Here is an 869863-nt window from a genome sequence, read left to right as displayed (position 1 = left end):
CGCGAACAGCGCTCGAAGCGCATGCGCCGCAGGCGCGAGTCTCGAGCGCTGTTCGCGCGGCCCTCCAGGGGCCGCGCTCGAGCGCGCCAGCGCTCCAAAAATACAGCCCAACACCTCCGTGGGCGCAATACCCCAAGACCCTGGCGCGACAGCCCGACAGTGCCGGTCAGTTCCGGCGACGATGCCCACCCGACCGACGCGCCCGCCGAGCGAACCACCGCCCGTCAACCCGGTCGAGCGCGATGGCCTGGCTGAACGCCTTGCTCAGATTGTCGGCCGTGAGCACATCCTCGAGCAGCCCCTGCCCGACCACCTCACCCTCCTTGAGCAGCAGCGCATGAGTGAACCCAGGCGGGATCTCCTCCACGTGATGGGTCACCAGAACCATGGCCGGCGCGTCGGGATCCGCAGCCAAATCGCCGAGGCGTTCGACGAGTTCCTCGCGCCCGCCGAGGTCCAGACCCGCGGCCGGTTCGTCGAGCAGGAGCAGTTCCGGGTCGGTCATCAGGGCACGCGCGATGAGCACCCGCTTGCGTTCCCCCTCGGAGAGGGTGCCGTAGGTGCGGTCGGAAAGGTGTTCGGCGCCAAGAGTTTCCAGCATGTCGACGGCGCGTTCGGTGTCGATGTCGTCGTAGCGTTCGCGCCAGCGGCCGAGCACCGCGTACCCGGCCGACACCACCAGGTCGCTGACCTTCTCGTCGACGGGGATGCGGCTGGCCACCGCCGCCGAGGACAGGCCGATGCGTGGGCGTAATTCGGTGACGTCGACGCGACCGAGGGTCTCGCCCAACAGGTTCGCCGTCCCGGAGGTCGGATGGACCTCGGCGGCAGCCATTCTCAGCAGTGAGGTCTTACCGGCACCGTTGGGGCCGAGGACCACCCAGCGTTCGTCGAGTTCGACCTGCCAGGTGACCGGGCCGACGAGCGTTCGGCCCGAGCGGCGGATGGTGACGTCGGAGAAGTCGATGAGCAGATCTGGATCGGGTTGCGACACGCGCTCCATCTTGGCCCACGGGAGCCCTCAGCGGAACGACCGGCCCGGGTGGGATTCGTCGGTTCGGTGCCGCACCGCTTCGCGCGACGCGCCGAGGTCGCTGCGCAGCATCCGGGCGGCGAGGAACGACACCGGCACCGCGAGTGCGACCCATACGATCAGGATCACGGCGATTGTCGTCATCATGGCGGAACCTCCGTGTGTCTCTCGCTGCGGACGGGTATCCGATAGGTCTTACCCACACGATGCCGCCGGTACACCCGAACATCGCGACGACGCGCGCGAACCGCAACGACAGCCGACCGATTCGCTCGCGCGTGTCGGCCGTCTCACGGCACGGCGATCACCGTCATCGAGCCCGGGGCCACCTCGGTGAAGCCTGCGTCCCGTACGGCGACAGCGCGTCCCGCCGATACCTGCGCGACGAGTTCGGACCACTGTCGCGGGTCGGCATCGCGCACCGCGCAACGGAATTCGCGTTCGGCCCAGGCGGCGGCCGCTTCGACCGGCATGGCGCCGGCCAGCAGCATGCTCGCGTGCCCCACCTGCGCGGCCGCCTTGCCCACCGACATCTCCAGTCCGCTGTTCACCCACAGCACCGGTAGGTCGGGGTCGGGCGGGCCCGGTTCGTCGTGTTCGAGGTCGGTTCCGCCGATCTGGAGTTTGCGGATGCGCGGGTCGATTCCGCCGACCGGGCCGGGGACGAAGGCCCGCGCCTGCGCACCGTCGATGTCGACGGTCACCCCCTCGACGTCGTTGGCCGCCAACCACTGCGCACCGCGCGCCCGGCGGGCCACCTTCCTGATCCGTGAGCGCTTCCACGCCAGATACCGCGCTTCCCATTCGCCGCCGGGCCCGGAACGCGGGTCGAGGCACACCGCGACCGCGGCGGCGGCCGCAGCGGCCAGTAGCGCGCTGCGCGCGGGTGGTTCGGCCTTCGGGATGTGCAGCACCATCTGCATCGCCTGCACCATGGCCGGGTCGTCGGGATCGCCGTTGCCGCCGTAGCCGTGCGCCAATTCGGCGTGCCGCACAGCGAATTCGGCCGCTTCGTCGCGGACCTCGACCTCGGTTTCCCCACCGCTCAGTTCCGCGCTACCCACACCACACCCGATTCGATCGACACCACACGTGCGAACCAGCGTAGCGAGCCGTGCGCGCTAGGAGACCTCGACCGTCACCAGGAAGGTGCCCTCGGGTCGGACCGGCGGTTCCTCGAGCTGCCGGTGGGTGAACTCGACTGTCGTCGTCCCCTTGGCGACCGCGCGCAACGGCCACACCGTCGTCTGACCCTCGGCCACGGGTTCCTCCGCGACCAGGATGCCCTCGTCGATATTCACCGGCTCCCATTCCCGGTCCGAGTCGGCCGACTGGGGCAGCCGCACCCGCAGTTCCTGACCCACATCGAGGGTCACCGTGCGACCGGCGGCCGACTGGTCGACGGTGACCGCGGGTTTCGCGACCGCCGGAGCGGTGCTCGGCAGGGTGAGCGTCGTCGATCCGATGCTGTCGGGGATCGGTTCGTCGTCACCGCAGCCTGCGAGCAGACCGGCCACGACGAGCGGAACGAGCAGGAATTTGCGCACGGACTCTCCCAACGCCGAAGGTCTTTCTGCGCTGGGATTACCCGCCGTGCCCGGAACTAACGGCCGAGCAGCGGAACTCGACGGACCCCGCCGTCGCGGGCGTCGGCCGCCTCCACCTCGTCACGCGTCACACCGAGGATGAACAGCACCGCGTCCAGGTAGGGGTGCGACAGGGCCGTATCGGCCACCTCACGCAGCGCGGGCTTGGCGTTGAACGCCACACCGAGCCCGGCCGCGTTGAGCATGTCGATGTCGTTGGCGCCGTCGCCCACGGCGACGGTCTGCTCCATCGGCACGCCTGCGTCGGCGGCGAACTTGCGCAGCGCGGTCGCCTTGAACGCGCGGTCGACGATCTCGCCGGTGACCCGTCCGGTGAGTTTGCCGTCGATGATCTCAAGGGTGTTGGCCTGCACGAAGTCGAGTTCCAGCTCGTGTGCGAGCGGTTCGATGACCTGCCGGAACCCGCCGGAGACCACGCCACAGCGGAACCCGAGCCTGCGCAGCGTGCGGATCGTGGTGCGCGCGCCCGGGGTGAGTTCGATGCGGTCGGCGACCTCCTCGATCACCGATTCGTCGAGTCCCTCGAGCGTGGCCACGCGCTGGCGCAGCGACTCGGCGAAGTCGAGTTCACCGCGCATCGCGGCCTCGGTGACCTCGCGGACCTGCTCCTCGACGCCCGCGTGCGCGGCGAGCATCTCGATGACCTCACCCTGGATGAGGGTGGAGTCCACGTCGAACACGATGAGTCGCTTGGCACGCCGCGCCAGGCCGGCGCGTTCCACCGCGATGTCGACCTGTTCGGCGACGGCCACATCGGCCAGCGCGGTGCGCAGTCGCGCGTCGGTGTCGGCACCGGAGTCGGCCGCCGACACCATGAGCTCCATGCCGGTCACCGGGTAGTCGGCGATGCCGCGGATGGTGTCGATATTGGCGCCGAGCCCGGCGAGCAGCCGCGAGATCGCACTGAAGGCGTGCGCGGTGACCGGCGAGCCGAGCACGACCACGGCGTGGGTCGACATCGGCGGCTTGCCGATCTGCGCGTCGACCGACACGTCGACCTGCATGCCGACGGTGTTCATCGCCTCTTCGAGCTCGTCCTGCAGCGCCTCGGGGTCGTTCGGGCACGAGACCAGCACACCGAGGGTGAGCCTGCCCCGGATGACCACCTGCTCCACGTCCAGCAGGCTCACCTGATGCCGCGACAACGCCGCCAGCAGCACCGAGGTGACGCCGGGTCGGTCGGGGCCGGTGACGGTCACGAGAACTGTGGTGTCGGCCAAGTCGATCTGCTCCGTTCGTTTACCCACAAAAAGAGTGTGCACCCGCTGGTCACCCAGCAGGTGCACACCCTGGTCGTTCGGTGGTTCCTTGCTACTTCGTCAGCACGGGTTCGTCGGCGTGGGCGTTGTGCTTGCCCGAGCCCCAACCCACGTGCGCCTCGCGCTTCATGCGCTCGATCATGTGCGGGTAGTGCAGCTCGAACGCCGGACGCTCCGAGCGGATGCGCGGCAGCTCGTAGAAGTTGTGGCGCGGCGGCGGGCAGGTGGTGGCCCACTCGAGCGAGTTGCCGTAACCCCACGGGTCGTCCACGGTGACGACCTCACCGTAGCGGTAGCTCTTGAAGGTGTTCCACACGAACGGCAGCATCGAGGCGCCGAGGATGAACGCGCCGATGGTGGAGATGGTGTTCAGCGTGGTGAAGCCGTCGCTGGGCAGGTAGTCGGCGTAGCGACGCGGCATGCCCTCGGCGCCCAGCCAGTGCTGCACCAGGAAGGTGGTGTGGAAGCCGATGAAGGTGGCCCAGAAGTGCCACTTGGCCAGACGCTCGTCCATCATGCGGCCGGTCATCTTCGGGAACCAGAAGTAGATACCGGCGAAGGTGGCGAACACGATGGTGCCGAAGAGCACGTAGTGGAAGTGCGCGACGACGAAGTACGAGTCGGTGACGTGGAAGTCCAGCGGCGGCGAGGCCAGGATGACACCCGAGAGACCACCGAAGAGGAAGGTCACCAGGAAGCCGATCGACCACAGCATCGGTGATTCGAACGTCAGCTGACCACGCCACATGGTGCCGATCCAGTTGAAGAACTTCACACCGGTCGGGACCGCGATGAGGAAGGTCATGAACGAGAAGTACGGCAGCAGCACGGCGCCGGTGGCGTACATGTGGTGCGCCCACACGGCGATGGACAGCGCGGCGATACCGAGGGTCGCGTAGACCAGCGTGGTGTAACCGAAGATCGGCTTACGGCTGAACACCGGGAAGATCTCGGAGACGATGCCGAAGAACGGCAGCGCGATGATGTACACCTCGGGGTGGCCGAAGAACCAGAACAGGTGCTGGTAGAGCAGGATGCCGCCGGTGGCCGGGTCGTAGATGTGGCCGCCGAGGTGGCGGTCGTAGGCCAGGCCGAACAGGGCCGCGGTGAGCAGCGGGAACGCGAGCAGCACGAGGACCGAGGTGACCGCGATGTTCCAGGTGAAGATCGGCATGCGGAACATGGTCATACCGGGTGCGCGCAGGCAGACCACGGTGGTGAGCATGTTGACGCCACCGAGGATGGTGCCCAGACCGGACACGGCAAGACCAAGGATCCACAGGTCGGTGCCGACACCGGGCGAGTGCAGGATGTCGGTGAGCGGCACGTACGCCGTCCAGCCGAAGTCCGCGGCGCCACCGGGGGTCACGAAGCCCGCGGTCGCCATCGAGGCGCCGAACAGGTACAGCCAGTAGCTGAACGCGTTCAGACGCGGGAAGGCGACGTCGGGGGCGCCGATCTGCAGCGGCAGGATGATGTTGGCGAAGCCGAACACGATCGCGGTCGCGTAGAACAGCAGCATGATCGTGCCGTGCATGGTGAACAGCTGGTTGAACTGCTCCGGCGACAGGAACTGCAGACCCGGACGGGCGAGCTCGCCACGCATGAGCAGCGCCATGAGGCCGCCGATCATGAAGAAGCTGATCGCCGTCACCAGGTACATGGTGCCGAGCACCTTGGGGTCGGTGGTGGTGACCGCCTTGTAGAGGAACGAGCCCTTCGGCCCGGTCCGAGCCGGATACGGTCGAGTCGCTTCCAACTGAGGGACTGGCCTGGGCTCTACCGCAGTCACTGATCCTCCTGAAGATGCCTGTACGTCACTCGCAGAGCCGACCGCGCCTCGTACAAGGGCAGCAGACATGCGTTGAAGTGAATCGTAAACCGTGCGGCCGCAGCATTCCGCGCGGGTCCTACTCTGTGTCGTATTCGGCGCGCCGTAGACGCCGATCGCCATCTTCCTCCGCAGGTCGCGCGGGTGCAACGGTTGGCGGGGACAACCTTTCGGGTTCCGGCGCGTCTGCTCCGCGGTCGATCCGGTTCACCCACCTTGGGGTGGTATTCGGTCCCCCTCGGAGTGCGTGCCCCACCGCTGGGGTCGCTGTCGGCGAGGCCCCTGGGCGACGAGATTAGAGGTGTACCGAAAACACCGCTGACAAGCCCTCGAGGGGAACACGATGAGCACCCTGGTCACCGCACCCGCCGACAACGTCATCCAGCTGCCGCGCCGCTCGGGCGCACCGATCGCCGACGGCCGGCTCGCCGACGCCGACCTGGACCGCTGGGCGAACCGCCTGGCCCGGCTGCTGCTCGGCCGTGGCGCGGGCGCGGGCGACCTGATCGCCCTCGCGGTCGATCCCCGGGTGGAGGCCGTCGTCGCCGAGGCCGCGGTGCGCAAGATCGGCGCCGTCCCGGTGAGTGCCGAGGAGCAGCCCGGCACCCGTTTCGGGATCACCACGAGGTCTCGGCGCGGCGAACTCTGCGACACCGTCGACTGGCTGGTCCTCGACGATCGGTCGACCCTGCGGCGCTATCTGGTGAGCTCGGACGCCCCGCTGTCCGGCATCGATCTGCGCGCGGTCTCCTGAACCCATTCCGGTCTGCTCCCCACAGGTCCAGAATGGAGCCTGAGCGCAGTACCAAGCGGTCGGGGACACCGGGCTCCAGAAATGAAAACGCAGGTCAGCTCATGATCCAGCCTTCTTCGCGAGCGTCCGACACCGCGCCCGAAGATCCTTTCCCCCTGTCCGCCGCCCAGCGGGGCATCTGGTTCGCCCAGCACATCGCGGGCGATACTCCCCTGTCCATCGCCCAGTACGTCGAACTCAGCGGCGCGATCGACCACGCGCTGCTGACCGCGGCCGTGCGGCGCACCGGTCGCGAGTTCGGCACCGGATTCGTGCGCCTGGTCGATATCGACGGGCAACCGCATCAACTCGTCGACCCGACCCTGGACGCCGACATCGCCGAGCTTGATCTGCGCGGCGAACCCGATCCGGAAGTGGCCGCGCACGCCTGGATGCGCGCCGAGTACTCCGCGCCGCTGGACATGACGCGTGACCGTCTGGTCCGCCTGGCGATGCTGCGGATCGCCGAGGATCGCTGGTTCTGGTATTCGCGGATGCATCACATCGTGCTCGACGGGATGGGCGCGCTGGCGCTGGTCCAGCGCACCGGCGAGCTGTACAACGCCGCCTTCGAGGGCCGCGAGCCCCCACCGGCCAAGGCCGAGCCGTTGCAGCGCATCGTCGAGGCCGACCTGGCCTACCGCAGCTCGGACCGTTTCGCGGCCGACCGTGAGTACTGGCGCACCCATCTGGCCGACCTGCCCGACCCGGTCACCCTCGCCGGTCGTGCCGCCGAGGTCGACAGTCATCCCACCCGGGTGGCAGGCGCGCTGCCCGCCGAGACGAGCGCACTGCTGGATTCGGTTGCCGCCGAGATCAATTCGGGGGTCGCACCGACCGTGGTGGCCGCCTTCGGCGCCTATCTCGCCGCGATGACCGGTGCGCCCGAAGTCGTGCTGAGCCTGCCGGTGTCGGCGCGGACCTCCGCGACGCTGCGCCGCTCGGGCGGCATGCTGGCCAATGTCGTCCCGCTGCGGGTCCGTCTCGAACCGACCACCACGGTGGGTGCGGCGATCCTCGCCGTGCAGAGCGAGCTCACGGGGGCGCTGCGACGGCAGCGGTACCGCCAGGAGGACATCATCCGCGATCTGGGCTGGTCGATGGACGAGGCGGTGTCGTTCGGGCCGGCGGTGAACCTGATGATGGTGGACACCAAGATCGCGCTCGGCCCGGTCGTCGGCCGCCTGCATGTGCTCACCTCCGGCCTGATCGACGATCTGTTCGTCAACCTGTATCCGGGGATGGGTGGCGAGAGCACCCACATCGATCTCCAGGGCAACGGCAACCTCTACAGTCCGGCGGAGCTGGCCGCGCATCACGACCGTTTCCTGCGGTTCCTGCATCGTTTCCTCGCCGCGGGCCCCGAGGCGCCGCTGTCGTCGGTCCACGTGCTCGCCGACGCCGAGCAGGCCGTCTCGGTGCCCGCGCGCGGCGCGGCCGGCGTCGCGCAGCGCACCCTGCCCGAGATCCTCGCCGCGGGCGCCGCGATCGATCCCGACGCGGTGGCCCTGCGCTGGGGCGTGGACGACACGATGACCTACCGCGAGGTCGACGAATACACGAATCGGCTGGCTCGCACGCTCATCGCGGCCGGCGCGGGTCCGGAACACGCTGTGGCGCTCTCGATTCCGCGCTCGGCCGAGTCGGTGCTCGCCACGATCGCGGTCGCCAAGTCGGGTGCGCCCTTCGTCCCGATCGATCCGACCTATCCGGACGACCGGATCGAGCACATGATCGACGACAGCGCGGTGGTCACCGGCCTGACGGTGACCCAGGCACGGAAATCGTTGTCCGACAAAGTCGACTGGCTCTGCCTCGACGACGAAGCCACCGTCGGCCGCGTCGCCGCGCAGCAGGCCACGCCGATCACCGACGCCGACCGGACCGCCTCGATCCACCCCGATCAGGTCGCCTACGTCATCTACACCTCCGGCTCGACCGGATTGCCCAAGGGCGTGCTCGTGTCGCATCGCGGACTGGCGAATCTCGCCGCCGGTTCGGGTGCGGGTTTCGGTGTCGATCCGGGTTCTGTTGTCGCGCACGCTGTTTCCCCGAGCTTCGACATCTCCGTGGAGGAAATCCTGGTGACGCTGGCGGCCGGGGCCACCCTCGCTGTCGTGCCGCCGTCGGCCTACGCGGGCGAGGACATGGCGCAGGTCTTGCGCGCGCACCGCGTGACCCATCTGAACGTGCCCCCGGCAGTCGTCGGCTCCCTCGATCCGGCGACCCTGCCCGACCTGTCAACCATCGTGGTCGGTGGCGACGCCTGCCCACCCGAGCTCGTGTCGAAGTGGGCCGGGCGCAGGCTGCTCAACGGGTACGGCCCCACCGAGACCACGGTCACCGCCACGCTGAGCGAACCGCTGACTCCGGGCGGCCCGGTCACCATCGGTGGTCTCGCCCGTGGGGTGAACGGGCTGGTGCTCGATCCGTGGTTGCGGCCGGTCGCACCCGGCACGGTGGGTGAGCTGTACCTGTCGGGCCCCGGAGTGGCGCGTGGTTACCACCGGCGCGGCGGTCTGACCGCGAGCCGTTTCGTCGCCGACCCGTACGCGCCGGGAGCACGCATGTACCGCACGGGCGACCTGGTGCGCTGGACCGCCGACGACGGCCGGTTCACGCTGGAATACCAGGGCCGCAGCGACTTCCAGGTGAAGGTGCGCGGGTACCGGATCGAACTCGGTGAGATCGATGCCGCGCTGCAACGGCTGCCCGCCGTCGACTTCGCCATCACCCTCGGTGTCGAGACACCGTCCGGCGCGACCGCTCTCGCCGCCTACATCACCGTCGAGCCGGGTGCCGATGCACATCCGGAGGCGGTGAAAGCCGCTGTGGGCGAGACCCTTCCCGCGTATATGGTGCCCGCCTCGGTGATCGTGCTCGACCGGGTTCCGCTGACCCCGCTCGGCAAGGTGGACCGCAAGGCCCTGCCCGCACCGGATTTCGGTGCCCGAACCGTGGCGAGCAGAGCGCCGTCCACACCGCGCGAGGAAGCCCTCGCCGCCCTGTTCGCCGAGGTGCTCGGGGTGGACACGGTGGGGGTGGACGACAGCTTCTTCGCCCTCGGCGGTGACAGCATCGTGTCCATTCAGCTGGTCTCGCGGGCGAAGGCGGCGGGGATCGCGTTCAGCGCCCGCGACGTGTTCGAACGCAAGACCGTGGCCGCGCTGGCCGCGATCGCGGGCGACGCCGAGGCCACCGTGGTGCACGAGTTGCCCGGCGGCGGTGTCGGCGCGGTGGAACTCACGCCCATCGTGCACGCCATGATCGAGCACGGTGAGCCGTGGGGTCGCTACGGTCAGGCCGTCCTGATCGGGCTGCCCGACGGCACCCGCCGCGAGACCCTCGCCGCGGCGCTCGGAGTGCTGCTCGATCATCACGATCTGCTGCGCAGCTCGCTGCGCGACACCGGGGAATGGGTTGTCGCCGAACCCGGTTCGATCGACGCCGACAGTCTCGTCGAGGTGATGCGGTCGGATTCCGACGACGATGTCGACCGCGCGTTGCAGGACGCGGCGGACCTGCTCGATCCCGCCGCAGGCGTCGTGGTGCGATGCGTGCTGATCGAACGCACGGATGCCGCTCCGCTGTGCTGGCTCGTGCTGCACCACCTCGTCACCGACGGTGTGTCCTGGCGAATCCTGCTGCCCGACTTGGCCATTGCCGCCTTCGGTGGTACGCCCGCTCCGGTCGGGACCTCGTTCCGGCGGTGGGCACACGCTCAGGCGGAACAGGCAGCGCTGCGTGCCGGCGAGCTGCCCGTCTGGCAGCGGATCGCGGCCACCCCCGACCCGGCGTTCGGCCGCGACACCTTCGATCCGTCCCGCGATGTGGTCGCCACCATGGCGCAGCTGCGATCGACCGTCCCCACCGAGGTCGCGCATGCGGTGCTCATCGCCGTTCCCGAGCGATTCCATTGCGGCGCGGACGATGTACTGCTCGCCGCGCTCACCATGGCGGTGTGCCGCTGGCGCGCGCGCACGGGCACCCTGCTGACCCTGGAAGGTCACGGCCGCAGCGAATCCCTGCTGCCCGGTGCCGATATCGGCCGCACCGTCGGCTGGTTCACCACCGTCTACCCCGTCGCGATCGACCTGGCGGGCATCGACTTGGACGACGCGTTCGCAGGCGGCGACTCGGCGGGCTCGGTCGTCAAGGCAACCAAGGAGCAGTTGCGCGCCGTCCCCGATCGGGGCGTCGGCTACGGACTGTTGCGGTACCTGAACAGCGAGACGGCACCGGCCCTGGCGGACGCGCCGATGCCTCAGCTCAGCTTCAACTATCTGGGCCGGGCGGTCACCGGCGAGGACCCCTGGCTGCCGCGCCGCTTCGCCGCGACCAACGACAACCGCGCGCCCCTGGCCGCCGTTGTCGACGTCAACGCCGTGCTCACCGAGGCTGGTCTGGAGGTCACCTGGGCGTACGCGGGCAGGCTGCTCGGCGAAGCCGACGTGCGAGAGCTGAGCGAGCTGTGGTCACAGGCACTCGACGCGCTGGCCGACCATGCGCGCACCGACGGGGCAGGTGGGCGCACACCCTCGGACTTCGCTCTCGTCACGGTCGATCAGTCCCAGATCGACAACTGGGAGTCGACCTATCCGAATCTCGCCGATGTGTGGCCGCTCTCGCCGCTGCAGTACGGGCTGCTGTTCCACGCGCTCTACGACTCCGACACCGCCGACGGCTACACCGTCCAGTCCCTGCTCACCCTGGCGGGCACCGTCGACAGCGCCAGCCTGCGCCGCGCCGCCCAGGCCCTGGTCGACCGGCACGAGAACCTGCGGGCGGCGTTCGTCGAAACCGCCGACGGACCACGCCAACTCGTCCTCGCCGAGGCCGAGATCCAGTGGAACGAGATCGATCTCACCGATATCGCCGAGGAACACCGGGAGCGCGAGCTCGACCGCGTTGTCGAACTGGACGCGCTCACCCGCTTCGACCTCACCCGTCCCCCGCTGCTGCGGTTCACCCTGATCACGACGGCGCCCGACACGTACCGCCTCGTGATGACCAACCACCACCTGGTCCTCGACGGCTGGTCGACGCCGCTGCTGGTCCGTGAACTGCTCGCCCTCTACGTCACCGCGGGCGACACCGCACCGCTGCCGCCGCCTCGGTCCTACCGCGAATTCCTGTCCTGGCTCGCGGAGCAGGACGCCCAGGAATCGCTGGACGCGTGGACGCGGTCGCTGGCCGGGATCGACACCCCGACCCGCGCGGTCCCCACCCTGGCCGGGATCGAGTCGACCGAGACCGCGATGATCTCGCGCGATCTGCCACGCACCACCGTCGCCACTCTCGAATCCGCCGCCCGCGCCGCCGGTGCCACAGTGAACACCCTCGTGCAGGCGGGTTGGGCGCTGGTGCTCACCATGCTCACCGGCCGCACCGATGTGGTGTTCGGCAGCACCGTGTCGGGTCGGCCGCCGGAGCTGCCCGGCGTCGAGGAGATGGTCGGGCTGTTCATCAACACGCTGCCCGTGCGGGTGACGCTCGACCCCGGCGAGCGGGTCACCGACCTGCTGGCCCGGGTCCAGGCCGAGCAGGCGCGGCTGATGGACCACCAGCATGTAGGGCTTGCGGCGATCCATCACGCTGTCGGGCTGGCCGAATTGTTCGACACACTCACCGTTTTCGAGTCCTATCCGATCGACCGGGCGGCGCTGTCACAGGCCCTCGACATCGCCGGGATGCGCGTACTGGACGTGGAGGGCACCGACGCCACGCCCTATCCGTTGAACCTCATGGTGATTCCGCTGCGCGGCGAGGACGAGGCGGGCGACACCTTGCGCATCACCGTCAAATTCATGGCCGATCAGCTCGAACACACTGCGGCACAGTCCCTTCTGGACCGGTTCGTCCGGCTCCTCGGTGAGCTCGCCGAGAATCCGGACATCCCGGTGGCCCGTCTGCAACATTGCGCCGACGACGAAAGGGCCGCGCTGGCACCGGTATACGGTGCCCCGGCGCTGCCGATGCGCACCCTGCCCGATGTACTGACGGCGGGCGCCCGCATCGACCCCACCGCGATCGCGGTCAGTTCGGGCGACCTGCGCATGACCTACGGCGAACTCGACGCCTGGTCGAACCGGTTCGCGCGGGTCCTGCTGGGCCGGGGCATCGGGCCCGAGGTGTTCGTCGTGCTCGCCCTGACCAGATCCCTGGAGTCGGTGGTGGCGGTGTGGGCGCTGGCCAAGACGGGCGCGGCGTTCGTCCCGCTGGATCCCAGCTACCCGGTGGAGCGGATCGAGCACATGCTCGCCGATTCCAAGGCGCCCATCGGTGTCACCGTCACCGAGACCGGCGAGACACTGCCCGGATCCATCGACTGGCTGCTGCTGGACGACCTGAACACTCTGCGCCGGGTCATGCTGGTGTCGGACGCGCCGATCACCGATGCCGAACGCGGCGGACCCCTCGACATCGACCACACCGCCTACCTGATCTACACCTCCGGATCGACCGGCAAACCGAAGGCGGTCCTGCTCAGTCATCGCGGTCTCGCCAATCTCGTTGCCGCCCAGCGCGAAACGCTCGCTCTCGATCCGTCGGCGAGTGCGTTGCAGGTGGCTTCTCCCAGCTTCGACGCGTCGGTCTTCGAAATGCTCACCGCACATGCGGCGGGTGGACGGCTCGTGGTGTCCCCACCGGAGGTGTACGGCGGCAGCGAGCTGGAGACGTTGCTGCGCACCGAACGCGTCACCCACGCGGTCATCACGCCGTCGGCTCTGGCCACGATGGAACCCACCGACCTCACCGACCTGCGGGTACTCGCGGTGGCGGGCGAGGCGGCCACCCCCGAGCTCATCGAGAAGTGGGCCGCGGGCAGGCGCATGGTGAACCTGTACGGGCCGACCGAGTTCAGTATCTGGGCGACCGGTCCCGCCGAACTCGTGGCCGGTGCGCCGGTCACCATCGGTGGGCCGATTCGCGGTGCGGCGGTGGTGGTGCTCGACAGCTGGTTGCGACCGGTCCCGGTCGGTATCGCCGGTGAGCTGTACCTGTCGGGTCCCGCGCTGGCCCGCGGCTACTTCAACCGCTTCGAGATGACCGCAGGTCGCTTCGTCGCCGATCCGTTCGGCGCACCCGGCGAGCGCATGTACCGGACCGGCGACATGGTGCGCTGGGTGACCGACGCGGATGGTCAGCTCACCTTGGAGTACCTGGGCCGCAGCGACTTCCAGGTGAAGATCCGCGGCCTGCGCATCGAGCTCGGTGAGATCGATGCGGTGCTCTCGCGCGACGAGGAGATCGACTACGCGGTCACCATCGGGCGCGAAGGACCGGCGGGCGCGACCGTGCTCGTGTCCTATGTGCTGCCGGTCCCGCACGTCGAACTCGACACCGAGCGGTTGCGGGCGCGGGTCGCGGCCGAACTGCCCGGTTACATGGTTCCCGCGTATGTCGTCGTGCTCGACGACATCCCGCTCACACCGGTCGGCAAGCTGGACCGCAAAGCCCTTCCGGTACCGGACTTCTCGGCGGCCCGGCAGGCGTATCTGGCACCGCGCACGCCCGTCGAACAATCCGTTGCCGACGTCTTCGCCGAGGTGCTCGGCAGCGAGCGGGTGAGCGTCGACCAGTCGTTCTTCGAACTGGGCGGCAATTCGCTGAGCGCGACCAAAGTGGTGGCGCGGGTCAATGCGGCGCTCGGCTCGACCATCGCCCTGCGCGACCTGTTCGACGCGCCGACGGTGGCGCAACTGTCGGCACGGGTGGTACCCGCCGCAGAGGGCACTCCCGGACGGCCCGCGCTCGCGCCCCGGGTGCGCCCGGATCGTATCCCGCTGTCCCCCGCGCAGCAGCGCATGTGGGTGCTCAACCAGCTGGATCCCGCCTCGTCGGCCTACAACATCGCGATCGCGCTGCGCCTCACCGGAACCCTGGATATCGAGGCCATGCGCGGGGCGCTCATCGACGTGATCGACCGTCAGGAAAGCCTGCGCACCCGCTACCCCGCCGACGCCGAGGGCCCACGTCAGGTCGTCGTCGGTATCGACACCGCCACGCCGGTGATGCCGCTGATCGAAACCGAAGACGGTGCCGCACTGCGTGCTCGGATCAACGAGCTTGCGGCCACCGGGTTCGACCTCACCCGCGAGGCACCCCTGCGCATCGGACTGTTCGCGGTTCGTCCCGCCGCCGTGAGCCGAGATCGGGACACCGAACCAGTCGACAGGGCGCTGTCGGACTCGTCTCCGACCATGACACAGCGCCCTTCTGCGCACACGCAGCGCGCTGGAGCCGACCGGTCTGCCCGGGCATCGGGCAACGAAACCGCTGATGGTGTGACCGAGCACGTCCTGGTTCTCGTGGTGCACCACATCAGCGCCGACGGTGCGTCGATGGCGCCCTTGGCCGCCGATCTGGTCGCCGCGTATTCGGCGCGGGTCGCGGGCGAGGCACCCTCGCGGCCACCGCTCGCAGTGCAGTACGCGGACTTCGCGCTGTGGCATCGCGAACTGCTCGGCTCCCCCTCGGAGCCGGAATCTCTCGCCGCCCAGCAGGTTGAGTACTGGCGTGAAACGCTCGCCGGCGCGCCGGACGCACTGGAACTTCCCTCGGACCGGCCACGACCCGCCGTGCAGACGATGCGCAGCGACGACGTGGACTTCGGCATCGACGAGCAGACACACCGGGCGCTGATCGACTTCGCCGCCTCCAACCAGGTGAGCGTCTTCATGGTGGTGCACGCGGCGCTGGCGGTCCTGCTGGCCCGGCTCGGCGGCACCGACGACGTCGTCATCGGCACCCCGATCGCCGGCCGGGGCGATGCGGCCCTCGACGACCTGGTCGGAATGTTCGTGAACACCCTCGCCCTGCGCACCGAGGTCGACCCCGGCACCGATGTCCGGCAGCTGCTCGCCGCCGTCCGCGCCACCGACCTCGACGCGTTCGCCCATGCCGACGTGCCGTTCGAACAACTCGTCCAAGCCCTCGACCCCACCCGGTCCACCGCGCATCACCCGCTGTTCCAGGTGTCGTTGTCGCTGCAGAACTTCGTCGAACCGGTCCTCGAGCTAGCCGGGCTGCGTTTCGAGGTCGAGGATTTCGACCGGCGCTCCTCGGCCTTCGACCTCACCCTCGACCTGCGCGAACGCTTCACCGATTCCGGTGCGGCAGGTATCGACGGCGTCCTCACCTACGCGACGGACCTGTTCGACCCGGCCACCGTCGTCTCTTTCGCCGACCGCTGGAAGCAGGTACTCACCACCGTCCTCACCGCCCCCGACACCCGGCTGTCCGACATCGACATCCTCGCGGAAGCCGAACGCGCCGAACTGGTTCCGGTGCGCGGGCCCGCCACCGCCGGAACAACCACCCTTGCCCAGCTGCTCACCACCACAGCGACCACCTACCCCGACCGTCCCGCCTTGGTCGCCGGCACCATCGGCACGACGACCTACCGCGCCCTCGATGCCCGCTCCAACCAGCTGGCCCGGCTGCTCATCGCGGCGGGCGCGCGCACGGAAACCGTTGTCGCCCTGGGCCTTCCTCGTTGCCCCGAGCTGCACCTCGGCCTCTGGGCCGCGGCGAAGGCAGGCGCGGCGTTCCTGCCGGTCGATCCGAAGCATCCAGCCGACCGCATCGAGCACATGCTCACCGATTCCGGTGCGCGCGTAGGGATCACCCTCGCCGAATACCGACCCGCGCTGTCGGACGCCACCCGCTGGCTGATCCTCGACGACCCGGACTTCGCCGCGCGCCTGGACGCCGCCGACGACAGCGCGCTCGAAGACCTCCCGGCACCGATCAGGGTCGAGAACCCGGCCTGGATGATCTACACCTCCGGGTCGACCGGTACCCCGAAGGGCGTCACCGTCACCCACCGTGGCCTGGCCGATCTGGTCGCCGCCCAGCGCGCCGATCTGCGTTCGGACGTGCACGCCCGCGTCTTGCAGGTCGCCTCACCGAGTTTCGACGCCTCGATCTTCGAGGCCCTGATGGCCTTCGGCTGCGGCGCCGCCTCCGTCATCGCTCCGCCGGACGTGTTCGGTGGGGCACCCCTGGCCGAACTCATCGCGGCCGAGGGGGTGACCCACATGGTGATCACCCCTTCGGCACTGTCCACCATCGATCCCGCCGAGGTGTCGAGTGTGCGGGTTCTCGCGGTGGCAGGCGAAGCGGTCGGTCCCGACCTGGTCGCGCGGTGGTGCGGTGGCACCGACGGGCGGACGATGGTCAACCTGTACGGCCCCACCGAATACACCATCTGGGCAACAGGTTCCGGGCCGCTGTCCGCGACGGAGCCGGTCACGATCGGCACTCCGGTGCGTGGTGCCGCGGCACTCGTGCTCGACGACCGGCTGAGCCCGGTACCGGCCGGCGTCGCGGGTGAGCTCTACCTCGCGGGCACCGCCTTGGCGCGTGGCTACCACGCCCGGCCGGGGCTCACGGCGGCCAGGTTCGTGGCCGACCCGTTCGGCGCCCCCGGTGACCTGCTCTATCGCACCGGCGATCTGGTGCGCTGGTCCCGTGGTGTGTCCGGGCTCGCCCTGGAATATCTGGGCCGCACCGATTTCCAGGTGAAGGTGCGTGGTCAGCGCATCGAGCTCGGCGAGATCGACGCGGTCCTCAGCGGCATCGATGGAGTGGAAGTGGCTGTGACACTTGGTGTTCCCGGCCCGACCGGAGCCACCGCGCTCGCCGCCTACCTGGTGCGCGTGCCCGGGGCCGAACTGGATATCGACCGCGTCCGCGCCCTGGCGGCCGACAGCCTGCCCGCGTACATGGTGCCCGCGGCCTTCGTCGTCCTGGACGAGATCCCGGTGAACGCGGTCGGCAAACTGGACCGAAAGGCGCTGCCCGCACCGGTATTCGTCACCGACGAGGCGCCTTATCGAGCACCGCAGACTCCGACCGAGAAGGTGCTGGCCGAGGTGTACGCCGAGCTGCTCGGCCGCGATCAGGTGGGCATCGATGATTCCTTCTTCGCGCTCGGCGGCGACAGCATCCTCGCCATCCAGCTGGTGACCCAGGCCAAGCTGCGCGGTGTGCACTGCACGCCCCTGCAGGTGTTCGAACACCGCACCGTGGCCGCGCTCGGCGCCGCGATCGACGCCGCCGACACCGTCGAAGCGCTCGCCGAACTGCCCGGCGGTGGCACCGGAGACCTCCAGCTGACCCCGATCGTGCGGTACATGGTCGAACGCGGCGGGAACTTCGACCGGTTCGCCCAGACGGCAATCCTCGAACTGCCCGTCGGCATCGACCGGGCCGCGCTCGTCGCCACGCTCACGGCCGTGATCGACCGGCACGACATGCTCCGATCGCGGCTGTGGGCGAGCGCGGACGGCTGGCGGCTGCGGGTCGCCGAGCCGGGGTCGGTGAACGTCGACGCCCTGGTGCACCGCACCGCGTTCGACTCCGCCGCCGACCCGGTCGACCTGCGGGAATTCGCGCAGACCGAACTCGACACCGCGATGAACCGGCTGCGTCCCGCCGATGGTGTCGTGCTGCAATTCGTGTGGCTCGACCCGGTCGGTGACGCCGGTTCGCACACCCGGCCCGGTCGGCTGATCGTGGTGGCCCACCATCTCGCGATCGACAGCGTGTCGTGGCGAATCCTGGTGCAGGACTTGATCGCCGCCTGGGCTCAGGTCGCCGCGGGCACCACACCGGTGCTGCCCGAGATCGGCACCTCGATGCGGCGCTGGTCGCACGCCCTCACCGAACAGGCGAACTCCGAACGGCGCGAATCCGAACTCGGCTACTGGCAGCAGGTGGTGAACGGTCCCGACCCGCTGCTCGGCACACGGCACCTCGATCCGGCGATCGATCAGGCACACACGGTGCGCCGTTTCGGCATCGAGGTCGACGAGGACACCACTGCGGCGCTGCTCACCACCCTGCCCCGGCTGTTCCAGGGGACGGTCACCGACGCGCTGCTGGCCACCCTCGCCCTGGCCCTGGTCCGATGGCGGCTGCGCCGCGGCGTCAGCGAGCATTCGGCGCTGCTGCGGCTGGAAGGCCACGGCAGGCAGGAGGAGATCGTGCCGGGCGCCGACCTGTCACGAACCATCGGCTGGTTCACCACCCTGTACCCGGTCCGGCTCGATCTCGACGGCGTCGATGTCGACGAGGCGTTCACGGGCGGGACCGCGATGGGTGCGGCCATCCGGGCGGTGAAGCACGACCTGCTGTCGGTGCCGGACAAGGGCATCGGCTTCGGAATGTTGCGATACCTGAATCACACGACCGCACAACCGCTTCCGGCTCGGCTACCCGGCCAGATCTGCCTGAACTACCTCGGCAGGCACACCTCCGTGGAGACCCCCGTCGGCCTCGAAGGGCTCGGCTGGCTGCCCACCGACGCGCTCGGTGAACTGGACGCCCTCGAGCACCAGGATGTGCCGATCATGTCGGCCGTCGACATCAACGCGATGGTCACGGGCGAACGTCTGCACGCCGAATTCGGCTACGCCGCAGAACTACTGGCCGAGGAAGACGTCACCGAGCTCGCCGCCCTGTGGACTGACGCGATGCACGCGGCAGCCCGCTTCGCCGAAACACCCGCCGCTCGAACCGCTTCGGCCGACGAAGCCGCCGCAATGACAGCCCGCACCGCCGTCCCGGTCAAGGCCGGACCGACAGGCCTCGGTCTCGACGTGCTGCTGCCGATCCGACCGGGCGGCGAGCGCCCCGCCCTGTTCTGCGTCCACTCCTCCTCCGGAATGTCCTGGAGCTACCTGGGATTGGCCGAGCAACTACGCCCGGGGCGACCGATCTACGGGCTGCAAGCGCCCGATCTCAGCGGCCGGGAACCATCGGCTCGGTCCATCGAGGAATTCGCCCACCGCTACGTGCGCGAGATCCGCGCCGTCCAGCCGACCGGCCCGTATCACCTGCTCGGCTGGTCCTTCGGCGGCCTGATCGCCCACGCCATGGCGGTCGAATTGGCCACGGCGGGTGAGCGAGTCGGGGTGGTCGCGCTCCTGGACACCGACACCGCCGACATCGACGGTGACACCATCGAACGCCTCTCGCCCGGTGCGTTCATCAACACCTTCGGGGCGATCTTCGGCATCGACGACGTGCCCGCCACCTCGACGGCCGAGGAGGCGGCCGACCTCATCACCGCCCGGCTCGGCGGCGTCGAACTCATCGATGCCGCGACCATCGAGCGGATGGCGGGCTCCTACAACGCCTCCGCGGGGACCAGAACCGGCTACCGGCGCCCCGTCTACCAGGGCGATGTCCTCTACTTCAGCGCCACCGTCGACCCCGACGAATGGATGGGACCCGACGGCTGGCGGCCCTACGTGACCGGCGACATCGTCGACCACGACGTCGACGTGTCCCACGACGACCTGACCAACCCCTACGCACTGTCGGTGATCTCGCCGGTGCTCGACGACCACATGGAAGCAGGAGACCGGATATGAGTGTCGAACACACTGCCGTACACAGCCCTGCGCGCACCGGCACCGGTGGCGTCGTCGTCGAGGGGATCGAGAAATCCTTCGGGGAGGTGCGCGCCCTGCGCGGCATCGACTTCGAGGCCGCGCCCGGCGAGGTGCTCGGCATCCTCGGCCCCAACGGCGCGGGCAAGACGACCATGGTGAACGTCCTGTCCACCCTCGTCATGCCCGACCGTGGCCGGGCGACGGTCGCCGGCCACGATGTCGTCGCCGACCCGGCCGCGGTGCGCAAACGGATCATGCTCACCGGCCAGTACGCCGCGCTCGACGACATGCTCAGCGGCTACGAGAACCTGGTGATGTTCGGCAGGCTGATGGGTCTGCGCAAAACGGACGCCCGCGCCCGGGCCAGTGAGCTCATCGCCGAATTCGACCTCGACCAGGCCGCCGATCGACGCGTCGGCACCTACTCCGGCGGTATGCGGCGCCGCATCGATATCGCCTGCGGCCTGGTGGTTCGGCCCGACGTGGCGTTCCTCGACGAGCCGACCACCGGTCTCGACCCGCGCAGCAGGCAGGGCGTGTGGGATCTGGTGCGCAGCTTCAAGAGCGCGGGCATCACCACCCTGCTCACCACCCAGTACCTGGAGGAGGCCGACGCCCTCAGCGACCGGATCATCGTGATCGACCACGGTGTGGTGATCGCCTCGGGCACCGCCGACGAGCTCAAGCACCGCACCGGCGGCAGCTACTGCGAGATCGTACCGCTGGATCTGCAGGAGCTGCCCGCGATCGTGGCGGCGCTCGGCACCTTGCTCCCCGCCGAGCACCTGGCGGCCCTCACCCCGGAATCGGACCGCATCACCATCCCCGCCCCCGACGGTGCGAAAACGCTCGCCGAAGCCCTGCGGCGGCTCGACAACGCCGGGCTCGAACTCGTCGACATCGCCCTGCGACGGCCCTCGCTCGACGACGTGTTCCTCCAGCTCACCGGTCACCTCGCCTCGACCGAATCCGCACCGCAGGCCATCTCATGACCGCCGCCACCTGGCAGACGCACTGGCGCGCCGCCCCGAACACGCTGCAGCAGTGGTGGGTACTGACCACCCGGCTGATCGTGCCGTCGGTCAAATCCGGTGAGGTGCTGGCCTCGCTGCTGGCACCGGCGGCCTTCACCGCCAGCTTCTACATTCCGTTGAAGACGGTGATGTCGTTCTCCGGCAACGGTTTCAGCAGTTACGCCCAGTACATGATGCCGCTGGTCATCTTGCAGGCGGCGGCGTTCACGGCCATCTCGGCCGCGTTCCGATCGGCCACCGATTCCGTCGCCGGGATCGACCGGCGGTTCGCCTCGATGCCACTGCGGCCCCTGGTCCCGGTGGCCGCACGGATGTCGGGCAACCTGTTCCGGCTGCTGCTGGCGCTGGCGGCGGCGATCGCGTCCGGTTACGTGATCGGGTTCCGGTTCCGGCTCGACGCCGCGCACACCCTCGGGTTCCTGGCGCTGTCCCTGCTCATCGGTATCGCGTTCACCCTGGGCGCCGACGTGATCGGCACGCTGTCCAAAAGCCCGGAGACCACCTCGCAGGCGCTGATGCTGCCGCCGTTGATCTTCGGCATGCTCTCGACAGGTCTGGCGCCGGCCGACCAGTTCCCCACCTGGGTCCAGTGGTTCGTGCGCAACCAGCCCGTCTCGCAGTTCGCGACCGGACTACGCGCGCTCGCCGGTGACACCAAGGCCGACACCGGCGCGGTGACCTGGTCGCTGATGGGCCCGTCGCTGCTGTGGCTGGCCGCGATCCTGCTGATCTGCACCCCGGCGGCGATCCGGCTGAGTTCGAGGAGGGCGTGATGACAACGCAGTCGGAAACCTCACCGGTGGCGCTGGTCCGGCAGACGACGATCCAGACCCAGCGCCTGCTGCTGCGCTGGGCCCGCAATCCGATCACGGTGCTCGAGGCGTTGTTCATCCCGTGTCTGCTGCTCGTGATGCTCGACATCGTGGTCGGCGGCCAGATCGAGCGGTTCACCGGGGAGAACGCGCTGTCCAGCTCGGTCCCGATGGTCGCGATCGTCGGCGCCCTTTCCGGTGCCGTGGCGAGCGGAGTACTGCTCGGCCGCGAACGCGACGCCGGACTGCTCGCCCGCTTCTGGGTGCTGCCCGTGCACCGCGCCTCCGGCCTGGCCTCCCGCATCCTCGCCGAGGGATGCCGCATCCTGCTCGGCACCGTCACCGTCGTGATCGTCGGTCTGCTGCTCGGCTTCCGATTCCAGCAGGGACCGCTGGCGGCGCTCGTCTTCCTGCTGGTCCCGGTGGTTTTCGGGCTGGCCTTCGCCACCATCGTCACCGCCGTGGCCGTCTACACGGCGAAGTCCTCGCTGGTGGAGGGGATCACCATCCTCACCTCGCTGATGATGTTCTTCAGCACCGGATTCGTTCCGCTGGTCGCCTTCCCCACCTGGATCCAGCCGCTCGTCCGCAATCAACCGATGTCGGTCGCCGTCGATGCCATGCGCGGTCTCGCCGACCACGGGCCGGTCGCCCGTCCCCTGTTGCTCACCCTCGCCTGGTCGGCCGGTGCGATCCTGCTGTTCGCCGTGCCCGCCGCCATCGGCTTCCGACGGGCCAGCCGCCGCTGAGGTGCCCGGACGCTCCTCCGCATGGCGGGCCGGTCGACGGCGATGACTTTTCACGCTCCGGCGCGTCTTCATTGCAGACGGTGTGCTCGCCTGCGACCGTCTGCGAAGTCCCTTCAGCCGAGGAGTCAGCATGCAGTTCACCCCGCAACCCGGCGATCCCACCTGGATCGACCTCTACACCTCCGATCTCGACCACGCCATCGCCTTCTACGGCGAACTGTTCGGCTGGACCGCCGAACGCGGCGGGCCGGAGTTCGGTGGGTACACCACGTTCAGCAAGAACGGCGTCGCCGTCGCCGGCGCCATGAGCCGGATCGAGGACGAGGGCGATCCCTACCCCGACCGCTGGACCGTCTACCTGCACTCCGACGACGCGGCCGCCACCGAACAGAAGGCCGCCGAAGCGGGTGGCAACGTGTTCGTGAAGGCGATGGAGATCCCCGGTATCGGCACGATGGCCGTGCTGGCCGATGTGGGCGGCGTGGGTGTCGGCGTGTGGCAGCCGGGACCGTTCCCCGGTTTCGGCGAAATCGGCCGGGTCGCCGACGGCGTCTGGCAGGACGCGGCAGGCCTGCCGTCCTGGTTCGAACTCATGACACGCTCCTACCCCCAGTCGCTCGACTTCTACCGCGAGGTGTTCGGCTGGCACGACACCTTCACCGTCGCCGACACCGACGAATTCCGCTACACCACCCTGCACGCCACCTCCCCGATGCTGGGTGGGGTGATGGACGGGCAAGGCCATCTGCCCGAAGGAGTACCCGGCGCGTGGGCGGTGTATTTCGGCAGCGACGACACCGACAAGACGGCCGAGCTCGCCGTGTCCCTCGGCGCGAAGCTGGTCTTCGAGCCGATGACCACGCCCTACGGCAGGACCGTCGGTCTCACCGATCCCACCGGCGCCCACTTCAGCATCGGCAGCACCGCCCGCTGACCGAGGCGGTGACGTTTCCGCGTCGCCACCCCCGGCGCTAGTCTCGACGCGACGCCCGAGCGGGCGGTAGCGAACGAGTTCTTGTGTGGGGGAAGATGTCCGAGGATCAGCCGACCGAACGCGCACGGGCACTGCGGTCGATACCGATACTCGCCGGTCTGGTCGGTGCCGTACTCCTCGCCGGGGGTGTGGCGCTCGCGCTCTACAGCCAGTTCGTCGCGGCGCCGATTCCGGTGCCGTTCAACGGCGACTTCAGCGAGACCGCCGATTTCCCGTTCCGTCTGATCCGGGGAACCCTGGTCGTCGCGGGCGCCGCGGCGCTGACCGGTGCGGTGGTGCTCGTTCTCGGGCGTCGCGGTGACGAGCGTGCCGCGAGTGTCGGCGCGGGCGGTGTACTGGCGATACTGTTCGTCCTCGGTGGGGGCCTGTGGTTCGCGGTTGCGGCGGACATTCCGTCGACCTATCAGCGGCTGACCTCGGACTTCGTCGTGACACCCCGGGCATCGTCCGCGATCGCATCGCTCGCCCTCGCCATCTCGGGCGCATTGCTGATCTTCGTGTTCGTGGTGAAGCCGACCGGCCCGGTGCCGCGTTGGTGGGCGCTGGTGGCGGCGCTCGTCGTCGGCGTGATCCCGGTGCTCGGCGCCGCGGGCGGCGCGGTCCGCTTCGGGGACGACAGCGTCGCCGGCGATCACGTCACCGCCGCAGCGGCACCCGAGGCTGCCGCGCCTGCGGTGCTCGGGTCCGAGAAGTTCCGGCTCCAGATCCCTGCCGATCCTGAGCTGGGTCACCGAATTCTCGTCACCCGAAGCGGATTCGTCGTCGCGACGCCTGCGGGCCTCACGCAGTACGACGGTGCGACGGGAACCGAACGGTGGCACTATCGGCGCAGCGATATCAGCACCGACAGGGTGTGGAACCGGCTCGACGACACGACCTACCTGCGTGCCGAGGACGTGGTGCTGACCAAGTGGCGGAATATCGGCTGGATGGCATTCGACGCGGCCACCGGCGAACTGCTCTGGACCGGAGGAGATTTCGCCAGTGACCCTCGCTCCACGGCCGGCGGGCACCTGCTGGTCACCGCCTCTTCCGAGACCGGAAGCGTCACCCGCTACGACGCCAGGACCGGGCGTGAAATGTGGCGTATCGCAGGCGAATCAGCCAAGTGCACCGCAGCACCATCGCAGGTCGTGACCACCAAGACAGCGATCTACCGTGTGGCGCGTTGTGGTGACGGAGCGGCCGCGACGGTGGTCGTCACGGCGTTCGATCCGATGTCCGGGGAGGTTCGCGATACGCGCAGCTTTTCCACGCCCGGAGCGGTGCGAGCCATGAGTGCCGGCGCCCGCGTGTTCGACAGCGGCTTCGTCTGGGTGAAGTGGGATCGGGAGGGGGCAGTAGACACCGAGATCTTCCTGCCACCGAACCTGCCGCTGTCGTCGGCCATCGTGGATTCGAGCCGCAAGTACAGCGACGTGGAAGAGGCGGACAGCACAGCTGTGCTGGTCAGCTCCGAAAACTCGGCACTATTGGGCGACCGCTGGGAGGTCTTGTCCGCCGTCGGCGAAACCAGGTGGACCGAGCTCGAAATGACCGCGCCCGCGACCGGGACGATGTCTGTCGAGGACCGCACCGAACTGCTCACCGACCAGGCCGTCATGGTCACCTACGATGATGGATACAAGCTGCGGACCTGGGACCGATCGACCGGACGCGAGGGCCGAGCCGTGCCCGTCGCCCTCGGTCCACACGGGGATCCGCGCGTGGCAACCACCTCGGGATCCGTGCTGATGATCGCAACCGATCGCAAGGGTCACAGATCCGAGATCATCGGCTTCGGCTGACCCCGCGATCCGCACCGGGCCGCACAGAGGCGCGGTTCGGGACTGTCAATAGATGGATGCTGATCGCCGCCGTACAACACGGCCTCGGGCTGCTCCACCTGCAGCGGTCGATGGTCTGCGCGATCCGGCTGCCACCGGACCTGCGCGCGTGCCCACCACCTTGTTGCTGATCGCTCAGCGGTGACGATGTCTCCGCATCGGCAAACGACAAGTCCCCACACCGACGACCCTCGGCCCCCGACATTCGCGCCGACTCCAACCCAGTACCCTCGTGCGCATGCCGGTGAGCGCCCGAGAACGCACCCGATTCCGTCGCACCGCCACGCAGGGTCGTCGTGACCGCTCGCGGGGCGCGCTCGTCGTCGCCGCGTTGCTGTGCGTCGCCGTGGCGAGCGCGGGTTGCGCGGACAAGCACGACGACGCGAGCACGATCATCCGCACCACGACCAATATCGCCGGTGCCGGTGTGGTCGGTGCCGACCGCGATACGGCGACCGCGTGTCCGACGCCGAGCGCGCCCGACGCGGGGTCGGGTACCCGCTCGGTCACGCATTCGGCCGGGGTCACGGAGGTGCCTGCCGACCCGCAGCGCATCGTCGTGCTCACCAGTTCCGCTCTCGACGCGGCGTGTGCGCTCGGTCTGTGGGAGCGGGTCGCGGGCGCGGTGACGCTCGACGGTGAACGTCCGCAACCGATGTACCTCGGGTACGGCGTGCTGAAGGTGCCGAGTGTCGGCCCGATCGGCGCGCCCGACCCGGCGCGCATCGCGGAGCTGAAGCCCGACCTCATCCTCGGCGATGTCCCCCCTGCCGCAGGCGGTTACGAGGCGCTGCGTGCGATCGCCCCGACCGTGCTGGTCGGCAGCGGCGGCAGCTGGCAGTCCGATTTCGTCGCCTATGCCGCCGGTATGGGTCGCACCGCCGCCGCCGACAGTGCCCTGCAGTCCTATCTCACCGAGGCCGAGGACGTCGGCACCGCGCTGCACGCGAACCAGTCCCAGGCCTCGGTGCTGCGTTTCACCGCCGACACGATCCAGGTGCAGGGATCGGAAACCTTTGCCGCCCAGGTCCTTTCGGATGTCGGTGTACAGCGTCCGCAGGCGCAGCGCGGCACCTCGTTCGACATCACCCCCGACGACTTCTCGACCAAGGCCGAGGGCGACATCATCTACGTGATGTTCGACGGCCCCGACGGCGAGGAGCATGGCAAGAAGGTGCTGCGCTCGAAGGAATTCGAGAATCTGGGCGCCGCGACGGATCGCCGGGTCTTCGCCGTGGACGACAAGATCTGGCACACCACCGGCCTCACCGCCGCGCGCGCCGTGCTCACAGATTTGCGCAACAGCCTCAACGGCTACGTCACCGACTGATCGGCGCACAGCAAACGTCCACCGAGTTTCCAGGGTGGTGGTCGTCCGCCTCGCCGGAGGTCATTCCGGCGCGTCGGCGCGCACGCTGCGGCGCAGCTTCAATTTGTTGAACACACCGATGGCGACGACGCCTGCCAGCAGCACGTACAGCGTGATCGTGATCGGGGTGCTCACCAGCGTCAGGGGGTCGTTGCCCGAGTTGTTCATCGCGGCCCGCAACGAGGTCTCGGCCAGCGGACCCAGGATCACCGCGATGAGCACCGGGGCGATCGGCACGTCGTAGCGGCGCATCGCGAAACCGATCGCGCCGAGCACCAGCATGAACACCACGTCGACGATCGATGCCGCCGCGGCGTACACACCGAAACACGCGAACACGGCGATCCCCGCGTACAGGTATTCGCGCGGGATCTTCAGCAGATTCGCCCAGAGCCGGGCGAAGGGCATGTTCAGGATCAGCAGCACGATCATGCCGATGAACAGGCTCGCCATCAGCGCCCACACCAGGTCGCCGTTGCGGCTGAAAAGCAGTGGGCCCGGCTGCATTCCGTACTGCTGGAACGCGGCGAGCAGCATCGCCGCCGTCGCCGAGGTCGGCAGGCCGAGCGCGAGCAGCGCGCCCATCGCGGTGCCCGCGGTGGCGTTGCCCGCCGCTTCCGGTGCGGCCACACCGCGGATCGCGCCCGTACCGAACTTCGGCTTGCGGCTGCGGCGGTCCAATCGTTGCTCGGCACCGTAGGCGAGGAAGGTCGGCACCTCCGCGCCGCCTGCGGGAATCACACCGAACGGCACACCGAAGGCCGTGCCACGGGCCATCGCCGGCACCATTTCCCGGAACTCCGAGCGCGTCAGGTAGGGCCGTCCCTGCGGGGCGATGAGCGTGCGGTCGTCGGGTCGCCCGATCCGGGACGCGACGTACAGGACTTCACCGATGGCGAGCATGGACACCGTGATCACCACGACGCTCACCCCGTCGAACAGTTCCACACTGCCGAAGGTGAACCGCTGCGCACCGCTCACCTGATCGGTGCCGATCACAGACAGCGCCAAGCCGATGAGCAGCGCGGCAATGCCTTTGAGCACCGAATCCGACACCACCACCGAGATCGCGACGAACGCGAAGACCGCCAGCGCGAAATACTCTCCCGGCCCGAACCTGGTCGCCAGATTCGCCAGGTGCGGCGCGAAGAACACCACGAGCACGGTCGCGATCAGCCCACCGAAGAACGCTCCGACCGCCGCGGCCGCCAAGGCCTGTGGGGCGCGGCCGTTGAGCGCCATCCGGTGGCCCTCGATGGACGTCGCTATCGCGGTGGAGTTGCCGGGTGTGTTCATCAGGATGCCGGAGATCGAGTCACCGAACAGACCACCGAAGTAGATGGCGGCCATCATCACCAGCGCGGCCAGCGGGTCGAGCGTGAACGTCACCGGCAGCAACAGCGCCACCGCCATCGCCGAACCTAGCCCAGGCAGCACGCCGACAGCGGTGCCGATCACGCAGCCGAGCACCACGTAGAGCAGGTTCACCGGGGTCAGGACGCTGCCGAAACCCTCCAACAGGTTCGCGATCTCGTTCATCTAGAACAGTCCCATCACGCCGGGCGGCAAGCTGATACCGAGCAGACCGCCGAAAACCAACTGGATGGTCGAGGACAAGCCGAGGCCGACAAGGATATTGAGCCCGTACCGCCTGCTGCCGAGGCCGATGGTGACACCCCAGAACGTCACCGCGCCCGCGATGATCCACCCGGCCGGGAGGAGCAGCACCGCGAACATGACCAGCGACGCGAAGGTGATGCCGGTGCCACGCCAATTGCTGGACAGGCCGATGATCGGGCGGCCGTTCTCGTCGAGCGGGACCTCGGGCCTGCGGATCACGCTCACCGCCAACAGCACGGCGAAGACCAGGCACAGCACCGCGGCAAGCAGCGGCACCGTTTTCGGGCCGAACAGTTCGCTTTCGTCCGCCACCTCCATGTCGGCGATGCCGGCGAACAGGAACGCCGCCAGTGCGACGAGCAGCAGCGGCATGATGAGCGCGCTCCAGCCGGGCCGCCACCACGAGCGTGACACCGATGCCGGTTCGGGTTCGGTGGTACTCACGACAGCCCCAGGTCTTCGACGATCTCGGTGATCCGCGTCTGTTCCTCGGCGAGGAACTGGCGGAACGCCTCGCCTGCCAGGAACGTCTCCTGCCACCGGTTGCGGGCGACGGCGTCGCGCCAGCTCTCGGTGCGGGTCATCTCGGTGACGATGTCGATCAGCTCCTTCTGCTCCTGCTCGCTCAACCCCGGTGGGGCCACGAACCCGCGCCAGTTCACGAGGTCCACCTGCGGGTATCCGGCCTCGGCCATGGTCGGGGTCGCTTCGAGTCCGGGCAGCCGGCCGGGCGCGACCACGGCCAGCGGTCGCAACCTGCCGTCTTCGATCAGGTCGCGGAAGTCGTTGAAACCGCTGATCCCGATGCCAGGGGTGCCCGGGGCGGTCGAGAGCAGGTTGATCGTCAGCTCGCCGCCACCGGCGTACGCGGCGTAGCGCACCTGGGCGGCGGGGATGCCCGCGGCCTCGGCCAGCTGGGCGGCGAGCATGTGGTCGATCCCGCCGGCCGATCCGCCGCCGACCGGTGTGGTGGCGGGGTTGGCTCGCCAGTCGCGGATCAGGTCGTCGAGGGTGCGATAGGGCGAGTCGGCGGGGACGACGATCACTTCGAAGTCCTCGGCGAGCCGGGCGATCGGCGTCATATCGGCGAGTTCCACGGGCGAGCCGTTACGTGCGATGCCACCCATCATCACGGTGCCCGTGACCATGATCGTCGTCGCCACCCCGGTCTGCGTGGACAACTGACCGAGCCCGATCGTGCCGCCCGCACCGGGCACGTTCACCACCTGCACGTTGTTGACGATCCCGTCGCCGCGCAGCGCCTGCTGGGCTTCGCGGGCCACCAGGTCCCAGCCACCGCCCGCGGCGGCGGGCGCGATGACCGTCAGCTTGGCCCGCGCATCGGCACCGTGCCCTGACCGGTTGGCATCCATCCCCGCCGCGACCACCAGGACCACGACTCCGAGGACACCGAGGAGCCAGCGAACTGAGCGGGGAACACGGTTCATCGGGGTCCTCTCACCAAACGTCTGCCGAAAGTTTGCCCGAGTCGGGTCGCCGCTGTGCACAGAACGCGCAACAATTCGCCGACGGATCCGGCCGCGCGCCCCCACGGTTACCCTCGTGCTCATGCCCGTGCAGCGCGACAGTTCCGTCATCCATTTCACCGACACCGGCAGCGGCGAGCCGATCGTGCTGTCGCACGGATTCCTCATGGACGCAACGATGTTCGACCGCACCACCGCGCGACTCACCGCCGCGGGACTGCGGGTGATCGCCGTCGACGCGCGCGGTTTCGGCGAGACCGTCAGCGACCCCGACGAACCGTTCACCTACTGGGACCTGGCCGACGACATCGCCTCGGTACTCGACCATTTGGGCATCACGGGCCCCGTCATCCTCGGCGGCATGAGCCAGGGCGGCTACACGGCCCTGCGTTTCGCCCTGCGCTACCCCGACCGCACCAGGGCCCTGGTCCTCGCCTCGACCACAGCCCGCGCCAACACAGTCGAGGAATCCGCCCAGTACCGCGCCATGGCCACCGCCTGGACCGACCCCGCCGTCCCCCTCGAACCCCAGGCCCGCGCCCTCGCACCCCTGCTCATCGGCGGCACCGACGCCGACCAGGAACACTGGATCCGCCGCTGGCTCACCGACCCCGACCGCCCCCGCACCACAGCGGCCTGGACAAACCTCGCCACCCGCGACGAAATCACCCCCCGCCTCCCCGCAATCCCCTGCCCCGCCCTGGTCCTCCGCGGCCACGCCGACCAAGCAGGCGGCACCGCCGACGACGCCTCAACCCTCACCACCACCCTCCCCGGCACCCACGGCCTCTCCACCGTCATAGCCGGCCCCACCGCAGGCCACGCAGTCTGGTGGACCCACCCCCACCCCGTATCCACCGCCATCACAACGTTCGTAGACCAGATCCGCCGCTCCGAACAGGCTTCCTACCGATAGCGCAATCCGGCCTGCCCTGGGAAAACCGCTGGTAGCGGGGCCATTGCTACCATGACAAGCGCTGATCCATGACCCGTGAGTGTCAAGGAGAGATCTATGTCGAAGCGTGAGGTTCCGCCCGAATCCGACAATGCCGCCGATGTCGATATGCCGCGGGCGCCGCGGGATCATGAGTGGACCGGGCACCGGGCCGAGCATGATGCACTGGAGTGGGCGAAGGGTGATCCGAAGAAGCTCGCCAGTATCTATCTGTATCGCGATCCGGAGGGGGATCCGGCGCTCGAGAAGGATTACAAGTTTCCGGTTGCCGACATCATCGACGGCAAGCCGACCAGGGTGTTCCGGGCGGTGGCGAATGCGGCGGCGCGGCTGGATCAGGCCGATATCTCCGGCGCCGACCGCGACAAGGTGAAGCAGCGCATCAGCGAGCTCTACCGGGACGCGGCCGACGCCTTCGACGATCCGGAACTGCGGGCACCGTGGGATCGGTGAACTAGAACTCCCAGTCCTCGTCCTCGGTGTTGACGGCCTTGCCGATCACGTAGCTGGAACCCGAACCGGAGAAGAAGTCGTGGTTCTCGTCGGCGTTGGGCGACAGCGCCGACAGGATCGCCGGGTTCACCTCGCACTCGTCCTTGGGGAACAGGCCCTCGTAGCCGAGGTTCATCAGCGCTTTGTTGGCGTTGTAGCGCAGGAACTTCTTGACGTCCTCGGTGAGGCCGACCTCGTCGTAGAGGTCCTGGGTGTAGTCGACCTCGTTGTCGTAGAGCTCGAAGAGCAGCTCGAAGGTGTAGTTCTTGAGCTCGTCGCGCTCGGCCTGCGAGACCAGCTCGAGGCCCTTCTGGTACTTGTAGCCGATGTAGTACCCGTGCACCGCCTCGTCGCGGATGATCAGGCGGATCATGTCGGCGGTGTTGGTGAGCTTGGCCCGCGAGGACCAGTGCATCGGCAGGTAGAAGCCGGAGTAGAACAGGAAGCTCTCCAGCAGGGTGGAGGCGACCTTGCGCTTGAGCGGGTCGTCACCGTTGTAGTACGACAGGACGATCTCGGCCTTGCGCTGCAGGTTGCGGTTCTCCTCCGACCAGCGGAACGCCTCGTCGATCTCCTTGGTGGAGCACAGGGTGGAGAAGATGGAGCTGTAGCTCTTGGCGTGCACCGACTCCATGAACGCGATGTTGGTGTACACCGCCTCCTCATGTGGGGTGAGCGCGTCGGGGATCAGCGAGACCGCGCCGACGGTGCCCTGGATGGTGTCGAGCAGCGTCAGGCCGGTGAAGACCCGCATGGTGAGCTGCTTCTCCTCGGTGGTCAGCGTGTTCCAGGAGGGGATGTCGTTGGACACCGGCACCTTCTCCGGCAGCCAGAAGTTGCCGGTGAGCCGGTCCCAGACCTCGGCATCCTTCTCATCGGGTACCCGATTCCAGTTGATGGCCGACACCCGATCGATGAGCTTCATTCCGCCTCCACACCTTTCCGCCAGACCTGTGACCCGCACCCGCCGCCGTGTGCGAGGCCGTTCCCCACGAACACTACTCGTAGTGGGTGACAACCTCGCGGAGCACAACAGCTTGTGTTGCGATGCGGGCGATCCGACCTCACCAGCCGACCATCCGCACCACACACGCGGCCCCCATTGTGCGTCACGCACCCGCGCGGACCACCATCGCATCGCCAGCGTTTTCCTCACACGCGCCGACCACCCCGCCCCGTCGGTGAGCACGACCACCCGCCGCCCGATCCGGAACCGCCCCGTCGACCCACGATCACCGTGCGGGAAGATCGTCGGGAGAGAGTGAACCGATCCGAAGGGACATCGACTGTGCGACGGATGTTTCTGTTGACCCTCGCCGCGATGACCTCGGTCGCGTGCGGTCCCGACCCCGCACCGGATGCGATGCCCAGCGACGGATTCTGGTCCAGGGCAGCGGTTTCCGATGAGGAGAAGGTGACCGTCCTGCGCAAGGTGCGCGCGATCGACGTGTGCGCCCTGCTGCCGCGCGCCACGCTCGAGCCGTTCGGAACGGTGAGCACGGTCGAGGACGTCCGCCCTGATCAGTGCCGCGCCGCAATCGCCGTCGACGGCCATCTGACCGGTATCGACGCGACCTGGAGTACGGGGGTGATGTTCTCCGGCGAGCCCGCGATGGACGGCCCGGTGCGCGAGGAGTCGATGGGCGATGTGCGCGTGTTGTTCGACGACGAGCCCGCCACGTCGTCGGATCCGCAGTCGCGGGCGGCGTGTCAGGCATGGGCGCTGTTCGTGTCGGGCGCCGATCTGTCGCTGAGCGTCCGCGCGCCGGGCGATGCCTGCGCAACCGCGGCGGACCTGTTGCGGATCGCGCTGGTCGAGTTCCGCAAGGAACCGCCGCACGGCACCTCACCCGATTCGGACCGCACGGTGGTGACCGGAGCCGACCCGTGCGCGGTCGCGCCTTTGCTCGGGTATCTCGTTCCGGTCGCCGACCAGCGGCTCACCACCTGCAAACTCGCCGTCGACGGCCATGAGGCGATCGTGACCTACGACTACGGCTCCGAACGGTCGGTCACCGACGACACCCCTGTCTTCACGGTCGGGAACCGTCAGGTGTTCCGGTTCGAACCGGAAACCGCGTCCTCGTCCATCACCTCCCTTTCCGCCGTCGTCGGCCCGGCGCTGACTCCGGGCCCGACCGACGCGCTGCTCGGACCGCGTGTGCCGAAGGTGTCGGTCACCGCCGACTCGTCGGTCGCCGAGAAGGTGATGCGCGAGGCGCTGCCGCTGCTGCCGTGACGCGCACCGATCAGCGACCGCCGAACAGCGCCACGGTGTCGGTATCGGCGAACCGCGGCGCTTCCGCTTCGGCGACCATGAGCGCCGCGACACCCGCACGGGGCGCGGCCGGCGGCAGCATACGCGGGCGGTACTCGTCGGCCCGGATGAGCCGCCCGCTGCCGTCGTAGGGTTTGCCGGTGAGCGGACCGGCGTAGACGGTGGTTCCACCCGCATTGCGAATGGCTTGACCCGCAATGTTTTTGGCTTCCCATTCGTGACGGAGCAACCGCTTCAGCAACGCACCGTTGACGGTGCCGAGCGCCCCTTCGGTAGCACCCATGCCGAGCGAGGTGAGCCAGACGACCCGCGGCGCGGCCGCGGCGATCTGCAACGCCCCGTCGACCAGGATCGCGGGGTCCTGCTTCTTGGTGACGCCGAGGCCGCTGAGGATGGCGTCGGCACCCCGCACCGCGGCGGGGACACTCCCCGGTTCGGCGACATCGGCCCGCACCACCCGCAATCCGGGGCGGGCTTCGATCTGGTCGGGCCTGCGCGCAAGGGCGACGACCTCGTGACCGCGCTCCAGTGCGCACGTGACGAGCAACCGACCGGTCTGTCCGGTGGCGCCGAGTACTGCGATCTTCATGATGTGTTCTCCGCTTCGCAGCTCAGTTGAGGACGTCGACGACCTGCGCGTGCAGACCGGGAGCCGAAGCAAGGAAGTCGGCGGAGGCCGGACTCCACGGCCGACCGGCAGTGTCGGTGACCGCACCACCCGCCTCGGCGACCAGCAGCGCCCCCGGCAGCAGACCCGAAAGCACATCGGAGAACTGCCAGAACGCGTCCATCCGACCGGCCGCCACGTGGACGAGTTGCGTGGTCGCGGGCACCGAAACCCGTACGACCAGGGCACTGGTGAGCATGGCTGTCACCGACGCACCCATCCGGCGCAGCGCCTCGGGCGCCTCTCCCGGCTTGGCCTGGCCGGTGCCGACCAGCGCGGCCGTGAGCTCGGTTTTGGCCGACACCCGGATCGGCTCGCCGTTGAGCCGGGCGCCGCCACCGCGCACAGCGGTGTAGACATCACCGCTCAGCGGCACGTAGACCACGGTCAGGACCGGCTCGTTGTCGCTCACGAGCGCGGCCGTCACGGCCCATTCGCTCATGCCGTGGATGTGGTTGACATTGCCCTCGGCGGTATCGACCACCCACCATTCACCGCGCGGAAGGGCACCGCCCGCCAGCTCGTCCTCGGCCAGCCGGGATCCTGGGCGCGCCGCGAGCAGATGTTCCCGGAGGATCGGCAGAATCGCCTCGTCGTTGGCGTAGATGGCGCGCACCAGGGTGTCGAGATCGGCCGGACGGGCGGCCGGGTCGAAGCGTTCACGCAAGGCATCGCCCGCGATCGTGACGGCGCCGACAACAGCGCCGAGAACGGCTTCGAGTTCCGTCGTGGTGACGACAGCATTCATGACGACTCCTGAAAAGGTAATGGGGAGAAGAGAATTCGAGACTCGCAATACGGCGGCTCGGCTTTTACGTTAATCCGGCGCATTATTGACGACAAGTGCAAGCTACTTACGTCTGGATTAACCCACATGCAATTGGACCTGAACCTGCTGATCGCTCTCGACGCCCTGCTCGAGGAAGGCAGCGTGACAGCGGCCGCCGCCCGTCTTCATGTGTCCGCACCGGCGATGAGTCGCACCCTCGGCCGCATCCGCCGGGCCACCGGCGACCAGATCCTCGTACGCACCGGCCGCACCATGACTCCCACACCCCGAGCAATCGCCCTGCGCGCACGGGTGCACGAACTGGTCCACCAAGCCGCCGAACTACTCACCCCCGACACCGGAGTGGACCTGGCAGGCTTGGCACGCACGTTCATCCTGAAATGGCACGATGCCCTCGCCGCCGTCGCCGGACCGCCACTCCTGGGGGCTCTGCGCGCCGAGGCACCCGGTGTCCGCCTGCGTTTCCTCGCCGAAGCCGCGACCGATGCGCGCGATCCACGCCGAGGCGACATCGACCTCGAGGCCGGGGCGGGCGCGCCGTCGTCGCCGGAGTTCCGGCACCGGATCGTCGGCCACGACCGGCTCGTGCTCGCGGTGCGGCCCGACCACCCGCTCGCCGACGGCCCGTTCACCGTGGCGGATTACGCGGCGGCCGAACATCTCACGGTGTCGCGCCGGGGACGGCTGCGCGACCCCATCGACGACGCCCTGGAAACCGACGGACTCACCCGCCGGGTCGTCGCGGCAACCCCCACCGTCGCGACCGCGCTGCGATTCGTGTCCGGCTACGACTACGTGGTCGCCGTGCCCGAACTCACCAGCCGGCCACTGCTGCGCGACCTGGGCCTACGCACCCGGCCGCTACCGGTCGCCATGCCCGAGATCCCCCTGTATCTGTCCTGGCATCGCCGCTACGACAACGATCCCGCCCACGCCTGGCTCCGGGAACACGCGGCTACGGCCTTGCGCGCAGCGACCACCTGACAACGTTCTGGGTACGACTCACGGCAACGTTTGCCCCACGATTGCCACCACGGGCAGACTCGATGACCAGGCACCGGTTTCGGCTCGCGTTCGAGAACAGGGGTGACGATGTTGCGCAGCTTCACACTCGCCGCGCTCGCGCTGTTGGTCCTCACGAGTTGCGGCGACGACGCACCGGACCGCGCCGACACCCCGCCACCGCCGCCCGCCATCCCGGCACCGCCACCGGAGTTCTGGTCGGCACCCGCCGACACCGAGGCCCAGCGCGCCACCGTCGCACAGGCGACCAGGCAGATCGACGTGTGCGCCCTGCTCCCCCGCGACACCCTCGCCGCGTTGGCGCAGGTACAGAGCGTGACCGTCGGCCTCGACTCGTGCCGGGCGATCCTCGGCACCGACACTCCGGGCGAAGGCACCACGCTGACCTGGCATGCGACGCTGCTGCCGCCGCTCACACCGGGACGAGGCGTGAGCAAACAGCTCGGCGATGTGGCGGTTCGCCTGGTCCCCGACCGCGATAACGCCATGCCGCGTTCGTGCGGGGCAACCGCCCGCTTCCCGGCCGGCGCCGCCTTCTATCTCGGCCTCACCACCCCGCCGGGACAGGATCCGTGCGCCGTCGCCGACGGTTTGCTGCCGGATATGGTGCGGCGCTGGCGCGAGGCACCACCGCAGGGCACCTCGCCCGACACCGTGTCGACCGTGCTGCTCGGCGCCGACCCCTGCGCGGTGCGCGCACGGCTGGCCGGAACGGTCCAGATCGGTCAGCAGCGGCTCACCCAGTGCCAGTTCCGCTATCGAGACGAAAACATCACCGTCAGTTACGAATACCGGGTCCCCGCCTATCTCGCCGCACGCAGCACTGAGGAGAAGATCGGCGACCGGACCGTGCACCGATCCGTATCGGTCTACGACAGCAGCATTCCCATGTACACCGCCGCCGTGGGACCCGAATTACCTTCCGAGAGCACGGCTTTCGGCACGCGACTGCCGATCGTCGAGGTCACGGCCGCCTCCGACGACGTGGCCCGCGACGTGATGGGTCACATCCTTGCCCTCTTCCCTCCGCACTGAAACTCAGATGCCGAGAACGAGTTTCGCGGTGGTGAAGTAGATGATCAGCCCGGTGGCGTCGACGAGTGTGGTCACCATCGGCGCCGACACGACGGCCGGGTCGATGCGGAACTTCTTGGCCAGCAAAGGCATTGTGCCGCCGATGGTCGCGGCCCAGCCGCAGATGAGCACCAGGGTGACGGCCACGACGATGGCGATCTTGGGACCGACGAACACGGTGCCGATCAGCAGGCCCGCCGCGGCCAGCATGCTTCCGAGGACCAGGCCGACCCGGCATTCGCGCCAGATCACCTTGAAGAGATCCGACACCCGCACCTCGCCGACGGCCAGGGCACGCACACACGCCGTGGCCGCCTGCGCGCCTGCGTTGCCGCCCGCCCCGATGAGCAGCGGAATGAACAGCGCCAGGCTGGCCGCCTGCTCGAGGGTGGTGGCGAAAATGTCGGTGACGCTCACCGTGAGCGTGGCCGCGAACAGCAGCAGCATCAGCCACAGTGCCCGGTAGCGCGCCAGCTGGAACACCTTGGCGGCCATGTAGTGGCCCTCCCACGGCGCCGAACCGGCCTGCTTGGCCACGTCCTCGCTGTCGGCGGCCTCGAGCACCTCCATCGCGTCGTCGATGGTGAGCAGCCCGACCACCCGGTCCTCGCTGTCGACGACGACCAGGTTGATGTCGTTGGTCGAGCTCATCAACCGCGCCGCCTTCTCGGCTGAATCGGTGGCCCGCACGAACGGTGGCTCGGTGACCACCAGTTCCGACACCATCGCCTCCGGGGCGTGCAGTACCAGCTCGCGCAGTTCGACGATGCCGGTGAGCCTGCGCCCCCGGTCGACCACGGGCAGGGTGTACACGGTTTCGGCGTTGGCACCCTTGGCACGCACCCACGCCAGCGCCTGGGCGACGGTCAGATTGCCCGGGAGCGCAACGACTTCCGGCGTCATGTAGTGCCCGACCGACCCCTCCGGGTAGCCGAGCAGGGCGGCGGTCATCCGGCGCTCGCGCGGGCTCAGCCCTTCGAGCACCTTCTTGGCGACCTTGGCGGGCGCCTCGTGCAGCATGCGGGCGCGGTCGTCGGGGTCCATCGCCTCGACCAGATCGCGAAAGCTCTTCTCGCGCAGTCCCTGCAGGATCTGCTGCTGGTCGACCGGCTCGAGTTCCTCGAAAACGGTGATGGCGCGGTCCTTGTCGAGCAGCCGGAACACCACCCCGGCCTGCACGGCGTCCATGCGGGCCAGCGCGTCGGCGATCACGTGCGGCGGACGGTTGTCGAGCCAGTCCATCGCGCTGTTCACGCGGTGGGTCTCGACGATGTCGCGCACCGACTCGGACAGGATCGCCAAGGCCTCGGTCACCGAATAGTCCTCGGCCACAACAGGATTCGGTTCGTGCGCGACGGCTTCGACGGGTACGTGACGTGCTTCGACGAGATCGATCTGCGACATGGGACAGTCCTCTGGCGCGACAACGCGCATGCCTACGGCAGAGGTAGGTACATGCGCCGAGATGGTTTCGGGAGACGGCGAGGATTACCGCGGGCGTCCGCCACCACGACCATCACGCACCACCGCCGAGAGAGCCGGCCGGTTTCAGTGCGAGAGCGAAGGGGCGACGCCGCGCGGCCTTCGACTAGGGGGTTCGCTGCGCATTGCAACACCACCTCCTCGTCGTCACCGCGGGCCCTGTGCCCACACTTCTCCCCGAAGGATACATGCGAGGACTGGTCGTTTCATCTTTACGCTGTCGTACCACTGGTCACAGTGGCCTCTGTCACACCACGGGCAGGCAATCCCGCGATGACGGTGTCGACCGCCTGTTCGGCGAACTGCCAGACCTTCGCGCCGTCGACGTGGCGCAGCGGTCCACGCAGGGCCAGTTCGGCGAAGCCGTGCACCGTCGACCAGCAGCTCCACGTGGCGGCCTCGCGGGCCGACGGGGCGAGGTCGCCGATGTGGACCATCATGTCGAGTGCCTCGGCGAGTGCCAGATAGGCGGGCGAGTCGGCGATCACGGCGGGCGAGGTGTCTCCCGCACCGAAGAACGCGACGGCGAACCAGCCCGGCTCGGCGAGCGCGAACGCGATGTAGCCGAGCCCGACGGCGCGCAGGCTTTCCCGTGGCCCGGCGGGTACGCGGTCGGTCGCCATGCGCGCCGCCATGTCGGCCTGGATAGCCGACGACACCGCGTCGAGCAGTGCCTTGCGGTCGGGAAAGTGCCGGTAGGCGGCATTGGGCGTGACTCCGACGCGACGGGTGACTTCCCGGATGGTCAAGGCCTCGGGCCCGCCGGACCTGGTGAGTTCCAAGCCGGCCGCGAGCAGCGCGGCCGCGAGATCGCCGTGGTGATACGCCAACCCTTGTACACCCTTTCCGCGAAGTATATGGTGTGAACATATCAAATGTGCACGCCGTACACATCGGAGGCCGAACCCATGACCGCACTCCCGAACGTCGTCGACCACGACACCTGGCAAGCCGAGCTCGACGCCCTTCGCGTCCGCGAGAAGGCCGCCACCCGCGAACTCGACGCCATCGCCGCCCAGCGGCGCAGGCTGCCCGCCGTCCGCCTGCCCGACTACACGCTCAAAGCCGAAGACGGCAGCGATGTTTCGCTGGCCGAAGTGTTCGACGGGCGTACCCAGCTCATCACCTATCACCACATGTGGACGCCGGGAAACACCTGGCAGTGCCCCGGCTGTACCGGGCTCACCTCCCAGTACGCGCGGCTCGATTTCCTCGACGCCTACGACGCGCGGTTCGTCATCGTCACCCAGGGCCCGATCGATGAGGTACTCGCCTACAAGCGCCGCGTCGGCAACACCATGACCTGGTACTCCACCGCCGACAGCCCCTTCGGCGCCGATATGGGCGCGGCCCCGGGGGCGGGCTTCGCGGTGAACACCTTTCTGCGCGACGGCGACACCGTCTACCGCAGCTGGCACACCGACGGTCGCGGCACCGAACAGCTCGCCTACACCTTCGGTCTGATCGACGCCCTCCCCTACGGGCGCCAGGAGGAGTGGCAGGACAGCCCCGAAGGCTGGCCGCAGTCACCCACCTACAGCCGCTGGCCCAGCTCCAAGGACATCGCCGCTTCCTACGGCGACCCGAACGCCTGATGGGGCGATCGCAGGCGAAAACCGCCGGTCGGGGATTCGGCGCGGCGCGCGCACAATAGTTGCCGGAGTGGGCGGCAGTGGGAACAGTGGAGACCGAAAGCCGCGGTGCGTGGCGCGGCGACATCGGTTGTCAACACACTGAGGAGAAACCTGTGCGCTTCGGCATCTTCGTCCCCCAGGGCTGGCGGCTCGACCTGGTCGACATCGAACCGGCCGACCAGTGGGCGGTGATGCGCGAACTGGCCGAGCGGTTCGACAGCGGCGGCGTGTGGGAGTCGATCTGGGTGTACGACCACTTCCACACCACCCCGGTGCCCACCGACGAGGCGACCCACGAGGCGTGGTCGCTGATGTCGGCCTTCGCCGCCTCGACCAGCCGGGTGCGGCTGGGGCAGATGTGTACGGCCATGAGCTACCGCAACCCCGCCTATCTGGCCAAGGTCGCGGCCACGGTCGATCTGATCTCGGGTGGCCGGGTGGAGATGGGTATCGGCGCCGGCTGGTACGAACACGAATGGCGCGCTTACGGTTACGGCTTCCCACCCGCCGGTGAACGCCTGGGCAGGCTCGACGAGGGCGTGCAGATCTTCCGTCAGGCCTGGCGGACCGGGCGCGCCACCCTCGACGGCAGGTACTACCAGGTCGACGGCGCCATCGTGCACCCACGCCCGTTGCAGGAGAACGGGATTCCCATCTGGGTCGCCGGTGGTGGGGAGAAGAAGACGCTGCGCATCGCCGCGAAGTACGCGAACTACACCAACTTCAGCGCCGTCCCCGACGAGTTCATCCGCAAGTCCGAAATCCTGCGCGAACACTGCGCCGAGGTGGGCACCGACTTCGCCGCCATCACCCGCAGCTCCAACTTCAACGCCGTGGTGGGAACCACGGAAACCGAAGTGCAGGAACGACTCTCGCTCATCATCGACCGCTACACGCCCTTCCTCGGCGCCGACGCGGCCAAGACCTACGTCACCGACAACTTCGCGAGCAGCGCCGCCACCGGCACGCCCGAGCAGATCGCCGAACGGTTGGGCGCCGTCAAGGATCTCGGCCTCGGCTACGCCATCCTCAACTTCCCCGAGGCCGCCTACGACACCTCCGGTATCGAACTGTTCGAGCGCGAGGTGATTCCCGCGCTAGGCGGGTAGGGCGGGGACGATCGCCTCTCCCATCCGGGTCAGTGTCGCGCAGGCATCCGGCGCGGGCTGGCCCGGGTTGGTCACCACGATCATGCGCACCACCCCCTGTTCGGCGCCGAAGACGACATCGCACACCGTGGTCAGCGAGGCCGAGTCGACCAGCTTGCGTCCCGCACGTCCGGCGACCGTGATGTCGTAGAAGTTGCCCGGACCGGCCTCGGCCTCGAACTCCTCGAGCGAACGCTCCGCCGAGTACACCCGCAACGAAGCGGTCGCACCGTCCCACGCGCACGTCTGCCACCCCACCTCCGCCGACCCGGCGGGGACTCGCGACGCCGGGTCGACCCCCGCCTGGGTCAGCGCCTGCTCCCCCACCCCCGCGCACGGCTCGAACAGCGCCTTCGCCGCCGGGTCGTCCCCGGAACATCCGGCGACCGTGCCCGCCACCACGATCCCCAGGCCAATCGTCGACAACCGGCGCATCCCAGGTCCCTTCCACTGCCCGACAAAACGCGCCCAAGCTACCAAGCAATTGTCCTGATCCGGCCCCGCGTCGCCCGATACTGTCGCGGTCACCACTGCCGACCGTCCGGGTTGTGGCAGACCCGTACGGTCCACCGTCGTTCGGATCCTCTCGGCACCGCGCGGCTTCTGCTGAATCTTCCTTCCGCGGCGGGCTTTCCGACTCCGGACATCCGCTGGGTGGCGACGTAGGATCGCTGCCGGGCCTGCCCCTCGGCAGGTCGGGAAGGGGAATCCGACGATGAGTGCCACTGTGCCCGTCGAACTACTGGCGGCGAGCTCGACCACTTTGGGCGCCGCCTACGCGGCCGCGCTCCAACTCCTCGACGCGCGACGCTCACGCGTTCGCGTCCAGCAGCTCAGCAAGACGATCACCGAGGACGCCGGCGCGGAACCGAAGGCCGACTGGCTCGAGGCCGCCGCCCGCGAGCGCTCGGCCCTCGACATCGAGCATCATCACAGCGCGCTCCAGCAGCAGCGTCTGGCGACCATCGCCTCGCTGGTGTGCGGCGTGATCGCGATCGGCGTGGTGATGTACGGCCTGATCGGCGACGACCCGGGCGATCCCCAGGGGCTCGCTACTGTGGCAGCGGGTCTGCTGCCCGGCGCGGCCAGTGCCCTGCTGTTCTGGCAGTCCCGCGGAGCGAGCACCCGCGCCGACAAGTTCGCCGAGCGCATCGCCACCACCGCCGCCCGCGCCGAAGCCCTCCGTCACGCGGGCTCCATCCTCGACACCCGCGCCCGAGACCGCTTCGCCACCGCCGTGCTGCTCAGCACCGCGTTCCCGGAGCTCACCGGGCGGGAGATATGGCGGATGGCCGAGAGCAAAGCCCCTGCGCACGACGGTGATTCGCAGCCGACCGCCGAAGTCGAGGCCGACTGAGGGCCCGTCCTGGTCTGGCAACAGTATTGGCACGATCAACGGTTCCCGTTAAGCGCACCCACCTACGTTGCCGATATGAGCGACTCGGTGGACATGCGGAAAGAGACCAAGCTTCTCAGCGCCAGATACGAGCGGGACAGCGACGGTCGGCTGGTGTTCGTCCCGGCGGTGCCCGCCGAACCGGACCGCGACGCGGAATGGCCGCTGCTGGCGAAGGATTCGACCGGCAGCACCACCCGAATGTGGTTCGCGTTCCCCTTGGACATGTCGCTGCACCTCGCGATCGGCGCCGCCACATGGTTCGCCGTCCCCGGCTCGATATCGCTGCTCTACGGTGTACTCGCCTGGCTCACCGCATCGTTCCTGCACCGCACCGTCATCCAACGCCTCACCCGAGCGACGCTCGGCAAGGCCGTCTTCGGCCTCCGCATGCGCTACACCGACGGCACCTACCCCACCCTCGGACGACTGATCAAGGAGTGGTTCCGTGGCCTCGGCGCCGCACTCGAGATGCTCGCCTTACTCGGCTAGAGCCCGGCAAACAACCGCGACCGCCCTGGCATTCACCCTCCTCAGGTTTCAACGCTTCTCCGGGAGGGGGTCGGTGAAAGACCAGCCCTCGGCGAGGAGTTGGTCGACGGCGGCTACGGCGGTGGTGAGGCGTTGACGATGGGAGCCCGTCAGGATGGTGAATCGTCGGGCGGTTCGGGTGAGTTCGGTGTGGAATCGTTCGGTCATCCAAGGGCGTAGGTGTTCGCCGTCGCGGAGGCCGTCGTCTTCGAAGGGGACGTCGGCGTGGTCGGTGAGCAGCCAGAGGTGCTGGCGTGGGGGTGCGTGCAGGGTGGGGTGGGTGTAGCCGAGGTAGCGCTCGTGCCAGATTTCGGTGGCGAAAGCGTCGGTGTCGCAGATGAGTACGGGGCCTGACTCGCGGGCGGCGAGGTCTTCGCGTTCCTGCTGGCGGGCGGCGATCAGGGGGAACTCGTCGGAGGTGAATTCCACCTGGGACCAGTGGGCGGAGGGGCCGAGGGTGGCGAGTTTCCGCTCGCTGTATTCGCGGCCGTATTCGGGAACCCAAGGGGCGCCGTAATGTTCGGCGAGGGCCTTGGCCATGGTTGTCGTGCCTGTGGACTCGGCACCGAGCACGACAACCCGCCTGGTGAGCGCGGCGCGCACCGGTGGCGCGAGGAACTCCCAGTGCGCCATCGGATCCCGCCGAATCGCTGTCGCCGATATCGGGTAACGGCGGCGCTGCGGGTCGACGCTGATCGACTGGGCACCGAAGCGGCGGGCCAGCTCGTCGCCGTAGGTCTCCGAAGTGAACACCGCGTCGACCGGTTCGGGGACGGCGGCGCGGAACACCGCCATGTGCGCATCCCAAACCTGCGGATCGGTGAGGTCCATGGGTATGTCGTCGACGGCACCCACCACGGAAATGCCAGGCTGCGAGTGTATTTCACGCATCCATGCCACTCGGTCGGCGAGCGGGACCGACTCCACCGACGCGGCGCAGACCAGCACCGTCAGCCGGTCACAGCGCGCGGCGGCGGTGCGCACCAGATGATGGTGGCCCGCATGCGGCGGATAGAACTTGCCCAACACCAGACCGTGCGTGAACCTGCGCGCGGATTCTTGTTGGCCGACGGCGGCATTCATGGTGCTCATACCGCGACAACCGCCGGTTCCGCCCGCACATCCCGCCGCCAGGCAATCAGCCCGCGCACACACAGCGCGAGGAACCCGCAGTACAGGATCGCGGTGAGATAGAGGTCTTTGTAGGCGTAGAGGGGGATGTAGACGACATCTGCCGCGATCCACAACCACCACGACTCGAGGCGTTTACGGCACTGCCCGTAAGTGGCCATCAACGACAGCGCGGTGGTGAGCGCGTCCCAGAACGGCACCGTCGATTCGGTTGCGGTATCGAGCAATACGGTGATCGCCGCGGTTCCGAGCACACCGCACACGCCGAGCACGAGCCATTCGGTGCGAGTGGTCCTGAGAACGGGCAGCCGCTCACTCCGAGGCGCCCCGTTGGCCCAGGTCCACCACCCGTAGACGGCCAGCGCGATGAACACCACCTGCAACCCGGCATCGGCGAATAACCCGGCCTGCGTGAACAGCAGGATGAAGAACACATTGTTGGCGATGCCGATCGGCCAGTTCGCGATGTGCTGGCGAGCCACCAGCCAGACACACAGCGCACCGCTACCGAATCCGAGCACCTCGGTCCAGCTCACCGGCGTGCCGAGCAGCGTGAACAGCGGTTCCTGCAAGGCAGCTATCAGATCGAACACGGTCATCCCCCGCATCAGTATTAGTCATCACGACAATAACCTGATCGAGGGTGCGGCACAAGGGATCATCGCCAAGGTCGTCACACGGTTGTTGTTAAGCGGAGTCGAGCAATCTGTGGCGCATGACCAACGCAGCACCGCCCCGGCACGCGACGAGGAACGGCAGCTACGAGCGCGACGGACGATCGACCTACGTCCCGGAGACGACGACCGCGCAGAACGAATTCCCGCTCACCGGACGCACATCCACCGGTTCCGAGACCGGCGTGATCCCCGCGTTCCTCATCGACATGGCCCTGCACGCCGCGATCGGCCTCACCACCTGGCACGTCGTCCAAGGCCCGACCGCCGTTCTGTACGGCCTGCTCGCCTGGCTCGGAGCCTCGTTCACGCACCGCACGATCGTCCAGCACCTGGCGGGCACCACCATCGGCAAATGCTCGTTCGGCCTCAGCCTGCGCCACGCCGACGGCACCCGCCCCTCACTCGGGCAGCTGATAATCCAGTGGGTCCGTGGCGGCTGGGCCTGCTTCGACTTCTTCGACTGAGTGCCGGATCACGACGAACGACCTCGGCGCGGATCACCCGTACCGAGGTCGTTCGGCAAGCTCACAACATGCAGCTGACGCAGTTCTCCACTTCGGTCCCCTCGAGGGCCATCTGCCGCAGGCGGATGTAGTAGAGGGTCTTGATTCCCTTGCGCCAGGCGTAGATCTGGGCCTTGTTCAGGTCGCGGGTGGTTGCGGTGTCCTTGAAGAACAGCGTCAGCGACAGGCCCTGGTCCACGTGTTGGGTGGCCGCGGCGTAGGTGTCGATGATCTTCTCGTAACCGATCTCGTACGCGTCCTGGTAGTACTCCAGGTTGTCGTTGGTGAGATACGGGGCCGGGTAGTAGACGCGGCCAATCTTGCCTTCCTTGCGGATCTCGATCTTCGACGCCACCGGGTGGATCGAGCTGGTGGAGTGGTTGATGTAGGAGATCGAGCCGGTCGGCGGCACCGCCTGCAGGTTCTGGTTGTAGATGCCGAATTCCTGCACCGAGGCCTTCAGCTCACGCCAGTCGTCCTGGGTGGGGATGCGCACGCCCGCGTCGGCGAACAGCTGTGCGACCTTGTCGGTCTTGGGCTCCCACACCTGATCGGTGTACTTGTCGAAGTATTCACCGCTGGCGTACTTCGATTCGGCGAAGCCACCGAACGCGGTACCGCGCTCCTTGGCGATCAGGTTCGAGGCCCGGATCGCGTGGTAGACCACGGTGTAGAAGTACATGTTGGTGAAGTCGATGCCCTCTTCGGACCCGTAGTGCACCCGCTCGCGCGCCAGGTACCCGTGCAGGTTCATCTGGCCGAGGCCGATGGCGTGCGACTCGTTGTTGCCCTGCTCGATCGAGGGCACCGAGTAGATGTGGGTCTGATCCGACACCGCGGTGAGCGCGCGGATCGAGGTTTCGATGGTCTGGCCGAAGTCCGGGGAGTCCATCGCCCTGGCGATGTTGAGCGAACCGAGGTTGCAGGAGATGTCCTTGCCGACCTTGGAGTACGAGAGGTCGTCGTTGAACTCCGAGGGGGTGGAGACCTGCAGGATCTCCGAGCACAGGTTCGAGTGGGTGATCTTGCCCTTGATCGGGTTGGCCCGGTTCACCGTGTCCTCGAACATGATGTACGGGTAGCCCGACTCGAACTGCAGCTCGGCGATGGTCTGGAAGAACTCGCGCGCCTTGATCTTCGACTTGCGGATGCGCTTGTCGTCGACCATCTCGTAGTACTTCTCGGTGACGTCGATATCGGCGAACGGCTTGCCGTAGATGCGCTCGACGTCGTACGGCGAGAACAGGTACATGTCCTCGTTCTTCTTCGCCAGCTCGAAGGTGATGTCGGGGATCACCACGCCGAGCGAGAGGGTCTTGATGCGGATCTTCTCGTCGGCGTTCTCGCGCTTGGTGTCGAGGAAGCGGTAGATGTCGGGGTGGTGCGCGTGCAGGTACACCGCGCCCGCACCCTGTCGCGCGCCCAGCTGGTTGGCGTAGGAGAACGAGTCCTCGAGCAGCTTCATGATCGGGATGACACCCGAGCTCTGGTTCTCGATCTTCTTGATCGGCGCGCCGTGCTCACGAATGTTGCTCAGCAGCAAGGCGACACCGCCACCGCGCTTGGACAGCTGCAGCGCGGAGTTGATGGAGCGCCCGATGGACTCCATGTTGTCCTCGATGCGCAGCAGGAAGCAGGACACGGGCTCGCCGCGCTGCTTCTTGCCGGAGTTGAGGAAGGTGGGGGTGGCCGGCTGGAAACGGCCGTCGATGATCTCGTCGACCAGCTTACTCGCCAGCGTCTCGTCACCGGCGGCCAGGGTCAGCGCGACCATGCAAACACGGTCCTCGAACCGCTCGAGGTAGCGCTTACCGTCGAAGGTCTTGAGGGTGTAGGAGGTGTAGTACTTGAACGCGCCGAGGAAGGTGGGGAACCGGAACTTCTTGGCGTAGGCCTGCTGGAACAGCTGCTTGACGAACCCGCGGCTGTACTGGTCGAGCACCTCGGGCTCGTAGTAGTTCTCCTTGACCAGATAGTCCAGCTTCTCGTCCAGGTTGTGGAAGAAGACGGTGTTCTGGTTGACGTGCTGCAAGAAGTACTGGTGCGCGGCCTCGCGGTCCTTGTCGAACTGGATCTCGCCGTCGGGGCCGTACAGGTTCAGCATGGCGTTGAGGGCGTGGTAGTCCATCACCTCGCCCGCGGCGTCGGGTCGCACCGCCGACCGCTCTAGACGGGCTGACTTGCCTGCCGGTGCTGTGGTTGCTGTTGCCAAAACAATCCCAATCCCTCTCGGACGCGCGCGACGTCCTCAGCGGTTCCCATAAGTTCGAAGCGATACAGGTACGGCACCCCGCATTTACGCGAGATGACATCGCCTGCAGCACAGTAGGTTTCGCCGAAGTTCGTGTTACCGGCCGCGATCACACCGCGCAGCAGGGCACGGTTGTGCGGGTCGTTGAGGAACTTGGCGACCTGCCGCGGTACGAGGTCCTTGTCGGACCGTTGCTCACCCATGACGTGCCGACCACCACCGTAGGTGGGGGTGATCAGCACGTAGGGTTCGTCGACGCGCAGCGATTCAGCGGTGTGCAGTGGTAGCCGAGTGGCCGGGAGACCCAGCTTCTCGACGAAACGGTGGGTGTTCTCCGAAGCGCTGGAGAAGTAGACCAGCCCGCCCGGAGTCGTCCGTTCGGGCATCGCGGCTCCTTCCGAGCGAAGTCCTAGGCGGCCGCGACGGCGAGCGACTTGATGCGGTCGGGACGGAAGCCCGACCAGTGATCCTCACCCGCGACGACGACGGGCGCCTGCAGGTAACCGAGCGCCATGACGTAGTCGCGCGCCTCGGCGTTCTCCGAGATGTCGATGACGTCGTACTCCACCCCGACCTTGTCGAGCGCCTTGTAGGTGGCATTGCACTGAACGCAAGCGGGCTTGGTGTACACGGTGACGGTCATTAGAGTCCCTCTCTCCTATGCCTGATCCACAGCCTGTGATCCGTATGCAGTGCACGAACGGTGATGCTGCGCAAACTCCTGGATCTGGCGAAGAAAGCCCTGCTCGTAACCCCTTCCCTTGGGCCCGATCAGTAGTAGCTTCACACCGTGTTCCAGTACCGAAGACACTACACCTAGTGGCCGACAGATGGGAACAACACAAGGGGTTGCGAGTCGCACAGATGTAATTTCCACCGGGTAAGTCCCAGGACGCACCGGCGGCGAGCAGCCGAAACAGTGGCTCAGATCACGATTTCGTCTACCGGCGAGTCTTCAGCAAACCGGCTCGACAACGAAAGGGCGCCGCATCGACCGTGTCGATGCGGCGCCCGTCGGGAGCGTTGTCAGCTTACGCGTTCACGAGCGTGCCGTTCGCGGCGGCGACCAGTTCGTGCACGGCCGCGCCGAGCTGGGTCAGCGCCTCGGCGTCCTCGCTCGGGTGCACCTGCGCGAACCGCTCACCGATGGTCCCGAACCGCACGGTGGCCGACTCCACGACCACACCGCCTGCGACGCCGACGGACTTCACCGCGTCGCCGTGCGCCCACTCGGCGGCGCGCGCGCTGATCGAGGCACTCACCACGGCGACCGGCTTGCCCTTGATCGAACCGGCACCATAGGGACGCGAGGCCCAGTCGATGGCGTTCTTCAGCACGGCAGGCAGGGTGCCGTTGTACTCGGGCGTCACCAGCAGGACGGCGTCGGCGGCGGCTACGGCGTCGCGCAGCGCCTGCGCGGCGGCGGGCACGGAATCGGGGACGTCGAGGTCCTCGTTGTAGAACGGGATCTCGGCGAGACCCTCGTAGATGGCGATGTCGACGCCCTCGGGCGCGGTCTGCGCGGCGGCCTCGGCGAGGCGGCGGTTGATCGACCCGGCGCGCAGGCTGCCGACCAGAGTAAGGATGCGGGTCTCGCTCATGACGACTCCTGGTGTACTCAGTGGAAAGATCCAAGTTTCATCCGACAATAACCGGACCACGGTCCGAATACTTCCCCGGAGGGGCGTGTGAGCAGCGTGAGCTACAGCACACCGAGGTCGGACGAGCCCGATGTGCTGCGGATCGGGCAACCGTCGTCCCTCAATGCCGAACCGGCCGAGCGCGCCGACGCGGCCCGTAACCGAGCCCTGCTGCTCGACGCGGCCCAGCAGCTGGTGCGCGAGCACGGCGTCGCGGGACTCACCATGGACGCGCTCGCCAAGCGCGCGGGCGTGGGCAAGGGCACGGTGTTCCGCCGCTTCGGCAATCGTTCCGGGCTGATGCTGGCCCTGCTCGACCATTCCGAGCAGAAGTTCCAGACGGCGTTCATGTTCGGACCGGGCCCGCTCGGGCCCGAGGCCGAGCCGATCGACCGGTTGATCGCCTTCGGCCGAACCCGGCTGCTCGATATCGAACTCGAGGGCGATCTGCACCGCGCCGCCGAGGAGAAGGGCCGCTTCGGCGACGGCCCCTACGCGCTGCACCGCGCCCACATCGTGCTGCTACTGCGCGCGGCCGGGGTGCGTGGCGAGCTCGCTCTGATCGCCGACGGCCTGCTCGCCACGCTCTCGGCGGCGCTGGTCCTGCATCAGATGGAGGTGCTCGGCTACACCCGCGCACAGATCGGCGACAACTGGGAATGGCTCGTTCGCCGGGTTGTTTCGCCTGTCGCCCAAGTAGAGTGAGACGGCATGGGGACACTGCGTGAACAGATCATTGCCGAATTGGGTGTACAGCCCGAGATCGAACCGAAGCAGGAGGTCCGCAGGCGCGTCGACTTCCTCAAGGAGTACCTGAGCACCACCCCTGCGAAGGGTTTCGTGCTCGGTATCAGCGGCGGGCAGGACAGCACCCTCGCCGGTCGGCTGTGCCAGCTGGCTGCGGAGGAACTGCGTGCCGAGGACAAGGACGCCACCTTCCTCGCGGTGCGGCTGCCCTACGGCGTGCAGGCCGACGAGCACGACGCGCAGGTCGCCCTGAACTTCATCGACCCCGACCGCTGCGTCGTGGTGAACGTGCGCCCCGGTGTCGACGCGGTGTCGGCCGAGGTGGCCGGGTCCATCGACCACGAGCGGCTACGCGACTTCGTGCGCGGCAATATCAAGGCACGCGAGCGAATGGTCGCCCAGTACGCGCTGGCCGGGCAGGAGAACCTGCTGGTGGTCGGCACCGACCACGCCGCCGAGGCGGTCACCGGTTTCTTCACCAAGTACGGCGACGGCGGTGTCGACCTGACCCCCCTCACCGGCCTCACCAAGCGCCAGGGTGCCGCGCTGCTGCAGGAACTCGGGGCGCCGCCGAGCACCTGGTCGAAAGTGCCGACCGCCGACCTCGAGGACGACCGCCCCGCCCTGCCCGACGAGGACGCGCTCGGTGTGCGCTACAGCGAGATCGACGACTACCTCGAGGGCAAGGAGGTGAGCGAGCAGGTCGCCGAGCGCGTCGAATCGCTGTTCACCGCCACCCGCCACAAGCGCACTGTGCCGGTGAGTCCCCTCGACACCTGGTGGCGCTAGGCCGATATCGAGATCGTCTTCGGCCAGAACGCCGTCTCGTTGGAGGCGGTGGCCGATCGACTGGCGATGAGGGCGCACTGCGACGGGCGCGTTCGGCGGCGGCAGGGGCTGTCCCCCTTGGCGGTTCGCGACGGGCTCGTCGCGAGCTGACCCGCGCGCGGGCTCGAGACGCGCGGCTGTCGCGTTCGGCCCGGATCATGGCGCATCGGGTCCGTGGGTGGGTCGGCGAGCTCATCGAGGTGAGCGGCGGCAGCCCACGACTTCCGGAGAAACTTTCGCGAATCGGGAATCAACTCGAATCTCCTAACCTTTCAACTACTGATTGACGGTTAGAAAGCCGGCTGTCGCTGCAAGCGTATGAGTCTTTTCCCGTGAAAGGGTTTTCCGTGATCGAGATTCCTGTGATCGCACATCGATTCGTCGAGGTCGACGGCGTGCGCGTCTTCTACCGTGAGACCGGTCCGCGCGACGCGCCGACACTGGTACTGCTGCACGGTTTCCCCTCTGCCTCGCACCAGTTCCGCCGGTTGATGGATGCCCTCGGCGGGCGGTACCACCTCATCGCCCCGGACTATCCCGGCTTCGGGCACACCTCGGCTCCCGAGGATTTCGCCTATTCGTTCGACCGCCTGGCGGACATCACCGAAGGCTTCCTCGAAGCTCTCGGCCTGCACCGATTCATCATGTACGTCTTCGATTTCGGCGGACCGGTGGGTTTCCGGATCGCCGAGCGTCATCCGGACTGGATCGCCGGACTGATCGTGCAGAACGCCAACGCCTACACCGAGGGCCTGTCCGACGGCGCCCGCGATTTCATCGCGCTGACCCCGGAAACCCCCGGATCACGCGACGTGATCGGCGACCTGCTGACCTTGGACGGCACCCGCGGTCAGTACGAAACCGGTGTCTCCGACCAGCATGTGCTCGACCCCGACGCCTGGACCCTGGACCAGCACTTCCTCGACGCGCCCGGACGGAAGCAGGCGCAACTGACGCTGGCCTTCGACTACCACAGCAATCTCGAGCGCTATCCCGCCTGGCAGCTCTGGTTGCGGACGCACACACCACCCACCCTGATCCTCTGGGGCCGGCACGACCCGTTCTTCCCCGAGCCCGGCGCCCACGCGTATCTCGCAGACGTACCGCAGGCCGAACTGCACCTGTTCGACACCGGCCATTTCGCCCTGGAGACCCACCTGCCGGAAATCGCCCCACGCATCGCGGATTTCGCCGAGCGAGTCCGGGACACCGGCCGGACCGATCGCTGAGACCGGTCGTGCGTCGCCGCGACCTTGCAGACGGTCGGTGGTACTGCGCTGGACCGGGTTCAGCCGCCGGCGAAAGGTGGGAGAACGTCTACCCGGTCGCGGAGCATGGCCGCGGGGTCGCGGGTGAGTTCGTCGCCGATCAGAAAGGCGCAGACCCGGACCAGGGTGTCCACCTCGGCACCGTAGGTGGTGGCGAGGGTGGTGCGTAGGTCGGCGACGGTGGCGCCGTCGGGGAGGTCGAGTGTTTCGGTGTTCTTGCCGACCGCGTCGGCGATGGCGGCGAAATAGCGGACCTCAACCACCGATGGCTCCCATCGTGCGTTCCGGGGGGACGAAACCTGCGGCGTCGATGCCGTGACCTGCCCACTTCTGCCACATCGCGCCGCGCCACAGCTCGGCGACCTCGGCGTCGTCGGCGCCGGCCCGCAGGGCGGTGCGCACGTCGAACTCCTGGTCGCTGAACAGGCACGAGCGCAGCATGCCGTCGGCGGTGAGCCGGGTGCGGTCGCAGGCGTCGCAGAACTTGCGGGTCACCGTCGCGATGATGCCGACGGTCGCGGGCCCGCCGTCGACCAGCCACTTCTCCGCGGGCGCCGAGGGGTCGGCGCGGCCGGCGGGCGTGAGGGTGAAGCGGGTGCCGAGCACGTCGAGCAGGTCGGCGGCGGTCACCATCTGTTCGCGCGCCCACTCGTGGTCGGCGTCGAGCGGCATTTCCTCGATGAAGCGCAGTTCACATTCCTCGGCGAGGCACCAGGCGAGCAAGTCGGCGGCACCGGCGAGGTTGTCGCGCATGAGCACGGCGTTCACCTTCACCGGTGCCAGGCCGGCGTCGCGGGCGGCGCGGATGCCGTTGAGGACCGATTCGAGGCGGTCGCGGCGGGTCAGGCGGGCGAAGTCGAGCCGGTCGACGGTGTCCAGGGAGACGTTCACCCTGGTCAGGCCGGCATCGGCGAGGGCACGCACCCGATGTTCGAGGCCGACACCATTGGTGGTCATCGCCAGCGGAGTGTCGGGAACGGCGGCGTGGCAGCCCGCGATGATCTGCTCGAGTTCACGACGCATCAGCGGTTCGCCGCCCGTGAAACGCACCTCGCGCACCCCGAGTTCCTTCACGGCGAGGGAGACCAGCCGGACGATCTCGTCGGCGGTGAGCAGTTCCTCGCGCGGGATCGGCGGCAGGCCCTCCTCGGGCATGCAGTACGTGCACCGCAGCGAACACTTCTCGGTGATGGAAACACGCAGGTCACGGGCGACGCGGCCGAATCGGTCGACCAGCAGCGGCGTCTCGGGCCTGCCGTCGAGAGACGGCCGCTCCGAGCGCACAGCGGGGATCCCCATCTCGACCAGCGTCATTCCTCCAGTATGACCCGTCGGGGCCGTCACATCGGGTCCGGTGCGGCGATTCGTTGCTCACCGCGGGCACCGGGAAAGAGTGAGCAACACGATCGAACCGGGTACCGCGACGACGATTAGGCTGGGCACATGACTCACCGGCCCGCCACCGCGTCGGCGCGCAGCGTGGACGAGTACCGCGACACCGTTGCCGCGCTGCTGGCCCGCCTCGCCGACCGCACCCCCGAACAGGTGCCGGTCCCCGACGCACTCGGGCGCGTGCTCGCCGCCGATGTGCACTCCCCGATCGATCTGCCGGTCTTCCGCAATTCCGCGATGGACGGGTACGCGGTGCGGGCCGCCGATGTCGCCGTCACGCCGGTGACACTGCCGGTCGCGGGGGTGGTGGCCGCCGGTAGGCCCGGCACCGAGGCGCTGCCCGAGGGCGCGGCGATGAAGGTGATGACGGGCGCGCCGCTGCCGCCGGGCGCGGACTGCGTCGTCCCGGTGGAAGACGTGCAAGCGGGCGACGACCGCATCGTTGTCGAACGTGGCCGGGCGCGTGGGGAATTCGTGCGCGAGGCCGGTACCGATGTGCGAGTGGGTGAGCTGGTCACCCGGGCGGGCACGGTGCTCGCGCCGCGTCATATCGCCGCGCTGGCCGCCGTCGGGCTGCCGAGTGTGCCAGTGCTGTCGCGATTGCGTGCGGTGTGCCTGACCACCGGGGACGAGTTGCGCCCGGCCGGTTCGGTGCTGGCCCCCGGCCAGATCTACAACTCGAACGGGATCGGGCTGGCCGCCGCCCTGCGCGCCGACGGCGTCGACGTGCTCGAGATCGCCCACAGCACCGACGACGCGACCGTCTTCGCCCAGGTGCTGCGGTCGGCGGTCGCGAAGGCAGACGTGGTGTTCACCTCCGGTGGGGTCTCCAAGGGCGACTTCGAGGTGGTCAAAGAGGTGCTGGCACCGCTGGGCGGGACGTTCGGTTCCGTCGCAGTGCAGCCGGGTGGACCGCAGGGGTTCACGGTGGTCGACGGTGTGCCCGTGCTGAGCTTCCCGGGCAATCCGGTGAGCACGATGGTTTCCTACACGGTCTTCGCGCGGCCGGTGATCCGGGCGCTCGCCGGGCTGCCCGCGCCCGCGAGCCGGGAGCTGCCTCTGCTCACCCCGGTCCGCTCCCCCGCGGGCAAGCGCCAGTTCCTGCGCGGCCTGACCAGCGACGACGGCGTGGAGGTCGTGTCCGGACCCGGCTCGCATCTCATCGCGGGTATGGCCTGGGCCGATGCGCTGGTCGACATTCCCGCCGAGGTCACCACGCTCGCCGCCGGTGCCACTGTGCGAATCTTGATGCTATGAGCGAGTTGTCGCACGTCGACCGTGAAGGTCGCGCCCGCATGGTCGATGTGAGTGCCAAGCCCGACACCACCCGGATCGCCGTCGCCGCAGGCGAATTGCAGACCACGGCCGACGTCGTGCGCCTGGTCCGTGCCGACGGCATGCCCAAGGCCGACGTGCTGTCCACGGCCCGGCTCGCCGGAATCGCCGGTGCCAAAAAGACTTCCGAGCTGATCCCGCTGTGTCATCAGCTGGCGCTGTCGTCGGTGAAGGTGGAGTTCGGGTTCACCGAGACGACCATCACCATCGAGGCGAGCGCCAAGACCACCGGGCCCACCGGGGTGGAGATGGAGGCGCTCACCGCCGTCGCCGTGGCGGGGCTCACCTTGCACGACATGGTGAAGGCGGTCGATCCGGCGGCGGTGCTGAACGGGGTGCGGCTGGTCACCAAAGAGGGTGGCAAGCACGGACATTGGGTGCGGCCTGAGGCGCGGCCGGCGTCGACCGAGGCCGCGGATGCTCCGGCCGTCGCCGGATCAGGCGGCACTGCGGGCATCTCGCAGGCAGCTGGCTCCGTCGCCCCTGCCGCTGATGCTGCGGTCGGCGTCTGGGAATCGCCGCATGCTGCCGAATCACATTCGGCCGTCGCTGATTCTCGGCACGCCATGAACAGCGCCCCCGCCGGGTCTCGTAGTGCCGCTGTCGTGGTCGCGTCTACTGGCGCGGCGTCCGGGTCACGTGTCGACACCACCGGCCCGGTGCTCACCGAATGGCTTGCCGCACAAGGGTTTTCCGTGCGTGGTCCGCTCGTTTACGCGGACGCCGACATCGCGGCAGGCTTGGCCGACGCACTGACCGGGGCGCCGTCGCTGGTCGTCACGACCGGCGGCACCGGCGCCTCGCCCACCGACGCCACCCCCGAAGCGACACGGGCCGTGCTCGATCGGGAGCTACCCGGGGTGGCCGACGCCATCCGGCAGCGTGGGACGGCGAAATTCCCGCTCGCGGCGCTGAGCCGCGGGGTCGCGGGCCTGGTCGGGAGCACCGTTGTGGTGAACCTGCCCGGTTCGCCCGGCGGGGTGAAGGACGGCATCGCCGTGCTGGAGCCGCTGCTGGATCATCTGCTCGCGCAAGTAGCCGGAGGCGGCAATCATGAATGACAAGGGCACGGTCGCGCTGGCCGCGATCAGTGACCGCGATCTCGATCCCGCCGCCGTCGAAAAGGCCGTGGACGGACCGGAATTCGGCGCCGTGGTGGTGTTCACCGGCAAGGTCCGCAATCACGATGGTGGCCAGGCGGTTTCGTCGCTCGAGTACTCCGCGCACCCGCAGGCCGAGCGGTTCCTCCACGCGGTGTGCGCCGAAGTCGCAACGGCCAGTGGACTTCCCGTCGCCGCTGCCCATCGGGTCGGTGCGCTCGACATCGGTGGCCTGGCGATCGTGGTCGCCGTCGCCGCACCGCATCGGGCCGAGGCGTTCACCGTCTGCCATGAGCTCGTCGACCGGATCAAGCACGAAGTGCCCATCTGGAAGCGGCAGCTGTTCGCCGACGGACTCTCGGAATGGGTCAACGCCTGCGGTTAGACCATGCTCGGGGTGTAGCGCCAGATGCCGAGCAACGCTTGGTCGTCCAGTGGTGAGTCTCCCTCGAAGACGGTGGCGCGCAAGCGTTCCAGGGCCGCGTCCGCGTCGAGCCCCGCGCCGATGAGCACCAGGCTCGAGACCCGCTGCTCACCCCGCGCCCAGGTGCCGGGGGTGAACGTCACGTGGCGACCGACCAGATGCATCTCGAACTTGCGCCGCTCCCCCTCGACCGCGAAGGCCACACACCCTTTGGCGCGGAACAGCCCTCGCGGCGGGTTTTCCAGGAAGTCCACCAGGGCACGAGGATTCAGCGGTCGCTCGCTGGTGAACGACACCGAGACGTAGTCGTCGTGGAAGTGGCGGTGGTCGGGATCGTCGTGGTCGTGGTCGTCGAGCAGGGCGTCGAAACTCAACTGCTGGGCCACTTTCGGCTCTTCGCGGGTGCGCTCGTCGAACAGCAGACCCGGGTCGACCCGGCCGTGCGTGGTCGCGTACACGGGGACCTGGCCGACCCACTCGGTGATTTGTTCCCGCAGGGCGGTGAGGGCGTCGGGCGTGACGCGGTCGGCCTTGTTCACCAGCACCAGGTCGGCCAGTTTCAGGTGCGAGATCAACTCCGGGTGACGGGTGCTCGTTGCACCGAATTGTTCGGCATCGACCACCTCGACCAGTCCGCCGTATCCGATGCGCGGATTCGGATTCGCCACGACCATCCGGATCAGATTGCGCGGTTCGGCCAGCCCGCTGGCCTCGACCACGATCACGTCCACCGCGCTGCGCGGCTGCGCCAACTGCGCGAACAGATCGTCGAGCTCGGACACGTCCACCGCGCAGCACACACACCCGTTCCCCAGCGACACCATGGCATCGACCTGCCCCGCGACCAGCATCGCGTCGATGTTCACCGCCCCGAAGTCGTTGACCACGACTCCGATCCGGGTTCCCCGGTTGTTGCGCAACAGATAGTTCAGCAGAGTCGTCTTCCCCGACCCCAGAAACCCAGCAACGATCACCACAGGAATCACGGCACCCATGGTGCCATCCCACCGCTGCCGTCCACTCCCGCCGCCCCTCCACCTTCGCCGAACCCCGCCCTGGTCCTGGACGCGCGATCACCACGCCCCGGTGGCGGCATCGACCGAGAGCCGACCGCCACCAGAGCGTGGTGATCTTGAAACGAAGGGTTCGGTGGACTACTTCGTCGGGCCGAAGACGACGCCGGCGAGGGTGTAGGCCAGGTTGATGAGCTGATTGGTGATGACGCTGTTGTCCATGCCGAGGGACTGGGCCATGGGCATCAGCATGTTCATCACCGTGAGGACCGGGCCGCCGAGGGAACTGCTCAGCGACGTGATGTCGGGAACCGATTCCTCCTGGTACGGCTGCGCCTTCGGGGCGGCACCGCCGCGTTCCCTCGGGGTGGGAGCCGGTGCGGCGGGCGGGCGGCCGTTGGCACCGGGTGCGGTGCGGGCCGGGGCGTACGGCAGCGGCGCCGGGTCGGCGATCGGGGCCCGAGCCGGTGCGCGCGCCGGGGCGGGCGCTGCCGGGGTGGTGGAATCGCTGGACGGCTCCTCGACGGGCGCCGGATCCTGGCCGGATTCGTCACCGGCCGCACCGTTCTCCGGCGACCCCTGCGCGGGTGCGCCTGCCGGGCCCGATTCGGGCGCGGACCCCTGCCCGCCGGCCCCGGATTCCGGGCCGGCACCGTTTCCGGTCGCGTCCGATTCAGGTGCCGACCCCTCGCCGACACCTCCGGACTCGGGCCCCGACGCCACACCGGGCGCGGACCCCTCACCAACTCCACCTGACTCGGGTTCCGACGCCGCACCGGGCGCGGACCCTTCACCGGTTCCACCGGATTCGGGCGCGGACCCCTGGCCGACTCCACCGGACTCGGGCGCCGACCCTTGCCCGGTCCCGTCGGACTCCGGCACCGATCCCTGACCCGACTCACCTGTGGCACCGGGCGCGGACTTGCTGGTAGACGGCGCACCACGACGCGGTGAGGTCGTATCGGACCGACCCGGCTTCTCGCTCGTCGAGTCCGTCGCCGCACCCGGTTCGGGCTCCTGCCCGGGCGTGGGAACCGGGGTCGCCACCGGCGCCCGACCCGGAATCGGCTTGGGTGCCAACGCCAAGGCAGGCGCGGGCCCGATCGGCTTGTTCAGCAGATAACCGACCAATCCGGTCGTGATGGCCACCGCGTGCTGCAGCCGTCCCTCGCGCGATTCGAGCAGCGCCGCGTCCTCGGCATTGGCGCCGTTGCCCATTTCCACGAAAACGAGCGGTACCCGGGTCAACGCGGGCCCGGCCACATCAGCGCGGGTCTGCAGCCCGTTGTTCGCACCGCCGTAGGTCGCCGGCGGGATCCCGGCTGCGACATAGGCGTCGCGCACCGCGCTCGACGCGGCGAGCCCGGCTCGCGATTGGGCCTGCTCGACGGCCGGATCGGGCACGGGGAGCTGCGGCAGGATGAGGTGGAAGCCGCGCTGGTCGGCGGGTGCGCTGTCGGCGTGGATGCTCACCGCCACCTCGGCACCGGATTCGTTCGCGGCGCGGGCGCGTTCGTCCACGCAGCCGCCCCACCCGGCGTCGTCGGCGCGGCTGAGCACCACCTCGGCGCCGAGCGCCTGCAGCGAGGTCTTCACCAGCTGGGCCACTTCCCAGTTGATGGTGTGTTCGGGGACGCCGCCCAGTGATGTCATGCCGGTGGTCTGGCAGTCCTTGGTTCCGCCTCGGCCGTTGTCGACCTGACGGGCGAGATCTTCCGCATGGGCCGGACCCTGATGACCCGGGTCGAGGAAGATCGTCTTCCCGGCGAGCTGATCGCCCTGCGCTGGTTCAGGGTCGGCGTGGGCGGTCACGGGCAGCAGCCCGGACAGCGACACCACGACCGCGGCGGAGACTGTGGAGCAGAGACCGGCCTTGATGATGTCTGGTTTCATGTTCGGTCGGCGCTCCGGAACGGAGCACCCCTCCCTTCCCATTGGTAACACCAAACCCAGTAGTTAACTCTTGCCACGTGTACAACGACAGGGCAAGCACCGTTACCGAACTGCAATAGGCCGATAATCGCTGGTCAGGTGCCCAGATGGGCGATTTTTCAAGTGCGTCAGGCAACCTCCGGCAACTGCCGCAACGAGCGGAGCGCGTAGTGCACGCGGGTCTTCACCGTGCCGACGGGAACCCCGAAATCCTCGGCCACTTCCCGATATCCGCGATCACGCAGAATCACTTCGACCACGGCCGCACGCTGAGGTTCGGGCAACCGGGCGAGCAGCTCGTCGACGAGCAAGCCGTCGACGAGCCCGTCGGCGAAATCCGGCCTGCCGCAGGGCACCAGCTCGGCGAGGTCGTCGAAACCCACATCGATCGGGCGCACGGCCCGAGCCCGCACGATGTCGACGACCACATTGCGTTCGATCGCCAGCAGCCACGTGCGCACGCTGCCCTTGCGCGCGTCGAAGTCGGCGCACGCGCGCCACGCGCGCAACAAGGTCTCCTGGACGGCATGCTCGGCCAGCCCGCGATCACCGAGGCTGCGCATGGCCCGCCAGTGCAGCAGGCCGCGATCGGCGGCCAGCACGTCGGCCAGCCCGTCCCTGGTACACAGTCGCGCGCAGTGCGCGTTACAGAAGTTGTCCGCCATACCGGGTTATCGCGGCCGGACCGCCCGATGACAACGCCTTAAGCGACTCTTCAGGATCCTGCTGGTGCCGTGCTGGAAAGTAGTTCCTGCGAGCCCGGCCGGGCCTGCTCCAGGAGGGGGGAGCAGGGCTGCCGGGCTCGCTCCGTTCCCGGGTGACGAAGGAATTGCATACATAGCGATTCGTGCATATGATTGCGCCGTTCGGTTCACCGGAGAGGGGAAATCGCATGGGCGCAGGACACGGGCACGACCACGGGGTGTCGGCCGACAGTGACAAACGCTGGCTGGCAGGCGCACTGGCCCTGATCGTCACGTTCCTGATCGGCGAGGTCATCGTCGGTATCGTCGCCGATTCGCTGGCACTGCTGTCCGACGCCGCGCATATGACCACCGACGCCGCGTCCATCGCGCTGGCGCTGTGGGCGATCCGGTTGGCCGCGCGCCCGCCGAAAGGACGGATGACCTTCGGCTGGAAGCGGGTGGAGATCCTGTCCGCCCAGGCCAACGGGCTCACCCTGCTCCTGCTCGCACTGTGGCTCGGTTACGAGGCGATCCGCAGGCTGTTCGAGCCGCCGGAAGTGCACGGCGGCCTCGTGCTCGTCACCGCGCTGGTCGGTGTGGCCGTGAATGTGCTCGCCACCTGGATGATCAGTCGCGCCGATCGGACGAGCCTCAATATCGAGGGCGCCTACCAGCACATCCTCAACGACCTGTTCGCGTTCATCGCCACCGCTGTCGCGGGTGTGGTCATCATCCTGACGGGCTGGGCACGCGCCGATATCGTCGCCACCCTGATCGTGGTTGCGTTGATGATCAAGGCGGGCGTCGGACTGATCCGCGCGTCGAGCCGCATCTTCCTCGAGGCCGCCCCCGACTACCTCGACCCCGCGCAGATCGACACCGATATCCGCGCCCGCGACGGCGTGGTCGGCGTGCACGATCTGCACATCTGGGAGATCACCTCCGGCTCCCCCGCCCTGTCGGCGCACATCCTGGTGCAGCCGGGCCGCGATTGCCACGCGGTGCGCGAAGACGTGGCGCACATGCTCGACCACGACCATCACATCAGCCACGTCACCCTGCAGGTCGACCACGCCACCCCGGAGGTGCTCGCGATCGGCAACCGGCAGAGCAGCGCCTGCGGCGACACCCACACTGCCGAAGCGCCGCACACGCACTGACCCCGAACGCGAGAATGCCCCACACCGGAAGGTGCGGGGCATTCTCGTGGGCCGACGTTCCCGTCGACCCGGCCGTCACCGGCCGAAAGCGCTGACGAATCAGCCGCCGAAGGAGCCGGTCCACAGGGTGTCGACCAGACCGTGCAGAGCAGCACCCAGGGTGTCGAAAAGACCGTTCAGGGCGGCGCTACCGGTGTCGATGATAACGGGGATCATAAATACTCCTCTGTTTCTCATGCTCCAGCCGAGGCTGGCTTACGAATGGCATATCGACCCCCGAACGCCGCGAGTTACGCAAATTACGGATTAGTGACAGCCGTTACAGTAACCTAGTTTCACCTATCACCACCTGCGGTTATAGGTGCGACATCGTGTTACTTAAAATTGTATGAGAAGTTTCTGAGAGTTATTTAATCAGCCTTTTATGTTTAGGTCCCGGCGACCGTGGGAATTGTGCCGAGAATTAGCTGATGCGTAATATTTCCCTTTCTTGCGGTACCAGCGGCGAGGACTGCGCAGCCGATGTCGACGGAGCCTCGGCCACACCGATCGACCGGCCGGCAGCCATGGTCAGCACGACCTGCAGGAACTCCAGGTGCTTGCGCATCGCCCGCACGGAACGGGCCACCGAGGTCACCGTCTCCGTCCCGGTCTCGGCCTGCCTGCCCGCGAAACGGTCGGCGAGCCAGTCGAGGACGACCGGGACGACGAGGAACTCCAGCGGCAGATGGGAACCGTTGCGGATGCGCAGGTACCGCACGGCCGCACCGGCCCGCTCGTAGCGCCGGACATGCGCGTCGATGTCGGCGACCGCGATCACCTCGTCGCGCACGCCTTGCACCACCAGCAGCGGGGCGGCCGGGGCCTTGCCGCCGGGCTCGACGTCGGTGAGAACGCGGCGCAGCACCGGTTCGGCGAGCAGTTCGGCGATGCCGCCGCGCAGGTGGCGGGCGACATCGCGGCGGGCGAACCGCAGCAACAGCGCGAAGGTACTGCGTTGTTCGGCCTCGCCGAGCAGGGCGCGGAACCGTGTGTCGAAGTGGTCTTCCAGCACGGGGACCAGCTCCGGGTAGGCGCGGCGCAGACCGGCGACGAAGACGGCGGGGAACCCGGCGAACCAGCCGCCGTTGAGCCGGAGGAACGCCGCCGCCGGGTCACCCACGGGCGACCCGGCGGCGGCGCCGACGATATCCAGCTCGGGGGCGTACTCGGCGGCCAGCTCGGCCGCCCAGGCTGTGGCCAGCCCGCCACCCGAATAACCCCACAGCGCAACCTGATTCGACGGCGACAACCCGAGCGCACCGAAACTCAGCGCCGCACGAATGCCGTCGAGCGCCCGGTAACCGGGTTCCCTCGCGGCGCCGAACCGCCCGTCGATCCCCTCGTGGTCGGGGACCGAGACCGCCCACCCCTGCCGCAGCGCCATCGCGATGATCGGCAGTTCCAGCGGGGCGATCGAACCGATGGTCTGCGCGCCCCGGCGCAAGGCGTAGGACGGAAAGCACTGCGGGGCAACGGCATCGATCGCGCACTGGAACGAGACGAGCGGGCGGGACTCGCGCGGGTCGGCGCCCCAGGGCAAGAGCACTGTCGTCACCGTCACCTCGGCATTGCCGTCGAGATCGCAGGTGCGATAGAGCAATTGCCACGCGGCGATACGTTGCGGCACCAGACCGAACAGTGCCAGCTCCACCGAGCGCGACCGCACCACCGTGCCGGGGGCGAGCGTCTCGAGATCGGGTGGGGCGCTGTAGAAGGGATCGTCGGACGGCAGCGGCGGTGCTCCCCGCAGGGTGGCCGCCCGATCGAGCAGACTGGTCATAGGCTGCCGCCGCCGCCGAAGAACCACGGGTTGAACGTGCAGGCCAGCTCGGGTGCACGTGCCGGATCGAGAGCACGCAGCGCGATGGAGGCCGCGCGCGGGGAGTACATCATCGTCAGGTGGTCGGAGACGTCCTGTTCGCAGCCGGCCTGCAGGGTGATGTTGTCGACGGTCGCGTCCGGCCCGGCGACCAGGAAGCCCAGGTCGAGGGGGTTCATCACTTCGTCGTAGCGGGAGCCGACCACGGTGTAACGCACGCCGGGCACGGTGTCGCCGCCGGCGTTGAGGGTGGTGTAGAACGGCGAACCGATGGCCTGTTCCACATTGGCGGCGCCGATGATCGGCCGGTAGAAGCCGAGGATGTCGATGCCCGCGTTGTTGATCATGCGGCCGAGCGAGGCGATGCCGAGCAGCGAGGTGCCGTGGTGGGTGCCGCCGAAGCTCACGAGGGTGGCGACCTTGCCCTGTCCCCCGTCGAACTTGAGGTAATGGTTGGCGATGGTCGCGCCCTGGGAGTGGCCGACGATATCGACCTGTTCGGCGCCGGTCGCGGCCAGCACCCGCTCGATGAACGCGGCCACCTGGCCCGAGGATTCGACCATCGGGCCCACCCCGTTGCGGCCGGGCAGGATCGCGCCGAGCCCACCGGCCTCCAGCAGGGTCGACTTGCCGAAGTTCAGGGTGAACACGCAGTGCCCGGCATCGGCCAGCCGCGGTGACAGATAGGAGAAGGTGTCGTAGGCGTTGAGCCAGGTGCCGTGCAGCAAAATCACCGGTCGGGGATGGGCCGCGGTGGGTTTGCAGTCCCAGCGGTTGGCCTTGGGCGGCGCGGCGTCCGGGTGCAGCAGCCCGTAGGCGAAGGCGGGCAGGTAGGCCGACATCGAGGGGCCCTCACCGACGGTGTCGGAGGCACGGCTCGACGAGCCCGAACCGCTGCCCGAGGCGCTGCCGGTATCGGCGATGGCAGTGGGGCGGCCCTCGGGGGTGGTCGGCGCGGTGGCGTTCAGATATTCGGCCAGCGAGGCGACGGTCGGTTCGAGCGTGGGAGTCGCGGCGGCCGAGTGGGTGCCGAGCGCGAGGAGCGCGGCGGCGATGCCGAACGCGGACAGGGTTCGGCGAAGAGGATGCGTCGTTGCAATCAAGGTTTCACTTCCGTAGAACAGCGTCGTCGGGCAGGCGGCCCGATGCGCGTTCTGCGAATCTATGACCGGCGCCACAGGGTGTCACTGCACCGTGCGCCCAGAAAACGCCACCGCTCTTGTCTCGTGAACCAAGTTCTCGTCGTAGCCGACTGGAGCGCCCACTTTCGCCCTGTCTTGGGACACAATTCGTGGCATGCTCGCCGAACAAGCCACGTCCGCCGCACCCGATCTGACGACTCGCCTGTTGAGTCGCTGGCCCCAGATCGCCGAGCGCATGCTCGCCGATGGACTCGCCGCCAAAGCCCCCGCCGAACTGCCCGCGGGCCACTTCACCGCCGAGGTGCTGCCGACAATCTATGCCTGCGGACGGGCGGTGCTCGACGCGATCGCCTCGAATCGGGAGTTCACCAAGTCGGAAGTGGCCATGTTCGTCGCCCCGGTCGCCGAGCGGCATGCCGAGGACCGGTTGCCGTTGCCGCTGCTCATCGACGCCATTCACGCATCGGCGCAGTCGTTGCTCGCGGCGGCCTCGGCGGAGGCCGAGCCCAGCGAGATGTTCGAGTTCATCCACGTGTTCAGCCGGCTGCTCGACCTGCTCCGCCACATCAACATGACCGTGGTCGAGACCTACACCGAGGTGGAGCAGTCGATCTACCACGCCGAACGCGAGGCACGGCGCGAGTTGTGCTCGGCGCTGGTGCGCGGGCTACCGGCCGAGGAACTCGCGGCGCGGGCCGACACGACGCTGGCCGAGCAGTACACGGTCCTCGCGATCCACCTCGACGAGCAGCCGCGCACCGGCAGCGCGGCCAACCTGCTGACGCGCCGCCGCATCCGGGTGTTGCAACGCGACCTCGACGCGCTGACCGGAACGACCACCCCCGCCACCTTCGACGGCACCAGCGGCATCGCCCTGCTGAGCCGCTCCGAGGCCGATGTCCTCGACGCCGCGCGTTTCGACCAGCTCGCCACGCGGTTGGCCGAACAATTCGGGGTTCCGGTGTTTCTCGCGGAGTTCTCGGAGGTGGCCCGCGACGACATTCCCACCGCCGCCAAAGACGCGAGCGAACTGACCGAGCTGGCTCGGCTCCGGGGTAAACCCGGCGGGTGTTACCGCCTCGACGATCTGCTGCTCGAGTATCAGCTCACCCGGCCGGGCCCGGCGCGAGAGCGGTTGGCGCAGCGCGTGATTCCACTGTTGTCGAGCCCGCATCTCGTCGAGGCACTCGAAGCGCATCTGCAGTACGGTGCCGACCGGAAGACCGCCTCGCGACGGATTCATGTCCACCCCAATACCTTCACCTACCGGTTGCGCCGCATTGCCGATCTGACCGGCCTCGACCCGGCCGATCCGAAGGATTCACGAATGCTGGCGGCCGCGCTCACGGTATATCGGCTGGATTCGGCATAAACGAAAAAACCCGCTATTCGACGTGTGCTTCGAATAGCGGGTATTCCGTTTCCCGACAAGGAAAGTCTTTATTGCGCGGCGTACCTTACAGGTAGGCGCTGCAGGTCGGCCAGGCGCCGGGGCCCTGGGCCGCGAGCACGTTCTCGGCGACGCGGATCTGCTCCTCACGGCTGGCGTTGTCGGCCGTGCCGGTGCCGCCGTAGGCCTCCCAGGTGCTCTGCGAGAACTGCAGACCGCCGTAGTAGCCGTTACCGGTGTTGATACCCCAGTTACCGCTGCTCTCGCACTGCGCCACGGCGTCCCAGTTGTTCGCCGAAGCGGTGGCAGTGGTCAGACCGGCCGGAACGGCGATCATGGCACCGGCGACAGCGGCGAAACCGAGGGCACGGGTGGTGAACTTGCGATTGAAAGACATAAGCATTTCCTGCCTGCGCCCACCGACTCGGTATTCGAACTACCGCGTCCCTGCCCCACAGGTATGTCGGGGATCCTCGAATCGCGGGGCAGGCTTTGCGGCGTTCTGCGATTCGATTCGGCTCGGGTTGTTGTTCAAGCCGTGATCGAATGTAGCTGTTTCGCAACAGAAGATCACGCACCGATCACGGACGCTTATGTAGCAAAGTTTGTCCAAACGTACGCTGTTCACCGCTGGTCGTTCGTGATAAATCCGTAATCACAGAACTGTGCTTCAGGCGGCTATTTGTGAGCGGCCTCACAGGTATTTAGTGGGCCCGATCACGTTTCTTACAGGCAATTCGGGCAACCCTTTGTATGAGTAGTGGCCGCAAGCCCCTCAGGCGAGGAGCCGCTTCTCCGATGCCACGGCCACCGCGGCGGCCCGGGTATCCACGCCGAGCTTGTCGTAGATGCGCCCGAGATGCGTTTTCACCGTCGCCTCGCTGATGTGCAGCGCGCGGGCGATCTCCCGGTTTCCGAGGCCTTCGGCCAGCTTGCCGAGGATGTCGCGCTCGCGAGCGGTGAGGGTGGGCCCAGGGTTGCGCATCTTGGCCATGACCTTGGCCGCGACCGGCGCCGACAACGCGGTCTGCCCGCTCGCGGCCGCCCGGATGGCGGCGAACAGTTCCTCGGGGCGTTCGGCCTTGAGCAAGTATCCGGTGGCGCCCGCCTCGATCGCGCGGGTGATGTCGGCGTCGGTGTCGTAGGTGGTCAGCACGAGGACGTGCGGTGTCGGCGCCGGCTGGGCGGTGATGAGCCTGGTCGCGGCCACCCCGTCCATCTCGCCGCCGAGCTGCAGATCCATCAGCACCACGTCGGGGTGCAGGCGCCCGGCCAGCGCCACCGCCGCCGGACCGTCGGCGGCCTCCCCGATCACCTCGATCCCGGGTGCGCTCGACAGCAGGGCGTGCAGGCCTGCGCGCACCACCGCGTGATCGTCACAGATCAGCAGGCGCACGGTGGTGGTCATAACGGCCGATGCTAGCGGGCATCGCCCGGTGCGACCTGGGCCAAGGGGATCGACACCGACAGCACCGTCTCCTCCCCCGGCGCCGATTCGATCGCGCAGGTACCGCCCAGCTGACGCACGCGCGCCCGGATCGCAGGTAGACCGTGACCCCGATGCTCGGCCGGGTCGCCGACGTCGCCGGGATCGAAACCGCGTCCGTTGTCGGCCACATCGAGGACGATCTGGTCGTCGAGGCTGGTCAGCGTGAGTGTCGCCGTGCTCGCTCGCGCGTGTTCGCGCACATTGGCCAGCGCGCCCTGGGCGATGCGGAGCAGGGTGGCTTCTACGCGCTGCGGCAGCGGCACCGGCGCACCTTCGATATGGCATCGCACAGTGAGGGTGTCGGTGGATTCGCGGTCGGCGAGCGCGGTCAGGGCGGCGGCCAGTGACCCGCCCGCGGCGAGATCGGCGGGGGCGAGATCGTGGACGAAGCGGCGCGCTTCGGTGAGGTCGCGTTCGGCGATCTCGGCGGCCGAGCGCAGATGCGTGCGTGCCAGCCCCCGGTCGGTATCCCAGACCAGGTCGGCGGCCTGCAACAGCATGCGCTGGCTGGACAGACCCTGGGCGAGGGTGTCGTGGATCTCCATGGCGAGCCGTTCACGTTCGGCGAGGGTGCCTTCGCGTCGTTCGGTGTCGGCCAGTTCCTGGCGGGTTCGCACGAGGTCGTCGATGAGTGCCGCCTGCCGGGTCGCCTGCCTGCGCATACCGACGAACAACGCGGTGGTCACGGCGGCCACCGCGGGCGGTGCGAGCACCAGGTTCGGATCGAGCCAGCCCGCGATGCGCACCTGACTGGCCACCACCAGCGCGGTCAACACCACCACCAGCGTCACCGCGGTGCGTTCGGACAGGATCCGCAGGCCCGTGTACACCAGTGGAACCGCGCACCAGGCGAAGCTCGGCGCGAGCACCACCAGCACCGACCAGGTGAGCACCAACCCCGCGAACCACACGAGCCGGTGCGACGCCCGCAACTCGCTGAGCCCGTAGAGCACCGCGAGCGCCACCGCGAGGACGACGATGAGCGGCGTCGACCGGGTCTCGCTGTGCCGGATCAGCCAGCGCAGCAGCGACGCGGCGAGCAGCACATAGAACGCGCTGTGCACGATGATCGCGAGCAGACGGGTGTCCTCGCGCTGGTCACCGAGGTCCATGCGGCCTCCTCCCTCTCCTCGGCATTCTCCCCCGGCGCCGGGGCGCGGCGGGTCATCCGATCGGTTGACCCGGGTGTCGTCCGATCCGGCCGCGTACTCCAGCCACACCGTCGATTCGCCGGAGCCGCCGGGCGAACAGGATGGATATCACCAGGCCGCGCCGCAGATCCGACGGCCGAGAAATGCTCAGGAGCAGCAATGACCAGCAAGTTCAGCACCCGTAACCGTCTCATCGTCGCCGGTGCCACCGCCGCCGTCGTCGGCGCGGGCGTCGTCGGTGTCGTCACCGTGCAGGCCGCCGATCCCGACCCGGCCACCCGCACCCCCGTGGTCGTCGAGGCGGCCGACAACAATCTGGCCACCAGCACGCATCTGTCGGTCGCCGCCGCGACCAAGGCCGCCCAGACCGCGCTCGACGCGGCCGCCAAGGAGAACCAGCGGGTGAGCGTGGCCGTGGTCGACCGCAACGGCAATGTGATCGTCACCCTGCGTGGTGACGGCGCGGGCCCGCAGTCCTACGACGCCGCCCAGCAGAAGGCGTTCACCTCCGTCTCGTGGAACGCCCCGACCAGCGAGCTCACCAAGCGACTCGAGTCCGCACCCCACCTCGCAGACATCGACGGCACCCTCTTCCTCGGTGGCGGTGCCCCGGTGAAGTCGAAGGGCGCGCCCATCGCGGGCATCGGCGTGGCAGGCGCGCCGAGCGGCGATCTGGACGAGAAGTTCGCGCAGGCCGGCGTGGCCGCGCTCGGTAACTGATCGAAGGCTGCGCCCGGCGGGCGGACGGAGAATGATGGACCTCGAAGGAGGCATCATGTCCGCACGCCGGGTTCTGTTCAGTGTCCTCACCATCGGCCTGGTCACAGTCGTGGCGGTCGGGCTGTATCTGTTCCAGCCGTGGCGGTTGTTTACCACGGTCACCGTCGACGAGGCGCCGGTGGTCGCCGCCGACGGCGCTCCGCCGCCACTGCTCGCTCAGGGCACGTTCCTCTCCCACGAACACGACACCTCGGGCACCGTCGCGTTGCAACGAGCCGCCGACGGCACGCTGGTGGTGCGAATCGCCGACCTGCGCACATCCGACGGTCCCGCCCTGCGGGTCTGGCTCACAGACCAACCGGTGGTCCCTGACGATTGGCACAATTTCGACGACGGCGCCCACATCGATCTCGGCGCGTTGAAGGGCAACGAGGGCAACCAGAACTACGAGGTGCCCGCCGGGACCGATCTGTCCTCGGTGCGGTCGGTCAGCATCTGGTGCGAGCGGTTCCACGTGTCCTTCGGTGCGGCGACGCTCACTCCGGTCTGATTCTCATTCCGCGCGACGGGCGCGGGCGCGTCGTTTGCCCTCGTGCATGGCCTGCACCCGGGCGACCGGGATGGTGTGGCCCTCGGCGATCAAGTCGTCCGGGAGTTGTTGTGGTTCCGGCATTTCCGTCGACCACGGGTCGGCGTCGGCGAGCAGGTCCGGCACGGTGCGCAGCGTGAAATCCGCGGGTGTCACGTCGTCGAGGTCGGACCAGTTCAGCGGGAACGACACGGTGACGCCAGGACGGATGCGCGGGCTGTAGGCCGCCGCGACGGTGGCGCCGCCCGCACGCGTGGCGTCGAGGAACACCTTCCCGTGGCGGTCCTCACGGATGAAAGCCGTTGTCCCGACGGCAGGATCGATGCGCTCGGCCCGCGCGGCCACCGCCCGCGTCGCCGCGGCCGCGTCCTCCACGTCGATGCCGTCGACGACCGGTACGAAGACATGCAACCCCTTGGACCCGCTCGTCTTCACCGCCCCCGCCAGTCTGTCGGCCGCCAGCGCCTCCCGGATCAACCGTGCCCCCGCCACCGCGTCGGCGAACGTCTGCCCCGGTGATGGATCGAGATCGAGCACCAGATGCGTTGGCGCGGGTGCTGATTCGGCCAGGAACAATGTTGCGTGATACTCGACTGCCCGCTGATTCCCGAACCACAGCAGAGTCCGCAGGTCGTCACACAGCGCGTAGGTGATCTCCCGCCGCGAACTCTCCGCCCACACGGTCGTGCGCCCCACCCACTCCGGCGTGTACTTGGGCAAATTCTTCTGCATGAACGGCTCCTGCCCCGGCCGCACCCGCACCACCGACAGGGGACGCCCCCGCAGCACCCGCACCAGCCGCTCCCCCACCGCCTCGAAGTACCCCACCAGGTCCCGCTTGGTCGCCTCGGCACCGTCGAACAGCGGCTGATCGAGATTCGACATCTCGACCCCGCCCCACACCTCTTTACCGGCCATCGCTCCACCCTCCACCCCACCACTGACCAGGTCAACCACCGCGCTCATCGAAAAAGACGTTGCCGCCGACGTATCGGCACCGGCACGCTCACTCCTGTGCGCGCCGAGAATTCCGGATACGACATCTACGCATCAGGCCTCGGCCCACCGCGAGCCTTTCTCGATCTCGATTGGCCGCTGGACCCCGCGGTGTCGCCGGTCGACCGAGAGCGGATGGCAGCCCACCATGCGGTGGCGGCCATCATCGAGCTGTCCCGCGGTTTGTTCATTCCGCTGCGGTTCGAGGCATCCCGATGTGTGACGAACGATGTCGACGGCGTGTGGATGGTCGCCGACCGGTCGGAACCCGACGACCACGTGCGCGTGAACGCCGCGGGCAGCGTCCTGGTGCCCGCATCGTCCGCTCCGGTCGGCGTCGATGGACATGCCATGACGACAATGCTCGACGACCTGCTGACGACGCCCGGTGAAGCGTCCGAGCTGCGATGGCGCGGATGGAGCGAGATCCGCGTCGACGACACACTGGCCGCGCTGCCCACCGCCCTGGTGCCGACCGGTGACGAATTCATCCTCGACGACCTCGACAACAGGGTTCGCGACCTCCGAATCCCTGTGCGACGACGATCCGACGGAGTGTGGGTCGGCAGGTACGACCTCGGATTCTGGACCCCGATCTCGGTCACCGTATTGCGGGAGGCCCACGTCTCCGGCATCTCCGACGCCGACGGGCACCACACCCTCCTGATGCTGTCGATCGACGTCCACTGGTCAGTCTGGTGGCGAGACGGTTCCCCCGGCCGCGCCATGCTCGATGCCGCCCTCCACCGCCTCCATGACCTCGGCTGGCACCACAACTACTGACAGAGCCGTCAGTGCTTCGATTTCGAGTCCCTGTGCTTTATGAATAAGGGGCACGCACAGCTCGATCGGAACGGAACGACCTCGCCATGCCTGACCCAAGCCCCGAAGCCGGCCCAGCGCCGGTGGTCCGCACGACTCTTCTCGACCAGGTGCTGCCATCACCGCAAGCCGTGCACCGCGTCGAGATCAGGCGCATCACGCTCGCCCCTGACTTCTCCGGTGGCCTCCACGTCCACAACGGACCGGTCTTCGGCAGCATCGAATCCGGCTCCGCCGTATATCAAGTCGAAGGAAAAGAACCCACGATCCTGCGCCCCGGCGACGTGTTCTACGAACCTGCGCACACTCGCATCGCCCGCTTCGACGCCCGCCACGACGGTGTCACATTCCTCGGCTATTTCCTGCTCGAGGCCGACCAGGAAGCCGAGCTCGAGTTCCCGGACTGACCGTGGACGCAATAAGAGGCCCCACGGCGATGAGCGGGCCTTCTGCCGCCCGTTTTGGTCGATCGCCCGGTCGTCGGCTAAGGTATGTTCCGCGCGGTTCACGCTGGTGAATTGCTGTTCTGGCCCCGTCGTCTAGCGGCCTAGGACGCCGCCCTCTCAAGGCGGTAGCGCGGGTTCGAATCCCGTCGGGGCTACAGATGAGCTCCCCGGTCTACCGACCGGGGAGCTTTTTCGTGTCCGGAGACAAGGCTTTCCGTTCGCGTTGACATCGGCCCAGGCGCCATTCGTACACTGTAGGAATGAAGCGCACCCTCTACACCGAGGACCATGAGGCCTTCCGTGCCTCGGTAGCCGAATTCGTCAAGCGGTCGATCGAACCGAAGGCCGAGAAGTTCATCGAACAGCGCGCGATCGATCGCGAAACCTGGTTGGCCGCAGGCGAACTGGGCTATCTCGGGCTCGGGGTTCCGGAGGAATTCGGCGGCAGCGATGCCGGTGACTACCGGTTCAACGCGGTGCTCGGCGAGGAACTGGCCAAGGCCGGTGCGGCGATCTCGTCGTCGTTCGGCATCCACTTCGACGTGTGCGCCCCCTACCTGGTCGAACTGACCACCGACGAGCAGAAGCGGCGTTGGCTCCCGAAGTTCTGCACCGGCGAGCTGATCACGGCCATCGGCATGACCGAACCGTCGGGCGGTTCCGACCTGGCCGCGCTGAAGACCACCGCCGTGCGCGACGGCGACGACTGGATCATCAACGGCTCCAAGACCTTCATTACCAACGGGTTCAACGCCGACCTGGTGATCGTGGCCGCCCGGACCAGCCCGGAGAAGAAAGCCAAGGGCATCACCCTGTTCGTCGTGGAGAACGGCATGGACGGCTTCACCCGCGGCCGCAAACTCGACAAGGTCGGCCAGCCCGAATCCGACACGGCCGAGCTGTTCTTCGACAATGTGCGCGTCCCGGACGCCAATCGCCTGGGCGAGCTCGACCGCGGCTTCATCACCATGATGCAGATGCTGCCCCAGGAACGCATCGGCGCCGCCGCCTCCAATATCGCCCACGCGGCGGCGATCCTGGACGAGACGCTGGCATATGCCAAGGAGCGCAAGGCTTTCGGGCAGCAGATCGGCAGCTTCCAGTACAACAAATTCCTGTTCGCCGAGCTGGTCACCAAGGTGGAGGTCACGCAGGCGTTCATCGATCAGTGCCTCGCCGCGCACACCGCCGGTGAGCTGTCGGCCGTCGACGCCGCCAAGGCCAAATGGTGGTCGGCGCAGGTGCAGAACGATGTGCTCGACGCCTGTGTGCAGCTGCACGGCGGCTACGGCTACATGCGTGAATACCGGGTGGCGCGGGCCTGGATGGACGCCAGGGTCACCAAGATCTGGGCGGGTTCGAACGAGATCATGAAGGAACTGATCGGCCGCGATCTGGGTCTGTGAAGCAGAGCGTCGCGCCCGGTGAAACGATCCACCGGGCGCGACGCGACGCCGGTCAGTTCAGGGTGATCGGCAGCGCGGCCAGATCGTTCTGGGTCAGCACCGGCAGGTTGCCGAGCTCGCTGTCGGGCACGGCCAGGCGCAGGTTCGGGAAGCGGGCGAACAGCGCGGGCAGCGCGATCGCGGCCTCGAGCCGCGACAGTGCCGCACCGGGGCAGATGTGCGGGCCGTAGCCGAAGGCCAGGTGGCGGTTGGCGGTCGAGCGGGTCACGTCGAATTCGTCGGCGGTCTCACCGTGCACGGCGAAGTCGCGGCCGACGGCGCGGTAGGACATCACCACACCCTCGCCCTTCTCGATCACGGTGTCGCCCACGGTGATGTCCTCGGTGGCGAAGCGCATCAGCAGGTGCGAGACGGGTCCGTCCCAGCGCAGCGACTCCTCGATAACCTGCTTCCAGTCCACTTCGCCTGCAAGGACTTTCGCCAACTGCTCGGGTTCGTTGAGCAGCGCGCGCACGGTGTTGACGATGAGGCTCACGGTGGTCTCGTGCCCGGCGGCGACGAGGGCCTTGATATTGCCGATCGCCTCCTCCTCGGTGAGCGCCTCGCCGCCCTCGTCGGCGACGACGAACGCCGAGGTGAGATCGTCGCCCGGGTCGGCGATCTTCTTGCGCACCTGGTCGGTGAAGTACACGTCGAGCTCGCCGATCACGCGCAGCCGCTCGTCCTGCGGGGTCATCACGGAGAAGAACTTCTTGTACCAGTCGAGCAGCTGGGCGTGGTCTTCGCGCGCGACACCCATCAGGTCGCCGACCACGCGCATGGGCAGCGGGTAGGCGAACACCTGCTTGAGGTCCACCGGGGTGCCGTCGGCACCGGCCGCGGCAAGGTCGTCGAGGAGTTCGGCGGTGAGTGCTTCGATCCGCGGGCGCAGTTCCTCGAGCCGGCGCGGGGCAAGCGCCTGGGCGGTCTTGAGCCGCAGCCTGCGGTGTTCGGCGCCGTCGACACTGAACATCGAGCGGTCGACGTCGACCATCCCGATCAGCGGCCATTGGTTGCCGACGACGCCGTCGGCGAACAGTTTCCAGGTGTTGATGTCCTTCACCAGGCGGGTGTCGGTGGTCAACTGGCGGGCCAGGGCGTGGTCGGTGACGGTCCACACCGTCACACCCATCAGGTCGATCCGGGTGATCGGCCCCGCGTCACGAAGTCGGGCGGTCTCCCCCGCGAGATCACCGACCATGGGGTCGATGGCGATAGGGCATTGCGAACTCACGAGAAACCTCCGACGGGTCGAACAGGGGTGAAACGAACGGGCAGTGCTTGCATGCCCCGAAGGAAAGCCGAAGGTCGCCGGGTGAGCTGGTCGGCCGGAACCGCCAGGTCGACATCGGGGAGCCGGTCGAGCAGCACCTCGATCCCGGTTCGCGCGATGATCTCGGCGATCTGCTGCGCCGGGTACGGGCAGCGGTATTCGCCGTAGCTGAACGCGAAGTGCGCGTTGTTGCCGGTGGGTACGGTGTCGCCGTCGGAAAACGACTGGCGCACATGTGGATCGAGGTTTGCAGCGGCCAGGCCGAGCAGCAGCATGTCCCCGGCGCGGATGGTGCGGTCGCCCAGGCGCGTGTCGCGGGCGGCCCAGCGACCGGCCAGGATGGAGGTCGGCCCCTCTTCCCAGAGCACCTCGTTCATGGCCTGGCCGACGCTGCGCCTGCCGCCACCGAGTGCGGCGGCGAAGCGTTCGTCGGTGAGCATCAGCCGCATCGAGCTGCCGAGCCAGTCGGCGGTGGTGAGGTGACCCGCGGCGGCGATCGCCATCAGGTCGTTCATGTACTCCTCGTCGGTGAACGGCTCGGGGTCGGCCAGCATCAACGAGGTGAGGTCGCCGCCGGGGCGGGCCTTCTTGGCGGCGACGAGGCGGGCCATGTGCTCAGCGAAACGTATATGCCCGGCCTGGGCGTCGGCGCCGCCGTCGGCGAGGGTCTTCATGGTCAGCGCCAGGTCGGCGGCATCGGCGTCGGGCAGGCCGAGGATGCGTCCGAGCGCGAGCACCGGTAGCGGTTCGGCGAATTCGGCGACCAGGTCGGCGGTGCCGCGCCCACAGAACCGGTCGACCAGCTGATCGGCGAGTTCCTCACAGGCACGGCGCAATTCGAAGTGGTCGACCGCGTCGAGCGCGGGTTCGACCATGGCCAGGTGGCGGCGGTGTTCGGCACCGGCGGTGAAGTAGATCGACGGCATCGGCCGCCCGACCATCGGCAGCAGCGGCCAGTCCTCGGGCACGCGACCCCACTGGTTCCACAGCGACACATCGCGCGGGAACAGCACCGGATCGCTGGTCACCTGGTGCAGTTCGCGGTATCCGATCACCAGCCAGGCGGGAAAGCCGCCGGGCAGTTCGACGGCGACGACCGGGCCGTGTTCGCGGCGCATCCGCCGGTACACCTCGTGCGGTTCGATATGGAACTCGGGGCCGCTCAGCGGGACGGCGCCGGTGACCGGGCAGGCGCCTGTCGGTGTGCTCATGAGACGGTCTCCCCCTGTGGGACAACAGAATACAGGTGCTCGATCAGGGCGATGAGTACCTGTTTGCTCGATTCACGCGAGCGGGCGTCACACATCAGCAGCGGGACCGCCGGGTCCAGGTCCAGCGCGTCGCGCACCGCCTCGGGGGCATGTGATTCACCGAAGTCGTTGCAGGCGACCACGAATGGCGTGCCCTGGTGTTCGAGGCGGTCGATGGCATACCAGGAATCGGCGATGCGCCGCTGATCGACGAGCACGATCGCACCGAGCGCACCGGCGAACAACCGGTCCCAGAGGAACCAGAACCGTTGCTGCCCAGGGGCGCCGAACAGATACAGGACGTGCTCGTCGTCGATGCTGATTCGGCCGAAGTCGAAGGCGACGGTGGTGGTCGACTTGCCCGGTACGCCGCTCGCGTCGTCGACGCCGACACCCACATCGGTCATCGTCGCCTCGGTATCGAGGGGGCGGATCTCGCTCACCGAACGGACCAATGTCGTTTTGCCGACACCGAATCCGCCGATGATGACGATTTTCAACCCGTGCCGCGCCGTGCTGTGCAGCGGCGCCCGTGACCGCTCGGGTACGTCTTCAGAGCCTGCGAAGTCCAACGAGCACCTTCTCGAGGGTGGAAAGATCCAGATTCATCGCCGCCGACAGCGGTGGCCTGATGGTGATCTTGCCCGCGGCGAGCAGATCCGACAGCACAACCGTCGCCACGCCCACCGGCAGCCGCAGTTCGGCCGCGATCTCCACCACGGCGGTCGGCGCCACGCACAGCTCGAGGATCGCGACCTGTTCGGAGGTCATGCCCGCGTTCGGCGCCGACTCGCTGACCACGAGGGTGACCAGGTCGAAGTCGTCGTCGGCGGGCATCCGGCCGCCGGTGAGGGTGTAGAACCGGTCGGGATCGTCGTCGCGGCCGAGCATTACGGCGTTCCTCGGCGCGGCTGGGCGGCGAGGTGTTCGCCGAGCTGCTCGACCAGTTCGTGCATGGTGTGCCCGACCAGGCCCGCGTCGGCGTCCTCGGCGGCGATCACCGCTAAGTGCGCGCCGAGTCCGGCCTCGACCACGAACAGGATGCCGCCGTAGAACTCGGTCATCGACTGGCGGACTCCGCCTCGCCCGTCACCGAATTCGACGGAGGCCCCGTGCGCGAGGCTCTGGAAACCGGCGGCGATCGCGGCGAGTTGGTCGGCGCGGTCGGTGTCGAGTTCCGGGGTGTGGCAGATCTTGAGGCCGTCACCCGAGAGCAGCAGGGCGTGGCGGGTGCGTGGGGTGCGGGCGAGCAGCTTCTCGAGCAACCAGCCGAGATTGGTCGCGGCGGTGGTGGTCATCGGTCCTCCTGAGGGTCTGGGGCAGAGGCGGCGCTGCCTGTGCGCGGCTCGGTGCGGGCAGAACGTTGGAAGGCGCCGAGTGCCGAGGGTTTCGCCGGCGCCACCTGGGTGGGTGCGGGCGGGGTGAGACCTTCGGGATGGACCTGCGCGAGAGTGCTGCCGCGACGACGCTTGGGCAGCGCCGGGGTGGTCGCCGTAGGCAAGTGGGCGGCCTCACCGGCGGGTGGTGACACCTGGCGGGCGATGGCGTCGGCCCAGCCGAGGTCGCCGTTCTCGGTGTGCGGTGTCGGCCGCGGGGTCGGTGCGTCGAACTGGCCGAGGTTGGTGAGCTGGATGCCGCCGGTGTCGGCACGCTGGGTGGCGGGCGCGGCGTGGCGGCCCGTGTCGCGGCCCCGGCGTTCGGCGCGGGCGGTGAGTTCGCGCGGGACGACGACGACCACGGCCGTGCCACCGATGGCCGAGGGCCGGTACGACACGGTGAGATCGTGTTTGCGCGCGAGGTTTCCGACCACGGCGAGCCCGAGCCGAGTGCCCGAGAGGGAGGCCAGGTCGGCGCCCTTGCCCTTGTGGTCGCGGCCGCTCACAGCGGCCTCGGCGCGGCGCAGGGCCGATTCGCTCATCACCAGGCCGCTGTCCTCGATCGTGATGACAACGCCCGCAGGCACTTCCGCCGCGTAGACATGCACCTCGGTGGTGGGCGGGGAGAAGTTGCAGGCGTTGTCGAGCAGTTCGGCCAGCGCGTGCATCACACCTTCGGCGGCGTGCCCGGCGATACCGACCTCGGCCACCGCGCGCAAGCGCACGCGCTGATACCCGGCCACGCGGCCCATCGCGCCACGCAGAATCGACTCCATCGCGATCGGTTTGGCCCAGCGGCGACCGGTGCGGGCACCGCTCAGGACCGCGATGCTGTCGGCGAGGCGGCCGGTCTGGGCGGTGCGGTGGTCGATGTGGAGCAGGTCGGTGAGTACGCGGGGGTCGGCGTGACGGTGTTCCATCTCGCGCAGTTCGGCGAGCATGCTGGTGGTCATGGCCTGGATACGGCTGGCGGCACCGGCGAAGGCCGCGAGCGCGGCGGCACCGCGACGCGAGTTCTCCTGCGCCTCCCAGGCGTAGGCGGAGCTGTGTTCCTCGGCCTTCGCGATGCGCTGCGTCGCCTCGGCGACGGTGGCCGCCAACTGCTGTTCGGCGCGCTGAGCGGCGGCGGCGGAGATGTCGGCCCTGGCGGTCTGGCGCAGTGCTACGAAAACCGCCGGGCAGGCGATCAGCGCCGTGACCAGCGCGCCGACCAACACGGGAACGCCGATGCCAGGGGGTGCGAAAACCACGGTTAGCGCGGCGATCACCACGATGACCACTGCGGCGCTCAGCACCACGTACCCCGCCGGTCCCGCTGTCGTGCGGTCCCCCGTCGCGTGCGTCACCGGCCCGACTTCCGCAGTAACCACAGGCCCCCAACCACCAATCCTCGAGCCAAACATGCAGCAAGGCAGCCCGTTTCGATAACGGGGCGAGCATATCGAGCCCTCGCCCCGACTGCCACTCGAGCAGTCAGGGTTCACCGGTTGTTGACCCGGTGGTCTCTTCCGGCGCTGGTGACAGCCTCGCCGCTGTCGAGCATCACAGCACACCCGCGTCGGCTATGGCCGTCGCCATAGCACCGTAGCCGAGGTCGTTGGGGTGCAGGTGATCTCCGCTGTCGAACTGTTGCGCCAGTCTGCTCCGGTCGTCCGGTGCGGCCAGGGCACGGTCCAGATCCACCACCGCGTCGAAGGCGTTGCCGGTGCGGATCCAGGAATTCACCTGAGCTCGCAGGTCGTCCTTGCCGGGTGAGTAGTACACCGAACCACCGAAAGGCAGCAGGGTCGCGCCGATCACGCGCACACCGGCCGCGCGGGCTTCGCCGATCAGCTCGCGATAACCCGCGATGAGCTGGTCGGCCGAAACATTCGGGGACAAGACGCCATCGGGGCCGGTGGTCCCGGCCAGGCCGATGTCGTTGATGCCGACGAGCACGATCACCGTGTCGACGCCGGGTTGTTCGAGGACGTCGCGACGGAAGCGGAGGCGGGCACTGTCCCCGAGCACGGTCGAGTCGGTGAGCAGCCGGTTGCCGCTGATACCCGCGTTGACGACCGCGTGCGGTCCGGTTCCCGGGTGGCGGGCGAGCTGGTCCGGGTAGCGCTGGTCGGTGTCGACGCTCGAGCGGTAGCCATCGGTGATGGAATCGCCGAAGGCGACGGTGACCTCCCGTTCCGCGCCGATCGCGTCGATGCCCGTCAGGTAGTACCAGGAGCGGGAGGTCTCGGTGAAGGGCGTCGCGGTCGGTTCGGCCGCGTGGTCGCCTGCGGCACGGAAGCTGGTCGTGGCAGCTTGCGCGTGCTGGGTCGCCGGGCCGGTCGCGCGAGCGAAGTAGAGGGTGACGGTGACCGCCTCCCCGGCGGCGACCGGGAGGGGAATCGGGTCGCTCGCCGCCTCGGCGCCGGGGGCGAGATCGAAGGTGGTCGAGCCGGCCACTGTCAGCGGGTGCATCGACTCGGGTACCACCGCGGCGCCGCCCGCACTACGAGCCACCGTGGCACCCGCGACGGCCAGCGGTTCGGTGCCATAGCGATTCGACAGCCGGACCCGGACCTGCGGGCCGCCGCCCGTCAGACGGACGACCTGGCGGACGGTCTCGTCGGCAAAGCCGTCGGCCGACCAGTTCTGGCTCGCTGGATGCTGGGCGGCCGCCGCCCACACGCTCGACCACTCGGGTGCCGGCTCACGCGTGCCGCAGGCGACCAGCACCAGGGCGGTCACCGTCGCGAGGAAGGCGACCGCCCGGCGTGCGGGTTTGTTCATCCGAGCGACCAGGTCATGCCGAATTCGCCCAGTGTGTCGAGGAATTCGACCGGGTCGAAGAGTTCGGCCGGTGACTGCGCGCCCGGTTTCGCGCCCGCGCCGATGCGGGTCGCTACCGTCACCGCGAGCTGGGCACTGTTGCGGTACGTGTCGGGCCCGCTTCCGATGCCGCGCAGTGTTTTTCCGTCGCGGTGGATGTCGACCACCATCGAGTACGGAGCCGGGGCGGAGGGTGTTTCGGGCGCGCGTTCCAGGTCGGCCTCGGTGACGGTGCCGACCATCGCGAAGATCTCCTCGGCCAGCACACCTTCCACCGAAGCGGCCGCGGTATGGCGCGGGATCGTCACCACGGCCGGCTGTGGGAACTTCAGCACCGCGACAGGGTCGGTGGCGCCGGGCAGGAGCAGGGTGTCCCGGCGCGGCTGGGGACCGGTGCGGAATTCGCCGTCGGACCAGGAAAGACCACCACTGGTGAAGACGTCCAGATTGCGCAGCACCGTGCGCATACTGCCACGTGAACCCTCACCACCGGGTGCGACCACATGGCTGAGCACGATCTCGTCGGCACCGCCGAGCCGCCGCGCACCGAGGTGGGCGAGCAGGTCACCGAACACGCCCGCCTCCGTGACGGCCGTGACCAGGGTGACGCCCGCGGCCTCGGCGAGCGGCCCGTATTCGTCGAACACCTTGCGGACGAACAATTGTTCGCCCGCGACGTCCACATAGCTCGCGCCCGCGGCGACGGCGGCGCGCAGCACGCCCTCGCCGGTTCCGGTGTAGTCGGGCAGGGTGCTGATGACCACGTCGACTCCGGTTAAGGCGGCGACCAGCGCGGAGTGATCGTCGGCTGCGGCGACCCGGGCAGGTACGCCGAAGTCCGTCAGCCGCTGGGCGTTACGTCCCACGACGATGGTGTCGATTCCACGGTGAACCAGTTCCGCCACCACGAAACGGCCGACGTGTCCACTGGCCCCGTACACGGCGATCTTCATGTCCTACTCCTTGCTCATTCGGTTGATCAACTCAGCGTATGAGCAGATGTCAGGACGCGGAATCATCCAGGATCCACACAAGATATCCATGCGTCTTCGGAGGTATCGTCATCGGTTATGGATCTGCTCAGTGATGTGTTGGCCACCGCGCGAACCGGCGACCCGGCGTCAGGGATGTTCGTGCGGCACGCGCCGTGGGGCCGCAGGTATCCGCTGATGGAAGGTGCCGGTTTCCATGTCGTCCTGCAAGGTTCGTGCTGGCTCACCAGGCAGGGGGCCGAACCGATCGCGCTCGGTACGGGGGACGCGGTACTGATGCCGCGCGGGGTCGCCCATGGTCTGGTCGATCAGCTCACCAGCTCGTTCACCGAGACCGCGGGACCCGACGACGTCCGAGTGGTCGACGGCCCCGGCGCCCCCGCCACCCTCCTGTGCGGGTCGTATCACCTCGCCGCCGACCGCACCCATCCATTGCTCGCGGAATTGCCCGAGGTGGTGCACATTCCGGCCCGGCTCGGCACGCACGCGTCGTTGCGCGCCGCCGTGGACCTGCTCGCCGCCGAACTCAGTGACGCCCGCCCCGGCGCCGACGCGGCCGTCCCACCGCTACTCGACCTGCTCCTGCTCTATCTGTTGCGCGCCTGGCTTGCCGAGAGCGCCACCCATGACACCGCACGGTGGTCGGTGGCGTTCACCGATCCCGAACTATCGCGCGCGCTGCGGGCCGTGCACGACGACCCGGGCCACAACTGGACCGTCGAATCACTGGGCGCCCGTGCGGGTTTGAGCCGAGCCGCGTTCGCCAAGCGCTTCACCACCCTGCTCGGCGAACCGCCCCTGGCCTATCTCACCCGCTGGCGGATGCTCACCGCCGCCCGGCTTCTGCGCGAGACCGACCACCCGTTGGCCACCATCGCCGGGCGCACCGGTTACAGCTCCGAATACGCCTTCGGCAAAGCCTTCAAACGTGAATACGGTGTGGCCCCCGGCCGGTACCGCGCAGGGTGATCAGTCGAGCACCGCGGTCGCCTCGACCTCGACGAGCAGGTCGGGTTCGCCCAGCGCCGCCACGCCGATCAGGGTGATCGGTTTGACCGGGTCGACACCCATTTTCGCGGCCGCGCGACTCACTCCTTCGCCCAGCAGCGGATATTTGTCGGCGTTCCAGTCGACGACGTAGATCGTCAGCTTCGCGACGTCGTCGAAGGATCCGCCGATCGCGGTCATCGCGGTGCCGACATTCAGGTAGGCCTGTTCCACCTGGGCGGCGAAATCGCCTGCACCGACCGGGTTTCCGTCGGCGTCGCGTGCCACTTGCCCGGCCAGGAAGACCAGGCGTGAGCCGGTCGCGATCGACAGCTGTCGGTACACCTCGGGCTTGGGCAGCCCGTCCGGATTGATCAGTTCCACGGTCATGTTCGCTCCCATCGTCGGCCATAACCATAACGCTGTTATGTAATGTGGCGCCATGGGTAGAACGCGGAATCCGGCGGTGCGGTCGATGTTGATCGAGCGGGCGGCACAGATGGTCGCGGCGCGTGAACCGGTGACGCTGCGCGGGCTCGTCGCCGGGACCGAGGTGTCGACGATGGCCGTGTACACCTATTTCGACGGCATCGACGGGTTGTGGCGGGCGGTGCGGCAGGAGGGGTTCACCCGATTGGCCGCGCGCCTCGCCCATGTGCCCGACACCGGCGATCCCGTGCGCGACCTTGCCGCCCTCGGCAGCGCCTACCTCGCCAACGCGCTGGCCGAACCCGATCTGTACCGGGTGATGTTCGACGCCGGTTTCGAACTCGAGGACGCGCCGGCCGCCGATGCGACATTGGAGCGCCTGGTGGCCGCCGTTGCGCGCGCCCGCGACCTCGGCCGCTTCCGGGCCGAGGTCGACCCCCTCGAACTGGCGACGCAGAGCTGGGTGATCGGGCACGGGCTGGCCGCACTGGTGGCGACCGGACCGTTGCCCGCCGAGGCACTCGATCACGGCGTCCCGATGCTCACCGCGTTGTTCGTCGGAGCAGGAGACGACCCGCAGCTGTGCGCCTCTTCCGTGCGAGCGGGGTGGCGGGTCAATTGAGTTGGGCGACCGCTACTTTCGTCGCCTCGGCGAGGAGTTCGTTGGACGGTTCGGCGTCCTGCTCGGACTTCGTCGACAGGACCGCGAGCACCAGGGGCGGGCGGTTCGGCGGCCAGGCGATGGCCACGTCGAGGGCTGAACCGTAGGCGGGGGTGCCGGTCTTGTCGCCGACAGTCCAGTCGGCGGGTAGACCCGCCTTGATGCGTTTGCCGCCGGTGGTGTTGGCCTTCAGCCAGTCGGCGAGCTGGGTGCGTTCGGGCGCGGCGAGGGCATCGCCGAGGACGAGGGCGCGGTAGTCGGCGGCCAAGGCGGCCGGGGTGGTCGTGTCGCGTTCGTCGCCGGGGATGGCGGTGTTGAGTTCGGTTTCCCAGCGGTCCAGGCGCGTCACGTTGTCACCGAGGGTGCGCAGGAACGCGGTGAAACCCGCTGGGCCGCCGAGCAATCGGAGCACCAGGTTACCCGCCGTGTTGTCGGAGAGCGTGATGGTGGCATGGCAGAGGGCCGCTACGGTCATGCCGGTGTCGACGTGCTTCTCGGTTTCGGGTGAGAACTCCACCAGGTCTGCGGCGGTGTAGTGGATGACCTGGTCGAAGTAGCCGGTCGAGAGTGGGTGCGCCTGCAGGAGGGCACCGCAGGCCAGGCCCTTGAAGGTGGAGGCGATGGGGAAACGTTCGTCGGCCCGGTAGGCGACGGTGGCGCCGGTTCCGGTATCGGTGACCGAGAGACCGAGTCGCGCACCGTATTTCGATTCCAGACCGGCGAACTGGGTGGTGTCGGCGGACGAGGTGTCCGGCGCGGCCGAGGTTTCGCTCGGGGCTGCGGGTTCGGAGGAGCACGCGGTGAAGGTCAGTGTGGCGAGCGCGAGTGCGGCGGCCGCGAGGCGTCTGCGGATCGGGTGCTCGGTAGCGGAGGAAGTCACCGGTGCACCACACCATCGCGGGCGGGTCGTGGCCAATATCGGATGCCGTCCGCGTCGAGTCGTGATCGATATCGCCGCAGTTGAGGTGCGGTATCCGAGGCGATTCGCCGGGCACTTCGTCCGGTTCGGGCGAGTCGTTTCGTGGCCGCTGGTTCAATGGCCCCATGGACCTGCTGCGCCACCTCCGGTTCTTCGTCGCCGTCGCGGACGAGGGCCATTTCGGGCGGGCGGCGGCGGCACTCGACATGACCCAACCACCGCTGTCCCAGGGTCTGCGGCGTCTCGAACAGCACCTCGACATCGAGCTCGTGCACCGGACCACCCAGGGTGCCGTGCTCACCCCGGCGGGCAGGCAGTTGCTCCCGCGCGCCCGGCTGCTCGTCGACGACGCCGATCGACTGCTCGCCGAATCGCGGCGCATCGCCCAGCTCAGCGGCACCGTCCGCTTCGCCGCGACCACCGCCCTGCCGGACCGCGTGGTCACCGCGTGTGTCACCGCGCTGCGTCCCGCCGGCGGGACGGTGTCGACCACGATCGGCACCACCGTAGACCTCGTCGCCGACGTGCGGTCGGGCATCTGTGATGTCGCGGTGATCGAACATCCCGCGCTGGTCGACGGCGTCGAAGCGGGCCCCGTCGTGAAACTCCCCCGCTGGCTGGTCGTTCCCGCCGGTCACCGCACCACCACCACCGAACGCCCCACCTTCCCCATGCTCACCGGCCTGCACTTCGCCCATGCACCGCGCCCAGCCAACCCGCCTGCCCACGACGCGCTCCTCGATCTCCTGCGTGAACGCGGCCTCGACGCTGCACCCCTCCCCGCGCCCGACGACCGCGCTGTGCTGGCAGCGGTAGCCGCCGGAACCAGCTTCGGGCTCACCACCACCCCACCCACTCCCACGCCGGGCGTCGCGTGGTTGACCTTGGCGCCGCAGTCGGTCGCGTTGCGGGTCAGGGTGATTCGGCGGACTGATACGCGCGGGCAGGCGGACGTGCTCGACCGCGTGCTGTACCGGGAGCGGTTGCGGTGACGGTGCGAATCACCCGTCTGTGCGCGATGAGGTGTAGGCGAGCAAGTGCTGTGTGTGCTGATCGATTTGGCACGACCGGCGCACAGGCCGCGTGCACGCCGGTCGAGAGGCGGAACGCGCAGATCGAGTCCCCGTCGCCTCGGTTGCGAGGGGTGCGTGCGGAGCACGGCGCCGGGACGGCCACGGCCGGGCGAGGCCACCGAAGCGCGGACGATTCTCGCGGCGGAAGATGGCTGCACATGGTGCGTCGCGTGACTGTTCGGAGCGTGCGGTGAGCCGGTCGTTCGACATGCTGCGTGCGGGGTCGGGGTTCGTGGCTGCCGATCAGGCTGCTCCGACGGCCGCGGACAGGATTCGGGCGGTGTTCGCGGATGCCGGGTGCAGTGGGTGGCTGCATGCGCGGCGGTGTGACGGTTCGGCGGCGGAGATCTCGGTCGGTGGGCGGGATCGGGTGGTGATGGCGTCGGTGTACAAGTTGCTGTTGTGCGTGGCGTTCTATCGCGAGGTGGACCGCGGGCGCATCGATCCGGCTGGCAGGCTCACGATCGATCCCGCCGACTGCACCCCGGGCCCGACTGGTATTGCCGCACTGCACGATCCGATCACGCTGAGCCGTCGCGACCTGGTGACCTCGATGATGACGGTGTCCGACAACGCGGCCGCCGACGTTCTCCTCGGTGAGCTCGGGCTGGCCGCCGTCACCGACCTGGCCGCCGAACTCGGCCTCACCGAAACCCGGGTCGTCGGCGGCACCGCCGATCAGCACCGAAGCCTGGTGCGCGACACCGACACCCACAGCACCGCCGAGGCGTTCGCGGCGCTGGCCGACAACGACGAGGCTTGGACGGTGTCGGCCTACGATCCCGCCTACGCCAGCGCGACCACTCCCGAGGAGATGACACGCCTGCTGTGGCGGCTCTGGTCAGGCCGCGTGTTGTCCACGGAGAGCGGCGAATTCGTGCGCGCGATCATGCGCAACCAGATCTGGCCGCACCGGGTCGCCGCCGGCTTCCCACATCGCGGTGTCGTGGTGGCGGGCAAGACCGGCACCGTCGGCATCATCCGCAACGAGGTCGCTGTCGTCAAATTCCCCGGCGAAATCCCGGTCGCCGTCGCGGTCTTCACCCGCGCGGCCCGCGCCGACCCCGCCCTCCCCGTCGTCGACGCCGCCATCGGCGAGGCCGCCCGCATCGCGGTCACCGAGCTACGCCGCCCCGCCCCCTGAACCCTCTCTGGACAAACGATCACCACGCTCTGGTGGTGTTCGGCTCTCGGGCGATGCCGCCCATCAGAGCCTGGTGATCTTGAAGTGACTGGGTGTGAGCCGGTTCGACGGCCTAGCATCGTCTTTCGTGGGTGGAGATTCCGGCTTCGGCCGAGCGAAAATTGGTGGGATCGTGGCGGGGGCGCTCGGTTTGTTGCTGGCGGTTCTCGTGCCGCTGCTTCCCGTGCAGCAACAGCGAGCAAGCCTGGATTGGCCGCAGGACAAGTCGTTACAGGTCAGCGCACCGCTCGTCGACTACGTGCCGCTGAGCCTCGATCTACGCATCCCCTGCACCGCCCTGCAAGGTTTCACCGGCGGGACCGTCCTGTCCACCGTCCCACCCCAAGCTCCCCGGGCAGGCTCCAAGGGCCTGGTCGCTCGCATCGAGGACCGCCCCGACCAGGGCCGCACCCTGTCAATGGTGTTGCGCGACCGCCTATTGCTGGCCGTCCCACTCACCAGTCTCCCAAGCGATTCCGCAGCACCTGGAGTAGGTGGCGCACCCTTGTCCTCGGCGCCCGGTGCACCTTCGGGAGCGCCTTCGAGCAGCGCACCATCGGCAGTGCCGCAGAGTGAGGTGGCGCCGGGTAATGGTTGTGCCCTGGTGGTTTTCTCCGATGCGGGGAGCACTACTGCTGAGATCGTCGGAGTGGCGGCGCGCGACGGCGCGGTGACGCGGACGGCTGTGCAGGGGGATGTGCGACCGCAGGTTGTCGGTGTGTTCACCGAACTCGATCGGGGGCGGCTCGGTGACGCGCGGTTGCATGCCGAGATCGATGCGCGGTTCTCGTCGAGTCCGAGTGGGTGGAAGCTGGCGGCGATCATCGGTGCGGTGCTGTGCACGCTGGTGGCGCTGATCTGCCTGCACCGCAGCGACCTTCGGGACGGCAGGCGGACCCGCCGGCTACTTCCGATGCGCTGGTGGCGGTTCCGCGCGGTCGACGCAGCCGTGGCGGGCGTGCTGGTCGTGTGGCATGTGATCGGAGCGAACAGTTCCGACGACGGGTACATCCTCACGATGGCCCGGTCCGCGCGCGAGGCCGGGTACACGGCCAACTACTACCGATGGTTCCAGGTGGCGGAGGCGCCGTTCGGCTGGCCCTACGAGGTGCTCGCCTGGATGAGCAGGGTCAGCGAGGCGGGGGTGTGGATGCGGTTGCCCGCGTTGCTCGCCGGGCTCGTGTGCTGGCTGGTGCTCAGCCGGGAAGTACTGCCCCGCTTGGGTGTTGCCGTGAACCGCTGGGCGGTGTGGACCGGCGCCCTGGTGTTCCTCTCGATCTGGCTGCCGTACAACAATGGTCTGCGCCCGGAACCCTTGGTCGCCGTCGGGGTGCTGGTCACCTGGTGCTCGATGGAGCGCGCGGTGGCGACCCGGCGTCTACTACCAGCAGCCATCGCCGTGCTCGTCGCGGCATTCGCACTGGCCGCCGGACCCACCGGCTTGATCTGCACCGCAGCGCTTCTCGCCGCATCGCGCCCGGCTCTACGCACCATCGTCGCCCGCTCCGGGTCCACACCGAGCGGATACGCGACCCTGCTCGCACCGATCGCCGCCGCAGGAACGCTCGTTCTGGTTGTGGTGTTCGCCGACCAGACCCTGGCGACCGTTCTCGAAGCCACCCGCGTCCGTCAGCTCGTCGGCCCCGACATGTCCTGGTTCGAGGAACGCACCCGCTGGGACACCCTGCTGTCGGTGAACCCCGACGGTTCCCTCGCCCGCCGCTTCGGCATCCTCGCCATGCTGCTGTGCCTGATCATCGGCGTCCTCACCACCCTGCGTCACGGGCGCGTACCCCGCACCGCCCGCGGACCGGTCACCCGTCTGCTCGCAGTGGTTTTCATGGCTCTGCTGCTGATGATGTTCACACCCACCAAGTGGACCCATCACTTCGGCGTGTACGCGGGCCTAGCCGCCGCACTGGCCGCTGTCACCGCAGTCGCTCTGAGCCGCAAGATTATTCACGCCGCCTATGTCCGAACACTCTTCACCGCAGCGGTCCTGTTCCTCCTCGCGGTGAGCCTCACCGGCTCCAACGGCTGGTGGTACGTCTCCGGCTACGGCGTCCCCTGGCCCGACCGCGCCCCCACCCTCGACAACATAAGCCTGTCCACCCTCGCCCTCACCGCCACCGCAGCAACACTCCTCTTCGCGCTCTACCAGTACTATCGCGAACCCCGCCCACGCGAACGCGGCACGCAGACACCCACTGGCGACCACAACAGTCAATCGCGCACCTCGGAGTGCGAGGCCCGGCGAGGCTCCGCCGAGCACGACAGCGTCCCTGCCGATTCCCAGTACGACGACCATTCACCGTCAACCGAGCATGACGGCCGGTCGGCGGCGGACTACCCGAGCACATCCGAGCGCGGCAATCCAGTCGTCGACACGCATGGGGCATCACTTCTCGACACCGAAAACGACGGTGAGCCTCGAGCATCGGAGGCCGACGGGAGGGTGCCGTCTGCTGGGAAGCGTTCTGCAACCGGCCGTTTCAAACTTGCGCCGATTGCTCCGCTGACCCTCGTAGCGGCAGCGCTGGTGCTCTTCGAGGTGGGTTCGCTTGCCTCGGCGGCGATCTCGCAGTACCCCGCCTACTCGGTCGGTCTGTCCAACCTGCGCGCCCTCACCGGCAACCCCTGCGCCATGGCCGACGACGTCCTGGTCGAAACCAACACCGCCGACTCCCTCCTCACCCCGTACACCGGCACCATTGCCGACAGCCTCGCCGCCGAGAACACCGGCTTCACCCCGAACGGCATCGGCAGCCTCACCCCGGACCCCGGCCCCGGCCAGTCGTCCGCACCACCCTCCGGCTCCGGTCCCGGCGGTGGAGGGCCAGGTAGCGGGCCCGGCGGCGCCCCCAGCGGCCCGAATGGTGCGGCGACCGGTCCAGCGCCAGGTGGTTCGGCGCCCGGTGCCGGCGCAGGGCCCAGCAGCGGCGGCCCGAGTGGCAGCGCGCCCGCCGGGCCGAATGGAGCCACGGCCGGTCCTCCGCAAGGAAGCCCCAACGGAGGAGGACCCGGTGGCGGTCCCAGCGGCCCAGCACCTGGAAGTCCAGCACCCAGCAGCGCACCTGGTGGCGGCGCAGGGCCCAGCAGCCCTGGCGCAACCGGCGCCGCACCCGGCGGACAGAATGGCGCCATCCCCGGTGGGCAGCCGAGTGGCAACGAAGCACCGCGCGGGGCGAACGGCAGCCCGGCGGGCCCTCCCGGCGGGCCGAGCACTGCCGCAGGACCTGGCAATGGCGCACCAGCCGGAGTCCCAGGACCAGGCAATGGCGCACCGACTGGAGCCGCAGGACCAAACGGGACAGGAATTGCCGGTGTCAACGGGAGTACCGTGGCGCTTCCGTTCGGGCTCGCTCCGGAGCGGACGCCGGTGCTCGGTAGTTACGCCGTGGGAGAGCCTCGGGCCAGCAAGTTGGTCACCCAGTGGTTCCGGATGGATCTCGCAGCGGTGCAGCGTGATCCGGCTTACCGGGTGTTGATCCTCACGGTGGCCGGACGCATCGAAGGAGTAGGGCCTGATGGGGCGCCGATGCCGGGACAGCGGCTCCGCGTGGAGTTCGGACGGGAGGCCGGGGGAACGTTCTCGCTGTTGGGCGAGGCGACCCCGCCGAGTGTGGGCGGCGCACCCGGGTGGCGGAATCTTCCGGTCGCCCTGGACCGGATTCCGCTGGGCACCAATGCTGTTCGCCTCGTCACCGAGGGCGAACCCGATCCTATGCAGTGGGTGGCACTCACCCCGCCACGCCTCCCGAAACTGACAACGCTCAACACGATGGTCGGCGAAGAGAACCCGGTACTCGCGGATTGGCATGTGGGACTGGCTTTCCCCTGCCAGCGCCCTTTCGATCATCGCGCCGGCGTGGCGGAGATGCCGATCTGGCGCATCCTCCCCGACAAACTCAACGCCCAGGTCTCCGAAACCTGGCAGGGCGACACCGGCGGCGGCCCCCTCGGCTGGACCGGCATGCTCATGCGATCGCAATCCATCCCGTCCTACCTGGCCGACGACTGGACCCGAGACTGGGGCGAACTCCAACGCCTGACCCGCCTGATCACCGCACCCCCCGCCGAGATCACCACCGACACCGAAACAACCTGGGGCTGGTCGACCGACGCGCCGATCAGAACCAGCTGACCACTTGAACGAAAGAGTCACGCCCCCAACCGCAACCGATCGACCATCACCATCCAGTGGCCCGAAGGCAAGGCCGGCTCGGAGGGTACGAACCTAGCCGAAACACGAACCGCCGCTGCCCACGTGGGGCAGCGGCGGTTGGTTTGCGGGACGACCTACTTCGGTGGTGCACCACCGGCCGGCGGCTCCGCACCGGGAGCACCCGGAGGCGCGGCAGCGGCGGGTGGCTTGGCGCCGGCGGGCAGGGGCTTGCCGATGTGGGGTGCCATGTCCGGCATCAACCGGATCGCCACCTGCTCCCAGGTGCCCCAGTTGTGGATGCCGATGTCGGGGAAGTCGTAGCTCACGTTGGTGTAACCCAGTGCGGTGAGGCGCTTTTCGAACGAACGGGTGTTGGCGAGGGCGATCGCTTCCAGCGGCATGCCCTGGGTGATCGCGTCGATGGACGACAGGTCCTGATCGGCGGGCTTGGCGCTACCGGCCGAGATATAGAGGCGGGTGTTGTTCGCGATCAGCTTCTCGGCGAAGCCGTAGGGGTCCATCCGCCGCCACTTCTCGCTGCCCGCGGGCGCCATCGCCTCGATGTTGTATCCGCCGCTGGCGATCATGGCCGCACCGAGCGCCTCCCGCATGCCGGGCATCGACATGTGCAGGTATCCCGACAGCGATCCCGCGTAGCTGAACTGCTCGGGGTGATACGCCGCCATCAGCAGCGCCGCGCTGCCACCGCTGGACAGCCCGACTACACCGTTGCGCGTGGAACTGAACCCCAACCGCGCCTTCAAAGCCTCGGGCAGCGTCTCGGTGATGAAGGTTTCCCACTGGTAGGCAGTGGTCTTGCCCTGGGTGTCCTCCCAGCCACCGATAGCCGAACCGGAGTCGGCACTCGGCAGCATCGACCCGTCGGGGTTCACCCCGTTGAAGCTGCTCGGCTGCTCCCAGTCGGCGTAGAAGCTGGACTGCCCGCCGACCGGCATCACCACATTGATGTTGAACTTCGCCATCTGCGCCGGGATGGAGGTGTGCTTCTCCCAACCGTTGAGGTCGTTTTCGGCGCGTTCACCGTCGAGCAGGTACACCACCCGGTCGGTGTTGCCGTCGGCCGCGCGCACGATGCGCGTGTTGACGGTGCCCATCGACGATTCGACCGCGAAGTCGATCGCGTTCGGATCGGCGTCGGCACCCGCCGGAACTGCCGTCCCGAACGGCAGCAACACCGCCGCTGTGACCCCGATCAGGGTCCGCCGGACCCGCCTGGATCGGCGCGCAGGCGCCCCTCCCCCGTTTACGCCACGCATGATCGACCTTTCGCTGACGCGGCCACGCCGCTCCCCACACGACCCGCCCCCACGGCGATGTCCTGTCGCGCAGCATAGCGCGCCCGGCTGCCACCGGCACATACCGAATTACGGTGCGACGCAGCCACCTTCACCGGCCTGGGCTTTCACCACGGCACCGGCGGCGATCCGGGCGCTACGCTGGTGGGGAAATTCGTGCCGCGACCCCGGCGGCCCCTGCAGAACGGGACCCCGTGAAGCTCGCTGTACGCCTGATGTTCGTGCTGATCCCAGCCTTGCTGCTGGCCCTGCCCTGGTGGACCCTGGTCTGGGCACCCACCGGCGGCACCGGAACGCTGTTCTGGCTCGGGACCGCCGTCGCCGTGGCCCTGCTCGCCTGCCTGCCCGTGGCGATGTTCCTCGGGCACGGCCCGGCCCAATCCGACCCGGCGGTGGTCGTCGGCGACGCCCTGCTCGGGGTGTCCTGGGTGTTCTTCGCCTGGTCGGTCATCGGCGTGTTCGCCCGCGGCGCGCTGACGGTGATCGGTGTCGACGACCCCGCCCGCCCGGTCGCGGCCGGGGTGGCGATCACCGCGCTCGCCCTCACCGGCTGGGGTGTGTACGAGGCGCGCCGGGTGCCGCGTGTGCGCACGGTCGACGTGGCCATCCGCGGCCTGGCCCCCGGCCTCGACGGTCTGCGGATGGTTGTCGTCACCGACACCCACTACGCCGCGTTGAACCGCGTGCGCTGGTCGGAGAAGGTGGTCGACGTGGTGAACGGCCTCGAGCCCGATATCGCCTGCCACGCCGGTGATCTCGCCGACGGCTCGGTCGCGAAACGCCAGACCCAGGTCGACCCGCTCGGCAAGGTGGTCGCGCCGCTCGGCCGCTTCTACATCACCGGCAATCACGAGTACTTCGGCGACGCACAGGGCTGGATCGACTACATGGCCGCCCTGGGCTGGCAGCCACTGCACAACGAACACCGCACCCTCACCCGCGACGGCGACCGCCTGGTCATCGCCGGAATCGACGACCCGACCGGACGCGGACTCCCCGGTCACGGCCCCGATCTGCCCGCCGCCCTGGCCGGTGCCGACCCCGACCTGCCGGTGGTGCTGCTGGCCCACCAGCCCAAGCAGATCGCCGACGCCGTCGCGGCCGGGGTGGCGCTGCAGATCTCCGGCCACACCCACGGCGGTCAGATCTGGCCGTTCCACTACCTGGTCCGACTGGATCAGCCGGTCGTGGCCGGGCTGAGCAGGCACGCGAACAACACCCAGCTCTACACCAGCCGTGGCACCGGGTTCTGGGGCCCGCCGCTGCGGGTGTTCGCACCCAGCGAGATCACCGTTCTGGTGCTCCACCCGGAGCCCGCCTGAGCTGTCAGCGGTGCGGCTGGGTGACCTCGCTCGGCAACGGACCACTCATCGCCACACCGGACCCGGTCCAGCTGTAGGTGATCGCCGCCGGGCCACCCTGCGGCGCCGCGAACGGTTCGTCACCGACCAGCCACTTGTAATTCACGGTCACCGAGTCGCCACTCGACCCGGCGACATAGGTGAAGGCGTACGCCTCGGAAGTCGCTGTGCCCAGGTACTTTCCGTCGTGGAAGAACATGATGTGGATCGGTGCGCCCGCCGAATTCCCACCGACCGCGCGCACCCACAGCAGCCGGCCGCAGCTGCCCGGCCGGTCCTGCGAGGCCTGCGAGGCGGCCCAGCCGTCACCGAGGCCGGCCAGGGCATTGCGCACACCGGTCGAGCCCGGGTCGACACACCGATCCGGCCCGCTGATGTCATCGGCGGGCGGGGTGACCACCGGCGGCTCCGTCTCCGACGGCACCGGTGTGTCGAGCACCGGCGGCACCCCAGCCGACGGACTCCCCGGCGACGGCGAGCCCGGTGACGGCGAAACCGTCTGCTCCACCGGAGATTCGGTCGGAACCGACGACGTGGCGGTGGCCGAGGTCGTCGGGCGGACAGTGACCCCGTCGTCCCCGGTGCAGCCCGCGACCATCCCCGCCGCCACCGCGATCAGCGCACTCATCCGAACTGTGTTCTTCATGATTTCCTCGATTCCGAGTCCCCCGCACGCTGTCGGCGCGGACAACGACTCCATCGAGACTCTCACCGGGCCCGTTAGGCGAAAAACACGAATCCCAGCCCTAGGGTGCGAAATCCACACCCTCCGTCCCACCGGCTGTGACGTGCCGATTCGACATCCGCGCCGTACAGCTCCCGGCGAGTGGTACCGAATGAAAGCATCGGCGCGCGATCGGTGGCACTGTTACCGTGAAACGGGGGCATTCGTACCGAAAAGGGTTGCCCCGCAAGCAGTGTGATGTGCGAGCGATGAGGAGACCTGAATGGACGACGTGGCACTGGTACTTGACCCCGCAGGCGCGGATATCCAGGGAGAATCCGCGCGGATTCGGGCACGGGGGCCGGTGACGCTCGTCGAGCTGCCGGGCGCGGTGCGGGCGTGGTCGGTCACCGACGCCGCCACCCTGAAGAAGCTGCTGGCCGACCCACGGGTGTCCAAGTCCGCCACCAAGCACTGGCCCGCGTTCGCCGCGGGTGAGGTGCCGCCGGACTGGCCGCTGTTCCTCTGGGTGGCCGTGAACAACATGTTCACCGCCTACGGCGCCGACCACACGCGCCTGCGCAAGTTGGTCGCACCCGCGTTCACCCACCGGCGCACGGTGGCGATGCGCCCGATGATCGAGAAGATCACCGCGGGCCTGCTCGACGAACTCGCCGCCGTCCCGGCAGGTGAGGTGATCGACCTGCGCGAGCGCTTCGCCTACCCGCTGCCCATCCAGGTGATCTCCGAGCTGATGGGTGTCCCGGATTCGCTGCACGCGGGCCTGCGCAAGTGCGTCGACGGCATCTTCGACACCTCCCTGAGCCCGGAGGAGTCGCAGGCCAACTACATGAACATGTACGGCATCCTCGGCGAGTTGGTCGCCTACCGCCGCACCAATCCCGGCGACGACATGACCAGCCTGCTCATCACCCACCGCGACGAGGACGACGGCACTCAGCTCACCGAGCAGGAACTCGTCGACACCTTGCTGCTGGTGATCAGCGCGGGCCACGAAACCACCGTCAACCTGCTCGATCAGGCGGTGCACGCCCTGCTCACCCATCCCGAGCAGCTGGCGGCGGTCGGCGAGGGCAACGCCACCTGGGCCGATGTGGTCGAGGAATCGCTGCGCTTCGAGGCGCCGGTCGCGCATCTGCCGCTGCGGTTCGCCGTCGAGGAGATCCAGCTCGACGGGGTGACCATCGCGGCGGGCGACCCGATCCTGGCCTCCTACGCGGGGGCGAGCCGTGACCCGAACCTGCACGGCGACACCGCCGACGACTTCGACGTCACCCGGGTGAACAAGGAACACCTGGCCTTCGGCTACGGCGTGCACCGCTGCCTCGGCGCGCCGCTGGCCCGGCTCGAGGCCGAGATCGCCCTGCCCGCTCTGTTCGCACGCTTTCCCGGAATCCGATTGGCCGGTGCCACGGAGGAATTCGGTTCGGTGGCCAGTTTCATCTCCAACGGCCACGCGACACTGCCGGTGCACCTGAGCTGAGGTTCCCCGTCTCCCATACCTAGATCTGCTAGGGTAATACCTAACGGTTCTAGGTATGGGAGTGCTGTGCGCATCGACAAAGACCTGGTAGCGGCTTCGGCCACGCCGCTCGTGCTCGGGATACTCGCCGACGGCGAGTCCTACGGCTACGCCATCCTCGAGCAGGTGAACACGCTGTCCAACGGCCGCATGCAGTGGACCGACGGCATGCTCTATCCCCTGCTGCACCGATTGGAACGGCTCGGCTACGTGTCCTCGGCCTGGCGCGTGTCCGACAGCGGCCGCCGCCGCAAGCACTACCTCATCACCGACGCGGGCCGCGCCGCCTTGGCCGAACGCCAGGCGCAGTGGACCGTCGTGGCCGAAGCCCTCGACCAGGTCTGGCGCAGCATCAATCAGCCGCCGGCCGCAACGCAGGGGTGGGCGTGATGGATGCCGAACTCGACGCCGCCGTCGACCTGTGGCGCGGTTATGTCCAACGGCACCGGGTGATCTCGGTGGCCGATGTGGACGAGATGGAAGACCATCTGCGCGAACAGGTCTCGACACTGCAGGACGCCGGTCTCAGCAGCGAGGAGGCGTTTCTCGTCGCGGTCAAGCGGATGGGTAATGTGGACTCGATCTCGCGCGAGTTCGCCCGTGAGCATTCCGACCGGTTGTGGAAACAGCTGGTCCTGATGCCCGAAGACGGTGGGCGCCAGAGCAATCGGGAACTGCTGATGGTGATCGCCATCGCGCTCGCCGCGGGCCTGGCGGTGAAGACCGGCATCACGTTCCTGCACGAGGAGACACTCGCCCTCAACGTGAGCCTTCTCGTCCTGCCTTTCCTCACCGGGTATTTCGCCTGGAAGCGGCAGGTAACCGCGCCCGTCGCCCTCGCCTTGATCGTGCCGTTCGTGCTGGTCGCGCTCGTCCTGAATCTGTACCCGTTCGAGGACGGCGGGTCGACCGTGGTGCTGGCGGGCATCCACGCCCCGATCGCGCTGTGGCTGGTGGTCGGACTCGCGTACGCAGGCGGTGACTGGCGCTCGGACCGCCCGCGCATGGATTTCATCCGGTTCACCGGCGAATGGTTCGTCTACCTCACGCTGCTCGCCCTCGGTGGTGGCGTGCTGATGGCCCTCACCGCCGCCGCGTTCGGAACCCTCGATTTCGATATCGAACCGGTCATCACCCGCTGGATCATGCCGTTCGGCGCGGCCGGTGCGGTGATCGTCGCGGCGTGGCTGGTCGAGGCCAAACAGAACGTGATCGAGAACATCGCCCCCGTGCTCACCAGGGTGTTCACACCGCTCACCATTCTGATGCTGCTCGCCCTGCTCGGTGCCTTCGCCACCACCCGCAGCTTCACCGGCATCGATCGGGACCTGCTGATCCAGATGGACCTCATCCTGGTCCTGGTGCTCGGCCTGCTGCTCTACACGATCTCGGCCCGCGACCCGCTGGCACCACCGGCGTTCTTCGACCGTGTGCAACTGGTGCTGGTGCTGAGCGCCCTGATCGTCGATGTGATGATGCTGGCGGTGATGGCCACCCGGATCGCCGAATTCGGTTCCAGCCCCAACAAGATCGTGGCACTCGGCATGAATGTGGTGCTGCTGGTGAACCTGGCCTGGTCGGCCAACCTGAGTCTGCGATTCCTGCGCGGCCGAATCCCTTTCACCGCACTGGAACACTGGCAGACCCGCTACCTCCCGGTCTACGGCGCCTGGGCCGCGGCGGTCGTGGTCGTGATCGGGCCGCTGTTCGCCTTCGCCTGAAGGTTTTCGCAAGAAAATAGCTGGACCGACCGTGACAGGATCGGTCTGTGCTGTTGACGATCTCCACGACCCACTCTCCGGCGACCGATCTCGGGTACCTGCTGGTCAAACACCCCGACCGGGTGCAGTCGTTCGCGACGACCGGCGGCACGGCGCATGTGTTCTACCCCCGCGCCGACGCCGAACGGTGCACGGTGGCGCTGCTGCTCGAGATCGACCCCGTGGAATTGGCCAGGCCCGCGAAGGGGCAGCACAGCTCGGCGCTGGGACGCTACGTCAACGACCGGCCGTATGTGGCGTCGAGCCTGCTGTCGGTGGCGCTGGGGAAGGTGTTCCGGTCGGCGCTCAACGGCACCAGCCGGGACCGGGCCGAGCTGGCGGGCACGGCGATCCCGCTGGAGATCGAGGTGCCCGCCGTGCCGTGCCGGGGTGGGAGCGAGATCGTCGAGCGGCTGTTCGCGCCGCTGGGCTGGCAGGTATCGACCACCACCGAACCGCTCGACCCGCAGTTCCCGGAGTGGGGTGACTCGCCCTACACCCGGCTGCGGCTCACCGGGACCGTGCGCCTGGCCGAGGCGCTGAACCACCTCTATGTGCTGCTGCCGGTGCTCGACGACGCCAAGCACTACTGGGTCGACGCCGACGAGGTCGACAAGCTGCTGCGCGCCGGTTCCGGATGGCTCGGCACCCACCCCGACCGCGAACTCATCGCCCGGCGCTACCTGGCCGGTCGGCACTCGCTCACCCAGTCCGCGCTCGAACGACTGCGCGCCGCCGACGACCAGCTCGAGCCCGAAACCGCCGAGGACCCGGTCGAACTCGTGGAGGCCAGCGAGCGCAGGACACCGCTGGTGAAGCTGCGCCGCGACGCGGTGCTCGCCGCACTCGCCGAAACCGGTGCCACCCGCGTCCTCGACCTCGGTTGCGGGCCGGGCACTCTCCTGCTCGCACTGCACGCCGACCAGCGATTCACCGAGATCGTCGGCGCCGACGTGTCCAGCGGTGCGCTCGCCATCGCGGAGCGGCGCTTGAAGTTCCACCGCATGCCCGACCGGCAGCGGGCCAGGATCACCCTCGTCCAGTCGGCGCTGACCTACCACGACGACCGGCTGCGCGGCTTCGACGCGGCCGTGCTGATGGAGGTGATCGAACACGTCGACGAGAGCCGGTTGCCCGCCCTCGAACGCGCCGTCTTCGGGCACGCCGCGCCCGGCGCGGTCATCGTGACCACACCGAACGTCGAATACAACGTGCACTACGAGACTCTCGACGGGCACCGTCACGACGATCACCGATTCGAATGGACCCGTGCGCAGTTCGCCGACTGGGCCGCGCGCGTGACCGATACCTTCGGCTACACCGTCGACATCCGTCCCGTCGGCGAGCACGACCCGCGCACCGGCTCCCCCACCCAGCTCGCTCTCTTCCGTAAGGCCGCCTGATGAACATCGACCTTCCCGAGCTGTCGCTCGTCGCCCTCGTCGGCATCTCCGGCTCCGGCAAGTCCACCTTCGCCCGCGAACACTTCAAGCCGACCGAGGTGCTGTCCTCGGACTACTTCCGCGGCCTGGTGGCCGACGACGAAAATGACCAGACCGCAACGAAAGACGCCTTCGACGCGCTGGGGCACGTCGCCGGGATCCGCTTGCGCGCCGGTCGACGGGTGGTCGTCGACGCCACCAACGTGCAGAAGCACGCCCGCGCCGAATTGGTCACGCTGGCACGCTCTTTCGATGTGCTTCCGGTCGCGATCGTGCTCGACACACCCGAAGCGGTTGCGTGGGAACGGACTCGAACCCGCACGGATCGCACCTTCGAGCGGCATGTCCTGCGGCGGCAGAGCCAGGAGCTGCGGCGGTCGCTGCGGCAGCTCGGGCGCGAGGGGTTCCGCAAGGTCTATGTGGTGAGCGACCCCGCCGACGTCACGATCTCCTACGAACGAGCCTGGAACGACCGGCGCGAACTCACCGGACCGTTCGACATCATCGGCGACGTGCACGGATGCCGCGCCGAATTGGAGTCCCTGCTCACCGAACTCGGCTGGGTGCTGGTGCGCGACGAGGCCGGACGCCTGGTCGATGCCACGCACCCGGACGGGCGCCAGGCCGTCTTCGTCGGCGATCTCGTGGATCGTGGACCGGATTCGCCGGGGGTGCTGCGGCTGGTGATGGGCATGACCGACAACGGTAACGCGCTGTGCGTGCCGGGTAATCACGAGCAGAAGCTGCTGCGCAAGTTGCGCGGCAAGCAGGTGACGGTGTCGCACGGGCTGGCCGAGACGCTCGAGCAGTTGGAGTCGGAGACACCGGAGTTCGTCGACGATGCGGCGCGGTGGATCGACAAGCTGGTCAGCCACCTGCGGCTCGACGGTGGGCGGCTCGTCGTCGCCCACGCCGGACTCAAGGAGGAATACCACGGACGCGCCTCCGGCCGGGTACGCGACTTCTGCCTCTACGGCGAATCCACCGGCGAGACAGACGAATACGGTCTTCCGGTGCGTTATCCGTGGGCGCGCGACTATCGCGGCTCGGCGATGGTGGTGTACGGGCACGTGCCCACACCGAAGGTGGAGTGGGTCAACAACACCGTCTGCCTCGACACCGGTGCCGTCTTCGGTGGTGAGCTGACCGCGCTGCGCTACCCGGAGAAGACGTTCGTCGCGGTGCCCGCCGAACGGATGTACTACGAACCTGTGAAACCGCTTGTGGCCGAATCGGTTCGTGACAACGAGACGCTGAATCTCGCCGATGTCACCGGGCGCAGGCACGTGCGTACCGACGACGGCACCGTCATCGTCGACGCCGAGAGTTCGGCGGCCGCGCTAGAGGTGATGAGCCGGTTCGCCATCGATCCGCGCCTGCTGCTGTGGTTGCCGCCGACCATGTCGCCGCCGTCCACGTCGTCGGTGGACGGGTATCTCGAATACCCGACCGAGGCGTTCGCCGACTACCGGGCGGCCGGCGTGGACACGGTGGTGTGCGAGGAGAAGCACATGGGTTCGCGTGCCGTCGTGCTCGTCTGCCGCGACCAGGACTTTGCCACAACACGTTTCGGCGTCTCCGACGGCAACTCCGGTGCCGTCTACACCCGCACCGGCCGGTCCTTCTTCAGCGACGCCGCCCTCACCGAAACACTGCTCGCTCGGGTACGGGCCGCCGCCGGGACGCTGTTCGACGAACTCGGCACCGACTGGCTACTGCTCGACTGCGAACTGCTGCCATGGTCGGCCAAGGCGGGCGGGTTGATCCGCACCCAGTACGCCGCGGCCGGTGCGGCCGCACGCTCCGCCCTCCCCTCGGCGCTGGCCGCATTGGAAGCGGGCGTCGACCGCGGTCTCGACCTCACCGCCCTGCGTGATCGCACGGCCGCCCGCGCCGCGAACGCCGACGACTTCACCACCGCCTACCGTCGCTACTGCTGGCCCACCGACGATCTCGACGGCGTGGCGCTCGCACCGTTCGCCCTGCTCGCCGCCGAAGGCACCACCTTCGCCGACCGCGATCACGGCTGGCACCTCGACATCTGCGACCGCCTGGTCGCCGCCGACCCCACCACGTTCCGATCCACCGACCGCCGCGTGGTCGACCTGTCGGACCCGTCCGCCGAAGCCGAGGCCACCACCTGGTGGCTCGACCTCACGGGCGCGGGCGGCGAAGGAATGGTCATCAAGCCCTACGCAGGCCTGTCCACCCGCACCAAGGGCAAACTCGTCCAGCCCGGCATCAAATGCCGAGGCCGCGAATACCTCCGCATCATCTACGGCCCGGACTACACAGCCCCCGAACACCTCTCCCGCCTACGAGACCGCAACCTCAACCGCAAACGCGGCCTGGCCCTCCGCGAACACACCCTCGGCCTGACCGCCCTCAACGCCCTCGCCTCCGGCGAACCGTTGTGGCGGGTCCACGAACTCGTGTTCGCGGTCCTCGCCATGGAATCCACCCCTACCGACCCACGTCTGTGAACCACACAGAGGCCGCCTTTACCCAAGCCGACAGCAGCTAAACGCTGAAATCCTGTTAGCCGCGTAACATCCCGGCCTGCGGTGGAGATCTCCTACCGACTGGCAGTAACCCTGGAGATCTCGCTGGAGAGGAACCCACTTGACCAACCCGCCGTATCCACAGCAGCCTTACCCACAGCAGCCCTACGGCGGGCGCCCCGGGTATCCCCACCCTCCTCGGCCGCCCAAGAGCAATGCGAACACGATCATTCTGGCCGTCGTGGGTGGCTTTCTCGCACTCTGCGGGTTCGGCGGATGCGTGGCCGTGTTGTCCGACGACAGCGACAACAGCAAGACCGCCGCGACGTTCACTACTGCCGTGGGCAAACCCACCGCCCCGGCCAAACCGGCTGCGCCTGCCCCTACCGAGGAAGGGCCGGCGCCGGCCGGTACGCCCGTTCGCGACGGCAAGTTCGAGTTCACGGTGACTGCGGTAGACCCACCGGTGAAGGTCATCGGGGACAATCCCTATCTGCAGAAGACTGCGCAGGGTGAGTACATCGCGGTACACCTCACCGTCACCAATATCGGAGGTAAGCCTCAGTCCTACTTCGCGAGCAACCAGAAGCTCTTCGATGATCAGGGCAGAGAGTTCGAAAACGACACGATGGCCGGAATCAACGTCAACGACGACAGCGCCATGATGTCGGACATCAATCCGGGAAATTCGGTCGACGTGGTCGTCGTCTTCGATGTGCCGGCGGGTACCGTTCCCACCTCGCTCGAACTCCACGACTCCATGTTCTCGGGCGGCGCCCAGGTCGCACTTCGCTGAACACTCGGGCCCATGCGTCGCCTCACGCCGTCGCATGGGCCTCGGATCGGCCAACGGGGATGGGTCGGGAGGCAGTTCTGTGGCAGGGTCGCAGGTGCATCTGCGGAGCCGCCGTGGGTGCGGCAGAACTGTTGAGAGATCAGAGAATTGACTGAGTTGGATCTGTTTCCGTTGCCCTTTCGTGCCGCCCATGTGGCGTGTGTCGCGCCTGTTCGGACGGTGCGGGAGCTCGAGATGATGCGGTTGAGTGCGAGTATCCGGGATAAGGCGGAGTGGTATCGCAAGCGCGAGGATGCCGAGATCGTGGCGCGGTGGTCGCGGGAGGCGGCCGAGCAGGGGATGACGCAGGCGCAGATCCGTTATGTGCTCGATGAATTGGGGTATTACGCCGAGCTTCGTGATGCGGAGCGCGGGATCGAGGTGTCGGCTGTCGACGGGGTGTGGCAGTCGGACTCGGTGGTCGACGAGGATCTGCGCAAACGGTTGGCCGAGGCGGTGCGGGTGCTGGAGGAAGTGCCTGCGGCGGAGCTGGATTGGCATCCGGGATCCGACGGGCAGGTGCTCGATCTGGTGCATCCCTCGATGTACTGCCTGGTGCGCGGTGTGAGCCTGCCCGAGGACGCACCGTGGCCCACTCCGGAGAAGAACGCCGAGTCGGCCTCGCATTCGAAGAATTTCCAGTGGTTGCCCACCGATGTCGAGGTCGGCGACGACGGTTCCGTGGCGTTCCTTTCCTCTGTGAACAATGTCGACCCGGACCGCCATCAGGAGCTCGCCGCCGTCCTCCCCGAGCTCTTCGGCCGGACGCTGCCCCTGCTGGAGAACGTGCTCACCGATCTGCGTGCACCGAAACGAGTGCGCATTGTCGCCGACCCGTTCGGCTGGTACGAGGACACCGAACCACAACCCCCGGAAGACGACGACGAGGCGGCCGAGGAAGCCTACGAGGAAGCCATGGAGAAGTGGTGGGAGGAACGACGCCCCGCCATCCCCGACGCGCCCGAATTCCAGCCGCCCGAGCGGGACGACACCCACACCGTCACACTCAGCGGCCGCCGCCTGCAGGTGATCGTCAAACTCGCCAACATCCACCTCACCCCGGACAAGCCCGAATATCCCGGTGGTTCATGGCATGTCGAGGCCATGCTGAACGAACGCATCGTCGCCACCGCCATCTACTACTGGGACAGCGACAACATCACCGACAGCCTGCTCGGCTTCCGCACCGCCATCGACGAGCCGTACTACGAGCAGAACGACCGCACCGGGGTCCGCGAGGTCTACGGTCTCGACGACGAGGACGCGCTCAACCAGGAACTGGGCTCGGTCCGCACCGAAACCGGCCGCTGCGTGGCCTTTCCGAACATCTACCAGCACCGTGTCGCCCCGTTCCGGCTCGACGACCCGACCCGCAACGGTCACCGAAAGATCGTGGCCTTCTTCCTGGTGGACCCGTCGGTCACCATCACCTCGACCGCCGACGTCCCACCGCAGCAGCCGTGGTCACCCACCTCGACCATGACCAGGGCTCAGGCCGAGGAATTCCGCGAACAACTGATGCACGAACGCAAGTTCTTCGTCGACGAACACAACGAGGAATACTTCGAGCGGGAGTTCTACCTCTGCGAGCACTGACCTACTTCGCGTGGCGGCCGACCTCGTCCAGGTGGGTCAGCGCTTGCCGGTAGGACTCGAAAAGACCTGTCTCGCAGTACGGCACGCCGATCTCGTCGCAGAAGCCCGCGACGATCGGCTGCGCGTGGCGCAGATTGGCACGCGGCATCGACGGGAACAGGTGATGTTCGATCTGGTAGTTCAAGCCGCCCATCGCCAGGTCGACGAGGAAGCTGCCGCGCACATTCCGCGAGGTGAGGACCTGACGACGCAGGAAGTCGGTGTTGTCGCCCTCGGGCAGGACTTCCATGCCCTTATGGTTGGGCGCGAACGTCGAACCCATGTACAGCCCGAACAGGCCCTGCTGCACGGCGATGAACACCAGCGCTTTGCCCGGCGACAGCACCAGGAACGCCGCCGACAGCAGACCGACGAAGTGGGCGGCGAGAAGCGCACCCTCCCAGACGCGGTTCGCGATCGGCCAGCGGAAAACCGCCACGATGCTCTTCCAGTGCAGGCTGCCGCCTTCGAGCAGCAGCAGCGGGAAGAACAACCACCCCTGGAATCGGAAGATGAAACGGCGCCAACCCTTGCCGGTCCGCGCCCGCTCGCCGGAGAACGCCAGCACGCCCATCGCGTCCGGGTCCATGCCCTCGGTATTGGGGTGGGCGTGATGGCGGGCGTGGTTACTGGTCCACCAGCCGATGCTCAACCCGATCGCGAGATTGCCCGCGATCAAGCCGTACAGGTAGTTGGCCTTCCGGCCCGCGAAGATCTGCTTGTGCCCGGCGTCGTGGCCGAGGAAGGCGATCTGCGAGAACACCATCGCTAGGAACGCCGCGACGAGCAGCGTCCACCACGAGTCCCCGATGACGAAAAACGCCGCCCAACCAGCGACGAAAGCCGCCGCGGTGAGCGCACTCTTCCACCCGTAATACCGCAACCGCCGGTCCAAGAGGTTCGCCTCCCGGACACGACGCAACAGGACCGAGAACTCACTGCCACGCACGGGGACGACATCAGACGCTATAACCACCGCACAAGCATGGCGTATGGAGGCCACGGCCGGGTGAACGGGTTGCAGATCGATGGCGACCGAATTCCTCCGCGCGTGCCGATGCGTCAGACGGACTCGTCGACGAGGTGGGCGTTCCACACGGCCGCGGCCTGCTCGTGGGAGTCGACACCGGTGAAGAAGGCGTCGGCGATGGACACTGGCGCGCGCCCAGGCGCGAACGGCACCGCAGACAACGCCGCACGACGGCCGACTATCGCCAGACCACAACCAATAAGATCTCCTCCCCGCTTCCCATGACCGCCAGACGTGGCTCCGGTAGGTTCCGAGTGTCGATGATCAAACCTGGAGAAGGACGAGAAATCTTGATGCAGAAGAAAATTGGCTGGAAGACTGCCGCCGCAGGATTAGTCACGGGGGCGATGGTGATGTCCGGTGCGGGGGCGGCGACTGCGGCCCCCAGCAGCTGGGAGGTGACGATCTGTCGCGGTGTCAGCCCGAATATCGTCGACCAGCCCTACAGCGGTCAGGTCATCGGGGCGCAGCCGTACGGCGCCCCGGGCGTTCCGTACTTCACCATCCACGCGGGCGGCAGCGTGTGGGGTGGCTACACAACGACGGTCACCCTGAACTGGACGAACCTCACCACCGGCGCTTCCGGTTCGGAAACTCAAAGCGGCAACGTGGGATTCATCATCGGCAACGGCAGCACCCTCTACTTCCGTCCCCCCACCGGCACCGGCATCGTCCGCACCGACTTCACCGTGCACAACAGCGGCTTCGTCCCCCAGGTGGTCAACTGCTCGGGAACCTCGGAAATCGTCTAGGACTGGGCGGAACATCCCCGCCTCACCGTTCGGTACCAAGAACTTCCCTGCTCAACGCCCATCCAGAGTGGGCCTTCAGTAGCAACAGCAAACCCCCAGGTCCGGAGACCTGGGGGTTTACCTACGGTTGAGGACTGTGCCTGCGGGTTCGCACTGCACGGCAGCAGGCGAGATCTTCGGGCGCCATCGCGACTACAGGCGTCCGCGGACTCGGTTTCGACGCCGCAGACGTGGTCCGGGCGGCCAGATTGCATCATTGCTCATTTCGGCGGTCGGGTGCTGGGTCGGACTACAACGCACAGCACGGCGTTGTGTCGGATACGACCAAACATTTTGTGCCCCAGTAAAATTCGATGCAATTGCGGTCGGCGACGGCCGTCGCGGCCAATACAAGGGGGAACACAGCGAACGCGAAAGGCTGACCGTGGTTTTCTCGACGATCGCCATTCGTGGTTGACACCGGCGCCGATGGTGTTTCACGGCGCGGCGGAGTCCCCCGGGACAGCGACGACATGGGCGATATGACCGAGCTTTGCGGGGTTGAACACCCAGTAGAGCCGGTCGATCGTCTCGTCGTCGGCCGCACCGACCGCGAGCCAGGCGATGGCGACTCCGTCGCGGCTGATCACCACCGACGCGCGACCGTTGGCGTCGACCCAGTCGATGTCGACCCCCGTCCAGAAGTGTGAGGCGAACGCGGCCACGTACTTCGCCACGCGCGTGCGTCCGAATACCGGGATGCGCGAAGCATTGCGCACCGCGCCGCCGCCGTCGGAGTAGCTGGCGACATCGGTGGCGAAAAGCGCCTCGAGCTCATCGAATTCACCCGCGCGCGCGGCATTCAGGAAGGCAGCGAGCAGACGTCGCTGATGCACGGTGTCGACGGATACCTGCCGGTCGGACTCGATGGCCTGGCGTGCCCGGCTCACCAGTTTCCGGGCGGCCGGTTCTTTGATTTCGAGGACTTCGGCGATCCGGCCGTAGGGGTAGTCGAAAGCTTCCCGCAGGACGAACGCCGCCCGCTCGGTCGGCGTCATCTTCTCCAGGACCACCAGGACCGCGGTCTCCAATACCTCCGCGCGCTCCGCACCGAGCGAGGGATCAGCACTGGTGTCCACTGGCTCGGGCAGCCACGGGCCGATATAGGTTTCCCGGCGGACCCGCGCCGTCTGCGTGGCGTTGATCGCCTGCCGGGTGGTCACGGTGACGAGGAAGGCCTCCACATCACGCACGGAATCGCGGTCGGCGTAGGACTGCCACTTCACCCAGACATCCTGGACGACGTCCTCGGCGTCGGCGACAGTGCCGAGCATTCGGTAGGCGATGCCGAACAGCCGTCCCTTGTGCGCGGAGAAGTCCTCGACGGCTTTGCCCAGGTCGGTGCCCGCAGGTCCGCTCATCGCGCGGTCGTTCCGGCGCCACCGGCAATCGCGTGATTCATATCCCTCGCCTCGATTCGGCCACCGACTCCCACGACCTTACTCGCGCCGGCCGTACGCGAGCAGCCCCGGCGAGTGCGCCCACACGACGCCGTCATTCGACCAATTTGCCTTCCGTCGATACATCTCGCATGAGCCGGGCGATATCGTCGGGGACGGCGGGGATCTCCTCGCGTTCGAGCTTGCCGGGACCCGACCACACCAGGTTCACCCGCAGCGCCGGATCCAGGTCGGGGTAATCGGACCGGTTGTGGCAGCCACGGGTTTCGCGGCGCTCCAGCGCGGCTTCCAGGGTGGCGCGTGCGGCGAGCACCGAGGACTTCAGATCGAAGGCGTGCGCCAGGTCCTGGAACCCGGCGGCGTCGGGGTGCACGCCGATATTCGTCATCCGCTCCTCGACTTCGTCGAGCTCGGCCAGGCCCGCCCGAATTCCGGGCTCGTCGCGCACCACGCCGGCGTGCTCGGTCATGGTGTCGCGCACGGCACGTTGCAGGGCCCGCACGTTCTCCTGCCCGTCGACCGCCAGCAGCTCATCGATCTCGGCGCGGGCCTCGACGAGCGCACCCCGGGAGCGACGCTGCGCTTCTTGCTCGGCCGAGTACCGCGCTGCCGCCTCGCCGACGATCCGGCCGTAGACGAGCAGTTCGATCAGCGAGTTGCCGCCGAGCCGGTTGGCACCGTGCAGACCGCTCGACGCCTCGCCGATCGCGTAGAGGCCGTCGACGCCGGTGCCGTGATCTTCGGAGCGAACCCACACTCCGCCCATGGAATAGTGTGCCGTGGGCGCGATTTCGATCGGATCGCGCGTGATGTCGAGCATTTGCAGCTCCAGCATCGTCTGGTAGACGCGCGGTAGCCGCCGCATGATCGTTTCGCGAGGCAGGTGCGAAACATCCAGCCAGACAGCACCGTTCGGGGTCCCTCGCCCCTCTTTGATCTCGGTGTAGGCGGCCAGTGCAACTCGATCGCGGGTCGAGAGCTCCATGCGTTCCGCGTCGTAGCGCCGCATGAAGCGTTCTCCAGCGGCGTTGCGCAGGATGCCACCTTCTCCCCGTGCGGCCTCCGATACCAGTGTGCCTGCCGCGTTCTCGGGTTCGATGAGCCCGGACGGGTGAAACTGCACGAGCTCGGGGTCACGAATCCGGCCGCCCGCGAGGACGGCGAGCCGGAAAGAATCACCGGTGTTCTCGTCACGTCGCGAAGAGGTGCGGCGCCAGATGCGGGTGTGCCCACCGGCAGCGAGGATCACCGCGTCGGCTCGGAACACATAGCGCTCGCCGCTGTCGAGATCGAAACCGTAGGCGCCGAAAACCACGTTGTCACGCACCAGGATTCGGGTCACATAGCAGGTATCGATGATCTGGATGCCGAGCTGCGCGGCCCGGTTCACCAGGGTTCGCTGGATCTCGAGGCCGGTGTAGTCACCGGCGAACGCGGTGCGTCGGTAGGTGTGCGCGCCGAAGAATCGCAGCGAGATCCGTCCGTCGGATTCGCGAGCGAAGGGCATGCCCCAGCGCTCGAGATCCTCGATTCCGCGCGCGGCATTCTCGGCCACGATCCGAGCGGTATCAGGCCGCGCCAGCAGGTAGCTTTCGGTGATCGTGTCGGCCGCGTGCTGCTGCCAGCTGTCTTCGACGTCCATGGTCGACAGCGCGGCGTTGATACCGCCCGCGGCGAGGGTGGTGTGCGCGTCCGCCTTCGGCCGCTTTCCCACCACCAGGACGTCGATGCCGCGCTCGGCCAGTTCGATCGCCGCACGCAGGCCGGATCCGCCGGTACCGACGACGAGCACCGACGTCGCGATCTGACGTTCCTCGGGTGTGAGCATTCGCTTCGTTCCCTTCCGAAGGGGACAGTTCGCGCGGGCGGGCCGATCCCGCCCGCGCGAACAGGTCAGTTGCTGGTGAGCCACTCCGACAGCCGCGTCTGCGCCAGTTGCGCGTGGCTTCCGGGCAGCAGCTCGCGCTGCGGCACCGCCCCGAAATACCGGGCCTCGGGATCGGTGACCACCGTGCGCGCATCCGAGCGCGCGCTCAGCACGGTGCGGATCCATTCGTCGAGAGCGATGACCTCGGGGCCCCCGACCTCGATGGTGCCGTTCTTCGGCTCGCCCGCCGCGGTACGACCGACAGCCGCAGCCACATCGTCCGCGGCCATCGGCTGCATACTGGAAGCCGGCAGCCGCACCTGACCGTCGCTGGTCGCGGAATCCGCTATCCCACCGGCGAATTCGAAGAACTGCGTGGCGCGCACGATGGAATACGGCAGGCCCGATCCCTCGATCAGCTCCTCCTGCGCCACCTTCGCCCGCAGGTACCCGGAATCCGGCAGCCGTTCCGAACCCACCACCGACAGTGCCACGTAATGCCCGACACCGGCCGCGGCGGCGGCCTCGAGCAGGTTCGTCGTGGAGGTCCGGAAGAACTCCAGCACGTCGTCGTCGGCGAACGACGGCGAATTGGAAACATCGATCACCACGTTCGCGTCCTGCAGTACTTCTTTGACGCCCTCACCGGTGAGCGAGTTCACACCGGTGTTGGGTGCGGCCGGAACCGCCTGGTGGCCGTGCTCACCGAGTCGTGCGACGAGCTTGGAGCCGATCAGGCCGGTACCGCCGATGACGACGATCTTCATGCTCATTCCTTTCGTCCGGACATTGCCGCGGGGCCGGCGAGACTCCGCTACATCAAGGACAGGGCAGGCGGTGATTTTGTGACGGCGCGCGTGCCGAGGCCCTGTGACTACGCTCGGTCCTGCGGCGCGACGTATTCGAAGGTCGGCCCAGCGGTGGTGCGGCCGTCGCCGCTCGGCATCTTCATGAGAGCTTGGGCCTGGGACTTCAACGCGTACATCGTCCCCACCGCGTCCCGCATCTGCGACGGGCTGCCGTTGAAGGTGTCCTCGAGCAGATACAGCAGCAGGCAGTAGGTGTTGTTGAACTCCTCCTGCGCGAGGCGGACCGCGCTGCCCTCCGGATAGTCGGCGGTGCGCGGGGTGGGGCGCATCGGCAGCACTTTGTCGGGGTCGAACACGATCGGCTCACCGGTGGGCCCGGACTGCGGGGTGTCACCGAGTTGGAATCGCCTACCTTCCTTCAATTCCAGGAAGCGATAGAAGTGAGCGACCTCATCTCGATCGGGATGGAAGACGTCCTTCTCGCCGTCCCACACCTCGGTCCGCGCCGCGCCTTCGCCCTGCTCGACGATCTCGGCCAGCGCCGTCAGCGCCGACTTCAGGTCGTGCACCGGAACGACCTGTCCGCCACCGCTGTTGAAGTGCATCTCGTGGAGCTGGCGACCGGGGTCGCCGCAGAACACGACCTCCTCGCCGAGGGTGTCGACCAGCGTGACGAGACCGAGTTCGACGGCCGCGTAGAACTGCCCGATCGTGTGATAACCGTCGGACTCGGGTAGCGCGTCCGCCGAGGCGGGCCGTTCGATGTTCAAGAACAATTCGAGGGCTTCGGAGCCGAACGGCGCGAGCTGTATCTGTACGGATCGATCGCCGTGCGGCAGCGGATGCGGGTACGCGGGCAGCAATTCGGGCGCGTCGAGCTTGGGCTCACCGCCCACCGCATTGAGCAGATTCGCCGCCAGCGCCAGGTGCAGCATCTCCTCTACGAAGACGCTGCTGATGACCTGTGCCGCTTCGGCATTGGCGCCCGGCTCCAGCGAATACAACGCGCACATGTACGGCGGGATGGTCGCGTGCTCGAGCTCGATCGCCCACTGCAGATGGCGACGCAGATCGTCCATTGTCTCGATGGCGTGCCCCGTGCTGATGTCCATGACCGAACCTCGTCTCGACAGGTGTTCCTGTGGTGTCGACAACAAGGACAGTGCGCCCGGGGAAACTGTGACAAGAACGTATGACGCGCCGTCGACGGGCTCGGGTCAAACGGACTCGTCGAGAAGGTGGGCGTTCCACACGGCCGCGGCCTGCTCATGGGAGTCGACGCCGGAGAAGAAAGCCTCCGCGATCGCGTCGTAGTCGGGATCGTCGAAACCACTGGTGCCGAGGAATTTCGGGCGGTACACGGCGAAACCTTCGGCAGTCGTGTGCGGGCGATAAGGAATGGCCATCTTTATCGACCGCCGCTGCGGGGCGTAGTCGGTCGCCTCGATGACGAGTGCATCCTGCCGCCCGGCCGGCAAGCGCAAGAAAGCGTCGACGACGAGCGCGGCATGGACCCAGCCCGGCCGCCCCGTCCGCAGTCGTTCGGCCCCCAGCCGCGCCCCGTCCGCGACATCGTCTACAAGAAACCGCTCCAACCCCTGCGACCCGTCGGCATCGACGTATCCGATCAGCGGTATCAGTAAATCCGAGTCGCTCACACTCCACACTGCGTGCGCCCCAGCAAATCCCGCATTCTTCGCGATGTCGTACACATCGAGGAGCCTAGCGGTGGGCCACAATCTCGGCAGTCGATCGTTGCCACGGCCGCACCCACCCACTCGCGCGGAACGACAAAAGGCCCGGCTGAAAAGCCGGACCTTTTGTTTCGGGTGGAGCTAAGGGGACTCGAACCCCTGACCCCCACACTGCCAGTGTGGTGCGCTACCAGCTGCGCCATAGCCCCGTGTTCTGTTGTTTCAGCTGCTCTCGCTGCTGCCTGAATGAAGTTACACCATGGTTCTCCGGGAGAACAAATCGGCTGGTAGATGGCGAAAACGGGGCGATTCAGGAGAGGGCTCGGGGGTTGGGATCATGAGCGGGCGGCGCGGAGGGGGTCTAGGATGTGCGCAACCTCACGTGGGTCAGGGGGCGAGGGTGGTGACCCAGTTTTCGTCGCGCCAGTCGACGGTGGTTGTGCCGTCGTAGATGGTGGGGGTGGCGGATTTGTTGCCCGTGCGGGCGTCGAGGTCGGCGAGGGCCGATTTCGCGGCGGTCGCGGCGGCGTCGCGCTGGGTGGCGTGGGTGATGCAGGCGGCCACGGATTCGGGGGCACCGGATTCGGTGGCGAGGGTGGCCAGGGCGGGGTTGCTCAGGTCCTCGGCGCCTTCGTCGGGCTGGCGGTCGACGAACAGGGCCTTGTGGAACTTGCCGTAGGTGGGGCCCGAACCTGTTTGGGCGACACAGAGATTAGCCGCGATGGCGCGAGTGGAGTAGTCCTTGCTCTTGGACTGGTCGTCGAGGAACGCGACGAGGTGGTAGTTCACGGCTAGCTTGCCCTCGTCGATCTTCTGGGCGAGTTCCTGGCCGTAGCTGGTCTCCATCACCCCGCACGCGGGGCACAGCGGGTCTTCGAAGATATCGATGGTTTTCGCGGCGTCTGGGCGGCCGAGCCGGATCACCCCTTCCGGCGTGGTGCTGACCTGCACCGCCGCCTCGCGCACAGCGCCGTAGCCGTCGTTGCGGACGGCTGGTGGTTCGGCGCTCCACTTGTAGACGGCGAACACGATCAGCCCGATCACGACGAGAGCCACCGCGCCCAGCGCGTAGGTGGTGTTGCTCGACACGGGACGTGGATTGTGCGAAGAACCGGCTGTGCCCACCCGTCCACTCTGCCTCGAGCCGATATCGGCGTGCCGCCCGGGCACGCCGATATCAGCTCTACCAGCTATTTCTCTATTTCTCCATGTCGACCGGGCGACGGGCTGCGGGAACCATGCCGTCACGCACGACGGGTGACCCGTCGGGACCGTCGCAGGTGCATTGCGGGTCGAGGCCGTCGCCCGCATGGTCGGGGTGCTGTGGGTCCTCGGGGTGCACGATCCGCGACGGCTCAGGAGTGAACACCCACACCGTCGCCGACACCGCGAGCACCGCCCCGGTCACCGCCATGCCGACCCCGAACGACGTGCGGTCGGCGACCTCACCGATGACGATCGGGCCGAGGACCGCGCCCAGGTCGGCCGCCATCTGGAACGCCGCGAGGACCGGGCCGCCGCGTGCCCGGCTGCCGAGCACATCGGCGAGCGCCGCCTGCTGCACCGGGCTGAACATGCCGGAACCGATGCCCGCCACGAACGAGGCGAGCAGGAACCACGGCAGCGACTGCGCGAAACCGAGCGCGCCGGTGCCGACCGCGCAGATCACCGAGCCGAGGATCAGGAACGGTTTGCGACCGAGCCGGTCGGATAATCGACCCGAGGCGAACAGCACCGCACCGTTGCCCGCCGCGAACACGGTGAGCGCGACACCGGCCATGCCGGGTTCCTGCCGCAGGGTCTCCACCACCAGCAACGGGACGAACGCCATCCGCACACCGAACACCGCGACACCGCCGGCGAAACTCGACAGCAGCACCGCGCGATACGCGGGCTCCGACCAGCCCTGCCGGAAGGTCAGTTCCGGTGTGGTCGTCGCACTGTCGTCCTTCAGGACCGGTGATTCGCGCAAACCGGCGAACACGATCACGCACACGACGAGCAGGGCGAGCGCGTAGATGACGAACGGGGCGCGCAAACCGAGCCCGGCCAGCGCACCGCCGACCAGCGGACCGACCAGCGAACCGATCAGGAAGCTGGTCGAATACACACCGGAGACCCGGCCGCGCGCGGCAGGCGGCGACACCCGGATGATCAACGCCATCGACGACACCGTGAACATCGTCGACCCGATCCCGCCGAGCGACCGCAACACCAGCAGTTGCCAATACGTCTGTGCCAGCGCGCACGCACCGGTCGACACCGCGACGATGAGGATGCCCGCCAGATACACCCGCCGCTCGCCGAGCTTCTGCACCAGCCGCCCGCTGGCGGGGGCGAACAGCAAGCGCATCAACGCGAAGGCGCTCACGATCGCCGACGCGGCCGCGATACCGACCCCGAATTCGCGGGCGTACTGCGGCAGCACCGGCGCCACCAGCCCGAAGCCGAGCGCGATCACGAACGCCGCCGCGATCAGCACCCAGATCTCGGCGGGTAGCCGAACCTTTGTCGCGGTACTCACTCGATCAGCGCCTGATTCACCATCTCCTCGGCGGCGGCCTGCACCTGGGTCAGATGCTCGGAACCGAGGAAGGATTCGGCGTAGATCTTGTACTTGTCCTCGGTGCCCGACGGGCGGGCGGCGAACCAGGCGTTCTCGGTGATCACCTTCAGCCCGCCGAGGGGGGCTCCGTTGCCGCGTGCGGTGGTGAGGATGCCGGTGATCTCCTCGCCGGCGATCTCGGTACCGGTGATGGCGTCGGCGCTGAGCCGCGCGAGCTTGGCCTTCTGCTCGCTGGTAGCGACGGCGTCGATGCGCGCGTAAGCGGGGCTACCGTGCTGACGTTCGAGCTCGCCGTAGCGAGCCGAGGGGGTCTGACCGGTGACGGCCGCGATTTCGGCGGCCAGCAGCGCCAGCAGAATGCCGTCCTTGTCGGTGGTCCACACGGTGCCGTCCATCCGCAGGAACGACGCGCCCGCGCTCTCCTCACCACCGAAAGCCAAACTGCCACTGAACAATCCGGGCACGAACCACTTGAACCCGACCGGCACCTCGTACACATCGCGGCCGAGCACACCGACCACCCGGTCCACCATCGAGGACGTGACAACCGTCTTGCCGACCTTGGTGAGCGCGTCCCACCACATCCGGTTGGCGATGAGGTATTCGATCGCGACCGCGAGGAAGTGGTTGGGGTTCATCAGGCCGCCGTCGGGGGTGACGATGCCGTGACGGTCGGCGTCGGCGTCGTTGCCGGTGGAGATGTCGTAGTCGTCCTTGATGCCGACCAGTCCGGCCATGGCGTGGCGCGAGGACGGATCCATCCTGATCTTGCCGTCGCTGTCGAGGGTCATGAAACGCCAGGTGGGGTCGACGAACGGGTTGACCACCTCGAGTTCGAGATCGAAGCGCTGCCCGATCTCCTCCCAGTAGTCCACGCTCGCCCCGCCCATCGGGTCGGCGCCCATGCGGATGCCCGCGCCGCGAATCGCGTCCAGGTTCAGCGCGTTCGGCAGGTCGGCGACGTAGTGGTCGAGGTAGTCGTAGCGCTGCACATGGGTCTTCATCGCCTGTTCCAGCGACACCCGCTTCACCTCGGCCAGGCCGCCGCGCAGCAGTTCGTTGGCGCGCGCGGCGATGGCGTCGGTGGCCTTGGTATCGGCGGGACCGCCGTGCGGCGGGTTGTATTTGAAGCCGCCGTCGCGCGGCGGATTGTGCGAGGGGGTCACCACGATGCCGTCGGCCTGGTGCTTGGTTCCGCCCTGATTGTGGCGCAGCACAGCATGACTCAGCGCGGGCGTGGGGGTGTAGCGGCCGCGGGCGTCGATCACGGCGGTGACGTCGTTGCCCGCGAGGACCTCGAGCGCGGTGGTCCAGGCGGGCTCGGACAGGGCATGGGTGTCGCGCGCCAGGTACACCGGACCGGTGATGTCGCGGGTGGCGCGGTACTCGACGATCGCCTGGGTGATGGCCATGATGTGCGCCTCGTTGAACGCGCTGTCCTCGCTGGACCCGCGATGACCCGAGGTGCCGAAGACCACCTGCTGGCTCGGTTCGGCCGGATCGGGCACGCGGCTGTAGTACGCGGTGACCAGGTGAGCGATATCCACCAGGTCGGTCGGGCGGGCGGGCCGTCCGGCGCGATCGTGGGCCATGGTGGGTGTTCCCTTCCGTGTCGGCTGGGCGCGGCTGGTCATGAGGATCATGCGCACAACCAGTTGGTCAGGGACGCGGCGGCGTACACCGAGGCCAAGCTCGCCGCGACACTGATCGCGACGTTGCCCAGGGCATACACGTAGGCGCCCTCGGTCACCAGACGTATGGTCTCGTAACCGAATGTGCTGAACGTGGTCAGCGCACCACAGAAACCGATTCCCGCGAACGCCAGCAGAGTACTGCCCGCGCTCGCGCCGATCAGGCCCCCGAGCAACGCCGAACCGACAATGTTAACCGTCAACGTCCCCCACGGCAGCCCGGCCGGGAACCGCGCCGAGACCGCCCGATCGACGAGGTAACGCGCGGGGGCACCGAGCATTCCGCCCGCGAACACGAGTGCCGCGGTCATCGCCGGCCTCCCGCCGTGGGAGCCCACATCGCGACCATCGGATGGCCCCCTTCCGTCGTCGGATTCACGTGCTCTGCCCCACGCTGCCTGCCGCCCAGCGGGTCCCGATCATGGCGAGCGCCATCGCGCCGAGGCCCGCGAGGACCGAGAGAGCGAGATAGGCCACGGCCGTGCCCGGCGAACCGGTGTCGATCAGTGTACGAAGCTCGAGGCCGAAGGTGGAGAAAGTAGTGAACCCGCCGAGCACCCCGATCCCGAGGAACGGGCGAACCAGCATCGGCGCCGACCAGAACTCCGTGACCACGACCATCAGCACCCCGAGGGCGAAGCAGCCGACCACATTGACAGTCAGCGTCGACCACGGAAATTGCCCAGGACGCACCGGCCACCACTGGCCCACACCGTATCTGGCCGTGGCCCCGAGACCACCGCCCACCGAGATCGCCGCGAGGACGGCCGGGTCGAGCGCCGGGGCCCGCGATGCCATGCACTGCCCTCCCCTGCTAGTCCGACGGTGGTCGTTGCTCATGGTATCGAGTACCCCCGACAAACTAGCGCGCGGTGCGCGTCCGGCAAACCCCCAGCAGCCACCCCGCGCGAACGCCGATGGCCCGGACCGAGTCTCGGTCCGGGCCATCGGTTTACGACAGGTCGATCAGTGCGCGAGCACCATCTCGCCCTCGGCGGGGGCGGGCACCTTGTTCGGCATGAGCACACCGATCACGATCGCACCGAGCACGAAAGTGGCCGCCGCCCACCAGAAGCTGGTGGTGTAGCTCTCGATCGCGCCCTGGGCCATGGTCAGCGGACCCGGCTCGTGCGCGGACACGTAATCGGTCATCGCCGAGGCCGCGATCGTGCTGAGCAGCGCGGTGCCGATGGAACCACCGACCTGCTGGCTGGTGTTCACCATCGCCGAGGCGACACCGGCGTCGTCGTGCTGCACGCCTGCGGTCGAGCCCTGGAACGCCACCGACATGGCGCCACCGAGGCCCAGGCCGAGCAGGACGAGCGCGGGCAGGATGTGGGTGACATAGCTGCTGTCCAGACCGATGAAGGTGAGCCACACCATGCCCGCCGCGGCGACCAGGAAGCCGCCACTGATGACGACCTTCGGCCCGACCTTGGGCAGCAGGAACGAGGGCGCGGTGGTGGACGAGGCAACCATGCCGAACACCATCGGCATGAACGCCACGCCGGTCATGATCGGCGAGTACTGCAGCGACAGCTGCATGTAGAACGTCAGGAACAGGAAGATCGCGAACATGCCGATGCCCATGATGAACACGGTCAGGTAGGAACCGGCACGGGTGCGGTCGGTGACGATGCGCAACGGCAGCAGCGGGTGCGCGACGCGGGTCTCGATCCAGACGAACACCGCGAGCAGCACGGCGCCGCCGATCAGGAACGCCAACGTGGTCGGGTCGCTCCAGCCGTGGGATTCGGCGTGGGAGAAGCCGTAGACGATGCCGAACAGCGCCGCGGTGACGGTGATGGTGCCGGGCCAGTCGAGCTTGGGCCGCGAGCTGGCGTTGACGTGCTTGGCCAGCAACAGCACCGCACCCACCAGCGCGACGGCGGCGAAGATCAGGTTCACATACATCGCCCAGCGCCACGACGCCCACTCGGTGAGCGCGCCGCCGAGCAGCAGGCCGATGGCGCCACCGGCACCGGCGACGGCACCGAAGATGCCGAAGGCCTTCGCGCGTTCACCGGGTTCGGTGAAGGTGACGGTCAGCAGCGAGAGGGCGGCGGGCGCGAGCAGCGCGCCGAACACGCCCTGGCCGACGCGGGCGGCGACCAGCATCTCGAAGCTGTTGGCCGCGCCGCCGATGGCGGAGGCGACCGCGAAGCCGACCAGGCCGACGATGAAGGTGTTTCGGCGCCCGAACAGGTCGCTGAGGCGGCCGCCGAGCAGCAGCAGGCTGCCGAAGGCGAGCGCGTAGCCGGTGATGACCCATTGGCGGTCGGCGTCACCGAAGCCGAGGTCGGCCTGGGCGGCCGGCAGCGCGATGTTCACGATCGTCGCATCGAGCACGACCATCAGCTGCGCGATACCGAGGACGGCGAGCACCCACCAGCGCAACGCGTGTGAGCCTCGCCGGTTCCCGGTGTCCGCACCGGACGCGGGACTCGTCCCCTTGTCGAGTGTGGTGGTCATGACTCCCCTTGCAGGTCTAGGTCGGTGATTTCGGTGGCATAATCGGAGATATAGCCTCCGCTTCAATCGAAGCTACCAGAGTAACGGAGAAACCACCTCCACTTAATCCGGCAATGAGTAGGATGCACCTGTGAATCACGCCACGACGACTGCCGCAGCGCCCCGCAGGCTGCGCGCCGATGCCGCCCGCAATCAGCAACGCATCGTGGTCGCAGCCAGGGAACTCTTCGCCGAACACGGCCTGGAAATCACCCTCGACGACGTGGCCGAGCGCGCGGGTGTCGGCGTCGGCACGGTCTACCGGCGCTTCGCCAACAAGCGGGCCCTCATTGTCGAGGTGTTCGAGCAGAACATGGTCGACTTCGCCGACGCGGCCGACGCCGCGAACCGCAATCCGGACCCATGGCTGGCACTTGTCGAGTTCTTCGAACACGCCTGCAATCACCTGGCGACCAACCGCGGCTTCGGCGAGGTGGTGCTCGAACTCGAAGAGGACCCGACCCGGTTCGCCGAGATGCGTGAGCGGATCCGGCCGTCGGTGGCGGCCATCGTCGACCGGGCGCGCGACGCGGGCGCGGTGCACTCCGACATCACCACCACCGACTTCTTCGCGCTGATCCACATGGTCAACTCGTTCATGGAGTTCGCCGCACCGGTCAATCCCGACGTGTGGCAGCGGTACATGGCCGTGGCGCTGAACGGCGTGCGCACCGACGCCGTGCCGCGCAGGCCGCTGTTGGTCCCGCCGCTCACCGACGCCGAGGTGGAGCAGGCCAAATCGGCCGCCTGCCTGGGTCGTCGCCGCTGATTTTCGTTCGCTCAGTAGCGCGGGTCACACTTGGTCCTCTACAGTTGGACACATGACCAAGAACACCTGGGTGAACTGGGCTGGCGAGCAGCGCTGCGCACCCGCCGTCGTCGCGACGCCGCGTGACGTCGATGAGCTCGCCGGGATCGTCACCGAATCCGCGGCGCGGGGCCGGACGGTGCGCGTCGCCGGTTCGGGCCACTCGTTCACCGACGCCGTGCTCACCGACGGCACCCTCGTCGACCTCGGCGCCATGAACAAGGTGCTCGACGTCGACACCTCGACCGGCCGCGCGCGCGTGCAGGCGGGGCTGACGCTGAACGCGGCGAGCCCCCTTTTGCACGAGCACGGACTGGCTTTCCCCAATCTGGGCGACATCGATACCCAGACCGTCGCGGGCGCCACCGCCACCGCCACCCACGGAACCGGCGCGCGGCTGCGCAACATCTCGGCGGCGCTGCACTCGGTGCAGGTGCTGTGCGCCGACGGCAACGTGGTGGAGCTGAACGAGGAGACCGATCCCGAGGGCTGGCGCGCGGCACGGGTGAGCATCGGCGCGCTCGGCATCGTCACCGAGGCGACCCTGCAGCTCGAGCCGTCGTTCGTGCTCGAAGGCGTGGAACGGCCGGTGCCGCTGGCCGACGTCCTCGCCGATCTGGACGAATTCGTCGACGGGAACGACCATTTCGAGTTCTTCGCCTTCGCGCACAGCTCCGTCGTGATGACCAAGGCACTCAATCGCACCGCCGAGCCGGAACAGCCACGCGGCGCGATCAGCGAGTGGGTCAACGACATCCTGCTGTCCAACTATCTCTACGACGGCTTGTGCCGGGTGGGTCGCCTTGTTCCCGCGACCGTTCCGCTGATCCATCGCGTGGCCACCGTCGCGGGCAGCAACAACCGTCAGCGCGACCGCTCCTACCGCGTGTTCGCCACCCCGCGCCTGGTGCGTTTCAACGAGATGGAATACGCGGTCCCGCGCGCGCACGCGGCCGAGGCGGTTCGCGAGATGATCACGCTCGCAAAGAAATTCGGTACGCCCATGCCGATCGAGGTGCGCTGGGTCGCACCCGACGACGCCTTCCTCTCCCCCGCGAGCGGACGCGACACCTGCTACATCGCGGTGCACCAGTACCGGGGCATGGAATGGGAACCGTACCTGCGCGCCTGCGAAGCGGTCTTCGACCGGTTCGACGGTCGTCCGCACTGGGGCAAACATCATTTCCAGACCGCCGAGACGCTGCGCGGACGCTATCCCGACTGGGATCGGTTCGCGGCCGTGCGCAAGCGCCTCGACCCCACCGGGGTGTTCGCCAACGACTACGTGAACCGGGTTCTCGGTTCGCTCGACTGAGGCGGACACCCCAGGACAACACCGTAGCCGCGCCCACACACGCGCGGGTTGATGCGATGATGGCGGTGATATCCGAAGCGCCACAAGCACTTCGCCCCTGCACCGAAAGGGCGACCATGGCCCACACACCCTGCGTGTTGTTCGTCTGCGTCCACAATGCGGGCCGATCACAGATGGCGGCGGGCTTCCTGCGCGCCATGGCCGGCGATCGCATCGAGGTCCGCACCGCGGGCAGCGAGCCCGCCGACGAACTGAATCCCGTCGCGGTGGCGGCGATGGCCGAGATCGGTATCGACATCTCCGGTGAACGACCCAAGCCGCTCACCGACGATGTCGTCGGGCTCTCCGACGTGGTGGTGACCATGGGTTGTGGCGAGGTGTGCCCGTATTTCCCGGGCATCAGCTATCGCGACTGGGTGCTGTCCGACCCGGCCGGGCAACCGATCGAGGTCGTGCGCGGGATCCGCGATCATCTGCAGATCCTGATCGGCAACCTCATCGCCGAATTGGTGCCCGTGCCCGCGCGTTGATGTCCGATTCGTTCAAGACGACCGGCCTTCGCGCCGAATACGCTGCCGGACATGACTCCTCAGCTCGACGCCATCTCGATCATCGTGTCCGACATGGCCGTTTCGGTGGCCTTCTATCGTGCGCTCGGCCTGGACTTTCCCGAGGGATGCGAGACCGAGGGGCACGCCGAGGCTCCCCTGTCCGGTGGGATGCGGCTGCTGCTGGACACCGAGGCGACGGTCGCCTCGTTCTCCCCCGGTTGGCAACCGCCCAGCGGCCCCGACCGGAGCAGCCTCGCGTTCCGCTGCGCCGATCCGGCCGAGGTCGACTCGGTGTACAAAGACCTGGTCGGCGCCGGTTACCACGGTGAACTCGCGCCGTGGGACGCCTTCTGGGGCCAGCGCTACGCGACGCTCGCCGACCCCGACGGGCACGGTGTCGACCTCTACGCGCCGTTGCCCAGCGGATAGGTCGACCAGCCGTGCGGGTCGCGCAGACGCCGCCGGTACCGGCCGAGCACCTCGCGGACCTCGTCGCTGACCGGCGGTTCGCCGTCCAGCTTGGTCCACAGGTGAGCGTCGTGCTCGGTGAGTTGCACGGGTCCGGTGGTGGCGACGTCGACGACGAAGGTGAACTGCCTGGTGCGCGCGCCGTTGCCGGACAGATAGTCGAAGTCGCCCAGGTAGTCGGTGATCCCGGTGACCTCGAGGCCCGTCTCCTCGGCTACCTCACGGGCCAGGGCGTCGTCGAGCGACTCGCCGTGCTCGACGACACCGCTGGGCAACTCCCACCGTCCGCTGAGGAAGTCTGATCGTCGGCGGCGCAGGATGAGGACCCGGTCGTGGCGCACGACGACGGCGCCGACGACAAGTCGGCGTACTTCGTCTCGTTCGGCCTCGATACGCAGCGTGGTGAACACGGATTCGTCGATCATCGGGTCACATCCTCTCGTCGTGGTTCGGACTGGGCCTGGCACATGCGACGGGGCGTGCACAGTGAGCATAACTTCGTATCGCAGCTGAGCCGAATGAGACTTTCCGGGCACCCTCACCCGGGTTGCAGGCTGCGCACCGTGCATCCGCCCAGGTCACGGACGTCGCGGGACAGATGTGCCTGGTCGGCGTAGCCGTGCATGGCCGCTGCCTCGGCGGCCGGAGTGCCCGCGCGGATGGTTTCCAGTGTGCGTTGAAATCGGAGAATTCGCGCCAACATCTTGGGCCCGTAACCGAATGCCGCGAGTGAGCGGCGGTGCAGCATGCGTGCCGACAATCCCGCGCGGGCAGCGGTGTGGGCGACCGATTCGCCCGCGGCCAGGGCGTCGACGATGCCGGTGAGGATCGGGTCCGGTGACGGCGCGGCGGCCGCGAGTTCGACGGCGACGGATTCGAGAGCCACAACGCGGTCGGGCGAGTTGTCGACCCGATCGAGCAGTGCGCGGGCCGTGGCGGCGGGCACGATCCTGTCCAGTTCGACGCGCTGGTCGAGCAGCTCCACGGCGGGCACGCCGAGCACAGCCGGTGCGGCACCCGGGGCGAACCGGATACCGACGAAATCGGCGACACCGGCACGCACCCGTGCGGCACGGCTGTCCGGGCCCGCAACCAGCAAGGTGCCCTCGGTCCAGATCAAGTCCATGCAGCCGTCGGGAAACACGCTGACCTGGCCCGCACCGCCGCCAGTGCGTTGCCAGACCACCGCGCGATCGACCCGTGACCGACGTTCCCGGTAGCCCATCCCCCGACGGTAGTACCGCCCACCGACACACTCGGTTCCGCCGAAGGCCGCCCGTCCGTAAGATCTGGCAGCACAACGTTCGGCTCGGCGGAGGGGTGGCTGGATGCAATCGGCAGGCTCAGTGCACGGGCGACCGCGCGTGGCGGGGTTTCCCGGCGCGGATATCGACCCCGAACCCGATGTGTGGTCGGGCGCGGCGCTCGACGACGACCGGATCAGGGCGCTGGCCGTCGGCGCCTACTACGGGCGCAGCTGGGGCGCCTACTGCGACAGTGTCGCCTTCCTGCCGGAGGAGCCCGGCAGTTCCGCCACGCGCCGCGAGACCGCGATCGAGGGCCTGCACGAATCGTGGGGCGTCGACCACGCCGAGGACGCGCGCGACACCATCCGACGGCTACTGGCGGGCATGCACGCGCCGCTGTTCGAGCTCGTCCACCCGCTCGCCGTCGCCGCGGCCACCGACACCGGGCGGGTCGACCGGTCGGGGCTGGCCGACGAGCACCGTGAATTCCTGCACACGCTGTCGGGTTTTCGTGGCTACCGAGGTCCGGCCGGTATCGACCGGGACTACGACGCCTGGCTGCAGGCCATCAAACTCGGCATCACCGACAACTTGCCCGCGCCGCTGCAGAACGACGCCACCGCCTGGGATCTGGCGCGGCTGGTGTTCATCGCCCGCGCCTCCTGCACCGCCGGCTACCTCACCGAGGACGAGGCCTTCGACCACATGCTCACCGGGCTCGACCGGGCACGTCAGCACTATCGCAACTGGCGTCAGTTCGGCGACGGATTCCTCACCGGGGCCATCTTCTGGGCCGCCACCCAGGATCTGTCGGCCGCGAAAAGCCAAGTGGCGGAACGTCGCCGGATGATCGCGGGGCTGCATCTCCGGCCGTCGAGTCCTTGGCGGCGGGTGGCGTTGCACGCGGGGGCGCCGGTGTTCAGCCCGGCATGGTCAGCATGATGCCGACGGCCTGACGCCGGAACGGTTCGTCGGCGACCATCCCGAGTTTGCGCCGCTCCACCAGCAGTTGCCACTCGCCGAACAGGTCGGCCGAGGACGGCAGCGACGGCGCGATCGATCCGTCGACGTGCTCGATCTCGCAGGCCAGGCGGATCGCCTCGGCCATCCGATCGAAGTCGGTGGCGGTCCAGTCGTGGAAGTCCAGATCGGTACCCGCACCCGAAATCCGCAGCGTCACCATGTTTTCCGCGCCCGACCGCACCGAGGCGCCGGTGAGTACGGACACCGGGAACTCGTACATCGCCCACGCGGAAACGAACAGCAACCGCAGGGTGGTGATCACGAGCAGGCCCGGCGCGCCCTCGTGCCCGGCCTGCGCCAGCTCGAGGACGTACTCGTCCGGGCGGGCGGCGGCGTGCAGGGTATCGATCTCGCGAGCGCAGTTGCCCGCGTGCCGCATACGGGCCGCGGCCGCCCCGACATCGGGTCGTCGCGGGCCGTTCGGGCCGAGAAGCGGGCGTGGCGGAACAAGACTCGGACGTGGCGGGAACACCCGGCGCAGACCGACGAGATCGCGTTCGACCGCACGAACCAGCACCTGGGCCTGCTCACGCAACCCCGTCTCCAGGAACACCGGAACCGGATGCCGTTGCGTCGCTTCACCACCGACCACGAATTCCGCCGACCGGAAGAACAGCAGCAACGCCATCTGCCCGTCCTCGGTGGTCGCCAGGGCGATCCGCGCGAGTTCGGCCACCCCGACGTCGAGGGCGATCTCGTTGTCGGCCCGCAGCGGCGTCGTCACCAAGCGCCCGTCCGCGTACCGCACCGCGACCCGCGCACCCCATACCTCGATCACGCCCGCGTCCCTCCTGCCCGGCCCCCGCCTGGCTGGATCGTACCGAGCTGGTAACGGCGCCCTCACACAGATGGCAGGCTTACCCCTATGTCCGAAGACGAAAACCCGACCGAGTCACCCACCGAGGCGACCAAACGCAAGTTCCGCGAAGCCCTGGAACGCAAGAACGGCAACGCCTCCGTGGCCGGCGCCGCCCAGAACGAAGCCAAGCTGCACGGTACGTCCGCGGCCGCGGGTGGAAAGCGCACGTTCCGCCGTCGCGCGGGCGGCTGATCCCTTGATCGGGCCCTCACCGCGACCTGCGGTGGGGGCACCTGGCTACACCGTTCTGCACGCACCCGGCCAATTCGATTCATCCGCATGCGTGCAGCCCAAGGAAGTCGCGGCTCGAGTGGCTCGACCGAGGACATGAGAGTCGAGGTCCGCGCTACCCATCCTGTGCGGCATCGACTTGGAGTACCTCGTGACCTCTGATCGAATCATTCGCGTCACCACTGCGGACCACATCTCGTACCGAACACCGGCAGCGCCCTCCTCGACCTGCTGAGTATCTTCCGCGACGGCATCGCCTGCTCAATCGGTCGCGATACACGTGCGACTGCCGTCCGGCCTTCGCGACAGCGATCATCAACACTGCGCCCCGCAGCTTTGTACACCATCCCGAATCGTCCGATCTGCAGCAATTAGCCGAGCTCGACGCGCCCTCAAACCTGTTGTCCAACACTCACTTTGCCTCCTGAGAGTGTGGCCGAAACGGTAGTCTCGTTCGGTAACGACACTCGTGAGGGGGCTCCACGTGATCGATTCACGGCGGATGGCGGTGCTGCTTCGCCAAGGCCACGGTCGTTACGTGGACCGGACCAATGACATCGAGGTCTTCGAGCCTGGCCGAACCCACGTGACAGTGAAGTTCCGGGGCACGTCGACACGGTTCGAATACCGCCACGACCGGGTCGCTGTCCTGACAACGGCGACAAGCACCACACTCGACGAGCACACCAAGCTGCTGATCAACGGTGAGCTGCGGCCCTCAGCCCGTTATGCGTTGCGGTTCAGCGGATTCGGCGAAACCTGGTGGCATGTCTTCGAGGACACAGAATCGGCCGGTGCGGTCTTCCCCGGGCACGTGGTCGAGGTTGTTCGCGACCACGCCGATCAGGTCCGCGCCTCGGCGATCCTCGGATATTGGCGGTCGGTTGCCGAACACCTGTCCGAAGCCGGCGCCACACTCCGCGCTGCACATTTGTCCCGCCTCTCTGTGCACCCGGAAAGCGTCCTCCACCGTTACCTGCAGGGGACACCGATCGACACCGTGACAGGACCGGATGCACCCCCGCTCTACCCTTTCCACACCAATCTCAGCCAGCGGGCTGCTGTCGCCAATGCGTTGCAATACCCGATCTCGGTTATCGACGGACCGCCCGGAACCGGGAAGACCCAGACCATCCTGAACCTTGTCGCCACCCTGGTGGCAGATGAATCCCTCACGGTCGCCGTTGTTTCCACCAACAACACCGCCGTGGACAACGTGCATGCCAAATTGATGGCGGCCGGTTTCGGCTTCTTCACTGCGAACCTCGGACGGAGGGCGAAGCGGGAGCAGTTTCTAGCAGACCAGGACCGCAGGAATACAGAGGTTCGGGAACTCCTCGGGCGACCGCCGGTCGCCGTGCCGTCTGCGGCGGAGATGGTCCAGCGCGATCATCGCCTACTGAGGTTGCGCGAGATCGAACGCGAACTGGCCGAACTGCGCGCCGAGCGCACGGCATACCGATTGGAACAGACTCACTTCGAGGGCTACCTCGCGCGGCACGAACTTCCCGATGACGAGTACCTGCCGGTGTTGCGATGGAGTTCGGACAAGATCCTCGGCTTCATCGCCGATACAGATCCGGAGCTCGCCCGATCGCAGGGACTCGGCAGCGTGATCGACCGAATCACCAACTACTTCAAGTATCGATCGCTGCGATTCGCAGACGCCGACGATGTAGACCTTGTCCTGCAGCTACATCAGCGCTTCTACCGCGCGAAGCTGGCGGAGCTGGACCAGCAGATCACGACGACCGAGGACCTACTCCAGGGCAAAGGATTCGAGGCCGCAGCCGAGGAACAACGGCAAGCCTCGGAAGCCTGGCTGGTCGAATCGCTACGCCGCCGCTACACCGGCCGACGCCCACCGCGATATGGCAACAACTACACAGAGCGATGGGCACAGTTCAGCCGCGACTATCCGCTGATTCTGAGCACCTGCCACTCCCTGCAGAGCAGCATCGGCAGAGGCCGCCTCGTCGACTACCTCGTGATCGACGAGGCCTCGCAAGTGGATCTGCTTGCGGCAGCAGTCGCTCTCGCATGCTGCCGCAACGTCATCGTCGGCGGCGACCTACGGCAGCTGGCACCGGTCGACAACAATATCGACCCCGCGCTCTGTGGCCCGGCGCCGAGCGCGCCGTACGACTACCACAGCCACAGCATCCTGTCGTCGTTGACTGCCGTGTATGGAATGGGATTGCCCCGGACGATGCTGCGCGAACATTACCGTTGCGATCCGGCGATCATAGGCTTCTGCAACCAGAAGTTCTACGAGGACGACCTGATCCCCTTCACCCGGAACAACCCCGGTTTTCCGTCGATGGTGGTCGCGCGCACGGTTGCCGGCAATCACATGCGACAGCTGCGTAATGGAGGTGGCCGGTTCAACCAGCGGGAGATCGACGTCATCCGGCAGGAGGTGCTCCCGCAATTCTGTGCGGAGTTCGAGCACGACGAAATCGGGATAACAACGCCCTATCGAAAGCAATCCGGCCGAGTCGCCGAACTGATTGCCGACATCGAAGCCGATACGGTGCACAGCTTCCAAGGGCGGGAGAAGGACGCCATCGTGATGACCACAGTTCTCGACGAGAAGAAGAGCAGCCAGGGCGGTGTCGGGGGCCTGGAGTTCGCCGATGACCCGCGGTTGGTCAATGTCGCTGTGTCGCGAGCCAAGAAGCGGTTCGTCCTGGTCACCAACAACGACCTGCTGCCCAAGAGTCGTAACCTGCGCGACCTCATCGGATACATCCGCTATCAGAATCCGGGTGACGAGGTGTTCGATAGCAAGGTCGTCTCGGTCTTCGACCTGCTCTACAAGCAGTACTCCAAGAAGCTCGACAAACTCGCCACGCGCGTTGCCCGAAGCCCGGGCCACAAGTCCGAGCGAATAATGCGTGCTGTGCTCGGGCAGATGCTACCCGCCGAGTTCCCTGGCCTGAGCTTCGCCGAGCAGGTGCCGTTGAAACACCTGCTCCCCGACACCGACAGTCTCTCCGACGAACAGCTCCAGTTCGCCCGGAACAGACACTCGTCGGTCGACTTCGAGATCTACAACCGAGTGACCAAACAGCGGGTCTGCGTCATCGAGGTCGACGGCTTCGAATTCCATGAGAACAACCGGAACCAGCAGCGCCGAGATGCGCTCAAAGACGCGATCTGCGCGCTGTACGGCATTGCCCTGTTGCGGTTCCGCACCACCGATAGCGGCGAGCCCGAACGACTTCGGCGAGAGCTCGCCGAGCTTCTCGCGAGGTTTGGGGAAGCGCGATGAAACCGTCCGTCACCATCAGCGCCCACGGCGACGATTGGTCGGTGTCGTTCGAGTGGTACGACAAGGATCTGCTCGCGCTGCTCAAATCCATGGTTCCAGCAGACGCACGACGGTGGGTGAAAGCCGACAGCGCCTGGTTGATCTCGACCGATGTGACCGAACTGCGGGTCGCCCTGCAGCGGCTGGGTGTCGAGGTCTCAGGTGATGCCCCACCGCCGCCTGCTGACATGCAACCCACAGGCGACGCCGAGCATTGGCGGCGAAAGCACGACGACATGGCCGCCGCCGCGCGGCACCTGCAGCAGCAAGTAATCCAACTCCGGGAGGAGCTGGCGCAGCTCACAAGCTCAGCGCCCACCGCGCCACCGCCGAACACGGATTGGGCGCATTCTCTGTTCGCCGCAGTGGGGAGCGACCTCGCACAATCGGTGTACAAGTCTTTGAGCACTGCCCTGCATCCGGATACGGGCGGACGAACAGATCTGATGCAGCAGCTGAACGCCGCGAGACCGCCTCGGCGATGACCGCGCGGCCCAGGTCCGGCGCATGAAAAAGCCCCTCACCTGTGTGTCAGGTGAGGGGCTCTGAGTGGAGCTGCCGGGAATCGAACCCGGGTCCTCCGCCGCGTCTTCAGGGCTTCTCCGTGTGCAGTTCGCTATGTCTCTACTCGGATCTCCGGGTCTCGCGAACAAGCTCGGATGACGATCCCAGTCGCTGTTCGATGTCCCGCCCAGATCCGCGACCGACCTGGACGGTGATTCCCTCTAGCTGATGCCAGTACCCGGGTCGAGGGACGAACCCGGACTGACAGACACGCTTCGCTACTTAGGCAGCGAGAGCGTAGTCGCGCTGATTGGAATCGGCGCTTAATTGGTTGCAACGACGCTTACGGTGGTCTCTTGCCTGCACCGACACGCTTCCCCTGAATCAACGTACGCAGTCGAAACCGTTCAGCCCCGTACGTGCCCACACCTTGCGGGCTAGTCATATTAACACCCGTGCTTCCCGGTTTCTTCCCCTTATTTCTGCCAGCGCGGGGTGGCGTCGTGGTGACCGGGTAGCGAACCGGCCGATTGGTCCGGCACAGTCGGTGGGGGCGAGTATCGTTCTCGATCGGTCGAACCGGGAGAAGCGAGATCGCCTGGGCGGCTGGACCAAGGAGTTGATTGATGGCATTCCCCCGTCGGCGTGGGCTGCGCCGGGTCGCGGTGATTCCGGCTGTTGCCGGGCTGGTGCTCGCCGCGGCGTGTTCGGCAGGTGAGTCCGAGCAAGCTCCCGGCGTGAGCAGTCAACCCTGCCCCGGGTCCACGCACCCCGATCGCGGCTGCCTGTACCTGGGAGTGCTCTCGGACCTGGCCGACGGCCCGTTCTCGGCGCTCGGCTCGTCGATGAACGAGGGTCAGCTCGCGTTCTGGAACCAGGTCAACGAATCGGGTGGGATCGGTGGCTACGACATCGACATCACCACCCACAGCCGCAATACGTCCCTCGACCCGGGCAGGCATCGTGCCGGCTACGCCGAGATCGAACCGAATGTGCTCGCCCTCGCGATGAGTTTCGGCACTTCACAAACCATCGCGATGCTCAACCAGATGGACGCCGACAACATGGTGAGCACCGCCGCCACCCAGTGGTCGGGTTGGAACTACCGCAGCGCCGACCGCAACCTGGTGCTCAGCGCGGGCTATTCCTACTGCACCGAAGCGGTGATGGGCCTGGACTGGTTCGCCGAGAACCACTACGCGCCGACGAATATCGCGGTGGTGTCCTACCGGGGCAACTACGGCGGCGACTACGCCAGCGGCGCGCTCAAGTGGGCGCTCGCGAACGGCGCGACCATCGCCGACCGCATCGACACCGGGCCCAACGGCGAGGTGGGCAATCAGGACGGGCCGGTGCAGGAAGTGCTCGCCGCCAGCCCGGATCTGGTGATGCTGGCCACCGGCCCCGCCGAAACGGCCGAAATCGTGGGCAAACTCGTGCGCGCCGGGTTCACCGGCCGGTTCCTCGGTTCGCTGCCCACCTGGAACGCCGCACTGCACCAGACCGCCGCCGCGCCGGCGCTCGCCGCCCGCTACAACTACATGACTCCCGTCGACAGCTGGGCCGGCGACAGTGTCGGCGCGCAGAAGGCACGTGAGGCGACCGATCACGAACCGTCCAACTTCGGTTATTCGCTGGGTTGGGCCATCTCCTACCCGCTCAGGGCATTGCTCACCGAGGCGGCGGAGCGGGGCGAGCTCACCCGGGAGGGGTTGCGGCGGGCCGCCGAGGGGCTTGAGCCCGACGGGGAAGGCATCGTCGCCATCCATCCGGTCGGTGCGGACGCGCCCGACCTGAGCAAGGAGTGGACCGTGGTGTTCCAGCCCGACGACAGCGCGCCGATGGGTGCGCGGGCGGTCGCGGTCGGCTACCAGGGTTCGACGCTGGCCAGGCTCGGGCTGCACGAACCCTGCACCCGGTTGTAGATCTCAGCCCGCGGCGATCATCGCGACCGCCGCGAGCGCGAGTACCAGCCCGAATTTCTGGGTGCGGCTGATTCGTTCACCGAGCAGCACCATCGCCAGCAGCACGGTGGCGGCCGGGTACAGCGAACCGATCACGCTCACCACCGACAGCATCGCCCCGTGGAAGGCGTAGAGCAGGGCGGCGTTGGCGATCACGTCGAGCACGCCGACCCACAACGCCAACCGCAGCGGTTCACCGTGCAGGCCGGCGAACTGACCGGCGGCCAGAGCGCAGATCCACACCACCGCCGTCGCCGCTCCGCGCTGGCCGAGCAGCGGCCACAGCCCGGCGGCCGGGTCGGTCTCGTGCAGGAAGAAGAAGGCGAAACCGAACGCGGCGCCGGACCCGACGGTCAGCAGGGCGACACGACGGGAGAAGCGCAGTTGCCGTCCGCCGATGATCTCCTCGGTGGTCTCGTCCGGTGCCTCGCGACTCACCAGCACCACCGCGACGAGCGCGAGCGCGATACCGGCGATCGCGGCCGGGCCCGGACGCTCACCGAGGAAGAACCCCGCGATCACCGGAATACCGGCCACCAGTACCGCCGTGACCGGGGAAACCACCGCCATCGGCCCGTCGGCGAGCGCGGCGTAGAACCACCACACCGCGAGCCCGCTCGCCACACCGGCGGCCAGGCCCCACAGCATCGACGCGGTGTCGGGATGCCCGCCGACCAGCGGTGCGATCAGCAGGACCAGCAGCACCGACCATGGATACGAGACGACGACGACCCGCAGAGCGGTGACTCTGCGGGCCGCGATGCCGCCGAAGAAGTCGCTGACTCCGTAACCCGCCGCCGCGATGAGGGCGAGGACGACGGAGATCAACGCATGCCTTTGACCCGCCGACCGATCTCGCGGGTGACCTCACGCTCGGCCTGACGGCGAGCCAGGTCCTGGCGCTTGTCGTAGTCCTGCTTACCCTTGGCCAGGGCCAGCTCCACCTTCACCTTGCCGTCGGAGAAGTACATCGACAGCGGCACCAGCGTCTGGTTGCCCTCGCGGGACTTGCCGACCAGGTGCTCGATCTCACGCTTGTGTAGTAGCAGCTTGCGGTTGCGCCGGGGCGCGTGGTTGGTCCAGGTGCCGTGGCTGAACTCGGGGATGTGCAGGCCACGCAGCCACACCTCGCCGTGGTCGACCGTCGCGAAGGCGTCGACGAGCGAGGCCTTGCCCTCACGCAGGCTCTTCACCTCGGTGCCGACCAGCGCGATCCCCGCCTCGTAGGTGTCGAGGATCGTGTAGTTGTGCCGGGCCTTGCGGTTGGTCGCGATGACCTTCCGGCCTTTCTCCTTCATAACGGTCAACTGTAAGTGACGGCGCCAGCGGTTTATTCCATGGCCGGATCAGGCGCGGGCGGCGGCCCGGGCCAGCGCGCGGTCGCGTTGTTCCTCGAAGCGGGCGGCCTTGACCTCGAGATCGGTGAGATAGGCGTGCAGTTCGTCGCGGGCGCGTTCGCCCTCGGGGCCGAAATCGGAGCGTTCGAAGATCCGCCAGGTGCGCAGGACCGGCTTCAGCACGGTGTCGAGGTGCTGGCGCAGGTCGTAGACGCCGTGCTTGGCGAGCAGGACCGCGTTGCGGCGGAAGTTGGGCTGGTTGAGGCCGGGCATCTGGAAACGCAGGATCACATCGGTGATCGCGGCCATGGCCGCGTCGGGGGTGAGGTCGAGGGCGGCGCCGCACAGTTTGCGGTAGAAGATCATGTGCAGGTTCTCGTCGGCGGCGATGCGCGCGAGCATCCGGTCGGCGATCGGATCGCCGCACAGGGTGCCGGTATTGCGGTGGCTGATGCGGGTGGCCAGTTCCTGGAAGGTGACATAAGCGACGCCGCGCAGGAACTGGGACCCCTTCTCCGGCTTGGCGATACCGGCGGTCATATGCGCCATCCGCGCCTGTTCCAGGGCGACCGGGTCGACCGCGCGGGTCACCACGAGGTAGTCGCGCATGACGATGCCGTGCCGGTTCTCCTCGGCCGTCCAGCGCCCGACCCAGGTGCCCCAGGCATTGTCGAGGCCGAAGGTGTCGGCCAGTTCACGGTGGTAGGAGGGCAGGTTGTCCTCGGTGAGCAGGTTGGTGATCATGGCCGCCCGCGCCACTTCGCTGAGCCTGGACTGCCCCGGTTCCCAATCGATTCCACCCATGGCGGCGAAGTTGCGACCCTCGTCCCACGGCACGTAGTCGTGCGGGTTCCAGTCCTTGGCCTTGGCCAGGTGGTCGTTGAGGTTGTCCTCGGCCGTCGATTCGAGCTCGGCGAGGATGTCGCGGTCGGACAGGTGGAGCTGCATCTGGTGTCACCTCGAAGTTGCGGGGGAGGACTCGGAGTCCGTGCCCCTACGATCGGCCCAGGTCGTGACGGGCGTCGGCACAGTCGCGGAATACTGTGTGCGATCACAGTCGCCCGCACCGTCGGCTAGTCCGCGGGCAGCATGGGGCCGAACTGGTCGATGCTCAGCGGTAGGTGGGGCCAGGGGGCGGTGTCGGGCGTCAGTTCGCCGACCACGGTGACCCCGGCCGCGTCGAAGGCGGCGCGCGCCCGGGTGACGTGGTCGGCGGAGGTGACGAGGACGGCCGAGGTCAGGTTGTGTTCGGTCATCAGGGCGGCGGTGTGGTCGGCGTTGCCGATGGTGGAGTCGGCGTGGGGCTCACGCAGGATGCGGGCGGGGTCGATACCCGCGTCCTCGAGCCAGCTCGCCATCGCGTCGGCCTCGCTGCGACCCGCCTGTGGGTTGCCGCCGGTGACGATGATCGGCGACCACGGCGCGAACACCGCCTGCACATAGCCGGTCCGCAACCGGCGAAGCAGTTCTTCGCGCATGGTGCCCTCCGGGGTGAGTCCGTAGCCGAGGATGACCACCGCTGTGTCGCCGCCGTAGGTACCGGGCACGGTGGGCGCGACGATCCGGCGCAGATCCTGGATCACAGTGACCACCGACGGTTCCGCCGACACCGTTTGTGCTGCGGCACAGACGAATCCGGTCGCGGTGAGAGCCGTGCACACCCCTCGGATCGCCCACTTGGTCCAGACCATGGCCGTCGCCTCCTTGCGCGGACCGATCACCGTTCGATCGGTCGAGGAGGCCAACGGTGCGCCGTGGAAGGCGGCGCAGGAAGTGCTATGACGTGCGGCTACCGGAATTCACAAGGGTGTGGTGGGCGGTGCTGGTCCGCGCCATCACAAACATTACGGTCTCCGCCGGGTCAGCCGCCCGGACGCAACAGCAGATAGAGGGCGAGCGCGGAGGCGAAGACGAGGACGAGTGCCACCGTCGACCAGCGCGGCCTGCCCCGGTGCACCGGGCGGTGGCCACCGAGCAAGGACGGTGCGACCGCCGGGTCGATATGCCGATGCGGCATCGGCGCGAGGGCATCCGCGCCACCCGAGCTCGACCCACCCGACGTCTCCGACTCGGAGCCTTCACCATTGGCCATGAATCGACACTAACGCGGCACCCCCTGATCCGTCGCGAGTTCCCTTCCCGCTAGTCGCCCGCCAGCGTGGCCAGCACCCCCTCCCCGTACCGGGCCAGCTTGTTCTCGCCGACCCCGGCGACGGTGCCGAGAGCGGCGAGGTCGCCGGGTTTGCGGGCCGCGATCTCGCGCAGGGTCGCGTCGTGGAACACCACGTAGGCGGGCACACCCTGTTCCTTGGCGGTGGCCGCGCGCCAGGCCCGAAGGCGTTCGAACAGTGGCACATCGGCGGCGGGCAGGTCGGCCGCGGCCTTCGCCGCCTTGGGTGCGCGTGCGGGCCGGGTGGGGCGTTCGGGTTCGCGACGCAACGCCACCTTGCGGCCCTCGAAGAGCACTTCGTTGCCCGCGTCGGTGAGGGCGAGGACGCCGTATTCCCCCTGTACCGCAAGGAAACCGCCGGCCAGCAGCTGACGGACCACCCCGCGCCACTCGGTGTCGCGCAGGTCGGTGCCGACACCGAAGACGGTGAGTTCGTGGTGGCGGTGCTGGGTGATCTTCGGGTTGGTCTTGCCGAGCAGGATGTCGACGAGGTGACCGGCGCCGAAGGCTTGTCCGCGTTCACGTTTGAGCCGCAGCACCGTGGAGAGCAGTTTCTGCGCGGGGACGGTGCCGTCCCAGGTTTCGGGTGGGTTCAGGCACACATCGCAGTTGCCGCAGCCCTGTCCGGTCGGCTGCTGACCGAAATAGTTCAGCAGTTGCGCGCGTCGGCAATTGACCGTCTCGCACAGGGCGAGCATCGCGTCCAGGTGCAGTTGCAGTTGCCTGCGGTGGGCGGCGTCGCCTTCGCTCGAGTCGATCATCTTGCGCTGCTGCACCACATCGGCCAGCCCGTAGACCATCCACGCCGTCGACGGCAGACCGTCGCGGCCCGCGCGGCCCGTCTCCTGGTAGTAGCCCTCCACCGACTTCGGCAGATCGAGGTGGGCGACGAACCGCACGTCGGGTTTGTCGATACCCATGCCGAAGGCGATGGTCGCCACCACGACCAGCCCGTCCTCACGCAGGAACCGAGCCTGGTTCTCCGCGCGCACACGGTTGTCCAGACCCGCGTGGTACGGCACCGCCCGCACACCGTTCTCGTTGAGCATGGCGGCGGTCTTCTCCACCGAGTTGCGCGAGAGGCAGTAGACGATGCCCGCGTCGCCGGGATGCTCGGTGCGGATGAACTCGAGCAGCTGCCGGTCGGGCCGGTTCTTACCCTCGATCCGATACTGGATGTTGGGCCGGTCGAAGCTCGCGACGAACTGCTTCGCCTCACCCAGATCGAGTCGTTCGACGATCTCGGCGGCGGTTTTCGCGGTGGCGGTGGCGGTGAGCGCGATGCGGGGCACATCGGGCCAGCGTTCGTGCAGAAGCGACAGCGCGAGATAGTCCGGCCGGAAATCGTGGCCCCACTGCGACACGCAGTGCGCCTCGTCGATGGCGAACAACGCGACCGTGCCGCGATCGAGCAGCCGCAGCGTGGATTCCAGGCGCAGGCGTTCCGGCGCCAGATACAGCAGGTCCAGTTCGCCCGTCACGAACTGTGCCTCCACCATGCGGCGCTGATCGGGCGACTGGGTGGAGTTGAGGAACCCGGCCCGCACCCCGAGGGCACTCAGCGCGTCGACCTGGTCCTGCATGAGCGCGATCAGCGGTGAGACGACGACACCGACACCAGGGCGGACCAGCGAGGGCACCTGATAACACAGGGATTTGCCGCCGCCGGTAGGCATCAGGACGAGCGCATCACCGCCGCCGATGACCTGCTCGACGATGGCAGCCTGGTCGCCGCGGAAGCTGTCGTAGCCGAAGACCCGGCGTAAGACCTCGTCGGCCGTCTCACCGCGTGCGGGAGCCGCCGCCCGGCCCGGGGTGGCGGGGGCAAGATCGTCGAAGTGGAAGCCGCCGGTGTCGTCGAAATCGTGTTCGGAGACGTAACCGCCGCCCGACGAGTAGGGATCGTCGGGCGGGAAGTCTTCCGGAGGGAAGTCGTCGGCATCGGGGGCTGTGGCGCCGGAATTGCTCACCGGGCCATCCTACGATCGAGCGCCGGGACCGCAGCCCCTCCACCGACCCCGATCATGGCCACGACCGGGATCTGCTCACATGTGGATAACTCGCTTCTCACGCCCGCAAACGGGCAAGGACCTCGGAGTGCAGGGAGCCATTGGTCGCCACCGCGTCGCCGCCGTGCGGACCGGGGCGCCCGTCCAGGGAGGTGAACGTGCCGCCCGCCTCGCGGACCAGGATGTCGAGGGCCGCCAGGTCCCACAGCGAGACCTCCGGTTCGGCGGCGATATCCACCGCCCCCTCGGCGACCAAGCAATAGTTGAAGAAGTCGCCGTACCCCCGCACCCGCCACACCTCGTCGGTGAGGTCGATGAACTTCTCCCGCAGACCGCGCTCGTGCCAGCCCGACAGCGAGGAGAACGCCAGGCTCGCCGAATCCAGCTCGGCCACCGCCGACACCGTGACGGGTTTCGGGGCACCAGGATGAACCTGAGCCCACGCGCCCGACCCCGCCGCCGCCCACCAGCGCCGACCGAGTGCGGGTGCGCTGACCACACCGACCACCGGGACACCGTCCTCGAGCAGGGCGATCAGACTGGCCCACACAGGAACGCCACGAACGAAGTTCTTGGTCCCGTCGATCGGGTCGACCACCCACTGCCTCCCGGTGAACTCGGCATCGCCGCCGAACTCCTCGCCGAGGACGGCATCGTCCGGGCGTTCGGTACTCAGCACCCGGCGGATCACCTGCTCCACCGCGAGGTCGGCATCCGAGACAGGTGTGAGATCCGGTTTCGAGTCGACCTTCAGGTCCACGGCGCCGAAGCGCTCCTTGGAAATGGCGTCGGCCTCGTCGGCCAATCGAAGAGCAAGGTCCAGGTCAGCGGAGTAGGCAGCCACGAGGGGAGTTTATGGCGAGCCACACCAGCAACTCGAATGGGATTCCCCCAGTCCGCCATGACCGCACTCCCAACCCCGCACGACCCGACCTCGAGGAGGGTCCGCCGCGTAGCGGCGTAGCGGCCCGGCCGCGCGAACAGCGTTCGAAGCGCATGCGCCGCAGGCGCGAGTCTCGAGCGCTGTTCGCGCGGCCCTCCAGGGGCCGCGCTCGAGCGCGCCAGCGCTCCAACAAACACAGCCCAATACCTCCGTGGTGCACAAAACACCGCAGTGGTTCCGCACGGCGGGGAGTGCGGCAGGTAGCGGACTCGAGAGTAGCGCCATGCAGCTGAGCACCCGTCAAACGCCCCCACAGATCAAGCAGAAACCGCCACGGATCGCGCACCCGCCAATGCCGTCGCCCACCAAAACAGTTGATCGAGCATCGCTTTCGCCGCAGCCTCGAACCCCTCGGGCTCACGCAACCGACCATCCTCGTCGAACAGCAGGTAATAACGAGGGAACGACACATAATCCCGAACAGTATGTGCGTTGAGTTCGTTGAAAACCTGACGCAGATGTTCGATGGCGAGCACACCACCGGTCCCCCCGCTGTACCCGACGAACCCGATCGTCTTGCGATCCCACTGAGTGAAGTGCCAGTCGATAGCAGTCTTCAGCGCCGACGGATAACTCCGGTTGTACTCGGGCGTCAGAACAACATAAGCGTCGGCAGCAGCAAGCCGATCGGACAACGCCACCATCCCTGACGGCCGCTCGGGATCAGGATCCATCGCAGGCGGAACCGCAGGCAGTTCAGCAGGAAGGTCGAATTCGGCCAGATCGATCACATCGACATCGAACCGATCATCGACCTGCGCGGCGAACCACTCGGCGACCACAGGCCCGAACCGCCCGTCGCGGACGCTGCCGATGATGATCGCGAGTTTCAATGCGGACACGGTGTGCTCCTCGAATTCGTCGGTGCCGGCCCGATCGGCCGGTGCAACCCAATGTCGTCGCTCGCCGGCCTGTCAGGGAGACCACGCTGAGAGTGGTAGTGGCACGGCCACTCTCGGCGGCGCGAGGCTCGGTACCGTCGGTGCGATGAGCGACAACGAACTCGGTCTGTTCCTGCGCACCAAACGTGAGTCGGTCTCCCCCGCGGAGGTCGGCCTGCCGACAGGTGCGCGCAGGCGGACCCCCGGTCTGCGCCGCGCCGAGGTGGCGATGCTGTCGGGTGTGAGCGTGGAGTACCTGATCCGGCTCGAACAGGGACGCGACCGGCACCCCTCGCCGCCGGTGCTGTCGGCGCTGGCCGACACACTGCGGTTGACCCCGCGCGAACGGGTGCATCTGCATCAGCTCACCAAGGGCATGTCCGGTTTCAGTTGCGGAGCGACCGAGAACGGACCCAACCGCACGGTGCGCCCCACTGTCCGCGCGATCCTCGACCAGCTCGAACCCGCACCCGCCGCGATCACCAACCGCTTCACCGAGGTCCTCGCCTGCACCGAGGGCTACCGCAGGCTGATGGGTCCGAGCGGCCTGTTCGACCAGGGCGAACCAGCCAATATCGCGCGATTCGTCTTCACCCACCCGGGTGCGCGCGACCTCTACCCGGATTGGGACCAGGCGGCCGACAAGCTGGTGGCGTCGCTGAAACAGGGCCCGTTCCGCGCCGATCCCATGGTCGCCGCACTGGTCGACGAACTCACCGTCACCGCGGGCTCCGCCTTCACCGACCGGCTCGCGCGCCTGCCCGGCCTGCCGCCCTCGGGCGGGATCAACCGGATCAGCCATCCCGAGACCGGTGAGCTGCGGCTGGCGTACGAATCGCTCGATCTGTCCATCGACGACGATCAGCAGCTCTACGTTCTGCTGCCCGCCGACGCGGCGAGCGCCGCCGCCCTGGACGACCTCGTCGGCCGCCGCCCGGGTGGTCTGCGCGCCGTCGCGGGCTGACGTGGTGGTACGCGTGTTTCGCCGTGTCGGTGCCGACCGGTAACCTTGGACATCGTGCATCCTGACGTTATCGCCGACCTCGCCGAACTCGACACCACGCTCAAGACGGTCGAGTCGGTCCTCGATGTCGAGGAGCTGCGCCGCCGCATCGATGAACTCGAGCACCAGGCCGCCGATCCCGAACTGTGGAACAACCAGGAGCACGCCCAGCAGGTGACCAGCGAGCTGTCGCATGCCCAGAGCGAACTGCGCCGGGTGGAAGACCTGCGCCAGCGGCTCGAGGACATGCCGGTGCTCTACGAACTCGCCGAGGCCGAAGAGGGCGCAGCCGCCACCGAGGCCCTCGCCGACGCCGACGCCGAACGGGCGTCGCTGCGCGAGGACATCGAGGCGATGGAAGTGCGCACCCTGCTCTCGGGCGAGTACGACAAGCGCGACGCACTGGTCAACATCCGTTCCGGTGCGGGCGGTGTGGACGCCGCCGACTGGGCGATGATGCTGATGCGGATGTACATCCGCTGGGCGGAGCGGCACAAGTACAGCGTGGAGGTCTACGACACCTCCTACGCCGAGGAAGCCGGCATCAAGAGCGCCACCTTCGCGGTGAAGTCGCCCTACGCCTACGGCACACTCTCGGTCGAGATGGGCACCCACCGGCTGGTGCGGATCAGCCCGTTCGACAACCAGGGCCGCCGCCAGACCTCCTTCGCCGAGGTCGAGGTGCTGCCCGTGGTGGAGACCACCGACCACATCGAGATCCCCGACGGCGACATCCGGGTGGACGTGTACCGCTCCTCGGGTCCCGGTGGACAGAGCGTCAACACCACCGACTCGGCGGTTCGCCTGACCCACATCCCCACCGGCATCGTGGTGACCTGCCAGAACGAGAAGTCGCAGCTGCAGAACAAGATCTCGGCCATGCGCGTGCTGCAGGCCAAGCTGCTCGAGCGCAAGCGCCAGGAGGAGCGGGCCCAGATGGACGCGCTCAAGACCAACGAGGGCGCTTCGTGGGGCAACCAGATGCGCTCCTACGTGCTGCATCCGTACCAGATGGTCAAGGATCTGCGCACCAACTACGAGGTCAACAACCCCTCGGCGGTGCTCGACGGTGACATCGACGGCTTCATCGAATCCGGAATCCGTTGGCGCATGCGCGAACAGGCCGACGCATAGCCAGCGGTTCGCTCGCCGATGGTGTCGTTGTTCACGTTTGACGACGCGCCGTGACCGGCCTGTAACCTTTCTGGTGTGTGTTCGAACGGACCGGAACTGTGCCTGCGCGCGCCCCACGGGGCGACGCGATGAACGCTGTGCTCGCGATGAACGGCGGTACGGAGATCACCGCCTGGCTGCGTTCCAGCGGCCTGGAGATCGTCCTATTAGTCGTCGGCGCGATGCTGTTCGGTCGGTTCGCGGCGTTCGTGCGCGACCGGGTGACCACCAAGATCGATGCCTCGTTCCACTCGAGCGACGCCCTTGTCCGCACCGAGGCGGCCAAGCACCGGCACGCGCTCGCCCAGGTCATCACCTGGGTGGTGCTGACCATCGTGTATGTGCTGGTCGGCATGGAAGTGCTTCGGCGGCTGGGCTTTTCGGTGACCGGGCTCGTCGCGCCCGCGGCGGTGCTCGGCGCGGCGCTCGGTTTCGGTGCCCAGCGCATCGTGCAGGACATCCTCGCCGGGTTCTTCCTCATCACCGAACGCCAATACGGCTTCGGTGACGTGGTGCAGATCGCGGTCACCGGCTCGGCCGACCCCGCCGAGGGCACCGTCGAGGACGTGACCCTGCGCATCACCACGCTGCGCAATGCCGACGGCGAGGTGATCACCATTCCCAACGGCCAGATCGTGAAGGTGACCAACCTGTCCAAGGACTGGGCGCGCGCCGCGATCGATGTGCCGGTGTCGGCCCAAGCCGACATCAACAAGATCAACGAGGTGCTGCACGAGGTGTGCACCAAGGCCTATCAGGACGCCCGCCTGAAACCGCTTTTGCTCGACGAGCCTTCGGTGATGGGCGTGGAGGATCTGTCGCTCGACGAGATGAACATTCGGATGGTTGCCCGCACATTGCCAGGCAAACAATTCGAGGTGGGGCGTGAGCTGCGCGTGCGTGTGGCCGCCGCCCTGCGTAAGGAAGGAATCAGTGAAACCGCGTAAGTCCACGGCGATCTTGATCGCCACCTGGGTATCGACCTTCGTCGTCTACCTGTTCGTGAAGCCCGCCGACGGCACGACCACCGAACCGGTGACCCTGATCAATTCCGTCCCGTCCTGGGTGAATCCCACCCAGTAGCGCCCCGCCGACGTCGTCGGGGCATCCGTCACGAGCAGCCCGCTGGCTACACTGGCTCCTCGTGATCACCATGCGCAACGTTTCCAAGTCGTACAAAACGTCGACGCGGCCGGCGCTGGACAACGTCTCCGTCGAGGTGGACAAGGGCGAGTTCGTTTTCATCATCGGCCCGTCCGGTTCCGGCAAGTCGACGTTCATGCGACTGCTGCTCAAGGAGGAGGCGCCGACCTCCGGGGAGATCCGGGTGGCCGATTTCCGGGTCGACCGGTTACCCGGCCGCAAGGTGCCGAAGTTGCGCCAGCGCATCGGGTGCGTGTTCCAGGATTTCCGGCTGTTGCAGCAGAAGACCGTGGAACAGAACGTGGCGTTCGCGCTGGAGGTGATCGGCAAGCGCCGTCAGTTCATCGAGCGGACCGTGCCGGAGGTGCTCGACATGGTCGGGCTCGGCGGCAAGGGCAATCGGTTGCCCTCGGAGCTGTCCGGTGGTGAGCAGCAGCGTGTGGCGATCGCGCGCGCGTTCGTCAACCGGCCGCTGGTGCTGCTCGCCGACGAGCCGACCGGCAACCTCGACCCCGAGACCAGCGCCGACATCATGGCGTTGCTGGAGCGGATCAACCGGGTGGGCACCACGGTGCTGATGGCCACCCACGACAATCACATCGTCGACGCGATGCGCAGGCGGGTGGTGGAACTCGACCACGGCAGACTCGTGCGCGACGAGGCGACCGGTGTCTACGGGGTGGGGCGATAATGCGACTGAGTTTCCTGTTCACCGAGGTCGCCGACGGTCTGCGCCGCAACCTGACGATGACCGTCGCGATGATCCTGACCACCGCGGTGTCGCTGATGATGCTCGGCGGCGGCATGCTGTCGGTGCGGATGGCCGACAAGACCGAGAACTTCTTCATCGGCCGCCTCGAGGTGCGCTTCTATCTCGACGACTCGGTGTCGGAGACCGATCCCGACTGCGCCGCCGAGCCGTGCAAGTCCCTGCTGGCCGACATGAAGCAGACCTCGGGCGTGGAGAGCGTGCAGTTCCTCAACCGCGCCGACGCGCTCGAGGAGGCCAAGAAGCTGTTCGAGGACCAGCCGGAGATGGTGCAGTACATCGCCGACTCTCCCCTGCCCGCCTCGCTGCGGGTGAAGATGACCGACGCCGACCAGTACCAGCACATCTACGACGCGTTCGCGACGCGGGAGGGCGTGCGGATCGTCGCCAACGACAAGGAGTTCGTCGACCGGCTGGTGAGCTTGTTCGACGGCTTGCGCAATGCCGCGTTCGGGCTGGCGCTCGTGATGGCGTTGGCCGCGATGCTGCTGGTGCTCAACATGGTGCAGATCGCGGCGTTCACCCGGCGCACAGAAGTCGGCATCATGCGCCTGGTCGGTGCGACGCGCTGGTATACGCAGCTACCGTTCCTGCTCGAGGCGGTCGCGGCCGCCTTCGTGGGTTCGGTGCTGGCGGTCCTCGGCCTGGTGATCGCGCGTCCGCTGGTGATCGACCGGGCGCTCGGCCCGCTGTTCGACAGCAATGTGTTCCCGCGCATCACCGGTGACGACATCGCGGTGGTCGCCCTGACCATCGCGCCCGTCGGCATCGTCTTCGCCGCCGTCACCGCCTATCTCACGCTGCGGTTCTACGTGCGCGAATGAGTTCGAAACCGCTCTCGACGGGGCGCCGGTCGGCTCGACGTAGTGACCGCTCCCGGTGGTGACGGCGGCGGCGCCTCGATCTACCGGCTCACACCGGGGATCGGTGCGCCGCTGCCTGCGAGACTCGCGTCGAGCTGGGCGGCGAGGTGTGCACGCTGACGGTCGAGGTCGGCGATGCGGCGGTCCAGCTCGGCCGTCCGATCGGCCATGATGCGCACCGACTTCTCGCAGGCCTGGACCGGCCCGTCGTGCTCGGCGCACGGGAGCAGGTCGGCGATCTCGTCGGTATTCAGGCCCGCCGCCAGCAGGTCCCGGATACGGGCGACCCTGGCGACCGCTGCCTCGGGATAGCTGCGATAGCCGTTGCTGTCGCGGCGCGGATGCAGCAGACCCTGTTCCTCGTAGTAGCGCAGCAGCCGGGTGGCGACCCCGGTGCGCTGCGCGAGTTCGCCGATCAGCATGTGATCACCGGCACGTTCGGCTTGACCTTCACACCCATGTCAACCCCTAACGTCGCCGTCATGACGACAATTCCGCTGCACACCACCGTTCACGGCTCCGGCCCCGGCATCGTGCTCGCCCACGGCGCGGGCGGCGGCATCGAGAGCAATTTCGGCCCCGTGATCCCCGCCCTCGCCGCCGGTCACACCGTGGTCGCCTCGGACTATCCGGGCGACGACACCCCGTTGACCCTCGACGCCCTCGCCGACGCGCTCGTCGCGGCCGCCGTAGACGCGGGGGTCGAGACGTTCACCATCGTCGGGTTCTCCCTCGGCACCGCGGTGGCCGTGCGCGCCGCAACCCGCCATCCCGACCGGGTCACCGGGCTGCTGCTCACCGCGGGGTTGGCCACACCCGACCACCGCGCGCGTCTGGCCGTGCAGGCCTGGCAGGATCTGCTCGACCGGGACGCTCGCGAGGCCTTCGCACGCTTGGTCCTGCTCACCGGGTTTTCCACCGATTTCGTGAACGGTCTACCGACCGGCACGGTCGACGATGTCGTCCGCCAGACCGCCGCCGCGATCCCCGGCGGGACCCGCGCACAGGCCGCCCTCGTCGAAACCGTCGATACGACAGCAGATCTCGCCGCCATCGCAGTGCCGACCCTCGTCGTCGCGACCACCGCCGACCTGCTCGTCGATCCGGCCGGCTCACGAGCCCTTGCCGCCGCGATCCCCGGCGCCGAGTACGCGGAGATCGCGGCCGGGCATGTGGTGATGGTCGAGCGACCCGAGGAGTGGCAGAAGGTGCTGACCGACTTCCTCGACCGGCACGGGCTCTGAAGGTCCCTGCGGCAGCGGAGTCGGCACGACCGCCAGATGACGTGGGCGCCGACGCCTGCCCGCGACAGCGAGATCGGGTCAGCCGAGAGTCCGCAACTCCGGCCAGACCTGCGACCAGGGTCGAATCGGGTTGCGGCAGAGGAACAATGGTTCACCCTGTTCGTCGTTGTCGATTCCGAGGCCGTTGTCGAGGACGCCTCGGGGTTCGATGCTCGCACAGAGCCCGGCGAGCCGCTCGCGGTCGATACCCACGGTGAGGACCACCGTGATCGAATCGGGTGGCGGTCCCCACCACCAGTAGGCGTTGTGACCGGAATACGGTGTGGGCAGGCCATATTCGTGACCGAAGTGCTCGATAGCGCCTGCTCCGCCGTAGTTGGCGGTGAGGATCGAAGCACCCGGCGGACGGGCGGCGGCGATCTGTTCGACGTATCGAGGCCAGCCGATGGTTTCGCCCGCGTCGTAGTTGACGGCGAGAACAGGTGACGACGGGATCGCCTCGATCGGCAGCACCGGTAGGAACAGCGACGCGGACATGACAGCGTTGAGCGCGATCACGGAAGCTGCTGCGAGCCAGCGCTTCCCGGCCCCCCTGAGCCACCGGGCAAGGCCGACCGATCCGGCCGCGAGCAACACCGGATACATCCCACCGAGGTAGTACGCCTTGCCACCGGTCACGAGGAAGAGCACGAACAACACCGCGTAGGTCAGCGGAAACGCGCGGTAGCGCGAATGCCACAACCGCCACAACCCGTAGACCCACAGCGGAACCAGCAGCGGACCGAACAACCCGAACTGCAAGAGCACGAACATGATCGGCGAATCCGAGGTCCCCGACGAACCGCCCGCGATGGCCCGGCTCAGCTCCCATTGCGGCCAGCCGTTGCGCGCCTGCCACCACAGATAGGGCAGCGCCGTCACCACCGCGATGCCGACGGCGCACGGAAAGTACTTCGTGGTGAACACCTTTCGCTGCCCAGTCAGCAGCAACGCCAGTACCAGCACCGCCACCGGTGCGATCAACAGCACCTTGTTCAACAATCCGACGCCGACGAGCACGCCGATCAGCAACCACCAGCGCGGATCGCCAGTCCACGTCGTCTCGCGGTCGACCGGTGCGCTCGACACCACCATCGGCGACGCGCCCTCCGGTGCCCGCAGCAGTTTCAGCACGAGCAGGCACACCAGCGACCACGCGGCGAGGTCGAACACGGTCGTGGTGAGCAAATGCCCGACGCCCTGCACCAGCGCCGCGCTCGCTACCGCCGCGGCCGCCAGCGCCCGCGCGCCACGCCCACCACCCAACTCCCCCGCCATCCAGCCCGCGCAGACGACAACCACCGCCGCGGCGACGACCGAAGGCAGCCGCAGCACCCACAGCGCGTCGGGGTCGACCACCGACATCACCCGCGCGAGAAACGGCACGAGCGGTGGCTGGTCCGGATAGCCCCAGGCCAACCGCCTGCCCGCCGCGAGGAAGTACAGCTCGTCGCGGTGATAGCCGTAGCGGCCCGAGGTCACCAGCAGGACGAGCGCGAACACCGATACCAGGACGCGCACCTGTGCAGCGTGACAGAATCCGGCGATTTCCCGGTTCTTCCTTGCGCTTCTTACTCCGGAGTAAGATAGTCTTACCGGAGAGTAAGATAGTGGGGCCACGGAGCGTCCCGACAGCCGAGGAAATCAGGTGATGATGAGCACTCGAGACAGCGCGACGAAGCGACGTCCGAACGACACGTCCGCGGTCGGCCTCAACCAGCCCAAACGGGACTGGATGGGCGCTGCGATGCGCGCGTTGACGACGGTGACCGGGTCGGAGTTCGCCGGCAAGTACAAGCTGCGCAAGCCCATCGAACGCATCACCTATGAGGGCACCAAGACCGGGTTCCGGACCCTTGGCGCGGCGACCCGCACCTTCGGCAAGGTCACCGGCGGCGGCGAGCCCAAGCGGCTACCCGACAACGAGGCCAAGACCAAGGACTACTTCGACCTCACCCCCACCGACGACCAGAAGATGATCGTCGAGACGGTGAAGGATTTCGCCGGTGAGATCCTGCGCCCGGCTGCCTACGAGGCCGATGCGGCCGCCAAGGCGCCGCGCGATCTGCTCGATCGCGCCGCCGAACTCGGCATCACCCTGATCAATGTGCCCGAGGAGCTCGAGGGCGCGGCCGCCGAGCGCGGCGCGGTCACCAATTCGCTGGTGGCCGAGGCCCTCGCCTACGGCGACATGGGTCTCGCGCTGCCGATTCTCGCGCCGAGCGGCGTGGCGGTCGCGCTGTCGCAGTGGGGCACCGACGCCCAGCAGCGCACCTACCTGCCCGCCTTCACCGGCGAGAACGTGCCGCAGGCCTCGGTGGTCATCAGCGAGCCGCGCGCCCTGTTCGACCCGTTCGCCCTGCAGACCAAGGCCACCCGCTCCCCCAGCGGCTACCGCCTCAACGGCGTGAAGAGCCTGGTCCCGGCGGCCGCCGACGCCGAATTGTTCCTGGTGGCGGCCGAGCTCGACGGGCGCCCGGCGCTGTTCATCGTCGAGTCCGACGCGGCGGGCCTGGTGGTGGAGGCCGACCCGAGCATGGGCCTGCGCGCCGCCGGTCTGGGTCGGCTGATCCTGGACAACGTCGCGGTCGGTACCGACGCGATCCTCGGCGACGGTGACGCCGCCGCCCGCGCCGCCGAGTACGCCGACGCCGTGCAGCTGGCCCGCCTCGGCTGGGCCTCGCTCGCGGTCGGCACCGGTCAGGCCGTGCTCGACTATGTGATCCCCTACGTCAACGAGCGTGAGGCGTTCGGCGAGCCGATCTCGCACCGCCAGGCGGTGGCGTTCATGGTCGCCAATATCGCGATCGAGCTCGACGGTCTGCGCCTGGTCACCCTGCGCGGTGCCTCGCGCGCGGAGCAGGGCCTGTCGTTCGCCCGTGAGGCGGCGCTGGCGCGCAAGCTCGCCACCGACAAGGGCATGCAGATCGGCCTCGACGGTGTGCAGTTGCTCGGCGGCCACGGCTTCACCAAGGAGCACCCGGTCGAGCGCTGGTATCGCGATCTTCGTGCCATCGGCGTCGCCGAGGGCATCGTGCTGGTGTAGCGGCCGCTTTTCTTACCTTCCAGGAGACTTCCCATGATCAATCTCGAACTCCCCAAGAAGCTGAAGGCGAGCGCCAACCAGGCCCACCAGGTCGCCGCCCAGATCTTCCGTCCGATCTCACGCAAGTACGACCTCGCCGAGCATGCGTACCCGGTCGAACTCGACACCATGTCGGCCATGGTCGAAGGCCTCGCCGACTCGGGCACCCAGCAGATCGGCGGCGCCTCCGGCGGTCGTGGCGACACCGCGACCGACCTGCTGACGGCCAACGCCAACGGCGGCAACATGTCGTCGCTGATGAACACCCTCGAAACCGCGTGGGGCGATGTCGGCCTGCTGCTGACCATCCCCTACCAGGGCCTTGGCAACGCGGCGATCGCGGCCGTGGCCACCGATGAGCAGCTTGAACGCTTCGGCAAGGTGTGGGCCTCGATGGCCATCACCGAGCCGGCGTTCGGTTCCGACTCGGCCGCCGTATCGACCACCGCCGTCCTCGACGGTGACGAGTGGGTCCTCAACGGTGAGAAGATCTTCGTCACCGCAGGCGAGCGGTCCACTCACATCGTGGTGTGGGCGACGGTCGACAAGAGCCTCGGCCGGGCGGCGATCAAGTCGTTCGTCGTCCCGCGTGACGCTCCGGGTCTTTCGGTGGCGCGGCTCGAGCACAAGCTGGGCATCAAGGCCTCCGACACCGCGGTGCTGCTGCTGCAGGACTGCCGCATTCCGAAGGACAACATCCTCGGTTCGCCGGAAGTGAACGTGGAGAAGGGTTTTGCCGGGGTCATGCAGACCTTCGACAACACCCGCCCGCTGGTGGCCGCCATGGCCATCGGTGTCGCCCGCGCCGCGCTCGAGGAGCTGCGCACCATCCTCACCGAGGCAGGTGTCGACATCTCCTACGACACCCCCGCGATGAACCAGCACGCCGCGGCGGCCGAATTCCTGCGGATGGAAGCCGATTACGAGGCGGCCTACCTGCTCGCCCTGCGCGCGGCGTGGATGGCCGACAACAAGAAGCCGAACTCGCTCGAGGCCTCCATGTCGAAGGCCAAGGCGGGTCGCACCGGCACCGACGTCACCCTCAAGGCCGTGGAACTCGCAGGCGCCGTCGGCTATTCGCAGCGACTGCTCCTGGAGAAGTGGGGCCGCGACTCGAAGATCCTCGACATCTTCGAAGGCACCCAGCAGATCCAGCAGCTCATCGTCGCCCGGCGCATCCTCGGCAAGACCAGCGCCGAACTGAAGTGATCGGTTAGCGAAACCGGTGCGGATCATACAGATCCGCACCGGTTTCGTATTCGTAGCTCACCTCGACGAACCCGGAGACTCCCAGTTCAAGCCGGCAGCTTCGGCCGCTTCGCCCAGGCGCTTGTCGAAGGTCACCAATGCCGTCAGATCGGCGGCGAGCTCCAGCGCGGTCGCGAGATGGATCGCATCGAGGCTGCGGATCGACGGCGGTGACACCGCAGCGGCATTCGCCCGCACAATCGGATCGATCTCCACGCGGTCCACCCGTGCCAGCACGGCGGGCACATTGATCAAATCCGCGGGAGCGGCCACCCGGACCGCACGGACGAGTTCCACCTCGGCCAGCGCTGAAGTCAGCCACGCCATCTCGGTTCGCTCGCCGAGCCAATCGAGCAGCGCATCGGTCTCTGCCTCCCGGTGGACCAGCTTCACCAACGCGCTCGTGTCGAAGTACAGCATCAGTAGCGTTCGCCGTCCCTGAGGTCCTGCAAGGCGGCGCTGACAGCGTTGTCGCTATCGGTGTCGGTCGAGCCACGGCGCAGCTGCGCCAGCAACTCAGCACGTCCTTGTGTAGCCGGACGCGCCCGGCGTTGCGCGATGAGTCTGGAGCGCACATCGCCATCCGGGTCGACCGGAACGATGCGTCCGATAACACGTCCACGCTCGGTGATGTCCACCGATTCCCCCGACTTCACCAGCGCGAGACACCGAGCCGTGTGGTGCGAGAGTTCACGAACTGGAACAGTAGCCATAGCTTAAGTGTGACACTTTTTTGTAAAACATGCATGAAGCGGTCGGTCGGCTAAGCTGGCCGACCGGTGGCGAGAAGAAGCAGGTCGATGGCGGGGGCTTTGATGTCTTCGGGGCCTTCGCCGTAGGTCCAGTCGGTGTCGGTGGCGGTCAATCGGGTTGCGCGGAAACGTTTCTTGGCGCCGTAGAAGCGGCTGGCGATGGTGTAGTCGAGAGCGGGGACGACGCGGTCGACGGGGGTTTCGTAGGGGCGGGCGAGGGGGCGGGCGATGTCTTGGCCGTGGACGATGATGTCGACCAGGGGGTCGAGGACGCCGGCGCCGGGTGCGCGGCGGGTCGAGTCGGCGAAGGCGCGGAGTTCGGTGAGCAGTTCGGCGGGGGTGTGGCGGGCGGCGCGGGTGGTGGCCATGTCGGCGTTCATCCGGTTCCAGTTGCCCTTGGCGCGCACGACGGCAACGAGGGTCTCGCGCAGCGTATCGGTGGTGCTGACGTGAGCGAGGACGTCGTGGATCGTCCAGCCGGGGCACAGCGACGGCGTTGCCCATTCGCCGGGGGTGAGGTCTTCGAGAAAGTCGGCGAGGGCGAGCCGTTCGGCTCGCACCCAGTTCTGCACCTGCGCGTCGTCCATGACCACGTCTCCCATTCGTCGCTCGCTACAGGTACCGACGACGCGACCGCCCGAAACTCATCGACGTGCGATGATTCGCACCGTGGGGAAGAACTCGAAGCCGAATGCCGTGATGATCCTGGGCGTGGCCGGTGGCGTGGCGATCGGTTTGCTCGCCGCGAACTGGAGTGCGATGCGAGCGGCCGTCTACGCGGTGATCTGGCTGGTCGCGGCGGGAATCCTGCTCTACCGGCAGCGCCGGGAAGCAGCGGAGAAGACCGCCGAACGGGAGTGATCTCAGATGGTTGTCGTGTCGTCGGCGTGGAGGCGGCGGTCCAGGCGGTGCGGGTTCACGTCGAGCAGCACCCGATCCCAGTCGGCAAGGTCGGCAGCGGCGGCGTAGGTCGTATCGAGGAAGTGCAGGAGGGTGGCGTCGGGGTCGTCCGACTCACGAACCACCTCGTACGGCAGGACGAACTCGCCGAGTGCCGCGTCCCAGTGCGCGCCGTCGGGTCCCACGGGCCGCGACGAGTACCCGTCGGGGGCCGGATAGCTGTAGGCGTAGAACATGCCTTCGGTTCCGCCGGGCCAGAAACCCGCGCTGGCGCATTCACGCGAATACGCCTCCTCCATCACCCAGTTCGCGCAGTTGGGTGCCCCGCCGGGATGCGTGGGCGCGCTACGCCCGGAGAAGCGGGTGCAGGCCAGGTCGAGCGAACCCCAGAACAGATGCACCGGGCTGGACTTTCCGGCGAAGCCGGCTCGCCACAGCTGGAACACCCGGTTCGCCTGCACGAGTTGCTGCCAGTAGATGCCGACCGCATCGGCGTCGTAGGACTGATGAACGGTGTCCTCGGCGAACGGGATCGCGGGGTCGACCTCGTTCGGTGAGGCCTCGATATCGACCGTGATGTCCAAGCGTCCGAGCACCGCGACGAGCTCGGCGTAGAAATCGGCGACGGTGCGTGGTCGCAGCGCGAGCGTGGCCCGGCGTCCGTCGCTGGTGCGCAGCACGAGTTCGTGTGCGGCGAAATCGAATTCGATGTCGAGAATGCGGCCGTCGACCGGGATGGCGCCGGTGGCCAGCCCCCGCGCGCTCACCGTGAACGTGACGTTCCACCAGTGGTTGATCAGCGGCGTGCCCGCCATCTTCAGCTTGCCGACGATCTGCGACCACATGTGCAGGGTGTCGCGGGTATCGGCCCAGGTGTCGACCTTCAGGGCAGGCCAACGGGCCTTCTCCGGTGTCAGTCGAGGCATCGGGTTCTCACTCCTTCGGTGCGCGGCGGGGCGATCGGATTCCGTGGAGCAGCCTCATCCTACGGCGAGTCGACACTTGTCTGAGACCCCGGGTCTCATATAACGTGCGAGCTGCGCCACACGAAGGAGACACCGCTGATGCTGTCGACAGCCAAGAACACCGCGACCGATCCCGAGTACCACGAGATCCTGCGCAACCTGTCCGAAGGCTCGGTGAACCGGCACTTCGATCCCTATGTCGACATCGATTGGGATTCGCCCGAGTTCGCCGTGCACAGCGACGACCCGCGCTGGATCATGCCCGACGAGGACCCGCTCGGCCGTCACCCCTGGTACAAGGCGCAACCGATCGAGAAGCAGATCGCCATCGGGATGTGGCGCCAGGCCGGTATCGCCAAGGTCGGCCTGGATTTCGAGCAGCTGCTCATCCGCGGGCTGATGCAGTACCTGATCTCGGTACCCAACGGTGATCCGGAATTCCGGTACGTCACGCACGAGGCTGCCGAAGAGTGCAACCACACGATGATGTTCCAGGAGATGATCAACCGCATCGGCTACCGCGATGTGATCGGCATGGGCACGATCGACCGCAAGCTCACGATGATCATCTGGCCCGCGGTCAAGTACTTCCCCGAGCTGTTCTTCACGATGATCCTCGGCGGCGAGGAACCGATCGATCACCTGCAGAAGTCGCTGCTGCGCGGCGGTGTGGACCTGCATCCGATGGTGCACCGGGTGATGCAGATCCACGTGGCCGAAGAGGCCCGCCACATCTCCTTCGCCCACGAATACCTGCGCCGCAATGTGCCGGGCATGAACGTGGTCACCAAATCCCTGCTGTCGGTGCTGTTCCCGGTCGCGATGCGGATCATGCTCGACATGATCATGACGCCGCCCAAGGAATTCGTCGAGAAGTTCGACATCCCCGCCGAGGTGATGCGCGAGGCCTACTGGTCGAATCCGGAATCGCAGACCATGATGCGCAACATCTTCGGCGATGTGCGCGCGCTGGCCACCAACAGCGGGCTGATGAACCCGGTTTCGCGCCTGGCGTGGCGGCTGCTCGGCATCGACGGACCCGTCACCCGGTACCGCAGCGAACCGGCCCGCAAGGCCGCCTGAGCCGAAATTCGCCGTATCCCACTGTACACAGCGATGTACAGTGGGATATGGCCGATTACGACAGTGTTCCGCTGACCGAATTACGGGGTCAGCTCGGTAGTGTTTTCGACGGGGTGTCCGCGAGCGGACGACCGGTGATCGTCACCAGGGAGGGGAAAGAATTGGTCGCAGTGGTACCGGCGGAAGTCTTGCGGCACGCGGCATTGCCGCCCGCCTATTTCAACGACGACCTGCGCGAACAGATCCTCGGCAGACTCGACGACCGGATCAAACAGCATTCCGCCGAAGACATCGCCGAGGCGGAGGCGAAACTGAGCAAGGTGATGGGCGCGCTCGACGGCACGAGCGCGAGCCGCCGGTGAGCGTCGCCGACCACACCGCCCTCACCTCGCTCGCCCTGTCCCCGCTGTTCGGGCAGGTCATCATGCGCCAGTTCACCCAGCAGCGCCGCATCATGGTGGTGCCGACGGTGAGCCTGATGGCCGCCATGCGCGCGGTCGACAATGTCGACGAACTCGGCCGCCTGCTCGACAACCGGGTCGCGGTGCGCTGGGCCGATCTCGACGCGGCGGGCGCCATTCGCACGGGAACCACCGTTCCCATCGCCGACAATCACACCGATTGGCCGCTCATCGCACCGGTTGTCTTCACCGCGCAGAATCTCGACATGCCGGTGCTCACCGCGAAACCCGAGTTGTATCGCGGATACAAGGTGCACGTAGCCCCCATGCCCTGAACTGTATTTTCGCAGGGGCGGGCGATAAACGTGATCCAGGTCTCCGTTACGGTGCCAGCGACAGGAAAAGCTGTACCAGGAACACTCTAGGAGAGCTGGTTATGCAGAGTTTCATGCGTCGTTTCACCACCGCGGTAGCCGCCACCTCGGCCGCCGCCGCCATTGTTTTCGCCGGCCCCGCGGCCGCCGAGCCGACCGAAACCAAGACCGTCGACGTGGCCGCCGCCGTTTCCCAGTTGCGTACCTCGGTCGCGGGCAACCCGGGTGCCCTCGCCGCGCTGGACCAACTCGTGGCCGACGGCACGGTCGATGTCGCCCTGCCCGCCCAGCCGTTCCAGATCCCCGCCACCTCGGATATCGGCCAGAACGGTGGCGGTCCCGGCGTGTACGGCTCGGGTATCGCCCTCGATGTCGACGGTTTCCGCTTCGGCTTCTTCGGCGGACCGGGCACCATCTCGCCGAATCAGAACGGCGCCAAGCTCGAGGTGATGTGGCTGAACCTGTCGAACGGGCAGAGCGGTACCGCTGTGCTCACCGAGCACATGGACGTCCCCGTCGACACCACCATCCGCACCGCACCGCTGAACACCGGCGGCGGCCTGATCGTCGCCGCGGTGTACGGCAGCCTGTGGCACCGCTGGCCCGACGCAGGCCAGCCGGACGGTTACGCCTACCGGCTGGGCCACATCCAGCAGCCGTCGTTCGGCGCCGTCACGCGCTGATTCGCACCGACCACGACACCCCGGGCCCGCACGGTCCCGGGGTGTTCGCGTCGGGGCAACGGCGGGCCCGGCGGTGGCGTAGGTTGACCGCGTGGATCTGGACGAGCGACTCGAGGCATTGGAGCGGCGGGTCGCCGCCCTCGAAGGCACCGCGCACACCGACGAGCGGCTGCCCTGGGCGGTGGCGCGGTTGCGCGCGGAATTCGACGACGCGGGCGACCGCAACGGCGGCGTCCTGCTGGCAGGCGCGCTGAAGCTGCCGACGGGTGAGCGGGTGGACTGGCAGGCGCAGTACGCCACCGACGCCATCGTCGGCGACATCTGGACCATCGAAGCCGCCAATTGCCTTGCCGCCCTTGCCGATCCCGTACGCCTGCGACTGCTCCGCGAGATCGTGTACGGTCGCCGCACCGCCGCGGACCTGGCAGCCATCGCCGAATTGGGCACCTCGGCCGAGATCTATCAGCATCTGCGTCAACTGGCCGCGGTCGGCTGGTTGCAGACCGCGGGTCTCGGCCGCTTCGAGGTGCCCGAGGGCAGGTTGGTTCCGCTGCTCGCCGCGCTGGCCAGCGCGCAGCGATGATTGGGAATTGTCCCAATTGCCCTGATTTGCCACTGTGACGCAGGCCACCACACTGCTACCGTGAGCATCGAGACAAACGATGTGTGGAGGTAGTCGAGTGAACGTGGCCCATCTTCTCGAAACGGTGAAAGCCCTCGGTGTTCTGCGTTCGCGTGGCGTCTCCGATCCCACCAAGCCGCTCGAGACCCTGCGGACGATGAAAGAGTCCAAGATCTACGGCCCGCAGGCCACCCTGGTCCGGCACTCCGCCCGCGTCGCCCCCGAGCAGGTCGCCCTGGCCGACGAACGCGGCGAACTCACCTACCGCGAACTCGACGACCAGTCCACGGCGGTGGCCCGTGGTCTACAGGCGGCCGGGATCAGCGAGGGCATGGTGATCGCGGTCCTGGCGCGCGACCATCGCGGTCTGATCATGTCGATGATCGCCGCGGGCAAGCTCGGAGCGCGCATCGCGCTGATGAACACCGGGTTCGCCAAACCGCAGTTCGCCGAGGTGTGCGAGCGCGAGAAGGTGCGCGCGGTCCTGCACGACAGCGAGTTCCTCGGCCTGCTCGACGCACTACCCGCGGACCTGCCGCGCTACCTCACCTGGGTCGACGAGGGCGCCGAGATCCCGGCGGGCGCAACCACTTTCGACGACCTGATCGCCGCCGACTCCGCCGAGCCGCTGCCCGCGCCGAGCAAGCCGGGCGGTTTCATCATCCTCACCAGCGGCACCACCGGCCTGCCCAAGGGCGCGCCGCGCACCAAGGTGACGCCGATGGCCACCGCGCAGTTCGTCGACCGGGTGCCCTTCCCCAAGCGCGGCGTGATGATGATCGTCTCGCCGATCTTCCACAGCACGGGTCTGGGTACCTGGCTGGTCGGCACCATCCTGTCGAACAAGATCGTGATGCGGCGCCGCTTCGACGCCGAGGCCACGCTGGCCTCGATCGCCGAGCACAAGGTGGAGATGCTGGTCTGCGTGCCGACGATGCTGCACCGGATGACCGAGCTGCCCGCCGAGGTCCGCGCGAAATACGACCTGTCGTCGCTGAAGGTCATCCTGTTCGCCGGGTCGGCGCTCACCCCGGAGCTGTGCATCCGGGCCACCGAGGTGTTCGGGCCGGTGCTCTACAACCTCTACGGCTCCACCGAGGTGGCCATCGCCTCCATCGCCAACCCCGCCGAGCTGGCGGAGGCGCCGGGCACGGTCGGCCGCTCCCCCATCACCTGCGAGGTCCGCCTCTACGACGAGCACGACCAGCCGGTCCGCGAACCCGGCGCCAAGGGCCGGATCTTCGTGCGCAGCGGTGCCCCGTTCGAGGGCTACACCGACGGCAGGCACAAGCAGATCATCGACGGTTTCATGTCCAGCGGCGACATGGGCCATTTCACCGAGTCCGGCCTGCTCATGGTCGACGGCCGCGACGACGACATGATCGTCTCCGGCGGCGAGAACGTCTACCCGCAGGAGGTGGAGAACCTGCTGATCGAGCACCCGCAGGTTTTCGATGTGGCGGTGGTCGGCGTCGACGACCCCGAGTTCGGAAAACGCCTGCGCGCCTTCGTCGTTCCCGAGTCCGGCCACACGCCCGACGCCGCCGCGCTGCAGGCCCACGTGAAGGAGAACCTGGCCCGCTTCAAGGTGCCGCGCGAGGTGGTGTTCGTCGAGGAACTGCCCCGTAATGCCACCGGCAAGATCCTGCGCCGGGTGCTCATCGACTATGAGGTGTCACAGTGATGGCTCAGCGCTGAGACGGGCGACACAGTAAGAGCGTCGTGCTTGCTATTGTTAGCACCAGCACTGGATCTCGAAGACGCGGTCCGGCCCCGCGGTGACGCGGGCTCGGTCTGCCGAAAGGCTGTTCGATGTCTCTGTCTCTGCCCGCGCTAGGCGGCACGGCTCGACGCGCGGGCGATTTCGCCCTCGGTGTCAAGGTCATGGTCGACCGCAAGCTGTTCAACCCGCTGCGTCTCGACCATGCCGCGCGCTCGTTCCGCAATGTGTCGAAATTCGGCCCGTTCGCCGGTGTGGTCATGCACGCCGCCCAGACGCGACCCGGTGCGGGCGCGATCGTCGACGAACGCGGTGAGCTCACCTTCGGGCTGCTCGACGAGCAGTCGAGCGCCCTGGCTCGTGGGCTGCGCGCCAGTGGCATCAGCGAGGGCGATGTGATCGCCGTGCTGGCGCGTGACCACCGTGGCATGGTGCTGAGCCTGCTCGCGGCGGGCAAGCTCGGCGTGCGCGCGGTCCTGATGAACACCGGCTTCGCCAAACCGCAGTTCGCCGACGTGGCCACCCGCGAGAAGGTCAAGGCGGTGCTGCACGACAGCGAGTTCATGGATCTCATGAGCGCCATTCCCGCCGAGATTCCGCGCATCCTGACCTGGGTCGACGAGGCGCACGGTGTCGACCCGTCGATCCCGACGGTCGAGTCGCTGATCTCGGGGCGCTCGGTGGAACCGCTGACCCCGCCGAGCAAGCCGGGCGGCATGGTCATCCTGACCAGCGGCACCACCGGCACCCCCAAGGGTGCCCCGCGCGACAAGGTGAGCCCGTTCGCGTCGGCCCAGTTCGTCGACCGCGTGCCGCTGCCCTACAACGGCACGATGATCATGGCGGCCCCGATCTTCCACGGCACCGGTCTGTCGCAGTTCACCCTCGGTCTGGCGCTGGGCAACCGGGTGATCTTCCAGCAGCGCAAGTTCGACCCCGAACAGACCCTGGTCAATATCGTGAAGTACCAGGCGGATTCGCTGGTCGTGGTCCCGACGATGCTGCAGCGCATCCTCGACCTGGACGAGAAGATCCTGGCGAAGTACGACCCGTCCACGATCAAGGTGATCTTCGCGGCGGGCTCGGCCATCGCACCCGATGTGGTGACCCGCTGCCTGGACTACTTCGGCGACAGCCTCTACAACCTCTACGGTTCCACCGAATGCGCGGTGATGACCGTGGCTACCCCGGAGGATCTGCGCAAGTCGCCGACCACCGCGGGCAAGCCGCCGGTCGGTATCCGCATCGTGCTGCTCGACGAGAACCGCAAGCCCATCACCGAGCCGAACGTCACCGGCACGATCTTCGTGGACAACGGTTTCGCCTTCACCGGTTACACCGACGGCCGGACCAAGGAGATGGTCGACGGCATGATGTCCAGCGGTGACGTCGGCCATTTCGACGCCGACGGCCTGCTCTACATCGACGGTCGCGACGACGACATGATCGTGTCCGGCGGTGAGAACGTCTTCCCGCTCGAGGTGGAGAACCTCATCGCGGGCCGCCACGACGTGTTCGAAGCGGCCGTGGTCGGTGTCGACGACCGCGACTACGGCAAGCGTCTGCGCGCCTTCGTCGTGCCCGGGCCCGACTCCGCTCGGGATGCCGACGAGATCAAGGACTTCGTGCGCCAGAACCTGGCCCGCTACAAGGTGCCGCGCGAAGTGATCTTCCTCGACGAACTCCCCCGCAACGCGACCGGCAAGCTGCTGCGTAAGCCGCTGATCGAGATGGACATCGACGGGCAGTGATCCCGTCGCACCGTCGGGACCCGTCTCGGCGGTGCTTTATCATCGGCCGGTGATCATCGAGTTCCGGCAGGCGTCCGCGCCGTCGCGTGCCCTCGGCGCGCGCGTGCGCGGTGCCTGTGCGGGCTCGATGTCGGGTGCGTTGTCGCTGGCCGCCCACGGGCTGGCCGCCGGGAGCGCGATGCCGGGCAGCACCACGGTCGTGCTGCTGGCGGCGGTGTCGGCCGTGGTCGGTGCGCTGGTGGCCGGGCCGGTGCGTCACGGTGCGCTCGGGCTCGCGGCGGTGCTGCTGGGTGGTCAACTCGTGGGTCACACCACGATGAGCTGGTCCGGTCACGGACACCACGTGGAGGATTCGCTCGGCCTCGGCATGCTCACGGCGCACACTGTCGCGGCGGTGCTCGCCGCGGCGGTCGTCATCGGCGCCGAAGCCGCTTACCGCGCCGTGGGCGCCCTGCTGGCCCGTGCCCTCCCCCAGCGCTACCGCGCCCCGCGCATTCCCGGTCGCGCACCTCTGCGCCTGACCCACCGCGATCGCGTCATTCTGCGCGTTCTCACAGCGCGATCGCTGCGCACCCGAGCCCCGCCTCTCGCCTTCGCCTTCTGACCTTTTCCCCGGTGCGCGCATTCTCGTGCACTGGTCACCAATGCATGCCCCCGTACTCGGCGGCTGTGAGTCTCGTCGGCCGACTGGCTTCGTGCGCGACCGCTCGTCTTGTTCGCGGAGGTCGGTGCGCTCGCACAGCTCCGCTCTGGCGGCTCATCGTGGTCGGCGGCTGGAAGCTCCCCTCACGGCGTCGGCCACTGTGGCTCGCACAGCGGCGGCCGAGGCATGCCGCGCGAAGTCGTTCGGTGGGCTCGTGCCGGACAACTCCGACTTCGTGTCGGCGGAGCGCCCGGGCCGGCGAAAGCCGCGGTGGCTCGTGTCTTCCAGCGCGGATGTCGATTCTGCGCGAGCTGCCGAGGCCTACCTCGGCGAGAGCGCTCGAACATGCGGTGGCTGCTGCTCGCGATGGTGAACACCGGGCTTCACTACTTCAGAAACGAATGATGATGAGTATTACCGATATTCGTCCGGCCGAGAGTTCGGTCGCGGACGGTGAGCGGACTCCTCGCGCACGGCGCGGGATGCGGGTCGCTCCGTTGGCCATGCGGCTGCATTTCTACGCGGGGTTCTTCGTCGCCCCGTTCATCCTGATCGCGGCGCTCACCGGCGCGCTGTATGCGATCGCGCCGACGATCGAAGGGTTCGTGTCGCGGGATCTGCTTCAGGTGCAGACCTCCGGGCCGGATCAGGCATTGTCGGCGCAGGTGGGCGCGGCGGTCGCCGGCAAGCCCGACCTGGCCTTGGTGGCTGTCGCCCCGGCCGCGACCGACGGTGAAACCACGCGGGTGTTGTTCAACGATCCTTCGCTGGGTGATTCCGAACGTCTCTCGGTGTTCGTCGACCCGCACACCGCCCAGCCGGTGGGCGAGGCCGTCGTCTACGGCAGTGGTGGCGCGCTGCCGTTGCGTGCCTGGCTCAGCGAGTTCCACCGGAGCCTGCACCTGGGTGAACCCGGTCGGCTCTACAGCGAACTCGCGGCCTCCTGGCTGTGGGTGATCGCCCTGTTCGGGCTGGTGCTGTGGGTGAACCGGGTGCGCAAGCGTCGCGCGCGCAACGGTGCCCGGTGGCTGGTGGCGCCGGATCTCTCGCAGCCGAGACGCCGGAAGATGAACTGGCACGGCGCGATCGGTGTGTGGACGCTCCCGGTGGTCCTGTTGCTCTCGGCGACGGGTCTGACCTGGTCGGTCTATGCCGGTGAGAACGTGACGAAGCTGCGTGAGGAAATGAGCTGGACCACCCCGGCTGTCAGCGTCGCGCTCCCGGGCGCGCAGGCACCGGCCACCGCCGGCGGCGACCACCACAGCGGCGGCACCACCACACCGGCCCCAGCCGACCAGAGCGCCCGCATCGTCCAACTCGATCGGGTTTACGAGGCCGCGCGTGCCAACGGCATCACCCAGGCCGCCGAGATCACTGTTCCGGCGGAATCGGACGCCGCTTTCGGAGTCAAGGAGTTGCGCCAGCCGGGCACCTACACAATCGACTCCGTCGCGGTCGACGGCGACGGGACGGTCACCGATCGGCTCGCCTACGCCGACTGGCCGCTGATGGCAAAGCTCACCAACTGGGGTATCGCCTTCCACATGGGGCTGCTGTTCGGCGTGGTCAACCAGCTGTTGCTGCTGGCGATCATGCTCGGTCTCGTGGTCATGATCGTCCTGGGTTACCGGATGTGGTGGCAGCGGCGGCCCACCCGCGCGGGCTCGTTGCCGATGCCCCCGCGGCGCGGAGTGCTGCGCAAGACGTCGCTGTGGATCACGGTTCCGCTCGTCGCGGCGGCCGTGGTGATCGGGTGGTTCGTGCCCCTGCTCGGGTTGAGCCTGCTGGGGTTCTTCCTGATCGACGTGGCGCTCGGCCTGGCCGCCCGCGCCTACCCGAACAGCTGAGTGCGCTGTCGGCGAGGTGGAACCGCCTCGCCGACAGCCGCTTTCGGCCCGGCGACCAGCTCTTTCCCCGCGTGCACGGTCTGCCCGGCGCGGGATGCTTAGGATCGGGGCATGGCGATCGACCGGCGGCAATTCCTCCGATACGGCGCGACCGGGTCGATCGTGGCGGCGGTCGGGGTGTCGGCGGCGAGCAGCGCACCGTTTCCCGCGCGACGCTTCCTGGGCGAACCGTTCTCCCTCGGCGTGGCATCCGGCGAACCGACACCCGACGGCGTGGTGCTGTGGACCCGGCTCGCCCCCGACCCGCTGGCCCCCGACGGGTACGGCGGCATGCCGGTCGACCCGGTGACGGTCGACTACGAGGTCGCCGAGGACGAACGATTCAGCAAGGTCGTCGTCCGGGGTTCGGCGGTGGCCACCCGTGCGCTCGGGCACAGCGTGCATCCCGAGGTGACCGGTCTGGCGCCGGATCGCTGGTACTACTACCGCTTCCGCGCGGGCTCGGCCATCTCACCGGTCGGACGCACCCGCACCGCGCCGCCGCCGGACCGGTCGACGCAGCGGATGCGATTCGCGTTCGCCTCGTGCCAGTCGTGGAGCTCGGGTTACTACACCGCTTATGAACACATGGCCGCCGAGGACCTCGATCTCGTCGTCCACCTGGGCGACTACATCTACGAGTCCTCGTGGGTGGTCGCCCGGCGCGGTGTGAAGCTGCCGCCGCAGCTCGAGGGCGAAGCGGTCGACCTCGCCGGATACCGGCTGCGCTATGCCCAGGCCAAGGCCGAAACGCCCCTGCAAGCCGCCCACGCCGCGTTCCCCTGGCTGGTCACCTTCGACGACCACGAACTCGACAACAACTGGGCCGGTGAGCATCCCGGCCTCGGCAACGACGTGCACCGCCTGCCGTTCCTGTTCCGGCGCCGCAAAGCCGCCGCGTTCCAGGCGATGTACGAGCATCAGCCGATGCGTCTGGCCCAGCTCCCGTCGGGTTCGTCGATCCGACTGCATCGCCGCTACCGCTTCGGTGACCTGGCCGAATTCACCATGATCGACACCAGGCAGTACCGCGACGAGCAAGCCTGCGGCGACGGCAAAGCGGTGCTCGACTGCGCCGACCGGTACTCCACCGGGCGCTCGATTCTCGGTGCGGCCCAGCGTGACTGGCTCGTCGACGGTTTCGCCGCGTCCACCGCACGCTGGCAGATCCTCGGCAACCAGGTCGCCATGGCCGAATCCGACTACGATCCCGGCCCGGATCTGCTGCTCGGCACCGACGCCTGGGACGGCTATATCGCCGACCGCAATGCGGTGCTCGGCGCCGCCGTCGACCACGACGTGGCCAACCTGGTGGTGATCACCGGTGACCGGCACGAGAACTACGTCGCCGACCTGCACCGCGACTACACCGATCCCGAATCACCGGTGGTGGCCACCGAATTCACGGGCACCTCGATCAGTACGGGCGGCGACGGCGAGGACTTCCCCGACGCCGGCCGTGCCCTGCTGGCCGCCAACCCGCACATGCGGTTCTACAACAAGCAACGCGGCTATGTGCGGGTGGAGCTGGACCATCAGCTGTGGCGCAACGACTTCCGGGTCGTGCCGTACGTGCGTTCGCCGGGCGCGCCCATCAGCACCCGCGCCAGTTTCGTCGTGCAGGACGGCATTCCCGGCACGATCGAGGCCTAGTGGGTGAAGTCCTCCAGCGTCTGCTCGGGCACCTCGGGCACCTGCACGGGACGCAGCAGCGCCCAGCCGACGAATACCACTGCCACCCCGGCCATTCCGAGACCGGCCCACAGATTCACGTCGACCCCACCGGTTTTCGCCTCCTGAGCGGCGGAGTCCTGCAGCAGCGAGGTGACCACGAGCACGACACCGTAGAGGCCGAGCAGGGCACCGATGATGGTGCGGATATCGAAAAGCATTGCGACGACCCCTTATCCGATGACGATATTGAGCGCGATCACCAGCACGAGCGCGATCCCGGCGAGCAGGACCGGGCGCTGATACCAGGGCAGCGAGTCGGCGTCGGCGTCGGTGCGCAGCGCCTTGGGGGTCTCCGAATACACCAGGCCCACCAGTTCGGCGGCCGGCTTCGGCCGGGTCACCATCGTCACCGCCACGCTGACGACGATATCGACGACGAAGGCCACCCCCGCGGCGACGAAACTGGCGCCCTGCCCCGACAGCGAGGTCACCCCCGTCTCGTTGAGCACGAATACCACGATGGCGGCCAGCGTGCCGCTGACCAGGCCGATCCAGCCCGCGGCCGCGGTCATCCGCTTCCACAGCATGCCGAGGATGAAGGTGGCGAACAGCGGCGCGTTGAAGAAGCTGAACAGCGTCTGCAGGTAGTCCATCATGTTGCTGAACCCGCCCGCGATGAACGCGGTGAAGATCGCCGCCACCGTCGCACCGACCGTGGCCAGCCGGCCGACCCGCAGGTAATAGCCGTCGGACCGGTCCTTGCGCACGTACTGCTGCCACAGATCGAAACTGAACACGGTGTTGAACGCGGAGATATTGGCCGCCATGCCCGCCATGAATGCCGCGAGCAGACCGGCCAGCCCCACGCCGAGCAACCCGTTGGGCAGCACCTCTTTCATCAGGAACAGCAGCGCCTGGTTGTAGGTGACATCGCCCTCGAAGTCCGGGTTCGCGGCGACCTGCTGCTTGTACTCGATCATCTGCGGGACGAGGACCGCGCTGATCATGCCGGGGATCACCACGATCAGCGGGATGAACATCTTCGGGTAGGCGCCGATGATCGGCGTGCGCTGCGCGGCCGCGATCGAATGTGTGGCGAGGGCTCGCTGCACCTCCACGAAATTGGTCGTCCAGTAACCGAACGACAGCACGAAGCCGAGGCCGAACACGATGCCCATGATCGAGGCGAAGTTGTCGGTGAACCCGCTCATCGCGTTGCCCGGCCAGGTCTGCAACTGGTCGGCGCCGCCCGGTGACGCACTCACCTTGTCCTGCAACCCGTCCCAGCCGCCGACCCGATGCAGCCCGACGAGGGTGAGCGGCAGCAGCGCGGCGACGATGACGAAGAACTGCAGTACCTCGTTGTAGATCGCGGCCGAGAGCCCACCGAGGGTGACATACGACAGCACGATCACCGCGGCGACCGCCACCGAGATCCACAGTGGCCAGCCGAGCAGCACATTCAGGATGGTGCCGAGCAGATAGAGGTTCACCCCGGCGATCAGCACCTGCGCCACGGCGAAACTCAGCGCGTTCACCAGATGCGCGCCGGTGCCGAAGCGCCGGCGCATGAACTCCGGCACCGAACGCACCTTGGATCCGTAGTAGAACGGCATCATCACCACGCCCAGGAACAGCATGGCGGGCACGGCGCCGATCCAGAAGTAGTTGAACGTGGGGAAGCCGTACTGAGCGCCGTTGGCCGACATGCCCATGATCTCCACCGCGCCCAAGTTGGCGGAGATGAAGGCGAGGCCCGTCACCCAGGCGGGCAGCGACCGGCCGGACAGGAAGAAGTCGACGCTGGAGGACACCCGACTGCGCGCGATCAGGCCGATGCCGAGGACGAAGACGAAATACAGGGCGACCAGCGCGTAATCGACCGGAGCCGCGTCCAGTCGAAGCGAATTAGCAAGCGGCACAGTGGATCCCTCCTGAACTGGGAACCGGGCGGCGTAGAGCGTCGTTCACACGGCGCGGGCTGCGACGCCCGCCGAACTGTTTTCGGTTGGTACCACTGTGCGTGATCGTGCCCCGCGTCACACCCGAAACGGGGTGAACAATTGGGCAACCGTTCAATCCAGTTTGCGGGCGCCCGCCCCTGGTTCGGCCGTGATCACCCGGGGCGCGGCCAGGCCGGCGGCCGCGAAGCGCCGCCCGATCGCGGCGCCGATCCGGTCGGCGTCGGTGCGTTCGACCAGGGCGAGCACGCTGCCGCCGAAACCGCCGCCGACCATCCGCGCACCGTAGGCGCCCGCGTCGAGTGCCGCGTCGACGGCGAGGTCGAGCGCCGGTGTCGAGACTTCGAAATCGTCGCGCAGTGACCGGTGGGAGGCGGTGAGCAGGGGACCGATGGCGCGCGGGTCGGCGCCGGAACGTAAGCGGGTGACCACATCGAGGACGCGATCGTTCTCGGTGACGACGTGGGTAGCCCTGCGGCGCAGCACCGGATCGTGCAGGCGGGCCATGTTCAGCTCGGTGGCGTCACGCAGGGCGTGCACGCCGAGGACGGCGGCGGCCGCCGCGCATTCGTTTCGCCGCTCGGCGTAGCCGCCGTCGGCCAGGTCGTGTGGGTGACCGGTGTCGGCGACGATCAGCGCCAGCCCCGCGGCCCGCAGGTCGAACGGGATCTGTTCCACCGCACCGGCTTCGCCGTTCAGGTAGGCACGCACATCGAGGAACAGGGCGTGGCCCTCGGTGCACAGGATGGCGGCGGACTGGTCGAGGATGCCGGTCGGCACACCGGCGAAACCGTTCTCGGCCGCACGCGCGATCCGCACCATCGCCCGGTCGTCGAGGCCGGGCGCGAACAGGTCGCGCAGGGCGACGGTCACCGCGCAACACAACGCCGCCGAACTCGACAGACCCGCACCGATCGGCACCGCGCCGTCGATTTCGAGATCGACCCCGGGGATCGGGCGTCCACCCGCGACGAACTCGCACACCACACCGAGCGGGTAGCGCGCCCAGCCGGGCAGCTGATCGCGTTGCCCGGCAAGATCATCCAGGGCCAGTTCGACGGCCTCACCCGGCCGCTGTGCCGACTCGACCCGCACCCGGCCGTCCGTACGCGTCCCGGCCGCACACACCACCCCGAGCGACAACGCGATCGGCAGCACGAACCCGTCGTTGTAGTCGGTGTGCTCGCCGATGATGTTGACCCGGCCCGGCGCGATCCACCTGTCCACCCACACTCCCTTCTCACCGCCCCCGCTCACCACCCCTGCGGACCATCAAACACCGTCTACCCGCGCGGCAGCCGAATCCCCATCGCGACGGCGCGGGACGTGTCATGATCGACTCAGTTGTAAAGGTTTTTCAGCGTCGGCGCGCCCGCCGGCCGGGAATTCCACTCGGACAACGACACTCGGTGCTCCTCGGCCGACACCCCGAACCGAATTCCCCGGCTCCACGTTTTCTCGGCGCGTCGCGGCGGATCGAGGGGGATCTGATGAAGGTCGGCACAGCACATCGGGGTGGTACGCGCTGGTGGACGCCCTCGCTCGGCGCGGTGGGTGTCATCGCGATCGCGCCGCTGCTCGGTGGGCGCCCCCTGTCGTTCCTGCTGCTCCTGATCGTGGCCCCGGGCAGTCTGACGATGATCGGCATCGGTCTGCGCCGGTTCCGGCCCGCCAACCGGCTGCCGTGGTGTCTGCTCGCCACGTCCATCCCCCTTTTCGCCGCAGGAACCACGATTCGCGAACTGGAAACGCACGCCACCTGGCATCCGGCCGACGATCTGAGCACCCTGGCCGCCTACGTGTGCCTCGCGCTGGCCGCCGTCGGCTGGTTGCAGCCGCGCAGGCTCTCCGGCGCATGCGACTCCTGGCTCGACTCGACCCTTATCGGGATCAGCGCGCTGCTCACCTCGTGGACGTTCCTGATCTCGCCGATTCTGCGCCACAACAGCGGTGTCGACGCGGTGATCGCCACCAGCTACCCGGTGATCGACGCACTGCTGCTCACAGCACTGGCGCACTCGCTCGTGACCGTCGCCCGGTCGGACATCGCCTTGCGGCTGTTGCACGCGGCACTGCTCGCGGTGCTGGTCTCGGGTGTGGTCGAAAGCTTCTCGGCCGCAGGCTTTCTCGCGCCTCAGAGCGCATTCGGCCTGGTGCCGCACCAGCTGGCCTATCTGCTGGCGGGACTGGCCGCGCTGCACCCGACGATGGACGTGAGCCGCGACGGCGCCGAAGCCCATCCGCACCGCTCCCGCAGGCGGGCGGGCGTGATCGCGGTGGCCCTGGTCGGCGCCTCGCTGATGAGCGTGGTCGGCACCGACCTCGGCACGGGCGACCGGATGGTGATCTGCCTGCTGCTCACCTCGCTGCTGGTCGGGGTGCTCGTACGCAGCGAACGCGCCATCGCCCGCAGCCAATTCAGCGAACGCCGCGCCCAGTACCGGGCCGACCACGACGTGCTCACCGGACTGCTCAACCGGGCCGCACTGCTGCGCGCACCGCAGCGGCTGCGCACGCAATGGGCGGGAAAACCGTTGTGCCTGCTGTTCATCGACCTCGACGGCTTCAAGATGGTCAACGACAGTTACGGCCACGCGATCGGCGACGAGCTGATCGCGCGGGCCGCGTCCCGCATCCGTCGCACGGCGCGGCGCACCGACGTGACCGCACGCTACGGCGGCGACGAATTCGTCGTCCTCTCCCCGCGCACTCGCGCCGAGGCCGCGGTCCTCGCCGAACATCTGCTCGGCGCGTTCGTGCGCCCCTTCGAGCTGAGCTGCGGGGAAATCCCCATCACCGCCAGTATCGGGGTGGCGTGCGTGCGCACCCGGCCCAGCGACACCACCGTCTACGACCTGATCCGCGAAGCGGACGCGGCCATGTACCACGCCAAGGAGCACCGCCTCGGCCTGACCTTTCACGACGACATGCACCGGCCGGGCTTCCGGCGGGCGCTGCGCCGCGCCGCCGACCCGACGAGTACAGCGGTGTGAGGTGTCAGTCCCCTAGTTCGGCGAGCAGCCTTTTGGCCGCCTCCAGTTCGGCCTGCAGCTGAGCCACCTTGGCCTGCTGCACCTCCCGCGCGGCTTCCAGGATCCCGGCGACCACTTCCTCGACCTCCGGGTGCAGGATCTTGGCCGCCTGGGCGACCGCGCCGCTGTTCACGGCGAGCCCCTTGACGCTGCGCTTCTTGCCGTTGACGACGTCGACGGTCCATTCGCCGTCGGCGGTGCCGGTGAGCGTGACGGTGACCTCGGGTGCCTTGGGCTTGCGCGCCGCCGTGGCCTTGGCCGGACGCGGCGCCGCCGGTTTCGCTGCGGCGGTGGCCTCGTCGGGCACGGGCGCGAGCGAACGCGGCGCGGCGGGCTTCGGCGCGGCACTCGGCGGAGACGAGGGCTGGGTCACGGGGGTGTCCTTTCGGTTGCTCGGCTCGGGAACGTGGTGCGTGGCGGGCTTGGCGCCGCCGGGCGCAACGGTAGTCCCGCGGGCCGGCTTGGTCAGCGTCACCTCGCTCGGGCCGAACGAGAGCACATCTTTGGAACCGGTCGGGCGCACCTGCAGGAAGTCGCCGTCGGCCGGGTCACCGAGCGCGACGATCTTGCCGGACTTGCCCTCCTCGATGCCGACGGCCGCAGAGGTGAACCACACCATCGGCGGTTTGCCCTCGGCCAGCTCGCCTGCGATGCGCGCGAGCTCGGCCTCGGACAGGACCGGAGGAGCTGATCGACGGGATGCGGACTTGGTGCTCGGCGAGGACATCGTGGACTCCGGGAGGTTGGTGCGTGCTAGAGCGTGGTGTGCCCCTGATGATGCCGCACCCCACCGACAAGTTCCGGTCGAGGCCGTTGCCCTGCCCCCAAAACCCGCCCCGGGAGCGGATTCTGGGGGCCGAGGACCTCAGCGGCGGGTGGCGTTGCCGTGGATGCTCGGGCGGATGTTCGCGCGCACGGCGGCCACATCGGGGTAGCCGTTGACGGCCAGCAGCAGGTCGGCTTCGGCGGCGTAGGCCCGCAGCAGATGCACCAGACCGCGTACCCCGCCCAGGGCCAGCGCGTAGACGTAGGGCCTGCCGATACCGACCATCGTCGCACCGAGTCCGAGCGCCTTCACCACGTCGGCGCCCGAGCGGACACCGGAGTCGAACAGCACCGGCACCCGGCCGTCACACGCGGCGGCGACCTCGGGCAGGGTTTCCAGCGCGCTCAGCCCGCCGTTGGCCTGGCGCCCACCGTGATTGGAGCAGTAGATACCGTCGGCGCCGAGGTCGATGGCGCGGCGCGCGTCGTCGGGATGCGAGATGCCCTTGAGGATCAGTGGCAGGTCGGTGAGCGAGCGCAGCCAGGTCAGGTCTTCCCAGGTCAGCGAGTGACCGAAGGTCGAAACCCAGTGCAGCACAATCATCTTCGGGTCGTCGGAACCGACCATCGCCTGGAATACCGGGTCGCTGGTGTAGTTCTTCAGCACATGCCCACGCAGCTGCGGGAAGTTGCCGCTGGACAGGTCGCGGGGACGCCAGCCGGGCACCCAGGTGTCGAGGGTGACGGTGATGCCCGCGTAACCCGCGGCTTCGGCGCGGTGCACGAGGCTTTCCGCGAGTTCGCGGTTCTTGGGGGTGTAGAGCTGGAAGAACGAGGGGGTGTCGCCCGCATGCGGGCGGACCTCTTCCAGGGGGTCTTCCATCAGCGTCGAATACATGGCGGGCACACCGGTTTTCGCCGATGCCTGGGCGACCGCGATGTCACCGTGCCCCTGCTCGCCGACCAGACCGATCACACCGACCGGCGCCAGGAACAATGGGCTGGCGAAGGTGTGCCCGAACGCGCTGACGGTGAGGTCGCGTTCGGTCGCGCCGACCAGCATGCGCGGCAGCAGCCCCCAGTCGGCGAAGGCTTCGGCATTGCGGCGCTGGGTGAGCTCGTCACCGGCGCCCCCGGCGATGTAATGCAGCAGCGTATCGGGCAGGGCGGCGGTGGCCTTACGCTCGAGAGTGGCGTAGTCCATGGGGAATTCGGGCAGAACGCCCCCGAGCGCGGTGAGATAGATCTCGTTCTGATAGTCGGCGAACTGACTCATCGCTGAACTTTCGCACGCGACCCGCCCTCGCGCGCCGCCGGGGCCATGTAAGGTGCGTCATACTCCAACGTAGGCAGCACCTACCCCCAGCAGCGCGTTCCGAGATTGTGAGTGCCCCTGTCGTGACCGTCGTCGAACACTCGGCCGCTCCCGCCGATCCGGATGCAGCACTGGCCAAGCGCATCAACTGCGACCGCGTGCGCCACCTGACCCGGCTCGCCCTCGGCCTGTCGCAGGATTCGATGGATCTGCTCACCTCGGTCACCGATCGACTACGCGCCGCCGAAGGTGCGTTACGCGATCCACTCACCAGCGACCTCGGCTTCGACTGACCCTCCCTCTGGATCCGAGCCCTCGACGCTCGACCATTCCGGCTCCCGCGCCGTAGCGCGCGCAGCCATGCGCAGGCCCCATCGTGCGGCCCACCTCGGGCCCCTGATCGTGCGGCCGCCTCGTGTTCTGCCCGCGTGATGCGGATGTATCTCTCGCCCCGGCTGCGGCGGCATCGTCATGCCCGTCGGCAACGATTGTGACTCGGCTCACCAAAAGTCGTTGACAAAGCCACATAACTGGGCATAAAACAACATGAGTACACATTCACGAACCGGAGGAACCATGTACGCCGAGGAACGGCAGCAGGCCATCGCGACCCTCATCGGGCAGCACGGTCGCGTCTCCGTCGCCGAACTCGCCGACAAATACGGGGTGACCACCGAAACCGTCCGCCGCGACCTGGCCGTACTCGACCGGCTCGGCCTGATCCGGCGAGTACACGGCGGAGCCGTCGGAGCGGGCGCGCTCACCACCATCGAGCTGGGCACCGTCGAACGCGACAGCACCCGCGCCGCCGAGAAGGACCGCATCGCCGAACTGGCCCAGCGCTACCTGCCCGCGTCCGGTGGCAGCGTGCTGTTCGACGCGGGCACGACGACCTCGCGGGTAGCGGCCGCCCTGCCGGTCGATCTGGATCTGGTCGCCGTCACCAACTCGCTGCCCGTCGCCACGCGCCTCACCGGGTACGCCGGGGTGCGGACGCATCTGCTCGGTGGGCGCGTGCGCGGTGTCACCCAGGCCGCAGTCGGGGCCGAAACCCTGCGCGTACTCGGCGAATTGCGCGTCGATATCGCGTTTCTCGGCACCAACGCGCTCACCGTTCGGCACGGGCTGTCCACCCCCGACCCGGAGGAGGCCGCCGTGAAGCGGGCCATGATCGCGGCCGCCGACCGTGTGGTCGTCGTCGCCGACGCCTCCAAGATCGGGCGGGAGGACTTGGTGAGCTTCGGTACCACCGCTGATATCGACGTGCTTGTCACCGACACCGACATTCCGTCCGCCGCACACGACAAACTGATCGCCGAGGGAATCGAAGTGGTGCTCGCATGATCGTCACACTGACCGCGAACCCGAGTGTCGACCGGACGGTGACACTCACCGAACCGCTGCGCCGAGGGCAGGTGCACCGCGCGGCGAACGTCAATTCCCAGCCCGGGGGCAAGGGCGTCAACGTGGCACGCGTGCTCACCTCGGGCGGGGTGTCCGCGCTGGCCGTACTGCCGGGCACCGAGGACGACCCGGTGGTGAGCGGATTGCGCGGCGCGGGCATCGCGTTCCGTGCCGTGCCGACCGGTGGCGCCCCACGGACCAATCTCACGATCGCCGAAATCGACGGCACCACAACGAAAATCAACGAACCCGGGCATCCGCTGCGAGCACCGGAACTCGACGCACTCGCCGGCGCGCTGGCAGAAGCAGCCGCAGGCGCTTCGTGGGTTGTGCTGTCCGGTTCGTTGCCGCCCGGCGTGCCCGTGGATTGGTACGCGCGGCTCGTGGGCGAGCTGTCGGCCACCGGATCGGCCAGGATCGCGGTCGACACGTCCGAGGCGCCCTTGCTCGCCCTGTTCGACGAACCAGGCTCTGCCGTACCGGATCTCATCAAACCGAACAGCGAGGAGCTGGCCCAGCTCACGGGGCTCGACGCCGTCGACCTCGAGAATCCCACGGCAGCGGCGCAGGCCGCCACGTCACTGATCGAGCACGGCGTCGGTGCCGTGCTCGCCACCCTCGGCGCGGCGGGAGCGGTGCTGGTCACCGCCGAGGGCGCCTGGTTCGCCGGTGCGCCGCCGATCGTCGCGCGCAGCACGGTCGGTGCGGGCGATTCCGCACTGGCCGGGTACCTGCTCGCCGACCTGGCGGGCCTCGACCCGGCCGATCGGCTGCGCGCCGCCGTCGCCTACGGCAGCGCCGCCACCGCGCTGCCCGGTACGGAACTGCCGGGGCCAGCCGACATCCTGCTCGAAGCCGTCATGGCCCACCCGCTCCCGGACGTGCTGCCGAAGGCACTGGGCGACACCGCGACCAGCTGACCTCCCGTTCGATCCCGCTCCACCCGACACCGGAAAGACACGACGATGGCCGATTCGATCATCACCCAAGACCTGGTCACCCTCGGCGCCGACTTCGGCGCCGACAAGCAATCGGTCATCACCGCACTGGCAGGCAAGCTGGCCGAGCAGGGCCGGGCCACCGACGCGGCCGCCGTGAGCGAGGCCGCGCTGAACCGGGAGGCCCAATCGGCGACCGGGTTACCCGGCGGCATCGCCATCCCGCACTGCCGGGCGAGCGCGGTCACCGCACCCTCGCTCGCCTTCGCCCGCCTCGCCCCCGGCGTCGACTTCGGTGCGCCCGACGGACCGGCCGACCTGGTGTTCCTCATCGCCGCCCCCGAAGGCGCGGGTGCGGACCACATGAAGCTCCTGTCGTCCCTGGCCCGGGCGCTGGTCCGCCCTGCCTTCGTCAACGACCTTCGCTCGGCCGCCACGCCCGCCGAGGTTGTCGCATTGGTCGACGGGGTGATCAATCCCCCGCCTGCGTCCAGCGCCCCCACGGCCACGGGTGCGGGCGTTTCGACAGCGGGCGCGACCAGTGCCACTGGTGCGGCATCAACGGCAGCCGACACGACCGATGCTGTCGGTGCGGGTGGGGCCACTGCCTCATCGTCCGGCGCGGGCGCGACCGATACGGGAGGGACTGCCGCATCCGGTGAAGATGCTGCTGACTCATCCGATGCCGCCGGTCATGCGGAATCGAGCGGTGACGCGGGTACCCCTGCTGACGCGACCGACCTGAACAAGTCGGCGACACCGACGAAGATCGTGGCGGTCACGGCGTGCCCGACCGGCATCGCCCACACCTATATGGCCGCCGATTCCCTCGCCGCCGCCGCCGAGCGGGCAGGTGTCGACCTCGCGGTGGAGACGCAGGGATCCAGCGGTGGGGCCAAGCTCGATCCGGGAACCATCACCGGCGCCGACGCGGTCATCTTCGCCACCGATGTGGGAGTGAAGGATCGGAGCCGGTTCGCGGGGAAACCGGTCATCGAATCCGGTGTGAAGCGGGCTATCAACGAACCGGACACAATGATCGCCGAGGCGGTCGCGGCCGCACGGACCCCCGGCGCCGCCACGGTCGGCGGGGCAGCAGCACCCACGACGGGTGAGCCGGCGGCCAAGGGCATCGGCTGGGGTACGCGGCTGCGGCAGATCCTGCTGACCGGCGTGAGCTACATGATCCCGTTCGTCGCGGCGGGCGGTCTGCTGATCGCGTTGAGTTTCCTGCTCGGCGGTTACGAGATCTCCGACAGCGCCAAAGACATCGTGCTGAACAACTCGCTCACCGACCTGCCCGACGGCGGTCTGGCCACCTATTTCGCCGCCGTGCTCAACCAGATCGGTGTGCTCGCGTTCGGCTTCCTCGTTCCGGCGCTGGCCGGGTATATCGCCTTCGCCATCGCCGACCGGCCCGGTCTGGCACCGGGCTTCACGGCGGGCGCGATCGCTCTTGTCGTCGGCGCGGGCTTCCTCGGCGGCCTCGTCGGTGGTCTGATCGGTGGTTTCGCGGCGCTGTGGGTGAGCAAGCTGCCCGTTCCGACGTGGGCGCGTGGATTGATGCCCGTGGTGGTGATTCCGTTGCTGGCGTCGCTGATCGTCGGTGTGCTGATGTTCGTGTTGCTCGGCAAGCCGCTGGCGGCGGTCACCGACGCGCTCACCGACTGGCTCGGCGGTCTTTCGGGTAGTTCGGCGATCGCGCTCGGGGTGATCCTCGGCGTGATGATGTGCTTCGATCTCGGCGGGCCGGTGAACAAGGCGGCCTACTCGTTCGCCGCCGCGGGCCTGTCGGTCACCGACAACACCACCTTGCGGATCATGGCCGCGGTGATGGCGGCGGGCATGGTTCCGCCGCTGGCGATGGCGCTGTCGACAACGCTGCGGCCCCGCCTCTACACCGCGGCCGAGCGGGAGAACGGCAAGGCGGCCTGGCTGCTCGGCGCCTCGTTCATCTCCGAGGGCGCCATCCCGTTCGCCGCGGCCGACCCGCTGCGGGTGCTGCCGTCGATGATGGTCGGCGGCGCGGTGACCGGCGGCATGGTCATGGCCACCGAGGTCACCTTGAGCGCACCGCACGGCGGGATCTTCGTGTTCTTCGCCATCGGTCACGTGCTGTGGTTCATCGTGTCGGTGCTGGCGGGCACGGTCGTCGGCGCCGCCTGCGTCACCCTCGCCAAGGAGCTCACCGGCAAGAAGTCCCCTGCTCTCACCACCGCGTAAGAACGTCACCTCGCACAACAAGGAGAAACCCATGCCAAGCACCACCGTCACCGTCGGCTCCTCGGTCGGCCTGCACGCGCGCCCCGCCGCCCTGATCGCGGAGGCGGTCGGTGCGGCGGGCGTGCCCGTCACCATCGCGCTCACGGGTGGCGATCCGGTCGATGCCGGGTCGGCGCTGATGATCATGACCCTCGGCGCGGGTCAGGGCGCGGAGGTCGTCATCAGCTCCGACGATCAGCCGACCCTCGACAAGATCGCGGAACTGGTGGCCAGCGACCTCGACGCCTGACCACACGCTCTACCGCCGACGGCGCCGACTCCCACCAGGGGCGGCGCCGTCGGCTTTGTCGCGGCCACGGTCAGGGGCACTCCCGCGGCGCTGGTGTCCCGGCCAGCCGGGCATCCATCCACTCCATCGCACCGGACCAACCGGCCATCATCCCGAGACTGTGTTCAGTGGGCAACGACCGGAAGACCACTTGCGTATCGCCTGCGCAGTGCCGCCTGGCGACGGCGAGACCCTGCTCCGGTGGTACGCCGAAATCGAATTGCCCGTGATAGATGTACAGCGGCGCGTCGGCGGTGCGGCCGCTCAGGTCGGTGCGCGTGAAGATCTCCCGGATCGCGTCGGAGGCGAGCGGGTTCGGTGGTGACATCCCGACGTCCACCGGCAGGCCGAGCAGACCGAGCGGGCCGTTGCTGTCACCGCAGAGGTCGCGGATCGGTGAGGTCGCCACCCACTGACCGAGATGGTTCAGCTGGGCGAGCAGGGTGGGGTGCTCGCGGGCTACGGCGAAGCCCGCGGCCATCAGGATTCCGGAGGCGAAGCTGCCGTTGAAGCGGGCGGCGATGGCGGGATAGTCGCTGATCAGCCCGCCCATGGCGACGCCGGCGAGCGCGTCGCCGAGTTCGGGTGCGTATTCGGGTTGCAGCACGGCGGTGCCGTAGGCGGCGATCGCGCCGCCGGAGTACCCGCCGACGGCGAACCGGCTGTCGCCGAATACCTCGGGGCGCACCGCACGCACCGCGCGGATCGCGTCGAGCACCGCGTGCCCGGCGACCGTCGGCTCCGCGTACGCCATCAACGGTCCCTCGTGATCGGGCACGAGCACCGCATGGCCGCGGTTCAGCGCCCAGGCCATCGTCGGTGGGAAGAGGTCGCCCATGTTGAATTTCGGGTGGGCACCGTGTGCGAGCCCGTATCCCGGCGTGCAGGTCGCGCCGAGCGAGTTGATCGGCAGGGCGTTGACCACCACCTGCCTGGTCATTCCGGACGGGGGCGCGGCAGCGGGAACGAGAAGCGTCGCGGTCGCGAAGGACGGCGCGCCCCGCGAGTCGGTTGTGCGGAATTTCAGCAGCAAGGCCTGCTGGATCGGCACGACCGCGAACGGCGCCGCCGTGGCTGTCACATCGCGCTGTTCGATGATCTCGCCCGGGCGCCGGTCCGCGAGGTCGGCGGGCCAGGCGTCGAACAGGGGGTCGCCGGTGGGGGTGGCGCGGGTGGCTTGCCACAGGGCGGCGACGTCGGCGGGCAGGTCCTTGACCAGTTGTGTGGACGCCGCGGGCAGCGAGGGGGCGGGCAGGACGTCGTCGACCAGCGACGGGCCTGCCCAAGCCGGGGCTGCCGTGAGCGCCGCCGCGACGGCGAGCGCGGCGATCGCGCAGGTTCGCAAACTACCGGGCCGCGACATGTGGTCCCTCCCCAGGAGCATCAGCCGAAGCGTGGGGCGGTCGACCTCACGCGGCCATCGAGGCCGTCTCGAACCTATGCCGGGGAATCCCTGGGGAACACGGTGTCGGCTACGTCCTTGTACATGTCACCGACGGTGAACAGCGGAAACGGTGACGGTCAACAGGGTCGGGAGACTCAGCCGCACGGCGCCTGGACATAAAAGAAGACGGTCCTGACCTTGTGGTCAGGACCGTCTTCGTTTGTAGCGGGGACAGGATTTGAACCTGCGACCTCTGGGTTATGAGCCCAGCGAGCTACCGAGCTGCTCCACCCCGCGTCGGTGAATACAACATTACACACGGGTTAGCGTAGATGCCAAATCGTCAGGTCAGGCCGGGTTTTTCGCGGTTGCGGAGCGATCTTCACGAACATGGGGACGCCGACGAAGCGTTCGATTGTGATGACCATCACCTGATTCTGGCCAAACCGGATCGCGCATCTGAACCAGTGACCGGGGTCACTATTTCGCCGTGATCTCGGGCACATAACGGTGCAATCACAAACCGCTCGGCGCTTATGTATTCCCGCCGGATACACCGCATAAACCTCGAAAAGGCGACTGTTCCAATCACACAATGAGTCCGTTATCAAGATGTGATCGGCGCGCAATTCTTGGTTAGCGTCTCCCCCATGACTGAAACCCGGAAATTCCGCACCCGTGCCCTCGGCGTCGCCGCCGTCACCGGCGCCCTGGTTGCCGTTCCGTTCAGCCTCGCCACCGGCACCGCCTCCGCCGCCGCCCACAACTGGGACGGCGTCGCCCAGTGCGAGAGCGGTGGCAACTGGGGCATCAACACCGGCAACGGTTACTACGGTGGCCTGCAGTTCTCGCAGAGCACCTGGGCTGCCAACGGCGGACAGGGCTCGGCCCACACCGCGAGCAAGGAAGAGCAGATCCGCGTCGCGGAGAACGTGCTCGCCACCCAGGGTGTCGGCGCGTGGCCGCACTGCGGCCGGTACCTGCAGGCCGCCGAGCCCGAGCCCATCCCGGCCCCCGTCGAGGAGCCTGCCGTCGAGCTCCCGGTCGAGCTGCCCGCCGAGGCCCCCAGCGAGGTGCGCGCCGCCGTCGACCAGGCCACCGCCGCGGGCCGTGCCCTGGCCGAGCAGTACGGTGTCGCAGGTCAGTACCAGGACCTGCTCAACGCCAACGCCCCGCTGATCGCGCAGATCGCCGGCTGATCCACTTTTCCCCCTGCAGCAAGAAGGCCCCGCCGATTCCGGCGGGGCCTTCTTGTGTCGCGAACCGTTACCGGCCGCCGGCGTCCTGGTAGGCCTGCACGGCCTTGTCCAGTTCCTCGAGCGCCTTACCGAAATCGGCGAAGTTGCCCGTGCGCATCGCGGTGCGCACCGCCTCGATCTTGCGGCTCAGCTCGGCCGCGGCGGCTTCCTGAGTCGGCGTCGACGGGGTGCCCGTCGCGGGCGGCGGCGGAACGACGCCACCGGCGGGCGGGGTCGAGCCCTGGTCGACCGGCGGGGTCGCCCCCGGTTTCGGCTTCACCGACGGGTCGCCGCCGAACGGTGTCGCCAGCGAACCGGCGCCCGGGATCACCTGATTGAGCGCGTCGGCGAGGGTCGCCGCGTAACCGACCTTCACACCGCCACCGGAGTCGCGGTAGCTCACCAGCACACGCAGCAGCTGCGGGAAGGTCGACGAACCCGTGTTGCGTTCGTTGTAGAACGGCTCCACGTACAGGATGCCGCCGTCGGCCACCGGCAGGGTGAGCAGATTGCCGTAGCGGATCTTGTTCGAGTTCGACAGCAGCGTCTTCTCCCGTGACACCGCGTCGGCGGTGGTCATCGAGTTCTGCGTCTGCTGCGGACCCTGCGTCTGCGTCTCGCCGGGCAGCTGCAGCACTGTGAACTTGCCGTAGCCCTCCGGGTCCGACCGCACCGAGATGTAGGCCGACAAATACTCGCGGTTGTAGCCGACCATCGAGGAGGTCAGGTTGAACACCGGCTTGTTGGTCTTCGGATCACCGAGCAACACGTAGTACGGCGGCTGGTTGAAGGTTCCGCCCTCGATCGTCGGATCGCTGGGCACCGACCAGAACGCGTTGTTGGTGAAGAACTCGCGCGGGTTGTCCACGTGGTACTTGGTGAGCATCTCGCGCTGCACCTTGAACAGGTCTTCCGGGTAGCGGAAGTGGGCGCGCAGTTCCGCCGAGATCTCGCTCTCCGGCTTCACAGCGTCGGGGAAGACGCCCTGCCAGGCGTTGAGCACCGGGTCGTTGGTGTCGGTCTCGTACAGGGTGACGGTGCCGTCGTAGGCGTCGACGGTGGCCTTCACCGAGTTGCGGATGTAGCTGACCTCCTTGCGCGGGATGGCCCGGCCGGTCTTCTTGTCGATGCTGTCCTCGACCGCGCCGTCGAGCGAGGTCGACTGCGCGTAGGGGTACTTGTCGAGGGTGGTGTAGGCATCGACGATCCACACGATGCGCTCACCGACGACCGCCGGGTAGGCGTTGCCGTCGGTGGTCAACCACGGCGCCACCTTCTGCACCCGGTCGCGCGGCGACCGGTTGAACAGGATCTTGGAGTCCTCGCTGATCGCCGAGGAGAACAGGATGTTGCGCTCGGCGTACTTGGCGGCGAAGGCCAACCGGTTGAACCAGTTGCCCACCGGCACGCCGCCGCTGCCGTCGTAGGTGAATTGCGCCGTGTCGGAGTCGTATTCGCGCGGTACCTCACCCTCGGCGGTACCGACGATGGCGTAGTCGGGGTCGGTCTGGGAGATCAGCTCGCCGAAGTAGATGCGCGGCTGGTCGACCTTGATCTGCTGCTTGTCCTTCTCGGTGAACAGGTCGCTCACCGTGAACAGCGGATAGCCCGAATCACTGCCACCCGAGGCGCTCTGCGCGTCGGACTGCGGCTTGTTCACCCGGTTGGCGGGCGCGGCGACGAAGCCGTTGCCGTGGGTGTAGACGGTGTGCTGGTTGATCCAGTCCTTCTGGTTACCCGACAGTGCCGCCGGATGCAGCTCACGCGCGGCGACGATGTAGTCCTGGAGCTCGCCGTTGACGTTGTAGCGGTCGATGTCGAGCGACTCCGGGAAGCCGTAGAAGTTCTTGCGCTGCTGCAGCTGGGTGAAGGTGGGCGAGAGGATGTTCGGGTCGAGCAGCCGGGCATTGCCGATGGTCGCCGCGTCGGCGGGCACCTCGAGCGGGCTCTTGGTGCTCACACCCTGGTAGTCGCGATACTCGACCTTGTCGTCGGTGATGCCGTACGCCTCGCGCGTGGCTTGGATATTGCGCTCGATGTACTGGCTTTCCTTCTCGGCGGCATTGGGTCGCACCGAGAACTGCTCAACGACCATCGGCCACACCGCGCCGACCAGGATCGAGGAGAGCACAAGCAGCGCCGCCGCCATCGCGGGCACCCGCAGATCGCGCAGCACGATGCCGGCGAAGAACGCGATCGCGCAGATCACCGCGATCGACAGCAGGATCAGTTTGGCGGGCAGTACCGCGTTGATATCGGTGAACGACGGACCGCTGAAGGTGGGTTCCTTGCGCGTGCTCGACAGCAGGTCGTACCGGTCGAACCAGTACGCCACGGCCTTGAGCAGCACGAAGATGCCGGCGATCACGGCCAGCTGCACCCGTGCGGCACGGGTGAGCGCGCCCTCGCGTCCGGCCAGACGCAGGCCGCCGAACACGTAGTGGGTCACCAGGTTCGCGAAGAACGCGATGACCACGGCGACGAACAGCCAGTTCAGCACCATCCGGTAGAACGGCAGGTCGAAGGTGTAGAACCCGATGTCGAGATGGAACTGCGGGTCCTGCTGACCGAAGTCGCCGCCGTGCAGGAACAGCTGCACCGTTGCCCAATTCGACTGCGCCACCAGGCCCGACAGCAGGCCGAGCAGCACCGGGATGCCGATGCCGAACCAGCGCAGCCGCGCCATCACGGTGGTGCGGTAGCGCGCGATCGGATCGTTTGGCCCGGCGACCGGTACGAACACCGGACGCGAACGGTAGGCGAGCAGCAGCGCCGCCCACACCACGAGCCCGACGAACAGGCCGATCACGACGAACAAGATGAATCTGGTGCGCAACACGCCCAGATACACACTGCGATAGCCGACCTCGCCGAACCACAACCAGTTGGTATAGGCGTCGGTGAGGCGGGGCCCGAGCAGCAGCAGCGCCGCGAGGACGACAGCCGTCACCAGCAGCACACGGCTGCGTCGGGACAACGAAGGTAAGCCGGTGGGGGGCCGCATGCCCACGGTGCCACTCTCCATGCTCCGGCGGTTCCGCGACCGATTCCGGGCGCGGACACCGCAGTCCGATGTTGCGGGTGATCCTGTTCGGGATCGTTGGCGCCCACTCTACGGAAATCGGACACCATGCAAGCGGCAGGGCCGAAAATGATTGGATGGTCGGGTGACCGATGACGAGCACGCCGAAGTTCTCCTCGCCCGCTGTGTGCGCGAGGTCGTCGAGTTCGCCGACGCCGAGGGCTGGGGCAATCCGCCGCAGATGTTCGCGTTGGTGCCGACCGCCGACCTGGCCGCGGCCGAACCGGACCTGCAGGATCAGCTCGACGACGGCAGCGAACTGACACCCGTGGCCCAGGAAGCCTTCCCCGACGACATCACCGGCGGTTCGATGGCGCTCGACGAATTCCTGGCCACCACCACCTGGCCGCCCGCGGTCGAGGGTTGCGTGCTCGTCCAGGAGATCGTGGTGCTGCCGCCGGACGCGGAGAGCGATCTGGACGAGGCGCTCGTTCCGCTGCTCGCCGACGACGAAGCCGCCGACGCGGCCGGGCGCGCCGCCGCCCACGCCCACCCGGGCCGCCGCGATGCCCGCCTCATCGCGGGCGTGTTGCGCCAGGGCGCGTCGCTGTGCCTGCTGCAGATCCGCCCCGAGGACGACGACGGCTTCGGCGACCTCGACCTGCGCACCTACCCGAACCTGGCCCCGGGCCTCGTCGAGGCCCTGCACCACACTCTCGAGTGATCGACCGCGGCGCCGGCCGCCATGTCAACTGCAGCTGATCGGTTCGCGGCCTGCTTCGATGTCGGACAGGGCGGTGATCGCGGTGTCGAGGGTGTCGACCTTCACCAGCCGCAGCCCTTCCGGGATGCGCTGAGCTGCCTCGTTGCAGTTGGCGGCGGGCACGAGGAAGGTTTCGGCGCCCGCCTCACGCGCGGCGATCATCTTGTACTGGATGCCGCCGATCGGGCCGACCTTGCCGTCCTGGTCGATGGTTCCGGTGCCCGCGACGAACTTGCCGCCGTTGAGTTCGCCGGGTGAGAGCTTGTCGATCAGGGCCAAGCTGAACATGAGCCCGGCCGAGGGACCGCCGATATCGGCGAGGTTGAACTCCACCTTCAGCGGCGGGCGCCCACCCTCGCCGAGGCCGATGCCCAGGTAGCCCTTGTTGCTGTCGTCGGGGCGGGCGGCGAGGGTGATCGGGGTGGTCTGCTCGACGTCGCCGCGCCGGTAGACGACGGTGATGACGTCGCCGGGTCCCTTGGTGCCGACCAGGTCGATCACTTCTCGGGGCGCGTTGATCGGCTTGCCGTCGATGCTGATGATCTGGTCGTCGGCGGCGAGGATGTCCTTGGCCGGGCCGTCCTCGACGACACCGCGCACCAGGACCACCGTCGGCAGCTTCAGGTGGTGCAGCGCGGCGACCTCGGCGTTGCTCTCGGAATCCTTGAAGTCCTGCTGGTTGGACTTGTCGACCTCTTCGCGCGACACGCCGGGCGGGTACACCTCGGCGCGCGGGACGAGGCCGTGCTCACCGCTCACCCAGAACCCGAACGCTTCGAACAGGTTCAGCTCGTCGCGGACCGAAACGGTCGTCATATTGAGCTGACCGGTGGTCGGATCGAGGGGTGCGCCCGTGACGTCGACCACCTGCTTACCGTCGACCTGGCCGAGGGTGTCGAAGGTCGGGCCGGGGCCGAGTGCGACGAACGGAACGGTGACCACACTGCCGACCACGCCGAGCACGAGGACGGGTACCAGGGCCACGATCAGGGTGAGGATCCGACGATTCACTCCGACCACAGTAGTGATCACCTTCGCCGGGCGACGGTAGTGGCACGCTTTTGCGCCGTCGGCCCCGCCGACGATTTCGCGATGCGCGAACACCGTGGACCGGCAGGTCCCGCGTAACGTAAGAGGCATGAGCGATCACCCCTTCGGCTTCTCGAACCGCGACGACGACGAGTCCGGTAAGCGTCGCGACGAGGCGAACGGACCCGGCGGATCGGATCCGTTCGGTTTCGGGGCGGGCGGCACGGGCGGTTTCGACCCGTCGCAGCTGGGTCAGATGCTGACCCAGCTCGGCCAGATGATCAGCGGCATGAGCCAGGGTGGCAGCCCGGGCGGCGCCCAGTCCGGCCCGGTCAACTACGACGTGGCCAAGCGGCTGGCGCGTCAGCAGCTCGGTGCCACCGTCGCACCGATCGCCGCGAAGACCTCCTCCGCCGTCGCCGACGCGGCGCACCTGGCCGAGCTGTGGCTCGACGGTTCGACCGTCCTTCCGGCGGGTGCGAACAAGACCGTGGCATGGACGGCCAACGACTGGATCGAGGAGACGCTGCCCACCTGGAAGCGCCTGTGCGACCCGGTGGCCGAGCAGATCTCCGGCATGTGGACCGCGCAGTTGCCCGAGGAGGCCAAGCAGTTCGCCGGTCCGATGGTCGGCATGCTCGGCCAGATGGGTGGGCTCGCGTTCGGTTCGCAGCTGGGTCAGGCGCTCGGTCAGCTGGCCAAGGAGGTGCTCACCTCCACCGATATCGGTCTTCCCCTCGGACCGGCCGGAACCGCCGCGCTGCTGCCGAGCGCGATCGCCTCGTTCAGCGAGGGACTCGAGCAGCCCGAGAGCGAGATCATGGTGTTCCTCGCCGCTCGTGAGGCCGCGCACCAGCGGCTGTTCGCGCATGTGCCGTGGCTGCGTCAGCAGGTGCTCGGGGCGGTCGAGGCGTACGCGCGCGGCATCAAGATGGACTTCTCCGCGCTGGAGGACGCCGCCCAGAACATCGATCCGATGATGCTCAGCGATCCGTCCAAGCTGGAGGAACTGCTCTCGCAGGGCACTTTCGAACCGCAGACCACGCCCGAGCAGAAGGCCGCACTGGAACGTCTGGAGACGCTGCTGGCGCTGATCGAGGGCTGGGTCGACGTGGTGGTCTCCGACGCGGTCGGCGAGCGGTTGCCCGGTGCGACGGCGCTGTCGGAGACGCTGCGTCGCCGCCGTGCGACCGGTGGGCCCGCCGAGCAGACCTTCGCGACGCTGGTCGGTCTCGAGCTGCGCCCGCGCAAGGTGCGTGAGGCCTCGGCGCTGTGGCGCAGGCTCACCGACGACGCGGGCATGGAGCGTCGCGACGGGGTGTGGGCACACCCCGACCTGCTGCCCGATTCCACCGACCTCGACTCCCCCGCCGGGTTCATCGACTCCGTGATCGGCGGCGGCACAGGCGCTTTCGACGATCCGCTGGCCCAGCTCGCCGAGACCGAGGCCCGCGAGCGCGACCAGGCGCAGCAGGACGAGAAGAAGTCCGACGACACCGGCGACGACCCGGAGTCCGACCACTCGTGAGGGTGCGCGACCACCGGCGGTGAAAAACTTTCCGCCGGTGGTTGCGCGACACGGCTTTTCGGCGTGGCGCCGTCTCGAATCGCCGTAACGACGGGCGGAACATCGTCTGTTCACAAGGCGAGATCGTCGAAGCGACACGCCCAAAACCTGTGGATAACTGGGCTTTCGGGCCCTGGTCGCAGGCGAGGCGATGCCGATACTTCTGGCATGACGACCACAACACCACTGCGCGGCCCGATGCTGCACCCGAGGGTGACCACCCTGGTCCGGCCCTCGGGCACGGTGCAACTGGGCTGGGACCCCGAACGCGCGCTCGTCCTCGAGACCACCGAGCTCGACACCGGCACGGTGCTCGCCTTCCTCCGGCTGCTCGACGGTCTGCAGTCGCGGCCGCAGATCATCTGGCGCGCCGGTGAATTCGGTATCTCCCCCGATCGCACCGTCGCGTTGCTCACCGCGATCGACCGGGCGGGGCTGCTGCTGCAACCCGAGCGCAAACAGGCCAAGATCCGGTCGATCACCGTGCACGGGCTCGGCCCGTTGTCCGACGCGGTGACGATCGGATTGCGCCGCATGGGTTTCCGGCCCTCACGATCGCGCACGTTCCGCCCCGAGGTGGTGGTCGGTCCCCCCGGCTGCGATCTGGTGGTACTCACCGACGCGCTGATGATCGACCCACGCCTGTCGGTCGACCTGGTGTTGCGGAGGGTGCCGCACCTGCAGGTGCGCGTGCGTGACGGTATCGGCGTCGTCGGTCCCCTCGTCCTGCCCGGTCAGACCAGCTGCCTGCGGTGCGCTGACCTCACCCGTGCGGGCCTCGACCACGACTGGCCGCACCTGGCGGCGCAACTGCTCGGCCGCACCGGCCACGCCTCCCCCGCCGGCGTGGCGGCGACCACCGCACTGGCGCTCGGCGAGCTGGAAGCCATCGTCGAATGCTCACCGCGACGACGGCCCGCGACCCTGGACGCCACCATGGAACTCGACCTCGATTCGCACGAACTGCACCGCAGGCCGTGGCCACCGCACCCGGAATGCGGCTGCCGGACACTGGCCGGTCATCGCGCGGAGGTGACCCGATGATCGCCGGTGTGAGCATTCCCATGGCACAGCGGCCGCAGGTTCGGCCATGATGGGTAGCGTGTCCGAGATCGTGCGCCGCAGCTCAAGCCGCAATGCCAAGTTGGCCAAAATTCCGCTCGGCATCGCGGGGCGAGCCGCCGTCGGGTTCGGCAAGAAGCTCGTCGGGGGTGACAAGCAGCAGATCAACGCCGGATTGAACCAGAAGGCCGCCGAGCAGTTGTTCGCCGTGCTCGGTGAACTCAAGGGCGGCGCGATGAAGTTCGGCCAGGCGCTGAGCGTGATGGAAGCCGCCGTGCCCGAGGAATTCGGCGAGCACTATCGCGAGGCCCTCACCAAGTTGCAGGCCGCCGCACCGCCGATGCCGATCGAAACGGTGCACCGGGTCCTGGACCAGCAGCTCGGCACCAAGTGGCGTGATCGTTTCCAGTCCTTCGACGACACCCCCGCCGCGTCGGCGAGCATCGGTCAGGTGCACCGGGCGGTGTGGTCGGACGGGCGCGCGGTGGCGGTGAAGGTGCAGTACCCCGGCGCCGACGAGGCGCTGCGCGCCGACCTCAAGACTCTGTCGCGGATGTCGGGTCTGCTGGCGTCGGTGATCCCCGGCGCGGACGTGAAGCCGCTGCTCGCCGAGATCACCGAGCGCACCGAGGAAGAACTCGACTATCGCATCGAGGCGGCCAACCAGCGCCGCTTCGCCGCAGCCTTCGACGGGCACCCGCACATCGTGGTCCCCAAGGTCGTGGCGGGTGCGCCGAAGGTGATCGTCACCGAATGGCTGGACGGCACGCCGGTCTCGGCGCTCATCAAGGCGGGCGCCGACGACCCGGAAGGCACGCGCGCGCAACGCAATCGGATCGCCGAGCTGATGGGCACCTTCCACTTCTCCTCCCCCGAGCTGGTCGGCCTCCTGCACGGCGACCCGCATCCGGGTAACTTCCTCGTGCGGCCCGACGGCAAGCTGGCCGTCCTCGACTTCGGTGCCTGCGCGCCGATGCCCGGCGGTTTCCCCCGCATCCTCGGCGAGATGCTGGCGCTGGCGGTCGCCGAGAACCACGAGGCCCTCACCCAGCTGCTCTACGAGCACGGGTGGGTGATTCCGGGTCGCAAGGTGACACACGAGGAGATCGAGGCCTACCTGCGCCCGTTCAGCGACCCGATCCGCACCGACACCTTCCATTTCACCAGGGCCTGGATGCAGCGGGTCGCGGGCAAGGCATCGGAATTCTCCAGTCCGGAGATGAAAACCGCTCGGGCGCTGCAACTCCCGGCGGAGTACGTGATGATCTTCCGCGTGCTCGGCGGCTCCGTCGGCATCCTCGCCCAGCTCGACGCGGAACTGGGTTTCATGAGGCTGGTCCGCACCTGGGTGCCCGGCTTCCCGGCCGAGCAAGCCTCCTAGCCGCACAGAACAAACGAACCGCCCACCGACGCACGGTGAGCGGTTCGCTTGCGGTACAACCCTTTTCCGGGGTGCATGCTGTGTTCATGCGGCATGCTCGGGCGGCCTGCGTGGTTACACTCCGCTGCCGCCTCCAGCCGCTGACCGCTCATGCCGGGATCGCGACCTTGCGCGGGCGACCACGCGGGCGCTTGCGGGCGATCACGACACCCTGGTCGAAGATCTCACCGCCCCAGACACCCCACGGCTCGCCGCGGTCGATGGCCGCCGTCAGGCAGCCCTTACGGATCGGGCAGGAGGCGCACAGCTGCTTGGCCTGCTCGAGATCGGTGGGGCTCTCGGCGAACCACAGATCGGGGTTTCCGGCCCGGCAGGGCAGGGTCTTGGTGGTGACCTCACGGACGCGAGGGGTCTGCGCCACGGTTCGGCATGTCACGTCAGTAGTGGCCGTCGGCCAGTCCTGGGCGGTGAACACGTCGTTCTCCTTCAGCTCGTTGCAGTCGTGGTGTTCGGTGTGCGAACCCGGAGCCTGCGGCTGAGGAGCCGAAAACAATGGCCACGGATTTCGCTTCTCGCGATCCGTGGCCAGGAGGTCTAGGGAGGAATTCCTACCTAGTTCGACATCTGTGTCGAGACCTGAGCACGGTCGCTGGGTGGACGCGGAGGCGGGTTGCGCCGCCGAAGACTGCCGGTGCATATCCGGCCTCATCGGCGACGGTGTCTGCCGATGCCGGAACGGCGGTCGGCTGCCAACCCACAATGGGCTTGTCCTGGAGACGAATAGGGCTGTGCTGATGCATGACAGTCATCGGGACAGCTTTGGTATCGACGCCGGACAGACCGGTCCCCTGCAGAGCGAGGACCCCCCGGGAGGCGGACACCATGAATTCGTTCACCAGGTCGCGATTGCCCATCGCGACGAATGCGGTGTTGCTGTTCATCTGACTGCCTCCCTCCTGAACTCGTGTGCTGATAGTTTCCGCGCGCCGAGATCACTCTCGGTGCGTGCTGTCCACCATAGGCAAAGATCGATAACCGGACAACCTATTTTCTACCTGGGGTTTTGTGTCTTCGCCCGCATCCGCGACGCGACGATCGCGAGCACATCGGCGCCGTACTGCTCGATCTTCTTCGGGCCGATGCCCGCGATCGCCGCCAGCCCCTTGTCGTCGGCGGGGAGCTGTTCGGCGATGGCGGTGAGGGTGGTGTCGGTGAACACCACGAAGTCGCGCACGCGCAGCACCTCGGCCTTCTCCGTGCGCCACTCCTGCAGGGCCGCGAGCAATTCGGCGTCGAGTTCGGCCGGGCAGCGCCTGCAGCGGCCGAGCATGGAGGCGTAGGTGCCGATCAGCGGTTTCGCGCAGACCCGGCACAGTGGGCGTTTGCCGTCGGCGTCCTTGGGGCCCGTGGCCGTCGCGGCGATGCGCGAGGCGGGCGAGTCGTCGGGGACGAGGCCGTTGAGGAACCGGGAACGCCTGCGCACCCGTCGGCCGCCCTCGGCGCGGGCCAGCGACCACGAGACCGCGAGGTGTTCACGCGCGCGAGTGACGCCCACGTAGAGCAGCCGACGTTCCTCTTCCAGGCCCGCCTGGTCGGAGGGGCTGCCGTCGTCGCCGAGCACGTGCTGGATCGGGAGCGTGCCGTCGCTGACGCCGACGAGGAACACCGCGTCCCATTCCAGGCCCTTGGCCGCATGCAGCGACGCCAGCGTGACGCCTTCGACGGTCGGCGGGTGTTTGGCCTCGGCGCGGGTGGCGAGCTCGCGAAGCAGCCCGGTGAGGTCGATCTCCGGGTCGTGGCCGACGAGTTCCTCGGTGAGCTGCACCAGTGCGAGCAGCGCGGACCAGCGTTCCTTGGCCTGGGCGCCGGCCGGTTCCTCGGCGGTGAGCCCGACCGAGGCCAGCTCGGCGCGGACCAGCGTGATGAGTCCACCCCCGCTGCGCGCCTCGTCGGGCAGGTCGTCGCGGGTATCGGCCTGGCGCAGCTTCTGCACGGCCTGGCGCACCTCTTGGCGCTGGAAGAACCCTTCACCGCCGCGCACCTGGAACGGGATACCGCGCTCGTTGAGCGCCTGTTCGAACGGTTCGGACTGGGCGTTGATCCGGTAGAGCACCGCGATCTCGGCCGCCGGTGTGCCCGCGGCGATCAGCTTCTTGATCTTGCCCGCGACGGCCGCGGCCTCGGCAGGTACGTCGGGGTACTCGGCGAACTCGGGTTCCGGACCGTCGGGGCGCTGGCCGACGAGCGCGAGCCGGGTGCCCGCGATGCGGCCGCGCGCGGCCCCGATCACGCGGTTGGCCAGCGACACCACCTGCGGGGTGGAGCGATAGTCACGTTCGAGGCGGATGACGGTGGCGTCGGGGAAGCGGCGGGAGAAGTCGAGCAAGTAGTTGGGGGTGGCGCCGGTGAAGGAGTAGATGGTCTGGTTGGCGTCGCCGACGACGGTGAGGTCGTCGCGCTCGCCGAGCCAGGCGTCGAGCACCCGCTGCTGCAGCGGCGTGACGTCCTGGTACTCGTCGACGACGAAACTGCGGTATCGGCCACGGAATTCGTCGGCGACAGCCGGGTAGTCCTCGAGCGCGGCGGCGGTGTGCAGCAGCAGGTCGTCGAAGTCGAGCAGCAGGCCGTCGGCGGAGGTTTTCGCCGACTCGTACCCGGCGTAGACCTGGGCCACCCGGGTGACCTCGACCGGGGCGTCACGGTGGTATTTCGCGGCGGCCACCGGATAGTCCTCCGGGGCGATCAGCGAAGCCTTGGCCCACTCGATCTCGCTGAGCAGGTCGCGGATCAGTTCGGTCGAGCTGCCCAGTCCCGCCCGGTTGGCGGCCTGTGCGACCACGGGGAACTTGCTGTCGAGCAACCGCCACGGCACATCGCCGACGACCTGCGGCCAGAAGTACCGCAGCTGCCGCAGCGCCGCCGCGTGGAAGGTGCGTGCCTGCACCTGCCCGGCGTCACCGCCGAGGCCCATCGCCCGCAGCCTGCCGCGCATCTCCCCCGCGGCGCGCGCGGTGAAGGTCACCGCCAGGACCTGGTCGGCTTTCACGTGACCGCCCGCGATCAGGTGTGCGATGCGGTGGGTGATGGTCCTGGTCTTGCCGGTACCCGCGCCCGCGAGCACACACACCGGTCCCCTCGGTGCCCGCACCGCGGCGGCCTGTTCCGGGTCGAGGGCGGCGAGATCGAGTGCTGACACGGCCACCATCATGACAGCGCCCGCCGACAAGAACCCGGCCGGAACACCAGGGCCGGTCGAGACGTTGCACATCGCGTGAGCGAAACAACCCCTGACCTGACGATGTACTCCACCACCTGGTGCGGCTACTGCCGCCGCCTCAAGACCCAGCTCGACGAGGCGGGCATCACCTACACGGTGATCGACATCGAAGAGGATCCCGCCTCGGCCGACTTCGTGGGAAGCGTCAACAACGGCAACCACGTCGTGCCGACGGTGAAGTATCGGGATGGATCGACTGCGACGAATCCGACGTTGACGCAGGTCAAGCAGGCTTTGGCGGCTCAGAGCTGATCACATTGGAGTGCAGTGGCCACCGCACTCCCAGCTACCCGGCACTACTTTCAGTCCGCCATAACCGCACTCCCGGCCCCGTACGTCCCGACCTCGAGGAGGGACCGCCGCGAAGCGGCGTAGCGGCCCGGCCGCGAGTTAGCCGCCGTTGCGCATGCGCGAAGCGCGAGCAACGGCGGCTAACTCGCGGCCCCCCAGGGGCCGCGCTCGAGCGCGCCAGCGCTCCAAAAACACAGCCAGTACCTACCTGTGCGCAAGACAAAAAGGGCCGGGCACGTCGAAAACCGCACCCGACCTGTCAATTCGAACTCAGACCTCCGTCCAGGATTCGATGATCGTTCGGGCGATCGAGATGGAACCGGGGACGAGGAGGCGCGCGTTGGTGTCGCGGGTCGACCAGTCGCCGAGATTCAGCGCGGCACGGACCTCGTCGCGGGTGAACCAGTGCGCTTCTTCGATCTCACCGTCGGAGAAGGCGAGTTCCTGCGCGGGATCGCCGACGGCGGCGAACCCGACCATCAGCGAACGCGGGAACGGCCACGGCTGGCTGCCCAGGTAGTGGATCTCGCGCAGGTCGACACCGACCTCCTCGCGGACCTCGCGTTCCACGCACCGTTCCAGCGACTCACCCGCTTCGACGAAGCCGGCGAGCAGCGAGAACATCGCGGGCGGCCAGCTGTGCTGGCGGGCGAGCAGTACACGGTCGGCGCCGTCGTGGACCAGGACGATCACGGCGGGATCGATGCGGGGGAACTCCTCGACGCCGGTGCCGGTCAACCGGGACCAGCCACCGCGCGCGAGGGTGGTCGAGGTCCCGTCACCGCCGTGGAAACCGGCGTGGTCGTGCCAGTTCAGCAGGGCGTAGGCCGTGGAGAGCAGTTCGGCGGTGAAGTCGTCGACCGCGCCGAGCGTGCGCAGATCCTTCAGCGTGCCCTCGAGTTCCGGCTCCCGCACCGCCCACAGGTGCGCGCCCTCGGTGACCCCGAGGAACACCGCCCGGTCCTCGGGGAAATCACCGAACGCGGTGGCCGCGTCGAGAACGATGGTGCCGCCGTCCACCCGCACCCGCCCGCGCGGATCCACCCGCAGCACCCGGGCCTTACCCCACCCCTCGCGCAGCGCGGCGGGATCGACCCGCACGTGCTCGGCCCGATCGATGGTGGAACGCGACAGCAGCGGAACGTCTTTCAGCCGGAACGACACATCGCCGAGCCTAGCCGGTGCCGCTATTTGCCGCCGTTGCGGATGTAGAGCAGCTTGTCGCCCGCGTCGAGCGCGTCGACCTCGGGCTCACCGACGCGGATCAGCTGACCGTCGCGCACCACGCCCAGCACGATGTCGGACAGGTGACGCGGCGACCCGCCGACCTCGCTCGGCTCCACCTCACGCTCGGCCACCGCGAAACCCTCTTCGGGGGTGAGCAGGTCCTCCATCATCTCCACGACCGTCGGGGTGGTCGTGGCGATCCCCAGCAACCGGCCCGCCGTCTCCGACGACACCACCACCGAGTCGGCGCCGGACTGGCGCACGAGGTGGGTGTTCTCGGCCTCGCGGATGGCGACACAGATCTTGGCGGTCTTGTTCAGTTCGCGGGCGGTGAGGGTAACCAGCACCGCGGTGTCGTCGCGGTTGGTCGCCACGATCACCGACGACGCCCGCTGCACGCCGGTCAGGCGCAGCACATCGGACTTGGTCGCCGAACCGTGCACGGTGACAAGACCCGCACCGGCCGCCGCCTCCAGCGCGATGGGATCGGTATCGACGACGACGATGTCGGAAGCCTGCACACCGTCGCCGAGCATGGCATCGATCGCGGTGCGTCCCTTGGTGCCGTAACCGACGACAACGGTGTGATTGCGCACGGTGTGCCTCCATCGCTGAATCTTGAACGCCTGCCGGGACCGCTCGGTGAGCACGCTGAGAGTGGTGCCGACCAGCACGATCAGGAACAGGACACGCAGGGGTGTGATGACGATGATGTTCACCAGCCGCGCGGACGGGGTGATCGGGGCGATATCGCCGTACCCGGTGGTCGACAGCGACACCGTGGCGTAGTACATCGCATCGAGGAACGACAACTCGTCACCGGAGTTGTCGCGGTAGCCGTGGCGGCCGAGATACACCACGCCCGCGGCGGTGAACAGCAGCAGGATCGCGAAAAGGACGCGGCGGGTGAGCGAGGTCCAGGGACTGATCTGCTCGACCGGGATGCGCAACAAACCGACCAGCGCGTAGTCGGGACTGCTACTCAGCCCGAGCGGGCGGCGCTTGTCGAACATCGTCGCTCCTGTAATTTTGGCGGCTGGCGCCGCGGGTGTCGGCGCTAAGCGCCGCCTCTTCCCTCCCTACGGGCACTCCTTCGTCGCACCCTTCGGTCAGTCCAGAGGCGGCGACGCGCCGACACCGGCCGTCGTATTCGCTTCGCGAGGAAGACTAGCTGGCGCCGCGGGTTCGGCGCTGAACACCGTCTCCACCGGTCGTGGTTTTCCGCTTCGCGGGAAGAGTATCGGCTCAGTGGGGGGCTTGCTGTTCGGTGTCCTTGTTTTCCGGGGCGGCGTCGTGGATGAGGCGGGCCAGTTCGTCCGGGCCTGCCAGGTCGGTGGGGGCGATGGTGCGGCCGGAGCGCACGTAATGGAAAGCGGCGCCGACTCGTTGGAGGATCGCGTCCTCGGATTCGCCGGTGCGGGCGGCCATCAGGCGGGCCCAGGCCAGGCGGTACACGGCGAGCTGCATGGCGACGGCGGGTTCGTCGGCGGGGCCGGGTTCGGCGCCGGTCTTCCAGTCGACGACGATCCAGCGGCCGCCGGGTTCGGCGAAGACGGCGTCCATCCGGCCGCGGACAACTGTGCCCGCGATGCTGGTTTCGAACGGCACCTCCACGTCGATGGGGTTGCGGTGCGCCCAAGGGGAGCGACGGAAGGCGGCCTGCATGGTGGCGAGTTCCTGATCGGCGCGGCCCGCCGTGTCGGCGGCGCCGGGCAATTCGTCGAGGCCGAGCAACTGGTCGGTGCTGTACCAGGACTGCACCCAGGCGTGAAAAGCGGTGCCGCGCCGGGCCATCGGGTTCGGTGGGTAGGGCAGGGGGCGGCGTAGGCGGGCGGCCAGGCGAGTGGGGTCGGCGCGCAGTTCGACCAGTGCGGTGGCGGGGAGCTGACCGGGCAGTTCCACCTGCTGTTCGGCGAGTTCAGCGGCGGTGAACTCGGCGAGCAGGGCGTCGACGTCGTTGGCCCAGCCTTCGGGATCGTCGTCCTCGGGCGCGGATTCGGTCGGCGTGCTGCGTAACTGGTCGAGGGCTTCGCGAACGAGGGTGGCGCCCTGTTCGATGGGGTCGCGGCGGTCGCCGAGGGGGTCGCGGGGCCACAGGGCGGTCGGCGGATTGTCGGCGAAGGGGTTGGCGGCGTCGGCCGGTGGTTTGTCGTCCCAGCGGGCGACGGTCGCGACACCGTAGGCGGGGCTGTCGGGGTCGTCGTTGGCCTCTTTGAGTTCGAGCAGGAACTCCGACGGCCCCTTCTGCGAAGTGCCGGTTTCGGGCCAGTAGTAGGCCGAAACCAGCAGTACCCGTTCGGTTCTGGTGAGGGCGACGTAGAACAGGCGGCGCTCTTCGTCCAGGCGGCGGCTCTTGAGGGCGTCGCGGTGCTCGGCGATGGCCTGTTCGAGTTCGGCGCGGTCACCGACGCCGCTCAGGTCGAGGACCGGGACGCCTTCGGCGGCGTCGGGCTGGGCACGGTCACCGCGCAGGGTGGTGGGGAGTTCGGTGAGGGCGCCGAGCCAGGTGCTCAGTGCGGTGGTCGAGGGGAACACCGAGGCGCTCACGTGCGGCACCGCGACGACCTCCCATTCGAGGCCCTTGGCCGCGTGCACCGTGAGCACCTGCACGCGATCACGGGCGGCCTCCACTTCGCCCGGCTCCAAACCGTTTTCGACGGATTCGGCGGCGGTGAAGAAGGCGAGCAGGCCGCTGAGCGAGGCACGCGAATCGGCGGCATAGCCCGCGACCACCTCGGCGAAAGCATCCAGGTGCTCGCGGCCCGCGCCACCGCCCGCGATGGCGCGGCGGGTCTGGGTTTCCACACCGACGCCGATCGTCCGCTCGACATCGGCGACGAGTTCGACCAGTGGTTGCCCACTGCGTTCGCGCAGGGCGGCCAATTCCTCACCGAGTGCGATGATGCGCGCGTAACCCGCCTCCGAATAGTTCTCCGCCGGACCGGGGTCGGCGATGGCGTCGGCAAGTCCCGCCCGCTCGGTCGGTTCGGGGGCGACCTCGCGCAGGGCCGATGCCAGGCCGCTCGCGTCGGTGATCGCGGTGGAGGCATCGCCGGACAGGCTGCCGATCGACAGCATGCGCGCCCGCTTGGCCAGGGCAGCGAGGTCGGCGACACCGATGCGCCAGCGCGCGCCGGTGAGGATGCGCACCGCCGCGCTTCCGGTGCCGGGCTCGGCGATCAGTCGCAGCGTGGCGACGATGTCGGCCACCTCGGGGGTCGCCAAAAGTCCACCGAGACCGACGATTTCGACCGGAAGACCCTGTTCGCGCAAGGCTTCGGCCAGCGGTGCGGCATCGGCGTTGCGCCGGATCAGTACCGCCGATGTGGGCGGAGGTTCTCCCTCTTCCCGCGCCTGGATCCACTCGCGGGCGATCCGCTCGGCGATCCAGTCACGTTCCTGTGCAACCGTTTCCGTGAGCGCCAGTTCGACGGAGCCCGCATGCGCGTCCGGTTTGGCACGCAGAGCATCCACAGTCGCACCTCCGGCCGCGCGCGCCCGCAACCGCAACGGGTCGGCCACGAGATTCGCCAGCGCCAGCGCTTCCGGCGGATTCCGCCAACTGGTGAGCAACGGCAGGATCGGCGCCGGAACACCCTCGCGCACAGGGAAATCCGTCGCGAACCGAGGTAGGTTCGCCGCCGAGGCACCACGCCACCCGTAGATCGATTGCATCGGATCACCGACCGCCGTCACCGCAAGCCCGCCGGAACCTGTTTCCCCACCCCTACTTCCGCACCCCGACCCGCCAGTACCGTCTTCACCCAGCAGGCCGGAGTCCGAGGAATCGGCGCCGCCGCCATCTGCACGAACGTAGCGCTCACCACCGCCGGCACCACCGCGCCGCCCACCGCCCCCGTCCCCATGGCGACCCTCACCATCGGCCTGACCGCGGTAACCCTCACCATCCGCCTCACCACGGCGACCCTCACCATCCGACTCTCCAGGGCGACCTTCGCCTGCGACGCCATCGCGGCGCTCACCACCCCCATCACCGTGGCGACTGGAGCCAGCTACCCGGCGCCCGTCGGGGCCGATTTCACCGTGGGCTGGGTCGTCCGACCACAGCGTCGCATGGTCGGGCGTGGCCGATGCCCGCACACGTACCGGCTCGGTGCGCCGATTGTGTTCTACCGCTTTCGCATTGCCGAACAGGGCCGACAGGAGGACGCGTTGGGCGTGGCCGGTGTCCTGGTATTCGTCGAGCAGGACCAGTTTGAAGCGGGCACGCTCGGCGGCGGCTACCTCCGGGTGGTCGACGGCCAGGCGGGCAGCCAGGGACATCTGCGAGCCGAAGTCGAGAGCGCCTCGGCGCTCGAGTGCCTCGGCGAGCTGACGGACCAGCGGCAGCAGGGCGACGCGCTCGCGTTGGGCGTTGACCACGTCCTGGAGCTTCTGGCTCGGGCCACCGCGCTGACGCGGTCCGGCGGGCAGGGTGTAGACGAGTTTTTCCAGCTCGGCGTGGGCTTCGGCGAGTTCCTCCGGCTCCACCAGGTGCTCGGCGAGCTGCCCGGACAGCGCGAGCACCGCCTCGGTGACCGAGACGGGGGTGCGGTCGGTGTCGAGGTCGCCGTCCCAGGAGCGGACCACCTCGTGGGCGAGCTGCCACAGCTGCGTCTGGGTGAGCAGCGCGGCCGAGGGTTCCACCGGCAGCAGCAGACCGTGCGCGGTGAGCAGCCTGCCCGCGTACGAGTGGTAGGTGCTGATCTCCGGTTCGGCGCCCGCGATGACAGTGCGCAGCGCACCGCTGGGATCGATCTCGCGCACCAGCGGTGCGCCAGCCAAGCGGGCGAGCCGGGTACGGATGCGAGAAGTCAACTGCTGTGCGGCTTTTCGGGTGAAGGTGAGGCCGAGCACCTCGTCGGGGGCAACGAGCTGATTGGCGACCATCCACACCACGCGCGCGGCCATCGTCTCGGTCTTACCCGCACCCGCGCCCGCGACCACCAGCGTCGGACCGGGCGGGGCCGCGATGACAGCCGCCTGTTCGTCGGTCGGCGGCGGCAGGCCGAGCGCGTCGGCCAACCGCTGCGGGGTGACGCGCACGCCGCTCACTCGTCGGTCACCTGCCGTCCGGTGTCACGCACGGGACAACTGCCGCCGACCGGGCAGTGCCTGCACCCGTCGTTGCGCACCGCGAGGTAGCCGGGGCCGCGAGTGGCCGCGGCGGCGTCGTGGATGGTGGTTCGCCACTGCTCGAGTCCCTCGGCGTCGAGCGGGTCCTGGGCGCGTTCGGTCGCCCCGGTCTTGTTGTGGGGTTTGGCGACGTAGACCAGGCGCGCACCGCCCGGCTCACCGGGTTCGGAGTCCTCCTCGTCGAGCGCGCCGTGGGCGGCGGCGACCTGGTAGGTGGCCAGCTGGGCGTGGTCGGCGACGGTCTTCGCGCTGATCGGTGTCTTGCCCGTCTTCACGTCGACGATCACGAAGCGGCCCTGCGCGTCGCGTTCGAGCCGGTCGACCCGGCCCCGGATACGCACGGGCCGTTCCCCTTCGGCGCGCGGCGGCAACACGCAGTCCACCGGCACCTCGACCCCGGCCTGAGTGAGTTCGCCACGGGTGGTGCGCACCCAGGCGAGGAAGGTCTCGAGCATGGCCTCGGTGCGGCGCAGTTCCTGGCGGGAGTGCCAGCCGGTGGCCGGGTCGATCGCCTTCCACGCCTGGTCGAGGGCGGCGCGCACCTGGTGTTCCGGCACGTTTCCGGCGAGTGCCTGCACCAGGGTGTGCACGAGGTTGCCCTTCACGGCGTGCGGGTTGTCGCCGTCGGTGCCGCCGTGACGTTCCAGCGCCCAGCGCAGCGGACAGGTGCGCAGCAGTTCGACGGTCGACGGGGACAAGCCGATGGGCGAATCGTCGTCGTCCCACAGTTCGCGCTCGCTGCTCAGCGCCGCGGTGCCGTACCAGTCGTCGGGGTCGGTACCCGGTACACCGGCATCGGCCAGGCGTGCCAGCTGCCGGGCCGCGCGGTCGCGGCGCTGCGGGTCGGCGCCGGGATCGCAGACCACACCGCGCAATTCGGCGACCAGCGCGTGCATCACCAGCGCGCGGCCGGGATCGGCGACGGGCAGGGCGCCCGGTTCGCCGGTGTCGTCGTCGCCGAGCAGCTCGGTGAGAAAGCGAGACGGCACCAGATCCTGGTCTCCCGCAACGGATTCGACAGCTGTCACCAGCAGCGAGCGCCGAGCCCGGCTGCACGCGACGAGCAGCAGTCTGCGTTCTTCGGCGAGAATCGGGGCCGCCCGGTTCGTCTTCGCCGCCGGGTCGACACCGGCCACCAGGTCGACCAGGTCCTCGGTGTGCAGCAACGTGCCGCGCGCACGCGGGTTGGGCCAGATGCCTTCCTGTACGGCGGCGACCGCGACCACGTCCCATTCCCGGCCCGCTGCCGCGTGTGCGCTGAGCAGCGTGACGGCCTCTGTTTCGGCGGTCATCGGCCTGCCCTGCTGCGGAATCTGCTGGTGCAGCAGATATTCCACGAAACCCTCGATGCCCGCCTTGGGCAGCCGGTCGACGTAGGCCGCTGCGGCGTCGAACAATTCGACGGCGGCGTCGAGGTCGCGGTCGGCTTGCATACCGGCCGCGCCGCCGCGACGGGACTGCCGGAACCAGCGGCGCTCCAGTCGTGAACTGGTCCACAGGGTCCAGAGCACGTCCTCGAGGCCCTTGTCACGTACTCGGGCCTGCCTGGCCTTGTCGACGGCGCGCAGCACCCGGTGCAGCGGGGCCGCCTCCACCTCGGTGAGACCGTCGAGCAGACGGGGCTCGCCGATACCGACGATGAGGTCGCGCAGCACCTCGGCCGAGGACTGATCGATCAGCGGCACCTCGGCCGGTTCCGGGCGCGGCGGCGCGGCGACGACATCCAGCGCGGGTGGCATGGTTTCGGCGTCTAGGACGTCGATGTCGTCGGGAAGTCGTTCGGCGACATCCCAATCCGGTTCGGGCTCCGGGCGCAGCGGGTCGTCGGGGTCCGGCGGCGGGGGCAGCCACTCGTCGTCGATCGGATCCGGTTCGGGCTCGGGCAGTTCCGGTGGTGGCGGCGGTTCGTCCCACAGCAGGAACTGATCCGCCGCCTCGGGCGGTGTACCCGCCAGGGCGCCGGTGCGTTCGAGGTCGAGCACGCTGCGGCGGATGCCACGGCGCAACCTGCGCAGGGCGATCTGATCGGCCCCACCGAGCGGCCCCGACAGCAGATCCATGGCGTCTTCGGGCGAGAACACCGAGTCGATGGCCCGTCGCGACCCCGGCCGCGACCGGTCACCGGCCAGCAGCACCCGCAGCGCCAGCACCATCCACGCCGCGCCACGCCTGCGCGCCAGCGGTTCGGCCACGGCGGGCCTGCGCACCGGCACCCCGGCGGCCAGCAGCGCCCGCCGCAACGGCGCCAGCGACAACGGCACCGATCGCACGATCACCGCCATGTCCGACCACGGCACGCCGTCGGTGAGATGTGCCCGCCGCAGATGGTCCGCGATCAGCGCGGCTTCCTTGGCGGGCGTCGACAACACCCGGACCCGCACGCTGGTCTCGTCGTCCGGCGGCGGTCCGGCTGCCGGCTCGCCACCGCGCGATTCCACCTCGGCTTCTGGTTCGTTCAGGTCAGCGCGCGACTCCTGCCCCGGCAGCACCCGATGCCGCGCACTACCCGGCAGCCGGGCGGCGATGCGCGCGGTGGCCAGGCGGATCGGCGCACCGCTGCGATGGTTGTGGCGCAGGATGATTCGGCGTTGGGGGCTCGTGTCGAGGTCGACGAGGAACCGCGAGTCGGCGCCACGGAAGGTGAAGACGGCCTGGTCGGGGTCGCCGGTGACAACAGTGCTCGCGCTACCGCTGCCGATCGCGCGCACCAGGGTCGCGGCTTGCGGATCCAGGTGCTGGGCGTCGTCGACGAGCAGGTAGCGGATCCGATCACGTTCGGCCGCAAGGAGATTGCGGTCGCCTGCGAGCGCGTCGAGGGCTGCACCGACGAGTTCGGCGGCGTCGAGGGCGGGCGCGGTGGCTTCCGGCGCGGCCACACCGACCGACCAGCGCAGCATCGACGCCTCTTCGTAGCGTTGCAGGAACCGGCCCGCCGCCACCCACGCGTCGTTGTCGTGCTCGCGGCCCAGCCTCATCAAGTCCTCGGGGCCGATCCCGCGTTCGGTGGCGCGCAACATCAGGTCACGCAGTTGTTCGGCGAACCCGCCGAGAGCGAGCGCGGGTTGCAGGCGCGGTGGCCACAGTCCGCGCCCGCCCTGCTCGATGTCCTCGAGGTCGCCGCGCAGCATCTCGCGCAGGACCGCGTCTTGTTCGGCACCGGTGAGCAGACGTGGCGGCGGGTTGCCGTGCCGTTCGGCGTGGCGGCGCAGCACCGAGAAGGCGTAGGAGTGCAGTGTGCGCACCATGGGTTCGCGGCTGGCACCGGGGATGCCGGTGTGCGGGCCGAGCCGGTGGGTGATGGCGTCGCGCAGGGCCGCGGCGGCGTGTTTGGTGTGGGTGAGGACAAGGACCGAGGACGGGTCGGCACCGTCGGTGATGCGGGCCGCGACCAGGTCGACCAGCAGCGAGGTCTTGCCCGTGCCGGGGCCGCCGAGCACCTGCCAGGGCAGCCAACCGGGGCGCGGCGGGGCGGGTTGGGCTTGTTCGGCGAACAGCGCGCGAACAGGCGCGCCCCAGGCTCGCGGCCGGGGCGCTCGCGTCGTCCGGCGCACGAGTCGCACCGAGCTATCCGATCGCACCACATCGGCTATTGCAACAGACCCCACCGACACGCCCGCCCACCCCCATCGGGGGACACGCTGCGCGACAGCGCGCGACCGGCCACAATGACTGTCGTGTCGTCGCTTCATGTGCAACGTTTCGGCCCCGCCGACGGTCCCGTCGTCCTCGCCCTGCACGGCCTCACCGGCCATGGCAACCGATGGGAAACCCTCGCCACCCGGCATCTGCCGCAGGCCCGGGTGATCGCGCCCGACCTGCGCGGACACGGTCGTTCCACCTCGCTGCCGCCGTGGGATATCGATACTCTCGCCGCCGATGTGGCCGCACTCGTGCGAGCGGAGACCGACGGCCCGGTCGTCGTGGTCGGGCATTCGTTCGGTGGCGCGGTCGGCATCTATCTGGCGCGCGCCCATCGCGAGCTCGTGCGCTCGCTGGTGCTGCTGGATCCGGCCATCGGGATCGACCCGAAGCTGATGGAACAGGTGGCCGCCGCCGACCTGGCCTCACCCGATTACACCGATGTCGACGAAGCCCGCTCGGACAAACAGGTGAGCGCGTGGGGCCCCGACGAGGTCGACCCGGCCGAGCTCGAGCGCGAGCTCGCCGAGCACCTGGTGCCCGCCGGGGGCGGCCGCGTGCGGTGGCGCACCTTCCAGCCGGCGATCACCTCGTACTGGGGGCAGCTGGCCCGCCCGTTCGTGCTGCCGCCCGCCGACGTGCCGACGGTGCTGGTCCAGGCCGCCAAGGTGCAACCGCCGTATGTCACGGCCGAATTCCGTGGTGCGTTGGCCGCCGAGCTCGCCGATTTCACCGCTCACGACTGGGACTGCGACCACATGGTCCCGCAGGCCCGTCCCGCCGAAACGGCCGCGCTCATCGCATCGGTGCTGTAACCCGTGCCCGCGACGACCGACGACCAGGTGGAACGGGTGCGCGCCCTCGTCGCCGCCATCCCACCCGGTCGCGTCGCCACCTACGGCGACCTCGCCGCCGCCGTAGGCCTGTCCTCGCCGCGCACGGTCGGCTGGATCATGCGCACCGACTCCTCCGATCTCCCCTGGCACCGCGTCGTCCCCGCCTCCGGCCGCCCCTCCCCCCACCTCGCCACCCGCCAGCTCCGCCTCCTCGCCGAGGAAGGAGTCCCCATCACCGACGGCCGCATCGACCTGCGCACCGCCCGCCTCTGACGATCGGGTCGGAACCGGAGGGGTGGCGCGGATAGCATGGCCGACATGTCGACTACTTCGCTGGTCTCATGACCGATGCCGATGCGATCGTGCTGGCGGGCGGGCGGGCCAGCCGGATGGGTGGGGTCGACAAGCCCGGGATCGTGATCGGTGGGCGGTCGATGCTCGAGGCGGCGCTCGGGGCGGTGCGCGATTGCCGTGAGGTGGTTGTGGTCGGTCCGCCGCGACCCGAGCTCGACGCGCGGATCAAGCAGGTGCGCGAGGTGCCGCCGGGGTCGGGGCCGGTGGCCGCCATCGGCACCGGGCTGGCCGCGCTGGGGCCGGAGTCGGCGCCGTGGATCGTTGTGCTCGCCGCCGACATGCCGTTCCTGACGCACGACACCGTGCGCGGATTATTGCTTCGCGCAGCCGAGTCCACCGCCGAAGCGGTGTTCGCCATCGATGCGTCGGGTCGCCCGCAGTACCTGGTCGGCGTGTGGCGGCGCACCGCGCTCACGGCGGCGCTGGCAGATCTGGACGCCCTGGTGAACCAGCCGATGAAGGCGATCATCCCCACCGAGACCGCACTGGTCGAACTGCCGGGCACCACCGACTGCGACACCGAGGAGGAGGTGCGCCGGGCCCGCGAGTCCGTCGACAACGACGCCCGCCTCGACCTCACCGAAGCCAGGAATCGGATCGCCGGCACACTCACCCCGTTGATCGCCTACGACGCCGCTTTCGCCGACGTACCCGGCGCCGCCCTGGCCGAACCGGTGGTCGCGGCGGGCGCGCTACCGCGCTTCGACGTCTCGGCCATGGACGGCTACGCCGTATGCGGTGACGGCCCGTGGCGGCTGCGCCGCGATATCGGATTCGCCGGTGGCGCAAGGCCACTCGGGCTGTTGCCCGGCGAGGCGGTGCGGATCGCGACCGGTGCGCACGTGCCCGACGGAACCACCTCCGTGCTGCGTGACGAGTTCGCCGTGGTCACCGGCGACGATCTGGCACGGCGGCCCGACACACCGATCCGGGGCGATGTGCGGCGCAGCGGCGAGGACCTGCGGGTCGGTGATCGGGTCGCCCCGGCGGGCACCCGGGTGACCGCGGCGCTGCGCTCGGCAGCCGCCTCGGTGGAGGTGACAACGGGTTCGGTCCGTGGGCCCGTCCGAGCTCGAATAGTGATGACCGGTGACGAGATCCGCAGCACCGGCCCGCTGCAGGCCGGGCAGACCCGCGACTCGATCGGCCCCGTCCTGCCGGACCTGCTCACCGGCTGCGGTGTACGCGTGGTCGACCGGGTGCACCTGCGCGACACCGCGCACAGTTTCGACGACATGCTCACCGCCACAACCGGCCTCGATCTGCTGGTCGTGGTCGGCGCGACCGGTGGCGGCGCCGCCGACCAGTTGCGTACCGCGCTGGCGCGCACCGGTGCCCGCATCGTCGTCCCGAGACTCGCACTGCGCCCGGGTGGTTCGACCGTCGTAGCCGAATTGTCCGACGGCCCAACGGTTCTCGGCCTGCCCGGTAACCCCTTCGCCGCCATCGCCGTACTACTCGCCCTCACCCCGGCGATCGTCGCGGCCCGCACCGCGGCGGCGCCGCCACGCACCGTTCTCGGCCCGCTGCACAATGCCGCCGAAATCGCCGCCCCCGTCACCCGCATCACGCCCGCGCGCTACGCCCCCGAAGGCGGCTGGATCGGTGACCCGAACATCCGCACCGCCCACCTGGGCGGACTCGTCGACCGCGACGGACTGGTCATCGTGGGACCAGCCGCCGAAGACGGCGACCTCGTGGAATTCCTCCCGCTCCCGAGTTGAAACAATGTCGCCCGAATTCGCCGTCGGTTACTGCCGAAAATACCGGGACACGCCGAATATCCGCTGGTAGGAATGCTATTTATCGTTCAACTCTACCGCCACGACCACTCGATGCCTATCGTTGAGCAAGTCAGGCGTACCCCGCCTCGAAAAAGGCGGAATTACGCCGGACATCCGAATTAGGCGAAGTATTCATCCCTCGGAAAGGACCGTGTGGAGATGGCTGAGAAGTCGAAGAAAACGCCGAAAAAGATGCCCAAGCAGATGCCGCGCCAGCAGCAGGAGCAGCGGCAGGAGCAGGACTCGCAGCGGATGACGCGAGCAGGCCAGGATGATCGGCGCGAGCCGCGCCGCCCCGGCAACTGATCCACGCGTGTCGACGAGCCGCCGGTACCGGTACCGGCGGCTCGTCCGCGTTCAGGCCCCGATCGGCAGGGCCGCGTCACGTCCCCTGCGAGCCGTCGACGGATCGGGAGCGGGGACCGCGTCGAGCAGGCGGCGGGTGTATTCCTGCGCTGGTGCCGCGAACACCGCGCGTGCCGCACCGGTTTCCACGATCCGGCCCTGTCGCAGCACCAGGACGCGATCGGCGACCTGGTGCACCACGGCCAGGTCGTGACTGATGAACAGGCTCGCGAATCCGTATTCGGCGCGCAGATCGGCGAACAGGTCGAGCACCTGCGCCTGCACCGAGACGTCGAGCGCACTGGTCGGTTCGTCGGCCACCAGCAGCCGAGGCGCCAGTGCCAGTGCCCGCGCCAATGCCACGCGCTGACGCTGCCCGCCGGACAACTCCGCCGGCCTGCGCTGGGCGTAGTCCCTCGGCAACCGGACCGACTCGAGCAGATCGCCCACTTTCGAGTACAGCAGCGCCCCCGAAGCGACCCGATGCACCTGGAGCGGTTCACCGATCGCGTCGGCGATGCTGCGTCGCGGGTCGAGCGAGGCGCTCACATCCTGATGCACCAGCGCCACATGGCGGCGCAACCCGCGCAGTTCCCGACGCGACAACCCGGCTAGGGAGACACCCTGCAACTGCACCGTTCCCGAGGTCGCGGGCACCAGGCCGAGCGCGGTCCGGCCCAGCGTGCTCTTGCCCGAACCGGACTCCCCGACGATGCCGAGTACCTCGCGCGGACTCAGCGTCAACGAGATGTCGTGCAGCGCGGGGAATGCGGCACCACCGTGCCGACCGGGATAGACCACGGACAACTCGTCGATCCGCAACACCTCGCGGTACTCCGGTCCCGGTACGCCCCCGCCCTTCTCGGCGACGACCGCCGGTTTCCGTGCCACCACCCTCCGCAGCGCCCGCTCGAGGCCCCGATTCGCGCGACCCGCCGCACCATCGGAATCGAGGCCGGCTTCCCTGGCCACACCATCGGACTCCGCAGGAAGGGCGGCTGGAGCGGTACCGTCCCCAGTGCCTACCAGGTCGGCCGCCTCGGCACCGGCATCGAACCGCACCGGGTCGGGTCTTTCGGTGCTCGAAGCGTTCGGGACCGCGTCGGCCTCGTTCGCACCGCGAGTCGGGATCACCGTCTCGACTGGCTGGACCTCGGGCACGCCGTCGGGGTCGCCGACCTCGGGCGCTACCGCTGCCCGACCGCGCGCCGAACGTGCCGGCAAGCGCGGGACCGACGCGAGCAGCGTGCGGGTGTACTCGGCCTGCGGTGCGGCGAACAGGTCGAAGACCGGTTGCTGTTCGACCACCTGGCCCGCGCGCAGCACCACCACACGGTCGGCGATCTCGGCGACCACGCCGAGGTTGTGGGTGATGAACAGCACCGAGGTGCCACGATCGCGGCGCAGCGTGTGCAGCAGGTCGAGGATTTCGGCTTGCACGGTGACGTCGAGCGCGGTCGTCGGCTCGTCGGCGATGAGCAGGTCGGGTTCGCCCGACAGCGCGAGTGCGATCACCACCCGCTGCTTCTGCCCGCCGGAGAGCTGATGCGGATACCAGTCGAGGCGTTCGGCGGGTTCGGGGATGTCGACGGCGGTGAGCAGCTCGATCGCGCGGGCACGGGCCTCGGCCTTGTCGGTGACGCCGTGCGCGCGCAGGGCCCGCACGAGCTGGGTGCCGATCTTCTGCACCGGGTTGAGCGCGGTCTGGGGCTCCTGGAACACCATGGCGGCACGGGTGCCGCGTAACCCACGCAGCGTCGCCTCGTCGGCTCCGACGATCTCGGTCGAGGCGAGGGTGATCGACCCCCGCGCCCGCGCGGTCGCCGGCAGCAGTCCGAGCGCCGCCCGCGCGGTGAGCGACTTCCCCGACCCGGATTCGCCGACCAGTGCGACGACCTCCCCGCGCCGCACCTGGAAGCTCACCCCGTGCACCACGGTCTTGTCCCCGAAGGCGACGATCAGATCGGTGATGTCGAGCACGACATCACCGGACCCGTCGGCGCGCGTGGCCGTCTCGGCACTCATCCCGATCTCCTCGCGTTGCCCAGTGATTGGGCGATCAACAAGAACCCGAGCGTCAGCCCGGCGACGACGACCAGCGGCCCGACCGCCATCCACGGATTGGCGTCGAGGTTGCCGATGGATTCGCCGATCAGCGAGCCGAGCGAGGGATTCGGGGGCTGGACCCCGATGCCGATGAAGCTCATCGCGCCCTCGAGGAACACCGCGACCGACAGCGACAGCGCGAACTGCACGACGAGCGGTTCGATCGCGTTGGGCAGCACGTGTTTGCGCAGCGTCCACCAGGTGTCCGCGCCGATCACCTCGGAGGCCTCGACGAAGGGTTGTTCGCGCACCGCGAGCACGGCGGTGCGGATCTGCCTGCCGAAGATCGGGATCTCGGCGGCCACGATGACGATCACCACCGCGTGCCAGCCCGGCCCGGTGATCGCGGCGAGGGCGATCGCGAAGATCAGCGACGGGAAGGCGAGCACCAGGTCGAACAGGCGCTGCACGGTGACGTCGGCGAAGGGGTGCACGGTGGCGGCGAGCCCGATCAGCGAACCGATCACCGCGGCGAGCGGCACCGCGAGAGCCACGATGAGCAGGTCGATGCGGATTCCGGCCAGCACGCGCGCGGCCACGTCCCGGTTGAGGTGGTCGGTGCCGAGCCAGTGCTGCGCGCTCGGGCCGAGCAGGTTGGCGGACGGTATCTGCGCGAGCGGGTCGAAGGGGTTCAGTACCCCGGCGAACACACCGGCGAGCGCGATCACGGTGATCAGGAGAACACCGGCCAGTCCCTGACCACTGCGCAACGCGGCCGCTCGCCGGGTGGTGACGCGGGTTTCAGCGGTTGCGACGGTCATGATCGTCCCCCGATCCGGACTCGGGGGTCCAGCCACGCATGGGCGAGATCGGTGAGCAACTGGATCACCACGAACACCGCGACGGCGAGCAGCAACAGCACCTGCACCACCGGGTAGTCGCGGCGGCTGATGCCCTGCTCGATGAGCTGACCGATCCCCGGCCACACGAACGCCGCCTCCACCAGCACGGCGCCGCCGAGTAGCTGACCGGTCTGCAGGCCGAGCACGGTGAGCGAGGTCGGCAGTGCGTTGCGCAGCGCTCCGCGCGTGACGATCTCGCGGTGGTCGACACCGAGCGAACGTGCCGTGAGCACATAGGGTTTGGTGAGTTCGGTCCGCAGAGACTCGGTGAGGAACCTGGTCAGCGCGGCCGCCACCGGCAGTGCGAGGCAGATCGCGGGCAGCAGCAGATACTGCACCGCGATATCCGGCCGGGCGATGAACCCGTCCGGCGGCACCCCACCCGAGGGCAGGATCGGGATCGCGACGGCGAACAGCAGCACGAGCAGCGGCCCCACCACGAACGTCGGCAGCGCGACGGCGATCGTATTCGCCGCCGCGACCACGGTATTCAGCCAGCGACTCGGCCACAGCACCGAGGCCAGCGATACCACCACGCTCACCACCACGGCGAGCACCAGCGCGGTCACCGTGAGCACGAGGGTGTTGGTGAGCCCACGACCGACCAGATCGCTGATCTGCCCACCGATGAGGTAGGACCGGCCGAGGTCGAGGGTGACCAGATCGCCAAGCCAGCTCAGGTATTGGACGGGAATCGACTGGTCGAGGCCGAGCTGGTGCCGGATGGCCGCGACGGATTCGGGTGTCGCGTCGTTGCCCGCCAGGATGGTGGCCGGATCGCCCGGCACCAGGCGCAGCAGCAGGAAGATCAGCACCGACGCGCCGAACAGGACGAGCAGCGCCGAGGGTAAGCGGTGCAGCAGGTAGCGCGTCATGACAGGAACGTGTCGGTGAGTACGGGTTCGCGGCGCTTGGTCCAGGCGAATCCGTGCACCGTGTTGCTGGTGGAGTACTGCTGGAAACGCACACCGATTTCGATCAGGAACAGCCCTTCGAGCAGCTGATCCGTCACGGCGCGGTAGGCGCGCACCGCGTCGGGCCCGGTGCCCTGCGGCAGTTGCCATGCGGCATCGGCGGCCGCGGTGTAGGCGGGCGACTCGTAGCGAGAGGCGTTGCGGCGGGCGTTGAACGGGTACGCACTCACGGTGAGGGTCGACGGCACGAACTGTGCCCACGAGTGGTCGGTCACCCACAGCCCACGGAATTGCTGGCCGGTCAGTTGTTTCACGAAAGCTGCGTTGTCTATCGGGTCGAGATCCACCTCGATGCCCACCTCGGCCAGGTTGGCCTGCACGATCTGGGCGGTCGCCTCGAACCCGGGCGCGAAAGTCAACGGCAGGCGCGGTGGCTTGGTCACCTGGGCCAGCAGCGCCTTGGCCTTGCCGACATCTCTGCCGTACCTGGTGTTGAGCGACTCGTCGAACGCGGGAGAATTCTTCGGCCACGGCACATTCAGTGGATAGCCCGCGCCGCGAAAGACCTCGTCGACGATCCGTTCGCGGTCCAGCGCGTAGGCGATGGCTTGCCGCACCCGCACATCCGCCAGCGCGGGCTCGGAGACATTGACCCCCACATAGGTCTGCAGTTCGGCGCCCTCGAGATTGTGCACGGTGAAACCGCCACTGTTGGAAAGGTTTTCGGCGTCGCGGAAGCTGAGCTCGCGCGCGGCAGCGACCTGACCGGTCTTGAGTGCGTTCAGCAAGGCCTGCGGATCGGGGACGATCGAGACCTCCACCCGGTCGAGGTACGGACGATCCGGGATCCAGTACCCGGTGTTCTTCGCGAAGATCAGCTGCGAATTCGGAATTCGCTGCACGAAGGTGAACGGCCCGGTGCCGATATAGGTTTCACCGGTGCCGAGTTTGTCGGCGGTTTCGCTGTCGAGAATGGGCACCGTATCGAGCAGATCGAAGATATTGCTCACCGGATGGGCGAAACGCAGGACGATCCGGGTGGGCGAGACGATATCGAATTCGGTCACCGCGGCGGCGGTGGACCGCAATTGCGCCGACCATTTCGGGTCGGCGTAGGCGCGGATCGAGAACTCAACATCCTTGGCGGTGAATACGCGCCCGCTGTGGAATTTCACGTCGTCGCGCAGATCCAGACTCACCGAGCGGCCGTCGGCGGCGAGCTGCCAGGCCTTGGCCAGCAGCGGCTGTGGTTCGAGTGAATCGTTCGGGTAGCGGATCAGCGATTCGTAGACCAGGCCGACGAGCACCGGGGTGGCGGCGGTATTGGTGAGCAGGTTGGCGGGCACCAGGTCCTCACGGATGCCGACCTTCAAGGTGCCACCGCGCACCGGCGTCGCGTCGTCGCCGCCTGCCTTCTGCTCCGAGACCGCGGAGGTGCACGCCGCGAGGGCCGCCCCACCGAAGATGGCCGCGGCAGCGATACCGCTGGTGCGCAGGAAATTTCGGCGATGGATACCGCCACGCGATGCATTGTTCGTTGACACGACAGCGACGCTAACAATGTGCGCGACACCGGTCACCGATTCCGCGCAGGCTGCATCTAACCCTGGTGACCAGCCATTTCGTCCAGTTCACTGCGGGAATGCCAGTTCCACCCCACGCACGCGGTTACGAATCTTTCGCAGGCTCGATCGGACGTACCTCCGCCGATTCCACGCCGGATTGGACCTCGCCTGCCACGGCGCCCGCCGGTGCGCCGAATATCGTCGTCGTCCTCGTGGACGATATGGGTTACAGCGATATCGGTCCGTACGGTTCCGAGATCGACACGCCCACACTGGATCGGCTCGCCGCGACGGGTGTGCGACTGTCGAATTACCACACCACCCCGCTGTGCTCCCCGTCGCGCGCGGCGTTGCTCACCGGTATCAATCCGCACCGCGCGGGCTTCGGATTCGTCGCCAACGCCGATCCCGGGTATCCCGGGCTGCGCCTGGAACTGGCCGACGATGTGCTCACCCTGCCGGAGATATTGCGGGACAACGGTTATGCCACCTACGCGGTGGGCAAATGGCATCTGGTGCGTGATGCCACGATGAATCCGGCGGCACACCGGAATTCATGGCCGACGCAGCGCGGATTCGACCGGTACTACGGATCGCTGGAAGGTCTCAATTCCTTCTACTACCCGAACCAACTGGTTTCCGACAGTTCCGTCGTCGACGTCGAGGAGTATCCGCCGGGGTACTACCTCACCGACGACCTCACCGACAAGGCGCTGTCCTACATCAAGGACCTGCGCGCGCACGACGCGACGAAACCGTTCTTCCTGTACTTCGCGCACGTCGCCATGCACGGACCGTTGCAGGCGAAGGCGCAGGACCAAGCCAAGTACCGCGGACGGTACGACGAGGGCTGGGACGAATTGCGCCGGAAACGCTTCGCCGAGCAGCTGGCACAGGGCCTTTTCCCGCCGGGCACCCAGCAGAAGCCACGCAATACCGAGCCGGGTTACGAAGCGGCGGAATGGGATTCGCTGTCCGCGGCCGAACAGCGGCGGTACGCCCGCTACATGGAGGTGTACGCGGGCATGGTCGACAGCATCGACCAGAGTCTGGGCCGTATCGTCGACCTACTCGAGGAACTGGGCGAGCTCGACAACACGGTCATCGTGTTCACCTCCGACAACGGCGGCACCGCCGAGGGCGGGCCGGAGGGCACCCGCTCCTATTTCGCCGAGTTCGCCCACATCGACGACCCCGACTGGGTGGGCGACGTGCCCCACGACGAGGAACTGATCGGAACCGCCAAGCTCGGGGTGCACTACCCGCGTGGCTGGGGGCAGGCGTCGAACACGCCGTTCCGCTTCTACAAGGGGCAGACCTTCGCCGGCGGAGTCCGGGTGCCGCTGATCGTGTCGTGGCCGAAAGGCTTGCCGCGCAAGGACAACGACACCGGTATCCGCCACGAGTACGCCTATGTCACCGACCTGGCGCCGACCCTGCTGGAATTCGCCGGGCTGGACCGGCCGTCGGTCCGTCACGGCCTACCGGCCAAGGACTTCGACGGCGTATCCGCCGCCGCCCTGCTCCGCGACGCCTCCGCACCGACCCTGCACACCGAGCAGTATTCGGAGATGACCGGTCACCGCGGATTTTATCGCGACGGATGGAAACTGCTCTCACTCCACGAAGCGGGCTCCGACCTCGACGCACCCGACTGGCAGCTCTTCGATGTGCGCGCCGACCCCACCGAGCTGCACGACCTTTCCGCACAGTATCCGGACAAGGCCGCCGAACTCGCCGCCGCCTGGGACGAATCAGCCTGGGCCAATACGGTTTTCCCGCTTCTCACCCGCGCCGGCCTGTTCCGCAGGCGCCCGGAGGAGGCCCGCCTGGCCGACCCGGTGCGCCTGCTCCCGGGGACCCCAACCCTCGAGCGCTATCGGTCACAACGGCTGATCGCCTACCGCGACTTCACCATCACCGCCGAACTGGGCGCAGCCACCCCCGCGCGAACCGGTGACCGATCCGTGCCCACCGGTTACCGGGACGGCGACGAAGGCGTACTCGTCGCCCACGGTGACCCGCTCGGCGGCTACCTGCTCTACATCGAGCACGGCGAGGTGGTGCTCGGCGTGAACAGTTACGGCCGCTACGCGTCGGTCGGCACACCACTGCCGGTCGGCACCCGCACCGTCACCGTCCGCGCCACCGTGCGTCCCGACCTGCGCTGGGACTTCGTCGTCGAAGCCGACGGCACCCCACTCGCCGAACTCACCGACCAGGTCCAGCTCGTCGGCATGGCACCGTGGACCGGCATCTCCGTCGGCATCGACGCCCGCGGCCCGGTGTCCTGGGACCTACGCGAACGCCGCGGCCCCTTCCGCTACACCGGCCCCCTCCGCGCGATCACCTACACACCCGGCCCGATCCAGGTTCCGCAGGCCACCATCGATGCGGTCGAACGCGAGGCCGAGTTCGTTGCCGAGTAGCGCCCCGGGCATGCGCTCCGCCGAGCTGGTCACGCGTCTGTCCAGGTCGGGATCGGGTCCCGGCGGGTCGGCCTGGTCGGATATCGTCTACCGGCGGAAAGACAGTCTCGCAGTGAGGACACCCCGATGGACGACAGTTCCCTGACCTGGGACGACGGTGCGCTCGTCACCATCGACCAGCGCGGGCTGCCGCACGAGGTGCGTGAGCTGCGGTTGACGACCGTCGATCAGGTGATCGACGCCATCACTACGCTCGCCATCCGTGGTGCGCCCGCCATCGGGATCGCGGGGGCGTTCGGGGTGGTCATCGCGACCCGCGCTTACACGAAGGTCGTCGACGCCGCCACCCAGGCCGTCGCCGAACATCCCGAAACCGCGACGCGGACGGACGCTGCGCATTCCGCGGCAGGCACACGAGCAGATGAGCCTTCCGACGCCGCGATGCGGGCGGACGTTGTGCATCCCGCAGCCGCGACGCAGGCGGACGACGAACATGGCTGCGGGGCCGCTGAGGTAGGACAGCGCAGCGCGGCCGTCTCGCGCGAAGCGGTGCGGGCCGGGGTTTCGGGCGGCGGAGTGGTCGACGTGGCGGCGGTGGAAGCCGAGGCGGATCGGATCGCGGCGGCTCGGCCTACCGCCGTCAACCTGGCGTGGGCGGTCGAGCGGGTGCGGGCGCGGATCGCCGAGGGCGCCGACGCCGTGCTGGCCGAAACCCTCGACATGCTCGCCGAAGACGGCCGGGTCAACCTGGCCGCCGCCACCCACGCCGCCGACCTGGTGCAACAGCTCTGTGGTGACCGGCCGCTGCGCTTGCTCACGCACTGCAACACCGGCCGCCTGGCCACCAGCGCCGTCGGTACGGCCATCGGCGCGCTGCGGGTGCTGCACGAACGCGGTGTGGTCACCGATGTGATCGTGGACGAGACCCGGCCGCTGCTGCAGGGTGCGCGGCTCACCGCGTGGGAACTGGCCGAGGCGGGCATTCCGCACCGGCTCACCATCGATTCCGCCGCCGCGTGGGCGATGGCGACGGGGCAGGTGGACGCCGTGCTAGTTGGCGCCGACCGGATCACGGCCAACGGCGATGTCGCGAACAAGATCGGCACCTTCGGCCTGGCGCTGGCCGCGCGACACCACGGCATTCCGTTCATCGTCGTGGCCCCGGAATCCACCCGCGACACCACGATGGCGACCGGGGCGCAGATCGTCGTCGAACAGCGGGCAGCCGCGGAGGTCACCGGGTTCGGTGGGGCCGATGCCGCACCGGTCGGCACCGCCGTCTTCAACCCGGCATTCGATGTGACACCGGCCGACCTGGTCACCGCGGTGGTCACCGAGAACGGGGCGATCTATCGCAACGCGGACACCTTCGACGCGAACGGCCGCGTCGCGAGCTCGACGGCCGCCGCGACACCGCAGGCAGGCGGTCCGGCAATTCGCACGCCCGTCGCGATGCCGCATGCGGGCAGTCCGGCGATTCCCGCGGCCGCCGCGATCGACGTAGCCGGTCGGGCCCCTTCTGTGCCCGCGGTCGATGCAGGTGTGGAAGGCCGCGCGCTCGCCGCCGTCGCTCGTCAGCTCTACGAGCGCGGCTGGATGCCCGGTACGGCGGGCAACATCTCGGTGCGATCCGGAAGCGACGACGCGCTGATCACCGCCAGCGGGTTGTCGAAGGGCGAACTGACCGAGCACGATGCGGTGCGCGTGCGCGTCGCCGACACCACCGCGTACCCGGGTCAGGACCGAAAACCCTCCGCCGAGACCAGCATTCACACCGCCGTGTACCGCACGCGCGACGCCGGTGCCGTCGTGCACGTGCACTCACCCTTCGCCACCGCCCTGGCGACCACCGCCCAGCCGGGTGACACCGTGCGGGTCAGCGGCTACGAACTCATCAAGGGTTTCGGGCTCGACGATCCGTCGACCGTGGACGTTCCGGTGTTCGCGAACTGGCCCGAGGTCGCGCGCATCGGCGCCGACATCGAGTACTACCTGCGCGAAAATCCCGGTGCCGCACCGATTCTGTTCATCACCGGGCACGGCATCACCGCCTGGGGTGACACTCTTGCCCAGGCGCGTGATCGTGCCGAATGTCTGGAAGCACTGTGCGAGTTGATCGCCCGCACCGGACGTACCGACGCCACTCCTTTCGAGATCGGACCGAGATGACCCTGCTGCAAGTGATGGCGGCCGACAATGCCGCCGATGTCCGGGTGCGTACCACCGACACCGCCGAGATCGGTGCCGAGCTGTCGAAGCACGGCATCGCTTTCTCCCGCTGGGAGGTGCTCCCCGACGCCGCGACCACCGACTCCGACACACTGCTCGCCCATTACGCGCCGCGGATCGCCGAACTGAACGCCTCGGGTCGCTACGAGCACATCGATATCGCCCGCATCCACCCCGACGACGACAACCCCGACTGGCCCGCCACGGCGGCCGGTGCGCGCACCAAGTTCCTCGACGAGCACCGGCACGCCGAGGACGAGGTGCGTTTCTTCGTCGCCGGTCGCGGCTGCTTCTACCTGCACATCGACGACGCGGTGCTGGCAACGGTGTGCGAGGCGGGCGATCTGCTGTCGGTGCCCGCAGGCACCCTGCACTGGTTCGATATGGGCCCCCGCCCCGATTTCGTCGCCATCCGTTTCTTCGAGGAGGCCGACGGCTGGGTCGGCGATTTCACCGGCGACAAGATCAGCGCCGGTTTCCCCACCCTGGACGAGCTGCTCGCGTGATCCGCGCGATCGTCCTCGATATCGAGGGCACCACCAGCCCCACCGATTCGGTGCGCACCGACCTCTACGGATACACCGAGCAGCATCTGCCCACCTGGCTGGCCGAGAACGCAACCGGCGCAGCCGAATCCGTGATCGCCGCGACCCGCGAACTGTCCGGCGAGCCGACCGCCGATACCGGACGGATCGCCGAAATCCTCACCGGCTGGCTGCATTCCGATGTGAAGACCGAGCCGCTGAAAGCCGCCCAGGGCGCCATCTGCGCGGAGGGCTTCCGCGCGGGCGATCTGCACGGCCGCTTCTTCGACGACGTCATCCCCGCCCTGCGCGCCTGGCACGCAGCGGGGCACACCCTCTACATCTACTCCTCGGGTTCGGAACGCAACCAACGAGACTGGTTCACCTACGCCGAACAAGGCGACCTGTCACCCCTGGTCACCGACCATTTCGACCTGGTGAACGCCGGCCCCAAACGCGAACCCACCTCCTACGAAACCATCACCGCCCGCATCGGCGTCCCCCCACAGCAAACCCTGTTCCTCTCCGACCACCCGGACGAACTCGACGCCGCGGTCACAGCAGGCTGGCACGTCATCGGCATACACCGCCCCGGCGAGCCGAATCCCCCGCGCGCCCCACACGAGTGGGTCAGCTCGTTCACCGAGGTAGACCCCACCGAACAGTAGCCCCGCCGAGCGCCCTGTTCCCCTCGCACATCGTGGCTCATTTGCGGGCGCGCGGGCGGCCGAAGTAGCGACGCGGGTCACTATGCGTGTGTAAACAAATGTAAACCGTCCGAGAACCCGTCGTTTCCGAAGCATCACCGCCTCGGCGCCGAAGCGCCTCGCGAGCGTCGGAAAAGGCCGGTCAGGTGCGGGTTTCCCCTGGTCGTGGCGGGTGCGACGGGTGAGCGGCTGGTTACGGGGGTGACCAGCACATTTCGCCCACCTCACAACGCACAAAGGCCCGATCCGGGGTGTGAGAAGTTCGTTTTGCCCGGCCGGATCGTCTCCTTACAGTTGGCCCCAACAGCCCGATTTCACAAGCTCGAAGGGGGCGTCGTGGTTAATTCGCGCACTCATGGTCCGTCGCCCACCGATTTCGGTGACAGTCTGCTGACGCTCGGAAAGTACTTTCAGCGCGGTGAGGTTTCCGCGGATCAGCGTTCGGTGTTCAAGGTCGGTGGGCGCGATGCCGATGCGTTCTACCGGGACCGGTGGTCGCACGACAAGGTGGTGCGCTCCACCCACGGCGTGAACTGCACCGGTTCGTGCTCGTGGAAGATCTACGTCAAGGACGGCGTGATCACCTGGGAGTCCCAGCAGACCGACTATCCCTCGGTGGGCTCGGACAAGCCCGAGTACGAACCGCGCGGCTGCCCCCGTGGCGCCTCGTTCTCCTGGTACACCTACTCCCCCGCCCGCGTGCGGTACCCGTATGTGCGCGGCACCCTGCTCGACCTGTACCGCAAGGCCAAGGCCGAACTGAAGGACCCGGTGCTGGCCTGGGAGTCGATCGTCGAGGATCCGGTCAAGGCCAAGGCGTACAAAAACGCCCGAGGCAAGGGCGGGTTCGTGCGCGCCGAGTGGTGGGAGGCGGCCGAAATCGCCGCCGCCGCACATGTTTACACGATCAAGCAGTACGGTCCCGACCGCGTGGCCGGGTTCTCGCCGATTCCGGCGATGTCGATGGTCAGCCACGCCACGGGGGCGCGTTTCGTGTCGCTGCTCGGCGGCTACATGCTCTCGTTCTACGACTGGTACGCCGACCTGCCGGTGGCCTCACCGCAGGTGTTCGGTGACCAGACCGACGTGCCGGAGTCGGCCGACTGGTTCGACGCGGGTTACCTCATCATGTGGGGTTCCAACGTCCCGGTGACCCGAACCCCCGACGCGCACTACATGACCGAGGCGCGCTATCGCGGCCAGAAGGTCGTGGTGGTCTCCCCCGACTACGCCGACAACACCAAGTTCGCCGACGAGTGGGTGGCCGCGCGCCCCGGTACCGACGCGGCGCTGGCGATGGCGATGGGGCACGTGGTGCTCAAGGAGTTCTTCCTCGAGAAGCAGACTCCGATGTTCCTGGACTACATCAAGTCCTACACCGATTTGCCGTACCTGATCTGTCTCGACGAGGCGGCGGATCAGGGCGGCGCTCTTCCGGGCAAGTTCTTGACGGCGGCCGATCTGGGCCACACCGACGAGAACGCCGCACACAAGCCGGTACTGCTCGATCAGGCCGGAAACCCGGTGGTGCCCAACGGTTCTCTCGGCCACCGCTTCAACGAGGCGGACGCGGGCAAGTGGAATCTCGACCTCGAAGGGGTCGACCCGCTGCTCACCCTGCTCGGCCATTCCGGCGAGGCACCGACCACCATCGCGCTGCCCCGTTTCGACACCGACACCGCCGCACCCATCATCCGTGGCGTGCCGACGAAAACCGTTGCGGGCAAACGGGTCACCACCGTCTTCGACCTGCTGCTCGCCCAGTACGGCCTCGGTCGTGACGGCCTGCCCGGCGAGTGGGCCAAGGGCTACGACGACGCCGAGTCGCCCTACACCCCGGCCTGGCAGGAAACCATCACCGGCGTGCCCGCCGTGCAGGCCGCGCGCATCGGCCGCGAATTCGCCGACAACGCCGAACGTTCCGGCGGCCGTTCGATGATCCTGATGGGCGCGGGCACCAACCACTGGTTCCATTCCGATCAGATCTACCGCGCGTTCTTCACCCTCACGCTGCTCACCGGCTGCCAGGGCAAGAACGGCGGCGGCTGGGCCCACTACGTCGGCCAGGAGAAGTGCCGACCCGTAACAGGTTGGGCCACATTGGCTTCGGCGAGCGACTGGCAGCGCCCGCCGCGTCAGATGCAGGGCACCGTGTTCTGGTACCTGACCAACGACCAGTGGCGCTACGACCCGTTCACCTCGGACTCGTTCGCGTCCCCGCTGGGCAAGGGCAAGTTCGCCGGTCGCACCGCCGCCGACAACATCGCGCTGGCGAGTCGTCTCGGCTGGATGCCGAGTTACCCGACGTTCAACCGCAACCCGCTCGACATGGCCGACGAAGCCGCCGCGGCGGGCAAAACCCCCGGTGAGCACGTGGTCGACGGCCTCAAGTCCGGCGACCTGCGCTTCGCCTGCGAAGACCCCGACGCCCCCGAGAACTTCCCGCGCGTGCTCACCGTGTGGCGGGCGAACCTGCTCGGCTCCTCGGGCAAGGGCAACGAGTACTTCCAGAAGCACCTGCTCGGCTGCGGCTCCAACCTGCAGACCACCGACGCCACCGGCGTGCGCCCCCAGGAACTGGAATGGCGTGAGGAAGGCGCCGAGGGCAAGCTTGATCTGCTGCTGGCCCTCGACTTCCGCATGACCAGCACCACCCTGTTCGCCGACATCGTGCTGCCCGCCGCCACCTGGTACGAGAAGCACGACCTGTCGTCCACCGACATGCACCCCTTCGTGCACGCCTTCTCCCCCGCCATCTCCCCGCCGTGGGAGGCCAAGACCGACTTCGAGGCGTTCCACCGCATCGCGCGCGGTTTCTCCTGGCTTGCCGAAAAGCACCTCGGCACAAGGAAAGACATCGTCGCGGTGCCGTTGCAGCACGACTCGCCGGATGCGCTGGCGCAGGCGGGCGGCAGGGTGCTGGACTGGAAAGCCGGTGAGTGCGAACCGATTCCGGGCAAGACCATGCCCAAGATCGTCGAGATCGAACGCGACTACACCAAGATCGCCGAGAAGCTCGCCGCGCTCGGCCCGCTGGTCGACACGCTCGGCGTGACCACCAAGGGCATCACGACCTACCCGGACAAAGAGGTGGCCTACCTCGCGGGCAAGAACGGCACCGTGGTGTCGGGGATCGCGGCCGGGCGGCCGTCGCTGGCCAAGGACACCTTCGCCGCCGAGACGATTCTCGCGCTGTCGGGCACCACCAACGGGCGTCTCGCGGTCGAGGGTTTCCACCAGCTCGAGCGCCGTACCGGCACGAAACTGGCCGACCTCGCCGCCGAGGCCGAGGGCAAGCAGATCACCTTCGCCGACACCCAGGCGCGACCCGTTCCGGTCATCACCTCACCGGAGTGGTCGGGCAGCGAGAGCGGTGGACGCCGGTACTCGCCGTTCACCATCAATGTGGAGCGGCTCAAGCCGTGGCACACCCTCACCGGGCGTCAGCACTTCTACCTCGACCACGACTGGATGATCGAACTCGGTGAGCAACTGCCGATCTTCCGTCCGCCGCTGGACATGTCGGCACTGTTCGCGGAGCCGAGCATCGGCAATGTGAGCGGCAACGGACTCACCGTGCGTTACCTGACCCCGCACTCGAAGTGGTCGATCCACTCGGCCTACCAGGACAACCTGCACATGCTCACGCTCTCGCGGGGTGGTCAGACGATCTGGATGTCGGACGTGGACGCCAAGAAGATCGGTGTGGCCGACAACGATTGGATCGAGGCGATCAACCGCAACGGTGTCGTCGTGGCCCGCGCGATCGTCTCGCACCGCATGCCCGAGGGCACGGTGTTCATGTACCACGCCCAGGACCGCGCGGTCGACGTGCCGCGCATCGAAGGCGCCGAGGACACCACCAAAGAAGCCAAGGGCAAGCGCGGCGGTATCCACAACGCACTCACCCGGGTGCTCATCAAACCGTCGCACCTGATCGGCGGCTACGCCCAGCAGTCGTTCGCGCTGAACTACCACGGCCCCACCGGAAACCAGCGCGACGAGGTCACCACCATTCGCCGCCGCAACCAGAACGTGGAGTACTGACATGCGCGTTATGGCTCAGCTCGCCATGGTCATGAACCTGGACAAGTGCATCGGCTGCCACACCTGCTCGGTCACCTGCAAGCAGGCGTGGACCAATCGCGGTGGCACCGAGTACGTCTGGTTCAACAATGTGGAAACCCGTCCGGGACAGGGCTATCCGCGCCAGTACGAGGACCAGGAGAAGTGGAAGGGTGGCTGGACGCTCAACAAGCGCGGCAAGCTCACCCTGAAGTCGGGGTCGCGGTTCAAGCGGTTGATGAACATCTTCGCCAACCCCGATCTGCCGACGGTCGACGACTACTACGAACCGTGGAGCTACGACTACGACAACCTGCTGTCGTCGCCGCCCACCGACACCACGCCGGTCGCCCGGCCGAAATCGCTGATCACCGGTGAGGACACCAAGGTCACCTGGGGTGCGAACTGGGACGACGACCTGGGTTCGGGCCCTGAGCAGGTCGGCAAGGACCCCTTGCTCGGCAAGCTCGAGGACAAGGTGAAACTGGAGTTCGAAGAGACCTTCATGTTCTACCTGCCGCGCATCTGCGAGCACTGCCTCAATCCCTCGTGCGCCGCGTCGTGCCCGTCGGGCGCGATCTACAAGCGCGAGGAAGACGGCATCGTGCTCGTCGACCAGGACAAATGCCGTGGCTGGCGGCAGTGCATCACCGGCTGCCCGTACAAGAAGATCTACTTCAACCACAAGACGGGCAAGGCGGAGAAGTGCACCTTCTGCTACCCGCGTGTGGAGGTCGGCATCCCGACCGTGTGCTCGGAAACCTGTGTGGGCCGGCTGCGCTACATCGGCGTGATGCTCTACGACGCCGACGCGGTGCTCGAGGCGGCGCAGGTCACCGACCCGCAGGATCTGTACACCTCCCAGCTCGGAGTCTTCCTCAACCCGCACGACCCGCGCGTGATCGCCGAAGCGGAGAAGGCCGGAATCTCACCGGAATGGATTGCCGCCGCGCAGGATTCACCGGTGTACAAGCTGATCGTCGACTACCAGCTCGCGCTGCCGCTGCATCCGGAATACCGCACCATGCCGATGGTCTGGTACGTGCCGCCGCTCTCGCCGGTGGTGGATGTGCTCACCGAGACCGGCCACGACGGCGAGGACGCGCGCAACCTGTTCGGCGCCATCGATGCCCTGCGCATTCCGATCGGCTACCTGGCGGAGCTGTTCACCGCCGGTGAGATCGGCCCGGTACGCGCCTCGCTGCAAAGGCTCGCCGGGATGCGGGCTTTCATGCGGTCGGTGAACCTCGGTGAGGAACCCGATACGGGTATCGCGCCCTCGATCGGGCTGGAGCCCGAGGAGATCGAGGCGATGTACCGGCTGCTCGCCATCGCCAAGTACGAGCACCGCTATGTGATCCCGTCCGGCGCGACTTCCCGTGCGCACGAGCTGGACTCGCTGGCCACCGGGTGCAGTCTCGACACCGACGGCGGGCCGGGTATGACGGCGTTCGACCAGGTGGTGGAGAAGTTCTCCCTCGCCGACACGAATCAGGCCGCACCGGAGGAGAAGTCGGGGCGGATCAACCTGCTCAACTGGGACGGTCGCTCCACCGCGGGCCTGCTGCCCGGTAGCGACAACGGCAACGGCAACGGCCAAACCGGCAACGGCGCCGGATCCGGTGGTGGCGGCAACGGCGCCGCCACCACCGACCCGGCCGTCAGCGGGGTACCGCAATGAGTCTGCTCTCCATCCGGCGGCGACCCGAGCCCGTCCTCGCACTGGCCGAGCACGAGCGTCGCATGGTCTGGCGCCTGGCCGCGCTGCTGCTGGACTATCCCGGCGAACAGACCCTGGCCCTGCTCGACCAGCTCTCCTCTGCCACAGGACAATTGCCCGACGAAGTGCGCACTCATTTCGAGCCGGTACTCGCCTACCTGCGCGACACCCCGGACATCGAGGTCGCCCAGAGCTATGTCGAGACCTTCGACATGCGTCGCCGCGCCAGCCTGCACCTGACGTTCTACGCCTACGGCGACACCCGCAAACGCGGCATGGCACTGCTGCGTTTCAAGCACGCCTACCGCCAGGCCGGCGCCGAACTCGGCGACGAGGAGCTGCCCGACCACCTGCCGGTGCTGCTCGAGTTCGCCGCCACCGTCGACCCGATCGGCGGTGAACGCCTGCTCGGCGAGCACGTGCCCGTACTGGAGCTGCTCCGGTTATCGCTGGGCGACAACAACTCCCCGTACTCGGGTGTCCTCGCGGCCGTCCTGGCGACCCTGCCGCCGGTGACCACCGCCGACCGCCGCCGCATCGCCGAACTCGCCGCCCAGGGCCCGCCCGAGGAAGAGGTCGGCCTGGAACCCTTCGCCATGGACCCCGCCCTCTTCGACGCAACAGAAGGCCGCCGATGAACGCCACCATTCCGCTTCCCGAAGGCCTGTGGCTGATCCTGCCCTATATCGCCGCGACTTCCTTTGTGCTTGGCCATGTCTGGCGCTACCGGTTCGATCAGTTCGGGTGGACCACGCGGTCCTCGCAGATCTACGAGTCCAAGCTGCTGCAGCTGGGCAGTCCGCTGTTCCACTTCGGCATGCTCGGGGTGTTCGGCGGGCATGTGATGGGTCTGCTGATTCCGCAGTCGTGGACGGCGGCGCTCGGGATCTCCGAGCACACCTATCACCTGGTCGCGGTCGGCGCGGGTTCGGTCGCGGGCCTGATGGTGGTGGCCGGCGTCGCCATCCTGTGTTACCGCCGCATCGTCGTGCCCGCCGTGCGCAAGGCGACCAGCCGCAACGACATCATGATGTACACGCTGCTCACGTTGGCGCTGGTCACCGGGCTGCTCAACACCTGGGGCTCGAACCTGCTGTGGGGCACCTACAACTACCGCGACACCGTGTCGCCGTGGTTCCGCAGCCTGTTCACCATCAACCCGGAGCCGGGGCTGATGGTCGGTGTGCCGTGGACCTTCCAGCTGCACGGACTGGTGGTGCTCGCCCTGGTCGCGGCCTGGCCGTACACCCGGCTGGTGCACATGTTCAGCGCGCCCATCGGCTACCTCACCCGCCCGTACATCGTGTACCGGCGCAAGGAAGTGGACACCAAGGACAAGACCCGTTTCGCCAAGGCCTGGGACGCCCCGGTGACTCCCGATCGCTGGTAGGTCGCCTTTCGCCCGGTGAGCGGGCGATACCGTTGCGGCCCGTAATTGAAACGTGTTTCACTCCGGGGATGAGCGATGTCCTCGCGCCCGCCCGCCTCGGTCCCCTCACCCTGCGCAACCGTGTGCTCAAGGCGGCCACCTTCGAGGGACGCACCCCCGACGCGCTGGTCACCGACGAGCTGGTGGAGTTCCATCGGGAGGTCGCCGCCGGTGGGGTGGCCATGACGACGGTCGCCTACTGCGCGGTCGCGCCGGGTGGGCGCACCGATGCGCAGCAGATCTGGATGCGGCCGGAGGCGGTGCCGGGGCTGCGGCGGCTCACCGATGCCGTGCATGCCGAGGGTGCGGCGGTGAGCGCGCAGCTCGGGCACGCGGGGCCGGTGGCGAACGCGCGGTCGAACCGGGCGCCCGCGCTGGCGCCGAGCCGGATGTTCAATCCGCTCGGGATGCGGTTCACCAAGGTGCCCAACGCACTCGCCATCGCCGAGGTGGTCGAAGCGCACGCGCGGGCGGCCCGGTTGGCACGGGAGTCCGGATTCGACGCCGTCGAGGTGCACCTGGGCCACAACTACCTGGCCAGCGCCTTCCTGAGTCCGCTGCTGAACCGGCGCCGCGACGAATACGGCGGTTCGCTGGTGAACCGGGCACGGGTGGCGCGGGAACTGGTGCGTGCCGTGCGCGACGCGGCGGGCGACGACATGGCGGTCACCGCCAAACTCACCATGGAAGACGGTGTGCGCGGGGGTTTCTCGATCGAGGAGTCGCTGCGGGTGGCGCGCTGGCTACAGGACGACGGTGCCGTCGACGCCATCGAACTCACCGCGGGTAGCTCCCTGCTCAACCCGATGGCCATCTTCCGTGGCGACGCACCGCGCCGGAACTTCGCCCGCACCCTGCCGATTCCGGTGCGCTGGGGTTTCCAGCTCGTCGGCGGCAAATTCCTGCGCGAATACCCTTATCGCCCCGGCTATCTGCTCGACAAGGCGCGGCGCTTCCGTGCGGAGCTGACGATGCCGCTGATCCTGCTCGGCGGCATCACCGACCTGGCGGGCGCCGAACAGGCCCGCACCGAGGGCTTCGATTTCGTCGCGATGGGCCGGGCCCTGCTCCGCGAACCCGATCTCGTCCGCCGCTGGCAGTCCGACCGGGCGACTCTGTCGCTGTGCACGCATTGCAACGAGTGCGTGCCGACCATCTACTCGAAGACCCGCTGCGTGCTGCGAACCTCCTGACCGATCAATTCGCGGGATTCGCGTCGTCTGCATCATGGGACGCCGGCTCGGCACCACGGCGCCCGGCGATCGAGGGTGCCATGGAGGTTCACGTGCCCGATTCCCGTGCCGCGCTCTGGGCGCTGACGCACGCCGAACGCGCCGCTCTCGCGGACAACCTCGCCCGCCTCGACGACGATCAGTGGAGTTCGCCGTCGCTGTGCGGTGCGTGGACTGTCGAAGACGTGGTCGCCCACCTCACGGCCGGTGCGAGTACCGGCCGGATGCGCTGGCTGGTGAGCGTTCTCGCGGCGCGCTTCGACTTCGACAAGCACAACGAGCGACGCAAGGCCGAACACCTCGGGACGGCACCGGCCGAAACCCTCGAACGGTTCCGGGCGATCGTCGACAGCACCACCGCACCTTCTGGCGATACCGCCGCCTGGCTCGGTGAAATCGTGGTCCATGCCCAGGACATCCGCCGACCACTCGGGCTCACCACCACCCCGTCGATCGAGGCGACCACCGCCGTCGCCGAATTCTTCGCCGGGCGCGACTTCACCGTCCCCAGTCGCACCCTCATCGAAGGCCTCCGCCTCGAGGCGACCGATGGTCCCTTCACCCACGGCACCGGGCCGCTGATCCGCGGAACGACGATCGCGCTGACCATGGCGATGGCGAGCCGAATCGTCTACTGCGACGACCTCACCGGCCCCGGCCTCCCCACGCTGCGCGACCGCATCACCGGCAACGAGAACTGAATCGACGCAGGTCCCGGCCGAGGCGATCGGCCTGTCCCCCGCCACCGGGCTGACACGTTCGCGCTTTCGTCCCCGCAGTGTCGGGCAGGATGTCAGGCTCCGGCGCCGAGAGCTTTGCGAACGGTGTCGAACCAGGCCTGGGTGCCGACCAGACCCGCTTCGATGTCTTTGCGGCCGCCGTGGAAGCCGAAGAGTTCGGCGGCGTAGCGGCTGAGGACCGTCCCTTCCGACTCCTCGAGTTCGGTGAGGACGTCGAGGTCGCCGAGGAGGTAGGCGACGGCCGCGACCTGGCCTGCCGTCCACTCGGGGCGGTGGGTGTCCCAGCCGTCGGCGCGGACCGCGCGGGCGCGGGTGAGCAGGTCCTCGCGCAGGGCGTCGCGGTCGGCGTCGGTCGGCTTGCGCGGTTTTCCCCAGCGGATCCGTTTCGCGTCAGACATGTCGGCCCTCTCGCTGCTGTGCGCGGGGCAGGTCGGATCGACCGCCCGTTTGTCAGCTCAGCGTCGCAGATCGACGCCGAGCCATCGCGCGCCGGGCCGCCACGGACACGAACACAGCCGTCACCGCACCCCTACACCGCGAGGTCGCGCCGGGTGACCTTGCCGGTCGCATTGCGCGGCAACGCGTCGGAGGTGATCCGCCAGCGTGCGGGCACTTTGAAGTAGGCGAGCCGGGCGGTGAGGTACTCGCGCAGTTCGTCCTGCTCGACCGCGCCCGGTTCGGCGACGACCACGGCCGCCACCTCTTGGCCCAGGTCGGGGTGCGGCACGCCGAAGACCGCGCAGTCGGTGACCGAGGGGTGTTCGACGAGGACGTTCTCGATCTCGGTGGGGTACACGTTCTCCCCACCGCGCAGGATCAGGTCGGTCCGTCGGCCCGACACGGTGAGCCTGCCGTCGGTCATCGTCCCGAAATCACCTGAGCGCAACCACCTTCCGTGGTCGAGGACCTCCGCTGTCGCGGATTCGTTGTTCCAGTAGCCGAGCATCACGTACTGACTGCGAATGAAGATCTCGCCTTCGGCACCGTCGGGCAGCACCGCGCCGTCGGGGTCACGGATCTCCACCGACACCCCGATGATCGGCCTGCCGACCGACCCCGGGTCGGCCAGCAGATCCAGCGGTGTCGCCACGGTGGCGGCGGTGCCGCTCTCGGTGAGCCCGTAACTGGTGGTCAGCGACAGCGGAACTCCGGCGAGGTGTTCGCGCAACCGCTCGAGCAGGGCGGGCGCCGAGGGTGCGGAGTTGAGTGACAGTGCCGCGAGCGTCGACAGGTCGTACCCCGACACGTCGTGGTCGAGCAGGCGGGTGGCCATGGTCGGCACCGCCGCCCAGTTGGTGACCCGTTCACGCTGGACCAGGGCCAGCACCCGGTCCACGTCGAAGGCGCCGTGTGGGAACACCGCCGCCGCACCGGTGGCCAGGCGCGGGATCACCAGATTGTGCAGGCTGGCGATGTGGAACAGCGGGGCGGTGACCAGATAGCGGCGCTCGCTCGGGCCGTCACCGACCGGCTGACCGGTGAACGCGGCCTGCATCGCATCGGTGAAACGGTGGTATTCGGTGATCGCCAACAGGTTTCGCTGGGTATGCACCACGCCTTTGGCGCGCCCACTCGTGCCGCTGGTGTACAGGATGACGGCCGGGTCGTCCTCTGCCACCTCGGTTTCCGGCATCGCGGCACCCCGGTACTCCGCGATGAGGGCGGGCAGGTCCTCCTCGAAGGTCGATACCGGCACCTCGCAGCCGGTCTCGGCCAGCCGCACAGTCCTTTTCGCGTCGGCGACCACCACCTTCGGGGTGGTGTGGCCGAGTGCGTAGGCGATTTCCGGCGGCGCCCACCAGGCGTTGTAGCCCACCGGGACGGCCCCGAGACACTGCGCCGCCCAGAAGCTGACCACCCAATCAGGACCGTTGGCGGCCAGGATCGCGACCCGGTCACCCTTGCCCACGCCGTGGCGTTCGGCCAGTGCGGTCGCCAGCGCGCCGACCGCCGCCGCGTGCTCGGTGAAGCTGACCCGGCGGTCCTCGGTGACGAGATAGTCGCGATCACCCCAGGTCAGGGAGTGCTCGAGTAGCTCACGCAGGCTGCGCCGCCGACGCGCGAACACCGGCATCGGCGCACCGAGCACCTCCTCGACCGTCATCTCGAAGGGCGCGCCGGGCGCGGTGAGCCCGCCCGCCACCTGCGCGACGAACACCTGGGGGTCAACGGCTTCGGTCATGAGGTCCTCCCTCGAGAACGGTCGGTTCCGGCGACCGCGTCGAAGACCGCCTTCAGATAGTTGTCGCAGCGGTCCGACCCGATCACGCCGGGCGCCATCCGATTCATGGTGTAGGCGAAGGTGATTCGGCGATCCAGGTCGTTGACCACCATGGCGCCGCCGTAGCCCGCCCACCAGCAGACCCGGCCGTCGGGAATGTGCGGGTAGGTCTTGGGACGCGGCAGCCCGTAGCCGATGCCGAACCGCAGCGGGGCGAGCAGCGCCAGGTCGAGGCCGTCGGCCTGTTCGCGGAAGATCGACTCGATCGTGGCGGGCGAGAGGAACCGCCTGCCACCGAGCTCGCCACCGCACGAAACCAGGGACTGCACGCGGGCGACCGAACGCGCGTTGCCGTGCCCGTTGACCGCCCCGAGCTGGGCGGAACGCCAAGCGGGAGTCGCTGTCTCGGCGATATCGAGCAGCGGGCTCGTCAGCGTTTTGACGAGAATGCTGTCGGGGTCGAGGGCGGACATGTCGAATTCGCGTTGCGGCGGCGCGACGAGTGTCGCGATCCGGTCGGCGTGCTCGGGTCCGGTGCCGATGTAGAAATCCGCACCGAGCGGCCCAGCCAGCTCGGCGGCGAAGAACTCACCGAGGGTGCGACCGGTGATGCGCCGCACCAATTCCCCGACGAGATGCCCGTAGTTGAGGGCGTGATAGCCCGAGGCCGTGCCGGGCTCCCACCACGGTGGCTGAGCGGCGAGCCGGGCGGCGGCGGCTTCGGTGTCGTAGATGTCGGCGAGCGCGATGGGTCGTTCCCAGCCCGAGACGCCCGAGGTGTGCGACAGCACGTGGCGCACCTCGACACGGTCCTTGCCCTCGGCGGCGAACTCGGGCCAGTACCTGGCCACGGGTGCGTCCAGGTCGAGGTCGCCGCGATCCACGAGCAGCAGGGCGCACAGCGCGGTCATCGTCTTGGTCACCGAGAAAACGTTCACCAGGGTGTCGGCCTGCCAGGCAACGTTGCGATCGGGATCGGCGTGACCACCCCACAGGTCGAGGACCGGATCGCCGTCGACCGTCACGCACAGCGACGCGCCGAGCTCGGCGCCCGTGGCGAGTTGCTCGTCGAATACCGCTCGCACCTGCGCGAAGTCGTCCCGGCAGAAGCCCGCTGCGCGCGTCATCGGCTGGCCTCGGCCTGGGCGCGGGCGGGTACCGGCAACGTATTGCCCGCGGCCGCGGCACGTTTGGCCCCGCGCTCGAGCTCCTTGGTCAGCCCGCGGACGTACGGCTCGAATTCGACCTGGATGGTGTGGCGCGGCGAATCGTAGTACCGCCCGGCGCGGGCATCGAGCCGCTCGTCGACCTCGGCGTCCATTTCCGCCCGCGAGGGCAGGTGATAGCGGCCGGTGAGGTAGGCGGCGACCAGCTTGGTCTGCTGTTCGGCGAAGTTGACCAGTGTCGGAGTCGGTTGTGCCAGACCGAGATAGAACAGATTGTCCACCGAGGGCCGCATCATCATCTGGAACAGCGGGAACCGGTTGTCGCTGTCCGGCACCAGCGACGGAGCGGTGAAGAACGGGAAACTGATGTGATAGCCGGTGGCGCACAGCACCACGTCGACCTGTTCGCTCGAGCCGTCGGCGAAATGGACGGTGTCACCGTCGAGCCGGGTGATGGCGGGTTTGCATTCCACATCCCCGCAGCCGGCGCGGTGCAGGAATTCCTCACTCGCCGACGGGTGCGCCTCGAACGGTTCGTGATCCGGTGCGGGCAGACCGTAGTTCTGCATCAGACCGCGATTCTTGCGCACGAAGCGCTGCTTGAGTTTCAGCGCGACCTTCGGCGGCATCCACTTGGGCATCGACCGCCGATCACCGACCTGGCCGCGCACGTATTTCGGCAGCACCCATACCCCGCGCCGAGCCGACACGAACAGCCGTTCGGCCAGGAAACGCTGGGACAGTTCCGAGGCGATATCGAGCCCGGAATTGCCCATGCCGACCACCACGATGCGCTTGCCACGCATGTCGATGGGATCGAACGGGTCGTTGTAGGCGTGGCTGTGCATGAGCACACCGTCGAAATCACCGGGATATTCCGGCATCCGGGGGTCCCAGTGGTGGCCGTTGCAGACGATCAGGGCGTCGAAGACCTCGGTGTCACCGGCCGCCGTCACCAGCCAGCGGCCGTCGTCGGCCCGCTCGGCGGCGGTGACCAGCGCGTTGAACCTGATCCGGTCGCGCAGGCCGAAATGGTCGACGTAGTCCTTGAGGTACTGGTGCAGTTGCGAATGGTGCGGAAAGTCCGGCCAGTCCGCGGGCGCGGGGAAGTCCTCGAACTGCAAGCGGTACTTGGACGTATCGATGTGCAGGCTCTGGTAGCAGGCCGACATGCCGTTGGGGTTGCGGTAGTACCAATTGCCACCCACCTCGTCGGACGTCTCGTAACAGACGAACGGAATGCCGTACTCGGCAAGGCGGTTGGCCGCCGTGATACCCGACGGGCCCGCCCCGATGACGCAAACCCTCGGCAGCTCCGGTGTATTCATGCACGACTCCTCATCGACTCACGCTCGCCGACGTGACCCGCACCACACGATAGCGGTTCGCTGGACACAGCGTCCAGCGAATGAGCATGCCGTCTACGATGGGCCTCATGTCGCCGGAACCCACCGCCCAGCGGGGCTCGCTGCGTGAGGAACACAAGCGCCTGACCACGGCACGCATCGTCGACACCGCGCGCACACTGTTCGAGACCCGCGGCTATTCCTCGGTCCGGGTCGACGACATCGCCGCCGCCGCGGGCTGCAGCCGGGCCACCTTCTACCTGCACTTCGCCGGTAAACCCGAGGTGCTGCGCGCCATCGCCAACCAGGGCACGCTCACCAGCGTCCGGATGGTCTACGCCGACCTCGACCGCGTGCTCACCACCGGATCGCGCGCGGCGTTCGCGGACTGGATGGCCCGCGCGATCGACTGGTTCTTCGTGAACAAGGAAATGCTGCCGGCCTGGGACGAGGCCACCGCGGTGGAACCGGAATTCCGCAGGCTGGCCCGCGAGGGGATCATGACGCTGGCCGACAGCATGCCGGATTACCTGGCCCGCTGGCCCGAGGGCCGGCGCGACGAAGCCCGGTTACGGATCGAATTGCTCGTCGCCCAGCTCGAGCGGTTCTTCACCCGCTGGGCCATGCAGGGCACCATCGACGTGACCGCCGAACAGGCCGCCGAAGTCCTCACCGATGTCTGGTTCCCGGCGCTGCGCGCCCCGTGAAACTCAGAGCAGGCCGACGCACCGTGCCTGCGCGATGGCCGCACCGCGCGCGTTCACACCGAGCTTCTGGTAGATGCCACGCAGGTGCGTCTTCACCGTGTTCACCGAGACGCCGAGGTCGGCGGCGATGCTGGTGGCGGTCAGCCCCGACGGAAGACGGCGCAGCACAACGAGTTCGGTGTCGGTGAGCCGTGGTGCGTCGGCCATGGCGCCACGGTGGGCGCGCACGTGGTCGACGAAGGCGTCGTAGCGACCGAAGTGCGAACCCAGCCGGTCGAGCAGTTCGGCGGCACCGGGCACGTCGAGGAACGGGCGGATCAGGTGTTCCCCACTCGCGTGGGCCAGGGCCTGCTCGAAGGCGTCCTCGACCTTGCGCGGGCGATCGAGATGATCGGCGGCGACCGCGATGAGCAGCCACGCGGCCACGGCCTGACCGTCGGTGACCTCGCCCACCAGCGGTGTCAGCAGCGGCAGGACAGCGGCCGGGCGCTGGGTGTGCAGGGCGAGGGCGGCTTCGGCCAACTGGGTGTCCACGGTCTTGCCGAGCACCCGGGTCGCGTGGTCGACGAGAGCGCGTGCCTCGACCTTGGCATGCACCCGCAGCAGCAGCCACAGCACCTCGGTGACGAGGTTTCCGGCGCCGAGCAGCGCCGGGGCATCGTCGAGCAGGTGGTGCAGGCGTCTGCTCAGCATCGTGGCCGCGGCGGCACGGTCGACGGTGTCGTCGAAGGTGAGGACGCCGATGACGATGCGGGCCTGTCGCAGCAGGGCCGGCGTGGTCAGGTCGTCGGCCGACAGGTCGGGCAGCGGCTTGCCGTAAGCGCAACCCTGCCGGTGCGCGCCGTAGGCGGCGGTCACCCGGGCCATCGCGGCCTCCGACGACCCGGTGAGCCCGTAGCGATCAGCGCATTCGAGGGCCTGTGCGGCCAGCACCCGCAGCTCGCCGACCCGGCCCGTGATCCCCGATGCCGCCGCGACCGCGGTGCGTGCCCGTACCGCGACGCGTCCGAGTCCTGCCTCCTCGGCGTACACGACCGCATGCCGCAAAGCCGCTGTGCCGCTGACGATCCGGCCGCCGAACACTTCGGCCGCACCGCAGTGCAGCGCCACATAGCAGTCGAGATCGGTTTGCCCGGTGACCGGCGGCAACGGCCACCGCATGGACGCCGAATCACCCGCCAGCACGGCCACACCGGCGCTCACCGCATGATCGAGGGCGGCGATCCACTCGGCCGGAACCAGTGCCGACCCCGGCCACGAACCCACATGGGCCGCCTCCAAATACACTTCCGCTGCGGCGATCTCACCGTCTTCCACCGCGACGGCGGCGCGCAACAACCCGACGAACGTGTCGTCCGACAGACCGGGTACCTGATCCAGAGCGTGCAACAGCAGATGCCCCCTGCCGTCGAGCACCATCCGTACGCCCCACTCCCACAGGAACGACGCCAGCCCCGGCGCACCCGGTTCGGCGAGCACATGGTCCAGTGCGCACCCGGGCAGGGCGGCGCCGGTGAACCACTCGGCGAGGTGACGGTGCAACCCCGGCAGGCGTTCGGCCCTGGTGTGCGCGGCCTCGGCCAGCAGGTAGGCGCGCAGCAGCGGGTGATAGGTGTACCAGAGCTGTCCGTCGGTGGCGACCGTGTGCAACGGGAAACTGGCACGCAGTAGTTCGTCGAGGATGCGCGACGCGTCCAGGCCGAGCAGTTCCTCGGCCATCGGCAGACAGAACCGGGTGGGAACGGCTGTGGTGAGCAGGAATTCGACGGTGCGTGGGGGCAGCGTCTCGATGAGTTCGGCGAAGAGGAAGTCGGCGACCGCGTGGGTCGGTGCGGCCAGCGCGGTGAGGGCGGTGCTCCGGTCGTCGGTGCCCAGCGAGATGGCGGCGATCCGGACCAGTGCGGCCCAGCCGCGGGTGAGCTCGTGCAGGGCGGCGAGTTCGGTGTCGTCGAGGTGGCAGTCGTGCTGGGCCAGCAGTTGTGCGACGCGATCCGGCGGCATGGCCAGCTCGGTCGCGCCGAGGCGGGTGAGCCTGCCCGCCAGGTCGAGCACGTGCCAGCGCAGCGGCGGTTCGAAACGGCCACCGAGCAGCGCGGTGATCTTCGGCGGCAACCGGGTGAGCAGGTACTCCAGACCCGCGAGTTGCAGCGGGTCGGTGAGCAGGTGGACATCGTCGATGACGAGGACCGTCTCCTCGGTGTCGGCGAGTGCGGCGACGAGGTCGGCGGCACGGTCGGCAGGCGTGCGAAGGACACCGTCGGGAACGGTGGCGGCCGTCGGGTCGAGCGCCCGGGCGACGGCGGCGAGCAGGTCGGCGCCGGGGCTGGTGCTCACCGTCAGCCAGGCCAGCCGCGGCGCGGGCCGAGCGGTGTTCACCCAGTCGACCATGGCCACGGTCTTGCCGCTGCCTGCCGGTCCGCACACCAGTACGACGTGCCCCGGCGCGGTGCGGGCGCAGTCGAAGGCCGCGGTCGCCGCGTCACAGCGGACGGGAGCGAAAGACAGTTCGGGAACTCGGTCCTCGGTCCCACGGCCGGCCACAGCTATCGCGGAGCGTGCCATCACGAGCCTCCTGAACTCGAGTTCTCACCTGCCCCCGACATCGTGTGCGAGTTCGACGGTAGGCCACTCGGGCGCCACGAGTTTGCTGGTGACGACATCTCGACGTGCTCGTTACCAGATCGACGCAGGCTCTTTGCGTGGTCCGCCCCGCCACCTCAGTCGGGCAGGCGTGACATCTCGAGCAGCGTGAGGCCGAGGGTGTCGATGCGCGCGAGAATCCCCCGCACAGCGGTGCTGTCGGCGAGCGTGCCGAACAGCGTCGTTGTCCCGGCTGCCGCATGATCGCTGGGAATGAGCTCGGGAAACGCCGCGAGCACACGATCGGACAGTTCGCCCTCGAGGACGAATTGATAGCGCAGCGGCCCGGACATGGTGTCAGTCTGGCAGTTCGTGCCCGGTTCGCACCTCACCCGAGGCGGGTGAAATCGGCGGTGGCCGACTATTTGCTGGGCAGGGCTTCGGCGAAGGCGACGCCGCGAGTCACCCAGTCCCGCAGCGACGCATCGTCATCGACCGCCTCGGCGCTGACGCGTAACCAGCCGCTGAGCTCGCGGCCACCCATCACCATCGGCGACACCGCGGATCCGTCGAGCAGCGCGTCGCCTTCGGCCGGGTCCACACGCACCAGCAACCCGCCCTGTCCGCTGGCGGCGACGGCCATGTTGCCGCCGATCAGGAACGCGAGCCCACCGAACATCTTCTTCTCGGCGAGATCGGCCCGAGGGTAGACGATCTCCCGGATCCGCTCGGCGAGTTCCTCGTCGTATGCCATGGGCCGAGTATGCGCCGGGACACCGACAGATTGCGCCCGGCTTTCCCGGCTCCCCAAATTTTAAACACCTCTTTTTCTGTTTTGCGGACCGCGGCCGAACCGACTGGCTAATCTCGCGCTCACCACAGCTCGACACAGGAGAACACCATGCAGACCTACCAGGCACGGCGCACCGGCTTCGGCCTCACGGCTTTCACCGCGATCGCGGCGGCCGCCGTGCTGACGGCACCGCAGGCCTCGGCGCTCGTCCAGAGCATCGCGGTGAGCGGCACCACCCACTACGTGGGCACTCCCTACACCGTGACGGCCGACGTCACCGCCACCTCGTTCCTGTTCAAGGTGACCTTCACCGACAACGGCACGCAGATCGGCGAGCCGGTTGCGGTCAGGGACGGCAAGGCGACCATCAGCTGGACACCGTCCACGCCCGGCGCCCACGAGATCAAGGCGGTGCAGGAACTCATCAGCTCCAAGACCGTCACCGTGCAGGTCTCCGAGAAGCCGACCACCCCGCCCGACGGTGGCGGCACCGGCTCCGCCGACCTGGGCGGACTGCTCACCGGTTCGGCGAGCTAGCCGCGGACACGACGACGGCCGCCACGTGCTGCGTGGCGCCGTCGTCGTGTGGTTCAGATGCCGAGGGCGGCGGCGAACATCGGCCAGGAGTCGTGCACGTCGTCCTGCCAGTACGGCCAGGCGTGCGTGCCCGCGGCCCGGAAGCGGACATCGGCGGGGATGCCGAGCTGACCGAGGCGACCGACCAGCGGTCCCGAGCAGCTGCCGACGACGGCTTCCATCGTGCCGCCGACCAGGACCCGGTCGAGCAGCACACCGACATTGCCCGCGATGCTCGGATCGTTGAGCGCCTCGTGCGGGCCGGGGGCACCGTTGCCCGAGGACAGGTACACCGAGGTGCCACGCAACCGATCCGCGTGCAGCACCGGATCGTTGGCCACCCAGGCCGGGTCGCCAGGGCCGCCCCACATGTTGTCGGCATTGGCGCCGAAGGTGGCGAGCTGAGAACGGACGAGGGTCTGGGCCAGCGGATTCGCGGTCTGGGTACAACCGCTGAAGGCGCCGACCGCGCGGTAGCGGCCCGGGGCGGCGATGGCCAGGTTCAGTGCCGAGGTGGCCGACATCGACAGTCCCGCGACGCCGTTGGCGCCGGTCATGCCGAAGCGGTCGTCGAGCAGCGGAGGCAGCTCGCTCGTGAGGAAGGTGGTCCACTTGTTGCGGCCGAGAACCGGGTCGTCGCGTTGCCAGTCGGTGTACATGCTGGCCCGGCCGCCGATCGGGACGATCACATTCACCGGTTTGTCGGCGAAGAAGTCGACCACATCGGTGCGCCGCATCCACGGCCCGCCGCTCTCCCCGCCGTCGACGGCATTGAGCAGATACAGCGCGGGCGCGCCCGGACCGGGATGCGACATCCACAGGGTGATCGGCCGGTTCATCGCCGCCGAATGGACGACGACCTCGAATTGCCTGCCGCCGAGCGGCCGGACCTCGAGGATCGATGAATTCGCCGATGCCGCAGGTGAGTAGGCCACACCGCAGCCGAGCAGGACGAGCAGACAGCACAACAGCCGACGCATGCGCACGAGTGTGCCGCATCGATCCATAGATACCCTGCATTGACCGCGATTGTGTCCGTGTCGTCCGATATGGGTGGGCTACGGCGTTTCGGCCGGTACCCGGGCGGCGCGGACGATGCCGGCGAGGACGTCGTCGATGCCGGTGGCGGTGAGGCCGAAGGTGGTGCGCACAGCTGTGTCGTCGACCAGGAAGTCGCGGCGCGACATGTGCGCGGTCTCCAGCAGTTCGGGCCAGAACGGGTCGTCGCGGCCGAGTTCGAGGATCTCGTCGTCGGTCATCTCGGTGAGCACGGGAGCCGGTGCGTCCGCGAGCTCCGCGAGACGGGTCGCGAGGGTACGGATGGTCGTCGTGACGACCGGGGCGTGCCAGGCGCGACCCCACGCACGATCGTCACCGGCCACGGTGACCAGTGCCCGTGCGGCGTCGTCGACGACGGTGAACGCGTGCGCGAGATCGAGGCCCTGCGGCACGCTCGCGGGTTCGCCCGCCAGGACCGCGGGCTGCACGAGCAGGGAGAACAGGGAGACGGCGCCGACACCGACGAACTGACCCGCGCGCACCTCGGTGACGCGGACCCGGCCCGCCCGATGGGCGTCGAGCGCGTCGGTCCACACCTGGGCGCGAACACGGCCCTTGGCACCGGTGGCCGCGAGCGGGGCGGTTTCGTCCACCACGCCCTCCACGGGTCCGTAGGCGTAGTGGTTGCCGAGCAGCACCAGGTCGGCGCCGGCCGCTTCGGTCGCGGCCCTGATCGAATCGAACAGGGGCGGAAGGGTTTCCGGCCAGGTGTGGTAGGCGGGCATGGCGCAGTTGAAGACGGTGCGGGCACCTCGGGCGAGGTCGGTCAGGGCGGCGGTGTCGGTGGCGTCGAGCGCGATCAGCTCCACGTTCGGGTGGGTGGGGCCGAGCCCGCCTCGGCTCACCATGCGCACCCGCTCCCCCGCTTCGGCGAGCAGCAGTGCGGTGGCTGTCGCGACGCCGCCACGACCGACGATCACATTCAAGGACACGGTATTTCCTTTCCCAGCAGGACGTTTCGTTCAACGATGCCGGGCGGGACGGGGTTACACTAGTGGCCGGAATGCCAGCTATCCCAAGGATCGGGCCATGAAGACGATCGCGGTGGTCGCCGTCGCGCCGGTGAAGGCGTTCGACCTGTCCATGCCCGAGACCCTGATGGGTTCGGTGCTCGTCGACGGCGAACCCGGGTATCGGGTGGTGGTTTGTACGGCGGAACCAGGTGTATTGCCCTCCACGCCAGGCGGATTCGACGTGGTCGTCCGGCACGGGCTGGCGGTGCTCGACGAGGCCGACACCGTGATCGTGCCGAGCACCGGCAGTCGCACCGGTGCCGACCCGGTCACCCTCGCCGCGCTGCGAGCGGCCGTCGCGCGTGGTGTGCACGTCACCTCGATCTGCAGCGGCGCCTTCGTTCTCGCGCAGGCGGGGTTGCTCGACGGGCGCACCGCCACAACGCATTGGGGGCTGGCCGAGGAACTGGCCACGGCATATCCGCTGGTCTCGGTGCGGGCCGATGCGCTGTTCATCGAGGACGGGCCGGTCACCACGGCGGCGGGGGCCGCGGCCGGGATCGACCTGTGCCTGCACCTGATCCGCACCGACTACGGCGCCACCGTCGCCAACGCGGCCGCCCGGGCCGCCGTGGTGACGCCGGTGCGACCGGGCGGGCAAGCCCAGTTCGTCGACACCGCACTACCGCCCGACGACGATCTCTCGCTCTCGGCCACCCGCGCCTGGGCCATGCAGCGCCTCGACACTCCCCTGTCGCTGCGCGATCTCGCCGCGCATGCCCGGACCAGTGTGCGCACGCTGACCCGGCGGTTCCACGAGGAAACCGGGCTCAGTCCACAGAAGTGGTTGCTGCATCAGCGCATTCATCGCGCGCGCGAACTGCTCGAATCCACGACTTTGCCGATCGAACTGGTCGCCCGGCACAGCGGGATGGGGACGGCGGAGTCGTTGCGCCAGCACATGATCCGTCAGCTCGGTGTGCCGCCGAGTGTCTATCGCGCCAACTTCGCCACGGTTCGGTGAATCGTCGACGAACCGACTTCCGAGCTACAGCGGTGTCGCACGAACGCAGGCGGCCTCAGCTGAGGAGCGTGGTGACGATGCGGTTGGCGTCGCGCAGGCGGGCGGCGGCGTTCGGGGTGCGTTCGAGGACCCAGACACCCTGGAGGAAGACGAGCAAGAACCGGGCGAGGGCGCGTGGATCGCTGTCGGGAGCGAGTTCGGCCTGCGCGCGAGCGCGGGTGAGGGCGCCGGTCAGGGCGGTTTCGGTACGCGCCCAACTGGATTCGACCGCCCTGGCGACCTCCTGATCACGGGCGGCCAGCTCCACCGCCGATGTGGTGACCAGGCAGCCGAGGAAACGGTCCTCGGCGCACGACTCCCGGACGAACTCGTCGATCAGCGCGCGGACGGCGGGCAGCGCCGGGCCGGGCACGGACAGCTGCGCGGTGACCCGTTCGTCGACGACCTCCAGGTGCCGCTGCAGTGCCCGCATGAACAGGTCGTGCTTGTTGCCGAAGGTGGCGTAGATGGAGCCCCTTGCTATGCCGAGATGCTCGGTGAGATCGGCCATCGAGGTCGACTCGTATCCGCGCTCCCAGAACAGATCGAGTGCGCGGCCCAGTACCACATCGGGGTCGAATTCCTTGGTGCGCGCCACTGTTCGAGCCTAACAGCGCCGCTGGTCAGCGGGGTCCCGCGAGCGGGTACTGCGGGTAGGCCGGGCGGGCAGGTGCGAAGAAGGGCGCCGACTTCGGGTTCCAGAGCAGCACAACGGCTCCGAGCCCGACGGCGAAACCCGCGAGATTGAATGCCAGCGCACCCGCGGTGACCCCCAGGTCCGCCACCACCCCGAGTACCGCGTAGAGCGTCGAGAGCACGTTCAACCCGAAGAACACCGTCGAGGTGATCCGCGCCCAGTTCTTCCCGGCCCGGCACGCGAACGCCATCCAGATCCACAGCCCCACGGTGATCAGCGCCCCGACCACCGTCGCACCGACCGTCGCGTACACGAGGACATCGAGACTCGAGCCGCGGAACATGCCATCGGAGGAGTCGAGAAGGGTCGTGCGAACGGTGTCGATATCGGTGAGCGAATACGCCCCACCGAGAAACGACACCGCCGCCCCGACCAGCATCACGATGAACGCCATCCGGATGTTCTCCGGAACCACCCGCGGCTCGGTCTCCGCCGGTTCGGGCACATACGCGGGATACGGTGCAGGCGAATACCCCGGCCCGACCGGCTGCTGCCCAGCCACATAGGGCTGCCCCGTAGCGGCGCCGGGCGGGAACTGCGCGCCGATCGCCTGCCCGGGCGGATAGGTCTGGCCGCCCGGCTGCCGGCCGGGAACATAGGACTGCCCCGGAGCAGCGCCAGGCGCGAATTGCCCGCCGATCGGCTGCCCGGGCACAGGCTGAGCTGAAGAGGGCGTAGGTGTCTGCGGCTGACCCGGCGCATACGGGTGCTGACCCGGCGCGAACGCCGCGGTTGCTGGGGCAGGCGGCTGCGGGACGGCTACTTCGTCGGCGGGGTACGACGTCAGTTCGTTCGGCTCCTGCGCGTACTGCTTGTCGTCCGAACCGGACATGACCGGGTACCCCCTTCGATGGAAACCACACCACCCTATCGCGACCGGCACCCCACTGCCGCCTCCGAAGCGGTGCCCCGTCGCACCTGCGCACAGCTACCAGGCGACGGTTCCCTGGTCGTCGAAGAAGCCGCCTCGGGGGCCGTCGTCGGGGAGGGTGGCGAGGCGCAGGGCGATCGCGGCGCCCTGCTCGGGCGTGCGTTCCCCGGCGAATCCGGTGAAGTCGGTGGCGACGTAGCCGGGGCAGGCCAGGTTCACGATGATGTTCGTGTCGGCGAACCGGCGAGCGTACTGGGCCGTGACGCTGTTGAGCATCGACTTGGACGGTGCGTAGGCGGCCATCACCGGCCCGGTCCGCAGGGTCAGCGAGCCCATATTGCTCGACATGTTGACGATCCGGGGCGCGGCGGCACGACTGAGCAGCGGGAGCATCGCGTTGGTCACCCGAATCACCCCGAACACGTTCGTTTCCAGGACCGTGCGCAGGACACCCAGGTCGAGGGTTGTGGGGTCCTGTGCGCCGTCCTCGAACCGGCCCGCGATCCCGGCGTTGTTGACGAGCACGTCGAGTCGCCCGGCTCGTTCCTCGATGCTCGCGGCCGCGGCGGTGACACTCTCGTCGGAGGTGACATCGAGGGCGACGCCGAACGCGTCTATGCCCTCGGCACGCAACCGCGCCACGGCCTCCCCACGTCGGGTCTCGTCGCGCGCTCCCACCGCGACCGCGAAGCCGAGAGATCCGAGACCTTCGGCGATGGCGAAGCCGATGCCCTTGTTCGCGCCGGTGACCAGCGCTGTCCTGGTGTTGTTCACGCACTCCATGCTCGGCGCGCGATATCCGTTGCGTCCAATAGTGATCGGGTACCTCGAGATACCCGCCGGGTATCACCGGGTGGATACAGTGGGCGCGTGGACGACCTGGAGACCCGTGAGCTGCGGTACTTCGTGGCGGTGGCCGAGGAGTTGCACTTCGGGCGTGCTGCCCAGCGGCTCGGGATCGCGCAGCCGCCGCTCTCGCGGGCGATCCGGCAGCTGGAACGTCGGCTCGGCGTCCAGCTTCTCGACCGGGACCGGCGGGGCGTGGCGCTGACCGGTGCGGGCGATGTGCTGCTGCACGAAGCCCGCCTGGCCCTGGACGCCGTCGCGGCTGCTGCCCGACGGACCCGGCGGGCGGCGGATCGGCAGCGACCCCTGGTGCTGGTGACGAAAGCCGGTGCGTCGCACGAGCTGCTGCAACGGCTTCTCGCCGCGTCGGCGGCCCGCACCGATACGGCACCGGTAGAAGTTCTCCTGTGCGAGGTCGGCGAGCAGGCACGATTCCTGCGCAACGGGCGCGCGGACGTGGCCTTGATGCACCGACCGGTCGATGACCTAGCCGGGTTCGACACCGAAGACATCTGCACCGAGGGCCAGGTCGCCCTCCTCCCGGCACGACATCCGCTCGCCGCGCGTCCACAGCTCACCCTCGCGGACGTGGCCGACGTGCCCGGTCTTCCCATCGCGCGATGGCCCCGGCTCGACGGCTCCTACCCCGACGGTCCCGGGCCCGAAGTGCGCACCCAGTCACAACTCGCGCAGCTCGTGGCGCTCGGCAAGACCCTGCTCGTCATCCCGGCTTCGAGCCGCGCCTGGCAGTGGCCCGACCATGTCGCGGTGCCCGTCCTCGACGCCCCGGAGATCACCACCGTGCTCGCCTGGCCTGCCGACGACCGCTCACCGGCCATCGCCGCCCTGGCCCGAGCCGCGGCCGAGGTTCGCACCATGCCACCAGCTGCGGCCCAGACAGCGGCACGGTAACGGACCACCGCGGGTACGGAACGCCTAGCGGACGACCGCGGGTACGGAACGCCTAGCGGACGACCGCCGGTACGGAACGCCTAGCGGACTACTGCAGGTGCGACACACCCAGCGGACGACTGCTGGTGCGGAACCGCCGGCGGACGACGGCGGGCACAGCACAGTAACGGACGATCGCGCGTGTTTTCGCGGCGTGCCCGAAAGCGCAAGTCCTAGTGGACGTTCGCGCGGACGAGTTCGTGAGCGGCGGTGCGGTAGCGGTCGGCGATGAGACGGACTACCGCGGGGTGGACGCCGATCGGTTCGGCGACGCCATCGGCGCCCGCGTCGTGCAGGCGCTGATGGAACAGGCCGTGGGCCAGCAGGTACGACGCGATGAACACTCGCTGCGAGCCCGATTCGCGCAGGGCAGCAACGACTTCCGGTACGCGCGGGGCGCCGGTGGCCACGTAGGCGATCCGAACCGGTGCGGCGAGCTGCTCGGCGAGCATCCCGGCCGCACGCCGAATATCCTGGCGCGCACGGGAATCCGACGAACCGGCGGCTGCGAAGACCACCGCGTCACCGGGCTGCCAACCAGCCGCGCGCAGGCGCATCGCCATGATCCTGGTCAGTGCGGGATCAGGACCCATGGCCGGAGTCACCGCCACGGCGGTATGGCCGCTCTCGGCGACCTCACGCGGAACGTCTTGGTACACGTGGTATCCCGAGGCCAGGAACGCCGGAACCACCACGGCCGGGCCGTCGAGATCACGCAGCACCTCCGACGGCGACGGGCCGAGCACATCGACGAAAGCGGTGCGCAGCAACGGGTTCGGGCCGGTGTTGTCCATGCCGCGGCCGAGTTCGGTGCCGACCGCGTCGGCGAGGGCCGCGATCATTTCCACCCCGCGCGCACTGCGGGTGCCGTGCGCGACGAGCACGAGGGCCGGCTCACCCGGCCGCGCCGCGCTCACCACACCCCGATCGTCTGGGTCCGCGCCGACCGTGCGGGCGTGCCGATGCCCGCGGCGTGCGGCGGCTGCACCGGCGGACGCGACGGCGCGTCGGAGCAGTCGGCCGCGTCGAGAGCGAGTCGATAACCGCGCTTCACCACGGTCTGAATGGCTTTCGGTGTGCCGAGTCCCGCGCGCAGGCGGGCGATCGCGGTTTCCACCGCATGGGTGTCGTCGCCACCGCCGGGCAGCGCCGAGAGCAGATCCTCGCGCGAGACCACCCGCCCGGGCTGACGCGCCAGCGACCGCATCAACGCCATCGGCGCGGGCGCGAGCTGACGCACCTCACCGTCGACGACAACGCAGCCACCGCGCACGCTGATGTGGTGCCCGGCCGCGTAGATCCGGTTGGCCCGGCGCGGCAGCTCCTCGGCCACGTGGCGGGCGAGCGCACCGAGCCGTGCCCGGCCGGGCATGGTCGTCGGCACGCCGAGTTCTTCCAGCGGTGCGGCGGTGATCGGGCCGACACAGGCGGCGAGCACGCGCCCGCGCAGGGCGTGCAGCACCGACTCGAGCAGTCCGGTTTCCTTGGCGCGCATGAGAAGTGAGGCCACGGCGGGGGCGCTGGTGAAGGTGACACAGTCGAGGCTGCCGGAGATGATCGAGTCGATCATCGAATCCATCGGCCCGCGATCGGCGGGCGGTTCCCACCGGTACACCGGCACCGGGACCACATCGGCGCCCGCGCAGCGCAGCACCTCGCAGAAGTCGGGTACCGGTTCCCACTCGGTGGTCGCGCCGTGCAACTGCACGGCGATTCGCACGCCCTCCACGCCCTCGGCGAGCAGGTGGTCGAGCACCTCGGCCGACGACTCGGACGCGGGCGACCACTCCTCGCGCAGTTCCGCGGCCCGGATGGCGCCCTTGGCCTTGGGCCCACGGGCGAGCATGCGGGTGGCGGCGAGGGTGTCACGCAGCGTCTCGGCCAACCCCCAGCCCTCGGCGGCCTCCATCCAGCCACGGAAACCGATGCCGGTGGTGGCCACGGTGATGGCGGGCGGGTCGGCGATGAGCTGTTCGGTGACCCGCTCGAGTTCGGTGTCGTCGGCGAGCGGGATGATGCGGATGGCGGGCGCGCTCACCACGGTGGCGCCACGGCGGGTGAGCAGGGTGCCGAATTCCTCGGCGCGACGAGCAGCGGTGATACCGATGGTGAAACCGGCGAGACAGGGTCCCGCTTCGGGCACAGAGTTCATGAAGTCACCGGTTCGTTCGACACCGAGACGATGCCGGCGTCGAGCCGCACGGCATATACCGGCAGAGACTGGGTCTCGTCGTCGAGGCAGCGGCCGTCGATCAGCGAGAAGGCCTGCTTGAGCAGGGGCGAGGCGACCACGGGTACCCCGCCCCGGTCGCCGACGATGCCGCGCGACATGACCGCGGCCCGGCCGAACGGATCGACATTGCCCACGGCGGCCAGCGTGCCGTCGGGTAGCAGGAACAGGGCGGCCTGCTTGCCGCCGTCGAGCAGGACCGCAACGCCGCGTCCCGGAATAAGGAAATCGAGTCGGCACGCCTGGGTCCAGGTCGTGGTCTCGGTGGTGATGGTGGGTGTGTCGATAACGGTCATCGGTTCCTCCTCCGAACGCCTTACCTATTGGTACAGGCGCCCTGTTTCCACAGGGTTAAGCGCTTATTTCCCGGCTGCTGCTGTGTCGGAGCCAACACCGGCAGGCATGCCGGGCAGACCGAGAAGCACTGGCACCTTGCGTTCGCCACTCTCGTCGAAGGCGATCGTGGGATCGGCTTCGTCAGGGGCATTGACGAAGGAGACGAAGCGCGACAGCTTGTTCTCGTCCTCGAGCACTGCGGCCCACTCGTCCTTGTATCCGTCGACGTGCTTGGCCATGGCGGCCTCGAGGTCGGCGGCGATGCCGAGGCTGTCGTCGCACACGACGGCCTTCAGGTAGTCCATGCCACCTTCGAGTGCCTCCTGCCAGGGCGCGGTGCGCTGCAGGCGGTCGGCGGTGCGGATGTAGAACATCAGGTAGCGGTCGATGTAGCGGATCAGCGTCTCGTCGTCGAGGTCGCCGGCGAGCAGCACGGCGTGCTTGGGGGTGAGACCACCGTTGCCGCCGACGTAGAGGTTCCAGCCGTTCTCGGTGGCGATCACGCCGACGTCCTTGCCACGGGCTTCGGCGCATTCACGCGCGCAGCCCGACACGGCCAGCTTCAGCTTGTGCGGCGAACGCAGGCCGCGGTACCGCTTCTCGAGCAGCACGGCCATGCCGACCGAGTCCTGCTGGCCGTAGCGGCACCAGGTGGAACCGACGCAGCTCTTCACGGTGCGCAGCGACTTGCCGTAGGCGTGCCCGGATTCCATACCCGCGTCGACCAGGCGCTTCCAGATCAGCGGCAGCTGTTCGACGCGCGCGCCGAACAGGTCGATGCGCTGACCACCGGTGACCTTCACGTACAGGTCGAATTCCTTGGCGACCTCGCCGATCACGATCAGCTGCTCGGCGGTCACCTCACCACCGGGCATACGCGGCACCACCGAGTAGGTGCCGTTCTTCTGCAGGTTGGCCAGGAAATGGTCGTTGGTGTCCTGCAGCGCGGCCTGCTCGCCCTCGAGGATGTGGTCGCTCGAGGTGGAGGCAAGGATCGAGGCGACGGTCGGCTTGCAGATATCGCAGCCCGAACCCTTGCCGTGCTTGGCGATCAGCTCCGAGAAGGTACGGATACCGGTGACGTTCACGATGTCGAACAGTTCGGCACGCGACTGCTCGAAGTGCTCGCACAGCGCCTTCGACAGCGCGACACCGGACTGCTCCAGCAGCTTCTTGATCATCGGCACGCAGCCACCGCAGGAGGTACCCGCGTTGGTGCAGCCCTTCACGGCCGGGATATCGCAGGCGCCCTCGGCGATGGCGCCGCAGATGGCGCCCTTGCTCACGTTGTTGCAGGAGCAGATCTGCGCGTCGTCGGGCAGCGCGTCGGCGCCCAGTTCGGCGCCGGCCGGGGAGATCAGCGAGGCCGGGTCGGCGGGCAGCGGACGCCCGACCAGCGGGCGAAGCGCGGCGTAGGCCGAGGCGTCGCCGACGAGGATCCCGCCGAGCAGGATCTCGGCGTTGTCGGAGACGACGAGCTTGGCGTAGGTGCCCTTGGCGGCGTCGTGCAGCACCACCGACAGCGCGCCCTCGGTGGTGGCGTGCGCGTCACCGAAGGAGGCCACGTCGACGCCCATCAGCTTCAGCTTGGTCGACATGTCGGCACCGGGGAACTCGCCCGCACCGCCGAGCAGGCGGTCGGCGACGATCTCGGCGGTGGTGTAACCGGGGGCGACCAGGCCGTAGCAGACACCTTCGACGGCGGCGCATTCACCGATGGCGTAGATGTCGGGGTCCGAGGACCGCAGGCCCAGATCGGTGAGAATGCCTCCGCGCGGGCCGATTTCGAGCCCGGCCTCCTTGGCGACGGAGTCGTGCGGGCGGATACCGGCGGAGAACACCACCAGCGAGGCGTGGATCTCCGACTCGTCGGACAGGTGCAGCTTGACCCCGCCGGTCTCCTCCTCGATCGACTCGATCTTGGCGGTGCCGACGCCCGTGTGCACGTTCAGGCCGATGTCGGAGACCAGCTTCTCCAGGATCGCGCCACCACCGGCGTCGACCTGGGCGGGCATCAGGCGGTCGTTGTACTCGATGACGTGCGGGGTCATGCCCATCAGGCGCAGCGCGTTGGCCGCCTCCAAGCCGAGCAGACCACCGCCGATCACCACACCGTGCGCACCGGGGCCGGCCTTCTCGGCCGCGGCGCGGATGCCGTCCAGGTCCTCGATGGTGCGGTAGACGAAGCACTCGGGCAGGTCGTGGCCGGGCACCGGCGGCACGAAGGCGTAGGAACCGGTGGCCATCACCAGCGCGTCGTAGGCGATGACGTCACCGGTGGAGGTGGTGACGGTCTTGGCCGCGCGGTCGATGGACTCGCCGCGCTGGCCGAGCCGCAGCTCCACCAGCTCGTCGCCGGAGTACATGTTGCCCGGCAGCGCCAGGTCGTCGGGGTTCCAGTTGCCGACGTAGTAGGACAGGCCGACGCGGTCGTAGGCGGGCAGCTTCTCCTCGGAGAGCACGACCACGCGCCACTGTCCGGCGTCGTCGCGCGAGCGAAGGGCCTCGACGAAGCGGTGTCCGACCATGCCGTGGCCGACCACGACCACTGTCTTGCGAGTGCTGTTCATGAGAGTGACCTCCTGGATTGTGGTCGGTTGTCAGCGAGCCGACGAAGTGCTGGATTCGGCCTCGAGGACCAGGGATTCGGCCTCGGCCACGACATCGGAGTCGACGGCGGCGCGGGGGCGGCGCAGGAACACCGTCCAGGTGACCGCGGCGCAGACCACGTAGAAGGCGAGGAACACCCAGAACGCGGTGGTCGCCGAGGCGGTGCTGGCGTAGGAGGAGCGCAGCACCATGTTGATGCCGACGCCGCCGAGGGCACCGATGGCGCCGACGAAACCGATCAGGGCGCCGGAGGTGTTCTGCGACCAGGCGGCCTGTTCGGCGCGCGGCAGCGGCAGGCTCTTGGACTTGGCCTCGAACACCGACGGGATGATCTTGGTGACGGCGCCGTTGCCGAAACCCGACAGGATGAACAGGGCGATGAAGCCGGCGACCAGGATCGTCATGGTCGATCCGGTGGCGATGCCGTTGTTGCGGTCGGCCAGCGTCGAGGCGAAGATCACGACCAGCGCGGCGGCCATCATGGCGCCGAAGGTGGCGATGGTGACCTTGCTGCCACCGATGCGGTCGGCCATCTTGCCGCCGTAGGGGCGGGCGAGCGAACCGAGCAGCGGACCGATGAACGCGATCGAGGCGGCGTGGATGGCGGCCTGGGTCGCGGTGTCACCACCGGCCTTGAAGCTGATCTGCAGGATCTGGCCGAAGGCGAAGCTGTAGCCGATGAACGAACCGAAGGTGCCGATGTAGAGGAAGGCGATGGCCCAGGACTGCGGCACGCGCAGGGCCTTGAGCATGTAGGACATGTCGGCCTTCTGGTTGGTCAGGTTGTCCATGTACAGCGCGGCACCGACCGCGGTGACACCGACCAGGACCAGGTAGACCGCGCAGATCACGTAGGCGTAGTCGCCACCGAGAGTGACCAGCACGAGCAGGCCGAGCAGCTGGATCACCGGCACGCCGATATTGCCGCCGCCGGCGTTCATGCCGAGCGCCCAGCCCTTGAGCCGCTGCGGGTAGAAGGCGTTGATGTTGGTCATCGAGGAGGCGAAGTTGCCGCCACCGAAGCCGGCGAACGCGGCGACGATCAGGAAGGTGGTGTAGGACGTGCCCGGCTGGTTGACGAAGTACAGCGTCAGCAGCAGCGGGACGAGCAGCAGGAACGCGCTGAAGATGGTCCAGTTGCGACCACCGAAGCGGGCCGTTGCCACGGTGTAGGGAATGCGCAGGAACGCGCCGACGAGCGTTGGCATGGCGACGAGGAAGAACTTGCCCGCCGGATCGATGCCGAACTTGTCGGTGGGCATGAACAGCACCATCACCGACCAGATGGACCACACCGAGAAACCGATGTGCTCGGCGATCACCGACCAGATCAGGTTGCGCTTGGCAACGTCCTTGCCGCCGGCCTCCCAGGCCGCGACATCTTCGGCATCCCAGTGCTCGATGTCGTGGTTACGCTTCAGCGTGCTCAAGTTGGGCCTCCCAAAAGTGCGATGGCCCAACGGTAGGAAATGGGTATTGCCGAAATGCTGCGGGAAATTGCGCTTGAATCAACGGTTTCTCACGCCGCCCCGGTCACAGGGGTGAGATCAGCCCTTTTGTTTCGGGCATGTGACACAACGATTTCCGCACGTAAGAAGGCGGCCGGAAATCATTCGAAACGCCCGTGAGGGTGTGATCTAGGTAGCATCGACCCGAACGCACCATTACGCAACTCGAACGGTGAGTTTTCTTCCGCTCAATTCCAGGTGTCTTCGAGCATGCGCGGTTTGCAGGCCTGCCAGGCACCGGTGAGGAGCACGCCGAGTGCGACGAGCAGCAGACCGAACGGGGCCAGCCAGCCACCGGTGGCCGTGTGCAGGATGCCGAACAGCAGCGGACCGACACAGGCGACGACGTAACCGACGCCCTGGGTGAATCCGGACAGCGCCGCCGAGCCCTGCGGAGTGCGGGTACGCAGGTTGATGAGGGTGAGCGCCATCGGGAAGGTGCTCGGGCCGAGGCCGAGCAGCACCACCCACAGCAGCGGCGCGCCCATCGGCGCGATCAGCAGACCCGCGAACGCAATGACGAATAGCACCATGCACGCGACGACGACCGGGAACGGATTGCGCATGCGCGAGACGACGGTCGGCGCACCGAGCGCCGGGATCAGGCCGATCAGCGCGAACAGCGCGACCATGTTGCCGCCGAAGGCGGCGCTGGCGCCCGCGTCGGCCAGGATGGTCGGCAGCCAGGTGAACATGGCGTAGGTGGTGAGCGAGGTCATGCCGAACATGCCCGCCATGCCCCAGGCCACCGGGGAACGCCACACTTTGCCTGTGGCCGTCGGTGTTTCGGACGGCAGCGCGGTGGTGTCGGCCTTGTCGCGGCCACGGCGGTCGCGCAGGACGACCAGCCACGGCACCGCCGCGGCGAAACCGACGAGCGCCCACACGCCCATCGAGATGCGCCACCCGTGCGCCTCGGCCAGCGGCACCGCGACGAACGCGGGAATGACCGTGCTCAGCTGCACCATCACGATGTAGAGCGAGGAGATCGACGCCAGCCGATCGGCGAAATACCGCTTGACCAGCGGCGGAATCACCACATTGCCGATACCCATGCCGAGCAGCGCCACCCCGGACAAGGCGAGCAGCTCGCCGGTGCCGGAGGAGAACACGCGGGCGAGCGAACCGAATCCGGCCAGCAGCATCGCCAGCAGAACCGTGCGCTCCAGCCCGAAACGCCGCACCGCGAACGGGGTGACCAGCCCGGCGACGCCGAACATCGCGGTCGGCAGCATGCCGAACACGCCGACGATGGCGGTGCCGTACCCGATGTCGTCACCGATCTGCTCGGCCAGCGGGCTGAACGCGGTGACGGCGGCACGCAGGGTGAGCGCCGACATGATGATGGCCGCGAGAACCAGCAGCCGTCCCTCGATCAGCGAGCGGCGGGTGAGCTGCTCGGACTCCGCCTGATCGACCTCGGCGGGCGGATTCGGGAGCGCACTCCCACCATCGACCGCATCCCATCGACCATCGACCTGCCCATCGACAGGGGTGAGCCGGGTCAAGGTTTCGGAGGAGGGCGGAGGAGTCACAGGGGAAATCATAGGATGACCCGATGATCGGCGCCAGCAAATGTGAGCGACGAGTCAGGCGTGGGTACCGGCCTGCCCCTTTGCCTTACGCTGGCTCACGTGCAACCCGTCCGGCGCTCCAGCCTCATCGCCCAGGTGACCGAACAACTGCGCGCCGAAATCCGGTCGGGCCGTTGGCCGGTCGGCGGCCGTATCCCTACCGAACCCGAGCTCACCGAACTCACCGGCACCGGCCGCAATACCGTGCGTGAAGCCGTGCAGGCCCTGGTCCACGCGGGCATGCTCGAGCGCCGCCAGGGTTCGGGCACCTACGTGATCGCCACCTCCGAGGTGGGCGGCACGCTCGGCAAGTACTTCGCCGACGCCGAGGAACGCGACATCCTCGAATTGCGCCAGGCGCTCGACACCACCGCCGCGGGCTTGGCCGCGCGTCGCCGCGACGACACCGATATCGCCAACCTGCGCCGCCTGCTCGCCGAGCGCAACGACCGCGACTGGACCAAGCCTGACCCGGTGGCCATCGCCGCCGATGTGGAATTGCACCGCGCGATCGTCGTCGCCAGCCACAACGCCGTGTATCTGGAGTTCTACGACTCGCTGCTGCCGGTGATCGAGCAGGTGATCCACGCGCGCACCGCCAAATCCGACGACGCCTACGACAGCGAGCACATCGAACTGGTGCAGGCCGTCATCGACGGCGACGCCGAGCGCGCGATGCAGGCCGCGCGCTGCTTCCTCGGCTCGCTCATCGCCGAGTACCCGGATCGTTGAGTTTCGCCCGGTAACCGAGCTGTCACCTCGGCGCGAATCGCTCGGTGAGCCCGAGTTGGCTCGAATGTCACCTGAGGCCATTGTCACGCAACAACCGGCTTCTACCGTTTCTCTCGACACCGCATCACGCGCCCGATCGAGAGGAAGCCGATGACCGCAATCGCCGCCACCGGCCAGACGACAGACACCGCGTCGTTCGAGTATGAGAAGAAGGGCCGCTGGCTCACCCAGTGGGAGCCCGACAATCCGAAATTCTGGGAATCGGGCGGTGAGAAGACCGCCAAGAAGAACCTGTGGTTCTCGGTGTTCGCCGAGAACCTAGGCTTCAGCGTCTGGGTCCTGTTCGGTTCCATCGTCACCGCCATGGGCGCCGCGGGCTTCACGTTCCTGGAGGGCCTCGGCAAGGGCAACCCGACCGCCGTCGCCAACGCCCTGCTGCTGACCTCGGTGCCCACCCTGGTCGGCGCCACCCTGCGCATCCCCTACACCTTCGCCGTCCCCAAGTTCGGCGGCCGGGCCTTCACCACGTTCAGCGCCGCCATGCTGCTGTTCCCGACGCTGGGCCTGGCGTACTTCATCAACCAGCCGGGCACCCCGATGTGGGTGTTCCTGCTGCTGGCCGCGCTCGCCGGCGTGGGCGGCGGCAACTTCTCGTCCTCGATGGCCAACATCTCGTTCTTCTTCCCCGAAGGCAAGAAGGGCGCCGCGCTGGGCATCAACGCCGCAGGCGGCAATCTCGGTGTGGCACAGACCCAATTGGCCGCGCCGCTGCTGATCACCCTCGGCACGCACCTGCTGGCCAAGGACGCGGCGGGCTACCGGTTCGGCCTCACCCTCGCCATCCTGGTCTGGGTGCCGTTCATCCTGGTCGCCGCGTTCGGCGCCCTGCGGTACATGGACTCGATCGCCTCGGCCAAGGCCGACGGCAAGTCCTACAAGCTGGCGTTGACCAACCCGCACACCTGGATCATGTCGTTCCTCTACATCGGCACCTTCGGTTCGTTCATCGGCTTCTCATTCGCCTTCCCGACCCTGATCAAGGCCAACTTCCCGCACCTGACGCAGATCGGCTGGATCAGCACGGTCGGTAACCTCGCCTTCCTCGGCGCCCTCGTCGGGTCGTTCAGCCGCCCGGTCGGCGGGTGGATTTCCGACAAGGTCGGCGGCGCGCGCATCACGGTCATGGTCTTCACCGGAATGGCCGTGGCAGTCGCGTTGATCATGACCGCGCTGTCGATGAAGAGCTTCCCGCTCTACCTCGCCGCGTTCCTGCTGCTGTTCGTGCTCACCGGGGTCGGCAACGGCTCGACCTACCGGATGATCCCGTCGATCTTCGGCGCCACCGCCAAGAAGTACGCCGCCGAACACGGCATGGAGATCACCGAGGCACAGGCATCGGCACGTCGTCAGGCCGGCGCCGCGATCGGCGTGATCGGAGCGGTCGGAGCCTTCGGCGGATTCATCCTGCAGCAGGCACTTCGCTTGTCCAACATCAACTTCGGTTCCATGGCCCCCGCCTTCTGGGCCTACGCCGTCACCTTCGTCGTCATGGCGGGCGTCACCTGGTGGTGCTACCTGCGCACCTCCTTCGCCGCCGACAAGGTCCCGTCCCTGGCCTACGCCAACGTCTGACACCACGAAAGCCGCGCCCGGAATCCCCGACCGGGCGCGGCTTTCGGCATTTCTCCTACAGCACCAGGCGGACCATATCGGCCGTGCGGGCAAGGCCGGGAAAGGCTTCCGGGGTGGAGCGTGGGTGCAGGGCGTGCACGGCGAGGCGGAAGATCAAGGCGCGCAACAGCATCTGTGGCCATTCGGGCAGGCTGGACCAGCGTTCCAGGAGACCGTCGTCACCGCCGCCCCAGGCCAGCGCGTCGACGACAACCACGCCGGCCGCCCAGGCGGCGGGGCGCCAGTAGGGGGTGATGTCGGTGAGGCCCGGTGCGTGCGCGCCGGAGAACAGGACCGTACCGAACAGGTCGCCGTGCACGAGCTGGTCGGGGCTGCGCACCGGTTTGCGCAAAGTGGCCAGCTGGCCGATCAATTCGAGGCTGCGCTGACCGTCGGGGGTCGCGGTGAGCGGCACGCCGCCGGCGCGCAGGGTGCGCAACGGCACCGACTCCCAGGCGGCGCGGTCGGCGGCGACGAACACATCCACATCCACCCACGGCGCGACGGGCGGCTGCACCAGGAAACGCGGGCGTTCCAGCTGTGCTGTCGCCTTGTGTAATCGCAGCGACACCGACACCACCTCGTCGTGGCGGGGTTCGGGGGCGCCGTCGATGAAGGTGTCGGCGCGCCAGCCCGACACCACGTAGCGGCCGTCGGTGGCACGCACCGGCCGCGCGACGCGCACACCGTCGACGGCGAGGGTTTCGCGCACCTTGGCCGACCACGCCGCGCGGGCGTGATCGGCCACCGGGCTCAGCACCACATCGCCGAGCCGCCAGCCACCGTCCCAGTCACCGAGGGAGACCGGCGTCACTTCGCGAAGACCGAATGTGGCCCGCACATGCTCGGGTGGTTCGACTGAAGTCACTGACGTCACGGCCGTACCGTAACCCTGAGGACGCGTCAACAGCCCGAAGGCACGCTGGCACGCGACCCCATTGCGACCTCCCCGCAATCAACGGCCGATCGGTACGGATCAGTACACGGGCAGCGACGGATCGACCTGCTTGGCCCACGCGACCACGCCGCCCTGCAGGTGCGTGGCGTCGGCGAAACCGGCGCGCTTGAGCGCGGCCAGCGCCTCGGCCGAGCGGATCCCGGTCTTGCAGTGCAACACGATCGGCTTGTTCTGCGGCAGCTCCGAGAGCGCCTCACCGGAGAGGATGCGGTCCTTGGGGATCAGCGTCGCACCGTCGATGTGCACGATGTCCCACTCCACCGGCTCGCGCACGTCGATCAGTTCGACCTTGTCGGCGTCGAGCAGGTCCTTCAGCTCGGCGGCGGTGACGGTCGATCCGGCGGCGGCGGCCTGACCCTCCTCCGACACCACACCGCAGAACGCCTCGTAGTCGATCAGCTCGGTGATCGGCTGACGTTCCGGATCGCGGCGCAGCTTGATGGTGCGGTAGTTCATGTCCAGTGCGTCGTAGACCATCAGACGGCCCAGCAGCGTCTCACCGATACCGGTGATGAGCTTGATCGCCTCGGTCACCATCACCGAACCGATCGACGCGCACAGCACGCCGAGCACGCCGCCTTCGGCGCAGGACGGGACCATGCCCGGCGGCGGGGCCTCCGGGTACAGGTCGCGGTAGTTGATGCCACGCCCGTCGGGTGCGTCCTCCCAGAACACCGACACCTGGCCCTCGAAGCGGTAGATCGAGCCCCACACGTAGGGCTTGCCCGCGAGGACGGCGGCGTCGTTGACCAGGTAGCGGGTGGCGAAGTTGTCGGTGCCGTCGACGATCAGGTCGTACTCGCGGAACAGCTCGACCGCGTTGTCGGGTTCGAGGCGGATCTTGTGCAGCCGCACGTCGATTCCCGAGTTGATCTCGAGGATCGAATCGCGGGCGCTGTCGGCCTTGGACCGGCCGATATCGGACTCACCGTGGATGACCTGACGCTGCAGGTTCGACATGTCGACCTCGTCGAACTCGACGATGCCGAGCGTGCCGACGCCCGCGGCCGCCAGATACAGCAGGGCGGGCGAACCGAGACCGCCCGCGCCGATCACGAGCACCTTGGCGTTCTTCAACCGTTTCTGACCGTCGACACCGAGATCGGGGATGATCAGGTGGCGGCTGTACCGCGCGACCTCGTCCTTGGTCAGTTCCGCCGCAGGCTCGACGAGCGGCGGCAAGGACCCGTTGAAAGACACCTTCGGAACTCCGTTTCACTAGCGGCTGGCGCCGCGGGTTTGCGGCCTGTTCCCTTGATCTTCCCTCCCGCCGGGCGCTCCTTCGTCGCACCCTCTGGTCAGTCCAGATCAAGGCGGCCGCAAACCGATGGCCGTGTGTATCTACAACACTGCCCGCCGTACTGTTCTTCCCGCCCATGGTCTCGCACAGGCGGAGCTGTCAGCCGCGCGGGTACGGCCAGGGGTTGAAGCGGCAGGTCTTGCCGTCGGGCGGGACCACACCGTGCGGGTCGAGCAGGGCGATGTCGTTGTTCTTGGTGCCGAAGGTTTGCTGCATCATGATCGGCGCCAGGCCGCCCTCGGTCTCACACGGCTGGTGGCCGTGGTAGCCGATGGCGTGGCCGACCTCGTGGTTGACGAGGTACTGCCGGTAGGAACCGATGTCGCCGTCGAAGGCGAGCGCGCCGCGCACCCAGCGGGCCTCCGACAGCACCACCCGGTCGATGCTCGCGTTGTAACACGACGAGTCGATGGGGATCTCGAATCCACAAGCGGCGCGGGTGCTTTCGCGGGAGGTGAGGGAGAGCCGGAAGTCGGGTTCGCCGACGTCGATGCGCTGGAACCCGAACTTGGGGTCCTTGGTCCAGCTCTTGGGGTTGGCCAGGGTGGTCTCCACCATCTTGGCCACGGCCACGTCGCCACCGTAGGCCGAGGTGTCGATGCCGTCTTCCACCTCGACGGTGTAGCGGAACACCCGCTCGGTGCCCGCCCCGACCTGTGGGCCCGCGCCCGGCACCACATGCCAGGTGCCCGCGCCGCGCTCGACGAACGCGCCGCCCTCGGGGAGCGCGCCGAGCGGCAGGTCGGCGGGGAACTTCCCGTCGCCGGGCGGTGCGCCGATGATGCCGGACTGGGCGACGTTCGGGCTCAACGCCCCGAACCCCGGGTCCACCGGGGCGGGCTGCTTGGCCACGCGCAGCGCGTCGAAGATCACGAACGCCGTCACCGCCAGCAACACCGGCAGCGCGTAGGCCCGCCACCCGTAGGTGGACACGAAGCGGCCGAGGGCGCTCTGCTTCTTGGCGTCGCGCTGTGGGCTGCGCGGCCTGCCGGTGTCGGCTTCGGCGGGATCCCAGCGTGCACGGAGGGGCTGACGCGATCGGTCGGCCGGTTGGTACAGCCCGAGGGGGTCGTAGACCTGCAGTTCCCGCCCTTCTGACTCCGAAGTCACTGAACCGGACTCGGTGGTTTGCGTGGGGCGAGCGACATCGCGCCCGCCGCCGGATGGTCGTTCCGGGCGGTCGGTCACCACACCAGATTCTCACAGTGGCCAAATCGGTGACGCGGGTGGCCGGGGAAGATCCGCCGGTTACGGCCCGGCGAACGTTCCCGCCTGGTACTACATTTCCGTAGGCGATACTCCGGGGGAACACTGTGCGAGTATCGTTCGTGGGACATCGGGCGCACATTCGCCTGCCTGGTGTAGTCGACAAAGAGAGCCGAGATGACTGACCTCGTGGACCGCATGACCTCGCGCCGATCGGTGCCGGAGACGGTCCCGGCAAAGCGCGGCACCCGCCTGCCTCGTGATGAGCGGCGTCAGCAACTGCTGCTCGCGGCGAGCGAGGTATTCGTCCAGCGTGGTTACCACGCCGCGGGCATGGACGAGATCTCGCAGGTGGCCGGTGTCAGCAAGCCGGTGCTCTACCAGCACTTCGCGAGCAAGCTGGAACTGTATCTGGCGGTGCTGCAGAACTATGTGGACATCCTGGTGTCGAGCGTGCGTCAGGCGCTGCGCTCCACCACCGACAACAAGCAGCGGGTGCGCGCCGCCGTCGCCGCCTACTTCGACTTCGTCGACAACGAGATGCAGGGTTTCCGCCTCGTCTTCGAATCCGACCTCACCAGCGAACCGCAGGTGCAGCGCCGGGTCGAACAGGCCACCGAGGCCTGCGTCGACGCGGTGTTCGACCTGGTCGCCCACGACTCCGGTCTCGACCCGTACCGGGCGCGCATCCTGGCCGTCGGCCTGGTGGGGGCGAGCCAGTTCTCGGCGCGCTACTGGCTCGAGGCCGACCGCCCGGTCCCCAAGGACGAGGCCGTCGACACCACCGTGGCCCTGGCCTGGGGCGGCCTGAAGCACGTGCCGTTCCGCCTCTCCGGGTCTTGAGGCCAGACTCGGGTTCGTGGGCATTTCCGAAGGCGGCAAGCCCTCTGGAAGTGGCTGGGTCAGCCCGTACCCGGTGAGTTACCCATGTACTGACGAAATCAGTTGTCTCGTCCGTGACAAGAATGGGCCCGCCTTCGGTGTGAAGGCGGGCCCATTCGTGTTTCGCGTCTTACACGGTGGCGAAGCCGACGCGGCCGACGGCCGGGGAACCGATCTCCACGTAGGCGACTTTCGCGGCCTGGATCAGGAACTTGCGGTTCTTGTCGTCGGTGAGCTTGACGACGCCACCGGAGCCGCTGAGGGCATCGGTCACCAGCGCCTCGATCTCGTCAGGGCTCTGCGAGCTGTTGATGACGAGCTCCCGAGGGCTATCCGAAATACCGATCTTGACCTCCACGGCCAACCTCCGAACGTAAGAGTCCTGTGTTGTCCTCTTCAGGCTAATGCAGCCACCCGACCCCGGTGACACACCCGCCTGCGCTGTGAGCGAACGAGCGGGGATCAGGGTTCGACGAGCTCGATCTCGAGTTCGATCTTGACGGTGTCCGACAGCATGCCCGGCATGGGGCCGCCGACACCGAAATCGGTGCGCTTGATGGCACCGGTCGCGGAGAAGCCGGCGTGGCGCGAGCCGTCGGGGAAGTCGCCGACGCCGCCCCACTCCACCTCGAGGGTGAGCGGCTTGGTGACGGTGCCGAGGGTGGCCTCGCCGGTGACGGTGAAGGTCTCCGCGATGCGGACCGGTTCGGTGGCGCGGAAGCTCAGGGTCGGACGGTTGGCGACATCGAGGAAGTCGGCGTTGCGCACATGGGCGTCGCGGTCGGCGTTGCCGGTGTCGAAGGAGTCCAGGTCGATGGTCGCGCCGATGGTGGCGGCACCGGATTCGTCGACCACGAACTCGGTCTCGAACCGGGTGAAGCCGCCGCGCACCTTGGCGATGCCGAGGTGGCGAACGGTGAACGAAACCGAGGAATGGCTGCGGTCCAGCGTCCAGGATCCGGCCTTCAGCTGCTGTGTCTGTGTCGAAGAAGTCATGCGTCCAGCCTGACCGGACCGTGGTCCGTTAACCAGACCGCCGTTATCCTGGACCTGTCAGGGCCAGGCTGTCAGAGCCAGGACCAGGGAGGATGGAGCAATGCCCGACCAGCTTGGAGCCCGCTCGACCTTCGCCGAACTGCTCATCGCCCGGCGCGCGGAACTGCGCCCCGAAGACGTTGGCCTGCCCGGCGGCGGTCGTCGGCGCACACCGGGACTGCGCCGCGAGGAGGTCGCGGTGCTGGCAGGCGTGAGCGCGGACTACCTGGCCCGACTCGAACAGGGCCGCGACAGCAACCCCTCCCCGGCCGTCGTCGACGCCCTGGCCACCGCCTTGCGCTTCAACGACACCGAACGCGCCCACTTCGGCTGGCTGGCACTGACCACCAGCAAGGAAGCGCGCTGCCCCAGTACGGCTTTCGACCCGAAGCTCGATCAGGTGCCGCCCGCGCTCACCGCCGTGCTCGACGCCCTCACCCCCACCCCCGCCTTCGCCCTGGGCCCGCGCGCGAATGTGCTCGCGTGGAACGACTCCTGGGAGGACCTCGTCGCCCCCCTCGGCCTGCTCGATGATCCCGAGCAGGTGAACCTGGCGGTCTGGGCGTTCCGACATCCACTGGCACGCACCACCATCACCGACTGGCCGCAATACGCCGACCTCCTCGCCGATCAGCTGGCCCGCACGAGATTGCGCCGCCCCGAAGACGAGAGCATCGCCTCCACCATCGAATTCCTCACCACCGAACCGGAATTCGCCCGCCGCTGGCAACCACACCGCCTCGCCGAGAACCTACCGAGCCTGCTCGGCCTCGAACACCCCACCCGAGGCACCCTCACCTTCACCGTGCAGACACTGTCCGCCGAGAACGATCAGCAGATCGTCATCTGGCTCCCCCGCGAAACCGCCGCCCGCGCACCGGAACTACGCCTGATCCACCCCCAAGCAGCAAACGGCTGACAGATCCGGCAAGAACATGGGTAACTCACCGGGGCACGAGCTAACCCAGCCACTTCCCACAAGCTCGCCGCGTCCCCAGGTCTCCCCGCGCCCGAGTCTGGCCAAGGTCGCGGAGAGGCAGGTGAGCACATGGGTAACTCACCGGGTACGGGCTAACCCAGCCACCTCCGGAAAGCTTGCCGCCTCCACAACTCCCCCGCACCTGAGTCTGGCCAAAAGTCGCGGAGAGGCGGTCACAGCCCTAGTTGGGCCATGCGCGCCGCGTGGCGCTCCTGCATGCGGTCGAACAGGGAGACGATGCCGTTGAGGTCGCCCGTGGCGGCCAGCACCAGTTCGGCCAGTTCGTCGCGCTGAGCCATCACGTACTGCGCCTGGGTGATCGCCTCACCGAGCAGCCTGCGACCCCACAGGGTGAGCCGGTCGCGTTCGGACCGGCTGGCGGTGACCGCGTTGCGGACCTCCTCGACCACGAACTGCGAGTGCCCGGTCTCGGCGAGCACGTCGCGCACCACATCGGCGACCTCGGCGGGGAGCGCGCCGGCGATCTCGGTGTAGAAGTCGGCGGCCAGGCCGTCACCCACGTAGAACTTCACCATCGACTCGAGCCACGTCGACGGGTCGGTGGAGGCGTGGTAGGAGTCCAGCGCGCCCTGGTACTGGTCCATCGCCCGCTCGGTGTCCACCCCGCGCGCGCCGAGCGCCGCCTCGAGCGCCTCGAAGTGCGCCAGCTCCGCGGCCGCCATCTTGGCCACCGCCACTCGTCCGCGCACCGACGGCGCGAGCTTGGCTTCCTCGGCGAGCCGATAGAACGCGGACAGCTCGCCGTAGGCGAGGACCGCGAACAGCTCCGTCACCCCCGGGTGGTCGGCGGACAGCGGTGCGGTCGAGAAAACTTCCGGCGCGGCAGAGGTCTGGGCTCCCATGACCACCAATCGTAGTCGCGATCGCGGATCAGTCGCGATCGGCCAGGAATTTGTCCAGATGCGTCCAGGTGGTGTCGCGGGCCTGTGGTCCGGTGAGAATGCCGAGGTGGCTGCCGGGAACGACCTCGTAGGTCACCGAGGGCGACCCGGTGAGCGTGCGCAAACCGGCCTCGACAGCGGCCTTCGGCGTGATGACGTCGGCGGTGCCGCCGAACAGCAGTACCGGCACCCGCACCTCGGCGAGGTCGATGGTGAGGTCGCGCAGGTGCACCCGGCCCTTGCCGATGTCGTTGGCCAGGATGAACCGGCCCCACAGCTGCCCGTAGAAGCGGCCGGGGTAGCCGGGCATGGCGGCCTGGAACCGATCGATGGATTCCATTCGGGCCAGCGTCTCGGTGCGCGCGATATTGCCCGCGATGAACATCGGCCGCGCCAGTTCGCGGTCGAACGCCGCCACCCGGTAGGCGAATTTCGTCAGCGGCGCGGGGATGCCACCGACGGCCCGCACCACGTTGGTGACCGCCTTGCCGCCGGTGATCCGGGCGACCGCGCGCACCTGCGGCATGCCGAGCATCTTGTCGTAATCGAGCGGCGGGCCGACACCGGTGACCGAACGGATCGGCAGATCGGCGTTGGCGGCGGTGGTGAGCAGGGCGAAAATGCCGCCGATGGACCAGCCGACGAGGTCGACGGGCGCGCCACCGCGATCGGCGCTGACCCGGCGGATCGCCTCGGGCAGGATGTCGGTGACCCAGTCCTCGAAACCCATCCGGCGATCGGCGAAGCCGATGTCGCCGTAATCGATGAGGTAGGTGGGGCGGCCGGTGGACACCAGGTGGCGAACCAGGCTCTGGTCGGGGCGCAGGTCGTAACAGGTGGCGGGCGCCGCGAGCGGCGGAATCAGCAGCACCGCGGAATCGGTTGTGGCGGAGTCGCTTTCGGTGCCGTAGCGACGCAGCAAGCGGTGCGGTTCGTCCCACAGCACGGTCGAGGGCGCGGGGTCGGGTGCCTCGATGCCCGCGCCGAAGCTCAGCGCCCAGGCGTTACGCGCGGCGGTGGTGACGGTGTCGGTGATGCTCACGACAAGAAATCTCTCACATCCCGGTACCGCCGGTTACAGTGACCTCTATTACATCCGCGACACGCGCGAAAACCGGAAACGGTGAATTGCACTGCGACGCACCGTGTATGCGGGTGTGACCGGCGGCGATTTCGTTTTTCGTACGACACCTGAACGGCGTGAAATTCGGATTGCGCAGAATATCACGCTACAATCACTGTGGACAACGCTAGTTTCGTAGCCCCGGCACACTTCGCGGGCGCGTCACACCACGGCGCACAGCGCCACCCGGCAGCGTTGACCAGGAAAATGTGCGCGCACCGAATCCGTATCACCGATGTGCCGCGCCGATGACGCAGACGCGATCGGCGCTGGCCCGGCGAGTATCACAGGCGGATATGTGGTCGTCGCGGGCCGACCGGCCCGCCCCACCTCGTGCGTGCGAGATGCAATGACGAGGAAGGCACGTACCCTGAGCAAGATCACTGTCGAACAGGAACCCGGTGTGGCCGACACCCTGCTGACGGCCGAACTGGACGACACCCACACGCCGCCGAGTTTCGCCGAATTGGGGGTGCGCTCCGAAATTGTGCGCGCGCTCGGCGAGATCGGTATCGAACGCACCTTCGCGATCCAGGAACTCACCCTGCCGCTGGCACTGGCCGGCGAGGATCTCATCGGCCAGGCCCGCACCGGTATGGGTAAAACCTTCGGTTTCGGTGTGCCGTTGCTGCACCGCATCGCGACCGCCGACACCGGGACCACCCCGCTGGACGGCACGCCGCGCGCGCTGGTCATCGTGCCCACGCGCGAGCTGTGCATCCAGGTGACCAAGGACCTGGAGAACGCGAGCAAGTACCTGACCAACCACCAGGGCCCGCTGAAGGTCGCTGCCATCTACGGTGGCCGCCCCTACGACTCCCAGATCGCCGACCTGAACAAGGGCGTCGACGTGGTCGTCGGCACCCCGGGTCGACTACTGGACCTGGCGAACCAGAACCATCTGATCCTCGGCAAGATCGGCGTGCTCGTCCTCGACGAGGCCGACGAGATGCTCGACCTGGGCTTCCTGCCCGATATCGAGCGCATCCTCACGATGGTGCCCGACAAGCGTCAGACGATGCTGTTCTCGGCGACCATGCCCGGGCCGATCATCACTCTCGCCCGCACCTTCCTGACCAAGCCGACGCACATCCGCGCCGAGCTGGCCAATGATTCCGCGGTGCACGACCGCACCAAGCAGTTCGTCTATCGCGCGCACGCGATGGACAAGGCCGAACTGGTCGCCCGCGTGCTGCAGGCCGAGTCCCGTGGCGCGACGATGATCTTCACCCGCACCAAGCGCACCGCTCAGAAGGTGGCCGACGATCTGGCCGAGCGCGGGTTCGCTGTCGGCGCCGTGCACGGCGACCTGAACCAGGTGGCCCGGGAGAAGGCGCTCAACAAGTTCCGCAACGGCACCATCGATGTGCTGGTCGCCACCGATGTCGCCGCGCGCGGTATCGACATCGACGACGTCACCCACGTCATCAACTACCAGTGCCCCGAGGACGAGAAGACCTACGTCCATCGCATCGGGCGCACCGGTCGCGCGGGTCGCACCGGCGTGGCGATCACCCTGATCGACTGGGACGAGCTGCACCGCTGGGAGTCGATCAACAAGGCGCTCGGCCTGAACATGGCCGATCCCGCCGAGACGTACTCGCGCTCGCCGCACCTGTATTCCGACCTCGGCATCCCCGAGGGCATCACCGGTGTGGTCCGCAAGCCGAAGCCGGAGCGCGACGAGGACACGGTCGTCGTGGAGCGCACCGAGCGCCCCAAGACCACGCGCAGCCGCCGCCGCACCCGTGGCGGCAAGGCCGAGTCCGCCGAGACGACCGCTTCGGAGACCACCACCGAGGAATCGTCGGACGCGAGCGACACCGCCGAAGGCGACAAGCCGGCCCGCCGCCGTCGCCGCCGCCGCAAGCCCGCCGAGGGCACCGACGCGACCACCGAGTCGGCCACTGATTCGGCGCCCACCGAGTCGACACCGACCGAATCGGCCACCACCGAGTCGGCTGCGGCCGATTCGACCCCCGCCGAGGCGACCGATTCCGACGCCGAGCCCAAGCCCGCTCGCCGCCGCCGCCGTCGCAAGCCCGCGGACACCAGCGCCGATACGCAGGTAACCGTCGACGCCTGACCGCACCCAGCACCACCCGAAACGGCCCGTCATCACCAGATGGCGGGCCGTTCGCGTACTCACCCGGCATAAGTGCCCACTACCTTCAGCAGGCGAGCACATGGGTAACTCACCGGGGACGGGCTAGGGTGACCCGCTACCCCGTCTGGCCGCCGAAGCAACCCTCACCGCACCTGAATCTGGCCGAAATCCCCGGAGCAGCAGTCCAGCACATGGGTAACTCACCGGGTACGGGCTACCGCGACACACCGAATTCGTCTGGCCGCCGACGCAAAGTTCACCGTACCTGAGCCTGGCCTAAATCCCCGGGGAGGCGGATGAGCTAGGGTCGCTGGCGTGGTTGTTCCGGAGCGGCGTACCCGTGCCGATGTCATCGCCGCCGTAACGATCGCCGTTGTCTGCCTGGTCGCGGCGGCCGTCGTCTGGGCGCGTGCCGACGCCACCGGCACCGATTCCGTCACCGCCGACTCCCCCGCACCAACCGTGGTGGCCGCGACGCAGTTGCCGGGCACGCTGCGCGAACGGTGGCACGCGGCGGACTCGGCGAGTTCGCGGGCGCTCGTCGCCGGGAATGTGGTTGTCACCGGCGACGAAGGCACGGTGAGCGGTCGCGATCCGGTGACCGGTGAGCAGCGGTGGTGGTACCGGCGGGACATGCCGCTGTGCGGGGTGGAGGCGCAGTGGGGGTCGGTGATCGCGACCTACCGCGATCAGCGTGGTTGCAGCCAGACCACTATGCTCGACGCGGACACCGGTGGCCGCAGCATCGCTCGCAGCAGCTACATGGACGACGCGATCCGGCTTTCCGGCGACGGCACCTATCTGCTCGCCCTCGGTGCCGACCGGCTGGAGATGTGGCGTTCGGATCTGGTCCGCACGCTCGAGTACGGCTACGTGGACGCGCCCGTGAACCCGAATACCCAGCCACGCAATGGATGTGAGCTCCGGTCTGCCGCGTCGAGTTCGTCGCGGCTGGCGGTGATCGAACGGTGCCCGGACGATCCGGGCGCCCGGCTGACGGTGCTCGCCCCGTCGCCGAAGGAGGCCACCGCACCCGAGGAGCACGGCTCGCGCCTGCTCACGGCACCGGGTGCCGACGCCGCCGAGGTGCGGGTGATCGCGGTGTCGGATGCCAAGATCGCCGTCTACTATCCGCCGACTCCGGCCACCGCGACAGGTCTCGCGCAACCGGCCCGCATCGCCGTGCACGACGGCACCGGCAACGAGGTGTCCTCCGCCGCGCTGGCCGACCCTTGGACCGACCGCACCACCGTGACCCGGCTCGGCTCGGCGATCTACGTGTTCACCGGCAAGACCTTGATCGCCTTGAGCGCCGCCACATTACAGCCCACCTGGACGGTGCGCGACGTGCTCGGAACCCCGGCGTCGATGGCGGGCAAACTGCTGGTCCCCGTCACCGACGGCATGCTCGCGGTGGATTTCGCCACCGGAACGACCGTTGCCCGGATCGCGGTGCAGCGCAGCGATTACCGCGGCGACCCGATCAGCACGGCGGTACTCGGCGACACCGTCTTCGAACGACGCGGTGGCAGGCTCTACGCACTCGGCTGAGCCCGCCGGGCTGTCATGATGGAGCCATGTCCGCATCCGACGCCCGTTTGGTCCTGCTCCGCCACGGCGAAACCACGTGGTCCGCGCAACGGAAGCACACCAGCCGCACCGATCTGCCGTTGACCGAACTCGGCGAGGCGCAGGCCCGCGCGGCCGGGTTGGTCGTGAAGTCCCTCGACCTGCGTGATCCGCTCGTCTTCACCAGCCCGCGCCGGCGTGCGCGCCAGACCGCCGAACTGGCCGGGCTCGCCGATATCCACGTCGACGACGAACTGGTCGAATGGGATTACGGCGACTACGAGGGCATCACCACCGCCGAGATCCGCGAAACCGTCCCCGGCTGGACCGTGTGGACCCACCCGGTGCCCGGCGGTGAGACGGCCGAGCAGGTGAGCGCCCGCGCCGACCACGTCCTCGACCGCGCCGAGCCGGTCCTGGCCGACCGCGATGTGGTGCTGGTGGGGCACGGACACTTCTCCCGCGTGCTGATCGCCCGCTGGGGCGAGTTCGCGGTGCGCGAGGGGCGACGGTTCGCGATGTCGACCGGCGCGGTGAGCGTTCTCGGTTACGACCATGGGGCGCATACGATCTGGGCCCACAACCTGACTCACCGCACCGAAGGAGACCTCCGTTGAGCGTGCGTCGCGCCACCGCAACCGACGTGCCCGCGATGGTCGGGCTCGTGCACGATCTCGCCGAGTACGAGAAGGCTCCCCAGGCGTGCACACTCACCGAAGCGCAGCTGAGCGCGGCCCTGTTCGGGCCGTCGCCCGCCGTGTTCGCCCACGTCGCCGAGCACGACGGCGAGGTGGTCGGGTGCGCGATCTGGTTCCTGAACTACTCCACCTGGGACGGCGTGCACGGCATCTACCTCGAGGACCTCTACGTGCGTCCCGAAGCGCGCGGCACGGGGCTCGGCCGCGCCCTGGTCGCGGCCTTGGCCGCCGAGGCGGTCACGCACGGCTACAGCCGGGTGTCGTGGTCGGTGCTCACCTGGAACACGCCGTCGATCGAGTTCTACCGATCCCTCGGTGCCACAGCGCAAGACGAATGGATCGGGTATCGGCTCGCGGGAAAGGAACTGTCCGCGCTCGCCGCGTCGGTGCGGTGATATCGGATGCGCATAGCTCTACCGCACGATTGGCCCGCCACACCCGAGGACGCCGTCGCACTGCAAGATCGGCTTCGCCCGCTGGTTCGCGCCGAAAACCCTGTGCCACCGCAATTCTCGACAGTGGCCGGAATCGATTCCGCCTACGCCGAGGACGGCACCGTTGCCACGGCGGCGGTAATTCTCGACGCGCAAACCCTGGAGACCGTGGAAACGGCGGTGGCATACGGTGTTTCGACATTTCCCTACGTGCCGGGCCTGCTCGCTTTCCGGGAACTCCCCGCCACCGTCGCCGCCCTCGAAAAACTCACGCGCACACCGGATCTGCTCGTGTGTGACGCACAGGGCCGGGCACATCCGCGCCGATTCGGCCTCGCCTGTCATGTCGGATTGCTGACGGGAATTCCGACGATCGGTGTCGCCAAATCGGTGTGGGGCGAATACGGCGAACCCGGGCCGCGACGCGGTGACAGCAGTGCGGTGACGATCGACGGCGAGATCGTCGGCCGCGCACTGCGCACAAGGGACGGTGTGAAACCACTGTTCGTCTCGGTGGGTCATCTCGTCGACCTCGACACCGCCTGCGCTCAAGTGCTCGCGCTCACGAAGAATTACCGGCAACCGGAAACGACTCGCGCCGCCGACCACCTGTGCCGCCAGGCGCTGCGCGCGAGGACCGGCTAACGCTCTTCGGGCAGCTCGCCGTAGTCCTGCGCCATCCACCGGCTCGACGCGGGTGCGAACAGGGCGGCCAGGCCGCCGAGCGCGACGATGGCGAGCAGGGTGCCGTACAGCGGCTGATGCGAGTCGGTCAGCAACGACCAGGCGACCGGCAGCAACAGGATCTGCGCGATGACCGCGATGGCCCGGCCCCAGCGCTTGCCGCGCAGCAACGCGATCCCGGCCGCGAGCACCCCGCCGAACAGCGCGATGAACCACATGGCGGTGCCGACCCCGCTGGCCACCGACTGGTCGTGGCCGGTCAGCGCCCGCACGATCAGCACGACCGCCGTGCCGACACCGGCCAGACCCTCGAGGGTGACGATTGCACCGGCCACCCGCACCGTCGTCGGGATACCGCTCTCGGCCTGCGCGCCGTCGTCGTGCTGGTCGCCTGTGGTCATGTCGTGCTCCGTCACGGCGCCAAGCCTACGACGACGCGTCGTCGGGTGCCGTCGGCCGGGCGACAACCGGTGTCCGGCCGCTCGCATTACCCTCGACCCAGTGCGGACGCTGCTCATCGTTAATCCGAATGCCACCTCGACCACGCCGGCGACCAGGGACCTGCTCGCGCATGCCCTGGAGAGCCGGACGCAGCTGACCGTTGCGCACACCCAGCATCGCGGTCACGCGGCCGAACTGGCGCAGTGGGCATCGACCCAGGAGATGGACCTGATCGTCGTGCACGGTGGCGATGGGACGGTCAACGAGACCATCAACGGCTTCCTGCCCCTGCCTCAGGTGGAAGACGATCAGGTGTGGCGGCCCCGCCTCGGGGTGATCCCCGGCGGCTCGGCCAATGTGTTCGCCCGCGCCCTCGGCATCTCCCCCGATCCGGTGACAGCTACCAACCAGCTCATCGATCTGCTCGGCCGCGACGCGGACCGCCGGATCGGGCTCGGTCTCGCCGATGACCGGTGGTTCACATTCAGCGCCGGAGTCGGCCTCGACGCGGATGTGTGCGAGGCGATCGACGCGGCCCGCGCCAAAGGTCGCAAGGCCACTCCGGCGCGCTATCTGCGGACGACGGTTCGGCAGTTCTTCCGCGCGCGCAGGCATGAACCGAGCGTCACCGTTACCGTTCCGGGACACGATCCGGTGGAGTCGGTGTATTACGCCTTCGTCACGAATTCGAGCCCGTGGACCTATCTGGAGGATCGTCCGGTTCGCACGAATCCCGGTACGACCTTCGAAACGGGACTCGGGGTGTTCGCGATGGGGACGATGAGTGTGACGCGCACCCTGTTGCTCGCCCGGCAGTTGCTGAGCGAGAATGGAAACCCTAAGGCGGACGCGCTGTTTCGGATCGACGATGTCGATTCGGTTCGCATCGATTCACCCGGTGAGATCGGCCTGCAAATCGATGGCGACTTCATCGGAAAACGCAAGATGGTGCATTTCACATCGGTACCGAGCGTGCTCGATGTGGTGGCTCCGAAGCCGGTCTGAGCAAGGAACTCTCGAAAAAATCTCCGGGTTGCGCTGCGAAAACCCGGAGACGCGAGTACAAAGGACCGGGCAGGTGCCCCATGTGGGCAGCCTAGAGCGTGATCTCCCCCACGGTGCGCCGCAGACCTATTGACATCTACGGTGATCGTGAAAGCATTCACAAGCAACCGTGCGGAAACATTCGAGTCGCACAAGTGAACGATCCACTAACCAGAGGTGCCCTTTGTGGCGCCCGCGCAAAGGAGCAGAGGAATGGACTGGCGCCACAAGGCCATCTGTCGCGACGAGGACCCCGAGCTGTTCTTCCCGGTGGGTAACAGCGGTCCTGCGCTCGCGCAGATTGCCGATGCCAAGCTGGTCTGCGCCCGCTGCCCCGTCACCGCCGATTGCCTGTCGTGGGCCCTGAAGTCGGGCCAGGACGCCGGCGTGTGGGGCGGAATGAGCGAAGACGAGCGTCGCGCGCTCAAGCGGCGCAACGCGCGCACCCGTACGCGTACCTCCGTCTAGGTAGACAAGACGGGCGTTACCGGGCCAGCAGCCCCGGTCCGGTAACGCATGTGAGAACCCGGCACCCATGGGTGCCGGGTTTATTGTTGCCCTGCAACAGTTTTCGAAGCTCTATCGTGCGGAACGGCGACCGAGCGGAACCCGAAGCACCGCGTCGGTACCGACATCGGCACCGGGGTGCAACCCGATCGAACCGCCCAGTTCCGAGGTCACCAGAGTCCGCACGATCTGCAGGCCGAGGCGGTCGGAACTCTCCAGGCTGAAGCCGGTGGGCAGGCCACGACCGTCGTCGCTGATGATCACGTCGAGCCAGCGCGCCGAACGCTCCGAGCGAATCGTCACGGTACCGTTCTGCCCCGCGTCGAAGGCGTGCTCGATGGCGTTCTGCACCAGTTCGGTCAGCACCATCACCAGCGGGGTCGCCCGCTCGGCCGAGAACACCCCGAGCGAACCCGCGCGACGCACCTTGATGCGCGCGGTGTGCACGGTGGCCACGTCGGCCATGATCGGCAGCAGCCGGTCGACGACCTCGTCGAGGTCGACTTCCTCGTCCACCGACATCGACAGCATCTCGTGCACCGACGCGATCGAGGTGACCCGGCGCACCGATTCCGTCAGTGCCACTTGGGCTTCCGGATTCTCGGTGCGACGCGCCTGCAGCCGCAGCAGCGCCGCGACGGTCTGCAGATTGTTCTTCACCCGGTGGTGGATCTCACGGATGGTCGCGTCCTTGCTGAGCAGGGCGCGGTCGCGGCGCTTCACCTCGGTGACATCGCGCACCAGCACCGCAGGCCCAGCCAGCTGCCCGCCCGGCCGCATCACCAGGGTGCGCAGCAACACCGTCGCACCCCGCGCCTCGACCTCCATCCGGCGACCCGTACGGCCCGCGAGCGCGGCCTGGATATCGGCCACCACCTCTTGCGCGTCGAAGGGGTCGGTGATGAGTGAGCGGGTCGTCACCGCGAGATCCTGGCCGACCAGATCGGCCTGCAATCCCATCCGGTGATAGGCCGACAGCGCGTTCGGGCTGGCGTAGACCACCTGCCCCTGGGTATCGAGCCGGATGAAGCCGTCACCCGCGCGCGGGCTGGAATGGGTGGCCGCCCGGTCCTCCGGGGTGGGGAAGCTGCCGTCGGCGATCATCTGGCACAGGTCGTCGGCGGCCGACACATAGGCCGTCTCCAGGGTGGAACGCACCCGGGAGCGCTGCAGGTCGCCGTCGCGGCTCAGCACGGCGATCACGTCCTCCCCGCAGCGCACCGGAATGGCCTCGCGCACCGCGTGCACCGGGCTCGCGTCCGCGGCGCCGCTCACCCGCACCTCGGTGTCGGTGCGCACGGCGGCCCCGGCGAGCAGCGCGTCGAACACCTGCGGGAAGTCGGTCCGCGACGCGGTGGTGCCCACCTTGTCGTCGAGGTGCACCGTCGGCGCAGTGGTGGGCCGGATCTGGGCCACGCACACGACGTCGGCGCCGTCTGCCACCGGGCCTGCGCCCACCCACAGCAGCAGATCCGAGAACGACAGATCGGCGAGCAACTGCCAATCGCCGACCACTCGTTGCAGATGGTCCACGGCGGTGCCGGGAAGGTCGGTGTGTTCGGCCAGGAGCTCGCTCAGTGTTGCCACGCTGGATCTACCGCTTCGTTTCTCGTGTGACTTACGCGATGGTGGCGATCAGGTCGCCCGCCTGTAGAACCTGGCCAGGGGTGACGTCGACCGAGGTGACCTCGCCGTCCACCTCGGTGAGCACCGGGATCTCCATCTTCATGGACTCGAGCAGCACAAGGGTCTGATCGACGTGCACGTGATCACCCACCGCCACCTCGACAGCGAGCACGGTGGAGACCATCTCCGCGCGCACTTCTTCCACCATGACACCCCGTTCGTAGTCGTGTCGGCCACCGCGCTCGCGGCCGTGGCCGTATCCGCCGAAGCTACAGCCAACCACACGTGAAACAATGGCTCTCGATCAGATTGTGCTCCGCGCTGCGGCGGGGAGGACCCAGAGAAGGGAGCTACCTATGGGTAAGCGCGGACGTAAGAAGCGCAGCCGTAAGGGCAACGCAGCCAACCACGGCAAGCGGCCCAACGCCTGAGCCAGGCTCGGGACACGAAAAAGGGGCACCCGTCGGGTGCCCCTTTTTCGCTGCCGTCAGCCTTCGGTCGACTCGACCCTGGTGACGGTGATGCAGCGGTGGATCTCCACCTTCAGCCGTTCACGCAGACCTTCGGGCGCGTGCTCACCACCGCACTTGCGGTTGAGCAGACCCTTGATCTTCTCCTCGATGCCGTAGGCCTCGATACAGGGGCTGCAGTGGTCCATGTGTTCCTGCAACCGCGCGCGGGTGGCCTCGTCGCATTCACCGTCGAGCATGAGCCACACATCCGCGAGTACGGCGGTGCAGTCCATCTCCATATCGGGGTCGCTCACTTCGAAACCTCCTGGCGTTCCCCACGGTCGAATCCACGGTCGCGCGCCACCCCGGCGAGCAGACCTTTGAGTTGCTTGCGGCCGCGGTGCAGCCGCGACATCACGGTACCGATCGGGGTGCCCATGATGTCGGCGATTTCCTTGTACGGGAAGCCTTCGACGTCGGCGTAGTACACCGCCATCCGGAACTCCTCCGGCAACTCCTGCAGCGCGGCCTTGATCTCGTCGTCGGGCAGGGCGTCGAGGGCCTCGACCTCGGCCGAACGCAGACCGGTCGAGCTGTGCTCGGCGGTGGCGGCCAGCTGCCAGTCGGTGATCTCGTCGGTCGGGTACTGCGCGGGCTGGCGCTGCTTCTTGCGGTAGGAGTTGATGTAGGTGTTCGTCAGGATCCGGTACAGCCAGGCACGCAGATTGGTGCCCTCCTTGAAGGACTTGAATCCCTGGAACGCCTTGACGTACGTCTCCTGCACCAGGTCTTCGGCGTCGGCCGGATTCCTGGTCATCCGCAGGGCGGCGCCGTAGAGCTGGTCGAGCATCGGCAGCGCGTCGCGCTCGAACCGGGCCGCCAGCTCGGCTTCGTCGACTTGCGCGCCGGACGCCTCGGTAGGCACCACGTCATCGTCGCTCGTCACACCAATCCCTTCGATCGCCGTAGCCACCGAATCTACCGGCAGCACGGTGTCGATGGGCAATCGCACGTCCCCCGACGCGAGGGGACGCTCCTCGAGCAGCAGTGTCACTATCTCTCCTCACGTTGTCTCGGGGGGTGTCACTGCTGTGCAACAGGCACTCCCCCGGCTGTGTTCCCGATCGGCCGGTTTTAGGGTGTGCTCATGGCTGCCGCGTCGACGCCCGCGATCAAGGTTCTTACCGCTGCGAAAATCGCGCACGAGGTCCACTCCTACGCCCACGACCCGCGTGCGGACTCCTACGGCGCGGAAGCTGTCGACGCGCTCGGCGACGCGCTGGGCGTGGTGGCGGCACAGGTGTTCAAGACCTTGGTGATCGAGCTCTCCACCGGCGCGCTGGCCGTCGCGGTCCTTCCGGTACCCGCCAAGTTGTCGCTCAAGGCCGCCGCGGCCGCGCTCGGTGCACCGAAGGCCGGCATGGCCGACAAGACCAAGGCCGAACGAACCACCGGATATGTGCTCGGCGGGGTCTCCCCGCTCGGGCAGCGCAAAAGGCTGGCAACCGTGGTCGACGCCTCGGCGCTGGAGTGGGATCGGGTGCTGTGCAGCGCGGGTAAACGGGGCCTGGAGATCGAGCTCGCGCCCGCCGATCTGGTGCGAGCAGCAGGCGCGGTGACGGCTCCGATCACCGCGTAGCAATCCGATCACAGTCCCGTTCCGAATCCACTACCGACGCATTCCGCGCCCGGTACGACCGATTCGACCCGAGGATGTGATGCGAAAAATGTCCACTCGCTCGACGATCGCCACCCTGTCCCTCGCCCTGATACTCGGCTTCGGCGCCGCGGAGGCCGCCGTTCCCGCCGCGGCGATCCCACCGGTGGCGCCGTCCGCACCGACCGAACCCGGCGACTACCCGCTCAACGGCCAGGGCACCAGCCCGAAGAACGCGCCGGGAGCCGAGAACAACGAGCAGGCCGAGAAGACAGAGAACCTCGGCGGCGGACTTGCCACCGAGATCATCGACCTGGTCACCGGCGCCATCAAGTGCGGTCTGAACATCGCCACCGATTCGGTGCCCTGCCCACTCTGAGTTTCCTGGCGGCCGGGCACGATCACAGCAGTGTGGTCTGCCCGGCCTCTTCGTCGGGAACCAGCAGTTCGGGGCCGTTGTTGCGCACGTTGTTCACCAACGTTGACACCGGTCGCGCGACGATATTCGCCACCTCGTCCGCGGCAGGCCCGCCGAGCAACTCGGCGGGTGCCGGATGATCCGGGTCCAGCCAGGCGTCCCAGTGCTCACGCGGCATCGGTAAGGGCATGCGGTCGTGGATGCGGGCCAGCTCGCCCACCGCGTCGGTGGTGAGGATGGTGCACGACATCAGCGGTTGCGCGTCGGGCTTGCTCCGGTCGCGCCACACCGACCAGAGTCCGGCCATGTAGATCTGCGAACCGTCGGCGTGGGACATGAAGAACGGCTTCTTGACCGCCTTGCCCTTGCCGGTCGGAGCGGGTTCGACGAGCCACTCGTACCAGCCGTCCATGGGGACGAGGCACCGCTTGGACTTGGCCGAGTCACGGAACGACGGTGCCGTGACGATCTTGTCGGCCCTGGCGTTGAACAGCGGTTTGCCCTTGGCCGGAACACCCGGCTCGGCCGCCTTGGTCCAGTGCGGGATCAGCCCCCAGCGCATCCGGCGGATCCGCAGGCGCGGATCGTCGTCGGGATGGTCGTGCTCGTGGCGTTCGACCACGGTGAGCACCTGGCTGGTGGGCGCCACGTTGTAGCTCACCGTCTCGTCGGGGTTGTCGAGATCGGTTTCGTCGACCGCGTCGAGCTCGGCCGCCAGGCGACCGGGGTTGGTCGTAGTCGCATATCGTCCGCACATGAGAACCATGGTGGCACCGGAGTCCGACAAATTCGGCCGACGCGGCGACGCGAATTCCTACGCCACCCGTGTGTCCGGACCGCACATGAGAGAGGATGGGCGGGTGAGTTTCTGGCCAGCGCCCCACATCGAGGTCCCCGTCCACGCGACCGTGACCCTGCCCGGTTCGAAATCCATCACCAATCGCGCGCTCATCCTCGCCGCACTGGCCGATGGGCCGTCCACCCTCACCGGTGCCCTGCGCAGCCGCGACACCGACCTGATGATCGCCGCCCTGCGCGCCCTCGGCACCGAGATCGTCGGCGACGCCGAGACCCTCGAGGTCACCCCCGCACCGCTGCACAGTGCTGCCGTGGACTGCGGCCTCGCGGGAACCATCATGCGGTTCCTGCCGCCCGCCGCCGCCCTGGCCACCGGCGATGTCGCCTTCTTCGGCGACGAGCAGGCCAGGCACCGGCCACTGTCGACCATCCTCGACGCGCTGCGCAGCCTCGGCCTCGACATCGAGGGAGACGCGCTGCCGTTCGTGGTGCACGGCAGCGGGACGCTGCGCGGCGGTGAGGTCACCATCGACGCCTCCGGGTCCTCGCAGTTCGTGTCCGGCCTGTTGCTCTCGGCCGCCCGTTTCGAGCAGGGCATCACCGTCAACCACAGCGGTGGTGTGCTGCCGTCGATGCCGCACATCGAGATGACGGTGGAGATGCTGCGCCGCGCCGATGTCGCCGTCACCACCCCGAGCGACGTGCGCGGCGCGCAGACCTGGACGGTGGCGCCCGGCCCGATCCGCGCCGTCGACTGGGAGATCGAACCCGACCTGTCCAATGCGACGCCGTTCCTGGCGGCGGCCGCGGTCACCGGCGGCGAGGTGAGCGTGCCGATGTGGCCGCGCGGCACCACCCAGCCCGGTGACGTGATCCGCGAGATCCTGGTCCGCATGGGCGCCGAGGCTCGCGTCTTCGACGGGATCCTCACCGTGCGCGGGCCGGAACGGCTGGCCGGCATCGATATCGACCTGCACGACGTCGGCGAGCTCACCCCCACCGTCGCCGCGCTCGCCGCGCTGGCCGACTCGCCGTCGGTGCTGCGCGGCATCGCCCACCTGCGTGGGCACGAAACCGACCGTCTGGCAGCGCTTTCCGCCGAGATCAACCGGCTCGGCGGCAATGTCACCGAGACCGCCGACGGGCTGGAGATCGTGCCCGCCCCGCTGCACGGCGGGCAGTGGCATTCCTACGCCGATCACCGGATGGCCACCGCCGGTGCGATTCTCGGCCTGCGGGTGCCCGGTATCGAGATCGAGGACATCGGCACCACCGCCAAGACCCTGCCGACTTTCGTCGCGCTGTGGGAGCAGATGCTCGCGCCGGCGTTATCGGGTGAAGGAGTGGCGCGCTGAGTCGCCGAGGACGCACCGCGGCCAGCTACGACGAATCCGATGTGCGGATTCGTCCCGGCAAGGCCTCCTCCCGCCCGCGTACCAAGACCCGGCCGCAGCACAACGACGCCGAGGACGCCATGGTCGTCGCGGTCGACCGTGGCCGGTGGGGGTGTGTCCTCGACGGTGACCCCGACCGGCGCATCGTCGCCATGCGGGCCCGTGAGCTCGGCCGCACCCCGATCGTCGTCGGCGACCGGGTGGGCGTCGTCGGTGATCTCACCGGCAAGCCCGACAGTCTTGCCCGGATCGTCCGGGTCGCCGATCGGCGAACGGTGTTGCGGCGCACCGCCGACGACACCGATCCGTTCGAGCGGATCGTCGTCGCCAATGCCGAGCAGTTGTTCATCGTCGTCGCCCTGGCCGATCCGCCGCCGCGCACGGGATTCGTGGAACGGACCATGGTCGCCGCGTATGCCGGTGGGCTGGAACCGATCCTGGTGCTCACCAAGCGTGACCTGGTGGCCGAGTCCGAATTCGCTTCGGCCTTCGAGGGTTTGGACCTGAAGATCCTGTACGCGGGGATCGACGACCCCATCGAACCGGTGGTCGAGATCTTGCGCGACCGGCTCACCGCGCTCATCGGGCATTCCGGGGTCGGCAAGTCGACGATGGTGAATCGCCTTGTGCCCGACGCCTATCGGGCGGTCGGCGAGGTGTCCGGCGTGGGTAAGGGCAAACACACCTCCACCCAGTCGGTGGCGCTGCCGCTGCCCCGTGGGGGCTGGGTGATCGACACACCGGGTGTGCGGTCGTTCGGTCTGGCCCACATCACGCCCGACGACGTGATCGCCTCGTTCACCGATCTCGCCGATGCCATCGAGGACTGCCCGCGCGGCTGCACCCACCTCGGGCCGCCCGCCGACCCCGAATGCGCCCTCGATCAGCTGCCCGGTGTCGAGCGACGGGTCGCCGCGATCCGCCAGTTGCTCACCGCGCTGATCTCCAATGAGGCGTGGTAGCACTCGATCAGCGCGCGAATGGGTCTCGGTCGGATTGCGAATTCGACTCGCGTTCGCTCGCGTTCACGACTGCGACACTCCGCGCCGGTACGGTCATGCCCATGAAGCCACCGGCGATCGGATACCTGCGCCGCGACATCTCGGGTGTCGCCCAGTCCTGGGACGAAACGCAGATCCGATCCCTAGCCGAACGCCTCGGCTACCGCTTCACCAAAACGGTGGCCTTCAGCGACCGCACCACCGATCCGCTCGGCCGCCTGCTCGACGTGGTCGCCGCGACCTCCGCCGCGGCCGTCGTCATGCCGAGCCTGGCCCACCTCGGTGACGACTTCCCCCACACCCTCCTCGCCGCCTGCGACATCGTCACCGTCGCCCCCGAGGTGACCCACACCCGCACCGCCCCCGCCTTACCCGCCTAGTGGACGCTCGCCCCACGCGCCGCCGAGTTCCATCAACTCCTGGTAAGCCGCCCGGTCCGCCGCGAGCCGCTGAGCGGCGGCCGCCAGGGTCGCGGGGGTGAAGTCGGTCCCGATGGTCGCCTGATGCTCCACCGCTTCGTCGGCCAGAGCCACCAGCAGGTCGCCGAGCAAGGTGATCTGCTGGGTGACCGTGCCGGATCGTCGACCACCGAGTTGATCGGTCATCCCGTCGGCGATCGCCAATCGGTGCAGCGGTTTCATGGACTGCGGAACCCCGCGAGTCGAACTCCCGTCGATCCACCCCTGGCGTTGTAGTTCCGCGACCACATCCCATGCCCTGGCGAGCCGATACCACGGCAGCAGAAGACGTTCCGGCAATTGCGGTCGAGGCGGCGGTGGGGGTAGCGGAGCCCGCGGGTGCATCATCGGACGTGGCACCGGACGATGCGCCTGCGCGTAGTCATGCCACCACACCGCGGCGAGCGGTAGGCCGCCGCAAAGGATCGAGCCGACTACGGCTGAACCAGCACCGGGTTCCGAGCCGACCAGCGACGACACTGCCGCCAACAGGCAGACGGTACTCCACAGACCCGCCAAAACCCACAGCGCGATCACCGAGGGAGATCTCTGGTATTTCATCGCGACCGCCGCGAATATCTACACACAGCCGTCATTATGCCGCTGCCCTGCGGCAGCTTTCGCGGCTCGAGACAGTGGGGTGGTAGCGGCCGTTCGGGTTCGGTTGTGAGGAGGCGTGGTCGAGGCTGGACGGCCAGACGAAGACCCCGAGCGGGGTCGCTCGCACGAGGAGTTCAGGGATCTGTCCGATGACGCAGATCTGTTGCTTCTGAGAGGGTTTCGACACGCCGAAGCTGTGCGTCACCGACATCTTCAGATAGAAGGCAGGACCCATGTGCCGTACTCCATCGGGGCTGCCGCGCATCGTTACTCAGCCGCCACTATCCAGCCGCTGCCCGACAGGTTTCGCGGATCAAGACAGCGGACGGTAGCGGCCGGCGGGGTCGGTGGTGAGTCTGCCTCGACGGGTCGCGAGGGTGAGGGCGGCTTCGATGCGGTCTTCGGCGATGCCGGTGCGTTCGTGGGCGAACTGGGTGAGGGTGGACCAGACCAGGTCGTCGAAGGTGGGGCGGTTGTGCTGGGCGACATGGGTTATCGCGTTCGCGATCTCCTCGCCGCAGATCGTCTCGATGGGGCGGGTGGTGCCGGGTGGGGTGAAGCGGAAGCCACGCCAGGTGCCGGGGTCCACGTTCGACGGCCAGACGAAGACACCGAGCGGGGTCGCGCGCACCAGTTCCTCGGGGACCTGGCCGAGCACGCAGATCTGTTGTTTCTCAGAGGGTTTCGGCACGCCGAAGCGTTGGGCGACCAGTGTCACCAGGCGGCCGCGTTCGATCGGGCCCTCGATGGCGATGAGCTCGCGGACCGCGTCACGCACCCGGACCGGGATGGTCGCGGCGCTGTCGCGGTCGAGGTCGACGGGCGAACCGAGCACGCTGATCGGTGCGCTCGCGTACGGAATTCCGGTGGGCAGCCAGTGGTGGATGCTGCGGGTGCTCGTCACCCACTCGGGTGTCTGGGCGACGGTCGCCGCGATCGGCGCCGAAGGCGGAGTGTAGGCCGCGTACGGGAGGGGTTTGGGCGGCGTGACCGGAGGTTCGGGCCCAACGGGTGGCTGTCCGTCGGGTGCGTGGCCTGCCGGTGGCGACCCGAAATGGCCTGGGCCCGAGGCGACCGGGCCGACGTGCGGGTGGCCGGGGCCTACCTGCGAGGAACCCGAGCCGCCCGCATGCGGGATGCCCGCGGGCGGGGTGTGCCAGGTTTGCCGAGGGTAGCCGCGCCTTTTATGACGGTCGCCGATGACGAGCTGCCAGATCGACACTCCCGCGAGCGCGCACCCCGACCCGAAGAACACCACGGCCAGGGTGATCTCGAACGGGCTGCCGTTGCCGATTCCGGTGAAGTACCCGACGCTGCCGAGCAGCACCCCGAATGCCCCGGCCAGCAGCCCGACGACCCACCCGATTCTGCCGACCCACTGCACGGCACGATCTCCACTTCCGACGGCCGACACCGTCCCCTGTCAGCGATGCGTGCAGCTTACTCCGCCGGGGATGCCCCGGACGCACCTCAGCAGCGGAGTTCGGCCGCCAGCGCTTCGATTTTGCGGCGCATCGCGTCGTCGGGTGGCCGCAGCACCGCGAGGTCGTCACGTAACCGGGCGACGAACCTCGCGGCCCGCGCGTGGTCGCCCGCGGCGGGCAGGTGCTCGGCGAGCGCGAGCCGGACCAGCAGCGCGTCGTCACCGAATTCGTTGTCTGCCGACCGTATTTCACCGAGCATCCGGTACAGCTCGTCGACCGCGGCCGCGGCGGTGAGCTCGCCGAGCGCGGCGCGGCAACCGATCGCGGCTACCCGCGCCCGCCTGCCCCTGGTGCCGGTGGGCTCCTCGATCGCTTCGACCCGCTGCCACTGTGCCAGCGCCCGGCGTTGTTCACCGGAGTGCTCGAGCGCGGTGGCGATATCGCGGTGCAGGTCACCCAACTGCGGGCTGTCGGGCCCGAAGCGTTGTTCGGCCTGGTCGACGACGCCGAGCAGCACGTCGGCCGCCTGCGCGGCCCGACCGAGCGCGAACAGTTCGCGATACCGCGCGGCGGCCTCGGAAAGCCCGGCGGCGGGCAGCTCATGGGAAGGCTTGGGCGGCAGCGGTTCCACCACGATGTCGGCGGGCGGATTGGGTCGGCGGAAGAGCCGCGTCGGGTCGGGATGGGTCCGCGAGGCAGGGTCCTCCGGCGCGCCCGGCGCGGGCAGGAACGGCAGCAGCCGCTCGTAGACGAGTTGCGCGCTCGACGGTCGCTGCGCCGGATCCTTGGCCAGCAGCTCGAGGACGAGCTGTTCGATCGGGGCGGGGACGTCCCGACGCAGTGTGCGCAGCGGTGTCGGCGGGTCGGACAGATGCCGGTTGTGGGTGTCGAACTCCGATCGGGCTTCGAAAACTCTTCGTCCGCTGAACATCTCGTGCATCACGCAACCCAGCGCGTACAGGTCGGCGCGTGGTCCCGCCTCCTGCCCGTTCACCAGCTCGGGCGGCATGTAGGCGGCGGTGCCGAGAACCGATCCGGTTCTGGTGATCCGGCCCGTGCTCCCGTCGAGCAGCGCCGCGATCCCGAAGTCGATCACCTTCACCGTGCCGTCGTGTGCGACAACGATATTGGCCGGTTTCAGGTCCCGGTGCACCACCGGCAGCACATGGGCATACGACAGCACCGTCGCGATCTGCGCGGCGATCGCGACGGCCCAGCCGACCGGCAGCTCACCGATCTCGGCCAGATAGTCCCGCAGCGTCACGCCGTCGATGTGTTCCATCACCAGGTACACGCTGTCGGCCCGCGCGTCGAGCACGGCGTCGAACACCTGGGGCACGCCGTGATGCCTGATCCGGGCCGTCACCCTGGCCTCACGGCGGAACCGGGCGACGAACTCGTCGACCAGGTCGGCACGGGACGCGAACTGGCGCACCGCGATCCGCTTCACGGCGACGGGCCGGTCGAGCACCGTGTCGTAGCCGGCCAGCACCTCCCCCATCCCACCGGCACCGAGCACTCCGGTGATCTCGTACCGCCCGTCGACGATCTCGCCCACCACTACCCCCCGCTCGATACCGGTACCGGACGCCAGCACGATACTGCCCGGCACCGACCGGCACCGCCTCGACTACGCCGCCGGGGGTTGGCAGCGATGTCGTCGGCGGCTCCCCGACTACTTCGCCGGGGGCTCCAGTGCGCCCGCGGTGAGGCCCGTGGCGATGAGGTCGGCGGCGGTGCGGGCGGCGTCGGCGGTGGTGCGGGCGCTCACCCGGAGCTGGTGCAGCCGGCGGAATGCCGCGCCGTAGCGTTGCTGTTCGGCGATCGGCAGCAGCGGGATGCGCAGGCGCGCGGGATCGAGGCGGATGGTGGTGGTGCCGAACATGGCGGCCGCGTTGTCGGGGCTGCCGATGAAGCCCGCGAAGAACCAGGGGTCCACGCGGGCGGGATCGGTGCGGAAGACGAGCACGCCCGGCCCGGGAACCGCACCGATATCGGCACCCTCGGCGACGCGGGCGCCCTGGGCGGCACCGTGGTCGTCGCGCAGCCGCGACACCAGGACATCGCCTTCTTCGATCGGCTCCCCCACCGGCGACCCGGGCGTCGTGATGCCCGACGGGTCCCGGCTGCCGAGCAGGTCGTGGCCCGTGAGGACCGGGCGCGCATCGTCGGCGGGGGCCGGGTCGGTGGTCGCGCTGACGATCCGCACCGCCTTACCGGCGATCAGGTTGCCGACCGCCACGTAACGCCAGTCCGTGCCGGGGGCCGAATTCCATTCGCGCACAGCCTCGGCCACCGCCCGCAGCTCGCCGAGGTGGTCACCGAGCACACCGATCGCGGTGTGCGCGGCGGCCGAGGCGTTGCCCGGGTCGACCGCCGCCCGCACCTGACGGGCGGGCGTCAGATCCACATCGTCGTCGAGGACATCCATCACCCGAACCACGGCGGTGACATCGGGGACCGTCGCGGCCTGCGCGTCACCGGCGTCGAACGCACGCCAGGACTCGAGCACCGTGGTCGCCAGGTGCTGCCAGTCCGGTTGGTCCCCGCGATTCGGCAGGCGGGTGGTGTCGGCGAACAGCAACGTGTCACCCGGACTACCGACACCGGGCCGACGCAGCACCCACAGTTGCAGCCCGACCTGACGCGGCGTCGACGCGCCCGGCGGCAGCGCGATCACCGCGCGCAGCGCTCCGGCCCGCAACAGTTCCATGCGGATCCGCCTGCCCGAGGAGCGTGCCGCGACGGCGGGCGGCAGGAGAAGTACCGCGGTCGCGCCCGGGCGCAGGTGGGCGAGGGCGTGCTGCGCCCAGGCGAGTTCGGACTCGCCGCGCGGGGGCACCGAGTACACCCAGCGTGGATCGAGCGCGAGCTCGTCGGCACCCCAATCACGTTGCGAATAGGGCGGATTCGAGATGACGGCATCGAATTCGGTCTCGGGGAAGGCGTCGGCGAGCAGGGCGTCACCGGCGCGGATGTCGGACTTCGCCCGCGGGACGAGGATGCCGAGCGCGGCCGCGGTGCGGCCGGCTTGCACCGGGAGGATGTCCTGCCCGTTCAGCTGGGTCGCGCCGATGCGCGCGGCTTCGAGCAGCAGGGTGCCGCCACCGCAGGAGGGATCGAGCACCGAGCTCGGCGTGGGTGAGGACGCGGCGGCGAGCAGGTCGGCCATGAGTGCCGCCACGGGCTGGTCGGTCGGGTAGACGCCGGTACTCGGCCCGTCGAGGCCACGTTCGGACAGCACCGCGAGCGTCTGGGTGACGCCGACTTCGTCGATCGCCTCGCGGATAGCCTTGCGCACGGGATCGGCGGCTTTCGCACGCTTGTCGGCGACGAATGCCATGAGCGCGACGACGTCGCCGGGGGCGACCTCCGAGCGCAAGAGGGTGCGCAGCCGCTGCACCGGGGAATCGGCGGCGGTGACGCCATGGCCGCGCAGCCACTGCTGCACCTCGGCGAGGTCGAACAGCGGCCGTTTCTCCGAGCCACCCGGAACGGGCGCAGGGAAGTCGGCGTGGCGGCGCCGCCAATTGCTGACGGTCGCACGAGTGACGCCTGCCAACCGCGAGATCTCGGCGGCGGCCACGGTGGGCGTCGAGTCCGGCATGGGTCTCCTCTCAGCCCCCGGCCCTACGGCCAGGTAGTCAAGGTCAAACCTTACATGGACTGGTTACTTTTCCGTTCTGTCGTACACATTTGAGATTCGTAAAGCTTGAAAACATTGTTCTTCTGTTGCCAATGACGCATGTTCGGTGTAGCGTCCCTGTCAACGGAGCGGCAACCGGCCAGAAACCGCTCCTATCGCGCAAATCGATTGCGCGACAACAAATTCACGCTGCGGCATCCAGCCGGGCAACCCCATCCCCACGACGCCGGACAATCCGCCCCGGCGCGATCACACCTGACCTTTTCCAGACGAGGAGCCAGTCATGTCCCACCCCCAGCACACCAATCCCGGTGCCCCGCAGCAGCCCTACTACCCGCAGCCGCCGAAGAAGCGCAAGGTCTGGCCGTGGGTACTCGGCGGCTTCCTGCTCGCGGTTCTCGCCCTCTTCGGCGGCTGCGCGGCGCTCATCGGCGGGGCAGCCAACGAGGTGGCCAAGAGCGAGCAGGCACGGTCGGTCGCCGCACCCGCGGGAACCGAGGTCCGCGACGGGAAGTTCGCGTTCACGGTGACGCAGGTCGACCCGCCGGTCCGCACGGTCGGCGACAACCCGTACCTGCAGAAGACCGCCCAGGGCGAATTCGTGCTCGTGCACGTCGAGGTGACCACTGTCGGCGATGTCGCCCAGCAGTACTTCGGAGCGAACCAGAAACTGATCGACGATCAGGGTCGCGAGTTCGCCAACGACACCTCGGCGGAGATCAATGTCAACGACGAACTCGTCGCCGAGATCAATCCGGGCAACAAGATCTCGATGGTCCTGGTGTTCGACGTGCCGACCGGCACCGCCCCGGCAGCGGTCGAATTCCACGACTCGGCCTTCTCCAACGGTGCGCGGGTAGCGCTGAAGTAAGCGACCACGAGACTCGGCGCCCGGCGGTATCCGCCGGGCGCCGAGCCGTGTGCGTACGGGAAAATGCGGGATATGACCACTGACGACGGGCGACCCGGACCGCCGACCATGAGCCCGAGCATCCTGGTGATCACGCTGTGCCGGCGGGTGGAAGCGGCGTTGGGAGCGGGGTTGGCGCCGTTGGATCTGACGGTGGCGCGGTTGGGACTGCTCGGGCACATCAACGGCGTGCCGGGGGCCTCGTTCAGCGAGCTGGCGCGGATGTCAGGGACGAGCGTGCAGAGCGTGCACACCTCGGTGAAGGCGCTGGTCGCGGCGGGATTGGTGCGAGACCGGACCGCACGGGCAGGGTCGGCGTCCACGATCGAACTCACCGAAGAGGGGGTCCGCTTGCTGGCGGCGGCACGAGAAGTGGTGTCGCAGGTCGATATTCAGCTCTTCGGTCCCGAGGCGGATCCGATCCAGCGACAGGTGGGCGCGGCGATTCTCGAGGCATTCTCGGGCGCCGCGCCCTAGTACTTTCAACAACCATGAAGGTTGCGCTACGCTTCAGCCATGTTGAAGGCTGGAGGTCGGTAGTGGAACATTTCTTGCTGTCGGTGCATGTACTCGCGGGCATCGTTTCGTCGGTGGCTCGGCGGTCGCCACCAGTCTTTTCCCCCGCTACGCGCCGATCGCCGCGCCCGAACCCGATTCGGTGCGCAGCCGGTCGGTGGCTGTCGCGATGCACCGCATCACCGGCAACTACGCGAAACTGGCGATCATCGTGCCGGTGGTGGGGATCATCCTGGCCACCATCCAGGGCCGGATGAACGAAATCTGGATCACCTCGGCCATGATCACCACGGCCATCGCGGGCGGCCTGCTCGCCGTGCAGATCCACCCGATGCAGCGCGAGGCACTCGACGAGCCCGACGACGGCAAACGCCTGCGGATGCTGTCGATGCTCGCGGGGATCTACAACCTGCTGTGGACGGCCGTCGTCGTGCTCATGATCGTGCGTCCGGGCGGCTGAGCGCGTCGAGGAAGACGGCGACGAGGTCGGGGGTCGAGGCGGGGTTCTGGCCGGTGTGCAGGCAGCGATCCGATTCCACATGTGGCGCGAAGGGTTCGGCGCAGCGGTAGTCGACACCGAGTTCGGTGAGCCGGTCCTGCAGGAGCCAACGCGCCCGGTCGGCCAGCCCGTTGAGGTCTTCCTCGGCATTGCTGAAGGCGGTCACGCGGTAGCCCGCGAAGTCGTCGCCGGTGGCGAGCAGGGCTGCGGGGCCGTGGCTGATCAGCGCCGTCGGCTTGTCCGCGCGGAGGGCGTCGCCGAGCAGCGCGGCGGAATCGGCGTTGCCTGCGAGGTCTTCCATCGGCCCGTAACCGCCGGGGTAGTAGAGGGCGTCGATGTCGGCGGCGGAGATCTCGCCGAGTGCGACGGGCTTTTCGAGAGCCGTCGCGCCCTTGATCGTTTCGGCTACTTCCTGCGCTTTGTCGTTGCCGCCGTTGGCATTCGGCGCGAGGCTGCCCAGGTCGACGGGTGGCACCACCCCACCGGGCGTCGCCACCAGCACCTCGTGTCCCGCCTCGCGGAAGGCCAGGTAGGCGATGGTGAATTCGGCGGCCCAGTAGCCGGTGTAGTGCTTGGCGCCGGTGGTGAGACTCCAGCGGTCGGCACCGGTCATCACGAACAGGATCTTCGCCATCATCGCCTCCCGAACAGGGCCGATCGACGTCAGGTGTGTTTGGCGCCGATGGTGTGCAGAATCTCGTGGATGATCGGGTCGGCGAGCCGGTTGGTGACCGTCCGGCCCTCCCGGCTCGATACGACGCACCCCTCGTGCCGCAACACGCGTAGCGCCTGGGAGATCGCGTTCTCGGTGCGCCCGATCGCGGCGGCGAGCTCACCCACGCTGATGCCGGGGGTGCGGTGCAGGCAGAGCAGGATCTCCAGCCGGTTGGGGTCCGAGAGCAGGTCGAATCGCTGCGCCCAGGCGCGGATCTCGACATCACCGATCGCGCGCCTGCCGAGCTCGACCGGCGACCCGTCCAGTGTGCGTGGCTCTCCCATAACGCCCTCAGCTTAGTCGCCGTGTTCGGCACCGGACTATCATCTGTCCATCTGTTCAGATAAACAGCTAGGAACATCATGATGCGAATTCGGACCGCCACGGGGGCCGCGTTCGCGCTGGTACTCACCGCCTGCGGTGCGCCGACCGCCACGACCACCGATTCGCTGGTCCTCGCGGATGCCGCCGAACTGGGCGGATACAACCCGATCGCCGGTTACGGCGCGGCAGGCGAGGCGAAGATCTACGACGGTCTGCTTCGGCTCACCGGTGGTTCCGGGATGCCCGGTTTCGCACCCGCACTGGCCACCGAGTTGCCGACCGCCGAACCTGGCGCCGCCGCGTGGACGGTGCCGCTGCGCACGGGCGTGCGGTTCAGCGACGGAACCACGTTCGACGCGGCCGATGTGGTGGCCACCTATCGCGCGATCCTCGACCCTGCCTCGGCTTCGGAGGTCCGTTCGTCGTTCTCGATGATCGAGCGGGTCGAGGCCGTCGATCCCGCCACCGTGCGATTCACGCTGCGGCATCCGTATGCCGCGTTCCCCACCAAGCTGCTCATCGGGATCGTGCCGTCGGAGGCGATGGCCGAACCAGGACCCGCCACCGAGTCGGCGCTCAATACGAAGCCGGTCGGCACCGGGCCCTACCGGCTGACGACCCTCGAACCGACCCGGGCCGTCTTCGTGGCGAACGAGAACTATTGGGGCGGTGCGCCTGCCGTGAAGCGGCTCACGGTGCTCCACGTCCCCGACGACAACACCCGCGCGCAGCGGATGGCGAGCGGCGAGCTGGACGGAACCTCGCTGCCGCCGCTACTGGCCGCCACCTTCGCCGATCGCGCGCCGATGTCGGTGCACGCCAACGCCTCTGCCGATTGGCGTGGTGTCTCCCTGCCTGCCGGTGATCCGGTGGCCGGCGATCCCGCTGTTCGGCTCGCACTGAATTTCGCCGTCGATCGGCAGGCCATGATCGACAACATTCTCGGCGGATACGGCCGCCCCGCTTACACCCCGATTCCGGAGGTATACGGCGAATCACACAATCCCGCTGTATCTTTCGCGTCCGACCGGGCACGGGCCGAGCAGATTCTCGACGCGGCGGGCTGGTCGCGCGGTGCGGACGGCGTGCGCGCGAAACAGGGTGTGCGAGCCCGGTTCACGGTGATGTACAACTCCACCGACACCTTGCGCCGTGACCTCGCCATGGCTTTCGCCTCCGATGCTCGCCGGGTCGGTGTGGAGGTGGATCTCGAAGCGTTGTCCTGGGATCGGATCGAACCCCGGATCGAACGGGCGGGCATTCTGCTCGGCGGTGGCAGCGAGCCCTTCGATCCCGATACGCAGGCCTACAACACCCTGCACACCGTCGATCCGGGCGCGGGCAGCCCGTACGACAATGCGAGCCGCCACTCCGATCCCGAGATCGATGCCCTGCTCGAAAAGGCCAGGCGCACCCTCGATCCGGCTGACCGGGCGGCCGCCTACCGTGCGGTGCAGACCCGCTACGCCGAGGACCCGAGCCACGTCTTCCTCGTCCATCTGGACCACACCTATGTGGTGAAGGATTCGGGGTGGACGATGTCGGGACCGGTCCTCGAACCACACGCGCACGGCGTGACGTGGGGGCCGTGGTGGTCGCTGCAGACCTGGACGCACGGCTCGTGAGGGGGCGTGGCATCGCGCGGATGACGCGGCGGCGGGTGCTGACGATGATTCCGGTGCTGGTCGCGGTGTCGGCGGCGCTGTTCGCGGCGGCCGCGGTGTCACCGTTCGACCCGCTCGTCGGGTACCTCGGCGACCGCTACGAAACCACCGGCGCCGCCGATCGCGCGGTGCTCGCCGGGCAATTGGGGCTCGACGTGCCCTGGTACCGGCTCTACGCGCAGTGGGCCGCCGACCTGTGCACCGGCGACCTCGGGGTATCGCGCAGCTTCGCCCAGCCGGTGGGTGATCTTCTCACCCAACGCATTCCGTGGACGATGCTGCTGGTGGCCGTCGCCATGACGGTGGCAGTCGCGGTGGCGCTCACCGTCGGGGTGGTCGCGGGGATGCGGCGCGGGGGCCTGCTCGACCGGGTGGTGAGTGCCGTCTGCGTCGCCTTGCAGGGCCTGCCGCCGTTCGTGGTGTCACTGGCCGCGATCGCGGTGTTCGCGGTGGGGCTCGGCTGGTTGCCGCCTGCGGGGCTCACCGATGCGGGCGCCGAGGTCGATGCGGGACAGGTGGCGCGGCACCTGGTGTTGCCCGCCACCGCCCTGGCGGTCTCACAGCTGCCATGGTTGTTGCTCGCCGTGCGGGAAACGGTGGCTACCAATCGCGGGGAGGATTTCGTGGTGGGCGCGGTGACGCGTGGCATCGACACCGCGACCATCACCCGCCGCCACATCCTGCCTTCCTCGCTGGCCCCGTTCGTCACGATCCTCGGTGCGCGGCTACCCGAAGTGGTGGTCGGTGCGGTGCTGGTGGAGGAGATCTTCTCCTGGCCGGGTGTGGCCGGCGCCTTCGTGCAATCGGCGAAAGACCTGGATATGGCGTTGCTGGCAACGCTGACGGTCGTCACGACGGGTGCGGTATTGCTCGGCTCGCTGCTCGCCGACATCGCGGTGGTCCTGCTCGATCCACGGGTGCGAGCCGATGGGTGAGCGTGCTCGGCGGCGGCTCGTCGTCGCGGTCGCGGTGCTGGTCGCCGTGCTGATCTACGCGCTGGTCGTGCCGTGGCCCGGCGGCGTCGACGACCGGCTCACCGATTTCGCCGAGGCGCGGCGGGCGCCGTCGGCGCAGTGGTGGTTCGGTACCGATGCTGCGGGACGGTCGCTGTTCGTACGGATCGCGGCGGCGTTGCGCACCTCGCTGGTGGTCGCGGTGTGCGCGGCGGCGGTGTCTACGGTGCTCGGTGTGCTGGTCGGTGCGGTATCGGCGCTGGCAGGCGGGTGGGTCGACCGGGTGATGATGCGGTTCGCCGACACCGCCAATGCCCTGCCGCATCTGCTGCTCGGCATCGTGATCGTCGCACTGTTCCGGGGCAATACCGTGGCCGTGGTGTTGTCCATCGGGCTCACGCATTGGGTTCAAGTGGCGCGGATCGTGCGGGCGGAGAGTCTGAGCCTGCGTGAACGCGACTATGTGGCGGCCGCAGTGCTTGCCGGGGCCGGACGCACCCATCTGTTCACCCGGCACCTGTTGCCAGCCGTGGCACCGCAAGCGTTGATCGCGGTGGTTCTGCTTCTGCCGCACGCGATCTGGCATGAATCGACGCTGTCGTTCCTCGGGTTCGGGTTGCCGCCGCACGAACCGAGTCTCGGCACACTATTGGAGGAGGCGCGGAGTTCGCTGTTGCTCGGCGGGTGGTGGACGTTGGTGTTCCCGGCGGGATTCCTGGTGGTGACGACCATTGCGGTCGCTGTGGCCGGGTCGTCGCTGCGGGGACTTCTGATGCCGCCCAAACCTTCTCGGATTCCGCGATGACCGGGGCGGCCACAAGTCCCTGGGCGGACCTTCGGAAGGGGCTGCGGATCGAAGGCCTGACGGTGCGGATTCCTGTGCGACGTGGCGCTGTCGTGCATGCGGTGAGTGAGGTGTCGCTCGAAGTCGCGGGAGGCACGGTCACGGCGCTGGTCGGTGAATCCGGTTGTGGCAAGTCGATTGTCGCGAGTGCGGTGATGGGGGTCTTGCCGCAGGCGGCGGTGGTGAGTGGGGCTGTCCGTCTCGATCTGAGCGACCGGAGCGTGCATATTCTCGGTGACCACGTCGATTCGAGCTCGCCGACGAGCGCTGGGACTGACTCCAGCCCTTCGCGATTCACCAACCCACAACCGACACCGGGAATCGGGGACACAGATAAACACAGGGGCAGCGCGTCCCGATGGTCGGCGCGTCATCGTCGCCACGTCGAACCGTACCGTGGTCGTCATATCGCGCTGGTACCTCAGTCCGCGAGTACACATTTCACGCCGGTTCGCACGATCGGCTCGCAGCTTGCGGAAACTGTTGCGACGCTGGGGACCTCGCACACACCGGCGGACCTGCTACGCCGAGCCGGGCTCGAACCTGCAGCGCTGGACCTCTATCCACACCAGCTGTCCGGCGGAATGGCCCAGCGGGCGGCGGTCGCCGCAGCGCTGGCCGGTGATCCGGCGGTGATCGTCGCCGACGAACCGACAGCCGGACTGGACCGCGACCACACCGATCGGATCGGCGCCCTGCTGCGTGAGTGCGCCGACTCGGGTGCGGCCGTCCTGCTCATCACCCACGATCTGAGCCACCTGCTGCGGGCGGGAATCGCCGACACGGTGGCGATCATGTACGCCTCGCGGTTGATGGAGGTGGGGCCCGCGGCCGAGGTGTTCGCGGATCCGTGGCACGACTACACGCGCGATCTGCTCGCCGCGCTGCCGGAGAACGGTCTGCACCCACTCCCCCATCCGCCACGGGAGCTGACGAATCTGTCCTGCATCTGTCCCTACGCGGGTGGACCCACTGCGCTGGTTCCGCTGCGGCAACGCATGATTCGGAAAGGTATCGACGGTGCTCATCGCTGATTCGATCACTGTCGGCTACGGCAGCCCCGTACTCGAGGACGTGACGCTGACGATCTCACCCGGTGAGATCGTCGGACTCGCCGGTGAATCCGGTTCGGGCAAAACAACTCTCGCCGCCACCATGGCGGGACTTCGCACGCCCGCTGCGGGGCGGGTCACGGTCGACGGCGTACCACCCCGACGCGCACGCGGCACCACAGCCATGGTCTTCCAATCCCCCCGCGCCGCGACCAACCCCCACTTCACCGTCGCACAGATCATCGCCGAGCCCGCCCGCATCCATCGCCGCCCCATCGATATTCCCGCCCTGGCAGCCGCGGTCGGCCTCACCCCCGACCTCCTCGACCGCCGCCCCCACACCCTCAGCGAAGGCCAGCTCCAACGCGCCTGCCTGGCCCGCGCCCTCGCCCAGAACCCGCGCTACCTACTCCTCGACGAACCGACCGCCATGCTCGACGCGGCGACAACCGCCGCCGTCATCCGCCTGGTCATCCAGCACGCCACCACCCTCGGCGTCCTCCTCATCAGCCACGACCCCGCCCTCCTCGCCGTCGCATGCACCCGCGTCCACACCCTGCACAAGGGCACACTTTCTCCACAACTCCCCGAGGTGGGACGTAGTGGTTGAGATGCCGAACTGCCGACGGTGTCACAGCAGGCCGTGTTGCCCCGCCCACTGTGCGGATCCGGACCCGCTGCACGGCAATCGCATGCCGGAGTCCACCAGCATCTCGATCAGCGCTGCCCCCTCACCGATCCCCAACTTTCCCAACCGACAGGACCATGCGAGCAACCACAAGGTGCCATGAGTCTCGAGGTCGTATCGCCTGGCCACCTTTGTAGCCGCGGCGTCGTCACAGATCGCGATAGCACCGTTGAGTTCAGCGACCGCGAATACACTCGCCTCACCCACATCGCGACTTCCGGAGCCGATGCGGCGCGTCCACCGTTCGAAGGCCAGCAACGCTTCGAAGGCATCTAACTGATCAATTCCCAACCAGTCGGCTTCGAGCGCGGACGCAATCGACGCATGCTGGTTAACACCGTTGCGAAGCTCTTCTCGGACGAATTCCGTCGTTGTGCAGACACACAACCGACGAGAAGATGGCCGAGTACATCTATTCTGTCGATCCTCGCGAAATGGTTCAGACACGTCGCGTCGAAGACCAACCGCAGTTCGGATGTCATGGTTCGGTGACGTCCTCGTCGACCGGACCGAGGTCTTCGATCGAGAGCTGGCCGTGCATCAGTTCCACCGCACGTCGGGCAGTGAGCCGACGAGCACGCCATGCGGACAGGACCGCGTCGGCGTAACTCGGTGGAACACAAACCCTTTCGAAGTCCGGTTGGGGTGCCCAACCAACGGCCTGCATCATTTCCGCGCGTGTCGGTTTCGGTGCGGCGCGCCATCGTTTGAGGCCGGTTGGCTCTATCAGCCCTGCCACGCCCGCTTGGCAGACGGCCAGAGTCCACGAAGTCCGATATTCGGCCGCACTCACGATGAGCGCGGTGCGCAGGTCTTCACAGCGCGCCGTCGCGCGCAGAGCCTGGATCGGCAGGAGAAACTCCGCTGCGAAGGCGTCGACAACAGCTTCCCGTTCCCCTCTCGCGGCTGCGACGCCTCCCCCGAGGTCGCTCGAATATTCGTCACCGAGCACCAGGTGACCAAGTTCGTGGGCGGCGGTCGCACGCCGCCTGCCCGGATCCCCCCTCCGGCTGACCACGGCAACGGCGAGCTCGTCGTCGACGACCGACGCGCCGTCACCTGGCAGATCGGTCACCAAGATGAGCTGGCCAGCCTTCTCACATGCCGACATCATCGTCGAAATCGGTTCCGTACCCAGACTCAGTCGCTCACGCACCCAGCGCGCAGCGGCCCGCGCATCGGCCGCATCGCTCACCTTCTTCGGGTATCGCAGCGGTTCAGGCGATCGCAGGCACCCCAATTCGCGAACATCCCGGACATCGCGTAACCAGGCCGTGAGGGCCGCCTCTATTCGGTACGACTGCCGCGCCGCCGGTGAAGTGGTGTCTTCGTCCAGCGGTGTCCTGCGTGAGATCACCTCGGGACGCGCGTACAAGAAATGTCCGATCGGCATTCCCAACGCGGCGGCCAACCGGGTGAGCTCCACGGCGTTGATCTGCCGTGTTCCGGACTCGATCTTCGCGATCTTGCTGCGTTCGGACGAGATTCGGCGCGCCAACTGCTCTTGGGACAAGCCGGCCGAAAGTCGGCTCTCGCGCACGCGATCGCCGATTTCGATCCAGACGCTCTCGTCGGGCATGGTGCGATTTTCGCACACATCCCGTGTGAAGTCACTCACTCCTCTCGGCGGAGATCATGTGAGCCGGATCTGCAGGGATTCGTAAGTGGGGATGAAGACTTTGCGGCGGTAGCGGCGCTCGACGATCTCCCACGGACGGCCTGCGGCGGTGAGGGATTCGAGGAGGACGGTCAGTTCGGAGTGGACCAGCTGGGCGCCGAGGCAGAGGTGGCGGCCGCCGCCGAACCAGAGCTGGCGGGTTTCGGGGTTGTAGTCGCGGTGGATGTCGAAATCGCCCGCGGCGTTGTTGATGGTCCAGGTGAGGATCTTGACGTGGTCGCCGGCTTTCAGATCGCGATCGGCGACGCGGACGTCTGCGGTGACGGAGCGGCCGACGAGGTAGGCGGGGCTCGTGACGCGCAGGGTTTCGCGGACCGCGTCGGGGAGGCGGTGGGGTGCGGCGAGCAGGGCGCGGTGCTGGTCGCTGTCGTGCATGATCGCGACCATCCTGGTCATGGCGCTGGCCAGGGTGTCGGTGCCCGCGACCGCCATGAGGATCGCCAGCCCGGCCGCGTGTTCGACGGCGAGACCGAGTTCGCGGCAGCGGCCGAGGGTGGTGTCGGGGTCGGCGCGCTCGTAGGCGGCGGGAACATTCACGGCGAGCCGGGTGGCCAGTTCCCTGGCCCGCGCCACCGCGACCGGGTCGAGGGTGGTGGAGGTCATGGTGCCGAAACCCAGGTTGACCAGCTCCTCCACATGATGGAACAAGCGAAGGAACAGCGCGTCCTGGTCGGCGTCGGGATCGCCACCGATGGCGGCGGCGATGTCCTCGGGTCGCATGCCGACCAGATCGGAGACGCTGCGGCCGACGAGGATCTGCGCGCGGGCCGCAATGTCGACGGTCTCGCCCGCCGCCAGCCGCTCTCGCAGATCGCGCAGATCGGGACCGATGACCCGCCGGACGAGGGCATCGGTGTGGGTGAGGGTGAACAGGTCACGCACCTTGGTGCGCAATTCGGTGTGCCCAGGGCCTTCGAACAGGTCCTGCACCCAGTCACCGATCACCTGCGACCACCAGTGCCCGGCCGCGCCCTCGGAGACGATGCTGAAGTGCGTGCTGTCGTTGTAGATCTGCCGGGCGATCACGGGATCGGCGACGAACCAACCGAGTGCGGGCACTTTGCGCACCGGCCGCGCGACCCGTCCCAGCAGCAATAAGCCCGGTAACCAGGGCTGACCTGCGGCTAGTAGGGTGAGTTCACGGCGACGAGCAGTACTCCACACCCCGGCAGAATCTAGCTGACCAGGCCCGATTAGTGAAGGTCTGTGACTAGGATCGGCGGGACGCGCGGTGGCGGAGCCGGCCTTCGCGCGATAGCTGGAAGTGACACACATGGTGAGATCGACAATCGAAGCGATCGGCGCGTACCTGCCGTCCCGCGAGCTGACCACGACGGAACTGATGAGCAGGCTGGCCGTCGAGGCGCCGCTGGATCTGGAGAAGGTCAGCGGGGTCAGGGCCCGCCGGGTGCGCGGTGACGACGAGGACTCGTTCACCATCGCCCTGGCCGCGGCCCGCACCGCACTGGACAACTCACGCTACGAGGCCGCCGACCTCGATGTGGTGATCTCGTGTTCGATCACCCGCACCCGTGGCACCGACTTCTGTCTCGAACCGTCTTTCGCGCTGATGCTGCGCAACACCCTCGGCGCCACCCGCGCGATACATTTCGACGTCTCCAATGCCTGCGCGGGCATGCTGACCGGAGTTCTGGTGCTGGACCGGATGATTCGTTCCGGCGCGGTGAAACGCGGCCTGGTGGTCTCCGGTGAGTGCATCACCCCGATTTCCGACACCGCGGTCCGCGAGATCTCCGAGAAGTACGACCCGCAGTTCGCTTCGCTCACCGTCGGCGACGCGGGCGCGGCCGTGCTGCTCGAGGCCACCGACGGGCCCGGCCTGGACTATGTGGAACTCAATACCAGCGCGGCCTACGCCAAGTTGTGCCTCGGTATGCCGAGCGACCGGAGCGCGGGCGTTGCGCTCTACACCGACAACCGGGCGATGCACAACGAATCGCGGTACCTGCTGTGGACCTCGCGTCAGCAGCGGTTCCTCACCGAGCGCGACTCGAGTTTCGCCGCCGAAGGCTACGACTACCTGATCCACCACCAATTCAGCGGCCCGGCAGTGGAATTGATCGACAAGATCGCCGAGCGCGAGTTCGACTCGGTGATGCCACCCAAGCTCGCCGTGCTCGACAAGTACGGAAACACCGCTTCGACTTCGCATTTCGTCGTTCTGCACGACGCGCTGCGGGACGGCCGGATCACGCCGGGGTCGAAAGTATTGCTCGTGCCCGCCGCCTCCGGGGTGGTCGCGGGATTTTTGTCGGTGACACTGGGCGATCTTCGGGTATAGGACAGTATGGGAATTATCATTTCGGCGGCAATCACACGCACCGGCGGCGTCAGCTCGGTGGGTCAGGCGGCCGAGGCCGCCCGCGCCGCGCTCGACGCGGCGGGCTGTCCGCACGAGCAGGTCGACGCGCTCATCAATGTCGGGGTGTACCGCGACGCCAACCTGGTAGAACCGGCGGTTGCGGCGCTCATCCAGCAGGCCGCCGGTGTGGGCCTCGAGTACCGGCCCGGCGATGTGCCGTGCCTGTCGTTCGACCTGATGAACGGCGCCTGCGGGCCGGTGAACGCCATCGGCGTGGCCGCCTCGCTGCTGGCCGACCTGCCCAACGGGCACGTGGTGATCGTCTCCGGTGACGCGCATCCGTCGATGAGCGCGGACGCGCACTTCCCGTTCCAGCCCGTCGGTGCGGCGTTCGTCCTCGAGAACCGGGCCGACGTGGCCGGTTTCGGTGACGTCCACGTGAGCGCCGGCGACACCCTGCCCGACGCGCAGGGATATGTCGCGCTCGCCGAGATGGGCGCCGAGGGACGCTCCGCGCTGACCGTCGAACTCGCCACCGGCACAGCCGAACTCGTCGAGCACGCGGTCATCGCCGCACGCGACGCACTGACCACCGACGGTCTCGACGCGGCCGATACAGTACTGGTGTGCGGCAAGCCGACGCCGGAATTCGCCTCCGAACTGGCGCGCGAACTGGGCGTCGCGGCGGTGGTGACCGACGACTTCGCCGGTGATGCCCATACCTCCGCCCTCACCGGTGCCTACGTCGCCGCGCGAGCGGCGGGACACGACAATCGTGCGCTGCTGTTCGTCGCCGCCGACGGCGGGCCGACGGCGGCGGCGGTGACCTACCGAGGACAGGGAGTGCGGTGAGCAGTCGTCCGTTGCATGCGGTCTCTACGGAGGGTGATTTCTGGCAGGTGAGCGTGCCCCAACCGGGCCGTCACCGGGCCGAACCCCCGCGTGCCCCGAGCCGCGAGGCGGTGCTCGCACTGCGGGCGATCCCGGTTTTCGGGTGGTTGTTCCTGATTCTCGGTGTGGTCCGCCCGTTCCGCGCCAAGCTGCTGCGGGTGGCGTTCTGGATCGATGTGGTGCTCAGTGTCGGCGTGCATGCAGCGCAGATCCCGGCCGCGCGGCGGGTGGCCGCCGAACGCGGTATCCCGGCCAGCCGCGCCGCTCTGATGACGATGCTGCTCGGCGCCACCTGGTGGAAAACCCTGGGCGAGCCATGACCAACCGGCGCCCGTGAAAAAGCCGCTGTGGGTGGTGATCCCCGCGTTCGACGAGGAACGCGGGATCGAGGCGACGCTGGAAGCTCTTGCCGCCCAACGCGATACCGATTTCACGGTGGTCGTCGTCGACAACAATTCCACCGATCGCACCGTCGAGGTGGTGCGTAAATACGCCGCGGCGAACCCCGTTCCGGTGATCGAGGTGATCGACGAGGCGCAGAAGGGCACCGGCGCGGCGGCCGACACCGGTATGCGGTACGCCATCGCACAGGGCGCGGAACTGCTGGCCCGCACCGACGCCGACTGCCTGCCCGCACCGGACTGGACGCAGCGGATCCGCGCCGGGTTCGACTCCGGTCTGCGCCTGGTGAGCGGGCAGCTGATACCCCGGACCGACGAGGGGGTGTCGTGGCGGGACCGCACGATCATCCGGGTCGCGCTCGAGGTGGCGTCGCTGTTCGGAAAGGTGCGCTCGGGCAATCGTGACCCGAGATATCTCGGGCCGTATGTGATGACACCGGGGTGCAATATGGCCATCACCGCCGAACTCTATTCGGCCGCAGGCGGATTCCCGCGTACCGCCATCGAGGACCTGCACGAGGACCGTGCCCTCGTGAACGCGGTGCGCACCATCACCACCGATTACGGGCTGCGCCGTGACGTGCGGGTATACGGGTCTAACCGGCGGGTGCGCGCGTGGGGAATTCGCAAGACGCTGGCCTGGTACGCCGATCACCGGTACCGGCCCGAGGTGGTCGACATCCGGTGAGCTCGTTGTTTCCCGATTTCCTCGACCGTCTCGCCACCCACGCCACCCGCATTCCGGACGCCTCCGCGCTCGGAACCGTCGGGAAGCGGGCGCTCACCTATCGAGAACTGGTCGACACGATCGGCCGGGTGGCACACAATCTGCGGATCGCCGGGTTGCGGCCGGGTGATCGGATGCTGTTCTCGATCCGGCCATCGGTGAATTCGGTCGGCTTGATCTTCGGCACCATCGCCGCGGGCGGGACCATCGTGTTCGTGGATCCCGGCGTGGGGCCGGAGTTGTTCGCCAAGCGCATCGCTCTCGTCGAACCACGCTGGGCGGCAACAGAATCGCTGCTCTATGCGGTGAGTGGACCGCTGGCCGGATTCGGGCGCAAGCGGGGGCTGACGTTGCCCCGGTTCAGCGAGCTCGAGGTTCGGCACCTGCACAGTGGGGTGTGGTTGCCCGGCACGCCCATGCGATCTCTCCCGCTGCGCCGCGTTTTCGGTGATGCGCCGGATTCGTCGCTGCCCCAGGGTGATCCGGAATCGGACGCACTGATCGTGTTCACCTCGGGCACCACCGACGAGCCGAAAGCCGTTGTGCATACGCGTGCTTCGCTCAGCGCAGGGCTGGCAGCGATGGGTGGGCAGACCAGCCTCGCGCCCGGTGCGTTCCTGCACACCGAACAGCTCATGATGGGCCTGCCCGCGCTGATGTCGGGTGCGCGCTGGGCCATGCCGAAGTATCCCCGCTTCGGCACCCACATCGATCCGGTGCGGTTCACCCGCAACCTGCGCAGCGCCACCCATGCCTTCTACACACCCGCCGACCTCGCCGTCGCCCTCGACGCGCTGGAGGCGGGCCGGATCGCCGCGCCGCAGTACCTGCGTCAGGTCGCGCTCGGCGGTGCGCCGGTGACGGCGGCCCTGCTGCGGCGCGGACAGAAGTCGCTGCCGGACACCGAATTCCTCGCCGTCTACGGCATGACCGAGATCCTGCCCGTGGCTGTCGCCACCGGCGCGGACAAGCTCGCACACGACGGCGACCTGCTCGGCACGCCTGTTCGGGGCGTCCAGGCACGCATCGCCGACGACGGCGAACTCTTCCTGAGCGGCCCCAACCTGTGCCGCGGCTACCTCGGTTCCCCACCGATGACCGAGATCGCGACCGGCGACCTCGCCCGCTTCGACGGCACCCGACTGGTCCTCACCGGACGCAAGAAGGACATGATGATCCGGGGCAAGACCAACATCTACCCCGGACTCTACGAACCGGCGATCGCCGGCGTCGACGGGGTGCGCGAGGCCGTGCTGGTCGGGCTACCCGACGAGATCGGCGACGAACGCATCGTCCTCGCGATTGTCACCGAGCCCGGTGCGGGCGATGTGGTCGACCGCCTCCGCACGGCGCTACCGCAGCTCATCGACACTTCCGCCCTCCCGGACGACATCGTGGTCGTCGACCGCATCCCTGTCACAGGCCGGACAAGCAAGCCCGATCGGACCGCGCTGCGCGAAATGGTGCGGGCTCTGCTGCCATAACCGCATCCGTAGCATTCTGTACACGCCGTAGCAGCAGAGTGTCCGAACTCGCGCGCACCAGCGCGACCTTGCCTGCTGTCGGATACGAACAGTGGCGTGCCGACCTCGATGCGATGATCGATCCGGAAGTCCCCGGCCGTGAGTGAGGCTGCCGAACCTCTCAATATCCTGCTGGACACTTCGGTCCTCATCGATTACGCCGAGATCCACACCGAGCTTCCCAGTCAGGCCGAAGCCGCGATCAGCGCAGTCAGTCTCGCCGAACTCGCGGCCGGAGTCCACGCGGCGAAGGACCCGGTGCATCGAGCACAGCGACAACTCCAGTTCCACTGGGTAGTACGAACATTCGATCCCTTGGTATTCGACGCCGAGACAGCGCATGTTTACGGATCATTGGCTGTACTGGTCGAACAGCTCGGCCGCAAACCCCGCAGTCGCGTCGCAGACCTGCAGATCGCCGCGACCGCTGTCCAACATGCACTGCCGCTCTACACACGGAACCCGAGCGATTTCAAGGACTTAGGACCTCTGCTCAACGTTGTCCCGGTCTGAGTAATCGGCTATGGCGATCATGGTGTCGGCCAGGGCTTCAATGGTTGCCCTGGGGAGCATGGTGTCGACGTAGCAGAAGGTGATCGACATGGTGTCGTCGAAGGTGGCGACGCCTACGGTGAGGGCGCTGGCGCAGGAGTTGGTTCCCGCCACCGTGACGTCGGTGATGTGCAGGGGCTCAGGGGTTCTCGGTGGGGTGACCAGGCCGAGGTTGCTGAGGGTGACGTTCCAGGGGGCGCGGCGGTCGATGAGTTCGATGGTGCGCCTGCCGGATTCGAGGGTGCGGGGGCAGCCGTAGCGGATGGCCGCCAATGAGCGGAGATCGGTGTGGCGGGCGATTCCCCTGTCCAGCTGGGCTTTTGCCGATCGCGCGGCGTCGGGCAGATCGGCACCGAAGGGGACGAAGGTGGGGACTACGGCGGTGAACATGCCTGGTTCGTCTTCGGCGGGAGGTGGGTTCATGCGGGTGCGGATGTCGACGGGGATGCCGATGCCCACTGTGCCGGTTTCTTTCGGGGCATAGCCGCCGATCGCCTCGGCCAACGCTGCTGCCAACAGCGCGTTGACAGTGACACTTTCGCGTTGGCAGCGGGCCCGCAGAGCAGTGAGCTTCGCCCCTGCGAGCGTGCGCACGACCGTGCGGGTGCGGCGTATCGGCAGCGGCGGCGGACAGCCGGGCAGGCTCACCGCGCGCCGGGCGAAAGCGGTGAGCTGAGCGGACACATTCGTCCACAGGCAGCGCGACATTCGGGTCTGCGCGGGAGGGATGAGATCATCCGGCGCCGGAATCACCGGGCGGGCGGTGACCACGGGTTCGGCTCCGAAGGCATAGGCGAGCAGTCGCCAGACGAGCGCGACCATCGAACGCCCATCGAGATAGACATGCGAGAACACCACGATCAGGTCGTGATGCTCGTCGTCGGCCCCCGGCCGGAAGGCCAGATCGACGATCCGGCCCGGCGCGGTCGCCGAGTCGACCGGCGTAGCCAGCTGAGTGTCGAACACGGTACGCCAGTCATCGAGGCCGGCGACGATGCGATGCAACACAGGCAGATGCGGGTCCGCCGACGCGACAAAACACGGCCCCTCCCCCACCACCGACCGCAACAACGGAAACTCCGCGACCAGCGCTTCGGCCGCGAATTCCAGTCGATACGCCCCGATCGGCCCCCGCACCCGAATCCGCACCACACAATTCGCGGGCGACAACTGATCCACCAGCCAGAACCACCGCTCCGACGCCGACAAGGGTCGCTCCACCGCTTGCCTGCGCACCGTCGCAGCCTCCCTCTTCGTCGGAAATCGGGTCACGGCGAGCCTAGCGAACCGCGGCCGGTTCGATACACAGCTCTTTCACAGTCCGTTACTACGTGCGTATTATGGACTTATGGGTTTCGAGTGGCCTGATTGGGCGATCGCTCACCTGATCGGCATCGAACCCAGCGAGGTTCGGCAGGTCCTCGCAGCGTCACGACGGTGGCCGCGCCCGGCCTTCGACGGCCAGGTGACCGTCTTGACGGTGTGGGGGCGCACCACGGCCGGGCGTCCGTTGATCGTGGTGACACGTCAGCGCGACGACTGGACGTGGGTGATCATCGGCGCACGGACGATGCGTGTCGAGGAGCTGGCGCAATTCGAGCAGTGGGAAAGTGGGAATCCATCATGAGCGATCAGGACTTTCCGTCCAGCCGAGAGGAACTCGCCGATTTCATGGACCGGCTGAGTTTCTCCGACGAGCCTGCCGACGCGCCGCCCCGACTGCCGGCCAACGAGGACATCATGGTGACCACCTCGATTCGGTTACCACTCGGCCTGCATTCCCGGCTCAAGGATCTGGCCGACGAACGGCGCGTCGGAGTATCGACGCTACTGCGCGAATGGGCCGAGGCCGCCGTCGCCGAAATCGACGACGAAGACCACATGATCTCCCTGGCCGAAGCCAAACGCGCCCTCTCCCGAGTCCATCCCATCCACCGCGCCAGCTGAGCGCCCCGACTAGATCGGCGCAGTATTCGCGGCCGTCAGCACACGCACCGCGCAGGTGATGCCCGGCGCGCTCGCCGGTCTCGAGCGACTTGCTCAGGGGTGATGGTGCCCGCGCGGACGAAACGGCCGATGACGGACAGAACCTCGACCGTCCAACGCCGAGTCCCGCTCGGAGCGTTCATCGCCCGCCGCCGTCATAGCCGAGAAGTTCGTTGTGCTGAGCAATCGAAACCACGCCCGAGCGCGGGTTTCGTTGCGGACGGAACCGGCTGCGGGAGAGCAGCTTCCAGTTGCATTCTGACGCCGTGCGGACTGTGTTCACGGTGATACTCGCGGTGCTTGTCGGGTTCGGTGCGGTGGCGTGTGACCACGAGAAGGCGACCGAGACGACACAGGATGTAGTGTGCGAGATGGTGGTGCCGGTCGTCGAGGTCATCGCGCTGAAACTGCGCGCCGGGGTGACGGTGACGGCGGCACTGGTCACGGCGGCCACCGGGATCGCGCTGAGCGCGGCCTGTGAGTACGTGATCGACCGGCTCGGCGCGGCGCCCGACGAAGAACACACCGTTGAGCTCGAAAGCGGAAACGGCAGCGAGACAACGACAGTCAGCGCCAAGACATTCACCAGCGTCACCGAGGACTGGTGCAACAAGACCGGCGGCTGCACCGGCTTCGAGCGCTGCCCCACCTCGTATGTGTGCGTGTTCACCGGACACGAAGGCGCGGGCAAGATGTCGCTGTTCAAGATCGGCTCACCCGACCTGAGCGGCCAGCACATCGATGCCGCCGCCGTCTCGGTGTTCAATCGGACCGGCAAGACGGTCACCCTGTTCGACACCGCAGGACACGAAGGCGACAACTACACCATCGCCGTGTCGACCAAGGGGAATCTGCCCGAGGAATGGCAGGGGCGCGCCCGGTCGCTGACGGTGGGACCGGTGCCGACCACCACCTCGAAGACGACCACCACGACAACCGCACCGGTCCCGACGAGCACGACGCGCAAGCCGACGACCACGACGTCGACGGTGACAACCGCCGCCCCACCCTCCTGACCGAGTGCACTGCCTTTCTCACCTCGCAGCGAGAACAACGGTTTCGGGGCCGATGTGTTCGAGCACATACAACGAAGGCTCCCACGAATGATCGTGGGAGCCTTCGTTGTTCAAGAGAACCGATCAGCGGCGACGCTTGCCCTTGGTTTCGGTGCGGGCGGCCTCGCGGCGTTCGCGGCGGGTGCCGGTGGTGGGGCGGCCGCCGTATTCCTGGGCGTCGGAGTGGGATTCGGCGCGGCCGTCCTCGGCGGGACCCGAGTAGTTCAGGCCGCGCGGGGTGGACTCGTCGATTCCCTTGGCGCGCAGGGCGGGCGGGGCCTGGGTCTGCGGAGCGGCGTCCTGGGGGCGGGGGGCGCCGACCGGGGAACGCAGGCCCTTGTCGATGGAGACGCCTTCGGGCTGGGGCTGCTGGACCTCGACCTGCAGGTTGAACAGAAAGCCGACCGACTCTTCCTTCAGGCCTTCCAACATGGCCGCGAACATGTCGAAGCCTTCGCGCTGGTACTCGACCAGCGGGTCGCGCTGGGCCATCGCGCGCAGGCCGATGCCCTCCTTGAGGTAGTCCATCTCGTAGAGGTGCTCACGCCACTTGCGGTCCAGGACCGAGAGCAGGACCTGGCGTTCCAGGTTGCGCATGGCGCCCTCGCCCGCGAGGCCGTCGATTTCCTGTTCGCGCTTCTCGTAGGCGTTGTGCGCGTCTTCGAGCAGAGCCTCACGCAGTTCGTCGCGGGTGAGTTCGCCCGCCTCGCCCGCGGCGGTCTCGCCCGCCAGCTCCTTGTAATCCAGGCTCACCGGGTACAGCGTCTTCAACGCGGTCCACAGCTTCTCCAGATCCCAGTCCTCGACGTAACCCTCGGCGGTCGCGCCGTCGACGTAGGCGGTGATCACGTCGGTGATCATGTTCTGGACCTGACCCTCCATGTCCTCGCCACGCAGGATCCGGTTGCGCTCGCCGTAGATGACGGTGCGCTGCTGGTTCATCACCTCGTCGTACTTCAAAACGTTCTTGCGGATCTCGAAGTTCTGCTGCTCGACCTGGGTCTGGGCGCTCTTGATGGCCTTGGAGACCATCTTCGCCTCGATCGGCACGTCGTCGGGCAGGTTCAGGCGGTTCATGATCGCCTCGAGCGCGGCGCCGTTGAAGCGGCGCATCAGCTCGTCACCCAGCGACAGGTAGAACCGCGACTCGCCCGGGTCGCCCTGACGACCGGAACGACCACGCAATTGGTTGTCGATACGACGCGACTCGTGCCGCTCGGTGCCGAGCACGTACAGGCCACCGGCCTCGCGCACCGTCTCGGCGTCTTCCTCGGTCTGCTTCTTCACCTGCTCGAGCGCCGAATGCCAGGCGGCCTCGTACTCCTCGGGGGTGGTGACCGGGTCGAGGCCCTGCTTGCGCAGCAGGATGTCGGCGATGATGTCGGCGTTGCCGCCGAGCACGATGTCGGTACCACGACCGGCCATGTTGGTCGCCACGGTGACCGCGCCGGGTCGACCGGCCTCGGCGATGATCTGGGCTTCCTGCTCGTGGAACTTCGCGTTCAGAACGCTGTGTGCCACACCGCGTTTGGTGAACTGCTTGGACAGGTACTCCGAGCGCTCCACGCTGGTGGTACCGATCAGGACCGGCTGGCCCTTCTCGTGCCGCTCCACCACGTCGTCGACGACGGCGTTGAACTTGGCCTCTTCCGACTTGTAGATCAGGTCGGCCTGGTCCTTGCGGACCATCGGCTTGTTCGTCGGGATGGGCACCACGCCGAGGCCGTAGATCGAGTGCAACTCGGCGGCCTCGGTCTCGGCGGTACCGGTCATACCGGACAGCTTGTTGTAGAGGCGGAAGTAGTTCTGGAGGGTGATCGTGGCCAGGGTCTGGTTCTCCGGCTGGATCTCGACCTTCTCCTTGGCCTCGATCGCCTGGTGCATGCCCTCGTTGTAGCGGCGCCCGACCAGGATGCGGCCGGTGAACTCGTCGACGATGATGACCTCACCGTCGCGCACGATGTAGTCCTTGTCGCGCTGGTAGAGCTCCTTGGCCTTGATGGCGTTGTTCAGGTAGCTCACCAGCGGCGAGTTCGCGGCCTCGTAGAGGTTGTCGATACCGAGCTGGTCCTCGACGAACTCCACGCCCGCCTCGTGCACGCCGATGGTGCGCTTCTTGATGTCCACCTCGTAGTGGACGTCCTTCTTCAGCAGCGGCGCGATGCGCGCGAACTCGGCGTACCACTTGGAGGAGGCGTCGGCCGGACCCGAGATGATGAGCGGGGTACGGGCCTCATCGATGAGGATGGAGTCGACCTCGTCGACCACGGCGAAGTTGTGCCCGCGCTGGACCAGGTCGTCCAGCGAGTGGGTCATGTTGTCGCGCAGGTAGTCGAAGCCGAACTCGTTGTTCGTGCCGTAGGTGATGTCGGCGGCGTAGGCCACGCGACGCTCGGCCGGGGTCATGCCGCCGAGGATCACGCCGACCTCGAAGCCGAGGAAGCGGTGCACGCGGCCCATCCACTCGGCGTCACGCTTGGCGAGGTAGTCGTTGACCGTGACCACGTGCACGCCGTCGCCGGAGATGGCGTTCAGGTAGGCGGGCAGCACACAGGTCAGGGTCTTGCCCTCACCGGTCTTCATCTCCGAGATGTTGCCCAGGTGCAGCGACGCGCCACCCATGATCTGCACCTTGTAGTGCTTCTGGTTCAGCACGCGCCACGACGCCTCGCGGGCCACCGCGAACGCTTCGAGCAGCAGGTCGTCGAGGGTTTCGCCCGCGGCGTAGCGCTCACGGAACTCGTCGGTCTTGGCGCGCAGTTCCTCGTCGGTCAGCGCCTCGATCTCGTCGCCGTACGCGATGACCTCATCGGCGAGGTTCGACAGCCGCTTGACCATGCGGCCTTCACCAATCCGTAGCAACCTCGTCAGTGTCAGCGCAGGCACGGGTCTCGTCAGTCCTCTGGTCGGAGTCGGGTTCGGGCTAGTGAGCCACAGTGTTGTGGGCAATGGTAGTCCGCAGACCACCGTACCCGGCCGCACGTACCGCTGCCCGGTGTACCGGGTGCTCACATCCGCCCAGGTCACGGCATTCGGCGAGGCGCCTTGCCCGGCATCACCATTCACCTACTGTGCCGTAGGATGTAGCCGGTGCCCGATCTGCGCCTCCGAAGGCGCGCGAAGCGTGCAACGGAAGGAGCATCGGAGCGCGTGATCACGAGATTGACGCCGCAGGACGCGGCGTTCTACCGGCTCGAGTCGAGCAGTAATCCGATACATATCGGCTCTCTCGCGATCCTCCAGAACTCCTCCGGTGACGGCTCCGGCCAGGTCCTCGACTACGAACAGCTCATCGAGCTGGTCGAATCCCGGCTGCCGCTGGTTCCCCGCTACCGCCGCAAAGTCCGCGAGATCCCGCTCGCGCTCGGCCGCCCGGTGTGGGTGGAGGACAGCCGCTTCGACATCAGCTATCACATCCGCCGCTCCGCGCTGCCCGCCCCCGGCACCGACGAACAGCTCTACGACCTGGTCGCCCGGCTCGCCTCCCGGCCGCTGGACCAGGGCAGGCCGCTGTGGGAGATGTACCTGATCGAAGGGCTGTCCCACGGGCGAAGCGCGGTGTTCACCAAATCGCATTCGGCCCTCGTCGACGGCGACACCGCCCTCGAGATCGGGCACGTGATCCTCGACAACAACCCGCTGCCACGCGAACTGGCCGACGACGCCTGGCGCGCACCACGCGAACCGACCGATGTGGAACTGCTCGCCGGCGCGCTGTCGCAACTGGCCGCGCAACCACGCGAGGCCTACTCGGCGGTGCGCGACGCGGGCTCGAGCGCGTTCGGCGTGGTACGCGGCGCCCGGATGGCGGTGCACGCCGCGGCCAATGCCGTCCGCGCGGCGACCTCGGGCGCACCCGACAGCCCGCTCAACGCCCGCACCTCGCGCAGCCGCCGCTTCGATGTGGTGCGCACAGACCTCGAGGACTACCGCAAGATCCGCAGGCATTTCGACTGCTCGATCAACGACACCGTGCTCGCGGTCGTCACCGGCGCCCTGCGCAATTGGCTGCTCTCACGCAACGAGGCACTCGTCGAATCGACGAATCTGCGTGCGGTGGTGCCGATGTCGGTGTACGTCGACGGCGACAACCAGCTGACACCGGCCAGCGAGGTGTCCTCGTTCCTCATCGATCTGCCGGTGGGCGAACCCAATCCGACGATGCGGCTCTCGCACATCTCGCACGCCACCGAGGCCGCAGGCAGGCAGCGCCGAGGGGTGCGGGCGCGCACCCTCGTGCACCTGGCAGGTTTCGCACCGGCCAGCCTGCACGCGATGAGTGTGCGCGCGGCCAGTACTTTCGCCGACAACACTTTCAACCTGGTGATCACCAACGCGCCGGGGCCCCAGAACGCGATGTACATCGGCGGTGCGCGCATGCTGGAGATGTATCCGGTGTCGCCGCTGCTGCGCAATCAGACCCTGAGCTTCGGGCTCACCTCGTACGACGGTCAGGTCTTCTACGGACTCAACGCCGACCGCGACGCCATGGCCGATCTCGACGTCCTCGCGGCGTCGGTGCACGAATCGATGGAGGAGTTGCTCGGTGCCTGTCTCTGAGAACGCCAAGATGCGCGTCTACATCCCGGCGACGATCCCGATGCTGCGGCAGCTGGTCGACGAGCGCGAACTGTTCCCGCTCGGCGCGACCGCGTTCGCGGTGACCCCCGCGCTGCGCGAGGCCTACGCCGCGGGCGACGACGACGAACTCGCCGAGGTGGCGATGTCGGAGGCCGCGCGTGCCTCGCTGCGGCTGATCGCCGCCGAACGCGACGGACTCGACGATGCCGACGACGACACCACCGCGCCGGACGAGGCCGCCGACCCGGGCAGCCCGACCTACCGGCGCTGCGTGATCGCCGCCGACGTCACCGGCGCGAAACTGCGCCCCGACCTCGACGACGCGGTGGTGAAACTGGCCGGGCCGATCACCTACGACCAGGTGGCCTCGGTGCATGTCGACCTGGCCGAAGCCGAACCCCAGGTGGCCAAGGCAGTCGACGTGATCGACGTCGCCGACATGGGCGACCCCGATGCCGAGTTCGTCCTCGGCGACGCCGAAGACCACCAGCTGGCCTGGTACGCCACCCAGGAACTGCCCTTCCTCCTCGACCTGCTGTGACATCGGCGGCTGGCGCCGCGGTTCTCGGCGCTTGACTCCGTCGCTTCCCTCCCTCCGGGCACTCCTTCGTCGCACCCTCCGGTCAGTCCAGCGACGGAGGCGCGCCGAGAACACCCAGTCCTTCGGCTGGCGCCAAACCTACGATGCCGTAACCTTGCTGCGAGTGAGCCACCGCGGGTGGCTCGGATGCACGACAGGGAGTAACGGCGAAGCAATGGTCCTGAACAAGTTCCGGGAATGGCTCGAGGCACCGGCGGCGCAGGTCGCCGATCGCGGCGGCAAGCTGAACGTGCTACGCGGCGCGGTCGCCCGGGTGACCACACCCCTGCTGCCCGACGACTACTTGCACCTGGCCAATCCGCTGTGGTCGGCGCGGGAACTGCGTGGGCGCATCGTCGACGTGCGCAAGGAGACCGCCGACTCGGCGACGCTGGTCATCAAGCCGGGCTGGGGTTTCGACTTCAAGTATCAGCCGGGTCAGTACATCGGCATCGGCATCCTCATCGACGGCCGCTGGAACTGGCGTTCCTACTCGCTGACCTGCCCGCCGGACTGGACCGGCGAGGGCGGCAAGCGGCTCATCTCCATCGCCGTGAAGGCCATGCCCGAGGGCAAACTGTCCAGCCACCTCGTCAACGGCGTCGCCGCGGGCACCATCGTCCGGCTCGCCGCACCGCAGGGCGGGTTCGTGCTGCCCCAGCCGGTACCCGAGAAGGTGCTCTTCCTCACCGCGGGCAGTGGCATCACCCCGGTGATGTCGATGCTGCGCACCATGGACCGTCGCGACGGTGTGCACGACGTGGTGCATGTGCACTCGGCGCCGACCGACGCCGACGTGATGTTCGGCGCCGAACTGCGCGCCCTGCACGACAAGCACCCGAGCTTCGTCTCGCACCTGCAACTCACCGACGAACAGGGCCTGTTCGCGCTGTCGAGCCTCGACGAGCTCTACCCCGACTGGCGCGAGCGCGAGACGTGGGCGTGCGGTCCCGCGCCCATGCTCGACGCCATCGAAGCGCACTGGAAAGCGGCGGGCATCCCCGAGAAGCTGCACGTCGAGCGTTTCGAGGTGGAACGGTCCGCGGTCGGTGAGGGCGGCACGGTGACCTTCGGCACCACCGGACGCACCCTGACCGTCGACGGCGCGACGAGTCTGCTCGAGGCCGGCGAGTCGGTTGGCGTGCAGCTGCCGTTCGGCTGCCGGATGGGAATCTGCCAGACCTGCGTGGTCACGCTGTCGGCCGGACACGCCCGCGATCTGCGCAACGGTGACGAACGCCAGCCGGGCGACAAGGTTCAGACCTGTATCTCCGCCGCGGCGGGTGACTGCACACTCGACATCTGATCCCACCGTCACGCTTCGGTTACGGGTATCCTCGAATCATGCGCCGGTCATATGACTGATCGGCAGCGGCTGGTCTCGGCAGTGACGCCGTAGCGTCACCGCCGGGCCCCTCGTGTGTGGACCGAGCGTGCAGGCCGTCAACCGAACAAGAGAGGACCCCGGTGGCCATCACCGATATCCAGGCCTTCGCCCATCTGACGGCGGCCGACATCGAGACCCTGGGCAAAGAACTCGACTCGATCCGACGATCTGTCGAGACCTCGCGCGGTGAGCGCGACGCCAAATACATCCGCCGCACCATCGCCGCCCAGCGCGCCCTCGAGGTCGCGGGCCGGGCGGTGTTGTTCGGCAGCCGCAACCGCTGGGCGTGGCTCGGTGGCACCGCGTTGCTGTCGGTCGCCAAGATCATCGAGAACATGGAGCTCGGGCACAACGTCAGCCACGGGCAGTGGGATTGGATGAACGATCCCGAAATCCACTCCACCTCCTGGGAGTGGGACCAGACGGGTCCGTCGGCGCAGTGGCGGCGCGCGCACAACTACTCCCATCACACCTACACCAACGTGCTCGGCAAGGACGAGGACCTGGGCTTCGGCATCCTGCGGATGACCCGTGACGAGGCGTGGGAACCCAAGCACCTCGTGCAGCCCGCAGCGAACCTGCTGCTGGCCGCCACCTTCGAGTGGGGCATCGCGCTGCACGACCTGGGGATCGAGAAGGAACTCGCGGGCGTACCGACCAAGCAGCTGATGTCGGAGCCGAACAAGGACTTCGCCCGCAAGGCGGGCCGCCAGGTGGTGAAGGACTTCGTGCTGTTCCCGGCGCTCACCGGTCCGGCCTGGAAGTCGACGCTCAAGGCCAACGCCACCGCCAACCTGGTGCGCAATCTGTGGGCCTACGCCGTGATCTTCTGCGGGCACTTCCCCGACGGCGCCGAGAAATTCACCATCGAACAGCTCGACGGGGAAACCCAGGGCGAGTGGTACCTGCGTCAGATGCTCGGTAGCGCCAACTTCAAGGCGGGCCCGGTCATGGCGTTCATGAGCGGCAACCTCTGCTACCAGATCGAGCACCACCTGTTCCCCGACCTGCCGAGCAACCGGTACCCGGAGGTCGCCGCGCAGGTGCGTCAGCTCTGCGACAAGTACGACCTGCCCTACACCACCGGTTCGCTCGGCAAGCAGTACCTGCTGGCCTTCCGCACCATCCACAAGCTCGCGCTGCCCGACCGGTTCCTCAAGCGCACCGCCGACGACGCGCCCGAGACGTCCTCGGAGCGCAAGTTCCACGGCATCTCGTTGCCGGAGGCGCTGCGCGTGGACCCGGAGACCGGCAAGCGCCTCGGCCTGCGTTCGGCGCTGCACGACGCGAAGGTGAGCCTCGAAGCGAAGGCGCGGCACGAGAAGGAAGTACTGCGCGAGGCCAAGGTGGCGCTGAAGAAGCGGGCGCGGCAGGAAGAGGCTGCCCTCCGGAAGAGGGCGCGCGGTCTCAGATAACATCTGTGTCTCGATCGCGCAATAGGACACATCCCACAATCCATCGCGGAAATCACCAACCTACGCTCTCGTAACCTACGGTACTGTAACCGCCATGGCGATCTCGGATGTCAAGGAATACGCGCACCTCACCGCCGCGGATGTCGAAGCTCTCGGTGCGGAGTTCGACGCGATCCGCCGCGAAATCGAATCTTCGCGAGGCGAAGCCGACGCCCGGTATATCCGCAACGTCATCCGGTTACAGCGAGCCCTGGAGATCAGCGGCCGCACTGTCCTGTTCGCCAGCTTCCTGCCCCCGGCCTGGCTGGCCGGCGTCGCCCTGCTCGGCACTGCCAAGATCATCGAGAACATGGAGATCGGGCACAACGTCATGCACGGGCAGTGGGACTGGATGAACGATCCGGAGATCCACTCCACGTCCTGGGAGTGGGACAACGCGGGCCCGTCGGCGCACTGGAAGATCACCCACAACTTCCTGCACCACAAGTACACCAACGTCCTCGGCATGGACGACGACATCGGCTACGGCCTGCTGCGCGTCACCCGCGACCAGCGCTGGATGCCGTTCTACCTGGGTAACCCGATCTACAACTTCCTGCTGCAGGCGCTGTTCGAGTACGGCGTCGCGATCCAGCACCTCGAGCTGGGCAAGGTGGCGAAGAAGAAGTGGGACAAGGATTCCCCGGAGTGGAAGCAGTTCGACGCCGACCGCAAGCTGGTGCTCAAGAAGATCGGTAAGCAGGCCGCCAAGGACTACGTGATCTTCCCGCTGCTCACCGGGCCGTCGTTCTTCTCCACCCTCACCGCCAACTTCGCCGCCAATGTGGTGCGCAATGTGTGGACCAACGCGGTGATCTTCTGCGGGCACTTCCCCGACGGCGCCGAGAAGTTCACCAAGGCCGACATCGAGAACGAGACCAAGGGCGAGTGGTACCTGCGCCAGATGCTCGGCAGCGCCAACATCAGCGGCGGCCCGGTCATGCACTTCATGACCGGCAATCTCAGCCACCAGATCGAACATCACCTGTTCCCCGATTTGCCGAGCAACCGCTACGCCACCATCGCGGTGCGGGTGCGCGAGCTGGCCGACAAGTACGACCTGCCCTACACCACCGGGTCGCTGCCGGTGCAGTACTTCAAGTCGTGGCGCACGATCCTCAAGCTGTCGCTGCCCAACAAGTACCTGCGCCACACCGCCGACGACGCTCCGGAAACCAAGTCCGAGCGCCTGTTCGAGGGCAAGGCCGTGCCGACGATCGACCCGGTGACCGGTCGCAGGCGCGGGTTGCGCACCGCGCTGGCCGCCGGACGACGGATGGCGCGTAGGTCTTCCTGACCTCGCAATGCCACACTGCACCGGTGTGTGCTGAGCAACTGAGCGTCTACGACGCGATCCGTCTGCGTCGCGATGTGCGCGCCGAATTCACCGGCGAACTCGTCGACGACGACACGTTGTGGCGGATTCTGTCCGCCGCCCACCGGGCGCCGAGCGTCGGCAATTCCCAGCCCTGGGACTTCGTCGTGGTCCGCGAAGCGGCGACCTTGCGCCGCTTCGCCGAGCACGTGGCGGGCAAACGTGTCGAGTTCCGTGACGCGCTGCCCGCCGACCGGGCCGCGACCTTCGACCCGATCAAGATCGAGGGAATCGTCGAGAGCGGCACCGGGATCGTGGTCACCCACGACGACCGGCGCGGCGGACCTCAGGTGCTCGGTCGGGCCAGCGTCCCGGAGACCGGTGTGTATTCGACCGTGCTCGCCATCCAGAACCTGTGGCTGGCGGCGACCGCCGAACAGGTCGGTGTGGGCTGGGTGTCGTTCTACGAACCCGGGTTCCTGCGCGATCTGGTCGGCCTGCCCGAGGGCATCACGCCCATCGCCTGGCTGTGCGTCGGACCGGTACACGAGTTCCAGGAAGTGCCGGATCTCGAACGCTTCGGCTGGCGGGCCCGACGGGCGCTCACCGACGCCGTGCACTACGAAAAGTTCGGTGGCTGAACGCGATCCGGGCACCCGCGCCGCGGGTGCCCGGTGTTCCGGAAAGGTCAGACCAGCCGGATGAGACCGTAGTCGAAGGCGTGCCGGCGATAGACCACCGACGGCCGGTCGGTTTCCTTGTCGTGGAAGAGGAAGAAGTCGTGCCCGACCAGTTCCATCTGGTACAGGGCGTCGTCGACCGTCATCGGCGTAGCCGGATGGTCCTTCGTGCGCACGATGTGGCCGGGACCCTCGTCCTGGGTCTCCTCGTCGTGCTCGTGCGCTACGTGTCCGTTGGCCTGGGCGAACAGCGAGTCGTCGACCAGGGACGCGGTGGCCTGGGCTACCGAGACGGGCGTCTTGTCTCCGTAGTGGACCACGCGGCGCTTGTCCTTCGACCTGCGCAGCCTGCTCTCGATCTTCTGTGAAGCCGACTCGAACGCGGCGTAGAAGCTGTCGGCGCACGCCTCGGCACGCACGATCGGGCCACGCCCGCGTGCGGTGATCTCGACGCGCTGGCAGGCCTTGCGTTGACGACGGTTGCGCTCGTGGAACAGTTCCACATCGAAGAGGAAGATCGACGGATCGAAGCGCTCCAGCCGAGAGAGCTTCTCCGAGACATAGATTCGATAGTGGTCGGGTACTTCGACATTGCGACCGGAGACCACCACTTCCGAGTGGGGCGTCCGAGTCGAGTCGGTGGCACTGTCCTCCAGTGCCGAAGGGTCAGCATCGTGCACTGATGCCCGTGCAGAAGTCGTCACGCGAGTACCTCCCGGATATGGCCGCACACCAGAGCGAGTGCGGCGGGATTGAGCTGTGCCGATCGGGAATCGCTCGACACCAGAGTTCGCGGCGCCACCTCCCAGAAGCTGTGGTTCGGTGTGTGTTCGCGACGCTAGTCCGCCACGGACGAGTCCGCCACTGTTCACGCAAATTTCGCTGAGTCAAGCCGAACAGGTCACCAAAACAGCGCACGGATGTATGCCGATCCGGCTAAGAACACGTATCGATTCGGTGGCGGTGGTACCGGTGGTCAACACGTCGTCGACCAGTACTACCTCGGCATTCGCCGGAATTCGCGCCCGCGCGGTGGCCGGGGTCACGGCGATGATCTTGTGCGCGAGATTGTGCGCACGCTCGCGCGAGCCGAGCCCGACGGAGTCGCGGACACCGGGCCGCAGACGAAGCAGACCGACCGTCCGGCAATCGATCAGCCAACCGGCCGCGCAGGCCGTAGAACGGGCTACGGGATCGCCGCCGCGGCTGCGGGCTGCCGACGTCCGGGTGGGCGCCGGAATCAGCACCAGCGGGCGGTCAGCCGACCGTAACCGTGCCAATGCCGCGGCGAGTGCGGCGCCGAGCGGGTCGGCCAGGTCGCGTCGGCCGTGCTCCTTGGCCGCCAGCACGGCGCGCTTGGCCGGACCGCGATAGGGGCGAAGCGCCCAGCACGGAACACCGGGGTCGGTTCGTGGGCGTACCCGCACCGGACCCGTCGCCAACTCGGCCGCGCACGCACCACACCAGGGCGTGCCTGCCAGCGCACAGCCACCGCAGCGGACCGGCAGCACGAGATCGAGCAGAGCCTTCATAGCCGGTGAGCATGACAGCGGGTACCGACAGATTCAGGTCGGCAGGACCGGGACCACGCCCTCGCCGGTGAGCCCGGGTACCTCGCGCCAGAAGCGGTCTGTTCGGGTGGGGTCGGCGGTCTGCAGTTGCAGCACCGCGCGGGAATCGGCGACGTACTGGGTCGACTGCGTCGCCGTGACCACCCGGACCGGCGGAGTCAGGTTCTGCGAGGTCACCGGCGAGAACTGGGAACCGTCGATGGACACGGTGAACACCGGGTCGACATTGCCTTCCCGGGCGACCATGAGGGTGTCGCCGGTGACCCAGCTCAGCGACACCGCGGGCGTGCTCAGCCCGATCGCCACCGGCAGCGGGGAGGTGAGCGCGTACTTGCCGTCCGGCCTGCGTTCGATCACCGCCACATACACCTTGCCGTCGGCGATCAGCGCGGCCCGCACGCCGGTCCGCGAGACGACCACCTCGGTGATCGGCAGTCGCGGCGCACCCGTGCCCTCGAACAGCGCGGAGGTGTCCACGTCCTGCAGCGACACATTGCCGGTGGCGCGATCGGTGACCGCACGCACCACGCGCTGCTCGTCCAGGACGGTCCACGCGGCACCACCGTCCATGGTCCAGGACGGCCGGGCGATACTCGCCGCCTCGACCACACCGAACGCGCCCGCGCCGTAATTGCCGATCAGCAGGGTGCGGCCGGGTTCCGGTGCGGGCCTTCCGGTGTCGGCGACGGCGGCGACGAACTGGCCGTCCGACGAGATGCCGACCGACTGCAGGTTGGTCGCTTCCCCGAATGCCCCACTGGGCGCGACGATCCCGTCCGGTGTCACCTGGACGAGGGTGCCGTTGCGCAGCGCGTGCAGCCCGATCTTGTTCCCGCCGGGCGCCGCCGCACTGAACTGGTCGACATCGGCGACCGACCACCCGCTCGCGAAGCGCTCGTCGAGCGGTTTGCCGTCGGCGAGCAACACATACGGGCCGAGGATGTCGGCGCGCGACAGCGTCGTCACCACCTGGGCGGCCAGCAGTTCGCGACCACGCTGATCGAGCGTCCCGATCCCGCCGAAATCGATACGCACCCCACCGATCCCGACACCCACCTCACCGGGGTCGTTCTCCGCTTTGGTGATCGGGCTGCGCAACGCGGTCGGCGGGGCGAGCAGGTTGCGGACCACCCCGGCGATGGCGGGTTGTGGGCCCCCGCTGAGCAGGCCGACGAGCCGTTCGGTGAGCTGACCGCGCGGCACCGAGATCCAGCGCGGGTCGGGCACGAGCAGCTGGGCGGAGCTGTCGAAGTAGTACAGGACGTAACGCTGGTAGGTGCTCGCGAACGACGCGGAATCCATCACGACCCCGTCGGGCAGGTCGGTGATGCGCCACTCGCCGTCGATCCTGCTCAGCTCGATCTTGTTCTCGAGCATGCCGTCGGTGGCGCGGTAGGCGCCGTCGCGGCCCAGCTCGCCGACCTTGCGGGCGCGCACCACGTACGTCGCCCGGTCGCCGGTGCGGGATTCACGCAGCGTGTCGGGCCGATCGACGATGGTGATGCTCGCCTCGTCGTTCCACTCCCCCGCCGTGTCGTCGCGCATGTACTGGCGGGCGGCGGCATGCCGGTTGGTCGGGTCGGCGCTGGCACCGAGGAAATCGCCGACGAGCAGGTCGGGATCGCGGCCGGGCTCCGGCGGCGGCGGACCCGCCGACGTGGGTTCGCGCTCGATGGTGCCGAGAGCCTGCGGCGCCGACGATTCGGGCAGGCTCGCGCACCCGGTGAGGACCAGCAGGCAGACGAGGGCGAGCAGCCCCACACCCTTGCGAACACCACCCGCGTTGCTCATGACTCTCGGCCTCCGGTCTCGGTCGCTGCGGCTTCCTCGTTGTCGTCGGCGGCGTCGTCGCGCCGGGTGTCGAGTACCTCGGGTTCCGGATCGGCGTCGGGTAACGCGGGCACCTTGCGCAGCATCGGTTCCAGCGCCAGCGGGCTCGGGCCGAGTTTGCGGCCGCGCACCATCGGCAGCAGTAACCGGAAGCTGGCGCCGACGCCCGGATCGCCCCAGGCTTCCAGTCGGCCCTCGTGCAGGTTGGCGTCCTCGACACTGATCGACAGGCCGAGACCGGTGCCGCCGGAGCGGCGCACCCGCGAGGGGTCCGAGCGCCAGAACCGGTTGAACACCAGCTTCTCCTCGCCCGGTCGCAGACCGACACCCTGATCGCGCACGACCGTCGCCACGGCATTCGAGTCGGCGTCGCCGCGCATCCGGATCAGAACCGGTTTGCCCTCGGAGTGGTCGATCGCGTTGGCGAGCAGATTGCGCAGCACCCGCTCCACGCGGCGCGGATCGACCTCGGCGACCACCGGCTCCTCCGGCAGGTCGACGACCAGTTCGACCCCGGCGTCCTTGGCCAGGTGCCGCACGGTGGTGATCGCGGCCCGCGCGCACATCCGCACGTCGAGGGACTCCACCTGCAGTTCGGCCACACCGGCGTCGTGCCGCGAGATCTCCAGCAGGTCGTTGAGCAGGCCTTCGAACCGGTCGAGTTCGTTGACGAGCAGTTCCGAGCTGCGCGCGAGCGCCGGATCCAGGTCGTCGCTGGAACCGTGGATGAGGTCGGCGGCCATACGAACCGTGGTGAGTGGGGTGCGCAACTCGTGGCTGACATCGGAGGTGAACCGGCGCTGCAGATTGCCGAATTCCTCGAGCTGGGTGATCTGGTTCGACAGGCTCTCGGCCATCTCGTTGAACGCCTGCGCCAGCCGCGCCATGTCGTCCTCGCCGCGCACCAGCATGCGTTCCTTCAGCATGCCGTCGGCGAAGCGACCGGCGATGCGCGCGGCCGAACGGATCGGCAGCACCACCTGCCGGGTGACCAGCGCGGTGATCGCGGCGAGCAACACGAGCAGCACCACGCCACCGATGAGCATCGTGCCGCGCATGAGCGACAGGCTCGACTCCTCGCTGGCCAGCGGGAAGATCAGATAGATCTCGAGAGTCGCGATCTCGGCGCTCGGGCTGCCGATGATCAGCGCGCGGCCACGGTAGCCGTCCGGGTCGGCGACGGTGGTGAACTGGTAGGACACCTGGCTGCGCTGTACGAACCGGCGCAGTTCCTGTGGCACCTCGGAGATGAGATCGGTGGTGATCTCCTGCGGCGGGGTACCACCGACCATGGCCAGCGCGGAGTAGAAACTACCGGCGGCGCCCGTGGATTGTCCCGTGCCGCCCCGGCTGGACAGCGCGCTGCGGGCGTCGGCCAGTTGCTGCTGGCGGCTGTTGGCGCCCTCGACACCGTTCAGCTCGTTCTCGATCGTGCTGCGGGCACGATCCATCTCCTCGACCGCCGCGTTGATCTTGGCTTCGAGGAGCCGGTCGGTGATCTGACCGGTCAGCACGACCCCGAGGATCGTGATCACGATGAGGGAGAGAGTCAGCGTGGAAACGATGACCCGCAATTGCAGCGAGCGACGCCACAGGTGACCCAGCGCGGTGCCGATGGTCTGGAACCAGTCGAGCACCGGGGTCGCCCACCGCCGCAGCCGCGCGATGAGCCCGTCGGTCACCGCGGCGCCTCACAGCGACCGATCACGGCGGTCCGGCCTTGTATCCGACGCCACGCACGGTGAGCACGATCTCCGGGTTCTCCGGATCCTTCTCGACCTTGGCGCGCAGCCGCTGCACGTGCACGTTCACCAGGCGGGTGTCGGCGGCGTGCCGGTAGCCCCACACCTGTTCGAGCAGCACCTCACGGGTGAACACCTGACGCGGTTTGCGCGCGAGCGCCACCAGCAGGTCGAACTCCAGTGGGGTGAGCGAGATCTGCGTGCCACCGCGGGTCACCTTGTGCGCGGGCACGTCGATGACGATGTCGGCGATCGAGAGCAGCTCGGCCGGCTCGTCCTCGGTGCGGCGCAGGCGCGCACGCACGCGGGCGACGAGTTCCTTGGGCTTGAACGGCTTGACGATGTAATCGTCGGCACCGGACTCGAGGCCGAGGACCACATCGACGGTGTCGGTCTTGGCGGTGAGCATCACGATCGGAACGCCGGAATCGGCCCGCAGCACGCGGCATACGTCGATGCCGTTCATGCCGGGCAGCATCAGGTCCAGCAAAACCAGGTCGGGGCGGATCTCCCGCACCGCCGACAGGGCCTGCGTGCCGTCGCCGACCACGTGCGGGTCGAACCCTTCCCCGCGCAAGACGATGGTCAGCATCTCAGCGAGTGCCATATCGTCGTCGACGACCAGAATCTTGGGCTTCATAATCCTATGTTGTCATCTTCCAGGCCAGGATCGGGCCGCCACGCCATTAATGGTGTGAACCCGTCGCTTATCCAACCTTATCCGGCAAGAATTTCCGTGCACACAGTGAGGAGGGCAGGCCGGTCGTGTTCGGATCGGTATGTCCACCACCGGCCGAACCAATCGCGGTCGGCCAGTTCACGATAGACCTCGCCGGTGCGCTGCTGTAGACCGCTGTCCTTCTCGTAGGCGTCGAGGGCGCGTGTGGTGTCGAGTTCGCCACGGCGACGGGCACGTTCGGCGGCCACCTCGGTGCCGACGTCGATGAGGACGGTGAGGTCGGGCACCGGGAGCCCCAGCCTGCCGTACTCCAGATCGCCCACCCAGGCGACGATTTCGCCGTCGGCGTCCTGCACGGCGCGGGCCGCGGAGTAGGCGGCGTTGGAGGCGACCCAGCGATCCAGGATCACGATGTCGTTGGCGTCCAACAGGTTCGACAGCTCCGCGCTCGCCTCGGCGCGGTCCAGGGCGAACATGATCGCCATCGCGTTGATCGAGCCGGCGAGGTCGCCGTGCGCCCCGCGCAATGCCTCGGCCGCGAGGTCGGCGTGTATCGATCGGCCGTATTGCGGAAAGGCGAGTCTGCCCGCGCGAAGTCCTTTCGCGGACAGTTCGTCGACGAGTCCGTCGATAAGCGTGCGTTTACCCGCCCCGTCGAGCCCTTCCACCGCGATCAACACACCCATGCCGTGAGATTACCGCGCCGCGCGCCACGCCCTTCGACACGAGCCGCTCCGGCGATTCCGGCCCGTTCCGAGATTGTGAGGTGTTTTCATTTCAGAGTCTGTTCTACCCAGGAGTCACCATGCGCTCACGCATCGCCCTGCACACCGCCGTCGCCGCCACCGCCCTCGGACTAGCCCTCGCCGGCGCGGGTACCGCATCGGCCGCCCCCGCCGACCCGATTCGCCACGGTCACCACAACCACCCCGGCCTGCTCTCCGGCTCCGCATCCGCGGGCTCCGCCGCCGCGGGTTCGGCCGCCCGCGGGTCGGCCGAACTGGCAGGCTGCCTCCTGCTGGAAGTCGTCGTACCCCTCCCCCTCTGCTTGCTGCTGAGCTGACCGTTCTGGTGCGGTCCGTGACTCACGCGGGCCGACGGTGGCCCGCCGACCGGAACGGTCGACGGGCCACCGGGTGTCGACTCAGTAGCGGTAGTGGTCCGGCTTGTACGGGCCTTCCACGTCCACGCCGATGTACTCGGCCTGGTCCTTGGTGAGCTTGGTCAGCGTGCCACCGAGGGCCTCGACGTGGATCTTGGCGACCTTCTCGTCGAGGTGCTTGGGCAGGCGGTAGACCTCGTTGTCGTATTCCTCCGGCTTGGTCCACAGCTCGATCTGGGCGATGACCTGGTTGGAGAAGCTGTTGCTCATCACGAACGACGGGTGGCCGGTGGCGTTGCCCAGGTTGAGCAGGCGGCCCTCCGACAGCACGATGATCGACTTACCCGACTCGAAGGTCCACTCGTCGACCTGCGGCTTGATGTTGATCCGGGTCGCACCCGAACGCTCCAGCGCGGCCATATCGATCTCGTTGTCGAAGTGACCGATGTTGCCGAGGATCGAGTGATCCTTCATCGCCTTCATGTGGTCGAGGGTGATGATGTCCTTGTTGCCGGTAGAGGTGATGACGATGTCGGCGTCGCCGATCGCCTGCTCCACGGTGACCACGTCGTAGCCGTCCATCAGCGCCTGCAGGGCGTTGATGGGGTCGATCTCGGTGACCTGCACGCGCGCGCCCTGGCCGGCGAGGGACTCCGCACAGCCCTTGCCGACGTCGCCGTAACCGCAGATCAGCACCTTCTTGCCACCGATGAGCACATCGGTGCCACGGTTGATGCCGTCGATGAGCGAGTGGCGGGTGCCGTACTTGTTGTCGAACTTGGACTTGGTGACCGAGTCGTTGACGTTGATCGCCGGGAACACCAGCTCGCCGGCGGCGGCGAACTGGTACAGGCGCAGCACGCCGGTGGTGGTCTCCTCGGTAACGCCCTTGACCGAGTCGGCGATGACGCTCCACTTGGTCTTGTCGCGCTCGAGGCTCTCGCGCAGCAGGTTCAGGAACACCGTGTACTCGGCGGAGTGCTCCTCGTCGGCGGGCGGGACGACCCCGGCCTTCTCGAACTGTGCGCCGCGCAGCACGAGCATGGTGGCGTCACCACCGTCGTCGAGGATCATGTTGGCGGGCTCGCCCGGCCAGGTGAGCATCTGCTCGGCGGCCCACCAGTACTCCTCGAGGGTCTCGCCCTTCCACGCGAAGACCGGCACGCCCTTGGGCTCCTCGACGGTGCCGTGCGGCCCGACGACGACCGCCGCGGCGGCGTGGTCCTGGGTGGAGAAGATGTTGCACGACGCCCAGCGAACCTGCGCGCCGAGGTCGACAAGCGTTTCGATCAGGACAGCGGTCTGCACCGTCATGTGCAGGGAACCGGAGATACGGGCGCCCTTCAGCGGCTGCACGTCGTGGTATTCACGGCGCAGCGCCATCAGGCCCGGCATCTCGTGCTCGGCCAGGCGGATCTCTTTGCGGCCGAATTCGGCCTGCGACAGATCTGCCACCTTGTAATCGATGCCGTTGCGGACGTCGGCGGTGAGCTCGGTGCGCGGGGAGAGTTCTGAGGTCGTCACGCAGGCAAGGCTACCGTCTGCGGCCGCCCCTGTTCCCGCCTCCGCCCAGGTCGGAGTCAGGCGGCCGCGCGGTATCTGGCCAGCAACCGTCGCTGTTTGACCGGCGCCACGTTCGCCAGGCTGAGATCGCCGCCGTAATGGGCGGCCACCCGGGGGTCCATCACCGCACGCCACAGGGGTGGGACGGCCGCGAGCAGGATCATGGTCGCGTATCCGGCCGGCAGCTGCGGTGACTCACTGGTGCTGCGCAGGGTCTGGTAGCGGCGGCCGGGGTTGGCGTGGTGGTCGCTGTGACGCTGCAGATGGAACAGGAAGATGTTGGTGACCAGGCGATCGGAGTTCCAGCTGTCGCGCGGGGAGCAGCGTTCGTAGCGCCCGTTGGGCTTGCGCGCGCGCAGCAGTCCGTAGTGCTCGACGTAGTTGACGGTCTCGAGCAGCATCACTCCGATCACCGCCTGCAGCGCCAGCCAGGGCACGATCGCGAGCCCGAAGACCAGCACCAGCGAACCGAACAGCAGCACCGACATCGACCACGCCTGCAGGATCTGATTGCCGGGGTTCCACCAGCGCAGACCCTTCCTGGCCAGGCGTGCGCGCTCCAGCTGCACGGCCGAGCGGAAGCCACCGATCACGCTGCGCGGCAAGAACTCCCACAGCGACTCACCCATGCGGGCACTCGCCGGATCCTCGGGTGTCGCGACCCGCGCGTGATGGCCGCGGTTGTGCTCGACGAAGAAGTGGCCGTACCCCGACTGGGCGAGCGCGATCTTCGACAGCAATCTTTCAGCACGCTCCACCCGGTGGCCCAATTCGTGGGCGGCGTTGATGCCGATGCCGCTGACGAAGCCGACCGTGGCGGCCAGACCGAGCTTGTCGACGACATCGAGGTCGCTGCCCGCCCACATCGCGCAGGCCAGCAGCAGGCCGATGAGCTGGATGGGCAGGAACAGATAGGTGCACCAGCGGTAGTAGCGGTCCCGCGAGAGCGCTTCGTAATCCTCGTCGCGCGGGTTGTTGCCGTCCTCGCCGACGATCCAGTCCAGGACGGGAATCGCGATCAGCACGATGACGGGGCCGATCCACCAGAACGCTTCGGCGCCGGTGCGGTATACGAGCTGGGAGGGCAGCAGCGCGCACGCCGGCGCGATCAGCCCGAGAGCCCAGAGATACCGTTTGGGATCACGAAAACCCCCCGGTTTGCCAACCGTTTGCACACCCGCTCCGCTACAAAAAGACCAACTGCCGACGGATGTGAATACTGACAGACCAGGGGCACGTTACACAGCGGCCGCTCCTCAAACGTGGTGATGGTTACATCACCGCGAATAAGAGCAGATCACCCCTTATAGTGATCCGTCCCACTCTGTCTAGGGGCGGATACCGCGTGCCTGAACAATCGCCTCCACGTAGGGACTCAGCAGAGCGGCCATCTCGGCGGGTGCGTCGCGTTCGGGGACCGGCGGATTGGGGATGTAACTCAGCGCGATGCGCACCAGCGCGTGCGCGAGGACATCGGCCTCGGTCTCGGTGGCGTTCACCCAGCTGTGCTGGAAGACGTCGGCCAGGCGTGCGGTGGCGTGTTCGAGCAGGGGGCCCGCGTCGAGGGTGATGAGCCGCAGCAGATCAGGCTTCATCTCCCCGGCGAGCAGCGAGCGGACCAAGGGGTCGGCCGCGGCGGCGAAGAAGAAGCCGGTCATGCCGTCGCGGATGGCCTCGTGCGCGTCGCCGACGTGCCGGTGGATCGCGTCGCGCACCTGGTCGACGAGGGAGTCGGCCAGGCGCAGCGCGTAGGACTGGGAAAGGCCCGCGCGCGACCCGAACTCGTTGTAGAGCGTCTGCCTGCTCACCCCGGCCCTGGCGGCGACGTCACCGAGGGTGATCTTGGACCAGTCCCGTTCGGTGAGCAGCTCGCGCATGGAGTCCAGGACCGAGGTACGCAGCAGTTCGCGCGCGGCCTCCTGGTACGGCGGGCGCGCACCCTGGCGCGCCGCGCTCACGAACGTTCGATCTCGACCATGAAGAAATCGGATTTGCGGGCGCCGCAGTCCGGGCAGGTCCAGTCGTCGGGGATGTCGTCCCAACGGGTGCCGGGGGCGATGCCGTCGTCGGGCCAGCCCTGCGCTTCGTCGTATTCGAATCCGCACTGGGCGCACTGGAAGAGCTTGTACTCGGTCATCGCGCTACTCCTACCGCCTCGAAATCGATCTTCTCCCGCACTCCGCAGTCGGGACAGCACCAGTCGTCGGGCACCGCCGACCACGAGGTGCCTGCCGGAAAACCCTCGCGGGGAGCGCCTTCGGCTTCGTCGTAGACATAATCACAGACGGGGCATTTGTACGCACTCATGGCGCCTCCGTTCCGTACTTCGCCAGCACCTGCTCGCGGCGCTTGGGTTCGATATTGGCCAAGGTGACATCGCCGCCGTAGTGCGCGAGCAGTCGCTTGTCCATCACCTTGCGCCAGATCGGGGGGAAGTAGCTCAGCAGGATCATGCTGGCGTAACCGCTCGGCAGGTTCGGTGCGCCGTCCCAGCTGCGCAGCGTCTGGTAGCGACGGGTCGGATAGGCGTGATGGTCGCTGTGGCGCTGCAGGTGGTAGAGGAAGATGTTGGTGACCAGGTGGTCGCTGTTCCAGCTGTGCTCGGGGGCAGGCCGCTCGTAGCGCCCGCTCGGTGTCTTCTGCCGGACCAGGCCGTAGTGCTCGAGGTAGTTCACCGACTCGAGCAGGCTGAAGCCGATCACCGCCTGCAGGATCAGGTACGGCAGCACCTCGATACCGAAGGCCAGGATCAGCCCGAGCCACAGCACCACCGACATGGCCCAGGCGTTGAGCACGTCGTTGCGCAGCGTCCAGGGGCCCTTGTCCAGGCGGGCGAGCCGTTCCTTCTCGAGGTGCCAAGCCGAGCGCAGGCTGCCCCAGACGGTGCGCGGCCAGAAAGCCCAGAAGGACTCGCCGAGACGTGAACTGGCGGGGTCCTCCGGGGTGGCGACCCGCACGTGGTGACCACGGTTGTGCTCGATGTAGAAGTGCCCGTAGAACGATTGGGCCAGCGCGATACGCGAGAGCCAGCGCTCCAATTCGACCTTCTTGTGGCCCAATTCGTGCGCGGTGTTGATCCCGATGCCGCCGATCATGCCGACGCTGATCGCGATGCCGATCTTGTCGACCACATTGGCACCGCCCGGGAAGCCGAGCCAGTGCAAGTTGTCGGCGGTGATGATGTAGCAGGCGAAGATCAGCGAGGCGTACTGAAACGGCAGGTAGAGGTAGGTCAGGTAGCGGTAGTACTTGTCGTTCTCCAGCTGTTCCATGACCTCGTCGGGCGGGTTGTTGCCGTCCGGGCCGAAGAACAGGTCGGCCAGCGGGATCACGATGTAGACCAGCACCGGGCCGAGCCAGAACGGCACTTCGGCCAGGCGGTGCCAGCCGAGCTGGTTGAGGCCCCAGATCATGGGGATCGCGATCGTGAACAGTCCGGTGGGAGCGAACAGGCCCCACAGCCACAGGTATCGCTTGGAATCGCGCCATTGCGGCGGCGCTGCCGTCCGTTCGGACGGGTTGGCGTCGGTGGACATCGTTGTCTCCATCCTGAGGCACATCTCACACATGTGATGTGCGTAACTCTCTGTCACAGACGATAGGCCTCACCTCCGGTCGATGTCTAGACAAATTTGCGAATTTGTAAAGCAGATAACGGGGAGATAACGGAAAAGGCGGCCGCACCCGTTCGGGTGCGGCCGCCACGATCGCCGGTCAGCGAGGGGTCAGTCTTTCAGCGCCACGTCGGCGCCAGGTGGTAGCCCGTCGACCGGCCACCACCGCAGATCGGTGGATTCGGAGCTGCGCACCGGTACCGCCCCGGGCGGGGCGACGACCTCGAACAACAGGTCGAGATGACGCGTCGGCACACCGAGCGAACAGGTGATCGGATGCGCCTGCGCACCGTACAGACCGGGCATCAGCGACAGGTCGGGGATGCCGGATTCCTCGACCGCCTCGCGCAGCGCGGCGTCGGCGACGGTGTCGTCGCCGGGCTCGCAGTGGCCGCCGAGCTGGATCCAGCGACCCACGCGCGGGTGCAGGGTGAGCAGCACTTCGCGGCGGTCGTGCGACAACACGATCGCCGAGGCGGTGATGTGGCCGGGCGCGTGTTCACGCAGACAGCCGCGCGGCGCGGACCCGAGAAACGCCAGCATCGCTTCGCGCAGTGAGGAATCCGCGTCGGTCGGTGGTTTCCAGGAAGTGAGCAGTTCGGTCGCGGAGGCGTGCAGGGATTCGGCGCTCATGACGGCGTCTCCGCACCGGCCCGGCGCCACATCGAGCCGGCGGCACCTGAATGCACCGAGCGGCGCGCCGCCCCCACACGGTTCACAGTTCGACCCGACACGGGACGGCGTCGCCGACCGTGGCCGCACGCGGTCGCTGTGCGGTTCACAGTTCGACCAGGCCGGGGCCGGGGTCGCCGACCGTCCGGGGCTCGGGTGTCTCCTGCGGATGGCCGATCGCAATGGCGCCCAACGGATTCCAGTCCCCGGGGAGACCGAGGACCTCGCGGGTCACCTCCGGTGCGAAGATCGTCGAGCCGATCCAGCAGCTGCCGAGACCGTCGGCGGCCAGCGCCACGAGCAGACCCTGCACGGCAGCGCCGACGGCAACGGTGAACATCGTCTGCTCGGCCGCCTGGCGACGCGCGTCCGGGTAGTCGTGGGCACCGTCGGGTACGCAGAACGGGATCACGACCTCCGGCGCGTCCACCAGGATCCGCCCGCGCGCGACGCGACGTTCGATCCGCTCCGGGTCGAGTCCGTCGGCCGCGAGATCGGCACGCCACTTGTCGGCCATGGCGGAAAGCAGCCGGGCACGCACTTCGCGATCACGCAACCAGACGAAGCGCACCGGCCGGGTGTGGTGCGGAGCCGGGGCGGTGAGACCGGCGGCGACCGCGGCCCTGAGCCGTTCCGGGTCGACCGGCTCGTCGCTGAACGCGCGCACCGAACGACGAAGCGGCACAGCCTGTTTGCGGCCGAGCTCGATCGCCTCGGCGGTGCCGAGCCAGAACAGGTCGTCCACCCCGCCACGCAGCAGCGCCGCCGCGGTGGAACCGTCGTCGACGGTCGGCAGGCCGCGCACCACCGCGATCGGCACCGCGCCGAGCTTGCCCTTCACCAGGTCGGCGGCGGCGGCCAGTTCGTCGGCGACGGCCACCTGGGTGACCTGCAGTTCGTTGCCCTGCCCGTCGACCGCACCCGCGTAGTCGTGCAGCACGCGCAGGCCGGCCGAGCCGATGGCCGCGTCGATCTGGCCGTTGCGCCAGGCGCGGCCCATCGTGTCGGTGACGACCACGGCCACGTCGACGCCGAGCCGCTGGGCGACGGCCGTGCGCAGCGCTTTGGCACTGGCGTCGGGATCCACCGGGAGCAGCACCAATTCGCCCTCGGCGACATTGGAGCCGTCGACACCGGAGGCGGCCTGCACGATGCCGAGCCGGTTCTCGGTGATGAGGGTGCGGCCCTTGCGCGCGAGCACCCGCACCGCCTCGGCGTCGACCAGCTCGCGGCGGGCGGTGTCGCGTTCCTCGGGGTCGGTCGGGGCGGCGACGATGCGGCCCTCGGCCTTGGACACGATCTTGCTCGTCACCACGAGGATGTCGCCGTCGGCGAGCCAGGGTGCCTGTGCCACAAGGTGTTCGGCGATGTCGTCGCCGGGCCGGAACTCCGGCAGTCCGGTGACCGGCAGGATCCGCAGTTCCCCCGCCGCGTGGTCGGTCGGCGTGTTCACGCCTTCACCCCCGCCAGTTCCAGTGCGGCGCGGGCCATCTCGGCCGTCGCCTCGGGATCGGACATGAGCAGCGGCACGCTGCGCACCTCCACGCCGGGCACCTCGGCGGTGTCGGTGGAGTGGACGAGCCAACCGTCGAGGATGCCGGTGGCCGAGCGGGCGCCGTAATGCCTGCCGACTCCTTCGGCCGTCGAATCCACCCCGATCACCTTCAGGCACTCATCGGCCATGCCGCGCAACGGCTTTCCGTCGATCACCGGAGACAGGCCGACGACCTTGGCTTCGGTGGTGCGCAACGCGCCGCGGATACCGGGCACGGCGAGGATCGATCCGATGCTCACGACGGGGTTCGAGGGGGCGAGCAACACGGCGTCAGCCGAGGCTATGATATCGGTCACATTTGGTGCGGGAGAGGCTTGTTCGGCGCCGATGGAGGCAAATCCGTGTGTCGGAAGCGCCGCGCGGTACCGCACCCACCATTCCTGGAAGTGGATCGCGCGACGTTCGCCAGCATTGTCGGGATCGCTGACCACCACGTGGGTTTCGCAGCGGTCGTCGGTTGCCGGAATGAGTTTCACGCCCGGCTGCCACCGATTACACAGCGCTTCGGTGACCGCGGACAGCGGAAATCCGGCGCGCAACATCTCGGTGCGAATGAGGTGAGTGGCGATATCGCGATCGCCGAGCCCGAACCAATCGGGTTTGGCGTTGTATTTCGCCAGTTCCTCCTTGGCGTGCCAGGTCTCGTTCGCGTGGCCCCAGCCACGTTCGGGATCGATGCCACCACCGAGGGTGTACATGCAGGTGTCGAGGTCGGGACAGATGCGGAGGCCGTGCATCCAGACGTCGTCACCGACGTTGACGATGGCCGAGATATCAGCGTCGGGCAGCAGTTGCCTGACACCGAGGAGGAACCGTGCACCCCCGACACCACCGACGAGAACGGCGATCTTGGGCTCGCGCACCGCGTGTTGTGCAGTCACAGGGACACAGCCTAAGTGGTGCCGGTTGCCGGGTTGTTTCCCCGTGCTGAAGAACAAAGTTGCTGGTCATTTGCCACGGCACATAACAAGATCAACACGAAAGGCGGGTCCGGAGTGTAACGGAAGGGTGACGGCGGGTTGACCACCGGCAAGTGCGGCGTGTCTAATCACAGACATGTCATTCCGGTCACCGCGAGAAGACATAGCGCGGGGGCGTTTGCGAGAGGGTGCCGGCGCGCCGGAAGGCAGGCTCGGGGAAGCCCGCGAGACTACGTCGCGGTGTTGGGCCGTCGGGGTTCTAGTTGGTCCGACGGAAATCATTCTGCGCTAACACATAGTGAGGAGGCGGAACGATGACCGAAAACCTGGTCTCGCCGACCGATTCCACAGCAGGCGCAGCTAACGCTGTCTGCGCTGAAACGAGCTGGCCGGAACCGGACGCGGCAAGCGAAGTCGCGGCCCCCCGGCTGAGTCTGGTCGTCACGGGCTTCGACGAAATGTTCGAGTCGATCGAAGAGCAGTGGCAGGAACGTGCCCTCTGCGCTCAGACCGACCCCGAGGCGTTCTTCCCCGAGAAGGGCGGCTCGACCCGTGAGGCCAAGCGCATCTGCTTGGGCTGTGAAGTGCGTGACCAGTGCCTGGAATACGCGCTGGCGCATGACGAACGTTTCGGCATCTGGGGCGGTCTCTCGGAACGAGAGCGTCGCAGGCTGAAGCGCGGAATCGGATAAGTGACTGTTCGAAAGTAGACTCTCCAGGCCTGGCCCGGAGCCACGCAGGCGCAGTACGTCGGTGTCTCCGGGCGAACGCCCGTTTACCGGTCAGGCGAGAGAGGCGAAGTACCCATGGCACGTTCCCGGCGACATCTTCCGGCGCCGACCGCTCGTTCGGTGACCCGCCGCGGTCGCGGTGTCCGTGGCCCCATGCTCCCGCCGACGGTGCCCGCCTGGCGCACGCGCGGCCAGAAATTCGACCGGCTGGTACTCGAGGCCTTCGCACCGTTGGACACCCGCTGGCACGACCGGCTGACCAAACTCGACATCGCCGTCGACGATGTACCGAAAATCCGTCCGCTGCATCCTGATTCGGTCACCTGGCCGGACGAGGTCGTCGCCGACGGCCCGGTCCCGCTGTCGCGGCTCATCCCCGCGGGCGTCGACCGTCACGGTGCCGCCACCCGCGCGCGCGTGGTGCTCTTCCGTAAGCCGCTCGAGCTGCGCGCCGCCGATCCCGACGATCTCGTCGAGCTGTTGCGCGAGGTTCTCGTGCAACAGATCGCGACCTACTTGGGTGTCGATCCCGACCTGATCGACCCCGAACCGGAGTAGCGGCGCGCGAGAACGACGCCCTTGTCACCGCGTGTCCGTATCCACTTTTGTGGGCGGGAGGGTTAATCTCGACGTCGTGATCCCTATGCGTCGTTGCTGCCGACCCGGCTGCAAGAACCCGGCTGTAGCGACGCTGACGTATGTGTACTCCGACTCGACCGCCGTCGTCGGACCCCTGGCCACCGTCGCCGAACCGCATTCCTGGGATCTGTGCGAAACCCACGCCTGCCGCATCACCGCCCCCAAGGGCTGGGAACTGGTGCGCCACGAAGGCGGCTTCTCCTCCAGCACCCCCGACGACGACGATCTCACCGCCCTGGCCGAAGCCGTTCGCGAAGCAGGCCTACGCCGCCGCCCCGCCGAACCCGACCAGCCCGGCTACCGCGACACCTCCACCCCGGCCCCCCGCCAAACCCGCACCGGCCGCCGCGGCCACCTACGAGTCCTCCCCGACCCATAGCTGTCCCGCCGCTGTCCCGCCTCCCCGCGACTTCAGGCCAGACTCGTGCGCGGAGAGACCTGCGTTGGCGACCAGACTCCCGTGCCGGGTCACCGGAGCCCGTACCCGGGGAGTTACCCATGTGCTTGCGAGATCAGGCGTTGCGACTCCGGGCCACGTGCCGCTCGGTTTGCCCGCCCACGCCTCCTTCCCCACACCTGAGTCCGACCAAAAGTTCCGCCGGCAGCAGGTGAGCACATGGGTAACTCACCGGGCACGAGCAAACCCGACACCCCACCCAAGTCTGGCCGCCAACGACACCTCCCCCGCGCCTGAGTCTGGCCAAAAGTCCCGGGGAGGCGGATCGGCTAGGCTTTGCGGCATGACGACCCTCGCGCGCTCTGGCGAACTCGTGAACGCCGTGATCAAGGCTTATGACGTCCGCGGGGTGGTGGGCGAGCAGATCGACGCCGGGTTCGTGCGCGATGTCGGCGCTTCCTTCGCCCGGTTGATGCGTGCCGAGGGCGCCGAGCGCGTGGTCATCGGCCACGACATGCGTGAGTCCTCGCCCGAGCTGGCCGAGGCGTTCGCCCAGGGCGTGCAGGGTCAGGGCCTGGATGTGGTGCACATCGGGCTCGCCTCCACCGATCAGCTGTACTTCGCTTCCGGCAGGCTCGGTTGTCCGGGTGCCATGTTCACCGCCAGCCACAACCCGGCCAAATACAACGGCATCAAGCTGTGCCGGGCCAACGCGCTGCCGGTCGGTCAGGACAGCGGTCTGGCCACCATCGCCGCCGAGGTCGTTGCGGGTGTGCCTGCCTACGACGGTGCGCCCGGTTCCGCCTCGACCGTCGATCTGCTCGCCGACTACGCGAGCTTCCTGCGCGAGCTCGTGGATCTCGACGAGGTCCGTCCGCTCACCATCGCGGTCGACGCGGGCAACGGCATGGGCGGCCACACCGTGCCCGCCGTGCTCGGAACCCTCGGGCCCGTCACCATCGTGCCGCTGTACTTCGAGCTCGACGGCTCCTTCCCCAACCACGAGGCCAACCCGCTCGATCCGAAGAACCTCGTCGACCTGCAGGCGCTGGTGCGCTCGAGCGGCGCCGACATCGGTCTGGCCTTCGACGGTGACGCCGACCGGTGCTTCGTCGTCGACGAACGGGGCGAGCCGGTGTCGCCGTCGGCGATCACGGCTTTGGTCGCGCAGCGGGAGCTGGCCAAGGAGCCGGGGTCGACCGTCATCCACAACCTCATCACCTCCCGTGCGGTGCCCGAGCTGGTCGAGGAACTCGGCGGCAAGCCGGTGCGCACCCGGGTCGGCCATTCGTTCATCAAGCAGGAGATGGCCGCCACCGGCGCGGTGTTCGGTGGCGAGCACTCCGCGCACTACTACTTCCGCGACTTCTGGGGTGCCGACTCGGGCATGCTCGCCGCGCTGCACGTGCTCGCCGCGCTCGGTGAGGGCGACCGGCCGGTGTCGGAACTGATGGCCGCCTACGACGTGTACGCGGCCTCGGGCGAGATCAACTCGACCGTCGCCGACGCCGCCGATCGCACGGCCGCCGTGCTCGCGGCATTCGCCGACCGCACCGTGTCGGTGGACCGCCTCGACGGCGTCACCGTCGACCTGGGCGACCACGCCTGGTTCAACCTGCGCGCCTCCAACACCGAACCCCTGCTCCGACTCAACGTCGAGGCCGGATCGCAGACCGAAGTAAACGCACTCGTGACCGAGATCCTGAGCATCGTCCGCGCCTGACTGGGAACATGGAAACCAGGATGCGGAACCACATGATCGGGGACCGGCCGAACGAGTACAACGGCTCTGTTCGATACCGAGATCCTGAGCATCGTCCGCGCCTGACTGGGAACATGGAAACCAGACGGCCGTGGAGCACACAGCGCGATGAGGGGAGGTGGACTCGGCGATGATCGCTGGAACACCGGTTTTCGACCTCGATGATGCCGCGTCGCTCGAGGCGGCCGACACGGGCGGCTTCTTACGATCGGCGGCCTCGGGCGGTGCCCAGGTGCGGGCCACCGCCGCCGCGGTCGCCGAGACCTCACTGATCGAACGTCTGTCGCAATTGCGGCCGCGCAGCCTGGTGCTCGTCACCGGATCGGGGCGGGCCGCCCGGGCAGCCGGACTGCTGGTCGCCACCCTGGGTGACCGTGCCGGACTGCCGATCGTGCCCGTCACCGCGCTGCCACCGTGGGTCGGGCCCCTGGACGTGGTGCTCGTCGCCGGTGACGACGCCGGCGATCCGCGCCTGATCGACGCCGTCGACCGGGCCGTGCGGCGCAGCGCCGAAGTGGTGATCGCCGCCCCCAACGAGGGCCCGCTGCGGGCGGTCGCCGCCGGTCGCGCGATCGTCCTCGAACCCCGCGTCCCCGTGCTCGACCACAACCGGTTGCTGCGTTTCCTCGCCGTCGGCATCGCGGTGCTGCGCGGTGTCGACGCCCAGCGCAGTGTCCCCGCCACCCCCGAGCTGACCGCGCTCGCCGACGTGCTCGACGCCGAGGCCCTGCGCGACGGACCGCACAACGAGGTGTTCCACAACCCGGCCAAAACCCTCGCGACCCGCATGCACGGCGTCGGCGTCGTCCTGGCAGGCGACTCCCCCGCCGCGGTCGAACTGGCCGGGCACGGCACCGAGGTGCTGTTGCAGTCGGCGGGCAAGCTGGCCTCGGCCGCGGATCTGGCCGACACCGTCGCCGCCGTGGGCCGGCTCGCCCAGGCGGCCGGTGGCGCTGCGCCCGGTTTCGATCCGCTGTTCCACGACGAGGAACTCGACGGTCCGGCACCGGTCGACCGGGTGCGTGTGCTCGCCCTCAGCGTGCACCCCGATCAGGCGGCCGCGCGCCGCAAGCTTGCCGTGTTCGAAGGCGCGGGCGGCGGGCTCGTCGACGCCGATCTCGTGCACGCCGATGTCGACGTACTCCAGTCCCAGCTCGCCGAACCCGGCTCGGAACCTTCGGCCGAGAGTGCGACCGCCACGTCCGCCGCAGGGGGCGGGCACGGCAGTGAGCTCGTGCAACTGGCGGTGCTCGCACTGCGGCTCGACATGGCCGCGGCCTACCTTCGCCTCGGCTCGCACGGCGCGGCCGCGAGCGACCAGGACCGATATCACGACGGGGGACGCTACTAGTGCAGGAACTCGTTGGTGCGCTGCGTTCTTACGCATGGGGATCGCGCACCGCGCTCGCTCGGTTGTGTGGCAGGCCGGTGCCCTCGGCGCATCCGGAGGCCGAACTGTGGTTCGGCGCGCACCCCGCCGACCCCGCGCACGTGAAGTCCAACGGCAGTTCGCGCTCGCTGCTCGACGTACTGGCCGCCGATCCGGTGCGCGAATTGGGCCCGGTGGCCGAGGGTTTCGGTCCTCGGCTGCCGTTCCTGTTGAAGATCCTCGCGGCGGAGGAACCGCTGTCACTGCAGGCGCATCCGAGTTCGGCGCAGGCGCTTGCCGGTTTCCAGCGGGAGAACCGGGTCGGTGTGCCGCTCGACTCGCCGCTGCGCAACTACCGCGACGACAGCCACAAACCCGAACTGGTCGTCGCGCTGGAGCGTTTCGAGGCGCTGGCCGGTTTCCGCAACCCGCAGCGCACAGTCGACCTGCTGCGCGCCCTGAACGTGCCCGGCCTCAGCGTGTACGCCGAACTGCTTGCCGCCCAACCTGATTCGGCCGGCCTGCGCACGCTGTTCACCACCTGGATCACCCTGCCGCCCGCCGCCCTTGCCACCCTGCTGCCCACGGTGCTCGAGGGCTGCGTGCGGTACCTGTCGGGCGCCGGACCGCGCGAGTTCACCGCCGAGGTTCGCACCGCGCTGGAACTGGCCGAGGTGTACCCCGGTGACGCGGGGGTGCTCGCCGCGCTGCTGCTCAACCGGCTCACCCTCGAACCGGGCCAGGGTCTGTTCCTCGCCGCCGGAAATCTGCACGCCTACCTGCGTGGCGTCGGCGTGGAGATCATGGCCAACTCCGACAATGTGCTACGCGGCGGGCTCACCCCCAAGCATGTCGACGTGCCGGAGTTGCTGCGCGTGCTCGACTTCGAACCGATCGACCTGCCGGTGATCGAACCGGAACCCGGTCCCGACGGCAGCGTCCGCTACCAGACCCCAGCTCCCGAATTCGCGCTGTGCCGGTTCGACCTGGCGCCCGACGCCGAGCCCGTCGCCCTCGCCGACGCCGGACCCGGCATCGTGCTGTGCACTCACGGAACGATCGAATTGCGCCACGACGGGCGCGAACTCACCTTGGCACCGGGCAGCGCCGCCTGGATCTCGGCGGCCGACACCGATATCCGCGCGCGAGCACTCGGCGGTGCCGCGCAGCTGTTCAGCGCCTGCGTGGGCGACGGGAACTAGCGTCGGGGCGAACTTTTCGCGCCACTCCCCTTAGGCTGTTGCGAGCAAAGCGTGTTGGGCGAAGCGGGAGGACGGGGACAAGATGTCGGCTGGTGGCGGCAAGAAGGCGATCATCGCCGCATTGACGGCCAATGCGGGGATCGCGGTGGCCAAGTTCATCGGCGCGGCGATCACCGGATCGGCGTCGATGCTGGCCGAGGCGGTGCACTCGGTGGCCGACACCTCCAATCAGGGTCTGCTGCTGTTCGGTCAGCGTGCCGCGGCCAAAGACGCCGACGAACTGCACCAGTTCGGCTACGGGCGCAACCGCTACTTCTATTCGTTCGTCGTGGCGCTGGTGCTGTTCACCCTCGGCTCGGTGTACGCGATCTACGAGGGCATCCACAAGATCCAACATCCCGAGGAACTGAGTCAGCCGATCGTCGCAATCGTCATCCTCGGTATCGCGATCGGCCTCGAGACGTTCAGTTTCATCACCGCGGTGCGCGAGTCGCGCCCGCTCAAGGGTGACGCCAGCTGGTGGCGGTTCATCCGCACCTCCCGCAGCCCGGAGCTGCCCGTGGTGCTGCTCGAGGACACCGGCGCCCTGATCGGCCTGATCCTGGCCTTCGGCGCGGTCGGACTCACCATGATCACCGACGATCCCGTCTACGACGGCATCGGCACCCTGTGCATCGGCGTGCTGCTCGGCATCATCGCGGTGGTGCTCATCATCGAGATGAAGAGCCTGCTCATCGGTGAGGGCGCCACCCCCGAACAGGATCGTGCCATTCGCGACAACCTGATCGACGGCGAGAAGATCACCTCCGTCATCCACCTCAAGTCCGAGTACATCGGTCCGGAGGAAATGCTCGTCGCCGCGAAGGTGGCCATCGCGCCCGGCCTCGGGATCTCCGATGTCGCCGACGCCATCGATGCCGCCGAGACGCGCGTTCGCACCGCGGTCCCGTTCGCCCGCCTGATCTACCTCGAGCCCGACCTGTACCGACAGGCGAAGTAGACACGGCCCCCGGGTCGGGGTGCATGCGTCGGCAAGGACGGTAGCGTGCCCCGGTATGGCTGCTGAAGGCGGAGACAGCAAGATCGCGATCCTGGCCGCGCTCGGCGCGAACGCCGGGATCATGGTCGCGAAGTTCATCGGTGCGTTCATCACGGGCTCGTCGTCCATGCTGGCCGAAGCCGTGCACTCGGTCGCCGACACCGGCAACGAGGCGCTGCTGCTCGTCGGCCGCAATCGGGCCGAGCAAGCGCCCGACGTGCTGCACCCCTTCGGTTACACGCGTAACCGGTACTTCTATTCGTTCGTCGTGGCGCTCGTGCTGTTCACTATGGGCTGCCTGTTCGCGCTGAACGAGGCGGTGCACAAGATCCGGTTCCCGCACGAACTCGAGTCGCCCGGGGTCGCGATCGGGATTCTGCTGGTGTCGATGCTGCTCGAGGGTTTCAGTTTCCGTACCGCGCGCCGGGAATCGGAGCCGTTGAAGGGCAAGCACTCCTGGTGGCATTTCATCCGCAACAGCCGCAACCCCGAGCTGCCGGTGGTGCTGCTGGAAGACCTTGGCGCGCTGGTCGGGTTGATGTTCGCGCTGGCCGGTGTCGGCCTGACGGTGCTCACCGGCAACGGCGTGTGGGACGGCATCGGCACGCTGCTCATCGGCCTGCTGCTCGGCTTCAACGCCATCGTGCTGATCGTGGAGACCAAGAGCCTGATCATCGGTGAGGGCGCCACCGCCGCCGAGGACCGGGCCATCCGCGACGCGCTGCTCGCCGATCCGCGCATCGTGCGGGTGCTTCGCCTGCAGACGCAGTACCTCGGTCCGGAGGACCTGCTGGTGAACGCCAAGATCGCCATGGAGCCCGAACTCGACATCAGCCGGGTGGGTGCCGCGATCGACGCCGCCGACACCCGCATCCGCGACGCGGCACCGAGCGTGCGCACGGTCTATCTCGAGCCCGACGTGTTCCGGCCCGAGAAGGCCGGCGCCACCGGCAGTCACCGATAGGCGGGTTCCTCGCCGCGCAACAGGTCGAGTGGATCGGTGACGATGCCGAACCGGGTGCGCAACATGTGGTGTGTCGCGTGTAGTCCGGACATGCCGTGCACGCCGGGGCCGGGGGACGTCGACGACGAACACAGGTAGGTGCCGGGAATCGGGGTGGCGTACGGGTTCCAGCGGGCCAGGGGCCGGAACACGGTCTGGCGCAGGGTCATCGCGCCCGCGGAGATATCGCCGCCGATGTAGTTGGCATTGTGGGCGGGCATGAACGCGGCGGGGCGCACGTGCTTGGCGAGGATGAGATCGCGGAATCCGGGGGCGAAGCGTTCCACCTGGGCGATCACGTCCTCGCTGATATCGCGATCGGAGCCGTTGGGGACGTGGGCATAGGTGTAGAAGGTGTGTTTGCCCTCGGGGGCGCGGGTGCTGTCGACGACGCCGGGCTGAATGGCGAGCACATACGGGCGGTCGGCGAATTGACCTGCGGCGATCTGCTTTTCGGCGTGCATCGCCTCGGCACGGGTACCGATCAGGTGCAGGGTGCCTGCCAGGTCGGCGCCGGGCGCGGTCCACGGCACCGGTCCCGACAGGGCGAAGTCGACCTTGCACGCCGCCCCGCCGTAGCGGAAACGGCCGAGGCTGTTGCGGTAGCGCTCGGGCAGGCGGTCGCCGGCGATGCGCAGCAGTTCGGCGGGTGAGGTGTCGAACAGTACGGCGCGGGCGGTGGCGAGTTCGGCGAAATCGTCGACGCGATGACCGGTGATCACCTCGCCGCCAAGGCGTTCCAGTTCGGCGATCAGCGCATCGGGAATGGCCTGGCTGCCGCCGCGCGGGATCACCCAGCCGCCCGCGTGGGCGAGGGTGCCGAGCAGCAGACCGGCGCCGACGGCGGGAATGGCGCGCGGCTGGGTGATGGCGTGGGTGGCCACCCCGGTGAGCATGGCGGGGGCCGCGTCCTCGTGAAAACGGTTGTTCCACAGCGGTGATGCCTGTTCGAGCACCCGCAGCCCGAACCGCACACCCGTCGGGACGTTCAGCGGCGGGTGCCGCAGGTCCGACATCGCCAGCTCGACCACCGCGGGCCAGTGTTCGACCAGCGGGGCGAACAGCGAACGCCAGGCCGGACCGTCACGGCCGAGATCGGCGACCGTGGATTCGAGATTGCGCCAAGCCAGCCCGGCGACACCGCCGTCGAGCGGGTGCGCGTAGGAGACGGTGGGGGCGAGCAGTTCCACACCGTGCGCGGCGAGGTCGAACGCACGGAAGAACGGTGACGCCAAGGCCATGGGGTGCGCGCCCGCGCACACATCGTGATGGAAGCCCGGCAGGGTCAGCTCGGCGGTGCGTGAACCACCACCCGGCTGATCCTGTGCCTCGAGCACCCGCACCGACAGCCCGGCGCGCGCGGCGATCACCGCCGCGGCGAGCCCGTTCGGCCCCGACCCGACCACTACGACTTCGGCCATCGCCGTCCCTTCGCCGACCGACTTTCTCTCCAACCTACGCGGCGAATCCGCGCCTGCGGGCGAGTGCCGCGTCACGTCCTCGGGGAGGCGCGCACCGCAATTCGTGTGCGTGTCGGAGTGCCCGACCGCGGACCGGCTCCGCGACGCGGCGGGGCCGGTCCGCTGTTCTACTGCACCGCGACAGGGGCAGGCTCGGTGGCCGGCTTGGGTTCGGAGGCGCCGTGATCGTCGTCGACCATGGTCTCCTCGTCGAAGGGGAGTTCGCGGTCGAGGACGCGGCGGGTGCGGTCGGCGTCGACGGTTTTGGTCCAGGTGCCGATGAGGAGGGTGGCGACGGCGTTGCCTGAGAAGTTGGTCAGCGCACGGGCTTCGGACATGAACCGGTCGATGCCGACGATCAGACCCACACCGTCGAGGAGTTCGGGGCGGTGGCTCTGCAGGCCACCCGCGAGTGTTGCCAGGCCCGCACCGGTGACGCCCGCCGCGCCCTTGGACGCGATGATCATGAACAGCAGCAGGCCGATCTGCTCGCCGAGACTCAGCGGCTGACCGAGGGCGTCGGCGATGAAGATCGAGGCCATCGTCAGGTAGATGGCCGTGCCGTCGAGGTTGAACGAGTATCCGGTCGGCACGACGACACCGACCGTTGTCTTCTCCACACCGGCGTGCTCCATTTTCGCGATCAGCCGTGGCAAGGCCGACTCCGACGACGAGGTCGCCACGATCAGCAGGTACTCCCGGGCCAGGTACCGGCACAGCTTCAGGATCGATACACCCGAGACGAGCCGCAGTACCGCGCCGAGCACACCGAAGACGAACACCAGGCAGGTCAGGTAGAACGCGATCATCAACGTCGCCAGCTCCACGACCGCCGACCAGCCCGTGCGCCCGACGACATTGGCGATCGCACCGAAGGCACCGATCGGCGCCAGCCACAGGATCATCGACAGGATCCGGAACACGAGCTGCTGCCCGAGCGACACCGCCCGCAGGATCGGCTCGCCCGCCGCTCCCATCGCCTGCACCGCGAATCCGACGAGCAGTGCGACGAACAGCGCCTGCAGCACGCTGCCCGCCGTCAGCGAGGACACCAGCGTGGTCGGCACGATGTTCTGGATGAAGTCCCAGGTACCACCCGCACCGTGGGCCTGCTCGGCGTACTTGGCGCCCGCACCGGGCTTGGCCTCGCCGAGTCCGGAGCCGGGTTCGATCAGGTTGCCGACCACCAGCCCGATACCGAGCGCGGCCGTCGACATGGCGAGGAAGTAGACGATGGCCAGGCCACCGACCTTGCCGACGGTGGCCGCTGCCCGCACCGAACCGATGCCGAGCACGATGGTGCAGAAGATGACCGGCGCGATCATCATCTTGATCAGATTCACGAACAGGGTGCCCAGCGGCGCCAGTGACTGACCGAACTCCGGTGCCAGCCTGCCGACGAGAATGCCCGCGAGCACCGCGATAATCACCGCGATGTACAGCCAGTGGGTATGGTCTCGTTTTCGCGCGCTGGTTGTGCTCATGGCAGCGAGCATGCACCGATGGTGTGATCGCCGTCACGTTTGGTACATAACGTGCTTTAGGTACATAACGTTCAGTTCGAGGTCGGAGGGCAGGATGCGACGAGGACGACTGTCGCTTGCCGGACAGGCCTTCGTGTGGCAGCTGGTGGTGCTGGCGCTGATGATCGGCACGGGTACGGTGCTCGCCGTGCTCGACGCCAGACGCGACCACGATGTGGCCACCGAACTTCAGGTCAGGGATGTCGCCGTGTCGGTGGCCAGGGCGCCGTCGACGCTGGCGGCGGTGAGTTCGCCGTATCCGAGCGGGCTGCTGCAGCCGACCACCGAGCGGATCCGGGCCGATACCGGGATGGACTTCATCGTGGTGATGGCGCCGGATCGCACGCGCTACACCCATACGAATCCGGAGATGATCGGCAAGCCGTTCTCCGGCAGCATCGACCGGGCGCTGGCCGGGCAGACGTTCACCGAGACGTTCACCGGCACGCTCGGCCCGTCGATCCGGGCGGTGACGCCGGTCTACGACCGCGGCCGGGTGGTCGCGCTGGTGTCGGCGGGTGTCACCAGGGCCAGGATCGGCACCCAGGTGGCCTCGCAGCTGCCGCTGATCCTCGGGGTGAGCGCGGCGGGGCTCGCGCTGGCCGCGTTCTCCTCGTTCCTGCTCAGCAGGCGGTTGCGCAGGCAGACCCACGGCCTGGCGCCCGACGAACTGCGCGCGCTCTACGAGCACCACGACGCGGTGCTGCATTCGGTCCACGAGGGTCTTGTGGTGTTCGGCACCGGCCAGGGGCCCGCGGAGGTGGTGAACGATCAGGCGCGCACCCTGCTCGATCTGCCGCTGGGCCCGGTGTATCGCGACGACCTGCCCGTCTCGTTGCGCCAGGAGCGCCCGGGCGTGGTGCGCGACGAAACGCACGTGACGACCGACCGGGTGCTGCTGGTGAACCAGGACGTGGTGACCTGGGAGGGCGAGCAGATCGGCACCGTACTCACCATCCGCGACCAGACCGAACTGCGCGCGGTGCTCGGCGAGCTCGACACGGTGCGCAATTTCGCCGAGTCGCTGCGCGCCCAGGCACACGAGGCGGCCAACAAACTGCACACCGTGGTCACCATGGTCGAGCTCGGCAGGCCCGAAGAGGCGGTGGCCTTCGCGACCGACGAACTGGCGCTGTCGCAGGTGCTGATCGACCGGCTGCTGGCGGCCGTCGGTGACGCGGCCCTGGCGGCGCTGCTGCTCGGCAAGGTCGACCAGGCCGCCGAGCGTGGGGTGAGCCTGGCCATCAGCGAGGACACCGCGCTCGATTCCACCGACCCGCTCTCGGCGCAGGAAACCGTGACGCTGGTCGGTAACCTGGTCGACAACGCCATCGACGCGGCCGCGGGCACCATCGACAAGCGGGTCGAGGTGTCGGTGAGTCACCGCGACGGGCACCTGTGCGTGCGAGTCTCCGACAGCGGCCCCGGCATGTCGGCGCAGATGTTCGAGCGCGCCGCCGAACGCGGCTACACGACCAAATCCGATCATGCCGGCCTCGGCCTGGCACTCGTGCACCGTCTCGTCGATCGACACGGCGGTGCCATCACCACAACGGCCGCACCACACAGCGCGGTCACCGTCCGAATTCCGTTGAGGGAGAACCCATGATCCGCGTCCTGATCGTCGAGGACGAACCGTTGATCGCCCAGGCACACCGGGCCTATCTCGAGCGGCTCGACGGGTTCGTCACCGGCGGCGTCGCCCATACCGGTCATGACGCGCTCAATCTCGCCGCGTCGGCGATCGCCGACGGCAATCCGTTCCACCTGGTGCTGATGGATATCGGGCTGCCCGATATCAACGGCCTGGAGGTGGCCGCCGCGCTCAACGGACTCTCCCCGCGTCCCGATGTCATCGCGATCACCTCGGCGCGCGAGCTGACCATGGTGCGCAGCGCCGTCGCCCACGGGGTGGTGCTGTATCTGCTCAAGCCGTTCACCTTCGCCGCCTTTCGCGAAAAGCTGGAACGCTACCGGGATTTCGACACCGCCCTGCCCGCGGGCGAAGCGGCGCTGTCGCAGTACGACATCGACCGCGCCCTCGGGGCGCTGCGCACCGCCGACCAGCGCGCGGGCGCCCCGAAGGGCGTTGTGCAGCACACCCTCGAGGAGGTGTCACGGGCGGTGCGCGCGGCCGAGGCGGGCATCACCGCCACCGATGCCGCCGCGGCCGTCGGCGTTTCCCGGATCACCGCGTGGCGGTATCTCGAGAAGCTCGCCGACGACGGCCTCGCGGAACGCCGGGCCGACTACGGCCGAGCCGGGCGGCCGAAAACCCGCTACCGCTGGCGGGTTTCGACCTAGCTCACCCCTGGGTGGTGGCGCCCGCCAGATTGTCGGGCGCCCCGGTGCGCGCCACCGGACCGAGGTCGACCGGCATGTGCTCGAACCCGTGCAGGGTGAACAGATTGCGGCGCACCGGTTCTCCGCGTAAGCGCAGATCCGGGTAGCGGGCGTAGAGCGCGCGCAGGGCGTGCACCGCTTCCATCCTGGCCAGGCTCGCGCCGAGGCAGGCGTGGATGCCGCTGCTGAAGGCCACGTGCTCCTTGGCATTCGGGCGGTCGATGTCGAAGCGGTCCGGATCGGCGAAGACCGAGGGGTCGCGGTTGGCACCGGCCAGCGACAGGATGACGGTGGCGCCCGCCTTCACCGTCATCCCGTCGACCTCGACATCCTCGAGCGCCACCCGGGCGGTGGTTTGCACTGGTGGGTCGAATCGCAGCGTCTCCTCCACCACGTCGGTCCAGCGATCGGGGTCGTTCTGGGCGATGGCGAGCTGGTCGGGGTTGGCCGACAGTGCGGCCACCGCGTTCCCGATGAGGTTGACCGTGGTTTCGAAGCCCGCGCCCATCAGCAGTCCAGCGCCCGCCTGCAGTTCGCGCATCGTGAGGTCGCCCGAGGTGACCAGACTGGACAGGATGTCGTCGCCGGGGTTGTCGCGCAGCTTCTCGATGTGCTCGGCCAGATAGTCGGCCAGGGTGTCGGTGGCGGCCATCGCCTCCCGGTAGGAGCGCCACGAGGTGCCGATGTCGAGCAGCGGTGTGACGCGGTCGCCCCAGCGCAGGAACAGCTCGCGGTCGGCGGCGGGGAAGCCGAGCATCTCGGCGATGATCGCGATCGGCACCTGGGCCGCGAAATCGGTGACGAGATCGATCGAGCCGTGCGCGGGCATCGCGTCGAGCAGCTCGGTGGTGACGGTTTCGACCCGGTCGCGCAGCCTGCCGATGGCGCGCGGGGTGAAGGCCGACGCGACGGGTTTGCGCATCCTGGTGTGTTCGGGCGGATTGAGCACCAGCATCGACGGCGGCTCGACCGGGCTCGGCGGCGGAACCACCCGCTCGGCCAGCTTGCGCAACGGCGGTGGCACCTCGGGGCCCAGTGCCGGGAACACACCGAAGCGGTTGTCGCGCAGGATGCTTCGCACCTGCGCGTGTTCGAAGGACACGTACGCCAACGGTGTGCGTCGCAGACCGGGACCGCGCAGTTCCTCGATGAGCGGGTAGGGATCGTGCAGCCCCCGCTCCCCGGCGAGCAGAGTCGCGAAGGTGTCGCCACGTCGCGCACGCCAGCGCAGGAAAGCACGGGGAATACCGTGCTGCGCCGACCAGCGGATCCAGTACCCGACGTTCATAGCCACCCCTTTGCGCCGTACTGCCGAAGATGTCTTCCACAGTACGGACGGGGTGTGACAGAAACCACGTTCCTCGGGCGGAGGCGGACCTATACCCAGGTAGGAGACGAGCGGCTCAGCGCCGCACGGTCACCCGTTCGGTCTCGGCGCGGTGCTCGGTGGCGGTCGCGTCGGGATTGACCACCTGGACCAGCGACGCACCGGCGCCGAGGACGGCGAGATACCCGTCGATCAGCTCGGCCGCGGTATCCCACGGCGCGCTCGACAGCACCCGGTCACCGGCGGAAATGCCCTGCAGCGCCGCCGATTTCTTCGCCGCGTCGAGCACCTCGCCCACCGACATGCCGTCGAGGGCGGCCCGGAAACCACCGGGCAGGAACTGGTCGCCGTGCACGCGCACCGCGGTGGCGAAATCGGTGACACCGACCGGCAGGTCGCGCACGGGCGTGCCCATGGCGTCCAGCGACAGCACCGCGACCTCGTCGACGCCGTCGGCGTCGTCGAGCCGGTCGGGCGTCACCAGGGCGAGGTCGGCGTCCGGATCGGGGCTGAGCACCACCTCGGTTCCGGCCCACCAGCAGCCGAGCAGCACCGCGGCCGTCTGCCAGTGCGCGGGCAGCAGCACCGCGACCCGCGCGCCGGGGGTGAGCGCGAACTCGTCGCGGATCAGGTTGGCGGTCTTGGCCGCCCAGTTGGCCAGCGTCAGCCCGGACAGTTCGATGCGGGCGCCGGTGGCGTCGTCGTACCAGGTGACGCGCGGTCCGGCGGGATCGCGTTCGAGGATCGGGTCGAGGAGGGCGTCGGTCAGTGTCGAATTGGGCTCACGCATTGGTCAATTCACGCATTTCGGTCCGTTCTGGCCTGCGTCGATCGGCGGGGCGGGCGGTACTGGCGTGGCGGTCGCCGAGGATGTTCCGTCGAAATCGAACATGCCTGCCGCGGCCGAGCCGGGACCAGAGTAGTCGCTCGCCAGCACCACGCTCACCGAATCCGCCGACAGCGACGGATCCGCGACCACGGTCAGGCCGCCGAGTTCCTCGGCCACCGCGACGGCCTTGGGATCGGCGCTGTCGGCGGCGAGCACCCGGCTCGAGCTCACACTCCCCCCGGAATAGTTCCCGACCAGACCCTCGCGGAAACCCTTACTCGTCAATGCGGCGGCGACCTCGGCCGCGAGACCCGTCGCGCCACCGGCGTTGAACACGCTCACCGTCACCGTGGACGGGTCGACCTTCTGCTTCTCCTCGGCCGGTTTCTCCTCGCCGACCAGCGCGCCCACATAGTCCTGCACGGCCTTCGGTTCCACCCGCACCACCGATTCGCCCTCGGCCGTCATGCTGTTGAGGTCGGCGACGGGAATGGTGTCGAACTCGACCTGGCCACCGGAGAGGTCCTTGAGCTGCTGCAGGAAGGCAAGCACATCCCAGTCGTCGTCGAGGACGACCGTGCGCCCGACGGCTTCGCTGATCTCGCCGAGCTTGCCGGGATCGGCCAGCGTCCTGGCATTGAGCAGCTGACCAACCAGCTGGGCCATGAATACCTGCTGGCGCACGATCCGGTCGATGTCACCGCGCGGCAGATCGTGGCGCTGCCGCACGAAACTCAACGCCTGCGCACCGTCGAGACGCTGATTGCCCGCCGGGAACTGCGCACCGGACATGTATTCGTCGACAGCATTGTTCAGGCACACCTCCACCCCGCCGACGGCATCGGTGAGCAGCACGAACCCGAGCAGGCTCACCTCGGCGTAGTGGTCGACGGTGACGCCGGTGAGATTGGCCACCGACTTGATCAGCGCCTGCCTGCCCGCCTTGGTCGAGTCGCGTTCGGCGTCGGCCTCGGAGTCGCCGTCGGCGAGCATCTTGGCGCGTTCGGTCTCTTTCGTCGCGCCGTAGGCGGAGTTGATCTTGGCCTTGCCCTGACCGGGAATGTCGACGTAGGAGTCGCGGGGGATGGAGATGGCGGTGGCGGAGCGGCCGTCGTTGGGGACGCGGACCAGGACGATGGTGTCGGTGTTGGTGCCCACTTCGTCGCCGGCGTGCAGCATGGCGCGTTCGGCGCTGGTGAGCGGGTTGCCGTGGGCGTCGGTGCGGCTGTCGACACCGACGAGCAGGATGTCGACGGCGCCGTCACGGCCGCCGCCGAGCCCGAGGCCTCCGATGCGTTCGATATTGGCGATCAGGTTGTCGACGCTGCGCCAGGCGAAACCGGTGACCGCGAGCACCAGGACCGCCGCGATCGCCACCATCACCTTCGCCGGTCCCGCAGGCGTGGTGGCCGACGGTGATCCTGTCGACTCTCGCACTCGTGCTTCCTCTCGACCTCGCGGCGCCCCGCCCTGCACGCCTCCCCGCAAACCCCACTGTCGTGAACACAGGCTAACCAACAGTTACCACAGTCGGGCCGACCCGCAGGTGTTGCGGCGTGCCAGACTGGCCGCGTGAATGCCGATTTCCCCACTCGAGCTCCCCTGATCGTAACCGGCGCCGGTGGGCTGCTGGGGCGGGAAATCCTGCGGCTGGCCCCGCATGCGCGCGGCCTCGGACGCGCACAGCTCGACATCACCGACCGTGCGGCGGTGGAGGCGATGCTCACACCCGGCGCGGTGGTGCTCAACTGCGCGGCCTACACCGCCGTCGACGCCGCCGAAACCGACCGCGACGCCGCGTTCACCGCCAATGCCACCGGTCCGGCCGTGCTCGCCGCCGCCTGTACCGCCACCGGCGCGCGGCTCGTCCACGTGTCGACCGACTATGTGTTCCCCGGCACCGCGAGCACACCGTACGAACCGGACGACCCCACCGGACCGGCGACGGTCTACGGGCAGTCGAAACTGGCGGGTGAACAGGCCGTGCTCGACGGCTGCCCCGACGCGCAGGTCGTGCGCACCGCCTGGGTGTACGCCGGTGTCGAGGGGGATTTCGTCGCGACCATGCGCAGGCTCGAGCGCGAACGCGACACCGTCACCGTGGTGAACGACCAGCTCGGTTCGCCGACCAGTGCGATCGATCTGGCCGCCGCACTGCTCGAGCTCGCCGACCACCCCGACGCACCCCGGGTGCTGCACGCGACCAACTCCGGCACGGCCACCTGGTTCGACCTGGCCGTCGCCGTTTTCACCGAGCTCGGCGCCGACCCTGCCCGGGTGCTGCCGTGCGATTCGAGCGCCTTCCCCAGACCCGCACCGCGCCCGCCCTATTCGGTGCTCTCACCCCGCGTTTGGAACGACGCGGGCCTGACCCCGTTGCGGCCCTGGCGTTCCGCACTCACCGACACACTTCGCCGGTTGTCCGACTAGGCTGCGCACTCGTGAACGCAGCCGAATCCCCCGCCCCCGCCGGTCTGGCCGTCGTCACGGTGACCTATTCACCGGGCGAGCACCTCGAGCACTTCATCACCACCCTCGCCGACGCGACCAGCGAGAAGCCGCAGGTGATCCTGGCCGACAACGGGTCGACCGACGGCGTGCCCGAGCTGGTGGCCGAGGCCAACGCGCACGTGCGGCTGCTGCGTACCGGCGGCAATATCGGCTACGGCGGCGCCATCAACCGGGCCGTCGCCGAGATCGATCCGTCGATCGAATTCGTGATCCTGGCCAACCCGGACATCCGCTGGGGCGTCGACTCCATCGACAAGCTGCTCGAGGCCGCGCAGCGCTGGCCGCGCGCGGGCGCCTTCGGGCCGATGGTCCGCGAGCCCGACGGCAGCGTCTACCCGTCGGCACGGCGGGTGCCTGGCCTGGCCGACGGTGCGGGGCACGCGATCCTCGGCGCTATCTGGCCGAAGAATCCCTGGTCGGTGCGGTACCGGCAGGAGAACGAGGAGCTGTCGGAGCGGGTGGTCGGCTGGCTGTCGGGCTCGTGCCTGCTGGTGCGTCGCGCCGCGTTCGACACCATCGACGGCTTCGACTCGCGCTACTTCATGTACATGGAGGACGTGGACTTCGGCGACCGCATGGGCAAGGCGGGCTGGCACAATGTGTTCGTCCCGGACGCCGAGGTGACCCACGCCAAGGGCCACGCCGCAGGCAAGCACCCGGAACTGATGCTGCCCGCCCACCACGCCAGCGCCTACCGCTTCCAGGCCGACCGGCATCCGCACTGGTGGCAGGCGCCGCTGCGGCTCGCGTTGCGGGCCGGACTTGCGGTTCGCTCCCGGATTGCGGTTCGATCGGCGCTGCGTGAGAAAGCGCGAACCGGCGCCTGAGTAGGGGCCGGTCCACTGTGAACAGGGGAAACTCGATGGCAGGCAATGCAGGCACCGACGCGGTCATCCTCGTCGGCGGACAGGGCACGCGGCTGCGTCCGCTCACCCTCTCGGCGCCCAAGCCGATGCTGCCGACGGCCGGGCTGCCGTTCCTGACCCACCTGCTGGCCCGCATCGCCGAGGCCGGGATCACCCACGTCGTGCTCGGCACCTCCTTCAAGGCGGAGGTGTTCGAGGAGCACTTCGGTGACGGTTCGGAGCTGGGACTCGAGCTGGAGTACGTCACCGAGACCGAACCGCTCGGCACCGGCGGCGGCATCCGCAACGTGCTGCCCAAGCTGCGCGCCGACAATGTGATGGTCTTCAACGGCGACGTGCTCGGCGGCACCGACCTCGGCGCGATCCTCGACACCCACGAGTCGACCAACGCCGATGTGACCCTGCACCTGGTCCGGGTGAGCGATCCACGCGCGTTCGGCTGTGTGCCGACCGACGAGGAAGGCCGGGTCACGGCGTTCCTCGAGAAGACCCAGGATCCGCCGACCGACCAGATCAACGCCGGTTGCTACGTGTTCCGCCGCGAGTACATCGAGAAGATCCCGACCGGTCGCCCGGTGTCGGTGGAGCGCGAGGTGTTCCCCGCGCTGCTGGCCGAGGGTGCCCGCGTGCAGGGTCACGTCGATGCCTCCTACTGGCGCGATATGGGCACCCCGGAGGACTTCGTTCGCGGTTCGGCCGACCTGGTCCGCGGCATCGCCCCCTCCCCGGCGCTGCCGGGTCAGCGCGGTGAGTCGCTGGTGCACCCGAGCGCCGGGGTGGCGCCGGGCGCGCTGCTCATCGGCGGCACCGTGGTCGGGCGTGGCGCCGAGATCGGCGCGGGTGCGCGACTCGACGGTGCGGTGATCTTCGACGGCGCGGTCGTCGAGGCGGGCGCGACCGTGGAACGGTCGATCGTCGGCTTCGGCGCCCGAATCGGTCCGCGCGCGTTGGTGCGTGACGGTGTGATCGGTGACGGCGCCCAGGTCGGTGCCCGCTGCGAACTGCTGCGCGGGGCGCGGGTGTGGCCGGGCGTGGAAATCCCCGACGGCGGCATCCGCTTCTCCACCGACGTGTGACCGGGACTGCTCAGCTGAAGCCGACGGCGTGGTCGCCCCAGGCGGTGTGCAGTTCGGCGTCGGGATTGTCGACGACCCGGTCGATGGTGTCGATGAGCAAAGTGGTCCGGTCGGTGGGCAGATAGCGCGGCCAGTGTTTGGAACCGTCCAGTGCCGCGGGCACGCCGTGTTCGGCGAAGGCCAGCCAGCGGCGCTGCATCCGGCCCGACACCGCGAGCGAGACCTTGCGGCCGCCGAGCCAGAAGGTGGGGTCGTGGTTGAGCGTGCCGAAATTGCCGAACACATAAGGCAATTCGGTGGCGTGGCCGGCACCGACCCGGGCCGCCTTCAACATCGGTGTCGCGTAATCGAACCGGTATTTCCAGGTCGGTGAATGCTGGGCGTGCCCTTCGGCGACCCACGCGGCAGGCATACGGAACGCGGCGTCGGTCGACATGGCGAGCGCGCCACGGATCTTGGTGAGATCCGGGTAGGCGGAGGTGATCTCGGCGATCCGTTCCGGCGACATCTCCGGGTGCGAGGCAGCGACGTCCTGCAGCATGGCGTTCACGGCGTCGGGCGTCACCGGCATGATCGGGGATTTGAGTACCCGGAAGAGGGAGGCTTCGTCCTTGTTGCTACCGATCAGCAACGGCACTCGATGGGAAAGCCCTTGCTGAAAGCGGTCGATCGGGTACGCGGGCAACAAGTCCCCGTCCACAACGGGCGCCGCAGCCAGCCTGCCCGGCTCCTTGGTCGGCACCTCGTCGAGCAGTACCGCACCCACCTCTACGAGCTGCTCGACCGGCAGCTCGAGCAGCCGATTCGTTTCGCCCGCACCGAGTTCCAGCAGCTCCAGGTACCGCTGGGCGACGACGGCAGCGCGTTCCTGCCCGAAAACCGTAGTGGCGGGCGGACTCTGCGCGATCGCCTTGTGGAACAACCCGTCGGCGGCCGGTGCGGTGAGCAGCGCGGTGACGCAGCCCGCGCCGGAGGATTCCCCGAAGACCGTCACATTGTCGGGGTCGCCACCGAACGCGGCGATATTGTCGCGGACCCAGGCGAGGGCGGCCAGCTGATCGTGCAGGCCGAGGTTCGGGGTGAACTGGTCACCGAAGGACGACAGGTCGAGGAATCCGAGAACCCCGAGCCGGTAGTTCACCGTCACGACAACCACGTCGCCCGCTTCGGCGAGTCTGCGCCCGTTGTAGATGGTCTGCGCGGCGGTGCCGAGGCAGTAGGCGCCGCCGTGCAGCCACACCATCACGGGACGCGGTTCGTCGTCGCTGGGCTGAGGCCGGGGCGACCACACGTTCACCCACAGACAGTCCTCGCCCATCCGCAGATCCGAGTCGACGGGCACCATCGCGCCCATCGCCTGCGGTGCGATCTCACCGAAGACCGCGCAGTCGCGCACGCCCTCCCAGGGCTTCGGCGGCTCGGGGAGGCGGAATCGAGCCGGGCCCGCGGGTGCCTTCGCGTAGGGCACGCTGCGCCACACCGCGACCGGCCCCTCCCAGATTCCGCTGACCGTGCCGTACTCGGTGTGCGCCAATGGTTCGGCTTCGTGGGTCCACGTGCCTTGGTCGAGATCGGGCTGAATGCTCATCGCACACCTCCTAGCCGGCGCGATCCACGAGTGCCTGTGCATTTGCTCCCGTGGGCCGCAGCACCTGGTGACTCCTTATGAGAGTACGTCGGCAGGCCACTGGCACGCCGCCAACGCACCATTTCCGCAGGTAACGGTTACTCGGCGGTACGGCTGCGGCCTCCTTGTAACGTCGCCACCGGGCCATCCGGGCTGTCGAGGCCGCGTTCCGGCGGCGGGTTTCCGATCGAGGTCAGCGCGCTGCGCGGCTGACGGCACCACCCCGAATTCGATAGCTGCGAGTGTGCTGGCCGGCCAGGTGTCGGTGCGGCCGTGGCGACTTACACTTGCCGCATGCCGAACTACAGCTTCCGGTGTCGCTCCTGCGGCGACACGTTCGAGGTGAACCGGCCGATGGCGCAGTCCTCGGATCCGGCGTCCTGCCCGTCGGGCCACGACGACACCGTCAAACTGCTGACCACCTTCGCCACCGTTGGCCGCGGCGCCGTGCCGACGCCCGCGGCACAGCCCGCCGGTGGCGGCTGCTGTGGTGGGGGCGGCTGCTGCTGATCAGTCGCGCCGGTCGACGTGCCCGAGGTCGCGCTCGGGCGCGATCCGGTCGCGAACCCGCTGCTTGAGCACCGCGATCTCGGGAAAGCCGCCGTCGGCCTTGCGTTCCCACAGCTGATCGCCGTCGAGGGTGATCCGGAAGACGCCGCCCTCCCTCGGCACGAGCGCCACCTCGGTGAGGTCGGTGCCGAAGGTGCTCAGCAGTTCCTGTGCCATCCAGCTCGCGCGCAGCAGCCAGCGGCATTGGGTGCAGTATTCGATCGCGATGCGAGCCACCGGTGCAGTATCCCCGGTTCAGGCCGCGAACACACCGTCGAGGTACACCCAGGCGCCGTCGACGCGGACGAAGGTGCTCACCTCGTGCATGCTGTCGCGCGTGCCGTCGAGCCGGTAGTGGGCGATGAACTCGACGGTGCCGTTGTCGTCGAACGGTCCGCCGCGTTCGGTACGCACGATCTCGAGGAACAACCAGCGCTGGTCGGGATCGAGCTCGAGGTCCTTCGGGCGAGTGCTCGGGTGCCAGGAACGCAGCAGGTAGTCGGTGTCGCCGACGACGTAGGCGGTGTAGCGCGAGCGCATGAGGGTTTCGGCGGTCGCCGCCGCGCGCGCACCGGCCAGGATCGGACCGCAGCAGGCATCGAACGGTTCGCCGCGCCGGCACGGACATGGTTTCGCTTCACCCATGGGGTCATCCTGCCGGGTGCGTGCGGGCGGCCGATCGCCGACCGTGCTCAGCCGAAGGTCTGGTGCGTCAACGGGACCAGTTCCAGGGCCCGCCACAGTTCGGTCGTCTGGTCGCGCCAGCGGCGCAGGTCGGTGACGCTCGGCGCCATCTCGTAGTCGAGGTGGTGGGCCGCGCGCGAGAGCGCTGCCCAGAGCGCACCGACCTGACCTGCGGTTTCGGGACCGGCATAGACGCGAAGGGCGAGCAGCTGGGCGCGCATCGGGCAGCGCATGAGTTCCGGCGCGAGCTGGGCCCACAGTTCGTCCACGGCTTGCTCCAAGGCCAACCGCAGAATCCAGGCGACGGCCCGCGACCACACTCCCCCGGCATCCGAGACCGACCCGTTCAGCAGGTCGTCGGCGGCCTCCAACCGTTCGGCTACGGAAGGACGCGGAGTGAACTTCGCCCGCGGCGGCCTACCACGACGGCTCACCACGGTCCCGCCAGCCTTGCCACACTACGACTCCCGGTCACTTGGCCCGCCCGGTGCCAACGGGCGACGCCGCGCCCGAGTCGGGGCCTTGCCCGGCGGCGCGCACGATTTCGGTGCACCGCTACACCGACGAGGTGGTCGAATGCGTGACCAGGCCGAGCCGGATACCCGTTCACGACCGCACCATCGCCGGTTCGTGGGCGCGCAGCCAGGCGATGAATCGTTCGGTATCGCTGATCAATTCGCGCATCGGCCGGTCGATCGGCACGTGGGCGCCCGCGGTGGCGTCGCGCAGCACGCCGACGAGCCAGCGGCCACCGACGGCGCTGAGGTGCTTGTTCAGGTCGTCCACGCGGGCACGGGGACCCATGATGGCCAGGGTGATCATGGCGCGCGTGGTGTGCGCGTTGCGAACCCGGCGTTCGACTTCGCCGTGCGCGAGCCCGGCGGCGAGCAGCTCGTGACGCGCTTTCGCCAGCCCGGCGGCCTCGATGGCCGAACGGCAGCAGGTGGCGACGAGTTCGTCGGCGATCGCGGGCGGTAGTTGCGGTGTGCGCAGCAGGGATCGGGCGTCGTCGAGGTAGCGGCGCACCGGGTCGCCGGTCACCCGGACCTCGACGACGGAGCGTTCGCGGCGCTGCACTTCGAGCACGGTGGCATCGAGCTGCATGCGGCGCACGGCTTCGGCGAGGCGTTCATCGTGGGTGAACACGACGACCTGCCTGGTGAGGGCCACCTCGGCGAGTACCCGGGCCAGTCCGTCGACCTTGGCCGGGTCCATCGCCTGCACCGGGTCGTCGATCATCACGAACCGGAAAGGGCTGTGCGCCACCGTGGCTCGCGGCAGGAAAAGCGACAGCCCGAGCGCGTGCAGCTCGCCCTGGCTCATCACGCCGAGCGCGGCGCCGTCCACCTCGTCGACGGTGACATCGAGCAGAACCCGGCGCGCCGTACCCGCGCTGCCCTGCAACCGGATCGCCCCGAGCTCCACATTGCTCTGCTGACGCAGGGTGCTCCACACCCACCGCGCCGTCGCCTCCAGCGGCCGCATCCGTTCGCCACGGATGGACGTTGTCGCCGACTTCAGCCAGTCCGCGGCTTTGCGCACGATTCGCAACTCGCCCGCGTCGGCCGCGACGGCCCTGGCCGGTTCGAGCCAGGCCAGGATGCGCGGGACCAGCGGCGACCACACGGCATCCAGACGTTCGAGTTCTATGCGGGCATCGCGTTGCAGGGCAGCGAGTTCGGCGGCGAGGTCCTGGTAGGTCGTGCGGAGGCGGTCGGCCGACTGCTCGTCGTAGTCGGCGGTCGCGAGTGCGGCCCACTCGTCCCAGCATCGCCGGACCGCGTCGCGGCGCTTGCCGAGTACTTCCGATCGGATCGGCGCATCGGGCAACGGCGTGCCGGGTTTCACGGCCCGGTCCGTGGGCTGGGTCGCCGGAGCGAATTCCTCGGGCACCGGCGTCGGAAGTGCGCGAGCTGCCGCGAGAGCCGACTCGAATTCCGATCGCGCGGACCGCAGGGCGTCGAGATCGGCGCTACGCCTGGCTATCTCGGCGTCGGCGGCGAACAGCCAGTCGTCGTCCAGGTCGCCGCGGCCGCAGACCGGGCACGGGCAGGCACCTGCGGTGACGGCGTGTTCGCGTGCGCGGGTGAGCAGTTCGAGGACACGGAGGTCGGATTCGGCGTCGATCGTCGCGTGGTCGGACAGGTCGGCGGCGGCACGGGTGAGCCGGTCGGCGACGGCGGCCACCTCCACCGGATCGGGCAGGGACAGGCGCAGAATGGCGCGCAAGCCCTCGGGTCCTTCGGCGCCGAGCACCGAGCCCGCCACCTCGGCCGCGATGGCGTCGAGGTCGGGGTCCGGGTCGCGGAGCAGGTCGGCGACACGATCGGCGCGGTCGTCGGCGACCTGGGCGAGTTCGTCGAGCAGGTCGGCGCGGTCCTGCCGCGAATTCTTCACGGCGCGTTCGAGTTCCAGCTTGCGCAGCCGAATGCTTTCGGCCGCCGCGGCGAGCTGGTCGAGGCCGAGGAGACGGTGCAGCGCGTCGAACAGGTCGCTCGGTTTGCCGTCGACGAGAGCGCCGAGCTCGCTGTAGGACAGGAACGGGCGATACAGGTCGAGGCGTTGGCGCCTGCTCACCGGGTCGACGACGGCGGGCGAGGCGTTACCGCGCCGTTCGCTCCACTGCGCGTCGGTCAGCTCGGCGCCGGGTGCCCAGTGTGTGGCGACGGTGACCGCACCGCCGCCGGTGAGCAGCTCGACCTCGATCCGGGCGAGATCGGGTTCGTGCAGGTTGCGCCAGCCTTCGCGCCAGGCGCTGGTGCGACCGTCCCACCGGCGATTGCCGCCGGTCAACGCGAATTCGGCGGCCTCGGCGAAGCTGGATTTCCCGCTGCCGTTGCGGCCGACCACCAGGGTGAGACCGGGGCCGGGATTCAGCCGGAGGGTGGCGGTGGGGCCGATGCCGCGGAAGCCGTGCACGGTGACGGCGCGAAGGAAGACGCCCGTGTCACCGGCATCGGCGGTGTCGGCGGCATCGTCGACCTCGGTGAGCGCCGCGAGCACGCAATCGGCGACCCGGTCCTCCACAGCCGGGTCGGCGGCGAGCTCGCGCGCGACCACCTCGGTGATGCGGTCCGAGCACACTGGCGACACCCCCCTTCACGCCCCGAGCGCAACTGTGCCCGAAACGCTACCCGATCGCCGAGCGTTCGCCCAGGGGATGCGCTGCGCCCCAGCGAATCTGCCCGCGGGAGTGGAATGGCCATCGTGGCGCCGCGACCGGCCCTCGATGTCCACCCCTCGCCCACCCCGGCGGGCAGCTCGATGAGGTGCTCTCACCCGCGCTACGCTGCGTTGAGCGGCCCGGGCGGTCCGGTCGAGCCGAACAGGTCAGAATGCCAGAGTTCGCCCCACACAGCAAGAGGTGAGGCGCGAATTTTCCACGGCACCAGGGTTTTCCAGGTCCTTCACCGTGAACGGGCGAAGTTGTCGGTGGGCTCGGGTAGATATTTCGGCGACAGAGAACGGGGGAACCGATGACCGACACATCCGCGCTGTGGACCGAGGACCAGGTCCGTGCGCTCGCACCCGACGCGAGCTCGGTGGCTGCCGCGCGCAAGCTGGCGAGTCGCTGGCGCGACACCGGCGCCGACGGGAACGCGGTGTGGGGGCTGTGCCAGGGCAGCGGGGCCAAGCCCTACCAGACGATCGTCGATCTCTCCGGGCCCGCGTACAAGTGTTCGTGCCCGAGCCGGAAGTTTCCCTGCAAGCACGCCCTGTCGTTGCTGCTGGCATGGTCGAGCGGCGCGGTGCCGACGCGGGACGCTCCCGCCGATTTCGCGGCCGAGTGGCTCGCGGGCCGGGCCGCCAAGGCCACCGCCGCGCCGAAGGCCAAGTCGGCGCCCTCGGCCGCGGCGGTCGAGCAGCGGCGCGGTCGGGTATCGGCGGGGCTGGCGGAGCTGCAGGTGTGGCTCACCGACCAGGTTCGCACCGGCCTCGCCCAGACCGACCGCTCCTATGCCGCCTACGAGGCCGTGGCGGCCCGCATGGTCGATGCCCAGGCGCCCCGGATCGCGGAGGCACTCCGCAGGCTGCCCTCTGCGGTGGCCACCACCGAACACTGGCCCGAGCTGCTGCTGCGCGAATACGCCCGGCTGCATCTGCTCGTCCTCGCCCACCGCACCCTCGACGCGTTGCCGGAACCGTTGCAAGCAGGCGTCCGCTCCCACATCGGCTACCCGGTGCAGGCCGAGACCGTGCTCGCCGAACCGGCGGTGCGCGACCGTTGGCAGGTGCTAGGCATGCGGGTGAGCGAGGAGGAACGGCTCTATGCGCGACGCACCTGGTTGCGTGGCCGTGGCAGCGGCCGGTGGGCGCTTTTGGTCGAACACTCCTTCGGCACACCGAATTTCACCGGTGAGGTGCCCGCACCGGGCAACGAGGTCGACGCGGAAGTGCACTACTACCCCGGCCCTGTCCCGCTGCGAGTGCACTGGGGTGCACGCCACAGCGCACCCGAACCGTTCACCACCGTCCCGGCCGCCGGTACCACGATCGGCGATGCGCTCGATGCCTACGCCACCGCGCTGAGCGAGGACCCGCTGGTGCGTTCCGTTCCCGCACTGCTCACCGATGTGGTCCCCGCGATCGACGAGCACGGCTGGCATCTGGTCGATGCCGAGGGCACCGCGCTGCCCCTGCCCACCGGGGTCCGGCCGTGGCGGTTGGTCGCGGTGTCGGGTGGTCATCCGGTGACGGTGGCCGGCCAGTGGTCGGCCGAGGGCTTCGACCCGGTGTCGGTGTTCAGCGCGGGCGAGGTGCACGACCTCGAAACCGAATTCCCCACCGGTTCGGCCGCGAGTCCCGAACTGGCCGAACTCGTTTCGATCGCCCTGCTCGGTACCGCGCGCCGTGGGCTCGACGGTGTGCACCTCGATCCGGCGGTCGCGGGCGCGGTGCCGCAGCGCGGTGGGGACACCGCGACCAAGCTCCTCGAGACCGCCGCGTTGCAGGATCTGTACCTGCGAGGCGGGCGTGTACCCGGCACGGCGCCGAAACCGGAACCCGCACTGGATGATCCACGTCCGTTGCTTCCGCGCCGGTCGGCCGATCGGCTCGGCCGTCTGCTCCGGGAGAAGTCGGCGTTTCTTCCCGAATGGTTCGCTGCCGCCGAACCCTTCGACTTCCGTTTGCCCGATGTGCTGTGTGTGCAGGCCTTGTCGGCGGCCTCGGATCCCGCGCTGCGTGGCCCGCTGCTGCGGTTGGCCGGGCGGCGGGGACGGTGGCTGGCGGCGCGTAATCCGGCCTGGTCGAAGTTGGTCGACGAGTTTCCCGTCGACCGGGCCGCAACCGGGGAGAGCACTGCGTCCCGCCACGAATCGTCGGCCGGGGCCGATGATCCAACCGCTGCGGATTCGCCGGTGGTCGACGGCGAATCCGTCGAGGTCGATGCCACGCACGATGTGTGGCTGTTCGGCACTCCGGGTGAACGCAAGGACTGGTTCGCCGACCTGCGCCGGACCGACCCGGCGCGCGGCCTCGAGGTGCTGACCAGCGCGTGGCCCAAGGAATCGGGGTCGATCAAAGCCGAACTCCTCGGCCTGCTCGGCATCGGTGCGAACGCCGCCGACGAAGCACTCCTGGAACGAGCGCTCGACGACCGGCGCGGCGACGTACGGCGCACGGCCGCCGGTCTGCTCGCCCGGCTCCCCGATTCCGCGTACGGCGCCAGGATGACCGCCCTGCTCACGGCGTGGGTCCGGGTCGGCTCCGACGGCGGGCTCGAGGTGGAGGTCCCCGCCGACGCGGGCGCGCAAGCCCGCCGCGACGGCATCACCGACGGCACCGAACAGCCGAAGCTGCGCTGGGACACCTCCGACGCATCGGTGCAGACCCTGCACCAGGTGATCGCCGCGGCACCGCTCTCGGCGTGGACGCGAATTCTGGGCACCACCCCCGACAACACTGCCGCGGCCGCACTCGCACTCGCACTGCCTGTGCGCTATGCCAAGGCGATCGTCGACGGTTGGGTCGACGCCACCCTCGCCGCCCGCGACACCACCTGGGCACGTGAGCTCTTCGCCCGGGCGACCCCGACCGAACAGGCGGTGCTGCGCCGCCGCGAACTGTTCACGCTGCTCGATCCCGCCGACCGTGTCGAGCACGTGCTCGACCTGGACGCGCATCAGCTCACCGAACTGCACGCGATCCTGCCCGGACTCGACCACCCCTGGCCGGACCGGGTCGCCACCCACGTACTGCGACTGCTCGGCGAACGCGCCCGCACCACAGCACGTCACCCGCATTCCGGTGCGGGTGTCTACACCGATCGCGCCCTGCTCACCGCGGCAGGCGTCCACCTACCCGTCGGCCTCGCCGCCCGCGTCACCGCGCTGGCCGAGGCGACCGACGACCCCGCCTGGCATCAGGCCTTCCGCACCCTCGCCACCGATCTCACCGAACGCGCCACCATGCTCGAGGAGCTGTCATGACGACGACCGAATCCACAACCACCCTGCTGCGCCCGCACGCCGAGCAGGCCTTCGCCGACGAACTGATCGCGCTGGCGCGCGTCGACGACCGGCCACGTCCGCCGTCGTGGAAGTTGTCGCCGTGGGCGGTGGTCACCTATGTGCTCGGCGGCACGCTGGCCGACGGCACGGTCATCACACCCAAGTACGTCGGTCCCCGCAGGCTGATGGAGGTGGCCGTGGCGACGCTGGCCACCGATCGCGCGCTGCTGTTGCTCGGAGTGCCCGGCACCGCGAAAACCTGGGTGTCGGAGCATCTTTCGGCGGCCATCAGTGGTGAGTCGACCCTGCTGGTGCAGGGCACCTCGGGGACGGCGGAGGAAGCCATCCGCTACGGCTGGAACTACGCGCGGCTGCTCGCCGAGGGGCCCAGCGATGCGGCGCTGGTGGCGTCGCCGGTGATGACGGCCATGCGCACCGGCGCGATCGCCCGGATCGAGGAACTCACCCGCATCCCCTCGGATGTGCAGGACGCGCTCATCACCATCCTGTCCGAGAAGACGCTTCCCGTCCCCGAACTCGGTGCGGAAGTGCAGGCGGCCAAGGGTTTCAATGTGATCGCCACCGCCAACGACCGCGACCGCGGTGTCAACGATCTGTCCTCGGCGCTGCGCCGCCGCTTCAACACCGTCGTACTTCCGCTGCCCGCCGACGAGGATTCCGAGGTGGCGATCGTCAGCCGCCGGGTCGAACAACTCGGTGCCGCATTGGAGTTGCCGACGGTCCCGGCCGCCGCCGAGGAGGTGCGGCGCGTGGTCCGGGTGTTCCGGGAACTGCGATCGGGCATCACCGCCGACGGGCGAACCAAGCTGAAGTCGCCGTCGGGCACGCTGTCCACCGCCGAGGCGATCTCGGTGATCACCAACGGTCTCGCCCTCTCGGCCCACTTCGGCGACGGTGTGCTTCGCGCCTCCGACATCGCGGGCGCCGTACTCGGTTCGGTCATCAAGGACCCGGTCGCCGATGCGGTGATCTGGACCGAATACCTCGAGGCCGTCGTCCGTGAACGCCCCGACTGGGCCGATTTCTACCGCGCCTGCCGCGACATCGCCGGCTGAGACCCGCGCGACGGGGAGGACGGATCACACAGCACACATGGGGTTTTCGATGAGCGAACAAACAGGCGGTACCCGGCTGGATCAGGCGCGGGACGAGCCGGTGGCCGGTGAACCCGTGACGCGGGTGTTCGGTATCCGTCATCACGGGCCGGGGTCGGCACGGTCGTTGGCGCAGGCGCTCGAGGAGTTCCGGCCGGACACGATCCTCATCGAGGGGCCCGCCGACGCCGATCCGCTCGTCGGTTTCGTCGCCGCCGACACGATGAGCCCACCGGTCGCCCTGCTGGCCTATGTCCCGGATTCCCCGGCCCGCGCCGCCTTCTGGCCCTTCGCGGTGTTCTCCCCGGAGTGGCAGGCCATGCGCTACGGCGTCGACAACGGTGTCCCGGTCCGCTTCTGCGACCTGCCCGCCACCAACGTCCTTGCCATCGAAGACGACACCCGCGTCGACCGCACCGACCCTTTGGCCGCCCTGGCCTCGGCCGCGGGCTTCGACGACGCCGAACGCTGGTGGGATGCCGTCGTCGAATCCGTCCCCGACACCGCTGCTTTCGACGCCATCACCGAAGCCATGGCGGCCCTGCGCGAAGACGCCCCGACCAGCACGAACCCGGCCACACCCACCGCACCGACCCGCTCGGCAGACCCGCATGCGCCGACAGGCACAAACGAACCCACACCTCCGATCAGCTCGGACGAGCCCGCGACCCGCACCGAAGCGGGCGACCCGGTGACATCGACCGATCCGCTGACGTCGTCCGACCGGGAATCGGTGGCGGGTGCTGGGCTCGAGCATCTGCTGCCCGAAGCGGCGGGGGTCGGGCCGCTGGTGGTCGACGAGCACACCCTGCGGCGCGAGGCGTACATGCGCCAGACGATGCGGCAGGTGCTCAAGGGCGGGGCTCGTCGGGTGGCGGTGGTGTGCGGGGCCTGGCATGCGCCTGCGCTGGTGGGGCCGCTGGGTCCGGCCGCGCCGGATATGCGGCTGCTGAAGGGACTTCCGAAGACGAAAGCGGCGTTGACCTGGGTGCCGTGGACACATTCCAGGCTGGCGTCGGGATCGGGATACGGCGCGGGAGTCACTTCACCCGGCTGGTATCACCACTTGTTCACCGAGACCCAGCGGCCGGTGGCGCGATGGTTGACGAAGGTCGCCGGGGTGCTGCGCGCACACGATCTGCCGGTGTCGAGCGCGCACATCATCGAGTCGGTTCGCCTGGCCGACACGCTCGCCGCGCTGCGCGGCAGGCCGCTGGCGGGGTTGTCGGAGGTCACCGAGGCCGTGCGGTCGGTGATGTGCGGCGGGGACGAGACCATGCTGCGGCTGGTCGTCGACGAACTCGTCGTCGGCGAAACGCTCGGTGCGGTACCGGAGAACACGCCGACCGTCCCGCTGGCCGCCGATCTGCGGGCGCGCATCAAAACCCTTCGGCTCAAGCAGGAAGCCCTCATCCGCACGGTCGACCTCGATCTGCGTAAGGAACGCGACGTCGAACGCTCGCACCTGCTGCACCGGCTGCGGCTGCTCGGCGTCGAGTGGGGCACCCCGACCGTCGGTGAGGTGCGCAGCACCGGCACTTTCCGCGAAACCTGGTCGCTGCGTTGGGAACCGGAGTTCGAGGTGCGCATCGTGGAAGCCGCCGTGTGGGGCACCACCCTGCGCACGGCAGCGGAAGCCAAGATCCTCGACACCGCGAGCCGCGACGGTGTGTCGGTCACCGAACTCGCCGACGCGCTCGAGACGGCGTTGCTCGCCGACCTCGGCGGCGCCACCGACGGTCTGATCGCCCGCCTGAAGGCGGCTGCCGCCCTCGACCACGACGTCACCCATCTGCTCGGCGCCCTGCCCGGCCTGACCCGCACCCTGCGCTACGGTGACGTGCGCGGCACCGACACCAAGGCGCTAGAGCACGTGGCCGACGGCCTGCTCGTCCGCATCTGCGCCGGTCTCCCCGGTGCGGTGACCGGCTTGGACACCGACGCCGCCGAGGCGCTGCGCCGCCAGATCGACGCCGCCCACAACGCCGTCAGCACCCGCGACGACACCCGCTCGACCACCGAGTGGCTGGCCACTCTGCACCGCATCGCCGACCGCGACGACGTGCACGGCGCCATCGGCGGGCGTGCCGTACGACTGCTGTGCGACGCCGAACGCATCGACGACGCCGATTCGGCGCGCCGGCTCTCGGCGGCGTTGTCGGTGGGCAACACACCCGCGGCCAAGGCCGCCTGGATCGACGGATTCCTCGGCGGCCGAGGGCTCCTGCTCGTCCACGACCGAGACCTGTTGCGCCGCATCGACGACTGGCTGCGCGAACTCCCCGAAGACCAGTTCGTCGCCACTCTGCCCCTGCTGCGCCGCACTTTCGGTTCCTTCGAATCGGGCGAACGCCGCGCCATCGGCCAAGCCCTGCGCGACACCGGCCCCGCACCGGCCACCGCCGCGAACGCCACGGCTGTCGACCCGGCACGCGGACAGCTGGCCCTCCGCGCCGCCGCGACCATTCTGAGCGCCGCGGGATGAGCGCAGTCTTCGCCTTCCCGGCAACAGCCGCCCGTACGACGAACGGGGTACGCACGTCGGCTCGGCCACCACTTCACGATCTGCGGACATCGCGTCTCGGGGCGCGAGTCCTCACCCCGCCCGGCGAACCCGGCTCGATCATCAGGAGCGTCAACCATGACCGGTAACGACGAAACTCATGCGCGCCGTTGGCGTCTCGTACTCGGCTCGGCCGCCGAGGAACAACTCGGCGGACTGGGGTCGGGGACGGATCAGGCCATGGATCAGGCACTGAGCGCCCTGTACAACACCGGGGAGGCCGGTACGTCGGCGAAAAGGTCCGGCGGACTGGGTGGTTCGGCTCCCCGGGTGGCGCGCTGGCTCGGTGACATCCGCACCTATTTTCCCGCCACCGTGGTCGAGGTGATGCAACGTGACGCGGTGCAGCGGCTCAACCTCACCCAGCTGCTGCTGGAACCGGAACTGCTGGAATCGGTGGAACCCGACGTGCACCTGGTCGGTACGTTGCTCGGCCTCAACCGGGTGATGCCCGAGACCACCAAGGCGACCGCCCGCATGGTGGTGGAGAAGGTCGTGCGCGAGATCGAGCGGCGCATCGCGGCCAAGACGGTGGCCGCCGTGTCGGGCGCGGTCAACCGGGCCGCGCGCACCCACCGCCCGAAACTGCGCGATATCGATTTCGACCGGACCATCCGCAAGAACCTGGCCAACTACCTGCCCGAACACCGCACCATCGTGCCCGAGCGACTCGTCGGGTACGGCCGCAAGTCGCAGGCGATCCAGCGCGACGTGGTGCTCGCGATCGACCAATCGGGGTCGATGGCGGCCAGCGTGGTCTACGCCTCGGTGTTCGGTGCGGTGCTGGCCTCGATGCGGTCGCTGAAGACCTCACTGGTGGTGTTCGACACCGAGGTCGTGGATCTCACCGAACAGCTCAGCGACCCGGTCGACGTGCTGTTCGGCACCCAGCTCGGCGGTGGCACCGACATCAATCGCGCCATCGCGTACTCCCAGTCGCTCATCACCCGGCCCACCGACAGCCTCTTCGTGCTCATCTCCGACCTCTACGAGGGCGGGGTGCGCGAGGAGATGTTGCGCCGGTGCAATGCGATGAAGGAATCGGGCGTGCAGGTGGTGGTGCTGCTCGCGCTCTCCGACGAAGGCGCACCGGCCTACGATCACGACAACGCGGCGGCGTTGGCGGCGCTCGGCATCCCGGCTTTCGCCTGTACCCCGGACAAATTCCCCGACCTGCTCGCCACCGCGCTCGACCGCGGCGACATCACCCGGTGGGCGCACACCCACGCACCGGCGGTGTGACAACGACTCGGCGAAAGCACGCGACCGATTAGGCTGCCAACGATCGGATTCGGTGAACGGGGTGAGCGATGGTGCGGCGCGGGGCGGTTTTCGCCGGTTTCGTCATCGAACGAGAGCTGGGGCGCGGCGGGATGGGCGCGGTGTACGCGGCGAAGGACCGCAGGTTGCCACGCCTCACCGCGCTCAAGCTCATGCATCGGGAGTTGTTCGCCGACACCGAGATCCGGGCCAGGTTCGAGCGTGAAGCCGATGTGATCGCCCAGCTCGATCACCCGAACATCATCACCGTCTACGACCGTGGCGTCGAGGACGAACGGTGCTGGATCGCCATGCAGTTCGTCGACGGAACGGACGCGGCGGCGGTTCCGGCGGCGGAGTTCGGGACCGACCGCATCGCCCAGATCGTCACCCAGACGGCGGGCGCGCTGGACTACGCGCACCGCCGGGGTGTGCTGCACCGGGATGTGAAGCCGGCCAATATCCTGCTCTCCCGCACGGCGGGCGTCGGCGCGGGTTTCGACGAACGGGTGGTGCTCACCGATTTCGGCATCGCCAAGCTCCTCGACGACACCGGCGGCCTGACCCGCACCGGCCAGTTCACCGCCACCATCGCCTACGCCTCCCCGGAGCAGCTCAGCAGCGAACCACTCGACGGACGCGGCGACCAATACTCTCTGGCCTGCACCGTTTTCCGGTTGCTCACCGGCGCCGGTCCCTACGACGCGCCCAACCCCGCCACCGTCATGCTCGGCCATCTCAACGCCCCACCACCGTCGGCGAGCTCGCGGCGTACCAGCCTCCCCGCCGCCGTCGACGCGGTCCTGGCCAAAGCCCTCGCGAAGAACCCGGCCCACCGCTTCCCCACCTGCACCGCCTTCGCGACCGCGCTCACCGAGGCGCTCCGCCGGCCACCGCACACCGGTCAGCAACCGGCAGTGCGGCCACACACCGGCGACCACCCGCAGGCACATCGCCACAGCGACCCCACCGCCGTCAGCCGGCCCGTTCACCACAGCACCGCCGCTCACCCCGCCACCGGAACGGCCACACCCACCGCAAACCCGACCGCGTCGACAGGTATCCCGGTGATCCACACCGGCACCGCCGATAGTTCGCCATCGCGATCGCACGCATCCCCTGCCCAGCAAAAACCGCACTCGGACAGCGGCAACGCGCAGCGCACCGGTACCGCTCGGTCACAGGGCCCGGCGGAATGGCTGAACGCCGTCCACGGCTGCCTGATCGGTGGCGCGATCGGGGACGCACTCGGAGCGCCGATCGAGACCATGTCCCTGCGCAAGATCCGCGACGAGTACGGCTACCTCGGGGTGACCGACGAGGCCGACCAGCTCCGGATCTCCGAGGAGACGCAGCTGACCGCATTCACCGTGGAGGCCCTCATCCGGGGTTCGGTGCGCGCGCGGGCCAAGGGCATCGGGGGTGCGACGCTCGGTCTGCTGCAGCAGGGGATGCTCGTGTGGTTGCGCGGGCAGGTGGGTGAGTTGCCCGAGCAACCGACCGCCCTGCACAGCTCCCTGGCCGGTCATCGCGAGCTGGTCGAACAGCGCGGCGTCGCGAACTCGGTGTACACCTCGCTGCGCGCGGCGGCCGAGCGACGGGAGCCGACGAACCCGCTGGGCACCCGCGACCGGCCGATCAACAATTCCAAGGGCAGCGGCGCGCTGATGCGGTCGGCTCCGTGCGGATTCGGTTACGCCGCCGACCGTTCCGGTGCCGCACTCACCGCCATCTTCGAATTGGGCTGCGACACAGCCGCCCTCACCCACGGACACCCCAGTGGCTGGCTGCCCGCGGGCGTGCTGGCCGCGCTGGTCTACCAGATGAGCCGGGGAATCGGCACCAAGACCGCACTCGAGCGGGCACTGGCCGAACTCGCCACTTACCCGCACCACGAGGAGACCACGGCCGCCCTCGACGCGGCGATCACCCTGGCCGCCCGCACCGCACGGCCCGCGCGCGTGCCACGCCCCGAAGACCTCGAGACCCTGGGCGAGGGCTGGATCGGCCCCGAGGCACTCGCGATCGCCGTGTACGCGATGCTGGCGGCGGAGACGGTCGGCGGACCCGGCCACGTGATCGTCCGCACCGGGCTGCTGCTGTCGGTGAACCACTCCGGCGACAGCGACGCCACCGGCTCGATCGCGGGCAGTCTGCTCGGCGCCCGCTACGGCCGTGGCGCCCTGCCGCACCGCTGGTCCCGCACCGTCGACGCCCGCCCGGTCCTCGAACGCCTGGCCACCGACTACTGCACCGAATTCGGCCTCACCCCACCACGAGACGAGCACGGCCAGCCCACCCGCGACTGGTTCGATCGTTACCCGGCCTGACCCCAGACCGACGGGCACGCGGCCCCCGGGAAATCACTGCCCGGGGGCCGAAAAGGCCGACCGCTCCTACAGATCCGCGATGGCCGCCAACGGTGGCGTCCGCGCGGCCCGCACACCCGGCCACACCGCCGCAAGCACACCGACCACACCCGAGGCGATCAGCATCGCCACCAGCTGCGACCACGGAATATCGATCTGATCGATGCCCATATCGCGCAAGGTGCGCAGGAATCCGACGCCGAGGGCAACGCCGAGAATCAGCCCGACGATGGCGCCGAAGATCGCGATCAACATGGATTCCAGGTAGATCGTGCGGCGTATCTGCGAACGCTGGGTGCCGACGGCGCGGAGCATGCCGATCTCCCGGCGACGTTCCACCACCGACAGCGCGAGGGTGTTGATGATGCCGAGCACGGCGATCACCACCGCCAAGGCGAGTAGTCCGTAGAGGATGGCGAGCAGCGTATTGATCTGCTGCCCCTGTGCGCCCTTGAACTGTTCGTGGTCCTGTACCTGCACCACGGCGAACGGCTCGGTGGCCTTCTCGAGGTTGGCCCGCATGGCGGTGAGATCCGCGCCCGGCACCGCCTTCACCAGCACGATCACGTTGGTGCGCGACTTCTGCGGCATCAACTGCTCGTAGAGGCGCGGGTCGACGACCATCGAACCGAGCAGTGGCGAGTCGACGTAGATGCCGCCGACGGTCAACTCGAGCTGGGCATTGTCGAGGCTGGTGATGGTCACCTTCTCACCGAGCTCCCAACCACGGTCGGCCGCTTCGGTTTCGCCGACCAGCAGGCCCTTCTCGGCGATGGTGCTCGAGCCTTCGCGCATCTCGATGTCCATCACCGGGTCGATCGGCCCGTCGAGCGTGGTCGCCCCGACCCGTTCGTCGCCGAGCCGGAACCCGACCGCGCGGATGCCGGTGACATCACTGACCTGCGGAACCTGTTGGCGCACCGCGTCGACCGCGCCGATCGCCGCACCGATCATCGGCGGACCTGCCAGCACGTATTCGGCCTTCACGCCCTTGTCGATGAGCACGTCCACACTGGTTTTCGCCGACGCACCGAGGATGCCGATGGCCGAGACCAGCATCAGACCCAGCGTCAGCGCGAAGGCGGTGGCGGCGGTGCGGCGCGGATTGCGCACCGCGTTGTTGCGCGCCATCCGGCCCATCGGCCCGAACGGCCGGGTGAGCACACCGAGCACCACCACCACCGGCCGCGACAGCGCGGGCGCGGCGAGCAGGACGGCCAGGATCAGGCCGAGCGCACCCACTCCGACGGTGATCGCCGCGCTCTTGCCTGTGCCCTGCGCACCCAGATACACCAGCACACCGCCTGCCACGGCGAGCACCGCACCGATGACGGTCCGCACCCGCAACGACTCACCAGCACTGGCGAATTCCGATCGCATCGCCTCCACCGGCGGAACCTTCGCGGCGCGGCGAGCGGGCGCATAGGCACTGGCCACCGTAACCAGCAACCCGACGAGCAGCGCGACGATCGCGGTGCGCGGCAGCACCGTCAGCGAACCGGTCGGCAAACCGAGATCGAAGGCATTGAGCAACGCCGACAACCCGAACGCCAGCGCGATACCCGCCGCCAGGCCGATCGCGCTGCCGATCAGCCCGATCACCACGGCCTCGGCGACCACGGACCGGCCGACCTGCTGCCGGCTGGCCCCGATCGCGCGCAGCAACGCGAGCTCACGCAAGCGCTGCGCGACGATCATCGAGAAGGTGTTGTAGATGATGAAGGTGCCGACGATCAGGGCGATCGCACCGAAGGCGAGCAGGAAGTAGTTGATGAAGGTGAGGGCCTCGGAGATCTCCTTCTTCATGTCCTCGCGGACCTCGTCGGCGTTCTGCACCTTCAGGTTCGGCAGACCGGTGGCGAGCCGGTCGCGCAGGTCGTCGGCCGAAACACCCGGTGCGGCACGCAGATCGGCGTAGGCCACGTAATTGCCGTCGGTGAACAGTTTGCGGCCCTGCGGTTCGGTGAACATCACCGCGACCACCCCGCCGCCCTCGGCGCCCGGCATCTCGTAGATGCCGGTGAGCGTCACATCGATCGGCTCGTCCTTGGACGACGGGACGAGCACCTTGGTCTTGTCACCGACCTTCAGCCCGGCCTTCTCGGCACCGCCGGTGTTGAGCGCGATCTCGCCCGGCTGCGACGGCGGCGCGCCCGCCACGAACTTCTCCGGCTCCTCGACGGCCTTGTCCGGCGGCAGGTACGACAGGCCGAAACTCGGTGCGCCACCGGTCTGGACGGCCTTCTTGCCGTCGGGCTGCAGCAGCACGACCGGGCCGTTCACCGCCGGCGCGACGCGTTCGACGCCCTCGGCCTTGGCCAGCGCGGAGACAATATTGTTCGGCACGCCGAGCGACTGCTGGTCCTTCGGGCCGACCCGCACGTCGACACCCTCGGCCTGACCGGCGAAGATCCCGTCGAAGGTGCGCTGCAGGGTGTCGGTGAACACGAACGACCCGGAGATGAACGCGGTGCCGAGCACCACCGACAGCACCGTCAGTGCCAACCGCACCTTGTGCGCGGCGAGATTACGCAAGGCGACCCTGCGCATCGGGTTGCTCATTTGGTCTCCAGCGCCTTCATCCGGTCGAGGATCGAGTCCTGCGTCGGATCGCGCAGCTCGTCGACGATACGGCCGTCGGCAAGGAACACCACCCGGTCGGCGTAGGCAGCCGCGCGCGGGTCGTGGGTGACGATCACGACGGTCTGGCCGAACTCGTCGACCGAGGCGCGCAGGATCGAGAGCACCTCACCGGAGGAGTGCGAGTCGAGGTTGCCGGTCGGTTCGTCACCGAAGATGATCTCCGGTTTGCCGACCAGGGCGCGGGCACACGCCACGCGCTGCTGCTGACCGCCGGACAGTTCGCTCGGCCGGTGGGTGAGCCGGTCGGCCAGGCCCAGCCGCTTCACTACAGTATCGAGCCAGTCCTGGTCGGCCTTGCGGCCCGCGATGTCGAGCGGGAGGGTGATGTTCTCCAGCGCGGTGAGCGTGGGAACCAGGTTGAACGCCTGGAAGACGAATCCGATGCGGTCGCGGCGCAGCGCGGTCATCTGCTTGTCGGACAGACCGGTGAGCGCGGTGTCACCGATGCGGACCTCACCGCCGCTGGCGCTGTCGAGCCCGGCCAGGCAGTGCATCAGGGTCGATTTGCCCGAACCGGAGGGTCCCATGATGGCCGTGAACTCGCCGCGCGCGAAGTCGGCCGACACCCCGTCGAGGGCCTTGACCTGGGTATCTCCCGAGCCGTACAGCTTCACCAGGTCCTGCGCTGCGGCGGCGATCTCGGTAGCGGCCGCCGACTCGACGGCCTCGGTCCCCATGGGGTGTGAAGTCATGGTGTCCAGTCTGGCGGCCGACCGTCACCGGCGCCATCCGGGATCCCCCCGATACCTACCGGATGACCCACTCGAAGGCGTCGGCTTTCGACCGTGCGCCCTCGGCGGTGCGCGAGCGGTTGGGTTCGCCCAGTTCGCCGAGCAATTCCTCGGTCAGCCCGACCAGCCGCGCCAGCTTCTCGGGATCGAACCAGGACGGGCGGGTGGCGAACAGGATGTCCTCGGTCGCGGTGTTGCCACTGGCCCCCGGTGCGAACGGGCACCCGCCGAGACCGCCGAGGGCGCCGTCGACCATCGCCGCGCCCGCCTCGATCGCGGCGAGGGTGTTGGCCACGCCCATGCCCCAGGTGTCGTGCCCGTGGAAGACGATGCGGCGCGGCGGAGTGGTGTCGCGGACGGCTGCGACCAGTGCGCTCACTTCGCCAGGTGCGGCCTGGCCGAGGGTGTCGGCGAGGACGATGTCGGTGGCGCCTTCGGTGCGTGGGTCGCGGGCGATGGCCAGCACCCGTTCGGGATCGACGGGTCCGTCGAACGGGCAGGTGAAGCTGGTGGCCAGGCACAGCTGGATCGAGCCGTTCGCCTCCTGCGCCAGCCGGATCGCGTCGGGCATGGCGGCCACCGAGGTCTCGGTGTCGCGCCCGATATTGGCCTTGTTGTGGGCGTCCGACACCGAGAAGCAGTACTGGAAGTTGCGCGCCCCCGCCTCGGCGGCTTTCTCCACATGCCGTGGTGTGGCCACCCACACCCAGCATCTCGCCAGCTCGTCGGGGGTGAGGGCGGCAATCAGCTCGAGCGAATTGGCCATCGGTGCGACCAGATCGGGGCGGGCCATCGAACCGATCTCGAGCGCGGGCACGCCGGCGGCCAGCAACCGGCGCACCACGTCGATCTTGTACTCCACCGGCAGCACCTTGCCGGTGAGCTGCAACCCGTCACGCAGGGTGACATCGCGCAACAGCGCGGTCATCGCCGGTGCTCCGGTTCCTGCGTGGGCACGCACATCACCCCGCCGCACGGTTTGTCACCGACACTGGCCGGGGTCGGGTGCACCGTCGGACGCACATGGCCCGGGCCGCGCGGTTCCCACTTGCTGCGCACCGGCGGGCGGCGCCGACCGTGTACTCGTCTGGTCACGATGCCTCCAGCGCGTCGATCTGATCGTCGGTCATCCCCAGCAGCCCACCGAGCACCTCCCTGGTGTGCTCGCCGAGGTCGGGGCCGACATTGCGGATCGGCAGCGACTCACCCCCGATCACGGGGACGATGCCGGTGAAACCCACCTGTTTGGGTTCGGGCTCGCCCACCTCGACCGGGAACGACTGGATCATGTTTCTTGCTCGATACTGCTCATCCGCCACGATATCGGCCGCGGTATAGATGGGACCGCACGGTATGGCCGCGGCGTCGAGCAATTTCAGCGCCTCGTCACGGGTGTGGCGAACCGTCCATTCGGCAATGGCCGCGTCGAGGCGCTCACGATTGCGCCAGCGGCCTGCGTTGTCGGCCAGTTCCGGGTCGACGGCCAGGTCGGGACGGTCGATGACCTGCATGTATCGCTGGAAGATGGCATCGCCGTTGCCACCGATGATGATGCTGAAGCCGTCGCTGGTCGGGTAGGCGTTGCTCGGGGCGATGCCTTCCATGCGGCCGCCGACCCGTTCCCGGTTGATGCCGTAGGCCAGATGGTCGGGCACCAGCGACTCCATCACCGACAGGATCGACTCGTTGAGCGCCACGTCGATGATGCGTTCGGCCTGGGGCACCCGGCCGATGCGTTCGCGCTGGAACAGGGCCATGACGGTGCCGAACGCGGCGTAGATGCCCGCGATGGAGTCACCGATGGACACCCCGACGCGCACCGGCGGCCGATCGGGATCGCCGACGAGTTCGCGCAGCCCACCCACGGCCTCGGCCACGGCGGCGAAGCCCGGCCGCGACGCCATCGGACCGGTCTGCCCGTAGGCCGAGATCCGGGTGATGACCAGGTTCGGGTTGACCTGCTCGAGCACATCGGGCCCGAGCCCCCATTTCTCCAGCATTCCCGGCCGGAAGTTCTCGAGCAGCACATCACAGTGCGCGAGCAGGTCGAGCACGACGTCGCGGCCCGCCTGGGTACGCAGGTCGAGCACGATCGACTTCTTGTTGCGGTTCACCGTGCGATACAGCATCGAGGTGTCGCCGCCGTAGAGCCGCCAATTCCGTAGCTCGTCGCCGGTGCCGGGCCGTTCGACCTTGATGACCTCGGCACCGAAATCACCGAGAATACGACCGGCGGTGGGAGCGGCCACGTAGTTACCGAGTTCCAGGACACGAACACCGTCCAACGGCCGAATACCTTTATCCGCCACCCCGCGACTCTAGCGCGTCGCCCGGCCGTCGGGCTCAGCTGGCCAGCAGCTCGACTTCCTCGATGATCGAGTAGTGCTCGGCGTTGCCCTGCAGCGGCTTGCTGGTCTGTCCGTCGACGCCGACCGGAATGTCGCCGGCCAGGGTGATCCGGGTGAGGCGGCGCGGCTGGTCGTCGTAGTCGTCGATCGCGTAGTGCTGGGTGGCGCGGTTGTCCCAGATGGCGACATCGCCGTCGGCCCAGTTCCAGCGGGTGGTGTTCTCGAGCCGGGTCACTCGATCCTGGAACAAGCGGAACAGTGCCTGGGACTCACTGGTCGACAGACCGACGAAGTTCTTCACGAAATGCCCCAGCAGCAGGGCACGCTCCCCGGTCTCCGGGTGCACCCGCACCACCGGATGCTCGGTCTCGAAGTACGTCGACTGGAACTCGGCCCGGTACTGCTCGGACTTCGGCCGCAGCGGCTCCACATTCTTCGCCGCGTAGTCGTAGACATTGGTGTGCACCGCGCGCAGGCTGTCGGCGAGCAGCTTCAGCGGCTCGGGCAGCGAGTTGTAGGCGGCCACCGTCGACGCCCAGGTCGTCGAACCGCCGTAGGTGGGCAGATACTCCGCCCGCAGGATCGACGCCTTCGGGATCCGGTCGACGAACGTCACGTCGGTATGCCACGAATTGGCGCGCCCGTTCTCGGAGTCGATGGCCAGGCTCTTCACACCCTGCGACTTCACTGTGGGATGCGGGGTGGTGGGGCTGCCGAGCAGTTGTGCGAACTCGTGCTGACCGTCTTCGGTGAGGTGGTCCTGGCCACGGAAGAAGATCACCTTGTGCTCGTTGAGTGCGCGCCGGATCGTGTCGACGGTCGCCGCGTCCAGCGCACCGCCGAGGCGGACACCGTCGACCTGGGCGCCGATGTGGGCGCCGAGCTTGGTCACGGTCAGGGTGGCCTGGTCGACCGTCATGGGTGATCACCTCTGTCTGTGTGGATTCGGGGTAGGCGACAAGCACACCGCGAATCCACCCGGACAGACAGGTTTTCTCTCCGGCTGATCCGAAACGTCCTCAGCCCAGGGTTTCCCGCAGGTAGGCCAGGTCGTCGGCGACACCGTCGACGGGGGTTTCGAGGATGACCGGGGCGCCCGCGGTGCGGCAGACCTCGGCGAGCAGCTGCGGGTCGATGGTGCCGTCGGCGAAGTTGGCGTGCCGGTCGGCACCGGAGTCGAACTCGTCGCGCGACGAGTTCAGGTGCACCAGGTCGATCCGGCCGGTGATGGCCTTGATCCGCTCGACCACGCCGACGAGTTCCTCGCCACCGGCCCAGGCGTGACAGGTGTCGAGGCAGAATCCGGCACCGTAGTCGCCGACGGCGTCCCACAGCCGGGCGATCGAGTCGAAATGCCGTGCCATCGCGTGGTTGCCGCCCGCGGTGTTCTCGATCAGGATCGGCACGGCGAAGCCGCCCTTGTCCTGCTGGCGTTCGAACAGCTTGCGCCAGTTGTCGATTCCGGTGTCGATTTCGGCGTCGGAGCGCACGTGCCCGCCGTGCACGACCAGGCCGAACGCGCCGAGTTCGGCCGCCGCCTTCGCCTGCTGGGCGACCGCGTTGCGCGAGGGCATCCGCAGCCGGTTGTTCAGGCTGGCCACATTGATCTGGTAGGACGAGTGCACGACGACGTCGATCGGGCTGGCCAGGATCTCGGCCGCCTTCGGATGCGGCTGCGGTTTGTCCCAGCTCTGCGGATCGACTACGAACATCTGGATGACCTCGGCGCCGAGCTTCTCGCCGAATCCGATCGGATCGCCCTCGTCGCGAACGTGTGCTCCAATGCGCATAGCTGACACCCTAATCCGCGGCACCGACAAGGTCGGAAGATGTTGCGTGTGGGAGGCGGCAGGAGATACATCGGTAGAATTTCGACGGGTGCTCTGCCCTGGAGGGGGTGACTTCGCGTGTTGGTCAAAGGCGACGTGTTCGCCGGCTACACGATCCGGCGTGTGCTCGGCCACGGCGGCATGGGCGTGGTGTATCTGGCCCGGCATCCGCGTTTGCCTCGCCTCACCGCGTTGAAGCTGCTCAGTCGCGATCTGTCGTCCGACGAGGAGATCCGCCGCCGGTTCGAGCGCGAGGCCGACCTGGTCGCCCAGCTCGAGCACCCCAATATCGTCAATGTCTACGACCGCGGCACCGACGACGATCAGCTGTGGATCTCCATGCAGTTCGTCGCGGGTACCGATGTGGCGACCGCCGATGTGAACGTGCTGACCCCCGGCCGCGCCGTGCAGATCGCCGCCGAGACCGCCACCGCGCTCGACTTCGCGCACGCGAGCGGTGTCCTGCACCGCGACGTGAAGCCGGCGAACATCCTGCTCGCCAAACCGCCCATCGGCCGCCCGGAGCGGGTGGTCCTCACCGACTTCGGCATCGCGGCGGTGCGCGACAGCGAGACCACCCTGTCCTCGGCGGGCTCCATCACCGCCACCCTCGCCTACGCCGCACCCGAACATCTGGCCGGTGGCCCGATGGATCATCGCGCCGACCAGTACTCGCTGGCCTGCACCCTGTTCTGGATGCTCACCGGCTCGGTTCCGTTCCCCGGCCCGAGCCCGGCGGCGGTGATCCAGGCGCACATGAGCACCCCGGTCCCGCCGCTGCGCAGTCTGCGTCCCGACCTGCCGTCGACGCTGGACGCGGTGCTGGCCAGGGCGACCGCCAAGCACCCGGCGGCCAGGTACGCCAGTTGCACCGAGTTCGCCGACGCGGCCAAGGCGGCGTTGTTCGCCGTGCCGGGACCGTGGCATCACCAGCCGCAGTACACCTCGAGTGGTGTGGTGCTGCGCGCCAGGGAAACCCCGCGGCCCTATCCGGTGCCACGACCGTCGACGCCCGCGCAGCCGTATCCGCACGTCGCGCAGCCGCATACCCAGCGCCCGTCGACGGGTGGGAATCCGGTCCCGCCGCGGCGCCCGGCCACCCGGCCGGGAACCATCGACTTCCCCGGTGGCCGTAACCATCCCGGCTACATCGTGCCGCCGCAGCACCGGCGCCCACCGTGATCGTGTGCCCGCTGTTCGCGGGCACCCGTCGGTGTGGTCACCGACTGCTATGGTTTCGATGATTTTCGGTACGCGCGTGCGCTGGTGGGTCCCGGCGCACGGCGGGAAGTGGAGCAGACATGCTGGCCAACGGAGATGTCTTCGCCGGTTATGTCATCGAACGGCAGCTCGGCCGCGGTGGCATGGGTTCGGTCTATCTCGCCAAGCACCCGCGCCTACCGAGGCTCACCGCGCTGAAACTGCTCAACCGCGAGATGTTCTTCGACCAGGAAGTGCGTGCGCGTTTCGAACGCGAGGCCGACCTGGTCGCGCGCCTGGATCACCCGAACATCGTCACCGTCTACGACCGCGGCCTCGACGACGAGCAGCTCTGGATCTCCATGCAGTACATCGACGGTATCGATGCCGCCTCGGTGGAACCGCAGTCCCTGCCTCCTGCGCGCGCACTGCAGATCGTGAAGGAGACCGCCGACGCGCTGGACTACGCGCACGGCATGGGCGTGCTGCACCGCGACGTGAAACCAGCCAACATCCTGCTCGCCCGCTCGGGCGCGGGCCGCGGCGAACGCGTGTATCTCACCGACTTCGGTATCGCCCGCCTGCGTGACGACACCGGTCATCTCACCCAGACCGGCACCTTCACCGCCACCCTCGCCTACGCCTCCCCCGAGCAGCTCACCGGCGCCTCCCTCGATCACCGCTCCGACCAGTACTCGCTGGCCTGCACGCTGTTCTGGTTGTTCACCGGTTCGGGCCCCTTCGCGGCGACCAACCCGGCCGCGGTGATCCAGGGTCATCTGCAGCAACCGCCGCCGCCGCTGAGCAGTGTGCGTCCGGGTCTGCCGCCCGCGCTCGACGGTGTACTGGCCAAGGCGATGTCCAAGCGTCCCGACGACCGGTTCGCCTCCTGTTCGGATTTCGCCGCCGCCGCGATCGCCGCGCTGAACAATCCGAGCTCGCCCGCGCTGCCGCTCGCCCGGCCGAGCACGGGCCCGGGGATGCCGATCACCGGCGGCCCTCGGCCCACCACGGGTGGCGCGATTCCACAGACCGGTTCGCCGTATCCCCTTGCGGCACAGGGCCCGATGACGGGCGCGGGAATGACCGGCAACGCGATGACGGCCGGTCCGATGGGTACCGCCGCGCACACCCAGGGCCCGATGACCGCGCCGCCGATGCGCAACCAGACACCCGCACCACACACCGGCGGCGCCTACAGCCAGCAGTCGCACCCGCAGTTCGCGGCGCCGCGTCAGCCCACGGGCGGCAACTACACCCAGTACCCGCAGCGGCCGCCGTCGAAGTCCAACACCGGGCTGATCGTCGGCATCGTGATCGCCGTCGTGCTGGTGCTCGCCCTGCTCATCGGCATCGGTGTCGCGGCGAGCGGCGGCGATTCGAGCACCACGGCGACCACGTCGACGACCACGACCGCCGCGGCCAAGCACGTCACCCCCGACGCCGCCGCGATCAGCGCCGAGTTCGGCCGGATGGTTCCGCCCGATGCCGACAGCGAGACCGGCTACAACGGCGCCACCTGCTGGGAGACCGATCCCAGCTACACCCCGACGGACAACGACGGCGATCCCCAGTTCGGTTCGTGGGCGTGGCAGTGGCGCTGCTACGGCGGCGGTGACGAGCAGGACAACGACCCGTTCTACCGCTTCTACGTGTACAACTCGGCCGCCGACGTGCAGGCGGTGATCGACGGCCTGCCCGCCAACACCAAGTCGACCGACACCAACGGCGGTAAGCAGTACACCAACTACAAGTACTCCGACAACGGAAACAAGATCATCACCGTGTTCACCGGCGACCCGGATCGGGCCCAGTTCCTGATGTACACCGACAGTTACGGCGAGCCCGAGGACGTGCTGCGCTGGTGGCGTTCGGCCCCGCTGAACTGATGCAGGAGACGACGGGCGTCTTCGCCGGGTACACCATCGAACGGCTGCTCGGCCGTGGCGGCATGGGTTCGGTGTATCTGGCCAGACACCCGCGCCTGCCCCGGCGCACCGCGATGAAGTTGCTGAACCGGGAGCTGTTCTTCGACAACGAGATCCGGGCCAGGTTCGAACGGGAGGCCGACCTGGTCGCCCAGCTCGAGCACCCGAATATCGTCACCGTGTACGACCGGGGTGTCGAGGACGACCAGCTGTGGATCTCGATGCGCTACATCGACGGCGCCGACGCCGCGTCGCTGCCCGATCCGGTCGACCCGGCGCGGGCGGTGCACATCGTCACCGAAACCGCTGCGGCGCTGGACTTCGCGCACAGCCGTGGCGTGCTGCACCGCGATGTGAAACCGGCCAACATCCTGATCGAATCGGTGCACGGCGCCGAACGGGTGTATCTCACCGATTTCGGCATCGCCCGCCTGCACGACGACAACGCCGCGAAGCTCACCCAGACCGGAAGCTTCACCGCCACCCTGGCTTTCGCCTCGCCCGAGCAGCTCACCGGCGTCGCGCTCGACGGTCGCGCCGATCAGTATTCGCTGGCCTGCACCCTGTTTCGGCTGCTCACCGGGGCCACCCCCTTCGATGCGCCGAATCCGGTGTCGGTGATCCAGGGTCATCTGCAACAGCCGCCGCCGCGTGCGAGCGCCTTGCGTCCCGATCTGTCACCGGCGATGGACGCGGTGCTGGCGCGCGCGATGGCCAAGCGCCGCGAACACCGGTACGCCACCTGCGCGGAGTTCGCCGCTGCCGCCGCCCAAGCGCTCACCGCCCCCGTTGCCGCCGGCCGAGTGCCCACCGCTCCCGTTGCCGCACCGGGTTTTCCGGTGCACCAGGCGCCCGCGCCGGCCGCGTATCGGCCCAGCTATCCCCCACCACAGCAGTGGCAAGCCCCGCCTCGGCAGGCGCCGAGGAAGAAGCCGGAGAAGTCCGTCGCGGAGGCCTATCTCGGTCCGAAGCGGACCTCGCGCTGGCAGGGCTCGGTCATGGGCTGGCTGTCGCTGATGGCGCTCCTCGTCGCCGTCGGCTGGGTGATCTTCACCGCGCTCAGTGGCTGAGTTCGTAGTTCAGGAAGTCGCGCACGGGCCGGAATCCGATTGCCTCGTAGATCTTGTTCGAGGTGGGGTTGTCCAGGTCGGTGAACAGGCACACGTCGGCGCCTTCGGCCCGGATCGCCGCCGATACCGCCGCGGTGAGCGCGCTGGCGTACCCGTGGCCGCGCAACGGGGCCGGGGTGTAGACCGGCCCGATCCGCGCCCAGCCGAACACCCCGGTCTGGCGGGCGACGAAGCTGCGCGGTGCGCCGTCGACCTCCCACAACCACCACCACCCGCGCCCGATCAGCCGCAGCGCCCGTTCTTCGTCGAGCACACGCACGGCACCGATCTCGCGGTCGAAGTCGGCGAACCATTCCAGGCACAGCTCCACGTCGCTCGCGGTGGCCTGGCGGGCGCGGCCGGGAACCTCGGGCGCGTGCAGGGTTTCGAGCCGGTAGAGCCGCGCGGTGTAGTCCAGGCGGTGCGTGCCGCGGTGTGCCGCCGACCAATGGGCGAGGAATGCGTCGATTTCAGCGCTGGAACCCTCGACGCTACGCAGGTTCTCGATGTGCTCGACGAGGGTGTCGACCACGGACGGAATGCTCGCGGCGGGCAGGTCGCCCAGGTAGGCGCGGCCGTCATCGGTGCACTGGGCGAGCCCGACGACGTCCTCGTCGCGCACCGCCAGGAAGCGGGTGCCCGAGAAGTTGCCGTTGATCTGATTGACGACGCTGCTCGCGATCACCGTGTTGCGCAAGGCATCACGGCGCAGGAAGGTTTCGGCCTCGGGCAGGAACCGGGCGGCGTCACCGGTGATATCGATTCGCACCACATCGACGGTAGCGCTCAGCCGTCGGTGGTGGAATCGGATTTCGTAGTGGCTCAGGCGGTTTCGCGCGGCTCCTGATCGGCGCGCAGCTTGAGCAGGATCAGACCCGCGGTGCAGGCCAGGATCAGGCCCGCCACCGTGATCTCCACGTGCAGCCCGGCGATGCCGAGGCCTGCGCCGACGAGTCCGCCGACGAAGAACAACCAGCCGAGTACCCGGGCCACAACAGCGAACGCGCCGTTGCCCGGCGGGGTTGCGGTGTCGGGTGTCTCGGGGGCCTCGGTGGCCGGATCGGGGTTCGCCTCGGCCGTTTCCAGCCGGGGTGTCGAATAAGCTCCCATCAGACTCTCCTCGATGACGCCGATCTGATTCTTGCGTCGCGCAAACCTCGCGCGTCAGGGGTTTCGGTCCGGGCGTCTCATGCGTAACTTTGCTCACACACGCTACGACCCTCTCGCTACGAAAGCCCGCGACACGTCACCACGACACGCTTACGAGACCAATCCGATATCTGAATCATTCATGTTTACAATGAGCCGATTTTCCCGGGCTGCACTACTGTGAGGCGACCCGAAGCCGACGAGGAGTACAAGGCGATGGAAGACAGCAGGGCCAAGCTCGTAGGTCCGGCAATCGCTGTTGGCGCGGTGTCGCTAGGACTGATCGTGATCGGTGCGTGCGGCGTCGGACAGCAGGATGTCTACGTGACGCCGCCACCGCTGCAGGCCGGACTGGCCGCGGCACCGAGCCAGGTCGCCGACGACCCGACCTCCACCACGGTCCGCGTCTCGATCCCACCGTCGCCGACTTGGCGCATCGCCCCGTACATGTCGCCGCGCAAGCCCTTCAGCCTCAGCTCCACCGAGACCTCCCCCTCGGAGACCCCCGCACCGGACGATCCGTCCAGCGCCCCCCACCCGACCGAGGCGACCACCGAATCCCGCCCGCCGGAACCGACCACGGAGTCCCCCGAGACAACCACCGAGGACTCCACCCCCACCACCACCCGCCCACCCCGCACCACACTCCCCACCCGCACGGTGAACCCCCCACGCACCCGCCCCACCTACGAGGGCGAGTTCGAAGACTCCGACCTCCCCACCACCAACGCCCACGACAACACCACCCGCACCCCCTCCCCCACCACGGCCCCACCGACAACCACCCAGGCCGACGGCTGACCCCCGTAGCGCCATCACCTCACTCGCGACTGAACACGACAACCACCAACCCTCGCTCACCGACCGAAGTTCCCCCGGCCGTCTGCCGGAAACCCGGTCGGGTAGATACGGACCGCGTAGCCGGTACACGCAACAAGGCTGTCCACTCCTGTGGAGCTCAGCGCGAAGCACCGCACTCGGGACCACCTGCTGTCATCGATGTCTGCAATTCGTCGCAGCTCGGCAGATTGCGAGGTATCGGCATTGGCGAGAGTGAGCGAAGTGAAGACCGTCTTCAATTGCATGGCGATGACTGCGTGGAATCTAATGGATACGAATACCGGAGCTGCACCTCTGTCGAAGCTTCGCAATTCCAGTTCCGATAACGATAGTTTGTAGCGCCAAGGTCTGAACTTGAAGTCGAAACGAAGGGGAAGTTCTTCCTGCGACAACAGATAGTCGCGATCAACCATAGGGTTCCTCGTTTGATCGGCTGGAGCTGCCGATGCCGTAGCCGGTATGCGATGGGTTCTGCGACTGCGATACCACCACTGGCAGAGTAGCTCCCACCTCGCTATGCTGCTGATTGATCGCCCAAGGGGGGCGCGATCGCCAGAAGCATTGGGGGAGGCTGGCTTTCATGATCGACTCGTTCTACACCGGATTCGGCAACCCACCTGCTCTGCGCGAGTCGTTCACGGTGGACACCGCGCCGGAAGCGTGTCCGCAACCGTCTTCGATGACGGGCCCGGAATGTCGAACGACGAAGCGGGGCACTCGTGGCGGATGAGCTGAAAGTCTCACCGGAAGTGCTGATTCAAGCGGCACAGGGGATCACCGGGATCATCAGCGAGCTGTCGGAGATCGGGGTCAAGGAGACCGCGTCCTCGGGGCGTGGCTTCGCGCTGCTCACCATGTCCGGGCTGGAGGCCGGGAAAGCCGTGGTGCAGAAGGGGTTCGAGGAATTCACCGAGCGGTGGTCCTGGGGCGTGCGATATCTGGTGCAGTCCGGCAACTCGATCGCCGAAGCGGTGGGATTGGCGGCAGGCCGCTATTACATGATGGAGCAGCAGGGCTCCGACACGTTCAAGCAGATGTATACCCACCTGCTCGGCAATCCCCACCTGTCCAGCGCGGAGATCAAGGAGCGGACGTGGGGCGAAACCCTTGCGGACAATCCGATCAATATGGCGCTCAACGCCGACTACAGCGCCAAATCTTTCGAAGACGCGGCCGCACACGCTGACAAGAACTGGCAGGTGGTGCAGGCCGTCGGCCCGCAAGCCATGGCCAACCTCTCCACGCTCGACCCGTACTCCTACGCCGCCCCCGACAATGGCCTACCCGATGCGGGCTGGAACACCGGGGCCGCCGAGCAAGCCGCCGCGATTCTGGATCCCCCGGGCTGATCGGTGGGGGTGTTCGACAACTTCGGCGACCTGTTCGGCCGAGGAGTGGAAAGTGCTGTCGAGAAAGCCGGGGCACTCGCCGACGACGTCCTCGACGTCGCCTCCACCGGTGCGCAGAAGCTCGGCATGGACAGTTTGGCGGAGTCTCTCGACGATCTCGGAGACCAACTCGTCTCGGCCGCCGGTGGTGAAGTCGAAGAGCGTGCGCTCGGGGAGACGAAGGACCCGAAGGAACTGATCCGCGGCGAGCCGACAGTCATCACCGATGCCGCGACCACGTTGCGTGAGATGGCGACCCAGATCGCCAAAACCGGCGACGCACTGAAAACGATCGATGCCGCGGACTGGACCGGGGCTGGCGCGGACGCGTTCAATGCCGTCTACGACCAGCAGCCGAAGCTGTGGTGGGATGCCGCGGAATCGTTCACCGCGACCGCCGGTGTCCTCGACAGCTGGTCCGCGGCGGTCACCACCGCGCAAGCACGTGCCGCGGATGCGATCGCCGAGTGGGAACGGGCCCTGGCCGAGGAACGCACCAAGAAGGACTGGTGGAACTCGCTCACCGGCGATCAGCAAAAGCAGGTCGGCCCGCTGCCCGATACCTGGACCGCGCTGCGGGACAATGCCCGGCAGATCTTGAGTTTCGCTCGCACCCAACGCGATAACGCCGCAACCGAGTCCAGCGCCAAGATCGCCGAAGCCACCGGCAAGGCGCCGACCACACCGCCGTTCACGTCCCGAATGGCGGCGAACCTGTCGGATCTGGCCGATATCGGTGAGCACGCCAAGTTGAGCTTCGAGTCCGGCGTACTGACCGGCCTGACGGGGCTCGTGCAGTTCGTCCGGCAGGTGAATCCGACCGATGCCTATAACATCACCCATCCGGCCGACTACCTGTCGAAGATGTCGGATTTGGGGACCGGGCTGGTGGTCGCGGCCGCCGATCCCGGTGCGGCTGTCGACGCGATCCTCTCGGAAGCGCGCGCGAACCCGTTCGAGTTCGCCGGCTCGATCACGAGCGATCTTCTCGTCACGGTCGCCACCGGCGGCGGAGGCGCGGCGAAGCCGGTGTTGTCGGCGATCGACAAGCTCAGCGACGTCGGTCGTCGCATTCCCGGGGGCAATCGCGACAGTCCCGATGGGGCTACACCGGAGCAGTCCGGCACTCCCGAACCTGTCGATCACGATGGCGAGAACTCATCGCACGCCCCAGCGCCCCAGGCCAGGGTGCCGGACGGGTCCAACGCCGGGCCGCAATCGGGCGTCGACGCCGGCGCTCGGCCCGACGCCGGGCCGGAATCGCCGACACAGCGCCCCGACACTCGACAACTCCAGGAAGCGCCGGAAGAAAACGCCTCCGGCACTCCGCTACACAACACCCCGGAACCGCGTGCGGAGCCTCCGACCGCACGCCCTGATACCGAAACGCCCGCGCCACGACCGGATTCCGAGAACTCGACCCCCGCTCGAACCGACGCCGACGATCGGCCGAGCACTCCGGTTCATACCAACGGCCCGGAACCCGATCCCGACGACAACGCCAAAACTGTCGAGGCACCCCGCCAACCCGGTACCGATCCGAATCCCACGCGCCCGGTCCAGGATTCGAACTCTCCGGTCGGCAACCCCGGCACCGACGCGCCGACCACCCAAGCCCCGTCACAGACCACTGCCGAGACACCCAGGGAAGAGCCGCCGACCCGGGTCGGCGAGCCAGATCCTGCCACTACCCGGCCCGACCCTGGGTCGACCAATTCCGCCCCCGACCCGGACTCGACTCGACAACCGCCCGCCCGGGCCGACGCGGACGGCGACGGTGGGTCGACGTCGAATCCGCACCAATCCAGTCCCGAGTCCGACTCGACTCGACAGCCACCTGCCCGAGCCGACACAGGCGGTGACGCGGGCTCGACATCGAATCACGACCGATCCGATCCAGCTACCCCAGCCCGCTCGGATGCCGCAGCGCCCCAACGGGATTCGTTTACCCCAGCGGCGACCATGTCTCCGACGCCGAATACCCGCGCGCCGGAATCCCCCGCGAGCACCCGGACACCGGACCCGCGCCCCACCGCCACACCTGACAACCGCCAGGCCGGCGATACCGAAACCGACCGGAACCAGCAGAAGCCGGACGAGCACGCCAACACACCGGACCAAGACAGAGCCACGCCCAGCCCTTCACCACGTGCAACGCCGGATTCGAACACGCCTCAGTGGCACGGTGATTCACGATCGGCGCCTGACCACGACACCACCGCCGCTCCATCTCCCGCGCGCGGCGATGGTGATTCCTCCTCCGATCCGGACTCCGGAGAGCGCGGTACCGATAACTCGAACGGCGACCACGACAAGAGCGACAAAGAAGTCGACAAGTCCGAAGCTGACGAGTCGGATTCCTCCGAACATGTCGACGACCCCGACAAGATCCGCGAATCCACCATCGAGGACCCGGTCGAGCACAACCGAACCGACGATGACATCGAAGAATGCAACGACCCTGTCGACGCGGCGACCGGTGAATTCCTCCTCCCCGAACTCGATCTGAACCTGCCCGGCGTCCTGCCACTGATCCTGAAGCGTCGTCACCGGTCGAACTACCGCTTCGGCCGCTGGTTCGGCCCGTCCTGGTCGGCGACCCTGGACATGCGAGTTGTCGTCGACGACCACGGTGTCATCTTGATCGGCGAGGACGGCGTAACGCTGCTCTATCCCCACCCGCAACCTGATGCTCCAGTACTGCCGCTATCGGGTGCGTCGCGCTGGACGCTGAGCCGTACCGACTCCGGCGGCTACCGGGTCTGGGATCCCGAACGCGAACTGATCTGGCATTTCGCCCCCGAACCCGTCCGGGCCGGCATCGATGTCGCCCTCGGCAACTACGCGATCTCGGCCATCACCGACCGCCACCACAACCGCATCCGATTCCACTACGACAGCGGCGGTGCGCCGACCGAGATCACCCACACCGGCGGCTACCGCGTGGCCGTCACCACCGCCGGTGGGCGCGTCACCGGACTCGACATCCTCGGTCCGTCCGGCGGTCACCTCACCACGATCCGCGAATTCGGCTACACCGCAGGTCGGTTGGTCGCCGTCACCAATGGTGTAGGCGCGACCACCCGGTACACCTACGACCACGCCGACCGTATGACGTCGTGGACCGACTCCAACGACAACTACATGGTCAATACCTACGACGAGGCCGGCCGAGTCACTCGTCAGCGCGGTATCGCGGGAGTTCTCGACGCCGATTTCAACTATTCCTCGTTCCCCGACGGAACCGGTCGAGTCACCACGCACATCAATTCCCTCGGCGCTCCGACCACCTACGGTTTCGACACCGATCTGCGCACCCGTGACGTCCGCGATCCCAACGGCGCCCGCACACACACCGACTACAACGCCGACCGCAACCCGCTGACGTTCACCGCCCCCGACGGCGCGGTCACCCGCTACACCTACACCGACGACGGCGACGTCGCCTCCATCACCCGCCCCGACGGCAACACCACCTACCTCGAGTACCTGTTCCGCAACCGCCCCACCCGCATCACCGACGTCGACGGCACCGAACTCCGCCGCGAATACGACACCAACGGCAATCTCACCGCCGTCATCGCCCCCACCGGCGCCCGCACCACCTTCACTCATCACCGCTGCGGTGCCGTCGCGACGATCACCGAACCGAGCGGAGCGACAACCAGCATCGATGTCGACGCGGCGGGTCTGCCGATCCGAATCACCGATCCGCTCGAGTCGGTAACCACCATCGAGCGCGACGGCCTCGGCCGTCCCCACCGCATCACAGACCCGCTCGGTGCGACAACGACCCATCGGTTCTCACCTACCGGTCAGCTTCTCGAACGCACCCTCCCAGACGATCACCGCGAAACCTGGACCTACGACGGTGAAGACAACCTCCTCACCCACACCGACCCAGCAGGCGGGGTCACCCGATTCACCTACACAGCGTTCGACCTTCTCGCGGCCCGCACGGACCCGGCCGGTGCGACCACCACCTACACCTGGGACACCGAACGCCGCCTCACCGCAGTCACCAATCCCAACGGTGAAACCTGGCACTACGTCTACGATCCCGCGGGCCATCTGATCGCCCAGACGGACTACACGGGCGCGACCACCCACTACACGCACGACCCGGCCGGGCGCACCGCCACGGTCACTCCCGCCACCGGCATCACCCGGCATCACGCGTATGACATCCTCGGCCGCCTCACCGCGATCACCACCGATTCCCGCGACTGGATCCATTACACCCACGACGTGTCCGGCCGTCTACTCTCCGCGACCAACGGCAACGACGAAACCCCTTCCCACACTCTACAATTCAGCTACACCGACACCGGCCAGCTCGCGTCCCAGCAAGTGGACGACCAACCGCCGATGCGGTTCGACCACGACGAGTTCGGACGCCGCACCCGCCGCACAACCCCCACCGGCGCCCGAACCCACTGGTCCTTCGATTACGCAGGCCGCCACGGCGGGATGACCGCCGACGGCCACAACATCGACTTCACCTACGACCTGGCAGGCCGTCTCACCCGATGGCAACTCGACGAACTCGCCATCGACACCACCTACAACCCTGCAGGCCTGCCTAACAGCCAAACCGTCACAGCCCACCCACACCGCCTGTTCAACATCGGCCTCGACGCCACCCCACGCACCCCGCCCCGAAACCTGCGCACCGACGAGTACACCTGGCGCCCAGACGGTTACATCACCAACCACACGACCCATCACCACAACAATGCGTCGGTCAGCCGCGACTACGAACTCGACCCGATCGGACGCGTCACCACCCTCACCCGCGACAACCAGGTCACCGAGCGCTACACCTACGACCCCCTCAGCAACATCACCAGCAGCGACACCCCGGACTCGCCGGCTGCCCCCGCCCATGCCACCAACTCCAGCCGCCGCGAATACCGCAACAACCTCCTGATCCGAAACGGCCGCACCACTTACCACTACGACAACGCCGGCCGCCTGATCCGCAAAACCACCACCCGCCTATCCCGAAAGCCCGCCACCTGGCACTACCGCTACAACAGCTTCGACCAACTCACCGACGTCTGGACCCCCGACCACCAATGGTGGCACTACACCTACGACCCCCTCGGCCGCCGCACATCGAAGCAACAGCGCACCGCCGACGGCACCATCCTCGACCGCACCGACTACACCTGGGACGCAACCAACCTGACCGAACAAACCACCGCCGAATCCACCACCCGCTGGCACTACCAACCCGGCACCCACACACCCCTCACCCAAACCAACGACCAAGCGACCGTCGACCGAGAGTTCTATGCGATCGTCACCGACCTCGTCGGTACGCCGACCGTGATGATCGATCCCACCGACGGCAGCCCTGTGGGATCTGCGGTTGCTGATCTGTGGGGACGTACCAACTGGCACGGCAGGGTGAACACTCCCTTTCGGTTTCCGGGCCAAATCTATGATTCGGAGACAGATCTCCATTACAATCTATTCCGAATTTACGATCCTTCCACTGGCCGCTTCCTCACACAAGACCCGTTAGGTCTCGAACCTTCTTCCAATCCGAACACCTATCCACATAACCCTCTAAATTGGACCGACGCACTTGGCCTTGCGTGTGAACTACCTATCCGCCGCGATCCACATCCACAGAACGTCACGTTCGCGCCAGATTCTATTCCACATGAAACAATGCCAATTCTTGAGGAATTGCGCCGTTCCGGAGTGATCATCGAGCCGCTGGTACAGGGCCCGGATATCCCTAGGATGTACAAAAATGACGGCCGTTCTGGAAGCGAAATCTTGCCTACACACGATGGCCACGGACAACCCATCAAGTATCGTGAATGGGGTACAGTGCCAGCAGCCCATAACCCCACGCCGGGAAGTGAGCGAATAGTCACCGGATCCGACGGCTCCTACTACTACACACCCGACCACTACAGGACGTTCAGGCCATGCTAACAACAGGCGACGCAGTATTCGATGCGAACCGACCGTGGGTTCATTTCCGAGGAAGGGACAATATCGAAACCCTCGCAGCCATTACTCCGAACCTGTCCGGACTGCGCGTATACTCGCTTGATGGATCGAAGATGGCCGATGCCGACGAGGTTTTCGAGCGCTACTATTCAGAATTCGATTTCCCCGCCTATTTCGGCTGGAATTGGGCCGCGCTCGACGAATGCCTTACAACGCTCAAAAACCTACCTTCGAGGAAATACCTCACAATAATACACGATGCCCACAGCCTTCTCGTTCGAGATCGCCAAGATTTGCGCATACTTCTGCGCACACTGAATGACGTTGGACACTATTGGGCACACTCATTGGAAATCGGGCGCGAGTGGGGCGAAAAACCGGTTGCCTTCAATACGATTCTTCTATCGAATAAGTACACGTCAACAGAGTTATCCATGCTTATGACAGGCAGCTAGAGTGGCGCACATGATTGCGAATTCGAACTATTATTCAATATCCATTTGGCCAGTAGTGATGCTGAAGCACCCCCAGGAGCCGGTAAGTAAATTCATGCCCTCTCCATATACGTATAGACAAACGCATGACGATCGACGAAGTGTACGGCACCAGACCTGACTACCTGCCAAGGTCGATTATTCGTGCTGCGCGGGTTGATATCGGGGGTCGACCGCGTACCGGCTGGGTTGGCCGATCAGGCGTGAAGTTCCTCGATTTGCACCAGCATGACGAGTATGAAGAGGCAAGTATCCGCCGATTTTCGAGGAGATCGGATGGTACGGTTGTCTGGGGTGAGGTCCCCAAAAGCCTTGTTCTGAAGGCTGGTGATTGCGATTCACTCGATATCGTGGACACGATTCAAGAATTTATGCCGGATTCAAACATTTTGATATTCTTCTGGGATAGCTTGCTGATGCCCAGTGTCGAGATGGAGAATCAGTATTTGAAAGCCTATATCGGTGGCATAATCGCCCAGGTTGCCGAGTTCTGGGTATACTCCCCCGACGGTCAAGTGTTGATCGAAAACACGTTGCGTGGAGAGATAACCGCCGCAAAGGTGCCTTCCGCATAGAGAGTTGACTCCTGCTCGACTACACCTGGACTCCGGATCTTCAAAAAAAGTCGAGACGCTCTTGCCAGAGCTTGCAAGGATTTCCCGTCGAACATCAGGCCGAATCTCTTTATCAACCCAGATATTGTCGTCCACTACAATTTGGGCCGACTGGTACTAACCGATCACGGTCATCTTACTCGCGAGCGACGCGAAACCCTCCTTGGCATCGACAATATCGAAACAGTAAGAGGGTATTCAAAGAAGGGCGGCGCAGAGCTCAACATTGCACTGATCGGCTTGTCTCTCAACTCCGAAGATATCGATGGAGTATCACCGTTGATCGCCAATGCACCAAGCTCCGATTAAAGAGATACCAGGGCCGCAGCCTCGCAGCTTTGGGCCATACTGTTCGCTTGAGCCAATCTCTCATCAAGTAGGTTCCGGCGGCATCGACTTCTCGGCACCACTGCCCCGGATCTGCAATAATGTTCAGATGCCATTGCCAGAGCTCGCCAGGATTTCCCGTCGCCCTGGTGCTGTGGGCGGGCTGCTTTCGACATTTTACGTGGAGGTCGAGAGCTTCGATGATGTTGCGGGGTTCGGCCGCAGAGTTCGTCAGTGCGTAAAAGTGGGAGTAAATGCCTCACTGGAAGGCGACTTCGATGTCGACTCCATGCCGGAAGCCGATGTCCCACTGTGGATGCGGGAATCCTGGGAATCGGCAGCCCTGCGTTACGCAGCGCACCGAGGGAACGAAAAGTGGACAGTACAGGATGTGCTGTTCTCCTTCGATCCACGCCAGCGGGAGTGGGCATGGTGGGACGTGACCAAGGTTTTCGGAAATATTGTGTGCGTCTGGGTGGACTCGCATGAAGAAGCGGTCTACAAGTGTGAAGAATTGCGGTGGATGTTCTATTTGTGCGGTGCACGTGCGGTGGTGGGACCACTACTACGCGACGCGAGAGATTGGGAACAATCGATGAGTCTCTCTTTGTAGCGGCAATGAGCCTGCTTATTGTCGGCGAAACGGGGACAGATACGCTTCTCAGATGCACTATCCAGATCTCAGCCCATACCGTTATGGTCCGCGTTACAAATGCCCAGCCGGTTGTGTAAATGAAATAAACGTCGGATGGCTCGCCGGAGACGAGCCCTTTCCGACTGACAAGCCGTCGCAAGTGCTCTTGGAATCACTTCGCAGGGCAGCAAAGAAGCCTGTGAATAAGACCCGAGGATATCACTTTTGCGATTTTTGTTTTACGGAAATATTGGCGGTTCACGGGGATGAGATGGACGGCGTACTGCTCTACCAGGAGTTGGAACCCCTAGGAGCATGCGGCAATGGTGAAATTTTGATACACGGTCCCGACGGGGAATGCTACCACGCGCCAGTCATGATTGTGCACTATGTTGAATTCCACGACTATGCGCCTCCCTCGGATTTTGTAGACGCACTACTGGATACACGGCGGCTGTAGAAGCAAGATTACGACGAAAGGAAAAACACAGTGGGTCAGGCGGACATGAAAATGGTGCGCGCCCACGTGGGCACGCACCATTCCCGGGCTGTCTACAACTCCGGCAAGTCGTAACTGCCGACGCGGTCGGCGAGCACCCGCCGGTGTTCGAGTTCTCCGCCGAGGGTCTGGCCGATGGCGGTGAGGCGGGCGACGTAGTGGCTCACCGGGTATTCGGCGGTGACGCCGATTCCGCCGTGCATCTGGATGGCCTCGCGGCCGATGTGGGCGGCGGATTTGCCGATCTGGAGGCGGGCGCGTGAGGCGACGATCGGGTCGTTGGCGCCGTCGGCGAGGGCGGCGGTGATGTAGAGGTTCATGCTGCGGGCCAGTTCGAGGGAGACGTAGCAGTCGGCGGCGCGCTGGGTGAGAGTCTGGAACTTCGACAGGGTTACGCCGAACTGTTTGCGCGACTTCAGGTAGTCGGTGGTCGAGGTGAGTGCTACCTGCATGGCGCCCACCGATTCCGCGCACAGCGCTGCCTGGGCGTAGCCCTGGGCGAGCGCGATCTGTTCGGCCGCGTCGACGGTGTCGCCGAGCAATTCGCCCGGTGCCGAGGCGAAATCGAATTGGGCGCCGCGGCGTCCGTCGAAGGTGCGGTAGGTGCGGCGCTGCACACCGGGGCCGGTGGGGTCGACGAGGAACAGGCCGACACCGCCGCCGGGCAGTACCGCGCTGACGATCAGCTGATCGGCACAATCGCCACGGGGGACCGGGTTCTTCACACCGGACAGGGTGTACGAATCACCCTGCTGGTCGGCGGTTGTGGTGACCTCGGTGGACGGCCAGCGCTGTCCCGGTTCGGCATGGGCGAAGGCGAGCAGGGTGGTGCCCTCGGCGAGCGCGGGCAGCAGCCGGTGGCGTTGGTCGGCGCTGCCGGTGAGCCGGATCAGCTCGGCCGGAACGACCACGGCGTCGAGCACCGGTTCGGGGGCCAGCGCACGGCCGATTTCCTCCTGCACGAGCATCGCCTCGACGGGGCCCGCGCCGACGCCGCCGTCTTCCTCGGGGATGGTCAGGCCGAGGACGCCGAGGTCGGCGAGTTGCTTCCAGACCGTGCGGCTCCAGCCGGGATCGGTGTCACCCGCCTTGGTGAGGGCCTCGCTGTCGTAGAACCGGTGCAGCAGTTCGCGCACGGTGTCACGCAGCATCGTCTGTTCTTCGGTCAGTGCCAGATCCATGTCAGCGCCTCACAATCCGAGGATCGTGGAGGAAATGATCGAGCGCTGGACCTCGCTCGAACCTCCGTAGATGGTCACCTTGCGGTAGTTCAGATAGCCGGGGCCGGTGTGCTGGGCCCAAGCGGGTGAGGCGAGGTCGTCGGCGTCGACGGGAAGGGCGTCGGCGCCCGCGATGTCGAGCAGCAGTTCGGTGGCCGCCTGCTGCAGTTCGGTGCCACGCAGTTTCAGCACCGAGGAGGCCGGGTTGGGTTTGCCGTCGGCCGAATTGGACACCACCCGCAGCTGGGTGAGTTCCAGGGCGAGCAGTTCGTTCTCGAGTTCGGCGATGCGCGCGGCGAAGACCGGGTCCTCGAGCAGGGTGCCGTGGCCGGTGCGGATCGAGCGCGCGTGGTCCTTGGCCAGCCCGATCTTGACCTTGGTCTTGCCGACGCCGGTGATGGAGGTGCGTTCGTTGCCGAGCAGGAACTTGGCGTAGGTCCAGCCCTGGTTCTCCTCGCCGACCAGTTGGTCGGCGGGCACCCGGACGTCTTCGAAGAACACCTCGTTCACCTCGTAGCTGCCGTCGATCAGTTTGATCGGGCGCATGGTGACACCGGGCGACTTCACGTCGAAGAGCAGGAAGGAGATGCCCGCCTGCTTCTTGGGTGCCGACGGGTCGGTGCGCACGAGGCAGAAGATCCAGTCGGCGTACTGGCCGAGCGTGGTCCAGATCTTCTGTCCGTTGACGATGTAGGAGTCACCGTCGCGGACGGCGGTGGTGCGCAGCGAGGCCAGGTCGGAACCGGCGTCGGGCTCGGAGAAGCCCTGGCACCACCAGATGTCGAGGGCGGCGGTGGGCGGGAGGAAACGCTGCTTGAGCTCCTGGGAACCGAACTGGGCGATCACCGGCCCGACCATGGAGGCGTTGAAGGTGAGCGGCTCGGGCACCGAGGCCAGCTGCATCTCGTCGAGCCAGAGGTGACGCTGCATCGGCGTCCAGTCCTTGCCGCCCCACTCGACCGGCCAGTTCGGCACGGCGAGCCCGTGATCGTTGAGGATCTTGTTGGCGGTGACGATGTCTTCGCGGGAAAGCTCGTGTCCGTATTTCACACGGTCACGGATCTCGACGGGGATCTCGGTGTGATAGAAGTGCCGGAGCTCGTCGCGGAAGGCGACCTCTTCCGGGGACAGGGCTAGCTTCATACGGGTCTCCCAGCGTCTCTAGTAGCCGTCTTCAGAAACCTACCCCGCACGGCGACGCCACGACACCGCCACGCTGCCACCGGCACGTCGAACTGGTACGTTGCCACACGGACCGGGGAACCGGTGGGCGAGCAGCAGGGAGTTACGGGTGAACGGCAGATCCATCGCAGGTAGGGCGGCGGCGGTGACCGCGGCGAGCATCGGAGCTGTGGTCGTGCTCGCGGCGACCGCGAGTGCGTCGCCTCTCGACGACGCCATCACCCACCTGCACGATCTCGCGGGCGAGGATGTGAGCACCAAGGCCGGTGTCGACGCGATCGCCAACTTCACCGGCATGGTCGGCGCCGACCGCCTGCGTGACATCTCGGCCCAGTTCATCCCGTTGGGCTACGCCGCCCCCACCTTCGGCTGCGGCAGCAACGGACCCATCACCACCATCATCGCCGCCGCGACCGTCGAGGGCCCCGGCCCGCGCACCGGAACCAGCCTGACCCCGGGCGATGTCCGGTTCAGCGCCAGTCCGGCCCACACCGGTGTGCCGCTGGCTTCCGGTCTGAGCGTGGCCTGGGTGAATGTGAACAACGGGCAGAGCGGTATCGCCGCCCTCGACGACCTCACCGAATACCAGCTGCCGTCGCTGTCGAAGACGATCACCAGCGGCGCGGGCACCGTGGTCGCCTCCATGTGGGGCACCATCGACTACCCCGGTGCACGCTGCGTGATGACACCGACCGTCGGCACGTTCGTCGTCCCCGATCTGCCGGTGGCGGCTCCCGAAACACCGGCCGCCCCGCCCGCGCCGGAACCGCAGGCCCCCGCCCCCGGTTCGGGTGCGCCCGGCACCGGTGCGGCACAGTCGCAGGCACCCGCCCCCGAAACGCCCGCTCCGGCCCCCGCCCCGGCGGAGGCACCGCAGCCGGCTCCCGCGCCCGCTCCCCCGGCTCCGCCGTCAGCGCTGAGCGTGGGCGGCTGATCGGCCGCCGGGCACCAGGATCGAAAAACGGCCGTCGACTGATGTCGGCGGCCGTTTGTCGTGCGAAAGCTTCGGGTCAGCCGCGCGGGCGGATGCGCAGGACGGTTCCCTCTTCGGTGCCCGCGAGCAGCGCCGACGAGTCGGCCGGGTCGGCGACGACGGCGGTGAGCGGCTGGGTGGCGGCGATCGTGCAGGCACCGCCCGTGGCCAGGTCGACGCGCACCAGCTGTCCGGTCAAGGTCGTCACGTACAGTGCGCCGTCGCGCAGGACCAGGTCGTCGACGAAATCGGGCAGCGAACCGAACGAGGTCAGGTCGGCGATGGTTGTGCTCACCGCCGGGTTCGTGCGCGACAAGCGCAGCACCCGGCCGACCGGACCGGCCGCGCTGTCGACGTAGTTCGCCGTGACGTATACCGAATCACCGGAGACCACAACACCATTGGGCCCCTCGACGGTGGCGTTCGACCACCAGGTCATGTCCTCGGTGCCGTCGGGGAAGATGCGGTGCACGCCGTCGCGGGCGGTGACGTACAGGTTGCCCTGGGCGTCGAAGGCGGCGCCGTTGGGGTGGATGAAACCGGTGGCGAAGGGTTCGGGCACCGGGTCGGCGGCGGTGGGGTCGAATCGGACGACACCGCCGGAATCCGACAGCGGCGAATTGCCGGTGACCACGTAGAGCAGGCCGTCGGGACCGAGTCGGACGGCGCCGGGCGCCGCGATATCCACCGTGGCGGTGAGCTTTCCGGCGCCGTCGTAGCGCTGCACTTCACCGCGCAGCACGCGCGACACCCACACGTCACCGCGCTCGTCGATGCCGAAGTTCTCCGACCAGTCCAGTAGTGGGACCGTCGAGTGGATCGCGATCTCCTGACCGGCCCGCCCACAGGCGGCGACCGGGTCGGCACCGGCGACGCCGGTGACCGCGGTGCTCACGCCTGCCGCACCGACGACAATGCTTGCCACACAACGACGCAACGACAACATGGACGACCTCGACTCTGAACCGGGTGGACTGGCGAAGTGTAACGGCTGGCGCGATGCTTTGGCAGGTGCGGATAATCGGCCGGTGCCCTACTTCGACAGCGCGCGTGGCCGTCTGCACTACCGGCGCAGGTCAACCGGCCTGGTCGCCGCGACCGTCGTGTTGCTGCCCGGCACCGGTCAGCACAGCGGGCACTATCACCGATTCGGTGCCGCGCTGGCCGCCACCGGCATCGAGTTGTGGACCCTCGACACCTCGGGACAGGGCCTGAGCGAGGGCGATCCGCACGCGCCGGGCACCCTCGGCGAACTGGTCGCCGATGCCAGGGGCCTGCTCGAGTTGGTGCGGGCCGAAACCACCTCCGCGCCGGTGCTCATGGGCCACTCTCTCGGCGCCGTCACCGCGCTCGCCGTCGCCGTCGATCAGTCCGCCGACCTGCGCGGACTCGTCCTGTGCGGCACACCGCGCCGGGCCACCGACACCGCGCCCGACCCCCGCCTGCCGACGCTCGCGGTGCACGGAATCGATGACCGCCGGGCACCGATCGATGCGATGCGGCTATGGACACAGCGGTATGGATCGGTAGATTTGCGCGAGTACGCCGACGCCGGTCACGACCTGTTGCACGAGCCGGTGCGGGACCGCGTGGCCGACGATATCGCGCGGTGGGTACTCGCCACGGCGGACTGAACGACGAAGGGGGAAGCGGTGCAATCGAATCGCACGGGACTGCCGAATACGGCGGCGCTCGGTCAGGCCGTCGAGGAGGGCGGACTGTGGGTCGACGGGGTGCTCGTCGCCGACGGCGCGACCGAACGGTGCGCGCTGCGCTACGAACGTCTCGCCGCCGCCGTCGACGCGCAGGTGCAGGCCTTGACGCAGGCCGCTACGCTGCCCGGCTTCGGTGGGCTGCCCTCGGGTGCCGCGCTGCGCACCGGCTTCGAGACCAAGACCGGTAATGCTCTCGACCAGTTGCGTGCCTACGCCGCGACGGCTCGTCAGCTGGCCGCCGTGCTGCGGGCCGCCGGGGCCGCCTACCAGGAGAGCGATCAGGCGATGGCGAGCGCGGTCCGGGCGATCGAGACGGGTGATGGGCATGCGTAGCATTTCCGGTGCGCCGGGGACCGACCCGGACTACGTGGCCGTCGTCGAGGTGTTCGACAGCCTGTCGCATTCCGAAATCCACACGGCGGTACAGCAACTCGACCCGGCCGCCTTGAGCAGTGGCGGGCAGTTGTATCTCACCGCGGCCACCGCAGTCGGTGACGAGGTCGACAACGCGCATGCCGAGATCCGGGCCGCGATCGCCGACGGGTGGCGCGGGTCGGCGGCGCAGTCCGCCGTCGATGCCCTTCGCACGTTCGAGCAGGTGGGTCGGCAGATCGCGGATGTGCTGACGGCTGTCGGTGTCCGGCTGTGCCAGGCGGGTGACGCGGCGGAGTCGATTCGGGCCGCTGTCGCCGAACCCGCTGCGGCGCAGCCCGATCCGGACGGCGCACTGCTCGATCCGCAGCAGGCCACGGACAATGCCACGATTTCGCGGGAAGCCGAGAACGCCCGGCTGGACGCGGTTCAGGCGATGGAGACGGTCTACGCGGGGGCTTTCGTGCCCACCGGGTCGGGGGTGCCCGCCTTCGGCGAGATCGCTTCGGGCACAACAGATGTAGCGGTCGGCGGTGCGCTCGGTGCGGTGCCTTCGTCGGTGGTCACGGCGGTTACCGGCGAGGGGTCCGATGTCGCGGTTACCGGTGCGGCAGCAGGGAACGCCGTTTCCGATGCGGTGGGAGGGTCGACGGCAGACGGCTCCGGTGCTGCGGTTTCGCCGGCGAGTGTGAGTAGCTCGACGGCGAGCACTTCCCTGTTCGCAGGCGGTTCCGCAGCGGTCGCCCCGGCAGCGGCCGCGTCCGGAGCCGGCACGCCGAGTGCCGTGTCCGGTGCCCTAGGCGGGTCCGGCGCCGCGAGTGGAGTGCCCATCGTGGGCCCTGTTCCCGCCGGCGCGCTCGGGCGGGCCGGGAAACGCGCGAACGCCTCGCGGAAGGAATCCGGTTCACCGTCGGCACAGGCGGCTTCGCTCGGTGAATCCGGTTCTCCAGCCACGCGACCGGCGTCGTCCGAGGACGTCCGCCAAGACCCCACCGTGGCCGGTGGTGAAGCGGCTGCCGGAATGAGTGCGGGCGCGATCGGTGGACTCATGGGTGGCGCGATGGTCGCGGCGGACCACACCCGCGCACCCGGCGGTCCGCGCCCACCCGCCCAGACCGAGATCGAGGACGAAGACGACGAATTCCTGCGCTTCCTCGAGGAAGAACCCACCTTCCTCGAACCCGCCGACGAGGTGAACCCACTGATCGGGAAGCTGGAACCGACCAGTCCCGCCGTGCTCGGAGAGTGGACCGAGCAGGAGTGAACTGGCACCTCACGCCCGACCAGTTCGCGCTGGCCTGGGCGCGTACCGACGGCGACCGGATCCCGTATCCGCTCGCCGTTCGCGCGTCCGCCCGCGACACCGCCGAGCGGGCGGCCGCCCGACCGGCACTCGACGCCTGGTGCGCCCGCACCCTCGACCCCGACCTCTCGGCGGCGCTGCGCGTGCTGGCCAAACCGGAGATCCGGGTGGAGGTGTGCGGACACGCGCCCGCGCCGGTGCGCATGCTCGGTGCCGTCGCGGGGGACGTGGCGGTGCTCGCCGTGCAGTCGCCCGGCATCGCGGCCGACCGAGGTGGCGACCTGCACGTTCAAGTCGGTGCGACGAAACGCTTCGCGCCCCAGGTCTTTTCCCGGATGCCGCGCCAACCCGTGGGCACCGGTCCGCGCATCGCCGCACCGGCGGCGCGCGTGCGCGAGGACAGCCGCGACCTGGTCACCGTCCCCGTCGCAGGCCCCTCCGACGCCGCCCGCATCCGCAAACTCCTCCAACGCCCGCGCACCGGCATCGGCCAGATCCTCGTCGCCCCGGGTGCCGACGAACCGGCCACGGGCGTCCTGTCCTGGATCGACGTCACCGGCGACGGCCGCTACCTGGTCCACTCCGGCCACCAGGTGTCCGTCGCCCCGGCGACACCGGACACCGCCGCCGACTGGCTGCGGCGGCTGTTGCGCGCCGCTTGACCCGCGGCGATCGGTTCGGGCGGCCCTCGCAGCCACAGGTAACGACGAGGTCGCCGGTGCGCTCCATGCGGCGGCCGGGTTCGACGTAGGGGCAGTCGGTTGAATCGGTCGGAGTTGGTGGGCGGTATCGGGTCTAGGCGTAGACCGCGCCCACCGTCACAGCTCGCGGGGCGAATTGCCGATCGAGTGCGTGCGCCTGCGCCGTGCGACGGTTGATGTGCCGCCGAGTGTTCAACCGAGCTGGAGGAAGCCGCGCAGGGCGGCGAGTTCTTCCGGGGTGTCCGGGAGGTACTCGGTGAGCAGCGGCGAGCGGATGATGATCGCTTTCCACATGGCGCGGCACAGGGTGGCGTGGATGACGGTGCGCGAGAGGAGTGCTCGCATACCGAAGGGAGCGTCGTCGGGGGTAGAGGTGGTCATCGACAACACGACCACGGCGGCTTCACGACCCCGGAAACGGTCAGGGGTGCCGACGAGGACATCCTCGATCTTGGCGCGCGCCAGCAGGGTTCGGATACGCGCCACCTGCGCTGCGTAAGGGGCCACGACGAAGACGTCGTGCGGGTGCAGTTTGCGGGTGCGCGCACCGGAGGTCCAGGTTTCGCCGAGCAGGGCGCGCACGCGGCGCACCACCTCACGGGCCTCGGCATCGGATTCGGTCGCGCTGCCACGATGTTCGACGAACACCGTGCTCACCCCGGGCGCGATCCCGGCGAGATCGCGGGCGCGGGTGACGGCTTCGACCGCCGTGAGCTTGCCGTCGTAGCAGCTCACCGACACCGGCGCGCACACCGCCGGGTGCATCCGCCAGGTGCGGTCGAGGAAGTAGCCGTACTCCGGCGGCAGGGTGGCCGCGCCGTCGCACAGCCACTCGAGGGCCGAAACATGAATCGGCTCAGGGTGTTCGGCCTGGGCGAGTGCGGGCTCGGGGTCACCCACGAGCAGCAGGTTGCGCGCGCTCACCGCGACGGCGACGGTGTCGGCGAGCGAGCATTCGCCCGCGTCGGCGATCACCAGCAGATCGAGCGAGCCGGGGGCGATGAGGGTTTCGTCGACGAAATCGGCTGTGGTGCCGCCGATCACGCACCCATTCACCGCATTGTCGAGGAATCGTGGATACCTGCTGCCCTCGATCGCCGACCATTCGCGGCCCACCGACGCCACGTCCTTCTTCGCGACGAGTTCGGGCAGCAACCCGGCCTCCACGACCGCGTCGAAGATCCGCTCGATCACCTCGTGTGAGCGCGCGACCACCCCGATCCGCCACCGCTTGCGGGTGACGAGGCGCTCGATGGCGCGGGCCGTCGTCCCGGTCTTGCCGGTGCCGGGCGGTCCGTGCACAGCCAGGTAGGAGGCGTCGAGTGCGGCCGTCGCCTGGGCGATGGCGTGTGCGATATCGCCGTCGACCTGCGGTAACGGTGCGCCCTCGTGCAGGCGGGGCGTGCGGCGCAGCAGCAGGTCGTAGACCGCGTTCGCCGGCACGGACGGCAACGTCACCAGCAGGTCCTGGGCGGTGGCTTCCAGGGCCGCCTCGAGGTCGGCCTCGCCGTCGGGTGGGCCGGGGGCGATGGCGGCGGGTAGGTCGTCGTAAGGCGGGCAGCCCGCCGGGAGCAGTTCCTCCAGGCGCACGGTGTCGTCGAAATCGGCGTCCACCGCGCAGCCGAGGACGGTGGCCGTGGCGGTGGCGCGTCTGCCGAGCGTCTGGGTCATGCCCGCTGCCGCCGCACCGTCGTAGATGGTGATCATCTGGGTGCCGGGGGTCAGCGTGGCACCGGTGCCGAGACGACCGGTGAGGGTGAGGTAGCGGCGCATCGTCGGAAGCTGGGGTGTGCGATGCCATTTGGTGTCGACGGTGCCCCACTCGGCGACCAGCACGCCCGGCGCGTCGGCCCACTCCCCCACCGGGTGCCCGAGCCGGTCGATGTGCGCCCACCACCTGGGCTGCCGTTCACGCCGGTGATACCCGAGCACCGCGGCCGTGAGCGCGGCCGCCCGGGCCGCGTCGCCGTGTGCGTCGGCGGCGAATTCGGCCAGTGCGGCCTCCAGTGAACCCGTGCGCAACGACGGCGGAATGTCCGTCTCGGCCACCGCGAACCGTGGGCCGGGCACCTCGATCCCCGCCTCGGCCGCCCGCTCGAGCAACCAGTCCCTGATCCCCAGCACGGTGGCCGCACGACCGTGTGCGCCCGGCACCAGGGCGGCCAATCCGGCGACGTCGTAGGACTGCTCACCGATCAGCAAGGCGGTCCGCACCACGGGTGCCAGGTCGACCAGCGCCCCGTCGGCGAGCAGTTCGTCGAGCTGATCGGCTCCGACACCGAAGCGTCCCGACCAGCCGAGCAGAGCCGTCCGGACCGCCGACCCGTAGTGATAGACCCGCACATCCGGATCCAGGGCCCGATACTCACCGATGATGTCGAGCAGTTCCTCGAGCACGTCCGGGCCGTACCCGTCCTGTGTCGACGGCCCGAGCTCGCCCCCGCCTGTCGCTGAAGTTCCGAGCCCTCCGGCGCCCCTCGCGAAAGCTCCGAGAGCGCCACCGTTCCGCTCGTCGGACCCGAGCCCGCCGTTCCTGGCGAATGATCCGTAGTCGCTCGCCTGCGCGTAGCGCGGATCGGTCGACGCGATAGGCGAGGGTTCCGGGCGGAAGACAGTGGTTGTCGCGTCGGCGATTTCTACCGAGGTGATGGTTCCGCGGCGGTCCAGGTCGATGAGTAGTGCCAGGTCGCCGGGGCGCGGGGTGGGGAGTGCGCCGAGGGCGGTGGCGTCACGCAGAGCGAAGGTGGGCGTTGCGGTGCGTTCGCGGGTGAGTTGGATGTCGGCTTGGCGGCGCAGTTCGGTGACCGTGCGCGGGGCGAGGCCGGGGACGGGAACGGTGGTGGCGGCGAGGCGGTCGATGGTGAGCACACCGGCTTCGCGCAGCCGGGCGCGCTGGGTGGGCCGAATCCCCGCTACCAGCAGCAAGTCCCGTGCGGTCGCAGCCGCCGCACGGCACGTCGGGCACTGTCCACACGCCAGATAGCGTGGGTCACCCCACTGCACGGGCAGCAATTCGGTGAGCTTCTCCTCGACGACGTGTTCCACCCGCGCCCGTCGCGCCCGGTAGATCGGCTCGAGTTCCGCTGCGACCACGCCATGTTCACCGGTCGGCGTCGAAATTCGCGCCACCGGGTCGACATCCACCCCGGCCGCCGCCAATGCCTCGACGCACGCAGCCACTTCGACCCGAGCACACAGCTCCAGCCGAACCGGATCGACCCCCACCGACCGCACCGACGCCGAAACCCGCTCGAACGGCGTCCGCCCCGCCGCGAGTTCACGCCGCAACACCCTGTGGTCGTCGGCATCAACGAACCCCGCGGCACCAGAACGGGACTCAGCGAGCACGGGCGACACGCCACTGTCCGCGTCACGGTCGGCCTCGGCGCCCCGGTCCCCGCGCGACTCGCCATCCACGTCGCGGTCCTGCGCGTCGTCATTTCCACGTGAACGCCTGGGCAAGCCGATACCCGAAGGCCCGCCGTCGTCATGCCGAGGCCCATCGCCCAGGGCCCCCACTCGCGCAGGTGCGACGGCACTGTGCACCACGTATCGCGCACCGTCGCGCACGAGAAGGTCTGCCTGGCAGACGAATCGACCGTCGAAGAAGACCGCACCGGCGATCGCCTCGGCACCGGTCCGCAAGGCGTCCGTGGTGCGTGCGGCGGCTTCGGTGAGGGTGGTGGCGTCGACGGGATCGGGGGTGGGGATGTGGATCAGCCGGTCACCGAAGTGCCGCAGCAACTCCGGGGAAACGTCGACGGCGCGCACGAGGTTCGCGGCGGCGTCGCGGGTGCCGGGGAGGTTGCCGAGGGCGGCGTCGACCGCACGCAGCAGCGCGAACTCGCAGTCCGCCGCGCGCACGAGATCGCCGACAGCACCGATCACCCGATCACCGGAGACGAACAAACGCGGCCCTCCTGTGTTCACGCACACCCGACGGCAACACCTTAGCCAGCGCCGAGACAGCCCATGGAGCGACCCATGGACTTGTCTACGTGCGGTGGTGCGCTACGTGCGCGGCTTACGCCGTTCGGTCCGCGGACGGGCCTCACGGTCACGCCGGGGACCACGGGAATTGAGCCGCTGCGACGGCGGGCCCTGGTCCGGCTGCAGCTGGATGAGCACCCCGCTGATCCTGGTGCGCCGCAACGCTTCCAGCGTTTCGTTCGGTAGGTTCGCGGGCAGCTCGACCAGGCTGTAGTCGGGCCGGATGCTGATGTGCCCGAAGTCGCTGCGCCGCAGCCCACCCTCGTTGGCGATGGCGCCGACGATCGCACCGGGCACCACGCGATGCCGCTTGCCGACGCTGATCCGGTAGGTGGCCAGCTCCGCACCGCTCTCGCGGGAGAACGACGGCGGACGCGGTCCACGGTCCTCGTCGTCGAACTGGCGCGGGGCACGCTCGCGATCACGGTCCCGGTCGCGTTCGCGACGCGGCGCGGGCTCCGGCTCGGGCGACATGAAGAAGTTGTCCCCGTCGTATCCACCGACCGCCAGCGCGGCGGCGATATCGACCAGCGGGGTGTTGTGCTCGGCCTCGTAGTCCTCGATCAGCTTGCGGAACAGCTCGATCTTGTCCGAGGCCAGGTTCTCGGTGATGGAGTCACCGAACTTCGCGGCGCGGGTCGCGTTCACGTCGTCGACGCTCGGCAACTGCATCTCGGTGAGCGGATGCCGAGTGGCCCGCTCGATCGCCTTGAGCAGATGACGTTCACGCGGCGCGACGAACAGCAGCGCCTGACCCGAGCGGCCCGCGCGACCGGTGCGGCCGATGCGGTGCACATACGACTCGGTGTCGTGCGGGATGTCGTAGTTCACGACATGCGAAATGCGGTCCACGTCGAGACCACGCGCGGCCACATCGGTGGCGACGAGGATGTCGAGCGCACCCGACTTCAGCTGACCGATGGTGCGTTCACGCTGGTTCTGCGCGATGTCACCGTTGATCGCGGCGGCGGAGAAACCGCGCGAGCGCAGCTTCTCGGCCAGCTCCTCGGTGGCCTGCTTGGTGCGCACGAAGATGATCATCGCCTCGAAGTCCTCGACCTCGAGGACACGGGTGAGGGCGTCGAGCTTGCGCTGGTGCGACACCTGCACGTAGCGCTGGGTGATGTTGGTGTTGGTCGTGGTCTTGGACTTGACCGTGATCTCGACCGGGTCGTTGAGGTACTGCTTGGAGATCTTGCGGATCGCGCCCGGCATGGTGGCCGAGAACAGGGCGACCTGCTTGTCTCGCGGAGTGTCGCGCAGGATGCGCTCGACGTCCTCCTGGAAGCCCATCTTGAGCATCTCGTCGGCCTCGTCGAGCACCAGGTAGCGCAGCTCGGTCAGGTCGAGCGTGCCCTTCTCCAGGTGGTCGATGACGCGGCCGGGCGTACCGACGACCACATGCGCGCCGCGGCGCAGACCCGACAGCTGCACGCCGTAGCTCTGGCCGCCGTAGATCGGCAGCACGTGGAGACCGGGGATGTGCGAGGAGTACTTGCCGAACGCCTCGGCGACCTGGATCGCGAGTTCGCGGGTCGGCGCGAGCACCAGCGCGCTCGGCTTCTTCTGCGCGGTGTCCAGATTCATCAGGATCGGGATCGCGAATGCCGCGGTTTTGCCGGTGCCGGTCTGGGCCAGGCCGACGACGTCGGACCCGGAGAGCAGTGGGGGAATCGTGGCCGCCTGAATCGGCGACGGCGACTCGTAGCCCACGTCGGCGATGGCCGCCAGGACGCGGTCATCGATCCCGAGATCGGCGAAAGTCGGGCCGTTGTCGTGCCTGTCGTCGTCGGCAGGAACGCTGTCGACCTCATTTGTGTTCATTGACCACCAGTTTACTGCCTGGCGGTAGCTGATCGGGCCACCGGGTGAATACGGTGTGACCTATGCAGCTGCACAACGGGTCATCGCATCAGGAACACGCCGCGACGACGGTGCCGATCGCGGTCGTCCAATTCGCCCCGCAGACCGACACGTCGGCCAACCTGGCCGCCTTGCGTGAACACGTGCGAACCGCTGCCGAATCCGGTGCGCGCGTCGTGGTCGCACCCGAATACTCGATGTTTGCGGTGACCCGCCTCGACGAGCGGGTGGTGGCCGCCGCCGAGCCGCTCGACGGGCCGTTCACCACCGGACTCGCCGCGCTCGCCGTCGAATTCGGGGTGCATCTGGTGGCCGGTGTCGTCGAATTGCCGACACCGGACGCGGACCGGATCAGCAATACGCTCGTGGCGCACGGACCCGACGGATCCCGGCTCGCGCTCTACCGCAAAGTGCATCTCTACGACGCTTTCGGGCATCTGGAATCCGATGTCGTCGCGGCCGGTCCGCTGGTGGCGCCCGCCACATTCACCGTCGACGGTGTGATGTTCGGCATGCAGACCTGCTTCGATCTGCGTTTTCCGGAGGGATGTCGGCGTGTCGCAGCGGCGGGAGCGCACGTATTGCTGCTGCCCGCGCAGTGGATTCCCGGCCCGGCGAAGGTCGATCAGTGGACCACGCTGCTGCGTGCGCGGGCCATCGAGAACACCGTGTACGTGGCGGCGGCCGACCAGTGCGCGCCGCTCGGGGCGGGCGCGTCGATGATCGTCGACCCGGCAGGCACCGTGCTCGCCGAACTCGGCGACGAGCCGGGTGTGCTCACCGCGTCGATCGACCCGGCCCACCTCGCCAGGGTGCGCACCGCCAACCCGAGCCTGTCGCTGCGCCGCTTCACAGTGTCGGCCGACGCCACCGCGGAGTAGCGTTCGAAGCGATGGTGTACCCGGATCGCGCTGCGGCGGGCCGCGCTCTCGGCACGGCCCTCGAACATCTGCGGGGCACGTACCCGCTGGTGCTCGGGTTGCCGCGCGGCGGCGTGCCGGTGGCGGCCGCCGTGGCCGACGCGATCGACGGGGAACTCGACGTGCTGCTGGTGCGCAAACTCGGGCTACCGCAGCATCCGGAGCTGGCGATGGGTGCGCTCGGCGAGAACGACGTGCTGGTGCTCAACGAGGACGTGGTGGCACGCGGCCGGGTGAGCGAGGCGGCGTTCGCGCAGGTCGAGCGCGCCGAACGCGCCGAACTGGCCCGCAGGCGAACCCTGCTCCGCGACGGCGACCCGGTCGCCATGACCGACCGGACGGTGGTGATCGTCGACGACGGAATGGCCACCGGCGCCACCGTGGCCGCCGCCTGCCGGGTCGCCCGAGCACAGCAGCCCGCGCGCTTGATCGTGGCGATGCCGGTCTCAGCCCCCGAAGCGGCGCGCCGGGTCCGCCCGGAGTGCGACGAGCTGGTCTGCCTCTGGACCCCCGACGACCTGGGCGGCGTGGGCGGCGCCTACCACGACTTCCACCAGCTCACCGACGACGAGGTCACCGAGCTGCTGCGCTGATCAGCCGAAGCACTGGCCTTCGCCGCGATAGGTGGGAACGGTTGTGCGGGTTCCCGATTCGTCGACGAGGTGGATCTCGGCGAAGCGTTCGCACAGTTCGCCCGCCTTGGCGTGCCGGAACCAGACGCGGTCGCCGATCTCGAGCTCGGACCCACCGGCGAGCGGGGTCTGCACCTCGCCCGCGCCCTCGGCGCCGAGCAGCTTCAGGCCCGCGGGCCAGACCGGCAGCGGCACCCGGCTGGGGCCGGTGGGGCCGGAGGCGATGTAGCCGCCCGCGAAGACGGTGGCGATGCTCGGGGTGGGTTTGCGCAGCACCGGCGTGGCGAAGAACAGGGCCGGACGCGGGGTGAAGGAGCGGTAGTGGTCGAAGAGGGTCGGCACGTAGAGGCCCGAACCGGCGGTCACTTCGGTGACATCGGGATCGCTGATCGACACCTCGATCGAGCCGGTGCCGCCGCTGTTGACGATCTCGAGCGGCCCGGTCACCATGCGCACCGCGTCGAGCACCTGGGTGCGGCGGCGGGCGATCTCGGCGGCCGAGAGACGCTTGACCACGCGCACGGCCGGATTGTTGTCGGGCAGGCCCGCGATCTGCGCCTCGTAGGTCATCACGCCGACCACCTCGAAGCCGCGGGTACGCGCCTGTGTCGCCAGTACGGCGGCCTCGCCGGGGGTGCGGATCGGGGAACGGCGAACGCCGAGGTGCAGCGGGCCGATGCGCAGTGAGGCGTCGACGTCGAGGCAGACGCGTGGGTGGACGGTGTCGGTGCCGAGGGCGGCGCGGGCCAGGTCGAGCTGGGCGACGTCGTCGATCATCAGGGTGATCGAGCGCAGCAGTGTCGGCGCGCCCGCGAGTTCGGCCAGCGCGGCACGGTCGAGGGTCGGATAGCCGAGCAGGATGTCGCGGGCGCCGAGGCGGGCCAGCCAGATGGCTTCGCGCAGGGAGTAGGCCATGATGCCCGCGAAGCCGTCGGCTGCGGTGAGGTCGGTGCCGAGGACCCGCTCGAGCACGGCTCGGCAGCGCACCGATTTGCTCGCCACGCGGATGGCGACACCGTTCGCGCGGCGGCGCAGGTCGGCGGCATTGGCGTCGAGCCGGGACAGGTCGAGTGCCGCCAGCGGCGGGTCGAGGTCAGCGGTGGCGTCGTGCAGGTGGTGCAGCGCTGTTGTCTCGGTCACCCGTCTACTGAACCACCTATCTGGTCACTCGTCCAGTAAATCTCAGGCTTCGACAGCCTTGAGGGTGAGACAGCCGACGAGATCGTCGGTGACGACAAGGATGGTCTCGTCGTTGCCGTCGGCGAGCCAGCGCAGCACCGCGCCATGGAAGACGGAGACGAGGTAGCTGGCGATGGAGTCGACCGGCTCGAGCCACTGCGTACCCGAGAGTTCGGCACACAGCTCGAGGAACTCGGTCGCCTCGGCGTCCATCTCACGGAACATCACGATCGCGGACGGATCGCCCACGTTGTCACCGGGCTCGATCCACCGCTCCCGCAGGGTCCGCAGCGCGGTCTCGTATGACCTGATGCTTTTCGCCGGGGCGGCCTTCACCACCGGCCAATACGCACTGAGCCCCGCATGGAGGCAGATTCGCAGTGCTCGCAGCCCGGCGGTATCCGAACTCGCAGCGGCTGCTTCCACGGCCCGGCGAACGACGGGTCGCAAGGATGTTTCGGTTAGTTCACGACTGACGCTCAACGACAACTCCTCGGCAACAAATTTCGCTGCCCGCGGCGATGCGAGCTGGTCGGGAAGGGTCCTCATCGAGGTTAACCACATCCCGCAAGCACGATCTTAGAAGGTTTTCTGGATTCACGAACTGGTTCAGCCATCCTTTTCAGACTGAAAGATTGTTTTGTTACCCGAATGCGACCTTGATAAAAACCGACCATACGGCTGGATTTTGTTTTCGCGCTCGAATAGACGCCCCCGCTGTAATCGCTTACTGGTCGATGGTACAAGTCGTGGTAGCCGCACTCACGTTCCTGTGGGTGAGCACACACGTGTCGCGCGGGGAAACGCACGTCACACACTTCGTGACCGATCGGCCGACTCCGTCCACACCCCGTCGAACCGCCGATAACCTGGACGGGTGACTCTCTCGCCTCGCGCCGACCAGTTCGCCCTCAGCGGCACCTTCAATTTCCGCGATGTGGGCGGGCTGCGCACCGTCGACGGCGGCACCGTCCGCCCCGGCGTGCTCCTGCGCTCGGCGCAGCTCAGCGGCCTCGACGATCAGGGTCTCGCCACACTCGGCGAGCTGCGGGTCACCGATGTGCACGATCTGCGCGGCCCGGTCGAGATCGACCACATCGGCCACGACACCCTGCCCGAGGACGTGCGCCTGCACATCACCCCGTTCGACTCGCGGATGGAAGAGGCGCCGCCGCACGAGGCGGCGACCGTCAGCGCGTTCGCGCACATGGTCGAGGTGTACCGGCAGTTCCCGCTGCTGCCCGAGGCGGGCGCGGCCATCACCCGGCTGGCCGGCTCGATCGTCGACGGCGAGGGCGCCGTGCTCGTGCACTGCGCGGCGGGCAAGGACCGCACCGGCTGGGCGGTGGCGACCGTGCTGCGCGCGGTCGGCGTGCACGAGGACGACATCTACACCGACTTCCTGGCCAGCAATGCGGCGGTGGAACCCCTGCGCGTGCTGCTGGAACCGAAGATCGGCGGCGGCGAGGCACTGTCGGTCGACATCCTCGGCGTGCGCGAGGAGTACCTGCGCACCGCCGACGCCACCGTGCGCGAACGCTACGGCGACACCGAGGGCTACCTGACCGAGATCGGCCTCACGGGCGACCTGCGCGCGGCGTTGCGCGCCAAGCTGGTGTGAGTCAGCCGGCGGGCTCGGCGTAGACCAGGCCGTCGGTGTCGATGCGGACGAAATCGCCCGTGTGGAACCAGGTTCCGCTGAACCGGGCGACGGTCGCGTCGGGGTTGTTCCAGTAGCGGCGGCTGACGTTCGGTCCGCGACACAGCAGTTCGCCGCGACCCTGGCGAGCCTGCGGGCCCGACAGCGCCAATTCCGTTCCACCGAAGGCGAACCCGAGCGCCGCCTCGGTGCGGTCGGTGTCGTCGACGAGCAGGCCGATGCCGCTGGTCTCGGTGGCGCCCCACACCGACCACTGCCGCGCGTCGGGGAACAGCGCGCGCAAAGCGGCGGTGAGCGGGGCCGAGGCGGGGGCGGCGGCGCGTTCGGAGCGGTGACAGGCCTTGCTCACGCGGCGCACACCCGCGCCGGAGCGTCGGTCGGCGAAGGCGGGCAGCAGCTCGGCGAAGATGCGCGGGGTGGCCGAGACCGTGTCGATCCGCTCGCTGACCAGCACGTCGGCCAGGCTGCGTGCGCCCGGCGCGAGGACGACGGTCCCGCCGACAGCGAAGGTCGGCAGCAACTGGTCGACGCACCCGCTGGCGTGGGCCAGCGGCAGCAGCACCAGATTGCGTACCCCGTCGCCGGGCAGACCGAGCGCGCCGACCATCGACGACACCGCCGACAAGAGGTTCTCGTTGGTGAGCTCGACCCCGGCGGGCACCGGACCGCGCGCGGCGGCGCCGGTGTAGCAGAGCAGGGCCGGATCTCCCAGTGCCGCACCGTCATCGATGTAGGCCGTGCTGTCGGGCAGTGGCCCGTCGGGGCCGAGCACGAAGTCGGCTCGGCTGTCGGCGATCACGCGGGCCGTCAGGTCGGCGCCGAGCCCGTCGGGGATCAGGACCGGAACGGCACCGGACAGCAGCGCGCCGAGGAACGCCTGTACCCAGCGCGCGCTCGTCGGCATGTGCACCGCGACCCGGTCGCCGTAGCCGATGCCGTGACGCTGCAGTCCGCCCGCGATGCGGGAAGCGCTGTGCCACAGCTCGCGGTAGGTCAGGCGTGGACCGCCGACCTCCACGACGGCCTCTCGATTCGTGAAGGAGTGCACGCGCAGGTCGAGCAGTTCGGTGAGCGCGGGGTGCAGGTCGCCGTAGCGGAGCACACCGTCGGGGCCGCGCCGCAGCTGTCCGCAGCCCAGCACACCGGAGCCGACTGGGGACGACCGGAACGCCCGGAACTCGGGTCCACTGGTGATCGACGCCCGAGCCTCGGGGCCGCGCCCTCGCTCCGGCGCACCACCCTCCGAGCGTGCGGTCGTGTCCGGTTCCGGCTGACCCATCAAGACCTCCACGTACTCGCCCGGCTTGCGCCTCCGACTATATGACGTGGATCACATTTCTGTCAGCCGCTCGGCGTTCACTCGCCCTTGTAGGTCGCCTTACCTGGGCCGACATCGAGGAAACTGCGGACGGCGCCGCGCAGGTCGGCGGTGTCGAACAGGGCGCCCGACACCTCCGGCGTCACCGAATCCGCGTGTGCCACACCGCCGGAACGCCATGCCTCGATGATCTGCTTGGTCGCGGCGTGCGCGCGGGTCGGTCCGTTGGCGAGGCGGGTGACCAGCGCGCGGGCGGCGGCGTCGACGTCGTCGTGGACGGCGTTGACCACACCCCAGTCGGCCATGGTCGCGGCGTCGTAGAGGTCGCCGGTCATCACGAACTCGCGGGCCCGGCCCGACCCGGCCCGCTCGGCCAGCCGCTGCGGGCCGCCCATCGACGGCGTCAGGCCGACCACCGTTTCCACCAGCCCGAACTTCGCCTTCGGTGCGGCGAGGATGATGTCGCAGGCCAGCGACATCTCGAAGGCGGCGGTGAGGGTGAGCCCGTGCGCGGCGAACACCACCGGGCACGGCAGGGCCTCGAGCGGATGGATGATCCGGTCGAACAGCTCGCGCCACAGTTGCGCCCCCTGCTCGGCGCTTCGCCCCTCGAAGACGTGCACGTCGACACCGCCGGAGACCACTTTGCCCTCGGCGCGGATGAGCACGGCGCGCGGCGGCTGTGCGGTGAGCGCGGCGAGATCGGCGATCAGCGCGTCGATCAGCGGCCGGTCGAAGAGGTTGAGCGGCGGATGATCGATGGTGATCGTGGCGATCTCGGCACCGGCTTCGGTGAACTCGCGCGTCAGTCGGGTCGGGTTCGTTTCACTCATCCGGTCAGCGTAGAACCCGGGCACCGGTCGTGGGAGTGGAGAGCGTGCCCACATCGCGGAACCACAGGGGTGTCGGTAGTCGTTGGCATGATGGGCTGTCGGGACCTCAGGTGCCCTACAGTTCGACTCGTCGGTCGAAGAGGAGGACGACGCCGTGTTCAAGAGTGCGATCGAGAAGGCCGTAGTCGATGTTCTCGACACCGGTTCCAAGCTGCAGGCTCCTGCCGTGCGGCGCTATGTCCAGTACCTGCGGGAACGTCATCCCGGCGAGAGCCCGGCCCAGATCGCCGAGCGGCTGGAGAAGCAGTACCTGCTCGCGGTGACCGGCAGCGGTGCCGCTGTCGGCGCGACCGCGGCCGTGCCCGGCATCGGCACGGTGGCCGCCCTCGGCGCGGTCGGCGCGGAGACGGCGTTCTTCATGGAGGCCTCGGCGCTGTTCACGCTGGCCCGGGCCGCCGTCCAGGGCATCGAGCCGCACGACCAGGAGGCACGGCGCGCGCTGGTGCTCGCGGTCGTCCTCGGTGACGCGGGCATCGCCATCGTGCAGAAGGGGCTGCGCACCCAGTCGAAGAACTGGGCGAACACGCTGGCGGGCAAGGCGACCGGCATGGGCGCGATCAACAGCAAACTGCTGCAACAGTTCGTCAAGCGCTTCATCACCAAGCGGGCCGCGCTGATGGCGGGCAAGGTGCTGCCCGCGGGTATCGGTGCCGCCATCGGTGGCGCGGGTAACCGGGCGCTCGGCAAGGCCACGATCGAGAACGCGCACAAGGCCTTCGGGCCCGCGCCCGCACTGTGGCCGACGCCGCTGCACAACGTGATCGACGCCGATCCGCTGCCCGCGATCGGTACCGACCCGGCCCGTAAGCAGTGAGGAAAGCCGGGGGCGACGCCGTGCTGGTGCGCGGCGTCGGAAAAGTCTTCGACCAGGTCAGCGCCGTCGACGGCATCGACTTCGCGGTGCCGTCCGGTGCGGTCACCGCGCTGGTCGGGCCCACCGGGGCGGGCAAGACCACCCTGCTGCGGATGGTGCTCGGGCTGCAGCGGCCGAGCACCGGCCGGGTGGAGGTGGCGGTGGGGCACGGGCCGGCCGCGGTCGGCGCGGTGCTGCATCCGCGCGGTCTGCATCCGGCGCGCACGGTGCGCGATCAGCTGTCGTGCTACGCCCCGGTCGCGGGCGTCGGTGGGCGGCGGGTGGAGGCCGTGCTCGAGACGACGGGTCTCGGCGCTCTCGCCGATACCGTTGTAGCCCAGCTGAATCCGGGTCAGCAGACCCGCCTCGCGCTGGCCACGGCCCTGCTCGCCGATCCCCCGCTGCTCGTCCTGGACGACCTGTTCACCGACGCCGACGGCATGGAACGCGGCTGGTTGCAGGAGGTGCTGCGCGGGCATGTCGGGCGGGGCGGCACGGTGCTGGTGAGCGCAGGCAGCCTGGCCGACGTGGTGTCGGCGGCCGACCACCTGGTGGTGCTGAGCGAGGGCGCCGTCGTCTGGCAGGGCACTCCCGCCAAGCTGCGGCGCGGCCATCCCGACCGGCTCGTCGTCGCCTCCTCCCCGTCGATCGCCCTGGCCACCGCCCTGGCGACCCGTGGCTTCACCGATGCGGTGATGCGCCCGGACGGGCGCCTGGCCGTCGCCGATGCCGACGAGGCGACGATCCGTTCGATCGCCGAGGCGGCCTCGGTGCGGATCGGCAGCATCGTCGCCGACCCCATCCACCCCGACCGGGTCCTGGCCTCCCTGACCAAACCCCGCAGGCATCAGCACCGCCTGCCCACGCCGTCGAACACCACCTTCGCGCCTGCGCCGCCGTCGTTCGGGGTGTCCCGATGACGCCGTCGGCCGCAGGTCGACCGGTGTGCCCCGCGGGCCGAAGCCGTCGCCCGTTGTCGCCGGCTCGGCCCGCCGCCTGCGGCTCCGGCCTGCGCGGGAATGTCCGAGCGTCCGGACTCCGACCGGGGCGGGCGCGCGAATCCATTTCGGCCATGACTTCGGAGGGGACCACCCGATGACCACTGTGCTGCCCGAGGATCTGCTCCCCGGTCTCGACGCCGAAACGCGCAAGGTGTTCACGCTGCGGCCCACCCGGTTGCTGCTCGCGGGGCCGATCGCGGTGGCGCTGGTCGCGACGCTGATCACCGCGCTGATGTCGGGCCGCTACGACCCGACCGGGCAACCCGTCACGGGGGCGGCGACCATCGGTCTGTACCTGGCGCTCGTCGCGGTGTTCGTGGTCGCGGCACTGCTCGGCATCGGTGTGACCGGTGGCGAGTACAAGCGCAAGACCATGGCCCTCACCGCCCTGTTCGCCCCGGATCGCGACCGGCTGGTCATCGCGAAATACGCCGCGGTGGCCGGTATCGCGCTGGTGGTCGCCGTCTTCGCCGAGGTGGTCGCGATGCTCGTGCTCGCCGCCGCGGGCCGTGGCAAGTTCGAGTTCGGCTGGCCGTTACTGGAAGTGCTCGGCGCCGGGTTGCTCGTCGCGATGTGCTGGGCGGTGCTCGGCGCGGGCATCGGGCTGTTGCTGCGCACCACCGGTGCGGCGGTGTGGCTGGTGCTCGGCTGGGCATTCGTGCTCGAGCCGCTGATCTGGTTGGTGGCCAAGGGTTTCGGAGCCGGTGGTCTCACCGCCGTGCTGCCGGTGTCCTCGACCGTGGCCGGAGTGAGCGCCGGTTCCTTCGACGAGGCCGAGGTGTTCGCGCCGACACCTGCCGCGCTCGTCGTCCTGCTCCTGTGGACCATCGCCGTGGGCGCCGCCGGGTGGTGGGACCTGCGCAACCGCGACCTGTAGTGTCCGAGCCCGCTGCGATGACGCGGCCCGCTGTGATGACGCGGCGCGCTGACCGGCCCGGCTGGATCCGCAGGCTGTGGCGGCTGTGCCTGCGGCATCCGCGCCTGCTCGCCGTCATCGCGGCGGCGGTGCTGGCGGGCGCGGCCGTCTCGATCGCGGCGCCGCTTGCCACCAAGCGGGCCGTCGACGCCGCCGAAGCGGGCGACACCTCGGTCATCGGCAGTGCCGCCGCCCTGCTCGCGGTCCTCGCGGTCTGCCGGTTCGCGGTGACCTTCGCCCGTCGGCTGTGGGCTGGTCAACTGTCGCTGGAAGTGCAACACAGCCTGCGGGTTTCGTTGCTCGCGGCGTTGCAGCGCCTCGACGGCGCGGGACAAGATGCCCTCCGCACCGGCCAGGTGGTGTCGCGTTCCATCACCGACCTGCAACTGGTGCAGGGCTTGCTGGCGATGGTGCCGTGGTCGGGTCTCGCGGTACTGCAGTTCGTCGCCTCGGCGGTGGTGATGGTGTGGCTGAGCCCGCCGCTGGCGCTCGCCGCGCTGCTCGTCGCGCCGGTGATGGCGGTGGTGGTGCTGCGGATGCGGCCCCGGCTGTACGCGGCGACCTGGTCGGCGCAGCAGCGGGCCGCCGAGCTGGCCGAACACGTCGAGCAGACGGTCACCGGCGTGCGCGTGGTGAAGGGCTTCGGGCAGGAGGCCCGGATGGTCGACCAGCTCGAGGACCACGGCCGCGCCCTCTACGCCGAACGCCTGCGCGCCGCGCGGATCAACGCCCGCTTCGCACCGGTCGTGTCGGCGCTGCCGCAGGCCGGGCTGGTCGCCGTCATCATCGTCGGCGGGTTGCTCGCCTCGCGCGGCGCGATCGGCATCGGCACCTTCCTCGCCTTCACCGCCTACCTGGCCACGATGACGTCCTCGGCGCGCACGATCACCTCGGTGGTCATCATGAGCCAGCTCACCAAGTCCGCCGCCGACCGGGTGTTCCAGGTGATCGACGCGGCGCCGGTGCTCGTCGACCCCGACAAGCCCGCCGACCTGCCCGCCGGCCCGCTCGGCATCGAATTCGAGGGTGTCGGTTTCGGTTTCACCCCGGACGAGCCGGTGCTCTCGGAACTCGACCTCACCATCCGGCCCGGCGAAACGGTCGCGATCATCGGCCCGGCCGGGTCGGGCAAGTCGACGCTGTCGCTGTTGCTGCCCCGCTTCTACGCGCCGGACGCGGGCATCATCAGCCTCGTCGGCACCGACGGCACCCGGGTGAACCTGGCCGACCTACGCGCCGAGGATCTGCGCGGCGCGCTCGGCGTGGTCTTCGACGACCCGTTCCTGTTCTCCGACACCATCGCGGCCAATATCGCCCTCGGCCGCCCAGAGGCCACCGACGCCGAGATCCGAGCCGCGGCCACCGCGGCCGTCGCCGACGAGTTCATCGCCGAGTTGCCCGACGGGTACGACACCGTCATCGGTGAACGCGGGCTCACCCTCTCGGGTGGGCAACGGCAGCGGATCGCGCTGGCCCGCGCACTGCTCACCCGGCCGCGCGTACTCGTCCTCGACGACGCCACCTCCGCCGTCGATGCCGTGACCGAGGCGGAGATCTTCCGGCGGCTGCCCGACCCGGGCGGGCGCACCACGCTGATCCTGGCCCACCGCGAGTCGACCCTGGCCCAGGCCGATCGGGTCATCCGGCTGCCCGCGCCCACCGGCTCGGTCGTGCCGACCGTGCGCGTCGACAAGCGGCCTGTCGTCGGTGATCGGCCACGTTCGATGGCGGCCGCCGACCTCAGCGAGACCCCGGAACTGCGCGCGGCCGTCGACGCGCTACCACCGGCCACCGAACAACCCGACCTGCCCGGCGATCTGCGCGCCCCCCAACCCGACTTCGGTCTGCGCGTCCTGCTCCGACCGGTCCGCAAGCTGGTCGGGCTGGTCGTACTGCTGCTGATCGCCGACGCCATGATCGGCATCGCCTTCCCGCCGCTGGTCCGCTACGCCATCGACACCGGCGTCACCGGCGGACAGAGTTCGGCGCTCGCGGTGTCGGCGGTGATCGGGATCGGGCTGGTGCTGGCGAGCCTGATCGTCGGCGCTGCCGTCACGGTGCTCACGGCACGCACCGGCGAACGGGTGCTGTTCGGCCTGCGGGTGCGCAGCTACGCCCAGTTACAGCGGCTCGGCCTCGACTTCTACGAGCGCGAACTGTCCGGCCGGATCATGACGCGGATGACCACCGATGTCGACGCCCTGTCGACCTTCCTGCAGACCGGTGTCGCCACCGGCCTGGTCGCGGTCATCACCCTGGTCGGCGTGGCTGTCGGCCTGGTCGTCATCGATGCGGGGCTCGCGCTGGTCGTGCTCGCCACCGTGCCGCCCATGCTCATCGCGACCCTGCTGTTCCGGCGCGTCTCGACCGCGGCCTACACCGTCTCGCGCGAGCGGGTCTCCGCCGTGAACGCCGACTTCCAGGAGAACATCGCGGGCCTGCGCGCCGTGCAGGCCGCCCGCAACGAACCCGTGGCGGCGCGCCGCTTCACCGAGTACTCCCATCGCTACCGCGAGGCACGCATCCGCGCCCAGCGCGCGATCGCCTGCTACTTCTCCTTCGGCCTGGCCTGGGCCGACCTCGCCCTCGCCGTCGTCGTCTATCTGGGCGCCAACGCGGTGGCCGACGGACGCACGACCACCGGCACGCTCGTCGCCTTCGTCCTCTACCTCGGCCTGCTGTTCAGCCCGATCCAGGAACTGTCGCAGGTGTTCGACGGCTACCAGCAGGCCCGGGTCGGGCTGCGCCGCATCGGTGATCTGTTGCGCACCCAGTCATCGATCGCGGCCGACCCACCCGATGCGGTGCACATCGACCGGTTGCGCGGTGAGGTCGTGTTCGACGATGTCCACTTCCGCTATCCGGGAGCGAACTTCCCGGCGCTGGACGGCGTGTCCTTCACCCTCCCGGCCGGGCGCACCCTTGCGCTCGTCGGCCCGACCGGCGCGGGCAAATCGACGATCGTGAAACTGCTCGCCCGGCTCTACGATCTGCCCGGCGAGCCGTCGGCAGGCGAGATTCGGGTGGACGGCGTCGATTTACGTAAATTTGTGCTCACCGAGTACCGCTCGCGGCTGGGAATTGTGCCCCAGGAAGCTCACTTGTTCAGCGGTGATGTCGCCAGCAACATTGCATTCGGACAACCTTTCGCCACATCGGTGGACATCGCACAGGCGGCGAGCAACGTCGGTGCGGCCGAAATGATCGCCGGATTACCCCGAAAAATGAACCAACCGGTCGGTGAAAGAGGGCGTGGGTTATCCGCCGGACAACGTCAGCTCGTCGCCCTCGCCCGCGCCGACCTCGTCGACCCCGACCTGCTGCTTCTCGACGAGGCGACCTCCACCCTCGACCCGGAGACCGAGGCGTCGGTCCTGGTAGCGAGCCGTTCGCTGGCCCGGGGCCGCACCACTGTCGTGGTCGCTCACCGGTTGGCCACCGCGGCCCGCGCCGACCTCGTCGGCGTGGTCGAACAAGGACGTATCGTCGAATTCGGTAACCACCGGGAACTGCTCGCCCGAGGCGGGAGTTACGCGCGACTCTGGTCGGCGGGACTGCACGCGGAGCGAATAGTCTCGGGCCACTAGCTACGCCGACATGCCACGGGGCATATGCTCGGTGAGGGCGCATCGGCAGCCATCCGCTGATACCCCTGCCGGGCACGTCACAAACGTCGCAGCGCGAAGAACGAAATGAGGCGAACACCAGCTGTGAGCAGCTCAACTTCCCAGTTCGGACAGAACCAGTGGCTAGTCGACGAGATGTATCAGAAGTTCAAACAGGACCCGTCCTCGGTCGACGCGAGTTGGCACGAGTTCCTCGCCGACTACACCCCGGAGGCCACCGACTCCGGTAACGAGCAGGCTCCCGCCGCCACCGCGCAAGCGGCGCCGCAGCAGGCACCGAAGGCCGCACCGCAGGCCCCCAAGACCGCCGTCGCAACGGCGCCCAAGCCGGCCCCAGCTCCGGCTCCGGCACCCGCTCCGGCTCCGAAGCGGGAGAACGTGCGCGCACCGCAGACCACGCCCGCCCCGGTGTCGAACGCCCCGGCCACCGCGCCCGCCAAGACGAGCACGGGCACCGACGAGTCCAAGGTGCTGCGCGGTCCCGCCGCGGCCATCGCCAAGAACATGTCGGCCTCGCTGACCATCCCCACCGCCACGTCGGTGCGCGCGATCCCGGCCAAGCTGATGATCGACAACCGCCTCGTGATCAACAACCACCTGGCGCGCACCCGCGGCGGCAAGATCTCCTTCACCCACCTGCTCGGTTACGCGATCGTGCAGGCCGTGAAGTCGTTCCCGAACCTGAACCGGCACTTCGCCGAGATCGACGGCAAGCCGAACGCGGTCACCCCCGCCCACACCAACCTCGGCCTGGCCATCGACCTCGTGGGCAAGGACGGCAACCGCACGCTGGTCGTCGCCGCCATCAAGGGCACCGAGGAGATGAGCTTCGGCCAGTTCCACGCCGCCTACGAGGACATCGTCCGCCGCGCCCGTGAAGGCAAGCTCGGCGCCGAGGACTTCTCCGGTGTCACCATCTCGCTGACCAACCCCGGCACCATCGGCACCGTCCACTCGGTACCGCGCCTCATGCCGGGCCAGGGCGCGATCATCGGTGCCGGCGCCATGGAGTACCCCGCCGAGTTCCAGGGCATGAGCGACGAGCGGCTGGCCGAGATCGGTGTCGGCAAGCTGATGACGCTGACCTCCACCTACGATCACCGCATCATCCAGGGCGCCGAGTCCGGCGACTTCCTGCGCACCATCCACAACCTGCTGATCTCCGACGAGTTCTACGACGAGATCTTCCACGGCCTCGGCGTGCCGTACGAGCCGATCCGGTGGCGCAAGGACATCAGCGAGCGCGGCGTCGACAAGAGCGCTCGCGTACTCGAGCTGATCGCGGCCTACCGCAACCGCGGTCACCTGATGGCCGACACCGACCCGCTGCGCCTGGTCAAGGACAAGTTCCGCAGCCACCCCGACCTCGACGTCACCTCGCACGGCCTCACCCTGTGGGACCTGGACCGCACCTTCGACGTGGGCGGTTTCCACGGCCAGGAGCGGATGAAGCTGCGCGACGTGCTGTCGATCCTGCGCGACGCCTACTGCCGCCACGTCGGTGTGGAGTACACCCACATCCTCGAGACCGACCAGCTCAAGTGGATCCAGGACCGGGTCGAGCAGAAGCACGTCAAGCCGACGGTCGCCCAGCAGAAGTACATCCTGAACAGGCTCAACGCCGCCGAGGCGTTCGAGACCTTCCTGCAGACCAAGTACGTCGGTCAGAAGCGGTTCTCGCTCGAGGGCGCCGAAGCCGTGATCCCGATGATGGACGCCACCATCGACCAGTGCGCCGAGCACGGGCTCGACGAGGTCGTCATCGGCATGCCGCACCGTGGTCGCCTCAACGTGCTGGCCAACATCGTCGGCAAGCCGTACTCGAAGATCTTCACCGAGTTCGAGGGCAACATGAACCCGGCCGCCACCCACGGCTCGGGCGACGTGAAGTACCACCTCGGTGCGCACGGCCAGTACCTGCAGATGTTCGGCGAGAACGAGATCGAGGTGTCGCTCACCGCGAACCCCTCGCACCTGGAGGCGGTCGACCCCGTTCTCGAGGGCCTCGTGCGCGCCAAGCAGGACCTGCTGAACAAGGGCGACGGCCCCGAAGGCTTCTCGGTGATGCCGCTGATGCTGCACGGTGACGCCGCGTTCGCCGGTCAGGGCGTGGTCGCCGAGACGCTGAACCTGTCGGGTCTGCGCGGTTACCGCGTGGGCGGCACCATCCACATCGTGGTGAACAACCAGATCGGCTTCACCACCGCGCCGGAGAACAGCCGCTCCACCGAATACTCCACCGACATCGCGAAGTTCATCGGCGCGCCGATCTTCCACGTCAACGGTGACGACCCCGAGGCCTGCGACTGGGTCGCGCGCCTGGCGGTCGATTTCCGGCAGAAGTTCCGCAAGGACGTCGTCATCGACCTCGTCTGCTACCGCCGCCGCGGGCACAACGAGGGCGACGACCCCTCGATGACCCAGCCGGAGATGTACGACGTCATCGACACCAAGCGTTCGGTCCGCAAGGCCTACACCGAATCGCTGATCGGCCGTGGCGACATCTCCATGAAGGAGGCCGAGGACGCGCTGCGCGACTACCAGGGTCAGCTCGAGCGCGTGTTCAACGAGGTCCGTGAGCTGGAGAAATACGTTCCGGAGCCGTCGGAGTCCGTCGAGGACGACCAGAAGGTGCCCGCGACCGTGCAGACCGCGGTCGACAAGTCGGTGCTGCAGCGCATCGGCGACGCGTTCCTCAACACTCCCGACGGTTTCAACGTGCACCCGCGCGTGAAGCCGGTGCTGGAGAAGCGGCGGGAGATGGCCTACGAGGGCAAGGTCGACTGGGCCTTCGCCGAGTTGCTCGCGTTCGGTTCGCTGATCGACCAGGGTCACGATGTGCGCCTGACCGGTCAGGACTCGCGTCGTGGCACGTTCACCCAGCGCCACTCGGTCATCATCGACCGGATCAACGCGCAGGAGTACACCCCGCTGCACAACATCGGTTCGGAGAACCCGGGCTGGTTCGCGGTGCACGACTCGGCGCTGAGCGAATTCGCCGCTGTCGGTTTCGAATACGGCTACTCGCTGGGCAACCCCAACGCACTGGTGTTGTGGGAGGCGCAGTTCGGTGACTTCGTCAACGGCGCGCAGTCGATCATCGACGAGTTCATCTCCTCCGGTGAGGCCAAGTGGGGTCAGCTCTCCGATGTGGTGCTGCTGCTGCCGCACGGCCACGAGGGTCAGGGTCCCGACCACACCTCGGGCCGTATCGAGCGGTTCCTGCAGTTGTGCGCCGAGGGTTCGATGACCGTCGCGGTGCCGTCCACCCCGGCGAACTACTTCCACCTGCTGCGCCGCCACGCCCTCGACGGCATCCGCCGTCCGCTGATCGTCTTCACCCCGAAGTCGATGCTGCGCAACAAGGCCGTGGTGTCCGACATCAAGGACTTCACCGAGTCGAAGTTCCGTTCGGTGTTCGACGAGCCAACCTACGAATCGGGCGTCGGCGACACCGGCAAGGTCAAGCGCATCCTGCTGACCTCAGGCAAGCTCTACTACGAGCTCGCCGCGGAGAAGGCCAAGCACAAGCGTGAAGACGTGGCCATCGTCCGGATCGAACAGCTCTACCCGATCCCGACGTACCGCCTCAACGAGGCCCTGGCCAAGTACCCCAACGCGACCGATATCGCCTGGGTCCAGGAGGAACCGGCCAACCAGGGCGCCTGGCCCTTCTTCGGCCTCAACCTCCCCGAGGTCCTCCCCGACCGCCTGGGCAAACTGCGCCGCATCTCGCGGCGCGCCATGTCGGCCCCGTCCTCGGGTTCCTCCAAGGTCCACGCCGTGGAGCAGGCCGAGATCATCGCCGAGGCCTTCGAGCCGACCGCGTAATCTCTTCCCGCACAACGGCGAACGCCGGGTGGATCATCACGATCCGCCCGGCGTTCGCCGTTGTCAGGCCCGCAGGTTGCGCATCACCACGCGAACGTGGTGTTCGGTCAGCTGTCGCAGCTCGGCGCGGCTGATTCGATCGCCGTTGATCGTCAGCGTGGTGTCCACGCGCAGGTTCTCGTCGAGCACGCCGATCCGCACTTCTGTCACCGCGCGCCCGTTCTCGTGGGCACTCTCCCGGACGAAGGCGTCCTCGCCGAGCCCGGCCAGGTATTCGAAGCTCGTATTCGGATCCGAGACACGTCCGCCGACAAGATGTTTGAACCTGTCGTGCTCCCCTCGCCGGTCGCCTCCCGCCCGCGCGACATAGAAGCCCAGCGACACAGTGAGGTCACCGAAAGTGCCGGAACAGTAGCCGGTCGACCCGAGGGGCTCGTGATCCTCCTGCTGCCACCCGGCGCTGCCGCGACGCGTGAGTTCGGCCAGATCCATCAGCTCGCAGTGATTGCCTTGCTCCAGCTCGCGGTACTTGCGCGAGGTCGGGGTGTCGATCGGTGTGCCCGGCGTCCACCGCGAGTCCGCCGCCCCGTCCTCGCGACCCAGCCACATCGCGGCGGCGATCACGGTGACCACCACGAGCGAGCAGGCCGACACTGCCGCAGCCGTCCATGGCAGCGAGAACCGTCGTGGTGTCATCCGAGGCGCTCCCAGAGTATTCGGCCCTGATGCTCACAGGCCGTCACCATCTCCGAATCGTCCACCTTCGACTCCGCGGGCGTGCTCAACGTCACGGCGACGACCACGTTGTCGTCGAAGAGGCCGAGCTCGCAGGTCGGGCCGTACATGTACGGCAGTCGGCGCACGTAGAGGTAGGAGTCGTCAGCGAGCTCGGGCCGGTGGTCCACCCGGATCGTGCTGGCCCCGCCCAGACGAACCAACTCCAAGTCGTGGCGGAAGAAGGCCTCGGCGCCGTGTCCATCGTTCACGACCTTGGCAAGCACAGTGGCTGCCAAACCCCGGTAGGAGACCGAGCAGTGGTGGGACGAATATGGCTCGGAGTCAACGGATTCGGAATGGATGGGCGAATCGGGCGGCGCCCCACCGAGCTGTTCGAGCGCGGACAGATCGAGCAGGTCACAGGCGTTCGCGACACTCTGTGTGGTGTAGACCCGGGTCGGCTGGCCACGGATCAGGTCGGTAGTCGTCATCACGACGAGCAACGCGACCGTGGCTGTCGTCAGCACGGCGGTGAGCGCCGAGGGCAGGAGCGTTCGCGCGATCCGGGTCCGCCGTCGACCTGGCGAGGCGCCAGGAGCACCGGCCGCGACCGGATCGGTCGGCAACCGGCCCGGGAACGGCGCGCGGGCCCACGGACCGCTGTCGAACGCTCTGATCGCCGCTGCGGCGAGGTCGGCGCAGCGGGCGAATCGGTCCTCCGGCCGTTTCGCCATCGCCGTCGCGATGACCGCGTCGATCGCACGCGGCAGCTCGGGTCGTAACTCGGTGGGCCGGGGCGGTGCCGCGCCCAGATGCGCGGCGATCACCGCCGCCTGATCACCACGCGGAAACGGCGTCCGACCGGTGAGCAACTGGAACAGCGTGCAGCCGAGGGAGTAGATGTCGGCGCGATGGTCCACCGTGTGGCCGGCGAACCGTTCGGGTGCCGCGTAGGCGAAGGTGGCGGCCATCGCCGACAGCGTGACGGTGTCATCGAGACTGCGGGCGATCCCGAAGTCGGTGAGCAGCGCGGTTTCCTGTCCTGCGTGGTCGCGTTCGATCAGCAGGTTGGCCGGTTTCACGTCGCGGTGCAGCACCCCGTGCGCATGCGCGAAATCCAGTCCGGCGGCGGCACCCTGGATCAGCCGCAGAGCACGGTCCGGGGCGAGACCGGCGGAATCGGTCTGGAGCAATCCGATCGCGTCGCCACCGTCGACGTATTTCATCGACAGCCACAACACCGGATCCGTGGGCCCGCTGCGGTCGTACACCGGCACGATATTGGGGTGTTCGAGTCGAGCGGCCAACGTCGCCTCTCGTTCGAAGGCGTTGCGCGCCTTGGCGTCGGTGGATATCCCGTCACCGAGCACCTTCAGTGCGACCCGCCGCCGCAGGCGAGGGTGCTCCGCGAGGTACACCGACCCCATGCCACCCGCGCCGAGCAGTCGTTCGATCACATATCCGGCGAACACCGTCCCGGGCTCCACCGCCACCCCGACCCCACCTCCGCTTCACCCGCCGCACCCTGAGCGGAACTGAGGGCCCACCCGATCACGGATGAATCTAAGGGCAGTCGGGCGGTCGGGCAACCGTCTCACTGCGGCGGAACACGCCCCAGCAGGGGCGGATCCGGTCGGCTCCGCCCCTGCTGCTGTCCGTTCTATCCGTTGAGGGTGATCCAGGCCTGACCCGAAAGCTGTTCCAGGTCATAGTGTTGCGGGTAGGTGTCGGAGGTGGCGACGATCTTCGCCTCGACCCGGCCGGGGCCGGGGCCCATGCCGAAACCGGTGATCACCCCGTCGGGCGCCTGTTCGATGACGCCGTTGGCGTCGACTCGGTGGGACTGGCTGTTCTCACGACCGGTGTCGAGGTTCTTCCACCGCACCGAGATCCGGTACGGCTGGCAGTTCTGTCCGTCCTGAATGATTTTCACGCGAACACCGAGGTGCCCGGCCTGTGGCTGGGGCACGGTTTCCGCGTTGACGATGGCCGAGCATCCTCCCGGCACCCGGACGAGTGTCGGTACGAATCGGACGACCTGATCCGACGGCAATGCCGCCGCCGGACCACTGAACCCGACGAGCGCGGTAACGGCCGCTGCGGCGGCCACCCCGACCTGAACCGAAACCCGTTGACCTTGCTTGCTTTTCAGACTCATGCTCCGAAATTCGCGACTCGCCCGGAGATCGTTAACCACCGTAATGGTCTCGATGTGACAACGGCATCGGAGACCTGGGTCACAGAGTTTCCTCAGGCATGCGGCACGCCCCACTCACTGTTGCCCAGTAATGTCCGCGGCGAACTACCGGATTGGAGACAACAGGTGAGCGGACGCAACGGATTTCTGCTGCTCGGCGGGATCTCGTCGGTCGGGGCGGGGGCGGTGCACTTCATGGCCGCCGGAATGCACACCGAACACGCCACCTTGGCGCGGCTGATGGTCGTGCTCGCCGCGATGCAATGCGCCGTCGGGCTGGCGGTGCTGCTGAGTGATCGCAAGATCGTCGTGTCCGCGCTGGCCGCCGTGAACGCGTTCGCGGTTGCGGTGTGGGCGTTCACCCGGTTCGCCGATATCCCGTGGGTCACCGGGCTGACAGCGGAGGCACCGGCCGTCGCCGATACCGTGTGCGCGGCGCTGGGTGCGCTCGCTGTCCTCGGTGCGGCCGTCGCACTGGTGCGGCCCGGCGCGACCCTGCCGCCCATGCGGTCCGGGTTCGCGGCCGCGGCCGTCGGTGTGCTGGCGCTGGCGGCCATGCTCAACGGTGTCGGGCATGTGCACAGCCACGGCGACAGCGACGATCACGCGCACGCGGCGGGCGAGGACCACGGTGACTCCTGGCCTCGGGCGTTCGACCCGGGCAAGCCGATCGATATCTCCGGCGTCCCGGGCGTCACCGCCGAACAGGAGCAGCGCGCGACGGCCCTGATCCAGAACACCCTCGCGAAACTGCCCGCCTTCGCCGACGTCACCACCATCGGCGCACTCGGCTTCCGCTCGATCGGCGATGCCGCCACCGGCTACGAGCACTGGATCAACACCGGCTACATCCGCGACGACAGCTTCCTCGACCCGACGCGACCGGAATCGCTGGTCTACCGGGTCGACGGCCAGAACCGCACCCTGGTGTCGGCCATGTATATGGCCAAGGGCAAGAAGATCGACGACCCTGCCCTCACCGATTACGCGGGCCCGCTGATGCAGTGGCACGTGCACGACAACCTGTGCTGGAAGGCAGGCGACAACGGCCCCCAGGTTGCCGGCGTGACCGACGAGCAGGGCAACTGCCCGCCGAACTCGATCAACCCCGGCGCGGGCAACCCGATGGTGCACGTGTGGATCGCCCCGCACGAATGCGGCCCGTTCGCGGCGCTGGAAGGTCACGGCGCCGGGCAGGCGGCCACGGACGGTCGACGCACCGACACCTGCGGCGGCCACGACCACGGCGGCGGCCACAAGTAGGACCGCTTTCCCCAGGCCGGAGGTCCGCAGGTCCGATTCCCGGCAAGCGCGCCTCGACTGCCGATGGTCAGCGGGCTTGCAATCCGCGGCGCAGCGCGTCGATGGTCGTCTCCGGAGAAGTGTTGAAGCAGAACCGGATTCCCGGCGCGATCTCGGTCGCCACATTGATCAGGCGTTCGAACAGCACGGTGTGCTCGGGCGCCATCCGCACCCCGGCGCCGATCATCGCGACCCCGAACGCCCTGCCCGTGGCGCAGTCGCGCAGGGTCGCCTCGGCGGCGTCGGGGTCGGCCGGGACCTGGCAGGTGACGATGTCGAAACCCGCTTCGCGCAAGGCGTTCTCGCCTGCCGCGATACGGGCGGTGAGGGTCGCTTCGTCGAGCTGCGGGTAACGGCTGTAGTCGACGGCGCTGGGGTGCAGGCCGATCGAGAGCACGGTGTCGGATTTCTGGTCGGCCACTGCGTCCTCCGTTGTCATCAGATAGGCGGCTACTACCAGCACCGCCGCAGCGAGCACGGCGCCGAACTTCACCACGGCGCGGTGCCGATGCGGTCCACGAATGCGCCGGTGGTTCCGTCGGGGCCGATCGTCGCCATGGCCACGATCGCGTCGGTGCCCTCGGTGACGGTCTGGAAACCACTGTGCCCGTTGAGGTCGGTCGCCGTATAGCCGGGATCTACGGCGTTGACCTTCATGGTGTCGAGTTCGCTCGCGTACATGACGGTGAGCATGTTCAGCGCGGCCTTGGTGCTCGGGTAGCCGAGGGCCGGTGGCAGCAGGCCTGCCCACTTCGGATCGGTGATGGTGGCGATCGAGCCGATGCCGCTGGAGACCATCACGATGCGTGGATGCCCGGACAGGCGCAGCAGCGGCAGGAACGCGTTGGTCACCCGGATCGGCCCGAAGACATTGGTTTCGAACACCTCGCGCAGGTCTTCGGGCCCGGTCTCGCTCGGCGCGGTATGTGGGCCGCCGATGGCGGCGTTGTTGATCAGGACATCGAGGCGGCCCGCTTCGGATTTCACTGTGTCCGCCGCGGCCATGACGGAGTCGTCGGAGGTCACGTCCAGCGCGACGAACCTGACGTCGGCACCGGTCGCGGCAAGTTCGACGGCCGCCGCCCTACCGCGCCCGGTGTCGCGAGCGGCGAGGAACACCTGCCAACCCGAGCCCGCCAGCCGGCGAACCGTTTCACGGCCGAGTCCTTTGTTTGCCCCGGTCACCAGGGCGATGGTCTGTGTCATGCATCCAGATTCACGCCACAGCGAGCCACGCTCCAGTGCCGGAGAGGCATAGGACGGGCGGTACCACGCCCTATCGAGCGAGAACAGGCGAAGCGACCTGTGCACCGGCGACGCGGATGCCGCGCAGCAGCAGGACCGCCGCGATCACCACCACCGAAGCCGGCGGGGTTGGCCCAGAAGCTTATGCCGTGCCGCACAGGGGGATGGGATTCGCGGTACCACCCCGCCACCACCGACCTGCGGCACCATGGAAACGTGGACAGAGCGGAATTGGCGACGGTACTGCGCGGTGCGCGCTCCCGGCTCTCGCCCGTCGATGTCGGCCTGCCCGCCGGAGCGCGCCGACAGGTACCCGGGCTGCGGCGCGAGGAGGTGGCGAGCCTGGCCGGCGTGAGTGTCGATTACATCGTGCGTCTCGAGCAAGGGCGCGGGCCCAAGCCGTCCGATCAGGTCCTCGGCGCGCTCACCAGGGCGCTGCGGCTCACCGATGTCGATCGAGACCTGGTCTACCGGCTCGCCGGTTCCGAACCACCGCAGGCCGGGCGGATTCCGATGGTCATCCGGCCGAGCGTCCAGCGACTGCTGGACCGGCTCACCGACCTTCCGGTGCTCGTCCTTTCCGCGAAATCCGACATCCTCGCCTGGAATCCGCTGTCGGCCGCGCTGCTCGGCGACTTCTCAGCCATCCCGCCCGAGCAGCGGAACATCATGTGGCAGCGCTTCCTCGGCACCGGCATGAGCCGCGTCGTCATGACACCGGAGGAGGCCGACAGCAACGCCGCCGCCTGCGTCGGCTGCCTGCGTGCCGTCAAGGCCACCTACCCCGACGACCCCGACCTCACCCGCCTGCTCACCGAACTACGCACGCGCAGCGAGGAATTCGAGTCCCACTGGCAAGCAGGTCGTTCCAGCACCATGCACAGCCTCACCAAAACCATCGCCCACCCCGACCTGGGCACCCTCACCCTCGACTGCGACGCCATGCACGTCCCCCACACCGACCAAACCATCGTCATCTACTCCGCACCGCCCAACACCCCCACCGCCACAGCCCTCGACCTCCTCCGCGTGACCGGCCTCGAAACCTTCGGCCCGAGATAGCCGAGACCAGGCCGGTGGACGCGAGATCCTCGAATACTGGATCCCGGCAGAGGATCTCGCCGAGTTCAACCGCAATATCGTCGGCACGATCGAGGTGGTGCGGCGATTTCCCGAGGATGCGCCGATGCCGGGGTGATCAGGGTTCGGAGTGCTGCTTCGGGATCGCGGCCTTGATGGCGCCGATGGCGGTTTGTGGGTCGTCGGCCCAGAAGGCGATGGTCGATGAGGTCAGCTCGCCCTGTGGTGTGGAGAAGGTGTGGGGCGCGGCCAGTTCCAGGCGGATATTGGTGGAACTGCCGACCGGGAGGGCGATGGTTCCATTTGCTGTGCGGTGCAACGACTTCGATTCGTCGTAGCCGCGCATGTCGGGGCGCACAGCGCGCAGGGCGGAGAGGGGGATCGCGAGTTCTGTGCGGCGCAGGTAGCGAACGCGTAGGTGGGCGGGGGTGAGGACGTGCGGGTACACGTGGTGAGCGGCCAGCAGGCCGAGCATCCACAGCAGTCCCCAGATGCCGAGTGCCAGTGCGGCCAGGCGGACCGGCGCCCACGGAATGATCAGGTGCACAGCGGGAATCTCCACCGCACTGACCACGACGAACGCCCAAAGGATGGCCGACATGGCGCCCGCGTAGCGGATCGGGGTGCCGTCCGCGATGTCGGGCCTGCGGGTGATCGCGCGGCCGAGGCTCACCCACAGATCGATTTCGAACCGGAAGAAACGGCGTACGAGCCGCAGGACAGGGCGCATGGCGACCTCCTTTGCAATACAACTGCATTGTAAAGAGCCGCACCATGGCAATACAAGTGCATCGTGAAAGAATGGCCGCATGCCGAAACGGGTGGATCACAGTTCGCGCCGGGCCGAGATCAGCGACGCCGTCATGCGGCTACTCGCCCGCGACGGGCTCGAAGCGGTCAGCCTGCGCCACGTCGCCGCCGAGGCGGGCGTCTCCGCAGGTCAGGTGCAGCACTACTTCCCCACCAAGGACGCGATGATGGAATTCGCGGCGACCACCATCGCGGGCAGAATCGGCGAGCGCATCACCGCCGCGGGCCCCGACCCCGACCTGCACCAGATCCTCATCGCCCTCCTCCCCACCGACGCCGAATCCACCGCCGACACCCGCACCCTGATCGGCTACCTGGCCTTCGCCTCGGTCCGCCCCCAGATCGCCGAAACCCTGGCAACCAACGGCCGAGGCTTCCGCGACCACATCGCGACACTGCTCCCCTACCACCCCGAGCCGACGAAGGCAGCCAGCGCTTTGCTGGCCCTCCTCGACGGCCTGGCCCTACACGTCACCGTCGGCCAGATCTCCGCCGACGACGCACGCGCACTGTTGACCAGCGCCATCGATGAAGCTCTCGCGCGACGCGCGCGTGGGCGATGAGCAGAGGCGACGAACCCGCTCCCGCTGCACGTTCGGCAATGGCCGATGACCAGCAGTCCCGGCGCACCGTTCGATGCGCCGGGGCCGGAGCTCATCCAGTGACAGCGGCGCCTTCCGAAGCCCGGAGCCGCGCGACAGCCTCGGCGGTGTCAACCATCACCAGCTCCGCGTTGATCTGCGCGCCCGCCATCGCACCGGCCGCGGCGGCCGCGCCGACCTGGGCCATCGGGTCGGTGGCGTTGCCTGCGATCCACACGCCGGGGACCGAGGTGCGGCCCATGGGGTCGGCCGGGATGTGGTCGCCGATTCCGCTCGGGTGGGGTTCGGGGGTGAGGCCGAGGTCGGTGAGGAAGGTGGCGCGGGTGCTGAAGCGGGGGCCGACGACCAGGGCGTCCCGGTCGATCACGGTGCCGTCGGCGAGGCGGACGCCACTCAGCTTTCCGCCGTCGGCGAGCACCTCGACCACCTCACCGTCGACCACGCGAACACCCCGTGCCGCAAGCTTTTCCGCGTCTTCGTCAGCAGCCGGAGCCGTGTGTGACAGGAAAACGATGTCGTCGGTCAATTGGGTGAACAGCAGCGCCTGATGGACCGCCATCGGTCCGGTCGCCAGGACCGCGATCCGCTGATCGCGCACCTCCCAGCCGTGGCAGTACGGGCAGTGCAGCACGTCGTGCCCCCAGCGTTCGCGCAGTCCGGCGATCTGTGGCAGCTCGTCGGCGAGCCCGGTGGTGACGAGGATGCGCCGTGCGAAGACGGACCGGCCGTCCGCCAGCTCCACCCGGAATTCGCGCGAGGCGTCCTCGTTTCCGGACGGATCGGTGGAGGCGGAGTCGCCGACACGGTCGACAGCGACCACCTCGCCGGTCACCACTTGGCCCCCGTACCCACGCACCTCCTCGCGCCCGAGCGCAACCAGCTCCAGTGGCGGCATCCCCTCCCGCCCCAGCAGCCCGTGCACCCCGTCGGCGGGCGCGTTGCGCGGCGCACCGGCATCGATCACCAGCACCGATCGCCGCTGCCGCGCAAGCATCAACGCACCGTTCAGCCCGGCGGCACCCCCGCCGATCACCACCACGTCGTAGGACTCGTTCAGCTCTGTCATGTCGACCTCCTTCGGGAATTCACAGTGCACCAACGGACGAAAAACTGGCAAGCATGTTTGCCGCTATGGCAAACTGATGGACATGGACGACCTCGAACAGACCCTCGACTCGGTCGGCCCCCGTCTGCGCGCCCTGCGCAAACAGCGCCAGACCACACTCGCCGACCTGTCCACCGAGACCGGGATCTCGGTGAGCACCCTGTCGCGCCTGGAATCGGGCGACCGCAAACCCACCCTGGAACTGCTGCTCCCCCTGGCCAAGGCACACGGCGTCACCCTCGACGAACTCGTCGACGCCCCACCCACCGGCGACCCACGCATCCACCTGCGCCCGGTGACCAGGCACGGCATGGCGATGCTCCCGCTCACCAAACGCGCGGGCGGCATCCAGGCCTACAAGATCGTCATCCCCCCGGGCGCCCGCGACCGGCCCGACACGCCCCAAACACATGAGGGCTACGAATGGCTCTACGTTCTCAACGGCCGTCTACGCCTGATCCTCGGCGACCACGATATCGTCCTCACCCCCGGCGAGGCAGCCGAATTCGACACCCACGTCCCGCACTGGTTCGGCGCGGCCGACAACCAGCCCGTCGAGTTCCTCAGCCTGTTCGGCAAACAGGGCGAACGCGCCCACTTCCGCGCGAAACCGCGCGAGAACGGTTGACGCTCAACCCCGCAGCGCGGAGATCAACGCGGGACTGAGGGCGAGCGCGGGCAGCGACTCGACCAGCAGATCGACCAAAGACTCACGGCTGATGGGCTTTTCGACCATCCAGGTCAGAATCGTCTCCTCCACGAACGCGATCCAGCCGCGGATCGCGAGGGTGAGTCGCGCCAGGTCGGGGTCGTCGGGCGGCAGCGGCAGTTCGCTGACGATGAGATCGGCGATGGCGGCGCGGGTCTCGTTGACGTAGTCGGTCATGTCGGGGGTGCGGCTGGCGGGACCGCGCAACACCGAGTGGTAGGCCGCGGAATGACCGATGGCGTAGTCGACGAACCGTTCGATCGAATCGCGCAGCATGTCGAACAGCGACAACTCGCGGTCGGGCATCACGGCGGTGTAGAACTCGGTGCTCACGTGCCGCGCGATCGCCTCGTGGAACTCCTGCTTGGAGGCGAAGTAGTGGAACAGCAGACCCCGCGAGATGCCCGCCTGCTTGGCGATGTCGTCGACCGAGATGTCCTCGAGCGGTCGATCGGCCAGCATCTCGGCGCCGAGGTGGATCAGCTGCAGTCGCCGCTCCTCCGGGCCGAGCCGGACACGCTTGGTCGCTCCCGAACTTCTGCTACTCACATCGACCATCCTAGCCACTACTGAACTATGCTCAATAGCTGTTGACTCCGGCTCAATAGCGACGTAGTCTGCATTACATGAGTCGCAAGGTTACAGACAACGTTGTCGAACCCCGAACCGTCGACAACCGCGCCCGCCACGTGAAGACGATCATCATCGGCAGCGGTTTCGCCGGTCTCGGCCTGGCCATCCGCCTGTCCCAGCAGGGTCGCGAGGACTTCCTCGTGCTCGAGCGGGGCAGCGAGGTCGGCGGCACCTGGCGTGACAACACCTATCCGGGCGCCGCCTGCGACGTGCCTTCGCACCTGTACTCGTACTCCTTCGCGCTGAACCCGGACTGGACCCGCTCGTTCTCGCGCCAGGGCGAGATCCAGGCGTACATCAAGAGCGTCGCGGAGCGCTACGACGTGCTCGACCGGCACGTCTTCGACTGCGACGTGCGCCGCGTGCACTGGAACAACGAGACCAGCCGCTGGGAGATCAGCTCCACGCAGGGCGAATTCACCGCCGACACCGTCGTCAGCGCGGTCGGCGCCCTCTGCGAGCCCGCGCTGCCCGACATCAAGGGCATCAACGAGTTCGAGGGCGAGATCTTCCACTCCGCGCAGTGGAACCACGACGCCGACCTCACCGGCAAGCGCGTCGCCGTGATCGGCACCGGCGCCTCGGCGATCCAGATCGTGCCCGCCATCGCCGACAAGGTCGCCACCCTCGACGTCTACCAGCGCACCGCCCCCTGGCTGCTGCCGCGGATGGACCGCCCCTACCTGCTGCCGGAACGCCTGGCGTTCAAGCACATTCCGGGCGTGCAGCGCCTCAGCCGCGCCGCCATCTACGCCGCGCGCGAGACCCAGGTCGTCGGCCTGGCCAAGTTCCCGGTGCTGATGAAGGGCTTCGAAGCCCTCTCGCGCGCCAAGCTGCAGTTCGAGATCCGCGACCCCGAACTGCGCAAGAAGGTCACCCCGAACTACCGGATCGGCTGCAAGCGCATGCTGATCTCCAACGAGTACTACCCGGCGCTCGATCGCGACAATGTCGACGTGATCACCGACGGCATCGCCGAGGTGAAGCCGGGCTCGATCGTCACCAAGGACGGCACCGAGCGCGAGATCGACGCCCTGATCGTGGCCACCGGCTTCCACGTCACCGATTCGCCGACCTACAACAACATCGTCGGCCGCGACGGGCGCACCCTGTCGGAGGTGTTCGACGAGATCGGCCAGCAGGCCTACAAGGGTTCGGCGATCGCGAACTTCCCGAATATGTTCTTCCTGGTCGGCCCGAATGTGGGCCTGGGGCACACCTCGATGGTGTACATGATCGAATCGCAGATCAATTACGTCAGCGATGCCCTGGCTACCATCGACAATCTCGGCCTGAAAACTGTCGAGGTACGCGAAGACATTCTGCGCGAGTACAACACCGGCTTGCAGAACAAGCTCGGCAAGTCGGTCTGGAATACCGGCGGCTGCGCCAGCTGGTACCTCGACAAGCACGGCAACAACACCACCCTGTGGCCGGACTTCACGTTCGAATTCCGCAGGATCACAAAGCATTTCGACGTTTCCGCCTACAATACGACAACCGCAGACGCCCCCGGCGCCGATCTGAAAGTGGTGGCAGCACAGTGAGCAAAGATGCTTACTTCACGAACAAGGTATGTGTGATCACCGGTGCCGGCTCCGGCATCGGACGCGCGCTGGCCGAGAACCTGGCCAAGCGCGGCGCGAAGCTGGCACTGAGCGATATCGACACCGAAGGCCTGGCCGAGACCGTCCGGCTGTGCGAGGCACTGGGCGCGCAGGTGAAGTCCGACCGGCTCAACGTGGCCGAGCGCGAGGCTTTCCTGGTCTACGCCGACTCGGTGAAGCAGCACTTCGGCGTGGTGCACCAGGTGTACAACAACGCGGGCATCGCCTACCACGGCGACGTGGTGAAGACCGAGTTCAAAGACATCGAACGCATCATGGACGTGGACTTCTGGGGTGTCGTCAACGGCACCAAGGCGTTCCTGCCGATGCTGATCGAGTCCGGTGACGGCCACGTGGTCAACGTGTCGAGCCTGTTCGGTCTGGTCACCGTGCCAGGCCAGGCGGCCTACAACTCGGCCAAGTTCGCGGTGCGCGGCTTCACCGAGGCGCTGTACCAGGAGATGAAGGTCTCGAAGACGCCCGTGCAGGTCACCTGCGTGCATCCCGGCGGCATCAAGACCGCCGTCGCCCGCAACGCCACCTACGCCGAGGGCATCGACAAGGCCAACACCGCGTCGCTGTTCGACAAGTACCTGGCGATCCACAGCCCGGAGATGGCCGCGCAGACCATCACCGAGGGTGTGCGCAAGGGTCACGCGCGCGTGCTGATCGGCTGGGAGGCCAAGGTGCTCGACGTGAGCGTGCGCTTCCTGGCTTCGGGCTACAACCGGATCTCGGCCGCCGTCAACGGCCGCTTCATGCCGCACTGACCCTCTCGAGATCCAGGAAAACGCCATGCGCGAGTTCAAGATTCCGCTGCCGGTGGTTCGCGCGCTGCTCGATCCGGTCTTCCGGGTGACGCTGCACGCGCGACTGCCCGTCGCCGTGCAGCGCACCATGCTCGACGTGTCCTCCCGGCTGCAATTCATGCCCGACGGCGCCGTCGTGCAGCAATTGCAGCTGGGTGGGCGCCCCGCCGAGCGGGTGATCGCCGAGATCGCGATCCCGGGTTCGCGTACCCGGGCCGTCCCGCCGGAGCGCGCCGCGGGCGCGATCCTGTACCTGCACGGCGGCGGTTACGTGGTCGGTTCGCTGGCCACCCACCGCTCCCTGGTCGCCAGGCTGGCGCTGGAGAGTTGCTGTGCGGTGTACTCGCTGGACTACCGGCTGGCGCCCGAGCACCCCTTCCCGGCCGGCCTCGACGACGCCGAGGCCGCGTTCCTCGATCTGGTGAACAACGTCGGCTACCAGCCGGATCAGATCTGTCTGGCCGGCGATTCGGCGGGCGGTGGACTCGCGCTCGCGCTGGCCCAGCGGCTGATCGAACGCCACAAGATGACCCCGGCCGCGCTCGGGCTCATCGCACCGTGGGTCGACCCCACCGACCCGCCGAGCCGCGACCGTGACCTGGTGATCAACCGGGCGTGGTCGCGACTGTGCGCCGCCCACTACCTCGGCGACGGCGACGCCACCACCGCGGGTTACGCCCCGCTGTCGGGCAACCTGATCGGCCTGCCACCCACCTATGTGCAGGTCGATGTGAGCGAACTTCTGCACGACCAGTGCCGCACGCTCGTCTCGGCCCTGCGTGGAGCGGGCGTTCACGTCCGTTTCACCGAAACCCGCGGCCTTTGGCACGTCGCGCAACTGCAGGCCGCGCTGGTCGCCGAGGCCGCGCTCGCGCTGCGCGAACTCGCGGACTTCCTGCGGGAAGCAATCCAGCCCGTATCGATAGACGACTTACGATAAAGCCAGGTGACGGGCATTTCGGGCGGCGATATCGCAACCGGGCCGAACGTGTCGTAGATTACTGGCGAGTAGAACCCACTGGAAGGGCACTGATGCGAGAGTTCGAAGTTCCGGCTTCCTACACCATCCCGGACGATGCGAACAATTCCGACAACGTCTTCCGCTTCGGCGAGGAGACGCCGAACGCGGTGTTGTTCAACGTTCCGAACGGCAGCGGCGGCTGGAATGACGTCACGGCGGCACAATTTGCGAAAGCCGTCACCGGCGTCGCCAAGGGCCTGATCGCCTCCGGCGTCGAACTGGGCGACCGGGTCGCGATCATGGCGGCCACGCGATACGAGTGGACGCTGCTCGACTTCGCGATCTGGGCCGCCGGTGGCGTGACCGTCGCGATCTACGACAGCTCGGCCGCCGAGCAGGCCAAGTGGATCCTGCAGGATTCCGAGACCAAGCTGCTGGTCGTCGAGAACGACAAGCACAAGGCGACCATCGACGAGATCGACGCCGCGTCGCTGCCCGCGCTCGCCGAGACCCTGCAGATCGACAAGGGCGCCGTCGACACCCTCATCGAGCGTGGTGCCGACCTCGACGACGCCGTGGTGCACGAGCGCCGCAAGCAGGTCGGCGCGGCCTCGCCCGCCACCCTGATCTACACCTCGGGTACCACCGGCAAGCCCAAGGGCGTGCAGCTCACCCACGCCAACCTGTGGGCCGAGTCGCGCTCGGGTGGCATCGAGCTCAGCGCGTTCGTCGCCGAGGGCCAGAAGACCCTGCTGTTCCTGCCGCTGGCGCACGTGTTCGCCCGCGCGGTCGCGCTGATCGCCTTCGATTCCAAGGTGACCATCCGCCACTCCTCGGACTGGACCACGCTGGTCGAACAGTTCGGTGAGTTCAAGCCGGACTTCATCCTCTCGGTGCCGCGCGTGTTCGAGAAGGTCTACAACTCGGCCAAGCAGAAGGCGCACGACGGCGGCAAGGGCAAGATCTTCGACGCCGCCGCCGAGACGGCCATCGCCTACAGCGAGGCGCTCGAGAAGGGCAGCCCCGACCTGCTGCTCAAGCTCAAGCACTTCGTCTTCGACAAGCTGGTCTACAGCAAGCTGCGTGCCGCTCTCGGTGGGCAGTGCCTGGCCGCCGTGTCCGGTGGTGGCCCCCTGGGCGCGCGCCTCGGCCACTTCTTCCGTGGCGTCGGCGTCACCATCTACGAGGGCTACGGCCTGACCGAGACCACCGCCGCGTTCAGCGTGAACACCCCGACCCACATCCGGGTCGGTTCGGTGGGTCGCCCGATCCAGGGCCACGCCGCCAAGATCGCCGAGGACGGCGAGCTGCTGCTCAAGGGTTCGGTCGTGTTCGGTGGCTACTGGAAGAACGACGAAGCCACCGCCGAAGCGTTCGAGGACGGCTGGTTCAAGACCGGCGACCTGGGTGCCATCGACGCCGACGGCTTCATCACCATCACGGGCCGCAAGAAGGAAATCCTGGTCACCGCGGGCGGCAAGAACGTCTCCCCCGCCGTGCTCGAGGACTCCCTGCGCGCGCACCCGCTGATCAGCCAGGTGATGGTTGTCGGTGACGGGCAGCCGTTCATCGGCGCCCTGATCACCCTCGATCCCGAGGCCCTGCCGGGCTGGAAGGACCGCAACAGTGTCGCCGCCGACACCGCGATCGAGAAGCTGATCGAGAACGAGGCGCTGGTCGCCGAGATCCAGGCCGCCGTCGACGAGACCAACAAGAAGGTCTCCAAGGCCGAGGCCATCAAGAAGATCCGTATCCTCCCGGTCGACTGGACCCAGGAGACGGGCGAGCTCACCCCGAAGATGTCGCTCAAGCGCGCCGTCGTCATGAAGCAGTACGCCGGTGAGGTCGACAAGATCTACAGCTGACGTAGCTGATCAGAAAAGGCCGGTTGCTTTGTGCAACCGGCCTTTTCGTTGTTCTCGGTACGTTTCAGAACCGCTGGGCCGCGAATTGGGCTGCGGTGACGGTCATTCCGTTGACGCTGTAGAGGGTGTGCAGGGCATTGGGGTAGGCCAGCGGCGAACCGTCGCAGATGTTGTCGCCGTCGATGCACAGGTCGATGGTCTTGTTCCGGTAGGACGCGCCGATCGACAGCGCGGGCGCGGCGGCGTCACGCAGGAACCGTTCGGAGGGTTTGCCGAACAGCACGACGGCGGCGACGTGCTCGACCACCTCGCCCCGCATCGGTTCGGGCAGGTACCGCTCGTATTCCGGCGGAACCCCCTCGGGCACACCGGCACCCGTCGCGAACCCGGCCAGCGCCGCACCCTGCGAATACCCGCCGAGCACGATCCGCGTGCCGGGACAATTCTCAGCGACGAACTCCACCCGCCGCTGCGCATCGTCGATCCCCCGCACAACCGACTGCGCGAACCCTAGCCGATCCGCGAAGTCACTACTGGCCGGATAGTCGACCCCATAAGCCCCCACCGACCGCCCACCGGCATTCGCCCGTAGCGCCTCGACAAAGGACATCCCGGTCACCCCGACCACCCCACCCGGCTCCGCGGTCCCCCGCGCGAACACCACCTCCACATCGGAGCAGGGCGCGGCGAGCGCGGACTGGACGGGCGATACCACCGGAATCGCGGCTGCCAAGAACACTGCAGACACGAATCGACGAAGAGAACGTGCTGTCATGCCGCGCAGACTACCTATCCCGGCCCGTGACCAGCGCACTTTCGATATCGACGCGCCGACCCCACGGTACCTGTGCACGCAAAGAACGGTGACTCAATCCAGCCGCTGAGACTTCTTGGACCTCAACGACGCTGCGGCAAGCGCTCCGACTACGAGAATCACCGCAAGGAACCAGAGCGAGTCTCGAAATGCCAGATAGGCCCCGCTCTGATGACCCGGGAAGCCCGGCAAGTAGAAGGCATAGTCCCGGTAATTTTCCTCCCAATCCGATGAACCGAACCGATCGGCGAGAATTGAACTGGTGACCACTCCGCCCAGAACTATGCCGATCTGTATGGAGAGGCTGTATATGCCTGCTCCAGCACCGGCCTGCTCCTCGCGCAAGGATCGGGATGCCTCTGCGGTCAAGGATGTTCCGACTGCGGCGCCGGCGAGTGCCCCCGCAGCCAGAACGCCGAGAGTCCACAATTCGGACGGACTGTTGGAGACGATGAGATACAACGAAAACGCTGCCGCGGAAAACAACAGGAATCCTATGCTCGGCAGCACCCAGGGGGATCCCCGATCGGCCAACGTTCCCATCATCGACGCCGCAAGACCTGCGACTATCAGCACCATCACCATCGAGTCCCAGTACGATGAAGTCGTCTGCAATGAGGCAACTATCGAATCCGTCGGGTCACTGGCATCTGGGCTGTATGGGGCGTACTCACGCACTTCGGCGTCGAATCTCAGGTAAACGGTAACGATGACCGCCAGCGCACTGCTCGCAGTGCTCACCAGCACGATACCCAGGGTAGACAACGCGACGTTCCGGCGACGGAAAATCCGCAACGGTATCAATGCGTCACTACCGGAACGCACCTGACTCAGGATGAACCCGGCGAGCACGACAAGGCCTGCAGCGATCAATACCCAAGCGAGGACATCGGACGCAGACTCCGCCCCACGGAGTCGCTGGCCACCCCACACCATCGAGAAGACACCGATACAGCTCAGCACTGACCCGAGTAGGTCGAAATTGCGGACCGAAGCCGACAACGAGGGCACCAGTCGCAGCGCGAGTACGAGCGCCACCACACAGAGCGGCACCCCGGCGTAAAACTGCGCTCGCCAGGCACACTCTTCGCTGATGTAAGCAGCCGCGATGCCGACGAACAGCAGCGTCCCACCTGTCATCACTCCCCACAGAGAGATCGCCCGACCGCGTCTGTCCGGCGGAACAGTACGGGTGATGACAACGATCGCTTGCGGGGCCATCAACGCCGCGCCGAGCCCCTGAACCCCGCGCGCGACGATGAACATCGCGCCGTCGACCGATGCGCCACACAACGCCGTGGCAGCGGCGAAGACCACGATGCCGAACAAATAGACGGCTCTCGGTCCGAAGCGGTCACCGAGCCGACCGGCAATCAGCAGCGGTGCCAAAAACCCCGAAACAAACGCACCATCTATCCAGCTCGAATCGGAAATCTCCAAGTCGGAATAGCCGTAGTCGTCTACCACGTGACCACTGGCCGAGTAGTACAACGCGATCAGGGAGAAGCCGAAGGCCATCGCGAACAGCGCAGGCCAGAGCCTTCCCGCGGTTGGCTGTGTTTCGGTGGGGCGAGTCGACGGCGGAACGTGCGGTGTCCGCGCGTCGATGACCGCAGTGCCGGCGCGGGCGAGCATCGCCGGGGTCAAGGTCTGTTGCGCAGCAGGATTCGCGACCGCAGCCGATCGAGGAGCACCCACATCGGCATGAGATGCCAGAGCCCATTGCACCGCGTGCGCGAACTCTGAACAAGAAGCGAACCGGTCCTGTGGCCGCTTGGCCATGGCCCGCTGCAGCACGGCATCCAATTGGACAGGTAGTCCGGGCCGTCGCGCGGAGACCGACGGTGGGGGTTCCGACATATGGGCACCGATCACCGCGACCGGGTTGGTCGCGGCGAAGGGTACGGTTCCGGTGAGTAGCACGAAAAGCGTGCAGGCCAAGGAGTATTGGTCGCAGCGTGCGTCGAGTTCGCCTCCCGCGAGCTGTTCGGGTGAGGCGTATGCCAGTGTCGCGGTGAAGGTTCCGGTCTGTGTGAGGCCGTTGACCTGATCACGCAGCCGGGCGATACCGAAGTCCGCGAGCAGCACCCGTTCGGGTCGTCCCGGTTCGGCATCGTGGATCAGGATGTTGGCGGGCTTGATGTCACGGTGCAGTACGCCGCGATTGTGGGCGTAGTCCAGGGCCGAGGCCACGTCGGTGATGATCCGTGCGGCTCGCGTCGGGTCTACCGGGTCTAGGCTGCCCGCGTCCGAACCCTGCACATACTGCATCGCGATCCACAGCCGTTTGTCCTCGACACCGCGATCGTGCACGACCACGATATTCGGGTGATCCAGCTGAGCGATGAGGTCGGCCTCACGCTCGAAGCGCTGCCGGATCTCATGGTCGCCGAACATCTCCTCGTTGAGGACCTTCAGTGCCACCATGCGTGGCAGTCGAGGGTGTCTGGCCAGAAAGACCGTACCCATGCCGCCTCTACCGAGCACCCGCTCGAGCTCATAGCCCGCGAAGTTCTCGCCCGCACCCCAGACGCTCACGCCCGCCCCCACCGTCTCTAGGCATCGATCCGTCATAGCCTAAGGGGCGAAGCAGAATTCGGCCCGACGGGATGCCGCCCGCCACGGCCGGCACACGACGAGTAGCAAGCGCCAGTTCCTACTCGGCGATCCAGCCGAGGATCAGGGCGTTCTGGTGTATGAAGTCCTCGACGGCGGGCAGGGTCGCAAAGGACATCGCGTAGAGGGCGACGAGGAGGGTGAGGGCGATCGTCCATTCGCGGGTCGGGTGCTCGACCGGCGCGCCGGGGAGGCGGCGGTCGCCCGGGCGCGTTTGCCGGGAGGCGACGGCCAGGACGGCGAACATCAGTGGCAGGCCCCAGGATTGGATGCCGTCGCCTTCGATCAGGTGCAGGTCCACCGCGCCCGACCACAGGAAGAAGGCGCCCGCGTAGGCCCATTCCTTCACGCGCGGGAAGCCGGGGGCGAGGATCACGACTGCGGCACCTACCTGCCAGGCACCGAGCAGGTAGGCGAAGCAACCCGGGTAGCTCAGGTGTACCAACTGGATGTCGATCCATTCGATGCGCAGCAGGTTCCGTACCGAACCCGCGACCAGTTCGAACACGATGAGGAAGGTGGCCGCCCAGTACGCGAACGAACGGATCCGCTCAGAGCGGTCGGCCGTGTTTCGGGTCGATTGTCAGCGTGGACATTTCAGTCCCCCTCGGGACGTGGTGTCGGCTACGCCTTTCGACACCGCCGAGTCCCGAAATGTGACTCGCTGTGCTCCACCTCAAAGTCAGGAACTCTGTGTAGCGACTTCCGGTTTCGCCGCCGCTGACTTCGCGTGGCCGACGAACAGGGCCGAGGCGAGCACGCCCACGAGCAGGATCGCGGCGGGCAGCAGCATCGACTGGGCGAGCGAGGTACTGAATTCGTCGATGACGTGGGGTGGGAGGGGGCCGGTGCTCGCGCCCTCACCGATCGGGGCGTCGCCGCTGAGTCCGTTGGCGCTGAGCCGGGCGGCGATGAGGGCGCCGATGGCGGCACTGCCCAGGACCGAACCGACCTGGCGGGTGGTGTTGTAGACACCGGCGCCCGCACCGGCCTGGGTGACCGGCAGGTTGTGGGTGGCGGTCGAGGCGAGCGGAGCCCAGATGCAGGCGTTGGCCAGTCCGGCGAGACCGCCGACGATCATGAACGCCACGATCGAGGAATCCGGCTTCATCAGCACGGCGAAACCGACGATGGAGGCGGCGAAGAGGGAGAAGCCCGCGGTGGGGATCAGGCGAGGCGGTAATCGGTCGGCGAATTTACCGATGAACGGCGCCGCGATACCGGTGACGATCGCCATCGGCGCGAACATCAGTGCCGATGTGGTCGGTGACATCTCGCGCACGCCCTGAAGATAGAAATAGGCGGGCACCATCATGGATGTGACGGCGGCGCCCATCGCGGCGATCGCCAGATTCGACAAGGCGAAATTGCGGTCGGCGAACAAACTCAACGGCACGAGCGGTTCGCCGGTATTGCGCGCCTGATTCACGACGAACAGCACGAGCATCACCACACCGAACGCGATCAACGCCCAGATCCACGGCGCCCAATCCTGCGCGTTGCCTTCCTGGATACCGAAAACCAGGGCGAGCATGCCGATACCGCTGAGCAGCACGCCGACGAAGTCGAACTTGTGCTTGCTGGTCGGCAAGGCAGGTACCAGCCACATCGCCAGACCGAACGCGATGACGCCCACGGGCAGGTTCACGAAGAAGATCCATTCCCAGCCGAGCCCGTCCACCAGGACGCCGCCGAGAATCGGGCCGATCAGCGTCGCCAGACCGGCCACCGCACCCCACAGACCCATCGCCGCACCGCGCCGGTCCGGCGGGAAGGTCCTGGTGATCACCGCCATCGTCTGCGGTGTCATCAGCGCGGCACCGATCCCCTGGGCGGCGCGCGCCGCGATCAGCATCCCGATGCTGCCCGACAACCCGCACCACAGCGACGCACCGGTGAACACCGCCAACCCGATCAGGTAGATGTTCTTCGGCCCGAATCTGTCCCCTAATCGCCCGGTGACCAGCAGCGGCACCGCATAGGTGAGCAGATAGGCGCTGGTCACCCAGATGACGTCGGTGATGTCGGTGTGGAACGCGCCCATGATCGCCGGATTGGCGACGGCGACGATCGTCATGTCCAGCAGGATCATGAAGAACCCGACCACCAGCGCGAACAGCGCCAGCCATGGATTGCGTTCGGTGGTCATCGATACGTCCTATCGAGGGATTGATCGGGTGACGATCCGGCCGTTCATGATCGTCGCACTGCCGAGCCTAGGCTCGGGCACCGACACGAAGCCCGGCGAGCATCTGCTGCGCCCTGGATAAGCCCTTCTGGCTGGTCAAGGCTGCGGTACCGTGGGGAAATCTCGACAGGGGGAGTGGAAAATGAGTCATCCCATAGCTTTTCGTGCCGTGCGCGGACTCGGGACCGCGGTGGTGGCGCTGATCGCCGTGATACTTGTGCTCGAAACAGCCGGGGTCGTGGTGCGCTGGCTCGGCTATCGCTCGGTCTCCGGACGCTACGAGGGCACCGTGAGCAGCGCCGAGTACAACGCGGCCCGCGACATCATGATGCCGCTCGAGGTCGGCATGTGGCTGCTGTCGGTGCTGTTGATGTTCGTCACCTGGATCGTCCTGGTGGTGTGGATGCTGCGGTCCCGAAACAACGCCCAGCTGGTCTCCCTCGCACAGCATCACCTCTCCGCGCCATGGGCGTTCTGGGGCTGGGTGGTCCCCGTCGTCTCACTGTGGTTCCCACCCCTGTTCCTGCACGACATCGCGCGAGCGTCGAACCCCCAGCAACGCGGCACGCCCCTAGTGCCCCTCTGGTGGATCGCCTGGCTCGCCGCCTGGCTCACCTTCTGGACCGGCTCCGTCCTGACAGTCGCCGGCATCTCCGAGGACCACGACACCATCCAAACCCTGCGCGACGCCGAGGTCGACTCCCTGCTCACCTTCAGCCTCCTACGCACGGTCGCCGCCCTCCTCTTCATCGCCGCAGGAATCCTCCTGTCCACCACCGTCCTGAAAATCACCCGCACCCAATCTCACTGGTCCCCCACCCGCCTCTAGATCGCCGAGCGTTATCTGCGCCAATGCAGTGTTGCTTCGGTGACGGTGGGGTGGTGGCCGGCGAATGGTGTGCCGGATTCCAGGCTGTCGGCGAGGGTGGTGAACAGGTGGGTGAGGGACGGCCATAGTTCGCCCTCCGAGGCGCCGGTGGCGCTGTATTCGGCGATGCAGCCGGAGCGGGCGCCGGGGCGGGTGTCGAGGAACAGGGTGGAGCCGTCGAGGTCGGCGAACGGGATGAATTCGGGGAGGAAGAGTTCGCTGGGTGAACCCGCGGGTTCGGCGCTGAGGGTTGCCGGGTCGTAAGCGGCGGCGTACTCGGGGATCCGGTTTCGCTGGTCGTCGATGATTTCCAGCCACATCGTCCAGACGCGGTGGGCACCGGACAGGGTGAGCAGGTCGTGGTCGGGGAGGAGGCGGGGCGGGAAGTGGTCGACGTGGTTGAACAGGACGGCGAGGTCGGCGGGGATCCGCTCCCACCAGCCGTGCGAGACGTCGGCGGGATCGTCGTCGTCGGTCGCCACGGGGGCCAGTGTCGACTCCACCCAGTTCTGGACGCGGGTCAGCGGGGCGGTCAGGGAGCGGGCCGGCGAGTCGGTCATAGTCGCCGGTCCCGCCGGGAGGGGGTCGAGGTCGATGCGGCGGCTCTGATCGGCATCTCTCGAGTATGGCGTCCGAGGCGGGCCGAATCCTGTTACGCGCCGCGTGGACTCGGCCCGCTGTGATCTAGATCGGCGAGATGGTCCGCCGCTTGCCCGGCACCCGGTCGGGGCGGCGGGGCTGGACGCGGCCCAGCGCCTCGAGCAGCAGCCCGCGCGTGCGCGACGGCAGGACCACGTCGTCGATGCCGAACCCGTCGGCGGCCAGCAGCGGATCGATATTGGCCTGGAAGAGTTTGATGAGCTGGGTGCGGCGCTCGGCGGGGTCGGGGGCGGATTCGTAGTCGGCGCGGAAGGCCACGTCGACGGCGCTGTCGATGGGGATGGCACAGATCTCGGCGGTCGGCCAGGCCAGCGACAGATCCGCGTCGACACTTCGCCCGCCGCCCATCACGATGTAGGCGGCGCCGTAGGCCTTGCGGGTGACGATGACAAAGCGGGGCACCGTCGCGTTGGCGAGTTCGTAGCCCAGGCGCGCACTGCGCCGGACCAGGCCGGTTTCCTCGGCGGCGGTACCGACCAGGAAACCGGGCAGGTCGATGAGGATCAGCAGCGGCAGGCCGAACGCGTCGCAGACGGCCACGAAATGGGCGGCCTTCTCACACGCCGCGCTGTCGAGCGCACCCGCCAGGTGCAGCGGCTGGTTGGCCACCACACCGACCGGGCGTCCGCCGAGGCGCACGAACGCGGTCACCACATTCGGCGCGTTGGTGCGTTTGAGTTCGAAGAGCGTGTCGCGGTCGGCCAGGGCCTCGATCACCTCGCGCACGTCGTAGCCCGCACGCAACGAGGCGGGCACGAGTGCGTCGATCTCGCCTGCTCGGTCGCCGGGTTCGAAGGGAGCCGTGCCGAGCACGGGAGCGCCGTCGGCCGAGGGCGGAAGGTAGGACAGGTAGAGCCGGATGGCGTCGATGGCCTCGTGTTCGTCGTCGGTGACCACGTCCACGACACCGCGTTCGGCCTGGATGTCGGCGCCGCCGATCTCGTCGTTGGTCAGGGTCTCCCCCGTCGCGGCCTGCACGAGCGGCGCCGACGACATCCCGATGGTGCCGATCCCCCGCACGATGGTGACGAAGTCGCAGCAGGCGGCGAGATTGGCGGGGGCGCCGAAACCGGGACCCATCATGGCCGCAACGATCGGGACGTACCCCGACAGATCGGCCAGCCGCATCAGCAGCCGCGAACCCGGTGCGGCCAGTCGCGAATCGAGCGCCTCCTGCATGCGGTGCCCGCCGCCGTCCATCAGCATGACGAGCGGAATCTTGTCCAGGAGTGCGCGTTCCACGCAGCGGTCGAGCTTGGCCATGCCGGTGGCGCCGTTGCTGCCACCGAGCACGGTGAAGTCGAACGCGGCCAGGGCGAGCGGGCGTCCGTCGACGTAGGCGATGCCGGTGACCACACCGTCACCGGGCGCGACCAACGGCGCGGCACCGGCCTGGGCGGGTCCGGGTCCGGCGAGCGCGCCGAATTCGTAGAAGCCGCCGTTGGCGAGCAGCGCGACCCGTTCGCGCGCGGTCAGCTTGCCGCGGGCGTGCTGTTTGGCGACCTTGTCGGCGCGCGCCTCGTCGGTGACCGCGGCATAGGCCTCGCGTACCCGTTCGATCAGCGGGTCCACCTCGGGATCTGCCACGGCACACCTTTCACCCACGACGGCATCGCTCGTTGCCGCGTCGGTGACGACACTAGCGTTTTTGGCTCAGTGCCAATAGTTGATCCGGCTCAGAGACCGTGCGCGTTCAACCAGCCGCGCGCGGCGTCGGCGGGCGCTGTCCCGCCCTCGACCTGCCCGAGCAACTCGACCAGCCCCTCGGTGGTCAGCTCGCCCGCGACGTAATTGAGTTTCTTCAGCCGCGCACGGTCGAAGATGCCCGAGCGGAACAGCGCGAGGACGTTCTGCGTGCGCAGGTCGTAATTCTTGTCGTCGAGGACCACGAAATCCTCGATCGCCGCGACCGGACCCGACAGGACGGCGACCTGAACGTCCCCGTGGCGCAAGGCTTCGAAGAGTTGCGCCGAGGACGGATAACGCACCGTCGCGGCGAAGGAGCATCCCTCGATGCGTGGGGGTTCGGTGCGCGCGAGCCCCGGCACCTCGACGAAGCCGGCCGTGGCGTTTTCGCAGGTCAACGCGTCGACAGTGCGCACGTTGTCGCGGGCGGCGGCCTCCTGAGTGACCAGCAGTCGCGCGCGCAGGTCGGTGCCGTCGGCGGCGTCCGACAGCGACAGTCCCTGCGGCAGCGCCGCATTCACGGCCGCGCCGACGTCTTCGGGCTTGCGCGCCGAGGACGACGGATTCCATCGATCGAGCAGGGCGCCGTTGCGCGCGGGCAGGACGGCGATCCGACCGGCATCCAGATCAGCCACGGGCGCGGCGGACTCACTCACGACGGACGTTTCCATGCCCGTGCGAGCCAGTGCCTGGGCGTAGATCTCGGCGAGCACCATCGCTTCCGCCGAACCGTCGGCGCCGACCGTCACGACCGGGCCCGGTTCGTCACCGGCACAGGACGCGAGGGCGAAAACGCAGGTGGCGGCTACCAACACGGCCGCGCTCCGCCGCAGGGCGCCCGAGATCATCCGCCGACACCAACTTCCTGTCTTTGCCGTCAACCCCCGCAATTCGCCGCGACGCGGGGCAATATGAACACCCAGAATGTACCTGCGGCGTCCGCGTCGCACGCACAGCGCACTGCCCGCCTTTGCCGGAAGGACTCCAGTGAGAACCTCTGCACACCGACAATGTCGACCGGCACACCGCATGGTGGTGCGGATGGGCCGGATTCTGGCCGCCGCGGTGGCACTGGCCGCCGCGATGGTGGTGGCGTCGTGCGCCGACTCCGATCAGCAGCTGGCGCGCGGCGATTGCGCCAGTGACGAATTGATCATCGGCTCGGCCGATTTCGCCGAGTCCGAGACCGTGGCCACCATCTACTCCGAGGTGCTGCGGATCAACGGTTTCAAGGTGGCGACGAAATTCGATTTCGGAAATCGCGAGGCCTATCTACCCGCCGTCCGCCGATGCGTCGTCTCACTGGTCCCCGAATACACCGGAAACCTGCTGCGGTACTTGAACAAAGACGCGACCGCGACCTCCCCGGCCGAGGTGGACACCGCGCTGACCAGCGCGCTCGGTGAGGACCTCGCCATCGCCACCCCGGCCCCCGGTCAGAATTCCGACGCGGTCGTCGTCACCCGGGCGACCGCGCAGCGCTGGAACCTCACCACCATCGCCGACCTCGCACCGCATTCGGCCGAGACGACTTTCGCCGCCAAACCCGAATTCGCCGATCGCCCCGGCGGCCTACCCGGCTTACGCAAGAACTACGGCCTCGATATCAGCGCCCAGAATTTCGTCGCCATCGCCGACGAACCGGAGACCGTCCGTGCCCTGATCGACGGCCGGGTCACCGCCGCCGATATCTACACGACCTCACCGGCGATCATCCAGAACGACCTCGTCGTCCTCACCGACCCCAAGAACAATTTCGCCGCCCAGAATGTGGTCCCCCTCTTCCACGCCGCCAAGAAGACCGACAAAGCCGTCGCCGTCCTCGACGCGGTGTCGGCCGAACTCACCACCGCGGAACTGATTTCCCTCAACACCGCCGTCTCCGGCGCCGCCAAGATCGAACCCAAGGCCGCCGCCCTCGCCTGGCTCACCGCCCGCGGCCTCGACACCCCGATCGCCTAGGCGATTCAGTCGTCGCCGAGCAGCGCACGCAGATGCGGATCGTCGGCGAGCACATCCCGCATCCTCGCGCGTTCACGAGTCCGCTGGGCCTGGGCGTGAATCCAGTCCTGCACCGCCTGCACGACGGCCACGTTCACCGAGATTCCGTCGGCCTCCGCCGCGCCTGCCAGCTGGGATTCGACCTCATCGGGAAGCTGCACGGTGATCGTCTTCATCACCTCATGATCCCACCGCGCACAGGTGGACGACAGCGGCCCCGCTCCTAGGGGAGCGGGGCCGCTGTCAGTTGTGCGTTGCCGATCAGGCGACGCCCTCGCGGCGCGCGGCCTCGGCCACGGCCTCGGCGACGGCGGGAGCCACGCGCGGGTCGAGCGGGCTCGGGATGATGCGGTCGACGGCCAGTTCGTCGGCGACGACGTTGAAGATGGCGTCGGCGGCGGCGACCTTCATGCCCTCGGTGATGCGGCGAGCGCCCGCGTCCAGTGCGCCCTTGAAGACGCCGGGGAAGGCGAGGACGTTGTTGATCTGGTTCGGGAAGTCGCTGCGGCCGGTGGCCACGATGGCGGCGTACTTGGCGGCCACCTCGGGGTGGATCTCCGGGTCGGGGTTCGACATGGCGAACACGATCGACTCGGGAGCCATCGAGGCGATGAGTTCCTCGGGGATGGTGCCCGCGGACAGGCCGAGGAAGACATCCGCGCCGGCCAGGGCGTCGGCGGGACCACCGGTCAGGCCACGCGGATTGCTGCGGGCGGCCAGGTCGGCCTTCACGCCGTTGAGGCCGTCACGACCGATGCTCACGATGCCCTTGGAGTCGAGCACGACCACATCGGGAACGCCCGCGGCCAGCAGGATGTTGGCGCACGCCACACCCGCGGCACCGGCACCGGAGACGACGACCTTGAGCGCCGACATGTCGCGGCCCTGCTGCGCGGCGGCACCCTTGAGCGCGGCGAGCACCACGATGGCGGTGCCGTGCTGGTCGTCGTGCATGACGGGGCAGTCCAGCGCCTCGATGACGCGGCGCTCGATCTCGAAGCAGCGCGGCGCCGAGATGTCTTCCAGGTTCACCGCACCGAAGCTGGGGCGCAGGCGGATCAGGGTCTCGACGATCTCGTCGGGATCGGTGGTGTCGAGCACCAGCGGGATCGAGTTGAGGCCCGCGAACTTCTTGAACAGCGCGGCCTTGCCCTCCATCACGGGCAGCGAGGCGCGCGGGCCGATGTCGCCGAGGCCGAGCACGGCGGTGCCGTCGCTGACGACAACGACGAGACGATCGGTCCAGGTGTAGGTCTTGGTGAGGGCGGGGTCCTCGGCGATCGCGCGGCTCACCTGGGCGACGCCGGGGGTGTAGGCGATCGACAGGTCGCGCTGGGTCTCCAGCGGCGCGCTGAGCTCGACCGACAGTTTGCCGCCGAGGTGACCGGCGAAGATCTCCTCGTTGGTGATAGCAGCGAGGCTGGCTGCGTCATCGGCCTGGGGCGCCGCGGTGGCATTCGGTGCGTCAGTCACAGGTGACACGATTTCACTCCTGCTCGAGTCGGGCTCAACCGGGGGACGGTTACCGCCGGGTTTTTCTGAAAGCCGCGTTTATCTGGAATACGGGATACATGACGCTCATCGGGTGCGCGGCCGCCCGCGTTTCCGGACGGAACCGGATGCGGGGCGCGACACTGAACCGCGGAGCGGAGCCGGACGGGTGGTCCGGGCGAGCAAACGGGTCGACCTTCGGCCACGACGGTGCGTCGCGACGCGGACGGTCTCCAACATCCCCGAACCCGGCGGTGGCAAGGGAAGGGAATTCGCACCATTCTGCCAGCTCGGCCGACCGGTTGCCAAACCGGTGCGGCGTGTCAACGAGCTGGGCGTCATCCGTCGAGCGTAGCCGTGTCGAATTGCCGTGGAGTTAGCGAAAACTCGCAGCACCGGTGCGGTCACCGGTGAACAGTCACACCGTGACGGTGGTGTTCGCGGTGAGCTCGCCGCCGCGCGGGTCGGGCCGCTGCTCCGGGCGCACCCAGACCTCGTCGAGGCCACCACAGCGCAACCTGAGCCGCCACTCGGCCAGCACATCGGGATGGTCGATGCGCCGGTGGATGCCACGGCTCTCGGTGCGGGTGAGGGCGCTGTATCCGGCCCACCGGGCGACGGCGAGCAGAGCGGCGGCCTCGCGGGCGCGCAATCGCTCGGCACCGGTTCCGCCGAGCTCGAACCGGGCGCCGGGCCACATGGCGTCGAGTTCGGCGATGCTGTCGGTGAGGCTGTCGGCGCTGCGCCGGAAGCTGCGGCGTAGCGGCAAGGTGTGTTCCTGGACGAGTCCGATCACCGAGCGCGGGTCGATGTGAGCGTGTGGACCGAGTCCGGCTCCGGGCGCAGGCGGCAGGGCGACATCGTCACGGAAGGCGGTGGCCGCGCGGGCGGCGCCCTCCCCTGCCCAGCTACCCGAGGCGAGCGCCCAGGCGCCACGCAACCCGCCCGAGCACCCGGCAGCCCCGGCGACGACCTCACGACCGGCGACGCCGCCCGCGGCGAAGAGCCCGGGCACGGTGCTCGCACAGTCGGCGCCGGTGAGGGCCAGCCCGCCGGAGCCGCGCACGGTGCCGTCGAGCACCGCGCGCACCGGCACCCGGCCCGCCGCGTCGACCGCGCCTTGCCTGCGCAGCCAGTGCCCGACCACCTCGGGCACGTCGTCGAGCGCGGCGAACACCCGCCTGCCGTCGGCGATGGCGGCCAGCGCCGCGGACGTGCGCCCCGGCAGCTCGGACCCGGATTCGTCGTAGAACGTGGTGAAACGCACCGCGAGCCCACTGGCGATCGTGCGATGCGGGTGCACCCGGGCGAGCACCGGGGCCAGGACGTAGGCGCTGGAGAATTCCATGCCCGACAGCTCGGCACCGGTCTCCGCCGCCATCAGCAGGCCGTCGCCGGTGTTCACCTCGGTGCCCGCGCCGCCGGACCCGAACGCACAGCCGCCGGTGGCGACCACCACGGCGCCCGCACGAATCGTCCAGCGCTGAAAGTTGTTGTGCCGCTGCACCCCTGAGGCGCCGACCACCCGTCCCGAGCGATCGACGAGCAGGTGCAGGGCGGGGTGGTGATCGAGGATGCGCACGCCGGCTTCGAGGGCGCCGCGACGCAGTCGGCGCAGGTAACTCGCACCGTCGAACCGGATCCGTCGCGGGTCGGCGACCTGCCTGCCCGACCAGTTCCGCAACCGCTCGTGCGCCTCGTCGATGACGCGGTGCAGCCAGGCCGGGTCACCGAGACCACCGCCGCGCACCAGCGCGCGCTCCACGGCTTCGGCCCGCGCCTGACCAGGCGGTATGTCCCACACCGTGGTCGCACCGTAGACACCCGGGCCGCTCGAACCGCTTCGGCTCTTGTCGACCAGCACCACCCGCGCCCCGTGCGCGGCCGCGGAGACGGCGGCCCAGAGCCCGGCGGGTCCGCCGCCGAGAATCAGAACATCCGTCTCCAGGTTGCCCATACTGAGAGATATTCGGGCACAGTTCACCCTTCCGCAACCATTAGCGGACTGTCATCCCCACCACTGTGTCCACAGCAGGGCGCCGGTCGTCACGAACACGACGGCCGACCCGGCCAGAGCCGCCGCCCCGCGCCGCCGATCCGCGATGATCTGCGCCCCGACCACGACCACCGTCACCAGGACATGCCACGTCAAGGATTCGCCGCCAGGCCCGGGAAAGTCGCGGCGCGCACCGATCAGCGCGGCACCGACGACCACACACAGCAGCGCGACGACACCGCCCGCGACCACCCCGCTCAGCGCCCGGACCGCCGTCACGACGAGATCACCGGAACCCCGCTCGCCTTGCCGATCAATACCTCGAACTGTTCCGGATCGGTGCGGCAGGCGCCGATCTCGATGGTCTTGTTGCTGCCGTGGTAGTCCGACGACCCGGTGCGCACCAGGCCGAGCTCGCCGGACAGCTCGGTGAGTACCGCGCGATCGGCGTCGCTGTGATCGGGATGGTCGATCTCGAGGCCGGTGAGACCGAGCCCGGCCAGGTTCCTGATCTCGTCGAGCGCGAGCAGCCTGCCCCGTTTGCGGGCCCGCACGTGGGCGAGCACGCTCACCCCGCCCGCATCGGCGATGAGCTGCACCGCGCGCGGCAACGGCGTATCCACCTTCTCCGCGTAGTACGGCCCGTGCGGGGCGAGCAGGTCGACGAACGCGGCGTCGACACTGGCCACCACACCCGCCGCGACCAGTGCCCGCGCCAGATGCGGACGCCCCGCGGCCGGTCCGGCACCGGCCAGCACGGCCTCGGGGTCGATCGGCAGCCCGTCGGCCACCATCAACTCCGCCATGGCACGCACCCGTGCGATGCGCTCGGCCCTCAATCGTTCACGTTCCTCGGCGAAGCCGCGGTCGGCCGGGTCGAACAGGTAGGCCAGCAGGTGCACCGGAACGGGAAAACCGTCCTCCCCCATGCCCGTACACGACATCTCCATCCCGCGTACCAGTGTGAGTCCCGGCGGACGCGCCGCTTCTGCCTCGGCCCACCCGCCGGTGGTGTCGTGGTCGGTGATCGCGACGACGTCGAGCCCGGCCGCGGCGGCGTGGCGAACCAGTTCGGCCGGTGTGTCGGTGCCGTCGGAGGCGGTGGAATGGGTATGCAGGTCGATGCGCACACACTCAGTCTTACAGTGCGGTGTCGGCCGGTGTGCGGTCGTCGACCTGCCCGTAACATCCGGATGTGCCTTCCTTCCCGTCACTGCCGAACTTTCACAAGACGGGTCGTGCCGCGACGACCGCGCGGCCGCGGGTACCGGTGCCGACCGCGCGTGCCATCGTCGACTGCGGTGTGTACGTCGACGGCAAGCGGTTACCCGGCCGCTTCACCCCGCAGCAGGCGCTGGCGGAGGCGCGCGGCACCGACTCGGGCTTCGTCTGGGTCGGCCTGCACGATCCCGACGAGACGCAGATGAACGACATCGCCGAGATCTTCGGGCTGCATCCGCTGGCCGTCGAGGACGCCGTGGTCGGCCGTCAGCGCCCCAAGCTGGAACGCTACGACGACACGCTGTTCCTGGTGATGCGCACGGTCAGCTACGTGGAACACGATATGCACGCCATCAGCGAGATCGTGGAGACCGGCGACATCATGGTCTTCACCGGCCCGCATTTCGCGATCACCGTTCGCCACGGCGAACACACCGGCCTGTCGGGCGTGCGAAGGGCACTCGAGGGTCATCCCGATCAGCTGCGGATGGGTCCGCCCTCGGTGCTGCACGCCGTGGCCGATCACGTGGTCGATTCCTACGTGGAGACAACCGAATCCATCGAGGAGGACGTCAACGAGATGGAGGAGGCGGTGTTCACGCCGAACTCCAAGGTGGGCATCGAATCGATCTACCAGCTCAAACGCGAGGTCGTCGAGCTGCGTCGGGCGGTGTCACCGCTGGGCGTTCCGCTCGAGCGGTTGGTGAACAACCAGGACCTGCCGGTACCGACCGAATTCCGGCGCTACATGCGCGATGTGGCCGACCACCATGTCAGCGTCAACGAACAGATCGCCTACTTCGACGAGGCGCTGAGCAGCCTGGTCAACGCGGCGCTGGCCAAGATCAGCGTTCAGCAGAACACCGATATGCGCAAGATCTCGGCGTACGCGGCCATGGCGGCGGTGCCGACCATGATCGCGGGTGTGTACGGCATGAACTTCGACTACATGTGGGAACTGCACCAACGGTGGGCTTATCCGGCGGTGGTCGCGCTGATGGCGGTGCTGTGCGCGTTGCTGTTCCGCAGTTTCCGCCGCAACAAGTGGCTCTAGAGGTTCACCGCACCGCGTCCGGGATCGCGTACGTCGATACCCGCCTCGGCCCACGCGTCCCGTAATGCCTGCGCGCCGCGCACCCGCACCCAGGCGGCCTCGGTGGCGGTCACCGGGGTGACGCTGAGGTAGCGCACCGGTTCGGCCGGTTCGGGCAGCACGATCTCGGGCACCTCGCTCTCACCGAGCAGCACCGCGGTGAAAGGCCCGTTGTGCCACAACGGTTCACCGAGATCGAGCAGCGCGTCGGCTTGCAGCACAACACCTTCCACCGACGGCGTGGCGACGAGCACGCCGAGTGAACGGACCAGGCCCGCCTGCGGCCCGGCGGCGGCCAACAGCGTGAGCACGAGTTCGGCGCGGGGGCCACGGACCGGATCGGCGAGCAGGTCGGCCGGGTCGCCCATCGGATGACGCGAGCCGCCCAGCGTCGCGTAGTGCACCACACCGTCACCGGGGATGCGCAGGATCTCGATCGGTTCCAGCCCGAGGAACGTCACCGACGCTGAGTCCACACCGGCACGCTCGACCTCGTAGTGGTCCAGCACCGCGGTGCGGACCGAATTCACCACATCCATTGCGTCACAGCGCCAATCGGGCCAGCATGTCGCGGGCGCGTTCGGCGGTCTTCGGGTCGCACAGCACGTCGTAGCGACCGGCGACCAACTGCATGGTCGACGCGAAGTCGCGCTGCCCCTTGGTCGCCGCGTAGGGAATGGACGTGGTGATGACACCGAACACGATGCCGCCGAGCAGACCGACGACCAGTGGACCGAGCGCCCCACCGGTGGTGGTGAACAGGCTCAGCAGCAGGCCGAGGAACAGGCCGAGCCAGGCGCCCGACACCACACCGCCACCGATGACCTTGCCCCAGGTGAGCCGGTACAGCACCCGCTCCACCTGCATCAGGTCGACGCCGACGATGGTCACGTCCTGCACCGGGAACTGGTTGTCGGCCAGGTAATCGACCGCGCGCTGCGCCTCGGCGTAGGTCGGATACGACCCGACCGGCCAGCCCGACGGCGGCGTCGGCAACGCCTGCCGCCCGCGGTTCGAGTTGCCCAAGGGATTCGTCATAGTCCCATTCTGCTATTCCTGGCCGGGTTGTGGCGGAGTGAAACGGGTGGTCCTGCTCATTCCGGCGGCGCGGCCCTTCTCGGCTATGACCTGTGCCATCTTGGCGGAGGCCTCGTCGATCATCTCATTGCCGAGCATCACCGCGCCACGAGCACCGCCGGCGGTCGAGGTGTGGAAGGCGTAGGCCTCGAGGATCAATTCGGCGCGGTCGTAGTCCTCCTGGCGCGGGCTGAAGATCTCGTTGGCGGCGTCGATCTGGTCCGGGTGCAGCACCCATTTGCCGTCGAAGCCGAGCGCGGCGGTGCGCGCGGCGGCCCGGCGGAAGCCGTCGACATCGCGAACCTGCAGGTAGGGACCGTCGATGGCCTGCAGGCCGTGGGCGCGGGCGGTGAGCAGGATGGTCATCAGGATGTGGTGGTAGGCATCGCCGGTGTCGTAGCCGGGCGGCTGTTCGCCGACGACGAGGGTGCGCATATTCAGGCTCGCCATGAAGTCGGCGGGACCGAAGACCAGGGCCTGCACACGGGGGCTGGCGGTGGCGATCTCGTCGATATTGCGTAGGCCCATGGCGTTTTCGAGCTGCGGTTCGATGCCGATGCGCCCGACCTCGAGCCCGCACACCTTCTCCAGCTGGGTCAGCAGCAGATCCAGCGCCCGCACCTGGCCCGCGTCGGTGACCTTGGGCAGCAGGATCGCGTCGAGCTCACGGCCCGCGCCCTCCACCACCGTGATGACGTCGGCGTAGGTCCATTCGGTCGTCCAGTCGTTGACCCGGACCACCCGCAGCTGCTCGCCCCAGCCCGGTTCGTGCAGGGCGGCCACAATATTGGCGCGCGCCGACACCTTCGCTTCGGGCGCCACCGCGTCCTCAAGATCGAGGAAGACCTCGTCGACCGGCAGTCCCATCGCCTTGTGGATCATCTTCTGGCTACTGCCTGGCACGGCGAGCACCGAACGGCGGGGCTTCATGGGAGCACGCTCCTTACTACTAGCCTGAGGTCATGGCAACCACCAGGGTGTACGTCGCCCGGCTCGCCGGCCTGACAGTGCTGGGTCCGGACGGCGAGTCTATCGGCCGGGTCCGGGACGCGGTCGTCGCCGTCCGGTTCGGGCGGCAACCGCCGCGCGTACACGGCCTGGTCGTCGAGTTGCCCACGCGCCGAAGGATTTTCGTGCCGATGCTGCGGGTCACCGCGATCGAGCCGGGCGTGGTGACGCTCAATACCGGAACCGTGAGCCTGCGCCGGTTCGCCCAGCGTGCGGGCGAATTGCTCGCGCTGGCCCAGATCGTCGACACCCGGGTGCACGTGCACGACCCGGACCTACCCGATCTCGAGGACGTGGACGTGTTCGTCGCCGATCTGGGCATCGAGCAGACCCGCACCCGGGACTGGGTGGTCGGCCGGATCGCGGTGCGCGGGCACCGGCGGATCGGGCGCAGGCGGACGGTGCATGTGGTCGACTGGTCGTCGGTGAGCGGCCTGACACCGGCCGCCGTCGGCAGGCCGGGCCAGGATGTCACCGCGCTGCTGGCCCAATTCGAAGGGCTGCGCGCCGCCGACGTGGCCAACCGGTTGCGCGAACTGCCCGAGAAGCGCCGCGTGGAAGTGGCGATCGCCCTCGACGACGAACGCCTCGCCGATGTGGTGCAGGAACTGCCCGACGACGACCAGGTCGACCTGCTCGGCCACCTCGAGGTCCGGCGGGCCGCCGACGTGCTCGAGGCCATGGACCCCGACGACGCGGCCGACCTGCTCGGCGAACTGCCCGAGAGCGAAGCCGAATCGCTGCTCGCCCTGATGGATCCCGAGGAGTCCGAACCGGTGCGCAGGTTGCTCGCCCACTCCCCCGACACCGCGGGTGGCCTGATGACCACCAAACCGGTCGTCCTCAGTCCGTCGACCACGGTCGCCGAGGCGCTGGCCCGCGTCCGCGATCCCGACCTCACCCCCGCCCTGGCCTCCATGGTGTTCGTCGTCCGGCCGCCCACGGCCACCCCGACCGGTAACTACCTGGGCTGCGTGCACATCCAGCACCTGTTGCGCGAGCCGCCCGCGCACCTGGTGGGCGGCATGGTCGACACCGACCTGGCCGCCCTGACCCCCGAACTGCCGCTCTCGGCCGTCACCCGCTACTTCGCCACCTACAACCTGGTCTGCGGGCCGGTGATCGACGACGAGAACCACCTGCTCGGGGCGGTCACCGTCGACGACGTGCTCGACCATCTGCTGCCCGAGGACTGGCGCGAAGAGGAGACCCCGCCGCTCGAACAGACCGAGCCGACACCGATCGACACCGACGGGAAACCGGCATGAGAGGTCAGCGCCTCGAGGCATCAGCGGAGCAGCCGAAAGGACATGCGTGAGCGAGAAGAACCTGGCCCGGCAGCGGCTGGAGACACCGGGCGGTACCCGGCTGCGTTTCGACTGGGACTCCGAGGCGTTCGCGCGCAGCAGCGAGCGGGTTGCCCGGTTCCTCGGCACCGGGCGTTATCTGGCGATCCAGACCATCATCGTCATCGTCTGGATCCTGCTCAATGTCTTCGTGGTGGCGCTGCGCTGGGACCCGTACCCGTTCATCCTGCTCAACCTGGCCTTCTCCACCCAGGCGGCCTACGCGGCGCCGCTGATCCTGCTCGCCCAGAACCGCCAGGACAATCGCGACAAGGTCTCGCTCGAGGAGGACCGCACCCGGGCCGCGCAGACCAAGGCCGACACCGAGTTCCTCGCCCGTGAGCTGGCGGCGCTGCGCCTGGCCGTCGGCGATGTCGCCACCCGCGACTACCTCCGGCGCGAATTGGAAGAGATCAAGGAAATGCTCGACGGCGCGCCGAAGACGGAGGCGAAGCGAAAAGGCGCCCGCAAGAAAACCTCCGGTCAAACGCCGTCTTCGCCCCCGGTTTCGCCAGGTGCTCCAGATGAGTAACCGGAAATGCTCTGTAAGTACCTGACCGATGGGTAACCTGGATCACGTTGTTCCGGGCGGGCCGGAGGGGGGACTCTGCGGCGCCGCTGCTTCGACGTAAAGGGTTGGTGTGGCCGCAATGCGAATCTCTGCTCCGATAACTATGTCGGCCCTTGTCGTCGCGGGACTCGTCGCGTCGGGGTCGGCCGCGCACTCGTCGAACCCGAGCACCGCGCCGAGCGCGCCGGAGGCCCTGCTCGCCGCGAACAAGAGCACCACCGACCACAAACCCGAGAGCGATCCGTCCGAAATCGTCGGCCTGCTACCGGTGACCCAGGAGGCGCCGCGCAAACTCCGCGCGCTGAGCCCCTCGGCCAACAGCCTGGCCCCCTTCGCCGGAACCGTGCCGCTGCAATCGATTTCACTACCTCCCGGCAGCGGTACGCTCGGCATCCCCGAGATCGTGCTCGCCGCCTACCGCAATGCCGAACTGGCCATGCAGACCGCCCAGCCCGGCTGCGGGCTCACCTGGAACCTGCTCGCGGGCATCGGCCGCATCGAATCAGGACACGCCAGCAGCGGTCGCACCGATGCCGCGGGCACCACGACCACACCCATCTTCGGACCCGCGCTCGACGGGACCCTGCCGGGTAACGAGATCATCAAGGAGGCCGACGGCGGCTTCGTCCGCGCCGTCGGGCCCATGCAGTTCCTGCCGAGCACCTGGGCGCACTACTCGGCCGACGGCAACGGCGACGGCGCGGCCGACCCGCACAACGTCTTCGACGCCGCCCTCGGCGCGGCCAAGTACCTGTGTTCCGGCGGGCTGAACCTGCGCGACGCGGCCCAGGAACTGCGTGCCGTCCTGCGCTACAACAACTCGATGTCGTACGCGGCCAATGTGCTCAGCTGGTCGGCGGCCTACCGCACCGGCGGTGCGCCGAGCCAGGTGTCGATCTCGCCCGACATCGTGCCGCCGGGTAGCGCGCCGACCGTCGCGCCGAACGTGCTCGCGGCCGACACACCCGTCACGGCGGCGCCGCCGTCGACGACGAACCAATTGCCGCCCAACACACCGAAGGTCACCACGCCGACCCAGGTGATGATCACGCTGCCCGGCCTGCCACCGATCCCCTGCGGCATCTTCTGCCCCGCGCCGGTCGCACCCGCGCCCGAGGTGTGTGTGAACGAGCCGCTGCCCGCGCAGATGCCCGACCCCATCGCGCCCGCACCGCAGACGTTCGGGGCCGAGGTGCAACAGAATCCGGCACCGCAGGATCTGGCCGCCGCTCCCCCGCAGCCCGGTGAGCGCACCGAACAGGCGGCGTGCACGCCCGCGGAACAGCCCGCGCCCGCCGAGGCACCGGCACCGGCACCTGCACCTACTCTGGAGAAGACTCCGGAGCCGGGTATCGCCCCCACCGAGGAGCCCGCGCCGCCCGCCGCTCCGGCACCGGCGCCGCAGCCCGGAATCACGTTGCCGTTCAACATCGTTATCCCGCTGCCGCCCGCTCCGCCGGCCCCCTAGAAATCAAACCGAAATTCAGATCACGGAGGGGTAACAAAAAGGTCTCGGGTGCGGTAATCTCGGCTCATGGGTCGTCATCGTAAACAGCCTGCAACGACGGTTCGACGTAGTTCGATCATCGCGCTCACCGGTTTGGTTCCGGCCGGACTCGTGGCCGTCACCGCCGCCGCCACCGACACGACCACCGCCGAAATGGCGGCCGTGGAGCACGATCTGCCCGAGCTCGACACCGAGACCGGCCCCGAGTTCGCCGCCGCACCGCAGGCCGAGGTCGCCGAGGTCGTCCACGCCGAGGCCAAGCAGTCGCGGTCGGCCACCCCCGAGGTGAAAACCGTTGCGCTGCCCGGCGATCGGGCCGCCTCCGATCTGCCCGCCGGGCCGCTCGGCATTCCCGGCATCGCGGTGGCCGCGTACCAGAACGCCGAACAGCAACTGGCCGTGGAGAATCCGCACTGCGGCATGTCGTGGTCCCTACTGGCGGGCATCGGCCGCGTCGAATCCACCCACGCCTTCGGCAAAGCCGACGCCGACGGCAACCCGATCAAGGCCGTCTACGGTCCCGTTCTCGACGGCAGCCTGTCGGGCAACAACGTCATCCACGACAGCGACGGCGGCACCCTCGACGGCATCGATGGCTACGACCGCGCCATCGGCCCCATGCAGTTCCTCCCCGAAACCTGGGAGCGCTACGCCGCCGACGGCAATGCCGACGGCATCGCCGACCCGCAGAACCTCTACGACGCCGCCCTCACCGCGGGCAAGTACCTCTGCGACGGCGGCCTGAACATGCGCGACCTGTCCCAGCAGTCCAAGGCGATCCTGCGCTACAACAACTCCATGGCCTACGTCGCCAATGTGATGGCATGGTCGGGCTCCTACTCCAGCGGTCTCGCCCCCAAGCCCCAAGACCTCCCGCGCATCCACTGAGCACGCGCCCCACACCCGGCCGGGAAACCGGTGCAGCCTAATATCGGACATATGGCAGTGATTACGGAAGCGGATGTGCGGGCGGCGCTCGCGAAGGTCGACGATCCGGAGATCCGCAAGCCGATCACCGAGCTCGGCATGGTCAAGAGCATCGCCATCGCCGACAGCGGTGACGTACATGTCGAGGTGTACCTCACCACCTCGGGCTGCCCGCTGCGCACCGAGATCATCCAGCGCGTCACCAAGGCCGTCGCCGACGTGCCGGGTGCCGGCGCGGTGACCGTCGACCTCGACGTGATGAACGACGAACAGCGCACCGAACTGCGCAAGTCGCTGCGCGGTGACTCCGCCGAACCGGTGATCCCGTTCGCCCAGCCCGGCTCGCTCACCCGCGTGTACGCGGTGGCCTCCGGCAAGGGCGGCGTCGGCAAGTCCAGCGTCACCGCCAACCTGGCCGTCGCGCTCGCGGAACGCGGCCTGTCGGTCGGTGTGCTCGACGCCGACATCTACGGTCACTCCATCCCGCGCATGCTCGGCACCGACGCCCGGCCCACCCAGGTGGAGCGGATGATCATGCCGCCCGTCGCCCATGACGTGAAGATGATCTCGATCGCCCAGTTCACCCAGGGCAACACGCCCGTGGTGTGGCGCGGTCCGATGCTGCACCGCGCGCTGCAGCAGTTCCTCGCCGACGTGTTCTGGGGCGACCTGGACGTGCTGCTGCTCGACCTGCCGCCCGGCACCGGCGACGTGGCGATCTCCATCGCCCAGCTGATCCCGAGCGCCGAGATCCTCGTCGTCACCACCCCGCAGATCGCCGCCGCCGAGGTGGCCGAACGCGCGGGTGCCATCGCCCTGCAGACCCGTCAGCGGATCGCGGGCGTCGTCGAGAACATGTCCTGGCTCGACCTGCCCGACGGCTCACGCATGGAGCTCTACGGTTCCGGTGGCGGCCAGGTGGTCGCCGACCGCCTCACCCGCGCCGTCGGCTCCACCGTGCCGCTGCTCGGCCAGATCCCCATCGAGCAGGCCCTGCGCGAAGGTGGCGACGCGGGTACGCCGATCGTGCTCTCCGATCCGGAGAATCCGGCTGCCGTCGCCCTGCGCGGCGTCGCCGACAAGCTCGCGATCCGCAAGCGCGGCCTGGCGGGGATGTCGCTCGGCATCGACACCACCCGCCACCTCTGACCGCTCCCGCTGATGCGGGACTTGTCGGTGGGTTTGCCTAGTCTGGGAGCATGCTGACGCTGCTTCTGTATGTGCTCATCGTCGGGTTGGTCGCGGCGATGTTGTTTCTCGTCGCCAGTGCGGTGTTCGGCCGGTCGGAGGAGCTCGGGCCGTTGCCGCAGGGCACCACCGCGACCGTGCTGCCCGCCGAGAGTGTCACGGGGGCGGATGTGCGGGCGTTGCGGTTCCAGCAGGTGGTGCGCGGTTACAAGGCCGGTGAGGTCGACTGGGCGCTGGGGCGGTTGGCCGAGCGCATCGACGAACTCGAGTTCGAGTTGGCGCAGATGCGGCAGTGGCAGGCGCAGGTGGCAGCGGGCCAGGAGCAACGGTGAGCGAGTTCGTCGACGACGGGCTGGTCCGCTGCGACTGGGCGACCGGCTCCCAGCTCTACCGCGATTACCACGACCACGAATGGGGCAAGACCCTCCACGGCGACGACGCCATGTTCGAGCGGCTGTGCCTCGAGGCGTTCCAATCGGGCCTGTCCTGGATCACCATCCTCCGCAAGCGCCCGGCCTTCCGCGCCGCCTTCGCCGACTTCGAGATCGCCAAGGTCGCCGAATTCGACGACACCGACCGGGCCCGGCTGCTCGCCGACGCCGGGATCGTCCGCAACCGCGCGAAAATCGACGCGGCCATCACCAACGCCCGGGTTGCTCGCGACCTGCCGACAGGCCTCGACGAGCTGGTGTGGTCGTTCGCACCCGAGCCACGCCCGAGGCCCGCGACCATCGCGGATGTGCCCGCCACCACACCCGAATCCATTGCTCTGGCAAAGGAATTGAAGCGGCGCGGCTTCGCTTTCGTCGGCCCGACCACGGCCTACGCACTGATGCAGGCGACCGGCATGGTCGACGATCACCTGGCCGTTTGCTGGGTGCAAGCCGTACCGAAAGGAACCGACTCCGGAGTCAGATTTGCTACTCAGGTGTCCGCCCGAGTCGGCAATAGGGAAGAATAGGACCGGTGTGGCCCGCCGAACACCCGGCGGACCAGAGAACAGTAGTGCGCACTCCACCGCGCAGATCTGGAGGGAGCAGAGGATGGCGGCCATGAAGCCCCGTACCGGGGACGGTCCCCTCGAGGCAACCAAGGAAGGTCGTGGAATCGTCATGCGGGTTCCACTCGAGGGTGGCGGGCGTTTGGTCGTCGAACTCACACCGGACGAGGCAGCTGCCCTCGGTGACGAACTGAAGAGCGTCACCAGCTGACAGCCCTGACCGAGGTCGCCGCACTCCTGGCCTGCCCGGAGTGCGGCGACACCCTGCAGCCCGGCGCAGGCGCACTGCGGTGCGACAACCGGCACAGCTTCGACATCGCCCGCCAGGGTTACGTCGGCCTGCTCACCGGCGCCTCGACAAAAATGACCGGCGACACCGCCGCGATGCTCGATGCCCGCGCGGATTTCCAGAGTGCGGGACACTTCGCGCCGATCGCGGATGCCGTCGCCCAAGCTTTCCGCTCCGCGCACCCGGCCGGACACACGCCGTCCGCGGCTCGTCAGTTCGACACGCTGGGCAATGCGCGGCCGCAAGGCACGCCCACGTTGCCGAGCAGCACCGCATCGCCCGGCAGCTCCGCATCGCCCGGCAGCTCCGCATCGCCCGGCAGCTCCGCATCGCCCGGCAGCTCCGCATCTCCGGGCAGCTCCGCATCGCCCGGCAGCACCGCATCGCCCGGCAGCACCGCATCGCCCGGCAGCACCGCATCGCCCGGCAGCACCGCATCGCCCGGCAGCACCGCATCGCCCGGCAGCTCCGTATCCCCGGACCGGCCCGCATCGTCGGCCGACACCGGGCCGCTGGGGGGTGCGGTGCTGGAGATCGGGGCCGGTACCGGGTACTACCTGGCCGAGGTCCTCGAGGCGCACCCCGGTCTCCTCGGCATCGCGCTCGATGTCGCGAAGCCTGCTGCTCGTCGCGCGGCTCGTGCGCATCCACGGCTCGCGTCGATCCTGGCCGACGCCTGGCGTGGTCTGCCGATCCGCGATGACGCTCTCACCGGGGTTTTGTGCGTCTTCGCGCCACGAAACCCCGGCGAGGTCGCGCGTGTGCTCGCGCCCGGGGGGCGGTTCGTCGTCGTCACGCCTACCCCGCGGCATCTGGGCGAGTTGATCGAGCCGCTGGGTATGGTTCGCGTCGACCCCGATAAGGAGCGTCGGCTCGACGACGCGCTGTCGGGCACCTTCACTCGCATCGATCACACTGTGGTCGAATTTCCTATGAAGCTGTCGCGTGGCGACGTCACCAATGTGGTCGCCATGGGACCGTCCGCCTTTCACACCACCGTCGGGGACGACCCACGCATCGCCGGCCTCGCCGACATCACCGAGGTCACCGCTTCGGTCACCGTTGCGCGGTACGCACCTGTCGGCTGAGCGCGGATAACACCTCGGTGTTTTGTGCACCACGGGGGTATTGGGCTGTGTTTTTGGAGCGCTGGCGCACTCGAGCGCGGCCCCTGAGGGGCCGCGCGAACAGCGCTCGAGACTTGCGCTTCGCGCGTGCACTTCGAGCGCTGTTCGCGCGGCCGGGCCGCTGCGCCGCTTCGCGGCGGACCCTCCTCGAGGTCGGGTCGGGCGGGGCTGGGAATGCGGTCATGGCGGACTTAAGTGGTGCCGTGCGGCTGTGAAGGCGGTAGTGGCGGACTCGAGTAGTGCCGTGCGGCTGGGCAATGCGGTAGGCGGCGGACCCGAGTGCTGTGTGGGCTGGAGTGCGGTAGGTGACGGACTCGAGTGGTGCCGTGTGGGCTGGAGTGCGGTAAGTGGCAGACCCGAGTGCTGTGTGGGCTGGAGTGCGGTAAGTGGCGGACTCGAGTGGTGCCGTGTGGGCTGGAGTGCGGTAAGTGGCAGACCCGAGTGCTGTGTGGGCTGGAGTGCGGTAGGTGACGGACCCGAGTGGGGCCGTGTGGCTGGGATGCAGCGAGGCGCACGCGGCGCGGAGGCTCTCAGCGGATGACTTCGCGATAGACCTGCACAGTCTGTTCCGCGATCCTCGCCCAATCGAACTCCGCGATGGCTCGCGCGCGGCCTGCCTGCCCGTAGCGCGTCGCCAGTTCGGCGTCGCCTGCCACCGCGTTCACCGCGTCGGCGAGTGCGTGTTCGTAGTCACCCGAGGCGACCGGGTCGTAGTGCACCAATCGCCCTGTGACACCGTCGGCGACCACTTCCGGGATCCCGCCTACGTCCGAGGCGACGACGGCGGTGGCGCAGGCCATCGCTTCCAGGTTCACGATGCCGAGGGGTTCGTATACCGACGGGCAGACGAAAACTGTCGAGGCCGTGAGGATTTGACGCACCTGTTCGGTGGGGAGCATCTCCTTCACCCAGAACACATTGCCGCGCTGGTTTTGCAGCTCGTCGACAGCGGCGGCCACTTCCTGCTCGAGTTCCACCGTGTCCGCCGCGCCGGCGCACAGTACCAGTTGGATGTCAGGGTCGAAATCGGCTGCGGCGGCCAGTAGGTGGCCGACACCCTTTTGGCGGGTGATACGGCCGACGAACGAGACGATCGGCAGATCAGCACGTACGCCGAGGCGGTCGAGCACCGGTTGCTCGGAGCCGGTGGGGGCGCCCGGATGCCACACGCCCGCGTCGATTCCGTTGTGCACCACGTGGACCCGGCCGGGGTCGATGGCGGGATAGGCGTCGAGGACGTCGTGGGCCATGCCCTCGCTCACCGCGATCACGGCGTCGGCCTGTTCCATGGCGTTGCGTTCCGACCATGACGACAAGCGGTACCCGCCGCCGAGCTGTTCGGCCTTCCACGGCCTGCGCGGTTCGAGCGAATGCGCGGTGAGCACGTGCGGAATGCCGTACAGCGCACCGGCGAGATGGCCGGCCAGGCCCGCGTACCAGGTGTGCGAATGCACCACGTCCACCGCGCCCACGGCGTCGGCCATCCGCAGTTGGGCCGACATCATCTGCAAGGCGGCGTTGGCGGCATACAGCTCCGGATCGGGCCGGTGTACCACCGCGCCCGTGCGTGGCGCGCCCATGCAGTGCACGGTGACCTCGCACAGCGCGCGCAGCCGCGCGGTGAGCTCGGTGACGTGCACGCCCGCACCGCCGTACACCTCGGGCGGATACTCCCGGGTCAGCATGGCCACCCGCAACGGATCCGCGATCGCTGATTCCCCGTCGGTGCCATCACTCACGGGTCCAAAGTTAGACGCTCGGGTCGACATGGGCCACCGGGTGGGCCCGGGGCCTGTACTTTGACAGGGTGAGGAGCCAGCCGCACGTACTCGGGATCGTGCTCGCCGGTGGCGAGGGCAAACGACTGTTTCCGCTCACGGCCGACCGCGCCAAGCCCGCGGTTCCGTTCGGTGGGGCCTACCGGCTGATCGATTTCGTGCTCAGCAACCTGGTCAACGCGGGATATCTGCGCCTGTGCGTCCTCACCCAGTACAAGTCGCATTCGCTGGACCGCCACATCTCCCAGACCTGGCGGCTGTCGGGTTTCACCGGTGAGTACATCACCCCGGTGCCCGCCCAGCAGCGGCTCGGACCGCGCTGGTACACCGGCAGCGCCGACGCGATCATGCAGTCGCTCAACCTGATCTACGACGAGGACCCCGACTACATCGTGGTCTTCGGCGCCGATCACGTGTACCGGATGGACCCGGAACAGATGGTGGCCAGCCATATCGCCTCGGGCGCGGGCGTCACCGTCGCGGGGATCCGGGTGCCGCGCAGCGAGGCGAGCGCGTTCGGGTGCATCGATTCCGACGAGTCCGGCCGCATCACCCAGTTCCTGGAGAAACCGGCCCATCCGCCCGGTACCCCGGACGACCCGAACATGACCTTCGCGTCGATGGGCAACTACGTGTTCACCACCCGCGTGCTCGTCGACGCGATCCGCGCCGACGCGGAGAACTCCGATTCCGATCACGATATGGGCGGCGACATCATCCCGTCGCTGGTCGCGGCCGGGCAGGCCGCCGTCTACGACTTCGCCGACAACGACGTACCGGGCGCCACCGCTCGCGACCGGGGCTACTGGCGCGATGTCGGCACCATCGACGCCTTCTACGAGGCGCACATGGACCTGGTCTCGGTGCACCCGGTGTTCAACCTCTACAACAAGCACTGGCCCATCCGCGGCGCCGCCGAGAACCTGCCGCCCGCCAAGTTCGCGCGTGGTGGGCTCGCTCAGGAGTCGATCGTCGGCGCGGGCTCGATCCTGTCGGCGGCCACCGTGCGCAACTCGGTTCTCAGTTCCAACGTGATGATCGACGACGGCGCGACGGTGGAGGGCAGCGTGCTGATGCCCGGCGTGCGCATCGGGCGTGGCGCGGTGGTCCGCCACGCCATCCTCGACAAGAACGTGGTGGTCGGCGAGGGTGAGATCATCGGCGTGGACCTGGACCGCGACCGGGAACGATTCGCCGTGAGCAACGGCGGGGTCGTCACCGTCGGCAAGGGCATCTGGGTGGGGTGACTACCCACGCGATGCGCAGAGCAACCCGTCGCCGATGGGGATGAGCACGCTGGTGAGCTCGGGATTCTCCGCGATCGCCCTGGTCGCGGCACGCACCGCCTGGGTGGCCGGGTCGCGCTGGGACTGATCGGGGACGCGCCCGCCGAGCAGCGCGTTGTTCAGGATGAACGCACCGCCCTCGCGCAGTAATCGCACACTCTGCTCCACGTAGAGCGGGTGTTCCATGGGCGAGGCGTCGACGAACACCAGGTCGTAGGCGCCGTCGGCCAGCCGCGGCAGCACATCGAGAGCACGGCCGTTGATGAGCCGGGTGCGCGCGGGCGCGATCTCGGCGGTGCGGAAGGCCTCCTTGGCGGCCCGCTGATGCTCGGGTTCGGAGTCGATGGTGGTGAGGGTTCCGTCCTCACGCATGCCGTCGAGCAGCCACAATCCGCTCACACCCGCGCCGGTGCCCACCTCGACGACCGAGCGGGCGCCGAGCATCTGCGCGTACATGCTCAGCAGCGCGCCGACCGAGGCGGGCACGGGCGCGGCGCCCAATTCGGTGGCCCGCTCGCGCGCGTCGAGGAGGACTTCGTCCTCGACGACGGACTCCTCCACATAGGCCAGGTTCCGCTCCACGTTCGATGCCACAGCTATGAGGCTATGTCACCGACCGGGTATGTGTATTCAGCGAAGGCGCCCACGCGGGGTGAGTGTCGGGGTGCGCCAGGATTCTCAGGCGCCACTCAGGGTCTCCACACGTGCCCCATATCGCGACAGGAAATAGTTGCCACACCAGCCGATCGCGGCGGGTACGAGACGCGGGAACAACCGCAGACATCCGGCGGTTGTTTCTGACAAGACAAGGTCCGCTGACCCGGACCGGTTCGGTTTCGTGCCGGCGGTCCCGAGTAGGAGGTGTCCCATCCCGATGGTAGACACGGCGCGTTCCGACGCCACACTGCCCGCCCAGACCCTTCCCACCGACTTTCCGCCGTCCGTCGAGGACGATCTCGATGCCGAACTCACCGGCACCGCGGCTTTCGACGCCACCGGTGACCGCACGGTGATGCCGTCGTGGGACGAACTGGTCCGCGAGCACGCCGACCGGGTCTACCGCCTCGCCTACCGGTTGTCCGGCGACGCCCAGGACGCCGAGGACCTCACCCAGGAAACCTTCATCCGGGTGTTCCGTTCCCTGCAGAGCTACCAGCCGGGCACGTTCGAAGGCTGGTTGCACCGCATCACCACGAACCTGTTCCTCGACATGGTCCGCAGACGCAATCGCATCCGCATGGAGGCCTTACCCGAGGACTACGACCGGGTACCCGCCGAGGGACCGACGCCCGAGGACGCCTACCACGACTCCCGCCTCGACCCGGACCTGCAGAAGGCGCTCGACGCCCTCGCGCCGGAGTTCCGCGCGGCCGTGGTGCTGTGTGACATCGAGGGCCTGTCCTACGAGGAGATCGGCGCCACCCTCGGCGTCAAGCTCGGCACTGTGCGCAGCCGCATCCACCGCGGACGCCAGGCACTGCGCGACTACCTTGCGCATAATGGAACTGAGCAGCGATACTCCGCTGACGCCTACGCAGGGTGACCGCCGCGAGCGGCCACACCCGGCCTGGTCGGGTTGATGTCGGTCGGAAGGAAGAACTCCGCATGAGCGTGGATCCAGCATCCTCAGGTCGCACACCGCGCTTTCAGCCCACCGAGCATCTGGCCAGCGAGGCGATCGCGGCCTACGTCGACGGCGAACTGCGCATGAACGCCTATCTGCGTGCCGCCCAGCATCTCTCGGTGTGCCCCGAATGCGCCGCCGAGGTCGAGGCCCAGCAGCAGGCGCGGATCGCGCTGCGCCGGGCGGGCGAAATCGCCGTTCCACGCAGCCTGCACGACAGCCTCAGCCGCATCCCGCTGGCCGAACTGCCCGCCGCCGCACCCGAACCTCCCCGCCGTAACGAGGCATTTCTCGGATTCCTGACCGATTCGTTCCCCGCAGCCCGGTGGACTACGTGGCGGCGCAAGTAGAGTCACGGGCGTGACAGGCGAATCGACGAATCCCGGATCGACCGACAACTCGGATTCGGCGGCGTCACGGGGGAATCTGCGGCCCTCCGACGCGCCGACCCTCGGCCCGCGTCCGGTGTACCGGCCGCACATCGACAGCCATACCGCGCACGCGTTCCGCCGCCCGAACGGCCAGACGGGTTCGTTCGCCCCGCACGACCCGATGCGCGGCGGCAAGCGTTCCGACGACGGCGAACTGGTCGATCGGCGGCCGCCGGACGGTGTACTCGCCGAGGCGTTCGCCCGCCCCGACGGCTCCGACGAACTGTTGCAGCGCGAACCCGATTCCGGCGAACGCAAGATCGTCGTCGCGGGTCCGGTCGACCCCTGGCGTGACCCGGCCGCAGGCGCGCGCCTCGGCGGCCCGGCGATCGAGACACCCGAACCCGCCCCGCTGCCTGTCGCACCCAAATTGTCGGCCCGCGAGGTGCTGTTCGGCTCCCGTGTCGCGCCGAAAGCGCTGGCTCTGCTCGCCGTGATCGCGCTCGGTATCGCCGTAGTCGGTGGGCTGGTCGGGCGGATCACCGCCGAGACCGCGTCCACCCTCACCTCGCGCAAGGTCACCCTCCAGCAGAGCGAGAGCTCCGATTCCCCGCACGGCAAGATCGCGGCTGTCGCCGACGCGGTGCTGCCGTCGGTGGTGTCGATCCAGGTCATCATCGGTGACGGCGGACCGTCCGGCTCGGGGGTCGTCCTCGACGCCGAGCAGGGCTACATCGTCACCAACAACCATGTGATCTCGGCGGCGGCCACCGACAAGTCCGGCAACGCCAAGATCCAGATCGAATTCTCCGACAACACCCGGGTGCCTGCCCAGATCGTCGGGCGCGATCCCAAGACCGACCTCGCGGTGCTCAAGGTCGACGCCGACAACCTCACCGAGGCGAACCTCGGCCGCTCCGACGACGTGCAGGTGGGCGACGACGTGCTCGCCATCGGTTCGCCGCTCGGCCTGGAGAAAACCGTTACCTCCGGCATCGTCAGCGCGCTGCACCGCCCGGTGAGCCTCGGCGGCGAGGGCACCGACACCAATGCCGTGATCGACGCGGTGCAGACCGACGCCTCGATCAACCCCGGTAACTCCGGCGGCGCCCTCGTCGACATGGACGGCAGGCTGATCGGCGTCAACACCGCTATCAAGAGCAACACCGGTAACTCGGTGGGTCTCGGGTTCGCCATCCCGATCGACGTGGTCACCTCCATCGCGCAGACCCTGATCCGCGACGGCAAGGTCAACCATCCGCAGCTCGGGCTCAGCGCCCGCACCAAGGCCGTCGCCAACGAATTGCGCAGCGGCGCCGCCGTGGCCGACGTGGTGGCGGGCGGACCTGCGGCCAAGGCGGGCATCGTCGAGGGCGACGTGATCGTCAAGGTCGGCGACCGTGTCGTCGAGGGTCCCGACGAACTGGTCGTCGCGGTGCAGTCGCACAAGATCGGCGAGCGGGTGAACGTGCAGTTGATCCGCGATGGCAGGCAGGTGGACGTGCCTGTCACCCTCGAATCCGACTGAGCTGCGACGACGCGCGCCGGGTAACCTGGGATCGTGTTCAGCAACATCGGGTGGAGCGAGATGATGATCCTGCTCGTCGCCGCCCTCGTGATCCTCGGCCCGGAGCGCCTGCCCGGGGCGATCCGCTGGACCACGTCGTCGCTGCGTCAGGTGCGCGACTACGCCAGCGGGGCCACCTCCACGCTCAAGCAGGAACTCGGCCCGGAGTTCGACGAGCTGCGCAAACCGCTCGCCGAACTCAACAAGCTGCGCGGGATGACACCGCGGGCCGCGGTCACCAAGCACCTGCTGGGCGGCGACGACTCGGTGCTGCGCGATCTCGAGAAGGCCGTGCCGGACCGCAAGGAGCTGTTCGGCACGAGCAGCGGAATGCCCGGCAGCGGGCCCTCGTTGTCGAAGGCGCCGAAGCCGTTGGAGCACAACGAGCGGCCGCCGATCGACTCCGACGCCACCTGACACCGGCGAACAGACCACACGGTCGTCATTTGCCACTCGATCGCGCGTAGCGCCGATGTCCGCGCCGACCTCGCCGTCTTTGTGGTTGCCGACAGGCATACCTCGATCGGCGTTGTGCGCCAAGACATTCGATGTCAATCGTTATAGACACGAATCGCCGTCCAGCTGTCTAGACTTCGCACATGTCGGCCGATGACGTGGCACGAGTCTTCGCGATCGAAGACAAGGTCGAGAGACTCAAAGCAGCCACCGACGGGGTGGCGGCTGCCCAGCAGACCATCAACGAACTCACCAGGATCCGCCGCGCCGTGATCCGCGAACTCCACGCCGAGGGCTGGACGTTCGCCCGCATCGGCGCCGCAGCGGGCTTGTCGCGGGCGCGCATCCACCAGGTGAGCACCCAGGGTCCGGTACCCGAAGGACTGTTCTTCGGGCACGGCACGCTCACCGTGCTTGCCCCGGAGGTCCGCACGGGCAGGCTGCTCGGCGCACCCGATCCGGCGGCCGCGCAACGGCTGGCCGAGCTGCTGCGCCAGCTCGGTTTCGTGGCGACGATCGAGACGTTCCTGCCGGGCAGACCCATCGATCTCAATCGCGACGGCCTGGTGGTCCTCGGCGGGCCCGAGCTGTCGCCGAGCCTGCGTCAGCTGGTGGCGGCCGATCCACGACTGCGGCGCACCGTCACCCGCGCGGGCGACACCCGGCGCGGCATCGAGGACCGGGCCGCGCGCCGCGTCTACCGGCCCGGCGGCACCGAACCACACGACATCGCCTATCTGGCCCGGCTGCCCCGCCCCGACCGGCGCGGCACCGTGATGCTCATCGACGGGCTGCACCCGCCGGGTTCGCTGGGTGCGATCCGGTTGCTGGCCACCCGGCTGGCGACGCTGCACGAGCGGGCGAGCACGCATCTGTTCTCGGTTCTCATCGCCGTGCGGTACGACCGCACGACCGGTGAACCGGTCGATGCGGATCTACTCACCCCGGTTTATCGGCACGAAACCGACCAAAAGTCCGCTGCGAACCGGACTCGCCCATAACTGCATCTAAACAACGGGCACTTTGTGATCTGCATCACGGTAATGTTATAGATCACAACCCGAGCCCGATGGTTAGATTGCTAGCGAGTAACCGAGTGTGAGTAGGTGAGCTTCACATGTTCTCGTCTCCCGAGGCCAATGCCTGCCGGGTCCTGCCCGTGCGCGCGGTCGGCGTCGCGGGCCCCCGGCCTGTTTCCCCGTCCGATACCGAATCCGTCGGCGGTGAGGTGGTCGTGACGACCCACCGCGTGACCTACAGCGACCGTTTGAAGGTCTTCATCGGCCCGCACGAGGACGTGGACAGCTTCCTGCGCCCTTTGCGCCGGATGGACGGTCATCAGCGCTTCGCGCTCGATCTGACGGTGCTGCCCGAGCCCATGCCCGCCACCGAGGTGACGGCATCGGTGAGCGCGGCTCGCGGCGATCTGGCGCTGCGCTGCACCGGCTCGGCCGACGCGATGACGCTGCAGCTGCGCACGACGGTCGATCATCTGCCGCGCCGGTACACCCTCGGGTTCCCCGGCAGCCGCCTCGGGCTGCCCACGGTGTACGTGCCACACGGCGACGACGACACCTACGTCTACCCGGAGGAGGTCTTCACCGCCGAGTACGCGGCGCAGATCTTCCACGAGTTCTTCCATCAGGGCGTCGTGCCCGCCGGGCTGCAGCACCGCGAGATCCTCGACTGAGCTTTCACCGCGCCGGGATGCTCGCGGTTAGCTAGGCTGGACTGAAAGGTCACAGTCGGTGGAGAGGCCGGTGGGCGATGCGCGATCTGCTCGGGCAGGTGCTCGGTCTGCTCGCCGACGGGCCCGTGGCGCTGGCCCGGATCGTCGACCGGATCGGGGCGGGGCCGCGCGACACCGGGGCCGCCATGGTGGTCTGCCCGGATGGTCGGGTCGTCGGCTCGCTCTCGGGTGGATGCGTCGAGGCGGCCCTGCTGGTGACGGCCCAACAGGTGCTCGCCGACGGCTCGGCCTGTGTGGAGCGGTTCGCGGCAGCCGACGAGCTCACCGTCGGACTGCCGTGTGGCGGGGAGATCGAGGTCTTCGTCGAACGGCTCGACCACGCCGATCTGCCACTGCTTCGCGAGCTGCGTGCCGCGCTCACCGCGCACCAGCCCATCGCCTACGCCACGACTCTCGAATCCACCCCGGATCGCCGGCTACTGCGGCCCGGGCAGGTCTCGCCGTGGCGCGGCCTCGACCAGGACGCGGCCGCGCTGCTCACCGCGGGCCACAACGGCATGGTCGGCGCCCAGGACTGCACGCCTGCCGCCGCGACCCGTCCCCGCACTTTCGTCCAGGTGTTCCGCTCCCCCGCCCGCATGATCCTGGCAGGCGCCAACGACTACACCCGTGCCCTCACCACCGCCGCCACTCAACTCGGCTACCGGGTCACCGTCGTCGACGCCCGCGAAACCTTCACCACCCCGGCACTTTTCCCCACCGCCGACGAAGTGGTCGTCGACTGGCCCCACCGCTACCTGGCCGCCGAAGCCGCAGCAGACCGCATCGACGACCGCACGGTCGTCTGCGTCCTCACCCACGACCCCAAATTCGACGTCCCCATGCTCGCCACAGCCCTCGCCCTGCCGGCAGTCGCCTTCATCGGCGCCCTCGGTTCCCGCCGAGCCCACCGCGACCGCACCACCCGCCTCCACGACCACGGCCTCTCCCCCACCACCATCGCCCGCATCCACAGCCCCCTCGGCCTCGACCTCGGCGCCCACACCCCCGAGGAAACCGCCGTCTCCATCCTCGCCCAGATCCTCGCCACCCGAACCAACACCTCGGCCCGCCCCCTCACCACCCTGACCGGCCCGATCCACCCCCGAACACCCTGAGCTCCTCGACCACCACGCATCCCCGCACAGTCGCCGACCGCGCCCACTCAGTTCCGTGGACCGATACAGACAACGAAATCCCGCTCGGAGTGGACGAACAGCGTCGTCGGCAGCCCAGCACAGTCGAGCGCGTCCGCAGGATCCGTCGCCGTCCCTATCACTTTGCGCAATACCCTGCCGGCCGCCGCCGGGTCGGAGCACGCGACTTTCTGCCATCGGATCTCGTCACGGAACCAGCCGACCGTCAACTGGCCGACACACTGCCCGGCGGTGACCCGCTGCATCGATTCCTCGATCTCGATCTGATCGCGCAGGTACGCGGTGAACACGACCCCGAGCGCGACGAGAAACGGGATCGTGAAACCGAGGGCGCCGACACGTCGGAACAATGGTTTGCCCGGATCCATCGGCCGATGACCCCACGCGGTCTCGGGCGCGGGCAGGGCGGCGATACGGCGCCGGTTCCTAGCGTTGACGACGAATCCGCCAAGGTTGTAGAACATCGATTGCACGCCCCACCACCCGAACCACGCGCTGCCGATGGTGATCTCGCGGTAGGTCGCCAGCCCGCAGTCGCGGCAGAACGGGCCTTCCTCGGTGGTTTCGATCCGGAAGATCAGCAGACCCCAGTGCCCGACGAGATCCACGTCGATGGCCGGCGATGCTCCACAATGCCGACACCGGACACTACCGTTGAGCTGAACCTCCAAAACCACTGAACTTCTTCTCCCGCAAGCCGATTCACCAGAACCGGCAAACAGTACGGATCAGCGGCAGCGAGGGCAAGGGGTGCGCCCGCCGACGACCGCCTCGTCGGGACGAGGCGGTCGGGGCAGGTGTCAGGCGGCGACCTGTTCGGGGCGGAGGGTTTTCATCGGGGGGCGGTCTTCGAGGGAGACCTCGGTGGTGTGGGGGATGAATTCGCCTGCGATGAGGGGAAATTGGGTGAGGGGGGCGCCGGAGTCGGGGACGCCGCTGCGGCGCAGGGCGGTGCCGAGGATCTGGCGGCTCATCACGCCGAGGTCGGAGAGGGGGCGGTTGCGGTGGGTGCGGACACCGAGGTTCACCTGGGTGATGGCGTCCAGGCCGAGGCGGTCGTAGGTGTCGAGCAACAGGCCGATCTCCACGCCGTAGCCGGGGGCGAAGGGGACGGCGGTGAGCAGTTCGCGGGTGCCCGCGTATTCGCCGCCGAGCGGTTGCAGCACCTGGACCAGTTCGGGACGCAGCGCCGCCAGCAGGGGGCGGGCGACCAGTTCGGTGACCCGGCCACCGCCGTTGGCGTCGACGGACTCGCCCTGCCGCAGCGGACGCCGGTAGTAGGCCTTGGACAGGTGGGTACCGGGCATGGTCAGCAGCGGACCGAGCAGCTTGGGCACGAACGCCGGATCGGGATCGATGAGATCGGAGTCGACGAAGGCGATGAGGTCACCGGAGGTGCAGGCCAGCGACCGCCACAGCGCCTCACCCTTGCCCGCGACCGGTTCGAGCTCGGGCACGGCCTCCTCGCGGGTCACCACCTCGGCGCCCGCGCGTCGCGCCCGGGCGGCGGTGGCATCGGTGGATCCGGAGTCGAGCACGATCAGTTCGTCGACGAGGGTGCCGATCAGCGGCCGGATACTGGCCACCACGTCGGCGACGGTGTCCTGTTCGTTGAGGGCGGGCAGCACCACCGAAACGGTGCGGCCCGCTTTGGCGGCGACCAGGTCGCCGACCGTCCAGTCAGGGGTGTCCCAGGTGTGGGTAGTGGCCCAGGCGGGCTCGCGGTGTTGGATTTTCATGCCAGACCTCGCAGAGTTCGTGCGGGGGGCCGGATGCCCTGGATCGCGGCGATCATGTCCACGACCCGCCGGGTTTCGGCGACTTCGTGAACCCGGAAGACCCGAGCGCCCGCGGCGGCCGACCACGCGGTTGCCGCCAGTGTGCCCTCGACCCTCTCGGTCAGACCGACACCTAGAGTCTCCCCGATAAAGTCCTTGTTACTCAGGGCCATCAGCACTGGCCACCCGGTTTTTACGAGACTGTCGATTCCACGCAACAACTCGAGCCCGTGATAGGTGTTTTTTCCGAAATCGTGAGTGGGATCGATCACGATTCCGTCGCGACGCACCCCGGCGGCGGCCGCGCGTTCGGCCGCGGCGGCCACGGTGGCGGTCACTTCGGCGACCACATCGGCGTAGCGGACCCGATGCGGACGGGTGCGCGGCGCGGCGCCACCGGTGTGGCTGCAGACGATCCCGGCACCCAGGTCGGCGGCCACGTGCACCAGCTCGGGGTCGGCCCCGGCCCAGGTGTCGTTGACGAGGTCGGCACCGGCCACCACGGCGTCCCTGGCGACCTTGCCGCGCCAGGTGTCCACACTGATCAACAGCTCCGGGTACTTCTCCCGGATCGCCGCGACGAACGGAACCACCCGTCGCGTTTCCTCGGCCGCGTCGACCGTGTCGCCCGGCCCGGCCTTCACCCCGCCGATGTCGACCAGATCGGCGCCTTCGTCGACGGCCCGCGTCACCCGGTCCATCGCGGCCCGGTCGGTGAAGGTGGTACCCCGGTCGTAGAACGAGTCGGGGGTGCGGTTCACGATCGCCATCACCAGGGCGCGATCGGTCGGCACGGGCCGACCACAGAAGGTGGGTTCAGGCATCGCTATCGCGGAGCTCTACCCGCGGCGACGTCGTCGGCGTAGCCGTCGTAGGCCGGAACGTAGCCCTCGGTGGGTCCGCTGAGCACGTACAGCTGCCCCTCGGCATCGGCGGCGTAGCCCTGCTTGCGCAGTTCCACCTTGCGGCTCTTGAAGGTGGAGGTCTGCTCGAGTTCGGCGACCACCCGGACGAACAGCGGGACCGCGTAGAGCGGCAGCCGCTCGTACACGGTGGCGGCCAGCCCCTTGCCGTCGAATTCGGCGTCGGGGTGCAGGGTGATCGCGGCCATGCCCGCCTTGCCGTCGGTGCCGGGGATGTCCACACCGAACACCACCGCCTGCTCGACGCTCGGGTGCTGGTCGAGCGCGCCCTCCACCTCGGTGGTGGCGACGTTCTCGCCCTTCCAGCGGAAGGTGTCACCGAGCCGGTCGACGAACGCGATGTGCCAGAAGTGCTGGTCGCGCACCAGGTCGCCGGTGTCGAACCAGCAGTCGCCCTTCTTGAAGCCGTCGCGGACCAGCTTGGATTCGGAGGCCTTCGCATCGGTGTAACCGTCGAAGGGCTGACGGTTGTTCACCTTCGCCAGCAGCAGTCCGACGCCACCGGAGCGCACCTTGCGCAGCTTCCCGTCCCGTCCGCGGCGCGGCTTACCGGTCTCGTCGTCGTATTCGACCACCGCGTACGGCAGCGGGCACAGCCCGGCCGTGCGGTCGACGCCGAAGGCGTTGACGAAGGCGAGCGGCGCCTCGCTCGACCCGTAGAACTCCACCACGCGGTCGATGCCGAAGCGGCGGCGGAACTCGTCCCACAGTTCCGGCCGCAGCCCGTTGCCGACGACGAGCCGGACCCGGTTGTTGTCCTCGTCGGGCCGTACGGGCTGGTTGAGCAGGTAGCGGCACAGCTCACCGATGTAGATGAACGCCGTCGCCCCTTCGCGGGCGATCTCGGCCCAGAAGTTGGAGGCGGAGAACTTGCGCGCGAGCACATAGGTCGACTCACCGGCCAGCACCGCCGACAGCGCCACTGTGAGCGCGTTGTTGTGGTACAGCGGCAGGCAGCAGTACAGCGCGTCGTCGCCGCGCAACCGCACGCCGAGCCCGCCGAGCCCGGCCATGCTCTTGGTCCAGCGCAGGTGGGTCATCACGCTGGCCTTGGGCATGCCGGTGGTGCCGGAGGTGAAGATCAGGAACGCGCGTTCGCCCGCCGTCACCTGTTCACAGACCACCGGATCGGAAGCTGTTGCGCCACGCGCGGATTCGGCGAGTTCCTCGGACATGAGCACGGTCGCCGGTGCCTCGGGCAGCGACTCGAGCGCTTCGACGCATTCCTCGCCGACCACGACCAGCGCGCTGTCGAGCAGACCGATGCTGTGGGCCAGCACCTGATCGCGCTGGTTGTAGTTGAGCAACCCGACGGTGGCGCCGAGCTTGAGCACCGCGAGGACGGTGAACAGCGTCTCGGGACGGTTGGTCATCAGCACGCCGACCACGTCGCCGCGATCGACTCCGCGCGCGGAAAGCACTGCGGCGTACCGGTTCACCTCGCTGTTGGCGGCGCGGTAGGTGTAGGAACGGCCTTCGAAGCGCAGGAACACCCGGTCGGGCCGCCGGTGGGCGAGCCGCTGGAAGTACTTGCCGATGGAGGCTTTGTCCTTGGGCCCCACCAGCATTCCCGGTGCGTTGCGCAGCATGCGCGGTGCGTCCATGGCCATGCCAGGCAGCTTCTTGGCCAGGTCGAACACACTGACGGTGTCGCGGGCGTCGTTGCTCACGTCGATCTCCTACCCTCGGGCCGCGGCCGGTGTCAACGCGGCGAACGCGGCTGGCAGGTCGGCGGCCACGACGATGCGGTCGCGCGCCTGCTGTGTGACAATCTTGCGCTCGAACAGTTCGTCCAACCAGCCGAACAGCCCGCGGTAGAAGCCGTCGGCGTCGAGGACGACCACGGGTTTGGTGTGTTCGCCCAGGTAGCCGCCGGTCCAGGTTTCGAAGAATTCCTCGAGCGTCCCGACACCGCCGGGCAGGGTGAGGAAGGCGTCGGCGCGTTCCTCCATCAGCTGTTTGCGCTGGCGCATGGTGTCGGTGACGAGCAGTTCGTCGGCGGCGGTATCGGCGACCTCGCGGTGCACCAGATGCTTCGGGATCACCCCGACGGTGTGCGCGCCGCCCGCCCGCGCAGCCGCCGCGACCGCGCCCATCATCGACACGCGGCCGCCGCCGGACACCAGTTGCCAACCGCGACGGGCGATTTCGGTGCCAACCTGAGACGCCAGGTCGATCAGTTCCGGTTCGGTTGTACTCGCCGAGCAGTAGACGCAGATCGAGTAGCTCACCACTGGTCCTCGGTGCCGAGCCGTTCGATGTCGCTGTTGCCGCTGCCGGTCGCCTCCTTGACGATGCGCACCACGTCTTCGACGCTGTCGGTGACCTGGATGAGGTCGAGATCCTCCGGCGAGATCTTGCCCGACCCGGCCAGCGAATTGCGCATCCACTCCACCAGCCCGGACCAGTAGGCGGTGCCGAACAGGATGATCGGGAAGCGGGTGATCTTGCGGGTCTGCACCAGGGTGAGCGCTTCGAACAGTTCGTCGAGGGTGCCGAAACCGCCGGGCAGGCAGACGAAGGCCTGCGAGTACTTCACGAACATCGTCTTGCGGACGAAGAAGTAGCGGAAGTTGATCCCGAGGTCTACCCAGTCGTTGAGGCCCTGTTCGAACGGCAGCTCGATGCCGAGGCCGATCGAGTACCCGCCCGCCTCCGAGGACCCACGGTTGGCCGCCTCCATCGCCCCGGGACCGCCGCCGGTGATGATCGCGAAACCGGCGTCGGTGAGCGCGGACCCGATCGCCCGTGCCGCCGCGTACTCGGGGTGGTCGACCGGGGTGCGTGCCGAGCCGAACACGGTGACGGCGGGCGGCACCTCGGCCAGCGCGCCGAAGCCCTCGACGAACTCGGCCTGGATCCGCAGCACCCGCCACGGATCCGTGTGCACCCACTCGCTGTCCTGACGGGTGTCGAGAAGATTGCGGTCCGCGGTCCGTGCTCCCGGCTTGCGTTCGCGACGGAACATCACCGGCCCCCGGAACTTCGGTTTGGCCTTCCCCACCTGTTCATCCACGGATTCGCTCGACATGTCCTCCACGCTACTGGGCACCCGCGGTGAGGTAGGTGCGCAGCATGGCGGTGACGGCGGTGATCTGGCTGAGCGGGACGTGTTCGTCGCGCTTGTGGGCGAGGTTGGGGTCGCCGGGGCCGAAGTTCACGGCGGGGATGCCACGGGCGGCGAAGCGCGAGACGTCGGTCCAGCCGTACTTGGCGCGCACTCCGCCGCCGCCGTGGGCGTTGACCGAGTCGATGAGGCTGCGCGCGGCCGGTGCGGTGAGACCGGGCAGGGCGCCGGGCGAGGAATCGGTGACCCGGAAACTCACGTCGAGCCCGTCGAAGACCTCGCGCACGTGGGCGACGGCCTGCTCGACCGTGCGGTCGGGGGCGTAGCGGAAGTTCACGTCCACCTCGGCCACGTCGGGCACCACATTGCCCGCGACGCCACCGGAGACGCGCACCGCCGAGAGCCCTTCGCGGTACACGCAGCCGTCGATGTCGACCTGGCGCGCCTCGTAGGCGGCGAGCCGTTCCAGCACCGGCGCCAGCGCGTGAATCGCGTTCTCCCCCAACCAGGCCCGCGCCGAATGCGCACGCACACCCGAGGTGCTCAACCGCACCCGCAGCGTGCCCTGGCAGCCCGCCTCGATCCAGCCACCGGAGGGTTCGCCGAGCACGGCGAGGTCGCCGTGGAGCCACTCGGGCATATCCCGTTCGATGTGGTTGAGGCCGTTGAACTCGGCGGCGATCTCCTCGCCGTCGTAGAAGATGAGGGTGAGGTCGTGGGCCGGGTCGGTGATGGTGGCGGCCAGGTGCAGGAATACCGCGTCACCGGACTTCATGTCGACGGTGCCGCAGCCGAACAGCACCGGCTCCCCGTTCACCTCGGCGGGCCTGCTCGGCACGTTGTCGGCGATGGGCACCGTGTCCAGGTGCCCGGCCAGGATCACCCGGGTCGGCAGGCCGAGGTTCGTGCGCGCCAGCACCACATTGCCGTGGCGCTTGATCTCGAAACCGGTGGTCTGATCGCGCAGCGCCTGCTCGACCAGGTCCGCGATGGCGGCCTCGTCGCGGGAAACGCTCGGCACATCGACCAGAGCGGCGGTCAACTGGACGGGGTCGGCGCGCAAATCGAGAGTCACATCTCGACAGTAGTACGCGGGTACGACGCCGTGTCCGGGTGCGGGAATCGAACCGGGTGGTCCAACGCACAGCCCCCGCGCCACCTCGACATCGATCGACGCGGCAAAATGTGGCCCGTGAGCACTCAAGGAGCAAGCGCAGTCGGTATCGCCACCATCACCTCGGACGGCACCGTCCTCGACACCTGGTACCCGAGCCCGGAGCTGGGAGAATTCACCGAGACCGGCTCCCAGCGCCTCGACGCGGCCGACGCACCGGAGTTCGCCGACCTGCTCGGCCCCGACAAGGCGCGCGGCGTGGAGGTGGTCGCGGTACGGACCACCATCGCCGACCTGTCGGCGGCTCCCACCGACGCCCACGACGTGTACCTGCGCCTGCACCTGCTCTCGCACCGCCTGGTCCAGCCGCACGGCCTGAGCCTGGACGGCCAGTTCGGCTTGCTCAGCAATGTGGTGTGGACCAACCACGGCCCGTGCGCGGTGGAGGGTTTCGAGCAGACCCGCATCAAGCTGCGCGCCCGTGGCCCGGTGACCGTGTACAGCATCGACAAGTTCCCCCGCATGGTCGACTACGTGGTGCCCTCGGGTGTGCGGATCGGCGACGCCGACCGCGTCCGCCTCGGCGCCCACCTGGCCTCGGGCACCACCGTCATGCACGAGGGCTTCGTGAACTTCAACGCGGGCACCCTCGGCAACTCGATGGTCGAGGGCCGCATCTCGGCCGGTGTCGTGGTGGGCGACGGCTCCGATATCGGTGGTGGCGCGTCGACGATGGGCACGCTGTCGGGCGGCGGAACCACCGTGATCTCGGTCGGTGAGCGCAGCCTGCTCGGCGCCAACGCGGGTCTCGGCATTCCGCTCGGCAACGACTGCGTGCTCGAGGCCGGCCTGTACCTGACCGCCGGAACCAAGGTCACCGCGCCCGACGGCACCGTCGTCAAGGCCGCCACCCTGGCCGGGCAGAACAATCTGCTGTTCCGCCGCAATTCGACCACCGGTGCGGTGGAAGTGGTGCCGCGCTCGGGCACCGGTATCGAGCTCAATGCGGCGCTGCACGCCAACGACTGAATCCCGCATTCGGCAATATCGCATTTATTGCGGTTTGTTGACGACGGGTATCCCGTTGCGGCAAGGCTTTTCGGGTCGGCTAGCTTGAATTCGCCCACCCGGTCGGGGGGCTTTCGAATGTGGAGGGATTCAAGAATGAAGTTCGGAAAGTTCACTACTGCTGTTGTGATGTCGGTTGTCGCGGTGGGGATTACCGCGGCCACCGCCAACGGTCAGCCCGCCGTGGCGACCGAACAGCCCGCGGTGGTGGCTGCGGGGGGCGTGACTTCGGGTGTGAGCAACGGGATCGACTACACCACCGCGGTGTCGCCCACCGACAAGACCATCACCTGGGCGGTCGACAACGGCCGCTTCGAGCTGGCCGCCGACGGTTCGGCCGTGCTGCTGCGCAATGCCGAGGGCGTCACCGTCGACCAGACGGCGCTGCGCTCGGAGGTCGCGGGCCTGCCGATCTCGGTGACCCCGCAGATCGCCGAGGACGGCCGTAGCGTGAAGCTGGCCGCCTCGATGACGCCGGAGGACACCGCCAAGCTCGGCAACATCGCCGAGCTGAAGGACATCAGCTCCTACGACCGCCTGATGGCCCAGGTGAACAAGAACCTGCCGGGCATCGCGATCGGTGGCATCATCGGCGCGTTCTTCCCGTTCCTGTGGCTGTTCACCATCCCCGCCGGGATGCTCATCGGCGGTTACGTGATGGGTGGTCAGGAATTCCTGGACGCGGTGATCGCGTTCGCGACCGGCCAGCCCTGATCCGCTGAACGAAAGGCCCCGCACTCGCTCGAGTGCGGGGCTTTCTCGTTGCCGGGGTGATGAAGCCGATACTCGACGCGGCCACCGGCACGGAGTAGTTTCAGCTGTTATACGGAGTCGTATAACAGGAGGATCGGCATGGCACTTCTTCCCCCGGGCCAACGCGCCGTCGACGGATTTCCCCGTTTCGGCACGCATCTGCATCACTCGCCGCCGCCGGTTCCCGAACATCCCGAGATAGAGATCTGCGGGGCCGTGGTCGAGCCCGTCATCATCGCGCTCACCGAACTGGCACAGCTGCCGCGACGCGAGCAGAAGGCCGACTTCCATTGCGTCGCAGGCTGGTCGGCGACCGACCTGCGGTGGGAGGGCACGCCGTTTCGCGACTTCTACCGGCTGGTGATCGAGCCCGCGCTTACCCCGGGTGTCACGGTCACTCACCTCAGCTTCGAGGGTCTGGACAAGTTCCGCTCGGTCGTGCTGCTGGAAGACGCCCTCGCCGACGACGTCTTCCTCGCCGACCGCCTCGACGGCAAGCCCCTCGACAGCGACCACGGCGCCCCGATCCGGCTCGTGAGCCCGAAGCAGTACGGCTTCGTCAACACAAAACATCTGTGCCGCATCGAAGTTCACACTGCTGCCCCGCCGGACCCGGACAAGTGGTCGCCGCTGGCCTCACACGCCAGGGCACGGGTGTGGGCCGAGGAACGGCACCGGTACCTGCCCGGACGCGTGGTTCGTCCGGTGTATCACGCCCTGATCGGGCCGATTCGCCGGCTGAGCGCGCGCGGCAGTACGAACCGCTAGGTCAGCGACTTCTTCTGCACCTTGCCCATCGCATTGCGCGGCAGCGCGTCCACGAAGCGGATCTCGCGCGGCCGCTTGTGGGCCGAAAGCTGGTCGCCCACATGCGCGGTCAGTTCGGTCGCGAGGTCGTCGGAGCCGGTGTCGCGGGCGACGACGAAGGCGACGATCCGCTGTCCGAGATCGTCGTCGGGCAGCCCGACCACCGCGACCTCGGCGACCGCCGGATGCCCGAGCAAGGCGGTCTCGATCTCCCCCGCGCCGATCCGGTACCCACCGGACTTGATCAGGTCGATGGACTCGCGGCCGACGATGCGGTGGAAGCCGTCGGCGTCGATGACGGCGACGTCGCCGGTGCGGAACCAACCGTCCTCGGTCCAGTCGAGGGCCGTGGCGTCGGGACGACCGAGATAGCCGTCGAACAGCATCGGGCCGCGAACCTGCAGGCCACCGATGCTCACGCCGTCGTGCGGGACGGGATTGCCCGCTTCGTCGCGCAGTCGGGTCTCGACGCCGCGCACCGGTGTACCGACCCAGCCCGGCCTGCGTTCACCGTCGGCCCTGGTCGACAGGGTGATCATGGTTTCGCTCATGCCGTACCGCTCCACCGGCGCGTGCCCGGTGAGCTCGGCGAGTTTCTCGAATACCGGAACCGGCAGCGGCGCGCTGCCCGAGACCAGCAGCCGGGCCCGGCTCAATTCCTTGGCCGCTTCCGGCTTTTCGGCGATGCGCGACCATACCGTCGGCACCCCGAAGTACAGCGTTCCCTCGGCGGCGGCATAGGCCTCCGGGGTCGGCTTGCCGGTGTGGATCAAGCGGCTGCCGATGCGCAGGGGTCCGAGTAGGCCGAGGATCAGGCCGTGCACGTGGAACAGCGGAAGTCCGTGCACGAGCGTGTCTTTGCGCGTCCAGTTCCAGGCGTCGGCCAGCGCGTCGAGCCCGGCGGCGATGGCGCCCCGGCTGAGCATCACGCCCTTGGGGGCGCCGGTGGTGCCCGAGGTGTAGAGGATGAAGGCGATGGCCGACGGGTGGGGCCCGGGGTAGGTGTGCCAGGACCGGGCGTGCAGCCGCACCGGAACCACCGGCAGATCGGTGCCCGCCGGCGCGGCCCCGAGCCAGGCCTGGGCCCCGGAATCGCGCAGGATGTGTTCGCGCTCAGCGGTTCCCGCGTCGGGCGGGACGGGGACGACCGTCACCCCGGCGATCAGGCAACCGACCACGGCGAGCACGGTCCGCAGGGTCGGCTCGGCCAGCACCGCCACCCGTTCCGCGCGCCCGATCCGTTCCGCGACCGAGGTGGCCGCACCCAGCAGATCACCGCGCGAGACGGTGGCATCATCGATGGTGACGGCATCGGGAATATCGTCCCCGGCGGCGACGGCGAGCGGATTCAACGAGGCGAGCAGCAGCGGCGGACCGTAGGACATCCGTCCACGCTAGCCCGGCGCGTTCCGGCGGCACGCGCCACCGCCCGTTGACACCCCGACGACAGAATGAGACATTCAAGCTACAACTCTCTCACCGACGAATTGGGGTCAACGATGACCAGCCTCGCGCATTCGCGGTCCAGCCACACCGGACCTGCGGACTTCGACATCCGGGATCACGTCGACGGCGCCGCCGTCTTCTTCGGCGCAACGGCGAACGTGATCATGCAGCTCAGCCTGGCCCCGGTCGGCTACGGCGTCGCGGAATCGCGCGTGCACAGCGGAAGCATCATGCTGCACCCCTTCAAGCGCACCAGGACCACCATCACCTATCTGTCGGTGGCGATGATGGGCACCGACGAGGACCGCGCCGCCTACCGCACCGCGATCAACGGCGCGCACCGGCACGTGCACTCCACGCCCGAGAGCCCGGTGAAGTACAACGCCTTCGACAAGAACCTGCAGATGTGGGTCGCCGCCTGCCTGTACTGGGGCTCGGTCGACCTGATGGAGCGCCTGCACGGCCCCATCGACGACGACACCGCCGACTCGTTCTACGAGTACGCCCACCGTTTCGGCACCACCCTGCAGGTGCCGCGCGAGATGTGGCCCGCCGATCGAGCGTCCTTCGAGGCGTACTGGACCGAGAACCTGGCCGAGACCAGCGTCGACGACACCATCAAGGCCTATTTCGACGGCCTGCTCGACCTGCGGATGCTCTACCCACCCCTGCGCGTGGTCTTCGCCCGTTTCCATCGCTGGTTCACCACCGGCCTGCTCCCCGAGCACCTGCGCAACGAACTCGGACTCACCTGGACCGAACGCGACGAACGCCGCCTCGCCCGCCTGCTGCGCACCACCGGCGCGGTCTGGGGCCGCATGCCGCGCCCCATCCGCAGCTTCCCCTTCAACGCCACCCTCGCCGACATGCGGCGTAGGCGGCGCCGGGGCAAGCCGCTGATCTGAGCGCGTCGCGAAGCTGCCCGGTGCCGGGCAGCTCGCGCGCTGTCAGAGGTCGTCGGCGATGATCCGTTCGATATTGCGTTCGGCGAGCGCGGTGATGGTGACGAACGGATTCACGCTGGCATTGCCGGGGATCAGGGCACCGTCGACGACGTAGAGGCCCGGGTACCCGTGCAGGCGGCCGTAGTTGTCGGTGACCTCGTTCAGCACGCACCCGCCGAGCGGGTGGTAGGTGAAGTCGTCACCCCAGGTCTTCGTAACGCCGAACAGATCGGTCCGGTAGATGGTGCCTTCCTTGGCATTGATCTTGTCGAAGATGCGTTTCGCCGCGTTGATCGACGACTGACTCCACGACTTCTGCCAGTTCAGGTTCACCTTTCCGGTGGCGGAGTCGAAGCTGAACGCCGCACGGTTCGGGTTCTTGGTGATCGCCAGGTACAGGCTCACGTAGGTCTCCAGGCCGGCCGGGAACGGCGCGACTTCGGCGAAGGCAGGGCCACCCGGGTCCGCCCAGTTATCGATGCCGAGGCAGGGCATGGAGGACTGCAGGCTGCCGGTGCCGTCCCACATGTGGTTGGCACGGCCGACCATCACATTGCCGTTGTTGCCCCATTTCTGGCCGACCGCGCCCGGGAGGTCGGGCAGTTTGCCCGTCGCCCGCATCGCCACCAGCAATTTGCTCGTGCCCACACTGCCCGCCGCGAAGAAGACCCGTTGGGCCGTCACGTTTTTGACGGCGACCGTCTTGCCGCTCGAATCGAGCTGGGCCATTTCCACCCGGTACCCGCCCGCGCCGGGCGTGACCGTGGTGACCTTGTGCAGCGGACTGATCCGCACCTTGCCGGTGGCGGCGGCCGCACCGAGGTAGGTGCGGTCGAGCGAGCGTTTGCCGTAGTTGTTGCCGTAGATCACCTCGCCCGCCAGGGCCGAGCGGGTCGCCGTGCCCGCCTGCTCCTTTTTCATGTACTCGAAGTCGTAGACATTGGGTACGAAAGTCCAACCGAAACCGGATCTTTCGGCATGCTTGCGACCCACGCGCGCGAATTGGTAGCACTCCGCCGATTCGAACCACGTCTTGTCGATGTGATTGACGCCGAGCGCGGTATTCGCGCGCGGGTAATAGGTGGAATACATCTCCTCGGCATTCACCGACGGCAGGATCGCGGCGAAATTCTCCCGTTTCGGCGTCACCGCCATCCCGCCGTTCACGAGCGATCCGCCGCCGACCCCGCGCCCCTGGTACACCCGGATCCCGCCGAAGTCCTCGGAGTCGAGAACGCCTGTGTACCTGTCGATGTCCTTGTTGTACGAGCCGCCCATGAAGTACCCGACCGGCTGATCGGTGCGCTCGCGCAACCAGTACGACCGCCCGTCCGGTTTCAGCACCGGACAGAACACCCGCCCATCGGGGCCCGGCGCATCCCACGACATCCCCATCTCGACGATCGCCACGTCCACGCCCGCCTGCGCCAATCGCAACGCGGCGACGGCCCCGCCATATCCGCTGCCGATCACCAACGCGGGAACCGTGTCCCCGTCGGCCAGCGGTGCGGCGGAGGCGAGCGCCCGGCTCCCCACGGTCGCCACCGCCAAAGTGACACCTGTTGCAGCTAGGAACCGCCGACGCGTGAACCCTCCCGCGTATCGGGTTCGACCTGGGTTTTCATACAAGAATTCACGCACCGTGCGGCTCCTCATCGAGACTGCAAATGAGAACCTGTTATACCGAGCCACTCACCTGGGTGATCACGGAACGCCGCACCCCGCCGTCACCTCGCCGACCGCTTCGCCACCGGAAACGTCATCGCTCCAGGTTCACCGCTTACGGGACCGCCGTCCCGCGTTGAGGGGCATTGACCAACGCGTGTTTCAGATGCAGGGACATGGCTGGTCCCCTGAGCTGATCCGCCGACTCAGAGCGGGGCTTGTTCGATCCAGGATGCGTAGGTCTCGTCGAAGGTGTGGCCGGGCCAGGAGACCTCGACGAGAATGTCGGCCGTGGCGCTGTGATCGCGTTCCCGCACCGCGAGGGTGAAGGGGGCGCCCGGGTCGCTCGGGCGTGCGACGGCGACGGCCGAATTTCGCGCTGGGTGGGTTCGGACGTCGTGGACGACGGTGTGCCGGGAGAAATAGTTCTCGACGTCGGCGGCGGAGGGGTACGCGGTGAACCAGGTGATGACGCCGTCGGCGTCGGTGCACGAGATCTGGCGAACGGGCGCCGGGTCGCCGGGAGCGACCACGAACGTGGACGTCGGCGAACAGGCGGCATCGCGCCAGCCACGACCGGCCGGATTCGACGCGATCAAGCTCGGGAACGCCGTGGCGATCGAAGAATGCTCGCCCCAGGTCGGCGGAGGCGGAACACGCTGCGGCCGAACGAATTTCCAGTAGACCGCGCCCGCACCGACAACGCCGACTCCGGCGATCATCGCGAGTACGAGCAGACCCACCGCGAGCGCCCGCCATCGAGACGAGACAGCTTTGCGCGGAGCCTCGGTCTCGCGCGGACCCGCCGCGCGAGCACCCGGATGGGGCGCGGCAGCCGTTCGTAGGTCGTCTGGAGTAGTAGAAGTTCCGGTGGGAGCACTCGACGGCGAGGAAGCGCTCATGGCCGGGTAGCGTCGCGTTTCCGCGGGCAACAGCGCCGGTCCGGTGCGCTGCGGGGCGCCGATCAGTGCCGGGGTGGCAGCCACACCGGCCGATGCCGCGACCGCAGCCTGACCGAATTCGGCGCAGCTGCCGAACCTCTCAGCCGCGTCCTTCGCCATGGCGCGGCCGATCACCGCGTCGAGACCCGGCGCCAGACCGGCTACTCGGTCCGAAGCGCGCGGCACCGGCTTGGTGAGATGCGCGGCGACGACTGCACCGGGATTGTCTGCGGGGAAAGGGCTTTCGCCGGTGAGCAAGGTGTACAGGGAACAACCCAGCGAGTATTGGTCGGATCGGTGATCCACAGTCGCACCGGACAATTGTTCGGGTGAGGCGTAGGCGAGGGTGGCGAGGAAGTCACCGGTGCGGGTGAGCTGGCGGGCGTCACCGCGCAGGCGGGCGATCCCGAAATCGGTGAGCAGCACGCGATCCCGGCCCCGGCCCGCGGAGAGCAGAATATTGGCGGGTTTCACGTCCCGGTGCAGCACACCGCGCTCGTGGGCGTAGTCGAGGGCCTCGGCGGTCTGGGCGATGATGTCGACCGCGCGGGCGGGGTCCAGCGGGCGACCACGGAACACCGAGGCATCGGTGCCGTCCACGTACTGCATGGAAATCCACATCAGCCCGTCTTCGACACCGCGATCGAGCACCGACACGATGCCGGGATGGTCGAGGCGGGCCGACACGTCGGCTTCGCGCTCGAACCGGGCCCGCACCTCCTGGTCCGAATACAGGTCGCGATTCAGCAGTTTCAGCGCGACCCGCCGCGGCAGGCGGGGGTGTGCGGCCAGGTATACGGTGCCCATTCCACCGCGTCCGAGCACCCGCTCGATCCGATATCCGGCGAACACCGTGCCCGCGACCAAATCCACCCCGTGCATGTGTTGCGAGCCTTTCGATCCTGTTCGCGCCGAATTCGACTGTGCGGACACTAACCGATTCGCGCGCGAGACAGGATGCGGGGCAACCGGACCCGGCCGTCTCAGGAGAGCCGGGCGGCCGCTTCGGCGATGCGTTCGTCGGTGGCGGTGAGGGCGATACGGACGTGCTCCGGGGAGCGGGGTCCGTAGAAGTCGCCGGGGGCGGCGAGGATGCCGCGGTCGGCGAGCCAGTCGAGGGTGACCCGGCAGGCTTCGCCACGGGTGGCCCACAGGTAGAGGCCCGCCTCGGAGAAGTCGATGCGGAAACCGGCCTGCTCCAAGGCTTTTCGCAGGGTGTCGCGGCGGGCGCGGTACCGCTCGCGCTGCTCCGCCTCGTGGGCGTCGTCGGCGAGGGCTGCGGTCATGGCGGCCTGGATGGGGAAGGGCAGCATCATGCCGGAGTGCTTGCGCACCTCGAGCAGTTCGGCGACCAGTTCGGGGTCGCCCGCGACGAAACCGGCGCGGTAGCCGGCCAGGTTCGAGGTCTTCGACAGGGAATGGATGGCCAGCAGGCCGGTGTGGTCGCCGTCGCAGACGCGCGGGTCGAGGATGGAGACCGCCTCGCCCTCCCAGACCAGGCCCAGGTAGCACTCGTCGGAGGCGACGACCGCGCCGCGTTCGCGGGCGAAGGCCACCACCTTGCGCAGGTGCTCGACGGGCAGCACCTTGCCGGTGGGGTTGGACGGGGAGTTCACGAAGATCAGCGCCGGGTTCTGCGGGCCGATCTGGGTGAGGCCGTCGGCGCGCCACGGCTTCGCACCGGCCAACAGGGCGCCCACTTCGTAAGTGGGGTAGGCGATCTCGGGGATGACGACGAGATCGTCGGCGCCGATGCCGAGCAGGCGCGGTAGTCCGGCGATGAGCTCTTTGGTGCCGATCACCGGCAGCACGGCCGCCGGGTCGACACCGGTGATGCCGAACCGGCGCGCCAGCGCGGCGACGGCCGCGGCGCGTAGTTCAGGGGTGCCGTGCGTGGTCGGGTACCCGGGAACGGCCGCGACGGAGCCGAGTGCGGCCTGGATGAGCGGGTCGACCGGGTCGACCGGTGTGCCCACGGACAGGTCGACCAGCCCGCCGGGATGCGCGGCGGCTTTCTGTTTGACCGCGGCGATGGTGTCCCACGGGAAGTCGGGCAGCAGGCTGCTCACCCGGCCACGGGTCGGCACCCCTGTGCTCATTCTTCGGCCATGGGAGGCAGCGCCTTGATGAAGGCCGGGTCGTAGTCGACCTTGCCCACCTTGGTCGCGCCGCCGGGCGACCCGAGTTCGTCGAAGAAGTCGACATTGGCGTTGATGTAGCCGCTCCACTGGTCCGGGGTGTCGTCCTCGTAGAAGATCGCCTCCACGGGGCAGACCGGCTCACACGCACCACAGTCAACGCACTCGTCGGGTTGGATGTAGAGCATGCGGCCACCCTCGTAGATGCAGTCCACGGGGCATTCCTCGATGCACGCCTTGTCCTTCACGTCAACGCACGGTTCAGCGATGATGTACGGCACTGCCGTTCTCCTAGTCTGTCCACAGCTGCGGGGGCCAACTCCGCCCCCCAAACCCTATCCCGAACTACACGCTACCCCCAGGTCAGCCTGCCCTAACTAGTTCATCGAACCTACTCAGGCCCATGGGTCCACCACCGGCACTCCGGCCGCGACGAACGGAGAGCCGTCCCGGGTGGCGACAGACATTCCCGCAGAGGCGGCGATTGCCGCGATATAGCCGTCGGCCGCCGCGATCGCGCATCCGCGCGTGCGAGCCGTCGCCATGAGCTCGGCGTACGCCGCCGATGCGGCCAGGTCGAAGGGCAGCACACGACCGGTGAACAGCGGCAACACCTTCGACTCCACCCGTTCCGCCAGCAATTCGCGACGGCGGCCCGCAGGCATGGCCGCGATGCCGAAGCGCAGTTCGGCGACGGTCACCGCCGAGAGATAGAGGGTGTGCAGCTGCTGGGTATCGAGCCATTTGACGACCCGCGGATCGGGCGCGGCGCGCAGCGGCTCGGACACCACGTTGGAGTCGAGGATGATCATCCGAGTTCCAGCGGGGTGGCGGGAGTCCGGTCACGCGCGGCGAGCTGGTCGACCTCGTCGTCGGTCAACGTCGCTTCGCGGCCGATGTCGGCGAGCAGCGAGCCGATCTGTACCTCTGTGCCGGGAAACACCACGTCGATGAGAATCTGCCGCACTTCGGCCTCGGTACTGCGTCCGTGCTGCGCCGCACGGACCCGTAAGGCCTCCCGGACGTCATCCGGCAGGTCGCGAACCGTCAGTCTCGCCATCGCCACCCTCCCTGGATGCAGTCATTGGCGCCAATGTCGTCATCAGCGCCGACCTTACTCCTGCCGCGCTCCCTTGACCAGGGTCAGCTCACTGTCAGCGGTAGGGCGCGAGGTGTGCGCTCGACGGTTCCGTAGGTGGTGGTTCGTTCGCGGACCGGGCGGTCGATGCCCGCGGCGATCTCGGTGAGTTCGGCGACGGTCTTGGCCGAGCCGTGTTGGGAGCCCGCCATGCGGGAGATGGTTTCCTCCATCAGCGTTCCGCCGAGGTCGTTGGCGCCGCCGGTGAGCATCATCTGGGTGCCGACCGTGCCCAGCTTCACCCAGCTGGTCTGGATGTTGTGGATGCGGCCGTGCAGCATGATGCGCGCGAGGGCGTGGACGGCGCGGTTGTCGCGGTTGGTCGGGCCGGGACGCGCGGCGCCCGCCAGGTACAGCGGGGCGCTCTGGTGGACGAACGGCAGCGGCACGAACTCGGTGAAACCGCCGGTGCGGTCCTGGATTTCGCGCAGCACCCGCAGGTGACCGACCCAGTGCTTCGGGTTGTCGACGTGCCCGTACATCATGGTCGAACTCGACGGGATGCCCAGTTCGTGGGCGGTGGTGATCACCTCGATCCAGGCGGAGGTGGGCAGTTTGCCCTTGGTGAGCACCCAGCGCACCTCGTCGTCGAGGATCTCGGCGGCGGTGCCGGGAATCGAGCCGAGACCGGCCTCTTTCAGCGCCGCGAGCCAGTCGCGGATGCTCTGCCCACCACGGGAGGCGCCGTTGACGATCTCCATCGGGCTGAAGGCGTGCACGTGCATCGACGGGACGCGGGCCTTGATGGCGCGCACCAGGTCGGCGTACCCGGTGACGGGCAGTTCGGGGTCGATGCCGCCCTGCATGCAGATCTCGGTGGCGCCGTCGACGTGGGCTTCCCAGGCCCGGTCGGCCACCTCGTCGGTGCTCAGCGTGAAGGCGTCGGCATCGCCCTTGCGCTGGGCGAACGCGCAGAACCGGCAGCCGGTATAGCAGATATTGGTGAAGTTGATATTGCGGTTCACCACGTAGGTGACCTCGTCACCGGACACCTCGCGCCGCAGCTGATCGGCAAGGGCCGCAACGGCATCCAGTGCCACGCCGTCGGCGGTGGCGAGTGCGAGGTACTGGTCGTCGGTCAGGCCCGCCGGGTCGTTCTCGGCGGCACGCAGTGCGTCGAGTACCTCGGAATCGAGCCGTTCGGGCGCGGTGACGGCCAGGTCGCGGGCGTGTTCGCGAATGGTCTCCCAGTCGCCGAACGCGCCGACCATCTCCTGGCCGAGGCCGGAGTCGCTGCGGCTGTCGGTGATGCGTCCCTCGGAGTCGATGGCGGTGTTGAGGTCCACCCGACCCGCCGAGTCCCACGACTCGTCGGGTTCCTGCCAGGCCAGCCCCACGGGCATCGCCTCGGACCTGACCAGCCCGGTGGCCGGATCGGTGAGGGCCGCGACGTGCGCGCCGATGCGCGGATCGATCCACGGGTGGCCCGCGCGCACATACTTCGGATGCGCGGAGGTGCGTTCGGCGAGGGTGAAGCCGGCCGCCTCGGTGATCTCGCGCAGCGTGTCGAGATTGGGCCACGGACGTTCGGGGTTCACGTGGTCGACCGTCAACGGAGACACGCCACCCCAGTCGTCGATACCCGCGTCGATCAGGGCGCGGCAGTCGCTGTGCGACACCAGGTTCGGCGGCGCCTGCACCGGGACATCAGGGCCGAGCAGCAGCCTGGTCACCGCGACCGTGGCGAGGAACTCGGCCACATCGGCATCGGGCGCGTCGCGCATGGCGGTGTCGGACTTGGCCCGGAAGTTCTGCACGATCACTTCCTGGATGTGCCCGAACTCGCGGTGCAGCTTGCGGATCGCCATGATCGAGTCGGCGCGTTCGGCGAGCGTCTCACCGATGCCCACCAGGATGCCGGTGGTGTAGGGCACCGAGAGCCTGCCCGCGTCGGTGATGGCGCGCAGCCGCACCGCCGGGTCCTTGTCGGGGCTGCCGAAATGGCAGGCGCCCTTCTCGGTGAACAGCCGGGTGGCGGTGGTCTCGAGCATCATGCCCATCGACTGGGCGACCGGCTTGAGCCGCGCGATCTCGTTCCAGCTCATCACGCCGGGGTTCAGGTGCGGCAGCAGCCCGGTCTCCTCTAGCACGAGGATCGACACCGCGCGCAGGTAGTCGAGGGTGGAGTCGTAGCCGCGTTCGTCGAGCCACTGCGCGGCCTCGGGCCAGCGGTCCTCCGGGCGGTCGCCCAGGGTGAACAGGGCTTCCTTGCAGCCGAGCGCCGCACCTTGCCTGGCGATCTCGAGCACCTCGTCGGGTTCGAGGAACATCCCCTTGCCCTCGGCCCGCAACTTGCCCGGCACAGTCACGAAGGTGCAGTAGTGACACTTGTCGCGACACAGGCGGGTGAGCGGGATGAACACATTGCGCGAGTAGGTGATGGTGCGTGGTCTGCCCGCGGATTCGAGCCCGGCGTCGCGGACCCGGGCGGCGCTGGCACACAGGTCGGCCAGGTCGTCGCCGGTGGCGTGTAGCAGGACGGTGGCCTCGTCGACGTTCAACGTGACGCCGTCGCGGGCCCGTCGCAACGCCCGGCGCATGGCCGAGGCACTCGGCGGGTTCGGCGGAACGCTCGGCAGTGGAAGGTCGCTCACCCCGTCGATCATGCGCTACTTCTCTCCCGAACGTGTGGTGGGCTGGTCACGCCGCCCGTTGCGGGCGCGCGAGGGTCGTCTTCCTCGGCCACAACCTCGGCCGCGTGGGCACATATTCCCGAGCCGGGCGAACGCGTCGCACCCTCGTGCCACGATGTCAGCATGTCGTTGCCGCGTTCAACCATCCTCGCCGACCCGGCCTGGCGGCCCAGCTCCAAGGCGAAACTGCTGTGGGCGCTGGAGAACGCCGTCGGCATCGTCGTGCTCGCGGTGGCACTCGCGGTGTGGATGTTCGTCGACGATCGGCGCGGCTGGCAGCTGGTCGCCGGTCTGGCGCTGGTCGCGCTGGCGGTGCTCGGGGTCGTCGTGGTTCCGCTGTGGCGGTTCGCGGTGCACCGATGGGAGGTCACCGACGAGGCCGTGTACACGCGGGTGGGGTGGCTGGATCAGGAGTCCCGGGTGGCGCCGATCTCGCGCGTGCAGACGGTGGACACCGAGCGCGGCCCGCTCGAGCGGATACTCGGGCTGGCCACGGTCACGGTCACCACGGCGTCGTCGGCCGGGGCGGTGAAGATCAGCGCGCTCGACCTGCCCGTCGCCGAGCAGACGGTGCTTCGGTTGACCGCCATCGCCGCCCAGCATCGCGGAGACGCCACATGAGCGAGGCACCATGGCAGCGACTCGATCCACGCATGCTGCTGGTGTATCCGGTCACCGAGATCGTGAAATACATTCCGGTCCTGCTCGGTTCGGTGATCGTCGGTACCACCAGCGGCAATCCGCTGTGGAGCCTCATCCCGGTACTGCTCGTCGCCGCGTTCGGTGTGCTGCGGTGGTTCACCACGACCTACCGCATCGACGCCGATCACGTGCAGTTGCGCACCGGTGTCGTCGGCCGCCGGACGCTGTCGGTGCCGCGGCCACGGATCCGCTCGGTGGACGTGGAAGCCGACCTGCTGCACCGGGTTCTGGGTCTGGCGGTGCTGACCATCGGCACCGGGACCGACACCGCCAAGGACGAGGAATTCAAGCTCGACGCGCTCGACACGAGCCGGATTCCCACCTTGCGTACCGAATTGCTCTCCCACACCGGTCGATCCGAAGAACGGCCGGCCGACGACGCCGCACCCGTCCACGAATCCGGTGTCGAGATCGGGCATTGGCGACCCGCCTGGGTTCGGTACGCGCCGTTGTCGCTGACCGGGTTGGCCATCGTCGCCCCGATCGCCGGGTTGGCAGCGCAGTACGGGGTGCTCGAGTGGATCGTGAAATCCGCTCCGGCACAGGAGATCGGGCGCGACAGCGTCGCCGTGGTCGCCCTCGTGATCGCCGCGATGGTCGTGCTCACGCTGCTGCTGGTGAGCCTCGCCGCCTGCGGGCAGTACCTGGCCACGTGGTACGGACTGCGAGTCCTCGACAACGGTTCGACGCTGCACCTGCGACACGGGCTCTTCACCACCCGCCAGATCACCCTCGACCTGGCCCGCTTCCGTGGCGCCACGCTCAACGATCCGCTGCTGCTGCGTGCGGCCCGCGCCGCCCAGCTGGAAATGATCATGACCGGGGAGAATCCGCGCCAGAAGGTACTCCCCCAGGCGCCGCGTGCGGCCGTCGAACGTACCCTCGACGAACTCCTGCGCACTCATCGACGACCACAGCTCACCAAGCCGGATTCTGCTGTGTCGCAAGGTATTTCCGGCACCATGCTGGGAACTGTCGACTTGATTTCGCACGGTCGCGCGGCGCATCGGCGTCGGTATGTGCGGGCGGCCTGGCCGGTCGGCATCTTGCTGCTCGCCATGATCGTGCTCGCAGTCGCCAAAGGCCCACTGCCCGTGTGGGTCTGGACTGTTCCCGTGGTGTTCGCCGCGCTGATGGCGGCGCTCGCCGAGGACAGATACCGCAGCCTCGGCCACCGCGTCTTGCCCGCCGACACCGGCCCCACCTGGCTCATTACCCGCCGCGGCAGCCTCGACCGCAATCGCGACTGTCTCGAAGCCCCCGGCATCATCGGCTGGACCATCCGCCAGACCTTCTGGCAGCGCCGCGCCGGCTTGGCCACGGTGGTCGCCGCCACGGCCGCGGGCAAGAAGGCGTATTCGGTGGTCGACATCCCCTACGACGACGCGGTCGCCCTGATCGACGCAGTCACCCCCGGACTGCAAGCGCACCGCTGAATCCAGTGACACCGCAGCGGCCGAGAACCTGAGCGCTTCGCTGCAAACGCACCACTGAACACTCGAAACACCGGCAGCGGCCGGAAGTCGGAGGACTTCCGGCCGCCGGATCCTTGGCTCATCAGGGCTCGCCACGTCCGCGGTATCCTCGCGGCGCGCCGCGCCGTGGCGTCAGACGCCCACCGCCTCCGGTGCCGAATCTGTCTCGGCCTCAGGCTTTTTCATGTCCCGCATCAGCACCACCGCGAGTACCGCGGCAGCGACCGAGGCGAGCGCACCCACACCGAACGTGACCTGCATGGCGGTGCAGAAGGCGTCGCGAGCCAGGCCGATCAGCCCGGCGTCACCGGTGCCGAGCGCACCCGCGATGGACTCCCTCGCCGCGTCCGGCGCGGAGTCCGGCATGGCACCCGCGAAGGTGCCCGCCAGGACGGCGCCGAGCACCGCGACGCCGAGCGCGGCGCCCGCCTGCTGGATGGTGTCGTTGAGCGCTGAACCAACTCCGGCGTGGTCCTCGGGAACCGCACTCATCAGCGCGCCGATCGCGGCGGGCATGGCCAGACCACCACCGGCGCCGAGCAGCGCCATCGCCACGGCGGGCAGGGTGAAGCTCGCGCCCGCGTCGAGGGTGGCGAGGACAGCGAAACCGGCGGCGACCACCACGAGCCCGGCGATGGTGACGATCCGCGCTCCCAGCTTGCCGACCAGCACCGCACCGATCCCGTTGGCGAGCAGCAGCGTCACCGCCATCGGCGTGAAGGCGAGCGCGGTGCGCATCGGGGTGTAGCCGAGCACGAACTGCAGGTACTGGGTGAGCACGAGCACCAGTCCGCCATTGGCGAAGGTCACCAGCACCAGCGAGAAGCTCGACCCGGTGAAGGTGCGGTCGCGGAACAAGTGCAGCGGAACCATCGGGGACTCGGCGCGCATCTCACGGACGACGAAGGCAGCGAGGGCAACGACCGTCACGGCGAAGCCGGCGAGCACCCCGGAATCGGTCCACCCCGCGTGCGGCACCGAGATGATCGTCCAGACCAGCGCGGTCATGCCGACGATGGAGGTGAGCATGCCGGGGAAGTCGGGCGTGCGCCACGGACCCTTCGATTCGGGCATGAGCACGAGCGCGGCGACGAGAGCGACCACCACGATCGGCGCGTTCATGACGAAAACCGAACCCCACCAGAAGTGTTCGAGCAGCACACCACCCACCACGGGGCCGCCGACCAGGCCCAGGGTCGCCACGGCACTCCAGGCGCCGATCGCCTTGGGTCGTTCGTCGTCGTCGAAGACGGTGATCAGGATCGACAGCGTGCTCGGCATGATGAGCACCCCGCCGATGCCCATCAGCGCGCGCCCGGCGATCAGCAGTTCCGGACTGGCCGCGTAGGCCGCGAGCAGGGAGGCCGCGCCGAAGATCACCAGCCCGATGATCATCACCAGCTTGCGGCCGAACCGGTCGGAGAGGCTGCCGGAGGTGAGCAGCAGGCCCGCGAAGACCAGCAGGTAGGCGTCGATGATCCATTGGATCTGCTGGGCGCTCGCGCCGAGGTCGGTGGCGATCTGTGGGATCGCGACCGTGAGCACCATGTTGTCCACGACCAGAACCAGGCTGCTCAGGCACAGCACGATCAGGATCAGCCACCGGCGCGGATCGCGCACCTTCGTGAGCGTTGACATCTTTGCTCCCCTTTCCGAAGCTATCCGCACACCGTGCGGTCATTGCGAACACTGTACGGTTGAAAGAACGCTGTGCGCAAGAGGAACGTTGTACGGCCACCGAACACTGTTCATGAACCGGCTATGCTGGACGAGACCCGACACAGCAGAGGAGGCAGCGATGGCAGCGAGCCCGACCGGGATCCCGTCGGTGTGGACCAGGCCGCCCCGCGAACGCCGCGACCAACCCGCGCTGAGCCGCGACCAGATCGTGGCGGAGGCGATCCGCCTGCTCGACGAGGAGGGTTTCGACGCCCTGAGCATGCGCAAACTCGGCGCCCGGCTCGGTGCGGGTGCCACCTCGCTCTACACCCACGTCGCCAACAAGGACGAACTACTGGAACTGGTCGTCGACCAGGTGATCGGCGAGGTTCCCGTCCCCGCCCCCGACGGCGACCGCTGGCGCGAGGTGATGCACGAACAAGCCGCCGGAGTGCGCAAGACCCTGCTCGCGCACCCGTGGATCACCGTGGTGCTCAGCACCGCCGCGCTGATGTACCTCGGCCCCAACATGATGCGGCTCACCGACTCGATGATCGCGATCCTCGACGCCGCGGGCCTGCCCGACGACGTGGTCGACATCGCGGGCAACGCCGTCTTCCAGTTCGTCGTCGGCTCCTGCGGCGGCGAGGCCGCCATGCTGATGACGATCGCGCAGAGCGGCCTGTCCAGCGAACAGTGGGCCACCCAGGTGCTCGCCGCCAGCGAGGCCGCCGCCCGCCCCTTCCCTCGCCTGCACCAGCGCTACACCGACCAGCTCGCGCGGTTGCGGGACAAGCCCGACCCGGCCGTCTTCGACAAGTTCACCCGCGAACTGGACCTCATCCTCGACGGGATCGAGACCCGTCGAGGATGATCAGCCCGCTGGGCGGGCGCGGGGCGAATTCGCCCGGAAATACAGGTAACCCATGGGCGCGAGCACCCCGCAGGCCAGCAGCAGCAGAGTGCGACCGTCGTTGCCGAGCATCACGTCACCGCCCGGACCGCGCGAGGCGCACAGCAGGAAACCGAAGAGCCACAACACGATCGGCGCGAAGATGAAACCCAGCCGATCGGTGACGCTCGCCATCCCGTACACCAGACCGACATTCACCACCCCGGCCACCAGCGCCGCGATCGGCAGCGGCACCGACCCGATGTACAGCGGCAGGAACAGCACCTCGAGCGCGAGAGTGATGAGCGCGTCGACCATGAGCAACACGACGATGAGCCCGGCGACGAGGGGATCGGGCGGTGCGGGCAGACGCACGCCACGGCGCGCGGTGGACTGGTCGGAGGTCACCATGCGGGCGAGTCTATTCGGCCGGTCGGCTCATTCGAGGCCGGCGAACAGGTCGTGCTCGAACCCGTCGTCGCCGACCGGCCCACGGGTACCACGCACCAGGGTGAAATGTTCCTCCGGCAGCACCGGCAGGGCGATGTTGTTCGACAGCGCGAACTCCCGGCCGCTCGGCGCGAGGGTCACCTGGGTGGCGTGCGCGCGCATGGCCGCACGCTTGGCGGCGAGCACGTCCGACAACTCGACCACGGTGCTCACCCCGGCGGTGGTCGACATCGCCGCCAGCTCCGCCTCCACGGGCAACCGCCACCCCTCGGGCAGGGCGCCGGGCAGCCCGTCGACGGTGCGGCGGGCCAGGGCGGCGGTGTGCTGGCGCAGCAGGTCGGCGTCGGTGACGGTCCAGTAGAACTTGGGCACGTCGTAGCCCTGTTCGGCGGCCGCGGCCACGGCGGCGGTGGTGACGTGGTGTGCCCGGATGTGGTCGGGATGGCCGTAGCCGCCGCGCGGGTCGTAGGTGACGACCACGCGCGGGCGCAGTTCCAGCAACACCGCCACGAGTTCGTCGACCGCCGCGTCACCGGAGTTCACGAACGCGCGCGGATGCTCGGCCGACGGCGTGCCCGCCATCCCGGAATCACGCCAGCGACCCGGCCCGCCGAGGAAGAGCGGTTCGCCCGCGTCGAGCGCGGCGAGGGCGGCGGTGAGTTCGCTGATGCGGTAGCCGCCGAGCTGGTCGGCCTCGGCGGCGACCAGGCGCGCCCAGCGCTCGCCGATGACCTCGCCTTCCTCACCGAGCGTGCAGGTCACCACGGTCACCGGCACACCACGACGGCGGTAGTGCGCGATAGTGCCACCGGTGGTGAGGGTTTCGTCGTCGGGGTGGGCGTGCACCAGGAGCAGGCCACCGGTTTCGCGCGTCATGGAATCCTCCGCCACTGTGCCGTGTCACCGAAGATGCCGACCTGGATGGCGCCCGACAGCGACGCACCGTCCACGCGCGGGCCCGCCGCCGCGACGACGTTGTCCTGCACGATCGGCAGCACCGTCGACAGTTCCCACAGCTTGGGCTCGGCCTCGGCCACGATCCGGCCCACCTCGATCCCGCGCAGCGCCTCGTCGATCGACGGCTGCAGGCCCGGATCACACACTCCACCGACATTGCTCGGCGCCTGCCGGTAGGCCTCGGCCGCCGCGAGCACCGGGCCGTCGGCGCCCGGCGGCTCCACCGGCGGACATCCGTACCGGGAGGCGAGCACGGTCGCCGGATCACCGCCCGCGAGTTCCCACCCGACGATCGCGTCGACCGACGACTCGGTGAGTTCGCGACCGTAGAGTTCGTCGGCGGCGACCCCGCGCACGGTGGCATCGATTCCGGCACTGCGCAATTGGTCGGCGGCGGTATTGGCAACAGCCAGCGCCGCCTCGTCCTCGGCGACCGCGCCGATGCGCACCGACAAACCCTTGCCGTTGCGCGCCACCGAACGTGGTTGCGGTGCGGGCGAAGTGGGCGAACTCGTCTGCGGCGTCTCCGGGGCCCGCCCGAAACCGGCCTCGGCCAACAGGGCGAACGCCTCGTCGGCGCTGAGCCGGGGCGGGGCGGTCGGCAGATAACCGGGGCTCGACGGTGGAAGCACTTGGGCGCGAGCGGGTTCCACCCAGCCACCGCTCTGCGCCCCGACGGTGGCGAGCAGGGCGGGATCGAGCAGGGCCAGCAGCGCTTTGCGCACGCGCACGTCGACCAGGTCGCCGGAGCGGCCGTTGAGAGTGAGCTGCAGTTCCCGCGCCTGCGGCATGATCGTCGTGCGCACCGACGGGATGGCCGCGAGTTGCGCCTGGGTGGCAACACCGCCGTGCACCAGCGCCATCTGCGCGTCACCGGTGCGCAGGGATTCGGCGAGCTGGGAGGGAGATCCGCCGCGGCGCAACAGGATCTGGTCCGGTGCGGCCGGGGTGCCCCAGAACCGGTCGTTGCGTTCGAGCAGGATCTCGTCGCGCCCGCGATCCACGGACTTGATCGTGAAGTTGCCGCCCGACACCGGGATCCGGTCGACGAGTCCGCTGGTGAATCCGCCCGGGGAGTCCTTCACCAGATGCGAGGGCAGCAGGTTCGCGAACAGCTCACGCCATGCCGGGTACGGCTGGGTCAGCGTCACAGTGACCGTTTTGCCCCCACCGGAGGACGCCACGTCGGAGATCAGCCGGTACCCCGCCGGATCGACCACACCGGGCTGGGAGATCATCTGCTGCCACAGGAACCGGAAGTCCTCGGCGGCGATCGGCGCGCCGTCGGACCAATTCGCCTGATTACGCAGGGTATAGGTGATGGTGAACGGTTCCTGCGAGGTCACATCGGCCGACACGATCAGCGCCGAGTCGGGCACGAAATCCACCACGCCGGGATGCGCGGGATTGGGCACCGGCCGGAACGGGCTCGGCAACACCATCGAACTCACCGCGTTGGTCGCGGGCGACTGATCCGAACGCAGATGCGGATTGAATCCGATCCCGATGTCGTCGATCGCGACGACGACGGTGTTCTTGCCCGGCTTGGCCTGGGTGGTCTTGGGTGAGTCGGTGCTCTCGATCGGTGGCGGCGGATTCGCGGTGCACCCGGCCACGACCACCGTCGAGGCGATCATCGCCAGCACCGACACGCGCCACTTTGCGCACCACCCCGGACTCACCACGCCCCGCACTCTACGGGATTGCGCTTCGGTCGGCGCCGCCGGATTCGAGCACGAAAAAGGCGGTTGGACGGTACTGAGTACCATCCAACCGCCTTGGGTTCGGGCCGTCCCTCGCCTCTGGACTGACCGGAGGGTGCGACGAAGGAGTGCCCGGAGGGAGGGAAGAGGTGAGGGTTTAGGCCCGAACCCCGCGGCGCCAGCCGCTTATGATCCTGCGGCGGCCTTGTCGCGGGCTTTGCGGCGCGACAGGTCACGCGCCCGCTCGTTGGCACCGAGCACGACCTTGCGCACGCGGACCACCTCGGGGGTGACCTCCACGCACTCGTCGCCGGCACAGAACTCCATCGCCAGCTCGAGGTCGAGCTGCAGGGGCTTGGCCATGGTCTCGAAGGTGTCCGCGGTCGCGCTGCGCATGTTGGTCAGCTTCTTCTCGCGGGTCACATTGATATCGAGATCCTCGGCACGCGGGTTGATACCGACGACCATGCCCTCATAGGTGTCCGCACCCGGCTCGACGAAGAACTGACCACGATCGGCCAGCTGGATCATCGCGAACGGGGTGACGGTGCCCGCGCGGTCCGACACCAGCGAACCGGTGTGGCGAGCGCGGATCTCACCGGCCCACGGGGCGTACCCGTGGGACACGGCGTTGGCGATGCCGGTGCCGCGGGTCTCGGTGAGGAACACGGTGCGGAAGCCGATCAGGCCACGCGAGGGGACGATGAACTCCATGCGCACCCAACCGGCGGCATGGTTGCTCATCTGCACCATCTTGCCCTTGCGGGCGGCCAGCAGCTGGGTGATGGCGCCCAGGTACTCGTCGGGGCAGTCGATGGTCAGCTCTTCGAACGGCTCGTGGGTCTTGCCGTCGACCTGCTTGGTGACCACCTGCGGCTTGCCGACGGTGAGCTCGAAGCCCTCGCGGCGCATCTGCTCGACCAGGATGGCCAGCGCCAGCTCACCACGGCCCTGCACCTCCCAGGCGTCGGGACGGCCGATGTCGAGCACGCGCAGCGACACGTTGCCGATCAGTTCCTGATCCAGGCGCGCCTTCACCATGCGGGCGGTGAGCTTGTGGCCCTGCACCCGGCCGACCAGCGGCGAGGTGTTGGTGCCGATGACCACCGAGATGGCCGGCTCGTCGACCGAGATGCGCGGCAGCGCGACCGGGTTCTCCACGTCGGCGAGGGTGTCGCCGATCATGATGTCGGGGATGCCTGCGATGGCGACGATGTCACCGGCCTCGGCGACCTCGCCCGGCTGACGCTCGACACCGACGGTCTGCAGCAGCTCGGTGATCTTGACGGTCTTGACGCCGTCGGCGTTGATCCAGGCCACGTTCTGGCCCTTGCGCAGCTCACCGCTGTAGATGCGGACCAGCGCGAGACGGCCGAGGAAGGCCGACGCGTCGAGGTTGGTGACGTGCGCCTGCAGCGGCGCGTCCTTGTTGCTCTTCGGCGCCGGGATGTATTCCAGCAGCACGTCGAACAGGGCGTCGAGGTTCTCGGCGGCGGGAGCGGAACCGTTCTCCGGCTGCTCCTTGGACGCCTTGCCCTCACGGCCCGAGGCGTACAGGACCGGCAGGTCCAGCGCCAGCTCGGCGGCTTCGGCGGCCTCGTCGTCGAGGTCGGAAGCCAGGTCGAGCAGCAGATCGTGCGACTCCTCGACGACCTCGGCGATACGGGCGTCGGGCCGGTCGGTCTTGTTGACGACCAGGATCACCGGCAGCTTGGCCGCGAGCGCCTTGCGCAGCACGAACCGGGTCTGCGGGAGCGGGCCCTCGGACGCGTCGACGAGCAGGACGACACCGTCGACCATGGAGAGGCCACGTTCGACCTCACCACCGAAGTCGGCGTGGCCCGGGGTATCGATGACATTGATGACGGTGACGGAACCGTCGGGGTGGTGCCGGTGGACGGCGGTGTTCTTCGCGAGAATGGTGATGCCCTTCTCGCGCTCGAGGTCACCGGAGTCCATGACTCGGTCGACCAGTTCGGCCCGCTCAGCGAACGCGCCCGACTGACGAAGCATGGCGTCGACCAGGGTCGTCTTGCCGTGGTCGACGTGGGCCACGATGGCGACGTTGCGGAAATCGCGTGTAGACGACACGCCTGGATCCTCCTGCTGTTGATGTATTTGGCACGCATGAATCTTGCTCGCGGCCTGTTCCAGACTACCGGTACCGAAGTGGCAGGCACGTGTCAGCCTTTGTACTTAGGGTAAGCTAACCCGCGTGGGCAAGGTAAAGGCGAAGAAGGTTTCCAGCCTCAAGCCGAAGAAAAAGTGCTGCAGAAAGAAGACGCGCTGCTTCAAATGCCCCGTCGTCATCATGCGTATGAAGAAGGCCGAAGCCGCCGGTGTGTGCGGTAAAGATCTCAAAAAGGCCCTGAAACAGGCGCGCGCCGCCTGAGCATCCGACGACGGGCGATGCGCCGCGCCCCGATGAGGCGTAGAACTGCACTTATGGGTACTCCGCTGCTCTCCGACCCCGAGATCACCATCGCCCTGGCCACACTGCCGGACTGGTCGCGCGACGGCGACGCCATCACCCGGACGGTGAAAGCCCCGAGCTTCCTCGACGGAATCGAACTGGTCCGCAGGGTCGCCACCGCGGCCGAGCAGGCCGATCATCATCCCGACATCGATATCCGTTGGCGCACAATCCGTTTCACGCTCAGCACGCATTCCGCGGGCGGGCTCACCGGGCAGGACACGGCGATGGCGCACGTGATCGACGACCTGGTCGGGGGCTGAGTCAGCCCGCCGGAACCTCCACCGCGCGGCGGCCACGCACCTGCGCGGCGAGCGTGTCGCGCCCGTGCCACACCAGCCAGCCGAGCAGCACGAACACCCCGATCACATCCACCGCGCCGAGCCAGGCCAGCACCCACGGACGCGGGATCTCCCAGATCGTCGGCTGCGCGAACGACAGCACCCACGGCACGCCGACCAGCATCGTCAGCACCCAGAACGCGGCCAGCACGCGCGCCATGCGCTCGGCCTTCAGCGGGCCGTAGAGCAGCCACAACACAGTGGGGATCAGCCACACCCAGTGGTGCGACCAGGAGATCGGCGAGATCATCAGGCCGAACAGCTGCACCAGCACCAGGGTGCCGAGCCGGTCGTCGGGGCCGAGGGTGCGCCAGGCCAGGAACGCCAGCACGGCGGTGAGCAGCACACCGGCGATCCACCACGGGCCCGAACCGACGTCGTAGCCGAGGATCCGGCTCAGCGCGCCGCGCAACGACTGATTCCAGACCGAACCCACCGGGCCGATCCGGTCGGCGTCACCGAGGAGCGTGCCGAAATAGCGCTCGGCTTCGTGGGCATTGATGAGAAAACTCACAGCAACCGTCAGCCCGAACGCCGCCGCCGACCACACCACCGTCGCCCACCGGCGGCGAGCGACGAAATAGAGGCCGGTGATCGCAGGCGTCAATTTGATCCCCGCGATCACACCGACGAGCCCACCGGAGACCCACCACCGGGAACTGCGCACCGCGAGCATCGCCCCGAACACCAGGAACACATTCACCTGGCCGTAGTCGATGGTCGTGCGCACCGGCTCGAGCCACACACCCAGCGCGGTCCAGCCGACCGCGGCGGTGACCCACGTCGTTTCCCGCGCGGACTTCTTACCGAGCAGCAGTTCGAAACTGATCGCGATCACGCCGTAGAGCGCGGCGACGGTCGCCAGCATCCAGCCCACCGCGACCACCGAAAACGGCAGGTAGTGCAGAGGGAAGAAGACCAGCGCGGCGAACGGCGGATACGTGAACGGCAGCGGGAAGTCGGGCGTCTTCTCCGCGTAGGTGAAGTCGTAGAGACGATCGGTGAGCAGCGAGGCCGAACCATCGACGTACACATGCAGGTCGACGACGTTGAGCCCGTTGGGCGCGAACAGCATCCAGGCCAGCCGGGCGAGCACGGACAATCCGAGCAGCGCGAGAGCCCATCGGAGGTGTCGGTTCAAGGCCGTGCTTTCGGTCGTATGAAATGGCGCGTACGCGGTGCCAGATCACAATAGCTGTGTTGGATGTGCGGCTGGCGCCGCGGGTTTTCGGCCCTGGCGGGCCTCGATTCTTCACTCCTCCGCTCAGTCGCTTCGCTCCTTCGCTCCGTCGCTCCAGAATCGAGGCGGGCCGAAAACCAGGGATCCAGTTTTCGCTGCGCGACACCGCTGGTCACAGTTGCATCAACGTCCCCACGGGTAACACCTTGCAGGGCTAGCTTCGATGCAGAGTATTTTCGGCCGGGATGCCTTCACGGGCCCGGCGGCTGTACAACACGGCAGCGTTGTCCTTAGAGTGACCCCGTCATGGGGACCGACAACCCTCGCCCATCGCAACACCGAGGTAAGGACGGCTGGACAAGTGCTTCGTAGCCGAGCATCGCGGATCGCAACGACCGCTCTCGCCCTCGCGGCAGGCGCCATGCTCGCCGTGCCCGCGTCGACAACGGCCGCGCCCGCCGCACAGGCGGCCCCGGTCAGCGTGCCGATGGTGCCCGAGGGCGTCCCGGTCGACGCGCTCGCCGCTTTCGCGCCCGCTGTGACCGGACTGATCGCCGGTCCCGCCGATGTCGCGAGCCCGCAGACCGCCCTGCTCGATCAGGCGCGGGTCCTGCTGGCGACCATGAATCTGCCGCCCGCCATCAAGGCGACGCTCGAGCGGATCATCACCTTCCTCGACGGCAGCGGCGGTGGTGGCCCCGACATCCCCGAGAACGGCCCGGTCATCGCGCAGTTCCTGTACCCGACCATCGGCAAGGCGTGCATCGGTGACGGCGCCGACTCGGTCGGCACCGCGCTCGCGGTGCCCGGTCCGGCGCAGCTGCCCCCGCCCGGTCCCGCCGCCGGACAGGCCGGTTTCGTGTTCACCGCGCTCGGCACCAAGGCGCCGACCGCCGAACAGAACCCGCCGATGACGGTGCAGTGGCTCAACCTCGACACCCGTCAGTCGGGCGTGCAGACGCTCACCGACGAGGCGAAGATCAACCCCGGTGGTCCCGCCACGCTGTCGACCATCGCCAACACCGGTCACGGCCGGGTGGTCGCGGTGATCTCCGGCTCGCTGACCACCGCCGCCGAGGGCGCCGCCCCGCGCACCTGCAATTTCATGCCGACCCTCGGATTCTTCACCGTGTAGGTAGGCAGAACTCGAGCCCGGTCCCGTTCTCACGAACGGTGCCGGGCTCGAGTTGTTTCAGGGGGTCACCACTGGCCGTAGTCCGAGGCCAGCACGGTGTTCACGTCGACGCCGACGCCGTCGATGGCGCGCTTGTCGATCTCGAACTGGTGCAGGTGGGCGTTGTCGTGCACGAAACCTCTCGGGGTGCCCCAATTGTGCTGCCAGAACCAGGAACCGAGGCCCGCGGCGAGGGCGCGGTCGATCGTCGGCGTGTTGGCGTAGATGCCGACGAGGTCGGGGCCGAGCACCGACTGCCAGCCCTCGATATAGGGCGCGATCATCTCGTCGAACTCCTGCTCGGAGGGGTTGTCGTCGATGGAGGCGTAGATCGGGGCGGTGTCGGGTCCGCCTGCGGCGGTGTGCAGTTCCCAGCCGCGTTCGGCGTGCTGCTTGCCGGCTTCGAGGCCACCACGCCAATCGGCGGTCGGGCCCTTGCCGAACTGGTAGTTCGACACGATCGACAACCCGTGCGCCCACAGGTCTTCCACTTCGCCGGGCAGCAGCGGTTTGCCCTCCATCCACTCGGCGCCCGGCCTGCGGTCGGAGACGTAGCGGATCACGCCGATGTGGCCCGCGGCCTTGATCGCCTCGGCCGAGGGGACACCGGCCGCGTAGTCGACCAGGGTGCCGTAGGACTGTGCCGCGGCAGGCGTGGCAGCCAGTCCGAGGCCGAGAGTTGTCGCGGCGGCGGCGAATCCGAAGAACTCACGCCGGGTGACCGAACCAGAACGCATCACAGGACTCCTTCGCGCAACCCGACCACAACCGGCAAGCGAGCCCGGCGCGTCAACCCCGTACGCGCCGGGAGCCTAGAACGTGCGACTCATTTCACCACAGCTCACACCGGCACCGCTAGACCCATTAATCACAGCAGCACCATCGGTCACAGGTCAGGTGGCGCCGTCGATGGCGGCGCCGACGTCGATGGTCCGGCCCGTCGGATCGGCGAGCTCGGTACTCACCACGGCGACGACCTGGGCCATCACCTGTTTCTTGATGCCTGCCAGGCGGGCGAGCGTCGCCGCGCGCAAACCCTTGGCGGTGAACTCCATCGAGATGTCCTCGATGGCGGGCGGCGGCACCTCGATCACGATCTGCAAGGGTTCGGCGGCGCGCGCCGTGAGGACGAGGGGGATCTCGAGGTCGGCGCGGTAGTGGTTGGCTTTGAGCACGTCGACGGTGATGTCGAGGCCGACCGGCAGGGTCATGTCGAACACCCGCAGCTCGCCGGGCACGGCCGCGCCGCGCTCGACCACTCGCGGCTGCTCGATCGCGCCGCGTACGGTCACCGTCGCCGCGCCGCGCGGACCCTCCGACAGTGGTCCGATCGCGATCTCACCGCCCGCCATCTGGGCGACCACGCTGTGCACGCGGTCGCGGGTGACGATCTGGGTGAAGAAGCGCAGACCGAATTCGCGGTGGTCGATCCAGTCGAACACGGTGTCGTTGCGGTGCGGGGAGCGATAACCGTCGAGGATCGCCTCGATGTCGAACACGCGCTCGGCTCGCGCCTTGGGATCGCTGATGATGGCGTTGACCCGGCCCGCGACCTCGCGCTGAACGAGGCCCGCGATGGGGTCGAGCAGCATTTCCCAGGCGGTGTCGATGGCCTCGGCACGCAGCGTGAAACTCACGTCCTTGGCCGTCACCGTGCCGACGTCCATGACGAGGAGCAGCGGTGCGGCGGTGCGGGCGTGCAGGGTGAGGGCGATCTCGACGACGGCGGCCACGCCGAGTTTGCGGCCGCCGAGAATCAGGTTCACCGCGAGTTTGAGGGGGACCTTCACGCCGAAGGTGAGCGCGTCACCGGGATTGCGGGTGACCACCGGGGTGCCGAGGGTGCCTTCGGCGGCGAAGCCGGCCAGTCCCGCCGGGCCGAGGGAGAAGGGGCCGATCTGCACACCACGCCCGGTCATGCCCGCGACGGCCGCGGCGATCCGGTCCTCGGTCACCGCGTACCTGACGAATCGCTCGCCGAAATCGGCGTACTCGATCCGCTTCGGGTCACGAGGTGCTTCTCCGGTCACCTTCACACGCACATCGAACACGGTACGTGATCGGAGTGCGCGGCCAGGTGTCGGCGCAACTCCCCCGTCCTGCCGATGAGGGGGAAGCAGGACGGAGGGGTCGGCTGCGGCGCTGCCGGGCGCCGCGTGGTCCATCGTACGTGCACCGGCCCGGTCGTGCCGCGTCGGTGGGGTCGGTTACCTTGCGCGACAGTAACTTTCAGAATCGCCCGTACCCCACGAGGTCGGGCGTTTCGCTCACCTCGATGGTGCGGATCCGGATGGTGCCCATCTCGTTGCCGCCGATGGTGGTGATCGTGTCGCCCTCGGCCTTCAACACGATGTTGGTGTGCTGACCGAGCGGGCTGTCGGGACCGTAGAGCACCACGTCGCCGGTGCGCGGCCGGTAACCCACGTCGGGACGGGTGAACCGGCCGACGGTCTCGTAGTACTCCTGCAGCGTGTACACCCCGGGGATGCGCCAGGAACCGGAGTTCGGGTTGCTCAGGGGCCTGCCCGCCTCGCGCATGGTCCAGCTGACGAAGTCGGCGCACCACGCCTCCTTCACGCCCTCGGCGTACTTCGGTCCGTCACCGGGCTTCTCGTATTCGCGGCGCAACACGTCGACCAGCGCGATCTGCTGTTCGTCGAGGTGTTCGCTGTCGAGGGCCGGGAACGGCTCACCCCAGTCGTGCTGCCACCACACCAGCCCGGCCACCAGCACCGCCGTGGCCGCGAGCACGCCGGAAATACCGAGGATCCATCTGGAACCGCGCCCGGTCCCCTTGCTCTGCAGCTGCGTCATCGCCCCCCGCTTTCATCGGTCTCTGCTTCATTAGACGAATCGCGAGGGCCGGCGGTTCCCTGTATACGGAAGAATCTCGCAGCGTGGTCCCGGAGCGGACGCGGATCGTGATCACCGGGTGGACCCCTGCGCCACCCGGGTATCGACGCCTCGACAGGCGACGGCGCTCTCGGCGCGCGCGACAACCACGCGTGCCGTCCCCTCCGGCGACCGTTCCGCTCCGGAACTACTGATAGTCGGCCCGGCGCTGCCCCGCCCGGCTGCGAGAATTTTCGCGAACACCCGTACGGTCGGTCAAGCTAGACGACTGTCCCAGTTTGTCCCACCGCACGAAAGAGGACCGCGACGTGGAAGACCCGCACCTGCCGATCGCCAGGTACCTGCGCGAACGTCGCGAGGCGGCAGGCCTCACCCGCGTCGCACTCAGCGCGCAGGCGGGCATCTCCCCCGCCCTGATCCAGAAGATCGAGCAGGGTTCGCGCACACCGACTCTGGAGGCGCTCACCGCGCTGTTCGACGCACTCGACGTGCCGGCACTTTTCCGTGATCACCTGGTGTCGTTGTCGCTGGCCGACCGCTACGGCAGCCCGGCGGCCGACATCCCGAGCGACATCCCCACCGCCGATCTCGTGCTGCTCAACTCGATCTCGTATCCCGCCAGCCTGCAGATGTACACGACCTACGATGTGGTCGCCACGAATTCGGCCTGGACACGGTACTTTCCCGGCCTCGACACCAGCACCACGCTGCTGGAATGGATGCTGCTCGACCCGCGGTCACGCGAGGTGATGCTCGACTGGGACAAGCAGGTTCACCTGTGCGTCTACGGATTCCGGGTGATGAGCCCCGGCGTCGTGCCCAAGGAGCGGATCGACCGGCTCTTCGCGGCATGCGCGGTCGCCGAGGAATGGGAACGGTTCTGGACCACCGAGCCCGACGTGCCCTCCCACCTCGACCGGCCCGTGCAGCGGATCCGGCACCCGGAGACCGGCGCCGCCGTAGCGATGACCATGCAGGTACACGACTCGATCGTGCCCCGGCGGGAATGGTCGCTCGTCACCTTCTGCCCGCTTCTCGACGGCTCCAGCCGAGACGCCGCAAACCAGTAGCTGCTCGAGTTAAGCTGCGGCCGTGGCCACGCAACGGACAGCGCGCCCCGGCTGGTTGGCCTGGGACAACTACTTCGTCGGCGTCGTCGGACTCGTACTCGGACTGTGCTTCGGTACGTGCGCGGCGCTGATCGCCGGGCCCGGCCGCAACCTCGCCGCGATCATCCTGGTCGTCCTCGCGGCCCTGTGCGTGCTGCCCGCCTTGTTGCGCGCGCTCGCCGAACTCAGCGTGTGGGTGCGGCTCGCGGTGCTCGCGATCGGTTTCGCGCTGCTGCTACCCGCGATCCTGGTGAGTCCCGATGTGCGCGACTGGGCCGCCGAGCGCTGGGAAAAGGCCTGGAAGTAGGTGTCCTACCGCAGGTTTCCCTGCGGCAGCGACAGCAGGAACCGCAGGGTGTTGTTCAGGAACTGCGACGACTGCCAGGCGAAGTAACCGCCCGCGGCACCGGTATCCGAGGAGCCCGCCGCCGAACCCGTCGCCAGCTGCGCCGAACCGGTGGCCGACCCGGTCGCCAGATCCGCCGACCCACTCGCCGAACCCGAGCCGGGTAGCGCGGCCGCCTGGCCCGCCGAACCGAGCACCCCGATCGTCACCGCCGCCGCGACCAACGCGACTCGAACGGCATACGGCTTGGACGTTTCACGACCGGACAACATCTGATGAATCCCACTCTCCGAAAACAACTGCGAAAGCCCAGTATTCACACCTGAGCGCGGCATCAAACCCGATTCGCCGGGATTACCCGATCTCCCGCGCGAGTTCCCATACTCCGTCATGCGGTGCGGGTCTGACAGACCACGGATATCGGGGCAGATCCTTGTGGAGAGTCCCAAGGGCGGCCCGATACGGCAACCGCCGCACCGGCTGTGGCGGTGCGGCGGTTGGGCCTATTCGTGGTCCGGCAGTCGGACCTTCGGGTGCGTCGAGCTCTCGGCTATCGGCGGGCCGAACGCTGACGGACCGCGGATGCCGTTGTGGACGTGGTCTTTTCGACGAGGTCGGCGAGGTCGGCCGCTGCGGCGGGGAGGCGGCGGTGCTTGCCGTTGGTCAGCTCCGAACCGCGCTCGCGGGCCAGCTCGGCGGCGTACTTGCCGCGAATCTTGGCTTCCTCACCACGCTCGCGAGCGAGCTCGGCAGCGTACTTGCCGCGGACCTTGGCCTCTTCACCGCGTTCGCGCGCGACCTCAGCCGCCCGCGCGCCGCGTTTCCGCGCAACTTCGGCTGCCTCCGCGCCACGTTCCCGTGCGACCTCGGCCGCCTCCGAACCGCGTTCCCGCGCGACCTCGGCCGCCTGCGAACCACGCTCCCTGGCGATCTCCGCCAGCTGCGCCCCGCGCTCCTTGGCCACCTCGACCAGGTGCGAGCTGCGACCGCGCGCCTCGTCGGCAACCTCCGGCCCACGGTCGCGCGCCACCTCGGCGATGTGCGCGCCGCGTTCGCGGGCGGCTTCGGCGATCTGCGGGCCGCGTTCCCTGGCCAGTTCGGCCAGTTGCTCGCTGCGGGCGCGGGCGAGTTCCGCGAGCTGGGGGCCACGTTCCTTGGCGACCTCGGCCAGTTGCGACCCGCGCGTCTTGGCGGCGTCGAGGACCACAACTCCTTCGTCGCGCACCTGCTCGGCCAGGCTCGGGCTGCGATCCATCAGCTTGTGGGCGGCGCGGCGGCCACGCCAGCCCAGCGACGGTTTGCCCTCGGTGTCGGCCGCCGCGATCATCAGGCCGCCGAGCAGGCCGAGATCCTTGAGGAACCCCGCTCGCTTCACCGCCTTGCGATCGGGGTCGGATTCGGACCAGAAGTCCTGTTCGGTGACGGTGCCCGGGACGACGGTCGCGGCGAGCAGGAAGGCGGCGGGGCGGGGCGCGCGACCGCTCGCCAGCAGCAGACCACCGGCCACCTGCACCATCGCGTTGATCTGCACCATCTTGCCGGGGTCGTCGGGGACCTTGGCGGCCAGCGCGTCGGGCAGGCTGTCGCGCCCCTTGTCGGCAAGGGCGGCGGCCGCCTCGGCACGCGGCTTCGGATTCATCAAACCGTTCACTCCGGTGGCGATGAACGTCGTCCCCAGCAGTGTGCGGGCAATGCGGCGGACAGGCCTGATCGGCATGGTCGGGTCCCTTCGTCTGGCTTGTCGGTTCCTCGCTTCCCGCCTTACCCTGTCCCTCCCCGCACAAACGAACAACAGACCGACCGCCCTGTTTCGCGTTGGTACGGTCGCATCGTGGTTGATGACACCGTCCGCGCGGCATACAGCGACTTGCACGAGCTCTACATCGAGGTCTGCGGCTTTCCCGCCGCCGTCGATCCCGAGGACTCCGCTTTCGTCCTCCGTCACCTCACCGAGGGTCCCGTCCTCGACCTCGGCTGCGGGCCGGGGCATTTCACGCACATCCTCACCGAGGCGGGTGTCGCGGCCGAGGGCCTCGACATGGTCCCCGAATTCATCGAGCATGCCCGCGCGACCTACCCCGGGATTCCGTTCGAGGTCGGTTCGATCCGCGCGGTGGACGCGCCGGACGAATCCGTCGCGGGCCTGCTCTCCTGGTTCTCCCTCATTCATCTGCCGCCGGACGAGATCCCGGCCGTCCTCACCGAATTCCGCCGTGTTCTCCGCCCGGGCGGTCGGCTCGTCGTCGGCTTCTTCGCCGGTGAAAGCGCTGTCGAACCGTTTCCGCACAAGGTGACGACCGCGTACCGCTGGCCCGTCGACCGCTTCGCCGAAGCGCTCACCTCCGCGGGCTTCACCGAACTCGATCGCCTCACCCCACCTGCTTTCGACGCGTCTCGGCCGTATGGAGCTTTGGCTGTCACACCTAGGTGGTGAACGCGAACCCCCGAGTACAGCGCGCACCACCCTCGGGTCCGTATCTCCGATCGCTCCCACGTCGTTGGATTGACGTACGCCCCGATCCCACCCCGTAGGAGCCCCCGGATGCCGATCAAGAAGCTCGCGACGACAACCCTGCTCATCACCGGCTTGGCCGCCCTCACCGCCCTCGCCCCCACCGCGCACGCCACCAACGGCGTCGACGGAGGTATCACCAGCCCCGCCCCGGGCACCGTCACTCTCAGTTGGCAGGTCTACATCCCCTCCGGCAGAACCGCCGCCTGCGACATGTCCGTCGAGAACAGCGCGAATACCACCGGCACCTACCGCGAGTTCGACTACACCGCCATCGGCGGCTCCGCCAATCACCAGGGCCGCTGGGTCAGCAGTTCCTTCCAGACCTCAGCCCCCGCGGGCAGCACCGCCTACGGCAACGTCAACTGCACCTTCCTCGACCCGACCACCGGCCATGCGACCGTCGGGTACTGGCAGGGCTCCACCCGGGTCAAACTCCCGGTGAAGACGATCGTCCCGGCGATCCCGCCCGGCGGCGCAGTCGGGTGATCCATCCCTACGCCACGACTACGCTGTCGGCGTCGGCTCGTCCCGGGTCCAGAGAATCGCCTGAGCCACGATCACCTGCTCACCGTTGAAGGTCGGAGCCGGCCCACCATACAACTCGTATCCCATATCCAGCGCTTCACTGACCCGCCGACAGAAACTCGAGTCGTCCGGGCCGGTCAGCAAGCGGTAGCGAGGCAAACGTTCGGAATCCACGCGCCTGTTAACGCTGTAGGTAGAAAAAGAATTCCACAGCCGTCGGTGCCTCGTCCACCGCCAGTGACAGCTGATCAGCGGAGCCCTCCCAGACCAAGGTCGGAGCAAAAATATGCACCCTACGGTGACGTAGCTTTGGTGGAGGAATGAATCCCTACCATTTCGAAATCATGGTGAGCAGAACATCAAATATTGGGTTCGTATGATCGGGATCCGATTTTGCATACTCAAGCGCCTCACTAAGCCCTTCGCCTAGGGATTTCAAGAATACCTTCACATCCGAGTTGCATCTCGACTGCACGCCCGCAGATCGAACTAGCGCGCGAACAAGATCTCCAATTAGCGCCGTTGCGATCAAACTGGCAATCAACTCCGGATTGAGTTCATCGAACGGATCAGCGTCGTGAAAATATGCGCGCGCACTGAGAATATCTACATGCACGAACTGACATGCAGTAACGTAGAAGAGCGAGTACAGCTCACGGCCATGCGTAGATCGCGAGGGGTGCTGCGCAAGCTCGCTGAACCGCAGGTTGGTCGGCGCACGTTTGCCGGTAACTCGGTGAATTACATGATTGTAATTTATTCGCCCATCGTCGTACAAACCAAACGAGTAGTTTACTTGATCAGCTTTGGGTGAGATACTTTGCCAGAATATCGACTCATCGTCCGCGATCGCATCAAGGAAGACGGTGTTTTCGTACACGCTCCTCGCCAGTGCATACACGCTTTCCTGAGCCTGCGAATTCGAGATCCTCTCGAGAGTTTGGAGAGTCCGTTTGGTCTTGAGCGCTGAGAACATGGCGTAGTCGAGCGGCGTCTGCACACTGAAGTCGCCCACGCGCCCACGACTGGGCTGCATACGATCGAGCCGGTGCTCGTCCGACAGGTGACGTGACAGAAAGTCGGTGAGAACCATTCGAAGTTGCTCGCATGCGACTTGTACCCGCGACTCGATGATCTCATTGCCGATAGAGACGAACGCCAAGGAACTTACGTGGCCAGAACTCAGCTCTACAGGTGCATGATACTCGGCCACATACTCCTCGAACATCGCTAAGTCTACATCGGGGATTTTTCCCTCGTTATCCGCGGTCGGAAAGAGGCCATCTGTTCGGACATATGCATAAACAAACGCGGGATCAACCCCACAATCCAGAAAATGGCGGGCCGATGAAAACACTGAATCCGTCGGATCGGAAACGTGTCCGAAAACCAGATCATCCCCAACTGGCTCACGTCCGTACAGGGCGCTAAATGAGCGAAGAGCCGCCTTCAACGCTGATTGCACTTCTTCTGTTAATGGCACGCGGCGCACCACGTCACCAACTTCATCGAGGCCGACCTCGAATACCTTCGAATGGCAACATTCGACATACACCGCACCTGAGCCACAAGGACACGGAGCCTCAGGAGGGTAAGGGTTGAATCCCTTGCTCATGTCAGTATCCCCCGCTTTATGCCAGACCGATTGGAGGCCGCGTTCGATGCAACCAACGCAGACATCCGTCACCGAAACCGATGCAAAAGCCTTACACGTTGAAGCGGAATTCGACGACGTCGCCGTCGGCCATGATGTAGTCCTTGCCTTCCATGCGGACCTTGCCCGCGGCTTTGGCGGCGGCCATGGAGCCTGCTTCGACCAGGTCGTCGAAGGCGACGATTTCGGCTTTGATGAAGCCGCGTTCGAAGTCGGTGTGGATGACGCCTGCGGCCTTGGGGGCCGTGTCGCCCTGGTGGATGGTCCAGGCTCGGGCTTCCTTGGGGCCTGCGGTGAGGTAGGTCTGGAGGCCGAGGGTGTGGAAGCCGGCGCGGGCCAGGCCGTGCAGGCCGGGTTCGGTTTGGCCGATGGACTCGAGGAGTTCCATGGCGGATTCGTCGTCGAGTTCGAGGAGTTCGGCTTCGACCTTGGCGTCGAGGAAGACGGCGTCGGCGGGGGCGACGGCGGCCTTCAGCTCGGCGACCTTGGCGTCGTCGGTGAGGACGGATTCGTCGGCGTTGAAGACATAGAGGAACGGCTTGATGGTGAGCAGCGACAGCTCACGGAGCAGTTCGGCGTCGATCTTCTTGCCCGCCGCGAACAGCGTGGTGCCCTCGTTGAGGAAACCCTCGGCCACCTTGGCGGCGTCGAGCAGGGGCTTGCGGTCCTTCTTGACGCGGGCTTCCTTCTCGAGGCGCGGGATGGCCTTCTCGAGGGTCTGCAGGTCGGCGAGGATGAGCTCGGTTTCGATGACCTCGATGTCGGCGGCGGCGTCGACCCGGCCGTCGACGTGGATCACGTCGTCGTCGGCGAACACGCGGACCACCTGGCAGATGGCGTCGGCCTCACGGATGTTGGCGAGGAACTTGTTGCCGAGGCCCGCGCCTTCGGAGGCGCCCTTCACGATGCCCGCGATGTCGACGAACGACACGACGGCGGGCACGATCCGCTCGGAGCCGAAGATCTCGGCGAGCTTGTCGAGCCGCTTGTCCGGCAACGGGACCACGCCGACGTTGGGTTCGATGGTCGCGAACGGGTAGTTCGCGGCCAGCACGTCGTTCTTGGTCAGCGCGTTGAACAGGGTCGACTTTCCGACATTGGGCAGGCCGACGATTCCGAGGGTGAGGCTCACAAGGATCAGAGTCTACGGGTCCGCGACGACGACCGGCCCCCGCCCCGGCAGCAGGCGGGTGTCTGCCGGGCCCGGCAGACCGAGCCGAATGCCGGACATCCGATCACCACGCTGTGGTGGCAGCAGCCTCCCGGACTTTGCCGCCGCCGGCGCGTGGTGATCGGGTGACCAGATCGCAATGCCGCTCAGGGAACGAGGACGACCTTGCCCAGGTTGGTGCGCTGCTCGATGACGGCGTGTGCGGCGGCCGCGTCGTCGAGGGCGAACTCGGCGTGCACGACAGGGTGTAGCAGACCGGACGCGTAGTGCTGCCACACCTCCTGGCGCAGGTCCTCGTAGCGGGCGGGGTCGCGCTGGGCGAGGCGGCCGATGCGGAAACCGGTGAGAGTCTTGCCGCCCGCGAGCAGGTCCTCGGTGTCGATCGCACCGCTGCTGCCATAGGTGACGGCGCGGCCGCCCTCGGCGAGGCCGGTGAGGGTGTTGCCGAGATCGTTGCCGCCGACACCGTCGAGGGCGTAGTCGGCCTGCTTGCCGCAGTGCAGCTGGTCGTAGGTGTACACCTCGTCGGCGCCGAGTTCGCGGACGAAGCCGGCTTTGCTCTCGTCGGAGACCGCGGCGACCACCCAGCTCGCGCCGCGCACACGGGCCAACTGCACCGCGAGGTGGCCGACACCGCCCGCGGCGGCGGTGACCAGCGCGGTCTCGCCTTCACGCGGGGCGACGGTGTCGAGCGCGCCGAGGGCGACGAGCCCGCTGCGCATCAGGGCGACGGCGTCGACGGCGGAGGCGCCGTCGGGAATCGCGGACGCCTGGTCGACCGAGAGCAGCACGTATTCGGCGTAGGCGTCGGCGTCACAGACGCCGACCACGCGATAGCCGGCGCTGTACCCGTCGACCCCGTCACCGACGGCGACGACCTCACCGGCCACTTCGGCCCGCAACGGCTGCGCCACACTGATCCGCCGGATCGCCGACAGGGTGACCCCGATCGCCTCCACCCGGACCAGCAGCTCACCGGCACCGGGCACCGGCACCTCGGCCGCGACGACCTCGAGCACCTCCGGACCACTGCTGCGCTCGTACTGAACCCGCCGCATGACACCTCCTACAGAATTGGACGAAGGCGCAAGATTAACCGGCTGACCTCGTGTTTCCACACGCCCGGAATCACCGAGTGCGATATCTCACCGCACACGCCGAGATACGGAGAGCACCTTCTCGATTCGGTTACCCCACGCGGAGCACTCAGACGCGTGCTCAACAACACACTCCGCGAGGCGAAGCGCAGGCGCCACCGGTGCGATCCCAACATCGATCGGCCTGGCCGCCACCACAGCCCCGGCGTAGCGTGACGGGTATGGAGGCGACCACGGAGGTGGTGACCGCAGCCCCCGCGCCGGTTCTGGCCGCGTTCATCGACCGGTACGTGGGCTATCGCATGACGGGTTACGAACCGGGGTTGCACCGTGGTCTGCCTTCGCGGCACATGACGTTCATCGTGGCCGCCGGCCCGCCGATCGACGTCGTGGAGCAGACCGATCGCCGTCAATCACCGGGCAGCTACCGCTGTGTCCTGAGCGGACTACAAGCCGCCCCGGCGATGATCGCGCACACCGGTTTCCAGGAGGGTGTCGCCATCGAGCTCACCCCGCTCGGCAGTCGTGTGCTGTTCGGTATGCCCGCCAGCGAAATGTGGGATGTGACGATCGAATGTTCGCAAGCGCGAAGGTCTTTGGGTGATCAGCTCGCCGACGCTGTACACGCACACGATGACTGGCCGAGCAGATTCGCCGCCTGCGACCGTGCGCTCACAGCGGCGGCCAGCATCGAATCGATCCCCGGCGCCGAATTGACCTGGGCCTGGCGCACTCTCGTCGGCACGGGCGGCACCTGCCCGATCAATCCCCTCGCCGAACGCATCGGTTGGAGCAGACAACACCTCACCCGCAAGTTCACCGCCGAATTCGGTGCGAGCCCGAAACTGGCCGCGCGGATCATCCGATTCGAACGCGCCCGCCGCATGCTCGCCAACACGCCGTCGTATGTCTCGATCGCCCAGATCGCGGCCACCTGCGGCTTCTACGACCAGGCGCACCTGAATCGCGACTTCGCCGAACTGGCAGGTGTGGCGCCGACAGCATGGCTGGCCGAGGAGATTCCATCCGTCCAAGACCCGGGGGCGGCCGAAGCGCGAGGCTGAGGACATGACTACTTCCACCGACACCCGCGGCGCGGTCTGGCCGTGCCTGGCCTTCACCGACGCCCGCGCCATGATCGAATTCCTCACCACCGCCTTCGGTTTCGAGGCGACCGCGGTCTACGCCCGCGACGACGACCCGTCGATCGTCGAACACGGCGAACTGCGCTGGCCCGAAGGCGGCGGCATCATGTTCGGCTCCACCGGCCGCGACGACGACTCCCCCTTCTGCACCCGACCACCCGGCATCGCCAACATCTACCTCGTCACCGACAACCCCGACGCCCTCCACACCCGCGCCACCGCAGCGGGCGCCACCATCATCCGCGAACTGCGCGACGAGGACTACGGCTCCCGCGGCTTCAGTGCCCAAGACCCCGAGGGCAACCTCTGGAGCTTCGGCACCTACGCAGGCGAATGACTGCCTGAACAAAATTTCATGTTGGCCGCGACCGTGTGTGATCCTGTCCGGCGCGCAGAGCACATCGGCTACGTTGTCGATGCTTCACCCGAGGCTCTGCGCGTTGTACAGGAGTTGAGTCAATGGCGACGACCATCGAATATCTGCGGACCGAACCGGACTTGCCTCCGGTCGGTGTCGTCGATCGCACGCCGATCACGCCCGCCAAGAAGGCTGTGTTCGCGGGGATCGGCGTGCTCGGCGCCGGCGCGTGGACCTATCTGGCGATAGCGCGCGGAGAATCCGTGAACGCGGTGTGGATCGTGATCGCGGCGGTGTGTACCTACATCATCGCGTACCGGTTCTACGCCCGGTTCATCGAATGGAAGGTGACCAAGCCGCGCGACGACGTGGCCACCCCGGCCGAGATCTACGACAACGGCAAAGACTTCATGCCGATGGACCGGCGGGTGCTCTACGGTCACCACTTCGCCGCCATCGCCGGTGCCGGGCCCCTCGTCGGTCCGGTTCTCGCAGCTCAGATGGGCTATCTGCCGGGCACCATCTGGATCGTTGTCGGCGTGGTTTTCGCCGGTGCGGTGCAGGACTACCTGGTGCTGTGGGCCTCCACGCGCAGGCGCGGTCGCAGCCTCGGGCAGATGGCGCGCGACGAGCTCGGTGCCGTGGGTGGTGTCGCGGCGATCGTCGCGATCCTGGCCATCATGACGATCCTGCTGGCCGTGCTGGCGCTGGTCGTGGTGAACGCTCTCGGCGAAAGCCCGTGGGGCGTGTTCTCGATCGCGATGACCATCCCGATCGCGCTGTTCATGGGCGTGTACCTGCGTTATCTGCGCCCGGGTCAGGTCGGCGAGGTGTCCGCGATCGGCATCGTGCTGCTGCTGGCCGCCATCGTCGGCGGTGGCTGGGTGTCGGAAACCGAATGGGGCGCGGACTGGTTCACCCTGTCGCGCACCACCATCGCCTGGTGCCTGATCGCCTACGGCTTCTTCGCCTCGGTGCTGCCGGTGTGGTTGCTGCTCGCGCCGCGCGACTACCTGTCGACGTTCATGAAGGTCGGCACGATCGTGCTGCTCGCGGCGGGCATTCTCATCACCATGCCGGTGCTGAAGGCGCCCGCGGTGTCGGAATTCGCCTCCAGCGGCACTGGTCCGGCGTTCGCGGGCAGTCTGTTCCCGTTCCTGTTCATCACTATCGCCTGTGGCGCGCTGTCGGGTTTCCACGCGCTGGTGTCCTCGGGGACCACGCCGAAGCTGCTGGCCAAGGAATCCAATGCCCGCATGATCGGGTACGGCGGCATGCTGATGGAGTCGTTCGTCGCGGTGATGGCCATCATCACGGCCTCGATCATCGACCAGCACCTGTACTTCGGCATGAACGCGCCCGGCTCGCTCACCGGTGGCACGCCGGAGACGGCCGCCGCCTACACCAACAAGCTCGGTCTCGACGGCCCGGCGGCGACGCCCGCACTGTTCGCCGACGCGGCCTCGGATGTCGGTGAGCAGACGATCATCTCGCGTACCGGTGGCGCCCCGACGCTGGCGGTCGGCATCTCCGAGGTCTTCCACAAGTTCCTCGGCGGCGAATCGATGAAGGCGTTCTGGTACCACTTCGCGATCATGTTCGAGGCGCTGTTCATCCTCACCACCATCGATGCGGGCACTCGCGTCGCGCGGTTCCTGGTGTCGGACGCGCTGGGTAACTTCGGCGGCGGTTTCAAGAAGTTCCGTGATCCGTCGTGGCGGGTCGGTGCGTGGGTGTGTTCGCTGCTCGTGGTCGCCGGCTGGGGTGGCGTGCTGCTGATGGGTGTCAACGATCCGTTCGGCGGCATCAACGCGCTCTACCCGCTGTTCGGTATCGCCAACCAGCTGCTGGCCGCGATCGCGCTGACGGTCGTGCTCACCATCCTCGTCAAACGCGGGCAGTGGAAGTGGGCGTGGATCCCCGGCATTCCGCTGGTGTGGGACCTCATCGTCACCATGACCGCCTCCTGGCAGAAGATCTTCTCCGCCGATCCCAAACTCGGCTACTGGAAGCAGCACAGCCTGTGCCAGGCCGCCAAGGACGCGGGCAAGGGCTGCCTGACGGCCAAGACGCCGGAGCAGGTGGAGATCGCGATCCGCAACACCTTCATCCAGGGCACATTGTCGATCGTGTTCGCGGTGCTCGTGCTCATCGTGACCGTCGTCGGTGCGCTGGTGTGCCTGCGGGCGATCCGCACCGGTGAGGTGACCAGTTCGGAGTCCGAGGAGCAGCCGTCGAAGATCTTCTCCCCCAGCGGTTTCGTGTCGACCAAGGCGGAGAAGGACGTGCAGAAGGAGTGGGACGTGCTCATCGCCGAGGGCAAGGTGACCGCGCCCGGATCGGTGCACGTGTCGTGAGTTCGAGCGGGGATGCGGGCGGGCGGTCCTTCGGATCGGCCGCCCGCGCCCTCGCGCACCATGTCTGGACAGGTGCGCGCTCGGTGGTCCGGTGGTACAGCGCGATCAACGGCGGCCAGGACTACCAGCGGTATGTCGCCCATCTGCGCCGCAACCACCCGGACCGTCCGGTGCCGTCCGAGCGCGACTACTGGCGGGAACGCTATGCCGAAGCCGAGCGGAACCCCACCAACCGCTGCTGCTGAATAGGTGGCCGATTTCCGCTAGCACCGGGCCGGGCGCGCTGTCATTGTGGACAACGTGACCATCACGGCTTTGGACTTCGAGCGCTGCTACCGCGCGGTGTCGACCCGCGACTCCCGTTTCGACGGACAGTTCTTCACCGCGGTCCGCACCACCGGCATCTACTGCCGTCCCTCGTGCCCGGCGATCACGCCCAAGCGCACCAATGTGTCGTTCCTGCCCACCGCCGCCGCGGCCCAGCAGGCGGGGTACCGGGCGTGCAGGCGCTGCCTGCCCGATGCCGCGCCCGGTTCGCCGCTGTGGAACGTGCGCGCCGACCTGGCCGCCCGCGCCATGCGGCTCATCGGCGACGGGGTGATCGAGCGAGGTGGAGTGCCCGAACTCGCCGCGACACTTGGTTATTCACAACGGCAACTGACCCGGGTGCTCACAACCGAGCTCGGCGCGGGACCGCTCGCGCTGGCCAGGGCGCACCGCGCGCACACCGCGCGGCTGCTGATCCAGACCACCGACATGCCCATGTCGGATATCGCGTTCGCGGCCGGCTTCGCCAGCATCCGCCAGTTCAACGACACCGTGCGCGAGGTGTTCGCGGTGAGCCCGACCACGATGCGCACCGAATCGCGCCGCTCACCACGCAACGATGTGGAGGCGCCCGCCACACCCGGCCTGCTGACTTTGCGGCTGCCGTATCGCGAACCGCTCGATACCGGGTGGCTGGCCTGGTTCCTGTCCGCGCACACGGTGCCGGGGATGGAGCTGTGGGAGAACGGGGTGTACACGCGCAGCCTGCGCACGCCGCACGGGCACGCGACCATCGGGTTGTCGTTCCGGCCGGGGCATGTGCGGGCCGAGCTCGCCCTGCGGGATATGCGTGATCTGGCGCCGACCGTCGCCCGGTTGCGGCATCTGCTCGATCTCGATGCCGATCCGCTGGGGATCGACGAGGCCTTGGGGATCACGTCGAACGTCGGCGACGCGAGTCCGTTCACACCGGGCATCCGCGTGCCGGGGTGTCTCGACGGTCCGGAACTGTTGTTGCGCACCATGATCGGGCAGCAGATCTCGGTGCGGGCGGCGGCGACCCACACCGCGCGCCTGGTCGAGGCGCTCGGTGAACGGATCGAGGGGCCGGTACCGCTGCTGTTCCCCACGCCCGCGGCCATCGCCGAACACGGTGCCGAGGTGCTGACCGGGCCCGCCCGCCGGATCGCCGCCATCGTGTCGGCCGCGCGGGCGATCGCCGACGGCGAGTTGGTGCTGCATTCGGGCCGCACCGCCGACGACCTGCGCCGCGACCTGCTCGCCCTCGACGGCGTCGGCCCGTGGACCGCCGACTACGTGACCATGCGCTCGCTCGCCGACCCCGACATCCTGCTCGACACCGACCTGGTCGTCCGCCAGGGCGCCGCCCTCGCGGATATCGACCTCACCGACACCGAACGCTGGGCGCCCTGGCGCTCCTACCTGTCCATGCACCTGTGGAAGACGGCGCTCGTGCAGCGCGGCGCCGTCCCACTGCCCACGTACTCCTGACGGAAAGAGACATCATGACTATCACGCACGCCGACTACGCCACGGTCGGCACCCCGATCGGACCGTTCACCACCCTCGTCGACGCCGACGGCGCGGTCCTGGCCTCGGGCTGGACCGCCGACGCGACCGGGTTGGCCGGCCTCGTGCACGCGAGTCTGCGACCGGCCGAACTCCGGCAACGGGATTCGCTGGGCGAGGTCACCCGCGCGGTTCTGGACTATCACGCGGGCGATCTCTCCGTGATCGACGCGGTGCCGGTGCGTCAGCAGTCGGGTGAATTCCTATCGCACGCATGGGAAATCCTGCGCAAGGTGCCCGCGGGTGAGCCGGTCACCTACACCGAGTTCGCGGGGCTGGCCGGTCGGCCCGCGGCTACCCGGGCGGCGGCGAATGCCTGTGCGCGCAATGCGGCCGCGCTGTTCGTGCCGTGTCATCGGGTGCTGCGGATCGGCGGGGCGCTCGGTGGGTTCCGGTGGGGGCTCGAGGCCAAGCGGTGGTTGCTCGCCCACGAAGCGTGACGGCGCTGCGGCTGGATGCATGTCGTCGAGTACAAGTACTACGGACCCTGCGCCGCATGTCACCAGTCCAGTTTTCGACAATTGGCACTTCCGTGAGGGTCCAGTAGGGCGCACGATGGTGCGCATGCTTACTCGCCGTCTGGTCGCCCTGTATGTGGGTCTGTGGTTGTACGGGACGTCCATGGCGGTGATGATCCGCGCCGGGCTCGGGCTCGATCCGTGGGACGTCTTCCATCAGGGCGTCGCCGGGCACGTGCCGTTGAGTTTCGGGATGGTGACCGCGCTGACCGGCGTGGTCGTGCTGCTCGCCTGGATCCCGCTGCGACAGCGACCGGGGCTCGGCACCATCAGCAATGTGGTGGTGATCGGGGTGGCGGTGGATGTCGGCCTGTGGCTCATCCCGGCGGCGGGACAGCTGTGGCTGCGTGTGCTCGCCATGGTTGTCGCGGTGGTGGTGAATGCCGCCGCGACGGTTCTCTACATCGGCGCCGGAATGGGTCCAGGACCGCGCGATGGACTGATGACTGGCCTGGTCGCCCGGACCGGCTGGTCGGTGTGGACGATCCGCACCGGCATCGAAACATCGGTGCTCGTCACCGGTTGGCTGCTCGGTGGCAGCGTGGGGATCGGGACCGTCGTGTACGCCTTCGGCATCGGACCACTGATCCAGCTGATGATCCCTTACCTCGACGGTCGACTGCCCGGATTCGAACCGACGCCCGCGAAGGAGGTGGCTGCGGTCGGGTAGGTCAGGCGACGGTGGTTTTCAGGTGGGAGCCGTTGCGGCCGCGTAGGACGTGGAGGCGGGTGGGGATGCGTTGGCGCATTTCGTCGACGTGGCTCACCACGCCGACTACGCGGCCGCCGGCGCGGAGTTCGTCGAGGACGCCCATGACGGCGTCCAGGGTGTCGGCGTCGAGGCTGCCGAAGCCCTCGTCGATGAAGAGGGTGTCCAGGGTGACGCCGCCCGCTTCGGCGGCGACCACATCGGCCAGGCCGAGTGCCAAAGCCAGTGAGGCCATGAAGGTTTCGCCGCCGGAGAGGGTTTTCGCCGAACGGATGGAGCCGGTGTAGTCGTCGCGCACGTCGAGACCTAGGCCGCCGCGCCTGCCGCGCGGACCGGCCTTGTCCGAGTGGACGAATTCGTAACGGCCACCCGACATCCGGCGCAACCGCACCGACCCCGCCACCGCCACTTCCTCGAGCCGCGCTGCAAGCACATAGGAACGCAACGACATTCGCCGATTGTTCTCGCCGCGCCCGGCGACCACCTCGGCCAACCCGGCGAGCTCGTCGAATTCCCGCTGCTTGGGCGCGATCCGCTCCACCTCACCCCAGAGCTGGGTACTCAGCTGTTCGAGCTGGGCAACACGCTCGGTCGCCGCCGACTGCGCCGCGACCGCCGAGGTCAGCGCATTCTGCGCCAGCGCGAACCGCTGCTCCCATTCGGCTGGATCACCCGGAACCCGGTCGGCCACGGCCTGAATCTCCGGCTCGGCCAGCACGGCCTCGGCGTGCGCCCGCGCGCGGTCGGCGGCGGTGAGCTCGGCCTCGATCTCCGCCTGCTGCCGGGCCGTGCGAGCGGCCGCGCCGACGACCTGTGCGCAGGCCGTGAGCACGGCGATATCGTCACGCGCAGCGACCGGCTCGTCTGCCGGCTCCTCGTCGTCGGCCTCCGTGTCGAAAAGATCGAACAGCGTTGGCATCTCGACATCTACGCGCTGCGTCTGCTTCGCTGGCGCGCGACCAGCTCGGTCGGAATCGCCATCCTGTGCGCCCTCGTGACCGACACCCGCGCGGCGTGCGCTCCGCTCCTCGGCGGCGGACACTTCCGCGTCACCGGAGAGAGCGCGACCGAGTGCGCCTTCGTCGGTGGAACCGTTGTCGGCCTTGGGCTTTGGCGCACCCGACGGGGAGCGAACCGTGGCGTTGCGTGGCGTGCGATCCGGTGTCTCCGGGTTGTCGGTCGAGGGTGCAGCAGGTTCGTCAGGCGACAGCGGCACCTCGTGTGCGAGGAATCCCGCTGCCGCCGCGAGGTTTTCGACCCGAGTGGCGATGCGGGTGACAGCTGTGCGGGCGGCGGATTCCGCGGTTCGGGCCTCGCGCAGAGCGGTGGCGGCGGTGATGAGGGATTCGAGGCGGGCCGCGCGGGCGTCGACGGAGGTGTCGGCGCCCGCTGCGGTGCGCAGGCGGGCGGTGAGTTCGTCGAGACGGGTGCGGGTGGTGGTGATATTGGCGGTGACGGTGCCGAGGCGGACGTCGAGGTCGCGGGACTGCTCGTGCAGTGCCGACTCTTCGCTGCGCAGGGTTTCGAGGCGCGTGGTGAGGGCGGTCGCCTGGTTCGCGGTGTCGGTGGCGTCTTCGAAACGGTGGGTGGCGGTGCGGACGGCGTCGGCGAGGGTGACGGGGTCGGCGGCGCCACCGCGTGCGGTGAGCGCTTCGATCTCGCGTTCCAGGGTGGCGATGCGCTGGGCGACTCGGTCGCGTGCGGCCTCGGCGGTCTGCTCGGCGACCACTGCGGTGTCCTCGGCGTCCTTGGACACGGCATCGTCGGTCGGCTCGGCCGGTTCGGGGTGCTCGGCGGAACCACACACCGCACACGGCGCACCCTCGACCAGGGCGCCCGCGAGTTCGGCGGCCATCCCGGCCAGGCGCCGCGAACGCAGGTCGAGCACCCGCTCCCGGGCATCGAGGTGTGCTCGCCGCGCCTCGTCGAGCTCGGCCTGCGCCCGGTCCAGAGCCGGTCGCTTGGTGGTCAATTCGACGGCAGCGGCCGCCGAGTCCTGCCATTTCGACAGCTCGTTGCGCAACCCCGGCAACGCGGCGGCCGCATCCGTCGCCTCGCGCAACTGCTCCTGCGCCGAGGCGATCATCGCGGGCAGTTCCTCGCGCCGGCGCGCCAGTTCCCCGGCCCGCCGCGTCAACCGTTCGGCCTCCACCTCGTGCGCCGTGAGGTCCCCCGCCAGCTGCCTTGCCGTCACCGCCTCGGCCCGCACCTCCCCCAGAACGCCGATCAGCGCGTTCCACCGACTTACAGCCCCGTCGAGATCTCCCGCGACATCCCGCACCGGACCAGCCGCGGCGCCGGCGACACCATCAGCTTGCCCTGACCCGTCGACCGTCGGGCGCGCATCCGCAGAGCGCGGACGACGATCGGAAGCCGTACCCGCATGCCCTCCCCCGTCCGACCGCGGGTTCCGTTGGGCCTCATCGAGCTCGTCGGTGACCACGGTCAGCAGGTCGAGACCGGGTAGGTCGGCGGCGGCTTCGGCGCGGAGCTGGGTAGCCAGTTCGGTCGCGGCGGCGCGCGTGGCGGTTTCGGCACGGCGCAGGTCGCGGACGATGGTGCGAGCTTCATCGATGGCCTGGACGACCGGTTCGGCGCGACGAGCCTGTTCGAGTTCGCGTTCCAGGGTTGCGCGATGAGGGGCCGCAGCGGTGTAGGCCTCGAGTTCGGACCTGGCCGCCCGCATCCGGGCATGGAGTTCGGTGACGCGGCGCTGCTCGTCGGCTTCGGCGCGGGCGGCGTCGGACTCCTTCTGGCGCAGTTCGGTATTCGCGATGGCGTCGGCCAGCTCGCGGCGGGCCGTGGAGAGCAGGTCCTGCGACCAGCTCACCGCGTCGGGCAGCCCGACCGATTCCGCGCCGCCGTACCCGGCCGCCATCCCCACCTTCGTGATGAGCCGGTCGATGCCCTGCCGCAGCACACCGAGTTCGGCTTCGGCGGTGCGTCTGCGGTCGGCCAGCCAGCGCTCGGCTGTGCCGAAACGCTGTGTGTCGAAGAGCTTTTCGAGCAGCTTCTCGCGATCCTCGTTCTCCGCCCGCAGAAACCGCGCGAAATCGCCCTGCGGGAGTAGCACCACCTGGAAGAACTGGTCGGCGCTCATGCCGAGCAGCCGCAGCACCTCCTCGCCGATATCGGTGATGCGCGAGAGGTTTTCGCCGCTGCCGTCGAGCCAGGTGAGTGTGGCCTTGGGCTGGGAGACCCGGGTGCCGGAACCGTCGCGCTTGGGTCGTTCGAACTCGGGCACGCGCGTCAGTCGCAGCTTGCGACCGCCGAGGGTCGCCTCGAGGCTCACCTGTGGTGGGGTGAGCCGGTCGGCGTGGTCGGAGTGCAGGCGTTTGCTCTCACCGCGCGCACCGGGCACCTTGCCGTAGAGCGCGAAGGCGATGGCGTCGAGAACCGTGGTCTTGCCCGCGCCGGTGTGCCCGTGCAGCAGGAACAGCCCGTCGGCGCCGAGCTCGTCGAAGTCGACGACCGTGGTGTCGGCGAAGGGGCCGAACGCGGTCATCTCCAGCCGGTGCAGTCTCACGCGGCGTCCCCGGTCACGCCGAGAGCTCCGCCGCCAGTGGTTCCGGGCTCGGCGGATCGGGCTCGCTCACCGCAGCGGCCAGAGCTCGTTCCACCCATGCCAATTCCCCCTCGGTCGGTTCCCCACGCACATCGGACAGAAAGCTCGCGGCCACCTCGGTGTCGCGGCGGCCGTGCACTCGCTCGCGATACCGCAACTCCGGATTACCCTCCGGCCGAACCCATTCCACGTGCACGGCATGCGGAAACCGCTCCCGCAGCTTGCGCATGGGGTCGACCGGGCGCGCGGTGTCGGTGAGCGTGGCCGACACGTAATGCTCCACTGCACCGAGATGCTCGTCGGCGGTGAGCAGTTCCTCGAGCGTCCCGGTGAGCCTACTCAGCCCCCGCACCAGCGGCAGATCGTGACGACGCACCTCGGCCAGCCCGTGCTCGTTCAAGTCGACGATCCACACCGCCTTGCGATGCGAGCTCTCACCGAACGAATACGGCAGCGGAGAACCGCTGTAGCGCACCGATTCCGACAGCGTCTGCGGCGAATGCAGATGCCCCAGCGCCACATAGTCGATGCCGTCGAAGGCCGCCATCGACACCGTCTCCACCCCACCGACCGAGATCGACCGCTCCGACCCGGTGGCCGCCCCGCCGACGACGAACGCGTGCGCGAGCACCACCGACCGAGCCCCCGGGCGGCCCCTCAGATCGGCATTGATCCGCGCCATCGCCGCCTGCAGGATCTCCTCGTGCGAGCGCGCCTGCGGCACACCGAGTTCGGCGCGGGTGATCTCCGGCTCGAGGTACGGAATCCCGTAGAACACCACCTCACCGTGGCTGTCGGCCAGACGGACGGGCTTGTCGACATCGGCGACCCGCGTGCACAGATGCAGCCCACCAGCGGCCGCGAAGCTCGCGCCCGCACCGAGCCGGGCAGGCGAATCGTGGTTGCCGGAGGTCGCGATGATGGTCGCGCCCGCGGCGCGAATCGCCTCGAAGCCGCGATTGCACACCGCGATGGCGTCGGCGCCGGGAATGGAGCGGTCGTAGATGTCGCCGGGAATCACCACCACGTCGACGGATTCGGCGGCGACCAGGTCGGCGACGGCCGTGAGTGCGCGCGCCTGATCCGACAGCAGGTCGACACCGTGGAAGGTGCGCCCGATGTGCCAATCGGAGGTGTGCAGGATCCGCATGCCGCGAACCGTAGGCCAGTGCACCGACAGAATTCAATCGACGCACTACAACCGTGTCATTTCGCCGACACGGTTGCCCGGTGATTGCGAACTTGTCGGTGCCCTCGGGCAGTATCGCCGCCATGACCGCTTCGATGCTCGTCGCGCTCGTCCTTGTTTTCGCCGCAGGCCTCGGTCTCGGCTGGTTGGGCCATGCGGCCCGCGGCGGGCAGCGCGCCGCGGTCGCCGAAGCCCGGCTCGCCGCCGCCGAGGACAACCAGCGGTTGCTCCAACAATCGCTGCGTGCGGCGAACGAGGATGCCGCACGCAGGCATTCGGCCGCCGTCGGCGCGCTGGTCGACCCGCTGCGCGACGCGGTCGGCGCGCTCGAACAGCAGATCCGGCAGGTGGAGCACCATCGCATCGACGCCTATTCGGGCCTGCGCGAACAGGTCGCGGGGATGCAGCGCACCTCGCATCGGCTCTCCGACCAGACCGGGCAACTCGTCGCCGCGCTGCGCGCACCACAGGTACGTGGACGCTGGGGTGAGATCCAGCTCGAACGGGTCGTGGAACTGGCGGGCATGACACGGCACTGCGACTTCGACACCCAGGTCACCCGGGCAGGCGGCGACGACCGGGGCGCGGTGCGACCCGACCTGGTCGTGCGACTGGCGGGCGGCAGGCACATCGTCGTCGACGCGAAAGTCCCCTTCACCGCCTACCTGGACGCGGCGACCAGCGAGGACCCGAGCGAGCGCACCCGATTACTGACCAGGCACGCCAAGCAGCTGCGCGCACACGTCGACCAGCTGGCCGACAAGGCGTACTGGGCGGCCTTCGACCCGGCGCCGGAGTTCGTCGTGCTGTTCGTTCCCGGCGACCCGTTCCTCGACGCCGCCCTGACCACCGATGCCGAGCTGCTCGAGTACGCGTTCGGCCGGAACGTGATCCTCGCGACGCCGACCACGCTCATCGCCCTGCTGCGCACGGTCGCGTTCAGTTGGCGTCAGGAAGCTCTCTCGCGCGATATGGCAACGGTGCAGCAATTGGGTAAGGAGCTCTACACCCGTGTCGGCAAGGTCGCCGAACACCTCGACTCGCTCGGCGTGAATCTCGGTAAGGCCGTAGCGGCTTTCAACGCCGCCGTCGGCTCGGTGGAGTCGCGGGTGCTGGTCACCGCACGCCGGATGCACGATCTCGGCATCGCCGATCAGGAGCTCCCGGCAATCCGGCTCGCCGAGACCCGGCCCCGGGTGGTGGCCTTCGCCGACGCCGAGGATCGCCGCTGAGTTCTCCGTGCCGCGACCGCAACACGGTCGTCATGCAGTTAGTGTCATAGGGTGGCTGCTTCCCAACGTGCGCGACCCCGGGTGCCCGCGCCGCAACGTTCGATCATGCCCTCGGTACCCGGCATCGCCGCGTGGGCAGCGATCGCGCTCGCCGTCGGCGCGACGACGCTCGGCTTCCTGATCGACGCGCTGGGCGACGAAGACTTCCCGACCACCACGTTTTCGGTGTTCTATGTGCTCGGGTGTGTGCTCGCGGTCTGCGCGGTGCGGGCTCGTGGCCTGTTCGCCACCATGGTGATGCCGCCGCTGCTGCTGTTCGTCGCTGTCCCGGTGGCCTGTCAGCTGCTCGGCGGCCGTAGTACCACGTCCATCAAGGACGTACTGATGAACCTGGTCATCCCGCTGGTCGAACGCTTCCCGACGATGGCGCTGGCCACCCTGCTCGTCGCCGTGATCGGTGGCGCCCGCATCGCCCTGGCCAAGCGAGCGCCCGCCACGGCGCGACCGGCGACGGAACGTCGAAGCGCCCGCAAGACCACGAGCCGTCGCCCCGAACCGGCGGCCCGGAACCTCGCCGAGGCCGCGCGCAAGCGGCCGCGGCGGACCGGCGTCCTCGACGACCCGGATACCGAGGTCGATCTGTCGAGCCCGGCACGTCGTCCGGCGCGCGGCGCCGACCCCAAGCGCGCCCCCACCGCGGGCCGCGCCCGCGAGCCGCGTACGCCACGCGCGGCAGCGACCCCCCGCGAACCCGAACCGGCCCGCACGAGCCGCAGGCGCGGCGACGCACCACCGCACCCGCAGCCGAACGTGCGCTACCGCGACCGCGCCGACTCCGCCCGCACCGAACGGCGCCGCCCCGACAGCCTCTGAAAACAGAAAATCCCCGCCGCGATCCGAAAGCGGCGGGGATTTCTCGTTTGTCAGCGACGCGCGGGACGCAGCTCGCGCGGCAGGGCGAACACCAGCGTCTCGTTGGCCGTGGTCACCGGCTGCACCTCACCGAAGCCGTGCTCGGCGAGCAGGTCGAGCACACCGGTCACGAGGATCTCCGGTACCGACGCGCCCGAGGTGACGCCGACGGTCCGCGCCCCGTCGAGCCAGGCCGGGTCGATCTCGCGGGCGTAGTCGATCAGATGCGCGGCCCGCGCACCCGCCCCGAGCGCCACCTCGACCAACCGCACCGAGTTCGAGGAGTTGCGCGACCCGACGACGATCACCAGTTCGCATTCGGGCGCCATCGCCTTCACCGCGGTCTGGCGGTTGGAGGTGGCGTAGCAGATGTCGTCGCTCGGCGGGTCCTGCAGGGTCGGGAATCGCTGACGCAGCCGCTCGACGGTCTCCATCGTCTCGTCGACCGACAGCGTGGTCTGCGACAGCCAGATCACCTTCGCCGGATCGCGCACCGTCACCCGGTCCACCGAGTCGGGGCCGTCGACGAGCTGCACATGCTGCGGCGCCTCACCGGCGGTGCCCTCGACCTCCTCGTGCCCCTCGTGCCCGATCAGCAGGATGTCGTAGTCGTCGCGGGCGAAGCGTTTGGCCTCCTGATGCACCTTGGTGACCAGCGGGCAGGTGGCGTCGATGGTGCGCAGGTTGCGTTCGGCGGCGGTCTCGTGCACGGTCGGCGCGACACCGTGCGCGGAGAACACCACGAGCGCACCCTCGGGCACCTCGTCGGTCTCGTCGACGAAGATCACCCCGCGCTCACGTAAGGTCTCGACCACGTGCCGGTTGTGCACGATCTCCTTGCGCACATAGATCGGCGCGCCGTGCTGTTCCAGAGCCTTCTCGACCGTCTCGACAGCACGATCGACGCCTGCGCAGTACCCGCGCGGCTCGGCCAGCAGCACGCGCTTGGCACCGGCATCCGCCACGCTCGCCGAGCGCGTGATACCGACGTTCAAGGGGATTGCCGAGGTCATAATGCACAGCTTACGTGCGTGGCCAAGGGCCGCCGAAGGGGCATAGATCACATCAGGGTGGTCGGGATCTTTGCATCACAGCCGCTTTGGGGCAGGCTGGGACCATGTTTCGACCTCCCTTTCTGGCCCGGGTCGCCGCCGGCGCCGCCGTATACGCCTTAGAAGAGACCCGGCGGCTTCCCGTCGCCGCGGTCCAATTCCCGATCACCGCCATCAGTCGCGTGTTGCAGACGACCATGCATGTGCAGCAGTTCGTCACCAGCCTCGCGCTCAAGGGCGACGCCGTGTTCGAGCGGCTCGGCTCGCCCGCGCAGGAGCAGCCGGAGTGGGCGACCTTCGACGAGGATCTCGCGCCCGCCGCCACGACCAACGGTCACGCCAGCCGGTTCGACCTGTTCGCCGAGGACGCCTCCGAGTCCCAGACCAATGGTCGGGCCGTGCCCGCGTCGCTGCTGGTGCTCGAGACCGAGAACGAGACGGTCGAGCCCGCCGCCGAGGAAGCGCCCGAGGAGGTCGAGGCACCCGAGGTCGCCATCCGCTACGACTACCCGTCGATGACGCTGGCCCAGCTACGCGCCCGCCTGCGCATGCTCAGCGTCGAGGAGCTCGGCCAGCTGCTGGCCTTCGAGCAGCAGACCCGCGCCCGCGCACCCTTCGTCACCATGCTCACCAACCGCATCGCCACCGTGCAGGCCAAGTAGCGACACTCCGCTGTCGAGGCGGCCGCGATCCCACGGGACGCGGCCGCCTTTTCGTTTGTCGGTGCCCTCCCGTAGAACTGACATATGACTCAGGACGGCACCGGCACCGCGGCCGCACCGGCGAATTCGGCGGAGCAGCCGTATCCCGTGCGTTCGGTGGCGATCAAGGTCGCCCAGTGGATCGAGCGCCTCGGCAGCATCTGGGTGGAGGGTCAGGTCACCCAGATCAATCTGCGCCCCGGTACGCGCACCGCGTTCCTCGTCCTGCGTGACACCTCGGTGGACATGTCGCTGTCGATCACCTGCGACCCGGATCTGCTGCGCCGCCTGCCCGTTCCGCTCACCGAGGGCAGCCGGGTGGTGGTCTACGGCAAGCTGCAGTTCTTCACCGGGCGCGGCACGATCTCGTTGCGGGTCACCGAGATCCGTGCGGTCGGCATCGGTGAACTGCTGGCCAGGATCGAACGGCTGAAGGCACTGCTCACCGCGGAGGGCCTGTTCGATCCGCGACTCAAGCGGCCGCTGCCGTTCCTGCCCGCCTCGGTCGGCCTCATCACCGGGCGGGCGAGCGCGGCCGAGCGCGATGTGCTCAGTGTTGCTCAGAATCGTTGGCCCGCAGTACGTTTCGTCATCCGCAATACCGCGGTGCAGGGCCCCAGCGCGGTGCCGCAGATGCTCGAGGCGTTGCGCGAGCTCGACGGCGAAGTGGACGTCATCGTGATCGCGCGCGGCGGCGGCAGCACCGAAGACCTGCTGCCCTTCTCCGACGAAGCCCTGTGCCGAGCCGTCGCGGCGGCGCGCACCCCGGTGGTGAGCGCGATCGGTCACGAACCCGACAACCCATTGCTCGATCTGGTCGCCGACCTGCGCGCGGCCACCCCGACCGACGCCGCCAAACGCATCGTGCCCGATGCCGCCGCCGAACTGGCGGGGGTGCGCGAGATGCGGGCCCGCTCGGCGGCGGCGCTGCGTGGGTGGGTGCAACGCGAGGCCCATGCCCTGCAGCAATTGCGCTCGCGTCCGGTGCTGGCCGACCCGCTGCGCGAGCTCGGGCACCGCCACGACGAGGTCGAACGATTACGCACCGCCGCGCGCCGCTGCATCGACCACGCGCTGCGCACCGAGGCGACCAGGACCACGCATCTGCGCGAGAAACTCACCGCGGTCGGCCCGGCCGCCACCCTGGCCCGTGGCTACGCTGTCGTGCAGCGTGTCGCCGGGCCCGAACGCCACGTCGTCCGGGAGATCGACGACGCACCCGCGGGCAGTCAGCTGCGAATCCGCGTCGGCGACGGCGCGATCACCGCCGCCGCCCTCGGCACCACGCGCCTGACCCCGCAATCCACCGACGAGAAGAGGAAGTGACCGTGGCCGACGCCGGTTCCGACAACACCGACACCCTGGCCGAGATCGCGACCTTCGGCTACGAACGCGCCCGCGACGAACTCGTCAACGTGGTGAAGATGCTCGAACAGGGCGGCCTCGACCTAGACGACTCGCTGGTCCTGTGGGAGCGTGGGGAAGCCTTGGCCAACCGCTGCGAACAGCACCTGGCAGGCGCCCGCAAGCGCGTCGAGGACGCCTTGTCACGCGCCGACCTCGACGCAGACGGCTGATCCCACCGCCTACTTCGCGAGCGGCTGGGCTGCGGTGACCGCCTGCGCCAGGGTGGTGAACGCGGCCTCGTTGCCCGCGCCGGTGATCAGGATGCGTACCGCGCCGAGGTCGGCGATCCAGGCCGACTCCTCGGTGGGCTCGGTGTAGACCACCCACTTCTGCCCGGCGACGTCCTGAGTTCCGGTGGGATAGCGCGAGCCGAGCACGTGCCGCGACAGCGCCTCCTCGGTGGCGTTGCTCTGCGAATACCGCATGTAGGTGCCCTGCGGGGTGATGTAGCCGACCGTGCTCACCGGCCCGCCACCGGCGATGCTGATGTTCTCCCGGCTGCCGGAGTTCGACACCCAGCCCTCCGGCAAGGCCGGTTGACGGATCGGGAACGGCATCGATTTCGCGTCCGAGCGCAGCGCGGCGCCCGCGTCGAAGAACGGGATCTGCCCCTGGGTCGGGCCGTTGGTCGCCACCGTGCACTGGCTGGCCGCACCCGCCAGCACGACCGCGATCAGCACCAACGGAATCAGCGACCAGAACAGATCGCGGTAGTCGTTGAAGATGCGGTGCTTGGTCTGGGCCACGGCTACCAGTATCCACTCGGCCGCTGACCTGGCCGCTCAGGGGTCGCGCCGGGAGGTCGTGCACGACCGTGCAGGTTCGTAATGCGACAATTGCCCCCGTATCACCAACGCCAAGGAGGCACTCCGCAATGACGGCATCTTCGCCCGCCCCCAGCCGCCGCGAGGCACCCGACCGGAACCTCGCCCTCGAGCTGGTACGTGTCACCGAGGCAGGAGCGATGGCCGCGGGCCGCTGGGTCGGCCGCGGAGACAAGGAAGGCGGCGACGGTGCGGCCGTCGACGCCATGCGTCAGCTGGTCAGCTCGGTGTCCATGAAGGGCATCGTCGTGATCGGCGAGGGCGAGAAGGACGAAGCGCCGATGCTGTACAACGGCGAAGCGGTCGGTGACGGCACCGGCCCCGAGGTGGACTTCGCGGTCGACCCGATCGACGGAACCACCCTGATGTCGAAGGGCTCGCCCGGCGCCATCTCGGTGCTCGCGGTCGCCGAGCGCGGCGCCATGTTCGACCCGTCGGCCGTGTTCTACATGCACAAGATCGCCGTCGGCCCCGACGCCGCCGGTTCGATCGACATCACCGCCCCGATCGGCGAGAACATCCGCCGCGTCGCCAAGGCCAAGCAGTCCTCGGTCTCCGACCTCACCGTCTGCATCCTGGACCGCCCCCGGCACGCCGAGATCATCGAGCAGACCCGCGCGGCGGGCGCGCGTATCCGCCTGATCTCCGACGGTGACGTCGCAGGCGCCATCGCCGCCGCGCGCCCCGAGTCCGGCGTCGACATCCTGGTCGGCATCGGCGGCACCCCCGAGGGCATCATCGCCGCCGCCGCGCTGCGCTGTCTCGGCGGCGAGCTGCAGGGCATGCTCGCCCCCAAGGACGACGAGGAACGCCAGAAGGCGATCGACGCCGGCCACGACCTGGACCGCGTGCTCTCGACCACCGACCTGGTCTCCGGCGAGAACGTCTTCTTCTGCGCCACCGGCGTCACCGACGGCGACCTGCTGCGCGGTGTCCGCTACTTCGGTGGCGGCGCGTCGACCCAGTCGATCGTGATGCGCTCGAAGTCGGGCACCGTCCGCATGATCGACGCCTACCACCGCCTCACCAAACTGCGCGAATACTCTTCGGTCGACTTCGACGGCGACGACAGCGCCAACCCCCCGCTGCCGTGACGTAGACGAGAGCCCCGGAATCCCCGGGGCTCTTTCTATTCCTGCCGACGGTGTGGGATTTTGCGCGGGTGTGGGAGCCCCATTCCGTGGGTTGTCGTCCTAGGGTCGAGGTATGGCTGACGACGACGCGCAGTACCGCATCGAGCACGACACCATGGGGGAGGTTCGCGTCCCCGTCGACGCCCTGTGGCGGGCGCAGACGCAGCGGGCGGTGGAGAACTTCCCGATCAGTGGGCGTGGGCTCGAGCGGGCACAGATTCGGGCGCTCGGGCTGCTGAAAGCCGCCTGCGCCCAGGTGAACAAGGATCTCGGGCTGCTCGATCCGGTGAAGGCCGAGGCGATCATCGCGGCGGCGAACGAGATCGCCGACGGCCGCCACGACGACCAGTTCCCGATCGATGTGTTCCAGACCGGTTCGGGCACCAGTTCGAACATGAACGCCAACGAGGTGATCGCGTCGATCGCGGCCCGTAACGGCGTCACCGTGCACCCCAACGACGACGTGAACATGTCGCAGTCGTCCAACGACACCTTCCCCACCGCCACTCATCTGGCCGCCACCGAGGCCGTGATCGCGGAACTCGTTCCCGCACTGGAACATCTGCGCCTGGCGCTGCTGGACAAGTCGCAGCAGTGGCACACGGTGGTGAAGTCGGGCCGCACCCACCTGATGGACGCGGTGCCGGTGACGCTCGGCCAGGAGTTCGGTGGGTACACCCGTCAGATCCAGGCGGGCATCGAGCGCATCATGGCCACGCTTCCGCGGCTGGGTGAGCTGCCCATCGGTGGCACCGCGGTCGGCACCGGCCTCAACGCGCCCGCCGGATTCGGGGCGAAGGTCGTCGCGGAACTGGTGCGCGCCACCGAGATCGACGCCCTGCGCGAGGCGCGCGATCACTTCGAGGCCCAGGCCGCCCGCGACGGACTCGTCGAGGCGTCGGGCGCTTTGCGCACCATCGCGGTGAGCCTCACCAAGATCGCCAACGACATTCGCTGGATGGGTTCGGGGCCGCTCACCGGCCTCGGCGAACTCCAGCTCCCCGACCTGCAGCCGGGCAGTTCGATCATGCCGGGCAAGGTGAATCCCGTGCTGCCCGAAGCGGTTACGCAGGTGGCGGTGCAGGTGGTCGGCAACGACGCGGCGATCGCCTTCGGTGGTGCGAGCGGTGCGTTCGAGCTCAATGTCTACATTCCGGTGATGGCGCGCAACCTGCTCGAGTCGATTCGCTTGCTGGCCAACGTTTCCCGCCTGTTCGCCGACAAGTGCGTGGCCGGGCTGGTCGCCAACGAGGAGCATCTGCGCACGCTCGCCGAATCGTCGCCGTCGATCGTCACGCCGCTGAACTCGGCCATCGGCTACGAGGAAGCGGCCGCGGTCGCCAAACAGGCGCTGCGGGAGAAGAAGACGATCCGCCAGACCGTCATCGATCGGGGACTCACCCCGGACAAGCTCAGCGTCGAGGAACTCGACCAGAAGCTCGACGTGCTGGCCATGACCAACGTCGACCGGAAGTCCTGAGACAGCACGACGGCCGCCACCTGGGCAGGTGGCGGCCGTCGTATGACAGATCAGGCCAGGTGCGCGAGTTCCGCGCGGGCCTTTTCGCCTTCTTCGCCGAGGTCGGTGCGGGTGAAGATGTTCCAGCGCTGCAGCAGCGGCTTGAACACCAGCTCACCTTCCTTGGCGGGGTCGTAGATGCCCGCTTCGGCCAGCGCCTCGTCACTGGAACCACCGCCGGGCAGGTCGACGTGGGGCACCCGGAAGGCCGCCACCTGGTCGGCGATCGCGCGCACACCCTGATCGGGGACCAGGTCCAGCGCGGCGGAGACGAGTTCGGCGAAGAACTCGGCCTGCAGCTCGTCGTCGACGGCCAACTTCTCGGCCATCGCGGTAACGATCGGGTTCTCGCCGAGGGCGGCGGTGTTGCGGTGCCGGATCGCGGCCGCGGCCTCTTCGAAGGCGCAGGTGGCGAGCACGTCGATGAGGTGCAGCGGCGGCCGATTGAAGCCGGCGGTCATGTGCGCCATCCGCGCCCGCTCCAGCGCGACGGGGTCGACCGCGCGGGTGAGCATCAGGTAGTTGCGGAGCATGATCTCGTGGCGGTTCTCCTCCGCCGTCCAGCGGCCGACCCAGCGCCACCACGGCCCGGTGCGCAGGTACTTACCCAGCTCCCGGTGGTAGGAGGGCAGGTTGTCGGCGACGAGCACGCTCACCGTGAGCGCCAGTTTGGCGGTCTCACTGAGATCGGACTGGTCCGGCGCCCAATCGGTGCCGCCGAGGAAGGCGAAATTGCGCCCGTCCGACCACGGCACGAGGTCGTGCGGTTGCCAACCCTCGGCCGCGTCGATGTGCCGGTTCAGGTTCGTTTCCACCACATCGGCGAGCGCGTCCAGCAGTTCGCGGTCGGTCAAAGTTTTCTGCACGCAGCCAACCTAGTACTTCACCGTCGGGCGCGGGGACCCAAGGGGTGAACCCGGTCCCCGCGCCGCGGCGCGATTACTTCGGGGTGACGGTGGTCTGGCCGCCGACCCAGGTGATGGTTCCGCCGGTGAAGTCGCTCTGCTTGCCGCCGGGGATGTCCTTCTCGTCGCTGGTCGGGTAGCCGAGGGTGCCGTTGGCGCCGCCGTTCTCCTCCCAGGCCTCACGGATCTCGCCCCACACGATGTGGGCGCCGGTCTCGGGGCTCCAGTAGACGGTTCCGCCCTCGAAGTCCTGGTACTGGCCGCCGTTGGGGCCCGATTCCTGCGCTTCTTCCGGTGCGCCGAGCGGGCTGGCGGCGGCACCCGCCGCGACGTACTTCTTGTAGACCTCGCCGGAGACGGTGATGTCGCCGTTGGGGCCGGAGATGGTGGTCGACTCACCCGCGGCGGTCGCGGTGGAGGTGGCGCTTCCGGTGCCCTCCCCGGCTTCGGTGGTGGCCGTAGCCGAGCCGTCGGTGTGATCGGCGTGGTCGGTGGTCGTCTCCGAACCCGCCCCGCCGGGCAGGGTGGTGATCACGCTGGAGACGGCCGAATCGACCTTGTCCTTGTCGTCGTCGCCGCAACCCGCGGCGAGCAGCAGTCCGGTCGCGGCGACCAAGGCGGCGCCTCCGGCGGCGGTACGTCGAGCGAAGTGGTTCATATCCATCCTCTCGCGAGTGGCCCCCCGGGGGCACCGCCCCGGACATGGAGCCTGGCCGACATCCGCAACGGCCCGGCAGAACAATGTTCGCCGAGCCGTTGCTGGAAAGGTGTCGCCGCGGATAATACCCACAGTTCGCCGATATCAAACGGATTCGGGCCGGTGACGCGGCCCGATTGCCCGATTACGCGTTGGGACCGTACTCCTCGAGCATTTCGGTGACGAGCGCCGCGATCGGCGACCGCTCACTGCGGGTAAGGGTGATGTGCGCGAAAAGTGGGTGTCCCTTGAGCTTTTCGATCACCGCGGCCACACCGTCGTGCCTGCCGACGCGCAGATTGTCACGCTGGGCCACATCGTGGGTGAGCACCACCCGCGATCCGGTCCCGAGCCGGCTCAACACGGTGAGCAGCACATTGCGTTCCAGCGACTGCGCCTCGTCGACGATCACGAACGAATCGTGCAGCGACCGGCCACGGATGTGGGTCAGCGGCAGCACCTCGAGCATGTCGCGGCTGAGCACCTCGTCCATCACCTCGCGGCTGGCCAGCCCGTCGAGCGTGTCGAAAACCGCCTGGGCCCAGGGGCCCATCTTCTCGCTCTCCGAACCGGGCAGGTAGCCGAGTTCCTGCCCACCCACCGCGTACAGCGGACGGAACACCACCACCTTGCGCTGGGTGCGCCGCTCGAGCACCGCCTCGAGGCCGGCGGTCAGCGCGAGCGCCGACTTACCCGTGCCCGCACGGCCACCCATCGACACGATGCCGATGCTCTCGTCGAGCAACAGGTCGAGTGCGATGCGCTGTTCGGCCGAGCGGCCGTGCAACCCGAAGGCCTCGCGTTCGCGCACCAGCTGCACCCGCTTGTCGGCGGTGACCCGTCCGAGCGCGCTGGAGCTGCTGCCGAGCAACCGGATTCCGGTGTGGCAGGGCAGTTCCCGCGCCTCGTCGAGGTCGATCACCGACTCGCTGTAGAGCTGGTCGATCTGGGAGCCCGCGACATCGAGTTCCACCATGCCGCTCCAGCCGGAGGTGACCACGTCCTGGGCGTGGTATTCGTCGGCCGCCAATCCGACCGCGCTGGCCTTCACCCGCAGCGGGATGTCCTTGGAGACCAGCACCACGTCCTCGCCCTCGGCGGAGAAGTTCAGCGCGCAGGCCAGGATGCGGGAATCGTTGGTCTCGGAGCGGAATCCGGCGGGCAGGACCGAGGCATCGGTGTGATTGAGCTCCACCTGCAAGGTGCCGCCGTCGGTGCCGATGGGCAGCGGCTGATCGAGCCTGCCGTGCTGCATGCGCAGGTCGTCGAGCATGCGCAGCGCTTCCCTGGCGAACCAGCCGAGCTCGTGGTGGTGCCGTTTGGCCTCCAGCTCGCTGATCACGACCAGCGGCAGGACCACCCGATGTTCCCCGAAGCGGGTCACAGCCCAGGGGTCGGACAGCAGGACAGAGGTGTCTACGACGAATGTCTTCAGACCGGAACGCGCGGGGCGAGCCCCTTTCTTCGAGGCCGAGGCCGTGTGCATCGCGTGAGCGGAAACGGAGCGTGCAGCAGTCACGGTGGGCTCCTTATGTGTTCGCACGGCACCCGCGCGAACGATCTCGCTGGACCGGTCCGTCCTTGTAGGTGATTTGTCAACCACCACGAGGGCCGGGTGCCGGCCCCCTCGTACTGAGTAGCTCAGTCACGGTCAGGACCTCCCGTACGAATCACACCGACGCGATCCGCATCTTCGACGCTACCGCCGAACCCGCTACGGCGCTGCCGGTCCGGCCCACGTGTCCGTGAATTCGAGGTTAACCAGCATGGTCGCCGCCGTTCGGCGCGTCGAGCGCTACAGTCGTTGCATGGCCGATGACCAGGATCTGGAGAAGCTGTCGTCGAAGGAACTACACGATCGCGCGGTGAAAACGGCCGTGCGGCGCGGCGATGTGAAGTTCCTGTGGGACCTGCTCAAGGCGATTCCCGCGGCCCAGGCCGAGGCGGGCGATCTGGGCGAGAGCGAGGCCGACATCAAGTACGTACTGCCGATGCTCGACGACTACATCCACGCGGGCGACGGCAAGATCGCCGAAGTCCTCCGCCCCACCTACCTGAACTATCTACGCAAACACCAGTAGGTCAGCGGCGGGTGAGCGCCTTGGCCACCCCGACGATCGTGCCGCGCAGCACATTGCCCTTGCTGAAGTGGTCGTCCCACAACACGATCCGGCCCGCGCGGATCTCGAAGGTGCCGGTGACCCAGAACCCGATGCGCACCGGCCCGAACCGCAGATAGTCGGTGCGGTCGGTGAGCACGATGTCGCCGTCGGCGGCGATGTGGTGCATCTCGGCCCAGAAGCCGAGCGCCGGACGGTCCAGTCCGCGCAACACCATGGCGACCCGGTCCTTGCCCCGGATCGTCGGCAGCGAGGTGTTCTTCCAGACGATCTCCGGATCGAGGAGTTCCAGCGCCTCGTCGACCGCATCGATTTCGAGCGCGGCGAAGAATTCGCGCACCACGGTGACGGCGGGTTCGGGGAGTTCCTCGGTCATGGTGTGAGCCTAGGACTTCGGCGGCTCGTGGACCAGAGCGGCGCGACGATCGATCAGGGCGGCGATGCCGTCGAGGATGCGGTCGATGCCGAAATCGAGGGCGTTGTCGCGACCGTCGGCGGCCGCTTCCTCGGCGAAGGCGGCGCGGACCCGCGGGTAGCGCTCGGCGGCAGCGGTCATCATCTGGGTGAACTGGTCGGTGAAGTGATCCGCCTGCTCGCCTGCCGGGACCTGCTGGGCAAGGCCGCGAGCGTGGCTGTTGAGCAGGACGATGGTGTCGAGCTGCTCCGGGCCGCTGAGCCCGGTGTGCGCCAGTGCGGTCAGCGCCGATTCGGTCCAGGCTATTTCGTTCGGGCCGAAGGGGCGAATGCCACGGGCGAGGTCGATGGTCCAGGGGTGGGCGCGGTAGCTGTCATGGATGGCCTTGGTCCAGTTTGTCAGGGCTGCTCGCCAATCCTGCTGCACAGCTGGAGTTTCCGGGGGTTCGCCGATGGCCACGTCGAGCATGAGCGCTGTCAGTTGCTCCTTGCCGGGGACGTACCGGTAGAGCGACATCTTGGTGAAGCCGAGACGTTCGGCCAGGCGCTGCATCGATAGCGCGGCGAGCCCTTCGGCGTCGGCCAGCGCGATCGCTTCGCCGACGATCCGGTCGAGGGTGAGTGCGGGTTTGGGCCCCCGGGTCGGGCGCTGAGCGGTGCCCCACAGCAGCTCGACGGTGGTCGGTGACGGCATCGGCCCTCCTTTCGCGCTCAGGATACCGGCTATTTGCGTCCGTCGGAAACAGATCTTGACGCAGAAACAGTGTCCGCCGTACTCTATTCCGTGTCCACCAGAAACAGATTACGGTGGACACTGATTCCGAGGAGCTTCCATGCCGAACCAGACCGTTCTCATCTCCGGGGCGAGCATTGCCGGGCCCGCCCTCGCCTACTGGCTGCGGCGGTACGGCTTCGATGTCACCGTCGTGGAGCGCGCCGCCGCGTTGCGACCCGGCGGGCAGGCCGTCGACTTCAAGGACGGTGTCCACCTCGAGGTGCTGAAGCGGATGGGCATCCTCGACGCGGTGCGTGCGCGCCGCACCGGCACCACCGACATGGTCTTCGTCGACGCGAACGATCGTGAATTGGCCGTGATGTCAGGCGATTTCACCGGCGGCGCCGTGGAGATCCTGCGCGGCGACCTGGCCGCTGTCCTGTACGAACAGACCAGGGACACCGTGGAATACGTTTTCGGCGATACCGTCACCGCGCTGCGCGACACCGGGTCCGGCGTGCACGTCGAGTTCGAGAACGCCGCGGCCCGCACGTTCGATCTCGTCGTTGCCGCGGACGGAATCCATTCGCGGGTAAGGCATTTGGCGTTCGGCCCGGAATCCGACTTCGTCACCCATCTCGGTTACTACTACTGCGTGGCAGGGGCGAGCCGCAGGGCCGACCAGTCGGTGCCGCGCGAGCGCGCCACGGGGTACGCCCACAACGTGCCTGGGAAGCTGGCCGTCGACGGTGGTGCCAAAGCACAGCAGATGTACATGTTCGCCTCCCCCGAACTCGACTACTCGCGCACCGACACGTCGGCCCAACGTCGTATCGTCCGTGCGGCTTTCGCCGAGGTGGGCTGGCACGTCCCACGCATGCTCACCGAACTCGACGACCTGGACGAGGTCTACCTCGACTCGATCAGCCAGGTTCGGATGAACGGCACCTACACCCGTGGCCGCGTCGCTCTGCTCGGCGATGCCGCCTACGGCAACACCTTGGCCGGCTTCGGCACCGGCCTCGCGCTTGTCGGCGCCTACGTACTCGCGGGTGAGTTGGCTTCCAGCGCAGGTGATTACGACTCGGCCTATCGCGCTTACAACCGAATCATGAAGCGGTACGCCAAAATCGCGGGGAATTCCAACACCGGCCCGTTCCTCGCCCCCAAAACCGCTGCCGGCATCAAGGCCCGCAACTGGTTCCTCGGCTCTCGCTTGTTCGGCCTGATGCTGAAATACGGTGACAAGGCGGCCAACGACGTCGACCTCGTCGACTACCCCCAAGCGGCCCGGAACAGGGCTTGACCTGGAGTGCACTCCAAGCCATAGGCTCGGGCGCATGAGCATTCGTCTCGGTTACCAGATGCCCAATTTCAGTAACACCGCCTCGATCCGCGAGTTGTTCCCGACGGTCGTCGCGCAGGCGAGGGAAGCGGAAGCGGCCGGCTTCGACGCCGCCTTCGTGATGGACCACTTCTATCAGCTGCCGTTGATCGGCCCGCCCGACGCGCCGATGCTCGAGGCGTACTCCGCGCTCTCGGCACTGGCCACGGCGACCGACCGAATCCAATTGTCCGCCTTGGTAACCGGCAACACCTACCGCAACCCGGCGTTGCTCGCCAAGACGGTGACCACCCTCGACGTGGTCAGCGGTGGCCGCGCTGTGCTCGGCATCGGGGCGGGCTGGTTCGAGCTCGAACACCAGCAGTACGGCTTCGAATTCGGCACGTTCACCGAACGTTTCGAACGCCTCGACGAGGCGTTGCAGATCATCACGCCGATGCTGCGCGGACAGCGACCCACCTTCGACGGCAAGTGGTACCGCACCGAGAACGCGATCAACGAGCCACGCCTGCGCGACGACCTGCCGATCCTGCTCGGCGGCGGCGGTGAGAAGAAGACCTTCGGCATGGCCGCGCGCTTCGGCGACCACCTCAACATCATCTGCAACGCCTCGGAGCTGCCGCGCAAGGTGGCCGCGTTGCGACAGCGATGCGCGGAGGTCGATCGCGACCCCGCCACCCTCGACACCAGTTTCCTCGCGTTCGTCATCGCCGACGAGGACGGCGACCGGGCCCGCGAGATCCAGGCCGACATGATGTCGCGCGTCGGGATCGACGTGGCCTCGATGAGCGAGGCGGAGCGCCGCGAGAGCGTCGTCGACCGCCAGTTCGTCGGCACACCGGACGATGTCGCCGAGCAGATCAAGGACCGGGTGCTCGATCAGGGCATCGACGGAGTCATCGTGAACATGGTCGCCAACGGCCACGAGCCGGGCATGGTCGAGGCAGTCGGTCGCGCCCTGCTTCCGCTGGTGAAGTGAGCCGTCACCAGGCGGCGAACTCGCCTTCGCCGCGCTGCCGGATCTGCTGACGACGGCGGAAGAAGACCTCTTCGGCGCTCGACTCGGTCAAGGCGTTCGTGATGGTGCCGAGGCGGGTGTCGTAGCGGTTGGTGCGGATGTGGCGGTCGATGCCCGCCTGCCATTCCGGTGGCAGGCGAGACCAGATACCGGCCACCCGCGCCTGCGCCGCGGGCTCGGACTCGGCGAGCAGTTGCAGCAGGGCGGGCCAGTAGGTGGCGTCGGTGGCGTGGGCGGGCAGCGCCGCGATGGAGGCGGGGCTGAGTTCGGCCAGCGTGGCGGCGATCCGGCGGCGGGCCGGTTCGCTGAGCCGGGCCGACAGCGCGAACAGCCCGCGCCACGGGTCGGCTTCGGTGCGGCCGTCGAGTGCGCGCACCAAGCGGGTCAGCACGCCGGGGTCGGCCAGTTGCGGGTTGGTCGACAATGCCCACAGCGCAACGGGATTGAGGCGGCCGATCAGGGTGAGCAACGCGATCGAGGCGCTGCGGTCGACCGCGGTCAGCAGGAATCGGCCGATCTCGTGCGCCGCGCCGCGCCCGAAGAAGATGTCACCCAACTTCGCCGCGACCTCGGCCTCGACCTTGCAGAACAGCGCGAGCATCGCATGGTGCAGCGGGGGTGGGCCGGCCAGCACCGTCTGGAGCATGCCGGGCACCCGGCCGCGTGGCCCGGCGAGCAGTTGCCGCACGATCCGGCTGAGCGTGTGCGCGGGATAGGCGTAGGCGGCGGTGTAGACCAGGCCCGCGTCGTCGAGGACGGTCTCCTCCAGCGCCGCGATCAACGGTTCGTTCACCACGGACAGGAACCGGGCGGCGGTCACATAGTCACGGCGGCGCAGCAATTCGTTGATGATGAGGGTGATCGGCTCCGGCCTGCCGTACCGCATCAACTGCTCGAAGACGTTCGGATCCAGATACGGCGCACCGTCGGCCGCGTAGACGGCGTCGACCATGCACAGTGCCTGCGCGCATTTCTCCGGATAGTGGATGCCGACCGCACCGAGAAACCTGGCCGCGAGCACCGGCGGCACCACCCGCTCGAACAGCGCCACCCCGAGACCGACCGGGAAAATCGGCACCACCGGGGTGACCCGGCGGAAGGTGTCCGCGTGCTCGGCGTGCAACGCGTACAGCATCTGCTGCTGGATCGCCGACAGGTGCGCCGCACCGAGCCGCGTCAACGGCGCCAGATGCTGCGGCGATACCCCCAAAGTGCGTGCCAGCACCACCAACTGGGTCTGCGCCTCGAGCTCGGTCTCGATCATCGCTCACCGAAAATGATCCGCCGCGAAGCCCCACGCAACGGCGCGGGCATCGCCGACAACGCGGCATCGATAGCCCGATGCAACGCCCGATGCTCGTTCTCCCGAGCCCCCCGAAACAGCCGCAACAACTCCCTGGCCTCGGCCTCCGTGAGCAACTCGAAGGCAGGCACCACCCCACCCACCTCGCGCGCCAACTCAGCTCGACAGTCCATACGACTCGACGATGCCCCATCCCCACCCCAATGTGTACCGTTCGGAACTTTTTCTGTGAGTGGTGACAACGAAACCGACGATCCGGTTGTCCGGACAGCAGAACGCCCTCGCAGACCGGAGTCTGCGAGGGCGTTCGAGGGTGTCGGCGGATCAGCCGAGGAGGCGCCAGTCTTCCAAGCCCTGGTAGAGCGGGACGCTCTGGGCGAGCTTGGAGACGCGACCACGCAGGGTCTCGGTGTCGGAGGTGCCGGCGAGGGCGGCGGCGATGATGTCGGCTACCTCGGTGAACTCGGTGTCGCCGAAGCCGCGGGTGGCCAGGGCGGCGGTGCCGATGCGCAGGCCGGAGGTGACCATCGGGGGGCGCGGGTCGAAGGGGACCGCGTTGCGGTTGACGGTGATGCCGACCTCGTGCAGGAGGTCCTCGGCCTGCTGGCCGTCGAGCTCGGAGTTGCGCAGGTCGACCAGGACCAGGTGCACGTCGGTGCCGCCGGTGAGGACCGAGATGCCCTTGTCCTTGACATCGGCGCCGGTCAGACGCTCGGCCAGGATGCGCGAACCCGACAGGGTGCGCACCTGACGGTCCTTGAACTCCTCGGTGGCGGCGATCTTGAACGCGGCGGCCTTGGCGGCGATCACGTGCATGAGCGGGCCGCCCTGCTGACCGGGGAACACCGCCGAGTTCAGCTTCTTGGCGAACTCCTGCTTGGCCAGGATCAGACCGGAGCGGGGGCCGCCCAGGGTCTTGTGCACGGTGGAGGACACCACGTCGGCGTACGGCACCGGCGAGGGGTGCAGACCGGCGGCGACCAGACCGGCGAAGTGCGCCATGTCGACCCACAGGTAGGCGCCGACCTCGTCGGCGATCTCGCGGAACTTCGCGAAGTCCTGGTGACGCGGGTAGGCCGACCAGCCTGCGACGATCACCTTCGGCTTGGCGGCCTTGGCGATGTCGCGGACCTCGTCCATGTCGATGCGGTGGTCTTCCTTCGACACACCGTAGGAGTGGACGTCGTAGAGCTTGCCCGAGAAGTTCAGGCGCATGCCGTGGGTGAGGTGACCGCCGTGCGCGAGGTCCAGGCCGAGCAGGGTCTCGCCCGGGTTCATCAGCGCCATCAGCACCGCGGCATTGGCCTGGGCGCCGGAATGCGGCTGCACATTGGCGAACTCGGCGCCGAAGAGTTCCTTGGCGCGGTCGCGAGCCAGGGTCTCCACCACGTCGACGGCCTCGCAGCCACCGTAGTAGCGGCGGCCCGGGTAGCCCTCGGCGTACTTGTTGGTGAGCACGGAACCCTGCGCCTGCAGGACCGCGCGCGGCACGAAGTTCTCCGAGGCGATCATCTCGAGGGTGTCGCGTTCGCGGGCGAGCTCGCCCGCCATCGCGGCGGCCAACTCGGGATCGAGCTCACCGAGAGACTGGGTATTCACCGAAGCGGTCGTCTGCGTCACGACCCTCAGTCTATGGGCCGGGTATGGGCGTCCCGGCACGGGGATAGCGCAACGGCGCCGCGCCCGCCACCCGGGAGACGCGGCTCACACCGTCCTGACCAGGTTCGATAGCCGTCGAACAGGCTTTTCCTCCGTAACGCACGCGGTTCGGGTGACCGATGACACAGGTATGAACTTCGCACCTGTAGGCCCGATCGAGGCACTGCTGCTCGCGGTCCACCAGCTGGTCTGCACCCTGACCGGCGGCACGAACTGTGTGATCTACACCTAGAGAGGCCAGCCATGAACACTCTGCCCGTCACCCCGGCCGTCGCGCCGTCGAACCCGGTCGAGGCGCTCCTGTTGTACCTGGGCTACCTCATCTGCTCACTGACGAACCCCGGCGGTTGCGCCGTCATCCAGTGACCGCCGGATCGCCCCCGGTGTGAGTGGTTCGTCCAGCAAGCGCCCGAACCGTTCGACGCGGTCCTGGGCGTCGAACGCGCCGTCGAGCCAGCCGCCCAGCAGGCGGTAGCCCTCCACATAGGTGCTGATGTAGGCACGCCACAGCGGCGAGGACAGGAACCGCAGCGATTGACGGGCCCGCTCCGGCGTCGCAAGACTCCAGCGCTGCAGGAACTGCGCCACCTCGTCGTGACTGCGGTGCTTGTCGTGCAGCAGCAGCGCCGCGTCCTGGCGCACACTGAGCAGTTTCGCCGACGCGGCCGAGAACCGTTCGGCGCGTTCGCCGTCGAAACGCAGCCCCAGGTCGGCGTAGATCTCCTGCGCCCACACACCCCAGCCGGGCCCGACGATCGACTGCAGGGCGAGGTCGGCCAAGCCCTCGGCCATCAGGCACTGCGGTGTGTTGACCAGGAACAGCGTCTGCTCGTCCTCGCCCGCCGCGACCAGCCCGGCCTCCTTGCGGCAGTGCTCGGTGTGATGCCCGGGGTAGGACTCGTGGGCGATGAGGGCGGGCAGGTGCGCCATGTGCTGTTTGAGGTCGGAGTTGATCGCCACCGTCGAGCGGTAGTTGCCGAGGTAGTAGTTGAAACCGGACCACGGTTTGTCGCCGACCACCTCGTAGGTGACGTGTTCGTGGTCGGGCAGCGGGTACCGCGCGCGGACCCGTTCGCGCAGGGCGCTGGAGAACGCTTCCACGCATTCGGGCAGCCGTTCGGGCGGGATCTCGTCGCCGCGCCGGTGGGCGGCGACCCGTTCAGTCAGCGGTCCGTCGCCGCCGAGCGCCTCGTCCATCAACCGGTGCGCCTCGCGGTAGTCGTCGGGGTCGCCCGGTGTGATGTCGACGTCGAAGTACGCGCGGACCTCGTCGACGAAACCGATCTCCTCACCCGCGAACTTGCGCGCGGAGCATTCCATCGCCACCAGGTGGGCGTCGAGGAACTCGGTGCGCTGGGGCGAGAGCCCGGCATCGGGCAGGGCGGCGCGCAGGTCGATCGCGCGCCGGACCAGGTCGGCGGGTGCGGGCGCGGCGGCGTTGTCGATCTCACGGCGCAGCGCCGGATCGCCGGTGTAGGCATCGACGAAGCCGGATTCGAGCCGATCGAAAGCCAGTCCGAGCCGCAGGTATTCGGTGACGAACGGATGAGACCCCATGCGCCCGACCTTACGTGGTGAATTCGAAAAGCGGGCCCTACCTCGTGGTTGTTACTAGTTACCGACGGGTAGCCAAACCCCCCGTTGCGCATGGACGACCGACACGGAGCACAATCGCCGCATGCGGTCAGAGTTATCCCGGATCTCACCGGACGGGCAGCCCAGCTGTGCGTGTTTGCCCGAACGGAGCGTCGGGTAAGTGGCACGGATGAGCGAGCCGAGCCCGTACGTGGAGTTCGACCGGAAGCAGTGGCGCACCCTGCGCAAGTCGACTCCCCTGGTCTTGACCGAGGAGGAATTGACCGGACTACGCGGCCTCGGCGAGCAGATCGACCTCGAGGAAGTCGCCGAGGTGTACCTGCCGCTCGCCCGCCTGATCCACCTGCAGGTCGCCGCACGACAGCGACTGTTCGCCGCCACCGCGACCTTCCTCGGCGAGAAGCACCCCGACAAGCAGGTGCCGTTCGTGATCGGGGTCGCAGGCAGCGTGGCGGTCGGTAAGTCGACCACCGCGCGCGTGCTGCAGGCGCTGCTGTCGCGCTGGGATCACCACCCGCGCGTCGACCTGGTGACCACCGACGGATTCCTCTATCCCACAGCCGAACTCACCCGCCGCGGCATCATGCACCGCAAGGGTTTCCCGGAGAGCTACGACCGGCGCAAACTGCTGCGCTTCGTCACCGAGGTGAAATCGGGCGCCGAAGAGGTGTGCGCGCCGGTGTACTCGCACATCTCCTACGACATCGTGCCCGACGAGAAGCACTGTGTGCGCCAGCCCGACATCCTCATCGTCGAGGGCCTCAACGTGCTGCAGACCGGTCCGCGCCTGATGGTGTCGGACCTGTTCGACTTCTCCATCTACGTCGACGCGCGCATCGAGGACATCGAGAACTGGTACGTGCAGCGCTTTCTCGCGTTGCGCAAGACCGGCTTCGCCGACCCCAACGCCCACTTCCACCACTACGCGGGCTTGGGCGACGAACAGGCCACCGCGGCCGCGCGCGACATCTGGAACTCCACCAACCGGCCCAACCTCGTCGACAACATCCTGCCGACCCGCCCGCGCGCGACCCTGGTTCTGCGCAAGGACTCCGACCACACCATCAACCGGCTGCGCCTGCGCAAGCTCTAGATCGGCGACCCCAACGACACCACTTCGGTCGCCAGTTCCGAACGCGCACCGCCCTTTTCGACGACGAGCACGCCGTGCGGGGTGTCCCGCGCCGCGAGCGGCTCACCGCCGACCACCTGGATGACGGTCTGCTCGGAGCGGGCGAGCATATCGATCACCGGTTGCTCGGCGACCGGCGCCCAGCCCTGGGCGGCCGAACGCAATCGGTTGACCGTGCTGGTCGCCCCGGCCACATCGGCCCACTTGCGCACCGCGACGCTGATGACGTTGTCGCCGCCCCAGCGCGGGTTGTAGACCGTCGAGCACTCGCCGGGGACCGAGGGCAGGTCCGAGACGGCGTTGCTTCGCACGTCGATGGTCGCGACGAAACCGATGCCGCAGGAGGAACTGCGCGCGGTGGCGCCCGCGAGCACGAACGTGTGCCCGTCGGGCCCGGCGGCGGCCGAGAGCTCGGAGTCGATGCCGGGCACCCGGCCCAGCGGCAGGATGGCATCCGAACCGATCGCGTAGAGGTGGTTCTTCTCCCACCACAGCCCGCGCGACTCCGACCGTGCCAGCAGCACGTACTCGTCGGTGGCCGCGACCAGGCGGGCGCCGTCCCAGTTGCCACCCGAGAGCGGGCTCGGCGAATCCGGGAGCACGATGTCGCGTTCGGGTTCGGCGGGGGTGGTGCCCGCCAGGTCCTGACTCATGATCTGGCCGGGCTCACGCCACCAGCCGACCACCGCGTCACGCAGGGCGACCGCGTCGGTGCAGTCGCATTCGGTGCGCGTCACGGAACCGTTGTCCACGCTCAGCGCGACGAGCGTCTTGGACGCCGTCTCCACCGCGAACGCGAACGCACCGTCGCGGGTGAAATTCACCGGCGCCGCCGAATAGCCGAAATTGCCCGACGCACGCAGTGTTTCGGCGCCGCGAACGACAACCAACTCACCTTCGGTTCGATACGCGAACACCCCGGAACGGTCCGGCTGCTGGTTCGGGGTGATGACCGGTGCGGGCGTGCCCTCGACCCCGCACCCGGCTACCAGACCGACCGCACCGAGCGCCGCGATCCACGCACCTGCAGCACGCGCAACTCCCACCGCTGTCCCCTACCTGTGTCGACGGGTCCGTTCCGGGCAGCAGCCTAGCCCGCACACCACCGGAACCGGGGCGACTCGTCACAACTTCCAGGCCGCGTCCAACCTGGTCGCCACATCGATGTTGCGCACCGCGGCGATCTCGGGCTTGCGGATCTCCTCGGACATGTACCGGGCCACGAATCGGCGGATCTCGTGATCGACACTGGCGAGCACCCGCAGCAGTTGCCCGCGCTTGGTGGAACTGGCCACATTCACCCGCACATCACCCGGACGGGGCTCGGCGATGTCGATGACCACCCGCAGCGGGTCGGCCGTGCGTGCCGTCAGATGCAGGTGCACGGTGCCGTCCACCCGGAACCGCGACCTGTCGACCGCGAGATCGACCACCAGATCCACATGCAACGGGATCGTCAGTTCGAAGGAGATGAAGGCGTCGACGAAACGCAGAATGCGCGGCTGACCGAGCTCGACCTGCGCGGTGACCTTCGCCAACCGGCCCGGCCCCACCCCGATCGGGCCGAAATCGAAAGCGGCACCGGTGAGCTCACCGAACGCGTCCGCGATGCGCTGCTCGGACACGGCGTACTCGAGAAAACGCCTGCCGAACTCCTCATAGCTGATGTAAGACGCCTCATCAGGTTCCACGAACGCGACAGTACGCGAGAACTACGACATCACACCCCGAAGCGACGGTGCCGCGCCGCGTAATCCCGCAGCGCGCGAAGAAAATCGACCCGCCGGAACTCCGGCCAGTACGCCTCGGTGAACCAGATCTCCGAATACGCGCTCTGCCACAACAGGAAACCCGAAAGCCGCTGCTCCCCAGAGGTTCTGATCACCAGATCCGGATCCGGCTGGCCCGAGGTGTACAGATGCTGGCCGATCGCGTCGACCGTGATCGACTGCACCAGATCCTCACCCGACTCCCCCGCCGCGATCTCCTGACGCACCAGCGAGCGCACCGCGTCGGTGATCTCCTGCCGACCCCCGTACCCCACAGCCACATTCACGTGCACACCGTCGCGCCCGCTCGTGCGCTCGGCCGCCACCCGCAGCCGCTTGGCGATCAACTCGGGGAAACCGGCGAGCGAACCGACGATCCGCACACTCCAGTTCTGCTCCGGCGCCGACAACTCCTCGACCACATCGGTGATCACCTCGAACAGCGTCTCGAGCTCCTCGGGATCGCGGCGCAGATTCTCCGTCGACAGCAGGTAGACGGTCACCATCTCGATGCCCTCGGCGGCACACCAGCCGACCAGCTCGGCGATCTTCAGCGCACCGACCCGATGACCGTGGCTGACATCGGTGAACCCGTTCTCACGCGCCCAGCGTCGATTCCCGTCGCACATCACCGCCACGTGGCGGGGGTGCTGCTTGTCGGCCAGCTGCTTGGACAGCCTGGCTTCATAGACGCGGTACGGCAACCCTCGCACCCGACCGAAAAACTCCACGCCCGCACCCTACGCTCACCCGCCTCCCCGCAACTTTTGGCCAGACCCAGGTGCGGCGTGAGGTGGGGACGCGGCAAGCTTCGCGTAGTGGGCGGGTTCAGCTCGTTCCCGGCGAGTTACCCATGTTCTTGCGAGATCAGGGGGTGGCTTTCTCGGGGTCGGGGGTGAGGTAGGCGCGGAGGAAGGTGTCGGTCGCGGCTTCGGCGACGGCGCGTAGTTCGGTGGCCGGGACCTTGCGGGCGCCCAGGTGTGAGCGTGCCTCGAGGGGGCCGGTGAGCAGGGCCAGGTACTGCTCGGCGGCTGTGTCCGGGTCGCAGGCACGCAATCGACCTGCCAACGCCAGCCGGGCCAGTCGGTCGGCCAGTGCTTCGCGCAGCCGGACCGAGGTGCGCTGCTGCACCTGCAGGGCCAGGTCGGCGAAGTCCTCGGCTTGGGCGTAGGCCAGTCGGTGCAGGGATCGGCCGCGCTCACCGGCGCACACCTGCAGCAACCGGAACGCCGAGTCGAGGAACGCTGGCCGCGGATCGTCACCGATGTCGCGCAGGGTGTCCACGGCCGCAAGGGTTTCCGCGCTCACCACCTCGGCCGCCGTCAACAAGGCTTCCCGGAACAGGGTGCCCTTGTCGGTGAGGTGGTTGTACACGGTCGGTTTCGCGACACCGGCCTCGTCGGCGATCTCCTGTACGCAGGTCTGCGCGTATCCGCGCCGCGCGAAGACCGCGAACGCGGCCGCCAGAATCTGCTGTCGCTTGTCGATACGACCCCGCGCCGGTGCTGCCACTCGGCAAGCCTACCGCCACCGGTTGGCTCGGCGGTTCAGTCTTGCGGCCTTACCAGTTAGTACTCTAAATTGAACTCGCCAGTTCAATTCGAGGAGATTTCATGCTTGTCCACGTGCTCAGATTCCGGTTCCGCGACGAGACCACCGAGGAGCAACGCGCCGAAGTGCTCGCCACCATGCGCCGCACCGCTGCCATCGATTCGGTGAGCTTCGCGACCGTCGGCCAGAACCTCGGCAATCCCGCCGAAGGCCTCACCCATGGCTATTGCGTCGGCATCGAGGACCTCGACGCCCTGGAGCGCTACATGCACGATCCGATCCACCTGGCCGGCGATCCGCTCATCGCGCCACACTTCGCCGAACTCGTCATCGGCCCCGACCTGTCCGACGACATGAACCCCGAACTCGGCGCCGAGATCATGGCCATGCACGAGCGCAAGGCCACCATGTACCCCGAGTGGGCCGCACTGATGGCCACCATTCCCGAGGTCCGCTTCGCCTGACCGCACCCCTTCGAGGACTGCAGGCCGACAGCCTCTCCGGCGGGGCCGTGGGTGGATTCTGTTTGTGTGGTTGTCGGCACCTTCGACGGTAGCGGGCAGGGGTCTCACGTACCGTTGGGGCGTAACTTACGGTTCCGTAGGTTTGACTGGAGGTGGTCGTGGAGGCGATCGGTAGCGATTCGGGTGTGCCTGTCGCGCTGGTGAAGCCGCGGTTTCGCGGGTGGATTCATACGTGGGCGTTCGGTGTGGCCGTGGTCGCGGTGGCGGCGCTCGCGGTGGCCGGGTTCGCGCGCTCGGCCACGGCCGGGTGGGCGACCGTGGTCTACGGGGTCGCGGTGTGCGGGCTGTTCGGCGTGAGCGCGGTGTACCACCGGGTGACCTGGGCGAGCGTACGGACCCGGGTGCGGATGAAGCGGCTGGACCACTCGATGATCTTCGTGTTCATCGCGGGCAGTTACACCCCGTTCGCGGTGCTCGGCCTTCCCGACAGCACCGGGCGCACCTTGCTGATCGTGGTCTGGGTCGGGGCACTCGCGGGAGTCGCCCTCAAGGTGCTGTGGCCTACCGCGCCCAGGTGGGTCGGCGTGCCGTTGTATCTGCTGCTCGGATGGGCCGTGGTGCCGGTCGCGCCGACCCTCCTGCACAACGTGGGGGTGCTGCCGCTGGTGCTGCTCGCCATCGGCGGCGTGATCTACAGCGTGGGGGCCGTGCTGTACGCGACGAAGTGGCCCAATCCGTGGCCGGACTTCGGGCACCACGAGTTCTTCCACGCGGCGACCGTGGTCGCGGCGCTGTGCCACTACATCGCGATCTGGCTCGTCGTGCTCGGCTGAGCGGCGTGCGTGCGCGGCGTCCTCGGCCGCGCCTTCTATGCTGGACAGTTGTGTCGATCATTCGCGCGGCTCGCCCCGCCCCGGCCCCGTCACGGGGTGCGGTAGACGGGTGTGCGCGGTGAACCGGCTGGTCCGCTGGCTACTGCGGTCGCACTGGGGGCTCGCCCTCGTGGTCATCACCGCGAACTTCGTCGGCGTCGGCGCCATCTTCCTCATCTCCTGGGCCGGTGGCGTGTTCAGCCGGGTGGGCGACGACTGGCACGACGCGGCCTGGCTCATCGCCATCTACCCGGCCTTCGGATTCGCCCTCGGCATCGGCCTCGCGATCTACGACCGCCGAAAACACCTGCGCTGGCTGGACGAGGGACGCAAACCGACACCGGACGAAGCTCGCCAGCTGATCCGGCTGCCCGCCGCGATCACCGTGCGCGCCGTGCTGATCTGGCTGCCCGGCATCATCCTCACCGTGTGGCTGGTCGACCGGTTCACCGACTACCACAACACCATCGTGATCGGGGCGGGGTTCATTCTCGGCGCCCTCGAATCGGCCGGTGTGATCTATCTGATCCTGGACCGGCTGATCCGCCCGACCGTACCCATCGTCGCCGCCGTTCTCGGGCCGACCGTGCATCCGAGTGCCACGGTGCTGGTGCGCGTGCTCGTCACCTGGGCGGTGTCGGGTGCGCTGCCGGGGCTCATCGTCATCGTGGTGCTCAGCGACCGCACCACGCCCGCGAGCGACCGGGTGCGCGCGGCCTGGATGTTCTCGATCGTCGCCCTCGGCGTCGGGATGCTGGCCACCGCGCTGCTCGCGCGCTCGGTCGCGACCCCGATGCGGGCCATGTACCGGGCGCTGGACCGGATCACCCGCGGGGAGCTCGACGTGCGGGTGCCCGTCGGCAGCGCGAGTGAGATCGGGCGGCTCGAACACTCCGTCAACGAACTGGCCACCACCCTGCGCGAACAGGCGCACATGGAGGACATGTTCGGCAAACACGTCGGCTCGACGGTCGCCGAGCGTGCGCTGGCAGGCAGCGCCGACCTCACCGGTGACGTGCGCACGGTGTCGGCACTGTTCATCGACGTCACCGGTTCGGTGCGGCTGTCGGCCGAGATGGAGCCGGTGGAATTCGTGCACAAGCTCAATCGGCTGCTGGCCACCGTCGTCGCGGCCACCGAGGACAACGGCGGGCTGGTCAACAAATTCCAGGGCGACGCCGCCCTGTGCATCTTCGGTGCGCCCTCGGCACTGCGCGACAACGCCACCCCGGCCCTGCGCGCCGCACGCCGCATCCGCGACGAAGTGGTGGCCACCGGGGAACTCGACATCGGTATCGGCGTGGCAAGGGGCAAGGTGTTCGCGGGCGACGTCGGCTCCGATACCCGCCTCGAGTTCACCGTCATCGGCGACGCCGTCAACGAAGCGGCTCGGCTCACCACCGTCGCCAAAGAAGTGACGCGGCGGGTGCTGGTCAGCGATGACGTCGTGCAGGCGTCCGCACCCGCTGAACGCGCTAAATGGAAGCGGCACAAGGACATTCGCCTGCGCGGCATCCCCGGGCGCACCCGGACCTGGACCGATATCCCACCGAACCGCTGATCGGCGGCACCTGCCGAGCGGCCGAATCGAATCCGCTTGCCCACAAGGGCGTAGGTTGCGCCTAATTGCCGACAAGACCAGGCCGCCCCGACCGAGACCCTCTGTCAGGTGCGCAGAGCCAGAGTCAGGTCGGCGGGGTCGGTGACGGGGAGGTCGCAGATCGAACCTCGGCAGACGTAGGCGGCGGGGTGGCCGTCGACGAGGGGGCGGTCGGTGAGCAGTGGGGCGGCGTCCGGGGGCGCGGCGAGCACGATCGAGCCGCCCGGTGCGGCCGTGCGGGCGGCTGCGAGGAGTTCCATTGTGGCCGAGGTCTTTTCGGTTGCGGCGATGGCCACCTGGAACGGGCCGCGGACGGCGGCTTCGGCGACGGCGAGCCAATGGCCCGCGGTGCGCGGTGCGCGGTCGAGCAGGAGTGCGCCGCGGGCGAGGGTGTGATCGGCCAGCTCGCGGTAGCGGACGGCGCGGTCGGGGTCGGCGACGGCCGAGGCGGTGAGCAGGGCCTCGGCGAGGGCGGAGGTGCCCGAGGGGGTGGCGCCGTCGATGGGGTCGCGGGGGCGGGTCACCAGGGTTTCGGCGTCGTCGGCGGTGTCGAACCAGCTGCCGGGACGGTCGGGGTCGGCGAAATGCTCGATCGCCGCGTCGAGGATCACCTGGGCGGCGGCGAGCCAATCGGGTTCGCCGGTGGCCTGGTACAGGGCGAGCAGGCCGGTGGTGAGCCAGGCGTAGTCCTCGAGCACGGCGGGTGGGGCGCCCGCGACACCGTCGAGGGAGGCGCGGCGCAGGCGTCCGTCGACCAGGTGCACGTCGAGCAGGAAACGCGCGCACCGCACGGCAGCAGCCACCCAGGACGGTTCCTCCAGCGCCGCACCGGCTTCCGCGAGCGCGGTGATGGCCATCCCGTTCCAGGCGGTGACCACTTTGTCGTCGCGCGCCGGTTGCGGGCGCTCGGTGCGGATCCGGAACAGCTCGGCGCGCAACCGATCGAACCGGGCCGACTGTTCGGCGTCGACCGGGTCGCTGTGGCGGGTGAGCACGGAGGTGCCCTGTTCGAAGTTGCCCGCCGTGGTGACACCGAACGCCTCGGCGGCCCACATGCCGTCGAGCGGGCCGAGTTCGCCGACCAGCTCGGCGGGCGTCCACACATAGGTGGCGCCCTCCACACCCGGACCGCCCGGCTCGAGGTGGGTGTCGGCGTCGAGAGCGGAGGCGAAACCGCCCTCGGCGGTGCCGAGGTCGGCGAGCAGGAATTCGACCGTCTCGCGGGAAACCCTGTGCGGCAACGATTCCAATGGGGTCGCCGGTGCTCGTCTGGCCAGGTGAGCGTAGGCGCGCAACAACAGGGCGTTGTCGTAGAGCATCTTCTCGAAGTGCGGCACAAGCCAATTCGCGTCGACCGCGTATCTGGCGAACCCGCCGCGCAACTGGTCGTAGATACCGCCGCGCGCCATCGCCTCGGCCGCGCGCTCTACCAGGTCGAACACGGCCTGGTCGCCGGTGCGTTCCCAATGCCGCAGCAGGCCCTCGAGCATCGCCGACGGCGGAAACTTCGGTGCCCCACCGAATCCGCCGTGTACCCGGTCCTCGTCGGCGGCGACGGCGAGGACCGCTTTGTCGAGAAGTTCTGCGGTGAGGGCGATCTCGCCGTCGGGCAGGCCGGTCGCCTGCGCGCGCAGGGCCTCGGTGACCTGGTCGGCGGCCTTGTCCACCTCGTCGCGGCGGTTGCGCCACGTCTCGGTGATGGCCGTGAGCAGCTGGGTGAACGAGGGCATCCCGCCGCGCGGTTGCTTGGGGTAGTAGGTGCCGCAGTAGAACGGCGCACCGTCGGGGGTGAGAAAGCAGGTCATCGGCCACCCGCCCTGTCCGGTCATGGCGACGGTCGCGGTCATGTACACCGCGTCCAGGTCCGGGCGTTCCTCGCGGTCGACCTTCACGCACACGAAGTCGGCGTTCATCTGCTCGGCCGTCGCCGCGTCCTCGAACGACTCGTGCGCCATCACGTGGCACCAGTGACACGACGCGTACCCGACCGAGAGCAGGATCGGCACATCCCGCTCGGTCGCCTCGGCCAGTGCATCGGCATCCCACTCCCGCCAATGCACCGGGTTGTCGGCGTGCTGACGCAGATATGGCGAAGTCGCGCTACCCAACCGGTTCACGCTGCCAGCGTGCCACACGTGCCGAGACAGTGCCGACAACCATCAGCGGCGGGTTCCCACCGCGCGAACCGTCATCGTGGCCACGGCGACCAGCACGGCGGCCACCGCGACGAAAACGATCTGCGGCCGGTCCGTCGTGGCGTCTCCGGCCAGCAGATATCCCGCGATATTGATCAACCAGTGCCCGATCGAGGCGACGATCACACGCTGACCGAAACTCCCCGTGCCCAGATAGCCGAGCACCATCGCGAACGCCATCGTCGCCACGAAGAAGCACATCGCGACCACCGGCCCGGCCGCAAAGGTCTGGACATGCCACAGCGCCCACACCGCCCCGGTCACCGCCACCGCCGCGAACCTGGCCATCCGCGCTTCGAGCATCGGCTGCATCAACCCCCGCCACCCGATCTCCTCCCCACCGGCCCCGACCAGTTGCACCACGAGAAACACGACGAAGGGCACACTCCCGATCGCGGCAGGCCCCACGGTGGCCGTCCCCGACACAACCGCCGCCCCCATGAGCAGCAACCAGTACCCGACACACACCGCGACGATTGCCGCGACATTCCCCACCACCCGCCGACCGGAAACCGCAGCGGGGAGCACCGCGGCGACGGTCTTCCGGAACACCAGCCATGTGGTGAGGGCACCGACCGCCGGGGCGAACTGAACCAGTGACAGCACGGCCGGATCTATCCCCGAAAGAGGCTGCACCGCAAGGAAAAACACCGAAGCGGCAAGGGTGGTCACGACGTAAACACCGACCGCACCCCAAACCTTCACCCCGCGTGCCGTTCGTTCCATGCCGGCGGGTCGCGGGGAGATGTCGGCAATACGCACGTGACCACCTTGCCGGTCCCTACCCAGCCACACATCACTCCGCAGTCCGATTCAGTTGTTGTACCGCAGCGCTATTGACAAGCCCTACTGCGGCTCAGCACCTCAGAGCGCGACAACCTCGAGCATGCTCTCCAGCCCTTTGAAGTCGGAGGCGTTGCGTGTGTAGAGCGGAAGGGAGTTCGCCGACGCGATCGCCGCGATGAGCAGGTCCATCCGCCGGGGGCGTGGGTCACGGTTCGCGGCGATGGTGAGCGCGACCAACGTTCCGTATCGAGTCGCCGCGGCTTCGTCGAACGGCAGCGGGTCGAATTCGACGATCGCGGCGCCGAGTTGCTCCGAGCGCTCGGCCCGACTCACCGGATCCTTGGCCATCGCGACGCCTTGATTGAGCTCAGCCAGCGTGATGGCGGTGATCTCCGGAGTCTCCGGCAGATTGTTCGGGTCGAGCGATCCGAGGTCGAGGTAGGCGCACGTGTCGAGAACACCCGCCGGATGCCTGACGCTCACCGGCCGCTCCACGGGTCGTCGTCGCCGATCCTGTCCTCGGTGCCGAAGAATTCGTCGGCTTCCCGACGCATCGCGGCATAGTCCACTCGGGGCAGTCCACGATGCCGGGCGACCAGTTCTTCCGCGCTGCGGCGACGGCGCCGGCTGACCGGCCGCACCTCGGCGATCTCGACACCGTTACGGGTGACCAGGATGGTCTCGCCCGCCTCCACGGCGTCCATGATCGCCGCGGAGTTGTTCCGCAGCTCGCGCTGACTGATCTGCCTCATACCTCAAGTGTAGCCATGCGTGCTACACCGGGCTACACCCTTGGCTCGCATTGAGAGGGCAGCGAACTTTTTCCGGAGCACCGGTGCGCAGCTCACCGGCACCACCACCGAAACGGCTGTTGGGCGGGGCATAGGTGGGGCATTATTGGGGGCGAAGTCCCTGATAGCGACCGGACAGGAACCCCCATGGCATCGCAGCTGACGCTCTCGGCGCAGCGGGCTGCGCTGGAGCGGGAGTGGGCGCAGTGGGTGCCCGCGGGGGAATCGGCGCTCGGGCGGAGTTCCGGGGTGCGGGCCGAGGTGGCGCAGTCGTGGTTGCGGTCGTTGCGGACGGTCGATCCCGGGCGCGATTGCGCGCCCGAGAGCGAGACCGATATCGGGCCGAAGTGGGCCGAGTCGCCGCTGCGTGGGCCGGTGAGCGAGTTGAAGGACCAGTTGCACAGTGTCGCCGACGACGCGGGGTACGTGGCGGCGGTGACCGATGCTTCGGGGACGATTCTGTGGACCTACGGCGGGCCGGTCATGCGGCGGCGGGCCGAACAGGTGAACTTCGCGCCGGGTGGGCGGTGGGACGAGGCGCACATGGGGACGAACGCGCTGTCGCTGGCGTTGCGCACCGATCGACCGCACACCGTGTTCTCGGCCGAACATCTCGTCGCCGCCCTGCACGGCTGGGTCTGCTATTGCGCGCCGATCCGCGCCGCCGACGGCACCCTGCTCGGCGTGCTCGACCTGTCGACCACCTGGAAGCGTTCGCACCCGCTGGCCATGGCCACGGTGCGCACCATGACCAGTGCCATCGAAGCCAAACTGCACGCGTCGACACCCGCACCGGCGGGCATGCGACTGACCTGCCTCGGCACCGGCCGGTTGATGCGCGACGGCACCCCGATCCGGTTGCGCCCACGTCAGCTCGAGATCCTCACCCTGCTCGCCCTCAGCGACGACGGCTACAGCCACGAACGCCTGCACTACGCCGTCTACGGTGACCGCGCGGTCGGCGCGAGCACCCTGAAATCGGAGATGTCGTACCTGCGCCGCGCCACCGGCGGCGACATCACCAACCGCGTCTACCGCTTCACCACTCCCCTGTCCTGCGACGCGCTCGACGTGCTGCGCGCCCTGGAATCCGGCGACCTCGACACCGCCGTCCGGCTGTATCACGGTCCCCTACTTCCGGATTCGGAAACTCCCGGCATCACCGAATGGCGCGACTATCTCGCCGTCGCCATGCGCAACGCGGTCCTTGCCAGCCCCGACCCCCACCACGCCCTCACCTACGGCGAAGCAACCCCCGACGACATCGCCGTCCACGAACACGCCCTCACCCTGCTCCCCGCCCGCGACCCCCGCCGAGCCGTAGCCACCGCCCGCCTGCACAGCGCGCAGAGGGCATAGGCGCCGCCGCAGCGCAAGAGCCGTTTCCCGGGCCGTGATCACCGGTATCGAGCGCCACGAGATCCGCTCTCAACGTTTCATCAACCCTCGGGGTGGATAGTGATGGGCGTCACGCATCACCGGAACCAGCGAGGAGTTTCCGCACATGATCTACGCCAAGCCGGGCGCCGAGGGCAGCATCGTCAGCTACGCCCCCAGGTATGACAACTTCATCGACGGCAAGTGGGTTCCGCCGGTCGAAGGCCGGTACTTCGAGAACACCTCGCCGGTGGACGGTCAGCCGTTCTGCGAGATCGCCCGTTCCACCGCCGCCGATATCGAGCTGGCCCTCGATGCCGCGCACCGTGCCGCCGACGCGTGGGGTACCACCTCCGCCGCCGAGCGCGCCAATATCCTCAACAAGATCGCCGACCGCATCGAGTCGAATCTCGAGGCCCTCGCTGTCGCCGAGACCTGGGACAACGGCAAACCGGTTCGCGAAACCCTCGCCGCCGACCTGCCTTTGGCGGTGGACCACTTCCGCTACTTCGCCGGTGCGCTGCGCGCGCAGGAGGGCGGGATCAGCGAGGTCGACGGCGACACCATCGCCTACCACTTCCACGAGCCGCTCGGCGTAGTCGCCCAGATCATTCCGTGGAACTTCCCGATCCTGATGGCCACCTGGAAGCTGGCGCCCGCGCTGGCCGCCGGTAACGCGGTGGTGCTCAAGCCCGCCGAGCAGACACCGGCCTCGATCATGAAGGTCGTGGAGCTGATCGCGGATCTGCTGCCGCCGGGAGTTCTCAACGTGGTCAACGGTTTCGGGGTGGAGGCGGGCAAGCCGCTCGCGTCCAGCCCGCGCGTGGCCAAGGTCGCCTTCACCGGTGAGACCACCACCGGCCGGCTCATCATGCAGTACGCCAGCGAGAACATCATCCCGGTCACCCTGGAGCTGGGTGGCAAGAGCCCCAACATCTTCCTCCCCGATGTGATGGCCGCCGACGACGACTACCTCGACAAGGCCGTCGAGGGTTTCGTGATGTTCGCGCTGAACCAGGGCGAGGTGTGCACCTGTCCGTCGCGCGCGCTGATCGCGTCGTCGATCTACGACGAGTTCATGGACCGCTGCGTGGAGCGCACCAAGGCGATCGTCAGCGGCAACCCGCTCGACGAGGCGACCATGATCGGTGCGCAGGCCAGCAACGACCAGTTCGAGAAGATCCTGTCCTACATCGACATCGGCAAGAAGGAAGGCGCCGAGGTACTCACCGGTGGTGCGGTCCGCGCTGTCGACGGCCTGGACGGCGGCTTCTACATCGAGCCGACGATCTTCAAGGGCAGCAACGACATGCGCGTGTTCCAGGAGGAGATCTTCGGCCCGGTCGTCGCGGTGACCACCTTCGACTCCACCGACGAGGCACTGAAGATCGCCAACGACACCCTCTACGGTCTCGGCGCGGGCGTGTGGACGCGGGACATGAACACCGCCTACCGCCTCGGCCGCGGCATCAAGGCTGGCCGGGTGTGGACGAACTGCTACCACGCCTACCCGGCGCACGCGGCGTTCGGCGGATACAAGAAGTCCGGCATCGGCCGCGAGAACCACAAGATGATGCTCGAGCACTACCAGCAGACCAAGAACCTGCTGGTCAGCTACTCGCCGCAGAAGCTCGGCTTCTTCTGATGGTGCGCCGCTGATGGTCCGACGAGTCGACCTCACCGACAAGGCGGCAACGCTGCTCCGGGACCTGACCGGGCTGCACGGCCCGGTCATGTTCCACCAGTCCGGCGGCTGCTGCGACGGCAGCTCCCCCATGTGCTACCCACGCGGTGAATTTCGCGTGGGTCGCTCGGACGTGCTGCTGGGATATCTGCCCGGCGACATCCCGTTCTGGATGAGTGCCGACCAGTTCGAATACTGGAAGCACACCCATCTCACCGTCGACGTGGTGCCGGGCCGGGGCAGCGGTTTCTCGCTGGAAGCCCCCGAGGGCGTGCGGTTCCTGATCCGTTCACGCCTGCTCACCGACGAGGAGGTGGCCGAGCTGGATTCCCAGCCGCCACCACCCACCGGTGACACCGTTTCACCGTGATGTGAAACACCAACTATCACACTGTTTCCGCAGGTCGGCGGCGCGCGATACGCGCCGCTGACCTGTGGGATCCACGGCTGTAACAGTCGTCAACCATTCTTCAACCCTCGACGATCACCGTTGCCGTCGCTACGCGCTTGCTTGTTGATGAGGAGCTTTACCTGTGAGTACCGACGCCGTTCCCGCGCCCACCGCCGACCCACCCGCCGACGGTTATCTCGCCAAACGCACCGCCCAACCACCCACCGACGACTATCTCGCCAAACGCACCCTGCGCTCCGGCACCGCCGGCTGGGTGCTGCTGGCCGGTCTCGGCGTGAGTTACGTGATCTCCGGCGACTATTCCGGCTGGAATTTCGGCCTGGCCGAAGGCGGATTCGGTGGCCTGCTGATCGCCTCGGTGATCATCGCCGGCATGTATCTGGCCATGGTCCTCGGCATGGCCGAACTGTCCTCGGCGCTGCCTGCCGCGGGCGGTGGCTACACCTTCGCCCGGCGCGCACTCGGGCCCTGGGGCGGATTCGCCACGGGCACAGCGGTTCTCATCGAGTACGCGATCGCGCCCGCCGCCATCGCCACCTTCATCGGCGCTTATGTGGAATCGCTCAACCTGTTCGGGATCACCGACGGCTGGTGGGTGTACCTGGCGGTGTACGCGCTGTTCATCGGCATCCATCTCGGTGGCGCGGGCGAAGCGCTCAAGGCGATGTTCGTGATCACCGCGATCGCGCTGGTCGGCCTGGTCGTGTTCGCGATCGCGGCTGTCGGCCGGTTCGATGCCGCGAACCTGACGAACATCGCGCCCGACGCGGCGGCCACCGGCTCCTCGGCGTTCCTCCCGTTCGGCTACCTGGGCATCTGGGCGGCGATCCCGTTCGCCATCTGGTTCTTCCTCGCCGTCGAAGGCGTGCCGCTGGCCGCCGAGGAAGCCCGTGAACCGGAGAAGAACGTGCCCAAGGGCATCATCGTGGCGATGCTGATGCTGATGGTCACCGGCGCGGTGGTGCTGTTCCTGGTGACCGGTGCGCTCGGCGCCCAAGACGCCTCCGCCTCGGGCAACCCGCTGGTCGAGGCCCTCGGCGGCAGCCCGGCGGCGAAGGTCGTCAACTACATCGGCCTGGCCGGCCTGGTCGCCAGCTTCTTCTCCATCGTCTACGCCTACTCGCGCCAGACCTTCGCGCTCTCCCGCGCCGGGTATCTGCCGACCAGCCTGTCGGTGACCAACTCCCGCAAGGCGCCGGTGCTCGCGCTCGTCGTGCCCGGCATCATCGGCTTCGCCCTCTCGCTCACCGGCGAGGGAGCCATGCTGCTCAACATGGCCGTGTTCGGCGCGGCCGTGAGCTACGTGCTGATGATGGTGAGCCACATCGTGCTTCGCGTCCGTGAGCCGAACATGCCCCGCCCCTACCGGACCCCCGGCGGCATCGCCACCACCTCGTTCGCGCTGGTGATCGCGGCCGCCTCGGTGGCGGCGACCTTCCTGGTCGACCCGAAGGCGGCGCTGTTCACCCTCGGCGTGTTCTGCGCCTTCATGGCGTACTTCGGCCTCTACAGTCGCCACCACCTGGTCGCCAAGTCGCCCGACGAGGAATTCGCCGCGCTGGCCAAAGCCGAAGAGGAACTCGAGTGATCCGCTGACCGTTGTCCCTCGCTCGGCCGTGTCTGCCGAGCGTCAACCACGCACTCGCGAGAGGAGGACGGCGCCGACCGGCGCCGCACTTCGATGACGAAGTACCGCAGCACCATCGACGTCACCACCTACACCTTCGACGGGCTGGTCGACCTGCTGGCCAAGGCCACCCCGCTGCGCAGCGGTGACCAACTCGCCGGCTGTGCGGCCGACACGGACGCCGAGCGCGCGGCCGCGCAGTGGGCGCTGGCGGAGGTGCCGCTGCGGACCTTCCTCACCGAGGTGGTCGTGCCCTACGAGTCCGACGAGGTCACCCGGCTGATCATCGACAGCCACGATCGCGCGGCCTTCGCGCCGATCGCGCATCTCACCGTCGGTGGCCTGCGCGACTGGCTGCTCGCGGTCGCCGCGACCGACGACGCGGCGACGACCCTGACCGCCGTCTCGCCCGGCCTCACCCCCGAGATGGTCGCCGCGGTCAGCAAGATCATGCGCAACCAGGACCTGATCGCGGTGGCCAGGGCCGCCACGGTGACATCGGCGTTCCGCACGACCATCGGCCTGCCCGGCCGGTTGAGCACCCGCCTGCAACCCAACCACCCCACCGACGACCCGCGCGGGATCGCCGCCGCCACCCTCGACGGCCTGCTGCTCGGCTGCGGTGACGCGGTGATCGGCATCAACCCGGCCACCGATTCACCGCAGGCCACCGCCGACCTGCTGCACCTCCTAGACGAGGTGCGCCTGCGATTCGACATCCCTACCCAGTCGTGCGTGCTCTCCCACGTCACCACCACCATCGGCCTGATCGAGGCGGGTGCGCCGGTGGACTTGGTCTTCCAATCCATCGCGGGCACCGAGGGCGCCAATTCCGGGTTCGGCGTGAACATTTCGCTGTTGCGAGAGGGGAACGAGGCGGGTCGATCGCTGCGGCGCGGCACGGTCGGCGACAACGTGATGTACCTGGAGACCGGGCAGGGTTCGGCGCTGAGCGCGAATGCCCATCTGGGCGTGAGGAATCGGCCGGTCGACCAGCAGACGCTGGAAGCCCGCGCCTACGCCGTGGCCCGCGACCTCGAGCCGCTGCTGGTCAACACGGTGGTCGGCTTCATCGGGCCCGAGTACCTCTACGACGGCAAGCAGATCGTCCGCGCCGGGCTCGAGGACCACTTCTGCGGAAAGCTGCTCGGCCTGCCGATGGGCGTCGATGTCTGCTACACCAACCACGCCGAAGCCGACGCCGACGACATGGACACCCTGCTCACCCTGCTCGGCGCGGCGGGCTGCGCGTTCGTCATCGCGGTGCCCGGTGCCGACGACGTGATGCTCGGCTACCAGAGTCTGAGCTTCCACGACGCCCTCTATGCCCGCAAGGTCCTCGACCTGCGCCCCGCACCGGAATTCGAGGCGTGGTTGTCGGGACTCGGCATGCTCGACGCGAAAGGCAGACTGCGACAAGTGGAACCGCTGACCTCTCCCCTGCGCGCACTGGCGGGCACCCGATGAGCGGCTCGAACTCGCCGCGCGAAGCCGAGATCGTGCGCGATACGGCGGCCGCGCCGGAGACAAGTAATGGTTCGGAAACTGATGTTTCCCAAGACTTCTGGGCTCAGTTGCGCAGCACCACCCAGTCCAGGATCGGACTCGGCCGCACCGGCAACGCCCTGCCGACCAGCGAGGTGCTCGCCCTGCGCGCCGCCCACGCCGCCGCCCGGGACGCCGTGCACGAACCGCTGGCCGTCGACGAATTCGCCACCCGCATAGCCGAACTCGGGCTCGGCAAGCCGGTGACGGTGACGAGTAAGGCCGCCTCCCGCTCGGAGTACCTGCGTCGCCCCGATCTCGGCAGGCTCCCCGCCGACCTGTCACCGATCATCCACGGCGACTTCGATATCGGCATCGTCCTCGCCGACGGTCTGTCTCCCCGTGCACTCACCGACCACGGCGCGGGCCTGCTGTCCGCGCTGGCAGGCGAACTCGGCGGCTACACCATCGCCCCACCCGTGATCGCCACTCAGTCGCGGGTGGCGCTGGGCGACCATATCGCCGAGGCCATGGGCGTGCGGACCCTGCTCGTCGTGATCGGGGAACGGCCCGGTCTGTCCGTGGCCGACAGCCTCGGCATCTATCTCACCCACGCGCCGCGCCCCGGCCGTGCCGACGCCGAACGCAACTGTGTGTCCAATATCCACCCGCCGGACGGTCTGGCCTATGCCGACGCGGCACGGGTGGTGGCCGGGCTCGTCGCGGGCGCCCGCGCACTCGGCCGCTCCGGAGTCGACCTCAAGGACACTTCACGTGCCCTCACCGGATCCGGCGAGACCAGTCTCACGGTCGCTGACCCAGACACCTGACCGTTCGACATGATTCGAAGCCGTTCGCTCAATAGAGTGAACCCATGATCCGCACCGCCGCCCTCGCCCATGTTCGCGACCGCAGGCTGATTCAGACGCGCCCGGAAGGCAAGGATGTCTTCTACATGGCGGGCGGCAAGATCGATCCCGGCGAGACCCCTTTACAAGCTCTGCATCGCGAGATCGAGGAGGAGCTCGGCGTTGGTCTGGACGGTGTGTCCGAGCTGGGGATCTTCGAGGCCGAAGCGTTCGGTCACGGCCGCAACACCCCGCTGCACATGACGTGTTTCCTCGCCGACCTCACCGGCGAACCGCAGGCCACCGGTGAAATCGCCGAATTCCGGTACTTCACGGTCAGTGAATACGCGGGCATGACCCAGGTGGCGCCCGGTTCGATGATGGTGTTCCGCCGCCTGCACGAACTCGACCTCATCGACTGGTGATCGCGGCGGCAACGATTGCGTCTCAGGCGAAACGAACCCACCACCTGCGGCGATCCCTTAGCTGTGACGATGACCCAGCCGACGACTTCCGACATGACACCGTCCGAGCGCCGGGCTGCTCTGCGGCAGCTGATCATCGCGTTCGGCTTGATCAACAAGACCATCGAACTCAGTGCCAGCGGCGCGCCACGGCAGGTCGCCGAACATGCCGAGGCCGCTCGCGATCTGATCGGTGAACTGGTGGCCGACCTGGCCCGTTAGGTCGCCGCCGGTTTCGGCGGTTCGGTGCCGTCGCCGGTGTCCGGGATCGCGCCCGGGTCGGTGCCGTCGTCGGCCTTCTGATCCGGTTCGGGGTGTTCGGGTTCGAACGTCTCCGGCAGGCCCTTGAGGTGCTTGTTCATCGAACGAACCAGCAGGACGGTGCCGGCCAGCAGGATCAACACGATCAGCAGGCCGAGTGGGGAGGCCTTGCCGAACTCCGGGCCGGTCGGGGTGCCGGGGTCTTGTGCGAGGAGAGCCAGAATCACCGGTCGGCGTCCTCGATACCGGCGAACAGGTCGGTCTCCGGGATGGCGGTGGATACTCTGGTCTTGGCCAATTCGAACTCCTCGGTCGGCCACAGCCGCTGCTGCATCTCCAACGGGATCGCGAAGAACGCGCCGTTGGGATCGATCTGGGTCGCGTGCGCGCGCAGGGCGTCGTCACGCTGGGGGAAGTATTTCGAGCACTCGATCTGTGTGGTGACCCGGGCCATGATGTCGCCGCGCGCCGCCGCGTACTGACGCATCCGGTCCAGCCACTCCTGCAGCGGGAACGGCTTGCCCTCACGCTCGAACTCGGCGGCGAAGGTTTCCAGCCGCTTCTGGCTGAAGCCGTGGTCGTAGTACAGCTTCAGCGGGGTCCACGGCTCGCCCGCGTCGGGGAACGCCTCCGGGTCGCCCGCCGCGTCGAACGCGGCGACCGAGACCTCGTGGCAGCGGATGTGGTCGGGGTGCGGGTAGCCGCCGGTCTCGTCGTAGGTGGTGATCACGTGCGGTTTGAACTCGCGCACCACCTTCACCAGTGCCTCGGTGGCCTCTTCGAGCGGGACCAGCGCGAAGCAACCCTCGGGCAGCGGTGGCAGCGGGTCGCCCTCGGGCAGACCGGAGTCGACGAAACCGAGCCACTGCTGGCGCACGCCGAGCGCATGGGCGGCCGCGGCCATCTCCTCGCGCCGGACCTCCTCGATCCGGTCGAGGACACCCGGGGTGTCCATGGCCGGGTTGAGGATGCTGCCGCGTTCGCCACCGGTCAGGGTGACGACCAGGACGTCGACGCCCTCGGCCGCGTACCTGGCCGTGGTCGCGGCGCCCTTGCTCGATTCGTCGTCGGGGTGGGCGTGCACCGCCATGAGGCGAAGGCCACTCACGTCTCGTTCACCATCGCTCTCGCTCGCGGGTGTCAGAACTACAGTCCCTATAGTTCCATCCGACCCCGCTTTTGTTCCGACCACCCCCGGGAGCGAGAACCGATGACCGAGCCCGCACCGCACTCCGCCGCGAGCCCGGCCGACTCAGCAGCGCGACACGCCGAACGGTATGGCACAAAACCGCCGGTGCGTCGCCCCTGGGTGCTCGCTTTGCTCGGTGTCGGCGTGGTGCTCGCCGGGTTCGTCGTCGCCTATCTCGGTTTCCAGAAATACGGCCCGAAGGCGATCGAGACCGAGCAGCTCGGTTACGTGGTCGTCGACGACTCGACGCTGGAGATGCGGGTGAAGGTGACCCGCGACGAGCCGCGCAACGCCGTCGTGTGCTTCGTGCGGGCGATGGACCGTGACGGCGCCGAAGTGGGCAGGCGCGAGATCCTGGTGCCCGGCTCGGAGGCGACCAGCGTGCAGGTGAGTACCACGGTCAAGGCGTCCAGCCGCCCATCGGCGGGCGATATCTACGGCTGCACCGAGGACGTGCCCAGCTACCTGCGGCTGCGCTGACGCCCCACGATCGGCCCTGACCTGCATCTTTGTGAGACATGCTAAAATAGCTGGATACACGGTTCCGGGGCTCGGAGCCGTGTTTGCTGCATTGGCGGCCAGCGATGCTGTTTCCGGGTTACGGGTTCACCCCCAGGATCGCTCCAGCCGTCGGGCTGGTGCATGCCCTCCTACCGGGGGCGTGGCACCGGTTTCAGGGAATCCCGGTGCGCCGGGAACAACTACTAGGGAGTGATCGAGATGACCGAGAATGTGACCTGGCTTACCCAGGAGTCGCACGACAGGCTCAAGAGTGAGTTGGACTCGCTCATTGCCAATCGTCCGGTCATTGCCGCCGAGATCAACGAGCGTCGCGAAGAAGGCGACCTCAAGGAGAACGGTGGCTACCACGCCGCGCGTGAGGAGCAGGGCCAGCAGGAGGCGCGTATCCGCCAGCTGCAGGAGCTGCTCAACAACGCCAAGGTCGGCGTGGCACCCACCAAGTCCGGTGTGGCACTGCCCGGTTCGGTTGTCACCGTCTACTACGACGGCGACGAGAGCGATACCGAGACCTTCCTGATCGCCACCCGCGAAGAGGGCCTCGGCGCCACCGATCTCGAGACCTACTCGCCGAACTCCCCGCTCGGCGGCGCGCTGATCGACGCCAAGGTGGGCGAGACCCGCGAATACACGCTGCCCAACGGCAACACCATGAAGGTGACCCTGGTCAGCGCGGAGCCCTACCACGGCTGAACACGGCCGCCTCGAGCCCCGTGAAATAGAACCCGAACGCAAGCGGCCGCACCCGGATACCGGATGCGGCCGCTTCGTCATTTCCTGTTCCCCGCTCAGCTCAACGCTTGTTCGATGTCGGCGAGCAGGTCGCTGATGTCCTCGATACCCACCGAGAGCCGCACCAGATCCGCGGGCACCTCCAGAGCCGAGCCCTCGGTGCTGGCGTGGGTCATGGCGCCCGGGTGCTCGATGAGCGACTCGATGCCGCCCAGCGATTCGGCGAGGGTGAAGATCGTGGTGCGCGAGCAGAACTTCAGCGCCGCCTCCCGGCCGCCGGCCAGGCGAACCGAGATCATGCCGCCGCTGCGGCGCATCTGCTTCTGCGCGATCTCGTAGCCGGGATGCGTCGGCATGCCCGGGTAGATCACCTTCGAGATGGCCGGGTGGTTCGACAGGAACTCCGCGATCACCTCGGCGTTGTCGCAGTGCTTCTCCATCCGCACGGCGAGGGTCTTGATGCCGCGCAGGGTGAGGAAGGCGTCGAACGGGCCGGGCACCGCGCCCGCGCCGTTCTGCAGGAACGCGAAGGCCTTGTCGAGTTCCTGGTCGTTGGTGATGAGCGCACCGCCGACGACATCGGAGTGACCGCCGAGGTACTTGGTGGTCGAGTGCACGACGATGTCGGCGCCGAGCAGCAGCGGCTGCTGCAGGTACGGGGTGGCGAAAGTGTTGTCGACGACGAGCTTGGCGCCCGCCGCGTGCGCGATGTCGGCCAGCGCGGGGATGTCACCGATGCTCAGCAGCGGGTTGGTCGGCGTCTCGATCCACACCAGTTTGGTGTTGGGGCGGATCGCCGCGCGGACCTCGTCGAGGTTCGCGATGTGGGCGGGCGAGTGCTCGATGCCCCACTGGCTGAACACCTTGTCGATGAGCCGGAAGGTGCCGCCGTAGGCGTCGTCGGGGATGACGATGTGGTCGCCGGGACGGAGCACCGCGCGCAGCGCACAGTCGGTCGCGGCCATGCCCGAGGCGAAGGCGCGACCGTAGCTGCCCGATTCGAGGGCGGCGAGGTTGGCTTCCAGTGCCGTGCGGGTCGGGTTGCCGGTGCGCGCGTACTCGTAGCCTCCACGCATGCCGCCGACGCCGTCCTGGGCGAAGGTGGAGCTCGCGTAGATGGGGACGTTCACCGCACCGGTCTGAGGATCGGGTTCATATCCGGCGTGCACGGCCCTGGTCGAGAATCCCAGCTCACTCATGGACTCAGACTAGATGCCCGGATCCGGCCGTTCGCGCACGGGTATCACGCCTGCACGAAGTGCCCGATTCGGTGACGGTGCCGCGGTTAAGCTGACGCCATGGTGACCGTGGAAGAGTTGTTCGCGATCGATGCGTTGCTGTCCCCGGAGGAGCGCGAGATCCGGGATACCGTCGCCCGATTCGGCGAGAAACGCCTTCGCCCGCACATCGCGGAGTGGTTCGAGGCGGGCACCTTCCCCGCCCGCGAGATCGCACCCGAACTCGGCAAGCTCGGGCTGCTCGGCATGCACCTCGAGGGGTACGGCTGCGCCGGCGCGTCGGCCACCGCCTACGGCCTGGCCTGCCAGGAACTCGAGGCCGTGGACTCCGGTGTGCGCAGCATGGTGTCGGTGCAGGGCTCACTCGCCATGACAGCCATCCACTTCTTCGGGTCCGAGGAGCAGAAGCAGCAGTACCTGCCCGCCATGGCCGCCGGTGAGCTGATCGGCTGCTTCGGGCTCACCGAACCCGATTACGGCTCCAACCCCGGCGGCATGCGCACCCGCGCGCGGCGCGACGGTGCCGACTGGGTGCTCAACGGGTCGAAGATGTGGATCACCAACGGCTCGGTCGCCGATATCGCCGTGGTGTGGGCCTATGCCGAGGAGCCCGGCGACGACAAACCTCGGGTGCGTGGGTTCCTCGTACCGGCGGGCACCCCTGGATTCACCGCCCGGGAGATCCACCGGAAATTGTCGCTGCGCGCATCGCTCACCGCCGCACTGGATTTCGATGACGTGCGCCTGCCCGCCGACGCGGTGCTTCCCGAGTCACGCGGGTTGAGTTCGCCGCTGGCGTGCTTGAGCGAGGCGCGCTTCGGCATCGTCTTCGGTGCGCTCGGCGCCGCCCGCGACTGCCTCGCCGCCGCCGTCGACTACGCCCGCACCCGCGAGGTGTTCGACAAGCCGCTGGCCGGCTACCAGCTCACCCAGGCCAAGCTGGCCGATATGGCGCTCGAGCTCGGCAAGGGACAGCTGTTGGCCCTGCACCTCGGCCGGTTGAAGGACCGGCACGAGATCACGAGCGAACAGATCAGTGCGGGCAAGCTCAACAGCACGCGTGAGGCGATCCGCATCGCCCGCGAATGCCGCACGATTCTCGGTGCCAACGGAATCACCCTCGACTACCCGGTGCTGCGGCACGCGAACAACCTGGAGTCGGTGCTGACCTACGAGGGCACGGCCGAGGTACATCAGCTGGTGCTGGGCAAGGCGCTCACCGACGCGAACGCCTTCCGGTAGCGGATCTGCCGGACTCGACGGCCGGATCAGTCCGTCGAGTCGGCGGTCGCGGGGCGGATCATTCCGCCGGCGAAGACCAGGGTGAGCGTGAGTGCGACCACGGTGAGCACCGTGAGTGCGAGCGGGAGGGTGGCGCTCAGCGGAACCCCGAGGGCGGTGAGCGCGGCGACTCCGCCGCTACCCCAGATGAAAGCCGCGACGAATCGGCCGAGCACCCGCGCATAAGGCCGGTGGCGCAGCAACCCCGTGACACCGGAGCGAGCCGTGTAACCCGCGCCCGCGGCGACGACAGGATTCGCCCACAGCAGCTGAACCGCCGAATCGGTGACGTGCACCGTAGATCCTTTCGCTCGCCGAGCTGGTTTGCCGAAAGTTCTCCCGAATCGGTTATACCCGCCCAGAATCCATCGGGGCGGCGCTTCACGCAAGTCTGTGCACAGGATCGTAAAGTTGCGCCGCGTTCGCCGCTCTATGACGGATTCGCTACCATCTGGTGGTGTTTTCGCTCGGCCCCGCACTGCTCGAAATTTCGGCACGGCGACATCTGCGACAGTTGAACATCGAATACGGCGTCCCCGCGGCCGCCGCCGCGGCGCAGCACCCCGGGGTGCTGGCGCAGCTGGACCAGCACGCCGCCGCCGTCCGCGACATTCTCGAGTACGGGGTCGAGGAGGCGGCGCGGCTTCCGCTCGCCATCCTGCTGGCCGGCTACGTGCGCGGGCTGCTCGATCAGGTCGTCGCCGAGCGGGCCGGGGTGTTCGCCGGAGTGGCACCGCAGACCTGGCACGACGCCGATTGGTTGCAGTACCGGCTGGCCGCCGTCTGCCGGCACGCCGCCGCCTGAAACCGGAATCGGCGCCCCGCCACCGATGCGGTGACGGAACGCCGGCGCCGGTTGGTTCCTACCTTGCGGTTTCCCCGCCCCAGCCGGGCTGCTGGCCCGTCTGCGGGTAGCCACCGGCCTGCGGGCTGCCGCCCGCACCGGGAGTCGCCCATTCCTGCTGGGTCTGCTGGGTGTGCGAACCCGGCACCCGCTGACCCTCACGCGTCACGTCCTCACGACCGCGCTGGTAGGCCTGCGCCTCACCCTTGAGTGCGGGCATCTCCGATTCGATGTTGCCGAGCCAGCTGCTCCAGCGCTGCTCCATGGGACGAACCAGGCCACCGCCCACGCCGACGACGAGGATGCCGCCGATCGTGGCGAGCACGGCGATCAGGATCGGGGTGGTCACCGTGGTGGCGACACCGATCTGGTTCAGGGCAGCGATGATGCCGATCGCCCAGATGAAGACCGAGGCGATCTTGCCGAGCAGCGAACCGTAGGACAGCCCGCCGAGCGCGTTGGTGACCAGTTCGCCGACCGCGTGCGCGACCGCACCCGCGATCACCACGATCACGATCGCCACCGCCGCCTTGGGCAGCCAGGCCACGATGCCGGTGAGCAGGTCACTGACCGGGTTGGGGCCGAACACACCGAAACCGATCTGCAGCGCGATCAGCAGGATCGCGTAGTAGGCCAGCTTGGCCAGCAGATCAGAGGCGTCGTACTTGCTCTTGGCCATCATCTTCTTGATCTGGCCGCGCTCGACCAGCCGGTCGAAACCGACCCGCTCGAGCACCGCGTTCACCACCTTCGCCACTACTTTCGCGATGATCCAGCCGATCAGCAGGATGGCGATGAAGGCAACCAATTTCGGCACGAATTGCGCTACCGAACTCCAAGCGTCATTGAAGCCTTGCTGGAAGTCGATCGCGACGACGGAGTTGTCCACAGCACTTCCTTTCGCTCTTCCCGCCCGATTTGCCGAGAGTGTCATCGGAGGCTTACCCCCCTGAATCGGTCCGAACCAGTCGGTTGCGAGAAAGTTGCCTACTTTCTCGCACGTGGGATGAGCCACACGATCCGGCTCTTGCGCTCGGAGCCGTCGCGGCCCAGTCTGTAAGTAAGTGGTTACTTACATCAGGAGGGTGCCGGTGACGCCGTCGACGCGCGAGCGGATCATGACCGAGGCGCTGCGGCTGTTCGGTGAGCAGGGGTTCGCCAAGACCTCGGTGGCTCAGATCGAGCAGGCCGCGGGGTTGTCCAGCGGGGCCGGTGGGCTCTACCGGCACTTCCGGTCCAAGGACGAACTGCTGGTCGAAGCGGTGTCGGCGCGGCTGTCCGAACGCGGAGCGTGGGAACCGCTGCTCGCGCCGAATGCCTCGATCGCGGCGGCCCTCGCGCCGTCGGGCAGCACCGTCGACAAGCTGACAGCGCTGTGCCGGATCGGCTTGGCGCGTATGGACCACGACCGCGACGTGAGCCGGATCCTGATGCGGGACAACTCGATTCCCGAAGGTTTGCTCGAAGTGTTCCGGCAGCAGGAGTACGCGACGGTGATGCGGGTGATCACCGGCGTACTCACCGAATCGGCCGGTTCCACACGGCGCGAACAGGATTGGGAGGCCACCGCCGCCGTGGTCGCCGGGGCAATCGCCCACTACTGGCTCATCCGCGACATCTTCGACGGCGCCCACCCCGCCGATGTCGACCCCGAACGCTATCTGCGAGCAACCGCAGAGATGATCGCCGCCCGGCTCGACCGCGCGGACCACGAGGAACAGGACCGAGGATGAACACACCCATCACAGTCATCGGCGGCGGACTCGCCGGACTCACCGCGGCGATCTCCGCCGCCGAAGCTGGAGCGACCGTACGCCTCCACGAGGCACATGCCACGCTCGGCGGCCGCGCCCGCGCCATCGCCGGACCGCACGTCGCGCACGACGGGGCACACGTCTTCTATGCCGACGGACCGCATTACGCCTGGCTGAAGAAGCGCGGCTTCGTCACCGGGCTCGGTTGGCCGTCGCCGATCAGCGCCGCGAAGCTCGGCTTCCGTGCAGACGGCAAGCTGCGCCGGGTGCCACCGACAGGGATGCTGCGGGCGCAGTCACGCAAATGGCTGAAGGCACCGGTCGACGTCGACTTCCACACCTGGGCCGCGCAGCGCTGGGGCGAGCACACCGCCACCCAGCTGGCCAACGCGATCAGCGTGCTCACCTACGACGCCGACACCGGCCGCCTCTCCGCCGCCTTCGTCTGGGATCTCTTCCAGCGCGCACTCGGACCCAAGATTCCGGCGGTGCGGTGGGTGCGTGGCGGCTGGCAGCGCACGGTCGACCGGATGGTCGTGCGCGCGGGCGAGCTCGGCGTGGCCGTCGAAACCGGTTCGCGCGTGGACACATTGCCCACCGACGGCCCCGTCATCGTCGCCACCGAACTCGAAGCGGCTCGACGGCTGCTCGGCGACGAAACCCTTCATGCCACCGGTGGTTTCGCAGCCCTGCTCGACATCGCCGTCACCCGGGACCGGCGCGACCGCAGCATCGTCTTCGACCTGGACGAAGGCGGCTTCCACGAGTCCTACACCATGCAGGACGACTCCATCGCTCCCGCTGGCGAATCCCTCTACCAACTCCAGATGCCCATCCGTCCGGGCGAATCCCGCGACGCCGCCCACCACCGCCTCGAAGCCTTCGCCGACACCACCATCCCGGACTGGCGCTACCGCAAGACCTTCCACCGCAAGTCCACCGCGAAGAACCGCACCGGCGCCCTCGACCTCCCGGGCACCACATGGCGCGACCGTCCGGCCGTCGACCGGGGCAACGGGGTGTATCTGGCCGGTGACATGGTCGCCGCGCCCGGCATGCGCGGGGAGATCTCCATCAACAGCGCGCTGATCGCCGCCGAGTCGGCGGTCGCTGCCCTGCGCACCCGAACGGTGAGCGGTGCGTGAAATTCGCTTGCGAACCGAATAGACCGAGTTCTAGCGTGATCCGCATGTCGTGCACCGTATTCATCCGCATCCGCCACGCCCGGGCTCTGGCCCGCTAGCGGACGCGGATCTCCTCTTCGCGTCCACCGGCGCGCCCAGGGCCCATCGAGACTCTTCCGACTCGATGACCCGAAGGGGCAACTGCCGTGGCGCAGGACCATTCACACAAGAACTATTCACACACCCAGCGCAAGATCACCGCGCGTGGGGGCCACCGTACGTCGCGTGACTCGAACAGAAGGACGCTGTCACAGAACTTCCTGGTGGATCCCCACGCGGTCGAGCTGCTGATGACCGTCGCCGATCCCGCCGGTACCGTGCTCGAACCCGGTGCCGGCGAAGGCGTGCTCACCCGAGCACTTGCCCGGCGCGGGGCCGAGGTCACCGCCTACGAGATCGATCCGCTGCTGGCGGCCAAACTCTCGGCCCAGACCAGAGGCGAACACGGAATCCGGGTGATCCGAGGCGATTTCACCAATGCCAAGGCACCACGCACCGAGTTCGCGGTGGTCGGCAACATCCCGTTCTCGGCCACCGCACGGATCGTGGACTGGTGCCTGAGCGCACCGGCCCTCACCTCGGCGACCCTGCTCACCCAACGCGAGTACGCCCGCAAACACACCGGCGACTACGGAAGATGGAGCCTGACAACCGCCCTGACCTGGCCCTGGTTCGACTGGCAACTACGCGGCCACATCCCCCGCACCAGTTTCCGCCCGATCCCGGCGGTCGACGCCGCCATCCTGCGACTGGACCGCCGCCCGACACCCCTTGTCCCCCACCACGACTCCTACATCGAACTGGTCCGCACCGCATACTCCGGAATCGGCGGCTCGGTCCGCACCGCACTGCAAACGCGCTACCAGGGAGTGGACACGGCCCTGCACAGCGCAGGCATCGCCCACGACACGGTGGTCGCCTATGTCCACCCGGAGCAGTGGGTGGAACTACACTCCGCGTTGGCTTGACCGGCATCCCGCAGGACTGTCCACAGCGACCGCCCTGCGGGACTTCATCGTCACTCTGATCGCGCCGCCGTTTCGCTTCCTGCGCACCCCAGACGATGTTGCGCAGCACGACGCCGGGCATGCTCGGCGTCCACTCCCGTCGGCTCAGCCATCGCCGCCACACGCCCCGCCTCGGTCAACGAACCGTGCTCGCCCTGCAGTCGCTGCGCCGGCTCGATCAACCGATCCCGTTGCGCCCACATCAACCGACCATCCGCGTCCCGAGCGGGTCACGCGACCGATCGGTGGCGGTCCGCCACGCGACGAATTCGCACCATCATTGTCGAGGAGGGGACAACCTTGCCGCTCATGTAGGTGGACAGTCGTGAGCCGGAAGTTCCCACGCTGGCGGCGAATTCGGCGCTGGTCAACCCAGAATCGGCGACCGCCCGACGCACTTCGTCGGCAACTTCTCTTCGCTCGTCGGCCTCGGCGCGCTCGCGTGCTCGCTCGAGTAGGCCCTCCATCAACTCGGCGACCCCGTAGGGACGACTGTGCGAAAGGACCTCTTCCAACCGACGCGCGATCCGCCCCCACGGATCGCGACGCAACTCCGCACCGATCCGCCGCCAATCACGAAGGTCGCCACGCTCCAACGCGGTCTGCACCGCCTCGGTCGGCCATTCCGAAACCGGCGCGTCCGGCGAGATATTCAGGTTACGAAACTGGACCATCATCCCCACCTTCCGCGAGCGCTATCGCCACTTCCCTGCACCGATCCCGTACCCGATTCCAATCGGGCCACTTGTGCTCGAGGTTGCGGTACGCGGTCAGCTGCTGAGTGACCGACGAATCAGCGGGTCGTGGATCAGCAAGCTGACGCACCACCTGAGAGGACACGGGCACGCCGTCGATCCGCTGGTCGGCGTAGTACTCATCGATATGCGCAAGCACCTCGACCGCCTCGGCGGTCCCCATCGCCTCGGTCAGTGCGGCAACATCGAGATAGTCACGGGTTTGGTTCCGTCGCACGATCAGGAAGGCCTTGATACGCAGCGTTTCCGCGACGGTCGGTACACATAACCGGCGCCCGTGGGATGCGCAGGCAAATCAGGGTTCGCCTCGACGACGCCACAGTGAGTTACCTCGACCGCACGGTTTCCGCCGGGCTGGCGCCCAGCCGCGCTGCTGTCATCGAGCAGGCCCTGGAACGGGATCGACTGCGGCGGGCAGCCGAACGCGATGCCGAAATCCTGGCAGGCTTGCGGGCAGAGGCCGACAAGGACATGAACGCGCTCGCTACCTACGCGGCAGGCGTAGGCATGGATGATTGACGTCGAGTGAATCGGGACAGCGGGCCGTCAGCTGGCGAAACACACTCCAGCTGGCCGAAGTCTGCGCGCGGCCTCACATTCGGCCTGACCTCAGATCGAGCCGGTGCTGAGGAAGCCGAGGAGGTCGTGGCGGGTGATGACGCCGACGGGCTTGCCGTCTTCGACGACCATCAGGGCGTCGGTGTCGGACAGGGCCTTGGTGGCGGTCGAGAGAGGTTCGCCCGAGCCGATCAGGGGGAAGGATGGGCTCATGTGCTGGGCCACCGAGTCGGTGAGCTGGGCGCGGCCCTCGAAGACGGCCGAGAGCAGGTCGCGTTCGGTGACGCTGCCTGCCACCTCGCCCGCCATCACCGGCGGTTCCGCGCCGACGACCGGCATCTGCGAGACACCGTATTCGCGCAGGATCTCGATGGCATCGCGCAGGGTCTCCGACGGATGGGTGTGCACCAGGTCGGGCAGCTCGCCCGACTTGCCGCGCAGCACGTCACCGACCAGCGGTTCCGGGCCCGACTCGAGCGGGGTGGTGAGGAAGCCGTAGGAGCTCATCCACTTGTCGTTGAAGATCTTCGACAGGTAGCCGCGGCCACCGTCGGGCAGCAGCACCACGACGACAGCGTCGGGGTCGCGCCGGGCGACCTCGATCGCGGCGACCACGGCCATGCCGCACGAACCGCCGACGAGCAGGCCCTCTTCGCGAGCCAGGCGACGGGTCATCTCGAAGGAGTCGGCGTCGGAGACGGCGATGATCTCGTCGGGCACGGCCGGGTCGTAGGCGGTGGGCCAGAAGTCCTCACCGACACCCTCGACGAGGTAGGGGCGGCCGGTGCCACCGGAGTACACCGAGCCCTCGGGGTCGGCGCCGATGATCTTCACCTTCCCGCCCGAGACCTCCTTGAGGTAGCGGCCGGTGCCGGTGATGGTGCCGCCGGTGCCCACGCCCGCGACGAAGTGGGTGACCTTGCCTTCGGTGTCGGCCCAGATCTCGGGGCCGGTGGTCTCGTAGTGGCTTTCCGGGCCGCCCGGGTTGGAGTACTGGTTGGGCTTCCAGGCGCCGTCGATCTCGCGGACCAGGCGATCGGAGACGTTGTAGTAGCTGTCGGGGTGCTCCGGCGGCACGGCGGTCGGGCAGACCACGACCTCGGCGCCGTAGGCACGCAGCACGTTGCGCTTGTCCTCGCTCACCTTGTCGGGGCAGACGAACACGCACTTGTAGCCGCGCTGCTGGGCGACCAGGGCCAGGCCGACACCGGTGTTGCCCGAGGTGGGCTCGACGATCGTGCCGCCCGGCTTCAGCAGGCCCTCTTCCTCGGCGGCATCGATCATCTTGACCGCGATGCGGTCCTTGGAGCTGCCGCCCGGGTTGAGGTATTCGATCTTGGCGGCGACCAGGCCCGCGTTCGAGCCGACCACCGAGTTCAGCCGAACCAGTGGGGTGTTGCCGATGAGGTCGACGACATGATCCGCGATGCGCATGAGCTCCATAGTTGCAGAACCTCGCGCGCAGGTCGCGACCTGGTCCGACAGTGTGTGCCAGCACACCGGTCCATCACCCGGCCGCGCGGCGCCCCGACAGGCCGACAGCGGTGACGGCTGCCCCGGCGAGCACCAACCCCACGCACCACCACAGGGCGCCGCGATAGGCCGCGGTGACGGCGTCGGCGTCGGCGTAGGCGTGCCCGGAAAGCCCGACCAGCAGCGGCAATGCGGCGACCGCGAGCAACCCGGCCGTGCGTGAGACCGCGTTGTTGATGCCGCTGGCGACCCCCGCCCGACCAGCCGGTGCGGCGGCGAGGACGGTGCCGGTCAGCGGGGCGACGAGCATCGAGAGACCGAGGCCCATGGCAAGCATCCCGGGCAGGATGTCGGTCACGAAGCCGGGGTCGCGCGGCGCACCCGCCAGCAGCGCCAGCCCACCGGCCAGGATCAACGCGCCGATCACCATCGGCCTGCGTGGCCCGAACCGGGTGGCGACGGCACCGAATCGCGCCGAGAGCAGGAACATCAGCACACTGATCGGCACGCTCGCCGCCCCGGCCGCCAACGGCGACCAGCCGGCGCCGATCTGGAGGAACAGGGCGATGAACACCATCGACCCGGACAGCGCGGCGTAGACGAGCAGCGTCACCACATTGATGAGGGTGAAGACCCGGTCGGCGAACATCTCGGGCGGCACCATCGGATACCGCGCCCGCCGTTCGACGACGACGAAGGCCGCCGCGGCGACCACACCCGTCACCGCGGCGCCCACCGTCGCGGCGGTGGCGCCGGTATCGGGCCACTTGGTCAGCGCCCAGGTGACCCCGGCCAGCGCCACCGGCGCGAGCGCGATACCGGGGAGGTCGAAGTGCTTGCCGTCGGCGCGCTCGTCGCGGGATTCGGGCGCGCCGCGCAACAGCAGCAGGGTGAGCACGGCCAGCGGAAGATTGATCGCGAACGCCCACCGCCACGACAGCCCGACCAGCCAGCCACCGAGCACCGGACCGCCCGCCGTGGCGACGCCGAGCATGCCGGTCCAGGCACCGATGGCCCGCATCCGGTCGTCGCGAACGAACGACGACTCGACCAGCGCCAAGCTGCCCGGGGTCAGCAGCGCGGCGGCGACACCCTGCAGCTGTCGCGCCGCGATCAAGGTCTCGATCGTCGGCGCCAGCGCGCACAGCGCGGAGGTGACCGCGAACGCGGCGACACCCCAGGCGAACATCCGTTTGCGGCCGAACCGGTCGCCGAGCGCGCCACCGACGAGGATCAGCGAGGCGAGTGCGAGGGTGTAGCCGTTGATCACCCATTGCAGCGCGGCCAGATCGGCGTGCAGTTCGGAGCCGATCCGGGGAAGCGCGACGTTGACGATGGTGCCGTCGAGAAACCCCATCCCCGAGCCGAGCACGGTGGCGGCGAGCAGCCGTCGCCCGGCCGGTTGGTCGAGTCGCAACAGCTCGGGCGCCTTCCCCACTCCCGCACCATAGTCCGCCGTAGAATTTTCGGATGTGAGCGCACCTCGAATCAGCTGGCGCACGGCCGCGGTCACCGGCGCAACGACCGTCCTCGCCGGGTCGGGCGCGGGCACCGTCTCCTGGGCGACCTACCGGTTGCTGATGACCCAGGCGGGCGCCGCACGCGCGGTGATCGGTCGCGACACCTCCAAGCCGCCCGAGGCCGACGGGGTGTACGCCCCCGGTGCGAACCGGCCCGAGCCGTGGCGCAAGAACGTGCCGTTCGACCTGCACCTGATGATCTTCGGCGACTCCACCGCCGCCGGTCTCGGCTGCCTCGGCGCCGCCGACGTGCCGGGTGTGCGTCTGGCCCGCGGCCTGGCCGAGGCCACCGGGATGCGGATCAGGTTGAGCACCAAGGCGATCTCCGGCGCCACCTCCAAGGGCCTGGCCGGACAGGTCGACGCGATGTTCGTCGCGGGCCCGCCGCCGGACGCGGCGGTGATTCTGGTCGGCGCCAACGACATCACCAAGAAGCATTCGATCCGCGCCTCGGCCCGCAGGCTCGCGCAGGCGGTATCGCGGTTGCGCGAGGCCGACGCGCTGGTCGTCGTCGGCACGTGTCCCAACCTCGGCACCGTCACCGCCATCCCGCAGCCGTTGCGCACGGTGGTGGCGAACTGGAGTGTGCGGCTCGGCAAGGCGCAGACGGTGGCGACCACGCTGGCCGGGGGAATCGCGGTGCCGATGGGCTCGCCGCTGGTGGCCTCGGAGTTCCGGGCGGCTCCCGAGATCCTCTTCGCGACCGACGGCTTCCATCCTTCGGCAGCCGGTTACGAACTCGCGGCCGCCCAGTTGTTGCCGGTGCTCGTCTCCGCGGTGCGTGGCCGCCCTGGTCTTCCTGTCGCGCAGAGCGAGACGTACATTCACGAATGAGCGGTATGTACAGCAGCCGTTCGCGCCAGCCTTCCGAAAAGGAGTCCTCATGCCCGAGGCCGTCATCGTTTCCATCGCCCGCTCCCCGATCGGCCGTGCCGTCAAGGGATCCCTGGCCGGGATGCGCCCGGACGACCTGACCGCGCAGATGGTCCAGGCCGCGCTGGCCAAGGTCCCCGCCCTTGACCCCACCCAGGTCGACGACATCATCCTCGGCACCGGCTCCCCCGCCGGTGAGGGTGGCTTCAACCAGGGGCGCATCGTCGCGGTGAAGCTCGGCCTCGACGTGGTCCCCGGCACCACCGTGCACCGCTACTGCGCCTCGTCGCTGCAGACCACCCGGATGGCCTTCCACGCGATCAAGGCAGGCGAGGGTGACGTGTTCATCTCCGCCGGTGTGGAGACCGTGTCCCGCTATGCCAAGGGTTCGGCCGACAGCTCGCCCGACACCAAGAACCCCGAGTTCGCCGAGGCCGAGGCCCGCACCGCGAAGACCGCCGAGGGCGGCGCGGGCGCGTGGCACGACCCGCGCGAGGACGGCCTGCTGCCCGACGCCTACATCGCGATGGGCCAGACCGCCGAGAACGTCGCCTCCCTCACCGGCATCAGCCGCGAGGACCAGGACCACTGGGGCGTGCGCTCGCAGAACCGCGCCGAGGAAGCCATCAAGAACGGCTTCTTCGAGCGCGAGATCACCCCGGTGACCCTGCCCGACGGCACCGTCGTCAGCAAGGACGACGGCCCGCGCGCCGGCGTCACCTACGAGGCCGTCAGCCAGCTCAAGCCGGTGTTCCGCCCCGACGGCACCGTCACCGCGGGCAACTGTTGTCCGCTCAACGACGGCGCCGCCGCGCTGGTCATCATGAGCGACACCAAGGCCAAGGAGCTCGGTCTCACCCCGCTGGCGCGCATCGTGTCCACCGGTGTCTCGGGCCTGTCCCCGGAGATCATGGGCCTCGGCCCGATCGAGGCCGTCAAGAAGGCCCTGGCCTTGGCGGGCAAGTCGGTCGCCGACATCGACCTGTTCGAGATCAACGAGGCCTTCGCCGTGCAGGTGCTCGGCTCGGCGCGTGAGCTGAAGATCGACGAGGACAAGCTCAACGTCTCCGGCGGCGCCATCGCCCTCGGCCACCCGTTCGGCATGACCGGCGCTCGCATCACCGCCACCCTGCTGAACAACCTGCAGACCTACGACAAGCAGTTCGGCGTGGAAACCATGTGCGTCGGCGGTGGCCAGGGCATGGCCATGGTCATCGAACGCCTCAGCTGATCCGTTGACATCGCGCGACGGCCTCGAGCTTCGGCTCGGGGCCGTCGCCGTTCCATGGCCGGGCACGGTGCACCATCCTTGGCGTGTCGAAAGTATTGCGAGTATGGTTCGTTATATGGCCACCAGGAAGATCACTGTCACGGTTCCCGAAGATCTCCTGGACGAGATTCGGGCCGAGGTGCCCGATCGAAGCCTGTCCGCCTATATCGCCGACGCGTTGCGTGCCCAACGCGAGCGGGATCGTTTGGTCGAGCTGGCGCAGTGGCTGCAGGACGAGCACGGACCGCTGACGGAGGCGGAACGCGCGGCGGCGATGGCCGAGGTAGCGGAAGTGGATGCCGAGCACACCCGGCGCCGCGCTTCGCAACGTCGTTCGGCATGAGCAAGAAGCGAATACCGGCCACGCGCCTGCGGGTTCAGGTGTTCGACTCGGAGGCCTTGTCGAGAGCGGTGCGCGGTGACCGAGAGATGATCGCTCGCATAGTCGTGGCCGCCGAGCTCGCCTCAGCGGTTGTGACGTCACCGATGACACTGGTCGAGGCGCACGACGGCCGGACTTCGGACTCCCGATGGGACTGGGTGCTGTCCCGGATGACGGTCCCCGAGCTCGGCAAAGACCAGGCGCGTGCCGCCCGCACATTGCTGGCGGCGACCGGTTTGCATGGGCACAAATACGCGATCGACGCGGTACTCGCGGTCGTGGCCAACGCTCAGGCGGGAGAGGTCACCGTGTACACCTCCGATGTCGACGATCTCGAGCGGTTGGTCGACCCACGAGTTGTCGTGCACGCAATCTGAGCGGTCCCCCACGACAAAGCGGCTCCCCACCGGATCGGTGGGGAGCCGCTTTTGGGTCTATCGCTTGTCTCAGTCCCGCTGGAAGTAGCTCAGCAGGCGGAGGATCTCGACGTAGAGCCAGACCAGGGTGACGGTCAGGCCGAGGGCGACGCCCCAGGCGGCCTTCTCGGGGGCCTGGGCGCGGATCAGCTGGTCGGCGGAGTCGAAGTCCAGCAGGAAGCTGAACGCGGCGATGGCGATGCAGACCAGGCTGAAGACGATGGCCAGCGGGCCGCCGTCGCGCAGGCCGAAGCCGCCGTCGGTGAAGAAGCTGGCGATCAGGTTGCCGAGCATCAGGACCAGCACACCGACCATGGCGCCGAGCAGCATGCGGGTGAATCGCGGGGTGACCCGGATCGCGCCGGTCTTGTAGACCACGAGCATGCCGAAGAACACGCCGAACGTGCCGAGCACCGCCTGACCGATCAGGGCGCTACCGCCCACACCGCCGAAGGTGACATCGGTGAACATCAGCGACAGCGCACCGAGGAACAGACCCTCGAACGCCGCGTACGACAGTACGAGCGCCGGGTTGTCCATCTTGTTGCCGAAGCTGGCGATCATGACCAGCACGAAGCCGATCAGGCCGCCGCCGATGACGAACAGCGGCGCCAGCGACGGGTTCGCCGACGACAGCGCGAAGGAGATGATCGCCGAGACGGTGAGCACCGCGAGGGTGATGCCGGTCTTGGTGACCACGTCGTCGATGGTCATGGCACGGGTGGCGGGCGCCTGCTGGTACTGCTGCCCGTACTGCTGACCGTATTCGCCGTACTGGTTGCCCAGCTGGCCTGCGCCGGTCACGCCCGAACCGAAGTTCGCGTAACCGCCGACTCCCTCTTGGCGAGGTAAGTTCTTGAACACCGGATTCGATGAGGTACGCACCGTGCGCCTTTCCTGGAGTGATGAAACGTCGTACAGCTCCAACTGCCCTGTTCAACGTGTCGCGAACGGACAAAGTTCCCGGCGGCGCGAGCACTGATCGCACCACCGTCCGTTCGGACAAATCGGACTCTACCCCGTCGGAGCGCCCCTATCGTTGTACGTCGCGCAGGCCACGGACAGACCGCGTCACCGTGAATTTCTGGTTCCGGTCGATCACGTCGGTCCGCCCGACCATCCGTTCCACCACACCCCGATAGTTCAGGTGCGAGTTGTACACGGTCCACAGCTCGCCCCCCGGACGGAGCACCCGGCCGGTCTCGGCGAACATCTTGATGGCCGAACCGGTGTGCACGGCCGCGCCCACATGGAACGGCGGATTGCACAGCACCAGGTCGGCACTGTTGTCGGCGGCCGAGGACATGGCGTCGTCGCGCACCACCGTGACGCGGTCGTCGACCCCGTTGGCGGCGGCGGTCGCCCGGGCCGAGGCGACGGCGGCACAGGACTGATCGGTGCCGACCACCCGGATACGCGGGCGCGACTTGGCCAGGGCCACCGCGAGAATGCCGGTGCCGCAACCGAGGTCGATGGCCTCGCGGGCGTCGGGCTTCATCCGGTCCAGGTGTTCGAGCAGGAATCGGGTGCCGATGTCGAGGCGTGGGCCGGAGAACGCGGCACCGTAGGCGACCACGTCACCGTCGATCTCGATGATGTTCTCGCGCACCGGGAATCGTGGTTCGCCGACGGGTAGCGGTTCGCTGACGACGAGCACCCGCGACTTCTGCCTGCCCCGGCCCGCCCGCACCTGACGGAACGTTTCGGCGAACACCTCGTTCATGGTCGGGGTGAGGTATTTGTCGCGGCCACCGGCGTAGACGACGACGTCGTCGGCGGCGTAGCGGGCGATGGCCTCGGCGATCTCGGCGAGCCCGGCGAGCATTTTCGGCAACCGCATCACGACCACGCGGGCACCGGTGAGCAGGTCCGCGTCGAGGCCGTGCACGGTGAAACGGTCGGCGAGGCCGAGGTTCTTGGCGTTGCCCGCCAGCGCGAGTTCGCCGGTGAGCAGGTCCTGGTGCACCCGGATGCCGGTGTGTCCGTGCCTTACCGCGGCCCCGAGGGTCAGCGCGCCGTAGGCGTCGCCGATCACCGCCACCTCGCCGCTGCCCGCAGCCGCGAGCGCGTCGGCGGCGGTATCGAGAATCAACCGATCCGCGGCGTCGACGGCATAGAGGTTCGGCGCCTCCACGTCCGGATACCGGCGCAGCCGGGTGAATACGTCCTCGACACTGTCCACGCGACAAGTGTGCTAGATCGTTGCCCCATCGTCACATCCGCCCCTGCCGCACATCGGAACCGACGCCCACATATGCGTACCGAGCATGGAAAAGACTGACGGCGAACGGGTTACAGCGATGCGGGCCGACCGCGCTGATCCCGCGGTGCACGCGCCCAGCAAACTCACAGCCTGGACACGCGCCCGGGTGATTCCCGCACCCCTCGAGTTCACCTGAGTACCATCGGTCACATGCGCAACGCCCCCGTGTTCGTGCTGATCGCCGCCGCGGCTCTGGTCCTGCCGAGCTGCGGTTCCGACGACGCGCCCGCCGCGACGCCCCCGACGACGACAACGAGCACCGCGAGCACATTCGCCGACGCCACCGGTCCGCGCGACAACGACGCGAAGTCGGGCGAGGCGAGCGACGGCGCCGCACTCACCGTCACCGACGTGCGCCTCGGCCACCACCCCGGCTACGACCGCGTCGTCTACACCCTCGGCGGCACCGGTACCCCCGGCTGGCAGGTGGCCTACACCGACAACGCCGTGCAGGATGCCAGCGGCAAGGCCGTGAACGTGGCGGGCAGCTCGATCCTGGAAGTGCGCATCCTCGGTTCGGCCTACCCGTTCGACTCCCCCGTTCCCCCGTTCGCCGGGCCCGACCCGGTCACCGATCCCAGTACGCCGCGCATCACCGGCGTCTACAAGTCGGTGGTCTATGAAGGCGTCACCCAGTCGTTCATCGGGCTCGACGCCGACCGTCCCGGTTTCACCGTGAGCACCCTCTCCGATCCACCGCGCCTCGTCGTCGACGTCGCGAACGACTAGTTCTACCCCTACCGCGTGCGGGTATTGCGTGGAGCCCCTGAGCACTGGTTAAACTCGTCGCCGTGACCGTCCAGCTGTCGTACGCGCGCCTCGCGAGGGCCTTCGCCGTCGTGCTGCTGCTGGCCGGAATCGTCGCCATGCACTCGGCGGTATTCGTCACCTCCGCACACGACACCTCCGCTCACGCGCACGGAAACGCCGCCCACACAGCCGTCGGTCCGGCTGTCGAAGCGGAACCGGCGCAGAGCGACTCGACGAAGGACCACGGCTGCGGCAGCGGCGGATGCACCGAACGCGCGGCCGTCCACGGTTGCGTGTTCATCCTCGTCGCCTTGGCCATCGTGCTCGGCTGGATGCTGCTGACCAGGCTCACCGAGGACGCCGACGCCATTCGCCGGGCCGGCAGAACTTGGCGCGGCAGACGCGAACGGCCACCTCCCTGGACCGTCCTCTCCCTATCCCAACTGGCGATTCTGCGGATCTGACAGGTCCGCCCACGCGGCCCCTGTCCGACACCCCACACCCGAATCCCAGGAGGATCACCCATGTCCATCACCCGTACCGTTCTCGCCCTCGCCGCTGTCGCGGTGGTCGCCGCCGGGTGCGGCGACGACTCGACCACGCACACCACCGAGCACTCCTCGACGACCACGGCGAGCACGACGAGCGCCACGGCCCGCACCGACTTCGACGACGCTGACGTGACCTTCCTGCAGATGATGTACCCGCATCACGCGCAGGCGGTCGAGATGTCGAAGATGGTGCCGAGCCGGACCCAGAACCAGCAGCTCATCGCGCTGGCAGCCCAGATCGAGCAGGCGCAGGCACCGGAGATGCGCCAGATCACCGACCTGCTGACCAGCTTCGGCAAGCCCGCACCGAGCGCCGAGGGCCACGGCGGCCACGGCATGCCGGGCATGATGACCGAGGAACAGATGAGCGCGCTGGAAGCGGCGAACGGCGCCGAGTTCGACCGGCAGTGGCTGCAGATGATGATCGAGCACCACCAGGGCGCGGTCGCCATGGCCCAGACCGAGCAGGCAGAGGGAACCAACCCGGAGGCAAAGCAGCTCGCCACCAAGATCGTCGCCGATCAGGAGGGTGAGATCGCGACCATGCGCGGCATGCTCGGACAGGGCTGACCCGAGGTGGCGCCGCGCCGGACCGGCGTGGCGCCACCTGATCGTCCCGAAGCCAGTACGGTCGATGTGTTCGGCCACCGCGACGGTGACCGACGCTCCGGCGAGGGAGGAGAGACAGATGCTGGTACGGGAACGAATGGGGCTCGGCACCGCGCTGGTTGTCGTAGCGGGCGCGCTCACGCTGGCCGCCTGCACCAATCAGGTACCCGGTACCGCCGAGGCCAACCTCACCGATCTCGCCTCCTACACCTCCGAAGTCGCGGCCTCCTCCACCGCGAAGGTGAAGGCGGCCAACGACTCGGCCTGCGACGGACTGCGCGCGGCCAACAAGAGCTCGGTCGCCTCGTTCAATGCCTATATCGAGGCGAGCAACAACCGTGCCCCCGACACCGACACCAAGGCCAACGAGGCGGTTCCGGTGCTGCGCAACAACGCCAAGGACGTCGATCGCAAGGTCACAACGGATGTCATCGCCGAGCTGGCCGACCCGCTGCGCACCTACCGCGACAAGACCAACCTGCTCGCCGACACCCTCGAGCGCCGGGCGCCCACCGACGAACTCAACGGTGTGATCGATCAGTTCAACGCGTCCAAGGATGCGGCGATCGAGGTCTGCAAGCCCTACGGTCGCTAGGCACGTAACAGGAACATCACCGTTCGCGATTGCCACTCCGAGACAAGTCATCGGAGGGGTTGCGTGCGTGGGTTCCTGAAATATGGTGCGGCGATTGCGGTTACCGCATTGTCGCTCACCTCGGCAGCACTCCTGCCCGTTGCCGCGGCCGACCCGCCGACAGCGCGGCACTGCGAGGTGAGCTCCGGGCGCACGCCGCAGGCCGCGTCGCCCGCCGAGGTCGCCCTCGACCCCGATCGGGTGGCCGAGGCCATGCGCCTGGCCGTCGACCCCACCCGCTTCAACATCCAGCTCTACCGCAACAACTGCCTGGTGGCGGCAGGCCCACGCAACGCCGAATCCGGTGGGGTGCCATGGAATCTGTGGAGCGGGACCAAGAGCGTCGTCGCGCTGATCGCGGGCGCGGCGGTCGACGAGGGCAGGCTCGACGTCGACGCGCCCATCGGCCGCTACCTGCCCGAGGAACTCGGCGACGAGGGGCACCGGGCGATCACCGTGCGCAATCTGCTCACCGAATCCTCCGGGATGGAGGTGGCGATCGCCGCCGAGGGCGCGACCGGGCTGGCCCAGCTGGACCCGAACGTCGTCGCCCAGGCGCTCGCGATGCCGATCGAACGCCCACAGGGCACCCAGTTCCGCTACAGCCAGCGCGCGGTCGACCTGCTCGTCTACGTCATCGCGCAGGCCGTCGGCGAGGACTTCCAGGACTTCGCCCAGCGAAAGCTGTTCGACCCGTTGGGCATCGAACGCACCGACTACTACTGGGCCCGTGATCGCGCCGGAAACACCTACGGTCACGCGCATCTGCTGCTCCCGCCGGACGACTTCGCGAAACTCGGTCTGCTCGTGGGCAACCGGGGCCGATGGAACGAGCAGCAGGTGATCTCGGACGCCTACCTGCGCGAGGCGTTGTCGCCGTCGCGGGCCATGCCCTGTTACGGCTTCCTCTTCGTCGTCAACGGCGCGCCCTGCCGCCTCGAATTTCCCGGCCTGCCCGACGATGCCGTGAAGATGTCGGGAATGCTGCGCAACGACAGCTACATCGTGCCGAGCCTCGGGCTGGTGCTGAACTGGACCGGCGTCGCCACCCCCGGCATCTCGACGACCTACACCCATGACGTGATGCGCAAGCTGGTCTCGTCGTTCCGCGATGTCGCGGTGCCGGATCCGGGACCGTATCGGGAGAAGCCGGACGTGAGCGTCACCGATCCGATGATCGCTCGACCCGATCCGGTGTTCGGCACCTTCGGCCTCGGCCCCTACGCCTATCCGGGCTGCGGTTTCGTCGAATGCCTCGGCGAGACACCGAAAGCCCCGTTCGCCGACACCCCGCCGGGGTGCGTGGTGCTCGGCTGCATCGGCCCCGACCCGCGCACTCCCGGCATCCGCTGACGGCTGGCGTATCCTCGACAACGACCGGACAGGACCAGTAGGGACCGGTTCGTCGAGAGGAGCCAGCCCCATGCCAGCACCGCTGCGAGACAGCGCAGTGCCCAAGCATGAACAGTTGCGCGCGATCCTGCTGCAGAAGTGCACGCGCGAACTCCAGCCCGGCGATCTGCTCACCAGCGAGCGAAACCTGATGCAGGACTACGGCGTCAGCCGGATCACCGTGCGCGAGGCGGTCGGTCAGCTGGTGAACGAAGGCTATCTGGTCCGGGTCCGCGGCAAGGGCACCTTCGTCGCCCACCGGCCGGTGCAGTCGCGGTTGCATCTGGCCTCTTTCACCGAGGAGATGCGCGCCCTCGGCCATCAGCCGAGCACCCTGGTGCTGGTCGCCGAGGAGGCCACCGCGCCCGAGCCGACGGCCCGTGCGCTACGGCTGCCACAGGGCGCGCGCGCCTACCACGTGCGCCGGTTGCGCCTGGCCGACGACGACGCGGTGAGCGTCGACGACGCGTGGTTCAACCCGGAGCTCGTGCCCGATCTCATCGCTCACGACCTCACCGGTTCGCTGTATCGCCTGGCCGCCGACCGCTACAACAGGCCGATCGAACGCGCCGAGCAGACGGTCGACGCGCAAGCCGCCGACACGGGGATCGCCGCGCTGCTCGGCGTCCGCAAGGGCGCACCCGTTCTGCATTTCGACCGGGTGTCGTTCAGCGCCGACGTGCCGATCGAGCACACCCACAGCTGGTATCGCTCCGATCGGTACCGGGTGCAGATGGAAGTCGGAAGAAGCTCCTGAAACACTCGTATTTCAGATACGGTATGGGCGCTATCACAGTGAAGTGCTCGGAGGTATCACCGTGTCCCTGTCCCCCACCCTCACCCGCGCGGGCGCGCTGACCGCGCTGGCCGCCACCGCCTTGCTCACCGCGGGCGGCACCGCCAACGCCGTCGGCAGCGCCGATTGGGATCTGCTCCCGTCCGGCTCGGTGGTGATCGGCCCGCCCACCGGCAGCGCGGGCTCGGTCGACATCGGTCTGCCGACCGGTTCGGTCGACGCCGACTTCGGCTCGAGCGCGCCCACTCCGCCCCCGCCCTCGGGTTCGGCCGTAATGCCGGGCTCCGCAGGCTGATTCACGCGGCGCGTCATCTCGGAGAGGTGACGCGCCGCACTCGGAACGGCACCGATCGCGCTGCGAATCCGTTCCGGGGCAACCGAAGCTGTTTCCTCTTCACCGAACCGGGCATACGCCCCACGAGACGCGCCACCCGGTGCGTCCGATCGTTACCCGAACAGGTGAGCTTCACATGATTCTTCTCGGTGCAATTCTTCTCATCGCCGGCCTCGTCTTCGGCATCCCGATTCTCAACACCGTTGGTGTGATCGTGCTCGTCATCGGCCTCGCGCTACTCATCGCGGGCAGCATCGGGCGTCCGGTCGCCGGTCGCAGGCACTACTACTGAGCTGGGCCTGCCATCGGAAAGGACACGTCATGACGAATACACCGCGCATCGCTTCGATCGTTGTGCTGGTCTGGTTACTGATCGGTGTCCTTGCCGCAGGTCAACGCGGCTACTACACCGAGCGCGACCAGAACTGCGCTTCGTTGGGCACCATCGCGATCACCATGATCGCGGGCCCGCTCAACTACATGGGCGTCAACCCGAAGGTCGACGACTGCGAACTCCCGCAACCCAGCTAGCCGGAATCCGCGCGCGAGCTACCGTGCTCGCGCGCGGATCAGGGCTGCCAACCGTTCCAGAGATTCCTGATTACGCGCGGCGAAGGCCACGTCCTGGGCCAGTCCCGGGATCAGGCTGGCCGGGCCGCGCGCGGCACGTTCGGTCATCCGGATCGTCGTGCGCCCCGGCTCGGCCTCGGCGAGGGTGATCCGGATCCAGGCCGACCCGATAGACCACAGCCGCGCCTCCAATTCCAGCCGGTGCGGCGGTTCGACCATGCGCACCTCGGTGGTGTCACCGATCAGCACCGGCCACAGCCCGAAGCGGTAGTGGATACGGCTGCCGACGGCGGGCCACTCGGGGTCCACTTCGCGGATGTGCGAGGCACCGACCACCCAGCTGGCGTACAGCCAGCCGTCGGACAGCGTCGCGAACGCGACCTCGCACGCCACCGGCACGGTCACCTGGGCAGTCAGCACCAGACCAGCGTAATTCCCGCCCGCCCGGTCGGCGCGGCGACGCGGGCCCCGGCCTGCGGCACGCCGAAGGATGACAGATGCGGGAAAATTGCTGTACATCGTTTCGACGTGGGATCGTTCCTCTATGTCCACGCAACACACCCGGCTCGGCGACCAGCCCGGGCCCGCCGATCCGGCGCCCGAACGTACCCTGTTCGGGCATCCGATCGGGCTGACGAATCTCTTCGGCGTCGAGCTGTGGGAGCGTTTCTCCTTCTACGGCATGCTGACGATCCTCGGCTACTACCTGTACTACACCGCCGCGGACGGCGGACTCGGGATCGCGCAGAGCACGGCGCTCGGCATCGTCGGCGCCTACGGCGGACTGGTATACCTCTCCACGGTCCTCGGCGGGTGGATTGCCGACCGGGTGCTGGGCATGGAACGCACCGTGTTCTACGGCGGTGTCGTGGTGATGGCGGGCCATCTCGCGCTGGCCGTGTTGCCCGGATTGGCCGGTGTCGGTGTGGGTTTGGTGCTCGTGGCACTCGGCAGCGGCGCGTTGAAGGCCAACGCCTCCTCGCTGCTCGGCACCCTCTACGCGCCCTCGGACGCGCGTGTGGACGGCGGCTTCACCCTCTTCTATCTCGGCATCAACATCGGTGCCTTCACCGGTCCGCTGCTCACGGGTCTGCTGCAGCGCGAATGGGGATTCCACGTCGGCTTCGGCGCGGCGGCGGTCGGCATGGCGCTCGGCCTGACCCAGTACGTGATCTTCCGGCGCAACCTCGGCACGCACGGGCGTGAAGTGCCCAACCCGGTGACGCGCGCCGAACTGCGGCCGGTGCTGACCGGGGTCGCCGTGGCCGCCGTGGTGGCGGGCCTGGCGATCTGGGCGGGCTGGATCACCCTCGACAATCTCTCCGATGTCACCACCGGCATCATCGTCATCGCGTCCATCGCCTATTTCACGGTGATGCTCACGAGCGCGAAGGTGGAGCCGGTCGAACGCACCCGGGTGGTGGCGTTCATCCCGCTGTTCCTGGCGAATGCGGTGTTCTGGTCGCTGTTCCAGCAGATGTTCACCATGCTCGCGGTGTACTCCGACGAGCGCATCGACTGGCGCATCTTCGGCTGGGAGGCACCGGCCAGCTGGATCGGCTCGGTGGAACCGGTGTGGATCATCGCGCTCTCGCCGCTGTTCGCGCTGCTGTGGACCAAACTCGGCAACCGGGCGCCGAGCACACCGATCAAGTTCGCGCTCGGCGTCATCGGCATGGGTATCGCGTTCTGGTTGTTCGCGCTGCTGTCGGGCTTCGAGGGCAGAACCGTTCCCGTGCTAGCCGTGTTCGCCATCCTCGGCGGTTTCGCGGTCTCGGAACTGCTGCTGTCCCCGATCGGCCTCGCGGTGACCACACACCTCGCGCCCGCCGCGTTCCGCTCCCAGATGATGGCGCTGTACTTCTTCTCGGTCGGCATCGGCACGTCGATGGCGGGCACGCTGGCCCGCTACTACAGCCCCGACAGCGAAGGCGTGTACTTCGGCGTCAGCGGTGCGGCCGCCATCGCGGCCGGACTCGTCGTCGTGGCCTGCGCGCCGTGGATCAAACGGCATATGCAGGGTGTGCACTGACCCGCCGGGGTAAGTCTTCTCACAACGTTCGCATGCAGAAGGAGAACAACGTGCCGACACCGGCAGAGACACCGAGCCGATGGGGCGGCATGTTCCGCACCAAATCGGTCGAGCAGTCGATTCTCGACACCGATGAACCCGACTCAAAACTCCGCAAAGACCTGACGGCCTGGGATCTCACGATCTTCGGTGTCGCCGTCGTCGTCGGCGCGGGCATCTTCACCCTCACCGCGCGCACCGCGGGCAATGTCGCCGGACCGTCGGTGTCGCTGGCATTCGTCTTCGCCGCCATCGCCTGCGGTCTCACCGCGGTCTGCTACGCCGAGTTCGCCTCGACCGTTCCGGTGGCGGGCAGCGCATACACCTACTCCTATGCCACCTTCGGTGAGCTGGTCGCCTGGATCATCGGCTGGGACCTGATCCTGGAATTCGCGCTCGCCGCGTCGGTGGTGGCCAAGGGTTGGTCGCAATACCTCGGCACCGTCTTCGGATTCGAGTCGGCCACAGTGAAATTGGGGTCGATCACCTTCGACTGGGGCGCGGTGACGCTGCTGGTGGTGCTCGGCGTGCTGCTCGCGGTGGGCACCAAGGTGTCCTCGCGGGTGTCGGCGATCGCGGTGGCCATCAAGCTCGGTGTGATCGCCCTGGTTCTCGTCCTCGGCATCACCTACTTCAAGGCCTCCAACCTGAGCCCCTACATCCCGCCGTCACAGCCCGCCGACGACGGCGCGAGCGGCCTGCACCAGTCGCTGTTCTCGTTCGTCACCGGCGCCGGTGACAGCAGCTTCGGCTGGTACGGCCTGCTCGCCGCGGCCAGCCTGGTGTTCTTCGCGTTCATCGGTTTCGACGTCGTCGCGACCGCCGCCGAGGAGACCAAGAACCCGCAGAAGGCGGTGCCGCGCGGCATCCTCGGTTCGCTGCTCATCGTCACCGTGCTCTACGTGGCCGTCACCCTCGTGCTCACCGGCATGGTGCCCTACACCGAGCTCGCGGGTGAGAACGCCACGCTGGCAACGGCATTCGCCATCCACGGCGTCGACTGGGCCAAGACCGTCATCTCCATCGGCGCCCTGGCCGGCCTCACCACCGTGGTGATGGTGCTGTTCCTCGGCCAGACCCGCGTGCTGTTCGCCATGGCCCGCGACGGCCTGCTGCCCCGCTGGCTGGCCCACACCGGCAAGCGCGGCACCCCCGTGCGCCTGACCGTCATCGTCGGCATCGTCTGCTGCGTGCTCGCCGGTTTCGTCGAATTCGGCACCCTCGAGGAAATGGTCAACATCGGCACCCTGTTCGCCTTCGTGCTGGTGTCGGTCGGCGTCCTCATCCTGCGCCGCACCCGCCCCGACCTGCCCCGCGGCTTCCGCGTCCCCCTCGTCCCCCTCATCCCCATCCTGGCCGTCGCGGCCTGCCTGTGGCTGATGGTGAACCTGTCGGTGGAAACCTGGCTGCGCTTCCTGGTCTGGATGCTGCTCGGCTTCGTGATCTACTTCGCCTACAGCCGTCACCACTCCCTGCTCGGCAAGAAGGAGGCGTTGGCCAAAGACTGACCAGCGACGATAGCTCCCCGGCCCGGATCGGCGCGCTCCCCCGCGACACGCCGATCCGACCGGGTCTACCGCCAAAATTCCGGTACACCCGTACGAGTCGCTAGGCTGTCGGCGGACGCCCCTATAGCCCAATTGGCAGAGGCAGCGGACTTAAAATCCGTCGAGTCTGGGTTCGAGTCCCAGTGGGGGCACTTCGGTGTCGATGTTTCGCCGTTCCTACGGTTCGGTCGACGCGGCGGTCGGCGGTCCGGCCGGGACTTCGGAGTCCGGCAGCCCCGCGTAGTCGGGCAGTTCGACCCCGTTGATCGCGCGCTCGACCAGCTCGGCGAACCACTCTCCGGTGAAATCGGGAGCAGGCTCGGCGTCGGGCCCGGGGAGGTCGCGGCTGCGGGCGTTCAATCGGGCGATCTCCTGATTGGCCTCGACGAACGAGCGCATCCGCGTCTCGTAGCGGGCGAAACCGAGCTCTGGATTCCATTCGGCGGCAGCCAGTTCGCCTGCCAGCACGTAGGCGCCGACCAGTGCCAGCCCAGTGCCCTGGCCCGACATCGGGGAGGAGCTGAACGCCGCGTCGCCGAGCAGCCCCACCCGCCCACGCGACCAGTGCTCCTTCACCACCTGGGCGACCTGGTCGAGATAGAAGTCCGGGGTGTCGTCCAGGTGCGCGAGGATGCGCGGGGTCAACCAGCCGTGGCCGTCCATCCGCTCACGCAGCAGCCGCTTCTGGGCCTCGATATCGCGATAGTCGACATCGACGTCAGCCGCAGGGAAGGAGAACATGGCCATCGCCCGGGTGGCATCCCGGATCGGCCGAAGCCCGGCCGAGCGCCCGGCCTCCTGGTACTCGATCAGCCATGTGTCGAGCCCGAACTCGTTAGGCACGCTGAAGAAGGCCAGTACGTGCCCGAGGTGGCGGACGAACTGCTCGTGCGGCCCGAAAACCATGGTGCGCAGCGCCGAATGCAGCCCGTCGGCTCCGATCACCAGCTCGAAACGCCGCCGGTTACCGCTGTCGAAGACCACCTCGACCCCGTCCGCGTCCTGGGAGAGCTCGGCGATCCGGTCGCCGAAGATGTATTCGACATCGCCTCGGGTGTCCTCGTAGAGCACCTGCGACAAGTCACCACGCAGGATCTCGATCTCCGCGATGAATCCGTCGCCGCCGTCGTCGTCCACCCGGTAGGTCTCCAGCACGTGCCCGTCCGCGTCCACGGTGTGCGCGCCGATGGTCTGAGTGCAGGCCGCGCGGACCGCCGCGTCGAGCCCCATCCGCCCGATCACTTCCTTGGTCACTCCACGCGCGTCCACGGCCTGGCCACCGGGGCGCAGTTCGGCGGCCCGCTCCACCACGGTCACCACGGCTCCCCACCGGTGCAACCAGTGCGCCAACGCGGGCCCCGCAATGCTCGCCCCCGCCACCAACACCCTGATACCGCTCATTGCGCCTCCGACCTACCCGCCGAATCACTGTCCGGTCGCTGCTGTTCCGACCCACCGCCGTGGGTGTATCCAGAGGTATCGACGGCGGACCCGCCAGGAATTCATCGGTGCACCGTGAACTCGGCATGAGCGGATGTTCCATGACGGTGACCGGTGTGCGTGATCCTGAGCCGCTCGACGCGCTGCCGTCTGCCGGGGCGATGGGCAATCATCGTGGACATATGAGCGAACAACCGGTGCCGGGTGGAGTGGTGCACGAGTTGCCAGCCGAGTTGCGTGAGGCGTTGGCCGGGAACGCGGTGGCGGTGACGGCTTGGCGGGACATCACGCCGTTCGCGCGCAACGAGTTCATCTGCTGGGTGGAGGATGCCAAGCAGGCCGCTACTCGGGAGCGGCGGATACGGCGAACTCAGGAGGAGCTCGCCGAGGGCCAGCGGAGGCCGTGTTGCTGGCCGGGATGCAAGCACCGCGAGCGGACGGGGGCCTGGTTGCTCGGCGGTGCGGTAGTCCGCCGCCGACGCGACCTTGTGGTGTTCTCGGAGAACGCTCGACCGAATCCTGTTGGTTGGGCGGTTATCTGTCGGTGGATCCTGGGAACATCGGAGTATGGGAAACGGGGAGGAATTCGGCGGGTGGGGCGCAGCTTTCATCTGGGCCGTCGTCGGCGCGACGATCGGTGTGCCGATCTGGTTGTGGACGGGTCAATCGCTGTGGCTGCTGTTCCTATTGCTGCCGGGTATCGGGTTCAGCAGTGCTGGTCGCGGGGTCGTCTGGATGGTGCTGTCGGTGCTGCCGCGCGGCGTAATCCTGGTTGCCGGTTGGTTTTTCGTACTCTTGGCGATAGTCGACGCGGTGGCGATGGCGGTGTGGAAGCTGGCACCTTCGGTGTGGACCTGGCCGGTGGCGGTGGTTTCCGCTCTGGTGCTCGGCGTATTGATGTATCTAGCGGTGGCCTCGGAGGTGCTCGGCGGGTGGCAGCTCACGAACGGCGCTGAGCTGGTGCGGGTCGATCACGAGATCGCGCGGGCGAAACAACGTCCGGACGAGGGGTTGTCGCCCGTGTGGTCCTCGCTCTACAGCGCCGGTCCCGCAGCCGGACTTCGCCCGCCGCCGTTCGCGATCGGCGGTTTCGAGCTGGCCGACCGGCTTGGGCAGTATCACGCCGTGATGGCTCGGCGGCACTGGATCAGCGGCAACACCGACACGGCGCTGGAACACGCGGCGGAGGCATCGGCCGTGCGCCGTCATATGGTCGCCATGCCGCTGGGCCGGACGAAGTCGCAGAACTTTGCCCAGTCGCTGTACGAGCAAGCCTTCTACCTCAGTGAACTCGGGCGTTCAGCCGAAACTGTCGAGGTGCGGGCCGAGGAGATCGCGGAACGACGGCGCCTGCTCGCCCGTTTCGACAAGCGCTATCCGGTAATGGTCGCGAAAGCCGCGAAGCCACACGCGACGACGAAGACCAAACAGTTGGTGGTCGACTTACAGACCTACGGCAAGGGCCTGAAGACCGACCTCGCTTCCGCGTTGACAGCCCAAGCAGCCGCTCTCACCGAATTGGGCCGCACAGACGAGGCCACCGACCTGCGATCCGAAGCCGAATCCCTCGCGCCCGCCGATGACTAGCCCGAGTCAGGCTCGATAAGTCGCGCGGTGCTGCTGACACGTGTCGAATACTGTGCCGATGTGTTCTCGGAGCGCTTACCATCCGCCACCTCGGCTCCGATTCGCCGCGGCTCGTCCAACGACGGCAACGGTACGGACAGCATTTTGAGGGTTGAAGAGCTGATCGAGGGGGATGGAAGTTCCCGCCGGTGGGTGTTGGGGATCACGCTGGGTTTCGGTGGGTCCGCGGCGTAGCTTCGTGCGTAGGCGAATCGCGGGCACGAAGGGGTGTTGACGATGCGGGTGATCGGGCGGATTCGGGGGTATGCCACAGTGGTTCGGCGGGCTCGCCGGCATCGTGGGGATCTGGTGGGGTGGCTGGGGCGGCGACCGCAGATCGGGGTGGCGACCGCGGGGTACGAGACGGCGTTGTTGTTCAGCAACAAGCTCGATCCTCGGCTCAAAGAACTCGCCGAGCTCAAGACGGCGGGGCTGGTGGCCTGTCAGTTCTGTCTCGATATCGGGTCGGCGCTGGCGCATACGAGTGGGTTGAGCGAGCGGCAGATCACCGATCTGCCTCGGTATCACACGAGTGATGCCTACAGCGAGTTGGAGAAGCTGGTCATCGCGTTCGCCGAGGCGATGACGGTGACGCCCGCGGTGGATGTCGACGACCTGCGTGCCGACCTGCTCACCCACCTGACGAAGGCGCAGCTGGCCGAGCTCGCCACGACCATCGCGTGGGAGAACAAGCGGGCCCGACTCAACCAAGGGCTCGGAGTACGACCGATGGGGATGGCGGACGGGATGGCGTGCGCGATGCCGGAGCCGCCGCGCGCTCCGTGATCGCGGGTCGCCGCCTCTGCTGGCCGACGACGCCCGTGCAGCCGGCCCGGCTGTGCACACCGCGAACGCACCAGCAAGGAGGAAGCCGCCATTTTTAGTACCTGATCCAGTACTGGATCACGTAGCATTGTCTTATGCAGGCCATGCACCAGAGTTCCGCTCGGGAGAATTTCACCGCCGTTCTCGACGCCGCGACCGAAGACAACGACGAGGTGATCATCACCAGGTCCGGCGGCAAGGGATCAGCCGTGGTGATTTCGCTCGCCGAGTACAACGCGTTGAAGGAAACGGCGTATCTGCTCGGCAATCCCGCCAATGCCGCCTGGCTGGCCAGGGGAATCGAGCAGGACAGGGCAGGGATGGCCGTCGCGCGCGAACTCATCGGGGTGGACGCGACCGAGGACGTCGAGGAATGAGCCGCAAGGTGACGTTCGTCGAAACCGGCTGGACGGACTACACCTCCTGGCTCGCGGATGACCGACGGATGCTTGCCAAGATCAACCGCTTGATCGGCGATATCGTCCGCAACGGCCAAGCCGAGGGTACCGGCAAGCCCGAACCACTACGTGCGAATCTCACCGGATATTGGTCGCGCCGCATAGACCAGGAACATCGGCTGGTCTATCGCGCCACCGATGACGAAGTTGTCGTCATCGCTTGCCGTGGGCATTACGAATGAACTGACTTCTCGTCAGGATCGGTCGAGGATCGACATCGCGATGCCGTCGAGGATGTCGAGTCCCAGTGGGGGCACTCCGACAAGGACACTGTGGCACGGCACCGAGCCCGCGCTCGTGTCTCCGCCGACACAAGATCGGCGGAGACACTGCCACACGACGGGCTACTCGAGCACCCTTACGCCGCGCATGCCGTTGACTGCCGACATCACGTCAGGTGCCGGGTGAAGAATCGGCCTGCCTCCGCCCCGGCGTACGGCGGAACGCCGATGTGCCCGCCCATATTGGCGTTCAGGGCCTTCTCCTCGGAACCGAAGGCGTCGAACAGGTCGAGGGACCGTTGGCGGTCGTTTCCCTCGTCGTCCCATTGCAGCAGGACGTGCAGCGGAATTCTGACGTTGCGGGCTTCCTCGAGGATGGCGCGTGGCACGAAGCTGCCGGCGAACAGGACGGCGGCGGCGATACGTGGTTCGACGACTGCCAGTCGGGTGCCGATGGAGATGACTCCGCCCGAGTAGCCGACCGGGCCACCGATTTCGGGCAGGGCGAGGAGGGCGTCCAGGGCGGCTTGCCACTCCGGGACAGCCTCGTCTACCAGCGGGAGGATGAGCCGGTCGACGATCTCGTCGTCGACGGGTCCGCCGGCAGCCAGCGCTCGGCGCAGGTCGGCGAGGGCCTGATCGGCGGCGGCCGAACGGGGCCGGTCACCGCTCCCGGGGAGTTCGATGGTGGCCGCGGCGTAGCCCGCCGCCACGGTGGGCCGGACCCGGGCGAGCAGGCGCGGGTACGCATTGCGCAGGCCGATAGGAGGAGGGCCTACCAGGATCAGGGGCATCGGCGTAGAGACAGACGCCGGCGTCCACAGGATTCCGGGGATGTCGCCGAGGAGGAATTCGCGTTCGAGGATGTCGTCGTCGAGGCGTTGTTCGGTAATGAATCGCACGGTCGTGCCTTTCGGGAGTGCTGTAATCGGCGCTCCCGGACGACCTATCGCCCGACCGTGACTCCAGTGGAGAGCACCCATGTCGATACTGCGTTCACGGGTACCACCTCCTCGTCCACTGTCACGGAATTCGTGAAAGGTAGCAGTGGGCGCCGTCGTTCGCCAACGGATTTTCAACCGCCGATGATGTCCGCGGGCAGGAACATGGCGCCGAGTTGGGTGGCGATGGCGTAGGTGTGTTCCACAAGGCGGGCGGCGTCGACGTCGATGGCGCCGGTGCGCCAGGCGGTGAGCAGTTCGATGAAGCCGCCGATGCCTGCCAGGGTGCTCATGCGCACGGCTGTCTCGTCGGCGTCGGGGCGCAGGTGGGGCCAGGCGGCGGCGAGCAGGAGGTCGGTGGCGTCGGTGAGCATGGCTTTGCGGCGCTGCTCGAGGACGGCGCTGCCCGCGTGGTCGGCGAGCAGGATGCGGGCCCGGCCACGCAGGTCGGTCTGCAGTTCGACGGCGCGGGCGATGGCGGCGCGCAGGATTTCCAGGGGGGCGCGGTCGGCGTTGTCGGCCAGGATGGTCGCCAGGTCGGCGAAGACCTCCGCGCACACCTCGTCCCACACCACGGCGAGCAGGTCGTCGCGGTCGGTGAAGTTCTCGTAGAAGTACCGGTCGTTGAGCGCGGCCCGCTGGCAGACGCCACGCATCGTCACCGCGGCCCATCCGCTGTCGAGCCAGATCTCGAGCGCGGCCGCGATCAGGTCGGCGCGGCGCTGCGCCCTGCGCTCTTCGGCGGTGCGGCCGCCCCAGGTCCGGGCCGGTGCGCGCACATCCATGGTTGACAAAGTACTCCGTCACGCGCCTAATTGGTGTCAGGTGCGGCCAATGGTGGCAGATGACACCAGTTCGGACCGGACCGGTTGAACCAGGGAGTCGCCATGCGCCTGTTTCGTCGTCGTCGAACCGAACACGCAGATGCGGTGGTCACCGGCGCGGGCAGCGGCATCGGCCGCGCGTTCGCCGTCGAACTCGGCAGGCGCGGCGGGCGGGTGGTGTGCTCCGATATCGACGCCGACCGGGCCGCCGAGACCGCCGTGCTGGTGGAGAACGCGGGCGGCAAGGCCGTCGGCGCCCGTTGCGATGTCACCGCGATCGACGAGGTCACCGCGCTGGCCGCCCTGGCGCAGGACTGGTTCGGTGGTGCGCCCAGTCTGGTCGTCAACAATGCCGGGATCGGGGCGGGTGGGCCGCCGGTCGGCGAGTTCACCCTCGACGACTGGGAACGCACCCTCGCGGTGAACCTGTGGGGAGTCATCAACGGCTGTCACGTCTTCACACCGATCCTGCGCGCGGCGGGGCGGGGAACGGTGGTCAATGTCGCCTCCGCCGCCGCCTTCGGCGCGGCACCACGGATGGCCGCCTACAACGTGAGCAAGGCGGGAGTGCTCGCGCTGTCGGAGACCATGGCGGCCGAGCTGGCCGGGACCGGCGTCGGCGTGACGGTGCTGTGTCCCACGGCCGTGAAAACCGGGATCCTGCGGTCGGATTCGCCACTGGACGGCACCGCCGAACGCCTCGGCGGATCGCTCCTGCGGTGGACGGGCCGCCCGCCCGCGAGTATCGCGAAGACCACCCTCGACGCCGTCGACCGTGGCGATCTCTACGTGGTGCCACAACTGGAGGCCAAAGTGCTGTGGCAGGCCAAACGTTTGATGCCCGCCGCCTACACCCGTTCGGCGGGCCTGCTGGAGCGGGTCGTGCGCTGATGTTCTCCTATCCCGACATGCTCGCCACCGTGCGGGCCAAGCAATGGGCCCTGGCCGATATCGACTGGAACGCACCGGGTGCCGAGCTGGTCACCGACGAGCAGCGGCCGCGTCTGGCCGCGTTCATGTCCGATCTGGTGTGGATCGAGCACGTCGGCGCCCGCGGTTTCGCCGCGCTGGTCCAGCAGGCACCGCCCGGTGCGCTGCGCGAGATCTACCGGCACTTCCACGCCGAGGAACAGAAGCACGCCAATGCCGAGCTGGCGCTGATGCGCCGCTGGGGCATGCTCGACGACGACGCGATGCCGGTGCCCAACAAGAACATTCGCCTCGTGATCAGCTGGCTCGACCGCTACGCCGAGCACATGACCCTGCCCGTCCTCGGCACCGTCATCCCGTCCCTGGAGACGGCGCTGGACGGCGCGCTGGTGAAGTTCCTGCTCGACGAGGTCGATGATCCGGTGTGCCACGAGGTGTTCCGGCACATCAACAGCGACGAATCCCGGCACCTGGCCGTCGGTTTCCAGGTGCTCGAGCAGCTCGGCGCGGGACCGCTGCGCAAGATCGCCATCGAGACAGCGGGTTTCGCGGCGCGTCCGTCGTTCGTGCTCGGCGCGCTGCTCTACGCGCCGCTGTTGTCGCGGATGGCAGCCAATATCGTGGCGCTCGGTCTGGACGAGGAAAAGTTGTGGAACGCGGTGCGGCGCTACGAGACGGTCGGCGAGCGCAGCCCGCAGATCCGGCGGCTGCCGCTCTATCACGTGGTGCGCCTGCACGCGAAGGCGACGATCAACCACCGCCAGCCTTTCCAGTTGCTCGCCGATGTGTCCAGTGCCTGTATCGACAGCTTCCCGGTCCGCGTGCTCGGCCACCGTCCGTCGTGGGTACGCGAGCTCACCTACCATCCGGTCGCGAAATGACCGGGCTTCCCGGCACATTCGACGGCCGGATCGTGCACCACCTCGACTTCCACCCGCGCCGGGAGTTCACCGGTGAGCGGGTGGCGATCATCGGCTCCGGCGCCGCGGTGGCGCGACTGCTGCCCGGCATCGCGGCCGAGGCGGCGCGGGTGACGGTGTTCCAGACCGAGGCCGTCTGGATCGTGCCGCGCGCACCCCTGCCGTCCGGCGCCCTGCGGCACGCGCCGGATCGTCTGGTGCGGCTCGTCGCGCGCACCAATCTCCGTTGGCAAGTGCGTGATTCGTGGCTGCGGTATCGGCTCACGCCCGACGACGACGCGGGCGTCGCGGTGCACGACAGCTACTACCGCACGCTGCGGCAACCGCACTGCCGCCTGGTCACCTGGCCGATCGCACGGCTCGCCCCGCTGGGCGTGCGCACGGTCGACGGGATCGAGCACCGGGTCGACACCATCGTCTTCGCCGACGACTCCCACCACGTCGTGCGCACCATCGGCCGCGGTGGCCAGCTGCCCGCGACAGCCGCCAGGGTAGGCGCCGCCGACAGAAAGGAATCAGCGTGAGCGAGCGAATCAGCTATCCGCGCACCGTGCGAACAGTGCGGCCGAATCTCAGTGAGGCAGCGGCATGAGCACCATCGATCACGAGATCATCATCGTCGGGGCGGGCTTCTCGGGGATCGGTGCCGCGATCGCGCTGCGCGAGGCGGGTTTCGAGGACTTCCTGATGGTCGACGATGCCGACGGGGTCGGCGGCACCTGGCACTGGAACACCTATCCCGGTGTGGCCGTGGATATTCCGTCGTTCAGCTATCAGTTCTCCTTCGATCAGCGGACCGAGTGGTCGCGGGTGTACGCGCCGGGCCGCGAACTCAAGGCCTATGCCGAATCCTGTGTGGACAAGTACGGTCTGCGCCCGCGCATCCGGTTCGGCACCACCGTGGTCGCCGCCGATTTCGACGCCGACGCCGACCGCTGGGTGTTGCGCACCGCCGACGGCGCCGAGCTGAGCGCCCGGTTCGTGCTCAGCGCGACCGGTGTGCTCACCCGCCCGAAACTGCCCGACATTCCAGGTATCGAGACCTTCGCCGGGACCACCGTGCACACCGCGCGCTGGGATCACGGACTCGACCTGCGCGGCAAGCGGGTCGCGATCATCGGCACCGGGGCGTCGGCGGTCCAGGTGATCCCGGAGATCGCGCCGCTGGTCGAGCACCTCACGGTCTTCCAGCGCACTCCGATCTGGTGCCTGCCCCGTCCCGATCTGCCCATGCCGCCACCCGCGCGCTTGGCGCTACGCCTGCCCGGCGGCCGCACCCTCACGCGGCTCATCAGCCAGACCTACGTCGAGGTGACCTTCCCGCTGGCCGCCCACTACCACCGCTCGCTGCCCACCGCCGCGATCGGCGAGCGCGCCGGGCTGGCCCATCTGCGCCGCCAGGTGAAGGACCCGGCCGTGCGCGCGAAGCTGACCCCGAACTATGCCCTCGGCTGCAAACGGCCGAGCTTCTCCAACGACTACCTGGCCACCTACAACCGCACGAACGTCACGCTGGAAACCGCGCCCATCACCGAGATCACCGCCACCGGCGTGCGCACCGAGGACACAGAACACCCGGCCGACGTGCTGATTCTCGCGACCGGCTTCAAGGTGATGGAATCGGGCAATATGCCGACCTACGACCTGCACGGCGTCGACGGCCTCGACCTGGAGAAATGGTGGGACGAGAACCGGCTGCAGGCCTACGAGGGCGTGAGCGTGCCGGGATTTCCCAACTATTTCTCCATCATGGGCCCCTACGGCTACAACGGCGCCTCGTATTTCACGCTCATCGAGAACCAGACCCGCCACATCCTGCGCTGCCTGCGCCGCGCCCGCAGCACCGGAGCCACCCGCGTGGAGGTCCGCCGCGAGGCCAACGACCGCTTCTTCCGCGAGGTGCTGGCCCGCCGCGGCGGCCAGGTGTTCTGGCAGGACAGCTGCGCCGATGCGAACAGCTACTACTTCGACAAGCACGGTGATGTGCCCCTTCGCCCGTCCTCCACCCTGGAGGCAGCCTGGCGCAGCGGCCATTTCGACCTGTCCGACTACCTGTTCACAGCAGCTCCCCGACCATTGAGCGCTACCGTGGAAACATGAGCAGTCCATCGGTGCCGGGTGGGGTCGTGCACGAGCTGCCCGCTGATCTGCGGACGGCGCTGGCGAGCAATCCCACCGCGCTGGCGGCGTGGCAGGACATCACGCCACTGGCTCGCAACGAATTCATCTGCTGGGTCGAGGACGCCAAGCAGGCCGCGACGCGGGAGCGGCGGATCCGGCGGACCCAGGAGGAACTCGAAGAGGGGCAGCGGCGGCCGTGCTGCTGGCCCGGATGTCAGCATCGGGAGCGCACCGGCAAGTAGCGCCCATCCGGGCGGGGTGGCTGGCCGAAATCCTTCCGTCAAACAGCTGTGCGGCTGCGACCGCCTCGACGGAAGTGATGGAAGACCATGCGATCTGTACGTAATTCCCTGATGGCGGCCCTGCTGCTCGGTTCGGTAGTCGGTGTGACGGCCTGTTCACAAGACGACGAGGCCGACACGGCGACGGCCGCGAGTACCACGGCGGCCACGTCCTCGGCGATGGGCACCCCGGCAGCCTCGGGCCCGGTCGGGCCCGGATGCGCGCAGTACGCGGCCCAAGTTCCCTCCGGCCCCGGCTCGGTGGCGGGCATGGCTCAGGACCCGGTCGCCGTGGCCGCATCCAACAATCCGATGTTGAAGACCCTCGTGTCGGCGGTGTCGGGCAAGCTCAACCCCGATGTGAACCTGGTGGACACGCTCAACGGCGGACAGTTCACCGTGTTCGCACCGGTCGATTCGGCGTTCGGCAAGATCGATCCCGCCACCATCGAGTCGTTGAAGACCGACTCGGCCACTTTGACGACCATCCTGACCTACCACGTGGTTCCCGGTCGGATCGAGCCCCCGCAGATCGCCGGGACACACGCGACGGTGCAGGGCGCCGACGTGAAGGTGAGCGGTTCCGGCGACAACCTGACGGTCAACGACGCGAAGGTGCTGTGCGGCGGGGTGCAAACCGCCAACGCCACCGTGTACATGATCGACACAGTGCTCATGCCACCGGCGTGAACGCGCAGGCACTAGCGCGGACCGTACGCTCGGGAGAAGAATTTCGTCGCACCACCCATCCGGCGGCATGGGTGGTGCGAAGTCCCTCCCATGCGCATGGAAACAGGGGATCAACGATGACGAATGTCCCCGAACCCTCGCCGATCCGCCTGCGATCGGTACCCACCGATCCGTCGCCCGCCTGTCCCACCGACCGCCGGGCGGACCGGGCTGTGCAGGCTCGGCTGGTGACACTGCTCTACGACGTCGCCGCGGGCAGTAGACCGGCGTTCACCGAGTTCTATCGGACGACCAGTCCACGGGTCTTCGGGCTCGCACTGCGGGTCGTGCGTAGTCATGCCCTCGCCGAGGAGATCGCGCAGGAAGTCTTCCTGCAGGTCTGGTCCTTGGCCGCGGACTACGACCCGGACAAGGCGAGCCCGATCGGTTGGCTGATGATGCTCACCCACCGACGTGCTGTCGACCGGGTGCGCGCCGAGCAGTCCGCCACGAGTCGTGACATCGTGTTCGGCCACTGTCATCTCGGACGCGATCACGATGTGGTGTCCGAGGAAGTCACCCAGCGACTCGACGAGCAGTCGGTGCTGGATTGCCTGGAAACGATGACCGCCCTGCAGCGCGAAGCGGTCGCGCTCGCATACTACAGCGGGCGCACATACGTCGAGGTCTCCGAGACCTTGGCAGTACCGTTGCCGACGGTGAAGAGCCGGATCCGGGACGGTTTGAAGAGGCTCGAGAACTGTTTGACCGGAGGGACTTCCCGATGAGCGATACAGATCGGCGGACCCCTTGGTCGTGGTTCGACGAGGCGTACCCCTACGCCTTGGACGCACTCGATGCCCGGGAACGCCACGAGATCGATGAGCGGCTAGCGGCCGCGGGAACCGTTGTGGCTGCCGATTTCCACGCCAACGTGCGGCGTATTCAGGAAACTCTCGCCGCGCTGACAGCGATGGACGTGGTGACACCGCCTGCCCGGCTGGAGGCAGCCATCTTGCAAGCGTTGGACCCGCGCGGCGCCCAGCCGCTGAGAACGAACTCCGTGGCTGGGCGCCGCCCAGCGCGATGGCTCGCGGCGGCAGCAGCAGCGGTCGTGCTCGCGGGTGCGGCGGTGGGTATCACAGTCGCCGTAGACCGGGCGAACGACGGACCGGACGCGGTCACCGCGCAACAGGTGCTCGAGCAACCCGACAGCCGGTCGGGTTCGGCCGCTGTCACCGGCGGCGGTGAAATGGTCGTGCACCTGTCGAAGGAGCTCGGGGCCGCGGCGGTGGAGTTCCACGATCTACCGGCCCTGCCCGCTGATCGGGCGTATCAGCTGTGGCGGGTGCCGCCCGGCGGGCAACCGGAATCGGTCGCCGTGCTGGCCGGACAGCCCATGATCGTCACCCCGGTCCGATCGGCCGACGTACTGGCCGTGACAGTCGAACCGTCGGGTGGTTCGTCAGCCCCGACGCTACCGGTGCTCACCGGTATGACGGTCGACTGACCCGCTCGCGGAAGACCGTGGGGGCAGCCACATCCTCAGGAGGTCAGCATGGTCCACCCCGAACCCCGGCGGCTCGGACATCTCATGGCCGCGGCCGCCGCTACGGTGGCGGCGGCGGCCGTACTCACTGTCGGTCATCTCGTGTCCGTGGTCGTCGCGCCGTCCGCGTCACCGTTCTTCGTGCTCGGCGCCACGGTGGTCGACAACACGCCGAAGTGGTTGAAAGAAAGCGCCATCCGCTGGTTCGGAGCCAACGACAAACTGGCACTGGCCATCTCGATGGCCGTGGTCATGGTGGTCGCGGCCGGCCTGATCGGTGAGCTCGCCCGCCGTCGCTTCGCCCTCGCGGCAGGCGTGCTCACCGCGCTCGGCCTGATCGTCGCCTTCCTGGCGCTGCGACGGCCGAGCGCCACACCGTGGTTCGCGATCCCCACGCTCGCCGGAACCCTCGCGGGTGTCCTGGCCCTTGCCCTGTTGTTCCTGCGGTTCCCGCCTGCCGAACGATCGGAAACGACCGGCCCCACCCGCCGTGGATTCGTCCTCGCGCTGGCCGGGGTCACCGCCGGTGTCGTCGCGGCGGGCGCCGCGGGACGCTACCTCGCCACCCGGTTGCGCGACATCGCCGCCGACCGAGCCGCATTCCTCCTGCCCAGGGTCGCCGAACCCGCACCTCCGGTATCGGCGGCGATGGATCTGCCGGTCCAGGGAATCACCCCGTTCGTCACCGATGCCGACAACTTCTACCGCGTCGACACCGCCCTGCAACTGCCCTCGCTGACCCGCGCCGAATGGCGACTACGCATCCATGGCATGGTCGAGCGCGAGATCCGGCTCGACTACGACGAACTGCTGGCCCGCGACGCCGTCGAATCCGTCATCACGCTCACCTGCGTATCCAACGAGGTCGGCGGCGACCTGCTCGGTACCGCGCGCTGGACGGGTTACCGGCTGGCCGATCTGCTGGCCGAGGCCGGCCCGTCTTCCGACGCGGACATGGTGCTGTCGCGCAGTATCGACGGCTTCACTGCCAGTACCCCGCTGGCGGCTCTCACAGGCAATCGCGATGCTTTGCTTGCGGTGGCCATGAACGGCGCCGCCCTGCCGGTGCAGCACGGTTATCCGGCGCGGATGATCGTTCCCGGCCTGTACGGGTACGTCTCGGCCACCAAGTGGGTCGTCGACCTCGAGGTCACTCGCTTCGATCGCGCCGAGGCCTACTGGACCAATCGCGGATGGGCACCGGTCGCGCCGATCAAGACCGCCTCCCGCATCGACGTCCCCGCAGCGTTCGCGACCCTACCCGCAGGTGAAGTCGTCGTCGCGGGCGTCGCCTGGGCCCAGGGCCGCGGCATCAGCGCCGTCGAAGTTCAAGTCGACGACGGCGCCTGGCAGCGGGCCACCCTGGCCGAGGCGTATTCCATCGATACCTGGCGTCAGTGGACCTGGCGGTGGGAGGCTTCGCCCGGCACCCATTCCCTTCGGGTGCGCGCCACCGACGCCGCCGGCTATATCCAGACCGACGAGCGGGCCACGCCCTTCCCCGACGGATCGACCGGACACCACAGCCGCGTGGTCACCATCCGCTGAGTCGGCTCGCTCCTAACGCAGGATCGACATCGCGATGCCGTCGAGGATGTCGTGTTCGCTGACGATCAGCTCGGTGACACCGGCCCGCCGGGCCAGTTCGTCGGCAAGCACCTCGGTGATCACCGCGCCGCCGCCGATGACATCGACGCGGCCGGGGTGCATGGGACCGAGGGCGGCGCGCTCGTCGTGGTCCATGGCGACCAGGCGGTCACACACCTGGTGCACCTCGTCGAGGCTCAGGCGGGTCAGATGCACACGCTCCGAGTCGTATTCGGGAAGGTCGAGGGCGACGGCGGTGATGGTGGTCATGGTGCCCGCGACACCGACCCAGGTGTGCACCTTGTCGACCGGGACCTTCGCGAACGCCTCGTCAAGCTTCTCCTGCGCGAATTCCTTTGCCGCCGCAACCTGTTCGGCTGTAGGTGGGTTGCCGGGCAGGCAGCGTTCGGTGATGCGCACGCAACCGATATCGGCGGAATAGGCGGCCTGCACACCCTTTTCGTCGCCGACGACGAGTTCGGTGGAGCCACCACCGAGGTCGACCACGACGAAAGGTCCGGCGTCGGCAGACAATTCACCGACCGCACCGGCGAAGGACAGCCGAGCTTCTTCGTCACCGGTGATGACTTCGGCGACGGCACCCTCGACCACGCGACCCAGCTCGGTGCGGGTCATGGAGAAGAAGTCGTCCCGGTTGGCGGCGTCGCGGGTGGCCGAGGTGGCCACCATCCGCACGCGCGAAACACCTTGCGCCAGCATCACATCGACGTAATCGGCCAGCGCGGCGCGGGTCCGTTCGATCGCCTCGGGGGCGAGCCGCCCGGTGGCGTCGACACCCTGGCCGAGTCGCACGATGCGCATCTCGCGGTGCACATCGGTGAGCACATTGTCGGCGCCGACTTCGGAGATCAGCAGACGGATCGAGTTGGTTCCGCAATCCACTGCGGCGATGCGCTCACTCATGAGTGTTCCTCCAGGTCTCGACCAGCTGCTGTCCCGCGATTATGCCTGTTCGTCGGACTTGCGGGCAGCGGGCCAGTCGGCGGGAACGGCGGTTCCGCGCAGCCCGGCGTCGGCGGCCAGGGCCACGGACTCGTCACCGAGCGGGTTCACACCCGGCCCCTTGGCCAGGGAATGCGCGATCAGCACGTGCAGGCACTTGACCCGGTCGGGCATGCCGCCGCCGGTGAAATCCGTTCCGAGCGACTCGATCTCGTTGCGCTCGGCCAGGTAGCTCTCGTGCGCGGCCCGGTAGGCCGCGGCCAGTTCGGGATCGTGGGCGAGGCGTTCGGTCATCTCGCGCATCACCCCGGCCGATTCCTGCCTGCTCGCCTCAGCGGTCAAACGGGGGTCGGTGAGGTAGTACAGCGTGGGGAACGGGGTGCCGTCGGGCAGGCGCGGCGCGGTCTTCACCACGGCGGGCAGACCGTCCGGGGTGCGGTAGGCGATCGCGAGGACTCCGCGCGGCTCGCGGCCCAGTTGCCGAGCGATGATCTCGAGGTCGCGCTCGTTCGGTGCGGTCACCTACGGTCCTTCCGGTGCTGGTTCGGAGATGCTGCGCCACAGGTCGGTGTACCAGGGGTCGGGCTCCGCTGTTCGGGTACTCATCGGCGGCGGTGCGGGCGCCTCGATACCGGGCACCTGCACGATGTAAGGGGTTTCGCCCGGCATCACCAGCCGCAGCCGTTCGCGGGCCTCGGTGCGGATGTAGGCCGGATCCTGTTGCTGCGCACGACGATCGCGCAGGGCGGCCAGGTCGGCATCGAGTTCGGCGCGTTCCTCGGCAAGCGCGGCCGCCTCGGCACGCTGACTGAAGTACGTGCGCGTCGGCACGGCCAGGGTGAGCGCCAGCCCGCACAGCACGGCGGCCAGGATCACCGCCTTGCCGGTGGAGAGCCCGAGGATCGTGTGCTCGGTGCGTTCCAGCTTGCCGCTCGGCTTGCGGGTGGCCGTTTCCGGCCGCCGCCGGGTGGTGCGTTTGGCGGCGGTCGGACGGCCGGGTGTGTCGAGCGGACTGGGGCGTGAGCGCGCGGCCCGCGACGTGCGCCGGTCGCCTCGTCCACCCGGACTGGTCCCCCGCGCACGTCGCTCGGTCATTGGCGCTCTACCCCATCATCTCCAGGTCCCGCGGTACTTCTTGTTCAGAACTCGCCGGTGAAACGCGGGAAGGCCACGTCGCCGGCGTAGCGTGCCGAATCACCGAGGGCGTCCTCGATGCGCAGCAGCTGGTTGTACTTGGCGACCCGCTCCGAACGCGCGGGGGCGCCGGTCTTGATCTGGCCGGAGCCGACGGCGACCGCGAGGTCGGCGATGGTGGTGTCCTCGGTCTCGCCCGAACGGTGCGACATCATGGTCTTGTAGCCGTTGCGGTGGGCCAGGTCGACCGCGTCGAGGGTCTCGGTGAGGGTGCCGATCTGGTTGACCTTCACCAGCAGCGCGTTGGCCGCGCCCTTGGCGATGCCCTCTTCCAGGCGCTCCGGGTTGGTGACGAACAGGTCGTCACCGACGAGCTGCACCTTGTCGCCGATGGCGTCGGTGAGCGCGACCCAGCCGTCCCAGTCGTCCTCCGACAGCGGGTCCTCGATGGAGACCAGCGGGTACTGGGTGAGCAGCTCCTCGTAGAACTGACCCATCTCCTCGGCCGAGCGGACCTTGCCCTCGAACTTGTAACCCTCACCGGGGGTGTAGAACTCGGTGGCGGCCACGTCGAGCGCGAGCGCGACATCGGTGCCGAGCTTGTAGCCCGCCTTCTGGATGGCCAGGCTGATCAGGTCGAGCGCTTCCTTGGTGCCCGCGACGTCGGGGGCGAAGCCACCCTCGTCACCCAGGCCGGTGGACAGGCCCTTCTCCTTGAGCACGGCCTTGAGCGAGTGGTACACCTCGGTGCCCCAGCGCAGCGCCTCGCGGAAGGTGGGCGCGCCGATCGGGGCGACCATGAATTCCTGCACGTCCACACCGGTGTCGGCGTGCGCGCCGCCGTTGAGGATGTTCATCATCGGCACGGGCAGCACGTGGGCGTTCGGACCGCCCAGGTAGCGGAAGAGCTCGAGGCCCGAGGACTCGGCGGCACCGCGGGCCACGGCCAGCGACACACCGAGCAGGGCGTTCGCGCCGAGGCGGGACTTGTCGGGGGTGCCGTCCAGATCCAGCAGGACCTGGTCGACGGTGCGCTGCTCGACGGCGTCGAGGCCGATGATGGCGGGCGCGATCTCGTCGAGGACACCCTCGACGGCCTTGGTGACGCCCTTGCCGTTGTAGCGGTCGCCACCGTCGCGCAGCTCAACGGCCTCGTGCTCACCGGTGGACGCGCCGGACGGCACGTCTGCCCTGGTCAGGGTGCCGTCGTCGAGGGCGATCTCGACCTCGACAGTGGGATTGCCGCGCGAATCCAGAATCTCGCGAGCTCCGACCTGTTCGATGATGGCCACGAAAACGACTCCTTACGACGGAAAGGCACGGTAGGTCTCACGGGATGGTCCGTGCGCAGCCGAGCCTATCGTCTCGCGGTGGCAGGCAGTAACCGGCACTCCGGGCAGGTGGCCACTAGGCGCGGCGCCCGATGCTGTAGGCGGCGGCCCGATCCCGCACGACCAGCATGTACTTGTTCGACTGGTTGTAGGCGAACAGGGCACGCTGCCAGCCGTCGGCCGAGGTCAGGTTCCCGCCGCGGGTGCAGAGGTAGCGGGCGGCGGTGAGGGCGGCGTCGTCGATGTTCTGCGGGTCGAGCACGCCGTCACCGTTGGCGTCGACGGCCCAGCGCTGCCATGTCTCGGGGATGAACTGGAGCGGGCCGACCGCCCGGTCGTAGGTGGTGTCGCCGTCGAGGCGGCCGCCGTCGGTGTCACGGATGACGGCATTGCCCTTGGTTCCGTCGAGGGCGACACCGATGATCGGCGGGCGAACGGTTCCGTCGGCGTCCACGTCGGCGCCCCGGTGGGTGCCGTGCCCACTCTCCACGCTGGCGATGCCCGCGATGGTCGTCCAGGCGATGCCGCACTCGGGCGCCGACCTGGCGAGCACGGCGGCGGCGTAGCCGTAGGCCTCGAGGGCCACCGGTGCGATGCCGAGCGCGTCGGACTGCTCGTCGGCCCAGCCGCGTAACTGCGTGGCGGCGCGACCCGGCGCATCGATATCGATGACGGGTAAGGCCACCCCGGGGCCCGGCGGCATGTCACCGGGAATCGACGCGAGCGAACTGCACCCCGTGAGCAACGCGGCCACCGCCACGGCGACGATGACGCCGGCTTTCTGCACAGACACTCAATCAATCATCCAGATCAGCGCGCCGCCATGCACATCTCACAGTGACTTCTCAGAGTTCTCAGGTCCCGACGAGGCAGATAGTCGAGCCGTGGGATACGCCCGCCTCGCGTGACATTCGCGCCTCGCCGGCCGAACAACCGATGTTCGCTTCGTCGTACACGGACGTGACGCGGCCGTCGGCACTGCTGTCGTCACAGCTCACGAGTCTCGGTAGGCCTGCGGTGCCCGCGTAACCGGTGACGCAGTCGCCGGGCCGGGCGTAACCGAGGTGGTTCTGGTCGATCGGCCCCAGGCAGACGACGACGCGCAGGTCGGTGTTGTCGTTGAGCGAGACCGATGCCGCATTGGCGTTGGTGACCTCCTCGCATTTGGGGTCGGCCGGTTCGGTGTACTGGGTCCGCACCGAGAGCACCCGGTGCGTGGCGGACCGGTGCGCGCACGCGATCGTCTTCATCGACACGTTCGAAGCGCATTCGCCCACAAAGGCTCCCGCCATCGAGTCGGAGTCCTCGGCGGGTTTCGTGCAGATCACCACGGCACGGCCACCCAGGGACGACTGGGCATAGGCTTCGCGGGTTTCCGGGTGGGATTCGCAGGCCCGATCGGTGACCGGGACCTTGACGTGCAGTTCGGTGGCGATCACAACATGGGGCCCGCCGGTGAATCCGCATGTGCTGCGTTCGATTTCGCCGCCGGACTTGCGTACATCGATGCAGTCGCCGGGGCGAAGGCCGCCCGCGTCGGTCATGTTCTTCTCGGTCGGTTCGAGGCACAGCACGGTTTCGCCGTCGGTGGGGCTCGGGTCGGCTACCGCGCGGGTCGCCTGCTCGAATTTCATGCAAGCCATGGCGAACGGGTGCTGCATCGGTTCCCTGGCGAGCACCCGGTATACGGCGAGGTCGTCGGCGCAGGCGTATTCGACGGGCAGTTCGTCCCGGCTCAGGCAATCTCCGACGGCCATGCGTGGTTCCTCGGGCCGGGTGAGGAAGTAGCCCGTGACTGCTCCGGCGGCAGTGAGTAAGACGACGATGGCGACGATCGCGAACATCGCCGGGGGGTTGCGACGCGGTCGGCTCGGTTCCGGCGCCGGATACGGAGACGATTCCGTCCACGGCCGCACCACCGGAATGTCGGTCGACGGTGGCAGGCTCGGCGGCACAGCGCCCTCATGCGGAGGGGCGGGGTGGATCATCGGGGTTCGTCTCCTTGAAAACGCTTGGGGGACAACCCGATGAGATCGGCTCGTATCGCTGCGCCGTTACACCAGCAGCTCCGCGGTGGCCCGATGCACCGGCGCCGCGAGAACGATTGCGGGATCGCCTCTTTCGACGACCTCGCCGTGGTCGAGGACCAGCAGGTCGGTGCAGTGCCTGGCGACCAGTGCCATGTCGTGGCTGATCAACAGGACGGCGGTGCCGTGCTCGGCGCGCAGGCGGTCGAGCAGGGTCATGACGCCCGCGGCCGTGTGCTGGTCGAGGGCCGTGGTGATCTCGTCGCAGATCAGGACGGCCGGATCGGCGGCGAGAGCTCGCGCCAGGGCGACGCGCTGACGTTGTCCGCCCGACAGTTCGTGTGGTCGCCTGCTCGCGAGGTCGGCAGGTAAATCCACATCGGCGAGCAGGGCGTCGACCCGCTTGCGCACATCCGGTTTCGGCACGCGGGCGATCCGCCGCAGTGGCCGGGCCAGGGTCTGTTCGACGGTTCGGCGAGGATTCAACGCTGCCAACGGGTTCTGCGTCACGAGCTGAATACCGTTGGCCCCCATCTTGATCCGTCGTCGCTTCCCGACCGGAGCCCGCATCCCACCCGCCTCGACGACCCCCGCCTCCCCGATCTGCAACCCTGCGATCACCCGCGCCAACGTGGTCTTGCCTGCCCCCGAAGGCCCGACGACCGCCAAGGCCGCCCCCGCCCGCACCTCCAGATCGATCTCGCAGAGAATTCGGTGGTTGTCTACGGTGGCGGTGATTCCTTTGGCGGACAGTGCAACACCTGGCTCGCCGGCGCCGTTTGTTGTGGTGTTCGCAGGTGCGGCGAAGCCCTCGGCAACAGTGATCTCGCCTCGCGGCACCTCGTCACCGGACGCAGCGGCACCGTTCGTGGGGCTCGACCGGCGGGACGTGGGTACGGCGCTGGGTGGGTGGACCTCGATCACCGTGTCGGCGATGGCGTGGACGGTGGTGGTGTCGTGGCCGGACAGCAGGACAGCGGTGGAGTCGGTGACGGCGAGATCGGCTACGAGTCTGGCTATTTCGGTACGCAAGGCGCCGTGCAGGCCGGCGAGGGGTTCGTCGAGGATGAGGACCGTGGGGCGGCGGAGGAGTGCGCGGGCCAAGGCGACCCGGCGTTGCTGGCCGCCGGACAGGCGACCGACGCGGCGCCGCAGGAAGCTCTCGTCCAGCCCGACACGATCGAGCATCGCTTGCCGTTCGGCCTCGGTGCTTCTCGGCGCGGCTTCGGCGAGGAGGGCGCGAACGCGCAGCAGGGGGTTCAGTTCGGAACCAGGGTCCTGGCCGACATAGGCGATGCGCTCGCGCCGGAACATCCGCAGCGCACGGGGATCGAGCCCGAAGACGTCCTGCCCCGCCACCAGCACCGTGCCCGCACACCGCATCCCAGCGGGCACGTGCCCGAGCAATGCTCGCATCGCCGTCGACTTCCCCGCCCCGGAAGCCCCCGTCAGCGCCGTCACGGTCCCGGCCTTCAACTGGAACGACAACGGCGCAAGCAACACCGCCCCGGTCTCACTCACCACCGTCAGCCCGTCGACAACCGCCACATCCCCCGCGTCGGCCGGATCAGAGCCTTTACCAGCGGCCTCGGCCGAAGCTGGGCGTCGCTCCGAGGAATACTGCCCTCGCGCGCGCCCATCCGCTGTTTCGGCGCCGATCAGTGCGGGTCGCCCGTTCGGCCGCCCAGCCGACACCGACTTCTCTGCCGAAACTTTCGGCGCCACAACGTGCTCTACACCGGAGACAGATGCCGACTCGTCGGGAGTCTGCGGGCGTCGGGTTTGACGCGCGGACCCGGCGGTGACCACCAGGTTCACCCCCACGGCGACGATCGCGATGGCGGCGCTGGGGGCCAGCACGGCCCAGGGGTTGAGGAGGATGCCGGAGGCGTTGTCGCGGACCATGATCGCCCAGTTGTCGGCCCCGAGCGCGGGCACACCGAGGAAGGAGACGGTACTCACCAGGTAGATCGCCACGACGAAACGCAGGCCGAGCTGGGTGGTGAAGACCGAGCGGAGGTTGGGCAGGATCTCCCGGAAGACCAAGTAGGGCAGTGATTCTCCGCTGGCGACGGCCGCTTCGACGTAGCCGGTGGCGGCGATGCTCGCGGCCGAGGCGGCGAAGATCCGTGCGCAGTAGGGCACACCGAACACCAGCGACACCACGATCAACGCCGATACCCCACCCTCCGGCCAGGCGGTGAGCACGAGCAGGATGCCGAGCACGGCGGGCAGGAGGATGACGAGATCACCGGCGAGTTCGATCACCGAACCCGCACGCGGGCGCACCGCCGCGACCGCCCCGAGCACCGCGGACAACACGGTCACCGCCACCGCGATCACCGCCGAGACCACGAGCAGCTGAGTGCCCCCGGTCAGCAAGTGGCTGAACACATCGCGCCCGAGCCGGTCGGTGCCGAGCACCGCGTCCCCACCCGGCCCCGCGAACGGAATCCCCACCGCCTCTTCCGCCCCGTGCGGCGCGAACAACGGCCCGGCCAGCGCACACAACACCACCAGCCCGACCCCGAGGCCGGTACCCCACCGCCACGAACGAACAGTTCTCCCCAGACCCCCCACCGTGCGCGACGCACGCCGGTCGCGCCCCCACCTTTCCGCACCCATCACGCCACCTCCGCGGACTTCCCGAAACTCCGGCTCGTGCACCGCACGCTCTCCCGACCTACCCCGCAGGACATGGACGCACGTTCACCACGCTCGGGTGTGAGCGACGACCGAGAAGCCGCCGGCGCATAGTGATCTCGAGCGCCGATCATCGGGTCCCCCGGGTGGACCAGGTTCGGACGAGGTCGGCGGTTGCGAGCAGCAGCATGATGACGATGGCGGTGAGGGCGACCACGGCGGCGACGGTCGCGGTGTCGCGGTCGGCCACCGAGCCCGCGAGGACGGCGCCGACACCGGGGTAGTTGAAGAGGGTTTCGACGACCAAGGCGCCACCGAAGAGCATGCCGACGGAGGTCGCATACCCGGCGACGATCGTGGGAGCGGCGAAGGGCAGCATATGCCGGAGCAGGATGACGCGGCGCGGAAGACCGTCCAGCACAGCACTTTCCACATGCGGAGCGGCGGCGACATCGAGGAGCGCAGACCGCACCACCCGCGTGTTCCAGCCGATCTGGGGAATCGCCAGCGCCAACACCGGAAGCACCAGCATCTCGGGTCCCGCCGGGAATCCGGAGCGATCGGTGATCGTCACGGCGGGCAGCCAGCCGGTGGCCAGGGAGAACACCAGGATCAGCACGGTGCCGCAGACGAATTCGGGAACGGCGACGGCAATGGTCGTGGTCGGCTGCAGGATTCGCGAACCGAAGGCCTTCGGCCGCATCGCCCACCAGCAGCCGAGAGCCAGCGAGCACACCACCGTGAGCAGCAGGGCGATCCCGCCGAGCAGCAGCGTCTGCGGAAACTTGTCGGCGAGCATGTCCCCGATCGAGTTACCGCGTGCGGTCCGGCCGAAGTCACCGGTCAGCACACCGGTGATCCAGTGCCAGAACTGCACCGGCAGTGCGCGGTCCAGACCGAGCTCGTGTTCCTTGGCCGCGAGCTCGGCCGCACCGGCCTCCCTGCCCAGCACCGAGCGGGCCGCGCTGCCCGGCAGCAGGTCCACCGCGACGAACACGATGGCCAGCAGCGTCACCAGCAGCACGACCCGGCGCAGCGCGGGCAGGGCGAACGCTTTCACGGCACTCACGCCAACCAGGCACGTTCCAGCTGGACGCGGGCGAAACCGCCGAGGGTCGGCAGCCCGCGCACGGACGCGGCGGCGATGTCGACACCGTCGGCCATGCCCCACACCAGGTAGCCGCCGCGCTCGAACTCGATGCGCTGCAACTCACGCACGGCACGGCCGTATTCGTCGCCCGTCGTGGCGAGCGCCTTGGCGTTGGCCGCATCGAATTCGGGGTCGCGGAAGGCGGTTTCGTTGCGGTTCGAGCCCGAGGTCATCAGCTTGTCGGCCAGGAACAGCACCGAATCGTTGGTACCCCAGGACACGGTGTAGAGCGGGGCGTTCAACCAGGTCTGGTCGTAGAACGCGCCCGACTCGGCCACCTGCACGTCGAGGCGGACACCGATCTCGGCGAGCTGGGTGGCGATCACCTTCGCCGACTCGACCTCACCGGGCACCTCGGCCTTGGTGACGAACGGGTAGCTGCGCCCGGTATCGAAATTCGCTTCGCGCAGCAGGGTTTTCGCGCGCTCGATATCGCGGCTGCGGCGCAGCGAGGTGTCGTAGAGCGGGTCGGCGGTGCCGAGCACATCGGCGGCGACCGTGCCGAACCCGGAGTGCACCTGGTTGACCAGCGCTTCCCGGTCCACGCCCAGCCGCAACGCGGTGCGCACCCGCGCGTCGGCGAACGGCCCGTCGGCGGCGCGCATCGCGACACCGAGCATGGTGTCGTCCGGGCGGCGGATCACCTGCAGATCGCCACGACCTGCGGCGGTGCGGCCCGCGATGGCACCGACATTGGAGGCCAGGTCGATCTGCCCACCGAGCACCGCGTTGCCGAGCGCGGTGACGCTGTCGAACATGGTCACCTCGATGGCGTCCAGCGACGGCGGGGTGCCGTGCCAGTTCTCGTTGCGCACCAGGCGGGCGTTGCCGTTCTGGTAGGACTCGAGCCGGAACGGACCGGAGCCGACGCCGGCGGCGAAGTCGGTGGTGCCCTGCGGGACGGTGAAGGTCATCAGCCGAAGCAGCAGCGGCAGTTGGGTATTGGGTGCGGGCACGGTGAACACCACGCGGTTCGGTCCGTCGGCGACGATGTCGTTCTCGGCGACCGGCATCTTCGACGCCCCGCCCACCGACCGCAGCCGCCGCATCGACCACACCACGTCATCGGCGGTGACCGGCGCGCCGTTGTGGAACTTGGCGCCCTCGGCGATGGTGAAGGTCCAGCGGCGGTTCTCGGCGTCGGCCTCCCACCGTGCGGCCAGGCGCGGCACGACATTCGGGTTGTCGCCGGGGACGGTCAGCGCGTCGTAGACGAGGGAGGCGATCAGGAAGTCGCTCTCGTTGCTGAGATTGGCGTGCGGATCGCGTTCACTGCGCGCGGCGGTACCGAGCGCGCCGACGCGCAGCGTGCCGCCCGGCTTGACGGTTCCGTTCGACTCCTCACCGCTGGTGCACGCCGCGGCCAGCAGCACTGCGGTGAGACCGATGCCGGATTGCAGCAACTGCCTGCGTGTGAAACCCATGGTGTTCCTCCTCGAGCGGCGGGCGCCGGACCCCTTCACCGGGCGCCGCAAACTAGGCGAGGCTAGCCTAAAACAGTAGCCCGGTGGTGGTCTTCCTTTCGACCGAGTCCGTTCCGCCACGCCGCCCACGGCCCCCGATTCAGCGACTGCCAGCGACTTCGGGTAGAAATCAGGCCCATACCCATAAGCTATTTGCCATGAGAGCATGTTAGGTAAGTCTTGCCTAATCCATTGCCAGGCACTACCTTCGCTCATCGAGTCTCCACCACCCGCGTTCGACCGATGCGAAGAAGGGAAGGCCGGTGAAAAGCGTTCTCTCCGAACGTAAAACGATTCACCTGCACGACATCGAGTACCGCGAGTTCGAGCCGGACGCCGCCAAGGCCGTTCGCCGCCTCGCCGCCGACATCCGACATCAACTGAGTGACCCACCGCACACCGAGACCCTGCACGACGCCGCCCTGCTGGCCGAGATCGATCGCCGCGCCGGCGAACTCCCGGCATCCGTGCGACACGCCGTTCGCCCACCCGCCACCGCGGCGGGTGCGACCGTGGTGCGCGGCCTGCCGGTGAGCGACGCCGAATTCGGCCCGACGCCTGCGGATTGGCAGAGCGCGGCCGTGTCGGCGGGCGACCCGACCCATCACGGCTCGCTCGAACTCGACATCATCCTGCTGCTGCTCGCCCGGTGCGCGGGTGACCTGTTCGGCTGGCTCGGTCAGCAGAACGGGCGGCTGGTCAACAACATCGTGCCCGCCGTCGGACACGAGCACGAACAGTCCGGCGCGAGCAGCGCGACGCTGCTGAGCCCGCACTCCGAGGACGCCTTCCACGCCGAACGCGCCAATCTGCTGATGCTGGCGTGCGTGCGCAATCCGGATCGGGTGGCTACCACCGTGTCCTCGATCCGCGAGGTGGAACTCAGCGACGAGGACCGCCGCATCCTGGCCACCCCTACGGTGCCGATCCTGCCCGATGTCTCCTACGGCACCGACTTCGGATCGTTCGCGCCACCGCTGCCTACCGTCTGGGTGGACGAAAACGGTTGCGACACCATCAGATACGACCCCGCCTATACCCCGCTCGACGACGCCGACCCGGCGTTCCGCGCGGCCTACGCCCGGCTCACCGCCGAACTCGCGCGTGTCTGTCACGCTCCGGCGCTGGCTCCCGGCGAGCTCCTGCTCGTCGACAACGATGTGGCCGTGCACGGCCGGGTGCCGTTCCGCGCCCGCTACGACGGCACCGATCGGTGGCTCAAGCGCGTCAATATCCGCCTGCCGGAACGTCGTCGGCGGAGCGAGGAAGCGTCCGAGAATGGGTACGGGCAAGAGGTGATCGCGCCGTATCGGGCGCGCACCGATCGGACGGCAGGGCAGGACAGTGCAGATGAACGAGGATCCGTTGAACAACCGTGACCGCAGCGTCGGGCTCCGAGTGCTCTCGCGCAGCGATCTGGCCGATGTGCCGATCACGCCCGCCGAGGTGGTACGGGCCGTCGAGGAGGCCTATCTCGCCTTCGCCGCGGGCGAATCCGACAACCCGCGCAAGTTGAGCGTCGCCGATCCGGGTGGCTCGTCGGTGTCGTACGCGATGCTCGGCCGCGACGGTCGCCGCCGCGTGGTGGCGATGAAGACCTCCTACAAGTTCGACCCGGGTCACGACCGCAGCACCAAGCGGTACTACACCACCATCACCCTCTACGACGACACCACCGGCGCCCCCATCGCGATGATGGACTGTGCCCGGGTGGGCGCGTTGCGCACTCCGGCGGTGTCGGCACTGCTGGTGCGCGAGACGGTCCGCCGTGGTGCCGAGAGCGCGTTGCTCATCGGTACCGGAACGCAGGGGCGCAACGCGCTGCCACACCTGCTCGCGGCGAATCCGCAGCTACGCAAGCTGATGGTGTACGGCACGCACGCCGAGGGCTTGGCGGCGGTGCACGCGCAGCTGGCCGCCGAGGTGCCGCACGCGGTGCTGGAACAGGTGGACGATCCGTACGCAGCGGCACCCACCGCCGACGTGGTGCTGGCGACGGCCGGTCCCGGCACGGAGGTCGCGCTCGAATCCTCGCATCTGGCACCGGGTTCCGTCGCGGTGCTCGTGGGCTACGGGCTGGCACCGTCGACGTTGGTCGACGCCGATCGGGTGGTGGCGACCAGCGCCGCACAGATGGCGCTGACCGGCACCGACATGGCGGGACCGGACGGCACGCTGCGCTCGGTCGACGCCGAACTCCCCCAGATCCTCACCCGCGCGGCCACGGCCCGTCGCTCCGAAGACGAGAAGATCTTCGTCTACAACAGCGGGCTGGTGCTCACCGATATCGCGGTCGCCCATGCGCTGGCGGCGCGCGCGATCGCCGAGGGGCGAGGTACGGAGGTGCCGCTGTGGGACTAGCCGGCGTCGACTCCGCCCAGGTAGCCGACGAATTCCGTTCGGGCACAGTCGATGGCCTGTCCCATTGCGCACCGCCGATGCCCGCCTACATCGATGCGGTGGAGCAACGTCTGCTCGATGATCCACTGCTGCTCGGCGACATCGCCGAAGCGGTCGGTGGACCGTTCCACGTGCTGTTTCCGGAGCGGGTCACGGTGAACGTCAAGGCCTTTCAGGCGACGTTCACCGACGCCGGTGTCGACGGGTTCGTCTATTTCGGGAAGAAGGCGAACAAGGCGGCATGTGTGGTCCGTGCGTGCGCGGAGGCCGGTGCCGGCGTGGATGTGGCCAGTACCGGCGAGTTGGTCGCGGCACTGGCGCAGGGCGTGCGCGGCGAGGATCTGATGGTCACCGGGCCCGCCAAGTCCGACGATCTACTGTGGCTGGCCGCACGTCATGGCGCGCTCATCGCGATCGATGCCGTCGACGAACTCGACCGGCTCGCCGCGCTCGACCTGCCTGCCCGGATCGTGCTTCGTGTGCTGCCGGAGGGATCGACGAGCCGGTTCGGTCTGGATCCTCAGGAACTCACGCAGACGATCGGAGCAATTACCCCGGGCGGGCCGATCAGCTTGTCCGGCTTCAGCTTCCATCTGTCCGGTTACGACGCCACCGCCCGCGCCGAACAAGCCACGGCCCTGGTCGACCACTGCCTGAGGGCACGATCCGAGGGCCATCCCGCCGACCTCATCTCGATCGGCGGCGGCTTCGGCGTGGACTACCTCGATGCCGATTCATGGTCGTGCTTCCGGGAAACACTCACCGACAACTGGTTTCACGGCAGCGCGCCGACGGAGGACTACTACCCCTATCATTTCCCGTCACCGGGTGCAGACATGCTCGGCGCCGTCCTTGCACACAACGGCCTCGCGAAAAGCTTGCGTGACGACGGCATACGCGTGGCTGTCGAGCCGGGACGCGCTCTGCTCGATCGCGCGGGCAGTTCCGTCTTCCGCGTGCAAGGCGTGAAAACCCGTACGACACAGGGTCACCCGTACGACATCCTCACCGTCGACGGCACCAGCCTGAGCCTGTCCGAACAGTGGTTCGCCAGCGAATATCTGCCCGACCCGGTGCTGTGGCCGCAGCGACCCGGCACCACGACCCCCACCTGCGTGGGCGCGACAACCTGCCTGGAATCCGATCTGCTCAGCAGGCGGCGCATCCCGCTGCCCCGCCGAGCTCGCGTCGGTGACCTGCTGATCTACCCGAACACCGCCGGGTATCAGATGGATTCCAACGAGTCACCGTTCCACGAACTCCCCCTGCCGCCCAAGGTCGTGCTGCGTGAGCGCGCCGACCGGCTGCGCTGGACCCTCGACGACACTTCCCGCTGACCCCCTTCCGATGGAGGAAACCCCATGGCTCTCGTCACGCGCGTGACGGATCTGATCGGCCGCACTCCGCTGTTCGAGCTGGCCGTCACCGACAGCGGCACCCGCCTGCTGCTCAAGCTCGAACAGTTCAACCCCACCGGCGCAGCCAAGATCCGGATGGCCCGCTCGATGGTCGACGATGCCGAGCGGCGCGGTTTGCTGCGCGATGGCGGGCATATCATCGAATCTACGTCCGGCAATACCGGGCTCGGCTTGGCGGTGGTCGCGGCCGAACGTGGCTATCGGTTCACCGCCGTGGTCGACAACCACGCCTGTAGGGACAAACTGCGCGCGATGAAGGCCATGGGCACCGACCTGGTGTTCGTCGCCGACGACGGTGACGACGAACTGGCCACCTCGGCACGGGAGGACCTCGCCGAGGCGATGGCCGCTGCCCGCGACGACGCCTTCTTCACCGAACAGCACAACAACGACGCCAACGCCGTCGGCTACTACGCGGTCGCCGAGGAATTGCTGGCCGAGGTGGAGCGGGTCGACATCCTGCTGTCGGCGGTCGGTACCGGCGGGTCGCTGTTCGGCACCGCCACCCGCCTGCGTGAACTCGGCTGCGTACCGAAGGTGATCGGGGTGGAGCCGGTCGGGTCCATCGCCTTCGGCGGCGAGGGCGGCCCGTACTGGCAGTCGGGCACCGGCACCCCGCCGGGCGCGACCATCGGCACCGCGGTCGACTACAGCCTGCTCGACGAGGGTGTGAAGGTGAGCGATGTCGACGCGTTCGCCACCGCCCGCGCCGTCGCCAGGACACACGGTCTGCTGATCGGTGGTTCCGCGGGCGGTTCGGTGCACAATGCTCTGGCCCGGCTCGAGGAATTCCCGGCCGGTTCCACCGTGGTCACCATCGTGTGCGACGGTGGCGAGAAGTACTTGGACACCGTGTTCGACGACGACTGGATGAGCGCGCGCGAGCTGCTCGACCCGGCCGCCGAATGCGAGGTCACCACACTGCTGCGCCGGTACTCACCGCTGCGGCGCCACGACGAACTGATGGAGGTCAGGTGAGCGCGATCGCGCGCGAAACGGAGACCGGGGAGCGCTGGTGAACGGTAAGAACACCGACACCAGCGCACTGGCCAAGCTGGCGACGCCGATCGCGTTGACCCAGCTGGCCCAGATCGCGGTGTCCACCACCAATCTCGTGCTGATGGGCACGCTCGGTGTCGCGCAGGTCGCGGCGGGCGGCCTGGCGCTGGTGTTGTTCAACCAGATCCGCACCATGTGCGTCGGCCTGATCACCGGCACCGGAAATCAGATCGCCGGTGCTCTCGGCGCGGCGGGCAAACGCGGCGAGTCGGCCGACGACGAGGTGCGCGCGGTGGTCCGGGCGGCGTTCGTCATCGCCACCATCGCCGGCCTGCTCGGTGGTGCGGTGCTGATCGGTCTCGGCTGGGCCCTGTCGTGGCTCGGGCAGGACACCGCCGTTCTCGATCTGGCCCGGCCGATGATGATCGCGCTGGCACCCGGCCTGCTGCCGTGCCTGTGGTTCCAGGTGTTGCGCCAGTACACCGTGGGCATGCAGCGTCCCCAGGCCTTGCTGATGGTGACGCTCGGTTCGGTCGTGCTGAACCTGGTGCTCGCGCTCGCCTTCATCCACGGCTGGGCGGGCATCCCCGCCTCCGGTCTGACCGGCGTCGGCATCGCCACCTCGCTGGTCTTCCTGATCACCTTCGGGGTGTTCTGGGCGATGGTGCGCCGCGACGAACAGCTCGGCGCCACCCTGCCGCGGACCCCGTGGCCGGTGCGCTGGGCGACCGTGCGCGAGGAACTTCGCCTCGGCACACCCATCGCCCTGACCTACGGTTCCGAGGCGGGCATGTTCTCGGTGCTCGCGCTGGTGATGGGGAGTTTCGGCCCGGCCGCCCTGGCCGCGCACAATGTCGTGTACCAGATCATCTACATCGTCTTCCAGGTCGCGATCGGCCTGTCGCACGGTGCGTCGATCCTGGTCAGCCATGCCGTGGGCCGCGACGAGTACAGCCACGCCAAGTCGCTGGCCTGGCTTGCCCTGCGCCATGCGGGCGTGCTCGCCATCGTCACGGGGGCGGTCTACGTCCTTGCCCCCGACGTGGTGCTCGCGCCGTTCCTCGACACCTCCGACACCGCGACCGTCGAGATCGCCCACACGCTGTTGCTCATCGGCATCGTTCTGCAGTTCTTCGACGCCGCCCAGAACATCGGGACGGGCCTGCTGCGCGGGCTCAAGGAAACCTCCGCGGGCTTCCGGCTCTCGCTCGTCGGTTACTGGGGTGTCGGCATCCCGGCCGCCCTGCTGTTCGCGTTCCCGCTACATCTCGGGGCGGCGGGCGTCTGGTGGGGCCTCACGGCAGGCCTGGCCACGACGGCAGCGCTCATGCTCCGCAAGTACTTCAGCCTGCTCGACCAGGCGAGTACGACTCCGCTCCCGCGCATTCCCGCGACCCAGGCAGGATGACGGGCGGCGGTCGCCAGGACCGCCGCCCGTTCGTCGTGCGAAACCGTCAGATATTCACGCCGTAATCGCGGGCGATCCCCGCGAGACCGGACGCGTATCCCTGGCCGATGGCGCGGAACTTCCACTCGTTGTTGTGCCGGTACAGCTCGCCGAAAACCATCGCGGTCTCGGTCGAGGCGTCCTCGGACAGGTCGTAGCGGGCCAGCTCGACACCGGTGTTCGCATCGGTCACCCGGATGTAGGCATTGCGGATCTGTCCGAAGGACTGCCCCCGCGCCTGGGCGTCGTGGATCGACACGGGAAAGAAGATGTTCGTGATCGACGGCGGCGTGGCGGCCAGGTCGACATTGATCACCTCGTCGTCACCGTCGCCCTCACCGGTCAGGTTGTCACCGGTGTGCTCGATGGTCCCCTCGGGCGAACGCAGGTTGTTGTAGAACACGAAATGCTGGTCCGACAGCACCTTCAGGTTGGCCCCGGTCGCCAACGCACTGGCATCGAGATCGTGGTCGGCGCCGGTGGTGGTCCGCACGTCCCAGCCGAGACCGACTGCGACCTTGGTGAGGTTGTCGGTCTGCTTCGACAGCGAGACATTGCCGCCCTTGGCGAGTGAGACGCTCATGAAAACCCTTCTGTCCTGATCGTGTTCAGTGCTGCTGCTCGGCCCAGGTGCGCAAGGTCTCGACCCGGCCCTCCAGGGCGCGCAGCTCGGTGTCGTCGAGAACCGTTCGCTGGATGCCCCGGTCCACCGCGAAGGCCGACTGACGGTGGTCGTCGATCACATCGACGTCGATCCGCACGGCGGCGTAGTCCTCGGCCTCGGGCATCTGCTCGGCGATCACCGTCGCCCGGCCACGGGCCGACAACGCCACATTGCCGCCACCCAGGATCAGCAACGCCACCTCGGGCCGCTCCCGCAACCGGGCGAGCGACCCACGATTGGTGCGCAGGCTGATGAGGATGCGCCGGTCGCCCGCGCGCACCGGCCAGGAAACCGGAATGGCGTGCGGGGCGGGATCGGTGGTGACCAGTACCGCGATGGTTTCCTGTGGCCACACCGGCAACACGTCGAGTTCGGGATGATCTGTCAACTCGCCGTGTTCTACCGGATCGACTTCTGTTGCCATCTACCTCACCTCGACGATCGTCGGACACCCCAGCCCGCCGCGAACAGCGAGCTCGCCACCGAGTCTAAAGCGCTGTGCCACTTGCCGCTAACGTCTCGGCAGCGATCGCTGGGCATTCACCCGACCAAGATCGTTAGCCGTCGGGTAGCTGTGTACCGCACTCGGGTTCGACCGGAACCGATCTCGCGGTGTCGCGCGTGGTCAGCGCGGCCAGTGGGCGCGCCAGTCCTCGGCCGTCAGCGGTAACCGCTCCCCGCGCGCCGATTCCGCCGCGTCCTCGGCCGCACGGATGGCCGAGGCGAAATCGAGAGTGGCCTTGCGCAGGCGTTCCTCGGCGGAGTCCGGGCCACCCAGCTCCACCGTGCGCAGTGCGCCGGGGACCAGGTCGTCGGGCAGGCCGGCGCGGGCGCTGCGGGACCGAACCTTTTCGGCGAGCGCGAGGGCGGGCTGTGCCATGGCGATGCCGTCGAGGCAGGAGCGGCGGGCCTTCTCGGCGGATTTGCGCTCCTCCCAGGCCTTTTCCTGCGCGGCGATCTTCTCGGCCACCGAGATGCCGGGCGGCAGGTCGGCCTCGATCAGGTGCGGACTGCGGTGGACCAGCTTGCCGACGAGCGCAGCCGCCACGTCGTCGACGGTGAATTCGCCTGCGGCTTCGGCGATCCGGGAGTGGAACAGCACCTGCAGCAGCAGGTCGCCGAGTTCCTCCTTAATGGTCTCGTAGTCGCCGGAGCCGATGGCGTCGAGCAGTTCGTAGGTTTCCTCGAGCAGGTAGGGGCGCAGCGAATCGTGGGTCTGGGTGGTTTCCCAGCCGCCGAAGTGCCACAGCCGGTCCATCACCCGAACGGCGTCGGCCAGGCCCGCCGCGACGACGGCGGTATCGGCCGCTTCCTGCGCCTCGCTCATACGCTCGCCTCGGCGGGCACCGAAAGATCCACCATCCCTTGTGGTTTGCCGTCGAGCACGAGCAGCAGGTCGGCGACGAATTGCAGCACCGCGACATCGCGGACCCGGTCGGCGCCGACACTGTCGGTGACCCGCGGCAGCGGCAACTGCACCATTCCGCTGGCCGCCCGGTAGGTGGCGCTGGGGTAGATCCGCTTGAGCCGCATCTGTTTCGAGTCGGGCAGATTCAACGGGGCGATCTTCAATGTCGAGCCGGTGACCACGATCTCGGACACCTCGTACTCGCGTGCCAGCAGCCGCAGCTTCGCCACCGACACCAACCTGCCGACCTCCACCGGCACCGGCCCGTACCGGTCGACGAGCTCCTCGACGACGGCTGCCAGCGCCGAATCGTCCTGCGCGGAGGCGAGTTTGCGGTATGCCTCGAGCCGCAGCCGGTCGCTGGCGATGTAGTCGGGCGGGATGTGCGCGTCGACCGGCAGGTCGATCCGCACCTCCTTGATCTCCTCGGTGACGATCGGTTTGCCGTCGGCCGCGGCCCGGTAGGCCTCCACCGCCTCACCGACCAGCCGCACGTACAGATCGAAACCGACGCCCGCCACGTGACCGGACTGTTCGGCGCCGAGCACGTTGCCCGCGCCACGGATCTCGAGGTCCTTCATCGCCACCGCCATACCGGCGCCGAGATCGGAGTTCTGGGCGATGGTCGCCAACCGGTCGTATGCGGTCTCGGTGAGCGGCTTCTCCGGCGGGTAAAGGAAGTAGGCGTACCCGCGCTCGCGCGAACGACCGACCCGGCCGCGCAACTGGTGCAGCTGCGAAAGGCCGAGGGAGTCGGCGCGTTCCACGATCAGGGTGTTGGCATTGGAGATGTCGAGACCGGTCTCGATGATCGTCGTGCACACCAGCACGTCGTATTCGCGCTCCCAGAAACCCTGCACGGTGCGCTCGAGCTGGTCCTCGTTCATCTGCCCGTGCGCCACGACCACCCGCGCCTCGGGCACCAGATCACGAATCTTCTTGGCGGCCTTGTCGATCGAGGACACCCGGTTGTGCACGTAGAACACCTGACCGTCGCGCATCAGCTCGCGGCGGATGGCGGCGGTGACCTGCTTGTCGTTGTAGGCGCCCACGTAGGTGAGCACCGGATGACGTTCCTCGGGCGGGGTGAGGATGGTCGACATCTCGCGGATGCCGGCCAGGCTCATCTCCAGGGTGCGCGGAATCGGGGTGGCCGACATGGTGAGCACGTCGACGTGGGTACGCAGCGCCTTGATGTGCTCCTTGTGTTCCACACCGAAGCGCTGCTCCTCGTCGACGATCACCAGGCCGAGGTCCTTCCAGCGGACCCCGGTCTGCAGCAGCCGGTGGGTGCCGACCACGATGTCGACCGATCCGTCGGCCATCCCGGCCAGGATCTCCTTGGAGTCGGACGCGTCGGTGAAGCGCGAGAGGCCCCTCACTGTCACCGGGAAGCCCGCCACCCGCTCGGTGAAGGTCTGCAGGTGCTGCTGGGCCAGCAGGGTGGTGGGGACGAGCACCACCACCTGCTTGCCGTCCTGCACCGCCTTGAACGCCGCGCGCACCGCGATCTCGGTCTTGCCGTAGCCGACGTCGCCGCAGACCACGCGGTCCATCGGGACGGGCTTCTCCATATCGGCCTTCACATCGGTGATGGCGGTCATCTGGTCGACGGTCTCGGTGAACGCGAACGCGTCTTCCATCTCCTGCTGCCACGGGGTGTCCGGGCCGAAGGCGTGTCCCGGCGCGGCCTGGCGGGCGGCATAGAGTTGCACCAGTTCACCGGCGATCTCGCGAACGGCCTTGCGCGCCTTGCGTTTGGTGTTCGCCCAGTCCGAACCGCCCAGCTTGGACAGGCTCGGCAGCTCGCCGCCGACGTAGCGGGAGAGCTGATCGAGCGACTCCATCGGCACGAACAACCGGTCGCCGGGCTGGCCGCGCTTGCTCGGCGCGTACTCGATCACCAGGTATTCGCGGCGCGCACCGCCGACGGTGCGTTCGATCATCTCGACGAAGCGGCCGATGCCGTGCTGGTCGTGGACCACCATGTCGCCGGCCGACAGCGCCAGCGGGTCGACCTGGTTGCGGCGCTTGGCGGGCAGCCGCTTGCCCTCGCTCGGCGCGGTGACCCGGTTGCCGGTGAGATCGGATTCGGCGACCACGACCAGGCCCGCGTCGTCGAAGATCAGCCCGTCGTGCAGCGAACCGCACAGCACACCGACCACGCCCGGCTCCGGAACCGCCCCCGCCGGAAGGAGTGCGGCGGGCACCTCGGCCTCACCGAGCCGTTCCAGCACACGCTGGGCGGTGCCGTGCCCGGTGACCACCACGACGGCACGCCCACCGGTCGCCACGTGCGCGCGCAGCGAGGCGAAGATGGTCGCGACCAGATCCTCCGACCCACGCGCGGTCGGGCCCGCCAGCACCGGCAGGTTCACCTCGACCGGATCGCCGGAACTCAGCGGGCTCAACGTCCACCACGGCAGCCCGAGTTCGTCTGCGCTGCCGTGCAATTCGGGCAGCGAACGGTAACCGGAGGCGGCCAGGTCGAGACCGTGCGCGCCGAGCGGGGCGTCGCTGCCGAAGGAAGCCGCCGTCCAGGAGGCCTCGAGGAATTCCTCGCCGGTGCGCACCAGATCGGCCGCGCGGGTACGGATCTTCTCCGGGTCGCACAGCAGCAGGTGGGTGCCCTCGGGCAGAGCCTCGGTGAGCAGGCTCAGCTTGCCGGGCGCCAGGACGGGAAGCAGCGCCTCCATGCCGTCGACCGGGATGCCCTCGGCGATCTTGTCGAGCATTTCGACGAGCGCGGCGTCGGCGGCATTGTCGACCGCGACCGCGGCGGCGCGTTCGCGCACCGGCTCGGTGAGCAGCAGTTCGCGGCACGGCTGGGCCACGACCACCTCGACGCTCAGATCGTCGATGGAGCGTTGATCGGCGACGGCGAACGGGCGGAGCTCGGTGACCTCGTCGCCCCAGAACTCCACGCGCACAGGATGATCGGCGGTGGGCGGGAACAGGTCGAGGATGCCGCCGCGCACCGCGAACTCGCCACGCTTGCCGACCATGTCGACACGGGTGTAGGCGAATTCGACCAGGCGCGCGAGCAGGGCGTCGAAGTCGTGGTCCTCGCCGACGCGCAACACGATGGGCTCGATATCGCCGAGGCCCGCCGTCATCGGCTGCATCAGCGACCGCACCGTGGTGACCACCACACGCAGCGGTTCCGGGTACACCGGGTCGTCGGGGTGGGCGAGCCTGCGTAGCACCTCGAGTCTGCGCCCGACCGTGTCGGGTCCGGGTGAGAGACGTTCGTGCGGCAGCGTCTCCCAGGACGGGAACATCGCCACCGAGTCGCCGAGCATCTCGGCCAGCTCGACGGTCAGGTCGTCGGCCTCGCGGCCGGTCGCCGTGACGACGACCAGCGGACGCTGGGCGGCCACGGTGCTCGCGACGAACGCGCGCACCGCCGAGGGGGCGACCAGTTCCACCCCGGACTTGCCGACCAGATCGGCCACCGTCCGCAGCGCGGCATCACCCCCAGCCGCCTCGGCCAGACCGGCGAGCGGGGGACGAAGGGAGGACATGAACGCTCCTGAATGCGCAGACGGGATGGTCGAGGAGGACGTAGCAAAGTCTAGTCACCGGGTCCGACATCTCCCCGAGCTGGGCGAGACTCCGCCCACGCGGCGTAGGGTCGCAAGCGTGAGTCTGGCTCAACGTGAACGCCACGCCCTTGTTCGGTCGGCACTCGCGGCGGGTGCCGAAGCGCCGACGCTGTGCGGCACCTGGACCGTCTACGACCTCGCCGCCCACCTGGTTGTGCGCGAACGCAGGCCCGATGCCGCGCTCGGCATCCTCCTGAAGCCGATGGCGGGCTACCTCGACAGACAACAGGCCAAGATCCGGCAGCGCCCGTTCCCGGAGCTCGCCGAGCAGATCCGCACCGGTCCACCGCTGTGGTCACCGCTGCGCCCGGTCGACGCGATGGTGAACTTGACCGAGATGTTCATCCACCACGAAGACATCCGCCGCGGCGAACCAGGTTGGGAACCAAGGCAATTGGCCGATACCGACGAGCAGCGGCTGTGGCGGGCGCTGCGGGCGATCGCCCGGGCGAACTACCGCAGGTCGCCCGTGCCGCTGGTGCTGGCCACGCCGGACGGTGAACGGATCACCGCGCACGCGGGCACCGGCGACGCGGTGGTGCTCACCGGCCCGCCGTCGGAACTGCTGCTGCACGCCTTCGGTCGCGACGAGGTGCGGATCGAGGCGAGCGGACCCGACGCCGACGTGCGGGCCGTGCTCGCCACCGACCGCAGCGTCTAGACCACGTAGCGGCGCAACCGGCGCGCCGCGAACTCCCGGAAATACGACAGCTTCTCGGGCGGAACGATCGAGGGCAGCAGGAAATACCAGGCCCGTTCCATCCGGGTGGCCATCTGATCCATCGACTCGGTGCCCACCGCGACGATGTGCACGCCCGCGGTGAGTTCCTGCAGCAACAGCCCGACCACCTCGGCGTCGAGATCGGCGAGCAGATCGCCCTGGGAGATCGCCCGCTCCGACAGCACCCGGTAGGTCTCACCCCAGGTCTTGGCGATGTTGTCGCCCTGGGCGCCCCGATAGTCACCGATCTGGTGGGTGAGTTTGAGCATCGCACCGACCATCGGATCGTTCATCGACAGATCGGCGACCACATAGGTGATGCCGATGCACGCCTCGAGCGCGGGCACCCGGGAATCGAAGAAACCCTGACACGACCCGATGAGCCGTTCGTTGCCCTGATCGACCACCGCCCGTGCCAGCTCCTCCTTGGAGCCGAAGTGAAAGTACAAGGCGCCCTTGGTCACATTGGACTGCGCGATGATTTCGCTGAGGCTCGCGTTGGCGTAGCCCAAACGGAGAAAGACATCGGCAGCGCCAGCAAGGACGGAGTCGCGGGTGATCTCCGCGCGCGCTTGCCTAGCCATCAGATCCGCCTGTCATCCAATAATCCAGCCATCCTGAAGTAGACCGACATCCCGAAATTGATCGACATACCGCCCGGCAGCACCCAAAAGGATGGGTGAACCGTACCACCAGACCCTTCGGGGGCACCCGAATCCTGGATTCGCTTCCGGCACGGGCGCTATCGACCGGTTACCCCGGCTTGGGCCCCGCGATGTTCGTATTCCATTCGGAGCTGAGACCCGGTTCGGCTTCCAAGTGGCTCAAACCGTTCCAGCACAGGTTCACCAGATGCGCCGCGACCACTTCCTTCGGCGGGGTGCGCTCGTCGAGCCACCAGGTGGCCGCCGTCGACACCATGCCGACGAGCGCCTGGGCGTAGAGCGGGGCGAGGCTGGTGTCGAGATCGCGGCGGGCGAAGTCGCCCGCGAGAATGTGCGCCACCTGATTGACGGCCTCGTTGAGCAGGCTCGAGTACCGGCCGTCGGCGTTGGGCGCCGGCTGGTCGCGCACCAGGATGCGGAATCCGTCGGTGCGTTCCTCGATGTAGGTGAGCAGCGCGAGCGCCACCTGTTCGAGCCGCAACCGCGACCGGTTCTGGGTGAGCGAGGAGGTGACCATGTCGAGCAGCATCGACATCTCGCGGTCGACCACCACCGCGTAGAGCCCTTCCTTACCCCCGAAATGCTCGTAGACCACCGGCTTGGACACCTGCGCACGCTGCGCGATCTCCTCGATCGACGTGGCGTCGTAGCCCCGCTCCGCGAACAACGCGCGACCGATCTCGATCAACTGCTGGCGCCGCTGCGTACCGGTCATTCTCGGCCTGGCCACCCGACCCGGATCACTAGAAGACAACTTCCCTGCCTCTCCACCACCTGCCGGACCCACCACCCCCAACTGTCTCAGACCGCACAACGCCACCACATCCCCACCCTGCCGACGACTGATCTCGCGAGCACATGGGTAACTCGTCGGGTACCGGCTGACCAGGCCACTTCCGCACGCTTGCCGCGTTTCCGACTCGTCCCGCACCTGAGTCCGGCCAAAATTCGCGGAGTGGCGGGCAAGCCAAAATTCGCGGAGAGGCGGACTGCTATGCGAGGATCATGGCCGTGCCGTAGCACAGTGGTGGGCTCTGACAGCCCACTGGTGTGGCGATCCGCCGTAGTGTAATGGCAGCACCTCTGATTTTGGTTCAGATAGTTCAGGTTCGAGTCCTGGCGGCGGAGCACACACGGGCACAGTGACGTATCGTCGGCCCGCACCCCATCACCGACCGACCGAACCCGCCACAGCACACTCGCTGACCGGCAGCCGAGGGAGATCCATGCCACCGCAGACCGCCGTCGTCGTTCTCGCAGCCGGGGCTGGGACGCGAATGCGGTCGAAGACTCCGAAAGTGCTGCATCCGCTCGCGGGGCGCTCGATGCTCTCGCACGCGCTGCACGCCGCGGCGGAGATCGACCCCACCCACCTGATCACCGTCGTCGGGCACGACCGCGACAAGGTCGGCGCCGCCGTCGCCGAGGTCGGCAAGGAACTCGGACGCGAAATCGTCTGTGCGGTACAGGAACAGCAGCTCGGCACCGGCCACGCCGTGCAGTGCGCGCTCGAGGCCGTGCCCGCCGATTTCACCGGCGACCTGCTCGTCACCTCCGCCGATGTGCCGCTGCTCGACGGGCACACCCTCGGCGCCCTGCTCGACGAGCACCGCAGCTACGCCGAACGACCGGCGGTCACCGTGCTCACCTTCGTCCCCGACGACCCGAACGGCTACGGCCGGATCGTGCGCGACGACGACGGTCAGGTCGCCGAGATCGTCGAGCACGCCGACGCGACCCCGGCCCAGGCCAAGATCAAAGAGGTCAATTCCGGCGTCTACGCCTTCGACGCCGCCGTGCTGCGCACCATGATCGGGCGGCTGTCCACGGCCAATGCCCAGCACGAGCTCTACCTCACCGACGTGCTGCGGCTGGCCCGCGAGGCCGGGCATCCCGTGCACGGCGCGCGACTGGTCGATTCGAACAAGGTCACCGGGGTCAACGACCGCGTGCAGTTGTCGCAGGCCGGTGCCACGCTCAACCGCTACATCCTCGAGCGACACATGCGCGCGGGCGTCACCGTCATCGATCCGGCCACCACCTGGGTCGACGCGAGTGTGCGGATCGGGCGCGACGCGGTCCTTCGCCCCGGAACCCAGCTGTTCGGCGAGACCCACATCGGGGAGGACGCCGAGATCGGGCCCGATACCACGCTCACCGATGTGATCGTCGGCGCGGGCGCCAAGGTGGTGCGCACCCACGGCGAGCAGGCCGAGATCGGCGAGAACGCCAACGTCGGACCGTTCAGCTATCTGCGCCCCGGCACCGTGCTCGGCGAGCACGGCAAGCTCGGCGCGTTCGTCGAGACCAAGAACGCGACGGTCGGCGCGCACTCCAAGGTTCCGCACCTCACCTACGTCGGCGACGCGACGATCGGCGAGTACAGCAACATCGGCGCGTCCAGTGTTTTCGTGAACTACGACGGGGTGAACAAGCACCACACTGTGGTCGGTTCCCACGTGCGGACCGGCAGCGACACCATGTTCATCGCTCCGGTAACCGTGGGTGACGGCGCCTATACGGGTGCGGGTACTGTACTGCGCAGGAGCGTTCCACCCGGGGCACTTGCCGTGTCGGGTGGGCCACAGCGCACCATTGAGAACTGGGTGCAGCGCTACCGTCCCGGAACCGCTGCGGCACGCGCGGCGGCGGAAGCCATCGCGGCAGACGAGACGTCGAACAAGGCAATCGAGCAAAAGGATGGCAACCAGCAGTGACCGCGTTCTCGATCGACAATCAGAAGAACTTGATGCTCTTCGCCGGCCGGTCACATCCTGAGCTTGCCGAGCAGGTCGCCAAGGAACTCGATGTCGACATCACCCCGCAGACCGCGCGTGAGTTCGCCAACGGTGAGATCTTCGTCCGGTTCGAGGAGTCGGTGCGCGGTTCCGACGCCTTCGTGCTGCAGAGCTTCCCGGCCCCGCTGAACCAGTGGCTGATGGAACAGCTCATCATGATCGACGCGCTCAAGCGCGGTTCGGCCAAGCGGATCACCGCCGTGCTGCCGTTCTACCCCTACGCCCGCCAGGACAAGAAGCACCGCGGCCGCGAGCCCATCTCCGCCCGCCTGGTCGCCGACCTGCTCAAGACCGCCGGTGCCGACCGCATCATCAGCGTCGACCTGCACACCGACCAGATCCAGGGCTTCTTCGACGGCCCCGTCGATCACATGCACGCGCTGGTGCAGCTGTCGGACTACATCCGCACCAACTACTCCACCGACAACCTGGCCGTGGTCTCCCCCGACGCCGGCCGCGTGAAGGTCGCCGAGAAGTGGGCCGACGCCCTCGGTGGCACCCCGCTGTCGTTCATCCACAAGACCCGCGACCCGCTGGTCCCCAACCAGGTGAAGTCCAACCGAGTCGTCGGTGACGTCGAGGGCCGCACCTGCGTGCTGATCGACGACATGATCGACACCGGTGGCACCATCGCCGGTGCGGTGAAGGTGCTCAAGGAAGCCGGCGCGGGCGATGTCATCATCGCGGCCACCCACGGTGTGCTCAGCGACCCGGCCGCCGAGCGCCTCGCCAACTGCGGTGCCAAGGAAGTCGTCATCACCAACACTCTGCCGATCAGCGAGGAGAAGAAGTTCCCGACGCTGACGGTGCTGTCGATCGCGCCGCTGCTGGCCCGCACCATCCGCGAGGTCTTCGAAAACGGCTCGGTGACGGGCCTGTTCAACGGCAACGCTTGAGTTTGCTCACTGACGGCCCTCGGCATCGCGCCGGGGGCCGTTCGTGTGTCGGCATCGTGGTGCCGAGGGTCCGTTGGGTGATACTGGGAACGGTAGCCCGACGATAGCCCGATCTGGGAGGTCTCGATGAGCACACCGCAGGAATCCGGATCCGGGGAGGGCGAGTACCGGCCTCGGCATGCCAAGCCGGAGCGGCCCGAGGTGTCGTATTCGCTGTCGGACGAGCCGGTCGAGCCATCCCATGGCGCGCACGAGGCCAAATATCCCGGCAGGCCCGAGGTGTCCTACGGTGGGTTGCCCGTCGACGACTCCGATGGTGATGTCGAGGCGCCCGCGGGTAAGACCTGGTCGACAGTGGCGTTCGTGTTCGCCGTGATCGCCCTGCTGTTCTTCCCGATCATCTTCGGAGTGCTCGGGATCGCGGCAGGGCTGTACGGGAGCAAGAAGGGTGAACCGCTCGGCAACTGGTCGGCCGTGGCGGCGCTGTTCGCGTTGCTCGCGGGACTGGCGATCCGGGTGTTCTTCTTCGACGCCGACATCATCCCGTCACAGAACTGAGAACCGCACGCACGATGAACGCTTTCACCGGTTTCCCGCTGGCCGGCCTGGACTTCTACGAGGATCTGGAGGCCGACAACTCCAAGGCCTTCTGGACCGCGCACAAGCACACCTACGACGAGGCGGTGCGGGCGCCGATGGTCGCGCTCACCGCCGAACTGGCGGCCGAATTCGGGGACGCCAGAGTTTTCCGGCCCTACCGCGACGTGCGCTTCTCCGCCGACAAGACGCCCTACAAGACTCATCAGGGCGCGGTGGTCCATCTTTCCCCGGGTGTGGGCTGGTATGTGCAGATCAGCGCGGCCGGGCTGTCCGTCGGCGGCGGCTGTTTCCGACCCGCGCCGAGTGCCCTGGCCGTCCTGCGCGCCACCATCGACGACGACGTGCGCGGCCGCGAGCTGGAGAGCATCCTGGCCGCGATCACGGCCGCCGGTTTCGACCTCGGCGGCGAACAGCTCAAGACCCGCCCCAAGGGCTACCCCGCCGACCATCCGCGCATCGAACTGCTCCGCCACAAGTCGCTGATCGTTCGCCGCGACTACGGCGCACCCGACTGGCTCGAGACCCCCGCGGGCGTCACCGAGGTCCGGCGAGCCTGGAACGAGCTACGTCCGCTCATCGAATGGCTCGCCGCCGTCCTCGAAGGCGTCGACTGATCCGCGCGGGCGTGCCTTCCCGGCGCCGGTCGGCCCACGGGCCGATACTGGCACCATGAGCCGTGAACCGCTGGACATGGACATGGGCGACGACGATCAGGCCGACGACATCATCGAATACGAACGCAATATCGAAGACCCGCCCGCGGACTACGTGATCCGCAACCGCGAGGCCGACGCCGACGGCTTCCTCGGTATCAGCGAGGAACTGTCCGAGGAGTGGACCGAGAGCGGCGAGCGCCACGAGGAGATGGAAGAAGACGAGCGCCCCGCCGAAGAAGCCGCCGTCCGCGCTTTCGACGAGGACTCCCTCGACAACGCCGACCTCGACGGGGACGAGAACCTGATCAGCGGCGAAGGGGTCGCCGACGAACTCGACCTCTAGAACCGCCACACCCTGACGACCTGCTCGATCGACCTCCTGCCGACCGCGGCAGTTCCGTCGTAGTCACGGTCAACGACGCTCGGCCAGAACGAGGGTGAAGCGGTTCTCGGGGTCGGTCCAGGTGTGGGTGGGGGTGAAGCCCGCGCCGTCGAGTTCGGCGCTGAGGGCTTCGGGGCGGAACTTGGCCGAGATCTCGGTGCGCATCTCCTCGCCCGCCGCGAAGTCGACGGTGAGGCCCAGATCGGCGACGGTCGCGGTCATGGCTTCGGTCGCGCGCAGGCGCATTTCGATCCACTCGTTCGTGGGATCCCAGAGCGCGACGTGCTCGAACTTGTCCGGCTCGAAATCGGCGGACAGCCGGTTGTTGAGGACGTGCAGGACATTGCGGTTGAACTCGGCGGTGACACCCGCGGCGTCGTCGTAGGCGGGAACGACGATCTCGGGGGCGACCACGAGGCCCGCGCCGAGCAGCAGCAGTTCCCCGGGTTCGAGGACCTCGTTGATGCCGGCCAGGAATTCCGCGCGCTCGGCGGGCACCAGGTTACCGATGGTTCCGCCGAGGAAGGCGATCATCCGGCGCCCGCCCCTCGGCAGGTTGTGCAGGGTGTCGGTGAAGTCGCTGACCACACCGTGCACGGACAGGTTCGGGTACTCGTCGGCCAGTTCGGTTGCCGCGCCGCGTAGGGCCGATGCGGAAACATCCTGTGGCACATAGGTTTTCAGCGAACCGACCGCCGTGAGCGCGTCGAGGAGCAGCCGGGTCTTGGCCGCCGAGCCCGCGCCGAGTTCCACCAGTACATCGGCGCGAGCGGCGGCCGCGATCTCGTCGACCACATCGCGCAGCAGCGCCCGTTCGGTGCGGGTGGGGTAGTACTCGGGCAGTTCGGTGATCGCCTCGAACAATTCGCTGCCGCGGGCATCGTAGAACCACTTGGGCGGCAGCGACTTCGGGGCGGCGGTGAGTCCGGCGCGGGCGTCGGCTCGCAGGGCCTCGGTGAGATCGGCGTCGGTGAGGTGGATGTCCAGCAGCGGCGCGGTCATGAACGGACCCTTTCGGTGGCGGGGAATTCCAGAGCGGTGATGGTGCAGTGGCCGGGCGAGGCGGTCACCAGCTGACGATCCGCGATCGGTCGCCACCGTGGATCGTCGTCGTACGGCTCCGAGGACAGCACGGCGTAATCGTCGGTGACCAGCACCGACAAGGCATGCCAGCAAGTGGTGGCCCAGAGCTCGGAGCCGTTGCCGAGCAACAGATTCAAGCGGGCATTGGGCTGATGACGCAGCACGGTGGTCACCAGTAATCGCAGCGCGTCGGCCGGCGACGTGACCGGACCGTCGGGGTCGATCGCGGCGAGCAGAGCGCGCAGCACGACCCACAGTGCCGCCGCGTCGGTGAGCGCTTCGGCGTGCAGGAACATCGAGGCCGAGGCGGACGGGTCGAGAAGGGGCGCCAAGTCGGTGAGGACGGCGGGCAGGGTGGTTCGCCACTCCTGCACGACACCGTTGTGGCTGAAGGCCCAGTGGTCGTCGGTGAAGGGGGCGCAGGCGGAGCGTTCGATCGGCATGCCGACGGTGGCCGAGCGGACGGCCGCGAGCACCGCTCGGGACTCGAGCTGCCCGAGGACCTCGGCGACAGCCGGATCGGTCCAGATGGGGGCGGGATTGCGGTAGCGGGTCACCGCGTCGCGAGCGCCGTCCATGCCGACCTCCGCGCGGCGCCACCAGGCGACGCCGAAACCGTCGGCGTTGATGGTGCCGCCGGCACGCATATCGAGCGGCGCCCAGGACTGGGCGTAGAGCGAATGCGAGCCGCGCAACACCAATTCACCGACCGCGACCGGTTGGCCGACATAGCCGAGGTGTCTGCACATCAGCGTTCGTCCTCGCGCAGGTCGCGGGCCAGGCGGAACCCGGCGAAGATCTGCCTGCGGATCGGGTGGTCCCAGTTGCGGAAGGTGCCACGGCAGGCCACTTCGTCGGTACCGAAGGAACCGCCGCGCAGGATCCGGTAGTCCCCACCGAAGAAGACCTCCGAGTACTCCCGGTACGGGAACGCACGGAACCCCGGGTAGGCCTCGAAGCCGGAGGAACACCACTCCCAGACGTCACCGATCAGCTGGTGCACCCCGGTTGCCGACGCACCGGCCGGATACGCGCCGACCTCGGCCGGTTCCAGATGTCGCTGGCCGAGGTTGGCGGTGCGCTCGCTCGGCTCGTCCTCGCCCCACGGATAGCGCCGCGACGCTCCGGTGGCCGGGTCGAACCGCGCCGCCTTCTCCCACTCCGCCTCGGTGGGCAACCGCTTACCCGCCCACCGCGCATAGGCCTCCGCCTCGAACCAGCACACATGCACCACCGGCTGACGTGGCCGCAACGCGGTACGCACCCCGAAAACCCTTCGGTACCACTGACTCCCCTCGCGCTCCCAGAACTGCGGCGCGACCAGCCCCGCCTCCTGCCGGTGCGCCCACCCACGCTCCGACCACAGCTCACGGCGCTCGTAGCCGCCGTCGTCGATGAACGCCAGGTACTGCTCGTTGGTCACCGGGGCGACATCGATGGCGAAACCCTCCACATACACCGGATGCGCGGGCCGTTCATTGTCCAGCGCCCAGGGATCGGCTGACGTACCCATCACGAACTCGCCTGCGGGAACGACTACTTCACCGTCGATCGGAACCGGCGCGGACGGCGCGGGTGGCGCCGACAGCACCGGTGCGCCCAGGCGCAACTGGTGGGTAGCCAGCATGGTTTCGTCGTGTTGCTGTTCGTGCTGAGCGATCATCCCGAAGGCGAAACCATTGTCCACCAGTGGGTTTCCCAGCAGTGGACTGGATTCGAGAACGTCGAAGACCTTCTCGCGCACGGTGCCCACATAGCCACGTGCCTGCTCGGGATTCAGCAGCGGCAGCGCGGGCCGGTTCGCCCTGGCGTGCTTGAAGGCGTCGTACAGCTCGTCGATATCACTGCGCACCGGTTCCCGGCCGCCGACATCGCGCACCAGCCAGAGCTCCTCCTGGTTGCCGATGTGGGCGAGATCCCAGACCAGCGGCGACATCAGCGGTGAATGCTGCGCGACGAGGTCGGCCTCGTCGACACTGTCGGTGAGCATTGCGGTGCGGTGGCGGGCACGAGCGAGCACCTCGGCGATCCTGGCTCGTGTACGTTCGCGGTCGGCATGGTCGGCGGGTGCGGAAAGTGTCACGAGCGGATCTCCGAGTGAGGCTGGGCGACAGGGATCTTCACAGCGGCAGGCAGGGTCGGCCCATCGGGCGCGCGGCGTCGATTCATCGCGAACCCTCCGAGCTCTCCAGCTGGTCCGAGGGGCTGCGGGCCAGGCGACATCGACGCGCCGCGTCGGCCAATTCCTGTGCTGCGGCGGGTGTTCTGGCATGCTGTGCCGCCAGTTCGAGTACGTCCACCGCTACCTGGCGCACCTGCGGGTCGAGCAGTCCGTGGCGCGCGGCCGTGGTCCACTCCCCCGCGACCGGGGCCGCGAGAGCTGTTGCCTCGGCAACCACTTCGGGTGTCGAGAGCAGGGCGTCGAACAGGTGGATCGGGGTGGTCCAGGTATCGCCGGGTTGGGTGTCGAGGTAGCGGACCTCGAGGTGTCCGGAGGCTCGGACCGGCGGGAACAGGGTGGTGAGGTGGTAGTCGAGGTCGGCGCGGGTGGGGCGGCGGCCGACCTCGTCGTCGAGTGCGCCCGAGAGCCAGTCGGCGAAGGTCGCACCCGGCGGGGGCGACCAGTCGGCGTCGGGTTCGGTGCAGCGCACGCACAGCAGCGGCACGTCGAGCGCCCAGCGCGCGTAGGCGGTGATCGGGTCGGCCCAGTCGGACACCGGCGGCCTGGTGCGAGCCGGATCGAGCCGCAACCAGGTGCGCATACGCTGGGAAACCCAATCCCCGCAGGGTATTCCGTGCAATGTGGGCGAGCACGCGAACGCCGCGATCAGCGCGGGCCCGAGCACGTAGAGCGCGGTCCAGCGGGCGCGCACCTCGGCCGGGTCGGCCCCGGCGTCGACGCTGACCTGGGTGGCGGCGGTATTGCACATCATCAGGCCGCCGAAGGGGCCGATGCCGGCGAACGCGCGTTCCATCGCCGCGTATCGGGGCAATCGAAGTAGTCGCTCGGCCGGGCGGTGCGCGTCGGCGGACGCGGCGGTGACGGTGATTTCCCTGGTGGCGAGCAAGTCCCGCAAACGGGCCGCATCTGCCCGCAGATTCCGCGTGAGCTCTGCCGGATCGGCGAAAGGTGCGCTGGAGAGTTCGATCTGACCACCGGGTTCGATGGTCACCGCGCTGCCACCGGGCAGGGGAAGCGCGGGTGAGGCAGGGGCGAGGGAAGTCGGAGCATGTGGCCCGAGGGCCGAGGAGAGCTGGTCGAGCGAGGGTCTTGCGCCGGTGGGTCCGGCGGTGAGCCATTCGAGTTCGGCACCGATCAGCGTGGGTGGCCCGAGCTTGAAACAGACACCGCCCACGTAGGCCTCGGCCGCCGCCCGCGACGACAATTCGCCCTGGTCGCAGGCGGAATCCGGCCAGGAGGAACGTTCCAGGGTGACCGCCATGCCAACCTCCACGTGGTGAGCGCCGCCGGGGCTCGGCGCATGTCGTTCATTCCAGGGTAGCGATAGACACCGACAGAAAAAGTGTCGAGAAACCGAACACCGATCGGCGCTAGGGTCGTCGCCATGCTGGATTTCGCCGCCATTACCGCCGCCACGCCGGGCCTTGCCGACGGCAAGGTCTTCCTCGACAGCGCGGGCTCGTCGCTGCCGCCGCGCATCGTCACCGACACCGTGATCGCCCATCTTCGTCGCGAAGCCGACATCGGTGGCTACCGTGCGGCAAACGAACGACTCGACGACCTCGCCGCCGTGAAGACCTCCATCGCCACACTGATCGGCGCCACCCCCGACACCATCGCGCTCAGTGACAGTGCCACCAGGTCATGGGCCGATTTCGCCTATTCGGTGCCGCTGCGCCCCGGCGACCGCGTGCTGATCTCCGGCGCCGACTACGCGAGCAATGCCATCGCCGCGCTGCAGCGCGCCGCCGCCACCGGCGCGGTGGTCGAGCGCATTCCCAGCGACGACACCGGCCGCCTCGACACCACCGCCCTGGCGAACATGCTCGACGAGCGCGTACGCCTGGTCTCGCTGCAGCACGCGCCGACCAACGGCGGTCTGGTGAACCCGGTCGCCGAGGCCACCCGCATCGCGAAACAAGCCGGTGCGATCGTTCTGCTCGATGCCTGCCAATCGATCGGCCAGCTGCCGATCGACGTGATCGAACTCGGTGTCGACGCCCTGTCCGCCACCGGCCGCAAGTGGTTGCGCGGCCCGCGCGGCACCGGATTCCTTTATGTGCGTAACGAACTGGCGCACACGATGGAACCCGCCCGCCTCGACCTGCACAGCGCCACCTGGACCGGCCCCACCGACTACCGCCTCGCCGACGGCGCCCAGCGCTTCGAGTTCTGGGAGTGCGATGTGGCCGCCCGCCTCGGCCTCGGCGCCGCCGTGGACTACCTGCTCGAACTCGGACCCGCCGAGGCCTACGCGGCGGTGGCGGCCGGCGCGGAATACCTGCGCGAAGCCATGGCCGACCTGCCCGGCGTGACCGTGCGCGATCTGGGGACCGAGCACAGCGGCATCGTCTCGTTCACCGTCGACGGCCACGATCCGGACCAGCTGCGTGACCGGCTCGCCGAGCACGCCGTCACCGTCACCGTCAGCCGCGCCACCTCGGCGCTGCTCGACATGACCGACCGCGCGCTGCCCGCCATCCTGCGCGCCTCACCGCACTACTTCGTCAGCCGCTCCGATCTCGACCGTTTCGTCGCGACCTTGGCAACCCTGACACAGCGCTGACCGGCGGATCACACGTTCGGCCCGCTGCCTCCGGCAGGCAATTGCCCCGGTGTGGCCAGAGCAGTCGGAGGCAGCGGCTATCGTGTTCACACAGGGGTGCCCGGGGGCAATTGGGGTTAACACCGGAATCACGGGGCGGGATCTGTTGGGAGCACGGCCGTAACCGATCGTTGGCGTAAAGGGAGTCCGACGTTGAGCAGGTTCACCGACGAAATGTTTGCCACAGCGCTGTCCAGCCCGCGTGGGCTGGTCACCGGAGAACCCGAGGCACCGCTTCGGCAGACCTGGGGGGAAATCCATCGCCAGGCGCGGCGGATGGCGGGCGGTCTCGCGGCCGCGGGGATCGGGCACGGCGATGCCGTGGGTGTGCTCGCCGGGCTGCCGGTCGACATCGCCCCTGTGTGCCAAGGGATCTGGATGCGTGGCGCCTCGATCACGATGCTGCACCAGCCGACACCACGCACCGACCTCGCGGTCTGGGTCCGCGACACCGAAACAGTCCTGAACATGATCGACGCGAAGGCCGTGGTGCTCGGTGAGCCGTTCGCACCCGCCGAACCGGTACTCCGGGAGCGCGGGATCACGGTGGTGCGGGTAGCGGAGCTGGCCGAGGGCACCGACAGCGACCCGGTGCCGACCACCGAGGACGATATCGCCCTGCAGCAGTTGACCTCCGGGTCGACCGGCTCACCGAAGGCCGTGCGCATCACTCACGGCAACTTCTACGTCAACGCCTACGCGATGTTCAATCGCGTCAAGTTCCAGACCGACGACGACGTGATGGTCAGCTGGCTGCCGCTGTTCCACGACATGGGCATGGTCGGATTCCTCAGTGTGCCCATGCAGTTCGGTGCCGAGGTGGTGTGCGTGACGCCACTCGATTTCCTGGCCAGGCCGCTGCTGTGGGCCGAACTCATCGCCAAGTATCGCGGGACCGTCACGGCCGCACCGAATTTCGCGTATTCGCTGCTGGCGCGCAGGCTACGGCAGGCCGAACCGGGCAGCATGGACCTGTCGAGTGTGCGCTACATGTGGAACGGCGCCGAGCCGGTCGACCCCGACACCATGACGGCCCTGGCCGAGGCCGGAAAACAGTTCGGCCTCAACCCGTCCGCCCTCACCCCCGTCTACGGCATGGCCGAAACCACCCTCGCCGTGTCGATTCCCGATCCCGGTCACGGCATGGTGCTCGATATCGTCGACGCGGATCTGCTCGAGGCCGTCGGCAAGGCGGTGCCCGTCGCCGAGGACGGCCATCACGGCACGCCGCGCAAACTGCCGACCCTCGGCCACCTGGTCGACGATCTCGAGGGCCGCGTGGTCGACGACGAGCGTCAGCCGCTGCCGGTGCGCTCGGTGGGCGTCATCGAATTGCGTGGTCCCGCCGTGACTTCGGGCTACGTCACCGTCGACGGTTTCCGCCCCGCCCAGGACGCCGACGGCTGGCTCGACACCGGCGACATCGGCTACTTCACCGACGACGGCCTCATCGTGGTGTGCGGCCGCATGAAGGACGTCATCATCATGGGCGGCCGCAACATCTACCCCACCGATATCGAACGCGCTGCCCTGCGCGTCCAGGGCGTACGGCCCGGCAATGCCGTAGCGGTCCGCCTCGACGCGGGCGACAAGCGCGAAAGCTTCGCCGTGGTGGTCGAATCCAACGACTATCAGGTCCCCGACGAGGTGAAACGCATCGAACGTGAGATCGTCCACGAGGTGTTCGCCGAGGTAGGCGCCCGCCCCCGCACCGTTGCCATTCTCGGCCCCGGCGCCCTCCCGAAGACCTCTTCGGGAAAGCTCCGCCGCACCGCCACGGCAGCCCACCTCCGCTGACGACAACGAGCCCTCCCCGAAGCCGGGGAGGGCTCGTTGTCGGAAGTTCGCTAGTGCAACTGGTTCTGGGCGGTTTCCAAACCGGCCTTCAGCAACAACTCCACCGCATCGGCAGCCTGCTCCACGATCACCGGCACCTCTTTGCGCTCGGGAGCCGAGAACGGCTTGAGCACATAATCAGCCGGATCCTGACGGCCCGGCGGACGGCTGATGCCGATCCGGGTACGCAGGTAGTCCTTGGTGGTGAGGGCCTGGGATATGGACCGCAGACCGTTGTGGCCGCCTTCCCCGCCGCCCTGCTTGAGCCGGATCGTCCCGAACGGCAGATCCAATTCGTCGTGCACCACGATCACCTGATCCACGGGCACCGAGAAGAACTTCGCCAGCGCCGCCACCGGACGCCCGGACAGATTCATATAGGTGCGCGGTTTGGCGATGAGGATCTGGCGGCCGTCGAGGCGGGCCTGCAGCAGATCGGCGCCGGACTTCTTGTGCACGGCAAAACGGCCGCCGACGCGCTCGGCGAGCACGTCGGCGACCAGAAAGCCCACATTGTGGCGGGTGCGCTCGTATTCGGGGCCGGGGTTACCCAGCCCCACCACGAGTGCGGGCCCGGAGGATTCGGTCATCGGCCGAACCGTTGAGCGTCTTACTCGGTCTCTTCGGGGGTGTCGCCCGCGTCGGCGGTGCCTTCACCCTCGTCGTCGAGCTGAGCGGCCGACGGCGCCTGGATCACGTTGACGACCAGGATCTCCGGCTCGCCGGCCAGGGTGACGCCCTTGGGCAGCGTGATGTCGCCTGCCTGGATCTGGGTGCCCGCCTCGACGCCCTCGACCGAGACCTCGATGCTCTCGGGCAGGTTCATCGCGTCGGCCTCGATCGACAGGTTGTTGAGCTCCTGGGTGACCAGGGTGCCCGCGGCGGCATCGCCGGTGACGACGACGTTGACGTCGGCGACGACGCGCTCGCCACGCTTGACGATCAGCAGGTCGGCGTGCTCGATGTAGCGACGGATCGGGTGGACGACGACCGACTTGGTCATCGCCAGCTGCTCCTTGCCGTCGATCTTCAGGCTCAGGATGGCGTTGGTGCCGTGCAGACGCAGGATGGCGGCGAAGGCCTTGGCGTCCAGCGACAGGTGCTGCGGCTCGGACTGGTGGCCGTACAGCACGGCGGGCACGTTGCCGTCGCGACGGGTACGGCGAGCGGCGCCCTTACCGAATTCGGTACGGACGGCGGCTTCGATCTGGTTCACGTCGGACATGACTGATGCGCTCCTACGGCTCTTCCGGGCTGGTCAAGGGCGACCCATCTACCGGGGTCGGGTGGTCTGCTCGTCGGACGAAGAACGAACGAGGACGACCGGGAAGGCCGAGCCGCGTCGATCACGGTGAGCACACGGGGTGCGACTCACCCTCGCCGAGACAACCCGACCACCATACCGCACCGAATCGGCGGACCCGAAACCGCTCCAGCTTCGAACTCCCAGCCCCCACACCCGACCCCGAGGAGGGGCCGCGGCCTCGAGCGCGCCAGCGCTCCAATAAACTCGATTGGTTGCCGACCACTGCGAGAGGTTTTGTGTTGAGCGAGTCCGGAGAGAGCGCCGCCCCCACCCCGCGCGGATTGCCCGCCGAGGTGGCCCGTCGCCGCACGTTCGCCGTGATCTCGCACCCCGACGCTGGTAAGTCGACGCTCACCGAAGCGCTGGCCCTGCACGCGAAGATGATTTCCGAGGCGGGCGCCATCCACGGTAAGGCCGGTCGCAAGTCGACCGTGTCGGACTGGATGGAAATGGAGAAGGCGCGCGGTATCTCCGTGAGTTCGACCGCGCTGCAATTCAATTACCGCGCGGCCGGTTCGGATGTCGACAGTGTCATCAACCTCGTCGATACGCCGGGTCACTCCGATTTCTCCGAGGACACCTACCGGGTGCTCACCGCCGTCGACGCCGCGGTGATGCTGATCGACGCCGCCAAGGGCCTCGAACCGCAGACGCTCAAGCTGTTCCAGGTGTGTCGGCACCGTGGCATCCCGGTGATCACGGTGATCAACAAATGGGACCGTCCGGGCCAGGCGCCGCTGGAACTGCTCGACGAGATCAGCGAGCGCATCGGCCTCACCCCGACTCCCCTGTTCCTCCCGGTCGGTATCGCGGGCGATTTCCGCGGCCTGCTGCGCCGCGGGCCCGAGGGCGAGGCGACCGAGTACATCCACTTCACCCGCACCGCCGGTGGCGCGACGATCGCCCCCGAGGAATCGCTGACGCCCGCCGAGGCGCAGGCGCGTGAGGGCGAGGCGTGGACCACCGCCGCCGAGGAGAGCGAACTGCTCTCGGCCACCGGGCAGGACCACGATCAGGAACTGTTCCTCGCCGGGCAGACCTCGCCGGTCATCTACGCCTCGGCGATGCTGAATTTCGGTGTGCGCCAACTGCTCGAGACCCTCGTCGCGCTGGCGCCTGCACCAGGTCCGCGCGCCGATGTGAACGGCAGAGCCCGCGAGACCGGTGACCCGTTCAGCGCGGTGGTGTTCAAGGTCCAGGCCGGCATGGACACCGCCCACCGCGACCGGTTGGCCTTCATGCGCATCGTGTCGGGTGAGTTCGAACGCGGCATGGTCGTCACGCACGCCCAGACCGGTCGGCCCTTCGCGACCAAGTACGCGCTCACGGTGTTCGGCCGCGAACGCACCACCGTCGACACCGCCTATCCCGGCGACGTGGTCGGCCTGGTGAACGCGACCGCGCTGGCACCGGGGCACACCCTGTTCGTGGACAAGAAGGTCGAGTTCCCGCCGATCCCGAGCTTCGCGCCCGAGCACTTCGCGACGCTGCGCGCCCAGAGCGCGGGCAAGTACAAGCAGTTCCGCAAGGCCATGGACCAGCTCGATTCCGAGGGCGTCGTCCAGGTGCTGCGCAACGACGCGCGCGGCGACGCCTCGCCCGTGCTGGCCGCCGTCGGACCCATGCAGTTCGAGGTGGTCACCGCCCGTATGCAGGCCGAGTTCAATGTCGAGACCCAGCTCGACTTCCTCGCCTACAGCCTGGCCAGGCGCACCGATGCCGAGTCGGCGCCGGAGCTGGACCGCCAGCGCGGAGTCGAGGTGTTCACCCGTACCGACGGCGCGATCCTCGCCCTGTTCAGCGACAAGTGGCGGCTGCAGTACATCGAGAAGGAACACCCGGATCTCACCCTCGAGCCGCTGGTGGCCACGGCCGACTAGCTGTCTGGGTCGCCGAGCGGTCTACTCCTCCGGTTCGCGCTCCACCCGGGAAACGTCCTGGGAGATCATGCCCCAGCGGCTCGCGGTGAGCCGCAGGCTCGGCAGGTCGCTGAGCGAGAGGACCACCTCGTAGGTGCGTTCGTAGCCGGTGTGCGCGATGCGCCAGTAACCGTCATCGCAGCGCACGTAGCGGTCGGTGTAGAACGCGGCGCCGTGCAGGCACATGTTGTGTTCGGGGATGAGTACGGTGTCGGCGAGATACCAGGTGCCGGTGGCGGTGTCGCCGTCGACATCGATCTCGGGATGATCGCAGCGATGCTCGGTGATGACGTGCGGGCCGAGGGTGTTGCGCAGGAAGGCGAGGAAGGCCTCGCGCGACTCGAACTGCAGGTATTCGCTGTAGGTCGCCGTGGCCTCGGGTACGAGGGTGTCGGCGAACTCGTCCCAGGACTTGGTGTCCAGCGTGCGCAGGTAGCGGAATTTGAGTCTGCTGATCGCGGTGACGTCGTCGGGGTGCTCGGGTGGGCGTGGCTTCGGTTGCTCGGGCGGCGCGGCGGCGGGCTGTTCGTCGTCGGCGATCACACTGTCCGTCCCGTGCCCGGCGACCAACGGCTCCTCCGCCCCGGGTAACAGCGGCCCCGGGCGTTCACGACGCACATCGACCTCCTCGACGCGCGCGTTCACAGACCCGGACCCTTGCTCCATGCCCTCCACGATCCCACCCGATCGCCCACGTGCGGCGGATCTGTACCCGATCGCTACCCCTGTCGAAACCGGAGTGTGACCTGCGCCCGCTCGGGCCCCGACTGTCTGGGCTAGCCGATGGTGAAGCAGGTGCGGCAGAAGTCCTCGCCGAATTCCGAGAGGCGAAGGCTCTTGCGCACGATCTTCGGCGCGCGTCCGGCCTTCTTGAGCGCCTCCTCGACCACCGGCTGCACCTCGAGCACCATGTAGCGGCTCAGCACCACCGGGTCGTCGGAGGTGAGGGTGAGACCGAGGCGGTTGAGGTTGATGAGGTAGGAGCGGGCCCGGTCGGGATAGCGCACGCCTGCCTGCTCGGGCACCGAGGTGAGGTCGCCCTGCACCAGTTCCGAGCCGATGCCGAGCGGGCGGTTGGTCCGCACGTCGACGGCGGGCTGGGGTCCGTTGAGGGCCATGAACCGCAGGATGCGGGCCTCGTCGGGGGCGATCTCGTCGAGGATGCGGTCGTAGGCCGGGTGCACGTCCTCGGTGAAGTACACGTCGGCCGAGCGGGCCAGCAGCGCGTCGCCGCGGCGGCGCAGTTCCTCGGTGGTGGTGGAGCGCAGGTACGGGCCGACCGCCAGGGACTGCTGGCCCGAACCGTTGGTGGTCGGCACATAGCTGACGATCTCGCGCACCGAACCCTCGGTGACACCGAGGGCGCTGCGGGCGATCGAGCGCAGCGCGTTGCCGGTGCGCTCGGCGATATCGGCCGACGACTCACCGTCGAGAGCGGCCTGCGCCAACTCCTTGGTGACTTCGTAGGTGGTGCCGACCGCCCACTGGCTGCCGCGCACGGCGGTGCCCGCGGCCAGTCCGGCCGCTCGGAACACGCCCCGGATCAGGCGGGCTTCGTTACTGATCTGCCGCTGCTCGACATCCGAGCTGCGCTCGACGGCGCGGGTACCGGCACGGGCCAGGTCCTGTCCGGTCCTGTCGTCTGTCAACGTCCTACTCCGAAGTCTCGCCGTGGACAACGATCGCCCACCAGATTATTGCCCGACCACGCTCCAGGCACAGTGCGGTCTACAGCGCGCCCCTGTCCGCGCCTCGATTGTGGCCTGTCACGAAATGTGGTGATGGTCATTGTTCCGACTCGGTGGGTCGAGTGCGGCATCCGCGACAGGTTCTGTGACTGATGTCTCAGACACTACCCTGTGGCCTGGAGCACGGCGAATGGACCCGGTTCCGTACCTCACAGTAGGGTCACCTCGCTGCGGGGGTGCTAGTTTTTGAACGCCGGTGAAGGCGGTGGTCACCGGGTATCGGCAGGAGGGTGTCGTAAGTGTTGGAAAGTGTGTTCGGTATCCATCCGACGCTCCTGCTCGAAATTCTGACCATCCCGTTGTTCACAGGCGTCATCGGTTACATCACCAACTGGACCGGCATTCTCATGCTGTTCCGGCCGCTCGAGTTCCACGGCGTCAAGCTGCCCGGCCTGCGCACGGTGTTTCCCTACCTGCCCAAGCGAATTCAGGTGCTGCCGCTGCTGAGTTACGACGGCCGCATCGGCTGGCAGGGCATCGTCCCCTCGCGTGCCGACAAAATGGCGAGCATCGCGGTCGACAAGGGGCTGTCGAAACTGGGCAGCGTCTCCGACTTCTACCGCGAACTCGAGCCGGACAAACTCGCCGAGCACCTGGCCGAGGTGGCCGACGCGCAGATTCGCGACATCGTCGAAGTGATCCTGCGTCGTGAGCATCCGCAGCTCTGGTACAACCTGCCCACCCAGGTCAGGGAGATGATCCACCAGCGGGTGCGTTCGCAACTGCCGGAGATCCTGCGCGAACTCACCATGGAACTCGGCACCAATATCGATCAGCTGCTCGATGTGAAGCAGATGGTGATCCGCTATTTCCAGGCACGCCCGCAATTGCTCAACCAGTTGTTCCAGGTGCTCGGCGCCAAAGAACTCCGATTCATGCAGAATTTCGGTTTCTATTTCGGCGCGCCCTGCGGTCTGCTGCTCGTACTCGCCCTGCACACGACCTCGCTCTCACCCCTGGTCGTGCTGCCGCTCGGCGGCATCGTGATCGGCTGGGTGGTGAACTGGGTGGGTCTGAACATGATCTTCGCGCCCGCCGAACCCAAGTGGTGGTGCCCGTGGCGGCAGGGTCTGCTCATCAAGCGTCAGCCCGAAATCACTTCCGGCTACGCGGCTTTGGTGTCGACCGAGGTGCTCACCGTCGCCAACATCGGTGACGAACTGCTCAACGGGCCGCGCTCGGACCGCACGCTGCAGATGCTCGAGGACACGCTGCGCCCGGCCGCCGACCGCGCCCTCGGCCCGGCCAGGCCCGCGGTGAAATTCATGCTCGGCAGCCGCGAATACGACTCGCTGCAGTCAACCCTCACCGCCGAGGCCATGACGATCGCGCCCATGGCCTTCGCCGACCCCGCGTTCAATGTCCAGCAGGGCCGCCAGGTCAACGAATTCATCGCCCGGCAAATGTCCGCGCTTTCGCCGCACGACTTCGTGGACATGCTGCGTTCGGCGATCAAACAGGACGAATGGTTGCTTTTCGTCCATGGCGGCGCGCTCGGGCTCATTGCCGGATACGCTCACATCCTGGTCTTCGGAACAGGAGTAGCGACGACATGGATGTAGACGACGGACCTCCGTCCACCGAACTGGTGCGACGGTCGGTGCCGTCGCCCGATGCCCGCCGCGGTGTGCTCCCGGTATCACCGGTGCGCACCGCACGCGCGGCTACGGGTGTTGCGCGCGTGGCGATCACCGCCGCGTCGGGGATGACGATGTGGACTCTCGACACGGCCCTCGGTGTCACGGTCACGGTGCTGCGCGGCAGTATCGCGGGTGCCCCACCCGCCGATGTGCTCGCCGACGCGCAGACCGAAGTACGCGACCGGCTGCGCAACGCCCTCGGACTTCCCCTGAGCGGGGAACAGCACGGTGGTTCCGGCATGCCGACGCTGCGCGAACAGGGCGCCGAACTGCTCCGCCTGTCGGCGAGTACCCATGCGGTGGCACCGGATTCGCATCCGGCCTACCCGGGCATCCTCGCCGAGATCACCCCCGACGAGGCGCGCATCCTGCGGTTTCTGCACGTGGACGGACCGCAGCCGTCGCTCGACGTGCGCACCGGACGTCAGCGGGCCTTCGGCGGCGAACGCCTCATCAGCGGGCTCACCATGCTCGGTGAGCATGCGGGCCTTCGCTTTCCGAACCGGGTGCCGCAATACCTGCCGAACCTGCGCAGGCTCGGACTCATCGAGTCCACCCGTGAGCCGGTGGGCAACCCGAGCCGCTACCAGCTCATCGAGGCACAGGAACAGGTGCGGGAGGCGTTGAAGCGCGCCAGTTTCGGCACCAAGGTGAGCTACCGCAGCATCGTGCTCACCGAGTTCGGCGCGGACTTCGTCCAGACCTGTTTACCGGTCGTAATCAACGATGGGCGAGAGACCGCAACCTAGCTCTCGGCCAGCTCGGCGAGTTCCATCCAGCGCTCTTCCGCCGCTTCCTTTTCCGCGACAACCTCTTTGAGTTCGGTGTTGAGCTTCACGAGTTTGTCCGGGTCGGTGGCGGCGTCGGCGAGGGCGGTGTGGAGTTTCTGTTCGCGCTCGTCGAGCTTGGCGATGGAACGTTCCAGGCGCGAGAGTTCCTTGCGCGCGGCACGGCGGTCGGCCGAATCCGTCGACGTCGCGGTCGACTTGGTGTTGATCGGCTTGGCGGCGTCGGTCTGCGCGGCGCGGCGGGTGAGGTACTGGTCGATACCGCCGGGCAGGTTGGTGAGTTTGCCGTCGCCGAACAGGGCCCAGGTGGAGTCACAGATCCGTTCGACCAGGTAGCGGTCGTGACTGATGACCACGAGGGTGCCCGCCCAGTTGTCGAGCAGGTCTTCGAGCTGCTGCAGGGTGTCGATATCGAGGTCGTTGGTCGGCTCGTCGAGCAGCAGCACGTTCGGTTCGGCCATCAGGATGCGGGTGAGCTGCAGGCGGCGGCGTTCACCACCGGAGAGGTCACCGACCGGGGTGCGCTGACGGGCGGGGGTGAACCCGAGCCGCTCGGCGAGCTGACCGGCCGAGATCTCCTTGTCGCCGAGCATGATTCGCTGCGCGATCTGCTGCACGGCCTCCAGCACCCGCATATCGGTGGGCAGGTCGTCGAGTTCCTGACGCAGCCAGCCGATCTGGACGGTCTGACCCTGGATCCGCTTGCCCGTGGCCGGTTCCGCGTCGCCGGCCAGGGCGCGCAGCAGCGTCGTCTTGCCCGAACCGTTCACGCCGACGAGACCGACCCGTTCGCCGGGCGCGAGCCGCCAGGTGAGGTCGCTGACCAGCTCGCGGCCGTCGGGGGTGGTGAGGGTGGCGTCCTCGAGCTCGATCACCACGCGTCCGAGACGTTTGCGGGCGAAGGCGGCCAGCGAGACGGAGTCGCGTGGCGGCGGCACATCGGCGATCAGCGCCTCGGCGGCCTCGACGCGGTAGCGCGGCTTGGAGGTGCGCGCCTTGGCGCCCCGGCGCAGCCAGGCCAGTTCCTTGCGGGCCAGGTTGGCGCGGCGCGCCTCGGAGGCATCGGCCTGGCGGGCGCGTTCGGCGCGGGCGTAGATCCAGTCGCCGTAGCCGCCCTCGTAGGTCTCCACCTTGCCGCCGACGACCTCCCAGGTGCGGGTGGCGACGGTGTCGAGGAACCAGCGATCGTGGGTGACGACCACCAGCGCGGTACGACGGGCGATCAGATGCTGGGCCAGCCACTGCACACCCTCGATGTCGAGGTGGTTGGTCGGCTCGTCGAGCACCAGCAGGTCGAGGTCGCGCACGAGGGCGGCGGCCAGCGCGACGCGGCGGCGTTCCCCACCGGACAGGTTGGTGACCGGGGTGTCGAGGCCGAGGTCGGCGATGCCGATGCCCTCGAGCACGGTGCGGATGCGCGCGTCGGCGGCCCACTCGTGTTCGGCGATGTCGACGGTCGACAGGTCGTCGGACAGTCCTGCGAGCACGACCGACCCGATCGTCGCCCCCTCGGGCAGCACACCGCGCTGGGTGACCACGGCCATCCGCAGCCCACCGACCCGGCTCACCCGGCCGCTGTCGGGCGGCTCGAGACCCGTCAGCACCTCGAGCAGCGTGGTCTTACCGCCACCGTTGAGACCGACCACCCCGATTCGTTCCCCGGCGTGGATACCGAGGGAGACGTCGTCCAACAGCGGCTTGATGCCGAAGCTCTTGGAGACTTGTTCGAGGTTGATCAGGTTCGACATAGGTGTTCTTCGCCCGCCTTCCGCGTGACTATCCGGCTGGGCCGAGCCTACTCACCCACTCAGGGCCCGCCGCGTTCAGTGCGCTTCGTGGTCGAGCACGCGCGCGCCGGGTACCGGGCCGCTCGCGGTGCGCACGCTGCGGCACACGCCCGCTCCGGCCAGTTCGGCGGCTACCGCGATGGCCGCTTCCTCCGTCTCACACAGGAACGCGCAGGTCGGACCGGACCCCGACACCAGCCCGGCCAGCGCACCGGCGCCGACCCCGGCGCGCAGGGTGCGGCGCAGTTCCGGTTTCAGGGAGAGGGCGGCTGCCTGCAAATCGTTGCCGAGTAGCGGGGCGAGGGCGTGCGGGTCGCCTGCGGCCAGGGCCTGTAGGAGTTTCTGCGGGTCACCGAGGCGCGGCGGGTCGCCTTCCGCACGCAGACGGTCGAGTTCGCGGAAGACCGACGGGGTGGACAGCCCGTCCTTGGCGAGGGCGAGTACCCAGTGAAAGGTGTTGCGCGACAGCACCGGAAGCAGCCGTTCACCACGGCCGGTGCCCAGTGCGGTGCCACCGTGCAGGGCGAACGGCACGTCGCTGCCGAGCTCGGCGGCGACCGAGGCCAGTTCGTCGCGGCCGAGGCCGAGGTCCCACAGCTCGTTGAGCCCGACGAGCGCGGCAGCCGCGTCGGCGCTGCCGCCCGCCATACCACCGGCCACCGGGATGCCCTTGGTGATGGCGATCTCCACGAGTGGCGCACGCCCGGCCAGGTGGGCCAGCGCGACGGCGGCCTGCCAGACGAGGTTGGTCCGGTCGGTGGGGACCTGCGCCGCGCCCTCGCCTGTCACCCGGACGGTGAGCGAGGCGGCAGGGGCCAATCGTAGGTCGTCGGACAGGGATAATGCCTGGAAGACCGTGGTCAGGTCGTGGTACCCGTCGGCGCGCAGATCACCGACTCCGAGATGCAGATTCACCTTCGAAGGAGCGCGCACGACGACCGGGCTGGGCACAACTGACAGCACGATCACCAAGCGTAACCGGTAGTACCGACGAGTATGTGTGCCGAAACGGCCGACCGGTCGGTGGGTATTCGCGATGGACGAACCGAGGGCTTGCGCTCGATACCGCCGGGGGGTATGTTCATTCGTGTCGGGGGCATACCCCGGGACCGTATATTCGAGCGAAGGAGTCGGCCATGGCCACCACCACTTACACCGTCACGGGGATGACCTGCGGACACTGCGTGAGCTCGGTCAAGCAGGAGATCGGCAAGATCGACGGCGTCACCAGCGTGGACGTCGACCTGGCCAGCGGACTGGTACGCGTCGACAGCGCGAACGAGGTGTCCGACGCCGACGTGGCCGCCGCCGTCGACGAGGCGGGCTACGAACTCGCCCGCTGACCCTGCTGTGGCCCGCACCGACGGCGTGCGGGCCACAAGGACTCAGCCCTGAGCGGCCAGTTTCACGAACGCGGCGGTCTCGAGAGTCTCGCCACGCGCCGTCGGATCGATACCCGCGGCGACGAGCCTGCGCTCGGCCTCGGCGGGCGAACCCGCCCAGCCGGACAGCGCCGCCCGCAAGGTCTTTCGCCGCTGGGCGAAGGCCGAGTCGATCACCTCGAACACCCGCCTGCGATGCGCGTCGTCCATCGGCCACGGCGGTTCGGCATACCGATCGATGCGGACCAGGCCCGATTCCACCCGGGGCACCGGCCAGAACACCTGCGTACCCACATGACCCGCGCGCCGGACCTTGCCGAAGAACCCCGCCTTGACACTCGGCACCCCGTACACCCGGTTGCCCGGTTCGGCGGCGAGCCGATCGGCCACCTCGGCCTGCACCATCACCAGCGAGACCTTGATGCTCGGCAATTCGGCGAGCAGGTGCAGCAGCACCGGCACGGCAACGTTGTACGGCAGGTTCGCCACCAGCGCGGTCAGTTCGGCGGGCAGCTGATCGGCGCGCACACGCAGCGCGTCGGCCTCCACCACCCGCAGATTCCCGACCAGGTCGGGAGCGCGATCGGCGACGGTTTCGGGCAGGTAGTTCGCGAGCACCGGGTCGATCTCCACGGCGACCACCTGGTCGACCACATCGAGCAGGGCAAGCGTCAGCGAGCCGAGACCGGGACCGACCTCGAGTACCGTGTCGCCCCGACCGACGCCCGCCGCGGACACGATGCGCCGCACCGTGTTCGCGTCGTGGACGAAGTTCTGCCCGAGCTGTTTGGTCGGTCGCACGCCGAAGCGTTCGGCCAGCGTACGCACCTCGGCGGGGCCGAGCAGCGCGGCGGGACCGCGAGCGGAATTATCGGGTTCGGGCACTGCTAGAACTTACCAACCTCGCCGATCGGGCAGCTCAGCGCTGTGGTGGGGCGGCGTTGACACGGGCGAGGAAGGCGTCGATGGCATCGAGCTGGGCCGGTGTCACCGAGCCGTGTGTGCCGGTGCCGGGCAGCACCTGGTGGTCCACTCCGTTCACGGCGAACTGGGCGACGAGTGCCGCGTGCAGCGGGGACGGGACGATCGTGTCGGTGACATTCATGGTCAGCAGGATCGGCGCGTCGTAACCGCTGGTCGGCAGGGCCATGTAGGCCGCGAGTGGACCGCGCAGCGGTTCGATCGGACGGACGAACAGGTCGCGCGAGGTGAGCCCCTTGGTCTCGGCGACGATCGTGTCGAGGCACTGGCCCGCGGCCGCGTCGATGACGGCCTTGCCACGCGGCGTCAGATAGGAGTCCACGTCGAGTTCGGGGTGGGTGGCGCGCAGACCAGCGAGGATGCTGACGAGGAAGATCGTGCTCCCCGGCGGGCCGGGCACGTCCGGTCCCATGAACGGCAGGACCTTCTCGACATCGGAGGCGGCATCGATGGCGACCGTGCCCCGGAAATCGAGTTCGGGAGCGTAGGAGGACTGGACGTGGGCCGAACTCAGCGCCGCGTGTCCGCCCTGGGAGGTACCGACCACGCTCCATGTCCGCGACAGGTCGGGGTCGGCAGCGCGGGCCGCGCGGACCAGATCGATGGTCGCGGTCGCCTCGCTGCGCACCTCGAGATACGGGTGCGGACCGGTATCGAAGCGGCCCAGACCCAGGTAGTCGGGCGTGACGACGGCGAAGCCCTGCTCGACGAACCGTTTGATGAGCCGGTCCTCGGCCGCACGCTGGGTGGGGAACGGCGCGGTCTCCGGGTCGGCCTGACCGCCGCAGCCCCGGCCGGAGCCGGAACTGCCGTGGTCGTAGGCGATGATCGGCCAGCCGGTGGCGGGGGCCTCACCGCTCGGGAGGAACAGCGCACCGCTGGCCGGACGGGCGACGCCGGACGAGTCGGTCATCCAGTACTCGATGGACGAGCCGCGATCCAGGCCGTGCCAGCCCGCCGCCTCGGCCTGCGCCGAGATGAGCGAGCCGGGCGTTTCGGCGGACGCGGGAGCGAGACCGGCGAGCAGCGCGGCCGAGGTCAGGGCCGCGACAACGGCCGCTCGGATCGGCTTGTCAGACATGGACTCGTCTCTCCACCAGGGGATCATGAACTTGGACGAGTGTACAGATAGGCGGTTGTCGTCAGCGTGCTCTAGTCAGGAATTCGTCGATGGCCACCCACATCGCCGGGTTCAGCTGGGTGTGGCTGCCGGTCCCGACCACCGTCTCGAATGCCACGCCGCCCGCGGCGAACTGCGCCGCGAGCGCGGCGTGCAGCGGGGACGGCACGGTCCGGTCGGTGGCGTTCACCAGCAGCAGGATCGGCGCGTCGTAACCGCTGGTCGGCACGGCCATGTAGTCGGTCATCACCGAGCGCAGCGGTTCCTCGCCGAGCGAGCGCGACAGCAGGTCGCCGAGATAAAGATCGGCGACCCGGTCGTCGATGGCGTCCTGGCACAGCGAGCCGATCTCGTCGAGCACCTGGCGGCCCAGCGGGCTGAGGTAGCTGTCGACCTGCGCCTCCGGCCGGGCGGCACGCAATCCGGCGAGAATGCTCGCCGAGAAGCCGAGGGTGCCGCCGCTCACGCGGTCCGGGTTGCCCGGGCCGAGCAGCGGGGCGACCTTCTCCACATCCGAGGCCGGGTCGACGGCGATGGTGCCGCGGAAATCCAGCTCCGGCGCGTAGCTCGCCTGCCGGTGTGCGGTGGCGAGCGCGGCGTGCCCACCCTGCGACATGCCCGATGCCAGCCACACCGGCGAGAGCTCCGGATGCACCGACCGGGCGGCGCGCAGCAGGTCGAGCGTGGCGGTCGCCTCGGTATCGATGTCGAGGTACGGATGTGGGCCCGTGTCGAACCGCCCCAGTCCCAGATAATCCGGGGCAACCACCGCGAACCCGCGTGACACCACGTGCCGGATGAATTCGTTCTGCCCCACTTGCGATTCCGGCCACGGCGCACCCGCCGGATCCGATTGCCCACCACAACCGGCACCGAGCCCGGTGGTGCCGTGGTCGTAGGCGACGATCGGCCACCCACCCTCGGGCGCGGTGCCGTCGGGCAGATACAGCACACCACTGGCCGGCTGGGTAGCCCCGCCGATTCCCCTGGTCGAGTAGTCGATGATCTCGGCGTCCAGCCCGCGCAGCACCGCAGAAGTCACCGCGAGCACCTCCCCGGGCGACTCCGCTCGCGCGCCCGGCGCACAAATCCCGAGCCCCACCGAAACAGCCACCGCCGCAGCCGCGCATCGCAACGCCGAAACACCGCGCATCTCAACCACCCGTCGACTCGTCCGAAGCCGACCCCACCGCACGAGCACAGCAGACCCGGCGAAACGAGAGCACGCTACCCCACGGCAATCCCCCGCCGTGACAGCGACTGCCCGCATCGCGGCTATCCGCGGAGACGCTCACCGCCCCGTGTCACCTGGATGCCGGTTTCGCTGATCCGCCCGAGGAGCTCCAGTATCGCGCGGTCGATGCCAGGCCGGTCCATGTTGGCATTCACCCACAGCTCACCGCCGAACACCTGCCTCGCCCTGGTACCGACCCCATAAGCTGATGTAGAGACAACCCCGCTCAATTCAGCTGCCGACGCTCCCCCACGTTCCGCCACGATCTCGACCAGCTCACGAAGAACTGCCGCACCGGTGTAGACCTTTTCTTCCTGCTCCGGCCCTGCTCCAATTATTCGATAGATCCGCAGCTTTCCTTGCACGCGCGGTAGCCTGAGTCTGAAATTTCGATGCGTGAACGATCCCGCCCTCGCAGATTCGACGTATTCGTAACCTAAAGCGGCCAGCAGATCATCATTCACGCGACGAACACGCGACGGCGAAAGCCGGTATTCCATCAGCGTTTCCACTCGATCGGAGTCGACGGATTCCAAGACGGCGCGCAGTTTTTCTATGGATGTCAAATTCAGCCGCAACAGTCGGTCGAGCAATGCACTCAAGCCTTCCGGGCTGCCGTCTGCCAACTCTGGGTATCGCTCAGCAAGAAACAGACGCAAGCTGTCCAGGTCGATAGCGACGTTCTCGATGCCCGCGCCTTCCGAAACCACGGCAGGTATCTCGACGTCTCCGGTGGTCTGATAGGCGGTCGGCCCGCTTCCTGGCTCTGCCGACTTCAGCAGCTTCCCGATCCGATCGAAGGTGTGGTCCAGGTACCAGCGCAGACCGCCCGCCTCGATGAACAGTCGATCAATTTCTCTCTGCCGGTTCTCCGGCAGTAACGAATACACACTATTGCGCGACGGGTCGCTCTTATAACGAACGTCGTGTTCGTACTCCGCCCAAGCATGCCCCGCCACCGTACGCACCTGAATTTCTAGGGCATGTCGCTCGCGCAAATAGTTCATCAACTCCGGGAAGCGCGCCAGAACATCAGCCCTCAAGAATCCGGTGACAATGAAGTGCCAGCTATCGTATCCGTTGTTCTTCAGCAGGCCGGGATTTTCATCCCCACCGAGCACGAAGTTGGCTCGAATAACCTCTTTGGTATCCTCCCGGGCCGACTCTTCGAACACGATCACTCGCGCAGCGATGCAATCCTGGATTCCCACAACAGGATCCTTGTATTTGCGCTCACCGCATTTATCGACCCGCTCAGATTTTTTTCGATAGGAGTCGATATCCTTTACGCGCGACTCGATATTGTAGATGGCGGTTACCCCACCTTGCTCCAATACATCACCGAGGTAACGCTTCAGGTCTTCTGCCGCGATTCGGTAGCGCGTATGCGCTTCGGCGTAGTCCCAGAGATGGCGAGGAACAACTTTTTCTTCGTATCCCTCCACCGTTCCCCTGCCCGCAGTTCGTCGCTACCGCGATGACAGTACCTCAGGGAAGACAAGCACCGAGCCGAAAAGCAATGCGCAGCAAGCATATTCCGGGCACGGGCAGAACTGATCAGCTCAGGCCGAGGCGGCCGGTGCAGGCGGGCCAGGCGCCCCAGCCCTGACGGGCGCGGGTCACTTCGGCGATGGCGATCTGTTCCTCGCGGGTGGCCAGGTCGGCGCGGGGGGCGTACTTGAGGCCGCCCTGGCGTTCCCAGGTGCTCTGGTCGAACTGGATGCCGCCGTAGTAGCCGTTGCCGGTGTTGATCGACCAGTTGCCGGTCGACTCGCACTTGGCCAGCGCGTCCCAGATGTCGCCGTCGCGGACCGGCGGCACCTCGGTGCCGGGCTTGGCGCCCTTGCGGATGGTCTTGGGCTGGGCGGGGGTGATGACCTTCGAATTGGTCTGCACGCGATGGGCTTCCACACCGTTGATCATGGTCACCGCGAAGGTCGCCTCGTGCAGGCCGGGCGCACCGGGGTTCTCCACGACGGTGCGGCTCATGTTCATCGTGACGTCCTCGATCACCTGCTCGGCGGGTTCCAGCGGCAGGGTCTCGGTGCGCTCCTCGATGCGCTGACGGGTCACGGTGACCTTCATATCGCCGGTGAGCGGAGTGCTCGCGGCGGGCTCGGCGAAGTCCTGGTCTTTGAGCGGGATACCCGCGGCGGTGAGGAAATCGCCGACGGTCGGGGCGGCCAGGCGCACGTCGACCGGTTCGCCACCACCGTCGACGACGGTGAGGGTGCGCGGGGTGTACACGCTCAGCGCGGCACCGGCCAGCGGCAGCTTCTCGGTGCGGGTGGGCACCACGTGGGTGTCGGCCGGAATCTGCATCTGCGCGAGCGCCTCGCCCGCGGTGATGCCGGTGGTCCATACCTTGCGTTCGGCGCCGTCGACGATCACCGTGATCTCGCGGCCGCGGTTGAGGGTGATGGTCGCGCCGTCGGACACCTTCGTGCCGGCCGCCGGGCGGACGTCGTCGTGTTCGGTGAGTTGGTAGCCCGCGTCGTCGAGGATCGCGCGCACATCGCGCGACATCGTGGTGAGCTCGACGCGTTCTCCGTCGACCACGATCGCCACGGTCTTGTGGTTGACGATGGCCATCGAGGCGCCGACGAGCAACACCAGCAACAGGGCCGCCGCCGCCGCGTACAGCAGCGGCGAGCGGGACGAGTTGATCCGTGCGAAAGCCGACATGGTTACGGAACGATAACGAGCATGTCGACGTGGGACAACAGGGTGCCGCCCGATCAGCGGGACCCCACATCACGATTCGATATAGACATCGCAGGTAGATAACGGCTTCGACACAGAAATGTGAGCCGAAACACGTTTATCGTCCAGCCCCCTGACAACCGGGCGAAACGGACTCAGCGAATGCGATAGAGCCTTCGGGCGTTGGCCGTGGTCGTCTCCGCCAATTCGACCGGGTCCTGTTCGCGGATCTCGGCGAGCGCGCGCACCGTGTACGGCAGGCAGTACGACTCGTTCGGCGCCCCGCGATACGGGTGCGGCGTCAGATACGGCGCGTCGGTTTCGACCAGGATCTGATCGTCGGGCACCAACTTGGCCGCCTCACGCAATTCGTGCGCGTTCTTGAAACTCACCGTTCCCGAGAAACTGAGCACATACCCCTCGGCCACACACGCCTGCGCCATATTCGCGTCCGAGGAGAAGCAGTGGAAGATCACCGTGTCGGGCGCGCCCTCGTCGAGCAGCACCGTCAGCAGGTCGTGGTCGGCCTCACGGTTGTGGATCATCAGCGGCTTGCGCACCCGCTTGGCCAGGTCGATATGCCAGCGGAAACCTTCGATCTGGGTCTCGATGTCGGCGCAGCCGTCGAGTTTGCCCGGCCAGTAGTAGTCCAGGCCGGTCTCCCCGATCGCGACGACGCGGGGGTCGGTGGCGAGGTTCTCCAGCTCGGCCATGGCCTTGTCGTCCAGGGCGTTCGCGCGGGTGGGGTGCAGCGCGACGGCCGCGTACACGCGCGGGTCCCAGTGCGCGGCCCGTACCGCCCACTGCGCGGCGGCGAGGTCGTCGGCGACCGTCACCACATGGCCGACCCCGACGGCGGCGGCCCGGTCGACGATCGCGGTGGTCGAGGCGGCATCGGTCGCACCACAGGCGTCGAGGTGGGTGTGCGCGTCGATCAGCGGCGCGAGCGGTGCGGGAGGAGGCGGAGCCGGACGATTCTGGTTTGCCACGCGGATTACAGTAGTTGCCATCATGAGCGAGCGAAGCGAGCAGCAGCCGGCCTTCTACATCACCACGGCCATCGCCTACCCGAACGGTGCGCCGCATATGGGGCACGCGTACGAGTACATCTCCACCGACGCGCTTGCCCGCTTCAAGCGTCTCGACGGCTACGACGTGTTCTTCATGACCGGCACCGACGAGCACGGCCAGAAGATGCAGCAGACCGCGTCCGCCGAAGGCGTTCCCGTCCAGGAACTGGCCGCGCGCAACTCCGACGTGTTCGAGGCCATGGACAAGGCCCTCGACGTCTCGTTCGACCGGTTCATCCGCACCACCGACGAGGACCACAAGGCCGCCAGCGTCGCCATCTGGGAACGCATGCTCGCCAACGGCGACATCTACCTCGACAACTACTCCGGCTGGTACTCGGTGCGCGACGAGGCGTTCTACACCGAGGAGGAGACCACCCTCCTCGACGACGGCACCCGCGTGTCCACCGAGACACAGACCCCGGTCACCTGGACCGAGGAGTCGAACTACTTCTTCAAGCTCTCGCAGTACCAGGACAAGCTGCTCGAGCTCTACGAGACGCGCCCCGAATTCATCGCCCCGGCCACCCGGCGCAACGAGATCGTGAGCTACGTCAAGGCCGGCCTGAAGGATCTGTCGATCTCGCGCACCACCTTCGACTGGGGTGTTCCGGTTCCCGGCCACCCCGATCACGTGATGTACGTGTGGGTCGACGCGCTCACCAATTACCTGACCGGCGTGGGCTTCCCGGACACCGACTCCGAACGGTTCCGCAAGTTCTGGCCGGCGAACGTGCACATCATCGGCAAGGACATCACCCGCTTCCACACGGTGTACTGGCCTGCGTTCCTGATGTCGGCTGGGATCGAACTGCCGGAGCGCGTGTTCGTGCACGGATTCCTGTACAACAAGGGCGAGAAGATGTCGAAGTCGACGGGCAATATCGTCGACCCGCTCGAACTGGTCTCCACCTACGGTCTCGACCAGGTGCGTTTCTTCCTGCTGCGTGAGATCTCCTACGGCCAGGACGGCAGCTACAGCAACGAGGCCATCGCGGGCCGCATCAACAGCGACCTGGCCAACGAATTCGGCAACCTGGTGCAGCGCAGCCTGACCATGGTCAACAAGAACTGCGACGCCAAGGTCCCCACGCCGGGCGAATTCACCGCCGACGACCGCGCCCTGCTCGACCGCGCGGCGGGCCTACTCGACAAGTGCCGCACCGAATTCGACGCCCAGCAGATGCACCTTGCCCTGGAAGCCGTCTGGCTCACCCTCGGCGAGACCAACCGCTACTTCTCCGCCAATGCACCCTGGGCCCTGCGCAAGTCGGGCACCGAGGAAGACCTGGCGCGCATGGCGACGGTCCTCTACGTCACCCTCGAGGTGGTCCGCACCGTCGCGATCCTCGTCCAGCCGGTGATGCCGGGCTCGTCCGCGAAGATCCTCGACCTCCTCGGCCAGGAGGCCCGCACCTTCGCCGACATCCCCACCCCGCTCGTCCCCGGCACCGACCTCCCGGCCCCGGAACCGGTGTTCCCCCGGTACGTGGAGCCGAAGGAGTAGATGAAACCTGAGGGCAGAACGTCAGATGCCCTCGTCGAGGATCGAGCGGATCTCGCGGACGGATCGAGGAGCGTTCGCGAGGTCTAGCGCCCGCAGGATGTCATCGACGGTGACGGGCGGATTCTTCCGCCGACCAACCATTTCGATCAGACTCGAGAGGACCACGCTCGGGTTGAGATCGAGCACGTCGAGCAGAAAGTCGTCTGACGCGATGGCATGGATCCCCCACCGCTCGAGAGCCTCATCCGGGAAGTGCCTGACGTTGTCCGTGATGATCGCTGCGGCATTGCCCCGTACCGCTGCAGCGACGACGTGCCTGTCGCACGAGTCAGGGAGCCCTGTCACGCAGTGCTCCAACGGTTCCCAACCCTTTACACAGGCGTCCTCGAAAGCTGCGTTCATGCCATCGACGCGGCGGGCGATCCGTTCCTCGGTCATGCGTGGGTTGACCTTCACCACGGCTCGCGAAATCTCATCGAGGATGAGATCACTCCACAGCGGGCAGAATGCATGCCTGTGAGCAAGCGTGAGAAGTAGATCGGATTTCACGATGGGAACGAGCACACAAGCATCGAGAACCACCCGAAATCCTGACATCAGATCTCGGAACTGCGCGCTGAGCGTGCCTCCCGAATCGCTTGGAGATAGTCCTCCGGAGGAGGATCGTAGAGGCCGTCGTCCTCGGCGTCGCTGACCAACTGGTCGAGCACACCGCTGCGTTCGGCTCGCCGCCTTTGCTGGTACTCGAGCACATCGCTGAGCAGCAGTCGCCGGTGGCGGCTGCCGGACGGCTTGTCGCAAGGCAGCTTTCCCGCTTCCAGCAACTTGATCAGCGTCGGGCGGCTGATCCCGAGCAGATCCGCGGCCTGCTGGGTGGTCAGGCGCTGCTCTACCGGCGCGATGGTGACGGCCCGGCGTTTCCGCATGGCGCCGACCACTTGGACCAAGACCTCGTACACCTCGGCAGGCAGCGGAATCTGCTCTCCGTCGGGTCCGAGCAGAGCCGCCGGCTCGGTGTGCTGTTCAAGGAATCTGGAAAGGTCCAGCAGTTCACGCAGATCTTCCGGCGGCAGGACGGTGCCGTTCCTGAGAATCTCGCGATTCGTGCTGGTCATAGACCAAGCATGACGGTAATTCGAAAAATTCGCAACCTACTTCCAGGTCTCGAGCAGACGGGTCGCTTCAGTCGCTAGCGCCGCCTGGAGGAAGGGGCCGAAGCTGATTCGGGCTACCCCGAGGCCGGCGAAATAGGACTTGGCGGGAGTGCCCGGTTGGCCGATCGCGTTGACCGGGCGCGGCAGTTCGGTGGTGAGGCGGCGCAGGGTTTCGTCGCTGTGGCGGCCGACGGGGTACAGCACGTCGGCACCAGCTTCGGCGGCGAGGGTCAGGCGGGCGATGGCACGGTCGACGCGGTCGGCTTCGTCGCCGTCCTGGCGCAGGAACAGGTCGGTGCGAGCATTGACGACCACGTGCACGCCGGTGGCGTCGGCGGCCTCGCGCAGGCCGCGCACCAGGTCGGCGTGCTCCTGGGCGTCGCGCAGCCGCTTACCCTCGCTGTGCACGGTGTCCTCGATGTTGAGGCCGACGGCACCCGCCCCGAGCAGGCCGTCGATGAGCTGCAACGGTTCGAGGCCGTACCCGGATTCGATGTCGACCGACACCGGCACCTCCACCGAGGCGGTCACCTGCGCGACACGCGCGAGCAGTTCGTCGAAGCTCATCCCCTCGCCGTCGGGCCGACCGATCGAGTCCGCGACCGGATGGCTGCCCATGGTCAGTCCCGAAAATCCCGCACCCACAGCGACATTCGCCGACCAGGCGTCCCACACCGTGGGCAGAACCACCGGGTCGCCGGGACGGTGCAGCGCGAGCAGGGACTTGGCGCGGGTCTCGAGTGAAGTCATACCCGCGATGATGCCCCAGCCGCGCGGCAGTGGCTAGGCGCAGCCACTTTTGGGTGGGCAGTTCAGATGCACATCGAGCACGCGCGCGCCCGGCCCCTCCGCGCCGAGGCGGTCGTGTTCGTTGACGAGCTTGCACGAACCGAGCGACAGGCAGCCGCAGCCGATGCAACCGGTGAGGTTGTCGCGCAGGCGCGTGAGCTGGGTGATTCGTTCGTCGAGATCCGCACGCCAGGTGGTCGACACGGCCTCCCAATCGCGTCGAGTCGGTGTGCGGCCCTCGGGCAGCCGGTCGAGCGCGGAGCGGATATCGCTGAGCGGGATGCCGACGCGCTGGGAGATGCGGATGAACGCCACCCGCCGCAACGTCTCGCGTGCGTAGCGGCGTTGATTGCCACTGGTTCGACGACTCGTTATGAGACCTTCGCGTTCGTAGAAGTGCAACGCGGACACTGCAACTCCACTACGCTCGGAAAGCTGCCCGGGGGTCAGCTCCTTCGTTTGCCAATCGGCCGTCGTCATTTCCTGTCTCCTCCCGCTTTCACCTCAACCATACTTGAGGTACTTGTGTGGTGTACGAAAACGGGGTGACTCGGTGCGGGTCCTCCTGGCAGGCGCGCCCCGCTCGCATTACGGTTTCGGCATGGGAACGGACTCGCGCCTGGCTGTCACCTCCGAGGTCGGCACATTGCGCACGGTGCTGCTGCACCGGCCCGGCGATGAGCTGCGCAGGCTCACCCCGAGCAACAACGATCAGCTGCTCTTCGACGGCATCCCCTGGGTGGAACGCGCCCAGGAGGAACACGACGCCTTCGCCGCCGTCCTGCGCGGGCGCGGTGTGGAGGTGCTGCTGCTCGCCGACCTGCTCACCGAAACCCTCGCGACCAGCGGCGCCGCCCGTATCCAGGGCATCTCCGCCGCCGTCGACGCGCGCAGGCTCGGGCACGATCTCGCCGACCAGCTCGCCGCCGAACTCCGCAAGGTCGAGGCGCCCGAACTGGCCGACATCCTCATGGCCGGAATGACTTTCGACGAACTGCCGTTCGGCCCCGACTCCACGTCGCTGGTGCGACGGATGCATCACGGTGCCGATTTCGTCATCGACCCACTGCCCAACCTGCTGTTCACGCGCGACTCGTCGTTCTGGGTCGGTCCCAAGGTGGCCATCACCTCCCTCGCCCTGCCCGCGCGCAGTCGCGAAACCTCCATCACCGACCTCGTCTACGCCTTCCACCCCCGTTTCCTCGGCGTGCGCCGGGCCTACGAGTCGCACACGGCCCCCATCGAAGGCGGTGATGTGCTGTTGCTCGCTCCCGGCGTCGTCGCGGTGGGCGTGGGTGAGCGAACCACCCCCGCGGGTGCGGAAGCATTGGCGCGCAGCCTTTTCGACGACGACCTCGCGCACACCGTGCTGGTGGTGCCGATCGCCCAGAACCGCGCGACCATGCACCTGGACACCGTGTGCACCATGGTCGACACCGATGCGGTGGTGATGTACCCCGGTGTACGGGAAACCTTGCAGGCGTTCACGATTCGCCGCGAGGACGGCTTCGCCGGACGTGGTGACACCGAACGCATCAGCATCAGCGGCCCCGAACCCTTCCTGCCCGCCGCTGCCGCCGCGATGGGTATCCCGAACCTGCGGGTGATCGACACCGGCCGCGACGGGCCCGCCGCCGAACGCGAGCAGTGGGACGACGGCAACAACACCCTCGCGCTCGCCCCCGGAGTCGTCGTGGCCTACGAACGCAACGAGATGACCAACTCCCGCCTGACCGACGCGGGGATCGAGGTGCTCACCATCCAGGGGTCGGAGCTGGGGTCCGGGCGCGGCGGCCCCCGATGCATGTCCTGCCCGCTGTCCCGAGACGAGGTGTGATGTTCCACGTCGAGCTGTCCGCCGATTCCACCCAGCCGCCCTACGAACAGTTGCGGATGGCGGTGATCGAACAGGTCCGCGCGGGCACGCTCACGGCGGGCACCAAGATCCCCACCGTGCGGGCGCTGGCCGCCGACCTCGGTATCGCACCCAACACCGTCGCCCGCGCCTACCGTGAACTCGAGGCCGACGGTGTACTCGAAACCCGTGGCCGCCAAGGCTCTTTCATCGCCTCGTCGGGCGACCCGACCCGCGATATCGCCGGCCGCGCCGCCGTCGAATATGTGACGACCATCCGCAGGCTCGGCCTCACCGACAGCGACGCCATCGACTTCGTCCACCGTGCTCTCGGCTGAGAGGGGTCAGCGCCAGCTCGGTAACCAGAGATGGTCCTGCCAGGTGGCGGGGCTGATCGGCATCCCGGTGAGAATGGGCCACAGCCAGACGAAATTCGCGATCACCAGGCCCAGGTAGATGGAAACGATCAGCAGCCCGAGGGCGTAGCGCTCGTCGACCGGCGCGGGCAGGTAGGTGCCCGTCGGGCTGCGTGGTATCCCCACCGGCCGCGACGAACCGAGGATGTCGCCGAGGACCAGCGCGACACCCATCACGAGGAACGGGGCGAGCACGACGGCGTAGAAGAAGTACATCTGCCGGTCGAGGGTGAGGAACCAGGGCAGCAGACCGGCACCGTAGCCGACGAGCACCGCCGCGTACCGCCAGTCCCGCCGGGTGACGCTGCGCCAGATCATCCAGCCGAGCGCAGGCAGCGCGAGCCACCACAGCGCCGGGGTGCCGATGGCCATCACGGCCTTCACACACTGTGCCTCGCCGCATCCGGTGACGGTGCCGTCGGCGTAGTAGTAGAGCATCGGGCGCAGACCCATCGGCCAGGTCCACGGCTTGGATTCCCACGGGTGGTGATTGCCCGCCGAATTGGTGAGAGTCGAATGGAAGTCCAGGGTTTCGCCCTGGTAGTACCAGAGCGAGCGCAGGGCGTCGGGCAGGAACGCGAACGCCCCACCGGTGCCGACCTGATTGCCGACCGCGTGCCGATAGGTGCCGGTCTCACTGGCGAACCACGCCCAATACGACGACAGGTACACCACGAGCGGAATGACGACGAGGGCGTACAACGCGGGCCCCACATCGCGCACCAACGTGCCGACCCACGGCCTGCGCACCCCGTACGCGCGCCGGGCGCTCACATCGAACGCCACGCTCATCAGCCCGAAGAACATGATGAAGTAGATGCCCGACCATTTGGTTCCACAGGCCAGACCGAGCAGCACACCGGCGCCGAAACGCCACCAGCGCACCCCCAGCCGCGGACCCCAATCGGTGAGCCCGACGCGACCGGCCAGATCCGCGGCGGCCATTCGCTCACGCACCTCGTCTCGATCGACGATCAGGCAGCCGAACGCGGCGGTGACCAGCAACGCCATGAAGATGTCGAGCATGCCGATGCGCGAGGACACGAAGGTGAGGCCGTCGGCGATGAGCAGGATGCCCGCGAACGCGCCGATCAATGTGGAGCGCGACATCCGGCGCACGATCCGGATCACCAGCAGCACCAGCACGGTGCCTGCCAGGGCGGCGGTGCCGCGCCAGCCCCAGGCGTTGTAGCCGAACAGGGCCTCGCTGACGGCGATGAACTGCTTGCCGACCGGCGGGTGCACGACCAGGCCGTAGGCGGGGTTGTCCTCGACTCCGCCGCCGGTGACCATCTGCCAGGCCTGCGGGGCGTAGTGCTTCTCGTCGAAAACCGGTGTGCGCGCGTCGGTCGGATAGTTCAGGTTCAGGAAGCGGGTGATGCCCGCGATCACCGTGAGCACCAGGGTGACCGCCCAGCCCCGCGCGGTGTCGAGCGGCCCGAAATCGGGGGCGGGTCGCAGCGGCACCGGGCTCACCACGGCCGACACCGGGCGCGTCGAACGGGCTTCGGTCACCGGGATCACGCCCCGATCGTAGGCGGTGCCACCGACTCGGGCCGAGCCGACACCGGTCGGGACCGGGTCACCTGACAGAATGGACGTCGCGCCATCCACTGGCACCGCGCGCCGCACGCACGCCTGCGGCCGAACTCCCGGAGAGGCGGAACCCCACCGTGTTGGTCCTAGCGGCAACCCCGATGGGCGATATCGGCGATGCTTCGCAGCGTCTGCGCGACGCGCTCGGCACGGCCGATGTGGTCGCCGCCGAGGACACCCGCCGCACCAGATCGCTCGCCAAGGCGCTCGGGGTGGAGATCACCGGGCGCGTCGTGAGCTTCTACGACCATGTCGAGACCGCCCGCATCCCCGCCCTGCTCGACGACATCGCGAGCGGGCTCACCGTGCTCCTGGTGACCGACGCGGGCATGCCGTCGGTGAGCGACCCCGGTTATCGGCTGGTGGCCGCCGCCGTGGCACGCGACCTGCCCGTCACCTGCCTGCCCGGCCCGTCGGCCGTCACCACCGCGCTCGCCCTGTCGGGCCTGCCGGTCGAGCGTTTCTGCTTCGACGGTTTCGCGCCGCGCAAAGGCGGCCAGCGCCGGGAGTGGTTGCGCACCTTGGCTTCCGAGCAACGCGCCTGCGTCTTCTTCGAAGCGCCGCACCGCCTCGCCGACTGCCTCGCCGACGCCGTCACCGTCCTCGGCCCCGACCGCCGCGCCGCCGTCTGCCGCGAACTCACCAAAACCTACGAAGAGGTCGTCCGCGGCACCCTCGGCGAACTCGCCGAATGGGCGGTCGACGGCGCGCGCGGCGAAATCACCGTGGTTCTCGAAGGCGCCCAACCGGTTTCGGCCGAACCGACCCAACTCGTCGACGAAGTCGAAACCCTCGTCGCGAGCGGTATGCGCCTCAAAGACGCCTGCGCGGAGGTATCGGCAGGCCGAGGCGCCTCCCGTCGCGAACTCTACGACGCCGTACTCGCCGCCCGCTCCGCCGAGTGAGGACGAACGCGGTCAGCGGTTCAGGACCGCGAGCATGCCTGCCACCGCCCGGGGCCAGGTGAATTGTTCGGCGCGGTGGCGGGCGGCCTGGCGGCGGTCGGTGGTCGGCATGGCGAGGACGTCGGTGACGGCTCGGGCGAAGGCTCGGGGGCGGTCGGCGGCTACGGCGCCGCATTCGGCGGTGATGATGTCGGCCAGGGCCGAGGAGCGGCTGGCCACCACGGGGGTGCCCGCGGCCAGGGCTTCCAGGGCGGCGAGGCCGAAGGTTTCGTGGGGGCCGGGAGCCAGGGAGACGTCGGCGGTGGCGAGCAGGGTCGCCACCTCGGTGCGGTCGCTGATGAAACCGGTGAAGTGCACGGCTGGTTCGCCGCCGGGTAAGGGCGGCAGGGTGCGGGCGCGGCGTTCGAGGGATTCGCGGCGGGGGCCGTCGCCCGCGACGACCAGGCGGGTCGGCATGCCCGCACGGTGCAGGGCGCCGATCGCCTCGATGCTGCGGTCCACCCGTTTCTCCACCGACAACCGGCCGCAGTGCACGAGCAGTGGATAGCCGTCCACGCCGAGGTCGGCACGGAGCCGCCGGTCGCGCCTGCGCGGGCTGAACAGGTCGAGGTCGACACCGAGCGGGACCAGTTCGACATTGGGGGCACCGATCCGCAGGAACTCCTCGCGGGCGAAATCGGTGGTGCACACGACCATGTCGTAGTCGTCGGCGGTGCGCCGGTTGGCCACGTCGGCGCAGCGCCGGGCGGCGGGCCCGGGGAGCACCTGACCGAGCAGCCGGTCGAGCCGTTCGTGCGAGATCATCACGCTGGTCACGCCGCGCCGCCCGGCCCAGCGCCCGAAACCACGCAGCGTGAGCCGGTCCGACACCTCGAGCACATCGGGGCGCAGCCCGGCGAGTACGTCGGCCACCGCCCGCGGGTCGGCCGCGCGGTATCCGCCGGTGAACGGAATACCGAACGCGGGCAAGGTGATTCGCAAAGCACCCGTCGACAGCACTTCCTCGCTGCGGCGCGGACCCGGCACGATCAGCACCACTTCGTGCCCGGCGGCCACATACCCTTCCCCCAGGTGGTGCAGCGCGGTGCGCAACCCACCGGATCGTGGGCCGTAGAAGTTCGCTAGCTGCACGATGCGCACATGCCGATGGTCCAGCCGTCCGGGTTACTCGCGGCTCCTGCCCGTGGAATGGCACGTGAACACCCGTGAAAGAGCCGCTTAACCCGATTCGCCGTCGACCGCGGGCCGGACCCGGAGCAATCCGTGCCCGGTCGCGGCGGTGGTGACCGTCGCCAGCTCGGCGTGCGCGCGGATCCACTCGCCCTCGGCGAAGCGCACCCGCAGCGTGAGCCGCCGCGGCGTTTCCGGAGCGTTCACCAGCTCCGCGCAGGCGGCACGCAACGCGGTCAGATCGGCGGGGTCGATGGTCGGTCGTTCGACGGCCCAGCGATCCAGCGGTGGCGGTGGATCAGCCACCCATTCGTAGATGACGCCGCTGGCGAGCAGGATCAGCCCGGCGCCGACATCCACTCCCTTGGACACGGCGCGCAGCATCGCGACCTCGAGGTCGACCGTCTCGCCGCCGAGTTCGGGGACGGCGTGCATCAATCCGCTCACCCGGCGCAGCTCCGGCCGGGCCCGCGCAACCATCTGGAAGCGGCGGACCTGTTCGTCGTCGCCGAGCACGTCGACCGCTCCCTGCCAGCGCCCGCCGGGCTCGAGGGTGCTCGCCATCGCGAAATAGTCGACCCGGCCGTCGAAACGGACCATGCGCCCGAACGCCTCGGGCGGTGTGCGCACCACCCGCACGGCCCCGGGCTCGCTCGCGAAGATCAGTTCCTCCAGACCCGGCCCGTGATGGGCGAGTTCGGTGCGGGCATCCCAATCCCAGGCGGCGACGTGACGGCGTGGCGGCACGGGCGCGTCGGCCTGCCCGATCCAGACCTGAACGCCGTGTGTCCCGCCCAGTGCGCATCGCACCGGTTCGACGACAACGACGGTGTCGCCGAGACGTGCGGATTCCCGGCCGCGCACCGCGTCGAGCAGCAGTTTCGCCTTGGCGGGACCGATCGCGCGTGACCAGCGTCGGGGGGCGATCCATTCCCTGATCCGCGTGTCGTCGGCGACAAGAGCCGGTTCGAGATCCTCGGTGAGGGTCTCGACCAGTAACCACCCGTCGGCGGTCATTCAGCTGGGCGCCACGCCGCGTCCGGCACGTGGCAGATCGAGATCGAGCGGAATGCGCCCCTCTCGAAGCTGAACCTCGACCTCCTCGGCGGGCATCGGGCGTGCGATCAGGAATCCCTGGGCGCGGTAGCAGCCGAGACCCACAAGGGTTCGGGCCGCCATCGGCGTCTCCACACCCTCGCCGACCACGCCGAGCCCGAACGAACCGGCCAGGCCGATAATGGATTTCACGATCGCGAGGTCGTCGTTGCTGTCGCCGAGGCGCTGCACGAAACCCCGGTCGATCTTCACCGCGTCCACCGGCAAGGCCTTGAGATGCGACAGCGAGCTGTAGCCGGTGCCGAAGTCGTCGATGGCGATCTGCACGCCCATCCGCTTGAGCCCGCGCAGGGTCACCCGGGTGCGCACCAGGTCCTGTACGACGACATGTTCGGTGATTTCGAGGCACACCGAGCTGCCGTCTATCTCGAACAGGCGAAGGATGTCCTCGATCCGCTCGACGAAGTCGGCGCTCACCAGCTGCACCGGCGACACATTGATCCGGATGACGACATTGGCCGCCAAGCCACGCCGCCGCCAGTCGGCGAATTGGGAGCAGGCCGAGCGGATCACCCAGCGACCGAGCTCGCCCGCCAGGTTGGTCGCCTCGGCCACCGACACGAACGCACCGGGCGGTAACAGGCCACGGGTGGGATGCTGCCAGCGCACCAGCGCCTCGAGCGCGACGATCCGGCCGGTACGCAGGTCGACCTCGGGCTGGTAGTGCAGGATCAGCGACCCGTCGGAGACCGCGCTGCGCAGGTTAAGCTCCACGTCGTCCTGGAGTTCGAACTGCGCGCGCATGGCGTCGGTGAACACCGCGACGCCGTTGCCGCCACCGGATTTGGCGGACAGGAGGGCGTGATCGGCTCGGCGCAAGACGTCCGACACCGAGGTCTCGCCCGGAATGCCCAGTGCCACACCGACACTCACACCACGGCTCACCGACTCCTGGCCCACCGACACGCGGCGCCCGATGAGTTGCTGAATGCGCGCGGCCTCGAGTTCGGCGGCGACCGCGTCCATCGGCTCGGCGGGCACGATCACGAATTCGTCGCCACCGAGGCGGGCGATCATGTCGTCGGGCCCGAGGTTCTGTTTCAGCCTGCGGGCGAGGGTGCGGATGAAATTGTCGCCCGCGCTGTGGCCGAGGAAATCGTTGAGTGCCTTGAGCCGGTCGAGATCGAGAAAGAAGGTGGCGACGGGACCGGGGTTTTCGGGGGCGAGCCTGCGCTCCATGTATTCGAGCAGGGCGCGGCGGTTGGCCAGCCCGGTGAGATCGTCGTGCAGGGCGATATAGCGCAGCTTCTCCTCGGCGACCACGCGCGCCTGCAGTTGCGCGAACAGGGCGGCGATCGCCTTGAGGACATTGAGTTCACGCTTGGTCCAGGTGCGGTCGCCCATCTTCACGAAGCCGAGCACACCGGTGGACTCTCCCCGCGAAACCAGCGGCACACAGGCCATGGCGACCTGCGGAATGCCGGAGGACTTGCGGATCGTTTCCTGGTAGTCCTCACTATCGTTACCGGGCCGAACGATCAGCGGTTCGGTGGCGAATTCGAGAGCGCGGAATACCGAGTCGGCCTTGTCGAACTCCACCACCCGTAACGGGTCGGGCACCGGCGTATCCGCGCGCTGCGGCCATTCGGCGACGAGCACGGTGGCGCGGCGGGTGCGGTCGGTATGGCGCAGATAGCTGAAATCGACGTCGAAATGTTCGACGAGTGCGGCGAGCACTCGCTCGCTCGCCGCCACCATGGTCGTGGCGTCGACACCCATCAACTCGGAGGCGACCTCGGTCACCAGTGAGTCGAGCGATTGCCGATGCACGCTGTCTCCGATCCGCGCTATCCGTCGTTCCTACTGCCAGGCACCGGCAACCGTCGACTGCGAACGCTCGCAGCGGCGGCGTAGCTCAGACGAAGAACCAATGCCACGTTCTCATCCTCAGACATTTCCATGATGTCCAGGAAACGCCTCTGAATGCTGGCAAGTGTATCTGTGAACTCGGGAGAAACGCGGCGCAAATCCTCGGGCCGGTTCGCGTACAGGAACACCGGAGACACCGGCTGCACCGCCAGCCCCAGCAGTTGCGCCCGCAACCAGACCTTTTCGACCGCGGCACCGGCCCGTGCGTAGTCCGCCAGATCCGGTGCGCCGCCGCCGGGTTTCCGGAACCCGACGGCGACGAGCGCGGAACTCGACAGCACCCGATCGACCGTGAATTCGCCCAGCGCGGTACCCGCCGACCACTCACGCAACCGGTCCATCACATCGCTGCGGCTGCCGACCTGGAGTTTCGCGAGTTCGTCCGGCGCCGGGTCGAGGGTCCGCACATCGATGCCGGTGCGGATATCCTCGCCCGGCCAGCGCAATTCGGCGTAGAGCTGCTGGTGCAGCTGCGGGGTGAGATAGCGGACGCGGTCGCTGGCACCGAGCAGCTCCGCCGCCTCGGCGAGGCGTTCGCGCCCGGTGACCGCGTGCACGATCGCCTGGTCGCCCGCTGCTTGCGCGAGGGCGGGCAGCACCGAATCCGGGAGGTCGGCGGCGTTGCCGAGGCGCCGGTTGGTGTGGCGTGCACAGGCGAGCGGGTAGTCGGCGGCGAGCTCGGCGTCGGTGCCTGCACGCAGTCGCAGGCGGGCGATCAGGGGTGCCGACGGCTCGTCGACGAGCAGTTGCGTGTCGCTGAGCAAACCGTGTGCCGCGGCCGCCGCCGTGGCGTTGTACAACGCGGCACCGACGGCGACCGCGCTGCCGCGCAGGTCGACATCCATCGCCGTCGCGTCTGTCGGATCGAGGGCGATCTCGATGAGCTCGTCGTCGCCACGCAGGGTCCACGGCTGCACATTGCCGCCCGACGGCGCGCGCTGCGCGCAGGCGAGGATGGCGCCGATGGCGTCGGCGGGTGGTTGCTCGTCGTCGAGTTCGGTGGCGTGGTCGTCGGCGTCGTCGTCGAGGCAGCACGGTTCGGCGAGCGAATCCAGGGCGGCCTCGAGGTCGATGCGGGTTCGTCCCGACGACAGCTTCGCCCCGAGTCCGATCCGGCGGACCGCCGCACTGACGATCGCGGCACCCAGCTGCACCTCACCACCCAATTGCGGCCAGGTGGTGATGGTTTCGCCGACCTCGGCCAGGCTGGCGGCCATGCGTGCGGACAGCTGGGCCGGGTCGAGGATGCGCAGCACGTGTGGCGCCTTGGACCTGGTGTCGAGACCGGCGAGTTGAGCGCCGGTGGTCGCGCCGAGCAGACCGTGGAAGGGTTCCCGGTCGGGTTCGAGGTCGTAGCGCTCCACGTCGAACAGGCCGCGGTCGTTGGTGTCCATCAGCAGCGGGATGCGCCTGCGGCGGGCGGCTTCGCGGACCGCGAATTTGATGTCGAGCGAATCGCATTCCTCGACGACGAGGGAGAGTCCGTCGAGGAATTCGTCGGCGGTCTCGGTGAGCACACCGGTCTGCCAGATCTCCACCGGCAGGTAGGGGTCGAGTTCGGCGATGCGGCGGGCGGTGACCACCGCTTTGTTCACGCCGACGTCGAACAGCCCGCCCGGCACCCGGTTGAGGTTCGACAGCTCGATGGTGTCGAAGTCGGCCAGGCGCAGCAGCCCACAGGTGCCCTCGAGAGCCAGCGTGTAGGCCACCGAATGGCCGACGCTCTGCCCGACGACGCCGACGCGCTGTTCCCGCAGCCGCTGCTGCTCGGCTCGGGTGAGCTTGTTGCGGTTGCGGTCCGAGCGGATCGCGGCGAAGGCGTCGGGCCCGAGGACGGCGACCAGCGCGTTGCGCCACGGGTAGTGCACCCACCGTTCCTCGCCGGGGTCGAGACCCGGCGGTGGGCCGGTGAGCTGATCGAGTTCGGCGCGCAGCCCGGCGCGCAGGTCGACGGTCTGGATGCCAGGGGTGTCGGCGAGCTGCCGCAAGGTTGCCCGGTCGATGGGGTCGCGCGGATCGAACAGACGTGGCCGGTAGTCCGCCGTCTGTGGTGCTGGTTCGTTCATCTATCGATCGACCCCACGAAAACGTGCCGTCGCGACCGCGGCGGTGTGACGGTGAATCCGCCGCAACCGCGTTTCGCCGCATGCTGCATCGACAGCCATCGGGTTCCTACTCCATGCTTCACGCCCGCAAGGGGTCGGCGTCCCATAGATGCCGACTGGTGCAGTATCCGTCATCGGTAACGAATCCACCAGACAAGTGGCTAATTTCCCGGAAACCTTCTGAGCCAGTTGAAATAACTGCAGGTCAGAAGCGGTTAGGGTGCACTGAGTAAATTTTCGCAGACCGTACGGTCCGAATGCAGCTACCCGTCAGTTATCGACTTGGATGGACACGAACAGCTCCACGTCGGTCGGCCCGTGCCAGACCTCGATCTCCTCGCGGTAGGCGCGCGAGATCTCGGCGGAGGCGGTGGCGTCGTCGACCTGGGCCCACACGTCCTCGACCGGGTCGTGGTAGTCGCCGTTGGGCGCGAAGCGGGCGTAGATGCCCTTGGGCACGCTGACCATGAGATCACCCACGGGAACCTCGTCGGGCGCGGCGAATTCGCGGGCGACCAGGGCGTTCCAGTTGCCCGCCGGGTCCGGCACGTAGACGGTGTGCAGCGGTTCGCGGCCGCCGGGACGGTCGCGCAGGCGGTCCTTGAGGAACTCGATCAGATCGCTATTGGAGACCTTGAAACTGGGATGCACGCGCGGCACGACGAGGCCGCCGTAGAGCGCCCCGCCGCGGACCACGATCGTGTACGTCATCGCGGATCGACCGCCAGGTACAGGTCGATCTTGTACGCGTGCGGGTAGCACTCGAAATCGCCGGTGAAGGTGCGCTTGATCTGGTTGTGTTCCTCGGCGTAGGCGATCTGGGTCCACAGATCCGTCATCACCTGGGGAAAGTTACCGACCGAGGAGAAGCGGGCGTAGGCGCCGCGCGGGAGCCGGGCGGCGAGATGGCCACGGGTGACCTGGTCGAGCGAATCGCACTGATAGCCGACGATCTGGGTGTTGTAGGTGCCCAGCTCGCCGCTGAAATCGGTGTAGGCGCTGGCCAGGGGCCCGCCGAGATCCTGGTGCAGGACCGCCGACCAGGCGGCTTCGAGGTCGTGGTCGCGCAGCTTACCGAGTGCGCGTTTGGGACTGCGGACCGGCAAACCGGCCACCCAGGTCTCGTCCCGCTCGACGATTTCGAACTGCATTGATGACTCTCTCGAAGGTCGGCACGGTTGCGCCATGCTATCAACATCGGTCGACCCCACCTAACCACAGCTGAGCTGGTCAAACGTCCATCACCACGCGGGGCATTGTCCGATTCACCTCCATGCCCTAAGCTCCCGCGCTCGTGTGGGTACGCGCGGCGCTCGAACCGCGAAAACAAGTGATGCGGTGGGCAGGACTTGTCGTTGTCGCGGTCCTGGCGGGGTACATCGCGGTGTTGCTGGGCGACGCGCGCCATTTCTACACCGACGATACCGAGGCGCAGTACGTGCCGATGTGGCAGCTGCTCGGCGCCGAACTGCGCGCCGGCCGGTTCCCGGCGATGGTCCCGTGGGAATGGATGGCGGGCAACTACAGCCTCGAGGAGGCCGGGCTCTACAACCCGGCCCAGCTGCTGGTGTATCTGCTCGCACCCTCGTTCGACAATCTGGCCGGCTACGCGACGGCCGTGAAGTTCGTGTTCTCCGCGATCGCGGCGCTCGGCGTGTTCCGCATCTGCCTGGCCTACGGCGCGCGGGCGCCGTGGGCGGCGCTGGCCGGGGTGGCGTTCCCCTTCAGCGGCTGGTTCCTGTTCTTCGACGAGGCGAGCTGGTTCACCTCCCAGACGGGCACCGCGTGGCTCGTGCACGCCTGGGCCTCGGCGGTGCTCTACGCGCGCAAACGATCCGGCCCGATCCCGCTGTTCGTGTTCCTGTACCTGGCGCTGACGATCCAATACGTCTTCCCGGCGGTCGAGGCCGCGCTGATGATCGTGGCCGTAGCCGCCGGGGAGTACCTGTACCAGCGCAAGTGGGTGCCGGTGCTGCGGATGCTCACCGCCGCCGGTCTCGCCGCGCTGGCCTCGCTGATCGCGAATCTGCCGCTGCTGCTGTCGTCCCAGGCCACCTGGCGCGGCGACGTCTCGACCATCCACAACGATCCGTTCCTCACGGTGCCGTGGTCGGAATCGCTCAATGCCAGTCTGCCCAGCACGGTTCCGGCGTTCACCGCGTGGTGGGGACATGTGCAGCCACTGCCGATGGTCTACATCGCGTGGTTCGTGATTCCGGCGCTGGCCTTCATCGATTGGAAGGCGGCGGCGAAGACGGCGAGCGAGTGGAGCGGCATTGCCCTGTTCGGGGTGGCGACGCTGATGTGGACGGCGGGACCGGGCGCGATCGGCCCGCTGCGCTGGCCCGCACGGGTGCTGCCGATGCTCGCCATCGCCGTGCTCGTGCTCGTCTGTGTGCTGCTCAGCAGGTACGGGGTGTTCGCCTCGTCGCGGCGGCGGTACGCGGCGGCGGGCGCGTTGATCGGGCTGCTGTTCATCCGGTCCTTCTCGGCCGCACCGGAACTCGTGGTCCGGCATGTGCTCGCGGTCGTCGTGGTCGTGGCGATGGGCGCGGGCGCGCTGTGGCTCGCGCGTCATCGTGGCGTGGCCGCGGCGGCGACGGCGATGATCGCCGCGACCATGCCCATCGCGTTCGCGCAGGTCGCGGCTGCTCCCGAAACCCCTCTGTCCTACGGGTTCCCGGAGCGGCGCTCGGAGATGCTCGCCGCCTTCCCCGACTTCGGCGGGCGCACACTGCAATTGGCCGACCGCATCGCGGTGCGCGACGAGGAGCGCACGCTCGCGGGCACTTACGGATCGATCGCGCTCGGCAGCTATGCCAAGAACATGGGCCTGCAGTACGTGAACGGGTACACCCCTGTCGGGCACGCCGCCTTCGCCGGACTGCTGTGCATGGCATGGGACGGTGGCACCTGTCCGGACGCCTATCGCCGGGTGTTCGCCGTCGAACCATCGACCGACACACCGATCGTCGACCTGATGCGACTGGATCGCGTTGTGCTGCAACGCGCGCAGTACCCGGACGCGGGCGACAAACCCGCACCCCCTGGCTGGGCGTTCGTCCGCTACCCCGGCCACGAGCACCAGATCTGGGTGCTGGAACGCGTGAATCCGCTGCCCTCCCCCGGCGACATGATCGCGCACGAATCCGGTGTCCACGCCACGGTGATGCCGGAGGCCGGGCTCACCAACCGCGCGACCGTCTCCTCCGGCACCGGCGGACGGATCGTGTTCTCACGCCTGGCCTGGCCCGGCTACACGGCCACCCTCGGCCCGAGCGAGATCCCGACCCGCGCGGTGGCGGGCACCTTCCTCGCCGTCGACATTCCGCCCGGCACACACAATGCCGAGCTCACCATCACCTGGCGACCGCCTGGCCTGTCGATCAGCCTCACGGCGGCACTGCTCGCCCTGCTCGGGATCGCGGCGCTGCACTGGTGGTACCGGCGCGAGGACGAACAGGCGATCGAGGAGCCGACCGCCGAGCGCCCCCACGTCGCGGTCAGCTGATCGCGGCGGCCAGGTGCGGCCAGGCTTCGTGCAGGTCGGCCTCGAACTGACCCCAGGTGTGCGAACCGGTCGGCCGGTGCACGTGCACGGCCGGAATGCCCAGCTGGGCGAGGCGCCCGGCGAAGGCAGCCGTGCAGGCACCCGCGATGGTCTCGAGCGGCGGCATCGGCAGACCACGGTCGGCGGCACCCGGTGCGCCTGTCGCCGCGGCGAGGAAGATCGACTTGCCCGCGAGCCGACCAGCATTGGCGAACACGTCGTGCTCGCGCCAGGTGGGTCCGCCCGGCACGCCCCACATGTTGCCCGGGTTACCGCCGCCGCGCACGGCCTGGGCGCTCGCCATCGCGATACCCATCGGGTCGGCCGCCCACGGGCATCCGCTCAGCGCCGCGACCGCCGAGAACCTCGGACCGCCCTGGATCGCCAGATCCAGCGCCGACGCCGCGCTCATCGACACACCGGCGATGGCGTTGCGGCCGTTGGTGCCGAGCGCGCCGTCGATCACGCCGGGCAGTTCCTCGGTCAGGTAGGTCTCCCACCGCACGCGCCCGACGGCGGGATCGTCGGAGATCCAGTCGGTGTACAGGGTGAACGCACCACCGACCGGCATCACCACATTGACGAACTTGTCGGCGAAGAAGTGCCGCACATCGGTGTTGTCCCACCAGGAGATGCCGTCGGCGCCACCGCCCGCACCCGTGAGCAGGTACAGCGTCGGCGCACCCGCGCCTGCCGCCTTGATCACCTTGTTCTGCACGACCCGCCCCATCGCGGGCGAGTACACGTCGATCTGGGCGGCGCGGCCGCCTAAGGGCGCCTCCCCCGTCACATGAGCCCCCGGATCGGCTGTCGCCCGGCCCGCGCCGACAACAGCAACGATCGCGCACACCACAGCAAGCCACAACCTCGATGTAGTCACTGATCCGGTATACCCCTTGCTCCCGGGTTCGACACGGAATCACACGCGCTCGGCCGACACCGCCACCGGATGGTGACCAGGGTCACTGCGGCTTGGACGGATGACCTACGAGGCGCTGGTGAGCTGCTGTTTCCGCCGATAGCCGAGCTCTCGGCGCCCGGAAAACCAGATGATTTGTGTCGGTGGTGAACGGAATACTTGCCCGCGCCCGATGAGTTGGACCGACGGCCCCCGTCTTCTTTCTTGTGGTGCCCGCACACCCGCCGTTCCCCGCCCCGGAGGTTTACCCGAATGCCAGCCGATATATCCGCACCTGCCGCGAAGGAGCGGACGCCCACTGTCATCCGGGTCCTGGTACTCGCGACCTTCGTCGTGATCCTCAACGAGACCATCATGATCAACGCGATCCCCCGCCTGATGGAGGATCTGAAGGTCACCGAGGTGGCCGCGCAGTGGGTGTCCACCGCGTTCATGCTCACCATGGCGGCGATCATCCCCACCACCGGTTGGTTCCTGCAGCGGGTGACGACCAGGACGGCCTACGCCACGGCGATGGCCACCTTCATGGCGGGCACCGTGCTCTCGGCCGTCGCGCCGACCTTCGCCGTGCTGCTCATCGGCCGGATCATCCAGGCCGGTGGCACCGCGGTGATGATGCCGCTGCTGATGACCACGCTGATGACCGTTGTCGCGGAGAAGGATCGCGGCCGGGTGATGGGCAACGTCACCCTGGCCATCTCGGTCGCGCCCGCGATGGGTCCGGTCGTGTCCGGGCTGGTGCTGCAGATCAGCGTGCCCCAGATCGACTCGTGGCGACTGCTCTTCGTGCTGATGCTGCCGATCACCGGCATCGTCACCTGGCTGGGTCTTCGCCAGCTCGAGAACGTCGGCGAGCCGGAGGCCGGGGCCATCGACCTGCTCAGTGTCGCGTTGGCGGCGCTCGGTTTCGGTGGGCTGGTGTACGGGCTGAGCAAGTTCCACGGTGACGACTACACGACCGCGATCGCGATCGTCGCTGTCGGCCTGGCTTTGATCGCCGCGTTCGCGCTGCGTCAGATCCGCTTGCAGCGAACCGGCACTCCGCTGCTCGACCTGCGTGTGCTGCTGGCGGGGACCTACACCAAGGCTCTCGTGCTGATGTCGGTCGCGTTCCTGGCGATGATGGGTTCGATGATCCTGCTGCCGCTGTACCTGCAGAACCTGCGGCACCTGAGCCCGCTGGAGACCGGTCTGCTGGTGATGCCGGGTGGTCTGGCGATGGGTCTGCTCGGTCCGACCGTCGGCAAGCTGTTCGACAAGTTCGGTGGGCGCGTGCTGGTGATCCCCGGTTCGATCGGCATCACCGTCTCGCTGGCGGGCTTCACCCAGATCTCGATGGACATGCCCTACTGGCAGCTGCTCGGCCTGCACATCCTGATGATGGTGTCGCTGGCGGCCACGTTCACCCCGGTGTTCACCCTCGGCCTGGGTGCCCTGCCGATGAACCTGTACTCGCACGGCAGCTCGATGCTCGGCACCCTGCAGCAGGTGGCCGCGGCCTTCGGCACCGCGCTGGTGGTCACCGTGATGTCGGCGCGCAGTACCTCGCTCATCGACGCGGGCACCGACCCGGCGACGGCGGGCCTGGACGGCATGCGCCTGGCCTTCGGTGTCTCCGCCGTCCTCGCCCTGATCGTCATCGCGATGGCGGTGTTGCTGCCCGCTCGCGCGGCGGCCGACCCGCACGCCGCCCCGGCGGTGCAGGACGCCGAGGAGGAAACCCCGGAGCTGGTCAAGAACTGACCTGTTCCCCGCGAAGCCCCCGTTCCTCGTGGACGGGGGCTTCGTCGTTCTCCCGGCCGGTCAGGCCGCGGGACGGATGATGATGTCCCCGACGGTATTTCGCGCGTGCAGGCGCACCGACTCACCGTTCGGGGCAACCGGCACGATCGTGTTGCGCACGGCGCCGACGGTCGCCTCGGTCTCGAGCTGCACGGCGGTGCCGGGGCGGATGCCCACCTCCAGCTCGCCCATGGAGGTCTCCACCCGGATCTCGCCGCTGGTCACCTCTCCGATGCGGATGTCGCCCTTGGCGACCTTGGCGGTGACCGGACCCGCGGGACGCTCGAGGACGATGTCGCCGAGGGAGATCGACAGGTCGCAGGCGCCGAGCGCACCGTTGCCGCGCAGCTGCCCGACCCCGGCCGTCCCGGTAAGGTGTGAACCGGTGGGCACCTCGATGGTCAGCTCGATCGACGGGTTGCCACCGAACGGGCTGTGGGTGCGCCAGCTCTTGGGCGTCACCACCGTGAGCTTGCCGTCGGCGAAGTTCACCTCGGTCTGTTCGGCGACGCGCACGTCGCCCTTCTTGCCCGGATCGGACGGCGCGACGGTGACGACGGCGTCGGTGCGGTCGGAGGCGATGACGGTGACGCCTGCCGACAGGACATCGACGCTGACGGTGACCGGTGCGGTGGTGGCGAAGGTGTACATCGGGTGCTCCTCGGTGGATCCGTTCGGTTGATGACCATACTGTCGCGACCGGCGCTGACACGAGGCTGACACCACCCTGACGCACCCGGGGACACCATATCCGGACAGGCGACCAGCTGTGGTGGGCATCGCCCGGTCGCCCGGTGCACAATGGGCGACGTGCAGATCGGAATGCTCGGGCCGCTGGAGATCCGGACAGCAGACGGTGGATCGATAGCGATACCCGGCGCCCGGCTGCGGGCATTGCTCATCGCCCTCGCGCTGGAACCGGGCCGCGCCATTCCCAAGACCCGGCTCGTCGACCTGATCTGGGACGAACAACCACCGGCCGACGCCGCGAATGCCTTGCAGGCGCTGGTTTCCCGGCTGCGCAGACTGCTGCCCGACGGTTCACTCGAGGTGCAGGCGGGCGGGTACCGTCTCGCCGTCGAGCCCGGCGCCGTCGACGCGGTGCGCTTCGAACGACTGCTCGACGAAGCGCGCGGCACCGACGACCTGCGCCAGGCCGAACTGCTGCGCGAGGCACTGGAACTCTGGCGTGGCGAGCCCCTGCAGGACGTCGCCGACAGCGCTCCGTTCGACCCGGTGGTCACCCGTTTCCGGGGACTGCGCCTGGCCGCGATGGAGGACCGGTACGAGGCCGAGGTGCGGCTGGGTCGTGGCCCCGAGGTCGTCGCCGAGCTCACCGAAGTCGTTGCGCGGCATCCGGTTCAGGAGCGGCTGGTTGCCGCGCTGATGCGCGCGCTCGGCGCGGCGGGTCGCGGGGCCGAGGCGCTGGTGGTGTACCAGCGCACCCGCGAGGCACTGGCCGACGAACTCGGCGTCGACCCGTCACCGGAGCTTTCGGAGTTGCACGTCGCGCTGCTGCGCGGCGAGGTCGGCGCCCGGCCCGCGCAGCGCTCGACGAACCTGCGCGCCGAGCTCACCAGCTATATCGGCAAGCACGGCGACATCGCCGTGGTGCGCGAACTCCTTGCGACACATCGGCTCACGACGATCACCGGCCCCGGCGGCTCGGGCAAGACCCGGCTGGCGGTGGAAGCCGCCCGCACCATGCTCGACGACCTCCCCGAGGGCGCGTGGCTGGTAGAACTCGCCGCCACCGACGCGAGCGGCGACCTCGCTCAGCTGGCCTTCGCGGCACTCGGCCGGCGCGACGCCCTGATCGGCGACACCCCGAACGCCGAACCGATGGACCGGCTCGTCGCCGCCATCGGCGACCGGGAAACCCTGCTGATCCTCGACAACTGCGAGCACGTGATCGAGGCCGCCGCCACCTTCGCCCACCGGATCCTGGGTGAGTGCACGGGTCTGCGCATCCTGGCGACGAGCCGGGAACCGCTCGGCATCACCGGCGAGGCGCTGTGGCAGGTCGCGCCGCTCACGGTGCCGAGGGAGAACGCCGACCCGCAGGCGATCGAGTCCTCCCCCGCCGTCGTCCTGCTGCGCGACCGCGCGAGTGCGGTGCGCGGCGACCTAGGTTCGGATGCAACGGCTTTGGCGACGATGGCCCGGGTGTGCCGGGCCCTGGACGGTATTCCCCTCGCGATCGAGTTGGCGGCGGCGAGGCTGCGCACCATGTCGCTCGAGCAGCTCGCGCATCGCCTCGACGACCGGTTCCGCCTGCTCACCGGCGGCAGCCGCACCGCGATCGCCCAGCACCGCACCTTGCGAGCGGTGGTCGACTGGAGCTGGGAGTTGCTGTCGGACGCGGAGAAGACGGTGCTGCGCAGGCTCGCGGTGTTCTCCGGCGGTGCGAGTCTCGAGGCGGCCGAACACGTCTGCGCCGACGGTGCGACGGTGCAGGACTGGGAGGTGCTCGAACACCTCACCACGCTGACCGAGAAGTCGCTGCTCACAGTGTCCGAGAATCCACAGCCGCGCTACCGCATGCTCGAGACCATCAAGCAGTACGCCGCCGAACGCCTCGACGAGGCGGGCGACGCCGAATCCGCACGCCGAGCGCACATCTCGCACTTCATCACCCTGGCGGCCACCGCCGAACCGCACCTGCGCCGCACCGAGCAGCTCGACTGGCTCGCCGTACTCGAGGCCGACCACGACAACCTCGCGGTCGCCATGCGCACGGCCCTCGCCGCCGACGCCGATGCCGCGATGCGCCTGGCCGCCGCTGCGGGCTGGTACTGGTGGCTGGCCGGTTACAAGGGCGAGGGCACCGAGTTCGTCCTGGCCGCCGCCGAACTGTCCGGCGACGTGGACGACGAGACACGGGCAACGGTGTATGCCCTGGTCGTGCATTTCCTCAGCGGCGGTCGCAGTGGTGAACACGAGGTCGGGGAATGGATCCGCAAGGCCAACCGATACGGCCGCGACAGCCGGGGCGGACATCCCGCGCTGCGGTTCGCCGGTGCGCTGGAGCGCATCCTGGCCGGCCCCGAGCACTATCTGCCCGCGTTCGAATCGCTGCTCGCCGACGATGATCCGTGGGTGCGCGCGTTGGCCCGGCTGCAACTGGGCAAGCTGCGCACCGTGCTCGGCCATCCGGGCCGCGCGGCCGACGAACTGCTCGAGCAGGCGCTCGCGGAATTCCGTGTCATCGGCGAGCGCTGGGGGATGTCGTTCGCGCTGACCGAGCTGGCCAACCGCACGGCCATGCGCGGCGAATTCGATGCCGCCTGCGCGCTTTTCGACGAGGCGATCGCGGTGGTCACCGAGGTCGGCACGCTGGAGGCCGTGGTGCGGATGCGCGCACGCCAGGCCCAGCTGTACTGGTTGCTCGAAGACAGCGAGGCGAGCGAGGCGGCGTTGGCGCACGCGCAGGAGTGCGCGGACCGCACCGGCTGGCCGACCTCGCTGGCCGAGGTCGCGCTCGTCCGCGCCGAATTGGCCAGGTGGAGCGGTGAACCCGTACTCGCGCAACAGCAGATGGAACTGGCACAGAAACTGCTCGGCGACGAGGCCGGGCAACCGGTGGTCAGCGCCATGGCCCACGATCTGCGCGGCTATCTCGCCGCCGATCTCGACGAGGCACGTACCAGCCACCGCGCGGCCTTCCACGCCGCATCGAGCGCCGGTCACGCGGCGCTGCTGGCCCAGATCCTCGTCGGGATCGCGGATCTGGCCTTGCGCGCCGAACAACCGGAGCAGGCCGCCCGGCTGCTCGGTGCCGCCACCGTCACACGCGGCGTGCCCGACCTCTCACTGCCCGACGCCGCCCGCATCGAGGAGCAGGCACGCCGAAGCCTCGGCGAAGCGGACTTCGCCGAGGCGGTGGCTCGTGGGTCGGAATCGGATGTCACCGAACTGGTCGAGCTCACACTCGCTTGCTGAAGGTCGAGCGCGACCACACATAGCCGATCACCGCGAAGCCCGCGCACCAGGCGAAGGCGGCGATGGTGTGGCCGCCCGACGGCGTACCGGCCAGGAAACCGCGCACCGATTCGATGATCGGGGTGAACGGCTGGTACTCGGCGAACTGCCGCACACCGGGCCCCATCTTCTCGGCGGGCACGATCGCGCTGCTCAGGAAGGGCAGCATGAGCAGCGGAACCACCGACATGCCCGCGGCCTCCGGGGTCTTGGCGGCCATGCCGAGGGCGACGGTCAGCCAGGCGGCGGCGAAGGCGGTCGCCAGCAGCACACCGAGCGCGCCGAGCCACTGCACCGCGCTCGCCGGTGAACGGAACCCGAGCGCGAAACCGACGCCGAGCACGGCCGTCAGGGCGATCACATTGGTGACAATGCTGGCCGCGACATGCCCGGTGAGCACGGCACCGCGCGACACATCCATCACCTTGAACCGGTTGATGACGCCCTTGGTCATGTCCGAGCTCACCGACACCGCCGTGCCGGACAGGCCGTAGCTGATGGCGAGCATGAGCATGCCCGGCACCGCGTAGTCGATGTAGTTCTCGCCGACATCGAAGGCGTCACCGAAGACGTAGACGAAGATCAGCATCATCATCACCGGCATCAGCGCGGCGTTGAAGATGGTCACCGGACTGCGGGTGATGTGGGTGAAGTTGCGCCGCAACATGACCGACGAATCGAACAGTGCACTGGACAGCGGGTTGGACGTGGTGGTGCTCATCGGGCTTCGGCCTCCTGGGTTGCGCGCCCGGTGAGGGCGAGGAAAACGTCGTCGAGATCGGGGGTGTGGATGGAGACCTCGTCGGCCTCGAGGTCGTGGGCGGCGAGCCGATCCATCAGGGCGCGAAGGTTTTTCGTTCCGCCGTCGCCGGGGACGCTCAGGGTGAGCGAGTCCTCGTCGGGAACGGAGTCGGCCAGGGCACGGGCGGCGGCAGCGAGTTCGACGGCACCGGTAAAGCGGAACTTGATGTGGCTGCCGGGAATTCGGCGCTTGAGTTCGCTCGCGGTCCCTTCGGCGACGATGCGACCCTGGTCGAGTACCGCGATCTTGTCGGCCAGCTGATCGGCTTCCTCGAGGTACTGGGTGGTGAGGAAGATCGTCACGCCCTCGTCGGTCAGTTCGCGCACCATGTCCCACATGGTGCGGCGGCTGCGAGGATCGAGACCGGTGGTCGGTTCGTCGAGGAAGATGATCCGAGGCTTGGTCACCAGCGTCATCGCCAGATCGAGCTTGCGGCGCATACCGCCGGAGTAGCTGCCCGCCTGCTTGTTCGCCGACTCGACCAGGTCGAAGCGCTCGAGCAGGTCGGCGATCACCCGTTTGCCCGCGGCGCCGCGCAGGCGGTGCAGGTCGGCCATCAGCCGCAGGTTCTCCGCACCGGTGAGCAGGTCGTCGACGGCGGCGAACTGCCCGGTGACGCCGATGGCCTTGCGGACCGCCTTGGTCTCGGCCATCAGGTCGTGGCCCGCCACCCGCGCGGTGCCCGCATCGACCTGAAGCAGCGTGGTGAGCACATTGACGGTGGTGGTCTTGCCCGCGCCGTTCGGGCCGAGCAGGGAGAAGATACTGCCCGCTTCGACGGTGATGTCGATACCGTCGAGAACTTTCTTGTCCCCGTAGGACTTCCGCAGCCCCGAGGCGGCGATTGCTGTGCTGTTCATGCCGGCAACAGTCGCCGGGCAGGCTGACATCGCGCTGACGGCGACCTGACACCTCCCCTGACACACATCAGCGTCATACCGTGTGCGATGTCTGTCAGTGCCGCGTCAGGTCCGCGTCAGCGCACCGGGCGACGGTTCCTCTCGTGAACAGCATCGCCATCGCCCCCGTCTTCGGTCCCCTCGTCGTCCCCGCGCCGGACTGGTCCCGTCTGTACGCCTGGGGCCGCCGGTTCGCGCTCGGCGATCATGCCGTCGCCCAGCTGCTGCGCTTCGCGGTGGTCGGTGGCGTCAGCAACATCGCCTACGTGCTGCTGTTCATGTCCTGCACCGGCCTCGGCCCCCTCACCGCCAATGTCGCGGGCTCCGTGGTGAGCACGGTGATAGCCAACGAACTACACCGCCGCCTCACCTTCCGCACCACCGCCGTCCCCTGGTTCACGGCCCAATATCAGGGCGGCGGCCTCGCGCTGATCGGCCTGGGCATCACCACAGCCGCCCTGGCCGCCCTCGAATCCTTCGCCCCCACCCTCGACGACCTCACCCAGGCCACCACCATGCTGGCGATCATGGCCGCCGTAGGCCTGGCCCGCTTCCTGACCCTCCGCTACCTGGTCTTCTGACGGGCAGCATCATCAGCGGGCCGACAACGGCCGCACCGACTGCACGATGTGCGCACATAACTGTGCGGCCGCGTCGTGCACCTCAACGGTAACGACGACCTGCTGCCCACCGACTCGCAGCGGTGTCGCGGTGGCAAGCCGCAGCGGCCTTGGCCGATCACACCGTGCGGTGGTGCGCGGACAACCCTCTCGATGCGCACGTAATGCTCACCGGCGCAGCGCGATTCGGTGCGGAGGCATGGCCCACTTCCATCCGGGCCGAACGCGAGAGCGAGAACGCTCACTGGAACGCAGCGATCCGCGACCCGCTGTGGCGGCTCGGCGAACAGTCCGGGTGCGGTCGTACCGCACTGCTGCTGATCGTGGCCGATCTTCCTCTCGCCGCCGTCCGCCGCTATCTGGCGGCCGGCACCGCGGTACCGGACGACCTCGCCGAAGTCACCGCCACACTGGTGCGCGACGCGCTGCACTGAGCGCCGTCAACGGCCCTCTTGTTCGAGCTGATCATGAAGCAGCGCTTCGAGATCGGCGGCGCCGGATCCAGGCAGGGGCGCACCGGAGTCGGGCCGCAATCCGCTGATGAACACCGTCAGATGCCGATTGGCGAGGGTGGACCACAGCGCGGTGTTGGGCAGCGGCTGGGTGAGCAGGGCGGCGCAGACGACGATATCGGCGGCGTTCACGTCCGGGCGGATCACGCCGTGCGCCCGGCCGTCGGCGAGGAATCCGTCCAGCGTCGCGGTGATGCGCCCTCGGGCCGCGACCGACGCCGGACCGGTGAGCGGTGGGGCGCCGCGCAGCGGCAAGACCAACTGATCACCGAGTTCCACGCAGCGTCGCAGATAAGTTTCGATGGCGACGATGCCGGTCTCACCCGCGGCGGTGATCTCGTCGATTACGGCCTCGAGCAGAGCATAGGCGCGTTGTTCGAGGGCCTGCAGCAACGCCGCCCGGTCGGGGTAGCCGCGGTAGAAGGTGCCGACACCGACACCCGCGGCGGCGGCGATGTCGGTCAACGGCACGCCGGGCCCGTGCCGGGAGATGAGCTCGGCCGCTACGGCGAGAAGTTTCTCCCGGTTCGATGCGGCGTCCCGGCGCAGGGCACGGCGGCGGGGCGGGGGTGTGGAATGCGTCATCACCTCTCATTCTCGCCGCGCCACCGCCGCACCCACTCGACTGGGTACGAACCGCTGGTTCAGGCGGACGGTTATCCGGAATATTTCTTCCGGATAAACGTTGCAGTGTCCGGGTGCCAGACAGCGCGCCCGGACCGAAGGACGAACCATGAACGACTTCAACACCCGCGTGATCACTCAGTTCCGGACAGAGCGCGACCGGGCCGATGCGGGCGGGCCACTACCGATCTTCCGGCTGCGCCCGCGCACCGTTCTCGTCTGATCCGTCCACTCACCGATAAGGAACTACACCGTGACCAATCTCTGGACCCCGACCACCGTCGGCAATATGCTGCTCGAACACCGCGTGACACTGTCGCCGATGACGCGCGGTCGCGCTCTCGACGACGGCACGCCGTCCCCGATGACCGCGCGTTACTACGCCCAGCGCGCGTCGCTCGGCATGCTCGTCACCGAGGGCACCCAGCCCTCGGCAACCGGGCAGGGCTACCTGAACACCCCCGGTATCCATACTCAGGCGCACGTCGACGGGTGGCGTGCCGTCGCCGACGCGGTGCACGAGGCTGGTGCCTATCTGGTCATCCAACTCATGCACACCGGCCGCATGGGCCATCCCGACAACACACCGGGACGGCACACGCCGGTGGGGCCGTCGGCGATCGCACCGGGTGTCGACATCTTCACGCCGACCGGCCCGCAGCCGGTTCCGGTACCGCGCGAACTCACGCAGCCCGAAATCGAGGGAATAGTGGGGGAATTCGCGGATGCGGCCTGGATGGCAGTGCAGGCCGGGGCCGACGCCGTGGAGATCCACGCCGCCAACGGCTATCTGCTGCACCAGTTCCTGGCGCCCAGCGCCAATCACCGAACCGACCACTACGGCGGCAGCATCCCCAATCGCGCCCGGCTCACTTTCCAGGTCGCCGAGGCCGTCGCCGACATGGTCGGCGAAAACCGCACCGGTATCCGGATATCGCCCGCCAACAGCCTCGGCGGCATCGATGAAGGACCGGACTCGGCCGCACTCTACCAGCACCTGGTGACCGGCCTGGCCGAGCTCGATCTGGCCTTCCTCGATGTGTTCTCCTTCGCCGACGACTCTGTCCTGCGCGACATCCGGGACCGCTGGCACCGGCCGCTGTTGCTCACCCGCGCCGGTCGCACACTCGATCGGCTCGGCGCCGACATCGACGCCGGCTTGGCCGATCTGGCACCGGTAGGTACCGCCGCGCTGGCGAATCCGGACCTCGTCGAGCGCCTCCGTGGGGGCTCGCCGTTGAACACTCCCGACCCCCGGACCTTCTACAGCGGCGGTGCCGAGGGCTACCTGGACTACCCGACCCTGCGCGCGCCCGCCCACTAGTCCCTCGATGAACGTAGCCCTGCCTCATCCGGCGGGGCCACGTCATCGGCCGGTCAACTCCTGTTGCCACAACAGTTCGATGATTCGTTCGACGGCTGTGGTGAGGTGGCGCCGGTAGGTGCTGAACGGCAGCCCGAGCAGCTCGGCCGCCACCTCCTGTGTCGGCGCGCCTTTGAAATAGCTGACGGTGACGGCCCGATGCAGCTTCTCCCCGCCGCGTTCGCCGAGCAGCGACTGGGCGGCGTCGGTGAGGATTTCGGCCAGCTCTTTGCCGCTCTCGACTACAAGACGGCTGTACAGGAGCGGACTGTCCTGCGTGGGCTTACGGAAACCACGCAGCGCCTCGCGGACCGCCGCCGCGAACTCGGGGCGCGACAGCACGATCAATTCCTCCGGCCCGGTGCGCGCACCGTCGAGCATGGACACCCCGGCCAGCATGGCGTCGGTCTTCTTCTGCAACCAGGCGGCGGGCGGTAACGCACGCCAGTCGTGTCGGAACAGCGCGTACTCGTGCTCGCCGACCCGCGGCGCCCCCGGAATCCGATCCCACCCGACATCGGCGAGATGGTCGTTCCAGTAGCCGTCGTCACGCATGACGATGAACGACCATGCCAGGCGTTCGCCGCGAATCATCTCACCGACCGCACGCCACTGCGTCAGTGTCGTCGGCGCCGATGGCCGCTGATACACGGAGCCGACGGTGAAGCGTGCGATCGCCATGTGCTCGCCCGCTCGCAGCGGGCCGTTCGCCCGGGCATAGGCCCAGGCCGCCGCGACCACCGGATCGATATCGGCACCTTCCGGTTCGGTCGAGGTCAACCACGCCGAGAAGGCGATCACCTCGTCGGTCTGCGTCGAATGGTAGACGCGGAAGGCTTCGGGCTGCCGGTCCAGCCAGAATGCCGCGATCGTCGCCGAGGCCGTGCCCTCGGCCGCCCGCACCATCTCCAGCAGAAGTGCGCGCTGGGACGGTATGTAGGCCCGGTCCTGAACCGCACCTGCCTCACGGAAAACGTTGAACTCCGACATCCGCCGATCCGCGCGGTAGAGGAAGATGAGCGCTCCGGTGCGGGCAAGCAACTGCGCCTCGGGTGCGTCACGCAGCTCCTGGAGATGGAAATCCCGCAGGCTGCCGTGCATTTCGGCGAAGCCTTGCGGGTCACGCCATTTGAGATCCGCCTCGAGCGCTTCGCGGACCACGTCGTGCGGGAACAGTCCGGTATCGGTCGATTCGATGAACGGCTGGCTCCGGAGCCAGGCGAACAGCTCCGCGGCCTGTGCGCCCATGAGCGCACGCAGCAGGGATTCGGAGGTGATGTAGGCGTGCGCGCAGATCTCCAGCGCCCGGCGGTGCGCGGGGCTCGGTGTGGTGCCGACGAGCCGGGCCAGCAGGGTGGCGATCGTCTCCTGATTCGGCCGCCAGTCACCCGGTGCCGCCTCGCTTCCGGTGGCGACCGCGGCGGCCAGTGCGAGAGCGAGAGGATTCCCACCGGCGAATCCGAGCAGCGCAGGCTGCGCACCGGCCGCGATGCCACGGACGGTCAGGAATTCTGCGGCGTCACCGGGTTCGAGGTTGCGCAGGGCGGTGATCCGCAGCAGGCCGGACCATCCCGGGTCGGCGGTCGCCACCGGATCGGGGGCGAGCCGCCCGGCGATGACCACGGCGGTGCCGGCAGGCAGCTGTGGCAGAAACCGTTCCCACAGCCAGCCTTCCAGGCCCTGGCATTTCTCGAAGGTATCGATGAGCAGGACGACCGGGGGCTCACGCACAGCGGCACCGGCGGCTGCCAGGAAGCCCTCGGGTGTCGGTGTCACGGTCCTGCCGTCGATTTCGACGACGATGCGGCCGGTCGGCGCGGCCTCCCGGGCAAACCGGCGCAGCAGTGTGGACTTGCCGATACCGCCCGGGCCGTGCAGGTAGTGGACCGGGCGGCTACCCGGCCCGCCGGCCAGCTGGTCGCGGAACACGTCGAGTTCGGGCCGCCGCCCGACGAACGCGCGATCCCGTCCGACCGCCAGGCTGTCACCGAACACCCGCACGCCCTCGCTGGCCACACCGACACCTCTCCTCGCCGGCGAGCACCCGAACGAGCGAGAACCAGCGCCGAAACCACTGGATGCCGAGGTTACCGGCAACCGGCCGACGGGCTAGTGGTCGGACAGGAAGTCGAGCAGCAGTTCGCTGACTCGATCCGGCGCCTCGAGCTGCATCCAGTGGCCGACGCCGTCGAGGCGTTCGTAGCGCCAGCTGCCGGTGACGTATTTCTCGGTGCCGAGCATGGCTTGCTCGGTGAGATAGGGGTCACCGCTGCTCCACACACCGAGGACGGGTGCGCAGATCGGCGGCAGGGCGGGCGGCTCGACCAGCAGCCCGGGGCCTGCACCGGTGCGGTACAGGCCGAGGGCGGTGCTCAGCGAACGGGGGTCGCGTAGCCGATCGATGACCTCGGCGAGGTCCGGATGACCGGACAGCCACTGCCGGGTATTCGCGAAATCGTGGTCGGCGAGCCAGCGTTCGGCGATGCCGGAGAACTGGAACAGCAGGAAGTACCAGGACTTCTCGCGCTGCGGTAGCCCCGCGTCGACGATCGCCGCCGGATTGCCGACCGAGAGACTTGTCAGACTCGCCACCCGTTGCGGGTGCAGGGCGGCCAGCAGCTGGCCGAGCGAGGATCCCCAGTCGTGCCCGATCACGTGGACCCGCTCGACGGCCAGCGCGTCCAGCAGGCCGATCAGATCGGCGAGGTATCGGTCGAGCTCGTACTGCGCGAGGTCGGTGGGTTTGCCGGAGGCGCCGAAGCCGCGCAGGTCGGGGGCGATGGTGCGATAGCCGGCAGCCCGCAGGGCGGGCACCTGATGGCGCCACACGGCGTGTGTATCCGGAAACCCGTGCAGCAGCAGGATATCGGGGCCGGTACCGCCGACTTGAACCTCGAGTTCGATGTCGTCGACCTGGACGCGCATCACTTCCCTCCGAGCACAGCGAGCAGCTCTGCCCGCGCGGGGCCTGCTTCCGGATAGCGCGCCGCACCGCTACCCAGCTGGACGATCCGGTCGAGCACGCCTGGCCGTGCCAGCGCTTCGTCCGGGCCGCTCAGCAGCGACCCGACGTCGCCGAAAGCGCGCAGGACCTCTGGATCCCGCAGTTTGGCGACCTCGAGTGCCTGCCGCAGCGTCCAGTTCGGATCATCGGATTCATAGGGAGCGCCGGCTATTTCGCCATCGATCTGGGCCAGCCGGTGCATATCCCAGTCCGCCGTGGCCTGGTGCATCGGGCCGAGCGTGCGCTCGGTGGCCTCGTCGAAACGCAGCGCGAGTTTTGTCAGGTCCTCGATGCCGTGCTCGCGCAGCACATCTCGTAGCAGCAACGCGTGAGTCATACCCATGGTGATGCCCATACCGAAGGCTGGATTGGTGGTGGCCCAGGAGTCTCCGACGGCCACCAGTCCGGTCACCACCGGGTGGCCGTCGACGATCAGCCGCCGATGCCGTGCCTCCATGCCGGACATGGCAAGCACGCCGGTGATCGGTTCGCCGTGCGCGGCCCAGTGCGCCGTGTCCGGGTAGAGCGCCATCACCCGCTGCCACGCCTGTGGGTCGCTCAGGGCCCGAAGGGCCCGATCACGAGCGGAGACGAAGACCGCGAGCGCCCAGGTGCCCGCGTCGCCGGGCACGGTGACGATCGAGAGACTGTCGTGGTGGTAGAGCGGCCAGGTGGCCTGCGCGGGTACCGAGCCGTCGGCGGACCGGAAATATCTGCTGTAGGCAAGGAATCCCGTGCCGTGCTTGTCCATTCGCGGCGCGGCGATGCCTGCGGCGGTGAGCATCGCTGCGGTGGGCGAGTTACGACCGAGCGCGTCGACAACCAGGTCCGCGCCGACGATCGTGCCCGACGCCGTCACCACACCGGTGATCCGCGGCTGGGCGGTAGCGGTGACGAATCCGGTGACCGAGGTATCTCGGCGGATCGTTATTCCGTTGTGCTCGGCCAATTTTCCCAGCGCCGCCTCGAAGACGGGCCGGCGCGCGGCGAGCGTGTCGAACCGATCATCGCCGTCGACGCGGCCGCCGATAGCGGGCAGATCGAAGGCGCCACCCAGCATATTGTGCAATCGCGCGCCCGCGTTCCGCAGTTCGGCGGCGGCGTCGGGCAGTTCCCGGGTGAGCAGCCGGTAGGCGCCCGGCATCAGGATGTGTGGATGCCGGAACTGGTTGACCCCCGCGCGCCGCCACTGCTCCCAGGCCTGCTCGGGTTCACCGGCCGGAGCGCCGGTGTCCTTGTCCAGCACGGTGACCCGATGCCCGTCCCGGGCGAGCAGCAGTGCGGCGGTGAGCCCGGTCGGGCCGCCACCGAGGACGACGACGTGCGCCGCGCGACCTGTCTCGGTTGTTCCCATGATGGATCCTTTCGGCTGTTCGGTGCGTTCCGCGATCACTCTCGGCGCGAAAAGAACTCATTTGCCAGACCGAAAAGTGCTCACTTTCGCCGAGCAGGCGCCGTCACAGGAGCTGGCGGCATGGGTGCGCGAAGCCGTCAGTTCCTGGCTGCTTCCAGTTCCGCGAGGTAGTCGGCGACGGGACCGGCCGTGAACAATCCGCCTGCCGCGCCTGCGGATTCGGCGGCCGCGGGTAGCAGGGCGGTGTGGGCGCGGGCGATGGTGTCCTGGTCACCGACCAGCAGCGCGGCGCGGCCGAGGACGCACCAGAGTGCTTCGGCGTGCGGATCTCTCGGTGGATCGGGCAGGCCGCGCAGGGCGAGGCGCGCGGCTGCGAGGTCGCCGGCCTCTGCCAGGAGCAGCGGCCGGATCCACGGCTCTGCCGGGCCCCACTCCGTGTCCGGCTCGGGCCGGAACGAGCGGTGGTGTTGCAGGTGCAGGCCGAGCAGTGCCAGGGGCAGCAGTCCGTCGGCCAGGCCAGGCATCCCGGATCCCGGCAGGAGTTCGGCGGCGCGCAGGTACGCGTCGCGCGCCTGGTCGAAGGGCTCGGTGACCGCTGTGCGCAGGGCTCGGTACCAGGTGGTGAAGACACCGACCAGCGGCAGGTCGTGCCGGGCAGACAGCTCGTCGGCCGCCTGGGCGTGGGTGTCAGCCAGCGTGAGATCATTTGTGGCACAGGCAGATTGCAGGTTGATGAGGCGACCGAGGACGGCAGTGCGGACCAAGCCGTGCTCCTCGCCGAGGACCACCGAACGCTCTCCGAGCACCGCACGTTCGGCGGCCAGCCCGGTGCGGGCGAAGCTCTGCATGTAGACACCGTTCAAGGCATAGGCCAGCAATGGCGCGTCCCCCATTTCGCGCGCCGAACGTTCGGCTTCGGCTGCGGCGCGTTCGGCACGGGGTCCGGCGTCGACGCCGCGGGACTCCACCGCGATCGTCGCCAGCAGTCGGCAGCGCAGCGCGGCGGGCCCGTCCGGAATCGCGGCGAGCGCGCGTTCGGCGCTGCGGACCAGCGACCGGGCCCGGGCCGGGTCGTCGGAGCGAGGCCACACGGCGGGGACGTCGTAGGCGCCGATCACGCGCGCGGTCAGGATCGGGTCGCCGAGTTGCTCGGCGGCTGTGACGGCCGCGGCCCGATGCCGCTGTGCCGCATCGAGTCCCGCACCGCCGGTGACGGCCAGGTCGCGCATCAGACCGACCGTGGATTCGAGCCGGACGCGGTCGGAGACGGTGCTGTCGTAGGCGGCGGTCGCCTGCGCCCACAGCCGGGCCGCGTCACCGGTGCGATCCAGGTATCCAGCCTGGCGCAGGATGTCTTGTTCCAGCCGGGCCAGGCGCGGGCCGGGTTCGAGGCCGAGGTGGTCGCGCAGCATCGCCCGTGCGCGCCGCAGCACCGCGAGGGCGTCGGCCTGCCGACCGGCGCGGTACAGCGCCAGCGCAAGCAGGTGCCAGGCGTCCTCCCGCCACGGGTGTTCGACGACGTGCGCGTCCAGATCGGCCACGGCGGCGGCCGTGTCACCGAGTTCGATCCGCGCCGCAGCCAGCCGCTCGACCGCGAGCGAGCGCAGTTCGGTGAGCCGGCTTCGCGGCGCCAGCGCCCACGGCGCGGCGCCCGCTTCGGCATAAGCGGGTCCGCGCCACCAATTCAGCGCTTCGCTGAGCCCGGTCACCACGCGGGCCGGTGGCGCGTCGCCGAGTGCTTCCACCGTGTGGGCGAAGCGCCACACGTCGACCGCGTCGTCGGGCAGGCGTAGCACGTAGCCGGGCCCCTCGGTGACCAACACACGGGCAGGCGTGCGCGGCGCGCGCTCGGGTTCGAGGCCTCGGCGCAACGCGGCGACGAAGGTGCGCACAGTGCCGACCGGGTCGCGGGGTGGTTCCTCCCACAGGTCTGCCACCAGCACGTCGACCGGGACCACCCGGCGGTGGGCGGCGACCAGTCTGGCCAGTACGGCGCGCTGTCGCGGCCCACCGAGCGCGACCGGCGCACCGGCCGCGTCGAGCACCCGCACCGCCCCGAACACACCGATCTCCACCCGACGTACCGTACCGACGCTCATCGGTTGCTCATTCGCGGCACGCACTCTGGACCGGACCGAACGAATGGAGCAACCATGACTTTCCCCCACTTCGAGACCCACATCGTCGAGGTAGCCGACGGGGTGCGGCTGTCGGCGGCTGTCGGCGGTTCGGGCAGCCCGATCGTGCTGCTGCACGGTTTCCCGCAGACCCATCTGATGTGGCGGCACGTCGCCGCCGACCTCGCGACCGAACACACCGTCATCTGCCCCGACCTGCGCGGTTACGGCGCCAGCGACAAGCCGCTCGACGACGGTGACACCTACAGCAAGCGCGTCATGGCCGCCGACATCGTGGCGCTGGCCCGAGCGCTCGGCCATGATCGCTTCGCGCTGGTCGGGCATGACCGCGGTGCGCTGGTGGCCTTCCGGGCCGGGCTGGATCACCCGGAGGTCATCACTCATCTCGCCTGCTTGGACGTACTGCCCACCCTCGACATGTGGGATGCGCTGCACGGGACCGCCGGTGCTGTCGGCTTCCACCTGTATCTGATGGCGCAGCCGCCGGGTCTGCCGGAACGGATGATCGCGGCCGCGTCCGACGAGTTCTTCGGCTACTTCCTCGACGCCTGGACCCTCGATCAGCAGGCCCTCCCCGCGGAGGTCCGCGACACCTACCTGGCCGCGTGCCGGGCAGCGGTCCCGTCCATCGTCGCCGACTACCGCGCCTCGGCCACCGTCGACGTCGACCACGATCGCGCCGACCGAGCAGCAGGCAACACCCTCACCATGCCGGTCACCGTGCTGCAACAGGACTGGGGTGCCGCCCTCGGCTACGACGCCACCGCCCTCTGGAAAGCATGGGCTCCCGATCTGCGACATCGCACGGTCGAGGCAGGCCACTTCATGGCCGAACAGGACCCAGCACTGGTCGCCACGGAGATCCGTGCCCTGCTCACCCGCTGACAACCTCGGTCCGCGGCTGTCCCGGAGTTCCACATCACGGTCGGCTGGTTAGCGCGTTCGCTGATAGGTTTCGGCAAATGCTCTCGAAGACAAGGCTCGTGGCTGTACTCGGTCTGGCGGTAGCGGTGGGGATTTCCCTCTCCGGGTGCAGCGCACCGAGGCCAGCCACCCAGCCATCGACAACCTCCGTTGCCGCACCTACGACCACCGATCCGGCCACCATCGGCGGTTCGAGTATCGGTCCCGGCCCGTACCGAGTGGAGGCGACGGTAGCTGTGGGCGAAAACCCACGCAGCGTTGCGATAGATCCCGGAACACACAGGGCATACGTGGCCCATTACGCAGACTCCACCGATCAGCAGACAGTCTCCGTGATCGACACCCGCACGCGGGACGTCGCCGCCCGAATACCGGTGGGCAAGGTGTATCCGCACGGGCCCCAGTCGATCGCGGTGGGACCCGGTCACCCACGTCGTCTACCTTGTCAGCGGTAACTCGGCAGGCCAGGTGGTGGTTATCAGTCCCGATACCGACACTGTCACCACGACAATCGACTTCGAGGGTGACCCCTTCGCAGTCGTAGTGGATCCGGACCGCAGCACCCTCTACGTCGCCAATCGCCTCTCCCGAACCGTCACCGCGATCGACACCATCACTCGAACTGTCCGCGCCACGATTGCGGTCGACGGCTATCCCACCGGCCTGGCGGTCGATCCGAACACACACCACCTGTGGGTCGTCAACGAGGGCAACGTCTCCATCATCGACCCGACGACCTACACCGTCAGCACCAATTTCGCTGTCGGGAAGGATCCCGTGCACATCGCCATCGACCACCCAACGCACACCGCCTACGTGACCCATTTCAATGGGCACTCGGTCTCGCTGTTCGATACCGCGAGCCGCACGCCAGCGGGAAGCGTCTCGCTGGGCGATCGGGTGACCGGCTACGCGGCCGTCATCGATCCCGCCGAACACACCGTCTACCTCACCGGTATGGCACACAGCACTGTGTCGATGATCGATACACGTACCCGCACGCTCACCGCCGCACGCCTCTCCGGCATCACCCCGTCCACCGAATACGGTTCGTCCACTTGGGGAGCTGCAGTGGATCCCGCCACCCATCATCTCTACGTGACCAACGAGGACATCGGCCGGATCGAAATAATCGCCCATCGGTGATCGACCTCGGCAGGGCGAGCATCCAAGTTTCGTTCACTTCAACCAACGGGTGACGTAGTGGGGAAACGAGTCAGGCCGGGTTCCGAAGAATTTCTTCGGAACCCGGCCTGACTCGAACTGTGGAGCTAAGGGGAATCGAACCCCTGACCTTCTCGATGCGAACGAGACGCGCTACCAACTGCGCTATAGCCCCGTGCGGCTCTGGCGAACCGCGCTGTGACACTGTATCAGGCGGTGCGGCCGGATACCGAATCGGTGTGCTGACCTGCTGTTTTGCCGGTTATTCGCCGACGGCTCGACCGAGGTCGGAGACCCGGTGGCGCAGTGCTCGGGCGGTGGCCGGGTCGAAGGTTTCGAGGTGTTCGAACATCGGGTCCTCGTCGTCGGTGTCGAGCAGGGTGGAGCGGCGGCGCAGGGCGCGTGCGGTGTCGCGGTCCATGGTGCGGCGGGTGGTGGCCGCCTCGGGGGTGGCGGTGGCGGTTTCGCGGGTGCGGCCGCGCGCGAGGCGGGCCATGCGGCGGCGCCGGATCTCCTCCTCGACGTGCACCTGCTTGCGCAGGTACGCCAGGTAGCCGGCGAGCACGGCGGCGGACAGGCCGCAGGCCCACCAGAACATCGAGTTCAGCAGCAGACCGAAGGCCGCGAACAGGATGACGGCGATGATGAGGCCGAGCACCGCGCGCTGGCGGAAGCTGTAGCGGGCGGCGCGGGCGATGGCGTCGGCCTCGGGGTCGTAGCCGCCGCGTCCGCGCCGCGACGGCACGAAGTCCTCGTCGTCGTCGACGGGTTCGGGTAGGTCGTCGAGGCGGGCGGGTGGTGCGGGTGGGATGCGCGCCGAGACCGGCGGTTCTTCCACGGCGGCCTGGACCGAATCCGGTTCGGCCGCTTCGTCGTCGGCCTCGGTGGCGGTGAGTTCGGCGTCGTCGCCGGGTTCTTCGTCGGGGCCGCGCTCGATGTCGTCGAGTTCTGCTGTGACGGTGGGCTTTTCGTCATCGCCTTCGGTGACGGGCTCATCGGTCGTCATCCGATCCTCCGAATCGGTACGGTGGGGGCGCTTGGTCAGCACACGGGGGCGATAGTCGGGGTCACTCTCGTGTCCGCCCGCCGCCCCGATGCGAATCCGTCGTTCGGCCCCGCCACGGTGCAGCACGCGCGTGGCGAGTGCAGCGTCGGTGGTGCGGCGGATCCGGGGATGCCGGTCCGCGAGGATCGGGAACAGGACGAATACCCACAGAACGACCAGTCCGATCCACAGGATCGAATTAGGCATCGCGGTCATCACCTCCCGTCCCCGCCAACGTGTTGTCCATCCGTGGACGCACTACCGACGTCCGTAGGTTAATTCGGGCACGCGCGCCCGTGTGGCAGGCGCGCCGTGCACACCTGCCACATGAGTAACAGAATTTTCACGGCAGCGCCGCTCGACCCTCCCTGACCAGGCGATCTACGACGGTGCCCATGACCTCTTCGACAGTCAAGCCCACCAGCAGGTGATCGCGCCAGGCGCCGTCGACGTCGAGGTAACGACGCAGCAAACCCTCTTCACGGAACCCGACGTTGCGCAGAACGGCTTGGCTGGCAAGGTTTTCCGGCCGCACCGTGGCTTCCACCCGGTGCAGGCCGACCGGCCCGAAGCAGTGGTCGAGCCCGAGCCCGAGTGCCGCCGTCGCCACCCCCTGGCCGCCCAGATCCTTGGCCACCCAGTACCCGATCCAGGCCGAACGCAGCGCCCCGCGCACGATATTGCCGATGGTGAGCTGCCCGCTGAACTGCCCGTCGACCTCGATGACCAGCGGAATCATCGCCCCGCGCCGCGCTTCGGCCTTCAGGCTCGTCCACAGCGACGGCCAGTTGGAGGCGTGATTGCGCGCCTCCCAACTGCCGCGGCCGGTCGGTTCCCACGGTTCGAGGTGGTCGCGGTCGCGCAGCCGGATCCGGCTCCAGGCGGCGGCGTCGCGAAAACGCACCGGCCGCAAGGTGACCTGGCCGCCCGCCACGATCACCGGACCGAGACGAGCAGGCCACCCGGGATGCTGACCGGCCCGGAAGACGTTCATGGACTCCACTTCTCAGCCGCGCTGCGCCAGGAACGCGACCCGCACCTCGTCACCGGTGCGGAAATCGGTGTCGTCGGGTTCCACCACGATCAGGCTGTTGGCCTCGGCGAGCGTCGCGAGCAGGTGCGAGGAGCCGCCGTTGCCGTTGCCGAGTGGCTGCACCAGGTAGTCACCGGTGGCCTCGTCGCGCAGCAGCTGGGCGCGCAGATAGCCCTTGCGTCCCGGCATCGAGGTGATGGGAGTGATGGTGCGCGCGTTGACGATTCGCCGCATCGGCTGACGCCGCCCGAGCGCGATGCGGATCAGCGGCCGCACCATCACCTCGAACACCACGAGCGCGCTCACCGGATTCGACGGCAGCAGGAAGGTCGGCACCTCGTCGCGCCCGAGCCGGCCGAAGCCCTGGACGGACCCGGGGTGCATGGCCACCCGGTCCACCTCGAGCTCGCCGAGCCCGTCGAGCGCCTCACGCACCTGCTCCGACGCCCAGCCGCCGACCGCGCCCGCGATCACCACGACCTCCGAGCGCACCAGCTGACCTTCGACCACATCGCGCAGCCGGCGCGGGTCGGCGCTGACGATGCCCACCCGGTTCACGTCGGCACCGGCGTCACGTGCGGCGGCGGCCAGGGCGTAGGAGTTCACGTCGTAGACCTGGCCGGGGCCGGGCGTGCGGTCGATATCGATCAGTTCGCCACCGATAGAGATCACCGACAGCCGTGGGCGTGGATGCACGAGCACCTTGTCCTGGCCGACGGCGGCGAGCAGGCCCACCTGGGCCGCGCCGATGATGGTTCCGGCGCGAACCGCCACGTCACCGGGCTGCACGTCGTCGCCCACGCGGCGCACGTAGTCGCCGGAGCGAACCGGCTCGAACACCTTGATCCTGGCCCGGCCGCCGTCGGTGAACTCGACCGGGAGCACCGCGTCGGCCAGCGTCGGCATGGGTGCGCCGGTGTCGACACGCACCGTCTGACGCGGTTGCAGACGGATCGGCTGACGCGAACCCGCGACCACCTCGCCGACCACGGGCAGGGTGAGGTCGATGAGTTCGCCCTCTTCGTCGCGCACCTCGGCGCCGGCGGCGCTCACGTCGACGCTGCGCACCGCGTAGCCGTCGATGGCGGCCTGGTCGAAGCCGGGCAGCGGCCGTTCGGTCACGACGTCTTCGGCGCACAGCAAACCCTGGGCCTCGGAAATCGCCACCCGGACCGGCCGGGGCGCGACCGCTGCCGCGGTGACCTTGATCAGCTGATCCTCAACCGAGCGCATCGAGCTCCTGTGTGTATCGGCGACGGCTTCGCCGGTTCCCATCGTTTTACGCGACCGGCGCTTGCGGGTCCCATTCCGGGCTGAGCCGGAACTTCAGCCACTCGCGCAGTTGCGGCCCGTATTCGTCCCGCTCGAGGGCGAAATCGACGGCAGCTCGAAGATAGCCGCCCGGGTTGCCCAAATCGTGGCGCGACCCACGATGGACCACCACATGGACCGGGTGATCCTCGGCGATGAGCAGGGCGATGGCATCGGTGAGCTGCAACTCGCCGCCCGCGCCGGGCTCGATGCGGCGCAGGGCGTCGAAGATCGCGCGGTCGAGCAGGTAGCGGCCGGCGGCGGCCAGCGTCGACGGCGCATCGGCCAGGTCGGGCTTCTCGACCATGCCGCGCACCCGGAGCACATCGGCCTCCGCGCCCTCGGCCAGGTCTTCCACGTCGAACACACCGTAGGCACTGACCTGCGACTTCGGCACGTCGATCGCGCACAGCACGGTGCCGCCGCGCTCCCGACGGACCCGGCTCATCGTCTCGAGCACACCGCAGGGCAGCACGAGGTCGTCGGGCAGCAGCACCGCGATCGCGTCCTCGTCGGCGTCGAGGACGGGCTCGGCCTGGGCGACGGCATGACCGAGACCGAGCGGCTCCTCCTGCACGACGGAGGTGACGTCGAGCAGACCGGGCGCCTTGCGCACCTTCTCGAGCAGCGCGAACTTGCCGCGCTCGGCGAGGGTGCTCTCCAGGACGAGGTCCTCGACGAAGTGGGCGACCACGCCGTCCTTGCCCGGCGAGGTGACGATCACGAGGCGGTCGGCACCGGAATCCGCGGCCTCGGCGGCGACCAGTTCGATGCCGGGCGTGTCGACTACCGGCAGCAGTTCCTTGGGCACCGTTTTGGTCGCAGGCAGAAACCGCGTTCCGAGCCCGGCCGCGGGGACAACCGCAGTGCGGAAACCGGAAGTCTTGTCTGTCATGCGCATACCCTATCCATTCAGCGTGCCGTCCGATCGCCCGTCGCGACGATCCGGCGTCGGCAAGAGCTTAGGGTGGTCGCTGTGGAGATGCCCGGTGAGCGCACGAAATATGCGTGGCGACGTGAGATCCTGGCCACCCGGGCCGCCGTGGGACCCGCCGAACACGCCCGTGAGGCGAGTGCCCTCGCGGCCACCGCGGCCCTGCTGGCCGGGGCCGATGAGGTGGTGTGCGCCTACGTACCGACGAAGACCGAGCCGGGCGATCTGCGCATGCTCGATGCCCTGCGCGAGCGCGGCGCCACAGTGTTGCTGCCCGTCACCGGAGAGCCGGGACCGCTGAGCTGGGCGCACTACGCGGGCGCCGATTCGCTGCGCCCCGCGCGCTTCGGCCTGCTCGAACCGATCACCGAGACCTTGCCGCCACCGGTGGTCGCCGAGGCCGCCACGATCCTGATCCCGGCGCTCGCGGTCGACCGGCGTGGTGTGCGACTCGGACGCGGCGCCGGGTACTACGACCGCACCCTCGGCGCGGCGAGTGCGGGCGCACGGTTGATCGCGGTGGTTCGGGACGTGGAGTTGGTGGTCGAGTTGCCCGAAGAACCGCACGACCATCGAATGGGCTGGGCGTTGACGCCCGAGGCGGGCTTGAGCGAGCTGGGTGATTACCGCCCACGAGCGGCGGAATGAAAAGGCGATTGGCGAGGTTGGCAGTGTCGGCGGTAGAGTGCTAGATCGACGAGACTTGCGGAGGATCCTGTGCCAACTTATTCGTACGCGTGCACCGAGTGTGACAACCGCTTCGACATCGTTCAGTCCTTCTCCGAGGATTCACTGACGGAATGCCCGCAGTGCACGGGGAAGCTGCGGAAGCTGTTCAACTCGGTCGGGATTGTGTTCAAGGGCAGCGGTTTCTACCGCACCGACAGCCGTGGTGGCGCGTCCACCGCGAGCGAGCCGGCGAAGTCCTCGGACGGTAACGGCAGCTCCTCGTCGAGCGGGTCGTCCGCGAGCGGTTCGTCGTCGAGCGCAGCCGCTCCCGCCGCCGCGAGCTGAACGAAGAGTTCTCCACACCCCCGAGTTATCCACAGGCGGCCCTTCGCCGCTGTCGGTGATGCCGCCACGTTCCTAGGCTTCGGGCATGACTCGCAGCCTTGCCGATCTGGGACGTGGCAGCTCCTGGCGGTTCGCCCTCGGTAATCGCCCCGCCTGGGCCGATGCCCTGCTTGCGCGCCGCATCCTCGCCGCCGCGCTCGCTGTTGTCGCCGTCGTCCTGTTCGTGCGCGGCGATCCCGGTGCGGCAACACAACCGGTGGTGGTCGCTGCCCGTGATCTGGCGCCGGGAAGGGTGCTCGCCGCCGACGATGTACGCGTCGATCGGCACGAAACCCGAACGCTCCCTACCGGTTTCGCCGCCGAAGCCGCTCCCCTGCTCGGCGCGACACTCACCGGTGCCATGCGTGCGGGTGAGATGTTCACCGATCTGCGGGTGATCGGCCCCCGCCTGGCCGCGGCCGCCGCGGGCACCGACGACGCCCGGATCGTGCCGATCCGACTGGCCGATTCGGCGGTAGCCGAGGTGCTGCGCGCCGGCGACCGGGTAGACGTGGTCGGTGTCGACGACACGGGCGGGCCGGGTGCCGACGCACCGGCGCGCACCCTGGCCACCGACGCGGCGGTCGTACTCGTCACCGCGACCGCCGACCGGCGCGCCGAGCGGGTGGTGCTCGTCGCACTGGCCACCGAGTACGCGACCGCAGTGGCCGGAGCGTCCTTACGCACGGCGCTCACCGTGGTGTTCCACTAACCGGCCGTCCACGCGATGACGGACTGTCAGGTCCCGAAGCCTGTCCCCTACAGCGAAATCGGGGTCCACTCCGAAGAGCGACCCCGATTCGCCTGCGAGGCAGGTCGTTACACAGCAGCCGTGTCAGCCGAGGCTGAAGGGCTGACCCCACAGCGTCACCCAGCTGATGACATTGTCGGTCTCGACCTCCACGCTCACGAACGAGCGCGCCTGCGCGTACCCGCCGCAGCCGGACAGGCCGATGGTTTCGTCGGCCCAGGTCACCGAGCCGTTGGAACCTTTGAATTTGTTGTTCTTGGAATGCGATTCGTTGCCGTAGTCGTCGGCCTTCTCGAGATCGAGCACGTAGAACGACTTCGCCTGGCCCGGTCCGAGCGACAGTTCGCCACCGGTGCCGATGCCGGCGGAGGGCTCGCCCGCGTCGTCGACCGCGCCCTCGCCCTCGCCGCTCACGCCACCACCGGCGATGTTCACCTGGCAGCCGACGGTGTAGCCGGGGTAGATCTTGCCGCCCGACGCGTCACCACCACCGGACACCGACACCTGAGCACTACCCGACACCCACGCGTTGCGGTGCACCGGAGTCGAACCCATCGACGGGCTGATGGTGGCCGATTCGCCGACCATCTTGATGTTCACGACGGTGCCGTCCGACAGCGTCTTGGTGATCTCGCCGCCGGGCAGCGGCACGAAGGTGTCGGCATGGGCGGCGCCGACGGAGAACAGCCCGATGGTGCTGGACACGGCGGCAGCCACGCCCGCCGCCCGCGTCATACTCTTGCGATTGATCATCTCAGTAGACCCCTCGAGGGTGAATTCGATCGAGCTGGCAGGATTTTCGGCGGTCGTCCCGCTCAGCCGATGCTGAACGGCATGCCGTAGAGCGTGGTCTTGGAGTAGTGGTCGCCGATGATCTCGACCACCGTGTACGCGCGGGCCTGGGCATAACCGCCGCAGCCCTGCACCTGGATCTCGGCGTCCTGGTAGTCGATGGCGTAGACGCCGGGCTTGGTGATGTCCTTCGAACTGATCTGCGCGAACGCGACCTCACCCGGGCCGAGGTTGAGCCCGATCGAACCACCGGCGCTGACGCCGCCGGTGCTCACGCCGCCGGACACACCGGCACCGATCGCGTCGTCGGCGATGCTCACCTGGCAGCCGACGATGTAACCGGTATTGAGCTGCGAAGTACCGTGTGTGGACGAATTATTGGAGCCGGGACGACCCGACGGGCCGTTCCACGGCCCGGGCTCACCCTCGGGTGTCTGCTGGACGTCGGCCACGACGCTGCCGCTCACCCAGGCCACCCGGCCCGCGCCGTTGGCGGCGAGCGAGGGCGAGATGGTCGCCTTCTCGCCGACGCGGGTGATGCTCAGACCAGGCCCGGCCTTATGACCGTCGGGCAGCGGCACAAAGGTATCGGCGTTGGCGGCACCGGCCGACAGCAGGCCGATCGTCACCGCCGCCGCGGCGCCTGCGCTCCAGGCGCCGCGCACACGATTGGTGCGGTTCTCGCTCATTGTTCCCCTCGAGGTATACGCAAAATCGACCTCGACCATCGAGGTCGATATCTGTAACGCACCCGGCCCCAGCTGAGGTGTGCCACAAGGGCACAGCACCGCTGGCAACAGGACAGACAGTCCTGCCGGGAGGTGGATCGAGAAGCCTGCGGTCACCGAATCGGCGCGAGCTGAGCCGATCGGCGAACGAAACGCGGATGAATCCGACCGCGAGAGCAGTCGATTCGCAACAAACATAATGAGAGCCCTTGGCTATGTCCAGCGAACGCCGAAAGGGCCCGTGCACACGCACGGGCCCTTTCGCTTACCGATCAGCTGATCTCGCACCACCAGGGGTAACTCGCCGGGGGCGAGCTGACCCCGCCACCATCCTGGTCCGGCCGCCGACGCAAGCCTCCCCGCGCCCAGGTCTGGCCTGAATTCGCGGGGAGGCGGGACAACAGATCAGCCGAGGCTGAAGGGCTGGCCCCACAGGGTGACCCAGCTGATCACATTGTCGGTCTCGACCTCGACGCTCACGAAGGCACGAGCCTGCGCGTAGCCGGCGCAGCCGGACAGGCCGATGGTGGTGTCCGACCAGGTCACCGAGCCACTGCCGTTCTTGAACTTGTTGTTCTTGCTGTGCGACTCGTTGCCGTAGTCGTCGGCCTTCTCGATGTCGAGAACGTAGAACGACTTCGCCTGGCCGGGGCCGAGCGAGAGCTCGCCGCCGGTGCCGATGCCGCCCGCGCCGTTGCCTTCCCAGTCGGACTCGACATTGCCCTCACCGGAGACACCGCCGCCGGCGATGTTCACCTGGCAGCCGACGGTGTAGCCCGGGTAGATCTTGCCCGCGCCACCGGTGGAGACGGTGACCTGCGCGCTGCCCGACACCCACGCGTTGCGGTGCACGGGGGTGGAGCCCATCGACGGGCTGATGAGGGCCGACTCGCCGACCAGGCTGATGTCGACGACGGTGCCGTCGGACAGGGTCTTGGTGATGTGGCCACCCGGCAGCGGCACAAAGGTATCGGCATTGGCCGCGCCCGTGGAGAGCAGGCCGACGGCCACGGAGGCCGCGGCGCCGACGCCCGCCATCCGCGCCATGAACTTACGGTTGATCATAGGATTTGTCCCTCGAGGAGTGAGTTCGCCGTAGCGAGAAGAGGATTCGTACCGGTTCGAAAGACGTCAGCCGATGCTGAACGGCATGCCGTACAGGGTGGTCTTCGAGTAGTGGTCGCCGATGATCTCGACCACGGTGTACGCCCGGGCCTGCGCGTAACCGGCGCAGCCCTGGATCTCGATCTCCGCGTCCTGGTAATCGATCGCGTAGACACCCGCCTTGACGATGTCCTTCGAGTTGATCTGCACGAACTTGACCTCGCCCGGGCCCAGGTTCACGCCGATCGAGCCACCGGCGTTGACGCCGCCGGTGCTCACGCCGCCGGACACACCGGCACCGATCGCGTCGTCGGCGATGCTCACCTGGCAACCGACGATGTAGCCGGTGCTGAGGATGGAGGTGCCGTGCGAGGAAGAGTTGTTGGAGCCGTCGCGGCCGCTCGGGCCGTTCCAGGGGCCTGCCTCGCCCTCGGGGGTCGCGGTGACATCGGCGATGGCCGAGCCCGACACCCACACGACGCGACCTGCGCCGTTGGCCGCCATCGACGGCGAAATCAGGGCGCTCTCGCCGGTACGGGTGATGGTCACCCCGGGGCCTGCCTTCTGACCGTCCGGCAACGGTACGAAGGTGTCTGCGTTGGCGGCACCGGTCGACAGCAGGCCGATGGCCATGGCGGCCGCGGCAGCGCCGACGCCCGCGGCACGGGCGCCGCGGCGCACACCGGTGGTGCGGTTCTCGCTCATACTTCCCCTCATCAGTGTTCTCTAGCAGCCGGTCTCGACTTTCGTGACCGGACGGGTGGACCTCACAGGCCCAGCTCAGTGTGTCGCCCCTTTGTTGCCGTTACGTAACCGACTGTTATTTCGGCGATACGGCCGGGGTCGGCGGAGCTACCCGAGGGTAGGGCTGCACCGGATGTTCAACGCACAGAAGTTGAGTACTGCGGGGACCGATTGTGGTGGGTCTGGATGGCGAACATTAAACGCTGCGTTCCAGTTCCAGCAACCGTAGAGTTCGTAAATTTCACTGTGACGCCCGGCACAAGTTCATACATCGCCACATGCTTTGACGTGCATAGATGCCCTGAGCTTCGGGTTTGTCAAGTGGGATGAACAGCTCCGCTTCCCGGACCGCAAACCGTCGCTTATACGACAAAGGACCACACATCAAGTGTGGTCCTCGGAAAATGTAGCCGCTTCGCAATGGGTTAATAGTGGATTAACCCCGGTTGGCTATCACGTAGCGGGAAAGGCAGATAACGGGTCGGTCACCCGTGGTGGGGCGGTATTTGCGAACGCAGCCACTCGTCGTCATCGGAACCGCGCGAACCGTCGCCGCGCTCGTCAGCGGTGGTTTCGGGCAGCACATCGCCGAAGATCCGCGCGAGCCGAGCCGCTTCGGCGGCCTTGCGCCGCGCGGCCTCGCGCTTCTCGGGCGATGTGCTGTCCGACGCGTTCATCGAATCACTCGTCCAGACCGGAGAGTTCGCCGATCACCCGGCTCGCCAGTGGGCCGAGGGTGGCCATGCCGTCGCGCACCGCGGAGCGGGTGCCCGGCAGGTTCACCACGAGGGTGCTGCCGGAAATACCGGAGACCCCGCGCGACAGACCCGCGTCGAGCGAACCGGCCACGCGGCCCGAGGCACGCAGCGCCTCGGTGATGCCGGGCAGTTCCCGGTCGAGCACCTGGGCGGTGGCCTCGGGGGTGACATCACGCGGCGACATGCCCGTGCCGCCGACCGAGATCACCAGGTCGACACCGCCGATGACGGCGGTGTTGAGCGCGTTGCGGATCTCGACCTCGTCGGCCTGCACGGTCACCGAGGCGTCGACCAGGAAGCCCGCTTCGTTGAGCAATTCGGTGACGAGCGGGCCGAGCGAGTCGACGCCGCCGTGCGCCGTCCGGTCGTCGACGACCACTACAAGTGCCCGCCCTGCCACGGGAGCATCGATGTCCATGGTCATCACCGTAGCGCCTACGCACGACAGTGCCGCGTTCGATCGCATCATCGGCCGCTCTCCGCCGCGGCGGCCGTAAGCGTGACGTCCACGGTCTTGGCGTTTCCGCCCTGTTCGTCGGTGTAGGTGATCTTCACGGTGTCTCCTGGCTGGCGGGAACGGACGGCGGCGATCAGCGCGTCGCCGGAATCGATGGGCCGGTCGTCGAGGCGGGTGATGATCGCGCCCGCGGGGATGCCCGCCTTGGCGGCAGGCCCGTCCGGGGTCGCCTCGAGCACCCGGGCGGCCGTGTCGAGCGGACGCAGTTTGATCCCGATCTGGGCGTAGGTGGCCTTGCCGGTCTTGATGAGTTCGTCGGCCACGCGGCGCGCCTGGTCGACCGGGATGGCGAAGCCCAGGCCGATGGATCCGCTCTGCGCGCCCGACATCTCGCCGCCGAGGCTGGCGATGGCGGTGTTGATGCCGATGAGCTTGCCCTGGCCGTCGACGAGCGCGCCGCCGGAGTTGCCCGGGTTGATCGCGGCGTCGGTCTGGATCGCGTCGATGACCGGGTTCACCTGGCTCGGTGTGCCCTCACCGCTGGTGGACACGGGCCGGTTGAGCGCCGAGACGATGCCGGTGGTGACGGTGCCTGCCAGGCCGAGCGGCGAACCGATCGCGATCACCGGCTGGCCGACCGCGAGTCCGTCGGAGGTGCCGAGTTCGATCGGGGTGAGGCCGGTCTTGTCGGCCTTGATGACGGCCAGGTCGGACACCGGGTCGGCGCCGATCATGGTGGCGGGCGCGGTGCTGCCGTCGCTGAACACCACCTCCATCTTCGCCCCCGATCCGGCACCGGCGGCGACGTGGTTGTTGGTCAGGATCAGCCCGTCCGAGGACAGCACGACCCCCGACCCTTCACCGGACGCGCGGGTGCCCGCGACCTTGATCATCACCACGCTGGGCAACACCCGCTGCGCGACCGCCTGGGTCGACCCGGCGGGCGCGTTGGCGGCGTTGTTCACCTCGGGTCGTGGCGCCTCGAGCGCGTTGGTCACCGGCGCCGGATCGGAGTCGGCGGCGAGCACGCCGACCACACCGCCGACGCCACCGCTCACCAGCGCGAGTGCGGTGGCTCCGGCGATCAAGCCGAGCCGCAACGGCTTTCGCGGGGCCGCGGGCGGGGCGGTGTAGGGCTGCTGGGGGTACGGCTGGGGTCCGTAGCCGTGCTGCGCGGGCCCATACGGGTGGCTACCCGGCACGGTGGCGGGGTGATCCGCCTGTCCCGGGCCGTGGCCGCCGAGGGGGTGGTCGGCGGGCCGCTGCTGGGGATCGTCGTTCATGGTCACCTTCTCTCACGCTTGCCGACAAGCTTGGCGACGGCTACTGAGAAGCGCCTGAGACCGGACCGTCAGTTGCCCGAGACTCGGTTCAGGGTGCCTCGTCCGGTTCCACTGCCGCGGGCGCCGCCTCACCGGGCAGGACGATGCGGACCAGGGCACCACCCCGGTCGGAGGTGTCGATGGCGATGGTTCCGCCGTGCTTGGTCACCACCTGTTTCACGATCGCGAGCCCGAGCCCGGAACCGGGCATCGACCTGGACGCGGTGGTCCGGTAGAAGCGTTCGAACACCAGCTCGCGTTCGCCCGGCGGAATGCCGGGGCCCGCGTCGGCGACGGCGAGTTCCAGCAGTCCCGGGCCTGCCGGGCGCATGGTGATCCGCACGACCGCGTCGGGCGGGCTCCACTTGGCCGCGTTGTCGAGCACGTTGAGCACCGCGCGTTCCAAGCCTGCCTCGTGGCCGTAGACGAACCAGGGGCGCAGGTCGGCGACGAAGGTGATGCCCGCGCGACGCCGCCGCGCGCGTTCCAGCGCCCGCTCGGCCACTTCGCCGAGATCCACCCGCTCGTAGACGGTTTCCGGGGCGTCCTCGCGGGCCAGGTCGACGAGGTCGCCGACGAGCGTGGACAGCTCCTCGATCTGGGCGACCACGTCGGCTCGCAGCTCGACCATGTCCTCGTCGGGCACCCGTGGCGCACCCGGCCTGCTCGAGGCGATGAGCAGTTCCATATTGGTGCGCAGCGAGGTGAGCGGGGTGCGCAGCTCGTGTCCGGCGTCGGCGACGAGACGGCGCTGCCGGTCCCGGGATTCGGCCAGGGCACGCAGCATGGTGTTGAAACTCTCGGTGAGCCTTGCCAATTCGTCGTCGCCGGTGACCGGGATCGGGGTGAGGTCGTCGGTGCGCGCGACCCGCTCGGTCGCGGCGGTCAGGCGCGCGATCGGGCGAAGACCGGTGCGGCCGACGGCGGTACCGGCCGCGGCGGCGAGCACCACACCGCAGGCGCCGACGACGAACAGCAGCCACGCCAGCCGGTCGAGCACCTCGCGGGTGCGGTAGAGCTTCTGGGAGATGATGAGCGTGGCGCCACTGTGCGTGCGCGCGGCGAGGACGCGCTGGTCACCGACGGTGCGCAGCGAGGAGTTGAGCTTGCCGTCGGCCACCGCGAGTTCCTGGGCGCCGACCGGCGGAATCGTCTGCTGCGGCGGCATATACGGCTTGTGATCGGCATAGATCAGGGCGACGCCGACCTCGTTGGAGTACAACCCGGCGAGCACGATCGACTGGAACCCGATCGACTCGAAATTGTTGTTGATCATGGTCGCCGCACGCGCCTCGAGCTGCGCGTCGACGTCGGCGTAGAGGGCACGCGCGACCATCGCGTAGGCCGCGATCGAGGTGACGGCCACCGCGATCAGCACCACCGAGGCGGCCAGCAGGGTGACCCGCCAGCGCAGCGACACCGAGCGCGTGAGCGGCATCGGTGGGCGCATCTCGCCGGAGTCGAGCGGACGGCCGAGTCCGGCGACCACCGGTTCCTTGTGTGCCATGCCCGCGGCCTAGGGAGGGGTCTCGCGCAGCACGTACCCGACGCCGCGCACGGTGTGGATCAAGCGTTCCTCGCCGTCGGCCTCGGTTTTGCGGCGCAAATAGCCGATGTAGACCTCGAGCGCGTTGCCGGAGGTGGGAAAGTCGTAACCCCACACCTCTTCCAGGATCCGCCCTCGGGTGAGCACCCGGCGCGGATTGGCCATCAACATCTCCAGCAGCGAGAACTCGGTACGAGTCAAGCTGATCGAACGTTCACCGCGCGAAACTTCGCGAGTGACCGGGTCCAGCGACAGATCAGCGAACACCATCGCTTCGGATGCTTCGCCGAGATCGGGCGCCCGCCTGCGCAGCAAAGCGCGTAAACGCGCGAGCAATTCCTCCAGCGCGAAAGGCTTCGGCAAATAATCGTCGGCACCCGCATCGAGCCCGGCCACGCGTTCGGAGACCGAATCGCGCGCGGTCAAAACGAGAATCGGCAGATCATCGCCCGTACTGCGCAGCCGGCGGCACACTTCCAGGCCGTCCAGACGGGGCATCATCACATCGAGAACGAGCGCATCGGGCCTGGCTGTTGTGACTTTCTCCAAAGCGTCCATACCGTCGACGGCCAGGTCGACGGTGTAGCCGTTGAAGCTCAGTGATCGGCGCAGTGATTCCCGCACCGCACGATCGTCGTCGACAACCAGAATGCGCATGTGCTCAGTTTGCCGTTAGCGACTGAGAACGTACTGAGAGGGTGGCGGTGGTCAGCGTTGCGTCAGCACATATTCGGCGATTTCGGGCTGTCCTGCCCGGATTGCCGTTGACCACCCGGCACGGTATCTTTCCTGCGATAAAAGAAGACCTTCAGTTGGTTCTGCGCTCGCATCGGTCCGCGACCTCCCCCGCGCGGGCCGGGGTCACACGTGGAAGCAGAGGCAACGCACGCGGATGGAACCTGCATCGCGCTCCTGGCAATTCAGCCTGTCGAACTGGTCGGTAACGCGCAAGGTCGGTGTGGTTCTCGTGCTGCCGGTGATGCTCGCGACCACGTTCGCCGTGCTGCGCATCAATGCCGAACTCGAGACCATGACCCAACTCGGTGCGGCGACCGAACAGGCCGCCGTCATCCGGCCCGTCGTCAAATTCGCCACCGCCACCGAACAACTCGCCGTCGCCGCGACCGCCAACTGGGGTGCGATCGCCGACCCACAGACCGACGCCGCGCTCACCACCTACGACCAAGCCCTCGCCGAGGTACAGAGCGCGCTGCGCATGGCGAGCATCGATCGGGCCGTCGCCGACGAACTCACCGCCGCGACCACCACGGGCGCCACGCTGCGCAATACGGTGCGCAGCGGATCGCCCGCGATGGTCGGCGAACAGACCGACGAGATCGGTGAACGCATCGGCAACGCCCTCGCCAAGACCCCGGTGGTCGAGGACTACGTCGTGCAGCGCTACTTCCTGCAGCTCACCGCGCTGCACCAGGCGCGTCGGGTGCTCACCCGGGAACGCACGCTGGTCGTGTCCCCCGACGCGGGAACGAGCCAGAGCGCTCGTGCGCGGATGCTGGTCGAGCTCGGTTCCGAGCAGACCATGATCAAGACCTACGCGATGATCCTGCCCGGCAACGCGGGCAGCATGGCCTCGCTGCTCGACGCGGTCCAGACCAGGATCAGCGTGTTCAGCCAGAACAACGGCGACCCGACGACCAACGCGGCGGTGCTCAACACCCTGCAGGTCAGCGCCGACACCTACGCGGCGACCATCTCCGGTCTGCTCGACGAGATCGACAAGACCCTCGACCTCAACACCTCGACCGCCCAGACCGCCGCGCTGCGCGAGACCACCCTGGTCCTCGGCATGCTGCTCGCCGGTCTCGCGCTGGCGCTCGCGGTGGCGCGCACCCTGGTCGTCCCGGTGCGCAGGTTGCGCCGCGACGCGCTCGAGGTGGCGCACGTGAAGCTGCCCGACGAGCTCGCCGTGGTGCGCAGCGGCGGCGCGACCCCCGAGATCGCGCCGGTGGGCGTGCACTCCACCGACGAGATCGGTCAGCTCGCCCGCGCCGTCGACGAGATGCACGAACAGGCCCTCAACCTGGCCGCCGACCAGGCGCGACTGCGTCTGCAGATCGGCAACATGTTCGAGACGCTGTCGCGGCGCAGCCAGTCGCTGGTCGAGCAGCAGCTCGCGCTCATCGAGGAACTCGAGCACGACGAGGACAACCCCTCGCGCCTGCAGACCCTGTTCCGCCTCGACCACCTCGCCACCCGCATGCGCCGCAACGGCGACAACCTGCTCGTGCTCGCCGGTACCGCGCTGCGCCGTGGTCATCTGCCGCCGGTACCGCTGTCGGACATGCTCTGGAGCGCGGTGTCGCAGGTGGAGGACTACCAGCGCGTCGAGATCGGGAATGTGCCCGACGGCGTGGTCGCCGGTGAGTCGGCCGTCGACATCGAGCACCTGCTCGCCGAGCTCATCGACAACGCGCTGCGTTACTCGCCGCCGAGCACCTCGGTGGCGGTGATCGTCGGCCGGGCCGTCGACGGCGGGTACCTGATCGAGATCACCGACCGCGGCCTCGGCATGTCGGCCGACGATCTGCGCACCACCAACGAGCGGCTCGCCTCCGGTGGTGAGGTGACCATCGAAACCGCCCGCCGGATGGGTCTTTTCGTGGTCGGCAGGCTCGCCAAGCGGCACACCATCACCGTGAGCCTGCGCCGCACCAACGGTTCGGCGCCGCAGCCGGGGATCACCGCGAGCGTACATCTGCCCAGTGCGCTCGTCGCTCCCCCGCCGCCCTCCTCGGGTCCGGCCACCGGGCCCAATCCGCTGGTGTCGACCGGACCGAATCCGCTTGTCCCGTCGGCGCTCACGGCCGCCGACATCACCGGACCCAATCCGATCATGCCGGTCGGCGCACCGAACCCGCTGAGCCCGGTGGCGAACCCGCTCGTGCCGCCGCAATACGGTTCGACCACCGGCGCCTACGACGCCAGCGAATACCGCGCGCCGCTCACCAAGGCGGGTCTGCCGCAACGGGTTCCGTCGGCAGCGCCGGAATCCGAACCGGTCGATGAGACGCCGAGCGGGCTGTGGGCCGAGCACCCGGTCGAGGACCTACCCGAGCCGAAGGCCGAGAACACCGGGCTTCCGCAGCGCACCCCGTCCGCGTCCTGGCAGGTCCCCCCGCCCGTCCGGCCGACCACGGATCAGCCGACGGCCGCCTGGCCCCTACCTACCCGCAACCGCTCCGACGAGGCGCCCCAGCACGATTCGAACGGGCGTCAAGCGCAGAGCCCGGCCGCTCCCGTGCGCCTGCAACCGCTCGGCGGCGCTCGCACCGATGCGGCCGACCCGCGCTCACTCGACAGCGGGCAGGCCTCGCCCGACCCACGACCTTCCGAGGGTCGCCGCGATCCAGCCGACGCGACACCGTCGGCACTCCCGCAACGGTCGGGCGGCAGCCGCGCCGACACCGACGACGCGACACAGCGTTCCCACTCGGGTCCACTCGACGAGCGCCGCGATCCGGCGCCCTCGGCCGATCTCCACCGGCTCGACGGCAGCGGATCGAGCACCGGCCCGGACACGGCCCGGTCGACCGGCCTCCACCCGCTCGACGGCAGCGGCTCGGACGCCGACCGCTCCGAGGAGACCCCGTCCGCCGTCGTGCAACCGGTCGACGAGCCCAGCTCTTCGGCGCAGCGACAGGATTCCCCCGCACGCCTGCAGCCGCTCGACGAAGCACGGCCCGAGTCGGCCGAGCCCGTCGAGGACACCGCCGGGGACCCGGTCCCCACGTCCTCGACCAGGTTGCAGCCGGTCAACGGTGAAGCGCCGACGCCGATCTATCAGCGCATGGTTTCCGAGTGGCTCGTCGAACCTTCCACAGCCGCAAGCGAATCCGCGTCGAACGGGGCATCATGGAGCTCCCCCGGCGACGCGGGATGGACGGCGGCGGCCAGTGCGGACAAGCCACCGACCTCCGCACGCACCTCCGGTGGACTGCCGATCCGTAAACCGGGCGCCCAGCTGGTGCCCGGCGGACTGGCACCAGCCGAGGAAGCGGGCGCCCGCGATCCCGAGGAGATCCGCAACAACTTGACCCGACATCTCAGCGGCGTCCGCAGTGGCCGTGCCGAGATCCAGTACAACGACGGAGGCCTCGAATGAGCAACGCGCACCCCACAGACGAGAATCTGAACTGGCTGGTCGCCCGCTTCACCCGGGACGTGCCCGGCGTCTCGCACGCGGTGCTGGTCTCGGCCGACGGGTTGCTGCAGGCGACCAGCCCGCATCTACCCTCGGACCGCGCCGAACAACTCGCGGCGGTGACCGCGGGTCTGGCGAGCCTGTCCGCCGGTGCGGCGCAACTGTTCGACGGCGGCAAGGTGATGCAGTCGATCGTCGAGATGCAGCGCGGCTACCTGCTGGTGATGAGCGTCGGAAACGGTTCGCACCTGGCGGTTCTGGCCAACAAGAGCCATGACATCGGCCGTATCGGCTACGAGATGGCACTGCTCGTCGACCGGGTGGGCTCGGCGGTCACCGCCACCGCCCGCTCCGCCGGCTGAGGTGAGATGTCGAGCCCGTACGGATCCGAAATCCGGCCGACCACACGCGTCAGGCCCTATGCCCTGACCGCAGGCCGCACCGAACCCGCGATCGCGCTGCCACTCGAGGCGGTCGTGGAGACGGTCTCCTATACCGCACACTTGGAATGGCCCGCAGGCGATTTACGCAGTGAGATAGTGCGCCTGGCCACACATCGCCTCTCGGTCGCCGAGATCGCGGCATACCTGTCACGCCCACTGGGTATGGTCCGGGTGATGATCGGCGATCTCGTTGTGGGCGGGATACTTCGAGTGCACTCGACGCTGACCGAGCAGGCGAGCTACGACGAACGCCGATCACTGATGGAGAGGACTTTGCGTGGACTCCGTGGCCTCTGAGGGCGCACCGCGCCAGCAGGCACCCGAGCAACGGGTCGCCTCGACGAAGATCGTGGTGGCGGGCGGTTTCGGCGCCGGGAAGACGACCTTCGTCGGCTCGGTGTCGGAGATCGTTCCGCTGCGCACCGAAGCGATGGTGACCCATTTCTCCGACGGCATCGACGATCTCGCCGAGACACCGGAGAAGGAGACCACCACCGTCGCGATGGACTTCGGCCGCATCGTGCTGCCGGGCAACCTGGTGCTCTACCTGTTCGGCACGCCCGGCCAGAAACGGTTCTGGTTCATGTGGGACGACCTCATCCGCGGCGCCATCGGCGCGGTGGTGCTGATCGACACCCGCAGGCTGGAAGACAGCTTCGCCGCCGTCGACTTCTTCGAGGCGCGCGGGCTGCCGTTCCTGATCGCGGTGAACCGCTTCCCGAACGCCCCGCGTTTCCCGATCGCCGAACTGCGCGAAGCGCTCTCGGTGCGCGAGGGCATCCCGATCGTCGACATCGACGCCCGCAACGCCGTCGAGGTCCGTCAGGCGCTGGCGGCGGTGACCGAATACGCCATCGCCCAGCTCGAGCCGCAGCAGTTCGAAGGAGCTGGCAGGCGTGGTTGATCTGCTCGCGACCGGAGCGGAGGTGTTCGGTCGCGGTACGGGCGTGGCGTGGCTGGCGTTCGATCTGTCGGCCGTCGGCGCGGTCGTCGCCTTCGCGTGTGTACGCCACGCCAAGTACTCGGTGCGGTTCCGCATCGTGTGGCTCACGATGGCCGCCGTCTCGCTCGGTGGTGTCGGTCTGTGGCTGGCGAATTCGGTCGCGCTGCTCGGCATTCACGTCGAGGGCAGCGCGGTGCGCTACAACTTGGCCCTCGGCACGGCCTCGGCCGCCATCGCGGTGATCGCCGTGTTCGCCGGGTTCCTGATCGGCGGGCGGCGTCTCGATCTGCCTCGGCTGGTGATCGGCGGGTTGACGATGGGGCTCGGCGTCGGCCTGTCGACCTATCTCACGTTGGACGCACTCGCGGTGCAGGGCACCGTGGCGGAGTCGCTAGGCCTCATCGGGCTCGTACTGCTGATGTCGATGGCGTTGTGCACCGGCGTGCTGTGGGCCGGTCAGACGGTGCGGTTGATCGGCCTGCGCGTGGTGCTGTCGCTGCTGTTCGCCGTGGGGGTCGCGGCGCTGTACTACACGGCGGTCGGCGCGCTGGAATTCGACGTGAACCCCGGTGCGCGCACGCCCGACGGGCTGCAGCTGTTCGACCTGGTGTTCCCGATGTTCGTGCTCGGTTCGCTCGGCCTCACGGTGCCCATCACGGCGATCCTGGTGGCGCCCGATCGGCGCGACGCCATCGAGGCTGCCGAGAAGGCCGAAACCGTCGGTGCGCGATAACTGGCTAACGTCCGGTTTGCCGGAATCTTTACCGTCTTGCGCCCCGCTGCCCGAATGCGGTCCCGCGGTGCTGGATTCGAGCGAAAACCGCCCCTGAAGTGGCGATGAGCGGGTTCTCCTTGGTAGGAGAACCCGCCCTCCCGCACGAGAGTACATACCCGTGCAGGACTCCGCATCAGTCATTCAGGAATTTTCCTGTGCCGAAAAACAAACCCCGAGTTGGTATCTGGGCGTTCAGCAATCGCTTGGCAAGCTTTCCGGAGCGGCAAGTCCACGTGGCATGCGTCACACCGGTAACCGGGCGATTGCCCCGGCCTCCCGGGCGGGCCCCTGACCAGGCATTACAGGTGGCCAGTAAGCCCCCTGGACACCCTGCTTCCCAGCTCACACGGCGGACGGTGCGTTAGGCCCACATCCGGGCCTCGCGCGGGTTATCGTCCCCGCAGGGCGCTTTCGTCTCGCCCGGCACATCCAAGGTTCGTTCGAAGGAGTTCGCATGGCCGTCAACGTGGTGCTCGACAAAGTTCTCGACAAGGAATACGAGAACAAGACGCTGAAGGAAATTCTGTCCGCGCCGCCGTCGGCCCTCGCCGGGCTCGCCGCAGGCGTCGATCAGCAGCTGCTCGATGCGCTGAAGATCAAGACCATCGCCGACCTCGGCACCAACAAGTACATCAAGCTCGCCGTCGCACTGGTCGCCCTCGCCGAGCAAGAAGGCTGAGAAGTAACCGGCTGACATGGCAACGGCCTGTCGGGGTTCACACCCCGGCAGGCCGTTGCATTTTGTCCGATACCCCGCTTCGGGTTGTCCCCTCCGAACCGGCTCTCGAACACTTCGGGAAGGTCAGGAGATCCGCGCGGGATCGATCAGGCCCTTCCGTACGGCACCAACGATACGACGTGGCACCCGATATTCGACACCCGCCACGGTCACCGGGACGAGTTGGGGCGCCTCGGCCTTCCACTGCGAACGCCTGCTCCTGGTGTTCGAGCGCGACATCCGGCGCTTGGGAACCGCCATGCCTCAGCCCTCCTTGCCCGGGCGCGAACGCTTGCCGTAGCGGCGCTCGAACTTCTCCACCCGGCCCTGGGTGTCGAGGTTGCGCGCGGTGCCGGTCCAGAACGGGTGCGAATCCGAGGTCACGTCGACGGTGAGCAGCGGGTAGGTGTTCCCGTCCTCCCAGTCGACGGTCCGGTCGCTCGTGGCCGTGGACCGGGTCAGGAACTTCTTGCCGGTGTTCGCGTCCTCGAACACGACCGGGTGGTAGTCGGGGTGGATGCCCGCTTTCATGCCGTTTCTCCTCTCGGGTTGGTGCGTTCGCTCGCCGTGGCCGGAGCCTCGGCGGGGTCGGCGCACGGGTCTTCGTGCCATTCGCCGAAGGGGTCCTCCCACAACGCGACCCGCTCGGGGGCGCGATCGACGAGCAGCAGTTCGTCGTCCTCCACCAGCGCCCAGTGCAGGGCGTGCCGGATCTCGGCGGGGTCGGCGTCGTGGGCCAGGATCACCAGCGACACATCGCGGTCGCCGAACCGGTCGTCCCAGCCGAGTGCCGCCATCGCGCGCCGCGCCGGATCGACCTCGGCCTGCTCCTCGGGCGTCATCGCGGCCAGCCACTTGCCCGCCCCGCCGACGCGCAGCCCACCGCCTGCCGATTCGAGCCACACCACCTGGTCGGGCTGGGTAGCCAGCCAGATCCGGCCGCGCGCGGTGACCACACCGTCGAACAGCACGTCGAGGGCGTCGTGCAGCCGGGCCGGATGGAACGGCCTGCGGGCGGCGAACTCGACGATCGACACACCGCAGTCGGTGCTCAGCGGCGGCTGACCGCGCAGCAGCGGCGCGTGGGCGTCGAAGATGTGACCGCGCCGGGCATCGTCGGGCACGCGGGTGAGCAGCGCGCCCACCTCCACGGCGTCGAAGCCGGACAGGTCGCCGAGCCAGGCGGTCGGTGCGCCGGGCGCCAGCCGGGTGAGCACCGCGTCGAGGCGTTCGCGGTCGAGGGGCTCCACACCGTCGGCGAGCACCACGAGCGCGTCGGCGAAGTCGACCTGACCGACGGCCACCTGGGCGACGGTTCGTTCGTCGTCGGCGGAGGCGAGACCACGGTCGGCCAGTGCCTCGTCACCCGTGGCGTCGGCGAGCCACTGGTTGCCGTCGACGCAGGTCAGCACGGCCTCGATGCGCACGTTCCGGCCTGCGGGGCCGGCGACCCGGTCGGCGACACCGGTCACCTCGACGGTCTCGATCGCGTGGCACAGCGCCTCGGCCTCGATGGCCGGGTCGAGGGCAAGCACGATGCGCCGCACCGGTTCGCGGGCGGCGAGCGTGCACAGCATCGGCAGCAGATCGGCGCGCAGCGTGCACGACACGCAGCCGTGCGCCAGTTCGAGCACCGTCGTTGTCACGTTGCCCGCGGTGCGCACCGTGCGCCGGACCACGCCCTCGCGCAGTTCGGCGAGGTCGTGGTGCACGACAACCGTGCCCGCATCCTCGCTCAGCACCGCCGCGATGTGCTCGACGCCGGTCATGGCGGGTCCGGCGAAACCGGCCAGCAGCACCACGGGTGTTCTCCGGTCGGACTGGTCAAGCACCCGGTACCCCTTTCGATAACGATTTTCATTTACTTCAAGGGCAACGGTACAGTGCGGAATAAGCATTGTCGAAAATGGTTGTCATAACCGTGGAGGGAGGTCGCATGTCGGCCCACTGCCAGGTCACCGGACGCAAGCCCGGCTTCGGAAAAGCCGTCTCGCATTCGCACCGGCGCACGAACCGCCGCTGGAACCCCAACATCCAGCGCAAGACCTACTACCTGCCCAGTGAGGGCCGCCGCGTCACGCTGACGGTCTCCGCCAAGGGCATCAAGACCATCGACCGCGACGGGATCGAGGCCGTAGTGGCCCGCATCCGCGCTCGCGGCGACAAGATCTAGGAGCACCCATGGCCTCGAAATCGACCGAACTGCGGCCGATCGTCAAACTCAAGTCCACCGCGGGCACCGGCTACACCTACGTCACCCGCAAGAACCGCCGCAACGACCCCGACCGGATGGTCCTGCGCAAATACGACCCCGTCGTGCGCAAGCACGTCGACTTCCGCGAGGAGCGCTGATGGCGAAGAAGTCGAAGATCGCCCGCAACGAGCAGCGGCGCGTGATCGTCGAGCGCTACGCCGCGCGCCGTGCCGAGCTCAAGGAGATCATCCGCAAGCCGAGCACCGGCGACGACGAGCGCGCCGCGGCCCAGGCCGAACTGCGCGCCCAGCCCCGCGATGCCAGTCCGGTACGATTGCGCAATCGGGATGCAGCCGATGGCCGGCCACGCGGTCATCTCCGCAAGTTCGGGCTCTCCCGTATACGTGTGCGCGAGATGGCCCACCGGGGCGAGCTCCCTGGGGTCCACAAATCGAGCTGGTAGACACCCACTGATCTCGTGAGAAGGAAAATCCCATGGCAGTGAAGCGAGCACCGTCCAAGAAGGCACGCGCCGAGCAGGGCCGCAAGCCGAAGAAGAACCCGCTGATCGCCGCGGGTATCGAGTACGTCGACTACAAAGACGTCAACCTGCTGCGCACCTTCATCTCCGATCGCGGCAAGATCCGTAGCCGCCGCGTCACCGGCCTGACCCCGCGGCAGCAGCGTCAGGTCGCCGTCGCGGTGAAGAACGCGCGCGAGATGGCGCTGCTGCCGTTCACGACCACCAAGTGAGCTCGTGACAGACGGCCCCGGAGCTGGTGCTCCGGGGCCGTTTTCGTGCCGTGGCTAGGGTGGACGCCATGAGACCGCTGTCGCGCCGCTTCGCCCTCGTCGCGAGCCTGGCCGTGCTGTTCGCACCGGCCTGCGCGAGTTCCGGGGACACCACACCCACCTCGGCACCGACGAACACCCGCCCGGAAAGCACCGGGCCCGACATCGGTCGGCCGTTCACCGCCGACCCGAACCTGGTCGACCCACGCCCACTGCCGTTCACCGCGTGGCGCCGGGTGGGCGAGGCCACCATCGCGGTCGACTTCCAGACCGGCAATCCCCAGTGCAACGGCGTCGACGCCACCGTCACCGAAACGGCCGACACGGTCACCGTCGCACTGCGTGCCGGTACCCCCGCCGACGCCGTCGGGCGGATGTGCACGATGGAGGCCGTTCTCGGCACGCTGGAGATCACCCTCGACGCGCCACTGGGCTCCCGGCAGGTCGTCGACGCGGCCTGAAACAGCAGCGGGTGCCGCACCGTGACGGCGCGGCACCCGTTGCGGGGCAAGCGAACTCAGTGCGCGAAGTGACGCGCCCCGGTCAGGTACAGCGTGACGCCCGCTTCCTTGCACAGCTCCACGGTGTCCTTGTCGCGGATCGAACCACCCGGGTGGACGATGGCGCGCACGCCCGCGGCGACCAGGATCTGCGGGCCGTCGGAGAACGGGAAGAAGGCATCCGAGGCGGCGACCGAACCCTTGGCCCGCTCCCCCGCACGTTCCACGGCGAGCTTGCAGGAGTCGACCCGGTTCACCTGACCCATGCCGACGCCGACAGCGGCGCCGTCGTCGGCCAGCAGGATCGCGTTCGACTTCACCGCACGGCAAGCGCGCCAAGCGAATTCGAGGTCGGCCAGCGTGGTGGCGTCGGCGGGATCACCGGCGGCGAGGGTCCAGTTGGCCGGGTCGTCGCCCGCGGCGTCGAGCACGTCGCGGTCCTGCAGCAGCGCACCGCCGCTGATCGGACGCAGTTCCACACCCTTGCGGCGCGGCGGCTCGGCGACCAGCACGCGCACGTTCTTCTTGCGCTGCAGCACCTCGACGGCACCCGGCGCGTATCCGGGGGCGACGATCACCTCGGTGAAGATCTCGGCGACCTGCTCGGCCATCTCGACGCTCACCTCACGGTTGGCGGCGATCACGCCACCGTAGGCGCTCACCGGATCGGTGGCGTGCGCCTTGCTGTGGGCCTCGGCGATATCGGCGCCGACGGCGATGCCACACGGGTTGGCGTGCTTGATGACCGCCACGGCGGGCTCGTCGAAGTCGAACGCGGCGCGCCAGGCGGCGTCACCGTCGGTGTAGTTGTTGTACGACATCTCCTTGCCGTGCAACTGCTGCGCCTGCGCGATGCCGACGGTGCCGTCGTTGCTGGTGTACAGCGCGGCGGCCTGGTGCGGGTTCTCGCCGTAGCGCAGCACCGCCGCCCGCTCCCACGAACCGGCGACCCAGCTCGGGAACTGCTCGGTCTCGGGCTGCACGGCGGGCACGGCGACCGAACCCATCCAGCTCGCCACGGCCACGTCGTAGTTCGCGGTGTGCTGGAAAGCCTTGGCGGCCAACGCGGTCCGCTCGGCGAGGGTGAAGCCGCCCGACTTCACGGCCGCGAGCACGTCGTCGTAGTCGGTGACGTCGACGACCACACCCACCGACGGGTGGTTCTTGGCGGCGGCACGCACCATCGACGGACCGCCGATGTCGATCTGCTCCACGCACTCGTCCACACCGGCGCCGCTGGCCACGGTCTGGGTGAACGGGTAGAGGTTGACCACCACCAGCTCGAACGCCTCGACACCGAGCTCGACGAGCTGGTCGAGGTGCTCGGCGCGGCGGGTGTCGGCCAGGATGCCGGCGTGCACGCGCGGGTGCAGCGTCTTCACGCGGCCGTCGAGGGTCTCCGGGAAACCGGTCAGGTCCTCGACCCGGGTGACCGGAATGCCCGCCTCGGCGATCTTGCCCGCGGTCGAACCGGTCGACACCAGCTCCACGCCCGCGGCGTGCAGTCCGGTGGCCAGCTCGACGAGCCCGGTCTTGTCGTAGACGCTCACCAGCGCCCTGCGGATCGCCTTACGTTCACTCACCGGTGTGCTCGCTCATCTGGTATCTCTGCCTTTCGTCCGTCGGAGACAATGCCTCGCGTCGCGACGGCGGCGATGACCTGCGCCAGCAACCGTCGCTCGACAACCTTGATGCGCTCGTGCAGCGCGGCCTCGTCGTCGCCGGGCAGCACGTCGACCGCCTCCTGCGCGAGGATCGGGCCCGTGTCGACCCCGCCGTCGACCAGGTGCACCGTGCAGCCGGTGACCTTGGCGCCGTAGGCCAGCGCGTCACGCACACCGTGCGCGCCGGGGAACGACGGCAGCAGCGCGGGATGGGTGTTGATGAATCGGCCACCGAAGCGTTCCAGGAACGCGGGGCCGACGATCTTCATGAAGCCGGCCGAGACGACCAGGTCGGGTTCGTAGGCCGCGACCGCGTCGGCGAGCGCGCGGTCCCAGGCGGCCCGGTCGTCGAAATCCTTGACCGCGACCCGGAAGTGGTCGACGCCCGCGGCCTCGGCGTGTTCGGTGGCCTGGCATACCCGGTCGACACCGACGGCGACGATCTTCGCCGGGTAACCGGGTTCACGGGCGGCGGCCAGCAGTGCGTTGAGCAGCGAGCCGGTGCCCGAGGCGAGGACGACGACGGTGGCCGGGGTCCGGGCGGGCTTCCACTGGGCAAACGAGGACGTCAGCGCTCTACTCCTGCGTGTGGTCGGGTGGCGGCGATCGACAATGCGCCGGGTCGAGCTTAACGACCGGTGTCCCCGTCACCCTCCGGCAGGTCCGGCTCCACCACCTCGGCGTCGACGATGTCGTCGGTCGGTGGGGTCGTCGAGCCGGGGGCGGCGATGCTCACTTCGGGTTCGTCGTCGATGTCCTCGACGAGTTCGGCGTCGACTTCCACGGCCGGTTCGGCGGGGTATTCGTGGTCGTCGTCGGCGTAGTCGTGATCGTCGGCGTAGTCGTCGTCGCGATCGTCGTGCTCGCCTTCGTCGTCCTCGTAGTAGTAGTAGTCGTCGTCCTCGTCGTAGGAGTAGTCGTCGTATTCGACGGCCGGTGCGAGGAAGCGGCGGGCGAAGACCATGCCGACGAAGCCGCCGAAACCGAACCAGGTGACCATCAGCACGACCAGCATCAACAGATCGGGCCCCACCCAACCGACGGCGCCGAGCTGACCGCTGCTCAGGATCGACAGGATCAGGAAGGTGAGGGTCGACAGGCCGGCACAGGTGAGCGTCGCCCACGGCGCACCGGGGCGATCGTCGCTCGTACGGCCGAGTTCCACACCGCCGAGCACGCCGACGGCCAGCGGCACGAGCAGCAGCACCGGCCACCACGCGGAGGCGGGACCGGTGGGCAGCGGGATCAACGCGGGCACCGGCGGCACCTGCCCGGCGCTCACACCGAACAACCCCACCGACCCGATCCCGAACTGCACCGCGGCGCCGCTGAGCATCCCGGCGGCGCCGACGATCACGTTCGGCAGGTAGAGCAGCGAGAGCAGGGTCATCCCGAGCACATCGGTCACATCGTGTGCCTGCTGATACGTCTCGCCGACGCGGGACAGGTGCGTGCAGAACGAGATCACGGTCGCCAGCGCCGCGCAGCCGAGCATGCGCAGCACGGTGCGGCGGGCGGCGCGCGCACCGAGTACCGCCCACTCCGGGATATCAACGGGGAGGTGCGCACACAGCGAATCCCAGGCGCGGGCGCAGATCCCGGCGGCAGCCGCGGCCAGGTACAGCACCAGCACCCAGCCGAAAGCGGTGAGGACACCGGGCGGTTCGAGTGGCGTGACGCCCGCGGCATCACCGACAACGGCCAGGCACACCGAAGTCATGACGAGCGGCCCGGCGAGTACGGCGGCGGTGAGCCAGCCCAGGTCGACCGGCGTCGGTCGGTCCGGCACGGCCCGTGCGCATTCGCGGGCGGACAGCCACACCAGCACGACGGTCGGCACCAGCGGCAGCAGACCGAGGGTGGTCCGGCCGACAGTGAGCGGAATCTGATGGGCCGCAAGCCAGGTCGCCGCGACCGCGCCCGGCGCACTGGTGAGCTCGGTGCCCGAGGTGAGCATCACCAGCAGCACCACGACGATCATGGCCGTCAGCGCGCAGATCGTCGGCCGGGCGGCGACGAGCAGCAGGGTCCGCGCCCGGTCCGGTGGCAGCGACCACCAGGCGTGTTCCGGGCCGGAGGGTGCGGCGGTAGTCTCCCCGCCGCGTGACCCGGAGGTCCGGCGCACGAGGGCGTTACGGGAGCTCATGACAATTCAGCGTGGCAGCTTCCCCGGCGAGCGCGGGTCAGGCGCGCCGCGAGCCCACAGGCACACCTGTGGGCTCGCGATCGAAACCTGGGGCCACAACCAGCCGTCGGTTTTCTTACTTCTGGTCGTCGCTGGGACGGAACGCGGTGGTCGCGTCGGCCGCCGGGTCGGCGTTCTGCTCGCCACCGAACGGCTGGCTCTGCCCGGGCTGCGGGGCCGAACCCTGCTGCGCACCACCGTAATTGGGCGCACCGAACGGCTGACCACCCGGCTGACCGGTCGGCTGGCCGCCGAAGGTCTGGGTGGCGCTCTCATCGGGACGCGGCTGCGCCTGCGGAGCCCCACCGTAGGACTGCTGCTGCTGCGGCGCGGCGCCGTACTGCTGGCCGTACGGCGACTGCTGCTGCGGCTGACCGTAACCCTGCTGCTGACCCTGCTGGCCGTAGGACGGCTGCTGTGCCTGCGGCATCGACGGCGAGCTCTGCTGACCGTAGGGCGACTGCGTGGGGTACTGCCCACCGGTCGAGGCCTGGCCGTAACCACCCTGACCGAAGGACTGCTGCTGACCCGGCTGGCCGTATCCCTGCTGGCCGTAACCCTGCTGGCCGTACTGGCCGTACTGGCCCGGCTGCTGCGGCTGCGCGGGCTTGGGCGCCGGCGGCTTGATGATGCCGAGCTGGAACAGCAGCGCGACCACGAGCAGAACGGTCACGATGAAGGCGAAGACCGAGACGACGAAGGCGCCCCACTGCAGTTCCGCGCTCTCGATGCTGATGAGCGCCACCACGACGCCCACGAATCCGGCCGCGGCGAGAGCGACGGCCACGGGGAGGTTGTTCAGCTTGGGCAGCAGCGACAGACCGGCCACGATCGCGGCGGCCAGGATCAGCGCCGCGTAACCGCCCGCACTGGAATCGAACATGCTGCTGGTCTCGGTTTTCGCCCCGAGGGAGAAACCGATGAACGGCGCGAAGCCGAGCAGGAAGGTGACAACACCGAGTCCGGCGCCCGCGGCGGTGAGAATGAAGGGCAGCCCCTTGGCGCCACCGTCGTCCACGGACGCAGCCGCGGCGGCTCCGGTGCTCGGGCCCTGTGTGGGCGCGGCGGGTGTCGCGGGTGCGTTGTACCCGGAGCCCCCTGTCGGGTAGGACATGTCGTCGTCTCCTTGTCGAGTCGTGCGCATCGGTCGCGTCGAACTGACTGGTGCCTGATCCGATACCTGACGCTACTGCACGCCACGCCCGCGGTCATCACCTACCGATGCAGGCTGTGGATAAACCACCGCCTGTGGATGAATCGACGAAGGCCGCCCAGGCTAAACCTGAAAGCGGCCTTCGACAATGTGATTTGCGGGTCAGGCAGAGGCGATGGACGCCTTCTCCAGGATCTCGCGAGCGAGCGCGGCGGTGGCGGACGGCGTCTTGCCGACCTTCACACCCGCTGCCTCGAGCGCTTCCTGCTTGGCCTGCGCGGTGCCACCACCACTGGACACGATCGCGCCCGCGTGGCCCATGGTCTTGCCCTCGGGGGCGGTGAAGCCCGCGACGTAGCCGACGACCGGCTTGGTCACGTTGGCCTTGATGTAGGCCGCGGCACGCTCTTCGGCGTCGCCACCGATCTCGCCGATCATCACGATGATCTTGGTCTCGGGGTCCTTCTCGAACGCCTCGATGGCGTCGATGTGGGTGGTGCCGATGACCGGGTCGCCGCCGATGCCGATCGCGGTGGAGAAACCGAAATCGCGCAGCTCGTACATCATCTGGTAGGTCAGCGTGCCCGACTTCGACACCAGGCCGATCGGGCCCTTGCCGGTGATGTTGTTCGGGGTGATGCCGACCAGCGCCTCACCGGGGGTGATGATGCCGGGGCAGTTCGGGCCGATGATGCGGGTCTTCTCGCCCTTTTCGACGTTGTAGGCCCACGCGTAGGCGGAGTCCTGCACCGGGATGCCCTCGGTGATGACCACGAGCAGCGGGATCTCCGCGTCGATGGCCTCGATGATGGCGTCCTTCGAGAAGGCCGGGGGCACGAACGCGATGGAGGTGTCGGCGCCGGTCTTCTCCATGGCCTCGGCCACCGAAGCGAACACGGGCAGCTCGATCTCGTTGCCGTCTTTGTCGGTGTGCTTGACCGTGGTACCGGCCTTGCGCGCGTTGACGCCACCGACGACGTTGGTGCCCGCCTTCAGCATCAGCGCGGTGTGCTTGGTGCCCTCGCCGCCGGTGATGCCCTGGACGATGACCTTGTTGTCCTTGTTCAGGAAGATGGACATGTTCGCTGTTCCTTACTTCGCTGCGGCGAGTTCGGCAGCCTTGTCGGCGCCCTCGTCCATGGTCTGGGCCAGCGTCACCAGCGGGTGGTTGGCCTCGGCGAGGATGCGGCGACCCTCTTCGACGTTGTTGCCGTCCAGGCGAACGACCAGCGGCTTGGTGGCCGCGTCACCGAGCACCTCCAGCGCGCCGACGATGCCGTTGGCCACGGCGTCGCACGCGGTGATGCCACCGAAGACGTTGACGAACACGCTCTTGACCTGCGCGTCACCGAGGATCACGTCCAGCCCCGCGGCCATCACGGAAGCCGAAGCGCCGCCGCCGATGTCGAGGAAGTTGGCCGGCTTCACGCCGCCGTGGTTCTCGCCCGCGTAGGCGACGACGTCCAGGGTCGACATGACCAGACCGGCGCCGTTGCCGATGATGCCGACCTCACCGTCGAGCTTGACGTAGTTGAGGTCGTTCTCCTTGGCCTTGAGCTCGAGCGGGTCGGTCGCGTCGACGTCGGCGAACTCGAGGTGGCCGGGCTGACGGAACTCGGCGTTCTCGTCCAGGGTGACCTTGCCGTCGAGGGCGAGGATCTCGTCGTTCGGGGTGCGCACCAGCGGGTTGACCTCGACCAGGGTGGTGTCTTCCTTGGTGAAGACCTCCCACAGCTTCTGGATGGTCACGGCCGCGGCGTCGAGCACCTCGGCGGGCAGGTGGCCCTTCTCCGCGATCTCGCGGGCGAAGGTCAGGTCGACACCCTTCACGGCGTCGACGGGGATCTTGGCCAGACGCTCGGGGGTCTTCTCCGCGACCTCTTCGATCTCCATGCCGCCCTCGACCGAACACATGGCCAGGTAGGTGCGGTTGGAGCGGTCGAGCAGGAAGGAGATGTAGTACTCCTCCGCGATGTCCTTGGCCTCGGCGACCAGGAGCTTCTTGACGATGTGGCCCTTGATGTCGAGGCCGAGGATGTTCTGCGCGTGGGTGAACGCGTCTTCCGGGGTGGCGGCGTACTTCACGCCACCCGCCTTGCCGCGACCGCCTACCTTGACCTGCGCCTTGACCATGACCGGCTTGCCGATTTCCTCGGCAATGGCGCGTGCTTCTTCGGCCGTGTCGCAAACACGACCCTCGGACGAAGGCACTCCGTGCTTAACGAAGAGCTCCTTCGCCTGATATTCGAAGAGATCCATGTACTCACCGTCTCGTCTGCGTTGCTATGACAACGTCTTTGTTGGCGGCCCGACTTGCCGTAGCGACTGGTTGCAGGTCGCTCGAGGGGTCAGCTAGCGGGTCGGTCGGACTCTAACTAGTCACGGGGAGGGCTAAACGACCACATTCATCCTAAGTGGCGCAGGTCACGACGGGTGCGGGGAGGTCACCAAAACCGCTGGCCAAGGCTACTGGTGAGTAGTTTTTCGGTGCCGTGGCAGGTCGGAACACCTAAAGGGGGAACACCCCGCCATCTACTACGTTATGTCGTCGATCGACCTCACCCGAAGTGTCGCGAATCGGTGAGTTATTCTGCAGCAATACGGTGACGAATCTCACAGACAAGTGTAGGTTCTCGACCAGCGCTTGCCACTCTGCAATCGCTTCGTTACCGTCAATGCGGTCGATGTCACAACCAGGTCACGACAACCAGGTCACGACTGGCAGGTCAGGACTGAGGAGGACGACAAGCTTGAGGAACGTCAGGCGTAGCCGATGAACCACCGCTCCACCTTCCCAGTTGAAGATCGCAACAGCTCAGGCCGCCGTTACCGGTACGCCGACGAGTTCACCTCGCACCCGCGCAGCCCCCGCGCCGCCGCGCCACAGCCGCAGCAGCCCGCCTGGCCGAGCACCGATTCCTGGCACACCGAGAACTCCTGGTCCGGGAACGACGCCTGGTCCGACAACGCCGCGTGGACGCCCGCCGAGGACGAATGGACCGCCGACGAGTCGGGCTCCTACGACTCCGGCACCTACGAAACAGACTGGGCGCCCGCCGAACCCGAGACCCCGGCACCCGAACCGCGTCGCGCCGAGCGGCGTGGCGGTGCCCACCGCGTGCCCGCACCGCCCACCGCGCTGAAGGGCCGCGCCGCCGTCATCGCCGTCGCCGCGGGCGCGGTCGTCGCGGCCGGCCAGGCCGCCATGGCCTCCCCGCAGCAGGCCGACTCCGGCGTCGACTACGAAGCCGCGGGTCAGATCCACGAGATCGCCGCCCAATCGATGAGCACCACCGAGGTCGCCGACCACGTCACCGGCTCGTCGCCGCAGGTACTCGACGCCACCGCCGTGGCCGACATGAGCCACTTCGACGACATCCTCGCCAAGGGCCAGAAGTTCGCCGAAGACCTGGCCGCCCAGGAGTCCGCCAAGCTGCGACCCCTGTTCGCCAAATTCACCACCGGTAACTACACCTCCGGGTTCGGCGCCCGCTGGGGCGTGCAGCACCTCGGCATCGACGTGGCGGGTCCGATCGGCACCCCGATCTACGCGGTCGCCGACGGCACCGTCATCGAAGCGGGCCCCGCCTCCGGTTTCGGCATGTGGGTGCGCATCCTGCACGACGACGGCACCGTCACCATCTACGGTCACATCGACACCGCGACGGTCTCGCAGGGTGAACGGGTGATGGCGGGCGACCAGATCGCCACCATGGGCAACCGCGGCTTCTCCACCGGCCCGCACGTGCACTTCGAGGTGTGGCAGAACGGCACCGACAAGATCGACCCCATCCCGTGGCTCGCCACCCGTGGTATCAGCCTGGGCGCCCAGCGCGACTGAGGACGGGTGACCAGCAGCACGGTTCCGCTTTCCCGTTAGCGGGGTAGCGTTTTCGTATGGCTGGTACGACGAAGTACACGCAGTTCATTGCCCTGCCACCGGAATCGGTGTGGGCGGTGCTTGGGGATCTCACGCAGTGGCCGGAATGGAATCCGGGCGTGCGTGCGGTGCGGATGCACGGGCCTGTCGCCGTCGGTGCGACCGGTGACTATGTGCCCAACGGGAAACTCGCCTCGCGCGTGCACGAGCGGTTCGGCGCCCCGTTCACCGTGACAACTCTTGTGCCCGAACGTGAGCTGACCATCGAGCAGCCCGAGCCCGCCGGAAGCATGGTGCTCACCTGGCGGCTCGAACCGCGCGCTGGTGGAACCGAGGTCACTCAGGAACTGCGCTTCAGCGGTGTGTCCGCAGCGGCGATGCGGGCGGCGGCCGGACCGTTCATCGAAACCGGAGCCCGCGTGAACTTCTCGCGCCTGGCCCGGCTCGCCGGCCTCGTCCCGGCCGACGACGCCCTGAACGTGGTGATCGCCGGTGGCACCGGAGCGCTCGGCGTGCAGATCGCCGCCGACCTCACCTGCCGTGGTCAGCGCGTCACCCTGCTCACCCGGCGCCGCAACCCCGGAATACCGTTCCGGCAGACCGAATGGGACGGCCGCTCGGTCGGTGCCTGGGCCGCCGAACTCCGCGAACCCGGCCGGATCGCGGTCGTCAACCTGGCGGGCAAACTCGTCGACTGCAGGCCGACCGAACGCAATATCGCCGAACTGCGCAGCAGCCGCGTCGATTCCACCACGGCACTGGTCGCCGCCGCCCGCACCCGTGACACCCCGGTCGACTACTGGGTGCAGGCCAGCACCACCGCCATCTGGTCGGACGCGGGCGAAACGCGCTGCACGGAAACAACACCCGTGCCCGAAGGGCTGCCGCAGATGACCGGCGTCGCCGAGCCGTGGGAGCAGGCATTCGACCCGGCCCAGGCCGCGCACTGGACCATCCTGCGCACATCCATCGTGCTCGATCCGGACGCCCCAGCCCTAAAACGCCTGAGCCAGCTCACCAAGGCCGGGCTCGGCGGACGGGTCGGCCCCGGCGACCAATGGTTCAGCTGGATCCACATCGAGGACTGGCTGCGCATCGTGCGGGCCTGCATCGGACTCGACCCCGAGGTGAGCATCCCCGACGGCATCCTGGTGGCCGCCACCGAGAACCCGGTCCGCAATGCCGAACTCATGGCGACGCTGCGCCGACTCCTGCATCGCCCGGCGGCCCCGCCGACACCAAAAGCGATCCTGTCGGTGGGCGCCGTGGTGCTGCGCTCGGATCCGGCACTCGGTCTCACCGGCCGCCACGCCACCTCGGAGGTGCTGCCGAAGACCGGCTTCACCTTCCAGTACCCCACCCTCGACGAGGCCCTCACCGACCTACTGCCCCGCACCCCCGCGAATTGAGCGTGCCGTCGGGGAGCTCGACTGTTGGCAGTCGGGCTCACGTCGGACCGTGAGGGCGGGGAGGTGGTTCAGTGGGTTGGCCGCCAATTCACAACTTGACGATGGTTCGGCTGAATTGGGGGATCAAGCGGATCTTTCCGGCGGTGCCGAAGTCGATGGTGACGGTCGCCAGTGGGCCGACGCCGTCGGCGGCGACCACCCGGCCCAGGCCGTACTTGTCGTCGGTGACCCGATCGCCCACGGCGAGAACGAGATCGGTGTTGTTGCGCTTCACCGCACCGCCGGGCGCCGGCCTGCGGGTGCCGGTGCCGCCGCGCACGCCCGGCCGCTGGTCCCAGCCGTCGCCACGCGTCCAGTCCCGATCGAACCCGCTGTCCTCGCCGCGCCTGCGACCACGTTGCACCGGCGACACCACCGGTTCGAGCCTGCGCCAATCCAGCAGATGCTGCGGAATCTCCTGCAGGAACCGCGATTCCGGGTTCGACACCGGCTGCCCCCAGCCCGACCGAACCACGGCTCGTGACAGGTACAGCCGCTGACGGGCGCGGGTGATGCCCACGTACGCGAGCCTGCGTTCCTCGGCCAGCTCGTTCGGATCGCCGAGCGCCCGCATGTGCGGGAACTGGCCGTCCTCCCAGCCGGTGACGAAAACGACCGGGAATTCCAGGCCCTTTGCGGTGTGCAGGGTCATCATGGTGACCACCCCGGAGCCCTCGTCCGGGATCTGATCGGTATCGGCGACCAGTGACACCCGTTCGAGGAACGCCGCGAGCGAACCGGGTTCGGGTTCACCGTCGCCCACCTCGGGCAGCAGGCCCTCCTCGCGCGCGGCCTCGGCGTTGTTGAACGCCTCGGAACTGAATTCGCGGGCGACGCTGACCAATTCGTTGAGGTTGTCCAGCCGCGCGCCGTCCTGCGGGTCGTCGGAGGCCTCGAGTTCGGCGCGGTAGCCGGTGCGGTCGAGTACCGCGTCGACCACATTGCCGACATCGGGGTACTCGCTGTCGGCGCGCTGTCCGGCCGCCCGGATCTCGTCGAGCAGGTCGAGGAAACCGGCGATGGCCCGCTGCGCACGGGTATTGAGCAGCGCCACTTTGCCGTCGGCCGCGTCGCGCAGGGCCGCCGCGAAACCGATGTCGCGCTGCTCTGCGTGCACCGCGACACAGGCTTCGGCACGGTCGCCGATCCCACGGCGCGGGGTGTTGAGGATGCGGCGCAGGCTCACGGCGTCGTCGGGGTTCTCCAGCACGCGCAGGTAGGCCACCACATCGCGCACTTCCTTGCGCTCGTAGAAGCGGACCCCGCCGACCACCTTGTACGGCAGCCCCATGCGGATGAAGATCTCTTCCAGCGCACGCGAATTGTTGTTGGTGCGGTAGAACACCGCCACATCGCCGTAGGTGGCCTCGCCCGCGTCGACCAACCGGTCGATTTCCTTCGCGACGAACGATGCCTCGTCGTGTTCGTTGTCGGCGACGTAGCCGGTGATGAGCTCGCCCTCACCGGAATCGGTCCACAGCTTCTTCTCACGCCTGCCCTCGTTGCGGGCGATCACGGCGTTGGCCGCCGACAGGATGTGCTGGGTGGAGCGGTAGTTCTGCTCCAGCAGAATGGTTTCGGCGTCGGGGAAATCGCGTTCGAATTCCTCGATATTGCGGATGGTCGCACCGCGGAAGGCGTAGATGGACTGGTCGGCGTCGCCGACGACGCACAGCTCGCCGGGCGGTACCTGCTCGTCGCCGGAATCGCCGTGGTGGCCGACGAGTTCGCGCACCAGCACGTACTGGGCGTGGTTGGTGTCCTGGTACTCGTCGACGAGAACGTGCCGGAACCGGCGCCGGTAGTACTCGGCCACCTGCGGGTGGTTCTGCAGCAGCGCGACCGTCTCACCGATCAGATCGTCGAAATCGAGGGCATTGGCCGCGCGCAGCCGCTTCTGGTATTCGCCGTACACGCGGGCGACCAGTGCGGGCAGTTCGGTGTCGTCGGCCTCGGCGTCGCGGGCGGCTTGTTCGGGCCCGATCAATTCGTTCTTCAAATTGGAGATGGCCGTCGACAGCAGCCGCGCCGAATATTTTTTGGTGTCGATGTCGAAATCCCGGCTGATCATCGTGAGCAATCGGCGCGAATCGTCGGCATCGTAGATGGAGAAATTCGAATTCAGACCCGGCAGCAAAGCCGCCTGCATGCGAAGAATGCGCACACAGCTGGAATGGAAAGTCGATACCCACATGCTCGCGGCGCGCGGACCGACGAGCCCGGCCACCCGCTCCCGCATCTCGGCAGCAGCCTTGTTGGTGAATGTGATCGCCAGGATCTGCCCGGTCTGCACTCCGCGCGCGGCGAGCAGGTAGGCGATGCGGCGGGTGAGCACGGCCGTTTTGCCCGAGCCCGCTCCCGCCACGATCAGCAGCGGCGAACCGGCGTGCACCACGGCGGCGCGCTGCTGCGGGTTGAGCCCGTCGAGCAGCCGCTCGGTTTCCTCGGCGCGACGCTGTTCGCGCTCCTTGCGGCGCTGTTCCTGCTCGGCGCTGTGCCGGGCCGCCGCCTCGGCAAGACCGCTGCGAGCCACACCACCGCCACCGCCGTCACCCTGCGGTGCGGCGGTGCTGTCTGGTGCCGCGACCGGGGTGTTCGGCGCGGTGGACGATGTTTCGTCTGCGGAGGGAGCGACCGTGATATCCATCGTCTGTCCACGCTACCGGCGGGCACCGACAAGCGGCCAACCGCCGTCGGCGCGGCCACCGGCCGGCAAACCGCGGGTGAACCGGATGACGACGGGTGTCGTACCCACCCGTGTGAATGTTCTCAGCGGATTCACAAACACAACTGTTTTGCATACCTACCGACCCGTGGCAGACTGGGCCGCGTGGTCAGCGCCGCTTCGCCTGTCCGGATCGGCAATCGATCCGATATCGTGGCGGCAGGCGCCCAGCCGGAAAGTTTTTCAGGGTGAAGGAACAGATCGGTAACACGACGTCCGTATCGACCGATCCCAGTTCTGACACGAGGAGATGAATGATGAGCACCCCTGCTACAACCGCCGGGTCAGAGGCGGCACTGCCGCAATCGGAGGCGGAGATCGAGAAGCTTCGCCTCGAAATCGACGAACTCGACGCCACCATCCTCGCCGCGATCAAACGCCGGAGCGAAATTTCGCGGATCATCGGGCGCACCCGGATGGCCTCTGGGGGGCCCCGGCTGGTGCACAGCCGTGAGATGAAAGTGCTCGAACGCTTCAGTGAGCTCGGCCAGGAGGGTCACACCCTCGCCATGCTCCTGCTCCGCCTCGGTCGCGGACGTCTCGGCCGCTAGGCCGAACTCGAACCACGCGGCGGTCGTCCAGATCGCCGCTCACGAAAAGCCGCCCCGGGTGCGACAACATCCCCGGGGCGGTTATTTTTTTCGCTCAGGTGAGGGCGATGTACTTCGTGTCCAGGTATTCCTCGATGCCCTCGGTCCCGCCCTCGCGGCCGAAGCCCGACTCCTTGACGCCGCCGAAGGGCGCGGCCGGGTCGGAGATGACACCCCGGTTCACGCCGACCATGCCGGTCTCCATCGCCTCCGACACCCGAAGCGCACGATCCAGGTCGCGGGTGTAGACGTAGCTGACCAGCCCGTATTGCGTGTCGTTGGCGGCGGCGACGCCCTCCTCCTCGGTGTCGAAGGCGACGATCGGCGCGACCGGACCGAACACCTCCTCGCGCAGGATGCGGGCGGCGGGCGGAACTTCGGCGAGCACGGTGGCCGGGTAGAACCAGCCCGGCCCAACCGGGGTCTCCCCGCCGAGCAACAGCTTCGCGCCGGTATTCACCGCGTCGTCGACGAGTTCGGCGACGGTCTCGCGCTGCTCGGCGCTCACCAGCGGGCCGAGCGTCGTCGACGCGTCCGTCCCCGGCCCGAGCACCACCGATTCGGTCATCGCCGCCACCAGCTTCTCGGTGAATTCCGCGACGACACCGCGCTGCACGTGGAACCGGTTGGCGGCCGTGCACGCCTCCCCGCCGTTGCGCAGTTTCGCCTGCATGGCACCGGCCACCGCGCTGTCGATGTCGGCGTCGTCGAACACCACGAAGGGCGCGTTGCCGCCCAGTTCCATGGAGGTGCGCAGCAGCCGGTTCGCCGACGACGAGACCAGCTTCTTACCCACCTCGGTCGACCCGGTGAAGGTGAGCTTGCGCAGGCGCGGATCGTCGATCAGCGGGCCCGTGACGGCACCGGAACGGCTGGTTGTGACGACCGACAGCACACCGTCGGGCAGCCCGGCCTCGCTGCACAGGCGGGCCAGCGCGAGCATGGTCAGCGGCGTCGCCGACGCGGGCTTGACGATCATCGTGCAGCCGGCCGCCAGCGCCGGACCGATCTTGCGGGTGCCCATGGCCAGCGGGAAATTCCACGGCGTGATCGCCAGGCACGGGCCAACCGGTTGTTTGGCGACCATGATCCGCCCTGTGCCCGACGGCGCGTGCAGATACCGCCCGTGCACCCGCACCGCTTCCTCGCTGAACCACCGGAAGAACTCGGCGCCGTAGCGCACCTCGTTGCGGCTCTCCCCGAGCGCCTTGCCCATCTCGAGCGTCATCAGCAACGCGAACTCCTCGGCCCGCGCCGTGAGCTCGGTGAACACCGCCCGCAGGATCTCGCCGCGTTCCCGCGACGGCGTCTGCGCCCACTCCCGCCCGGCCACCACCGCCGCGTCGAGCGCCCGCATCGCGTCCTCGGGCGTCGCATCCGCCACCTCGGTGATCACCGACCCGTCGGCCGGATTGTGCACGGGAAATGTGGCCCCGCCCGTAGCCTCCACCGGCCCCGACCCGATCCACAAACCCTTTGGTACGAACTCGATCACATCCCGTTCAGAAACCATGCCCCCACCCTATGCCGACCCCCCGGCCGAGAAGCCGCCAAACGCCACACGAATAACCCGGAAGGACCACCCGAACCCACCCTCGGCCACCAACTCGAATGCCGCCATAACCGCATCCCCAGCCCCGTACATCCCGACCTCGGGGAGGGATCGCCGACGAAGTCGGCGGTTCGCGGCCGTCCCGACGATCAGGTGCCGTGGCGTACGCGACGAAGGAGCAAGCAACGGCGCCTGATCGTCGGGACCGGCGGGGCCGCGAACTCGAGCGCGCCAGCGCTCCGACAACACAGTACGCTCGGCGGGGTGAGCAGCGACATCACCGCGTCGGCGGCCTGGCAGGCACTGCAAACCAATCACCGCACTGTCGCACCTCTGCATCTGCGGCAGTTGTTCGCCGAGGATCCGGCGCGCGGCCGGGAGTTGACCGTGCAGGTCGCCGATCTACACATCGACTACAGCAAACATCGCGTGACCCGCGAAACCCTGCGTCTGCTGGTGGATCTCGCGCGCGCGGCCGGTGTGCCGCAGCGACGCGACGAGATGTATTCCGGCAAGCACATCAATACCTCCGAGGACCGCGCGGTGGGGCATATCGCGTTGCGCCTGCCGGTGGGCGAGCAGCTCGACATCGACGGCACCGACGCCGATGCCGCCGTGCACGACGTGCTGCGCCGGATGGGCGAGTTCGCCGATTCGGTGCGCTCGGGTGCGTGGCGCGGGGCGACCGGTGAGCGCATCACCACGGTGGTCAATATCGGTATCGGTGGCTCGGATCTGGGGCCGGACATGGTGTATCGCGCGTTGCGGCACTATGCCGATCCGGAGATCGAGGCCCGGTTCGTGTCGAATGTCGACCCGGCCGATCTGGTGTCCAAGCTGGCGGGGCTCGATCCGGCGCGCACATTGTTCATCGTCGCGTCGAAGACGTTCTCCACCTTGGAGACCCTCACCAATGCGACGGCGGCGCGGCGCTGGCTGGTCGCGGCGCTCGGTGAGAACGCGGTGGCCAAGCATTTCGTCGCGGTGTCGACGAACGCGGAGCGGGTGGCGGCGTTCGGTATCGACACCGCGCACATGTTCGGTTTCTGGGATTGGGTCGGCGGCCGCTACTCGGTGGATTCGGCGATCGGTCTCTCGGTGATGGTGACCATCGGCAAGGAACGGTTCGGCGAGTTCCTCAGCGGAATGCACGCGGTCGACCGGCATTTCGCGTCGCAGCCGTTGGAGTCGAACGGTCCGGTGCTGTTGGCGATGCTCGGCGTCTGGTATTCGAACTTCTTCGGTGCGGAATCGCGTGTGGTGCTGCCGTATTCGAACGATATGGCGCGGTTCCCCGCGTATCTGCAGCAGCTGACGATGGAGTCCAACGGCAAATCGGTGCGTGCCGACGGCACTCCGGTCACGTCGTCGACGGGTGAGATCTTCTGGGGTGAGCCGGGTACCAACGGCCAGCACGCCTTCTATCAGCTGCTGCATCAGGGCACCCGGTTGATTCCGGCCGATTTCGTCGGTTTCGCCCGGTCGACCGACGACCTGCCGACCCGCGACGGCACCGGCAGCATGCAGGACATCCTGATGAGCAACCTGTTGGCGCAGACCAAGGTGCTCGCGTTCGGCAAGACCGCCGAAGAGATCGCGGCCGAGGGCACCGATCCGAAGTTGGTGCCGCACAAGGTGATGCCCGGCAATCGGCCGAGCACCACGATCATGGCGCCGGAGCTCACGCCGTCGACGATGGGTCAGCTGATCGCGCTGTACGAGCACCAGGTGTTCGTCGAGGGAATCATCTGGGGCATCGACAGTTTCGATCAGTGGGGTGTGGAGCTCGGCAAGCAGCAGGCGCTGGCCCTGACGCCGTTGCTGAGCGGTCCGGAAGAGCCCGAGTCGGTGGGTGACTCGTCGACCGACGCGCTCATCGAGTGGTATCGCGCGCGGCGGCGCTGACCTCGCTCGCGGCGCGGATCCGGCTGGTCACGCTGGTGGTGACGATGGCGAGCAGCGTGCCGAGGACCACCAGGTCGAACACGATCTGCACCATAGTGACGATGCGTGCGCCTTGGCCGACGGCGTGGATGTCGCCGTAACCGACGGTCCCGAGGGTGACCAGCGTGTAATACAGTGCGTCGGTTCGGGTCTCGAGCCCGGCGAACTGGTTCGGACGTAGTTGCTCCATGCGGTAGTAGACGAGCGCGAACACCACGCACACGATGCACAGCACGAGCAGCACCCCATCGACCCGCTCGCCCAACGCGGTCGACTCCTCGAGGAGGTGCTCGATCCGCCGCCACACGAGCCAGCCGAGTCCGGCCACGCTCGCGACGAACACGACGACCCCTACGACCCGCCCCGGCCACGAGTCGAGTGCGAACACCCACCCCACCGGCACGCTGTAGTACAGCGCCAGCGCGCAGGCCGCTGCCGCGCCGTTGCGGACCGCGTGCACGGGGACTCGTCGCTTCATCAGTCCATGATTGCGCCGAGTCCGCCGCTTTCCGCGCGACACACGCCCGGCGTGCCGCCGCAACCGGGGGTGCCGCCCCGCGAACGGGGGGTACCGCCCCGCGAACGGGATACCGCCCCGCGAACGGGGCACCTCGGCGCGGACGAGTGCAGCCGAGAGGGGTCGGCGGCGGTCAGTCCAGGGCGTATCCACGGCCCGCCGCGATCAGGACCCGATCCGCGCGGCTTCGGGTGGCGGCGATGAGGTCGGCATTGCGCAGGTCGCTGTCCATCACTTTCACCCGCGCCTCATCCTCGGTGCGCCCGCCTTCGACGTGCCGGTCGAGCAGGCGTTCGGTGAGCACCTGCCGTGGCGCGTCGAGATACCAGCATTCGTCGAGCAGTCCGCGTACCGGCGCCCAACCCGGTGCGTCGGTGAGCAGCAGGTAGTTCCCCTCGACGACGACCACGCGCTCGTCGCGCACCACCACACCGCCCTCGGTCGGTTCGTCGACGGCCCGGTCGAACAGCGGCCACGGCACCGGTTCGCCGATGGGTGTCTCCCGCAGCAGGCGAAGATCGGTGACGAACGCGGCCGCGTCGAACGTGTCGGGCTCGCCCTTGCGTGCCAGCGCACCCCTGGCTCTCAGCACGTCGTTGCGCAGGTGATAGCCGTCCATCGGCGCAACGACCGCAGGTCGCCCGAGACGATTCAGCTCGTGGCAAAGACGCTGTGCGAGCGTCGATTTACCAGCTCCCGGCGGGCCCGCGATACCGAGGAGAAACCGGTCCGCGCACGGCGGCACCAGCCCGGCGAGGTCGCCTGCCGTCAACACATCGTCCGCTCGAGCCACGCCGTCACGGTACCGCCAGCCCGGCCATGCGAAGGACCGGCCGGAGCCGGCTCAGTGCGTATCGACGAACCCTCGCTCGAGAATCGCACCGGTATCGACACCGACCGGCAGGGTGCCGTAAGCGATCCCCCAGTCGCCGCTCAGCCGGGTCGCGCAGAACGCATCGGCGACGGCGGGATGACCGTGGCGTACCAACTGCGCGCCCTGCAGCACCAGCGCCATCAACTCGACCACCCGGCGCGCCCGGTATTCGATATCGGACAGGTCGGTGAGTTCCTTGCCGACCCGGTCGATGGCGTCGTCGAGACGCGGGTCCGCGCCACGAGCCAGACCGACCTCGGCGAAGTAGGCCTCGACGGTCTCCGGCTGACGCCCCATGGCGCGCAGGGCATCCAGCGCAGCCACATTGCCCGACCCCTCCCAGATCGACATGAGCGGCGCCTCCCGGTACAGACGCGGCATCCCCGATTCCTCGGCATACCCGTTGCCGCCGAGGCATTCCAGCGCTTCGGCGGCATGCGCGGGGGCCCGCTTGCACACCCAGTACTTGGTGATGGCCAGCGCGATCCGGCGCAGCGCCGCCTCGGCCGGGTCGCTGCCCGCGCGGTCGGTGGCCCCGGCCAGACGCATCATCACGGTGGTCGCCGCGTCGGATTCGACGATCAGGTCGGCCAGCACGTTGCGCATGGCGGGCTGGTCGATCAGCTTCGCGCCGAACGCTTCTCGATGCCTGGCGTGATGCACGGCGGTGACCGCACCGACCCGCATGCCGGTGGCCGAGCCGATCACGCAGTCGAGCCGGGTCATATTGACCATCTCGATGATCGTCTTCACCCCGGCACCCTCGGCGCCGACGAGCCACCCGGTGGCGTTCTCGTATTCGATCTCGGAGGAGGCGTTCGACTTGTTGCCGAGCTTGTCCTTGAGCCGCTGGATCCGGATCGGGTTGCGGGTGCCGTCGGGCAGCACGCGCGGCAGCAGGAAGCACGACAACCCGCCCGGCGCCTGCGCGAGGGTGAGGAACATGTCCGACATGGGCGCCGAGGTGAACCACTTGTGCCCGACGATGCGGTACGACCCGTCCGATTGCGGTGTGGCGGTGGTGGTGTTGGCGCGCACGTCCGAGCCGCCCTGCTTCTCGGTCATCGACATGCCCGCGATCAGCCCTGCTTTCGTGGCGGGCTCACGCAATCCGAAATCGTAGGTGCGCGAGCCGAGCAGCGGCTCGAAGCGGGCGGCGAGTTCGGGGTTGTGGCGCAGCGCGGGAACCACCGCGTAGGTCATCGAGATGGGACACATGTGCCCGGCGTCGGCCACACCCCAGGTGTAGAACTTGGCCGCGCGGGCGGTGTGCGCACCGGGGCGCTCGTCGAGCCACGGTGAGCCGTGCAGGCCGTGCGTCACCGCCACATTCATCAGGTCGTGCCAGTGCGGATGGAACTCGACCTCGTCGACACGGTGTCCCCACCGGTCGTGGGTGTGCAGCACCGGCGGGTACTCGTTGGCCAGCCTGCCCCACTCCTGTGCGGCGAAACCGCCTGCGAGAGCGCCGAGTTCACGTACCTCCGCCTCAGCCCAGCCCGCACCCTCCCGGTGCAGGCCCTCGACGAGCGCGGGATTACGCGAGGCGTCGAAGGGGACGAGCGGTGGTACCTGATTGAACACGTCATGGGTGATCACGGCGGAACTCCTTAGGGCTACAACGATTCCGGGCGCGCACCGAGCGCGCGAACGGCGAAAGCGACCAGTTCGGGAACGACGGACTCGGCGGGCGGGGCCGTGGCGAGGGGCCCGACGAGCACCTCGCCGATGGCGCCGACGAGCGCGGCGGCGGACATGTGCGAATCCTGCGGCGGCAGTGCGCCTTCGGCGACGCCGTGGGTGATGGCCGCTTCGAACGAGGCGGTGAAGGCGCGGCGGAATTCCAGGCGTTGCACGTCGACGGCGGCGTCGACGGGCTCGGCCAGCAGCACGTAGGCGAGTTTCGGGTTCTTGAGCGCACGCCCGGCGAAGGTCTCCACGGCCGCGCTGACCCGCTGCACCACGTCGCCCTCGGCGACCGCCGCGCGCACCGCGGCGACCTCGCGGGCGACGACCTTCTCGAACACGGCCGACACCAGCGCGGCCTTGTTCTCGAACTGCTTGTACACCGTGCCGGTGGCGATACCCGCCTCCGCTGCTACCGCGGCCATCGACAAGCCGGCGAACCCGTCGCGCGAGAGCACGGCCGTCGCACCCTGCACGATCAGCGCTCGTTGCGCGTCGAGCCGGGCCTGCACGGCGGGCGTCCTCCGGTACACCATACGAAGAAGTGAACCACCGATTCACCTCTTCACACAAGGGTGGGTTTCGTCGTATGGTCGAGCAATGAGCTCAGGTCCCGCGTCCGATTCGGTACGTGTCGAGAAGGCGGGGCCCGTCACCACGGTGATCCTGAACCGTCCCCACGCCCGCAACGCCGTCGACGGGCCGACGGCCCGCGCCCTGGCCGACGCTTTCCGCGCGTTCGACGCCGACCCCACCGCCTCGGTGGCGGTGCTGTGGGGCGAGCACGGCACGTTCTGCGCCGGCGCCGATCTGAAATCGCTCGGCACCGACCGCAGCAACCAGGCGACGCACGACGGTGACGGACCGATGGGACCCACCAGGATGCGACTGTCCAAACCGGTGATCGCGGCGGTGTCCGGGCACGCGGTAGCCGGTGGGCTCGAGCTGGCGCTGTGGTGTGACCTGCGGGTGGCCGAACAGGACGCCGTGTTCGGCGTGTTCTGCCGCCGTTGGGGAGTACCGCTCATCGATGGCGGCACGGTGCGGCTGCCGCGCATCGTCGGCGAGGGGCGGGCACTGGACATGATTCTCACCGGCCGGCCGGTGAGCGCGGCCGAAGCGTTGCAGATGGGGCTGGTCACCCGCGTGGTTCCCACCGGGGATGCGCGTCGGGTGGCCGAGGAGCTGGCCGGGCAACTCGCGGCGCTCCCGCAGACCTGCCTGCGTTCCGACCGCGAATCCGTGTACGACCAGGTCGGTCATTCCGAGGACGAGGCGCTGCGCATCGAATTCGCGCACGGTGTCAAGGCTCTCGCCGATGGTGCGCTCGAGGGTGCGGCCCGCTTCGCCGCGGGCGCGGGCAGGCACGGCGCCGCCTCCACGTCGTAATGGACCGCCTGACCGTCGTCGACGAGATCTTCCTGCGTACCCATCGGGGAATGGGCACGCCGATCGCCCTGCAGGGACTGTGGCGAACACCGGACACGATGGGTCCGGCTCTGCTGCGACAGATCCACCACGAGCTGAGTCATGGTCCGCTGGGCCGCAGAGTCGTCCGCGTCCGCGTTCCCGGCGCCCGACGTGCCTGGCAACCCACCGTCCGCGCCCACCCGCTCGACTACCTCGCGGCCGATGCCGACCGCACTCCCCTGCGTGAGGGGGAAATCCTGCCGTGGGCGGATACGCTCGGCGCCGACCTCGATCCCGAGTTCTTCCCCGGTTGGCGGTTGTCAGCGGCGCCTCTGGCAGACGGCGGAACCGTTGTCGCCCTGACCTGTTCGCACGCCCTCGCCGACGCACGCGGACTGATCCACGCCGTCGCGCTGGCCTTGCGATCGCTGAACGGCACACCTACGGAACATGTGTCGACTGCGGTCGCCTCCACCGCACGAGACCGGCGCCGCGAACGGTCCGCGGACGAGGCCCGTTCGGACTGGGCCGATGCTCGGACGCAGTGGGCCACGGTGCTCGGCGGGACCGCGCGCGCACTGCGCAACGGTGTTCCCCGACCGCCCGAGACCATCGTTCCCGCGGCGGCTCCAGGTCGCACCGTCCGCAGCTCCCTGCTGGCTTTCGACGCGGGACGATGGGATTCCGTCGCAGCGGAAGCCGGTGGCACACCGAACAGCCTGTTCATCTATCTGGTCGCGAACATTCTGTGGGAGAACGGCTTCGGTGCCGACACCATCACCGCGAGCCTGCCGGTGGACACCCGCGACGAACCGCGCGTGGACAACGATCTCGCCGTGACCGAGATCCGGATCGACCGCGCCGACACCCCGGAGACGATTCGCGTCAAAGCCCGCGACGCCTATCTGCGCCGCATGTCGGCGCCCGCCGGGCTGCCCGAAGAAATCCTGCAGGTACTCCCTGATCGCTTGGCGTACAAGCTCAGCAAAGGTGCTGGTGAGCGCGACATCCTGTGCTCCAATATCGGCACAATGCCCGACGCCCTGCGCACTGTCGGCCCGCACGAATGCACCCGCGTGGCCGCCCGCGCGATCCATCCGGGCATCACGGATTTTCCACGTACTCGCCTCTCCGGTTACCTCTCCCGTCTGGCCGACACCTACACGCTGGCGCTCGTCAGCTTGGACACATACGAATCACTCACCGCTGCAGCGAATCTCGTGCTGTCGAAGGCCGGGTTGTCCGCCGAGCCCTGGTGAGATCGCATGGCCTCCGGGTCGCAGCAACTCAATTCGCCGTCATACCCACGAGCAGAACCCTCAGCCCCCAGACGAATTGGTCGACGGAGGTCCACGCCGCGATCTCGTCCACATGCGCGGCGGTACGCGTCCAGCGATCCACATCCAGGTCCCTGAGCTGCTCGCGCCGGCGCGCGATCCGTTCCGAATCAGCAGGCAGCGGCGGTCTTCCGTCGGTCTCCGCGATATCGAGCGCCGTCGAACCGAGGACATAGACGAGCACCGCGTACACCCCGTGCGCCCGCATCTGCGTATGCAGACCACCGCGCGCGAAGCAGGCGAACAACGCCTCCTCGATATCGCGTGCGGCGGGCCCGTCCGCCGCCGGACCGTCGTGCGGACCCGACATCATCAGCACCGCGACCGCCGGATGCTCCCACAGCCGCGACCGCATACTCAGCGCCAACTGGATCACCGCCGAGACCCACTCGACGCCCCGGTCGTAGAGCGGCCCGAGCCGCACATTCGAGAGCACGCGTTCGATGGCGGCCCGTTCCAGTCCGCTCCGATCGCAAGCCAGCGCGGCCGGGTCGACGCCGAGTCGCTCCGCAACCGCCTCGACCGTGAGTGCACCCGCCCCGCCCTCGTCGAGCACTGCCAGGGCCGCGTCCACCACCCGATCCTCGGTGCACGACAACTGTTCGGGCGGCTCGCCCCCGCTGAGCGGACTCGACGGCATAAGCGGGACTGTACCGAGCGCGCACCCGCCCACCGAGGTGCCACGACGAGCGAATCGCGCGACTCCATCGCCGCACTACGCGACTGATCGAATCACCCAGCCCGACGACCATCCGCAGCAGTCTGCAGAACGCCGACCCCTTCCCTACCGCAGCGCGACCGGCATCGCCGAATCCACCCGATCCACCACACCGGCGGGGACCTCGATCCCCGGTTCGAGGTCCGCCGACGGCACCGGCACACCCCACACCTGCCGCAGTGGGAGCTCCCCGGCCCACACCCCGCCTGCGGCGATGTCGTCCTCGTCGTCCTTCGGCCCGCCGGTCCGGACTTTCACCGACGCCTCGGTGAGGTCGAGGGCCAGCACCATCGTGGCCGCCATCTCCTTGCGGCTGGGCGGGCGGACACGGTCCCAGGATCCGGGCGCCGCATGCTCGACGATCACCCGCAGCGCTTCGAGACGTTCGTCCTCGTCGGTGACGAGTTCGGCCCGCCCACGCACCACCGCCGACCGGTAGTTCATCGAGAAGTGCATGGCGGAGCGGGCATAGATCAGGCCGTCGACATGGGTCACCGCGATGCTGATGTCGGTGCCGATGGCGGCGCGCATATTGCCCGCACCGGTGGAACCGTGCAGGTAGATCGTGTCGCCCGCCCGGCCGTACACGGTCGGCAGCACCACCGGCGAACCACCGAGCACGACTCCGAGGTGGCAGATCAATCCCGCGTCGAGCACCGCGTCCAGTTCGGCCCGGTCGCTGCGGGCGCGTTCCTTGGATCTGGTCACCGTGGTGCGCGGGGTCGGGGACAGCGGCGTTCTGGTGTGCGTGCTCATAAGATGAGCATCGCCGCACGATTGGCCTTCGCACAGGTCCAATTCGACGCAGGAACGACAGTCCAATCAAGAGGTGGGCGATGCTCGACGACTTCCCGATCCCGCTCGACCGCTCCGCCGCCGAGCCCCTGTCGGTGCAGGTGGCCGATGCCCTGCGCACCGCCGCGACCACCCGCGTCCTACGCGTCGGCGACCGGCTACCGCCCTCGCGCACCCTCGCGCAACGGCTGGGAGTGAGCCGGGCCGTGATCGCGGCCGCCTACGACCAATTGCACGCCGAGGGCTGGCTCACCGGTCGACGCGGGTCCGGCACCTACCTGAGCACCGCCCCCGCGACAGCACCGCCGAGCACCGTCGCGATGAAGGGCATCGCGGACGCACCGACCCTGCTCGACCTCGCCGCAGGCGCACCGTGCATCGAGGCCCTCGACCGCGCGGCCTGGCGCCGCGCGTGGCGCTCGGCCGGTGACCGCGCACCCGAGGCCCGCAAGGATCGAGCGGGTGAGCCCGGCTATCGCGATGCCGTCGCCGAGCATCTGCTCCGGCATCGCGGACTGGCCGCGGGCGCGCCGTCGGTGGTCCTGGCGACCGCGGGCACGAGCGCCGCCGTCGGCGAACTCGCCGCGGCCCTGCTCCGTCCCGGCGACACCGTGGCCATCGAAGACCCCGGCTATCTGCGCGCGGTCGGCGCGTTCCAGGCCGCGGGGACGACGGCGCTCCCGGTGCCCGTCGACGCGTACGGACTGTGTGTCGACCGCATTCCACCGGGTGTTCGCGCTGTGTATTGCACACCGGCACATCAGTTTCCGATGGGTGCGCGGATGCCTGCCCGGCGCCGGGTGGAACTGGTCGAATTCGCCCGCAGCACCGGCACTCTGGTCATCGAGGACGACTACGACGGCGAATTGCGCTACGACACGGCACCCTTGCCCCTGCTCGCGGCGATGGCCCCGGACGTGGTGGTCCACCTCGGCACCACGAGCAAGATCATCGCCCCCACCCTCGGTGTCGGCTGGCTCGTCGCTCGTCCCGACATCACCGAGGCCGTCCTCGCGCACCGCGCACGCATCGGCAGTTCACCGAGCCCGGCCGGCCAACTGGTGCTCGCCGAATTCGCCCGCAACGGCGACCTCGCCCGGCATCTGCGTCGCCTGCGCCGGGTGGTCCCGCCACGGCGCGCCCTGCTCGTCGGTGAGCTCGCCGACCGGGGCGTGCCCGTCCTCGGTGACGACGCCGGCTCGCACGTGGTCGTCGAACTGCCCGACGCCGGCGCCGAGGCCGCCGCGGTCGATGCCGCCCGGAGCCGCGGGGTCCTGCTCGACGGGCTGGCCCGCCATCACCTCGCCACGCCGCACAAGTTCGGTGTCGCCCTCGGTTACACGGCCCTGACCAGCGCCGAATTGGCCCGGGCCGTCCCGATCGCGGCCGACTGTCTCGCCGCTCATGTCACCCGGCGGTCGTAGCATGGACCAGGACCCCGCGCGGGTCGCGGTTCGCCCGGCACTACCCCTCCGAGAATCGAAGTGGTGAGCACATGACCGATCAGGACATCCTGGCCAAGATCAAGCAGCTGGTCGACGAAGAACACGAACTGCGGTCCAAGGCGACGGCGGGCGAGATCGACCCGGTCAGCGAGCGCAAGCAGCTCGCCCAGCTGGAAGTGATGCTCGATCAGGCCTGGGATCTGCTGCGGCAGCGCCGCGCCCGCGCAGGCGCCGACGCCTCCCCCGAAGACACGCAGATGCGCTCGCCCCGTGAGGTCGAGGGCTACTTGCAGTGACCGACGAGTACGACGTCATCGTGATCGGTGGCGGCCCTGCGGGCGAGAACGCCGCCGCGTACGCCATCGCGGGCAGCGACCGCACCGCCGCGCTCGTGGAACGGGAACTGTTCGGCGGCGAATGCAGCTACTGGGCGTGCATTCCCAGCAAGACACTGCTGCGCACAGGCGCCGTGCTCGATCTCGCCGCCGGGCTACCCGGGCTGACGGCGAGCGGCCCTGAGGTGGCCGATGTGCTGGCCCGCCGCGACACCTTCGTCCACCACCGCGACGACACCTCCCAGGTCGACTGGGCGAAATCGGCGCGCATCGACCCGATACGCGGTGCGGCCAGGCTCGCCGGGGAGCGGCGGGTCGAAGTGCACACCGACGCGGGGGTGCGGGAACTGCGCGCCAGACACGCTGTCGTGATCGCGACCGGAACAACAGCCGCGATTCCCGATACTCCCGGTCTGCGCGATGCCCTGCCCTGGAACTCGCGCGACGCGACCAATCTGACGGTCGTACCGACCCGGGTCGCGATCATCGGCGGCGGTGTCGTCGCGTGCGAGGCGGCGACCTGGCTGATCGAACTGGGCGCGGCCGAGGTGACCATGCTGGTGCGCGGTGACCGGTTGCTGCCACGGGTGGAGCCCTTCGCCGCCGATCTGGTGCTGCGAGGTCTGCGCGACAAGGGCGTCGAGGTTCGCCTGAACACCGAGCCGTTGATGGTGTCGCGCCGGGACCCCGCCGACACCGGGGTCGGCCGCATCCACGGCGGCCCGGTCACGCTGGTGCTCGACAACGGTGAGCTGGAGGCCGACGAGCTGGTCGTCGCGACCGGCCGCGCACCCGCGACCGACGACCTCGGCCTGGACACGGTCGGCCTGTCGGCAGGCTATCTCGACGTCGACGATCACCTGACTGTCCGTGATGTTCCCGGGGAATGGCTGTACGCGGTGGGCGATGTGAACCACCGTGCGGCACTGACACATATGGGCAAATACCAGGCCCGCGTGTGCGGGGATGTCATCGCCGCTCGCGCACAGGGCACGCCGCTGGACAAGAGCCGCTACACCGCGAGCGCCGACCACGAGCAGATTCCCCAAGTCGTCTACACCGCACCGGAACTCGCCGCCATCGGCCTCACCGAGCAGCAGGCCCGCAAGGCCGGATACGCGGTCGACACCGTGGAAATGGATATCTCGGTAGCCGGTTCCGCATTGTCGCGCGACGATTTCCACGGCCGCGCGAAGATCGTCGTCGATACCACCGAAAACCGCCTTCTCGGCGCCACTTTCGTCGGGCCCGACATGGGCGAACAATTGCACGCCGCCACCATCGCGGTGGTCGGGCGGGTGCCATTGGACACCCTGTGGCACGCGGTACCGGCGTTTCCCACGGTCAGCGAATTCTGGTTACGGCTGCTGGAAACCTGGCGGGACCGCTGACTACTTGAGCAACCGCGACATCCGCCGGTCGGCGAGCACCTTGCCGCCGGTCTGACAGGTCGGGCAGTACTGAAAAGAGCGCTCCGCGTAGGACACCTCACGTACCGTGTCGCCACACACCGGACACGGCTGCCCGGTCCTGGCGTGCACCCGCATGCCGGATCGCTTCTCCCCCTTCAACCGGGCCGCGTCCTGCCCGGTCGAACGGTCGACGGCATCGAGCAATACCGAACGCATCGCCGCGTATAGCTGCGAAACAGTTTCGGCGGGCATCGTTTTCGTATTCGCGAACGGCGAAATGCGTGCGGTGTGCAGTATCTCGTCGGAATAGGCATTGCCGATACCGGCCAGCAGGGTCTGATCAACCAGTGCGGTCTTGATGCGCTGCGATGTGCCCCGCAGCAGGGCCGCGAATTCGTCCTCGGTCACCGCGAGCGCGTCGGGGCCGAGCCGGGCGATGCCCGGAACCGACTGCGGATCCTCCACGACATACACCGCCAGGCGTTTCTTGGTTCCCGCCTCGGTGAGGTCGATGGCGGGCGTCGCGCCTTCGGGAGTGAAGAAATGCACGCGCAAGGCGAGCGGGCTCTTACCACCGGGCTTGGGCGGCAACGGATTCGGTTCGTCGACCCACCGCAACCAGCCGCCACGTGACAGGTGGGTGATCAACCACAGCCCACCACAGTCCATTCCGAGAAACTTGCCCCACCGGCCCGCACCGGTCACGTCCCGGCCGGACAGCGCGGTCACCGGCGGATCGAATGTCTTCACCGCACTCAACGCGGCCACGTCGACGCGACCCACCACCGCACCGACCGCATGATCCCGGAGGAACTGCGCCAACGCCTCTACCTCGGGTAACTCGGGCACAAAGGTCAGTCTAGCTATTCGGACCGCAACAGGTAGACGTCCATGATCCAGCCCTTTTCGGCGCGCGATCGCGCACGACGTTCGAGAATGGATTTCTCCACCTCGCGCAGATTGCCTTCGATCAATATCTCGTCGGGCATACCGAGATAGGCGCCCCACCAGATGTGGATATCGTCGCCGGGCACCTCGGTGAACGAGCATTCGCCGTCGAGCATCACCACCGTCGAACCCGGGCCGAGGCCTTCTTCGCGCAGCTTGCGCCCGGTGGTGATGTGCACGGGTTCACCGATGCGGTGCAGCACCACCCGGTGGGCGGCGGCCAGCGCCGCGACGCTGGTGACGCCGGGGATCACCTCGTAGTCGAACCGAACCCGCCCACGGTCGAGCACCCGCTCCACCATGCGCAGGGTGCTGTCGTAGAGGGCCGGATCGCCCCAGACGAGGATCGCGCCGTCGCCGTCCACCTGCTCGAAGGCCTCTTCCAGCAGCACCGCGCGCCGTTCGTGCCAGTCCTGCACCACACCGGTGTAGTCGGCGGGTGCGCGGTCGCGGGGCGGGTCGGCGATCTCGAGCACCCGGTGCGGGCCGTCGACGTACTCGCGCAGGATCGCGGTGCGCACGTCGACGAGTTCCTGCTTCTCGGCGCCCTTGCCGATCACGAAGAACGCCTCGGCGCGCCGCATGGCCTTGACTGCCTGCATCGTCACCTGGTCGGGGTCGCCGGCACCAATACCGATCACGTAGAGCTTGCGCATACGCGCAGAGCTTGCCAGGTGCGCACAGCAGTAGAATCGGCAGGCGTGGCCACCCCTGATACGCAGTACGAAGATCTGCTCCGGCGCGTGCTCGAACACGGCACGCCGAAAGCCGATCGGACCGGCACCGGCACCCGAAGCATCTTCGGCCATCAACTGCGCTACGACCTGGCCGAGGCGTTTCCGCTGATCACCACCAAGCGGGTGCACCTGAAATCCATCGTCTACGAGTTGCTGTGGTTCCTGCGCGGCGACTCCAATGTGTCGTGGCTGCGCGAGCACGGCGTCACCATCTGGGACGAATGGGCGGATGCGGACGGCGAGCTCGGCCCGGTGTACGGCGTGCAGTGGCGTTCCTGGCCGACACCCGACGGCACCCACATCGACCAGATCGCCCAGGTCCTGCACACCCTGCGCACCGACCCGGATTCGCGCCGGATGATCGTGTCGGCGTGGAACGTGGCCGACCTGGACAAGATGGCGCTCGCCCCCTGCCACGCCTTCTTCCAGTTCTATGTCGCCGACGGCAAGCTGTCGTGCCAGCTGTACCAGCGCAGCGCCGACCTGTTCCTCGGTGTGCCGTTCAATATCGCCAGCTACGCGCTGCTCACCCTGATGGTCGCCCAGCAGACCGAGCTGGAACCGGGCGAGTTCATCTGGACAGGTGGCGACGTGCACATCTACGACAACCACGTCGACCAGGTGCGTGAACAGCTCACCCGCGAGCCCTACCCCTTCCCCACCCTGCACCTGCGCCCGGCCACCAGCCTGTTCGACTACACCTACGACGATGTCGAACTGTCCGGGTACCAGCACCACCCGGCCATCAAGGCGCCGGTGGCGGTGTGAACGACCGCATGATCGGCCTGATCTGGGCGCAGGCCAACGACGGTGTGATCGGCGTCGACAACACCATCCCGTGGCGGCTGCCCGAGGACATGGCCAATTTCCGGGAGACGACCACCGGTCACCCCGTGATCATGGGCAGGCGCACCTGGGACTCCCTGCCCGCCGCCTTCCGCCCACTGGCCGGGCGACGCAATATCGTCGTCACCCGTCAGTCCGACTGGGCCGCCGAGGGCGCCGAACGCGCCGCCTCGCTGCCCGACGCGCTGGCCATGACCGGCACCGCCGACATCTGGATCGCCGGTGGTGGCGAGATCTACCGCCAGGCGCTGCCGCTGGCGACGACCCTGCTGGTCACCGAGGTCGACACCACCGTGGCGGGCGATGCTTTCGCCCCGGTCATCGGCCCGGAATGGCAAGCACCGGATACCCCGTGGCGCACCGCCGAAAACGGCCTGCGCTACCGCATTCGGCATTACGTCCGGCAGTGACAACACGTCGCTAACGGTCGCGGCAAAACGCCCGAGCGCGGGTGTGATGTCGGGCATACTCCCAGGCGAAGACCTGCCCGCGAGAAGCCTGCGAAAGGCGCGTTCCCATGGACAAGAAATCGCTGACCGCGGTGGCCCGTCAACAGCTGAAGCTGGCGGCCACCTCGACGAGTGGTCGGAGTTCGCAAACCCTCATCGGCGGCCACACCCACGCCCTGCGCCAGACCGTCGTCGCGCTGGCCGAAGGGCAGAGCCTGGCCGAACACGACAATGCCGGCGACGCGACGATCCAGGTCCTCACCGGCACGCTCGTACTGATCGCGGGCACCGACGAGTGGAAGGGCTCGGCAGGCGATCTGATCGTGGTTCCGCGCGCCCGCCACAGCGTCAAAGCCATCGACGACGTGACCTTCCTGCTCACCGTCGCCAAATAAGTACCTGTCGGTACGGCGTCGTACTCTGGACGCCATGGGTGAGCCACAACCGATTCTCGATCCACTGTCGCCTGCCGCGCTCTTCCTCGTCTTCACCATCGACGAGGGCGGCGAATCGGTGGTGCGCGATGTGCTCGCCGATATCAACGGTTTACGGCGATCGGTCGGCTTCCGGGTGCCCGGCGAGGGCCTGAGTTGCGTCACCTCCATCGGTTCCGCCGCGTGGGGCCGCCTGTTCGCCGGGCCGAAACCGGCTGAGCTGCACGAGTTCCCGGGATACAACGGTCCGGTGCACAGCGCGCCTGCCACCCCCGGCGACCTGCTTTTCCACATCCGCGCCGAAACCCAGGGCCCCTGCTTCGAACTGGGCATGGTGATCGCCGAACGGCTGCGTGGTGCGGCGACGGTCGTCGACGAGGTGGTCGGGTTCCGCTACTTCGAACAGCGCGACCTGCTCGGCTTCGTCGACGGCACGGAGAACCCTGAGGGTGGTGCCGCGGCCGCCGCTGCCCTGATCGGTGCCGAGGACCCCGAATTCACCGGGGGCAGTTACGTGATCGTGCAGAAGTACACCCACCCGCTCGACCAGTGGAACGCCCTGTCGATCGAGGAGCAGGAGCGGGTGATCGGGCGCACCAAGCTCGGCGACTACGAACTGCCCGACGATGTGAAGCCCGCCGATTCGCATGTGGCGGTGAACACCATCGTCGACGACGACGGCACCGAGCGCCAGATCGTCCGTGCCAACATGCCTTTCGGCTCGGTCGCCGACGGCGAGTTCGGCACCTACTACGTCGCTTACGCCGCCACCCCGAGCGTCACCGAGCGGATGCTCGAGCGCATGTTCCTCGGCACCGAGGAAGCCGCCTACGACCGCATCCTCGACTTCTCCGTCGCGGTCACCGGGACCCTCTTCTTCACCCCGACCGTCGATTTCCTCGACGATCTGCCCGACGCGCCCGCGAACCTCGCCGACGAGGCGGAATCCGGACCGTTGCCCGAGATAATTCCGGTGGAACGGGCAAATACCTCCGCAGCGGGTTCCGACGGCGCCCTCGCCATCGGCTCGATGAAAACTCGATGAGAAGGAGTATCCGAATGAACAACCTGCATCGCGAACTCGCGCCGATCACCGACGAGGCCTGGGCCGAGATCGAGGAGGAGGCCACCCGCACGTTCAAGCGCAATATCGCCGGACGCCGGGTCGTCGATGTCTCGGGCCCGCACGGCGTCGGTTACTCGGCGCTCAACCGCGGCAGGCTCACCCCGATCGACTCCCCCGACGACGGTGTGCAGGCACACCAGCGCGTGGTGCAGCCGCTCGTGGAACTGCGGGTGCCCTTCACCCTGCAGCGCTCCGAACTCGACGACATCGAACGCGGCGCCCCCGACGCCGACCTCGACAACCTCAAAGACGCCGCCCAGAAGATCGCCTTCGCCGAAGACCGCGCGATCTTCGAGGGTTACACCGCCGCGGGCATCACCGGCATCCGCGCCGCCGCCTCCGGCACCCCCATCACTCTGCCGAGCAATGTCGTCGACATCCCCGACGCCATCTCCCGCGCCCTCACCGGCCTACGCCTGGCCGGTGTCCAGGGCCCCTACTCGGTACTGCTCAGCGCCGACCTCTACACCAAGGTCAGCGAAACCTCCGACCACGGCCACCCGATCCGCACCCACATCGAGCGGCTCATCGACGGCGAGATCATCTGGGCACCGGCCATCACCGGCGGATTCGCCCTCACCACCCGCGGCGGCGACTTCGAACTCGCCATCGGTCAGGACCTGTCGATCGGTTACCTCAGCCACGACGCCGACACCGTCCAGCTGTACTTCCAGGAAACCTTCACCTTCCTGGTCGAGACCTCCGAAGCAGCGGTATCGCTCGGGTCGTGAGCCCGAGCGCGTGACCGGCGCTAGGGTTGGCCACGAATCGTGAGAGGGAGGTCCGCATGGCCGACGTGCGTGCCGGGGTCGTGCCCGCGAGCAGGAGCCTGTTCTACTGCCTGATCGGGCTGCTGGTCACCATCGGGATCGCCGGTCTGCTGGTGGCGATGTTCGGCGCCAACCGGGTGGTGACCGGCGTGCTGGTCGGCGCCGTCGGCGGTGTGGCGGCGGGGGTCGCGCTGTTCGTGCGCGATGTCGTCGAGCTCACCGAGCACGGTATCTACGTGCGGACCCCGTTCCGGTCGGCCACCGTGCCGTGGGACCGGGTGGTGGCCGGGCGGTTCACCCTCGACGAGCACGGCCGCTGGGCACTGGCCCTCGACCTCACCGAGAACGGTGACGAACTCGTGCTGCTGTCGATCCCACCGGTCATGGGCCCGGTCTCGGGCGCCTACGACATGCGTAAGCGGGAACAGGTGACCGAGATCCGGGAGATGTTGCGGGCCAAGCGGATTCCGATCACCGTGCTGCCCGGGATCGCCGCCGCCCTCAACGAGCACTGGCAGATCGCGCCGCCGACCTCCCGCTGACTCAGGCGCTGAGCCCGGAGGTGAACCGCCGCCGGTAGTCCGACGGCGACACACCGAGCCGCGCGATGAAGGTGCGCCGCAGCGCCTCGGGGCTGGTGAAGCCCGCGTCCGCGGCGGCCCGCCGCACCGAGCTGCCCGCCTCGAGTTGGGCGCGGGCCAGATCGAAGCGCATGTTCGCCGCGTATTCGGCTGGGCTGAGCCCGACCTCCTCGGTGAAGAGCCGGGTGAGATGGCGTGGGCTCACGTTCACGTGGCGGGCGAGTTCCTGCACGCTGTGGCGCCGTGACGGGTCGTCGGCGATCAGGTCCGTCACCGCGCGCACCGGACCTGGCGGCAGCGCCACCGCGCGCAACGGGGTCGAGAACTGCGCCTGCCCGCCGGATCGCTGGAGGTAGACCAGCAGCCCCTGGGCGACCTGCCGGGCCACGGCACTGCCGAGGTCTTCGGCGACCAGCGCCAACGCGAGGTCGATCCCCGCGGCGACACCGGCCGAGGTCGCGATATCGGCCTCGCGGACGAAGATCCGATCCGCCAGCACCTCCACACGCGGATACCGGCGGGCCAGCTCGGGGGCGAACTTCCAGTGCGTTGTCGCGCCGCGCCCGTCCAGCAGCCCGAGTTCGGCGAGCACGAACGCCCCGCTGCAGATCGAAACCACCCGCCTGCTCCGCGCGGCGAGCACACGTGCCGCGTCGAGTAGTTCTGGACGGACGAACTGGGCCGGGCGCACCTCGCTGCCCGGCACGACGAGCGTGTCGAGCGCGAGTACATCGGCGGCTGCCGCCCCCACAGCAACTCCCCCGCCGACCGAGGTCTGCACGGGCGCGCCGGTGGGTGAGAGCAGCACGATCTCGTAGGCATCGGCGAACTGATTCGCCTCGACGAACACCTCGGCCGGGCCGACATAGTCGAGTGCCTTCACCCCGTCGAACAGGAGAAACCCGATACGCCGTGTCCCAGTAGATGCGTTGTGACGTGGGCGATCCGGGGCTACAGACATAGCCACAAATCTACTGTTCGTCCGAAATAGCGGGATTCGCGGCCGTTCGGGTAGGTGACAGCCCACCCGCGCTCGACAACTATGAGCAACCTATCCATCCACCTCGTTCGACAGGATCGCCATGCCCTACTTCACGACATCCGACGGCACCGAGATCTACTTCTCCGACTGGGGCACCGGGCAGCCCATCGTCTTCAGCCACGGCTGGCCGCTGAGCTCCGATGCCTGGGCGCTCGAGCGCAAGACCTTCGCCGACGCCGGTTATCGCGTCATCGCCCACGACCGTCGCGGACACGGCCGCTCCTCGCAGCCGTGGCAGGGCAACGACATGGACACCTACGCGCGTGACCTCGCCGAACTCGTCGAATCGCTCGATCTGCGCGACGTGATCGTCGTCGGGCATTCGACCGGCGGCGGCGAGGCCGTGCGTTACGCGGCGCGCCACGGCCGCGACCGGGTCGCCAAGGTCGTCACCATCGGTGCGGTGCCGCCGATCATGGTGGCCACCGAGGCCTACCCCGACGGTCTGCCCATGTCGGTGTTCGACAACATCCGTGCCGGAGTGCTGGCCGACCGGTCCAACTTCTACCAGGAGCTGGCTCCGTCGTTCTTCGGCTTCAACCGCGAGGGTGCGGCCGTGTCCAAGGGCGCCATGGACGACTTCTGGCGGCAGGGCATGCTCGCGGGCATCCAGGCCGCCTACGAGTGTGTCGCCGCGTTCTCGGCGACCGATTTCACCGAGGACCTGCGCGCCCTCGAGGTACCGATCCTCATCGCGCACGGCGACGACGATCAGATCGTGCCCATCGCGAACTCGGCACACAAGTCGATCGAGCTGGTGAAGGACGGCACGCTGAAGGTGTACCCCGGTGCGCCGCACGGCATCTTCGGTGCCTACCAGCAGGAGCTGATCAGCGACATCCTCGCGTTCATCAAGGGCTGAGAGTTTCCGGCGCGGCCTCGCGTCGCGCCGGTCACTCAGTCCGACAGGCGGTCGAGCAAGGCGTCGGCGGCGGCTCGCACCGAATCCATCGCACCCCGGTGACCGACGATGCGCACGATCGCGTCCGGGATCACGCGCTCGGCCTCCTCGCCCGCGGCCCCTTCGTCGGACCTGATCGCGATCACCGTCTCCACCAGCCGGAACGGCAGAATCCGCGCGTCGTCGGATTGCCCTGCCGCAGCACAGGATTCGGCGGCGAGGCGTTCGTAGTGTTCGCGCAGTTCGTCGCGGCGGCGGCGGAAGGCGACGAAACGTTCGGTGCGCAGTTCCGGCAGCAGGTACAGGGCGCCCAGATTCCAGCGCGCGCCGCGCAGTTGGCGCACATCGAACAGGGCGAGCGCGTAGAGCTTGGTGGTGGCGTCCTCGGGCTCGGCGTGTAGTTTTTGCGCCAATTCCACCGGGCCCGCGACGGTTTCGGCGAGCAGCGCGTCGAGGATGTCGTCCTTGGCCGCGAAGTGGTGATACAGCGAGGCCTGCCGGATGCCGACCGCGTCGGCGACCGCGCGGGTGGAGGTGTTGGCATACCCCTTGGTGGTGAACAGCTCCGCTGCGGCGTCGAGGATTTCCGCGCGCGGCGTCGTCCCGCGCCGACGGCGCTGTTCCAGCCGGGGACGCCCGGGTCCGAGGTTTGCCACGTCGTCGATTGTGTCACCGGTGCGCCACCACCCCCGCAATGGGCACCTCACCAGGTGCGATGCGGGACCGTTCAATTTCTGTCATTCGACAGAAACGTAGGCAACACAGAAGTTACGGCACGCCTCGGAGTCGATACACGCACGACACCGTTCGAGCGATCGCGAGCGCAAAACTATCGACTGATAGATATTGGCCGCACCGCCGAAGGACTCCGATATGGCCACGACGCTCGCCACCCAAGCCCCGCCCGACGCCGCGCGCGACGGCGCCGACCTCGCCCAGTTCGGCTACGAACCCGTCCTGCACCGCAAGCTCGGGCGCTACGCGTCCTTCGCGGCGGGCTTCTCGTTCGTCTCCATCCTCACCACCATCTTCCAGTTCTTCGGTTTCGGTTATTCGTTCGGCGGTGCCGCGTTCTTCTGGACGTGGCCGCTGGTTTTCGCCGGGCAGTTCCTCGTCGCCCTGAACTTCGCCGAGCTCGCCGCGCGGTATCCGATCTCGGGCTGTATCTATCAGTGGTCGCGCCGGTTGGCCGGTGGTCTCGTGGGCTGGTTCGCCGGCTGGATGATGGTGATCGCCCAGGTGGTCACCGCGGCGGCGGCCGCCATCGCCCTGCAGGTGGTGCTGCCCACGATCTGGAGCGGCTTCCAGATCATCGGCTCCGACACCGCGCTCACCTCACGCGACGGGGCGATGAACGCGGTGCTGCTGGGCAGCGCGCTGCTGGTGGTCACCACCACCATCAATGTGATCGGGATCGATCTGATGGCGCGGATCAACTCGATCGGGGTCACCATCGAGATCGTCGGCGTGCTCGCCATCATCGGGCTGTTCTTCGCGGGCTCCGAACGCGGTCCGGACGTGGTGTTGCAGACCGATCAGGCCGCGCCCGGCCCGTTCTGGGCGGCGTTCCTGATCTCGGGCCTGATGGCGGCGTACGTGATGGTCGGATTCGATTCCGCCGGTGAGCTTTCCGAGGAGACGAAGAACCCGCGCCGGGTCGCACCGCGCACGATTCTGCTCGCGCTGTCGGTGTCGGCGCTCGGCGGTGGACTCATGCTGCTGGGCGCGCTGATGGCGGCGCCGAGCCTCACCGACGGCGAATTGGCTTCCGGCGGACTGGCTTACGTCATCATGGCCAAGCTCGACAGTCCCGCCGGGTCGGTGCTGCTCGGCTGTGTCGCGGTGGCGGTGATCGTGTGCACGCTCGCGATTCAGACGGCCGGGTCGCGGTTGATGTTCTCGATGGCACGTGACGGCAAGTTGCCCTTCTCGAAGGCGCTGTCCACCGTGCACCCTCGTTTCGGTACGCCGGTATGGCCCGCGGTGGTGATCGGCGCGCTCGGCATCAGCCTGCTGGTGCTGAACCTGGGTAACCCGGCCATCTTCGCCACCCTGGCCAGCGTCTGCATCGTGAGCCTGTATCTGGCGTATCTGCTGGTCACGGTGCCGCTGTTGGTGCGGCGGATCAAGGGCTTGCCCGCGCCCGAGGACAACACGCTGTTCACCCTCGGCCGCTGGGGAGTTCCGGTCAACGCGCTGGCGGTGGTGTGGGGCATCGCGATGGTGATCAATCTGGCCTGGCCGCGACCCGAGGTGTACACCCCGGCCGGTGGTAGCTGGTGGCAGTTGTGGGCCGGGCCGCTGTCGGTCGGCGTGATCCTCACCGTCGGCGCGGTGGTGTACCGGATGGTCGTCACCAAATCCGAGGCGGTCGAACCGGTGATCGTGCCTGCTCCCGCCTGAGCCCGTGGATCAAGATCATCACGCTCCGGTGGCGGCATCGCCCGTGACGCAAACGCCACCAGAGCGTGGTGATCAACCGACCAGCATCTCAGCCCGGGATTGCCTGGCACCCGCCACAATCCGGTCGCTGCGGTGCAGAGGTCAACGAATCACCCAGTCGATCAATCGTTTGCCGAGAAGTCTCGGCCTGCATGTACCGAGGAGATCCTGATGACGGCTACCCCATCCGCAGACGCCGCGCGGGCTCAGGACACCACGCCCACACCCGCCCATACCGAGGAAGTCGCGATAGCGACCGGATCCACCGACGGCGCGCGGGCCCACGCGCGGGCCCAGGCTGCGGCGGCCACGATTGCCCGTCCGGTGATACCGCCGGGTGTCGAACCGACTCTGGCGCTGCGTATTCCGTCCGGCGGCTATGCGAATGTCGTCCTCGGCCGCGGAACCAGGGTCCGCTTGTCCGACCCCTCCGGAGCCGCGTGTGCGCATCTGTTCCTGCTGCGCGCCGAATCGCCTTGGGAGCGCCTGAATGTCGCCGACACCGTGAAGGTCCCGTGGCAGGCGTATCTGAGTGCCGGTCACCCGCTGTTGTCGGATCAGGGGCGCGTGCTGGCCACCGTGCTCACCGACACCTCCGGGCACCACGACACCCTGTGCGGTCCGTCCGGCGAAGCCCGCCACCAACTGCATCTGGCCGCGGCCAAGCAGGGGCTCGAGCCGCGCGATGTCGGACCGTCGATCGCCTTGTTCCGTGGGGTTCGGGTGGGGGCCGACGGTGCCCTCGCGGCGACCGGCAACGGTCCGGCGGGCGGGGCGATCGACCTGTTCGTGCATCTTCCGGTGACCCTGCTGGTCGCCAATGCGGCCCACCCGCTCGACGAGCGCCCCACCGGCGACCTAGATCTGATCGCCTGGCCCGCAGGCACTTTCGATGTACCCAACGACGACCCGGAGTACCGCCGGGCCGTGGAGAACACCGAGGCCGCGTGGGCGGCCGCACAACACACGGAGATTCCGGCATGACAACGACCACCCGCACCGTCGTCCTGGACGAAACTGTTCCGGCGCAGGCGCCGTGGTCGGCGATCGTCCGGGCGGGCGAACGACTCGAGATCATCGACCTGCACGGCAACCAGGCCGTCGACTGCCTGCTGTACTCGGCTGCCGACCACACCGACCGCTACAGCGCCCAGGCCACCATCGCCGCCCAGCGCAATATCTTCCTCGCCACCGGCAGTGTGCTGCGCACCGAACGTGGCACCGCGCTGATGACCGTGGTCGCCGACGAGGTCGGTAACCACGACACCATCGCGGGCGCCTGCTCCCAGGAATCCAACACCCTCCGCTACGGCCACCACACCCGCCACCAGCACGCCTGTGTGGAGAACTTCCTCACCGCCGCCCTCGAATGGGGTTTGGGCAAGCGGGATCTGGTGTCCAACATCAACTGGTTCATGAACGTGCCGGTGGAGGCGGACGGCACGCTCGGCATCGTCGACGGGCTGTCGGCGCCGGGCAAGAAGGTGACCTTGCGCGCGGAGATCGACACCTTGGTCCTGGTTTCCAACTGTCCCCAGATCAACAATCCGTGCAACGGTTTCGACCCCACGCCCGTCCGCATGGTGGTGACCCGATGAGCCGCACCCTCACAGATTCCAGTGTCACCGCGGCCCCGGCCGAAGCCATCTTTCCGACCACGGGTGCCGATGCCGTCCAGGTCGCGAAGTCGGCGTCGGACACCGACACCGCAGACCAGGAGCCGTCCGTCCAGCGACGGATCGAGGTCGTCCGGCCCGGAATGCAGACCACCGTGCAGGACTGGCCCGGGCGAATCGGCTACTGGCACATCGGGGTTCCGCCCTCTGGGCCGATGGACGACCTCTCGTTCCGGCTCGGTAACCGGGTGCTCGGCAACGCCGAGGGGGCGGCCGGGCTGGAATGCACGCTCGGTGGGCCCGCGTTGCGGTTCGGTGCGGCGACGTGGGTGTGTGTCACCGGAGCGGTCGCCGAGGTGCGGGTGGACGGTCGTCCGGTCGAGCAATGGCGCGCGGTCGAGGTGCCCGCCGGTGGCGTGCTCGACATCGGGGCGATCCGTGGGCCCGGCATGCGCACCTATGTGCTGGTTTCCGGTGGTATCCAGGTCGAGCAGTTCCTCGGTAGCGCGGCGACGTTCGCCCTCGGCAAGTTCGGCGGTGGCACCGGGGCAGCCCTGCGCACCGACGATTCCCTCGTGCTGGGCGAGCCGACGACCCGCCTCGCCCCCGCCGTCCCCATGACCGACATCCCCGCCTTCGGCAGGCGCTGGGAACTGGCCGTCACCGAAGGTCCGCACGGCGCACCGGAGTTCTTCACCCGCAAGGACTTCGACACCATTCTCGGCACCGACTACGAGGTGCACTTCAACTCCGACCGCACCGGCGTACGCCTGATCGGCCCGAAACCGGAGTGGGCGCGCACCGACGGCGGCGAAGCGGGGCTGCACCCGTCGAACATCCACGACAACGCCTACTCGATCGGCGCGCTCGACTTCACCGGCGACACCCCCATCCTCCTCGGACCCGACGGACCGAGCCTCGGCGGTTTCGTCTGCCCGGTGACTGTGGTCGCCGCCGACCGCTGGAAACTCGGCCAGCTCACACCGGGCGACACCGTTCGTTTCGTGGCGATTCGCTCCGAGCACGCCGCTCCCGCACGGTCATTGGGACCGCTGCGGCGCGCGTCGATGGGCACGATTGTCTCGGCGGGATGCGACGGCGACGACGGCGTCCTGCGCCGCACCGAAGCCGACGACGAGACCAGCGTGACCTACCGCCGCCAGGGCGACGACGGCGTCCTCGTCGAATACGGCACCCTCACCCTCGATCTCGGCCTACGGGCCCGCGTACACGCCCTGCATCAGCACCTCATCGCCCTCGGCGCCCGCGGTGTCCTCGAACTCACCCCCGGCATCCGCTCGCTGCAGATCCGCGTCGACCCAGCCCTGCTTTCCATCCCGATGCTCCTCGACCTGCTCGCCGAAGCCGAAGCGCAACTCCCGAATTCGGATCAGCTAGTCGTCCCCAGCCGCACCGTCCACCTCCCACTCTCCTGGGACGACCCGGCCACCCGCGAAGCGATCACCCGCTACATGCACGGTGTCCGCGCCGACGCCCCCTGGTGCCCGTGGAACATCGAGTTCATCCGCCGGATGAACGGACTCGCCTCCGTCGACGACGTGTACCGCACCGTCTTCGACGCCGAGTACCTGGTGCTCGGCCTTGGCGACGTCTACCTCGGCGCCCCTGTCGCCACCCCCACCGACCCCCGCCACCGCCTCGTCACCACCAAATACAACCCCGCCCGCACCTGGACCCCCGAAAACGCCGTCGGCATCGGCGGCGCCTACCTGTGCATCTACGGCATGGAAGGGCCCGGCGGCTACCAGTTCGTCGGCCGAACCACGCAGGTTTGGAACCACCGGGCAAGACCGTCCCGTACGGCCGGACCCGGCGTCGACCGGTTCGCCGAGGATGCCGAAACACCATGGCTGCTCCGGTATTTCGACCGCATCCGCTGGCATCCCGTGGAAGCGGACGAGTTGCTCGACCTGCGCGCCGACTTCGCTGCGGGGAAGGTGGCGATCACCGCGCAGGACGGAGAATTCCGCCTCGCCGACTACCGGCGCTTTCTGGCCGACAACGCCGACTCGATCGCGACATTCCGGTCCGCCCAGGCCGAGGCGTTCGACGCCGAACGCCAATCCTGGCGCACCACAGGCGAACTCTCCGACTGAGGTTCCGGTTCAGAGCCCGTACTTGCGGACGAAATCCTCGGTGACGTCGATGGCAGGAAACCCGTGATCGGTCGCTTTGATGTCGGTGGCGGTTTCCTCGATCAGCCGCTCGGGCTCAGCGGGCAGATGGCGCCACCGTGCTCGCGGGTCGGATTGTTCGGCAGGCTTGCTGGTCATCGTCCCTCCCGGGTCCTTACGTTCAGGATACGTCGGCAGACTCCGTTGTCGATGTCGCTGACAGATCGGTCGCATCGCGGAGGATGCGGGGGCGGGTGACCAGGCGGTCGAGTCACTTGTAGCCGACGCCGGTGACTGACGGCACGGTGGAGGCGGCGCCGTTCGTTCGCTACCGTGGGTGCCTGATTTGTCCGAGGGGAGATCGGGAGCGGACATGACGATGGTCGAGGTCGATTCAGCGCGCCTGCGTTCGGAGATCGCCGCCTTCTACGCTGGATTCGGCGTGCCGAACGCACTGACGGCGGCGTTCGACGCGTCGACGCTGCTGGTGCCCCTGTTCGGCCCCGAAGACCGGGTCTTCACGATGGAGTCCGGCGGGGTTGCGTGGTTGTGCGCATTCACGGGCGTGCCGGAGTACGCGCGGTTCATGAGTGCCCGCGGTGTGGTCGCGGATCAGGAGTACCGGTTCCACACCTTCCTCGGTCGACGTCTGCGTGAGTTCGCCGAGGGGCAGCAGGAGCCGACCGGTGTGGCAGTCGACATGTCGGGTGCGGCGCCGATGGTATTCCCGCCGGTCGTGACGGAGGAACCAGCGGCCGATGGTGGGCGTCGCTGATGTCGGATCTGAATGTCGATCCGGCCCTGCTCACCCAGGCCGCGAACGGAATCAACACCATCATCAGCGAGCTCAAAGAACTCGGTATCGAGGAGACCGCCGCGGCCGGTCGCGGGTTCGCGGAGCTGACGATGTCGGCGATGGAGGCAGGTAAGGCGAATGTACAAGCCTCCTTCGAAACGTTCGCCGAACGCTGGTCGTGGGGTGTACGGGCGTTGGTGCAGTCGGGTAACGCCATCGCCGAAATTCTCGACTTGTCCGCAGGTCGTTACCACCTGATCGACGACCAGGTCTCTACCTCGTTCAAGCAGATGTTCACCCACCTCGCGGGTAATCCGCATCTGAGCAAAGCGGAGATCGAGGCGATGGACTGGGGCGAGGTGTTGTCGAACAACACCTGGAATCTCGCCACCCAAGCCGACTACAGCGCGGATTCTTTCGGCAAAGCGTTCTCGCATATGGGTGACAACGTCTCGACGTTGGGGCAGGTGGGCGAGTACCTGGTGTCCAGTGACACGCCTGATCAGAGCGGTTTGGGCAGCATGTTCCTGCCGGATACCGGTGTCGCGGCCAAGGTCGCGGAAATTCAGCAAGCAAAGCAATCCGCCGGGGGGCAGTAGCAATGGGTATCGGCGATTTCATCAATGATCTCGGTGACTCCATCGAAGAGGGTCTCGAGTCCGCCACCGAAAAGGTCGGTCAGGCCTACAACTCTGCGTTGGACACGTGGTCTGGCGCGGCGAAAGCAGTTGGTGCGGACGGGTTGTCGCAGTGGCTCGACGACGCGGGCGACAAGATCGTCGACGCTACCGGTGGCGCGGTGCCGGAGAAGGAGCTCGGCGAAACCACCGATCCGAAAGAGCTGATCCGCGGTGAGCCTGCCAAGATCCGAGAGGTTGCCGAACAACTCGGTCAGATCGGTACGGCGATAGACCAAACCGGTGACGCTCTCCGAAAGATCGATGTCTCCGACTGGACCGGTGACGCGTCCACGGCATTCCACGAGGAATTCGCCAAGCAGCCGAAGCTGTGGTGGGACGGCGCAGATGCGATGGGCAAGGCCAAGGGCGCCCTGGATGCCTGGGTGCACGAGGTCGAGGCCGCACAGACCAAAGCCGCCGAGGCGATCGCGAAATGGCAAGCCGCCGACAACGAGGAACGCGATCGGAAAAACGAGTGGAACGCCAAGTCCGACGAGGATCGCAAGGACAAGAGCCTGACCGATACGTGGACCGCGATGCGCGACGAGGCACGTTCAATTCTCAACGCCGCTCGTACACAACGGGATAATGCGGCGAACACCGCCGTCACGGCGATTACCGCCGCCACGGAGACCGCGCCGCAAGAGCCGCCTTTCCTGTCTCGTTGGGGAAGCAATTTCGAAGACCTCGGCGCGATGATGGAGCACGCTCAGGCAAATATCACGACCGGGCTGCTGACCTCGCTGACCGGCCTGGTGCAATTCGTGCGGTCGATCAATCCGTTGGATCTGTACAACGCGACGCACCCCGCCGAGTACATGTCCAAGATGTCGGACATGAGCACGGGGATGATCCTCGCGGCCGCAGACCCGAAAGCGACTGCCTCCGCGATGCTCGCCGGGTTCAAGGCGAATCCGACCGAGGCGTTGGGAGCCCTCACCGGCGATGCCCTGACGACCCTCGCGACGGGTGGCGCCGGCGGCGCCGCGAAGCTGACGGCCAGCACCGTGAACCGGGTCACCGATGTGGCTGACGCGGGCAACACCGCACGCAATGTCCTCGACAACGCCGCCGGCGCAGGCGGGCGGAACGCACCCGAGGCGCCATCCGCACCTGCCCAGTCGGTTGCCGATCCCCCGGACAATCCCTCCGCACCGGCAACGAACCCCGCGGCCACTGTCGGCGATCCACCGGCAGCCAACCCGCCCGCCACGCCCGAAGCTCCCGCCGCGAACCCGGCAGGCACCTCTCCGGATGCGCCACCGACCAACCCAGCCGCGCAAGCGGGCGACCCGGCCCCCACCAACCCCGACGGGCAATCGGGCGAGCCTGCTGTGGCGAACCCCGCTGACAACCCGTCGACCCTCACCGGCGATTCCACACCCGACAACAATGGCCCCGAGAGCGGGAAGCCGGAATCCCCGGCCTCGGCGTCACCGGACAACGATTCCTCCGAAAACGGGGCACCGAACACCAACACCACCGACGAATCCCTTTCGGGAAAACCAACTCCCGATTCCGAGGGTTCGGCGCCGGACCCCGAATCCGCGCCCGCCGCGTCACCGGACGGCGATTCCACGCCCACCAACGGCGACGCGACCGACCAGGACGGTGACAGGGCACCGGAGGCCAACCGCCCCGGTCACCCCGACGGCGACTCATCCGGAGACACAGACCCGGGTAGTCACAGCGACACAACAGACCAGCAGAACAACAACACCGATCCGAGAGTTCGTTCAGACCAGGACAATGGCGGTGCCGGTGAGCCCAGCGCGGGTAACACCGCGCAAGAGGACGGACCGGCCAGCAACAGTACCGACGAACAAACGCCCAAGGTCGGAGACCCGGTCAACCCCGCGACCGGCGAATTCCTCCTTCCACTTACCGACCTCGATCTGCCCGGCGTCCTTCGGTTGGTGTTGAAACGCGCCCACCATTCCAACTACCGCTTCGGCCGCTGGTTCGGCCCTTCTTGGTCGGCCACCTTGGACATGCGGGTGGTCGTCGAAGAGGATTGCGTCACGGTCGTATTCGAAGACGGCATGTTGTTGCCTTACCCGCATGCCGAGGTCGGTGTCGGTGTCGAACCGATCACCGGTGGTCAACGCTGGAAACTCACTCGCACCGAAGCCGGTGGCTATCGGTTGTGGGATCCGGATCGGGAACTGGTGTGGCATTTCGCTCCCGAGCCCGTGCTCGGCGGCATCGATACGCTCCTCGGCAATTTCGCGATCTCCGCGATCACCGACCGTCACCACAACCGAGTCAGATTCCACTACAACAGTAATGGAGACCCGACCGAGGTCACCTCCTCCGGTGGCTACCGAGTACTTCTGGATACAGCCAACGGTCGCATCAACTCGATCACCGTGGCGGGCGAAGTCGACGGGATCGAAACGTTCACCCGTGTACGCGAATTTGGCTATGACAACGGTGAACTGACTGCGGAAACCAACGGAGTCGGCGGAACCATCCGCTACACCTACGACGAACACCACCGCATGCTGTCGTGGACGGACTCCAACGGCAGCTGGGTCGTCAACATCTACGACGACGCAGGCCGCGTCATCACCCAGCGCGGCGCCGACGGTGTGTTCAACGCGGATTACGAATACCTCGAACTCGGTGACGGCACGGGTCGTCTCACCCGGCTCACCGACTCACGTGGAGGCGTCACAGGCTACGGATTCGACAACGACCTACGCCTGCGAGACTTCCGCGCTGCCGACGGCGGGCGCCGTCATATCGACTACAACACCGCCCGTAAACCACTGAAGGTCACCGAACCCGACGGTGCGATCACCCGCTACGAGTACACGGCCGACGGCGACGTAGCCAGAATCGTCCGCCCGGACGGCACCGACATCACCGTCGAATACGCCTACGCCAACCGTCCCACCGCCATAACCCAGCCCGACGGCACAACCGTGCATCGAGAGTGGGACAAGGCGGGCAATCTCGTCGCCGTCACCGATGCCGCAGGCGCACGCACCGAATACGCCCACCATCCCTGTGGTGCGGTCAGCGAAGTCCGCGATCCGGACGGCGCTGTCACCCGGATAGAAGTCGACGCCGCAGGCTTGCCGATCACCGTCACCGACCCGTACGGCGCGACCACGGAAATCCGCCGCGACACCTTCGGCCGACCCGTCCGGGTCACCGACCCGTTGGGGCAGACCACCCACTACGAATGGACCGCCTCGGGTCGCCCCGCCCGGCGGATCGACCCCGACGGCTTCGCCGAAACCTGGACCTACGACGGCGAGAACAATCTCCTCACCCACACCGACCGCAACGGCGGCGTCACTCGCTACACCTACGGCGGCTTCGACAAAGTCTCCACCCGCACCGATCCCGACGGCTCGACCACACGCTACCTCTACAACACCGAACGCCAGCTCATCGCCGTCATCAACCCGCTCGGCCAACGCTGGACCTACGAATACGACCTCGCGGGCCGGCTGATCGCCGAAACCGACTACACCGGCGCCACCACCACATACACCCACACCATCACCGGTCGCGTCGCGACGGTCACGCCCGCCACCGGCGTCACCCGCCACCACCGCTACGACATCCTCGGCAACCTGACGTCTATCACCGCCGACACCGGCGAATTCCTCTCCTACACCCACGACCCCGCGGGCCGCGTCCTCACCGCCGTCAACGGCACCGACGAAACCGTCACCCACACACTTCGATTCACCTACACCCCGACCGGTCAGGTCGCCACTCAACAACTCGACGACCAACCACCGCTGGTCAACGACTACGACCACCGCGGCCGCCGCATCCGCCGCACCACTCCCACCGGCTCCGTCACCACCTGGCGCCACAACACCCTCGGCCAGGTCACCGCCCTCCACGCCGACGACACCGAAATCTCGTTCAACCACGACCCCGCAGGCCGTCTCACCGGCTGGCGCGTGGGCGAAGTCCAAATCGACCGAACCTTCACCCCCACCGGCAATATCGCCACCCAACAAGTCACCGGCTTCCCCGCCGAAGAATTCACCCTCGACCTCGGCGACTTCGGCCCCTCGACAACAAACCGCCCCGCCCCCTTCACCATCCGCCGCGACGACTACACCTACCGCCCCGACGGCTACCTCACCCACCACACCACCACCCGCCCCGACACCACCCCCACCCACGCCACCTACACCCTCGACCCCCTCGGCCGAGTCAACACCATCACCCGCAACAACACCCTCACCGAAGCCTACGAATACGACCCCCTCTCCAACATCACCGCCAGCCTCCCCGCCCCTTCCTCCGACCCCGCCGAGCCATCCGCCCCCCAGCGAATGGAAGGCCGCGAATACCACAACAACCTCCTCGTCCGAGACGGCCGCAACCACTACTACTACGACCCCGCCGGCCGCCTCATCCGCAAAGTAACCACCCGAATCTCCCGAAAACCGGCCGTCTGGCACTACCGCTACAACGCCTTCGATCAACTCACCGACGTCTACACACCAGATTTTCACTGGTGGCGCTACTCCTACGATGCAAATGGCCGCCGAGTATCCAAGGCGCGGTTAGATAGAGACGGCAAGGAGCTCGAATCATGCTCTTTTACATGGGACGGCTCAAACCTTGCTGAAGAATTGCGGGCGCCCGAACGTGTAAATTGGCACTACCTGCCAGAGTCATTCCTACCGATCGTTCAACACTCTTCTTCGATTACTTCACCAGTAGCGATCATTTCGCTTCCGAATGGCGCACCAGGGGAGCTCGTAGACTACCGTTCCGGAATAGTCACTTCGTCCGCGAACAACAGCCTGTGGGGCCAGTCGGATTGGCAGGCACCTTGTTCGATACCTTTGCGGCTTCCCGGCCAGTATTTTGATAACGAATCGGGACTGCACCATAATACGCACCGAATATATGACCCTCGAACAGGTCGGTTCCTTACTCCCGATCCAGTTGGGCTCTCGCCGAACAGCAACAATTACACATACCCTTCGAATCCGACTCGTTGGTCCGATCCGCTGGGTCTAATGCCCGACTCCTGCACTGGAACCGTCTGGGACTCCATCAGACCCACGCAGCCAAACTACCCCGGAAGTGAACTTCCTAGGTCGTTTGAGATGGACGCAGGTGGCACATCGGTCTGGGTAAATGGAAACGCGACTGAACACATGGCTGAGTACCTACGTGCAATCGCTGAGCGCGGCGCTACGCGCGCTGACGTCGATCTTGCGACTCAAGGTCAACTGTCCAGCCTTCGTGCCGCCCTAACCGAGGCCACGCGTGACGGCGTGCCGTTCGATAGGCTGTTGACCTCAGGCGGTTGGGAACTCAAGTTTGGTCAACCACGCTTCGAGGGAGGGCTGCCAGTAGTATTCCATGCACTGTTCAGAGGAGGCTGAGGAATGATCACAGTGAAGGGTCGAGCAGCATGCCGAACCGCATTCGACTACTCTGACGAGTGGATCCCAATAAAAATGGCATGGGATATCGAACAGCCCAGAGGTATGCGGTACCTACGCATATCCGGCAAGAGGGGCGGCGAGTTCGAGATAAAGATCGATTCGTCAAATGGTGCGATATATCAATTTATTGCACTCGAACTTCCTACCGCAGAAGCGACGATAACAGACAGGAATGCAAATGATCATCTAAACTCGGCACCTATTATCGACCTCAGCCCATGGGCGGAGGAATCCGTCGATACCGCGTCGGTATTGCCGAAGTATATAACGGCCGACGTTGGAATTACGAGAACAGATGAGTTCACCATTATTGCTGTTCAGAATTCCGATGTAGACGAATGGCTGATATGCGGCCCAGTCTCCGTTGGAGTTTCCAAGGCGAGAACCATGGTAGCAATTAGGCTGCGGCCATCTAGCGAGGACACCTAGAACCGTGCACTGCGATTCGCAGATTTGCACTAACTAAGCCTAGCGAAACCAACGCCCCTGCACCCAAGAGAATGGAACAGTCTGCAGAACTTCTTAATACCCAAGTCGACTACTCGTTGATCGAGTGGACCGGTCGAAATTTTCCCGGATTGCTTGCCCAGGGTGACACTTTGAGCATCCCGGTTTCCGATGTGCGCGAACTCGAGGGACTTCTGGACGTAGGTAACCTCGAGGAGGTGCTTTGCGACACATGAACTCTTGGTGTGACTTTCAGGCACGCCGTACGCCTCGCACGTACGCACCGTGACGGCCGGGAGTGCACACCTTCGCCACGGTCCAACCAGCCACGCGTCCCCTGCGCCGTGGCCAGAAGTGTTGGCCGAAAGCTGTGCCAGGCGGGCGGTCCCGATCATGACCACGTCGAGCACGTTTACGGCAGGAGGATGTGAAATGACTATTTCACATCGTCGCGGGAAGTTGCGCCGAAACGACACCGATGGGCTCTCGGACGAAATGCGGCGCGCCTACGAGGATGCGCGCCGTGCCTACGAACTGGCCGAAGCAGTGCGCGCTCGGCGCCTCGAATTGGGGGCTGACCCAGACCGAGGTCGCACGCCGTGCGGGCATCCCTCAGCCTTCACTGTCGCGCATCGAGGTGGCGGCGGTACACCAACGATCGCAATGTTGAACCGCCTCGCCGAGGCTCTCGAGATGACCTTCGTGGCCCGAGCTGTCACGGCATAGGCAGCTGGGCCACCGCGCCGGATGGCGTGATGGATGGCTGATCGAGCACTGTGCACCCGCTCGATCATGGCGCTGATCGTCAGTTGCTGGTTGTCCAGGTAGAACATCACCGCAGCGTGCTTTTCGAGCGGGGCGCGCTCAACCGCGCGACCTTTGATTCTTCCGTCCTTGCAGAGCGGAACCCAGGCCCGCGTCAGGCCGAACTCGATCCAGGTCTCGTCCGTCGTCTCCTGAGCATCATTGGGGAAGTGGTCGACGATCCGGTGGATGTGCCACCCGAGTTCGATCAGACCTGCGGCAACCCCTTTACCGAGTCCCCGATCGAGGAAGAATTCAGGCGGCTGCTGGTAGTTCGGCTCGGACAATGGATTGGACTTCTTGTTCGTCGAGCTCGTATTCCCCCGCGACGACATTGATGGGCTCTCCGGCCTTGAAGAGGTCGATGATTGCGCTGACCGGGACTTTTGTCCGTTCGAGAACCGGGCTACCCCAGTTGAACTGTGGATCTATTACCACGGGCGCGGCCGCAGGAAAGCGCGGTAGATGCAGGCGGGTGGCGTACCCGGCCTCGCCCCAGTCGATGTAGCGCAGATAGTCGCTGATGAACTCGCGCACCGGTATCTGCCGATCGTGCACGCGGGCGAATTCGCCGTCACTGTATTCGACGAAAAGGTCGATACCGTCGGTAGCGATCCGCTTACTCGCCAGGGCGTACTCGGTGTCGAATTCTGCTCGCAGCGCCGACACCGCGGCCTGGATCCGGGGCGTGCTGAAACGTAGTTCGGTGCGCAGTGCGCGCAGCACGTAAGCCTCGACCATCGCTATGAACGGCACGCTGGCTCGACCACGTCTTTCCGGCTGCACCCGGTGGACCAAGGGGTGACCATCGGCGTCCTTAGAGAGCCACGAGTACACGGTGCTCCTGGGGATCACGAGCTGGCGCGCCACATCAGCCGGGGTGAACAGCGCATCGGTGAACACATCGACCATCGGCACACCTCCTCGACCTCGTCTGAGTATGTCACTACGACGATTGATAGCAGATGATCTGCCGACACGCTCAGGCGAGCGCGCCGACCGACGGTGAGGACACGGGGGTCATCGGACAGGCCACCCGGTCAGCAATGTCTTCCCAGAGGCGTGTCCTTCGGCGAAAAGGCTGATCGCGGCTGCGGCCTCCGACAGAGGTAAGCGGCGCTGAATCACGGGGCGCAGGGCTCCGGTGGTCGCTAGTTCGGCGAGGTATTGCAGGTCTGCTGTCGCGGGGCGCATAAGGAGGGGTTTGAGGGTTTGGCGGGTGAAGAGGTTGGCGATGAGGACCGAGCCCAGCCAGCGGATCGGGCCGAACCAGTTTCCGCCCGGTGCGCCTGCCGAGGAGATGAAGACACCTTCCGGGGTGAGGGCGCGGCGGCAGTCGCGGAGTTTCCGGTTGCCCGCGAGGTCGAAGATGATGTCGTAGACCTCGCCGGTGGCGGTGAAATCGGTTGTGGTGTAGTCGATGACGGTGTCGGCGCCGATTTCGTGGACCATCTCGATGTGGCGGGTGCTGCAGACGGCGGTCACGTGGGCACCGAGCGCTTTCGCTATCTGCACCGCGAAGGTTCCCACACCGCCGGACGCGCCGTTGACGAGCACCCGGTGCCCCGGCGCGATCTTGCCGATATCGCGTAATCCTTGGAGCGCGGTCATGCCCGAATCCGGGATCGCGGCCGCTGTTTCCATATCCAGGCCGTCGGGTACCAGGGCGAACGCGTGGGCAGCGGCGCGGACGTATTCGGCGAACGCACCACCGGGCACTTCACCGAAAACCCGATCCCCTACCTGGAATCCAGTAACCCCGGAACCGACGGCGACTACCTCGCCGGCGAGATTCTGGCCGATCATCCGATGCTTCGGTCTACGAAAGCCGAACCCGAGCCGGATCAAATATGGTGTACCACTGAGCAAATGCAAGTCGCCGCTGCACAGCGACGCCGCCTGCACCCGGACAACCACCTCCCCCTCGCCGGGCACCGGCCTGGGCACGATCTCCGTGCACAAAACCTCACTACCGCCGTAGCGCGGTGCCACCCATGCCGTCATCCGGTCGGTATCCACATCGGTCATGAGCGGCCCCTCCTTCGCACTTACAGCGTAAGTCGCTGACCTCAGACGCTACGCTTACGCCGTAAGTAGGTCAAGGAGGAAAACATGCCGCCACGTACCCCGCTGAGCAGGGAACGGATCCTGCGGGCGGCGATCGCCCTGGCCGATGCGGAGAGTCTCGACGCGCTGTCGATGCGCAAGCTGGCCAAGGCTCTCGGCGTCGAAGCCATGTCGCTGTACAACCATGTCGCCCACAAGGAAGACATCCTCGACGGGCTCATCGACCTGGTGGTCGAGGAGATCTACGTGCCCGAAGCGGGCGGTGACTGGCAGGAAGAACTACGCCGCCGCGCGATTTCGGCCCACGAGGTCCTGCTCCGGCACCGATGGGCCACCGGCCTGCTGGGCACCCGGGTGAATGTCGGCCCCGCGATGCTGCGTTATGTCGAAGCGACCCTGGCCTGCCTGATCGCCGCGGGCTTCACCTACGAACAAGCCGACCGGGCCTGGAACGCTCTCGACAGCCACATCTACGGCTTCACTCTCCAAGCCATCAATTTCCCACTCGACCCCTCCGAATACGCCTCGTCCGCAGAAGAGTTCCTTCCGCTCATCCCCACCGATACCCATCCACACATGCACACTCTCGCCTCGCTGGTCATCGACGGAGAGCATTCGGGGACCGCTGATTTCACTTTCGGCTTGAATCTGCTACTGGAAGGACTCGCCGGCTTGCTCCGTCGCTGACCACCCGGCCCGCCGACGATCGCCGGGGTGGACCACTGAATTCACTGGGTGACAGTGGTTTCGGTCGGCTTCCAAATCCTGCTGCGCAGGTCCACGGTTCGAATGGCCTGGACCCGCCACGGCGTCAACCGCAGCACATGCAACCGCGGATCACTCGGTGAGTGCAGCGCACCGAGACCGGCAGCATCCCCCACACGCGACCGCTCATACGGTCGCTGCCGGCGTCTAACAGAACCATTTCATCCGTTCTTCGACACGTCACTCGAGACGGCCACCCCATGTATGGGTGGCAGGAATCAAGCTTCGACCAGGCGAAGCAACCGCGCTGGCTAGTGCGGCAGCAATGCACCAGGGTCGAAGGTGACCTCGAAGGGCACTCGCACTGTCACCGGGGCACCCGCGGATGCGCGGTGGGTCAGTGTGTATTCGCCATCGGCGCCGAGCGAATACGCGAACAGCACCGGCAATCGTTCGTCGGCGAGGCGACTCTTGAACGGGTTGATCTCGAAACGCCAGTACGTGGGGATGCCTGCCTGTGCGTACAACACCGGCTTCACCATCCGATCCTGCAATGTCGTCGACTTCGACACCACTTCGACGGCGAGTTCGACCTGCCCGACCGGTACACCACGACCGTGCCAATCGATCGGACCCGTGACCACCATCAGATCGGGAATCGGCTCGTCGTCACCGATGAGCACGCCGACGCCGTCCAGCACCAACCGGTCATCGGGAACAACCGCGTCGAACACCTGCGTGAGCCGCTTGATCAACCACTGATGCATAGGCTTCGGGGCGGCATTCACGACGAGCTGACCATTCAGCACCTCATATCGCAAACCGTCATCGGGCAACTGATCGAGATCAGCGGCGGTCCAATGATCGGAGCGCGGCACAGGCATCGCCATATAAACACCTCCGACCTCGTCGAATGCACCGCGCGCCGCCCGCGTCGGCCGATTCGAGTCTAGACGCTGCAAGCAGCATCCGGCAGGTTTGCGCCGTTCGCCCAGGGGTGTGATCCCGCTGGGCGAACGGTCGTTACCTACTCGGCGACGATGACCGACACTTCGCCGTCGGCGGCGTCGGTCGCCTCGCCTGCCACCACGAACCAGTGGGTGACCTCGCCGTCGGCCAGGTCGTCTTCGACCGAGCCTGCGGGGAGGACCGACAGGGCGCCTGCGGTGGCCGAGACCAGGAATTCCTGGATGGCGGCGGGGCCGGAGGCGTGGGTGGTGAAGGTGGTGCATTCGTAGTCGATGCCGTGTTCGTCGCGCAGGCGTTCGGCCAGGGCGACAGCCTCGGACTGGGTGAGCACCGCTGTGGTGTCGCCGGCGAACTGGACGAAGGCCGGGTGGTCCTCGGCCAGGGGGCGGACGCGGTCGGCGTAGGAGACGGGATGCGCTGCGGCTGCGGCGATCTCGTCTTCCACGTCGGCCAGGACCAGCCATTCGCCTGCCACTCCGGCGACCGGGGCCGCGCTGATGCCGAACGCCGCGCCGGCGGCGGCCAGCTCGACTCCGGTCAGGTCACCCGCGAACAGCACCGCGGCACCGGCCTTCTGCACGGCCCAGGCGGCGAGCACCGAATCCACACTGCGCGGCAGCGACACGGCGACCACACCCCCCGGACCGGCGCCGCGCGCGATGAGCACGCGGGCCAGCTGCGAGGACTTGCGATCCAGTGCGCTGTAGGCGATCTCGCTGTCACCGCGCAGCAGGGCGGGTGCCTGCGGGTCGGCTTCCACGACCTCGGCGAGCACCTTGGCCACCGTCTGCGCACCGACACCGGTCACCGAAGCGGGCGCCGAACCAGCCGCTGTCACACCGGATTCGGCGAGCAGCTTGGCGCGTTCGGTGGCATCGAGGATGTCGATGTCACCGACCAGGCCGGTCGGGTTCTCGAGCAGTTCGTCGAGCACCCGCAGCAACCGGGCGGACAGGGTGCGGATCTCGTCCTCGGTGAAGGTGCTGCGCAGGTAGCGCATGGTGATCTCGATGGTCGACTCGGCCATCACCACCAGCGTGAGCGGGTAGTGGGTGGCGTCGTCGAGGCCGACACCGGTGACCTGCATGCCATCGATCGAGCTCGCCGCGGTGACGGCGTCCTTGTCCATCGGGTAGGACTCGAACACCAGCAGCGTGTCGAACTGCGAACCGGCACCGGCCACCCGCTGGATGTCGGACAGGCCCACGAAGTGGTGGCTGAGCAGTTCGGCCTGCTCGGACTGCACCTTCTGGGTGAGCTTCTCCGCCGTCATCCGGTCGTCGATCTGGATGCGCACCGGCAGGGTGTTGATGAACAGGCCGACCATCGACTCCACACCGGGCAGCTCGGCCGGACGACCGGAGACGGTCGCACCGAACACCACGTCGTCGCGGCCGGTGAGGCGCCCGACGACGATGCCCCACGCGGTCTGCAGCAGCGTGTTCACGGTGACACCGAGCTCGCCGGCGAACTTGCCGAGCGCCCGGGTGCGATCGTTGTCGATCTCGACGACGACCTTGTCGATCTCGAACCGCTCCTCGGTGCGCGGCGGCGGCGCCAGCTGGGTGGGTCCTTCCACCCCGGCCAACGCGTCGGCCCAGGCCCGCAGCGACACTTCGCGATCCCAGCCCGAGAGCCAGGACAGGAAGTTGCGGTAGGACGCCACGCGCGGCAGGGCGGTGAGGTCGCCGTGCACCGCGTAGAGCACCAGCAGGTCGCGCATGAGCAGCGGCATCGACCAGCCGTCGACCAGGATGTGGTGCACCGTGATCGACAGGTGCGCCTTGTCCTCGGCCGTCTTGAACAGACCGAAGCGGATCAGCGGCGCGGTCGCCATGTCGAACTGGTTGGCCCGGTCGGCGGCCAGCAGTTGCTGCATGCGCGGCATGCGCACGTCCTCGGGCAGCTCGGTCAGGTCGACCTCACGCCACGGCACCTCGAGCTCGCCCAGCACCACCTGCACCGGCTGACCGGCCGAGTCGGTGACGAAGGCGGTCCGCAGGTTCGGGTAGCGGTCGAGCACGCCCTGGGCAGCCTTGCGCAGCCGCTCGGCGTCGAGGGTGCCGGTCAGGTCGAGTACGGCCTGCACGGTGTACACGTCGACGGTCGCCGAGCTGATCATGGCGTGGAACATCAGGCCCGCCTGCAGCGGCGAGAGCGGCCACACCTCCGACAGCGCGGGGTAATCCCGTTCCCACACATCGAGATCGGACTGTTCCACGCGTACCAGCGGCATATCGGACGGGGTGAAACCGCCCGCGTCGGACCGCTGCGCGTGCGTGGCGAGCGCGGTGAGCGCGGCCACGAACAGGTCGGCGAACTCCTGTGCCCGCTCGGCGGAGAGCAGTCCGGTCGGGAAGGCGATGTTCGCGCCGAGCTGCGGGCCCTCGTCGCCGTCGTCGACGATGGCATTGATGTCCAGCGTCGCGTTGGCGGGCATGTCGAGGTCCATCTCGGCGTCGAGCTGACCGAGGTCGGCCACCGGGATCCAGCCGAGTTCGGCGAGTTCGGCGGGGATCTCGCCCGTGCCCGCCCGGCCCAGGTAGTTGAAGCTGATCTGGCCGACGCTCGGCAGATCGGCACCCTGCTCGGTGAGGTACTTGAGCATGCCGTAGCCGATGCCCTTGTCCGGCACCGCGAGCATCTGCTCCTTGACCGACTTGATCACGTCGCCGAGCACGGCGCCACCGGCGAAGGCGTCGTCGAGGTCGGCGCCCGCCAGGTCCAGACGCACCGGGAAGGCGGTGGTGAACCAGCCGACGGTGCGCGACAGGTCGGCACCGGCGACGATCTCTTCCTGGCGGCCGTGGCCCTCCAGCTTGATCAACGCCGCGGTACCGGATTCGTCTCCGCGCCAACGCGATACAGCCAACGCCAGAGCGGTGAGCAGACCGTCGTTGACACCGCCGTGGTACAGGCCGGGGATCGCGGTGAGCACCGCGTCGGTGACCTCGGGCGAGAGCGTGACCTGCACCCGGTCGACGGTGGCGAAGGTGTCGACCTTCGGGTCGAACGGACGCGAACCCAGCAGCGGGTCGGGCGTCGAGGACACCTCGCGCCAGAACGGCAGTTCCGTGCGACGGTCCGCGGCCTGCTCGACCAGGCTGTGCGCCCAGCGTCGCATGGACGTGCCGTTGGCGGGCAGCGCCACCGGCTGACCGGCCGCGATCTGACCCCAGGCCATGCCGAGGTCGGGGATCAGGATGCGCCAGGACACACCGTCGATCACGAAGTGGTGGCCGACGACGAGCAGGGCGTCGCGACGGCGCGGGCTCTGTGTCGGTGCGCCGAAGGCGAACCACACGAACTGCACCATGGCGGCACCGGCCGGGTCGAGGCGACCCATGGCCTGGTCGTACTCGGCGCTGGCCAGGGCGGACAGTTCCTCGTCGGTGATGTCACCGGACACCTCGACGCGACGCACCAGGGCGCTCACATCGACCGCGCCGGGCGCCAACGCCTCGAACTCCCAACCGTTCTCGCTGTCACCCTGCTGCGCTCCCGAGAGCCCTGCGTGGTCACGCTCCGCTACCGCCTCCGGGCTCACCGCTCGCTCCGCGCGCGCGACCCGCGAGCGGAGCACATCGTGGTGGTCGAAGACCGCGCCGATGGTGGCGTGCAGGACGTCCTCGGTGATGCGTTCGGGCAGGCGGAGCACCATCGACTGGGAGAACCGGTCGTAGGTGGAACCGCTGCTGAGGATCTGGCGCATGATCGGCAGCATCGGGATGTCGCCGACACCGCCGCCGGGCAGTTCCTCGAGCACGATCTGCTCGGTGTCGCCGGCGAGGACCGCGATCTCGGCCAGCCCGGCCACGCTGCGCTTCTCGAACACGTCGCGCGGCTTGAACAGCACGCCACGGTCCTTGGCCCGCGACACCAGCTGGATGGACAGAATCGAGTCACCGCCGAGGGCGAAGAACGAATCGTCGAGGCCCACCGCGTCGACACCGAGCACCTCGGCGAAGACGGCGGCGATGATCGCCTCGATATCGCTTGTCGGCGTGCGGAACTCGCGCGGGGCGAGGACCGGCTCGGGCAGGGCGCGACGGTCCAGCTTGCCCGCGGGGGTCAGCGGGATCTCGTCGAGCACCATCACCGAGGCGGGCACCATGTGCGCGGGCAGCTGCTGCGCCACGAACTCGACCAGGGCGGCGGGTTCCACGGCACGGCCGGGGACCGGGCGCACGTAGGACACCAGGATGGTCGCGCCCGCGTCGGTGGTGCGGCCGATGGTCGCCGCGAAATCGACGTCGTCGTGTGCGGTGAGCACGGCGTCGATCTCGCCCAGTTCGATGCGGAAGCCGCGGATCTTCACCTGGAAGTCGTTGCGGCCCACGTATTCCACGACGGGCTTGCCGTTGACGGTGCGCCAGGCGACCACGTCACCGGTGCGGTACAGCCGTGAGCCCGGTGCACCGTAGGGGTTGGCCACGAAGCGTTCGGCGGTCAGGCCGAGGCGGTCGTGGTAGCCGCGCGCCAGCGGCACGCCACCCAGGTACAGCTCACCGGACACACCCTCGGGGACCGGATGCAGGCGACTGTCGAGCACCAGCACGGTCGCGCCGGGTATCGGGCCACCGATGTTCATGGTGTCGCCGGGCAGCAGCGCGTCGGACAGGTTGGTCGCGATGGTCGCCTCGGTGGGGCCGTAGGCGTTGTAGAACCGGTGGTGCGCCGGGTCGGTGCCCGCGCTGTGCCAGTTCGCCACCAGGTCGACCGGCGCCTTGTCGCCACCGACGATCAGCGCTTCCAGCCCGGCCAGTGCCGACGGTTCCATCGACGCCGCGACGAGCGGGGTGAGGAACACGTGGGTCAGGCCCTGGCCGACGATGATCTCGGCCAGTTCCTCACCACCGACCACGCCGACCGGCGTGATCACCAGGGTGCCCGCCGACCCGACGGCCAGCAGGAACTCGAGGATCGACGCGTCGAACGACGGCGAGGCGAACGCGAGTGTCCGCGCGTCCTTGCCGAGCCCGAACTGTGTCACCTCGGCGGCGGCGAAGTTGGCCACACCGGTGTGGGTGACGACGACGCCCTTGGGCAGGCCCGTCGAACCCGAGGTGTAGATCATGTACGCCGTGTTGTCGGCGCGCACGACGCCGCGACGGTCCGCGTCGGTGATCGGCTCGCCCGGCTGCTCGGCGATCTCCGCGTGCAGTGCCGCGTCGTCGAGGACCAGCCAGTCACCCAGTACGGGCGCGGGCAGGTGATCGGCTTCAGCGGAGACCGTGATGCCGAGGGCGGCACCCGAATCCGACATCATGTGCGCGATGCGCTCGGCCGGGTACTTCGGGTCGACCGGCAGGAACGCCGCACCCGACTTGACGACCGCCCAGATGGCGAGGGTGGTCTCGAGCGACCGCTGCATGGCGATGGCGACGACCGTCTCCGGTGCGGCGCCGCGCTCGATGAGGACCCGGGCCAGACGCGAGGACGCGGCGTCGAGCTCGGCGTAGGTCAGCGAGCGGACATTGCCCGATGCCACCGACCCCGCGCCCGGCTCGTCCGCCGACGTGCGCGACGCGAGCGCGCCAGCACTTGCGGACGCGATGGTGTCGGCATCGACCTGGGGTGCGGCAGTGAGCGCGCGGAGCAGACCCGTGTCGACCCACTCGGGGGCGACGATCGCCTCGCCGGTCGGGTTGGTCGCGACAGCCTGGGCAAGCAGCTCGGGCAGCGTGCTCGTGGCGAGCGCGGGACCACCTGTGCGGGTGAGCAGTTCGGTGCGCTCGACGGTGTCGAGGAGTTCCAGATCGCCCACCGGCGTGGTGGTGTCGGCGACGACCTCGGCGAGCAGGCGGCGGAACCGCTGCGCGAACTTCTCCACCGTCGACTGATCGAAAAGATCACTGGCGTAGGAGAACTCGGCGTAAGCACCGGCCTCGTCGCCCGCTCCGGCCTCGCGGACGGTGAGCAGCAGGTCGAACTTGGCGGTGTCGACGTCGAAGTCGACCGCCGAGACCGAAAGGCCGGGCAGTTCGAAGCCGGCGTCGGGCAGGTTCTCGAACGACAGCGCCACCTGGAACAGCGGGTGCCGCGCGGTGGAGCGCTCGGGGTTGAGCAGTTCCACCAGCCGCTCGAACGGGATGTCGGCGTGGGCGAAGGCGGCCAGGTCGGCCTCCTTGGCCTGGGCGAGCAGGTCGCCGAAGCTCTGCTGGCCGCCGACCTGCGTGCGCAGGGCCAGGGTGTTGACGAACATGCCGATCACGTCGTCGAGCTCGGCCTCGCCACGACCGGCGATCGGGGTGCCGATGACGATGTCCTCGGTGCCCGACAGGCGCGCCAGGAAGATCGCCAGCGCGGTGTGCACGACCATGAACAGCGTCGCGTTCTGCTCGCGGGCGATGGCGGTGAGCCCGGCGTGGACGTCACCGTCGATCGGGAACAGCACCCGGCCACCGGCGAAGGACTGCGTGCTCGGACGCGGCCGGTCCAGCGGCAGGTTCAGTTCGTCGGGCACACCGGCCAGGGCGCGCTTCCAGTACGCGGCCTGCTGAGAGAGCAGGCTGTTCTCGTCGGTCTCCGAGCCCAGCACCTCGCGCTGCCAGATGCTGAAGTCGGCGTACTGCACCGCCAGCGGCGCCCAGCCGGGCGCCTCGCCTGCCGCGCGGGCGGCGTAGGCGATCATCACGTCGCGGGTCAGCGGGCCCATCGACCAGCCGTCGGCGCTGATGTGGTGGGCCACGAACACCAACACGTACTCGGTGCTCGCGTCGGTACCGACCGGCGAGACGACCCGCATCAGCTTGGCGCGCAACGGAACTTCGTCGATCACGTCGAAGCCCGCGGTGATCAGTTCGGCGATCTTGTCCCGAACCTGGTCGGGGACAACATCTTCCGGCGTCAGATCGGGCACATTGCCCTCGACCGGCAGGATCACCTGGTGCGGTGTGCCGTTGGCGGACGGGTACACCGTGCGCAGGGTTTCGTGGCGGGCGAGCACGTCGGCGACAGCCAGCTGCAGTGCCTCGACATCCAGCGCACCCGACAGGCGGACCGCGACCGGGATGTTGTTCACCGAGGAACTGGTGTCGAACTGGTTCAGGAACCACATGCGCTGCTGAGCCAGCGACAGCGGCACCTGATCCGGTCGCGGTGCGGCGACCAGCGCGCGACGCCCACCGGCACCGGCACCCTGCTCGACCTTCACCGCGAGCCCGGCCACCGTCGATGCCTCGAACAGCAGGCGCACGGGCACCCGGCTGTCCAAGGCCGCGCCGAGGCGGGCCGCGACCTGGGTGGCCAGCAGCGAGTTGCCACCGAGAGCGAAGAAGTCGTCGTCGGCGCCGACGCGCTCGACGCCGAGCACGTCGGCGAACACGCCCGCCACGATCTCCTCGATCGGGGTGGACGGTGCGCGGAACGCCTGTGCCTCGAACTCCGGCTCCGGCAGCGCCTTGCGGTCGAGCTTGCCGTTCACATTGAGCGGCAGGGCATCGAGCACGACGAACGCGGCGGGCACCATGTACGACGGCAGGCCGGCAGCCAGCGTCGACTTCACCTGCGCCACATCGATTTCCGTGGTGGCCGTCGTCGACGACCCGGCGCCACCGGTGGTCGCCGAGACGGAATCCACCGGCTGAACAGCGACCGAATCGGCCTCCCGGCTCGGCGTATTCGCCTGCGCGCCACCCTTTCCGACGAGGTAGGCGACGAGCCGGTCACCCGTACGCGGATCGGACTTGGCGATGACTGCCGCCTGGCCGATCTCCGGCAGCGCCAGCAGCGCGGCCTCGATCTCGCCGAGCTCGATACGGAAGCCTCGGATCTTCACCTGGAAGTCGGTGCGGCCGCGGTAGTCGAGTTCGCCGTTGTGCCAGGCCACCAGGTCGCCGGTGCGGTACATGCGGCTGCCGGTACCGAACGGGTTGGCGACGAAGCGGTCGGCGGTGAGGTCGGCGCGGCCGAAGTAGCCGCGCGCCAGCTGGGCGCCCGCGAGGTACAGCTCACCGGCGACACCGTCGGGCACCGGGCGCAGCCGCTCGTCGAGCACGTAGACCTGGCTGTTCCATTCGGGCGAACCGATGGACACCGAACCCTGGTCGGCCGCGTTCACCCGGTGCGAGGTGATCGAGACCGCGGCCTCGGTGGGGCCGTACAGGTTGAACAGCTCGGTGCGCGGGAACGCGGTGCGGAAGCGCTGGGCCAGCGAACCGGGCAGCGCCTCACCGATGGCGAGCACGCGCCACAGCGAATCCGGCATGCCGGCGGCCAGCAGTGCGTCCAGCATCGACGGCACCACGTGCAGCGTGGTGACCCACTCGCGGATCATCAGCTCGTTGAGGTAGGCCGGGTCGCGATGCCCGTCGGGCGCGGCGATCACGAGGCGACCACCGCACACCGCCGCCGACCAGAACTCCCAGACCGAGAGGTCGAAGGTGGCCGCGGTCTTGAGCAGCACCGCGTCGGCGGCGTCCATACCGAATTCGACCAGCTTCCACTGCAGCTGGTTGGCGATGGCGCCGTGCGGTACCGCGACGCCCTTCGGGCGACCGGTCGAACCGGACGTGAAGATCACGTACGCGGTGTTCGACGGACGCAGCGGCTCGGTGCGCTCGTCATCGGAAACCGGTGCGGCGTTGAGGCTGTCCAGGGCGAGTTCGTCGATGCGCACGACCGGTGCGGCATCGGTGCTGAACTCGTCGTTGGTGAGCACGCAGACCGGTGCCGCGGTGGTGAGGATGTAGTCGGTGCGCTCGGCCGCCTGATCGGGATCGACCGGCACGTACGCACCACCGGACTTGGCCACCGCGTACATCGCGACGATCAGATCCACCGAGCGGCGCATGGCGAGCGCCACGCGCGCCTCCGGGCCGACACCGAGCGAGATCAGGTGGCGGGCAAGGCGGTTCACCTTCGCGTCGAGTTCGGCGTAGGTGAGCTGGTTGCCGTCGTCGGTGACCAGGGCGGTCGCCTTCGGGTCGGCGGCCACGGTGGCATCGAGCAGCGAGACAAGGGTGGCCTCGGTGTCGACCGGGTTGGCCGTGTTGTTGCGGCCGTCGAGCAGTTCGGCGCGCTCGGCCGGGGCGAGCAGTTCGATATCGCCGACGGCGGTGCGCGGCGTGGCGACGATCGCCTCGAGCAGGCGCTCGAAGCGGCGCAGGAATCCCTCGACCGTGGCGCGGTCGAACAGATCGGTCGCGTAGGTGAGCAGACCCGAAATGCCTTCGGGCTCACCGGTTTCGTCGTAGACGTCGCTGATGATGAGGTGCAGGTCGAACTGCGACAGGTTGCTGTCGATGTCCAGGCCCGCGACCGTGAGACCCGGCAGTTCCAGGGTGGCGCGGCTGAGGTTCTGGAACGACAGACCCACCTGGAACAGCGGGTGCCGCGCGGTGGAACGCACCGGGTTGAGCACCTCGACGAGCCGCTCGAACGGCACGTCGGCGTTGGCGAAGGCGGCGATGTCGTCTTCGCGCTGGCGGGCCAGCAGGTCGGTGAAGGCCTCACCGCTGTCGACCTTGGTGCGGAACACCAGGGTGTTGACGAACATGCCGATCATGTCGTCGAGCACGGCCTCGCCACGACCCGCCATCGGGGTGCCGATGGCGATGTCGTCGGTGCCCGACAGGCGCGCGAGCAGCACCGCGAGGGCGGTGTGCACGACCATGAACAGCGTCGCGCCCTCCCCACGGGCCAGTTCGACGAGCGCGCGGTGGGTCTCGGCGCTGATCCGCACGTCGACCTTGCTGCCCGCGAAGCTCTGCACGGCGGGACGCGGCCGGTCGGCCGGCAGGTCGAGCTGGTCGGGCAGCTCGGCGAGGGCCTGCTTCCAGTAGGCCACCTGCTTGCTGGCCATCGAGTCCGGGTTGTCCTCGTTGCCGAGCAGCTCGCGCTGCCAGATGCTGTAGTCCGCGTACTGCACGGGCAGCGGCGACCAACCGGGTTCGGAGCCGGCGGCGCGGGCGGCGTAGGCCGTCATCAGGTCGCGGGTCAGCGGGGCGACCGACGAGCCGTCACCGGAGATGTGGTGCACGACCATGGCCAGCACGAAGTCGTCGCTGTTCTCGACATGGAACAGGGCGACGCGCAACGGCACCTCGACGGTGACGTCGAAGATGGTGCCGAGCAGTTCGCCGACCGCCGTCTCCACCTCGTCGGCGGCGACGGTGCGCTCGAGCAGTTCCGGCGCCGCCTGTGCGGGCGACAGGATGACCTGTGCCGCACCGGCTTCGGTCTGCGGGTAGACGGTGCGCAGGATCTCGTGGCGGCTCACCAGGTCGAGGATCGCGGCGCGCAGCGCGGCCACGTCGAGCTCGCCGGACAGGCGGACCGCGACGGGCACGTTGTAGGCCGCCGACTGGGTGTCGAAGCGGTTGAGGAACCACATCCGCTGCTGGGCGAGCGAGAGCGGGATGTGCTCCGGACGCGGACCGGCCTTCAGCGCCTTGCGGTCACCGGTCTCGGCATGCTGCTCGATCCGATGGGCCAGCGCCGACACCGTGGACGCCTCGAACAGCAGGCGCACGGGGATGCGGGTGTCGAGGGCCTCACCGAGGCGAGCGGCGACCTGCGTGGCCAGCAGCGAGTTACCGCCCCAGGCGAAGAAATCGTCGTCGAGACCGAACCGCTTGTCGTCACCCAGGCGCAAGACCTCGGCGAAGGTGGCGGCCACGAGCTGTTCGCTCGGGCTCACCGGTGCGCGGAACACGGCTTTCTCGACCTCGGGCTCCGGCAGCGCCTTGCGGTCGAGCTTGCCGTTGGCGTTCAACGGCAGGGCGTCGAGCTGCAGGTACACGGTCGGAACCATGTAGGACGGCAGTTCGCTGCTCAGCGCGTTACGCAGCGCGACCTTGTCGAGCTCGCCCGCCTCGGCCACGACGTAGGCGACGAGGCGATCGCCGACCACCGGATCGGTGTGGGCGAGCACGGCGGCCGCAGAGATCGTGGGCTGACGCAGCAGCGCTGCCTCGATCTCACCGAGTTCGATACGGAAGCCGCGGATCTTCACCTGGAAGTCCGTGCGGCCCCGGTAGTCGAGTTCGCCGTCGGCGTTCCACGCCACGAGGTCGCCGGTGCGGTACATGCGTTCGCCGGTGGTGGAGAACGGGTCGGCGACGAAGCGATCGGCGGTCAGGTCGGCGCGGCCGTAGTAGCCGCGCGCCAGCTGGGCACCGGCCAGGTACAGCTCACCGGAGACACCGACCGGAACCGGGCGCAGCCGCGAATCCAGCACGTAGACACGGCTGTTCCACTCCGGGCCGCCGATCGACACCGACACCTGGTCGGCATCGGTCACGGCGTGGCTGGTGATCGAGACCGCGGCCTCGGTGGGGCCGTACAGGTTGAACAGCGCGGCCGTGTTGGCGGTGCGGAAGCGCTGCGCGGTCGCGGCGGGCAGCGCCTCACCGATCGCGAGCACCCGGCGCAACGTGCGCGGCAGGGCGGCACCGGACTCGGTGAGCAGCGCGTCGAGCATCGACGGCACCACGTGCAGCGTGGTGACACCGGTGGACCGCATCAGGTCGTTGAGGTAGGCCGGGTCGCGGTGGCCGTCGGCGGTGGCGACCACCAGGCGGGCACCGGCGACGGCGGCGGTCCAGAACTCCCAGACCGACAGGTCGAAGGTGGCCGCGGTCTTGAGCAGCACCGCGTCGTCGGCACCGATCCCGAATTCGGCCGTCTCCCACAGCAACTGGTTGACGATCGCGCCGTGCGGGACCGCGACACCCTTGGGCTTACCGGTGGAACCGGAGGTGAAGATGATGTACGCGGTGTTGGCGGGCACGAGTGAACGCCCGGTGATCGCCTCGGCGCTCACCGCGCTCAGGTCCAGGTCGTCCAGGACGACCACTTCGGCCGCCGCCGTGCCGAATTCGGCGTTCGCCGTGGTCAGCACGACAGCCGGGGCGGCGGTTTCCAGGATGTAGTCGGTGCGCTCGGCGGGCTGATCGGGGTCGATCGGCACGTAGGCCGCGCCCGTGCGGGCCACCGCGTACATCGCGATGATCAGCTCGGCGGAGCGTCGGATGGCCAGGGCAACCCGGTCCTCGGCGCCGATCCCGCGCTCGATCAGGTGCCGCGCGAGGCGGTTGACCTCGGCATCGAGTTCGGCGTAGGTGAACTCGCGACGACCGGAGACGATTCGGCCGGAAGCGACAGCGGCGCGTGTGTCCGCGTCGTCGGATTCCGGCTCGTCGACGACCAGTGCGATCGCGTCCGGGGTCGCCGCCACAGTCGCGTCGAGCAGCGACACCAGGGTGGCATCGGTGTCGACCGGGTGCGCGGTGTCGTTCCACGCGGTGACGATCCGCTCGGCCTCCGGCTCGGCGAGCAGGTCGATGTCACCGACCGGGATGCTCGCGTCGGCGGTGACGGCGTCGAGCACCCGCACGAAGCGGTCGGCGAAGCTCTGCACCGTCGACTCGTCGAACAGGTCGATGGCGTAACCGAATTCGGTGACCAGCTGGGCCGGTGCGCCGTCGTCGGTGTAGCGGTCGTACAGGGTGACGTGCAGGTCGGTCTTGGCCAGCTGCGAGTCGTAGTCGACCGGGCTCACCGTGAGACCGGGGAGTTCGAAGGTGGTCTCGGCCAGGTTCTGGAACGACAGACCGATCTGGAACAGCGGGTTGCGTGCGGTGGAGCGCACCGGGTTGAGCACCTCGACGAGCCGCTCGAACGGCACGTCTGCGTTGGCGAAGGCTTCCAGGTCGCGTTCGCGCACGTCGGCGAGCAGCTCGGCGAAGGAGGCGCCGGAGTCGACGGCGGTGCGGAACACCAGGGTGTTGACGAACATGCCGATCAGGTCGTCGAGTTCGCGCTCGCCACGACCAGCGATGGGGGTGCCGACGGCGATGTCGTCGGTGCCCGACAGGCGCGCGAGCAGCACCGCGAGCGCGGCGTGCACGACCATGAACAGCGAGGCGTTGTTGGCGCGGGCCAGGTTGTGCAGGGCGGCGTGCCGGTCGGGGTCGATCTCGAAGCGGATCGCCTTGCCCTGGAACGACTGCGCGGGCGGGCGCGGCCGGTCGGCGGGCAGTTCGAGCTGGTCGGGCAGGCCGGCCAGTGCCTCGGTCCAGTACGCGACCTGCTTGGCGGCCAGCGATTCGGGGTCGGATTCGTCGCCGAGCACTTCGCGCTGCCACAGCGCGTAGTCGGCGTACTGCACCGGCAGCGGCGCCCACTGCGGCGCCTCACCCTGCGCGCGGGCCACGTAGGCGGCCATGATGTCGCGCGCCAGCGGCCCCATGGAGGAACCATCGGCGGACACATGGTGCACGGTGAACGCGAGCACATAATCGGTCTCGCTCAGTTCGAACAGCGCGACCGCGAGCGGCACCTCACGGGTGACGTCGAAGGTGGTCATCGCGAATTCGATCACCGCGCCGAGCAATTCGTCCTCGTCGACCTCGATGTGGTGCACCTGCGCGCTGATCTGCGAGTTCGGCAGGATCACCTGGCGTGGGCCGTCGGGCGAGGCCGGGTAGACGGTGCGCAGCATCTCGTGGCGGGCGAACACGTCGCCGATGGCCTGCTCGAGCGCGGGCACGTCGAGGTCACCGGTGAGGCGGACGGCGAGGGGGATGTTGTCCACCGCGGAGGTGGAGGTGTCGAACTGGTTGAGGAACCAGTAGCGCTGCTGGGCAGGCGAGAGCGGGATGACCTCGGGCCGCTCCCCCGCCTTCAGGCGCGGGCGGGCGCGGCCGGAACCGGCGTTGTGCTCGGCACGGGCGGCCAGCGCCGACACGGTCGAGGCCTCGAACAGGTCGCGGACCGCGAGCTGGGTGTCCAGGGCGGCACCGATGCGGGCGGTGACCTGGGTGGCCAGCAGCGAGTTGCCGCCGAGTTCGAAGAAGTCGTCGTCGGCACCCACGCGGGCCACGCCGAGCACGTCGCCGAAGGTGCCCGCCACGATCTCCTCGATCGGGGTGGACGGCGCACGGAACACCTTGGTCTCGAACACCGGCGCGGGCAGCGCCTTGCGGTCGAGCTTGCCGGAGGCGTTGAGCGGGAAGGCGTCCAGGATCACGAACGCGGTGGGCACCATGTACGCGGGCAGGGCGCTGCCGAGTTCGGCGCGCACCGCGTCGATGTCGACGGTCGAACCGGCCGACGGGATCAGGTAGCCGACGAGCTGGTCGCCGAGGCGTTCGTCGCCACGGACCACGACCACCGACTGGGCGATCGAGGGCAGTGCGGTGAGCGCGGACTCGATCTCGCCGAGCTCGATGCGCAGACCGCGCAGCTTCACCTGGAAGTCGGTGCGGCCCAGGTACTCCAGCTCGCCGTGTTCGGTCCAGGTGACGAGGTCGCCGGTGCGGTACATGCGGGCGCCGTCGGTGCCGAAGGGGTCGGCGACGAAGCGGTCGGCGGTGAGATCCGGGCGGTTCACGTAGCCGCGGGCCAGCTGCACACCGGCCAGATACAGCTCACCCGCGACACCGACCGGGACCGGGTGCAGGCGCGAATCCAGCACGTACACCTCGGTGTTGAACACCGGCGCACCGATCGGCACCGAGGTGGCGTCGGCGTCGGTGACCTCGTGGAAGGTGACGTCGACGGCGGCCTCGGTGGGGCCGTACAGGTTGTGTACGGCCGCACCGGAGAGGGCGCGCATCCGCTGGGCGGTCGGCGCGGGCAGCGCCTCACCGGAGGCGAAGACCAGGCGCAGGCTGTCGGCGCGGCCGTCGTCCTCGGCCAGTTCGGCCACGAACACCGACATCATCGACGGCACGAAGTGCGCGGTGGTGACGTTCTCGGCGGCGATGAGTTCGGCCAGGTAGGCCGGGTCACGATGACCGTCGGGCTTGGCCACGACCAGGCGCGCACCGATCTGCAAGGGCCAGAAGAACTCCCACACCGACACGTCGAACGTGGCGGGCGTCTTCTGCAGCACCACGTCGTCGGCGGTCAGGCCGTACTGCGCCTGCATCCACACCAGACGGTTCACGATCGCGCCGTGGCTCACGGCAACACCCTTCGGGCGGCCGGTCGAACCCGACGTGAAGATCACGTACGCGGTGTTCGACGGACGCAGCGGGGCGATCCGCTCGGCATCGGTGACCGGCGCATCCGAGTAGCTCGACAGGTCGAGGCTGTCGATGTGCAGCGCAGTGGTCGAGCCCGCGTCGAATTCGTCACGGGCCGTGGTCAATACGCACACCGGTGCGGCGGTCTCGAGCACGTAGTGGGTGCGCTCGGCCGGGTGGTCGGGGTCCAGCGGCACGTAGGCGCCACCGGCCACGCTCACCGCGTACATGCCGATCACCAGGTCGAGCGAGCGGCGCATGCCGAGCGCGACCATGGTGTCCGGGCCGACGCCCTGGGCGATCAGGTGCCGGGCCAGACGGTTCACCTGGGCGGTGAACCCGGCGTAGGACAGAGTTGTCCCCTCGAACGTGAGGGCAGGCGCGTTCGCACCGGTCGCGGCCTGTGCCTGGAACATCGACACCAGGGTCGCGTCCTGGTCGACCGGGTGCGCGGTGGCATTCCAGCCGGCCACGACCTGGCGGTATTCGACCGGAGCCAGCAGCTCGACGTCGCCGATCGCGCGGGTCGGTTCCGCGACCACCGACGACAGCATCCGCACCAGGCGCTTGGCCAGGCCCGCGATGGTGTCGGCGTCGAACATGTCTGTCGCGTAAGCGAACTCGGCGGTCATGCCGTCGGCGGAACCGTCGGCGCGGTAGCGATCGGTCAGGTTCAGGTGCAGATCGAACTTGGCCGTCACCACGTCCAGCGGCACGCCGGCGACCTCGAGGCCGGGCAGTTCGAACGACGCCTCGCCGGTGTTCTGGAACGACAGCATCACCTGGAACAGCGGGTGACGCGCCTGCGAACGGGCCGGGTTGAGGATTTCGACGAGCCGCTCGAACGGCAGGTCGGCGTGGCCGAAGGCGGCCAGGTCGTTCTCCCGCGTGGCGGCGAGCAGCTCGGCGAACGACTGCGCCGGGTCGACCGTGCTGCGCAGCACCAGGGTGTTGACGAACATGCCGATGGCGTCGTCGAGCACCGCTTCACCACGGCCCGCGACGGCGGTACCGATGGCGATGTCGTCGCTGTTGGACAGGCGCGCGAGCAGGGCGGCGAAAGCGGCGTGCACCACCATGAACAGGCTGGCGCCGTGTTCGCGGGCCAGCGCGTTGAGGCTGTGCGTCAGCGCCGGGTCGATCGAGAACTCGTGCACCCCACCGCGGTTGGAGGTCACGGCCGGGCGCGGGCGGTCGCTCGGCAGATCCAGCTGGTCGGGCAGCCCGGCCAGCGTCGTGGACCAGTAGGCCACCTGCTGGGCGATCATCGACGACGGATCCGACTCGGAGCCGAGGGTTTCACGCTGCCACAGCGCGAAGTCGGCGTACTGCACGGGCAGCGGCGCCCAGCCCGGCGCCTCGCCGCGCGAGCGGGCGGCGTAGGCGATCATCACGTCGCGGGCCAGCGGACGCACCGACCAGCCGTCGCCGGAGATGTGGTGCACCACGAAGACGAGCACGTGGGTGTCGGGGTGCGAGCCGTCCATGGACCCGGCCACGCGCAGCAGTTCGGCGCGCACCGGGACCTGTGCGGTGACGTCGAATCCGGCGAGCACGAGTTCGCTGATGCGCTCGCGGATCTCGTCCTCACCGACGGTGACGGGATGGAGGGTGATCGGCACCTCGGCCGCGGGCAGCACGACCTGCACGCCGTGGCCGTCGGCGGTTTCCGGGTAGACCGTGCGCAGCACCTCGTGCCGCTCCACGACGTCGGCCACGGCCCGGCGCAGCGCGTCGACATCGAGGTCGCCGGTCAGGCGGACGGCCAGCGGGATGTTGTTGACGCCGGTCGCGCTGTCGAACCGGTTGAGGAACCACATGCGCTGCTGGGCGAGCGAGAGCGGCACCTGCTCCGGGCGCGGCCCGGCGACGAGCTCGCGGCGGCTGCCGCTGCCCGCGTGGGTCTCCACCTTGGCGGCCAGCGCCGACACCGACGGCGCCTCGAACAGCACCCGCACCGGAACCCTGGTGTCGAGGGCCGCGCCGAGGCGGGCGACGACCTGGGTGGCGATGAGCGAGTTGCCGCCGAGGTCGAAGAAGTCGTCGTCGCGGCCGACCGGCTGGTCCTCGGACAGGCCGAGCACCTCGGCGAAGGTGGCGGCGACGATCTCCTCGATCGGGGTGCTCGGCGCGCGGAACTCGCGGGCCTCGAACACCGGATCGGGCAGGGCGCGGCGGTCGAGCTTGCCGTTGGCGCTCAGCGGCATCTCATCGAGCACGACGAACGCGGCCGGAACCATGTACGACGGCAGCTGCGCACCGAGATGCGCACGCAGCGTTTCGGTTTCGACACTCGCGCCCGCCGAGGGCACGACGTAGCCGACCAGCTGATCGCCGGTGCGGGCGTCCGAACGCACGACGACCACGGCCTGGCCGACGGTGTCGTGGGCGGTGAGGGCGGCCTCGATCTCGCCGAGCTCGATGCGCAGACCGCGCAGCTTCACCTGGAAGTCGGTGCGGCCGAGGTAGGTGATCACCCCGTGGTCGTCGCGACGCACGAGGTCACCGGTGCGGTACATGCGCGCGCCGTCGTCACCGAAGGGATCGGCGACGAAGCGGTCGGCGGTGAGGTCGGGGCGGCCGAAGTAGCCGCGCGCCAACTGGTCACCCGCCAGGTACAGCTCACCCGCGACCCCGGCCGGGACCGGGTGCAGGCGGGCGTCGAGCACATAGGCCTCGGCGTTCCAGACCGGCGCGCCGATCGGGACGGCACCGTCGACCTGGTCGGCGACCGGGCCGTGCGTGGCGTGCACGGTGAACTCGGTTGGGCCGTACAGGTTGAACAGCTCGGCGTCGCTCACCCTGCGCAGGGCCGCGACGGCGTCACCGGTGAAGGCCTCACCGGCGATCAGCAGGGCGCGCAGTGAGGACAGAGCTCCGCTCTCCACCGCGGCCGCATCGATGCTGCCTGCGAAAACGGTGAGCATCGACGGGACGAACGAAGTCATGGTGACCCGTTGCGCCGCAATGACATCGGCGAGGTACTGCGGGTCGCGGTGCCCGTCGGGGCTCGCGACGACGAGCCGGCCGCCGGTGCTGAGCGGACCGAACAGCTCCCACACCGACACATCGAAGGTGGCGGGGGTCTTGAACAGCACCACGTCGTCGGCGCCGATGCCGTATTCACCGGTGATCCAGCGGATCTGGTTCACCACGGCCGAGTGCGGCACGGCCACACCCTTCGGGCGACCGGTCGAGCCGGAGGTGAAGATGACGTAGGCCGGGTGCTGCGGGTGCAGCGGGGCGATGCGCTCGGCGTCGGTGACCGGGGTGTCCGAGTAGGCCGACAGGTCGATCGCGTCGATGACCAGGGTGCGCGGGCCGTCCGCCGACGCACTGCCGGTCTCGGAACTGCCTGCACCGGATGCGGTGGACAGGCCAGCCTGACCGGTCGCAGCGGCCGGGTCACCTTCGGTTGCTCCGGCTTCGAGTCCGAAGCCGTCGCGGGTCGTGGTCAGCACGACCACGGGGTCGGCAGTTTCGAGCACGTAGGCGATGCGGTCGGCGGGCTGGTCGAGGTCGAGCGGGACGTAACCGCCGCCGGCTTCCTGCACCGCGTACGCCGCGATCACCAGGTCGATGCTGCGGCGCAGGCCGAGGGCGACCAGCCGTTCCGGGCCGACACCGGCCTCGATCAGGCGGTGCGCCAAACGGTGTACGCGCGCGGCGAATTCGGCGTAGGTGAGGGTTTCGCCGGTGGCCGGGTCGATGAGGGCGACCGCGTTCGGGGTCGCCGTGGCCTGGCGGGCGAACTCGTCGACGAGGGTGCCCGCGCCGGGCAGCTCGCGGGCGGTGTCGTTCCAGCCACGAACGGCCAGTTGCACCTCGGCCGCGTTCAGCAGCGGGATGTCGCCCACGGCACGGTTCGGGGTGGCCGCGATGGCATTGAGCAGGCGGGTGAAGCGGGCACCGAAGCTACTCATGGTCGACGCGTCGAACAGGTCGGTCGCGTAGATCAGCTCGGCGACCATTCCGGCGGTGTCACCGGGCTTCTCGGTGAGCACCACCTGCAGGTCGAACTTGGCGACATCGATCGGCAGCTCCACACCGCTCGCGGTGAGGCCGGGCAGTTCCAGGCTGGTCTGGCCGGTGTTCTGGAAGGCCAGCATCACCTGGAACAGCGGGTGACGCGCCTGCGAACGGGCCGGGTTGATGATCTCGACCAGCCGCTCGAACGGCAGGTCGGCGTGGCCGAAGGACGCGATGTCGCTGGTGCGGACCTGGGCGAGCAGCTCACTGAAGCTCGCCGCGCCGTCGACCTCGGTGCGCAGCACGAGGGTGTTGACGAACATGCCGATCAGGTCGTCGAGCGCGCGTTCGCCACGGCCCGCGATGGGCGTGCCGATGGCGATGTCGGACTCACCGGACAGTCGCGAGAGCAGCAGAGCCAGGGCCGCGTGCGTGACCATGAACAGGGTCGCGCCACGGGTGCGGGCCAGCTCGGCGAGCGCCGCGTGGGTGCGGGCGTCGATCTCGAAGGTGTGGGTGGCGCCGCGACCGCTGGCGACGGCCGGACGCGGCCGGTCGGCGGGCAGGTCGAGCTGCTCGGGCAGACCGCGCAGGTGCTCGCTCCAGAAAGCGATCTGACTCGCGATCACCGATCGGGCGTCGTCCTCGTCACCGAGCACGGCACGCTGCCAGAGCGCGAAGTCTGCGTACTGGACCTCGAGGGGACGCCAGGCCGGTTCGGCGCCTTCCACGCGGGCGCTGTAGGCGGTCATCACGTCGCGGGTGAGCGGGCCCATGGAGAAGCCGTCGGCCGAGATGTGGTGCACGACAAGGGCGAGCACGTGTTCGGTCGGGCTCACCTCGAACAGGGCGGCCCGGAACGGCACCTCGGCGGTGACGTCGAACGCAGTGAGCACGAGCTGCGAAAGACGCTGCGGCAGTTCGGCTTCGGTGGTCTCGATCGGGGCGAGGTCGGGGATGACCTTGCCGGTCGGCACGATCACCTGGTGGGCGGCGCCGTCGGCCTCCGGGTAGTAGGTGCGCAGCGACTCGTGGCGGGCGAGCACGTCGGCGACGGCCACCTGCAGCGCCTGGCGGTCGAGCAGGCCGGACAGGCGAACGGCGGCGGGGATGTTGTCGACGGCCGACTCGGGGTCGAAGCGGTTGAGGAACCACATGCGCTGCTGGGCCAGCGACAGCGGCACCCGTGCGGGGCGCTGCTGCGGGACAAGCGGGGCGCGCCGCTCGTCACCGGAATGCGTCTCGGCCCGCGCGGCCAGCGCGGCGACCGTGGACGCCTCGAACAGTTCGCGCACGCCGATATCGGATTCCAGGGCGGCCGAGAGCCGGGCCGCGACCTGGGTGGCGGTCAGCGAGTTGCCGCCGAGAGCGAAGAAGTCGTCGTCGAGGCCGACCCGGTCCAGGCCGAGCACATCGGCGAAGGTGGCGGCGACGATCTCCTCGACCGGCGTGGTCGGCGCGCGGAACACCGCGGCCTCGAACACCGGGGCGGGCAGGGCCTTGCGGTCGAGCTTGCCGGAGGCGTTGAGCGGGAACTCGTCGAGGACGATGATCACCGACGGCACCATGTAGGCGGGCAGGTTGTTGCCCAGTTCCTCGCGCGCGTCCTCGATGTCGACGGTGCGGCCGACGGCGGGGATCACGTAGGCGACCAGCTGGTCGCCGGTGTGCTGGTCGCTGCGGACCACCACCACCGACTGGGCGACCTCGTCGAGGCCGGTGAGCGCGGACTCGATCTCGCCGAGCTCGATGCGCAGACCGCGCAGCTTCACCTGGAAGTCGGTGCGGCCCAGGTATTCCAGGTCGCCGTGTTCGGTCCAGGCGACGAGGTCACCGGTGCGGTACATGCGCGCGCCGTCGTCACCGAACGGGTCGGCGACGAAGCGGTCCGCGGTGAGATCCGGGCGGGCGACATAGCCGCGCGCCAGCTGGGTGCCAGCGAGGTAGAGCTCACCCGCGACACCGACCGGGACAGGCCGCAGGCGCGCGTCGAGGACGTAGACCTGGGTGTTGAACACCGGGGCACCGATCGGCACGGTGTCGATGTCGGTGTCGACGACCTCGTGGAAGGTGACGTCGACCGCGGCCTCGGTGGGGCCGTACAGGTTGTGCAGTGCCGCACCGGTGAGTTCGCGCAGGCGGTGGGCAGGCTTGGGCGGCAGCGCCTCACCGGAGGCGAACACCATGCGCAGCGAATCACACTGCGCGGCAGCGGCATCCGCGACGAACACGGCCAGCATCGACGGCACGAAGTGGGTGACGGTGACACCCTCGGCCGCGATGATCTCGGCCAGGTAGGCCGGATCACGATGACCGTCGGGCTTGGCGACGACCAGTCGCGCACCGATCTGCAAGGGCCAGAAGAACTCCCACACCGACACGTCGAACGTGGCAGGCGTCTTCTGCAGCACCACATCGTCAGCGGTCAGGCCGTACTGCGCCTGCATCCACACGAGGCGGTTGACGATCGCGCCATGGCTGACCGCCACACCCTTCGGACGACCCGTCGAACCCGACGTGAAGATCACGTACGCGGTGTTCGACGGACGCAGCGGGGAGGTGCGTTCGGCGTCGGTGAGGCGGGTGTCGGCGTAGCCGGACAGGTCGAGCAGGTCGATGCGGACCTGCGCGGTGTCGATCTCCAGATCGGTGCCCGAGGTGAGCACACACACCGGATCCGCCGTCGCGAGAATGTATTCCGTGCGCTCGGCCGGATGGTCGGGGTCCAGCGGCACATAGGCGCCACCGGCCACGCTCACCGCGTACATGCCGACGACCAGGTCGAGCGAGCGGCGCATGCCAAGGGCCACATAGGTTTCCGGGCCGACACCACGGTCCACGAGCCACCGGGCCAGGCGATACACCTGGGCCGCGAACTCGGCGTAGGACAGACTCGTCCCCTCGAAGGTGAGGGCGGTGGCCTGCGGGGTGCGGGCCAGCTGCGCCTCGAACATCGAGACCAGGGTGGCGCGCTGATCCACCTCGTGCGCGGTGTCGTTCCACTCGCGCACGACGAGTGCGCGTTCGGCGGCGTCGAGCAGTTCGATATCGCCCACGGCCACCGTCGGTTCGGCGGTGATCGCGGTGAGCACCCGGATCAGGCGCTCGGCGATGCGGTGCACGGTGGCGGCGTCGAACAGGTCGCTCAGGTAGCCGGCGCGGATGCGCAGCTGGGTGTCGAGCTGGGCGATGAGCGAGAGCGGGTAGTGGGTGGCGTCGGCGGCATCCAGACCGGTGACGGCCATGCCGTCGATGTCGGCGGCCTGGGCCTTGATGCCCTCGGCGTCGACCGGGTAGGACTCGAAGACCACCAGCGAGTCGAACAGGCCACCGACACCGGCGGCCGACTGGATCTCGGCCAGGCCGATGTAGTGGTGGTCGAGCAGGTCGGCCTGCTCGCCCTGGGTTCGGGTCAGCACCTCGCGCACCGATTCGGCCGCGTCGAAACGAACGCGCACCGGCACGGTGTTGATGAACAGACCGACCATCGACTCCACGCCCGACAGCTGCGCGGGACGACCGGAGACGGTGGTGCCGAACAGCACGTCGTCGCGACCGGTCATCCGGCCGAGCACGATCGACCAGGCCACCTGCAGCACCGTGTTCGGGGTGACGCCGAGGTCGGCGGCCAGCGCGACCAGGCGGCCGGTGGTGATCTCGTCCAGGTCGAACAGGTACTCGTCCGACAGGGCGGTGATCTCGCGGCTCGCGTCCGGGCGGGCGAGCAGCGTGGGCTCGGTGACCCCGCGCAGCGCATCGGACCAGACAGCAACGGAGGCCGAATGATCCTGCTGGGAAACCCATTCCAGGAAGTGGCGGTAGGAGCGGGCGGCGGGCAGCGCGCTCGCGTCGCCGTGCAGGGCGTAGAGCGCGAGCAGGTCGCGCATCACCAGCGGCATCGACCAGCCGTCGAGCAGGATGTGGTGGTTGGCCACCACGAAACGCCATTCGTGCTCACCCACCTGGATCAGGGTGAAGCGGATGAGCGGCGGCTCGGCCAGGTCGAATCGGGCGTTGCGATCGGCCTCGACGAGGTCGGCGAACTCGCTCGTTTCAGTGCGGTCGTGTTCGGCCCAGGCCACACGGGCGTTGTCGAGGACGATCTGCACGGCATTGCCGTCGTGATCGGTGACGAACGCGGTGCGCAGGGTCTCGTGCCGGTCGAGCAGGGCCTGGGCGGCGGCGCGCAGACGGGTGGCGTCGACATGACCGGTGAGCGTGAGCACCGCCTGGGCGGTGTAGACGTCCACCGAGCTCGCGGCGAGGCGGGCGTGGAAGAACAGACCGGCCTGCAGCGCGGCCAGCGGCCACACCTGGGTCAGCTCCGGGTAGCGCCGCTCCCAGACGTCGATATCGCGCTGGGTGGCGCGCACGAGCGCGAAGTCGGACGGCGTGTGGCCGCCCGCATCGGCGGAATTGGCATGCCGGGCAACGGCTTCCAGCGCGGCGACCCACAGGTCGGCGAATTCGCGGACCTCGGCCTCGCCGAGCAGGGTGCTCGGGTAACCGATATTGGCGCTGAGCTTGTCGCCGACGACGATCGCGTTGACATCCAGCGGTGCCATCGCGGGCATGTCGGCGTCGTAGGCGCCGCCCAGGGAGGCCAGCTCCGAGGCCGGGATCCAGCCGAAACCACGCAGCGCGTCGGGGACGTCGCTGTCGGCGACCCGGCCGAGGTAGTTGAAGCTGATCTGGCCGGGCAGCTCGGTGGGCAGTTCGGCGGCGGTGTCGGCGTTCATGTACCGCAGCAGGCCGTACCCGATGCCCTTGTCGGGCACCGAGAGCAGCTGTTCCTTGACCGCCTTCACGGCCTGGCCGATCGCCGGACCACCGGCCAGGGCGGCGTCGAGATCGATGCCGGTGAGGTCGAGGCGCACCGGGAAGATCGCGGTGAACCAGCCGACCGTGCGGGACAGGTCGGCACCGGGCGCGACCTCTTCCTCGCGACCGTGGCCTTCCAGGCGCACCAGCAGGGCGTCGTTCGAGTCGTCGGACTTGCCGGGGACGCGACGGGTGCGCCACTTGGCGGCGGCCAGGGCGAGCGCGGTGAGCAGACCGTCGTTCACGCCACCGTGGAACAGGGCGGGCACGGTGGTGAGCAGGGCCTTGGTGACCTCGGCGGACACCTCGACCGGCAGCTTCTCGATCACACCGGACACGTCGACGGCCGGGTTCATCGGCCGCTCGGTGAGCAGCGGATCGGGCGTCGCCACGACCTCACGCCAGAAGTCGAGCTCGGCGAGGCGGTCGGGGTTGCGCGCCTCGTCGGCCAGAGCGTGCGCCCAAGCGCGCATGGACGTGGCGGGCGCGACCAACTCCGGCTGCTGGCCCGAGGACAGCTGACCCCATGCGGAGACGAAGTCGGGCACCAGGATTCGCCACGACACACCGTCGACGACGAGGTGGTGGGCCACCACGATCAGTCGTCCGGCCCGGCGCGCGGACTTGTTCTCGGTATCGGCGGACGAGGTCGCGCCACCAGCCGACGCGGTGCCGGGCAGCGAGATGGTCGGGGTCACCGGCTCGGTGGGCTCCAGCCACACGAAGCGCACGACGACACCGGCGGCGGGATCGAGCCGGTCCAGACTCGAATCGAGTGCGGCCGAGGCGATCTCGAACAGCTCGGCGTCGGAGACGTTCGCGTCGAAGGTGCTGTGATCGATCAGGGTGTCCACATCGACGGTGCCTGTGGGCGCCGTGGTGACGACCCAGCGGCCGTCGACCTGGTGCAGACGCGAGCGCAGCATGTCGTGGCGGTCGACGACCGCGCCGACGGTGGCCGCGATCCCCGCCCGGTCGATACCGACGGGCAGCTCGAGGGCCATGGTCTGGTTGAACCGGTCGAACGAACCCGACCGCTCGGCCATGAACCGCACCACCGGGGTCAGCGGCATCTCACCGACGCCGCCGCCGGGCAGTTCGGCCAGGGTCACCGCAGAAGCCGCTGCGACATCGGCGGTTTCGGCCACCGAGGCCAGGCCCGCGACGGTGCGCTGCTCGAACACGTGGCGCGGGGTGAACAGCACGCCGCGGGCCTTGGCCCGGGAGACGAGCTGGATGGAGACGATCGAGTCACCGCCGAGGGCGAAGAACGAGTCGTCGACACCGACGCGCTCCACGCCGAGGACCTCGGCGAACACCTCGGCGATGGTCTGCTCGATCGGGGTGCGCGCGGCCCGGAAGGAGACCTCGGTGGCGAACACCGGCTCCGGCAGCGCCTTGCGATCGAGCTTGCCGACCGGGGTGAGCGGCACCCGGTCGATCACCATGATCGACGACGGAACCATGTAGGCGGGCAGGCGTTCCTCGACGTGCGCGGTGAGGGCGGCCACGTCGATCGAACGGCCCGGCGCGGCAACGACATACGACACCAGCGAGACGGCGCCCGCGGTGCTCTTGTGGCCGAGGGTGACGGCGAAGTCGACCGTGTCGTGCGAGGCGAGTGCGGAGTCGATCTCACCCAGTTCGATACGGAAGCCGCGGATCTTCACCTGGAAGTCGGAGCGGCCGACGTACTCGACGGTGCGTTCCGGCGTCCAGCGCACGACGTCACCGGTGCGGTACATCCGCTCCCCCGGCACGAACGGGTCGGCGACGAACCGGTCGGCGGTCAGGCCGGGGCGGGCGTGATAGCCGCGCGCCAGCTGGATGCCCGACAGGTACAGCTCACCCGCGACACCCACCGGAACGGGCTGGAGCTGGGCGTCCAGGATCAGCGAGCGCATGCCGCGCGTGGGGCCACCGATGGTGACCAGCTCGCCCGGCACCAGCGCATCGCTGATGTTCGTCATGATCGTGGTCTCGGTCGGACCGTAGCCGTTGTGGAAGGCGCGGATTGTGCCGTCCGCCAACGGAACCGCCCACTTCGACACCAGATCGGCGGGCACCGCTTCACCACCGGCGACCAGCACCCGCAGCGAATCCAGGCCGCTCGGGTCGAAGGTCGCCAGGGCGGCGGGGGTGATGAAGGCGTGGGTGACCCGCTCGGCGCGGATCAGTTCGGACAGTTCGTCGCCGCCGTACACACCAGGCGGGACGACCACCAGCGCACCACCGCGCGCCAGAGCGAGCAGCAGCTCCAGGATCGACGCGTCGAACGAGGGCGATGCGAAATGCAGTGCCCGCGTGGACGAGTCGAGCTGGTAGCGCTGCGCCTGCTCCTCGCCGAAGTTGGCGAGACCCGCATGGGTGACCACGACGCCCTTGGGCACACCGGTGGAACCGGAGGTGTAGATGACGTAAGCGGGCTGCTCGGGCGTGGTCGCCCGGACCAACTCGGCGTCGGCGATCGGGCCGCCGTCGAAGCGATCGAGGTCGAGCTCGTCGAGCACGAGCCAACCCGCGGCCGAGTTGCCGAACGTCCCCGCAGAGGCCGAAGCACCTGCGGCATCCGCAGATTCAGACGTCTGAGTGGCAGCCGAAGCACCGTCCGCAGGCCCGGCGTCGGGCATCTGCGGTGCGGCGGATGTCCCGGCTGCGGTGGCGATGTCGGGCAGTCCGTCGCGCACCGACGCGACCGTGATGCCGAGCGGCGAACCGGAGTCGGTGACCATGTGGGCGATGCGGTCGGCGGGGTAGGTCGGGTCGACGGGGACGAAGGCGGCGCCGGTCTTGGCGACGGCCCAGGCGGCGAGCACCGAGTCGGCCGAGCGCGGGACACCGATGGCGACGAGATCCTCGGCACCGATGCCCTGCTCGATCAGCAAGCGCGCCAAGCGGTTCGAACGTTCGTCGAGTTCGGCGTAGGACAGAGTCGTCCCCTTGAACACGACGGCATCGCCGGTCGGGTTCGCCGCGGCGGCGTCGGCGAGGAGGCTGCGCAGGGTGCGGGCGGGCACTGGCGGTGCGCCGACCCGGAACACCAGGTCGGCCCGTTCGGCTGCGTCGAGCACGTCGATCGCGCCGATGGTCACCGAGGCGTCGGCGGCCACGGCCTCGAGCACGCGTTCCCAGCGGGTCGCGATGGTGTCGACCGTCGCCTCGTCGAACAGTTCGGTGGCGTAGTTCAGCGACAGCGCCATCCCGCCGTGGCCGGGTTCGCCCAGCTCGGACAGGGTGAACTGGAGGTCGAAGCGGGCGACGCTCTCGTCGAGGTCGAGCGCCGACACGGCGAGACCGGGCAGTTCCAGGGTGGTGCGGTCCAGGTTCTGGAAGGCCAGCATCACCTGGAACAGCGGGTTGCGGGCCTGGGACCGCTCGGGTGCGAGCAGTTCGACCAGGCGCTCGAACGGCACGTCGGCATTGCCGTAGGCGTCGAGGTCGGTCTTGCGGGCCTGCTCGAGCAGGTCGGTGAACGACTCGCCCGGGCGCACACCGGTGCGCAGCACCAGGGTGTTGACGAACATGCCGACGAGGTCGTCGAGGGCCTGCTCGCCACGGCCGGCGATGGGGGTGCCGATGGCGATGTCGTCGGAGCCGGACAGCCTGGCCAGCAGCACCGCGAGCGCGGTGTGCATGACCATGAACAGCGAGGCACCCTGACGGCGGGCCACCTCGTCGAGGCGGGCGATCAGCTCGGGCGGGAGCTCGCGGTGCACCGACGCGCCACGCAGCGAGGCGATGGCCGGACGCGGCCGGTCGAAAGGCAGGGTGAGTTCGTCGGGAACACCGGCGAGCTGACGCTGCCAGTAAGCCACCTGTCGCGCCATCAGCGAATCGGCGTCGTCCTCGGTGCCGAGGACCGCGCGCTGCCAGACGGCGAAGTCGGCGTACTGCACCGGCAGCGGCGCCCAACCGGGCGCGGTGCCCTGTGCGCGGGCTGTGTAGGCCAGCATCACGTCGCGGGTCAGCGGGGCGATGGAGAAACCGTCGGCGGCGATGTGGTGGACCACCACGACGAGCACGTGCTCGGCGGCCGCACCGGAACCGGCGAGCTGGGCCGCGCCCGCACCGTCGCGCGTGGACGCGACGCCGTTCGCGGGTGCACCGTCGTTCCCGGGCGCGACGCGGAACAACCGGGCGCGCAACGGAACTTCTTCCGCCACATCGAATCCGGTGGAGACGAACTCGGTGACTGTCTCGAAAAGCTGGTCGGCAGCGACGGTGACCGGGCGCAGATCCAGCGAAATACGTTCGGCCGCAACCACTTGCTGCACCGGCGTGCCGCCGTGCTCGGGGTAGCGGGTGCGCAGCGATTCGTGCCTGCGCACGAGGTCGGCCAGCGCCAGCGACAGCGCCTCGACGTCGAGGTCGCCGGTGAGGCGGATCGCGACGGGCAGGTTGTAGGCCGAGGAGGTGGTGTCGTACTTGTTGAGGAACCACATCCGCTGCTGGGCGAACGACAGCGGGACCAGTTCGCCGTCGGCGCGCTCACGGGCGACGAGCGCCGCGCGGGCGGTGCCGCCGGTGTGGGACTCCACCCGGGCCGCGAGGGCTTCCACGGTCGACGCTTCGAACAGGGCGCGCACGGGCACCGTCGCACCGAGCGCGGCGCCGATGCGGGCGACGACGCGGGTGGCGATCAGCGAGTTGCCGCCGAGGTCGAAGAAGTCGTCGTCGGCGCCGACCCGGTCGAGGCCGAGCACGTCGGCGAACACCGAGGCCACGGTTTCCTGCACCGGCGTGACCGGGGCGCGGAAGGCGCGCGCCTGCACCGCCGGGGCGGGCAGGGCACGGCGGTCGAGCTTGCCGTTGACCGTGAGCGGGATCCACTCGAGCCGCACCAGCGCGGCCGGAACCATGTAGGCGGGCAGCTGTTCGGCGGCGCCGCTTCGCACGGCGTCGAGGTCGGGTTCGGTCTCGGCGTCGGCGACCACGTAGGCGACGATGCGCTGGTCACCGGGGGTGTCCTCGCGCACGATGACCGCCGCCTGGGCGATGCCGGGCTGGGCGAGCACGGCGGCTTCGATCTCACCGAGCTCGATGCGGAAACCACGCACCTTCACCTGGTCGTCGGCGCGGCCGAGGTATTCGAGTTCGCCGAAACGGTTCCAGCGCGCGAGGTCGCCGGAACGGTACAGCCGCGAACCGGCCTGGTTCGGGCCGGCCAGCGGATTGGCGACGAACCGGGTGGCGCTGAGGTCGGGGCGACCCAGGTAGCCGCGCGCCAATTGCGGTCCCGCGACGTACATCTCACCCGCGACACCCACCGGCACCGGGCGCAGACGCGAGTCGAGCACGAACACGCTCAGGCCCGCGATGGCCCGGCCGACGACCGAACCGGCCGCCGCCGCGATGGTCTTCGCGTCGAGCGCGCGGAACGACACATGCACCGTGGTCTCGGTGATGCCGTACATGTTCACGAGCGTCGGCGACGAATCACCGTGGCGGGCAACCCAATCCGACAGACGACGCAGCTCGAGCGCCTCACCGCCGAACACCACGTAGCGCAGGGCCAGCGGCGCCAGGCCCGGTCCGGCGTTCCGGTCGGCCTCGGCGAGCTGGTAGAACGCCGACGGCGTCTGGTTGAGCACCGTCACCTGCTCCACCCGCAGCAGTTCCAGGAACTGCTCGGGCGAACGCGAGGTGTAGTAGTCCACGACGATCAGCGAGCCGCCGAACAGCAGCGGGCCCCACAGCTCCCAGACGGAGAAGTCGAAGGCGTAGGAGTGGAACAGCGTCCACACATCGCGCGGGCCGAAGCCGAAGTCGCGATCGGTATTGGCGAACAGCCGCACCACATTCCGGTGCGCGACGGCGACGCCCTTGGGGCGGCCGGTCGAACCGGAGGTGTAGATGACGTAGGCGACATTGTCGGGCGACAGCGGTGCTAGGCGATCGGCGTCGGTGATGGGCGCGTCGTCGGCGTCCTCCACATTGCCGGTCTCCACGGCAAAGCCGTCGAGGACCACCGAGGGCAGGTGCGCGGGCACCGTCACCTGGACGGTGGAGTCGAGCACAACGCTGGTCGGGCGCGAGTCCTCGAGCACGTAGGCGATGCGCTCGGCCGGGTAGGTCGGGTCGACCGGCACGTAACCGGCACCGGTCTTGACCACCGCGAGCAGTGCGACGACCAGATCCAGCGAACGCGGCAGGATCACCGCGACCAGCGATTCGGGACCAGCGCCGTCGTCGATCAGCCTGCGCGCCAGCACATTCGCGCGCCGGTCGAGCTCGGCGTAGGTGAGCGATTCGACGCCGAACTTGGCGGCGATCCGGTCCGGGTAGGCGGCCGCGGCCGCGTCGAACAGGTCGACCAGAGTGGTATGCCGGTTGCCGAACAGCCCGCGCCGGTAGCCGGCGGGGGTGCTGGCATCGTGCACCACCGGCAGGGCGATGGCGTCGGCGCCCGAGGACACCCAGCGCTGGGCGACATCGCGCTGTTCGGCCTCACCGAGCAGGTCGATGTCACCGACGATCACGTCCGGGTTCTCGGCCACCGTGCGCAGGATGCGGACCAGGCGGTCGCCGAAGGCGGCGACGGTCTCGGCGTCGAACAGATCGGTGGCGTAGTTCCAGGACATGGCGAGCGAGCCGTCGGCGGCCTCGCCGACGGTGAGCTGCACATCGAATTTGGCTGTGCCCGGGTCGAAGTCGACCACGTCGAGGTCCAGACCCGGGAGCGCCACGGTGCCGGTGTCGGCGGCGGTGGCCGCCTCGAAGGTGAGCGCTACCTGGAACAGCGGGTGGTGCGCCTGCGAGCGGGTGGGGCTGAGTACCTCGACGAGCCGTTCGAACGGCACGTCGGCGTTGGCGAAGGCCGACAGGTCGACCTTGCGGACCTGCTCGAGCAGGTCGCCGAAGCGCCCGCCGAGGTCGACCTCGCTGCGCAGCACGAGGGTGTTGACGAACATGCCGACCAGATCGTCGAGCGAACGTTCGCCACGGCCGGCGATCGGGGTGCCGATGGCGATATCGGTGCTGTTGGACAGTCGCGCGGCCCAGGTGGCCAGGGCCGCGTGCATCACCATGAACAGGGTGACGCCACGGGCACGGGCGATCTCGGTGAGCGCGCGATGCAGTTCGGCGTCGATCGAGAACCGGTACAGGTCACCGGCATTGGTCGCGATCTCGGGACGCGGCCGATCGGCGGGCAGTTCGATCTGATCGGGCAGGTCGCGCAGTTGCTCGGTCCAGTAGGCGAGCTGACCCGCGGCGACCGAATCGGGATCGGACTCCTCGCCGAGCACCTCACGCTGCCACAGCGTGTAGTCGGCGTACTGCACGTCCAGGGGCGCCCACGCAGGCACCTCACCGCGGGCGCGTTCGGTGTAGGCGACCACCACGTCACGCAGCAGCGGACGCAGCGAGAAACCGTCGCCGCTGATGTGGTGCATCACCAGGACGGCGACATGCGTGCGGTCGTCGACGCGGAGCAGGCTCGCGCGGAACGGCACCTCGCGGGTGACGTCGAACTGCACGCTCGCCAGTTCGACCACGCGTGCGACGACATCCTCGGCGGCGACCGGCTGGGCCGGCAGCGCGAAACGGACTTCGTCGACGGGCAGGATCTGCTGGTAGCCCGCACCCTCGATCTCGGGGTAGAAGGTGCGCAGCGACTCGTGCCGGGCCATCACGTCGGCGATGGCGGATTCCAGTGCGGCCGTGTCGAGTTCACCGGTGAGCCGGATGGCGACCGGGATGTTGTTCACGGCGGTGCGGTTGTCGAAGCGGTTGAGGAACCACATGCGCTGCTGGGCCTGCGACAGCGGAACCAGCTCCGGGCGCGGACGCGGTGTCAGCGGCACGCGCGAGCCCCGGCCGGACGCGGTTTCCACGCGAGCGGCCAGAGCGGCGACGGTCGGCGCCTCGAACAGCGCGCGCAGCGGAACCTGGGCGTCGAGGGCCTCCGACAGACGCGCGGCGACCCGGGTGGCGACCAGCGAGTTGCCGCCGAGTTCGAAGAAGTCGTCGTCGAGGCCGACCTGGCCCGCGCCGAGCACCTCGGCGAAGGTGGCGGCGACGATCTGCTGCACCGGGGTGACCGGCGCCTGGAACACCCGCGCGGCGAACACGGGGGCGGGCAGCGCCTTGCGGTCGAGCTTGCCGGAAGCGTTGAGCGGGAAGGCGTTCAGCACCATGAACGCGGCGGGCACCATGTACACCGGCAGTTCGGCCGACAGGGCGGCCTTCGTCGCATCGGTGTCGACGCTCTGTCCGGTCTCCGGGATGACGTAGGCGACCAGCTGGTCACCGGTGTGCTCGTCGGCGCGCACCACCACGACCGCCTGCGCGATCTGCGGCAGCGCGGTGAGCGCGGACTCGATCTCGCCGAGTTCGATGCGCAGACCGCGCAGCTTCACCTGGAAGTCGGTGCGGCCCAGGTATTCCAGCTCGCCGTCGGGGGTCCAGGTGACGAGGTCGCCGGTGCGGTACATGCGCTCGCCGGGGGCGAACGGATCGGCGACGAAGCGGTCCATCGTGAGGTCGGGGCGACCCACGTAGCCGTGGGCCAGCTGCACGCCCGCCAGATACAGCTCACCCGCGACACCCACCGGAACGGGTCGCAGCCGCGAATCCAGCACGTACAGACGGGTGTTGAACACCGGCGCGCCGATCGGCACGGTATCGGTGTCGGCCTCGGTGACCTCGTGGAAGGTCACGTCGACCGCGGCCTCGGTCGGGCCGTACAGGTTGTGCAGCGCGGCACCGGTGAGTTCGCGCAGGCGCTGCGCGGTCGGCGCGGGCAGCGCCTCACCGGAGGCGAACACATTGCGCAGCGAGACACAGTCGGCGGCAAGCGGTTCGGTGACGAACACGGCCATCATCGACGGCACGAAGTGCACCGTGGTGACCTGCTCGGCCACGATCAGCCGGGCCAGGTAGGCCGGGTCGCGATGCCCGTCGGGCTTGGCGACCACCAGGCGCGCACCGACCTGCAGCGGCCAGAAGAACTCCCACACCGACACGTCGAAGGTGGCGGGCGTCTTCTGCAGCACCACGTCGTCGGCGGCCAGGCCGTAGGCGGCGTGCATCCACACGAGACGGTTGACGATGGCCGCGTGACTCACCGCGACACCCTTGGGGCGCCCGGTCGAACCGGAGGTGAAGATGACGTAGGCGGTGTTGCCCGAGCGCAGCGGGCGATGCCGGTCGGCGTCGGTGACCGGCTCGGCCGAGTGGCCGGACAGGTCGAGCTGGTCGATGCGCACCTCGCGACCGGCGGCCGCGGGCAGGCTCTCCCCCGACGTCAGCACGCACACCGGCTGCGCGGTGTCGAGGATGTGCTCGATGCGCTCGGCCGGGTGATCGGGATCCAGCGGCACATACGCGCCACCGGCGGCCGACACCGCGTACATGCCGACCAGCAGGTCGATCGAACGCCGCATGCCGAGGGCCACATACGATTCCGGGCCGACGCCCGCGTCCTTGAGCCAGCGGGCGAGCTTGCGCACGCGGACCGCGAACTCGGCGTAGGACAGACTCGTCCCGTCGAACGTGAGGGCGGTCGCGTCGGGCGTGCGCGCGACCTGCGCCTCGAACAGCGCGTTGAGGGTGGCCGGGTCGTCGTCGCTCGGGGTGCTGAGCGCGGCGTCGACCGCGAATTCGGTGTCGTTCCAGCGGTCGAGCACCAGGGCGCGCTCGGCGTTGTCGAGCAGTTCGATGTCGCCGACGGGGGCGGTGGGGTCGGCCACGATCGCGGCGAGCACACGCAGCAGGCGGGCGCCGAAGGTGGCGGCGAACGCGGCGTCGAAGAGATCGGTGGCGTAGACGAGTTCGGCGTCGAGGTGGCTGTCGTCGTCGGCCGGGACCTCGCTCAGCGCGAGCTGCAGGTCGAACTTGGCGGTGTGCTGATCGATGCCCAGCTCCGACACGGTCAGACCGGGCAGTTCCAGGGTGGTGCGGCCCAGGTTCTGGAACGACAGCATCACCTGGAACAGCGGGTGCCGCGCCTGCGAACGGGCCGGGTTGAGCACCTCGACGAGGCGTTCGAACGGCACGTCGGCGTGGGCGAAGGCGGCCAGGTCGTGTTCGCGCACCTGGCCGAGCAGCTCGGTGAAGGTGACGCCGGGGTCGACCTCGGCGCGCAGCACCAGGGTGTTGACGAACATGCCGACCAGGTCGTCGAGAGCCTGCTGACCGCGACCGGCGACCGGGGTGCCGATGGCGATGTCGGAGGTGCCCGACAGGCGCGCGAGCAGCACGGCGAACGCGCTGTGCACGACCATGAACAGAGTGGTGCTGTGCTCGTGGGCCACGCGGTTGAGGGCGTCGACGAGCTCGCCCGGCACCTCGAAGCGGTGCGTGCCCGCCTGGTAGCTGGCCTGCGCCGGCCGCGACTTGTGGCCCAGGCGCAGCTCGTCGGGCAGGTCGGCCAGCGCGGTGCGCCAGTGGTCGAGCTGCTCGGAGATCAGCGAGGTCGGGTCGTTCTCGTCGCCGAGAACCTCGCGCTGCCACAGCGCGTAGTCCACGTACTGCACGGCCAGCGGCGGCCAGCCGGGCTCGGCGTTGGCGGTGCGGGCGACGTAGGCGGTCATCAGGTCGCGCACCAGTGGGCGCAGCGAGAAACCGTCGGAGGCGATGTGGTGGACCACCATCACCAGCACGTGCTCGCGTTCGCTCAGCTCGTAGACCCGAAGGCGCACTGGCGGATTCGCGGTGACGTCGAAGCCGCGGCGGGCGAACTCGTAGAGCGAGGTCGCCATGTCGGTCTCGTCGGCCTCGACCAGTTCCACGTCCGGAATGGCGGCTGCGGCGGCGAGCACCTTCTGGTAGGCGGTGCCGTCGTGCGACGGGAAGACCGTGCGCAGCGACTCGTGGCGGGCGATCACGTCGGCGACCGCGCCACGCAGGGCGGGGAAGTCGAGCAGTCCTTGCAGGCGCACCGCGACCGGGATGTTGTAGGTGCCGGTGTCCTCGGCGTCGAAGCGGTTGAGGAACCACATGCGCTGCTGGGCGAGCGACAGCGGCGGGTACTCCGGGCGCGGACGGGCGGTGAGTTCGGCGCGCAGACCGCTGCCCGCGTGCGATTCAACCCGCGCGGCGAGCGCGCCGACGGTCGGCGCCTCGAACAGGGTGCGCACGCCGACCTCGGCGTCGAGCGCCTTGCTCAGACGGGCCGCGACCTGGGTGGCGACCAGCGAGTTGCCGCCGAGGGCGAAGAAATCGTCGTCCACGCCCACGCGCTCGGCACCGAGCAGGTCGGCGAAGATCTCGGCGACGATCTCCTCGATCGGCGTCGAGGGCGCACGGAACACCTTTGCCTCGAACACGGGCGCGGGCAGCGCCTTGCGATCGAGCTTGCCGGAGGCGTTGAGCGGGAATGCCTCGAGCACGACCAGCGCCGAGGGCACCATGTAGGCGGGCAGCTCGGCGGCGAGCCCGGCCTTGACGGCGGCCACATCGAGAGCCGAACCCGGTTCGGGCACAACGTAACCCACGAGCTGATCGCCCGCGTGCGCGTCGGCACGGACGACGACGACCGACTGCGCGACACCGGGCTGGGCCAGCAGCGTCGCCTCGATCTCGCCGAGCTCGATGCGCAGGCCGCGCAGCTTCACCTGGAAGTCGGTGCGGCCCAGGTAGTTCAGTTCACCGTCGCGGGTCCAGGTGACCAGGTCGCCGGTGCGGTACATGCGCGAACCGGCGGGACCGTACGGGTTGGCGACGAAGCGGTCGGCGGTGAGGTCGGCCCGGTTGAGGTAGCCGACGGCGAGCTGATCGCCCGCCAGATACAGCTCACCCGCGACACCGGAGGCGACGGGGTGCAGCCGCGAATCCAGCACGAACACCTTGGTGTTCCACACCGGACGGCCGATCGGCACCGACTCCACGTCGGCGTCGACGACCTCGTGGTAGGTCACGTCGACGGCGGCCTCGGTCGGCCCGTACAGGTTGTGCAGGCGGGCACCGGTCAGCTCACGCAGGCGCTGCGCGGTGGGCGCGGGCAGCGCCTCACCGGAGGCGAACACCTGACGCATGCGCACCGCGTCACCGTTGCCGTTGTTACCGAGGGTCGACACGAACACCGACAGCATCGACGGCACGAAATGCGCTGTGGTGATGGACTGTTCGGCGATGATCTGCGCCAGGTACACCGGGTCGCGGTGACCGTCGGGCTTGGCGACGACCAGGCGCGCACCGGTCTGCAGGGGCCAGAAGAACTCCCACACCGACACGTCGAAGGTGGCGGGGGTCTTCTGCAGCACCGCGTCGGTGGCGTCGATCGGGTACTCGTGCTGCATCCACAGCAGCCGGTTCACGATCGCGGCGTGGTCGACGGCGACACCCTTGGGGCGGCCGGTCGAACCGGAGGTGAAGATGACGTAGGCGGTGTTGCTGTCGCGCAGCGGACGCACCCGCTCGGCGTCGGTGATCGGGGCGCCGCTGAAATCGGCGGGCGCCTCGATGTTCTCGACGGCGTGCACGGTGACACCCTCGGCCTCGAAACCGTCGCGACGGCTGGTGAGCACCAGCTGCGGCTCCGCGGTCTCGATGATGTGGCCGATGCGGTCGGCGGGCTGATCGGGGTCGAGCGGCACGTAGGCCGCACCCGTCTGCAGCACCGCGTACATGGCGACGACGAGTTCGGCGGAACGCCGGATGGCAAGGGCCACATGCGAACCCGGGCCCACACCGTCGGCGATCAGCCTGCGGGCGATGCGGTTGGCACGCTCCTGCAGCTCGCGGTAGGTCAGCTGCTCGGCTTCGAAGACCAGCGCGACCGCGTCGGGGGTGCGTTCCACCTGGGCGTCGAACAGGGAAACAAGGGTGGCGTGCGGCACCGCGTGGGCGGTGTCGTTCCAGTCGACCAGGACCTGCGCGTGCTCCTCGGGCGCGAGCAGGTCGATGTCGCCGACCGGCACCTCGGGGTCGGCGACGATCGCGGCGAAGATGTTGTCGAGGCGGCGGGCGAACGCGGCGACCGTCGATTCCTCGAAAAGATCGAGCGCGTAGGAGAACTCGGCCGACATGCCGCCGACCTCGCCGTCGGTGTCCTGCACCTCGGTCAGCGTCAGCTGCAGGTCGAACTTGGCCAGCTGGGCGTCGTAGTCGATACCGCTCACCGACAGGCCGGGCAGCTGCAGCGAGGCCTGCTTGGTGTTCTGGAACGACAGCATCACCTGGAACAGCGGGTGCCGAGCCTGCGAACGGGCCGGGTTGAGCACCTCGACGAGCCGCTCGAACGGCACGTCGGCGTGGGCGAAGGCCTGCAGGTCGGTTTCGCGGGCCTGGTCGAGCAGGGTCGCGAAGGCGGTGGCGCCGTCCACCTCGGTGCGCAGCACCAGGGTGTTGACGAACATGCCGACGAGATCGTCGAGCGCCTGGTCGCCACGACCGGCCACCGGGGTGCCGATGGCGATGTCGGACGACCCGCTCGAGCGCGCGAGCAGCACCGCGAGGGCGCTGTGCATCACCATGAACAGCGAGGCGTTGTAGCGGCGGCCCAATTCCATGAGGGCACGCTGGGTTTCGCCCGCGATCACGAAGCTGTAGGTGCCGCCGCGGTAGCTGGCGGCGGGCGGACGCGGGTGATCGGCGGGGAGCACCAGCTCGTCGGGCAGATCGGCGAGTTCGCGCTTCCAGTAGTCGATCTCGGAGGAGATCAGCGAGGTCGGGTCGTCCTCGGAGCCGAGCACCTCACGCTGCCACAGCGCGTAATCGGCGTACTGGACCGGCAATTCGGCCCAGGTCGGCGCCTCCCAGGAGGTGCGCGCGGCGTAGGCCATGATGACGTCGCGCGAGAGCGGCGCCATCGACCAGCCGTCGGCGGAGATGTGGTGCACCACCATGCCGAGCACGTACTCGGAGTCCGAGATCTCGAAAAGCCGTGCGTGCAGCGGTACTTCGCTGGTCACGTCGAAGGCCATCGAGGCCAGGTCGATCAGGTGATCGATGAGGTTTTCCTCGGTGACCCGGTACGGGGTGAGGTCGGGCACGATCTGGGCGGCGTCGAGGACCACCTGCACCGGGCCGTTGCCGGAGTCGGGGAACACGGTGCGCAGCGACTCGTGCCGGTCGATGACGTCGATGACGGCCACCTGCAGGGCGGCCACGTCGAGGTCACCGGACAGGCGGATGGCCACCGGGATGTTGTTGACCGCCGAGGCGGTGTCGAAGCGGTTGAGGAACCACATGCGCTGCTGAGCAAGCGACAGCGGCACCTGCTCGGGCCGCTCGCGCGCCACCAGGGCCTTGTGGGCGCCGTCGCCCGCCTGCGATTCCACACGGGCGGCCAGGGCAGCCACGGTGGACGCCTCGAACAGCATCCGCACCGGAACGCGGGTATCGAGGGCGATACCGACGCGCGAGACCACCTGGGTGGCGATCAGCGAGTTGCCGCCGAGTTCGAAGAAGTCGTCGTCGACACCGATGCGCGGCAGATCGAGCACGTCGGCGAAGACCTGCGCGATGATCTGCTCGATCGGCGTTGTCGGAGCACGGAATTCGCGCACCTCGAACACCGGTGCGGGCAGGGCGCGGCGGTCCAGCTTGCCGTTGACGGTCAGCGGGATGGCGTCGAGCTGCACGAACGCCGAGGGCACCATGTAGGCCGGGAGCTGGTCGGCGGCGAACTGGCGGACCTCGTCGAGGTCGAGCTTGTGCGATTCGGCGACGACGTAGGCGACGATGCGCTGACCACCGGGCTGGTCCTCGCGCACGATGACCGCGGCCTGCGCTATCTCCGGGTGCGACAGCACGGCGGCTTCGATCTCACCGAGCTCGATGCGGAAACCACGCACCTTCACCTGATCGTCGGCACGGCCGAGGTATTCGAGCTCGCCGAAACGGTTCCAGCGCGCGAGGTCGCCGGAACGGTAGAGGCGTTCGCCGTCGCCCATCGGGCTCGCGACGAAGCGGGTGGCGGTCAGATCCGGGCGACCGAGGTAGCCGCGCGCCAATTGCGGTCCCGCGACATACATCTCACCCGCGACACCCACCGGCACCGGGCGCAGACGCGAGTCGAGCACATACACGCTCAGACCGGCGATGGCGCGTCCGACGATGGAACCCGAAGCGGCGGCGATGGTTTCGGCATCGAGCGCGCGGTACGACACGTGCACCGTGGTCTCGGTGATGCCGTACATGTTCACCAGCGTCGGCGACGAATCACCGTGGCGAGCAACCCAATCCGACAGGCGACGCAGCTCGAGCGCTTCACCGCCGAACACCACGTAGCGGAGGCTCAGGGGCTCGACGCCGGGACCGGCATTGCGGTCGGCCTCGGCCAGCTGATAGAAGGCCGACGGCGTCTGGTTGAGCACCGTCACGCGCTCGGTACGCAGCAGATCCAGGAACTGCTCCGGGGAGCGCGAGGTGAAGTAGTCGACGACGACCACGGTGCCGCCGAACAGCAGCGGGCCCCACAGCTCCCACACCGAGAAGTCGAAGGCGTAGGAGTGGAACAGCGTCCACACATCGTCGGGGCCGAAACCGAAATCACGATCGGTGTTCGCGAACAGCCGCACCACATTCCGGTGCGCGACCGCGACACCCTTCGGGCGGCCGGTCGAACCGGAGGTGTAGATGACGTACGCGACATTGTCCGGCGACAGCGGCGCCAGCCGGTCGGCGTCGGTGAGCGGCGCGCTATCGGCGTCGTCGAGCTCGCCGAGCACCAGCACGGGCAGGTCGTCGGCCAGCTCCACCTCGGAGTCGGCATCGATCACCACACTCGTCGGGCGCGAGTCCTCGAGCACGTAGGCGATGCGCTCGGCCGGGTACGTCGGGTCGACCGGCACGTAACCGGCACCGGTCTTGACCACCGCGAGCAGAGCCACGACCAGATCCAGCGAACGCGGCAGGATCACCGCGACAAGGGACTCCGGGCCTGCGCCGTCGGCGATCAGCTTGTGCGCCAACGCGTTCGCGCGCTTGTCCAGCTCGGCGTAGGTCAGCGACTCCGTGCCGTAGCGGGCCGCAACATTGTCCGGATGGGCCGCGACAGCGGATTCGAACAGGTCGACCAGCGTGGTCGACCGGTCGGCGAACTGCCCGGTGCCACCGTCGGGGGCGAAACTGACCCACTCACGCGACACATCGAGACGTTCCTGCTCACCGAGCAGATCGATGTCACCGACAGCCACCGACGGGTCGACGGTGATCGCGCGCAGGATCGACAGCAGGCGGTCGATGAACGACTGCACGGTCTCGGCGTCGAACAGGTCGGTCGCGAACTGCGCGACCGCCGCGAGGCCCTGCGGGGCACCACCGCTGCTGTGCTGTTCGGTGATGGTCCACTGCAGGTCGAACTTGGCGATCGCGACCTCGAGCTCGTCGGCGCTCACCGTGAGACCGGGCAGCTCCAGCTCGCCGTGCGCCATCTCCTGGAACGACAGCATCACCTGGAACAGTGGGTGGCGCGCCTGGGAGCGGGTCGGGTTGAGCACGTCGACGAGGCGCTCGAACGGCACATCGGCATTGCCGAACGAAGCCAGGTCGGTGTCGCGGGTACGGCTCAGGAAATCGGCGAACGACAGGCCGGGGTCCACGTCGGAACGCAACACCAGGGTGTTGACGAACATGCCGATCAGGTCGTCGAGCGCCTGCTCACCACGGCCCGCGATCGGAGTGCCGACCGCGATGTCACGGGTGTTGGACAGCCGCGACAGCAGCACCGCGAGCGCGGCGTGCAGCACCATGAACAGCGTGACGCCCTTGGCCCGGGCCAGCGCGATCAGCTCCGCGTGCAGCTCGGGGTCGATCTCGAAGGCCAGGTGCGCGCCACGGAAACTCTGCTGCTGCGGGCGGATCCGGTCGGCGGGCAGGTCGAGCTGGTCGGGCAGGCCGTCCAGCGCCCGGCGCCAGTAGTCGATCTGGCGGGCCGCGATGGACTCCGGATCGGACTCCGAGCCGAGCAGTTCACGCTGCCACAGCGTGTAGTCGCGGTACTGCACCGGCAGCGGTTCCCACGCCGGGGCCAGCCCCGCCGCGCGGGCGAGGTAGGCGGTGGCGACATCGCGGGCCAGTGGGCCGAAGGAGAAACCGTCGGCGGCGATGTGATGGACGACGAACGCGACCGCGTATTCCGGTGTGCCATTGGTGCTTCCACCGGTGACCCGGTAGATCCGCACCCGGATCGGCAGCTCGAGGGTGACGTCGAAACCCCTCGACGCGAAGTCGACCAGCTCGGCCGCCAGCTCGGCCTGATCGATCGAGGACACGGTGATGCCGAGGTCGAACTCGTCGGCACCGAGCACCCGCTGGAAGCCGCCGTCGGCGTCGGGGAAGATCGTGCGCAGCGACTCCTGGCGCACCACAACATCGTTGAGCGCCGCGATGAGCGCATCGACCTCGACGCGGCCCTTCATCTGCACCACGAAGGGCAGGTTGTAGGTGGGCGCGGCGGGGTCGAACTGGTTGATGAACCACATCCGCTGCTGGGCCAGCGACAGCGGCACCCGGTCCGGATGCTCCTGGGCGACCAGCGGCGGGCGAGACGAGATCTCGGCGGGCGCAACAGCTTCCGCGCGCGCGGCCAGGCCGGCGACGGTCGGGGTCTCGAACAGGGCGCGCACGCCGAACTGGATGCCGAACGCGGCGCCGATCCGCGCCACGACCTGGGTGGCGACCAGCGAGTTGCCGCCGAGTTCGAAGAAGTTGTCGTCGGCGCCGACCCGTTCCTGGCTCAGCACATCGGCGAAGATGCCCGCCACGATCTGTTCGGCGGCGGTACGCGGAGCACGGAAATCGCCTGCGGCGGCGGTGAACACGGGCTCGGGCAGGGCCTTGCGGTCGAGCTTGCCGCTGGTGTTGAGCGGGAACGCGTCGAGCACCATGATCGACGCGGGCACCATGTAGCTGGGCAGCTTCTCGGCGACGAACCTGGTCAGCGTCGCCGGGTCGGCGGACTGGCCGGGCGCGGGCACCACGTAGGCCACCAGCTGCTGACCGGTCGCGGTGTCGACCACGAGCACCGCCGCCTGGCTGACGCTCGGGTGCGCGAGCAGATCGGTCTCGATCTCACCGAGCTCGATGCGCTGACCACGGAACTTCACCTGGAAGTCGGTGCGGCCGATGTATTCGAGGACGCCGTCGCTGTTCCAGCGCACCAGGTCACCGGTGCGGTACATGCGCTCACCGGGGCCACCGACGGGGTTGGCGACGAAGCGGTCCGAGGTCAGGTCGGGGCGGCCGCGGTAGCAGCGGGCCAGCTGACGACCGGCCAGATACAGCTCACCCGGTGCACCGATCGCGGCCGGGCGCAGCCGCGAATCCAGCACGTAGACTTCGACATTCCATTCGGGGATACCGATCGGCACCGTGACGGTGTCGGCTTCGGTTGCCTCCCAATAGGTCACCGAGACCGCGGCCTCGGTGGGGCCGTACAGGTTGTGCAGTCCGGCGCTGGAAATGGCGCGCAGACCGGCGGCGGTCTCCGGCGGCAGCGCCTCACCGATCACGAAAACCGCACGCAGCGAAGCACATTGGGCGGCGGTGGCGTGCGAGACGAAGACGGTGAGCATGGACGGCACGAAATCCGTCACGGTGACGCCGTGGCGTTCGATCATGTCCGCGACATACAGCGGGTCGCGGTGCCCGTCCGGCGAGGCGATGACCAGCTCGGCGCCGACCATCAGCGGCAGGAAGTAACCCCACAGCGACACGTCGAAGGTGGTCGCGGTCTTCTGCAGGTACACGTCGTCGGCGGTCAACCGGTACTCGTCGAGCATCCACAGCTCTTGGTTGACGATCGCGTGGTGGGTGACCGCGACGCCCTTGGGGCGGCCGGTGGAACCCGAGGTGTAGATGACGTAGGCGGTGTTGTCCGGGCGCAGCGGGGCGAGCCGGTCGGCATCGGACACAGGTGTGGCGTCGAAACCGGTGGTGTCGAGTCGATCGATCTCCACCCGCGCGACATCAGCGGGCAGGTCGAGCTCGTCGCGGCTGGTGGTGAGCACACAGACCGGTGCCGCGGATTCGAGGATGTAGGCGGTGCGGTCGGCCGGATGATCCGGGTCGATCGGCACGTAGGCACCACCGGCGCGCAGCACGGCATGCATGCCGATCACCAGCTCCAGCGAGCGGCGCATGCCGAGGGCGACGAGCGATTCCGGGCCGACACCGTCGGCGATCAGGAAACGCGCGAGCCGGTTCACCCGGTCGGCGAACTCGGCGTAGGTGAGCGTTTCGCCCTCGAAGTCGAGGGCGATGTTGTCCGGGGTGCGCGGGACCTGGGCGTCGAGCAGGGCGGGCAGCGTGGTCGCGGGGACCTCGTGCGCGGAATCGTTCCACTCGGTGAGCGAGCGTTCCAGTTCCTCGGCGCCGGTGACGGGCAGCGCCCACACGGGCAGTTCGGCGTCGGCGGCCAGGAAGCGGTCGAAGAACTCGAGGAAACGGGCGTGGTGGGTGCGCGCTTCCTCGGCCGAATACAGGTTCGGGTTGGTCTCGAAGTCGATGTGGGAGCGGGTGCCGCCGTGCGACTGGTAGAAGTTGACGCCCAGGTCTTCGATGCTGCCGGTGGACAGCACATTGAGCGTGCCCTCCATGTCGCCGAAGCGCAGCTGGTTGTCGAACAACATGATGTTGACCCACGGACCGAAGAACTCCGTGGAGACCATGCCATCGCCCGCCGAATCACGGCGGATGTCCTCGTGCCGGTAGCGCTGATGACGCAGTGCGCCCGACACCTCGGTGGTGACCGAACGCAACAACTGGGCGACCGAGGTGTCGTGGCCGACGCGCAGGCGCAGCGGCACGATATTGGAGGTCGCGCCACCGGAGCGGCGCATGGTCGCGGTGGTGCGGGCGGTGACCGGCAGGCTGAGGATGACGTCCTCGGTGCCGGTGATCTGGGCCAGGTAGGCGGCGAAGCCGGCGATCAGCAGCGGGGCGGCGGTGCTGTCGTGGCGGGTGATCGCGGCGGCGAGCAGGTCGTCTTGGTCCTGCGACAGCGCAGCGCTGGTGATGTCGTTGACCGGCGACGGCGGCGCCGAACGACCGGTGAGGCTGCTGCCCTCCTCCAGGCCCGCCACCCGCTGGGCCCAGTGCTCCTTGTCGGACTGGAATCGGGTGCTGTCGCGGTAGGCGATCTCGGACTCGTAGAGCGAGCGCAGATCGGCGGCCTTGTTCGGCGGGGCCGGGATGCCGGTGACCTCGGCGGTGTAGAGCTGTGCCGTGCGGTTGACGAAGTTGTTGGCGCCGAAACCGTCGAGCACGATGTGGTGGACGCGGGCGTACCAGTACCAACGCTCGTCCTCGAGCTGCAGCGCGGCGGCCTGCACCAGGCGGTCGCGGACGATGTCGAGCGGGCGGCTGTACTCGGCACGCATCCACTCGGCGGCGGCGGCCTCCGGGTCGGCCTCGCCACGCAGATCGACATAGATCAGCGTCGCGTCCTGGGTGGGGTCGATGGTCTGCATCGGCTCGCCGTCGATCTCGACGATGCGCAGCCAGCCCGATTCGAGGTCGGTGGCGGCACCGGCGCTCGCACGCTCGAGCGCGGCCACATCGAGGCGGCCACGCAGGTCGACGTACTGGGCGATATTGATCGGCACCAGCGGGTCGACGTGCTGCGCGTACCAGATACCCAGCTGTGCGGGCGAGAGCGGGAAGTACTCCGAAGAGCCTCCACGTCCGTCACCAGTTTCGCCGTTTCCGCCGAAATCCAGCCGGTCCAACCCAAACCTCGCTTCCGGAACACCCGCATCAGGCGCTCCCCGACGACACCGGAACGCAGACGCCCAGCCAGAACCAGCGGTGGCGCCTGCGTCTCGGGTTCAATTCTCGAAATCAATCAGGCAAAAAATGTCCATAGGCACTATCTGTCGGCTCAGCCGATCTCGTTACATGGCCGAGACCATGCTTCGGACCGTCCGGCCGACCGCGCCGGTGTGCTCGTCGCAAACCATCGCACCAATCTACCGGTGCCGCTGCCCCGCAACCAACCACCTCCATAGCTGGCGAGCATCGACGCAGGTAAATCCGCCGCAGCCGGTTTGCTGACCGTTCCTCCCACCTCACATCCCGCCCGGCGCGGTGGTGCGCGAGGCCGATTGAGGGATGGGTCACATACCGGTCGGGCGACTGCGTGCGGGGTCGTAGAGGTGGGACTGGGCGCAGTCGACGGGGACGCCGAGAGCCCGGCCGACGAGGATGACGGCGGCTTGGCGCAGACCTGCCGCCTCGACCTGGGTCGCGATGTCAGTGAGGGTGCCGCGCAGGACCAGTTGTTCGGGCTGGCTGGCCCGGTAGACGACGGCGACCGGGCAGGTGGGGCCGTATTCCTCGGCCAGTTCCTCGGCGAGGGTCTTGATTCTCGTGATGGCCAGGTGCAGGACGAGGGTGGCGCCGGTGGCGGCGAAATCGGCCAGAGCCTCGCCCTCGGGCATCTTCGTCGAGCGGGCCTGGGTGCGCGTGAGGACCACCGACTGGACCACCTCGGGGACAGTCAGTTCGGTGCCGAGGACGGCCGCGGCCGCCGCGTAGGCGGGGACGCCGGGGGTGATGTCCCAGGGGACGCCGTGTGCGTCGAGGCGGTGGGTCTGTTCGGTGAGGGCCGAATATATGGACGGGTCGCCAGAGCACAGGCGGGCTACGTCTTTACCGTCCTCATGCGCCTTCACGAGGTGGGCGGTGATCTGGTCGAGGTCCAGGCGCTGGGTGTCGATCAGTTCCGTGCCGGGCGCGCAGTGGGCGAGCACTTCGGGGTCGAGGTAGGTCCCCGCGTACAGGCAGACCGGGCTGTCGCGCAGGAGGTTCACCGCGCGCACCGTGAGCAGGTCGGCTGCGCCGGGGCCCGCCCCGATGAAATGCACCGTCATGGCAGCAGCGTAGAACGCTGGGCAGGTCTCAGCTCATTCGCGCCCGGACGAAGGTCGAGGCGAGATGCAGGTTGTCGGCCGGGTTCATGTCGGTGCTCGCACTCGACGCGTGCAGGAACGAGGTGATCAGCGCCAGGTGCTGTGGCGCTTCGAAGACGACGGTGAAGGTCCTCGTCTCCCCTGCTTCGAGGGTGGGGAGCCGGAATCGCACATGGGTCGGCCGCACCTCACCGCCGCCGGGATCGACCAGGCGGTGCCAGCCCTGGGTCGACAACCGGGCTTCGACGTCGGCGGCTTGTCTTCCGCCGACATTGGTGAGGGTGACGGTCGCGGTCACCCGCTGGCCGGGGTCTGCGGTGCGGGGCATGTCGAGGTGCACGCCGACGTCGCTGGGGTGGTCGCCCGGCGAACCGCCGACCTTCAGCACCCACAGCGTCATCGTGCCGCGGCTCGGCGCCACACCGGAGTCGGCGTCGCCCGAGTAGTCGGCGGTGATCAGATGGGTGCCGAAGCCCAGGTGGGAGACGTCGACATCGCGGGCGATGGCGAGCCCGTCGTCCACCGGGACAGGTGTGCCGAGCGGCTTGCCGTCTGCGGAGAACTGGACGGTGCCGGTGTCGATCTCGCCTGCGGGGTCACGGGCGGCCGTCGCGGTGAGGTCGAGTTGCTCGAAGTAGGTGACCGGGTTGTGGCTGGCGCTCACCTTCGTCGTCGAGGTGGCGGTATAAACGGTCAGTTCGGCCCGGCCGGTCGACTGTTCGTACACCTCGTCGCCGGAATAGTGCGCCTCGATCGTGCCCGAGCCCGCCCGCAACGGCGGCGAACTCGCCGTGCCGTCCGGGCCGAGGGTCACCGGATCGCCCAGTGCGGAACCGTTCTGCGAGAACTGAATCGCGCCGGTGGGTTTCGGCGCGTCCGGCTTCGGCGTCGGCACGGTGACGGTGGCGCCGACGACCGCACCGGCGAGCACCGGCGGTGGCGGGAGGGTCAGATGGACCTCGGTGGGCACCTTCACCGTCTGCACCAGCACGCCGACACTGCCGAAGACGGGTGCGAACACCCTGGTCGGGTCGTCTGCCAGATAGGTCGCGAGCACGTGGTGGGTGCCGGGCCGCAGGCCGTCGATCGGCGGCAGGGTCGCCACCCCGTCGACCAGCTCGATGGGTCCCGGCGTCGCGACTCCGTCGATCTCGAAGCGCACGTGCCCGGCGGGGGTCCCGAACGCCGGTGTGGTTCCCGGCTTCTGGCTCACCTTCGCGCTGAAGCCGACCGGTTCACCGACCTGGGCGATGTGGTTCGGCGCAGTCGTCGTCACCTCGATCTCGGTCGGCACCTGGTCGTCGTGCAGCCGGAACACCGCGCCGCCGATCAGGTGGGCCGGGTCGTCGGTGGCGGACGCGGTGACCAGGAATCCGCCAGGCAGTTCCCCCTGCCGGGTCGCGGCCAGTGCGGTCAAATCCACCTGGGCGTAGCCGTCGGCGTCGGTGGTCGCCCGGATCGTGTCGCGGCCGTTGTCGAATACGGCGGCGGGCGGCTGGCCGGCGGGCATCGCGAAGGTGATCGATTTGCCCGCCTGCGGTCCGTGGATCGCGTCGACGAAGCGCACCCGCAGCGGCTCGGCGAAGGGCTGTCCCGAGTAGGCGCTCTGACTGTTGCCCGAGATCAGTTCCACCCGACTGCGTTTCGATGGGATCGGGACGATCAGCTGGACCTTGCCGTCGTTGAGCCGGTCCCGATTCGCGTGGCTGCCGTCGGGCCCGTTGTAGAAGTGCGGCGGCTGGTTCGCGACGCTGTCGACGGTCGACTCGCCGCCGCCCCCACCGCCACCGCCGCCGTCGTTGCCGTCTTGCGCGCCGTGGCCCTTGCCGCCGCCGTGACTACCGCCGCCACCGCCCCCGCCACCGCCGCCGGTGGAACTGCCGGTGGCGTGGCCGCCGTGCACACCACGCTCGCTGCCGCCCTCACCGCCGAAGCCACCACCGAAGCCGCCACTGGTGCCGTCACCCGGCTGGGGACCGCCGTCGCCACCGTCACCACCGTCGGCGCTGAAGCCGTTGCCACCGCCGCCGCCACCGCCCCCGGCGACGATGATCGGCCGGTTCTCGGAGGACGGTCGCGTACCGCAGTCGGCGGCGTTCTGGCTCACCGCCGACGCGCCACCACCGCCCGCACCGCTGTAGGACGCGCCGGAATCGGCGGTGCCACGAGCACCGCCGGTGCCGTATCCCCAACCGCCGCCGGGCCCGCCGTAATGCCCGACATCGATCTTCAGCTGTTTGCGTTCCTGCACGGCGATCACCGCCTGCACACCGCTGCCCGCGCCACCGGTGCCCACATCGCCGAAGTCGTGCCCGCCGCCCGCGCCGGACCCGCCGAGCACATCGGCGAAGATCTCGTCGACGCCGTCGCCCACGCAGAAGTACTGCGCGGATTCGCCGTGCACACCGAAGGTCGTCGTGCGGACACCGTCGGCCGAGGTCAGGAACAGGACGTAGCCGTCACCGGAGACCGACGCGGTGGTCACGCTCGCCTTGGAAAGGCCCGGGGACGCATATGAAGTCCCGCCACCACCGCCCGCGCCGCCAGCGCCCGGTGCGGCGTGCGGACCGTGCGTGATCGGTGTCTCCGGCGCGGCCGCTCCGCCGCAGCCACCACCCTGCCCGGCACCGCCCAGGTAGCCACCACCACCGCCGCCCCCGCCCCCGCCGCCGCCGGTCTTGTCGAATGTGTGGCCCGCACCGCCCGCGCGGGTGCCGCCACAGGTCAGACCGCTCGGCGTGGTGCCTGCCGGATTGTTCTCCCCCGCTCCGCCGGTCCACGGCGGCCCTTCCTGCCAGCCGACCGCCGCGCTGCCGTCACCACCGTCACCGCCGTCGCGACGGGAGCCGCCACCGCAGTAGAAGAACGTCGAATCCTGCACGGGTGACACCGAATAGCAGTCCGGGGCGTTGCCACCCGCGCCGCCTCCGCCGCCCGCGACCAGCACGGGCTCGTTGTCGGGTCCGAGCACCGCCGACGCACCGCCACCACCGCCGCCGTCCCAGCCGCTCGAGTAGACCGTGCCGAAATTCGTGAGCTGATCGACCGCTTCACCCCGGGCACCGCCGGAGGCGTACGGCGAGAAGCCGCCGTTCTCCCCGCCCGCGCACCCGACCTGGACCTGGAACTCCTGCTGCGGACTCACCCGCAGCCCACCGCTGACCTGTCCGCCCAGCCCACCGATGCCGGTGAAGTTCGGGTTCGGTGTCTGGCCCTGTCCGCCGACCGCCTCGATGTAGAGGCTCGTCGTGCCCGGTGGGACCCGGTAGGTCTGAGTTCGGTCGCTGCAATAGAACACGTCGATCGAGAGACCGGATTCCGGATCCTCGAAATGGTCGGACGTGCGCTGGGCGGACGGGCCCGGCGGCTGGGCCGACGCGTGCGTCGCGGTGCCGAGCACGAGCACCACGCCGAGAAGCGCGGCGACCCACGCCTGGGCCACAGTCCGTCCGGCCATGCCAGAACTCCGTTCGCCGGCCTCGTTGCTTGCGAAACTTGTCGAAACGGTAGCCCTGGTTGTCGCCTCGGCCTGCCAGCGACGCGCGTACTTCTGCTGGTCATCGGGTTGCCGAGGGGTCTGGCGTAAACCGGAATCCGGGTTCCCTTGCGCTCGCTCGGCTGGATGCCCGCCGGGCACGGCAGTAGGTTCGGTGGCGACGAAGACCGTTGCGACGACGGGCTCCCCGATGAGTTGAGGTAGACCATGGAGTTGTCCAAGGGCGCGAACGCACCGGTGCCGTCGAGCGAAGTGCGGGTCACGGTGTCCGCCGTCGCGGGAGCCGACCTCGCCGCGCTGTTGCTGACCGCCGCCGGAAAGGTGCGCTCCGACAGCGATTTCGTCTTCTACAACCAACCCGTCGCCCCCGGCGTCGAGGTCGTCTCGGCCGAGACCGTCCGTGTGTCGTTCGGCGCGGTGCCCGCCGATATCGACCGGATCGCGTTCACCGCCAGCCTCGACGGCACCGGACCCGCCGATTGGGGCCGGGCCGGACCGCCCAGGATCACGGTGACCGACGAATCGACCGGCGCCCTGCTCGCCACGTTCACACCGACCGGGCTCGGGCCGGAGACCGCGTTGATCGCGTGCGAGCTGTATCGGCGCGGGGACGAGTGGAAGGTCCGCGCGGTCGGTCAGGGATACGCGCAGGGTCTGGCCGGTATCGCGACCGATTTCGGCATCACCGTCGACGACGAGCCGGCCGAGGTTCAACCGCCGTCACCCGCCGAAGCCGCTCCGGCCGAGGTTCGATCGGCGCCGACGACCCCCGCCGAACCGCCGCGGTTCGGACACCCGACGGTCGACCTGTCGAAAGGGCATGTGTCCCTGCGCAAGAGCGAAACGGTGTCACTCACCAAGGCCGGTGCGCCCCCACTCGCCCAGGTGCGAATGGGCTTGGGCTGGGACCCCGCGACCCACGGCACCAGGATCGACCTCGACGCCTCCGTCATCGCCTACGACGACCGCGCCAAGAAACTCACCAATGTCTGGTTCCTACGACGCGAGGCGTTCGACGGCGCCGTCAAACACTCCGGCGACAACCTGACCGGCCACGGTGACGGCGACGACGAGGTCATCACCGTCGACCTGACGGCCCTTCCCCCGGAGGTCTACGCCCTGGTCTTCACCGTGAACTCCTTCGCGGGCCAAAAATTCGACCAGGTCGGTCGCGCACACTGCCGTCTCCTCGACGACCACACCGGCGCCGAACTGGTCCGCTTCGAACTGTCCAAGGGCGAACCGACCACGGGCGTCTTCCTCGCCATGCTCACCCGCGCCGCACACGGCTGGAATATGACTGCGCTCGGGGAGTATTCGAAAGGCGCGACCGTGCGCAAGATGGTCGACCCGGGCAAACAGTTCGTGCTGTCGAGTCGATAGTCGGCCCGGAGACCCCCTCCCACGAGGCCGAATCGGCCGCGTGGACCGTCTGGTCGCCGTTTCGACAGTAGGGTCGGCCTCGGCGGCCGACCGATGCGATCGGCGGGTTCCGGCAGTAAGTTCGGTCGCGGACGGCGTGTGCCGCCAGGACGAGGAGGAGCGGCCGCCATGCGGGTTCGGGTCGGGTTGGGTGTGAGTCTGATGGTGGTCGCGGCTGCCGCGCTGACGGGGTGCAACGAGACCAAGGCCGGTCATCCGACGACGGCCATGGACAGCTTCGCGCCCTCCGAGGACAACCAGGACCCGGCGAAGGAGATCCCCGGCGTCGTCACCGCCGAATATCCGCTCGGCAATCATGTGCCGAGCACGCAGCGGGTGGCGTACACGTCGATTCCGCCGATGGGCGGTACGCACGATGCGGTCTGGGCGGCCTGCGACGGCGTGGTCTATCCCGAGGGCATCCGGACCGAGAACGCCGTGCACTCGATGGAGCACGGCGCGGTGTGGATCGCCTACGACCCCGCGCGGGTGAGCGCCGACGACCAGGCGACGCTGCGCAACAAGGTGCAGGGCAGGACATACACCTTCATGTCGCCCATCCCGAACATGGCCGATCCGATTTCGCTGCAGTCGTGGGGGCACCAACTCGTCCTCGACAGCGCGACCGACCCGCGCGTCGACCAGTTCATCATGGCCCTGCGCAACAACCCTTACACCACACCGGAACCCGGTGCCTCCTGCAGCAATCCGATCTTCGACCGCGATCCCGCGCCCTACGACCCGTCGACTCCCGGCCCGGACGCCGCACCGATGGACAGCGAGCCCGCCTTCCCGACCGAAGTACCTGAACTCCCGCCCGTGCCTACGCCCCGCTGACCTACCCGGTCATGTCGAAATGCGCGATGACCTTCGTCGGCCGCACCCGCACCACCAGTTCCCCCGGCACCCCGTTGCGCTTGCCGAATTCCTCGGCCCGGTCCGCACCCATGTACCGGGCGGCGATGGCGGTCGCGGTCCGCACCAGCTCCGCCGGATCCTCCGACAACTCGACCGTCCCCTGCACCTCCACCAGCCCATAGGGCGGTTCTTCCAGATCCACACACACCGCAACCCGGGGGTCCCGCGCGAACGCCCGCCCCTTCGCGGTCTCCTTCCCTGTATTGAACACCAGCTCATCGCCTTCCACGATGAACCAGATCGGCGTCACCAACGGCCGCCCGTCCTTCGCCGTGAACGCCACCTTGCCCGTCCGCGTGCCGTGGGAAAGGAACTCTCGCACCTGAGGATCCGTCAGGGAAGTCATGCGCCCCAGCGTAGGCCCCTCCCCGGCCCCCACCCAGGAACCCGCGAGGCCTGTCGCTCCGCGAGGGAGGGGCAGACTGGGCTGATGGACCAGCTGATCGTCGTCGATGCGGCCAATGTCATCGGTTCGCGCCCCGACGGGTGGTGGAAGGACCGTGCCGGTGCCGCCCGGCGATTACTTGCCGAACTCGCCGCGCCGGCCGAGACCACCGATGTGATCGTGGTACTCGAAGGCGCCGCGAAAGCAGGCGCGGACGCGGCCTGCGCCCCGCTGAAGGTTGTTCTCGCCGAAGGATCGGGCGACGACGCGATCGTCGACGTAGTCGCCACCGCGGACTACGACACGATCATCGTCGTCACCGCCGACCGGGAGCTGCGCGCAAGGGTTGCGGCACATGGCGCCGAGGCCGTCGGCCCGAGCTGGCTGTGGACCCGCATCGCGGAGTAGTCAGCGACGCTGGTCCAGTCGGCTGTCGTAGCCGGCCGTCAGTGCGGCCAAGGCCATCTGCCGCAGCACCGGTCTGGCTCGGGAAGCACTCGCCGCCGACGCACTGTGCGGCGTGGAGTTGATGAGGCCGAAGGCGGCGTGGGCTTGGATGCGAGCGGTCTCCTCCGCGAGGCCGGGGGTCAGTTCGCGCAGGACCGCCACCCAGACTTCGACGTATTGGCGCTGGGTGCGGCGCAGGACTCGGCGTTCGGGGGTGGGGACCTTGTCGAGGTCGCGGTCCTGGATGCGGATGAGTTCAGGGTTGCCGAAGGCGAAGTCGAGGTGGAAGTCGACCAGGCCGGCGAGGGCTTCGGCGGCCGTCGACGATTCGGCGACCACGGCGCGGCCGCCGGCCAGCAAATGCTCACTGATGCCGACGAGCAGTTCGACCAGCAGTGCCTCTTTGTTCGCGAAGTGCCGGTAGACGGCGGGTCCGCTGATGCCGACGGCGGCGCCCAGGTCGTCGAGGCGCACGCCGAGGAAACCCCGGTCGGCGATCAGTCGGGCGCCTGCCGTGAGCAACTGCTCCCGGCGCTGCGCCTTGAGCTGCTCGCGCCGGGTCGCCTGGACGGGTTCGGCCACCGGCGCTCCTTCCACCTCTGGACAACTTGGTTAATCAACATTAACCTGAATTTCAGTTATTGGCGATTAACCGGATGGCAGGATGGCCCGATGACGGTGACACACGACCTCGGCAATGACACCGAGGCCGCCACGAGCAATCGAGACGCGCACCTCGCCCTGGTGGCGGACCTGCGGCAACGGCTGGCCGCGACCGCGCTCGGCGGCCCGCAGAAGTCGCGCGAACGCCACGTCGCCCGGGGCAAGCTCCTCCCCCGCGACCGCATCGACGAACTGCTCGACCCGGGCAGCCCCTTCCTCGAGCTGGCGCCGCTGGCGGGCAACGGCATGTACGACGACGAGTGCCCCGGCGCGGGTGTGATCGCGGGCATCGGCCGGATCGCGGGCCGGGAATGCCTGGTGCTGGCCAACGACCCGACGGTCAAGGGCGGCACCTACTACCCGATCACGGTGAAGAAGCACCTGCGCGCCCAGGAGGTGGCCGCGCAGAACAACCTGCCGTGCGTGTACCTGGTGGAGTCCGGCGGCGGGTTCCTGCCCCGCCAGGACGAGGTGTTCCCCGACCGCGACCACTTCGGCCGCATCTTCTACAACCAGGCGAACATGAGCGCGCGCGGCATCGCGCAGATCGCGGCGGTCCTCGGCTCGTGCACCGCCGGCGGCGCGTATGTGCCCGCGATGGCCGACGAAGCCGTGATCGTGCGCGACCAGGGCACCATCTTCCTGGGTGGCCCGCCGCTGGTGAAGGCCGCGACCGGTGAGGTCGTCACCGCCGAGGAACTGGGCGGTGGTCTGCTGCATTCGCGCACTTCCGGCGTCACCGATCATCTCGCCGAGGACGACCGCGACGCGCTGCGCATCGTGCGCAATATCGTCTCGACGCTCGGCCCGCGCCCCGAGGCCCCGTGGGAGGTGTTGCCGAGCACCCCGCCCGCCAAGCCCGAGGACGAGCTCTACGACGTGGTCCCCGTCGACCCGCGCACGCCGTATGACGTGCGCGAGGTGATCGACCGGATCGTCGACGGCGAGAGCGGTTTCCAGGAATTCAAGGCCGAGTACGGCAAGACCCTGGTCACCGGTTTCGCGCGCATCCACGGTCATCCGGTTGGCATCGTCGCCAACAACGGCGTGCTGTTCAGCGAATCGGCCATGAAAGGCGCGCATTTCATCGAGCTGTGCGACAAGCGCAAGATCCCGCTGCTGTTCCTGCAGAACATCACCGGCTTCATGGTCGGGCGCGACTACGAGGCCGGTGGTATCGCCAAGCACGGCGCGAAGATGGTCACCGCGGTGGCGTGCGCGCGGGTGCCGAAGCTGACAGTCGTGATCGGTGGTTCCTACGGTGCGGGCAACTACTCCATGTGCGGGCGCGCGTATTCGCCGCGCTTCCTGTGGATGTGGCCGAACGCGCGCATCTCGGTGATGGGTGGCGAGCAGGCCGCCTCGGTGCTGGCCACGGTGCGCGGCGACCAGCTCGACAGCGCGGGCAAGCCCTGGTCGGCCGAGGATCAGGAGGCGTTCAAGGCCCCGATCCGCGAGCAGTACGAGACCCAGGGCAACCCGTACTACGCGACGGCGCGCATCTGGGACGACGGCGTGATCGCCCCCACCGACACCAGAACAGTGCTCGGACTTGCCCTTTCGGTGTGTGCGCAAGCGCCACTCGAACCCGTTTCCTACGGCGTCTTCCGGATGTGAGCGACATGCTGAACAAATCCCAACCCGTCGAATTCGACACCGTCCTGGTCGCCAATCGCGGTGAGATCGCGGTGCGCGTCATCAAGACGTTGCGTGCCATGGGCATTCGTTCCGTCGCGGTGTACAGCGACGCCGACAAGAACGCGCGCCATGTGCGCGAGGCCGATGTCGCGGTGCGACTGGGCCCGGCGCCCGCGCGCGAGAGCTACTTGTCGATCGACAAGGTCGTCGACGCCGCCGTGCGTTCCGGCGCGCAGGCGGTGCACCCGGGTTACGGCTTCCTGTCGGAGAATTCGGCGTTCGCCGCCGCATTGGCCGACGCGGGCATCGTCTTCCTCGGGCCGCCCGCCAAGGCCATCGAGGTGATGGGCGACAAGATCACCGCGAAGAAGACGGTGACGGCGTTCGGCGTTCCGGTGGTCCCCGGCATCGCCGAACCCGGCCTCACCGACGACCAATTGATCGCGGCCGCAACCGATATCGGCTACCCCGTGCTGGTGAAACCGTCGGCCGGTGGTGGTGGCAAGGGCATGCGCCTGGTCGAGCGGGCCGAGGACCTGCCCGCCGCGCTGGTGAGCGCCCGCCGCGAAGCCGGTGCCGCCTTCGGCGACGACACCCTGTTCCTGGAACGTTTCGTCACCCGGCCACGGCACATCGAAGTACAGGTGTTGGCAGACGCTTTCGGCAATGTGGTGCACCTGGGTGAGCGCGAGTGCAGTTTGCAGCGCAGGCATCAGAAGGTCATCGAGGAAGCACCCTCGCCGCTGCTCGACGCCGCTACCCGGGCGCGGATCGGCACCGCGGCCTGCAACACCGCGCGCAGCGTCGACTACGTGGGCGCGGGCACCGTGGAGTTCATCGTCTCCGCCGACCGCCCCGACGAGTTCTTCTTCATGGAGATGAACACCCGGCTGCAGGTGGAACACCCGGTGACCGAGATGGTCACCGGTATCGACCTGGTGGAATGCCAGGTCCGGGTGGCCGCCGGGCAGAAGCTGGCGCGCACCCAGGACGAGATCCACCTGGTCGGGCACGCGATCGAGGCCCGTGTGTACGCCGAGGACCCGGGCCGCGGCTTCCTGCCGACCGGTGGCACGGTGCTGGCCCTGTCGGAGCCGGAAGGCCAAGGCATCCGGGTGGATTCGGGGCTGTCGGTGGGCACCGTGGTCGGCAGCGACTACGACCCGATGCTGTCGAAGGTGATCGCGCGCGGCACCACCCGCGCCGACGCCCTCGCCGCGCTCGACCGAGCGCTGGAACAGACGGTGCTGCTCGGCGTCACGAGCAATATCGAGTTCCTGCGCTTCCTGCTCGCCGACGAGGACGTGCAGGCGGGCCGCCTCGACACCGCACTGCTCGACCGCCGGGTCGCCGACTTCACGCCCGCCGAACCCACCGACGACGACTTCATCGCCGCCGCCGCGTACCACTGGCTGCGACGCTGGCCGGAGCCCAGCGCAGATCTGTGGGCGATCCCGTCGGGCTGGCGGCTCGGTTCGCCCGCGCCGACCGCGATCCGCCTCGCATCGGGTGACCAGGTGCGCCACGTGTTCATCACGGGCACACCGGATTCCGCAACGGTGCGACTGGCAAACGATGGGACCGGTCCGACCGGCGCGCAGCAGCACGCCGACAATCCGGCAGCAGCCGATGGTTCGGCAGCAGCCGGTGTCCAGGCAGCCGCCGGTGGTTCGGCGGCAGCCGGACGGACACAGCCGGATGAGGCCGGGACCAGCACACTGACAGCCACCCTGCTCGACGACAGCCTCGTACTCACCATCGACGGCCTGCGCCGCCAGGTGCGCGTAGCCGAGGCCGACGGCCAGCTGTGGGTGAGCGACAACGGCCGCGTCTCCGTACTGCGCGAAGTAGCGGAAGCGAGCGTGCGTGGCGATGCCGCGCACGTCGGCGATGCCGAAATCCGCAGCCCCATGCCGGGTTCGGTGATCGCGGCACCGGTCGCGAACGGCGCGACGGTCGCTGTCGGCGATCCGGTGATCGTGATCGAAGCCATGAAGATGGAGCACACCCTCACCGCCCCGGTAGCGGGCACGGTGGAGGTGCTGGCCGCGCCGGGCACACAGGTGAAACTCGACCAGGTGTTGGTTCGTGTCGTCGCCCACCCCGCCGAAACCGGGGACAGCGCCACCACGGCGGGGGCAGCCACCGATGCGGGCACGGCCGCCCGCGAAACCGCCGACGCAAGCGCGACCACCGGCCGAACAGCCCACGCAGGCACGTCCGACGTCGACACCGAGCGCGAAGGAACCCCCGCATGACCGACTACCTGTCCACCGGTTCCCTGCCGGAGGAATACCGTCAGCTCGCACTCACCGTGCGCGACTTCGCCCAGCAGGTCGTCGCCCCGGTGTCGGCGAAACACGATGCCGAGCACAGCTTCCCGTACGAGGTCGTGGCAGGCATGGCCGACATGGGGCTGTTCGGCCTGCCGTTCCCCGAGGAGTTCGGCGGCATGGGTGGCGACTACTTCGCCCTGTGTCTCGCGCTCGAGGAACTCGGCAAGGTCGACCAGAGCGTGGCCATCACCCTCGAGGCCGGTGTCTCCCTGGGCGCCATGCCGATCTACCGGTTCGGCAACGACGACCAGCGCGCGGAGTGGTTGCCCCAGCTCACCAGCGGGCAGGCGCTGGCCGGTTTCGGCCTCACCGAGCCCGACGCCGGCAGCGACGCCGGTGGGACGCGGACCACGGCCGTCGAAGACGGTGACAGCTGGATCATCAACGGCAGCAAGCAGTTCATCACCAACTCGGGCACCGACATCACCCGCCTGGTCACCGTCACCGCGGTGACCGGCAACAACGGCGGCAAGAAGGAGATCTCCACGATCCTGGTGCCGACCACGACGCCGGGATTCGTGGCCGAGCCCGCCTACAACAAGGTCGGCTGGAACGCCTCCAACACCCACCCGCTGAGCTTCACCGATGTGCGGGTGCCGCGGGATAACCTACTCGGCGAGCGCGGACGCGGTTACGCCAACTTCCTGCGCATCCTCGACGAGGGCCGCATCGCCATCGCCGCGCTCGCGGTGGGTGCGGCACAGGGTTGTGTGGACGAGAGCGTGCGGTACGCGGGCGAGCGACAGGCGTTCGGCCAGGCCATCGGCCGCAACCAGGCCATCGCGTTCAAGATCGCCAGGATGGAGGCCCGCGCCCACACCGCGCGCACCGCCTACTACGACGCGGCCGCCCTCATGCTGGCGGGCAAGCCGTTCAAGAAGCAGGCCTCGATCGCGAAGATGGTCGCCAGTGAGGCGGCCATGGACAACGCCCGCGACGCCACCCAGATCTTCGGTGGCAACGGCTTCATGAACGAATACCTCGTCTCCAGGCACTACCGTGACAGCAAGATCCTGGAAATCGGTGAGGGCACAACGGAGGTGCAGCTGATGCTGATCGCACGGGAGCTGGGACTGTGACCGAGAAGCGCGTGGTGCAGCGCGGCCTGTGGTTCGAGGAGTTCGAGATCGGCACGATCTACGAGCACCGGCCCGGCCGCACCATCACCGAGGCCGACAACGTCCTGTTCACCACCCTCACCATGAACACCCAGGCCCTGCACCTGGACGCGGCGTTCGCCGATGCCCAGCCACCGTTCAACCAGCGGCTGGTGAACTCGATGTTCACGCTGTCGACGCTGGTTGGGCTCTCGGTGGCCCAGCTCACCCAGGGCACCCTGGTCGCCAACCTCGGCTTCTCCGAGATGACCGTGCCCGCCCCGCTGTTCCACGGCGACACCATGTACGCCGAAACCCTGGTCACCGGCAAACGCGAGTCCAAGAGCCGCCCGGGCGAGGGCATCGTGAGCCTGACGCACACCGCGCGCAACCAGAACGGCGTGGTGGTGGCGACAGCGGTCCGGCAGACCCTGGTACGCAAGGCGCCGACCACATGAGCGCCTGGCAGCCGACGGGCCCGGCCTGGCTGTTCTGCCCCGCCGACCGTCCCGAACGCTTCGCCAAAGCCGCCGCGGCCGCCGACGTGGTGATCCTCGACCTCGAGGACGGTGTGGCACCTGCCGACAAGGCCGCAGCCCGGCAGGCGCTGCTCGACACCCCACTCGACCCGCAGCACACCGTGATCCGCGTGAATGCGGCGGGCACCGACGACCACGTCGACGACCTGGCCGTGCTTGCCAAGACCGACTACCGGCGGGTGATGCTGCCCAAGTGCGAGTCCGCCGAGCAGGTGCGCAACCTCGCCCAGTGCGAGGTCATCGTGCTGGTCGAATCACCGCTGGGCGCGGTGCGCGTCGCCGAAACGGTGCAGGTGGACAACGCCATCGGGGTGATGTGGGGTGCGGAGGACCTGATCGCCGGGCTCGGTGGCAATGCCAGCAGGCACGCCGACGGCAGCTACCGCGACATCGCCCGGCACGTGCGTTCCACCAGCCTGCTCGCCGCCAAGGCGTTCGGCCGGTTCGCGCTGGATTCGGTGTATCTGAACATCAAGGATCTGGACGGCCTTGCGGCGGAGACGCTCGACGCGGTCGCGGTCGGCTTCGACGGCAAGGTGGCCATCCACCCGAGTCAGGTTCCGGTGATCCGCGCCGGGTACGCGCCTTCCGAGGCCGAAACCGACTGGGCGCGGCGGGTTCTCGCCGAAGTTCCGAACCACCGTGGCGTATTCGCCTTCGAAGGGCGCATGGTGGACGCACCGGTATTGCGTCATGCCGAGCAGATCGTGCGCCGCGCCGACCTGTCCTGAACCGAGGAGGACCACGCCAGTGCAACCACAATGGGTACCGACCGACGACGACATCGCGGCTGCCCGGATCACCGATTTCGCCGCGTTCGTCACCGCCCGCACCGGCGTCTCCTATCCGGACTACCGGGCCCTGTGGCAGTGGTCGGTCGACGACCTCGAGGGGTTCTGGCAGGCGCTGTGGGACTACTTCGAACTCGGTGAGACGGCGGGCGAGGTCCTCGGTTCCCGGGAAATGCCGGGCGCAGAGTGGTTCCCGGGTACCCGGTTGAACTACGTCGACCAGATCATCCGGATGGCCCAGTTCGGCAGACCCGCGATCATCGCCCTGCACGAGGACGCCGAACCGCGCGAGATCCTGTGGTCCGATCTGATCGAGCAGGTCACCGTTTTCGCCCGCACGCTGCGGGAACAGGGGGTCGAGGCGGGTGACCGGGTGGTGGGTTATCTGCCCAACATCCCGGAGGCGGTCGTCGCCTTCCTCGCGACCGCGAGCATCGGCGCGGTGTGGAGCGCCTGCGGACAGGACTACTCCGCCAAGGCGGCGCTCGACCGGCTCGGACAGCTCGACCCGGCGGTGCTCGTCACCGCCGACGGCTACCGTTTCGGCGGCAAGGACCACGACAAGCGAGCCGATATCGCCGCGCTGAAAGAAGGGCTGCCCGGTCTACGCGCGACCGTCGTCGTGCCTCAGCTCGGCCTCGCGGTGCCCGACGCACTGGCCTGGGCCGACACGGTCACCGACGAGAATTTCGGCATCATCGAAACCACCCCGGTCGATTTCGATCATCCGCTGTGGATCGTGTTCTCCTCCGGCACAACCGGACTGCCCAAGGGCATCGTCCACGGCCACGGCGGTGTGCTGCTCGAACACCTCAAAGCGGTTGCGCTGCAATCCGATATCGGTACCGATGATGTCTTCTTCTGGTACACCAGCCCGAGCTGGATGATGTGGAACTTCCAGGTCGCCGGGTTGCTGGCAGGCGCGACCATCGTCACCTACGACGGAAGTCCGACCGCGGGCCGCCCGGATGCGCTGTGGCGCATCGCCGCCCAGGTCGGTGCCACCGTATTCGGCACCAGCCCGGGGTATGTGCTCGGCTGCATCAAGGCCGGTGCCGTGCCGCGCACCGATCACGACCTGTCCGCCCTGCGCACCGTCGGCATCACCGGCTCGGCGCTGCCGGAGACGAGCGCGCTGTGGCTGAGCGAGAACGTCGGCCCGCGTGTGCAGGTGAGTTCGATCAGCGGTGGCACGGATGTGGTGTCGGCCTTCGCGGGTGGTGCGCCGACCGTACCGGTGTGGCCGGGTGAGCTGTCGGCACCGTATCTCGGGGTGGCTCTCGACGCGTTCGACGAACAGGGCAAGCCGGTGCGCGGCGAGGTCGGTGAGCTCGTGGTGACCGAGCCGATGCCGTCGATGCCGGTCCATTTCTGGCGCGACGACGACGGAAAGCGTTACCGCGACGCCTATTTCGACACCTACCCCGGCGTGTGGCGCCACGGCGACTGGATCACGCTCACCGAACACGGCAGCGTGGTGGTGCACGGACGCTCCGACTCCACCCTCAACCGGCACGGAATCCGCATGGGCAGCGCCGACATCTACCAAGTGGTCGAGCAGTTCCCGGAGATCGCCGAGGCCTTGGTGATCGGCGCCGAACAGCCCGACGGCGGCTACTGGATGCCGCTGTTCGTCGTGCTCGCGCCCGGCGCCGAACTCACCGACGACCTGAAAACCCGGATCAATGCCGCCATCCGGAGCGAAGTCTCGCCCCGGCACGTGCCCGACGAGATCCGTGAGGCGCCGGGCATTCCGCACACCCGCACCGGTAAGAAGCTCGAGGTGCCCATCAAGAAGCTCTTCCAGGGCGCCGACCCGGCTCGCGTCGTGGAGCGCAGCGCGGTCGACGACCCGGCGCTGCTCGACTGGTATGCCCGGATCACGCCCTCCGACACCGTTTAATACACTTCGGGTATGAATGTCGGCGAGTCTCGTGGGGCACGTGGGTCGGTAGTCGATGGTGTGCGGCGCAGGCCGAAGAATCGGCGTGCGCAGATCGCGGCCACCTCGGCGGCGGCGTTCGGGGCCGCCGGGTATCACGGGGTGAGTATGGAGGACATCGCGGCCGCGCTCGGCATCAGTTCGGCCGCGCTGTACCGGCACTACCCAAGCAAGTACGCGTTGTTCCGGGAGGAATTGCTTCGGGTCGGCGAGGCTTTCACCACGGCCGTCGAGGTACCCGCCGAGGTCCGGTCGGCGCCGGAACGGTTGCGGCACAGGCTCGCCGGGCTCATCGGCGCCACCCTCGAGAACCGGGCGACCGTCACGTTGGTGCGCTGGGAGGGTCGCTACCTCGAGCCCGCCGACCGGGCGGTTCTCGATCGGCAGCAGAGTTCCGTACTCGCCGGGTTCGACCGTGAACTCGCCGTCGTGCGTCCGGAACTGAGTGCCGAGGAGCTGCGGCTGGTGTCCACGGCCATGTTCGGCGTGGTCACCAGCCTCGCCGACCACCACGCCGCCCTCCCCGCGCGGGCGGTGCACAAGCTGCTCGGCTCGGCGTGCATGTCGTTGCTCGAGTGTGAACTTCCGCCTGCCGCAACGGTTTCCGAGCAGTCCGTGCGGGCGCAGATTCCCGCATCGTTCAAACACGAACTGCTGCTGCGCAAAGCGGTCGAGCTGTTCCACGAACGTGGCTACCCGAACGTGAGTGTGGAGGACATCGCCTCCGCCGCCGGACTTTCCGCCGCCTCGGCGGTCTACCGCTTCTACCGTGGGAAGAGCGATATTCTCGCCGCCGCGTTCCGCCGCGCCGCCGACCGGGTGTCCGGCGCCATCGGTCCCGCCGTCGCGAGCACCCCGCACAGTGCCGCCGCCCTCGATGTACTGATCGACCAGTTCGTCGCCGACACCTTCGACGAACGCGCCCTCGCGGTGGTCTACTACGCCGAATTCGGCCACGTCCCCGCCGAAGAACGCGCGGTCCTGCGCAATATCCAGCGTCTCAGCGTCCAGGAATGGGCCCGCCTCGTCCGCGAGGTCCGCCCCGCCCTCACCCCCGCCGAGGCCCGATTCCTCGTCCACGCGGCCTTCGCCATGGTCATCGACCTCGGCCAATCCTTCGGCAACACGCCCCTGGCCGGGCGCGCCCGAGTCGGCTTCCTCATGCGCCGGGTACTGCTCGGCTGAGCACTTCCGCCCACCCCTGCTCCGACTGTGGCGGAACTACGCGGGGCGGGGGTCGTTGGCCATGGCGGCGATGAGGGAGTTGGGGCGCATGTCGAGCCAGTGCGATTCGACGTAGTGCAGGCACGAGGTGCGGGGGGCGGCGCCGAAGGCAACGGTCCAGCCGCCGGGGACGGCGGCGAAGGTCGGCCAGAGCGAGTGTTCGCCTTCGGAGTTCACGAGGACGTAGAACTGGGCGTTGTCGTCGTCGAACGGGTTGGTCATGGGAGTGCCTTCCTGGTGGGGTTGGTAGTGCCGAGGCGGACCAGAGCGGCGGTGGTTCCGTCGATTTCCCAGCGGGCGCGTTCGCCGGTGCGGAACATGCGTTCGCCGGGGATGCCGAAGGGATTGGCGACGAAACGTTCGGCGGTGACGGTGGGGTCGTCGCGGTAGCCGCGGGCCAGTTGCGCGCCCGAGAGGTACAGCTCACCCGCGACGCCGGGACTGGTCGGGCGCAGTCGCGCATCGAGCACGTAGACGCGGCGGTTCCATTCCCGAACCCGGACCGGCGGGGGTTCACCCAGGTCGGCGCGTGGCTCTTCGGGGTAGGTGAGGGTGACGGTCGCCTCGGCGCGACCGTAGTCGTGGTGCAGGTGCGCGGCGGAGACGGCCGCGAAGTCGCGGATCTGTGCGGCGGTGAGTGGGGCGCCGAGAACGACGGCGCTGCGCAGAGTCGGCACACTGTCGACGACGCCGGTGAGGTGCTCGGTGAATCCGGTGAGCCGCTGCGGAGTGAAGTCGGCGGCGGTGATGCCGTAGGTGGCGATCAGTTCAGTTAATCGCGCCGGATCAGGAGGTTCGGTGAGGACAACGGTGGCACCCACCCGCAACGGCAGCACATATCCGTGCCATTCGGTGGCCTGGTGCAGATACACGTCGCGGCCGGTGAGCCCGTGCCTGTTCTGCATGGCGGTGATCCGGTGCACCGCCGCCACATGGCTCACGGTGACGCCCTGCCCGGCGCCGCGCGGATACAGCACGAAGGCCGGATGCTGCGGGAGTACGGGCGTTCGCCGCTCACCGGGCGTGATGGGTTCGTCGGAGTAGTCCGACAGCCGCACGTCATCGATGACCACACGCGGAATGTCGTACACCGCGGTGTGTTCGCGCCCGGCCACGGTGACGATCAGCGCGGGGCCGACGACCGGCGGCAGCACCCTGGCCTCGACCGGTACCACCGCGCCACCCGCCTTCAGCACGGCGTACACACCGACGACCAGCTCGATCGAGCACGGAATATCCACCAGCACCGGGCATTCCGGCCCGATGCCGAGCGCGGCCAGGTGCCGGGCGAGCTGATTGGTCCGCCGGTCGAGGTCACCGTAGGTGATGATCGAACCGGAACCCGCCGCGTGGACGACGGCCGGATCGAAAGGCGTTGCGGCGGCCTGGGCCTCGAACTCGTCGAGCAGCAGTTCACCGGGCAGTCCGCCGCGTACCGGGACGACCGCGTACCGGTCGGCGCGATCGTCCACCCGCCCGACGTATTCGAGTTCGGCGGCCCACCCCTCCCCCGGCGGCCTGCGGCGCACCAGGTCGCCGGTGGCGAACATGCGGTCGTCGACGGGTCCGATGGGGTTGGCGAGGAAGGTGGCGGCGGTCGCCTGCCTGCCGAGGTAGCCACGCGCCAATTGCACGCCGGAGATGTACAGTTCGCCCACTTCACCGTCGGCGACGGGCTCGAGGTGTTCGTCGAGAACGAGCAGTTCCACGTCGTCGGCGGCGCATCCGAGCGGCACCACTTCGAGGTCGGCGCCGGTCACCTCGTGGGCGACGACCTCGCCTGCGGTTTCCGGTCTGCCGTACACCTGCCACAGGGTGGCGCCACTCACGGAGCGCAAGGCCGCGGCGGTTCTCGCCGGGAGGGTCGCGCCTCGGGCCAGCACCACGCGTAGCGAGTCGAGTAATTCCTCGGCATCGGGTAGCTCGGTGAGCTCCGCGAGCTGAACAGAATCGAATGCGGCTGTGGTCACACGGGTTTCGGCGATCGCCTCGGCGAGGGTGTCGCCGACCGGCAGGACGAGCGCCGCGCCCGATTGCAGGGCGAGCAGGAGTTCACCGATCGCGGCCTGGGAGCCCAGCGGTGCGTGCCACAGCACGGAATCGCCTGACCCGATGCCGCACATCCGGTACCGCCATACCGAATTGGCTTGTGCCGCACGGTGTCCGACTACCACGGCGGTCGAGGCCGTCGGATCGACGACGAGGTAGGCGGGATTGTCGGCACCCGGACCCGGAAGAGCACGGGAACCTTCAGCGGGAGGTTTGTCCGCGCCTGTCAGCACCTGAACCGAAACACCCTGTTCGACAGCAGCATCCGTTGCCGAGCCGGTATCGAGACCCGGGTCAGCGGAGGTAGGAACGGCCCCGGTGAGCAGCAGGGTGGGCGCCGCAAGTGCAAGGGTGCGGGCCCGCAGGTCGGCGGGTGCGTCGGGATCGAGCAGAACGAACGCCGCCCCCGAGGCGATCACGGCCTGCACGGCCACCACCAGTTCGGCGGAACGGGGCAGGCACACCGCGACCGTGGTCTCGGGACCGGCATTGCGTTCCACCAGCACCGCCGCCAGTTCCTCGGCGCGGTCGGCGACCTCGGCGTAGGTGAGGGCGCGTTCGCCGTCGACGACAGCGAGCGCATCGGGGTCGTCGGCGACCTGGTCGATGAATGCGGCGAGCAGAGTCGCCGGGTCACGCCCGTCTTCGTTCGGGAGCTCACGCCCCAGCGTGTCGAACGGGACGGCGGCCGTGACCGAATTCGTGTGCGACATCAGAGTTGTCCTTCCGAGTCGTCAGCCGACCCCGCCTCGGCGATCACCGCGGCGGCATCGGTCACCAGTGTGTGCAAAGTGGTGGCTAGACCCGCCGCGCCGAGGGCGCCGAGCACACCGGGCACCAGCCCGGCCAGCGCGACGTTGATCAGCGCTTCGGGTTTCATCTTCGCGCCCATCGACCGGCTCACGGCGGTGAGCTTGGCGTCGAGCTCGGCGAAGGAGATGGCGTGCTCGCCGTGGACGAATGCCACGGTCGCCGGCGCCACACGGGCCGCCGAGCCGATCAGGCTCGGCAGGTCGGCGGTGGTCGGTGCGGTGGGTGCCTGCTCGGCGTCGGTGCGCACGTCGATGGCCCGAACCACCACGGTGGGATCGGCGGCGACGGCGGCGAGTACCTTGCGGAATCGCTCGGTGAGCACCCGGATGGTCTTGTCGTCGAAAAGGTCTGTGGCATAGCCGAAATGCATGTCGAGGCCGTCGAGATCACCGTTGGGGTCGTAGCGTTGCACGGCGGTCAGGTGCAGGTCGAACTTGGCTTCGGTCAGGCCCGGATCGAGCGGCTGCACGCGTAGACCGGGTAATTCGATGCTGCCCGGTGGCATGTTCTGGAAGGTGAGCATCACCTGGAACAGCGGCGTGTAGGCGCCCGATCTGGTGCGGCCGAGCGCGTCGACCACCTGCTCGAACGGGACATCGGCATGCGCGATGGCGGCCAGGTCGCGGCGGCGAGCCTGGGCGAGCAGATCGGTGAACGGGGCACGGGAATCGACCTCGGTGCGCAGCACGACGGTGTTGACGAACATGCCGACGAGATCGTCGAGTTCGCGCGCACCGCGACCGGCGACGGGGGCACCGACGGTGATATCGCTGCTGCCCGACTGCTTGGCGAGCAGCACGGCGAGGGCGCTGTGGACAACGGTGAACAAGGTGGTGTTGTTGGTGCGGGCCACCTCGTCGAGGCGTCGGGTCAGCGCTGAATCGACCACGAATTCGATAACGGCGCCGTGCATCTCGCGCCGTGTCGATCTGGGGCGGTCGGTCGGGAGCGACAGAAGTTCCGGTGCGCCCGCGAGCTCCTGCGACCAGTACCGCAGCTGCTGGGACAGCACGCTGTCCGGGTCGTGCTCGTCACCGAGCATGGTGCGCTGCCAGACGCTGAAGTCGCTGTACTGGATTTCCAATGGCGCCCAGCCTGGTTCGTTGCCCTGTGCGCGATCGACGTAAGCGCGCACCAGGTCCCGGGTCAGCGGTGCGATCGAGTAACCGTCGCCACTGATGTGGTGGACGACGACGACCAGGACGTGCTCGTTCTCGTCGAGTCTGTAGAGCGCTACGCGCACCGGCGGTGCGGCGGTGATGTCGAACGGCTGGGCGACCAGGGCGGCGATCCGAGCCTCGACGTCGTCCGCGACGACCGGGATGGGCGTCAGGTCTACCGCCGACGACCACGCGGGCAGTACCTGCTGCACCGGTCCGTCCGGGGTGTCCGGGTACCGGGTGCGCAGGCTCTCGTGGCGGGCGAGCAGGTCGGCGATCGCGGCCTGCAGGGCGGACAGGTCGAGTTCGCCGGTGAGGCGGATGGCGGCGGGGATGTGGTACGCCGACGACTGCGGGGACAGCTGATGCAGCACCCACATGCGCTGCTGCGCGGGTGAGAGGACAGCGGGTCCGTCCTCGGTGCGCCGGGTGAGCGGCGGTCGTGCGCCCGTGCGCTCGGTGGCGGCCAGTCGCTCGGCGAGAGCCGCGACGGTCGGTGCCTCGAAAACGGCCGCGACCGGCACCTGGGCGCCGAGTGCCGCACCGAGCCGGGCGGCGAGCCGGGTCGCCATCAGCGAGTTGCCGCCGAGGGCGAAGAAGTCGTCGTCCAGGCCTGCTCTCGGGCAGTCGATCACCTCGGTGAAGACCTGTGCGACGAGTTGTTCCAGCGCGGTGACCGGCGCACGGAAGGCCGCCTCGGTGAAGGCCGGTTCGGGCAGCCGGGCACGGTCGACCTTGCCGTTGGCATTGAGCGGCAGGCTGTCGAGCACCACCACGGCGGCGGGGACCATGTAGGCGGGCAGGTGCTCGGCGAGTTCGCCACGCAGGCGCGACGCGATGGTCTGCTCGTCGCCGGGTGGCAGGTCGGCGACCGCCGCGTAGGCGATCAGGCGGGTGCCTGCGCGGTCGTCGTCCTTGGCGATCGCGACCGCCGCACGCACATCGGTGCAGCGCAGCAGTGCTGTTTCGACCTCACCGAGTTCGATCCGGAAGCCACCGATCTTGACCTGGAAGTCGGCGCGTTCCAGGTATTCGAGGGTGCCGTCGTCGCGCCAGCGGACGATGTCACCGGTGCGGTACATGCGAGTCCCGCGCGGCTCGAAGGGGTTGGCAACGAAGCGATCGGCGGTCAGGGCGTAGCGGCCGTGGTAGCCACGGGCCAGCTGGGCGCCGGCCAGATACAGCTCGCCCGCCACCCCGATCGGTACGGGGCTGAGCCGGGTATCCAGCACATAGACCGCGCTGTTCCACTCGGGCGAACCGATCGGAACCACATGCGAAGGGTGCTGGGCGACTTCGTGTTCGGTGATCGAGACAGCGGCCTCGGTCGGCCCGTACAGGTTGTGCAGACGAGCCGAGGTGCCGGACGCCAGGAACTGGATGGCGGTCGCGGCGGGGAGCGCTTCCCCGATGGCGAGGACCGCGCGCAGCGACCGGGGCAGGACTGCTGTGGTGTGCGCGTCGGCATCGGCTGCGGATGCGGATGCGGATGCCGAGACGACCGCAACCGCCGGGGAATGCGCCGCAATGTTCGTCGCACCGGCGCCGACCGTGGTTGAGGACGTAACCGCCCGATCCGCAGAAGACGCCCCAGCAGTCACCGCACCGGCACCGACAGCGGTTGAGGACGTAACCGCCCGATCCGCAGTAAGCGCCTCAGCAGTCGCCGTACCGGTGCCGATGGTGTTGGCGGACGGGGCAGAGTCGGCAACCTGGGCCGCGACAGCGGACGACGCCGTCGCGCTGGCACTGGCACTGGCACTGGCACTGGCACTGGCACTGGCGAGGAGCATGCCGATCAGCGATGGGACGGCGTGTAGCACCGTGATGCCGTAGCGGGTCATGATGTCGCGCAAGCGTTCCGGCTCGCGTTCGTCGCCTGGCCGAGTGACGATCAGTGCGCCACCGCTGGTGAGGGGGGACCAGAATTCCCAGACCGACAGGTCGAAGGTGGCCGGTGTCTTCAGCAGGACACGGTCGGCGCCGGTCATGGTGAAACGGTCGTGCAGCCAGGCCAGCTGGTTGACGACGGCCGCGTGCGGGACGGTGACGCCCTTGGGCAGGCCGGTGGAGCCGGAGGTGAAGACGACGTACGCGGGGTGTTCCGGGCGCAGCTGGGTGATGCGCTCGGCATCGGTCAGCGGCTCGTTCGACACCTCTTCCAGCGCACGATGATCCAGCTCGAAGACGGGAACGTTCACCGTGACGGGCACGCCGTCCGCAACGGTGGTGAGCACACACATCGGCGCGGCGGTCTCGATGATGTAGGAGATGCGGTCGGCCGGGTGGTCGGGGTCGATCGGCACGTACGCGCCGCCGGCACGGACCACGGCGTGCATCGCGAGCACCAGGTCGAGCCCTCGGCGCATGGCGAGCACCACGGTGCGTTCCGGGCCGACACCTTCGGCGATGAGCAGGCGGGCGATGCGGTTCACCCGGGCGTCGAAGGTGCGGTAGTCCAGGGATTCGGCGGTATCGGCGTCGATCAGGGCGGTCGCGTCCGGGGTCCGCGCCGCTTGCCGGGCGCCGAGGTCGGCCAGTGTGGCCGGGGCGACCGGGTGGGCGGTGGCGTTCCAGGTCTCGAGCACACGAACGCGGTCGGCACCGAGCAGGTCGAAGTCGCCGACCGGGGTTTCCGGTGCGGCGGTGACGGATTCGAGGACCCTGCGCAGCGCGGCCGAGAATCGCTCGGCGGTGGTGTGATCGAAAAGGTCGGTCGCGTAGCCGAGCACCATGTCGATGCCCGAGGGCGCGCCGTCGGCGGTGTAGTTGTCGAACGCGAAGAGGTGCAGATCGAATTGGGCTACACCGGAATCGAATTCGATATCGGTGACGGTGAGCCCCGGCAACTCCAGGTGACCACGATCGTGATTCTGGAAGGAGTAGCCGACCTGGAACAGCGGGTGCCGGGCGGTCGAGCGCGCCGGGTTGAGCACCTCGACCAGGCGCTCGAACGGTACGTCGGCGTGGGCGAAGGCGGCGATGTCGGCGGCGCGGGCCGCGGTCAACAGCTCGGTGAACGGCGCCGCGGGCGTCACCGGGGTGCGCAACACCAGGGTGTTGACGAACATGCCGATGACCTCGTCGAGTTCGGCCTCACCGCGACCGGCGGTCGGGGTGCCGACGGCGATGTCGCCGGTGCCGGAGAGCCGTGCGAGCAGGGCGGCGAAGGCCGCGTGCACCACCATGAACAGGGTGGCGCCGTGCGCGCGGCCGAGTGCGGCGAGGGCGGCGTGCAGGTCGGCGTCGACGGTGAAACTCACCTTGTCGCCGCGCAAGCTCTGCCGGGCCGGGCGCGGCCGATCGGTCGGCAGCGCCAGCTGATCCGGGAGGCCGGACAGCTGCTCGCGCCAGTAGGACACCTGCTGGGCAGCAACGGATTCGGGGTCGCTGTCGTCGCCGAGGAGTTCACGCTGCCAGAGGGCGTAGTCGGCGAACTGGACGGCAGGCGGCGTCCAGCCGGGCGTGGTGTCGGCGAGCCGGGCGGTGTAGGCGCGCATCAGATCGGCGACGAACGGTGCGACCGATGAACCGTCGGCGGCGATGTGATGCAGGACCGCCGCCAGCACGAACTCGGACTCGCCGAGGCGGAAGAGCCGCAGCCGGACCGGGATTTCGACGGTGACATCGAAGGTGGTTTCGGCCAGCTCCCGAACAGCCTGCGGCAGAGACTCCTCGGTGATGTCCACCGCGACCAGCGCCGGGATGGCTCCGGCCCGCGCAGGAGTCGAATCGACGGTCGCGGCTGCGACGTGATCGGCCGCCGCGGCGCGGGTCTCGACCACTTCGAACGGCGCGGCGGCGGGAAGCCCGCCAGCGGAGGTGATCGCTTGCGCGGCGGGGACGATGGACTGAATGGGGGTGCCGTCGACCTCGGGGTAGATGGTGCGCAGGGATTCGTGCCGGGCGATCAGGTCGGTGACGGCCGCTTGGAGAGCCGGGATGTTCAGGTCGCCGGTGAGGCGCAGCGCGAACGGGATGTTGTAGGCCACCGAGGTGCGGTCGAAGCGGTTGAGGAACCACATGCGCTGCTGGGCGGGCGAGAGCGGCAGGCGGTCGGGGCGTGCCCGGCCGACCAGGGCGGGGCGGTCGACCTTCGCCTGAGCGTCGACGACGGCGGCCAGGTCGCCGACGCGCGGCGCCTCGAACAGGGTGCGCACCCCGACCCGGCGGTCGAGTGCCGCGCCGATGCGGGCCACGGCCTTGGCGGCCAGCAGGGAGCTGCCGCCGAGGGCGAAGAAGTCGTCGTCGGCGCCGACCGGCTGGTCACCGGTGCCGAGTACCTCGGCGAAGACCGCGGCCACGATCTCCTCGGTGACGGTGGCGGGCTTGCGGTACACGGTGGTCTCGAAGACCGGCGCGGGCAGCGCGGTCCGGTCGAGTTTGCCGTTGACCGTCAGCGGAATCCGCTCGACGGGCACGACCGCGGCCGGAAGCATGTGCTCGGGCAGTGTGCGCGACAGTTCCTGGCGCAGCGCCGAGGCATCGATGTGCGCGGTGCCCGGCACGAGGTAGGCCACGATCCTGGGCTCGTCGACGAGATCCGTGCGCACCAGCACCGCGACTTCGCGGGGCGCCGCCGAGCTGTTCAGCAACGCCGCCTCGATCTCACCGAGTTCCACCCGGAAGCCGCGCAGGTTCACCTGCTGGTCGGCACGACCGAGGTACTCGAGGTCGGCGCCGTCGCCGGTCGCCTTCCAGCGGGCCAGGTCGCCGGACCGGTACGCGAGCGAACCGGGCGGACCGTACGGGTCGGCGACGAAGCGGCTCGCGGTCAGGCCGGGTCGGTTCAGGTAGCCGCGCGCCAACTGTGGGCCGGACACGTAGATTTCACCGGGCACGCCCGCCGGAACGGGACGCAGCCGCGAATCGAGGACGCGCACGGTGAGTCCGGCGATGGCGCCGCCGATCACGCTGGCCGAGCCGGTGTCCGGGGTGATCTCGCGGTAGGACACATGCACGGTGGTCTCGGTGATGCCGTACATATTCACCAGTCGAGGCGCGCGCGGATGGCGGGCGAACCAAGCGTCCAGTCGCTGCGGTTCCAGCGCTTCACCGCCGAAAATCACCGCGCGTAGCGCGAAGTCGGCGGGAGCACCCTCGGCCGAGCCACGCAGACCCTGCGCATTCGCCGTGGCGCGGTCTGCCCTGCCGCCCGCAGGAAGCGCATCCGGGTCGGCGTCCCCACTGCCGGATTCAGCACCGGCGGGCGGGTCACACGGCCGGTCCGCATCGGCGGCGATGGCTGGGGCGCCCAGATCGGCGGCGATGAGCTGATAGAAGGCCGACGGGGTCTGGTTGAGGACGGTGACCTGTTCGCGGATCAGGAGTTCGCGGAACTGTTCGGGTGAGCGGGAGGTGTAGTAGTCGACGAGGACGATCGAGCCACCGTGCAGCAGGGCGCCCCACAGTTCCCAGACCGAGAAGTCGAAGGCGTAGGAGTGGAACATCGTCCACACGTCCGACGGACCGAACTCGAACTTCGCGGCGGTATTGTCCAGCAGCGCAAGAACGTTCGCGTGCGGCACCTGCACGCCCTTGGGGCGGCCGGTGGAACCGGAGGTGTAGATGACGTAGGCCATGTGCGCGGGTGCGAGCGGGGCACGGCGGTCGGCGTCGGTGAGCGGTTCGGCACCGAAGTCGACCAGGTTGCCGCAGTTCGGGTCGATCACGGGCCCACCGAACCAGTCGCGCGGCAGACCGGTCTCCGCATTGGCGACGGCGCACAGCGGGCGGGCGTCGTCGAGGATGTACTCGATGCGGTCGGCGGGATAGTTCGGGTCGATCGGCAGGTAACCGCCACCGGCCTTCAGCACCGCGAGCAGCGCGACGGTGAGTTCGACAGTGCGCGGAAGAGCCACGGCCACCAGCGTTTCCGGGCCGACACCTGCCGCGATGAGACGTCGGGCGAGGCGGCTGGACCAGGCATCGAGCTCGGCGTAGGTGAGCGTCTGCTCCCCCGCCTTCACCGCGACGGCCTGCGGATCGATCACGGCGGCGCGGGCGAACCGGTCGACCATGGTGTCGCCGGTATCGGCCACCGCGGCCTCGACGCTCGCCCAGTCGTGCAGGGTGCGCTGCTGTTCCTCGGCGCTGAGCAACTGGATGTCGCCGACGACGACGGTCGGGTCCGCGACGACAGCGGCCAGCACCTGGGTGAAGCGGCGGGCGAGGACAGCCACGCTCGATTCGTCGAACAGGTCGGTGGCGTAGGCGATTTCGATCGCCATGCCGTCGGCGCGACCATCGATGTCGTCGGATTCGCGGAGGGTGAACTGCAGGTCGAACTTCGCGACGGCAGCGTCGAAATCGACGGTGGCCGCGTGCAATCCGGCCGCGTCGAGCGCGGGGACGGTGAAGTTCTGCAGGACGAGAGCCACCTGGAACAACGGATGCCGGTTGCGGGCCCGTGCCGGGTCGACGGCCTCGACGACCTGCTCGAACGGGACGTCGGCGTGGGAGAGGGCGTCGAGGTCGCCCGCGCGCACGGCATCGAGGGTGGTTTCGAACTCGGCGCGCGGGTCGACCTGGGTGCGCAGGACGAGGGTGTTGACGAACATGCCGATCAGGCCGTCGATCGCGGCCTCACCGCGGCCGGCGACCGGGGTGCCGATGGCGATGTCACCGCTGCCCGACAGCCGCGCCAGCAGCACGGCCAGCGCCGCGTGCACGGTGCTGAACAAGGTCGCCTCGTGCTTGCGGGCCAACTCCCGCAGCTCACTGTGCAGATCGGAGTCGATCTGGAACCGGTGCACGCCGCCGCGGAAGCTCGAATCGGCCGGACGAGGCCGGTCGGTCGGCAGTTCCAGCTGTTCGGGCAGGCCGGCGAGGGTGCGCTGCCAGAAGGCGAGCTGGGTGTGGGCGAGTGAACCGGGGTGGGCGGGGTCGCCGAGGGCCTCGTCCTGCCAGAGGGCGTAGTCGGCGTACTGGACCGGCAGTGGCGACCAGGCGGGGGCGATGCCGTCGCGGCGGGCGGCGTAGGCGGTCATCAGGTCGGCGGCCAGCGGGCCGAGGGAGAAACCGTCGGCGGCGATGTGGTGGACGACGAGGACGAGGACGTGCGCGTCGTCCGTAGCGAACAGCGTTGCGCGGAACGGGATCTCGGTGGTCAGGTCGAAGCGCACCGCGGCACGTGCCAGCAGGCGGGCGGGTAGTTCCTGTTCGGTGACGGGCTCGGGTGTCAGCACCACTGAGGCGGCTGCGGCGATCAGTTGCTCGGCGCCGTCAGGACCCTCGGGGTAACAGGTGCGCAGGGTTTCGTGCCGGTCGATCACATCGGCGAGGGCCGCCTCGAGCGCGGCGATATCGAGGTCGCCGGTGAGGCGCAGGGCGACCGGGATGTTGTCGACGGCGTCGCCGGGACCATCGGCGTCGGCGAGGAAGCGATTGAGGAACCACATGCGCCGCTGTGCGGGCGAGAGCGGAATGTGCTGCGGACGTGCGCGAGTCGTAAGCGCCACCCGGCCGCCGGTGCCACGCAGAGCCGCGCATCGTTCGGCCAGTGTGTGGACGGTCGGCGCGTCGAAGAGCAGACGCACCGGGACCTGGGTGTCGAGGGCGGCACCGAGCCGGGCGACGACCTGGGTGGCGGTGAGCGAATTGCCACCGAGGGCGAAGAAGTCGTCGTCGAGACCGACCTGCCGATCGGCCGGGAAGCCGAGCACGGCGGCGAAGGTGGCGGCGACGATCCGCTCCACCTCGGTCGACGGCGCGCGGAAGGCAGCGGCCTCGAAAACCGGTGCGGGCAAAGCCTTCCGGTCGAGCTTGCCGGAAGCGTTCAACGGGAACTCGTCGAGCACCACGAACGCCGACGGGACCATGTAGGCAGGGAGGGTGCGGGCCAGCGTCGACTCGACGACCTCGAGATCCGGGGCGCCGACGAGATAGCCGACCAGCACGTCGTCGCGGACCAGAACCGCAGCCTGGGCAACCTCGGGCACCCTCGACAGCGCGGCTTCGATCTCACCGAGCTCGATCCGGAGCCCGCGCAGCTTGACCTGTAAATCGGTGCGGCCCAGGTACTTCAGCTCGCCACGTGTCAAGAGCTCCGACGTGCCGTCCAGGCCTCCGCCGCGGATATCCGTGTCGTCCGAGGGATCAGCACCGCTGGTGGCGTGAATGTAGGACGCACTCGCTGTCGGGCCGTTGTCGGCGAAGACCGCCCAGCTGACCAGATCGCCTGTCCGGTACATGCGCTCGCCGGGGGTGAACGGGTTGGCGACGAAGCGGTCGGCGGTGAGATCGGGGCGGCCCGCGTAGCCACGGGCCAGCTGAATGCCTGCCAGGTAGAGCTCGCCGGGGACGCCGGGCGGGACCGGACGCAGGCGGGCGTCGAGGACGTAGACCTGGGTGTTGTGGACCGGGGCGCCGATCGGGACGGTGACCTCGTCGGCGTCGACGACCTCGTGGAAGGTCACGTCGACCGCGGCTTCGGTGGGGCCGTACAAGTTGTGCACAGCCGTACCGGTGAGGCGGCGCAGCGCCTGGGCGGGGGCAGGTGCCAGCGCCTCACCCGAGGCGAACACCAGCCGCAGCGAGTCGCACCGGGCCGAGGAAGGCTGACGCGCTCCGGCACTCGAGCGGGCTCCGAGATCCGCGCGCGTGGCGATGTCGGAGGACATGCCGAGCTCGACCAGCGCGGAGTCCCCCGAGGACGTGCCGACGTCCGCCGACGTGGCAGCATCCGAGTGGGCATCGAGGTTTGCCGAGGGGGCAATGCCCGAAGCTGTTGCGGTCGGCGCGGTGAGGTCGGCACCCGAGGCCGCGACGAACACCGTGAGCATCGAGGGGACGAAATGGGCGACGGTGACGGCTTCGCGGTCGATCAGGTCGGCCAGGTAGACCGGGTCACGGTGACCGTCGGGGGCGGCTAGGAGGAGGCGGGCACCGATCTGCAAGGGCCAGAAGAATTCCCACACCGAGACGTCGAAGGTGGCGGGCGTCTTCTGCAAGACGGTGTCGGCGGGGGTGAGGCGGTAGGCGTCCTGCATCCAGATCAGTCGGTTGACGATCGCGGCGTGCGAGACGACGACACCCTTGGGCTTGCCGGTGGAGCCGGAGGTGAAGATCAGGTAGGCGGCATTGTCCGGGGTGAGGGTGGCGAGGCGGTCGCCGTCGCTGACCGGGTCGGCGGGGTAATCGGTGGTGTCGACCTGATCCAGGTCGAGGACGACAGCGCGCTCGGCACTGGCCAGATCGAGGCCGTCTGCCTCGCGGGTGAGCACGCACACCGGGTCGGCGGCGTCGAGCACCTGCGCGATGCGTTCGGCGGGATGGTCGGGGTCGAGCGGGACGTACGCCCCACCTGCGGTGAGCACCGCGTACATGGCGACCACCAGATCGGTGCCGCGGCGCAGTCCGAGGGCAACCGTGCGGTCGGGGCGCACACCGATCGAGACGAGCAGGCGCGCAAGGCGATTCACTCGCTCGCCGAACTCGGCGTAGGTGAGGGAATGGCCTTCGAATGTCACCGCGGTCGCACCCGGGGTCCGGGCGGCCTGTGCCTCGAACAGCGAGACCAGGTTCGCCCCCTCGATAACCGGGAACGCGGTGTCGTTCCAGGTTTCGAGCAGCAGGGTGCGCTCCGCGGCGCCGAGCAGGTCGATGTCGCCGATCACGACGTTGGGATCGGCGCTCACCGTATCCAGCACCCGTAGGAGGCGGGTGCTGAAATCTGTGATGGTCCGCGCGTCGAACAGGTCCGTGGCGTACTCGAAGCGGGCGAGCAGGCCGTCGGAGGTTTCGCGCAGCGTCAGGTGCAGGTCGAATTTCGCTGTGTGGGTGTCGATCTCGATTTCGGAGGCGGTGAGGCCCGCGAGTTCGAGTTCGATCCGGGTGGTGTTCTGGAAGTCGAGCATCACCTGGAAGAGGGGGTGGCGTGCGGTCGAGCGTTGTGGGTCGACCACCTCCACGAGCCGGTCGAAGGTGACATCGGCGTTGGCGAGTGCGCGCAGGTCGGCGTCGCGGACGGTGCCGACGAGTTCGGTGAAGGTGGCGTCCGACGGGATCCGGGTGCGCAGCACGAGGGTGTTGACGAACATGCCGACGAGCCGGTCGAGGGCCTGGTCACCGCGACCGGCCACGGGCGTGCCGACCGAAATGTCTTCCTGGCCTGCGAGTTTCGCCACGGTGGTGGCGAACGCGGCGTGCAGCACCATGAACAGCGATGCGTGGGACTCGGTCGCCAGCGCGCGCAGGCGGTCGGTGATCGTCGCGGGGATCGAGAAGGCGTGGCGGGCTCCACGACCCGATGCCACGGCCGGGCGCGGTCGGTCGGTGGGGAGCGCCAGCAGGTCGGGCAAGTCCGCGAGTTCTGTTGTCCAGAAGTCGATTTGACGGGCCATCGGCGACGACGGATCGTCCTCGGCACCCAGCGCGTCACGCTGCCACAGGGCGAAGTCGGGGTACTGCACGGGCAGCTCGGTCCACTGCGGAGCGGTGCCCGCACGGTGGGCGGCGTAGGCGAGCATCACGTCGTGGGTGAGCGGCGCCACCGACCAGCCGTCGGCCGCGATGTGGTGCACCACGAGGACAAGGACGTGTTCGTCGGCGGCGATGCGCAGCAGGCGCAGGCGGACCGGCGGCTCCTGATCCACCGCGAACGGCACGGCGGCGAGGGCGCGGACGCGATCGTCGAGCGTCGCGGGGTCGATGTCCTCGGGCTCGAGGGCGACGGTGAACCGGTCGAGAACTTGCTGGAACGGAATACCGTCGACGGCCGGGTAGCGGGTGCGCAGAGCTTCGTGCCGGGCGATCACCGCGTCCACCGCCGCGGCCAGCGCGGCGTGGTCGAGATCGCCGGTCAGGCGGATGGCGGCGGCGATATTGTCGGCCACCGACACCGCGTCGAACTGGTTGAGGAACCACATCCGCTGCTGCGCGTAGGACAGCGGAATCCGCTGCGGCCGTTCAACTGCGACGAGTGCGGGCATCGCGGCGGTCTTCTCGGAACCGGCGAGGCGGGCGGCGAGCGCGCTGACGGTCGGCGCTTCGAACAGCGTCTTCAACGGCACACCGGCACCGAGCGCGGCCCCGAGCCGGGACACGACCTGCGTGGCGACCAGGGAATTGCCACCGAGAGCGAAGAAGTCGTCGTCCGCGCCGACCAACTCCACGCCGAGCACGTCACCGAACACCTGAGCCACCACGGTTTCGGTACCAGGCGAGGGTGCGCGGAATGCCTTCGCCGCGAACACCGGCTCCGGCAGCGCCCGCCGATCGAGCTTCCCGTTCGGCGTCAACGGCAACGCATCGAGCACCACGAACGCGGACGGCACCATATGCGCCGCCAACCGACCACGCAGGGCTTCGGCGATCCTCTCCGCGAACGCTTCGGAGCCCTTGTCCGACGGTGTGGCCGGCACGAGGTAAGCGACGAGCTGGTCACCGCGATGGGCATCGCGACGGACCATCACGACGGCCTGGCGAACCGAGGCGTCGGCGAGAATGTCGGATTCGATTTCGCCGAGTTCGATGCGGAAACCGCGCAGTTTCACCTGGTCGTCGTTGCGGCCGACGTAGGCGAGGGTGCCTTCGGGAGTCCAGCGGACCAGGTCGCCGGTGCGGTACATGCGGGCGCCCTGCTCCCAGGGGCAGGCAACGAAGCGGGTGGCGGTGAGGGCGGCGCGGTCGCGGTAGCCCCGGGCGAGCTGGGCGCCCGCCACGTACAGTTCGCCGGTGACGCCGGCGGGCACCGGGCGGAGCCTGCTGTCGAGCACCCACTGGGCGATGCCACGCAGCGGTGTGCCGAGGGTGAGTGGGGTGTCGGCGGTGAGGGGTGCGCTGATGTTGGTGGCTACGGTGGTCTCGGAGGGGCCGTAGGCGTTGACGAACACGCGCGTCACCGGGCCCTCGGTCCAGCGGGCTACCAGCTCGGGCGGGCACGCCTCGCCGCCGACCATCACCATGCGCAGGTGTTCGAGCCGGGCGGGGTCGAGCACGGCCAGCGCCGAGGGTGTCATGAGCGCGTGTGTGACCCGCTGCTCCGAAAGCAGTTGCGCCAGTTCGTCACCGACGTGCCGGCCGGGTACGGCGAGCACCAGGGTGGCGGCCGAGTTCACCGCGAGCAGGAACTCCATCACGGAGATGTCGAACGACGGTGAACCCACCTGCAGCACCCGCGCGTCCGGCGAGCCGACCATGCGATCGGTCTCCTCGGCGGCGAATCCGGCGATCCCGGCCTGGGTCACCAGCACACCCTTGGGCAGACCGGTGGAACCGGAGGTGTAGATGACATAGGCGAGGTGCTCGGCCCGCAGCGGACGCACCCGGTCGAGGTCGGTGACGGGTTCGCTGGAACGCGCGGCGCATTCGGCCATCAGCTTGAGCTCGTCGAGGGCCAGCCACTCGATCGAGGCGGGCAGCGCGGCGGCCGACCCGTCGACGGTCAGGCCGAGGCGCGCACCGGAATCGGTGACCATGTGGGTGATCCGGTCCAGCGGGTAGCTGGGGTCGACAGGCAGCCAGGCCGCACCCGCCTTCGCGACCGCCCACACGGCGAGCACGGATTCGACGGACCGCGGGATACCCACGGCGACGACGTCGTCCGGTCCGACACCGGCATCGATGAGCACCCGGGCCAGTCGCGACGAGGCCCGCTCGAGCTCCCGGTAGGTGAGGCTGCGGTCGCCGTCGGTGACCGCCTCCCGCTCCGGGTCGGCCGCGACGGCGGCCGCGAGCAGGTCGGGCAGCAGACCGGTGGCGGTGACGGGCCCGCCACGCATCCCGGTGAGCCGGGCTTGTTCTTCCACCGACAGCAGCGGCAGGTCGCCCACGGCGGTTTCCGGTGCGGCCGAGGCGGCGGCGAGCAAACGCACGAAACGCGCACCGAGGTCACGGATATCGGTTTCGTCGAACAGATCGGTGGCGTACAGGACGACCGCCTCGACGCCGTCGGCTTCGCCGGTGGCCGAACGCTTTTCGGCCAGGGTGATCTGCAGATCGAACTTGGTGATGTCGAGTTCGATCTCGTGCACGGTGACCGGCGAGCCCGCCAACTCGAAGGTGGTGTCGAGCACCGCCTGGAAGTTCAGAGCCACCTGGAACAGCGGATGACGCGCCTGCGAGCGCGCCGGGTTCACCACATCGACGAGCCGGTCGAACGGCACCGTGGTGTGCGCGAACGCGGCAAGGTCGGTCTCGCGCGTGTGCTCGAGGGCGGCCGCGAAACTGGCCGCCGGGTCGACCTCGGTGCGCAGCACGAGCGTGTTGACGAACATGCCGATCAGGTCGTCGATGGCCCGGTCGCCACGTCCGGCGACACCGGTGCCGACGGCGATGTCGGTGGTGCCCGACAACCGCGCGAGCAGCACGGCGAGCGCGGTGTGCAGCACCATGAACAGTGAGGCCCCCGCCTGCTGCGCCAGCTCGGTGAGCCTGCGGTGCAGATCGGTGTCGATGGTGAACTCCACCCGCGCACCGCACATGCTCGGCTCCACCGGACGCGGCCGCGCCGAGGGCAGTTCGAGATGGTCGGGTAGGCCCGCCAGAGTGCGTTCCCAGAAAGCGATTTCGCGTGCGGCCAGCGAGTTCGGGTCGTTCTCGGCGCCGAGGAGCTCACGCTGCCACAGGGTGTAGTCGGCGTACTGCACGGTCAGCGGCGACCAGTCGGGGGCGACGCCCTCGGCGGCGGCGCGGTAGGCGGTGAGCACATCGCGGACGAGCACCTGCAGCGAAACACCGTCGGCCGCGATGTGATGCAACACGACGGCGAGCACGCATTCACCGTCACCCGCACCGACAGTGTGGCCGACCGCGGCGCCGTTTTCGTGACGGGCTTCGGCGCCGAGCTCGTCGGAATCCGTGTGCGGTTCGCCTCGCACGGCGGTCTCGGCCACCACGAACACCCGCGCGCGGAACGGCGCCTCGCGCTCCAAATCGAAACCGGTGGAGGCGAATCGGGTGAGCTCGGCATCCAGATCCGCGGCGGCCACCTCGGTCGGCGTACCCATGCGCACCAGCCCGGCCGGGCACACCACCTGCTGGGCCACCTCGCCCGCCGTGTCGACAGCCGGGAAGATGGTGCGCAAGGCCTCGTGCCGGTCGACCACGGACTCGAGCGCGCTCAGCAGCGCAGGGAGATCCGCAGTGCCGCGCAAACGCACCGCGAAGGGCATGTTGTAGCCGGGCGCGGCCGGGTCGAACCGATTCAGGAACCAAATGCGTTGCTGTGCGGGAGAAAGCGGAATCGTCGACGGGCGCGGTCGTGCGGCGAGAACCGGCAGCTGGGCGCTCACACCGGCGTCAGCGCGCTCGGCGATCACCGCGGCCAGCCGCGCCACCGTAGTGGCGCCGAACAGGTCGCGCACCGTCAGACCGCCGCCGAGATCTGCGCCGAGGCGAGCCGCGACCTGGGTGGCGACGAGGCTGTTGCCGCCGAGTGCGAAGAAGTCGTCGTCACGGCCGATCCGCTCGAGGCCGAGCACCTCGCCGAACACCTGCGCCACCGTCTCCTCCACCGGCCCAGCGGGCTCGGTGTAGGCGACGACGGTGCGAGCGGGAGCGGGCAGGGCCTTGCGGTCGAGCTTGCCCGAGGCATTCACCGGCAGCTCGTCGAGCAGCACGAACGCGGCGGGAACCATGTAGGCGGGCAGAGCGCGCAGGGCCGCCGCACGCAGCGCGTCGACGGTGACGGCACCCGCCTCGGCCACCACATACGCGACCAGTTGTTCGCCGACACCCGCGTCGTCACGCACGACGACAACCGCGCGCACGGCACCCTCGACGCTGTCGAGGATCGCTTCGATCTCACCGAGTTCGATGCGCAGGCCACGCAACTTCACCTGGAAGTCGGTGCGCCCCAGGTATTCCAGTTCACCGTTGGTCGTCCAGCGCACCAGGTCACCGGTGCGGTACATGCGCTCGCCCGTCGCCGCCGGGTCGGCGACGAACCGGCCCGCGGTGAGCTCGGCGCGGTCGACATAACCCCGGGCGAGCTGTACCCCCGACAGATACAGCTCACCCGGAGCCCCGACCGGAACCGGCCGCAGCCGCGAGTCGAGAACATGGAGCCGGGTATTGAACACCGGCGCGCCGATCGGCACCGTCACCCGGTCGGCGTCGGTCACCTCGTGGAAGGTGACGTCGACGGCGGCCTCGGTGGGACCGTAGAGATTATGCAGCCGGGCCCCGGTGAGCAACCGCAACCGCTGCGCCAGCGGAGCGGGCAGCGCCTCACCGGAGGCGAAAACCAGTCGCAGCGGACTACGTTCGGCGATTTCCTGCTGAGCGAGAAAGGCCTCGAGCATCGACGGCACGAAATGCGCCACGGTGACGCCGTATTCGGCGATCACCCGACGCAGGTAGGCGGGGTCACGGTGACCGTCCGGCTCGGCGAGCAGCAGCGTGGCACCGATCTGCAAGGGCCAGAAGAACTCCCACACCGAAACATCGAAGGTCGTCGGCGTCTTCTGCAGCACCGTGTCCACGCCGTGCAGGCGGTAGCTGTGCTGCATCCACACCAGCCGGTTCACGATCGCGGCGTGCTCGACGGCCACACCCTTGGGCAGACCGGTGGAGCCGGAGGTGAAGATGACGTAGGCCGGATGTTCCGGCCGCAGCGGGGCGGTGCGGTCGGCATCGGTGAGCGGCTCATCGGCGTACCAGCTCAGGTCGATGTCATCGACCGCGAGCACCGGCACGTCGGTGGCGACGACTTCCTCTCGCGTTGTGGTGAGAATTGCGGCGGGAGAAGCGGTTTCGAGAATGTGGGTGATGCGGTCGGCCGGGTGGTCCGGATCGATCGGTACGTACGCAGCACCGGCGGCGACCACGGCGTACATCGCGATCACCAGGTCGGTGGAACGCCGAATATTCAGCGCCACCAGCGATTCCGGACCGATGCCCTCTGCCCGCAGCCGACGCGCCAGCCGGGCGGCCCGCTGCGACAGCTCGCGATAGGTGAGCGCCTCGCCGGAACCGGCCATCCGGACAGCCACGGAATCGGGCGTGCGCAGAACCTGCGCCTCGAACATCGCGGGCAGCGTCGCCGCTGCCACCGCGCGCTCATCGAGCGCGGCCGTCACATCGAAGCCGGTGGCGTTCCAGATCTTGGTGCTGACCTCGAGTTCCAGCTCGGTGGCCACCTCGACGGCACCGACGGGAGTATCCAGGTCGACCGCCGTCAGCCGCTCCAGGAAGCGCAGGAACCGGCAGTGGTGCCGGGCCAGCGTATCGGCGTCGTAGAGGTTGGGATTGGCCTCGAAATCGACATGCACCCGGTCGTGATCGCCGTAGTACACATTCAGGCTCAGATCCTCGATCGGACCCGTCGACAGCACCCGGTAGCGCCCGGTGGTGTTGCCGAGCAGCAGGCTGGTGCGGAACAGCATGAAGTTCGCGAGCGGACCGAACAGCGCGCGCCGGGCCGGGCGACCGTCGTCCTCGGCGTCGCGGCGGATGTCCTCGGCGCGGTAGCGCTGGTGGCGCAGCGCACCGGCCACCTCCACCCGGGCCGCGCGCAGCAGCTGGCCCCAGGTGGTGCTCGCCCCGGCCGCGCCGGTGGGCAGGCGCAGCGGAACGATATTGGACAGCATGCCCGCCGAGCGCCGCATGACGGCGGTGGTCCGGGCGGTGACGGGCAGGCTCAGCACCGCGTGCGGCCGGTCGGTGAGCCGGCCGAGGTAGGCGGCGAACGCGGCGAGCAGCACCGCCGACAGTGTCGAATCGTCGCTGGCGGCAATGGTTTCCAGTCGCTGCACCAGTTTGTCGGTGAGTCTGCCACCGGTGACCAGGTTGATCGCCGAGCGCGGCGCGGTGCGCGGGTCGAGTGCGGTCGGGCTGTCCAGGCCCGCGATGCGCTCGGCCCAGTGCTCACGATCGGCGGCGAAGCGGGTGCTCTCGCGGTAGCGCTGTTCGCCCTCGACGAGTTCGGCCAGGTCACCCGGCACCACCCGCGACGGCTCGAAGTCGAGCACCCGGGCGGTGTAGAGCTCCGCGATGCGCTGCGACAGCGTGAACGCGCCGTACCCGTCGAGCACGATGTGGTGGCCGCGCAGGTACCAGAACCAGCGCTCCGCACCGACCCGCAGCACCGCACCCGCGACGAGACGGTCGGTGAGCAGGTCCAGCGGTGCGCCGAATTCCGCGCGCATCCATTCCTCGGCCGCGGCGACAGGGTCGTCGTGGTGGCGCAGATCGATCAGCGGGAGCTCGTTCTCGATCGGGAGCGAGTGGTCCACCACCTGATACGGCACACCGTCGCGCTCACCGATCCGCACCAGCGGCGAACCGTAGGTGTGCGCCGCCTCGGCCGTAACCGCTTGCAGCACATCGGGATCCAGCTCGCCGGTGATGTCCACGTACTGGGCGATGGTGATCGGCACGTCGGGGTCGAGCAGCTGCGCGTACCAGACCCCCAGCTGAGCGGGGGTCAGCGGGAACGGTGCCGACGCACCCTCCGCTTCCTGCGGTCGCGCGCTGAACCCACCCAACTCCGTACCGTGCACCAGAGCCTCCTCGTATCGCGAAAAAACAGCAGTCCGAACGTTTTCGGGCAGCACGAAGACACCTGAGGTACCTCGTGGTCGCCGATAGGTCCGGCCAAGAGCGCGATGGGCACAACGCCACATCCGCGCAGATCCCCGACAGATCATGTGGACGAGAGCGGCGATCCGTCACGGACCGCCTGCGGCGGCGGACAGATCGTCGGCCGCTGTTGGTCTAGCTTTTGATCGTTCCTCCAATGTCGCCTACATCACATGGCGCCTGTCCATGCAGTGCCGACACTAGGCGTTCAGTTAATAAAACGGAACTTATTCCGATAAAAAAGTCAGACGGGCGTCCAGTCCGTTTCCGAAGGTGGGCACGACCTGGCCATGAGTGTGCGCTCCAACACATCGGCCACAGATATGTGAGCTAGCACACTTTCAGAACGGGAGACTAGGAGCCGAAACGTTGCATCTGCGTTGCATCGGCACCGAGGCGCCGATCGAGCACCCGGATCTTGGCTTCGATCTGCGCATACAGGGGTGAATCGCGATCGACGGTCGCCCGATAGGCGGCCCAGGCCGCAGCATCGTCGCGCCCCTCCTGACCCGCGGTCCACCGGCGCAGCACAGCCGGGTCGGCCGAGGCGAGCACCGCGGTACGCAGCCGCACCCGCAACTCGTCACGGAGGTCGCAGATGCCCGGCGCCGAGGATCGCGGCAACACCGGACCGGCGTACAACCGTAATGCGGATTCGATATCACCGGAATCCAGCGCGGCCCGCAGCGCCTCCACATCGGTTGCGACATGCACCTGTAAGCGGTATGGGCGCGAGGCGACCACCGTCGCGCCGACCACCGCGCGCAACCGCGACATGGCGGCGCGGATCGTGCCGTTGTCCAGATCGGTGTCGTCGAGCAGCAGCGCGAGATGATCCGAACCCAGACCCTCGGGATGCTCGGTGAGCAACAGCAGGATCTCGGCATGACGTTGCGACAGCGGTACCCGCTCCCCCGCCACGCTCAAGTGCGGCTGCCCCAGCCCGAGCACATCGAGCGCCAGCCTCGCCTTTTCGGGTTCGGTTGCCGGATCGCTTCCGCGTACCGAGGTGGTTTCGCCTCGGCCCGCCCGCATGGCTCGCAGCACCAGATCCATCTCGGCGGCGGTGGCGGCGGCCTTGACCAGGGCGAGGATTTCCGGCTTGGCCACCCGCATCCCGCCGGCAATCATCAACACCCCGACGAGCCTGCCGTCCGGCTCGTGCACGGGTGCCGCCGCACCGGTGATCTGGTGCATGCGATGCAGGAAGTGCTCGGGTCCGTGGATCCAGGTGGCTCGGCCGGTGCGCACGACGAGGCCGACGGCATTGGTGCCGATGCGCCGTTCGCTGAGGTCGTCGCCTTCGCGCAGGCCGATCTCGGCGGCCGCGGCGACCTGGTCGGGATGACCGTGCACGCAGAGCACCCGGCCGAACTGGTCGGCGACGGTGACGATGAGTCCCGCCCGCGCCGCGTCCTGGACCAGCAGTTTGTCGATCAACGGCATGAGGGCGGCGATAGGGTGGGCATCGCGATACCGCACCAGGTCGGCACCGCGCAGACCGCGACCGTCGACCATATCGGTGGGATCGATCCCACCGCGTACGCTGCGTAACCAGGACTCGAGAACGAGCGGACGCAACAGACCGGCCAGCTGGGTCAGCTGTTCACCACCGGCACTGAGAAAACCATGGGCCTGTGCGGCATAGGCTTCCAGAGCACCGAGCTGAGCGCCCGCCTCCGTAGCCTGCCGTGGGGGCCGCCCACCTGCAAGATTGCTGACCATTTGCCTTTCTTTCCCGCTACAAACTGTACCGGGCAGTTATCGGGCCAAACGCCAGAAGTGCGGGTTTGTCCCGCAGGTCACATTGTGCTAGCGGATGTCACTCCGTCACACCGTGTAGCACGCCGCTATGGCTGCGGCGAGCGTCACTACCGTGGCCTGCGGACCGCGCGTCAGCGGCACCGGGACGACTGAAAGGTCGGCGATTCTCAATCCTTCGATTCCGTGCACGCGGCCGAGCTCGTCGACGACCGATTGCTCGTCGTTCGCCGGACCCATCCGGCAGGTGCCGGACAGATGCTGGGACGTCCCACTATTGGCACGTAGCCAGTGGTCGTCGACGGGGCCGAACCTCAGGTCGAACAGTTCGCACGCCAGCTCCACGCCCGCGCGCAGGTTTGCCCGGTCCGCAGCGGTGAGCAGCCGGCTCTGATCGATATGGGCGGGCACGGTGGGGTCGGCCGATCGCAATGTCAGTTCGGCGGCGCCGGTCGGCCGCATGTGCGCCACCCCGAGCCTGCGCAGGCCGGGTGTGAAGGCTGGTGTGTACGGGCGGAATTCGAGGTCGTCGTGTTCGAGCACGTACTCGAGGGCGACGGCCGACGCGGCCGGTTCGGGGCCGGGGAACTCGACGCCGACCTCGGGGTGGTCGGTGCACCACGTCCCGACGGGGGCGGGCCGGACCACCGGAATGCCGAGTGCGCGAAGTTGCCGCTCGGGTCCGATACCCGAGCGCAGCAGCAGTGCGGCCGATTCCACGGCGCCCGCGCAGAGCACGATCCGGTCGGCGTCGGTGCGTCCGTATTCGCGGCCGCGCACCCATTTCACACCGACGGCCCGGCTGCCTTCGATGACCAGGCGCGTCACCGTCGTCTCCCCGATGACGGTGAGGTTGGGCCGATCGAGGACCGGATAGAGATGGGTGATGCCAGGTCCGGCTCGCCGATTTCCCGAGATCGCGAGTGGTACCCGTCCGAAGCCGTCCGGTGCGTCGAGCGCGTTGAGGTCGGCGACCTCGCGCAATCCGGCTGCGGCGCAGCGTTCGGCGAATTCGGCGCTGAACGGAGTGGGCTGCGCGGTCCGGACAACAGGGATCGGACCGTCGGTGCCGTGGCCGGGGTCGGTGCCGTGATCCAGGTCGTTCTCCAGGCCCCGGAAGAACGGCAGCAGCGTGTCGAAGGTCCATCGCTCGCTGTTCCAGTCCGTGAAGCCCGCGGCGGGCGGCCGGATGAAATAGCTGCCGTTGATCGCCCCGGAACCACCGATCAGCTTGCCACGCACCAGGTTTCCCGCGTAGCGCCAGAGCACCGCAGACTCCGGCCCGACCGGGAGATGGCCGGGGTCGAGCAGTTCGGCGGGAATGTCGGCGGTTGCGGGCCACACCTGTCCAGCCTCGAGCACCAGCACCGTGTGGGCCGGGTCGTCACTGAGCCGAGCCGCGAGCACACACCCCGCCGAACCGGCCCCGACCACCAGAGTGTTCGGCAACGCGGACAGCTCAGTTCGGCGGAACGTGCGGCTTCAACGCCTCGAAGCTGCGTGCCCGGATGACGCCGAGCCACAGCCCGGTCCCGTACGCGACATCGTCGAGCCGCTTGTAGGCCACATAGCGCAGCGGATCGAGGCCACCGGAATCGCGATGGGTGAACCAATCGGCCAGTCCGTCGGCCAGTGCCATGGTGACCGCGATCTTCCTGATCCGCTTCGACGCGAGCACCGCGAGCAGCGTCACCGGCCAATAGTCACGACACATCGCCGAAGCCAGTCGCCAGAGTCCGGCGAAGAATCCGCGCGCCAGATACACCGCCGCGATGCGGGTGGGATTATCGAGTTCGGCGAACACCCGACGCATCCGGATGAGCGCCGTCGCCAAGGTGACCAGCCCGCCGAGCAGCCCCCATTTCGACATGGTGGCGAACAGGATCGCGGCCAGCACCGTCCACTTCGGCACGCTCAGCGGCGAGACCATCTCCCCGTGCCGCTTGCCCAGCGGCGCGGCGCCCGTGCCGTAGAACAGCTTTCGGGTGAACCAGGCCCGGAACTCGACCCGGTGATCGTGGGCGACGTGGGCGGCCGGCTCGTAGCGCAAGCGCCAACCTGCCCGCTCGAGCCGCCAGCACAGGTCGACATCCTCGGCCACCTGCATGGATTCGTCGAACCCGCCCTCACCGAGCAGTGCCGCGCGCCGGGCCAGCAATGCCGCGCTCGGCACGTACGACACGATGCCGCGTGCGTGCACCGCGGCCTCGCGCCTGCCCAGATCCAGCGAGGAGCGGGTGTGTTCGTAGCGGGCCAGAGCGTTGGACTCCGAATCCAGGGCGACGATGCGCGGCGCGACCAGCGCCACCTGCGGATCGCTGAAATGCCCGAGCATCACCTCGAGCCAGCCGCTGCGCGGCACCACATCGGAGTCGAGGAACGCGACGAAACCGGTTGACGCCGCGCGTAACCCGGCATTTCGGGCGGCGGCCGGGCCGAGTGGGCGCTCGTGGCGTAGTACCGTCACCTGACCGCGCCCCGACCGGGGCGGGATGCGCACCGGTTCGTCGGAACCGTCGTCGACGACGATCACATTGTGTCCGCGCAGCGAGCCGAGCAGCCGCACGAGTCCGTCGGCGTTGTTGTAGAGCGGGACGACGACCGTGACGTCGTCGGGAGAGGGCAGCAGCCGGGGTCGCGGGTTGGCGACCCCGGAGTCGAGGAGTCTGCGGGCGACGATCGCGGACTTGGTATCGGTGACCTCGAGGTACCCGTCGCCGATCAATTCGGCGGCCTCGGGTGCCAGGCGCAGCATCCGTGCGGGCGATCCGCCGATCAGGATCCGACCCCCGGAAAATGCGCGTACCCGTGGATCGATCCGTACCCCGAAGCCGTCGGGCAGACGATCATGGCGCATTCCTCGCATGCTATTCGCACTTGGTCCGCCAAACATCATCACCCCAGAAAAAAGGAAGAAACTCCGCTCGAAATGCCGCTCCGACCGCTTAGTTGACGTGTCGAGCAAGATCGGCAGCGCACCGCTGGCAACCGCGACGCGACTACCCGAGCGGACTTTCGTTGCACGCCTTGGCGGGTGGCTGGCGCACGGTCAGCGGCAGCGACACCCGGGTGCGGGCGCGCACCGGCCGCGAGTGGTCGACGGCCGGGCGCGGAACGACCCGACCAGGTGCCGACAACGCCGCCTCCCCGTACCCCTGCACACACTCCGGGTCGGGTCCGTTGGCGGGCAGACCGGTGAAGAACTTGGCGGCCATGCACCCGCCACGGCAGGCGTCGTAGTGGCTGCACTTGGTGCAGGCGCCGCCGTCGACGGGCTCGCGCAGTTCGGCGAACAGTTCGGCGTTGGTCCACACACCGTCGAAACCGCCGTCGGTGAGGATGTTTCCGGCCTTGAACCGGTCGTGGATGGCGAACGGGCAGGCATAGACATCGCCCACTGGGTCGACCAGGCACACCACCCGGCCCGCACCGCACATGTTCAGGCCGGGCAGGGCCGAACCGAAGGCCGACAGGTGGAAGAAGGAGTCGCCGGTGAGCACCCCCTCGCCGTTGCGCACGAGCCAGTCGTAGAGCTCGCGCTGCTGTTCGGGCAGCGGGTGCAGCTCGTCCCATACGTCGGCGCCACGGCCCGACGGACGCAGGCGGGTCAGGCGCAGGGTGGCGCCGTAGCGGTCGGCGATGGCCTTGAATTCGTCGAGCTGGGCGATGTTGTGGCGGGTCGCGACCACCGAGAGCTTGGCATCGCGGAAGCCCGCGTCGGCCAGGTTCGCCAACGCCTTGACGGCGGTGTCGTAGGAGCCGGGACCGCGCACGGCGTCGTTGACCTCGGCGGTGGCGCCGTCGAGGGAGATCTGCACGTCGACGTAGTCGCTGGCGGCCAGCCGGGCGGCGACCTGCTGGTTGATCCGAACCCCGTTGGTGGAGAACTTGACCCCCACATGGTGGGCCGTGGCGTAGTCGACCAGCTCCCAGAAGTCCGGGCGCACGGTCGGCTCACCGCCACCGATGTTGACGTAGAAGATCTGCATGCGCTCGAACTCGTCGATCAGCGCCTTGCACTGCTCGGTGCTCAGCTCGTTCGGGTCGCGGCGACCCGACGACGACAGGCAGTGCACGCACGACAGGTTGCACGCGTACGTCAGTTCCCAGGTGAGGCAGATCGGCGCGGCGAGACCGGACTCGAAGCGGTCGATGAGCCGTCCGCCCTGCGGGGCGCCGGCCGGGGCAGGCGGGCTCGGTTCCATCGGCGTGACCGGGCCAGGCGCGGGCACGATCATGTCGGTGCGGGCCAGCTGGTCGAGTGCCTCGACGTATGCCGTGGAAGCGCTGAAGCCCTTGGCGTGCAGCGCTTCCCGCACGGAAAGGTGCGCGGGCAGCGACCGGACCACGTCGACCAGCTCGCGGCTCTTGAGGAACGAAAGCTTGCGGGTGCCGAAGTGGTACAGCAGCGCACCGAAGGACTCCGGACGCAAGGAGACCCGGGGATGCAGCGCCCATCGGGCATCGAGATCGAGCACGCCTGCCGCCATGGTCAGTACACGCCGCACATGCCGTCGATGCTGACCTCTTCGATCAGCGTCTCGGCGATCAGGTCCTCGCCGGTGTCCTCGCTCGCGGGTGCCGGGTTCTCGGCCATGACTACCTCCCATGTGTTGACGGTCACTCGCGACTTTAACGTCAGTCACTGCCATAAAGGCGGGATTCGGAAAAACTCACCGGACGGGCCACGACATCTAGACTTCCGGGAGCAGGACGGAAGGGGCCCGAGAGCCCAGCGGCAGTAGAGGTGAGGCAGAGGCTTGCGTAACCACGGTGGGGTCGGCAGCGGCGCGAATTCGACACTCTCGGAAGCGGAGATCGTCGAGGCGGCGCTGCGCGTAGTACGCGAGGACGGCGTGGAGAAGCTGTCCATGCGCAGGCTCTCGCGCGAGCTCGGGGTGTCGCCGATGGCGCCCTACTACTACGTCGCCGACAAGCGCGAACTGCTCGACCTGGTCGCCAGCGCGGCGCTGGTCGGCGTGCGCAAGCCGCCGCGCGAGTCCGGCCCGTGGCAGGTACGCCTGCGCGATCTGATCGATCAGATAGACGATAAACTGCGCAGGCATCCCGGCCTGGGCGACATCCTGCTCGAGCAGATGCTCGGCAAGCAGCTCGACCTGATCGAAGCGGTGATGGAGATCCTGTTCGACGCGGGATTCTCCGATCGCAACGTGCTGGCCGCCTACGCGACCATTCACACCTACCTGTTCGGCCGCAGCAGGGTGAATCCGCGTGACCGCTCCGCCCCCGCGGACGTGCTGCTGCCCGAAGCGGTGGCCCGTGCCACGAAGTACATGTCCGACCTGCGCGGCAAGTACTCCTACGACTTCGGGATGGAGGTGCTCGTGGCCGGGCTCGAGGCGCAGCTTGCCCTGCAGGCGCGTCCGGACTTAGCATGAAACTGAAACACGTTCTAGTTTTGTTCGAGAGGACGACATGACCACAGTCGAGGTTCCGCACGGCTCGCGCTCGGTGGTACTGCGGGTCGCCGCAGTCATCGCCGAAACGGCCGATACCCGCTCCGTGGTCTTCGAGGTGCCCGACGAGCTGCGCGAACGGTTCGCCTACCAACCCGGGCAGTTCCTCACCCTGCGCATCCCCAGCGAGCTCACCGGCTCGGTGGCCCGCTGCTACTCGCTGGCGAGCTCGCCGTTCACCGACGACCTACCCAAGGTGACCGTGAAACGCACCGAGGGCGGCTACGGCTCGAACTGGCTGTGCGACAACATCAGCGCCGGCGACGAGCTGGAAGTACTTCCGCCGTCGGGCGTGTTCACTCCCCGCGACCTCGACACCGATCTGCTGCTGTTCGCGGCGGGCAGCGGCATCACCCCGGTCATCTCCATCCTGAAGTCGGCGCTCGCCCAGGGCAGCGGCAAGATCGTGCTGGTCTACGCCAACCGCGACGCCGGCTCGGTGATCTTCGCCGACGAGCTGCGCGAACTGGTCGGCAAGTTCCCGCAGCGGCTCAGTGTCATCCACTGGCTCGAACCGCTGCTCGGCCTGCCGACCGCCGACATGCTCGCCCGCCTGGTGAGCCCCTACACCGCCTACGAGGCGTTCATGTGCGGGCCGAAGCCGTTCATGGACCTCGTGCACACCGCGCTCGCCTCGCTCGACGTGCCGCGCAGCCGTACCCACGCCGAGATCTTCAACTCGCTGGCCGGTGACCCGTTCGCCGACCACGCGCCCGCCGAGGTGTCCGAGGAGGAGGCCGCCGACGCCGCGACCGTCGAGGTGGAGCTCGACGGGCAGGTGCACGAGCTGAGCTGGCCGCGCAAGCAGACGCTGGTCGACATCATGCTCGACAAGGGCCTCGACGTGCCCTACTCCTGCCAGGAAGGCGAATGCGGGTCCTGCGCCTGCACGGTGCTGGAAGGCAAAGTGGAGATGGAGAATTCGGAGATCCTCGACCCCGAGGACATCGAGAACGGCTACATCCTCGGTTGCCAGGCGCGGCCGGTGACCGACCACCTGAAGATCCAGTTCTAGCGCATCGCCCGATACGCGGCGCGTTGCTCCTTGTCGAGGTGTTCGGTCGCGTAACTCAATGCGGTGCGGCCCATTTCGCGTGCGTTGGCATCGAGGAAGCCGGTGAGCAGCGCCGGGTCGACCTTCTTGCCGACCTCGCGCAGCATCCAGCCGAGGGCTTTCTGGATGAGGTCGCGGTGGTCATCGAGTAATTCTTCGGCCAGGGCGAGAGTGGTTGTCGCGTCACCGGCGCGGATGAAGGCGAAGGTCGAGAGCAGGGCCACTCGGCGGTCCCAGAGTGAATCCTTGTGCGCCAGGTCGAAAAGCAGGGTGCGGTCTTTGTCGAGCAACCAGGCGCCGAGGATGTATTCGGCCGACGAGTCGACCAGATCCCAGTTGTTGACGCGACCCCTGGATACGGCGGCCAGATAGCGGTCGACGATTTCCTCGCGGGCCTTGTCGTCGCGGGTGCGTGGTTTCGACGCGGTGGCGAACTTCGCGTCGAGAACGAGCAGGGCGACAAGGCGTTCCTCGTGGATCGGGCTGTCGAGGAGTTCGTCGACCTCGTCGAGGGGTAAGGCGGTGAAGCGTTTGGCGACGTTTCTGCTCGCCGGCACGCCGACGCCGAGGAAGACATCGCCCTCGCCGTATTCACCGGGGCCGGTTTTGAAGAAGCGCTGCAGGTGTCGCGCGTCGGCCCGGTCGGCGTGTTCGGCGAGCGCGGCGCGTACGTCGTCGGCGGTGGGAGCCTCGGTCACAACGCACCTCCAGGGTCGGTTATGCGCATTCAACACCACAGGACACCCTCCCGGTCACCGCACCACCCGGACCGGAACGTCAGAGGCCGACGGCGCCCAGCAGGCGGCCCGACTCGAAAGTCGCTGCGCTGGTAGGCAATTCCCCCGGTTCACCGCTGGTGCGGACGATGACCGTTCCGGTGCCGGTGGTCGGCCTGCCCAGCTCGTCCATCTTGCGGACAGTCTGGGCGGCGACGGCCTGAGCGCTGTCGAACAGGCGCACACCGTCCGGCAATGCGGCGACGATGGCGTCGACGACCAGCGGATAGTGGGTGCAGCCGAGCACGACGCCCTCCACATCGGCGGGTGTGCGGGCGGCGGCATCGGCGATCGAGGCGTTGATCGCGGGCACGTCACCTCGGTCGATGGCGTCGGCCAGGCCGTGGCAGGCCACCCCGACAACCTTCGCTTCACCGCCGAAGCGGGCGATGAGGTCGGCCTGATAACGGCTGGCCGTCGTCGCCGCCGTCGCCCACACCGCAACCGAACGACATTGCGCCGCAGCGGGTTTGATCGCCGGAACCGTGCCGATCACCGGCACCGACTCCCCCACCTCGGCGCGCACCTGAGCCAACGCCGTCACACTCGCCGTATTGCACGGCAGCACGATCACCTCGGCCCCCAGCGCCAGCGCCTGCCGCGCCGTCGCTAGCACCCGCTCGACCACCCACTGTTCCGGCTTGGGCCCCCACGGCGCACCCTCGGGATCGAGCAGCAGCAACAGATCCACATCGGGTCGCAATTTGCGCAGCCACGCGGCCGTCGGCAACAAGCCGAGACCCGAATCGATAAGCGCGACGATCACGGGTCCACCGTATTACAGCCCCGCGAGGCCCCCCGTCCCGCCTACAGCAACTCCACCTCGTCGAACCCAACGGTCAACCGATGCCGATCCTCCCGCAGCACCCCGCCCTCCCGGTGCGTGGTCCCCACAGCGAACTCCAGCCCGAGCGTCGACCGCCCGGTATCAACGGACTGGACGACAGCACAGATCCCACCGAACGGACCGTGCGAAAAGACGACCACGTCGCCAGGTGCGTACTCAGAAATCCCCACAGCGCCAGAGTAATCCGATCCGCGTGCCGGGGACAGAATCGTTTGCCTGCACTAGGCAAGCACCGCCAGCGATCCGTGCCCTCACCGGCAGTCCGCCACACCGCGAACTAACCCCTCACTCGAGTCCGCCACCTCCCGCCCTCCGAGCCACACGGCACCAATTAAGTCCGCCACCTACCGCACTCCCAGCGGCCCCGCATCACCCAAGTGCGCCACCTACCGCACTCCCAGCCGCACGGCACCAATTAAGTCCGCCACCTACCGCACTCCCAGCGGCCCCGCATCACCCAAGTGCGCCACCTACCGCACTTCCAGCCGCACGGCACCAATTAAGTCCGCCACCTACCGCACTCCCAGCGGCCCCGCATCACCCAAGTGCGCCACCTACCGCACTCCCAGCCACACGGCACCAA

741 protein-coding genes, 6 tRNA genes, 1 other RNA gene and 8 pseudogenes are annotated in these 869863 nt (G+C 68.3%); 378 read left to right on the top strand and 378 right to left on the bottom strand.

Annotated elements, in window-relative coordinates:
• Positions 1-166: 166 nt before the first annotated feature.
• The 6 genes from AB0F86_RS15440 to ctaD all read right to left on the bottom strand — a co-directional run bounded on the left by AB0F86_RS15440 (position 167) and on the right by ctaD (position 5691).
• Entirely contained in the window at positions 167-1003 is an 837-nt protein-coding gene (locus AB0F86_RS15440; protein WP_181700850.1) for an ABC transporter ATP-binding protein, read from the bottom strand.
• Between the two features lie 18 nt (positions 1004-1021).
• Positions 1022-1180 (bottom strand): hypothetical protein, encoded by a 159-nt coding sequence (locus AB0F86_RS15435; RefSeq protein ID WP_181700852.1) that lies wholly within the window; start codon positions 1178-1180, stop codon positions 1022-1024.
• A gap of 143 nt (positions 1181-1323) precedes the next feature.
• Positions 1324-2097, bottom strand: coding sequence for a peptidyl-tRNA hydrolase (locus AB0F86_RS15430; RefSeq protein ID WP_356986462.1), 774 nt, complete (start codon positions 2095-2097; stop codon positions 1324-1326).
• Positions 2098-2154: 57 nt separating this feature from the next.
• Positions 2155-2580 carry a protease inhibitor I42 family protein gene (locus tag AB0F86_RS15425; protein WP_356986464.1) on the bottom strand — a complete coding sequence of 142 codons (426 nt, stop codon included), beginning with the start codon at positions 2578-2580 and terminating at the stop codon, positions 2155-2157.
• 56 nt (positions 2581-2636) lie between these two features.
• The gene (gene serB, locus AB0F86_RS15420) at positions 2637-3866 is read right to left on the bottom strand and encodes a phosphoserine phosphatase SerB (protein WP_133733910.1); all 1230 of its coding nucleotides are present in this window, start codon (positions 3864-3866) and stop codon (positions 2637-2639) included.
• Positions 3867-3951: 85 nt separating this feature from the next.
• Positions 3952-5691, bottom strand: coding sequence for a cytochrome c oxidase subunit I (gene ctaD, locus AB0F86_RS15415; protein WP_181700858.1), 1740 nt, complete (start codon positions 5689-5691; stop codon positions 3952-3954).
• A gap of 382 nt (positions 5692-6073) precedes the next feature.
• Here ctaD and AB0F86_RS15410 point away from each other — a divergent pair, with 382 nt between their 5' ends.
• The 8 genes from AB0F86_RS15410 to AB0F86_RS15375 all read left to right on the top strand — a co-directional run bounded on the left by AB0F86_RS15410 (position 6074) and on the right by AB0F86_RS15375 (position 26674).
• A complete protein-coding gene (locus AB0F86_RS15410; RefSeq protein WP_356986466.1) occupies positions 6074-6484 on the top strand; it encodes an AMP-binding protein in 411 nt (136 codons plus the stop codon).
• 101 nt (positions 6485-6585) lie between these two features.
• Positions 6586-19908 (top strand): amino acid adenylation domain-containing protein, encoded by a 13323-nt coding sequence (locus AB0F86_RS15405; protein WP_356986468.1) that lies wholly within the window; start codon positions 6586-6588, stop codon positions 19906-19908.
• Complete coding sequence (locus tag AB0F86_RS15400) at positions 19905-20921, top strand: ATP-binding cassette domain-containing protein (RefSeq protein WP_356986470.1); 1017 nt, start codon at positions 19905-19907, stop codon at positions 20919-20921. The genes AB0F86_RS15405 and AB0F86_RS15400 overlap by 4 nt, the downstream gene beginning before the upstream one ends.
• Complete coding sequence (locus AB0F86_RS15395) at positions 20918-21736, top strand: ABC transporter permease (protein ID WP_181700866.1); 819 nt, start codon at positions 20918-20920, stop codon at positions 21734-21736. Before AB0F86_RS15400 ends, AB0F86_RS15395 begins: the two co-directional genes overlap by 4 nt.
• Positions 21736-22524 (top strand): ABC transporter permease, encoded by a 789-nt coding sequence (locus AB0F86_RS15390; protein ID WP_356986472.1) that lies wholly within the window; start codon positions 21736-21738, stop codon positions 22522-22524. Before AB0F86_RS15395 ends, AB0F86_RS15390 begins: the two co-directional genes overlap by 1 nt.
• 130 nt (positions 22525-22654) lie before the next feature.
• Entirely contained in the window at positions 22655-23458 is an 804-nt protein-coding gene (locus AB0F86_RS15385; RefSeq protein ID WP_356986474.1) for a VOC family protein, read from the top strand.
• A 95-nt stretch (positions 23459-23553) separates the two neighbouring features.
• Complete coding sequence (locus AB0F86_RS15380; protein WP_356986476.1) at positions 23554-25305, top strand: PQQ-binding-like beta-propeller repeat protein; 1752 nt, start codon at positions 23554-23556, stop codon at positions 25303-25305.
• Between the two features lie 277 nt (positions 25306-25582).
• On the top strand, positions 25583-26674 hold the full coding sequence (locus tag AB0F86_RS15375) for an ABC transporter substrate-binding protein (protein ID WP_356986478.1): 1092 nt from the start codon (positions 25583-25585) through the stop codon (positions 26672-26674).
• A gap of 60 nt (positions 26675-26734) precedes the next feature.
• Here AB0F86_RS15375 and AB0F86_RS15370 read toward each other — a convergent pair whose 3' ends face one another.
• Genes AB0F86_RS15370 through AB0F86_RS15360 form a run of 3 tightly spaced genes read right to left on the bottom strand, consistent with a single transcriptional unit; the run spans position 26735 to position 29781 of the window.
• Entirely contained in the window at positions 26735-28252 is a 1518-nt protein-coding gene (locus tag AB0F86_RS15370) for a tripartite tricarboxylate transporter permease (RefSeq protein WP_356986480.1), read from the bottom strand.
• Complete coding sequence (locus tag AB0F86_RS15365; RefSeq protein ID WP_356986481.1) at positions 28253-28777, bottom strand: tripartite tricarboxylate transporter TctB family protein; 525 nt, start codon at positions 28775-28777, stop codon at positions 28253-28255.
• Positions 28774-29781 (bottom strand): tripartite tricarboxylate transporter substrate-binding protein, encoded by a 1008-nt coding sequence (locus tag AB0F86_RS15360; protein ID WP_356986483.1) that lies wholly within the window; start codon positions 29779-29781, stop codon positions 28774-28776. The genes AB0F86_RS15365 and AB0F86_RS15360 overlap by 4 nt, the downstream gene beginning before the upstream one ends.
• A gap of 121 nt (positions 29782-29902) precedes the next feature.
• On the opposite strand from AB0F86_RS15360, the gene AB0F86_RS15355 reads away from it, so the two are divergent.
• Together AB0F86_RS15355 and AB0F86_RS15350 are read left to right on the top strand one after the other, a co-directional pair.
• Entirely contained in the window at positions 29903-30736 is an 834-nt protein-coding gene (locus AB0F86_RS15355) for an alpha/beta hydrolase (RefSeq protein WP_356986485.1), read from the top strand.
• Positions 30737-30832: 96 nt separating this feature from the next.
• Positions 30833-31228: a hypothetical protein gene (locus AB0F86_RS15350; protein ID WP_356986487.1), complete on the top strand. Its 396-nt coding sequence runs from the start codon at positions 30833-30835 to the stop codon at positions 31226-31228.
• A gap of 1 nt (position 31229) precedes the next feature.
• Here the strand turns inward: AB0F86_RS15350 and nrdF are convergent, their stop codons facing one another.
• Positions 31230-32192 carry a class 1b ribonucleoside-diphosphate reductase subunit beta gene (gene nrdF, locus AB0F86_RS15345; protein ID WP_067493116.1) on the bottom strand — a complete coding sequence of 321 codons (963 nt, stop codon included), beginning with the start codon at positions 32190-32192 and terminating at the stop codon, positions 31230-31232.
• A 372-nt stretch (positions 32193-32564) separates the two neighbouring features.
• On the opposite strand from nrdF, the gene AB0F86_RS15340 reads away from it, so the two are divergent.
• Positions 32565-33506, top strand: coding sequence for a hypothetical protein (locus AB0F86_RS15340; protein WP_356986489.1), 942 nt, complete (start codon positions 32565-32567; stop codon positions 33504-33506).
• A gap of 10 nt (positions 33507-33516) precedes the next feature.
• Here AB0F86_RS15340 and AB0F86_RS15335 read toward each other — a convergent pair whose 3' ends face one another.
• Complete coding sequence (locus AB0F86_RS15335; RefSeq protein WP_356986490.1) at positions 33517-34134, bottom strand: NAD(P)-binding oxidoreductase; 618 nt, start codon at positions 34132-34134, stop codon at positions 33517-33519.
• 22 nt (positions 34135-34156) lie between these two features.
• Positions 34157-34960 carry an inositol monophosphatase family protein gene (locus tag AB0F86_RS15330; RefSeq protein WP_356986492.1) on the bottom strand — a complete coding sequence of 268 codons (804 nt, stop codon included), beginning with the start codon at positions 34958-34960 and terminating at the stop codon, positions 34157-34159.
• Between the two features lie 126 nt (positions 34961-35086).
• On the opposite strand from AB0F86_RS15330, the gene AB0F86_RS15325 reads away from it, so the two are divergent.
• Together AB0F86_RS15325 and AB0F86_RS15320 are read left to right on the top strand one after the other, a co-directional pair.
• A complete protein-coding gene (locus AB0F86_RS15325; RefSeq protein WP_356986493.1) occupies positions 35087-35986 on the top strand; it encodes a LysR family transcriptional regulator in 900 nt (299 codons plus the stop codon).
• 108 nt (positions 35987-36094) lie between these two features.
• Positions 36095-37060: a peptidase gene (locus AB0F86_RS15320; protein ID WP_356986495.1), complete on the top strand. Its 966-nt coding sequence runs from the start codon at positions 36095-36097 to the stop codon at positions 37058-37060.
• A gap of 3 nt (positions 37061-37063) precedes the next feature.
• Here AB0F86_RS15320 and mgtE read toward each other — a convergent pair whose 3' ends face one another.
• Positions 37064-38503: a magnesium transporter gene (mgtE, locus tag AB0F86_RS15315; RefSeq protein WP_225279047.1), complete on the bottom strand. Its 1440-nt coding sequence runs from the start codon at positions 38501-38503 to the stop codon at positions 37064-37066.
• A gap of 290 nt (positions 38504-38793) precedes the next feature.
• Positions 38794-39411 carry a TetR/AcrR family transcriptional regulator gene (locus tag AB0F86_RS15310; protein ID WP_225279046.1) on the bottom strand — a complete coding sequence of 206 codons (618 nt, stop codon included), beginning with the start codon at positions 39409-39411 and terminating at the stop codon, positions 38794-38796.
• 78 nt (positions 39412-39489) lie between these two features.
• On the opposite strand from AB0F86_RS15310, the gene AB0F86_RS15305 reads away from it, so the two are divergent.
• Both AB0F86_RS15305 and AB0F86_RS15300 read left to right on the top strand, forming a co-directional pair.
• Complete coding sequence (locus tag AB0F86_RS15305; RefSeq protein ID WP_356986498.1) at positions 39490-40176, top strand: DUF899 family protein; 687 nt, start codon at positions 39490-39492, stop codon at positions 40174-40176.
• Positions 40177-40328: 152 nt separating this feature from the next.
• Positions 40329-41324: an LLM class F420-dependent oxidoreductase gene (locus AB0F86_RS15300; protein ID WP_356986500.1), complete on the top strand. Its 996-nt coding sequence runs from the start codon at positions 40329-40331 to the stop codon at positions 41322-41324.
• Here AB0F86_RS15300 and AB0F86_RS15295 read toward each other — a convergent pair.
• Complete coding sequence (locus AB0F86_RS15295) at positions 41313-41789, bottom strand: DUF3558 family protein (protein ID WP_225279043.1); 477 nt, start codon at positions 41787-41789, stop codon at positions 41313-41315. The two genes, AB0F86_RS15300 and AB0F86_RS15295, sit on opposite strands and share 12 nt — an antisense overlap.
• Positions 41790-42078: 289 nt before the next feature.
• On the opposite strand from AB0F86_RS15295, the gene AB0F86_RS15290 reads away from it, so the two are divergent.
• Both AB0F86_RS15290 and AB0F86_RS15285 read left to right on the top strand, forming a co-directional pair.
• Complete coding sequence (locus AB0F86_RS15290) at positions 42079-42720, top strand: hypothetical protein (protein WP_356986502.1); 642 nt, start codon at positions 42079-42081, stop codon at positions 42718-42720.
• Between the two features lie 75 nt (positions 42721-42795).
• A complete protein-coding gene (locus tag AB0F86_RS15285) occupies positions 42796-43251 on the top strand; it encodes an RDD family protein (RefSeq protein WP_356986504.1) in 456 nt (151 codons plus the stop codon).
• 48 nt (positions 43252-43299) lie between these two features.
• Here AB0F86_RS15285 and AB0F86_RS15280 read toward each other — a convergent pair whose 3' ends face one another.
• Both AB0F86_RS15280 and pnuC read right to left on the bottom strand, forming a co-directional pair.
• Complete coding sequence (locus AB0F86_RS15280) at positions 43300-44382, bottom strand: AAA family ATPase (protein WP_356986505.1); 1083 nt, start codon at positions 44380-44382, stop codon at positions 43300-43302.
• Positions 44379-45020 carry a nicotinamide riboside transporter PnuC gene (gene pnuC, locus AB0F86_RS15275; RefSeq protein ID WP_356986507.1) on the bottom strand — a complete coding sequence of 214 codons (642 nt, stop codon included), beginning with the start codon at positions 45018-45020 and terminating at the stop codon, positions 44379-44381. Before pnuC ends, AB0F86_RS15280 begins: the two co-directional genes overlap by 4 nt.
• A 116-nt stretch (positions 45021-45136) precedes the next feature.
• Between pnuC and AB0F86_RS15270 the strand changes: the two genes are divergently transcribed.
• A complete protein-coding gene (locus AB0F86_RS15270) occupies positions 45137-45562 on the top strand; it encodes an RDD family protein (protein ID WP_356986509.1) in 426 nt (141 codons plus the stop codon).
• A gap of 61 nt (positions 45563-45623) precedes the next feature.
• Here AB0F86_RS15270 and nrdE read toward each other — a convergent pair whose 3' ends face one another.
• The 4 genes from nrdE to AB0F86_RS15250 form a co-directional block, all read right to left on the bottom strand.
• Complete coding sequence (gene nrdE, locus AB0F86_RS15265) at positions 45624-47729, bottom strand: class 1b ribonucleoside-diphosphate reductase subunit alpha (protein WP_356986648.1); 2106 nt, start codon at positions 47727-47729, stop codon at positions 45624-45626.
• Positions 47730-47767: 38 nt separating this feature from the next.
• A complete protein-coding gene (gene nrdI, locus AB0F86_RS15260; protein WP_225279038.1) occupies positions 47768-48238 on the bottom strand; it encodes a class Ib ribonucleoside-diphosphate reductase assembly flavoprotein NrdI in 471 nt (156 codons plus the stop codon).
• Between the two features lie 23 nt (positions 48239-48261).
• Positions 48262-48495, bottom strand: coding sequence for a glutaredoxin-like protein NrdH (gene nrdH, locus AB0F86_RS15255; RefSeq protein WP_067493089.1), 234 nt, complete (start codon positions 48493-48495; stop codon positions 48262-48264).
• Between the two features lie 388 nt (positions 48496-48883).
• Entirely contained in the window at positions 48884-49453 is a 570-nt protein-coding gene (locus tag AB0F86_RS15250) for an NAD(P)H-dependent oxidoreductase (protein WP_356986511.1), read from the bottom strand.
• A gap of 135 nt (positions 49454-49588) precedes the next feature.
• On the opposite strand from AB0F86_RS15250, the gene AB0F86_RS15245 reads away from it, so the two are divergent.
• The 3 genes from AB0F86_RS15245 (at position 49589) to AB0F86_RS15235 (ending at position 52296) form a co-directional block, all read left to right on the top strand.
• A complete protein-coding gene (locus tag AB0F86_RS15245; RefSeq protein WP_225279247.1) occupies positions 49589-50197 on the top strand; it encodes a TetR/AcrR family transcriptional regulator in 609 nt (202 codons plus the stop codon).
• Positions 50198-50203: 6 nt separating this feature from the next.
• Positions 50204-51028: an ammonia-dependent NAD(+) synthetase gene (gene nadE, locus AB0F86_RS15240; RefSeq protein WP_356986513.1), complete on the top strand. Its 825-nt coding sequence runs from the start codon at positions 50204-50206 to the stop codon at positions 51026-51028.
• 386 nt (positions 51029-51414) lie between these two features.
• Positions 51415-52296: an alpha/beta hydrolase gene (locus tag AB0F86_RS15235; protein ID WP_356986514.1), complete on the top strand. Its 882-nt coding sequence runs from the start codon at positions 51415-51417 to the stop codon at positions 52294-52296.
• 59 nt (positions 52297-52355) lie between these two features.
• Here AB0F86_RS15235 and AB0F86_RS15230 read toward each other — a convergent pair whose 3' ends face one another.
• Both AB0F86_RS15230 and moaA read right to left on the bottom strand, forming a co-directional pair.
• Positions 52356-52598, bottom strand: coding sequence for a MoaD/ThiS family protein (locus AB0F86_RS15230; RefSeq protein WP_067493080.1), 243 nt, complete (start codon positions 52596-52598; stop codon positions 52356-52358).
• Positions 52591-53649: a GTP 3',8-cyclase MoaA gene (gene moaA, locus AB0F86_RS15225; protein ID WP_356986516.1), complete on the bottom strand. Its 1059-nt coding sequence runs from the start codon at positions 53647-53649 to the stop codon at positions 52591-52593. Before moaA ends, AB0F86_RS15230 begins: the two co-directional genes overlap by 8 nt.
• A gap of 129 nt (positions 53650-53778) precedes the next feature.
• Between moaA and glp (AB0F86_RS15220) the strand changes: the two genes are divergently transcribed.
• From glp (AB0F86_RS15220) to AB0F86_RS15210, 3 genes are read left to right on the top strand one after another with little or no spacing between them, the layout of a single operon-like run.
• Positions 53779-54984, top strand: a complete 1206-nt coding sequence (glp, locus tag AB0F86_RS15220) for a gephyrin-like molybdotransferase Glp (RefSeq protein ID WP_356986517.1) — start codon at positions 53779-53781, stop codon at positions 54982-54984.
• A complete protein-coding gene (gene moaCB / locus AB0F86_RS15215) occupies positions 54981-56123 on the top strand; it encodes a bifunctional molybdenum cofactor biosynthesis protein MoaC/MoaB (protein WP_356986519.1) in 1143 nt (380 codons plus the stop codon). The genes glp (AB0F86_RS15220) and moaCB overlap by 4 nt, the downstream gene beginning before the upstream one ends.
• Positions 56116-56547, top strand: coding sequence for a molybdenum cofactor biosynthesis protein MoaE (locus tag AB0F86_RS15210; protein ID WP_067493072.1), 432 nt, complete (start codon positions 56116-56118; stop codon positions 56545-56547). Before moaCB ends, AB0F86_RS15210 begins: the two co-directional genes overlap by 8 nt.
• Here AB0F86_RS15210 and AB0F86_RS15205 read toward each other — a convergent pair.
• The 3 genes and pseudogenes from AB0F86_RS15205 to AB0F86_RS15195 all read right to left on the bottom strand — a co-directional run bounded on the left by AB0F86_RS15205 (position 56544) and on the right by AB0F86_RS15195 (position 60196).
• Positions 56544-57581, bottom strand: a complete 1038-nt coding sequence (locus tag AB0F86_RS15205; protein ID WP_356986521.1) for a CobW family GTP-binding protein — start codon at positions 57579-57581, stop codon at positions 56544-56546. The genes AB0F86_RS15210 and AB0F86_RS15205 overlap by 4 nt on opposite strands.
• Positions 57582-58502: 921 nt before the next feature.
• Positions 58503-59492, bottom strand: a pseudogene (locus AB0F86_RS15200) (N-acetylmuramoyl-L-alanine amidase); the annotation flags it as partial.
• Positions 59493-59659: 167 nt separating this feature from the next.
• Positions 59660-60196: a sigma-70 family RNA polymerase sigma factor gene (locus AB0F86_RS15195; RefSeq protein WP_255674284.1), complete on the bottom strand. Its 537-nt coding sequence runs from the start codon at positions 60194-60196 to the stop codon at positions 59660-59662.
• Between the two features lie 227 nt (positions 60197-60423).
• Here AB0F86_RS15195 and AB0F86_RS15190 point away from each other — a divergent pair, with 227 nt between their 5' ends.
• Positions 60424-61377 (top strand): cation diffusion facilitator family transporter, encoded by a 954-nt coding sequence (locus AB0F86_RS15190; protein WP_067637093.1) that lies wholly within the window; start codon positions 60424-60426, stop codon positions 61375-61377.
• Positions 61378-61840: 463 nt separating this feature from the next.
• Here the strand turns inward: AB0F86_RS15190 and AB0F86_RS15185 are convergent, their stop codons facing one another.
• Positions 61841-63199 carry a lipase family protein gene (locus AB0F86_RS15185; protein WP_356986523.1) on the bottom strand — a complete coding sequence of 453 codons (1359 nt, stop codon included), beginning with the start codon at positions 63197-63199 and terminating at the stop codon, positions 61841-61843.
• Positions 63196-64341, bottom strand: coding sequence for an alpha/beta fold hydrolase (locus AB0F86_RS15180; RefSeq protein ID WP_356986524.1), 1146 nt, complete (start codon positions 64339-64341; stop codon positions 63196-63198). Before AB0F86_RS15180 ends, AB0F86_RS15185 begins: the two co-directional genes overlap by 4 nt.
• Before the next feature lie 193 nt (positions 64342-64534).
• Here AB0F86_RS15180 and AB0F86_RS15175 point away from each other — a divergent pair, with 193 nt between their 5' ends.
• On the top strand, positions 64535-65752 hold the full coding sequence (locus AB0F86_RS15175; protein WP_356986525.1) for a helix-turn-helix domain-containing protein: 1218 nt from the start codon (positions 64535-64537) through the stop codon (positions 65750-65752).
• 106 nt (positions 65753-65858) lie between these two features.
• Here the strand turns inward: AB0F86_RS15175 and AB0F86_RS15170 are convergent.
• The 3 genes and pseudogenes from AB0F86_RS15170 to AB0F86_RS15160 form a co-directional block, all read right to left on the bottom strand.
• Positions 65859-66167: pseudogene (locus tag AB0F86_RS15170) on the bottom strand (transglycosylase family protein); the annotation flags it as partial.
• Positions 66168-66545: 378 nt separating this feature from the next.
• The gene (locus AB0F86_RS15165; RefSeq protein ID WP_067491858.1) at positions 66546-67178 is read right to left on the bottom strand and encodes a response regulator transcription factor; all 633 of its coding nucleotides are present in this window, start codon (positions 67176-67178) and stop codon (positions 66546-66548) included.
• An 11-nt stretch (positions 67179-67189) separates the two neighbouring features.
• On the bottom strand, positions 67190-68371 hold the full coding sequence (locus AB0F86_RS15160; protein WP_356986527.1) for a sensor histidine kinase: 1182 nt from the start codon (positions 68369-68371) through the stop codon (positions 67190-67192).
• 198 nt (positions 68372-68569) lie between these two features.
• Here AB0F86_RS15160 and AB0F86_RS15155 point away from each other — a divergent pair, with 198 nt between their 5' ends.
• Together AB0F86_RS15155 and AB0F86_RS15150 are read left to right on the top strand one after the other, a co-directional pair.
• A complete protein-coding gene (locus AB0F86_RS15155; RefSeq protein ID WP_067637102.1) occupies positions 68570-69130 on the top strand; it encodes a heme-binding protein in 561 nt (186 codons plus the stop codon).
• Between the two features lie 55 nt (positions 69131-69185).
• Complete coding sequence (locus tag AB0F86_RS15150) at positions 69186-69680, top strand: DM13 domain-containing protein (RefSeq protein WP_225279022.1); 495 nt, start codon at positions 69186-69188, stop codon at positions 69678-69680.
• Between the two features lie 3 nt (positions 69681-69683).
• On the opposite strand, the gene AB0F86_RS15145 is transcribed toward AB0F86_RS15150, so the two are convergent.
• On the bottom strand, positions 69684-70637 hold the full coding sequence (locus tag AB0F86_RS15145) for an ATP-dependent DNA ligase (protein ID WP_356986651.1): 954 nt from the start codon (positions 70635-70637) through the stop codon (positions 69684-69686).
• 96 nt (positions 70638-70733) lie between these two features.
• On the opposite strand from AB0F86_RS15145, the gene AB0F86_RS15140 reads away from it, so the two are divergent.
• The 4 genes from AB0F86_RS15140 (at position 70734) to AB0F86_RS15125 (ending at position 73389) form a co-directional block, all read left to right on the top strand.
• Positions 70734-71498, top strand: a complete 765-nt coding sequence (locus tag AB0F86_RS15140; RefSeq protein WP_356986529.1) for a hypothetical protein — start codon at positions 70734-70736, stop codon at positions 71496-71498.
• A gap of 86 nt (positions 71499-71584) precedes the next feature.
• Complete coding sequence (locus AB0F86_RS15135) at positions 71585-71944, top strand: cupin domain-containing protein (RefSeq protein ID WP_356986531.1); 360 nt, start codon at positions 71585-71587, stop codon at positions 71942-71944.
• A 121-nt stretch (positions 71945-72065) separates the two neighbouring features.
• Positions 72066-72138 (top strand) — tRNA-Glu (locus tag AB0F86_RS15130).
• A 105-nt stretch (positions 72139-72243) separates the two neighbouring features.
• Positions 72244-73389 (top strand): acyl-CoA dehydrogenase family protein, encoded by a 1146-nt coding sequence (locus AB0F86_RS15125; RefSeq protein ID WP_225279019.1) that lies wholly within the window; start codon positions 72244-72246, stop codon positions 73387-73389.
• Positions 73390-73441: 52 nt separating this feature from the next.
• On the opposite strand, the gene AB0F86_RS15120 is transcribed toward AB0F86_RS15125, so the two are convergent.
• The 8 genes from AB0F86_RS15120 to AB0F86_RS15085 form a co-directional block, all read right to left on the bottom strand.
• On the bottom strand, positions 73442-74662 hold the full coding sequence (locus AB0F86_RS15120; protein ID WP_356986532.1) for a cytochrome P450: 1221 nt from the start codon (positions 74660-74662) through the stop codon (positions 73442-73444).
• Positions 74659-75912, bottom strand: a complete 1254-nt coding sequence (locus tag AB0F86_RS15115) for a cytochrome P450 (RefSeq protein WP_356986534.1) — start codon at positions 75910-75912, stop codon at positions 74659-74661. Before AB0F86_RS15115 ends, AB0F86_RS15120 begins: the two co-directional genes overlap by 4 nt.
• Positions 75909-76475: an ATP/GTP-binding protein gene (locus AB0F86_RS15110; RefSeq protein WP_067491890.1), complete on the bottom strand. Its 567-nt coding sequence runs from the start codon at positions 76473-76475 to the stop codon at positions 75909-75911. Before AB0F86_RS15110 ends, AB0F86_RS15115 begins: the two co-directional genes overlap by 4 nt.
• Positions 76476-76503: 28 nt before the next feature.
• The gene (locus AB0F86_RS15105) at positions 76504-76842 is read right to left on the bottom strand and encodes a DUF742 domain-containing protein (protein WP_225279015.1); all 339 of its coding nucleotides are present in this window, start codon (positions 76840-76842) and stop codon (positions 76504-76506) included.
• On the bottom strand, positions 76842-77249 hold the full coding sequence (locus AB0F86_RS15100; RefSeq protein ID WP_067491837.1) for a roadblock/LC7 domain-containing protein: 408 nt from the start codon (positions 77247-77249) through the stop codon (positions 76842-76844). The genes AB0F86_RS15105 and AB0F86_RS15100 overlap by 1 nt, the downstream gene beginning before the upstream one ends.
• A complete protein-coding gene (locus AB0F86_RS15095; RefSeq protein WP_356986536.1) occupies positions 77246-78673 on the bottom strand; it encodes an ATP-binding protein in 1428 nt (475 codons plus the stop codon). Before AB0F86_RS15095 ends, AB0F86_RS15100 begins: the two co-directional genes overlap by 4 nt.
• A 196-nt stretch (positions 78674-78869) precedes the next feature.
• Positions 78870-80093: an SGNH/GDSL hydrolase family protein gene (locus AB0F86_RS15090; protein WP_356986537.1), complete on the bottom strand. Its 1224-nt coding sequence runs from the start codon at positions 80091-80093 to the stop codon at positions 78870-78872.
• A complete protein-coding gene (locus AB0F86_RS15085; protein ID WP_356986539.1) occupies positions 80090-81085 on the bottom strand; it encodes a saccharopine dehydrogenase NADP-binding domain-containing protein in 996 nt (331 codons plus the stop codon). The genes AB0F86_RS15090 and AB0F86_RS15085 overlap by 4 nt, the downstream gene beginning before the upstream one ends.
• A gap of 117 nt (positions 81086-81202) precedes the next feature.
• On the opposite strand from AB0F86_RS15085, the gene AB0F86_RS15080 reads away from it, so the two are divergent.
• A complete protein-coding gene (locus tag AB0F86_RS15080; protein WP_356986541.1) occupies positions 81203-82093 on the top strand; it encodes an AraC family transcriptional regulator in 891 nt (296 codons plus the stop codon).
• On the opposite strand, the gene AB0F86_RS15075 is transcribed toward AB0F86_RS15080, so the two are convergent.
• Entirely contained in the window at positions 82094-82501 is a 408-nt protein-coding gene (locus AB0F86_RS15075; RefSeq protein WP_225279010.1) for a RidA family protein, read from the bottom strand. It abuts the gene before it with no gap.
• A gap of 52 nt (positions 82502-82553) precedes the next feature.
• Between AB0F86_RS15075 and AB0F86_RS15070 the strand changes: the two genes are divergently transcribed.
• Positions 82554-83162 carry a TetR/AcrR family transcriptional regulator gene (locus AB0F86_RS15070; RefSeq protein WP_356986543.1) on the top strand — a complete coding sequence of 203 codons (609 nt, stop codon included), beginning with the start codon at positions 82554-82556 and terminating at the stop codon, positions 83160-83162.
• Here the strand turns inward: AB0F86_RS15070 and bla are convergent.
• Positions 83155-84081: a class A beta-lactamase gene (gene bla, locus AB0F86_RS15065; RefSeq protein WP_356986545.1), complete on the bottom strand. Its 927-nt coding sequence runs from the start codon at positions 84079-84081 to the stop codon at positions 83155-83157. The genes AB0F86_RS15070 and bla overlap by 8 nt on opposite strands.
• A 164-nt stretch (positions 84082-84245) precedes the next feature.
• Between bla and AB0F86_RS15060 the strand changes: the two genes are divergently transcribed.
• The 3 genes from AB0F86_RS15060 to AB0F86_RS15050 all read left to right on the top strand — a co-directional run bounded on the left by AB0F86_RS15060 (position 84246) and on the right by AB0F86_RS15050 (position 90520).
• Positions 84246-85112, top strand: a complete 867-nt coding sequence (locus AB0F86_RS15060) for a LysR family transcriptional regulator (RefSeq protein ID WP_225279007.1) — start codon at positions 84246-84248, stop codon at positions 85110-85112.
• Between the two features lie 289 nt (positions 85113-85401).
• Positions 85402-86337: a serine hydrolase gene (locus tag AB0F86_RS15055; protein WP_356986653.1), complete on the top strand. Its 936-nt coding sequence runs from the start codon at positions 85402-85404 to the stop codon at positions 86335-86337.
• 127 nt (positions 86338-86464) lie between these two features.
• Entirely contained in the window at positions 86465-90520 is a 4056-nt protein-coding gene (locus AB0F86_RS15050) for an arabinosyltransferase domain-containing protein (RefSeq protein ID WP_356986546.1), read from the top strand.
• A gap of 155 nt (positions 90521-90675) precedes the next feature.
• On the opposite strand, the gene AB0F86_RS15045 is transcribed toward AB0F86_RS15050, so the two are convergent.
• On the bottom strand, positions 90676-91737 hold the full coding sequence (locus tag AB0F86_RS15045; RefSeq protein WP_356986548.1) for an alpha/beta hydrolase family protein: 1062 nt from the start codon (positions 91735-91737) through the stop codon (positions 90676-90678).
• Positions 91738-92051: 314 nt separating this feature from the next.
• Here AB0F86_RS15045 and AB0F86_RS15040 point away from each other — a divergent pair, with 314 nt between their 5' ends.
• Positions 92052-93179 carry a metallophosphoesterase gene (locus AB0F86_RS15040; RefSeq protein WP_356986550.1) on the top strand — a complete coding sequence of 376 codons (1128 nt, stop codon included), beginning with the start codon at positions 92052-92054 and terminating at the stop codon, positions 93177-93179.
• Positions 93180-93183: 4 nt separating this feature from the next.
• Here the strand turns inward: AB0F86_RS15040 and AB0F86_RS15035 are convergent, their stop codons facing one another.
• A complete protein-coding gene (locus tag AB0F86_RS15035) occupies positions 93184-93864 on the bottom strand; it encodes an LppP/LprE family lipoprotein (protein WP_356986551.1) in 681 nt (226 codons plus the stop codon).
• Positions 93865-94165: 301 nt separating this feature from the next.
• Between AB0F86_RS15035 and AB0F86_RS15030 the strand changes: the two genes are divergently transcribed.
• From AB0F86_RS15030 to AB0F86_RS15000, 7 genes are all read left to right on the top strand, one after another.
• On the top strand, positions 94166-95386 hold the full coding sequence (locus tag AB0F86_RS15030) for a cytochrome P450 (protein ID WP_225279003.1): 1221 nt from the start codon (positions 94166-94168) through the stop codon (positions 95384-95386).
• A 66-nt stretch (positions 95387-95452) separates the two neighbouring features.
• On the top strand, positions 95453-95815 hold the full coding sequence (locus AB0F86_RS15025; RefSeq protein ID WP_225279002.1) for a PadR family transcriptional regulator: 363 nt from the start codon (positions 95453-95455) through the stop codon (positions 95813-95815).
• The gene (locus tag AB0F86_RS15020; RefSeq protein ID WP_356986552.1) at positions 95815-97146 is read left to right on the top strand and encodes a permease prefix domain 1-containing protein; all 1332 of its coding nucleotides are present in this window, start codon (positions 95815-95817) and stop codon (positions 97144-97146) included. Before AB0F86_RS15025 ends, AB0F86_RS15020 begins: the two co-directional genes overlap by 1 nt.
• A 47-nt stretch (positions 97147-97193) precedes the next feature.
• Positions 97194-98588: a 3' terminal RNA ribose 2'-O-methyltransferase Hen1 gene (locus AB0F86_RS15015; RefSeq protein WP_356986554.1), complete on the top strand. Its 1395-nt coding sequence runs from the start codon at positions 97194-97196 to the stop codon at positions 98586-98588.
• Positions 98585-101110, top strand: coding sequence for a polynucleotide kinase-phosphatase (locus AB0F86_RS15010; protein ID WP_356986655.1), 2526 nt, complete (start codon positions 98585-98587; stop codon positions 101108-101110). The genes AB0F86_RS15015 and AB0F86_RS15010 overlap by 4 nt, the downstream gene beginning before the upstream one ends.
• Positions 101111-101369: 259 nt before the next feature.
• The gene (locus tag AB0F86_RS15005; protein WP_356986555.1) at positions 101370-101924 is read left to right on the top strand and encodes a DUF4352 domain-containing protein; all 555 of its coding nucleotides are present in this window, start codon (positions 101370-101372) and stop codon (positions 101922-101924) included.
• A gap of 147 nt (positions 101925-102071) precedes the next feature.
• Positions 102072-103559 carry a DUF4246 domain-containing protein gene (locus AB0F86_RS15000; protein ID WP_357171683.1) on the top strand — a complete coding sequence of 496 codons (1488 nt, stop codon included), beginning with the start codon at positions 102072-102074 and terminating at the stop codon, positions 103557-103559.
• Position 103560: 1 nt separating this feature from the next.
• On the opposite strand, the gene AB0F86_RS14995 is transcribed toward AB0F86_RS15000, so the two are convergent.
• A complete protein-coding gene (locus tag AB0F86_RS14995; protein ID WP_356986557.1) occupies positions 103561-104574 on the bottom strand; it encodes an acyl-CoA desaturase in 1014 nt (337 codons plus the stop codon).
• Positions 104575-104921: 347 nt separating this feature from the next.
• On the opposite strand from AB0F86_RS14995, the gene AB0F86_RS14990 reads away from it, so the two are divergent.
• Positions 104922-105380: a hypothetical protein gene (locus AB0F86_RS14990; protein WP_356986559.1), complete on the top strand. Its 459-nt coding sequence runs from the start codon at positions 104922-104924 to the stop codon at positions 105378-105380.
• Between the two features lie 476 nt (positions 105381-105856).
• Here the strand turns inward: AB0F86_RS14990 and AB0F86_RS14985 are convergent, their stop codons facing one another.
• The 12 genes from AB0F86_RS14985 to AB0F86_RS14930 form a co-directional block, all read right to left on the bottom strand.
• Positions 105857-106780 (bottom strand): RNA polymerase sigma-70 factor, encoded by a 924-nt coding sequence (locus AB0F86_RS14985; protein WP_356986561.1) that lies wholly within the window; start codon positions 106778-106780, stop codon positions 105857-105859.
• 133 nt (positions 106781-106913) lie between these two features.
• Positions 106914-108647, bottom strand: a complete 1734-nt coding sequence (locus tag AB0F86_RS14980) for an FAD-dependent oxidoreductase (RefSeq protein ID WP_356986562.1) — start codon at positions 108645-108647, stop codon at positions 106914-106916.
• A 65-nt stretch (positions 108648-108712) separates the two neighbouring features.
• Positions 108713-109453 (bottom strand): SDR family oxidoreductase, encoded by a 741-nt coding sequence (locus AB0F86_RS14975; RefSeq protein ID WP_356986564.1) that lies wholly within the window; start codon positions 109451-109453, stop codon positions 108713-108715.
• Positions 109454-109560: 107 nt separating this feature from the next.
• On the bottom strand, positions 109561-110607 hold the full coding sequence (locus AB0F86_RS14970; RefSeq protein WP_356986566.1) for a ferritin-like protein: 1047 nt from the start codon (positions 110605-110607) through the stop codon (positions 109561-109563).
• A 105-nt stretch (positions 110608-110712) separates the two neighbouring features.
• Positions 110713-111207 (bottom strand): hypothetical protein, encoded by a 495-nt coding sequence (locus AB0F86_RS14965; protein ID WP_356986568.1) that lies wholly within the window; start codon positions 111205-111207, stop codon positions 110713-110715.
• Positions 111208-111325: 118 nt separating this feature from the next.
• Positions 111326-111398: transfer RNA gene (locus AB0F86_RS14960), tRNA-Ala, on the bottom strand.
• Positions 111399-111576: 178 nt separating this feature from the next.
• Positions 111577-112278 carry a thioredoxin domain-containing protein gene (locus AB0F86_RS14955; protein WP_356986570.1) on the bottom strand — a complete coding sequence of 234 codons (702 nt, stop codon included), beginning with the start codon at positions 112276-112278 and terminating at the stop codon, positions 111577-111579.
• Positions 112279-112387: 109 nt separating this feature from the next.
• Complete coding sequence (locus AB0F86_RS14950) at positions 112388-113713, bottom strand: MFS transporter (protein ID WP_356986571.1); 1326 nt, start codon at positions 113711-113713, stop codon at positions 112388-112390.
• On the bottom strand, positions 113710-115347 hold the full coding sequence (pgm, locus tag AB0F86_RS14945; RefSeq protein WP_356986573.1) for a phosphoglucomutase (alpha-D-glucose-1,6-bisphosphate-dependent): 1638 nt from the start codon (positions 115345-115347) through the stop codon (positions 113710-113712). Before pgm ends, AB0F86_RS14950 begins: the two co-directional genes overlap by 4 nt.
• A 47-nt stretch (positions 115348-115394) precedes the next feature.
• Complete coding sequence (locus tag AB0F86_RS14940; RefSeq protein ID WP_067491792.1) at positions 115395-115757, bottom strand: CrcB family protein; 363 nt, start codon at positions 115755-115757, stop codon at positions 115395-115397.
• Positions 115758-115821: 64 nt separating this feature from the next.
• Positions 115822-116244, bottom strand: a complete 423-nt coding sequence (crcB, locus tag AB0F86_RS14935; RefSeq protein WP_225278987.1) for a fluoride efflux transporter CrcB — start codon at positions 116242-116244, stop codon at positions 115822-115824.
• Between the two features lie 168 nt (positions 116245-116412).
• The gene (locus AB0F86_RS14930; RefSeq protein ID WP_356986576.1) at positions 116413-117918 is read right to left on the bottom strand and encodes an MFS transporter; all 1506 of its coding nucleotides are present in this window, start codon (positions 117916-117918) and stop codon (positions 116413-116415) included.
• Between the two features lie 130 nt (positions 117919-118048).
• Between AB0F86_RS14930 and AB0F86_RS14925 the strand changes: the two genes are divergently transcribed.
• The 4 genes from AB0F86_RS14925 to AB0F86_RS14910 all read left to right on the top strand — a co-directional run bounded on the left by AB0F86_RS14925 (position 118049) and on the right by AB0F86_RS14910 (position 121060).
• Positions 118049-118726 (top strand): TetR/AcrR family transcriptional regulator, encoded by a 678-nt coding sequence (locus AB0F86_RS14925; RefSeq protein WP_225278985.1) that lies wholly within the window; start codon positions 118049-118051, stop codon positions 118724-118726.
• A 52-nt stretch (positions 118727-118778) separates the two neighbouring features.
• Positions 118779-120080 carry a D-arabinono-1,4-lactone oxidase gene (locus AB0F86_RS14920; protein ID WP_356986578.1) on the top strand — a complete coding sequence of 434 codons (1302 nt, stop codon included), beginning with the start codon at positions 118779-118781 and terminating at the stop codon, positions 120078-120080.
• A 116-nt stretch (positions 120081-120196) separates the two neighbouring features.
• Complete coding sequence (locus tag AB0F86_RS14915) at positions 120197-120610, top strand: arsenate reductase ArsC (RefSeq protein WP_067491782.1); 414 nt, start codon at positions 120197-120199, stop codon at positions 120608-120610.
• Between the two features lie 51 nt (positions 120611-120661).
• Complete coding sequence (locus AB0F86_RS14910) at positions 120662-121060, top strand: VOC family protein (protein ID WP_356986580.1); 399 nt, start codon at positions 120662-120664, stop codon at positions 121058-121060.
• Here the strand turns inward: AB0F86_RS14910 and AB0F86_RS14905 are convergent.
• Both AB0F86_RS14905 and AB0F86_RS14900 read right to left on the bottom strand, forming a co-directional pair.
• Positions 121036-121524 (bottom strand): NUDIX domain-containing protein, encoded by a 489-nt coding sequence (locus tag AB0F86_RS14905; protein WP_067637170.1) that lies wholly within the window; start codon positions 121522-121524, stop codon positions 121036-121038. The genes AB0F86_RS14910 and AB0F86_RS14905 overlap by 25 nt on opposite strands.
• Before the next feature lie 113 nt (positions 121525-121637).
• Positions 121638-122324, bottom strand: coding sequence for a helix-turn-helix domain-containing protein (locus tag AB0F86_RS14900; RefSeq protein WP_356986583.1), 687 nt, complete (start codon positions 122322-122324; stop codon positions 121638-121640).
• Between the two features lie 139 nt (positions 122325-122463).
• Between AB0F86_RS14900 and AB0F86_RS14895 the strand changes: the two genes are divergently transcribed.
• Complete coding sequence (locus AB0F86_RS14895; protein WP_225278981.1) at positions 122464-123288, top strand: DUF1266 domain-containing protein; 825 nt, start codon at positions 122464-122466, stop codon at positions 123286-123288.
• On the opposite strand, the gene AB0F86_RS14890 is transcribed toward AB0F86_RS14895, so the two are convergent.
• On the bottom strand, positions 123266-124147 hold the full coding sequence (locus AB0F86_RS14890; RefSeq protein WP_356986585.1) for a hypothetical protein: 882 nt from the start codon (positions 124145-124147) through the stop codon (positions 123266-123268). The genes AB0F86_RS14895 and AB0F86_RS14890 overlap by 23 nt on opposite strands.
• 87 nt (positions 124148-124234) lie before the next feature.
• On the opposite strand from AB0F86_RS14890, the gene AB0F86_RS14885 reads away from it, so the two are divergent.
• From AB0F86_RS14885 to AB0F86_RS14875, 3 genes are all read left to right on the top strand, one after another.
• Complete coding sequence (locus tag AB0F86_RS14885; RefSeq protein WP_356986587.1) at positions 124235-124420, top strand: DUF5302 domain-containing protein; 186 nt, start codon at positions 124235-124237, stop codon at positions 124418-124420.
• A gap of 523 nt (positions 124421-124943) precedes the next feature.
• Positions 124944-127733: an AAA domain-containing protein gene (locus tag AB0F86_RS14880; protein ID WP_356986589.1), complete on the top strand. Its 2790-nt coding sequence runs from the start codon at positions 124944-124946 to the stop codon at positions 127731-127733.
• Positions 127734-127774: 41 nt separating this feature from the next.
• Positions 127775-128257: a hypothetical protein gene (locus AB0F86_RS14875; RefSeq protein ID WP_356986591.1), complete on the top strand. Its 483-nt coding sequence runs from the start codon at positions 127775-127777 to the stop codon at positions 128255-128257.
• 62 nt (positions 128258-128319) lie between these two features.
• Here AB0F86_RS14875 and ssrA read toward each other — a convergent pair.
• Positions 128320-128691: a transfer-messenger RNA gene (gene ssrA / locus AB0F86_RS14870) on the bottom strand.
• Positions 128692-128902: 211 nt separating this feature from the next.
• Between ssrA and AB0F86_RS14865 the strand changes: the two genes are divergently transcribed.
• The gene (locus AB0F86_RS14865) at positions 128903-130201 is read left to right on the top strand and encodes an ABC transporter substrate-binding protein (protein ID WP_225278980.1); all 1299 of its coding nucleotides are present in this window, start codon (positions 128903-128905) and stop codon (positions 130199-130201) included.
• A 3-nt stretch (positions 130202-130204) separates the two neighbouring features.
• On the opposite strand, the gene AB0F86_RS14860 is transcribed toward AB0F86_RS14865, so the two are convergent.
• From AB0F86_RS14860 to AB0F86_RS14825, 8 genes are all read right to left on the bottom strand, one after another.
• Positions 130205-131068 (bottom strand): EamA family transporter, encoded by an 864-nt coding sequence (locus AB0F86_RS14860; RefSeq protein WP_356986593.1) that lies wholly within the window; start codon positions 131066-131068, stop codon positions 130205-130207.
• The gene (smpB, locus tag AB0F86_RS14855; protein WP_067637187.1) at positions 131065-131538 is read right to left on the bottom strand and encodes an SsrA-binding protein SmpB; all 474 of its coding nucleotides are present in this window, start codon (positions 131536-131538) and stop codon (positions 131065-131067) included. Before smpB ends, AB0F86_RS14860 begins: the two co-directional genes overlap by 4 nt.
• A gap of 48 nt (positions 131539-131586) precedes the next feature.
• Entirely contained in the window at positions 131587-132525 is a 939-nt protein-coding gene (locus tag AB0F86_RS14850) for an acyl-ACP desaturase (protein WP_356986595.1), read from the bottom strand.
• A gap of 125 nt (positions 132526-132650) precedes the next feature.
• Positions 132651-133268 (bottom strand): YdcF family protein, encoded by a 618-nt coding sequence (locus AB0F86_RS14845; RefSeq protein ID WP_356986597.1) that lies wholly within the window; start codon positions 133266-133268, stop codon positions 132651-132653.
• A 170-nt stretch (positions 133269-133438) separates the two neighbouring features.
• The gene (locus tag AB0F86_RS14840; RefSeq protein WP_067491761.1) at positions 133439-133669 is read right to left on the bottom strand and encodes a hypothetical protein; all 231 of its coding nucleotides are present in this window, start codon (positions 133667-133669) and stop codon (positions 133439-133441) included.
• A gap of 50 nt (positions 133670-133719) precedes the next feature.
• Positions 133720-135717: a DNA helicase RecQ gene (gene recQ, locus AB0F86_RS14835; protein ID WP_356986599.1), complete on the bottom strand. Its 1998-nt coding sequence runs from the start codon at positions 135715-135717 to the stop codon at positions 133720-133722.
• A gap of 97 nt (positions 135718-135814) precedes the next feature.
• Positions 135815-136600, bottom strand: coding sequence for a histidinol-phosphatase (gene hisN / locus AB0F86_RS14830; protein ID WP_356986601.1), 786 nt, complete (start codon positions 136598-136600; stop codon positions 135815-135817).
• Between the two features lie 356 nt (positions 136601-136956).
• A complete protein-coding gene (locus tag AB0F86_RS14825; RefSeq protein WP_225278976.1) occupies positions 136957-137541 on the bottom strand; it encodes an NAD(P)H-dependent oxidoreductase in 585 nt (194 codons plus the stop codon).
• A 145-nt stretch (positions 137542-137686) separates the two neighbouring features.
• On the opposite strand from AB0F86_RS14825, the gene AB0F86_RS14820 reads away from it, so the two are divergent.
• The 6 genes from AB0F86_RS14820 to ftsX all read left to right on the top strand — a co-directional run bounded on the left by AB0F86_RS14820 (position 137687) and on the right by ftsX (position 142492).
• On the top strand, positions 137687-138544 hold the full coding sequence (locus tag AB0F86_RS14820; RefSeq protein WP_356986603.1) for a helix-turn-helix transcriptional regulator: 858 nt from the start codon (positions 137687-137689) through the stop codon (positions 138542-138544).
• A gap of 54 nt (positions 138545-138598) precedes the next feature.
• A complete protein-coding gene (prfB, locus tag AB0F86_RS14815) occupies positions 138599-139717 on the top strand; it encodes a peptide chain release factor 2 (protein WP_067491755.1) in 1119 nt (372 codons plus the stop codon).
• Positions 139718-139845: 128 nt separating this feature from the next.
• A complete protein-coding gene (locus AB0F86_RS14810; protein ID WP_225278974.1) occupies positions 139846-140703 on the top strand; it encodes a mechanosensitive ion channel family protein in 858 nt (285 codons plus the stop codon).
• Positions 140690-140839 (top strand): hypothetical protein, encoded by a 150-nt coding sequence (locus AB0F86_RS14805; protein ID WP_157102088.1) that lies wholly within the window; start codon positions 140690-140692, stop codon positions 140837-140839. Before AB0F86_RS14810 ends, AB0F86_RS14805 begins: the two co-directional genes overlap by 14 nt.
• A gap of 61 nt (positions 140840-140900) precedes the next feature.
• The gene (gene ftsE, locus AB0F86_RS14800) at positions 140901-141590 is read left to right on the top strand and encodes a cell division ATP-binding protein FtsE (RefSeq protein WP_067491646.1); all 690 of its coding nucleotides are present in this window, start codon (positions 140901-140903) and stop codon (positions 141588-141590) included.
• Positions 141590-142492 carry a permease-like cell division protein FtsX gene (gene ftsX, locus AB0F86_RS14795; protein ID WP_067491644.1) on the top strand — a complete coding sequence of 301 codons (903 nt, stop codon included), beginning with the start codon at positions 141590-141592 and terminating at the stop codon, positions 142490-142492. Before ftsE ends, ftsX begins: the two co-directional genes overlap by 1 nt.
• Before the next feature lie 80 nt (positions 142493-142572).
• Here the strand turns inward: ftsX and AB0F86_RS14790 are convergent, their stop codons facing one another.
• Positions 142573-142953: a MerR family transcriptional regulator gene (locus AB0F86_RS14790; protein ID WP_225278973.1), complete on the bottom strand. Its 381-nt coding sequence runs from the start codon at positions 142951-142953 to the stop codon at positions 142573-142575.
• Between the two features lie 60 nt (positions 142954-143013).
• Between AB0F86_RS14790 and AB0F86_RS14785 the strand changes: the two genes are divergently transcribed.
• Positions 143014-143775 carry an alpha/beta hydrolase gene (locus AB0F86_RS14785; protein ID WP_356986607.1) on the top strand — a complete coding sequence of 254 codons (762 nt, stop codon included), beginning with the start codon at positions 143014-143016 and terminating at the stop codon, positions 143773-143775.
• Positions 143776-143853: 78 nt separating this feature from the next.
• Here AB0F86_RS14785 and AB0F86_RS14780 read toward each other — a convergent pair whose 3' ends face one another.
• Complete coding sequence (locus tag AB0F86_RS14780) at positions 143854-145335, bottom strand: glycosyltransferase family 39 protein (RefSeq protein ID WP_356986609.1); 1482 nt, start codon at positions 145333-145335, stop codon at positions 143854-143856.
• A gap of 130 nt (positions 145336-145465) precedes the next feature.
• Between AB0F86_RS14780 and AB0F86_RS14775 the strand changes: the two genes are divergently transcribed.
• Both AB0F86_RS14775 and AB0F86_RS14770 read left to right on the top strand, forming a co-directional pair.
• A complete protein-coding gene (locus AB0F86_RS14775; RefSeq protein ID WP_067637246.1) occupies positions 145466-146860 on the top strand; it encodes an acyl-CoA dehydrogenase family protein in 1395 nt (464 codons plus the stop codon).
• 33 nt (positions 146861-146893) lie between these two features.
• Complete coding sequence (locus tag AB0F86_RS14770; protein WP_225278970.1) at positions 146894-148108, top strand: acyl-CoA dehydrogenase family protein; 1215 nt, start codon at positions 146894-146896, stop codon at positions 148106-148108.
• A gap of 57 nt (positions 148109-148165) precedes the next feature.
• Here the strand turns inward: AB0F86_RS14770 and AB0F86_RS14765 are convergent, their stop codons facing one another.
• From AB0F86_RS14765 to AB0F86_RS14755, 3 genes are all read right to left on the bottom strand, one after another.
• Complete coding sequence (locus tag AB0F86_RS14765; RefSeq protein ID WP_356986610.1) at positions 148166-148567, bottom strand: type II toxin-antitoxin system VapC family toxin; 402 nt, start codon at positions 148565-148567, stop codon at positions 148166-148168.
• On the bottom strand, positions 148567-148785 hold the full coding sequence (locus AB0F86_RS14760) for a hypothetical protein (protein WP_356986611.1): 219 nt from the start codon (positions 148783-148785) through the stop codon (positions 148567-148569). The genes AB0F86_RS14765 and AB0F86_RS14760 overlap by 1 nt, the downstream gene beginning before the upstream one ends.
• Positions 148786-148910: 125 nt before the next feature.
• Positions 148911-149501: a maleylpyruvate isomerase family mycothiol-dependent enzyme gene (locus AB0F86_RS14755; RefSeq protein WP_356986613.1), complete on the bottom strand. Its 591-nt coding sequence runs from the start codon at positions 149499-149501 to the stop codon at positions 148911-148913.
• A 67-nt stretch (positions 149502-149568) separates the two neighbouring features.
• On the opposite strand from AB0F86_RS14755, the gene AB0F86_RS14750 reads away from it, so the two are divergent.
• The gene (locus AB0F86_RS14750; RefSeq protein ID WP_181700344.1) at positions 149569-149760 is read left to right on the top strand and encodes a hypothetical protein; all 192 of its coding nucleotides are present in this window, start codon (positions 149569-149571) and stop codon (positions 149758-149760) included.
• Positions 149761-149762: 2 nt separating this feature from the next.
• Here the strand turns inward: AB0F86_RS14750 and AB0F86_RS14745 are convergent, their stop codons facing one another.
• On the bottom strand, positions 149763-150725 hold the full coding sequence (locus tag AB0F86_RS14745; RefSeq protein WP_356986615.1) for a DUF5996 family protein: 963 nt from the start codon (positions 150723-150725) through the stop codon (positions 149763-149765).
• Positions 150726-150863: 138 nt separating this feature from the next.
• Between AB0F86_RS14745 and AB0F86_RS14740 the strand changes: the two genes are divergently transcribed.
• From AB0F86_RS14740 to AB0F86_RS14695, 10 genes are all read left to right on the top strand, one after another.
• Entirely contained in the window at positions 150864-151847 is a 984-nt protein-coding gene (locus AB0F86_RS14740) for a diiron oxygenase (protein WP_181700348.1), read from the top strand.
• A 47-nt stretch (positions 151848-151894) separates the two neighbouring features.
• Positions 151895-152209, top strand: a complete 315-nt coding sequence (locus AB0F86_RS14735) for a type II toxin-antitoxin system prevent-host-death family antitoxin (protein WP_181700350.1) — start codon at positions 151895-151897, stop codon at positions 152207-152209.
• A complete protein-coding gene (locus tag AB0F86_RS14730) occupies positions 152206-152583 on the top strand; it encodes a hypothetical protein (protein ID WP_067491626.1) in 378 nt (125 codons plus the stop codon). Before AB0F86_RS14735 ends, AB0F86_RS14730 begins: the two co-directional genes overlap by 4 nt.
• A gap of 101 nt (positions 152584-152684) precedes the next feature.
• The gene (locus AB0F86_RS14725) at positions 152685-153305 is read left to right on the top strand and encodes a hypothetical protein (RefSeq protein ID WP_255495599.1); all 621 of its coding nucleotides are present in this window, start codon (positions 152685-152687) and stop codon (positions 153303-153305) included.
• 91 nt (positions 153306-153396) lie between these two features.
• Positions 153397-153888, top strand: a complete 492-nt coding sequence (locus tag AB0F86_RS14720) for a helix-turn-helix domain-containing protein (protein ID WP_181700353.1) — start codon at positions 153397-153399, stop codon at positions 153886-153888.
• A gap of 97 nt (positions 153889-153985) precedes the next feature.
• Positions 153986-155611: an acyl-CoA synthetase gene (locus AB0F86_RS14715; protein WP_357171681.1), complete on the top strand. Its 1626-nt coding sequence runs from the start codon at positions 153986-153988 to the stop codon at positions 155609-155611.
• Between the two features lie 128 nt (positions 155612-155739).
• Positions 155740-157398 (top strand): acyl-CoA synthetase, encoded by a 1659-nt coding sequence (locus AB0F86_RS14710; RefSeq protein WP_356986619.1) that lies wholly within the window; start codon positions 155740-155742, stop codon positions 157396-157398.
• Positions 157399-157447: 49 nt separating this feature from the next.
• On the top strand, positions 157448-158002 hold the full coding sequence (locus AB0F86_RS14705; protein WP_356986621.1) for a hypothetical protein: 555 nt from the start codon (positions 157448-157450) through the stop codon (positions 158000-158002).
• 446 nt (positions 158003-158448) lie between these two features.
• On the top strand, positions 158449-159888 hold the full coding sequence (locus tag AB0F86_RS14700; protein ID WP_356986622.1) for a PepSY-associated TM helix domain-containing protein: 1440 nt from the start codon (positions 158449-158451) through the stop codon (positions 159886-159888).
• Between the two features lie 111 nt (positions 159889-159999).
• Positions 160000-161580, top strand: coding sequence for an alkaline phosphatase D family protein (locus AB0F86_RS14695; RefSeq protein ID WP_356986624.1), 1581 nt, complete (start codon positions 160000-160002; stop codon positions 161578-161580).
• On the opposite strand, the gene AB0F86_RS14690 is transcribed toward AB0F86_RS14695, so the two are convergent.
• From AB0F86_RS14690 to galK, 3 genes are all read right to left on the bottom strand, one after another.
• On the bottom strand, positions 161577-161819 hold the full coding sequence (locus AB0F86_RS14690; protein WP_356986626.1) for a hypothetical protein: 243 nt from the start codon (positions 161817-161819) through the stop codon (positions 161577-161579). The genes AB0F86_RS14695 and AB0F86_RS14690 overlap by 4 nt on opposite strands.
• A 12-nt stretch (positions 161820-161831) precedes the next feature.
• On the bottom strand, positions 161832-163523 hold the full coding sequence (locus AB0F86_RS14685) for a sodium:solute symporter family protein (RefSeq protein ID WP_356986627.1): 1692 nt from the start codon (positions 163521-163523) through the stop codon (positions 161832-161834).
• Positions 163524-163676: 153 nt separating this feature from the next.
• Positions 163677-164789, bottom strand: a complete 1113-nt coding sequence (galK, locus tag AB0F86_RS14680; protein ID WP_356986628.1) for a galactokinase — start codon at positions 164787-164789, stop codon at positions 163677-163679.
• A gap of 263 nt (positions 164790-165052) precedes the next feature.
• Between galK and AB0F86_RS14675 the strand changes: the two genes are divergently transcribed.
• Positions 165053-166555, top strand: a complete 1503-nt coding sequence (locus tag AB0F86_RS14675) for a GGDEF domain-containing protein (RefSeq protein ID WP_356986630.1) — start codon at positions 165053-165055, stop codon at positions 166553-166555.
• A gap of 4 nt (positions 166556-166559) precedes the next feature.
• Here AB0F86_RS14675 and AB0F86_RS14670 read toward each other — a convergent pair whose 3' ends face one another.
• Positions 166560-167321, bottom strand: coding sequence for a DUF6319 family protein (locus AB0F86_RS14670; protein WP_067491611.1), 762 nt, complete (start codon positions 167319-167321; stop codon positions 166560-166562).
• A 138-nt stretch (positions 167322-167459) separates the two neighbouring features.
• Complete coding sequence (locus AB0F86_RS14665) at positions 167460-168635, bottom strand: alpha-hydroxy-acid oxidizing protein (protein ID WP_356986632.1); 1176 nt, start codon at positions 168633-168635, stop codon at positions 167460-167462.
• Between the two features lie 122 nt (positions 168636-168757).
• On the opposite strand from AB0F86_RS14665, the gene AB0F86_RS14660 reads away from it, so the two are divergent.
• The 5 genes from AB0F86_RS14660 to AB0F86_RS14640 all read left to right on the top strand — a co-directional run bounded on the left by AB0F86_RS14660 (position 168758) and on the right by AB0F86_RS14640 (position 173528).
• A complete protein-coding gene (locus AB0F86_RS14660) occupies positions 168758-168967 on the top strand; it encodes a hypothetical protein (protein WP_181700380.1) in 210 nt (69 codons plus the stop codon).
• Between the two features lie 283 nt (positions 168968-169250).
• Positions 169251-170018, top strand: a complete 768-nt coding sequence (locus AB0F86_RS14655) for a DeoR/GlpR family DNA-binding transcription regulator (protein ID WP_356986659.1) — start codon at positions 169251-169253, stop codon at positions 170016-170018.
• Positions 170015-170998 carry a 1-phosphofructokinase family hexose kinase gene (locus tag AB0F86_RS14650; RefSeq protein ID WP_356986634.1) on the top strand — a complete coding sequence of 328 codons (984 nt, stop codon included), beginning with the start codon at positions 170015-170017 and terminating at the stop codon, positions 170996-170998. Before AB0F86_RS14655 ends, AB0F86_RS14650 begins: the two co-directional genes overlap by 4 nt.
• Positions 170999-171043: 45 nt before the next feature.
• A complete protein-coding gene (locus AB0F86_RS14645; protein WP_356986636.1) occupies positions 171044-173239 on the top strand; it encodes a fructose-specific PTS transporter subunit EIIC in 2196 nt (731 codons plus the stop codon).
• A 31-nt stretch (positions 173240-173270) separates the two neighbouring features.
• Positions 173271-173528, top strand: a complete 258-nt coding sequence (locus AB0F86_RS14640) for an HPr family phosphocarrier protein (RefSeq protein WP_067491599.1) — start codon at positions 173271-173273, stop codon at positions 173526-173528.
• A 70-nt stretch (positions 173529-173598) separates the two neighbouring features.
• Here AB0F86_RS14640 and AB0F86_RS14635 read toward each other — a convergent pair whose 3' ends face one another.
• Positions 173599-174951 (bottom strand): lipase family protein, encoded by a 1353-nt coding sequence (locus AB0F86_RS14635; RefSeq protein ID WP_356986637.1) that lies wholly within the window; start codon positions 174949-174951, stop codon positions 173599-173601.
• 223 nt (positions 174952-175174) lie between these two features.
• Positions 175175-175248: transfer RNA gene (locus tag AB0F86_RS14630), tRNA-Met, on the bottom strand.
• A 353-nt stretch (positions 175249-175601) separates the two neighbouring features.
• Between AB0F86_RS14630 and AB0F86_RS14625 the strand changes: the two genes are divergently transcribed.
• Positions 175602-176150, top strand: a complete 549-nt coding sequence (locus tag AB0F86_RS14625; RefSeq protein WP_181700389.1) for a transglycosylase family protein — start codon at positions 175602-175604, stop codon at positions 176148-176150.
• 67 nt (positions 176151-176217) lie between these two features.
• Here the strand turns inward: AB0F86_RS14625 and AB0F86_RS14620 are convergent, their stop codons facing one another.
• A complete protein-coding gene (locus AB0F86_RS14620) occupies positions 176218-179199 on the bottom strand; it encodes a UPF0182 family protein (protein WP_356986638.1) in 2982 nt (993 codons plus the stop codon).
• A gap of 157 nt (positions 179200-179356) precedes the next feature.
• Between AB0F86_RS14620 and AB0F86_RS14615 the strand changes: the two genes are divergently transcribed.
• Complete coding sequence (locus AB0F86_RS14615; RefSeq protein ID WP_067491592.1) at positions 179357-179935, top strand: PPA1309 family protein; 579 nt, start codon at positions 179357-179359, stop codon at positions 179933-179935.
• Positions 179936-179959: 24 nt separating this feature from the next.
• On the opposite strand, the gene AB0F86_RS14610 is transcribed toward AB0F86_RS14615, so the two are convergent.
• Entirely contained in the window at positions 179960-180985 is a 1026-nt protein-coding gene (locus AB0F86_RS14610; RefSeq protein ID WP_356986640.1) for a PDZ domain-containing protein, read from the bottom strand.
• Positions 180986-181112: 127 nt separating this feature from the next.
• On the opposite strand from AB0F86_RS14610, the gene AB0F86_RS14605 reads away from it, so the two are divergent.
• From AB0F86_RS14605 to AB0F86_RS14595, 3 genes are all read left to right on the top strand, one after another.
• A complete protein-coding gene (locus AB0F86_RS14605; RefSeq protein WP_181700395.1) occupies positions 181113-182531 on the top strand; it encodes a zinc-dependent metalloprotease in 1419 nt (472 codons plus the stop codon).
• Between the two features lie 207 nt (positions 182532-182738).
• Positions 182739-183614 (top strand): TOMM precursor leader peptide-binding protein, encoded by an 876-nt coding sequence (locus tag AB0F86_RS14600; protein ID WP_356986642.1) that lies wholly within the window; start codon positions 182739-182741, stop codon positions 183612-183614.
• Between the two features lie 46 nt (positions 183615-183660).
• Complete coding sequence (locus tag AB0F86_RS14595; protein WP_356986643.1) at positions 183661-185013, top strand: AarF/UbiB family protein; 1353 nt, start codon at positions 183661-183663, stop codon at positions 185011-185013.
• Between the two features lie 148 nt (positions 185014-185161).
• Here AB0F86_RS14595 and AB0F86_RS14590 read toward each other — a convergent pair whose 3' ends face one another.
• The 3 genes from AB0F86_RS14590 to AB0F86_RS14580 form a co-directional block, all read right to left on the bottom strand.
• A complete protein-coding gene (locus tag AB0F86_RS14590) occupies positions 185162-185488 on the bottom strand; it encodes a WhiB family transcriptional regulator (RefSeq protein ID WP_279537537.1) in 327 nt (108 codons plus the stop codon).
• A gap of 133 nt (positions 185489-185621) precedes the next feature.
• Entirely contained in the window at positions 185622-185954 is a 333-nt protein-coding gene (locus AB0F86_RS14585) for a hypothetical protein (RefSeq protein WP_356986646.1), read from the bottom strand.
• Positions 185955-186064: 110 nt separating this feature from the next.
• Complete coding sequence (locus AB0F86_RS14580) at positions 186065-188218, bottom strand: ATP-dependent DNA helicase UvrD2 (protein ID WP_356986661.1); 2154 nt, start codon at positions 188216-188218, stop codon at positions 186065-186067.
• 93 nt (positions 188219-188311) lie between these two features.
• Between AB0F86_RS14580 and AB0F86_RS14575 the strand changes: the two genes are divergently transcribed.
• Entirely contained in the window at positions 188312-188542 is a 231-nt protein-coding gene (locus AB0F86_RS14575; RefSeq protein WP_356986663.1) for a mycoredoxin, read from the top strand.
• A gap of 309 nt (positions 188543-188851) precedes the next feature.
• Here AB0F86_RS14575 and nudC read toward each other — a convergent pair whose 3' ends face one another.
• The 4 genes from nudC to AB0F86_RS14555 all read right to left on the bottom strand — a co-directional run bounded on the left by nudC (position 188852) and on the right by AB0F86_RS14555 (position 198495).
• Positions 188852-189745 (bottom strand): NAD(+) diphosphatase, encoded by an 894-nt coding sequence (gene nudC, locus AB0F86_RS14570; protein WP_356985809.1) that lies wholly within the window; start codon positions 189743-189745, stop codon positions 188852-188854.
• A gap of 23 nt (positions 189746-189768) precedes the next feature.
• A complete protein-coding gene (locus AB0F86_RS14565; protein ID WP_067491584.1) occupies positions 189769-190821 on the bottom strand; it encodes a potassium channel protein in 1053 nt (350 codons plus the stop codon).
• Positions 190822-191053: 232 nt separating this feature from the next.
• On the bottom strand, positions 191054-194863 hold the full coding sequence (locus AB0F86_RS14560) for a UvrD-helicase domain-containing protein (protein WP_356985808.1): 3810 nt from the start codon (positions 194861-194863) through the stop codon (positions 191054-191056).
• Positions 194860-198495: an ATP-dependent DNA helicase gene (locus AB0F86_RS14555; protein ID WP_356985819.1), complete on the bottom strand. Its 3636-nt coding sequence runs from the start codon at positions 198493-198495 to the stop codon at positions 194860-194862. The genes AB0F86_RS14560 and AB0F86_RS14555 overlap by 4 nt, the downstream gene beginning before the upstream one ends.
• Before the next feature lie 114 nt (positions 198496-198609).
• On the opposite strand from AB0F86_RS14555, the gene AB0F86_RS14550 reads away from it, so the two are divergent.
• The 4 genes from AB0F86_RS14550 (at position 198610) to AB0F86_RS14535 (ending at position 201863) form a co-directional block, all read left to right on the top strand.
• Positions 198610-199398: an alpha/beta hydrolase gene (locus AB0F86_RS14550; RefSeq protein WP_356985807.1), complete on the top strand. Its 789-nt coding sequence runs from the start codon at positions 198610-198612 to the stop codon at positions 199396-199398.
• A gap of 3 nt (positions 199399-199401) precedes the next feature.
• The gene (locus tag AB0F86_RS14545) at positions 199402-199692 is read left to right on the top strand and encodes an MGMT family protein (protein WP_356985806.1); all 291 of its coding nucleotides are present in this window, start codon (positions 199402-199404) and stop codon (positions 199690-199692) included.
• 68 nt (positions 199693-199760) lie between these two features.
• On the top strand, positions 199761-201497 hold the full coding sequence (locus AB0F86_RS14540) for an NTP transferase domain-containing protein (protein ID WP_356985805.1): 1737 nt from the start codon (positions 199761-199763) through the stop codon (positions 201495-201497).
• A gap of 219 nt (positions 201498-201716) precedes the next feature.
• Complete coding sequence (locus AB0F86_RS14535) at positions 201717-201863, top strand: hypothetical protein (RefSeq protein WP_181699610.1); 147 nt, start codon at positions 201717-201719, stop codon at positions 201861-201863.
• Positions 201864-201914: 51 nt separating this feature from the next.
• Here AB0F86_RS14535 and AB0F86_RS14530 read toward each other — a convergent pair whose 3' ends face one another.
• From AB0F86_RS14530 to AB0F86_RS14515, 4 genes are read right to left on the bottom strand one after another with little or no spacing between them, the layout of a single operon-like run.
• On the bottom strand, positions 201915-203927 hold the full coding sequence (locus AB0F86_RS14530; RefSeq protein ID WP_356985804.1) for an ABC transporter ATP-binding protein: 2013 nt from the start codon (positions 203925-203927) through the stop codon (positions 201915-201917).
• Entirely contained in the window at positions 203924-204769 is an 846-nt protein-coding gene (locus tag AB0F86_RS14525; protein ID WP_181699606.1) for an ABC transporter permease, read from the bottom strand. The genes AB0F86_RS14530 and AB0F86_RS14525 overlap by 4 nt, the downstream gene beginning before the upstream one ends.
• Positions 204766-205725: an ABC transporter permease gene (locus tag AB0F86_RS14520; protein ID WP_356985803.1), complete on the bottom strand. Its 960-nt coding sequence runs from the start codon at positions 205723-205725 to the stop codon at positions 204766-204768. Before AB0F86_RS14520 ends, AB0F86_RS14525 begins: the two co-directional genes overlap by 4 nt.
• Positions 205722-207308, bottom strand: a complete 1587-nt coding sequence (locus tag AB0F86_RS14515) for an ABC transporter substrate-binding protein (RefSeq protein WP_356985802.1) — start codon at positions 207306-207308, stop codon at positions 205722-205724. The genes AB0F86_RS14520 and AB0F86_RS14515 overlap by 4 nt, the downstream gene beginning before the upstream one ends.
• A 98-nt stretch (positions 207309-207406) precedes the next feature.
• Between AB0F86_RS14515 and AB0F86_RS14510 the strand changes: the two genes are divergently transcribed.
• The 10 genes from AB0F86_RS14510 to AB0F86_RS14465 all read left to right on the top strand — a co-directional run bounded on the left by AB0F86_RS14510 (position 207407) and on the right by AB0F86_RS14465 (position 222365).
• The gene (locus tag AB0F86_RS14510; RefSeq protein WP_356985801.1) at positions 207407-209758 is read left to right on the top strand and encodes an arylsulfatase; all 2352 of its coding nucleotides are present in this window, start codon (positions 207407-207409) and stop codon (positions 209756-209758) included.
• A 126-nt stretch (positions 209759-209884) separates the two neighbouring features.
• Positions 209885-211927, top strand: a complete 2043-nt coding sequence (gene mtnA / locus AB0F86_RS14505) for an S-methyl-5-thioribose-1-phosphate isomerase (protein WP_356985800.1) — start codon at positions 209885-209887, stop codon at positions 211925-211927.
• A complete protein-coding gene (locus AB0F86_RS14500) occupies positions 211924-212493 on the top strand; it encodes a cupin (RefSeq protein ID WP_181699600.1) in 570 nt (189 codons plus the stop codon). Before mtnA ends, AB0F86_RS14500 begins: the two co-directional genes overlap by 4 nt.
• Entirely contained in the window at positions 212490-213179 is a 690-nt protein-coding gene (gene mtnC, locus AB0F86_RS14495; protein WP_356985799.1) for an acireductone synthase, read from the top strand. The genes AB0F86_RS14500 and mtnC overlap by 4 nt, the downstream gene beginning before the upstream one ends.
• Before the next feature lie 375 nt (positions 213180-213554).
• The gene (locus AB0F86_RS14490) at positions 213555-217265 is read left to right on the top strand and encodes a nitrate reductase subunit alpha (RefSeq protein WP_356985798.1); all 3711 of its coding nucleotides are present in this window, start codon (positions 213555-213557) and stop codon (positions 217263-217265) included.
• A 10-nt stretch (positions 217266-217275) separates the two neighbouring features.
• Entirely contained in the window at positions 217276-218964 is a 1689-nt protein-coding gene (narH, locus tag AB0F86_RS14485; RefSeq protein ID WP_356985818.1) for a nitrate reductase subunit beta, read from the top strand.
• Positions 218961-219641, top strand: coding sequence for a nitrate reductase molybdenum cofactor assembly chaperone (narJ, locus tag AB0F86_RS14480; RefSeq protein ID WP_356985797.1), 681 nt, complete (start codon positions 218961-218963; stop codon positions 219639-219641). The genes narH and narJ overlap by 4 nt, the downstream gene beginning before the upstream one ends.
• Positions 219638-220393: a respiratory nitrate reductase subunit gamma gene (gene narI / locus AB0F86_RS14475; protein ID WP_225278935.1), complete on the top strand. Its 756-nt coding sequence runs from the start codon at positions 219638-219640 to the stop codon at positions 220391-220393. Before narJ ends, narI begins: the two co-directional genes overlap by 4 nt.
• Before the next feature lie 68 nt (positions 220394-220461).
• Entirely contained in the window at positions 220462-221625 is a 1164-nt protein-coding gene (locus AB0F86_RS14470; protein WP_356985796.1) for an NADH:flavin oxidoreductase, read from the top strand.
• 92 nt (positions 221626-221717) lie between these two features.
• On the top strand, positions 221718-222365 hold the full coding sequence (locus tag AB0F86_RS14465; protein ID WP_356985795.1) for a maleylpyruvate isomerase family mycothiol-dependent enzyme: 648 nt from the start codon (positions 221718-221720) through the stop codon (positions 222363-222365).
• Between the two features lie 92 nt (positions 222366-222457).
• Here AB0F86_RS14465 and AB0F86_RS14460 read toward each other — a convergent pair whose 3' ends face one another.
• The 4 genes from AB0F86_RS14460 to AB0F86_RS14445 form a co-directional block, all read right to left on the bottom strand.
• Positions 222458-222802, bottom strand: coding sequence for a hypothetical protein (locus AB0F86_RS14460; protein WP_356985794.1), 345 nt, complete (start codon positions 222800-222802; stop codon positions 222458-222460).
• Between the two features lie 131 nt (positions 222803-222933).
• Positions 222934-224586, bottom strand: coding sequence for a class I adenylate-forming enzyme family protein (locus AB0F86_RS14455; RefSeq protein WP_356985793.1), 1653 nt, complete (start codon positions 224584-224586; stop codon positions 222934-222936).
• Positions 224583-225752, bottom strand: a complete 1170-nt coding sequence (locus AB0F86_RS14450) for a serine hydrolase domain-containing protein (RefSeq protein ID WP_356985792.1) — start codon at positions 225750-225752, stop codon at positions 224583-224585. The genes AB0F86_RS14455 and AB0F86_RS14450 overlap by 4 nt, the downstream gene beginning before the upstream one ends.
• On the bottom strand, positions 225749-227119 hold the full coding sequence (locus tag AB0F86_RS14445) for an NAD(P)-binding domain-containing protein (protein ID WP_356985791.1): 1371 nt from the start codon (positions 227117-227119) through the stop codon (positions 225749-225751). The genes AB0F86_RS14450 and AB0F86_RS14445 overlap by 4 nt, the downstream gene beginning before the upstream one ends.
• Positions 227120-227226: 107 nt before the next feature.
• Between AB0F86_RS14445 and AB0F86_RS14440 the strand changes: the two genes are divergently transcribed.
• Positions 227227-227844: a TetR/AcrR family transcriptional regulator gene (locus tag AB0F86_RS14440; RefSeq protein ID WP_356985790.1), complete on the top strand. Its 618-nt coding sequence runs from the start codon at positions 227227-227229 to the stop codon at positions 227842-227844.
• Positions 227845-227847: 3 nt separating this feature from the next.
• Here the strand turns inward: AB0F86_RS14440 and AB0F86_RS14435 are convergent, their stop codons facing one another.
• The 3 genes from AB0F86_RS14435 to AB0F86_RS14425 form a co-directional block, all read right to left on the bottom strand.
• Positions 227848-230406, bottom strand: coding sequence for a LuxR C-terminal-related transcriptional regulator (locus AB0F86_RS14435; protein ID WP_225278928.1), 2559 nt, complete (start codon positions 230404-230406; stop codon positions 227848-227850).
• 155 nt (positions 230407-230561) lie between these two features.
• A complete protein-coding gene (locus AB0F86_RS14430; protein ID WP_181699582.1) occupies positions 230562-230777 on the bottom strand; it encodes a hypothetical protein in 216 nt (71 codons plus the stop codon).
• A gap of 68 nt (positions 230778-230845) precedes the next feature.
• Positions 230846-231178 (bottom strand): TfoX/Sxy family protein, encoded by a 333-nt coding sequence (locus tag AB0F86_RS14425; protein WP_225278927.1) that lies wholly within the window; start codon positions 231176-231178, stop codon positions 230846-230848.
• Positions 231179-231325: 147 nt separating this feature from the next.
• Here AB0F86_RS14425 and AB0F86_RS14420 point away from each other — a divergent pair, with 147 nt between their 5' ends.
• Positions 231326-231754 (top strand): Ig-like domain-containing protein, encoded by a 429-nt coding sequence (locus tag AB0F86_RS14420; protein WP_225278926.1) that lies wholly within the window; start codon positions 231326-231328, stop codon positions 231752-231754.
• Between the two features lie 53 nt (positions 231755-231807).
• On the opposite strand, the gene AB0F86_RS14415 is transcribed toward AB0F86_RS14420, so the two are convergent.
• Together AB0F86_RS14415 and AB0F86_RS14410 are read right to left on the bottom strand one after the other, a co-directional pair.
• Entirely contained in the window at positions 231808-232773 is a 966-nt protein-coding gene (locus AB0F86_RS14415) for an alpha/beta hydrolase family protein (protein WP_225278925.1), read from the bottom strand.
• 78 nt (positions 232774-232851) lie between these two features.
• Positions 232852-233784, bottom strand: a complete 933-nt coding sequence (locus tag AB0F86_RS14410; protein ID WP_356985789.1) for an NAD-dependent epimerase/dehydratase family protein — start codon at positions 233782-233784, stop codon at positions 232852-232854.
• A gap of 97 nt (positions 233785-233881) precedes the next feature.
• Here AB0F86_RS14410 and AB0F86_RS14405 point away from each other — a divergent pair, with 97 nt between their 5' ends.
• On the top strand, positions 233882-234829 hold the full coding sequence (locus tag AB0F86_RS14405; protein WP_356985788.1) for a helix-turn-helix domain-containing protein: 948 nt from the start codon (positions 233882-233884) through the stop codon (positions 234827-234829).
• 55 nt (positions 234830-234884) lie between these two features.
• Here the strand turns inward: AB0F86_RS14405 and AB0F86_RS14400 are convergent, their stop codons facing one another.
• The 3 genes from AB0F86_RS14400 to AB0F86_RS14390 all read right to left on the bottom strand — a co-directional run bounded on the left by AB0F86_RS14400 (position 234885) and on the right by AB0F86_RS14390 (position 237219).
• Complete coding sequence (locus tag AB0F86_RS14400; protein WP_181699570.1) at positions 234885-235466, bottom strand: TetR/AcrR family transcriptional regulator; 582 nt, start codon at positions 235464-235466, stop codon at positions 234885-234887.
• A 25-nt stretch (positions 235467-235491) separates the two neighbouring features.
• A complete protein-coding gene (locus AB0F86_RS14395) occupies positions 235492-236397 on the bottom strand; it encodes a hypothetical protein (protein ID WP_225278922.1) in 906 nt (301 codons plus the stop codon).
• 96 nt (positions 236398-236493) lie between these two features.
• Positions 236494-237219, bottom strand: coding sequence for an SDR family oxidoreductase (locus tag AB0F86_RS14390; RefSeq protein WP_225278921.1), 726 nt, complete (start codon positions 237217-237219; stop codon positions 236494-236496).
• An 87-nt stretch (positions 237220-237306) separates the two neighbouring features.
• On the opposite strand from AB0F86_RS14390, the gene AB0F86_RS14385 reads away from it, so the two are divergent.
• Positions 237307-238194, top strand: coding sequence for a LysR family transcriptional regulator (locus AB0F86_RS14385; protein WP_356985787.1), 888 nt, complete (start codon positions 237307-237309; stop codon positions 238192-238194).
• A gap of 212 nt (positions 238195-238406) precedes the next feature.
• On the opposite strand, the gene AB0F86_RS14380 is transcribed toward AB0F86_RS14385, so the two are convergent.
• From AB0F86_RS14380 to AB0F86_RS14355, 6 genes are all read right to left on the bottom strand, one after another.
• The gene (locus AB0F86_RS14380; protein ID WP_356985786.1) at positions 238407-239153 is read right to left on the bottom strand and encodes a sirohydrochlorin chelatase; all 747 of its coding nucleotides are present in this window, start codon (positions 239151-239153) and stop codon (positions 238407-238409) included.
• Positions 239147-240385 (bottom strand): uroporphyrinogen-III synthase, encoded by a 1239-nt coding sequence (locus AB0F86_RS14375; protein WP_181699560.1) that lies wholly within the window; start codon positions 240383-240385, stop codon positions 239147-239149. The genes AB0F86_RS14380 and AB0F86_RS14375 overlap by 7 nt, the downstream gene beginning before the upstream one ends.
• Positions 240382-240759 (bottom strand): nitrite reductase small subunit NirD, encoded by a 378-nt coding sequence (nirD, locus tag AB0F86_RS14370; RefSeq protein WP_067491499.1) that lies wholly within the window; start codon positions 240757-240759, stop codon positions 240382-240384. Before nirD ends, AB0F86_RS14375 begins: the two co-directional genes overlap by 4 nt.
• Before the next feature lie 63 nt (positions 240760-240822).
• Positions 240823-243369, bottom strand: a complete 2547-nt coding sequence (gene nirB / locus AB0F86_RS14365; RefSeq protein WP_181699558.1) for a nitrite reductase large subunit NirB — start codon at positions 243367-243369, stop codon at positions 240823-240825.
• 30 nt (positions 243370-243399) lie between these two features.
• Entirely contained in the window at positions 243400-244839 is a 1440-nt protein-coding gene (locus AB0F86_RS14360; protein ID WP_181699555.1) for a nitrate/nitrite transporter, read from the bottom strand.
• Positions 244840-245105: 266 nt separating this feature from the next.
• Positions 245106-246257, bottom strand: coding sequence for an MFS transporter (locus AB0F86_RS14355; RefSeq protein WP_356985817.1), 1152 nt, complete (start codon positions 246255-246257; stop codon positions 245106-245108).
• 294 nt (positions 246258-246551) lie between these two features.
• Here AB0F86_RS14355 and AB0F86_RS14350 point away from each other — a divergent pair, with 294 nt between their 5' ends.
• The gene (locus AB0F86_RS14350) at positions 246552-247223 is read left to right on the top strand and encodes a FadR/GntR family transcriptional regulator (protein WP_181699551.1); all 672 of its coding nucleotides are present in this window, start codon (positions 246552-246554) and stop codon (positions 247221-247223) included.
• A gap of 150 nt (positions 247224-247373) precedes the next feature.
• Positions 247374-248855 carry an MFS transporter gene (locus AB0F86_RS14345; RefSeq protein WP_356985783.1) on the top strand — a complete coding sequence of 494 codons (1482 nt, stop codon included), beginning with the start codon at positions 247374-247376 and terminating at the stop codon, positions 248853-248855.
• A 55-nt stretch (positions 248856-248910) separates the two neighbouring features.
• On the opposite strand, the gene AB0F86_RS14340 is transcribed toward AB0F86_RS14345, so the two are convergent.
• From AB0F86_RS14340 to AB0F86_RS14330, 3 genes are all read right to left on the bottom strand, one after another.
• Complete coding sequence (locus AB0F86_RS14340) at positions 248911-249762, bottom strand: TIGR02569 family protein (protein WP_181699625.1); 852 nt, start codon at positions 249760-249762, stop codon at positions 248911-248913.
• A 108-nt stretch (positions 249763-249870) separates the two neighbouring features.
• A complete protein-coding gene (moeZ, locus tag AB0F86_RS14335; RefSeq protein WP_067637377.1) occupies positions 249871-251052 on the bottom strand; it encodes an adenylyltransferase/sulfurtransferase MoeZ in 1182 nt (393 codons plus the stop codon).
• A 199-nt stretch (positions 251053-251251) separates the two neighbouring features.
• A complete protein-coding gene (locus AB0F86_RS14330; RefSeq protein WP_225279235.1) occupies positions 251252-252235 on the bottom strand; it encodes a DUF3152 domain-containing protein in 984 nt (327 codons plus the stop codon).
• Between the two features lie 300 nt (positions 252236-252535).
• Here AB0F86_RS14330 and AB0F86_RS14325 point away from each other — a divergent pair, with 300 nt between their 5' ends.
• Entirely contained in the window at positions 252536-253201 is a 666-nt protein-coding gene (locus AB0F86_RS14325) for a TetR/AcrR family transcriptional regulator (RefSeq protein WP_067985004.1), read from the top strand.
• A 169-nt stretch (positions 253202-253370) separates the two neighbouring features.
• Here AB0F86_RS14325 and AB0F86_RS14320 read toward each other — a convergent pair whose 3' ends face one another.
• Both AB0F86_RS14320 and AB0F86_RS14315 read right to left on the bottom strand, forming a co-directional pair.
• Positions 253371-253598 carry a DUF3107 domain-containing protein gene (locus AB0F86_RS14320; protein WP_067491482.1) on the bottom strand — a complete coding sequence of 76 codons (228 nt, stop codon included), beginning with the start codon at positions 253596-253598 and terminating at the stop codon, positions 253371-253373.
• A 104-nt stretch (positions 253599-253702) separates the two neighbouring features.
• Positions 253703-254236, bottom strand: a complete 534-nt coding sequence (locus tag AB0F86_RS14315; protein ID WP_181699545.1) for a YceI family protein — start codon at positions 254234-254236, stop codon at positions 253703-253705.
• 100 nt (positions 254237-254336) lie between these two features.
• On the opposite strand from AB0F86_RS14315, the gene AB0F86_RS14310 reads away from it, so the two are divergent.
• Positions 254337-255194 carry a helix-turn-helix transcriptional regulator gene (locus tag AB0F86_RS14310; protein ID WP_225278915.1) on the top strand — a complete coding sequence of 286 codons (858 nt, stop codon included), beginning with the start codon at positions 254337-254339 and terminating at the stop codon, positions 255192-255194.
• Positions 255195-255427: 233 nt separating this feature from the next.
• Here the strand turns inward: AB0F86_RS14310 and AB0F86_RS14305 are convergent, their stop codons facing one another.
• On the bottom strand, positions 255428-256117 hold the full coding sequence (locus tag AB0F86_RS14305) for a ferritin-like fold-containing protein (protein WP_181699541.1): 690 nt from the start codon (positions 256115-256117) through the stop codon (positions 255428-255430).
• Positions 256118-256145: 28 nt separating this feature from the next.
• Positions 256146-257198, bottom strand: coding sequence for an alpha/beta fold hydrolase (locus AB0F86_RS14300; protein WP_181699539.1), 1053 nt, complete (start codon positions 257196-257198; stop codon positions 256146-256148).
• Positions 257199-257628: 430 nt separating this feature from the next.
• Between AB0F86_RS14300 and AB0F86_RS14295 the strand changes: the two genes are divergently transcribed.
• The 5 genes from AB0F86_RS14295 (at position 257629) to AB0F86_RS14275 (ending at position 262732) form a co-directional block, all read left to right on the top strand.
• Positions 257629-259365 (top strand): DEAD/DEAH box helicase, encoded by a 1737-nt coding sequence (locus AB0F86_RS14295; protein ID WP_356985779.1) that lies wholly within the window; start codon positions 257629-257631, stop codon positions 259363-259365.
• 336 nt (positions 259366-259701) lie between these two features.
• Positions 259702-260937, top strand: a complete 1236-nt coding sequence (locus AB0F86_RS14290; RefSeq protein WP_356985777.1) for a hypothetical protein — start codon at positions 259702-259704, stop codon at positions 260935-260937.
• Positions 260938-260963: 26 nt separating this feature from the next.
• Positions 260964-261572 carry an acid phosphatase gene (locus AB0F86_RS14285; protein ID WP_356985775.1) on the top strand — a complete coding sequence of 203 codons (609 nt, stop codon included), beginning with the start codon at positions 260964-260966 and terminating at the stop codon, positions 261570-261572.
• Positions 261569-262048, top strand: a complete 480-nt coding sequence (locus AB0F86_RS14280) for a GNAT family N-acetyltransferase (protein ID WP_356985773.1) — start codon at positions 261569-261571, stop codon at positions 262046-262048. Before AB0F86_RS14285 ends, AB0F86_RS14280 begins: the two co-directional genes overlap by 4 nt.
• Positions 262049-262054: 6 nt before the next feature.
• Positions 262055-262732, top strand: coding sequence for an endonuclease V (locus tag AB0F86_RS14275; protein ID WP_181699533.1), 678 nt, complete (start codon positions 262055-262057; stop codon positions 262730-262732).
• On the opposite strand, the gene AB0F86_RS14270 is transcribed toward AB0F86_RS14275, so the two are convergent.
• Positions 262729-263172 carry a hypothetical protein gene (locus AB0F86_RS14270; protein WP_181699531.1) on the bottom strand — a complete coding sequence of 148 codons (444 nt, stop codon included), beginning with the start codon at positions 263170-263172 and terminating at the stop codon, positions 262729-262731. The genes AB0F86_RS14275 and AB0F86_RS14270 overlap by 4 nt on opposite strands.
• A gap of 100 nt (positions 263173-263272) precedes the next feature.
• Here AB0F86_RS14270 and AB0F86_RS14265 point away from each other — a divergent pair, with 100 nt between their 5' ends.
• The gene (locus AB0F86_RS14265) at positions 263273-264217 is read left to right on the top strand and encodes a diacylglycerol kinase family protein (protein WP_181699530.1); all 945 of its coding nucleotides are present in this window, start codon (positions 263273-263275) and stop codon (positions 264215-264217) included.
• A gap of 252 nt (positions 264218-264469) precedes the next feature.
• Positions 264470-264724, top strand: coding sequence for a WhiB family transcriptional regulator (locus tag AB0F86_RS14260; RefSeq protein WP_022567051.1), 255 nt, complete (start codon positions 264470-264472; stop codon positions 264722-264724).
• A 111-nt stretch (positions 264725-264835) separates the two neighbouring features.
• Here AB0F86_RS14260 and AB0F86_RS14255 read toward each other — a convergent pair whose 3' ends face one another.
• The 4 genes from AB0F86_RS14255 to AB0F86_RS14240 form a co-directional block, all read right to left on the bottom strand.
• Complete coding sequence (locus AB0F86_RS14255; protein WP_067491462.1) at positions 264836-266350, bottom strand: histidine kinase N-terminal domain-containing protein; 1515 nt, start codon at positions 266348-266350, stop codon at positions 264836-264838.
• A 31-nt stretch (positions 266351-266381) separates the two neighbouring features.
• On the bottom strand, positions 266382-266597 hold the full coding sequence (locus tag AB0F86_RS14250) for a biotin/lipoyl-binding carrier protein (protein WP_067491718.1): 216 nt from the start codon (positions 266595-266597) through the stop codon (positions 266382-266384).
• Positions 266598-266876: 279 nt separating this feature from the next.
• Positions 266877-267140: a mycothiol system anti-sigma-R factor gene (gene rsrA / locus AB0F86_RS14245; RefSeq protein ID WP_067637392.1), complete on the bottom strand. Its 264-nt coding sequence runs from the start codon at positions 267138-267140 to the stop codon at positions 266877-266879.
• A gap of 11 nt (positions 267141-267151) precedes the next feature.
• Positions 267152-267787: a sigma-70 family RNA polymerase sigma factor gene (locus AB0F86_RS14240; protein WP_067491716.1), complete on the bottom strand. Its 636-nt coding sequence runs from the start codon at positions 267785-267787 to the stop codon at positions 267152-267154.
• Positions 267788-267988: 201 nt separating this feature from the next.
• On the opposite strand from AB0F86_RS14240, the gene ybaK reads away from it, so the two are divergent.
• Both ybaK and AB0F86_RS14230 read left to right on the top strand, forming a co-directional pair.
• Positions 267989-268480 carry a Cys-tRNA(Pro) deacylase gene (gene ybaK, locus AB0F86_RS14235; protein ID WP_181699528.1) on the top strand — a complete coding sequence of 164 codons (492 nt, stop codon included), beginning with the start codon at positions 267989-267991 and terminating at the stop codon, positions 268478-268480.
• A gap of 88 nt (positions 268481-268568) precedes the next feature.
• Complete coding sequence (locus AB0F86_RS14230) at positions 268569-268877, top strand: hypothetical protein (protein ID WP_067491456.1); 309 nt, start codon at positions 268569-268571, stop codon at positions 268875-268877.
• A 22-nt stretch (positions 268878-268899) separates the two neighbouring features.
• On the opposite strand, the gene AB0F86_RS14225 is transcribed toward AB0F86_RS14230, so the two are convergent.
• Positions 268900-269673, bottom strand: a complete 774-nt coding sequence (locus tag AB0F86_RS14225; RefSeq protein ID WP_356985769.1) for an SOS response-associated peptidase — start codon at positions 269671-269673, stop codon at positions 268900-268902.
• An 85-nt stretch (positions 269674-269758) separates the two neighbouring features.
• Here AB0F86_RS14225 and aroA point away from each other — a divergent pair, with 85 nt between their 5' ends.
• The 3 genes from aroA to AB0F86_RS14210 all read left to right on the top strand — a co-directional run bounded on the left by aroA (position 269759) and on the right by AB0F86_RS14210 (position 272489).
• Positions 269759-271069, top strand: a complete 1311-nt coding sequence (aroA, locus tag AB0F86_RS14220; protein WP_356985816.1) for a 3-phosphoshikimate 1-carboxyvinyltransferase — start codon at positions 269759-269761, stop codon at positions 271067-271069.
• Positions 271066-272070: a ribosome small subunit-dependent GTPase A gene (gene rsgA / locus AB0F86_RS14215; protein WP_356985815.1), complete on the top strand. Its 1005-nt coding sequence runs from the start codon at positions 271066-271068 to the stop codon at positions 272068-272070. The genes aroA and rsgA overlap by 4 nt, the downstream gene beginning before the upstream one ends.
• A 101-nt stretch (positions 272071-272171) precedes the next feature.
• On the top strand, positions 272172-272489 hold the full coding sequence (locus tag AB0F86_RS14210; RefSeq protein WP_225278907.1) for a hypothetical protein: 318 nt from the start codon (positions 272172-272174) through the stop codon (positions 272487-272489).
• Here the strand turns inward: AB0F86_RS14210 and AB0F86_RS14205 are convergent.
• From AB0F86_RS14205 to AB0F86_RS14190, 4 genes are all read right to left on the bottom strand, one after another.
• Positions 272478-273056: a hypothetical protein gene (locus tag AB0F86_RS14205; RefSeq protein WP_357171678.1), complete on the bottom strand. Its 579-nt coding sequence runs from the start codon at positions 273054-273056 to the stop codon at positions 272478-272480. The genes AB0F86_RS14210 and AB0F86_RS14205 overlap by 12 nt on opposite strands.
• A 424-nt stretch (positions 273057-273480) precedes the next feature.
• Positions 273481-274551: a hypothetical protein gene (locus tag AB0F86_RS14200; RefSeq protein ID WP_356985765.1), complete on the bottom strand. Its 1071-nt coding sequence runs from the start codon at positions 274549-274551 to the stop codon at positions 273481-273483.
• Between the two features lie 86 nt (positions 274552-274637).
• A complete protein-coding gene (locus AB0F86_RS14195) occupies positions 274638-276203 on the bottom strand; it encodes a serine/threonine-protein kinase (protein WP_356985764.1) in 1566 nt (521 codons plus the stop codon).
• Positions 276204-276266: 63 nt separating this feature from the next.
• Positions 276267-278198, bottom strand: a complete 1932-nt coding sequence (locus AB0F86_RS14190; protein WP_356985762.1) for an N-6 DNA methylase — start codon at positions 278196-278198, stop codon at positions 276267-276269.
• Positions 278199-278520: 322 nt separating this feature from the next.
• On the opposite strand from AB0F86_RS14190, the gene AB0F86_RS14185 reads away from it, so the two are divergent.
• From AB0F86_RS14185 to AB0F86_RS14175, 3 genes are all read left to right on the top strand, one after another.
• The gene (locus tag AB0F86_RS14185) at positions 278521-279108 is read left to right on the top strand and encodes a DUF4352 domain-containing protein (RefSeq protein ID WP_356985760.1); all 588 of its coding nucleotides are present in this window, start codon (positions 278521-278523) and stop codon (positions 279106-279108) included.
• 72 nt (positions 279109-279180) lie between these two features.
• Positions 279181-279624, top strand: coding sequence for a MarR family winged helix-turn-helix transcriptional regulator (locus AB0F86_RS14180; RefSeq protein WP_225278902.1), 444 nt, complete (start codon positions 279181-279183; stop codon positions 279622-279624).
• A 196-nt stretch (positions 279625-279820) separates the two neighbouring features.
• Positions 279821-280123, top strand: coding sequence for a hypothetical protein (locus AB0F86_RS14175; RefSeq protein WP_356985758.1), 303 nt, complete (start codon positions 279821-279823; stop codon positions 280121-280123).
• Here AB0F86_RS14175 and AB0F86_RS14170 read toward each other — a convergent pair.
• Entirely contained in the window at positions 280098-280796 is a 699-nt protein-coding gene (locus tag AB0F86_RS14170; protein ID WP_356985756.1) for a type 1 glutamine amidotransferase domain-containing protein, read from the bottom strand. The genes AB0F86_RS14175 and AB0F86_RS14170 overlap by 26 nt on opposite strands.
• Before the next feature lie 29 nt (positions 280797-280825).
• Complete coding sequence (locus tag AB0F86_RS14165) at positions 280826-281161, bottom strand: metalloregulator ArsR/SmtB family transcription factor (protein WP_181700308.1); 336 nt, start codon at positions 281159-281161, stop codon at positions 280826-280828.
• A gap of 81 nt (positions 281162-281242) precedes the next feature.
• On the opposite strand from AB0F86_RS14165, the gene AB0F86_RS14160 reads away from it, so the two are divergent.
• The 5 genes from AB0F86_RS14160 to AB0F86_RS14140 are packed head-to-tail and all read left to right on the top strand — an operon-like array spanning position 281243 to position 286324.
• Positions 281243-282826 (top strand): ABC transporter substrate-binding protein, encoded by a 1584-nt coding sequence (locus AB0F86_RS14160; RefSeq protein WP_356985753.1) that lies wholly within the window; start codon positions 281243-281245, stop codon positions 282824-282826.
• 20 nt (positions 282827-282846) lie between these two features.
• Entirely contained in the window at positions 282847-283800 is a 954-nt protein-coding gene (locus AB0F86_RS14155) for an ABC transporter permease (RefSeq protein ID WP_356985814.1), read from the top strand.
• Complete coding sequence (locus AB0F86_RS14150; RefSeq protein WP_356985752.1) at positions 283793-284623, top strand: ABC transporter permease; 831 nt, start codon at positions 283793-283795, stop codon at positions 284621-284623. Before AB0F86_RS14155 ends, AB0F86_RS14150 begins: the two co-directional genes overlap by 8 nt.
• Positions 284620-285696: an ATP-binding cassette domain-containing protein gene (locus AB0F86_RS14145; protein WP_356985750.1), complete on the top strand. Its 1077-nt coding sequence runs from the start codon at positions 284620-284622 to the stop codon at positions 285694-285696. The genes AB0F86_RS14150 and AB0F86_RS14145 overlap by 4 nt, the downstream gene beginning before the upstream one ends.
• Entirely contained in the window at positions 285683-286324 is a 642-nt protein-coding gene (locus AB0F86_RS14140) for a dipeptide/oligopeptide/nickel ABC transporter ATP-binding protein (RefSeq protein ID WP_356985748.1), read from the top strand. The genes AB0F86_RS14145 and AB0F86_RS14140 overlap by 14 nt, the downstream gene beginning before the upstream one ends.
• A gap of 21 nt (positions 286325-286345) precedes the next feature.
• Here the strand turns inward: AB0F86_RS14140 and AB0F86_RS14135 are convergent, their stop codons facing one another.
• The 3 genes from AB0F86_RS14135 to AB0F86_RS14125 all read right to left on the bottom strand — a co-directional run bounded on the left by AB0F86_RS14135 (position 286346) and on the right by AB0F86_RS14125 (position 289139).
• Positions 286346-286693, bottom strand: coding sequence for a hypothetical protein (locus AB0F86_RS14135; RefSeq protein ID WP_356985746.1), 348 nt, complete (start codon positions 286691-286693; stop codon positions 286346-286348).
• 187 nt (positions 286694-286880) lie between these two features.
• Positions 286881-287981, bottom strand: a complete 1101-nt coding sequence (locus AB0F86_RS14130) for a helix-turn-helix domain-containing protein (RefSeq protein WP_356985744.1) — start codon at positions 287979-287981, stop codon at positions 286881-286883.
• A 54-nt stretch (positions 287982-288035) separates the two neighbouring features.
• On the bottom strand, positions 288036-289139 hold the full coding sequence (locus AB0F86_RS14125; protein ID WP_356985742.1) for a cytochrome P450: 1104 nt from the start codon (positions 289137-289139) through the stop codon (positions 288036-288038).
• Between the two features lie 214 nt (positions 289140-289353).
• On the opposite strand from AB0F86_RS14125, the gene AB0F86_RS14120 reads away from it, so the two are divergent.
• The 6 genes from AB0F86_RS14120 to AB0F86_RS14095 all read left to right on the top strand — a co-directional run bounded on the left by AB0F86_RS14120 (position 289354) and on the right by AB0F86_RS14095 (position 294458).
• Complete coding sequence (locus AB0F86_RS14120; RefSeq protein ID WP_356985740.1) at positions 289354-290382, top strand: 3-oxoacyl-[acyl-carrier-protein] synthase III C-terminal domain-containing protein; 1029 nt, start codon at positions 289354-289356, stop codon at positions 290380-290382.
• A 6-nt stretch (positions 290383-290388) separates the two neighbouring features.
• Positions 290389-291255, top strand: a complete 867-nt coding sequence (locus tag AB0F86_RS14115) for a hypothetical protein (RefSeq protein WP_225278893.1) — start codon at positions 290389-290391, stop codon at positions 291253-291255.
• Positions 291252-291614, top strand: coding sequence for a hypothetical protein (locus AB0F86_RS14110; RefSeq protein WP_356985738.1), 363 nt, complete (start codon positions 291252-291254; stop codon positions 291612-291614). Before AB0F86_RS14115 ends, AB0F86_RS14110 begins: the two co-directional genes overlap by 4 nt.
• A gap of 13 nt (positions 291615-291627) precedes the next feature.
• On the top strand, positions 291628-292383 hold the full coding sequence (locus tag AB0F86_RS14105; protein WP_225278891.1) for a glycosyltransferase family 2 protein: 756 nt from the start codon (positions 291628-291630) through the stop codon (positions 292381-292383).
• On the top strand, positions 292380-293906 hold the full coding sequence (locus tag AB0F86_RS14100) for a class I adenylate-forming enzyme family protein (RefSeq protein ID WP_356985736.1): 1527 nt from the start codon (positions 292380-292382) through the stop codon (positions 293904-293906). The genes AB0F86_RS14105 and AB0F86_RS14100 overlap by 4 nt, the downstream gene beginning before the upstream one ends.
• Before the next feature lie 138 nt (positions 293907-294044).
• Positions 294045-294458, top strand: coding sequence for a type II toxin-antitoxin system VapC family toxin (locus AB0F86_RS14095; protein ID WP_356985734.1), 414 nt, complete (start codon positions 294045-294047; stop codon positions 294456-294458).
• Here AB0F86_RS14095 and AB0F86_RS14090 read toward each other — a convergent pair.
• A complete protein-coding gene (locus AB0F86_RS14090) occupies positions 294426-295733 on the bottom strand; it encodes a hypothetical protein (RefSeq protein ID WP_356985732.1) in 1308 nt (435 codons plus the stop codon). The genes AB0F86_RS14095 and AB0F86_RS14090 overlap by 33 nt on opposite strands.
• A gap of 112 nt (positions 295734-295845) precedes the next feature.
• On the opposite strand from AB0F86_RS14090, the gene AB0F86_RS14085 reads away from it, so the two are divergent.
• From AB0F86_RS14085 to AB0F86_RS14075, 3 genes are all read left to right on the top strand, one after another.
• A complete protein-coding gene (locus AB0F86_RS14085; RefSeq protein ID WP_356985730.1) occupies positions 295846-296124 on the top strand; it encodes a hypothetical protein in 279 nt (92 codons plus the stop codon).
• Positions 296121-296444 carry a hypothetical protein gene (locus AB0F86_RS14080; RefSeq protein ID WP_067637425.1) on the top strand — a complete coding sequence of 108 codons (324 nt, stop codon included), beginning with the start codon at positions 296121-296123 and terminating at the stop codon, positions 296442-296444. Before AB0F86_RS14085 ends, AB0F86_RS14080 begins: the two co-directional genes overlap by 4 nt.
• Before the next feature lie 305 nt (positions 296445-296749).
• Positions 296750-297499 carry a peptidase inhibitor family I36 protein gene (locus AB0F86_RS14075; RefSeq protein ID WP_356985728.1) on the top strand — a complete coding sequence of 250 codons (750 nt, stop codon included), beginning with the start codon at positions 296750-296752 and terminating at the stop codon, positions 297497-297499.
• Positions 297500-297622: 123 nt separating this feature from the next.
• Here AB0F86_RS14075 and secA read toward each other — a convergent pair whose 3' ends face one another.
• Positions 297623-300424: a preprotein translocase subunit SecA gene (gene secA / locus AB0F86_RS14070; RefSeq protein ID WP_181700285.1), complete on the bottom strand. Its 2802-nt coding sequence runs from the start codon at positions 300422-300424 to the stop codon at positions 297623-297625.
• A gap of 264 nt (positions 300425-300688) precedes the next feature.
• On the opposite strand from secA, the gene AB0F86_RS14065 reads away from it, so the two are divergent.
• The 6 genes from AB0F86_RS14065 to bluB all read left to right on the top strand — a co-directional run bounded on the left by AB0F86_RS14065 (position 300689) and on the right by bluB (position 307496).
• Positions 300689-302098: a wax ester/triacylglycerol synthase family O-acyltransferase gene (locus AB0F86_RS14065; RefSeq protein ID WP_356985726.1), complete on the top strand. Its 1410-nt coding sequence runs from the start codon at positions 300689-300691 to the stop codon at positions 302096-302098.
• Between the two features lie 10 nt (positions 302099-302108).
• Positions 302109-302660 carry a hypothetical protein gene (locus AB0F86_RS14060; protein WP_356985813.1) on the top strand — a complete coding sequence of 184 codons (552 nt, stop codon included), beginning with the start codon at positions 302109-302111 and terminating at the stop codon, positions 302658-302660.
• A gap of 214 nt (positions 302661-302874) precedes the next feature.
• On the top strand, positions 302875-304005 hold the full coding sequence (locus tag AB0F86_RS14055; protein WP_067637443.1) for a ferredoxin reductase: 1131 nt from the start codon (positions 302875-302877) through the stop codon (positions 304003-304005).
• Between the two features lie 161 nt (positions 304006-304166).
• A complete protein-coding gene (locus AB0F86_RS14050; protein WP_181700280.1) occupies positions 304167-305501 on the top strand; it encodes a fatty acid desaturase in 1335 nt (444 codons plus the stop codon).
• A 94-nt stretch (positions 305502-305595) separates the two neighbouring features.
• Entirely contained in the window at positions 305596-306837 is a 1242-nt protein-coding gene (locus AB0F86_RS14045; protein WP_181700278.1) for a fatty acid desaturase, read from the top strand.
• Positions 306838-306860: 23 nt separating this feature from the next.
• Positions 306861-307496: a 5,6-dimethylbenzimidazole synthase gene (bluB, locus tag AB0F86_RS14040; protein WP_356985723.1), complete on the top strand. Its 636-nt coding sequence runs from the start codon at positions 306861-306863 to the stop codon at positions 307494-307496.
• A 47-nt stretch (positions 307497-307543) separates the two neighbouring features.
• Here bluB and raiA read toward each other — a convergent pair whose 3' ends face one another.
• The 6 genes from raiA to AB0F86_RS14010 all read right to left on the bottom strand — a co-directional run bounded on the left by raiA (position 307544) and on the right by AB0F86_RS14010 (position 314043).
• Complete coding sequence (gene raiA / locus AB0F86_RS14035; protein WP_181700273.1) at positions 307544-308239, bottom strand: ribosome-associated translation inhibitor RaiA; 696 nt, start codon at positions 308237-308239, stop codon at positions 307544-307546.
• 183 nt (positions 308240-308422) lie between these two features.
• Positions 308423-309067, bottom strand: a complete 645-nt coding sequence (locus AB0F86_RS14030) for a ComF family protein (RefSeq protein WP_356985720.1) — start codon at positions 309065-309067, stop codon at positions 308423-308425.
• Between the two features lie 33 nt (positions 309068-309100).
• Complete coding sequence (gene lpqB, locus AB0F86_RS14025; protein ID WP_181700268.1) at positions 309101-310897, bottom strand: MtrAB system accessory lipoprotein LpqB; 1797 nt, start codon at positions 310895-310897, stop codon at positions 309101-309103.
• Positions 310894-312618, bottom strand: a complete 1725-nt coding sequence (mtrB, locus tag AB0F86_RS14020; RefSeq protein ID WP_357171676.1) for an MtrAB system histidine kinase MtrB — start codon at positions 312616-312618, stop codon at positions 310894-310896. Before mtrB ends, lpqB begins: the two co-directional genes overlap by 4 nt.
• Before the next feature lie 22 nt (positions 312619-312640).
• On the bottom strand, positions 312641-313318 hold the full coding sequence (gene mtrA / locus AB0F86_RS14015; protein WP_067491393.1) for an MtrAB system response regulator MtrA: 678 nt from the start codon (positions 313316-313318) through the stop codon (positions 312641-312643).
• A gap of 77 nt (positions 313319-313395) precedes the next feature.
• Positions 313396-314043 carry a dTMP kinase gene (locus AB0F86_RS14010; protein WP_356985715.1) on the bottom strand — a complete coding sequence of 216 codons (648 nt, stop codon included), beginning with the start codon at positions 314041-314043 and terminating at the stop codon, positions 313396-313398.
• 119 nt (positions 314044-314162) lie between these two features.
• On the opposite strand from AB0F86_RS14010, the gene AB0F86_RS14005 reads away from it, so the two are divergent.
• A complete protein-coding gene (locus AB0F86_RS14005; protein WP_225278882.1) occupies positions 314163-314420 on the top strand; it encodes a hypothetical protein in 258 nt (85 codons plus the stop codon).
• Between the two features lie 81 nt (positions 314421-314501).
• Here the strand turns inward: AB0F86_RS14005 and ahcY are convergent, their stop codons facing one another.
• The 9 genes from ahcY to cofD form a co-directional block, all read right to left on the bottom strand.
• Positions 314502-315983 carry an adenosylhomocysteinase gene (gene ahcY / locus AB0F86_RS14000; protein ID WP_067491386.1) on the bottom strand — a complete coding sequence of 494 codons (1482 nt, stop codon included), beginning with the start codon at positions 315981-315983 and terminating at the stop codon, positions 314502-314504.
• Positions 315984-316039: 56 nt separating this feature from the next.
• Positions 316040-317197: an alkane 1-monooxygenase gene (locus AB0F86_RS13995; RefSeq protein ID WP_356985714.1), complete on the bottom strand. Its 1158-nt coding sequence runs from the start codon at positions 317195-317197 to the stop codon at positions 316040-316042.
• A gap of 153 nt (positions 317198-317350) precedes the next feature.
• Positions 317351-317899, bottom strand: coding sequence for a TetR family transcriptional regulator (locus AB0F86_RS13990; protein WP_181700326.1), 549 nt, complete (start codon positions 317897-317899; stop codon positions 317351-317353).
• 77 nt (positions 317900-317976) lie between these two features.
• Positions 317977-318159 (bottom strand): rubredoxin, encoded by a 183-nt coding sequence (locus tag AB0F86_RS13985; protein WP_181700258.1) that lies wholly within the window; start codon positions 318157-318159, stop codon positions 317977-317979.
• Positions 318156-318329, bottom strand: a complete 174-nt coding sequence (locus tag AB0F86_RS13980; protein WP_225278880.1) for a rubredoxin — start codon at positions 318327-318329, stop codon at positions 318156-318158. Before AB0F86_RS13980 ends, AB0F86_RS13985 begins: the two co-directional genes overlap by 4 nt.
• Entirely contained in the window at positions 318326-319558 is a 1233-nt protein-coding gene (locus AB0F86_RS13975; protein WP_181700254.1) for an alkane 1-monooxygenase, read from the bottom strand. The genes AB0F86_RS13980 and AB0F86_RS13975 overlap by 4 nt, the downstream gene beginning before the upstream one ends.
• A gap of 189 nt (positions 319559-319747) precedes the next feature.
• Complete coding sequence (locus AB0F86_RS13970; protein WP_356985712.1) at positions 319748-320269, bottom strand: NUDIX domain-containing protein; 522 nt, start codon at positions 320267-320269, stop codon at positions 319748-319750.
• Positions 320270-320414: 145 nt separating this feature from the next.
• On the bottom strand, positions 320415-321761 hold the full coding sequence (locus AB0F86_RS13965) for a coenzyme F420-0:L-glutamate ligase (RefSeq protein WP_356985710.1): 1347 nt from the start codon (positions 321759-321761) through the stop codon (positions 320415-320417).
• Positions 321758-322726 (bottom strand): 2-phospho-L-lactate transferase, encoded by a 969-nt coding sequence (gene cofD, locus AB0F86_RS13960; RefSeq protein ID WP_181700323.1) that lies wholly within the window; start codon positions 322724-322726, stop codon positions 321758-321760. Before cofD ends, AB0F86_RS13965 begins: the two co-directional genes overlap by 4 nt.
• 515 nt (positions 322727-323241) lie before the next feature.
• On the opposite strand from cofD, the gene AB0F86_RS13955 reads away from it, so the two are divergent.
• From AB0F86_RS13955 to AB0F86_RS13920, 8 genes are all read left to right on the top strand, one after another.
• Positions 323242-323475: a WhiB family transcriptional regulator gene (locus tag AB0F86_RS13955; protein ID WP_133733920.1), complete on the top strand. Its 234-nt coding sequence runs from the start codon at positions 323242-323244 to the stop codon at positions 323473-323475.
• Between the two features lie 114 nt (positions 323476-323589).
• The gene (locus AB0F86_RS13950; RefSeq protein WP_201449895.1) at positions 323590-324072 is read left to right on the top strand and encodes a metallopeptidase family protein; all 483 of its coding nucleotides are present in this window, start codon (positions 323590-323592) and stop codon (positions 324070-324072) included.
• Between the two features lie 85 nt (positions 324073-324157).
• Complete coding sequence (locus AB0F86_RS13945; RefSeq protein ID WP_225279228.1) at positions 324158-324532, top strand: DUF3499 domain-containing protein; 375 nt, start codon at positions 324158-324160, stop codon at positions 324530-324532.
• 361 nt (positions 324533-324893) lie between these two features.
• Positions 324894-326273, top strand: a complete 1380-nt coding sequence (locus AB0F86_RS13940; RefSeq protein ID WP_356985709.1) for a phosphomannomutase/phosphoglucomutase — start codon at positions 324894-324896, stop codon at positions 326271-326273.
• A gap of 169 nt (positions 326274-326442) precedes the next feature.
• The gene (locus AB0F86_RS13935; protein WP_225278875.1) at positions 326443-327663 is read left to right on the top strand and encodes a tobH protein; all 1221 of its coding nucleotides are present in this window, start codon (positions 326443-326445) and stop codon (positions 327661-327663) included.
• Complete coding sequence (gene manA, locus AB0F86_RS13930) at positions 327663-328883, top strand: mannose-6-phosphate isomerase, class I (protein WP_225278874.1); 1221 nt, start codon at positions 327663-327665, stop codon at positions 328881-328883. Before AB0F86_RS13935 ends, manA begins: the two co-directional genes overlap by 1 nt.
• A gap of 82 nt (positions 328884-328965) precedes the next feature.
• Positions 328966-329883: a cation diffusion facilitator family transporter gene (locus tag AB0F86_RS13925; protein ID WP_225278873.1), complete on the top strand. Its 918-nt coding sequence runs from the start codon at positions 328966-328968 to the stop codon at positions 329881-329883.
• Between the two features lie 55 nt (positions 329884-329938).
• Positions 329939-330886, top strand: a complete 948-nt coding sequence (locus AB0F86_RS13920; protein WP_356985706.1) for a cation diffusion facilitator family transporter — start codon at positions 329939-329941, stop codon at positions 330884-330886.
• Here the strand turns inward: AB0F86_RS13920 and AB0F86_RS13915 are convergent.
• Complete coding sequence (locus AB0F86_RS13915; RefSeq protein ID WP_225278871.1) at positions 330877-332346, bottom strand: NAD(P)/FAD-dependent oxidoreductase; 1470 nt, start codon at positions 332344-332346, stop codon at positions 330877-330879. The two genes, AB0F86_RS13920 and AB0F86_RS13915, sit on opposite strands and share 10 nt — an antisense overlap.
• 167 nt (positions 332347-332513) lie before the next feature.
• Positions 332514-333869, bottom strand: a complete 1356-nt coding sequence (locus tag AB0F86_RS13910; protein WP_356985704.1) for a cation:dicarboxylase symporter family transporter — start codon at positions 333867-333869, stop codon at positions 332514-332516.
• A gap of 94 nt (positions 333870-333963) precedes the next feature.
• Between AB0F86_RS13910 and AB0F86_RS13905 the strand changes: the two genes are divergently transcribed.
• Together AB0F86_RS13905 and AB0F86_RS13900 are read left to right on the top strand one after the other, a co-directional pair.
• Positions 333964-335517 (top strand): sensor histidine kinase, encoded by a 1554-nt coding sequence (locus AB0F86_RS13905; protein WP_356985702.1) that lies wholly within the window; start codon positions 333964-333966, stop codon positions 335515-335517.
• On the top strand, positions 335514-336212 hold the full coding sequence (locus AB0F86_RS13900; protein ID WP_067491360.1) for a response regulator: 699 nt from the start codon (positions 335514-335516) through the stop codon (positions 336210-336212). The genes AB0F86_RS13905 and AB0F86_RS13900 overlap by 4 nt, the downstream gene beginning before the upstream one ends.
• Position 336213: 1 nt before the next feature.
• Here the strand turns inward: AB0F86_RS13900 and AB0F86_RS13895 are convergent, their stop codons facing one another.
• The 3 genes from AB0F86_RS13895 to AB0F86_RS13885 form a co-directional block, all read right to left on the bottom strand.
• Positions 336214-337539, bottom strand: a complete 1326-nt coding sequence (locus AB0F86_RS13895) for a cytochrome P450 (RefSeq protein WP_356985700.1) — start codon at positions 337537-337539, stop codon at positions 336214-336216.
• Between the two features lie 115 nt (positions 337540-337654).
• Entirely contained in the window at positions 337655-338368 is a 714-nt protein-coding gene (locus AB0F86_RS13890; RefSeq protein WP_067637487.1) for a TIGR03089 family protein, read from the bottom strand.
• A gap of 3 nt (positions 338369-338371) precedes the next feature.
• The gene (locus AB0F86_RS13885; RefSeq protein ID WP_356985812.1) at positions 338372-339787 is read right to left on the bottom strand and encodes an LCP family protein; all 1416 of its coding nucleotides are present in this window, start codon (positions 339785-339787) and stop codon (positions 338372-338374) included.
• Positions 339788-339979: 192 nt separating this feature from the next.
• On the opposite strand from AB0F86_RS13885, the gene rfbD reads away from it, so the two are divergent.
• Genes rfbD through AB0F86_RS13870 form a run of 3 tightly spaced genes read left to right on the top strand, consistent with a single transcriptional unit; the run spans position 339980 to position 342860 of the window.
• Positions 339980-340837 carry a dTDP-4-dehydrorhamnose reductase gene (gene rfbD / locus AB0F86_RS13880; RefSeq protein WP_356985698.1) on the top strand — a complete coding sequence of 286 codons (858 nt, stop codon included), beginning with the start codon at positions 339980-339982 and terminating at the stop codon, positions 340835-340837.
• Between the two features lie 11 nt (positions 340838-340848).
• Positions 340849-341745, top strand: coding sequence for a glycosyltransferase family 2 protein (locus AB0F86_RS13875; protein ID WP_067491354.1), 897 nt, complete (start codon positions 340849-340851; stop codon positions 341743-341745).
• Between the two features lie 35 nt (positions 341746-341780).
• Positions 341781-342860, top strand: coding sequence for an NDP-sugar synthase (locus AB0F86_RS13870; RefSeq protein ID WP_225278864.1), 1080 nt, complete (start codon positions 341781-341783; stop codon positions 342858-342860).
• A 10-nt stretch (positions 342861-342870) separates the two neighbouring features.
• Here the strand turns inward: AB0F86_RS13870 and AB0F86_RS13865 are convergent, their stop codons facing one another.
• Entirely contained in the window at positions 342871-344448 is a 1578-nt protein-coding gene (locus tag AB0F86_RS13865; RefSeq protein ID WP_356985695.1) for a carboxylesterase/lipase family protein, read from the bottom strand.
• Between the two features lie 333 nt (positions 344449-344781).
• Here AB0F86_RS13865 and AB0F86_RS13860 point away from each other — a divergent pair, with 333 nt between their 5' ends.
• Positions 344782-344997 carry a zinc ribbon domain-containing protein gene (locus tag AB0F86_RS13860; protein WP_356985693.1) on the top strand — a complete coding sequence of 72 codons (216 nt, stop codon included), beginning with the start codon at positions 344782-344784 and terminating at the stop codon, positions 344995-344997.
• On the opposite strand, the gene AB0F86_RS13855 is transcribed toward AB0F86_RS13860, so the two are convergent.
• From AB0F86_RS13855 to AB0F86_RS13840, 4 genes are all read right to left on the bottom strand, one after another.
• The gene (locus tag AB0F86_RS13855; RefSeq protein ID WP_356985691.1) at positions 344998-345273 is read right to left on the bottom strand and encodes a SelT/SelW/SelH family protein; all 276 of its coding nucleotides are present in this window, start codon (positions 345271-345273) and stop codon (positions 344998-345000) included.
• A gap of 18 nt (positions 345274-345291) precedes the next feature.
• Positions 345292-345681: a YchJ family metal-binding protein gene (locus AB0F86_RS13850; RefSeq protein WP_225278860.1), complete on the bottom strand. Its 390-nt coding sequence runs from the start codon at positions 345679-345681 to the stop codon at positions 345292-345294.
• A gap of 47 nt (positions 345682-345728) precedes the next feature.
• Positions 345729-346157: a hypothetical protein gene (locus AB0F86_RS13845; RefSeq protein ID WP_356985688.1), complete on the bottom strand. Its 429-nt coding sequence runs from the start codon at positions 346155-346157 to the stop codon at positions 345729-345731.
• 169 nt (positions 346158-346326) lie between these two features.
• Positions 346327-348804, bottom strand: coding sequence for an AAA family ATPase (locus AB0F86_RS13840; protein WP_356985687.1), 2478 nt, complete (start codon positions 348802-348804; stop codon positions 346327-346329).
• Between the two features lie 392 nt (positions 348805-349196).
• Between AB0F86_RS13840 and AB0F86_RS13835 the strand changes: the two genes are divergently transcribed.
• The 5 genes from AB0F86_RS13835 to AB0F86_RS13815 all read left to right on the top strand — a co-directional run bounded on the left by AB0F86_RS13835 (position 349197) and on the right by AB0F86_RS13815 (position 359440).
• Complete coding sequence (locus AB0F86_RS13835; protein WP_356985686.1) at positions 349197-352151, top strand: SWIM zinc finger family protein; 2955 nt, start codon at positions 349197-349199, stop codon at positions 352149-352151.
• Complete coding sequence (locus AB0F86_RS13830; protein ID WP_356985684.1) at positions 352148-353248, top strand: AAA family ATPase; 1101 nt, start codon at positions 352148-352150, stop codon at positions 353246-353248. The genes AB0F86_RS13835 and AB0F86_RS13830 overlap by 4 nt, the downstream gene beginning before the upstream one ends.
• 49 nt (positions 353249-353297) lie before the next feature.
• Positions 353298-355772: a DUF5682 family protein gene (locus AB0F86_RS13825; RefSeq protein ID WP_356985682.1), complete on the top strand. Its 2475-nt coding sequence runs from the start codon at positions 353298-353300 to the stop codon at positions 355770-355772.
• Between the two features lie 156 nt (positions 355773-355928).
• Complete coding sequence (locus tag AB0F86_RS13820; RefSeq protein WP_356985680.1) at positions 355929-357092, top strand: VWA domain-containing protein; 1164 nt, start codon at positions 355929-355931, stop codon at positions 357090-357092.
• 68 nt (positions 357093-357160) lie between these two features.
• A complete protein-coding gene (locus tag AB0F86_RS13815) occupies positions 357161-359440 on the top strand; it encodes an ADP-ribosylglycohydrolase family protein (RefSeq protein ID WP_356985678.1) in 2280 nt (759 codons plus the stop codon).
• Between the two features lie 66 nt (positions 359441-359506).
• On the opposite strand, the gene AB0F86_RS13810 is transcribed toward AB0F86_RS13815, so the two are convergent.
• From AB0F86_RS13810 to AB0F86_RS13785, 6 genes are all read right to left on the bottom strand, one after another.
• Entirely contained in the window at positions 359507-362041 is a 2535-nt protein-coding gene (locus AB0F86_RS13810) for an FtsX-like permease family protein (RefSeq protein WP_356985676.1), read from the bottom strand.
• The gene (locus AB0F86_RS13805; protein WP_356985675.1) at positions 362038-362814 is read right to left on the bottom strand and encodes an ABC transporter ATP-binding protein; all 777 of its coding nucleotides are present in this window, start codon (positions 362812-362814) and stop codon (positions 362038-362040) included. The genes AB0F86_RS13810 and AB0F86_RS13805 overlap by 4 nt, the downstream gene beginning before the upstream one ends.
• A gap of 55 nt (positions 362815-362869) precedes the next feature.
• Positions 362870-363781 (bottom strand): hydroxymethylglutaryl-CoA lyase, encoded by a 912-nt coding sequence (locus tag AB0F86_RS13800; RefSeq protein ID WP_356985674.1) that lies wholly within the window; start codon positions 363779-363781, stop codon positions 362870-362872.
• Between the two features lie 163 nt (positions 363782-363944).
• Positions 363945-365147, bottom strand: a complete 1203-nt coding sequence (locus tag AB0F86_RS13795) for a CaiB/BaiF CoA-transferase family protein (protein WP_356985811.1) — start codon at positions 365145-365147, stop codon at positions 363945-363947.
• Positions 365148-365196: 49 nt separating this feature from the next.
• A complete protein-coding gene (locus tag AB0F86_RS13790) occupies positions 365197-366120 on the bottom strand; it encodes a TauD/TfdA family dioxygenase (protein ID WP_356985672.1) in 924 nt (307 codons plus the stop codon).
• Between the two features lie 100 nt (positions 366121-366220).
• Positions 366221-366991, bottom strand: a complete 771-nt coding sequence (locus AB0F86_RS13785) for a deoxyribonuclease IV (RefSeq protein ID WP_067491328.1) — start codon at positions 366989-366991, stop codon at positions 366221-366223.
• 117 nt (positions 366992-367108) lie between these two features.
• On the opposite strand from AB0F86_RS13785, the gene AB0F86_RS13780 reads away from it, so the two are divergent.
• From AB0F86_RS13780 to AB0F86_RS13770, 3 genes are all read left to right on the top strand, one after another.
• On the top strand, positions 367109-368212 hold the full coding sequence (locus tag AB0F86_RS13780; RefSeq protein WP_356985669.1) for a protein kinase: 1104 nt from the start codon (positions 367109-367111) through the stop codon (positions 368210-368212).
• A gap of 119 nt (positions 368213-368331) precedes the next feature.
• Positions 368332-370119 (top strand): protein kinase, encoded by a 1788-nt coding sequence (locus tag AB0F86_RS13775; RefSeq protein WP_356985668.1) that lies wholly within the window; start codon positions 368332-368334, stop codon positions 370117-370119.
• The gene (locus tag AB0F86_RS13770) at positions 370119-371228 is read left to right on the top strand and encodes a serine/threonine-protein kinase (protein ID WP_356985666.1); all 1110 of its coding nucleotides are present in this window, start codon (positions 370119-370121) and stop codon (positions 371226-371228) included. The genes AB0F86_RS13775 and AB0F86_RS13770 overlap by 1 nt, the downstream gene beginning before the upstream one ends.
• Here the strand turns inward: AB0F86_RS13770 and AB0F86_RS13765 are convergent.
• Together AB0F86_RS13765 and AB0F86_RS13760 are read right to left on the bottom strand one after the other, a co-directional pair.
• A complete protein-coding gene (locus AB0F86_RS13765) occupies positions 371218-372036 on the bottom strand; it encodes a GNAT family N-acetyltransferase (protein ID WP_356985664.1) in 819 nt (272 codons plus the stop codon). The genes AB0F86_RS13770 and AB0F86_RS13765 overlap by 11 nt on opposite strands.
• Positions 372037-372089: 53 nt before the next feature.
• On the bottom strand, positions 372090-372377 hold the full coding sequence (locus AB0F86_RS13760; protein WP_067637588.1) for a hypothetical protein: 288 nt from the start codon (positions 372375-372377) through the stop codon (positions 372090-372092).
• Positions 372378-372632: 255 nt separating this feature from the next.
• Between AB0F86_RS13760 and AB0F86_RS13755 the strand changes: the two genes are divergently transcribed.
• Positions 372633-373217: a hypothetical protein gene (locus tag AB0F86_RS13755; RefSeq protein ID WP_356985661.1), complete on the top strand. Its 585-nt coding sequence runs from the start codon at positions 372633-372635 to the stop codon at positions 373215-373217.
• 56 nt (positions 373218-373273) lie between these two features.
• On the opposite strand, the gene AB0F86_RS13750 is transcribed toward AB0F86_RS13755, so the two are convergent.
• Positions 373274-373669, bottom strand: a complete 396-nt coding sequence (locus AB0F86_RS13750) for a hypothetical protein (RefSeq protein WP_356985660.1) — start codon at positions 373667-373669, stop codon at positions 373274-373276.
• Positions 373670-374005: 336 nt separating this feature from the next.
• On the opposite strand from AB0F86_RS13750, the gene AB0F86_RS13745 reads away from it, so the two are divergent.
• From AB0F86_RS13745 to AB0F86_RS13725, 5 genes are all read left to right on the top strand, one after another.
• Complete coding sequence (locus AB0F86_RS13745; RefSeq protein ID WP_356985658.1) at positions 374006-374605, top strand: hypothetical protein; 600 nt, start codon at positions 374006-374008, stop codon at positions 374603-374605.
• A 9-nt stretch (positions 374606-374614) separates the two neighbouring features.
• Positions 374615-380596: a putative T7SS-secreted protein gene (locus AB0F86_RS13740; RefSeq protein WP_356985656.1), complete on the top strand. Its 5982-nt coding sequence runs from the start codon at positions 374615-374617 to the stop codon at positions 380594-380596.
• Positions 380590-381069 carry a barstar family protein gene (locus AB0F86_RS13735; protein WP_356985654.1) on the top strand — a complete coding sequence of 160 codons (480 nt, stop codon included), beginning with the start codon at positions 380590-380592 and terminating at the stop codon, positions 381067-381069. The genes AB0F86_RS13740 and AB0F86_RS13735 overlap by 7 nt, the downstream gene beginning before the upstream one ends.
• Before the next feature lie 125 nt (positions 381070-381194).
• Complete coding sequence (locus AB0F86_RS13730; protein WP_356985652.1) at positions 381195-381683, top strand: hypothetical protein; 489 nt, start codon at positions 381195-381197, stop codon at positions 381681-381683.
• Between the two features lie 475 nt (positions 381684-382158).
• Positions 382159-382662, top strand: a complete 504-nt coding sequence (locus AB0F86_RS13725) for a hypothetical protein (RefSeq protein ID WP_356985650.1) — start codon at positions 382159-382161, stop codon at positions 382660-382662.
• A gap of 573 nt (positions 382663-383235) precedes the next feature.
• On the opposite strand, the gene AB0F86_RS13720 is transcribed toward AB0F86_RS13725, so the two are convergent.
• Both AB0F86_RS13720 and AB0F86_RS13715 read right to left on the bottom strand, forming a co-directional pair.
• A complete protein-coding gene (locus AB0F86_RS13720) occupies positions 383236-384363 on the bottom strand; it encodes an acyl-CoA dehydrogenase family protein (RefSeq protein ID WP_356985648.1) in 1128 nt (375 codons plus the stop codon).
• Between the two features lie 9 nt (positions 384364-384372).
• On the bottom strand, positions 384373-385545 hold the full coding sequence (locus tag AB0F86_RS13715) for an acyl-CoA dehydrogenase family protein (RefSeq protein WP_356985646.1): 1173 nt from the start codon (positions 385543-385545) through the stop codon (positions 384373-384375).
• Between the two features lie 148 nt (positions 385546-385693).
• Here AB0F86_RS13715 and AB0F86_RS13710 point away from each other — a divergent pair, with 148 nt between their 5' ends.
• Positions 385694-386518, top strand: coding sequence for a hypothetical protein (locus tag AB0F86_RS13710; protein WP_356985644.1), 825 nt, complete (start codon positions 385694-385696; stop codon positions 386516-386518).
• A gap of 76 nt (positions 386519-386594) precedes the next feature.
• Here AB0F86_RS13710 and AB0F86_RS13705 read toward each other — a convergent pair whose 3' ends face one another.
• On the bottom strand, positions 386595-387482 hold the full coding sequence (locus AB0F86_RS13705) for a hypothetical protein (RefSeq protein WP_356985642.1): 888 nt from the start codon (positions 387480-387482) through the stop codon (positions 386595-386597).
• 103 nt (positions 387483-387585) lie between these two features.
• Between AB0F86_RS13705 and AB0F86_RS13700 the strand changes: the two genes are divergently transcribed.
• Genes AB0F86_RS13700 through AB0F86_RS13685 form a run of 4 tightly spaced genes read left to right on the top strand, consistent with a single transcriptional unit; the run spans position 387586 to position 390609 of the window.
• Entirely contained in the window at positions 387586-388191 is a 606-nt protein-coding gene (locus tag AB0F86_RS13700) for an alpha/beta fold hydrolase (RefSeq protein WP_225278841.1), read from the top strand.
• Between the two features lie 18 nt (positions 388192-388209).
• Positions 388210-388605, top strand: coding sequence for a hypothetical protein (locus AB0F86_RS13695; protein WP_067491310.1), 396 nt, complete (start codon positions 388210-388212; stop codon positions 388603-388605).
• A complete protein-coding gene (locus AB0F86_RS13690; RefSeq protein ID WP_356985640.1) occupies positions 388598-389908 on the top strand; it encodes a hypothetical protein in 1311 nt (436 codons plus the stop codon). Before AB0F86_RS13695 ends, AB0F86_RS13690 begins: the two co-directional genes overlap by 8 nt.
• A complete protein-coding gene (locus AB0F86_RS13685; protein WP_225278839.1) occupies positions 389905-390609 on the top strand; it encodes an ESX secretion-associated protein EspG in 705 nt (234 codons plus the stop codon). The genes AB0F86_RS13690 and AB0F86_RS13685 overlap by 4 nt, the downstream gene beginning before the upstream one ends.
• A 231-nt stretch (positions 390610-390840) precedes the next feature.
• Here AB0F86_RS13685 and AB0F86_RS13680 read toward each other — a convergent pair whose 3' ends face one another.
• On the bottom strand, positions 390841-394578 hold the full coding sequence (locus tag AB0F86_RS13680) for an AAA domain-containing protein (RefSeq protein ID WP_356985638.1): 3738 nt from the start codon (positions 394576-394578) through the stop codon (positions 390841-390843).
• A gap of 81 nt (positions 394579-394659) precedes the next feature.
• Positions 394660-396462 carry a DEAD/DEAH box helicase gene (locus tag AB0F86_RS13675; RefSeq protein ID WP_181700988.1) on the bottom strand — a complete coding sequence of 601 codons (1803 nt, stop codon included), beginning with the start codon at positions 396460-396462 and terminating at the stop codon, positions 394660-394662.
• A 62-nt stretch (positions 396463-396524) separates the two neighbouring features.
• Here AB0F86_RS13675 and AB0F86_RS13670 point away from each other — a divergent pair, with 62 nt between their 5' ends.
• Both AB0F86_RS13670 and AB0F86_RS13665 read left to right on the top strand, forming a co-directional pair.
• On the top strand, positions 396525-397382 hold the full coding sequence (locus AB0F86_RS13670; protein ID WP_356985636.1) for a carbon-nitrogen hydrolase family protein: 858 nt from the start codon (positions 396525-396527) through the stop codon (positions 397380-397382).
• Positions 397383-397393: 11 nt separating this feature from the next.
• Positions 397394-398014: a phosphoribosyltransferase family protein gene (locus tag AB0F86_RS13665; RefSeq protein ID WP_356985635.1), complete on the top strand. Its 621-nt coding sequence runs from the start codon at positions 397394-397396 to the stop codon at positions 398012-398014.
• Here AB0F86_RS13665 and AB0F86_RS13660 read toward each other — a convergent pair whose 3' ends face one another.
• Together AB0F86_RS13660 and AB0F86_RS13655 are read right to left on the bottom strand one after the other, a co-directional pair.
• Positions 398015-399193 carry an amino acid deaminase/aldolase gene (locus AB0F86_RS13660; protein ID WP_356985633.1) on the bottom strand — a complete coding sequence of 393 codons (1179 nt, stop codon included), beginning with the start codon at positions 399191-399193 and terminating at the stop codon, positions 398015-398017.
• Positions 399194-399235: 42 nt separating this feature from the next.
• The gene (locus tag AB0F86_RS13655) at positions 399236-399715 is read right to left on the bottom strand and encodes a TetR family transcriptional regulator (protein ID WP_356985631.1); all 480 of its coding nucleotides are present in this window, start codon (positions 399713-399715) and stop codon (positions 399236-399238) included.
• Positions 399716-400109: 394 nt separating this feature from the next.
• Here AB0F86_RS13655 and AB0F86_RS13650 point away from each other — a divergent pair, with 394 nt between their 5' ends.
• Positions 400110-400853 (top strand): tyrosine-protein phosphatase, encoded by a 744-nt coding sequence (locus AB0F86_RS13650; protein ID WP_356985629.1) that lies wholly within the window; start codon positions 400110-400112, stop codon positions 400851-400853.
• 1 nt (position 400854) lies between these two features.
• Here AB0F86_RS13650 and AB0F86_RS13645 read toward each other — a convergent pair whose 3' ends face one another.
• Both AB0F86_RS13645 and AB0F86_RS13640 read right to left on the bottom strand, forming a co-directional pair.
• Entirely contained in the window at positions 400855-402171 is a 1317-nt protein-coding gene (locus AB0F86_RS13645; RefSeq protein ID WP_356985627.1) for an AMP-binding protein, read from the bottom strand.
• Between the two features lie 77 nt (positions 402172-402248).
• The gene (locus AB0F86_RS13640) at positions 402249-403043 is read right to left on the bottom strand and encodes an enoyl-CoA hydratase/isomerase family protein (protein WP_356985626.1); all 795 of its coding nucleotides are present in this window, start codon (positions 403041-403043) and stop codon (positions 402249-402251) included.
• Positions 403044-403197: 154 nt separating this feature from the next.
• On the opposite strand from AB0F86_RS13640, the gene AB0F86_RS13635 reads away from it, so the two are divergent.
• From AB0F86_RS13635 to AB0F86_RS13615, 5 genes are all read left to right on the top strand, one after another.
• Entirely contained in the window at positions 403198-403917 is a 720-nt protein-coding gene (locus tag AB0F86_RS13635) for a hypothetical protein (RefSeq protein WP_225278830.1), read from the top strand.
• Positions 403914-404876, top strand: a complete 963-nt coding sequence (locus AB0F86_RS13630; RefSeq protein WP_356985623.1) for an ATP-binding cassette domain-containing protein — start codon at positions 403914-403916, stop codon at positions 404874-404876. Before AB0F86_RS13635 ends, AB0F86_RS13630 begins: the two co-directional genes overlap by 4 nt.
• A gap of 175 nt (positions 404877-405051) precedes the next feature.
• Complete coding sequence (locus tag AB0F86_RS13625; RefSeq protein WP_181700973.1) at positions 405052-405834, top strand: ABC transporter permease subunit; 783 nt, start codon at positions 405052-405054, stop codon at positions 405832-405834.
• A gap of 17 nt (positions 405835-405851) precedes the next feature.
• On the top strand, positions 405852-409460 hold the full coding sequence (locus AB0F86_RS13620) for an ABC transporter ATP-binding protein (protein WP_356985621.1): 3609 nt from the start codon (positions 405852-405854) through the stop codon (positions 409458-409460).
• A gap of 105 nt (positions 409461-409565) precedes the next feature.
• On the top strand, positions 409566-413330 hold the full coding sequence (locus AB0F86_RS13615; RefSeq protein WP_356985620.1) for a multifunctional oxoglutarate decarboxylase/oxoglutarate dehydrogenase thiamine pyrophosphate-binding subunit/dihydrolipoyllysine-residue succinyltransferase subunit: 3765 nt from the start codon (positions 409566-409568) through the stop codon (positions 413328-413330).
• A 63-nt stretch (positions 413331-413393) separates the two neighbouring features.
• On the opposite strand, the gene AB0F86_RS13610 is transcribed toward AB0F86_RS13615, so the two are convergent.
• The 3 genes from AB0F86_RS13610 to AB0F86_RS13600 all read right to left on the bottom strand — a co-directional run bounded on the left by AB0F86_RS13610 (position 413394) and on the right by AB0F86_RS13600 (position 416205).
• Complete coding sequence (locus tag AB0F86_RS13610) at positions 413394-414026, bottom strand: hypothetical protein (protein WP_356985618.1); 633 nt, start codon at positions 414024-414026, stop codon at positions 413394-413396.
• On the bottom strand, positions 414023-415540 hold the full coding sequence (locus AB0F86_RS13605) for a serine/threonine-protein kinase (protein ID WP_356985616.1): 1518 nt from the start codon (positions 415538-415540) through the stop codon (positions 414023-414025). The genes AB0F86_RS13610 and AB0F86_RS13605 overlap by 4 nt, the downstream gene beginning before the upstream one ends.
• Positions 415541-415707: 167 nt before the next feature.
• Positions 415708-416205: a hypothetical protein gene (locus AB0F86_RS13600; protein ID WP_220139005.1), complete on the bottom strand. Its 498-nt coding sequence runs from the start codon at positions 416203-416205 to the stop codon at positions 415708-415710.
• 165 nt (positions 416206-416370) lie between these two features.
• On the opposite strand from AB0F86_RS13600, the gene AB0F86_RS13595 reads away from it, so the two are divergent.
• Positions 416371-417507: a hypothetical protein gene (locus AB0F86_RS13595; RefSeq protein WP_356985614.1), complete on the top strand. Its 1137-nt coding sequence runs from the start codon at positions 416371-416373 to the stop codon at positions 417505-417507.
• Between the two features lie 67 nt (positions 417508-417574).
• Here the strand turns inward: AB0F86_RS13595 and AB0F86_RS13590 are convergent, their stop codons facing one another.
• Both AB0F86_RS13590 and AB0F86_RS13585 read right to left on the bottom strand, forming a co-directional pair.
• A complete protein-coding gene (locus AB0F86_RS13590; protein WP_356985612.1) occupies positions 417575-418039 on the bottom strand; it encodes a hypothetical protein in 465 nt (154 codons plus the stop codon).
• A complete protein-coding gene (locus tag AB0F86_RS13585) occupies positions 418036-418752 on the bottom strand; it encodes an SDR family oxidoreductase (protein ID WP_356985610.1) in 717 nt (238 codons plus the stop codon). The genes AB0F86_RS13590 and AB0F86_RS13585 overlap by 4 nt, the downstream gene beginning before the upstream one ends.
• Positions 418753-419007: 255 nt before the next feature.
• On the opposite strand from AB0F86_RS13585, the gene AB0F86_RS13580 reads away from it, so the two are divergent.
• Entirely contained in the window at positions 419008-419853 is an 846-nt protein-coding gene (locus tag AB0F86_RS13580; RefSeq protein WP_356985609.1) for a helix-turn-helix transcriptional regulator, read from the top strand.
• A gap of 136 nt (positions 419854-419989) precedes the next feature.
• On the opposite strand, the gene AB0F86_RS13575 is transcribed toward AB0F86_RS13580, so the two are convergent.
• Positions 419990-420601: a hypothetical protein gene (locus AB0F86_RS13575; protein WP_356985607.1), complete on the bottom strand. Its 612-nt coding sequence runs from the start codon at positions 420599-420601 to the stop codon at positions 419990-419992.
• A 79-nt stretch (positions 420602-420680) separates the two neighbouring features.
• On the opposite strand from AB0F86_RS13575, the gene AB0F86_RS13570 reads away from it, so the two are divergent.
• Positions 420681-421244: a TetR family transcriptional regulator C-terminal domain-containing protein gene (locus AB0F86_RS13570; protein ID WP_356985605.1), complete on the top strand. Its 564-nt coding sequence runs from the start codon at positions 420681-420683 to the stop codon at positions 421242-421244.
• A 91-nt stretch (positions 421245-421335) separates the two neighbouring features.
• On the opposite strand, the gene AB0F86_RS13565 is transcribed toward AB0F86_RS13570, so the two are convergent.
• Positions 421336-422349, bottom strand: coding sequence for an NAD(P)/FAD-dependent oxidoreductase (locus AB0F86_RS13565; protein ID WP_356985603.1), 1014 nt, complete (start codon positions 422347-422349; stop codon positions 421336-421338).
• Positions 422350-422431: 82 nt separating this feature from the next.
• On the opposite strand from AB0F86_RS13565, the gene AB0F86_RS13560 reads away from it, so the two are divergent.
• On the top strand, positions 422432-423016 hold the full coding sequence (locus AB0F86_RS13560) for an XRE family transcriptional regulator (RefSeq protein ID WP_356985601.1): 585 nt from the start codon (positions 422432-422434) through the stop codon (positions 423014-423016).
• A 3-nt stretch (positions 423017-423019) separates the two neighbouring features.
• Here AB0F86_RS13560 and AB0F86_RS13555 read toward each other — a convergent pair whose 3' ends face one another.
• Entirely contained in the window at positions 423020-423655 is a 636-nt protein-coding gene (locus AB0F86_RS13555; protein WP_356985810.1) for a TetR/AcrR family transcriptional regulator, read from the bottom strand.
• Between the two features lie 68 nt (positions 423656-423723).
• On the opposite strand from AB0F86_RS13555, the gene AB0F86_RS13550 reads away from it, so the two are divergent.
• From AB0F86_RS13550 to AB0F86_RS13535, 4 genes are all read left to right on the top strand, one after another.
• Positions 423724-425277 carry an NAD(P)/FAD-dependent oxidoreductase gene (locus tag AB0F86_RS13550; protein WP_356985599.1) on the top strand — a complete coding sequence of 518 codons (1554 nt, stop codon included), beginning with the start codon at positions 423724-423726 and terminating at the stop codon, positions 425275-425277.
• A complete protein-coding gene (locus AB0F86_RS13545; RefSeq protein ID WP_225278808.1) occupies positions 425274-426107 on the top strand; it encodes an SDR family oxidoreductase in 834 nt (277 codons plus the stop codon). Before AB0F86_RS13550 ends, AB0F86_RS13545 begins: the two co-directional genes overlap by 4 nt.
• 25 nt (positions 426108-426132) lie before the next feature.
• Positions 426133-427086: an alpha/beta hydrolase gene (locus AB0F86_RS13540; protein WP_356985597.1), complete on the top strand. Its 954-nt coding sequence runs from the start codon at positions 426133-426135 to the stop codon at positions 427084-427086.
• A gap of 92 nt (positions 427087-427178) precedes the next feature.
• Positions 427179-428972, top strand: a complete 1794-nt coding sequence (locus AB0F86_RS13535) for a long-chain fatty acid--CoA ligase (protein WP_356985595.1) — start codon at positions 427179-427181, stop codon at positions 428970-428972.
• A gap of 64 nt (positions 428973-429036) precedes the next feature.
• On the opposite strand, the gene AB0F86_RS13530 is transcribed toward AB0F86_RS13535, so the two are convergent.
• The 4 genes from AB0F86_RS13530 to AB0F86_RS13515 form a co-directional block, all read right to left on the bottom strand.
• Entirely contained in the window at positions 429037-429720 is a 684-nt protein-coding gene (locus AB0F86_RS13530) for a cutinase family protein (protein ID WP_356985593.1), read from the bottom strand.
• 120 nt (positions 429721-429840) lie between these two features.
• A complete protein-coding gene (locus AB0F86_RS13525) occupies positions 429841-432324 on the bottom strand; it encodes an MDR family MFS transporter (RefSeq protein WP_356985592.1) in 2484 nt (827 codons plus the stop codon).
• A 118-nt stretch (positions 432325-432442) separates the two neighbouring features.
• Positions 432443-432910 (bottom strand): DoxX family protein, encoded by a 468-nt coding sequence (locus AB0F86_RS13520; RefSeq protein WP_356985590.1) that lies wholly within the window; start codon positions 432908-432910, stop codon positions 432443-432445.
• 174 nt (positions 432911-433084) lie between these two features.
• Positions 433085-434551 carry a DHA2 family efflux MFS transporter permease subunit gene (locus AB0F86_RS13515; protein ID WP_356985588.1) on the bottom strand — a complete coding sequence of 489 codons (1467 nt, stop codon included), beginning with the start codon at positions 434549-434551 and terminating at the stop codon, positions 433085-433087.
• Positions 434552-434732: 181 nt separating this feature from the next.
• Here AB0F86_RS13515 and AB0F86_RS13510 point away from each other — a divergent pair, with 181 nt between their 5' ends.
• On the top strand, positions 434733-435419 hold the full coding sequence (locus AB0F86_RS13510) for a DUF4328 domain-containing protein (protein ID WP_356985586.1): 687 nt from the start codon (positions 434733-434735) through the stop codon (positions 435417-435419).
• A gap of 11 nt (positions 435420-435430) precedes the next feature.
• On the opposite strand, the gene AB0F86_RS13505 is transcribed toward AB0F86_RS13510, so the two are convergent.
• From AB0F86_RS13505 to AB0F86_RS13495, 3 genes are all read right to left on the bottom strand, one after another.
• A complete protein-coding gene (locus AB0F86_RS13505; RefSeq protein ID WP_356985585.1) occupies positions 435431-436018 on the bottom strand; it encodes a hypothetical protein in 588 nt (195 codons plus the stop codon).
• Between the two features lie 124 nt (positions 436019-436142).
• A complete protein-coding gene (locus AB0F86_RS13500) occupies positions 436143-437705 on the bottom strand; it encodes a carboxyl transferase domain-containing protein (RefSeq protein ID WP_356985583.1) in 1563 nt (520 codons plus the stop codon).
• 89 nt (positions 437706-437794) lie between these two features.
• Positions 437795-438619: a glycine betaine ABC transporter substrate-binding protein gene (locus AB0F86_RS13495; RefSeq protein ID WP_356985581.1), complete on the bottom strand. Its 825-nt coding sequence runs from the start codon at positions 438617-438619 to the stop codon at positions 437795-437797.
• A 226-nt stretch (positions 438620-438845) separates the two neighbouring features.
• Here AB0F86_RS13495 and AB0F86_RS13490 point away from each other — a divergent pair, with 226 nt between their 5' ends.
• Entirely contained in the window at positions 438846-439766 is a 921-nt protein-coding gene (locus AB0F86_RS13490) for an ABC transporter substrate-binding protein (RefSeq protein ID WP_356985580.1), read from the top strand.
• Between the two features lie 5 nt (positions 439767-439771).
• Here AB0F86_RS13490 and AB0F86_RS13485 read toward each other — a convergent pair whose 3' ends face one another.
• From AB0F86_RS13485 to AB0F86_RS13465, 5 genes are all read right to left on the bottom strand, one after another.
• Positions 439772-439981, bottom strand: coding sequence for an Arc family DNA-binding protein (locus AB0F86_RS13485; RefSeq protein ID WP_181696520.1), 210 nt, complete (start codon positions 439979-439981; stop codon positions 439772-439774).
• 85 nt (positions 439982-440066) lie between these two features.
• Positions 440067-441215: an NADP-dependent malic enzyme gene (locus tag AB0F86_RS13480; protein WP_181696766.1), complete on the bottom strand. Its 1149-nt coding sequence runs from the start codon at positions 441213-441215 to the stop codon at positions 440067-440069.
• A gap of 499 nt (positions 441216-441714) precedes the next feature.
• A complete protein-coding gene (locus tag AB0F86_RS13475; protein WP_356985578.1) occupies positions 441715-443253 on the bottom strand; it encodes an FAD-binding protein in 1539 nt (512 codons plus the stop codon).
• Positions 443254-443304: 51 nt separating this feature from the next.
• On the bottom strand, positions 443305-443571 hold the full coding sequence (locus tag AB0F86_RS13470) for a hypothetical protein (protein ID WP_225278791.1): 267 nt from the start codon (positions 443569-443571) through the stop codon (positions 443305-443307).
• A complete protein-coding gene (locus tag AB0F86_RS13465; RefSeq protein WP_181696523.1) occupies positions 443568-444422 on the bottom strand; it encodes a PHP domain-containing protein in 855 nt (284 codons plus the stop codon). The genes AB0F86_RS13470 and AB0F86_RS13465 overlap by 4 nt, the downstream gene beginning before the upstream one ends.
• A gap of 83 nt (positions 444423-444505) precedes the next feature.
• Between AB0F86_RS13465 and AB0F86_RS13460 the strand changes: the two genes are divergently transcribed.
• A complete protein-coding gene (locus tag AB0F86_RS13460; protein ID WP_225279224.1) occupies positions 444506-445567 on the top strand; it encodes a magnesium and cobalt transport protein CorA in 1062 nt (353 codons plus the stop codon).
• On the opposite strand, the gene AB0F86_RS13455 is transcribed toward AB0F86_RS13460, so the two are convergent.
• From AB0F86_RS13455 to AB0F86_RS13445, 3 genes are read right to left on the bottom strand one after another with little or no spacing between them, the layout of a single operon-like run.
• Positions 445564-446145, bottom strand: coding sequence for a suppressor of fused domain protein (locus AB0F86_RS13455; RefSeq protein ID WP_084456740.1), 582 nt, complete (start codon positions 446143-446145; stop codon positions 445564-445566). The two genes, AB0F86_RS13460 and AB0F86_RS13455, sit on opposite strands and share 4 nt — an antisense overlap.
• 4 nt (positions 446146-446149) lie before the next feature.
• Complete coding sequence (locus AB0F86_RS13450) at positions 446150-446644, bottom strand: general stress protein (protein ID WP_067486041.1); 495 nt, start codon at positions 446642-446644, stop codon at positions 446150-446152.
• A 12-nt stretch (positions 446645-446656) separates the two neighbouring features.
• Positions 446657-447613, bottom strand: coding sequence for a CoA ester lyase (locus AB0F86_RS13445; RefSeq protein WP_356985576.1), 957 nt, complete (start codon positions 447611-447613; stop codon positions 446657-446659).
• A 32-nt stretch (positions 447614-447645) separates the two neighbouring features.
• On the opposite strand from AB0F86_RS13445, the gene AB0F86_RS13440 reads away from it, so the two are divergent.
• From AB0F86_RS13440 to AB0F86_RS13400, 9 genes and pseudogenes are all read left to right on the top strand, one after another.
• Positions 447646-448959, top strand: coding sequence for a CBS domain-containing protein (locus AB0F86_RS13440; protein ID WP_181696526.1), 1314 nt, complete (start codon positions 447646-447648; stop codon positions 448957-448959).
• A 46-nt stretch (positions 448960-449005) separates the two neighbouring features.
• Entirely contained in the window at positions 449006-449569 is a 564-nt protein-coding gene (locus AB0F86_RS13435) for a DUF1003 domain-containing protein (RefSeq protein WP_181696527.1), read from the top strand.
• Between the two features lie 118 nt (positions 449570-449687).
• Positions 449688-451076 carry a lytic murein transglycosylase gene (locus AB0F86_RS13430; protein WP_356985573.1) on the top strand — a complete coding sequence of 463 codons (1389 nt, stop codon included), beginning with the start codon at positions 449688-449690 and terminating at the stop codon, positions 451074-451076.
• A 66-nt stretch (positions 451077-451142) separates the two neighbouring features.
• Complete coding sequence (locus AB0F86_RS13425; RefSeq protein WP_356985571.1) at positions 451143-452003, top strand: lytic murein transglycosylase; 861 nt, start codon at positions 451143-451145, stop codon at positions 452001-452003.
• A gap of 51 nt (positions 452004-452054) precedes the next feature.
• The gene (locus AB0F86_RS13420; protein ID WP_225278786.1) at positions 452055-453191 is read left to right on the top strand and encodes an Mrp/NBP35 family ATP-binding protein; all 1137 of its coding nucleotides are present in this window, start codon (positions 452055-452057) and stop codon (positions 453189-453191) included.
• A gap of 50 nt (positions 453192-453241) precedes the next feature.
• Positions 453242-453562, top strand: a complete 321-nt coding sequence (locus tag AB0F86_RS13415) for a DivIVA domain-containing protein (protein ID WP_356985569.1) — start codon at positions 453242-453244, stop codon at positions 453560-453562.
• Positions 453559-454191: a DNA-3-methyladenine glycosylase I gene (locus AB0F86_RS13410; RefSeq protein WP_225278785.1), complete on the top strand. Its 633-nt coding sequence runs from the start codon at positions 453559-453561 to the stop codon at positions 454189-454191. Before AB0F86_RS13415 ends, AB0F86_RS13410 begins: the two co-directional genes overlap by 4 nt.
• An 82-nt stretch (positions 454192-454273) precedes the next feature.
• The gene (locus AB0F86_RS13405) at positions 454274-454441 is read left to right on the top strand and encodes a DUF3117 domain-containing protein (protein WP_011211259.1); all 168 of its coding nucleotides are present in this window, start codon (positions 454274-454276) and stop codon (positions 454439-454441) included.
• Positions 454438-454563: pseudogene (locus AB0F86_RS13400) on the top strand (putative RNA methyltransferase); the annotation flags it as partial. The gene AB0F86_RS13405 and the pseudogene AB0F86_RS13400, both read left to right, overlap by 4 nt.
• A gap of 167 nt (positions 454564-454730) precedes the next feature.
• Here the strand turns inward: AB0F86_RS13400 and AB0F86_RS13395 are convergent.
• Positions 454731-455024, bottom strand: a complete 294-nt coding sequence (locus AB0F86_RS13395) for a hypothetical protein (protein ID WP_356985567.1) — start codon at positions 455022-455024, stop codon at positions 454731-454733.
• Between the two features lie 19 nt (positions 455025-455043).
• Here AB0F86_RS13395 and AB0F86_RS13390 point away from each other — a divergent pair.
• A pseudogene (locus AB0F86_RS13390) lies at positions 455044-455607 on the top strand (methyltransferase domain-containing protein); the annotation flags it as partial.
• Between the two features lie 569 nt (positions 455608-456176).
• Here AB0F86_RS13390 and glgA read toward each other — a convergent pair.
• Positions 456177-457343, bottom strand: coding sequence for a glycogen synthase (gene glgA, locus AB0F86_RS13385; RefSeq protein WP_356986977.1), 1167 nt, complete (start codon positions 457341-457343; stop codon positions 456177-456179).
• Between the two features lie 110 nt (positions 457344-457453).
• Between glgA and glgC the strand changes: the two genes are divergently transcribed.
• Positions 457454-458671 (top strand): glucose-1-phosphate adenylyltransferase, encoded by a 1218-nt coding sequence (gene glgC, locus AB0F86_RS13380; RefSeq protein ID WP_181696534.1) that lies wholly within the window; start codon positions 457454-457456, stop codon positions 458669-458671.
• On the opposite strand, the gene AB0F86_RS13375 is transcribed toward glgC, so the two are convergent.
• Entirely contained in the window at positions 458672-459310 is a 639-nt protein-coding gene (locus AB0F86_RS13375) for an O-methyltransferase (RefSeq protein WP_356986979.1), read from the bottom strand. It lies immediately after the preceding gene.
• 274 nt (positions 459311-459584) lie between these two features.
• Here AB0F86_RS13375 and sigE point away from each other — a divergent pair, with 274 nt between their 5' ends.
• The 7 genes from sigE to AB0F86_RS13340 all read left to right on the top strand — a co-directional run bounded on the left by sigE (position 459585) and on the right by AB0F86_RS13340 (position 465575).
• Positions 459585-460253 (top strand): RNA polymerase sigma factor SigE, encoded by a 669-nt coding sequence (gene sigE / locus AB0F86_RS13370; RefSeq protein WP_225278783.1) that lies wholly within the window; start codon positions 459585-459587, stop codon positions 460251-460253.
• A 62-nt stretch (positions 460254-460315) separates the two neighbouring features.
• A complete protein-coding gene (locus AB0F86_RS13365; protein ID WP_181696535.1) occupies positions 460316-460684 on the top strand; it encodes a hypothetical protein in 369 nt (122 codons plus the stop codon).
• A 10-nt stretch (positions 460685-460694) separates the two neighbouring features.
• A complete protein-coding gene (locus tag AB0F86_RS13360) occupies positions 460695-462233 on the top strand; it encodes a trypsin-like peptidase domain-containing protein (protein ID WP_356986825.1) in 1539 nt (512 codons plus the stop codon).
• A gap of 33 nt (positions 462234-462266) precedes the next feature.
• Positions 462267-462689 carry a Sec-independent protein translocase protein TatB gene (gene tatB, locus AB0F86_RS13355; protein WP_356986826.1) on the top strand — a complete coding sequence of 141 codons (423 nt, stop codon included), beginning with the start codon at positions 462267-462269 and terminating at the stop codon, positions 462687-462689.
• 182 nt (positions 462690-462871) lie between these two features.
• The gene (locus AB0F86_RS13350) at positions 462872-463729 is read left to right on the top strand and encodes a hypothetical protein (RefSeq protein WP_356986827.1); all 858 of its coding nucleotides are present in this window, start codon (positions 462872-462874) and stop codon (positions 463727-463729) included.
• Positions 463730-463845: 116 nt separating this feature from the next.
• Complete coding sequence (locus AB0F86_RS13345) at positions 463846-464418, top strand: hypothetical protein (RefSeq protein ID WP_225278782.1); 573 nt, start codon at positions 463846-463848, stop codon at positions 464416-464418.
• Positions 464419-464495: 77 nt separating this feature from the next.
• A complete protein-coding gene (locus AB0F86_RS13340; protein WP_356986828.1) occupies positions 464496-465575 on the top strand; it encodes an XdhC/CoxI family protein in 1080 nt (359 codons plus the stop codon).
• A 47-nt stretch (positions 465576-465622) separates the two neighbouring features.
• On the opposite strand, the gene AB0F86_RS13335 is transcribed toward AB0F86_RS13340, so the two are convergent.
• The 7 genes from AB0F86_RS13335 to dapE all read right to left on the bottom strand — a co-directional run bounded on the left by AB0F86_RS13335 (position 465623) and on the right by dapE (position 472457).
• Positions 465623-466222: a hypothetical protein gene (locus tag AB0F86_RS13335; protein WP_356986830.1), complete on the bottom strand. Its 600-nt coding sequence runs from the start codon at positions 466220-466222 to the stop codon at positions 465623-465625.
• Positions 466223-466414: 192 nt separating this feature from the next.
• Positions 466415-467353 (bottom strand): glucosyl-3-phosphoglycerate synthase, encoded by a 939-nt coding sequence (locus tag AB0F86_RS13330; RefSeq protein ID WP_356986832.1) that lies wholly within the window; start codon positions 467351-467353, stop codon positions 466415-466417.
• Complete coding sequence (gene folP / locus AB0F86_RS13325; RefSeq protein WP_356986833.1) at positions 467350-468216, bottom strand: dihydropteroate synthase; 867 nt, start codon at positions 468214-468216, stop codon at positions 467350-467352. Before folP ends, AB0F86_RS13330 begins: the two co-directional genes overlap by 4 nt.
• 2 nt (positions 468217-468218) lie before the next feature.
• Positions 468219-469985, bottom strand: coding sequence for a long-chain-acyl-CoA synthetase (locus AB0F86_RS13320; protein ID WP_225278780.1), 1767 nt, complete (start codon positions 469983-469985; stop codon positions 468219-468221).
• Positions 469986-469994: 9 nt separating this feature from the next.
• On the bottom strand, positions 469995-470549 hold the full coding sequence (locus AB0F86_RS13315; protein ID WP_225278779.1) for a TIGR00730 family Rossman fold protein: 555 nt from the start codon (positions 470547-470549) through the stop codon (positions 469995-469997).
• Entirely contained in the window at positions 470543-471346 is an 804-nt protein-coding gene (locus tag AB0F86_RS13310; RefSeq protein ID WP_356986836.1) for a TIGR00730 family Rossman fold protein, read from the bottom strand. Before AB0F86_RS13310 ends, AB0F86_RS13315 begins: the two co-directional genes overlap by 7 nt.
• Before the next feature lie 10 nt (positions 471347-471356).
• On the bottom strand, positions 471357-472457 hold the full coding sequence (gene dapE / locus AB0F86_RS13305; RefSeq protein ID WP_225278778.1) for a succinyl-diaminopimelate desuccinylase: 1101 nt from the start codon (positions 472455-472457) through the stop codon (positions 471357-471359).
• A gap of 117 nt (positions 472458-472574) precedes the next feature.
• On the opposite strand from dapE, the gene dapD reads away from it, so the two are divergent.
• The 3 genes from dapD (at position 472575) to AB0F86_RS13290 (ending at position 475085) form a co-directional block, all read left to right on the top strand.
• Positions 472575-473525, top strand: a complete 951-nt coding sequence (gene dapD / locus AB0F86_RS13300; RefSeq protein ID WP_181696545.1) for a 2,3,4,5-tetrahydropyridine-2,6-dicarboxylate N-succinyltransferase — start codon at positions 472575-472577, stop codon at positions 473523-473525.
• A 135-nt stretch (positions 473526-473660) separates the two neighbouring features.
• Positions 473661-474278: a hypothetical protein gene (locus AB0F86_RS13295; RefSeq protein ID WP_181696546.1), complete on the top strand. Its 618-nt coding sequence runs from the start codon at positions 473661-473663 to the stop codon at positions 474276-474278.
• A gap of 138 nt (positions 474279-474416) precedes the next feature.
• Entirely contained in the window at positions 474417-475085 is a 669-nt protein-coding gene (locus tag AB0F86_RS13290; protein ID WP_356986838.1) for a molybdopterin-dependent oxidoreductase, read from the top strand.
• On the opposite strand, the gene AB0F86_RS13285 is transcribed toward AB0F86_RS13290, so the two are convergent.
• Positions 475082-476509, bottom strand: a complete 1428-nt coding sequence (locus AB0F86_RS13285; RefSeq protein ID WP_356986840.1) for an acyl-CoA synthetase — start codon at positions 476507-476509, stop codon at positions 475082-475084. The two genes, AB0F86_RS13290 and AB0F86_RS13285, sit on opposite strands and share 4 nt — an antisense overlap.
• Before the next feature lie 114 nt (positions 476510-476623).
• Between AB0F86_RS13285 and AB0F86_RS13280 the strand changes: the two genes are divergently transcribed.
• Positions 476624-477475, top strand: a complete 852-nt coding sequence (locus AB0F86_RS13280; RefSeq protein ID WP_356986842.1) for an oxygenase MpaB family protein — start codon at positions 476624-476626, stop codon at positions 477473-477475.
• A gap of 42 nt (positions 477476-477517) precedes the next feature.
• Here the strand turns inward: AB0F86_RS13280 and AB0F86_RS13275 are convergent, their stop codons facing one another.
• From AB0F86_RS13275 to AB0F86_RS13245, 7 genes are all read right to left on the bottom strand, one after another.
• Positions 477518-479170 carry a GMC oxidoreductase gene (locus AB0F86_RS13275; RefSeq protein WP_356986844.1) on the bottom strand — a complete coding sequence of 551 codons (1653 nt, stop codon included), beginning with the start codon at positions 479168-479170 and terminating at the stop codon, positions 477518-477520.
• Between the two features lie 215 nt (positions 479171-479385).
• The gene (locus tag AB0F86_RS13270) at positions 479386-481002 is read right to left on the bottom strand and encodes a serine/threonine-protein kinase (RefSeq protein WP_356986846.1); all 1617 of its coding nucleotides are present in this window, start codon (positions 481000-481002) and stop codon (positions 479386-479388) included.
• Between the two features lie 101 nt (positions 481003-481103).
• On the bottom strand, positions 481104-482219 hold the full coding sequence (gene dapC / locus AB0F86_RS13265) for a succinyldiaminopimelate transaminase (RefSeq protein ID WP_356986848.1): 1116 nt from the start codon (positions 482217-482219) through the stop codon (positions 481104-481106).
• Positions 482216-482539 (bottom strand): ferredoxin, encoded by a 324-nt coding sequence (gene fdxA, locus AB0F86_RS13260; protein ID WP_022566345.1) that lies wholly within the window; start codon positions 482537-482539, stop codon positions 482216-482218. Before fdxA ends, dapC begins: the two co-directional genes overlap by 4 nt.
• Before the next feature lie 114 nt (positions 482540-482653).
• Positions 482654-483070: a type II toxin-antitoxin system VapC family toxin gene (locus tag AB0F86_RS13255; RefSeq protein WP_356986850.1), complete on the bottom strand. Its 417-nt coding sequence runs from the start codon at positions 483068-483070 to the stop codon at positions 482654-482656.
• Positions 483067-483318 (bottom strand): Arc family DNA-binding protein, encoded by a 252-nt coding sequence (locus AB0F86_RS13250; protein WP_356986852.1) that lies wholly within the window; start codon positions 483316-483318, stop codon positions 483067-483069. The genes AB0F86_RS13255 and AB0F86_RS13250 overlap by 4 nt, the downstream gene beginning before the upstream one ends.
• A gap of 83 nt (positions 483319-483401) precedes the next feature.
• Positions 483402-486002 (bottom strand): bifunctional FO biosynthesis protein CofGH, encoded by a 2601-nt coding sequence (locus tag AB0F86_RS13245; RefSeq protein ID WP_356986854.1) that lies wholly within the window; start codon positions 486000-486002, stop codon positions 483402-483404.
• 150 nt (positions 486003-486152) lie between these two features.
• Between AB0F86_RS13245 and AB0F86_RS13240 the strand changes: the two genes are divergently transcribed.
• Together AB0F86_RS13240 and AB0F86_RS13235 are read left to right on the top strand one after the other, a co-directional pair.
• Complete coding sequence (locus tag AB0F86_RS13240) at positions 486153-486650, top strand: PH domain-containing protein (RefSeq protein ID WP_181696553.1); 498 nt, start codon at positions 486153-486155, stop codon at positions 486648-486650.
• Positions 486647-488167, top strand: coding sequence for a PH domain-containing protein (locus tag AB0F86_RS13235; RefSeq protein WP_356986856.1), 1521 nt, complete (start codon positions 486647-486649; stop codon positions 488165-488167). The genes AB0F86_RS13240 and AB0F86_RS13235 overlap by 4 nt, the downstream gene beginning before the upstream one ends.
• A 171-nt stretch (positions 488168-488338) precedes the next feature.
• Here the strand turns inward: AB0F86_RS13235 and AB0F86_RS13230 are convergent, their stop codons facing one another.
• A complete protein-coding gene (locus AB0F86_RS13230; RefSeq protein ID WP_356986858.1) occupies positions 488339-489844 on the bottom strand; it encodes an MFS transporter in 1506 nt (501 codons plus the stop codon).
• A gap of 160 nt (positions 489845-490004) precedes the next feature.
• Here AB0F86_RS13230 and AB0F86_RS13225 point away from each other — a divergent pair, with 160 nt between their 5' ends.
• Entirely contained in the window at positions 490005-490739 is a 735-nt protein-coding gene (locus tag AB0F86_RS13225) for a TetR/AcrR family transcriptional regulator C-terminal domain-containing protein (RefSeq protein ID WP_067637748.1), read from the top strand.
• Here the strand turns inward: AB0F86_RS13225 and AB0F86_RS13220 are convergent, their stop codons facing one another.
• From AB0F86_RS13220 to typA, 4 genes are all read right to left on the bottom strand, one after another.
• Entirely contained in the window at positions 490740-491168 is a 429-nt protein-coding gene (locus tag AB0F86_RS13220; RefSeq protein ID WP_181696556.1) for a hypothetical protein, read from the bottom strand.
• Between the two features lie 27 nt (positions 491169-491195).
• Positions 491196-492083: an N-acetyl-1-D-myo-inositol-2-amino-2-deoxy-alpha-D-glucopyranoside deacetylase gene (gene mshB / locus AB0F86_RS13215; protein WP_356986860.1), complete on the bottom strand. Its 888-nt coding sequence runs from the start codon at positions 492081-492083 to the stop codon at positions 491196-491198.
• A complete protein-coding gene (locus AB0F86_RS13210) occupies positions 492080-493801 on the bottom strand; it encodes an ABC transporter family substrate-binding protein (protein WP_181696772.1) in 1722 nt (573 codons plus the stop codon). Before AB0F86_RS13210 ends, mshB begins: the two co-directional genes overlap by 4 nt.
• 252 nt (positions 493802-494053) lie before the next feature.
• Positions 494054-495958 carry a translational GTPase TypA gene (gene typA, locus AB0F86_RS13205; RefSeq protein ID WP_181696558.1) on the bottom strand — a complete coding sequence of 635 codons (1905 nt, stop codon included), beginning with the start codon at positions 495956-495958 and terminating at the stop codon, positions 494054-494056.
• Between the two features lie 124 nt (positions 495959-496082).
• On the opposite strand from typA, the gene AB0F86_RS13200 reads away from it, so the two are divergent.
• Positions 496083-496259, top strand: a complete 177-nt coding sequence (locus AB0F86_RS13200; RefSeq protein ID WP_181696559.1) for a hypothetical protein — start codon at positions 496083-496085, stop codon at positions 496257-496259.
• 53 nt (positions 496260-496312) lie between these two features.
• Positions 496313-496603, top strand: coding sequence for a 4a-hydroxytetrahydrobiopterin dehydratase (locus AB0F86_RS13195; RefSeq protein WP_181696560.1), 291 nt, complete (start codon positions 496313-496315; stop codon positions 496601-496603).
• A 1-nt stretch (position 496604) separates the two neighbouring features.
• Here AB0F86_RS13195 and AB0F86_RS13190 read toward each other — a convergent pair.
• A pseudogene (locus tag AB0F86_RS13190) lies at positions 496605-497831 on the bottom strand (mannosyltransferase); the annotation flags it as partial.
• A 391-nt stretch (positions 497832-498222) separates the two neighbouring features.
• Between AB0F86_RS13190 and AB0F86_RS13185 the strand changes: the two are divergent.
• Positions 498223-498996: a hypothetical protein gene (locus tag AB0F86_RS13185; protein WP_067485726.1), complete on the top strand. Its 774-nt coding sequence runs from the start codon at positions 498223-498225 to the stop codon at positions 498994-498996.
• Positions 498997-499061: 65 nt separating this feature from the next.
• Here the strand turns inward: AB0F86_RS13185 and AB0F86_RS13180 are convergent, their stop codons facing one another.
• From AB0F86_RS13180 to AB0F86_RS13170, 3 genes are all read right to left on the bottom strand, one after another.
• A complete protein-coding gene (locus tag AB0F86_RS13180; RefSeq protein WP_181696562.1) occupies positions 499062-499772 on the bottom strand; it encodes a DUF1906 domain-containing protein in 711 nt (236 codons plus the stop codon).
• 156 nt (positions 499773-499928) lie between these two features.
• The gene (locus tag AB0F86_RS13175; protein WP_225278767.1) at positions 499929-501077 is read right to left on the bottom strand and encodes a hypothetical protein; all 1149 of its coding nucleotides are present in this window, start codon (positions 501075-501077) and stop codon (positions 499929-499931) included.
• 187 nt (positions 501078-501264) lie between these two features.
• Positions 501265-501849: a CHAP domain-containing protein gene (locus AB0F86_RS13170; protein WP_225278766.1), complete on the bottom strand. Its 585-nt coding sequence runs from the start codon at positions 501847-501849 to the stop codon at positions 501265-501267.
• Positions 501850-502166: 317 nt separating this feature from the next.
• Between AB0F86_RS13170 and AB0F86_RS13165 the strand changes: the two genes are divergently transcribed.
• Both AB0F86_RS13165 and AB0F86_RS13160 read left to right on the top strand, forming a co-directional pair.
• Positions 502167-502958, top strand: coding sequence for a helix-turn-helix domain-containing protein (locus AB0F86_RS13165; RefSeq protein ID WP_220139010.1), 792 nt, complete (start codon positions 502167-502169; stop codon positions 502956-502958).
• Between the two features lie 22 nt (positions 502959-502980).
• Positions 502981-503304 carry a hypothetical protein gene (locus AB0F86_RS13160; protein ID WP_181696564.1) on the top strand — a complete coding sequence of 108 codons (324 nt, stop codon included), beginning with the start codon at positions 502981-502983 and terminating at the stop codon, positions 503302-503304.
• A gap of 5 nt (positions 503305-503309) precedes the next feature.
• Here the strand turns inward: AB0F86_RS13160 and AB0F86_RS13155 are convergent, their stop codons facing one another.
• Both AB0F86_RS13155 and AB0F86_RS13150 read right to left on the bottom strand, forming a co-directional pair.
• A complete protein-coding gene (locus AB0F86_RS13155; protein WP_181696565.1) occupies positions 503310-503615 on the bottom strand; it encodes a hypothetical protein in 306 nt (101 codons plus the stop codon).
• Between the two features lie 278 nt (positions 503616-503893).
• Entirely contained in the window at positions 503894-505060 is a 1167-nt protein-coding gene (locus AB0F86_RS13150; protein ID WP_181696566.1) for a DoxX family membrane protein, read from the bottom strand.
• Positions 505061-505174: 114 nt separating this feature from the next.
• Between AB0F86_RS13150 and AB0F86_RS13145 the strand changes: the two genes are divergently transcribed.
• Together AB0F86_RS13145 and AB0F86_RS13140 are read left to right on the top strand one after the other, a co-directional pair.
• Positions 505175-505777, top strand: coding sequence for a class I SAM-dependent methyltransferase (locus tag AB0F86_RS13145; protein ID WP_356986863.1), 603 nt, complete (start codon positions 505175-505177; stop codon positions 505775-505777).
• Positions 505778-505885: 108 nt separating this feature from the next.
• Entirely contained in the window at positions 505886-506344 is a 459-nt protein-coding gene (locus AB0F86_RS13140; RefSeq protein WP_181696568.1) for a hypothetical protein, read from the top strand.
• A gap of 18 nt (positions 506345-506362) precedes the next feature.
• Here the strand turns inward: AB0F86_RS13140 and AB0F86_RS13135 are convergent, their stop codons facing one another.
• The 4 genes from AB0F86_RS13135 to AB0F86_RS13120 all read right to left on the bottom strand — a co-directional run bounded on the left by AB0F86_RS13135 (position 506363) and on the right by AB0F86_RS13120 (position 510266).
• Positions 506363-506557 carry a DUF1737 domain-containing protein gene (locus tag AB0F86_RS13135; RefSeq protein WP_356986865.1) on the bottom strand — a complete coding sequence of 65 codons (195 nt, stop codon included), beginning with the start codon at positions 506555-506557 and terminating at the stop codon, positions 506363-506365.
• Between the two features lie 154 nt (positions 506558-506711).
• On the bottom strand, positions 506712-507998 hold the full coding sequence (locus AB0F86_RS13130; RefSeq protein ID WP_356986866.1) for a hypothetical protein: 1287 nt from the start codon (positions 507996-507998) through the stop codon (positions 506712-506714).
• Positions 507999-508089: 91 nt separating this feature from the next.
• Complete coding sequence (gene ychF / locus AB0F86_RS13125) at positions 508090-509169, bottom strand: redox-regulated ATPase YchF (protein ID WP_181696570.1); 1080 nt, start codon at positions 509167-509169, stop codon at positions 508090-508092.
• Positions 509170-509354: 185 nt separating this feature from the next.
• Entirely contained in the window at positions 509355-510266 is a 912-nt protein-coding gene (locus AB0F86_RS13120) for a zinc-binding dehydrogenase (RefSeq protein WP_356986867.1), read from the bottom strand.
• 260 nt (positions 510267-510526) lie between these two features.
• On the opposite strand from AB0F86_RS13120, the gene AB0F86_RS13115 reads away from it, so the two are divergent.
• From AB0F86_RS13115 to AB0F86_RS13085, 7 genes and pseudogenes are all read left to right on the top strand, one after another.
• Positions 510527-511369, top strand: coding sequence for a helix-turn-helix domain-containing protein (locus tag AB0F86_RS13115; RefSeq protein ID WP_356986869.1), 843 nt, complete (start codon positions 510527-510529; stop codon positions 511367-511369).
• A gap of 4 nt (positions 511370-511373) precedes the next feature.
• Positions 511374-511787: a VOC family protein gene (locus AB0F86_RS13110; RefSeq protein ID WP_356986870.1), complete on the top strand. Its 414-nt coding sequence runs from the start codon at positions 511374-511376 to the stop codon at positions 511785-511787.
• 122 nt (positions 511788-511909) lie between these two features.
• Positions 511910-514165, top strand: a complete 2256-nt coding sequence (locus AB0F86_RS13105) for a carbon starvation CstA family protein (protein ID WP_356986872.1) — start codon at positions 511910-511912, stop codon at positions 514163-514165.
• Positions 514166-514242: 77 nt separating this feature from the next.
• Positions 514243-514410 (top strand): annotated as a pseudogene (locus AB0F86_RS13100) (YbdD/YjiX family protein); the annotation flags it as partial.
• 46 nt (positions 514411-514456) lie between these two features.
• A complete protein-coding gene (locus AB0F86_RS13095; protein WP_356986874.1) occupies positions 514457-515944 on the top strand; it encodes an AlkA N-terminal domain-containing protein in 1488 nt (495 codons plus the stop codon).
• A gap of 14 nt (positions 515945-515958) precedes the next feature.
• Positions 515959-516462, top strand: coding sequence for a methylated-DNA--[protein]-cysteine S-methyltransferase (locus AB0F86_RS13090; RefSeq protein WP_356986876.1), 504 nt, complete (start codon positions 515959-515961; stop codon positions 516460-516462).
• Positions 516463-516586: 124 nt separating this feature from the next.
• Complete coding sequence (locus tag AB0F86_RS13085; protein WP_356986878.1) at positions 516587-517210, top strand: hypothetical protein; 624 nt, start codon at positions 516587-516589, stop codon at positions 517208-517210.
• A 1-nt stretch (position 517211) separates the two neighbouring features.
• Here AB0F86_RS13085 and AB0F86_RS13080 read toward each other — a convergent pair whose 3' ends face one another.
• On the bottom strand, positions 517212-520775 hold the full coding sequence (locus AB0F86_RS13080) for an SMC family ATPase (protein ID WP_356986880.1): 3564 nt from the start codon (positions 520773-520775) through the stop codon (positions 517212-517214).
• 13 nt (positions 520776-520788) lie between these two features.
• On the bottom strand, positions 520789-521964 hold the full coding sequence (locus AB0F86_RS13075) for an exonuclease SbcCD subunit D (protein ID WP_356986881.1): 1176 nt from the start codon (positions 521962-521964) through the stop codon (positions 520789-520791).
• A gap of 122 nt (positions 521965-522086) precedes the next feature.
• Between AB0F86_RS13075 and AB0F86_RS13070 the strand changes: the two genes are divergently transcribed.
• Together AB0F86_RS13070 and AB0F86_RS13065 are read left to right on the top strand one after the other, a co-directional pair.
• Complete coding sequence (locus AB0F86_RS13070; protein ID WP_356986981.1) at positions 522087-523235, top strand: DNA recombination protein RmuC; 1149 nt, start codon at positions 522087-522089, stop codon at positions 523233-523235.
• Between the two features lie 51 nt (positions 523236-523286).
• Entirely contained in the window at positions 523287-524108 is an 822-nt protein-coding gene (locus AB0F86_RS13065; protein ID WP_357171674.1) for a DUF6542 domain-containing protein, read from the top strand.
• A 50-nt stretch (positions 524109-524158) separates the two neighbouring features.
• Here AB0F86_RS13065 and AB0F86_RS13060 read toward each other — a convergent pair whose 3' ends face one another.
• On the bottom strand, positions 524159-525160 hold the full coding sequence (locus tag AB0F86_RS13060) for a 4-hydroxy-3-methylbut-2-enyl diphosphate reductase (RefSeq protein ID WP_356986885.1): 1002 nt from the start codon (positions 525158-525160) through the stop codon (positions 524159-524161).
• Between the two features lie 104 nt (positions 525161-525264).
• On the opposite strand from AB0F86_RS13060, the gene AB0F86_RS13055 reads away from it, so the two are divergent.
• From AB0F86_RS13055 to AB0F86_RS13045, 3 genes are all read left to right on the top strand, one after another.
• A complete protein-coding gene (locus tag AB0F86_RS13055) occupies positions 525265-525861 on the top strand; it encodes a lipid droplet-associated protein (protein WP_181696583.1) in 597 nt (198 codons plus the stop codon).
• An 84-nt stretch (positions 525862-525945) separates the two neighbouring features.
• Positions 525946-527226: an exodeoxyribonuclease VII large subunit gene (gene xseA / locus AB0F86_RS13050; protein ID WP_225278751.1), complete on the top strand. Its 1281-nt coding sequence runs from the start codon at positions 525946-525948 to the stop codon at positions 527224-527226.
• 2 nt (positions 527227-527228) lie between these two features.
• A complete protein-coding gene (locus tag AB0F86_RS13045) occupies positions 527229-527477 on the top strand; it encodes an exodeoxyribonuclease VII small subunit (RefSeq protein ID WP_356986887.1) in 249 nt (82 codons plus the stop codon).
• Between the two features lie 9 nt (positions 527478-527486).
• Here AB0F86_RS13045 and AB0F86_RS13040 read toward each other — a convergent pair whose 3' ends face one another.
• Positions 527487-528053, bottom strand: coding sequence for a DUF4245 domain-containing protein (locus AB0F86_RS13040; RefSeq protein WP_356986889.1), 567 nt, complete (start codon positions 528051-528053; stop codon positions 527487-527489).
• A 128-nt stretch (positions 528054-528181) separates the two neighbouring features.
• On the opposite strand from AB0F86_RS13040, the gene glpX reads away from it, so the two are divergent.
• Together glpX and AB0F86_RS13030 are read left to right on the top strand one after the other, a co-directional pair.
• Positions 528182-529225 (top strand): class II fructose-bisphosphatase, encoded by a 1044-nt coding sequence (glpX, locus tag AB0F86_RS13035; RefSeq protein ID WP_181696587.1) that lies wholly within the window; start codon positions 528182-528184, stop codon positions 529223-529225.
• 112 nt (positions 529226-529337) lie between these two features.
• A complete protein-coding gene (locus tag AB0F86_RS13030; protein WP_181696588.1) occupies positions 529338-530744 on the top strand; it encodes a class II fumarate hydratase in 1407 nt (468 codons plus the stop codon).
• Between the two features lie 50 nt (positions 530745-530794).
• Here the strand turns inward: AB0F86_RS13030 and AB0F86_RS13025 are convergent, their stop codons facing one another.
• The 3 genes from AB0F86_RS13025 to AB0F86_RS13015 all read right to left on the bottom strand — a co-directional run bounded on the left by AB0F86_RS13025 (position 530795) and on the right by AB0F86_RS13015 (position 533871).
• Entirely contained in the window at positions 530795-531649 is an 855-nt protein-coding gene (locus AB0F86_RS13025; protein WP_356986892.1) for an acyl-ACP desaturase, read from the bottom strand.
• A gap of 73 nt (positions 531650-531722) precedes the next feature.
• Positions 531723-532346, bottom strand: coding sequence for an esterase (locus AB0F86_RS13020; RefSeq protein WP_181696589.1), 624 nt, complete (start codon positions 532344-532346; stop codon positions 531723-531725).
• A gap of 184 nt (positions 532347-532530) precedes the next feature.
• Positions 532531-533871, bottom strand: coding sequence for a PhoH family protein (locus AB0F86_RS13015; RefSeq protein WP_210740412.1), 1341 nt, complete (start codon positions 533869-533871; stop codon positions 532531-532533).
• Positions 533872-534193: 322 nt separating this feature from the next.
• Here AB0F86_RS13015 and AB0F86_RS13010 point away from each other — a divergent pair, with 322 nt between their 5' ends.
• Positions 534194-534466 carry a hypothetical protein gene (locus tag AB0F86_RS13010; RefSeq protein ID WP_181696590.1) on the top strand — a complete coding sequence of 91 codons (273 nt, stop codon included), beginning with the start codon at positions 534194-534196 and terminating at the stop codon, positions 534464-534466.
• Position 534467: 1 nt separating this feature from the next.
• On the opposite strand, the gene AB0F86_RS13005 is transcribed toward AB0F86_RS13010, so the two are convergent.
• Together AB0F86_RS13005 and AB0F86_RS13000 are read right to left on the bottom strand one after the other, a co-directional pair.
• A complete protein-coding gene (locus tag AB0F86_RS13005) occupies positions 534468-534881 on the bottom strand; it encodes a limonene-1,2-epoxide hydrolase family protein (RefSeq protein WP_067637804.1) in 414 nt (137 codons plus the stop codon).
• 9 nt (positions 534882-534890) lie between these two features.
• Positions 534891-535613 (bottom strand): TetR/AcrR family transcriptional regulator, encoded by a 723-nt coding sequence (locus AB0F86_RS13000; protein ID WP_356986895.1) that lies wholly within the window; start codon positions 535611-535613, stop codon positions 534891-534893.
• Positions 535614-535752: 139 nt separating this feature from the next.
• On the opposite strand from AB0F86_RS13000, the gene AB0F86_RS12995 reads away from it, so the two are divergent.
• Together AB0F86_RS12995 and AB0F86_RS12990 are read left to right on the top strand one after the other, a co-directional pair.
• On the top strand, positions 535753-536940 hold the full coding sequence (locus AB0F86_RS12995) for an FAD-dependent monooxygenase (RefSeq protein WP_356986897.1): 1188 nt from the start codon (positions 535753-535755) through the stop codon (positions 536938-536940).
• A 34-nt stretch (positions 536941-536974) separates the two neighbouring features.
• Positions 536975-537958 carry an LLM class F420-dependent oxidoreductase gene (locus AB0F86_RS12990; protein ID WP_356986899.1) on the top strand — a complete coding sequence of 328 codons (984 nt, stop codon included), beginning with the start codon at positions 536975-536977 and terminating at the stop codon, positions 537956-537958.
• 4 nt (positions 537959-537962) lie between these two features.
• On the opposite strand, the gene AB0F86_RS12985 is transcribed toward AB0F86_RS12990, so the two are convergent.
• The 4 genes from AB0F86_RS12985 to AB0F86_RS12970 all read right to left on the bottom strand — a co-directional run bounded on the left by AB0F86_RS12985 (position 537963) and on the right by AB0F86_RS12970 (position 542516).
• Positions 537963-539261, bottom strand: coding sequence for a hypothetical protein (locus tag AB0F86_RS12985; RefSeq protein ID WP_356986901.1), 1299 nt, complete (start codon positions 539259-539261; stop codon positions 537963-537965).
• Entirely contained in the window at positions 539258-539473 is a 216-nt protein-coding gene (locus AB0F86_RS12980) for a hypothetical protein (protein WP_225278745.1), read from the bottom strand. The genes AB0F86_RS12985 and AB0F86_RS12980 overlap by 4 nt, the downstream gene beginning before the upstream one ends.
• A 151-nt stretch (positions 539474-539624) precedes the next feature.
• Complete coding sequence (glyA, locus tag AB0F86_RS12975) at positions 539625-540920, bottom strand: serine hydroxymethyltransferase (RefSeq protein WP_225278743.1); 1296 nt, start codon at positions 540918-540920, stop codon at positions 539625-539627.
• A 366-nt stretch (positions 540921-541286) separates the two neighbouring features.
• Positions 541287-542516 carry a DUF885 domain-containing protein gene (locus AB0F86_RS12970; RefSeq protein ID WP_356986903.1) on the bottom strand — a complete coding sequence of 410 codons (1230 nt, stop codon included), beginning with the start codon at positions 542514-542516 and terminating at the stop codon, positions 541287-541289.
• A 199-nt stretch (positions 542517-542715) separates the two neighbouring features.
• On the opposite strand from AB0F86_RS12970, the gene coaA reads away from it, so the two are divergent.
• Complete coding sequence (gene coaA, locus AB0F86_RS12965) at positions 542716-543648, top strand: type I pantothenate kinase (RefSeq protein ID WP_181696599.1); 933 nt, start codon at positions 542716-542718, stop codon at positions 543646-543648.
• Here coaA and AB0F86_RS12960 read toward each other — a convergent pair.
• The 4 genes from AB0F86_RS12960 to AB0F86_RS12945 all read right to left on the bottom strand — a co-directional run bounded on the left by AB0F86_RS12960 (position 543645) and on the right by AB0F86_RS12945 (position 546968).
• Positions 543645-544733 (bottom strand): hypothetical protein, encoded by a 1089-nt coding sequence (locus tag AB0F86_RS12960; RefSeq protein ID WP_356986905.1) that lies wholly within the window; start codon positions 544731-544733, stop codon positions 543645-543647. The two genes, coaA and AB0F86_RS12960, sit on opposite strands and share 4 nt — an antisense overlap.
• Before the next feature lie 78 nt (positions 544734-544811).
• Positions 544812-545378 carry a hypothetical protein gene (locus AB0F86_RS12955; protein WP_067637819.1) on the bottom strand — a complete coding sequence of 189 codons (567 nt, stop codon included), beginning with the start codon at positions 545376-545378 and terminating at the stop codon, positions 544812-544814.
• A 29-nt stretch (positions 545379-545407) separates the two neighbouring features.
• A complete protein-coding gene (locus tag AB0F86_RS12950; RefSeq protein WP_067485647.1) occupies positions 545408-546187 on the bottom strand; it encodes an isoprenyl transferase in 780 nt (259 codons plus the stop codon).
• 136 nt (positions 546188-546323) lie between these two features.
• Positions 546324-546968 carry a TetR/AcrR family transcriptional regulator gene (locus AB0F86_RS12945; protein ID WP_356986908.1) on the bottom strand — a complete coding sequence of 215 codons (645 nt, stop codon included), beginning with the start codon at positions 546966-546968 and terminating at the stop codon, positions 546324-546326.
• Positions 546969-547069: 101 nt separating this feature from the next.
• Between AB0F86_RS12945 and AB0F86_RS12940 the strand changes: the two genes are divergently transcribed.
• From AB0F86_RS12940 to AB0F86_RS12930, 3 genes are all read left to right on the top strand, one after another.
• Entirely contained in the window at positions 547070-547471 is a 402-nt protein-coding gene (locus AB0F86_RS12940; protein WP_356986910.1) for a Dabb family protein, read from the top strand.
• A gap of 158 nt (positions 547472-547629) precedes the next feature.
• Entirely contained in the window at positions 547630-548304 is a 675-nt protein-coding gene (locus AB0F86_RS12935; protein WP_225278738.1) for a hemolysin III family protein, read from the top strand.
• A 118-nt stretch (positions 548305-548422) separates the two neighbouring features.
• The gene (locus AB0F86_RS12930; RefSeq protein WP_356986912.1) at positions 548423-549904 is read left to right on the top strand and encodes an adenylate/guanylate cyclase domain-containing protein; all 1482 of its coding nucleotides are present in this window, start codon (positions 548423-548425) and stop codon (positions 549902-549904) included.
• Between the two features lie 104 nt (positions 549905-550008).
• Here the strand turns inward: AB0F86_RS12930 and AB0F86_RS12925 are convergent, their stop codons facing one another.
• From AB0F86_RS12925 to AB0F86_RS12910, 4 genes are all read right to left on the bottom strand, one after another.
• Positions 550009-552060, bottom strand: coding sequence for a thioredoxin domain-containing protein (locus AB0F86_RS12925; protein WP_356986914.1), 2052 nt, complete (start codon positions 552058-552060; stop codon positions 550009-550011).
• 42 nt (positions 552061-552102) lie between these two features.
• Positions 552103-552744 carry a type II CAAX endopeptidase family protein gene (locus AB0F86_RS12920; RefSeq protein ID WP_356986916.1) on the bottom strand — a complete coding sequence of 214 codons (642 nt, stop codon included), beginning with the start codon at positions 552742-552744 and terminating at the stop codon, positions 552103-552105.
• A gap of 258 nt (positions 552745-553002) precedes the next feature.
• Complete coding sequence (locus AB0F86_RS12915; RefSeq protein WP_181696606.1) at positions 553003-553407, bottom strand: type II toxin-antitoxin system VapC family toxin; 405 nt, start codon at positions 553405-553407, stop codon at positions 553003-553005.
• Positions 553404-553676: a type II toxin-antitoxin system prevent-host-death family antitoxin gene (locus AB0F86_RS12910; RefSeq protein ID WP_181696607.1), complete on the bottom strand. Its 273-nt coding sequence runs from the start codon at positions 553674-553676 to the stop codon at positions 553404-553406. Before AB0F86_RS12910 ends, AB0F86_RS12915 begins: the two co-directional genes overlap by 4 nt.
• Before the next feature lie 186 nt (positions 553677-553862).
• On the opposite strand from AB0F86_RS12910, the gene AB0F86_RS12905 reads away from it, so the two are divergent.
• The 8 genes from AB0F86_RS12905 (at position 553863) to AB0F86_RS12870 (ending at position 561834) form a co-directional block, all read left to right on the top strand.
• Entirely contained in the window at positions 553863-555074 is a 1212-nt protein-coding gene (locus AB0F86_RS12905) for a transcriptional regulator (RefSeq protein WP_356986918.1), read from the top strand.
• 145 nt (positions 555075-555219) lie between these two features.
• Positions 555220-556737, top strand: a complete 1518-nt coding sequence (gene adh / locus AB0F86_RS12900; protein ID WP_356986920.1) for an aldehyde dehydrogenase — start codon at positions 555220-555222, stop codon at positions 556735-556737.
• Positions 556738-556750: 13 nt separating this feature from the next.
• Positions 556751-557146: a DUF779 domain-containing protein gene (locus AB0F86_RS12895; RefSeq protein ID WP_067637832.1), complete on the top strand. Its 396-nt coding sequence runs from the start codon at positions 556751-556753 to the stop codon at positions 557144-557146.
• Positions 557147-557309: 163 nt separating this feature from the next.
• Positions 557310-558776 carry an ethanolamine permease gene (eat, locus tag AB0F86_RS12890; protein WP_356986922.1) on the top strand — a complete coding sequence of 489 codons (1467 nt, stop codon included), beginning with the start codon at positions 557310-557312 and terminating at the stop codon, positions 558774-558776.
• Positions 558777-558869: 93 nt separating this feature from the next.
• Positions 558870-560282, top strand: coding sequence for an ethanolamine ammonia-lyase subunit EutB (locus AB0F86_RS12885; RefSeq protein ID WP_356986923.1), 1413 nt, complete (start codon positions 558870-558872; stop codon positions 560280-560282).
• Complete coding sequence (gene eutC, locus AB0F86_RS12880; RefSeq protein WP_356986925.1) at positions 560279-561130, top strand: ethanolamine ammonia-lyase subunit EutC; 852 nt, start codon at positions 560279-560281, stop codon at positions 561128-561130. Before AB0F86_RS12885 ends, eutC begins: the two co-directional genes overlap by 4 nt.
• A 44-nt stretch (positions 561131-561174) precedes the next feature.
• On the top strand, positions 561175-561573 hold the full coding sequence (locus tag AB0F86_RS12875) for an NUDIX domain-containing protein (protein WP_067485630.1): 399 nt from the start codon (positions 561175-561177) through the stop codon (positions 561571-561573).
• Between the two features lie 69 nt (positions 561574-561642).
• A complete protein-coding gene (locus AB0F86_RS12870) occupies positions 561643-561834 on the top strand; it encodes a hypothetical protein (protein WP_067980352.1) in 192 nt (63 codons plus the stop codon).
• Here AB0F86_RS12870 and AB0F86_RS12865 read toward each other — a convergent pair.
• Both AB0F86_RS12865 and mca read right to left on the bottom strand, forming a co-directional pair.
• Positions 561831-562100, bottom strand: a complete 270-nt coding sequence (locus AB0F86_RS12865) for a hypothetical protein (RefSeq protein ID WP_181696615.1) — start codon at positions 562098-562100, stop codon at positions 561831-561833. The two genes, AB0F86_RS12870 and AB0F86_RS12865, sit on opposite strands and share 4 nt — an antisense overlap.
• Positions 562097-562963 (bottom strand): mycothiol conjugate amidase Mca, encoded by an 867-nt coding sequence (gene mca, locus AB0F86_RS12860; RefSeq protein WP_181696780.1) that lies wholly within the window; start codon positions 562961-562963, stop codon positions 562097-562099. Before mca ends, AB0F86_RS12865 begins: the two co-directional genes overlap by 4 nt.
• A 120-nt stretch (positions 562964-563083) precedes the next feature.
• On the opposite strand from mca, the gene AB0F86_RS12855 reads away from it, so the two are divergent.
• Positions 563084-563542 (top strand): DUF4307 domain-containing protein, encoded by a 459-nt coding sequence (locus tag AB0F86_RS12855; RefSeq protein ID WP_181696616.1) that lies wholly within the window; start codon positions 563084-563086, stop codon positions 563540-563542.
• A 240-nt stretch (positions 563543-563782) separates the two neighbouring features.
• The gene (gene greA, locus AB0F86_RS12850; protein ID WP_067485978.1) at positions 563783-564274 is read left to right on the top strand and encodes a transcription elongation factor GreA; all 492 of its coding nucleotides are present in this window, start codon (positions 563783-563785) and stop codon (positions 564272-564274) included.
• 95 nt (positions 564275-564369) lie between these two features.
• On the opposite strand, the gene AB0F86_RS12845 is transcribed toward greA, so the two are convergent.
• Positions 564370-565512 (bottom strand): cystathionine gamma-synthase, encoded by a 1143-nt coding sequence (locus AB0F86_RS12845; protein WP_356986929.1) that lies wholly within the window; start codon positions 565510-565512, stop codon positions 564370-564372.
• 99 nt (positions 565513-565611) lie between these two features.
• Here AB0F86_RS12845 and AB0F86_RS12840 point away from each other — a divergent pair, with 99 nt between their 5' ends.
• Positions 565612-566793 carry an acyl-CoA dehydrogenase family protein gene (locus tag AB0F86_RS12840; RefSeq protein ID WP_356986931.1) on the top strand — a complete coding sequence of 394 codons (1182 nt, stop codon included), beginning with the start codon at positions 565612-565614 and terminating at the stop codon, positions 566791-566793.
• Between the two features lie 26 nt (positions 566794-566819).
• Here the strand turns inward: AB0F86_RS12840 and AB0F86_RS12835 are convergent, their stop codons facing one another.
• On the bottom strand, positions 566820-567128 hold the full coding sequence (locus AB0F86_RS12835; protein ID WP_181696619.1) for a hypothetical protein: 309 nt from the start codon (positions 567126-567128) through the stop codon (positions 566820-566822).
• A 161-nt stretch (positions 567129-567289) separates the two neighbouring features.
• Here AB0F86_RS12835 and AB0F86_RS12830 point away from each other — a divergent pair, with 161 nt between their 5' ends.
• Entirely contained in the window at positions 567290-567637 is a 348-nt protein-coding gene (locus AB0F86_RS12830) for a DUF6401 family natural product biosynthesis protein (RefSeq protein ID WP_181696620.1), read from the top strand.
• 58 nt (positions 567638-567695) lie between these two features.
• Here the strand turns inward: AB0F86_RS12830 and AB0F86_RS12825 are convergent, their stop codons facing one another.
• Complete coding sequence (locus tag AB0F86_RS12825) at positions 567696-568565, bottom strand: hypothetical protein (RefSeq protein WP_225278724.1); 870 nt, start codon at positions 568563-568565, stop codon at positions 567696-567698.
• Between the two features lie 202 nt (positions 568566-568767).
• Between AB0F86_RS12825 and AB0F86_RS12820 the strand changes: the two genes are divergently transcribed.
• The 3 genes from AB0F86_RS12820 to erm all read left to right on the top strand — a co-directional run bounded on the left by AB0F86_RS12820 (position 568768) and on the right by erm (position 571582).
• A complete protein-coding gene (locus AB0F86_RS12820; protein WP_356986933.1) occupies positions 568768-569409 on the top strand; it encodes a helix-turn-helix domain-containing protein in 642 nt (213 codons plus the stop codon).
• Positions 569406-570575 (top strand): FAD-dependent oxidoreductase, encoded by a 1170-nt coding sequence (locus AB0F86_RS12815; RefSeq protein ID WP_356986935.1) that lies wholly within the window; start codon positions 569406-569408, stop codon positions 570573-570575. Before AB0F86_RS12820 ends, AB0F86_RS12815 begins: the two co-directional genes overlap by 4 nt.
• A gap of 185 nt (positions 570576-570760) precedes the next feature.
• Positions 570761-571582, top strand: a complete 822-nt coding sequence (gene erm / locus AB0F86_RS12810; protein WP_356986937.1) for a 23S ribosomal RNA methyltransferase Erm — start codon at positions 570761-570763, stop codon at positions 571580-571582.
• A gap of 269 nt (positions 571583-571851) precedes the next feature.
• Here the strand turns inward: erm and AB0F86_RS12805 are convergent, their stop codons facing one another.
• Entirely contained in the window at positions 571852-572295 is a 444-nt protein-coding gene (locus AB0F86_RS12805) for an XRE family transcriptional regulator (RefSeq protein ID WP_225278720.1), read from the bottom strand.
• A 363-nt stretch (positions 572296-572658) separates the two neighbouring features.
• Here AB0F86_RS12805 and AB0F86_RS12800 point away from each other — a divergent pair, with 363 nt between their 5' ends.
• A complete protein-coding gene (locus AB0F86_RS12800) occupies positions 572659-572895 on the top strand; it encodes an antitoxin (RefSeq protein WP_305082674.1) in 237 nt (78 codons plus the stop codon).
• Between the two features lie 90 nt (positions 572896-572985).
• Here AB0F86_RS12800 and AB0F86_RS12795 read toward each other — a convergent pair whose 3' ends face one another.
• Together AB0F86_RS12795 and AB0F86_RS12790 are read right to left on the bottom strand one after the other, a co-directional pair.
• Positions 572986-574368, bottom strand: a complete 1383-nt coding sequence (locus AB0F86_RS12795; protein WP_181696628.1) for a cystathionine beta-synthase — start codon at positions 574366-574368, stop codon at positions 572986-572988.
• Positions 574369-574441: 73 nt separating this feature from the next.
• Positions 574442-575845 (bottom strand): MFS transporter, encoded by a 1404-nt coding sequence (locus AB0F86_RS12790; protein ID WP_356986940.1) that lies wholly within the window; start codon positions 575843-575845, stop codon positions 574442-574444.
• Between the two features lie 34 nt (positions 575846-575879).
• Here AB0F86_RS12790 and AB0F86_RS12785 point away from each other — a divergent pair, with 34 nt between their 5' ends.
• The 4 genes from AB0F86_RS12785 to AB0F86_RS12770 all read left to right on the top strand — a co-directional run bounded on the left by AB0F86_RS12785 (position 575880) and on the right by AB0F86_RS12770 (position 578829).
• Positions 575880-576761 carry an SGNH/GDSL hydrolase family protein gene (locus tag AB0F86_RS12785; RefSeq protein ID WP_181696630.1) on the top strand — a complete coding sequence of 294 codons (882 nt, stop codon included), beginning with the start codon at positions 575880-575882 and terminating at the stop codon, positions 576759-576761.
• Positions 576762-576810: 49 nt separating this feature from the next.
• Positions 576811-578031, top strand: a complete 1221-nt coding sequence (locus tag AB0F86_RS12780) for an acetyl-CoA C-acetyltransferase (RefSeq protein WP_067485604.1) — start codon at positions 576811-576813, stop codon at positions 578029-578031.
• Between the two features lie 115 nt (positions 578032-578146).
• Positions 578147-578413, top strand: coding sequence for a ribbon-helix-helix domain-containing protein (locus AB0F86_RS12775; RefSeq protein WP_225278717.1), 267 nt, complete (start codon positions 578147-578149; stop codon positions 578411-578413).
• Positions 578410-578829 carry a DNA-binding protein gene (locus AB0F86_RS12770; protein ID WP_356986943.1) on the top strand — a complete coding sequence of 140 codons (420 nt, stop codon included), beginning with the start codon at positions 578410-578412 and terminating at the stop codon, positions 578827-578829. Before AB0F86_RS12775 ends, AB0F86_RS12770 begins: the two co-directional genes overlap by 4 nt.
• Positions 578830-578898: 69 nt before the next feature.
• Here the strand turns inward: AB0F86_RS12770 and AB0F86_RS12765 are convergent, their stop codons facing one another.
• Both AB0F86_RS12765 and AB0F86_RS12760 read right to left on the bottom strand, forming a co-directional pair.
• Positions 578899-579753 (bottom strand): Bax inhibitor-1/YccA family protein, encoded by an 855-nt coding sequence (locus AB0F86_RS12765; protein ID WP_181696633.1) that lies wholly within the window; start codon positions 579751-579753, stop codon positions 578899-578901.
• Between the two features lie 148 nt (positions 579754-579901).
• A complete protein-coding gene (locus tag AB0F86_RS12760; protein WP_225278715.1) occupies positions 579902-581050 on the bottom strand; it encodes a methyltransferase in 1149 nt (382 codons plus the stop codon).
• A 231-nt stretch (positions 581051-581281) separates the two neighbouring features.
• Between AB0F86_RS12760 and AB0F86_RS12755 the strand changes: the two genes are divergently transcribed.
• From AB0F86_RS12755 to AB0F86_RS12715, 9 genes are all read left to right on the top strand, one after another.
• Positions 581282-581860: a hypothetical protein gene (locus tag AB0F86_RS12755; RefSeq protein ID WP_225278714.1), complete on the top strand. Its 579-nt coding sequence runs from the start codon at positions 581282-581284 to the stop codon at positions 581858-581860.
• Between the two features lie 62 nt (positions 581861-581922).
• On the top strand, positions 581923-582345 hold the full coding sequence (locus AB0F86_RS12750) for a DUF6153 family protein (protein WP_356986946.1): 423 nt from the start codon (positions 581923-581925) through the stop codon (positions 582343-582345).
• Between the two features lie 60 nt (positions 582346-582405).
• The gene (locus AB0F86_RS12745; protein WP_356986948.1) at positions 582406-583002 is read left to right on the top strand and encodes a DUF305 domain-containing protein; all 597 of its coding nucleotides are present in this window, start codon (positions 582406-582408) and stop codon (positions 583000-583002) included.
• Between the two features lie 118 nt (positions 583003-583120).
• Positions 583121-583636 (top strand): hypothetical protein, encoded by a 516-nt coding sequence (locus AB0F86_RS12740; protein ID WP_067485963.1) that lies wholly within the window; start codon positions 583121-583123, stop codon positions 583634-583636.
• 63 nt (positions 583637-583699) lie between these two features.
• Positions 583700-585028: a serine hydrolase gene (locus tag AB0F86_RS12735; RefSeq protein ID WP_356986950.1), complete on the top strand. Its 1329-nt coding sequence runs from the start codon at positions 583700-583702 to the stop codon at positions 585026-585028.
• 70 nt (positions 585029-585098) lie between these two features.
• Positions 585099-585824 (top strand): GntR family transcriptional regulator, encoded by a 726-nt coding sequence (locus AB0F86_RS12730; RefSeq protein WP_225278710.1) that lies wholly within the window; start codon positions 585099-585101, stop codon positions 585822-585824.
• 61 nt (positions 585825-585885) lie between these two features.
• Positions 585886-586158: a hypothetical protein gene (locus AB0F86_RS12725; protein WP_356986952.1), complete on the top strand. Its 273-nt coding sequence runs from the start codon at positions 585886-585888 to the stop codon at positions 586156-586158.
• 175 nt (positions 586159-586333) lie between these two features.
• The gene (locus AB0F86_RS12720; protein WP_166655728.1) at positions 586334-586489 is read left to right on the top strand and encodes a DUF6131 family protein; all 156 of its coding nucleotides are present in this window, start codon (positions 586334-586336) and stop codon (positions 586487-586489) included.
• A gap of 29 nt (positions 586490-586518) precedes the next feature.
• Complete coding sequence (locus AB0F86_RS12715; protein WP_181696639.1) at positions 586519-586728, top strand: hypothetical protein; 210 nt, start codon at positions 586519-586521, stop codon at positions 586726-586728.
• 18 nt (positions 586729-586746) lie between these two features.
• Here the strand turns inward: AB0F86_RS12715 and AB0F86_RS12710 are convergent, their stop codons facing one another.
• Positions 586747-587187, bottom strand: coding sequence for an SRPBCC family protein (locus tag AB0F86_RS12710; protein WP_356986955.1), 441 nt, complete (start codon positions 587185-587187; stop codon positions 586747-586749).
• Between the two features lie 124 nt (positions 587188-587311).
• Here AB0F86_RS12710 and AB0F86_RS12705 point away from each other — a divergent pair, with 124 nt between their 5' ends.
• From AB0F86_RS12705 to AB0F86_RS12695, 3 genes are all read left to right on the top strand, one after another.
• Positions 587312-588799, top strand: coding sequence for a peptide MFS transporter (locus tag AB0F86_RS12705; protein WP_356986957.1), 1488 nt, complete (start codon positions 587312-587314; stop codon positions 588797-588799).
• An 89-nt stretch (positions 588800-588888) separates the two neighbouring features.
• Positions 588889-590346 (top strand): amino acid permease, encoded by a 1458-nt coding sequence (locus AB0F86_RS12700; protein ID WP_181696783.1) that lies wholly within the window; start codon positions 588889-588891, stop codon positions 590344-590346.
• Positions 590347-590463: 117 nt separating this feature from the next.
• A tRNA-Leu gene (locus AB0F86_RS12695) sits at positions 590464-590537 on the top strand.
• Positions 590538-590562: 25 nt separating this feature from the next.
• Here AB0F86_RS12695 and AB0F86_RS12690 read toward each other — a convergent pair.
• Entirely contained in the window at positions 590563-591786 is a 1224-nt protein-coding gene (locus AB0F86_RS12690; RefSeq protein ID WP_356986959.1) for an FAD-dependent monooxygenase, read from the bottom strand.
• Positions 591787-592007: 221 nt separating this feature from the next.
• Here AB0F86_RS12690 and AB0F86_RS12685 point away from each other — a divergent pair.
• The 5 genes and pseudogenes from AB0F86_RS12685 to AB0F86_RS12665 all read left to right on the top strand — a co-directional run.
• Positions 592008-592268: pseudogene (locus AB0F86_RS12685) on the top strand (YdeI/OmpD-associated family protein); the annotation flags it as partial.
• Positions 592269-592392: 124 nt separating this feature from the next.
• On the top strand, positions 592393-593412 hold the full coding sequence (locus AB0F86_RS12680; protein ID WP_356986986.1) for a hypothetical protein: 1020 nt from the start codon (positions 592393-592395) through the stop codon (positions 593410-593412).
• A gap of 276 nt (positions 593413-593688) precedes the next feature.
• Complete coding sequence (locus tag AB0F86_RS12675; RefSeq protein WP_356986961.1) at positions 593689-594237, top strand: carboxymuconolactone decarboxylase family protein; 549 nt, start codon at positions 593689-593691, stop codon at positions 594235-594237.
• A 134-nt stretch (positions 594238-594371) separates the two neighbouring features.
• Positions 594372-594653 (top strand): type II toxin-antitoxin system prevent-host-death family antitoxin, encoded by a 282-nt coding sequence (locus tag AB0F86_RS12670; protein ID WP_181696645.1) that lies wholly within the window; start codon positions 594372-594374, stop codon positions 594651-594653.
• Positions 594650-594916: a Txe/YoeB family addiction module toxin gene (locus AB0F86_RS12665; RefSeq protein WP_181696646.1), complete on the top strand. Its 267-nt coding sequence runs from the start codon at positions 594650-594652 to the stop codon at positions 594914-594916. The genes AB0F86_RS12670 and AB0F86_RS12665 overlap by 4 nt, the downstream gene beginning before the upstream one ends.
• A gap of 206 nt (positions 594917-595122) precedes the next feature.
• Here the strand turns inward: AB0F86_RS12665 and AB0F86_RS12660 are convergent, their stop codons facing one another.
• Both AB0F86_RS12660 and AB0F86_RS12655 read right to left on the bottom strand, forming a co-directional pair.
• Positions 595123-595857 (bottom strand): alpha/beta hydrolase, encoded by a 735-nt coding sequence (locus tag AB0F86_RS12660; RefSeq protein WP_356986963.1) that lies wholly within the window; start codon positions 595855-595857, stop codon positions 595123-595125.
• A gap of 173 nt (positions 595858-596030) precedes the next feature.
• Entirely contained in the window at positions 596031-596681 is a 651-nt protein-coding gene (locus AB0F86_RS12655; RefSeq protein WP_067637884.1) for a TetR family transcriptional regulator, read from the bottom strand.
• A gap of 102 nt (positions 596682-596783) precedes the next feature.
• On the opposite strand from AB0F86_RS12655, the gene AB0F86_RS12650 reads away from it, so the two are divergent.
• From AB0F86_RS12650 to AB0F86_RS12610, 9 genes are all read left to right on the top strand, one after another.
• Positions 596784-597611, top strand: coding sequence for an SDR family NAD(P)-dependent oxidoreductase (locus AB0F86_RS12650; RefSeq protein WP_356986965.1), 828 nt, complete (start codon positions 596784-596786; stop codon positions 597609-597611).
• A complete protein-coding gene (locus AB0F86_RS12645) occupies positions 597608-598531 on the top strand; it encodes a ferritin-like domain-containing protein (RefSeq protein ID WP_356986984.1) in 924 nt (307 codons plus the stop codon). The genes AB0F86_RS12650 and AB0F86_RS12645 overlap by 4 nt, the downstream gene beginning before the upstream one ends.
• Positions 598528-599094 carry an NAD(P)/FAD-dependent oxidoreductase gene (locus AB0F86_RS12640; protein WP_225278703.1) on the top strand — a complete coding sequence of 189 codons (567 nt, stop codon included), beginning with the start codon at positions 598528-598530 and terminating at the stop codon, positions 599092-599094. Before AB0F86_RS12645 ends, AB0F86_RS12640 begins: the two co-directional genes overlap by 4 nt.
• A 64-nt stretch (positions 599095-599158) precedes the next feature.
• Positions 599159-600670: an NAD(P)/FAD-dependent oxidoreductase gene (locus tag AB0F86_RS12635; protein ID WP_356986967.1), complete on the top strand. Its 1512-nt coding sequence runs from the start codon at positions 599159-599161 to the stop codon at positions 600668-600670.
• Positions 600667-600933 carry a YdeI/OmpD-associated family protein gene (locus AB0F86_RS12630; protein ID WP_225278701.1) on the top strand — a complete coding sequence of 89 codons (267 nt, stop codon included), beginning with the start codon at positions 600667-600669 and terminating at the stop codon, positions 600931-600933. Before AB0F86_RS12635 ends, AB0F86_RS12630 begins: the two co-directional genes overlap by 4 nt.
• Before the next feature lie 87 nt (positions 600934-601020).
• Positions 601021-601662 carry a fasciclin domain-containing protein gene (locus AB0F86_RS12625; protein ID WP_356986969.1) on the top strand — a complete coding sequence of 214 codons (642 nt, stop codon included), beginning with the start codon at positions 601021-601023 and terminating at the stop codon, positions 601660-601662.
• 116 nt (positions 601663-601778) lie between these two features.
• Positions 601779-602429, top strand: a complete 651-nt coding sequence (gene sigK, locus AB0F86_RS12620; RefSeq protein ID WP_067485566.1) for an ECF RNA polymerase sigma factor SigK — start codon at positions 601779-601781, stop codon at positions 602427-602429.
• Positions 602426-603151, top strand: coding sequence for an anti-sigma factor (locus AB0F86_RS12615; RefSeq protein WP_084475807.1), 726 nt, complete (start codon positions 602426-602428; stop codon positions 603149-603151). The genes sigK and AB0F86_RS12615 overlap by 4 nt, the downstream gene beginning before the upstream one ends.
• Before the next feature lie 48 nt (positions 603152-603199).
• Entirely contained in the window at positions 603200-604738 is a 1539-nt protein-coding gene (locus tag AB0F86_RS12610; protein WP_356986971.1) for a molybdopterin-dependent oxidoreductase, read from the top strand.
• A 12-nt stretch (positions 604739-604750) separates the two neighbouring features.
• Here the strand turns inward: AB0F86_RS12610 and AB0F86_RS12605 are convergent, their stop codons facing one another.
• The 9 genes from AB0F86_RS12605 to AB0F86_RS12565 form a co-directional block, all read right to left on the bottom strand.
• Positions 604751-605701 carry a Ppx/GppA phosphatase family protein gene (locus AB0F86_RS12605; RefSeq protein WP_356986973.1) on the bottom strand — a complete coding sequence of 317 codons (951 nt, stop codon included), beginning with the start codon at positions 605699-605701 and terminating at the stop codon, positions 604751-604753.
• A gap of 39 nt (positions 605702-605740) precedes the next feature.
• Complete coding sequence (locus AB0F86_RS12600) at positions 605741-606262, bottom strand: DUF501 domain-containing protein (RefSeq protein WP_067485558.1); 522 nt, start codon at positions 606260-606262, stop codon at positions 605741-605743.
• Entirely contained in the window at positions 606263-606835 is a 573-nt protein-coding gene (locus tag AB0F86_RS12595) for a septum formation initiator family protein (protein WP_067485556.1), read from the bottom strand.
• Between the two features lie 44 nt (positions 606836-606879).
• Positions 606880-608166, bottom strand: a complete 1287-nt coding sequence (eno, locus tag AB0F86_RS12590) for a phosphopyruvate hydratase (RefSeq protein WP_067485554.1) — start codon at positions 608164-608166, stop codon at positions 606880-606882.
• Between the two features lie 115 nt (positions 608167-608281).
• Entirely contained in the window at positions 608282-608992 is a 711-nt protein-coding gene (locus tag AB0F86_RS12585) for a lytic murein transglycosylase (RefSeq protein WP_067485552.1), read from the bottom strand.
• 67 nt (positions 608993-609059) lie between these two features.
• Positions 609060-610049, bottom strand: coding sequence for a hypothetical protein (locus tag AB0F86_RS12580; RefSeq protein ID WP_356985822.1), 990 nt, complete (start codon positions 610047-610049; stop codon positions 609060-609062).
• A 210-nt stretch (positions 610050-610259) separates the two neighbouring features.
• Positions 610260-612857 carry an ATP-binding cassette domain-containing protein gene (locus tag AB0F86_RS12575; RefSeq protein ID WP_356985823.1) on the bottom strand — a complete coding sequence of 866 codons (2598 nt, stop codon included), beginning with the start codon at positions 612855-612857 and terminating at the stop codon, positions 610260-610262.
• 148 nt (positions 612858-613005) lie between these two features.
• Positions 613006-613944, bottom strand: coding sequence for an ABC transporter permease (locus tag AB0F86_RS12570; RefSeq protein WP_356985824.1), 939 nt, complete (start codon positions 613942-613944; stop codon positions 613006-613008).
• The gene (locus tag AB0F86_RS12565; RefSeq protein WP_225278692.1) at positions 613941-615449 is read right to left on the bottom strand and encodes an ABC transporter substrate-binding protein; all 1509 of its coding nucleotides are present in this window, start codon (positions 615447-615449) and stop codon (positions 613941-613943) included. Before AB0F86_RS12565 ends, AB0F86_RS12570 begins: the two co-directional genes overlap by 4 nt.
• Before the next feature lie 302 nt (positions 615450-615751).
• On the opposite strand from AB0F86_RS12565, the gene AB0F86_RS12560 reads away from it, so the two are divergent.
• From AB0F86_RS12560 to AB0F86_RS12540, 5 genes are read left to right on the top strand one after another with little or no spacing between them, the layout of a single operon-like run.
• Entirely contained in the window at positions 615752-616867 is a 1116-nt protein-coding gene (locus AB0F86_RS12560) for a TauD/TfdA family dioxygenase (RefSeq protein ID WP_356985825.1), read from the top strand.
• Positions 616839-617849 (top strand): ornithine cyclodeaminase family protein, encoded by a 1011-nt coding sequence (locus AB0F86_RS12555; RefSeq protein ID WP_356985826.1) that lies wholly within the window; start codon positions 616839-616841, stop codon positions 617847-617849. The genes AB0F86_RS12560 and AB0F86_RS12555 overlap by 29 nt, the downstream gene beginning before the upstream one ends.
• The gene (locus tag AB0F86_RS12550) at positions 617840-619225 is read left to right on the top strand and encodes an alanine racemase (RefSeq protein ID WP_356985827.1); all 1386 of its coding nucleotides are present in this window, start codon (positions 617840-617842) and stop codon (positions 619223-619225) included. Before AB0F86_RS12555 ends, AB0F86_RS12550 begins: the two co-directional genes overlap by 10 nt.
• Positions 619226-619249: 24 nt before the next feature.
• A complete protein-coding gene (locus AB0F86_RS12545) occupies positions 619250-620284 on the top strand; it encodes a cysteine synthase family protein (protein ID WP_356985828.1) in 1035 nt (344 codons plus the stop codon).
• A gap of 37 nt (positions 620285-620321) precedes the next feature.
• Entirely contained in the window at positions 620322-621713 is a 1392-nt protein-coding gene (locus AB0F86_RS12540) for an MATE family efflux transporter (protein ID WP_356985829.1), read from the top strand.
• Between the two features lie 46 nt (positions 621714-621759).
• On the opposite strand, the gene AB0F86_RS12535 is transcribed toward AB0F86_RS12540, so the two are convergent.
• The 4 genes from AB0F86_RS12535 to mfd all read right to left on the bottom strand — a co-directional run bounded on the left by AB0F86_RS12535 (position 621760) and on the right by mfd (position 627348).
• Positions 621760-622335, bottom strand: coding sequence for a TerD family protein (locus tag AB0F86_RS12535; RefSeq protein ID WP_067485544.1), 576 nt, complete (start codon positions 622333-622335; stop codon positions 621760-621762).
• Between the two features lie 25 nt (positions 622336-622360).
• Positions 622361-622840 carry a pyridoxamine 5'-phosphate oxidase family protein gene (locus AB0F86_RS12530; RefSeq protein WP_225278688.1) on the bottom strand — a complete coding sequence of 160 codons (480 nt, stop codon included), beginning with the start codon at positions 622838-622840 and terminating at the stop codon, positions 622361-622363.
• Between the two features lie 201 nt (positions 622841-623041).
• Positions 623042-623743, bottom strand: coding sequence for a MazG family protein (locus AB0F86_RS12525; protein WP_181696667.1), 702 nt, complete (start codon positions 623741-623743; stop codon positions 623042-623044).
• On the bottom strand, positions 623740-627348 hold the full coding sequence (gene mfd / locus AB0F86_RS12520; protein WP_356985830.1) for a transcription-repair coupling factor: 3609 nt from the start codon (positions 627346-627348) through the stop codon (positions 623740-623742). Before mfd ends, AB0F86_RS12525 begins: the two co-directional genes overlap by 4 nt.
• A gap of 118 nt (positions 627349-627466) precedes the next feature.
• Here mfd and AB0F86_RS12515 point away from each other — a divergent pair, with 118 nt between their 5' ends.
• Positions 627467-628090 carry a TIGR03085 family metal-binding protein gene (locus AB0F86_RS12515; protein ID WP_356985831.1) on the top strand — a complete coding sequence of 208 codons (624 nt, stop codon included), beginning with the start codon at positions 627467-627469 and terminating at the stop codon, positions 628088-628090.
• Here AB0F86_RS12515 and AB0F86_RS12510 read toward each other — a convergent pair.
• Entirely contained in the window at positions 628087-628734 is a 648-nt protein-coding gene (locus AB0F86_RS12510) for a TetR/AcrR family transcriptional regulator (protein ID WP_067485534.1), read from the bottom strand. The two genes, AB0F86_RS12515 and AB0F86_RS12510, sit on opposite strands and share 4 nt — an antisense overlap.
• Positions 628735-628903: 169 nt before the next feature.
• Positions 628904-629530, bottom strand: coding sequence for a TetR/AcrR family transcriptional regulator (locus AB0F86_RS12505; protein WP_181696670.1), 627 nt, complete (start codon positions 629528-629530; stop codon positions 628904-628906).
• A gap of 342 nt (positions 629531-629872) precedes the next feature.
• Here AB0F86_RS12505 and AB0F86_RS12500 point away from each other — a divergent pair.
• The 6 genes from AB0F86_RS12500 (at position 629873) to AB0F86_RS12475 (ending at position 634108) form a co-directional block, all read left to right on the top strand.
• Positions 629873-629943, top strand: a tRNA-Gln gene (locus AB0F86_RS12500).
• Positions 629944-630041: 98 nt separating this feature from the next.
• Positions 630042-631532 (top strand): bifunctional UDP-N-acetylglucosamine diphosphorylase/glucosamine-1-phosphate N-acetyltransferase GlmU, encoded by a 1491-nt coding sequence (glmU, locus tag AB0F86_RS12495; RefSeq protein ID WP_181696671.1) that lies wholly within the window; start codon positions 630042-630044, stop codon positions 631530-631532.
• On the top strand, positions 631529-632509 hold the full coding sequence (locus AB0F86_RS12490; RefSeq protein ID WP_181696672.1) for a ribose-phosphate diphosphokinase: 981 nt from the start codon (positions 631529-631531) through the stop codon (positions 632507-632509). The genes glmU and AB0F86_RS12490 overlap by 4 nt, the downstream gene beginning before the upstream one ends.
• Positions 632510-632635: 126 nt before the next feature.
• On the top strand, positions 632636-633067 hold the full coding sequence (locus AB0F86_RS12485; RefSeq protein ID WP_220139019.1) for a hypothetical protein: 432 nt from the start codon (positions 632636-632638) through the stop codon (positions 633065-633067).
• Positions 633068-633081: 14 nt separating this feature from the next.
• A complete protein-coding gene (locus AB0F86_RS12480) occupies positions 633082-633723 on the top strand; it encodes a DUF2461 domain-containing protein (protein ID WP_356985832.1) in 642 nt (213 codons plus the stop codon).
• Positions 633724-633778: 55 nt separating this feature from the next.
• Positions 633779-634108 (top strand): hypothetical protein, encoded by a 330-nt coding sequence (locus AB0F86_RS12475; protein WP_181696674.1) that lies wholly within the window; start codon positions 633779-633781, stop codon positions 634106-634108.
• A gap of 69 nt (positions 634109-634177) precedes the next feature.
• On the opposite strand, the gene egtD is transcribed toward AB0F86_RS12475, so the two are convergent.
• The 4 genes from egtD to egtA form a co-directional block, all read right to left on the bottom strand.
• The gene (gene egtD, locus AB0F86_RS12470) at positions 634178-635149 is read right to left on the bottom strand and encodes an L-histidine N(alpha)-methyltransferase (protein WP_356985833.1); all 972 of its coding nucleotides are present in this window, start codon (positions 635147-635149) and stop codon (positions 634178-634180) included.
• On the bottom strand, positions 635146-635979 hold the full coding sequence (gene egtC, locus AB0F86_RS12465; protein ID WP_356985834.1) for an ergothioneine biosynthesis protein EgtC: 834 nt from the start codon (positions 635977-635979) through the stop codon (positions 635146-635148). The genes egtD and egtC overlap by 4 nt, the downstream gene beginning before the upstream one ends.
• Positions 635979-637313: an ergothioneine biosynthesis protein EgtB gene (gene egtB, locus AB0F86_RS12460; protein WP_356985835.1), complete on the bottom strand. Its 1335-nt coding sequence runs from the start codon at positions 637311-637313 to the stop codon at positions 635979-635981. Before egtB ends, egtC begins: the two co-directional genes overlap by 1 nt.
• A gap of 82 nt (positions 637314-637395) precedes the next feature.
• A complete protein-coding gene (gene egtA, locus AB0F86_RS12455; protein ID WP_356985836.1) occupies positions 637396-638673 on the bottom strand; it encodes an ergothioneine biosynthesis glutamate--cysteine ligase EgtA in 1278 nt (425 codons plus the stop codon).
• A gap of 123 nt (positions 638674-638796) precedes the next feature.
• On the opposite strand from egtA, the gene AB0F86_RS12450 reads away from it, so the two are divergent.
• Both AB0F86_RS12450 and AB0F86_RS12445 read left to right on the top strand, forming a co-directional pair.
• Positions 638797-639978, top strand: a complete 1182-nt coding sequence (locus AB0F86_RS12450; RefSeq protein ID WP_356985837.1) for an aminotransferase class V-fold PLP-dependent enzyme — start codon at positions 638797-638799, stop codon at positions 639976-639978.
• Between the two features lie 192 nt (positions 639979-640170).
• Complete coding sequence (locus AB0F86_RS12445; protein WP_181696680.1) at positions 640171-641814, top strand: fatty acyl-AMP ligase; 1644 nt, start codon at positions 640171-640173, stop codon at positions 641812-641814.
• Between the two features lie 50 nt (positions 641815-641864).
• Here AB0F86_RS12445 and pth read toward each other — a convergent pair whose 3' ends face one another.
• Together pth and AB0F86_RS12435 are read right to left on the bottom strand one after the other, a co-directional pair.
• Entirely contained in the window at positions 641865-642443 is a 579-nt protein-coding gene (gene pth, locus AB0F86_RS12440; protein WP_181696681.1) for an aminoacyl-tRNA hydrolase, read from the bottom strand.
• A 20-nt stretch (positions 642444-642463) separates the two neighbouring features.
• Positions 642464-643078: a 50S ribosomal protein L25/general stress protein Ctc gene (locus AB0F86_RS12435; RefSeq protein WP_181696682.1), complete on the bottom strand. Its 615-nt coding sequence runs from the start codon at positions 643076-643078 to the stop codon at positions 642464-642466.
• A 320-nt stretch (positions 643079-643398) separates the two neighbouring features.
• Between AB0F86_RS12435 and AB0F86_RS12430 the strand changes: the two genes are divergently transcribed.
• On the top strand, positions 643399-645039 hold the full coding sequence (locus AB0F86_RS12430) for a peptide chain release factor 3 (protein ID WP_356985838.1): 1641 nt from the start codon (positions 643399-643401) through the stop codon (positions 645037-645039).
• A 21-nt stretch (positions 645040-645060) separates the two neighbouring features.
• On the opposite strand, the gene AB0F86_RS12425 is transcribed toward AB0F86_RS12430, so the two are convergent.
• Together AB0F86_RS12425 and AB0F86_RS12420 are read right to left on the bottom strand one after the other, a co-directional pair.
• A complete protein-coding gene (locus AB0F86_RS12425; RefSeq protein WP_341805455.1) occupies positions 645061-645621 on the bottom strand; it encodes a nuclear transport factor 2 family protein in 561 nt (186 codons plus the stop codon).
• 233 nt (positions 645622-645854) lie between these two features.
• Positions 645855-646727 carry an Abi-alpha family protein gene (locus AB0F86_RS12420; protein WP_084456787.1) on the bottom strand — a complete coding sequence of 291 codons (873 nt, stop codon included), beginning with the start codon at positions 646725-646727 and terminating at the stop codon, positions 645855-645857.
• Between the two features lie 338 nt (positions 646728-647065).
• On the opposite strand from AB0F86_RS12420, the gene AB0F86_RS12415 reads away from it, so the two are divergent.
• Together AB0F86_RS12415 and AB0F86_RS12410 are read left to right on the top strand one after the other, a co-directional pair.
• On the top strand, positions 647066-648388 hold the full coding sequence (locus AB0F86_RS12415) for a hypothetical protein (RefSeq protein ID WP_181696684.1): 1323 nt from the start codon (positions 647066-647068) through the stop codon (positions 648386-648388).
• Entirely contained in the window at positions 648379-649215 is an 837-nt protein-coding gene (locus tag AB0F86_RS12410; protein WP_181696685.1) for an Abi-alpha family protein, read from the top strand. Before AB0F86_RS12415 ends, AB0F86_RS12410 begins: the two co-directional genes overlap by 10 nt.
• Here AB0F86_RS12410 and AB0F86_RS12405 read toward each other — a convergent pair.
• Positions 649212-651002, bottom strand: coding sequence for an ABC-F family ATP-binding cassette domain-containing protein (locus AB0F86_RS12405; protein ID WP_181696686.1), 1791 nt, complete (start codon positions 651000-651002; stop codon positions 649212-649214). The two genes, AB0F86_RS12410 and AB0F86_RS12405, sit on opposite strands and share 4 nt — an antisense overlap.
• A gap of 75 nt (positions 651003-651077) precedes the next feature.
• The gene (locus AB0F86_RS12400; RefSeq protein ID WP_225278675.1) at positions 651078-652004 is read right to left on the bottom strand and encodes a 4-(cytidine 5'-diphospho)-2-C-methyl-D-erythritol kinase; all 927 of its coding nucleotides are present in this window, start codon (positions 652002-652004) and stop codon (positions 651078-651080) included.
• Positions 652005-652177: 173 nt separating this feature from the next.
• On the opposite strand from AB0F86_RS12400, the gene AB0F86_RS12395 reads away from it, so the two are divergent.
• Complete coding sequence (locus AB0F86_RS12395) at positions 652178-652384, top strand: cation transporter (protein ID WP_181696688.1); 207 nt, start codon at positions 652178-652180, stop codon at positions 652382-652384.
• 42 nt (positions 652385-652426) lie between these two features.
• Here the strand turns inward: AB0F86_RS12395 and rsmA are convergent, their stop codons facing one another.
• From rsmA to AB0F86_RS12365, 6 genes are all read right to left on the bottom strand, one after another.
• The gene (gene rsmA, locus AB0F86_RS12390) at positions 652427-653308 is read right to left on the bottom strand and encodes a 16S rRNA (adenine(1518)-N(6)/adenine(1519)-N(6))-dimethyltransferase RsmA (RefSeq protein WP_356985839.1); all 882 of its coding nucleotides are present in this window, start codon (positions 653306-653308) and stop codon (positions 652427-652429) included.
• 34 nt (positions 653309-653342) lie between these two features.
• Entirely contained in the window at positions 653343-654485 is a 1143-nt protein-coding gene (locus AB0F86_RS12385) for a lipase family protein (protein WP_356985840.1), read from the bottom strand.
• A 61-nt stretch (positions 654486-654546) separates the two neighbouring features.
• Positions 654547-655566: an alpha/beta fold hydrolase gene (locus AB0F86_RS12380; protein ID WP_356985841.1), complete on the bottom strand. Its 1020-nt coding sequence runs from the start codon at positions 655564-655566 to the stop codon at positions 654547-654549.
• Positions 655567-655799: 233 nt separating this feature from the next.
• Entirely contained in the window at positions 655800-657203 is a 1404-nt protein-coding gene (locus tag AB0F86_RS12375; RefSeq protein WP_181696691.1) for a hypothetical protein, read from the bottom strand.
• A gap of 112 nt (positions 657204-657315) precedes the next feature.
• Positions 657316-658443, bottom strand: a complete 1128-nt coding sequence (locus AB0F86_RS12370) for a transglycosylase family protein (protein ID WP_356985842.1) — start codon at positions 658441-658443, stop codon at positions 657316-657318.
• A 173-nt stretch (positions 658444-658616) separates the two neighbouring features.
• A complete protein-coding gene (locus AB0F86_RS12365) occupies positions 658617-659471 on the bottom strand; it encodes a TatD family hydrolase (RefSeq protein WP_067485497.1) in 855 nt (284 codons plus the stop codon).
• A gap of 1 nt (position 659472) precedes the next feature.
• On the opposite strand from AB0F86_RS12365, the gene metG reads away from it, so the two are divergent.
• Entirely contained in the window at positions 659473-661038 is a 1566-nt protein-coding gene (metG, locus tag AB0F86_RS12360) for a methionine--tRNA ligase (protein WP_356985843.1), read from the top strand.
• Positions 661039-661059: 21 nt separating this feature from the next.
• Here metG and AB0F86_RS12355 read toward each other — a convergent pair whose 3' ends face one another.
• The 4 genes from AB0F86_RS12355 to soxR are packed head-to-tail and all read right to left on the bottom strand — an operon-like array spanning position 661060 to position 663461.
• On the bottom strand, positions 661060-661620 hold the full coding sequence (locus AB0F86_RS12355) for a PIN domain-containing protein (protein WP_356985844.1): 561 nt from the start codon (positions 661618-661620) through the stop codon (positions 661060-661062).
• A 14-nt stretch (positions 661621-661634) separates the two neighbouring features.
• A complete protein-coding gene (locus tag AB0F86_RS12350) occupies positions 661635-662153 on the bottom strand; it encodes a helix-turn-helix domain-containing protein (protein WP_225278668.1) in 519 nt (172 codons plus the stop codon).
• A gap of 36 nt (positions 662154-662189) precedes the next feature.
• A complete protein-coding gene (locus AB0F86_RS12345; RefSeq protein ID WP_356985845.1) occupies positions 662190-662942 on the bottom strand; it encodes an isocitrate lyase/phosphoenolpyruvate mutase family protein in 753 nt (250 codons plus the stop codon).
• A gap of 33 nt (positions 662943-662975) precedes the next feature.
• Positions 662976-663461: a redox-sensitive transcriptional activator SoxR gene (soxR, locus tag AB0F86_RS12340; protein ID WP_067485487.1), complete on the bottom strand. Its 486-nt coding sequence runs from the start codon at positions 663459-663461 to the stop codon at positions 662976-662978.
• A gap of 121 nt (positions 663462-663582) precedes the next feature.
• Here soxR and arcA point away from each other — a divergent pair, with 121 nt between their 5' ends.
• On the top strand, positions 663583-664818 hold the full coding sequence (gene arcA, locus AB0F86_RS12335; RefSeq protein WP_356985846.1) for an arginine deiminase: 1236 nt from the start codon (positions 663583-663585) through the stop codon (positions 664816-664818).
• Entirely contained in the window at positions 664818-665174 is a 357-nt protein-coding gene (locus tag AB0F86_RS12330) for a GntR family transcriptional regulator (protein WP_181696698.1), read from the top strand. The genes arcA and AB0F86_RS12330 overlap by 1 nt, the downstream gene beginning before the upstream one ends.
• Before the next feature lie 6 nt (positions 665175-665180).
• Here AB0F86_RS12330 and AB0F86_RS12325 read toward each other — a convergent pair whose 3' ends face one another.
• Entirely contained in the window at positions 665181-666776 is a 1596-nt protein-coding gene (locus AB0F86_RS12325) for a phospholipid carrier-dependent glycosyltransferase (protein WP_356985847.1), read from the bottom strand.
• Between the two features lie 149 nt (positions 666777-666925).
• Here AB0F86_RS12325 and rsmI point away from each other — a divergent pair, with 149 nt between their 5' ends.
• Positions 666926-667753 carry a 16S rRNA (cytidine(1402)-2'-O)-methyltransferase gene (gene rsmI, locus AB0F86_RS12320; protein WP_356985848.1) on the top strand — a complete coding sequence of 276 codons (828 nt, stop codon included), beginning with the start codon at positions 666926-666928 and terminating at the stop codon, positions 667751-667753.
• Between the two features lie 12 nt (positions 667754-667765).
• On the opposite strand, the gene AB0F86_RS12315 is transcribed toward rsmI, so the two are convergent.
• The 6 genes from AB0F86_RS12315 to AB0F86_RS12290 form a co-directional block, all read right to left on the bottom strand.
• Positions 667766-668893: a glycosyltransferase gene (locus tag AB0F86_RS12315; RefSeq protein WP_356985849.1), complete on the bottom strand. Its 1128-nt coding sequence runs from the start codon at positions 668891-668893 to the stop codon at positions 667766-667768.
• 78 nt (positions 668894-668971) lie between these two features.
• Positions 668972-669940, bottom strand: a complete 969-nt coding sequence (locus tag AB0F86_RS12310) for a GAF domain-containing protein (protein ID WP_356985850.1) — start codon at positions 669938-669940, stop codon at positions 668972-668974.
• A complete protein-coding gene (locus AB0F86_RS12305; RefSeq protein WP_067485939.1) occupies positions 669941-671758 on the bottom strand; it encodes an EAL domain-containing protein in 1818 nt (605 codons plus the stop codon).
• 68 nt (positions 671759-671826) lie between these two features.
• Positions 671827-673974 (bottom strand): Rv1355c family protein, encoded by a 2148-nt coding sequence (locus tag AB0F86_RS12300; RefSeq protein WP_356985851.1) that lies wholly within the window; start codon positions 673972-673974, stop codon positions 671827-671829.
• 309 nt (positions 673975-674283) lie between these two features.
• Complete coding sequence (locus AB0F86_RS12295; protein WP_225278660.1) at positions 674284-674724, bottom strand: AraC family transcriptional regulator; 441 nt, start codon at positions 674722-674724, stop codon at positions 674284-674286.
• A complete protein-coding gene (locus AB0F86_RS12290; protein WP_067485472.1) occupies positions 674721-675164 on the bottom strand; it encodes a GyrI-like domain-containing protein in 444 nt (147 codons plus the stop codon). Before AB0F86_RS12290 ends, AB0F86_RS12295 begins: the two co-directional genes overlap by 4 nt.
• A gap of 182 nt (positions 675165-675346) precedes the next feature.
• Here AB0F86_RS12290 and AB0F86_RS12285 point away from each other — a divergent pair, with 182 nt between their 5' ends.
• Positions 675347-677524: a hypothetical protein gene (locus tag AB0F86_RS12285; protein WP_356985852.1), complete on the top strand. Its 2178-nt coding sequence runs from the start codon at positions 675347-675349 to the stop codon at positions 677522-677524.
• Here AB0F86_RS12285 and AB0F86_RS12280 read toward each other — a convergent pair.
• Positions 677517-678443 carry an alpha/beta hydrolase family protein gene (locus tag AB0F86_RS12280; protein ID WP_356985853.1) on the bottom strand — a complete coding sequence of 309 codons (927 nt, stop codon included), beginning with the start codon at positions 678441-678443 and terminating at the stop codon, positions 677517-677519. The genes AB0F86_RS12285 and AB0F86_RS12280 overlap by 8 nt on opposite strands.
• Before the next feature lie 291 nt (positions 678444-678734).
• Here AB0F86_RS12280 and AB0F86_RS12275 point away from each other — a divergent pair, with 291 nt between their 5' ends.
• Positions 678735-680225, top strand: a complete 1491-nt coding sequence (locus tag AB0F86_RS12275) for an MDR family MFS transporter (RefSeq protein ID WP_181696705.1) — start codon at positions 678735-678737, stop codon at positions 680223-680225.
• Between the two features lie 60 nt (positions 680226-680285).
• Here AB0F86_RS12275 and AB0F86_RS12270 read toward each other — a convergent pair whose 3' ends face one another.
• Positions 680286-680915, bottom strand: coding sequence for a hypothetical protein (locus AB0F86_RS12270; protein WP_356985854.1), 630 nt, complete (start codon positions 680913-680915; stop codon positions 680286-680288).
• A 150-nt stretch (positions 680916-681065) separates the two neighbouring features.
• On the opposite strand from AB0F86_RS12270, the gene AB0F86_RS12265 reads away from it, so the two are divergent.
• On the top strand, positions 681066-684206 hold the full coding sequence (locus AB0F86_RS12265) for a BTAD domain-containing putative transcriptional regulator (RefSeq protein WP_356985855.1): 3141 nt from the start codon (positions 681066-681068) through the stop codon (positions 684204-684206).
• Here AB0F86_RS12265 and AB0F86_RS12260 read toward each other — a convergent pair.
• Together AB0F86_RS12260 and AB0F86_RS12255 are read right to left on the bottom strand one after the other, a co-directional pair.
• On the bottom strand, positions 684190-684966 hold the full coding sequence (locus AB0F86_RS12260) for an ABC transporter permease (RefSeq protein ID WP_181696708.1): 777 nt from the start codon (positions 684964-684966) through the stop codon (positions 684190-684192). The two genes, AB0F86_RS12265 and AB0F86_RS12260, sit on opposite strands and share 17 nt — an antisense overlap.
• Positions 684963-685907, bottom strand: a complete 945-nt coding sequence (locus tag AB0F86_RS12255; RefSeq protein WP_356985856.1) for an ATP-binding cassette domain-containing protein — start codon at positions 685905-685907, stop codon at positions 684963-684965. The genes AB0F86_RS12260 and AB0F86_RS12255 overlap by 4 nt, the downstream gene beginning before the upstream one ends.
• A 143-nt stretch (positions 685908-686050) precedes the next feature.
• Here AB0F86_RS12255 and AB0F86_RS12250 point away from each other — a divergent pair, with 143 nt between their 5' ends.
• On the top strand, positions 686051-686527 hold the full coding sequence (locus AB0F86_RS12250; RefSeq protein ID WP_356985857.1) for a GtrA family protein: 477 nt from the start codon (positions 686051-686053) through the stop codon (positions 686525-686527).
• A gap of 203 nt (positions 686528-686730) precedes the next feature.
• Positions 686731-687000 (top strand): hypothetical protein, encoded by a 270-nt coding sequence (locus AB0F86_RS12245; RefSeq protein WP_356985858.1) that lies wholly within the window; start codon positions 686731-686733, stop codon positions 686998-687000.
• Between the two features lie 6 nt (positions 687001-687006).
• Here AB0F86_RS12245 and AB0F86_RS12240 read toward each other — a convergent pair whose 3' ends face one another.
• Positions 687007-687663, bottom strand: coding sequence for a TetR/AcrR family transcriptional regulator (locus AB0F86_RS12240; RefSeq protein WP_356985859.1), 657 nt, complete (start codon positions 687661-687663; stop codon positions 687007-687009).
• A 292-nt stretch (positions 687664-687955) separates the two neighbouring features.
• On the opposite strand from AB0F86_RS12240, the gene AB0F86_RS12235 reads away from it, so the two are divergent.
• Positions 687956-689026, top strand: coding sequence for an alkene reductase (locus AB0F86_RS12235; RefSeq protein ID WP_356985860.1), 1071 nt, complete (start codon positions 687956-687958; stop codon positions 689024-689026).
• A 42-nt stretch (positions 689027-689068) separates the two neighbouring features.
• On the opposite strand, the gene AB0F86_RS12230 is transcribed toward AB0F86_RS12235, so the two are convergent.
• From AB0F86_RS12230 to AB0F86_RS12215, 4 genes are all read right to left on the bottom strand, one after another.
• Positions 689069-691081: an ATP-binding protein gene (locus tag AB0F86_RS12230; protein WP_356985861.1), complete on the bottom strand. Its 2013-nt coding sequence runs from the start codon at positions 691079-691081 to the stop codon at positions 689069-689071.
• Positions 691082-691174: 93 nt separating this feature from the next.
• Positions 691175-691990 carry an alpha/beta fold hydrolase gene (locus AB0F86_RS12225; protein ID WP_356985862.1) on the bottom strand — a complete coding sequence of 272 codons (816 nt, stop codon included), beginning with the start codon at positions 691988-691990 and terminating at the stop codon, positions 691175-691177.
• Positions 691990-693423 carry an FAD-dependent oxidoreductase gene (locus AB0F86_RS12220; protein ID WP_356985863.1) on the bottom strand — a complete coding sequence of 478 codons (1434 nt, stop codon included), beginning with the start codon at positions 693421-693423 and terminating at the stop codon, positions 691990-691992. The genes AB0F86_RS12225 and AB0F86_RS12220 overlap by 1 nt, the downstream gene beginning before the upstream one ends.
• A 137-nt stretch (positions 693424-693560) precedes the next feature.
• Complete coding sequence (locus AB0F86_RS12215) at positions 693561-695522, bottom strand: AfsR/SARP family transcriptional regulator (protein ID WP_356985864.1); 1962 nt, start codon at positions 695520-695522, stop codon at positions 693561-693563.
• 54 nt (positions 695523-695576) lie between these two features.
• Here AB0F86_RS12215 and AB0F86_RS12210 point away from each other — a divergent pair, with 54 nt between their 5' ends.
• Positions 695577-696446 carry an alpha/beta hydrolase gene (locus AB0F86_RS12210; RefSeq protein WP_356985865.1) on the top strand — a complete coding sequence of 290 codons (870 nt, stop codon included), beginning with the start codon at positions 695577-695579 and terminating at the stop codon, positions 696444-696446.
• A gap of 507 nt (positions 696447-696953) precedes the next feature.
• Complete coding sequence (locus AB0F86_RS12205; protein WP_356985866.1) at positions 696954-697631, top strand: YncE family protein; 678 nt, start codon at positions 696954-696956, stop codon at positions 697629-697631.
• Positions 697632-697751: 120 nt separating this feature from the next.
• On the opposite strand, the gene AB0F86_RS12200 is transcribed toward AB0F86_RS12205, so the two are convergent.
• From AB0F86_RS12200 to AB0F86_RS12180, 5 genes are all read right to left on the bottom strand, one after another.
• Positions 697752-697824, bottom strand: a tRNA-Ala gene (locus AB0F86_RS12200).
• 87 nt (positions 697825-697911) lie between these two features.
• Entirely contained in the window at positions 697912-698901 is a 990-nt protein-coding gene (gene glpR / locus AB0F86_RS12195; RefSeq protein WP_356985867.1) for a gephyrin-like molybdotransferase receptor GlpR, read from the bottom strand.
• 136 nt (positions 698902-699037) lie between these two features.
• Complete coding sequence (locus AB0F86_RS12190) at positions 699038-699688, bottom strand: GNAT family protein (RefSeq protein WP_067485934.1); 651 nt, start codon at positions 699686-699688, stop codon at positions 699038-699040.
• A gap of 12 nt (positions 699689-699700) precedes the next feature.
• Positions 699701-700960 carry a gephyrin-like molybdotransferase Glp gene (gene glp, locus AB0F86_RS12185; RefSeq protein ID WP_181696717.1) on the bottom strand — a complete coding sequence of 420 codons (1260 nt, stop codon included), beginning with the start codon at positions 700958-700960 and terminating at the stop codon, positions 699701-699703.
• A 46-nt stretch (positions 700961-701006) separates the two neighbouring features.
• Positions 701007-701933: a UTP--glucose-1-phosphate uridylyltransferase gene (locus AB0F86_RS12180; protein WP_067485930.1), complete on the bottom strand. Its 927-nt coding sequence runs from the start codon at positions 701931-701933 to the stop codon at positions 701007-701009.
• An 87-nt stretch (positions 701934-702020) separates the two neighbouring features.
• Between AB0F86_RS12180 and AB0F86_RS12175 the strand changes: the two genes are divergently transcribed.
• The 3 genes from AB0F86_RS12175 (at position 702021) to AB0F86_RS12165 (ending at position 703737) form a co-directional block, all read left to right on the top strand.
• Entirely contained in the window at positions 702021-702620 is a 600-nt protein-coding gene (locus tag AB0F86_RS12175; RefSeq protein WP_356985921.1) for a 5-formyltetrahydrofolate cyclo-ligase, read from the top strand.
• Positions 702621-702689: 69 nt separating this feature from the next.
• Positions 702690-702986, top strand: a complete 297-nt coding sequence (locus tag AB0F86_RS12170) for an FmdB family zinc ribbon protein (RefSeq protein ID WP_181696718.1) — start codon at positions 702690-702692, stop codon at positions 702984-702986.
• A gap of 85 nt (positions 702987-703071) precedes the next feature.
• On the top strand, positions 703072-703737 hold the full coding sequence (locus AB0F86_RS12165; protein ID WP_356985868.1) for an SAF domain-containing protein: 666 nt from the start codon (positions 703072-703074) through the stop codon (positions 703735-703737).
• A gap of 123 nt (positions 703738-703860) precedes the next feature.
• On the opposite strand, the gene AB0F86_RS12160 is transcribed toward AB0F86_RS12165, so the two are convergent.
• From AB0F86_RS12160 to AB0F86_RS12120, 9 genes are all read right to left on the bottom strand, one after another.
• Positions 703861-704529 (bottom strand): MspA family porin, encoded by a 669-nt coding sequence (locus AB0F86_RS12160; protein ID WP_356985869.1) that lies wholly within the window; start codon positions 704527-704529, stop codon positions 703861-703863.
• A gap of 62 nt (positions 704530-704591) precedes the next feature.
• Positions 704592-705257 carry an MspA family porin gene (locus AB0F86_RS12155; protein ID WP_067641775.1) on the bottom strand — a complete coding sequence of 222 codons (666 nt, stop codon included), beginning with the start codon at positions 705255-705257 and terminating at the stop codon, positions 704592-704594.
• A gap of 444 nt (positions 705258-705701) precedes the next feature.
• Positions 705702-706361, bottom strand: coding sequence for an MspA family porin (locus AB0F86_RS12150; protein ID WP_067641776.1), 660 nt, complete (start codon positions 706359-706361; stop codon positions 705702-705704).
• A gap of 66 nt (positions 706362-706427) precedes the next feature.
• Positions 706428-707105 carry an MspA family porin gene (locus tag AB0F86_RS12145; RefSeq protein WP_181696722.1) on the bottom strand — a complete coding sequence of 226 codons (678 nt, stop codon included), beginning with the start codon at positions 707103-707105 and terminating at the stop codon, positions 706428-706430.
• A 524-nt stretch (positions 707106-707629) separates the two neighbouring features.
• Positions 707630-707821, bottom strand: coding sequence for a hypothetical protein (locus AB0F86_RS12140; RefSeq protein ID WP_356985870.1), 192 nt, complete (start codon positions 707819-707821; stop codon positions 707630-707632).
• Positions 707822-707825: 4 nt separating this feature from the next.
• Positions 707826-708368 (bottom strand): MogA/MoaB family molybdenum cofactor biosynthesis protein, encoded by a 543-nt coding sequence (locus AB0F86_RS12135; RefSeq protein ID WP_181696798.1) that lies wholly within the window; start codon positions 708366-708368, stop codon positions 707826-707828.
• On the bottom strand, positions 708368-709642 hold the full coding sequence (locus tag AB0F86_RS12130) for a trypsin-like peptidase domain-containing protein (RefSeq protein ID WP_225278648.1): 1275 nt from the start codon (positions 709640-709642) through the stop codon (positions 708368-708370). The genes AB0F86_RS12135 and AB0F86_RS12130 overlap by 1 nt, the downstream gene beginning before the upstream one ends.
• An 88-nt stretch (positions 709643-709730) precedes the next feature.
• Positions 709731-711188 carry a HAMP domain-containing sensor histidine kinase gene (locus AB0F86_RS12125; RefSeq protein WP_181696725.1) on the bottom strand — a complete coding sequence of 486 codons (1458 nt, stop codon included), beginning with the start codon at positions 711186-711188 and terminating at the stop codon, positions 709731-709733.
• Positions 711189-711197: 9 nt separating this feature from the next.
• Positions 711198-711884, bottom strand: a complete 687-nt coding sequence (locus AB0F86_RS12120) for a response regulator transcription factor (RefSeq protein WP_067485428.1) — start codon at positions 711882-711884, stop codon at positions 711198-711200.
• 235 nt (positions 711885-712119) lie between these two features.
• Here AB0F86_RS12120 and AB0F86_RS12115 point away from each other — a divergent pair, with 235 nt between their 5' ends.
• From AB0F86_RS12115 to AB0F86_RS12090, 6 genes are all read left to right on the top strand, one after another.
• Positions 712120-715350 carry an ATP-binding protein gene (locus tag AB0F86_RS12115; RefSeq protein ID WP_356985871.1) on the top strand — a complete coding sequence of 1077 codons (3231 nt, stop codon included), beginning with the start codon at positions 712120-712122 and terminating at the stop codon, positions 715348-715350.
• Positions 715347-715751, top strand: a complete 405-nt coding sequence (locus AB0F86_RS12110) for a roadblock/LC7 domain-containing protein (protein ID WP_181696726.1) — start codon at positions 715347-715349, stop codon at positions 715749-715751. The genes AB0F86_RS12115 and AB0F86_RS12110 overlap by 4 nt, the downstream gene beginning before the upstream one ends.
• Positions 715752-715757: 6 nt before the next feature.
• Positions 715758-716129 carry a DUF742 domain-containing protein gene (locus AB0F86_RS12105; RefSeq protein ID WP_067485423.1) on the top strand — a complete coding sequence of 124 codons (372 nt, stop codon included), beginning with the start codon at positions 715758-715760 and terminating at the stop codon, positions 716127-716129.
• The gene (locus tag AB0F86_RS12100; protein ID WP_067485925.1) at positions 716119-716736 is read left to right on the top strand and encodes an ATP/GTP-binding protein; all 618 of its coding nucleotides are present in this window, start codon (positions 716119-716121) and stop codon (positions 716734-716736) included. The genes AB0F86_RS12105 and AB0F86_RS12100 overlap by 11 nt, the downstream gene beginning before the upstream one ends.
• Positions 716729-717508: an MHYT domain-containing protein gene (locus tag AB0F86_RS12095; protein WP_181696727.1), complete on the top strand. Its 780-nt coding sequence runs from the start codon at positions 716729-716731 to the stop codon at positions 717506-717508. The genes AB0F86_RS12100 and AB0F86_RS12095 overlap by 8 nt, the downstream gene beginning before the upstream one ends.
• Positions 717509-718004: 496 nt before the next feature.
• Positions 718005-718229 carry a hypothetical protein gene (locus AB0F86_RS12090; RefSeq protein WP_067485421.1) on the top strand — a complete coding sequence of 75 codons (225 nt, stop codon included), beginning with the start codon at positions 718005-718007 and terminating at the stop codon, positions 718227-718229.
• Positions 718230-718352: 123 nt separating this feature from the next.
• On the opposite strand, the gene rpmF is transcribed toward AB0F86_RS12090, so the two are convergent.
• Genes rpmF through AB0F86_RS12075 form a run of 3 tightly spaced genes read right to left on the bottom strand, consistent with a single transcriptional unit; the run spans position 718353 to position 720100 of the window.
• On the bottom strand, positions 718353-718529 hold the full coding sequence (rpmF, locus tag AB0F86_RS12085) for a 50S ribosomal protein L32 (protein WP_067485420.1): 177 nt from the start codon (positions 718527-718529) through the stop codon (positions 718353-718355).
• Positions 718530-718532: 3 nt separating this feature from the next.
• A complete protein-coding gene (locus tag AB0F86_RS12080) occupies positions 718533-718799 on the bottom strand; it encodes a type B 50S ribosomal protein L31 (RefSeq protein ID WP_225278644.1) in 267 nt (88 codons plus the stop codon).
• Complete coding sequence (locus AB0F86_RS12075; protein WP_356985872.1) at positions 718796-720100, bottom strand: GTP-binding protein; 1305 nt, start codon at positions 720098-720100, stop codon at positions 718796-718798. Before AB0F86_RS12075 ends, AB0F86_RS12080 begins: the two co-directional genes overlap by 4 nt.
• 104 nt (positions 720101-720204) lie before the next feature.
• On the opposite strand from AB0F86_RS12075, the gene rpmB reads away from it, so the two are divergent.
• The 5 genes from rpmB (at position 720205) to AB0F86_RS12050 (ending at position 721715) form a co-directional block, all read left to right on the top strand.
• The gene (gene rpmB / locus AB0F86_RS12070; RefSeq protein WP_067485415.1) at positions 720205-720441 is read left to right on the top strand and encodes a 50S ribosomal protein L28; all 237 of its coding nucleotides are present in this window, start codon (positions 720205-720207) and stop codon (positions 720439-720441) included.
• A gap of 8 nt (positions 720442-720449) precedes the next feature.
• The gene (rpmG, locus tag AB0F86_RS12065) at positions 720450-720620 is read left to right on the top strand and encodes a 50S ribosomal protein L33 (RefSeq protein WP_011211511.1); all 171 of its coding nucleotides are present in this window, start codon (positions 720450-720452) and stop codon (positions 720618-720620) included.
• Complete coding sequence (gene rpsN / locus AB0F86_RS12060; RefSeq protein WP_181696730.1) at positions 720620-720925, top strand: 30S ribosomal protein S14; 306 nt, start codon at positions 720620-720622, stop codon at positions 720923-720925. Before rpmG ends, rpsN begins: the two co-directional genes overlap by 1 nt.
• A 32-nt stretch (positions 720926-720957) precedes the next feature.
• Positions 720958-721215, top strand: a complete 258-nt coding sequence (rpsR, locus tag AB0F86_RS12055) for a 30S ribosomal protein S18 (RefSeq protein WP_067485410.1) — start codon at positions 720958-720960, stop codon at positions 721213-721215.
• 68 nt (positions 721216-721283) lie between these two features.
• Positions 721284-721715, top strand: a complete 432-nt coding sequence (locus AB0F86_RS12050) for a hypothetical protein (protein WP_255494972.1) — start codon at positions 721284-721286, stop codon at positions 721713-721715.
• Positions 721716-721771: 56 nt separating this feature from the next.
• Here the strand turns inward: AB0F86_RS12050 and purH are convergent, their stop codons facing one another.
• From purH to sucC, 6 genes are all read right to left on the bottom strand, one after another.
• Positions 721772-723337 carry a bifunctional phosphoribosylaminoimidazolecarboxamide formyltransferase/IMP cyclohydrolase gene (gene purH / locus AB0F86_RS12045; RefSeq protein WP_356985873.1) on the bottom strand — a complete coding sequence of 522 codons (1566 nt, stop codon included), beginning with the start codon at positions 723335-723337 and terminating at the stop codon, positions 721772-721774.
• Complete coding sequence (gene purN / locus AB0F86_RS12040; RefSeq protein WP_356985922.1) at positions 723334-723990, bottom strand: phosphoribosylglycinamide formyltransferase; 657 nt, start codon at positions 723988-723990, stop codon at positions 723334-723336. The genes purH and purN overlap by 4 nt, the downstream gene beginning before the upstream one ends.
• 56 nt (positions 723991-724046) lie before the next feature.
• Positions 724047-725564 carry a DUF6350 family protein gene (locus AB0F86_RS12035; RefSeq protein ID WP_356985874.1) on the bottom strand — a complete coding sequence of 506 codons (1518 nt, stop codon included), beginning with the start codon at positions 725562-725564 and terminating at the stop codon, positions 724047-724049.
• Positions 725565-725679: 115 nt separating this feature from the next.
• On the bottom strand, positions 725680-726717 hold the full coding sequence (locus AB0F86_RS12030; protein WP_356985875.1) for a DUF5336 domain-containing protein: 1038 nt from the start codon (positions 726715-726717) through the stop codon (positions 725680-725682).
• 201 nt (positions 726718-726918) lie between these two features.
• The gene (sucD, locus tag AB0F86_RS12025; protein ID WP_067485390.1) at positions 726919-727836 is read right to left on the bottom strand and encodes a succinate--CoA ligase subunit alpha; all 918 of its coding nucleotides are present in this window, start codon (positions 727834-727836) and stop codon (positions 726919-726921) included.
• Positions 727837-727848: 12 nt separating this feature from the next.
• Entirely contained in the window at positions 727849-729015 is a 1167-nt protein-coding gene (sucC, locus tag AB0F86_RS12020; RefSeq protein WP_067485387.1) for an ADP-forming succinate--CoA ligase subunit beta, read from the bottom strand.
• A gap of 514 nt (positions 729016-729529) precedes the next feature.
• Here sucC and AB0F86_RS12015 point away from each other — a divergent pair.
• Together AB0F86_RS12015 and AB0F86_RS12010 are read left to right on the top strand one after the other, a co-directional pair.
• Positions 729530-730597: a M23 family metallopeptidase gene (locus AB0F86_RS12015; protein WP_225278639.1), complete on the top strand. Its 1068-nt coding sequence runs from the start codon at positions 729530-729532 to the stop codon at positions 730595-730597.
• Positions 730598-730653: 56 nt separating this feature from the next.
• On the top strand, positions 730654-732045 hold the full coding sequence (locus AB0F86_RS12010) for a DUF1731 domain-containing protein (protein ID WP_356985876.1): 1392 nt from the start codon (positions 730654-730656) through the stop codon (positions 732043-732045).
• A gap of 88 nt (positions 732046-732133) precedes the next feature.
• Here the strand turns inward: AB0F86_RS12010 and pcrA are convergent, their stop codons facing one another.
• Positions 732134-734731 (bottom strand): DNA helicase PcrA, encoded by a 2598-nt coding sequence (gene pcrA, locus AB0F86_RS12005; RefSeq protein ID WP_225278637.1) that lies wholly within the window; start codon positions 734729-734731, stop codon positions 732134-732136.
• A gap of 335 nt (positions 734732-735066) precedes the next feature.
• Here pcrA and AB0F86_RS12000 point away from each other — a divergent pair, with 335 nt between their 5' ends.
• Positions 735067-735360, top strand: a complete 294-nt coding sequence (locus AB0F86_RS12000) for a chorismate mutase (RefSeq protein WP_133733847.1) — start codon at positions 735067-735069, stop codon at positions 735358-735360.
• A gap of 94 nt (positions 735361-735454) precedes the next feature.
• Here AB0F86_RS12000 and AB0F86_RS11995 read toward each other — a convergent pair whose 3' ends face one another.
• The gene (locus tag AB0F86_RS11995) at positions 735455-736912 is read right to left on the bottom strand and encodes an NAD-dependent succinate-semialdehyde dehydrogenase (RefSeq protein ID WP_356985877.1); all 1458 of its coding nucleotides are present in this window, start codon (positions 736910-736912) and stop codon (positions 735455-735457) included.
• 303 nt (positions 736913-737215) lie between these two features.
• Between AB0F86_RS11995 and pgi the strand changes: the two genes are divergently transcribed.
• Positions 737216-738856 carry a glucose-6-phosphate isomerase gene (pgi, locus tag AB0F86_RS11990; RefSeq protein WP_225278635.1) on the top strand — a complete coding sequence of 547 codons (1641 nt, stop codon included), beginning with the start codon at positions 737216-737218 and terminating at the stop codon, positions 738854-738856.
• Here the strand turns inward: pgi and AB0F86_RS11985 are convergent.
• From AB0F86_RS11985 to AB0F86_RS11970, 4 genes are all read right to left on the bottom strand, one after another.
• On the bottom strand, positions 738825-739373 hold the full coding sequence (locus AB0F86_RS11985) for a potassium channel family protein (protein WP_356985878.1): 549 nt from the start codon (positions 739371-739373) through the stop codon (positions 738825-738827). The two genes, pgi and AB0F86_RS11985, sit on opposite strands and share 32 nt — an antisense overlap.
• 172 nt (positions 739374-739545) lie before the next feature.
• Entirely contained in the window at positions 739546-740205 is a 660-nt protein-coding gene (locus AB0F86_RS11980) for a nucleoside/nucleotide kinase family protein (protein WP_356985879.1), read from the bottom strand.
• A 51-nt stretch (positions 740206-740256) separates the two neighbouring features.
• On the bottom strand, positions 740257-741885 hold the full coding sequence (locus tag AB0F86_RS11975; RefSeq protein ID WP_356985880.1) for an acyl-CoA dehydrogenase family protein: 1629 nt from the start codon (positions 741883-741885) through the stop codon (positions 740257-740259).
• A 17-nt stretch (positions 741886-741902) separates the two neighbouring features.
• Positions 741903-742508, bottom strand: a complete 606-nt coding sequence (locus AB0F86_RS11970) for a TetR/AcrR family transcriptional regulator (protein ID WP_356985881.1) — start codon at positions 742506-742508, stop codon at positions 741903-741905.
• A gap of 64 nt (positions 742509-742572) precedes the next feature.
• Between AB0F86_RS11970 and AB0F86_RS11965 the strand changes: the two genes are divergently transcribed.
• The gene (locus AB0F86_RS11965) at positions 742573-743361 is read left to right on the top strand and encodes a crotonase/enoyl-CoA hydratase family protein (RefSeq protein WP_356985882.1); all 789 of its coding nucleotides are present in this window, start codon (positions 742573-742575) and stop codon (positions 743359-743361) included.
• Positions 743361-744641, top strand: a complete 1281-nt coding sequence (locus AB0F86_RS11960) for a hypothetical protein (RefSeq protein WP_356985883.1) — start codon at positions 743361-743363, stop codon at positions 744639-744641. Before AB0F86_RS11965 ends, AB0F86_RS11960 begins: the two co-directional genes overlap by 1 nt.
• A 28-nt stretch (positions 744642-744669) precedes the next feature.
• On the opposite strand, the gene AB0F86_RS11955 is transcribed toward AB0F86_RS11960, so the two are convergent.
• The gene (locus AB0F86_RS11955) at positions 744670-745359 is read right to left on the bottom strand and encodes a TetR/AcrR family transcriptional regulator C-terminal domain-containing protein (protein ID WP_356985884.1); all 690 of its coding nucleotides are present in this window, start codon (positions 745357-745359) and stop codon (positions 744670-744672) included.
• Positions 745360-745503: 144 nt separating this feature from the next.
• Positions 745504-746193: a pyridoxamine 5'-phosphate oxidase family protein gene (locus tag AB0F86_RS11950; RefSeq protein ID WP_356985885.1), complete on the bottom strand. Its 690-nt coding sequence runs from the start codon at positions 746191-746193 to the stop codon at positions 745504-745506.
• 80 nt (positions 746194-746273) lie between these two features.
• Between AB0F86_RS11950 and AB0F86_RS11945 the strand changes: the two genes are divergently transcribed.
• From AB0F86_RS11945 to AB0F86_RS11935, 3 genes are all read left to right on the top strand, one after another.
• Entirely contained in the window at positions 746274-747656 is a 1383-nt protein-coding gene (locus AB0F86_RS11945) for a PLP-dependent aminotransferase family protein (protein ID WP_356985886.1), read from the top strand.
• Positions 747657-747727: 71 nt separating this feature from the next.
• The gene (locus AB0F86_RS11940; protein ID WP_067485911.1) at positions 747728-747973 is read left to right on the top strand and encodes a DUF2630 family protein; all 246 of its coding nucleotides are present in this window, start codon (positions 747728-747730) and stop codon (positions 747971-747973) included.
• Positions 747970-749403: an NAD(P)/FAD-dependent oxidoreductase gene (locus AB0F86_RS11935; RefSeq protein WP_356985887.1), complete on the top strand. Its 1434-nt coding sequence runs from the start codon at positions 747970-747972 to the stop codon at positions 749401-749403. The genes AB0F86_RS11940 and AB0F86_RS11935 overlap by 4 nt, the downstream gene beginning before the upstream one ends.
• Here the strand turns inward: AB0F86_RS11935 and AB0F86_RS11930 are convergent, their stop codons facing one another.
• Together AB0F86_RS11930 and cobF are read right to left on the bottom strand one after the other, a co-directional pair.
• Positions 749404-750273, bottom strand: a complete 870-nt coding sequence (locus AB0F86_RS11930; protein WP_181696748.1) for an Fpg/Nei family DNA glycosylase — start codon at positions 750271-750273, stop codon at positions 749404-749406.
• A gap of 14 nt (positions 750274-750287) precedes the next feature.
• A complete protein-coding gene (cobF, locus tag AB0F86_RS11925) occupies positions 750288-751028 on the bottom strand; it encodes a precorrin-6A synthase (deacetylating) (RefSeq protein WP_356985888.1) in 741 nt (246 codons plus the stop codon).
• A 45-nt stretch (positions 751029-751073) separates the two neighbouring features.
• Here cobF and AB0F86_RS11920 point away from each other — a divergent pair, with 45 nt between their 5' ends.
• The 6 genes from AB0F86_RS11920 to AB0F86_RS11895 all read left to right on the top strand — a co-directional run bounded on the left by AB0F86_RS11920 (position 751074) and on the right by AB0F86_RS11895 (position 755276).
• The gene (locus AB0F86_RS11920; RefSeq protein WP_181696750.1) at positions 751074-751877 is read left to right on the top strand and encodes a thymidylate synthase; all 804 of its coding nucleotides are present in this window, start codon (positions 751074-751076) and stop codon (positions 751875-751877) included.
• Positions 751874-752365 carry a dihydrofolate reductase gene (locus tag AB0F86_RS11915; protein WP_356985889.1) on the top strand — a complete coding sequence of 164 codons (492 nt, stop codon included), beginning with the start codon at positions 751874-751876 and terminating at the stop codon, positions 752363-752365. The genes AB0F86_RS11920 and AB0F86_RS11915 overlap by 4 nt, the downstream gene beginning before the upstream one ends.
• 107 nt (positions 752366-752472) lie before the next feature.
• Entirely contained in the window at positions 752473-752799 is a 327-nt protein-coding gene (locus AB0F86_RS11910) for a cupin domain-containing protein (protein ID WP_067485336.1), read from the top strand.
• 34 nt (positions 752800-752833) lie between these two features.
• A complete protein-coding gene (locus tag AB0F86_RS11905) occupies positions 752834-753883 on the top strand; it encodes a Dyp-type peroxidase (RefSeq protein ID WP_356985890.1) in 1050 nt (349 codons plus the stop codon).
• A 14-nt stretch (positions 753884-753897) separates the two neighbouring features.
• A complete protein-coding gene (locus tag AB0F86_RS11900) occupies positions 753898-754695 on the top strand; it encodes a family 1 encapsulin nanocompartment shell protein (protein WP_356985891.1) in 798 nt (265 codons plus the stop codon).
• Between the two features lie 56 nt (positions 754696-754751).
• Positions 754752-755276 (top strand): PH domain-containing protein, encoded by a 525-nt coding sequence (locus AB0F86_RS11895; RefSeq protein ID WP_225278623.1) that lies wholly within the window; start codon positions 754752-754754, stop codon positions 755274-755276.
• Between the two features lies 1 nt (position 755277).
• On the opposite strand, the gene AB0F86_RS11890 is transcribed toward AB0F86_RS11895, so the two are convergent.
• On the bottom strand, positions 755278-756276 hold the full coding sequence (locus AB0F86_RS11890; RefSeq protein WP_356985892.1) for a DJ-1/PfpI family protein: 999 nt from the start codon (positions 756274-756276) through the stop codon (positions 755278-755280).
• A gap of 121 nt (positions 756277-756397) precedes the next feature.
• Between AB0F86_RS11890 and AB0F86_RS11885 the strand changes: the two genes are divergently transcribed.
• Entirely contained in the window at positions 756398-757219 is an 822-nt protein-coding gene (locus tag AB0F86_RS11885; protein ID WP_181696755.1) for an alpha/beta hydrolase, read from the top strand.
• A gap of 35 nt (positions 757220-757254) precedes the next feature.
• On the opposite strand, the gene AB0F86_RS11880 is transcribed toward AB0F86_RS11885, so the two are convergent.
• Positions 757255-757914 carry a helix-turn-helix domain-containing protein gene (locus AB0F86_RS11880; RefSeq protein WP_356985893.1) on the bottom strand — a complete coding sequence of 220 codons (660 nt, stop codon included), beginning with the start codon at positions 757912-757914 and terminating at the stop codon, positions 757255-757257.
• Between the two features lie 217 nt (positions 757915-758131).
• Between AB0F86_RS11880 and AB0F86_RS11875 the strand changes: the two genes are divergently transcribed.
• The 4 genes from AB0F86_RS11875 (at position 758132) to AB0F86_RS11860 (ending at position 763433) form a co-directional block, all read left to right on the top strand.
• Entirely contained in the window at positions 758132-759661 is a 1530-nt protein-coding gene (locus AB0F86_RS11875) for an amino acid permease (protein WP_356985894.1), read from the top strand.
• Positions 759662-759949: 288 nt separating this feature from the next.
• Positions 759950-760684, top strand: coding sequence for a DUF1989 domain-containing protein (locus AB0F86_RS11870; RefSeq protein ID WP_356985923.1), 735 nt, complete (start codon positions 759950-759952; stop codon positions 760682-760684).
• A complete protein-coding gene (locus AB0F86_RS11865) occupies positions 760681-761298 on the top strand; it encodes an urea amidolyase associated protein UAAP2 (RefSeq protein WP_225278620.1) in 618 nt (205 codons plus the stop codon). Before AB0F86_RS11870 ends, AB0F86_RS11865 begins: the two co-directional genes overlap by 4 nt.
• On the top strand, positions 761295-763433 hold the full coding sequence (locus tag AB0F86_RS11860) for a 5-oxoprolinase/urea amidolyase family protein (RefSeq protein WP_356985895.1): 2139 nt from the start codon (positions 761295-761297) through the stop codon (positions 763431-763433). Before AB0F86_RS11865 ends, AB0F86_RS11860 begins: the two co-directional genes overlap by 4 nt.
• Positions 763434-763442: 9 nt before the next feature.
• On the opposite strand, the gene AB0F86_RS11855 is transcribed toward AB0F86_RS11860, so the two are convergent.
• Positions 763443-763610: a hypothetical protein gene (locus tag AB0F86_RS11855; protein ID WP_225278618.1), complete on the bottom strand. Its 168-nt coding sequence runs from the start codon at positions 763608-763610 to the stop codon at positions 763443-763445.
• A 214-nt stretch (positions 763611-763824) separates the two neighbouring features.
• Between AB0F86_RS11855 and AB0F86_RS11850 the strand changes: the two genes are divergently transcribed.
• From AB0F86_RS11850 to AB0F86_RS11830, 5 genes are all read left to right on the top strand, one after another.
• Positions 763825-764226, top strand: a complete 402-nt coding sequence (locus AB0F86_RS11850) for a hypothetical protein (protein WP_255494974.1) — start codon at positions 763825-763827, stop codon at positions 764224-764226.
• On the top strand, positions 764226-764846 hold the full coding sequence (locus tag AB0F86_RS11845) for a hypothetical protein (RefSeq protein ID WP_356985896.1): 621 nt from the start codon (positions 764226-764228) through the stop codon (positions 764844-764846). Before AB0F86_RS11850 ends, AB0F86_RS11845 begins: the two co-directional genes overlap by 1 nt.
• Positions 764847-764848: 2 nt before the next feature.
• Positions 764849-770302 (top strand): putative T7SS-secreted protein, encoded by a 5454-nt coding sequence (locus tag AB0F86_RS11840; protein WP_356985897.1) that lies wholly within the window; start codon positions 764849-764851, stop codon positions 770300-770302.
• Between the two features lie 3 nt (positions 770303-770305).
• Positions 770306-770794, top strand: coding sequence for a hypothetical protein (locus tag AB0F86_RS11835; RefSeq protein ID WP_356985898.1), 489 nt, complete (start codon positions 770306-770308; stop codon positions 770792-770794).
• A 496-nt stretch (positions 770795-771290) separates the two neighbouring features.
• On the top strand, positions 771291-771482 hold the full coding sequence (locus AB0F86_RS11830; protein WP_357171670.1) for a helix-turn-helix transcriptional regulator: 192 nt from the start codon (positions 771291-771293) through the stop codon (positions 771480-771482).
• A gap of 208 nt (positions 771483-771690) precedes the next feature.
• On the opposite strand, the pseudogene AB0F86_RS11825 reads toward AB0F86_RS11830, so the two are convergent.
• From AB0F86_RS11825 to AB0F86_RS11815, 3 genes and pseudogenes are all read right to left on the bottom strand, one after another.
• Positions 771691-771951, bottom strand: a pseudogene (locus AB0F86_RS11825) (hypothetical protein); the annotation flags it as partial.
• Entirely contained in the window at positions 771872-772528 is a 657-nt protein-coding gene (locus AB0F86_RS11820; protein WP_356985900.1) for a DUF433 domain-containing protein, read from the bottom strand. The gene AB0F86_RS11820 and the pseudogene AB0F86_RS11825, both read right to left, overlap by 80 nt.
• A gap of 108 nt (positions 772529-772636) precedes the next feature.
• Complete coding sequence (locus AB0F86_RS11815; protein WP_356985901.1) at positions 772637-773644, bottom strand: NAD(P)-dependent alcohol dehydrogenase; 1008 nt, start codon at positions 773642-773644, stop codon at positions 772637-772639.
• Between the two features lie 84 nt (positions 773645-773728).
• Here AB0F86_RS11815 and AB0F86_RS11810 point away from each other — a divergent pair, with 84 nt between their 5' ends.
• Complete coding sequence (locus tag AB0F86_RS11810; RefSeq protein WP_181700548.1) at positions 773729-774370, top strand: TetR/AcrR family transcriptional regulator C-terminal domain-containing protein; 642 nt, start codon at positions 773729-773731, stop codon at positions 774368-774370.
• Between the two features lie 329 nt (positions 774371-774699).
• Here the strand turns inward: AB0F86_RS11810 and AB0F86_RS11805 are convergent, their stop codons facing one another.
• The 4 genes from AB0F86_RS11805 to AB0F86_RS11790 form a co-directional block, all read right to left on the bottom strand.
• Positions 774700-775278, bottom strand: coding sequence for a Uma2 family endonuclease (locus AB0F86_RS11805; protein ID WP_181700550.1), 579 nt, complete (start codon positions 775276-775278; stop codon positions 774700-774702).
• A gap of 137 nt (positions 775279-775415) precedes the next feature.
• Positions 775416-819740 carry a non-ribosomal peptide synthase/polyketide synthase gene (locus AB0F86_RS11800; protein WP_356985902.1) on the bottom strand — a complete coding sequence of 14775 codons (44325 nt, stop codon included), beginning with the start codon at positions 819738-819740 and terminating at the stop codon, positions 775416-775418.
• Between the two features lie 387 nt (positions 819741-820127).
• Positions 820128-820883, bottom strand: coding sequence for a precorrin-4 C(11)-methyltransferase (gene cobM / locus AB0F86_RS11795; RefSeq protein ID WP_356985903.1), 756 nt, complete (start codon positions 820881-820883; stop codon positions 820128-820130).
• Between the two features lie 28 nt (positions 820884-820911).
• Entirely contained in the window at positions 820912-824379 is a 3468-nt protein-coding gene (locus tag AB0F86_RS11790; RefSeq protein ID WP_356985904.1) for an Ig-like domain repeat protein, read from the bottom strand.
• A gap of 246 nt (positions 824380-824625) precedes the next feature.
• On the opposite strand from AB0F86_RS11790, the gene AB0F86_RS11785 reads away from it, so the two are divergent.
• Both AB0F86_RS11785 and AB0F86_RS11780 read left to right on the top strand, forming a co-directional pair.
• Positions 824626-825801 carry a TerD family protein gene (locus AB0F86_RS11785; protein ID WP_356985905.1) on the top strand — a complete coding sequence of 392 codons (1176 nt, stop codon included), beginning with the start codon at positions 824626-824628 and terminating at the stop codon, positions 825799-825801.
• Positions 825802-825969: 168 nt separating this feature from the next.
• Positions 825970-826677, top strand: coding sequence for a DUF3105 domain-containing protein (locus AB0F86_RS11780; RefSeq protein WP_356985906.1), 708 nt, complete (start codon positions 825970-825972; stop codon positions 826675-826677).
• Position 826678: 1 nt separating this feature from the next.
• Here the strand turns inward: AB0F86_RS11780 and AB0F86_RS11775 are convergent, their stop codons facing one another.
• The gene (locus AB0F86_RS11775; RefSeq protein WP_067485274.1) at positions 826679-827104 is read right to left on the bottom strand and encodes a PPOX class F420-dependent oxidoreductase; all 426 of its coding nucleotides are present in this window, start codon (positions 827102-827104) and stop codon (positions 826679-826681) included.
• An 84-nt stretch (positions 827105-827188) separates the two neighbouring features.
• Here AB0F86_RS11775 and AB0F86_RS11770 point away from each other — a divergent pair, with 84 nt between their 5' ends.
• Entirely contained in the window at positions 827189-827551 is a 363-nt protein-coding gene (locus AB0F86_RS11770; protein WP_356985907.1) for an NYN domain-containing protein, read from the top strand.
• Here the strand turns inward: AB0F86_RS11770 and AB0F86_RS11765 are convergent, their stop codons facing one another.
• The gene (locus AB0F86_RS11765; RefSeq protein WP_225278604.1) at positions 827552-828172 is read right to left on the bottom strand and encodes a TetR/AcrR family transcriptional regulator; all 621 of its coding nucleotides are present in this window, start codon (positions 828170-828172) and stop codon (positions 827552-827554) included.
• A gap of 90 nt (positions 828173-828262) precedes the next feature.
• Between AB0F86_RS11765 and AB0F86_RS11760 the strand changes: the two genes are divergently transcribed.
• Genes AB0F86_RS11760 through AB0F86_RS11730 form a run of 7 tightly spaced genes read left to right on the top strand, consistent with a single transcriptional unit; the run spans position 828263 to position 837781 of the window.
• The gene (locus AB0F86_RS11760) at positions 828263-829870 is read left to right on the top strand and encodes a carboxyl transferase domain-containing protein (RefSeq protein ID WP_356985908.1); all 1608 of its coding nucleotides are present in this window, start codon (positions 828263-828265) and stop codon (positions 829868-829870) included.
• 5 nt (positions 829871-829875) lie between these two features.
• Complete coding sequence (locus tag AB0F86_RS11755; RefSeq protein ID WP_356985909.1) at positions 829876-832149, top strand: biotin carboxylase N-terminal domain-containing protein; 2274 nt, start codon at positions 829876-829878, stop codon at positions 832147-832149.
• A complete protein-coding gene (locus tag AB0F86_RS11750; RefSeq protein ID WP_356985910.1) occupies positions 832146-833306 on the top strand; it encodes an acyl-CoA dehydrogenase family protein in 1161 nt (386 codons plus the stop codon). The genes AB0F86_RS11755 and AB0F86_RS11750 overlap by 4 nt, the downstream gene beginning before the upstream one ends.
• A complete protein-coding gene (locus AB0F86_RS11745) occupies positions 833303-833782 on the top strand; it encodes a MaoC family dehydratase (protein WP_067485249.1) in 480 nt (159 codons plus the stop codon). The genes AB0F86_RS11750 and AB0F86_RS11745 overlap by 4 nt, the downstream gene beginning before the upstream one ends.
• Complete coding sequence (locus AB0F86_RS11740) at positions 833779-834594, top strand: CoA ester lyase (RefSeq protein WP_356985911.1); 816 nt, start codon at positions 833779-833781, stop codon at positions 834592-834594. The genes AB0F86_RS11745 and AB0F86_RS11740 overlap by 4 nt, the downstream gene beginning before the upstream one ends.
• Positions 834595-834613: 19 nt before the next feature.
• Positions 834614-836557: an acetoacetate--CoA ligase gene (locus tag AB0F86_RS11735; RefSeq protein ID WP_356985912.1), complete on the top strand. Its 1944-nt coding sequence runs from the start codon at positions 834614-834616 to the stop codon at positions 836555-836557.
• Between the two features lie 12 nt (positions 836558-836569).
• A complete protein-coding gene (locus tag AB0F86_RS11730) occupies positions 836570-837781 on the top strand; it encodes a TetR/AcrR family transcriptional regulator (protein ID WP_225278598.1) in 1212 nt (403 codons plus the stop codon).
• 36 nt (positions 837782-837817) lie between these two features.
• On the opposite strand, the gene AB0F86_RS11725 is transcribed toward AB0F86_RS11730, so the two are convergent.
• From AB0F86_RS11725 to mftA, 8 genes are all read right to left on the bottom strand, one after another.
• Positions 837818-838042, bottom strand: a complete 225-nt coding sequence (locus AB0F86_RS11725) for an MbtH family protein (protein ID WP_356985913.1) — start codon at positions 838040-838042, stop codon at positions 837818-837820.
• On the bottom strand, positions 838039-840582 hold the full coding sequence (locus AB0F86_RS11720) for an AMP-binding protein (RefSeq protein WP_356985914.1): 2544 nt from the start codon (positions 840580-840582) through the stop codon (positions 838039-838041). The genes AB0F86_RS11725 and AB0F86_RS11720 overlap by 4 nt, the downstream gene beginning before the upstream one ends.
• Entirely contained in the window at positions 840582-859286 is an 18705-nt protein-coding gene (locus AB0F86_RS11715) for a non-ribosomal peptide synthase/polyketide synthase (RefSeq protein WP_356985915.1), read from the bottom strand. Before AB0F86_RS11715 ends, AB0F86_RS11720 begins: the two co-directional genes overlap by 1 nt.
• Before the next feature lie 433 nt (positions 859287-859719).
• Positions 859720-861090 (bottom strand): GAF domain-containing protein, encoded by a 1371-nt coding sequence (locus AB0F86_RS11710; protein ID WP_225278595.1) that lies wholly within the window; start codon positions 861088-861090, stop codon positions 859720-859722.
• 105 nt (positions 861091-861195) lie between these two features.
• Positions 861196-862575 carry a mycofactocin system GMC family oxidoreductase MftG gene (mftG, locus tag AB0F86_RS11705; RefSeq protein WP_356985916.1) on the bottom strand — a complete coding sequence of 460 codons (1380 nt, stop codon included), beginning with the start codon at positions 862573-862575 and terminating at the stop codon, positions 861196-861198.
• A gap of 10 nt (positions 862576-862585) precedes the next feature.
• Positions 862586-863983 carry a mycofactocin biosynthesis glycosyltransferase MftF gene (gene mftF / locus AB0F86_RS11700; protein ID WP_225278593.1) on the bottom strand — a complete coding sequence of 466 codons (1398 nt, stop codon included), beginning with the start codon at positions 863981-863983 and terminating at the stop codon, positions 862586-862588.
• A gap of 142 nt (positions 863984-864125) precedes the next feature.
• Positions 864126-865616, bottom strand: a complete 1491-nt coding sequence (mftC, locus tag AB0F86_RS11695) for a mycofactocin radical SAM maturase (protein ID WP_356985924.1) — start codon at positions 865614-865616, stop codon at positions 864126-864128.
• A gap of 2 nt (positions 865617-865618) precedes the next feature.
• Entirely contained in the window at positions 865619-865723 is a 105-nt protein-coding gene (gene mftA, locus AB0F86_RS11690; protein WP_067485222.1) for a mycofactocin precursor MftA, read from the bottom strand.
• 163 nt (positions 865724-865886) lie between these two features.
• On the opposite strand from mftA, the gene mftR2 reads away from it, so the two are divergent.
• Complete coding sequence (gene mftR2, locus AB0F86_RS11685) at positions 865887-866525, top strand: mycofactocin system transcriptional regulator MftR2 (RefSeq protein WP_067485219.1); 639 nt, start codon at positions 865887-865889, stop codon at positions 866523-866525.
• A gap of 37 nt (positions 866526-866562) precedes the next feature.
• On the top strand, positions 866563-867618 hold the full coding sequence (locus AB0F86_RS11680) for a ferredoxin--NADP reductase (RefSeq protein ID WP_356985917.1): 1056 nt from the start codon (positions 866563-866565) through the stop codon (positions 867616-867618).
• Here AB0F86_RS11680 and AB0F86_RS11675 read toward each other — a convergent pair.
• The 3 genes from AB0F86_RS11675 to AB0F86_RS11665 form a co-directional block, all read right to left on the bottom strand.
• Entirely contained in the window at positions 867615-868355 is a 741-nt protein-coding gene (locus AB0F86_RS11675; protein ID WP_356985918.1) for a DNA alkylation repair protein, read from the bottom strand. The genes AB0F86_RS11680 and AB0F86_RS11675 overlap by 4 nt on opposite strands.
• A 79-nt stretch (positions 868356-868434) precedes the next feature.
• Positions 868435-869199 (bottom strand): aspartate/glutamate racemase family protein, encoded by a 765-nt coding sequence (locus tag AB0F86_RS11670; RefSeq protein WP_356985919.1) that lies wholly within the window; start codon positions 869197-869199, stop codon positions 868435-868437.
• Positions 869200-869240: 41 nt separating this feature from the next.
• Entirely contained in the window at positions 869241-869450 is a 210-nt protein-coding gene (locus AB0F86_RS11665; RefSeq protein ID WP_356985920.1) for a hypothetical protein, read from the bottom strand.
• Positions 869451-869863 lie beyond the last annotated feature (413 nt).

Origin of the sequence: Nocardia sp. NPDC023733, from assembly GCF_040639775.1 — a bacterium.
In the GTDB taxonomy this organism is placed as follows: Bacteria; Actinomycetota; Actinomycetes; order Mycobacteriales; family Mycobacteriaceae; genus Nocardia; species Nocardia rosealba.
The sequence above is the reverse complement of the archived record's forward strand: the minus strand, read 5'-3'. Positions and strand labels throughout refer to the sequence as shown.

What these genes read in the sequence shown, in the direction of transcription:
- AB0F86_RS13885 (WP_356985812.1), bottom strand. Translation starts at nt 339,787, where the DNA reads ATGGTGGCGATCGCGGCGGTCCTGGTGCTCGCGGTCACCGGTTTCGCC.
- AB0F86_RS12625 (WP_356986969.1), top strand. Translation starts at nt 601,021, where the DNA reads ATGCGATCTGTACGTAATTCCCTGATGGCGGCCCTGCTGCTCGGTTCG.
- rpmG (WP_011211511.1), top strand. Translation starts at nt 720,450, where the DNA reads ATGGCCTCGAAATCGACCGAACTGCGGCCGATCGTCAAACTCAAGTCC.
- AB0F86_RS13785 (WP_067491328.1), bottom strand. Translation starts at nt 366,991, where the DNA reads ATGCGCATTGGAGCACACGTTCGCGACGAGGGCGATCCGATCGGATTC.
- AB0F86_RS15135 (WP_356986531.1), top strand. Translation starts at nt 71,585, where the DNA reads ATGCCTGACCCAAGCCCCGAAGCCGGCCCAGCGCCGGTGGTCCGCACG.
- AB0F86_RS15205 (WP_356986521.1), bottom strand. Translation starts at nt 57,581, where the DNA reads ATGGGTGCCGTGATTCCTGTGGTGATCGTTGCTGGGTTTCTGGGGTCG.
- AB0F86_RS12885 (WP_356986923.1), top strand. Translation starts at nt 558,870, where the DNA reads ATGACGAAGTACCGCAGCACCATCGACGTCACCACCTACACCTTCGAC.
- AB0F86_RS12385 (WP_356985840.1), bottom strand. Translation starts at nt 654,485, where the DNA reads ATGTCTGACAAGCCGATCCGAGCGGCCGTTGTCGCGGCCCTGACCTCG.
- AB0F86_RS14270 (WP_181699531.1), bottom strand. Translation starts at nt 263,172, where the DNA reads ATGACCACAGGCGACCAGCACGACGACGGCGCGCAGGCCGAGAGCGGT.
- nrdH (WP_067493089.1), bottom strand. Translation starts at nt 48,495, where the DNA reads ATGACCGTCACCGTGTACACCAAGCCCGCTTGCGTTCAGTGCAATGCC.
- lpqB (WP_181700268.1), bottom strand. Translation starts at nt 310,897, where the DNA reads ATGAGCAACGCGGGTGGTGTTCGCAAGGGTGTGGGGCTGCTCGCCCTC.
- AB0F86_RS14045 (WP_181700278.1), top strand. Translation starts at nt 305,596, where the DNA reads ATGGCGATCTCGGATGTCAAGGAATACGCGCACCTCACCGCCGCGGAT.
- AB0F86_RS14635 (WP_356986637.1), bottom strand. Translation starts at nt 174,951, where the DNA reads ATGCTCCTGGGGAGGGACCACATGTCGCGGCCCGGTAGTTTGCGAACC.
- AB0F86_RS12905 (WP_356986918.1), top strand. Translation starts at nt 553,863, where the DNA reads ATGGCATCGCAGCTGACGCTCTCGGCGCAGCGGGCTGCGCTGGAGCGG.
- AB0F86_RS12345 (WP_356985845.1), bottom strand. Translation starts at nt 662,942, where the DNA reads ATGACTTCACTCGAGACCCGCGCCAAGTCCCTGCTCGCGCTGCACCGT.
- AB0F86_RS15405 (WP_356986468.1), top strand. Translation starts at nt 6,586, where the DNA reads ATGATCCAGCCTTCTTCGCGAGCGTCCGACACCGCGCCCGAAGATCCT.
- AB0F86_RS12050 (WP_255494972.1), top strand. Translation starts at nt 721,284, where the DNA reads ATGAGACCGCTGTCGCGCCGCTTCGCCCTCGTCGCGAGCCTGGCCGTG.
- AB0F86_RS13835 (WP_356985686.1), top strand. Translation starts at nt 349,197, where the DNA reads ATGACCGACACATCCGCGCTGTGGACCGAGGACCAGGTCCGTGCGCTC.
- AB0F86_RS12775 (WP_225278717.1), top strand. Translation starts at nt 578,147, where the DNA reads ATGGCCACCAGGAAGATCACTGTCACGGTTCCCGAAGATCTCCTGGAC.
- AB0F86_RS13280 (WP_356986842.1), top strand. Translation starts at nt 476,624, where the DNA reads ATGACCAGCCTCGCGCATTCGCGGTCCAGCCACACCGGACCTGCGGAC.
- AB0F86_RS13120 (WP_356986867.1), bottom strand. Translation starts at nt 510,266, where the DNA reads ATGCGGCGGGTTCAGTACGAGCGCAGCAGTGGTCCGGAGGTGCTCGAG.
- glpR (WP_356985867.1), bottom strand. Translation starts at nt 698,901, where the DNA reads ATGCCTAATTCGATCCTGTGGATCGGACTGGTCGTTCTGTGGGTATTC.
- AB0F86_RS12120 (WP_067485428.1), bottom strand. Translation starts at nt 711,884, where the DNA reads ATGCGCATTCTGGTTGTCGACGACGATCGTGCGGTGCGGGAATCACTG.
- AB0F86_RS13585 (WP_356985610.1), bottom strand. Translation starts at nt 418,752, where the DNA reads ATGACACAGACCATCGCCCTGGTGACCGGGGCAAACAAAGGACTCGGC.
- AB0F86_RS12730 (WP_225278710.1), top strand. Translation starts at nt 585,099, where the DNA reads ATGCCAGCACCGCTGCGAGACAGCGCAGTGCCCAAGCATGAACAGTTG.
- AB0F86_RS15115 (WP_356986534.1), bottom strand. Translation starts at nt 75,912, where the DNA reads ATGAGCACACCGACAGGCGCCTGCCCGGTCACCGGCGCCGTCCCGCTG.
- AB0F86_RS13805 (WP_356985675.1), bottom strand. Translation starts at nt 362,814, where the DNA reads ATGACTTCACACCCCATGGGGACCGAGGCCGTCGAGTCGGCGGCCGCT.
- moaCB (WP_356986519.1), top strand. Translation starts at nt 54,981, where the DNA reads ATGAGCGAGTTGTCGCACGTCGACCGTGAAGGTCGCGCCCGCATGGTC.
- AB0F86_RS11890 (WP_356985892.1), bottom strand. Translation starts at nt 756,276, where the DNA reads ATGTCTGTAGCCCCGGATCGCCCACGTCACAACGCATCTACTGGGACA.
- AB0F86_RS15070 (WP_356986543.1), top strand. Translation starts at nt 82,554, where the DNA reads ATGGGTAGAACGCGGAATCCGGCGGTGCGGTCGATGTTGATCGAGCGG.
- AB0F86_RS11905 (WP_356985890.1), top strand. Translation starts at nt 752,834, where the DNA reads ATGGGTGAGCCACAACCGATTCTCGATCCACTGTCGCCTGCCGCGCTC.
- AB0F86_RS12800 (WP_305082674.1), top strand. Translation starts at nt 572,659, where the DNA reads ATGCGCAGGCAAATCAGGGTTCGCCTCGACGACGCCACAGTGAGTTAC.
- AB0F86_RS12910 (WP_181696607.1), bottom strand. Translation starts at nt 553,676, where the DNA reads ATGAGGCAGATCAGTCAGCGCGAGCTGCGGAACAACTCCGCGGCGATC.
- AB0F86_RS14755 (WP_356986613.1), bottom strand. Translation starts at nt 149,501, where the DNA reads ATGGGAGACGTGGTCATGGACGACGCGCAGGTGCAGAACTGGGTGCGA.
- nirB (WP_181699558.1), bottom strand. Translation starts at nt 243,369, where the DNA reads ATGAACAGCACTCGCAAGACAGTGGTCGTGGTCGGCCACGGCATGGTC.
- AB0F86_RS12720 (WP_166655728.1), top strand. Translation starts at nt 586,334, where the DNA reads ATGATTCTTCTCGGTGCAATTCTTCTCATCGCCGGCCTCGTCTTCGGC.
- AB0F86_RS11760 (WP_356985908.1), top strand. Translation starts at nt 828,263, where the DNA reads ATGACGGTGACACACGACCTCGGCAATGACACCGAGGCCGCCACGAGC.
- AB0F86_RS13295 (WP_181696546.1), top strand. Translation starts at nt 473,661, where the DNA reads ATGAAGTTCGGAAAGTTCACTACTGCTGTTGTGATGTCGGTTGTCGCG.
- AB0F86_RS13600 (WP_220139005.1), bottom strand. Translation starts at nt 416,205, where the DNA reads ATGAGTCTGAAAAGCAAGCAAGGTCAACGGGTTTCGGTTCAGGTCGGG.
- AB0F86_RS12605 (WP_356986973.1), bottom strand. Translation starts at nt 605,701, where the DNA reads ATGAGTGAGCGCATCGCCGCAGTGGATTGCGGAACCAACTCGATCCGT.
- AB0F86_RS12255 (WP_356985856.1), bottom strand. Translation starts at nt 685,907, where the DNA reads ATGAACAGCACAGCAATCGCCGCCTCGGGGCTGCGGAAGTCCTACGGG.
- AB0F86_RS12980 (WP_225278745.1), bottom strand. Translation starts at nt 539,473, where the DNA reads ATGGACTGTCGAGCTGAGTTGGCGCGCGAGGTGGGTGGGGTGGTGCCT.
- AB0F86_RS13665 (WP_356985635.1), top strand. Translation starts at nt 397,394, where the DNA reads ATGGTGTACCCGGATCGCGCTGCGGCGGGCCGCGCTCTCGGCACGGCC.
- AB0F86_RS12225 (WP_356985862.1), bottom strand. Translation starts at nt 691,990, where the DNA reads ATGCGCGTCCAGGTCGACGACATCGAACTCGAGGTTCAAGTCGGCGGT.
- AB0F86_RS14085 (WP_356985730.1), top strand. Translation starts at nt 295,846, where the DNA reads ATGGGTTTCGAGTGGCCTGATTGGGCGATCGCTCACCTGATCGGCATC.
- AB0F86_RS14460 (WP_356985794.1), bottom strand. Translation starts at nt 222,802, where the DNA reads ATGTCTGACGCGAAACGGATCCGCTGGGGAAAACCGCGCAAGCCGACC.
- AB0F86_RS14905 (WP_067637170.1), bottom strand. Translation starts at nt 121,524, where the DNA reads ATGATCGACGAATCCGTGTTCACCACGCTGCGTATCGAGGCCGAACGA.
- AB0F86_RS12485 (WP_220139019.1), top strand. Translation starts at nt 632,636, where the DNA reads ATGAGCACACCGCAGGAATCCGGATCCGGGGAGGGCGAGTACCGGCCT.
- AB0F86_RS11790 (WP_356985904.1), bottom strand. Translation starts at nt 824,379, where the DNA reads ATGGCCGGACGGACTGTGGCCCAGGCGTGGGTCGCCGCGCTTCTCGGC.
- AB0F86_RS13720 (WP_356985648.1), bottom strand. Translation starts at nt 384,363, where the DNA reads ATGGATCTGGCACTGACCGAAGAACAGACGATGCTGCGTGACACCGTG.
- AB0F86_RS14030 (WP_356985720.1), bottom strand. Translation starts at nt 309,067, where the DNA reads ATGAAGGCTCTGCTCGATCTCGTGCTGCCGGTCCGCTGCGGTGGCTGT.
- AB0F86_RS12855 (WP_181696616.1), top strand. Translation starts at nt 563,084, where the DNA reads ATGACCGAGCCCGCACCGCACTCCGCCGCGAGCCCGGCCGACTCAGCA.
- AB0F86_RS12940 (WP_356986910.1), top strand. Translation starts at nt 547,070, where the DNA reads ATGCTTGTCCACGTGCTCAGATTCCGGTTCCGCGACGAGACCACCGAG.
- AB0F86_RS15380 (WP_356986476.1), top strand. Translation starts at nt 23,554, where the DNA reads ATGTCCGAGGATCAGCCGACCGAACGCGCACGGGCACTGCGGTCGATA.
- AB0F86_RS14250 (WP_067491718.1), bottom strand. Translation starts at nt 266,597, where the DNA reads ATGGTGGAAGAAGTGCGCGCGGAGATGGTCTCCACCGTGCTCGCTGTC.
- AB0F86_RS14565 (WP_067491584.1), bottom strand. Translation starts at nt 190,821, where the DNA reads ATGTTCGACAAGCGCCGCCCGCTCGGGCTGAGTAGCAGTCCCGACTAC.
- AB0F86_RS12125 (WP_181696725.1), bottom strand. Translation starts at nt 711,188, where the DNA reads ATGGCACACAAGGAACCGGTGGTCGCCGGACTCGGCCGTCCGCTCGAC.
- AB0F86_RS15350 (WP_356986487.1), top strand. Translation starts at nt 30,833, where the DNA reads ATGTCGAAGCGTGAGGTTCCGCCCGAATCCGACAATGCCGCCGATGTC.
- AB0F86_RS14525 (WP_181699606.1), bottom strand. Translation starts at nt 204,769, where the DNA reads ATGACCGTCGCAACCGCTGAAACCCGCGTCACCACCCGGCGAGCGGCC.
- AB0F86_RS12895 (WP_067637832.1), top strand. Translation starts at nt 556,751, where the DNA reads ATGGTCCGACGAGTCGACCTCACCGACAAGGCGGCAACGCTGCTCCGG.
- AB0F86_RS12530 (WP_225278688.1), bottom strand. Translation starts at nt 622,840, where the DNA reads ATGGCAACAGAAGTCGATCCGGTAGAACACGGCGAGTTGACAGATCAT.
- AB0F86_RS13290 (WP_356986838.1), top strand. Translation starts at nt 474,417, where the DNA reads ATGGCACTTCTTCCCCCGGGCCAACGCGCCGTCGACGGATTTCCCCGT.
- AB0F86_RS13675 (WP_181700988.1), bottom strand. Translation starts at nt 396,462, where the DNA reads ATGAACACAAATGAGGTCGACAGCGTTCCTGCCGACGACGACAGGCAC.
- AB0F86_RS15385 (WP_356986474.1), top strand. Translation starts at nt 22,655, where the DNA reads ATGCAGTTCACCCCGCAACCCGGCGATCCCACCTGGATCGACCTCTAC.
- AB0F86_RS12870 (WP_067980352.1), top strand. Translation starts at nt 561,643, where the DNA reads ATGACCCAGCCGACGACTTCCGACATGACACCGTCCGAGCGCCGGGCT.
- AB0F86_RS15340 (WP_356986489.1), top strand. Translation starts at nt 32,565, where the DNA reads ATGTTTCTGTTGACCCTCGCCGCGATGACCTCGGTCGCGTGCGGTCCC.
- glpX (WP_181696587.1), top strand. Translation starts at nt 528,182, where the DNA reads ATGACGGCATCTTCGCCCGCCCCCAGCCGCCGCGAGGCACCCGACCGG.
- AB0F86_RS14060 (WP_356985813.1), top strand. Translation starts at nt 302,109, where the DNA reads ATGCGCGTCTACATCCCGGCGACGATCCCGATGCTGCGGCAGCTGGTC.
- AB0F86_RS13760 (WP_067637588.1), bottom strand. Translation starts at nt 372,377, where the DNA reads ATGGGAGCTTATTCGACACCCCGGCTGGAAACGGCCGAGGCGAACCCC.
- AB0F86_RS12580 (WP_356985822.1), bottom strand. Translation starts at nt 610,049, where the DNA reads ATGTTCGCGATCGTCGCCATCGTCGTCTTACTCACTGCCGCCGGAGCA.
- nrdF (WP_067493116.1), bottom strand. Translation starts at nt 32,192, where the DNA reads ATGAAGCTCATCGATCGGGTGTCGGCCATCAACTGGAATCGGGTACCC.
- AB0F86_RS15075 (WP_225279010.1), bottom strand. Translation starts at nt 82,501, where the DNA reads ATGACCGTGGAACTGATCAATCCGGACGGGCTGCCCAAGCCCGAGGTG.
- AB0F86_RS12290 (WP_067485472.1), bottom strand. Translation starts at nt 675,164, where the DNA reads ATGCAGTTCGAAATCGTCGAGCGGGACGAGACCTGGGTGGCCGGTTTG.
- AB0F86_RS11755 (WP_356985909.1), top strand. Translation starts at nt 829,876, where the DNA reads ATGCTGAACAAATCCCAACCCGTCGAATTCGACACCGTCCTGGTCGCC.
- AB0F86_RS14540 (WP_356985805.1), top strand. Translation starts at nt 199,761, where the DNA reads ATGACCGATGCCGATGCGATCGTGCTGGCGGGCGGGCGGGCCAGCCGG.
- AB0F86_RS13515 (WP_356985588.1), bottom strand. Translation starts at nt 434,551, where the DNA reads ATGACCACCGAACGCAATCCATGGCTGGCGCTGTTCGCGCTGGTGGTC.
- sucC (WP_067485387.1), bottom strand. Translation starts at nt 729,015, where the DNA reads ATGGATCTCTTCGAATATCAGGCGAAGGAGCTCTTCGTTAAGCACGGA.
- nrdI (WP_225279038.1), bottom strand. Translation starts at nt 48,238, where the DNA reads ATGCCCGAACGGACGACTCCGGGCGGGCTGGTCTACTTCTCCAGCGCT.
- AB0F86_RS13255 (WP_356986850.1), bottom strand. Translation starts at nt 483,070, where the DNA reads ATGATCATCCTCGACTCCAACGTGGTGTCCGAGCCGCTGCGCGCCGCG.
- AB0F86_RS14010 (WP_356985715.1), bottom strand. Translation starts at nt 314,043, where the DNA reads ATGGGTGTGTTGATCGCGGTGGAAGGGCTCGACGGGGCGGGTAAACGC.
- AB0F86_RS12110 (WP_181696726.1), top strand. Translation starts at nt 715,347, where the DNA reads ATGAGCAACGCGCACCCCACAGACGAGAATCTGAACTGGCTGGTCGCC.
- AB0F86_RS13110 (WP_356986870.1), top strand. Translation starts at nt 511,374, where the DNA reads ATGACTACTTCCACCGACACCCGCGGCGCGGTCTGGCCGTGCCTGGCC.
- AB0F86_RS13105 (WP_356986872.1), top strand. Translation starts at nt 511,910, where the DNA reads ATGGCGACGACCATCGAATATCTGCGGACCGAACCGGACTTGCCTCCG.
- AB0F86_RS11750 (WP_356985910.1), top strand. Translation starts at nt 832,146, where the DNA reads ATGACCGACTACCTGTCCACCGGTTCCCTGCCGGAGGAATACCGTCAG.
- AB0F86_RS12180 (WP_067485930.1), bottom strand. Translation starts at nt 701,933, where the DNA reads ATGACAGACAAGACTTCCGGTTTCCGCACTGCGGTTGTCCCCGCGGCC.
- AB0F86_RS13275 (WP_356986844.1), bottom strand. Translation starts at nt 479,170, where the DNA reads ATGAGGAGCCGCACGGTGCGTGAATTCTTGTATGAAAACCCAGGTCGA.
- AB0F86_RS11710 (WP_225278595.1), bottom strand. Translation starts at nt 861,090, where the DNA reads ATGGTCAGCAATCTTGCAGGTGGGCGGCCCCCACGGCAGGCTACGGAG.
- AB0F86_RS12595 (WP_067485556.1), bottom strand. Translation starts at nt 606,835, where the DNA reads ATGACCGAGCGACGTGCGCGGGGGACCAGTCCGGGTGGACGAGGCGAC.
- AB0F86_RS13055 (WP_181696583.1), top strand. Translation starts at nt 525,265, where the DNA reads ATGTTTCGACCTCCCTTTCTGGCCCGGGTCGCCGCCGGCGCCGCCGTA.
- AB0F86_RS15085 (WP_356986539.1), bottom strand. Translation starts at nt 81,085, where the DNA reads ATGAAGATCGCCGTGTACGGGGCCAGTGGACACGTCGGCCGTTTCGTG.
- AB0F86_RS11965 (WP_356985882.1), top strand. Translation starts at nt 742,573, where the DNA reads ATGAGCTCAGGTCCCGCGTCCGATTCGGTACGTGTCGAGAAGGCGGGG.
- AB0F86_RS14470 (WP_356985796.1), top strand. Translation starts at nt 220,462, where the DNA reads ATGAGCGATGTCCTCGCGCCCGCCCGCCTCGGTCCCCTCACCCTGCGC.
- AB0F86_RS15125 (WP_225279019.1), top strand. Translation starts at nt 72,244, where the DNA reads ATGAAGCGCACCCTCTACACCGAGGACCATGAGGCCTTCCGTGCCTCG.
- AB0F86_RS11845 (WP_356985896.1), top strand. Translation starts at nt 764,226, where the DNA reads ATGTCGGATCTGAATGTCGATCCGGCCCTGCTCACCCAGGCCGCGAAC.
- AB0F86_RS14315 (WP_181699545.1), bottom strand. Translation starts at nt 254,236, where the DNA reads ATGACTTCTTCGACACAGACACAGCAGCTGAAGGCCGGATCCTGGACG.
- eutC (WP_356986925.1), top strand. Translation starts at nt 560,279, where the DNA reads ATGAGCGGCTCGAACTCGCCGCGCGAAGCCGAGATCGTGCGCGATACG.
- AB0F86_RS13340 (WP_356986828.1), top strand. Translation starts at nt 464,496, where the DNA reads ATGCGCGATCTGCTCGGGCAGGTGCTCGGTCTGCTCGCCGACGGGCCC.
- AB0F86_RS15355 (WP_356986485.1), top strand. Translation starts at nt 29,903, where the DNA reads ATGCCCGTGCAGCGCGACAGTTCCGTCATCCATTTCACCGACACCGGC.
- AB0F86_RS14765 (WP_356986610.1), bottom strand. Translation starts at nt 148,567, where the DNA reads ATGCTGTACTTCGACACGAGCGCGTTGGTGAAGCTGGTCCACCGGGAG.
- AB0F86_RS11780 (WP_356985906.1), top strand. Translation starts at nt 825,970, where the DNA reads ATGCGGGTTCGGGTCGGGTTGGGTGTGAGTCTGATGGTGGTCGCGGCT.
- AB0F86_RS14725 (WP_255495599.1), top strand. Translation starts at nt 152,685, where the DNA reads ATGCAGAGTTTCATGCGTCGTTTCACCACCGCGGTAGCCGCCACCTCG.
- AB0F86_RS14285 (WP_356985775.1), top strand. Translation starts at nt 260,964, where the DNA reads ATGTCCGCATCCGACGCCCGTTTGGTCCTGCTCCGCCACGGCGAAACC.
- AB0F86_RS12310 (WP_356985850.1), bottom strand. Translation starts at nt 669,940, where the DNA reads ATGACCGCCGACGGGTGGTTACTGGTCGAGACCCTCACCGAGGATCTC.
- AB0F86_RS14845 (WP_356986597.1), bottom strand. Translation starts at nt 133,268, where the DNA reads ATGGTCTGGACCAAGTGGGCGATCCGAGGGGTGTGCACGGCTCTCACC.
- AB0F86_RS14295 (WP_356985779.1), top strand. Translation starts at nt 257,629, where the DNA reads ATGACGAGGAAGGCACGTACCCTGAGCAAGATCACTGTCGAACAGGAA.
- AB0F86_RS13210 (WP_181696772.1), bottom strand. Translation starts at nt 493,801, where the DNA reads ATGATCGCCTCGACGGTGGTCGTGGCCGGGTGCACCGCGAATCCGCCG.
- AB0F86_RS12995 (WP_356986897.1), top strand. Translation starts at nt 535,753, where the DNA reads ATGCCGAACCAGACCGTTCTCATCTCCGGGGCGAGCATTGCCGGGCCC.
- AB0F86_RS11805 (WP_181700550.1), bottom strand. Translation starts at nt 775,278, where the DNA reads ATGGCGATGCCTGTGCCGCGCTCCGATCATTGGACCGCCGCTGATCTC.
- AB0F86_RS12270 (WP_356985854.1), bottom strand. Translation starts at nt 680,915, where the DNA reads ATGTACACCTTCGCCACCACCGCACCGGTCACCGTCAGCGTCGATGTC.
- AB0F86_RS13365 (WP_181696535.1), top strand. Translation starts at nt 460,316, where the DNA reads ATGAGCGTGGATCCAGCATCCTCAGGTCGCACACCGCGCTTTCAGCCC.
- AB0F86_RS13850 (WP_225278860.1), bottom strand. Translation starts at nt 345,681, where the DNA reads ATGGGTGAAGCGAAACCATGTCCGTGCCGGCGCGGCGAACCGTTCGAT.
- AB0F86_RS15160 (WP_356986527.1), bottom strand. Translation starts at nt 68,371, where the DNA reads ATGGACCTCGGTGACCAGCGCGAGGACACCCGTCTGCTCGCGATCATC.
- AB0F86_RS14430 (WP_181699582.1), bottom strand. Translation starts at nt 230,777, where the DNA reads ATGTCCGGGCCGCTGCGCTATCAATTCGTCCTCGAGGGCGAACTGTCC.
- AB0F86_RS14575 (WP_356986663.1), top strand. Translation starts at nt 188,312, where the DNA reads ATGTACTCCACCACCTGGTGCGGCTACTGCCGCCGCCTCAAGACCCAG.
- AB0F86_RS14225 (WP_356985769.1), bottom strand. Translation starts at nt 269,673, where the DNA reads ATGTGCGGACGATATGCGACTACGACCAACCCCGGTCGCCTGGCGGCC.
- AB0F86_RS13345 (WP_225278782.1), top strand. Translation starts at nt 463,846, where the DNA reads ATGTTCTCGTCTCCCGAGGCCAATGCCTGCCGGGTCCTGCCCGTGCGC.
- dapC (WP_356986848.1), bottom strand. Translation starts at nt 482,219, where the DNA reads ATGAGCACAGGGGTGCCGACCCGTGGCCGGGTGAGCAGCCTGCTGCCC.
- AB0F86_RS12665 (WP_181696646.1), top strand. Translation starts at nt 594,650, where the DNA reads ATGAGCCGCAAGGTGACGTTCGTCGAAACCGGCTGGACGGACTACACC.
- AB0F86_RS14850 (WP_356986595.1), bottom strand. Translation starts at nt 132,525, where the DNA reads ATGCAGCTCCACCTGTCCGACCGCGACATCCTCGCCGAGCTCGAATCG.
- AB0F86_RS13130 (WP_356986866.1), bottom strand. Translation starts at nt 507,998, where the DNA reads ATGAGCAAGGGATTCAACCCTTACCCTCCTGAGGCTCCGTGTCCTTGT.
- AB0F86_RS14910 (WP_356986580.1), top strand. Translation starts at nt 120,662, where the DNA reads ATGACTCCTCAGCTCGACGCCATCTCGATCATCGTGTCCGACATGGCC.
- AB0F86_RS11725 (WP_356985913.1), bottom strand. Translation starts at nt 838,042, where the DNA reads ATGACCAACCCGTTCGACGACGACAACGCCCAGTTCTACGTCCTCGTG.
- AB0F86_RS13910 (WP_356985704.1), bottom strand. Translation starts at nt 333,869, where the DNA reads ATGAGCACAACCAGCGCGCGAAAACGAGACCATACCCACTGGCTGTAC.
- AB0F86_RS13620 (WP_356985621.1), top strand. Translation starts at nt 405,852, where the DNA reads ATGACGCGGCCCGCTGTGATGACGCGGCGCGCTGACCGGCCCGGCTGG.
- AB0F86_RS13060 (WP_356986885.1), bottom strand. Translation starts at nt 525,160, where the DNA reads ATGACCTCGGCAATCCCCTTGAACGTCGGTATCACGCGCTCGGCGAGC.
- AB0F86_RS13550 (WP_356985599.1), top strand. Translation starts at nt 423,724, where the DNA reads ATGAGTCGCAAGGTTACAGACAACGTTGTCGAACCCCGAACCGTCGAC.
- AB0F86_RS12505 (WP_181696670.1), bottom strand. Translation starts at nt 629,530, where the DNA reads ATGACCGGTACGCAGCGGCGCCAGCAGTTGATCGAGATCGGTCGCGCG.
- AB0F86_RS13140 (WP_181696568.1), top strand. Translation starts at nt 505,886, where the DNA reads ATGCCGATCAAGAAGCTCGCGACGACAACCCTGCTCATCACCGGCTTG.
- AB0F86_RS13640 (WP_356985626.1), bottom strand. Translation starts at nt 403,043, where the DNA reads ATGAGTGAAACGAACCCGACCCGACTGACGCGCGAGTTCACCGAAGCC.
- AB0F86_RS11860 (WP_356985895.1), top strand. Translation starts at nt 761,295, where the DNA reads ATGAGCCGCACCCTCACAGATTCCAGTGTCACCGCGGCCCCGGCCGAA.
- AB0F86_RS11900 (WP_356985891.1), top strand. Translation starts at nt 753,898, where the DNA reads ATGAACAACCTGCATCGCGAACTCGCGCCGATCACCGACGAGGCCTGG.
- AB0F86_RS13990 (WP_181700326.1), bottom strand. Translation starts at nt 317,899, where the DNA reads ATGCGCGAGCTGCTCACCGAACGGGACTGGTCCAAGATCACCCTCGGT.
- AB0F86_RS12715 (WP_181696639.1), top strand. Translation starts at nt 586,519, where the DNA reads ATGACGAATACACCGCGCATCGCTTCGATCGTTGTGCTGGTCTGGTTA.
- AB0F86_RS13220 (WP_181696556.1), bottom strand. Translation starts at nt 491,168, where the DNA reads ATGGTGACCTCCGACCAGTCCACCGCGCGCCGTGGCGTGCGTCTGCCC.
- mgtE (WP_225279047.1), bottom strand. Translation starts at nt 38,503, where the DNA reads ATGTCGCAGATCGATCTCGTCGAAGCACGTCACGTACCCGTCGAAGCC.
- AB0F86_RS12635 (WP_356986967.1), top strand. Translation starts at nt 599,159, where the DNA reads ATGAGCACCATCGATCACGAGATCATCATCGTCGGGGCGGGCTTCTCG.
- AB0F86_RS13450 (WP_067486041.1), bottom strand. Translation starts at nt 446,644, where the DNA reads ATGACGAATCCCTTGGGCAACTCGAACCGCGGGCGGCAGGCGTTGCCG.
- narI (WP_225278935.1), top strand. Translation starts at nt 219,638, where the DNA reads ATGAACGCCACCATTCCGCTTCCCGAAGGCCTGTGGCTGATCCTGCCC.
- AB0F86_RS14770 (WP_225278970.1), top strand. Translation starts at nt 146,894, where the DNA reads ATGATCAATCTCGAACTCCCCAAGAAGCTGAAGGCGAGCGCCAACCAG.
- AB0F86_RS12395 (WP_181696688.1), top strand. Translation starts at nt 652,178, where the DNA reads ATGGCCACCACCACTTACACCGTCACGGGGATGACCTGCGGACACTGC.
- AB0F86_RS14390 (WP_225278921.1), bottom strand. Translation starts at nt 237,219, where the DNA reads ATGGAGTGCGTGAACAACACCAGGACAGCGCTGGTCACCGGCGCGAAC.
- AB0F86_RS13005 (WP_067637804.1), bottom strand. Translation starts at nt 534,881, where the DNA reads ATGACCGAGGAACTCCCCGAACCCGCCGTCACCGTGGTGCGCGAATTC.
- AB0F86_RS14670 (WP_067491611.1), bottom strand. Translation starts at nt 167,321, where the DNA reads ATGTCCTCGCCGAGCACCAAGTCCGCATCCCGTCGATCAGCTCCTCCG.
- AB0F86_RS12770 (WP_356986943.1), top strand. Translation starts at nt 578,410, where the DNA reads ATGAGCAAGAAGCGAATACCGGCCACGCGCCTGCGGGTTCAGGTGTTC.
- AB0F86_RS13730 (WP_356985652.1), top strand. Translation starts at nt 381,195, where the DNA reads ATGACGATCGACGAAGTGTACGGCACCAGACCTGACTACCTGCCAAGG.
- AB0F86_RS13250 (WP_356986852.1), bottom strand. Translation starts at nt 483,318, where the DNA reads ATGGCGAGACTGACGGTTCGCGACCTGCCGGATGACGTCCGGGAGGCC.
- AB0F86_RS12845 (WP_356986929.1), bottom strand. Translation starts at nt 565,512, where the DNA reads ATGAGTGAGCTGGGATTCTCGACCAGGGCCGTGCACGCCGGATATGAA.
- AB0F86_RS14775 (WP_067637246.1), top strand. Translation starts at nt 145,466, where the DNA reads ATGATGAGCACTCGAGACAGCGCGACGAAGCGACGTCCGAACGACACG.
- AB0F86_RS15330 (WP_356986492.1), bottom strand. Translation starts at nt 34,960, where the DNA reads ATGAATGCTGTCGTCACCACGACGGAACTCGAAGCCGTTCTCGGCGCT.
- AB0F86_RS12145 (WP_181696722.1), bottom strand. Translation starts at nt 707,105, where the DNA reads ATGAGCGAGAACCGCACCACCGGTGTGCGCCGCGGCGCCCGTGCCGCG.
- AB0F86_RS15435 (WP_181700852.1), bottom strand. Translation starts at nt 1,180, where the DNA reads ATGATGACGACAATCGCCGTGATCCTGATCGTATGGGTCGCACTCGCG.
- AB0F86_RS15370 (WP_356986480.1), bottom strand. Translation starts at nt 28,252, where the DNA reads ATGAACGAGATCGCGAACCTGTTGGAGGGTTTCGGCAGCGTCCTGACC.
- xseA (WP_225278751.1), top strand. Translation starts at nt 525,946, where the DNA reads ATGACTCAGGACGGCACCGGCACCGCGGCCGCACCGGCGAATTCGGCG.
- AB0F86_RS12260 (WP_181696708.1), bottom strand. Translation starts at nt 684,966, where the DNA reads ATGAGCACCACCACGTCCAACCCGCTGTCCAGTGCACTGTTCGATTCG.
- AB0F86_RS11785 (WP_356985905.1), top strand. Translation starts at nt 824,626, where the DNA reads ATGGAGTTGTCCAAGGGCGCGAACGCACCGGTGCCGTCGAGCGAAGTG.
- AB0F86_RS12105 (WP_067485423.1), top strand. Translation starts at nt 715,758, where the DNA reads ATGTCGAGCCCGTACGGATCCGAAATCCGGCCGACCACACGCGTCAGG.
- AB0F86_RS12970 (WP_356986903.1), bottom strand. Translation starts at nt 542,516, where the DNA reads ATGGGGTCTCATCCGTTCGTCACCGAATACCTGCGGCTCGGACTGGCT.
- mtrA (WP_067491393.1), bottom strand. Translation starts at nt 313,318, where the DNA reads ATGAAGCCCAAGATTCTGGTCGTCGACGACGATATGGCACTCGCTGAG.
- AB0F86_RS11875 (WP_356985894.1), top strand. Translation starts at nt 758,132, where the DNA reads ATGGCCACGACGCTCGCCACCCAAGCCCCGCCCGACGCCGCGCGCGAC.
- AB0F86_RS12795 (WP_181696628.1), bottom strand. Translation starts at nt 574,368, where the DNA reads ATGCGCATCGCGGATCATGTCGTCGACCTCATCGGCAACACCCCACTG.
- AB0F86_RS13790 (WP_356985672.1), bottom strand. Translation starts at nt 366,120, where the DNA reads ATGACGGTCGACCAGGCCACCCTGACCGTGACCAAGCTCGGCGCCCAC.
- AB0F86_RS12565 (WP_225278692.1), bottom strand. Translation starts at nt 615,449, where the DNA reads ATGGGTTTCACACGCAGGCAGTTGCTGCAATCCGGCATCGGTCTCACC.
- AB0F86_RS15400 (WP_356986470.1), top strand. Translation starts at nt 19,905, where the DNA reads ATGAGTGTCGAACACACTGCCGTACACAGCCCTGCGCGCACCGGCACC.
- AB0F86_RS14640 (WP_067491599.1), top strand. Translation starts at nt 173,271, where the DNA reads ATGCCAAGCACCACCGTCACCGTCGGCTCCTCGGTCGGCCTGCACGCG.
- AB0F86_RS13115 (WP_356986869.1), top strand. Translation starts at nt 510,527, where the DNA reads ATGGAGGCGACCACGGAGGTGGTGACCGCAGCCCCCGCGCCGGTTCTG.
- AB0F86_RS14260 (WP_022567051.1), top strand. Translation starts at nt 264,470, where the DNA reads ATGGACTGGCGCCACAAGGCCATCTGTCGCGACGAGGACCCCGAGCTG.
- AB0F86_RS11970 (WP_356985881.1), bottom strand. Translation starts at nt 742,508, where the DNA reads ATGGTGTACCGGAGGACGCCCGCCGTGCAGGCCCGGCTCGACGCGCAA.
- AB0F86_RS14500 (WP_181699600.1), top strand. Translation starts at nt 211,924, where the DNA reads ATGACCCTGCTGCAAGTGATGGCGGCCGACAATGCCGCCGATGTCCGG.
- AB0F86_RS14405 (WP_356985788.1), top strand. Translation starts at nt 233,882, where the DNA reads ATGAAGACGATCGCGGTGGTCGCCGTCGCGCCGGTGAAGGCGTTCGAC.
- AB0F86_RS15375 (WP_356986478.1), top strand. Translation starts at nt 25,583, where the DNA reads ATGCCGGTGAGCGCCCGAGAACGCACCCGATTCCGTCGCACCGCCACG.
- AB0F86_RS14865 (WP_225278980.1), top strand. Translation starts at nt 128,903, where the DNA reads ATGGCATTCCCCCGTCGGCGTGGGCTGCGCCGGGTCGCGGTGATTCCG.
- AB0F86_RS13075 (WP_356986881.1), bottom strand. Translation starts at nt 521,964, where the DNA reads ATGCGGATCCTGCACACCTCCGATTGGCACATCGGGCGCACCTTCCAC.
- AB0F86_RS15155 (WP_067637102.1), top strand. Translation starts at nt 68,570, where the DNA reads ATGACCAGCAAGTTCAGCACCCGTAACCGTCTCATCGTCGCCGGTGCC.
- AB0F86_RS14710 (WP_356986619.1), top strand. Translation starts at nt 155,740, where the DNA reads ATGTCTCTGTCTCTGCCCGCGCTAGGCGGCACGGCTCGACGCGCGGGC.
- AB0F86_RS11835 (WP_356985898.1), top strand. Translation starts at nt 770,306, where the DNA reads ATGATCACAGTGAAGGGTCGAGCAGCATGCCGAACCGCATTCGACTAC.
- AB0F86_RS15175 (WP_356986525.1), top strand. Translation starts at nt 64,535, where the DNA reads ATGCTCGCCGAACAAGCCACGTCCGCCGCACCCGATCTGACGACTCGC.
- AB0F86_RS13750 (WP_356985660.1), bottom strand. Translation starts at nt 373,669, where the DNA reads ATGGTTGATCGCGACTATCTGTTGTCGCAGGAAGAACTTCCCCTTCGT.
- AB0F86_RS13540 (WP_356985597.1), top strand. Translation starts at nt 426,133, where the DNA reads ATGCGCGAGTTCAAGATTCCGCTGCCGGTGGTTCGCGCGCTGCTCGAT.
- AB0F86_RS13890 (WP_067637487.1), bottom strand. Translation starts at nt 338,368, where the DNA reads ATGCGTGAGCCCAATTCGACACTGACCGACGCCCTCCTCGACCCGATC.
- AB0F86_RS12155 (WP_067641775.1), bottom strand. Translation starts at nt 705,257, where the DNA reads ATGAGCGAGAACCGCACCAATCGTGTGCGCGGCGCCTGGAGCGCAGGC.
- AB0F86_RS12295 (WP_225278660.1), bottom strand. Translation starts at nt 674,724, where the DNA reads ATGACGTACACGATCGTGGTCCGCGGCGGGGCGCTCTACGGCGGCCTC.
- AB0F86_RS14305 (WP_181699541.1), bottom strand. Translation starts at nt 256,117, where the DNA reads ATGGGAGCCCAGACCTCTGCCGCGCCGGAAGTTTTCTCGACCGCACCG.
- AB0F86_RS12675 (WP_356986961.1), top strand. Translation starts at nt 593,689, where the DNA reads ATGCGGGTGATCGGGCGGATTCGGGGGTATGCCACAGTGGTTCGGCGG.
- AB0F86_RS13970 (WP_356985712.1), bottom strand. Translation starts at nt 320,269, where the DNA reads ATGAGCGCCGAATCCCTGCACGCCTCCGCGACCGAACTGCTCACTTCC.
- AB0F86_RS13905 (WP_356985702.1), top strand. Translation starts at nt 333,964, where the DNA reads ATGCGACGAGGACGACTGTCGCTTGCCGGACAGGCCTTCGTGTGGCAG.
- AB0F86_RS14180 (WP_225278902.1), top strand. Translation starts at nt 279,181, where the DNA reads ATGACCACTGACGACGGGCGACCCGGACCGCCGACCATGAGCCCGAGC.
- AB0F86_RS14160 (WP_356985753.1), top strand. Translation starts at nt 281,243, where the DNA reads ATGCGAATTCGGACCGCCACGGGGGCCGCGTTCGCGCTGGTACTCACC.
- AB0F86_RS12080 (WP_225278644.1), bottom strand. Translation starts at nt 718,799, where the DNA reads ATGAAAGCGGGCATCCACCCCGACTACCACCCGGTCGTGTTCGAGGAC.
- AB0F86_RS15190 (WP_067637093.1), top strand. Translation starts at nt 60,424, where the DNA reads ATGGGCGCAGGACACGGGCACGACCACGGGGTGTCGGCCGACAGTGAC.
- AB0F86_RS12670 (WP_181696645.1), top strand. Translation starts at nt 594,372, where the DNA reads ATGCAGGCCATGCACCAGAGTTCCGCTCGGGAGAATTTCACCGCCGTT.
- AB0F86_RS12285 (WP_356985852.1), top strand. Translation starts at nt 675,347, where the DNA reads ATGCGGTGGGCAGGACTTGTCGTTGTCGCGGTCCTGGCGGGGTACATC.
- AB0F86_RS12015 (WP_225278639.1), top strand. Translation starts at nt 729,530, where the DNA reads ATGAACCACCGCTCCACCTTCCCAGTTGAAGATCGCAACAGCTCAGGC.
- AB0F86_RS13195 (WP_181696560.1), top strand. Translation starts at nt 496,313, where the DNA reads ATGGGTACTCCGCTGCTCTCCGACCCCGAGATCACCATCGCCCTGGCC.
- AB0F86_RS14580 (WP_356986661.1), bottom strand. Translation starts at nt 188,218, where the DNA reads ATGGTGGCCGTGTCAGCACTCGATCTCGCCGCCCTCGACCCGGAACAG.
- AB0F86_RS12140 (WP_356985870.1), bottom strand. Translation starts at nt 707,821, where the DNA reads ATGAACGCGTCGGACAGCACATCGCCCGAGAAGCGCGAGGCCGCGCGG.
- AB0F86_RS14690 (WP_356986626.1), bottom strand. Translation starts at nt 161,819, where the DNA reads ATGCTTTTCGATATCCGCACCATCATCGGTGCCCTGCTCGGCCTCTAC.
- AB0F86_RS13715 (WP_356985646.1), bottom strand. Translation starts at nt 385,545, where the DNA reads ATGAAGCTAGCCCTGTCCCCGGAAGAGGTCGCCTTCCGCGACGAGCTC.
- AB0F86_RS15285 (WP_356986504.1), top strand. Translation starts at nt 42,796, where the DNA reads ATGAGCGACTCGGTGGACATGCGGAAAGAGACCAAGCTTCTCAGCGCC.
- AB0F86_RS14645 (WP_356986636.1), top strand. Translation starts at nt 171,044, where the DNA reads ATGGCCGATTCGATCATCACCCAAGACCTGGTCACCCTCGGCGCCGAC.
- AB0F86_RS14605 (WP_181700395.1), top strand. Translation starts at nt 181,113, where the DNA reads ATGAGCGATCACCCCTTCGGCTTCTCGAACCGCGACGACGACGAGTCC.
- AB0F86_RS15035 (WP_356986551.1), bottom strand. Translation starts at nt 93,864, where the DNA reads ATGAAGAACACAGTTCGGATGAGTGCGCTGATCGCGGTGGCGGCGGGG.
- AB0F86_RS12815 (WP_356986935.1), top strand. Translation starts at nt 569,406, where the DNA reads ATGAACACACCCATCACAGTCATCGGCGGCGGACTCGCCGGACTCACC.
- AB0F86_RS12130 (WP_225278648.1), bottom strand. Translation starts at nt 709,642, where the DNA reads ATGAACGACGATCCCCAGCAGCGGCCCGCCGACCACCCCCTCGGCGGC.
- AB0F86_RS12240 (WP_356985859.1), bottom strand. Translation starts at nt 687,663, where the DNA reads ATGACGCATTCCACACCCCCGCCCCGCCGCCGTGCCCTGCGCCGGGAC.
- AB0F86_RS11855 (WP_225278618.1), bottom strand. Translation starts at nt 763,610, where the DNA reads ATGACCAGCAAGCCTGCCGAACAATCCGACCCGCGAGCACGGTGGCGC.
- AB0F86_RS13430 (WP_356985573.1), top strand. Translation starts at nt 449,688, where the DNA reads ATGCGAATCTCTGCTCCGATAACTATGTCGGCCCTTGTCGTCGCGGGA.
- AB0F86_RS14650 (WP_356986634.1), top strand. Translation starts at nt 170,015, where the DNA reads ATGATCGTCACACTGACCGCGAACCCGAGTGTCGACCGGACGGTGACA.
- AB0F86_RS13775 (WP_356985668.1), top strand. Translation starts at nt 368,332, where the DNA reads ATGCTGGCCAACGGAGATGTCTTCGCCGGTTATGTCATCGAACGGCAG.
- AB0F86_RS12275 (WP_181696705.1), top strand. Translation starts at nt 678,735, where the DNA reads ATGCCAGCCGATATATCCGCACCTGCCGCGAAGGAGCGGACGCCCACT.
- AB0F86_RS15410 (WP_356986466.1), top strand. Translation starts at nt 6,074, where the DNA reads ATGAGCACCCTGGTCACCGCACCCGCCGACAACGTCATCCAGCTGCCG.
- AB0F86_RS14115 (WP_225278893.1), top strand. Translation starts at nt 290,389, where the DNA reads ATGGGAATTATCATTTCGGCGGCAATCACACGCACCGGCGGCGTCAGC.
- AB0F86_RS14940 (WP_067491792.1), bottom strand. Translation starts at nt 115,757, where the DNA reads ATGACCGCGGCACTCGTGTTCGCGGGCGGAATGCTCGGTGCCCCCGCG.
- AB0F86_RS14185 (WP_356985760.1), top strand. Translation starts at nt 278,521, where the DNA reads ATGTCCCACCCCCAGCACACCAATCCCGGTGCCCCGCAGCAGCCCTAC.
- AB0F86_RS14440 (WP_356985790.1), top strand. Translation starts at nt 227,227, where the DNA reads ATGTCGCCGGAACCCACCGCCCAGCGGGGCTCGCTGCGTGAGGAACAC.
- nrdE (WP_356986648.1), bottom strand. Translation starts at nt 47,729, where the DNA reads ATGGACTACCACGCCCTCAACGCCATGCTGAACCTGTACGGCCCCGAC.
- AB0F86_RS14985 (WP_356986561.1), bottom strand. Translation starts at nt 106,780, where the DNA reads ATGAGCGGACCTGCGGGCACCGACCTGGGCAAAGCCGTCGAGGACTTC.
- AB0F86_RS13815 (WP_356985678.1), top strand. Translation starts at nt 357,161, where the DNA reads ATGGTGCGGCGCGGGGCGGTTTTCGCCGGTTTCGTCATCGAACGAGAG.
- AB0F86_RS12035 (WP_356985874.1), bottom strand. Translation starts at nt 725,564, where the DNA reads ATGAGCTCCCGTAACGCCCTCGTGCGCCGGACCTCCGGGTCACGCGGC.
- AB0F86_RS14120 (WP_356985740.1), top strand. Translation starts at nt 289,354, where the DNA reads ATGGTGAGATCGACAATCGAAGCGATCGGCGCGTACCTGCCGTCCCGC.
- AB0F86_RS14275 (WP_181699533.1), top strand. Translation starts at nt 262,055, where the DNA reads ATGCGCATAGCTCTACCGCACGATTGGCCCGCCACACCCGAGGACGCC.
- arcA (WP_356985846.1), top strand. Translation starts at nt 663,583, where the DNA reads ATGGGAACGGACTCGCGCCTGGCTGTCACCTCCGAGGTCGGCACATTG.
- AB0F86_RS13830 (WP_356985684.1), top strand. Translation starts at nt 352,148, where the DNA reads ATGACGACGACCGAATCCACAACCACCCTGCTGCGCCCGCACGCCGAG.
- AB0F86_RS14745 (WP_356986615.1), bottom strand. Translation starts at nt 150,725, where the DNA reads ATGCCTCGACTGACACCGGAGAAGGCCCGTTGGCCTGCCCTGAAGGTC.
- AB0F86_RS14230 (WP_067491456.1), top strand. Translation starts at nt 268,569, where the DNA reads ATGTCCACTCGCTCGACGATCGCCACCCTGTCCCTCGCCCTGATACTC.
- AB0F86_RS14970 (WP_356986566.1), bottom strand. Translation starts at nt 110,607, where the DNA reads ATGGACATCAGCACGGGGCACGCCATCGAGACAATGGACGATCTGCGT.
- AB0F86_RS11830 (WP_357171670.1), top strand. Translation starts at nt 771,291, where the DNA reads ATGGGCTCTCGGACGAAATGCGGCGCGCCTACGAGGATGCGCGCCGTG.
- AB0F86_RS14345 (WP_356985783.1), top strand. Translation starts at nt 247,374, where the DNA reads ATGACCGCAATCGCCGCCACCGGCCAGACGACAGACACCGCGTCGTTC.
- AB0F86_RS14425 (WP_225278927.1), bottom strand. Translation starts at nt 231,178, where the DNA reads ATGGCATACGACGAGGAACTCGCCGAGCGGATCCGGGAGATCGTCTAC.
- AB0F86_RS13940 (WP_356985709.1), top strand. Translation starts at nt 324,894, where the DNA reads ATGACGACCCTCGCGCGCTCTGGCGAACTCGTGAACGCCGTGATCAAG.
- AB0F86_RS12840 (WP_356986931.1), top strand. Translation starts at nt 565,612, where the DNA reads ATGGTGACCGTGGAAGAGTTGTTCGCGATCGATGCGTTGCTGTCCCCG.
- AB0F86_RS12245 (WP_356985858.1), top strand. Translation starts at nt 686,731, where the DNA reads ATGCTCACCGGCGCAGCGCGATTCGGTGCGGAGGCATGGCCCACTTCC.
- sigE (WP_225278783.1), top strand. Translation starts at nt 459,585, where the DNA reads ATGGTAGACACGGCGCGTTCCGACGCCACACTGCCCGCCCAGACCCTT.
- AB0F86_RS14885 (WP_356986587.1), top strand. Translation starts at nt 124,235, where the DNA reads ATGTCCGAAGACGAAAACCCGACCGAGTCACCCACCGAGGCGACCAAA.
- AB0F86_RS13240 (WP_181696553.1), top strand. Translation starts at nt 486,153, where the DNA reads ATGTCGTTGCCGCGTTCAACCATCCTCGCCGACCCGGCCTGGCGGCCC.
- AB0F86_RS13090 (WP_356986876.1), top strand. Translation starts at nt 515,959, where the DNA reads ATGACTATCACGCACGCCGACTACGCCACGGTCGGCACCCCGATCGGA.
- AB0F86_RS13755 (WP_356985661.1), top strand. Translation starts at nt 372,633, where the DNA reads ATGGAAGACAGCAGGGCCAAGCTCGTAGGTCCGGCAATCGCTGTTGGC.
- AB0F86_RS12650 (WP_356986965.1), top strand. Translation starts at nt 596,784, where the DNA reads ATGCGCCTGTTTCGTCGTCGTCGAACCGAACACGCAGATGCGGTGGTC.
- pnuC (WP_356986507.1), bottom strand. Translation starts at nt 45,020, where the DNA reads ATGACCGTGTTCGATCTGATAGCTGCCTTGCAGGAACCGCTGTTCACG.
- AB0F86_RS12150 (WP_067641776.1), bottom strand. Translation starts at nt 706,361, where the DNA reads ATGATCAACCGTAAGTTCATGGCGCGGATGGCGGGCGTCGGCGCCGCG.
- AB0F86_RS14785 (WP_356986607.1), top strand. Translation starts at nt 143,014, where the DNA reads ATGACGACAATTCCGCTGCACACCACCGTTCACGGCTCCGGCCCCGGC.
- AB0F86_RS15060 (WP_225279007.1), top strand. Translation starts at nt 84,246, where the DNA reads ATGGACCTGCTGCGCCACCTCCGGTTCTTCGTCGCCGTCGCGGACGAG.
- AB0F86_RS12090 (WP_067485421.1), top strand. Translation starts at nt 718,005, where the DNA reads ATGGCCGTCAACGTGGTGCTCGACAAAGTTCTCGACAAGGAATACGAG.
- AB0F86_RS13560 (WP_356985601.1), top strand. Translation starts at nt 422,432, where the DNA reads ATGGACGACCTCGAACAGACCCTCGACTCGGTCGGCCCCCGTCTGCGC.
- AB0F86_RS11960 (WP_356985883.1), top strand. Translation starts at nt 743,361, where the DNA reads ATGGACCGCCTGACCGTCGTCGACGAGATCTTCCTGCGTACCCATCGG.
- AB0F86_RS14375 (WP_181699560.1), bottom strand. Translation starts at nt 240,385, where the DNA reads ATGAACTCTGTGCCCGAAGCGGGACCCTGTCTCGCCGGTTTCACCATC.
- AB0F86_RS12405 (WP_181696686.1), bottom strand. Translation starts at nt 651,002, where the DNA reads ATGTCGAACCTGATCAACCTCGAACAAGTCTCCAAGAGCTTCGGCATC.
- AB0F86_RS11850 (WP_255494974.1), top strand. Translation starts at nt 763,825, where the DNA reads ATGACGATGGTCGAGGTCGATTCAGCGCGCCTGCGTTCGGAGATCGCC.
- AB0F86_RS13975 (WP_181700254.1), bottom strand. Translation starts at nt 319,558, where the DNA reads ATGTCCACCGACGCCAACCCGTCCGAACGGACGGCAGCGCCGCCGCAA.
- AB0F86_RS13505 (WP_356985585.1), bottom strand. Translation starts at nt 436,018, where the DNA reads ATGACCGACTCGCCGGCCCGCTCCCTGACCGCCCCGCTGACCCGCGTC.
- AB0F86_RS11955 (WP_356985884.1), bottom strand. Translation starts at nt 745,359, where the DNA reads ATGCCGTCGAGTCCGCTCAGCGGGGGCGAGCCGCCCGAACAGTTGTCG.
- mftC (WP_356985924.1), bottom strand. Translation starts at nt 865,616, where the DNA reads ATGGCGGCAGGCGTGCTCGATCTCGATGCCCGATGGGCGCTGCATCCC.
- AB0F86_RS14355 (WP_356985817.1), bottom strand. Translation starts at nt 246,257, where the DNA reads ATGTCGGCGCTCACCCTGCGTGCCGCCGTCACCGCGTTCAGCCCGCTG.
- AB0F86_RS14980 (WP_356986562.1), bottom strand. Translation starts at nt 108,647, where the DNA reads ATGCTCACACCCGAGGAACGTCAGATCGCGACGTCGGTGCTCGTCGTC.
- AB0F86_RS13565 (WP_356985603.1), bottom strand. Translation starts at nt 422,349, where the DNA reads ATGACAGAGCTGAACGAGTCCTACGACGTGGTGGTGATCGGCGGGGGT.
- AB0F86_RS15360 (WP_356986483.1), bottom strand. Translation starts at nt 29,781, where the DNA reads ATGAACCGTGTTCCCCGCTCAGTTCGCTGGCTCCTCGGTGTCCTCGGA.
- AB0F86_RS15290 (WP_356986502.1), top strand. Translation starts at nt 42,079, where the DNA reads ATGAGTGCCACTGTGCCCGTCGAACTACTGGCGGCGAGCTCGACCACT.
- AB0F86_RS11740 (WP_356985911.1), top strand. Translation starts at nt 833,779, where the DNA reads ATGAGCGCCTGGCAGCCGACGGGCCCGGCCTGGCTGTTCTGCCCCGCC.
- AB0F86_RS15250 (WP_356986511.1), bottom strand. Translation starts at nt 49,453, where the DNA reads ATGAGCGAGACCCGCATCCTTACTCTGGTCGGCAGCCTGCGCGCCGGG.
- folP (WP_356986833.1), bottom strand. Translation starts at nt 468,216, where the DNA reads ATGCCTGAACCCACCTTCTGTGGTCGGCCCGTGCCGACCGATCGCGCC.
- AB0F86_RS15390 (WP_356986472.1), top strand. Translation starts at nt 21,736, where the DNA reads ATGACAACGCAGTCGGAAACCTCACCGGTGGCGCTGGTCCGGCAGACG.
- AB0F86_RS13945 (WP_225279228.1), top strand. Translation starts at nt 324,158, where the DNA reads ATGCGTCGTTGCTGCCGACCCGGCTGCAAGAACCCGGCTGTAGCGACG.
- AB0F86_RS12135 (WP_181696798.1), bottom strand. Translation starts at nt 708,368, where the DNA reads ATGCGATCGAACGCGGCACTGTCGTGCGTAGGCGCTACGGTGATGACC.
- AB0F86_RS15395 (WP_181700866.1), top strand. Translation starts at nt 20,918, where the DNA reads ATGACCGCCGCCACCTGGCAGACGCACTGGCGCGCCGCCCCGAACACG.
- AB0F86_RS14170 (WP_356985756.1), bottom strand. Translation starts at nt 280,796, where the DNA reads ATGGCGAAGATCCTGTTCGTGATGACCGGTGCCGACCGCTGGAGTCTC.
- AB0F86_RS11730 (WP_225278598.1), top strand. Translation starts at nt 836,570, where the DNA reads ATGAATGTCGGCGAGTCTCGTGGGGCACGTGGGTCGGTAGTCGATGGT.
- pgm (WP_356986573.1), bottom strand. Translation starts at nt 115,347, where the DNA reads ATGGCCCACGATCGCGCCGGACGGCCCGCCCGCCCGACCGACCTGGTG.
- soxR (WP_067485487.1), bottom strand. Translation starts at nt 663,461, where the DNA reads ATGACGACGGCCGATTGGCAAACGAAGGAGCTGACCCCCGGGCAGCTT.
- AB0F86_RS14975 (WP_356986564.1), bottom strand. Translation starts at nt 109,453, where the DNA reads ATGAAGATCGTCGTCATCGGCGGTACCGGCCTGATCGGCTCCAAGCTC.
- AB0F86_RS12410 (WP_181696685.1), top strand. Translation starts at nt 648,379, where the DNA reads ATGGATGTAGACGACGGACCTCCGTCCACCGAACTGGTGCGACGGTCG.
- AB0F86_RS11820 (WP_356985900.1), bottom strand. Translation starts at nt 772,528, where the DNA reads ATGGTCGATGTGTTCACCGATGCGCTGTTCACCCCGGCTGATGTGGCG.
- AB0F86_RS14535 (WP_181699610.1), top strand. Translation starts at nt 201,717, where the DNA reads ATGGCTGAGAAGTCGAAGAAAACGCCGAAAAAGATGCCCAAGCAGATG.
- AB0F86_RS15440 (WP_181700850.1), bottom strand. Translation starts at nt 1,003, where the DNA reads ATGGAGCGCGTGTCGCAACCCGATCCAGATCTGCTCATCGACTTCTCC.
- AB0F86_RS12780 (WP_067485604.1), top strand. Translation starts at nt 576,811, where the DNA reads ATGCCCGAGGCCGTCATCGTTTCCATCGCCCGCTCCCCGATCGGCCGT.
- AB0F86_RS13150 (WP_181696566.1), bottom strand. Translation starts at nt 505,060, where the DNA reads ATGCCGATCAGGCCTGTCCGCCGCATTGCCCGCACACTGCTGGGGACG.
- AB0F86_RS13870 (WP_225278864.1), top strand. Translation starts at nt 341,781, where the DNA reads ATGGCAGGCAATGCAGGCACCGACGCGGTCATCCTCGTCGGCGGACAG.
- AB0F86_RS13915 (WP_225278871.1), bottom strand. Translation starts at nt 332,346, where the DNA reads ATGGCCGAAGTCGTAGTGGTCGGGTCGGGGCCGAACGGGCTCGCCGCG.
- AB0F86_RS13570 (WP_356985605.1), top strand. Translation starts at nt 420,681, where the DNA reads ATGCCGAAACGGGTGGATCACAGTTCGCGCCGGGCCGAGATCAGCGAC.
- AB0F86_RS12000 (WP_133733847.1), top strand. Translation starts at nt 735,067, where the DNA reads ATGAGCACCCCTGCTACAACCGCCGGGTCAGAGGCGGCACTGCCGCAA.
- AB0F86_RS14585 (WP_356986646.1), bottom strand. Translation starts at nt 185,954, where the DNA reads ATGAACAGCAACACCGCATTCGTCGCGATGGGCAATCGCGACCTGGTG.
- AB0F86_RS13475 (WP_356985578.1), bottom strand. Translation starts at nt 443,253, where the DNA reads ATGGGCAACCTGGAGACGGATGTTCTGATTCTCGGCGGCGGACCCGCC.
- AB0F86_RS12705 (WP_356986957.1), top strand. Translation starts at nt 587,312, where the DNA reads ATGTCCACGCAACACACCCGGCTCGGCGACCAGCCCGGGCCCGCCGAT.
- AB0F86_RS14510 (WP_356985801.1), top strand. Translation starts at nt 207,407, where the DNA reads ATGCCAGTTCCACCCCACGCACGCGGTTACGAATCTTTCGCAGGCTCG.
- AB0F86_RS13455 (WP_084456740.1), bottom strand. Translation starts at nt 446,145, where the DNA reads ATGGATGTGGTGAATTCGGTCCGCACCGCGGTGCTGGACCACTACGAG.
- AB0F86_RS14735 (WP_181700350.1), top strand. Translation starts at nt 151,895, where the DNA reads ATGGCCGATTACGACAGTGTTCCGCTGACCGAATTACGGGGTCAGCTC.
- AB0F86_RS15325 (WP_356986493.1), top strand. Translation starts at nt 35,087, where the DNA reads ATGCAATTGGACCTGAACCTGCTGATCGCTCTCGACGCCCTGCTCGAG.
- AB0F86_RS12990 (WP_356986899.1), top strand. Translation starts at nt 536,975, where the DNA reads ATGAGCATTCGTCTCGGTTACCAGATGCCCAATTTCAGTAACACCGCC.
- nirD (WP_067491499.1), bottom strand. Translation starts at nt 240,759, where the DNA reads ATGACCGTTATCGACACACCCACCATCACCACCGAGACCACGACCTGG.
- AB0F86_RS15270 (WP_356986509.1), top strand. Translation starts at nt 45,137, where the DNA reads ATGACCAACGCAGCACCGCCCCGGCACGCGACGAGGAACGGCAGCTAC.
- AB0F86_RS15195 (WP_255674284.1), bottom strand. Translation starts at nt 60,196, where the DNA reads ATGGCGGACAACTTCTGTAACGCGCACTGCGCGCGACTGTGTACCAGG.
- AB0F86_RS12700 (WP_181696783.1), top strand. Translation starts at nt 588,889, where the DNA reads ATGTTCCGCACCAAATCGGTCGAGCAGTCGATTCTCGACACCGATGAA.
- AB0F86_RS12510 (WP_067485534.1), bottom strand. Translation starts at nt 628,734, where the DNA reads ATGGCTAGGCAAGCGCGCGCGGAGATCACCCGCGACTCCGTCCTTGCT.
- AB0F86_RS13230 (WP_356986858.1), bottom strand. Translation starts at nt 489,844, where the DNA reads ATGTCAACGCTCACGAAGGTGCGCGATCCGCGCCGGTGGCTGATCCTG.
- AB0F86_RS11995 (WP_356985877.1), bottom strand. Translation starts at nt 736,912, where the DNA reads ATGGTTTCTGAACGGGATGTGATCGAGTTCGTACCAAAGGGTTTGTGG.
- AB0F86_RS13225 (WP_067637748.1), top strand. Translation starts at nt 490,005, where the DNA reads ATGGCAGCGAGCCCGACCGGGATCCCGTCGGTGTGGACCAGGCCGCCC.
- pth (WP_181696681.1), bottom strand. Translation starts at nt 642,443, where the DNA reads ATGACCGAATCCTCCGGGCCCGCACTCGTGGTGGGGCTGGGTAACCCC.
- AB0F86_RS13625 (WP_181700973.1), top strand. Translation starts at nt 405,052, where the DNA reads ATGACCACTGTGCTGCCCGAGGATCTGCTCCCCGGTCTCGACGCCGAA.
- AB0F86_RS14695 (WP_356986624.1), top strand. Translation starts at nt 160,000, where the DNA reads ATGGCGATCGACCGGCGGCAATTCCTCCGATACGGCGCGACCGGGTCG.
- AB0F86_RS13535 (WP_356985595.1), top strand. Translation starts at nt 427,179, where the DNA reads ATGCGAGAGTTCGAAGTTCCGGCTTCCTACACCATCCCGGACGATGCG.
- AB0F86_RS15305 (WP_356986498.1), top strand. Translation starts at nt 39,490, where the DNA reads ATGACCGCACTCCCGAACGTCGTCGACCACGACACCTGGCAAGCCGAG.
- AB0F86_RS12215 (WP_356985864.1), bottom strand. Translation starts at nt 695,522, where the DNA reads ATGAGCGTCGGTACGGTACGTCGGGTGGAGATCGGTGTGTTCGGGGCG.
- AB0F86_RS15100 (WP_067491837.1), bottom strand. Translation starts at nt 77,249, where the DNA reads ATGACCACCACCGCCGCGACCAATCTCGGCTGGTTGCTCGAGAAGCTG.
- mfd (WP_356985830.1), bottom strand. Translation starts at nt 627,348, where the DNA reads ATGTCCTCCCTTCGTCCCCCGCTCGCCGGTCTGGCCGAGGCGGCTGGG.
- sigK (WP_067485566.1), top strand. Translation starts at nt 601,779, where the DNA reads ATGACGAATGTCCCCGAACCCTCGCCGATCCGCCTGCGATCGGTACCC.
- AB0F86_RS13420 (WP_225278786.1), top strand. Translation starts at nt 452,055, where the DNA reads ATGGCAGTGATTACGGAAGCGGATGTGCGGGCGGCGCTCGCGAAGGTC.
- egtD (WP_356985833.1), bottom strand. Translation starts at nt 635,149, where the DNA reads ATGACCGCGCCGCTGCTGGACATCCACCTCACCGACGCCGATCTCACC.
- AB0F86_RS15105 (WP_225279015.1), bottom strand. Translation starts at nt 76,842, where the DNA reads ATGCTCGGCCGCGACGACGATCCCGACCGGTTCTACACCCTCACCGGC.
- AB0F86_RS14655 (WP_356986659.1), top strand. Translation starts at nt 169,251, where the DNA reads ATGTACGCCGAGGAACGGCAGCAGGCCATCGCGACCCTCATCGGGCAG.
- AB0F86_RS13800 (WP_356985674.1), bottom strand. Translation starts at nt 363,781, where the DNA reads ATGACCGCGCTGTTGCGCGATGTCACCCTGCGTGACGGGTTGCAGCTC.
- AB0F86_RS13925 (WP_225278873.1), top strand. Translation starts at nt 328,966, where the DNA reads ATGTCGGCTGGTGGCGGCAAGAAGGCGATCATCGCCGCATTGACGGCC.
- AB0F86_RS14675 (WP_356986630.1), top strand. Translation starts at nt 165,053, where the DNA reads ATGAAGGTCGGCACAGCACATCGGGGTGGTACGCGCTGGTGGACGCCC.
- AB0F86_RS12010 (WP_356985876.1), top strand. Translation starts at nt 730,654, where the DNA reads ATGGCTGGTACGACGAAGTACACGCAGTTCATTGCCCTGCCACCGGAA.
- rpmB (WP_067485415.1), top strand. Translation starts at nt 720,205, where the DNA reads ATGTCGGCCCACTGCCAGGTCACCGGACGCAAGCCCGGCTTCGGAAAA.
- AB0F86_RS13575 (WP_356985607.1), bottom strand. Translation starts at nt 420,601, where the DNA reads ATGCGCCCTGTCCTGCGGCTCGTACGCCGTTTCTTCCGGTTCGAAATC.
- AB0F86_RS15090 (WP_356986537.1), bottom strand. Translation starts at nt 80,093, where the DNA reads ATGAACAAACCCGCACGCCGGGCGGTCGCCTTCCTCGCGACGGTGACC.
- AB0F86_RS11815 (WP_356985901.1), bottom strand. Translation starts at nt 773,644, where the DNA reads ATGACCGATGTGGATACCGACCGGATGACGGCATGGGTGGCACCGCGC.
- narJ (WP_356985797.1), top strand. Translation starts at nt 218,961, where the DNA reads ATGAGTCTGCTCTCCATCCGGCGGCGACCCGAGCCCGTCCTCGCACTG.
- cobF (WP_356985888.1), bottom strand. Translation starts at nt 751,028, where the DNA reads ATGCGCAAGCTCTACGTGATCGGTATTGGTGCCGGCGACCCCGACCAG.
- AB0F86_RS11985 (WP_356985878.1), bottom strand. Translation starts at nt 739,373, where the DNA reads ATGAAGCGACGAGTCCCCGTGCACGCGGTCCGCAACGGCGCGGCAGCG.
- mca (WP_181696780.1), bottom strand. Translation starts at nt 562,963, where the DNA reads ATGGCGGTGCACGCCCACCCCGACGACGAATCGAGCAAGGGCGCCGCG.
- aroA (WP_356985816.1), top strand. Translation starts at nt 269,759, where the DNA reads ATGAGAGAGGATGGGCGGGTGAGTTTCTGGCCAGCGCCCCACATCGAG.
- rpsN (WP_181696730.1), top strand. Translation starts at nt 720,620, where the DNA reads ATGGCGAAGAAGTCGAAGATCGCCCGCAACGAGCAGCGGCGCGTGATC.
- AB0F86_RS14130 (WP_356985744.1), bottom strand. Translation starts at nt 287,981, where the DNA reads ATGCCCGACGAGAGCGTCTGGATCGAAATCGGCGATCGCGTGCGCGAG.
- AB0F86_RS14415 (WP_225278925.1), bottom strand. Translation starts at nt 232,773, where the DNA reads ATGCGTCGGCTGTTGTGCTGTCTGCTCGTCCTGCTCGGCTGCGGTGTG.
- AB0F86_RS11680 (WP_356985917.1), top strand. Translation starts at nt 866,563, where the DNA reads ATGACCACAGTCGAGGTTCCGCACGGCTCGCGCTCGGTGGTACTGCGG.
- AB0F86_RS12365 (WP_067485497.1), bottom strand. Translation starts at nt 659,471, where the DNA reads ATGGCAACTACTGTAATCCGCGTGGCAAACCAGAATCGTCCGGCTCCG.
- narH (WP_356985818.1), top strand. Translation starts at nt 217,276, where the DNA reads ATGGCTCAGCTCGCCATGGTCATGAACCTGGACAAGTGCATCGGCTGC.
- AB0F86_RS12630 (WP_225278701.1), top strand. Translation starts at nt 600,667, where the DNA reads ATGAGCAGTCCATCGGTGCCGGGTGGGGTCGTGCACGAGCTGCCCGCT.
- rsrA (WP_067637392.1), bottom strand. Translation starts at nt 267,140, where the DNA reads ATGGAGATGGACTGCACCGCCGTACTCGCGGATGTGTGGCTCATGCTC.
- AB0F86_RS14595 (WP_356986643.1), top strand. Translation starts at nt 183,661, where the DNA reads ATGATGGGTAGCGTGTCCGAGATCGTGCGCCGCAGCTCAAGCCGCAAT.
- glp (WP_181696717.1), bottom strand. Translation starts at nt 700,960, where the DNA reads ATGCGCTCGGTTGAGGATCAGCTGATCAAGGTCACCGCGGCAGCGGTC.
- AB0F86_RS12330 (WP_181696698.1), top strand. Translation starts at nt 664,818, where the DNA reads ATGTTCCACGTCGAGCTGTCCGCCGATTCCACCCAGCCGCCCTACGAA.
- AB0F86_RS12745 (WP_356986948.1), top strand. Translation starts at nt 582,406, where the DNA reads ATGTCCATCACCCGTACCGTTCTCGCCCTCGCCGCTGTCGCGGTGGTC.
- AB0F86_RS12480 (WP_356985832.1), top strand. Translation starts at nt 633,082, where the DNA reads ATGAACGCTTTCACCGGTTTCCCGCTGGCCGGCCTGGACTTCTACGAG.
- AB0F86_RS13445 (WP_356985576.1), bottom strand. Translation starts at nt 447,613, where the DNA reads ATGAAGCCCCGCCGTTCGGTGCTCGCCGTGCCAGGCAGTAGCCAGAAG.
- AB0F86_RS13270 (WP_356986846.1), bottom strand. Translation starts at nt 481,002, where the DNA reads ATGCACGGGGTGGATTTGGTCGCGGGCACGGTGTTCGCCGGATATCGG.
- AB0F86_RS14395 (WP_225278922.1), bottom strand. Translation starts at nt 236,397, where the DNA reads ATGTCCGGTTCGGACGACAAGCAGTACGCGCAGGAGCCGAACGAACTG.
- egtC (WP_356985834.1), bottom strand. Translation starts at nt 635,979, where the DNA reads ATGTGCAGACACCTCGGCTATGTCGGCCAACCGGTCGCGGTCGGTGAA.
- AB0F86_RS14915 (WP_067491782.1), top strand. Translation starts at nt 120,197, where the DNA reads ATGGCCCACACACCCTGCGTGTTGTTCGTCTGCGTCCACAATGCGGGC.
- AB0F86_RS14840 (WP_067491761.1), bottom strand. Translation starts at nt 133,669, where the DNA reads ATGGCCAATGGTGAAGGCTCCGAGTCGGAGACGTCGGGTGGGTCGAGC.
- adh (WP_356986920.1), top strand. Translation starts at nt 555,220, where the DNA reads ATGATCTACGCCAAGCCGGGCGCCGAGGGCAGCATCGTCAGCTACGCC.
- AB0F86_RS14600 (WP_356986642.1), top strand. Translation starts at nt 182,739, where the DNA reads ATGACGACCACAACACCACTGCGCGGCCCGATGCTGCACCCGAGGGTG.
- AB0F86_RS14790 (WP_225278973.1), bottom strand. Translation starts at nt 142,953, where the DNA reads ATGCTGATCGGCGAACTCGCGCAGCGCACCGGGGTCGCCACCCGGCTG.
- AB0F86_RS14920 (WP_356986578.1), top strand. Translation starts at nt 118,779, where the DNA reads ATGACCAAGAACACCTGGGTGAACTGGGCTGGCGAGCAGCGCTGCGCA.
- AB0F86_RS13285 (WP_356986840.1), bottom strand. Translation starts at nt 476,509, where the DNA reads ATGTCCTACGGTCCGCCGCTGCTGCTCGCCTCGTTGAATCCGCTCGCC.
- AB0F86_RS13935 (WP_225278875.1), top strand. Translation starts at nt 326,443, where the DNA reads ATGATCGCTGGAACACCGGTTTTCGACCTCGATGATGCCGCGTCGCTC.
- AB0F86_RS14990 (WP_356986559.1), top strand. Translation starts at nt 104,922, where the DNA reads ATGCAGAAGAAAATTGGCTGGAAGACTGCCGCCGCAGGATTAGTCACG.
- AB0F86_RS15080 (WP_356986541.1), top strand. Translation starts at nt 81,203, where the DNA reads ATGGATCTGCTCAGTGATGTGTTGGCCACCGCGCGAACCGGCGACCCG.
- AB0F86_RS13670 (WP_356985636.1), top strand. Translation starts at nt 396,525, where the DNA reads ATGCAGCTGCACAACGGGTCATCGCATCAGGAACACGCCGCGACGACG.
- AB0F86_RS12525 (WP_181696667.1), bottom strand. Translation starts at nt 623,743, where the DNA reads ATGAGCGAGGCGCAGGAAGCGGCCGATACCGCCGTCGTCGCGGCGGGC.
- egtA (WP_356985836.1), bottom strand. Translation starts at nt 638,673, where the DNA reads ATGGCGGTCACCCTGGAACGTTCCTCCTGGCCGGATTCCGCCTGCGAC.
- AB0F86_RS14530 (WP_356985804.1), bottom strand. Translation starts at nt 203,927, where the DNA reads ATGAGTGCCGAGACGGCCACGCGCGCCGACGGGTCCGGTGATGTCGTG.
- AB0F86_RS13900 (WP_067491360.1), top strand. Translation starts at nt 335,514, where the DNA reads ATGATCCGCGTCCTGATCGTCGAGGACGAACCGTTGATCGCCCAGGCA.
- AB0F86_RS13735 (WP_356985654.1), top strand. Translation starts at nt 380,590, where the DNA reads ATGCTAACAACAGGCGACGCAGTATTCGATGCGAACCGACCGTGGGTT.
- AB0F86_RS12555 (WP_356985826.1), top strand. Translation starts at nt 616,839, where the DNA reads ATGAACGAGGATCCGTTGAACAACCGTGACCGCAGCGTCGGGCTCCGA.
- AB0F86_RS13490 (WP_356985580.1), top strand. Translation starts at nt 438,846, where the DNA reads ATGGGCCGGATTCTGGCCGCCGCGGTGGCACTGGCCGCCGCGATGGTG.
- AB0F86_RS13920 (WP_356985706.1), top strand. Translation starts at nt 329,939, where the DNA reads ATGGCTGCTGAAGGCGGAGACAGCAAGATCGCGATCCTGGCCGCGCTC.
- AB0F86_RS13865 (WP_356985695.1), bottom strand. Translation starts at nt 344,448, where the DNA reads ATGAGCATTCAGCCCGATCTCGACCAAGGCACGTGGACCCACGAAGCC.
- AB0F86_RS13510 (WP_356985586.1), top strand. Translation starts at nt 434,733, where the DNA reads ATGAGTCATCCCATAGCTTTTCGTGCCGTGCGCGGACTCGGGACCGCG.
- AB0F86_RS12640 (WP_225278703.1), top strand. Translation starts at nt 598,528, where the DNA reads ATGACCGGGCTTCCCGGCACATTCGACGGCCGGATCGTGCACCACCTC.
- AB0F86_RS15185 (WP_356986523.1), bottom strand. Translation starts at nt 63,199, where the DNA reads ATGACCAGTCTGCTCGATCGGGCGGCCACCCTGCGGGGAGCACCGCCG.
- AB0F86_RS13690 (WP_356985640.1), top strand. Translation starts at nt 388,598, where the DNA reads ATGCGTAGCATTTCCGGTGCGCCGGGGACCGACCCGGACTACGTGGCC.
- metG (WP_356985843.1), top strand. Translation starts at nt 659,473, where the DNA reads ATGAGCGAGCGAAGCGAGCAGCAGCCGGCCTTCTACATCACCACGGCC.
- AB0F86_RS12370 (WP_356985842.1), bottom strand. Translation starts at nt 658,443, where the DNA reads ATGTCGGCTTTCGCACGGATCAACTCGTCCCGCTCGCCGCTGCTGTAC.
- AB0F86_RS13980 (WP_225278880.1), bottom strand. Translation starts at nt 318,329, where the DNA reads ATGAGTGCGTACAAATGCCCCGTCTGTGATTATGTCTACGACGAAGCC.
- AB0F86_RS14740 (WP_181700348.1), top strand. Translation starts at nt 150,864, where the DNA reads ATGCTGTCGACAGCCAAGAACACCGCGACCGATCCCGAGTACCACGAG.
- AB0F86_RS12175 (WP_356985921.1), top strand. Translation starts at nt 702,021, where the DNA reads ATGCCCGGTGAGCGCACGAAATATGCGTGGCGACGTGAGATCCTGGCC.
- AB0F86_RS13020 (WP_181696589.1), bottom strand. Translation starts at nt 532,346, where the DNA reads ATGAACCACTTCGCTCGACGTACCGCCGCCGGAGGCGCCGCCTTGGTC.
- AB0F86_RS12160 (WP_356985869.1), bottom strand. Translation starts at nt 704,529, where the DNA reads ATGATCAATCGCAAGAGTATGACGCGGGCGGCGGGCGTGGCTGCCGCC.
- AB0F86_RS14210 (WP_225278907.1), top strand. Translation starts at nt 272,172, where the DNA reads ATGAAGCCACCGGCGATCGGATACCTGCGCCGCGACATCTCGGGTGTC.
- AB0F86_RS13085 (WP_356986878.1), top strand. Translation starts at nt 516,587, where the DNA reads ATGCTTACTCGCCGTCTGGTCGCCCTGTATGTGGGTCTGTGGTTGTAC.
- ybaK (WP_181699528.1), top strand. Translation starts at nt 267,989, where the DNA reads ATGGCTGCCGCGTCGACGCCCGCGATCAAGGTTCTTACCGCTGCGAAA.
- nadE (WP_356986513.1), top strand. Translation starts at nt 50,204, where the DNA reads ATGGGGACACTGCGTGAACAGATCATTGCCGAATTGGGTGTACAGCCC.
- AB0F86_RS13180 (WP_181696562.1), bottom strand. Translation starts at nt 499,772, where the DNA reads ATGCGTTCTGGTTCGGTCACCCGGCGTGAGTTCTTCGGATTCGCCGCC.
- AB0F86_RS14055 (WP_067637443.1), top strand. Translation starts at nt 302,875, where the DNA reads ATGGTCCTGAACAAGTTCCGGGAATGGCTCGAGGCACCGGCGGCGCAG.
- AB0F86_RS12220 (WP_356985863.1), bottom strand. Translation starts at nt 693,423, where the DNA reads ATGGGAACAACCGAGACAGGTCGCGCGGCGCACGTCGTCGTCCTCGGT.
- AB0F86_RS13770 (WP_356985666.1), top strand. Translation starts at nt 370,119, where the DNA reads ATGCAGGAGACGACGGGCGTCTTCGCCGGGTACACCATCGAACGGCTG.
- AB0F86_RS15335 (WP_356986490.1), bottom strand. Translation starts at nt 34,134, where the DNA reads ATGAAGATCGCAGTACTCGGCGCCACCGGACAGACCGGTCGGTTGCTC.
- AB0F86_RS15320 (WP_356986495.1), top strand. Translation starts at nt 36,095, where the DNA reads ATGTTGCGCAGCTTCACACTCGCCGCGCTCGCGCTGTTGGTCCTCACG.
- AB0F86_RS14310 (WP_225278915.1), top strand. Translation starts at nt 254,337, where the DNA reads ATGCCCGACCAGCTTGGAGCCCGCTCGACCTTCGCCGAACTGCTCATC.
- AB0F86_RS14550 (WP_356985807.1), top strand. Translation starts at nt 198,610, where the DNA reads ATGACTGTCGTGTCGTCGCTTCATGTGCAACGTTTCGGCCCCGCCGAC.
- AB0F86_RS12615 (WP_084475807.1), top strand. Translation starts at nt 602,426, where the DNA reads ATGAGCGATACAGATCGGCGGACCCCTTGGTCGTGGTTCGACGAGGCG.
- AB0F86_RS12655 (WP_067637884.1), bottom strand. Translation starts at nt 596,681, where the DNA reads ATGGATGTGCGCGCACCGGCCCGGACCTGGGGCGGCCGCACCGCCGAA.
- AB0F86_RS11840 (WP_356985897.1), top strand. Translation starts at nt 764,849, where the DNA reads ATGGGTATCGGCGATTTCATCAATGATCTCGGTGACTCCATCGAAGAG.
- AB0F86_RS11895 (WP_225278623.1), top strand. Translation starts at nt 754,752, where the DNA reads ATGGCCGACGTGCGTGCCGGGGTCGTGCCCGCGAGCAGGAGCCTGTTC.
- AB0F86_RS13810 (WP_356985676.1), bottom strand. Translation starts at nt 362,041, where the DNA reads ATGAGCAACCCGATGCGCAGGGTCGCCTTGCGTAATCTCGCCGCGCAC.
- AB0F86_RS13405 (WP_011211259.1), top strand. Translation starts at nt 454,274, where the DNA reads ATGGCGGCCATGAAGCCCCGTACCGGGGACGGTCCCCTCGAGGCAACC.
- AB0F86_RS11940 (WP_067485911.1), top strand. Translation starts at nt 747,728, where the DNA reads ATGACCGATCAGGACATCCTGGCCAAGATCAAGCAGCTGGTCGACGAA.
- ftsX (WP_067491644.1), top strand. Translation starts at nt 141,590, where the DNA reads ATGCGACTGAGTTTCCTGTTCACCGAGGTCGCCGACGGTCTGCGCCGC.
- AB0F86_RS11720 (WP_356985914.1), bottom strand. Translation starts at nt 840,582, where the DNA reads ATGTCGCACACGAATTCGGTCACGGCCGCCGTCCCGTTCGACACGCTG.
- AB0F86_RS11865 (WP_225278620.1), top strand. Translation starts at nt 760,681, where the DNA reads ATGACAACGACCACCCGCACCGTCGTCCTGGACGAAACTGTTCCGGCG.
- AB0F86_RS12545 (WP_356985828.1), top strand. Translation starts at nt 619,250, where the DNA reads ATGGCTCTCGTCACGCGCGTGACGGATCTGATCGGCCGCACTCCGCTG.
- AB0F86_RS12610 (WP_356986971.1), top strand. Translation starts at nt 603,200, where the DNA reads ATGGTCCACCCCGAACCCCGGCGGCTCGGACATCTCATGGCCGCGGCC.
- AB0F86_RS12435 (WP_181696682.1), bottom strand. Translation starts at nt 643,078, where the DNA reads ATGTCCGACGTGAACCAGATCGAAGCCGCCGTCCGTACCGAATTCGGT.
- rpsR (WP_067485410.1), top strand. Translation starts at nt 720,958, where the DNA reads ATGGCAGTGAAGCGAGCACCGTCCAAGAAGGCACGCGCCGAGCAGGGC.
- AB0F86_RS12740 (WP_067485963.1), top strand. Translation starts at nt 583,121, where the DNA reads ATGCTGGTACGGGAACGAATGGGGCTCGGCACCGCGCTGGTTGTCGTA.
- AB0F86_RS14700 (WP_356986622.1), top strand. Translation starts at nt 158,449, where the DNA reads ATGAGTATTACCGATATTCGTCCGGCCGAGAGTTCGGTCGCGGACGGT.
- AB0F86_RS13615 (WP_356985620.1), top strand. Translation starts at nt 409,566, where the DNA reads ATGAGGCGAACACCAGCTGTGAGCAGCTCAACTTCCCAGTTCGGACAG.
- AB0F86_RS11810 (WP_181700548.1), top strand. Translation starts at nt 773,729, where the DNA reads ATGCCGCCACGTACCCCGCTGAGCAGGGAACGGATCCTGCGGGCGGCG.
- AB0F86_RS14080 (WP_067637425.1), top strand. Translation starts at nt 296,121, where the DNA reads ATGAGCGATCAGGACTTTCCGTCCAGCCGAGAGGAACTCGCCGATTTC.
- AB0F86_RS12450 (WP_356985837.1), top strand. Translation starts at nt 638,797, where the DNA reads ATGCTGGATTTCGCCGCCATTACCGCCGCCACGCCGGGCCTTGCCGAC.
- AB0F86_RS14450 (WP_356985792.1), bottom strand. Translation starts at nt 225,752, where the DNA reads ATGACGCGCGCAGCGGGCTTCTGCCGGGACGACTTCGCGCAGGTGCGA.
- AB0F86_RS12875 (WP_067485630.1), top strand. Translation starts at nt 561,175, where the DNA reads ATGATCCGCACCGCCGCCCTCGCCCATGTTCGCGACCGCAGGCTGATT.
- AB0F86_RS12690 (WP_356986959.1), bottom strand. Translation starts at nt 591,786, where the DNA reads ATGAGCGGTATCAGGGTGTTGGTGGCGGGGGCGAGCATTGCGGGGCCC.
- AB0F86_RS11885 (WP_181696755.1), top strand. Translation starts at nt 756,398, where the DNA reads ATGCCCTACTTCACGACATCCGACGGCACCGAGATCTACTTCTCCGAC.
- crcB (WP_225278987.1), bottom strand. Translation starts at nt 116,244, where the DNA reads ATGGCATCGCGGGCCCCGGCGCTCGACCCGGCCGTCCTCGCGGCGATC.
- AB0F86_RS15145 (WP_356986651.1), bottom strand. Translation starts at nt 70,637, where the DNA reads ATGGCCGGTAAAGAGGTGTGGGGCGGGGTCGAGATGTCGAATCTCGAT.
- AB0F86_RS13985 (WP_181700258.1), bottom strand. Translation starts at nt 318,159, where the DNA reads ATGACCGAGTACAAGCTCTTCCAGTGCGCCCAGTGCGGATTCGAATAC.
- AB0F86_RS14325 (WP_067985004.1), top strand. Translation starts at nt 252,536, where the DNA reads ATGACTGACCTCGTGGACCGCATGACCTCGCGCCGATCGGTGCCGGAG.
- AB0F86_RS13030 (WP_181696588.1), top strand. Translation starts at nt 529,338, where the DNA reads ATGGCTGACGACGACGCGCAGTACCGCATCGAGCACGACACCATGGGG.
- smpB (WP_067637187.1), bottom strand. Translation starts at nt 131,538, where the DNA reads ATGAAGGAGAAAGGCCGGAAGGTCATCGCGACCAACCGCAAGGCCCGG.
- AB0F86_RS14930 (WP_356986576.1), bottom strand. Translation starts at nt 117,918, where the DNA reads ATGACCACCACACTCGACAAGGGGACGAGTCCCGCGTCCGGTGCGGAC.
- AB0F86_RS13070 (WP_356986981.1), top strand. Translation starts at nt 522,087, where the DNA reads ATGACCGCTTCGATGCTCGTCGCGCTCGTCCTTGTTTTCGCCGCAGGC.
- AB0F86_RS13170 (WP_225278766.1), bottom strand. Translation starts at nt 501,849, where the DNA reads ATGACGCAGCTGCAGAGCAAGGGGACCGGGCGCGGTTCCAGATGGATC.
- AB0F86_RS13155 (WP_181696565.1), bottom strand. Translation starts at nt 503,615, where the DNA reads ATGTTGTCCGGTCGTGAAACGTCCAAGCCGTATGCCGTTCGAGTCGCG.
- AB0F86_RS11775 (WP_067485274.1), bottom strand. Translation starts at nt 827,104, where the DNA reads ATGACTTCCCTGACGGATCCTCAGGTGCGAGAGTTCCTTTCCCACGGC.
- AB0F86_RS15020 (WP_356986552.1), top strand. Translation starts at nt 95,815, where the DNA reads ATGGATGCCGAACTCGACGCCGCCGTCGACCTGTGGCGCGGTTATGTC.
- AB0F86_RS12755 (WP_225278714.1), top strand. Translation starts at nt 581,282, where the DNA reads ATGCGCAACGCCCCCGTGTTCGTGCTGATCGCCGCCGCGGCTCTGGTC.
- AB0F86_RS13950 (WP_201449895.1), top strand. Translation starts at nt 323,590, where the DNA reads ATGGCACGTTCCCGGCGACATCTTCCGGCGCCGACCGCTCGTTCGGTG.
- AB0F86_RS11950 (WP_356985885.1), bottom strand. Translation starts at nt 746,193, where the DNA reads ATGAGCACGCACACCAGAACGCCGCTGTCCCCGACCCCGCGCACCACG.
- AB0F86_RS12350 (WP_225278668.1), bottom strand. Translation starts at nt 662,153, where the DNA reads ATGACCAGCACGAATCGCGAGATTCTCAGGAACGGCACCGTCCTGCCG.
- AB0F86_RS14145 (WP_356985750.1), top strand. Translation starts at nt 284,620, where the DNA reads ATGACCGGGGCGGCCACAAGTCCCTGGGCGGACCTTCGGAAGGGGCTG.
- AB0F86_RS13245 (WP_356986854.1), bottom strand. Translation starts at nt 486,002, where the DNA reads ATGATCGACGGGGTGAGCGACCTTCCACTGCCGAGCGTTCCGCCGAAC.
- AB0F86_RS15030 (WP_225279003.1), top strand. Translation starts at nt 94,166, where the DNA reads ATGGACGACGTGGCACTGGTACTTGACCCCGCAGGCGCGGATATCCAG.
- AB0F86_RS11910 (WP_067485336.1), top strand. Translation starts at nt 752,473, where the DNA reads ATGGACAAGAAATCGCTGACCGCGGTGGCCCGTCAACAGCTGAAGCTG.
- AB0F86_RS14520 (WP_356985803.1), bottom strand. Translation starts at nt 205,725, where the DNA reads ATGACGCGCTACCTGCTGCACCGCTTACCCTCGGCGCTGCTCGTCCTG.
- glmU (WP_181696671.1), top strand. Translation starts at nt 630,042, where the DNA reads ATGCCACCGCAGACCGCCGTCGTCGTTCTCGCAGCCGGGGCTGGGACG.
- AB0F86_RS13895 (WP_356985700.1), bottom strand. Translation starts at nt 337,539, where the DNA reads ATGAACGTCGGGTACTGGATCCGCTGGTCGGCGCAGCACGGTATTCCC.
- AB0F86_RS14665 (WP_356986632.1), bottom strand. Translation starts at nt 168,635, where the DNA reads ATGAGTCAGTTCGCCGACTATCAGAACGAGATCTATCTCACCGCGCTC.
- AB0F86_RS14435 (WP_225278928.1), bottom strand. Translation starts at nt 230,406, where the DNA reads ATGGCACGCTCCGCGATAGCTGTGGCCGGCCGTGGGACCGAGGACCGA.
- rpmF (WP_067485420.1), bottom strand. Translation starts at nt 718,529, where the DNA reads ATGGCGGTTCCCAAGCGCCGGATGTCGCGCTCGAACACCAGGAGCAGG.
- AB0F86_RS13860 (WP_356985693.1), top strand. Translation starts at nt 344,782, where the DNA reads ATGCCGAACTACAGCTTCCGGTGTCGCTCCTGCGGCGACACGTTCGAG.
- AB0F86_RS12985 (WP_356986901.1), bottom strand. Translation starts at nt 539,261, where the DNA reads ATGATCGAGACCGAGCTCGAGGCGCAGACCCAGTTGGTGGTGCTGGCA.
- cobM (WP_356985903.1), bottom strand. Translation starts at nt 820,883, where the DNA reads ATGACGGTGCATTTCATCGGGGCGGGCCCCGGCGCAGCCGACCTGCTC.
- AB0F86_RS13440 (WP_181696526.1), top strand. Translation starts at nt 447,646, where the DNA reads ATGGCAACCACCAGGGTGTACGTCGCCCGGCTCGCCGGCCTGACAGTG.
- AB0F86_RS14445 (WP_356985791.1), bottom strand. Translation starts at nt 227,119, where the DNA reads ATGAATACACCGGAGCTGCCGAGGGTTTGCGTCATCGGGGCGGGCCCG.
- greA (WP_067485978.1), top strand. Translation starts at nt 563,783, where the DNA reads ATGACCGAGAATGTGACCTGGCTTACCCAGGAGTCGCACGACAGGCTC.
- AB0F86_RS13350 (WP_356986827.1), top strand. Translation starts at nt 462,872, where the DNA reads ATGTCGGCCGATGACGTGGCACGAGTCTTCGCGATCGAAGACAAGGTC.
- AB0F86_RS14820 (WP_356986603.1), top strand. Translation starts at nt 137,687, where the DNA reads ATGAGCGACAACGAACTCGGTCTGTTCCTGCGCACCAAACGTGAGTCG.
- moaA (WP_356986516.1), bottom strand. Translation starts at nt 53,649, where the DNA reads ATGACGCTGGTCGAGATGGGGATCCCCGCTGTGCGCTCGGAGCGGCCG.
- AB0F86_RS13415 (WP_356985569.1), top strand. Translation starts at nt 453,242, where the DNA reads ATGCTGACGCTGCTTCTGTATGTGCTCATCGTCGGGTTGGTCGCGGCG.
- AB0F86_RS14455 (WP_356985793.1), bottom strand. Translation starts at nt 224,586, where the DNA reads ATGACCGAAGCCGTTGACCCCCAGGTGTTCGTCGCGCAGGTGGCGGGC.
- AB0F86_RS12265 (WP_356985855.1), top strand. Translation starts at nt 681,066, where the DNA reads ATGGGCGACGTGCAGATCGGAATGCTCGGGCCGCTGGAGATCCGGACA.
- AB0F86_RS11770 (WP_356985907.1), top strand. Translation starts at nt 827,189, where the DNA reads ATGGACCAGCTGATCGTCGTCGATGCGGCCAATGTCATCGGTTCGCGC.
- mtnA (WP_356985800.1), top strand. Translation starts at nt 209,885, where the DNA reads ATGGACGACAGTTCCCTGACCTGGGACGACGGTGCGCTCGTCACCATC.
- AB0F86_RS15055 (WP_356986653.1), top strand. Translation starts at nt 85,402, where the DNA reads ATGCTGCGTGCGGGGTCGGGGTTCGTGGCTGCCGATCAGGCTGCTCCG.
- AB0F86_RS14155 (WP_356985814.1), top strand. Translation starts at nt 282,847, where the DNA reads ATGACGCGGCGGCGGGTGCTGACGATGATTCCGGTGCTGGTCGCGGTG.
- AB0F86_RS12575 (WP_356985823.1), bottom strand. Translation starts at nt 612,857, where the DNA reads ATGGGTGCGGAAAGGTGGGGGCGCGACCGGCGTGCGTCGCGCACGGTG.
- AB0F86_RS14165 (WP_181700308.1), bottom strand. Translation starts at nt 281,161, where the DNA reads ATGGGAGAGCCACGCACACTGGACGGGTCGCCGGTCGAGCTCGGCAGG.
- AB0F86_RS12680 (WP_356986986.1), top strand. Translation starts at nt 592,393, where the DNA reads ATGGGAAACGGGGAGGAATTCGGCGGGTGGGGCGCAGCTTTCATCTGG.
- AB0F86_RS12190 (WP_067485934.1), bottom strand. Translation starts at nt 699,688, where the DNA reads ATGAACGTCTTCCGGGCCGGTCAGCATCCCGGGTGGCCTGCTCGTCTC.
- mftA (WP_067485222.1), bottom strand. Translation starts at nt 865,723, where the DNA reads ATGGCCGAGAACCCGGCACCCGCGAGCGAGGACACCGGCGAGGACCTG.
- mftF (WP_225278593.1), bottom strand. Translation starts at nt 863,983, where the DNA reads ATGCGCCATGATCGTCTGCCCGACGGCTTCGGGGTACGGATCGATCCA.
- AB0F86_RS13235 (WP_356986856.1), top strand. Translation starts at nt 486,647, where the DNA reads ATGAGCGAGGCACCATGGCAGCGACTCGATCCACGCATGCTGCTGGTG.
- AB0F86_RS15150 (WP_225279022.1), top strand. Translation starts at nt 69,186, where the DNA reads ATGTCCGCACGCCGGGTTCTGTTCAGTGTCCTCACCATCGGCCTGGTC.
- AB0F86_RS13425 (WP_356985571.1), top strand. Translation starts at nt 451,143, where the DNA reads ATGGGTCGTCATCGTAAACAGCCTGCAACGACGGTTCGACGTAGTTCG.
- AB0F86_RS14420 (WP_225278926.1), top strand. Translation starts at nt 231,326, where the DNA reads ATGCAGACCTACCAGGCACGGCGCACCGGCTTCGGCCTCACGGCTTTC.
- AB0F86_RS14190 (WP_356985762.1), bottom strand. Translation starts at nt 278,198, where the DNA reads ATGCCGGACTCGACGCCCACCGTGGCCGCCGCCGAGATCTCGCGGTTG.
- AB0F86_RS13330 (WP_356986832.1), bottom strand. Translation starts at nt 467,353, where the DNA reads ATGAAAATCCAACACCGCGAGCCCGCCTGGGCCACTACCCACACCTGG.
- AB0F86_RS13820 (WP_356985680.1), top strand. Translation starts at nt 355,929, where the DNA reads ATGACCGGTAACGACGAAACTCATGCGCGCCGTTGGCGTCTCGTACTC.
- AB0F86_RS11945 (WP_356985886.1), top strand. Translation starts at nt 746,274, where the DNA reads ATGCTCGACGACTTCCCGATCCCGCTCGACCGCTCCGCCGCCGAGCCC.
- AB0F86_RS12805 (WP_225278720.1), bottom strand. Translation starts at nt 572,295, where the DNA reads ATGGTCCAGTTTCGTAACCTGAATATCTCGCCGGACGCGCCGGTTTCG.
- AB0F86_RS12115 (WP_356985871.1), top strand. Translation starts at nt 712,120, where the DNA reads ATGGAACCTGCATCGCGCTCCTGGCAATTCAGCCTGTCGAACTGGTCG.
- AB0F86_RS15165 (WP_067491858.1), bottom strand. Translation starts at nt 67,178, where the DNA reads ATGACCACCACCGTGCGCCTGCTGATCTGTGACGATCACGCGGTGGTG.
- AB0F86_RS12475 (WP_181696674.1), top strand. Translation starts at nt 633,779, where the DNA reads ATGAGCCGTGAACCGCTGGACATGGACATGGGCGACGACGATCAGGCC.
- AB0F86_RS13000 (WP_356986895.1), bottom strand. Translation starts at nt 535,613, where the DNA reads ATGCCGTCACCGACCACCGTCGAGCTGCTGTGGGGCACCGCTCAGCGC.
- pcrA (WP_225278637.1), bottom strand. Translation starts at nt 734,731, where the DNA reads ATGGATATCACGGTCGCTCCCTCCGCAGACGAAACATCGTCCACCGCG.
- AB0F86_RS12030 (WP_356985875.1), bottom strand. Translation starts at nt 726,717, where the DNA reads ATGTCCTACCCGACAGGGGGCTCCGGGTACAACGCACCCGCGACACCC.
- mshB (WP_356986860.1), bottom strand. Translation starts at nt 492,083, where the DNA reads ATGACGCGCGAAACCGGTGGCCTGCTCCTGGTGCACGCCCACCCCGAC.
- AB0F86_RS13645 (WP_356985627.1), bottom strand. Translation starts at nt 402,171, where the DNA reads ATGGGTCAGCCGGAACCGGACACGACCGCACGCTCGGAGGGTGGTGCG.
- glp (WP_356986517.1), top strand. Translation starts at nt 53,779, where the DNA reads ATGACTCACCGGCCCGCCACCGCGTCGGCGCGCAGCGTGGACGAGTAC.
- AB0F86_RS13310 (WP_356986836.1), bottom strand. Translation starts at nt 471,346, where the DNA reads ATGTCGAGCGAATCCGTGGATGAACAGGTGGGGAAGGCCAAACCGAAG.
- AB0F86_RS12210 (WP_356985865.1), top strand. Translation starts at nt 695,577, where the DNA reads ATGACTTTCCCCCACTTCGAGACCCACATCGTCGAGGTAGCCGACGGG.
- AB0F86_RS13610 (WP_356985618.1), bottom strand. Translation starts at nt 414,026, where the DNA reads ATGACACCACGACGGTTCTCGCTGCCATGGACGGCTGCGGCAGTGTCG.
- AB0F86_RS13015 (WP_210740412.1), bottom strand. Translation starts at nt 533,871, where the DNA reads ATGCACACGGCCTCGGCCTCGAAGAAAGGGGCTCGCCCCGCGCGTTCC.
- AB0F86_RS14150 (WP_356985752.1), top strand. Translation starts at nt 283,793, where the DNA reads ATGGGTGAGCGTGCTCGGCGGCGGCTCGTCGTCGCGGTCGCGGTGCTG.
- AB0F86_RS15280 (WP_356986505.1), bottom strand. Translation starts at nt 44,382, where the DNA reads ATGAGCACCATGAATGCCGCCGTCGGCCAACAAGAATCCGCGCGCAGG.
- AB0F86_RS13825 (WP_356985682.1), top strand. Translation starts at nt 353,298, where the DNA reads ATGAGCGAACAAACAGGCGGTACCCGGCTGGATCAGGCGCGGGACGAG.
- AB0F86_RS14900 (WP_356986583.1), bottom strand. Translation starts at nt 122,324, where the DNA reads ATGGGCTACCGGGAACGTCGGTCACGGGTCGATCGCGCGGTGGTCTGG.
- AB0F86_RS12300 (WP_356985851.1), bottom strand. Translation starts at nt 673,974, where the DNA reads ATGAACGAACCAGCACCACAGACGGCGGACTACCGGCCACGTCTGTTC.
- AB0F86_RS13725 (WP_356985650.1), top strand. Translation starts at nt 382,159, where the DNA reads ATGCCATTGCCAGAGCTCGCCAGGATTTCCCGTCGCCCTGGTGCTGTG.
- AB0F86_RS12305 (WP_067485939.1), bottom strand. Translation starts at nt 671,758, where the DNA reads ATGGGTGTCGACGCCACGACCATGGTGGCGGCGAGCGAGCGAGTGCTC.
- AB0F86_RS12535 (WP_067485544.1), bottom strand. Translation starts at nt 622,335, where the DNA reads ATGAGCGTCTCACTCGCCAAGGGCGGCAATGTCTCGCTGTCGAAGCAG.
- AB0F86_RS14810 (WP_225278974.1), top strand. Translation starts at nt 139,846, where the DNA reads ATGAACGCTGTGCTCGCGATGAACGGCGGTACGGAGATCACCGCCTGG.
- AB0F86_RS12165 (WP_356985868.1), top strand. Translation starts at nt 703,072, where the DNA reads ATGACTCGCAGCCTTGCCGATCTGGGACGTGGCAGCTCCTGGCGGTTC.
- sucD (WP_067485390.1), bottom strand. Translation starts at nt 727,836, where the DNA reads ATGTCCATCTTCCTGAACAAGGACAACAAGGTCATCGTCCAGGGCATC.
- AB0F86_RS13010 (WP_181696590.1), top strand. Translation starts at nt 534,194, where the DNA reads ATGGCCGATGACCAGGATCTGGAGAAGCTGTCGTCGAAGGAACTACAC.
- AB0F86_RS14625 (WP_181700389.1), top strand. Translation starts at nt 175,602, where the DNA reads ATGACTGAAACCCGGAAATTCCGCACCCGTGCCCTCGGCGTCGCCGCC.
- AB0F86_RS13955 (WP_133733920.1), top strand. Translation starts at nt 323,242, where the DNA reads ATGTTCGAGTCGATCGAAGAGCAGTGGCAGGAACGTGCCCTCTGCGCT.
- AB0F86_RS13555 (WP_356985810.1), bottom strand. Translation starts at nt 423,655, where the DNA reads ATGGTCGATGTGAGTAGCAGAAGTTCGGGAGCGACCAAGCGTGTCCGG.
- AB0F86_RS15210 (WP_067493072.1), top strand. Translation starts at nt 56,116, where the DNA reads ATGAATGACAAGGGCACGGTCGCGCTGGCCGCGATCAGTGACCGCGAT.
- AB0F86_RS14005 (WP_225278882.1), top strand. Translation starts at nt 314,163, where the DNA reads ATGCGCTCACGCATCGCCCTGCACACCGCCGTCGCCGCCACCGCCCTC.
- AB0F86_RS13485 (WP_181696520.1), bottom strand. Translation starts at nt 439,981, where the DNA reads ATGAAGACGATCACCGTGCAGCTTCCCGATGAGGTCGAATCCCAGCTG.